Source organism: Microbacterium cremeum, assembly GCF_015277855.1.
In the GTDB taxonomy this organism is placed as follows: domain Bacteria; phylum Actinomycetota; class Actinomycetes; order Actinomycetales; family Microbacteriaceae; genus Microbacterium; species Microbacterium cremeum.
This window is the reverse complement of the sequence record NZ_CP063812.1, coordinates 1,993,484-2,905,565: the sequence shown is the minus strand read 5'-3', so window position 1 is coordinate 2,905,565 and position 912,082 is coordinate 1,993,484. Positions and strand designations below refer to the sequence as shown.

The following is a 912,082-nucleotide window of genomic DNA, read 5'->3' as shown; positions in this document are numbered from 1 at the left end:
CTCGTCGGTGGTGAGGGTGGGGCTCACCGACGCGGTGTTCCAGGCGATCGTCGACGGACGCAGCACCAGCGGGATCATCTCGCTCTGTTCGTCCGCGAGTGCGCAGAGCTCGCTGAACACGCCGGCGCGTTCGTCTCCCGGCTCGGTCGTGTAACCGGCGGCGATGAGCTCGTTCAGCTCGTCGGACCCGCTCATGTACACCGACGAGAATCCGGCGACTCCCGGGTTCCACCAGGTGGTGACCATCGCGGGGTCGGCGTAGCCGGCGAACCAGCTCAGCGCGAGGTCGAAGTCGGACGGATCGCCGTAGACACGGTCCGAGTAGGTGGCGTAGTCCAGCTGCTCGATCGAGACGGTGACGCCGATCTCGGCCAGATTCTGCAGCATGACCTGCGCGATCTGGGCGAGCACGGGCTCGTCGGTGTACACGAGCAGGTCGAGCTCGAGTCCGCCGATCTCGTCGATGACGGCCTTGGCGTCGGCGGCATCCGACGTCGCGGACGGGAGTCCGTCCGGCGCGCAGCTGTCGGGGAGCCCCGCCGGAGTGATGCCGGACGCGCCGGTCGAACCGCCGAAGGCGAGCTCGTTGATCGCATCGCGATCGATCGCCGAGTTGATCGCGAACCGAACCGCTTCGTCCTGCAGTGCCTCATCGCCCGAGACGGAGTTGATCATGAGGTAGTGGTAGTCGGTGTTCTTCTGGCCGGCGACCGTCACGTCCGCCGCGTTCGAGAGCAGCTCTGCCGAGTCCGCCGAGTTCAGCACGGCGAAGTCCGCCGAACCGTCGCGAAGGCCCGCGGCACGCGTCGCCTCGTCGCCGACGATGTCGATGCGCAGCGACGAGAAGCCCAGCGAGCCGGCATCGGGGTGATGCTCGTTCGGCTCGAACGTCCACTCCTCGTCCTGACGATGCGCGGTGGCCACGAGGGGACCGGTGCCGAGCATCTGCTGGGTGATGTCCACCTCGCCGGCCTCGATCTCTGCCATCGGGAGAACGGCGGCCGGGGTGTTCGCCAGCGCGGCGAGGAAAGGCGCATAGGGTTCCGAGAGGGTCACCGTGACCTCCAGGTCGCCGGTCTTCTCGACCGAGGCGACGGGTCCGAGCTGGCCGGTCCATGTCGTCGGGTTGTCGAGCAGCCGCTGCAGACTGCCGACCACGTCGTCGGCGGTCATCGCGCGGCCGTTCGAGAAGACGGCGTCGTCGGCCAGGGTGAAGACGTACTCGGTGTCGCTGGGCGTCTCCCACGATGTCGCGAGGCTCGGCGCCACGGCCAGGTCCTCGTCGATGGTGGTGAGGGTCTCGTACGAGAGCCCCTCGATCATCCACGACCGGGCCGTCGCGGCGCCCTGGGGGTCGAGTCCGCTCGCCTCGGCGGTGTCGTAGTCGACCTGGACGACGAGTTCACCGCCCGAGTCGAACGACTCGTCGGCGACCGCGAGGAAGCCGGGCGCCGCCTCCGCTTGCGAGACGGGTGGGGAGGAGCTGTCCGCTCCCGCGGCACAGCCGGTGAGGGCGAGGGCGGCGACCGCGACGATCGCGGCTCCCGCTCGAGCTGCTCTGAGCATTTCTAGTGTTCCCTTCGAGCTGAGTGCTGGTTCTCATGGTGCTGGTGCGACGCATCCGCGTGCGCGTGCTCCTCGTGGGTGCACGAGCATGCCGCGGTGGAGGCCGGGACATCGAGGGTCGGGTTCCGGTCGAAGAAGTCGTGGGGTCGGAGGACGAAGCCGCAGGTGTCGACGGGCATGATCGGCCAGTCCTCGGTGCGGGGGAAGTGGGTCAGGCCGAAGGTGTGCCAGAGCACGAGGTCGGCGCCGTCGAGGGAGGCGTCGTCGGCGACGAACGCCGGCAGTCCCTGTTCGCCCGCGCTCTGATTCACGACTGCTCCTGCCGGATAACGCTCATCGACGTCGTAGGCGGTGACCCAGATGTCGGCCGTCGCGAACCTGGCACGCGATGCGATGACCGAGTCCGGCTGGGCGAGCAGCACCGGCTTGCCCTCCGTGGCCAGGACGTACGACACGGGCCGGCCCAGCCGGTTCATCGACGTCGTGCTGCTGACGCGCCAGGTTCGGTCCACGGACGCGTGGGAGCGTCGCCGGGCGTTCTTCTCGCTGGTCAGCCGCGTCGCGCGGAAGCCGATCGCTGTGCCGTGGGTGTTGTCGCCGTCGATCGGGACGGTGGTGACGTCCACCTCGTCGACGACAGCCGGTCCTTCGTCGACCGCCATGTCGAGTCGCGCGCAGAACAGGTGCTGGTGGTAGGGCGCCGCGAGGCCGGGGGCGAGCTCGCTGGCGTAGCGGCTCGCCCGGTCGTCGTAGGCGGCCGTGAAGACCAGCCCGGTCGCCTTCGCCTCGAACTCGATCTTGCCGTCGAGGTAGAGGTACCAGTAGAAGCCGTAGTCGTAGTTGCCGACGGTCACGAAGAACGAGATCACGAGCCGGCGCTGCCGGCGCACGTCGCTCGTTCCGGTGAACTGCTCGGTGTGCTTCCAGAGCACCCCGGCGTCCTCCTCGTGGATGCACACGGCGTTCGGCAGCACCTTGACCTCACCGCGCGCGTCGGCGATCGGCACGTCGAGATACGTGATGTCGCCGACGCAGTCGCACCCGAGCTCGAGGCTGTTCACGAGCCGGCCGAGCAGGTACTCGCCCGTGTCGAAGTAGTTCTGCCAGAAGCGGACGGGGCCGGGGTCGCCGTACGGCACGAGCATCTCGGCGATCGAGGCCCGGTGCACGATCGGGCGCACGCGTCCGGCATCCTCGAAGCCCACGCCGTGCAGGATCAGGCCCTCGCGCATGTCGTATCCGATCCGCAGCGACCACTTCTCCCACGACACGACGTCGCCGTCGAACGAGAAGCTGGGTCCTTGCGGCTGCTGGATGACGATCGGCTTCTGCGTCGTGCGCTCGGGTCCGAACGTACCCGGAACGTGGTAGTCCGCCGTCTCCTGCGGAATCGGCATCACACCGGTGTCGATGACCTGTGCGACGCTCCGGGAGCCGAGGTCGACGTACGCGACCAGTCCGTCGATGGGGTGCGCCCACGGCATCGTCTGCGGTGTCGGCTGGTGGTGGCCGAGCACGCGGGCCATGCGCCGGCCGTCTTCGCCTTCGATCGGGAAGCGACCGGCGGACAGTCCTGCCAGGGCGACGGTCGCCGGGTCGTGGATGCCGCGCAAAGCGAGTGCGGCGAGCCACCGCTCGTCGGTCGCGAGCAGATCCCGGATGAGGACGTGCTCCTCCTTCAGCAGGGGCACCTGACCCGAGACGACGGGGTCGATCTGCTCGTCGCGTGCGAGGTCGCCGCGGTCGAGGTCGACGGAGATGTCGCGCGCCTCGCCGGTGGCGACGTCCAGCAGCTGCACATGCGCGCGGCGGGGGACGGGGCGACCGGCCAGCACCTCGCGGCGGTCGGGCTCGTCGAGGCCGATGTACGCGATGCGGTGTGACTCCTCGAGCCGGCCGTGGCGGCGCAGGATGGCGGCCGCCTCCTGCAGCTCGCCCTCCGAGAGCGTTGCGAACGGTGCGCCGGACTCGTCGCCGAGGCGGCGCGAGCGCTGCACGTGAGTGCCGGTGGAGCAGGAGCAGGTCATCGGTTCTCCGAGTCGGGTGACGTTCCCGCCGGATGCCGGAACGTTCCGGCAAAGGTAAGCGAAATCCGCGTTACGGCGCAAGGCCCACATTGTTGCGAGCGGATTACGGTCTTCTGGGTGTGGTTAGAATCGGCCGCATGCAAGGGCCCCGGCGTGCGCGCCTGATCGATGTCGCCCGTCGTGCCGGCGTCGGCAAGACGACCGCTTCGGATGCCCTGAGCGGAACCGGGCGGGTCTCTCCGGCGACCCGTGACGCGGTGCTCGCCGCAGCAGCAGACCTGGGCTACACCGCCAACACCGCTGCCCGGCACCTGCGGAACGGGTCCATCGGCACGATCGGGATCGTCCTGCCGGAGGTGGTGTCGCGGTCGTCGTACTACATGGCCTTCTCGTTCGGCATCGTGACCCATGCGGCCGCGCACGACGTGGACGTCACGATCGTGAGTCCGTCCGTCTCGTCGGGCCGCTCGCGACCGATCCGGGCCGACGGGCTCATCATCGGCGACCCGTTGTCGGGCGACCCGGCGCTTCCGGCGCTGTTCGCCAGCGGCATCCCGATCGTCACGCAGGAGCATCTCCCCGACGACGTCGAGGGCGAGCCCGTGGGCGTGGTGTGGTCGTCGCACGAATCCGGGATGCTGCGCCTCATGGACGAGATCGACCGCACCGGGGCGCGCCATCCGGCCCTGCTCGTGGCCCCCGACATCACGGACTGGAGCCGCCAGCTGGTCGCGGGCTACCGGCGCGGCTGCGCGAGCCGCGGGCTGGAGCCCGTGCTCGCCCCGATCGAGTTCGAGGCGCCCTGGGCGGCCGTCCGCGCGGCGACCGAGCGCCTGCTCGCGGAGCGGCCCGAGACCGACGTGATCATCTGCGCCCCCGACTCGAGCGCGATCGAGGTCGTCGCGGTACTGGGGCGCATGGGCCGTGTCATCGGCGACGACATCACCGTGGTCTCGTGCGTCGATCACCCCTCGCTGCCCTACCTCCAGCCGTCGATCACCTCGATCGACCTCCGGCCGCGGGAGTCGGGAGTCGCGTGCGCCGCGCTGCTGCTGGACGTGCTCGAGGGGCGCGCCGAGCCGGGGGCCGACATCGAGTTCCCGATCACCGTCGTCGCCCGAGAGTCCACCGCGCACCCGTTGCGGGCGAGGGCATCGTGACGGCGCCGCTCGACGGTGTCGTCGTCGCCGACTTCTCTCGCGTGCTCGCCGGCCCTCTCGCGACCATGACCCTCGCCGACCTCGGTGCCCGCGTCATCAAGATCGAGCGGCCCGGCACCGGCGACGACACGCGAGCCTGGGGACCGCCGTATGCCGCGTCGGGAATGACCACGTACTTCGAGTCCGCCAACCGCGGCAAGGAGTCGATCGAGCTGGACCTCACCGACGCCGGCGATCGCGGCCGGGCGCATGAGATCATCGCGCACAGCGACGTCGTCATCGAGAACTTCCGCCCCGGCCAGTTCGCGCGCCTCGGCTTCGACTGGCCGGCCATGTCGGAGCGCCATCCGCGCCTGATCTACGCGTCGGTGAGCGGGTTCGGCCTCGCCGCGGGGGCGGAGCTTCCCGGGTACGACTTCGTCGCACAGGCGGTGGGCGGGCTGATGCACATCACCGGCGACCGGGACGGCGAGGCGATGAAGGCGGGCGTGGCGCTGGTCGACGTCCTCACCGGCAAGGACGCCGTGATCGGCATCCTCGCCGCCCTGCGCCGGCGTGAGCTCACCGGTCGCGGCTCGCGGGTGGACGTGAACCTCCTCTCGAGCCTGCAGGCCGCCCTCGTGAACCAGGTGTCGGCACAGCTCGGGGCAGGCGTGGAACCTCGCCGGCTGGGCAACCGGCATCCGTCGATCGCCCCGTACGAGGTGCTCGAATGCGCTGACGGTCCGCTCGCCGTCGCGTGCGGCAACGACGCGCAGTTCGCCAAGATGACCACGGTGCTCGGCGTGCCGGCTCTCGCCGGCGACACCCGCTTCGCCCGCAACTCCGACCGCGTCGCGCACCGGGAAGAGCTTGCGACGGCTCTCGAGGGCGCGCTCGCCGCCGATGTCGCGCAGGCCTGGGCGGAGCGCTTGAACGCTGTCGGCGTCGCCGCGGGCGTCGTCAACACCATCGGCGACGGGCTGGCGCTGGCCGAGCGGCTGGGGCTCGAGCCCGTGAACGAGACGACCGGCGACGACGGCCGGATCTCGCGCCAGGTACGCCCGCCGATCGCCTGGTCACCGGCGATCCCGGTGTCGGCCACGGCGCCGCCGCGACTGGGGGAGCACACCGACGACGTGCTCCGCTGGCTTGCGGCGGATGGCGGCTAGGGCCGCCGGCGCAGCGCCAGCCAGAGCTCGGCCGACACGTCCGGATCCGCCAGCTCCACGCCCAGCAGCTCCTCGGCCGCGGCGATCCGCTGCCTCACGGTATTGCGGTGCACCCCCAGTGCCCGGGCGGTGCGCTCGATGCGGCGCCCCGACGCCAGGTGCGCGCGTGCGGCGGCGAGCAGAGCCGGCGATCCTTCCAGCAGCCGCGCCCAGTCCTCGGCTCGCTCCGCCGCGTCCACGACGGGCCGCCCCGGTGAGCGCCGCCACAGCGCGAGGGCGCGGGCCGCGGCGGCCGGGACCTCCTCGAGCGCGACGGCGGCGCTGACGGCGCCGACCCCGCCGGCAGCCGGACCCTCGGCATCCACCAGCGTCAGTCGCATCCCGTCGCGCTCGATCGCCAGCTCTGCGAGGGGCTCGTCGTCGGCCCCGCTCACGTGCACGCGGCTCAGCAACGGCAGATCGATTCCCGCCGATCGGGCCAAAGAGCGTGCCGCCACGGCATCCCCGTCGAAGACGAGCCGGGCGACCCAGTGCGCCGCTGACGTCTCGGTCGCAGGGCGACGGATCGTCAGCCGCAGTACGGCGACCGCGGTGAGCACGAGCTGCCGGTCCGTGCGGGTGAGCGGCCGGCTCGCGCCGACCGCCACCGCTCCGATCGTCCGGCCGTTCGCGACGACGGGGTGCGCGACGACGACCGACCCGTGTGCGACGAACGACGCCGCGGCGACGCCGGTGCGCTCGAGGGAGCGTTCGACGTCGGCTTTGACGGAGGGGAGGAGGCCCGACAGCCCCGCGGGGTGCAGCAGCGCGCCCGGCGCCGTGGGGTCGAGCGGGATCCATGCCGCCCAGCCGCCGACGGCCTCCGAGGTCAGCCGCACGACGTCGTGGACCGGCTGGTCGCCGGCCGCCGCCCCGGCCAGACGCGTGTGCGTGTGCCCGATCCGCGCCACGGCGTCCCGTTCGTCGCGGCCCTCGAGCTGCCAGAACGACCGCGTCACGGCGAGGAACGGTTCGCCGTCCGGGACGACGAAGAGCGGGACCCCGGCGTTCGCACAGCGATCGACGAAGCCGGGGGGCACGGCATCCCACCCCTCTCCGAGACCCAGGCCCAGCGCGCCGACCCGCTGTTCTGCCAGTCGTGCGACGTATGCGTCGTCGTCGTCTCGGCCGGTGAGGCGGATGCCGGTGGTCAGCAGCAGCTCGCCACCGTCGAGGTAGCGGCCGGGGTCGGCGAGCTCCGACACATGCACCCCGGTGATCTGGTGCGCGGGATCGAACGGCCCGACCGCGATGAGGGCGGGTCCGGCGGTTTCGGCCAGCTCTCCGAGGGTGGTCATGATCACCATTGTGCACGCTGCACAGATTCTGGCGATGAAGTGTGCAGAAGCGACATCCGGTGCGAAACGGCGGTCTATATCGTCGCCTGCATGACCGTCGACCTCCCTCGCCTCGTGACCGAGATCCCGGGACCTCGCTCGCGAGCCCTGCACGCCCAGCGCTCCGCCGCCGTTCCGCAGGGGTTCGGCATCACGCTGCCGATCTTCGTGGAACGCGCCACCGACTCCGCCCTCGAAGACGTCGACGGCAATCTGCTCATCGACTTCGCCTCCGGCATCGCGGTGACGAGCGTGGGCGCGTCCAACCCTCGCGTGCGCCGGCGCGTCGCGGCGCAGCTCGATCGCTTCACGCACACGTGCTTCATGGTGACCGAGTACAAGTCGTTCGTGCGTGTGGCGGAGTGGCTCAACGCGCATGTGCCGGGCGACTTCGACAAGCGCACGGCGCTGTTCAGCACGGGTGCGGAAGCGGTCGAGAACGCCGTCAAGATCGCCCGTGCGCACACCGGGCGCGCCGGCGTGCTGGTGGTGGACGAGGCGTACCACGGCCGCTCGCTGCTGACGATGAGCATGACGGCGAAGGAGCACCCGTACAAGACGTCGTTCGGTCCGTTCGCTGCGGAGGTGGTGCGAGTGCCGAACGCCAATCCGCTGCGGGGGACGGGCGTCGACGCCGCACTCGCCGAGCTCGAGCGGGTCGTCGCCGCCAGCGGGCCCGCTGCGTTCGCCGCGCTCGTGGTGGAGCCGATCCAGGGCGAGGGCGGCTTCGTCGTTCCCGAGCCCGGCTTCCTCGCGGGACTGCGCCGCATCGCCGACGAGCACGGGATCGTCCTCGTCGTCGACGAGATCCAGTCCGGTCTGGGGCGCACCGGCGCTCTGTTCGCGAGCGAGCACGAAGGCGTCGCCGGCGACCTCACCCTGACCGCGAAGGCGCTCGGAGCTGGCCTGCCGATCAGTGCGGTGACGGGGCGTGCCGAGATCATGGATGCCGCGCACCCGGGTGGCCTCGGCGGCACGTACGCCGGCAATCCGCTCGCCTGCGAGGCGGCTCTGGCGGTCTTCGAGGTGCTCGAGGATCCGGCACTGATGCCCCGGGTGCGCGAGATCGAGGCGATCATCCGGCGCAGCCTCGAGCCGTTGCGGCACGAGTTCGGCGTCGTGGCCGACATCCGGGGCCGAGGGGCCATGATGGCGATCGAGTTCGCCGACGCGGGCGACCTCGCCCCGCGGGCCGACCTGGCGCAGCGCATCTCCGCCGCGTGTCACTCGGCGGGGCTGCTGACACTCACCTGCGGCACGTACGGCAACGTCATCCGCCTGCTTCCGCCCCTCGTGATCGACTTCGCGGCGCTCGAGCGGGGGCTCGAGATCCTCACCGGCGCCATCCGAGGGATCGCCTCGGATGCGGGGGAGGCGGCGGCATGATCGGCGCACCGGACCTGCTCGACTTCGACGACCTGCTCACCGACGACGAACGGGCGGTGCGCGACCGCGTCCGCGCGTTCGTCGACGCCCGCGTTCGTCCTCGCATCGCGGACTGGTACGACCGCGCCGAGTTCCCCGTCTCGTTGATCCCGGAGCTGGCCGAGCTCGGCGTGCTCGGCATGCATCTCAGGGGATACGGATGCCCCGGCCGCAGCGCGGTCGAGTACGGGCTGGCCGCGATGGAGCTCGAAGCCGGCGACTCGGGGCTGCGCACCTTCGTCTCGGTGCAGGGCTCCCTCGCCATGAGCGCGATCCACAAGCACGGCAGCGAGGAGCAGAAGCAGCACTGGCTGCCACGCATGGCACGCGGCGAGGTCATCGGATGCTTCGGCCTCACCGAGCCACAGTCGGGCTCGGACCCCTCGAGCATGACCACCTTCGCGCGCCGTGAAGGCGACACGTGGGTCATCAACGGGGCCAAGCGCTGGATCGGTCTCGCGTCGATCGCGCACATCGCGATCATCTGGGCGCAGACCGACGACGGCGTACGCGGCTTCATCGTGCCGACCGAGACCCCCGGGTTCGTCGCGACGCCGATCGCGCCCAAGATGTCGATGCGGGCGTCCATCCAGTGCGACATCACCTTGACGGACGTACGCGTACCGGCAGACGCGCAGCTGTCCGAGGCGCGTGGCCTGCGCGGGCCGTTCTCGTGCCTCAACGAGGCGCGCTACGGCATCGGTTGGGGCGTCATCGGTGCCGCGCGCGACAGCTACGAGACGGCGCTGCGGTACTCCCTCACCCGGGTGCAGTTCAACACGCCGATCGCCGGATTCCAGCTCACGCAGCAGAAGCTGGTCGACATGGCGATCGAGATCGAGAAGGCACAGCTGGTCGCTCTCCGGCTGGGCAGGTTGAAGGATGCCGGCCACCTGCAGCCGCATCAGATCTCGGTGGCGAAGCTCTCGAACACGCGGGCGGCGATCGCGATCGCGCGCGAGGCCCGCACGATCCTCGGCGGCAACGGCGTGGCCGCCGAGTACTCGCCGATGCGCCATGCGGCCAACCTCGAGTCCGTCCGCACGTACGAGGGAACCGACGAGGTGCACACCCTCGTGCTCGGCGCACACATCACCGGCATCCCGGCCTTCCGGCCGTCGGCAGAAGGAGCAGAATGACCACTGCATCATTGCGCCACCTGATCGATGGAGAGTGGATCGAGGGCGGCGGTGAGCACATGACCGACGTCAACCCGAGCCGGCCGTCCGACATCGTCGCCGAGGGCCCGGGCGCCTCGTCGGCAGACGTGGATCGAGCCTTCCGCGCCGCGCGTGCGGCGTTCGACGGATGGCGCCGGACCCCCGCCCGGGAACGAGCCGGCGTCCTCCTCCGCGCAGCGGAGGTCATCGCCGCGCACCGGGAGGAGTGGGGGCGCGAGCTCGCCCGCGAAGAGGGCAAGACGCTGCTCGAGGGGACCGCCGAAGTCGCTCATGCCGCGAACATCCTGCGCTACCACGCACAGGAGGCCGAGCGTGCGTCGGGAGAGGTCTACGAGTCGCCCACTCCCGGCGAGCGGATCCTGGTCGTCCGCCGTCCGGTCGGTGTGATCGGCGCGATCACCCCCTTCAACTTCCCCATCTCGATCCCGGCGTGGAAGCTGGCCCCCGCACTGGTGTGGGGCAACACGATCGTGTGGAAGCCCGCCACGACCGTGCCCCTGCTGGCCGTCCGCTTCGCGGAGGCGCTCGAGCAGGCCGGGCTTCCGCGGGGAGTGCTCAACCTCGTGAACGGTTCGGCCGCGGTGGGCGAGGCGATCGTGTCGCACCCCGACGTGGACGCGGTGACCTTCACCGGCTCGACGCGGGTCGGACGTATGGTCGCGGCGCAGCTCGCAGCACGCGGCATCCCGTTCCAAGGCGAGCTGGGTGGAAAGAACGCCTCGCTCGTGCTCGCCGACGCCGAACTGGATCTCGCCGTCGAGCAGGTCGCGATCGGCGCGTTCCGCGCGGCCGGCCAGAAGTGCACGGCCACCTCGCGCGTCGTGGTCGACGACGCGGTGGCCGAGGAGTTCCTCGCGCGGCTCGCCGAGCGCACGAGCGCGATGGTCGTCGGGGACGCCCTCGCCGAGGGGGTGGAGGTCGGCCCGGTCGTCGACGGCCCGGCGCGCGACCGCGTCGCGGCCGCCATCGGCCGGGCGCATGCCTACGCTCGTCCCGTCGTCGCGCCCGACCTGTACCGGCAGGGACCCCTTGCGGAGGGCTACTTCATTCCGCCGTCGATCTTCGAGCTGCCGCACGATGAGCCTGGTGAGCTCTGGCGGGACGAGCTCTTCGGGCCGGTTGTGGGAGTGCGTCGCGCCTCGTCCGCCGCCGACGGCTTCGCACTCGTGAACGACAGCGAGTACGGGTTGTCGACGGCGGTGTTCACGACGGATCTCGGCCGCGCGCTCGCTGCGATCGACGACATCCGTGTGGGCGTCGTGCACATCAACTCCGCGTCGGCGGGAGCAGACCTGCACGTTCCCTTCGGCGGCAATCGGGGCAGCGGCCTCGGTCCGAAGGAGCAGGGTGCCGTGGCGCGTGACTTCTTCACCGAGACGGCGACGGTGTATCTGAAGGGGTAGGTGGGGGTAGCAACGGAGCCAGCTGGGTCGAGCCGCTGCCGCCCACCCCGACAGTGTCTTCGACTGAACGCAACCCGCGGCGGATTCCGATGTGGGGTTGGATCCTCATCGGCGCAGCTGTGCTGGTCCCGATCATCTTGCTGTCACCCCTTTTCGCCGTCATCGCGCTGATCGTGCTCGTGACGAGCATCGTCGCGCTCGCGACGGGCGCACGTACGTGGCTTCGCCTCAGCTCTCGCAAGACCGCGATCGCGGTGACGGCGGCGGCCGCCGCAGTGTTGCTCGTAACGGGAAGTGTGAGCGCGGCGATGCTGCCGAACACGGGCGGTGGAGCCAGGGTCGAGCCCGTTACCTTCGCTGAGCGCCCGTCAACTGATGGTGGAGCACAGAGCGCCGAATCTCGCGCGACTGCAACGCCCACGCCCACGCCCGTGGCGAGCACGCGCGAGGACGTCGTGACCGAGATCATTCCCTTCACCGAAACCCGGGTCGACGACGGTGCCCTGCCCGTGGGGCAAACGCAGGTTCGAACCGCCGGGCAGAACGGCGAGAAGACCCTCACGTATCTGGTCCGCCTCCTGGACGGCCAAGAGGTCAGCAGAGAACTGATCTCCGACATCGTCACGACCCAGCCCGTTACTCAGATCGTCGCGAACGGCACCTACGTTGCGCCGCCACCACCTGAACCCGCGCAACCTGGCGGGAGTTGCGACGCGAACTACGCGGACGCGTGCGTGCCTATCGACAGCGATGTCGACTGCGCCGGTGGCAGCGGCAACGGTCCCTCGTACTTCAGCGGTGTCGCGCGGGTCGTCGGCAGCGACATCTACGACTTGGACCGCGACGGCGACGGACTCGCCTGCGAACCTTACTGATCGGCTGCTCGGGCGCGCTCGACGATTCCCCGCGCGTCTCCGTGAATCCTCATTCGCGGCACGCCGCCGCGGCCTCGGATGCGAACCCCTGGCCCTGCCATCGTGTGCGGACGTGGTACCCCACCTCGAGCTTCTTGATCCCGAGTCGGCCTGGCGCCGGGGCACGAGCTCTTCGCCCACGGCACCGCGTCCCCGGGCCCGCTCACCTCGATATCCTCTCCCTGTGACCCTGCGTGACGATGTCGCTTCCGAGCGGACCAGTATGGGCCGCGGGATGGATGTGGTGTCCTGCGTCGCTGAGATGACCGCCGCGAGCGAGCAGGGCGTGTCTGTGCAGACCATCGCACGAGCACTGCAGCGCGATCGGTCGCAGGTCTCGCGCACGCTCGCTGCGCTGGCGGATGAGCGGCTGGTGTCGCGTGGCTCCGACGGTCGCTACCGACTGGCGTGGGGCTGGTATGCCTCGGCGGAGCAGCTGGTCGAAAGGCGTCTGCGCAGCGAGGGCCTCACGATTCTGGACGAGTTGTCAGAGTCCGTGGCGGAGGCATGCTTCCTCGGAGTTCTCGAGGGCGATGCGACCGTCACCATCGTTGAGAGCGTGCCGCCTGCCGCCCGGTTGATCGGTTCGTGGATCGGACGAGCGTATCCGGCGTTCTGCAGTGACGCGGGTCAGGCCGTGCTGTGGGACGCCTCCGATGAGGAGGTTCGTGGCGTGTTCAGCCGCACGAGCTTCCGCAGCGCCGGTCCGAACGCCGCTGCGTCGGTCGATGAGTTCCTGGCGCGCCTGAGGGAGTCTCGGGCGAGAGGCTACGCGATCGTGGCGGAGGAGGCCGAGCCGGGCCTGTACTCGGTGTCGGCCCCGGTGTGGGACTTCCGGGGCGAGGTCATCGCCGGCCTGCAGATCGTGGGAGAACGGCATCGCCTGGAACCCAGGTCTGATGCTCTGGGGGCGGCGTGCGTCGAAGCGGCGCAGCGTCTGTCGGCGATGCTCGGCGCCCGCGAGGCTCGGGGCGAGTAACCCGGAGCGGGTTGCTCACGCCTCCTGGATGAGAAGGCTCAGCCGAGCGCAGGCGTCGCGAAGCGCGGTCCGGGCTTCGCGTGCACGGCGCTCCGAGAAAGCGCCACCACTGATGCCGATGGACACCACGATGCCACGCTGATCGCTGATCGGCAGCGCATAGTCTCGCACGCCTTCGACGTATTCCTCGCGGGCGTCCACCATGCCGAGCTTGCGGTCCCGCTCGAGCAGCTGATGGAGCTGATCCACCGATCGCGCCGCGCCCGGACCGCCGACGCCGACGAACTGCACGTCGGCGAGGAGCGCTTCGAGGTCATCGCGCGTGTGGTCCCACAGGAGGGCCCGGCCGGGGCCGGTGCACCAGATGGGGGTCAGGATGCCGGGACGCAGGTAGTCAGCGGAGACGCCCGGGCCCTTCTCGGAGCGGAGCAGGATCGCTCCCGGTCCCTGGGCGGCGACCAACTGCGCGGAGACGCCCAACGTGGACGCGAGCACGCGCAGACTCTCCCGTGCTGCCCGGAGCCACGGCCGGCTCAGTGCTCCGGCGGCGCGGAAGTAGCCGTCGCCGGCTTTGAGGACCGCGGCGTTGTCGCGATCGAGGTAACCCAACTCCCGCAGCTCGCGCGTGAGGCGCGAGACGCGGCTGCGTTCGATGCCGGTGGTCTCCGCCAGGCGTGAGGCGTTGTGCCCTTGCCTTCCCGATCGCTCCCGCTCGACGGCGGCGTCCAGCAGCGCGAGACCCTGCAGGAGGGAGGACGGGGGAGTCATGGTCGGAGGCGCTCTCTGTGCCGGTGGGACGGCGGCCCGGTCACTGGGTGGGGACTGCCGCGGAGGCCGGCCCGTCGACGACTACGCGCGGGTTCAGCCGAGCCCACGCGGTGTACGAGCCCGCGGCGATGGTGCCGCTTGCCCGTTCGATGTCGGCGGAACGGATCTGTGCGGATCCCTGCCGCCCGTAAAGTACCACTTCGTCGCCGATCTGAGCCGAGGGGATCTGGGTCACGTCGACCACCAGACTGTTCATCGCGAGTCGATCGATCACCGGAGCGAGCGTGCTACGGACCAACACGTGCCCTCGTCCCCCCAGCGTGCGCGGGTAGCCGTCGGCGTAGCCGACGGGTATGACAGCAAGCCGGCTGTCGCGATCGATGCGTGCGGCCCTGTCGTACCCGACCGTGCTGCCCGCCGGGTAGGGGTTGATCGCGGCGATGCGCGACACGAGCCTCATGGCGGGGCGGAGGCCCGGGATCGCGGCCGAGGTGTCGCCGTAGAGCGCGGCACCGATCCGGACCATGTCCATGCGTGAGGCGCGCACGGTCAGGGCGGCGTACGAGGTAGCGCAGTGCTTCTCGAAACGGCCGCGCGGGGCGCCCAGCACCCGCCCGGCCGCCTCGGCCTGATTCCGGAAGGCGAGGGCGCCGGCGCTCACATCGTCGGCGTCTTCGCATGGGAAGTGCGAGCAGATCCCGACCACGGCGAGCTCGGAGGTTGCAGCGATGCGTCGCAGGTGAGGCTGCGACTGAGGGTCGTCCCAGTCCATTCCGTCCCGACTGAGCCCCGTGGAGTTGAGGGAGAGGTGGACGCGGATGCGACGCCCGAGCGTGCGGGCGGCGGCGGTCACGACACGCGCGTGCTCGCCGCCGCCCACCCACTCTTCGATATCGAGCCGGCCACCCTCCTGGATCTCGTCGCGCAGCGCCGCCCGGAGGCGGATGATGCGTCCCGAGAAACCCAGCCGGCGCGCCTCTTCGGCCTCCTGGTTGGAGGTGATGCCGATTGTGTCGATACCGGCCGCCATCAGGGTCGGGAGCACCACCGGGATGCCGTGGCCATAGGCATCCGCCTTCACCACCCCGCAGAGCCGCGTCGTGATGCCGACCTCGCCTCGAACGACGTCGAGGTTGTGAGAGATGGCGTCGACGTCGATCTCGACCCAGACGGGACTCGTGGTGCTCATGCGTGGCGGTGGCCTGGTCGGCGCGGGTTACCCGCGGGGCTGACGAAGGGGCTCTTCGGCGACGGGGTCGTCCGCCTCGTCGACGGGGGCCTCCTCCGACACGGCGACGACCGGGCGCGCGCCACGGCGTCCGTAGCGCCACCAGAAGAACAGATAGCACAGCCCCACGAACGGAACCCCGAAGTACAGGGCGGCGACCTGGTTCGGGTCGAACGCGATGGCCACCAGCGAGATCGACAGCAGCACGAACGCCAGGATCGGAAGCGCGGGGTACAGCGGGGTGCGGTACGGCAGCGTCGTGATGTCGCCGCCTTCGCGCACGAACCGGCGGCGGTGGAAGAACTGCGACGCCACGATCGACATCCACACGGCGACCACGGCGAAACCCGCGATCGACACCAGCACCAGGTAGACCGTCTGCGGCGCGATCACGCTGGAGATCAGCGAGACGAGCCCGAGTGCGAGACTGACGCTCAGCGCCACGAGCGGGATTCCCCGCCGGGTGAGGCGCTGCAGCACCCGCGGCGCGTGTCCTTCCTCCGCGAGGGAGAAGAGCATCCGGGCGCACGAGAACAAGCCGCTGTTGCCGGCGGACAGCAACGCGGTGATGATGACGAAGTTCATGATGTCGGCGGCGTAGGGGATGCCGACGTACTCGAACACGTCCACGAACGGGCTGCTGGTCAGCCCGGCATCCTCGTACGGCAGGAGCGCGGCGATGACCGTGATCGACCCCACGAACAGGATCAGCAGTCGCAGGACCGTCGACCGGATGGCCTTCGGGATGTTCTTGCCCGGGTCTTTGGTCTCACCGGCGGCGACGCCGATCAGCTCCGAACCGCTGAACGCGTAGAAGACGGCGAGGGCGGTGACGACGACGCCCGCGATGCCGTTGGGGAAGAGGCCGTCCGGGGTGACGAAGTTGCTGAACAGCGGGGCGGCGGGGTGCTCGGCCGAGAGCGGTGTGAAGCCGAAGATCGCCATGCCGCCGAACACGATGAGCGCGACGATCGCGACCACCTTGATCAGCGAGAACCAGAACTCGGTCTCGCCGAAGACCCGTGCCGAGATCGCGTTGATGGTGAACAGTCCAAGAGCGAAGATCAGGCACCAGACCCAGACGTCGACGCCGGGGAACCAGCGCTGCATGAGGATGCCGGACGCCGTGAACTCCGACCCGAGCGCGACGACCCAGCACAGCCAGTACAGCCACGCGGTCGTGAAGCCGGTGGCGGGGCCGATGGACCGTGCCGCGTAGATGTGGAACGCGCCCGAGACCGGATACGCCAGTGCCAGCTCGCCGAGGCAGGCCATCACCAGCCACACCACGAAGGCGCCGATGAGGTAGGCGATGATCGCGCCCAGCGGGCCGGCCTGGCTGATGGTGTAGCCCGAACTCAGGAAGAGTCCGGAGCCGATCACGCCGCCGAGGGCGATCATGATCAGGTGTCGGGCGTCCATGGAGCGCTGCAGTCGTCGCAGCGGCACCTGTGTCGCGGTGGTGTGGGGAAGAGCGTTCGGAAGCTCACTCTGTTCGGGCAGCGGGCTCATGTGTTCTCGCATTCGAGTAGGAGTCGGGTGGTGCGACGGACCGTGCTACATGATCACAACAATGTGTCTATGATGCACGACTCGCGTGTCGGGCAGATTACGGGGCCAAGCGGTCGGTGCACAAGGCATACGAGCCAATTCGCGGCGTACGAGGCCGGTTCGAGCACTTCTTCCGTGCGGTGGTCAGATTGGCATCCTGTGCGAGCGATCCGGCAGGCGCGGGCTGACGCGACTGTTGGGGATGCTGAGTCGAACCTCTTCCCGATTCTCTTGAAGGAGCTCGACGTGGACCGTCATGACATCGCGCTGATCGGCTTCGGCGGCGTGAACCGCGCGCTGGCGAAGATCATCCTCGACCGCGGCGACGAACTCGCCGCCGACCTCGGCTTCGCTCTGCGTGTCGTCGCCATCACCGACCTGCGCCTGGGCTCCCTGATGCGGGCCGAGGGCATCGACCTCGCAGACGTGTTCGCCATGTCGGACGGCGAGACCTTCGCCGGCAAGCCCGGCGGGACGGCGGTGCCGCAGAACGAACATGTGATCCGCAACAGCACGGCCGACATCGTCGTCGAGGCCACCTTCACCAACCCCGTCGACGGGGAGCCGGGCATCTCACACGTGCGCGCTGCGCTCGAGAGTGGAAAGAGCGTGACCACGACGAACAAGGGCCCGGTCGCGCTCGCGGGGCTCGAGCTGAACCGCCTGGCAGCGGCGAATGGTGTCACGTTCCAGTACGAGGGCTCGGTGGTCAGCGGCACGCCGATCCTGCGGTTCGCGTCCGAGACGCTCCAGGGTCTGCGGATCAACGCGGTCGAAGGCATCCTCAACGGCACCAGCAATTACGTGCTCGGTCAGATGGAGTCGGGCATGACGCTGGACGCCGCCGTCGCGGAGGCTCAGGCGCTCGGGTACGCCGAGGCCGACCCGACGGCCGATATCGAAGGCTCCGACGTGCAGCTGAAGGTCGTCATCCTCGCCAACGAGCTCCTCGGCGCGGACATCACCACGGCCGACGTGGCCCGGCGGGGGATCTCCGAGGTCTCCGCCGCCGACATCATCGAAGCCGCCGCCCAGGGCAAGTGCTACAAGCTGATCGGGTCGGCATTCCGCAGCGCCGCCGGAACGGTCACCGCCAAGGTCGAGCCGGTGGCGCTGCCGCTGACACACCCGCTCGCCAGCGTCAGCGGCCCGACGAACGCAGTCTCGTTCGACACCGATCTGCTCGGCACCGTGACCGTCTCGGGCCCGGGCGCGGGTCGCATCGAGACCGCCTACGCGCTGCTGTCCGACATCATCGCGATCCACGCGCACCAGAGTGCGCGCGTCGGGGCTGCCCGGTGAGCACCGTGGAAGCCACGCAGACCATTGCCTCGGGGCACCCCGACCTGATCGTCACGAACCCGTTCGATGGTGAGGTGATCGGCGCCGTCCCCCAGAACGGACCCGCGCAGCTCGAGCAGATCCTGGAGCGTGCGCGAACCGGGTTCCAGCTGTCGCGGTCCTTGTCGCGGTACTCGCGGCACGAGGTCCTCGCGCGTGCGTCCGCACTGCTGGGCGAGCGCGCCGAGACCGCGGCCGACCTGATCGTGCAGGAGGCGGGAAAGACCGTCCGGCAGGCGCGAAAGGAGGTCGCTCGCGCGGTCATGACCCTCTCGTTGTCGGCCGACGCGGCCCGGTCCGATGCCGGAGAGGTCGTCCCGTTCGACGCGTTTCAAGGCTCCGAGAACCGGCGCGGCTGGTTCACCCGCGAGCCGCTGGGGATCATCGTCGCCATCACTCCCTACAACGACGCGTTGAACCTCGTCGCCCACAAGCTGGGTCCGGCCATCGCGGGCGGCAACTCGATCGTGCTCAAGCCGTCCCAGCTGACGCCGCTGACCGCTCGGTTCCTGGTCGACCTGCTCATCGACGCGGGCCTGCCCGATGAGATCATCACCGTGGTGCACGGCGACCGTGAACTGGCGCAGGCGCTCATCTCAGCCCGCGACGTGCGCATGGTCTCGTTCACCGGAGGGTTCGCCACAGGAGAGGCGATCGCCCGCAACGCCGGTCTGAAGAAGCTCGCGATGGAACTCGGCGGCAACGCCCCGGTGATCGTGTTCTCGGACGCCGACATTCCCGCCGCGGTCGAGGCCTGCGTCTCGGGCGCGTTCTGGGCTGCCGGCCAGAACTGCGTCGGCGCCCAGCGCATCCTGGTGCAGAAGGCGGTGTACGAGGAGTTCCGCGACCGCTTCGCGGCGCAGACCATCGCCCTCAAGGCCGGCGACCCGCGAGACGAGTCCACCGATGTCGGCCCGATGATCTCGGTCGCGTCCGCTGAGGCCGCGGAGCGACTCGTGGAGCACGCGGTCACGGCGGGTGCCCGCGTGCTGGCGGGGCACCGCCGGGAGGGGTCCGTGTACTGGCCCACCGTCGTCGAGGGAGTGCCGTTCTCGTGCGAGCTGTGGGCCGACGAGGCGTTCGCGCCGGTGGTGGTCCTGTCGCCGTTCGAAACGGAGGAGCAGGCCATCGCGCAGGCGAACGATGTCGACTATGCGCTGCACGCTGCCACCTTCACCCGCGACATCACGCGCGCGCTGCGCGTGGCGGAGCAGCTGGATGCGGGCGGAGTGATGATCAACGACTCCTCCGACTACCGGGTCGACAGCATGCCGTTCGGTGGCTCGAAGTACGGCAGCATGGGCCGCGAGGGCGTGCGATTCGCGTACGAGGAGATGACCCAGCCCAAGGTCGTCTGCATCAACACATGAGCCGCATCGCAATCCGCGTCGAGCGCGATTCGCTCGGCGAGCTGGCGGTGCCCGCCGAGGCGTACTGGGGCGTTCACACGGCCCGCGCCCGCGAGAACTTCACGATCAGCAGCACGCCGATCTCGCAGCATCCCGATCTCATCCACGCCCTCGTCACGGTGAAGGATGCCGCCGCCGCGGCGAACCACGAGCTCGGGTTGCTGCCGGCGGGGGTGGCGGAGGCCATCGCCGCGGCCTGCCGGAGGGTGCGCGACGGTGAGCTGCACGACCAGTTCTGTGTCGACGTGCTGCAGGGCGGCGCTGGTACCAGCACGAACATGAACGCCAACGAGGTGATCGCCAACGCCGCCCTGGAATCCCTGGGGCTGCCGCGCGGCCGCTACGACGTGGTTCACCCCATCAACGATGTGAACCGGAGTCAATCGACCAACGACGTCTATCCGACCGCGGTCAAGATCGCCGTGGCGAAGGGCCTCCTGCGGCTGATGCCGAGGTTGGAGGAGCTCGCCGCGGCCTTCGAGGAGCGAAGCGTCGCGTTCGGCTCCATCGTCAAGATCGGTCGCACCCAGCTGCAGGATGCTGTGCCGATGACGCTCGGCGACGAGTTCGCCGCGTTCGCTGTCGCAATCCGCGAGGACGTGGCACGCATCGACGACACGGTGCCGTTGCTGCTGGAGTGCAGCCTGGGCGGCACCGCCGTGGGAACCGGAGTGACCGCTCCGACCGGCTATCGGGACACCGCTCTGGAACGACTCCGCGAGCGCTCCGGGCTCCCCATGACCCCGGCGGCCCACCTCTTCGAGGCGAGCTGGGACGCCAGCGCGTTTCTGCAGTCCTCTGCGGTGCTCCGCCGCACGGCGATCAAGCTGTCGAAGATCAGCAACGACCTGCGGCTGCTCGCCAGCGGCCCGCAGGCGGGGCTGGGCGAGATCCGCCTGCCTGCCCGGCAGGCCGGGTCTTCGATCATGCCGGGCAAGGTGAACCCGGTGATCCCCGAGGTGATGAACCAGATCGCCTTCGCGGTCATGGGCGCAGATGTGACGATCGGCGTCGCCGCCGAAAGCGGGCAGCTGCAGCTGAACGCCTTCGAGCCGATCATGGCGCACTCGCTCCTGCAGTCGCTGAGCTGGGTGACCAACGGCGTCTCGGCGCTGCGCCGGTTCTGCGTGGAGGGCATCGAAGCCAATGACACCGTGCTCGCGCGCTACGTCGCGTCGTCCGTCGGAACGGTGACGACCCTGGTGCCGTCCATCGGCTACGAAGCGGCCGCCCATGCGGCTCAGTACGCGCTTCGCACCGGCATCCCCATCGCCGACGCGGTGGCGCAGCACACAACGCTCTCGCGCGAAGAGGCGGCAGCGCTCCTGGCGCACTGAGGGCGCTGCCGCCTGGATGCCGGGGCGGCAGCGTCACCGGCGGTCGATCGCTCGCGAGAGCGACACCGCGGTCACGGTGTCGGCCACGCCAGGCAGGGCCGCGATCTGCTCCCAGATCTGGCCGACGCGGTCCATCGAGTCGGCCTCCAGCGTCACGAAGAGGTCGTACGCTCCCGACAGCACGTCGCAGCGCGTGACCTCCGCGATGCCGCGCAACGCGGCGATCACCCGATCGTCCCGCATCCTGTCGACGCGGTAGACCATGACCATCGCGGTCACGCGTGGCCGCGACGCGCCCCCCTTGATGACGGTGTAGCCGGCGATGACGCCGTCGCGCTCCATGCGTTCGATGCGCTGCCGCACCGCGTTGCGCGACAGATGCACCTGGTTGGCCAGGGCGACCATCGGCAACCTCGCGTCCGCGGTCAACGTTGCGAGCAGCTGCTGGTCGATGTCGTCCAGGTGCGATGCGGCCACGATGCCTCCGTGCACGATTAGCAATTGCAAGTGTCAATCGCACACACTACCGTAGATCGGGGATGCCGCCCCAGACGGCCTGCCCTCGTGCACGTCTCTTCGCTGGAAAGTAAGGAACGCAATGCCGCAACAGCCGGACCGCCGACGCGCTGAGACCCTTTCAGACCTCACCCTTGCGGTGCACGGCGGCAATCGCCTCGACTCAACGAAGGCGCTGCGCACGCCGTTGGTGATGGCCAACTCATACGAGCTTCCCGACGATCCGAGCGACATCAGCTGGTCCGCCTCCGCACCGGGGCTCTACACCCGGAACACGGGCGTCAATCAGGCCGGTCTGCAGGACAAGCTCGCCGCGCTGGAGGGAGGCGAGGATGCGGTCGCGCTCGCATCCGGAGTGGCCGCCCTGCACGCGGTGTTCTTCACACATGTGCGCGCCGGCGACCACGTCATCGTCAGTGACGTCACGTACGAGGCGACCTGGAGACTGTGGACCGAACTCCTGCCGCAGCGGTACGGCATCGAGGCGACGTTCGTCGACGTCGGCGATCTGGACGCGCTGCGCGCGGCCTTCCGCCCCCACACCCGGCTCGTCTGCATCGAGGCGATCGCGAACCCCACGACCAAGGTGGCGGACGTCGCCGCGATCGCGGAGATCACGCATGCCGCCGGCGCGATCCTGATGGTGGACTCCACCTTCACGCCGCCGCCCTTCTACCGCCCGCTCGCCGACGGCGCCGATCTCGTCGTCCATTCCCTGACGAAGTACATCAACGGTCACGGTGATGCCATGGGCGGCGCCGTCATCGGTTCGCGCGAACTCATCGAGCCGATCAAGGCCGATGCCATGGTCGACGTCGGGGGAGTGATCTCGCCGTTCAACGCCTGGCAGATCCACCGCGGCTCGGTGACCCTCCCGCTGCGCCTCCGGCAGCACCTTGCCTCCGCGCTCGCCGTCGCCGAGTTCCTGGAGCGCGACCCACGGGTCGAGTACGTCTACTATCCCGGCCTGCCGTCGCACCCGGAGCACGATCTGGCGACGCGGCAGTTCGGCGGTCGGGGGTACGGCGGCATGATCGCCTTCGCGGTCGCCGGCGATCCCGACACACAGAACCAGTTCGTCGCCAACCTCCGGCTCATCACGTCGGGCTTCTCTCTGGGGCACGACGACTCGCTGATCGTGCACACCGGGACCGAGGGAGGCCGCGTCGCCAGCTACCCGCTGCCCTTCCGCACGTTCGGTCATCTGCGCCTGTCCGTCGGCATCGAGGACACCTCCGACCTCCTCGCAGATCTCGAGGCAGCCCTCGACGCGACGTTCCCGTCGTCGACGGTGCCTCACTCACGCGCCCACGAGTCCGCTGCCACGGGATCCGACCTGACTCGATCGGAGAGGCTGAGCACGTGATCAGTGCGACGACACCTCCCGTGATCGTGCTCGACGGCGGACTCTCCAATGCGCTTGCTGAACGTGGCCACGATCTCACGGACGAACTCTGGACTGCCCGACTGCTGCGCGACGCTCCCGGCGAGGTGGCTGCCGTACACCGGGCGTACTTCGATGCGGGCGCGCAGGTCGCCACGACCGCCAGCTATCAGGCGAGCGTCGCCGGATTCGAGCGCAGCGGCATGACGCGCATCGAGGCGGAGAAACTCATCACACGGAGTGTGACGATCGCCCGTGAGGTGCGCGACGACGTCACCGAGTCAGCCGATGACGACGACGTAGTGCGTCTCGTGGCGGCATCCGTGGGTCCCTATGGAGCGGTGCTCGCCGACGGATCCGAGTACCGCGGCCGGTACGGATTGAGCCGCGGAGCGCTTCGCGACTTCCATGCCCCGCGGATGGAACTCCTTGCGAGCGCGGGGCCCGACCTGCTCGCGCTAGAGACGATCCCGGATCTCGACGAGGTCTCGGTCCTCCTCGACCTCGTCGACGAGTTCGCGATCCCCGCCTGGCTGTCGTGCGCGGTCGCCGGGGACCGGCTGCGCGACGGCCGTCCGGCGACCGAAGCCTTCGCTCTCGCCGCCGGCCACGGTTCCCTCGTGGCCGTCGGAGTGAACTGCTGCGCGCCCGACGACGTGCTGCCGGCAGTGCGGGCGGCGACCGGCGCGAGCGGCAAGCCTGCCATCGCCTATCCCAACTCGGGCGAGACGTGGGATGGCGCAGCACGTCGATGGATCGGCGAGCCGGAATTCGACCCGGCGCTCCCGCCGGCGTGGGCCGAGGCGGGTGCGCACTTCATCGGTGGATGCTGTCGCATCGGGCCGGCAGCCATTGCCGCAATGGTGCGCGCGCTGGGCTGACGACCCGGTGAAGCCGATCATCGAGGCTGACCTGGTGATCGGTCGGCACGAGATCGGCGCACTCGAGCACGGTGAGATCAGGCAGCTATGTCGCCACAAGTAGACGCGACGGCGGGAGTCGAACCCGCAACGCAGCCGGGTATGAACCGGTGCCCGGGACCGCCCGGATCGCCGCGATGCTCCTCGATGAACTCGAGGACGGCTCCACCGTAACCCCGTCATCCGAGGTGCGGGGTATGCGTGAACTCGCGTTTCGCTATGAGACGTCGCGAGTCGTGGCCTCGCGCCAGGCGCGGAGGTGCTCCACGACGAAGGCGTGATCCTCGGCCTGGGGGAGGCCTGAGACGCCGACCGTCCCGACGACTCCGACGCCCTCGATCGTGATCGGGAAGACGCCGCCGTGCGCGGCGAACAGCGTCGGGTCGAGGCGGGCGCTGGTGTCGAAGTCCTTGCCGGTCGCGCGGAACGACAGGCCCACACCGAACGACGACCGACCGTAGCGGCGGGCGACGCGCGTCTTGCGGTCGAGCCAGCCGTCGTTGTCGGCGCTCGAACCCGGCAGCGCGGTGTGGAAGACCCGCGCCTCGCCCAGCGTGATGCCGATGACGATCGGCAGACCTGTGGCCACCGCGGCCTCTCGCATGCGGCAGCCGAGAGCCCAGGCATCCGTCACGTCGAAGCGGGGGAGGATGAGCTCGGCCTCCTCGGATTCGACCTGGGCGAGAAGGGCGTGGGGGTCGGTGTCGGTCACGGAGGACACGATAGCGACGGATGCCGAGTGGCGGGCCTGCTCGGAGGGTCGGGGCGTTTCGTCTCGCTGCGCTCGCTCAACGAACGGGGGAGGGAGGCGGGGGAGCATCGAGGGCCCGGAGCATGCGCTCCAGGACCTCGCGGAGCTCCTCGCGCTCCGGAGAGGCGAGGGTCGTGGTGTACTCGACGCCGGCGGGGATCCACGACAGGCCGTACATCGTCTCGCGGAAGTCGCTGCCACCCACGGGCCACCGCGTGTGCGTCTCGTCCTCCGCCGTCGCCCCTTGCCCCCACTGCCCGAACGCGGCGCGCATCGACTCCAGGTCGAGTTCCATCACGGCATCCGCCTCGACCGCCTGGCGCACCCACGACCGCGCGACGAAGATGAACTCCTCGATCTCCTCGGGCGTGAGCGGCTTCGGCTCGAACAGCACGCGCGTGTGCTCCACCGACGCCAGGCGGTCCACGCGGAAGGTGCGCCAGTCCTCCTTCTCGAGATCCCAGCACAGCAGGTACCAGTGGCGGTCGGCGGGGGCGAGCGCGTGCGGCTCGACCCTGCGCCGGGTCACCTCGCCCGACGCCGCCGTGTAGGTGAACCGCACGCGCTCGTGGTCGCGGCACGCGAGCGCCAGCTCGCCCAGCACGTCGCTCGACACGGCAGCCCCGGCATTCAGCCCGGCCGGCTGCACCGCCTCGGCCAGCGCCTTCACCCGGCGGCGCAGGGGAGCGGGCAGCACCTGCTCGAGCTTCGCGAGTGCCGTGATGGTCGTCTCAGGACCCGAGACGAGCCGCTGGGATGCCGCGACCCGCAGGCCGATCGCCATCGCCACAGCCTCTTCGTCGGTGAGCAGTAGAGGAGGCACCGCACTGCCGGCTTCGAGGCGATAGCCGCCGGCGGCACCCGGCGTGGACTCGATGCGATAGCCGAGGTCGCGCAGCCGCTCGACGTCGCGCCGAACGGTGCGCTCCGTCACTCCCATGCGCGCGGCGAGCTCCGAACCCGGCCAGTGCCGGTGGGTCTGCAGCAGGTTGAGCAGAGACAACGCTCGTGTGGTCGTATCGGACATGATTCAAGATTGCCCTAGATCGCGGACCGAATGTGTCCGCATTGGTTCCTAACCTGGTCGCATGACGAACGAACCGATCATCGAGGCGCAGGGTCTGACCAAGCGCTTCAGCGTCAAGAAGAAGACCGTCGAGGCGGTCACCGACCTCACGTTCCAGGTCGCACGCGGCGAGCTCGTCGCGTTCCTGGGACCCAACGGCGCAGGCAAGTCGACCAGCCTGCGCATGCTCACCACTCTCATTCCCCCGACATCGGGCACGGCGAAGGTCGTCGGTTTCGACATCCTGAAGCGTCCCGCCGACGTGCGCGCCCGCATCGGATACGTCGGACAGCTCACCAGCGGCAGCTTCTCGCAGCGCGCCCGCGACGAGCTTCTCAGCCAGGGCGCGTTCTACGGCATGTCGAAGGCGGCATCCCGCAAGCGTGCCGACGAGCTGATCGAGTCGCTCGACCTGTCGGGCTTCGCGAACCGATCGGTGCAGCAGCTGTCGGGCGGGCAGAAGCGCCGGCTCGACGTAGCTCTCGGACTCATGCACGCGCCGCCGCTCATCTTCCTCGATGAGCCGTCGACCGGCCTCGACCCGCAGAGCCGTGCGAACCTGTGGCAGCACATCCTCGATCTGCGCACCCAGTACGGCACGACGGTCTTCCTCACCACGCACTACCTCGAGGAGGCCGACCGCTACGCCGAGCGCGTCATGGTCATGGACAAGGGGCGGGTCATCGCCGACGACACGGCGACGCGGCTCAAGGCGAACCTCGCGGGCGACCTGCTCACCTTCGGGTTCGCGACGACGACGGATGCCGAGGCCGCCGTCGCCGTGATCCAGCGGCTGACGGATCGCGAGGTGCGTCGGGACGAGGCATCCGTGATCCTCACCGCACCGGACGGCGATGCGCTGCTGCCGGCCGCAGTCCGCGCGCTGGATGCTGCCGGGCTGAACGTGCGGACCGCCACCGGCGTGCCGCCGACGCTCGACGACGTGTTCCTCGCGCTGACCGGTCGCACCCTGCGCGAGGCCGGCGAGGGCGAGCCCATCGAAGAGGAGACGGCCGAGGCCTCGGCGGAACCCCCGCTGGAAGCCCCGCTGGAAGCCCCGGTCGTTGAGCGAGGAGCGTCAGCGACGAGACGAAACGCAGAGACCGCCGCAGAACCCGGCGCCGAGAAGACAGGAGCACGCCGATGAGCGCCGTCACCGAGACCACTCGCCCCGACACCGCGGTGCGGGCGAACCCCGCGCGAGACACGTGGAACGTGCTCGCGCGCGAACTGAAGCCCGTCTTGCGCGATCCGTTCACGCTGATCTTCAGCCTCGTGCAGCCGTTGGTGTTCCTCGGGCTGTTCGCGCCGCTGCTGGTCGGCTCGTCGGGTCAGCCGGTGGGGGAGACCCTGCAGTGGTTCGTGCCCGGCGTGCTCGTGATGATCGTGCTGTTCGGCACCGGCGCGACCGGGTCGAACCTGCAGTACGAGATGATGACGGGCTCGCACGAGCGCACCCTCGTCGCGCCGCTCTCGCGCGCGTCGCTGCTGGTCGGGCGCGCGCTCAAGGAGATCGCGCCGATCGTGGTGCAGGCGCTGCTCATCGTGCTGATCGCGTGGCCGTTCGGCTTCTCGATCGACGTGCCCGGGCTCGTCGTGGGGCTTGCGCTTCTCGCCGTGTTCGGCGTCGGCCTCGGATCGCTCTCGTACACGCTCGCGCTCAAGACGAAGGACCGCGAGTGGCTGTTCTGGGGCGTCCAGCAGACCCTGATCTTCCCGCTGCTGATCCTGTCGGGCATGCTGCTGCCGCTCGACGAGGGCCCGGCGTGGATGCAGGCCGTCGCCACCGTCAACCCGGTGAACTGGGTGGTGCAGGCCGAGCGCGCACTGCTCGCCGGCGACCTCGGCGCCGTCACTGTGCTGTGGGGCTGGATCGCCGCCCTCGTGCTCGCCGCGCTGGGCCTGTGGGCGGGCATCCGCGCGATGCGCAAGAGCAGCTGACCCCGTCCTGGCGCTCCTCCGGTCGTTGAGCGAGGGAGCGCCAGCGACCGAGACGAAACGCCTCGGACCACCGAGCGAGGTCCGGCTCACGGCGTTTCGTCTCGCTCGTTCCTCGCTCGCTCAACGACCGGGAGTCTCGGTCGTTCCTCGCTCGCTCAACGACCGGGGGAGCGACCGGTCGTTGAGCGAGGGAGCGCCAGCGACCGAGACGAAACGCCCCGGACCACCGAGCGACCTCCGGCCCACGGCGTTTCGACTCCCTCTGCGCCCCATCGAAGGGCGCTCGACGACCGGGGTTTCGGGTGTGCAGGGCAGGGTCAGCCGCAGACCTAAGATCAGAGGATGACGACGGCGACACGGCGAGGCATCGTCGCTGTCGTCACGGCACTGATCCTCCTCGCGCTCGGTATCGGCGTCGGCGTCGTGGTGGGCGACGCCCTGGGCATCCGCACCGAGCCAGCCGCGCCGATGCAGTCGGTCGCGACCTCGGTCGCTCAGGTGACGGATGCCGTGCCCCCGCCCGAGATCGCAGAGCTCGACGTCCCGGCGACCGAGCGTGTCGGGGTCGCGGTCGATGAGCTGCTCGACGCCGTCGGCGATGCGACGGAGCGCGCGGGAGAGGCATCCCTCACCGTCACTCTGCTGCCGACGCTCCGCCCCGAGACGAGCGACGCCTACACGCTCGAGGGCGATGCGACGGCGCTGCGCGTCACGGCCTTGTCGGAGAACGGCGCGACCCGCGCGATCTACGACCTTGCGGCCGCCGTGCGGGCCGGAGACCCGATCACGGACCTGATCGGCGAGCACGAGTCCTCGCGCCTGCCGTTGCGCATGACCGACCTGGGCGCGGTCGGGGTGACCCCCGACCCGGCTGAGTGGGAGGCGGGCACCGACTACTCGCACGCGTCGAAGGCGTTCGCCGACGTGTTCCAGCCGAAGGCGCCCTACATCGACGAGGCGGCGCTCGCCGAGGCGTACGAGGACTACGACGGGTTCCTGCGCCACTCGCTCGCGAACGGGTTCAACGCCGTCGCGTTCCCCGGGTTCGTCGAGTTCGTCACGTTCGACGACGCCCCCGGCGGCCCGGTCTACGCCGACGGCGACGACCACCGCGACAAGGCGCTCGCGCTGCGGGAGGCGTTCGCGCCGTTCTGGGAGCGCGCCGACGAGCTCGGCCTGAAGGTGTTCCTGCGCACCGACATGCTCGCCCTCACCGGTCCGCTCGAGGAGCACCTGATCGATCGCTACGGGTCGCTCGACACCGAGAACCCAGAGTTCTGGCAGACCTACACCGCGGGCCTTGATGAGCTGTACGAGGCCGTGCCCGCGCTCGACGGCGTGCTCATCCGCATTGGCGAGGCCGGGCCCGTGTACGACGTGGGCGGCTGGGACTACTACTCCGCGCTCGAGGTGACCACGGTCGACGCCGTGCGCGCGATGCTCGAAGCCTTCGCGGGGCAGGCCGAGGCATCCGATCGGGAAGTCATCTTCCGCACGTGGTCGGTCGGCGTCGGCGCCGTCGGAGACATGCACACCAACGCCGACTCGTACGAGGCCGTGCTGGGCGGCATCGACTCGCCGGCCCTCATCGTGTCGACGAAGTACACGCTCGGCGACTTCTACACGTGGCTGCCGCTCAACGACACCCTCGAGCAGGGGTCGCAGCGGCGCATGGTCGAGTTCCAGAGTCGTCGCGAGTTCGAGAACTACGGCGCGTTCCCCAACGATCTCGGCGCCGAGTACCAGTGGGCGCTGCAGCAGCTGCTCGCCGCGAACGACCGTATCGAGGGCGTGTGGGTGTGGACCCAGGACGGCGGACCCTGGCGCGCCGGACCGATGACCCTGTACCTCAAGGCCGGGTTCTGGCAGCTGTACGAGCTGAACACCCAGCTCGCCTCGGCGCTCGCACGGGACCCCTCGGCGGATGTCGCCGACGTCACCGCCGCGTGGGCCCGTGAGTGGTTCTCGGACGACCCCGCGACCGTCGAGCCGATCGCGACGGCGATGGCCCAGTCGCGCGAGGCGATCGCGCAGGGCATGTACATCCAGCCGTTCGCCGACCAGCGTGTGTTCGCGATCGGTCTCGAGCCGCCGCCCATGATGTGGATCTTCGAGTGGGACATCCTCACCGGCGACTCCGCCGTGCTCGACGTCATGTACGCGATCGCCCGCGACTCCGAGGGCGGCGTCGAGGGCGCGATCTCCGGCGGAGCCGAGGCGGTCGCGGCGGCCGAGAGCATGCGCGAGACGGTGGCGGCGACGGATGCCTCGACCTGGCGCTCGCCCGAGATGCGTGAGGCGTTCCTGGCCACCCTCGACTACGAGCTCGACACGCTGCGGCTGCTCGACGCCTACCGAGCCATGATCCTGCACCAGGGGGAGTGGCACGACACGCTCTCGCCCGACGCCTACGCCGCGTGGGATGCCGACCGCGCCGCGTACGAGGCGCTCGCCGCGGAGCATCTCGAGGCGTACGAGGGAGACCTCGACTACCCCGCGTTCAACCTGACGGCGGCGCAGCTCGGCGTCGAGCGCGCCGAGCGCGACCAGCCGATGGCGTGGTTCGCGCGCGTGCTGCTCGCGCTCGCGGTCGCCTGGATGGTCATCGGCATCCTCGCCGCACGCACGCGACTTGTGCGGCGCCCGGGTGCGGCGGCGGCCCGCGCGTCGTGGATCGCGTCGACGCGGCCGTGGCGCGCTCGCGAATCGACGCTCGGCATGCTCGACCTCGACCGCTGGCTGCTGCTGGTGATCCCCGCCGCGCTGCTCGTCGCGACTCGTGCCGTGCAGACGTCGTTCCTGTCGTGGACCCATCTCGCCGTCGTGCTCGGCGCGTGGCTCGCCTTCGCGCTCGTCGTGCGGCTCTTCGTCGGCCGGCGTTCGCCCTGGCCGGTGATCGCCGCGGTGGGCGGCGTCGTCGTGCTGCGGTGCATCGTGACGCTCGTCGCCCTGTCGTTCACCGGACCCGGCGGCTACTGGTTCGCGTTCTGGACCGACCCCGTGCTGCGCTCGGTGTACATCGCGGTCGCGTTCGCCCTGTTCGTCTGGGTGTTCGTCGCCGGCGGCTGGGCGCTGTCGGCGCAGGTCGGCGCGCGCCGCGCGACCGGTTACGTGCTCTCGGGCGTCGGTGCGGGTCTGCTGGTGCCGGCGCTCGTGGTCGGCGCGATCGGCCTCGAGACCGCCCTGTCGGCCTGGAACGACGAACTGGGCCTGCTTCCGTGGGGCCTCGCGCGCATCCTCGGCATCACGACGTACCTCGAGATCCCCGCCGAGACCCCCTGGGTCGCCGCGGGATTCGGAGCCGTGCTGCTCGGCATCGGGGTGCTGCTCGCCCTGCCCTGGCGCCGGCGCGGAGCCACGGCATCCGTCTGAACCTTGCTCTGTCGGCCGGGGTTGGGCGGGGTCTGGGGCTGGGGCTGGGGCTGGGGCTGGGTCTGGTTCGGGGTCTGGGTCTGGGGCTGGGGCTGGTTCCGGGTGCCGGTCCCTTCTCGAGAACAGGTGATCTGGCGAGGGCAGGAGGCTTTGCGGCGATTTCGTCCTGCGTCCGCGAGATCACCTGATTTGGGAGAGACGGATGCCTCGGCCGCGGCATCCGTCTCGCCCTCGTTGTCTTCGGGGTCGGGCACGGGTCCCGGTCCCTTCTCGAGAACAGGTGATCTGGCGAGAGCAGGAGGTTTTGCGGTGATTTCGTCCTGCGTCCGCGAGATCACCTGATTTGGGAGAGACGGATGCCTCAGCCGCGGCATCCGTCTCACCCCCGTTGCCTTCGGGGTCGGCGACGACAGGGTCCAGGGGCGGGGGACGGGGCGGGGTCGGGCGTTGTTTCGGGTCCCGGTCCCTTCTCGAGAACAGGTGATCTGGCGAGGGCAGGAGGTTTTGCGGTGGTTTCGTCCTGCGTCCGCGAGATCACCTGTTTTGGGCGACGGATGCCTCAGCCACGGCATCCCCCAGGCTCAGGCCCGCGCAGGTCGTCAGGCCCGCTCGCTCCCCCCGCGCCGCTCGCCCCACCGCGCGCCGCTCGCCCAGGGCGCGCGGCTCGCCCCCCGCGCGCCGCTCGCCCCCCGCGCGCCGCTCGCCCCAGGGCCCGCCGCTCGCCCAGGGCGCGGCTCGCCCCACCGCGCGCCGCTCGGCCAGCGCGCGGCTCGCCCCAGCGCCCACCGGTCGCCACGCCCCGCGCGCCGGCCAGCCGCTGCGCGCCGGGGTCAGCGCACGCGCAGTTCGCCGGCCCTCACGGGAACGCTCCAGCGGTTGCCGGGCGGAGGGAACACGCACGCATAGTGGTCCGAGAAGGCGCACGGCGGCAGGTAGGCGCGGTTGAGATCGACCGTCACGTGTCCGTCGTCGTCGGGCAGGGGCGGCCGCAGGAAGCGGAAGGCGTAGCTCTCGCTGCCGCTCGTGGCGTCGGCGAACGCGGCGAACAGCGTGGCGTCGTCGCGCGTCACGGTCAGCTCGAGGTCTCTGCCGGCGAGCGTGAACGAGACGGTGCCGTCGTACACGGTCGACGAACGGAACCCGTCGACCGACTCGGTCTGCGACGGCAGGGCGATCGGCGTGAACACCCCCGTGACGCGGAGCGCCGGGTCGTAGGGGGCGCGCACGATCTCCGAGACGCCGCGCTGCGCTGCCGCCTGCGGATCCAGCACGCGCAGCGCGAGCGTTCCGTCGCGCAGATGCGCGCGCACGACCACATCGCCGACCTGCGCCTGCTCACCGGCGGCCAGTCTCACCTCGCCGGGCAGGTCCGTGCCCACGATCGTGTCGCCGTCCTGCCGCCACCTGCCCGGGGCGCCGTCGTACGTGCGGTCGCCGCCGTCGAGCCAGTGCGTCGAGGCGAGCGCGGCGATCCCGTGCGGCGACCACACCGCGGTCTCTCGATCGGCGATCCATCGCCGGTGGGCGTCGTCCATGTGTCCCATCCTGATCGGAATACGACACATATTGTTACACCATCGAAATCCAAGAGTGAATAGCATCGCCCTATGGATCGCATCGACGCACCAGAGATCGACGCCCTCACGAGGGCTCTCGACGTGCACTCGCTGCGCATCCTGGTGGCCATCGACCAAGAAGGGTCGATCAGCGCCGCCGCGCGGTCTCTCGGATTCACCCAGCCCACGATCACGCAGCATGTGCAGCGGCTCGAGGCACGACTGGGCGCGAAGCTCGTCGCGCGGACCGCGCGCGCGGCATCCCTCACCCCGGTCGGAGCCCTCCTCGCGCAGCATGCCCCGCGGATCGACGCGAGCCTGACGGCCGCGGCGACCGAGCTCGCCCGCGTGCTGGGCCGTCGCACGGGCGCCGTGCGCTTCGCCGCCGAGGTCGAGGGCATCGGCCACGTCGTCGCCCCGACGATGGCGCGGCTCGGCGCCCAGATCCCCGGGGTCGAGGTGACCGTGCACGAGTGCGCCGACGCCGCCGACGCGCTCGACATGGTGCGCGGCGGCCGCGCCGACGTCGCCGTGACGATGACCGTCGCCGCAGCCGGTCGGCGCACGACCCCGCGCCGCAGCGGCATGCGCTCGACCTTCCTCTTCGCGGAGGAGGTCGTCGCCGTCACGGCAGCCGACATCGACGCACCGGGAGGGCGCGTCGATGCGCACGCGCTGGCCGGGCTCGCGTGGATCCGCGGCCGCGGCACCTGCAGCGACATCGTCGCGGCCGCCATCGACCGCGCACCCCGCGCCGACGACCTCGTGGTGAGCCGGCCGGACGCCGCCATCGCGCTGGCCGCGCACGGCGCGGGCACGGCCTTCGTCGCCGAGTCCGATCTCGCCGGCGCCACCCTTCCCGCCGGCCTGCGGGCGCTCGGGATCTCGCCGTCGTTCACGAGACGCATGTCGGCTGTGACCCTGGTCGAAGCGGCATCCATCCCCGCCGTCGCGGCGGCCGTCCGCACCCTGGCCACCCACCGTCCGGTCCCCGCCGAAGTCGAGGCCATCCTCGACGCCCGCCGGCGCAGCGAAAGCCACCGCGCCCGATTCCGCATCGCAGCACCCACACCCGAGGAGAGTCCCATCATGTCGATCCCGTCCCCGGCCCGGCTGGCGAAAGCCGGCGCCGTGGCCGCCGCAGGCGCGCTGCTGCTGGCAGCCTGCTCCGGCCCTGCCCCCGAATCCACCGGCGGCCCCGACTCGGGCGCCGAGATCGAGCACATCACGGTGGCTCTGCCCGGCTCGCTGTCGAGCCTCTATGTCGGCCAGGAGGCCGGCATCCTGAACTACTACATCGCCTCGATCGCCCAGGAGGGCCTGGTGTCGGTCGACGCCCAGGGACGCACCCAGCCCGGGCTCGCGGAATCGTGGGAGCAGACCGACGACGTCACGTACGTGTACGAGCTGCGTGACGACGCGGTCTTCCACGACGGCACGCCCGTCACCGCCGACGACGTCGTCTACAGCCTCGAGCAGGCGCGCGACGAGACGAGCTCGCCCGGTCTGGCGTACTACCTGACGAACGTCGACACGATCGAGAAGACCGGCGACAGCGAGGTCACCATCACGCTGACCGAGCCCGACGCGGCGTTCGCCGCCAACATGAGCACGGGCGGCGCGGCCTTCATCACGTCGAAGGCGTTCTGGGACGAGCACGACGGCAAGGTCGGCACGCCCGATGCGCTGCTGCTCGGCTCGGGCCCCTACAAGGTGACCCAGTTCGCCCCCGACTCGCACGTGACCTTCGAGCGCGTCGACACCTGGTGGGGCGAACTGCCGAAGGTCAAGGCGATCACCGTCAACTTCGTCCCCGACGAGTCGACGCGCCTGCTCGCCGCGCAGTCGGGCGACGTGGATGTCGCGTTCAATGTCCCGCTCGCGCAGTCCCAGCAGTGGGAGGGCCTCGACACCATGCGCGTCGACTACGTCAACGACCTGTCGTACGTCGGCCTGTACTTCAACACGAGCATCGCGCCGTTCGACGACCCCAAGGTGCGGCAGGCGTTCGCCCACGCGGTGGACCGTGACGCGTACGTCGACCGGCTGCTGCGGGGCCACGGCGAGGCGGCGACCGCGATCATGACGCCCGAGTCGCTGGGCAACGTCTACGGCGCAGAGGAGGCGCGCGAAGCGCTGGCGGCGATCCCGCAGTGGGAGTTCGATCTGGATGCCGCGAAGGCGGCGCTCGACGAGTCGTCGGTGCCCGAGGGCTTCGAGGCCGAGCTGCTGACTCCCAACACCGGGCCTCAGCTCGGCACCGCCGCGCAGGCGCTCTCGCAGAACCTCGCCGAGATCGGCATCACCCTCAACGTGCGCGAGGTGCCGATCGAGGAGTGGCTGGCCAGCCTCGACGCCTCGTCCGACCACGGCGTCGGCCTGATGTGGTACTTCTCGACGCTCGGCGACCCGGCCGAGGTGCCCAGCTACCTCCTGGGCGCCGGCAACCCGTCGGCGTACGACAACTCCGAGATCGTGGGCCTGCTCGCTCAGGCCGGGGCGGAGTCCGACCCGGCGGCCCGGGTCGACCTGCTGATCCAGGCCGAGACGCTCCAGGCGGAGGACGCCGTGAACGTCCCGCTGTGGTGGGGCCAGTCGGCCACCGCCTTCGCGGACGACCTGGGGCTGAACGACTACAGCTCGTTCGCGTTCATCTCGTCGTGGCCGACCCAGCTGTACCGGATGGGCCAGTGACGCAACTCCCCGTCCGAGCACGCGCATCGCGGTACCGGTCGATCGGCCGGCTGCTGACGGTGCGCGTGCTCGGCATGCTCGCCGTGCTGCTGGTGCTGTCGATCGTCATCTTCTCGCTGATGCATCTGGCCCCGGGCGACATCGTCAAGAACCTGCTCGGCAACCGGCCGTCGTCACCCGAGGCGGTGGCGGCGATCCGCGAGCAGTACAACCTCGACGACCCGGTGTGGCTGCAGTACGTGAAGTGGCTGGGCGGGTTCGTCACCGGCGACCTCGGCCAGTCGATCCGGCTCCAGGTGCCGGTGGCCGACGCGATCGGCCAGCGCGTCGGCATCACGATGGCGCTGTGCGGCCTCGCCTTCCTGGTCGCGCTGATCGTCGCCGTGCCGCTCGGTGTGCAGAGCGCGGTGCACGCGGGCGGCTGGACCGACCGCACCGCGAACAGCCTCGCGGTGGTGGGGCTCAGCGCCCCGACCTTCGCCGTCGGCCTGCTGCTGCTCTACGTGTTCGCGTACTACATCCGCATCTTCCCGGTCTACGGCGCCGGATCCGGGGGACTGGACACGCTGTGGCATCTCGTGCTCCCCGCCGTCACCCTCGCCCTGGGCCTGGGCGCGATCATCGTCAAGCTGACCCGCACGGCGATGCTGCGTGAGCTCGAGACGGACTACGTGACGTCGGCCCGGGCTCGCGGCATCCCCGAATCCCAGGTGCGCCGGATCGCGCTGCGCAACGCGGCGATCCCGATCGTGACGGGGGCGAGCCTCGTGCTCACCTTCCTGGTCGGCGGCACGGTGCTCGCCGAGACGACGTACGCGCTGCCGGGCCTCGGCACGCTGCTCCAGGACTCCGTGCTGTTCAAAGACATCGCCGTCGTGCAGTCGCTCACGCTCCTGGTCGCGGTGGCGATCGCGGTCATCGCTCTGCTCGCCGACCTCGCGTACGTCCTGCTCGATCCCCGCCTTCGCCGGAACGAGGTGCGCGCATGACCGCCGCGATCGATCTGCTGAGCGCTCCCGCCCGCACCCGGCGCAGGAGCGTGCCCTGGACCATCGTCTTCGCGCTCGTCGTGCTCGGTCTCGCCGTCGTCGCGGTGCTGTTCGGCGGCTGGCTGTACCCCGACGCGATGCGACAGGACATCCTCTCGGGCCTGCTCCCCGCGGGCACGCCCGGCTACCCGCTCGGAACCGACGAGCTCGGCCGCGACGTGTGGGCGATGACGGTCGCCGGCGCCGCCTCCGCGCTGATCGGACCGGTGTGCGTCGCCGCCGGGTCGATGACCCTCGGCATCGTCCTCGGAACGCTCGCCGGGTACGAGCGGGGATGGCTCGACGTCGTGATCAGTCGCTGGACCGACCTGCTGCTGGCCCTGCCGGTGCTGCTCGCCGCGATCGTGGTGTCGGGCGTGTTCGGCGGCGGCTACTGGGTCACCGTGGGCCTGCTCATCCTGTTGTTCTCGCCCTCCGACATCCGCATCGTGCGTGCGGGCGTGCTCGAGCAGTCCGCGCGCCCGTACATCGAAGCGGCACGGATGCTGTCGCTCTCGCGGTGGCGCGTCATGTTCCGCCACATCCTCCCCAACGTCTCGACCCTGGTGCTCACCAACGCCATGCTCAACGTCGCCTTCGCGCTCGTCGCCTTCTCGTCGCTGTCGTTCCTCGGCGTGGGGGTTCCTCCCGGGACGGCGGACTGGGGGCGGCAGCTCACCGACAACCGGTCGATCATGTTCGACAACCCGTGGGCGGTGGTCGTCCCCGCCCTCCTCATCATCCTCGTCGCGTCGGCGGTCAACCTCGTCGGCGACTGGGCGGGTCAGCGGCTCTCACAGGTGGGGAAGGCGCTGTGAACGGGGTGCGGATCGAAGGCCTCACGGTCATCGGGCACGCGGGACCCATGGTCGCGCCGCTCGACGCGTCGATCGAACCCGGCCGCACGCTTGCGATCATCGGCGAGTCGGGTTCGGGGAAGACGCTCACGGCCAAGTCGCTCATCGGCCTCCTGCCCCGCGGGTTCCGCGCGCAGGGGTCGGTGCACATCGGCTCTCGTGTCGTCCGCCTCGACGCGAACGACGCCGAGTGGCGAGGCGTGCGCGGTCGCACCGTCACGCTGCTCCTCCAGGACCCGTTCACGAGTCTGTCCCCGGTGCACCGCTGCGGTGACCAGATCGGGTGGACGCTGGATGCCGCGGCGCCGCGCCGCCTGTCACGGACCGAGCGCGATCGGGCCGTGGCCGCGCGGCTCGCCGAGGTGAAGCTGCCGCCGCACGTCGCCCGCTCGTACCCGCATCAGCTCTCGGGCGGCATGCGGCAGCGCGTCGCGATCGCCGCGGCGCTCGCCGCCGACCCCGAGCTGATCATCGCCGACGAACCGACGACGGCTCTGGATGCCTCGAATCAGGCCGAGATCCTCGACCTGCTGCGGTCGGTGCAGCGGGCACGCAACCTCTGCGTCATCCTCATCTCGCACGATCTCGGTCTCGTGCGCGGACGAACCGACGACGTGCTCGTGATGCGGCACGGCGAGGTGGTCGAGCGCGGCGCCACCGCGACCGTGCTCGCCGCGCCGCAGCATCCCTACACGCGCGCGCTCATCGAGGCCGATCCCACGCTGGCCGCGCCGCCGGCGGCGGACCGCGCCCCCGCACCGGGCGACGACTCCGCACCGCTGCTGCGCGCGCGGGGCGTGGTCAAGCACTTCGGGGAGCGGCTCGTGCTCGACGACGTCGACCTCGACATCGGTCCCGGGAGGATCGTCGGCGTGGTCGGCGAGTCCGGTTCGGGCAAGTCCACCCTCGCACGGTGCGTCGCCGGGCTCGAGTCCGAGGATGCCGGCGAGATCGACTTCGACGGCGCACGGCTCGCGCCGGGCCGCCGGTCGCGCACGCCGGGGCAGATGCAGATCGTCTTCCAGGATCCGTACTCGTCGCTGAACCCGATGATGAGCATCGGGGCGATCCTGCGCGAGGCACTGGGGGTCGCCCGTCGCCCGGCGAGCGATGTCGCGTCGCTCCTCGAGACCGTCGGGCTGCCGGCCGAGTTCGCTCGCAAGCGCCCCGCCGAGCTGTCGGGCGGGCAGCGGCAGCGCGTCGCGATCGCCCGAGCGCTCGCCCCGAACCCGCGCCTGCTCATCTGCGACGAGTCGGTGTCGGCACTGGACGTGTCGGTGCAGGCGCAGATCCTCGCGCTGCTCGTCCGGCTGCGGGACGAGCTGGGGATCGCGATCCTCTTCATCTCGCACGACCTCGCCGTCGTCCGCATGCTCGCCGACACCGTCACGGTGCTCTGGCAGGGCCGAGTGGTGGAGCAAGGAACGTGCGAGCAGGTGCTGAGCGCACCCCGCCACGAGTACACCGCCCTGCTGGTCGCCGCCGCGCACCGCGAGAACACGAGCGTCGTCGTCGACGCCCCCGGAAAGGACTGACATGCCCGCCGCACTGCGAAACGACTCCGAGGTCTCGCCGGCCGAACTCATCGGCGAGCTGGAGGCTCACGGGCTGACGGCACCCAGAGTGGGGCGGTGGCGACTGCCCCGCGAGGGCTATCGCCCCGCGGGCGAGGTCGTCCGCGACGAGACGGGGGCGCCGCTCGCGGCCGCGCTGACCAGCGGCCGCCCGGCGACGGCCGCCACGAAGATCGTCGACCTGTGGTGGCGCGACGAGACGGCGGCGGCGCACGCACTGGACGCGGTCATCGAGGGCGCACGCGCACGCGGCGACGTGGCCGTGAAGTGGGAGGTCGCGGCGGGCGCGGGCCTGCCCCCGTTCGCGACCGACCGGGGCTTCGTCGCGATGCGCCGGCCCTGGGCCGCCGTCGGCACCGAGACCGTAGACGGATACGTCCTGTGGCTGACCGCCGCCCCGCACGACGAGCCGGGGTACTACGCCCAGACGACGCTGTTCACGTGCGGCGCCGTCGCCGCGCTGATCGCATCGGAGGGAAGCGCCTCGGGCGGATTCGACGGCGGGGCCGGCGACCGCGATCGCGAGATCGACTTCTGGCGCAGTGCGAGCAACTACCCGGCGTGCGAACCGGTCGGTCTCGCCGTGGCACTCCACGACCGGCTCGCCGGTGCTCCCGTCGAGGTGGCGCTGGACCTCGAGGGCCCCGCGCTGCTGGAGGGCTTCGAGGGTTTCGACCGTTCGTTCCGCGCGGAACTGCAGGACGACTCCCTGCGCCAGGCGATCGCGCGCGGCATCCCGGTGCGCCGGGACCGGGTCGAGGTGGCCGAGATCGCCCGGCGCGTGGGCGAGGGCGAGCGTGCGTTGCTGCTCATCGACGAAGCCCCCATGCACGGCGAGGTCGGGCCGCACTGGATCGTCGCGCATGCCGTCGCCGGCGACGCCGTGGTCGTCGAGGACCCGTGGATCAACGTCGAGGCCGGCGAGACCTGGGTCGACACCCACGACCTGCCGGTCCACCCGCGCGATCTCGACCGCCTCGTGCGCTGGAGCGACGACGCCTACCGCGGTGTGATCTTCGCCCGAGTGGCGTAGCGGCCGCGGCCTCGGCATCCGTCTGGGTCCGTGCCCGGCGGCGTCGTGCTGAGAACAGGGGATCTGGCGGAGGCAGGACGTTTGGTCGGGGTTTTGTCCTGCGTTGGCGAGATCACCTGTTTTCGGCGAGGGATGCCGCGGCCGCGGCATCCGTCTGGGTCTTTGCCCGGCCGTGTCGTGCTGAAAACAGGGGATCTGGCGGAGGCAGGACGTTTGGTCGGGGTTTTTGTCCTGCGTTGGCGAGATCACCTGTTCTGGGTGAGTGATGCCGCGGCCGCGGCATCCGTCTGGGTCTGTGCCCGGCGGTGTCGTGCTGAGAACAGGGGATCTGGCGGAGGCAGGACGTTTGGTCGGGGTTTTGTCCTGCGTCGGCGAGATCACCTGTTCTGGGTGAGGGATGCCGTGGCTGCGGCATCCGTCTGGGTCTTTGCCCGGCGGCGTTCTGCTGAGAACAGGGGATCTGGCGGAGGCAGGACGTTCGGTGGCGGTTTTGTCCTGCGTTGGCGAGATCACCTGTTTTCGGCGACGGATGCCGCGGCCGCGGCATCCGTCTGGGTCTTTGCCCGGCGGTGTCTTGCTGAAAACAGGGGATCTGGCGGAGGCAGGACGTTTGGTCGGGGTTTTGTCCTGCGTTGGCGAGATCACCTGTTTTCGGCGAGGGATGCCGCGGCCCCGGCATCCGTCTCCTTCCCGTTCTGCGGGAATGAGCAGGGCGGAGTGGTCAGACCACAACTCCCGAAGAGGTAGCGTGGAAGGGTCCCCGAAACGATTCGAGAGGTATTCGTCATGCGTTCCCGCAGTACCGCCGTCCTGTCCATCCTCGCCGCCTCCGGCCTTCTGCTGGCCGGCTGCGCGTCGGGCCAGCCCGCAGCGACCCCCGAGGCCGCTCCGGCCGTGAGCGTCGTGGAGTCGTCGATCACCGAGCCCGCGGCGGTGGGCGAGCGCGTGGGCGTGGACGGCACCCAGCTCGAGGTCTGGAGCGGCATCGTCCCCGACGACGCGGCGGCCGGTGCGCTCGGCGACCCCGAGCCCGGCACGCGGTGGGTCACCGCGAACGTCGCCCAGTGGGTCTCGGTCGAGGGCCTCACTGGAGCCGAGCTCGCGCCCGTCCTGCGCTCGACGGCCGACGAGGCCTTCGCGGGCGTCGCGGTGCCGCAGCAGAACGCCGACGTGGTCCTCAAGCCCGGCCGCACGTACACGTTCGTGTGGAGCTACGCCGTTCCCGAGGCGCTCGTCGACCCCGAGGCCCTCGTGCTCTGCGTCGACACCGGCGACGAGGGCTGCAGCGTCCTCACCAAGTGATCCCGCGACGGCCTCGGCCGTCGCCGCGCCTGCGTTCGCGCCGTGCCCTTTCGGGTCACGGCGCGAACGTGTTTCAGGCGCCCGGTCGCCGCCCCCTATAGGACGGGCGCCGAGAGGAGGACGGATGCTGCGGATTCAGTCCGCGCGGTCGACCGCGCGCCGGGCATCGATCGCGCGCTGCCCTCGGCGGACGATGCCCACGACCCCGGCGACGAGTGCGATCGCTCCGAGGACCAGTACGACGTAGGCCACGACAGCGGCGGGCGAGAGCGACAGGGTCCAGTCCGCGAGAGCGGTGCGGCGGTCGGGGCTCACGGTGACCCACAGGGTCACGGCGGCGACGGCCGCGAACGCGGCGCCCCAGATGATCGCAGCCCAGCGCGTGCGAGGGCGCGCGGTCGCCGGGCCGCCGGCCGGAGCAGCCTCGCCCGAGAGGGCCGCGACCTCGTACGGCAGCGTCGGGCCGGCAGCGGACCCGGCGTCCGGCGTCGGCGGCAGGAGGGAGGTCGTGTCGGTGGGGGTGGCGTCGCTCATCGGTCTTCCTCCGACTCGTAGATGGTCACGTACACGTGGCCGACGGCCTGGTCGAGCACGATGCGCTGGCGGGTCTCGGCATCGCCGGCCGCCGTCGTGTTGCGCACGAACCACTCCCATTCCGCGGTTCCGTCCGGCGCTTCGTGCGGGTAGATCACGCCCTCGTCGAGGAACCCGGACTGCATGCCGATGCGGCTGTAGCTGACGCCGCCACCACCCAGGCGGGCCTCGAGGTCGAGGATCGTGCCGGGGTTGACGGTGATGTAGGTGTCGCCATTCCCCTTGCGCAGGGTGATCGTCCCCGCCTCGACCGGCTCGCGCTCCGACAGCGAGCTGAGATGGACCTCGGTCCGGCCGAACGGCTGTGTGACCGAGACCGGCTCCGTGCTCGTGCCGAGAAAGATGTCGCCCACAGCGAGGCTGCGGGGGCCGGATGCCACAGCCGTCGTGATGCCGGCGACCACCAGCACGATCGTCACGGCCGTGAGAAAGCCGCTGCGACGGCGCACGATGCCCGCGACGATCATCGCGAGCGCGGTCACGAGCGCTCCGGCGAGGAGACCGATGGCTGCCGCGTACGGGGCGGTCGCGGCATCCGTCAATGCGATCAGCACGCTCACGGCGCCGGTCACGATCGCCGCGCCCAGCGCGGTGAGGGCGAACACGAAGCTCGTGCGGGGCTTGGTGGCGCGGCGGATGCGACGGCGCTCCTCGGCCTCGGCCGCGAAGGCCGCGCCGGCGGCCTCGCGCTCGCGCCGGGCCTGCTCGCGGGCCGCGCGCTCGGCGTCCTGCTGGCTGCGGCGCCACGCGTCGCTCTGCTCGCGCCACGCCTCGTGGTTCGCGCGCCACTGTGCGACCTCGGCGTCGTCGGCGAGCGCGCCGGGGGGCGCCGGCTCGATCGGCGCCGCGGGCTCGGGCGGCTCGAGGCCGGCCGCCGGCGGCTGCAGGGCGACCGTGGGCGCCGTCGTCGCGGCGGTGGCGGCATCCGGATCGGGTGCCGACGAAGGAGACGTAGAGAGATCATCCGTCGCGGCTGCGGAGTTCGCGGACCCGGCCGGCGCCCGACCGGCCGAGTCCGCATCACCCCCGGCGGTCGCCGCGAATGCGACGGCCGCGTCGTCACCCGAATGCGACGCGGCCTGCGCCGGGTCGGACTCCGCGGAAGCCTGTCGCGGAGCCCGGGCGTGCCGGTCGGACCGAGCCGACCGGACGATGAGGAACACAGCACCCCCGATGAGGGCGAGCGTGAGGATGACGCCGATCCCGCCGAACGGCGTGCCGAGGTCCCAGATCGGGAGCCCGTAGCCGCCGCCGAAGGTCGCCCACACCGGCCAGAGAGCGGCGTTCCACAGCCACGGCACGACGGGGACGAAGCTCAGGACCGTGAGGATCAGGATGCCGATCATCGCGGGGTCGAAGCGCCCGTGGAAGAGCTCCCGCAGGTGGATGCGGCCCACGGCGTCGGGCAGCAGGGCCCACGCGATCGCGTAGATCAGCAGCGCGGGGAATCCCAGCACCGCGACGACCGCGAAGATGCCGCGCACGATGATCGGATCGATGCGCAGGCGCGCCGCGAGCCCGCCGCAGACGCCGCCGAGCCACGCATCGCCGCGCACGACGCCGAGGCCCCGCACCCACGAGAAGAACCGGTCGGAGCCCGTCGGGAGGCCGGGGGGAGCGGGCGGCGGCGGTCCCGGATCGACGGGAGGCGAGGCGGTGGTGTCGGTCATGCGTCCAGCCTGGCGGCAGTGCCGAGGCCCGTGCCATGGGGTGATCCCCTGACTCGACCCTGATCTCGTGCGCCGGGGGTCGGGGTCCGGGCCCGGTGGATGGTTTGATGGCGGCATGGCCCCCCACGCGCTGACCCCGGATGCCGCGGCTCCTCCACGCGCTGTGCGCGGGTCGCGCGGAGCGTCGGGCCGGCGGACCTCGGCGGCGGCCCTGGCCCGCGCGCACGACCGGGCCGAGCGTGCGCGTGTGCGTGCGGCATCCGTCCGACCTGTCCTGCGGCGTCCGCGCGACTGCGCCGTCTCGGGGGTCTCGGCGGGGCTCGCACGGCATCTCGGCTGGCCGCTGTGGCTGGTGCGTGCCGCCTTCGTGGCCCTGACGTTCGTGTGGGGCGCCGGAGCACTGCTCTACGCCTGGCTGTGGGTCTTCACGCCGTGGGACGACCCGACCACCGAGGACGAAGCGCCGACCCATCGCGTGCCGGTGGCCTGGATCCTCACCGCGCTGTCGCTCGTCGCCGCGGTGGTGACGGTGTCGGGCATGGCGCTGTTCGCCGGCAACGGCGTCTCGCTCGAGGCCGTCCCGCTGTGGGTCGACGGCGTGCTGATCGTCACCGCGTTCGCCGCGGGCGCGGGCGTGTGGGCGACGCTCGTGGACCGGCGCGACCCCTCGCGCGGTCCGCGCCACGAGACCGCCGTGCGGATCACGGTGACGGCGGTGCTCGCCGTCGTGCTGATCGCGCAGCTCGCGACGCTGCGGCAGACCGGCATCGCCGGGTTCGTGCTCGCGTTCGTCCTCATCGTCGGGCTGGTGCTCGTCTATTCGTCGACGCTCATCGGCAAGTGGCGCGAGCTCGCGGGGGAGCGCGTGCGGCGCATCCGCGAGGAACAGCGCGCCGAGATGGCCGCGCACCTGCACGACTCGGTGCTGCAGACCCTCGCGCTCATCCAGAACCGTGCCGGCGCGTCGACCGAGGTGGCCCGCCTCGCCCGCGCGCAGGAGCGCGAGCTGCGCGCGTGGCTCTACGACGGCGATGCCCCGGCCGACAGCGACCTGCCCACCGACCTGCGCGACTATGCCGCGGCGCTCGAGCTCGACTATCCGGTGCGCATCGACGTCGTCTCGGCCGGGCTGCCGGCCGAGCGCGCGAGCGGTGAGGTCGCCGCGGCCTCGCGCGAGGCGATGCTCAACGCGGCACGGCATGCCGGCGGCGAGGTCTCGGTGTACATCGAGGGCAACGCGACGGCGGTCGACGTGTACGTCCGCGACCGCGGCCCCGGGTTCGACCTCGAGAGCGTGCCGGGCGACAGGCTCGGCATCCGTGAATCCATCGTGGGCCGCATGCGGCGCGCGGGCGGATCGGCGACGGTCCGCCGCGGAGCGGGCGGCGGCACCGAGGTGCATCTGCGGTTCGCGAACGACGCGACGGCGACGAAGGATGCCGCAGCAGCGGAGGTGCGCCGTGGCTGAGTCGCCGGTGCGCGTGGTGATCGTCGATGACCACTCCATCTTCCGGTCGGGCCTGCGCGCCGACCTCGACGCGTCGATCGAGGTGGTGGGCGAGGCGGCGGATGTCGCGGCCGCGGTCGCGGTGATCGAGGCGAGCCGGCCCGACGTGGTGCTGCTCGACGTGCACCTGCCGTCCGGTGCGGGGGCCTCGGCGCCGGATGCCTCGGGTGGCGAGGCGGTGATCCGCGCCGCTGCGCCGGGGGCTCCGGCGACGCGCTTCCTCGCGCTGAGCGTGTCGGATGCCGCCGAAGACGTGGTGCGCGTCATCCGTGCGGGCGCCCGCGGCTACATCACGAAGGGGTCGTCGGGGGCGGAGGTGAGCCGCGCCGTCCACGCCGTGGCCGAGGGGGATGCCGTCTTCTCGCCGCGGCTCGCGGGCTTCGTGCTCGACGCGTTCGGGGCGCCGGTCGGCGAGACCGCCGCGACCAGCGACGAGCTCGACCGACTGTCGGCGCGCGAGCAGGAGGTGATGCGGCTCATCGCCCGCGGCTACGCCTACAAGGAGGTCGCCGCCGAGCTGTTCATCTCGATGAAGACCGTCGAGTCGCACGTGTCGGCCGTGCTGCGCAAGCTGCAGCTGTCGTCACGCTACGAGCTCACGGCGTGGGCGTCGGAGCGCCGTCTGCTCTGACGGACCCGGTCGTCGAGCGCCCCTCACAGGAACCGTGACGCGAGCCGAACGCCCCGGCGCCGCCGAACTGCGCGATGTCGGCGCCGCGACCTACACTTGACAGGTTATGACCGACGCCTCCACGCCCATCATCGTCGGCTCAGATCGCGGCCCCCGGGTCTCCGGCGCGCGGCCCGACGAAGACCTTCTCGCGGGCCTCAACCCGCAGCAGCGCGAGGCCGTCACCTACCGCGGCCAGGCGCTGCTCATCGTGGCGGGCGCGGGGTCGGGCAAGACGAGCGTGCTGACGCGACGGATCGCGTCGCTGCTGCGAGCGCGCGAGGCGTGGCCGAGCCAGATCCTCGCGATCACCTTCACCAACAAGGCCGCCGGTGAGATGCGCGAGCGCGTCGAGCACCTGGTGGGCGACGCCGCGCGCGGCATGTGGATCTCGACGTTCCACTCGGCGTGCGTGCGCATCCTGCGGCGCGAGGCCGAGCAGTTCGGCTTCACCAAGGCGTTCACGATCTACGACTCGGGCGATTCGCGCGCCCTCATCAAGCGGCTCGTGAAAGAGCACGAGGCCGACGCCTACGGGCTGACGCCCGCCGCCACGCAGGGCAAGATCTCCAAGCTCAAGAACGAGCTGGCGGATGCCGAGTCCTACGCCCGCTCCGCGAACATGAGCGACCCTGCCGAGCGCGTGTTCGTCGAGCTGTTCGCGGCGTACCAGCGCGAGCTGCAGCGCGCCAACGCCTTCGACTTCGACGATCTCATCGCGCAGACGGTGTTCCTGTTCCGTGCGTTCCCGCACGTCGCCGACGTGTACCGCCGGCGGTTCCGGCACGTGCTGGTCGACGAGTACCAAGACACCAACCACGCGCAGTATGCGCTGATCCATGAGCTCACCAGGCCTCCGGGCACGGACGCCGCGCCCGTCGCCGGCGCCGGCGCCGGCGGCATGATGATCTTCGACGCCGAGCCGGCTGCCGACGACGGCGCATCGCTGACCGTCGTCGGCGACTCCGACCAGTCGATCTACGCCTTCCGCGGCGCCGACATCCGCAACATCAGCGAGTTCGAGAAGGACTTCCCCGGCGCGAAGGTGATCCTGCTCGAGCAGAACTACCGCTCGACGCAGAACATCCTCTCTGCCGCGAACGCCGTCATCAGCCACAACTTCGACCGCAAAGACAAGCGGCTGTGGACCGACGTCGGCGAGGGCGAGAAGATCGTCGGCTTCACCGGCTACTCGCAGCACGATGAGGCGCAGTTCGTGGCCGACGAGATCGAGACCCTGCATCGCGATGGCGTGGACTACTCGCAGATCGCGGTGTTCTATCGCACGAACTCGCAGTCGCGTGCGCTGGAAGAGATCTTCATCCGCTCGGCGCTGCCATACAAGATCATGGGCGGCACGAAGTTCTACGAACGCGCCGAGATCAAGGACGCCCTCGCGTACCTCGTCGCCGTGGCGAACCCGGCCGACGAGATGGCGATGCGCCGCATCATCAACAGACCGCGCCGCGGCATCGGTGACGTCACGATCGAGACGATCGCGCGCTACGCCGCCGACCAGCAGATCACGTTCCGCGACGCGCTCGCCAACTCGTCGGCGCTGGGCGTCGGCCCCAAGATCCAGGCGGCCATCGCGCATCTCGACGCGGTGCTGGCAGAGGCATCCGCCCTCGTGCTCCCGGAATCGGGAGAGCTCGCGCCGCCGACCGCCGTCGCCGACGGGCTGCAGCTGCTGCTGTCGAAGAGCGGGTACTACGACGCGCTGCGCGCGAGCAAGGACGCGCAGGACGAAGCCCGCATCGAGAACCTCGACGAGCTCGTCGCGGTGGCGCGCGAGTTCGCGCGCAACAACCCCGAGGGCACGATCCTCGACTTCCTCACCGAGGTGGCGCTGGTGTCGGATGCCGACGACCTCGAAGACGCGTCGGGCTCGGTGTCGCTCATGACGATGCACACGGCGAAGGGCCTCGAATACGACGCGGTGTTCGTCACCGGCGTCGAGGAGGACCTCATTCCGCATCGCATCTCGGCGGGGGAGCCGGGCGGTCCGCAGGAGGAGCGGCGACTGTTCTACGTGGGCATCACGCGCGCACGCAAGCGCCTGTACCTGTCGCTCGCGATGACCCGCGCGCAGTTCGGCGAGGTGACGGTGGCGATGCCGAGCCGGTTCCTGCAAGAGATCCCGGCCGAGCTGCTGCACTGGCGCCAGTCGCCCGGCGACGTCAACTCGCGCGGCGGCACGCAGTCGCGCGCGCTCAACGCGCGGCGGGGTTCGGGATCGGGCTTCGGCGGTTCGGGCGGCGGCCGGCGCTACGGCGACGACCTGGTGCCGCTCGCGCGTCGTGAGCCGAGCGGAAACCTGGAGCGCTTCGCGAACAAGATCCCCGCCAAGGTGCGCGACAACGGCGACCTCGAGCTCGCCCCGGGCGACCGCATCCGTCACGACGACTTCGGCGAAGGACGAGTGGATGCCGTCACCGGCGAGGGCGCGAAGCGCGTGGCCCACGTGCGATTCGACTCGGCCGGTCCGAAGAAGCTGCTGATCAAGATCGCCCCGATCCAGAAGCTCTGACGAGTTATCCACAGCGCGCTGCTCGCCGCCACCGGCTCTGCCAGGATGAGCCTCACGCGCGACATCCGTCGTGCCGTCCCTGAGCACGCGCAACGGAGTGTCGATGTCGTCAGCCTGGAACCGAACCGGTTCTCGTCTTGTCGCCTGGGTGCTCGCCGCCCTCGTTCTCATCGCAGGCGCTGTTGCCGCGACACCCGCTCACGCGGAAGAGAGCGGGTCGATCTCGGGTGTGGTGACGGATGAAGCCGGAGTGGCCGCGCCGGGTGTTCACGTCGTCGCGTACGCGCCGAGCGCGTGGGGTTCGTGGAGCTGGTACTCCTCGACGTATGCGGGCGAAGACGGGAGCTATGCGATCGAGGATCTGCCTGACGGCGAGTACCGCCTTCAGTTCGACCCGTCGTTCTCTGCGTCGTCGCACCTCGTGCTGGAGTGGTGGCAGGACGCATCGGACTTGCTGTCGGCGACGACCGTGACGGTCGCAGAGGGCGGCGCCGTCACCGGGGTGAGCCCGATCCTCGCCGCCGGAGGGTCGGTGTCCGGCGTCGTGACCGATGAACACGGCGCTCCGATTCGCGGCGTCTCCGTCCGCGCCTACGCCGCCACGGGATGGGCGGTGTCGTACACGGTCTCCGACGAATCCGGGGCGTACCTGCTGGCCGGACTCGGCGAGGGCGCGTACCACATCGAGTTCTTCCCGCTCCTCGACAGCGGGCCGGTTGCCGGCGAGTGGTGGAACGATGCGGCCTCGAGGGCTGATGCGACGCCCGTGGCCGTGACGGCGGGCGCGAACACGTCCGGTGTGGATGCCGTGCTCAGTGCCGCCGGGACCATCACCGGCGTGGTGACCGACGAAGCCGGCGCTCCGGCGCCAGACGTCTTCGTGGCCGTGTATCGTGCGGCGGCGGACGGCATCGGCGACTGGGTGGAATCGAGGATGACGGACGCATCCGGGGCGTACTCGATCCCCGGGCTGCCCGCCGGCGACTACAAGCTGAACTTCTCGACCTCGGGACCGCTCCTCGGCGAGTGGTACGACGATGCGGCCGACGCGGCGTCCGCGACCGTGGTGACTGTGACCGGCGGGTCGGCGACGACCGCCGACGCTCAGCTCACGGTCGGCGCCTCGATCTCGGGCGTGATCACGACCGAGTCGGGCGAGCCCGTCTCGAACGCCACCGTGTGGGTCGGACGCATCACGCCGGACGGTCTCGCGCCGGCGATGGGCGCCGGCAGCGCGCCCGACGGAACCTACTCCCTTGCCGGGCTCGCGCCCGGACAGTACAAGGTGCGGTTCGAGACGAGTTGGGCGACCCCCAGCGTCGTCAGCGAATGGTGGGATGGTGCCGCCACCGAAGAGCAGGCGACGGTGCTGACGCTCGAGTCCGGAAGTGTCGCGACGGATGTGAACGCCCGGCTCTCCGCCGGTGCGACGATCTCGGGTGTCGTCCGCGATGGCGGTGGGTCGCCGATGTCCGGCGTCGAATTCGCGGTTCACGACGCCTCCGGAGACTGGGTGCAGAACGGGTCGACCGGCATGGACGGCTCGTACACGGCGCGCGGCCTGGATTCCGGCGCCTACCGGCTGAGCTTCACGGAGTGGCTCGGCGACGGCTCCGTCCTACGCGAGTGGTGGAACAACGCCGCCGACTTCGCCTCCGCTGACGACGTGATCGTGGGTGCGGGCGAAGTGCGCAGCGATGTCGACATCACGCTGTCGGTCGATGACGGCTCGGTTCTCGAGACGTACTCGGCTGTGCTTTCGGGAGTCGTCACCGATACGCTCGGCAATCCTCTCCCGGATGTCGAGGTCTCGGTCGAGGGAGAGCTCTGGGGTGACCGCACCAGCACCGACGAGAACGGAGCGTGGGCGATGCGGTCGATCCCCTCAGGCCCGTACCGGGTGGGGTTCCGAGCCGAGATCGGAGGTGTCACGTACACCACGTGGTGGGACGGTGCGGACGACCGGGAATCGGCATCCGTCATCCGACTCGGCGTCGGCGAGCAGCGCACCGGGATCGATGCCGTGCTCGGTGCGTCCGTGCTGCCGGTCCTCGAGTCTTCGACGCCGAAGATCACCGGCGCCGTCCGCGTGGGCGCGACGGTGAAGGCTCACCCGCGCGAGTGGACGGCCGGGACGCAGTTCACGTACCAGTGGCTCGCAGACGACGTCCCGATCCCGGGAGCGACCGAGGCATCGCTGGTCGTGACGTCGGATCTCGCCGGCGCGCGCCTGAGTGTCGTCGTTGTGGGGTCGCTCGCGGGCTACCAGAATGTCGCGCAGACTTCTGCGGTCACCGAGCCGGTTCGCGGACGATAGTCCCCGGGCCGCACCGCCGGACCGGCCTCGTGCGCTCGCACGGCTCGGTCCGGCGGGCGACCTCGGTCGTTGCGTCGTCCCGGGTTCGCTCAGTCGCCGGAGCGCTCGACGAGCAAATGGTGGTGGGCAAGGCGGCGCAGGGCGAGCATGACGGGCTCGTAGAGCGCTGTGCCGAGCACGGCGTACGACACCGCATTCTCGAGCGGCATGGAAGCGACGGGCGCGATCTCGGCCCTGGCCACCTGGGTCATCGCGTCGGCGTACCGCCGCAGGACGGCGGGCGAGGCATCCAGTCCCGCCCCCTCCAGGGCGCCGAGCGCCTCATCGAGCTGTGCGACCGCGGTGAAGTCGGGATCGTAGGTGAGTCCGAGCTCGGCGATCGCGGCGCGCGCTCGCGGGTAGTCGTCGCGGTCGCCGTCCACGTACGGGGGCAGCGCGCCCACAGCCCGGCCGAGCGTCTCGATGGGGTCGCCGACGGGGGCGTCGATGAGACCGAGGATGTCGCGCACACGCGACAGCGGAAGTCCGCGCACGTCCGCGAGTGCCGCGATGAGCCGGAGACGCGACAGGTGCTCGTCGCTGTACTCGGCGCGCGTCGCCGACACCGCCTCTCCGCGAGGGAGCATGTCCTCTCGGATGTAGAACTTCACGGTCGCGACGGGCACGCCACTGCGCTCCGACAGTTCTGAGATCTTCATGGCGCCTCCGGGTCCAATGTTGGATACTATAGCTATCCAACATTGGACACTGGCACTATCCAAGGGAGACCGCCATGGACCCGATCCTCACGATCGTCGCCGGAGCGACGATCCTCACCGTCATCGGCATCATGTCGGGCGGCACTTTCCTGCTCCGCATCGCAACAGGCGGACTGCCGTTCAACGGACTGCAGAAGACGTTCTTCCGCGCCGGACACGCGCACGCGGGCGTGCTCGTCATCCTCGGGCTCGTGAGCCTCCTGCTGACCTCCGCCGTGGACGCGAGCCTGCCGTGGCAGTGGGCATCGGTCGGGGTGCTGGTCGCCGCGATCCTCATCCCCGCGGGGTTCTTCCTGTCGGTGCTCGGTCGCGACCCGGAGCGCCCGGGCCGGGCGATCGCGCTGCTGTGGGTGGGCGTCGTCGTGCTCGCGGCATCCCTCCTCGCCGTCGGAATCGGCGTCATCGCCGCCGGAGTCGCGGCGCTGGGCTGAGCCCGCGTACCGTTCTCAGGAACACTCTGCCCACGGCGACCTGCGCGCCGCGGAAAACCGCCACTGACAGGGCGCGCGGTGGGCGGTCATCCTGAGTACGGTACGCAGACGGCGAACCAGGAGGCGAGTTAGGCTCGCACAATGGCCTTGTTCTCGCGCCGACCCAAGAAGCCCGCCGACTCGGAGCCGACGGAGGCGCCGCAGGCCTCGAGCGGTCAGGCGGCTTCCGGGTCGACACCGGCCGAGACGACGACGGATGCCTCGACACCGGCCGAGACGGCGACGGATGCCTCGACACCGGCCGAGACGACGACGGATGCCGCGACACCGGCCGGCACGACCGCCGAAGCCGCGGGTGAGCCCACGCCATCGGAGGCTCCGGCCGCCGCGAGCTCCGCAGAGGCGGATGCCGCGGCATCCGTCTCGATCTCGGTCTCGTCGTTCGGGGGACTCGGAGCGACCCCCGCGCAGTCGGCTCCGCCGGCCCCGCCCCGCCTCGGAGCCCGCGCGGCGAACGAGGTCGCCCCGGCGCCGAGCGAGACGATCCCGGGACTGCGCGACAACGTGCTGCTGCGCGAAGCGCTCGCGCGCGTGCCGGACGGACCGCCGTCGCAGACTCTGCTCGACGTCGCGCGGCAGCTGCTGCAAGGGCACGTGTTCCTGCGGGTCAAGGGCGATGCGCGGACGCTTCTGTCGGAGGGCAAGGACCTGCCGCTCGCGGTCGCGACCGTGGGCGAGCGCACGTTCGGACTCGTGTACTCGAGCGGAGCCGCGCTGCAGGCGAGCCTGCGCGCCGACGGCGACGCCGACACCTCGGCCATGGCGCAGCCGGTCATGAGCGTGCTGCGGCACGTGCTCGCCTCGTCGTACGACGGCATCATCATCGACCCCGCGTCGGCTCCGGCGCGGGCCGTTCTTCCTCGTGAGCTGCTGCAGCGGCTCGTCGACCAGGCCGACACACAGCTCACCGTCAAGACGCTGCTCGTCGGAGAGCGCACGCCCGCGACCGCGGCCGCCGTCGCCGCGGCCCTCGTGCATACCAAGCTGTGGGTGGCCGTCGGGCAGGCCGAAGGCGGCGTGCCGGGGCTCGCCGAGGGGCGGCTCCCCGACGGGTCGCGCTACCTCGAGGTGTACTCGCACCCGCTCGAGGTGGCGGTGACCGGCAGGGGCGACAACGCCGCGCCGCTGACGGGCGCGCAGCTGGCGAAGGCGCTGATGACGGATGCCGGACTCAGCGGCGTCGTCGTCGACCCGGCCGGCCCGTGGATCCGGCTCACGCGCCAAGACCTCGCGCCGCTGCTCGCGCTCGTCGACTGAGGTCCGCGCGCCCGGTCGTCGGAGGTCCGCGGCCGCATGCTGCCCTCGCCGCCTTCTCGAGAAGCCGTCTTCTCGAAAACAGGTGATCTGGCGGAGGCAGGATGTTTGCGGAGGCTTTCGTCCTGCATCCGCCAGATCACCTGTTTTGGCGAAGGGCACGGTGCCCGAAGCGTCCTGGGGGTGCGCGGGCGACCTGTGGACGCACCGGCCGGTGAGTAAGGGGATGCCGGATGTCGCGGCATCCCGCTAGCGTCGGAGCATGGCGTCGGAGCGCATCACCCTCACCGTCCCCGGTCCGCACGGAGACCGCGAGGTCGGGGTCTCGAACCCCAACCGCGTGATCTGGCCCGAGGTGGGCATCACCAAGCACGAGCTGGCCGAGTACCTCATCTCGGTGAGCGAGCCGTTCCTCGCCGCCAACGGCGACCGGCCGGTGTCGCTCGAGCGCTTCCCGGAGGGCGTCGGAGGCGAGCGCTTCTACTCCAAGAACCCGCCCAAGGGTGCACCGGCGTTCGTCGAGTCGCAGACGGTGACGTACAACAGCGGGCGCCGGCATCCGCAGATCATCCTCACCGAGATCGCCGCCGCGGTGTGGGCGGTGCAGATGAACACGATCGTGTTCCACCCGTGGGCGTCGCTGACGGCGAACACCGACAACCCGGTCGAGCTGCGCATCGACCTCGATCCGCAGCCGGGCACGGACTTCGCGGATGCCGCGGCCGTCGCCCCCGCGATGCGCGACGTGCTGGCCGAGGCAGGGCTGACGGCGTTCCTCAAGACGAGCGGCAATCGCGGCATCCATGTGTTCTGCCCGATCGAGCCGCGGTGGGAGTTCCTCGACGTGCGCCACGCGGTGATCGCGGCGGGGCGCGAGCTCGAGCGCCGCCTGCCCGAGAAGGTCACCATGAACTGGTGGAAGGAGGAGCGCGGCGAGCGCATCTTCATCGACTTCAACCAGGCCAACCGCGACCGCACGATGGCGGGCGCCTACAGCCCGCGCGCGCTGCCGAGCGCGACCGTGTCGACGCCGCTCACGTGGGACGAGCTCGAAGCGGGGGTCGACCCCGCGACCTTCACCGTGCGCTCGGTGCCGCAGCGCCTCGCCGACGTCGGTGACCCGTGGGCCGACCTGCTCGCCAAGCCCGGGCGCATCGACACGCTGCTCGAGTGGTGGCAGCGGGATCTGGACGCGGGACTCGGCGAGCTGCCGTTCCCGCCGGACTTCCCGAAGATGCCCGGCGAGCCTCCGCGTGTGCAGCCGAGCCGCATCAACCCCGAGAACTGGCCGAAGGACGATGCCTGACGGTCCCGGCATCGTTGATCGGCTCACCGCGCGCCTGCTGAAGACACCATGGCTGATGCGGATGCCGATTCCGCTGTATCGCCACGGGTTCGGCTGGATCTTCGGCCCGCGCCTCATCATGATCGAGCACCTCGGGCGGGTTTCGCACGAGCCCCGGTACGTGGTGGTCGAGGTCGTCGAGCGTGAGCGCAACGTGATCCGGGTGGCATCGGGGTTCGGCGAGAAGTCGCAGTGGTACCGCAACCTGCGGGCGAACGAGGTCGCGTATCTGAGTACGGGGCGCGCCCGACGGGTGCGCGCGGACGTGCGCCTGCTCGACCGAACCGAGTCGAACGCCGTGCTGTCGCGCTACGCGGTGGCGCATCCGACGGCGTGGCGGCACCTCAGCGCGGCGATGGATGTCGCGGCGGGAGGTGACGCGCACCTCCCGATCGTCGAGTTCACGTCGCCCCGCCCGCACTGACCTCGCGGATCTACAGGCGTTTCGTCTCGCTTCGCTCGCTCAACGACCGGGGGCGCTGCGGATCTGCAGGCGTTTCGTCTCGCTTCGCTCGCTCAACGACCGGGGGGCGCTGCGGATCTGCAGGCGTTTCGTCTCGCTTCGCTCGCTCAACGACCGGGGGGCGCTGCGGATCTGCAGGCGTTTCGTCTCGCTTCGCTCGCTCAACGACCGGGGGCGCTGTTCGGTCGTTGAGCGACGGATCGCCGCCAAGGGACGAACGCGCGGCCTCAGACCAGGACGTCGGCGAGGTCGTAGGCGGCGACGACCTCGAGCTGCTCGTAGGTGCAGGAACGCGGGTCGCGGTCGGGCCGCCACCGCTCGAACTGCACGGTGTGGCGGAACCGCCACCCCTCGAGCTGGTCGTAGCGCACCTCGAGCACCCGCTCGGGCCGCAGCCGCACGAACGACGAGTCCGCCCGGCCGGCCTGGAACCGGGACTTCTCTCCCTCTCCGCGCACCGCCTCGCCCGAGGCGTCCCGTTCGACGAGCGGTGCCAGCTCGTCGATGAGCTCGAGCCGGCGTGCGTTGCTCCACGCGGCCACGCCGCCGACGGGGTACAGCGTGCCGTCCTCGCCGTACAGGCCGACCAACAGGGATCCGACGCCTTCGCCGGACTTGTGGATCCGATAGCCGAGAGCCACGACATCCGCCGTCCGTGCGTGCTTGATCTTGAACATCGTGCGCTTGCCCGGCGCGTAGGGCTGATCGAGCGGCTTGGCCACGACGCCGTCCAGGCCCGCCCCCTCGAACTCGGCCAGCCAGCGGCGTGCGAGATCGGGGTCGTCGGTGGTCCGCGTGACGTGGACCGGGTCGGGCACGTCTCGCAGCAGCTCGACGAGGGTCTCGCGCCGCGTCGCGAACGGCTCGTGCTGCAGGTCGCGGTCGCCGACGGCGAGCAGGTCGAACGCGATGAACATCGCCGGGGTCTGCTCGGCGAGCATGTCGACCCGGGATGCCGCGGGGTGGATGCGCTGCGACAGCGACTCCCAGTCGAGCCGGCGCCGGCCGTCGCGGTCGACGGGCACGACGATCTCGCCGTCGAGCAGGCACGGCTCGGGGAGGAGGCGCGCGAACGCCTCGACGAGCTCGGGGAAGTAGCGCGTCAGCGGCTTCGCGCCCCGTGACCCGATCTCGACCGCCTCGCCGTCCCACGAGACGAGCGCGCGGAAGCCGTCCCACTTGGGCTCGTAGCTGAGACTGCCCGGCACCTTGGCCACGTCGGGCACGTCGGGCACGGACTTGGCGAGCATCGGCGCGGGGATCTCGTACGGCATGGGCTCCATCCTGCCGCGCCCCACCGACGCCCGCGAGCCCCGGCATCCGGCGGCCTGTGGCTCGCCGACTGTGGCCCGCCGGCTTCCGCGAGTCCCGACATCCTTCGCCCAGTGGCTCGCCGACTGCGGGACCCGCCGGAGCCCGCGAGCCCCGGCATCCGTCGCCCAAAACAGGTGATCTGGCGAATGCAGGACGAAATGCCCCGGAACCTTCCTGTTCTCGCCAGATCACCTGTTCTCGGCAGGAAGGTGGAGACGGAGGGCGGAGGCGGGCGGAGGCGGGAGGCGGTGGGCGGAGGTGGCAGGGGCGAGGGGCGGGGTCCCCGGGGGCGCTGGGCGGAGGCTCCCGTGAGTCCCGGCATCCGTCGTCGCCCAGAACAGGTGATCTGGCGAATGCAGGACGAAATGCCCCGGAACCTTCCTGTTCTCGCCAGATCACCTGATTTCGGCAGGGAGGTGGAGGGGGGAGGCGGCGGGAGGCGGGGGCCGAGGCGGGCGGAGGCGGGAGGCGGTGGGCGGAGGTGGCAGGGGCGAGGGGCGGGGTCCCCGGGGGCGCTGGGCGGAGGCTCCCGTGAGTCCCGGCATCCGTCTCCGAGAACAGGTGATCTGGCGAATGCAGGACGAAATGCCCCGGAACCTTCCTGTTCTCGCCAGATCACCTGTTCTCGGCAGGGAGGTGGAGGCGGGAGGCGGGGGCCGAGGCGGGCGGCGGTGGCGGGCGGAGGCGGGAGGCGGGGGCCGAGGCGGGAGGCGGAGGCGGGAGGCGGAGGCGGCAGGGGCGAAGGGCGGGGTCCCCGCGAGCCGCGAGGCGGAGGCGCCCGCGCCCACCCTTCACGCAGATCGCGTGAACTCTGCCCGGGAGGCCCGCGGAGCATTGCCCGGCGGCATCCGTCGCACGAGACTGATCGTGGCCGCAGCACCCGACGAGAGGGAATCCCATGGCAGAGACCGACAACGACGGCGCAGACGAGCTCGCCGTCGACCTGGCAGTGGCGGAGATGATCCAAGCCGACGAAGAGCTGGGGCCCATCGACTACATCGTGGTCGAGTTCCCCGCGGGTCAGAGCACCTTCACGGGCGAGGCCGCCGAAGAGCTCGCCCTGCTCGTCGCCGGCGGCACCGTGCGCGTGCTCGACCTCGTGATCGTGCGCAAGAACGAAGACGGGTCGATCGAGGTCGACGAGTTCGACGACCTCGACGACCTGGGCCCGCTGGGCACGATCGAGGCGACGCTGGCCGAGGTGCTCGCCGAGGAGGACCTCGTGCACATCGCCGCGGCGATGGAGCCGGGCAGCACCGCCGGCTGGTGTGGGAGAACACGTGGGCGGCGCCGTTCGCCGTGGCGGTGCGCCGCAACGGCGGACAGCTCGTCGCTTCCGGCCGGATCCCGACCCAGGCGCTCATCGCGTCGATGTCGAACGAAGGAGAATGACATGCCCATCGGAATCGGACGCGTCGGACGCGTCGGAATGATCGGCCGCCCGGTCGCGCGCACCGCTGCGGTCGTCGGCACCGCGAAGGTCGTCTCGAACGGCATCGACCGCCGGCAGGACCGCCGGCAGGACCGGCGCGAGCGGCGGTTCTGAGCACACCGACCCGCCTCACGCGATGACGGATGCCGCGGCCCTGCGCCGCGGCCGGCCTCCACGCCCGTCCACCCAGCGCCCCACGCTGTGCGGAACGGACGTGGGGGCCTTCTCACATCTCGACAGGCACGCCGCGCCGCGCCGCGCCGCGCCGCTACGACTCGATCGGAAGCTTGGGTCGCGCCCACCGCGCGGGCAGCCCGGGGCCGTCCCACACCTGCACGGCGCCCCACGCGGCGGCCGCGATCGGCACGGCGAGCACCGCGCCGACGATGCCGCCGAGCACGGTGCCGATCGTCAGGGCGACGAGGATCACGAACGCGTGCAGCTTCATCGACCGGCCCATGAGGAACGGCTGCAGGAAGTTGCCCTCGAGCTGGTTCACGAGCACCACGACCCCGACGACGAAGAGCGCGTTGACCCAGCCGTTCGCGACCAGGGCGACGAGAGCTGCGACGATGCCGGCGAGCACCGCACCGACGATCGGGATGAAGGCGAGCAGGAACACCAGCACCGCGAGCGGGATCGCCAGCGGCACCTGCAGGATCAGCAGGCCGATGAGGATGCCGACCGCGTCGACCAGGGCGACCGTCGCTGTGCCTCGCACGTACGAGCCGAGCACCCCGACCGTCTTGTCGCCGATGCGGCGCGCCCGCACATAGTGCTCGCCGCGGAACGGCCGCAGCAGGAACTCCCACATCTGCGGTCCGTCCTTGAGGAAGAAGAACAGGATCGTCACCATCAGCACGAAGCCGGTGAAGAAGCTCGCGACCGCGCCGACGCCCGCGAGCGCCCCTGAACCGAACTGCGCGCTGGTCACGAAGTCGAGGGCGGTGTCGAGCCATTCGTCGAGCTGCGCCTGATCCGGCGCGAAGGGCAGCGTCTGCACCCACGCGATGACCGCCTGGACGCCCTCCACGGCCTGCGCGTAGAGCTCGTCCCATTGATCGCGCACCGCCCACACGATGAGCCAGCCGATGCCGGTGAGCAGCACCACGATCGCGAGCAGCGTGAGCACGGTCGCCAGCAGCGCGGGAACGCCGCGCCGCCGCATCCACCCCATCACCGGCGCGAACGCGCACGCGAGGATCAGCGCGATGACGAGGGGGATCGTGACGAGGGTGAGCTGTTGGATCGCGAAGATGATGCCCGCGACGACCGCGACCACGACGATGATCTGGATCGAACGGATGCCGAGCCGGCCGAATCCGTCGGCCCACAGGCTCCACGGGGGCCGGGTGGCCTTCGGCTCGACGTCGTGCGACTCCAGGCGCACCGTCTGCGGGTCGTTCCGGAACAGTCCCATGCGCCGAGGGTATCCGCGGCGTCCGCCTGCGGCAGGCGGGTTGCGCGCGAGTCCGTGCGTTCGCTACGCGAAAGCGCTCATGCCGGTGATGTCGCGGCCGATGAGCAGGGCCTGCACGCTCTCGGTGCCCTCGTAGGTGTGGATCGCCTCGATGTCGGCCATGTGCTGCATGACGCCGTTCTCGAGCAGGATTCCGTTGCCGCCGAGCAGGTCGCGCGCGATCGCGGCGATGCGGCGAGCGGCGCGCGTGTTGTGGTATTTCGCCAGCGACGCCTGGGTGGGGCGCAGCTCGCCCCGCGTCTCGAGGTCGGCCATGTGGCGGCAGTAGAGCTGCATCGCGGTGAGCTCCTCGAGCATCTGCGCGAGCCGCTCCTGCACCATCTGGAACTTCGCGAGAGGCTTGCCGAACTGCACGCGCTGCTGCGAATACGCCAGCGCCGCCTCGTAGCACGCAGTGGCGTGGCCGAGCGCCGACCACGCGACGCCGGAACGGGTCGAGTACAGCACGGTCGAGGCATCCTTGAAGCTCTTCGTGCCGGGCAGGACGGCATCGAGCGGCACGCGCACGCCGTCGAGGGCGATGTGGGCCTGATGGATGCCGCGCAGCGACGCCTTGCCGGCGATCACGGTGCCGGTGTACCCGGGCGTCTCCTGCTCGACGAGGAAGCACCGCACGGCGCCGTGGTGCTCGCTCTCGGGATCGTCGACGCGCGCCCACACGAACGTGATGCCGCCCGACGCGCCGTTGCCGATCCACTTCTTCGCGCCGTCGAGCACCCACTCGCCGCCGTCGCGGCGGGCCGTGGTCTCGAGCGAGACCGAGTCCGAGCCGTGGTCGGGCTCGGTGAGGGCGAAGGATGCCGGAACTTCGCCGCGCGCGACGGGCACGACCCACCGCTCCTGCTGCTCGGGACTGCCGAAGAGCGCGAGCGTGCGCAGCGCGAGTCCGCCCTGGACGGCGAGCACCGTGCCGAGCGAGCCGTCGCCGCGCGAGATCTCCATGTTCACCAGGCCCGCCGCCAGCGGGGAGAAGTGCGTGAGCGAGGGGTGGTCGATGCCGTCGTTGAAGAGGTCGAGCTCGCCGGCGCGCATCGCGAGATCGAGCGGGTAGTCGGCCGTGTCCCACGCGTCCTGCATGCGCGTGCCGACCTCGTCGATGTACGCCTGCGCGCGCTCCCACGCGTCGCGGTCGGCGGCGGGGATGTCGGCGAACACGGCGTAGTAGTCGGTGCCGAGGCGCGCGGTGACGTCGTAGCCGTCGACGCTCTGACCGGGGCGGGGCTGGAACTCGGTCACGATCGGACTCCTGACGCGCGGGTGACGGTGGTGCGGCATCCAGTCTAGTGGAACTGAATATCGCCGACCATAGGACTCAGTCCCATTGCTGGCCGCGGCGGCTCTCCGGCTCTGCGGCCCGCACGCTCATCTTGCCGGATCCGGAAATCGGAGTCCGAGGCGTTTTCCGGGCTCCCGCGCGGCGGCGGCTCCGGAAACAGTGCGATCCTCCGGTTTCCGGATCCGGCAAACCGAGCGGGACAGGCGCAAGAAGACGGCATGACGGATGCCGAGCACCGCGTGGTACGGTGGAAAACCGACCAGCCGGTATGTCGCGAGGAGGCGCCATGACCCACACCGACCGCAGCGGCCGTTTCGACGGCACGGTCACCCTCGTCACCGGAGCGAGCCGCGGCATCGGATTCGCCATCGCACAGCGCATCGTCGCCGAGGGCGGGTCGGTCGTCATCACCGGCCGCAAGCAGGAGGGGCTCGATGCCGCGCTGGCCGAGCTCGGCCCCGCAGCATCGGCCGTGGCAGGTCGCGCCGACGACCCCGAGCATCGCGAAGCGGTGTTCGCCCACGTCTCCGAACGCCACGGCCGGATCGACCACCTCGTCAACAACACCGGCATCAACCCGGCGTACGGGCCGCTCGCCGACGTCGAGGTGGAGGCTGCGCGGAAGATCCTCGAGGTCAATGTGCTCGCGGCGCTCGACTGGACCCGCAGCGCCGTCCGCGCGGGACTGTCGACGTCGGTCGTCAACATCGCCTCGGTCGCCGGGCTCGGCGCGAGTCCCGGCATCGGTCTGTACGGCATCTCGAAGGCCGCGCTCATCAACCTCACCGCACAGCTCGCGTACGAGCTCGCGCCGGGCATCCGCGTCAACGCCGTCGCCCCCGCCGTCGTCAAGACCGTGTTCGCCCGGGCGCTCTACGAGGGGCACGAGGAGGAGGCGTCCAGCGCCTATCCGCTGCGGCGCCTCGGCGAGCCCGCCGATGTCGCAGGACCTGTCGCGTTCCTGCTGTCGGACGACGCCGCGTGGATCACCGGCCAGACGCTGCCGATCGACGGCGGCGCCGGCATCCGTCCCCTGCTGTGACAGGGTGCACGTCGCGTTCGGGTGAAAGATGAAGGCATGAAGGATTCCCACGTCGCAGACGACGTCACCCGCGCCGCCGTCGAGCTGTTCGCCCGTCAGGGCTACGCCAACACCAGCGTGCAGCAGATCGTGGCCGCCGCCGGCGTCACCAAGGGCGCGATGTACCACTACTTCGAGTCGAAGGACGACCTGCTGTTCGGCATCTACGAACGGCTGCTCACCCTGCAGAAGGCGCACCTCGACGAGATCATCGCGCGCGGCGGCTCGGTCGACGACGTGCTGCGTGCGGTGTGCATCGACGTGCTCGAGACCTCGATCGACCACATGGAAGAGGGGGCGGTCTTCTTCCGCAGCCTCAACATGCTGTCGGCTCCGCGCCGGCAGGAGGTGACGCGCCGCCGCCGCGCCTACCACGACGAGTTCGCCGAGCTGATCGAGCGCGGGCAGGCCGAGGGTCGCTACCGCACCGACATCCCGGTCGCGATGCTGGTCGCGCACTTCTTCAGCGACGTGCACTACCTCTCGCACTGGTACTCGCCCGAGGGGCCCGAAGACAAGACGCTCGTCGCCGAACAGCTGACCGATCTATTCCTGACCAGTCTGAGGAGGACGGATGCCGCACACTGACGCCGAGGTGAGCCTCGGGCTCGACCAGGTTCCCGAGTCGATGCGCGCCTGGCGGGTGACCGCGCTCGGCGAGCCGGCCGACGCGCTCTCGCTCGACACGGTCCCCGTACCCGCACCCGCAGCCGGGGAGGTGCTCGTGAAGGTCGCCGCCGTCGCGGCGAACTTCCCGGACGTGCTGCTGTGCCGCGGCGAATACCAGGTCCGGCCCGACCTGCCGTTCACGCCCGGGATCGAGGTCGTCGGCACGGTCGTCGCACTCGGCGCCGGGGTGGAGGGGAGCGCGGGGGTCGAGGGGAGCGCGGGGCTCGCGGGGCTCGCGGTGGGGGCGCGTGTCGTCGGCTCCAAGATCGGCGTGCTGTCGGAGTACGCGGTGCTGCCGGCAGCCGACGTGTGGGCGGCCCCGGAGGCCTTGACGGATGCTGAAGCCTCAGGGCTGACGGTGGCGTACCAGACCGCGTGGTTCGGGCTTCACCGCCGAGCCGCGCTGCAGGCCGGCGAATGGCTGCTGGTGCATGCCGCGGCGGGCGGCGTGGGCCTTGCGGCCGTGCAGCTGGGGGTCGAGGCCGGCGCCCGCGTGATCGGCGTCGTCGGCTCTGCCGAGAAGGCCGCCGTCGCCCGCGAGGCGGGTGCCGAGGTGGTGCTCGTGCGCGGGACCGATGATCTGGTGGCGGGCGTCAAGACCGCGACCGGCGGGCACGGTGCCGACGTCGTGTTCGACCCGGTCGGCGGCGCCGCGTTCGAGGCGTCCACCAAGTGCGTCGCGTTCGAGGGCCGGATCGTGGTGGTCGGGTTCGCGGGCGGAACGATCCAGACGGTGCCCGCGGGGCACGTGCTGGTGAAGAACTACTCCGTGCTGGGCCTGCATTGGGGGCTGTACCCGCGCGTGCGCCCCGACCTCATCGGCGACGCCCGTGCCGAGCTGACCCGTCTCGCCGACGCCGGCGCGGTGCGGCCGGTCGTCGACCACACCGTTCCGTTCGAGCGTGCCCCCGAGGCGCTGACCGCGCTCGCCGCGGGCGGAACGGTCGGCCGCGTCGTCATCGAACTGGGCTCGTGAGCGGGTCCGACCTCGGCGGGCGGGTCGCGCTCGTCACGGGCGGAGCGCGCGGCATCGGCGCGGCATCGGTTCGCGCGCTGCACGACGCCGGGGCGCGCGTCGTCGTCGCCGACGTCGGCGACGACCGTGGCCGGGCGCTCGCCGACGAGCTCGGCGACCGCGCTCGGTTCGTGCATCTCGACGTGACCGACGAGAAGCAGTGGGATGCCGCGATCGCCGCCGCCGTCGACGCCTTCGGCGCCCTCGACGTGCTCGTCAACAACGCCGGCATCGCCAACGCCGCCCCGATCGAGCACCTGACGACCGCGAAGTGGGATGCCGCGATCGCGGTCAACCTCACCGGCGTCTTCTTCGGCTGCCGCGCCGTGGTGCCGCTCATGAAGCGGCAGGGCGGCGGCTCGATCATCAACATCTCGTCCGTCGACGGCATGCGCGGCAGCCCCGGGGTCCACGCGTACACGGCGTCGAAATGGGGCGTGCGCGGATTGACCAAGTCGCTCGCGGTCGAACTCGGGCCCTCCGGCATCCGGGTCAACTCGGTCCACCCGGGATTCGTGCGCACGCCCATGACGGCGCGGATCGACCCCCGACAACCTCGACATCCCGCTCGGGCGGGGTGGCACGCCCGCCGAGATCGCCGGCACCATCGTCTTCCTCGCCTCGGACGCCTCGTCGTTCACGAGCGGCGCGGAGTTCGTGGTCGACGGCGGCATGATCGCCGGCATCCCGCACAAGTAGCCGCGCGCCGGCCCGGGCCGGTCCGGGCGCTGGCCCGGCCTTCGGCCTTCGGCCCTCGGCCCGTGGCCCGTGGCCCGTGGCCCTCGGCCCTTGTCCGCGAGAGTGCACCTGGCGGACGAGGGTGAGGGAACCTCCCTTGCTCTCGTCCGTCAGCTGCACTCTCGGCGATCTCCGCGGGCCGAGAGGGTCGAGCGGGCCGACGCCCCTCGTCCGCGACCCCGGCCCCGGGCCACGAGGGCCCGCCCTCGCTCTCGGCCCGTGGCCGCACCGTCGTCGTCGCCCGTGTCGCGAGAGTGCACCTGGCGGACGAGGGTGAGGGAACCTCCCTACCTCTCGTCCGTCAGCTGCACTCTCGGCGATCCCAGCGATCCCAGCGATCCCAGCGATCCCAGCGATCCCAGCGATCCCAGCGCCCAGCGCGCCGAGCGCGCCGAGCGATCCCAGCGATCCCAGCGCGCCGAGCGCGCCGAGCGGGCCGAGCGGACCGAGGCTCGTGCAACAGGAACATACCGCCCGGTCGGTTTCTGATGTACAGTGGGCGCAACGACACGAAGAGGTGCCGATGAACGTAAGCTCCCCGACCGGCGAACGCGCTCCCGCGCGCCTCGAGGTCTCGCACCTGCGGGTCGCCTTCGGCGGCCTCACGGCGCTCGATGGCGTCTCGTTCGACGTCCGCCCCGGCGAGATCGTGGCGCTCATCGGACCCAACGGCGCCGGCAAGACGACCGTCTTCAACGCCGTGTGCGGGCTGGTGCGCCGCCGCGGCGATGTCCTGCTCGACGGCGTGCCCGCGCCCCGCCGCACCTCGGCGCTCACCGCGCGCGGCGTCTCGCGCACGCTGCAGGGCCTCGGGCTGTTCGCCGGGCTCACGGTCCGAGAGAACGTCGAGGTGCCGGTGGCCGGGCGCCTGGACGGCGCCGGCGTCGTCGAGGCCCGGCTCGAGGCGCTGCACCTCGCCCCACTCGCCGACCGTCCGGTCGCGGCGCTGTCGTACCCCGACCGCAAGCGCGTGGCGCTGGCCCGCGCGCTCGTCACCGAGCCCCGGCTGCTGATGCTCGACGAGCCGGCCGGAGGCCTCGGCGCCGACGACATCGCGGACCTCGGCGGAATCGTGCGCGGCGTCGCCGAGACCGGGTGTGCCGTGCTGATCGTGGAGCACCACGTGGACTTCATCATGGGCCTCGCCGACCGCATCGTGGTGCTCGACTTCGGACGCGTCATCGCGCGCGGCACGCCGGCCGAGGTGCGCACCGACCCGCGCGTCGAAGAGGCCTACCTCGGAGTGAAGGCGACCGCATGAGCACCGCTGCCACACGCCTCGAAGCGCCTACCCGTGACGGGGCGCTCGAGATCCGCGACCTGACCGTGGGCTACGGCGGCGCGCCCGTCCTCCACGGCGTGACCTTCGCGCTCGCACCCGGCGAAGTGGTCGCGCTGCTCGGAGCCAACGGCGCCGGCAAGACCACGCTGCTGCGGGCCCTCGCAGGACTCGGGCCCACGGCATCCGGGGTCATCGTCCTCGACGGCGACGACCTCACCGCGCTCCGCACCGAGGACCGCGCGCGCCGCGGCGTCGCGCTGGTGCCCGACGGGCAGAGCGTCGTCGCCGAGCTCACCGTCGACGAGAACCTGCGCCTCGGCGCCCTGTGGCGCCACCGCGGCCCCTCGCGCGAGCGCGCGATCGCCGGCATCTACGAGCTCTTCGAGCCGCTCGCCCGACGCCGCACCAGCGCGGGGCACCAGCTGTCGGGCGGGGAGCGTCAGATGCTCGCGCTCGGCCGTGCGCTCATCGCCGAGCCGATCCTGCTCGCGCTCGACGAGCCGTCGCTGGGCCTCGCACCGCTGGTGGTCGCGCAGCTCATGGGCACCCTCCGCGACGCCGCCGCCGACCGCGGGCTCACGGTGCTGCTCGCCGAGCAGAACGTCACGAGCGCGCTGTCGATCGCCGACCGCGGTGTCGTGCTCGACCTCGGACGCGTGGTGGCGGATGCCCCGGCCGCCGCCCTCGCCGCCGACGAGACCCTCCGCCACGCCTATCTGGGATTCTGATGGACCGACTGCTCTTCCTCCTGGCCACCGGGCTCGCGCGCGGCGCGATCTTCGCCCTGTTCGCGCTGTCGCTCGTGCTGATCTGGCGCGCCGCGCGCATCGTCAACTTCGCGCAGGGCGCCATGGCACTCGTGGCCACCTACGTCGCCTTCGCGGTCACCGGCCTCACCGGCTCCTACTGGGCGGGCCTGGCCGCCGGCCTCCTCGCCGGCGCGGCGCTCGGATTCGCCGTCGAGCGCGGAGTCATGCGGCACGCCCCGCACACCAGTCCGCTGTCGGGCGTCATCGTGGCGATCGGCCTGGTGATGGTGCTGCAGTCCCTGCTCGGCATCCTGTTCGGCCCGCAGTACCGGCCCGTGCGTGCGCCGTTCGACGACAGCCCCATCGTCGTCGCGGGCGTGCCCCTGCTCTCGCCCTACGACGTGTTCGTCCTGGTCGTCGCGCTGCTCGTGATGTGCGGGCTCGCGGTGCTGTTCACCCGCACCTCGCTCGGCCTGCAGCTGCGGGCATCCGCGTTCGCCCCGGAGGTGTCACGGGTGCTCGGCGTGCGGGTGAACCGCATGGTGACGATCGGATGGATGCTGTCGGCCGCGGTCGCCGCGCTCGCCGCGATGCTGCTCGTGCCGACCGAGCTCGGCCTCAACCCGCACGCGACCGACATGCTCTTCGTCTACGCCTTCGCCGTCGCGGTCGTCGGCGGACTGGACTCCCCGGTCGGCGCGCTGCTGGGCGGCCTCGTCGTCGGCGTCGCGATGACGCTCGTCACCGGCTATCTCGGCGCGACGGTGGCCCCCATCGGCGTGCTGGTGCTGCTGGTCGCGGTGCTGCTCCTCCGCCCGGGCGGGATCTTCTCGATGCGAGAGGCGCGGACGGCATGACCAGGCTGCTTCCGCGGCTCCGCGGCATCCCTCGCACCGTCGTCTTCGGCGCGGCGCTCACGATCCTCGCCCTCGCCGGGACATTCCTGCTCGACCCGTACCGCAATTTCCAGCTCGCGTCGGTCGCGGCGTACTTCTGCGCCGCCGCGGGCCTCACCGTCCTCATCGGTCACAGCGGGCAGCTCTCGCTCGGCCAAGCCGCGCTCATGGCCGCCGGCGGTTACGGCTACGCGCTCACGGCGAATGCGATGACGGATGCCGGGATCGACGGCATCCCTCGCTTCCTGGCCGGCATGCTCGGGGCGGTCGCCGCGTCGGGCGCGCTCGGATGGCTGCTCGGGCTCGCGGCGGCGCGGCTGCGGGGGCCGTACCTCGCCGGCGTCACGCTGGCCCTGGTCATCGCCGTCCCGGCCGTGGCGGCGGTCTTCTCGGGCGTCCTGCGCGGAGACCAGGGCCTGCAGATCGCGTACGACGGCGTTCCGCCGGTGCTCGAGCGGCTCATCGCCGTCGAACAGTGGCAGGCGTGGGTCGCGATCGTCGTGACCGGCATCGTCGTCACGACGCTCGTGGCGCTCTCGCGCGGACGCCTCGGGCTGCGCATGCGGGCCGCGCGCGACGACGAGACCGCCGCGCGCCTGAGCGGCGTGCCCGCCGGGCGCGTGAAGGTCACCGCGTTCGGTGTCAGTTCGGTCGCCGCGGGCGCGGGCGGCGCCGTGCTCTGCTTCGTGACCCAGTCGGTGAGCCCCGGCGCGTACACGCTCGCGTTCTCGCTTCTGCTCGTCGTCGCCGTCGTGCTCGGCGGGCTCGGCAGCATCGGCGGCGCGGCGATCGGGGCGGCGCTCATCGTGCTGCTGCCGTGGTTGCTGTCGACCGTGGTGTCGGCGATCCCGCTGCCGACGGAGGTCGAGCAGCGGCTGTCGGGCAACCTCGCCGTGCTCGTCTTCGGAGCACTGCTCATCGTCGTCATGCTCGCGTGGCCCGGCGGGCTCGCGAGCCTGCGCCGCCCTCGCCGCCCTCGCCGCCGCGCGCCGGGGACCGGCAGCCCGCCGTCGCCCGGTGGTCCGGCGTCCGCGGCCCCGGAGCACGCCGAGCCGGCGCCGTCGACCGGGTCGCGGCATCCCGAATCCGTCCTCACACCCGCACCACCCCCACCACCGAGAAAGAGGTGACCATGTCACAGCACACCCTCACGCGCCGCGTCGCGGCGCTGGCCGGCGCATCCGCCGTCCTCGTCGCGCTCGCGGGGTGCAGCACGCCCGCCGCGACCGGCGACGACCCGGCCGAGGCAGCTCCCGGCGTCAGCGACGACACCGTGACGATCGGCGCGCACACGCCGCTGACCGGACCGGCCGCCGCCGGCTACTCGTCGATCTCGGCCGCCGCCACGGCGTACTTCGACTACCTCAACGATCAGGGCGGTGTGCACGGCCGGTCCATCGAGTACCTCGTGAAGGACGACGGCTACAACCCGGCGACGACGCAGACCGTGGTGCGCGAGCTCGTGCAGGAGGACGAGGTGTTCGCGATCGTCAACGGCCTGGGAACCCCGACACACACCGCCGTGCTCGACTACCTCAACCAGAACGAGGTGCCCGACCTGTTCGTCGCCTCGGGCTCGACCAGCTGGAACCAGCCCGAGAAGTATCCGTTCACCTTCGGATTCAACGCCGACTACATCGTCGAGGGCGCCGCGCTCGCGCAGTACGCCGCGGACGAGTACCCGGACAAGAAGGTGTGCCTGCTCGGTCAGGACGACGACTTCGGCGACGAGATGATCGAAGGCGCCCAGCTCGCGCTCGGCGAAGACGGGCTCACGCACATCGAGCGCTACTCGGTGTCGAACCAGGACGTCGCGGCGCAGATCGGCGCCCTCAAGGCCGCGGGCTGCGAGATCAACATCCTCGCCACGATCAACGGCTTCACCGCGCTGGCGGTCGGCACCGCGGCGCAGCTCGGCTGGTTCCCGATGTGGTTCTCGTCGTCGTCCGGCGCCGACTATCCGACGCTCGTCGGATACCTCGGCGAGGACCTCGGTCCCAAGCTCCTGCAGGGACTCGTCGGCACGAACTACCTGCCGTCGGCGGGTGGCGACTCCGAGTGGGTCGCGCTCTTCCAGCAGATCAACGAGGAGTACAACGACGGGGCGCCGTTCGACGGCAACACGATCTACGGCATGAGCGTCGCGTACCTCTTCGCCGAGGCTCTCGAAGCGGCCGGCGAGAACCCGACACGCGCATCGCTGATCGAAGCGGTGCAGTCCGGCGATCTCGCGGGCAACGGCATCCTCCCGCTGTCGTTCGCGGACGACAGCCACGCCGCCTATCTCGGCGTCGGCATCACCGCCGTCGACCAGGGCGTGCAGGACTACGTCGGCGCGACGTACGCGGTCGAGGGCGGCAGCGTGACCGCCGTCGAGCCCGCGCCGGTCGCGCTGTCGGGCGAGGGTGTGCCGGGCTCCTGACCCGGACGGCAGAAGGCCCGGACTCCCTCGCGGGGGTCCGGGCCTTCCGCGTGCTGGGCTCCTGACCCGCAGCCCGGGCTGCCATGAGAGCCCGCGCATTCGCGTGCGCGCCCGGCCCTGAGTGGGCCGGGCGCTGTCGCAGGAGTGGACGGGTCGGGCCGACGACCATTCGCCGGATCCGAAGATCGGACTTTCACGCGCTTTCCGGAGCAGTGGGTGCGAAGAACTCCGGAAACCGTCGACAAGTCCGAATTCCGGAGCCTCAGGACCAGGTCCGCGGACGACGGATGCCTCGCACCGCGGTGGTGTGAGGCATCCGTCGTCCGCTCAGTGCACCGGGGTGAACTGAGCGACGAGTTCGCGCTTGAGCACCTTGCCGCTCGCGCCGAGCGGGAGCGCGGGCATGACGTGCACGATGCGCGGGTACTTGTATGCCGCGATCCGCTCGCGCGCGAAGGCCACGACCTCGTCGGCGTCGAGCGCGACCCCCTCGTGCGCCACGACGGCCGCGTGCACCTCCTGCCCGCGCACGTCGTCGGCGACGCCGAACACCGCGGCCATCGCGATTCCCGGGTGCCGCGCGAGCACGGCCTCGACCTCGGTCGGGTACACGTTGTAGCCCGAGCGCACGATCATGTCCTTCTTGCGGTCGACGATCGTGAGGACGCCCCCGTCGTACGTGCCGAGGTCGCCGGTGCGGAACCAGCCGTCGACGACGGCGGCGGCCGAGGCATCCTCCCGCCCGAGGTATCCCTTGAAGAGGTTGTGGCCGCGCACGACCACCTCGCCGAGCGCGCCCGGCGCGTCGAGCAGCTCGATGCGATCCTCGACCTCGGGATCGGCGATCGCGACGTCGACGCCCCACATCGTGCGTCCGACGGTGCCCGGGCGGATCGGCTCGTGCAGCGGGTTCGATGACACCGTCGGCGCGGTCTCGGTGAGCCCGTACCCCTCGTGCACGTCGGCGCCGAACGACTCGCGGAACCCCTCGAGCACTGCGACGGGCAGTGCCGCCCCGCCCGAGACCGCGTACCGCAACGGCGGGCGGGCGTCCGAGCGGCGGGCGGCCTCCAGCATCCCGACGTACATCGTCGGCACCGCCGTGAACACCGTCGCCTCGTGCCCGGCCATCAGCGCGAGGGCCTGGTCGGGGTCGAAGCGGGGGAGGAGGATGACGGATGCCCCGACCCGCAGCGCGATGTTCATCACCGCGGTCTGCCCGAACGTGTGGAACAGCGGCAGCCCGCCGAAGACCACGTCGTCGGCGCGCAGGTCGAACGCGTCGATGAGCGTCGCGTGCACCTGTTCGACGATCGACAGGTGCGACCCGACCGCACCCTTGGGCATGCCGGTCGTGCCGCTCGTGTAGAGGATGGTCGCGGCATCCAGCGGATTCACCGGCTCGTGGCGGGGGATCGGGGTCGCCGTCGCGGCCTCGAGCTCGAGCCGGGGCAGGTCGACGCCGGCGTCGGCGGGCAGCAGCACGGTCACCAGCGGCACGCCCGCCTGGCCGGCGGCCGGAGTCGCCTCGCCCAGCAGCGGTGCGGCCGCCACGAGCAGGTCGGCGCCGGAGTCGCGCAGCACATAGGCGATCTCGTCGGCCTTGAGCAGCAGGTGGATCGGCACGACGACCGCGCCGAGCGACAGCGTGGCGTAGTACACGCGCGCGAAATCCGGGACGTTCGGGACGAGCATCGCGACGCGGCTGCCGCGGCCGATGCCTCGGGCGCGCAATGCGCCGGCATACGCACGGGTCTGGTCCCACAGGTCGCGGTAGGTGGTGGTCGTGCCGGCGAAGTGGAACGCGGTGCGCTCCGCGTGCCGCACGGCCGACTCGGCGAGGATGCTCGCGACCGACAGCGTCGCGAAGCCGGGCCCGTCGATCGCGGGGTCGTTCGGGTGGGTGGTCATCGTTCGTCTCCTTCGACGTCGAGGGAAGTGGTGACGGATGCCGCGGCATCCGTCGTCGTCAGGTGCGAAGCTGCGCGCGGCCGAGGCCGGCGAGGTGCACCTCGTCGGGGCCGTCGGCGATCCGCAGCGAGCGGACACCGGCGTACAGCTCGGCGAGGGGCGTGTCGGATGAGACCCCGGCGCCGCCGTGGAGCTGGATCGCGCGGTCGACGATCTGCTGGACGGCGCGGGGAACAGCGATCTTGATCGCCTGGATCTCGGTCATCGCGTGCTTGTTGCCGACGGTGTCCATGAGCCAGGCGGTCTTCAGCACGAGCAGGCGGAGCGCCTCGAGCTGGATGCGGGCCTCGGCGATCCACTCGCGCACGACGCCTTGCTCGGCCAGCGAGCGCCCGAACGCCTGGCGCTCGCCCGCCCGCGACACCATCAGCGCGAGCGCGCGCTCGCCCATGCCGAGCGCGCGCATGCAGTGGTGGATGCGGCCGGGTCCGAGGCGCGCCTGCGCGATCGTGAAGCCGTCGCCCTCGCCGGCGATGAGGTGATCGGCGGGCACGCGGACGTCGTCGAACGCGATCTCGGCGTGGCCCCCGTGGTCGCGGTCGTCGTAGCCGAACACGGTGAGCGCCCGCACGATGCGCACGCCCGGCGTCTCGCGCGGAACCAGGATCATCGACTGCTGACGGTGGCGTGCGGCATCCGGATCGGTCTTTCCCATCACGATGAAGACCGCGGCGTCGGGGTTCATCGCGCCCGTCGACCACCACTTGCGGCCGGTGATGACGTAGTGGTCGCCGTCGCGGCGGATGCGGGTGCCGATGTTCGTCGCGTCGGACGAGGCGACCTCGGGCTCGGTCATGCAGAACGCCGAGCGGATACGGGCCTCGAGCAGCGGCCCGAGCCAGCGCTCCTTCTGCTCGGGCGTGCCGAAGTCGTTCAGCACCTCCATGTTGCCGGTGTCGGGGGCCGCGCAGTTGAAGGCGGCGGGGGCGAGGCGCGGGCTCCATCCGGTGACCTCGGCGACCGGCGCGTACTGCAGGTTCGTCAGGCCGGCCCCGCCGGGCGCGCCGGGCGCGCCGGGCCCTCCGGGCCCGCCGTGCCCGCCGGGCCCGCTCGGCCCGCCGGGGAGGAAGAGGTTCCACAGGCCCTGCTCCCGCGCCTTCTGCTGCAGGTCGCGCACGACCGGACGTACCGTCCACTCGCCGGGCGTCGCCGCGAGCTGTTCGTCGAGCAGCGGTTCGGCGGGCAGCACGTGCTCGTCGAGGAACGCGCGGGCGCGTTCGGTGACAGCGCGGGCCGTGGCGTCGGGAGCGAAATCCATCAGTGCACCTCCTGTGTGCGAGGGCCGGCCGCGAGGGTCGCGAGTCCTGACCGGGCGAGCGGTTCGACCAGCGCGCCCATGCGGTCGAACCCCTCGCCGACCGTGGCGCCCGCCTGGAAGCGGTAGTGGATGCCCTCGAGGATCACGGCGAGCTTGTACGCGGCGAAGGCCCGGTACCAGCGCAGGTCGGGAACGCCGATGCCGCCGCGTTCGGCGTACGCGTCGACGAGCTCGGCGAACGCGGGATAGCCGGCCGCGGGATCGACGGAGCTCGGCACGACCCCCGACCCTCCCGGAAGATCGGCGATGTCCCAGTACATGCCGAGCATGCCCACGTCCACGAGCGGGTCGCCGAGGGTCGCCATCTCCCAGTCGAGGATCGCCGAGATGCGAGGCTCTTCGGCGGTGCCGACGACGAGCGCGTTGTCGAGCCGATAGTCGCCGTGCACGATGCCGGTGCGTGCCGTGCGCGGGACCTCGGCGCCGAGCCCGGCCTCCAGGGCGTCGAGCTTCGGCATCGGGCGTGACCGCGAGGCATCCAGCTGCCGCCGCCACGTGCTCAGTTGCCGTTCCAGGTAGCCGTCGGGGCGGCCGAAGTCGCCGAGGCCGACGGATGCCGGATCCACTGCGTGCAGGTCGGCGAGGTGTCGCGCGAGATCGAGGCTGAGACGCCTGAGGCCCGCGGGGGAGTAGTCGGCGTTCTGCTCGCGCTTCACCAGCACGCGGCCCGGGGACCGCTCCATGACGAAGAACACGGTCCCTGTGACGCGGGCGGCATCGGTGTCGTCGACGACGTCGATCGCCGTGGGCACCGGCACGCCCGAGCCCGCGAGAGTCGAGATCACCCGATGCTCGCGCCGCATGTCGTGGGCGCTCGAGAGCACGTGCCCGAGCGGGGGGCGCCGGAGGATGAGCGGCACGCGCGCACCGTCGACGGCATAGGTGAGGTTGCTGCGCCCGCCCGCGATGACGGATGCCGTCAGCTCACCTGCCGTCGCCAGCTCCGGGTGCGCGGCGTCCAGCCATGCGGCGAACCCCGCCGTGTCCAGTCCCGGAACTCCGGTCATCCTCGACCCCTCTCTGCCCCCGCCCTCGGGGTTCTCGCCGTGCCTCCGCGAGGTTCAGAGCTCCAGCATACCGGATGGTCGGTTTGTGCGGTGATTCGCGGGCGTCGGCGCGTTCTCCGGTTCTCGGATCCGGAAATCGGAGGATCGCGGTGTTTCCGGACCGCGGGCGTTCGTGCACTCCGGAAAGCGTGGCGAAGTCCGGTTTCCGGATCCGAAGTTCGGGACCGGGCGGGAGGGCCGCTCCGGGTGCGAGGTGCGGGGCCGGTGGAGCGTGCCCGTGCCGCTGGTGCGGGAAGACGGGAGGGCGGGAAGACGGGACGGCAGGACGGCGGGGCGGGAGGGCGGGCGGGGATCAACCCCGGGGGTGCAGGTGCGTCTCGATCGCGGAGCGGACGGATGCCGGAACCGGCGTCGGGCGCCGGGTCGCGGCATCCACGAAGACATGCACGAAGCGGCCCGTCGCGATCGGATCGTCCTCGCCCGGCCGCAGGATGCCGAGCGCCCAGGTGACGCTCGTCGTGCCGAGCCGCTCGACGTCGATGCCCACCTCGAGCGGCTCGGGGAACCCGGCCGACGCGCGGAACTCGCACGACGACGCCGCGCACAGCGCGATGGCGGCGCCGCCGACCGGTTCGAGGCCGCCCTCGCGGATCATGAACGCGTTCACGGCCGTGTCCATCGCGGCGTAGTAGACCGTGTTGTTGAGGTGGCCGTACTGGTCGTTGTCGTTCCAGCGCGTCGCGAAGGGCTCGCGGATCGGGTAGGCGGGCATGGACTCCTCCTCGGACGGATGCCGCGCCCGGCGCTGTGGACGGGGCACCGATTCAGCTCGACAGGCTCAGCCGTCGACGCGCAGCAGCAGGCGGAAGGCGACGCGCGCGCGTTCGGCGCTGGGTGCATCGCCCGAGATCAGGTCGGCGTACGTGAACGACTCCGAGAGCCGGACCAGCAGATACGCCAGCTCGCCGGGGGAGATCGCCCCGCCGAGCGGCGCGTCGCCCAGGTCGCGCCGGACCAGCCACTCCACCGTCGCGACGTACCGGCGCTGGATGGGGCTCTCTTTCGTCGTGAGCAGACGCAGCGCCCGCGCGGGCTCGCGCCGGAGGAACGACCGGAAGTAGTCGGCCGTGTTGAGGTCGTCGACGAAGTGCGTGAGCACCGCCGACATCCGCTCGCCGCCGGTGAGCGCGTCGCACGCGTGCTCGGCCTGCACGATGGTCGGGATCGCGAGCGACCACAGCACCTCGCCGAGCAGCGCATCGCGGTTGCCGACCCAGCGGAACAGCGACGTGCGGTCGACGCCCAGCGACGCCGCCAGGGCCGTCATGTCGATGCGCCGGCCGTCGATGAACGTGGCGCGTGCGGCCTCGAACGCACGCCGGGCGTCGGGATGCGATCCGTCGGCCAGGCGCTCCGAGAGCCACGACGGCGCGGCATCCGTCCCCACCGTGGCGATGGGCGAGACGGGCGCCGTGGTCGAAGTCATGCAGGAACTCTAGCCCCGTGCCGATGTCGAGATGCAACATCTCTCAGAACGTGGTGCAACATTCTCGAAAGTGATGCATACTCGTGCAAGACACGAAGGAGAGACGATGACGTTCACCCTGACCCCGCCCGACGTCGCGACCGGCGCGCCGGCCGCCACGCTCGACGCCGACTTCTACGGCTTCCAGCACCTGCTGACGGATGCCGAGCAGCGCGCCCTGCGCGAGATCCGCGAGTTCCTCGATACCGAGGTGCGCCCCTTCGCCGACGACCACTGGGACCGCGCCGAGAGCCCGCGGCACCTCGTGCCGAGGATCGCCGAGCTCGGCCTCTACGGTCATGCCTTCCCCGAGACGCGGCAGTTCGACAACAGCGACGTCTTCCGCGGCTGGGTCGCGATGGAGATCTCGCGCGCCGATCCGTCCACGGCGACGTTCATCGGCGTGCACAGCGGGCTCGCGATGACCTCGATCGCGGTCGGCGGCTCGGACGAGCAGCGCGCCGAGTGGCTGCCGGTGCTCGCGCGCGGCGAGCAGATCGCGTGCTTCGGGCTGACCGAGCCCGGCCACGGCTCCGACACCGCGAAGGGACTCGAGACGACGGCCGAGCGTCGCGGCGACTCGTGGTTCCTCAACGGCGCCAAGCGCTGGATCGGCAACGGCGCGTTCGCCGACCTCGTGGTGATCTGGGCGCGCGACGTCGCGGACGACCAGGTCAAGGGATTCCTCGTCCGCACACCGGCCGCCGGGTTCGAGGCGACGAAGATCGAGCGCAAGCAGTCGCTGCGCACGGTCGAGAACGCCGACATCGTGCTGCGGGACGTGGTCGTGCCCGAGTCGGATCGGCTCCAGCGCATCGACGGGTTCCGCGACCTCGCGGTGGTGCTGCGTCTCACCCGCGCGCACGTCGCGTGGCAGGCGCTCGGCGTCGCGGTCGGCGCTTACGAGTGCGCGGTCGCCTACGCCGGGGCGCGCGTGCAGTTCGGCAAGCCGATCGCGTCGTACCAGCTCGTGCAGCAGAAGCTCGCCGATGCGCTCGCGAACATCACGGCCTGCATCGGCATGTGCGTGCGGGTCTCGCAGCTGCAGGACGAGGGCGTCCAGCTCGATCAGCACTCCGCCATGGCGAAGGCCTTCGTGAGCGCGCGCGTGCGCGAGACCGTCGCCCTGTGCCGCGAGATCTGCGGCGGCAACGGCGTGCAGCTGGGCGGGCAGGAGCAACTCGGCATCCCCGCCGGCTACGGCATCGCCCGGTACTTCGCCGACGCCGAGGCCGTGTACACGTTCGAGGGCACGTACGACATGAACTCCCTCATCGTCGGTCGTGCCATCACCGGTATCTCGGCGTTCGTCTGAGCCGCGCCCGCCGTTCGAAGGAGAATCCCATGACCGAGGCCTACATCATCGCCACCGCCCGCTCGCCGATCGGACGCGCCCGCAAGGGGTCGCTCGCCGGGGTGCGACCCGACGACCTCACCGCCCGCATGGTGCGCGCGGCGCTCGACGCCGTGCCGGCGCTCGACCCCGCCCGCATCGACGACCTGCTCGTCGGCACGGGCCAGCCCGCCGGCGAGCAGGGCTTCAACCTCGCCCGCATCGTCTCGGTGCTGCTCGGCTTCGACACCGTGCCGGGAGCGACCGTCAACCGCTACTGCTCGTCGTCGCTGCAGACCACGCGCATGGCCTTCCACGCGATCAAGGCCGGCGAGGGGGACGTGTTCGTCTCGGCGGGCGTCGAGTCGGTGTCGCGTTACGCGGCGGGCGCGTCGGATGTTCCGGATGCCGTCAACCCGCGGTTCGGAGCGGCGCTCGAGCGCACGGCGGCCCGGGCCGAAGCGGGAGCGGCGAGCTGGACCGACCCGCGGCTCGACGGTTCGCTGCCCGACCCGTACATCGCGATGGGGCAGACCGCCGAGAACGTCGCGCAGGTGCTGGGGGTGACGCGGGAGGAGCAGGATGCCTTCGCGGCGAGGTCGCAGCAGCGTGCCGAGGCGGCGATCGCGTCGGGCTTCTGGGCCCGGGACATCACCCCGGTGACGCTCGACGACGCCACGGTCGTCGCGGCCGACGACGGACCGCGGCCCGGGGTCACCGTCGAGACCCTGGCCGGACTCGACCCGGTCTTCCGGCCGGACGGCACCGTGACCGCCGGCAACTGCTGTCCGCTCAACGACGGCGCGGCGGCGGTCGTGGTGGTGTCGGATCGCGTGGTCGACGAGCTCGGGCTGCAGCCGCTCGCGCGCATCGTGTCGACCGGCGTCTCGGCGCTCTCGCCCGAGGTGATGGGGCTCGGCCCGGTCGAGGCATCCCGTCGCGCGCTCGCGCTCGCAGGCCTGTCGATTGACGACATGGACCTCGTCGAGATCAACGAGGCGTTCGCGGCGCAGGTCGTGCCGTCGGCGCGCGAGCTCGGCGTCGACCCCGAGCGGCTGAACGTGCACGGCGGAGCGATCGCGGTCGGGCACCCGTTCGGCATGACCGGAGCCCGCATCACCTCGACGCTCCTCAACGGCCTGCGCGAGACCGGCGGGCGCTACGGCCTCGAGACGATGTGCGTCGGCGGCGGCCAGGGCATGGCGCTGGTGCTCGAGCGCGTGTGACCTCCCCGTTGCGGAGCCCTCCCGCTCGGCGGGCGACCGCTTCCGCAACAGACTCGGGCGCCGATCGCAACCCCCTCGCGCGGCGCCCTCGGCCTGCCGAGGCTGGGTGCATGAGCGATCGCGATGATGTGAAGCAGCCCCTCGACCACCTGCCCCCGCAGGAGGAGCGCGAGGGCGACGAGATCGACGAGCCCACCTACCCCGATTCGGAAGGCGTCGCCGGTGAGAGCGCGGTCAGCCCCGACACCGAGGCGGAGCCCGAGGCGCCGAACCGCCACGGCATCGACAAGCTGCCGCCGACCGGGCGCTGAGCGAAGCCGAGCGCGCCGAGCAAGCCGACAACCGACGGATGCCGGGGCCCCCGGCATCCGTCGCTCACCCGTGCAGGATCACGCCGCCGGTACGAACAGCCCGATCGTCTCGGCCACGAGCGCAGGGCGTTCGGCACCCTCGATCTCGACGGTGGTGCGCAGACCCACGCGGTGGCCCTGCGGCGCAGGTTCGACCGACACGATCTCGGTCACCGCCCGCACGCGCGAGTCGACGACGACCGGCTGCAGGAACCGCACCTTGTCGAGGCCGTAGTTCACGACCATCGACGTGCCGGCCACCGACAGCAGACCGCGCGTGAGACGGGGCAGCAGCGACAGTGTCAGGTATCCGTGGGCGATCGTGGCGCCGAAGGGACCGGATGCCGCGCGCTCGGCATCCAGGTGGATCCACTGCCAGTCCTCGGTCGCGTCGGCGAACGCCTGGATGCGCTCCTGGTCGATCGCGAACCACTCGCCGGTGGCTGTACTGCCCACGGCTTCCGACAGCGAGGCCGGGGAGTCGACGACGATGCTCATGCGCGCGGACCCCCGGCGACGTACAGCACCTGGCCCGACACGAACCCGGCCTCCTCCGAGCAGAAGTACGACACGGCGGCCGCGATGTCGTCGGGGTACCCGGCGCGCTGCACCGGCACTTCGGCGGCGCGCGCGGTGATGAAGTCCTCGAACGCGACGCCGATGCGCTCGGCGGTCGCGCGGGTCATGTCGGTCACGATGAACCCGGGCGCGACCGCGTTGGCGGTGACGCCGTACCGCCCGAGCTCGAGCGCGAGCGTCTTGGTGAAGCCCTGCATGCCCGCCTTGGCCGCGGCGTAGTTCGCCTGCCCGCGGTTGCCGAGCGCGGACGTGCTCGACAGGTTCACGATGCGGCCCCACCCCTGCTTGACCTGGTGCTCCTGCACGGCGCGCGACATCAGGAACGCGCCGCGCAGGTGCACGCTCAGGACGGCGTCCCAGTCGTCCTCGGTCATCTTGAACAGCAGGTTGTCGCGGATGATCCCCGCGTTGTTCACGAGGATCGTCGGCGCCCCGAGCTCGTCGGCGACGCGGGCGACGGCCCGCTCCACCGACGCCGCGTCGGCGACGTTCGCGCCGACGGCGAGCGCGCGGCCCCCGGCATCCGTGATGGCGGCGACGGTGCCGGCGCACTGCGCCTCGTCGAGGTCGAGCACGGCGACGGCGTAGCCGTCGGCGGCGAGGCGCTGGGCGGTGGCGGCGCCGATGCCGCGTGCGGCTCCGGTGACGATGGCGGTCCTGGTCATATGCGGTTCCCTTCGAATGTGATGAGCTGGCGCAGCTCGCCGCCTGCGGCGAGCCGGTCCATGGCGGCGTCGAGGTCGTCGAGGCCGATGCGGGAGGAGACGAGCTTCTCGAGCGGAAGGCGTCCCGCGCGCCACAGCTCGACGTAGCGGGGGATGTCGCGGCTCGGCACCGCGGAGCCCAGGTAGCTGCCGACGATGGTGCGCGCCTCAGCCGTGAGCAGGAGCGGCGACACGGCCGCTCGCGCGTCGGGAGCAGGCAGGCCCACCGTCACCGTGGTGCCCCCGGGCGCGGTGAGTGCGACGGCGGTCTCGAACGCGGAGGCGGCGCCTGCCGCCTCGATCACGACGGGGGCACGGATGCCGCGGCCCACCGCTTCGGCGGGCCCCAGCGCGTCGACGGCCCCGGACTCGCGCGCGAGCGCGAGCTTGCCGGGTACGGGATCGACGCCGATCACGTCGTGTCCGAGGGCCACGGCGACCAGCAGCGCGGCCATGCCCACGCCGCCGAGTCCGACCACGACGACGCGGTCGCCCGGGGCGGGGCGACCGGCGTTGACGACGGCGCCGCCGCCGGTGAGCACGGCGCAGCCGAGCAGCGCGGCGATCTCGGCCGGCACGTCGGTGTCGACCGGTACGACCGAGGCGCGGCTCACCACGGCGTGCGTGGCGAAGGCCGAGACGCCGAGGTGGTGGTACACGTCCTGGTTCTCGCCCTTGCTCACACGGTGCAGACGGATGCCGCCGCCCAGCAGTGTGCCGTCGCCGTTGGCCGCCGATCCCGGGGCGCACGGCAGCCGGCCGTCGGTGCGGCATCCGTCGCACTCGCCGCAGCGGGGGAGGAAGGTCATGACCACGCGCTGACCCGGTGCCACGTCGGCGACGCCGGGACCGAGCTGCTCGACGACGCCGGCGGCCTCGTGACCGAGCAGCATCGGCGTCGGGCGCACGCGGTTGCCGTCGACGACGCTGAGGTCGGAGTGGCAGACGCCTGCCGCCTCGACGCGCACGAGCAGCTCGCCCGGTCCCGGCGCGTCGAGCTCCAGCTCGGCGACGGTGAACGGCCGCGACCGGGCGAAAGGCGCTTCGGCGCCGGAGCGCTCGAGCACGGCTCCCGTGATCCGCATGCGACCTCCTCGTCGTCGGTGCTGCGACCCGCACGGCGTCGTCGCGGGCCCGATCGATCCAAACACGACGGTGCGTCGCGTGGTGTCGCGATCAGCATACCGACCGTGCGGTATGTTTGCGAATCACGGTGCTCCGGGGTCGCGGCGGAAGGCCCTTCCTCCCGCGGAGGGGCGTGCGCCGCGGTCGGCGCGCGGCTCAGTCGTCGAGGTGCTCGCGCAGTCGCCGGGCCAGCTCGGCGGTCGGCGTGCCCCGGGGGAAGACCGCCACCACGACGTCGTCCGCCGACGGGACCGACGCGTCGCCCGGCAGCACGCCGAAGCGGCGCCGCGCGTCGTCGAGCGCGGACTTGAGCACCGACACCGGCACCTTCCTGGGCCCGCGGAGGAGGCGGCGCAGCACGTGGTTGTGGATCGCGGTCACCAGCGCCGAGAACCCGACCGCGTCGAGCGGGTCGAGCCCGGGCAGCGACGCCCGCAGGTACTCGTCGAACAGGCGCTCGTAGCGGAACACCGTGACGATCTCGCGGTCGCGCAGCGCCGGCACGCCGCGCACGACGGCGTATCGCCGGCGGGCGAGTTCGGGGTCGGCCGCGAAATGCGAGTAGACGAGGACGGATGCCTCGCACACAGCCGCCCAGGGATCCTCGTGCGGCCGCGCCAGGAACGCGCGCAGCCGATCGAGCAGCAGCTCGTGATCGGTGAAGACCACGTCGTCCTTGCCGCCGAACTGGCGGAAGAAGGTGGAGCGCGACACCCCGGCCGCCTGCGCGATCTGCTCCACCGACGTCTGATCGAAGCCCTGGTCGGCGAACAGCTCGAGCGCGGCGGCCACCACCGCGGCGCGCGCGGCGGCCTGAGGAGCGGGAGCGGCTGCAGTGTCGGTCATCTCGCCGACGAGCCTAGTGCGGCGCGCCGCCGCGGGTGGAGGCATCCGTCACGAAACGCCGCTGCCACGATCAGCCGAACTCCTGGCGCGTCGCTGCGGTCGGGAGCGTTCAGCGAGCGGTAGTAGGCTGGGGGACTGGTCGATATCTCGACGTCAAGACGCTTTTCGCGTCACACCACCCCATTCGCCACCTGCGAAGGAATGCACTGTGGATCTGTACGAGTACCAGGCACGAGACCTTTTCGAGAAGTACGAGGTGCCGGTGCTCGCCGGCATCGTCGCCGATACGCCAGAGGCGGCCAAGGCTGCTGCCGAGAAGCTCGGCGGCGGAGTCGTCGTCGTCAAGGCACAGGTCAAGACCGGCGGTCGCGGCAAAGCCGGCGGCGTGAAGGTCGCGAAGACCCCCGATGAGGCGTACGAGGCCGCCCAGGCGATCCTCGGCCTCGACATCAAGGGCCACGTCGTCAAGCGCGTCATGGTCGCGCAGGGCGCGCGCATCGACAAGGAGTACTACTTCTCGGTGCTGCTGGACCGCGCGAACCGCTCCTACCTGTCGCTGTGCAGCGTCGAGGGCGGCATGGAGATCGAGGAGCTCGCCGTCGAGCGCCCCGAAGCGCTCGCGCGCATCGACGTGAACCCGGGCACCGGGATCGACAAGGCCAAGGCCGTCGAGATCGCGGAGGCCGCCGGGTTCGACGCCGGTCTCGTCGACAAGGTGAGCGACGTCTTCGTCAAGCTCTACAACGTCTACAAGGGCGAAGACGCCACGCTCGTCGAGGTGAACCCCCTCGTCCTCACCGAGGAGGGCGACATCATCGCCCTCGACGGCAAGGTCACCCTCGACGAGAACGCCGAGTTCCGTCACGCCGGTCACGCGCTCCTCGAAGACAAGGATGCCGCCGACCCGCTCGAGGCGAAGGCGAAGGAGAACGACCTCAACTACGTCAAGCTCGACGGCCAGGTCGGCATCATCGGCAACGGCGCGGGCCTGGTCATGTCGACGCTCGACGTCGTCGCGTACGCCGGTGAGAACCACGGCGGCGTGAAGCCGGCCAACTTCCTCGACATCGGCGGCGGCGCCTCGGCGGAGGTCATGGCCGCGGGCCTGGACGTCATCCTCGGCGACCCGCAGGTCAAGAGCGTCTTCGTGAACGTCTTCGGCGGCATCACCGCCTGCGACGCCGTCGCCAAGGGCATCGTCGGCGCCCTCGCCGAGCTCGGCTCGACCGCCTCGAAGCCGCTCGTCGTGCGCCTCGACGGCAACCGCGTCGAGGAGGGTCGCAAGATCCTCCAGGACGCGAACCACCCGCTGGTGACCCTGGCCGCCACGATGGACGAGGGCGCCGACAAGGCCGCCGAGCTCGCCAACGCCTGACGCTTCGACCAGCTCAGCGACCGGATAGAAAGAACAGAAATGTCGATCTTCCTCAACAAGGACTCCAAGGTCATCGTCCAGGGCATCACCGGCGGCGAAGGCACCAAGCACACCGCGCTCATGCTCAAGGCCGGCACCAACGTCGTCGGCGGCGTGAACGCCCGCAAGGCCGGCACGACCGTGCTGCACACCGACAAGGACGGCAACAGCATCGAGCTGCCCGTCTTCGCGACCGTCGAAGAGGCGATCGCGGCGACCGGGGCGGACGTGTCGATCGCCTTCGTGCCCGCTGCGTTCACGAAGGCCGCGATGATCGAGGCCATCGACGCCGAGATCCCGCTGCTCGTCGTGATCACCGAGGGCGTCCCCGTCGGCGACTCCGCCGAGGCGTGGGCGTACGCCACCGCCAAGGGCAACAAGACGCGCATCATCGGCCCGAACTGCCCGGGCATCATCACGCCCGACGAGTCGCTCGTCGGCATCACCCCGGCCAACATCACCGGCAAGGGCCCGATCGGCCTCGTGTCGAAGTCGGGCACGCTGACGTACCAGATGATGTTCGAGCTGCGCGACATCGGCTTCTCGACCGCGATCGGCATCGGCGGCGACCCCGTCATCGGCACGACGCACATCGACGCGCTCGCCGCGTTCGAGGCCGACCCCGAGACCCAGGCCATCGTGATGATCGGCGAGATCGGCGGCGACGCCGAAGAGCGCGCGGCCGACTTCATCAAGGCCAACGTCACCAAGCCCGTCGTCGGCTACGTCGCCGGGTTCACCGCCCCCGAGGGCAAGACCATGGGCCACGCCGGCGCCATCGTCTCGGGCTCGGCGGGCACCGCACAGGCGAAGAAGGAGGCCCTCGAGGCCGCCGGCGTCAAGGTCGGCAAGACGCCGTCCGAGACCGCCGCCCTGATGCGCGAGATCATCGAGTCGCTCTGAGCCCCACCGGCACCTGAGCTCGTCTCGCGAAGACGGATGCCGCAGCCTCGCGCTGCGGCATCCGTCTTCGTCGTCTCAGCCCGCTCGCCGCACCGCCGACTCGGAGCCGGCCGTATCGTGGAGTCATGCCGCTGACCGGAGAGTACATCCCGTCCACGTCCGAGTGGGCTCGCACCCAGGCCGAGAAGTTCGAGGCCTCGAACGGGGCGAAGTCCAACACCCTGCGCGGGGTGCCCATCATCGTGCTGACGACCGTCGGCGTGAAGACCGGGGCGCTGCGCAAGACGGCGCTCATGCGCGTCGAGCACGACGGCCGCTACGCCGTCGTCGCATCGAAGGGCGGCGCTCCCGACGAGCCGAAGTGGGCGGAGAACATGCGCCGCCACCCGCACGTCGAGCTGCAGGACGGCGCGGTCAAGCGCGACTACGACGCCCGCGAGCTGACCGGCGACGAGCGCGCCCGGTGGTGGGAGCGTGCCGTGGCGGTGTGGCCGGACTACGCGAACTATCAGACGAAGACCGACCGGCTCATCGCCGTCTTCGTGCTCGAGCCCCGCGACGCCTGAAGCGCCGGCGCACCGGACCGACCGCGCCCGCGATGACCGACATCGAGCTCACCCGCGTCCCGGGCGGCGCGGTGACCCTGCACGACGCGCGCCGCAAGGCGACCTGGCGCGTCGAGCTGGAGCCGTTCGAGCTCGGCGTGTACGCGGTGACCCAGGAGCAGCTCGCGGAGCTGCTGGGGGAACCGGCGCGGCATCCGCGGCGCCCCGCGGTCGAGGTGAGCTGGCAGCGGGCGATCCGATTCTGCAACGCCGCCTCGGAGTGGGAGGGCCTCGACCCCGCCTACACGTTCGAGGGTGAGGACGTCACGTGGCACGTCGACGCCGACGGCTACCGGCTGCCCACCGAGGCGGAGTGGGAGCACGCGTGCCGGGCGGGGTCGACCGGGCCGCACTACGGGCCGCTCGCCGAGATCGCCTGGACGAGCGCCGACGGCGTCCCGACCCCGCAGGAGGTCGGCGGCAAGCTCCCGAACCTCCACGGGCTCTTCGACATGCTCGGCAACGTGTGGGAGTGGTGCTGGGATCTGCTGGACCCCGCTCGCTACGGCGACTACCGCGTGTTCCGCGGCGGCGGGTTCGCCGACGACGCCTGGAGCGTGCGCGCCTCGGTGCGCCGCGGCGGCGGCCCGCGCATGCACCACGACGACGTGGGGTTCCGTGTCGCGCGCGGCGGCTTCGATGCGATCGACGCCGCGCAGGGGTGGTCGCGCCGCGCCGACGAGGAGCGCTGACCCCGACGGCCCGCTGCCGCTCGGCTGGACGCCGCTGCGCTGACCACGCGCCGTGCGCTCGCGTCTTCCCGTGTCACGACGCGCCGTGACCCGCGCGCGACCCCGCGTGTCGCGCCACCTGAACCGGGAGCAGACCGCGAGGGCGACGGATGCCGCGGCCCGCGGCATCCGTCACGGTCTCAGCCGGCGAGCAGCGCCTCGAGCGGCCCGCGGGCGAAGTAGAGCACGAAGCCGGCGGCGACGATCCACAGCAGCAGGCTGATCTCGCGCGCCTTGCCCGACAGCGACCGGACGACGACCCACGTGACGAAGCCCGCGCCGATGCCGTTCGCGATCGAGTAGGTGAGCGGCATCACGGTGATCGCGAGGAACACCGGCAGCACGATCGAGAAGTCCGAGAAGTCGATGAACCGGATCTGCGACATCATCAGCGCACCGACGATCACCAGTGCGGCGGCGGCGACCTCGGTCGGCACGATCGACACGAGGGGCGTGAAGAACATCGCGACGAGGAACAGGACGCCCGTCACGACGTTCGCGAAGCCGGTGCGCGCGCCCTCGCCGATACCCGAGCCGGACTCGATGAACACCGTGTTCGACGAGCTCGAGGTGAAACCGCCGGCGACCGCGCCGACGCCCTCGACGATCAGCGCCGACTTGATGCGCGGGAAGTCGCCCTTCGCGTCGGCGAGGCCTGCCTCCTTCGACAGGCCCGTCATCGTGCCCATCGCGTCGAAGAAGTTCGTGAACACGAGCGTGAAGACGAGCATGAGCGCGGCGAGCACGCCGATCCGCTCGAACGAACCGAACGAGACCTGACCGATCAGCGACAGGTCGGGAAGGCTCACGAGCGACGAGGGCAGCTCGGGAACCGAGAGGCCCCAGCCGCCCGGGTTGACGGCGTCGCCGTCGAACTTCGGGCCGAGGTTCCAGATCGCCTCGACGACCACCGCGATCACCGTGCCCGAGACGAGGCCGATGAGGATGCCGCCCTTGACCTTGCGGGCGACCAGGATGCCGGTCAGCAGCAGCGTGAAGACGAAGATGAGCGTCGGGACGGTCGCGACCGAGCCGTCCACGCCGAGACCGACCGGGGGCGACGAGAGGCTGGTCGCGGTCACGAACCCGGCGTCGACGAAGCCGATGAAGGCGATGAACAGGCCGATGCCGACCGTGATCGCGAGCTTAAGCTGGATCGGGACGGCGTCGAAGATCATGCGCCGCAGACCCGTCGCCGCCAGCAGCACGATGATGAGGCCGTTGATGACCACGAGGCCCATCGCCTCGGGCCAGGTGACCTGACCCACGACGGCGACCGCGAGGAACGAGTTGATGCCGAGGCCGGCCGCGAAGGCGAACGGCAGGCGCGTCACGAGCCCGAAGAGCACCGTCATGACACCGGCCGTGAGCGCTGTGACGGCGGCCACCTCCGAGAACCCGAGCCTGTTCCCGTCGACGTCGACCCCGCTCGAGAGGATGATCGGGTTGAGGATGACGATGTAGGCCATCGTCACGAACGTCACGACCCCGCCGCGCACCTCGGTGCCGACCGTCGAACCGCGCCGGGTGATCTCGAAGAACCGGTCGAAGCCGCTCTTGGGCTGAACGTTCCCGTCCGGCTCGGCGGCGTCGGGGATCTCGGGCGTGGTGGACGGGGCTGTGCTCATGGGGGACCTCCGACGACGACGTTAGCGGCATCGGGTGCCGCCTGGGAATTCGCTGAGCAGGTACCGCCCGCCTGGGCGCCGGGCGGGCGAGGCGACCGGGCGCGCACGGCCGGGCGAAGTAGGGTCGATGAGGCCATGCACCGCCTCATCGTCGCCTTCCTCGCAACCGTCGACGCCGCCATCGCGGTCGCCGTCGGTCTCGCCGCGACCCTTGCGCCGCTGACGCTCCTGTGGGTGTTCGGACTCGGCGGCGCCGCCGACTGGGGCGTCCTGTGGCCGACCGCGGTCGCGGTGTGGCAGCTGGGCAACCTCGTGCCCCTGCCGGTGACCCTTCCCGCCGACTACCTCGCTGCGACGAGCATCGACGCGGCTGCGGCATCGTTCACCCTTTCGCTCGCACCGCTCGCGTTCGCGGCCTTCACGGCGATCTTCGCCGCACGCTCGGGCGTGCGCGCATCGCGGGCCGACGCGTGGCTCACCGGCGTCGTGACGGGCACCGCGGTCTTCGCGGCGCTCACCGCGGGCGCGGCGCTGACGTCGCGCACCGACATCGTCACGCCCGTGCTGTGGCAGTCGATCCTGATCCCGATCCTCGTCTTCGCGGTGCCGGCCCTCGTCGCCGCCGTGGTGACGGAGTGGCGCGAAGCCGGCGGCGGAGTGATCGCACGCGTGCGCGATCGGGTGGAGGCCGACCGGCACGGCTGGGCCGACGTCCCCGCGCTCATCGCACGCGGCACGGCCGTGGTCGTGGTGGGCCTCCTGGGGGTCGGCGCCGCCGTCACCGCCGTCACGGTGTTCGCCCGCTCCGGGCAGATCGTGGCGCTCTACCAGGCCGGGAACGTCGACGTGATCGGCGCCATCGTGGTGACGCTGGCCCAGTTGGCCTACGCGCCGACGCTCGCCGTGTGGGGCTCGGCGTTCGTCGCCGGCCCCGGATTCCTCGTCGGCGAGGGGGCATCGGTCTCGCCCGCCGGCACGCAGGTCGGCGTGATCCCCGGCATCCCGGTGCTCGGCGCGATCCCCGAGTCGGCCACGCCGTGGCTGCTCCTGCTCGCACTCGCGCCGGTCGCGCTCGGAGCATTCGCCGGCTGGATCGCGCGTTCGCGCCTCGTCGACGCGCCTTCGCGGCAGCGCCGCGCGCGACGGACGGATGCCGTGGCCCGCGGCGTCCGCAGGCGACGCGGCGCCGCGAGGGGGCGCGGCGAAGACGGCAGCCCTCGAGGGACTCCTGGCGGGATCGGTGCCGACGCCCGAGCCCGAGGACGACGCCCCGGCGGTGCACGACCCGGTCGTCCCGCGTCTGGTGATCGCGGTCGGCATCGCCGCCGTCTCTGCGGCCCTCGCCGCGGCACTGGCCGCGTTCGCCTCGGGATCGCTCGGGCCCGAGCGGCTCGCGGTCGTCGGCCCTGAGCCGGGACCCGTCGCGCTCGCCGTCGGAGCCGAGGTGCTGCTGGGCGCCGCGATCCTGCTCATGTCGCCGGGCGCGCGGCGCACGCGCACGAGCCGATCGGGGCCCGAGCCGGACGCACAGGCCGGGCCGCGGCATCCGGAGCCTTCGACGGCCACACCTTCTCCGCTGCCGCCGTCGCTGTCGGAGGGGACTTCGGCGTCGCCGTCGCCCTCGGCGGCAGGGGCTTCCGACGGCGTGTCGAGCGAGGCCCGCACCGAGCCCATCGAGCTTCCGCGGGTCGACTGAGCCCGCGCCGGCCACGACGGCGGCAACACCGTGTGGGGCTGGTGGGAGAAGGACAACGGGTACCTTTCGCGGGACTCGGAGTCGTTCCGTAACATTGCGCACATCGTCGCCAACGGAGAGGTGCTGCCGTGACCACAAGGTCGGCGCGGGCGCGATTCCGCGCGAAAGCTGCGCTCGCTGCGACGACGGTGCTCGCAGCGTCGATCCTGACGGGATGCGGAGGTGGCCCGGTGGCCGATCCGACCGGAGACGAGCTCTACGCGCAGTCGGAAGAGGTGTACTTCGAGTACCGCGAATTCGTCAACGGCCTGCTCGCCGTGATCCACGACGGCCCCTGGGAGGTGCGCGACAGCGGGGCCTACGGGATGGTGCCCTCCGGCGGCGGATGCGGCGACGGCTGGAACTTCAGCCTGAGCCGCGCCACGGCGGTGGACCCGGCTGAGCTCGACCGGCTGCGGGAGGACGCCGCCGACTATCTCACCGACGGCGGGTACCAGGTGGAGGGGATGGACGCCGGATCGAGCGAGGTGGTCTCGCGCGACGTCATCGTCCGGGAGCAGGGGCTGTTCTCGTTCCTCACGGTGACGTTCGTGAACAACGGCAACGTGCTGGTGGTCGCCGACACGGCGTGCCACCCCGGCGATCACTTCGAACTCGGCGACATGCTCTTCGGTGACGCCCAGCTTGCGAAGGGGTACCTTCCGCGGGAGGAGTCGCCGTCGGATCCGCTTTTCTTCGGCATCACGCCGGACGACCCGCAGTTCCTGCCGTCGCCTTCCCCTTCGCCGTGACTGCCGCGCCGGCGCCCGCTCCGCCCGGCGGCGACCGGCGCGAGGGATCGTTGCCGGGTAAGTAAGCTGAGTGGGTGCTCACGGTCGCCGTCCTCATCTCGGGCGCAGGGTCGAACCTGCGCGCCCTGCTCGAGGCGGCTGCCGACCCCGGATTCCCCGCCCGCGTGGTCGTCGTCGGCGCCGATCGCGAGGCCGAGGGCTTCGCGCATGCCGAGGAGTTCGGCATCCCCACGTTCATGGTCCCGTTCGTGCAGTTCGACAGCCGCGACGACTGGGGCCACGAGCTCGGCGAGCACCTCGCCGTCTGGCGGCCGGATCTCGTGGTGCTGAGCGGACTCATGCGCCTGCTGCCGTCCGGGCTCGTCGACGAGTGGTCGCCGCGCATCCTCAACACGCACCCCGCGTACCTGCCGGAGTTCCCCGGAGCCCACGGCGTCCGCGACGCGCTCGCTGCGGGCGTCGCGCAGACCGGTGCCAGCGTCATCATCGTCGACAACGGCGTGGACTCGGGGCCGATCCTCGCGCAGGAGCGCGTCCCGGTGCTGCCGGGCGACGACGAGCACACCCTCCACGAGCGCATCAAGCCCGTCGAGCGCCGCCTGCTCATCGACGTGGTGCGCCGGGTCGCCACCGGCGAGCTCGACCTCGCGCAGGTCGCGGCCGCCGCGACCCCCTGACCGCCACCCATCCCCACCGAGGAGATACGCCATGGCCGGCCCGAGCCACGACCCCGCCCTCTACCGCCCCCGCGACGTCGTGCCGATCCGCCGTGCCTTGGTGTCGGTGAGCGACAAGACCGACCTGCTCCGCCTCGCCGAGGCTCTCTCGGCCGCCGGCGTCGAGATCGTGTCGACGGGCGGTTCGGCGAGCCTGCTGCGCGAAGCCGGGTACGAGGTCACCGATGTCGCCAGCGTGACCGGCTTCCCCGAGTCCCTCGACGGCCGCGTGAAGACGCTGCACCCGAGCGTCCACGCCGGACTCCTCGCCGACCTCCGCCTCGCCGACCACGAGCGCCAGCTCGACGAGCTCGAGATCGCGCCGTTCGAGCTCGTCGTCGTGAACCTGTACCCGTTCGTCGAGACGGTGCGGTCGGGCGCCGCCGGCGACGACGTCGTCGAGCAGATCGACATCGGCGGGCCCGCCATGGTGCGCGCGTCCGCGAAGAACTACGCCAACGTCGCGATCGTGGTGTCGCCCTCGTCCTATCCCGCTGTGATCGAGGCCATCGCCGCCGGCGGCACCAGCCTCGTGCAGCGCCGCGAGCTCGCGGCGCGCGCCTTCGCCCACACCGCGGAGTACGACCGCGCCGTCGCCACATGGTTCGCGGAGGGCACCCTCACCGAGGAGGTCCTGCCCGCGCACCTCACGATCAAGGCCGAGCGGCTCTCGACGCTGCGCTACGGCGAGAACTCGCACCAGCGCGCCGCGATCTACACGCGCAGCGGCGGTCACGGCATCGCCCAGGCCACGCAGCTGCAGGGCAAGGAGATGTCGTACAACAACTACGTCGATGCGGATGCCGCCCTGCGGGCCGCATTCGACATGGTCAAGCCCGCCGTCGCGATCATCAAGCACGCGAACCCCTGCGGCATCGCCGTCACCGCTCCGAACGCGCTCGACCCGATCGCCAGCGCGCACCTGCGCGCACACGAGTGCGACCCGGTGTCGGCCTACGGCGGCGTGATCGCCGCCAACGGCACCGTGACCCTGAAGATGGCCGAGAACCTCAAGGACATCTTCACCGAGGTGATCGTCGCGCCCGACTTCGAGCCGGCCGCCCTCGAGGTGTTCAAGGCCAAGAAGAACCTGCGTCTGCTGCAGCTGCCCGCCGACTGGCAGCAGGAGCGCATGGACGTGCGCCTGGTGTCGGGCGGCCTGCTGCTGCAGGACGCCGACCGGTTCCCCGACGACATCGAATCGGTCGCGCGCGACTGGCAGCTCGTGTCGGGGGAGCGCCCGGCCGACGAAGACATGACCAACCTCATCTTCGCCTGGAAGTCGTGCCGCGCCGTCAAGTCCAACGCCATCGTGCTCGCAAAGAACTCCGCCACGGTCGGCATCGGCATGGGGCAGGTCAACCGCGTCGACTCGTGCCGGCTCGCCGTCGAGCGGGCCGGAGACCGCGCCGCCGGCTCGGTCGCGGCGTCCGATGCCTTCTTCCCGTTCGCGGATGGACCGCAGATCCTGATCGACGCGGGCATCCGGGCGATCATCCAGCCCGGCGGCTCGGTGCGCGACGACGAGGTCATCGCGGCGGCGCAGGAGGCGAACGTGACGATGTTCTTCACGGGCGAGCGGCACTTCTTCCACTGATCCCCGACGACGGCCGCGGGCGCGGCCCGCGTTAGGGTCGATCCGGAGTCGGCATCAGGAGGATCGGTGATCTGGGAGATAGACGAGGCGTCCCGAAGCATCGAGGGTCTCGATGAACGGGGGCGCGCGCGGCCCGAGTACGCCGCGTCGCTCGGGCTCGTGCCCGCGCCGTTCGGCCGTCGTGCGCTCGCGGCGACGATCGAGGCCGCGGTGTACGTCGTGCTGCAGCTGCCGATGCTCCTCGTCGCGCTCCCGGGCCTGGTCGCGCTCACCGCGTCCGGCGCGCAGCCCACGAGCGGCGGCCTCCTGCTCATCGTGATCTGCGCAGCGGTGTCCACCGTCCTGACGACCGCGTACGTCATGACGCAGCTCGCGCTCCACGGGCGCCGCGGCGTCACCCTCGGCAAGGCCATCACCGGACTGCGCTCGGTCAACGTGCGTACCCTCGAGCGCCCCGGCTTCTGGCGGGGCGCCGTGGTGCGCGCGCTCGTGCTGTGGGGGAGCTTCGCGGTGCCGCTGGTCGGTCCGGTGCTGGTGATCGCCCTCTCGCCGTTCTTCGACGGCGAACGCCGAGGGCGCGGCTGGCCCGACCTCGCGGCAGCGACGTGGTTCGTCGACGTCCGCCGCGGCCTGAACCCGTATGACGTCAAGCGCATGCGCATCGCCCGCAAGACGGTCGCGACCGACCTGCAGGACGACCGCAGCGAGCTGCCGTCGCTGGCCACGCCCGTCGGCGAGCAGTCCGCTGCGGCGGCGTACATCCCGACCTCCCGCAGCAGCGGGGGCGTGCTCGGCGCCCTGCGCGCAGACGGCGCTGCGGCCGACGAGGCGCGCCCCGACATCCCGCTCACCGGTGCCGGGCTCGCGCCGGCCCAGGCGAGTCCGGAGGCCGGGCCGTCCGTCGCGGGCGTCCCGGCGTGGTCGCCGCCGGCGGCGGATGCCGCGGCCCCGCAGCCCTCCCCGGTCCCGCAGGCGGGCCCCGCGGCCGCACCGGCCGCCGGGGGCGCCGCGTGGGTGCCGCCGCGGCTGATGCCGGACGCCGAGCCCGCCGCTCCCGCGGGCGGCCCTCGGCCCTCCCCGGCACCCGTCCCCGCGCCTTCGCCCGCCGCGCGTGCGGCCGCCGCGCCGTCGAGGCAGGCGCCCTCGGTGCCGGCGCCCGCGGTGCCGACGCCCCCGGTGCGCGAGGCGTCCGCGACGCTGACGCTCGACGACGGTGGCGTCATCGAGATCCGCGGCAGCGGCATCCTGATCGGTCGCGATCCGGCGTCCTCGCCCGGCGACCCGCGCCTCGTTCCGGTCGCCCTCGCGGACCCGTCCATGTCGGTCTCGAAGACGCATCTCGCGGTGATCCGGGCCGGCGCCGACCTCGTCGCGATCGACCTCGGCTCGACCAACGGCACCGCGATCGTCCGGAAGGGCGTCGAGCACCCGCTCACCCCGCGCGAACAGGTCGCCCTGCGCGACGACGATACGATTCGGCTCGGAGACCGCCACGCCCGCCTCCGCATCGGCTGACGCCGGCATCCGCACGAGGAACCCCTGATGAGACTCAAACTGACGCTCCAGCGGCGCGACGACCAGCGCACCGACATCGTCGTCACGTCCGACACCACCGCGACCGTGCAGGACGTGGCGCGGCGCATCGCCGAGGCCGATCCGGCGCACGACGTCGTGGCGACCCCGGAGGACGTCCTCACACTGCGGGTCGCGCCCCCGACGTCGGCGGCGTTCACGCTCCTCGAGCCCGAGATGCTCATCAGCGACGCCCCCGTCGGCTCGGGCTTCGTCGCGTCGATCGTGAACCTCGGGCCCGGCTACGTCTCGACCCGTCGCGCCGGGGCTCCGGCCGCCGCCATCCTGTACGTCGTCGCCGGCCCCTTCTCGGGCCGCGAGTTCCAGCTGCCCCGCGGCCACTTCACGATCGGCCGAGCCGCCGGAGCCGACATCGTGCTCGACGACCCGCTGATCTCGAAGCGGCACGCGCGCATCGAGGTCGGCGGCACGGTGGAGCTCGTCGACCTGAACTCCGCGAACGGCATCGTCGTCGACGGCGGGCTCGTGCAGCGCCTGCGCGTGATCCCCGGCCAGCGCTTCATGCTCGGAGACACCGAGCTGGTCGTCCAGATGGTGCAGGACTACGCGCCCGCCGACCCCGACCCGGTGCTCGAGCGGGGCGGCTCGCTCCTCTTCAACCGCAGCCCGCGCGTCGAGCCGCGCTACGTCGGCGAGGAGCTGCCCGAGCCGCGGATGCCGAAGGACCCGATCTCGCGGCTCTTCCCGTGGCCGATGCTGGTCGCGCCGATCATCCTCGGCGTGTCGATCTTCGCGATGACCGGCCAGCCGCGCTCGCTGCTGGTGGTGCTGCTGTCGCCGCTGATGCTGCTGGGCAACTTCATCTCGCAGCGCACGCAGGTCGGCCAGCGCGTGAAGAAGGAGGCCGAGGTCTTCGAGCGCACGTTCGAGGAGCTCGAAGAGACCCTCTACCGCGAGCGCCCGCGCGAGCGCGAGGTGCGCAACGCCGAAGTCCCGCCGGTCGCGGTCGTCTTCGAGCAGGCGATGCGGCTCGGTCCGATGCTGTGGACAAGGCGCCCGGAGCACTGGAACTTCCTCGCGGTGCGCCTGGGCACCTCCGAGGCGTCGTCGCGCACCACCGTCAAGCGGTCCGACAACCCCGACGCGCTCCAGGAGTACGTCGACCGCGTCGAGCGCCTGCGCGACCGGTACCGGATGATCGACGGCGTGCCGGTGCTGGAGTCGCTGCAGAGCGTCGGCGTCATCGGCGTCGCCGGGCCGGCGCGCGAGGCCGCCGACGCGCTCCGGGGGCTCAGCGTGCAGCTGTTCGGCCTGCACTCGCCCAACGAGCTCGTCGCCGTCGCGCTCACCGAGCCGCAGTGGGCGCGCCAGCTGGAGTGGCTCAAGTGGCTCCCGCACACCACCAGCGAACGCAGCCCGTTCCGCGACATGCCGCTGTCGGACTCCGCCTCCACCGGCGCCGCCCTGCTGTCGGGCCTCGAAGAGCTCGTCATGCGCCGCTCGAAGGCGGCGTCGTCACCGCGGCTGCCGCTCGACGACGACTGGGATCCGATGCGGTACGGCACCGACGTGCGTCGCGCCGCCGAGGAGGCCACCTTCCCCGGCCAGACCGCGGTCCTCGTGATCGTCACTTCCGATGCCCCGGTCGACCGTGCCCGCCTCACCCAGGTGCTCGAGCGCGGCGCGGACGTGGGCGTCTACGGCATCTTCGTCGCCCCCGTCGTCGAAGCCCTCCCGGCGGTCTGCCGCAGCTTCGTCGACGTCTCTCGCGGACTGCAGGCCGCCCAGGCGGGCACGGTGCGCAGCGGAGCCGAATACCCGCAGACGGTCGTCGAGGGCGTCTCGAACGAGCTCATGACCGTGCTCGCCAAGCGCCTGGCCCCCGTCGCCGACTCGAGCACCGTCATCGAGGACTCGTCCGACATCCCCAACTCGGTCATGTTCCTCTCGCTCGTCGGCGCCGAGATGGCCGCAGAACCCTCGTTCGCGATCGAACGCTGGCGCGAGAACAACACGATCCTCGACCGCTCCGGCGCGACGCTGCCGAGGCTGAAGAAGTCGGGCAACCTGCGCGCGATCGTCGGCCAGGGCACGGCCGACGCGATGACGCTCGACCTGCGCACGCAGGGCCCGCACGCGCTCGTGGGCGGTACGACAGGTGCCGGCAAGTCCGAGTTCCTGCAGGCGTGGGTGCTGGGCATGGCGGCTGCGCACAGCCCCGATCGCGTGACCTTCCTCTTCGTCGACTACAAGGGCGGGTCCGCCTTCGCCGACTGCGTCGAGCTGCCGCACTGCGTCGGGCTCGTGACCGACCTGAGCCCGCATCTCGTGCGCCGGGCCCTGACGAGCCTGCGCGCCGAACTGCACTACCGCGAGCACCTCTTCAACCGCAAGAAGGCGAAGGACCTGCTCGAGCTCGAGAAGCGGCGCGACCCCGACACGCCTCCCGCCCTCGTGCTCGTCATCGACGAGTTCGCCGCGCTCGCCGGCGAGGTGCCCGAGTTCGTCGACGGCGTCGTCGACATCGCACAGCGCGGCCGCTCGCTCGGCATCCACCTCATCATGGCCACCCAGCGGCCCGCGGGCGTCATCAAAGACAATCTGCGCGCCAACACCAACCTCCGCGTCGCGCTGCGCATGGCCGACGAATCGGATTCGAAGGATGTCGTGGACGACCCGGTCGCCGCGCGGTTCGATCCGGGCATCCCGGGGCGCGGCATCGCCAAGACCGGGCCCGGCCGCCTCGTGCCGTTCCAGTCGGCGTACGCGGGCGGCTGGAGCAGCGACGAGACGCCGGCCGCCGACGTCAGCGTCGCCGAGCTGCGGTTCGGATCGGTGCAGCGGTGGGAGCTGGACGACAAGGGCGACGACGCCGCGCACGACGTCGATCCCGGCCCCAACGACCAGAAGCGCATCGTGTCGACCCTGATCGCGGCGGCGCAGCAGGCGAGCATCCCGGCGCCCCGCCGGCCGTGGCTGGACGACCTCGAGACGACCGTCGACATCCGGGCGCTGCGCGCGGGGAGGGCGGGCTCCATCCTGCTGGGCAAGAGCGACATCCCGGAACGCCAGCTGCAGGAGGCGGTCTACTTCGAGCCCGACCGCGACGGTTCGCTGCTGGTCTACGGCACCAGCGGCTCGGGCAAGTCGACCGTGCTGCGCACCGTCGCGATCTCGGCCGGGATGGGCCGCCGGCCCGAGAACGTCGCGGTGTACGGCCTCGACTTCGGGTCGGGCTCGCTCAAGAGCCTCGAGGTGCTGCCGCATGTCGGCTCGATCATCCCCGGCGACGACGCCGAGCGCGTCCAGCGCATCATGCGCTCGCTCGGCCGCGTGCTCGATGACCGCGGCAAGCGCTTCAGCGCCGCCAACGCGTCCAGCGTCGCGGAGTACCGCGAACTGACCGGACGCGACGAGTCGCGCATCATCCTGCTCCTCGACGGACTCCCGCAGTTCCGTGCCGAATGGGAGAGCACGACCGCACGGATGCCGTTCTATCAGGCGTTCATGCGGATCCTCGGCGAGGGCCGGCCCCTCGGCGTGCACGTCGTGGCGACCGCGGACCGCTCGGGCTCGGTGCCCACCGCGGTCAGCTCGAACGTGTCGCGTCGCGTCATCCTGCGTCTGTCGGATGAGAACGCCTATGCGCTGCTCAACGCCCCGAAGGACGTGCTCGACGAGCGTTCCGCCCCCGGCCGCGCGATCGTGGACGGCTTCGAGACGCAGATCGCGGTGCTCGGAGGCACGCCCAACGTCGCGGAGCAGACGAAGCTGCTCACGCAATGGGCCGAGGAGCTGCGCGCGCTCGGCGCGCGCGAGGTCGATGAGATCGGCTCGCTCCCCACGCGACTGCCGTGGACGTCGCTGCCGGAGCGCATCGGCGAGTTCCCGTCCCTCGGCATCGCCGAGGACACCCTCGCCGCCCGCGACTTCGACCCCGTCGGCACGTTCGTGGTGTCGGGGCCGCCGATGGCAGGCAAGACGAACGCGATGAAGGCGCTCATCACTTCGATGGTGCGGTTCGACCCGGCGGTGAAGCTCTTCCACTTCGGCGGACGCCGCTCGCAGCTGAAGGACTTCGCGCCGTGGATGCGCAGCGCCACGACCGTCGACGACGCGAAGGAGCTCGCCACCGAGCTCGCCGAGCTCGTCGCCGACGAGTCCCTCCAGGCCCGCCTGATGATCGTGATCGAGGACGTGCCGCAGTTCGCGGACTCGCCGGCCGAGCGCCCGCTCAAGGCGCTCTTCCAGGCGGTGAACCGCAGCGAGCACCTCCTCATCGGCGATGCCGACGTCACGCAGGTCACCAGCGGCTTCGGTCTCATCGGCGACTTCAAGGGCGGCCGCAAGGGCATCATCCTCAAGCCCGACGCGTTCGACGGCGACGCGGTCTTCAAGGTGCCGTTCCCGAAGGTCAAGCGCGCGGACTTCCCCGAAGGGCGCGGCATCTTCGTCCAGGCCGGCCGCCAGGTCACCGTGCAGCTGCCCCTGGTCGACGCGCCCACCCTGCCGGTCGAGCCGGCGGCCGCGGCATCCGTCCCCGCCGTGGAGGGCGCGGGGCACGTGACCGCCGACGCACCCGGCGCGTGAGGCCGGCGCGGGCAGCCGGATGGGGAATGGTCCCCATCGTGGTGTGTGTCGGGGTCGGTTAGGTTCTGAGTGTCGGCCCGGTGGGGGCCGGGTTTTCTGAGTGAGGGAGTTGACGATGGCCGATTTCGGTGCTTCGTATGCGGAGATGGAGCAGGTGGCGTCGTCGCTGTCGCAGGCTCGTGATGACATCCAGGGTCAGCTGGACGCGCTGAAGAGCCAGGTGGACACGCTGCTGGGTGAGGACTTCAAGACGCAGCACGCGTCGGGCAAGTTCGGTGAGGGTTACTCGGAGCTGACGACGGGTCTGAAGGGTGCCGTGGATGGCATCAACGACATGTCGGAGGCGCTGCTGGGCATGATGCGCGCCATCCAGGACCTCGACCAGCAGCTCGCCGGCGGCTGATCCACTCGCACTTCGCCATCGCGCCCCGCGGTCGTCGCATCGACCCGGGGCGCGGTGCTCAGTCGACCCATGCCGGATGCCCGGCCCGACCTCTTGGGATGTGATGACGCGTGTCGGTGAAGATCTCCTACGACGATCTCGGAGCCCTGTATACGAACCTGCTGGCCACCCAGATCGAGTTCGACGAGGCCTCGAACCGCAGCGGCGACCTCCGGGACGACATCGGCTCGCCCTACGGCAACAGCGCTCTGCGCGACAAGACGGGTGACTTCGAAGGTCAGTGGGACGACCGCCGCAACAAGCTGAACGAAGGACTCAAGGCGGTCGCCGAGCAGGCCAAGACCGTGCTCGAGGGTTTCGGCGACTTCGACACGAAGGCGGCGGCGGAGATGGCGCAGCAGATGCAGGAAGTCGAGTAGGCGATGGCGATCCACCAGTCACCGGACGGGCGTCCGGTCGAGGTCGTCGCCGGCAACGGCGATGCCGTCAGCGAGCGGGGCCGGCAGATCATCAACCTCGGTGCGGCGATGTCGGAGGCGTCGTCGCTGCTCACGCGCCTCGTCGACGACGGTGCCGACATGGAAGGCGTCGCGGTCGACAAGCTCCGGGAGCTGAGCGGCGAGGTCAACGTCGAACTGGGCCGCGCCGCCGACCTGTACGAGGCGGTCGGGCCGTACGTGAAGGCCTACGGCGACGAGCTGGCCACGGTCAAGGCCCTCATGATCACGACCGTCGCCGACGCCGACACGTACTGGCTGCAGTACCAGCAGAAGCTCAGCGAGTGGCAGAGCGCCCGCATGGCCCCGGTGCCGAGCGACGCCGAGGACGGCGACGACTCGGCGCAGACCGCACACGAGAACGCCGTCGAGACCGCGGAGGGCGACAAGGACGACGCCTACCGGCTCTGGAAGGAAGCCGCCGACGACTTCGACGACCAGTACGACCGCTGGGAGCAGGCCTTCGAGGACGCCGTCGCGGGCGTGCGGACGTCGATCGCGAACGGCATCGAGGACAGCTGGCGCGATGACCTCGACGGGTTCGTCGACTTCGCCCTGGACGTCCTCGCCGTCGCCGGCGTGGTCCTGGCGGTCCTCGCCCTCGTGGTGGGCGGCCCGATCGTCGCCCTGCTCGCACTGGCGGTCGGTGTGCTCACCCTCGTCGGAACGCTGTGGCAGTACTCCCGCGGCGATGCCGCGCTGTGGGAGGTCGGTCTCGCCGTCCTCGCCGTCATCCCGTTCGGCGCCTTCGGCGAGTTCGCCAGCGGCGGTTTCAAGGCGGGGATGCGCGCGTGGGGCGGCATCTCGCAGGGCGGGCTCTCGCTCGGCGACGACGCCGCACGCTGGTCGCTCAGCCTCGGTTCGCGCAACCCGGGACAGTGGATCTCGAACATGCGCTCGCTCGGCCCCGAGGCCGGGTATGTCACGAACTCCCTCGACAACATCATGAGCACGGTCATGACCGGCCAAGACCCGTTCATGTGGGAGGTCATCGGCGAGCTGGGCACCACCGGCGATCAGATCAGCTACGCGGTCGGCGCCGTCGGCACCCACTACAACAACCTCGCCAGCACGTTCGGCGGGCTCCAGGGCCTGTACAACCTGGCGACGGACTGACTCCGATGGGCGATGCGGTGCCGGGGCGACCCTGTGGCAGGGTGGTCCGGTGACTTCACTTCGAGAGCAGCTCGGGGGCGGACGCCACGGCATGCCCGAGCTGCGCATGATGCTGCCGCCCGGATGGGTGCTCTACGACACGTCGGCAGAGACCGAGCGCGCACTGCTCGACAAGGCTCGCGCGCGTCTGCGCGAAGCGGGTCGTCCTGAGACGTACGCCCTGGTCTCGGCGCATGTGGAGCGGGCGCTGGCCGCCGCTCGCAAGCAGGGCGCGTTCATGATGATCATGGCCGGCGACGAGGCCCCGGAGTGGGCGACCGTGCCGGTGAGCATCCTCGGCACCCTCGTGAAAGGCACGCCCGCGGTCTCGCTCGATGCGATGGTGGCGGATGCCGTAGAGCGTCGCGGTGCGCGCGCCCTGCACGACAGCCGCCAGTTCCTGCGGTGGGTCGACCGGCGCACGGTCGAGCTGTCGGGCGAGACGGCGGGGGCGTACACCGTGGTGTATCTGACGCCGATCCCCGGATCCCGCCGGACCCAGGCGCTGCAGCTGACCGCGACGCTCGTGCACCCGACCGAGACCGATCCGGAGTCGGACGCGGCGATGAGAGCGTGGCTCGAACTGCTGGATGCCCACGTCGCGACACTCGCATGGACCGGCCGATGACCCGCGTCGCATTCGAGCACGACGAAGCCACGAGCATCGTCCTCCCCGCCGACGACCTCGGCGAGGGAGCGGCCGCGTGGGCCGACGAGGCGATCGCGCGCCTGGCCGTGCACCACGACTTCGGCGCCGGCATCCGCGAGACGCTCGCCCGTGCGCTCGTCCGCGCGCAGCGGTCGGCGGTCGGCGACCCCGCCACCGATGTGCTGTTGTTCGAGCGCGGCACCGGCTCGTGGGTCCCGCTCCGGCTCACGCTCCTCGAGCGCGAGCTCGACGCCGACGAGCAGTCCCGCTACCTCCGGCCCGACGGAGTTCTGCCGCCCCGGCTGCGCACGCTGGTCTCGCAGGGCCTCGGTCCCGGCTGCTCGTCGACGGTCGTCGAGAGCGAAGGCCGCGGCAGCGTCCGGTGGCTCTTCCTGCCGGCAGGGCTCACGTTCTTCGCCGTGCTCGCGCCGATGGCGGCGCCGGCGATCCCGCTCGCCGCGGCCATCGCCGAGGGGATCCTCGACACGGTCCGCATCGAGGGGGGCGGCGGGGTATCCGCCGCCTTCGACCCTCAGGCGCTCGTCGACGCCGGAGCATCGGACGACGTGTCATGGCGGATGTGACCGACGGGCCCGCGACGCGGTACGCCCGGACGGTGAGCGCGTGGCGGCCGATCGACTGGTGGAAGCTCGAGGCGCGCGCGCTGCACGACACCCCGGCACTGCGGCGGGCGCTGGCGTTCTTCGCGCCGAGCGAGGCCTGGAAGGACCTCTCGAAGGGGGTCGCGACGCGCTGGGGCTGCCTGCTGACGATCTCGCACATCGCGAGCTTCACGCTGCCCGCGGTCGCCGCGTTCCTCCTCGCGGCGTGGCTGTTCGACCGCGACGACATCGCACCGGTCGGCATCGCAGGCCTCCTCGCGGCGATCGCCGCCCTCATCGGCGGGATCGGCCTCATCCAGGAGCACCGCGAGTCCTTGGGGACCGACCCGAAAATCGGCCGCCTGCTCGGACTGCTCCACCTGGTGCCGTCGTCGCTCGCGGCGCTGATCGCGGTGCTGGCGATCTCCCAGGGGGCGGCCGCCGGGCCCATCGGCCTGGTGGGGATCATGCTCGACGCCGTCGTCGGCGTGCTGCATCTCGTGTTCAGCCGCGGCCCGGCCGAGACCGGCAGCACGCGCTGGCGGCGCAACTTCGCCCGGCTCGAGAAGGCCGTCGACGAGCTCCCGCCCGACGAACGGGCCCGCGTCTACTCCGACATCCAGCATGCGCTCGTCGTGCTCGCCGATCGCGGGCTCATCGGCGCCGACGAGCTGAACCGCGCCGGCGAGGCGCGCGTCGGTCTGCTGGCCATGACGATGGCGCCGCGCGACGATCTCACGCCCGGAGACCGCTCCGCCTGACGTCGATGGGGAATGGTCCCCATCGTGGCGTGTGTCGGGGTCGGTTAGGTTCTGAGTGTCGGCCCGGTGGGGGCCGGGTTTTCTGAGTGAGGGAGTTGACGATGGCCGATTTCGGTGCTTCGTATGCGGAGATGGAGCAGGTGGCGTCGTCGCTGTCGCAGGCTCGTGATGACATCCAGGGTCAGCTGGACGCGCTGAAGAGCCAGGTGGACACGCTGCTGGGTGAGGACTTCAAGACGCAGCACGCGTCGGGCAAGTTCGGTGAGGGTTACTCGGAGCTGACGACGGGTCTGAAGGGTGCCGTGGATGGCATCAACGACATGTCGGAGGCGCTGCTGGGCATGATGCGCGCCATCCAGGACCTCGACCAGCAGCTCGCCGGCGGCTGAACCGCTCGACCGCAGAGCTTTCGATCGTGTGACCGGAGCGGCCGTCTGGCCGCTCCGGTCAGTCTTTCCGGCCCGAACCGCCGTGTCCGATTTCCGCGAGCCGATGTCGGGGAGGCGTGACAGGCTGGTGTCATGAGCCTGGCCATGACGTTCGACGAGAGGTACCGCGCGATCGACTCGCGCGATCCGCGCTTCGACGGCCAGTTCGTCACGGCCGTTCGCTCCACGGGCATCTACTGCCGCCCGAGCTGCCCCGCACGCACGCCGAAGCCGGCGAACGTCACGTTCTACCCGACGAGCGCCGCGGCGCACGAAGCGGGATACCGGGCGTGCAAGCGATGTCTGCCCGAGGCCGCGCCGGGGTCACCGCACTGGAACCTCCGCGGCGACATCGCCGGCCGTGCGATGCGTCTCATCGCGGACGGCGTCGTCGAGCGCGAGGGCGTTCCGGGGCTCGCGCGACGCCTGGGGTACTCGCCTCGCCATCTGACCCGGCTCCTCACCGCCGAGCTGGGCGCGGGTCCGCTCGCGCTGAGCCGCGCGCATCGGGCGCAGACCGCGCGCATGCTGCTCGTGGGCACCGACCTGCCGGCCGCCGACGTGGCGTTCTCGGCCGGGTTCGCGAGCGTCCGCCAGTTCAACGACACCATCCGCGAGGTGTTCGGGATGCCGCCGCTCGAGCTGCGCGCTCGGCGCCGGGTCCTGCGGCCTTCCGCGGCCGCGTCCGGGGCCGAGGCGGCCGCAGGGCCCGGGACCGCGATCGACCTGGTGCTCCCGCACCGCGGATCGATCGACGCGGACGGGCTGTTCGCGTGGATGGCGGCGCGCGCCGTCAGCGGCGCCGAAGAGGCCACCGCGACGACGTTCGCTCGCACCCTGCGGCTGCCGCACGGTCCCGCGTGGTTCCAGCTCCGCGTCGACGGCGCCTCCGAGGCGCCGACGACGGTCAGGCGTGTCCGCATGCGTGCACGCCTGACGCACCTCGCCGACCTCTCGACGCTGGTGACGCGGGCACGCCGGCTGTTCGACCTCGATGCCGATCCCTACGCGATCGACGAGGCGCTGTCGCGGCATCCCGAGCTCGCTCCCCGTGTCGCCGCTCTCCCCGGCATCCGCGTGCCGGGCGCGGCCGACCCCCACGAGATGCTGATCCGGGCCATGGTCGGCCAGCAGATCACCGTGGCCGCCGCACGCACGGCGCTGTCGGCTCTGACCGAGGCGCTGGGCGAGCCCGCGTCGGGGCTCGGGGGCGAGGCATCCGCTCCGCCCCTGCTCTTCCCGACCATGTCGGCGATCGCCGAGCGGGGCGCTGAGGTGCTCCGGGGCCCGGCTGCGCGCATCCGCGCCCTCACCGGGGCGGCCGCGGCGCTGGCCGACGGCTCGCTCACGCTCACCACCGGCGACGACGCCGCCGAGCAGCGGACGGCGCTCCTCGCGATGCCGGGGATCGGTCCGTGGACGGCGGACTACGTCCGCATGCGGGTGCTCGCCGACCCCGACGTGTTCCTGCCCGGAGACGTCGCCGTGCGCGCGGGCGCCGCCGCGATCGGCGTGGCGTCCGATCCGCGGCCCCTCACCGAATGGGCCGCGCGCACCGCCCCCTGGCGCAGCTACCTCACCGCGCACCTGTGGCGGGCGGTGCCGCCCCGGGCCACGGCATCCCGCCGACGCTCCCGACCCGATGATGGAGAGAACCCATGACCACCACCGCGACCATCCAGACCCTCGACACCCCCGACGGCGCGTTCACGCTCCTCGCCGACGACGCCGGCCGTGTCCTCGCGTCGGGCTGGACCGACGACGCCGACCGCATCGTCGGCCGGCTGCGCCCCGCCGATCGCCCCGCGACCGTGCGTGGGATCCCCGCCCACGAGACGGATGCCGCGGCCGCCGTCGTCGCGTACTACGAGGGCGAGACCGGCGCGATCGACCGCATCCCGGTACTGCAGCACGGGACGACGATGCAGCGCGCCGGCTGGGAGGCGCTGCGTCGCATCGCACCGGGCCGACCGCTCACCTACGCGGAGTTCGCGGCAGAGCTCGGATCGCCCCACGCCGTGCGGGCGGCGGCGTCCATCTGCGCCCGCAATGCGCCCGCGCTCTTCGTCCCCTGCCATCGGGTGCTGCGCACCGGGGGAGCACTGGGCGGGTTCGCGTGGGGGCTCGAGGTCAAGCAGAGCCTCCTCGCCCGGGAGGCGGGCGTCACGCGTTCTGCGTGAAATCCGCCTCGACGGGGTGCGTCGTTCTGGTGCCCCGCGATCGCTGAGGCCACGATGAGCCCATGAAGCCGAAGCCGTCCTGGTGGATTCTCGCTGCCGTGTTCGTCGCGATCGTCATGGTCGGTGCACTGGTGTCGACCCGGCCGACGTCTTCGGCGAGTCCCGATGGCGACGCCGAGCCGGCCGCCTGGACCTTCATGGTCTACATGATCGGCGACACGAACCTCGAGCCGTATGCGCTCGACGACATCGCCGAGATGGCGTCGGTGGGGTCGACCGGCGACGTCAACATCGTCGCCCTCGTCGACCGCAGCCCCGACTACACGACGGATCCGGCGGTCGACGTCGCCGATTGGGAGGACACCCTGGCGTTCGAGGTGCAGCAGGACCATCTCGAGATCATCGGCGAGCCGGGCGAGCTCAACATGGGCGACCCCGACACGCTGGCGGACTTCGTGGCCGACACGGCGGCGGCGTACCCGGCCGACAGGTACGGGCTCGTGCTGTGGGATCACGGCGCCGGCTGGCCGGGTGTCGGCCCCGACGAGACAGACGGCTACGACGTGCTGGAGCTCGCCGAGATCGACCAGGCCCTCAGCGACGGCCTGGGCCGCGCCGGCATCGAAGACCTCGACTTCATGGGATTCGACGCGTGCCTGATGGGCACCTACGAGGTGGCGAGCGTGATGGCCGAGCATGCGGAATATCTCGTCGCGTCGCAGGAGGTCGAACCGGGCCACGGCTGGAACTACGACGCGCTGGCCACGATCACCGACGACCCGGCTGCGGGTCCGACCGACCTCGGGTCCGCCGTCCTCGAGGGCTACGCCGAGCAGGCGCAGGAGTGGGGGACCGACGCCGACATCACGCTGGCGATGATGGACCTCGCCGAGGTGGCAGGACTGCAGGACGCCGTGACCGCTCTCGCCGACGCCTACCAGGCCGACCCCACCGGGCTCGGGCCGGGGATGGCCACCGCCCACGCGGACGTGCTCGAGTTCGGCCGCAGCCCCGACCCCGAGCTGGCGACCAACCAGATCGATCTCGGTGGGTACGTCGAGAATCTCGCCCGCGCGGGTGATGCGGATGTCGCGGCCGCCGCCGCGGAGGTGTCCGCGGCGCTCGAGTCGCTCGTGCTGGATCAGACGGCCGGACCGGCGACCGCAGCGGCGTCGGGGGTGTCGATCTACTTCCCCGAGGTCGAGGAGTACCTCGAGCAGGACTATCTCGCTCTGGCCGGCGTACCCGCCTGGCCCGCCGCGCTCACGGCGTTCTTCTCCAGCGGCGATCAGCTCTCGGAAGAGCTGCGGGCACGCTTCGAGAGCGGCGAGAACACGACCGACGTCGTGTTCGACGGTGACGGCGTGACCCTCACGGCCGCCCTGCCGCAGGCCGCCGCCGCCGCGATCATCGAGGCGACGGTATCGGCGGCGTACCGGGACGGCGACGACATCGTCTACCTCGCCGAGGTGCCGGCCGCCGTCACGATCGGCGACGATGCCGCGACGGTCTCGGGCTGGTACGACCTGTCGTACCTCATGCTGAGCGACGGCGACCACGAGGTGCTGGCGCACCAGGACATCACGACGGACCCCGACTCCGGATACCGCACCATCGACGTGCCTCTCGAGTACGTCGCACCGGACGCCGACGACGACGAGTATCAGGACGCGCTGCTGTCGATCGTGGTGGATGACGACGGCACGATCGTGGAGGAGGACTTCTACCTCCTGGACGACGAGTCCGGCACCTACGGTGCGATGACCCCCGACGCCGACGCGTTGATCTACCCGGTCGTGCTCGTCTACGACGACGAAGACGGCTGGCAGTACGAGCGCACCGACGACGAGGGGATCGCGGCGGACCTGTCGGCCATCCAGTTCGCGATCGATTACCTCGAGGCGGGCACGACGCTCGTGCTCGACGCCGACATCCAGGACTACGGACAGCAGACCGACACGGTGAGCGTCGAAGTCGTGGTCCCCTGACGCCGGACGCGAATTCGTTGTTGCATCCAGCGAACTCCCAGATATAGGCTGGAGGGCTGTCGCGCCGCATCATGCAGGCGGCGCGCGCAGCCCTGTCAGCCCAGCCCAAGGAGGAACAATGAATCAGGCCGCCGTCGCCGCGAAGACCGCATTCGTCCTCCGTGCTGTTGCGCCGCGCCCCGTCTCCGGGCTGCCGCGTCCGCGCATCGAGGCGTAACCAGCCTTCCGCCCGCGCCGGTTCCGCCGGCCCCGGCATACCGCCTTCGTGCGGAGCGTTGCTCCCCTTGAAGGCGCTTCGCCGCCCCCGCGCTCGCCCTGCAGCGCCGGAACGCCGGCCGTCGAGCCCGTCTGAACACGACCCTGTCCCGGGTCATCCGCATCACCTCCCCACAAGGATCATGACCACCACTTCCGACTCGCCGCGGTCCGAACTGTCCACTCCCAGAGCCCTCGCGAGGCTCCTTCCCTTCGCGAAACCGGTGCTGCCGCGGCTCATGCTCGGCGCTGTCAGCGCGCTGGCCGCGAGCCTGCTCGCGCTCGCCATCCCCCTGGTCCTCGAAGTCGTCGTCCGCGGCCCCATCTCGACGGGTGACATCGCCGCGATCGGGTGGGGTGCCGCCGCGATCCTCGCGCTCGGTCTCGCCGAGGCCGCCATGGTGTGGCTGCGCCGCTGGTTCGTGCTGGGCCCCGCGACGATGGTCGAGTACGACCTGCGGCAGACGTTCTACGCGCGGCTGCAGCGCCTGCCCGTCGCCTTCCACGATCGCTGGCAGTCGGGCCAGCTGCTCAGCCGCATGATGCAGGACATCAGCATGCTGCGCCGCTGGCTCGCGTTCGGCCTCGTGCTGCTGGTCGTCAACGTGATCACGATCGCTGTCGGCACCGTGCTGCTCTTCCGCTGGCACTGGCTGCTCGGCGCGATCTTCCTCGTCACCTCCGCGCCGCTGTGGTACGCGGGCTACCGGTTCGAGAAGACGTACGGCACGCTCGCGCGCCAGTCGCAGGATCAGGCCGGCGACCTCGCGACCTCCGTCGAAGAGAGCGTGCACGGCATCCGCGTTCTCAAGGCGTTCGGTCGCGGCAAGCACGCGCTGCAGAAGTTCACGCGGCAGGCCGAGACGCTGCGCGAGACCGAGCTGAGCAAGGCGCGCGCGGTCGGCTGGATCTGGTTCTGGCTCGTGCTGCTGCCCGACGTCGCGTTCGCGCTGTGCCTCGGCGCCGGAATCTACCTCGCTGCGCTGGGTCAGGTGGACCAGGCTGAGCTCCTCGCGTTCTTCGCGATGGCGACGGTGCTGCGCTGGCCGATGGAGTCGATCGGGTTCCTGTTCTCGTTCATGCTCGACGCGCGCACCGCGACCGACCGTCTCTTCGAGGTCTTCGACGAGGAGAACACCATCGTTGATCCCGCTCAGCCGAAGACGATCGAGCGCGCGCGCGGAGAGCTCGCTTTCGAGGGCGTGCACTTCCGGTATCAGGATGCCGCGACCCGCGAGCGCGACCTGCTCGACGGCGTCGACCTCGTGCTGCGTCCGGGCGAGACGATGGCGCTGGTGGGTCTCACCGGATCGGGCAAGACGACGCTGACGACGCTGCCGACGCGCCTGTACGACGTGACCGGCGGCCGCGTGACGCTCGACGGCGTCGACGTGCGCGACCTCACCCTCACCGAGCTGCGCCGTCACATCGGCATGGCCTTCGAGGATGCGACGCTGTTCTCGCAGAGCGTCCGCGACAACGTACTGCTCGGACGCGAAGACCTCGTGCCCGGCAGCCCCGAAGCCGAGGCGGTCATGCGCGAGGCACTGCAGGTGGCCCAGGCATCCTTCGTCGACGACCTGCCCGACGGCGTCGACACGGTGATCGGCGAGGAGGGCCTGTCGCTCTCGGGCGGGCAGCGCCAGCGGCTCGCGCTCGCGCGTGCCGTCGCGGCCCGACCTGCGGTGCTCGTGCTCGACGACCCGCTGTCGGCGCTCGACGTCGACACCGAGGCGCTCGTCGAAGACGCGCTGCGCGAGGTGCTGCACGAGACCACCGCACTCGTGGTCGCGCACCGGCCGTCGACGGTCACGCTGGCCGACCGGGTGGCGCTGCTCGAGGCCGGCCGGGTCACCGCCGTGGGCACGCACTCCGAGCTGCTGCGCACCAGCGAGCACTACCGGCACGTGATCTCGAGCCTCGAGGTCGAAGAGGCCCGGATACGGGCCAGAGAGCAGGATCAGAACTGGGAGGTGAACCTGTGAGCACCGTCACCGGAACCGGCGGCGAAGACCGCTCCGACTACACGCGCGCCGAGAGCAAGGCGATCCGCAAGCGCTCCCTGCGCCTGCTGGGCTCGCTCATCTCACCCGTGCGCGGACAGCTGATCCTCGCCGGGGTGGTGCTGGTCGTGTCCACCGCGCTGCGCGTGGCAGGTCCGGCGTTGATCGCGTTCGGCATCGACAGCGCCCTGCCGGCGGTGCTCGCTCGCATGGACTGGATGCCGACGATCGGCGTCGTGGTCCTGTACCTCGTGACGGCGATGGGCGGTGCCGCCCTCATCGGGTGGTACGTCGTGGTGGCCGCCCGCCTCACGCAGGCGATCATGCTCGATCTGCGCAAGCGCATCTTCGTGCACACGCAGCGGCTCAGCCTGGAGTTCCACGAGTCGTACACGTCGGGCCGCATCATCTCGCGCCAGACGAGCGACCTCGACACCATCCGCGAGCTGCTGGACGGCGGGCTCAACGAGCTCGTCTCGGGCATCCTGTACGGCGGGTTCACGCTCGTCGCGCTGCTGATCGTGGACTGGCAGTCGGGCGTGATCCTGATCGTCATGGGCCTGCCGCTGTTCCTCCTCATGCGGTGGTTCTACACGCGGTCGCAGCTGGTGTACCGCGAGTCGCGCGTCATCAGCGCCAAGGTGATCGTCAAGTTCGTCGAGACGATGACGGGCATCCGCGCCGTGAAGGCGTTCCGAAAGGAGAAGCGCAACGACGACGAGTTCGGCGGCCTGGCCCTCGACTACCGCGATGTGAACATGCGCTCGATCCGCCTGTTCGGCACGTTCGAGCCGGGTCTCATGGCCGTGGCGTCCGTCACCCTCGCCCTGGTGATCGCGTGGGGCGGCATCCGCGTCGCCGACGACGCGCTCGACATCGGCGTCCTGCTGGCGGCCGTGCTGTACGTGCGCAACTTCTTCTCGCCACTGCAGGAGGTCGCGTTCTTCCTGAACTCGTACCAGTCCGCGACGGCGGCGCTGGAGAAGGTGTCGGGCGTGCTGGAGGAGGAGCCGACGGTTCCCGACCCCACCGACCCGGTGGACCTGTGGACCGCGAGGGGACACATCCGGTTCGACGACGTGGAGTTCGGCTACTCGAAGGACCGCGTCATCCTGCCGGACTTCTCGCTCGACATCCCGGCCGGTCAGACGATCGCGCTCGTCGGCACGACCGGTGCCGGCAAGTCGACGCTCGCCAAGCTCGTCTCGCGGTTCTACGACCCGACGCGCGGAGCGGTGACGCTCGACGGCGTCGACCTGCGGCGCCTGCACCCGAAGGACCTGCGGCGCGCGATCGTCATGGTCACGCAGGAGGCGTACCTGTTCAGCGGAACCGTCGCCGACAACATCGCGCTCGGCAAGCCCGATGCGACGCTCGACGAGATCAAGGCCGCCGCCCGCGCGGTGGGGGCGGATGCCTTCATCGAGGCGCTCCCGGACGGCTACCACACCGACGTCAACAAGCGCGGCGGGCGCGTCTCGGCGGGTCAGCGGCAGCTGATCTCGTTCGCGCGGGCCTTCCTCGCCGACCCGGCGGTGCTGATCCTCGACGAGGCGACGGCGTCGCTCGACATCCCGAGCGAGCGCCAGATCCAGGACGCGCTGCAGACGCTGCTGGCCGACCGCACGGCGATCATCATCGCGCACCGGCTGTCGACGGTGGCGATCGCCGACCGCGTGCTGGTGATGGAACACGGCCGCATCATCGAGGACGACGCTCCCGAGGGCCTCATCGGCGGCGACGGCAAGTTCGCGAAGCTGCACGCGGCTTGGCGCGAGTCGCTCGTCTGACCTGGATGACGGATGCCCCGGCCCTCGCTCGCGCGGCGGCCGCGGCATCCGTCGCGTTCGCGGTTCGCCGGATCCGGAAAGCGGAGTTCCGCGGCGTTTCCGGAGTCCTCAGCCTCCAGGGGTCCGGAAACAGGTCGATTGTCCGATTTCCGGATCCGGTGTTCGTGGAGTCCGGGGGCCGCTCGCGGCGCGGCGGGGGCGCTGCGACATGGACCGGACCGCCGACGCGTCAGGCGGCGAGGTGTGCGCCCGCGGCGATGGCGCGGGCGATCGTGCGCTCGACGAGGGGCCAGTCGTGCATCACCTGGGCATACGTGAAACGCAGCACCGTGTAGCCCATGAGGACGAGCTCGGCGTCGAAGGCGACATCCTTGCTGCGCTGTGCCGACGTCGAGTGGTGGGCGAATCCGTCGACCTGGATGACGAGCCGTTCGCCGATCAGCAGGTCGACGGGTCGCCCGAGGAGCACCACCTGCTGGCGCATGAGCAGTCCCCACGGGCTGAGCCTCACCACGAGGATCGTCTCAAGTCCGGAGTCCGACTGGTCCGACGCGCGGTCCGCGCACGCCCGGGCCTGCGGGGTCCGCCAGCGCACTCTGCGCACCGCCGCGGGGGTGAGGTTCTCGGCCTTGAGCGCGGAGTTCCAGACGATCTGGGCGTTCTCGGGCGTCAGGCACGTGGCCAGGTGCGCGAGGGTGTCCTCGACGGAGTCGAGCAGCCCGTGACCGGGAGCCGGCGCGATCCGGAGCGTCCAGTGCGCCGTGACGTCGGTGACGGGTGACGAGGCGTGCGGATCGAGCCGGATGTGGATGCCGCCGGGCGCGTCGTCCGGCATCCACCAGCCCCGGCGACGTGCGGCAGAGACGCACGTCAAGCTGCCGGCGTTCTCGGCGGCGGTGACGAGATCGGCCGGGGCGGAGTCGACCACGAGCCAGTCCCGGCGCACCCGGCGCACCGCCTCGGTTCTCACGGCGGCCCGGCGCACCCCGAGCGTGAACCCGGCGTTCTCGGCGGCACGGCGGTGCGCGATGCCTCCCGCGTCGGCGACCCACGCCGCCAGCTGCGCCACCGACTCCGACAAGCGCAGCGCGGGCGGCGAGGTGTACACGTGCTCCAGAGTCATGCGAACGATGATGGCCCCCGCGCCGGCGCGGGAGGCGTCATCCACAGGCGGACGGCCGCTGTCGCGGGCACGGGGCACCTGGGGAGGAGCCGCGGGAGCGTGCTCGGCATCCGCTTCCCGGATCCGGAAATCGGAGTCCGAGTCCGTTTCCGGATCCGGCGGGCCCGGCGGCTCCGGAAAGGGGCGCGTACTCCGGTTTCCGGATCCGAAGATCGGGCGGTGACGGATGCCGTGAAGCGGCGCACGCGCGGAGGCAGAGGCATCCGTCGGTCCCGGCCGGGCGCAGCGCCTCGGCAGAGGAGGGCGACGAGGCCTCGATGGGGGAGGGGTATTCGAGGCCCCGCCGCCGGTCTCGAAAGCCCCGGCAGGGCGTTACGCGGAGTGGATCTCGGGGGGTTCGCCTGCGTGGGTGCTACAGGCGGATCTCCGCAATGACTTCACCGTACTCCGTCTCGCCGACCGGAGTGAAGCCCACTCGCTCGAAGAATGCCTGCGGACCGCCCTCACCCGCCTCGTAGAGCACGTTGACGTGGTCCATGCCGCGGTTGCGCGCCTCTTCGAGCAGGCCCGCGACCGCGAAGCGGCCGATGCCGCGGCCCTGGTCGTCGGCGTCGACGTTGATGCGCCACAGCACGGAGCGGAAGTACTCCTGAGGGGCTTCGGGGTCGAAGTTCCCGCTCACGAAGCCGACGACCTCCTCGCCGTCGAGGACGACGCGCTGCCAGGTCGTCTGCGGGTTCACCACCGTCGCGGCGATGCCGTAGCTCACCGGGGAGAGGTACTCCTCCTGCCCGGGTTTGAGCGACAGATTGTTGACCGCCACGATCGTCGCAGCGGAGAGTTCGACAAGTCGCAGGTCGGCCATACGCCCCAGGCTAGCCGGGATGGCGGCGTCCGGCATCGTCCTGTTCGCGGGATTAACACGGCGTTCATGCGCGGGAGCACGCGGCGGGGCGGGGAAAGATATCTTGACGTCGAGATATCTCGGGCGCCCGTGCGATAGGCTGAGGGCCGACCCGTACGAAGGACGCAACTGGTGACCGACTCGACCATCATCTACACCTACACCGACGAGGCTCCGGCTCTCGCGACCGCATCGTTCCTGCCGATCGTGCAGGCCGTGACCCGCCAGGCGGGCGTCGACGTGGAGACCCGCGACATCTCGCTCGCCGGCCGTATCCTCGCGGCGTTCCCGCAGAACCTCAGCCCCGAGCAGCAGGTGTCCGACGCCCTCGCCGAGCTGGGTGGCCTCGCGACCCTGCCCGAGGCCAACATCATCAAGCTGCCCAACATCTCGGCCTCGATCCCGCAGCTGAAGGCGGCGATCGCCGAGCTGCAGTCGCAGGGCTACGACGTCCCCGACTATCCCGACGACGCCGAGACGCTCGAAGAGAAGGACGTCCGCGCGCGCTACGACCGCATCAAGGGGTCCGCCGTGAACCCGGTGCTCCGCGAGGGCAACAGCGACCGCCGCGCCCCGCTGTCGGTCAAGAACTACGCGCGCAAGCACCCGCACCGCAACAAGCCGTTCGCCGATGGCTCGAAGACGCGCGTCGCGACGCTCGGCCACGACGACTTCAAGTCGAACGAGCAGACCACCGTCATCGAGGGCGACGACGTGCTCACGATCCAGCACGTCGCCGCCGACGGCACCGTCACGCCGCTCAAGACGGGCCTCAAGGTCCTCCCCGGCGAGATCGTCGATGCGACCTTCCTGTCGGCGCGGGCGCTCGACGCGTTCCTCGCGGACACGATCGCGCAGGCCGCCGCCGACGGCGTGCTGTACTCGGTGCACCTCAAGGCCACGATGATGAAGGTGAGCGACCCGATCATCTTCGGCCACGTCGTGAAGGCGTACTACGCCGACGTGTTCGACCGCTACGGCGACAAGATCGCCGAGGCCGGCCTCACGGCGAACGACGGCCTCGGGGCGATCCTTGCCGGGCTCGCCGACATCGAAGGCGGCGCCGAGATCGCCGAGGCGTTCGCCGCCGCGACCGACAGCCCGCGCCTCTCGTACGTCAACTCCGACAAGGGCATCACGAACCTGCACGTGCCGTCGGACGTCATCGTCGACGCGTCGATGCCGGCGCTCATCCGCAACGGCGGCAAGCTGTGGGGTGTCGACGGCGGCGAAGACGACACGCTCGCGGTGATCCCCGACTCGTCGTACGCCGGGGTCTACCAGACCGTGATCGACGACGTCATCGCACACGGCCCGCTCGATCCGGCGACGATCGGCACGGTGCCGAACGTCGGCCTCATGGCGCAGGCGGCCGAAGAGTACGGCAGCCACGACAAGACGTTCGAGATCGCCTCGGCGGGCACCGTGCAGGTGGTGAACACGGCCGGCGACGTGCTGCTCGAGCACGCCGTTCAGCCGGGTGACATCTGGCGCGCGACCCAGACGAAGGACGTCGCGATCCGCGACTGGGTGAAGCTCGCCGTCACGCGCGCTCGCGCGACCGGCGCCCCGGCGGTGTTCTGGCTCGACGAGGGCCGCTCGCACGACGCCGCGCTGATCGCGAAGGTCACGACCTACCTGGCCGACCACGACACCGACGGGCTCACGATCGAGATCCTCGCGCCCGCGGCGGCGACGCAGTATTCGCTCGACCGGCTGCGCAAGGGCGAAGACACCATCTCGGTCACCGGCAACGTGCTGCGCGACTACCTCACCGACCTGTTCCCGATCCTCGAGGTCGGCACATCGGCGAAGATGCTCTCGATCGTCCCGCTGCTGGCCGGCGGCGGCCTGTTCGAGACCGGGGCGGGCGGCTCGGCTCCCAAGCACGTGCAGCAGCTCGTGGCCGAGGACTACCTGCGCTGGGACTCGCTCGGCGAGTTCTTCGCGCTCGCCGCGTCGCTCGAGCACCTGGCCGACTACACCGGCAACGTCAAGGCGCAGGTGCTGGCCGACACGCTGGATGCCGCGACCGGCACCTTCCTCGAGAACGACAAGTCGCCGGGGCGCGCGCTGGGCACCATCGACAACCGCGGCAGCCACTTCTACCTGGCCCTGTACTGGGCGCAGGAGCTCGCAGGGCAGCAGGCTGATCCGGACCTGGCAGCGGCGTTCGCGCCGGTGGCCGAGGCGCTCGCAGCGAACGAGCAGCGGATCGTCGACGAGCTCGTCGCGGTGCAGGGCTCGCCGGTCGACATCGGCGGCTACTACCGTCCGGACGCCGACCTGGTGGCGGGCGTCATGCGCCCCTCGGCGACGTTCAACGAGATCGTCGACGCGATCGGCTGATCAGCCCACAAGAGCGAAGAGAGCGGATGCCCCGGGTCGGGGCATCCGCTCATCTTCTGTTCGACACGCGTCAGCTGTGGACCCAGACCTCGGTTCCGACGGGGGCCCAGCGGTAGACGAACTCGGCGACGTCGGTGGGCATGTTGACGCAGCCGTGGCTCATGCGGTTGCCGAAGTTGTTGTGCCAGTACGTGGCGTGGAAAGCGATGTCGGGGGCGAACCACGTGAGCCACTTCACGCCCTTGGTGCAATAGCTGTCAGTGCGAGTGGGGTCGTAGCACAGCGCACCCAGGTCCTGCACGGCAGTGTGTGCGTACACGCGGAAGCTCCCCGTGGGCGTCGGCGTGCCCGGAAGCCCTGACGAGATCGCGTACGACTGCACGACGTTGCCGTTCTCGAACAGGTACGTGCGCTGGGCACCCAGGTCGACCTCGATACGGCGGGCGAGCGCGACGGTCTCCACCGGCACCTCGGCGACCGGGAGCTCGTAGACCGCGTTGCCGTCCGCGAGCTGGGCGGCGAAGTCGGAGGCGATGTCGGAGGTGTCGCCGAGCTCGCGTCCGCTCTGGCCGGCGGCCTCCTCGCGCAGCACCTTGCCCGCGGTGTCGGTGATGACGCGCGCGTTCTCGGGGGCGCGGTTGACGGCGGGCGCGAGGGTGTCGACGACCGACTGGATCGCCGCGGAGTCGGCGGTGATCTCGAACTCGCCCTCACCCGGTGACACGGTGAGCCAGGATGCTGCGGCCGCCCGGTCGACCGGTACGGTGCGTTCCTCGCCGACGTAGAAGCCGACGGTGTCGAGCATGCTGTTCAGCTGCGAGACGGTCGCATCCGCCGCCTCGGTGGGGATTCCCGCCGGGACGTCGGCGATCACGGGATCGATCTCGACGCTGGTCTGCCCTGCGTCGAAGGCGTCCTGCAGCGCGGACTGGACGGTGGCCACGTCGATGCCTGTGCCGAGCGTCGCAGGCGTCGCGACGTACGAGGCCGACGCGGGGTCGAAGGTGATGACGGCGTCGACCGGGTCGGTGTAGACCTCGGGCATCACGGCGCGCAGTGCCTCGGTCGCGGCTGCCGGGTCGAGCTCGACGGCGGCGTCGGCGGGCGGGGCGAACCACGCGGTGGGATTCCACATCGGGTGCTCGGCGAAGGCCGCATCCGCGAGGGCCTTGGCGTCGACGGTCGCGCCCAGCTCGGCCCCGGTGACCTCGACCTCGCCCTCCTCGCCCACGATGACGACCGTCGTCTCGGCGAGGCGCTGGTTGATCGCGTCGGCGGCGGCGCCCGGCGTGAGCCACCCGACCGGCACGCCGGCGACCGAGGTCCCGGGGGCGATCAGGATGAGCGACGCGGCCACGAGGCCGACGGTTGCGACAGCTGCCGCCGCGCCGATCCACAATCCCGTGCGCTTCTTCTTCGGCTTCGGCTCGGGGTCGGCCCACGCGTAGACGGGAGTGGCGGCATCCGTCGGTGCCGTCTCGGTGGCGGGGGAGAGGGTCGCGGTGGCCGTCGCTGCCACCAGAGCGGTGGGCGCTGTGCCGGGCGCCGGGGTGACCACGGTGGGAGCGTCATCGACGGGGGCGACGACCGCAGGGGGAGCGCCGGCGTCGAACTCGACGACGGATGCCTCGCCCTCGTCCTCGAGGTGCTCGGCGTCGACGGACTCGGCCTCGGCGACCTCCGCGTCGACGGGTTCGGCAGCGGATGCCTCGTCGACGGTCTCGACGGGCTCTGCGACCTCCGCATCGACGGCCTCCACGGGCTCGGCGTCAGCGTCGTCCTCGTCGGCGGTCTCGGCGTCCTCGTTGGCGGTCTCGGCGTGAGCGTCATCCACATCGGCAGCCGCGGGCTCGAGATCGGCCTCGTCCTCCGCGTCGACGGTTTCCTCCGCGTCGACGGCGTCAGTGTCATCCGCGTCCACCGTGTCGTCGCCGGCGACCTCCTCCGCCACCTCCTCCGTCGAAGCGTCCTCGTGCTCGTCGTGAGCCTCGGCGGCATCGGAGTCGTGGGCGGGTTCGGCCTCGGCGGAGTCCTCGGGCTCGTCGGCGACCTCGGGCTCGTCCTCGACCTCGGGCTCGTCCTCGACGGTGTCGTCGAGGTGCTCGAGGTCGTCGGCATCCAGATCGAGATCGTCGTGCGCGGGGTCGACGGAATCGCCGATGGCCGGCTCGTCCTCAGACTTGTCGGCGTGTGGCTCGGTCGCCAGATCCGTCACGCTTTCACCCCCCGACTGTGATCAACGCTCAGACCATGGTAGAGGACGCAGTCTGAGGGTTGGGTTACAGGCTGATCACGCGAAGCGCCGGTCACGCCCGGAATGTGCGCGCCTGCTGACCCAGGTCTCCACTGTAGGGCCGGCGATTGTCACAGGTTCGTAAAGTTCTCACGCGATACGGATGAAACGGCTTGCAATTTGTTTGTTCGTAAGGTCTACTAACAAACATGCCCATCGATGCGCCGCAGACCTCCACGGCGACCGCCCGAGCCTTCGCCCCTGGCCGCACGCTCCGCCAGGGCGCCAAGGTCCTTCCGGAGCATGCGCGCGGGCACAACCGCGCTCTGCTGCTGCAGACCCTGTTCCACCAGGGTGCCATGAGCCGTGCCGACCTCTCGCGCGAGACCGGGCTGACCCGCGTCACGATCTCCGACCTGGTCGCCGAGCTGATCGCCGACGGATTCGTCGCCGAGATCGGGGTCCGCGAGGCCTCCGGGCCCGGCAAGCCCGCGATCCTCGTCGATCTCGACCGGAGCGGTCACCGCATCGTCGGTCTCGACCTGTCGGGCAGTGACACCTTCATCGGCGCCGTGCTGACCCTCGACGGCGACATCGTCGCGCGGCGTGAGGTCGAACTCCCCGGCGCCGACGAACTCGTCGCGACGGTCGTCGAGCTGGCGCGTGCCCTCGTCGCGGACTCGCACGCCCCCGTGCTCGGCATCGGGGTGGGAACGCCCGGCGTCGTCGACGACCACGGCGTCATCGTCACCGCGCCGAACTTCGGCTGGGCCGGCTTCGACCTCGAGACGGCGCTGCGCCAGGCCCTCGACCTGCCGGTCCTCGTCGCCAACGACGCCAACGCGGCGGTCCTCGCCGAGTACACGTTCGGCGGCGCCCCCGACGACGTCCTGCTCGTCAAGGTCGGTCGAGGCGTCGGCTCGGGCCTGCTCCTGGCCGGGCAGCCGATGCGTGGCAGCAGATTCGCCGCCGGTGAGATCGGCCATGTCACGGTCGGCACCGACGGCGGTCCGCCGTGCGCGTGCGGCAAGGTGGGATGCCTCGAGGCCTGGCTGTCGGTGCCCTCGCTGACGTCGCGCCTCGCCGAGGCATCCGACGCCGCGGCCCGCGAGGGCGTGCTGCGGGATGCGGGGGAGCGGCTCGGCATCGCCCTCGCCCCGGTCGTCGGCACTCTCGACGTGTCGGAGATCGTGCTCTCCGGCCCCACCGAACTTCTCGGCGGCTCCCTCGCGGATCAGGCTGTCGAGACGCTCCGCGCACGTACCCTCGCCCCGTCTCACGACGACGGTGTGCGCGTGCGGATGACAGCGCAAGGCCAGGACATCGTCCTGCGCGGCGCGGCCGTCATGGTCCTGTCGGGACAACTCGGGGTGTCGTAGCGCGCACGCGCGGCACCCCCGCATCACCCCCCCGGATGGGCCACCCGGTCCACCCAACACCGAGAGAACACAGAGGAAGACACATGAAGAAGACGCTTGGAGCTGTGGCGCTCCTGGGCGCATCGGCGCTTCTCCTCGCCGGCTGCGGCGGCAGCGGCGATGGCGCGGGCTCGAACGACGCCGAGGGTGCGGAGATCCGCGTCTGGCTGGTCGGCACCGACACGCCGCAGGATGCCCGCGACTACCTCAAGGAGACGTTCGAGGAGGAGAACCCCGGCTCGACGCTCGTCATCGAGGAGCAGCAGTGGACGGGTCTCGTCGACAAGCTCACCACGAGCCTGTCGTCCAACGACAGCCCCGACATCGTCGAGATGGGCAACACGCAGGCCCCGGCATTCACGTCCAGCGGTGCCCTGCTGAGCCTCGACGACATCTACGAGGACCTCGGCGGCGACGACCTGCTCCCCGGCTTCGTGCAGGCCGGCACCTGGGATGACACCTTCTACGCAGCGCCGTATTACTCGGGTGCGCGCGTGGTGTTCTACAACACCGCGATGTACGAGCAGGCCGGCGTGGCCGTGCCGACGACGCTCGACGAGTACGTCTCGAACGGCGTGGCGCTCACCGGTGCGCTGCCGGGTGTCTCGGGCGTGTACTTCCCGGGCAAGGACTGGTACAACGCGCTGCCCTTCATCTGGGAGAACGGCGGCGAGATCGCGGTTCAGGACGGCGACGAGTGGGACGCGCAGCTCTCCAGCGACGAGTCCCTCGCGGGCCTCGCGCAGGTGCAGGAGCTCATGACCCAGGCATCGCTCGCCGCGAAGGACGGCGACGAGGCCGACGGCTGGGTGCCGTTCCGCACCGAGCAGTCCGCGACGTACTCGGCGCCGAGCTGGGCGTACTGGTCGATCGTGGCCGACGAGGACCAGCAGCCGACCGCGGTCGCCGAGACCACCGGCTACTTCGCCCTCCCGGGCATGGACGGTGGCGCCGCGCAGGTGTTCGCCGGCGGCTCGAACGTCGGCATCGCGGCGAAGTCGTCGAACCCCGACCTCGCCAAGAGCGCGCTCGAGATCATGATGAGCGACGAGTACCAGACGATCCTCGCCGAGAACGGCCTGGTCCCGGCTCTCGTCTCGCTCGGTGGTGAGGTCGCGGCGGCCACGCCCGAGCTCGCGACCGTCATCGCCGAGGCTGCGGCCAACGCGAAGCTGACCCCCGCGTCGCCGAACTGGGCCGACGTCGAGGCACAGGGCATCATGCAGGACCTGTTCGTCAACATCGCGAACGGCGGCGATATCGCCGCGCTCGCGGCGGCCGCCGACGAGCAGATCGAGTCGATCCTCAACGGCTGATGCCGTCCGACGGGGTGCTCCGCGCTGCGGGGCACCCCGTCCCATGCCCGACCGCAAACGTCACAATCGTGTTAGGAGGCGTGCCATGACGACCATCCCCGCTCAGGCGTCCGCTGCGCCCTCATCTTCGCCGCCGGCGCCCGAGCCCGAGACCCCGCCCCGCAAGCGCCGCATCTCGTGGGCGCCGCTGGGCCTGCTCGCCCCCGCGCTGATCATGCTGGTGGTGTTCATCGGCTGGCCGCTCGTGCAGCTGGTGATCATGTCCTTCCAGGAGTTCGGGCGCGCCCAGATCTTCGGCGCGCCGCCCGAGTTCATCGGCCTCGGCAACTACATCGACGTGCTCACCGATGCAGAGTTCTGGGCGGTCCTCGTCCGCAGCGTCGCGCTCTGCGTCGTGAGCGTCATCGCCACCATGGTGCTCGGCGTGGCGATCGCCGTCATGATGACCAAGCTCGGCAAGGTCATGCGCACCGCCCTGTCGAGCGCGCTGCTCCTGGCGTGGGCGATGCCGGCCCTCACCGCCACGATCGTGTGGGGCTGGATCTTCGACTCCGACTACGGCCTGGTCAACTGGGTGCTCACCCAGCTCACCGGCGAGAACTGGATGGGCAAGAGCTGGCTCATCGACCCGGTGAGCTTCTACGCGGTCGCCGCGATCATCATCACGTGGGGTGCCGTGCCGTTCGTGGCGTTCAGCACCTATGCCGCGCTCACCCAGGTGCCCGACGAGGTGCTGGAGGCGGCGTCGCTCGACGGCGCCGGAGGGTTCGCGCGCTTCCGCCTCATCGTCATGCCGTACCTCCGCTCGATCCTGCTGGTGCTCCTGATCCTGCAGGTCATCTGGGACCTCAAGGTCTTCGCGCAGATCTACGCGCTGCAGTCGATCGGCGGCATCCGCGCCGACACCAACACGATCGGCGTCTACATCTACTCCGTCTCGATGGCGTCGGGCGATCTGGGCGCCGGCGGCGCGATCTCCGTCATCCTCGTGGTGATCCTTCTCGCGGTGTCGGGGTACTGGATCCGCGCCATGCTCAAGCAGGAGGAATCATGAACGCGCGTCCTCGGCGTCTCGCCTCGAGGGTCCTCCTCAACGTCACCGCGCTCGTCGTCATCGCGGCATCCCTGTTCCCCGTCTACTGGATGGTCAACACGTCGCTGCTTCCGGCATCGGCCGTGCAGACGCCCACCCCGCACTGGTGGCCCGACGAGTTCACGCTGAGCAACTACGGAGACGCCCTCAACGACGGGCTGGCGACGGCGCTGCTCAACTCGCTCGCGGTCACGGGCATCACGCTCGTGGCGGGCCTCTGCTTCGGGTTCCTCGGCGCGGTCGCGGTGTCGCGCTACCGCTTCCGGTCCCGCAAGGCCCTGATCATCGCCATCCTCGTGCTGCAGATGATCCCGGCCGAGGCGATGATCGTCTCGGTCTTCCGGGTGCTCGACGGCTGGCACCTGCTGAACACGATCATCGGGCTCAGCTTCGTGAACATCGCACTCGTGCTGCCGTTCGCGATGTGGTCGCTGCGCGGCTTCGTCAACGGCGTGCCCGCCGACCTCGAAGAAGCGGCGATGATCGACGGATGCAGTCGCTCCGGGGCCTTCTGGCGCATCACGTTCCCGCTGCTGGCGCCCGGCCTGATCGCGACCGGCGTGTTCGCGTTCATCCAGGCGTGGAACGAGTTCGTCTTCGCCCTGGTGATCATGACGCGTCCGGAGTCGCTCACTCTGCCCATCTGGCTGCGCGCGTTCGTGCAGGCCACGAGCGCCACGGACTGGGCGGTCGTGATGGCGGCCTCGACCATCATGGCGATCCCGGTCATCGCGTTCTTCCTGATCGTCCAGCACCGTATGACCAGCGGTATGGTGGCCGGGGCGGTCAAGGGCTGATGCGCGTGCTGCACTCCGCCGCCTCTCACAGGGAGGTCGGCCGATGAAGGTCGGGCTCGATGTCGGCGGCACGAAGATCGAGGCCGTCGCGGTGGACGGCGACCTGCGCGTCGTCGGGCGGGTCCGCATCCCGACCGGATGGGGACCGGATGCCGTGACCCGCACGATCGTCGAGGCGGTCCGGGCGCTCGGCACCGAGGCGGGAGTCGACCTCGCGCTCGTGCGGTCGGTGGGCGTCGGCATCCCCGGCCAGATCGAGGCCGGCAGCGGCCGCGTCGTCCATGCCGTGAACCTGGGTGTCGAGGAGCTCGACCTGGTCGCAGCGCTCGAGCCGCGTCTGGGCGTGCCGGTGCGGATCGAGAACGACGTGAAGGCGGCAGCCCTCGGTGCGTACGCGCTGCTGAGCGGCGCCGCGCGCCCCCCGCGATCGATGGCATACCTCAATCTCGGCACGGGCATCGCCGCCGGCATCGTCTCGGACGGCGTGCTGTGGCGCGGCGCCCGCGGCACCGCAGGGGAGGTCGGGCACATCTCGGTCGACCCGAACGGACCACTGTGCCGCTGCGGGCAGCGGGGCTGCATCGAGGCGTTCGCCGGCGGCGGCGCGATCGCCGAGCACTGGGCGCGTCGCAGCGCCCTGCCGGTGCGCGATGTGTTCGACGCCGCCGACGCGGGCGAGCCTTCGGCGATCCAGCTGCGCGCGGGCCTCGCCCGCGGGGTGGCCGCTGCGATCAGGGTGCTGGTGCTCACCGCCGACGTCGATATCGTGGTGCTCGGAGGGGGCGTGACGGCTCTGGGCGATCGGCTGATGACGGATGTCGCAGCCGAGCTGTCGGCCAGCGCCGAGGCATCCCCGTTCATGCGCTCGCTGCGCCTGCGCGAGCGGGCCGAGCTGCTTCCGCCGGGTTCGCCGGCGGCCGCTCTCGGCGCCGCCCTCGTCGGCGCCGCGGGCGATGCGAGGCACGACACCCAGGAGGCCCTGATTCATGGTTGAGAAGTTCCGTGGCTGAGATCGTCATCGTCCCAGACAAGGAGGCGGCCGGCGCGCTCGTCGCCGACCACATCGCGGGGCTCATCCGCGAGAACCCCGAGACGGTCCTCGGCCTCGCGACCGGGTCCACCCCGCTGCCGGTGTACGAGGCGCTGCGTCCGCGGCTCGAGGGCGTCGACGTGTCGCGGGTCCGCGGGTTCGCGCTGGACGAGTACGTCGGCATCGATCCGGCGCATCCCGAGAGCTACCGTTCGGTGATCACGCGCGAGGTGGTCGAGCCGCTCGGGCTCGATCGGGCGCTCATCCGCACGCCGGACGGGTCCACCGCGGGCATCGAGCACCACGGTGAGGAGTACGAGGCCGCGATCCTCGATGCGGGTGGGATCGATCTGCAGATCCTCGGCATCGGCACCGACGGTCACATCGGCTTCAACGAGCCCGGCTCGTCGTTCGCGTCGCAGACGCGGGTCAAGACCCTCACCGAGCAGACGCGCCGCGACAACGCCCGCTTCTTCGACTCGATCGACGACGTGCCGATGCACTGCATCACGCAGGGTCTCGGCACGATCCTGCGCGCGCGGCATCTGGTGCTGCTGGCGTTCGGCGAGGGCAAGGCGCCGGCGGTCGCCGGTGCTGTGGAGGGGCCGCTGTCGGCGTCGCTGCCGGGCTCGGCGATCCAGCTCCACGCACGTGCGACGGTCGTCATCGACGAGGCGGCCGCGTCGCGCCTGACCCGCGCCGACTACTACCGCTACGCGTACGACAACAAGCCGGACTGGCAGGGCATCTGAGGCCTAGGCTGTGGCCATGGTCTCCGCGCCCGCACCCGACGACGCCGGCTCGCTGCGACAGACCGGGCCTGCCGGGGCTCCAGCCGCGGCCGCGCGCGACGCGTGGCTCGCGTGGACCATCGGCGGGTCCCTGCTCGTGGCCCACTCGGCCGTGATCCTGATGTTCAACGGCATGCCGATGCCTCTCCCCGGCGGCCCCCTCGTCCTCGTCGCGGTGTGGGCCGGCGCGCTGCTGGTGCTGGCCTTCGGCATCCGCCGCTCGGGCAGCGTGGTCGCGCGGCGTCCTCTCGGGGTCGCCGCTCTCGCGGTGGCGGCCGTGATGCCCCTCGTGTCGATGCTGGTGTGGTCGGTCGTCCCCCTCGACAGCGCCGACCCCGCGATCGGCGTGATGGTCGGTCAGGCCCTCGCGGTCGTCGAGCTCGCCGCACTCGCAGTGGCGGCGGTGGCCATCGCGCGCGGCGGCGCGGTGCCGCATCGGCTGCGCTGGGCGCCGCTCATCGTGCTCGCGGTGTCCGCCGGTGCGCAGATCGCGGTTCAGGCTGTCGCCGCGACGGCGCCGGACGCTCTCGCCCAGCCGGGCGTGATCGCGTTCTTCATGGGGGCGACGCTCCTCGGCACGCTCGGCATCCTGCTTCTCGGCATCCTTGCGATCGTCCTCGCCCCGCGCGACCGGGTGAGATCCGACGAGACCGTCCAGGTGTTCCCGCCGGTCGCCTGACCGACGGCGAGCGCGGGATGCCGCGGCTCAGCGCCAGGCGAACCGGATGAGGTGGTTGCGGCTGAGCGGGGCGAGAGGAGTGCTCGCGACCTCGTGCTCGCCGATCCACCGCAGCTCCGCGATCTCGGCGGCGGTCCGGCCGCTCACCGCGCGAACACCTTTCCGGGGTTGAGGATGCCCTGCGGATCGAACACGCGCGTGATCCGGCGCTGCAGCTCCCACTGGTCCTCGCCGAGCTCGTCGACGAGCCAGCGGCGTTTGAGCACGCCGACACCGTGCTCGCCGGTGAGGGTCCCGCCCAGGCGCAGTGCCGCCCGGAAGAGGTCGTCGGCGGCGGCCCAGATGCGATCCGGTGCCTCGATCACGCCGAACTCGTCGGGTTCGGCGTCGAAGATGAAGTTCGGATGCAGGTTGCCGTCGCCGGCGTGGGCGACGGTGGGGATCACGACGTCGTGCTCGCGTTCCACGCGTGCGATCTCGTCGAACATCGCCGGCAGCGCGCTTCGGGGCACCGACACGTCCTCGATGAGGGCCGTGCCGAGGGATTCCATAGCCGGGTGCATCGACCGTCGGATCGCCAGCAGCCGCTCGCCCTCGTCGCGGTCGCGCGACACCGCGACGGTTCCGCCCGCAGCGCGCAGCACGGCGGCGATCGCGTCCGCCTCGGCCGCTGCGGCCGCGCCGTCGGTCTGGATCGTGAGCTCCGCGGCACCCGGTGTCGGCGGCTCGAGGGCGAGCAGCGCGTGCACGGCGGCGAGGGATGCGGCATCCATCAGCTCCATGATCGCCGGCTGCGCACCCGACGCCGTGACGGCCGCGGATGCCTCGGCCGCCGTGCGCACGTCGCGGAACGTCGCCGCGATCGTGCACACCTCGCCGGGCACGAGCCGGCGCAGCTTCAGAGTGGCGCCGACGATCACCCCGAGAGTGCCCTCGGAGCCGATGACCAGCGACGTGAGATCCAGACCCGTGACGCCCTTGACGGTGCGATGGCCGAGGTGCAGCAGACGCCCGTCGGCGAGCACCAGGTCGATGCCCAGCACGGCGTCGCGCACGACTCCGTACTTCGCGCACAGCAGCCCGCCGGCGCCCGTGGCGATGTTCCCGCCGACGGTCGAGATGGCGCGGCTCGCGGGGTCGGGCGCCCACCACAGGCCGTGCGGAGCGAGCGCCGCGTTGAGATCGGCGTTCAGGATCCCGGGTTCGACGACGGCCGTGAGGTCGTCGGGGCTCACCTCGAGGATGCGGTCCATCGCGCGCACCGAGAGCGCGATCTCGCCGCCGCCCGCATTCGCTCCGCCCGCCAGCCCCGTGCCGGCACCGCGGGTGACGACGGGGGTGCCGGTCTCGCTCGCGATGCGCAGGACCTGCTGCACGTCGTCGACGGAGCGGGCGTGGACGACGGCGATCGGGAGTCCGGATGCCGCGTGCCCCGACTTGTCGGCGCGCGCCGCGGCCAGCGACTCCGGCGCGGTGTCGACCCGCTCGCCGAGAACCGAGCGCAGGCGCTCGAGGACGCCGGCCTCACTCACGAGAGGCGCCGGCGACCCGCGACCACTCCGACCGCGATCGCGACCACGCCGAAGCCCAGCCCGACCCAGACGTTGCCCATGCTCCACCAGGCCACGCTCGCCGACGCGTACACGAGGAGCTCGACGATCCCGCGGACGAACGGGTGCACCGCGAAGACGGCGCGGGGCGAGACGAACAGTGCCCACACGAGGATCGCCGCGACGGGCGCCACGATGCCGGCCGCGATGTTCCACGGGAACGGCCACATCGTGAAGCCCCACAGCGCCAGCGTCGCGAACGCGAAGATCTCACACAGGAACGCCAGGACGTCGATGGCCGTCAGCGGCGCACGCGTTCCCGGTGCCTGCTCGGCGGCCGGTGACGGGGCGCCGCCGGGCGCCGCGGAGGCGGTCCTGTTCGAGGGCGCGGGGGAGCCGTTCGGCGTGTCGGACATGCCTCAAGTCTACGGCGCGGGGTGGGCGCGGCTCACGGTCGCGGGCGGCGGCCGGCCCTCGTCACGCGGAATCGGTCGCGGATTCCGCGTCGGCAGAAGCCGTGGCCTCGGAGCTGAACGGGCGGCCGTGCTCGCCCGCCGCCGAGACCGCGCTCGTGGCAGCCGTCGCAGTGGCGAGCCCGGGGGCTCCGAGGCCCATCGGGGTGTTCTCGCCCTTGGGCGCCGCGCCCCGGGGCGACTTCCCGCCGGTGCCGGTGGCGGTGCCGGTGCCGCTGCCGTTGTCCGGGTTGCCGGTGCCGTAGTTCGGGGTGCCGTTGTTCGGGTTGCCGTTGCCCGGCACGCCGCCGTTGCCGTTGCCGGTGCCGTTCGTCGGGGTGCCGTTGCCGGTGACCCCGTCATTCCCGGTCACGCCGCCGTTGCCGTTGCCGTTGCCGTTGCCGGCCCCGTGGGGCGGCGCGCCGGTGCCGTGCGACGGGGATCCGTGCCCCGGGCTCTCGGGCGTGCTCGTGACGGGCGTGCCGCCGCCGTCCGTGGGGGCGGCGGAGGCGTCGCCAGCGGGCGCCTCGGTCACGGTCTGACCGCCGGCCGACGCCGCCGCGGCGCTGCCGTCGGTGGGCGGCGCGTCACCGGAAGCGGCGACAGTCGACTCGGGTATGACCGGAATGTCGGCCGGGCGGGGTCCCGCGTCGAGCAGGGCGGGACGGTCGCCCTTGGACGACAGCAGGCCCGGGGTCAGGGGGACGGTGTCGGAGATGCTCGTCGACTCCGTCTTCACCGGCTCGGGCGCTGCGGCGGGCAGCACGACGGCGGCCGCGACCACGCCGCCGACGACGACGAGGCTCGCCGCGATGCCGGAGGCGGCGCCGATGCCGGCGAGTGCCGAACCGGTCACGCCCGCCGCCGCGGTCGCGGTCGCGGCCGAGGCGCCGACCGTGGCCGCTGTCGCGCCGGCGGATGCGGTCGCGCCGACGGATGCGGTCGCGCCGGCGGATGCCGACGCAGCGGAAGCGCCCGCGCCGAGGCTTGCCGCCCCGGTGCCCGACGCGGCGCCGGCCCCGGCAACGCCCGAGCCGGTCGTCGCGGCGCCTGTCGCGCCTGCGCCCGCGGCGGCGCCCTTGGTGACGGTGGGGATCACGGTGACGGCCCCCTGCACGACGCCCGAGGGCATCGCCGCGAGCGCCACGAGCGGGGCGCTCGCCCCCTGCAGCGTCGCCAGGTATCCGGCGGCTCCGGTCGCCCCGAGGGCCAGCGGCAGCAGCACGAGCGCGAGCCGGCCCGAGACCTCCTTGGCCTCACTGGCGACGATGGTGCAGCGCACGCAGTCCGCCAGGTGACGATCGACCTTCGCCTGGTCGCGTCGGCCGAGGTTGCGGCGCGTGTGGGCGCCGAGATGCTCGATGGTCCACTGGCAGTCCGAGCCGTCGGCGACGGTGCGGAGGTGCGCCTGGATCCAGGCCTCCCGCAGTCCTTCCCGTGCGCGGAAGGTGAGTTGCGCGACCGCCGTGGGCTTCATACCGAGCAGCGGTGCGATCTCGGCGGGCTTCATCTGCTCGATCTCGGAGTACCACAGCACCTCCTGCCAGCGGGTCGGCAGGCTGCGGAACGCCTGGTGCGTGAGTCCTCGGTCGAGGGCGGCCTCGCTGACATGCTCTTCGGCAGCCGGGTCCTCGACGCCCTCGAGCGCTTCGTACGGGGCATCGCGCTGGGCGCGGCCCCACGTCGCGGCGGTGTTGCGGATGCTCGTGAACAGGTACGCGCGGAACGAACCGGTCGGCCCGCGGCCGGTGAGGATCGACTGGTAGATGCGGGTGTAGGCCTCCTGCACCAGATCGTCGGGGTCGAGGCTCGAGGTCAGGTTGCGCGCGACGGTCACGCCGGCGCGGTAGTGACGCCGCCACAGCTCGCCGAACGCGCCGCGATCGCCGGACCTCGAGCGCAGCACCAGGTCCGCGTCGGCGAAACCGATCGGCTCGCGCGCCTCGTCGTGATCCATCGCATCCCCAGGGTGTCGGCGGGCGCGGGCGGCCTTCGACCGTGCCCTCGTGCGGGCTCCCAGCGCCGCACCCGTCCATTGTCGTCGCGAAAGGCCGGTTTGACCAGGGGATGCCGCGACGGCCAGCTCGATCGTGGCGAACTGTTTCGCGAACTCGCGTAATAGATCGGGCCGACCGCGGTCTCTCTCATCAGAAGGCATGTCGCTCTCGCGTGGGGCGTATCGACTGCCTCCCGCGGTCCCGATCCGCGGGGCATGGCGGGGCCCGGAGGTATCTCGGGGGAGGGATCTCCGGCCCCGCCTTCATCGTTCCCGGCTCAGACGGGCTCCCCCGCGACCCAGACGCGCCGGACCTCGAGCGCGTCGTCCAGCAGCACGGCGTCGCCGATGCTGCCGATGTCGAGGCGGCCGAGATCGGGGCGGCCGATCGCCGCCGCCGGGATCGACGTCGCCGCCGCGACCGCATCCGTCAGCGGCACTCCGGCCCCGGCCACCCGCCGGATCGCCGCGTCCTGGGTCAGCGTCGAGCCGGCGATCGACCCGCCGTCGTCGAGACGCGCGACGCCGTCCGACACCGTCACCCCCAGGCCGCCGAGCCGGTACCGGCCGTCAGCCGCCCCGGCCGCCGCCATCGCGTCGGTGACCAGCGCGATACGGTCGCGGGCCGCGGCGAACAGGGTCGCGACGAGCTCCAGGTCGACGTGGACGCCGTCGGCGATCACCTCGAGCGTGACGCGGTCGTCGCGCAGTGCCGCGACGACGGGCCCGGGGGCGCGATGGTGGATGCCGCGCATCGCGTTGAACGCATGCGTGAGCACCGTCGCGCCGGCGTCGAAGGCGCGGTGCGCGGCCGTCGCGTCGGCGTCGGTGTGGCCGACGGCCACCACGACCCCGGCCTCGGTGAAGCGGCGGATCGCGTCGTCGGCACCGGGCAGCTCGGGTGCGAGCGTCACCTGCCGGATCGTGCCGCGCCCGGCCTCGAGCAGCAGGTCGACGGATGCCGCGTCCGGCGCGCGCAGCCGGCCCGCGGTGTGGGCGCCTTTGTGTCCGGGGTCGAGGAAAGGGCCCTCGAGGTGAGAGCCGAGGACGGTCGGATCGGCGGCGCACGCGTCGGCGACCATCGCGGCCCGCGCGGCCATCTCGTCGAGCGACGCCGTCACCAGCGAGACGACGGCGCGCGTCGTGCCGTGGGCGAGGTGCAGGGCGCGTCCTGCCCGCACCGCGTCGGGGCCGTCGTCGTAGGTGGCCCCGCCCCCGCCGTGCCCGTGGATGTCGACGAACCCCGGGACGAGGCATCCGCCGCCGCCGTCGACGACCTCGTCCGCGACGGGCCGGTCGCCTCCGTCGCCCACCGCGGCGACCCGGCCGGCGTCCAGCAGCACCCACGCGGCGGCGGTGCCGGGCGGGATCGTGGATCCGAGGACGCGGACGGAGTGGATCAGCGTGCTCATCGGTCGGCCCACGGGATCTCGTCGGAGGGGTGGAAGCCGATCCCGAGGCTCGTCCAGAGCGGGCCGAGGGCGCCGACGCGGGCGCGGAACGACTCCCACGTGCGCAGTTCGCTCTCGCCGGTCGCGGGCGACCACCCCGCCTCGGCCGCCGCGGCGACGCGGGGGAAGGCCATGAGATCGATGTCGGCCTCGGTGCGGATCGTCTCGGTCCACAGCGGTGCCTCGACGCCGAGGATGTCGGCGTCCTCGATGCCGGCGATGACCTCGGACGGCTCCCACGAGTAGGCGCGTTCGACGCTCGTGGGGCCGTTCGCCCACGCGAGTCCGAGCTGGGGGCCGGACGGGTACTGCATGTCGAGGTAGATCGCGTCGGCGGGCGAGAGGATCAGCTGCGACCCGTTCGCGACGAACGCGCGGGCGCGATCGTCCATGCCGCCGGTCGGAGTGACGAAGCCCCAGTACTGTCCGATCGTGGTGTCGGCGATGCCGGCGGCGGCGCCCGCCTCGTGCCACGCGACCGGGGTCTTGCCGAGGTCGGCGATGATCGCGCTGGCGCGGGCGATGAACGACGCGAAGTCCTCGTCGCTCGTGCTGAGCGACTCGTCGCCGCCCAGGTGCAGGTACGGGCCGGGGGTCATCGCGGCCAGCTCGCCGAACACATCGGCGACGAAGTCGTACGTCGCCTCGTCGCCGATCTTCAGCGACGAGAAGCCGACGGCGATCCCGGTGTAGGGCTCTCCGGGTGCCGGCTCGCCGCCGCCGTGGAGGCGGATGATCTCGCGCATCTCGTCATTGACGCTCGGGTCCTCGGCGAGCTCGGGGTAGGCGAGTCCGACCGCGTGGGTGTGCCCCGGCATGTCGATCTCGGGCACCACGATCATGTGCCGCGAGGCCGCGTACGAGACGATCTCGCGGTATTCGTCCTTGGTGTAGAAGCCGCCCGGGTCCCCACCGACCGACGTCGCGGCGGCATGCTCGGTGAGCTCCGGCCGCGATTCGAGCTGGAGCCGCCAGCCCTGGTCGTCGGTGAGGTGCAGGTGCAGCGCATTGAACTTGAGCGACGCGGCGCGGTCGATGTAGCCCTTCACGGTCGCGAGGGGGTGGAAGTGCCGCGCGACGTCGAGCATGACGCCGCGGTAGGCGAATCGCGGCGCATCGGCGATCGTGACCGCCGGGATGATCCACTCCTCGCCGTCGCGGGCGACGAGCTGGGTCAGGGTCTGCACTCCGTAGAAGAGTCCGGCGGCGTCGGCGCCGGTGACGACGACGGATGCCGCGTCCGCGGCGATCCGGTACGACTCCGCCGCGCCGGCGGAGGGGTCGACGCGCAGGGCGATCGCGGCCCCGTCCCGTCGGGCGAGGGTCAGGCCGGTGCGCGCCTGGAGCACCGACGAGAGCGCGGCCGCGGCAGCGGCGTCGCCGGTCACGGCGGTCTCGCCGCTCAGCCGGAACGGCTCTCCGGGTCCCGCCTCGATCGATGCGGGGGCGGGGACGACGGAGGGGAGCGACACGGTGTCTCCATTCTGGGCCGCCGGAGCGCAGCCGGCGAGCAGCGCGACGACGAGCACAGTGGCTGCCGTGACAGCCCGTCTCCGGCGACGCGTCATGTAAAGAGTCCTAACAAAAGGGTCCGGCTTAGCCTACCAGGGCCGATTCGGGCGCTGCGAGAGCGACGGCATCCGTTATGCTCGGGATGTCGCGACTGGCGTTGAGGTGGGTCACCACCGGGGAGCGACCGACAACGGCATTCGACCGCGCGCCTGGGCCGATGCGGGACAACCAACCGAAGCCGTCGTCAAGGAGATCGCCATGACCGATCAGTACTTCAACGCCCCTCTCGCCGAGGTCGATCCCGAGATCGCTCAGGTGCTCGAGCGCGAGCTCGAGCGTCAGCGCGGCTACCTCGAGATGATCGCCTCCGAGAACTTCGTCCCCGTCTCGGTGCTCGAGTCGCAAGGCTCGGTGCTCACCAACAAGTACGCCGAGGGCTACCCGGGCCGCCGGTACTACGGCGGCTGCGAAGAGGTCGACGTCGCCGAGGAGCTCGCGATCCTGCGGGCCAAGGCGCTCTTCGGTGCGGAGTTCGCCAACGTGCAGCCCCACTCGGGCGCGACCGCCAACGCGGCGGTGCTGCACGCCATCGCGCGCCCCGGCGACACGCTGCTCGGGCTCTCGCTCGACCAGGGCGGTCACCTCACACACGGCATGAAGATCAACTTCTCGGGCCGTCTCTACGACATCGTCGCGTACGGCGTCGACCCCGAGACCTCCACCGTCGACATGGACGAGGTCGCGCGCCTCGCGCGCGAGCACCGGCCCAAGGTGATCATCGCGGGCTGGTCGGCGTACCCGCGTCAGCTCGACTTCGCACGCTTCCGCGCGATCGCCGACGAGGTCGGCGCCTACCTGTGGGTCGACATGGCGCACTTCGCCGGCCTCGTGGCCGCGGGACTGCACCCGAACCCGGTGCCCCACGCGCACGTCGTCTCGTCGACGGTGCACAAGACGATCGGCGGCCCCCGCTCGGGCTTCATCCTCACCAACGACGCCGACCTCGCCAAGAAGATCAACACGGCGGTGTTCCCGGGCCAGCAGGGCGGCCCTCTCATGCACGTCATCGCCGCCAAGGCCACCGCGTTCAAGCTCGCCGGCACGCCCGAGTTCAAGGAGCGTCAGGAGCGCGTGCTGCGCGGTGCGCGCATCATCGCCGAGCGGCTGTCGCAGCAGGACGTGACGGATGCCGGCATCTCGGTGCGCTCCGGCGGCACCGACGTGCACCTGGTGCTGGTCGACCTCCGCCACGCCGCGATCGACGGCAAGCAGGCCGAAGACCTTCTGCACGAGATCCACATCACGGTGAACCGCAACGCCGTGCCGAACGACCCGCGGCCGCCGATGGTGACCTCGGGCCTGCGGATCGGCACGCCCGCCCTCGCGTCGCGCGGGTTCGGCGACGCCGAGTTCACCGAGGTCGCCGACATCATCGCCCTCGCGCTGCTGCCCGACGCCGACCTCGCGGCGCTGCGCACGCGCGTGGCCGCGCTGACCGCGGCCTTCCCGCTCTATCCGGGACTCCGCCACTGAGCGGAAGTCGGCTCACGCCGCCCCGTCGTCGTGTACCAGGCTCGGACACAGACGACTGCGGATGCCGCGGCCCGCGGCATCCGTCACCCCACATCAACTCGAGAAACCACGCGGAGGTTGAGAAACCACGCGTACCGCGGTGTCTCAACCTCCGCATGGTTTCTCAACCTCGACGGAGGCAGGACATGACCGCACAACGACTGGATGGGCGCGCCGCATCGGCCGCGATCAAGGAAGAGCTGCGCGAGCGCGTCGCCGCGCTGAAGGAGAAGGGCATCGTGCCCGGCATCGCGACCGTGCTGGTGGGCGCCGACCCGGCCTCGCAGCTGTACGTCGGCATGAAGCACCGCGAGTCCGAGGCCATCGGCATGAACTCGATCCAGCGCGAGCTGCCCGCCGATGCCACGCAGGCCGACGTCGAGGCCCTCATCGACGAGCTCAACGCCGACCCGGCGTGCCACGGCTACATCGTCCAGCTGCCGCTGCCGAGGCACATCGACACCGACGCGATCCTCGAGCGCATCGACCCCGCGAAGGACGCCGACGGCCTGCACCCGACGAACCTCGGCCGCCTCGTGCTCAACGTCAACGCGCCGATCACGACTCCGCTGCCGTGCACGCCGCGCGGCGTGATCGAGCTCCTGCTGCGCAACGACTACGACCTCACGGGCAAGGATGTCGTCGTCGTGGGCCGGGGCGTCACCATCGGCCGCTCGATCGGGCTGCTGCTGACGCGCCGCGAGATCAACGCCACCGTGACCCTCACGCACACCGGCACCGCCGACCTGTCGCACCACCTGCGCCAGGCCGACGTCATCGTGGCGGCCGCCGGGGTCAAGCACATCGTGCGCGCCGAGGACGTCAAGCCCGGCGCCGCAGTGCTCGACGTCGGCGTGACGCGCGAACGCGACCCCGAGACCGGCAAGTCCAAGGTGTACGGCGACGTCCACCCCGACGTCGCCGAGGTCGCCGGCTTCCTCTCGCCGAACCCGGGCGGAGTGGGCCCGATGACCGTGGCGCTGCTCATGACGAACGTCGTCGAGGCCGCCGAGCGCGCCGCGGGCTGAGGCATCCGTCCGCTTCACCTGCGCCGGCGTCGAGCACCCCTCGCTCCCGCAGAACCCAGGCGTTCGGCGGGAGGCGGCGGCCGGGCTCAGCCGAGCTCGTCGAGCATGCGGCGCTGCTCGTCGGTGAGGCCGTCGTTCAGCTCGCGGCGACCCGCCGCGGCCTCGGGGTTCGGGACCGCCGGGGCCGAGGCATCCGTCGTGGCCGCGCGCGACCCCGTGGCCCTGTCGTAGAGGGCGCCGGTGTGGGACTCCACCCTGTCGTCGATCGCGTCGTAGATCGCCCATCCGATCAGCAGGATCGCCGGGGGCAGCAGGTAGCCCCAGATCCAGCCGAAGAAGCCGCCGCCGATCGAGACGCCCGACAGCAGCACGGTGCCGATCCACACGACCAGGGCGACCGCGAACGCGATCAGCAGCTCGACGAGCTTCTCGCCCGCCCGGCCGCGCTTCGCGGCCATCGAGCGGAACCACTTCTCGACGAGCGGCTTGATCCAGATCACGAGCGCCGTCAGGACGATCCCCGCCCAGAGGGCCGCCCATCCCACGCGGGCCGGGGTGAGCCAGCCCACCACCAGCAGCACGACGACGTTGAACACGAGCAGCGACACGAACCGCACGACCCACTTCCTCATGGGATCACTGTGCCATGCTCCCGCGCGATCCGCTCCGCAGCCACTTCCTGCGCCACCCTCGGGCGCACGAGCGCATCTTCCGACTGCGGAGCGGTCGAGCCTGTGTGCTCCGCAGTCGGAATGTGCGGTGAACGGGACGCGCGAACCGCGGATTGCGACGGCGGATGCCGAGCCGGCGCGGCGGGTCAGTACGAGGCGCGCTCAGTGCCGGGGCCGGCGGGGATGAATCGGGCCGCGAGAGCCTCCGAGCCGCGGGCGAGGAGCGCGGTGTCGGCGCCGACCAGCACGAACGACGCGCCCGCCTGGAGGTAGGCGTCGGCAGCGGCGGGGTCGAACGCGTTCACGCCGACGGGCTTGCCCGCCGCGCGGACGGCGTCGAAGGTGCGCAGCGCTGCGGCGACCACATCCGGGTGCGTCTGCTGACCCAGCAGCCCCATCGACGCGGCGAGGTCGCTGGGGCCGACGAAGACGCCGTCGACGCCGTCGACCGCCGCGATCTCGGCCGCGGCGTCGACGCCGGCGGCGGTCTCGATCTGCACGAACAGCGACACGTGCGCGTCGGCGTCCTGGAGATAGTCGTCGACCCGGTTCCAGCGGGCCGAGCGGGCGAGCGCCGAGCCGACGCCGCGTGTGCCCCGCGGCGGGTAGCGCACGGCGGCGACGGCGGCTTCGGCATCCGCCCTCGACGACACCATCGGCACGAGCAGGTTCTGGGCGCCGAGGTCGAGCACCTGCTTGATCGTGACGACCTCGCCGATCGGCACCCGCACGACCGGCGTCACCGGGTACGCGGCGACGGCCTGCAGCTGGGCGAGCGCCGACTCCAGGCCGTTGGGGGAGTGCTCCATGTCGATGAGCACCCAGTCCAGGCCCGATCCGGCGCAGATCTCGGCGACCAGCGGCGAGCCCGAGCACACCCACATCCCCGCGAGCGGGCGCCCGGCCCCGCCCAGCGCGGCGCGGAACGTCGGGGTCAGACGAAGCGACACTCGATCACCCCCATCGGTCCGTAGTCGCACCTGACGCTATCGCCCCGCGAGACCCACATGGGGCGCGTGAACGAACCCGCGAGGATGATCTCGCCGGCTTCGAGCCGCCCGCCGTGCTGATGGAACTTGTTCGCCAGCCACGCGACGCCCGTCGCGGGGTGGCCGAGCACGCCGGCGGCCACGCCGGTCTCTTCGATCTCGCCGTTGCGGCTCAGGACGCCGGGAACCCAGCGGAGGTCGATCTCGTCGGGCCGCTTGCGCACCTCGCCGAGCACCATCGCGCCGTACGCCGCGTTGTCGGCGATCGTGTCGACGATCGTGCGTCCCTCGAGCTCGATGTGGGAGTTCAGCACCTCGAGCGCCGGCACGGCATGGTCGATCGCCGCGAGGGCGTCGTCGAGCGTGCAGTCCGGCCCCTCCAGCGGCCGCGCGAGCACGAACGCGAGCTCGACCTCGATGCGCACGTTCGAGAACCGATCGACGGGGATCTCGGCGCCGGAGCGGTACACGGTGTCGTCGAACATCACGCCGTAGTCCGGCTCGGTGATGCCCGTCGCCTGCTGCATCGCCTTCGAGGTGAGCCCGATCTTGCGGCCCACGAGGCGCCTGCCGTCCGCGATCATGCGGTCGCGCCACACCCCCTGGATCGCGTACGAGTCCTCGACCGTGGCCTCCGGATACCGCGCCGTGATGCGGGGGATCACGCCGTGCGTGCGGTCGGCCTCGGCCAGCTCGGCCGCGAGCTGCGCGACGATGTCAGGCGACAGCATCCGTCCCCCTTCCCGTGCTGTGCTCACGACCGGTCATCGCCGCGCGTGCGGTCTGATCCTGCACACGGTACCGTCCTGGCCCGCGGTGGGCGTCGATGCGTTCCGGAGCGCACATCACAGCTGGTGGCCGAGTTTGTACTCGCCCTGCTTCCAGCTGGGGAGCTCTTCGGCCTGGTCGTCGGGGCGGGTGTACGAGAAGCCGTCGGCGCCGATCGTCACCGCCATCTCGGACTCGTCGGTGCGTGCGACGACCGGCTGCGGGTTGCCGTCGAGATCGAGCACGAGGGATGCCTCGGTGTACCACGACGGAACCACGGGGTTTCCCCACCAGTCGCGGCGCTGGTTGTCGTGCACGTCCCATGTGACGACCGGGTTGTCGGGGTCGCCGGTGTAGTAGTCCTGCGTGTAGATCTCGACCCGGTGCCCGTCGGGGTCGCGCAGGTACAGGTAGAACGCGTTGCTGACGCCGTGGCGGCCGGGGCCGCGCTCGATCGCATCGGAGCGGCGCAGCGCGCCGAGCTTGTCGCAGATCGCGAGGATGTTGTGCTTCTCGTGGGTCGAGAAGGCCACGTGGTGCATCCGGGGTCCGTCGCCGCCGGTCATCGCGGTGTCGTGCACGGTGGGCTTGCGGCGCATCCATGCGGCGTACACGGTGCCCGCGGCATCCTGGATGTCTTCCGTGACGCGGAAGCCGAGGTCCTGCATGAACTTCACGGCGCGCGGCACGTCGGGCGTGACCTGGTTGAAGTGGTCGAGCCGCACCAGGGCGCCCGGCGTGTACAGGTCGTAGCGCCACGCGAGGCGCTCGACGTGCTCGACGTCGTGGAAGAACTCGTACGGGAAGCCGAGCGGGTCGACCACGCGCACCGAGTCGCCGATGCCCGTGGTGAAACCCTCGGGGCTGCGCCGCACGTCGCAGCCGAGCTCGGTGTAGAACGCGACGGCCTTGTCGAGGTCCTCCGGCGTGCGCACGCGGTACGAGAACGCGGCGACCGCCGCGACCGGACCCTTGCGCAGCACGAGGTTGTGGTGGATGAACTCCTCGATCGAGCGGAGGTAGACGGTGTTCTCGTCCTCCTCGGTCACGACGAGGTCCAGCACGTCGACGTAGAACGCGCGGGATGCCGCGAGGTCGGTCACCACGAGCTCCATGTACGCGCACCGGAGGATGTCGGGCGCGGGGCTCGTCGGGGTCGGCACCGGGTCGTCGGTGTGGATGGGCGCCTCCTGGCTCACGTAGAAGCCCGAGGAGGTGAGGGTCATGTCTTTGCGTTCAGTCATGTTCGCGTCCTTGCGTGTGGGATTCGGGTCGGGGGCGTTTCGTCTCGCTTCGCTCGCTCAACGACCCGGGGCTCCGGGGCGTTGAGCGAGGGAGCGAAGCGACCGAGACGAAACGCATGGGATGCCTCGGATCAGCTCTTGGTATCGAGACGGCGCTGGGGCGCCTCCTCAACCCGGCGGCCGAAGGTGGGGTTGTGCGCCGGGCCGAGCGTGATGTGCACAGCCTGCTGGTCGGTGTAGAAGTCGATCGAGCGGTAGCCGCCCTCGTGGCCGAGCCCCGAGGCCTTGACGCCGCCGAACGGGGTCCGGAGGTCGCGCACGTTGTTGGAGTTCAGCCACACCATGCCCGCCTCGATGGCCTGCGAGAAGTTGTGCGCGCGCTTGAGGTCGTTGGTCCAGACGTAGGCCGCGAGCCCGTAGCGAACTCCGTTGGCGAGCGCGAGCGCCTCCTCGTCGGTGTCGAACGGCGTGATCGCGACGACGGGTCCGAAGATCTCCTCCTGGAAGATCCGGGCCTCGGGTGCGACGTCGGCGAACACCGTCGGGCGCACGAAGTTGCCGGTGTCGAAGCCCACGGGGCGATCGCCGCCGGCGACGAGGCGCGCCTCGGTCTTTCCGATCTCGATGTACGACATGACCTTGTCGTAGTGCTCGGGGTGCACGAGGGCACCGACCTCGGTCGCGGGATCGTGCGGATAGCCGACGACGACGCGATCGGCCTGGGCGGCGTACCGCGCCACGAACTCGTCGTAGATCGGGCGCTCCACGAGGATGCGCGATCCCGCCGTGCAGCGCTCGCCGTTGAGCGAGAACACGCCGAAGATGGTCGCGTCGATCGCCGCTTCGAGGTCGGCGTCGGCGAACACCACCGCCGGGCTCTTGCCGCCGAGCTCCATCGACAGGCCCTTGAGGTGGGGTGCGGCGTTGCCGAAGATGATCTGCCCGGTGCGGCTCTCGCCGGTGAACGAGATGAGCGGCACCTCGGGGTGCTTCACGAGGGCGTCCCCGGCATCCTCGCCCAGTCCGTTCACCAGGTTGAAGACACCCTGGGGGAGCCCGGCCTCCTCGAAGATGCCGGCCCACAGCGAGGCCGACAGCGGCGTGAACTCGGCGGGCTTGAGCACCACGGTGTTGCCGGTGGCCAGCGCCGGGCCGAGCTTCCACGACTCGAGCATGAACGGCGTGTTCCACGGCGTGATGAGCCCCGCGACGCCGATCGGCTTGCGGTTGACGTAGTTCATCTGACGGCCGGGAACCTTGTAGGCATCGTCGGCCTGCGCCACGATCAGGTCGGCGAAGAACCGGAAGTTCTCGGCCGCACGCCGGGCCTGGCCGAGCGCCTGCGTGATCGGAAGCCCCGAGTCGAACGACTCCAGCTCGGCGAGCCGGGCGTCGCGCGACTCGACGATGTCGGCGATGCGGTGCAGCACGCGCGAGCGTTCGCGGGGCAGCAGGCGCGGCCACGGTCCTTCGGTGAACGCGCGGCGGGCGGCCGCGACGGCGCGGTCGATGTCGGCCTTCTTGCCGGCGGCCGCGCGGACGTACGTCTCGTTCGTGACCGGGTCGAGCACGTCGAACGTGTCGCCGTCGGCAGAGTCGACGAACTCGCCGTCGATGTAGTGCTGGATGTGCTCGGGCAGGCCGTCGGGCACGTGCCGCGAATCCAGGGCGGTGGTGGTGTCGGTCATGGGGTGCTCCTTCGCGGGGAGGGGAGGATGACGGATGCCGGTGCCCCGGCATCCGGAGGGTCAGAAGGCCGGCAGGCCCAGGGCCTCGTCGGGGTGCTCGTGGATCATGTAGGCGTCGAGGGTCGCCGACCGGTGCCGGCGGGCCGCCTTCTCGATCTCGCCGAGCGGCGCGCCCGTCTCGACGAGCTGGATGATGTTCTCGTGCTCGCGCACGGACTCGGCGGCGCGGCCGGGGACGAAGCTGAAGGTCGAGTCGCGCAGGTGTCCGAGGCGAGCCCATTCGGCGTTCACGAGCTCGAGCATGCGCGGGTTCGCGCACTTCGAGAACAGTGCCGCGTGGAACTCCTGGTTGAGAGCGGTGAACGCGCGCGGGTCGAAGTGCTCCAGCGTCTCGATCATGAGCTCGTTGATGCGGCGGGCGTTGCGGATGTCGTCGGCGGTGAGCCGGCGCGCGGCCAGCGCCGTCGCGGCGCCCTCGAGGATCGACAGTGCCTGCATGCTGAAGCGGTACTGCGAGTCGTCGACCATCGACACGCGGGCACCGACGTTGCGCTCGAAGGTCACGAGCCCCTCGGCCTCGAGCTGGCGGATCGCCTCGCGCACCGGCACGACGCTCATGTCGAGGTCGCCGGCGATCGCGCCGAGCACCAGGCGGTATCCGGGCGTGAACTCCTGGTTCGCGATGCGCTCCTTGATCCAGTGGTACGCGCGCTGCGACTTGCTCTGGCTCGGCGCCTCGCGGTCTGTCTCGATGTCGCTCATCGGGCGCTCTCCCCGCCGTGCGGCGCCACTTTCCTGTCGTGGCTGCTCAGATCTGTGGCGCCGCGACCGGATTCTGCAGCCGCAGCCGCAGCCGCAGCCGCAGCCGCAGCCGCGCGGTCGGCGTCGAAGCGCGCCCGCCACTCGGCGTTCATCGGGAACAGTCCATCGACCGCGTGGCCCTCCGCGACGCGGTCCGCGATCCACGCGTCCTCGTCCTCCTGGGCGATTGCCGCATCGACGACCTCCTCGACGATTCCGCGGGGGATCACGACGACGCCGTCGGAGTCGCCCACGATGACGTCGCCCGGCTCGACGGTCGTGCCACCGCAGGCCACCGCGACATCGGTGTCCCACGGCACGTGCCTGCGTCCGAGGACGGCGGGGTGCGCGCCGGCGGAGTAGACCGGGATGCCGACCGCGGCGACGGCCGCGGCATCCCTCACCCCTCCGTCGGTCACGATGCCGGCCGCACCGCGGGCGTGGGCCCGGATCGCGAGGATGTCGCCGAGGGTTCCCGATCCGGTCTCGCCGCGCGCCTCGATCACGATGACCTCGCCCTCGCCCACCGCGTCGAACGCGCGCTTCTGCGCGTTGTAGCCGCCGCCGTGCGACGCGAACAGGTCTTCGCGCCCGGGGACGAATCGCAGCGTGCGGGCGATGCCCACGAGCTTGGATTCCGGATGCAGCGGCCGCACGCCGTCGATGTGCACGTTGTTCAGCCCGCGCTTGCGCAACTGTGCCGACAACCCCGCGACCGGCGCGACGCCGAGCTTGGCGCGCAGCTCGTCTGCGAGAACAGGACATCTGGCGGAGGCAGGAGATTCTGCCGCCGATTGTCCTGTCTCCGCCAGATGTCCTGATTCCGGTACACCCTCCGCAGGCAGCCCCGCGGCCTCGCGCGACCCCCAGGCCTCGGCGCGCTGCACATCGTCGAGGGCAGGCATCGAGCCCAGTTCCGGGTCGAAGGGCACCTGGCCCTGCGTCACGGTGGTCACCAGGCGTCCCGACGACGCGCCGTGCGGGTCGTCGACCTCGACCTCGACGACGTCGCCGGGCATCGCGACCGACGACCCGGCGGGAGTCCCGGTGAGGATCACGTCGCCGGTCTCGAGCGTGAAGTGCTGCGACAGGTCGGCCACCAGCTGCGCGAGCGGGAAGATCATGCCCGCCGAGGTGTCGTCCTGCACCAGCGATCCGTTGAGCCAGGTGCGCACCCGCAGTCCGCGAGGATCGACCGCGCGGGCGTCGAAGAGGGACGGCCCGATCGGCGTGTAGCCGTCGCCGCCCTTGGAGCGCACGTTCGAGCCCTTGTCGTTCGCGCGGAGGTCGTAGAGCCCGAAGTCGTTCGCGGCGGTGACCCATCCCACGTGCGCCCAGGCGTCCTCGAGCGAGACGCGGCGTGCCGGCGTGCCGATCACGAGGGCGATCTCGCCTTCGAAGGCCAGCAGCTCGGTGCCGGCGGGCCGCTCGATCGTGCTGCCGGAGGCGGCGAGCGACGACGAGGGCTTGAAGAAGTACGACGGATGCTGCGGCCGCCGGCCCCGCTGATCCGCCCGCGACGCGTAGCTGAGGTGGATCGCGATGACCTTGCCGGGGCGTGCGGGCAGGGCGGCGAATCGTGGATCGGCCGCGGAATCGGCGGCCGGAGCATCCATCTCGTCCATGAGCTTCCTCACTCTTGCGTCGTATCCGAAATCGTATATCATCGGTCGCACGAGCGGCAACCATCACGACGAGAACCGCGACGACGACGTCACCCAGACACAGGAGTCACCCGAATGAGCACATCGCAGCCCGCACCGGGCTTCACCCCCACCGGCACGATCGCCTCCGCGGTCGACCGCCGCCGTGTCGTCTTCGCGACGGTCGTCGGAACGACCGTCGAGTGGTACGACTTCTTCATCTACGCGACGGCTGTCGGCCTCGTGTTCGGCCAGCTCTTCTTCGCACCCCTCGGCGCGAACAGCGCGCTCGTCGCCTTCGCGACCGTGGGCGTGAGCTTCCTGTTCCGCCCGCTGGGCGCCTTCCTCGCCGGGCACTTCGGCGACAAGTACGGCCGCAAGGTCGTGCTGATGTGGACGCTCATCCTCATGGGCGCGGCGACGGCGCTCATCGGCGTGCTGCCCACGTACGAGGCGATCGGCATCGCGGCGCCGATCCTGCTCGTGCTCCTGCGCATCCTTCAGGGCATCTCCGCCGGCGGCGAATGGGGCGGCGCGGTGCTCATGGCCGTTGAGCACGCGCCGAGGCAGCGCCGCGGCGCGTTCGGCGCCTCGCCGCAGATCGGCGTGCCCCTGGGCCTGCTGCTCGCGTCGGGCATCATGGCGCTCATGGCGATGATCGCCCCAGGAGACGCATTCCTGGTCTGGGGCTGGCGCGTGCCGTTCCTGCTCAGCGTGGTGCTGATCCTGGTGGGCTACTACGTCCGCCGCCGCGTCGAGGAGAGCCCGGTCTTCGCCGAGCTCGCCGAGCGCAAGGAGAAGTCCCGGATGCCGATCATCACGCTCTTCCGCAAGCACCTGCTGCTCGTGATCATCGCCGCGCTGGTGTTCGCCGGCAACAACGCCGTCGGCTACATGACGACGGGCGGCTACATCCAGGGCTACGCCACCAACCCCGACGGACCCCTCGTCCTCGAGCGCGGTCCCGTGCTGTGGGCGGTCGCCGGGTCGGCGGTGACGTGGCTGCTGTCGACGCTCGCGGCCGGCTTCATCTCCGACCGCATCGGACGCCGCACGACCTACATCGCCGGGTGGATCCTGCAGCTCGCGGCCGTGTTCCTCCTGTTCCCGCTCGTGAACACCGGTGACATCTGGGTGCTGTTCCTGGGTCTTGCGATCCTCACGATCGGCCTCGGCTTCACGTACGGCCCGCAGGCGGCGCTGTACTCCGAGCTGTTCCCGGCGTCGATCCGCTTCTCGGGGGTGTCGATCTCGTACGCGATCGGCGCGATCCTCGGCGGCGCCTTCGCTCCGACGATCGCGACCGCGCTCGTGGATGCCACGGGCTCGACGACGGCGGTCACCTGGTACCTCGCGGGGATGACGCTCGTGGGCCTCATCGCGACGTTGCTGCTGCGCGACCGCAGCGGCATCCCGCTGGGTCCCGACCACGAGGCCGAGCAGTCCGTGAGCCCCGTCTACGGACTGTCCCGCGCCTGACGCCGCGATCCGAGGGCCCGTCCGCTTCGGTGGGCGGGCCTTCGTCGTGGTCTCGTCACAGCGTGGCGGGCCCCGAGGTCGCGCCTCCCGGGCTCGGGGTGGCTGCCGGGCCCGGCTGGGCTGCGGAGCCCGGCTGGGCTGCGGGGGGCCCGGGCGCGCTGCGGGGCCCGGCCGGGCTGCGGAAACACCAGTCGGTGAGGGCGACACGCCGGTGACGGATGCCTCGGCCCGGCGTGTCGGGCGACGGACTGGTGTTTTCGCACCGCGGGGGGCGGACCGAGAGGCCGCCGCCGGGCCGCCGGTCAGGGCCTCGGCATGCCGGTGACGCGCGTGCGGCCGCGCACCTCGGCGACCACGCGGCCGTCGGTCGTGGCGACCCTGACGTCGTAGAGGCCCGAGCGACCCTCCACCGTGCGGCGCTCGGCGACCGCCTCGAGTTCGTCCCCGTCTCGTGCGGGGGAGAGGAAGGCGATGTCGGCGCCCGACACGAGGGTGACGGCATCCGTCTCGTTGCAGGCCAGGGCGAGCGTCGTGTCGGCGAGGGCGAATACGAGGCCGCCGTGTGCGACGGCGAAGCCGTTGAGCATGTCGGCGCGCACGGTCATCCGGACGACGGCTCGCCCGGGCTCGGCGCGCACCACCCGCATGCCGAGTGCCGTCGAGGCCGCGTCGTGCGCGATCATGCGTCGCGTGTGCTCGGTCGCGTAGACGTCGTCCATGGCGATCCTCCCGCTCGACGTTGAGCCGCTCGCGGCGCTGTGCGATCATCGTACAGAACGAGCGTTCAGTAATCCACGGCGCTCGCCGTCGACGATGACGAACGGATGCCGATGCCGACGATCCTGCGCGACGATCGCGCCGACCGCCTCTGGGTGCGGCTGCACCGTCCTGAAGCGCGCAACGCGATCGACCGCGCCATGGTCGACGAGCTGCACGAGGTGTGCGACGAGCTCGAGCGCGAGCCGCGGATCCTGCTGATCGGTGGGAGCGACGGTGTCTTCGCGGGCGGCGCCGATATCGCCGAGCTGCGCGATCGCACGCCCGCCGACGCGCGCGAGGGCATCAACTCGCGGCTGTTCGACCGACTCGCGCGCCTGCCGATGCCCGTGATCGCGGTCGTCGACGGGTGGGCCCTCGGCGGCGGGGCCGAGCTGGCGTACGCCGCGGACCTCCGCATCGCGAGCGACCGGGCGCGCTTCGGGAGCCCCGAGCCGTCGCTGGGCATCGTCCCCGCCGCCGGCGCGACGTGGCGCCTCCCGCGGCTCGTCGGCGAGCCGCTCGCGAAGCACATGCTGCTGGCCGGTCGCGTGCTCGACGCACGCGAGGCCCTGGCCGCCGGGCTCGTGGTCGCGGTGCACGATCCGTCCGAGCTCGATGCCGCGGCCGATGCCCTCGTCGATCGCATCGCCGCACTCGACCCGCTCGCGATCCGGCACACGAAGCGGCTGATCGACGATCCCACCGACGATCCGCGGGCCGCGGCCGAAGCCGCGCAGGCCGAGTGCTTCGGCTCACCCGCGAAGTACGAGCGCATGACCGCCTGGCTCGACCGGCGGCCGGAGAGGAAGAACGCATGACCCTGGAATCCGCCATCGGCGACATCACGCCGGATGCTTCGGCTGCGCCGCTGCTCGAGAGCTTCATCGCCGACGCGTGGCGCGCGCCGGACGCGACCCGCACCACGCTGCTGCAGGATGCCGCGACCGGCGCCCCGGTCGCGCGCGTGGGCGATGCTCCCGACATCGCCGCCGCCGTCGACTACGCCCGCACGGTGGGGCAGGCGTCGCTGGGCGAGCTGCCGTTCCACCGCCGCGCGCTCATCCTGAAGGCGCTCGCGCAAGCGCTCACCGCCGCGAAGGACGACCTCTACGCCGTCAGCGCGCAGACCGGAGCCACCGTGCGAGACAGCATGATCGACGTCGACGGTGGCATCGGCGTGCTCTTCACCTACGGTTCGAAGGGTCGCCGTGAGCTGCCGAACGCGACGACTCTCGTCGACGGCCCGCCCGAGAACCTGTCGCGCGACGGCGGCTTCGGCGGCCAGCACGTGTGGACGCGCCTGCCCGGCGTCGCGTTCCAGGTGAACGCCTTCAACTTCCCGGTGTGGGGCATGCTCGAGAAGTTCGCGCCGGCGTTCCTCGCCGGTGTGCCCTCGATCGTCAAGCCCGCCACGCCGACCGCGTATCTCACCGCGGCCGCCGTGCGCGTGATGACGGAGTCGGGCCTGCTGCCCGACGGCTCGCTGCAGCTCGTCGTCGGCTCGGCGCACGGGTTCCTCGACCTCCTCGACGCGCGCGACGCCGTGGGGTTCACCGGCTCCGCCTCGACCGGGCGGATGCTGCGCCGCGACGACGCGGTCGTGGTGCGCGGTGTGAGCCTCACGACGGAGGCCGATTCGGTCAACGCCGCGATCCTCGGCCCCGACGCGGCCACCGGCACGCCGGAGTTCGAGGCGTTCGTCGCCTCGGTCGTCACCGAGATGACGGCCAAGGCCGGGCAGAAGTGCACCGCGATCCGGCGCGTCATCGTGCCCGAGGCATCCGTCGACGACGTCATCGAGGCGGTGCGCGCGCGCCTCGCGGCGAAGGTCGTGCTCGGCGACCCGCGGGCGGAGGGCGTCACGATGGGTCCGCTCGCGAGCCTCGCGCAGCGCGACGAGACGATCGCGCGCGTGCGCGACCTGGTCTCCGGCGGCGGCGAGATCGTGATCGGCTCGCTCGAGGAGCCCGAGGCCGTGCGGGCCGACGGCCCGGTCGCAGGCGACGGGGCGTTCGTCGCGCCCGTGCTGCTGCGGTTCGCGGATGCCTCGGCCCCGGCCGTGCACGACATCGAGGCGTTCGGACCCGTCGCCTCGGTGCTCGGCTACCGCGACCTCGACGACGCGGTACGCCTCGCGAACCTCGGCGGAGGCTCGCTCGTGGCGACCGTGTGCTCGGCCGATCCTGGCGTGGTCGGGGCGCTCGTGCGCGGCATCTCGCCGTGGCACGGGCGGGTGCTCGTCCTCGACGGCTCGGTCGCGCGCTCTTCCACGGGGCACGGTTCGCCGGTGCCGCACCTCGTGCACGGCGGACCCGGGCGCGCCGGTGGCGGCGAAGAGCTCGGCGGCATCCGCTCGGTGCTCCATTACATGCGCCGCACCGCGCTGCAGGGATCGCCGGGCGTGCTCACCGGGCTCACCGGGCAGTGGCGCGCGGGTGCGGCCGCGGATGACGGCACCCACCCCTTCCGCAAGCCGCTCGCATCGCTCCGCGTCGGCGACCGTGTCGTCTCGGAGCCCCGCCCGGTGACCCTCGACGACATCGAGCACTTCGCGGACTTCACCGGCGACCGCTTCTACGCGCACATGGACGAGGAGGCCGCGGCTGCGAACCCCTTCTTCCCGGGGCGTGTGGCGCACGGATACCTGCTGCTCTCGTGGGCGGCGGGGCTCTTCGTCGACCCGGATCCGGGTCCGGTGCTCGCGAACTACGGTCTCGAGAACCTGCGGTTCGTCACCCCGGTGTCGCCGGGCGACGAGGTGCGGGTCACCCTCACGGCGAAGCAGATCAGCCCCCGCGAGAGCGAGGAGTACGGCGAGGTGCGCTGGGACGCCGTGCTCGTGAACCAGCGCGACGAGGTCGTCGCCACCTACGACGTGCTGACCCTGGTCGCCAAGGAGTAGCCCGCCCCGCGGGCTGTGGGCTGCGGGCTGCGGGCTGTGGGCTGTGGGCTGCGGAAACACCAGTCGGTGACGGCGACACGCCGGTAACGGATGCCTCGGCCCGGCGTGTCGGGTGACGGACCGGTGTTTTCGCACCCGGCGCGCGGGGGGCCGAGCGGAACTACGCGGCGGGCGGGGGAGCGGCCCACCGCCGGGAGCGTCAGCGGGCGCGGAGGCCGTCGAGGGCGACCGAGACGGTCGCGTCGGCGAGGGCCGCGGCATCCATAGGCCCGCCGGGGCGGTACCACTCGACGATCGAGTTGATCATGCCGAACAGCAGTCGCGAGGTCGTGCCCGAGTCGAGGTCGGCGCGAAGAGATCCCTCGGCGTGCGCCGCGTCGACGAGCTCCGAGACGCGGTGGTCGAACTCGCGGCGGCGGCGGATCGCGTCGCGCTCGACGACGGTGTTGCCGCGCACGCGCAACAGCAGGGTGACGTAGGGGAGCTCCTCGACGAGCACACTGACCGCGCCGCGCAGCACGAACTCCAGGCGGTCGGCGGCCGTTCCCTCGAGAGCGCCGGATGCCTCGACCACCGCCTCGAGCCCGTCCAGCGCGCGATCGAGCGCCCGCCGCAGCAGTTCCTCCTTGCCGCTGACGTGGTAGTACAGCGCCGACTTGCTCGTGCCGAGGCGCTCGGCGAGGACGCTGATCGAGGTGGCCTCGTACCCGCGCTCGTTGAAGGTCGCGACGGCGATGTCGAGCACCGTGTCGAGGTCGTACGGCGCGCGGTCGAGGCGTCCGTTCCCCTTGCGGAACGTCGTGGCCGAGGCATCCGTCGTGGACGCCGCCGTGTTGCCGCTCATGGAACGCAAGAGTAGCATTACTGAACGACCGGTAAGTAGCGCAAGGAGGCGCCATGAGCACCGCGACCATCGCCCGCGACATCGACGCGGACGGGCAGGCGCGTTTCGACGAGATCATCGCCGCCGACGACAAGATCGAGCCGGCCGATTGGATGCCCGACGCCTACCGACGCACGCTGGTGCGGCAGATCTCGCAGCACGCGCACTCCGAGATCATCGGCATGCAGCCCGAGGGCAACTGGATCACGCGGGCGCCGAGCCTCAAGCGCAAGGCGATCCTCATGGCCAAGGTGCAGGACGAGGCGGGGCACGGGCTGTACCTCTACTCCGCCGCGCAGACCCTCGGCACCGCGCGCGAAGAGATGTACGAGCAGCTCCTCACCGGCAAGGCGAAGTACTCCTCGATCTTCAACTACCTCACACCGACCTGGGCCGACATGGGCTCGATCGGCTGGCTCGTCGACGGCGCGGCGATCTGCAATCAGGTGCCGCTGTGCCGTGCGTCGTACGGGCCGTACGCCCGGGCGATGATCCGCATCTGCAAGGAGGAGTCGTTCCACCAGCGCCAGGGATTCGAGGTCCTCCTCGCGCTCATGAACGGCACCGAGGCACAGCGCGAGATGGCGCAGGAGTCGGTCGACCGCTGGTACGCGCCGGCGCTCATGATGTTCGGACCGCCCGACGACGCGTCGCCCAACTCGGCCCAGTCGATGGCGTGGAACATCAAGCGCTTCTCGAACGACGAGCTGCGCCAGCGCTTCGTCGACATGATCGTGCCGCAGGCCGAGATCCTCGGGGTGACCCTTCCCGACCCCGATCTGCGCTGGAACGACGAGCGCGGCCACTGGGACTACGGCGAGCTCGACTGGGACGAGTTCCGCGCGGTGCTCGCCGGTCGCGGCCAGGCCAACAGCATCCGCATCGCCAAGCGCCGCCGCGCGCACGAGGACGGCGCGTGGGTGCGCGAGGCCGCCCGCGCCTACGCCGCGAAGCGGCACTCGAGCCCCGAGGAGGTGGCGTCATGACCGGTCCCGGTGCGACCGACGGCGGGCGGCGCGAGACGTGGCCGCTGTGGGAGGTGTTCGTGCGCTCGGCGCGCGGGCTCTCGCATGTACACGCGGGCTCGCTCCACGCCCCCGACGCGCAGCTCGCGCTCCACAACGCGCGCGACCTCTACACCCGCCGCGGCGAGGGGGTGTCGATCTGGGTCGTGCCGTCGGCCGCGATCGCGGCATCCGATCCCGACGCGCGCGGTGCCTTCTTCGAGTCGCCGCAGGGCAAGGACTACCGCTACCCGACCGCGTACACGGCTTCGGCCGACGTGCCGCACCTGTGAGGCTCCGATGATCGACCGTCTCACGCTGCTTCAGAAAACGGATGCGAAGACGGATGCCGCTGCCGAGGCATCCGGAACCCCCATGCCCGCGCCGAGCGACGTCGTGGCGCGATACGCGCTCGGCCTCGGCGACGATGCGCTCATGCTCGCGCAGCGACTCGGGGAGTGGATCTCGAACGCCCCCGAGCTCGAGGAGGACGTCGCCCTCGGCAACATCGGGCTCGACCTGCTCGGCCACGCGCGGGCGCTGCTGACGTACGCGGGCTCGGCGTGGGGCAAGACCGAGGACGACCTGGCGTACTTCCGCGACGAGCCGGAGTTCCGCAATCGCTGGCTGTTCGAGCTGCCGAACGGCGCGGGCGGGCTCGATTTCGCCTTCACGATCCTGCGGCAGCTGGTCGCGTCGCTGTACTTCGGCGCCTTGTACCGGCGGCTCGCAGCCTCATCCGATGCCCAGCTGGCCGCGATCTCTGCCAAGGCGGTCAAGGAGGTCGCGTATCACGCCGAGCACGCGACGCTGTGGACGCTGCGCCTCGGTCTCGGCACCGACGAGTCGCACCGCCGCATGACGCGCGCGCTCACCGACCTGTGGCCGTTCGTCGGTGAGCTGTTCGACCCCGACGCGGCCGCCGATGCGCTCGCCGCGGACGGCGTCGCGGTCGCACCGGAGTCGCTGCGCGACGAGGTGCTCGCGGCGATCGGGGCGGTGCTCGAAGACGCCGGGCTCGCGGTGCCCGACGTGCCGTTCGCCCAGGGCGGCGGCCGGCTGGGCCGGCACTCCGAGCAGTTCGGCCGGCTCATCGGCGAGATGCAGGCGCTCGCCCGTGCACACCCGGGGGCGACATGGTGACCACGACGGGCCGCAACTCCGCCACAGCCGAGCGCCCGCCCGCCCGGCCGTCGGTTTCTCGCGGGCCGGGCCGGCGCGCAGCCGAATCGAGGCGGAGTCAGGGCACGCCTGAGGCGATGCTCGAGAGGGAGGCTCGGCCGCGGCCCGCGGCTGCGGAGCTGGCGGAGGTGTGGGATGCCGCGGCCGGCGTCCTCGACCCCGAGCTGCCGGTGCTGACGATCGCCGACCTCGGCATGCTGCGCGGCGTCGAGCTCGACGGCGACGTCGCGGTGGTGCGGATCACGCCGACGTACTCGGGGTGCCCCGCGATCGACGCGCTGCGCGCCGACATCGTGACCGCGCTCGCCGCCCTCGGCCGCGAGGCACGGGTCGAGGTCGTGCTGAGCCCCGCGTGGACCACGGACTGGATGAGCGACGAGGGCCGCCGCAAGCTCGAGGAGTTCGGCATCGCGCCCCCGCGCCCGCGCGGCACCGACGGGCACGTCGCGCTCGGTCTCGGCATCCGCTGCCCGCAATGCGGGTCGCTGCACACGCGCGAGCTGTCGCGCTACGGCTCCACCTCATGCAAGGCGCTGTGGCAGTGCCAGGCATGCGGCGAGCCGTTCGACCGATTCAAGGAGCTGTGATGACGGATGCCGTGACCGCCGTCCGTGCACCGGATCAGGCCTCCGCTCCGGGCGACGAGACGACGTCGACCGGCCGGCGTCGTGCGGTGTTCCATCCGCTGCGCGTCGAGTCGATCCGCCCGCTCACCGCGGACGCGATCGAGGTGGGCTTCGCGGTGCCGCCCGAGCTCGCCGACGCGTTCGACTACCGGCCCGGTCAGCACATCGCCCTGCGGATGACACTGGACGGCGACGAGGTGCGCCGCAGTTACTCCCTCTGCCGGGCGCCCTCGTCCGGCGCGGCGTCTCCGACCCTCAACGTCGCGATCAAGCGCGAACGAGGCGGCGCGTTCTCGACGTGGGCCCTCGAGCACCTGGCGCCGGGCGACGTGCTCGAGGTGATGAGCCCCGACGGCCACTTCACGCCGCACGGCCGCTACGAACGCCCGGCGCGGTTCGCCGCGATCGCCGCGGGCTCGGGCATCACGCCGGTGATGGCCCTCATCGAGCACCACCTCGGCGAGCGGCCCGACGACACCTTCGACCTCGTGTACTCGAACCGCACGGCCGTCGACGCGATGTTCCTCGACGACCTCGCCGACCTGAAGGACCGCTACCCCGCCCGGCTCGCCGTGCACCACGTGCTGACGCGTGAGCGGCGGCCGGCCGATCTCTTCTCGGGCCGTCTGGATGAGGAGCGGCTCGAGAAGCTGCTGACCCGCGTCGTGCCGACCGATGCGATCGACGAGTGGTTCCTGTGCGGTCCGTTCGAGCTGGTCGAGCGTGCGCGTGCGGTGCTGCTGCGACTCGGGGTCGAGGCATCCGCGATCCGTGTCGAGCTGTTCTCGACCGGTCGCCCCGACGAGAACGCCGGTCCGCGGCGCCCGCCGGTCGAGGCCGCGCCGGGCGAACCGGTCCGCACCATCGCGTTCCGCCTGGACGGCACGAGCGGCACCGTGACGACGCCGGTGTCGGCAGGCGAGACGATCCTCGCCGCCGCACTGCGCACACGGGGCGACGTGCCGTTCGCGTGCGCGGGCGGCGTGTGCGGCACCTGCCGTGCCGTCCTGCGCGAGGGCACGGTCGACATGGCCCAGAACCATGCCCTCGAGCCCGACGAGCTGGCGCGCGGGCTCATCCTCACGTGCCAGTCCGTGCCGACCAGTGACACCGTCAGCGTCGACTGGGACGCCTGAACCCGAAGGAGCCCCGTGATCGACCTCGCCATCGACGGTGCCGTCGCCGAGATCACCCTCAACGCCCCCGACAAGCTCAACGCGCTCTCGCTCGACGCGCTCGACGAATTGGATGCTGCCTACACCGATGCCGAGGCATCCGGCGTCCGCGCCCTCGTGCTGCGCGGCGAGGGGCGTGCCTTCTGCGCGGGCCGCGACATCGCGGGGGTCGATCCCGAGACCGACGACGTTCCCGCATACCTCGGCGCGGTCGAGCGCGTGATGCGGCGGATCGCGTCGTTCCCGGCCCCGACGTTCGCCGCCGTACACGGGGCGTGCCTGGGGGTCGGGCTCGGTCTCGCGATCGCGACCGACGTCGTGTACGTCGCCGACACCGCAAAGGTCGGCTCGCCGTTCGCGAACCTCGGCGCGCTGCTCGACTCCGGCGGCCATGCGCTCCTCTACGAGCGGCTCGGCGCGCACCGCGCGCTCGACCTCATCTACACCGGCGACCTGCTGGCAGGAGCCGAGGCGGTCGCGGCCGGGCTGTTCAGCCGCGCCCTGGCAGCCGACGAGGTGCTCGCGTTCACGCGCGAGCGGGCGGCGGTCGCGGCATCCGGCCCCACCGCCGCGTTCCTCGCGTCGAAGCGGCTCATCGCGCGGCTGCGTGACGAGCGGCTGTGGGATGCCGTGACCGAGGAATCCCGCGGGCAGGAGGCGCTGCGCGCCACCGCCGACTACCGCGAGGGCTTCGCCGCGTTCCAGCAGAAGCGGCGGCCCGAGTTCCGCGGGGAGTAGCGTCCACGCGGGCCGCGACGGGGCTCGGGGCGTTTCGTCTCGGTCGCTGCGCGCCCTCGCTCAACGACCGGGGGTCGGTGCCGGAGGTCGCTCGACGAGCGTGTTCCGGGTCGTTGAGCGAGCGGAGCGAGACGAAACGCGGTTGCCTGGTCGTTGAGCGAGCGGAGGCTCGGGGCGTTTCGTCTCGGTCGCTGCGCGCCCTCGCTCAACGACCGGGGGTCGGTGCCGGAGGTCGCTCGACGAGCGTGTTCCGGGTCGTTGAGCGAGCGGAGCGAGACGAAACGCGGTTGCCTGGTCGTTGAGCGAGCGGAGGCTCGGGGCGTTTCGTCTCGGTCGCTGCGCTCCCTCGCTCAACGACCGGGGGTCGGTGCCGGAGGTCGCTCGACGAGCGTGTTCCGGGTCGTTGAGCGAGCGGAGCGAGACGAAACGCGGTTGCCTGGTCGTTGAGCGAGCGGAGGCTCGGGGCGTTTCGTCTCGGTCGCTGCGCTCCCTCGCTCAACGACCGGGGGTCGGTGCCGGAGGTCGCTCGACGAGCGTGTTCCGGGTCGTTGAGCGAGCGGAGCGAGACGAAACGCGAGCCGCGCGCTACGAGTTCACGCGGATGATCTCCTGCTGGTACGGGGCGACGACAGCGCCCGAGATGCGGCAGTCGAGCACGAGGAAGCGGCGGGATGCCTCGGGCTCGGCGGCCCAGGACGCCAGGCGGTCGAGGTCGTCCATGCGGCGCACCACGACGCCCTCGGCGCCGACGCCGCCCGCGAGCGCCGCGAAGTCGACCTCGGGGATGAGCATGGGCTCCTTCGCGAGGCCCTTGAGCCCGTAGAGGTTGACCTCGGCACCGTAGGCGGCGTCGTTCCAGACGACCGCGAGGCCGCGGCCGCCGGCGACGCGCACCGCTGTCTCGAGGTCGGCGAGGGCCATCAGCCCGCCGCCGTCGCCCGTCGTCAGGACCACGGTCGACGACGGCTTCGCCAGTGCGGCGCCCGCAACCGACGGCCAGCCCTGACCGATCGACTGGAACGCGGTGCCGATCATCATCATGCGGTCGGGGGAGGCGACCGGCCAGAACATGTTCGCCCACCCGATGAAGTGGCCGCCGTCCGACACGACCACGCGGTCTTCGGGCAACAGCTCGCCGATGCGCGCGGCGACCGATCGCGGATCCAGTCGCCCGTCCGGGGCGACACCCTCGCCGGCGTCGTGCCGACGTGCCGCGGCGAGATCGACCGACTCCCGCCAATCGCTCGGCTCCGCCGCGATGCGGTGGACCTCATGGGCGATCGTCTCGGCCACCGCGCGGGCGTCCCCCCGCACATATCCCGAGACGTGGGGGTGGGTCGCCGTCGGCGCGACGTCCACCTGGAACACGCGGGTGCCGGGTGCGAAGAGGTCGCCGAACCGCATCGTGAACTGGTTGAGGGATGCCCCGAACACCACCGCGACGTCGGCTTCGTGCACGAGCGCCATCGCGCCCTCGGCGCCGAACCCGCCGGTCACACCGAGGTCGAACTCGGGCTTGGGGAAGATGCCGCGACCGAGCGCGGTCGAGGCGGTGAGTGCGCCGGTCGCGTCGGCGAGAACGCCCAGCGCCTCGCCCGCGCCCGAGATCCACGCGCCGCGCCCTGCCAGGAGGAACGGGCGACGCGCACCGGCGAGGGCCTGCCCGATCTCGTGCACGGTCGCCTGCGTGAAGGGTCCGCGAGTGACGAGCGGGGCGGGCAGCCGCGGATCCGGCGCCTCGGGCACCGGTCCGGCATCGCGCGCGGCGACGTCGTAGGGGATCGCGAGCACCGTCGGCACCCGGTAGGTCAACGCGTGCTCGATGGCGATGACCGTGGTGGCCGCGGCATCCGCTCGCCCCACCGTGTAGGTGCGCGCGCCGACGGCCGATGCGAGGGCGATCTGGTCGACGTCCCACGGGCGCGGGCCCGACGTCGGCTCGTCGCCCACGACGAGCACGAGCGGCACGTGCGCCTGCACCGCCTCGGCCAGCGCCGTCAGCGTGTTGGTGAACCCGGCGCCGTACGTCGTGGTCGCCGCCGCGAGGCGACCGGACGCGCGGTGGTACGCGTCGGCCGCCACCACGCCGCCCGCCTCGTGACGCACCGCGGTGAACTCCACGTCGGTCGAGCGCTCGAGCGCGTCGAGGAAGTAGGCGTTGCCGTTTCCCATCACGCCGAACACGTGGTCGATGTGGCGGGCGAGGGTCAGCGCGACGTGGGCGGAGACCGAGGTCATGGCAGGGGCGGGCATGGCGAAGCCTTTCGAGACGGAACGGATGCTGATCCCGATGCGCTCTCGACGAGCGCTGAACGGGACTCCGGATCGAGCTCGGCTCGATCCGGCGGACGCCGTATGTGTCTCGCGCGTGCGCGCTGCGTGCCCTTTTTTCGAGCACCGGCGGGCGTCGATGCCGCCGGACGTGTCGAGTATAGGACGTGCGCCAGGATAGGACTCATGAAGACGATCCAGCTGCGCCGGTACACGCTCGTCGACGGGGAGTACGACGCCTTCGTCGCGTGGTGGAGCGAGTGGATGCCTCGCGTCCGGCCCGCAGCCGGGTTCGAGATCGAGTTCGCCTACGGTCTGCCCGAGACGAACGAGTTCGTGTGGGCGGTCAGCACGCCCGGCGACGAGGAGGCGTTCCTCGCGACCGAGAAGACGTACATGGCCTCCGACGCGCGCGCCGAGGCGTTCGCCGGCGTGCCGCAGCGCGTGGCCGAGTACAACATCCGCTTCGTCACGGCGTACTGACCGGGGCGCTCGGGTTCTGCGGCGGTGCGAGGCGTTTCGTCTCGCTTCGCGGATCCTGAGTAGCGACGAAGGAGCGTATCGAAGGGCGCTCAACGACCGGAGCCCGGCCTGGGCACGCCGCCTACCCTCCGAGCGCCTCGCGGATCGCCGCGGCCGACCGGGTGAGGCGTGCCGCGATCTCGTCGTCGCTGTGCGTGCTCGCGACGAACACGACCGCGATCGCGGCCGGGCCGCGCCCGCGCACCGTGAGCGGCACGGCGACGGCGCGCAGGCTCGGGATGACCTCGTCGTGGCTGGTCGCGAAGCCGCGGGCTCCGGCATCCCGCACCTCCGCCGCCAGCGCCGCTGAGACGCCGGCCGGCCACGACGACTCGGGCACGAGCGACAGGATCGCCTTGCCGGGGGCGCCGCGCGTGATGGGATGCCGCGTGCCCGGGCGCTGAGCGACGGGGTTGACCGCGTGCCGCGGCTCGACGCTCGACAGGGTCACGCATTCGTCGTGGTCGAGCACGGTGAGGAAGCACGTCGCACCCAGGTCGCCGGCGACCGCAGTCAGCTCGGGCAGGGCCTCGGCCTGCAGATCGTGCGCGACACCGGCGGCGAGGGCTGCCAGGCGCGCACCGAGCTCGAGGTGACCGGTGGCGTCGCGTTCGACGAGTCCGTGGTCCTCGAGGGTGCGCAGCAGACGGTAGGCCACCGAGCGGTGCACGTCGAGGCGGCGGGCGATCTCGTCGATCGAGAGGGGACCGCGCGCATCGGCGAGCACTTCGAGGATCCGGATGCCGCGGCTCAGCGTCTGCGACGCGGGCGCGGTGGTGGCGGCAGGAGACATCACGACTCGCACTCTTGCCCGTCGGGGGCAGGTCATATAAGATCTGTTCAATAGTAGAACGGTGTGTTCGAATATAGAACACACCTCCCTCCGGCCACAAGCCTCGACACCGTCGTCCGAGGAGGACACCCCGATGCAGTTCCATCACCACGGCTACGTCTCGGGCGACCCGCGCGTGCAGGACGCCGCCGGCACGGGCATCGACAGGCCGGCCGAGCTCCCCGACGAGATGGACGTGCTCATCGTCGGCTCGGGTCCGGCGGGCATGCTGCTCGCCGCCCAGATGTCGCAGTTCCCGGGGGTCACCACGCGCATCATCGAGCGCCGCGACGGCCGGCTGGTCCTCGGCCAGGCGGACGGCATCCAGCCGCGCAGCGTCGAGACGTTCCAGGCGTTCGGGTTCGCCGAGCGCATCACCGCCGAGGCGTACAACATCGCCTACATGAACTTCTGGGCGCCCGACCCCGAGAACCCCCGCAACATCGTGCGCACCGCGCGCACCGAGGACTACGCGCTCAAGATCAGCGAGTTCCCGCACCTCATCGTCAACCAGGCGCGCGTGCTCGACTACTTCGCCGAGGCGGCCGCCCACGGCCCGGGCCGCATCGTGCCCGACTACGGCGTCGAGTTCGCGGGTCTCACCGTGCACCCCGAGGGCGAGTACCCGGTCGAGGTGCGCGTGCGGCACACCGCGGGGGAGCGCGCCGGCCAGGAGCGCACCGTGCGCGCGAAGTACGTCGCGGGCTGCGACGGGGCGCGCAGTGGCGTGCGCGAGGCCATCGGCCGCAAGCACGTCGGCGAGTTCGCCTCGCACGCGTGGGGCGTCATGGACGTGCTCGTCAACACCGACTTCCCGGACTGGCGCACCAAGTGCGCCATCAACTCCGCCGCGGGCAACATCCTGCACATCCCGCGCGAGGGCGGCTACCTCAGCCGCATGTACATCGACCTCGGCGAGGTCGCGAAGGACGACGACCACCGCGTGCGGCAGACCCCGATCGACGAGATCATCCGTCGTGCGAACGAGATCCTGCGCCCCTACTCGATCGACGTGAAGCAGGTCGCGTGGCACAGCGTCTACGAGGTCGGGCATCGCGTGACCGACAAGTTCGACGACGTCGACGTCGACCAGGGCCACGACCCGCGTGTCTTCCTCGCCGGCGACGCGTGCCACACGCACAGCGCCAAGGCGGGCCAGGGCATGAACGTCTCGATGCAGGACGGCTTCAACCTGGGGTGGAAGCTCGGCCACGTGCTCACGGGCCTCAGCCCCGCGTCGCTGCTGTCGACGTATTCGGCCGAACGGCAGCCCGTCGCGCAGCAGCTCATCGACTTCGACCGCGAGTGGTCGACGCTCATGGCCCGAAAGCCCGAAGAGATCAGCGACCCGCAGGAGCTCGCGACCTTCTACCTGGGCACGGCCGAGTTCCCATCGGGCTTCATGACCCAGTACGGGCCGTCCATGATCGTGGCGGATGCCGCCCACTCCGCCGGTCATCAGGCGCTCGCCGAAGGCTTCCCGGTGGGCAAGCGCTTCAAGTCGGTCGAGGTCGTGCGGGTGTGCGACGGCAACGTCGTGCACCTCGGCCACCATGCCAAGGCCGACGGGCGGTGGCGCATCTACGCCTTCGCGGACACCGCGGCCGGGGCCTTCGCCGACGTGCCGGCGGCGGCTGCGGCATCCGCTCTCCAGTCCTGGGCCGAGTTCATGGCGTCGCCGGAGTCTCCGGTGCAGCGCTTCACCCCGGCGGGCGCCGATGTCGACGCCGTGTTCGACGTGAAGGTGGTGTACCAGCAGGCCTACGACGAGGTCGACCTCGCGCAGGTGCCCGAGCTGTTCCTGCCGAAGACGGGGCCCCTCGGGCTCATCGACTGGGAGAAGGTCTACGCCGCCGCGCCGAGCGCCTGGACGACCGACGACATCTTCGAGGAGCGCGGCCTCTCGCGCGGCGGCGTCGTGGTCGTGGTGCGCCCCGACCAGTACGTCGCCGCAGTGCTGCCGCTCGATGCGACCGACGAGCTGGCGGCGTTCCTGGGGCAGGCGTTCCTGCCGCAGCACACCGCCGCCGTGGCCGGCCGGCCCGCGTCAGCCTCGTGAGTGCGAAAACACCAGCCCGTCACGGGACACGCCGGGTGGCAGCATCCGTCATCGGCGTGTCGTCGTCACCGACTGGTGTTTTCGCCGGTGGGCAGGAGGTACAGCCGGGCGAACCCCGCACGCCGGCTGTACGCGGCGTACATGGGACCATGCCGTGACCGAGCGGCAGAATGGCCGAAAGACAGCGATTGACGGGATGCCGCGAGCCGCGGCATCCGGAACCGACAAGGGAGTCCTCGTGACCGAGAACCGTGAGACCGAACTGCTGGCGTCCGTGCCCGAGGGACTGTTCATCGGCGGGGAATGGCGCGCGGCAGCCGGCGACAAGACCCTGAAGGTCTACGACCCCTCGAACGGCGAGGTCGTCAAGGAGATCGCGAACGCGTCGCCCGAAGACGGCAAGGCCGCCCTCGACGCCGCCGTCGACGCCTTCCCGGCGTGGGCCGCGACCCCGGCGCGGGAGCGCGCGGAGATCCTGCGTCGTGCGTTCGACCTGCTGCAGGAGCGCAAGGAGGAGTTCGCGCTCCTCATGACGATCGAGATGGGCAAGCCGCTCGCCGAGGCGCGCGGCGAGGTCGCCTACGGCGGCGAGTTCCTGCGCTGGTTCAGCGAGGAGACCGCCCGGGTGCAGGGCCGCTACGGCGCCAACCCCGAGGGCACCGGCCGCATGATCGTGTCGCAGCACCCGGTCGGCCCGTGCTTCTTGATCACGCCGTGGAACTTCCCGCTGGCGATGGCGACCCGCAAGGTCGCGCCGGCGCTCGCCGCGGGCTGCACCGTCGTCATCAAGCCCGCCGAGCTGACGCCGCTGACCACCCTGTACTTCGCGAAGCTGCTCGAAGACGCCGGTCTGCCGAAGGGCGTCGTCAACGTCTTCACCACCTCGACCTCGGGCGCCGTGTCGGAGCCGATCATCCGCGACCCGCGCCTGCGCAAGCTGTCGTTCACCGGCTCGACCCAGGTCGGGCAGCGGCTGCTCGAGCAGGCCGCGCAGGGCGTGCTGCGCACCTCGATGGAACTCGGCGGCAACGCGCCGTTCGTGGTCTTCGACGACGCCGACCTCGACAAGGCGGTCGACGGCGCGATGCTCGCGAAGTTCCGCAACATCGGCCAGGCCTGCACGGCGGCGAACCGGTTCATCGTGCACCGCTCGGTCGCCGACGAGTTCGCCCGCCGCGTGACCGAACGGGTCAAGGGCATGAAGATCGGCCGGGGGACCGAAGAGGGCGTCACCATCGGCCCGCTCATCGACGACCGCGCCGTCGACAAGGCGTCGACGCTGGTGCAGGATGCCGTCGCCCGCGGTGCGTCCGTCGCCACCGGCGGCAACGCGGTCGAGGGGCCGGGCACGTTCTACGAGCCGACGGTCGTGACCGACGTGCAGCCGGGGTCCGACATCCTCCGTGAGGAGATCTTCGGACCGGTGCTCGCCATCATCCCGTTCGACACCGAGGACGACGCCGTGCGCCTCGCGAACGACACCGAGTACGGCCTCGTCTCGTACGTCTTCACCGAGAACCTCGCCCGCGGCCAGCGCATGATCGAGCGCCTCGAGACCGGCATGATGGGCCTCAACATGGGCGTCGTCTCCAACGCCGCCGCCCCGTTCGGCGGGTGGAAGATGTCGGGCCTCGGCCGCGAGGGCGGTGCCGAGGGCATCCACGAGTACCTGCAGACGAAGTACACGCTCACGCCGAACCCGTTCTGACGAGAAGGCGGTCTCCGCTTCGCGCCCTCAGCCTCGGGCTGCGGGATGCACCGGATGCGAAGATCGACCCGTGACGGGTGCTGAGTGGGGGTCGATGACGCATCCCGGCGACCCGGTATGGCGCGAGGAGGGACGCGGATTCCGGCGCTGGGAACGGACCGCTGTTCTCGGGGCCGGCGATGACGTGTGGCACTGGGCGGCGGCGGAGGTGCTGCGCTGGGGCGTCAAGACCCGCAGTGGATTCTCCGTCACGCCGACCACGGAAGTGACTCCGGGGAGTCGGCCGATCATCCTGGCGCATCCGTTCGGTCTGTCGATCCGAGAACCCGTGGAAGTGGTCGATGTCGTGGACGAGACAGACCGTGTCGGCTTCGCGTATCGAACGCTCGCCGGTCACCCGGTCTCCGGCGAAGAGGCGTTCATCGTGCATCGCGACCGAGACACGATCCTGCTGACCATCCGTTCGCTGACCCGACCGGCGAGCAGCCTGCCTTGGCGACTGCTCTTCCCAGTCCTCCTGGTGGCGCAGAGCGTCGCGCGCCGCCGCTACACCCGCGCCCTCCGCCACCGCGCTCCGCGCTGACAGGCGCCGCACTGCTCGCCGGATCGAGGTCGGTGGTCGTACGGTGACAAGGGTGAGTCGGGTGGCTCACCGCCAGCCGAGGAGGCGCGATGAGCATCGTATTCATCCACGCGACGGTGACTCTCGACGGGTTCCTGGCCGATGCGGACGGCGGAGTGGACTGGATGTTCGACTTTCCCTCCGCCCCGCAGGACGAGGACGTCGTGAACCGCGTCTGCGAGCGGATCGGTGCCGTCGTGGGCGGAGCGAACCGGACGCAGACCATCGAAGACGACGAGCGGCCGTACGGCGGAATGATCAAGGCGCCGGTGCTCCTCATGACCCATCGCCCGGCGGAGCCGGTCGTGAGGGATGGCGTCAGGTACACCTTCGTCGTCGACGACATCGCAGCGGCGGTGAGGGCGGCGAAGGAGGCCGCGGGAGACAAGTGGGTGAGCCTCCTCGGCGGGAAGGTCTCGCGCCAGTGCCTTCAGCTCGGCCTGGTCGACGAGATCGAACATCGCGTCGCCCGGAGCGGCCTCCGACCAGTCGATGATGCCGGTGACCTCGTCGCCGTCGACGAAGACGTGGCTGATCTGCAGGTCGCCGTGGATGAACGACGACCTCCACGGGCGCAGCGCCGCCTCGGCGATCTCGCGGTTGCGGTTGATCACCTCGGCAGGCAGGACACCGTTGTCGAGCAGCCACGCGCACTCGCGGGCGAGCTCCGCCGCGATGTCGTCGAGGTTGCGGCCCGGCCAGCGCGGCACCGGTGCATCGTGCAGCCTCCGTATGGCGGCGCCGACCGCGGCCCACGCTGCGGGCGACGCGCGCGACGGCTCACCGAGAACGCCGAGCGCCTCGCCGCGCACTGCTTCGATGGCGAGCACAGGCGGCCGGCGCCAGAGGATCGGCGGCGTCGGCACCGGCGCCATGGCCATCGCCCGGACCTCGACGTCGGCGTGGGCGGGCTCCGCGTCGATCTTCAGGAACACCTCACCGACCCGCAGCGTCGCCCGCTGACGGTGTGCGACGACGACCTCGACCTCTTCCACACCGGCCATCCTGGCAGCGTCAGGCGCCGTCGCGGGAGCCGTCCCACAGGAGGATGCGCGGATGCCGCGGGGCGAGGCATCCGCTCCGCGCATCGAAGGGTCCCGTGACGCCGACGACGTCGCGCACGCGCCCCCCGCCGCCTCCGCGCCCGGCAGCGCCGCAGAATCCGATGACCGATGTCGGCCGGGTCGGGCATGATGGCGGAATGGATGCCTCAGCCACGCGCACCGAGCGGCTCCGGTCCCATCGGCTGAGCGCGCCGGCGGCCAGCGTCGCGGAGGCGGCGCGACACATGCTGGCGACGCAGGCGCAGGAGTTCTGGGGCGGACGGTGGGCCGTAGCATCCCGAACCGTCGACACCCCGACCGTCCGCGACGTCGACGCGGCGTTCGACCGGGGCGAGATCGTGCGGTCGTGGACGATGCGCGGAACGATCCACCTGATCCCCGCCGAGGATCTGGCGTGGGTGCTGTCGATCACCGCCGACCGTCAGCGCCGCCAGGCGGCCGCAGTGCACCGCGGCGAAGGCATCGACGACGCCGAGGTCGACCGCGCCGAGGCGGCGGTGCGCAGCGCGCTCGCCGGCGGCAACCGGCTCACCCGCAAGGAGCTGTTCGAGGTCCTCGAGCTGGCCGGGGTGTCCACGGCGAAGCAACGCGGATACCACCTGCTGGTCGCGCTGTCGCTGCGGGCCGTCGTGTGTCAGGGGCCGGTCGTGGCGCGGGAGGGCGGTCCGACCCGCGAGCAGTTCATCGTGCTCGCCGACGAGTGGATCCGCGAGCCGGTCACGCCGGCCGATCCGCTCGCCGAGTTCTTCGCGCGGTTCGTCCAGTCGCACGGCCCCGCCGGTGCGCGCGACTTCGCGTGGTGGACGGGACTGCCGCTCGGAGTGTCGCGTTCGGCCGCCGAGAGGGCCGCCGATCGCCTCATCGTGGTCCGCGAGGAGCCCGAGCCGATGTACGTCGCGGCAGGGCCGGCGCCCCAGCCGGTCGCGTCGGTGCCGTCGGTGATCGCGCTGCCGCCGTTCGAGGAGTACTACCTCTCGTATGCCGACCGTACGGTGCCGTGCGCGCCGGAGTTCCTGAAGGCCATCGGTCCGAGCATGAACGGAATCGTCCGGCCGATCCTGGTCGCACGCGGCGAGATCGTCGGCGTCTGGACCCACTCGGTCGCGGTCGGACGGCACGGCGACGATCCGGTGCCCGAGCTCTTCGCACCGGGCGCCGCGACCGACGCCGAGATCGCCGCCGCCCTCGACCGCTACAAGCGCTTCATCACCGCCTGACGCGTTTCGTCTCGGTCGCTGCGCTCCCTCGCTCAACGACCGGGAGCCGCTGCGCCCCGGTCGTTGAGCGAGCGAAGCGAGACGAAACGCGCCCCGCGCCAGGAGCCACTGCTCCCCGGTCGTTGAGCGAGCACGCGAGACGAAACGCGCCCCGACCCGAGACTGCTCCCCGGTCGTTGAGCGAGCGAAGCGAGACGAAACGCGCCCCGACCCGAGACCGGCCCCGGCCGTTGAGCGAGCGAAGCGAGACGAAACGCAGTCCGACGAACCGGCGAACTCAGGCGTGGCGGTCGAGGAAGTCGTAGACCTCGTTGTCGTCGACGCCGGGGAAGGCGCCACGGGGGAGTGGCGAGAACATCTGCATGTGCACACGCGCGCTGGGCCACGCCTTGCCCGACCAACGCTCGGCGACGTCGGCGGGCGGGCGGCGGCAGCACGACTCGTCGGGGCACGTCGACGTCGCGCGCTCCTGGGTCTCGCGTCCGCGGAACCACCGCGCGTCGTCGAACGGCACCCCGACGGTGATCGAGAACTCGCCGGCCGACGTGGTGCCGGTCTGCGTCGAGCACCAGTACGTGCCCGCGGGGGTGTCGGTGTACTGGTAGTGCTCGGTGGTGCGGTTCTGCTCCGAGAAGGCCGACCGCGCCGAGAACTTGCGGCACGCGATCTGGCCGTCGACGGCTCCGGTCACATCCATCGGCAGCGGCAGGTCGTCGTTCTCGTAGACGCGCGTGATCGCGCCCGACCCGTCGACCCGGAGGAAGTGCAGACGGATGCCGAGATGCCTGGTCGCGAGGTTGGTCAGGCGCATGCCGGCCGCCTCGTGCGTGACGCCGAACGCGTCGCGGAAGTCCTCGACCGCGAGATTCCGGTCCTTCTTCGCCTGCTGCAGGAATGTCACGGACGCCGTCTCGGGCATGAGACAGCACGCGGCGTAGTAGTTGATCTCGAGGCGCTGCTGCAGGAAGTCGGCGTAGTCGGTGGGGCGCTTGTGGCCGAGGAGCCGATGCGCCATGGCCTGCAGGGCCATCGATCGCAGGCCGTGCCCGCCGGGGATGGACGCCGGAGGCAGATAGATCCGGCCGTTCTCCAGGTCGGTGACCGACCGTGTGGAGTGCGGGAGGTCGTTGACATAGATCAGCTCGAAGCCGAGCTTCTCGGCCATGATGCTCACCGTGCGGTGCGTCAGCGCTCCCGACACGTGCCCTGCCGCCTTGAGCTGCTTCTCGGCGAGCTTCTCGATGTCGGGGAGGTAGTTGTCGAGCTCGCGCATCTTCAGTCGCAGCTCGGTGTTGGCGCGGCGCGCCTCTTCGGGCGTCGCGATCGCTTCGCGCTCGCGGCGCTGCAGCTCGCGGTGCAGGCCCAGGATCGACTCGATCGTCTCGTCGCTCATGCCCTTGGTGACCTTGACCGGCGCGATGCCGAGCTGGCGGAACACCGAGCCGGACTGTGCGCGCTCGAGCTCGATCTCGAGGGCGGCGCGCCGATTCGGCGGCTCGGCCGAGAGCAGGTCGGCGACCTCGGCGCCCGTCGCCGAGGCGATCGCCTGCAGGAGCGAGAGCTTCGGCTCGCGCTTGCCGTTCTCGATGAGGCTGAGCTGGCTGCCCGCGACGCCGACCAGGGCGCCGAGCTCGTCGAGCGTGTAGCCGTGGGCGAGACGCTGATGACGGATGCGGTGACCCAGTGTCGACAGTTCGAGCGAGGTGGGAGCCATTCCTTGATCGTAGCGAAAGAATCGCAACTCTTGACAGCAGTTACGCCGCGAAGAGGCATCCGAATCGCGCGAAAGTAGATGCAGAGCACGAATCTGCACGTCGAATCGAAGGGGAGCGACACATGGCTCTTGCCGACATCTTCACCCGGACCGATGGCTCCGCGCCCACCCGCCCCGCGGCTACGCGGACGTACGGCGCGGTGCCGGCGATCCAGGGCGAAGGCATGGCCGACCTGATGGCATGGGTCGATGAGATCGCGGCGCTCACCAAGCCCGACCGCATCCACTGGGTCGACGGCTCGCGCGCCGAGAACGATGCGCTGCTGCGCGAGATGGTCGACGAGGGCAAGCTCATCAAGCTCAATCCGGAGTGGCGGCCCGGCTCGTACCTCGCCCGCTCGCACCCCAGCGACGTGGCACGCACGGAGGGTCGCACGTTCATCGCCTCCGAGCGCGAGGAGGACGCGGGCCCCACGAACAACTGGGTCGCTCCCGCCGAGATCCGTGCCACCATCACGCCGCTGTTCGACGGCTCGATGAGGGGTCGCACGATGTACGTCGTGCCGTTCTCGATGGGCGCCGTCGGCGGCCCGCTGTCGCACATCGGCGTGCAGGTGACCGACAGCGCGTACGCCGTCACGTCGATCGGGATCATGACGCGCGTGGGCACCGAGGTCGTGCGCGAGATCGCCGGCGGAGCGCCGTGGGTGAAGACGGTGCACTCCGTGGGAGCACCGCTGCAGCCCGGCGAGCAGGACGTGCCGTGGCCGTGCAACGACGAGAAGTACATCGTCCACTTCCCCGAGACGCTCGAGGTCTGGTCGTACGGTTCGGGCTACGGCGGCAATGCGATCCTCGCGAAGAAGTGCTTCGCGCTGCGCATCGCCTCGGTCATCGGCCGCGACGAGGGATGGCTGGCCGAGCACATGCTGCTCATCCGCGTCATCGACCCCGCCGGCCGCGCCTACCACCTCGCGGCCGCGTTCCCCTCGGCGTGCGGCAAGACGAACCTCGCGATGCTGCGCCCGACGATCCCGGGCTGGCGCGTCGAGACCCTCGGCGACGACATCGCGTGGCTGCGTCCCGGCGAGGACGGGCGTCTGTGGGCCATCAATCCCGAGGCCGGCTTCTTCGGGGTCGCCCCGGGGACCGGTGAGTCGACCAACGTCACCGCGGTCGAGACGCTGTGGGGCAACACGATCTTCACGAACGTCGCGCTGCGCCCCGACGGCGACGTGTGGTGGGAGGGACTCACCGACGAACCGCCGGCGGAGCTCATCGACTGGGAGGGCAAGCCCTGGACTCCGGCATCCGGTCGTCCCGCCGCACACCCGAACTCGCGCTTCACCGTCGCCGCCGCCCAGTGCCCGCAGATCGCGGAGGACTGGGATGCCCCGCAGGGCGTGCCGCTCGACGCGATCCTGTTCGGCGGGCGCCGTGCCACGAACGTGCCCCTCGTCGTCGAGGCGACCGACTGGACCCACGGCGTGTTCATGGGCTCGAACGTGTCGTCGGAGCGGACCGCCGCCGCCGAGGGAACCGTCGGCGAGCTGCGCCGCGACCCGTTCGCGATGCTGCCGTTCTGCGGCTACAACATGGCCGACTACTTCGCGCACTGGCTCAAGGTCGGGCAGAAGCTGCGCTTCGACCGCGCGCCGCGCGTGTTCCAGGTGAACTGGTTCCGCAAGGGCTCCGACGGCCGCTTCCTGTGGCCGGGCTTCGGCGACAACTCGCGCGTGATCGACTGGATCATCCGCCGCATCGAGGGCGAGGTGCCCGCCGTCGACAGCCCGATCGGACGTCTGCCGCAGACCTCGGACCTCGACCTCACCGGCCTCGACGTCACCCAGGAAGACCTCGACGAGCTGTTCGCGGTCGACCCCGAGCTCTGGATGCGCGAGGCCGACCTCACCGAGGAGTTCTACCGCACCTTCGACGGCCGCGTGCCCGCCCCACTGTGGGCCGAGCTCGCCGCGCTGCGCTACCGGCTGCAGCGTTCCTGACCCGGGCTCGGGATCTCCGAGCCTGCCGATCCGGCGCCCGGCCTTCTTCTTGGCAGAAGGGCCGGGCGCCGGCATTCTGCGACGCCTTCGCGTGCCGCCGCTGCATGCGGGCAGAGACGCAGATGCATCACGCGACGAGGCCTGTCCTCCGCTGTGAGTGGGATCGCATCGACGCGACCCGCGGCCGCGACGTTGACCGCAGGCACCTGGTCGAACATCTGGATCGAGGACGAGACCAGCGGAGCGTCGTACTCCTTCGGTGGCACGATGTTCAGCTTCGGCAGCCCGGTGGGTCACGGCAAGAACAAGGAGTGTCACGCGAGCGCCGGATGGGATCCTCGTCATCCCATCCGGCGCTCGATGCTCGTCAGACCAGCAGCTGGTGCCTCGCGAGCTCGCGGTAGAGCGGCGTCGACTCCACCAGTTCGGAGTGCGTGCCCTGACCGACCACGCGGCCGTGGTCCATCACCACGATGTGGTCGCTGTCGACGACGGTCGAGAGGCGGTGGGCGATCACGATGAGCGTGCGGCCTGCGGCGACCGCGTCGATCGCGTCGCGCATGCGCTGCTCGTTGAGGCCGTCGAGCGAGGACGTCGACTCGTCCAGCAGCAGGATCGGCGGCGCCGCGAGCAGGGCGCGTGCGATCGCGAGCCGCTGGCGCTCGCCTCCCGACAGCATGACGCCGCTCTCGCCGACGGGAGCGTCGAGCCCGAGCGGGTTCCGGTCGAGGACATCGCCGAGGTTGACGGCGCGGAGCACGGCCTCGCATTCGTCGTCGGATGCCTCAGGTGAGGCCAGTCGCAGGTTGTCGCCGAGTGTTCCGGCCAGGGTGGGGGCGTCCTGCTCGACGTACCCCAGCTGTGCGCGCAGTCCGGCGCGATCGATCGTGCGGACGTCGTTCCCGTCGAGGAGAACCGCGCCGCCGGTCGGGTCGTAGAACCGCTCGATGAGTGCGAGGGTCGTGCTCTTGCCGGCACCCGAGGGTCCGACGAGTGCGACGCGCGAGCCGCGCGGCACCGCGAACGACACCCCGCGCAGCACCTCTCCGTCGCTGGGATCGTGGTCCATGCCCGACGGCGTGACGTCGGGCAGTGCCAGCGCCGAGGTGTCGACATGTGCGTTCTCAAGGAGCGCGAGCGCCTCGGATTCGGCCTTGCGCCGTGCCCGCAGGACGGCCTCCGGGTACCGGAACCGCACGTCGCGGAACTCGATCGCCGGCGCCGGGGTGGGGGTATCCGCCGAGCTCAGCGGTGCACCGGCCGGATCAGCTCTCCCGTCGGCGCGCGTCGAGCCGACGGCATCCGTCGCTCGAACGGTCGCGGCGATCGCGGCGTCGTCCTGCTCCTCGCTGGGGAGGTCGAGCACCTCCTGGATGCGACCGAGCGCGCCGAGCGCCTGGTTGACGGAGGTGATCGCGCCGAAGAACGAGCCGAGCGGTGCGATGAGCATGAAGAGGAACATGATGAACATCACCAGGCTCGCGATCGTGATCGCGCCCGTCGCGACGCGGAACCCGCCGAATCCGATCACGACGAGCAGCGACACCTGCAGCGCCACGCCGGCGATCGGCACGACGAGCGCCGAGACCTTCGCGATCCGCACGCCGACGCGATACGCGTCGCTCGCCCGCTCCGCGACCGACGCCACCTCGCGCTCGGTCGCGCCCGCGGCGCGCACCGTGCGGATCGAGCCCACCGCGCGCTCCACGCCCGAGGCGAGCTCGCCGACCTTCTCCTGCTGCTCGGTCGACGCCGTGCGGATGCGACCGCTGAGGGCGGTGACCCCGAGCACCGAGACGCCGATCACGACCACGATGATCGCCAGCAGCACCCAGTCGATGAGGGCCATAGCGATGAGCGCGCCGGCGAAGAGGAGCGCGTTGCCGATCGCATCGGCCAGGCCCTGCGTGAGCGCGGCATAGAGCAGCGTCGTGTCGCTGCCGACGCGTGAGACGAGGTCGCCGGTGCGGCGCGCGTCGAACTCGCTGATCGGCAGGTGCAGGATCCGCGAGATCAGCCGGCGTCGGCTCGAATAGACCACGGCGGTGCCGGTGCGCTGCAGCAGATAGTGCTGCCACGCCGTGATCAGCGACGACGCGACGACGAAGCCGACCAGCGCCCACAGCAGCCACCCGAGCGGCAGCTCGGTCTGCACGCGCTCGATGACCTGCCCGACCAGGAGCGGCTGCACGAGTGTCGCGACCGCCCCGAACACGCTGAGCACCGAGACGACGACGAGGGTGCGCTTGTGCTCGAACAGGAACGGCAGCAACTGCCCGAACGTGGCGCGGGGTCCGTCGTCGGTCTTCCGGCGGCGGATGCCGCGGCCCCGGGTGGACTCGGGCGCGGGGTCTTCGGCGGTTTCGGCGGAGGACATGGTTCTACCTCGTTCGTGAAGGGGCTTACCTTCGACCGTACTTCTTGTGGACGGCCTGTTTGCTCACGCCCAGGGCGCTCGCGATGGCCTGCCACGAGAAGCCGAGGTTGCGCGCCTTGCGCACCTGCACCTCTTCGGCACGGGCGAGCTCGCGCCGAACGTCGGCGAGACGGTGCAGCTCTGCGAGCGGCTCGCGCTCGCCCGCCGCTCCGATCAGGGTGCGGATGTCGTCCCCGCTCATCGCTCGCTCCTCGGTCGATCCGGATGCCGCGGTCGCGGCATCCGTCGCCGTCAACCGTAGTTGACGTGACTGCGGAACGTCAACTGAGGTTGACGTACCCCGATCCCGGTCGCCGCGCTCGCTCGACGGCCGGGGGATGCGCTCGCTCGGCGGCCGGGGGAGAGGTGGGCCGGGGTGTCGCGGGCGGGCGTTAGGGTAGTCCGGTGCCCGCCCCCGTGATCGATGCGAAGAACCTCTTCAAGGCCTATAAGGTCAAGGGCAAGCCCGACTTCGTCGCCGTCGACGGCCTCTCGTTCGAGGTCGCGCCGGGCGAGTCGTTCGGCCTGCTCGGACCCAACGGCGCGGGCAAGTCCACGACGATGAAGATGATCGGCGCGGTCTCGACGCGCACCGGCGGCGACCTGTCGATCCTCGGGCTCGACCCCGATCGGTACGGGCCCGAGATCCGCTCTCGCCTGGGCGTCGTGCCCCAGCAGGACAATCTCGACGGCGAGCTCAACGCGCGCGAGAACCTCTACGTCTACGGCCGCTACTTCGGCCTGCCCGGCAGGGTGTGCGCCGAGAAGGCCGACGAGCTGCTCGCATTCGCGCAGCTCGAAGACAAGGCGAAGAGCAAGGTCGACCAGCTGTCGGGCGGCATGAAGCGGCGCCTGACGATCGCACGCGGCCTGATCAACGACCCCCGCATCCTGCTGCTCGACGAACCGACCACGGGTCTGGACCCGCAGGCCCGCCACGTGCTGTGGGATCGCCTGTTCCGCCTCAAGGAGCGCGGCACGACGCTCGTGCTCACGACGCACTACATGGACGAGGCCGAGCAGCTGTGCGACCGGCTCGTCGTGGTCGACAAGGGGCGGATCATGGCCGAGGGCACGCCCGCGTCGCTCATCCGCGAGCACTCCAGCCGCGAGGTGCTCGAGGTGCGCTTCGGCTCGGACCGCAACGCCGCCGTCGCCGAGCGGTTGCAGGGCATCGGCGACCGCGTCGAGGTGCTGCCCGATCGTGTGCTGGTGTACACGCACAACGGCGAGGCCGCGCTCGAAGAGGTCACGCACCGTGGCCTGCACCCGCTCACGAGCCTGGTGCGCCGCTCCAGCCTCGAGGACGTGTTCCTCCGGCTGACCGGAAGGTCGCTGATCGAATGAGCGATTCCCGGGAGCGCTCGGCGACCGCCGAGGCGTCGCTCGACGCGCTGCGCGACGAGGCGATGGAGTGGGGGCGCAAACCGCGCGCCCGCGGCACGTGGTACGTCACCGAGCACATGGTGCGCGCGATGCGCGCGTACGGCTGGACGATCATCGTCGGCGCGCTCGGGCAGCCCGTGCTGTATCTGCTCGGGCTGGCGGTCGGGCTCGCGGCGCTCATCGACGCACCGATCGACGACGGCGGGCAGACGGTGCCGTACCTCGTGTTCGTGGCCCCCGCCCTGCTCATGACCTCCGCGATCGCGGTCGCGTCGGAGGAGTTCACCTACCCGGTGATGTCGGGCTTCAAGTGGCGACGGTACTTCTACGGATTCAACGCGTCGCCGTTGTCGTCGGGCCAGATCGCGAACGGCGTCGTCGCCGGCGCGGGCGCGCGCATGGGTCTCACGGTCGCGCTGTACTTCGTCTTCATCGCGCTGTTCTTCGCGTGGCTGCAACCCGAGGCGCTCACCCCCGCGACCGCGTGGCTCTCGATGCCGATCGGCCTGCTCGCCGGGCTCTCGTTCGGTATTCCCCTCATGGCATACGCCGCGACGATCGAAGACGACAAGGGGCAGTTCGCGCTCGTGCAGAGGTTCATCTTCATGCCGATGTTCCTCTTCTCGGGCACGTTCTATCCGCTCTCGAACCTTCCGGACTGGCTGGAGTGGATCGGCTGGATCTCGCCGCTGTGGCACGCCACCGAGCTCGGACGCGTCGTCACGTACGGCAAGGAGGTCGCTCCGCTCATGATCGCGGTGCACCTCGTGTACCTGCTGGTCCTCACGATCGGAGGCCTCATCGTCGCCCGTCGCCTGTTCGAGAGGAGGCTCGCGAAGTGACCGTCACCATGGACGCGCCGACGCGCGCCGGCAGCGTGCGGGCGCTGTGGGCGGGCAACCCGCAGTCGGTCGTGCAGCGCGGGCTCATCGCGGCGCGGTCGTCGAGCTGGGTCGTGGTGCTCTCCGGCTTCTTCGAGCCGGTCTTCTACCTCGCCTCGATGGGCATCGGCCTCGGTTCGATCATCGGCGACGTGCAGACCTCGAGCGGCGTCGAGGTCTCGTATGCCGCGTTCATCGCGCCCGCACTGCTCGCCGTCTCGGCGATGAACGGCGCGATCTACGACTCGACGTGGAACGTCTTCTTCAAGCTCAACTACGGCAAGCTCTACGAGGGCATGCTGGCGACCTCGCTCGGCCCGCTCGACGTCGCTCTCGGCGAGATCCTCTACGCGCTGCTGCGCGGCCTGGTCTACGCGACCGGCTTCATGATCATCATGCAGATCCTCGGGCTGAACCTCGCGTGGACGGCGATCCTCGCGATCCCCTCGGTGCTGCTCATCGCGTTCGGCTTCGCGAGCCTCGGCATGGCGGTCACGAGCTACATGAAGACCTTCCAGCACATGGACTGGATCAACTTCGTGCTGCTGCCGATGTTCCTGTTCTCGGCGACGCTGTACCCGATCTCGATCTACCCGGACTGGGTGCAGGGCATCATCATGGCGTTCCCGCTGTGGCACGGCGTCGAGCTCGTGCGCGGATTCACCACGGGGATCCTCACCCCCGCGATGTGGCTCCATGTGCTCTACTTCGTCGTGATGATCGCGATCGGGCTCGTCTTCACGACGAAGCGCCTGCGCGCCCTCTTCCTCGACTGATGAGCGAAGACGACGGATGCCGCGGCACGCTGTGCCGCGGCATCCGTCGGTGTTCCGTGTGTCAGCGCCAGAGGACGGCGATGCCCGCGTTCACGAGCGTCAGGATGCCGATCGACCAGAAGATGCCGCCGGGGACCTTGCCGGTCTTGCGCTGGCGGCCGGCGCCGATCCCGAGGAGCGCGCCGATGACGACGAGGATCACGAGCTTCGTGCCGATCTTGGCGTAGTTGAAGTCGGCATCGGTTCCCCACGGGGCGGCGAGGATCAGGCCGGCGATGCCGGCGATCGCGAGTCCCCAGTGCATGAGGCGCGTGATCTGGTGCTTGCCGTTGACCGCCTCGACGACCCAGGCGCCGAACAGGATCGCGAATCCGACGAGGTGGACGAGCAGGACGACGTGGCGAAGGATTTCCATGATCGCCACGCTAGGACCAAGCCGTGCAGGCCGCCACCCAGGCGTGCCTCACCCACGTCCGGCGCGCGTCAGCCTCGCAGATCGCGGAGCAGGAGTGCGGTACGGATCGCGGCGTCGGCCGCCTCGTGGCCCTTGTCCTCCTCCGAGCCGGGCAGCCCGGCTCGCGCGATGCCCTGCGCCTCGTCGTCCAGGGTCAGCACTCCGAAGCCGACGGGCTTGCCCGTGTCGAGGGCGACCCGGGTGAGACCGTCGGTGGCGGCCGACGAGACGAACTCGAAGTGCGGCGTGCCGCCGCGGATGATGACGCCGAGCGCCACCACCGCGTCGGCGCCGGCGTCGAAGGCGGCCTTCGCGACGACCGGCAGCTCGAACGAGCCGGGCACGCGCACCAGTCGCCACGTGGCGCCCGAGGCGTCGAGCGCGCGCTGCGCCCCCGCAATGAGCCCGGCGGTGATCTGCTCGTGCCACTCGCCGGCGATGACGACGATGTCGAGGCCGGTGCCGTCGACGGTGCCGCTGATCTGGGGTGCTCCCTTGCCGCTCAACGCTCGGCTCCTTCGTGCATCTGGGCGAGCGCATCGGCGAGGTCTTCCTCGGCGATGATGTGACCCATGCGGTCGCGCTTGGTCGCCAGGTACTGGTGATTGTTCGGGCCCACGCCGACCAGCAGCGGGACCTGCTCGACGATATCGAGGCCCAGGTCGCGCAGCTGGTTGACCTTGTCGGAGTTGTTCGTCAGCAGCCGCACCTTGTCGATGCCGAGGTCGGCGAGGATGCCGGCGGCCGCGGCGTAGTCGCGGGCATCGGCCGGAAGTCCCAGCGCCAGGTTGGCGTCGACGGTGTCGAGGCCGCGCTCCTGCAGCGAATACGCGCGCAGCTTGTTGATGAGGCCGATGCCCCGGCCCTCGTGCCCGCGCATGTAGATCACGACGCCGCCGTCCTGCTCGATCGCGTCGAGCGCGGCATCCAGCTGCGGCCCGCACTCGCACTTGAGCGAGCCGAACGCCTCGCCGGTCAGGCATTCGGAGTGCACGCGCACGAGCGGAGCAGTGGTGAGATCGCCCGAGACGACCGCGATGTGGTCGGTGCCGGTGACGCGGTCCTTGTACGCCAGGAAGCGGAACTCGCCGTGCGACGTGGGAACGCGGGCCTCGGCGCGGAGGCTGACGCGGCGCTTGTGACCGCTGCGCACGGCGGGATCGCAGGGCGCGTTCTCGTCGAGGTAGGCGACCAGCTGCTCGATCGTGATCACCGGGATCTCGTACTCTGCGCCGAGCTCCTCGAGGCCGGGCAGTCGCATCATGCTGCCGTCATCGGCGACGACCTCGCCGATGACGCCGACCGGTGCGAGGTCGGCGAGCCGCATGAGCTCGACCGCGGCCTCGGTGTGGCCCGCCCGCTCGCGGACGCCGCCGTCGACGGCGCGAAGCGGAAGGACGTGCCCCGGGCGGATCACCGACAGCGGCGTCGACGCAGGATCGGCGAGCACGTTGAGCGTGTGCGCTCGGTCGACGGCGCTGATGCCGGTCGAGATCCGGTCGGCGGCGTCGACGCTCACGGTGTAGGCGGTTCCGCGTGTGTCTTCGTTGTTCTCGACCATCGGCGGCAGATCGAGACGGTCCGCCCAATCGGCGGGCATCGGGGCGCACAGGAAGCCGCTGGTCCAGCGGACCGTCCACGCGATCCATTCGGGAGTCGCCAGCTCGGCCGAGAGCACGACGTCGCCCTCGTTCTCACGGTTCTCATCATCGGCGACGATGACGGGCCGACCGGCGCGCAGCGCCTCGATGGCCTCGGGGATCGTGGCAAGGCTCATTCGGAGCCTCCTTCCGTCGGAGCGGCCGAGGCCGCGGGGAGTCCAGATGCGACCGGAGCCTCGAGCGAGGTCTCACGGGGCGCGGGTGCGGCCGGAGCCGCGAAAGCAAGCAGCCGCTGCACGTGGCGGGCGAGGATGTCGGTCTCGAGGTTCACGCGGTCGCCGGGCGCCAGGCCGCCGAGCGTCGTGGCGGTGAGGGTCTCGGGGATGAGCGACACCTCGAACCACGCCTCGTCCTCGGCAGCCGAGGCTGCGAGAGGGGCGGGGCTGGCGGCGCTCACGGTCAGGGAGACGCCGTCCACGGCGATCGAACCCTTGTCGACGACGAGCGGGGCGAGGTGGGCCGGCAGCGAGATGCGCAGCACGCGCCACTGCTCACCGGGGCGCACCTCGAGGAGGACTCCGGTGCCGTCGATGTGCCCTTGGACGATGTGGCCGCCCAGGCGTCCGTGCGCCGCGGTGGCCCGCTCGAGGTTGACCGCGCGGCCCGCCGCGACAGCGGTCAGGGTCGACATGTCGAGCGTCTGCTTCATCACGTCGGCGGTGAACCACTCCTCGCCCTGGTCCACGACGGTGAGGCACACGCCGCTGACCGAGATGGAGTCGCCGTGCGAGGCATCCGCCACCGCCTTCGGCCCGTGCACGGTCACGCGCACGCCGTCCCCTGACGGCTCGACGGCGGTGATCTCGCCGATCTCTTCCACGATTCCGGTGAACATCAGCCTTCTCCTTCTTGCAGTGCCTGCGAGGCGGCGGATCGCAGCCCTGCGGCGGCCGCCTCCGCCCGCGCGGGCGTGGCGACGATGAGCAGATCGTCTCCGAGGGTGTCGACGCTCGACACGACGAGCCGACGTGCCTGCGCGATCGTCGGCACTCCGATGTCGCGCAGCGCGAGCATGTCGCCGCCGAGCAGCATCGGTGCCACGTAGACGAGCAGCTCGTCGGCGAGCCCCTCGCGCACGAACGAGGCCGCGACGGCAGGGCCGCCTTCGACGAAGACGCGCTGCACCCCCCGCGATCCGAGGTCCTGGAGTATCGCGCGCAGGTCGTCGCCCCGGTACTGCAGGAACGGTCGGGGGTGGCGGCGCACCACGGCCGCACCCGGAACCTCGCGGGCCCCGAGCACCACAGGCACCGGCTGGTGAGCGAGCAGCCCGCCGTCCGTGGCGCGCGCGGTGAGCGCGGGGTCGTCGGCGAGCACGGTGCCGATGCCTGCGACGATCGCATCCGACGCGGCGCGACGACGGTGCACGTCGTCGCGGGCCACCGGCCCGGTGATCCACCGGCTCGTCCCGTCCGCGGCCGCGGCGCGGCCGTCGAGGCTCTGCGCCCATTTGACGGTGACGTGCGGGCGACCCAGCCGCTGCACCGTCAGCCACGTGTCCAGCAGCTCCTCGGCCTCGTGTGCGAGGAGGCCGGACTCGACCTCCACTCCCGCGTCGCGCAGACGCTCGCCGCCCCCCGAGGAGCGTGCACCCGGGTCGGAGATCGAATACACGACGCGTGCGACCCCGGCGGCGATGAGCGCCTCCGAGCAGGGGCCGGTGCGTCCGGTGTGGTTGCAGGGCTCGAGGGTGACGACGGCGGTCGCTCCGCGGACGTCGGAGGGGGAGGCCTTCGACAGGGCGTCGACCTCGGCGTGCGGGGTCCCGGCGCCGCGATGCCAGCCTTCGGCGAGCACGCGACCATCCGGCGACAGCAGGACGGCGCCGACCTGCGGGTTCACGCCGCGCGGGCCGTTGCGGGCGATCGCCAGTGCGCGACGCATCGCGTCGTGCTCGGCCGTGCTCGCCATTCCTGCCCCTCGTCTCGTTCTGGACGCTCCGGGGCACGGGAAGCCGGCGGCGCGATAGACGCCGCCCGTGCTGCCTCCCATCCGGACTAGCGGCAGAGATCGTGGTTCAGACCTCTGTCGCATCACCGTCGGTTCCGGAATTCCACCGGATCGGCCGCAGCGACCCTCTCAGGAAGAGCGGGATGCCTTGGCTCGCGGACTGTCACCGCCGGTTCGGATTCTCACCGACCCCGGAGCACGTTGATGCTCACGAGTCTAATCAACGCGGCATCCGGCGATTCATTCCATGTCTGCGAATGAAGTCGGGAGCCACGCGCGGCGCGCGACCCGATGTCGGCGCGGCGACGTAGCCTGGGGGAGGGGACGGTGAGGCGATGACCACGGCACAACGCGAATCGGCCGGGCCGAGGCGCGGATTCGATCGACTGACGCGACGGCCGTACGCCGAGGTGCTGATCATCGGCGGCGGCATCAATGGGCTCGCGACCTTCCGCGACCTGGCGATGCAGGGCGTGGATGTCGCCCTGGTCGAGCGCGGCGACTTCGTGAGCGGCGCCTCGGCAGCGTCGTCGCACATGATCCACGGGGGCATCCGCTACCTCGAGAACGGCGAGTTCCGGCTCGTCCACGAGGCCGTGACCGAGCGCAACGCGCTGCTGCGCATGGCCCCGCACTACGTCCGCCCGCTGCAGACGACGATCCCGATCTTCGCCACCTTCTCGGGCGTGCTCTCGGCGCCGCTGCGATTCCTCCGTCACGGTGCGGGCAGGCCGCGAGAGCGGGGCGCGGTGCTCATCAAGGTCGGACTCGTGATCTACGACTCGTTCTCGCGGGGCGGGGGGCTGCTGCACAAGGGGACGGTGCCCCGTCACACCTTCCACGGGCGCAAGCGGTCGCTCGCGCAGTTGCCGATGCTGAACCCCGAGGTGAAGTACACCGCGACGTACTGGGACGCCTCCCTCCACGACCCGGAGCGTCTCGCGCTCGACGTGCTGCGCGACGGGCTCGCCGCAGGGGGTGACCGGGCCCGCGCCGCCAACTACGCCGCGGCCGTCGGCGTGCAGGACGGCCGGGTCGTGATCCAGGATGCCGTGACCGGCGCCGAGACGCCGTTCGCGGCATCCGTCGTCATCAACGCCAGCGGCCCGTGGACAGACCTCACCAACCTCGCGCTCGGCGACCCCACCCGGTACATGGGCGGGACGAAGGGGTCGCATATCGTGCTCGACCACCCCGAGCTGCTGGCCGCGACCGGCGGGCGCGAGCTGTTCTTCGAGAACGAGGACGGCCGGATCGTGCTCATCTACCCGCTCAAGGGGCGGGTGCTGGTGGGCACCACCGACCTCGAGCACGACATGCGCGACCCGATCCTGTGCACCGAGGACGAGGTCGACTACTTCGTCGACCTCGTGTCGCAGGTGCTGCCCTCGATCCCGGTGGACCGCTCGCAGATCGTCCATCGATTCGCGGGCGTGCGACCTCTTCCGGGTCACGGCGATCTCGCCCCGGGGTTCGTGTCGCGGGACTACCGCATCGAGTCCGAGCCGCTCACCGGAGGCGACGCCGAGGTGCTCAGTCTCGTCGGGGGCAAGTGGACGACGTTCCGGGCGTCGGCCGAGCACCTCGCCGACCGCGCCCTGGCGTCGCTGTCGCAGCCCCGCCGGCGTTCGACCAAGGGTGTGCCGATCGGCGGTGGCCGCGGCTTCCCCACCACGGAGCGAGCGCGTCAGCAGTGGGTCGCCGCGCACTCGGCCGACCTGCCGCCCGCCCGCGTCGCGGCCCTGCTCGACCGGTACGGCACGGTGGCGGCATCCGTCGTCGACGCGATCGCTGCCGACGACGCCGACGCGCCCCTCGACCACGCCCCCGCGTACAGCAGTGGCGAACTGCGTCACCTCGCCGCCACCGAAGACGTCGTGCACCTCGACGACGTGCTCATGCGGCGCACCAGCATCGCCTTCACCGGCGGGGCGACGACGGATGCCGCGACCGAGGTCGCCGAGGCGATCGCGCCGGTGCTCGGCTGGGACGCCGCACGCGTCTCGGCCGAGGTCGAGCGGGGGCTCGCCGCCGTGCACGCGGCCGATCCGGCGTGGAACGGCCCGGGGGCGCTGAACGGGGAACGCGACCAGGCGACTGCGCGATAGCCTGACCCCACGTTCGGGCGCGCGACGCGCGAGCGGACGACCGTCGGCGCGGGCGACGCGGCCCGCCGAGGAAGGAGACGCCGTGCCCGACCACGTGCTGGCCATCGACCAGGGGACCACCTCGACGCGGGCGATCGTGTTCGACGCCGACGGCGCGGTGGTCGCCGTCTCGCAGCGTGAGCACGAGCAGATCTTCCCGCGCGCCGGGTGGGTCGAGCACGACCCTGTCGAGATCTGGACCAACACCGAATGGGTCATCGCCTCGTGCCTCACGCGTGCCGGGGTCACGGCATCCGGCATCGCCGCCATCGGCGTGACCAACCAGCGCGAGACCGCGATCGTGTGGGAGAAGCGCACCGGCCGGCCGGTGCGCAACGCGCTGGTCTGGCAGGACACCCGCACGCAGCCCGGCATCGACGCGCTGAGCGCCGACGGCGGCGCCGACCGCTTCGCGGCGCAGACCGGCCTGCCCCTCGCGACGTACTTCTCGGCCTCGAAGATCGCGTGGATCCTCGACAACGTGCCCGGCGCCCGAGCCGCGGCGGAGGCGGGCGAACTGCTCTTCGGCACCCCCGACACGTGGGTCGTGTGGAACCTCACCGGGGGCGCGCGCGGCGGCATCCACGTCACCGACGTCACGAACGCCTCGCGCACGCTGCTCATGGATCTGCGCACGCTCGACTGGTCGGACGAGCTGCTGGAGGTCTGGGGCATCCCGCGGGCGATGATGCCCGAGATCCGGTCGTCGTCGGAGGTCGTCGGGCATTCGCAGCTGCCGTCGATTCTCGACGGCGTGCCGATCGCGGGGATCCTGGGCGACCAGCAGGCCGCCACGTTCGGGCAGGCCGCCTTCGACGCGGGCGAGTCGAAGAACACCTACGGCACCGGCAACTTCCTGCTCGTGAACACGGGCACCGAGATCGTGCGCTCCGGCAGCGGGCTCATCACCACGCTCGCGTACCGGGTCGGCGACGAGCCTGCACGCTACGCGCTCGAGGGCTCGATCGCGGTGACCGGATCCCTCGTGCAGTGGCTGCGCGACAACCTCGGCATCATCCAGCGCTCCGAAGACGTCGAGACCCTCGCCGCCTCCGTCGACGACAACGGCGGTGCATACTTCGTTCCGGCGTTCTCGGGTCTGTTCGCCCCCTACTGGCGCCCCGACGCGCGCGGGGCCCTGGTCGGCCTCACCCGCTACGTCAACAAGGCGCACATCGCGCGGGCGGCCCTCGAGTCGACGGCCTTCCAGACGCGCGATGTCATCGACGCCGTCGTCGCTGACACCGGCCGCGCGCTGGCCGAGCTGCGCGTCGACGGCGGAATGACCCGCGACGACCTGCTGATGCAGTTCCAGGCCGACATCCTCGGCATCCCGGTGGTCCGCCCGAAGGTCGTCGAGACGACGGCGCTCGGCGCGGCGTACGCGGCGGGACTCGCGACGGGCGTGTGGCGCGACCGCGACGAGCTGCGGTCGCACTGGCGGGAGGATGTGCGCTTCGAGCCGCGGATGCCGCAGGACGAGCGCGAACGCCGGTGCCGCATGTGGCGCAAGGCCGTGTCGAAGTCGCTCGACTGGGTCGACGACGACGCGCGCATCCTCATGGGCACGACGGGCTCGTAGCGTTTCGTCTCGCTTCGCTCGCTCAACGACCGGGCGTCCGGGCCTCCGGGCCGGTCGTTGAGCGAGCGCCGGGCGAGACCGGGCGTCCGGGCTTCCGGGCCGGTCGTCGAGCGAGCGAGGGACGAGCGAGACGAAACGGCGGAAGCCCCCCGCGCTACTTCAGCAGCCGCGACAGGCGCCGATCCGCGAGGATCTTGCCGCCCGTCTGGCAGGTCGGGCAGTACTCGAGCGAGTTGTCGGCGAAGAAAACGCTGCGCACCTCGTCGCCGCATACCGGGCACTTCTCGCCGCGGCGACCGTGGACCTGCATGCCACGCCGTTTGGCGTCTTTCAGTTCGGCGGGGGGCTTGCCGGATGCCGCGGCCACGGCATCCGTCAGCGTCTCGGTCATGGCGTCGTACAGGCGGCTGACATCGGCGGGCGAGAGCGACGACGCGAGCGCGTACGGCGACATCTTCGCCGCGTGGAGGATCTCGTCGGAGTACGCGTTGCCGACGCCGGCGATGATCATCTGATCACGCAGCACGCCCTTGATCTGGGTGCGGCGTCCCTCGAGGAGCGCCGCGAAGGTCTCGAGCGAGAACGCGGCATCGAGGGGGTCAGGGCCGAGCCGTGCGACACCCGGGACGTCCGCGGGATCGCGCACGACGTACACCGCGAGCGACTTCTTCGTGCCCGCCTCGGTGAGGTCGAACCCCGATCCGTCGCTCAGGGCTACGCGCAGCGCGATCGGCGTCTTGCCGGGGCGGATGACGGTCTGTGGCAGCGCGTCGTACCAGCGCAGCCATCCGGCCTTCGCGAGGTGGAACACGAGGTGAGGGCCGGTCGTCGTGAGATCGATGAACTTGCCGTGCCGGGCGGCACCCGTGATCTCGGCCCCGTTCAGCGCATCGATCGGCGGGTCGTAGGTCTTCAGCGCCGCGATGTTCGCGACCGTCGCGCGCACGACGCTCAGGCCGGTGATGCGGCCGCCGAGGAAGTCGACGAGCCCCTGCACCTCGGGCATCTCTGGCATGCGCTCATCCTGCCACGCGCCGCCGACGCCCGCGGGATCTGTGTGAGGGGGGCGTGCCCCAACTCCGCCTGGCTTTGCGAGAGGCACGCGGTGAGCCGCGAAGATCCGCGAACTGCCCGCGTCCGCACTTCAGTCCAGGCGGAGCTGGCGCACACGAGGGCGCGAACGGCTCCTCCACAGCCGCGCTGCGGCGGCCGCTCTCCACGGATCCGCGTCTGTCCGCCCTCGCCCGGCCGCGCCGAATCCACCATGGGGCGGTGCTCCACGAACACCAGGCGGTGACCCGCGCTCACCTCATCGCAACCGGGATGAGTCGGCGCGGCATCCGTCACGCGCTCGCGATGGGCAGGCTCGTGCGGGTCCGTCGCGACCGCTACATGTCGGGTCAGGCGACGGATGACGTGCGCCAGGCGGTTCGCGTCGGCGGCCGGCTGACCTGCCTGTCTTTGCTGCAGCTGCTCGGGGTGTTCGTGTTCGAGAACACCCGGCTGCACGTGCACGTCGTGCGCGGAGCGAGCAGGCTGCGCTCTGCCGAGGCCGAGGGCGGTCCACTCCAGCCGATTGGCACGCGCAGGGAAGTGCTGCACTGGATGCCGCTGCTCGGCGACGTCGAGATGGCGGCGGCGGTCGTCCCCATAGTGGACGCGCTCGCGCACGCCGTGCTCTGCCAGCCACCACGGTTCGCGGTGGCGACGATCGACAGCGCGCTCAACAAGAACCTGATCCGCGCGCAGGACCTCCGTCGGCTGTTCGAGGCGCTGCCGCGCCGTTTCGCCGTCCTCGAGCGGCTCGTGGACAGGCGCGCACAGTCCGGACCCGAGACCATCGTCCGACTCTGGGTACGTGCGCTCGGTTGTCGGGTCGTTCCGCAGGTGCGGTTCGCCGGGATCGGGCGCGTCGACCTCGTCGTGGACGGGTGGCTCGTGATCGAGTGCGACAGCAAGGAGTTCCACGCGAGCTGGGGCCAGCAGCTCAAGGACTACCGACGCGACCTCGCGCTGGCGCAGCGTGGGTACGTCGTGCTCCGACTCACCGCCGAGGACATCCTCTATCGGCCTGAGCAGGTGCAGGCGGCTCTCCGCGGCGTCATCGAGACGCGCACGCGCTGAACCGCTCAGCGGTCGCCATGCGGAAGCGTGTCGCCCCCGAACACCAACTCCACCTGAATCGGGGAACAGGTCGGCGGGCGGGCGGTGGTTCCGGGCAGTCGCGGGTGCGCGGTGGAGCCCAGGCGGAGTTGTGGCCCGGTTCAGGGTGGGACGGGCGGGCCGAGGGCTGCCCGGCCGCGGCGGGTGCGGCATCCGTCGCCGTCATCTGAGCCGCAGACGCCGCGTGCGACCCGTGTCGCAACTCCGCCTGAACCCGATGTCAGGTCATCGTGCCCGGTTGCCTTTCGGTGGTCGACCCCGGGCACCTTCCTCTCGAGGCGGAGTTGTGGCACACGACGGGTGGTACCGCACGGCTCCGGAGGCGCCGCGCCGCGGGGGTCAGTCGAGGATGGGCCAGGGCTGCGGGGACCGATCGTCGGTGGCTAGCAGACCGGCGATCCAGCCGTCGTCGCGGCCCTGCGAGCCGACGAGCGCCTGGCGCATCGTGCCTTCGTAGCGGAACCCGAGCGTGCGCGCGGCGCGCGCCGACCCGATGTTGCCGACAACCGCGCGCCAGCTGATCCGGGTGAGTCCGAGCCCCTCGGCCGAGAAGCCCCAGTCGATCACGGCGCGCGCCGCCTCGGTGAGCAGCCCGCGGCGCCGCGACCACGGCGAGACCCAGTACCCGAGCTCGCCCGCGCCGCGGCCGTCGAGACGGTACAGCCCGATCATGCCGGCGAGCACGGATCCCTCGCGCATCGCCCACGTCAGATGCGCGCCGCTCTCCCAATCGGCGGCGACCTTCGGTACGAACTCTTCGGCGTGCGTGCGTTCGTACGGCGATGGAACCGTCGTGTAGCGCTGGGTCTCGGCATCCTGGCACGCGTCGTAGATCGCGTCGACGTCGGCCTCCACCGGCAGCGAGAGTTCGAGCCGCGCGGTGCGCAGAACCATGGGTTCCATCCGTCCACGCTAGCGGCTCGGCGCGCCCGCCCTGCGTGGAACGTCAGACGCGGCGGAGCAGGCCGACCTTGTCGTAGACGTCGGCCAGAGTGCGGTTCGCGACCGCCTCGGCGCGCGTGGCGTTGGCCGCGAGCACCCGGTCCAGCTCGGCCGGGTCGGCGAGCAGCTCGAGCGCGCGTTCGCGCACCGGGCCGAACTCGTTCACCACGACCTCGGCGAGCCCCTTCTTGAAGTCGCCGTACCCGCGGCCGGCGTACTCGTCCTCGATCGCCGGGATCTGCCGGCCGGTCAGCGCGGCGTAGATCACCAGCAGGTTCGAGACGCCGGGCTTGGCCTCGCGGTCGTAGCGCACCGAGCCCTCGGAGTCGGTCACCGCGCGCATGATCTTCTTCGCCGACACCGCGGGGTCGTCGAGCAGCCACAGTACGCCGGCGTCGGACTCCGCCGACTTCGACATCTTGGCGGTCGGGTTCTGCAGGTCGTAGATGCGCGCGGTCTCCTGCTGGATGACCGGCATCGGCACCTGGAACGCCTTGCCGTAGCGGCTGTTGAAGCGCTCGGCGAGGTCGCGCGTGAGCTCGACGTGCTGCTTCTGGTCGTCGCCGACCGGCACGATGTCGGTCTGGTACAGCAGGATGTCGGCGGCCATGAGCACCGGGTAGGTGAACAAGCCCACCGAGGTGGAGTCGGCGCCGTAGCGCTGCGACTTGTCTTTGAACTGCGTCATGCGCCCGGCCTCGCCGAAGCCGGTGACCGTCGAAAGGATCCAGGCGAGCTCGGCGTGCGCGGGCACGTGGGACTGCACGTACAGCGTCGACTTCGCCGGCTCGATGCCTGCCGCGATGTACTGCGCCGCGGTGCGCCGCGTCTTCTCCCGCAGCTCGGCAGGGTCGTTCGGCTGCGTCAGGGCGTGGAGGTCGACGACCGAGAAGTACGCGTCGAAGGACTCCTGCAGATCGCGCCACTGCATCAGTGCCCCGATGTAGTTGCCGATCTGGAGGGAGTCGGCGGAGGGCTGCATGCCGGAGTACAAGCGCGATTTGCTCACCCGACGATCCTATTCGCGAACGACGGATGCCTCGGCCCGGCGACGACGGCGAGCCCGACGCGATCAGTCCGGCGCGGACCCCGCGCTCAGCGGCCGATCGTGTAGTCCGCGACGACGGGGGAGTGGTCGCTCCACCGCGTGTCCCAGGACGGCGCCCGGACGACGCGGTAGTCGGCGACGCGCTCACCCAGGGCCGGCGTGGCCAGATGGTAGTCGATCCGCCAGCCGGTGTCGTTGTCGAAGGCGCGTCCGCGCATCGACCACCACGTGTAGGGGCCGTCGATGTCCCCGTGGAAGCGGCGTCCCACGTCGACCCACCCGAGTCCTGTGCCCACGGAGCCGTCCACCGCCGTCACGGGAGCGCCCGCCTCGCCGAAGAACCGGTCGAAGTACGCCCGCTCGCGGGGGAGGAACCCGGCCTTCTTGACGTTGCCCTTCCAGTTGCGGATGTCGAGCTCGCGGTGGCCGACATTGAGGTCGCCCATCACGAGCGCGAGCGGCGATGCGGCCGCGAGCTGCGGCATCCGCTTCTCCATCGCGTCGAGGAACGCCCACTTCGCGTCCTGCTTCGGCGTGTCGGCCTCGCCGGTGTGCACGTAGGCGCTCACCACGATCAGCCGCTCGCCGTCGATGTCGAAGTCGGCCTCGATCCATCGGCCCGCCGAGTCCAGCGGCTCGGGCCCGAGTACACGCCGCACGTCGACGAACGGCAGGCGGCTGGCCACGGCCACGCCGGCCCGCCCCTTCGAGAGCGCCTCGTCGTTGACGACGTCCCAGCCCGGGAGCGCCGTACGCAGCTCTTCTTCGGTGGCGCGGACCTCCTGCAGGGCCATCACGTCGATGTCGGCGGCGTCGAGCCACTCGAGCATGCCCTTGCGCGTGGCCGCGCGGATTCCGTTGACGTTGACAGAGGCGATGCGAACACGACGAGACACGCCCGCCAGACTATCCGCCGCCGCCGACACTCAGCGGTTCCGGGCTCCGTTCGACCTGACCTTCGCCTTCGTCACGGCGGGCTTCGCCGGGGCGACCGGCGGCGGGGCGGATGCCTGGACCTGCGCGAGCTCCTGACGCGCGGCGCTCACAGCCCGGTCTGCGCTCCAGGTGCGATACCAGGGCGCTTCGGCGCGGGCCCGCTGTGCTGTGCGCAGCCGCACCTGGGCGGCGATCAGGAGCGCCTCGTGCTCCTTCGCGAGACGCTCGGCCTCGGTCTGCGGGAGAAGAGGCACGTCGTCGTCGTTGGCGGCGACGGCGATCCAGGCAGCGGCCACCAGCATGATGATGCCGATGATGCGGAACCACAGCAGCAGCCCGACGAAGATCGCGAACGTCGCGAGCAGGACATTGGACGGCGTGTAGACGAAGAGCCAGCCCGTGAACAGCTGCAGCACGGTGATCGCGCCGCCGCCGAGGAGGGCGCCGGGCCAGATGCGCCGCCACGGCAGCCTCGTGCCGGTGAGGAAGCGGATGAGGGCCCCGAGCGCGCCGGAGAAGATGACGAACGAGATGACGATGGTGCCGATGCGCGTCGCGATCGCGTACACGCCGGAGGTGTCGGTCCATCCGAACCACGAGAAGACCAGCGTGAGCGCCCACGTGCCGATCGAGGTCGCGACGAAGCCGAGGAGCAGCCCGGCGGCGAAGAGCACGGCGCCGACGAAGTCGCGGGCCTTCAGGTAGAAGTAACTGCGCAGATCGGGCGGCAGCCCGAAGATGTCGCGCACGGCGCGGCGCGTGTAGGTGACGAAGCCGATCGCCGTCCAGATGAGGGTTCCGAGGGCCACGACGCCCGTGATGCCGAGGACGCCGGCGTTGCTGGTGGCGATCTCCGTCACCTGCGCCGGCGTGAACAGGCCACCCTGGTCGCTGATGAGGCCGGGGATGTACGTGTTGATGAGGTCGATCAGGCCGTTGATCGCCTGCGGGCTGCCGCCGAGCCACAGCCCCGCGATCGCGAAGGCGACGTAGATGCCGGCGAAGGTGGCGAACAGCGCCTGATAGCTCACACCGGCGGCGAGGAGGAACCCGTTGTGCCGGAGGAAGTGGCGCCACACCCGGATCGGGAACCAGGCGAGCGTGAGCCGCGTGAGGGCCGAAGCCTTGCTCAGCGGCGCCTCGAAACGATCGTGGAGGTGCTCCTCCTCCAGCTCCCAGCGCGCGCGGAGCTTCTGCTCCTCGCGCTCGGCCGCCTGCGCGACATCGCGAGAGTGCGGGCGGCGGGCGTCGGTCACGGGAGAAAGACTAGCGACCTTCGGTCACCGACTCGCGCGCCGGCGCGGCATCCGGGCGAGTGCGGAAGCGAGGCACCGCGAAAAGGACCGCCGCCAGCGCCACCGCGGGGAGCAGGAACGCGATGCCGAGCCCGGGGCCGTCGGCGAGCAGTCCGATGACGACCGCGCCGATGATCGCGCCGGCGTAGTTGAACAGATTGACGCGCGCGATCACCTGATCGCTGTGCATTCGGTCGAGCTCGCCCGCGGCCCCGAAGGTCACCGGGATCAGCGCTCCCGCCGACACGCCCGCGAGGGCGAAGCCGGCGATCGCGGCCCCCGGCACGGGCACGAGCGCGACGACGGCGCACCCGATGGCCGACGCGACGGCGGCGATCGCGACGAGCCGGCGCCGGCCGATGGCCGGGATCAGGCGGTCCGTCACCAGGCGCGTCACGAGCACGACGGCCTGATAGACCGCGTAGCCGAGCGGGGCCACCCACGTCAGCGCGTGGAGGTCGTCCTGCAGGTAGACGGTGCTCCACGTGCTCACCGCCGAGTCGGCGACGAAGACCGCCAGGATCACCAGCCCGAACACCCAGATTCCGGCGCGGGGGAGCCTCGTTCGCTCGGCGGGCGGCAGCGCCTCGTCGACGGGCACCTCGCGCGCTCCGAGCCGGGCGACGACGAGTCCGGCCACCAGCGCGACCGCGGCGGCGCAGACGAGCGCGATGCCGGCGGCGAGGGCGGATGCCGCGACCGCCGACACCAGCAGCGCACCGGCGATCGCGGCCGCCGTCGCGGCGGCGAACAGGCCGCCGAGGAGGTGCCGGCCGTACGCGCGCTGGACGGCGACTCCCTGCATCGCCGCCGACGCGTCGACGCAGCCGAGGCCGACGCCGAACAGCCCGAACGCCGCGGCGAACAGAGGGAACGGCGTCGGGACGGCGATCAGCGGGAGCGCCGCCGCCTGGACGAGGAGTCCGAGCGTCAGCGCTGCGCGGCTGCCGAATCGGACCGCGACGGCGTTGGCCACCACGGAACCGGCCGCCGCCATGAGCGCGACGCCGAGCACCAGGAGCGACACCACGGTGTCATCGACGCCCTGGCGGGCCTTGAGCGCGGGGAGCGAGGTGACGATGACGGCGTAGCCGAGTCCCTGCGCGACGTACGCACCGGTGACGGCGAGGCGCGCGGCGCGCGCGCCGTCGAGGACCGCGGGCTGCGGCATCCGCTCATCGCCTCGTTGCGACTCGCCCACGCACGGTGCCCTACGGGCGTCCGCGCAAGACGGCTTGCTTGACCTCGGCGATGGCCTTCGTCACCTCGATGCCGCGGGGGCACGCCTCGGTGCAGTTGAAGGTCGTGCGGCAGCGCCACACGCCCTCCTTGTCGTTGAGGATGTCGAGACGCACGTCGCCGGCGTCGTCGCGCGAGTCGAAGATGAATCGGTGGGCGTTGACGATCGCGGCGGGGCCGAAGTACTGCCCGTCGGTCCAGAACACCGGGCACGACGAGGTGCAGGCGGCGCACAGGATGCACTTGGTGGTGTCGTCGAACACCTCGCGGTCGACGATCGACTGGATGCGCTCCTTGCCGGGCTCGGGCTTCGAGCCGGCGATCAGGAACGGCTGGACCTCGCGGTACGACGCGAAGAACGGCTCCATGTCGACGACGAGGTCCTTCTCGAGGGGCAGGCCCTTGATCGCCTCGACGTAGATCGGCTGCGAGATGTCGAGGTCTTTGATGAGCGTCTTGCACGCGAGCCGGTTGCGGCCGTTGATGCGCATCGCGTCCGAGCCGCAGATGCCGTGGGCGCACGAGCGGCGGAAGGTCAGCGAGCCGTCGACCTCCCACTTGATCTTGTGCAGCGCGTCGAGCACGCGGTCAGTCGAGTACAGCTCGACGTCGTAGTCGACCCAGCGCGGCTCCTCGTCGACCTCGGGGTCGAAGCGGCGGATGATGAAGGTGACCAGGAACGACTGGATGCCGGTGTCGTTCGCGGCCTCGCTGGCACGCGCGGGAGCGTCGGCGTCGGTGCGCTCGATGACGTCGGTGACCGAGGTCGCCATCAGTACTTCCTCTCCATCGGCTGGTAGCGGGTGATGACGACCGGTTTCCAGTCGAGGCGGATGTGGTCGTCGGCCTTCGACGAGCCGGCGTCGCCCGAGAGGTACGCCATCGTGTGCTGCATGTAGTTCTCGTCGTCGCGCTTGGGGAAGTCGTCGCGCATGTGCCCGCCGCGGCTCTCCTTGCGGTTGCGCGCGGTCACCACGACGACCTCCGCGATGTCAAGGAGGAACCCGAGCTCGACCGCTTCGAGCAGGTCGGTGTTGAACCGCTTGCCCTTGTCGTCGACGTGGATGTTCTTGAACCGCTCGCGCAGCTCGGAGATCACCTCGAGCACCTCGCCGAGCGACTCCTCGGTGCGGAACACCTGGGCCTTGCGGTCCATCTCGTCCTGGAGCGTCTTGCGCAGCACGGCGATGCGCTCGGTGCCCTGGTTGTTGCGCAGGCCCTCGATCAGGTTCCGGACCTCGGCGGCGGGGTCCTCGGGCAGCGGCACGAACTCGGCGGTCTTGACGTACTCGACCGCGTTGCGGCCGGCGCGCTTGCCGAAGACGTTGATGTCGAGCAGCGAGTTGGTGCCGAGACGGTTCGAGCCGTGCACCGACACGCACGCGCACTCGCCCGCCGCGTACAGGCCCGGCACGACGGTGGTGTTGTCGCTGAGCACCTGCGCGTCGTTGTTGGTGGGGATGCCGCCCATCGCGTAGTGAGCGGTGGGCATGACCGGCACCGGCTCGACCACCGGATCGACGCCGAGGTACGTGCGCGCGAACTCGGTGATGTCGGGGAGCTTCGTCTCGAGCACCTCGGCGCCCAGGTGGGTGCAGTCCAGCAGCACGTAGTCGCGGTGCGGTCCGGCGCCGCGGCCTTCGGCGACCTCCTGCACCATGCAGCGGCTGACGATGTCGCGCGGCGCCAGGTCTTTGATGGTCGGCGCGTAGCGCTCCATGAACCGCTCGCCCGACGCGTTGCGCAGGATCGCGCCTTCGCCGCGGGCGCCTTCGGTGAGCAGGATGCCGAGCCCGGCGAGGCCGGTCGGGTGGAACTGGAAGAACTCCATGTCTTCCAGCGGCAGGCCCTTGCGCCAGATGATGCCGACGCCGTCGCCGGTGAGGGTGTGCGCGTTCGAGGTCGTCTTGAAGATCTTGCCGAAGCCGCCGGTGGCGAAGATGACGGCCTTCGACTGGAAGACGTGCAGGTCACCGGTCGCCAGCTCGTACGCCACGACGCCGGCGATCTGCTTGTCCGTGCCCTCGCCGACCGTGATCAGGTCGAGCACGTAGAACTCGTTGAAGAAGTTGATGCCGAGCTTCACGCAGTTCTGGAACAGCGTCTGCAGGATCATGTGGCCGGTACGGTCCGCGGCGTAGCACGCGCGGCGCACGGGGGTCTTGCCGTGGTCGGCGGTGTGACCGCCGAAGCGACGCTGGTCGATCTTGCCCTCGGGCGTGCGGTTGAACGGCAGGCCCATGTTCTCGAGGTCGATGACGGCGTCGATCGCCTCTCTGGCGAGGATCTCGGCCGCGTCCTGGTCGACGAGGTAGTCGCCGCCCTTGACGGTGTCGAAGGTATGCCACTCCCACGAGTCCTCTTCGACGTTGGCGAGTGCCGCCGCCATGCCTCCCTGCGCCGCACCGGTGTGCGAGCGGGTCGGGTAGAGCTTCGTGATGACGGCCGTGCGGGCACCCGGCCCGGCTTCGATGGCCGCTCGCATCCCGGCGCCGCCGGCGCCCACGATGACGATGTCGAACTGGTGGTAGTGGACGCCGTCCTTGACGTAGGAGTCCGCGGTCTGAGTTGTCACGTGTGGATTGCCTCGGTTGTCTCTTGCCTCGTGGGTGCGCTCAGCCCTGCGCGCTGCAGAACTCGGCGAGCACGCTGCCGTCGCTCAGGTTGGGGATGCACGGGTCGAACGTGAAGACCACCAGCGTGCCGAGCAGGATCAGGAACCCGGCGGCGAGCCAGAGTGCCCACACCAGCACGCGGCGGGTGCCCTCATGGGTCACGTAGTCGTTGACGATCGTGCGCATGCCGTTGGCGCCGTGGATCAGCGCCAGCCACAGCATCAGCACGTCCCACCACTGCCAGAACGGTGTCGCGAACTTGCCGGCGACGAATGCGAAGTCCAGCGCGTGGATGCCCTCGCCGAGCATGAGGTTGACGAACAGGTGGCCGAAGATGAGCACGACCAGCGCCACGCCCGAGATGCGCATGTAGATCCAGCCCCACTTCTCGAGGTTGGGTCCCTTGCGGCGGACGGCGGTGCGGGGAGCGCGGGGGTCGGCGATGGTCATCAGTGCTCTCCTCCCCAGCCGTACGCGAACACGTTCGAGAGGTGGCGCACGGTGAAGGGGATCATCGTGACGAGGAACAGGCCGATGACGCCCCACCACAGCTGACGCTGGTGACGAGTCGCCCACGGCCAGAAGTCGACCAGGATGATGCGCAGGCCGTTGTAGGCGTGGTACGCGATGGCGCCCACGAGCACGACCTCGCCGAGACCCATGATCGGGTTCTTGTACGTGCTCATGACCGCGTCGTAGGCCTCGGGGGCCACGCGGATCAGCGCGGTGTCGAGCACGTGGACCAGCAGGAAGAAGAAGATCGCGATGCCGGTGATGCGGTGCAGCACCCACGACCACATGCCCTCGTTCCCGCGGTACAGGGTGCCGCGGGGGACTCGGGAAGTGGTCTCGGATACCGACGGTGTGACGCGTGCTGGTGCAGACACGGCCGTCCTCCCTGATTGAAGCCTGTGCCGTTCATCCTATTCCTGCATTTCGTGCGCGGCGACGAAGGGCGGCCTCACTCGGCAGGATCCTGGGGGCCGGGATAGCCTGAGTGGCATGTCAGGACCCATCGAGGACTTCTACGCCGTCATCCCCGCCGGGGGGATCGGCAGCCGGCTGTGGCCGCTGTCTCGCGCCGATGCCCCCAAGTTCCTGCACGACCTCACCGGCTCCGGTCAGACGCTGCTGCGCGACACGTGGGACCGCCTCGAACCGCTGGCGGGGGCCGACCGCATCTCGGTCGTCACGGGGCGCGCGCACCGCGCCGCCGTGGAGAAGGAGCTTCCCGGCATCGCCGACAAGAACGTCTTCCTCGAGTCCGAGCCCCGCGACTCGACCGCCGCCATCGGCCTCGCCGCCGCTGTCCTGGTCCGCCGAGAGCCCGATGTCATCATCGGCTCGTTCGCGGCCGATCACGTCATCCGCGTGCCCCAGCTGTTCGACTGGGCGGTGCGGCAGGCGGTCGCGACCGCGCGCGACGGCTACATCTGCACGATCGGCATCCAGCCCTCGGAGCCCTCGGTCGGGTTCGGCTACATCCGCAAGGGCGACGCCCTCTCCGTGGACGGGGCGCCGGAGGCGGCGCTGGTGAAGAGCTTCGTCGAGAAGCCCGATCTCGACACCGCGAAGGAGTACTTCGCCGACCGCAACTATCTGTGGAACGCCGGCATGTTCATCTCGCGGGCGGACGTCCTCCTGGGCGAGATCGCGCAGAACGAGCCGCAGCTCCACGCGGGTCTCATGGACCTCGCCGAGGCGTGGGACGACCGCGATGCGCGCGGCCCGGTCGTCGACCGGGTGTGGCCGACGCTGACGAAGATCGCCATCGACTACGCGGTGGCCGAGCCCGCAGCCGCCAAGGGCCGTCTGGCCGTCATCCCGGGGCACTTCGACTGGGACGACGTGGGTGACTTCGCGAGCCTGGCCAAACTCAACTCCGGCGGACGCAAGAACGACCTGGCGATCCTCGGTGAGAACGCCCGCATCCTCTCGGACGCCGCGAGCGGCATCGTCGTCAGCCAGACGGGCCGCGTGATCAGCCTCATCGGCGTGCGCGACATCGTCGTGGTCGACACCGAGGACGCGCTGCTGGTGACGACCAGCGAGCATGCCCAGCGGGTCAAGGGCGTCGTCGACGCGCTCAAGCTCAGCGGGCGCGGCGAAGTGCTCTGACACGGGATGCCGCGAGCCGCGGCATCCGATCTCCCGATGACGGCTGTATTGCGTCTTTGTAACCTTTCGGCCCTGCGGGTTCCGCAAGTATGCAACTGCTTCGTCACAGTGGGTAACTTTGTGCAGTCCCCGTGAAGGACGCGGGGCGATCTAGTGGAGGCTGAGTTGACCATCTCACGCACCAAGAAGCTCGCCGGCGTCGCCGCCGCGGCGAGCATCGCTCTGGCCCTCGCGGGCTGCGGCTCCGCCCCGGAGGAGACCGACCCGACCGGCGACGCCGGGGACGTCGTCGAAGGCTTCACGCCCTGCCTCGTCTCGGACGACGGCGGCTTCAACGACAAGTCGTTCAACCAGTCGGCCCTCGAGGGCATGGAGCGCGCCGCCGACGAGCTCGGCGTCACGCCGATCGAGGTCGAGTCCGCGTCCGCCAACGACTACGGCCCCAACCTCGAGAACCTCATCGCCGAGGGCTGCACCTTCATCGTGTCGGTGGGCTTCAAGCTCTCGGCCGACACGATCGCGTCGGCCACCGCGAACCCCGAGGTGAGCTACGCGATCATCGATGACTGGGCAGACGCCGACTTCGACGGCGAGTCCGACGCGCCCAACATCAAGCCCCTCATGTTCGACACCGTGCAGGCCGCGTACCTCGGCGGCTACGCCGCTGCCGCGTGGTCGGCGAACGCCGGCGTCAACAAGGTCGGCACGTTCGGCGGCATCCCGATCCCGCCGGTGACGATCTTCATGGACGGCTTCGTCGACGGCGTCGAGAAGTACAACGAAGACAAGGGCGCCGCGGTCGAGACGTTCGGCTGGGACGTCGCCGAGCAGGACGGATCGTTCACGGGCGGATTCGACGCGAACGACACCGCCAAGCAGACCGCCCAGGGCATCCTCGACCAGGGCGTCGACGTCATCCTGCCGGTCGGCGGCCCGATCTACCAGAGTGCGCGCGACGCCATCACCGACGGCGGCTCGAGCACGGTCATGCTGGGTGTCGACTCCGACCTCGCCGTCGCCGACCCGTCGGTGGCCGACCTGGTGCTGGTGTCGATCATGAAGCGCATCGACGAGGCCGTCTACCAGGCCACCCTGGAGGCGTCGACGGGTGACTTCGATGTCACGCCGTACGTCGGCACGCTCGAGAACGAGGGCGTCGGCCTGTCGAGCTTCGGCGCGTTCGAGTCGCAGCTGCCCGAGGGTCTGCTCGACGAGCTCGCAGCGCTGCAGGAGCAGATCATCTCGGGTGAGCTCGAGGTGACCTCGCCCAGCTCGCCGTAAGGCGCGCGCAACATCACGCGACGCGGCCGGGTGGATCTCCACCCGGCCGCGTTCTTCCGGCCCGCACCGCCCCGCGCCCCCGCGCGGGGATGGAGCGACCCGCGGCCGGAGGGATATGGTGCCGCGGCCGCAGGGACATGTGGTGCCGCGGCCAGAGAGATATATAAGGTGCAGATATGAAGCTCGAGCTCCGTGGGATCACGAAGCGGTTCGGGTCTCTCGTTGCGAACGACCACATCGATCTCGTGGTCCAGCCGGGTGAGATCCATGCTCTCCTGGGGGAGAACGGGGCCGGAAAGTCCACCCTGATGAACGTGCTCTACGGCCTGTATCAGGCCGAAGAGGGCGAGATCCTGCTGGACGACGTCGTCCAGCACTTCCGGGGTCCGGGCGACGCCATGGCCGCGGGCATCGGCATGGTGCACCAGCACTTCATGCTCATCCCCGTCTTCACCGTCGCCGAGAACGTCATGCTCGGCCACGAAGACACCAAGGCGCTCGGCGCCCTCGATCTCGCGAAGGCCCGCCAGCACGTGCGCGATGTGGCGCAGCGCTTCGGCTTCGAGGTGGACCCCGACGCGGTCGTCGGAGACCTCCCCGTGGGTGTCCAGCAGCGCGTCGAGATCATCAAGGCGCTCTCACGAGATGCCCGTGTGCTCGTCTTCGACGAGCCGACCGCCGTGCTCACGCCGCAGGAGACCGACGAGCTCATGGCGATCATGCGCCAGCTGCGCGATGAGGGCACCTCGATCGTGTTCATCACGCACAAGCTGCGTGAGGTGCGCGAGGTCGCCGACCGCATCACCGTCATCCGCCTGGGCAAGGTCGTCGGTGAGGCATCCCCGACCGCCTCCAACGCCGAGCTGGCATCGCTCATGGTGGGCCGCGCCGTCGAGCTGACGGTCCACAAGGATCCGCCGAACGTCGGCGAGGGCGGCCTCGAGGTGCGCAACGTGAGCGTGATCGCCTCCGACGGCACCGTCGTCGTGGACGACGTGAGCTTCGACGTGCGTCCGGGCGAGGTGCTCGCCGTCGCCGGAGTGCAGGGCAACGGCCAGACCGAGCTCATCGAGGCGATGGTCGGACTCGCCGAGCGCGTCAAGGGCTCGATCACACTGGACGGCGTCGAGCTCGTCGGGCGCAGCGTGCGCGGCATCCTCGATCACGGCGTCGGGTTCGTACCCGAGGACCGCACCGAGGACGGCCTCGTCGGCGGCTTCTCGGTCGCCGAGAACCTCATCCTGGACCGCTCCGGCGACAAGGCCTTCGTCGTGGCCGGCACGATCCGTCGCGGCGTGCTCGAGGGGTTCGCGGAGGACCGCATCGCCGAGTACGACATCCGCACGCAGGGCCCCGGTGTCCCGGCCGGCACGCTCTCGGGCGGCAACCAGCAGAAGGTCGTCATCGCGCGCGAGATGAGCCGAGAGCTCAAACTCCTCGTGGCGGCGCAGCCGACGCGCGGCGTGGACGTGGGCTCGATCGAGTTCATCCACACGCGCATCGTCGAGACCCGGGATGCCGGCATCCCTGTCGTCGTCGTCTCGACCGAGCTCGACGAGGTGGCGGCCCTCGCCGACCGGATCGCCGTGATGTACCGCGGCGCGATCGTCGGGATCGTGCCCGGTGACACTCCCCGTGACGTGCTCGGCCTGATGATGGCCGGCGAGAAGCCAGAGGAGGCCGTCGCGTGAGCGGTCAGACGCCAGGTGCCCCCATCGAGCCGCTGAAGGGCCTGCCGCCCGAGCAGCTGCCGCCCGTGTCGGGCCCGCTCACCGGGTCCCCGGGGATCGCGCCGCCGCCGCGCCAGAACGTCTTCGTCAAGGAGCTACTGCGCAGCAACTGGGTGACGACGGTCCTCGCCATCGTGGTCGCCATGATCGTCGGCGGCATCCTGATGGCGATCACCGACGAAGACGTGCAGGAGTCGGCGGGGTACTTCTTCGCCCGGCCCGGCGACACGCTCGCGGCGGTCTGGAGCGCCGTGTACGGCGGGTACGAGGCGATGTTCCGCGGCGCGATCTTCAACGCGCGCGCCAGCGACTTCGCGACGCAGATCCGTCCGCTGACGAACACGCTCGGCTTCGCGGCCCCGCTGATCGCGGCGGGTCTCGGCGTCGGGCTGGCGTTCCGGGTGGGCCTGTTCAACATCGGCGGACGCGGTCAGATGCTCATCGCGTGCGCGACGGCGGCGCTGCTGACGTTCAACCTGGATCTGCCGATGTTCCTCCAGCTTCCGCTCACGCTCGCCGCCGGCATCGCGGGCGGGGCGATCTGGGGCGGCATCGTGGGTGTTCTGAAGGCACGCACCGGTGCGCACGAGGTGATCCTCACGATCATGCTCAACTACGTCGCGCTTTACCTCGTGGCGTGGATGGTGCGCACGCCCGGCATCCTGCAGCGCCCCTCCGGCGACCAGCCGATCTCGGCGGCGACGCCTGCCGGCGCGCAGTTCCCCGAGCTGCTCGGACCACGATTCCCGCTCCTGGACTGGGGATTCGTCATCGTGATCGGGGCGACGGTCTTCGTGTGGTGGCTGGTCGAGCGCTCGAGCCTGGGCTTCCGGCTGCGCGCGGTCGGCGAGAACCCGCACGCCGCCCGCGCCGCGGGCATCTCGGTGCAGCGCATGTACATCTACGCGATGCTGTTCGCCGGCGGCCTGGCGGGCCTGGCCGGCATGAACCAGATCCAGGGCTCGGTGACCACCGGGTTCGACGGACTGATCGACGCCGGCATCGGCTTCACGGCGATCACCGTCGCCCTGCTCGGTCGCAGCCGCGCGTGGGGCGTGTTCGCCGCCGGCCTCCTGTTCGGCGCCCTCAAGGCGGGCTCGTTCACGATGCAGGCCTCGCAGGGCATCCCGGTCGACATCGTGCTCGTCGTGCAGTCGCTCATCGTGCTGTTCATCGCGGCACCGCCGCTGATCCGCACCATCTTCTTCCTGCCCAAGACGGATGCCGAGAAGGCCGCCCGAGCGAGAGCCAAGGCCGCGAAGCGCAAACCCGAGCCCGTCGAAGACAAGGCGGTGTCCGCATGACCGCGCTCGCGCCCATGCCCTCCGACGTGGCGCACCTGTCCACGGTGAAGGTGCGTCACGTCAAGCAACCGATCACCCTCGCGATCGCGACCGTGCTGCTCGGGCTGCTCTTCCTGCTGGTGCCGCGGGACGGCATCAGCACGTTCCGCCTCGGCGATCCGGCCGCGTCGATCCCGCTGCCGAACCTGATCGTGCCGACCGCGCTCACCTGCTGGATCGTCCTGGCGGCCCTGCTCCTGCTGACGGTGTGGGCGTTCCTGGATGCGTGGGCGTATCGCCGCACCGGCATATGGCTGCCGATCGTCTTCGGCGTGCTCGCCGTCTTCGCCTTCCTGGTGTGGGCCTCCGCGGGTGGCCTGGTGCCGGTGACGGGCCTCCTCTTCGGCGCACTGTCGCTGTCGGTGCCGCTCATCTTCGGTGCGCTGGGCGGTGTGATCGGCGAGCGGGTCGGCGTGGTGAACGTGGCGATCGAGGGGCAGTTCCTCCTCGGCGCCTTCAGCGCCGCGCTCCTGGCGAGCATCACCCACAACCCGTTCGTCGGGCTCGTCGGCGCGATGATGGGCGGCGTGCTGGTGGCGTTCGTGCTGGCCGCGTTCTCGATCAAGTACCTCGTGGACCAGGTCATCGTCGGTGTCGTGCTGAACGTGCTCGTGGCGGGCCTCACCGGGTTCCTGTACGGCGCGCTCCTCGTGCCGAACGAGTCCGAGCTGAATCGCCCGGTCCGCTTCACGCGGTGGGAGATCCCGCTGCTCGGCGACATCCCGATCATCGGCCCGGTGCTGTTCAACCAGACGTTCATCGTGTACCTCATGTACGCCACCGTCGCGATCGTCGCGTGGGGCCTCTACCGCACGCGATGGGGTCTGCGTCTGCGCGCGGTCGGCGAGCACCCGCAGGCCGCCGACACCGTCGGCATCAAGGTCAACACGAGCCGGTTCTGGAACGTGTCGCTCGCCGGCGCGATCGCCGGCATCGGCGGCGCGTACTTCACGCTCGTGTCGGTCGGCCAGTTCACGAAGGAGATGACCGCCGGCCTCGGCTTCATCGCCCTCGCCGCCGTGATCTTCGGCCGCTGGGACCCGCTGCGCGCGACGCTCGCGGCGCTGCTGTTCGGCTTCGCGACCAACCTGCAGAACCTGCTGACGGTGCTGCGCACGCCGATCCCCAGCGAATTCATGCTCATGCTGCCGTACGTCGTGACGATCATCGCGGTGGCCGGCTTCGCCGGGCAGATCCGCGGTCCGGCCGCAGCCGGCAAGCCATACATCAAGGGATGACTGTGACCGATATCGACTGGGATGAGCTGCGGGCAGCCGCGACGGAGGCGATGAAGCGCGCGTACGCGCCGTACTCCCGCTACAAGGTCGGCGCGGCGGCGCTGGTCACGGACGGCCGCATCGTCACGGGCTGCAACGTCGAGAACGCGTCGTACGGCGTGGGCCTGTGCGCGGAGTGCGGGCTCGTCGGCGAGCTGCAGATGAGCGGCGGCGGCGGTCTCGTCGCGTTCGTGTGCGTCAATGGTCACGGCGACACGATCATGCCGTGCGGGCGGTGCCGTCAGCTGCTGTACGAGTTCGCGATCCCCGGCATGCTGCTCGAGACCGTGTCGGGCATCCGCACGATCGACGAGGTCCTGCCCGACGCCTTCGGCCCGCGCGATCTCGAGGAGGCGGCGCGATGACCCTCGGACAGGCTCAGGACGGCGGTGCCGAGCAATCGGTCGAGCCCTTCGACGCCGTCGACGTCATCCGCGCGAAGCGCGACGGGGGAGCAGTCCCCGAGGACGCCCTGCGCTGGATGGTCGACGCCTACACGCGCGGCTACGTCGCCGACTCGCAGATGGCGGCGTTCGCGATGGCGGTGCTGCTGAACGGCATGACGCGTGACGAGATCCGCGTGATGACCGACGCGATGATCCGTTCCGGGGAGCGTATGGGCTTCGCCGGCCTCGGCAAGACCACCGTCGACAAGCACTCGACGGGAGGCGTCGGCGACAAGATCACGCTCCCGCTCGCGCCGCTGGTCGCCGCGTTCGGCGTCGCGGTGCCGCAGCTTTCGGGGCGCGGCCTCGGCCACACCGGCGGCACCCTCGACAAGCTCGAGTCGATTCCCGGATGGCGCGCCGCGCTCTCGAACGACGAGATGTTCGCGCAGCTGCGCGACGTGGGCGCCGTGATCTGCGCGGCCGGATCGGGACTCGCCCCCGCCGACAAGAAGCTCTACGCGCTGCGGGACGTCACCGGCACCGTCGAGGCGATCCCGCTCATCGCGTCGAGCATCATGTCGAAGAAGATCGCCGAGGGCACCGACTCGCTCGTCCTCGACGTCAAGTTCGGGTCGGGGGCGTTCATGCGCGACGTCGACCGCGCACGTGAGCTCGCCCGCACGATGGTCGCCCTCGGCACCGACTCGGGGGTCTCGACGACCGCGCTCCTGACCGACATGAACACGCCGCTGGGCCTGGCGATCGGCAACGCCAACGAGGTGCGCGAGTCCGTCGAGGTGCTCGCCGGCGGCGGCCCGGCCGATGTCGTCGAGCTGACGGTCGCCCTCGCGCGCGAGATGCTCACCCTCGCCGGCCGGCCTGATGCCGACGTCGAGGCCGCTCTCCAGGACGGCCGGGCGATGGACGCGTGGCGCGCGATGATCCGCGCCCAGGACGGGGACCCGGATGCCGCGCTCCCGGCTCCGCGCGAGACCCACACCGTGACGGCGTCCGAGCCCGGCTTCGTGACTCGCATGGAGGCCCTGCCGTTCGGCATCGCCGCATGGCGGCTCGGGGCCGGACGGGCGCGGGCCCAGGACCCGGTGCTGCACGCCGCCGGCATCGACCTGCACGTCAAGCCCGGCGACGTCGTCTCGCCCGGTCAGCCGGTGTTCACTCTGCTCGGCGAGGATGCCTCACGGTTCGATCGCGCCCTCGAGGCGCTCGAGGGCGCGTGGGAGATCGGACCGGAGGCCCCGGCCTCGAGCCCGCTCGTCCTCGAACGCATCACCGCCTAGGCTGAGGCATCCGCCCGCCCCCGTCCTCGGATCCACGACCGCAACGCTCAGGAGAACCCATGCCCATCGACCAGCACGGTGACGCGATCCTCGACGGCGTGTCGATCCGCGGACTCCCGAAGGTGTCGCTGCACGACCACCTCGACGGCGGTGTGCGTCCGGCGACGATCATCGAGCTCGCCGACGCGATCGACCTCGAGGTGCCCGAGACCGACCCCGACGAGCTGTCGGACTGGTTCGCCGAGAAGAGTGACTCGGGGTCGCTGGTCGAGTACCTGAAGACGTTCGATCTGACCACCGCCGTGATGCAGACCCGCGAAGGGCTCACGCGCATCGCGCGCGAGTTCGTCGAGGACCTCGCCGCCGACGGCGTCATCTACGGCGAGGTGCGCTGGGCGCCCGAGCAGCATCTGGCGCACGGTCTGTCGCTCGACGAGGCGGTCGCCGCGGTGCAGGAGGGCATCGAGGAAGGGGAGGACGCCGCCGAGCGCCGGGGCCACGACATCCGCGTCGGCCAGCTCATCACCGCGATGCGGCACACCGACCGGTCGCTCGAGATCGCGAAGCTCGCGGTCGACTGGCGCGGACGCGGCGCCGTCGGCTTCGACATCGCCGGACCCGAGGACGGCTTCCCGCCCTCGAACCACCGTGCTGCGTTCGACTTCCTCGCCTCGGAGTTCTTCCCCGCGACGGTGCATGCCGGCGAGGCGGCCGGGCTCGACTCGATCCGCTCGGCGCTCATCGACGGGCGAGCGCTGCGCCTCGGCCACGGCGTGCGAATCGCCGAGGACCTCGAGGTCGTCTCACGCGCCGGCGAGGAGGTGCTCGTCCAGTTCGGCGACCTCGCCCGCTGGGTGCGCGACCGTGAGATCGCGCTCGAGCTGTCGCCGTCGTCGAACCTGCAGACCGGCGCGATCGAGCGCTGGGGCACGACCCTCGAGGACCACCCCTTCGACCTGCTGTATCAGCTCGGGTTCTCGGTGACCGTGAACGTCGACAACCGCACGATGAGCCGCACGTCGCTCACGCGCGAGCTCGCCCTCCTCGCCGAGACCTTCGACTACGGCCTCGACGACCTCGAGGTGTTCCAGCTCAACGCCGCCGCGGGTGCCTTCCTCGCGGTCGAGGAGCGCGAGGAGCTCATCGAGCTGATCTCCGAGGGCTTCGGCAGCTAGCCCGCCGTCCCGCTTCTCGCTGTACGGCTCGTGCTGTGCGCAACTCCTGAGTATCGCCGCATCACGGTCGTTCTCGTGCCGAATCCCGGCCCAGGGAGCCGCTCCTTCAGGAGTTGCGTACACCGTGGGGCCCGCGCCCGCGGGCGATGACGTCCTTGAGCGCCGAGTGGACGAGTTCGCGGTTCCACATGATGTCCTCGGCGAGGAGCCGTAGGGTGGTGTAGCCGAGGCGGGCGGCCTCGAGATCCCGCCGGCGATCGCGCTTCTGCGCCGTCCAGGACGAGTGGAACTCCTGGCTGTCGCACTCGATGATGAGCCACCCATCCACGAGGAAGTCGACTCGTCCGACTCCCGCGATGGGCCGCTGCACCTCGACGCGGCAGCCCTGTGCGCGCAGCATGAGGCGCACGAGGGTCTCAGGGCCGGACTCGCTTCGCCTGTCGAGAAGTCCGCGCAGCCGCCGATAGCGCCGTGGAAGCCGAGAGAACACCTCGGCGATGTCTTCCTCGCCGACGATGCCGAGATGCCACGCGCTGTCGAGCGTCGCTATCGCGGCGCGTGGCTCCTGACATCTGACGGCCTGCACGAGCGCCTCGACCACGTCGGTCACGAGCGCTTCCCGAGGCACCGACGTCGGTCGCCAATGGCGGACTACGCCATCAGGCCGCCGGGGCACCCGGCTAGCGAGAGGGTCCAGCTGCATGTGGGTGCGCTCCTTCTGCAGCACGAACACTCCGAGATGACGAAGGAGCGAGACGCAGTCCCGCCGGCCGCCGAGGCGTGCCACCGAGACGAGAGTCGGATGGGTTCCCGCCTGCACGTGCCACCCCTTCCGCACGCGGATGAGCCGGCCGGCGGCGACCATGCGCGCGAGCTCCCGCCGGGACATCCCGGCGGCGGCGAGAGCGCTGGTGCTGAGCAGCATCGAGGCGATGCCGTCGCTGACGAGGTCGCGTGGTTCGTTCACGGCTTCGACTCTGCGGAACAAGGCCGCGGCGCTCGCCGACGCCGGGAATGATCTGGGGAGAACTGGCCCGCGAGGCCGCGTGGGGAGGAGCGGCTGCCTGGGCGGCCGGGCCGAACTCCTGAGAAACCTCACTGAACACGCTCCTGCACGCCAGAAAGGTCACCCACGCAACGGCTTCTCAGGAGTAACGCACGGCGGCGTCGACCGCCGGATCGACCCCGTACCGGGGTAGGGGGTGCGAGGTCGGTTCCGGAGGGGGACGCGCGCGACGGACGCCGGTTCGTACGGTGGGGGGACCACCGAAACGAAGGAGCCGCCGTGACGCTTCTGGACCGTCCTCGCACCGACACCGTCGGCTCTGCGGGCGCGCCGCGCGACGCGGCGATGGACCTCGTACGGGCGGCCTGCCTGGTGGTCGTGGTCGCGCTGCACGCGTTCATGGCCGGGATCACGGTCACCGGCGGCGAGATCGGCGTCACGAACGTCGTGATCGGCCAGGACTGGTTCGCGCCCATGTCGTGGATCGTGCAGATGATGCCGCTGTTCTTCCTCGTCGGAGGCTTCGCGGGCGTCACGCAGTGGCGTCGCATGCGCGCGCGGGGGGATTCCGCCGTGACGTTCGTCACCGGGCGGCTGCGGCGCCTCGCCGTGCCGGCGATCGCGGCGTTCGGCGTCATCGGCGCCGGCCTCTCTCTCGCGCTCGCCGCAGGAGTCTCGCCGGAGCTCGTGGGCGAGCTCGGCTTCCGCATGGCGCAGCCGATGTGGTTCCTCGGTGTGTACGTCGGCGCGACGGCGCTCGTGCCGCTGCTGACGTGGGCGCACGAGCGCGCACCGTGGGCGACGCTGGGCGCGATGGTGCTCGGGGTGGTCGCGGTCGATGCACTGCGGCTCGGCACCGGCATCGAAGCGCTCGGCTACCTCAACCTCGCGTTCGTCTGGCTCGCGGTGCAGCAGCTCGGCTTCTGGTGGGCCGACGGCCGTGTCGCCACGCTGCCGCGCGGACGCCTGATCGTCGGGCTCGCGGCGTCGGTCGCGACGCTCGCCGCCCTCTTCGCCTCGGGCGCGTACTCGCCCGACATGTACGTGAACCTCAACCCGCCCACGGTGTGCCTCGTCGTGCTCGGGGCGGCGCAGCTGTTCGCGTTCGCGCTGGCCGCGCCTCGCCTGCGGCGGGTCGCCGCCCGGCCTCGCGTGTCGGCGGCGGTCGACGCGGTGGGCTCGCGCTCGATGACGATCTACCTGTGGCACATGCCCGCACTGGTGCTGTTCGCCGCCGTCCTCGTCGGGGTGGGCGTGCCCTTCGCCGAGCCGCTGAGCCTCGCGTGGTGGCTGACCCGTCCTGCCTGGCTCGTCGGCGTCGGCGTCGCGACGGCGCTCCTGGTGATGCTCACCGACCGCTTCGAACGGCGACGGATGCCGCTGCCCGGCGCGTCGGCCGCGACCACGGCCCGCGCCCCCGCGTCGCGACGACACCGCGGCCCGTGAGCGGCCGCCGCACGGCGCTCGCGGTGGTGCTCGGCATGGCCGGCGTCGTCGCGGTGCTCGTCGGCGGGTTCACGCCGCTCACCGCGGCGATCGCGGTGGCGTGCCTCGTGGTGTCGCTGCGCCTGAGCACGGGGCGCCTCGCGCTGCGCCGCGGCTACCCGGCGCCGGGCGTGACCAGCCCGGCCTCGTAGGCCGCGATCACCAGCTGCGCGCGGTCGCGGGCGCCGAGCTTCGACAGGATCCGAGAGACGTGGGTCTTCACGGTCTGCTCGGCGATGAACAGCCGCGCGGCGATCTCGGTGTTCGACTCTCCCTGGGCGACGCCCACCAGGATCTCGCGCTCCCGCTCGGTCAGCTCGCCCAGCACGACGCGATCGGTGCGCCGGGGTCCGCGCGTCGCCGCGAAGCGCTCGATGAGGGCCCGGGTGGCGCTCGGCGCGAGCAGCGACTCGCCTTCGGCCACGACGCGGACGGCTCGCGCGAGCTCTTCGGGCGACGCGTCCTTCAGGAGGAACCCGGCGGCCCCGGCCGACAGCGCGTCGAACACGTAGTCGTCGACGTCGAAGGTCGTCAGCATGAGGATGCGGGTGGCCGGCGCCGTGGCCGACAGCTCGCGCGTCGCCGAGATGCCGTCGAGCACCGGCATCCGCACGTCCATCAGCACCACGTCGGGCGCGAGCTCGGCCACCACGCGCAGGCACTCCGCGCCGTCGGCGGCGAGCCCGACGACCTCGATGTCGGGCTGGGCGTTCAGCAGCGCCGAGAAGCCGGCACGCACCATCGCCTGGTCGTCGGCGATCACGACGCGGATCATGCGGGGGTCTCCTCTTCGCCGGGGAACTCGAACTCCGCCGCGACCTCGAAGCCGCCGTCGGGGGTGGGGTGCGCGTGCACGACCCCGCCCGCGCTGCGCACGCGCTCGCTCATCGCGACCAGCCCGTGCCCGCCGCCGCCGACCTCGGTCGCGGGGGACGAGCCGGGGGCGTTGCGGACGCGGATGCCGAGCCCGCGTTCGCCGACGTCCACGGTCACCGTGATGGGGGCGCCGGGGGCGTGGCGCAGCGCATTGCTCACGGCCTCCTGCACGACGCGGTACGCGGCGAGGTCGGCCACAGCCGTCAGGCGCGGCGCGCGCGAGCCCCGCCAATCCACGTGCACATCGGCACCGGCCTGAGCGGTCTGACGCACCAGTACCGCGATGTCGGCGATGCCGCGCTGCGGCTCGACCGGTGCTGCCTCGTCGTCGCGCAGCGCGCCCAGCAGCACTCGCATCTCGCGCAGGGCGGTCCGCGCCTGTGCAGCGATGTCGGAGAACTCCTCGGCGGTGCGCTGGTCCACGCCGCCGAGTCGGGCGGGAGCGCTCGCCGCCTGCACGCTGATCACCGACATGCTGTGGGCGATGACGTCGTGCAGGTCGCGCGCGAGGCGCGTGCGCTCCTCCGCCACGACGCGCCGCGAAAGCTCCTCGGCGCTGATCCGCTGCTCGCGCACCAGCTGGATCCGGATGCGGCGCCACTGGCGCACCGTGATGCCGATGCCCAGAACCCCGGCACCGATCGACACGAAGACGATGTTGTCGACGGCCGCGGCATCGGCCAGTCCCGCGCCGTGCGCGAAGGCGACGACGGTCGAGCCGGCGACGGAGGCGAGCAGGGTGGCGGTGGCCACCTGCCACACGGTCCGCAGGGCCAGCAGGAACACCACGAAGAACTGGGTGATCTCGGCGGGCACCGTCCACGGCCAGGGTGCGCTCGGGATCGGCGCGGTCAGCCACTGCAGCGTGAACGCCGCCGCGACCGCGACCGCGGCCGCGGCGACGGGCCAGCGCAGTGCCAGCGGCAGCGCGCCGGCGTGCAGCACCGAGAGCGTGAAGGCCAGCGCGATCGGCACGCCGTACAGGGTCGTCGCGATCGGCGTCTGCACGGCGACCATCGCCACGGCGAGCGCCGACACCACGATCCACAGCCACGTCTCGCCGCGGCCGGTCGTGTCGGAGGGTTGGCTCGTCATCCCGTGTGCCCCCTTCCGCCGTGCCCAGTCTTCCAGGTCGGCGGGCGTGGCGAGTCAGCGCCGCGCGACGCCGGGGTGGGTGACGAGATACGCCTCGAACGCCTCTGCCGAGGTCAGGGCCGGCGCGTACCCGAAGTCGCGCTTGAGCGCGTCGTTGGCGAGCACGGGCCGGTACCGCAGGAAGCCGACCTGCTCCGGTCCGTGCACCGTGAGGCGCAGCATCCGTCCGATCCGCAGGGCGAACGCGAGAAGGCCCGCCGGGACCGTGACGACCGGCTTCCCGAGGCGCCGCGCGATCTCGTGGACCGTGACCCGCCCGTCGCCGGCGAGGTTGTAGATGCCGGGCGGGCCGCCGGTGGCCGCGCGCGCCATGGCCTCGGCGACGTCGTCGACCCACACGAACACGAAGGGGGACTCCGAACCGCGCACGCCGAGGATCGCCGGGCCGTCCCACAGCGCCGTGATCTGGTTGCGCACGGTGGGGCCGAGGATCGTGCCGATGCGGAACACCACCTGCTCGAGCTCGGGGTGGTCGGTGCGGTACTCGGCCAGCATCTCCTCGACGAGCCGCTTGTGCCGCGCGTACGGGAACTCGTCGTTTCCCCGCACCGGGTCGGACTCGCGCAGCCACTCGGGACTGTCGGCGTGGTAGCCGTAGGCGGCGCCCGACGACGACACCACGATGCGGCCGACGCGTGCCTCGACGCACGCCTCGAGCACGTGACGCGAGCCGTCGACATCGACGCGGTACTCGAGGTCGTGGTCGCGCCCGGGATTCACGATGGCCGCGAGGTGCACCACGACGTCGATCTCGTGTCGCTGCAGCAGCGCGACGAGTCCCGACGCGCGGGTGACGTCGCAGTCGTCGTAGACGACTCCTTCGAGGGGGTGCTCGGGCGGTCGCACGTCGCCCGCAACGACCAGCTCGACGTCGTCTCGCTCCACCAGGGCCGCGGCGACGTGCGATCCGAGGAATCCCGCCCCGCCGGTCACCAGGACGCGGGTCACGGCGCGGGCTCCGGTGCGCCCGGCACCGCGTCGCCGGTGGACTCCGCCGCGTGCCGGGTGGCATCGCCCTTGGCCGACCCGGTGCGCCGCCGCGTGTGCCGCGCCCACAGGGCCGCCACGATGAGGCCCGCGATGATGTCCCAGATGCCCCACCAGCCGGCGACGATCGCCATGCCGCCGAGGCCGCCGAAGAACGCGAACACGAGCCCCAGCCCGAGCCCGGCGTTGCGGATGCCGACCTCGAAGGTCATCGCCTTGCGCTCGCGGGTGCCGAGGCCGCCGGCGACGGCGGTGCCGTAGCCGATCGCGAGGGCGACAGCGTCGTGGACCGTGACGACCAGCACGATGATGCCGAGGAACGCCACGAAGTACGCCCAGTTTCCGGCGAGCGCTGCGACGATGAACCCGACGAGCGCGAGCAGCGAGAACCACTTGACGTACGGCTGCACCTTCACGGCGAAGCCGCCGAAGCGGTGGCGGATGAACAGACCCAGGAGGAACGGCAGCCCGATGATGAGGAAGATGTCGAGCAGCATCGCCCAGGCGTCGAGCTCGACCGCCTCGAGCAGCGTCCGCGCCGTCGGATGCAGCGAGCCCCAGAACGCGACCGACAGCGGCAGCGCCACGATGTAGAGCAGATTGGCCACCGCGGTCATCGACACCGACAGGGCGACGTTCCCACCCGACCGGTGCGTGAGCACCTGCGAGATGTTGCCGGGCGGGCAGCACGCCACGAGGATCATGCCGAGCGCCATCGAGGGCGTCACGGGCAGGATCAGCGTGAGCCCGAACGTCACGGCGGGCAGCACGACCAGCTGCGCGAGGATCGCGATGACGAACGGCTTCGGCTTGCGCGCGACGGCCTTGAAGTCGTCGACGGTGGTGTCGAGCGCGATGCCGAACATGATGAGCCCGAGCACGACGTTGAGGATCACGAGCGTGCCGGGCGTGAAGTTGAGGACGACGTCGTCGGGATTCACGCGGAGACCTTCCGGGTGCGACGGTGCCGGGTCGCGGCATCCTTGCGGTCACTGTGTCTCGACAGGCTCGACAACCGATCGAAGGGGCCGCGCCGGGGCGCCTGCGCCGAGGCATCCGTCCGCAGTCCTTCGATGGCCGCGCGCACAGCTCTGCGGTACGCGGTCTTGTTGACGTAGTACGACATGCGCTCCAGGCCGAGATAGCGGTAGCCGCCGGTGAGGTCGGGCCACGGCTCGTGCGCGACCCGCTCGCGGAAGGCGGCCGCGCGCTGCGGGTGGTGTTCGAGGGCCGAGAGGTATGCGGCGACGAGCTCGGCCTGCTCGTAGCGGCCCTGCCAGCCGATGCCCGACGCTTCGATCATGCCGATGACGTACAGCCCGTTGAACGAAGGCGGGAAGACGTTGAGGTAGAGGCGGGGCGACCAGCCCGTCCAGTTGAGGTCTTCGCGGGCGACGAACGGGTAGTCCAGGGTGTAGCCCGTCGCAAGCAGCACCACGTCGTACTCGCCCGACGCGCCGTCGCGGAAGTGCACGGTGCGGCCGTCGAACCGGTCGACGTCCGGGCGGATCCGCAGATCGCCCTGGCCGAGGTGGTTCAGCACCATCGTGTTGACGATCGGATGCGACTCGTACAGCTTGTAGTCGGGCCGGGGGAAGCCGAACCGGACCGGATCGCCGGTGAATGCGCGCAGCACCCGCCGGTCGACGAACTGCTTGATCGGGGCCGGCAGCGGACGGCCCTGGTCCAGTGTGTCGGAGGGCCTGCCGAAGAGGTACCGCGGCACGAAGTAGTACCCGCGCCGCACGCTCATCTCGACCGACGCGGCATGGTGCACGGCATCGACGGCGATGTCGCAGCCCGAGTTGCCGGCACCGATGATGAGCACGCGCTTGCCCGTCAGCGCCGTTGCGGACTTGTACGCGCTGGTGTGCAGCAGCTCACCCGTGAACTCGCCGCGGAATGCGGGAACGTTGGGCTCGGCGAGCGTGCCGTTGGCGAGGATCACGCCGTCGTACCGCTGCGCGATCGCGTCGCCGGTGCCCGCGTCCGCATCGCCGGTCCCGCGGCTCGCCGAAGGTGCGGCACGCAGCATCCAGCCGTCGCCGTCCCGCTCGAGCGAGGTGACCTCGGTGCCGAAACGGAACCGCGCGGTGAGCCCGAAGTGGTCGGCGAACTCGCGGAAGTACTCGATGAGCTCGCGGTGGCCGGGGTAGTCCGCGCGCGAGCGCATCGGGAACTCGGAGAACTCGGTCGTGGTGCGCGACGAGATGAGGTGCGCCGACTCGTACATCGTCGAGCGCGGGTTCTCGATGTCCCACAGGCCGCCGACTCCGCGCGAGGCCTCGTAGCCGTCGAACGCGATCCCGGCCTTCTGGAGGGCGCGCGCCGCCGAGAGTCCCGACGGCCCGGCTCCGATGATGGCATACCGGCGCTCGCTCATGCGTCCCTCATGTCCGTCTCCACACTTCGTCGTGCCGACCCCAGGCAACGACCCTAGGCCCGGAGCGGGCGGGAACAGAAATCCGCCCGCCAGGCGTCGCCGGACCCGCCGGGCCGGCGATCTTCTGGTCGCTCAGCCCAGCGGTGCGGCGAACCCGTCGAGGAGCGACGTGAGCGCGTCGCGCATCTCGTCGTCGGAGATCGTGGGGGTCCCGTCGCCCGCCTGCGGCCCGTAGTCGCCGAACGACGAGTGCGCAGCGCCCTCGATGACGTCCATCTGCGCGTCCGCAGGCAGGAGAGGTCGCGCCTCCGCGATCTTCTCGGGCGTCGACAGTCCGTCGGCGCTGCCCGCGATGCCGAGGACCGCGAGCCCGGAGTCGCCCAGGTCGTTCGAACAGTACGACGCGAAGAGCGCGAGGGCATCGGCATCCGTCGCCAGCTGACAGGCGCGGACCCCGCCGAGGGAGTGCCCGCCCACGATCCACGTTTCGACCTCCGGCGCGAGGTCGGTGAAGGTCGTGAGCGGCCGGACGTCGAAGAACGCCAGATTCAGCCACGGTCTGGTGATGACGACGGTCATGCCCGACTCGACCGCTCCCGAGAGCTTCGAGGCGTACGCCCTGGGATCGACCTTGGCGCCCGGGATGTACACCAGTCCCACGTCGCTCGAAGCGCCGGCAGGAGCCAGCACGATCCCGGCCGGCGTGTCGGTGATCTCGATCGCGGGGTCCGCGAGCACGTCGTCGAGCGGCCCCTGCTCGGCCTGGTACACGCCGGCCTGGCTCCAGATGACGATCCCGGCGATCGCGAGCACCACGACGGCAGCGACCGCTCCGAGGATCCACCACAGCACCCGGAGGCCGCGCCGCCGCGGCCCGGATGCGGGCACAGGCGTGTCTGTCACATCACGACAGTAGCCCGCCCCGTCAGACTCCGAGCTCGGCCTGCCGAGCCGCGACCACCGCCGCCACGGGCGCGAAGAGCGGGTGCTCCGGGTCGAGGCCGGTGACGGATGCCGTGACCGCCGCCGCGTCCTGCTCGCGCAGCATCCGCTGCAGGTCCACGGACTGCGGGTCTTCGGAGTCGTCGAACGCCAGTGCCGCCCCCATCGCGTCGACCAGCGCGTCGACGCCCAGCCCGCGCTCGGCCGCCTCGGCCGCAGGACCGACGAACCGCTCGTGGCGCGAGAGCTTGCGCAGCGGTTGGCGTCCGACCCGCCACACCGTGTCGGGGAGCGCGTCGTTCTGGAACCGGCTCAGGATCGTCGCGCGGTACACCGCGAGGTCGCCCGCGTCGAGTCCGTGCTTGGCCTCGAGCAGCGCCGAGGTCTCTTCCAGGGCCGCCTCGACACGTGCCGACAGCTCGGGATCGGCGAGGGCCTCGGCGATCGTCTCGACGCCCGCCCGGGCGCCGAAGTACGCGGTCGCCGCGTGCCCGGTGTTGACGGTGAAGAGCTTGCGCTCGATGTAGGGCGCGAGGTCGTCGACGAAGTGCGCGCCGGGGATGTTCGGCGGCTGGTCGCCGAACGGCGGCCGCTCGATCGCCCACTCGAAGAACGGCTCGACCGTGACGTCGACGCCGTGGCCCTCCGGCTGCGCGGGCACGATACGGTCGACGGCGGTGTTGGCGAAGACGGCGCGCGACGAGAGGGCCTCCCACGCGTCACCGGCGATCTCCGCGATCTCGTCGCGCAGCAGGTCGGTGGCGTTGATGGCGTTCTCGCACGCCATGATCTGCAGCGCAGGCGATGCCGGGTCGCGCAGTGCGAGCCCCGACATGACCAGCGGCGCGACGAACTTCAGCACGGTCGGGCCGACCGCAGTGGTCACCACGTTCGCGGTCGCGATCTCGTCGATCACCCGGTCGGGATGCTCGGCGCTGTTGAGGGCGCGGAAGCCGGTGACCTCGATGTCGCGTCCGCCCGCGCCCACCTCGTGCACGGTGTAGCTGCTCGCCGCGTTGATGGCGTCGACGAGCGGGCCCGCGACATCCGAGAACACCACCTCGTAGCCGCCCTCGTGCAGCAGCAGCCCGACGAAGCCGCGGCCGATGTTGCCGGCGCCGAAGTGGACGGCCTTCATCACACGCCCGCCGCCGACACGAGGGAGAACAGCTCCTCGGGAGTCTGCGCCGCCTTGAGCCTGGCCACGTCGTCCTCCTCCGAGAACAGGATCGCGATCTGCGACAGGATCTCGAGGTGCTCGTCGCCCTTGCCGGCGATGCCGACGACGAACGTCACCGGCTCGCCGCCCCAGTCCACGCCGCCGTCGTAGCGGACGACCGACAGCGCCGACTCGAGGATCGCGTTCTTGGTCTCGTTCGTGCCGTGGGGGATCGCGAGCTCGTTGCCCATGTAGGTCGACACGGTCTGCTCGCGCTGCAGCATCGCGTCGAAGTACGCGCCCGTGACCGCTCCCGCCGCCTCGAGGATGCCGGCGGCCTCCTTCATCGCCTCCTCGCGCGTGGCGCCGCCGGAGTGGATCCGCACCTGTCCGAGGGTCAGTACGTCCTTGGCCATGTCTGTCGCCTTTCGTCGAATTCCGGATGCCGCGGCGCGGCGCCCGCACGGAGGCGGTGGGACCGGGGGCGTGTCGCCTGCCCGGCCCCACCGCTGTCTCAGCGCCTAGGCACCATCCTGGTGCTGGGAACGGACGAGGTCCACGACCTCGTCGTACTTCGGCGAGTTCATGAAGTTGTCGACCGAGACATGCACCGCGTCCGGCGTCTTCTGCCGCGCCCGGTCGGTCAGCTGGTTCTGCGTGATGACCAGGTCGGCCGAGGCATCCAGCGCCGCGATCGCCTTGTTGACGACCGTGACGTCCTCGATGCCCGCCTTCTTGATCTTGTTGCGCAGCACGCTCGCACCCATCGCCGACGAGCCCATGCCCGCGTCGCACGCGAACACGATGTTGCGGATCTCGCGCTCGGTCATGACCGCCGGCTCGACACCGCCGTCGGCCTGCGTCGCCGCGCCGCCGCGCATGCCGCTGAGGTGCTCCGACGACTTGCCCTTGGCCGCCTCGGTCTGCGTGATCGCCGCCCCGAACGCGTCGTCGGTCGCCGCCATCGCCTCGAGGTCGCGCTTGCGCGACGCCCGCAGGATCACCCACGCGATGAGGAAGGTCACGGCGGCCGACAGGATCACCGAGAGGATGACTGCGACGTACGCTCCCGTGGCCGTCTGTGCGAGGACCGCGATGATGCTGCCTGGAGCCGCGGGCGCGCGGAGCGCGCCGCCCAGGAGCATGTTCGTGGTGACGCCGGTCATGCCGCCCGCGATGAGCGCCAGGATCAGGATCGGCTTCATGAGCGCGTACGGGAAGTACACCTCGTGGATGCCGCCGAAGAACTGGATCACCGCCGCACCGGGCGCGGAGGCACGCGCCGCGCCGAGGCCGAAGAAGGTGAACGCCAGCAACAGGCCGACACCCGGGCCGGGGTTCGCCTCGAGCAGGAACAGGATCGACGAGCCGTCCTCGGCCGACTGCTGGATGCCCAGCGGGGTCAGCACGCCGTGGTTGATGGCGTTGTTGAGGAAGAAGACCTTGGCGGGCTCGATGAGGATGCTGGTGAGAGGAAGCAGGTTCACCTCGACGAGCCAGTTCACGGCGTTCCCGAGCATCTGCATGAGGCCGTTGACCAGCCAGGCGATCGGGTAGAACCCGACGACCGCCATGACGAAGCCCCAGATGCCGGCCGAGAACATGTTGACGAGCATCTCGAAGCCCGCCTTGATCTTGCCCTCCCACAGGCTGTCGAGCCACTTCATCGTGTAGGCCGCGATCGGAGCCAGGATCATCGCGCCGATGAACATGTGCACCTGGCCGAGCGGCTTCTCACCCTCGGCGAGCGCCGCGTTGAAGTTCGCGACCAGGAGGTCGGACCCCGCGATCGCGCCCATGGTCGCGATGACCGCGACCACGCCACCGCGCACGTTGTACACGATGCTGCCACCCGTGTAGGCGATCAGCAGCGGCAGCGCGTAGTGGATGAACGGCCCGACGATCGTCGCGAGGTCCGCGTTGGGCGTCCACCCCACATCGATGAAGAACGCCGTGAAGATGCCCCACGCGATGAGCGCGGGGATGTTCGGCATGATCATGCCGGAGAGGAACGTGCCGAAGCGCTGGACTCCGACTCGTGCTCTCGACCCGCCGCTGGTGGCAGGTGCAGACGCCGTTGTCATAGCTGTTCTCCTTCTACTTTGTGGTTGCTTCTACTTGTCGGCTGCGGCCGGGGCCGCGGGGTTCGTCATCCGCGTCGCGGCGCGCTCGGCCGCGACGCGGGCGGATGCCGCGTCGGACGCGGACAGGGCGGCTGCGGCGACCTCGCGAGCGTCGTCGAGAGTGTGCTGCAGCAGGGTGGCTCGCACGTCGGCGAGCGCAGTCGGCGCCATCGACAGGCTCGTGGCGCCCAGACCCACCAGCACGACCGCCAGCAGCGGATCGGCAGCGGCCTCGCCGCAGATGCCGACGGGCTTGCCGTGGGTGCGGCCGGCGTCGCCGACCTCGCGGATCAGGCGCAGCACCGCGGGGTGCCACGGGTCCTGGAAGGCCGCGACCGAGCCGAGCAGGCGGTCGGCGGCGAGCGTGTACTGCGTGAGGTCGTTCGTGCCGATCGACGCGAAGTCCGCGTGCGCGAGGATGCGGTCGGCCAGCAGCGCCGAGGACGGCACCTCGACCATGACCCCGGCGGTCCTGATGCCGTAGTCGCGCGCGATGTCGACGAAGTACTCGGTCTCTTCGACCGTCGCCACCATCGGCGCCATGACCCACAGGTCGGCCCCGCCTCCCGCGTGGGCGCGGGTCGCGGCATCCGCTTCGGCGAGAGCGGTGAGCTGCTCGCGCAGGATGTCCTCGCTCGCGCGCAGCGCGCGAAGGCCCCGCAGTCCCAGTGCCGGGTTCTCCTCGTGCGCGTCGTTGAGGAACGGCAGCGGCTTGTCGGCCCCGGCGTCGAGCACGCGCACGACGACCTTCTTGCCGGGGAACGCGGCGAGCAGCTTCGTGTACGCCTCGCGCTGCTGCTCGACGGTCGGCGCCTGGTTGGCGCTGAGGAAGAGGAACTCGGTGCGGAACAGGCCCACGCCCTCGGCGCCGAGGGCCACGGCGTCGGCCGCCCCGTCAGCGTTGCCGAGATTGGCCAGCAGCGGCACGGCGGTGCCGTCGGCGAGCGCCCCGTCGGTGATGGGGGCGGATGCCGCAGCCGCACGGTCCGCCGCGCGACGGTTCGCCCGGTCGAGCTCGTCGGCCGTCGGCGCGGTCGTGACGACGCCGGCGGCGGCATCCACGATCACGGTCTCGCCGTCGCGGAGCCCGGTCGCCTCGACGGCGCCCACCACGGCGACGATCGACTTCTCGCGCGCCAGGATCGCGGTGTGCGAGGTCGGCCCGCCCTCGGTGGTCACCAGCGCCAGCACCTTGTCGAGGTCGAGCAGGGCGGTGTCGGCCGGCGCGAGATCCTTCGCGACGAGCACGAACGGATGCCCCGGATCGGGCACTCCCGGAGCCGGCACGCCACGCAGCCGCGCGATGACGCGCTGGGCGACGTCGTCGAGGTCGGCCGCGCGCTCGCCGAGGTAGCCGCCGAGGGCCGTCAGCTGCTCGCGGAACGACGCGAACGCGTCGAACACCGCGAACTCGCCCGTCCTGCCCTGCGCGAGCCGCGCGTTCACCTCGTCGGCGAGCGTCGGATCCTCCGCCATCATCGCCTGCGCCTCGAGTACCTCCTGTGCGGCGCCGCCCGCCTGGGCACCGCGCTGCTCGAGCTCGCGTGCGACGGCGGCGACGGCATCCGTCACGCGCGCCTTCTCCTCGTCGGCGCTGAGCGTGCTCGGCGCGTCGGACGGGGCCGGAAGGGGCTCCGCCATGCGCGCGACGGGGCCCTGGGCGACGCCCAGTCCGATGCCGACTCCTCGAAGCTCTGCCATGGCCGTCACTGCGCGTCGTGGTCGGTGGTCAGCAGCTCTGCGAGCCGGTCGAGCGTCGCTTCCGCGCCGTCGCCGTCCGCAGTGAGGGTGACGTAGTCGCCCTGCTCGACGCCGAGTGCGATCACGCCCAGGATGCTCGCGGCGTTGACCGGGCTGCCGGAGTCCTTCGCGATGGTCACCGGGATGCCGGCATCCTTCGCCGCCTGGGCGAACATCTTCGCGGGGCGTGCGTGGAGTCCGTGGGACGAGCCGATGCGGACCGTGCGTGAGATGGGTGGCATGTCGTGACCTCTCTGTCGTGGCTGGCGGGTCTGGTTTCGTGTCATTCGGGTGGGGCGTCCGCGGCCGGAGGCGGCCCCCCGGGGCCTCCGACCGCGGCATGCACCAGGTCGAGCGTGCGCGTGCCGTCGAGATCCCGGAAGATGTCGGACGGCAGCAGCACCACCGTCGTGCCCCGTGCGGCGGCATCCCGCTCGATGCGCTCCAGCGCATGCGCGAGGTGCGGACCGACGAGTACGACGTCGGCGGCATCGAGATCGATCGGGAGCGACTGCTCGGTGCCGGCGAAGGCGGTGTAGGCGAGGCCCCGGTCGTGTGCGGCGTGGCGCACGCGCTGTGCGACGAAGGTGCTCGAGGCACCCGCTCCGCAGACCACCAGGATCCTCATCGACCCGCCTCCTCGTGACCTCATTCTTGTGAGAACGCTGAGAGGGGACAACCAGTCCTTCTTCCGCGGGGGCGGAAACCGCCGCGCCGCACCCGCCGATCGAGCCGGCCTCTCCGAGTCGAAACGCCTCGGGCGTGCGTGCGCGCCCCCGTGGTTGACTGGGCATGTGACCCGAGCTCGACAGGACCGCCTGCTCGGCCTGCTCGTGCGCGACGCGGACTGGGTGACGGCATCCGCCCTCGCCGACGCGCTCGGCGTGACGCCCCGCAGCATCCGTTCGTACGTGACGGCGGTCAACACCCGCGTGGCACCGGGCGTCGCGGTGGAGTCGGGGCCTCATGGCTACCGGGCAGGACCCGATGCCGCGGCCGCCCTGCGCGCGGCGGGCGAGGCGGGCACCCCGCGCGACCGCCTGCACACGCTGGTGCGTTCGCTGCTCGACAGCTCCGACGGGATCGACGTTTTCGAGACGGCCGACCGGCTGCATGTGTCACCCGCGACCCTGGACGCCGACCTCGCCCGCGTGCGCGGCTTGCTCGGGGGCACCGAGCTGACACTCGAGCGCTCGGCCTCGCAGGCGCGGCTGCGAGGCACTGAAGCGGCGCAGCGCCGGCTGCTGAGCCGCCTGGCGCATGACGAGATGGATGCCGGATCCTTCGACCTCGCCGCTCTCCGGCGCACGCTCGGCGAGGGGTCGGTCGGTGCGCAGGCGTTCGGGCCGTTCAAGACCGACCTGGTGGCGCGGCTCGGCGAGCTGGGCTGGTTCGTCAACGAGTTCGGCATCGGCGACGTCGTGATGCACATCGCGATCGCCGCCGACCGCGTCTCGCGCGATCGCCCGCTGGCGGGCTCGGACGCCGACTCGCGGCCCGAGCAGGCCGAGGTCGCCGCCATCATCGGCGAGCTCGCCGAGCGCCATCTCGGGGTGCGGCTGGGCAGCGGCGACCTGCAGCACCTCGCGACGCTCGTGCTCACGCGCGTCGTCGCGCCGGGAGGGGCGCCCGGCGACACTCACGAGCACACGCGCGCGCAGCTCGAGCCCGAGGTCGAGCAGGCGGTGCGCGACATCGTGCAGCGCGCCGCGGCGGAGTTCCTCGTCGACATCGTGCACGAGGACTTCATTCTGCGGCTCGCCCTCCACGTGCAGAACCTGCGGCTGCGGGCGCGTGAGCGGGCGTGGTCGCGCAATCCGCTCACCCGGTCGCTGAAGTCGACGTACCCGATGATCTTCGAAGTCGCGGTGTTCATCGCCAACGGCCTCCATGAGCGCCTCGACATCCCGCTGCTCGACGACGAGATCGCCTATATCGCGATGCACGTCGGAGGCCGGCTCGAGCGCAGCAGGCGCGCCGACCAGCTGCTCACCGCGACGATCGTGTGCCCCGGCTACTACGAGCTGCACGAGCTGCTGCGCTCGTCGGTCGACCGCTCGCTCGGCCAGGCGATCGAGGTCGTCGGCGTCGAGACGCGCGTCGACCCCGACTGGGACACGATCGACACGGATCTCGTGCTCACCACGATCGACCCGGCCGTGCCGGGGGACCGCATCGTCCGCATCCAGCCGTTCCTCACCGACGCGGATGTCGAGCGCGTCCAGGCGGCCGCGGGCCGGGTGCGCCGCTCGCGCCGGCTGGCGCGGCTCCGCGGCGAGCTCGAGCGGTACTTCGAGCCGGCCGCGTTCGTGCGCGGTCTCGAGTCCGGGCTCGGCGAGGACGGCGTCATCCGCCTCCTCGGCGAACCGCTCATCGCGGCCGGGGTGATCGACGGGGACTACGTCGAACGCACGATCCAGCGCGAGCAGCTGTCGTCGACCGCGTTCACCGACGCGCTCGCGGTTCCGCACGCGCTCGGGATGACGGCATCCCGCACCGCCATCGCCATCGGCATCGCCGACCCGTCGATCCCGTGGGGCGACGGTCGCGTGCAGGTGGTGGCGCTCGTGGCCTTCTCGGAGTCCGACCGCGAGGCGTTCCAGACCGTGTTCGAGCAGTTCGTCGAGGTCTTCTCCGAGCGCGACAGCGTGCAGCGCATCGTGCGCCGCGCGACCTCCTTCACGGCCTTCCTCGACGAGCTCGTCGCCGTCATCGACGGCTGACCCGCGGCATCCTCCGCGCGCGGCGTCTTCGCGTGGCGCGTTCGCGTGGCGCCCTCGTGTGGCGCGCCACGCGGGCCCTTCGGGTGGCGCGACACGCGGGGTGACCGCGTCGATTCCGCGTGTTGTGCCACGCGAACGGCGGCGGCCCGGGGGTGTGGCTTCTTCGGGTGGCGGGACACGCGGGGTGGCGGTGTCGATTCCGCGTGTTGTGCCACTTGAGCCGCGGCGGGGAAGACGACGACGGGTGCCGGGGGCAGCGGTCAGCCGCGGCCGCCCGGGCGTGTGGCATCTTCGGGTGGCGCGACACGCGGGGTGGCGGTGTCGGTTCCGCGTGTTGTGCTACTTGAACCGTGGCGGCCCGGCGGCGTGAGGCCTCCCCGAACCGCAGGCGGCGGGGAAGGACGACGACGGATGCCGGGGGCCGCGGTCAACCGCGGGCCAGGCGCTCCTCGAGGCCGAGCTTCACCGCGGGCCACTCGTGGGGGAGGATCGAGAAGACCACGGTGTCGCGCAGCGTGCCGTCGGGGCCGAGGCGGTGGTTGCGCAGCACGCCGTCCTGCTTGGCGCCGAGCCGGGCGATCGCGGCGCGGGACTGGCGGTTGTGCCAGTGCGTGCGGAACTCCACCGCGATCGCGTCGCACGCCTCGAAGGCGTGTCCGAGCAGCAGGAGCTTCGCGGCGGTGTTGACCGCCGTGCGCTGCGCCTCGACGCCGAGCCAGGTGTGTCCGATCTCGACGTGCCGGTTGGGCTGATCGATGTTGCAGTAGGTCGTCGTGCCGACGACGCGGCCGGTGTCGAGGCGTCGTACGGCCCACGGGTTCATGTGGCCCTCGTCGCGCCACGCGAGGCGCTGCGCGATGTCGGCGCCGACGCGGTCCGGGCGCGGCACCGAGGTGTACCACGCATGCTCGAGGCCATCCGCGGCAACCGCGAGGTCGGCCTCGTGGTCTGCGGTGAGGGGCTCCAGCCGGACGTGGGCGTTCTCGAGGGTGACGGGCAGGGTCAACAGCACCCCTCGAGCCTAGAGCTCACATCGCCGTCTGCCAGATCGTCGAGCCCTCGGCACCGGCGACACGCCCGCCTCGGGTCAGGAGTCCTTCGCGTGCATCTCGGCCTCGACGACCGTGGCTGCCGCGGCGGGATCGGCCTCGGCCACCTGCGCCGCTCGTCGCGCGGCCGCGATGGCGCGCTGACCGGCCGGCAGCCACACCGAGAGGCCGACCACGACGAAGGTGAGGAGGCCGGCTGCCACCAGGAGCGCCTCGATCGGCACCACGTCGGCGAGGGGGCCGAACACGACCATGCCCACCGGCATCGCGACCGCCATCACGATGCCGACGAACCCGAACACGCGCCCCTGGCGCTCCGGCTCCACCGTCTCTTGCAGCAGCGTCATCGACGGCGTCGAGAAGAACGGCACCGCGAGTCCGACGAGGAACATGAAGCCGAAGAACACCCACACGTTCGGTGAGAGACCCAGGCCGATCGAGAGGGCGCCGAACACGAGCGATGACACCACGATCAGGCCGATGCGGCTGCGCTTGGCGAAGAGCGAAGCCACCAGGATTCCGCCCAACATCATGCCGATGCTGAAGGCGATCTCGAGCACGGCGAGGTTGACGACGTCCTGCGTCTCGCCGGCCGGGAACGAGCGCACCAGCATCAGCGGGGTGAGGTTCGACGGGGCGACCGTCAGCAGGAAGATGATCGCGAACAGCACGAGCAGCCACCGCACGAACGCGTGATGCGCGATGTAGCGCACCCCGTCGACGAGGTCGGCGAAGTAGCCGGTCTGCGCCTCGGCGGCCCGGCGGATCGTGCGCACCGGGATGAGGGCGAGGATGCCGACGCCGATGACCGCCGTCACGACGTCGATGAAGAAGATCGGAATGAGGGATGCCGCGGTGCCCCCGGTCGCGGTGGACGCCCACGCGTAGATCGCGCCCGCGGCGGCGGGGGCCAGCAGCGCCATGGCCGACTGGATCGACCCGTTGACGCCGTTGACGCGGATGAGGTTGCGGGTCGGCGCGATCTGCGGGATGAGGGCCGAGACCGCAGGCATCTGGATGCCGGCGCCCGCGGAGCGGACCGCCATCGTGGCGAAGATGAGCCACACCTCGCTGTAGCCGGCGATCATGATGAGCGCGAGCGTCAGCGTGGACAGGGCGATCGCCGCGTCGGCGCCCATGATCAGGTACTTGCGGTTGTGGCGATCGGCCCACACGCCGCCGAAGATCGACACCACCGCCTGTGGGAGGAAGCCGAAGACGGCCGCCATGGTCATCACGAGCCCCGACTGGTACGTGATGGTCAGGTACCAGAACACCGCGTACTGCACGAGCATCGACCCGAACAGGCTGACCGTCTGACCGCTCAGGAAGAGGACGACGTGGCGCAGCCAGTGCGGGGGATCGTCGACGGCGGCGGTGGCGGCATCCGTCTCGTTCTCTTCGTCGGCGCGCGCCATCCGTTGCTCCTCTTGCGATCCCGGTTCCCCCGTGCGTTTCCGCTTTCGCGATATATCGCGAGCGAGACTCTAGCACGGGCGTCCGACACGCGCAGCGCGCCGCGGGCTCAGCCGCCGTACTCGGCCAGCAGCGCCCTCGCACCGTCGGCGAGGGCGGCGATGCGCCTCGTGGCGTCGTCGCGCGACTCGCCGCGCACGTCGAGGTAGAGCTTCAGCTTGGGCTCGGTGCCGCTCGGACGCACGATCACCCGCGATCCGTCGGCGAGCCACAACCGCAGCACGTCGCCGGGAGGGAGGTCGTCCACGCCGTCGAGCAGGTCGTCGATGCGGTCGACGGCGACATCGCCGACGGATTCCGGATGCCGCGCCCGCAGCGCCGCCATGACCTGCGCGATCTGCGAGACGTCGTCGACCCGCACCGACACCTGGTCGCTCGCGAACGCGCCGAAGGTGTCGTCGAACTCGCGGAGCAGATCGGCCAGACCCGCGCCGCGACCGCGTGCCTCGGTCACCAGGCCGAGCATCGCGACGGCCGCCGAGATGCCGTCCTTGTCGCGCACGGTCTCGGGGTTCACGAGGTACCCGAGCGCCTCTTCGAAGCCGTACACGATGCCGGGAGCGCGCGAGATCCACTTGAAGCCGGTGAGCGTCGCGTGGAAGTCCAGCCCGAAGTGCTCGGCGACGGCCTGCAGACCGGGCGACGACACCAGAGAGCATGCGAGCGAGGCGCCGGCGGGCGCACCCTCGGCGGTCGCGCGCTGTGCGGCGCGCCAGCCGAGCAGCAGCCCGATCTCGTTCCCCGTGAGCCGGCGCCACCCGCCTTCGGCGCCGGCATCGGGCAGAGCGACGGCGAGCCGGTCGGCGTCGGGGTCGTTCGCGATGACGAGCTCGGCGTCGGCCTCGCGCGCCGCCGCGAACGCGAGGTCCATCGCGCCCGGCTCCTCGGGGTTCGGGAACGCGACCGTCGGGAAGGTGCCGTCGGGGTCGAGCTGGTCCCGCACCGGCACCGGGGTGGGGTAGCCCGCCTGCTCGACGATGCGCGCGAGCGTCTCCCACCCCACGCCGTGCATGGCGGTGTAGACCCAGCGCAGGCCGGCTGCGGCGGGCGGTGCGGGCGCGACGCCGGCTGTCGCGGCGACGTAGGCGTCGACGACCTCCTCGGTCGCGAGCTCGAAGGCGAGCGAGCGGGGCAGGGTGCTGATGTCGGCGGCATCCGCGACCTGCTGGATGTGCGCGGCGATCTCGGCGTCGGCGGGCGAGACGATCTGCGAGCCCTCGTCGTCGCCGCCGAGGTACACCTTGTAGCCGTTGTCGTTCGGCGGGTTGTGGCTCGCGGTGACCATGACGCCCGCGGCGGCCCCGAGGTGGCGCACGGCGAACGCGAGCACCGGGGTGGGCAGCAGGCGCGGCAGGAGGATCGCCCGCAGGCCCGCGCCCGCGAAGATCTCGGCCGAGTCGCGTGCGAACACGTCGGAGTTGCGGCGGCCGTCGTATCCGATGACGACGACGGGGGCGTCGTCGAGGATGCCGGGCGTCTCGGGTCCCTCGGCCTCCAGGGCCTCCGCGGACGGCGGTTCGGTCAGCTCCTCGGCCGCGGTGCCGGCAGGCGCCGGCGCAGGCTCGGCCGCGAGCGGAGGCATCCCCGCCCGCTCGCGCACGTAGGCGGCGAGGCCGGCCGCCGCCTGCGCGACGAGGACGCGGTTCATGCGGTTGCTGCCGGCGCCGAGCTCACCGCGCAGGCCCGCCGTGCCGAACGCGAGCCGCGTCGCGAAGCGGTCGGCGAGATCGGCCGCCGCCGCTTCGTCGCCGTTCTCGGTGTCGGCGATCAGCTCGCGCAGCTCGGCGCGGGTCTCGCCGTCCGGATCCTGCGCGAGCCATGCCCGCGCGGCGGCGAGCACAGCCTCGGCGTTCACAGCGCCCCGATCACGCGGGCCAGCAGCGATGAGATGACCGGCTCGGCCTCGCGGCCCGCCTCGATCACCTCCTGATGACTGAGGGGAGTGGTCTGGATGCCGGCCGCCATGTTCGTGATGAGCGAGAAGCCCAGCACCTCCATGCCCGCCTGCCGTGCGGCGATGGCCTCGAGGGCGGTCGACATGCCCACGATGTGGCCGCCGATCGTCTTGGCCATGTGCACCTCGGCGGGAGTCTCGTACTGGGGCCCGCGGAACTGGCAGTACACGCCTTCGTCGAGGGACGGATCGATGGTGCGCGCCAGATCGCGCAGCCGCATCGAGTACAGGTCGGTCAGGTCGATGAACGTCGCGCCTTCGAGCGGCGAGGCTCCGGTGAGGTTGATGTGGTCGCTGATGAGCACCGGCTGCCCGGGCCGCCAGGTGTGCTTGATGCCGCCCGCGCCGTTGGTGAGCACCATCGTGCGTGCACCGGCCGCCGCGGCCGTGCGCACGCTGTGGACCACGCGCCGCACGCCGTGGCCCTCGTAGAAGTGGGTGCGGGCCCCGATCACGAGCACGCGCCGGCCCTTGGGCGTCACGACGCTGCGCAGGGTGCCGACGTGGCCGGCCAGCGCGGGCGCGCTGAACCCCGTGACCTCGGTGGCGGGGAACGACGCCGTGGTCTCGCCCACGATCTCGGCGGCCTTGCCCCAGCCGCTGCCGAGGGTGAGCGCGATGTCGTGGCGGTCGACGCCGGTGATGCGTGCGATGTCCTCGGCGGCTGCGGCGGCGACCTCGAACGGGTCGGCTGCGGGGTCGTCGAGCGGGTTGCCGGTGGTGTCTGACATGCCGATCACTCTAGGAGCGCGGGGGCGCGAGAGCCAGAGCGCGCGTCCGCCCGGGGGTGTCGCGCACGCCTCCGGCCTCGGCCGGAGGGGACCCCGAGCCGCGCGGGTGTCGTGGCCGAGGCATCCGGCAGGGGAGAATGGAGCCCATGTCGATCAGCTTCGAGCGCACGCAGAGCGTCGCCATCATCGGAGGCGGACCCGGAGGCTACGAGGCGGCACTGGCCGGCGCGCAGCTGGGAGCAGAGGTCACCGTCGTGGAACGCGCGGGGATCGGCGGCGCGGCGGTGATCACCGACGTGGTGCCCTCGAAGTCGCTCATCGCCACCGCCGACGCGGCGGTCGCGATCGCCGGCGCCGGAGACCTCGGCGTGCAGCTGTTCGCGAAAGGCAAGGACGGCAAGCCGCTCAAGCCCGAGATCGCGATCAACCTCACGGCCGTGAACAAGCGCCTCCTCGCCCTCGCCCGGCAGCAGTCCGACGACATGCGAGCCTCGCTCGTCGAGGCCGGCGTCCGCATCATCTCGGGCCATGGTCGTCTCGAGGGCGATCACGCGGTCGTGGTGTCGACGGGCCCCGGCGGCACCGACTTCGACCGGATCGAGGCCGACACGCTCGTGGTGTCGACGGGATCGTCGCCGCGCGAGCTGCCCACCGCCAAGCCCGACGGCGAGCGCATCCTCACCTGGACCCAGCTGTACAACATGACGGCGCTGCCCGAGCACCTCATCGTGGTCGGGTCGGGCGTCACCGGCGCCGAGTTCGCCGGCGCGTACATGAACCTCGGTGCGAAGGTCACGCTCGTGTCGAGCCGCGATCAGGTGCTTCCCGGGGAGGACAAGGATGCCGCGGCCGTACTGGAGCGCGTCTTCAAGCGCGGCGGCATGACGCTGCTGTCGAAGTCGCGCGCCGACCGGGTCGAGAACACCGGCGACGGCGTCGTCGTGACGCTGTCGGACGGGCGCACCGTCGAGGGCAGCCACTGCCTCATGGCGGTCGGCTCCATCCCCAACACGTCGGGAATCGGGCTCGAGGAGGCCGGCGTGCAGATGACCGAGTCCGGCCACATCCAGGTCAACCGCGTCGCCCGCACCTCGGTGCCCAACATCTACGCCGCCGGCGACTGCACGACGTTCGTGCCGCTCGCCTCGGTCGCGTCGATGCAGGGGCGCACCGCGGTGTTCCACGCGCTCGGCGATGTCGTGATCCCGCTCGAGCGGCGCCGCATCACCTCGAACATCTTCACCGCGCCCGAGATCGCGACGATCGGCTGGCAGGAGAAGGACATCGAGGACGGCCTGATCAACGGCGTCGTGCACAAGCTGCCGCTCGCGGCGAACCCGCGCGCGAAGATGATGGGCGTCAAGGACGGCTTCGTCAAGATCATCGCCCGCGAGGGCAGCGGCACCGTCATCGGCGGCGTCATCGTCGCGCCGCGCGCGTCGGAGCTCGTGTACCCGATCGCGATCGCGGTCGAGCGCCGTCTGACGGTGGACCAGGTGTCGCGCGTGTTCGCGGTGTACCCGTCGCTGTCGGGCAGCATCACCGATGCCGCGCGCGCCATGCACGTTGTCGACCACAACGTCTACGGCGGCTGATCGCCCTCTCCGAGGCCGCGGTTGGCCGCCCACAGTCCGGCGGCGCGATCCGCCGCCGATTGGACGAGGGCACGAAGCTCGGGGCGGTCGGGCATCGCGAACGACACGTACGCGCCGCGCCCGCCCGCGACGGGTCGGCCGTAGGCCTTCACCGCGAGCGACCGGTCGGGCAGCAGCCTCACGGTGAGCGTCTGCAGCTCGAACTCCTCGCCCCGGCGCACGTCGGTCCAGCGCAGCTCGGGAGGGATCACGACGTTGATGGCGAGCGCCGACACCTCCGGTGCCGCCGGGTTCGAGGCATCCATCCCGCCATCCTGTCAGGAGGGCTCGCCGGCAGGGAGCGGAAACACCAGTCGGTGACGCCGACACGCCGACGATCCGTGCCGCAGCCCGGCGTGTCGATCGACGGACTGGTCTTTCCGCAGCGCGGCCGAGCCGCGGGCGTCAGGTGATGGTGAGCAGCTGGTGGCCGGCCGAGACCGTCGTGCCGGGGTCGGCGTTGATGCCGCCGATGACGCCGTCCTTGTGCGCCTGGATGGGCTGCTCCATCTTCATCGCCTCGAGCACGACCACCAGGTCGCCCTTGACGACGTGCTGGCCCTCCTCGACGGCGAACTTGACGACGGTGGCCTGCATCGGCGACTTGACCGCGTCGCCCGAAGCGCCCGACACGACCGACGGGGCGTGCGAGCGGCGCGACGGCGGAACCGCGGCCGGGCGCCCGACGGCTCGGGGCGCCGATACGACGCGATCCGGAAGGCTCACCTCGAGGCGCTTGCCGGCGACCTCGACGACGACGGTGTGGCGCGTCTCGGCGGGCTTCGGCGCGTCGAGCTCGCCGTCCCACGGCGCGATGTCGTTCACGAACTCGGTCTCGATCCAGCGCGTGTACACGCCGAACTCGCCGTTCTCGGCGGCGAAGGCGGGGTCGCGCACCACCTTGCGGTGGAAGGGCAGCACGGTCGGAAGGCCCGCCACCTCGAACTCGTCGAGGGCGCGGCGCGCGCGCTCGAGGGCCTCGGCGCGGTCGCGGCCGGTGACGATGATCTTCGCGAGCAGCGAGTCGAACGCGCCCGAGACGGTGTCGCCCGCGGTGACTCCCGAGTCGAGACGGATGCCGGGGCCGCCGAACGTCTTGAACACGTGGATCGGGCCGGGCTGTGGCAGGAAGCCGCGACCGGGGTCTTCGCCGTTGATGCGGAACTCGATCGAGTGGCCGTCGGCGACCGGGTCGTCGTAGCCGAGCTCCTCGCCCTCGGCGAGGCGGAACTGCTCGCGCACCAGATCGATCCCGGTGATCTCCTCCGACACCGGGTGCTCGACCTGCAGGCGCGTGTTGACCTCGAGGAACGAGATCGTGCCGTCGGCGCCGATGAGGAACTCGCACGTGCCGGCGCCGACGTAGCCGACCTCGCGCAGGATCGCCTTCGACGACTCGTACAGCACGCGGTTCTGCTCCTCGGTGAGGAACGGCGCCGGTGCCTCCTCGACGAGCTTCTGGTGGCGGCGCTGCAGCGAGCAGTCGCGCGTCGAGACGACGACGACGTTGCCCGCGGCATCCGCGAGGCACTGCGTCTCGACGTGACGCGGCTTGTCGAGGTACTTCTCGACGAAGCACTCGCCGCGGCCGAACGCCGTGATCGCCTCGCGCGTGGCGGAATCGAAGAGCTCGGGCACCTCATCCATCGTGCGCGCGACCTTGAGGCCGCGTCCGCCGCCGCCGTACGCCGCCTTGATCGCGATGGGCAGGCCCACCTGCTCGGCGAACGCGACGACCTCGTCGGCGCCTGCGACGGGTCCGGGCGTGCCGGGAGCCAGCGGCGCACCGACCTTCTCGGCGACCGCGCGGGCGGTCACCTTGTCGCCGAGCGCCTCGATCGCCTCCGGACCGGGGCCGATCCACACCAGGCCCGCCCCGATCACGGCGCGCGCGAAGTCGGCGTTCTCGGCGAGGAATCCGTAGCCGGGGTGCACGGCGTCTGCACCCGAGCGGCGCGCCACCGACAGGATCTTCTCGATCGAGAGGTAGGTGTCGGCGCTGGTCGCGCCGTCGAGCGCGTAGGCCTCGTCGGCGAGCCGGGCGTGCAGGGCGTCGCGGTCCTGCTCGGCGTAGACGGCGACCGACGCCTTGCCGGCGTCGCGGGCGGCGCGGATGACGCGGACGGCGATCTCGCCGCGGTTGGCAACGAGAACCTTGGCGATCTGAGGCATGGATGCCAGCCTACCGACGGCGTTGGTCGGGCTTTTGACCGGTTCGTACAAGAACCGACGAGAAACGTGGGACTCCTACGACAACGTCGGAGTATCGCCGAGCGACGGGTCTGTGGTGTTCCACAGCGCCGTCCAGTCCACGCCGACATCGCGCACCAGCCGTCGCAGCGTCGACACCGACATCCCGACCACGGTCGAGGGGTCACCCTCGACCCGTTCGATGAACGCGCCGCCGAGGCTGTCGACGGTGAACGCGCCGGCGACGTGCAGGGGTTCGCCGGTCGCCACGTACGCCTCGATCTCGGCATCCGTCACATCGTCGACGAACGAGACGGATGCCGCAGCCGTCGCGTGCACCTCGCGCGCGGGTGCGCCGGGCTCGAGCCGGACCACGGCGTGACCCGAATGCAGCACGCCGGTGCGGCCGCGCATCGCCCGCCACCGCGCCACGGCGTTCTCGGTCGTGTAGGGCTTGCCGAGCACCTCGCCGCCGATCTCGAACATCGAGTCGCCGCCGATGACGATGCCGTCGAAGTCGGGGATGTCGTCGGCCAGTCGCGCCGCGACGGCGGCCGCCTTGCGGCGCGCCAGCAGCAGGACGTGCTCGTCGGGCGGGAGCCGGCGGCCCTCGGCCTCCTCGACCGCCGAGACGACGCCCTCTTCGTCGACGTCGGGCGCGACGGTGAGGGGACGGATGCCGAACTGCTGCAGCAGCATGAGCCGGGCGGGCGAGGTCGAGGCGAGGCACACGCGCATGCCGACAGAGTACGCGGCGGCATCGTGTGCCCAACTCCTGAGAAACCGTCGCACGCGGGCCGCGGGCCCCCGAAACGCCGCGAGGGGGTGGTTATCCCCATCGGGAAGCTCAGGAGTTCGGCCCGCGATGCTGTCGCGACGGCGCGGCGCGTAGGCTCGTCGGATGGTGAACTCCGGCGACGTCATCGACCTCCAGATCACAGGCGTCGCCCACGGCGGCGTGTTCGTGGGCCGGCATGAGGGCCGCGTCGTGTTCGTGCCCGACGCGATCCCCGGCGAGCGCGTCCGGGTGCGCCTGACCGATACCGCGAAGAAGTCGTTCTGGCGCGGTGAGGTGCTCGAGGCGCTCGACGCCTCGGAGCACCGGCAGCCGCATGTCTGGCGGCAGGCGGATGTCGACGTCGCGCCCGAGGACCGCCCCGGCGGCGCCGACTTCGGCCACATCGCGCTCGCGCACCAGCGGGAGCTGAAGCTGCGCGTCCTGCTCGAGGCGCTGGAGCGTTTCGGTGGCGTCACCGACGTCGCGGTCGGCATGACGGGCGCAGGTGCCGTGCTCGGGTCGGCCGACGACGCGTTGGCGCGCGTCCTCGACGAAGAGACGCCCGACGGCACGGGATGGCGAACGCGCGTGAGTCTGCACGTGGACGCCGACGGGCGCATCGGGCCGTATGCCGCCCGGAGCCACCGCGTCGTCGAGGTCGACGATCTGCCGCTGGCGACGGAGCAGGTCGAGCGCGCTGCCCTCGACCTGCGCGGCTTCCCGCCCGGACGGGTCGACCTCGTCCAGCCGGCCGACGGCCGGGTACGGGTCGTGCCCAGGCCCGAGCGAGCGCCACGACCTGCCGGTGCGCGCGGGAAGCGGCATCCGTCGCCACGCGCGACAGCGGACAAGAAGAACCCGGCGAGAGAGGTCGTGGTCGAGAAGGTCGGACGTCGCGAGTTCCGCGTCGACGCCGGCGGATTCTGGCAGGTGCACCGGCTCGCGGCCCACTCGCTCTCCGATGTGGTGAAGAACGCGCTCCGCGGACTCCGCGCCGACGGACCGATCCGTCGTGAGGGCGGCCTGTGGATCGACCCGGACGCGTGGCACCTCGACCTGTACGGCGGCGTCGGCCTGTTCGCGGCGACGCTCGGCGACCTCGGCGGGCCGTCCACGCGCGTCACGAGCGTCGAGTCCGACGCGCGCGCGACGGAGCACGCCGGCGAGAACCTCGCCGAGTGGATCGGCGCCCGCGCCGAGACCGGGCGCGTCGACAGGTGGCTCGCGCGGCTCGCGTCCGAGGCATCCGCCACCGAACGGGAGCGGCTGTCGAGGGGCGTCGTCCTGCTCGACCCGCCCCGCTCGGGCGCCGGACGCGAAGTGGTCGAGCACATCGCGCAGCTCGCGCCCGCGACCGTGGTCTACGTCGCCTGCGACCCCGTGGCGCTCGCGCGCGACATCGGGACCTTCCGCGCGTCGGGCTACGAGCCGTCACGCATCGACGCCGTCGACCTGTTTCCGAACTCGCACCATGTCGAAGCCGTGGCCACCCTCACTCGAGCCGCCCCGCGTGGGTAGGCTGGCCGCATGACGCGCGTGGCTCTCATCGACGATCACGAGTCGGTGCGGCTCGGGCTCGAGGCCGCCTGCGCGCGCGCCCGCACGAAAGAGGTCGTGTTCTCGGGGAACACCGTCACCGAATACGTGAAGTGGCGCGCCTCGGCGGGTGCCGCTCCGGCCGACGTGGTCGTGCTCGACCTCACGCTCGGCGACGGCACCACCGTCACCGAGAACGTGCGGCGCCTCGTGCTCGACGGCTCGAGCGTCATCATCCACAGCGTCGCCGACCGGCCGGCCGCCGTCCGCGAGGCGCTTGCGGCGGGGGCGGCGGGCGTCGTCAGCAAGTCCTCGCCGATCGACGACGTCATCGCCGCAGTGCGCACCGTCGCCAACGGCGAGCCGCTCAACAACGTGGAGTGGGCGAGCGCCGTCGAGGGCGACCGTGAGTTCGCCGATGCCCAGCTCTCGGCGCGCGAGCGCGAGGTGCTGCGGCTCTACGCCGCCGGGCTGCCGCTCAAGGTCGTCGCCGAACGGCTCGGGGTCGCGTACTCGACGGCGAAAGAGAACATCACGCGCGTGCGGGTCAAGTACGTCGAGGTGGGGCGCCCGGCGCCCACGAAGGTCGACCTGCTCAGGCGGGCCATGGAGGACGGACTGCTCGCCGGGTCGGCGGCGGACGCGGGGGACATCGCGCGTGGCGGGTGACGGCCAGACGGTGCTCGACACCGCGTGGGCGCAGATTCCGCGCTCGCGGGAGGCGACCGCCGGGATCGGGTCCTTCACCCGCTCGCGCGTCGAGCGGATCATCTCGATCGCCGCCGCCTCAGGGTCGGTCATCATCGGCACGCAGGCGTTCATCGCGGCGCTGGGGTCGACGCAGGAGCGCCCCGAATGGCGCATCCCGCTCATGGTCGCCGTCTTCGGGACTCTCGCGTTCATGCTGCTGGCCTGCGCGATCGGCCGCGCCGTGCGCGTCGCCTCCGGGGTGTTCGCGCTCGTCTACGTGCTGGCGCTCGCGTCGTGGCCGATCGCGACAGCAGGCGTCGTCCCCGACACGCTCGACGAGCCGTGGATCTGGTACCTGGTGAACCTGGCGACGCTGGCGGCGGTGCTCGCGTTCCCGCTCCCGCTCCAGATCGCGTGGATGATCCTCGCGCCGCTGCTGTTCTACTTCGTGCGGCTCGTCCAGGGCGGCTTCGCGACGGACTTCTGGATCGCCGTCGGCCTGGACGTGTCGTTCGCGCTGATCCTCGGTGGGGTGCTGCTGACACTGGGCTGGATGCTGCGGTCGGTCGCCGCGAACGTCGACGAGACGCGTGCACGAGCCGTCTCGTCGTACGCGCAGGCCGCCGCGGCCGACGCCGCGGAGCAGGAGCGCGTCGCCGTGGCTGCGCTCATGCACGACAGCGTGCTCGCCGCGCTCATCGCCGCGGAGCGCGCGACGACCCCGCGTGAGCGCACGCTCGCCGCCGCGATGGCGCGCGAAGCCCTCACGCGACTCGCCAACACCGAGCAGGACTCCCACGAGGGAACCGACGACCCCCGCGACGGCCTGGAACTCGCCGACGACATCGAGGCGGCGGCCGGCGAGCTCGGCGCCGATGTCGACGTGCACCGCGAGATCGCGCCCGACATCGCGCCGATCCCGGGCCGGGTCGCGCGCGCCCTCACGCTCGCGGCCACCCAGGCGGTGGCCAACGCGCTGCAGCACGCGGGCGGTGCGGGGCTGGGCGTGGCGGTGATCGCGCGCGACGGCCGCGTCCGCGTCGAGGTGCACGACGCGGGGGAGGGCTTCGACCTCGACGACATCCCCGATGACCGGCTCGGCATCCGCGCGTCGATCATCGCGCGCGTCGCGGCCGTCGGAGGCACCGCCGACCTCGAGACCGGCAGTCACGGCACGACCGTGCGCCTGACGTGGCGGGAGGCGGCCGCGTGATCAGCGTGCAGCGGGTCCTCACCGTCCTCGCGGTCGCCTTCACCGCGTACCTCGCAGCGCGGGGACTCTGGTGGACGGAACACGTCGACTATCCGCTCGTCATCGTCGCGGCGCTCGCGCTCTATCTCGTGGTCACGTGGCTGTGCATCTTCTGGCAGCCGGTGCGCGAGGCACGCCCGGCCGACGCGGACGAGGACCGGGCGCGGCATTCCGAGCGGCTTCCCGTGCTCGCGCAGGTTCTCGCGCTGGCGTGCGCGGTGATCGTCCCCACCGCCATCTCGTGGGCGGTCGGGCCGGGGGCGCGCGTCGATTCGTTCGGCACGTGGTACATCGGCGGCATCGGCGCCCTGATGGTCATCGTCATGGTCCGCGGCCGGCCGTGGACGGCCTGGGCCGGGCTCGCCCTGCTCGCGGTCGCGTCGATGGCGTGGATGGGGCCGGTCCCGGCGCTCCAGCTGGGCCTCGTCGGCTCCGTGGTCTGGCTCGTGGTCGCGCAGCTGGTCGTGAAGCTCGTCGAACGGGCCGCGCGCGACACCTCGCGGCTTGCACGGCTGCAGCGCGCGGCATCCGCGTGGCAGACCTCGCAGGTGGTTCGTCAGCGCGAGCGGCGCGTGCAGGTGCAGAAGGCGCTCGCCGTCGCCGGCCCCGTGCTCACGCGCACCGTGGCGCACGCGGGCGAGCTCACCGACGACGACCGTGTGGAGGCGCGACTGGCCGAAGGCAAGCTCCGCGACGAGATGCGCGGACCGCGCCTGCTCGACGACGACGTGCGCGCCGAGCTCGAGCGCGCGCGGCGCCGCGGCGCCAACGTCACCGTGCTCGACGAGGGCGGCCTCGACGACGTCGATGAGGCGATGCTCACCGTCATCCGCGCGCAGCTGGCCGAGACGCTGCGTTCGGCGAGCTCGGACCGCCTGTACATCCGCACGTCGCCCGACGCGCGGGTCGCGGTGACAGTCGTCGGCCGCTCGCCGTCGGTGGGCGCGCCCAGCGACGAGGACGCGGTCGATCTCTGGCGCGAGATCCCGCACCCCGGCCGCGCCTGACGGCCGCGCCTCAGCGCTGCGCCCGAGCGGGGCCTCAGCGCTGCCCCCGGACGGCGAGTCTGACGGCCACGCCGACCCGGCGGACGAAGAAGTTTCGCTCCCCGTTCAGCAGGGGGAGGGAAGCTGAACGGGGAGCGGAGTAGGAGAAGGCGAGGGGCGGCGAAGCCGCCCGCCCCTCGCCTGGCGGACGGTTACCCGAAAACCGTCCGCAAGGCCGAATCCGTGACATCCGCAGTGAGGAGGCCGGATCGGCCGAACGCAGAAGCGTTCCAGCTGTTCCAGTATGCGGGGGGTGCAAGAACCTCGTCTGTAGGTATTTCGGGGGACAAACGGATGCCGCAGCCGCCGCGCCCGCGCTTCAGCCGTGTCGCGACACGCCCGCGGGCCCGCTACCCGACGACCGCGCGCCAGCCGAGGTCGCGGCGCAGCGGCTGACGAATGGCGCGCTGCGACAGCTCCCACCCGCTGCGCCGCGCTGCGTCGTCCGCCACGGCCTCGGCCGCCTCGGTCGCGTACGCCTCGCTGACGACCGCGATGAGGGCGGCCAGCTCCTCCTCGGTCGGCGCTCCGCGCAGCACATCGATCGTGACGGCCTCGCGTGCGGTGTCGTCGGCGGTGCTCACAGCGGGATGTTCCCGTGCTTCTTGGGCGGCAGCGTCGCGCGCTTGCCGCGCAGCGCCCGCAGCGCCTTCGCGATGGAGACGCGGGTCTGCGCCGGCTCGATGATGCCGTCCAACTCGCCGCGCTCGGCGGCGAGGAATGGGGATGCCACGTTGTAGGTGTACTCGTTGGCCAGGCGCGTGCGCACGGCGGCGACATCCTCGCCGGCCTCTTCGGCACGCTTGATCTCGCCGCGGTAGAGGATGTTGACCGCGCCCTGACCGCCCATGACGGCGATCTCGGCGGTGGGCCACGCGAGGTTGATGTCGGCGCCCAGCTGCTTGGAGCCCATCACGATGTACGCGCCGCCGTAGGCCTTGCGCAGGATCACCGTGACCAGGGGCACGGTCGCCTCGGCGTAGGCGTAGAGGAGCTTGGCCCCGCGGCGGATGACGCCGGTCCACTCCTGGTCGGTGCCGGGCAGGTAGCCGGGCACGTCGACGAGCGTCACGATCGGGATCGAGAAGGCGTCGCAGAACCGCACGAAGCGGCTCGCCTTCTCGCCGGCCTCGATGTTCAGCGTGCCGGCCATCTGCGACGGCTGGTTCGCGATGATGCCGACCGAGCGCCCTTCGACGCGGCCGAAGCCGATCACGATGTTGGGGGCGAACAGCGGCTGCACCTCGAGGAAGTCCTCGGCGTCGACGATGCCGCGGATCACCTGGTGGATGTCGTAGGGCTGGTTGGGCGAGTCGGGGATGATCGTGTTCAGCGCGCGATCGGCATCCGTCGTCTCGAATTCGAACCCGGTCTCGTACACCGGCAGCTCGGCCATGTTGTTGTCGGGGAGGAAGCCGAGCATGGTGCGCACGTAGTCGATCGCGTCGTCCTCGTCTTCGGCGAGGTAGTGCGCGACGCCGGAGCGCGAGTTGTGCGTGTGCGCGCCGCCGAGCTCCTCCATGCCGACGTCCTCGCCGGTGACCGTCTTGATGACGTCGGGTCCGGTGACGAACATCTGGCTCGTCTTGTCGACCATCACGACGAAGTCCGTGAGCGCGGGGGAGTACACCGCGCCTCCGGCGGCGGGGCCCATGATGATCGAGATCTGCGGGATGACTCCGGATGCCGCGGTGTTGAGCCGGAAGATCTCGCCGTACTTGCCGAGCGCGACCACGCCCTCCTGGATGCGGGCGCCGCCGGAGTCGAGCATTCCCACGATGGGGATGCCGCTGCGCAGGGCGAACTCCATGACCTTGATGATCTTCTCGCCGGCGACCTCGCCCAGCGACCCCCCGAACGTCGAGAAGTCCTGGGCGTACACGGCCACCGTGCGGCCGTGGATCGTGCCCACGCCCGTCACGACCGAGTCGCCGTAGGGGCGGGAGCGGTCCATGCCGAACGCCGTGGTGCGGTGGCGCACGTACTCGTCGAGCTCGACGAAGCTGCCCGGGTCGACCAGGAGCTCGATGCGCTCGCGCGCGGTGCCCTTGCCCTTCGCGTGCTGCTTCTCCTGGGCGACGGCCTCGGCGTCGAGGACGGCCTCCTGATAGCGGGCGCGGAGATCGGCGATCTTGCCGGCGGTCGTCGACAGGTCGGGGAGGTCTGACGGCTGAGTCACGGATTCCACCCTATCGGCGGGGTCGCGGCATCCGTTGGAGGGTTCGCACAAGGGGTCCCGGCATCCGCTGTGCACGTCCGTCGCGGACGTCTCCCTCGTTCCGCCCGGGAGAGGGGCGTAGCGTGAGGTCCATGACGATCGCGCCCGAGGGGTACCCGCTGACCGCTGCCGTGAGCCCGCGCGTGCAGGTCGTGCCGACGACGGACTCGACCAACGCCGACGTCGTCCATCACGTGGTGGAGGCTCCCGGCGATTGGCCGCACCTCTCGGTGCTGCTGACGACCGACCAGCGGGCAGGGCGAGGACGCCTCGACCGGTCGTGGGTCACGCCGCCAGGCACCGCGCTCGCGGCGTCGGTGGTGGTGCGCGTGCCCGGTCTTCCGGTGGCGTCTCGCGGCTGGATCCCGCTCCTGGCCGGAGCCGCCATGACCCGTGCCGTCCGGGCGCAGCTCGCGGGCACTGCGCACTTCGCGTCGCTCAAATGGCCGAACGACGTCCTCCTCGACGCCGGCAAGGTGTGCGGGATCCTCGCGGAGGTCGTGCCGGGGCATCCGGATACCGTCGTCGTCGGCTCGGGGGTCAACACGCGCATGTCGCGTACCGATCTTCCGGTCGAGACGGCGACGTCGTTCGAGGCGGTCGGGCGGGTGTGCGACGAGGACCGGCTCCTCGCCGACTACCTCACGGCGCTCGACGAGCAGCTTTCGGCGCTCACGGTCGCCGGCGGCGACGCCGAGGCCTCGGGCGTGCGGACCGCGGTCGAGAGCCTGTGCAGCACCATCGGCAGCGACGTGGCGGTCTCGCTGCCCGACGGCGAGACGCTGCGCGGCCGGGCGCGGCGGATCGACGCCGACGGCCGGCTCGTCGTCGAGCAGGACTCCGAGTTCGAGAGCATCGTGTCGGCCGGAGACGTCGTCCACGTCCGCTGACCTCCGGTCACCGGTCGTTGAGCGAGCGCCGGCGAGCGAGACGAAACGCTTTCGACCGACGAGCAGTCTCGGTCGTGCGACGATTCGTGACGTCTCGTCTCGCGGAGACCCGCACTGAGCGAGCGAAGCGAGTCGAAGTGTCGCTCGACGACCGTCGCCCGACATGACGCAAAGCGGCGGGTGGCCGCCGCAGTGTCGGCGACGCACCCCACAATGGAGGCATGACGCAGCCGACGAGCTATGGCGGCAGACCGCTGACGCCCGCTCCCGGCGCGCCGACGCCCGAGCTGCTCGTCGCGCGGTTCCGCGGACACGCGCGCCGGCTGACGTGGTCGGCGATCGTGATGGTCGCCGTCGCCGGCGCGTGCGGCTACTTCTACGGCAACCTTCCGGCGCCGTTCGAGGACTGGATGCTGCTGGCCGCCGCCGGCGGCGTCGTGCTGGTGCTCGTGCTGCTGCCGTTCCTCGCGTGGTGGGCGCACGTCTACACGATCACGACGCGCCGCGTGCTGGAACGCCGCGGGATCCTCGCGGCCCGGCGCCGTGAGCTGATGCATGTGCGCGGCTACCGGCTGCAGGTGCGTCGCGGCATCCTGCAGCGCCTGTGGGGTGCGGGCACGATCACGCTGTCGAACGGTGTCGATGAACCGCTCCGCCTCGCGAACATCCCGAGCGTCGAGCTGGTGCACGAGGCGCTCGTCGACCAGGTCGAGGTGAACCAGATCCTCGCGCATCGCGACGCCCAGCCGCTGCCGCCCGGCCCGCCGCCGCCGGTTCCGCCCGCCCGGTGACGAGTCGACCCCGTGCCCGCGCGTGCGGGATGATGGGACGACAGTCCTGAAGGGAGCGGCATGGCGCTGCGAGTCGGAGTCGTCGGTGGCGGGCAGCTGGCCCGGATGATGATCGCGCCGGCGGTCGAGCTCGGGGTCGAGCTGCGGGTGCTCGCCGAGGAAGCGGGGATGTCGGCATCCCTCGCCGCCACCGCGGTGGGCGACTACCGCGACGCCGACACCGTCCTCGCCTTCGCGCGCGACGTCGACGTGGTCACGTTCGACCACGAGCACGTGCCGCAGGACGTGCTCGCCGCGCTCGTCGACGCCGGGGTCGCGGTGCACCCGGGACCCGCCGCGCTGAGGTTCGCGCAGGACAAGCTGCTCATGCGCGCCCGCCTGCAGGAGCTGGGGATGCCGCAGCCCGACTGGGCGGCCGTGTCGAACACCGACGAGCTGCAGGCCTTCATCGACGACCACGGCGGCCGCGCCGTCGTGAAGACCCCGCGCGGCGGCTACGACGGCAAGGGCGTGCGCGTCGTCTCGGCGGCCACCGAGGCCGACGACTGGTTCGCCGCGCTCGCCGAGGACGCCCGTGGCGGTGCGCTGCTCGCCGAAGAGCTCGTCGACTTCTCTCGCGAGCTCGCTCAGCAGGTCGCCCGCCGCCCGTCCGGTGCGGTGCGCGCCTACCCCGTCGTCGAGACCGTGCAGCGCGACGGCGTGTGCGCCGAGGTGATCGCCCCGGCGCCGCACGCCGCCGAGCGACTGCAGCGCGTGGCCTCGACGATCGGTGTCGGCATCGCCGACGGCCTCGGCGTCACCGGCATGCTCGCCGTCGAGCTGTTCGAGACCACCGACGAGCGGCTCCTGGTCAACGAGCTCGCGATGCGCCCGCACAACAGCGGGCACTGGAGCCAGGACGGTGCGATCACCAGCCAGTTCGAGCAGCACCTCCGCGCCGTGCTCGATCTGCCGCTCGGCGACGCCGATCCGGTGGCGGAGTGGTCGGTGATGGTCAACATCCTCGGCGGGCCCGCGGCGGATTCGCTCGATGCGCGGTTCGCCGCCGCCATGACCGAGCATCCGGCGGCGAAGGTGCACACCTACGGCAAGGCGCCGCGACCGGGTCGCAAGGTCGGGCACGTGAACGTGGCCGGGAGCGATCTCGATGAGGTGGCGTACCAGGCGCGGGCCGCGGCATCCTTCTTCGTCGACTGACGCGTTTCATCTCCCTCGTTCCTCGCTCGCTCAACGGCCGCAGCCCGCGGTCGTTGAGCGAAGGACGCTCCGGCGCCCGAAGACGAAACGCGTTCAACGGCCGGAAGGCCGCGCCGTTGCGGGGTTCTTCCAGCCTCGACCCCTAGCCTTGACGGGTGACTGTGTCCACTGCGAGCTCTGGGCCGCTGCACTCCTCCGACACGCCGCTGGTCGGCGTGGTCATGGGTTCCGACTCGGACTGGCGGGTCATGAGCGACGCCTCCCAGGCACTCACCGACTTCGGCATCCCCCACGAGGTCGAGGTGGTGTCGGCGCATCGCACCCCTGACAAGCTCATGCGGTACGGCCGGGAGGCCCGCTCGCGCGGACTGCGGGCGATCATCGCGGGCGCCGGCGGCGCGGCGCACCTGCCGGGCATGCTGGCCTCGGTCACAGCGCTTCCGGTGATCGGCGTGCCCGTCCAGCTCGCCACGCTCGACGGCATGGACTCGCTCCTGAGCATCGTGCAGATGCCCGCCGGCATCCCCGTCGCCACCGTCTCGATCAACGGCGCCAAGAACGCCGGCCTCCTCGCCGCACGGATCCTCGGCGCCGCCGATCCGGCCATCGCCGAGCGGGTCGAGGCGTACGCGCGCGATCTCGAGCACCAGGTGGAGGAGAAGAACCGGCGGCTCAAGGAGTCGCTGTGAGCGTCATGAGCCCGTCGCGAACGGCCGGCCCGTCCGCGCGGTCGCGGGTGGTCGAGGAACGGCCGATGCGCAATCCGGATGCCTCGTCGCGCCCCATCATGACCAAGCGCGGGTGGTGGCTGGTCGCCCTGAACTTCCTCATGCCCGGGTCCGCCCAGGTGCTGGCGGGCAACCGGCGGCTCGGCCGCTTCGGGATCGCCACGACGCTGCTGCTGTGGGTGCTCCTCATCGTGGCGCTGCTGTTCGCGCTGCTCGCGCCCACGGCGGGGCTCAGCATCGTCACGGGCGCGTGGCTGCCCGACTGGCTCGCGCTGCTGCGGCCTCTCCCGCTGCTGATCGCACAGGGGCTCTTCCTCGCGTACGGCGTGCTGTGGGTGGTGCTCACCGTCGACACCCTCCGTCTCGTGCGGCTCGTGAAGACCGGCACGTGGTCGCGGTTCGGCATCGCGTTGCTCGCCGTCCTGCTCACGGTCGTCTCGACCGGGAGCGCCGTGTACGCCTCGAACGTCGCGGGGTCGGTCCGCAACACGCTCGGCGCGATCTTCCAGGCGACGGGGCCGGTGGTCCCGCCCTCCGACGGCTACTACAACATCCTCCTGCTCGGTGCCGACAGCGGCGAGGGCCGCGATTCGATGCGGTTCGACAGCATCTCGGTGGTCTCGGTCAACGCCGAGACCGGTGCGACCACGATCACCGGCATCCCTCGCGACATGCCGAACTTCCCGTTCGCGGAAGGCCCGATGCAGGATCGGTACCCGAACGGGCACGAGAGCCACGGCGATCCCACGTGCGGATGGGGGAGCGGCATCAACCAGCTGCGCACCGAGGTCGAGGTGTGCCAGGACGGGAACGCGCTGTACCCGGATGCCGTCTCGAGGGGCTCCGAACCTGCGATCGAAGCCACGAAGGACGCCGCGGAGGGGATCCTCGGAATCGAGATCCCGTACTACGTGTTCATCGACATGCACGGCTTCGCGTCCCTCGTCGACGCGCTCGGCGGCGTCGAGATCACCGTCGAGCAGCGTCTGCCGAAGGGAGGTCCGCCGGAGGGCGTCGACCCGTACAACGTCGACGCGTGGGCGATCGGCTGGATCGAGCCCGGCACGCAGCGGATGGACGGCGACACGGCGCAGTGGTACGCACGGTCGCGCTACACCACGAACGACTTCGACCGCATGAAGCGTCAACGACAGCTGCAGGAGGCGATCCTGGCCCAGTTCACGCCGCAGGTCGTTCTGACCCGGTTCCAGGAGATCGCGACTGCGGGCACCGCCCTCGTCAAGACCGACCTGCCGCAGTCGCTCATCCCCGCGCTCGCCGACCTCGCGGTGAAGGCCAAGGAGGAGCCGGTCAGCACGATCGAGCTCACGCCCGAGGGCGGCATCGACGAGTACCACCCCGACTACGCCTACATCCAGGAGCTCATCCAGACCACGCTCCACCCGCCGACGCCGACCGGCACTCCGGAGGGCTGACGCGTGGTCGCCACGTTGCGCGTGATGCTCGACCAGGTCGTCGCTCCGGTCGAGCCGGAGATCGCGGAGGCTTCGCGGGAACTCGCACGAGCTCTCGTGCTCGGCGCTCCGAGCGGGTGCGAGGTCGAGGCGATCGCGCCCGCCGGAGGCGACGACGCCCTGCTCGCGTCGGTCGGAGGGCTCGCCGGGGTACGGCGCACGGCGCTGCAGCGGCGCGAGCTCGCGGCCGCGCTGCAGCTGGGGGTGGGCACCGGGATCGGCGGCGGCATGATCCACTCGCCGACGCTGTTCGCACCGCTCGTACGGCACGACCGCGTGCACGACCACGATCAGACGGTCGTGACGGTGTGGGATCTGCGGCCCTGGGAGTCGCCGGCGGAGCTGCCGCGCTCGGTCGTCGGGTGGCACAAGGCCATGCTGAAGCGTGCGGGGAAGCACGCCGACGCGGTGGTCGTGCCGACGCACTCGCTCGCCGTGCGGGTGGCCGAGATCGCGCCCTCGCTCGCCGATCGGGTGAGGGTGATCGCCGGAGCGTCGCCCCTCGGATTCTCGGTGCCGTCGGACGAGGTGGGGCGGCGGCGTTCGCTCGACCTTCCCGAGGGCTTCGTGCTGCTGGGTGGCGGACCGCTGGCCTCGGAGGGCCTGGATGCCGGACTCGCGGCGGTCGCGGCATCCGGTGTGGACCTTCCCATCGTGGTGATCGAGGTGGAAGAGGGGCACGAGCCCGCCGTCGTCGAGCTCGCCTCGGCCGCAGGCGTGCCGGAGCGGCGGATGCACGTGCGTGGCGTGCTGGATGCGGCCGACCGCGCGGCGGTGTTCGGCGGCGCGGTGGCGTTCGTGGCGCCGTCGCGGCGGGCGGCGTTTCCGTGGCGCGTGGTGGATGCCTTGACCCTGGGCGTGCCCGTCGTAGCCTCGGCTTCCGCCGTGCACGAGGAGATCGTGCACGAGGGGGGAGTGCTCGTCCGGGCCGCCGATGCCGCGGAGCTCGTCTCGGGCATGGGCGAGGCGCTCGCGTCGGCCGTGTCTTCGACGGCGGCCGCCGAACGCCTGGCCGTGCTGGCGGGGGATCGAGGGCGTGCGTTCTCGTGGAGCGAGGCCGCCGACAAGGTCTGGATGCTCCACGCGGAGCTGTGAGGACGGGCGGCTGAGAGATCGGTGCGCGTCGCGTGTCGTTCGAACGGATGCGACGTTGATGTTGTACTCAGCAGTCACATCCGCCACACTGGTCCCATGGCGGGGGCTTGGAAGGCAGACGTGCGCGCACTCGCGCGGGGGGCGGTCGCAGCGATCGCGATGACAGGGCTGTTCGTCGGCGGCATGGCCGCAGGCGCGCAGCCGGCGGCCGCTTCGGCGGCATCCGCCGGAGCGTTGGCCACGAGCGCCGACGTGCCGGCGGCCGTGGGCGGCGTCGCGGACGCCGGTGTCGTGAAGGCCGCCGATCTCTCCAAGTTCCAGCCGGGCAACATCATCAGCGACGCCGTGTTCTTCAACAAGAGCACGATGACCGAGGCGCAGATCCAGAGCTTCCTGCAGAGCAAGGTCCCTTCGTGCAAGGCGGGCTACATCTGCCTCAAGGACTGGTACGACACCTCTCGCACCACGAACGCCGACGCGATGTGCGGTGCCTACTCGGGCGGCGTGCGCGAGCGCGCCTCGCGCATCATCTACAAGGTCGCGCAGGCCTGCGGGATCAACCCGCAGGTGATCCTGGCCACACTCCAGAAGGAGCAGGGCCTCGTCACGCATGTCTGGCCGTCCGATTGGCGCTACACCATCGCGATGGGGCAGGGGTGCCCCGACACCGCAGCCTGCGACACCCGCTACTACGGCTTCTTCAATCAGGTGTTCGGCGCCGCCTGGCAGCTGAAGCGCTACGCGAACCCTCCGGGGACGAGCCAGTACTTCACGTGGTTCGCGCCGGGCAAGACGTGGAACGTGCGCTGGCACCCGAACGCCGCGTGCGGATCGTCGCCCGTGTACATCCAGAACCAGGCGACCGCGAACCTGTACTACTACACGCCGTACCAGCCCAACGCGGCGGCGATCCGCGCCGGGTATGCGGCCTCGACTGACCCCTGCTCGAGCTACGGGAACAGGAACTTCTACAACTACTTCACGGACTGGTTCGGATCCACGCAGAACGGGCCGGATCCGTGCACCCAGCCGGCGACGGCCATGCCAGCGGTCAAGACGTACGTCGTGACAGCGACGGTGCTCAACGGCCGGCTCGCCCCTAGCGTCGCCTGCGAGAGGGGTGTCGTAGCACTCGAGCAAGGTACGGTTCTGCAGGCAGTTGCGGTCGACGATCGATGGCTGAAGGTGCACCATGAAGCGGGTGATCGCTGGGTGCATCGGGACTACTTGCGGTACGCGACTGCCCAAGAGAGCGCTTGTGCACTCCCGGGCGGGGTTGCCTCCGCAAAGTACGCGTACGTCGTCGACAGCGAGTCAACCCTTCTGCGAGCGGTTCCTGATAGTGACTGCGGAACCGGATCCGAGACCGCGGACGAGGGGACGATCCTTCAGGCGACCGCGGTGAGTAGCGACCGGCTCTGGGTGAAGGTGAACGCCGGTGCGATCGGCAGATGGGTCGTGCGAAGCGATCTGCGCAGGGCGACCGACGCTGAGTCCCCGTGCGCCCGGCCGGGCGGTGTCGCACCCGCCAAGCTGCACTACCTGATTCCCGCGTCGGGGGTGACGGGGCGTCTCGCTCCCAGTGCGGACTGCGGCTTCGGTGTGGTCACGCTATCGGGAGGAACCGCTGTGCAGGCGATTCAGACCAGTAGCGCACGCGATTGGCTGCTTGTCTCGACTGGTCGCGGTGAAGTGTGGATCGATCGACGCGGAGTGACTCAGCTGACCAGCACCGCGCCGTGTGATCTCGTGGTCCCAGAGCGCGCCGCCAAGCGGACGTACGTCATCGTCGAAGGCGGGGCCGTCGCGCGCACCGCGCCGCTGACAAGTTGCGGCGCTGGGTCGACGGCGCTCTCGGCGGGCACCGTGGTCTCTCCCACAGCGAGCACGTCGGCGGGCGACTGGCTGCGGGTGAGACTGCTCGGGGGAGACAGGTGGGTCGCACGGTCGACCGTGCGCGCTGCGACTCAAGAGGAGGCTTGCCAGCCTCCGGCAGAGACCAAGACCGCGCGGTATACGTATGTCCTCGAGGTGGCGAGCACAGGACGATCGGCGCCGCAGAGCGACTGCGCAATCTCATCCACGACGATCCCGGCTGGCACGATTGCCGACGCCACCGCTGTCACGATGGCCGGCGACTGGCTGCTGCTGCGTGTGTCTGGCGGCGATCGGTGGGTCCTCAGGGCTCACACCTCGCGATACACGGGCGGCTAAGCGAGCGGGTTCAAGCGATCTTATGCGTTAAGAACTCGCGGAGGCGCTGTTCGGCGATGGGAGGGGTGAAGCCGGACTCGACGATCCGTGAGAGATCGAGGAGGCTGTTCCGGGGGCGCGGTGCGACGGGGGTGGTGGCCGCGGCGAAGTAATCGTCTGTCGTGACGGGCCTCACCCGATTCGGATCGTGCCCCGTGATCTCGTAGACGAGTCGCGCAACGTCCGCCCACGACATGGGCGACCCGTCGCTGGTCAGGTTGTAGGTGCCGAACGGGGCGCCGGCCGTGATCAGGTGCCGGATGCCGCGAGCGATGTCAGAGGCGAAGGTCAAGCGTCCGATCTGATCGTCCACCACGGCCGGGTCGATTCCCTTTCTGGCGAGGGAGGCCATTGTCCGCACGAAGTTGTTGCCGTCACCGATGACCCACGAAGTGCGCACGATGTAGTGGCGAGGCACGGTTGCGACGACTGCGTCGCCCGCCGCCTTCGTCTGGCCATAGACACCCAGCGGTGACAGCGGATCGTCCTCGCGGTAAGGGCGATCGACTGTGCCATCGAACACGTAGTCGCTCGAGACATGCACCAGCACGATGCCGTTGCGTGTTGCGACTCCCGCCAAATTCGCCACCCCTTGGACGTTCGCGGCCCACGAGGCGACGCGACCGGTCGGCGTTTCGGCCGTGTCTACTGCCGTGTACGCCGCTGCATTGATGATCGTGCCGTAGTCGCGCCACCGTCGAGCCGTCGTCAGATGCGGGGACGCGAGATCGATACTGTCCCGGGTGGCGTACTCGATAGCGTCCGACTCTCCGAACTCGCTCCGCAAGGCGCGGCCGAGCTGGCCGTTCGCCCCAACGATGAGGGTCTTGAGGCCCGTCATCGGCGTCACCTCGGCGAGCCTGGGGTGCGCACGATCCTTGGGCGAGATCTCTACGTCGGCGAGCGGGATGGGCCACTCGATAGCGGCGGTTTCATCGGCGAGGTTGAGGAACGTGTACGAGGCGTCGGGTGACCAGTGATCATTGACCAGGTATACGTACGCTGTGTCGGGGGCGAGGGTCTGGTAGGCGTTGCCCACCCCGCGCGGAACGAAGATCGCGCGCGACGGATCGAGCTCGGTCGTGAACACGGCGCCGAACGTGGGTCCCTCGCGAAGGTCGACCCACGCCCCGAAGATGCGACCGGTCGCGACCGACACCCATTTGTCCCAGGGCTCCGCGTGAATGCCCCGAGTGGTACCGACAGCATCGTTGAACGAGATGTTGTTCTGGACCGGACCGAAGTCGGGCAGCCCCATCGAGGTCATCTTCTCGCGCTGCCAGTTCTCTTTGAACCAGCCGCGGCCGTCGCCGTGCACGGGCAGATCCCACACGACAAGTCCAGGGATGGGTGTCTCGCTCGCTGCGAGCGGCTTGCCGAATTCAGTCATGTGTCGTTCTCCGAAAGTGCGTTCGATGGCCGTGAGCGGTGCTACTGACCCTTGGATGCGTAGAACGCCTCCGTGGCGGACTTCGCGGGCGCCCACCAGGCCTCGTTCGCGCGATACCAGTCGATCGTCGCGGCGAGCCCTTGCTCGAAGTCCCCGTACCGCGGTGTCCAGCCGAGCTCTGTTCGCAGCTTCGTCGAATCGATTGCGTACCGCAGATCGTGGCCCGCGCGATCGGTGACGTGGTCGTAGGCGTCGCTCGGCTGTCCCATGAGCTCCAGGATCATCTCGACGACGTGCTTGTTGTTTTTCTCGCCGTCGGCACCGATCAGGTAGGTCTCGCCGATCTCGCCCTTGTCGAGGATTGTCAGGACAGCAGAGGAATGGTCGTCTGCGTGAATCCAGTCCCGCACGTTCTCCCCCTTCCCATACAGCTTGGGACGGATGCCGCGAAGTACGTTCGTGATCTGTCGCGGGATGAACTTCTCGACATGCTGGTAGGGCCCGTAGTTGTTCGAGCAGTTCGAGATCGTGGCCCGCACGCCGAAAGACCGCACCCACGCCCTCACGAGCAGGTCGCTGCCGGCCTTGGTCGAGGAGTAGGGGCTGGACGGGTTGTACGGAGTCTGCTCGGTGAAGCGCTCGGGGTCGTCGAGCTCGAGGTCGCCGTACACCTCGTCTGTGGAGATGTGGTGGAACCGGCGGTCGTGTCGGCGAGCCGCTTCGAGCAGCGTGTAGGTGCCGACGATGTTGGTGTCGAGAAACGGGCGCGGGTCGTGGAGCGAGTTGTCGTTGTGTGACTCCGCGGCGTAATGGATCACCGCGTCGGCGTCACGGAAGAGGTCATCGACGAGCCCGGCGTCGGTGATGTCACCCTTCACGAACGAGACGCGGTCTTCAGGAAGCTCAGCGAGCGACTCCCGATTGCCCGCGTACGTGAGCGCGTCGAGCACGGTGACATGGTCATCCGTGTGCGACACGACATGGTGGACGAAATTCGAGCCGATGAAGCCGGCGCCCCCGGTGACGAGAAGTCTGCGCATCCGTCAAGGGTACCGTTCGCCGACTGTGCGCCAGGATCCGCGAGAGCCTCAGCGGTGTTGCCACCGCCACCGCGACACACGCTCGGCGGACCGCACCAGGCGGCTTCGCCGAAGCTCGCGGAGCTCGTGGGTCACCGCGGCATTCTCCTCGCGGAGGCGTGCGACGAGCTCGTCGAGCTCAGCCACATGGTGCAGTTCGAAGTCGAGCTTGTCGGTGGCCCGTCGCTCGGACCCTTCGAGCGCGTGCAGGCGTGCCTCGATCGGTCGCAGAGCCTTCATGAGCAGCCGGCCGATCTCGGCGTCGACCTCTGTGAATTCGACGTCAGCGACCGGAGACGGGAGTGCGTCCGCGATCGTGCGGTCCTCAATGAACCAACCGCGTCGGATGCCGTCTGCGAGTTCGTCGGGGGACGGGTGTCGTGCGACGTACGAGGCAGGGAGCAGCCCATCCTGAAGCCGTCGGTAGTCTCGCATGCCGTGGTGGTTGGCACTCGGCCGCAGGTGGGGAGACGCGGCGTACGCGCGGCCCGCGTTCTCGACTTTGCGGTGGAACTGGTCCCATGATCGCCACGGGAAATGACGCACGACGAGTCCGCGGCCGGCGGGCAGCTCGCCCCGGGCATCCACGTTCACGAAGTGGTTGCCCTGCGCGACGACGACACTCTCGTTCGGCACGAAGGCGACGTCGGGCGTCGCGTGGGCGTGGATGCCGAGCGATTCCATCACCTCGTCGGGCCTCACGTCGCGATACACCAAGCGCTGGAGACCTGTACCGCGCTGCGCCGCCGGGCCGGTCATGTCGATCACCGGAACCGGGAACGCGCCGAGCGCGGGATCGAGCGTGCCGAGCTCTTCACGGATGCTCAGTCCGGCCGACTTCGCGCTCCAGAACTCATCGGCGTCGGCATTGAGCACCCACGTCGCCCTGCGGCGCGCGGCCTCGCGTGACATCGCGGTGACGACTTCGTGCTGTTGTTTGAGGTGTCTCGGATCGTGCGCGAGTTCGATCAATCCGCGACGGGCGAAGTCCTGCAGTATCTCCCTGGTCCCGTCGACTGATCCGTTGTCGGTGACGAGGAACAGGTCGATTCCCTGATCGAGGTGATGCTGGATCATCGCGCCGACGATGTCGGCCTCGTCACGGACCATCATGGTCATGGCGATCATCGGGCTCCGCTCCGATCGTGCGCGGATTGCTCAGGGTTCGATGCCTCTGCGAGGTCCGCCTCTACCATCCTGCGCACCATCTCTTCGAAGGTGACGGACGGCTTCCAGCCGAGCACGTCCCGTGCTCGACTGGCGTTACCCGCTTGCACGGCCGCATCGCCGTGCCGCAAGAGCGCGGTGTCGATCGTTACCAGCGGCTCCCAGTCATTGATGCCGACGGCGCTGAAGGCGGCGGCCGCGAAGTCGCGAACCGAATGCGACACCCCTGTCGCGATCACGTAGTCGTCAGGATGCGTCGCCGCCGCTGCCAACGCTCGAGCGAAGTCCGGGGCCCATCCCCAGTCGCGCCGCGCCTCGAGATTGCCGAGTGTGAGGTTCTCCTGCAGTCCGAGCCGAATGCGCGCCGCCCCGCGCGTGATCTTCCGCGTCACGAACTCGGCTGGTCGGCGCGGCGACTCGTGGTTGTACAGAATGCAACTCGAGGCCGCGAGCCCTCGAGCTCGGTATACGCCCACGAGGTGATGACCGTACGCCTTGGCCGCCCCGTACGGGTTCGACGGGCGTACCGGGGTGGACTCGTCCTGCGGAGACGTTTCGGCGACTCCGAAGATCTCGGCACTCGACGCCTGAACGAACGAGACGTGCCCATCGCGACTCTCCTGCAGTCGCAGCGCGGCGTCCAGCAGTGCGCTGACGGGCAGCCCGGTGATCGTGGCTGCGGCGATCGGGTCATCCCACGACCGCGCAACCGACGACAGCCCTCCGAGGTTGAAGATCGACGTGGGCTGAACGTCGCGCACGAGGCGCACGATTCCGTCGAGATCTGCGAGGTCTCCGGTATGGAGTTCAGCCGCGGGAGCGAGCTCAGAGAACGCGGCGCGGGAGCTGTCGGAGTGGCGGACGAGGCCGTGCACCTCCCAGCCGTGAGCGAGAAGGTGCTCTGCGAGGTAGCTGCCGGTCTGGCCGGTGATCCCCGTCACCAAGGCGCGGGACATCTACGCCTCGGCGTTCCGTACACGTGCGACGTCGGCATCGACCATCATGTCGACGAGCGCATTGAACGTGACGGCCGGCTTCCAGCCGAGGCGTTCGTGTGCCTTCGACGAGTCGCCGATGAGGAGGTCCACCTCGGCGGGACGGAGGAATCGCGCATCCTGCTCGACGTATCGCTGCCAATCGTCGATTCCCACGCGCCCGAATGCGCGCTCGACGAACTCCTGGACGGAGTGCGTCTCGTTCGTCGACACCACGTAGTCGTCGGCGACGTCCTGCTGCAGCATTCGCCACATGGCCTCGACGTAGTCGCCGGCAAAGCCCCAGTCGCGGCGCGCGTCGAGGTTTCCGAGGTAGAGCTTGTCCTGCTTGCCTGCAGCGATCCGCGCGGCGGCGAGGGTGATTTTGCGCGTGACGAACTCGGGACCGCGCAGCGGCGACTCGTGGTTGAAAAGGATGCCCGACGACGCGTGCATGCCGTACGACTCGCGGTAGTTGATCGTCATGTAGTGCCCGTACACTTTGGCGACGCCGTACGGTGATCGCGGCCACAGCAGCGTCGACTCGGTCTGAGGGACTCGCTGGACCTTGCCGAACATCTCCGAACTCGACGCTTGGTAGAACCGCACCCGCTCGGCATCGTCCCGGGCGTAGAGGCGGATCGCCTCCAGCACGTTGAGGACTCCCTTGCCAGTCACGTCCGACGTGAGGCTGACGTTCTCCCACGAGTACGCAACGAAGGAGATCGCGCCGAGGTTGTACACCTCATCGGGCGCGGATGCTTCCAGTGCTCGAAGGATGCTCGAGAGGTCGAGCAGATCCCCGGTGAGGATCCTCACTCCCGGGAGGTCCCTTTCCAGAGCCGCGATCTTCGGATTGTTCTGACCGCGGACGAGTCCGAAGACCTCGTAGCCCTTCGACAGCAGCAGGCGGCTCAGATAGAAGCCGTCCTGACCGGTGATACCGGTGATCAGCGCGCGGGGCATAGTGGCACTCCTCGGGATTCCGCGACGCGCACCGGGCGGCGCGCTCACCCAGAAGACCCTATCCGACCGCGGTTTCGCCGCGGAGTCCTGTGGCCAGCGTTTTAGACTCGACCCGCGGGAAGCACGCGGAGATCGGCCCGAGGGAACAGATGGGTATGTTGAAGAGGATCCTGAGGAAAGGCGCTCGCGGAGCCGCTCTGGTCGCCGACGCGCTCGCCGGACGCCTGGGTGAGACTGCACTGCTGCTGCGACTCGGACCGCGGGGATACGCTCGGCATCACGACAGCGTCAAGGCCGCGAGATCGGGAGATGGCACCACATTCGCCAACGGGATGACGACCACCCTCACTCCCGCACGTGCGGCGGCGTGGCATCGCGTCCATTGGAAGCACGTCGTCGTGGTGGTGTACGGCGACCCTGTGGGGGACATCGGGCCGTGGATTCGACGTACGGCCGATGTGTTGCACGCCGATTTCCTGTTGGCACCGGGCATAGCCTCCTCGACGCACGGTCTGGGAGCTGAGCGGGTGAGTGTCGCGGACGGCACCGGCGCGTCGCCGGTGATCGATTTGGCCTCGATTCTGGACTGGATGCACAGGTTGCGCAGGCGGTGGGACGTCGTCCTCATCGACGCTGGCCATCCGCTGCCCGAGCCCGAGTCGGTCGCGCGGTTGCAGCATGCTGCGCACGAGTTCCACGCCGACGGCGAGATTGGTATCGTCACGCCCGCATACGCCGGCCCGGACGGGACCGCAGCGGGCTACCAGTTCGATCGCCAGACTGGCGAGTTCGTCCCGGCACTTCCGGGTTCGCGCGACTACGGCCAGGTGCGGATGCCCAGGTACGTGCTCGGTGCCGCCGCGCACGGCCTCTATGTGACGTCGGTGGCGATCGATCGCATCGACATTGCGGCGCGCAACCTCAACGGACTCGATCTTGATCTTCAGGCCGGTCGCCTCGTACGTCATGCCTGGGCGGGGAACATTCGGACGCTGTGTTTCAGCAGCACCGTGGTCAGCGTGAGCGAACTCCCGGTGGTCCGCGCGCGGGGCGAGCAGCGCCGGTGGCAACTCGAGCGCCGCGTCGGCGCCCGGGGAAAGCCACCGCGGATCATCTTCGTCCTGCAGGCGACTACCATCAGCGGCGGCATCCGGGCCGTTTTCGAGATCGCGAACGGCCTGTCCGCGCGCGGCTTCGATGTCTCGGTCTGGTCGCTGCAAGGTCCGCCGACGTGGTTCGAGCTGCGAGTGCCGGTCGTGACGTACCGCAATTTCGACGACCTGATTCTCTCGCTCCGCAATGAGGACGCGATCAAGGTTGCAACTTGGTGGGAGACGGCGGAGGTGGTCTGGCTCGCCTCCGTGAACCACGGGATGCCCGTGTATCTGATTCAAGAGTTCGAAACGTGGTTCTACCCCGACGACGCCGTTGCGCGCGCCGCTGTGGTCGCGAGCTATCGGCGCGAGTTCGCGAGCCTGACCGAGGCTCGATTCCAGCAGGGCGAACTGGCAGAGGTGGGCGTCCGCGCGACGCTGATCCCGCACGGCTACGACTCCGACACGTTCCGCGTGCTGCCCGGCCACAGTCGGGACGAGAACACCTTGCTAGCGCTGGGGCGGTCGTTCTTCCAGAAGAATTTCGCGATGACCGAACGCGCCTGGCGCTCGCTCGGGCGGGAGCGGCCGAAGCTGCAGTTGTTCGGCACCGAGCCCGACATCCTCGTCGACGAGCGCGTCGACTACCGGATACGGCCCCTGGACGCGGAGGTCAACGAGCTGTACAACACGGCAACCGTCTTCGTTCAGACATCGCGACACGAAGGGTTCTGCCTTCCGGTGCTCGAGGCCATGGCGGCAGGCTGCCCCGTCATCACGACGGACTCGGACGGAAACATGGACTTCTGTCGTGACGGCGAGAATTGCGTGATCGTTCCGCAAGACGATGATGCGGCGCTCGCGGCGGCGATCCGTCGGCTCATGGGCGACCCTCAGGAGAGACGACGGCTATCAGAGGCGGGTCTCGAGACCGCCTCCCGTTACCGCTGGCCGGTCGTGCTGGATTCGGTGGCCGCCTACTACGAGCACGTCGCGAATGCCGTCTCAGCGGGCGAGCCGCTGGCGAAGCCGGCTGAAGAACGAGTGGAAAGGTGACCTCACCCTCTCCGATACGGCCGTCTGCTCGGTGGCATCCGCCGCCCGTGCATCGCGCGACGGTCGAGGCTGATCGGCCGCGGGCGGGCTTGTCGGCAGCTCCGGCAGTCTGAGGCGCGACTGCCAGTCTCCGATGACGGCGCGCAGATCGGCGGTAGTCGCCGACCACCGCCACGCCTCGCGGACGGAGCTGACGCGCGCGCGGATCTCGTTGCGACGCTTGGCGTCGGCGAGTTCGAGGACAGCCTGAGCGGTACCGTCCACGTCGCCGTAGTCGGTGACGACCCCGAGATGGTTGGCGTCGATGTACTCGGCGAACCAGTCCCCGCGAGTCACGATGCTGGGCAGCGAGGCCCAGAAGTGGTCGAGGATTCGGGTGCGGAACGCGTAGCGCGTTTCGAACGAGTCGAGGTGAGCGGAGATCGCGATATCTGAATCAGCGAGGAACTCCGCTCGTCGATCGGCAGGTACCCACCCGTCGATGAAGTGGACACCCACCCCGAGGACGCCGAGTTGGGAAGCGAGCTCCTGTGCCCGCTCCACGGCTGGAGGCTTTCCGATGAGCGAGTTCGGATGCGTGGTGCCGTAGAACACCAGATGGATGTCGTCGCGTGTCTGCCGCAGTCTCGCGACGGCCCGGATCGGGGTCTCGGCATCGAACCAGTCCCAGATGCCGCCTGCCCAGAGCAGAACGACATCGTCGTCGGTGATCCCGAAGCGCCCGCGGATGCCGTGCTCGTGCGCGAGTGGTTCGCCTTCCTCCATGCCGAAGGGGACGAGACCGATGATCTCGGCGGTGCTGCGACCGTCGAGCTCACTGGGGAGCAGGCCCTCCGAGGCGAGGAGGTACCCCATCCAAAAATCCCGCTGGCGCTCGTTCGAGGTGACGAAGTAGCCGCCGGCGCGCATGCAGAAGCGGAAATAGGAAAGCACATCGCCGAAGATGCGGTCCTTCTCCGGCTGCGTCGAGATGCCCCCGATCCGTTCCGCTCCGATGGCTTCGGCGGGGAGGGCGTTGTAGAGATCGAAGATGAATCGGCAGCCGGCGGACGATCCACGCCGGATGACGTCCCGATCGACCAGCTGGCAAAAGGCGATGTCATGCGCAGCGACGATGTCGACGAGCTCGTCGACATCGGAGTATGTGGTCACTTGGAACCCGCGACCGGAGACTGCGGCGGTGTCGCTGCCGGCGATGCCCACCGCGAGGGTAACCTCAGCGACATCGACGAGCTGCTCGGCGATGCGTACAAAGCGTATGCCTGGGCCGGCCATTCGTGTCCCGACCACGTCGGGTGCCACGACCACCACGCGTGGCCGAGCTTCGTCGAGCGGCCGGGTCGATACCATGGGGATTCCGTTCTCAATCGAGTGGATCGTGTCCGTCATATGCCGAACTTCCCCCGCCGAATCGCGCGTCGCGTCATCGAGAAGCTGCCTGATCAGTGGAGGAGCCGCGTCCGGGCGGCGCGGGTCGAGCGCTCCTATACTCTCAACACGCGAGGGATCGTGGCCAATCACGAGATGGTCACGTGGTTCCGCGCTAACGGGCGCCCGGTGAGCATTGTCATTCCGAGCTACAACGATCTCCCGCTGCTGACCGAAGCGCTGGCGAGCATCGCAGAGACATGCGCCCACATAGACTACGAGGTCATCATCGTCGACGATTTCATCGATCCGATCGTCGCCCAACAGCTGAAGGCGCTCGAGGACGATCGGGTCACGGTCGTGCTGAAGGAGGCCAGGCTGGGCTTTTCGGGAACGGTGAACGAGGGAATGCGGCGGGCCCGCCACGACATCGTCCTGCTCAACAGCGATATCGTGGCCAAGCCCGGCTGGCTGGAGGCTCTGCAGTACAGCGCCTATGCACTCGACCCTGAAATCGGGATGGTGAGCCCGAAGCTCGTCTATCCCAGTGGTCGCATCCAGTACGGAGGCACCTACTACGCACGCATCCTCGCTCCGCAGTGGTTCGGTCACCTCCATGTCGGCGCTCCCGCGACCAAGCCCACCGCGAACGTGGCGGGGTACAACCGATCCATCTCGGGCGCGTGCGTCTACATCACGCGAGAGGCGTTCGAGCGGACGGGCTACCTCGACGACGAGTTCTGGCTCGGTTTCGAAGACGTCGACTACGGCCTCCGCGCGTGGGAGCGGGGCATCCGCTGCTTTTATCAGCCGGCCGCCATGCTCGTTCACCACGAGTCCGCATCGCGCGGCTACAGCCAAGGACAACGTGAACTCGCCTCGATGAGACGATTCTGGCGCCGATGGGAGCAGCGCTTCCTCGCGCGGCGGCTGCCTGATGACGCGCCCGTCGACTTTCTGGTCGGTCCCGCGTCCGAGCCGATCTGGCGGGAGTATGTCGCATTGCTCGCCGACGAGCTGCGCCGTGAGGGTCGCGTCGTCGCCGTCCGCGAGGTGCCGAGCGCCGATCCTCACGAGCCCACGATCGAAGCGCTGGCCAGCGGGGAGCGCGTTGTCGTCGCGTGCGACTGGACCGCCGCCTCGACTGCCTGGCTCGCGACCCTGGGCGGCTCGCTGCCGGTATATCTGCTGCCCGCGATGGAAAGCATCTTCCACGGTGCCGACCGTTCCCTACAGGCCAGGATCGTCGCGGGCTACCGGCCCGAGTTCGACTACATCTCGCCCAACCGGTGGACTTCCGCGCAGCTCCAGGCCGAGGCCGCATGGGAGACCGGTCGTCGGGTCGCGCCCGCGCTGGCGCCGCCCGCGCTCTCCGACCATGCCGACGACGTTGTCGTCACCATCGCGGCGTCCGCGAGGCAACGCGTGCTGGTCGACGAGCTGTGCGCTTCGCTCGGGGCAAGAGCGACGCACGTGGATTCGGTCGCCGGTCCGGCAGAGGTGGCCGAGCACCGCCCTCGCGCTGTCGTCCTGTTCGCGGAGCAGCAGTCCAGCCTGCTGCCGTTCGCGTTGATGTCTCTCGGCGCCGTGTTCCTGGCGCCGATCGACGGCCGGCTCGCCCACGAGGTCCTCGACGGCTACAACTCGCTCCTGTTCGCGCGCGGAGACGAGAATCAGCTCCGGAGTTCACTCACCGCCGCGCTGACGGACGACGACGTGTGGCGGGAGATCCGGGAGAACGGTCATGCGTCGGCGCGCCGCGCAGCGGCAGCCGCCCTCCGTGGGGTTCTGGACGCGCTCGTCGACTTCTCGCAGTCCCCGGTGTGAGGCCGTCCCGGGCAGTCCGAGTTTGAGAGCATGGGCCGCATCGGGGAGACTTGTCAGATGCGCGGAATCATCCTGGCAGGCGGAACCGGCTCCCGTCTGCACCCCATCACCCTCGGCATCTCGAAGCAGCTCGTGCCCGTGTACGACAAGCCGATGATCTACTACCCCCTGTCGACGCTGATCCTCGCCGGAATCCGCGATATCCTCATCATCACAACTCCGCAGGATTCCGAGCAGTTCCAGCGGCTGCTCGGTGACGGGTCGCGCTTCGGCATCTCGCTCACGTACAAGACCCAACCGTCCCCCGACGGGCTCGCGCAGGCCTTCATCCTCGGCGAGCAGCACATCGGTGACGATTCCGTCGCGCTGGTCCTAGGCGACAACATCTTCTACGGGCAGGGCATGGGAACCCGCTTGCGCCAGTACAGCGACCTCACGGGCGGTGTCGTCTTCGGCTATTGGGTCGATGATCCCTCCTCGTACGGAGTGGTCGAGTTCGACGCCGCGGGCAAGGTCGTCTCGCTCGAAGAGAAGCCTGCGCGGCCGAAGAGCCACTACGCGGTGCCCGGACTCTACTTCTACGACAACGACGTGATCGAGATCTCCAAGAGCCTGAAGCCGTCACCGCGAGGCGAGCTCGAGATCACCGATGTGAACAAGATCTACCTTTCGCGCGGAGACCTGCGGGTCGAGCTGCTCCCGCGCGGCACTGCCTGGCTCGACACCGGCACCTTCGACTCGCTCGCGGAGGCCACGGACTTCATCCGAACGGTCGAGAAGCGACAAGGGTTGTCCATCGGGTGCCCGGAAGAAGTCGCGTGGCGGATGGGGTTCCTCTCGGATGAAGAACTGCGCGAGCGCTCGGAGCCTCTCATCAAGAGCGGGTACGGGGCGTATCTGCTGACGGCGCTCGAGCAAGGAAACCGCTGACCTGTGACCTGTCCCGCGCCCTGGTCGGCGACCGCTCGCGCTTTTCCCGATGGCGGACGCCGTCTCCTTGTGTACGTCGTCTGGGATCGTAGGGGAGGCGTCGACGACTACATCCCTCACGCGCTCGAGGGTGTGCGCGACGATGTCGCACACACCCTCGTCGTCGTCAACGGACGGCTCTCCGACGAGGGACGGGCCGCGCTCGAGGCGGTGTCGGACGAGATCGTGGTGCGCGACAATCACGGATACGACATCTGGGCGCACAAGGACGCCCTCGCCCACCTCGGTGATCGCATCGGCGAGTTCGACGAGATCGTGTTCACGAACGACACCTGGTTCGGGCCGGTGCGACCCTTCCGGCCTGTGTTCGAGCGGATGGACGCGGAGCCCCTGCACTTCTGGGGGATGACGGACCACGCTCGGGAAGAGCCCAACCCGTTCACCGGCACCGGGGTCCTCCACTACCACCTGCAGTCGTTCTGGATCGCTGTGCGCCGAGACATGTTCATGAGTGAGCACTGGCGGGCTTACTGGCGGGACTTGCCGGAGATGCCCGACTACTTCGATGCCGTGCTGAAGCACGAGGCCGTCTTCACGCAGCACTTCGCGTCTCTCGGATTCGTCCACGGGGTGGCCTTCCCGTCCTCGGACTATCCGACCGACCACCCCGCGCTCTTCAACGCCGATCTGCTCCTGGCCGATGGCTGTCCGCTGCTCAAGCGGCGACCGTTCTTCCACTACCCGCCGTTTCTCGACCGCCACGCGGTGATCGGACGCGAGCTCGCGGAGCGGGTCGAAGAATACGGGTACCCGATGGAAGTGTTCTGGCAGAATCTCGCTCGGAACGTCGCGCCGAAGATCTTGAACGCGGATGCCGGGATGCTCGAAGTGCTGCCGGACGTCGATGTATCGTATGACCCCTCGCGACCCTTGCGGGTGGCGGCAATCGCGCACATCTTCTACCCGGACATGACCCGAGAGATGCTGGAGCGCCTCGACACGCTGCCCGGCGACTACGACCTCATCGTGACGACGCCGGATGACGCGCGCGCCGCGCTCATTCACGCCCAGATCGACTTGCGGCCGCGCGAGGGCCGGGGTGTGCAGGTGCGCGTGGTCGCCTCGAACGACGGGCGCGACCAAAGCGCCTTCCTGATCGGATGCCGCGACATCCTGCTCAGCGACGACTATGACCTCATCGTGAAGGTGCACTCCAAGAAGACTCCGCAGGACGGTTTCAACATCGGGCGCCACTTCAAGGACCAGCAGTTCCGCAACCTCCTCGACAGCCCCGGATACACGGCCAACCTGATCGGGCTGTTCCAGAAGGAGCCTGGTCTCGGACTGGTTTTCCCCCCTATGATCCACATCGGCTACCCGACGATGGGGCGTGCGTGGTGGGCGAACAAGTCGGGCGTCGCCGACGTGTGCCGCGACCTCGGCATCCATGTGCCCCTCGACGACGTCTCTCCGCTCGCGCCGTTCGGTTCGATGTTCGTCGCACGGCCACGGGCTCTGCGCCTGCTCGCGGAGCGCGACTGGAGTTACGCGGACTTCGGCGGCGCCGCCGCGTATCAGGACGGTGGCCTCGCCCACATCCTCGAGCGGATGCCCGCGTACGCGGCGGGGGAGCTCGGGTACCACGTGCGAACCGTCTCGACGGGGGAGTACATGTCGATCAGCCACACTGCGCTGGAATACAAGCTGGACCAGCTCTCGGCGACCCTTCCGGGCGATTCCGTCGATGCCATCCATTATCTGCGCGGGGCGGGCAACGTCGGAGAGGGTCGTCTCATCGACTTCGCCCGAATGTACCTCCGGCTGCACCATCCTGGGACCGGGGCGGCCCTGCGCCGCGTAGCTGGACGCGACACGGTCATCGGGCGCGCGGCGCGGGGACTGCGTCGCATCCGCAAGCGCTGACCAGGCACGGCTCGGTGGGTGTTCAGCATCCAGGCAGTAGGATCGTGAGGATGTCCAGTTCGTTTGACTCGAGCGCCGCCGAGCGCTTCGCTCGTATCGAGGCAATGCCGCTGGTGCCGGTCGGCGCGGCAGCCGGACTGCACCCACGTGATGTGTGGGCCTCGGCAGGCGATCTGTTCAAGCATCGCGAGATGCTCGATCTGCTCGTGCGGCGCGACCTCAAGGCCAAGTACAAGGACTCGACGCTCGGATTCTTCTGGTCGCTGTCCCGGCCGCTGATGCAGCTCGCCATCTACTACGTCGTGGTCGGCCAGTTCCTGCAAGCAGCGCGCGGCATCCCCGATTTCGCCGTGTATATCTTCACGGGCCTCACCGCGATCGGCCTCTTCACCGAGATACTGACAGGCGCCACCGGCTCGATCCTGGCGAACAGCGGGCTTGTCAAGAAGGTATATGTCCCGCGCGAAGTGTTTCCGCTCGCCAGCGTTGGATCCGCGATCTTCAACTTCCTCATCCAGCTGACAGTGCTGATCGTCGCAACGCTGCTCGTCGGCAAGCCGCCACTGCATCCCGAAATCCTCTACGTGTTTCCCGCGGCCGCCGTCCTGATTGTCTACGGCACCGCGTTCGGGCTGCTGTTCGGTGCGCTCAACGTGTACTTGCGTGACGTCCAGTACCTGGTCGAACTGGGCACGATGGTCTTGTTCTGGGCTAGCCCGATCGTCTATTCGTGGGAGATGGTGGCCAACCTCATCAAGTCGCCGTTCTTGCTGGACGTCTACACGAACAACCCGCTCACCCTCGCCGTGATCGGATTCCAGCGCGCCTTCTGGGTGGCCGGTGAATCCGCCCCGCACCCGACGGATCTCCTGCTGCGCCTCATCGTGGCTCTCGTGATCGGGGTGGTCATCCTGTTCATCAGCCATCGCGTGTTCCTGCGGTTGCAGGGCAACTTCGCACAGGAGATGTGACCGCGCCATGACCGATCTCAGCTCTCACCGCACCGACGCGCCTGAAGTGGTGCGGGTGACCAGCGTCTCGAAGCGGTTCACGGTGCGCCAGGACTCTTCGATCAAAGAGCGCATCGTCACACTCGGCCGCGCCGGCCGCGCGCACCGCCGCGATTTCTGGGCACTGCGTGAGGTGAGCCTCGACATCCACGCGGGCACCACCGTCGGTCTGATCGGCCACAACGGGTCGGGCAAGAGCACGCTTCTAAAGGTGATCGGTGGGATCATCGATTCGACATCCGGAAGTGTCCAGCGACGCGGACGGCTCGCCGCGCTTCTGGAGCTCGGCGCCGGTTTCCACCCCGACTTGACGGGCCGCGAGAACGTCTACCTGAATGCGTCGGTTCTCGGACTCAGCCGCGAGGAGACCGACGCGCGCTTCGACGAGATCCTGGGGTTCTCCGGCATCGGCGAATTCATCGACACGCAGGTGAAGTTCTACTCGTCCGGCATGTACGTCCGCCTCGCTTTCGCCGTCGCCGTCCACACCGACCCCGACATCCTCCTCGTCGACGAGGTCTTGGCGGTTGGCGATGAGGCGTTCCAGCGCAAGTGCCTCGACAAGATCAAGACGTTCCAGGCCGAGGGACGCACGATCATCATCGTGAGTCACGGTCTCGCGCAGATCACCGAGCTCTGCGACCGTGCGGTGCTGCTCAACGCGGGCACCGTCGTCTACGACGGCGACCCGGATATCGCGGTGGCACGGTTTCGTGACATCCTCGACGAGCGCCGACTCGCAGAGGACGTCGGTGCCCACCCCGAGGAGTCGGTCGAGGGTGAGCTTCCGCGCATCGTCGGAGCCCGGCTCGACGTCGTCGGCGGCAACTCGCAGGGCGAGGTTGTTCCGGGTAGCGACATCCGGATCGCTGTCGACCTCGAATCCGCGGTTCCCGTCGAACGCTGGCGCCTCGCGATCCAGATCGACTCGGTTCTGGGCACGGCCGTGTATGGCACCACCAGCGACCGTCTCGGTGCCACCCCGTCTCCGCTCGTCGGCGAGCGGACGGTCGAGTTCCGGCTCTCAGACGCCCGTCTCGGCACCGGAAAGTATTTCGTGAACGTGTCCCTCATGGACGAAGCGGGAAGGCACCTGGACGACGCCCGACTCGCGTGTTCATTCAACGTGGCTCACTATGCCAAGAGCGCCGGCATCGTCCACATGGCGCCGGAGTTCATCGACCGTGGCGCGCCGTCGTAACCGACGATGAATCGCTCGCACCTCGCGCGCTTCGTGCGCCGTCTTCCGCGCGCGCCGCGCGCGCTGGCCCGCCGCGCAGCGACCGCAGGACGACGGATCCGCGCCGCGTTGGAGAATCGAGTCGGGCAAGTCCGCCGCGTGAGCGTGCGCGTCAGGTGGCGCCTGGTCGTGTCGGCTCTCGTGGCGTTCGGTGTCCGGCCGCGGCGCGCCGTCGGCACACCGCGCGAAGACGCGATCCCCGTGATCATGTGCCTCTGGGGACGGCCCGACCGCTTTGCCCGGTCGCTCGAGCAGCTGGCAGCACAGGAGGGCGCGCCCCCGATCAGACTGATCCTGTGGAACAACAAGCCCCGAAACGATGCTCACTACCGGGCCGAGCTTCGGGCGTTCCCCACATTCGGCGCCATCTCCAGCGTCGAGTACGTCAGCAGCCGCGTGAACATCGGTGGCATCGCTCGTTTCATCGCTGCCCGCGCCATCGCGCCACGCGGCTCCTCCCGGCCTTTCATCATGATCGACGACGACCTCGACGTGTCGACCACCGTCGTGCGCGATCTGATCGATGCGTATCGGCCCCGCACCTACGCGGGCTGGTGGGCGTTCCGAATTCTCGGCACCTACTGGGAGCGAGTGGAGGCGCGCCCCGGCGAGCGGGCGACGTACGTTGGTACGGGCGCCTCGATCTGCGACTCGGCTCTGGTGCACGAGCGCGGCTTCTTCTCGCGACTCCCCGCCCGCTGGGGCTTCATCGAGGATCTGTGGGCGAGTGCGTTCGCGGCGTCACGAGGATGGCGCGTCGAGAAGGTCGAGACCGATGTGGAACTCACGTCCGAGGAGTCGAACCAGTATCTGAAGCTGGTGGACGTCAAACCCCGTTTCTGGGACTACCTGCGTGAGCGCCTGGCGACCGGACGTCCGCTGTGAAAGGCGATGACATGGAGCGAAGCGAGAAGCGACCACGCGTGACGGGAGTGGTTCTCGCATACCACCCGGAGCACGACATCGTCGACAACGTCCGGGCACTCGCGCGGCAGACCCACCACGTGGTCGTGGTGGACAACTCGCCGGACGACGAAGTGGGTCGTGCGGTGCTGGCCGAGTTCGCGCAGGACGATGCCGTGACCGTGATCGAGCCCGGTGGCAATGTGGGCGTCGCCGCAGGCTTCAACGCGGGAATGCGGGCCGCGTTCGCCGGTGGGGCCGATTTCGTGTGGATCTTCGACCAGGACAGCACCGTCACCGATGGGATGATCGATCGCCTTCTCGCTGCGCATCGTGATGCCGGCGGAACGGCTGGCGTCATCGGCCCTGCGCTTCGTTCGCAGGCGACGGGTGTCGTCTACCGGCGTGAAAGCGGCGACGGCATGCGCGAGGTGGACGTGCTCATCAGCTCGGGGTCACTGTTCTCACGCGCACTGGTAGATGCCATCGGGCTGCACGACGAACCGCTGTTCATCGACTACGTCGACCACGACATCTGTCTACGTGCTCGCCGATACGGCTACCGCAACATCAAGGTGTTCGACGCCGTGCTCGACCACCGGTTCGGCGACTCGGCCGCGACGACGTTGTTCGGACGGCGGATCTTCCTGTCGAACTACTCGCCATTGCGGCACTACTATGCCGCCCGCAACCGCACGATCGTCCTGAAGCGATTCGGTGCTGGCCGCTGGTTCTGGGAAGACCTCGGCTTCACGACGAAGGCGTGGATCAAGGTGCTGCTACGCGAAGAGAACCGCCGGACGAAAGTGGCTGCGTTCCTGCGCGGCGTGCGTGACGGGGTCGTCTACCCTACCCGGTGACCGTGGGAGTGCCGGCGACGGCGGGATCAGCGTCACCGTCTGCGAACGGAGTGGCCTCGACCCGCCGTGACGTTCTCTTCTTCAGGAGCCACAGCCCCACCAGCATGCCGGCGAACGCGAGCGACCCGGCGACCCACGTGACCATGGGGGAGGGGACGCCGTCCCACCACCATTCCCCGCCGGCGCCGGGGTCCACGGAGTCGCCCTCTGAACCGGACGTGTAGCGGGCGATGTTCTGATGCAGAGCGATCGTGAGAGCGACCCACAACGAGGCTGCGGCGAGCCAGAAGCGGGCGCCGCCCCACGCCTCCTCCGCGTCGGCCCGCAGGCTCGAGACCCCGACGGCAATGATCAGCAGAGGCAGCAGGTAGCGCGGCTGGACCGTCGCGCCGACCACGGCGTTGGACTGGGCGAGCATGACGAAGGGCACGATCCACATGGCCACCAGAGCGAGCACGATTGCCAATGTGCGGCGCCGCCAGCCGCCCTTCAGCCCGACGAACAGGACGCCGCCGAAGACGGCGGTCGTGAGGACCCACACGACGGATGGCATACGGGTGTCGAACCAGCCGAGATTCGATTGCCCGAGTGCTCCGATCCACAACGAAGGCACCTCGAGGAAGTTCGAGACATGCTGTGCGAGCGTCAGGCGCCCCGCTGCGGGATCCAGCCCACCGAAGGCTGCACCGCCCTGGCGGGCGGAGGCGTAGAAGCCGGCGCTCGTGACGATGATGAGCGCCGCCGTCACCAGCGGAATCAGCTGATCGCGGAGGTTTCGCAGACTGCGCAGGCCGAGAAGCAGGGCCATCGCGGTTCCGTAGACGGCGAAGATCGCGGCATCAGCTCGCGCGCCGGCACCGATCACGGCGCCGAAGAGCGCGAGCACGGCCAGGACCCAACGTCGTCGGCCGCTGGTCTGCGTCGCCCCGAAGAGCGCCGCCCAGACAGTCGTCGCCGACAGCAGTGCCCATGATGACGGGTTTGTCGACGCGTAGATGAACACCCCGAGCGGAACCGCCGTGGCGAGGACAGAGACGACCACCGCGGGACGGATGCGTCGGGGGAGGGCAAGGATAAGGGCCGTGAGCAGCCCAACGGCGAACGCCGAGTTCGCGAGTCTGATCATGATCACCGACAGCTGGATGTCGGGACTGGCGAACACCGACATCACCGTGTAGTAAAGGCGAGGGTAGAGACCATCGACGTTGGCGCGCTCGACCTTCGTCAGTCCCTCGAGCGAGGGGTCCCAGCATCCTGCGTCTTCTTCGGGATGGAACGCGTAGCAGGTGGAGTTGACGATCGGAATGGGGACCAATCGCGCGGCGCTGTCGTCGACTGTCTCGCAGAGGCCCGGCCGCTCACCTATCCCGCACCAGATGGAAGGAAGGTGGAAGTCGTCGTCGGGGCTGGATCCCACCGGCGACGCGAAGGCCCAGGCGGCCAGAACGATGAACGCCAGTAGCGGAGTCCCGATGATCGTCAGCCATCGCCGCGCTCGGAAGTCCTCTGATCCCACCTCGCCATCGTAGTCGCTGGCGCGGCGCGCGCCGTTCTGGCCGCTCGGGGGAGTCGATAGGATTGACCACCGTGGCAGAACAGACAGGGACCGTGCTGGTCATCGTCCCCGCGTGGAACGAGGAGAGCAACGTCGGCCACACGGTGCGTGAGATCCTTGCAACGCGCGCGGGATACGACGTGATCGTCGTCGACGACGGATCTACCGACGCGACTGCGGAGGTTGCGCGGGCAGCGGGAGCGACCGTCATGTCTCTGCCCTTCAACATGGGCGTCGGCGGGGCGATGAAGACCGGCTTCACCTACGCTCGACGGCACGGGTACACGCGTGCCGTCCAGGTGGACGCCGACGGACAGCACAACCCGGTAGACATCGCGCGTGTGGTGGCCGGACTTGAGACGGCCGATATCTCGATCGGTGCCCGGTTCGCCGACGTCGGCACGTACGACGCGCGGGGCCCTCGGCGGTGGGCGATGGTCTTCCTCGCGTCCGTGCTCTCCCGCGTGGCGGGGGTCCGGTTGACCGACGCCACGAGTGGGTTCCGTGCGGCCAACGCGCGCGCGATCGATCAGTACGTCACCTACTACCCGGCTGAGTACCTGGGCGACACCATCGACTCCCTCGTCGCGGCGATGCATGCAGGTCTGACCGTGACCCAAGTGCCGGTGGCGATGCGTCCGCGCATGCACGGAAAGCCCAGCCAGGGGCCCATCGGGTCGACCATCTACCTTCTGCGCTCCATCTTCGCGCTCGGACTCGCGCTCATGCGCGGCGTGCTTCGAAAGGAGGTGCGGTCGTGATCACCTTCCTCGGCGTCGGCTTCGCGCTCGCCGTCGTCGCACTGATCCTGTGGTTGTTGCTGACCCGCCGTCTTCGTGAGAAGTACGCGCTGCTGTGGTTGGTGATCGGCCTCGCGATCCTCGTTCTGACGTTGTTCCCCGCGCTCCTGAACGGCCTCGCCGACCTCCTCGGTGTCGAGGTCCCGGCCAATCTCCTGTTCATCCTCGCGCTCGCGCTGCTGATCGCGGTGACGCTGCACCAGTCGTGGGAGTTGTCGACCGCAGAGGATGAGATCCGTCGAGTCGCGGAAGAGGTGGCGATTCTGCGGGCCGACGTGGAAAGACTCGCCTCGGCATCCCAGGGGACCCCACGCAACGCGCCGGATCAGACGGCCGATGACGACCAGCAGTGACCGGCGTTCGAACGGGCTCGTCTTCGTCCTTGGGGCGACCGTCGTCGCAGGTCTGAGCGGTTACGCGATCCAGCTCCTTGCTGCGGCCCTCCTTCCCGACGCAGGGGCGTATCTGTCGTTCAGTGCCTTCTGGTCGACGATGTACCTGCTCGGCTCCGCCGTGGGAGGTGTGCAACAGGAAGTCGCGCGCGCCACTCGCCCCGCAGTGAATGCCGGGCCCGGACAGAGCCTGCGGCCCTTTACCGCCGTCGCGGCGCTGGCGGCGCTCCTGGCAGCGGCCGCCGTCGGACTGCTGCTCGGACCGGTTGCGTTCGGGGAGGGATCCGAGAGCCTGACGCCGCCGCTGATTGCAGGTCTTCTCGGATATGTCCTCACTTCGGTCGCAACCGGGCTCTTCTACGGCACCCACCGGCTCACCGCGGTGGCGGCGCTGATCGTCACGGATGCCGTCCTGCGCGGGTGTGCAGTGGTCGTCGCGCTCCTCCTGGGCCTTCCCCTGGAAGTCGTCGCGCTCGCAATCACGCTTCCGTTCGCGATTGCTGTGGTCGCGGTCTGGATGGCGGTGCGCCGAAGCGTCGTCGGTTCCTACGCACTCGATGTCGGAACCATGCGTATGGCCCGTAACGCCGGCCATACCGTCGTTGCGGCGGCAGCGACGGGTGTCATGGTGACCGGCATGCCGCTGCTGTTCCGTATCGCGCTCGCCGATGCCCCTGCGGCCACCGTCGCGTCGATCACCCTCGCGGTCACCCTCACGCGCGCGCCGTTCATCATCCCGGTCATGGCTCTACAGAGCTTCCTCACTGTCAGGTTCCGCGATGCGGAGCGGGAGACACCGCGGCGCCTGCGGCACTACCTCCTCCTGGCGGCGGGTGTCGGCGTGCTTGCGGTGGGTGCGGGATGGTTCGTGGGTCCGTGGGCCGTCGCCTGGATCTCCAACGGCCAGTACGGTGTCAGCGGCGTGACCAGCGCACTTGTCGTCGCGAGCGCCGTCTTGGTCGGCTGTCTGTGTATCACGGGCCCAGCGCTCCTCGCCCGTGGACGCCATGCTCCGTACTCGGCGGGGTGGGTGGTGGCGGCCGCCGCTACGGTCGCCCTCTTGTTCTTCCTCCCGGCGGGTCCCGAGAGCCGCGCGCTGTTCTCGCTGGTGGCGGCCCCGATCGCGGGACTGCTCGTGCATCTGGTCGCCATCGCACGGTCGACGCCCGCCCCGGGATAATCCGCGTGTGCAACGCGCCGCGGTGAGGCGGCCCTGGCAGGCTGTTCGCAGCATTGCCTCGGCTAAGATGCTGAGGGGCCGGCCACGCTCCGCGACTCCGCGATCGCCCGGACAACCTCAGATCCCTATGCGCCTCTTCATCCAGATCCCATGCCTTAACGAGGAAGCGACCCTTCCGTCCGTCCTCGCGTCCATCCCTCGGCACATCGAGGGCGTGGACGAGATCCACGTGCTCGTGATCGACGACGGCTCCTCCGACCGCACTATCGAAGTGGCGCGTGAGTGGGGCGTCGAGCACTTCGTCTTCCATACGCGCAACATGGGTTTGGCACGCTCGTTCCGAGACGGCGTCGATTATGCGTTGCAGCACGGCGCCGACATCGTCGTCAACACCGACGGCGACAACCAGTATCCGCAGGAGCGCATCGGCGATTTGGTGCAGCCGATTCTCAACGGCGAGGCGGACATCGTCATCGGCGACCGGCAGACCAAGACGATCGCGCACTTTTCGGCCTTCAAGAAGCTCATGCAGGCGGCGGGAAGCCGCGTGGTGAACTTCGCAGCGGAAACGGATCTTCCCGACGCCGCGAGCGGTTTCCGGGCGTACTCGCGCGAGTCGCTCCTCCGGCTCAATGTGGTGACGCAGTTCAGCTACTGCATGGAGACGATCATCCAGGCAGGGAACAAGCGTCTTCGCATCGCAAGCGTTCCCATCACGACGAACCCGAAGACACGCGAGTCCCGCCTCTTCAAGAGCATCTACCAGCACATGGGACGATCTGCCCAAGCGATCATGCGCAGTTATGTGATGTTCAAGCCGCATGTGGTGTTCGTGACCCTTGCGATCTGCTTCGGGATCGGCGCCGCCATCCCGTTCGGCAGGTTTTTGGTATTGACGTGGGTCGGTGCCGCTGGCGGTCACGTTCAATCGTTGATCTTCGGATCGGCGATGCTTGTCGGCGCGCTACTCAGCGTCGCTCTGCTGGTCATCTCGGACATGCTCCGTACAAACCGTACGCTCATGGAAGACGCGCTCGAGCGAGTCAAACTCTTGCAGTACGCGCCCGATCGCCAGCTCGATCCGAATGGCGTGAGCCCGAGAGATGCCGCGAGGCACCCCTCGCTTACCATCAGCGAGGTCGCGGTGCGTGCCGTGTTGAACCACGGTCGGTCAGGCCCGGACGAACCGGCCAAGATCGCTCATGAGCACGAGTCGGATGCTTCGGAGCCCCGCCCCGCAGTGGGCGCACCTTCGACGCCGCAGTGACCCGCGCCTTCTCGTCGAACCTCAGGAGACCTGTGTGCTGAACACGCTCAAGCGCATCGCGAAGAACTTGCTCGCCATCACGTGGATTCGTCGTGTCTACGAAACTGTCAATCGGGCGACCCTTGAGACTTTCGGGTCGAGTCGAGCGCTGACGCACCTGTGGTACTTCGTCAGCTTCGTCACATTCAACCGTGAGCAGTCGGCGGTGCTGCGCGGGCGTCGAGACTACTACCGCAACAAGCATCGCGATCGCCTGACCCACGTCGAGCTCCGCCGGAACATCCATCGGCTCGAGAAGGGGCTCGTGATGCGGCCGCGTCGCGATGTCTTTGCGCGCGACTACATCACCGAGACGATCGAGTTCTACGAGGAAGCCGTTACGCAGTGTCGCACAGCGCCGGGCACGATGGAACAAAGCGAGATGGCCTGGGCGCACGACGTGCTGACCGAGTACTTTCGCGTCGCAGTGGGGAACGACGCCACCGTCGAGGCCGCGCGTGAGCGGTTCGAGCGCGCAGCCTACCCGGGAGAGTTCACCGGCAAAGTGCCGTACGTGAAGCGTGCGCTCTCTCATATCGAGTACGACGACCTCGAGGAACTCGTAACGCAGCGTCGGAGCGTGCGCTGGTTCGAGGACCGCGCGGTGCCGCGCGAGCTCATCGACAAGGCGCTGCTGCTCGCCCGCCAGGCACCGACCGCGTGCAACCGGCTGCCGTACGAGTTCCGGGTGTTCGATGATCCCGATCAGGCCCGTGCGATCGCATCCATCCCGTTCGGGACGGCTGGCTACGGCCACAACATCCCGACGATTGTCGTGGTCGTAGGCAAGCTTGAATCGTACTTCAGTCCCCGCGATCGCCACGCAATCTACGTGGACAGCGCGCTATCGGCCATGCAGTTCATGCTTGCCCTCGAGACGCTCGGCCTTAGCTCCTCGGTCATCAACTGGCCCGACTTCGAGCCGTTGGAGCGCAAGATGCAGAAAAAGCTGGGCCTGGCGCTCAGTGACCGTGTCGTGATGCTGATCGCCGTTGGCTTCGCGCACCCGGAAGGCCTCGTGCCGTACTCGCAGAAGAAGGAACTCGACACCTTCCGCCGGTACAACTGAAATGCACGCTACGGACGCGGACTCCAGGAGTCGCGGTCGCCGAGGGCGGGGTCTTCGCTGGGCGGCGGCCGTCGTGGTCATCGGCGTCGTAGGGTACTTCTTTGCTGTCACCCTTGCGAACAATTGGTCGGAAGTTGCCGCAGAGCATCTGACTTTCAACCCCCTATGGGTAGTCTCGATCGTCATCTTCGCCGCCGCCGTCCCCACGACCGGGCTCGTATGGGCAAGGATGCTGCGCACCCTGGAGCCGAGTGCTCGCGTCGGCTCTGCCGAAGCGATCGCGGTGCAGTGCCTGTCGTGGCTGCTCAAATACGTACCCGGCCAGGTCGGCTCGGTTGTCAACAAGGTTATCTGGGCGGGTAAGAGGAAGCTCAGCCGGACTCTCGTCATCATCACGTTCGTCTATGAGAACGTGTTTCTCCAGCTCGCCTCGATCGTGCCGACCGTGGTGATTCTCGTACTGAGTCTGGGCCCCGAGCTGTTCGGGCAGAACGCGGCGGTGCTTATCGTCCCCCTTCTGCTTCTCGTGCCCATCGCTCTCGTGATGTACGCACCGTTCTTTCGCGGCGTGGTAAACCGCACGGCGAAGCGGGTGCTCAAGCAGGACGTCCCGAGAGAGTACTTCTTGGGCAGCATCCCGACACTGCGCTTCTTCATCGAGTTCATGGGGCCGCGCATTTTCAACGGCGTCGGCTTCGTCCTAATCGCCATGACCGTGTCACCCATCGGTCCTGGTGAATGGCTCCCATTCGCCGCCGCCTACGTGCTTGCCGGTGCCATCGGGATCCTTGCGTTCTTCGTGCCGAGTGGCCTCGGCGTCAGAGAGGCCGTCATCGTCCTTATCCTCAGTCAGTACATCCCGGTGGCGGAGGCGATCGTGATCAGTCTGCTCGCTCGGCTGCTCAGCACTGTCGGCGACGGTCTTGTCGCCCTTGTTTACGTCACCACTCGCCGCATGGTCCCCAAGGAGCACCGCCCATGACACGTTCCCCTCGCATCACGGTCGTCGGCTCGGCGCTCTCGGGCAATAAGGGTGCTGCCGCCATGCTGGAGGCAGCTATCCAGACCCTCGGGGAGCGTCTGGTCGAACCGCGGTTCACGCTGCTCAGCATGTACCCCGAAGAGGATGCCGCACAGAACGTGTACTCCAACCTCGAGATCGTCCCGGCCGCGCCGCGTCAGCTCGGCGTCACGATCAACACGCTCGCGCTCGCGTACCGCGTTCTTCCCTTCTTGCGGGAGACAATCCGAAGGCGTTCCCGCGCTGTCAAAGCGATCGTAGAGTCCGACGTTCTGCTGGACCAGGGTGGGATCACATTCACTGACGGCCGCGAGAAGTTCCTCCTCTACAACGTCGCGTCAATCCTTCCTGCGCTCAACGTCGGCACACCCGTATTCAAGTGCGCACAGGCGATCGGGCCGTTCACGAGCCGGGTGAACCGTTGGGCTTCACGCAAATTTCTGCCGAAGGTGAATCGGATCGTCACGCGCGGTCGCATCACGCACGAATACGCCGACGGGCTCGGACTGCGCAACACGGTCGCGGGCGCCGACTTCGCTTTCTCGCTCGAGCTCAGCGGGACAGAGCGGTACGAGATCAACCGGCACATCGATCTGTCGTTCTTCGATGAGGACGTCGTAGGGGTGTGCCCGAGCGTGGTGCTCCAGCGCAAGGTGGACGCGCGCGGAGGAGACTACATCGGTCAGATCGCAGACTTCATCGAGCAAGTGCGCGATGAGGGCAAGCGCGTCCTCCTCATCCCCCACAGTGTGAGGACCGGCACGGAAAAGACTCACAACAATGACCTCCCGTTGTGCCGTGAGATCCACGCCCGGCTGCGCCTCGGCAACGATCTGCTCTTCATCGATCGCGAGTTGTCGTCGCAGCAGCTGCGCTATCTCATCGGTCAATGCGGGCTGTTCATCGCGAGTCGCTTCCACGCGATGGTGTCTTCGCTAGCGATGGCTGTTCCCACCCTCGTGATCGGGTGGAGTCACAAGTACCGCGAGGTCCTGGAGATGTTCGAACTTGAGGAGTGGGCGTTCGGGCACGACAGTCTGTCGCGCGAGTACCTCACCGAGCGCTTCCATGCGCTTGAGCGCAATCGGATTGCCGTGAAAGACAAGCTCGACCGCAACCTGCCCGCCGTGAAGGAGCGGTCCGTCATGCAGGCCGATCTCATCGCGGAGCTCGTCGGGTCGCGGCCGGCACCCGGTGCCTAATGACATCGGTCACCACCTCCTGGTCCACGCGACTGGCCGGGGCTGGCTTCGTGGCGGTCGTTGTCACTATTGCCTCGCTGCTCGCTCTGTGGTCTGTCGTCACTCCGCCGCTGTCCACTGTCGATGAGCCTGCCCATTTCAACTCTGTTCTTCGCCTCATGCAGGGCGGGGGGTGGCCACCGCCTGAAACGGCCCCGTTCGTGGAGGGAACGTTTGTAGCGCTCCAGGAAGCGGGGAACCCTCGCAGAGGGACGCCTGCGCTGGACGAGCTCCCGGCGCCGGAGGAGCGCTCAGAAATAGTTCCGCTAGACGGCCCAGGTTTGGACGGAGTTCGCGCAACCGACTGGATGACTCAGCATCCGCCGACGTATTACGCGATCGTGGCGATAGCGCTCACGGCGCTCGGCGGCGAGACCTGGCGCTGGGACCAATTGGTCGCGGGCGCGCGACTCATCTCAGTACTCTTCGTGACTGCGGGAGTTGTGTTTGCGCTCAGTGCGATCCGCCGTGTCACCTCGTCGTCGCTCGCCGCGATCATCGGGATCGCGGCTGTCCTGGCTGTGCCGCAGTTCTTCAACGTGCTGAGTCTGGTGACCAACGACGCCTTCGCCGTGCTCGTCGGCAGCGCGATGGTGTACTTCCTCTCATGCGCCATGACCGCATCGCCCGGTTCTCGACGTCAGCTCATCTTCTCCGCCGGCAGTGGACTCCTCTTGGGACTGGCGCTCCTCACTAAAGGAACGATGCTAGCTGCCGCACCTGCGGTGGTCATCGGTCTCCTCGTCGTCGGGTTCCGCCAGCCTTCCGCTTCGTGGCCGCGTCGTCTTCTTCCTGCGACGGTCGCCGCCACTGCAGCTGTGATCATCGGTGGGTGGTGGTGGCTGAGAAACCTCCTGGTCTTTGGCCAGCTTCAGTCGAGCAGGTCAGGCTCCGGTCGGACGGTCGTCCCTTTCGATAACTACGACCTGTTCGACTTCGTGCGGCGCGCATCGACACAGCTTGTGCGGACATTCTGGGGTTCGATTCGCCACGCTCTCGACTTTCCTACGGTCGTCGTTCTGGGACTGACCACGGTTTTCGTCGCGGGCGTTGTGCTGGTGCTCGTTCGCTCCCCACGCCGCTGGATCGTGGTGTTGCTGGCGATTGCGCCCCTATTGACAGTCGCGTTGATTTCGTTTCATGCGTGGGAGGTGTACTGGAGCACCGGCCGCATCGTCGGCATCCAGGGGCGGTATCTGTTCCCCGCCATCGCAGTGTATGCACTCGTTGCAGCGCTCGCGTGGCAGGTACTGGTCGTGCCCCTCGACCGGTCTGCGCGCGCCCTCGCGTCGGGTCTGACCGTCGTCGGAACGCTCGGAGTTGCCGTGTACGGGGTGATGTTCGCATTCCAGACTAGGTGGGGGAGTGTCGGCTGGCGTGCGATGATCGACGCCAGCGCATGGCCGGCTTCCGCGGTGCTAGTGCTATCTGTCGGTTGGCTCGCAGCGGGGGCAGCCACTGCGGGGCTGGCCGCCTTCACTGCGGCGCACGCGTCGGGCGGTGTGCGTGCCATCGGCACCGGCAGGGAGACCAGCACCGACGCCATGGCCTCACGGGAGTACCGCGGGTCGCCTAAGATCGACGACGCACACCGCGAGGATGTTGGAGCCACGAACCGCGACACAGGACTCACGTGAACGCAAGAAACCTAGCGTCTAAGAGCGCAGGATACTCGGCGGCTGACGCTGCCGCGCCGCTCTCGCGCCCCAGGCGGCCAGAGTTGGTTGTCGTCGCGCTGATCACTGCGGCTTTCATCGCGATGATGATGCTGTGGGCGATGCTCACCCCTATCTTCGGCGCGCCGGACGAGCAGGCGCACGTCAACAGCGCTGTCCGACTCACTGGCGGGCTGGACTGGCCGCCGCCCGGCGAAGCGCGGATGAGCCAGGCGATGCGCGAGGCGCGTCTGCAGACGGACGTTCCGGCAGCGAACCGGGCAACGCTCGGCGATTTGATGTCGACCTATCCGGGACTCCACAAGGGCATCGATCAGATGACTCAGCACCCGCCTCTGTACTACCTGTACGGCGCCGGAGTCCTGCGGGTGATCGACTATGAGGACCGCCGGATCGATCATGCGATCCTCGCGCTGCGTCTTGCCGGCATCGTATGGCTGGCGCCTCTTCCGCTCCTCGTCTGGGACTCGGTGCGACGGCTGACGCGCTCGCCCAAGGCAGCGATCGTCGGGGCGGCGGCGCTCCTCGCCGTACCGCAACTAGCGCATATCACCAGCGCCGTGACCAGCGACGGACTCGTGGTCGCGCTGTCCTCTGTTGTTGTCTGGTTGTCAATCCGGGTCATGACCGGTGAGCGGCGCATATGGGCGCCATTGTGCATGGGGCTAGCCCTGGGTGGTGCGCTGCTAACGAAAGGGACGGCGCTTCCGCTCGCGCCCTTCGCAGTGGCCGTGCTCCTGTGGTGGCCGCGGGACCTTTCGCGTGGCCGACGCGTCGCGCGCGCGGTGGTCGCGACGGTTGTCGCCAGCGCGATCGGCGGATGGTGGTGGGTGCGAAACCTCGTGCTGTACCGTGATCTGCAACCCAGTGGTCTGGCGGGTGGGCGTCCGACTGCCCCGTGGGCTGAGGGCACTGGTCCCGACATCGTCGCCTTCATGGAACTCATGTGGGACCGGGCGACTCAGAGCTTCTGGGGAGCGTTCGGTCGGCTGGAGTTCGGGCTTCCCGAGCCACTCACGGACGTTCTGACCGTCCTGGCGATCCTCATGGTCGTCGCCGGGTTCGCCTCGCATGGGCCGAAGGGCCAGCGCATGCAGATGGCTTTTCTCGCCTCGCTTCCGCTGCTTCTTTCCGCCATGCTTTTCGTGAACACGTGGCGGCACTATGTGCGGACGCAGATCGCGGGAGGACTTCAGGGGCGGTACTTCTTCGTGATCATCATTGCGATGATCGCGTTGAGCGCTGTCGCCTGGTATCGCGCCGTCCCGACGAGAAAGCGAACCGCGGTTGGCGTCATTCTCCTTGCGGTCTTCGCCGGCGTGGCGGTGCTGGGTGTCTTCCGCGAGTACATCGGGGTATACGAGGACTCTCTCTATCGCATCACTCGCGAGGGTTTGCGTGCTCTGGCGACGTTCGCATCGGCGGGGGTTGCGACCACCGCAGCGACTGGGCTCGTCGCAGGCGGTCTTCTCGTCGCGATGCTCATCGCGTCGATCCGCTTCGTCCGGGCGACCGCCTCGGTAGAGACCTCTCCCGGACCGACGGCCATCAGCGACCGAACGCGAGGCGCCACGTCGCCTGCCGAGCCGGCGCGTTCCCGCGCCTGAGAGTTGGCGGAAGCTGACTGAGTGCGTGGAGCCGCGACATCAGCCGTACGCGGGCCGCACGTGCCGCGCGGGTCCAGCCGCGGTCCGCCGCGCGTCGCGCGGTGTCGCGATAGAAGCGCCGCTCGTCGTCGAAACGGGAGCCGTCGCGCAGGGTCGTCTGCGAAAGGCTCTCTCCGTGTCGACGGTAGGCGAAGCACTCCACGCCGGTGTAGCGCAGCGAGCCGCCCTGGAACGCGACGTCGATGAGAAGAGCCAGATCGAGGATGATCGGAAGGTCATCGCGGAACCCGATGGCCGAGACCGTGTCCGTGCGCAGCGCAAGGGAGGGCCAATACAGCCAGTTCCCGCGCAGCAGGCTCGCAGCCATCGACTCCCCACGGAGCGTCGTGGGCGTGCGCGGCGTCAGCAGCCGCTTCTTGACCGTGTCGACCAGCGATCGGGCGGGCGCGCCCTCTGCGTCGATCACCCGGACTCCGGGCTGGATGACGTCGACGTCGGGATGGAGACGGATCGCCTCGCGCATGTGCGCCACGAAGCCGGGGAGCAGCATGTCGTCCGATCCGAGGACGACGACATGCGAGCCTTCAGCCGCAGCCACGGCGCGCCGGAAGTTCTCGGTGATGCCGACGTTGCGCTCGTTGCGTCGGTAGCGCACCCTCGGGTCATCGAGCGCGGCCACGTAGTCGGCGACGCGAGTACCGGGATAGCAGTCGTCGATGATCGTGAGCCGCCAACTTGGATCGGTCTGCGCTCGCACGGAATCGATCGTCGCGATGAAGGTGTCCGGATCCCCCCAGAACGGCACGCAGATGTCGATGTCCACCTCTCCATCCTCGCCCATCGGAGTCGGCCGCACCGCACGGCTAGACTTGCCTGGGCGCGCCGAGCCGGCACCTTGACCACTCACCGAAGGCTGTTCATGGATCTCCTCATCGTCGGCTCAGGTTTCTTCGGCCTCACGATCGCCGAGCGGGCCGCGGCCTCCGGTCGCAAGGTCACCGTGATCGACCGGCGCCGTCACATCGGCGGAAACGCGTACAGCGAAGACGAGCCGACGACAGGCGTCGAGGTGCACCGATACGGCGCGCACCTCTTCCACACGTCGAATCCCGGCGTGTGGGAGTACGTCAACAGGTTCACGACGTTCACGAGCTACGTGCACCGGGTGTACACCAACCACCGAGGGGTCGTCTTCCCGCTGCCGATCAACCTCGGCACCATCAATCAGTTCTTCGGGGCGGCGTACTCGCCCGACGAGGCACGCGCGCTCGTCCGCGAGCTGGCCGGCGAGTTCGACGCGAAAGAGGCGGCGAACCTCGAGGAGAAGGGCATCGCACTGATCGGACGCCCGCTCTACGAGGCGTTCATCCGCGACTACACCGCCAAGCAGTGGCAGACCGACCCGAAGGATCTCCCCGCGGATGTGATCAGCCGGCTCCCCGTCCGCTACACGTACGACAACCGCTACTTCAACGACACGTGGGAAGGACTTCCGACCGACGGCTACACCGCGTGGCTCGAGAGGATGGCCGACCACGACAACATCGAGGTGCGGCTCGACACCGACTTCTTCGACGAGTCGCAGCCTCTCAACAGGCGAAGTACCGTCGGACAGGTGCCGATCGTCTACACGGGTCCTGTCGACCGGTTCTTCGAGTACGCCGAGGGCGCCTTGTCGTGGCGCACGCTCGATTTCGAGGTGGAGGTGATGGATGTCGGGGACTACCAGGGCACAGCGGTGATGAACTTCGCCGATGCGGATGTGCCCTACACCCGCATCCACGAGTTCAAGCACTTCCACCCCGAGCGCGCCGACCGGTACCCGGCCGACAAGACGGTCATCATGCGCGAGTTCTCGCGATTCGCGTCGCGTGAGGATGAGCCGTACTACCCGGTCAACACGCCGCAGGACCGCGCCCGGCTGCTGGCCTACCGTGAACTCGCCGACGGGGAGAAGGACGTGCTGTTCGGCGGACGCCTGGGCACCTATCAGTACCTCGACATGCACATGGCCATCGGGTCGGCGCTGTCGATGTGGAACAACCGGCTCTCGTGATCGGCGAGCGGCTGCAGGTGCGGACCGCACCACGGACAGGGCGATGAGGGGAGTGCCGGTGGCTGAAGACGTGCTGCGCGCGCGGCGGATCTGGGTCGTGTGCGCGAGCGCGCTCCTTCTGGCGGGGGTCGTGCTGTTCGCGGCCGGGGTCACGCCGTGGCTCGCGCCGGCGGCCGCGGTCTTCTGTGTCACGCTCGCAGTCGGCCAGCGGACATCGTGGCCGTTCGCGCTCGCCGCCGGGGTCATCGTCACGACGACGGCGACAGCCCTCGTCGTCCGATTCACGCCAGGATGGGGCATCGGCCTGGTCACCGGGTCCGCGGTCCTCTTCGGCCTGATCGGCCTCGCTGGACTGGTCGGTTTCGGCCTGGCGAGACAGCCTCGCCTGGTGGGTCGACGGGCGTTGCGGGTCGGCGTCCCGGTTCTCGCGGTGCCGGTCGGGCTGATGGCGATCGTGGCAGCTCTGACGCTGACGTCGGGCAACCTCGAGTGGGCGATGCACAACGATGCCGTCTGGAATCTGGTGACGACACGGATCATGGTGGAGGACGGCGGTCTCGACGCGATCGCGCATCCCAACCCGTCGCCGCTCACTCCGGGTCTGCTCGCGATGGCCATCGCCGTCGGGCGAGGTGACGTGGCACCTGGAGATCTCCTCGCCCACGACATGTCGCGCTTCGCGACGTTCTGGCTGTTCGCCACGCTCGCCGCCGCGCTGCTCGCTGCGATGATCGGAGCACGAAGCGTTCACGGAGGCGCGCGTGCAGCGCGGATCACGGCGGCGGGCATCGCCGCCGTGATCCCCATCAGCTGGTTCACCTTCGGGTTCGCCGCACAGTTCGGGTTCTACAACGCGACGCTCGCGCTGGTGCTGCTGCTCGCCACCTGGCTCGCGTGGCTGGAAGCTCGTACGGTGCCCATTGCCGCGGCCACGGTGCTCAGTCTTGCCACCGTTGCGCTACTGGCGACCTGGGCGCCGCTCGCGTTCGTCCCCTTCGCTCTCGCCGCCGTGGCGCTCGTGGCCCGCTTGGCGGCTCTTCCGCGAGGTCGGGCGGGCGCGCGCGGATTCGGGCTCATCCTGCTCGCCGTCGCACCCGTCGTGGTCTATGTGCTCGCCGTGACCCTCCCGGACCTGCGCCGCGATGGCGCGGCGCTCGCCGTCGACGGAGGGATCATGGCTCTGCAGCTGTCGCACGTCGTGGTGATCGTGACGGTCACGATCGGCGTGGCCGTCCTCAACGCGGTCCAGCGTAATCAGATCCATCAGCTGGTCGGCGTGGCGGTCGTCTGCGCGGCGGGAGCCGTCGCCGGAGGCTACCTCATGTGGCAGCGCGCAGGCACCGCAAGTCTGTGGGGCTACTACCCCGCGAAGTTCGCGTGGCTGCTCGTCTCCCTCCTTCTCGTCATCCTCGCTGCGGCGCTCGCCGGAGAGATGGCAGGACTCCGTGCCCGCCGACTCGCGACGGCCGGCACCGCGATCGTCGCCATCGCGGTTCCCGTCTCACTGATGTGGCTCGTGCCGCCGGACCGGATCTCGTCGGCACTCACACCCGTGGCGATCGCCGCGGAGACCGGAGTCGCCAGCGGTGCACCCGCCGCCCAGACCCTCTTCGAGCTCGCCGAGCCGGGGGAGCGGACGCTCGCGCTGTCGTACCTCGACCCGTCCTCGGATCGCTTCCTGAACAGCTGGCTGCTGCAGCTCGAATCGCGCACGGCCGAGGAGCCGATCCGGTACTACTCATACGTCCTCGACCCTGAGAACGAGGAGCAGGCGTGCGACGCCGTCCGGGCGTGGGCAGCCCCGGTGCGCATCGTGACCAGCGATCCCACGCTTCCCGAGAGTTTCGCCGAGCTGTGCACCGATGTGGACGTCACCGTCGACGTGCTCGAACCGTGACGCCGCGGGTCACTCCCCGCCTGCCCGCATAGAATCGTCAGCGTGAGCACTGCTGCCGTCGGCGCCCCCGGATCGCCCCGGCGCTACCTCCACTCACTGTGGCTGCTGTCGGCGCGCGACCTCAAAGTCCGATACTCGACAAGCGCTCTCGGATACCTGTGGTCGATCCTCGATCCGCTCGTGATGAGCGCCATCTACTGGTTCGTGTTCACGCAGGTCTTCCAGCGCCCGGTGGGTCACGCGCCGTACATCGTGTTCCTCATCACCGCCCTGCTGCCGTGGGTGTGGTTCAACGCGGCGGTCTCGGACTTCACGCGGGCGTTCAACAAGGACGCGCGCCTCGTGCGTTCCACGGCGATCGCACGGACCATCTGGGTGAATCGGATCGTCCTGTCCAAGGGGATCGAGTTCCTCTGCTCGATACCCGTGCTCGCCCTGTTCATCGTCATCTCGCAGTTCAGCGAGACCCCCGCGCAACTGAACTGGGGTTTGCTCTGGTTCCCCGTGGCCGTCTTCCTGCAGACCGTCCTCCTCGTCGGCCTCGGGCTGCTCGTCGCTCCGCTATGCGTCCTGTGGACCGACCTTGAACGCACGACGAAGCTGATCCTTCGCGCGCTCTTCTACGCTTCGCCCGTTATCTACGGCGTCGAGGACCTGCCTGCGCCGTTCGATACGCTCGCCGCGTTCAATCCGCTCGCCGGCATCTTCGCTCTGTACCGTGTCGGGTTCTTCCCGCAGGAGTGGGACCCGTGGGTGGTCAGCGTGAGCGCCGTCATGTCGTTCCTGTTCCTCGCTCTCGGCATCTTCACATTCCGTCGGCTCGAGCGCCCCATGCTGAAGGAGCTCTGATGACGGCATCCGGTCTCGCGATCGAGGTGACCGATCTCGGCGTGCGCTTCCGCCGCAACCGCCGTGGTCGTCGGAGCATCAAGGATCTGTTCGCGGACTCGTCCCGGCGCTCCAAGCCGGGCGAGTTCTGGGCGTTGCGCGATGTCGGCTTCGATGTGAGGCCGGGGGAGTCGATCGGTGTCGTGGGCCGCAACGGCCAGGGAAAGTCGACACTGCTGAAACTCGTCGCCGGCGTGCTGCTCCCCGACGAAGGCACGGTGACCGTGCATGGCGGCGTCGCTCCTCTGATCGAGATCACCGGCGGCTTCGTCGGTGACCTCACGGTGCGGGAGAACGTGCGGCTCACGTCGGGGCTTCACGGGATGTCGAAGGCAGAGGTCTCACGTCGTTTCGATGGGATCATCGACTTCGCCGAGCTGGCCGACTTCGTCGACACTCCCTACAAGCACCTCAGCAACGGCATGAAGGTGCGCCTGGCGTTCTCGGTGGTCTCGCAGCTCGAAGAGCCGATCCTGCTGGTCGACGAGGTGCTCGCGGTCGGCGACAAGGCATTCCGAGAGAAGTGCTACCGCCGCATCGACGAGCTGCTCTCGGACGGCAGGACGCTGTTCTTCGTCAGTCACAATGAGCGCGACCTGCGGCGCTTCTGCACGCGCGGCCTCTACCTCGACAAGCACCGCCTGGCGATGGATGCCCCGATCGACGAGGTGCTGGAGCGATACAACGCCGACTACCCGACGGGCTGACCCGCAGCGGACCACCCGAGCGGCGCTCGAAGGCTCAGGGGCGCCCCATACCGTGGTAGGACCATCCCGACTCGCGCCACGCCGCGGCGTCGAGGCAGTTGCGCCCATCGACCACGATCCTTCCCGCGACCAGCGACGCGGCGTGCTCCGGGGTGAGGTGGCGACGGTACTCATCCCATTCCGTGACCACGATGACGGCGTCAGCGCCCCGGAGGGCGTCGTCGAGATCGTCCGCGTAGGTCAGCTGCGGGTGGATCCGCGCCGCGTTCGGCACGGCGGCCGGATCGGTCACGACGACATCACAGCCGAGACCTTTCAACCGCACCGCGACATCGAGGGCGGGGGAGTCGCGCACGTCGTCGCTGTGCGGCTTGAAGGCGGCGCCGAGGACGGCGACCCTCCGCCCGAACACACTGCCGCCCAGCGCGGCGACGACGAGTTCCACGGCACGATCACGGCGGCGCATGTTGATGGCGTCCACCTCACGGAGGAAGCTGACGGACTCGCCGCGGCCCAGCTCTTCCGCTCGAGCGGAGAAGGCCCGGATGTCTTTCGGCAGGCAGCCGCCCCCGAACCCGATGCCGGCGCCGAGGAAGCGGCGACCGATCCGGACGTCGTGCCCGATCGCGTCGGCGAGCTGGGTGACGTCTGCGCCCGTGACCTCGGCGATCTCAGCCATCGCATTGATGAACGAGATCTTGGTGGCGAGGAAGGCGTTGGCGGCCACTTTCACCAGTTCAGCCGTCGCGTAGTCGGTCACGATGAACGGCGTCTTCTTGGCGACCGCCGTGTGGTAGACCTCGCGCAGGACCTCGGCCGCGTGCTCGCCGGAGGCGCCGGCAGGTACGCCTGCCACGAGGCGATCGGGATCGATGGTGTCTTGCACCGCCCATCCTTCGCGGAGGAACTCGGGATTCCACACCAGCGTGGCGCCGGCGCGCTCGATGCCGTCAGCGAGCCGTGCGGCCGTCCCGACCGGGACGGTGGACTTGCCGGCGACGATGTCGCCCGGGCGCAGGTGTGGGATGAGGGCATCGACCGCCGCGTCGACGTATGTCAGGTCGGCGGCGTACCCGCCCTCCTGCTGCGGGGTTCCCACGCCGATGAAGTGGACCGCGGCGCCCCGGACTGCGGCGATGTCGGTCGTGAACGACAGGCGTCCCGAGCCGATGCCGTCTTCGAGGATCTGCTGCAGATCAGGCTCGAAGAACGGTGCGCGACCTGCGGCCAGTTCGGCGATCTTGCGTTCATCGATATCGACTCCGACGACCTCGTGGCCGATCGAGGCCATGGCGGCCGCGTGCACAGCACCGAGATAGCCGCAGCCGATGACTGAGATGCGCATGGAACTCCTGGGAGTGAGGCCGCGGCGGGCGGCGTGTGACGGGTCGCTCAGGCCGTGGCCGTCACGAGCGGGGGCATCGGCTGCCACGAGGCATCCTTCGCGATCTTGCGCCCGTCCTTCAGCCCGCGGAAGAGGTTCGACGTGCCGCGCACGGTCCGCTCGACGAACACGAGCCGGATGAGCTCCTTACCGAACGTCAGGGCGGTGCCGAGACCGAACAGGACGGGGTTGTAGACGCCGAGCGCGCGATAGTACTTCTTGATGTATGCCCGGTTGCGCATGATGTAGTACCGGTACGCGTTGCTCGATGCGTTCATGTGACGCACGCCCATGTCCCACTGCTTGATCTCGCGCGTGCGGCGCAGCACGAAGTCCTCGACGACGACCGACGTTGTCTTGCGTGAGGCCAGCCAGCCGTAGACCTGGTCGTCCCAGTAGATGAAGAACCGCGGGTCGGGGAGGCCGATCTGCTGCACGATGTCGCGGTGGATGAACATGCCCTCGAAGCACCCCGAATTCATGGGCTTGTAGCCCGACTCGTCGAACGCCGCCGGGGCGAACGGGATAGGGATGGCGAGCGGCTCGGCGACGCGATACTGCCAGTAGAACGCGCTGCCGTCGTAGTCGTAGCGTCGGCCCTGGATGCTCTTGAACCGGGGCGTCCACTTGCCCATGCGAGCCAGACCGTCGGGGAGCACCTCGACGTCGTCGTCCATGAGCCAGATCCATTCGGAGCCCAGTTCGTACGCGACGCGCATACCCTCGCTGAAGCCGCCAGACCCGCCCGTGTTCGTCTCCATGCGGCGGTAGACGATCGTCGTGCCCTCGAGGCGCTCGCGGTACGACTCGACGACGTCCGCGGTGTCGTCGGTCGAGGCGTTGTCGATGACGACGACGTGCCCGGGCTTGGGGTCCATGGCGGCGATGCTGCCGAGCAGGCGCGTGAGGAGCCCCGAGCGGTTGTAGGTGACGATGGCGATCGTGGCGGACGCCGGGTCGAACTGCGCGGCGGTCGGGTCGTTTGTCACAGGGCGGATCTCCGGGGACGGGGTCGACGGGCGCCGAGGCGTCGGGCCGGAGAGAAGCCTACCCTGGGATTCCTTCCGTCCCCTGGGCGTGGGGAAGGCCCTGGTCCCCGGCATCCGTCTCGCTTCCGAGGCGCTCGCGCCACGAGCGGGACTGCCCGGCGCGCACCGCGCACAGCACGAGCATCATCCAGCCGAGGCCGGTGAGCGTGAAGCTCTCGAACATCGAGTCGACCAGCAGCGCGACGAGCATGAGCGGCGTCCAGGCGTAGACGACCGAGCGCCGTTCGCTGGCCACGAGCCACGAGCGGGCGAGCGCGAGGCCGCCGAGCGCGAGGAAAAGCACCAGCCCGAGCCAGCCGAGCTGCAGCAGCACGTCGAAGTACGCGTTGAGCCCGGTGGCATGCGATGCGTCGAGGCGCGCGTTGAGGGCGTTGAACGGGAACTCGCCGGGGGCCCAGGGTCCGTACCAGCCCCACCCGTGCACCGGCCGGAAGCGCGTCAGGTCGACCATGAAGTTCCACAGGTCGACGCGCATCGAGAAGTCGCTGCCGGCGCCGAGGAGGGCGATGATCGGATGCCGCGCCACGTAGCCGACGAACACCCCGACGACGACGAGCGCGCCGAGGGTCCACTGCAGCGCCCGCCGCCGCTCCGGGCGGGTGTGGCGCACGAGCGCCAGCGCGGCGACGGCGAGCCCGACGCCGACGGCCAGCACCAGGACGGTGGGGGAGTCGCTGAGCGCCGCGAGTCCGCCCGCCAGCACGACGGAGGCCACCGACAGCCCCGGGCGCACGGACTGCGTGCGGTACTCGATGAGGAAGGTGATGACGGCGAGCACCGCCACGAACCCCAGCATGTTGCGGGTGCCGAAGATGCCCTGCACCGGCCCGAGCTCGCCGAGGTTGCCCTGCACACCCAGGAACGTGAACGGGATGTCGAGCAGCACCCCCGACAGCACCTCGACCGCGAGCGACGTCGCCAGCAGCACGCGCAGCACGTCGCCGAGGGCGCGCACGGTCTGCAGCGTGTCGCGGATGTGGCCGATGACGACGGCGAGGAACGCGATGCCGGCCATCGAGATCCAGCTCCACAGCGACGTGCTCGGGTCCTGGCTCCAGAAGATGCTCGCGAACGCCCACGCGATGAAGGCGATCACCGTGGTCGGCAGCAGCCGGAGCAGTGAGATCTCCTGCCGGCGGGCGACCAGCACGGCTCCGCCGAACACGCACAGGCCCGTGACGATGGTGACGTAGGTCACCTGCCCGGCGATCCGCTCGATCGCGAATCCCGCGAACACGACCGCCAGCACGGCGAGCGTGAGCGCGCGGGCGAAGGATGCCGAGACCAGCAGTGTGCCGATCCACCCGGGCTGCGCCGGGTGAGAGGAGCGCTCCTGGCCGGTCACGCGCCCTGCTTCGTCCGCTCGTCGCCGTCGACGGCCTCGCCGCGCTCGATCGCGGCGCTCTGCTCGGCGGGGCCCACTCCGACATGCGGCGACTGCTTGATCTTCGCTCCGAGCATGACGACGAACAGCCACCCCCAGAGGAGGAGCGGCGTGGACTCGGCGAAGCCCTGGACGATCACGATGGCGCCGACGAGGGTGGGCAGCAGCGTCACGGCGGAGTACGGACGATCGTCGCGGAGATCCCAGCGGGGACGGTCGACGGCGAAGAACCACGACCGCCACACGAACGCGAGGTACATGAGGGCCAGCAGCACGACGCCGATGATGCCGAGCTGCATCGCGACGTCGATCCACATGTTGTGGGCCTGCAGCACGGTCTGACCGTGGTCGGTGACCCATCCGTCGAACGCCGGGTCCCACGGCGCCCAGGGAGTCGCGAAGCCCCACCCGACCCACGGGTGCTCCGCGGCGCGGCCGAGGACCGCCTCCCAGATGCGCTCGCGTCCGGTGAGGTCGGCGCTGCGCCCGAGGGCGCCGAAGATCGTGTCGCGCAGCAGCCACAGCGTGAGGAGCCCGCCGACGCCGACGACCGCGTACGCGATGTAGTACTTGGTGCGCTCGCCGGGCCTCGTGGCCCGGCGCATCAGGAGCACGGTCGCGAGTACGACCACCACGGCTGCCGCGGCGAGGAACGACGTCGCCGACGACGCGCGCACGAACAGGAACGCCGAGAGCGCGATCCACCCGATGAGGAGCGCCCGCCGAGGGGCGCCCGCCGCGAAGCGGATCGCGAACACGATGATCGCGAGCAGGGCCACCGGCGCGAGCAGGTTGGCGTTGCCCATGATGCCCTGGATGCGTCCGGGGAAGTCGAAGAGGTTGTTGCGGGACCAGTACTCGATCGGGTCGTCGGCCTTCCCCACGACGAACCCGGGGAGGATCGGCGCGCCGATGAACACCGACACCCACAGCTCGAACAGGATCGACAGTCCCATGACCCACTTGAGCGCCGACGCGACGGCGCGCACCAGCTCGCGCCAGGTCAGGACGCTGCCGATGAACAGGGCCTGGAGCGTCGTGATGTACAGGAGCAGCAGCGTGAGCGCGCTGGTCTGCGGCCACGCCGACCACGTCAGCGACAGCGTCGCCCACGCGACGTACGCGACCACGAACCACGGCAGCCGGCGCCACTGCACGGGCGGCCGGACGACGGCCCACAGCGCGACCGACAGCACGCCGCCCGCGATCGTGAGGGTGCCGGCGATCACCGTGCCGAATGCGTGCACCCACGCCACGCCCGACAGCGACATGAACAGCACCACGATGCACCAGCCGCGCAGCATGAGGTGGCCGGTCTTCTCACGGACCGGGGGGCTCGGCGGTGCCGATGCCGGGTGCTTCGAGTAGACGGCCATCGCTCTCAGGGTACCGGGGCGCACCGCAACGAACCGAGGGCGTCTCGTCTGGCTTCGCCCGCTCGCCGATCCCGCCGTACGCTGGGCGGATGCTCATCCCGCTCGCCAACGACCCGCGCGACTATGCGTGGGGCTCGACCTCGCTCATCGCCGATCTCGTGGGCCGCGCGCCGTCGGGGCGCCCCGAAGCCGAGGTCTGGTTCGGGGACCACCCCGGCGACCCGTCCGAGACGCCCGACGGTCGCACGCTCGACCACTGGATCGCCGACGAAGGCCCTTCCGCCGGTATCGATGCGCCCCTGCCCTACCTGCTGAAGCTGCTGGCCGCGGCATCCGCGCTCTCGATCCAGGCGCATCCGTCGAAGGCGCAGGCCGAGGCGGGCTTCGCGCGCGAGGAGGCGGCGGGCATCCCGCGCGACGCCTCGAGCCGCACCTACCGCGACGACAACCACAAGCCCGAGCTCATCGTGGCGCTGAGCGACACGTTCCGCGCACTCGCGGGCGTCCGCGACCTCGACGCCACGCGCCGCCTGGTCGCCGCGCTGGGCGACGGTGCCGCGCCGCTCGGCGAGCAGCTGGCGGCGACGGATGCCTCGCCCTCGGGCATCATCGGCTGGCTGCTGGCCGACGGGGCCGGCGCCGCGCGCGAGGTCATCGCCGCAGCCGTCGCCGCCGACGTCCCCGAGTTCGCCGACGAGCTCGCCCTCGCCCGCAGGCTGGACCAGGACTTCCCCGGCGACCCGGGGATCGTCGTCGCGCTCCTGATGAACCTGGTGACGCTCCGGCGAGGCGAGGGGCTGTTCGTGCCCGCCGGGGTCCTCCACGCGTACCTCGAAGGACTCGGTGTGGAGATCATGGCCGCCAGCGACAACGTGCTCCGCGGCGGCCTCACCCCCAAGCACGTCGACGCGACCGAGCTCGTCGCCGTGCTCGACGACACGACGGGGGTGCCGCCGGTGCTCCTGCCGGTCGCCCTCGGCGGGGGCGTGCGACGCTACGACGTACCGGTCGCGGACTTCTCGCTGCTCGCGGTGACGCCGGGCGCCGGGACGGCGTCGCTGCCGATCACCGGACCCGCGATCGCGCTCGCGACGTCGGGATCGGTGACGCTCACCGGCGGTGCGGCGGCGGGATCGGTGACGCTCGCGCCCGGCCAGGCGGCGCTGGTCACGCCCGACGAGAAGACCCTCGGCGTCTCGGGCGAGGGTGAGCTGTTCGTGGCGCTCCCGGGCGTCTCGCGCAGTGCGTGAGGGGATTCTCATCGGACCGTTACGACAGCGCGACACGCCGTCGGCGCGTCGTGAAAGTTCAAGAGCCGGTTGAGGCTTTAGTATCTGCGACTTGACCTCGGTGAACTACACGGGTGTAATTATCCGTACACGCGACAGCGTGGAGCAGGATCACGGGGGGTGAGAACGACATGACGGTTTCGCATTACCGTTCCGGCGTTCCCGGCGACTGGTTCGTCGATCCGGTTCAGCTGGGGGTTCCGGGGGTTCGCCGCAATACCGAGGCGGAAGAAGACAATCCGCTCTCCTGGCAGACGGACGCCTTGTGCGCCCAGACCGATCCGGAGGCGTTCTTCCCCGAGAAGGGCGGCTCCACGCGCGATGCCAAGCGCATCTGCACGTCGTGCGACGTTCGAGACCAGTGCCTCGAGTACGCGTTGCAGAACGACGAGCGGTTCGGGATCTGGGGCGGCCTCAGCGAACGCGAGCGCCGCAAGCTCAAGCGCCGAGCCGGGTGACGTCGCGGGATCGCGGTCGGTCGGGGGATCCGGCCGCGTCCGGCGCGTACGCCTCGGTGTGACGCGCGCGCCCGCCTAGGCTGGCCGAGCCATGCCCGAAGCCACGTCTGATCGAGTGCACGCCGTCGTCGTCGTGCGTCCCGACGGTCGTACGCCGACGGGGTTCCACCTCAAGCGCACGCTGGCGGCGCTGTCGGAGCAGACGCGACAGCCCGACGTCGTGACCATCGTGGTGTGCGGCGGCGACGACCGACTGTTCGAGATCGCGGATGCCGCAGGCGCCGAGTCCGTCGTGAAGGCCCCGGCATCGACCGGCTTCGCCGCGGCGACCGCCCTCGTCACGCCGCACATCGACGGCGACGCGGTGTGGCTGCTCGCCCAGGACACCGCGCCCGAGCCCGATGCGCTGACGCGCCTCGTCGGCGCGCTCGAGCTCTCGCCGTCCGTCGCCTTCGTCGCCCCCAAGCTCGTGCGGTGGGACGACCGGGCCGAGATCGTGTCGCTCGGCGTCGGCATGACGCGGTTCGGGCGCACCGTCCCGCTCGCCGACGGCGAGTTCGACCAGGGCCAGCACGACGCCCGTGAGGACGTGCTGGGCGCCGACGTCCGCGGCATCCTCATCCGCACCGACGCCTGGCACAGACTGCAGGGGCTCGATCGCGCCCTGGCCGGTGCCGACGAAGGTCTCGACCTCGGCGTCCGCGCCCGCCTCGCGGGTGCCCGCGTCTCGCTCGTGCCGGCCGCGCTCGTCGCCACCGCCGGCGACGGGGCCGCGGGCCTGCCCACGCCGACCACGCCGCAGCGCCGCCGACGCATCACCTATGCCGAACGCGTCGCGCAGCTGCACCGGCGGCTCGCCTACGCGCCGGCGCTCGCCGTGCCGCTGCACTGGCTCTCGCTGCTGCCGCTCGCGCTGTGGCGCACCCTCGTCGACCTCGTGCGCAAGCAGCCGGCGCGCATCGGCCCGGAGTGGGCGGCGGCCGCCGTCGTGCTCGTGCGGATCGTCCCGCTGGTGCGGGCGCGCCGCCGTATCGCCGCGGCGCGCAGCGCGTCGTGGGCGCAGCTCGCGCCGCTGCGGACGACCGGCGCAGAGATGCGCGAGAGGCTCGACGACGACCCCGACGCGGGAGTCGGCGGTCACCGTCGCGGCGATCTGCACTTCTTCACCGGCGGCGGTGCGTGGCTCGTGCTCGGCGCGCTCGTGGTGTCTGTCGCGGCCTTCCCGGCCCTGCTCGCCTGGCCCGTGCTCGGCGGCGGTGCGCTGCAGCCGCTGGCCGGCACCGTCGGCCGGCTGTGGGACGAGGCCGCGTTCGGGCAGCGCGTGCTCGGGCCCGACACGATCGGGCCGGCCGACCCGTTCGCCGCCGTGATCGCGCTCCTGGGCTCGCTCGCCCCGTGGGAGCCGTCGCGAGCGCTCGTCGCACTCTGGATCCTCGCGCTCCCGCTGGCCGCACTGGGAGGCTGGTTCGCCGCGACCCGCGTGACCGAGCGATCGTCGCTGCGACTGCTCGGCGGCGCGGTGTGGGCGCTCTCGCCGGCACTGCTGGTCGCGCTGACCCAGGGCCGGCCGACGGGGGTCCTGCTCCATCTCCTGCTGCCCTGGCTGTTCGTCGCCGGATCCGTCGCGCATCGGTCGTGGGCGGCCGCCGGCACGGCATCCCTCATCCTCGCGGCCGTCGTCGCCACCGCCCCGTCGCTCGCGCCCGCCCTCGGGGTGCTGTGGGCCACCGCGATCCTGCTCGCCGTGGCGCTGCGCGCCGGGCGGGGCGTTGCCCGGATCGTGTGGACCGTCGTGCCCTCGCTGGCGCTCGCGGCGCCGCTCGTGTGGAACGCGTTCGCGCAGTCGCGGCTGTGGGGACTTCTGGCCGACCCCGGCGTACCGTGGGCGGGGCCCCAGGTGGCCCCAGACCCCGTCGGACGCGCCCTCCTGGTCGCCGGCATCCCGACCCCCGACCTCGCGGGGTGGACGGCACTCCTGCCGGAGGGGCCGACGTGGTGGGTGCCGCTGCTCACCGTCCCGATCGCGCTGCTCGCCCTCGCGGCGCCGCTCACGCAGCGCTGGGCGGTCGGAACATCCCTCCTCGTCGTCACCGCCCTCGGCATGGGCACCGCGTTCGCCGCTGTCGGCGTGTCGGTCGCCTTCGCGCAGTCGATCGCCGTCCCGCTCTGGCCCGGCGCGGGCCTCAGCCTCGCGTGGCTGGGAGCGCTCGGCGCGGCGCTCGTGACCCTCGACGCCGGTCTCGCGCCGCGGGCCGCCGTCGTGCGCGGCGTCGCGGCCGCCGTCGTATGCGCGGGGGTCGTCGTCCTCGCAGTGCCCTCGCTCACCGCGATGACGCAGAACCGCGCGACGATCACCAACGGCCCGGCGAGCACGCTGCCGGCCTTCGTGGCGGCCGAGGGGCGCGACGACCCCGACGTCGGCACGCTGGTGCTGACCCCGCAGGCGGTCTCGGGGGTCTCGGCCCAGATCGTGTGGGGGGCGAGCGAGACCCTCAGCGGGCAGACGACGATGCTCGCGACCCGCACGCGCGCCACGCCGCAGGACGACGCCGTGGCCGACCTCGCCGCCGACCTCGTCACCTCGGCCGCGGAAGACGCCGTGGCCGAGCTCGCCGACCTCGGCGTCGGCTTCATCCTCCTGGCCCCCTCGCCGCCCCCGGAGTCCGATACCGCCCGCATGATGCGGCTGTCGGCGACCACCGCGCTCAACCAGCGCGAGACGCTCGTCGTCGTCGGCGACACGGCCAAGGGCGAGCTGTGGCGCGTCATCGCCGACATCGCGCCGCGACCGCGGGAGCCGGCATCCGTCGCCGCCCTCTCGCGGGCGATCGCGATCGGCCAGCTCGTCGTGTTCGGCATCGCGCTGCTGCTGGCGCTTCCGACCGCGGCGACTCGGCGTGACGCGCGTCGCACACCGCGCGTGGTCGGGCCGCACTGGCAGGAGGGCCGATGAGCGATCGACGGGTGTTCCGGTGGGCGACGACCAGCACGAGGATGCTGATCGGCACGGTCGTGTCCATCGCGGCGGCGATGGCCGTCGTCACCGCGGTGTCGGTGCCGTGGCCGACCCTCACCCGCGATCCGGTCAGAGTCGCGGCGACCCCGGCGCCCGCGGCCTCGGTGGCGGCGTGCGACGGCGGGCTGCTTCTGATCGGCCGGGATCCGACGGATGCCGACTCCGTGGTGACGGCGGCGCCGCAGTCCGTCACGAGCGGCGTGAGCGTGGATGCGCCCCCTCCCGCCGAGCAGCAGCTCGAGGTGCCCGCCGTCGGCCCCGGACCGCTGGTCTTCACGGCGCCCCCGCAGGACCGTCAGCGGGTCGACGTCGCCGCGGCCGGCGCCGCCACGGTCACCGCCGACGACCTCTCCGGGTTCGCGGCGTCCTCGTGCCGCCCGCCGCTGCTGGAATCGTGGCTCATCGGCGGGTCGGGCCTGACCGGCGCCGCCGACCTCGTTCTCCTCGCGAACCCGGGCACCGTGCCGGCGACGGTGGAGCTCACGGTATTCGGCGTCGGCGGGCCGCAGGTCCCGCCCGGAGCCTCCGACATCGTGGTGGCCCCCGGCACGCAGCGGGTGGTGCCGCTGGCGGGGATCGCGCTCGACGAGGCGAGCCCCGTCATCCGCGTGTCCGCCGTCGGCGCCCCCATCCACGCGTCGCTGCAGGCGAGCATCATGCGCACGCTGACGCCGGGCGGTGTCGACCAGGTCGGTGCGGTCCCGCGCCCGGCCCCGACGCAGACGATCACCGGGGTCAGCGTCACCGGCCGCAGCGAGGAGTCCGGAGCATCCGCCCGGCCGGGGACGCCCGCCGAACCCGAGATCACCCAGTCGGCCACGGTGCTGCGGATCGTGGCGCCGTCGGCGGCGACCGACGCGACCGTGACGGTCACCGCGATCGGCCGCGCCGAGCCGGCGCTCGAACCGCAGCAGGTGCCGCTCGAGGAGGGCAAGCCGCTCGAGCTCGCTCTCGATGGGCTGGCCGTCGGCTCGTACACGGTCGAGGTCGAAGCCTCGGCGCCGGTGCTCGCGGCGGTCTGGCAGGCGACGGGGTTCGACGAGGGCGCCGACTTCGCGTGGTACACCCCCGCGCCGGAGGTGTCGGTGCCGAGCCTGTTCGCGGTGCCCAGCGGACCGCCGCCCACTCTCACGGTCGTGAACCCGGCCGACGAACCCGTCGTGGTCGCGGTGACCTCCGAGGACGGCGCGTTCCGGCTCGAGCTCACCGTTCCCGCCGACGGCGCGATGACCGCGCGCCTGTCGTCGCGCACGGTCTACCTGATCGAGCCCGCGTCGCCCGTGCACGCGTCGCTGTCGTTCACCGGCGACAGCGCGCTCGCCGGTTTCCCGGTGTGGCCGGCGGACGCGGCGGCGCCGCAGATCATCGTCTACCCGTGACGCGGACCGCATCAGCGCACGGCGCGGGTCCTGGACGGCGGGGGACGCGTCGCGTCAGAAGAATCTGAAGCGCTCCGGACCGAGGTCCCAGGGATCGCGGTCGAGGTACTGGGCGGCGGCGCGGAACACGGCGCTCTCCACCATGATGCGGCGATGCAGGTCGTCGTCGCGGTGCAGGTGGCTGAGGCGCTCGATCGGCAAGCGGTACAGGATGATGCGCTTCTCTTCGGGCAGCACCGTCCAGCGCGGGATGCCGCCGGCATCGGTGGCCATGGGCATGTCGGCGACCTCGAAGCGCACCGCGCGCAGCTCCGGCCACGCCGACCGGAGGAACTCGGCGGCTGTCCCGACCGCGAGGTCGAAGCGGTCGACCCGCGTGTCGAGCGGGGGGAGTGGCGGGCGCACGACGGGACTGCGCCCGACGCGGCCGTGCCGGCCGTGCCGATCCGCGCGCCGCGGCGCGTGCTCGCTGATCTTCGCCCTCCGCCACGCCATGGACCCAGCTTAGGTCGCCGGTGCCGTCTCGGTCGTTGCGCGAGGGCGCTCCGCCGCCGCGACGAAACGCGGCGGCCCTGCGGCGCGGCATCCGCGGGAGTGTCCTCCGGGCGCGGTAGCGTCATGGCGATGCGCGAGAGAGTCTGCTCCAAAGTCGGTTGCGCCCGCGAGGCCATCACGACCCTCACCTACGACTACGGCGACCAGATGGCCGCGATCGGTCCGCTCGGTGCCGGCGGCGACCCTCACGCCCACGACCTCTGCGCGATCCACACCGACCGCCTGTCGGTGCCCAAGGGCTGGGTGGTCGTGCGCCACGAGACTCTCCGCGCCTGAGCCGTCGTGGGAGAATGGGCGGATGCCGACCCCCACGCCCGTCGCCACGCCTGCCCACGTTCCGGCCGCTGAGTCCGCCGGAGGCCTCGAATACGAGGTCGCCGACCTCTCGCTCGCCGAAGCGGGCCGGCATCAGCTGCGCCTCGCCGAGAACGAGATGCCGGGGCTCATGGCCCTGCGCGAGGAGTTCGGTCCGTCGCAGCCGCTGAAGGGTGCACGCATCGCGGGGTCGCTGCACATGACCGTGCAGACCGCGGTGCTCATCGAGACACTCGTGGCCCTCGGTGCACAGGTGCGGTGGGCCAGCTGCAACATCTTCTCGACGCAGGACGAAGCGGCCGCCGCGGTCGTGGTCGGCCCGGACGGCACCGTGGAGGCGCCCGCGGGTATCCCGGTGTTCGCCTGGAAGGGCGAGACCCTCGAGGAGTACTGGCGCCTCGCCGACCGCATCTTCGACTGGTCGGCCGAGGGCTTCGACGGACCGAACATGATCCTCGATGACGGCGGCGACGCGACGCTGCTCGTCCACAAGGGCGTGGAGTTCGAGAAGGCCGGCGCCGTGCGCGCGGCCGAGCCGAGCGACTCAGCCGAGCTGCGCATCGTGCTCGACACGATCCGCGCCTCGATGCAGCGCGACCCGCAGCGCTACACCCGGATCGCCGAGGGCCTGCTCGGCGTCACCGAAGAGACCACCACGGGCGTCCACCGTCTGTACGAGCTCGCGGCATCCGGAGACCTGCTCTTCCCCGCGATCAACGTCAACGACTCGGTGACGAAGTCCAAGTTCGACAACACCTACGGCATCCGGCACTCGCTGCCCGACGGGCTGAACCGCGCCACCGACGTGCTGATCGGCGGCAAGGTCGCGTTCGTCGCCGGGTACGGCGATGTCGGCAAGGGGGCCGCCGAGGCGCTGCGCGGTCAAGGCGCCCGTGTCATCGTCGGCGAGATCGACCCGATCTGCGCGCTGCAGGCGGCGATGGACGGCTTCCAGGTCGCGCGCCTGGAGGATGTCGCGCCGCAGGTCGACATCGTCATCACCGGCACCGGCAACACGCGCGTCGTGACGGCGGAGCACCTGCAGTCGCTCAAGCACCTCGCGATCGTCGGCAACGTCGGTCACTTCGACGACGAGATCGACATCGCCGGGCTCGCTGCGGTCCCCGGGGTCGAGCGCGTCGAGATCAAGCCGCAGGTGCACGAGTGGCGCCTGCCGAACGGACGCAGCGTGCTGGTGCTGAGCGAGGGGCGACTGATGAACCTCGGCAATGCGACGGGGCATCCGTCGTTCGTCATGAGCGCGTCGTTCGCCAATCAGGTGCTCGCGCAGATCGAGCTCTACACCAAGCGCGAGGACTACCCCGTCGGGGTGTACACCCTGCCCAAGACGCTCGACGAGAAGGTCGCGCGGCTGCACCTCGGTGCGCTGGGCGTCGAGTTGACGACGCTCACCGAGGAGCAGGCCGCCTACATCGGCGTGCCGATCGACGGCCCCTACAAGCTCGACCACTACCGCTACTGAGCGGGCCCGAGCCGTTCACCGGCACCGGATCCGCGAGAGTGCAACTCCTGGACGAGGGATAGGCAACCTCCCTCGCTCTCGTCCGCCAGCTGCACTCTCGCGGGAGGTCGGGGTGGCACGTGGGCGGGTCAGCGCGCGGGGAATCCGCGCGGCGGGCCCGACACCGGCGCGGCCAGGGCGTCGGCGCGTCGCGTCTCGAGCCGGAGCGCGCGCAGCTCGCGCTCGCGCCGTACGGCGACGACGGCGATGAGGAACGTCTCGGGGTCGACGGAGGGCACCGGCGAAACATGCTCGGCGGCTTCGCGGGCGAGGGATGCCGCGACCCGCGCGCGCGCCGAAGGCTCCATGTTGGGCGCCGACCGGGCGAACTGCGCCAGGCGTCGCGACAAGCGCTCCGGCAGGCGCGCGACGTCGGCGATCGCGGCCCAGTGCTTGAGCGCCGGGGGCACCTCCAGCGCCGTCTCGGGCAGCCGCGGCGTGCGCGTGCGCTCGGAGTAGGTGCCGGCCACGAGGTCGCCCAGGCGCTGCGAGCGGGGCGTGAACGCCCCGACGATCGCGGCGACCGCGCCCAGGGTCATCCACAGCTCGAGAACGCCGACGAACGCGCGGATGAAGGCGTGGCGGAAACCCGCCGCGCCGCCGTCGGAGCGCACGATCCGCCCGCCGACGGCGAGGCGCCCGAGACTCCGGCCGCGCGTGGTGGTCTCGACGACCGTCGGGATCACGACCGTCACGAGCACGATCACGATGATCGTGAGGATCGGCACGACGGCGGGATCGACCGCCCCCGCCAGGGTGAGCCACCCCATCGCCCACCCGAAGAGCAGCAGCACGGCGACGCCGACGGCCATGTCGATGACCACTCCCAGCGCGCGCATGAAGTAGCCGAGCGGCTGCACGTCGAGGGCGACGGCTTCGCCCGTGAGCACCTCGTCCTGGTGGATGTCGACGATCGCGGCGCGGCCTTCGGGCATGGGTACAGTGAAGCACATGGACCTCGAGGCGCTCACGGCCGCACGGCGCGACGAGTGGGCGCGGCTGGACGAGCTCAGCCGGGCGCGGCACCTCTCCGGGCCCGAGGTCGATGAGCTCGTGACGCGCTACCGCGCCGCGTCGGCCGATCTCGCCGACGCCAAGACCTCGGCCGGGCGCAGCATCCAGAGCGACTACGTCTCGACGATGCTCGCGCGCGCGCGGCTGCGGCTGACGGGCACCCCCGAGAACGTGCTGCGCCAGATCCCGCGGTTCTTCGCGCTTCAGCTTCCCGCCGCGCTGTACGGCCTGCGATGGACGACGCTCGCGATCGCGCTCGGGTTCATCGCCGTCGTGTGCGCGGTCGCGGTGTGGGTGTCGGCCGACCCCGCGCTCGTGGCGAGCCTCGGGTCTCGCGCGCAGCTCGAGCAGTACGCCGAGAACGAGTTCACCGAGTACTACAGCGAGAACCCCGCCGCCGTCTTCGCCGGCCAGGTGTGGACGAACAACGCCCTGATCGCCGCGCAGTGCGTGCTCTTCGGCATCACGGGCATCTGGCCGGTGATGGTGCTCGTGCAGAACGCCGTCGGCGTCGGGACGGCCGCGGCGGTCATGACCGCGTTCGATCGCGCCGACGTGTTCGTGCTCTACATCCTTCCGCACGGGCTGCTCGAGCTGACCAGCGTCTTCGTCGCCGCGGCGGCCGGCCTGCACGTGTTCTGGGCGTGGGTGGCACCAGGCCCGAGGCGGCGCGGCGAGGCGCTCGCAGCGGCGGGGCGTGCGCTGGCCACGGTCGCGATCGGGCTCGTCTTCGCGCTCGGCGTCTCGGGTCTCATCGAGGGCTTCGTGACGGCGCAGCCCTGGCCCTGGCCGGTGAAGATCGGCATCGGGGCGGCGGCGCTCGCGCTGTTCCTCGTGTACATGCTCGTCGTCGGCCGCCGAGCCCACCTGCTCGGCGAGACGGGGGATCTGACGGAGTACGAGGCCGGCACCCCGACCCTCGTCGCCGGCTGACCGACCCCGGTGTGCCCGCTGCGGCATTCGGGCTTGTTTTGAGTGACTCAAAACAACGCTAGGATCGGAGGGTGACCGACACTCCCGCGATCGACGCCGCCGACCGGCTGCGCGGCGCCGGGCTGCGGGTCACCGAACCCCGCCGGGCGGTCGTCGAAGCGCTCCGCGAGCGCGCGCACGCGAGCGCCGACGAGGTCTACACGATCGTCGGCCGATCACTGCCGGGCACGAGCCTGCAGTCGGTCTACAACGCGCTCGGCGACTTCGTCGACGCGGGCCTCGTCCGCCGCATCGAGCCCGCCGGTCGCCCCGGCCTGTTCGAGCTCCGCGTCGCCGACAACCACCACCACCTGATCTGCTCCGTGTGCGGGGCCGTCGAAGACGTCGACTGCGTCGTGGGCGAAGCGCCGTGCCTCACGCCCTCCGATGCGCTCGGCTACACGCTGCACGTCGCCGAGGTCACGTTCTACGGCGTCTGCCCCGCGTGCGCCGCCGCACCGGCATCCGCCCGCTGAAGCTCTCCTGCGTCCCGTTCGATTCCCGAGGAAGGAAAACAATGACCGATCACGACGACCTCGCCACCGGCATCGGAGGCGAGACCGAAGTCGACCAGGCTGTCACCGTCACCGAAGAGCCGCAGCCGGCCGGCGGCTGCCCGGTCGTGCACACCGCCCAGCCGCACCCGACCGCGGGCTCGGCGAACCGGGTGTGGTGGCCGAACCAGCTGAACCTGAAGATCCTCGCGAAGAACCCGGCGGTCGCGAACCCGCTCGGCGAGGACTTCGACTACAAGGCGGCCTTCGAGGCGCTCGACCTCGCCGCCGTCAAGAGCGACATCGAAGCGGCCCTCACCACGTCGCAGGACTGGTGGCCCGCCGACTTCGGCCACTACGGCCCGCTCGTGATCCGCATGGCGTGGCACGCGGCCGGCACCTACCGGGTCACCGACGGCCGGGGTGGCGGCGGCGCGGGGCAGCAGCGCTTCGCCCCGCTGAACAGCTGGCCCGACAACGTCAACCTCGACAAGGCTCGCCGTCTGCTGTGGCCGGTCAAGAAGAAGTACGGCCAGTCGATCTCGTGGGCCGACCTCATGATCCTCGCCGGCAACGTCGCGCTCGAGTCGATGGGCTTCAAGACCTTCGGCTTCGCCGGCGGCCGCAAGGACGTGTGGGAGCCCGACGACGACGTGTACTGGGGTCCCGAGACCACGTGGCTCGACGACAAGCGCTACTCCGGCGACCGCGACCTCGAGAAGCCGCTCGCCGCGGTGCAGATGGGCCTCATCTACGTCAACCCCGAAGGTCCCAACGGCAACCCCGACCCGCTGCTGGCGGCCCGCGACATCCGCGAGACGTTCTCGCGCATGGCGATGGACGACGAAGAGACCGTCGCCCTGATCGCCGGTGGGCACACCTTCGGCAAGACCCACGGCGCGGCAGCCGACTCGCACGTCGGCGACAACCCCGAAGCGGCCTCGATCGAGCAGCAGGGCCTCGGCTGGGCGAACTCGCACGGCACCGGCAAGGGCGACGACACCATCACGTCGGGCCTCGAGGTGACGTGGACGTACCACCCCACCCGCTGGGACAACGAGTTCTTCCACATCCTGTTCGCGTACGACTGGGAGCTGTTCCAGAGCCCGGCCGGCGCGCACCAGTGGCGTCCGAAGAACGGCGCGGGCTCCGACATGGTGCCGCTCGCGCACTCCGAGGGCCGCCGTGAGCCCCGCATGCTCACCACCGACCTGGCGCTGCGCTTCGACCCGATCTACGGTCCGATCTCGCAGCGCTTCGCGGAGGACCCGGATGCCTTCGCCGACGCCTTCGCCCGCGCGTGGTTCAAGCTGACCCACCGCGACATGGGCCCGATCGCCCGCTACCTCGGCCCCGAGGTCCCGGCCGAGGAGCTCATCTGGCAGGACCCGGTGCCGGCGGTCGACCACGAGCTGATCGACGCGGCGGACGCCGCCGCGCTCAAGGCGCAGATCCTCGACTCCGGCCTGACGGTCGCCGAGCTCGTCTCGACGACGTGGGCCGCGGCATCCTCGTTCCGCGGCAGCGACAAGCGAGGAGGCGTCAACGGCGCCCGCATCCGTCTCGCGCCGCAGAAGGACTGGGAGGTCAACAACCCGGCCCAGCTGGCCAAGGTGCTGGGCGTGCTCGAGGGCATCCGCGCCGCGTTCGAGGACGGCCGCACCGACGGCAAGAAGGTGTCGCTCGCCGACCTCATCGTGCTCGCGGGCAACGCCGCGGTCGAGAAGGCCGCGAAAGATGCCGGAGTCGAGGCGGAGGTGACGTTCCACCCGGGTCGCACCGACGCCTCGCTCGAGCAGACCGACGTCGACTCGTTCCGCTACCTCGAGCCGGTCGCCGACGGCTTCCGCAACTACTACGGTCCGCTCGCGGAACTGCCGGCCGAGTACCTGCTGCTCGACAAGGCCAACCTCCTGACGCTGTCGGCGCCCGAGATGACGGTCCTCGTCGGCGGTCTGCGCGCCCTCGGTGCGAACTGGGACGGCTCGGAGTACAGCGTGCTCACCGAGCGCCCGGGGGTGCTCACGAACGACTTCTTCGTGAACCTGCTCGACCTCGGCACGACGTGGAAGCCGCTCGACCCGGGAGCGCACGCGTTCCTCGGCACGAAGGACGGCTCGGGCGAGAAGGTCGGCATCGGCACGCGCGCCGACCTCGTGTTCGGCTCGAACTCGGAGCTGCGCGCCCTCGCCGAGGTGTACGCCTCGGACGACGCGAACGAGAGGTTCGTGCGCGACTTCGTCCGCGCCTGGGGCAAGGTCACCGAGCTCGACCGGTTCGACCTGGTCTGAGTCCCGCCGCGCGCAGAAGAGGCCCGTTCCCTCCGGGGGCGGGCCTCTTCTGTTGATCGGGTCGGGCTACTTCACGCGTCCCTCGGCGCGAACCGGGGGCAGCGTGCCCTTCGGCTCGAACAGAGCGCGGTGCAGGAGGCCGGCGATGATGCCACCCACGATCGGGAACACGATGAACACCCACAGCTGGCCGAGCGCACCCGCGCCGCCGTAGATCGCCGACGCGATCGAACGCGCAGGGTTGACCGACGTGTTGTCGATCGGGATCGAGATCAGGTGGATGAGAGTCAGTGTGAGGCCGATCGCGAGCGGCGCGAGCGCAGCGGTCCCGCGCGTGGAGTGGGTCACCCCGAGGATGATCAGCACGAAGATCGCCGTGAGCAGGATCTCGGCGATGATCGCCGCGCCGAGGCCGAACCCGCCGGGCGACAGCTCGCCGAAGCCGTTCGACGCGAAGCCGCCGTCCTGTGCGGTGGCGAGCCAGTCACCCGGACCGAAGAGACCGATCAGCACGATCATCGTCGTACCCAGCGCACCGCCGATGATCTGCGCGATGAGGTAGCCGATCGTGTTCCGCCACTCGAAGCGGCCGGCTGCGGCGAGGCCCAGCGTGATGGCGGGGTTGAAGTGGCCGCCCGAGATCGGCCCCCACGCATAGGCGCCGGCGACGACGGTCAGACCGAAGGCGAGCGCGACGCCCACGAACCCGATGCCGAGCGGGTTCCCTTCCGATCCGGCCGGGAAGTTCGCGGCGAACAGCGCGGCGCCGACACCGCCGAAGACGAGCAGAAATGTTCCGAGAGCCTCCGCGACCAGCCGGTTCACGGTGGTCGGCTCGATGGTGGTATCCGACATGGCGGACTCCTTTCCTCGTCGCGAGAGTAGCGGCATCCACAGCCGATTCTCAGGAAGCGGGGGCGGAGTGTCCGCGTCTGGCGCCGGACGCGCCGAGGTTTCGCCGCGTGTTCAGGCGTTCGTCGTCGATTCGACGGCTGCCGGATGCCGTAGCCGCCGCCGCGTCGGACCCGTCAGAGGCGGCCGGCGGCCTTGAGCGCCAGGTAGCGGTCGGCGATGCGCGGCGGGAGGTTCTCGGGGGAGTCGGCGATCGCTTCGGCGCCCGCGCGGCCGATGGCCGCGGCGACGATCTCGGCGTCGCGGTCGGCGCGCGCGATCGCCGCGGCACGGTAGGCGTCGTCGGCGTCGGGACGCGCCGGAGGGCTCTCACGATCGCCGGTGACCGTGCCGACCAGCACGTGGGCGTCGCGCACGAGCGCCGGCAGCGATCCGAGGAAGCCGCGGGCCGCCTCGGCGGCGTCCTGCGCGGTGAGCAGCACCACCAGCGACGGGCGCGAGGCGAGGCTGCGCACCTGGACGGACGCGGAGTCCCAGTCGGTGTCGATGAGCTGCGGCTCGACCGGGGCCATCGCATCCACGAGGGCGGGCAGGAGAGAAGGACCGTCGACGCGCGTGACGCGGGCACGGATCACGCGATCGAACATCAGCAGGTGGACGTGGTCGCCGGCCCGCGACGCGAGGGCGGCGAGCAGGAGAGCAGCCTCCATCGCGGCATCCAGTCGCACTCCGTCGCCCACACGGGCCGCGGAGGTGCGACCGGTGTCGATCACGATCACGACATGGCGGTCGCGTTCGGGGCGCCACGTGCGCAGCATGGTCGTGCTCGCGCGGGCGGTGGCCCGCCAGTCGATCGAGCGCACGTCGTCGCCGCGGACGTACTCGCGGAGGCTGTCGAACTCGGTGCCCTGCCCGCGCACCTGCACGCTCGTGTTGCCGTCGAGCTCGCGAAGCCGCGCCAGTCGTGACGGCAGATGCCGGCGCGCGGTGAAGGGCGGCAGCACGCGGAGCACGCCGGGAGCATCGAGGCGGGCCTGGCGCCCGGCGAGCCGCAGCGGACCGTCCGAGCGCACGGCGACGAACTCCGACCGCAGCTCGCCGCGGCGGCGGGGGAGCAGCGGAACCGTGATCGTGCGGCTCTCACCGGGAGGGATCGCGATCGCCGGGTACCCGGCCGGCGCGCCGGCCGTCGGCTGCCAGGCGTCGCGGACGCGGCCCCGCAGGGTGCGCCGGCCGGTGTTGCGCAGCGTCAGCTCGGCGACGACCGCGTGTCCGAGGAGCGTGCGGCGCGGCTGGGACCGCGAGATGCCCACGAGCCGCGGGTCGGGGGCGGTCGCGGCGTCGGCGAGCGCGGCGAGCAGGCACAGCAGCACCCACCCGGCGGCGGCGAGCCAGGCGTCGATGCCCGCCGCCGAGAGCAGCACGACAGGCACCGCTCCGAGCACGAGGAGCAGCGGCAATCGGCCGGTCACGTACATGGGTGAAAGTCTCCTCGTCCGCTGGGATCTCGCTAGAGCTCGCTACTCGATCTTGACCCGCATCGCATCAACGCGCCTTCGTCGCATTGATCCGACACGCGTCAAATCGGCACGCGGGTCTGCTGCAGCACCGAGCCCAGCACCGCGTCGACCGAGACGCCCTCGAGCTCGGCGTCGGGACGCAGCCGGATGCGGTGGCGCCACGTCGGCACGAGCATCGTCTGCACGTGGTCGGGCGTGATCGCCGGGTAGCCGCCCAGCCACGCCCACGCCTTCGACGCGGCCAGCAGGGCGGTCGCGGCGCGCGGGCTCACGCCCACCTGCACCGAGGGGCTGCGGCGCGTCGCCTGTGCGAGGTCCACCACATAGCCCAGCAGGTCGTCCGAGACGGTGACGGATGCCGCGGCCCGCTGCGCCGCGCGGATCTCGTCGGCGCTCGCCGCGCGGCCCAGTCCGGCGGCGGCCAGGTCGCGGGGGTCGAATCCGCTCGCGTGGCGGCGCAGCACGGCGAGCTCGGCATCCCGTGCCGGCACGTCGACGACGAGCTTCAGCAGGAACCGGTCGAGTTGTGCTTCGGGCAGCGTGTACGTGCCCTCGTGCTCGATCGGGTTCTGCGTGGCGGCGACGAGGAAGGGCTCCGGGAGCGGCCGGGTCACGCCGTCGGTCGAGACCTGGCGCTCCTCCATGGCCTCCAGGAGAGCCGCCTGGGTCTTGGGCGGGGTGCGGTTGATCTCGTCGGCGAGCACCACGTTCGTGAACACCGGACCCTCGCGGAACTCGAACTCGCCCGCCTTCGCGTCGTAGACGAGCGACCCCGACACGTCGCCGGGCATGAGGTCGGGCGTGAACTGGATGCGCTTGGTGTCCAGGCCCAGCGCCGTCGAGAACGCGCGTACCAGCAGCGTCTTGGCGACACCGGGTACGCCCTCCAGGAGCACGTGGCCGCGCGCGAGCAGGGCGATGAGGAGGCCGGTGACCGTGCCGTCCTGTCCGATGACGGCCTTGCCGACTTCGATGCGCACGCGGTTCATCGCCTCACGCAGTGCGGCGTCGTCGGGAGGCGTGGCCAGAGGCGCCTCGGAGTCGATACGGGGCTCACTCATCAAGGGGTCCTTTCGGTTCCTGAGCTGGTTCCGGGTGCGGAGCTCGTCGACGGGCGCACCGCGGCGTGCACGGCGTCCTCGAGGTGTCGCAGGCTCGTGGTCAGCGCCACGAGGTCGGCGTCGCTGCGCGGGTCGTCGTCGAACAGGATGCCGCGCACCGCGCCGCGGTCGAGCCCGGTGCGTCCGGCCACGGCGTCGGCGATCTCGGGCGCCGAGGAGGCGGGTCCGAGGCCCAGCAGCCGGGCGAGGCGGCGCAGCGTGCCGATCCGCAGCTGGTCGGCGGCGTGGAGCGGGTCGCGGGCGCGGGCGTAGAGGCGTGCGCGTCCTTCGGTGGTCTCGGACGCGCGGACGGTGACGGGCAGGCGCTCGGCCACGAGCGGCCCGAACCGGCGACCGCGCCAGATGCCCGCGGCGATCCCCGCGACCAGAAGCAGCACGATGACGGGGCTGACCCACGGCGGCGTGAGCTCGCCGAGCGACGGATCCGCGTCGGCGAGGTCGCTGTCGCCGGGACTCGGCACGTACCAGACGACGACCGGATGCCGACCCAGGAGGTTGACCCCGAGTGCGGCGTTCCCCTCTTCGGCGAGGTGCTCGTTGGTGAACAGCGCGCGCCCGTCGACGGCTGCGACACGGCCGCCGCCGGAATGCCCGGCGGTGAGGAGGCCGTACGCGTCGCCGCTCGGGTAGCAGCCGATCACCTCGACCCCCGCGGCGTACACGGCGCCGGGTGCGATCGGGCCGGCGCGGCGGGCGTCCGGCAGGGCGCAGGCGGGATCGACCGCCTCGACGGATGCCGCGCCCGCCGGCTCCGATCCGTCCAGCAGCAGGTCGAGCGTGCGCGCGCGGGGCTCGATCAGCACGACGTCGGCGGCCGCTGACGCCAACTGCGCCACGGCGTCGTCCGAGAGGGCCGGGGCGTCGGGCAGGACGAGGGTTGCGGGCGCGGCGCGCAGTGCCTCGGTCGCAGTCTGCCGGTCGCGCGCGACGACGACCTCCACGCCGTGGTCGCGCAGGACCTCGGCGAGGGCGCGCGTTCCGGACGGACCCGCCGACGCCGGGTCGAGGGCGCCGCGGGAGGCCCACTGGTTCGCCGTCGACATCGCGGCGCCGATCCCGCCGATCGCGAGCAGGGCGAGCCCGATCACGATCCAGGTCGCGACCCGGCGTCCCCGGCGCGGGCTGAGGACGGTGGTGGGCGCCTCGCGGGGCGTCGTCGCCGCGGTCATGCGGCGGGCCTCGGTGTGCGGCGTCGCAGATCCGCCACGCTGCGTCGGCCCGTCGCCTGCTCGAGCGGCGTGCCGGCCGGAATCTGCGCCGCCGTGCCTCCGACCCTCACGCCGGGACCTCCTCGCGCACGACCGGCCGCGCCGCCGCGACGGCGTCGTCGACCGACGCGACGATCGCGTACAGTTCGGCCGTTCCGGGCCGGCGCAGATACCTCACGTCGTCGAATACGGTCGCCGCCTGCTCGACGCGGTCGCCCAGCGCCGGGAACACCCGCGCCGCCGCGCGGGCGAACGCATGGACCGTGGCGCCGGGCGGCGGGTCGACCACGCCCCGCTCGGCGCACCCTCGAGCGAGCGCGCGGAAGCGCAGCACGATCGCGGCGTGCCACTCGGCGGCGCGCGCATGCGTGTCGGCCTCGGCGCGCAACTGGGCCGCCGACCGCTGCTCGGCCTCGCCGAACAGGACGGATGCCGGGGCGGCGGCGCGTCGCGACGCCCGCGGCATTCCCCAGATGAGGAAGGCCGCGACGATCACCACGACCACGACGATCGCGGCGACGAGGGCGAACGTCGACCCCCACGCGCCCGAGATGTCGGGGTTGAACAGGGTCGCGAAGAAGTCACCGATGGCTCGCGCGATGCGGTCGAACGGCGTGGGCTCGGCGATGTCGTACGCGGGGTCCGACAGCTCCTGCTCCGCCCACTCCCGTGCCTCGTCGCCGTCCGGAGTCAGCGGAGGGACGGCGTCGGCGGCGCGCCCGAGCGCCGGGAAGGCGAGCATCAAGCCCACGGCGCCTCTCGGTCGTCGCCCGGCGAGGCGCCGGGCGCGGTCCACCTGGTCGGCGCCGGCGGAGCTTCGGCAGAGGCATCCGTCTGCGGCACGCCCTCGTCAGGCGATGCGGGCTGCGCGGGCGCGACGGGCGACTGCGGGGCGTGCGATGCCGGCGCCGCAGGCGCCTGAGGCGACGGGGAGTGCGGCGGCGCGGCGTACGCGGGCTGCGCCGGGAACGGCGCCTGCGCCGGATACGATGGCGGCGCGGCATACGGCTGCGCCGGGTACGCGGCGGGGGAGGGCGGCGGTGCGCCCGGATAGGCGCCCGGCGCGCCGTAGGCGGGCGCGCCGTAGGCGGGCGCGCCGTAGGCACCGGCCCATCCTCGGGGGGCGACCGCACGGCCGATGTGCTCGCGATAGGGGTCCGCGAGGCCCGTGGCCCCGGCATCCCGTCGCTCCACGTACGCGAGCAGGTCGAGATCGAGCCCCTCACGGCGCATGCGGCAGTCGATGTAGATGATCGCGGTCGCGGTGGCCTGCACGACCACGGCGACCGACTGCAGCAGGAGGGTCAGCGCCTGCGTGAGCAGTGCCGTCACGATCAGTCCGATGATCGCGCTCGGCTCGGGATCGCCCGTCGGGGCGATGATCGTGGTGAGCCCGACCGACAGGAACGAGAAGGGGATGCTCACGACCTGGGCCACGGTCGCGAAGATGACGCCGATGACCAGGATGATGCCCAGTGCCGGCCAGAACCTGCCGCGCGTGAGCGTCCACGAGCGCGATAGCGCCTGCAGGATCGTGGCGTGCTCGACGATGATCGCTGCCGGCACGAGCAGCAGCTTGATCATGAGCCACCAGGTGAGCGGGACCGCCGCGATGAAGAGGAACACCGTGAGCAGGATCGCGACCGGCGGCGCGAGGACCGCGACGGCGATCACGCCCGCCACGACGAGCACCACGAGCGCGAGGACGGCGAGGATGACGAGCAGCGAGTAGCCGATCAGGCGCCACACGATCGGCTTGATCTGTCGCCACAGCGCACCGAGGGACAGCTTCTCGGCGACCGCCGCGTGGGTCACCTCGACGACGACGATGCCCTGCACGATGACGCTCAGCGCGCCGGCGGCGAGCGACAGCACGATGCCGGTGACCGCGACGAGCGCGATCGACCCCGCCATCACGGTGTCGTATTCCTCGGTTCCCGGACGCAGCGTGTCGAGCCGCGAGAACGTCGCCCACGCCACGGCGAGGATGCCGGCCAGCACCACGATGTACGCGAGCGTCTGGACGATCAGCGCGAAGCCGAGCAGCACGCGGGGGTTCTGCCGCAGCGCCGAGAACGAGCGCCCCAGGATCGTGCCGAACCCGAGCGGATGGAGCGGGATGATCCCGGGACGGGATGCCGGCGTCCAGGCGGGGTGGGCGGTCACGGGATCCCCTCTCCATCGTGCGGCGTCGAGCCGGGCGCGCGGTGGCGTCCGGCCGGATCCCTATCGTTTCACACGAGCGGACGCATTCCGCGTCGCTGTTCCGGAGCGCGTGGTCCCGATCCGCACCCCAGGTCGACGCGACGAGTCCGGGACGATCGTCATGGTCTGCAACGACGCGCGAGTCTCGGAGTGAGGCTCTGGCTTTCGTTATCGACTCGTGATCGTCCAACGCCGGCGGCGACTCTAATCTCATCGCTAGCGACCGCGCCAACCGGGTCCGTTCGCTCATGCAAAGGGATTCATATGTCGCGACTGGGCCGGTCTGCTGTCGTTTCGGTGTTGTTGACGGTGGTGCTGGTGGTGAGTCCGGTGTCGCCTGCGTTGGGGGATGTTCTCGCGGGGCGGTGGGTGGTGGCCGAGTTTCGGCCGCTGGAGGCGGTGCCGGTGCCGGATGGCGGTGAGTTGAACGGTGATCAGGTCGACCTGCTGGGGCTGCCTGTCGCGGTCGGCGAGGAGCCGGAAGGCGACGAGGCGACCGCGGTGCTGGTCGATGTGCCCGACACGGCCTCGGTCGCCCTTCCGCCTGCGGATCTGACGACCGTGCCAATTCCGGTGTCGTCGGAGTCGGAGCTTGACACTGAGGGTTTGACCGTGGTGCGTCGCGGCGAGCAGTGGACGATCTTCCGCCGGGAGGATGGGTCGGTGGTGCGCCGGGTTTCGCCGGAGCCGGAGAACTACCTCAACGATGAGGGCCGGTGGGTGCCGATCTCGACCGAGGTCACTGCTACCGGGGACGGGTTCGAGGTAGCGGGTCACCCGCTCGAGCCGACGTTCGCCGCGAACGCCGACGACGCTGATCTCGTCGCGGTCACCCACCAGGGTTACGACGTGACGCTCACCCCGGTCGGGTTCGAGGGTGCGGATGCGGAGGAGCTGACCGATGATGAGCGTGACGGTGTGGTGTACGAGGATGTTCGGCCGGGCGTTGACCTGGAGTATGAGGTCGAGCGGACACAGGTCAAAGAGACGCTGATCCTGCACACACTGCCCGCCGGGGAGGCGTCGTGGAGTTGGGTGCTCGACCCGGGCACGCTCACCCCGCTGCTGGATGAGGCCGGTGCGGTGCTGCTCAACGATGCCGCTGGTGAGACGGTGGTCGCGATTCCGACGCCGGTGGCGTGGGACTCCTCCGGAGTGAAGGAGGAGTCCTCCGATGTGGTGATCAACCCGACTCCCACGCTCACGCAGGCAGCGGATGGGTCCTGGCGGTACACGCTCGCGATTGATCCGGCGTGGCTTGCCGCGGAGGATCGCGTGTTCCCGGTGTTCGTGGATCCGACGCTGGCGACGGGGGCGTCGTATGTGAAGTCGTTCAAGTCCGATGGTGCGGTGTATGACGGGCAGTCGCATACCGGGAACACACGCCAGAACAACACGAATGTGTTTTGGCGGGCGTTGACCTCGTATCCGTACGGTGCTGCGCCGGGGCAGTTCATCGGCAACGCGTCGTTGCGGTATGTGTATGACGGGTTGGGGACGACGAGTGTGCAGCCGCAATGGGTGAACTGGGCGACCTGTTTGGGTTACAACTGTGTGGGCACCGACATCGCGAACTTCAATCTGGGCAGCGCGGATGCGTGGACCGCGGGGTATGGGGACACCGCGTTGGCGCAGCATCTGGTGAACCGGTTCAAGGTGGGGGACACCGGGGTGACTTTCATCACGCGTGGTTCGGAGGGGGGCAGTTACACGCATAAGCGGGTCCGGACCGAGTTGTATGTGGACTACTGGGGTTGGCCTTCGGTGTCGTTGACGACGGGAGCGGGGACGCCGGGGAATGGGTCGACTGGTGCGTCGCTGACCCCGGTGCTGCGGTGGAGCGGGAGTGAGTCGTCGCCGCACTCGGATGTGAAGAACTACCTGGTAGAGGTGTCGGCGAACTCGAACATGTCCTCGCCGGTGTGGACGGGCGGGTGGACCACGGCGACGACTGCGACAGTCCCAGAGAGTGTGCTGCAGCCGGGGACCAAGTATTACTGGCGGGTTCGGATCCGTGACGCGCATCATGGGTGGCTGGGTCAGTCGACGGAGCGGTTGAGCGGGGTGTGGTCGTTCACCACCAACCGGGTGCCGCCGACACCTCCGGCGGAGACCGCGACGCCCGGGTCGGACCCGCTTCCGGCGACGGTGACCACGGTGACGCCGACGTTGCAGGTGGATGCGGTCACTGATCCGGACAATCATCCTGCTGGGGCGACGATCACGTATGAGTTCAAGATCGCCACGGGTATGGATGGGAAGTCCGGGGCCGTGTACACGTCGGGCCCGGTGACTGCTGGCTCCGACGGGAAGGCCAGATGGACGGTGCCGGCGGGGGTGCTGCGCGACGGCGGCGTGTATGCGTGGGTGGTGCAGCCATCGGATGGGTTGAGCAAGAACGCGAATCCGGCGTGGTCGAAGAAGATCAAGGTCGATCTGCGACTGGGCGCGACCGGTCCTTCGCCGTTCGACACTGCGGGCCCGGTGGCGGTGAACCTGGCGAACGGAAACGTGAACCTGTCGTACTCGTCGCCGACGGTCAGTACCCTGGGCGGGCCGATGGGGATGTCGTTCAGCTACAACTCCCAGCATGTCGCGGGCGCTGATCAGGGTCTGGTGGGTTGGTATTACAGCGGTCTGGACAGTCTGGGAAACCCGCCGTCCACCCCGGCTGGGTACACCTTCAGCGGGAAGCAGCCGATTCAGGTGCGCACTGACAAGACCGTCGGGTTCAACTGGGGCACCGGGTCTCCGGGAGCGGGCATCGCGAGCGACTACTTCATGGCCAAATGGGTGGGGTTCATCAGGGTGCCGCACCAGTCCACCGGGTGGCGGTTCGGGCTGCGTCACGACGACGGTGTTGTGCTGTCGGTGAACGGGTCGAAGCTGATCGACAAGTGGGTGCATGGGTCGACGACGACGTGGAGCGGGAACGTCAACCTGTCCGGCGATTCTGTCCCGATTCACTTGGAGTATTTCGAGGGCGTCGGCGCCGCGAATCTGGAGCTGATGGTGGACGACGTCAACGACAGCGAGCCGGCGAAGGTCGTCCCCACACAGTGGTTGTTCACCACCCCGCAGGTGTTGCCTGAGGGATGGTCTTCGTCCTCGCCGATCGCCGGGGCTGGGTCGGCGTGGGTGTCCGCCGTCCGTGAGCAGTCCGCGGTGGTGCTGACCGATCTCACCGGCCGCACGCACACCTATACCCGCGCGTCGACTGGCGGGTACACCGCCCCGGCGGGCGAGTACGGGGTGGTGTCGCTCGATGGGAACGGTCGGGTGGTGTTCACCGACGAGGACGGCACGGTGTACCAGTTCGATGGGAACGGGCGCGTCGAGTCCGCCACCCCGGTCGTGGATGGGCTGAAGCCGGCCGGCCCGCAGCTGATCTACAGCAAAGGTGTCGTCACCGAGATCGTTGACCCGGTCTCCAAGAACGGGACCACCTATGACCGCAAGATCGCGTTGGTGTATCAGAACGCGGCGCTGACAGCATGCCCCACGCTGCCGCCGACATATGAGCCGGCGCCGGTCGGCATGCTGTGCCAGCTCAAGTACCCCGACTCGGGCGCTGATCTCGGCAAGATGACGTCGCTGTACTACTCCGCCGGGAAGCTGTGGCTGATCGAGGACCCGGGCGGGGAGCGGACGTGGTTCGGTTGGTCCGGCGACCAGCTCACTGCGGTGCGGGACTCGGTCACCAGCGACTACCTGTTGAGCCTTCCCGAGCCCACCGGGTACGCGCCTCCCACCATCGACATCGCGTACGCGGCCGACGGGCGGGTGAGTAGCGTCACCCTTCCCGCCGCTGACGGATCCGAGAACGGTGCCCGGCTGAAGAAGGAATATGCCTACGCCCCGGCGCAGGGCGGGCAGTTGGCATACACCACCGTCAGCAACCCGGCGGTGTCGGGGGCTGTCTCCACTGTCACGTACGACTCGGCGTGGCGTCAGGTGCGCACCACCAGCCCGCTCGGCGTGTGGAGCGAGCAGGCCTGGCATCCGCAGAAAGATCTGCCGCTGGCCACCACCACCTCCGCCGGGGCGACCACGACGAGCGTGTACGACTCGCAGACCGACCGGCTCACCGATGCGTACGGCCCGGCCCCCGGGGCATGCTTCAGCGGCGATGGCCGCCCCGTGCCCGACCCGGCCGGGGCGCCGGGGTGTGGCATCCTGCCCGCCCACACCGCCACGACCTACGATGCGAACCTGGCAGGCCTGCAGGCCACCTACTACAGCAACCGCACCCTGTCAGGGAAGCCTGTGAAGTTCGCGCACGGCATCGGCACCAGCGACGGCCGGATAGACGCCACGTGGGCTGATTCTCCGGGTGCTCCCGTCCCGGCGGACAACTGGTCGCTGCGGTTGACAGGTCTTCTCACCTTCCCCGCTCCGGGCAGCTACACGTTGCAGGTCACCAGCGACGACGGGGTGCGGGTATGGCTGGACGACACCAACCAGATCGACCGGTGGATCCCGCAGTCGCCGACGGCCACGCAGAGCCCCGTGATCCAGGTCGACGCAGCCGACCTCACCCGCCGCATCCGAGTGGAGTACTTCGAAGGCACCAGCAGCGCAACCCTCAAACTGGCGTGGAAGAAGTCCACCGACACCGGATACACCGTCGTTCCCGGCAGCGCGCTGCGCCCCGACTACGGTCTGACCACCACCACCACCGCGGATGACAGCACCACGGTGACCGGGGCGGCAGCTCCGGCCGTGACGGCGTCGTTCGGGTATCAGCACCCGTGGCTGGGCCAGGCGACGGAGTCGACGGTCGACCCGTCCGGGTTGGCGTTGAAGACGAAGGTGAGTTTCGAGCAGCCCGGTGGGGCGGGGTGGTTGCGGCGGCTCACCCGCACCCTGCCCGCCGGCACCACGCCCGGCGCCCCCACGACCGCTGCGGCCACCAGCGCGTACTACGGCGACCTCGAAACCGCGCCGGCGGGGCAGAGTTGTGTGCCTGCCGGGACGAAACAGTTCGGTGGCCTGAAGTCAACCACCGGCCCCACGCCGGCCGCCGGAGGCGCCATCGTCACGGAGTACGTGTACGACCTGTGGGGTCGGGTTGCCGGAACGAAGACATCGGGCGACACGGCATGGTCATGCACCAGCTACGACACCCGCGGCCGTAGCATCAGCCAGAGCATCGCCGGCCCCGCCGGCGTGGCCACCCAGACCGTCACCACCCAGCACACACCGGTCACCGCCGGGCTGAAGGTGGAAGCATTCACCGGCGCCGCTCCGGCCAACGCGGACGGCAGCACCGTGACCACGGTCACAGATCTGCTGGGCCGGGTCGTCTCCAGCACCGACGCGTGGGGAACGGTCACAACCACCACGTACGAGCCGGGCACCGGCCGGGTGGCGACGGTGACCACCGCGGCGCCCGGGCAGTCCGCCTCGACCGCGTCGTTCGGGTATGACCTGGACGGGAAGGTGATCTCCTCCAAGCTCAACGGGGTGGAGCTGGCCGCGGTCACGTACGACGCACAGCAGTTGCTGCAGTCGGTGTCGTACGGCGGCGCGGTCGCGTTGACCGCGGTGACGCGTGATGCGGCGTTGCGGACTACGGGACAGCAGTGGACCGTCGGCGCAGAGGCGTTGGTTGACACCGTCGCGAGGTCGCAGTCCGGCCGGATCGTGCAGCACACCCTCACCCGGGGCGCGACCACGCATGCGGCGACGTATGGGTACGACGCGGCGGGCCGGTTGGTGACCGCGAGCATCCCTGGGCACGAGTTGACTTACAGTTTCGCCGGCACTGGTGGGTGCGGTGTGAACACCGCCGCGGGTGCGTCGGGAAACCGCGCCGCTGTCACCGACACCTATACCCCGGGCGACGGCGGCACCCCGGTCACCACGACAACCCAGTACTGCTACGACTGGGCGGACCGTCTCACCGGCAGCACCGTCACCGACCCGGTCGCGGGCGCGAACACGGTCAGCGACGGGCTCGCTGCCGCCGACATCGAGTACGACGTCCGCGGCAACATCACCCGCCTGGCTGACATGCAGTTCACCTACGACGCCGCGAACCGGCACATCAGCACCACTTACGACGACGGGTCGACCGTCGTGATCGTGCGGGATGTCACCGGGCGGGTCATCTCCCGCACCGTCGACCCGGCCGGCGCCGCGCCCGCAGTAACCACGAAGTGCCTGTATGCCGGGGCTGGGGATGCCGCCTGGGGGCAGGTGGTGGGATCCACGATGACCCGGACGATCGGGTTGCCCGGTGGGGTGTCGTGGTCGAAGGTCGGGACCGGGCCGACGGTGTTGTCGATCCCGAGCCTGCTCGGACACACCATCCTCACCCGCACCGGCACCAGCAACGGTGCCAATCAGTTGTGGGACCCGTACGGGCAACCCCTCGACCCGGTCACCCTCGCCATCGGCACAACCGCCGCCGATGACGCAGGTCAACTGCACGGCAACACCGGCTGGCACCAGGGCGCACTCAAACCCGCCGAGTCGGTCGGATCAACCGCCGTGGTCGAGATGGGTGCCCGCCTCTACGTGCCCGCCCTCGGCCGGTTCCTGCAAGTCGACCCCGTCGAAGGTGGCGTCGACAACGACTACGTCTGGCCGACGGACCCCATCAACAAGAACGATCTGACCGGGAAATTGACCGCTGACTCGGCCGAACGGTGGATTCGATCTGGGCACAAGATCACTTCGCTGGGCGCTAGGAACTGGAACGACCCGACCTATCAGCTCAATCCCGCCCTGCGCAAGGAACACGGCGGATTGTGGATAGGAAAGAGTCCGCGAGGGATCACACCATCCTCGCGACCGTCGAGCCCACCGATGCGAAGGCCAGCCGGGCCGCTGTTCTCAGTTCGACCCGGAAGTGTGGGTAGCGTCACGTTAACCGGCTGCCTCGCGGTGTGTGGCCAGTTTGGTTACCAGGGTGGCTTGATCGCTGGCATCGGTTTTGGGCCCGAATCATCAGCTACGCTCACGGTCGGTGGCTCGTATGTTCATGGGCCGTCGAGTGGAATCCAGCAGGAGGTCGGCTGTTCCGCGGCTTGGGGTCCCATCGGTGCGTCATACTCACGCGGGAATGACGTCGGAACCGGTGCTTTGAGCGAGGGGCTTGGCTTCAGCGTTGGTTTAGGCGGAGGTTGTTCTGCGATGTGGGTGTTCGGACCATGAATGTGCGAGTGCTTGCTCTTTCGATGCTTCTCTTGCTGATCTTCTCTCTGGGGCCGCTCCTCATCGGATGGCACCGCCAGATCTGGGCTTGGGTACGCCCACAACTGGTGGGAACGCTCGGACGCGTCGGGCGACCTCTTGAAGGCAAGCCGGAAAGTTCACCACTAATTTGGGTCGCCTTCGGAGGACCCCTTATCGCGATTCTTGGTGCTCGCGACGTGTGGGGTTCAGACGCCGCACTCCTCTCGCAGGCACTCGCTGCCTACCCCGTGGTCGATGTCGTTGGGATTGGCCTGTTTGTCGCGGGGCAGGTCGGGCTCATTCTGGGGCGGCGCGCTGGACGACTCGTTCCCGGGGTGAGACGCTCCGGGTCCCACAGACTGGTGGCTTTTTGGCTCGCTGCCTGCCTTACGGTCCTTGGTGCAGCCATGATCGCGGTGTGTGTCGCGATCGTCGCCCAAGTGTGAGGTTCTCGGGTAGATCCCAGCCAGGCTGCAGATCGACACCGGGCTAGGAATCAGTCGCCGACACCGCCGTGCCAGGAGCAAGCGCCCTGAACGCCACCGGACGTCGACCACGTGCCGTCCTCGCACCGCACCGTGCTGCCGTTGCTTTCAGTCTGGGACTGGATGAATCCCCAGAAGGACGGCCAGCGCCATGAACTGTCGATGAGGTCGAGGCATCCGGTCACCAGCGACGCCGCCGCGGATGCGCCCACCAGCTGGTCGGCGTCGACCAACGTGACTCGCCCCGGCATGTTCGGAGAGCGTATTGCTGGTGTCAGCCGGCTCTCGACCGGTTCGGTGTGAGCGTAGTCTAGTTGTTCGACTTCGAGGGGTGTGAGGTCGTCGATCGAGCCGCGGGTGCGTTCGGTGTTGAACCACAGCGCCCAGGACGCGGTCGCTGCTTCGACCTGGTCGATGTCGCGCCAGGGGCCTTCGTGGTGGATGAGTTCGGATTTGAAGAGCCCGATCTTCGATTCAGAGAGTGAGTTGTCATACGCGTCGCCCACGGACCCGACCGACGCGTCGATGCCCTCGTCGATGAGCCGGTCCGTGAAGGCGATCGACGTATAGACCGATCCGGCGTCGGTGTGGTGCGTGAGCCCGGCGAACCCGGCGACGCCTTCGCGGCGGCGCGTCCAGAGCGCCATGTCGAGGCAGTCCAACACCAGCGGGGTCGTCATCGAGGTCGCAGCGCGCCAGCCGAGGATGCGGCGGGAGTGCGCGTCGAACACGAACGCGACGTAGACCCATCCGGACCACGTCCAGACATACGTGTAGGGTCGGCCAGCAGCGCCCTGTCCGGCTTGCGCCGGGTGGGCTTCTGCTGGCTGCCCTCCGAACCGGACGTGCCATTCCTGAGCATCCGGCTCTCCATGTGGTCACGCCGTGGCGATCGCCCAAGGGGTTGGGATGCGGGTTCCTCGGTAGCGGTAGCGGGTCACCGGGACCTGCCTGGCGCGGAAGAACTCGATCCCCTCGGCGCGGATCTGCCACCGGGGCAGATGCCGCCTGACGAGGGTGCGCATGTTCAGCTTGGGGTGTCGCTTCTTCAGCCAGCCGACGATCCGCCAGAAGGCGTAGTGGTCGATGTAGCTGAAGACGTGTTTCACGACGCCGTGCTGGAAGTAGGCGCACCAGCCCCGCAACGCCGGGTTGAGTCGGCGCAGCAGGTCGCGAGCGTTCGATGGGATGCCCGGCGGGTCAGCGTCCGCACCTTGTCCTTGATGGAGGCCAAAGACTTCCGGGAGGGGTAGGTGTATATCGCGGTCTTCCCGCCCTGACCTCTGATTCGGCGGCGCTGGATGTGCCACCCGAGGAAGTCGAACCCGGTGTCTATGTGCGTGACCATCGTCTTCTCGACCGACAGGCGCAAACCCATCGGCGCGAGCACGGCGGCGACCTCGTCCCAGAGCGCGTCGGCACCCTCGCGGGTGCCGCGGACGAGGACGACGAAGTCGTCCGCGTAGCGGACCAGCTTCATCGTCGCGCCCCCGGCGCGTTGATGCTTCGTGCGCGCCCATTGCGGCCCGAGCGCATCCCACTTGCGTTGGAAATGCCCGTCCACCACGGACAGGGCGATGTTCGCCAGCAGCGGCGACAGAACCCCCGCCTTGCGGGGTGCCGGTGAACGTGTCCCTGTTCACGCCGTCCTCGCTGAGGACACCCACGCTCAGGATCCCGCGGATCAGACGCAGAACCCGCTTGTCGGCGATGCGACCGCAGACGCGATGCATGAGCGCGTCGTGATCGATCCCGTCGCGTTCGGCGGGGTCACGGCCGGGGCTCGGCCCGTCTCCAGGGAGGGTCGACTACTCTGTGTGGAGCGCATGGGGACGGCGCGAGCCGTCGTCCGTGCCTGACGCAAAGGAACGAACGCGCGCGATGACTTCACGCATCCTGGTGGTCGACGACGACACCGCCCTCGCCGAGATGATCGGCATCGTGCTGCGCACGGAAGGCTTCGACACCGTCTTCTGCGCCGACGGTGCCCAGGCCGTCGAGGCGTGGCGTACTGAGAAGCCCGAGCTCATCCTGCTCGACCTCATGCTCCCGGGCATGGACGGCATCGAGATCTGCACGCGCATCCGCGCCGAGTCCGGCATCCCGATCATCATGCTGACGGCCCGCACCGACACGGCCGACGTCGTGAAGGGCCTCGAGTCGGGCGCCGACGACTACATCGTCAAGCCGTTCAACCCCAAGGAGCTCGTCGCGCGGATCCGCACGCGCCTGCGCCCCTCGAGCCAGCCGACCAACGACACGCTGCGCATCGGCGACCTGACCGTCGACGTCGCAGCGCACGAGGTCCGTCGTGGCGACGGGCCGATCGCGCTCACGCCGCTGGAGTTCGAGCTGCTCGTGGCGCTGGCGTCGAAGCCGCAGCAGGTGTTCTCGCGCGAGATGCTGCTCGAGCAGGTCTGGGGTTATCACTACAAGGCCGACACGCGCCTGGTGAACGTGCACGTGCAGCGGCTGCGCGCCAAGGTCGAGAAAGATCCCGACAACCCGAAGATCGTGACGACCGTGCGAGGCGTCGGCTACCGCGCGGGCGCCGTCGTGTGAGGCTGCGGTGAAGGCCGCCCCCACGCCCGCTCCGCGCGGCTCCGGCAGCGCGCGCACGACCACCGGGCGAACGGGCCCCGCCGTGACGGCTCCGACGACGGGGATCACGGCCACCCGCACGCCGCTGACGGGCTGGCGCCTGTGGCGCGCCTGGCCGGGGAACATCGCGACGCTGTGGCGCCGCTCGCTGCGCTTCCGCACGATCCTGGTGACGCTCGGGCTCACCGCGTTCGCGGTGCTCGTCGCGTGCGTGTGGATGGCGCTCGCGATCCAGAACGACCTCTTCGTCTCGCGCAAGGATCAGGTCCTCGCCGACGCGGCGCAGGCCCGCACCGCCGCGCAGGCGACCCTCGACGCCGCGGTGCAGAGCGATACCGCCCAGCTGCAGAACGTCATGAACTCGGCGATGCGCACGCTCGGCGAGCGCTCCTCGGCGGAGCTCGTCGCAGCGTTCCGCATCGGGCCACCGGTGCCGAACGCTCCGCAGGACGTCAGCTCCGACTTCAGCGCGATCTACGACGTCCTCGGCGAGGGCCTACGCACGAGCGTCCGCGACGACCCCGACTGGCAGTTCTGGCAGTCGATCGCGCTTCCCACCGGCACGGACGAGACGGTCCCCGGCATCCTGGTGGGCCAGCAGCTCGAGGTGCCGGGCGTCGCGTCGTACGAGCTGTACCTCGGGTACGACCTGTCGAACGCGCCGCAGACGCTCGGCTTCGTGCAGGGCACGCTGTGGATCGTCGGCATCGGGCTCGTGCTGCTCATCAGCGGCATCGCGTGGTTCGTGCTGCGCTCGGTGACGACCCCGGTCGGCGAAGCGGCCGACACCAGCGCACGCCTCGCCGCGGGAGAACTCGGCGTGCGGCTGCCGGTGCGCGGCGAAGACGAGCTGGCCACCCTCGGCCGCTCGTTCAACGCGATGGCCGACAGCATCGAGTCGCAGATCAAGGAGCTCGCCGACCTGTCGCTGGTGCAGCAGCGATTCGTCTCGGATGTCTCGCACGAGCTGCGCACGCCGCTGACCACCATCCGCCTCGCGGCCGACATGATCAACGATCAGCGCGACGAGTTCGACCCGGCGACGGCGCGTGCCGCCGAGCTGCTCAACGCCCAGGTGCAGCGATTCGAGGTGCTCCTCACCGACCTCCTCGAGATCAGCCGCTACGACGCGGGCTCGGTCCAGCTCGAGCTCGAGCCCACGAGTCTCGCCCACCTCGCCGAAGACGTCATCGGCTCGATGCATCAGCTGGCCGAGCAGCATGGCTCGGACGTGCGGCTGGTGGCTCCGGGCGGGTATTCGCCGGTCGACATGGACCCCCGCCGGGTGCGGCGCATCGTCCGCAACCTGCTCGGCAACGCGATCGAACATGGCGAAGGTCGTCCGATCGTCGTCAGCGTCGACAGCAATCAGCACGCCGTCGCGATCGGCGTGCGCGACTACGGCCTCGGCATGACCCCCGACGACGCGGAGCGGGTGTTCGACCGCTTCTGGCGCGCCGACCCTTCGCGCAAGCGCACGATCGGCGGCACGGGCCTCGGACTGTCGATCGCCCTCGGCGACGCGAAGCTGCACGGCGGCGAGCTCGCGGTGTGGTCGGAGATCGGGCGCGGCAGCAACTTCGTGCTCACTCTTCCGCGCACGAGTGCGCCACTGAGCGGCCCGTCCCCGCTTCCCATCGATCCGGGCGACGACGGGACCGCCCCTGCCGACGAGCTGGGCCTCACGCAGCCCATCGAGGTGCCGCGCGTCACGACGGCACGCGACGGGCGCGTGACGACGACGGATGCCGCGAACCGGCGAGGTGCGCCATGACCGCGCGGCGCGGCATCCTGGCCGCCGTCGTGGCGCTGAGCGCGCTGGTGCTCACCGCGTGCGGCGGGTTCGCGACGAGCGGACCCGTCGAGTACGGCAACGCGAGGGGCACGACCGCCGACGAGTCGCAGAACTTCGTGTTCCTGCCGAATCTGCCCCAGCCGGGGGCGTCGCCCGCCGAGATCGTGGAGGGGTTCATCAACGCCGGCACGGGGCCGGGGGCCGATGGCAAGTGGTCGGTCGCCCGCGAATTCCTCGCACCCGGGTTCCGTGGCGAGTGGGATCCCGAAGCGAGCGTCACCGTCGACATCGCCGCCGACCGCACGTACTCGGAGTCCGAAGGCGGCGCAGTCGACTTCTCGTACGACGCCGTCGCGACGGTCGACGATCGCGGAGCCTATGAGCGGGCCGAGCTCGCCGAGCGCAGCCTGCCGTTCACGCTGAGGCAGCAGTCCGACGGCGAATGGCGCATCACCGACGCGCCCGACGGCGTCGTGGTCGACCGTGACCAGTTCCCCCGCGTGTTCCACCGGTACCCGATCATGTACTTCGATCCGACGTGGGACTACCTCGTGCCCGATGTGCGGTGGTTCCCGACGGGGAACGCCGAGACACGCATCAGCCGCGCCCTCGTGAATCAGCCGCGGAGCGAGTGGCTCGTGGAATCCGTCGTCACCGCCTTCCCCGACGGGGTCACCGCACAGCTCGTGCTCAACGACGGCGGCGTCGCGCAGGTCGAGCTCACCGAGGACGCCGCCGCGGCCGGGCGCGAGACCCTCGACCGCATGCTCACGCAGCTCGAGGCCAGCCTCGCGGCGGCGGGCGTGCTCGACGTCGAGATGCGCACCGCGACCACGCCCCTCACGGCGCAGCCGGTCGAGACGCGCTCGACGCGCCTGCCCGCGTCGCCGCTGGTGTACACCGAGGCGGGGTTCGGGTTCCTCGTCGGCGAGGAGCTCGAGCCGATCCCGGGGCTGACGGCCCAGGTCGTCGAGCTCGAGCAGGCTCCCGCCGCGATCCAGGTCGCGCCCGACCGCGACATCGCCGGCGTGCGACTGGCCGGCGGCGAGGTGGTGCGCGTGTACGCAGACGGCACGGACATGGAGCCGCTGGACGACCGCCCCGGACTGGTCGATCCGACGGTCGATCCGGAGGGGAACGTCTGGAGTGCTCCGCGCGAGGAGCCCGCGGCGCTGCGCGTCTACCTGCGGTCGGGGGAGATGCGCGAGATCGAGGACGCCTGGCCCGGAGCGACGGCCATCAGCGCGATGGCGCTGTCGCGCGACGGCACGCGGCTCACCGCGACGGTCACGGCGGGCGGGCGGACCATGCTGTGGGTGGCCGGCGTAGTGCGCGACTCCGACGGGTTGCCGATCGCTCTCGGCACGCCGCTGCAGCTCGCCATCGTCGGGGCTCCGGCCAGCGCGGTCACCTGGATCGACGACGCGACGATCGGAGTGCTCGCCGGCGACGCGAGCGGGTGGACGGTGCTCGAGCAGACGGTGGGCGGTCCGTCGGCGTCCACGACCGCCCCCGCCGACTCGTCGTCGATCGCCGGCGGCAACGGCCTGTCGAGCCTGCGCCTGCGGGCGGCCGACGGCACGCTGTATGTGAAGCGCGGTGTCACGTGGCAGCCGACCATGACCGGCGTGCTCGTGCTGGCGACGCAGCAGGGCGCCCCGCAGTAGCGGCATCGCCGGGGAGGCGCAGAGGCTCCTCCCCAGCGACCCTGCGCGGCTCGTTGTCCACCGACTCGCGGCATCACGCGGCCCGGCCTGTCCGTGCGCGACAGGGTGGGTCCGTGTCACGAGCCCTCTTCCTCGCTGTGCGTGCGGCCTGCGCCGACGCGCTCGCGCTGCTCCTGCCCGTCGCGTGCGCCGGGTGCGACGAGCCCGACACCGCCCTGTGCGAGGCGTGCATCCTCGCGCTCGAGCCGAGGCCCACGCACTGGACGCTCGAGGTGCCCGGCGGCACGGTCGCGCTCTGGAGCGCCCTGGCCTTCGAAGGCACACCCGCTCGGGTCGTGCGGGCGATCAAAGAGGACGGCCGTACGGGGCTGGCCCGGGCGCTGGCCCCGGCGCTCGAGGTCGCGCTCGCCCGTGCCGGGGCGCACGGCGCGCGCCTCGTGCCCGTGCCCACCGCACGAGCCTCGTACCGCCGCCGAGGCTTCCGCGTGCCCGACCTGCTGATCCGTCGCGCGGGCCGGCGCCCGCACCGCCTCCTGACGTACACGCGACGCACGGGCGACCAGCGGGGTCTCGATCGTGAGAGCCGGCGGCGCAACGTGGCGGGCAGTCTGCGAGGATCGCCGGATGCCGCGGGCCGGCGCGTCGTGGTGGTCGACGACGTCGTCACCACCGGGGCGACGCTCGCCGAGGCCGTGCGTGCGCTGCGGGCAGCGGGCGCCGACGTCGTCGCGGCGGTCACCGTCGCCGCCACGCCGCGGCATCCTGGCCGAACCCGGTGACCCGATACCGACGTGATCGCAAACTCACAGGTGACAGAGTCGGAACGCCCGACTACGGTGGGGGGCACAAGGCGACTCATGGTCCGCCCTTGGCCGGGGGGACCGGAACAAGGAGGTCAGGGATGGAAACCAGCATCGTCGGCGTGGGAGTCGGGATCACGGATCGCTTCCGCAGTGTCGTCGAAGAGAAGGCCGTCCGCATCGAGCACCTCGCTCCGCGCGCTCAGCGCGTGGATGTCAAAGTCACCCACCGCGCGTACCACAACGGGCGAATGGAGGACGACACGGTCGAGCTCACGGTGAACGGCCGAGGGCCTGTCATCAGGGCGGAGGCCACGGACGGCGACAAGTTCGCGGCACTGGATCTCGCTGTCGACAAGCTGTGCGAACAGCTTCGCCGCGCGAAGGACAAGCGCGTCGACGCACGCAACCACCCCCGAGGCGCGAAGTTCGAGAAGGGAAGCGGCTCGCTGCAGGGTATCGATCTGCAGCCGGCGTCCCTCGACGTGCTGCGCGCCGTCGCGACGGGCGAGATCCCGATCGTGACCGGCAATGAGGAGGAAGTGGGCTACACGCCCGTCGTCATCCGCACCAAGGAGTTCCACCCGGAGTGGATGTCGGTGGAGGAGGCGGTCGATCGGATGGAGCTGGTCGGCCACGACTTCTTCCTCTTCATCGACGCCCGCACCGACCACCCCAGCGTCGTGTACCGACGCAAGGGCTGGGACTACGGCGTCATCTCGCTGACCACGCAGGCGCAGCCGGACGAGCTGGCGTCCTGAGTCGAGGACCGACAATGGAGGGTGCGGCCGTCGCGGCCGCACCCTCCGCTCGTTCGCGGGCGTGAGCCGCCGATGCCCGGCGATGCGGCATCCCTTCCGGAAGGACCTGCGTGATCATCCGAAACGTGCGCCCCTGGGGCGCCGACTCCGCCGACGTCGTCCTCGACGGGGACCGCATCGCGGCGGTGCGCCCGCACGCCCCAGAGGCCGTCGCCGAGCCCGACGACCTCGACGGACGCGGACGACTCCTCCTGCCGTCGTTCAGCGACGTGCACGTGCACCTGGACTCGTCTCGCATCGGGCTTCCGTTCCGCCCGCACAGCGCCGTCGGCAAGGATGGGGGTGCGCCGGGCGTGTGGGGCATGATGCTGAACGACCGGGCGCACTGGCGCGACACGGACGTCCCGCACGCCGAGATCGTCGCAGGAACGCTCGAGCGGATGATCGCGCGCGGCACCACCCGCGTGCGCACCTACGCGCAGGTCGATGTGGACTGCAGGCTCGAGAAGTTCGAGTCGGTGGTCGCCACGAAGGAGCGGTTCCGCGACCACGCCGATGTCCAGATCATGACGTTCCCGCAGGCGGGCATCCTGCGCGAGCCGGGGACCGTCGAGTATCTCGAAGAGTCCCTCCGGCAAGGCTCCGACGTCATGGGCGGCATCGATCCCTGCCAGCTCGATCGCGACCCCGTGACGCACCTCGACATCGTGTTCGGGCTGGCCGAGAAGTACCAGGTCGAGGTCGACATCCACCTTCACGAGCCCGGCGAGCTCGCAGTGTTCAGCACCGAGCTCGTGCTCGAACGCACTCGCGCCCTCGGGATGCAGGGCAAGGTGACGCTGTCGCACGCGTACGCGCTGGGCTCCGTGTCGGAGGCCGTGAGCCGGCGTCTCGTCGACGAGTTCGCCGAGCTCGACATCGCGATGGCGACGATCGCTCCCTCGACGAGCGGTCACCTCCCGCTCGTGCAGCTCGCCGAAGCCGGCGTGCGCGTCGGGCTCGGCGAAGACGGCCAGCGCGACTACTGGAGCCCCTACGGCAACTGCGACATGCTCGACCGCACGTGGCAGCTCGCCTTCGTCAACGGGTTCCGGCGCGACGATCACATCGAACTCGCGCTCGCCGTCGCGACCGTGGGCGGCGCGTCGATCATGAGTCACTCGTCGCCTCGCGTCGGCGGCGTGGGAGACCGGCCCGGCGTCGCCGCCGGAGACCGGGCCGACCTCGTGCTGGTCGACGGCGAGACCCCGACGAGCGCTGTCATGGACCGCGGGGTCGACCGGACCGTGATCCACGACGGCCGCATCGTCGCCGACGGGCTGCAGGTCATCGGCATCTGAGCTCGTCCACGACGACGGATGCCCCGGCTCGCGCGTGAACGGCGCGCCGAGGCATCCGTCGTCGCACGCTCAGCCCGCCTGGACCGTCAGGAAGATCTCGACCAGCTGAGCCTCGTATGTGTGGAAGAAATGGTCGATGCCCTTGCCATCGGACGAGTGGTCGGGCCCGCCCTTGCCCTTGGGCAGCGTGTCTCGCGTGAACGTCGTCAGCGACGTCGGGATGCCGGCGGCCTCGGCCATTGCGACGGCCTCGTCGACCTGAGCGGGGGTGAGCGGCGCGCCGCCGAGGAACTCGTGGGCGCTCGCGAACAGCTCGGAGATGTACAGCGTCGCCCAGTTCTGCGAGTTCGTAGACCCGGCGTTTCCCCGGTCGCTGCGATCCGGGATCCAGCATTCGTGCGCCGACGCGACGCCCGCTCCGCCGAGCACGAGACCCACCGTGAGGGTGGCGGCGGCAATGGACTTCTTCAACATAGGACTTTCCTCCCCTGCGAGGTCTGGGTGACCCCACCGGGGAACGAGAGTCGGCCGGGTTCGTGCCTGATACGCCGGATCCGCGAGATCGCGTCCGTCGCGGCATCCGTCTCAGTCGAAGATGCCGTCGAGGATGCTGCCGATCACGAGACCGCCCAGGATGCCGCCCATGAGGTCGCCACCCCCGCTTCGGCGGCCGCCGCCCCACCCCGGCTGAGGGCCGTACCCGCCGCCCCACTGGTCGGGCTGCGGGCGGGCGGTGTCGATGTCGCGCTGGGCGAGCTGCAGCCCTTCGCTCGCGAGGAAGGCGGCACGGCGTGCCATCGCGAACGCGTGCTCGCGGTGGTCCTCGTCGATCAAGGTCGCCGCGGCGGCGGACGTGCCGAGATAGCGGTCGAGGTCGGTGCGGACGCGCTCCGCCTCGGCGAGGCGGGTGCGGGCATCGGCGCCGATCCAGCCGCGATGACCCGCGATCACGTCGCGGGCGACCGCCAGCTGACGGTCGGCGTCGTCGATCGCGTGGCGCACGTGCTCCAGCGGGGGGATCGGCCGGGCCGCGCGCTCGCGGGCGACCGCGATCGCCTCGTCCAGCGCGGAGTTCGCCTCGCGCAGGCGCGACAACTGCTCGAAAGGGTCGGTGTTCACGCCCGCGGCGGGCAGTGCGGCCAGCGCGGCCTGCAGCTCGCCGATCGCCGCGCTGACGGCGGGGGAGTGCGGCTCCTTCAGGGCGACCGCGATGTCACCGCGCGAATCCTCGACGATCGCGGCGAGCGTCGACTCGGCGCGCAGCGCCTCGACCTCGAACGTCTCGACGGCGTCCAGGAGGGTCTCGGCGCGGCGCACCGACTCCATCGCCGCCTCGAGCGCCATGTTGGCCTGCTCGCGCTGACCCGCCTCGCGGCGCCGCTCGGCCACACCGGCGCTGTGCTCGGCGAACCCGAGCAGCTGCTCGGCCTCGGCCGGGTTCGCCTCGATCTGCGCCAGCGCGTGCGCCGAGTAGCGTGCGCCCATGCGCTGGACGGTCGAGCGGGCATCGGGCACGCGCAGACGAAGGCGTGCGGCATCCGCCCTCACCTTCGCGATGATCTCGGGGGCGCGACGGGCGCGCTCGATGGGCGTCGCCAGCGCCTCGGTGCGGTCGTCGAGCAGGTCCTCGGCCCATTCGCACAGCTGAACGATGCGAGCGTTGCGGGTGCGGAGCTCTTCGCGGGTGTCGGGGATCTCGTCGTGGTTGAGCTGGTGCAGGTGGAAGGCCTCCTGCAGGTGCGTGCGCACCGCGTCGAGGGCGTCGCGGAGGTCCTTCGTGGCGCCGGGGCCCAGCTCGGCCTCGGCGAACGCCAGCTCGTCGGTGGTCAGGCGGATGCGCTCGTCGGCGGCGACCAGAGACTTCTGGGCATGGCGCGCGAGATCCGCGTCCTGTGCGTCCAGCTCTTCCTGCTCACGCTTGCGCTTGCCCCAGAATCCGGCCATGGATCGATCCTACGGGCGCGGCTGGGAGCAAGCTGGCGGGCGCGGACGCGCGGGGCGCGCGTTCGCGCACAGCGTCGTGAGTCGCCGCGCGCGGCGCGTTCGGGTGGCGGGACACGCGGGTTGGGGTGTGCGATGCGGCGTGTCGTGCCACCTGAGCGCGGTTCGGGAGGGACGGATGCCTCAGCCGTCGCCGCGTGAACGTGCGGTTCCGGCGTTCGGGTGGCGGGACACGCGGCTTGGGGTGTGCGAAGCGGCGTGTCGTGCCACCTGAGCGCGGTTCGGGAGGGACGGATGCCTCAGCCGTCGCCGCGCTTGTAACGGGGCTTGCGGTCGCCGCCGTCGCGGAAGCTCGGGCGGTTCGGGCCGCGGTCGTCGCGGTACGGCTTGCGCTCGCCGTCGGTGCGCCGCTGCGGGCGGCCGGCGTCAGGGCGCAGCTCGATGAGCTGCCCCGAGATGCGCGTGTCGGAGAGTCGGTCGAGCGTCTCGCGCGACAGATTCGCCGGCAGCTCGACGAGGGAGAAGGCGGGCATGATCTGGATCGCACCGAAGTCGTCGCGGCGCAGCCCACCCTCGTTCGCGAGGGCGCCGACGATCTGGCGCGGCTCGACGCGGTGGCGCTTGCCCACGGCGATGCGGTAGGTCGCCAGGCCCTCGCGCGGAGCGCGACGCTCCGGGCGATCACCGCGGTCGGGGCGGTCGCCGCGGTCGCGGTCGGTGCGCTCCCGGCGCTCGCGCGGCGCCTCGGGCTCGGCGTCGGGCTCGAGCAGCAGAGGGGTGTCGCCCTGCGCCACGATCGCGAGCGCTGCGGCGACGTCGACCTCGGGCACGTCGTTGTTGCGGACGTAGTGGGCGACGATGTCGCGGAAGCGATCGATGCGCTCGGAGTCGCCGAGCGCCGCGGTGATGCGGTCGTCGAACCGCGACAGGCGCGTCTCGTTGACCTCATCGACGCTGGGGAGCGACATCTGGGTCATCTCCTGGCGCGTCGCGCGCTCGATCATCTTGACGAGACCGCGCTCACGCGGTGTCACGAAGCTGATCGCGTCGCCCGAGCGCCCGGCGCGGCCGGTGCGCCCGATGCGGTGCACGTACGACTCGGAGTCGGTGGGGATGTCGTAGTTGACGACGTGCGAGATGCGCTCGACATCGAGCCCGCGGGCGGCGACGTCGGTCGCCACCAGGATGTCGAGCTTGCCCGACTTCAGCTGGTTGACGGTCTTCTCGCGCTGCGGCTGGGCGACGTCGCCGTTGATCGCGGCGGCGGAGTAGCCGCGGGCGCGGAGCTTCTCGGCGATCTCCTCGGTGATCGAACGGGTGCGGCCGAAGACGATCATGCCGTCGAAGTTCTCGACCTCGAGGATGCGCGTGAGGGCGTCCATCTTCTGCTGCCACTGCACGACGAGGTAGCGCTGGGGGACGTTCGCCGAGGTCTGCGTCTTGCCCTTGACCGTGATCTCTTCGGGGTCGTGCAGGTACTGCTTCGACATGCGGCGGATCGCGGCGGGCATCGTGGCCGAGAAGAGCGCGACCTGCTTGGTCTCGGGGGTCTCGGCGAGGATGGTCTCGACATCCTCGGCGAAGCCCATCTTGAGCATCTCGTCGGCCTCGTCGAGCACGAGGTACTTGAGCTCCGAGAGGTCGAGCGTGCCCTTCTCGAGGTGGTCGATGATGCGGCCGGGCGTGCCGACGACGATGTGGACGCCCCGGCGTAGCGCCGACAGCTGCACCCCGTAGCCCTGGCCGCCGTAGACGGGCAGCACGTGCACGTTCTTCAGGTGGCCGGCGTACTTCTCGAACGCCTCGCAGACCTGGAGCGCCAGCTCACGCGTCGGCGCGAGCACGAGCGCCTGCGGCGCCTTCTGCGAGAGGTCGAGACGGTCGATGATCGGCAGTGCGAACGCGGCCGTCTTGCCGGTTCCGGTCTGCGCGAGCCCGACGACGTCGCGTCCGGCGAGAAGCGGCGGGATGGTCGCGGCCTGGATGGCGGAGGGGGTCTCGTAGCCGATCTCGCGGAGGGCTTTGAGCACCGGCTCGCCCAGGGCCAGATCGGCGAACGTCATCGCTGCGGGCTCGGCCTGAGCCTCTGCCTCGATGGAAGAATCCGTGGAAGTCACGCTTAAGGGTAGTGCGTACGACCTGGGAGACGACAGGATGCCGCGCCCACGGCATCCGTCGCCGGTGCGTGGCGCCAGTTTCCTGCTGCGGCACCCCTTCTCTGTCGCGGCGCTACTTTTCGTCGTGGCGCCACTTTCCTGCCGTGGCGCCTCCGATCTGGTGCGCCGTGACAGGTTTGTGCAGCCGCGAGGGTCGCGCGGCCGTGGTCGCGGCATCCGTCGCCGGTGCGTGGCGCCAGTTTCCTGCCGTGGCGCCTCTGATCTGGTGCGCCGTGACAGGTTTGTGCAGCCGCGAGGGTCTGGCGGCCGTGGCCGCGGCATCCGTCGCCTGCTCGCCGCGGTGCCGCGCGGGCTGAGCGGGCTCAGCGGGGGATGATGCTCTGCGCGGCGAGTTCGGTGATGTCGATCGGCTGCGTGGGCGGCAGTGCGATCGCCGCGGGGTCCACAGCGGGCACGATGGGGTTCATGTCACGTCCTCTCGTGGGGTACATAGTGAAGGCCGTTCACTATGTAATGTCCGGCAGGGGCTGATTCGTCTCACGTGATCACCGTGCGGCGGGTGAGATCCGGATGCCGCGGCGGGACGAGCCAGTTCGCCACCGCGATCGCGAGCGGGAGCGCGACGACCAGGCTCGCGATGAGCCACCACGGAATGTCGGACAGCAGCTGCACGCCGCCGGACTGGATCGAGAACCCGATCGGTGGAAGGACTCCGGCGAGCGCACCGGCCGCGGTTCCGAACCCGGCGATGATGAGCCCCTGCCAGTACCCGATGCGCCGCCGCAGCGAACGCGTGCCGCCGACGGCGGCGAGCGTCGCATCGTCGGGCCGGCGTTCGAACCGCGCGAGCCCGAGCGCGACGGCGCTCGCCCCGAGCACGAGCACCGAGACGGCGGTGAGCAGCGGCACCATCCATGCGGCGTCGCTCGGCGGCCCGAGTTCGGCGTACGGCGAGATGACGTAGGCGTTGGTGCTGAGGCCTTCCGCCTGCGACTGCATCCGATCACGCGCACGCTGACTCAGCGGCTCCTGCGTCGAGGCCACCACACGCTCGGGTGCGAGCGTCATGCCGAGGCGCTCCGCGGTGTGCGGTGCGATCGCGATGCTGACCGGCTGCAGCGGCGCGTCGACCACGATCGCGTCGAGCCGCTCCGCGGCCAACGGGTCTGCGAACGGAGGGGAGTCCGGGTGATGCTCGAAGATGTTGTCGGGCACGCGCCCCTCGTACTGGTCGACGGCCTCATAGGTCTCGACCGTGATCGACGCGTCGGTGACGAAGCGGGCGTCCGGCACGACGGCCGCGCCCGCCCGGTACGCGGCGAGGTCGGATGCCGACAGCTCGACCCCGATCGCGGTCTCGAGGTCATCCGGCGCGATGACCGAGAGCGGATTGCTGGGATCCTGCCCTGACGACTGGAAGGAACCGTCCTCCGGGTCGAGGAGGTACTCCTCGGGAAGCACCGCAAGGGTGAACGTGAGATCGTCCGGAACCGCGTCGGGGCTCGCGTACGACCACGCCCGCTGCTGACGCGACAGCACCGCGACCTCGTCGGCGTCCGCGTCGCGCGCGAGCTGAGTCGCGGCCGCGGCCGCTTCCTCGGCCTCGTCCCCGGTCAGCGTGCCGGTCGTCGACCCGGGGCCGGGCCAGAACGAGACCGCGATGCTGCCGACCGGCGCCTGGTAGAACCACATCCGCGCGGACTGTGCCGTCTGCATCGACGACTGGCCCAGCGCGAAGACCCCGATGAACACGGTCGCCGCGATCGCTGCGAACGCCGGAACCGTGCGCGAGGCGTTGGCGGCGGCATCCCTCGACGCGAGCTTGGCCGCGGCGCCCACGTGCGACAGCCCGCGCGACGACACCCACAGCAGCCACCGGCCCGACATCAGGATGCCGAACTGCGCGACGATCGGCCCCACGACGATGCCATACGCGGGGATGTAGCGCATCGGCGAGTCGTATCCGAAGGCGCTCGTCGCGTTGATCGTCGCGACCGCGAACGCGCTGAGAAGCGTGATCGCCACGCCGAGCACGAGCAGGATCGAGCCCCACACCGGGCGCGACGCGATCGGCTTCTGCGGCCGTCTCGCGCCGCGCAGCGCCTGGAGTGCATCGGTGCGCGCGACGCGACGCGCGGGCATCCATGCCGAGGCGGCGCCCACCACGACCGCGAACACGAGGATCCCGGTGAGCAGCTCCCACGGCACATGGAAGCCCCAGAACTGCGTCGCCCTGCCGTCGGAGGTGAGGGCCATGACCAGCGCGGCGATGCCGACACCGGAGAGCACTCCGATCGCACCGCCGACGAGACCGAGGGAGGTGCCCTGCAGCAGGATCGTGCGCGAGAGGTCGCGGCGATCGGCGCCGACGCTGGCCGCGACCGCGAGCGCCCGCTGCTGTCTCCGCGCGGCGACAGCGAACGCGGCGCCGGCGAGCATCACCACGACATAGCCCGCGAAGAGCCCGGCGACTGTCAGCATGAGCACGAGCGGCCACATCGTCGACCACCAGCCCATCGGCATCGCCGACGCGTAGTAGCGGTTCTCGAAGACGGGAGGATCCAGCAGGACGGCGCGCGAGAGCGCCACGACGCCACCCTCCTGGTTGAGTCTCTGCACGTCGACCCACGGCAGCTCCCGCTCGGGCAGGTACCAACGGGTCGTCCCCCCGACGAGATCCTGCGCCGACGCGGGAAGGAACAGCGCCGCGTCGGCGTCGGCCAGCTGCGCGGCCTTGAGCGTGCCCACAACGGTGTAGTCCTGCGTCGTGTCGGGCAGCGCCAGCGCGTCGCCGATCTCGATGCCGAGATAGTCCAGTGCCGCGGGCGTCACCATCGCTTCGCGGGATGTCGTCGGCCGTTCACCCTCGACGAGGTCGTACGCACCGGCGAAGCGCGGGTCCCAGGCCGCCCCCGCCCACGCAGGAAGAGATGTCGACCCGTCCGCAGTCCGTGCCGCTGCTCGCCCCTGCGCGATCGCGATCACCTCGGTGCCCGCGGGCAGCACTGTCGTCGGATCGTCGAGCGGCGCGCCCTCGGGAATCGTCATGGCATCGTCGGCCCCGATCGGATAGCCGTGCCAAGTCGGATCGATTGGCACTTGCCAGAACCCGGCGTCCGGGACACCCACGGGCTCGATCCAGGCCTGCATCTGCCCGAGCTCCGCCGTGATCTCTTCCTCGGGGGTCGGCATGCTGCTCGCGGAGTACACGACGAACGCCGACATCCCCGCGATCGGCAGCGCCACGAGTGTCGCGACCAGCGCGCTCGAGGCCCACGCGCGCCGCACCTGCCGCCGCGCCAGGCGCGCGGCGACACGCCACCGGCCCAGACCCGCACCGCGGCGCCGGGGCGCGGCATCCGTCGATGCCGGGGGAGGAGCGGATGCCTCGGCCGGCGCGTCCAGCACCTCTGTCATCGCATGCCCGTCAGCAGGGTCTCGGCACCGTCGCGGCGGGACTCGTCGACGATGCGCCCGTCGCGCAGGAACACGATGCGGTCGGCCCACGCCGCATGGCGTGCTTCGTGGGTGACGAGGATGCCGGCGGCGCCCGCATCCACCCGCGCCCGCAGCATCTTCAGCACCATCTCGCCGGTGACGGAGTCGAGGGCGCCGGTCGGCTCGTCGGCCAGGATCAGGCGTCGGCCGCCGACGACCGCACGGGCGATCGCGACGCGCTGCTGCTGACCGCCCGACAGGTCGTCGGGGTACGAGTCCGCTTTCTCGGCCAGCCCGACCGACGCCAGGGCGTCGCGGCCGGCGCGGCGCGCCACCCGTGAGCGGAAGCCGTCGAGCTCGAGCGGGAGGGTGACGTTCTCGAGGGCGGTGAGGGTCGGGATGAGGTTGAAGTCCTGGAAGACGAACCCGAGCGACCGGCGCCGCAACTGTGCGAGCTGCTTCGGTGACTGCTCGCTGAGGTAGGCGCCTTCGATGACCACTTCGCCGGTGGTCGGGGTCGCCAGTCCGCCGGCGATCGACAGGAGCGTGGACTTGCCGGAGCCCGACGGACCCATCACCGCGACGAGCTCGCCCTGCCGCACCTCGAAGTCGACGCCCGACAGCGCAGAGACGGCCGTCGCGCCGCTGCCATATTGCTGCGTGACACCGACGAGGCGCAGCACCGTGTCGGTCATGCGGATGCCTCGGCCTTCGCCGGCCGGCCGCGCTTGGGTTTGTCGGTCGAGAGCTCGAGCGTCATGGCGTGGTCGGGGTGGAGGGCGAGGCGCTGCTCGGTGTGGTCGAGCCAGCGCACCTCGGCCTCGGCCGCGAAGATCATGGAGTCGACGACCAGCGACCACGCGAGCTCTTCGGGCCCGTCGGGGTTCGCGCCCGCGTACTTCGCGCGGTTGAGCTCCTGCAGCTGGGCGAGCGACGCACGACGCTGCGTCTGGATGATGTCGGCCACGTCGACGCCCGGCAGGGTGGCCGCGATCGCGAGCTTGATCGCGAGTTCGTCGCGCGTGCCCTGCGAACGCTGGACGGGGGAGGCCAGCCACTCGCGCACCTCGGCGGCTCCGGCATCCGTGATCTGCCAGTAGACGTGCCCGTGCTCGTCGACGTCGCGCTTCTCGACGAGCCCGTCACGCTCGAGACGGTCGAGCGTGTTGTAGATCTGCCCGACGTTGAGCGGCCACGTCGACCCGGTGCGGCGGTCGAACTCCGCCCGCAGCTGGTAGCCGTAGCACGGCCCCTGATCGAGGATCGCGAGCAGGCTCTGACGTACCGACATGAAGCATCTCCTGGGCTATACCGGGTATGTAATTGCCGAGTATATACATACTCGGTAGCACGACGGATGCCGCAACCCGGCGCGCCGGCGCGGGCCGAGCGGGTCAGTCGGCCGGGGTGAACTCCGCGAGGGCGTCGGTGACGCCGGGCTTCGGGAGCCCGCAGCCGTCGACCGGGTACGCGGGCCGGATCGCCCAGCCGTCGGCGTCGACGAGCCAGACATCGGGCACGACCACGCCGATGGCTGAGCACGGACCGGGCCATTTCGGGTCGTTCGGCACGGCGAATGCGGCCAGGAGCGCCGGCAGGTCGCCCTCGAGCAGGCGCGGAGTCGCCGGTGCCGGTGCCGGTGCCGGGTCCGGCTCGGCGGGAGGCGGGGGCGGCTCGTCGATGATCTCCGGGTCGGCGAGCACAAGCGGGGGATCCACACTCGGAGCGAGTTCGAGCACGGGGTCGCAGACGTACACGGCGACCGGCTCGAAGTCGGCGGGGATCGCGCCCCAGCCGACGTCCCACTCGGCGGAGCAGTCCACCGCCGAGGCGGGATCCGACGGCGGCGGCACGGGCGCGGCCGGAGGAGGCGAGGCGCATGCGGTGACCGCGAGGGCGCCCGCCGCGATCAGCGCAGCGGCCCAGTGGCGCGGCATCCGTCGCCGTCGCGTCGCCCCGATCGCGCTCATGTGTCCATGCTTGCGCACATCCAGCGCACGCCAAGGTCACGGGTGGATAACATAGGCAGGTATGCCTGGGGCGATGCGCCCGGGGCGGCACCGGCGCCGACGCGCCGCACCCGACTGCCTGAAGATGGAGACACTCCGTGGCCAACCCCCTCGAGAAACTGCTTCGCGCTGGTGAGGGTCGCATCCTCCGGCGGCTCCAGCAGGTCGTGAAGGCCGTAGGCGCCCTCGAAGAGGACTACGAACACCTCACCGACGAAGAGCTCCGGGGCGAGACCGCCGAGCTGCGGGCCCGCCACGAAGCAGGCGAGACGCTCGAACAGCTGATGCCGGAGGCGTTCGCGGCGGTCCGTGAGGCGGCCAAGCGCACGCTCGGCCAGCGCGCGTACGACGTGCAGCTCATGGGTGGCGCAGCCCTCCACCTCGGCAACATCGCCGAGATGAAGACCGGTGAGGGCAAGACGCTCACTGCCGCCTTCCCGGTGTACCTGAACGCGATCGCGGGCAAGGGCGTGCACGTGGTCACGGTCAACGACTTCCTCGCGTCGTACCAGTCCGAGCTCATGGGCCGCATCTATCGGGCGCTCGGCATGACGACCGGCAACATCGTCGCCGGGCAGACGCCCGAGGTGCGGCGCCAGCAGTACAACGCCGACATCACGTACGGCACGAACAACGAGTTCGGCTTCGACTACCTGCGCGACAACATGGCGTGGCGCAAGGAGGACCTGGTCCAGCGCGGCCACTTCTTCGCGATCGTCGACGAGGTCGACTCGATCCTCATCGACGAGGCCCGCACACCGCTCATCATCTCGGGGCCCTCCTCGGGCGAGGCGAACCGCTGGTTCGTGGAGTTCGCGAAGATCGCCCGAACCCTCGAGGTCGGCGTCGACTACGAGGTCGACGAGAAGAAGCGCACGATCGGCGTGCTCGAGCCCGGCATCGAGAAGGTCGAGGACTACCTCGGCATCGACAACCTCTACGAGTCCGCCAACACGCCGCTCATCTCGTTCCTGAACAACTCGATCAAGGCGCTCGCGCTGTTCAAGCGCGACGCGGACTACGTCGTCATGAACGACGAGGTCATGATCGTCGACGAGCACACCGGACGCATCCTGGTCGGTCGCCGCTACAACGAGGGCATCCACCAGGCGATCGAGGCGAAGGAGGCGGTGCCGGTCAAGGCCGAGAACCAGACCCTCGCGACCGTCACGCTGCAGAACTACTTCCGCCTCTACGACAAGCTCGCCGGCATGACCGGTACCGCCGAGACCGAGGCGGCGGAGTTCATGTCGACCTACAAGCTGGGCGTCGTCACCATCCCGACGAACAAGCCGATGATCCGCAAGGACATGCCCGACCTCGTCTACAAGAACGAGCAGGCGAAGTTCGCGCAGGTCGTCGAAGACATCGCGGGCCGCCACGCGAACGGGCAGCCCGTCCTCGTCGGCACGGTCAGCGTCGAGAAGAGCGAGTACCTCTCGCGCCTGCTCGCGAAGAAGGGCATCAAGCACGAGGTCCTGAACGCGAAGAACCACGCGCGCGAGGCCGAGATTGTCGCTCGTGCCGGGCGTCTGGGCGCCGTCACCGTCGCCACCAACATGGCCGGCCGCGGCACCGACATCATGCTCGGTGGCAACGCCGAGTTCCTCGCCGTGCAGGAGATGAAGGCCAAGGGTCTCGACCCGGTCGAGACTCCTGACGAGTACGAGGCCGAGTGGGACGCCGTCTACGAGGCGGTGCGAGACCGGGTGGCCGGCGAGGCGGCCAAGGTGATCGAGGCCGGCGGTCTCTACGTGCTCGGCACCGAGCGCCACGAGTCGCGCCGCATCGACAACCAGCTGCGCGGTCGATCAGGACGTCAGGGCGACCCCGGCGAGAGCCGTTTCTACCTGTCCCTCACCGACGACCTCATGCGCCTGTTCCAGTCCGGCGCGGCCGAGGCGATCCTCGCCCGCACGAACTTCCCCGACGACGTCGCGATCGAGTCCGGCATGGTCACGCGCGCGATCAAGTCGGCGCAGAGCCAGGTGGAGGCCCGCAACGCCGAGATCCGCAAGAACGTCCTCAAGTACGACGACGTCCTCAACCGGCAGCGAGAGGCGATCTACTCCGACCGCCGCCACATCCTGCAGGGCGACGACATCGCCGACCGCGTCCAGCACTTCATCGAGGACGCGATCAACGCCGTCATCGACGACCACACCGGATCGGGTCACAGCGAGAACTGGGACTTCGACGCCCTCTGGACCGAGCTGAAGACCCTGTACCCGGTGGGCGTGACCATCGAAGAGGTCGTCGCCGAAGCATCCGGTCGCAAGGGCGGGATCACGGCCGAGGGACTCAAGCGCGAGATCCTCTCGGACGCCCGCATCGCGTACGACAAGCGCCAGGAGTCGCTCGGCGAGGCGGCGACGCGTGAGCTCGAGCGGCGCGTGGTGCTGCAGGTGCTCGACCGCCGCTGGCGCGACCACCTCTACGAGATGGACTACCTCAAGGACGGCATCGGCCTGCGCGCCATGGCCCAGCGCGACCCGCTCATCGAGTACCAGCGCGAGGGCTACCAGATGTTCCAGGCGATGATGGGGCAGATCAAGGAGGAGTCGGTCGGCTACCTCTACAACCTCGAGGTCGAGGTCCGTCGCCAGGGCGAGGGCGAGGCGGTCACGCAGGTCGAGGCCAAGGGCCTGGGCGCGCAGCCTGTCGAGACGCAGCGACTGCAGTACTCGGCATCCAACGACGCCGGCGAAGTCGAAGTGCGCAACGACCGCGGCCAGGTGCAGCAGGCAGCGACCACGCGGCTGCGTCAGGCCGCTGCCGCCGCGGCAGCCGCGTCGCCGGCGCAGGCGCCCGCCCAGGCGCCGGCTGCGGAAGCGCAGCGCGGAGCCTTCGGTCAGCGGACGGATGCCGCGGCCCAGCCACCGCAGCAGGCTCCGCAGAACCGCGCCCAGCGCCGCGCCGCCGAGAAGCGCAAGTAGCCCGGCTGCCGCGCGGCGCCGCGGCCGCCCAGAGTTTCTCCGAGATCAGGTGATCTGGCGGAGGCAGGATGATTCCCACTCGAAACGTCCTGCCTCCGCCAGATCACCTGTTTTCGAGCGGGGGCGCCCGGCGCCGCGCGGGCCACGGACCGTCCATTGGCCTCGGCGCGCCGCGGATATCCTGAGGCGATGAGTCCTCTCCGCACTCTCGACCAGTCCAGCAAGCTCAAGAACGTCCTGTACGAGATCCGCGGACAGGCGCTGGCCGAGGCGGACCGGCTCGAGGACGAGGGACACACCATCCTCAAGCTCAACACCGGGAACCCCGCGGTGTTCGGGTTCGAGGCCCCCTTCCAGATCGTGCGCGACATGATCGAGGCGGTGCCTCACGCGCACGGCTACAGCGACAGCAGGGGCATCATGTCGGCTCGTCGGGCCGTCGTGTCGCGGTACGAGCAGGTCCCCGGGTTCCCGCAGTTCGACCCCGACGACGTCTACCTCGGCAACGGCGTGTCGGAGCTCATCACCATGACGATGCAGGCGCTGCTCGACGAGGGCGACGAGGTGCTCATCCCGGCGCCGGACTACCCGCTGTGGACGGCGATGACGAGCCTCGCCGACGGCACGCCGGTGCACTACCTGTGCGACAACGCCAACGGCTGGCAGCCCGACCTCGACGACATCCGCGCGAAGATCACGCCGCGCACGAAGGCGATCGTCGTGATCAACCCCAACAACCCCACCGGCGCGGTGTACACGCGGGAGGTGCTCCAGGGCATCGTCGAGCTGGCGCGCGAGCACTCGCTGCTGCTGCTGTCGGACGAGATCTACGACCGCATCGTGTACGACGACGCGCAGCACATCCCGCTCGCGACGCTCGCCCCCGATCTGCTGTGCCTCACGTTCAACGGGCTCTCCAAGACGTATCGCGTGGCGGGCTACCGCTCCGGCTGGCTCGTGATCACGGGTCCGAAGAAGCACGCGGCCGGCTTCCTCGAAGGGATACAGCTGCTCGCCTCGACGCGGCTGTGCCCGAACGTCCCCGCACAGCACGCCGTGCAGGCGGCGCTGTCGGGCGTGCAGTCGATCGACGCGCTGATCGCGCCCGACGGCCGGCTGCACGAGCAGCGGGATGCCGCGTGGGAAGGTCTCGAGCGGATCCCCGGCGTGACATGCCTCAAGCCGCAGGGTGCCCTGTACGCCTTCCCGCGCCTGGACCCCGAGGTGCATGAGATCCACGACGACGGCAAGCTGGTGTATGACTTCCTCGTCGCCGAGCATGTGCTCCTCGTGCAGGGGACCGGCTTCAACTGGCCGACGCCCGACCACCTCCGCATCGTCACCCTCCCCGAGGCGCGCGTGCTGTCGGAGGCCATCGAGCGGCTCGGCAACTTCCTCGCGTCGTACAAGCAATGAGACGACGGATGCCGCAGATCGCGGCATCCGTCAAGCCCCTCGCGAGCGGCGACGGCAGCGGCATACTCTCGCGCGCATGGCGATCCAACTGCACCAGCCTGCGCTGCGGCATGCGCGGGCGCTCATCCGCGAAGGCAAGGTCGTCCGTGACGAGCGGGACGACTGGTCGGAGGCGGCTCCGTCCCCCGACGAAGAGAACGCGTTCATCGAGCGCGAGGGCTGGACCGAGTTCTCGCACTGGCACCTCGGCGTCGACCGGCGCGAGAACGAGGAGTCCAAGGGGGCGTACTCGTTCCCGGTCGGGGACTTCCGGCGCGTGCACCGATCGGGCGTGATCTCGGCCGAGAGCCGTGCCGGCCAGCACGACCACTACGAGATCCGCGACGCGCTCAAGTCGCTCCTCGCGCTGATCGACGAGGACGAGAAGAAGTGACGACCGGGCCGGCCACGACGTTGGGGTCGGCCCGCTCGCACGTCTGAAGAGTCAGAGGAGGGCGAGCGACGTCGCGCGCCAGCGCCTGTCCATGCCCTCGAGCCGTACCGCGAGCGCGCGGGTTCGTGCCGGACCGCGCACCACCACGACCGCCTCGACGATGCCGTCGGCGGGCGACGACTCGTGCACCGAGAGGATCGCGTGGACCGGGCGCTTGGCCGGCATTCCGCGCGCGCTGCGCGCGCGGGCGGCCAGGTTGGAGCGCGTGACCAGCTTCCGGTACGGGTCCTCGGTGAGCCAGCGTGCGAGCTGATCGACTTCGCGCACTCCGGCGAGGACCTCCAGGACGCCGAGCGTCAGGTTTCGCAGGAAGGGCTCCGGCGGGGGGAGCGCCGTGGAGGGCGTCCGCTGCGGTGCGAAGAACTCGGAGAGGTCGACGTGCCGGGACGCGTTCGTAGCGCGGGCGTATCCCGCGGGCGTCGTTGCCATGGTTGCCTATCTCGACAGTGGGGGATGTCTTGGGGACAGTAGAACACACGGCGAACTCTCAGAAAAATCGACGCCGCCGTAGCTGTGGATAACTCCGGGGCGGTCGCCGGGATGTGCTCTACTCTCGCGGAGTGCGCTGGGACCGGTTCTTCGACGATCTCGAGGATCAACTCGCCTCCGAATGGGAGGCCGAGCGCGCGGCGCTCGACACCGAGGCGGAACGGCTGCGGCTCTCGCGCGTGCAGCTCGTGGAGCGGCTGACCCTGCTCGTCGCGCGGGAGGGAGCACCGGCGGCCGCGTCGTTCGACCTGTGCGACGGAACGACCCTGCGCGCCCACGTGACCGGCGTCGGGGCGGACTGGGCGGCGCTGTCGCCTTCGGAGGGGCCTTCCGGCGCGGTCCTCGTGCCATTCGGCTCGTTCGTGGCGATCGGGATGCCGCACGCCGACCTCCTGCGCACTGCGCGGCCGGCGCCGGCGCGGTCGGCCCTCGCCGACAGGCTCACCTTCGGCTTCGTGCTGCGCGACCTCGTGCGGCGTCGGGCCGGCGTCGCCGTGCACCTCACGGTCGGACGCGTGCTCACGGGCACGATCGACCGCGCGGGGGCAGACCACCTCGACATCGCGCTGCACGAGCCGGGCGCCCCGCGCCGCGCCGATGCCGTGACCGGCTACCGGATCGTGCCGTTCGCGTCGATCGCGTGGGTGCGCGCCGACGCGGCGCCCCTGCTGCCCTGACGGCCCGGGTTCACCGCGGTGGCAGGCACCGCAGCCCGCTCGGCCGCCCCGCGATCCGGGTGGGTCGCTCAGTCGGGGTTGCGGACGAAGCCGGTGCCCCACAGCTCGGGGAAGCTGGCGGTCTGCGACTGGCGCCACAGCGCCATGCGACGGGCTTCCTCGGCCTGCTCGTCGAGATACGCCGACACGCTTGCGGCGTCGATGCGCCAGCGGGCGGGTGCGCCGACACGCATCCCGCGCAGCCGCCCGTCCATCACGAGCGCCATGACCTCGTCGACCGACACGCCGAGCACTTCGCCCACCTGTGCGGGCGCCAGCAGACGCGTGTCGGACGTCGGGTCATCGGACATGCCCCCATTATGGACCCGCCCAGGAGGAGGGGGCTCGGCGTGACAGTGGCTGTGGATAATGAACGTGCCCTCGAGCGCGTTTGGGTCACGATGGACGCATGAGCGCCATCGAAAACGCCCGAGCCCCGCGCCGCGCCTTCTGGGGAGACGCCAGGTTCTTCCTCGGCATCCTCCTGGTCGTCGCATCGGTCGCGGGAGTGTGGCTGGTCGTCGCGGCGGCGCGCCAGACTGTGCCGGTGTACGCGGCGGCCCGCACCATCGTTCCCGGCCAGGTCATCGCAGCCGACGACCTGCGCATCGTGGATGTCGCGCTCGGCCCGCTCGCCGACACCTACCTCTCTCCCGACGACCTCGGCGACGCCGCGGTCGCCACGCGCACCATCGCCTCGGGCGAGCTCGTGCCCACGGCATCGGTCGGCGGGGCCGACTCGGCGCGCACCACGAGCGTGGTCGTCCGCAGCACTGTGGACGTGCCGGCCTCGGTGACGGCCGGCACCGTCGTCGAGGTGTGGTCCGCGCCGCCCCTCGAGCGGGGCGCGTACGACGAGCCGCGCATCCTCGTCGCCGATGCGACCGTCGTCTCGGTCACGCGGGACGACTCGATGATCGGCGGCGGCGCCGCCGCGCTCGAGCTCGTGATCCCGCGCGCCGATGTCGCCGCCACCCTCGCCGCGATGGCGGATGAGGCCGCGCTGTCGGTCGTCCCGACGGGGACGGGCTCGTGAGGGTCGTCGTCGCGGTCGACCATGGCGGTCCGCTCGCCGACGGGCTGCGGCGCGAGGGGATCGACGTCGTCGCGGTGGTCGCGGCATCCGCCCCGCTCGTCTCGCTGTCGGAGGAGGTGCCGGAGCCTGACGCCCACGACGTGCTCCAGGCGCTGGCCGGCGCGGACGCGCTCGTGCTCGAGGTCGCGCGCAGCACGGTGTCGCCCGACCTGGTGACGCTGTGCGATCGAGCGGGGACCCGGATCCTCCCGCTGTGCGACGGCGCCGCAGCGGAGCGCCTGGCGGCGGCATGCGGCCTCGAGGCGCCGCTCGACCGCGACGCCGAGGCGTGGCGCATCGCCGAGACGCTGGCCGCCCGGCCGGCGCTGCCGGCCGCCGAGACCCGGCCCCAGCCGCGCGTCATCGTGGTGTGGGGACCAGCGGGGTCTCCCGGCCGGTCGACGGTCGCGACCGAGCTGGCGGTCGAGCTCGCACGCGGCGGGCGGCACGTCGGCCTCGTCGACGCCGACACGCACGCGCCGTCCATCGCGCTGGCCCTCGGGCTCGCCGACGAAGGGCCGGGCTTCGCCGCGGCGTGCCGGCAGGCGGAGCTCGGCGGTCTCGATGCGCGCGAGCTGTCGCGCATCGCGATCCCGCTCGGACGCACCGGCGTCGATGTGCTGACCGGCATCAACCGGCCGTCGCGGTGGCCGGAGCTGAGCGAGCGGCGCGTCACCGGCGCTCTCGCCGCCTGTCGCGAGTGGGCGGACTACATCGTGGTCGACGTCGCGGGTTCGCTCGAGCGCGACGAAGAGATCATGAGCGACCTCGGTGCTCCCCGGCGCAACGCCGCGACGCTTGCCGCACTGCGTTGCGCCGATCTGATCGTCGCGGTGGCCGGCGCCGATCCCGTCGGCGTCGCGCGCTTCCTCCGCGCGTTCTCAGAGCTGCGCGCGACCGTCGGCGTCACTCCCGTCGCCGTGGTGGCGAACCGGCTGCGGCCCGGCGCGCTCGGCATCGACGCGCGCGGGCAGGTGCGTCGCACCCTCGACCGATTCGGCGGCATCGACGACGTCTGGTTCCTACCTCAGGATCCGCGTTCCGCCGACGCTGCGCTGCTGTCGGCGCGCACCATCGCCGACGTCGCGCCGAAGTCGCCCCTGACCCTCGCGATCCGGCGGTTCGCCGGTGAAGCGGTGGTCCCCGCGCCCCAGACTCCGCCGGTCGGCGACGCCGGCCGCAAGCCGGGGCGCGCGCGACGTGCGCGTGTCCTTGCGCGCGCCGCCGAACCGGTTGCGTGAGCCGGGCGGCATAGGCCGGAACACCTAGGCTGGTCGGGTGTCGACCCTCAGCGATCTCGTCTACGCCCAGGGCCGCTCCAGCGATGAGGACGTGGAGTGGCTCCACCGCCTCGCGGGGGACGGCCAGCTTCTCGCCGACCTGGCGTTCGCCGACATCGTGCTGTGGGTGCCGACATCCGACGACTCGTTCGTCGCGGTCGCGCACGCGCGGCCGAGCGGTGCCGCGACGCTGTTCTACCGCGACATCGTGGGTGACCGCGTCCGGCCGCAGTGGCGCACGCAGGTGCGCGACGCGTTCCACGCCGGCCGCATCGTCGACTCGGCGTCGCCGGACTGGTTCGAAGAGACTCCGACACGCGTGCGCGCCGTGCCCGTCGCCCGACGGGCGGACGGCCAGCTCCAGGCGATCGGCGTGATGACGCGCCACACCAACCTCGGCGAGGCGCGCACGCCGTCGCGGCAGCAGATCACCTTCAACGACTGCGCCGACGACCTGTTCGGCATGATCGCGTCGGGGGAGTTCCCCGACCTGACCGCGCCGACCTCGCCGCGCCGCGGCGCGCCGCGCGCGTCGGACGGCCTCATCCGGCTCGATGTCGACGGCATCACGACGTTCGCGAGCCCGAACGCCCTGTCGGCGTTCAACCGGCTCGGATTCGAGGACGAGCTCGAGGGGGAGTCGCTCGTCGAGGTGGTCACGCAGATCCTGCCCGCCAAGCGCCAGTTCGACGAGTCGCTGCCGGTCGTCGTCACCGGGCGCGCGCCGTGGCGCACCGACCTCGAGGCGCGCGGCGTCACCGTGTCGCTGCGCACCATCCCCTTGCGCGATCACGGTACGCGCATCGGCGCGATCGTGCTCTGCCGCGACGTCACCGAGATCCGCCACCAGGAGCAGGAGCTCATCACCAAGGACGCGACGATCCGCGAGATCCACCACCGCGTCAAGAACAACCTGCAGACCGTGGCGTCGCTGCTGCGCATCCAGGCCCGCCGGTCGCACTCCGAAGAAGCCCGAGAGGCGCTCACGCAGGCGATGCGCCGCGTCTCCGCGATCGCGGTCGTGCACGACACCCTGTCGGAAGGACTCGCGCAGAACGTCGACTTCGACGAGGTCTTCGACCGGGTGCTCAAGCTCGTCGCCGAGGTCGCGGCCGCCCCCAACACCCGCGCGCGCACGCACTCCTCCGGCCGCTTCGGCACGCTCCCGAGCGAGTACGCGACACCGCTCGCATTGGCGCTCACCGAGCTCGTGACCAACGCCGTCGAGCACGGGCTGGCCGGGCAGGAGGGCGACGTCGAGATCGTCGCGGAGCGCTCCGACGACCGGCTGGAGGTGCGGGTGCGCGACACCGGGTCGGGTCTGCCCGAGGGTCAGGTCGGGCGCGGTCTCGGCACGCAGATCGTGCGCACGCTCATCCAGGGTGAGCTCGGCGGCACGATCGACTGGCACACGATCATGGGCAGCGGCACGGAGGTCACGATCGACATCCCGCTGCGTTACATCGGGCGCTCCTCGAGCTGAGTCCGGAAGGAGTGAACGGATGCCGCGAGTCGCGGCATCCGTTCACTCCTCGACCTCGAGCCGCGTCGCCTGAACGCTCGGCGGCGCTTGCAGTGATCCGACGGGCGTCAGGACGCGCGGCGCGCGCGGGCGGCGCGGCGCTTGAGAGCGCGGCGCTCGTCCTCGGAGAGACCGCCCCACACGCCGGAGTCCTGACCGGTCTCGAGGGCGTACTGGAGGCAGATCTCGGTGACGGTGCACCGGGCGCAGACCGACTTCGCCTTCTCGATCTGGTCGACGGCCGGACCTGTGTTCCCGACGGGGAAGAACAGTTCGGGGTCGACGGTCAGGCAGGCGGCCTTGTCGCGCCAGTCCATGGTGGTGCTCCTTGGTGCAGATGGTGTGGGGAAAGAAAGGGCCGGTTCGGGTCCGATACCCTGTGGGAAGTGCGAGATTGCTCGCCCCACGTCGCTGTGGGAGCACACGGCTTCACCAATCGTCCCATAGCGGTTTACCTGAATCAAGGGTTCACCGGCGGGTTTGTGCGGTATTGGCTGGGTGTTCGCCCAGTGGCCTGGAGGGTTCACACAAACCGCCCCCGCGGGACGGAAGGAGTCGACGGAGAATGCGGACAAACGTGTCCGGGCGCCTCGCCGCGGTGCTCGTGGCGCTGGAGGGCCTCGGCCTCGTGGCGCTCGTCGCCTGGCAGATCACCGCGCTCGTCACCGGCGACACCGGCTCGCTCGAGAGCGCCCTCGCGCTGCTCGTGCTGACCCTCGTCGGAGCGGCGGCGGTGCTCGCGTTCGCGGTCGCGGTCTGGCTCGGTCAGTCCTGGGGCCGCTCGGGCGGCATCGTGACGCAGCTGCTCGTCCTCGCCGTCGCGCTCGGCGCCGCAACCGGCGCCTTCGCCGTTCCGTCCGTCGCGATCGGACTCGCGGTCCCCGCGCTGGTGGCGCTCGTGCTGCTCGTGCTCGCCGCGCGCCCCACGGCCGCCCCGCGCCCCTGACCCACCCCCTTCAGCTCCGCAGTCACTTTCTGCGCTCCACCCCGGCTGTTCCGCCGCGAATCCTGACTGCGGAGCGATCGGGGAGCGACCCGCGCGAGCGTGCGCGGCGGAGGTTCCGCAGTCGGTTCTTGCGTTGCACGGGGCCTGTGCGCCGCGGAAGGTGACTGCGGAGCGGAGGATCGGGGAGTGAGCGCGGAGCGAAGTGACAGTGCGGAGCGCGAGGGCGCGAGAGGGCGCGCGAGGGCGCGCGAGTGCGGCGGCGGGCGGACCCGGAGGGGGTCAGACGCCGAGCAGGTTCCGCACGCGTGCGACGTGGCCGGTCGCCCGCACGTTGTACAGGGCGTGCGCGACGCGGCCCTGCTCGTCGATGACGAAGGTCGAGCGGATGACGCCCATGAACGTCTTGCCGTAGTTCACCTTCTCGCCCCACACGCCGTACTCGTCGTGCACCTTGTGGTCGGGGTCGCTCAGCAAGTCGTAGGTGAGCCCGTCGCGCTCGCGGAAGCGACGGAGCTTCTCGGGTTCGTCGCGGGAGATGCCGAGGATGGTGTACCCCGCCGCCTGCAGCGGCGCGAGGCTGTCACGGAAGTCGCACGCCTCGGTTGTGCAGCCCGGCGTCATCGCCTCGGGGTAGAAGAAGAGGATGACACGGCCGCCGCGCAGGTCCTTCAGCGTCACGGACCGCTCGTCCTGGTCGACGAGCGTGAAGGCGGGGGCGAGGGAACCGGGTTCGAGGCGCTGCGTGGTCACCCCTCCAGCCTAGGCGCCGGAGCGCTGGCCCTTCTCGGCGAAGGTCTCGAGCAGGCGCTGCAGCGAGTCGAGACGCGCCGGACCACCGGGACCGAGCCGGCCCGCCTCGACCGCCTCGACGATCGCGCAGTCCGGGGCGTCGGGCAGATGGGTGCAGCCGCGCGGGCACTCCTCGGCGATCTCGGCGAGGTCGGTGAACGCGCGCAGGATGTTCGCCGTGTCGACATGGCCGAGCCCGAACGACCGGACGCCGGGCGTGTCGATCACCCAGCCGTTGCCCTCTTCGCCGCGGTAGCGCAGCGACACCGTCGAACTCGACGTGTGCCGCCCTCGGCCGGTGACCACGTTGACGTGTCCGGTGGCGCGCCTGGCCTCGGGGACGAGCGCGTTCACGAGCGTCGACTTGCCCACGCCCGAGTGGCCGACGAACACGGTCGAGTGCCCGGTGAGCGCCGATCCCACGCGGTCGAGCGGCATCTCGTCGCGGCCGCTCGTGAACACCTCGAGGTCGAGTCCCTCGAAGTGCGCGAGGAACTCGGTCGGGTCGGCGAGGTCGGTCTTCGTCACGACGAGAAGGGGACGGATGCCGGCATCCAGCGCCGCCACGAGGTATCGGTCGACGAGCCTCGGGCGTGGCTCGGGGTCGGCGGCGGCGACGACCACGAGCATCTGGTCGGCGTTGGCGACGACGACGCGCTCGACCTGGTCGGTGTCGTCCGCGCTGCGCCGCAGCAGCGAGGTGCGCGGCTCGATGCCGACGATCCGCGACAGCGTGCCCTCGGCGCCGGAGGTGTCGCCCACGACGCGCGCGCGATCGCCGGTGACGATCGGCATCTTGCGCAGCTCGCGAGCACGCGTGGCGAGCACTGTCCGCTCGGTGGGGAGGTCCTCGTCGACGAGCACGGTGTAGCGGCCGCGGTCGACGCCGAGCACGCGCGCGATCTTGGCGTCGGCGTGTGCGGGGCGCCGTTTGGTGCGTGGCCGGTTCGCCTTCGGATTCGGCCGCACGCGCACGTCGGCCTCGTCGTACTCATCGTCGTCGTCGTCGACGTCGTCGAGCCAGCTCACGGCGTGTGTCCGATCCGCGCCGCGTGGTCGCGAGCCGTCTCGTCCATCCTCACGCGCCGACTCACGAGGCCCGCATCGTCTCCTGCGACAGCGCGCCGTCGCCGCTGAGCATCCGCTGCCAGATCTGCGGGAACTCGGGCATGGTCTTCGCGGTCGTGCCGATGTCGTCGACCTCGACGCCGGGCACGGCGAGCCCGATGAGGGCGCCGGTCGTCGCCATCCGGTGGTCGTGGTGCGCGTGCCACGTGCCGCCGTGGAGCGGGCGCGGCACGATGCGGATGCCGTCCGGCTGCTCGTGCGCCTCGCCGCCCAGACCGCGCAGCTCTGCGACGAGGGCGGCGATGCGATCGGTCTCGTGGCCGCGGATGTGGCCGATGCCGTGGAGTGTCGACGGCGAGTCGGCGAACGCCGCCAGCGCGAAGATCGTCGGGGTCAGCTCGCCCGCTGCCGACAGATCGAGGTCGACACCCTGGATGCCGGACCCCGCTGTCACCGTCAGGGCGCCGCCGCGGCGCACGACGCGTGCGCCCATGAGCGCGAGGATGTCGGTGAGCATGGCTCCCGGCTGCGTGGAGTGCGCGGGCCACCCCGTGACCGACACCGAGCCGCCGGCCACCATCGCGGCCGCGAGGAACGGCGCGGCGTTCGACAGGTCGGGCTCGATCGCCACGTCCTTGGCGCGCACCGGCCCCGCCGGCACGATCCACTCGCCGGTGCCGGGACGCTCGACGTGGACGCCGCGATGCGCGAGCGCCTCGACCGTCATGTCGATGTGGGGGATGCTCGGGAGGCGATCGCCCGCGTGCACGAGGTGCAGGCCGACGTCGAAGCGCGGAGCCGACAGCAGCAGCCCCGAGACGAACTGGCTCGACGCGCTCGCATCGATCGTGACCTCGCCGCCGCGCACGTGCCCGTGTCCGCGCACGATGAAAGGGAGCGCCCAGCGGCCGCCGTCGTCGATGTCGACACCCACATCGCGCAGCGCCGTGATCATCGCCCCCATCGGCCGGTGGAGCGCGCTCTCGTGCGCCGTGAGGGTCACATCGCCCCGGGCGAATCCGCCGAGACCCGCGACGAATCGCATCACGGTCCCGGCTTGACCGCAGTCGAGATCGGTGCCGCCGTGCAGCGGCCACACCGGCGTGACCTCGATGTCGTCGCCGTACGCGCCGGTGCCCGGCACGAGCTCGATGCCGACGCCGAGCGCGCGCAGCGCGTCGATCATGCGCGCCGAATCGTCGGAGTGCAGGGGCGCGAGCAGGCGGCTCGGCCCGTCGGCGAGGGCCGCGAGGACGAGTTCTCGGTTGGTGAGCGACTTGGAGCCGGGCACCGTGACCGTCGCATGGAGGGCACCACTGGCCGTCGGGGCGTGCCAGGGCTCGCGCGCCTCGGTCGCAGGGGCTGGGGAATACCCGTCGGCTGTCATCGGGTTCTACCCTAACGAACCCCGTCCCCACCGGCCGGGATCGACGACACCGAACCGGAGCAGGATGTTCGCAACCCTCGACCGCCTCGACCTCGAGGCGCCCGCGCGCGACGTCTCGGATGGCCTGGAGACAGCCCCCGTAGACTGGCGCGTGATGAGCGACTCGATCGACCGGGCCCACGACACCGATGAGGCCGCGGCTGCGCGCACGCAGTTCGAAGAGCAGGCGCTGCCCTTCATGGACCAGCTGTACGCGGCCGCCATGCGCATGACGCGCAATCCCGCCGATGCGGCCGACCTGGTGCAGGAGACGTTCGTCAAGGCGTTCGCGTCGTGGCGGACGTTCACGCAGGGGACGAACCTCAAGGCATGGCTGTACCGGATCCTGACCAACACCTACATCAACACCTACCGCAAGAAGCAGCGCGAGCCCTACCAGGGCACGATCGACGATCTCGAGGACTGGCAGCTCGGCGGCGCCGAATCGACCACCGCGACGAGCACGCGCTCGGCCGAGGCGGAGGCGATCGACCATATGCCGGCGTCCGTGGTGAAGGACGCACTGCAGTCGATCCCCGAGGACTTCCGGCTGGCGGTGTACCTCGCCGACGTCGAGGGCTTCGCCTACCAGGAGATCGCCGACATCATGAAGACCCCCATCGGCACAGTCATGAGCCGCCTGCACCGTGGCAGGCGGATGCTTCGTGAACTGCTGGCCGACTACGCGAGAGAGCGCGGCATGACCGTTGCCGCCACGAGGAGCAAGAAATGACCGACTGCGGCTGCGACAAGGCGCGGCGCGACCTGGAGGAGTACCTGCGCAACGAGGTCTGCAAGACCGAGCACTCCGACATCGCCGAGCATCTGGAGAACTGCCCGGGTTGCCGAGACGAGGCCCTGGTGGCGCGCACCCTCACCGAGGTCGTGGCGCGGGCATGCAAGGAGACCGCCCCGGAGGAGCTGCGCGACCAGGTGCTCGCGAAGCTGCGCGCGGTGCAGGCGGCGCACTGACCGCTCGGTTCAGCCCACCGGTGAGAACACGGTGAGCGCGCCCGGCACGACGTCGATCGACAGCGGCAGCGCCCCGATCGGGTCGCCGTCGGCGTAGGCCGTCACTCTCGGCGCCGCGAGGCGCACCCCCCGCACCCGCGCCATGCGCACCTCGGGCACCGAGGCATGCGTGCCGCGGTATACGCGGGGGAGCAGACGCAGCAGGCGCGCGCGTCCGGCCGGGCGCACGAGCAGCACGTCGAGCAGTCCGTCGGCGGGGTCGGCATCGGGACAGATCGGGATGCCGCCGCCGTAGTGGCGCCCGTTTCCGACGGTCGCCATCACCAGGTCGCCGGTGACGCGCTCGATCGTGCCGTCGGCGAGCTCCATCCGCACGTCGTAGGGGATGCCGGCGAGCCTCGCGAACTCGGCCAGGAGGGCGAGGGTGTACCGCGATCCGCCGCGCGGCCACCGCATCGCGTTGGCGCGGTCGTTGACCTTGGAGTCGAAGCCGCTGGCGAGCACCGACCCGAAGTACGCCGTGGTCCCGTCGTCGCGCGTGACACGCGCGAGATCGACACGGCGCGTGGCCCCGCTCGCGATCGCGTCGGCCGCCGCGACGGCGTCGAGCTCGCGCAGCCCGAGCGTCTCGGCGAAGTCGTTGCCGGTGCCCGCCGGGACGATTCCGAGGGGGATGCCGGTGCCGGCGACCTCCTGCAGCGCCAGGTTCACGGTGCCGTCGCCGCCGGCGACCACGACGGCATCGACGCCGACGCCGATCGCGGTGCGCAGCAGCGACGAGGACTCGGCCGCGCTTCCGCCGCTGATGATGGCCGTCTGAACGCCGTGGACGCGCAGGCGCTCCGCCGCCGTCGATGCCGCACCGGTGTGCGAGCCGCCCCGCGCCGCGGGGTTGACCAGGAGCGCGACCTTCACTGCCGCTCGGCGATCGGCGGAACGAGGGCGCCGGGGTTCATGATCCCGGTCGGATCGAGCGTGGCCTTGACCGCGCGGAGCACTTCGACGCCGAGCGGCCCGATCTCGGCCTCGAGGTAGGGGCGGTGGTCGCGGCCGACCGCATGGTGGTGGGTGATGGTGCCGTGGGCCGCGCCGATCGCGCGGGACGCGGCATCCTTCGCCGTCATCCACTGCGCCTGCGGATCACCGGTGAGCGCGGCGACGACGGTGAAGTACAGCGATGCGCCCGACGGGTAGACGTGGGAGATGTGGCACATCACGATCGGCCTCGTGCCGGACGCGGACAGGCTCGTCATGAGCGCATCGGTGACGGCGCCTTTCAGCGCGGGCAGCTGCGCCCACGTCGTCGCGGTCTCGAGCGTCTCGGCGAGGACCCCGATGTCGAGGAGCGCATCGCGCAGCGCGGGCGCCGAGAACCGCCCCCGCTCCCACGACCGCGCCGGGTCCTCCCCGCGTGCGGTCGCGCCGTGGGCGGCGAACACCGCGTCCACCGCCGTGCGCGTCGCCTCGGCCTCGGTGCCGCTCGCGCTTTCGAACGTCGCGATGGCGAGGCATCCGCGCATCCGCGAGAGGTGCCCGCCCATCGCGGCGTTCACGCGCGTCTCGCTCGCATCGCTCAGCCGCAGCACGGTGGGACGGATGCCGCGCTGCGTCGCCTCGCGCAGCGCCGCGGTGCCCGTCTCGAAGTCGGGGAACGCCCACGCTCCATAGGCCGTCGCGGCGGCGACCGGCCGCACACGCACGGCGACCTCGGTGATCACGCCGAAGGCGCCTTCCGAGCCGAGCACCAGCTCGCGCAGGTCGGGTCCGGCGGCGCTGGCCGGCGCCGTGCCCAGACGCAGTTCGCCGGCGGGCGTCGCGACGCGCAGGCCGTGCACGAGGTCGTCGAAGCGCCCGTAGCCGCGTGAGGCCTGGCCGCTCGAGCGCGTCGCGGCGAAGCCGCCGAGCGAGGCGTACTCGAAGCTCTGCGGAAAGTGGCCGAGCGTGAACCCGCGCTCTGCGAGCAGCTCCTCGGCCTGAGGTCCGGTGGTGCCGGCCCCGAAGCTCGCGAGCAGCGACACCTCGTCGAGGTCGAGCAGTGCGGCCGTTCGCGTGAGGTCCAGCGCGATGACCGCGCGGTGGTCGCCGCGATCGGGGTCGACGCCGCCGACGACCGAGGTGCCTCCGCCGAACGGCACGACGGCGATGCCGCGGTCGCGGCACAGCGCGATCACCGTGGCGACCTCGTCGTGGCCGGCGGGCGAGACGACCGCGTCGGGCGCTGCCTGGGGGTCGTCGAGGCGGCGGCGCAGCAGGTCGGGTGTGCTCTTCCCGCCGAGATGGAGGGCGCGCACGCCGTCGCCGCGGGTGGCGTGGCCGGTGCCGACGGATGCCTCGAACGCGGCGAGATCGTCGTCGTCCAGGCGCGAGGGGGTGAGCGTCGGCAGGGGCCGGCGCGGTACCGGGTGGGGCCTGCCCGAAAGCACCGTCTTGGCGATCACCCGCGCCGCGGCCGGAAGCTGGGCGGGCTCGTCGCCCCACGCGTCCCAGGCCGAGCGTGCCCGGGGTGCCGGTACCGCGACGGGCCCGCTCGGGCCGCCGGGCGGGGGCGGCGTCGTCGGAGGCAGGACGGGCGGCTCATCGGTGGAACGAGGGTGCGTCGCATCGTCTGGCGTCGTCGGCATCGCGCCAGTATCCCATCGCTCCGCGTCCCCTGCGTTCCGAGCCCGGGGTCGACGGCGGTGGCAACGGGCCCGCTGTGCAGACGGGGTGGAGGCGGGCGGTGCGGCATCATGTGAGGGTGCAGGTCATCGGCCGGACGCCGCATCCCTCCGCGCTCTCGGCTCGGCGCCGCGCGCGCGAGCTCGACGCGCTCGCCGACGCCGGCGAGATCGACGTGCTCGTGATCGGCGGTGGCATCACCGGCGTCGGGGTGGCCCTGGACGCCGCGAGCCGCGGTCTGCGCACCGTCCTCGTGGAGAAGCACGACCTCGCGCACGGCACCAGCCGGTTCTCGTCCAAGCTCGTCCACGGCGGCCTGCGCTATCTGGCCTCGGGCCAGATCGGTATCGCGCACGAGAGCGCCGCCGAGCGCCACATCCTGCTGACGCGCACCGCGCCGCACCTGACGCGTGCGCTCGCCCAGGTCGTCCCGCTGTACGCCCCCGGCGCAGCCGGCCGCGGAGCTCTCGTCGGCGCGGGATACGGGCTCGGCGACGGCCTGCGCCGATTCGTCGGCACGCCGGGCGCTGTGCTGCGCACGCCCGGACCGATCGGCCCCGGAGAGACCCTGCGCCTCGTGCCCGCCGTGCGGGCGGACGCCCTGCGCGGCGGTGTGCGCGGATGGGACGGGCAGCTCATCGACGACGCCCGGCTCGTGACCGCGGTCGCCCGCACCGCGGCCGGGTACGGGGCATCCGTTCTCACCCGCGTCGAGGCGCTCTCGGCGGACGGTGCCGGCGCCGTGCTGCGCGACCGCGTCTCGGGTGCGACCGTCACCGTGCAGGCGCGGGCGGTCGTGAGCGCCGCGGGTGTCTGGGCCGGCGCACTCGACCCCGACGTTCGACTCCGGCCGAGCCGCGGCACGCACCTCGTCGTGTCGACCGAGCTGCTCGGCGGCTCCGACGCGTCGCTCACCGTGCCGGTGCCGGGGTCGTCGAGCCGGTTCGTCTTCACGCTCCCCGCCGTCCACGGCCGCACGTACATCGGTCTCACCGACGTCCCCGCGGACGGACCGCTGCCCGACGTCGCAGAGGCCACCGACAGCGAGATCGACACGCTGCTCGACGTCGTGAACACCGTGCTCGCGCGGCCGCTCCAGCGCAGCGACGTGCTCGCCACCTTCGCGGGCCTCCGGCCTCTGCTCGCGGGGGCGTCGGACGGCGACGACACGAGCGACCTCTCGCGTCGCCACACGATCATCGAGTCCGCGTCGGGGCTGCTCAGCGTCGTGGGCGGCAAGCTCACGACGTACCGTCGCATGGCGGAGGATGCCGTCGACGCCGTGATCCGGCGCGACCCCGGACTGCCGTCACGGCCCTCGCCGACGCGCACGCTGCCCCTCGTCGGCGCCTGGCCGCGGGCCCGGCTCGGCGAGCTCGTCGCGCCGCCCCGCCTCCTCCGGCGCTACGGCGCCGAGGCGCCCTTCCTCGCGGCGCTGCCCGACGGCCCGGGCGGGGCCTGCGGCGTCACCGCGCACGAACTGCACTGGGGCGTCGCCGTGGAAGGCGCCCTGACCGTCGACGACCTGCTCGACCGGCGCACGCGCCTGGGCCTGGTGGCAACCGACCGCGACGCGTCGACGGATGCCGCGGCCGCCGCGTTCGAGCGCGCAGGGATCGTTCCTCTCGAGCTCTGACGTCGCCCGAGACCACGGGGCTTTCGGCTAGAGCGTGAGCGCCTTCTGCATGATCGCGGCCTGCTCGACCGCGTGCACCTTGGGCGACCCCGTCGCCGTCGAGGCCGCAGCCGGGCGCGAGATCCGGCGGATCGCACGGCCACCCAGGTGCTGCGAGAGCTCCAGCGCGATGAACGGCCAGGCGCCCTGGTTCTCGGGCTCGTCCTGCACCCACACCAGCTCGGCGTCCGGGTACGACTCGAGGACGCCGTTGAGCTCGTCGACCGGAGCCGGGAAGTACTGCTCGAGACGCACGAGGGCGATCGCCGGGTTCGGGTTCTTGTCGAGCTCCGCCCGCAGATCCCAGTGGATCTTGCCCGAGTGCAGGAGCACCCGCTTCACGGCGGGCTTGTCGATGCCCCGGTCGTCGTCGATCACCGGCTGGAACTTGCCGGTCAGGAAGTCCTCGACCTTGCTCGTGGCACCGCGCAGTCGCAGCATCGCCTTCGGCGTGAAGACGACGAGGGGGCGGCGCGGGCGCGCGTAGGCCTGACGGCGCAGCAGGTGGAAGTACGACGCCGGCGTCGACGGGCGCGCCACGGTCATGTTGTCTTGCGCGCACATCTGCAGATACCGCTCGATGCGCGCCGACGAGTGGTCGGGGCCCTGGCCCTCGTAGCCGTGGGGGAGGAGCAGCACGACGCTCGACTGCTGGCCCCACTTCTGCTCGGCCGACGAGATGAACTCGTCGACGACCGACTGGGCGCCATTCGCGAAGTCGCCGAACTGGGCCTCCCACAGCACGAGCGCGTCGGCGCGTTCGACGGAGTACCCGTACTCGAACGCCATCGCCGCGTACTCGCTGAGGAACGAGTCGTACACCCAGAACCGGCCCTGGTCCTCGCTGAGGTTCGTGAGCGGGATCCACTCCTGGCCGTTCGCACGGTCGTGGAGCACCGCATGACGCTGCACGAAGGTGCCGCGGCGCGAGTCCTGCCCGGCGAGGCGGACGTTCGTCTTCTCGAGCAGCAGCGACCCGAATGCGAGCAACTCCGCGAAGCCCCAGTCGATCGAGCCGTTGCGGCTCATGTCGAGGCGCTTGTCGAGAAGCTGCTGCAGCTTGTTGTGCACCGTGAAGCCGTCGGGCTTGTTGACGAAGGTGTCGCCGATGAGGTGCACCATCTCGCGCGAGACGCCCGTCGTCTCGGGCTCGCCGGCGACGGGAAGCTCCGCGGCATCCGCTTCGACGACCGGGGAGGAGCCGGTCTCGGCCGCGTGGGTCTCGGCGAAGGCGATCTCGAGCCGGTTCTGGAAGTCCTGCTTCGCCTGCTCGTACTCCTCCTCGGTGATGTCGCCACGACCGACCAGAGCCTCGGTGTACAGGCGACGCACCGAGCGCTTGGCCTCGATGAGGTTCGTCATGAGGGGCTGCGTCATCGACGGGTCGTCGCCCTCGTTGTGACCGCGGCGGCGGTAGCACACCAGGTCGATGACGACGTCGCGGTGGAACCGCTCGCGGTACGCGAACGCCAGCTGCGCGACGCGCGTGACCGCTTCGGGGTCATCGCCGTTGACGTGGAACACGGGCGCCTGGATGGTCTTGGCGACGTCGGTCGCGTAGACCGACGTGCGGCCGTCCTGCGGCGTCGTGGTGAAGCCGACCTGGTTGTTGACGACCACGTGGATCGTGCCGCCCGTGCGGTAGCCGCGTAGCTGCGACATCTGCAGCGTCTCGACGACCACGCCCTGGCCGGCGAAGGCCGCGTCGCCGTGCACGAGGATGGGCAGCCACGAGAAGCTGCCGATGGGCTTGCGGTCCTGCTTGGCCCGGACGATGCCTTCGAGCACGCCGTCGACCGTCTCGAGGTGCGACGGGTTCGCGGCCAGGTATACCGGCAGCTCCTGACCGCCGTCGCCGTCGGCGACGAAGGTGCCTTCGGTGCCGAGGTGGTATTTGACGTCTCCGGAGCCGCTCTTCGAGCCGATCGCGATGGACCCCTCGAACTCGCGGAACACCTGGCCGTACGTCTTGCCCGCGATGTTCGTCAGCACGTTCAGCCGGCCGCGGTGGGCCATGCCGATCGCCGCGCCGTCGAGGTCCGCCTCGGCGGCGCCCTGCAGGATCTCGTCGAGCAGGGGGATCAGCGACTCGCCGCCCTCGAGGCTGAAGCGCTTCTGCCCGACGTACTTCGTCTGCAGGAACGTCTCGAACGCCTCGGCCTGATTGAGCTTGTCGAGGATGCGCAGCTGCTCGTCGTGTCCGGGCTTCTGGTACTTGACCTCGACGTTCTGCTGGAACCAGGAACGCTGCCCCGGATCCTGGATGTGCATGTACTCGATGCCGATGGTGCGGCAGTACGAGTCGCGCAGGACGCCGAGGATGTCGCGCAGCTTCATCTGACGCTTGCCGCCGAAGCCGTTCGTGACGAACTCGCGGTCGAGGTCCCAGAACGTCAGCCCGTGGCTCTCGATCTCGAGGTCGGGGTGCGTGCGCTGGACGTACTCGAGCGGGTCGGTGTCGGCCATGAGGTGGCCGCGCACGCGGAAGGAGTTGATGAGCTCCTGCACGCGCGCCGTCTTGTCGACGCGCTCGGCGAGGTCGACGTTGATGTCGGACGCCCAGTGGATCGGCGCGTAGGGGATGCGCAGGGCCGCGAAGATGCCCTCGTAGAAGTCGCGCTGCCCGATGAGCAGCTCGTGCACCTTCTTGAGAAACTCGCCCGAGCCGGCGCCCTGGATGACGCGGTGGTCGTACGTGCTCGTGAGCGTGATCGTCTTGCCGATGCCCAGCTCGACCAGCGTCTTCTCGCTCGCGCCCTGGAACTCGGCCGGGTACTCGAGTGCGCCGGCGCCGACGATGCAGCCCTGGCCCTTCATGAGGCGCGGCACGGAGTGCACCGTGCCGATGCCGCCCGGGTTCGTGAGCGAGATCGTGGTGCCCTGGAAGTCCGCCGCGGTCAGCTTGTTGCCGCGGGCGCGCGAGACGAGGTCCTCGTACGTGGTCAGGTACTCGCCGAAGGTGAGCTGGTCGGCACGCTTGATGCTGGGGACCAGCAGCGCGCGCGTGCCGTCGGGGCGGGGCAGGTCGATCGCGATGCCGAGGTTGACGTGCGCGGGGGCCACGACCGACGGCTTGCCGTCGATCTCGGCGTAGAACACGTTCTGGCTCGGGAACTCCTTGAGCGCCTGGATGATCGCCCAGCCGATGAGGTGCGTGAAGCTGACCTTGCCGCCGCGCGTGCGCGACATGTGGTTGTTGATGACGATGCGGTTGTCGATCATCAGCTTCGCGGGGACCGTGCGGACGCTCGTCGCCGTCGGGACCGTGAGCGACTCGTCCATGTTGGCGGCGAGCGTCTTCGGCAGGCCCCTGAGGGCGGTGACGCGATCCTCGGCCGCGGACTCGGCGGGCGACGGCGCGGACTTCGGCGCCTGCGCGGGGATCGGCTGCGGCGCCGCGGGGCGTGCCGTCGTGCGTGCGACCGGCTGTGCGCCGATGACGGGGATCGGCGCGGTGACCGGGTGCGGCTCGGACGCCGTCGCCGGGGCCGGGGCGGCGGCCGGGGCCGGCGCTGCGGGAGCCGGCGCGGCCGGAGAGCCCGAGCCCGCCGTCCCCGCGGCTGCTGCGGTGCCGTCGACCGGGTGGTAGGCCTCGAGGATGGGCCACCACGCCTTGTCGACGGAGTTCCGGTCGATCTTGAACTGCTCGTACAGCTCGTCGACGAGCCACTCGTTGGCTCCGAACTCTCCTTCGTTCGAAACCCCGACGCCCGTCACCTGGCTCGACACGCTGAATCGCCTGCTTTCATCGGTGAAGTTCTGGGGAAGCGCGTGGGCTGCTGAGGCCTGCACACGCGTCGGTTAAGCCTAGCTCAGTCTGGGCGGCCGGTCCCGGCCTCTGCCGCCTGCCGAGCTGAAAGAACGTGCATCATTTCCCGTACAGGAACTGTCACTACCCTTGGAGGTCATGGAGTTCTACGGTGCATCGCCCGACGTCGATCTGACGTACTCGGATGTCTTCCTCGTCCCCCGCCGTTCGGCGATCACCAGCCGGCTCGACGTGGACCTCGCCCCGGGCGACGGCACGCCGGCGACGATCCCGCTCGTCTCCGCCAACATGAACTCGGTCACCGGCGCGCGACTGGCGGCCACGCTCGCCCGCCGCGGCGGGCTCGGCGTGCTGCCCCAGGACATGCCGCTGCAGGAGCTCGACGCCGCGATCCGCTGGGTCAAGGCCCAGCCGGTCATCTGGGACACGCCGCTCGTGCTGCCGCCCGAGGCGACGGTCGCCGATGCCGCGCGGCTGCTCCCGCCCACCGAGGGCCACGGCATCGTGGTGGCGGAGTCGCCCCACGCCCTCCCGGGGCGCCCCACGCCCGGCACGATCGACGCCGACGGCATCCTCGGAGTCGTTCCCGCGACGCGCCTCGGCACGGCGCTACCCGACGCGCGTCTGGGCGACCTCGCACGCGGGCGTGCGGCATCCGTCGACGCGGACGACATCGAGACCGCACGCCACGCGTTCGACGTGATCGTCGCCGCCGACGCCGAGACGGTGTGCGTGCTGCACCACGGGCACCTCGTCGGAACCCTCTCGCGACGCAGCGCGCTGCGCTCGACGCTCTACCGCCCGGCCGTCGACGCGTCGGGCCGGCTCGGCGTCGCCGCGGCCGTCGGCATCAACGGCGACGTCGCCGCCAAGGCCAAGGCGCTCGCCGCCGCGGGCGTCGACGTGCTCGTCGTCGACACCGCGCACGGCCACCAGGAGGGCATGCTGCGCGCGCTGCGCACGGTCGCCGACCTCGACCTCGGCATCCCGATCGCCGCGGGCAACGTCGTCACCGCCGAGGGCGTGCACGATCTGGTGGCCGCGGGCGCCACGATCCTGAAGGTCGGCGTCGGCCCCGGCGCCATGTGCACGACGCGCATGATGACCGCGGTGGGCCGCCCGCAGTTCTCCGCCGTCCTCGAGGCCGCCGAGGCGGCCCGGATCATGGGCGCCCACGTGTGGGCGGACGGCGGCGTGCGCTACCCCCGCGACGTCGCACTCGCGCTCGCGGCGGGCGCGGCATCCGTCATGATCGGCTCGTGGTTCGCCGGCACGATCGAGGCTCCCGGCGAGCTCCAGGTCGACGAGGCCGGCCGCGCCTACAAGGAGTCGTGGGGCATGGCGTCGACCAAGGCCGTGCACGAGCGCTTCGGCCGGCTCGACCCGTACGAGCTCGCCCGCAAGGAGCTGTTCGCCGAGGGCATCTCATCGTCGAGGATCTACCTCGACCCGCTGCGTCCCGGCCTCGAGGATCTGCTCGACATGATCACGTCCGGCGTGCGCTCGTCGTTCACGTACGCCGGCGCCTCGACGGTCGCCGAGTTCCACGATCGCGCCCGCGTCGGCCTGCAGTCGGCCGCCGGCTACGAAGAGGGCAAGGCGCTGCCGGTCAGCTGGTAGCCGGTGACGGATGCCTCGGGCCGAGGCATCCGTCACTGTCACGCGGCTCGTGCCCGGGGCGCGTGCCGCCGTCCCGCCGGCTCGTGCCGCCGTCGGGCCCGCAGTGGCGGGGCGGCCGCGGCGGGGCCGTCGCGTGCGCCCGCGGCGCCGTCGGCAGCGGCGCGGCGCCACTTTCCTGTCAGGGCGCACCAGATCTGATGCGCCACGGCAGGAATCTGGCGCCATACCCATGAGGCGTGGCGCCACCAGCGGCGCGGCGCCACTTTCCTGTCAGGGCGCACCAGATCTGATGCGCCACGGCAGGAATCTGGCGCCATGCCCCACGGTGCGGGGCAGGGGACTGGCGCCGGGGCAGGGAACTGGCGCCACACCCGAGCGGCGGCGCAGATCGGGCGCTGGACAGGGAAACGGGCGCCGCCTTTCGGCAGGCACACGCGAACGACGGATGCCGCGGCTCCTCCACAGCGGGCGGCTGCGACGACTTCTCCACCGATGTCGCCTGCGTTGTGCGTCGCGGAGAGGCCGCGCGAGATCGTGGTCGTGTGCAGCCGAGGACCGAACCCACGATCACCCTCCACCGGCGGCGGGACCGCGACGGTCGACCCACCAACGACCGCCGGCTCGCGCGTGAGCTCGCGGAGGGCCGGTACGTTCGCATCGCGCCGGGGTCGTACGTGCCGGGGGAGGCGTGGCGGGCGCTGAAGCCGATCGATCGCCACTACGTGCGGGTGGTCGAGGTCGTCGACCGCGCACAGAGCCCGGTGGTGGCGTCGCACTTCGCGGCGGCCGCGGTGTGGGGGATCGACCTGATCGGCGCGTGGCCGGCGATGGTCGACGTGCTCGTGCCGCGAACGGGTGGCGGGCGCTCTTCGGGCGCCTTCCGCCGCCGGACGACGACGTACGCCGATGCGGCGACCGTCGAATGGCGCGGCCACGCCATCACCACGCCTGCGCAGACCGCGCTCGACCTGGCGCGCATCGGCACCTTCACCGCCGGGGTCATCGCACTCGACCAGGTGCGGTGGGCGCGCCGAAAGGAAGGGCCCCTGGCGACCCTCGCGGAGATCGAAGACGCACTCAGCAGCGATCCACGGCGAAGCGCGAGGGTGCGCGCCGCACTCGAGTTCTCGACGGACCTTTCGGATTCGGTCCGCGAGAGCGAGGGCCGGGTGCTGATCGATCGGCTGGGGTTCCCGGCGCCGGTGCTGCAGAAGAGGTTCGAGCTGCCGAGCGGAAGGCTCGCGGACGTCGACTACTACTTCGAGGAGTTCGACCACGCCGCCGAGTTCGACGGCGTCGGCAAGTACCTGGATTCCGCACTGCGCAACGGCCGTACCGCCGAGGAGGTCCTCGTCGCCGAGAAGGATCGCGGCGACGAACTGCAGCGCGCGGTGAGGGCGTTCTCGCGGTGGCGGACCCCCGCTCACAAGGACCCGAGGCTGCTGTACGACATCCTGTCCGGCGCCGGGCTGCCGTCCCGGCTCGCGCGGCCGCCCGCCGGGCTGGTGTGGCGCTGACCTCCTCCGCGGCCCGGCGCCACATTCCTGTCAGGGCGCACCAGATCTGATGCGCCACGACAGGAAAGTGGCGCCATACCCGAGGGGCGGGGCAGGAACCTGGCGCCACGACAGGAAAGTGGCGCCAGACCCAGACGGCCGGGGCAGGAGTCTGGCGCCGCACCCGAGGGGCGGGTCAGGGGTCTGGCGCCGCGGCAGGAGAGTGGCGCCGCGCCCAGACGGCCGGGTCAGGAGGATGGCGCCACGACAGGAAAGTGGCGCCACACCCAGACCGCCGGGGCGAGAACGGATGCCTCGAGCCGAGGCATCCGCCCGCTCTCGGGTTCCGGGCGCTGTCGTAGACTGTTCGGCACGATGGACGACCCTCCTAGTTGCAGACGCTCGCCCCACCGACCCGACTCCCGCATGGACGGGGGTGACGCGTGATGGACTACGTCATGCTGGGCGTGGGGCTCCTGCTGACCATCGGCACCGGTCTGTTCGTGGCGAGCGAGTTCGCGCTCGTGAACCTGGACCGCGCCGACCTCGAAGCCCGCCAGGAGGCGGGCGAGAGTCGGCTCTCGCTCACCATCAGCGCGCTGCGGATCACCTCCACGCACCTCTCGAGCGCGCAGCTGGGCATCACGCTGACGACGCTGCTCACCGGATACACGATGGAGCCGGCGATCTCGAACCTGCTCGCGCCGGCGTTCGCCGCGTGGGGGATCCCCGAGGGCGTGTCGGTGCCGGTGGCCGCGGTCATCGGCGTCGCGGTCGCCACGATCTTCTCGATGATCATCGGCGAGCTCGTGCCCAAGAACTTCGCGCTCGCGATCCCGCGGCAGACCGCCAAGCTCGTGATGCCGTTCCAGGTGGCGTTCACGACGGTCTTCCGCCCGGCGATCGTGGTGCTCAACGGCAGCGCCAACGGCGTGCTGCGCTCGGTGGGCATCGAGCCCAAGGAGGAGCTGTCGGGGGCGCGCACCGCCGAGGAGCTGTCGAGCCTCGTGCGGCGCTCGGCGAGCGCGGGCGTGCTCGAGGAGGACACCGCATCGCTGCTCGACCGCAGCCTCACATTCGCGCGCCTCAGCGCCGCCGACGTCATGACGCCGCGCCCCAGCATCCACGCGCTCGCCGCCGACGACTCCGCCGAGGACGTCATCCAGCTCGCACGCCGCACCGGGCACAGCCGCTTCCCCGTCTACGGCCAGGACATGGACGACATCATCGGCATCGTGCACCTGAAGGCCGCGGTGGGAGTGCCGCGCGAGCGGCGGGCGGACGTTCCAGCGGCCGCGCTGGCGACCGAGCCGGTGCGCTTCCCCGAGGCGGTCCATCTCGACGCGCTCGTGTCGGAGCTGCGGGCCCGCGGGTACCAGATGGCGGTCGTCGTCGACGAGTACGGCGGGACGGCGGGCGTGCTGACGCTCGAGGACCTCGTCGAGGAGATCGTCGGCGAGGTGCTCGACGAGCACGACCGCCGCCGCGCGGGCATCGTGCGCGTCGAGGACGGTGTGATCTTCCCCGGCGAGCTGCGGCCCGACGAGGTGCTCGATCGCACCGGCATCCGCATCCCCGAGGGCGACGTCTACGACACCGTCGGCGGGTTCATCATGAGCGAGCTTGAGCGCATCCCCGTCGTCGGGGACCGCATCGAGCTCGAGGACGGAGCCATCGAGGTGCAGCGCATGGAGGGCCGTCGCGTCGACCGGGTGCGCTTCACGCCCACGTCGATGCCGCACGACGGTGCCGCGACGGAAGGGGGTGACCGCCGATGAGCGACTGGGCCGGAATCGCATGGCTGGTCGTGCTCCTCATCGCGAACGCCTTCTTCGTCGGGGCGGAGTTCGCCGTCATCTCGGCGCGCCGCTCGCAGATCGAGCCGCTGGCCGAGAAGGGCTCGCGCTCGGCCAAGACCGCGCTGTACGCCATGGAGCACGCGACGCTCATGCTGGCCACGAGCCAGCTCGGCATCACGATCTGCTCCCTGCTGATCCTGAACGTGTCGGAGCCGGCGATCCACCATCTGCTCGCCGCGCCGCTCGGCCTCACCGGGTGGTCGGAGGGCGCGGTCGACACGGTCGCGTTCATCGTCGCGCTGGTGCTGGTGTCGTACCTGCACGTGGTGTTCGGCGAGATGGTGCCGAAGAACCTCGCGTTCTCGGTCCCCGACCGCGCGGTGCTCATGCTCGCGACGCCGCTGGTGTGGGTGTCCAGGCTTTTCCACCCGGTGATCGTGTCGCTCAACTGGATCGCGAACCACGTGGTGCGGCTGTTCCGCGTCGAGCCGAAGGACGAGGCCGCCTCGACCTTCACGCTCGAGGAGGTCGCGACGATCGTGAACCAGTCCCGCATCGAGGGCGTCCTGCACGACACCGCCGGAACCCTCGCGGCGGCCGTCGAGTTCACCGACAAAAAGGCGGCCGACATCGCCGTGCCGCTCTCGGCGCTGGTGACGCTGCCGCAGACGACGACGCCCGCCGAGATCGAGCGGGCGGTCGCCAAGCACGGGTTCTCGCGCTACGTGATCGTCGACGAGGCGGGCGCGCCGGTCGGGTACGTGCACCTGAAAGACGTCCTGCGTGCCGCCGAGGGGCCGGATGCCGACACCGAGGTGGCGCGCCCGATCCCGACCAAGCGCATCCACCACATGGTGCCGGTGCTCGAGTCGACCGACCTCGAGGACGCTCTCGCCGTCATGCGCCGTGCCGGACGCCATCTCGCCCAGGTGCGCGACGACGCCGGCGAGACCACCGCGGTGCTCTTCCTCGAGGACATCATCGAGGAGCTCATCGGCGAAGTGCAGGACGCGACCCGCCGCCGCCTCTACTGAGCGCCGGGTCAGCGCCGGGCGCGGAGGTACTGCGGCGGCCAGTAGTCGATGTCGGCGCCCAGCTCGGTCGCGGCGCGGAGGCCGTAGTGCGGGTCGCGGAGCCATTCGCGACCGGCGAGGACGGCATCGGCGGAGCCCTCGGCGAGCACCCGCTCGGCGTGGGCGGCGTCGTCGATCATGCCGACCGCGGCGACCGGCGTGCCCGTCTCGCGACGAACCTGCGCCGCGAGCCCGACCTGGTAGCCGGGTCCCGTCGTGAGCCGCTGGTGCGCGACCAGGCCGCCACTGGAGATGTCGAAGAAGTCCGCGCCCCGCCCGGCCGCCCAGCCCGCCACGATCGAGGTCTGCGCAGGATCCCAGCCGCCGTCGGCCCAGTCGGTCGCCGAGAACCGCACGATCAGCGCGGCCGCGGGTGCGGCATCCGTCACAGCCTCCACGATCCGCAGGAGCAGGCGAGCGCGGTTCTCGAGCGATCCGCCGTACTCGTCGTCGCGGTGGTTCGACAGCGGAGAGAGGAACTGGTGCAGGAGGTAGCCGTGCGCGGCGTGGACCTCGAGCACCTCGAAACCCGCCTCGACGGCGCGGCGCGCGGCGGCCGCGAAGTGCGCCACGATGCGGTCGATGCCGTCGCGGTCGAGCGCCACGGGTTCGGCGTAGCCGTCGTAGGCGATCGCCGACGGGGCGACGGTGCTCCACCCGCCCTCGCCGTGCGGCACCGAGCCGCGGCGTCCTGAGAACGGCGACCACGTGGAGGCCTTGCGTCCGGCGTGGGCGAGTTGCACGCCGGCCACGGCGCCGCGGCGGCGGATGGCGGCGACGATCGGCGCCCACGCATCGCGCTGCACGTCGGTCCAGAGCCCGGTGTCTTCGGGCGAGATGCGGCCCTCGGGCGAGACCGCCGTGGCCTCGGCGATGACGAGGCCGGCGCCGCCCGAGGCGAACTGCGCGAGGTGGGTGTGGTGCCACTCCTGCGGCACCCCCTCGACCGCGCTGTACTGGCACATGGGCGACACCCACAGCCGGTTGCGCACGGTGATGTCGCGCAGCGAGAGGGGCGTGAACAGCTGGCTCAAAGGGGTCTCCAGTGGTGGCCTGACGAGTACTGTGGCGCCATGACGGGCTCATGGACGATGCCGGACACGGCGCACGCTCTCAGGCGTCCAACCGCTGCCGACGACAAGTATTCCCGAGGGGTGCTCGGCATGCGGACGGGCTCGGAGGCGTACCCCGGGGCGGCGGTGCTGGGGGTCGAGGCCGCCTGGCGGACGGGTCTGGGCATGGTGCGCTACCTCGGGCCCTCGCAGCCGACCGCGCTCGTGCTCGCTCGGCGCCCCGAGACGGTGGCGGCGGACGGCCGCGTGCAGGCGTGGGTGATCGGATCGGGAACGGATGCCGCCGCCCGCGGCCCGGCGGAATCCGAGGCGCTGCGGGCGCTGCTGTCGGACACCGACCCTGTCGTGGTCGACGCGGGCGCGCTCGATCTCGCCGCCGAGGCGACGGCGCCGCGCATCCTCACGCCGCACGAGCGCGAGCACGCGCGGCTGCGGCGGGCGCTGGGCCTCCCGGCGGCCGGCGGCGATCGCCTCGCGGCGGCGCTCGAGACCGCCGAGGCGACGGGCGCGGTCGTGCTGCTGAAGGGCTCGGCGACGGTGGTGGCGGCTCCGGGCGGGTGGGCGACGACCGTCGAGTCGGGATCGCCGTGGCTGGCGACCGCCGGCACCGGCGACGTGCTCGCGGGAGCGATCGGCGCGCTCGTGGCGGGTGGGGTGGCCGACGGGAGGACGACGGATGCCGCATCCCTCGCCGCGATCGCGGCGTCCGGTGCCTGGCTGCACGGACGGGCGGCGCGGCTGGCGACGGCCGCACTCGGTCCCGCCGGCGGCCCGATCACCGCCCTCGATGTCGCGGCGGCGCTGCCGCGAGCGGTGGGCGAGGTGCTCGCGCGGGCGTGAGCCGCGCTCCGCAGGCCGACCCAGGCCGAGGCAGGCCGACCCAGGCCGACCCAGGCCGACGCAGGCCGACGCAGGCCGACGCAGGTCGACGCAGGGCGCCTCGCGGGCCGCCCATAGGATGGCAAGGGTGTCGAGACGCGTCTGGCTGTGGATCGGGTTCGCGCTCGTGCACGCCGTGGTCGTCTTGCTCGGTTTCGTCGGAGATCACGCCGCCTCGTGGGACGTCGACCAGCTCTATCGGTGGTGGGCCTCCCGCGCGCTGCGCGGCGAGGCGGTTCCGGGGATCACCGAGGACTGGGTCTACCCGCTCCTCGCGTACATTCCGATCCTGCTGGCGGGAGCGCCCGGCAGCGCCGTGGACTACACCCTGGCGTGGGGCCTCATCGTCACGGCCGCCGATGCCGTCGCCTTCGGCGTCCTCGTCGGCAGAGCGCGCTCGCGGGGCCGCGTGCTCGCAGGGTGGTTCTGGCTCGCCGCGCTCCTGGCGCTCGGCGGCGTCGGCATGTACCGCCTCGACGGGTTCACCGTGCCGCTCGCGGTCGCCGGATCGCTGTGGCTCGTGGGGAGACCGTGGCTCGGCTCGGTGCTGCTCGCCGTCGCCACGTGGATCAAGGTGTGGCCGGCTGCCCTTCTCGCCGCCGCGGTGATCACCGTCAGGCGTCGGCTGGCCGTCGTGGGCGGTGCGGTGGCGGTCTCGGCCCTCGTCGTGGCGGGCGTGCTCGTCGCCGGAGGCGGCCCTCACCTGTTCGGCTTCGTCGGCGATCAGACGTCTCGCGGTCTTCAGATCGAGGCTCCGGTGAGCACCGTCTACATGCTGCTCGCGGCCGCCGGCGTCCCCGGCGCACGCGTCGTCTACGACGACGAGCTCATCACCTTCCAGGTGACGGGGCCCGGGGTCGAAGGAGTCATCGCCGCGATGACACCGGTCCTCATCGCCGGGATGCTGGCGCTCGCCGCGCTCGGTGCGCTCAAGGCCTGGCGCAGGGCCGGGTTCGCCGCGCTCTTCCCGGCCCTCGCGCTCGCCCTCGTGCTCGGCTTCATCGTGCTGAACAAGGTCGGCTCGCCGCAGTACATGACGTGGGTCATCACGCCCCTCGTGATCGGTCTCGTGATCGACCGCCGCCGCTGGATCGCCCCGGCCGCGCTCGCGCTCGTCATCCTGGCCCTCACGCAGCTGATCTTCCCGTTCTGGTACGACGGGATCCTCGGGCTCACGCCCGCCGCGGTCGGTCTGCTGGTCGTGCGCAACGTGCTGCTCGTCGCGCTCTTCGCCTGGTCGGTCGTACGCCTGGCGCGCGTACGGGTACGGCCGGGTCCGGGCCCCCGCTCCCAGAGGCTCCGCGACGCGCACCGGCGCGACGTCGAGGGCGAGCCCGGACCGTCACCCATTCCCTGACCCGACAACAACCGGAGGTTCCCCATGCTCGTCGCCTTCTCCGTCGCCCCCAGCGGCACCGGCAACGCCGACGGATCCGTGCATGACGCCGTCGCCGCGGCGGTGCGCGTCGTCCGCGACAGCGGTCTGCCCCATCGCACCACCTCGATGTTCACCGAGATCGAGGGTGAGTGGGATGAGGTGTTCGACGTGGTCAAGCGCGCGACCGAGGCGGTGCAGCCGTACGGCTCGCGCGTCTCGCTCGTGCTCAAGGCCGACATCCGTCCCGGCTACACCGGTGAGCTCGACGGCAAGATCGAGCGTCTCGAGTCCGCGATCGATGCCCAGCGTGCCGGTGCCGAGCAGGACTGACGTCGTCGCGGCGGCCGGTGGGTTCGGCCGCGGCGGGAGGTCGCCGCGGTGAGCTCCGCGGATGCGGGATCGCCCGACCGGGCCACGCGCGCGCTCGCCGACGCGCTGGAGGGGCGCGACCGCGCACCGCCGATGATGCGTCGGACCCCGGCATCCCGGTCGCCGCGACCGTCGTGCTCGTGCGCGACGCCGCCGCGGGGCCGGAGGTGCTGCTCATCGAACGGCCCGATCGCGGCTCGTTCGCGGGTGCGTGGGTGTTCCCGGGCGGCAAGCTCGAAGACGCCGATCGCGGCGTCGCCGGCGAGCCGGAAGAAGATGCCGCCCGACGTGCGGGCGTGCGCGAGACGCGAGAAGAGATCGGGATCGCGGTCGATCCGGTTGCGCTGGCGACGCTGTCGGTCTGGGATCCGCCGCCGGGACTCGCGCTGCGGATCCGCACCTGGTTCTTCGTCGCACCGGAGCCGGAGGGCACGATCGAGCTGTCGGCCGACGAGGCGGTCGCCGCGGAATGGCTGCGCCCGGCCGACGCCCTCGCGCGGCACGGCCGGGGTGAGCTCACCCTGTACCCGCCGACGTGGGTCACGCTGCACGGGCTCTCGCAGCATCCCGATGCGGGGTCGATCCTCGAGACCGCGCGCCTCGCCGGCGTGCAGCACTTCGAGACCGTCGCGCGCCGCGGCGGCGAGGGTCCTCTCCTGCTGTGGCAGGACGACGCGGAGTACGATCCGGATGCCTCGGCGCCCGGCACCGCGCGGCACCGGCTCGAGATCGGCTCGCTGCCGTGGCGCTACACGCGCAGCGGCTGACTCAGGCTTCCAGCAGCCGGCGCACGTGCGCGCCCACCGCGTGCGTCTCGATGAGGAAGCCGTCGTGGCCGAAGTCGCTCGAGAGCACGACGGCACGGTCGCCGTCGAGCGTGTTGCGGATGCCGCGTGCGATGCGGTGCTGCCCGTCGATGGGGAAGAGCCGGTCGCTGTCGATGCCGAGCACGAGCGCCGTCGCGGTCGCCCGCGCGAGTGCGTCCTCGATGCCGCCGCGGTCGCGGCCGACGTCGTGCGAGTTCATCGCCTCGACCAGCGTGATGTACGAGTTCGCGTCGAAGCGGCGCGTGAACTTGTTGCCGTGGAAGTCCAGGTACGACTCCACCGCGAAGCGCCCGCCGTGGCCGAGAGGGCTGACGCCTGACTGCCACGAGCGCTGGAACCGCTGGTTGAGCTCGGTGGGCGAGCGGTAGTTCAGCAGCGCCATGCGGCGCGCGAGGGCGAGGCCGCGCGTCGGGCCGTCGCCGTCGGCGGCGTCGTAGTACTCGCCCGCCTGGAAGCGCGGGTCGATGCGGATCGCCTCGAGCTGCACCGAGTTCAGCGCGATCTGGTCGGCGGTGTTGACCGGCGGCGCCGAGAGCACGCCGACACGGGCGACGCGCCCGGGGTGCGACACCGCCCACTCCAGCGCGTGCATGCCGCCCATCGAGCCGCCTACGACCGCGGCCCACTCGTCGACGCCGAGCGCATCGGCGAGGCGCACCTGCGCGGCCACCTGGTCCCGGATCGTGAGGTGCGGGAACCGCGAGGCCCACTCGTATCCGTCGGGACCGATGGATGCCGGACCCGTCGACCCCTGGCATCCGCCGAGCATGTTCGGGGCGATGACGAACCAGCGGTCGGTGTCGATCGGTGCGCCCGGGCCCACGATGTCGTCCCACCAGCCCGATGTGGGATGCCCCGGGCCCGCGGGTCCGCGCACGTGGCTGTCGCCCGTCAGCGCGTGCAGCACGAGCACCGCGTTGTCGCGAGCGGCGTTGAGCTCGCCCCACGTCTCGTACGCGATGCGGTAGCCGGGGACTTCCGCGCCGCCCTCGGTGCGGAACGGGCCGAACGCCGCGAAGTGCCGGTCGCCGACGGGGTCCCCGTCGCGCCACGCCCCCGTCGCGGGCGGGCGGCCGCCGAGCAGACGGGCATCCGCCTCCGTCACCGGTGCGCTGGGCACGGTGTCTTCGGAGGTCTGCCAGTCCATCCGACCATTCTCGCGTGCGTGATGCCGGAGCAGTCGCGTGTTACGCGAAGCGGAGTCCGGAGTCCGGTTCGGCGCGTTTCGTCTCGCTCGCTGGCGCTCGCTCGCTCAACGACCGGGGAGTCTCCGTCGGTGAGTGAGGCGGTTCGGCGGGTTTCGTCTCGCTCGCTGGCGCTCGCTCGCTCAACGACCGGGGAGATTCCGGTCGTTGAGCGAGCGGAGCGAGACGAAACGCGGTGCGGGTCCGTCAGACCTTGAGCGGCTTCGTGTCGTAGACCGCTCCGTGCTGGCCGGCCAGTGCGATCGCGCGACCGTCGACGGTCTGCACGAACCGGTGCGCGGTGTCGAGCCCGGCGGGCAGCCGCGCATCGACCTGCGGGAAGACCCCGGTCGTCTCGTTCGAGAGCCACACGACCTTCCGCCCGATCGCGCGGCCGAGCCCCGCCATGATGTCGGCGAACCGCTGACGGCCGTCCTGATCGAGGTACAGCATCACCGCACTGTGGAACACCACCACGGTGGCGTCCGCGGGCGCGGCGGCCGCGGCATCCGTCACCGTCTCGAGCAGGTCGCCGCGGATGATCTCGGGAGGGTCGGATGCCGCGACCGCCGCGGCGGCGCGCAGCCGGGCGACGCGCGCGTCGTGGTCGGGGCCCCGGCCACACGAGGGTCGCGAGCCACTCGACGGCGCCCGGATCGCGGGGGTCGATGGGGGAGAGGTCGATGCCGCGGCGCCACACGACCTCGGGCACGGCGTCCGGGATCGAGGCGTCGTCGTCGACGCGGCACGCCAGACGCACCGGTGAGGGCCCGGCGGCGGGCTCCCGCACGCGCGTGCCGCCCGGCCCCGAGTATTCGTAGCCGTAGCGGTCGGGATAGAGGCAGAGCCCCGCGGCCGCGCCGACCTCCAGCAGCGCGATCGGCCCGTCGATGCGCGAGAGCGGCGGCAGCCACGTGGCGCAGCGGTTCGGCTCGTTCGTCTGGGTGGAGCGCGCGTGCTCGGTCTCGACGACCTGGTCCCAGTGGGCGACGAGCCACTCACGCCACTGCGCGTACGGGGCGAGCGGGCCGCCCTCCCATCGGGCCGCCGCGAACAGCAGGTTGGCCTGCTGTAGCCGATGCGGGAGCTCCGCGATGCGGGCGATCAGCTCGGCGTCGGCGGCGATGCCCAGCGACCACTCCTCGTACAGCGGCGAGGTGCCGTGCGCCCAGCGGCGCCCGAAGTCGTCGTAGTACGCGGCGATGCGCGCGGCGTCGTCGATGGCAGGCACGCGTTCACGATACGACGCGCGTGGCTCCGGGCGCGCCGCTCGCGGCTGCCAGACACCCCGCGAAAGCCGTCACGGCGCGGGCGCCACGCCATCCGGACGCGTGACGGAAGCCCCGGCCCCGTGCTCCGGGGAGCGCGGGGCCGGGGCTTCCGGTGTCGTCCGACGGGCTCAGGCGCGAGCGGCCTCCGACACGCGGCGGGCGGCGGCGAGGGCCTGCTCGAGGTCGGCCTTGAGGTCGTCGATGTTCTCGAGGCCGAGCGACAGGCGCACCAGGCCCGGCGTCACGCCGGTGGTGAGCTGCTGCTCGGGCGTGAGCTGCGAGTGCGTCGTCGACGCGGGGTGGATGACGAGCGAGCGGACGTCGCCGATGTTGGCGAGGTGGCTGAAGAGGGTGAGCGAGTTGACGAACTCGCGGCCCGCCTCGACGCCGCCCTTCAGCTCGAACGACAGCACCGCGCCGACGCCCTTCGGGGCGTACCGGTTGGCGGCGGCGTACCACGGCGACGTGGGCAGGCCCGAGTAGTTCACCGACGCCACGTCGGGCTGGTTCTCGAGCCACTCCGCGATCTCCTGCGCGTTCTGCACGTGGCGCTCGATGCGCAGCGACAGCGTCTCGATGCCCTGGATGAGCAGCCACGCGCTCTGCGGCGCGATCGCGGACCCGAGGTCGCGCAGCAGCTGCACGCGCGCCTTGATGATGTACGCCAGCCCGTCGCCGACGGCCGTCGTGTACGACGCGCCGTGGTACGAGGGGTCGGGCTCGGTCAGGCCCGGGAACTTGTCGACGTTCTGCGACCATGCGAACGAGCCGCCGTCGACGATGATGCCGCCGATGACGGTTCCGTGGCCGCCGAGGAACTTGGTGGCCGAATGCACGACGATGTCGGCGCCGTGCTCGAACGGACGGATGAGGTACGGCGTCGCGATCGTGTTGTCGACGATGAGCGGCACGCCGGCCTCGTGTGCGACGTCGGCGACGCCGCGGATGTCGAGCACGTTGATCTTCGGGTTGCCGATGGTCTCGGCGAAGAACAGCTTCGTGTTGGGGCGCACGGCGCGGCGCCACTCCTCGAGGTCGTCCTGGTTCTCGACGAACGTGACCTCGATGCCGAGCTTGGCCAGCGTGTACTTGAACAGGTTGTAGGTGCCGCCGTAGATCGAGCTCGACGAGACGAAGTGGTCGCCCGCCTGCGCGATGTTGAGGATCGCGAAGGTCTCGGCCGCCTGGCCGCTCGCGACGAGGAGGGCACCGGTGCCGCCCTCGAGCGCCGCCAGGCGCTCTTCGACGACCGCCTGCGTCGGGTTCTGGATGCGCGTGTAGATGTTGCCGAACTCGGCGAGCGCGAACAGGTTCGCGGCGTGGTCGGCGTTGTCGAACACGTACGACGTCGTCTGGTAGATCGGCGTCGCGCGGGCCTTCGTCACCGGGTCGGGCTGCGCCCCCGAGTGGATCTGCTTGGTCTCGAAACGCCAGTTCTCGGGTGCGGACATGTGCGTGCTCCTGAGGGATCGGATGCCGGAAGCCCTCGCCCCCAGCCGTGTCCGACAGTACGGACCCGGCGCCGCTGTCAACAACGCGGGGGAAATGTGACGTAACGATCGCGCCCGCGCGCTCGGTAGCGTGGAGGCATGGCGACCAGACGTGCGGTGGTGACCGGAGCGAGCTCGGGTATCGGAGAGGCGGCAGCGCGTGCGCTGCGCACGAGCGGGTGGGAGGTCGTGGCGGTGGCACGCCGCGCTGACCGGCTCGCGCAGCTGGAAGCCGAGACCGGGGCGGTGGCCTTCGCCGCGGACCTCACGTCCGACGCCGATGTCGAGGCGCTCACCGAGTTCCTCGCCGGGTCCGGTCCGCTCCACGCGCTCGTCCACGTCGCCGGCGGCGCCCGCGGCACCGAGCGCGTCGAGGACGGACGCGTCGAGGACTGGCAGTGGATGTTCGACGTGAACGTGCTGTCGGCCCAGCGGCTCGTGGCCGCGCTGCTGCCGCAGCTGCGCCAGGCGGCGGCATCCGACGGCCACGCCGACACGCTGTTCGTGACCTCGACCGCGGCGTTCACCCCGTATCAAGGCGGCTCGGGATACAACGCGGCGAAGGCTGCCGAGGGGATGCTCGCCCACGTGCTGCGCCTCGAGCTCAACGGCGAGCCGATCCGTGTGGTCGAGGTGGCGCCCGGCATGGTGCACACGCCCGAGTTCACCCTCAATCGCCTCGGCGGCGACAGCCTGGCGGCCGACCGCGTGTATGAGGGCGTCGAGAATCCGCTCACCGCCGACGACGTCGCCGACGTCATCGCGTACGCGCTGAACGCCCCCGGGCACGTCAACCTCGACCTCGTCACGATGCGGCCTGTCGCGCAGTCCGCGCAGCACCTTCTCGCCCGCGGGCCGCTGCGCCCCCGGGGCGTGGAGAGCTCGTGATCCCGGCGTCCGGCACCAGGGTGACGTATCCCACGGGCGCCGTGGCGTCGCACGGGACGGTGGTGCACGTCGCCGACGCCGGCGACGGGCGCACCGCGGTGGTGCTCGACGAGACCGCGTTCCACCCCGTCGACACGGCATGGCCCGACCAGCCCGCCGACCGCGGCGTGCTGGTCGTCCGCGGCGTCGAGATCCCCGTCGTCGACGCCGTCCTGGGTGCGGCCCAGGACGGAGAGCTGGTCCTCGGCACCGCGGTGCCCGTGCGCACCGGCACGCCCGGGTGGACGTTCGTCGTGGCCCATGTCGTGGAGGGGAGACCCGTCGCCGAGGGCGACGAGGCCGAGGTCCGCGTCGACCCCGCGTATCGCGCGGCGCTGTCGACGGGGCATACTGCATGCCACCTCGCCGCCCTGGCTCTCGACGCCGCCCTGGCCGGCGCATGGCGCAAGGACGCGCCGCTGGACCCGCTCGGAGCGCCCGCGTTCGACGCGCTCGCCATCCAGCGGTCGCGGATCCTCCCCGGCGGATCGGAAGACCTCTACCGCATCGGCAAGTCGCTGCGCCGCAAGGGCTTCGACCCGGCGGCGCTCGACGACCTCGGCGGCCTCACGGCTCGCGTCGAGGCGCAGCTGGCGTCATGGCTGGCGTCGGGCGCTCCCGTGCGGGTGGACCGTGACGGCGACACCCTCGCCGACCGCCGCTCGTGGGTGTGCGATCTGCCGGGCGGCGCGGCGCGCATCCCGTGCGGCGGAACGCACGTCGACTCGCTCGCTGACATCGCCGAGATCGCGGTCGCGTTCGAGTCGACCGCCGTCGACGGCGGAGCGCAGCTCCTCATGACGACCACCGCGACGCCTCGCACGGGGGACTCGCGCACTCCGGCGGACGAGCCATGGCGATGACGCTGCCCGAGCTCGCCGACGCGGGCCTCCTCGACGCCGGGTGGGCGCAGGCCCTCGCGCCCGTTGCGCCCGACATCGCCGCGCTCGGCGAGCGCCTTCGCGCCGAGGTGGCTGCCGGCCGTCGCTACCTTCCGGCAGGCGACCGCGTGCTGCGCGCCTTCCAGCGGCCGCTCGACGACGTGAAGGTGCTGATCGTCGGGCAGGATCCGTACCCGACGCCGGGGCATCCTATCGGGCTCTCGTTCGCCGTGGATGCCCACGTGCGGCCGCTGCCGCGAAGCCTCGACAACATCTACAAGGAGCTCGAGTCCGACCTCGGCGTCCCGCGTGCGCCGCACGGCGATCTGTCGGCCTGGAGCGACCAGGGCGTCATGCTGCTCAACCGCGTGCTGACGGTCGCGCCGGGGGCGCCGGCATCCCATCGCGGCTGGGGCTGGGAGAAGGTGACCGAGCACGCCATCCGCACGCTCGTGGCCCGCGACCGGCCGCTCGTGGCGATCCTGTGGGGGAAGGATGCCGCGAGCCTGCGCCCGCTCCTCGGCGCGACGCCGATCATCGAGTCGCCGCACCCGTCGCCGCTGTCGGCGAGCCGCGGCTTCTTCGGCTCGCGCCCGTTCTCCCGGGCGAACGAGCTGCTCGCCGGCCTCGGCTCCGAACCGGTCGACTGGGCTCTGCCCGCGACCGCCGACGTCGCGATGCGCGCGTAGGAGGACGATCCATGCTCGAGGAGGAATACGACCGCGACCGCCGCCGTCTGCCGCGGCACCTGCGGCGCCGGCCCGAGCCGGAGCGGGACTTCTCGTTCGACATCCGCCCCGCCGAGGACCGCGACATCCCCGACATCCGCGAGATCTACAACTACTACGTGACCAACTCCGTCGTCACGTTCGACGAAGACATCTGGTCGATCGCGCAGTGGCGCGAGAAGTTCGAGCACCTGCAACGGCTCGGGCTGCCGTTCCTGGTGGCCGAGTCGCCCACCGGGCAGATCCTCGGGTACGCGCTCGTCCAGCCGATGTCGAGCAAGTCCGCCTACCGGTACTCCGTCGAGAACTCCATCTACCTCGGGCAGGCGGCGACCGGCAAAGGGCTCGGGCGGGCCCTGCTGGTCGCCCTGATCGACGCGTGCCAGGCGGCCGGCGTCCGGCAGATGGTCGCGGTCATCAGCGACAAGGGCGCCGAGGCCTCGATCGCCCTCCACGAGAAGCTCGGGTTCGTCGAGGTGGGGCGCATGGGCCGCGTCGGCTTCAAGTTCGGGCGGTGGCTCGGCACGATCTACCTGCAGAAGTCGATCAAGCCGGCCAAGAAGGGCCTCTTCGGCCGCTGATCACCGGGCGCCGCGCTCGGGGCCCTCGACCGCGCGGCTCCACTCGCGCACCGCGTCGACGAGCTCGCGCCATGCTCCGGTGAGCTCGTCCTCGGGCAGCTCGGCCTCGCGCGGATCGGCGCCGGTCCACGACGCGCGGATCCACCACACGAACCGGTCCGGCATGCGCCGGGTCTCGGGGGAGTCGTCCGTCTCGCCGGGGCGGTGTGCGCGGTCCCACGGGCACCGATCGATCAGCGAGATCCACTCGGATGCCTCGGTCTCGGGCGGCTGCGCCGTCCAACGGCGGGTGATCCCCGCGAAGCCGCCGGTGCGGGCGACGTCGACCTCGACGGCGGGCTCGTCCGCAGGAACGGCGGAGTCCGCGGAGTCCGCGGAACCCGGCAGCGGCGGGCGCGCAGGGGCCGGGTCGTCGTCGTGGTCACCGCCGCGGCGGTGTGCTGCCTTCGCCATCGTCGATCACGCCGACGCCCGTCCACGCGGCGCGGACGACGTCGACCTCCTCCGACTTCTCACCGTACTCCGCCGCGGCGGCGGCGAGGGTGGCGCGGGCGAACGCGATGAAGTCGGCCGTCGAGGTGAGGTCGCCGCCGGTGAGCGTGCGATACCAGATGAGCCCGGCCCGCTCCCAGGCGCGGCCGCCGAGGGCCGTCGCGACGAGATAGAACGCGTGGTTCGGGATGCCGGAATTGATGTGCACGCCGCCGTTGTCGTCGCGCGTCTGCACGAAGTCGCGCATATGGGCCGGCTGCGGGTCTTTGCCGAGCACGTCGTCGTCATACGCCGTTCCGGGGGCGGCCAGGGAGCGCAGCGCATGCCCCTGCACGGCATCCGTGAAGATCTCGGCGCCGATGAGCCACGACGCCTCGCCGGTGGTCTGCCCGAGGTGGTGCTGCTCGGCGAGTGCTCCGAACACGTCGGCGAGGGACTCGTTGAGCGCGCCCGACTGGCCGCGGTACAGCAGGCCGCCTTCGTCCTCGATGACGCCGTGGGCGAGCTCGTGGGCGATCACGGTGACGGAGTTGGTGAACCCGGTGAACACCTCGCCGTCGCCGTCGCCGAACACCATGCGCTCGCCGTTCCAGAAGGCGTTGTCGTAGTCGCGCCCGTAGTGGACCGTCGCCAGCAGCGCGCCGCCGGCACCGTCGAGGCTGTCGCGCTGGTACGCGTCCCACCAGAAGTCGAACGTGGCACCGAGCCCGTCGAAGGCCTCGTCGACCGAGTCGTCGCCGGTCGGCGGGTCGTCCTCGCCCCGCACCCGGACGCCCGGGAGCGACTCGCGACGCTGCGCGTCGGCGATCGCGCGGTCGGGAGCCGGCGTGGTCTCCGCCACCAGGGTGCCGTCGTCCTCGATCGACAGGCGCAGACGGGACCGCGTCGGCCGGTAGTGGCGCGGGACCGCGAGCGTCGAGCGCGCCGCCTCGGCGGCGCGCGCCCACTCCGGCTCCTGCACCGCGGCGATGCGAGCGAGCAGGTACGGGGGGACGATCGCGGCTGCCATGCTCCGAACCTAGCTGCGACCGCCGACGCCGGGGTCGATCACCGGGATCGAGGCCAGCAGGCGCCGCGTGTACGACACCTGCGGCTGCAGCAGCACCTTCTCGGTGGGACCCTCTTCGACGATGCGGCCGTCCTTCATCACGATGACCTCGTCGCACAGGTTCTGCACCACGCCGATGTCGTGCGACACCAGGAGCAGCGTCAGTCCGTCGCGTGCGCGGAGCTCGCCGAGCAGCTCGAGGATCTGTGCGCGCACCGTGACGTCCAGCGCCGACAGCGGCTCGTCGCCGACCAGCACGCGCGGGCGGTGCGCGATCGCGCGGGCGAGGGCGATGCGCTGGCGCTGCCCGCCCGAGAACTCGTGCGGAAACCGTTCCGCCATATCGGGCTCGAGGCCGACGTCCTCCAGGACCTCGCGCACACGCGCGCGCCGGTCGCCCTCGATCCCGAGCGCCCACAGCGGCTCTCCGACGATGCGACCGACGCTCATGCGCGGGTCGAGCGACGCGTAGGGGTCCTGGAACACGATCCCCGTCTGCCGTCGCAGCCAGTGCAGCGATCGCGCGGAGGCGCCCGCATCGACCGGCCGCCCGTCGAACTCGATCGTGCCGGCGGTCGGGGCGTCGAGGGCGAGCAGCAGCCGCACCAGCGTCGATTTGCCCGAGCCGGACTCGCCGATGATGCCGACCGCGGAGCCCTCGCGCACGTCGATGTCGGCATCCTCGAGCCCCGTCGTGAAGGCCCGCGGGCCGAACAGCCGCGCCGTCGGCGCGGGGTAGCGCCGGGTCAGACCCCGCGCGCGGATCAGCGTCGTCACGGGGAGCCCCCCGGGCGCCACAGGGTGGCGGTCGCATCGCGCAGAAGGCCTCGCGTGACGACGGATGCCGGAGCCGTGAGCAGCCGCGACACCGGCGCCTCCTCGACGACGCGCCCGTCCTCGAGGACCACGCCGTGCGTCGCGATCTGCGACAGCACCGCGAGGTCGTGCGTGATGAACACGAGCGACATGCCGTCGTCCTCGACGAGCGACAGCAGCAGGTCGAGGATCTCGGCCTGGATCGTCACGTCGAGCGCGGTCGTCGGCTCGTCGGCGATCAGCAGCCGCGGGCGGCACGCGAGGGCCATCGCGATCGCGACCCGCTGGCGCTGGCCGCCCGACAGCTGGTGCGGATACCGCGCGACGATGCGCTCGGGGTCGGGGAGTGAGACGCGGGCCGCCTCGGCGACGGCGCGCGCCGCGGCATCCCGTTTCGACAGTCCCTCGTGGATCCGCACCGATTCGGCGATCTGGCGCCCGACCGTGCGGATCGGGTTGAGCGCGGTCCGCGGCTCCTGGAAGACGATGCCGATCTCGTCGCCGCGCAGCTGCGCGAGCTCGCGGTCGGCGAGGCCGAGGATCTCGCGGCCGTTCCAGCGGATGCTGCCGGTGGCGCGAGCGGCGTCGGGCAGGAGCCCGAGGATCGCGAGCGCGGTGAGCGACTTGCCGGAGCCGGATTCGCCGATGAGCCCGACGCGCGCGCCGTCGGGCACGGCGAACGACACGTCGTCGACCACGCGGCGGCCGTCGATGGCGATCGTCAGGCCCTGCACCTCGAGGCTCATGCGACCACCTCCGGGATGTGCAGTCGCGCTCGCCTGGTCGCGAACGGACTGCGCGACAGGGTCGGATCGGTCGCCTCGCGCAAGGCGTCGCCGAGCAGGTTGAGGCCGAGCACGGTCAGGGTGATCGCGAGCCCCGGCCACACCACCGACAGCGGATACACGGTGATGAACCGCTGCAGCTCGGCCAGCAGCAGGCCCCATGACGGCTCGGTGACCGGCGCGCCGAAGCCGAGGTACGACAGGCCGGCCTCGGCGAGCACCGCCACCGCCATGCCCCACGACAGCTGGACGATGAACACCGGCGCGACGTTCGGCATCAGATGGCGAAAGAGGTTCTGCGCGGAGGAGAGGCCTGCCGCGCGGCCGGCGAGCACGAAGTCGCTGTGCAGCACGCGGCGCAGCTCGGGCCGCGTCACACGCGCGATGTTGACGCCGAACCCGATGCCGACCGCCCAGATCACGACCCACAGCGACCCACCCCACACCGCCGAGATCATCATCGCGATGATCAGCACCGGGAACGCGATCAGGATGTCGACGAGCACCGCGACCGACTCGCGCAGCCATCGGGCGGTCAGGGCGCCGAGGGCGGCCAGCGCGATGCCGATGACGGTCGCCACGATCCCCGCGCCGACGGCCACGAACACCGTCGTGCGTGCGCCCGCGATGACGAGGCTCAGGATGTCGCGCCCCGACCCGTCGGTGCCGAGCACGTGCGGCCAGCCCGGGCCGGCCCAGCGGTTCGAGATCTCGACGTGCCGCGGATCGAACGGGGTCCAGAACCGCGCGACGATCGCCGTGACGACGACGACGCCCACGACGATGAGGCCGAACCGCCCGGTCGACAGCGCCCACAGCCGCCCGAGCCACGCCCAGCGCGAGCGGCGGCGGCCGGGGGCCTTCGAACGCGCCGCGGACGCGGCATCCGTCATCACGGTCCTCGAGGACGTCGGAGCGCTCATGCCGCCTCCCGCTGCCGGGGGTCGATGATGCGGTGGACGAGGTCGACGGCGAAGCCGACGACGAGCACGAAGCCGGTGAGCGCGAGCAGCTCGCCCTGCACCTTCGGCAGGTCGCGCGCGCCGACGTCGGCGACGAGCATGCGACCGATGCCGGGCAGCGAGAACAGCTGCTCGATCACGACGGCGCCCACGATGATTCCGGCGACCTGGAGTCCGAGCACCGTGATGACCGACAGCCCGACGACCGGCAGGCCGTGGCGGATGAGCGCGGCGTCGCGGGTGAGCCCCTTCGCCGCGGCGGTGCGCACGAAGTCCTGCCCGACCGCCTGCAGCGTGGCGCTGCGCACGAAACGCAGCAGCATCGCCCCCTCGACGATCCCGATCGTGAGCGCGGGGAGGATCAGCGACCGCAGCGCCGCCCACGGATCGGCCCAGCCGGCGCGCGGGAAGCCCTGCGCGGGTAGCCACCCGAGCCACACCGCGAACACGACCACGAGCATCATGCCGGCCCACACCACCGGAACCGCGGCGAGCGTCTGCGCACCGACGCTGAGCGCCGTGCCGTCGGCGCGGCCGCGCCGCATCGCCGACAGCACCCCGAGGGGAACGCTGATCAGCACCGCGATGACGAGCGAGAGGATGCCGAGGGGAACGGTCACCTGCGCCTTCTCGGCCAGTTCGTCCACGACGGCGGTGCCGGTGAGCAGCGACGTGCCGAGGTCGCCGCGGAGGACGCCGCCGATCCAGTCCAGGTACTGCGCGGGCAGAGGGTGGTTCAGCCCGAGCCGCTCGCGGATCGCGGCGAGCTGCTCGGGGTTCGAGTTGACACCGGCGATCAGCTGCGCGACATCACCGGGCAGCACGCGAAGGGTGAGGAAGATGAGCACGCTGGCGACGAACAGCCCGAGCAGGAGCAGGCCGAGCCGGATCAGCGCGTACCGGATCACCCGTTGCTCTTGGCGATCTCGGCGAGATTCAGGCGCTCGTTCACGTTGATCGAGGGCATACCCGTGATGTTAGTGCCGACCGCGACGACCGAGGCGCCGTTGTAGAGCCAGTCGGCGGCGTGGTCCTCGGCGACCAGGCGCGCGGCCTCCTGCAGCAGGTCGGCCGCCTCCTCCTCGTCGGTCGCCGCGAGCGACTGCGCGTACAGGTCCTGCACCTCGGGGTTGTCGTAGGTGAAGTAGTAGTCGGGGTTCGCCCAGTTCTCGAAGTCGCGCGCCTCGGTGTGCAGCACGAAGCTCAGGTCGTAGTCCTGGTTGATGTACACATCGTTGAGCCACGTCGAGAAGTCCACGGACTCGACCTCGAGCGTGATGCCGACCTCGTTGAGATCGGACACCAGGATCTGCGGGATCGTCGTGGAGTAGAAGTTCGGGATCGTCAGCGTGAGCTCGAGGTCGTCCGCGCCCGCCGCCTCCAGCAGCGCGCGCGCCGCTTCGAGGTCGTAGGGAGCGACGTCGGAGAGGTCCTCGTAGCCGGGGTCGAGCTCGGGGATGGGGCCGTACTGCGTCTGGCCGGAGGCGAGCGCCTCGATGATCGCGTCGTGGTCGATCGCCTGGCGGATCGCCTGCCGCACGCGCACGTCGGCGAGGGGTCCGGAGGTCTGGTTGAACGCGAGGGTGCCCTTGTCGGTGGACTGGCCGAGCTCGAGCGCGAACTCGCCGTTCGCCTCGATCTGCTCGCGCAGGTTCGCGTCGAAGCCGGTGACGACGTCGACCTCGCCGGCGAGCGCAGCGCCGAGTGCGGCCTGGTTGTCGGGGATGTAGTCGAACACGACCTCGGCGACCTGTGCCGGCTCGCCCCAGTACGCGTCGTTGCGGGCGAACGTGATGCTGTCGCCCTCGCGCCACCGCTCGAGCACGAACGGGCCGGTGCCGTTGGCCGCCGTGTTGTAGTCGACCGTGTCGCCCTCCTTGAGGACGATGCCGGCACGCCCGGTGAGGTTCCACAGCAGGCTGGAGTCGGGCTCGGTGAGGGTCAGGGTGATGTCCTGTCCCTCGGCCTCGATCGTCTCGACGTTCGCGAGGCGGGCGGAGTCGCGCCATTCCGGCGTGTTCTTGCGCGTGGTCAGCGACCACACCACGTCCTGCGGCGTCAGCGGCTGACCGTCGTGGAAGGCGACGCCCTCCCGCAGGGTGAACGTGTAGGTGAGACCGTCGGGCGAGACCGTCCAGTCGCTCGCCAGCGCGGGGACGATCTCCTGCTCGGCGGTGCGGGCGACCAGCCCCTGGTAGACGTTGTCGACGAGGATCTGGTCCAGCGCCGCTCCCGCCGTCCGGCGGATGTCGAGGTTCCCGGGCTCGAGCACCAGGCGGATCGCGACCGACGCGTCGGGGTCGGGCTCGCCGGTCACGGTCGGCGCGGGCTCGGCGCCCCCGCTGCAGGCGGTCAGCAGGAGCGCACCCGCCGCCAGGAGGGAGGCGGAGGCGAGAACGGTGCGACGGAGCATGAAGGTCCTTTCGGGAGGGTCCCGCGTGCTGCGCGGGCGCCGGCGGCGCGACGGGCCTCGCGGCGGCCGGTGCGGTAGTCAAGCCTAGGGATATCGCGACGTGGTGCGAGAACCCGCTACCAGGAACGAAACAGAAGCGTTAATGCTTCCGTGCCGCGGCGGAGGGCTCAGTCCGCGGCGGCGAGCGTGCGCAGGCGTTCGCCGAGCTCCCGCGGGATGTCCTCCTGCACGTTGTGCCCGGCGGGGACGGTGACGACGGATGCCTCGGCATTGCGCCGCGCGAACTCCTCGGCATCGGCATCCGTCACGTATCCGCGCGCGCCACGGATCAGGGTCGTGGGGGCCGTCGCGGCGGCGAGGTCCTCCCAGCCCGACTCGCCGAGCACGGCGCTCACGGCGTCCTGCCCGCTCGTGCCGGCGGCGGCCGTCTCGGGCGACGCGGCCATCGCGTTCGCCAGGTGGGCGAAGTGGTGCTTCCATTCCACGCGGCCGTCGGGGCGCACGCGCGAGTTGAAGAAGACCCCGCGCTCGGCCTTGCGCCGGGTGCCGCCGCCGAGCCCGAATGCGAGCGCGCGGTCGACGAGCTCGTCTCGCGACGCCCAGTCGACGGAGCCGGCGAAGAACTCGCGGATCTGGGTGGGCCCGGCGTTCGAGTCGACCCCGGGCGTGATGTCGATCACGACGAGCTCTCGCACGAGGTCGGGTCGCGACGCCGCCACCGCCGCCGCCGTCAGGCCGCCGAGCGACTGCCCGACGAGCACCTGCGGGACGTCGGTCCAGGCGTCCATGCCCGCCGCGACGTCCGGTGCGAGGACGCGCGCGACGTACGCCGCGTCGGAGCGCCACGACGAGTCGCCGTGCCCCGGCAGGTCGATCGCGAGGGCGGGGAGCCCGAGGGCGAGGATCGTGGTGTCCCACGTGTGCGCGTTCAGCCCCGCACCGTGCAGGAAGGTGACCATCGGCGTCGGCGCGATCGCGTCGGCGGGCGCGTAGCGGAGGGCGCTCAGCGTCCGGCCGCCGGCCAGCGGCAGCGTCAGGCGCTCGCCGCGGGGGAGCGGGGCGTCGATGCCGGCCTCGGCGGCCTGGGCGGAGAGGAAGGAGAACTCGTCGGTGGGTTCGCTCACCCGGCCATTGTCTCTCACCCCCGAGGTGACCCGCCGCGCGCGCAGTGGCCCTCGGTAGGCTTGCGAGATGAAGCATGAACACCGCGTGCACCTGTCGCGCGCCGCGCGGCCGGCGTACCAGGCGCTCACCGCGTTCTCGCAGACCGTCGGCGGGATCGCGGCGGCGAACGGTGTGGACGACCGGCTCAAGGAGCTCGTGCAGATCCACACGTCGCAGCTCAACGGCTGCGCCTACTGCGTCCGCATGCACGTCGACCGCGCCGTCAAGGCCGGCGTCTCGGCCGACGTCATCGCCCAGGTCCCGGTGTGGCGCGACTCCGGGGTGTTCTCCGAGCGCGAGCGGGCCGGCCTCGAGCTGGCCGAGGCCTTCGCGTTCATCCACGACGACGGCGTGCCCGACGACGTCTACGACCGTGTCGGCGGCATCCTCAGCGAGCAGGAGTACGTGGCGCTGAGCTGGATCCTGGTCTCGATCAATGCGTTCAACCGCATCGCGATCGCCGGCCGTTACGACGTGCCTCCGCGCGACGACCTGGCCGGCGAGGACGCGGACGCCGCGGCGGGCACGGCGTGGTAGCCGTCCCCACGCCTCCGGGCCGGGGCGCCGACAGTCCGGGCGACCACGATCCGCTGGCGCCGGGCGACCCGCACGTCTCCGGGGCGATGAACCTCCGCGACGTCGGCGGACTGCCCGCGAAGGGCGGCGCGGTGACGCGCCATGGCGTGCTCTACCGTTCCGGCAACCTCGCCCGCCTCGACGACGCCGGCTCGCGTGCGCTCGAGCAGCTGCGCCTGCGACGCATCATCGACCTGCGCGCCGACACCGAGGTCGCCTTCGAGCCCAGCCGCATCGAGGGGCTCGAGGTCGTCGTGCAGCGCGTTCCGCTGTTCCTGGGCTCGGTCGAGTCGTTCTTCGCCGACGACATCGGCCTCGACGAGATGTATCGGCGGCTGGTCGAGGACTCGTCGGCCGGTGTCGTCGACGTGGTGCGCGGCATCCTCGCCGACCAGCCCGTGCTGGTGCATTGCACGGTCGGCAAGGACCGCACCGGCGTGACGGTCGCCCTCACCCTCGCGGCGGCCGGTGTGGAGCCCGAGGCCGTGGTCGGCGACTACGCGCGAACCGAGGGACTGCTGCCCGAGAGGCGCAACCGTGCGATCGTGCAGCTGCTGCGGTCGATGCACCCCGAGGCCGTGCATCTCGAAGACCTCGCGACGCGTTCGCCCGCCCCCGTGATGCGGGCGCTCCTGGACGAGGTCGCCGATCGCTACGGGTCGGCGGCGGACTACCTCCGCGCGCACGGCCTCGGCGACGACGAGGTCGTCGAGCTGCGTCGCGTGCTGCTGCGGCCCGTGTGAGCCGGAGTCGGTTCGTGACGGGCTGAGGTAAGGCAACCCTTCTTTCGCGGTATAGTGGACGTGTCATGGTCCACAACATCGAGCACAACGCATCCGCGTGCCGTTCCTCGCGGCACACGCGCGTGCAGCATCTCATCACGGCCGACGAGTCCTCGCTCGCCGAGCTCGAAGCCGTGCTCGCGACGCTGCCGATCTGCTCCACGGGCCGCGTGTTCATCGAGGTGCCCGACGCCTCGTGGCAGGGCGACATCTCGGCCCCCAGCCGCATGGTCGTGACGTGGCTCGACCGCTCGCAGCGCAGCGGCGCCCCCGGCACCGGTCGCGGCTGCGCCTCGGGTGAGGCGCTCTCGCGCGCCGTCATCGCGTGGGCCGACGAGATGCTGTGCGAAGAGGACGACCAGACGCGCATCCACCTCCTCGGCGGCTACCTCGGCACGGCCGACATCGTCGATCACCTGGTGGAGCTGGGCATCGGCCGCGAGTCCATCCACGCCCCCGAGCACTACCGGCTCGGCGTCGCGGGCTGAGGCGTCGCTGCGCTCCTGACGGCGACCGACTGGGTACAGTCGTGCCCATGACGCAGCGCGCTGCCGCCCCGGCCTCCCTCTCCGTCGACCCGCGCGACCTCCGGATGCCGACGTGGGTCATCGTGTGGCTCACGATCTCGGCGGTCATCCAGACCTACGACGCCTGCTACGTGCTGCTCGGGCCGCTGTCGCACGACGGCGGCCCGCTCGCGGCGTTCTGGCCGGGTCACGTGTTCTACGGCACGTTCGACCACCGCTACGGCCAGTTCGACGCCTTCGGCAGCGCGCAGAGCTGGGCGAACCTCGTCGAAGTGGTCTTCATCGTGTGGGCGCTGTTGCACGCACGCCGATGGTCGGGCGTCGTCGTGGGGCTGATCGTGACGGTCGCGACCTTCTGGAAGACCGTGATCTACTTCCTGGTCGAGGCCTCGAGCGGCCTGGAGATGACACGGCAGTCGCTCGAGCGCGGCGACATCACGGGGTTCCTCATGGTGGCGGTGCTCCCGAACCTGTTCTGGATCGTCTTCCCCCTCGCCGTCGTGATCGCGCTCGGGCGCCAGGTCGCCCGGGTCGGGCGGGCCGCCGCCGCGACCGCGGCGTGACAGCCGGTCAGGCAGCGCCCCGCGGCACGTAGTTGCCGTCTTCGAGGCCCGCTTCGATCTCGAAGCGATTGCGCAGCGGATCGCGGCCGGCGAGCGCGTACAGCAGCGGCATGAGGAAGCCGTACCGCTGCCACTGACGCTTGTGCACCGCCTCGTGACGCAGCAGCGCCGCGGAGACGCGGCCGTCGCCGGTGAGGAAGCAGCCCCCGACGCACACGCCCCCGCGCGGGAACGTCCAGCGCGGCATGCCGCGGAACACCCACAGTCCCTCGCGCTTCTCGACGCGGCCCGTGCTCCACAGCGAGCCCCATACCCAGCCGACCGCGCACCCGTACCAGTAGCCGGCTCGGCTGACGGGCGAGTCGAGCAGGAACGGGGGGATCCACCGGTCGATGCGCCGGCCGCGCAGCACGGCTCGCTCCGCCGCGGCACGCCATCCTCGCGGCGGCGGGGGGATCGGGCTCACGCCAGCGCGCCGATCACCCGCAGGATCGCCCCGAGATCCTCGTGTGCCGAGGCGGTCGAGGCGGGGGAGTAGCCCGTGAGCGATGCGCCCGCGAGCGGCGTGCCCGCCCGCACCTCGGCGATCGCGGCGGTCAGCTCGCCGACGGTCACCCCGAACGGCTCGGGGTGCGCGTTGCCGGCGATCTCGGCCGGGTCGAGGGCGTCGATGTCGATGTGGATGTACACGGCGTCCGCGCCCGTCGCCGCGACGGCGGAGGCGAGCGATGTCGGATCGCGCAGTTCGTCGACGGTGAGCGTCGCGATGCCGAGGTCTGCCACCGCGGCCAGCTCGTCGTCGTCGTACGAACGCGCTGCGCCGACCACGACGCGGCCGGGGTCGACGGATCCGGCCGGCAGCGACAGTCCCGGATCGCCGTCGCCGAGCACCGCGCGCAGCACCATGCCTGCGAACGCGCCCGACGGCGAGGACCGGGGCGAGTTCAGGTCGGGGTGGGCGTCGATCCACACGACGGCGAGCTTCGGGGCGCGACGTGCGGCGTGCGCGATGGGCGCGAGGGCCACGCCGCAGTCACCGCCGACGGTGAGCACGGGCTCGTCGTGGCCGTCCAGCGCGTCCGCGATCATGCCGTGGATGCGCTGCAGCGCGGTGAGGCGATGGATGCCGCTGCCCTGCGACTCGCCGGCCTCCATCGGCACGTCGAGCACGGTGGTGGCCGTCCGCGGCAGATCCCCGGCGATGGCCTGGGCCCCGTCGATGAGCTGCATGGCCCGGGACGACGGGCTTCCCTGCCACTGCGGAACCACCAGGTATCGCGTCATCCCCTCATCTTCGCGCACGACCGGCGCCCAGGTCGCCGTCGGCGATTCCTCCGTCCGCGAACGCCGAAGGGCGCCGCATCCCGGATGCGACGCCCTCCGTGCTCGATCGTCAGCTGCCGATGGCCGCCTGCGACGAGCCGCCGGTCTTCAGCGCGGCCAGGCGCGCCTCGACCTCGGTGAGCTCCCCGACGTCCTCGAGCTGGTTGAACTGCGCGTCGAGGCTCGACGCGGCGAGCTCCTGCTTGCCGGCGGCGAGGGCCTCCTGCCTGCGGACCTTGTCTTCGAACCGGCCGAGCTCGCTGGTCGGGTCGAGCACATCGATCGACTTGACCGCGTCGTGCACCTTGGTCTGGGCCTCGGCGGTCTTCGCGCGCGCGAGCAGCTCGGAGCGCTTGGACTTCAGCTGCTCCAGCTTCTGCTTCATGCCGTTGAGGCCGTCCTTGAGCTTCGCGACGACCTCGGTCTGCGACGCGATCGTCGGGGCGATGGCCTTCGCCTCGTTCTCCTCGCTGATCTGGCGCTGCAGCGCGATCTTGGCGAGGTTGTCGAACTTGTCGGCGTCGGCGGTGTGGCCGATCGCCCGCAGCTCGTCGGCCTTGCGGCTGGCCGCGAGGGCCTTGTTGCCCCACTCGGCGGCCGCCTGGACGTCCTCCTGGTGGTCGCGCTCGAGCAGGCGCAGGTTGCCGATCGTCTCGGCGATGGCCGACTCGGCGTCGGCGATCGAGTTGGTGTAGTCGCGCACCAGTTGGTCGAGCATCTTCTGCGGATCCTCGGCGGAGTCGAGGAGGGCGTTGATGTTCGCCTTCAGGAGCGTCGAGATACGACCGAAGATGGACTGCTTCGCCATCGGATTTCCTTCCTATCGGAGTTCAGGCCTATCGGAGTTCGGATGAGGGTGGATCGGGTTCGGGATGCCGTGCCGCGGGTCTCGGCCGGCCGGTGGAGCACGGGCGGCTCAGAAGCGACCACCCCCTCGGCGGCTGCGGGTGCCGCCGCCGCCGAAGCTGCCGGGCCGGAATCTGCCGGAGGACCGCGATGCGCCGCCGCCGAGCATGCCGCCCAGCCCGCCGCTCGATCCGCCCGAGGACCGGCCGCCGCCGAGCATCGAGTTGAGCACGATGCCGCCGAGTACGGCACCCAGCATGCCGCCGCCGTCGGACTGGCCGCCGCCGCGGAACATGCCGCCGCCATCGCCTCCGAACGCGCCGACGTCGTTCTGCGCCGCCTGGATGGCCTGACCGGCGAGCTGATCGGCGCGCTGAGCGTGCTGCATGGCCTGCTCGGGGTCGCCGGCCTGCAGTGCCTGCGCGCGGGCGAGCGCGGCCCCGGCTTCGGCGAGCCGCGTCCTCGCCTGCGCGCCGACGGCGCCGCGGCGCGCGGTGATGTAGTCCTCGGCGGCCGACACCTGCGCCTGCGCCTGCAGGATGAGCTGCCCCACCATCTGACGCGCGCGCTGAGCCTGGACCGCGGCATCCCGCACGCCCTGCACCAGGGCGTCGATCTGCTGGTTGGCGGCCTCGAGGCTCTGGAGGGCGACGAGCGGCCGCTTGGCGGTACCGCTGAGGTGTACGCGGGCGGTGTCGAGCTGCTGCCTGGTGGCGGCGATGGCGCCCGCGATCCGGCCGTCGGGGTCAGGCAGGGCCGAGGCCGCCACGATGTCGCCCTCGAGCTCGGTCACCAGGGCGGCCGCGCTGCGCTCGCCCTCGGCGAGGTCGTTCGCGAGCTTGTCGATCGCGTCTTCGAGCAGGGTCGCCTGGCCGACCGCCTCTTCGGCGGCGCGGATGCCGACGGCGGCCTCGCCGCCGTCTCCGGCGCCGATCGCCGCCTGCGCGGCGTCGAGCTGCTCGTCGGCGAACGCGAGTCGCTGGCGAGCCTGCTCGGGGTTGTCCGCGACGGTCGCGAGGGCTTCGGGCGCGTACGAGGCGCGCAGGGTCTGCAGATGCGCGGCAGCGGCCTCGAGGGATGCCGCGGCCTTCGTCCGTGCGTCCTGGACGCGTGCGAGCGCCTCGGGTGCGTTCTGCTCGAGCTTGCGCAGCTCGTCGAACGCCTCGGCCTTCTCGTCGAGCAGGGCGTTGGCCTCCTCGCACAGCGCGATGATCCGCTCGTTCCACGCACGCGTGTCCTGCGGGGAGTCCGGAGTGGCGTCGTCGAGCTGCTGCTTGAGGGTGAACGCCTCGTCGAGATCCTGCTGGGCGGAGGCGATCGCCGCCTCGAACTCGGCGGTCGCCGCGTCGCCGAACTGTGCCTTGGCGAAGCCGAGCTCCTGCGCGCTGGTCTTCAGGGCGTCGTCGGTCTCGACGAGGAGCGACGACGCGCGCCGTTCGAGTTCTTCGAGGCTCGGCTGCGGCGCGCCGGCGCCGCCCGCGGGGACCGCGCCCGCTGTGCCGCGACGACGGCGGGCGAGCACCACGATGAGGACCACGGCCACCACGACGACGGCGATCACGAGGAGCCAGGTCAGCCAGCCGCCCCCGCCGGACGCCCCGTCGTCCACCGCGCCGGAGCCGCCGCCGGCGGCATCGGTCAGGCCGTCCGCGGCGCCGTCGACGGCGCCGAGCCAGTCCTCCGCCCTCAGGGCGGGCTGCACCCGCTGCTGCTCGATGGTCGCGAGCTGGTCGAAGGTCACCGGCCCCTCGGACGAGCCCGAGAGGTAGTACTGCCGTCCCTCGGTCGCGACCGCGAGGAGATACTGGGTCACGCCGAGGCCGTTGTCGTCGGCGGTCTGGTTCGCCCAGCTCTCGGAGTCGGCCGGGTCGGTGAACTCATCGACGAACACGACCCACAGGTCGAGCCCGGTCTGCGTCTTCAGCGCGTCCAGCCGGTCCTGCGCCTGCGCCTCCTCCGACGAGGACAGCACGCCCGCATCGTCGAGCACATAGCCCGAGCCGAGCGTGACCGGAGGCGTGGCCGAGACGGCCGCCGCCCCCATCACCGTGACCGCGACCACCGCAGCGGACACCAGCGCTGCCGTTCGGCGCAGTGGCATCGATCCCCCCTCTGGGACTCGGGGTTTCCCCACACGCGAGTCTATGCAGGCGCGGGGATACGACGGTAGCCCGAGGTCCGGCTCGCACGGGCCGCGGGTCGCTGCCGGCTACCCGGCGCCCGTGCCGGTAGCCTTGCCGATCCGGAGGACGAGGATGGACGATCGCTACGGCGCCGATGTGCTGGCCACGGGATGGAAGGGCCACGGAGTGCGCGAGCTGCCGCGGGTGGCGGCATCCCGCGATCTCGTGGTCGAGGTCGCCGACGACGGCTTCTGCGGTGCCGTGGTCGGCGTGTCGGGCGGCATGGTCGAGCTCGAGGATCGCGTCGGGCGGCGACGGCTGTTCCCGCTCGGGCCCGGGTTCCTGATCGAGGGACGCGATGTCGTGCTGGGCCCGCCGGCACCGGTCGCCGCGCACAGCGGACCGCGGCGCACGGCGTCGGGCTCGTTCGCGGCACCCGACTCGCGTGCCCGCACCGCGCGGGCGAGCCGCATCTTCGTGGAGGGGCGGCACGATGCCGAGCTCGTCGAGAAGGTGTGGGGCGACGACCTGCGCGCCGAGGGGGTCGTCGTCGAGTACCTCCAGGGCGTCGATCTGCTGCAGGCGGCGCTCGACGAGGAGCCGCCCTCGGCGCAGCGACGCTACGGCGTGCTGCTGGACCACCTGGTGCCGGGCTCGAAGGAGACCCGTATCGCCGAGGCGATATCGCGGGGCCGGCACGGCGCGCACCTGCTCATCGTCGGGCATCCGTGGATCGACGTCTGGCAGTGCGTGACGCCGCGTTCGATGGGCATCGAGCGCTGGCCCGAGGTGCCGCGCGGCATCGAGTTCAAGGTGGGCGTGTGCCGGGCGCTCGGCTGGCCGGCGCGCGACCAGGCCGACCTCGCCCGCGCGTGGCAGCGCGTCCTCGCCTCGGTGAAGAGCTATCGCGACCTCGAGCCGGCGTTCCTCGGCCGCGTCGAAGAGCTCATCGACTTCGTGACCCAGTAGGCGTCGGTAGCCTGGTGGGGTGTCCGACTCCGCCGCACCGACTTCCGGGCCTCGCACGTTCCGCGATCGCCCGGTGTCTTTCGTGCGCCGCAGCGGACGGATGTCGGAGGCGCAGGAGCGCGCGTGGGCCGAGCTCGCGCCGGTCTACGTGATCGAGGCGCCGCGCGACGTCGCCTCGACGAGCATCCGCCCGGGTTCGGCGATCGACCCGGTCGCGGTGTGGGGGCGCGAAGCGCCGCTCCTCGTCGAGATCGGCTCGGGTCAGGGGCACGCGATCGTCCACGCCGCCTCCTCCCGGCCGGATGACGACTTCCTCGCGATCGAGGTGTTCAAGGCGGGCCTGGCCCGCACGATGCTCGACGCCGACCGCGCCGGTGCGCGCAATCTGCGCCTCGTCGAGGCGAACGCGCCGGAGGTGCTGCAGCACCTGCTGCCCGCGGCATCCGTCGACGAGCTCTGGGTCTTCTTCCCCGACCCGTGGCACAAGAAGAAGCACACCAAGCGCCGGCTCGTCACCGCGGACTTCGCCCGCGTCGCGGCGGGCGCGCTGCGCGACGGCGGGATGCTGCGCCTGGCGACCGACTGGGAGGACTACGCGCTGCAGATGCGCGACGTGCTGTCGGCCGCCCCCGACTTCGAGCCGGCTTTCGAGGGGGAGTGGGCGCCGCGCTTCGAGGGCCGCGTGCTGACGGCGTTCGAGCGCAAGGGCTCCCGCGTCGGCCGCGACATCCGCGATCTGTCGTACCGCCGCGCACGCCGCTCATGAGCGGCGTCCAGGGCCCCGTGACCGGGCCGCTGCCGCTTCCCGGCGGTACGGCGGAATCGTCGCCCGCGCGTCCGCCGCGCGACCGGTGGCGGTTCGTACGGCCTCTCGCGCACCGCGACTTCCGCATGCTCTTCGGCGCCGTCGTGCTCTCGATCTTCGGCGCCGGCATGTGGGCCGTGGTCATGGTCTACACCGTGATCGGCGCCGGCGGCGGCCCCGTCGAGCTCTCGGTCGTCGCGGCCGCGAACGCCGTCGGGCTGCTCCTGTGCGCGATCCCGGGCGGCATCGCCGCCGACCGCGTGCCGCGCCGCATGCTGCTGCGGGTCGTCGAGCTGGTGAACCTCCTCGCGATCACCTCGGTCGCGGTCGCCGGCGCGTTCGGCGTCGCCACCATCCCGCATCTGGCGATCGTGGCGTTCGTGCTGGGCGCAGGTGCGGGGTTCTTCTTCCCCGCCTACAGCGCGATCCTGCCGCGCATCCTCCCTCCGGCGCAGCTGCTCGCGGCGAACGGCCTCGAGGGCGCCATCCGTCCCGCCCTGCAGCAGGCGGCCGGGCCGGCGGCCGCCGGCATGATCGTCGCCGCCGTCCTCGCCCCCGCGCACGCCGCCTGGGGCGTGGTCGCGGCGCACGCGCTCGCCCTGGTGCTCCTTCTCTTCGTAGGCCCCGAGCCGCCGCCGACGGACGGCGAGCACCGGGAGGCTCCGAGCGGCGTGCGCGGCGTGCTCCACGATCTCCGCGAGGCGGTCGGATTCACCGTCCGCACGCCCTGGCTGCTGTGGACGCTGCTGTTCGCCACCGGCTGGGTGCTGGTCTTCATCGGGCCGGAGGAGGTGCTGCTGCCCTTCCTCACGCGCGACCGCATCGGAGAGGATCCACGGTGGTTCGGCTTCCTCCTGGCGATCTACGGCGTCGGCGGGGTCGTGGGCTCCATCGTGGTCTCGTCGATGAGGCTCCCGCGCCGCTATCTCACGGTGATGATGGGTGTCTGGGGTGTCAGCACCCTGCCCTTCGCCGTCGTCGGTCTCACGCACGTGTACTGGGTCATGGCACTGTGCCTGTTCGTCGTCGGCTTCGGCTTCAGCTACGGCAATGTGATCTGGGGCACCCTGCTGCAGCGCCGCGTCCCCCGGCACATGCTGGGCCGCATCTCGAGCCTCGACTTCTTCGTCTCGCTCGCACTCATGCCGCTGTCGATGGCGCTCGCCGGCCCGCTCGCCCAGGTCGTGCCGATCGAGACGATCTTCATCGCCGCCGGCGTCATCCCGCTCGGCCTCGGCACCATCGCCTACCTCGTCGCCCGCATGCCGGCCGACGAGATCGCCCACCCGCTCGACCGCTGACCCGAAGGCACCATGCCCGCCTCCTCCACTGCCGCCCCCGCCCTGGTCCGCCCGTCCTGGACGTGGCGCCTCGCGCCCGCGCTGCTGGTGTGCCTGGCCGCGCCGGCATTCTTCGTCGTGCGGGTGGCGTGGATCGGATGGACGCTGCTGGCCGTGGGCCTCGCGCTGGCGCTCGTGGCCGAGCGGCGACGGGACCGGACGGCGCGGAGTGCTGCGGCCGGACCCTCGGGTTCCGGTGCGGCGCCGGTCTCCGGCATCCGTCCCCCCTCGCTCGTGCGCGACCTCTCGCTGATCGCCGCCGGTCTGCTCATCGTCAGCGCGATCCCGCTGAAGGCCGAGCTCGACGACCTCTCGATCCTCCGGTTCGCGGTGGCGCTGGGCGGTGCGGTCGCCGTGCCGTACGCGATCTCGCGCTGGGCGTACCGCGATCACGCTGTGCGCTTCCCGTGGCGGGGCGGCGGCCGGTGGACCGCGTTCCAGTGGACGTGGCTGGTGGCCGTGCTCGTGCTCGGATGGCTGATCCTGCCGTTCTACTTCATCACGTCGGGGGTCTACCTCAACTGGCCCGTCGTCGACACCCCCGATCTCATCGCGCGGCTGTTCGTCGGCGTCGGCGGCGTCGGCATCTGGGACGAGCTGTTCTTCATCTGCACGTGCTTCGCGCTGCTGCGGCGGCACTTCCCCGACTGGCAGGCCAACGTCCTGCAGGCGGTCGTGTTCGTCTCATTCCTGTGGGAGCTCGGGTATCAGGCGTGGGGGCCGCTGCTCACCATCCCGTTCGCGCTGCTGCAGGGCTTCATCTTCATGAAGACCCGCTCGCTCGCGTACGTCGTGACCGTGCATCTGCTGTTCGACGCCGTCGTCTTCCTGGTGCTCGTCCACGCCCACAACCCGGGAGCCCTGGACGGGCTGTTCCTGGTGTGACGGCTGCCCAGCGACTGCGCAGGGACGTCGGCTAGCCTGGACCGCGGGTCCCGACCGGACCCCCGGACGAGGGATCAGTACCCGGTGCGCGACAAGACTGGCCAGGAGGCACGGTCATGTCGTGGGTCATCCTCATCCTCTCGGGTGTGCTCGAAGCCGTCTGGGCGACGGCGCTCGGAAAGTCCGAGGGCTTCACGAAGCTCTGGCCGAGCGTCGTGTTCGGCGTCGCGCTCATCGCCAGCATGGGCGGCCTGGCGTGGGCCATGCGCGACATCTCCACCGGGACCGCGTACGCGGTCTGGGTCGGGATCGGCGCCGCGCTCACGGTGGCGTACGCGATGATCACCGGCGCCGAGGCGTTCTCGGTGGTGAAGCTGCTGCTCATCCTCGGTCTCGTGGGCTGCGTCGTCGGCCTGAAGCTCGTCGGACACGAGTGAGCACGTCGACGGATGCCGCGGCATCCGTCGACGGTTCCCTCACGTTCAACCTGACATCGAGATGACTTCCTCGTGAACTCTTGACGACGGGTCGGCCCTGAGTAGATTCAGTCCTGCGAAGAGAAAACGGAGACGAGGAACCCGAAAGGGAACCGGACACAGAAACCGAACATCGCACTGACGATCGCCTCGATGCTTCGGCACCGAGGCGATCTTCATGTGCGCCGCGCCCCGTGACGGCGTGCGCGTGCGGCGCCCGACCCGTGCCATGGTGTACGTGGGTCCATCCTCGCCGGACCCCATGCTTCACACGGGAGCCGGAATGCAACGACCCCTCGCAGGCCTGACCGCGCGAAACCTCGTCACCGAACTCACCGCGGGCGTCACGCTCCTCGCGATCGCGATCCCGCTCAACATCGGCTATGCGCAGATCGCCGGACTCCCGCCGACGGCGGGCCTGTACGCGCTCATCCTTCCGACGGTCGTCTACGCGCTCGTCGTCTCGTCGCGTCAGGTGGTCGCATCGCCCGATGCTGCGGCGGCCGCGCTGGTCGCCTCGTCGATCGGCGGCCTCGCCGCCGCCGGGAGCGCGAACTACGCGACCCTGGCGCTCGCGCAGGCGATCATCTGCGGCATCATGTTCCTGCTGCTCTCGGTGTTCAAGCTCGGATTCCTCGCGAACTTCCTCTCGAAGCCGATCCTCATCGGCTTCGTCGGAGGTCTCGCGCTCGACATCATGGTGAGCCAGATCGCGAAGATGCTGGGCGTCAGCATCGAATCGGGCGGCGAGTTCGTCGACAAGATCTCGCAGCTCGTCACCGGGATGAGCACCTTCAACGCGTGGTCGCTCGCGGTCGCCGCGGTGTCGGTGGCGGTGCTGCTGGGCGGGCGGCGACTGCTCCCGAAGGTGCCGTGGGCGCTGGTCGTGCTGGTCGTCTCGACGGTGGTGGTCGTGATCGCCGACCTCGATCAGAAGGGCATCGCGGTGCTCGGGGAGGTGCCGGCGGGTGCACCGTCGTTCACGTGGCCGGTCATCGAATGGACGACGTGGCTGGCGCTCGTGCCGTCGGCGATCGCCTTGACCCTGGTCACCACCGCCGAGGGCCTCCTCGTCTCGCGGTCGTACGCCGAGAAGCGGCACTATCCGTTCCGCGCCAACCGAGACCTGTTCGCGTTCGGCCTCGCCAACATCGCCGCGGGCGCTCAGGGCAGCTTCGCCGTCGGATCCTCGACGTCGCGGACGGCGGCGATGGATCAGGCGGGGTCGCGGACGCAGCTGCCGTCGATCGTCCTCGCCGTCGGCACGCTCCTGCTGCTCCTGTTCGGAACGGCGCTGCTCGCCGACATCCCGTCCCCGGCGATCGGCGCGGTCGTCGCGGTGGCGATCCTGCCGCTGTTGGGCGTGAAGGAGTTCGGTCAGCTGTGGCGCATGGACCGCTTCGAGTTCGCCGTCGGGGCGACGTGCTTCCTCGTCACGCTCTTCGTCGGGGCCATCCCGGGCATCCTCGTCGCGTTCGTGCTCGCCCTGGTCAACCTGGCCAAGCGCGCCGCGAACCCGGCGATCGACGTGCTCGCGTTCGAGGGCGATCCGAAGGAGTCGCTCCTGGACGATGCGCCCGCCGGCACCACGACCGCTCCCGGCGTCATCGTCGTGCGGTTGGCCGCCCCCCTGTTCTTCGCGAACGGGGCCGTCTTCGCCTCCGCCGTCAAGCGCGCCGTCGGTGCCGCCCGCGAGCCCGTGCGGCACGTCGTCATCGACATGGAGGCGGTCACCGACGTCGACGTGACCGGCGCCGAGGCGTTCGAGGGCCTCGAGGAGTGGCTGCGCGACCAGGACGTCGAACTGGCGTTCAGCCGCGTCCGCGCGACGGCGAAGGCGCGACTGGAGGAGCTCGGACTGCTCTCGGATCAGCCGGTCTTCGACACCAACCGGGCCGCGATCGTCGCGCTCGCGGACGCTCCCGGGTAGTCCGCCGGGTACCCGTGCCCACCGGGGGTGTCAACCCCGTCGACTCCCACTGCGCGGCGCGGGACACTCGTCCCGATGACCGGCCGACGATGCCTCGAACGTCGTCGGCGGGAGGAGGGAAGATGGAATCCCTGTGGCGGCAGACGGCCCCGCACATCCCCGATGACCCGTCGGCACCGCCGAAGGGCAGCACGATCGTCGTCGCCGGCGCCGGACTCACGGGGCTGGCGGTCGCCACCATGCTCCATCGGGCGGGCATGCGGGTCGCGGTGGTCGAGGCGCGCTCGATCGGCGCCGTCACCACCGGCAACACGACGGGCAAGCTCAGCCTCCTGCAGGGCGACGTGCTCTCGCGGATCCGCTCGCACGCCGGTGACGAGATCCTCCGGGCGTACGTCGAGTCCAATCGCGCCGCGCAGGAATGGGTGCAGCGCGAGCTCCGCCCGGTGCAGGGCGTCATCGCGGCCCGGCCGGCCGTCACCTACACCGTCTCGGGCGACCGCGTCACCGCGATCGACCGCGAGCTCTCGGCGGCACAGGCGGCAGACATCCCGGTGGAGCGCCTCGATCGCCCGTCGCGCGAGGAATTCGGCGTCCCCTTCGACGTGGTGGCCGCACTGCGCCTGGACGGCCAGTTCCAGCTCCACCCGGTGCGGCTCCTCGCCGAGCTCACCCGCCGGCTGCGCGCTGACGGCGTGCCGATCGTCACGGGGTGCCGGCTGACCGACGCCGACGTGGACGATCACGGCGTGACCGTGAAGACGACGCGAGGCGAGGTCCGGTGCGCGACCCTGGTGCTGGCCACCGGCGCGGTCCCCCTCGACCGCGGCCTGCTGTTCGCCACCCTCGTGCCGTCCCGGTCGTTCGTCGTCGCCTACGACCTCCCGCGCGAGGCCGCCGTACCGCAGGGCATGTTCCTCTCGCTGGACGAGCCGTCGCGCTCGATACGGTGCGACGACCTCGGCGGCGCGCGGGTCCTCACGCTCGGGTCCGGCGCGCATCCGACCGGACGCGTGGAGCGCACGAGCGACCTGCTCTCGGAGCTCGACGAATGGGCCCGCTCGTCGTGGCCGGGCGCCCGCCGCCGCACGTGGTGGGCGGCGCAGGACTACCGCAGCGTCTCGCACCTCCCGTTCGCCGGCGTGCTGCCGAGGACGAGCGGGCGGATCCTCGCGGCCACCGGGTACGACAAGTGGGGGATGACCAACGCGGTCGCCTCGGCCCTGCGCGTCGCGGGACGCATCCTCGAGCGCCACGAGCCGTGGGCCGACGCGCTCGATTCCCACCACGCCGGGATGGCCGACTTCGGCGAAGCCGTGCAGGCGAATGCGAGTGTCGGGGGTCATCTCGTCGCCGACTGGGTGCGCGCCGGCGTCGCACCGGTCAGTGGCGAGGCGCCCGCCGACCGACACGGGCGCGTCGTCCGCCGGGGGATGTCGCCGGTCGCCGAGTCGACGGTCGCGGGGGTGACGCGCCGTGTGTCGGGGGTGTGCACCCACCTCGGCGGCATCGTGTCGTGGAACGACGCGGAATGCACCTGGGACTGCCCGCTCCACGGCTCCCGGTTCTCGCCGGACGGGCGGGTGCTGGAGGGCCCTGCCGTGCAGCCGTTGTCGCAGGCGGAGGAGTGAGCAGCCGGCGGGCCGTTCAGTCCGCGTCCGCGCCGGTGTCGTCGCCGTCCAGCGCCGGACCGGGGTATTCGTCGGGGATGGGAACGACGGCCACCGGCACCCCGGCGGAGAGCAGCAGGTATGCAGTGCGGGCCTCGCCCCAGCCGTCGTTCACCTCGAGCCAGCGGGGACCGGACGCGATCCCCTGGAGGATCTCTGCCGTGACGTCCCCCGGATCCCGCCCGCCGACGCTGTAGTGCTCGCCGCCGTAGTAGATGTCGATTCGCTTCATCACCGCTCCCGTCGCCTGGGCACAGGGTCCCACCGCCTCCGCGAGTCCGCCCAATGCCTTGACAACGGCGCGCGTGCGGCGTACCCGTGCGGGAGCGGGGCGAGCCGACCGTTCAGCGCAGCAGTTCGTGCTCGTCGGCGGGTTCGGTCGCCGCCGGCGGCTGCGGCGGCTCCGGCACGAGGTACAGCCCCGCGGGCGAGTTGGCCGTGTGTGCGAGGGCGTCGATCCAGGCCGGGTTGAGGCGCGGAGTGCGGCTGCCGTAGAACTTGTAGACCAGCGAGCACCGGGGGTGCACCCAGATCGTCGTGCGTCCGTCGCCGATGCTGGCGTCGTCGCGCCACGTGAAATGGAACGGCTCGCCGCGTCTGAGCTTCGTGCCGATCACCAGCTGCAGGTGCGCGAGCGTCCGGTCGTCGAAGTCGACCTTGACCGCTCCTTCGTAGATCAGCTTGCCCATGATGCGCCTCCGGCGCGGAGGCTGAAGGAGAACGAAGCGACGGTCCGCTCGAGAGGAATGCCCCCAGCCCCGTCCCTTCATGATCGCGCGCTCGACGCCCGCGCGCCAGAGGACCTGCACACCGCCGCGAGGCGGTGAGCCTCAGCATGCGATGACCGGGAAAGCAGCGGAACGGCCTTGACAAGGCGTGCCGATGCGGGACGCGTCGCGTGTCCGACCGGTCGCGACGTCACACGAGCTTCACGACCCCTCGGCGACCGCCTGTCGGGCCGGGAACAGCAGGATGATCACGGCGGTGCCCAGCGCCGCGCCGACCAGCTGGGCGCCGATGAACGGCAGCACGGAGGCCGGCGCGATCCCCGCGAACGTGTCGGTGAACATGCGCCCCACCGTGATCGCCGGATTGGCGAAGCTCGTGGACGACGTGAAGAAGTAGGCCGCTCCGATGTAGGCACCGACCGCCGGCGCCGCCAGCGCCGAGCGACCGGTGCGGACGAGCGCGAAGATCACGACGACGAGGCCCGCCGTCGCGACGACCTCCGACAGCAGGAGAGGCAGCCCGCCGCGGTCGGTGGTGCTCCACGACACCGCGGGGACGGCGAACATCACGTCGGCCAGCACCGCACCGGCGATGCACCCGAGCACCTGGGCCGGCAGGTACACCGCGGCCGTGGACCAGGAGCGTCGGTGCAGCACGATGTCGCTGAGCGTCACCGCGGGGTTGAAGTGCGCGCCCGACACCGACGCGAAGACGAGGATGAGCACGGTCAGGCCGAGCGCGGTGGCGAAGGCGTTCTCGAACAGCTGCAACCCGGTGTCGCCGGGGGAGAGGCGCTGGGCGGCGATGCCCGATCCCACCACGACGGTCGCGAGGCCGGCGCTGCCGAGCAGTTCGCCGGCAGCGGCGCGCACCATCCGCCTCACGAGCCGACGAGGAGGTTCGAGACGCGGTCGAGGGCCCCGGGGACGAGGGCGTAGTACGCCCACGTTCCGCGCTTGCTGCGGGTGAGGAAACCCGCGGCGGTGAGGATCTTGAGGTGGTGCGACACCGTCGGCTGGCTGAGGCCGACCGGCTCGATGAGGTCGCAGACGCAGGCCTCGGTGTTCTCGGACGCCGCGACGATCGACAGCAGCCGGAGCCGTGCCGGGTCCGCCAAGGCCTTCATCGTGACCGCGAGCTGCTCGGCCTCTTCGGCGCTGAGCGGCTCGCGGACGAGCGGGGAGCAGCACGATCCGGCGCTGACGTCGGCGACCTCGATCACGGTGGGCATGGATCGATGGTAGTCGATATTGACAACTGTCGATACAGCGGACCAGAATCGTGCATCGAAGTTCATCGATATGCCAGGAGGCTGCTGTGACCCTGCTCGACCTCACCCCGCGCGTCGCCGACACGGACCGTCTCGCAACGCTCCCCGTGGCGATCATCGGCGCGGGGCCCATCGGACTCGCCGCGGCAGCCCATCTTCTCGAACGCGGCCTCGACTTCGTCATCTTCGAGGCCGGCGCCGACATCGCTGCGAGCGTCCGCTCGTGGGGTCACACGCGCCTGTTCTCACCGTGGCGCCATCTCGTCGACCCCGCCGCGCGCCGGCTGCTCGAAGAGCAGGGGTGGCAGCATCCGGAGCCCGGTGCGGCACCGACCGGTCGCGAGCTCGTGGAGCGCTACCTCGAGCCGCTGTCGCACGTCGATGCGATCGCCTCGCGCATCCGCCTGCGCACCGAGGTCGTCGCCGTGGCGCGGGAGGGCATGGACCGTACCCGCACCCGGGCCCGCGCCGCGACCCCGTTCGCCGTCCGAGTGCGCACCGCCGACGGCGAGATCGCCGAGGTCGCCGCCCGCGCCGTGATCGACGCGTCGGGGACGTATCGCAGCCCCAACCCCCTCTCCTCCAGCGGGCTCGACCCGCTCGGGTTCGCCGACATCGCCGACCGCGTCCTGCCGGCGCTGCCCGACGTCCTCGGCCGGGAGCGCGCGGTCTTCGCCGGGCGCCGCACGCTCGTCGTCGGGGCGGGACACTCGGCCGCCAACACGCTTCTCGCGCTCGTCGAGCTGGCGCGCGAGGAGCCGGGCACCACCGTCACGTGGGTGATCCGCAACCCGCAGGCGGTCCGCGTGTCGTCGTCGCCGGATGACGAGCTGGCTGACCGGGCGCGACTGGGCAGCCGGGTCGACCGGGCCGTTGCCGGGGGCCTGATCACCATGGTCGACGGCTTCGAGATCGTGCGCGGACGCCGCGTCGACGACGGTGTGGAGCTGACAGGGCGGCGTCATGGACGGCTCGAGACGCTCCGCGCCGATGCGGTCGTGGGTGCGACCGGCTTCCGCCCCGACCTGGGCATCCTGCGCGAGATCCGCCTCGAGCTCGACGAGGTGGTCGAGGCGCCGAAGCGCCTCGCGCCGCTCATCGACCCCAACGTCCACTCGTGTGGCACGGTCGAGCCGCACGGGTTCCGCGAGCTGCAGCATCCCGAGCCCGGCTTCTTCATCGTCGGGATGAAGTCCTACGGGCGCGCCCCGACCTTCCTCCTCGCGACGGGCTACGAACAGGTGCGCTCGGTCACGGCATGGATGGCGGGGGATGCCGTTGCCGCCGCGAACGTGGAACTCGTGCTGCCGGCGACCGGCGTGTGCTCGACCGACTCATCGAGCGCCAGGGGATGCTGCTCCTGATGCATGTGCGAGAGATGAACCCGGGCGACTGGCCCGCTGTCGAGGAGATCTACCGAGAGGGCATCGAGGACGGCGAGGCGACGTTCGAGACCCGCACGCCGGCGTGGCAGGACTTCGACGCCGGCAAGGTCGCGACGCCGCGTCTGGTCGCGCACGACGACGACGGCCGCATCGTCGGCTGGGCCGCGGCGTCGCCGGTGTCGTCCCGCCCCGCGTATCGCGGCGTGATCGAGCACTCGGTCTACGTGCACCGCGGCGCGCGCGGGCGCGGCATCGGAGCGCTCCTGCTCGCGGCGTTCATCGAGCGCGCGGAGGCCGAGGGGTACTGGACGATCCAGTCGAGCGTGTTCCCCGAGAACACCGCGAGCCTGCGCGTGCACGAGCGGGCGGGATTCCGGATCGTGGGACGGCGGGAGCGCATCGCGCAGTCGATGCTCGGACCGCACGCCGGGCGGTGGCGTGACACGGTGCTGATCGAGCGGCGGAGCGCCCGCAACGGGCTCCCGGAGCAACCGGTGTAGATAGACTGCGGTCTATGGACCCTGGCGTCGACGAGCGGTCGCTGACCGTGCTCGCCGATCCGACGCGCGTGCGCATCCTCCGGCTGATCAGGGACTCCGGCGACGGTCGCGTGCTGGTCGGCCGGACCGCCGACGCCCTCGGGCTGACGCAGCCGACGGTGAGCCATCACATGCGCGTTCTTCTCGACGACGGGATCGTGGAGCGGCACCCCGAGGGACGGCGCGTCTGGTACTCGATCGCGCCGCGCAGCGCGGATCGCGTCGACGCGGTGATCGGCGGCCCCGCCGCGGATCCGGCGCAGCCCGACCTCGAGCGGATCGCGCGCGACCTCTCCGTGCGCTTTCGCGGCATCTTCGGCCCCGAGACGATCGCGCGCTGCGTCGACGAGAGCTATCGACTGCTGGCGCGCGGGTCCTCCTCGCCGCGGCTGGCGTCTCGGACGGCGGCTTTCGCGGCGACACGACTCGAGGCGCTGAGCCGCGCCGCCGTGCGCGCCGAGACGGGAGGCCCCACGCTCGAGACGCCCGAAGTGCTGTTCGTCTGCGTGCAGAACGCCGGCCGCTCCCAGATGGCCTCCGCGATCCTGCGCCAGCTCGCCGGCGGACGCGTCTCGGTGCGCACCGCCGGGTCCGCCCCGACGAGCGACGTGCGGCAGACGATCGTCGTCGCGCTGGACGAGATCGGCGTGCCGCTGGGCGGGGAGTTCCCCAAGCCCCTCACCGACGAGGCGGTGCGTGCGGCGGACGTCGTGGTGACCATGGGCTGCGGAGACGCCTGCCCCGTCTATGCGGGGCGCCGCTACCTCGACTGGGATCTGGACGACCCGGTGGGCCGGCCGCTCGAGGACGTCCGGCGGATCCGTGACGACATCGAGCAGCGGGTGCGCGGCCTCCTGGCGGAGATCGTCGGAGATCCCGCCGTGCCATCGGCGACGGCGTAGACGGCCCGCGGGCGGCGGCGTGCGGCCGTCAGCGGCACGTGGCGGCGAGGTCGATCATCTCCTGCGACGGGTAGCCGTACGCCTGCACGCCGTTGCCCTCGGCCGTGTGGCCCATGCTGATCGCCCACGCCGTCGCCCATTCCTCGTTGGCATCGGCGTTCTGCGAGTCGAACTTGTCGTGGCACTTCGAGGTGATCGCGTGACCCACCTCGTGCGCCACGAGAGCGCGCGAGTCCGCGTTGGGCCACCATTCGGCGACGGAGTGCGAGAGCGTGATCGTGGACGATCCGCCGCGGGCCGAGTCCCACGTCGCCGTGCCTCCGATGCCCCGCGATCCGCCGGTGCCCGCGACGACCGGCGCCCAGTCGAAGTCCAGGACGACGCCGCCGGCGATGGAGCGCGCGTACGCCTCGATCTCGAGGCGCGTCGCAAAGAGCGGGCCGGCCTTCTCGGCCAGTTCGGACTGCGCCGATGACGCGAGCGTCTGCGCGCTGGTGGCGTAGAGCGAGAACGCGACGGCCGCGTCCGACCCGACGTGGCGCTGCTGCGCCACCCGATCGGCCGCGTCGCGGAAGTCCAGCACGGCGCCGGCGCGCGCCGACACGTGGGCGGCCTCGAGTGCGTCCGCGGCGGCGACAGTCGACGCGTACAGGGCGACCGCCGTCTCGGTCAGCTGTTCGTGCCGGACCTCGAGGATGCTCTCCATCTCGGCGAAGTCGTCGACCGACGCGCCAGCCGCGCTCGCGCGCTCGTCGAGGGCGGATGCCTCGGCGAACAGCTCCCATGGCCACAGCGGCTTGCGGGCGCCGGCGTCGTCGACCGGGTCGTCGAGCACCTCGCGCGCGTCGTCGGCGCCCGCCGACATCGTCGCCAGTGCTTCGCCGAGCGCCGATCGCGCGTCGGGATGGACGAGTTCGTCGGTCGCCGCGGCCAGGATCTGCTCACCCGAGAGGACCGAGCGCTCCGCCGCGGACCGGGCGGCGGTCAGCGAGTGATGCGCCGACGCCTCCGCTTCGGCGGCGCGCTCCAGCCGCACCTCCGCGACGTCGAACGTCTCGTTCGCCGACACGTGCACGAAGGCCCCGCCGGCGGCGAGCATGATCACCGCGAGAGCCGCGCCGCACCAGGCCACGACGACGCCAGTTCGGGGTTTCGCCCGCGGTGCGAACACCGGCGCTGCGGCATCCCGCTCGGGTGCCCACGGCACCGGGGTGGCGTCGGCCGCCTCGGGCCGGGCCTGTGCGTCGGGGTGCTCCACCCCTGCACTCTAAACTCTCGTGAGGGCGTGGTGACGCCCTGCGCGATGCGGAGGGGCCGCGAGGGCTGAATGCCCCGCGACTCCTTGTCCCGTATGGTGCCCCCGACAGGAATCGAACCTGCGACCTTTGGTACCGGAAACCAACGCTCTATCCCCTGAGCTACGGAGGCGTGCCGATCGAGGTTACCACCCCTGCCTGCGGCTCCCGTTCACTTCAGGGGCTCACGAGCTCTCCGTCGCGGGGGGCGTCGGCGACGATGTCGGAGGGGGCGCTCATGGCGCGGATCGCCTCGGCCAGACGCACGGCGAGGTAGGCGTGGCCGTCGGTCGACGGGTGGTCGCGGCCGATCGGGCCGGTGTCGATGACGTCGAGGTAGTTGGCGTCGGTGATCCACTCCTCGGCGATGGGCGAGAGGTACCACCAGCCCCGCTCGGCGGCGAGCGCCCGGAGGTCGTCGTCGATGCGGCGCGTCGCCGCCTCGACCGGCAGCACCTGCGGGGCGGGGCCCAGGATCACGATGTCGGCGTCGGGAAAACGGGCCGCGAGGGCGTCCCACGCAGCGGTCACGGCATCCCGGTATCCGTCCGGATGCAGGCGCCGATCGTTGATCGAGCCTTCGACGACGACGAGGTCCGGTTCACGGGCCGGGTCGAGCGCGGCGATGCGCTCGCCGTACGCCGGGCCGCCGAGGCCCGGCTTGAGGTAGCCGCTGCCGCGCACCCCGTCGACGAGGGTCTCGACGCCGAGCTCGTCGGCCAGGCGGTAGGCGAAGCCGAGCGACGGCGTCGTCGCGGCCGAGCCGTAGACCCAGGAGTCGCCGAACACGAGGACGCGCGCGTCATCCGGCAGCGAGAGCGGGGCGGGCGCGATCGCGGCGGCCGGTCCCGAGTCGGCGGCGACGGATGCCGGAACCGCCGGTTCGGTGGCGGCCCACGGACGCAGCAGGCTCACGGCGCACACGGCCGCGACGGCGAGCGCGGCGCCCGCGAGACTGAGCCATCCCCACGCCCACGCCGTCGGACGCTCAGGCGCCGGCCGGAGGCCCCGGGCGCGTGGCCCCGGCCGCCGTCCGCGGAGGCGACCGGGCACGTGCATGCATAGAGGGTAAGTCACGCCGGCTGCGTCGATCGCCATGGGGCGCGATCACGCGGAAACACGGGGAGAACCTGAGGATCGGCCGTGCCGTCGGCGTGTCAGGCGGCGTCGCTGAGAACCGTGGCCGAACCATCCGTCGGCGCGTGCGAGGATACTCCGGTGCAACGCGTCGTGACCGCCGAGATGGACCTCGATCTGGGGGCTTCCGTCGACCTCATCTTCCAGATCGCCGTCGCTCAGGCGGCACCGGTCTCGGACGAGCGGCTGACGTTCACGCAGGGCGATCGCGTGTACACGCCGACCGAGATCGTCGACCAGTCCGGCAGCCGGCTGCACCGTCTCACCGGCGAGCCCGGCACGCTCGAGGTCCGCTACGAGGCGACCGTCGACGGGACGGCCGCGGCGAACCGCACGAGCGATCTCGAGACCATCACCTACCTCCGCCCGAGCCGGTACTGCCAGTCCGACGAGGTGTTCCAGCAGGCCCGCCGCCAGTTCAACGGGCTGTCGGGTCACGACCTCATCGCCGCCGTGTCGGAGTTCGTCGCCACGAGCACCACCTACACGCCCGGTCTCAGCCAGGGGACCGACAGCGCGGTGACGACCCTGATGACCGGCCAGGGCGTGTGCCGCGACTACGCACACGTCGTGATCGCCCTGCTGCGGGCGATGGACATGCCCGCCCGCTATGCCGCGTGCTACGCGCCGGGGCTGCGTCCGATGGACTTCCATGCGGTCGCCGAGGCGTACCTCGACGGCGCGTGGTACGCGATCGACGCGACGCGTCTCGCGAACCGCCGGTCGCTCGTGCGCATCGCGACCGGCCGCGATGCCGCCGACTGCGCGTTCCTCAGCTATCACGGCGGCTATGTCGGGCTGAAGCGACTGCGCGTCGACGCCCGGCTGGTGCCGCTGGACGCGGCATCCGATCCCGCACCCGACCAGCTCGCGGAGCTCGTGCAGCTCGCCTGACCCGCCGCGCGACGGAACCGGCGTGCGACGCGGTGCAGGACGTTTCGTCTCGCTTCGCTCGCTCAACGACCGGGGGGCGGGGTGTGGGACGTTTCGTCTCGCTTCGCTCGCTCGACGACCGGGGGGTGCGGGGCGCAGCGATCGAGACGAAACGCTCGCGCCCACGCGATCCTCCCGGACGGGGCCCACCGGGCGCGCAACTAGACTGGTGCGGCTATGACACCCGAAGCCCTCTCCGCCGCACTGCTCGCCGTCGTCGCCCCGCTCGCCGAGGCGCGACGCCCCGGGGCGGCCGAGGGACTGACGGCGGCCGACCTGCCGCTGGAGCGCCCCAAGAACCGCGATCACGGCGACTGGGCGTCCAACGCAGCGCTGAAGCTCGCGAAGGCGGTCGGCGCGAACCCGCGAGAGTTCGCCGCCCAGATCGCCGAGGGCCTCGCGCAGGTCGACGGCATCGCCGGCGTCGAGGTCGCCGGGCCCGGCTTCATCAACATCCGCCTGGATGCCGCGGCCGCCGGCGCGCTCGCGAAGACCATCGTCGACGCCGGGGCGGCGTTCGGCACGAACGACTCGCAGCGGGGCAACACGATCAACCTCGAGTTCGTCAGCGCCAACCCCACCGGCCCGATGCACATCGGCCACACTCGCTGGGCGGCGCTCGGCGACTCGATGGCGCGCCTGCTGCTCGCCAGCGGCGCCACGCTGGTGCGCGAGTTCTACATCAACGACGCGGGTGCGCAGATGGAGCGCTTCGGCCGGTCGGTCGTCGCCGCGATCAACGAGGAGCCGGCCCCCGAGGACGGCTACTCGGGGTCGTACATCCAGGTGCTCGCGTCGCGGGTCGTCGCCGAGCAGCCCGGCATCACCGGTCTGGACCGCGAAGAGCAGCTCGCGGTCGCGACCGAGCTCGCCTACGGCTTCCAGCTCGGCGAGCTGCAGGCGTCGCTCGAGAAGTTCAACGTGCACTTCGACGTGTGGTTCTCGGAGCGCACGCTCCACGCCGCCCCGGAGGACGGCGGTCCGAGCCTCGTCGACGAGGCGGTCGACCGGCTGCGCCAGCAGGGCCACGTGTTCGAGGAGGAGGGTGCGGTCTGGGTGCGCACCACCGACTTCGGCGACGACAAGGACCGCGTCATCCGCCGCTCCAACGGCGAGTACACCTACTTCGCCGCCGACGCCGCGTACTACCTCAACAAGGGGGACCGTGGCTTCGCGCACAAGATCTACCTGCTCGGCGCCGACCATCACGGCTACGTCCATCGCCTGAAGGCGCTCGCGGGCGCGGCCGGCGACGACCCCGACAAAGACATCGAGGTGCTCATCGGGCAGCTCGTGTCGGTCAACGGGGCACGGCTTTCCAAGCGCGCGGGCAACGTCATCGAGCTCGACGACCTGCGCGAATGGCTCGGCACCGATGCGCTCCGGTATTCGCTGGCGCGCTACCCGGCCGACTCGCCGCTCACGCTCGACCCCGAGATCCTCCGCAAGCGCACGAACGACAACCCGGTGTTCTACGTGCAGTACGCGCACGCGCGCACGCACAACGTGGCGCGCAACGCCGCCTCGGCGGGCGTTGATCGCACCGAGTTCGCGCCCGAGCTGCTCACGCACGAGACCGAGTCGGCACTGCTGGGCGCTCTGCAGGAGTTCCCGCGGATCGTCGCGTTCGCCGCCGAGGTGCGCGAGCCGCACCGGGTCGCCCGCTACCTCGAGGAGCTGGCGGGGCTCTACCACCGCTGGTATGACAACTGCCGTGTGATCCCGCTCGGCGACGAGCCGGTCGAGCCGGTGCACCGCACGCGGAGGTGGCTCAACGACGCCACCGGGCAGGTGCTGCGCAACGGTCTCGATCTCCTCGGCGTGGGCGCACCCGAGAGGATGTAGGGCACGACATGAGCGCCGACGACACCCAGCCCACCCTGCCGCTGCCGGACTGGGAGCACGCCGAGGCGCCGCGGCGCCGGGTGTGGCCGTGGCTGGTGGCGTTCGGCATCGTGATCGCGCTCGCGATCGTCGCGTGGTTCGCGGCCGACGCGATCGCGCGCCAGATCGTGACCGGCGTCGTCCGCGACCAGGTGCGGTCGCAGCTCTCGCTGCCCGCGAGCCAGCCGATCGACGTCGACATCCCCGGCGCGATCATTCCCCAGCTCGTCGGCGGCACCCTGGACGAGCTGACCGTGGCCTCCGACGATGTCGAGGTGGGGGAGTTCGTAGGCGACGTGAGCGTCACCGTCCAGGATGTGCCGATCCGCGGCGGCGCCATGGGCGGCGCGACCGCCACCGTCACACTCGACGAGGAGCAGCTGCGCGGCCTCGTCTCGACGATCGAGGGCTTCCCGGCCGACACCGTCGGCATCGACGCCCCTGCCGTCACCATGAGCATGCAGCTCCAGCTGTTCGGCGTCGGCGTGCCGATCGGCGTCGCGCTGACTCCCACCGCGGTCGACGGCGACATCGTGCTGACACCGGCGTCGCTCCAGCTGGCAGGCGCCGAGGTCGGCGCCGACGCGCTGCGCAACCAGTTCGGCCAGGTGGCCGACCTCGTACTGCGCGACTGGACGGTGTGCGTCGCGCAGTACCTGCCGGCGGGGGTGACCCTCACCGACGTCACCGTCGCCGGCGAGGAACTCGTGGCCGGATTCGACGTCGACGGCGCCATCACGAGCGACCCGTCACTGCGTGAGAAGGGCACGTGCGCGTGACGCCGTACTCGCGGCGTCACACGACGCGGGCGACGGATGCCGCGTGCCCTAGACTTCAAGGACTGCCCGGCGCGTGACCCCTCCGGCCGAGGCATCCGGTCCGCTTCCGGGCTCCCGGACGACCACCGCGCCGAAGCTCCCACCGATTGGTCCACCGTGTCCGCCGACCCGCACACCCGCTCCGCCGCTCCCGCGTGGCTGCAGGTGCCCGACGACGTGAACGGGCTCGCCCCCGAGGTGTGGCCCGCGACGGCGCGCCGCGACGACGAGGGAGTGCTCCTGCTCGGGGGCGTTCCGGCGACGGAGCTTCGCGAGCGTTTCGGCACGCCGTTGTACGTGCTCGATGAGGATCTCGTGCGCGAGACCGCGCGGCGCACGCTCGACGCCTTCCGCGCCGCTGCCGCCCTGCACGGTGTGCAGGCGCGCGTGTACTACGCCGGCAAGGCCTTCCTCAGCACCGAGGTCGTGCGGTGGGTGACCGAGGAGGGGCTGGCCGTCGATGTGTGCACCGGCGGCGAGCTCGCCGTGGCGCTCGCGGCGGGGGCCGATCCGTCCCGGCTGGGCTTCCACGGCAACAACAAGTCGGTCGCCGAGCTCGAGCAGGCGGTCGAGGCGGGCGTCGGATCGATCGTGATTGACAGCCTCATCGAGATCGAGCGCCTGGGTGCGATCGTCGAGCGGAGTGGCGCCACCCAGCCGGTGCTGCTGCGCGTCAACAGCGGGGTCCACGCCGAGACGCACGACTTCCTGGCGACGGCGCACGAAGACCAGAAGTTCGGCTTCACGCTGACGGATGCCCCGGCCGCGGTCGCGCGCATCCGCGAGTTCTCGGGGCTGCGCCTGGTGGGTCTGCACTGCCACATCGGCTCGCAGATCTTCGGCACCGCCGGCTTCGAGGAGTCCGCGGCGCGTGTGGTCGCACTGCACGCCGAGCTGCGCGAGGGCGGCGAACTGCCGGTGCTCAACCTCGGGGGCGGCTTCGGCATCGCCTACACATCGGTCGACGACCCCACACCGATCGAGGAACTCGCGGTCGGCATCGCCGACGCCGTCGCACGCCAGTGCGAGGTGCGCGGCATCCCGGTTCCGAATCTGGCGTTCGAACCCGGACGCGCGATCGTCGGACGCGCGGGCGTGACCCTGTACGAGGTCGGCACGACCAAGCCCGTCGCGCTCGACGCCGGCGGCGAGAGGCTCTACGTCAGCGTCGACGGCGGTATGAGCGACAACGCGCGGCCGGCGCTGTACGGCGCCGAGTTCTCGGCGCGCGTGGCCTCGCGCACGAGCGACGCCGATCCGGTGCTGGCCCGCGTGGTCGGCCGGCACTGCGAGTCGGGCGACATCGTGGTGGATGCCGAGTACCTGCCGTCCGACGTGGCGCCCGGCGATCTGCTCGCGGTGCCCGCCACGGGCGCCTACTGCTTCTCGCTCGCGAGCAACTACAACTACGTGACGCGGCCGCCCGTGGTGGCGCTGCGCGCAGGCGTGGCGCGCGTCATCGTGCGCGGCGAGACGATCGACGATCTGCTCGCGCGCGACGTCGGCATCGACGCCGCGCCCGCGCTCGACGATGGGCGCACGCCCGGACAAGCTCCGACGGAAGGGATCGCATGACCGACTACCGCCGCCTCCGCGTCGCACTGCTGGGGGCCGGAGCCGTGGGCTCCCAGGTCGCCGCGCTGCTGCGACAGCACGCGGACGAACTGGCCGATCGCGCCGGCGCCCGCCTCGAGCTCGTGGGCATCGCGGTGCGCGACGTCGACGCGAAGCGCGACGCGGACCTGCCGCGGGAGCTCTTCACGACCGACGCGGAGTCGCTCATCCTCGGCGCCGACATCGTCATCGAGCTCATGGGCGGAATCGATCCGGCGCGTGCCTACGTGCTGCAGGCGATCAACTCCGGCGCCGACATCGTCACCGCGAACAAGGCGCTTCTCGCCACGCACGGACCCGAGATCTTCGACGCCGCCGACCAGGTCGGTGCGGAGGTGTACTACGAGGCGGCGGCCGCGGGGGCCATCCCGATCATCCGGCCGCTGCGCGACTCGCTCGCCGGCGACCGCGTGCAGCGCATCATGGGCATCGTCAACGGCACGACCAACTACATCCTCGACCGCATGGACGCCGAGGGTGCCGAGTTCGGCGACGTGCTGGCCGACGCGCAGCGGCTCGGCTACGCCGAGTCCGACCCCACGGCCGACGTCGAGGGCTACGACGCGGCGCAGAAGGCCGCGATCCTCGCGAGCCTCGCGTTCCACACGACGGTGCCCCTCGACGCGGTGCACCGCGAGGGCATCACCGGCATCGACAAGTCGATGATGGACGCCGCCCGGCACGCCGGCTACGTCATCAAGCTGCTCGCGGTGTGCGAGCGGCTGAACGGCGGGGAGGGCGTGTCTCGATACGGCGCCGAGCGCCCGCTCGACGACCGGGTCTCTGACGGAACCGAGTCGATCTCGGTGCGGGTGTACCCCGCGCTCATCGAACGCGGCCACCCGCTGGCGAGCGTCCACGGGGCGAACAACGCCGTGTTCGTGCAGGCGGAGGCCGCCGGCAACCTGATGTTCTACGGTGCCGGTGCCGGCGGCGTGCAGACCGCGTCGGCGGTGCTCGGCGATGTCGTCTCGGCGGCCCGCCGCCACATCGCCGGCGGCGTGGGCGTGGGGGAGTCGACCCTCGCGAACCTGCCGATCGTTCCGATCGGGCGCGTGACCACGCGGTATCAGATCACGCTCGAGGTCGACGACCAGCCGGGCGTGCTCGCCACGGTCGCGGGCATCCTCAGCGAGGGCCGCGTGTCGATCGCCACCGTCGAGCAGACCGTCGCCGGCGAGGAGGCCGACATCGCGCGGCTGGTCATCGGCACTCACAAGGCTTTGGAGCAGGACCTCAGCGAGACGGTCGACCGCCTCGCCGCGAGCGGCGTCGTGGAGCGCGTCGTATCGGTCCTGCGTGTGGAAGGGAACTGAAATGGCACATGTCTGGCGCGGAGTCCTCCGCGAGTACGCCGACCGCCTCGGCGTGACCGACACGTCGACCGTCGTGACACTGGGCGAGGGCGGCACGCCGCTCCTCCCCGCACCCGCGCTCTCGCGGCGCACCGGCACGGACGTCTGGGTCAAGTTCGAGGGCATGAACCCGACCGGGTCGTTCAAGGACCGCGGCATGACGGTCGCGGTGTCGCGCGCGATCGACCACGGCGCTCAGGCCGTGATCTGCGCCTCGACCGGCAACACGTCGGCCTCGGCCGCCGCGTATGCGGCGCACGCCGGCATCACGGCGGCGGTGCTCGTTCCCGAGGGCAAGATCGCCATGGGCAAGCTCAGCCAGGCCGTCGCGCACAACGGGCGGCTCATCCAGATCCGCGGCAACTTCGACGACTGCCTCGAGATCGCCCGCGAGCTCGCCGACCACTATCCCGTGCACCTCGTGAACTCGGTCAACCCCGACCGCATCGACGGTCAGAAGACCGCGGCGTACGAGGTCGTCGAGCAGCTGGGCGACGCCCCCGACTTCCACTTCATCCCGGTCGGCAACGCGGGCAACTACACCGCGTACACCCGCGGCTACCGGGAAGAGGCCGATTCCGGTGTGTCGACGCGCGTGCCCCGCATGTTCGGCTTCCAGGCCGCCGGGTCCGCGCCCCTCGTGCGCGGTGAGGTCGTGAAGGACCCCGAGACCGTGGCCAGCGCGATCCGGATCGGCAACCCGGCCTCGTGGCATCTCGCCCTCGAGGCCCGCGACGCCACCGACGGCTGGTTCGGCGCGATCGAGGACGAGAGGATCCTCGCCGCGCAGAAGCTGCTCGCCGGCGAGGTCGGCATCTTCGTCGAGCCGGCATCAGCCATCAGCGTGGCGGGCCTGCTCGACCGCGTCGAGGCGGGCATCGTGCCGAAGGGCGCGCGCGTCGTGCTCACCGTCACGGGCCACGGCCTGAAGGACCCGCAGTGGGCGCTGCGCAACGCCGACGGCTCGCAGGTCGAGCCGACCGTGGTCGACGCGACGACCTCGGAAGTGGCATCCGTTCTCGATCTCGTCCCCGCCGCGGTCGCCGAGCCGGTCGACGTGCAGGGACCGCACGCGTGAACGCAGCCGTCGTCCCGGCACCCGGCCGCCGGGTCGTGGTGCGGGTGCCGGCGACGAGCGCCAACCTCGGGCCGGGCTTCGACACCCTCGGACTCGCGCTGAGCGTCTACGACGAGCTCGACGTGACGGCTCTGCGCGAGGGCGAGCTCGACATCGAGGTCCACGGCGCCGGCGCGGCCGACGTGCCGCGCGACGCGTCGCACCTCGTCGTGCGCGCGATCGCCTACGCGTACGAGTCGGTCGGGCGACGGATGCCGGGGCTGCGCCTCGTCGCGAAGAACGTGATCCCGCACGGCCGCGGCCTGGGGTCCTCGGGTGCGGCCGTCGTCTCGGGCCTGCTCGCCGCGAAGGGACTGCTCGACGGCGACGTCGAGTTCGGGCCCGACACGCTGCTGCGCCTCGCGACCGAGCTCGAAGGCCACCCCGACAATGTGGCGCCGGCGCTCTTCGGCGGCCTCACCATCGCGTGGGTCGACGAGGACGGGCCGCAGCACAAGAAGCTGCTCGTGCACCGCGGCGTGTCCCCGCTCGTGCTCGTTCCCGAGTTCACGATGTCGACGAAGCTCGCGCGCAGCCTGCAGCCGATGCAGGTGCCCCGCGAGGACGCCGTCTTCAACGTGTCGCGTTCGGCGCTGCTGATCGCCGCGCTCACGCAGAGCCCCGAACTCCTGCAGGCCGCCACGGAAGACAAACTTCACCAGAACTACCGCGCGGGCGCGATGCCCGAGACCGACCGGCTCGTGCGCGCGCTGCGGGCGGAGGGCTTCGCGGCGGTGGTGTCGGGCGCGGGGCCGAGCGTGCTCGTGCTCGCCGACGGCCCGGGCCGCCGGCTCGAGGCGGCCGCCCTCGCGACGGCCGTCACCGACACCCCGTGGGAGGCGCTGATGCTCGCCGTAGACTTCAAGGGTGGTACAGTGAGGGAGTACGCGGAGGGTTCCACGTAACTCGTGAATCTGGCCTCCGTCGCAAATCTGCGAATCCACCGCACGGCATTCTGACCTGCCGACGTCCGCTGAGTACCCTCGCGGTCCCTCACCCCGTCGGCGGGTGATTCGACGGGCCTGACAACCGGTCGAATGGGCATACGCCCCCATCCCGCGCCGTGCGATCGTGCACAACCCGTTCGTTTTCACAAGGGAGAACTCGTGGAGTCCATCTCCGAGATCCACGCCGACGTTCCGGCCGACGAGCGCGCGGAAGCGCCCGAGGCCGTCGAGAACTCAGGCATCGCCGTCGAGCAGTCCGACGTCGCCGAGACGGTCGCCGAAGTGGCGGTCGAAGAAGCCGAGGCGGCCGACGAGGTCGCCGAGGAGGCGGTCGTCGAGGCCATCGTGGCCGACGCCGAGGAGGCTGTCGCCGCCGCTGCCGACGAGCAGACCGAGGCGGCTCAGGCCGTCGCCGAAGAGGCTGTCGATGCCGCGCTCGCGGCCGAGGCCGCGGCCGAGGAGGCCGTCGCAGAAGCCGTCGTCGCCGACGCCATCGCCGACGAGGCGGTCGCAGAGGCGGTCGTCGCCGAAGAGGCGCCGGCCGAGGCCCCCGCCGAGGAGGCCCCGGTCGCCAAGGCGCCGCGCAAGCGGGCTCCGCGCCGGGCCAAGAGCGGCGACGCGGCGCCGGCTGCCGCCGCCGCCGAGGAGGCCCCCGCGGCCCCGGCCGAGGCCGCTGAGGCCCCCGCCGAGGCTGCCGAGACTCCCGCCGAGTCCGCCGAGCCGCCCGCAGCGTCTGCCGAGGCCGCCGAGACCCAGCCCGCCAAGCGTCCCGCGCGACGCGGCCGTGCCCAGGCGGGCAAGGCCAAGGCGGCACCCGCCGACGACGCCGAGGCCGCGGCATCCGTCGAGGTTCCCGCCGAGACCGTCGGCGACACCGACGAGGCGACCGGTGACGAGGGCCGCCAGGCCACGGAGTCCACCGAGGCCGACGGTGCCGAGACCCCGAGCCGGGGCCGCAACCGCAGCCGCAACCGCAACCGCAACCGCGGGCAGACCGGCCAGAACGGCGACCGTCCGAACGGTCAGGCCGCGGCACCGGCCGAGCCCGCCAAGCCCGAGCAGGCCGACGACGACCAGCCCGCCCAGGGCGGCGCGCGCGGCCGTCAGCGCAACAAGCGCCGCGGTCAGAACACCACCGACGAGTTCGAGACCGAGATCGGCGAGGACGACGTCCTGATCCCGATCGCCGGCATCCTCGACGTGCTCGACAACTACGCGTTCGTGCGCACCACCGGGTACCTGCCCGGCCAGAGCGACGTGTACGTCTCGCTCGGCCAGGTCAAGAAGTACAACCTGCGCAAGGGCGACGCCGTGGTCGGCGCCATCAAGCAGCCGCGCGAGGGCGAGCAGTCCAGCCGCCAGAAGTACAACGCGCTCGTCAAGGTCGACGCGATCAACGGCCTGTCGGTCGAGGATGCCGCGACCCGCGTCGAGTTCGGCAAGCTGACGCCGCTCTACCCCCAGGAGCGCCTGCGCCTCGAGACCGCGCCCGAGAAGCTCACGCAGCGGATCATCGATCTCGTCGCCCCGATCGGCAAGGGCCAGCGCGGACTCATCGTCGCCCCGCCCAAGGCCGGCAAGACCATCGTGCTGCAGCAGATCGCCAACGCGATCGCGACGAACAACCCCGAGGTCCACCTCATGGTCGTGCTCGTCGACGAGCGCCCCGAAGAGGTCACCGACATGCAGCGCACGGTCAAGGGCGAGGTCATCGCCTCGACCTTCGACCGCCCTGCCGAGGACCACACCACGGTCGCCGAACTCGCCATCGAGCGCGCCAAGCGCCTGGTCGAGCTCGGCCGCGACGTCGTCGTGCTGCTGGACTCGATCACGCGCCTGGGCCGTGCCTACAACATCTCGGCACCGACCTCGGGCCGTGTGCTCACGGGCGGCGTCGACGCGTCGGCGCTGTACCCGCCGAAGCGCTTCTTCGGCGCTGCGCGCAACATCGAGAACGGCGGATCGCTCACGATCCTCGCGACCGCTCTCGTCGAGACCGGCTCCAAGATGGACGACGTGATCTTCGAGGAGTTCAAGGGCACCGGCAACAGCGAGCTGCGCCTGAACCGCCAGCTCGCCGACAAGCGCATCTTCCCGGCGGTCGACGTCAACGCGTCGTCGACCCGGCGCGAAGAGATGCTGCTCTCGCCCGACGAGGTCAAGATCACCTGGAAGCTGCGCCGCGCGCTGGCGGGCCTCGAGCCCCAGCAGGCCCTCGAGGTCGTGCTCGGCAAGCTCAAGGAGACGCAGTCGAACGTCGAGTTCCTCGTGCAGATGCAGAAGTCGATCCCGGCGCCTGCCCGTGACGCCCACGGCGGCGGTCACAGCCACGCGCACGACAACAGCATCCGCTGAGCCTTGTCGAAGCATGATCCCGGGATGTTCGAGTCGGTCAAAGGGCTGATCGAGGAGCACGCCGCGGTCCAGGTCGAGCTGTCGGATCCCGCCGTCCACGCCGATGCGGCGCGGGCCAAGCGGGTCAACCGGCGCTACGCCGAGCTGTCGCGCATCGTGAAGGCACACGAGGACTGGACCGCGGCATCCCACGATCTCGAGGCGGCGCGCGAGCTCGCCCGGGAGGACGAGGCGTTCGCCGAGGAGGTGCCGGCGCTCGAGACGCGGCTCGCCGACGCGCAGGAACGTCTGCGACGGCTCCTGATACCTCGAGACCCCGACGACGCGCGCGACGTCATCATGGAGATCAAGCAGGGCGAAGGCGGCGCCGAGTCGGCGCTGTTCGCCGCGGACCTCCTGCGGATGTACCTGCAGTACGCCGCGTCGAAGGGCTGGAAGACCGAGCTGCTCGAGCGCAACGAGTCCGACCTCGGCGGCTACAAGGACGTCCAGGTCGCGATCAAGGGCTCATCGAGCGACCCCGCCCAGGGCGTGTGGGCGCACCTGAAGTACGAAGGCGGCGTGCACCGCGTGCAGCGCGTCCCCGCCACCGAGTCGCAGGGGCGCATCCACACGTCGACGACCGGGGTGCTGGTCTTCCCCGAGGTCGACGAGCCGGAAGAGATCCACATCGATCCCAACGACCTGAAGATCGACGTCTTCCGGTCGTCCGGCCCGGGCGGTCAGTCCGTCAACACGACCGACTCCGCGGTGCGCATCACGCACGTTCCCACGGGGATCGTGGTGTCGATGCAGAACGAGAAGTCCCAGCTGCAGAACCGCGAGGCCGGCATGCGCGTGCTGCGGGCCCGCCTGCTCGCCAAGCAGCAGGAGGAGCTCGAGGCGGCGGCATCCGATGCGCGCAAGTCGCAGATCCGCGGCATGGACCGCTCCGAGCGCATCCGCACGTACAACTTCCCCGAGAACCGCATCGCCGACCACCGCACCGGATACAAGGCGTACAACCTCGATCAGGTCATGGACGGCGCGCTCGACCCGATCATCGAGTCCGCGATCCAGGCGGACGAAGAGGCGCGGCTGGCCGCCCTCGGCAGCGACTCCTGACCGCAGGCGACGCGCCATGCGTCGCACAGGGGCCTGGCCCGGCGCAACCCGTCAGATGACGTACTCGGGGGTCGTGAGCAGGGCGCGCGTGTCTTCGCCGGTGCGGCGGGACCGCGGCTTGGCGGGGACGCCGACGAGGACGCTGTCGGCCGGCGCGTCCTTGGTGACGACGGCGTTGGCGCCGACGACGGAGCCTGCGCCGATCGTGACCGGGCCGAGGATCTTCGCGCCCGCGCCGACCGCCACGCCGTCGCCGATCGTGGGGTGGCGCTTGCCGCCCTCGCGCTGCCGGCCTCCGAGCGTCACGCCGTGGTAGAGCAGCACGTCGTCGCCGACCTCGGCGGTCTCGCCGATCACGACGCCCATGCCGTGGTCGATGAAGAAGCGACGGCCGATCGTCGCGCCGGGGTGGATCTCGATGCCGGTGAGCCAGCGCGTCACCTGCGAGCCGGCGCGGGCGATGAAGCGCGCGCCCCGCGTCCACAGCCCGTGCCACAGCCGGTGCGACCAGATCGCGTGGAGCCCGGGGTACAGCAGCGCGATCTCGAGGCCGCTGCGAGCGGCGGGGTCGCGCAGCTTCGCCGCGGCGACGTCCTCGCGGACGCGGGCGACGAATCCGATGCGTTCGTTCATTTCTTCTCGGCCTCCGGTTCGCGCAGGTGCTCGTAGAGCGCGGTCGACAGGTATCGCTCGCCCGAGTCGGGCACGATGACGACGATCCTCCGGCCCTCGGCCTCAGGACGTGCCGCGATCTCGAGGGCGGCCCAGACCGCGGCGCCGGCCGACATCCCCGCGAGGATGCCCTCGCGCGTGGCGAGGTCGCGCGCGGTGCGGATCGCGTCGTCGAACTCGACGTCGAAGATCTCGTCGACGACGGAGCGGTCCAGCACGTCCGGCACGAAGTTCGGGCCGATGCCCTGGATGCGGTGGCCGCCGGCGCGCCCTTCGGTGAGCACGGGGGAGTCCTTGGGCTCGACGAGCACGATCCGGGTCTCGGGGCTGCGCTCCTTGAGCACCTGCCCGACCCCGGTCACCGTGCCGCCGGTGCCCGAACCGGCGACGAACCAGTCGACGCGGCCTTCGGTGTCGCGCCAGATCTCCTCGGCCGTGGTGCTGCGGTGGATCGCGGCGTTCGCCTCGTGCTCGAACTGGCGGGCCAGCACGGCGCCGGGCGTCTCGGCCGCGATCCGCTTGGCCGTCTCGACCGCCTCGGTCATGCCCTTGTACGGGTCGGTCAGGACGAGCTCGGCACCGTAGGCCTTCAGCAGCGTGCGGCGCTCCTTCGACATCGATGCCGGCATCGTGAGGATCACCCGGTAGCCGCGCGCAGCACCGATGAGGGCCAGCGCGATCCCGGTGTTGCCGCTCGTGGACTCCACGATCGTGCCGCCGGGGACCAGCTCGCCCGCCGCCTCCGCCGCTTGGACGAGCGCATAACCGAGGCGGTCCTTGACCGACGAGCCCGGGTTGTAGAACTCGAGCTTCGCGAGCACCTCCGCGCCGAGCCCCTCGGTGAGCGCGTTGAGGCGCACCAGCGGCGTCTCGCCGAACGCGGTGGTGATGTCGGGATGGATGCCGGGCACGAACGCTCCTTTTCAGGCCGGGATGCGACGACGGCGCGACGGCGTCCGAACTGGTCCTAGCGTCCCAGAGGATCGCGCGTCGCGCCGCCGTGCGGGTTCAATCCTCCCGCAGATCCTCGAAGAGCGCAGTCGACAGGTACCGCTCGCCGGTGTCGGGCGTGACGACGACGATCTTCTTCCCGGCGTTCTCGGGACGCGCGGCCAGCTGCAGGGCGGCCCACACGGCCGCGCCGCTGGAGATCCCGACGAGGATGCCCTCCTTCGCGGCGAGTTCGCGCGAGGTCGAGATGGCGTCGTCGAACTCGACGGTGACGACGTCGTCGAACACCTCGGTGTCGAGGATCGGCGGCACGAAGTTCGGGCCGATGCCCTGGATCTTCGCGGGACCGGGCGTCCCGGTCGACAGCAGCGGCGACGCGGACGGCTCGACGGCGACGACCTGCACGCTGGGCTTGCGCTCCTTGAGCACCTGGCCGACACCGGTGATGGTGCCGCCGGTGCCGACGCCGGCGACGAAGATGTCGACCTCGCCGTCGGTGTCGCGCCAGATCTCCTCGGCGGTGGTCTTGCGGTGGATCTCGCGGTTCGCCTCGTTCTCGAACTGCTTCGCCAGGATCGCCCCGGGCGTCTCGGAGGTGATGCGCTCGGCTTCGGCGACCGCGAGCTTCATCCCGCCGGCCGGGTCGGTGAGCACGAGCTCGGCGCCGAATCGCTTGAGCAGCTGGCGGCGCTCGACCGACATCGACGAGGGCATCGTGAGGATGACCTTGTAGCCGCGCGCCGCGCCGACGAGCGCGAGCGCGATGCCGGTGTTGCCGCTCGTGCCCTCGACGATGGTGCCGCCGGGCTGCAGCGCGCCGGAGGCCTCGGCCGCATCGACGATCGCGATGCCGAGACGGTCCTTCACGCTCGAACCGGGGTTGTAGAACTCGAGCTTCGCGTACACCTCGGCGCCGGCGCCGTCGGTGACGCGGTTGAGGCGGACGAGCGGCGTGTTGCCGAAAGCAGCGGTGATATCGGAGTGGATGCCGGGCATGTCGATCGGCCTTTCGGGAGGGTCACGTCAGATGGCCCCCAGCCTAGGACGCGGTGCCCGGCGTGAGTCCTTGTATGACGAATCGTCACGGCGGTCGCGAGTCCGGACGCCGCGTCGTGGCGCCGGCATCGCCGCATAGAGTGGAGGCGTCATGAGCTCCGCCGCACCGTCCGTCGCCGAGGCGCTCCGCCATGCCGCAGCACGACTGGCCGCAGCGGGCATCGCCGATCCCGTCGTCGATGCGGAGCTCCTCGCGGCGTTCGTCCTCGGGGTGACGCGCGGGGGAGTGCAAGCCGCGTCGCTGCGGGGCGACGCCGTCTCGGCGGACGACGTGCGGCACCTGGAGCAGCTCGTGGAGCGCCGGGCCACCCGCGAGCCGCTCCAGCACATCACCGGCGTCGCACCGTTCCGCCACCTCGAGCTGCGTGTGGGCCCGGGCGTGTTCGTGCCGCGGCCCGAGACCGAGGTCGTCGCGCAGCTCGCGATCGACGCGCTGCGGGTCGCGGCATCCGAAGCCCCTGTCGCGGTCGATCTCGGCACCGGGAGCGGCGCGATCGCGCTGGCGATGGCGACCGAGGTGCCGCACGCGCAGGTGTTCGCCGCCGAGAACTCCGTCGACGCGTTCGTGTGGACCAAAGAGAACTTCGCGCGCGTCGGCGCCGGCAATGCGCGCCTCGCCTTCATCGACCTGGAGCACGCGTTCCCCGAGCTCGACGGCACGGTCGCGGTGGTCGCGTCCAACCCGCCGTACGTTCCGGATGCCGCGATCCCGCGCGACCCGGAGGTCCGGTTCTTCGATCCGCCCGCCGCGCTGTACGGGGGAGAGGACGGGCTCGACGTGGTCCGCGTGCTCAGCCGCGTCGGTCTGCGCCTGGCGCACCCCGGCGGGACGATCGTGATCGAGCACGGCGAGTGGCAGGGCGAGGCGATCCGCGGCATCCTCGCGGCGGACGGCTGGCGCGCCGCGGCGACCCACCCCGACCTGACGATGCGGGATCGGGCGACGACCGCCCTGCGTCCCTGAGCCCCGGGGGCGGCAGATCTCGCTTCCCTCGCCGCGTCCGGCCGAGGCGAGCCGTGGGGCCGGCCCGGTGTCCAATTAGACTGTGGGCGACATGTCCCCCATCTTCGACTGCCGTGACGAGGCTGAGCTGCTCACCGGCATGCGCCAGGCGCGCCAGGCCATCGGTCGCGGCGACCTCGTGGTCATCCCGACCGACACCGTCTACGGCGTCGCCGCCGACGCGTTCAACGCGGCGGCGGTCGCGCGCCTGCTCGCTGCGAAAGGACGGGGTCGGCAGTCGCCGCCGCCCGTGCTGGTGGCCGGGCTCGCCACGCTGCGCGCGCTCGTGGCCGAAGTGCCCGAGCCCGTCGAGCGGCTGGTCGAGGAGTTCTGGCCGGGCGGGCTGACCATCGTCCTCCCCGCGCAGCCGTCGCTGTCGTGGGACCTCGGCGACACCCGCGGCACGGTCGCGGTGCGGATGCCGGCGCACCGCCTCGCCCTCGAGCTGCTCGAAGAGACCGGGCCACTCGCCGTCTCGAGCGCGAACCTCACCGGCATGGCCGCCGGGATCACGGCGGAGGATGCGCAGGAGATGCTGCGCGACAGCGTCGCGGTGTACCTGAGCGACGGCCCGTCCAAGACCGGCGTCGCGTCGACGATCGTCGACGCGACGAGTCTCGTGGGCGGTGCGGAGCCGCAGGTGCGCGTGCTGCGCGAGGGCGCGGTCGACCGCGCCCGGCTGCGGGAGGTGCTCGGCGACCTGCTCGAGCCCGATCCCGGCGCCGAGACCGACGCGGGCGGCGAGCCGGCGACGTCCGTCACGGAGGAGGCCGCTCCGCCCGCGGAGCCGGACCGCCCGTGAAGCAGTACGTCTTCACGATCCTGCTGACCGCGGCCGTCACCTTCGTCCTGTCGTGGGTCGTCTGGCGCGTCAGCCTGAGATACAAGCTGTACCCCGGCATCCGCGATCGCGACGTGCACACGACGCCCACGCCCCGGCTGGGCGGGATCGCGATGTTCCTCGGCGTGCTGGCGGCGTTCGCCGTCTCGGCGCAGCATCCGTTCTTCGCCATCATCTGGTCCAATCCGCAGCAGATCTACGCGCTGCTGGGCGCCGCGCTGATCATCGTCGTGATCGGCGTGCTCGATGACCTGTGGGACCTCGACTGGATGATCAAGCTCGGCGCGCAGTTCCTCGCCGCAGGCGTCATCGCGTGGTTCGGCCAGCTGCAGATCTACACGCTGCCGGTGGGCGGCATGACGATCTTCTCGAGCTGGGTGAGCTTCACGCTCACGGTGTTCGCGATCGTCGTCGCCATGAACGCGGTCAACTTCATCGACGGTCTCGACGGACTCGTCGCCGGCGTGTGCCTCATCGCGAACGCGGTGTTCTTCGCATACTCCTACATGGTGTTCCGTGACACCGGGGCCAGCAACTACTTCAATCTGTCGTCGTTCATCGCCGCCGTGCTCATCGGCGCGTGCATCGGCTTCCTGCCGATGAACTGGAGCCCGGCGAAGCTGTTCATGGGCGACGCCGGCGCCCTCATGCTGGGCCTGCTGATGGCATGCTCGGCGATCTCGATCACCGGCAACTTCGACCCCGCCATGCTCGGCGACAACGACCAGTTCGGCCGCTCGCAGCTCCTCGGTGCGTTCATCCCGATCCTGCTGCCGGTCGTGGTCGTGCTGCTCCCGCTGCTGGACTTCGGCCTGGCCGTGGTGCGGCGCATGAGCCGGGGGAAGTCGCCGTTCTCGCCCGACCGCAAGCACCTGCACCATCGCATGCTCGACATGGGCCACTCCGACCGCGACGCGGTGCTGATCTTCTACGCCTGGACGGCGCTGGTGAGCCTGTCGGTGCTGCTGATGTACATCGGCACGACCCTCGAATGGCCGGGGGACTACCTCTTCGGCGTGGTGTACGGCGTCGTCGGCGTGGCCGCATGCCTCGTCGTCACGCTGCCGCCCGCACGCCGCGCTTCCGCGGCGCACGCCGCTCCCGCGGCCGCGCCGGAGCGCGCGCCCGACCCCGAACCCTCCCCGGAGAACGCCCGATGACCCCCAGCCCTGTCTCCAGCACGCCGATCCTGCGCACCGTCCTGGTGTGGTCCGGCGCCGTCACCGCCGTGCTCGCCGTGGCGGGTGCCGTCGTCGGCTCCCTCGTCGCCGGCGAGGCGGGCCTGTGGAGCGCGCTCGTCGGCGTGCTCGTCGCCGCCGTGTTCCTCGCGATCACCGGCGCCAGCATCCTCATCGCGAACCGGTGGTACGGCGACGCGCTCTACGTGCCGCTGTTCTTCGCCATCGTGCTCGGCGGATGGATCCTCAAGTTCGTCGTCTTCATCGTCGCGCTGCTGCTGCTGCGCGATCAGCCGTGGATCGAGCCCACCGTGTTCTTCGTCGCGGTCGTGGTGAGCGTGCTCGCCTCGCTCCTGGTCGACGTGGTGGTGCTGCTGCGCATGCGCGTGCCGCACGTCAGCGACGTGCAGCTGCCGACCGATCCCGACGCGGGGGACCGCACGAGCGACCCGGATCCCGCGCCGTGAGCGCGCCCGCCGGGCGGATTCAGCGACCTCTCAAGTTTGATAGGCTGGTCGAGCGCCCGCCCGCTCGCTCTGCGAGCGCTTGCGGAGTGACGCTCACCGACCATCGTCGCAACGGTTCTCGACCGATGCCCCGAAGCTGGAGCCAGCGCTGACTACTCAAGCTGCGACCCTGATCGCCCCCTTTGCCGCGGACGCCCCTCCGGAGTTCCACGGGCCCTCGATCGACGAGTTCTTCCCTGAAGTGCTCTTCAACGTCTTCGGCGTCATCCCGGTCACTCGGATCAACCTGATCCAGATCCTCGCGACCATCGCGGTCGTGCTGATCTTCTGGCTCGGCACTCGGCGCATGCGGGTCGTGCCCGGGCGGTTCCAGAGCCTGGTCGAGATGGGCCTGGACTTCGTCCGGGTGAACATCGGCGAGGACCTCCTCGGCCGCAAGGACGCCCAGCGCTTCCTGCCGATCCTCACCACCATCTTCTTCATGGTGCTGTTCATGAACATCACGGGAATCATCCCGTTCCTGAACATCGCCGGGACGAGCATCATCGCCGTCCCGCTCACCCTGGCGATCGTGAGCTACGTCACGTTCATCTACGCGGGCATCAAGAAGAGCCCGAAGAACTTCTTCAAGAACTCGCTCTTCCCGTCGGGCGTGCCGTGGCCGATCTACATCATCGTCACGCCGATCGAGCTCATCTCGACGTTCATCATCCGGCCGGTCACGCTGACCCTCCGACTCCTGATGAACATGATGGTCGGCCACCTCCTGCTGGTCCTCTTCTTCGCGGCCACGCAGTTCTTCATCTTCGACATGGGCGGCTGGTGGTCGCTCCTCGGCGCGGGCAGCCTCGCGTTCGGCTTCATCTTCACCCTGTTCGAAATCCTGGTGGCCGTCCTCCAGGCGTACGTCTTCGCTCTCCTCACCGCGGTCTACATCCAGCTCGCGGTCGCGGAAGAGCACTGAGCGGGTCGGTCCCCAACCTGTAAATCACAGGACCGCCCACAACCGAAAGGAAACACCCCCGTGGACGCAACTACGGTTCTCGCCCAGGTCAGCGGAAACGTCGCGACGATGGGCTACGGCCTCGCCGCGATCGGACCGGCCATCGGCGTGGGCATCGTCGTCGGCAAGACGATCGAGGGCGTGGCGCGCCAGCCCGAGCTCGCCGGCCGCCTGCAGGTGCTCATGTGGATCGGTATCGCCTTCACCGAGGCGCTCGCCTTCATCGGCATCGCCACCTACTTCATCTTCCAGTAATCGCCGAAACCAGTCTTAAGGAGACAGGATGCTGAACGCTCTTGTCGCGTACGCGGCGGAGGAAGGGGCGGCCCACAACCCGCTCATCCCCGCCTGGTACGACATCATCTGGTCGGCGGTCTGCTTCGTCGTCATCCTCGTGATCTTCTGGTTGGTCGCCCTTCCGCGCATGAAGAAGCTGCTGGACGAGCGTTCCGCCGCCATCGAGGGCAACATCGCGAAGGCCGACGAGGCGCAGCGCAAGGCCGAGGCGGCTCTCGAGGAGTACACCGCCCAGCTCGCCGATGCGCGCAAGGAAGCCGGCGAGATCCGCGACGCCGCCCGCGAGGACGGCAAGAAGATCGTCGCCGAGGCCAAGGAGTCCGCCTCCACCGAGGCCGCCCGCCTCACGGCGACGGCTCACGCCCAGATCGAGGCCGAGCGTCAGTCCGCGCTCGTGTCGCTGCGCGGCGAGGTGGGCACGCTCGCCCTCGACCTCGCAGGCGGCGTGATCGGAGAGACGCTCACCGACGACAAGAAGGCCCAGGCCGTCGTCGACCGCTTCCTCGCCGAGCTCGAGGCATCCGAAGGAGCCAAGGCGTAATGGGCAGCGCGACCACTCAGGCCCAGGCGGCGACGACCGCGGCGCTCACCGCCGCGTCGGGAGTCGACCTCGACGTCGCCCGCGAGCTGTTCGCGGTGGCGCGCGCCGTGGGCGATTCGTCGCAGCTGAGCGGCGCGCTCGCCGACTCCTCGGCACCCGCCGATGCGCGGCGCAAGGTCGTCGCCGACGTGTTCGGCGCGTCGGTGAAGCCCACGACGGCGTCGCTGCTGACCACCGCCGTGGAGCAGCGCTGGTCGAGCGCCGGCGATCTCGCCGACGGGATCGACGAGCTCGCCGTGCGGGCAGCCGCCATCGCGGACGCCTCGGCCGATGTCGAAGGCGAGCTGTTCGGGTTCTCCCGCACCGTGGCCGACAATCCCGAGCTCGAGCTCGCCCTCGGAAGCCGGATCGGCGATTCGGCCGCGAAGGCCGAGCTCGTCGAGTCGCTGCTGAAGGGACGCGCGAGCGAGGCGGCGACGCTGATCGCGGCATCCCTCATCCGCCATCCGCGTGAGCGGCGCGTGCGCCAGGTCCTCGCGCGGGCGACGAGGCTCGTCGCCGACCAGCGCGGTCGCACGGTCGCCACCGTCGTGACGGCGGTTCCGCTCAGCGCAGCCCAGACCGAGCGCCTCACCTCGACGCTGTCGAAGCGATACGGCGCGAAGGTCACCCTCAACACCGTCGTCGACCCGACCGTCGTCGGCGGCATGCGGGTGCAGATCGCCGACGACGTGATCGACGCGAGCGTGTCGGCGCGCCTGGCCGACCTCCGCCAGCGACTCGCCGGCTAGACAGACTTCCCGCCTCCCGCGGAGATTTCGGGGCCGAGGCCCCATGAACGAAGGAAAACAATGGCAGATCTCTCTATCAGCCCCGACGTCATCCGTGACGCGCTGAAGGACTTCGTCGCCGCTTACGAGCCCTCGGGCGCCGCGGCGACCGAGGTCGGCACCGTCATCGACGCCGCGGACGGTATCGCGCACGTCGAGGGCCTGCCCGGCGTCATGGCGAACGAGCTCGTCACGTTCGAGGACGGCACCCAGGGTCTCGCGCTGAACCTCGACGAGCACGAGATCGGCGTCGTCGTGCTCGGCGAGTTCTCGGGCATCGAGGCCGGTCAGCCGGTCACCCGCACCGGCGAGGTGCTCTCGGTGCCGGTGGGCGACGGATACCTCGGCCGGGTCGTCGACCCGCTCGGCAACCCGATCGACGGCCTCGGCGCCGTCGCGACCGAGGGCCGTCGCGCCCTGGAGCTCCAGGCGCCCGGCGTCATGCAGCGCAAGAGCGTGCACGAGCCCCTGCAGACCGGCATCAAGGCGATCGACGCCATGATCCCGGTGGGCCGCGGTCAGCGCCAGCTCATCATCGGCGACCGCCAGACCGGCAAGACGGCGATCGCGATCGACACGATCATCAACCAGAAGGCCAACTGGGAGTCGGGCGACGCCACGAAGCAGGTCCGCTGCATCTATGTCGCGATCGGCCAGAAGGGCTCGACCATCGCGGCCGTGAAGGGCGCGCTCGAGGACGCAGGCGCGATGGAGTACACCACCATCGTCGCCGCCCCCGCCTCCGACCCGGCCGGCTTCAAGTACCTCGCCCCGTACACCGGATCGGCCATCGGCCAGCACTGGATGTACGACGGCAAGCACGTCCTGATCATCTTCGACGACCTCACCAAGCAGGCCGAAGCGTACCGTGCCGTCTCGCTGCTGCTCCGCCGCCCGCCGGGCCGCGAGGCCTACCCGGGCGACGTCTTCTACCTGCACTCGCGTCTGCTCGAGCGCTGCGCGAAGCTGTCGGACGAGCTCGGCGCAGGCTCCATGACGGGTCTCCCGATCATCGAGACCAAGGCGAACGACGTGTCGGCCTACATCCCGACCAACGTCATCTCGATCACGGACGGCCAGATCTTCCTGCAGTCCGACCTCTTCAACGCCAACCAGCGCCCCGCGGTCGACGTCGGCATCTCGGTGTCGCGCGTCGGCGGTGACGCCCAGGTGAAGTCGATCAAGAAGGTGTCGGGAACGCTCAAGCTCGAGCTCGCCCAGTACCGCTCGCTCGAGGCCTTCGCGATGTTCGCGAGCGACCTCGACGCGGCATCCCGCCGACAGCTCGCCCGCGGTGCGCGCCTGACCGAGCTGCTCAAGCAGCCGCAGTACTCGCCGTACCCGGTCGAGGAGCAGGTCGTCTCGATCTGGGCAGGCACCAACGGCAAGCTCGACACCATCGAGGTCGAGGACGTGCTCTCGTTCGAGCGCGAGCTGCTGGACTACCTGCGTCGCAACACGACGATCCTCGACACGCTCCGCGAGACGAACGTCCTCGACGACGACACGGTGGCGGAGCTCGCGAAGCGGACCGACGAGTTCATCCTCGAGTTCCAGGCCGGCAAGGGCCAGGCCATCGGCAAGCCGGGCCACGAAGAGGTCGCAGCCGCCGAGGCGGAAGACGTGAACCAGGAGAAGATCGTCAAGGGCCGCCGCTAAGGCGACACCGGACAGGGACAATGGGCGCACAACTCCGGGTCTACAAGCAGAAGATCAGCACTGCTCAGACGACCAAGAAGATCACGAAGGCGATGGAGCTCATCGCGGCTTCGCGCATCCAGAAGGCGATGGCGCGCGTGCGCGCCTCCTCGCCCTTCGCGCGGGCCGTGACGCGGGCCGTCTCCGCCGTGGCGACGCACTCGAACGTCGATCATCCGCTGACCGTGGAACGCGAGACGATCCGCCGCTCGGCCGTGGTGATCTTCACGTCCGACCGCGGCCTCGCGGGCGCGTTCAACTCGCAGATCCTCCGCGAGGGCCTGGAGCTCGCGCAGCTGGTGCGCGAGCAGGGCAAGGAGCCGGTGTTCTACCTCGTCGGCCGCAAGGCGGTCGGCTACTTCCAGTTCCGTCGCATGCAGAGCGCGGCGGAGTGGACCGGCGACACCGACACCCCCCACTTCAGCACGGCCGAAGAGATCGCCGCGGTGCTGCTGGACGCGTACGACCGCGGCGGCGACGATGGCGGCGTCGACGAGATCCACCTCGTCTACAACCGCTTCGTGAGCATGATGACGCAGTCTCCTGAGACGGTGCGCCTGCTTCCGCTGGAGGTCGTCGAGGCGGAGGAGTCGGCCACCGCCCAGGTGTACCCGCTGTACGAGTTCGAGCCGGATGCCGAGGTCGTCCTCGACGCCCTGCTCCCGGTGTACATCCAGAGCCGCGTGTTCAACGCGCTGCTGCAGTCGTCGGCCGCGAAGCACGCTGCGACCCAGAAGGCGATGAAGTCGGCGAGCGACAACGCCGACAAGCTCATCACCGACTACACCCGCCTGCGCAACAACGCGCGTCAGGCCGAGATCACTCAGCAGATCGCCGAGATCGTCGGCGGCGCCGACGCGCTGTCGTCCGGCAAGTAGCCCGGCGTCCGGCATCCCGCACTGCGCAACAGACCACACGAAAGAGAAGAAGCCATGAGCCTCACCGCTGAGAAGACCGCGACCGCGGTCGGGCGCGTCGCGCGCGTCACCGGCCCGGTCGTCGACATCGAGTTCCCCCACGACTCGCTCCCCGACATCTACAACGCGCTCAAGACCACGATCACGATCGACGACGAGTCGACCGAGATCACACTCGAGGTCGCGCAGCACCTCGGCGACGACCTCGTGCGCGCCATCTCGCTGAAGCCGACCGACGGCATGGTCCGCGGCCAGGAGGTGCGCAACACCGGTGGCCCGATCACGGTTCCCGTGGGCGACGTCACCAAGGGTCGCGTCTTCAACGTGACCGGCGACGTCCTCAACGCCGAGCCGGGCGAGACCATCGAGGTCACCGAGCGCTGGGGCATCCACCGTCAGGCGCCGTCGTTCGACCAGCTCGAGTCGAAGACCCAGATGTTCGAGACCGGCATCAAGGTCATCGACCTCCTCACCCCGTACGTGCAGGGTGGCAAGATCGGCCTCTTCGGCGGCGCGGGCGTCGGCAAGACCGTCCTCATCCAGGAGATGATCCAGCGCGTCGCGCAGGACCACGGTGGTGTGTCGGTGTTCGCCGGTGTCGGCGAGCGCACGCGTGAAGGCAACGACCTCATCCACGAGATGGAGGAGGCGGGCGTCTTCGACAAGACCGCCCTCGTCTTCGGTCAGATGGACGAGCCGCCGGGGACGCGCCTGCGCGTCGCACTGTCGGCACTGACGATGGCGGAGTACTTCCGCGACGTGCAGAAGCAGGACGTCCTGCTGTTCATCGACAACATCTTCCGCTTCACGCAGGCGGGCTCCGAGGTGTCGACCCTGCTCGGCCGCATGCCGTCCGCCGTGGGCTACCAGCCGAACCTGGCCGATGAGATGGGCATCCTGCAGGAGCGCATCACGTCGACCCGCGGTCACTCGATCACGTCGCTCCAGGCGATCTACGTCCCCGCCGACGACTACACCGACCCGGCACCGGCGACCACCTTCGCGCACCTCGACGCGACGACCGAGCTCTCGCGCGAGATCGCGTCGAAGGGTCTGTACCCCGCGGTCGACCCGCTGGCCTCGACGAGCCGCATCCTCGACCCGCGCTACATCGGGGAGGACCACTACCGCGTGGCCACCGCCGTCAAGCAGATCCTGCAGAAGAACAAGGAACTCCAGGAGATCATCGCGATCCTCGGTGTCGACGAGCTCTCCGAAGAGGACAAGATCGTCGTGTCGCGTGCACGCCGCATCCAGCAGTTCCTCTCGCAGAACACCTACATGGCGAAGAAGTTCACCGGCGTCGAGGGCTCGACCGTCCCGATCAAGGAGACCATCGAGTCGTTCGACGCGATCGTCAAGGGCGATTTCGACCACGTCGCCGAGCAGGCCTTCTTCAACGTCGGCGGCATCTCCGACGTCGAAGAGGCGTGGGCGCGCATCCAGAAGGAGAACGGCTGACATGCCGCTCAAGGTGAGCCTCGTCTCCGCTGACGCGGAGGTCTGGTCGGGAGAGGCGTCGCTCGTCGTCGCCAAGACCGTGCTGGGCGAGATCGGCTTCATGCCGGGGCACGAGCCCGTGCTGGCGATCCTCGCCGAGGGTCAGGTGCGCATCACCGAGACCTCCGGCTCGAAGATCATCGCCAACGCGCAGGACGGCTTCCTCTCGATGGAGGGCGACGACCTCACGATCGTCGCCGGCAACGCGGCGCTGATCGCCTGACGACGACTGTCACGCGTCGGCCGGTTCCTCACGGAACCGGCCGACGCGCGTTTTCGGGAGCATGATGCTGATTCTTCTGCCGCCCTCCGAGACCAAGCGGGCCGGGGGCACCCCTGCGCCGCTCGACGTCGCGGGTCTTGCGCTGCCGTCGCTGGCGCCGCAGCGCGAGGCCGTGGTCGATGCCCTCGTGGCGCTGTCCGCCGACGAGGACGCGGCCGTGCGCGTCCTGAAGCTCGGCGCGACGCAGCGCGGCGATGTCGCCGTGAACGCGGCGCTGCGTCAAGGACCCACGATGGCCGCGGTCGACCGCTACGTCGGAGTCCTCTTCGACGCCCTCGACGCGGCGTCTCTCGACGCGCCGGCCCGGCGGTGGCTCGGTGCGCACGTGCTGATCCACTCGGCGCCGTTCGGACCGGTGGGCGCGCTCGACCGCATCCCCGCGTATCGGCTCGGCGCGTCGACCGCGCTGCCGGACGTGCCGCCGTTGCGGCGGGTGTGGGCGGATGCCGTGACCGCGGCGCTCGACGCGCTCGCGCCCCGATTCGTGCTGGATCTGCGCTCGGAAGCCTACGCGGCGCTCGGGCCGGTGCCCGCCGGCATCCCGTCGCTCTATGTGCGCGTGGTCGCCGAAGGGCCCGGGGGTGCCGTACGCGCCCTCAATCATTTCAACAAGCACACCAAGGGCGTGCTGGTGCGCCGTCTCGCCGGCGACCGCCCGCGGGTCGCCTCGCGCGAGGGATTCGTGCGGTGGGCGGATGCCGCAGGATTCCGTGTGCGCGAGAACGCGCGGGGCGAGCTCGAACTGTTCGCCTGAGCGGGTCAGCGCCGGGTGTGCTGCGCGGTCCGCTCGGTGTTCTCGGCGATCGCGATCAGGGCGACGACGGCCTCGATGACGAACCTCAGCAGGACGATCGCGAGGAACGTCAGCACGGGCACGATGATGATCGTGGCGATGAGAGCGCTGATGCCCGCCCCGACGTTGAAGGGCATCACGCTGATGGCCCCGAGGAGGCCGCTGACGAAGTACACCAGGAAGCCGATGCCGATCGCGATGAGGCCGACGAGGTAGAAGACGCTCGCGAGCCGGCGCGTGATGAAGGTGCGGAACGACAGATCGAACAGCGCGGAGAAGAAGCCCTTCCCGACCTGCGAGACGTCGCCTCCGACGGTGGGAACGCCGGTGTCGTCGGGATCGTCCGCCGGCGAGTACGCGGCGCGGGCACCCGATGGCGCGTCCACGGTGCGGGCGGCGTCGGCGGCGGACTGCTCGGGCAGCGGCGGGGGAGTGGGCGCTGCAGGATTCGGATCGCTCATGCGGCTCCTTCGGTCGAGGGGTTGTGCTCAGGGTATCCACCCGGCGCGCGGGGGGCCATCCCCCGAAACCGGGGGTGAATGCTGACAGTTTGCTGAACGCCTCGATAGCATGTGTCGAGCGGGGCAGGGGCCCCGTGGACGTCGAACACGTCCTGCATCGACATTCGGAGGTCGCTCCATCATGTACGACGACGATTACGGCGTCGGGGTCGCGCTCGCGTGGCTCGTGTTTCTGCCGTTCTTCCTGCTCTTCCTGGTGGCTGCCTACGTCATCGGCTCATGGTTCCTCATGAAGATCTTCGACAAGGCCGGTGTGCAAGGGCGCTGGCGCGCGTGGGTGCCGGTCTACAACACGCTGATCTTCGTGAAGCTGGGCGACCTGAACCCGTGGTGGCTGCTGATCCTGTGGGGCGGTGCGGTCGTCCTCGGATGGGTCCCCGTCCTCGGTTGGCTCATCGGCATGGCGGCGTTCGTGTACACGCTGCTGGCTGCGTGGCGCGTCGGACTGAAGCTGCAGAAGGAGGCCGTCTGGCTCATCCTCTACTTCTTCCTCGCGATCGTGTGGCTGGGCATCAACGCGTTCGACCGGTCGCGCTGGAACACCGCGATCCCGGCCGCGCCGTGGGCGGGCAACTTCCTCGCCGACAACACGGTGTGGGCGGGCGTCCCGAGCCAGGTGCCCGCGGGCGGGTACCCCGCGAACCCTGCGACGTCTCCGGCGGGCCAGCCCCCGGCCGGCTACCAGCCCCCTGCGGGCTACCAGCCGCCGGCCGGCTACACCCCGCCGGCGCCGCCCGCGCCTCCGGTCACTCAGCCTCCGGCGGCGACCACGCCGCCCGTGACGCCGCCGCCCGCGGCGCCCTCGGCGCCGGCCGCCGAGCCGCCGGCTACCGAGCCGCCGGCTACCGAGCCGCCGGCTGAAGAGCCGAAGCAGTAGACGACCATCGCCACGGCCCCTCACCCCGCAGGTGAGGGGCCGTGGCGTTCTCGTGCGGCGCGCGCATCGCCGGCACCCCGCTAGCGTGGAGGGATGACCTCCTCCGTACCGCTGCGGCGCATAGGCGCCTCCGGTCTTCTCGTCTCCGCCGTGGGCCTCGGCTGCAACAACTTCGGCCGGCCCGGCACGCGTACCGAGACCATCGACGGCACGCGCGAGGTGCTGGATGCCGCGATCGATGCCGGCGTGACGTTCCTCGACACCGCCGACATGTACGGTCGCGACCCGGGACTGTCCGAGACGCTCATGGGCGAGGCGCTGAAGGGGCGGCGCGACCAGGTCACGCTGGCGACGAAGTTCGGGCACTCCGGTCGCGACATGGGCTACCCGGCATCGGGGGCGAAGGCCTCCCGGACGTATGTGCGGCGCGCGGTCGAGGCATCCCTCTCGCGTCTGCAGACGGAGTGGATCGACCTCTACCAGCTGCACACGCCCGATCCGCACACGCCGATCGAAGAGACGCTCGATGTGCTCGCCGATCTCGTCCGCGAGGGGAAGGTGCGCTACATCGGGCACTCCAATCTCAGCGGCTGGCAGATCGCCGAGGCACACTACGTGGCCGCGCAGCGCGCGGGGGTGCCCTTCGTCTCGGCGCAGAACCACTACAGCCTGCTCGCGCGCGCGGCGGAGCGCGAGGTGCTCCCGGCGGTCGAGCGGTTCGGTCTCGGGTTCCTGCCGTACTTCCCGCTGCACAACGGCCTGCTCACCGGCAAGTTCACGCGCGACCACGCGCCGGCGGACTCGCGCATCATGCGCCAGCGCCGGCACGTGTGGCAGGAGGCGCCGTGGGAGGCGATCGAGGCGTATCGCGCGTTCTGCGACGAGCGCGGCATCACGATGCTCCAGGCGACATTCGGCTGGATGCTGGCACGCCCGCCGCTCGCCAGCGTGATCGCCGGCGCGACCAGTCCCGAGCAGGTGCGTGCGAACGCCGCGGCTGCGGCGGCATGGACGCCGACCGCTGAGGACCTCGCACGGATCGACGAGCTGTTCCCGCTCCCGGAGGACCCCGGCGCGAGAGTCTGAAGCGCCGTCCGGCCTGGCGCGCCCGCGGGCGCGGCGGGGGAAGCCACTAGTATGTGAGGACGCGGGACCGACCGGTCCTGACGCCGCGGACGGGGAGGACAACGCGTGCCCGAGGTATCCACCCAGACACGCACCGTCCCGGTGCCGGGTGGCGAACTCGAACTGTCGTGGGCGGCCGTGACCGACACCGGACGACGCCGCGAGGTCAATCAGGACGCGGTCTTCGCATCGTTCCCGCTCTTCGTCGTGGCAGACGGAATGGGTGGCCACGTCGGTGGCGAGATCGCGAGCGCGCGCGCCATCGAGCGGCTGAGCGCCGTCGCCGACGCCGGCACGGTGACGCCCAAGACGATCGAGAAGGCGCTCGCCCGCGCCGTCAAAGACATCGCGGCGCATCCCGAAGCCACCGATGACGGCACCGGCACCACCGTGACGGGGCTCTTCCTCGACACTTCCGGCGACGCCGCGCACTGGGTGACGCTGAACATCGGCGACTCCCGCGTCTATCTCGTGCGCGACGGGGCGATCATCCAGATCACGACGGACCACTCGGTGGTGCAAGAGCTCGTGGCCGCGGGGCGGCTCAGCCCCGAAGAGGCCGAGAACCACCCGTACGGCAACGTCATCACGCGTGCCGTCGGCCCGAGCGAGGGCGTCACGCCCGACTATGTGCGTCTCGACGTCGTCGAGGGCGACCGCTTCGTGATCTGCTCGGACGGGCTGACCAAAGAGCTCACCGACTACGGCATCCGTCACTTCCTCGACGAGAATCCCGATCCCGCCGAAGCGGTGTCGGCGATGCTCGAGGCGGCGCTCGAGAACGGGGGGCGCGACAACATCACGATCGTCGTGCTCGACGTGGGCCGCACCGCCGGGGCCGACGAGTCCTCCACAGCCGACGACTCCTCCACAGCCGACGACTGAGCGTCGTTCGACGCCGGTTGTCCACATCCGCGATCGTGGGGCGGCGCGCCGAGGGGCGGAAGCGGTGGACTGAGATGTGCTCTCGCTCCGCGACTCCCTGACCATCGACTCGCTCAGCGGGCCGTCCGACGACGAGCCCCTGACGCTTCCGCCGGCCTGGACTCCGCCGCCGCGACCGCCGTTCCCGATCATCGCCGCGATCGTGCCCGTCGTCGGCGCCGTCGCGCTGTGGCTCGTGACCGGGTCGATGCTCACCCTGTGGCTGGCGCTCCTCGGGCCGCTGATCGCGGCGGGGACGATGCTCGACGCCCGGCGCGGCGCACGCCGTGACGCGCGGCGCGCGGCGGCCGAGGCATCCCGCGCCCGGGAACGGGTGTCGGCGGCGGTCACGGCGCGCCACGAGGCGGAGCGTGCGCAGCTGTGGGCGCGGCATCCCGATGTCGCGCGGTTCCTCGCCCGCGACGACGACATCTGGCGCGGCGACCGCGCTGCCGCGCTCGTCGTGGGCGAGGGGGAGCGGGGGAGCTCCGTGCGGGTCACCGGCGGGGAAGGCGACCCGGATGCCGCTGCCGTGCGCCGCCGGGCCGGCCGGGTGAGCGGCGCCCCCGTCGTCGCCCCGATCGGCGCCGGCATCGCCGTGGTGGGCGGCGAGACGGTGGCGGCGGCCGTCCAGCGCGCCCTGCTGCTGCAGCTGTGCCTGGCGCTCGCACCGGGCGAGCTGCGTCTCGTTGGTCCGCTCGACGGCGACCTGAGCTGGGCCGAGGAGCTGCCCCATCGCGCGGCGCACGCGGGAACGCGCCTCGCCGTCGTCGCCCCGGGCGGCCGCGTGCCCGCCGACGCCGACATCGCGATCGCCCGGTGCCGTCCGGGGGAGCCGTTGCCGCCGAGATGCGCCGCCGTGCTCACCGTCGGTTCGCCCGACGCCGCACGACTCGAGCACGGCGGCGAGACGACCCTGCTGCGTGTCGAGGGCGTCGGGCAGGTCCAGGCGCAGGTGATCGCCGCGGAGCTCGCGGCGCGTGCCGAGCGCATTCTCGGCCTGGTGCGCAGCGGTCGCGAGCCGGTCGCGCTGGCGCCGCTGCTCGCGGCGTCGCCCGCCGAGGGCCGTCCCGGGCTGGCGGTGCCCATCGGTGTGGCCGGCGGCGAACCGGCCGTCGTCGACCTCGTGGCGGACGGTCCGCACGCGGTGGTGGCCGGCGTCACCGGCTCCGGCAAGAGCGAGCTTCTGATCACGTGGATCCTGGCGCTGTGCGCGACGCGCAGCGCCGACGATGTGACGTTCCTCCTCGCGGATTTCAAGGGCGGCACCGCGTTCGACGGCCTCATGGCCCTCCCGCACGTCACAGGCGTGATCACCGACCTCGACGGCGCGGGCGCCCGGCGTGCGATCGAGAGCCTGCGTGCGGAGCTGCGCCACCGCGAGGCGACGATCGCCGCAGCCGGAGCGCGTGACATCCACGATCCCCGGGTCGCGCTGCCGCGGCTCGTGGTGGTCGTCGACGAGTTCGCCGCCCTGCTCGGCGACCATCCCGAGCTCCACGCCCTCTTCGCCGACGTCGCCGCTCGGGGCCGGGCGCTCGGCATCCACCTCGTCCTGGGCACCCAACGCGCGGCCGGAGTGATCCGAGAGAGCCTTCTCGCCAACTGCCCGCTGCGCATCAGTCTGCGTGTGACCGATCCGTCCGACAGCCGGGCGCTGCTCGGTACGGACGAGGCCGCGCTGCTGCCGGGAGGGGTCGACGGTCGTGGCAGGGCTCTGGTGCGTCGCGCCGGCGACAGCGCGCCGCAGCAGGTCACCATCGCGCTGTCGGGTCCTGACGACGTCGCCACCGCGTCGGCGCGCACGGGGCGCCGCGAGGCCCGGCGCCCATGGCTGCCCGCGCTTCCGGCTCGCCTGCCGCTCGAGGACCTCGTCGATCGGGCGCGCGACGAGGCCGGCGAGGCGGCGCGACGCGAGCCGTCGCGCGGTCTCGCGGGCGGGGCACCGCACGAGGTCGGCGATCGCCCGCTCCTGCTCGGCCTGGCGGACGAGCCGGAGCGCCAGCGGCAGCCGATCGTGGCCCTGCAGACCGCCGACCGGGCGCTCCTGGTGCTGGGCGGTCCGGGATCGGGCGTCTCGAACGTGCTGGACGTCGTCTCGGCACAGGCCGGCGCTCGCCTGGTGCGTGTGCCGCGCGACCTCGAGGGAATGTGGGATGCCGTGGCCGGGCTCGCCGCGACGCGACTGCCCGAGGGCGCCGTCGTCGTGATCGACGACCTCGATGGGACCGTCCCGCGATTCGCTCCCGAGTATGCGCAGGTGATGGCGGAGCGGATCGAGCACATCGTGCGGTGCGCCCCGGACTCGGGTGCGGTCGTGGTGGCGGCGGCGCATCGGCTCGCCGGATCGGTGTCGCGGCTGGCCGATCTCTTCCCGCGCCGGCTGATCCTCGCCTACCCGACCCGCACCGACCATGCCGCGGCGGGCGGCGATCCCTCCGCGCACGAACCCGGCGCCCCCGCCGGACGCGGACGCCTCGACGGCCGCGTCGTGCAGATCGCGCTGGCGCCGCGAGTGGGGCCTGGTACGCGCCGGGAGAGCGCACCGTGGCTGCCGAGCGCTGCGCTCACCGGATTCGTCGCGCGGAGATCGCCGGCGTGCCGCGACGCGCTGGCGGCGTGGGAGCGCCGTGGCGTCGTGGTGCGCGACCTCGACGCCTACGTCGCCGAGCCGGTCGCCGGCACGCCCGCACCTGTCGTGGTGGTGGGCGAGCCGGACGACTGGCAGCGGCACTGGCGTGTGCTCGCCGATGTGCGGGGCGACCACGACCTCGTCGTCGACTCGTCGTGTGCCGCCGAGCTTCGCGTCCTGGCCGGCTTCCGCGGTGTGCCGCCGTACTGCGAACCCGGCCGCGGACGCGCCTGGTTGATGGGCGCCGGTGCCGATCCGAAGCGCATCGTGCTCCCGGGAGCGGGCGCCGAGGCGCCGGGAACCGGCGCGAACCCCGCCGAGCGTGGCGACCGTGCCGTGTGAAGCGGGCCTGCCCGACAGGAGCGCGTGAGCCGCCGGCGACCGACGCGGAGACGCACCCGGGGGCCTGAGGCCCGCGGGTGCGTCTCCGGCCGCGTCAGGCGAGAACCGCCTCGAGCGGTGCCAGCGCAAGCCCGTGCGCCGTCGCGACGCCGGCGGTGACCACGCTGCCGCCGACGACGTTGAGCCCCGCGGCGAGGGCGGCGTCCGCGCGCAGCGCGTCCTTCCAGCCATGCCGGGCGATCTGGCGGATGTAGGGAACCGTCGCGTTGGTCAGCGCCGACGTCGAGGTGTTCGGCACCGCGCCGGGCATGTTGGCGACGCAGTAGAAGATGCTGCCGTGCACCGGGAACGTCGGGTCGGCGTGCGTCGTCGGATGCGTGTCCTCGAAGCAGCCGCCCTGGTCGACGGCGATGTCCACCAGCACGGACCCGGGCCGCATCCGCGCCACCATGTCGTTCGTGACCAGCTTCGGCGCCTTCGCGCCGGGGATCAGCACCGACCCGATGACGACGTCCGACGAGACGGCGCGGTCGAGGTCGAGCGGGTTCGACGCCGCGGTCCGCACGCGGCCCTGGAAGTGGTCGTCGAGGAAGCGGAGTCGCTGGATGTTCGTGTCGAAGATCGTCACGTCCGCGCCCATGCCGGCCGCGATGTACGCCGAGTTCGCGCCGGCGACGCCGCCGCCGATCACGGTCACGGCTGCCGGGCGCGTGCCGGGAACGCCCGACATCAGGAGTCCGAGGCCGCCCGCGGACCGCATGAGCGTGGATGCGCCCACCATCGGAGCCAAGCGTCCCGCGACCTCGCTCATCGGAGCGAGCAGCGGCAGGCCGCCGCCGGAGAGCTGCACCGTCTCGTACGCGATCGCCGTGACGCCGTCGGCGATCAGCCGTTCGGTGAGCGGGCGGTCCGCGGCGAGGTGCAGGTAGGTGAAGAGCACGAGGTCGTCGCGGAAGTATCCGTACTCGCTTGCGATCGGCTCCTTGACCTTGAGCAGAAGCTCCGCGCGGCCCCAGACCTCGGCCGGGTCGTCGAGCAGCACCGCGCCGGCGGCCTCGTACTCGGCATCCGGCATCGACGATCCCTCGCCGGCGCCGCGCTGCACGATCACCTCGTGGCCCGCCGCCACCAGGTCGTGGACGCCCGCCGGCGTCAACGCGACCCGATACTCGTTGTTCTTGACCTCGGTGGGGACACTGATCCTCATCGCGTGATCCTTTCCGCTCCGCCGTTGGAGCGCTCGGGCTCCTGGTGGGAGCGCCTCTAGAAAGCGGGGCGGATGGCCCCGACATCCTGTCCGCCGCCTGTCACGGCGAGATTCAGCCTCGTCATCGCGGCGTCCACGTCCGCGGAGGCCAATGCGCCGTGCCGCTCGAGCAGCCGCAGCGCGACCGCGGTCGCGGCGCGCCCGCTGCCGTCGAGCATCTTCAGCGCGACCGTGGTGCCGTCGGGTGCGACCATCACCATGACGCCCTCGGCGCCGCCCTTAGCGAACACGCCGAGCTGCTCGATGGCGACCGTGTCGGGGCGGCCGGGGCCGTCGATCGTCCACGGGTTCGCCCGCACCGCCTCGACCATCGCGCCCGCGCTGCGGTGCAGCGCGAACGGCGACGAGGTCGAGGAGTTGCCGATCCGGTGGATGGCGCGCGCGAGCCCGAACAGGGTGATGGCGTACACGGGGGCGCCGCAGCCGTCGATCGCGGTGGCCGAGACCTTCTCGCCGACCAGACGCTCGACGACGTCGCGGATGTGGGCCTGCAGCGGATGCTCGGGCGAGAGGTAACCGGACGGGTCCCAGCCGTTCACGACGGCCGTCAGCAGCATCGTGGCGTGCTTGCCCGAGCAGTTCATGCGGATGCGCTGGGGCCGGCCCAGCTCGCGCACCATCTCGTCGCGGGTGGCGGTGTCGCCCGGCCACGCCGGCGGGCAGGCGAGCGCGTCCTCGCCGAGCTGGGCGGCGGCGAGGATGTCGCGCACGACGGCGACGTGACGATCCGTGCCCGAGTGGCTCGCGGTTGCGAGCCCGAGGCGCTCGCCTTCCAGCGGCGCGCCCGCCGCGAGGCACGCGAGGGCCTGCAGCGGCTTGAGGCTGGAGCGGGGGAGGATCAGTGCGGACGGGTCGCCGAGCTTCTGCGCGATCGTCCCGTCGGCGGCCAGCACGAGGGCGATGCCGGCGTGCCGCGACTCGACGAAACCGCTGCGCTCGACGACGGCGAGCTCGACGGCGTCGGCTGCGGCGAAGGTCTGCGGCACTCCGCCAGCCTACCGCGGCGGGAGGGCCGGTCCCGCATGACAGACTGTGCACATGTGGGGCGAGCATCGATACACCGTCCGGACGACGTGGACCGGTGACCGCGGCAGCGGGACGAGCGGATACCGCGACTACGACCGCGCGGTGACGATCGAGATCGACGGCAAGCCGGCGCTGCTCGCGTCGTCCGACAAGCCGTTCCGGGGAGATCCGTCCCGCTGGAACCCCGAGGACATGCTCGTCGCAGCCCTGAGCGAGTGCCACCTGCTGTCCTACCTGCACGCGTGCGTGCAGGCGGGCGTGGTGGTCGTCGGGTACGAGGACGAGGCGTCGGGCCTGATGGTCGAAGACGGCCGCGGCGGGGGCGCCTTCCGCGAGGTGGTGCTCCGGCCGCGCGTGACGGTCGCCGAGGCGTCGATGACGGATGCCGCTGCCGCCGCCCACGCGCAGGCGCACGAGTGGTGCTTCATCGCGAACTCGGTGAGCTTCCCGGTGCGGCACGAGCCGGTCATCCTCGCGGCCGCCCCCTGACCGCGGATTCCCGCGCGTTCGCGGGTCTCCTGCGGGCGAGGCCGGATCAGCGGCGCTCGTGGGGGAGGACCTGCTTGATCCGCTCGATCGGGTTCTGCGCCGGGACCTCGTTGTAGGCGTTCGCGAGCTCCTGGCCTGACAGGGCGTGGATCGCCGCCATGATCTCGTCGGTCGCGAGGCGCCGTGCTCGTCCGGAGTCGGCGGAGCCGTGGTGGCTGAGATCCAGCGGCGCGCCGAACCGCACCGTCACGCGGTGCTTGAGCGACGGCATCTTGGCCCCGACGGGCATGACGTCGTCGGTGCCGATGAGTCCGACCGGGACCACCGGCGCGCCGGTCTGCAGCGCGAGGAACGCGACACCGGTGCGGCCCTTGTAGAGGCGGCCGTCGAGCGACCGCGTCCCCTCCGGGTACAGCGCGACGGCGCTGCCGTCCTCGAGCAGAGCGCGCTGCTGCTCGAGGGCGTCGAGTGCTGCCTGGCCGACCCCGCGCTGCACCGGGACGGCGCCGATCGCGGTGAAGAACTGCCGCGATGCCCAGCCGCCGAGGCCGGAACCGTCGAAGTAGCTCGACTTCGCGAGGAAGTGCACGGGGCGCGGCGCGGCGACGGGGATCGCGATCGAGTCGATGAACGACAGGTGGTTGCTGGCGAAGATGACCGGTCCGGTCTTGGGCACGTGGGCGCGACCCTCGACGTGGGGGCGGTAGACGATCCGGGCGAGCGGCGCGACCACGAATCGCCCCAGCGCATAGGTGGAGCCCATGCGCTTCACCGGCGGCGAGGGGGGCGCGGAGACGGCGGCGCCGTCGTCCGGGTCGTCGGCTCCGGGCACGAGGTCGGAAGTCACCCGTCGAGGGTACTCCCGATTCCATTCCGGTATCGGCATGGCCGTTCTCAGCGCAGCCAGAGGAAAGATGGGGGAGGATGGAGGCTCCGTTTCCATCGACTTGAGGTTGTCACGTGCGCATTCGCCCGCTCGCCGCCCTGTCCGCCGCCGCACTGACGGCCCTCCTGCTCGCAGGATGCTCGGGCTCACCCGAGGGATCCGGGACGCCCTCCCCTGATGCGACGTCGGCCACCGACCTCTGTTCGGTGGCGGCTCCCGAGGGCGACACTGCCGCGGCGGTCACCGTGAGCGGCGAGGTCGGCGAGTCGGCGACCGCCGAGTTCGAGGCGCCCCTCGAGATCGAGAGCGCCGAGCGCGCGATCGTGGTCGAGGGCGACGGCACCGAGATCCAGGACGGCGACTACGTCTCGTACGCGCTCGCGGTCTTCGACGCGACGTCCGGCGAGTCGCTGCAGTCGGGCGGCTTCGGGGACTCCCCGCTGCCCGCGATGCCGATCACGGTCGGCTCCGGCGCCGACCAGTTCTTCGGGTGCGCAGCCGAAGGCACGCGCATCGTGATGACCGTGCCCGACACGGGCAACGGCGCGCTCGTCTACGTGATCGACGTGCTCGGAGTGACTCCCGCGGCCGACTGGTGCGCCGTGGGCGAGCCGGGCGCCGACTTCCCGTCGGTCGAGTTCTCGGCGGAGGGCGTGCCGACCATCACGATCCCCGCGACCGAGCCGCCGGCCGAGGTCCAGATCGAGGTGCTCGAGGAAGGCGACGGCGACGTCGTCGAGCCGGGCGACACCGTCACGGTGAACTACACCGGGATGAAGTGGAGCGACTCCACCGTGTTCGACTCGAGCTGGGAGCGTGGCGAGCCCGCCGAGTTCCAGACGACCGGTGTCGTCGCCGGCTTCCAGCGGGCGCTGGAGGGGCAGACGGTCGGTTCGAAGGTGCTCGTCTCGATGCCGCCGGCCTGCGGCTACGGCGAGGACCCGGCAGCCCACGAGCTCGGCGCGCAGACTCTCGTGTTCGTCGTCGAGATCATCGAGGCCAAGCCCGCCGAGTAGGGGGCCTCTCGATAGGCTGGCCGGATGCGGCGCGTCCTCATCCTCGGCTCGACGGGATCGATCGGCACTCAGGCCCTTGATGTCGTGCGGGCGAACCCCCGCCGATTCGAGGTGGTGGGTCTCGCCGCGGGCTCGGACCGCGAGACGCTCGGCGCGCAGGCGGCGGAACTGGGTGTCGAGCACACCGCGCTGGGAGCGGTCGAGGCCGAGCAGCTGGTCCGTGACGTCGAGGCGGATGTCGTCCTCAACGGCATCACGGGCTCGGTGGGCCTCGGTCCGACGCTCGCCGCGCTCGAAGCCGGCCGGACGCTGGCGCTCGCGAACAAGGAGTCGCTCATCGTGGGCGGCGAGCTGGTGACGGCCATCGCCGCGCCGGGCCAGATCGTGCCCGTCGACTCGGAGCATTCGGCGCTCGCGCAGGCGTTGCGGGCGGGAGACCGCGACGAGGTCCGCCGGCTCGTGCTGACGGCATCCGGAGGTCCCTTCCGCGGCCGCACGCGCGCGTCGCTCGCCGACGTCACCGCCGACGAGGCGCTCGCGCACCCCACGTGGAACATGGGCCGCGTCGTCACCACGAACTCCGCGACGCTCGTGAACAAGGGCCTCGAGGTGATCGAGGCCCACCTGCTGTTCGACGTTCCGTACTCCGAGATCGAGGTGGTGGTGCATCCGCAGTCGATCGTCCACTCGATGGTGGAGTTCGTCGACGGCTCGACGATCGCCCAGGCCTCGCCCCCCGACATGCGGCTGCCGATCTCGCTCGGCCTGGACTGGCCGCACCGCGTCGCCGGCGTCGGGCGCCCCCTCGACTGGCGGGCGGCGACGTCGTGGACGTTCGAGCCGCTCGACGACGAGGCGTTCCCCGCAGTGCGCCTGGCCAAGCAGGTGGGCCGAGCCGGCGGCACCTACCCCGCCGTGTTCAACGCCGCCAACGAGCAAGCGGTCGACGCGTTCCACGAGGGCCGGCTCGGCTTCCTCGGCATCGTCGACACGGTCTCACGCGTGGTCGACGCGCACGAGGCGCCCGCCGCGCTCACCCGCGACGCGCTGACGGAAGCCGAGCGCTGGGCGCGCGAGACGGCCGACAAGGTCATCGCGGCGGCCTCCTGACCCCTCGGCGGAGTCGAGCGACGGCCGATCCTGGCACGTGGCCGAGATCCCCGGCCGCGACGGTGAGGACGGCGGCGCGTCAGGCGTCCGGGAACGCCGGGCGGAGGGGGTCGGATGCCGGGGTCTCGTGCTGCGGATACGGCACCGGCCAGTGCGGCTCGGGCACGGGCCACCCGGCATCCCGCAGCGCGCGCCGGGCGAGCTCGCGTGCCGAGTACGGGGTGCGCACGCCACGGATGTCTCGGTAGTCCTGGTGGCCGGGGCCGGCCCACAGGATCGCGTCGCCGTCGCCCACCATCGCGACGGCCTCGACGATGGCGCGCTCCGGCGGTGAGAACTCGTGGATCTCGGCGTCCGGCTGCGCGCGGCGCGCACCCTCGAGGAGCGTCGCCCGGATCGAGTCGGGGTCCTCGTGGCGCGGGTGGTGGTCGGTGACGATCAGGATGTCGCTGCCGAGCACGGCGGTGCGGCCCATGTCGTGGCGCTTGGTGGCGTCGCGGTCGCCGTCGGCGCCGAAGAGCATGACCACCTTGCCGGGGGTCACGCGCCGCACCGCGGCCAGCGTCTTCTCGAACGCGTCGGGGGAGTGCCCGAAGTCGACGTAGACGGCCGGACCGGTCTCGCCCGAGACGAGCTCGGTGCGACCGGGGAGGTACGCCTCGATGCGCTGCCCGTCGAGAGCCCCGGCGATGCGCTCCCACGCGTAGCCGCCCTCGAGGATCATGACGATCGCGAGGCCCGCGTTGGCGGCCATGTGGCGTCCGATCACGGGGACGAGGGTCGTGAGCGTCCGCCCGTCGCGGGCCGTGAGGCGGAACTCGGTGCCCACCTGGCGCTCGTCGAGGATGTCGACCACCCAGTCCGCGGTGGCCGCGGCATCCGGATCCGATGCGAGCGCCGGCGTGCCGACCGTGACCGTCGGCACCTCGCTGCGGGAGACGACCTCGGCGCCCTGCTCGGAGTCGACGCACACGACGGCGCGGCGCGCCCGCTCCGGGCGGAACAGCGGAAGCTTGGCCTCGAAGTACTCGCGCATGTCGGCGTAGTCGTCGAGGTGGTCGTGCGTGAGGTTGGTGAAGCCCGCGACGTCGAATACGATGCCGTCGACGCGGCGGCGGCTGAGCGCCTGCGCGCTCACCTCGACGGCCACCGCCTCGACGCCCCGCTCGCGCATGAGGGCGAGGAGAGAGTGCATCTCGTACGCCTCGGGGGTCGTGAGGCGCGATACGACGACCTGGCCCGCGATATGGCGCTCGGCGGTCGACGAGAGGCCGGTGACCGCGCCGAGCTGCCCGAGGATGCCCTCGAGCAGGTGAGACACGCTCGTCTTGCCGTTCGTCCCTGTCGTGCCGAACAGGAGCGGCAGGTCGTCGTCGCGGCCGGTGCCGTAGACCCAGGCCGACAGCTCGCCGAGGAGCGCGCGGGGGTCGTCCACCAGGACCACCGGAAGCCCGCTCGCGGCGGCGACGTCGGCGCCGGCGGCATCCGTCACCACGGCCACGGCGCCCTTCTCGGCGGCGGCCGCGGCGAACTCGGCTCCGTGCCGGTTGACGCCCCGGACGGCGACGAAGACGTCGCCGGGTCGCAGGTCGGCGGTCGCAAGGGTCACTCCGGTGAGGGTCGTCGCGCTGACGTCGCCGCGCACGTCGACCGCGAAACGTGCGGCGAGGTCTGCGAGCGAGTGGGTCGGCGGCGCGTCCGGGCGGAGCACGGGGGGAAGGGAGGAGGGCGCGTCGGTCGGCATGGCGCCTCCATCTTCTCACCCGTCGCACCGTGCGCCACGCGCGGACCGTGGCTTCGCCCCGGGCCCGCGCGGTGGCTTCGCCCCGGTCGCGCGGTGGCTTCGCCCCGGTCGCGCGAGATCAGGTGATCTCGCGCAGGCAGGACGTTTCACGGGGGAATCGTCCTGCGCAGGCGAGATCACCTGATCTCGCGATGCGTCAGGCCTTGCGGCGGCCTCGCACCAGGACGACCACGAGGGCGGCGACGCCGGCGGCGAGTCCGCCCGCGGCGAGCCAGCGGGCGACCGGGTCGGCGTCCGTCGTGCCCGTGGGGGCGGTTCCGGATGCCTCGGCCGCCGCGTCGTCGGACGCCGCGTCGTCGTCGTGACCGTCGCCCGCGCCGTCGTGGCCGGCGTCGGCGGCCGGCTCGCCGACCTCGACCACGGGTGCGGGCGCGTCGAGATCGTGCGGATCTTCGCCGTCGGCGGCGACCTGGGTCCAGGCGGTCTCACCGGCGACGCAGGTCTGGGTCACCGGGAAGGCGATCGGCGTGCCCGCCGCGGACTCGTCGAACAGCACGTCCATCGAGACGCTCGCCTTCAGGTGGTCCTCGATCGGCGTGCCGGCGGTGAAGACGACGCGCGTGGGCACGCCGTCCGCGTCCGTCTCGCGCTGGATCGTCCAGCCGCCCTGGACGACGGGCGTCGCATTGCCGACTCCCTCGGGGATGTCGATCGCCAGCGAGGTCGTGGGGGAACCGTCGCAGCCGTGCGAGAACGAGAAGGCGAGGGTCGCGGTGCCGCCGGCGCTCGCGGTGCCGGGATCGACATGGACGTGTGCGGACGCCGCGAGCGGGGCGGCGACGGCGAGCGCCAGGCCGGCGAGGCCGCCGAGGGCGACGCGGCGGATACGGGTGGTCGAGAGGACAGTGTTCATGGTGTTCTTTCGTCGTCGGTGCGCGCGGCGGCAAGCGGCAGCGGCGCGCACGGGAATGCAGAAGACACCCGCCCGCTGCGCGACGGCGGCGGCCGGGGAAGTGGCGTGCGGCGCTCAGCGCACCGCGGCGGCGACGCGCGGCGGCCGCGCCGCGACACGTCCGACAGCACCACGGTCGCGGCGGCGCGAGCCGGGAACGGTGGCACCGCGACGAGACGGGGTGCGGCGGGCAGCGCGGCGACCGCGCGGACGCGCGAGAACATCGAACGGATGCCGCGGCCCAGTGCTCGCAGCATCCGCTCACCGGAGACGAGCGCGACGACCGTGGCGGCCGCCGCCACGAGGTGTCCGGCGAGCATCGGCGCGTCGGGCACGAGGAAGGCCGGAAGCGCGCCGCCTCCTGCCGAGACGAAGTAGTGGTCGTGCGACGCGGAGACCGCGGTCGCGTCCGTCCCCGCGGTCAGCGCGAAGGCGACGTGGAAGAAGGCCTGAGCCGCCAGCACGGCGGCGCCCACGCGCCACGCGGCGGGTCGGCGGCCGATGAGCGCGACGGCGAAGGGCGTCGCGAGGATGCCGGCCGCCGCGACCAGTGCGGGCGAGGGCGCACCACCGCCCGCGAGCGTGTGGGCCGTGGCGGCGACGAACGTCGCGATCCATGCCGCGGCGGCGCCTCGCAGAGCGCGCACATGGCGTGGGGTCACGGTTCCTCCTCGGTCGAGCCTATCGAGTGGGCGCGGGCACCACGGTCACACCCAACTCAAAGGCCGGCGCAGGTAGCGTGTGCGTGTGGAAGTTCTCGCGTTCGTCATCGGTGTCGTCCTCATGGTCGTGGGGCTCGCCGTGTCGATCGCGCTGCACGAACTGGGGCACCTGTGGCCCGCGAAGAAGTTCGGGGTGCGCGTCGGGCAGTACATGATCGGCTTCGGCCCGACGCTGTGGTCGCGTCGCATCGGCGAGACCGAGTACGGCGTGAAGGCCATCCCGCTCGGCGGCTACATCTCGATGGCGGGGATGTACCCGCCGTCGCCGGCCCTCCGGCACGCTCAGGAGTCGAGCGCGAGAACCGGTCGCGCCGGCGGCGGTTTCTTCGCCACGATGGTCCAGGACGCCAGGGACGCCAACGACGAGACGCTCGAGGGCGACGGCGACCGGCGCGTCTTCTATCGCCTCCCCGTCTGGAAGCGCATCGTCGTGATGCTCGGCGGACCGGTCATGAACCTCCTGTTCGCGATGGTGCTCTTCGCGATCCTGCTGACCGGCATCGGTGTGCAGACGGCGACCACGACCGTCTCGGCTCTGTCGGAGTGCGTGCCGGCGACCTCGACGTCGGAGTGCACCGCCGACGACCCCACCGCTCCCGCCGAGCGGGCCGGGATCGAGCCGGGCGACAAGATCCTCTCGGTGAACGGGCAGCCGGTCGCGGACTTCGCCGAGGCGTCCGCCATCATCCGGGAGTCGCAGGGCGATCGGCTCGTCCTCGTGGTCGAGCGCGACGGCGTGCAGGAGTCCCTCACCGTGGTGCCCGCGACGATCGAGGGCACGATCACCGCGCCCGACGGCACCACCACGACGGGCGAGGTCGGCTTCGTCGGCATCCGTCCCACGGTGGAGTATGTGCGCCAGCCGATCTGGGCGGGCCCGCAGCTGGCCGTCGAGCGCGCGGGCGCCGTCTCGGGGATCATCCTCCAGCTGCCGGTCAGGGTGTGGGATACCGGCGTCGCGATGGTGACAGGCGGCGAACGTGACCCGAACGGTCCCCTCAGCATCGTCGGAGCCGGGCGGCTGTCGGGCGAAGTCGCCGCCGCCGACGCGCCGGTGCTCAATCGCGTCGCCGGCTTCCTGGAGCTGCTCGCGGCCCTGAACCTCGCGCTGTTCGTGTTCAATCTCATCCCGCTGCTGCCGCTGGACGGCGGGCACATCGCCGTGGCGCTGTGGGAGGGCATCAAGCGGATGTGGGCGAAGGTCTTCCGCCTCCCGCCGCCCAAGCCGGTCGACGCCACCAAGCTCGTGCCGCTCACGTTCATCGTCGTGGTCGCGCTGATCGCGATGGGCGGCGTGCTGATCCTGGCCGACATCGTCAACCCGATCACGCTGTTCTGACCTTCCCGGGGAGTCCGTCGACGTCGGACCACATCGGCACCCCCGGGTGGCTCGCCGCCCCGCCTGCGTCTGCCTCAGGTCGTCGAGCGCGCCTCGCTCAACGAGCCGGGGACGGGGTCAGCGCGTGCGCGACGAGGCGCTCGAGCGTCGTCATGCCGTCGCGCGACAGGATCGACTCGAGGTGGCCCTGCACCGAGGCGAAACCGGCCCCGCGCAGCGCGTACACGTCGCCTGCGGCATCCGCGGCGACCTCCGCGCCACCGACCTCCGTGGTCCCGGGCGAGACGCGCGCGGTGAAGGTGTTGTAGAAGCCGATGGATGCCGGAGTCCCGAACACGTCGACCGTCTTCTGCAGTCCCTGATGCGGTGCGGCCAGGGGCGCCAGCTCGACGCCGAGCGAGTCGGCGAGGATCTGGTGGCTCAGGCATACCGCGAGCAGCGGCCGGTGCGTCGCCCGGCGGCGGGCCACCACCTCGCGCATGCGGCGCATGCGCGGATTCCGCGGGTCGCGGGGGTCGCCCGGCCCGGGGCCCGACACGACGAGCTCTGCATCGTCGATCTGCTCGTCGGTGACCTCGTTCCACGGCGCGATCTCGACGTGCAGGCCGAGGTGGCGCAGCTGGTGCGCGAGCATGGTCGTGAAGCGGTCTTCGGCGTCCACCACCAGCGCCGTGCGACCGGCGAACGGGCCGGCCTCGCCGGTGCCCTGGGGGTTCAGCCAGAACTCTGCGAGGCGCGCGTTGCGCGACGACAGGAGCGCCGAGATCGCGGGGTCGTCGGCGAGACGCCGCGGCTCGGCGGCGGGAGCGTCCTCATCCACGGCATCGGCGGCGATCGCCGCGACGACAGGCTCGGACTCCGCGACGACGGGCTCGGACCCCGCGTCGCGCGGCACAGCGCCGATCGCGCCGAGCACGCCCGCGGCCTTGCCGTGGGTCTCGCCGACCTCGCCGAACGGGTCGGAGTGGCGCACCAGCGTCGCGCCGACCGGCACGCGCAGTCGTCCGCCCTGCAGGTACGCGGTGCGGATGAGGATCGGAGCGTCGAGGTCGTGCGTCGGCTCACCGGCCCCAGACTGCGTGTCCGCCGCGTCACCCGGTTGCGCCTCGCGCGGCGTGAACAGGGCCGCGACGCCGGAGTAGTAGCCGCGCGGCGTCTGCTCGTGACGGGCGATCACCGTGCACGCGTTCTGCATCGGCGATCCGGTGACCGTGGGGGCGAACATCGTCTCGCGCAGGATCTCGCGCGGATCGAGCCGGCTGCGCCCGCGGAGCACGTACTCGGTATGGGTGAGGCGCGACATCTCCTTGAGGTGCGGTCCCGTGATCCGGCCGCCGTCGGAGCACACCGCGCTCATCATCTTGAGCTCTTCGTCGACGACCATGAACAGCTCTTCGGTCTCTTTCGTCGACTCGAGGAACTCGGTGAGCGTCTCGCGGGTGGCCCCACCGTCGGGGTGACGGAACGTGCCCGAGATCGGGTTCATCGTCACCACGCCGTCGCGGGCGCTGACGTGCGCCTCGGGGCTGGCGCCGACCGCGACGTGGCCGGGGGTCACGACCGCGAAGGTCCAGTAGGCGCCCCGCTCGTGCTCGAGGAGCGCCCGGAACCACGTCAGCGCCGCGGTGGCGGCATCCGTCGGCACTCCCGCGGTGAAATCGCGCCGGATCACGAAGTTGGCGCCCTCGCCACGGCCGATCTCGTCAGTGATGACGCGTCGCACGATGTCGGCGTACTCGTCGTCGGAGATGTCGAAGCCGGGACTCTCGAGCGGGATCGCCGCCGCCGGCAGCTGGGCCAGTGCCTCGTCGCGCGGAATCGCCAGCCGTTCGCCGACGATCAGGCAGCGAAGCGGCGCGTCGTCGTCGTGGCATTCGAACCCGCGTTCGCGCACCTGCCGGTACGGCACGAGCGCGAGCACCTCGCGCGGCGTGCCGGCCTCGTCGAGCAGCGGGATGTCGCCGAGCAGCTCGACGTCGACCACGTCGCCGGTGAGCAGCTCGACGGTCGCGCCGTCGCGGGCGATGAGGGCGAACGGGATGCCGCGAGCGGCGATCTCTCGAAGCGAGGGGTGGGCGGGCCCGGTCATGGCTGTGGTTCTTTCGTCATGGGGAGGCGTCCCTTACGAAAAAGAAGACCGCCCCGGAGGCGGTCTGAGTCGCGCGAAACCCACCGCCTATGCGGTGAGCCACCAGGAGAGGTTCGCGGACATGCGCCGAACCTACCACACGTGCTCAGCCCGTCCGGGCGGGCGTCAGCGGGTCGCGCGCTCGAGCATCTCGGCGCCGTGGCGCCAGCCGACGGTCTCGTACCCGACGACCACGACGGCGGGGGAGCACGCGATGAGCAGCAGCGCGACGCCCATCGAGGCGCCGAGCGACACCGCGATGACGCTCACCACCAGCGCGGCGACCGCACCGAGATAGAGCCAGACGTGGAACGGGTCGAACTGCATCACGGTGAGGGCGTAGATCCCGAACAGGAACGTCTCGAACACGAGCACCGGGATCGCGATGCTCAGCACCGCGAAGGTGGCGTCCACGTGCGCGTGGTCGGTGATGACGTAGGACGCGACGTGGAGCCCTGCGCCGACCGTCACGAGGGATCCGAAGACGAACAGGTGCAGGTAGCCCCACGGGAACCCGCGCCAGCGGTGATGCTTGAGCACCTCACCCCACGGGATCGCGAAGTAGTTCCACCACATGCCGAACGCGAGCGCCGTGCCGCCGAAGGCGACGAGCGCCGCCTCGGCCGACCAGCCGTCCTCCTCGATCACCGCCGAGATCGCGAGGATCGTGCCGAGGATCACCTCGCCGAGCGTGATGATGACGAGGAGTCCGTAGCGCTCGGCGATGTGGTGCGCGTGCCAGGGCGTCGGGCCGTACCGCTTCTCGGCGAAGTACGGGCCGGCCAGCTCGAACAGCGACAGGAGCGTCGTGAGGACGAGCGTGATCCCGAGCGGCAGGTTGAGGAAGATGAGCGCGATCCACCCCACCTGGGCGATCGAGACGTTCACGGCGTACGCGACGCAGGTCTTGCGGCGCTTCTCGTCGTGCCGGGCGGCGCGGATCCACAGCGCCACGGTCGCGATGCGCATCACCACGTATCCGGCGACCATGACCGTGTTGTCGAAGACGAGCCCCTCGTCGATCGAATGGAACACATCGGGTACGCCGAGGGCGACGATGAGGACGCCGACCATGATGATGAGCGTCGCGATACGGAAGAACGCGTCGTCGGTGTCGTACGCCGACGCGAGCCACGAGTAGTTGATCCACGCCCACGTGACCGCGAACGTCGAGAACGCGATGCCGGTGAGCGCCGTCGAGACGTTCCCCAGCTCGAGATAGTGCGCCGCCTGCGTGCCGATCTGGCTGAAGGCGACGACGAACACGAGGTCGAACAGCAGCTCCAGCGGTGTCGCACCGCGGTGCGCCTCGTCCGGGTTCCTGCCGGTCATGCGTCCGAGATGGTGGCTCAGGCTCATGGCGGGAAACTTACACTGTCTGCGCGACGCGGCGAGACGACGGATGCCTCGGCCTCGGCATCCGCTCAGCCCCCGGCCAGCCGGCGCCCACGACTCGCGCGTAGGCTCTATGGCGTGCCAGCCGTGAATCTCGGGATGCCCAAGGTCCCTGAAACTCTCGCCCCCCGCCGCAAGAGCCGTCAGATCAAGGTCGGCAAGGTGCTCGTCGGCGGCGACGCGCCGGTGAGCGTGCAGTCGATGACGACCACGCCCACGACGAACATCAACGCGACGCTGCAGCAGATCGCCGAGCTCACGGCGTCGGGATGCGAGATCGTGCGCGTGGCCGTGCCGTCGCAGGACGACGCGGACGTGCTCCACATCATCGCGGCGAAGAGCCAGATCCCGGTGATCGCCGACATCCACTTCCAGCCGAAGTACGTGTTCCAGGCGATCGACGCCGGGTGCGCGGCGGTGCGCGTGAACCCCGGCAACATCCGGCAGTTCGACGACAAGGTCGGCGAGATCGCGGCGGCGGCCAAGACCGCGGGCGTGTCTCTCCGTATCGGGGTCAACGCGGGCTCGCTCGACAAGCGGCTGCTCGAGAAATACGGCAAGGCGACCCCCGAGGCGCTCATGGAGAGCGCGGTGTGGGAGGCGTCGCTCTTCGAGGAGCACGACTTCCACGACTTCAAGATCTCGGTCAAGCACAACGACCCCGTGGTGATGGTCAAGGCGTACCGGCTGCTCGCCGAGCGGGGCGACTGGCCGCTGCACCTCGGCGTGACCGAGGCGGGCCCGGCGTTCCAGGGCACGATCAAGTCGGCGACGGCGTTCGGCATCCTGCTCGGCGAGGGCATCGGCGACACGATCCGCGTGTCGCTGTCGGCTCCTCCGGCCGAGGAGGTCAAGGTCGGGCACCAGATCCTGCAGTCGCTGAACCTCCGTGAGCGCAAGCTCGAGATCGTCTCGTGCCCGTCGTGCGGTCGCGCGCAGGTGGACGTCTACACGCTGGCCGACAACGTCACCGAGGGACTCAAGGACATGACCGTGCCGCTGCGCGTGGCCGTCATGGGGTGCGTCGTGAACGGTCCCGGCGAGGCGCGTGAGGCCGACCTCGGTGTCGCCTCCGGCAACGGCAAGGGCCAGATCTTCGTCAAGGGCCAGGTCATCAAGACGGTGCCCGAGTCCGAGATCGTCGCGACTCTCATCGAGGAGGCGAACCGCATCGCCGACGAGATGGGGCCGAGCGCGCCGGTCGGAACCGCGCAGGTCGTCACGTCCTGAGCCCGGGCGTGGATCGCCTCACCGTCGACCAGCGGGCGTGTCTGGCCGGGTGGATGCCGGGCGCCGAGGTCGTGGCCGATCTCAGCTGGAACCTCGTCGACACCGTCGTGCTGCACGCGCGCGATCGCGGGCGCGAGGTGGTCGTCAAGGCGACCGCGCCGGCGAACCACCATTTCGGGCGTGAGGCGGAGGCGTACGAGTCTGGGCTGGTGGACGTGTGGGCGTCGGCCGGCCGCGCGCCGCGGCTGCTCCACCTCGACCACGACGCACGCATCCTGGTCGTCGATCGGCTGCCCGGCGAGCTGGCGTACCGCACGCCCGCTGCGACCGACCCGGCTGTGCATCGCCGCGCGGGCGAGCTGCTCCGCGCGTTCCATGACCAGGTGAGCCGCCCGTCGGAGGGGACGGATGCCGCGGCCACGCGCCGCGCGATGGCCTGGCTCGACTCGGCCCACGCGATCGCGCCCGACGTCGAGGCGAGGTTGCGGTTCGCTCTCGCGTCGCTGCCGCCGGTGGGTGCGCCGCTCGTGCCGACGCACGGGGACTGGCAGCCCCGCAACTGGCTGGTCGAGCGGGGGGAGGTGCGGGTGATCGACTTCGGGCGTTTCGCGTTCCGGCCCGCAGTGACCGACTTCGCGCGCCTCGCGGCGCAGGAGTGGCGAGCCGCGCCGGCGTGTGAAGACGCCTTCCTCGACGGCTACGGCTGCGATCCGCGGCATCCGTCGGAATGGCTCCTCGTGCGTCTTCGCGAGGCGATCGGCACCGCCGCGTGGGCGTATCAGGTGGGCGACGCGCCGTTCGAGGCGCAGGGTCATCGGATGATCGCGGAGGCGCTGGCGGACTTCGACGGCCTCGACGGCCTCGACGGCTGACGGCGGGGACGGCGGTCGTTCGGAGTGAGAGGGTTCTGATCATGACCGATGACGCGGTGCCGAGGATTCCCTTCCGGCCGGTTCCTCGTGACTTCGCGGGGTTCGCGATGCCGACGACGGTTCCGCCGGGGTTGCGGCTGGAGCTGAGCCGGGCACGGGTGGCTGACGGCATGGAGGGCGAGCTCGAGGAGTGGATGGCGACGCTGACGGCGCGCTACGACGAATGCCTCGAGACGCTCCCTGCCGAGCGGGCGGTGTTCGAGGCGACGTTCCGGCATCGCGAGGCCGACGGTTCGTTGTGGATCTACCATTTCGCGCTCATGGGTGAGGGCGGGGGCGGGCTGGACGAGTCGAACCCGGTGGACGCCGAGCATGCGGCATTCAGTCGCCGCGTCAAAGAACCCGGGTGGGAGGAGATCGAGCCGCTGTTCATGCTCACTCCGTCGCACCTGCGTGCCGCGATGGAGCAGTGGGGCGCGACGGGACGCGGCGAGTAGTCGACGGGCGATCAGGCGGCGGGGTGGAATCTTCGGGGTGGGGGTTGGAGGTCGCCGAAGGCGTAGCGGCGGGTGAGTCGGGCGGGCAGGGCGGTGGGCTGGCTGCGGTGTCCCTGGGGTGGGTGGAGGTGGAAGTCTTCTTTGTGGGTGCGGGTGATGCGCCAGCCGCCGTGGTGGAGTTGGGTGTGGTGCCAGCGGCAGAGCAGGATGCCGCGGTCGATGTCGGTGCGGCCGCCTTCGCTGTAGGGGTCGATGTGGTGGGCTTCGCAGTAGCTGGCGGGTCGGTCGCAGTCGGTCCAGCGGCATCCGCCGTCGCGGATGGCGAGGGTGAGGCGTTGTTTCGGGGTGAACAGGCGGGCTTCGCGGCCGAGGTCGAGGGGGTTCCCGTCGGGGTCGAGGGTGATGGTGCGGGTGGTGGTGTCGCAGGTGTGCCGGGCGACCAGCCAGCCGGGGAGGGTGGTGTCGGTGTCTTCGAGGAGCGCGACCGCCGCCCGGCCGGTGGTGGCGTCGTCGAGCGCGGCGGTGGTGGTGACGATGCGGATTCCTGCTTGTCGTGTCCCGAACACGGTGTCGGTGTCGGCGAGCGCGCCGGCGCGTAGCACGTCCAGGAGCAGGTCGTAGGCGAGTTGGTCGTTGCTGCGGGGGTCGGTGGTGAGTTGCTCGGCGCGGGCTTTCTCGTCCGGGTCGACGAAGCGTGGTCCGCCGCGGCGGGGGCGCAGGGCGGTGTCGATGATCGCTTCGATCCAGGCGCCGCCTTCGTCGTCGAAGGTGAAGCTGCCGTGGCGGATGCCGTCGCGATCGGTCCACCGGCGGAACGAGCGTGCTTCGAACCGTTGCTCGAACCGTTGCTGCGCGCCGGTCGGGTCGAGCAGGTCACGGATCGCGCGCGCCGCGGACGCGAGCTCCTCCACGGTGCGCACCCCCGCCTCACCGATCAACTGCACCGCCGCGGTCTCCCACGCCGCCCGCACCCCTGCAGCCTCGGACGCGGTGTCGTCGGCAGCGGACACGGCAGGCTCGTCTTCGGCTGCCGAGTCCGCCTCGGCGGCGGCTGCGGGGACGGGTGGTTCGCCGAGCCCGCGAAGGATCGCGTCGTGCTGCGCCGACGTGAGAGCACCCGTCATCAGGGCGTCGCCGAGTACGGCGTGCCAGGGCCGCGACGGCACGCCGGCCGGTTCGGCGGCATCCGTGTCAGAACCTGTTCCCGCGTCCGCTTCGGTCGCGGGGGAGTCCTCCGCGGCGGGCAGCATTCCCGCCGCGAGCGCCTCACCGAGCCGCACCTGCTTGACCGCATCCGCGCGGGTGGTTCCGGTGAGGTCCTGGATCAGCGACACCGGCGACCGATGACCACGCTTCTGCGCCAGACCATCGTGGCCCGCGTCACGAGTGGAGCGTTCGGCCACCGTGCCCGACGCCGCGATCCGCACCGACTCGGCGCCGCGCACCAGAGCGGTCGCGTGCTCGATCACCGAGACCACTCCGTCATCGGCGAGGCCGCGCACCGCTGACGGCACATCGACGCCGTCGACATCGTCCCCGAGTGCCGCGCGCAGCGCATCCAGCGCCGCCTGCATCTCGGAGAAGAACGTCATACTTCATGCTCTCAACGACCACCGACACTCGAAGTAGTGTTCGAGTCTGTCTTGATCCGAATCATGTAACAGCTCGATAACAGTCGCCATGATCGGACGACTATCGGTGCGTCGCCGGAGGGGGCTGTGGAGAACTCGCAGGCCGGCTCGCCTGGGCCGGTTACGGTGGTCGGGTGATTCTGCGAGCGACGGGGGCGGCCGCCTTGGTGGCGGTTTCGATCATCGCGCTGGCCGGGTGCTTCGGCTCGACGCCGGAGCCCACGCCCACGCCGACGGCCGTGTTCTCGAGTGAGGAAGAGGCCTTCGCCGCCGCGGAGGAAACCTATCGGGCGTACATCGACGCGGTGAACGCGCGGCGTACTGACCCGCAGTCCGAACCTGACCCGTTGGCGTTTCTTTCTGGAAGTGCCTTTGAGAGTGAACTCGCGGCTCAACGTGACCTCGACGCGGCTGGCTTGCGGCCTGTCGGCGACGGCGTAGTGGACCGCGTCGACCACCTTGCGGCCCAACCGAGAACCGGCGAAGTGGAACTCAGGGTGTGTATCAACGCCGCAGAGGTTCGGGTGCTCGACCGTGAGGGGGAGGATGTCACGTCCCCCGAGCGTGCGGATCTGACGCTCCTCCACGTATACCTGGTGCCTGCGGGCGAGTCACTCACCATCGAACGCAGCGAAGTAGCGGAGATTGGCGAGTGCTGACGCTCCTGCTCGCATTGGTGCTCGCCGGCCCGATTCAGAATGGCCCGGATTGTGGCGCGGTTCAGGCACAGACAACTGGCTGTCCGGAGATTCTGAACACTGGCGACGAGGTTCACTTGGCGAGTGGCCGCACTGATCCTGGCGCGAGCCAGGGGAATGGACCTCAGCCGGGCGACACACGCGAACCGCAGATCTGGAGCCGGCCCGATCCGGGACGACAGTGTGACTCAGGGACCGGGTCGTGTCTCATGCCTGATCTGCCGGCGGAGCCCGTCGATCCGGGGTTCCCGGTGGTGACGCTGGCCGATCTGGTGTCGTTCCGCCCCGCCACCCCCGCCCTCGGTGGGGAACCGGCCGGTTTCGGAGTGGTCGGCATGCCCGCGAACTTCGTCGCCACCGCCTCAGAACAGCAGCTCACCGGGACTCTGCTCGGCTACCCGGTGACCGTGCGGTTCACTCCGATCGCGTTCGTCTTCAGCTACGGCGATGGGTCGACGCTGCGTGCGGCGTCCGGGGGGACGTCGTGGGAGGCATCCGGTCTCGCGCAGTTCACTCCCACGAGCACGAGCCACGTCTACGCCGAGCGCGGCACCTACGCGACCGGGGTGACGATCGAACACGCAGCCGCGGTCGACTTCGGCACCGGGTGGCGCCCGGTCGAAGGCGTCGTCACGGCGCGCTCCGCGGACTACCCCGTGCGTGTGGTCGAGGTGCGCACCGCGCTCGTGGACCGCACCTGCGTCGAGCACCCCTCCGGCCCCGGCTGCTGACGCACCGCAGCCGCGAGACCGCCGTGCATGCGCCTCCGCGAGGGGATCAGGACGTCAGCCGACGGGTTCGAACGCGAGCGTGCCCGTGCGGATGCTCGTCGCGAGGAGCCGCACGCGCACGTCGCGGCCGGGCTCGCCGAAGACGCCGTCGACGGATGCCTCGACCGCATGGTCCGTGAGCTGGATGCGCGTGTGCGATGGGTTCTGCGCGAGCACGACGGCGTCGAACTCCTGACCGACGCGATCGGCGAGCACGGCCGCCTCGATGCGGTCGATCGCGCCGGAGTTCAGTCGCCCCGCGAGCCCGGAGCTCGTCGCCATGGCCCGCGGCAGCTCGTCGAGGGAGGATCGCACCCAGCCCGGCACGTCGTCGCCGTCGGTCAGAGCCGCGCAGATGAGCAGACCCCAGCGGTCGACGAGCCGTCGCAGGGGAGCGGTCACGTGCGCGTATGGCGCGCCGAGTGCGGCCTGCAGCGGCTGCGCCGGCGGCTCGTCGTCGAATGCCTCGTACCCGGCGCCGCGGAACAGCGCCGCGGCGGCCTCGAGCACGGCGAGCGCGGCGGGGGCGTCGCGGTCCAGCGTGCGCAGGTACTCGCCGTACTCGACGCCCTCCGTCCAGGGCAGGCCGAGCAGCTGCGTCTGATGCCGGAAGGCGGCGACCGCCTCGGCTTCTGCAGGGGGCATCGTGCGGAGGATGCCGATCCCGCCGTCGAGCATGATGCGCGCGGCCGCCATGCCGGTGAGCAGCGAGAGCTGCGCGTTCCAGTCCTCGACGGGGAGGGGCATCCGTCGTTCCAGCCCGTACCCGTGCTCGGTGAGCACGACCTCCTGGTCGGGGACGTTGAGTGATGCGCCGCCGCGCGCAGCCTCCTGTGCGAGGAGCGCTCGTCCGATGGCGGGCAGCGGTGCGAGGCTCTCGGGTGCCGTTCCGTCGCGGAGCGCCTGCTGCGCCTCGGCGTAGCTCCACGCGCGCCGCGACCGGATCAGCGCACGTGTGAGGTCGGTGTGACGCAGCGCGCCGTCGGTATCGAGCGCGAACTCCCACACGAACGCGCGGCGCACGCGCTCGGGCAGCAGCGAACCCGCATCCTCCGAGATGACGGGCGGATGCAACGGCACACGCCCGTCGGGGGCGTAGAGCGTCTGGCCCCGCCGCCGCGTCTCGGCGTCGAGCGGGCCGCCGGGAGCGACGAAGAACGGCACGTCGGCGATCGCGTAGCGGACCAGGAAGCCGTCGGCGGTCGCGGTGAGGTGCATGGCCTGGTCGAGGTCGGTGGATCCGGGCGGGTCGACCGTGAGGAACTCGACGTCGGTGAGATCGGGCAGATCGCCCCCTGGGGCGCCGGCCGCACGCCGGGCCTCGGCATCGACATCGGCGGGAAAGCCGGTCGGGATGCCGAGCGACTCCCGCAGGTCCGCCAGAGCCGCGGCGAGCTCCGTCTGGTTCGCCGACGGCGACAGTCGTGCGGTGCGGCGCATGGGTCGAGCCTATCCAGCGCGCTCCCGCACGACGCGGCGGTCCCCGGCGGGCGGACCCCCGCCCCAGCGCAGCGGCGAGCCACCCGATCGCGGTTGGCGCAGGCGCGCGCGGCGCGCGATCCGCTACGGTCGGGAATCTCATGACCGAGCCCGCCCCTCCCGCAGACGCCGCCTCCGATCCGCGCACGCCGCTGTCGCGTCCTGTCGTGGCCGGTGTCATCACGGCACTCGTCGGCGTCACGAGCTCGTTCGCCGTCGTGCTGACCGGCCTCGACGCCGTCGGCGCGTCGCGGGCCCAGGCTGCGAGCGGCCTGCTCGTGCTGTGCCTGACGATGGGCCTCGCGTCGATCGTCCTCGCGTGGCGATACCGGATGCCGATCACCGTGGCCTGGTCGACGCCCGGGGCGGCGGTTCTCGCCGCCACCGGGGCGGTCGAGGGCGGCTGGCCCGCCGCGGTCGGCGCCTTCCTCGTCACCGCGGGGCTCATCCTGCTCACGGCGCTGTGGCCACGGCTCGGGCGGCTGATCGCGCGCATTCCGCCGTCGATCGCGCAGGCGATGCTCGCGGGTGTGCTGCTGCCGCTATGCCTCGCGCCGGTCACAGGGATCGTCGCGAACCCGTGGGGGGTCGTCCCGGTGATCCTCACCTGGCTCGTCTTCGTCAGGCTCGCTCCGCGCTGGGCCGTGCCGCTCGCCTTCGTCGCGGCATCCGTCGTCGTGGGCGTCCACGTCGCCACGACAGGGGCCGCGATCGACCCGCGGCTGCTCATGCCGCACCTCGAGTTCACGGCGCCCACGCTGACCTTCGGCGCGGTGGTCGGACTGGCGCTGCCACTGTTCCTGGTGACCATGGCGTCGCAGAACGTGCCGGGCGTCGCGATCATGCGCAGCTTCGGCTACGAGGTGCCGTGGCGGCCCGCGATGCTCGTGACCGGTCTCGGCACCGCGCTCGGCGCCACGGCGGGAGGCCACGCGATCAACCTGGCGGCGATCAGCGCGGCGCTCGCGGCAGCGCCGGACGCCGACCCCGATCCGCGGCGGCGCTGGGTCGCGGGCGTGTCGACCGGCGCGACGGCGATCGTGCTCGGCGGGCTGTCGGCGGCGCTCGTCGCACTCGTCGTCGTGGCGCCTGCGGCGGTGATCCCCGCGGTGGCGGGCATCGCGCTCTTCGGTGCATTCGGGTCGGCCGTCCAGCAGGCGATCGACGACCCGGGCGAGCGGCTGCCCGCGGTGGTGACGTTCCTGGTGGCCGCGTCGGGCATCGCGATCGCCGGCGTCAGCGCTGCGTTCTGGGCGCTCGTCGCGGGACTCGTGGTGCGCGAGGTGCTGCACCTCGGCCGCCGCTCGCGCTGACCGGCCGCAGCCGCGGCGCGTCAGACCGGCCGCAGCCGCGGCGCGTCAGTGCAGGGTGCCGGCTGTCGCGGTGGCGTCCACGGCGACGTCGAGGCTCGTCCGTACGGCGATCTCGAGCGCGCGCACGATGTCGGCGAGGGGGAGCGCCGGGACTTCCGGGGAGGGAGCGTGGTCGACCGACCACGGCACGTGGACGAAACCGGCACGGGTTCCGGATGCCGCGGCCTCGAGCGCCGTGAAGAACACGTGGTTGCAGACGAACGTGCCGGCTGAGTACGAGACCTCGGCGGGGATGCCGGCGTCGACGATCCGCTGGGTGATCGCCTTCACCGGCAGCGTCGCGAATCGCGCGGCGGGCGCACCCGCGACGCTGGGCTCGTCGACCGGCTGCGCGCCGTCGTTGTCGGCGATGCGCGCGTCGATGAGATTCACCGCGACCCGCTCGACCCCGATGACGGCGCGCCCGCCCGCGAGACCGGTGGCGATCACGACATCGGGCCGATGCTCCGCGACGAGGTCGCGCAGCCGCTGCGCCGCACCCCGGAACGTGACCGGCAGCACGGCGGTGACGAGTACCTCCGGCCCGCTCCATCGCTCCGCGACCCACCGAACCGCCTCGCCCGACGGGTTGTCGGCATCGCCGCCGAACGGCTCGAAGCCGGTGAGCAGCACAGTCGTCATCGCTCCAGGCTACGGCGGCTCGGCCGACGCGACCCCGCACTCGCGTCCGGAAGGTCCCGGCATCGCCCCGGACGGCTCCCAGCGGTGTGCAGGCCCTCCCGGAGAGGCCGCGGCATCCCGTCACCCTAGACTTGACGCTCGTGGTCACCCGTCTGTCGCACTTCTTCCTCCGCACGCTCCGCGAAGACCCCGCCGATGCCGAGGTCACGAGCCATCGGCTGCTCGTCCGCGCCGGCTACATCCGCCGTGCCGCGCCGGGCATCTTCACGTGGCTGCCGCTGGGCCTGAAGGTCAAGGCGCGCATCGAAGCCGTCATCCGCGAGGAGATGGCGAACGCCGGCGCGTACGAGGTGCACTTCCCGGCGCTGCTGCCGCGTGAGCCCTACGAGCAGTCGGGCCGTTGGACGTCCTATGGCGACGGCATCTTCCGCCTGCAGGATCGCAAGGGCGCCGACTACCTCCTCGCGCCCACGCACGAGGAGATGTTCACGCTCCTCGTGAAGGACCTGTACTCGTCGTACAAGGACCTGCCGCTGGCGATCTACCAGATCCAGGACAAGTACCGCGACGAGGCGCGTCCGCGTGCAGGCCTGCTGCGCGGCCGCGAGTTCACGATGAAGGACGCGTACTCGTTCGATTACACGGACGAGGGGCAGGATGCCTCGTACCAGGCGCAGCGCGACGCCTACGAGCGCATCTTCCAGAAGCTCGGGCTCGAGTACGTCATCGTGGCGGCCGACAACGGCCTGATGGGCGGCGCGCGCTCCGAGGAGTTCCTGCACCCGACGCCGGTCGGCGAAGACACGTTCGTCCGGTCCGCTGGGGGATACGCCGCCAACGTCGAGGCGTTCACGACGGTCGTCCCCGACGCCCTCCCGCTCGACGGGCACGGCGAGCCGGTGATCTTCGACTCGCCGAACACCCCCACGATCCAGACGCTCGTCGATCACGCCAACGCGCACCTCGAGGCGCCCGCATCCGGCATCGCCGGCCCGGCGACCGATGGTGCGACCGAGTGGACCGCGGCGCACACGCTCAAGAACGTCGTGCTCGCCCTGACCCACCTCGACGGCACCCGCGAGCTCGTGATCGTCGGCATCCCCGGCGACCGCGACGTCGACGACAAGCGCGTCGAGGTCGCCTTCGCGCCCGCGGCGGTGGAGCCGGCGACCGAGCAGGACTTCGAGCGCAACCCGCTCCTCGTGAAGGGTTACATCGGCCCGTGGTCCGAGACCGGTCCGGTGCTCGGCGAGGAGTCCGCCACCGGCATCCGCTACCTGCTCGACCCTCGCGTGGTCGACGGGACGGCGTGGATGACCGGCGCCAACATCGACGAGAAGCACGTGCACACCCTCGTCGCCGGCCGCGATTTCACCGGCGACGGGTTCGTCGAGGTCGCGAACGTCCGCGCCGGCGACCCCGCGCCCGACGGCTCGGGTCCGGTCGAGCTCGCGCGCGGCATGGAGATCGGTCACGTCTTCGCGCTCGGCCGGTTCTTCGCCGAGACGCTGGGGCTCAAGGTCCTCGACGAGAACGGCAAGCTCGTGACCGTCACGATGGGCTCGTACGGCATCGGCGTCACCCGCATCCTCGCGATCATCGCCGAGCTCAACAACGACGACAAGGGCCTCATCTGGCCGGCGTCGGTGGCGCCGTTCGACGTGCACGTGGTGGCGACGGGCAAGGACGCCGTGGCGTTCGAGCTCGCGGAGTCGCTCTCGGCCGAGTTCGAGGCATCCGGTTACGACGTGCTCTACGACGACCGCCGCAAGGTGTCACCCGGCGTGAAGTTCGGCGACGCCGAGCTGGTGGGCGTGCCGCGGATCGTCATCGTGGGCCGCGGTGCGGCCGACGGCCAGGTCGAACTGTGGGACCGCCGCACCGGCGACCGCGAGGTCGTGCCGGCCGCGGAAGCGGTAGCCCGCCTCGCCGTCCGGCCGTGACACCGTCGTCGACGTAGGGGCGGCAGGGGTGCGCGACCGGCCGTCGGTGCGGCATCCTCGTCGTACGGGGTGACTCCCGGATCCGCGACGCGCGGTTCCAGCGTCGCGGCGAGCGTGCGCAAGGAGACCCCTCATGAGCCGATTCCTCCTCAGTGCGATGCCGTTCACCGGTCACGTCGGCCCGATGACCGTGGTGGCGCGCGAACTCGTGCGACGCGGCCACGACGTTCGCGTCCACACCGGCTCGCGGTTCCGGGACCGGGTGGAGGCGTCGGGTGCGCGGCTCGTGCCGTGGCGCGAGGCGCCCGACTTCGACGAGAACGACCTCACCGCGACGTTCCCGCGGCTCGTCGGCAAGAAGGGCATGCGGCAGCTCCTCGTGAACGTCGCCGACTGCTTCATCGCCACTGCGCCGGCGCAGGTGACCGACCTCGAGGCGGAATGGAAGAGCGAGCCCTGGGAGGTGCTCGCCGCCGACGAGACCTCGATCGGCGCCGTGCTGTTCAGCGAGCGGGAGGGGATGCCGTGGGCCACGGTATGCGTCCTCCCGCTGAATCTTCCGGGCACGGCCGGACCGCCCAGCGGAATGGGCATCCGCCCCGGAACGAACGCCGTGACGCGGGCCCGCGACGCCGTGCTCCGCGGCCTGGTGCCGGTCATCTCGCGGTCCCTGACGAAGGCGATCGCTCAGGCGCAGCGCGGCGTCGGGCTCACGCCCGACGGACGCACGATGGATCGGCTCGTCTTCTCGTCGACCCTGATCGTCGCGAGCGGGTCGCCGCTGCTCGACTACGATCGCGCGGACCGTCCGCCGCATCTGCGGTTCATCGGCTCGTTCGGAATCCCGTCCGCATCGACCGCGCTCCCCGGGTGGTGGGGCGACCTGGAGGGGCGCCGGGTGGTGCTGGTCACCCAGGGCACGCAGAACATCGATCCCGATGACCTGATCCGTCCAGCGCTCGAGGCGCTCGAGGGCCGCGATGTGATCGCGGTGGCGACGACGGGGGTGGCCGGCAGGGACTCGCTTCCGTTCCCGGTTCCCGCCAACGCCCGGGTCGCGGGCTTCCTGCCGTTCGCCGACCTGCTGCCGAAGGTCGATGCGGCGATCACGAACGGCGGCTGGGGGAGCACGCTCGCCGCCCTCTCCGACAGCGTCCCCCTCATCGTCGCCGGCGGCGACCTCGACAAGCCCGAGGTGGCTGCCCGCGTCGCGTGGTCGGGCGCGGGCGTGAACCTGCGCACCGGTACGCCGCGATCGGCGGCCGTGGCCGCGGCGGTGGATCGCGTGCTGGCGGAGGCGTCGTTCCGGGATGCCGCGTCCCGCGTCGCCGCGCAGCTGCACTCGCTCGGGGGTGCCGGCCGTGCCGCCGAGCTGCTCGAGGGCGCTCGCTGAGACCGGTGTGGCGTACCGCCGGCGACGTGCCCGTGGCACGCTGGCATCATGGCCTCCAGCGACACCGGATCCGTCCCGCACCCCGTCACCGAGGAGCTGCGTGCCACGATCGCAGCCTCGGGGATCACCGAGAACGTCGACCTGATCGCGCGGATCCTCGTGACCGGGGTCGGGCTGGGGCTCGACGAGGCGAGCAGGCTCGACCTCAAGATCACCACGGCCGCGCTCACCGAGATGCGAGCGGCTTTCCGTCTTTTCGCGCCGTACGCCGGTGTGCCGAAGGTGACGATCTTCGGCTCCGCGCGCACACTGCCCGACCAGCACGTGTACCGTGCCGCGGCGGAGGTCGCCCGCGCCCTCGCCGACAAGGGGTGGATGGTGGTGACCGGCGCGGGGCCCGGGATCATGCAGGCTGCGGCGGAGGGGGCGGGGGCCGAGCGGTCGCTCGGTGTCTCGATCCGCCTTCCGTTCGAGGAGAAGCCGAACGCGGTGATCGCCGAGAACGCCCGCAGCGTCGCGATGAAGTACTTCTTCACCCGCAAGCTCATGCTGGTGAAGGAATCGCACGGGTTCGTGTGCGTGCCCGGCGGCTTCGGCACGCTGGACGAGCTGTTCGAGCTGCTCACCCTGCAGCAGACGGGCAAGGCGGAGCCGACGCCCATCGTGCTGCTGGACGAGCCCGGCGGCACGTTCTGGCAGGGCCTGCAGCGCTTCGTCGAGGGTGAGCTCGTCGGCAACGGCGTGATCTCGCCCGATGACTTCGACCGTGTGCTCGTGACGGACTCGGTGGAGGCCGCGGCCCAGCGGATCACCGACTTCTGGCGCAACTACGACTCGATGCGGTGGGTCGGCGGCCGGCTCGTGCTGCGTCTGAAGGCCGAGCCGACCGATGCCGAGGTGGCGGAGCTGAACGAGAGGTTCGGCGGGCTCCTCGCCTCCGGGACCATCGAGCGGCGGGAGCCGCTGCGGCCGGAGCGGGAGGACGGCGACCGGCTCGACCTGCCGCGCCTGGTGCTGCACCTCGACCAGTTCCAGGTGGGGTCCCTTCACCGCCTGATCCGTGCCGTCAGCGAGCTCGGAAGTGCACCGACGGGACCCGCCCGCGCAGCCTGACCCACCGCGCGTGCGGCCGCCGCCGCGGGCGCCGGCCCGCGGCATCCGTCGTCGGTCTCGCCGTGTCCGTACGAAGCGCCGCCCGCCCGGATGAAGGCGTTCTCACGCGCGCGTCGCGCGGTGTTCACCTGCGGTTCGCCGCGGCGTACCCGGTGGCGAGGATGCTGACGCCCGTCGCACCTGAATCGTCACACGTAGAGAGGACGCACCGTGAGCATCATCGAGGGTTTCCGCAGGTCCCTTCCCCTGGCAGAGCACGCGCGCGGAAAGCGCCTGGCGGCCACCTGCCAGTACAAGTGCGCCAACGCGTGCCTCGGACCGGAATGCAACTCGTCGTCGAACGAGTCCTTCCAGCAGATCGCCTCGGCGGCACTGTCGCGCCGCGCGCTGCTCGGTCTGGGCGCCGCGGGCGCGCTCGCGATCGCGGTCGGGGGCCTGCGCGGCCAGGCGCCGGTCTCGGGTGCGGCGGCTTCGGGCGCGGCCGGCGCCGGCGCTTCGTTCGCGCGGCCCGCCACGGGCGGACTCGCGTTCGACCCGATCGCGCCGGTGAGCCGGCTCGTGGACGAGTTCCACGTGCCCGCGGGCTACGTGTGGCAGCCGATCATCCGGTGGGGCGACCCGCTGTTCTCGAGCGCGCCGGCCTTCGACATCGACAACCAGACTCCCGAGGCTCAGGCGCTGCAGTTCGGGTACAACTGCGACTACATCGACGTCGTCGCCGACCCGAGCGGCAAGACCGGCGTTCTGGTGAGCAACCACGAGTACGTGAACCCCGGCATCATGTTCCCGCCGTCGGCCGACCCGGCCGAGCTCCAGCGCCGTGGCGACATCTTCAAGGCGGCGCAGGGCATGGCGGTCGTCGAGATCACGCGCAAGCGCACCGGCGCGCCGTGGTCGTACGTCGTCGACGGCAAACGCAACCGCCGCATCACGGTCGAGACGGTGTTCGAGCTGACCGGCCCGGCCGCGGGCAGCGACCTCGTCAAGACGGCGGCCGACCCGGAGGGCCGCTGGGTGCACGGCACGCTCGGCAACTGCGCCGGCGGGACGACGCCGTGGGGCACCATCCTCTCCGGCGAGGAGAACTTCAACGGATACTTCGCGTGGGCGGCCGACACCCCGGCGCAGAAGCGGTACCAGGCGTCGGCTTCGACGTCGACCTCCACCGGATGGGAGAAGTACGACCCCCGCTTCGACGCGCACAACCCGGACTACGTCAACGAGCCCAACCGGTTCGGCTACATCGTCGAAATCGACCCGCAGGATCCCGCGTCGACGCCGCGCAAGCACACCGCGATGGGCCGGTTCAAGCACGAGGGCGCGAACGTCATCGTGGCCGAGGACGGGCGGGTCGTCGCCTACATGGGGGACGACGAGCGCAATGACTACCTCTACAAGTTCGTCTCGAAGAACAAGATCTCGGGCTCGCGCAAGAAGAACCTGGACCTGCTCAGCGAAGGCGACCTGTACGTGGCGAAGTTCTCGGGCAACTCGCCGGCGAACGAGATCCTCGGAACCGGTGCGCTGCCCGGCGACGGCCTCTTCGACGGCTCGGGCCAGTGGATCCCGCTGACGCAGAACGGCGAGAGCGTCGTCCCCGGCTTCTCGACCGAAGAGGTCCTCGTCCACACGCGACTGGCGGCGGATGCCGTGGGCGCGACCAAGATGGACCGTCCCGAGGATGTCGAGCCGAACCCGACGACCGGCAAGGTCTACCTCGCGCTGACGAACAACTCGGCGCGATCGGCCGCGACGCTCGACGAGGCGAACCCGATCACGGGCAACCGCTACGGCCACGTCATCGAGATGACCGAGACCGCAGGTCAGGCCGGAACGACCTTCGGCTGGAGCATCCTCCTGCTGTGCGGCGACCCGGCGGTGTTCGCGAACTCGTACTTCGCCGGGTTCCCGAAGGAGCTCGTCTCGCCGATCTCGTGCCCCGACAACGTCGCCTTCGACTCGGCAGGCAACCTCTGGATCTCGACCGACGGCGCGCCGAGCACGATCGGCTACAACGACGGGCTGTTCCTCGTCCCGCTCGAGGGCCCTGAGCGCGGCCACGTGCAGCAGTTCCTCTCGGTGCCGCGCGATGCCGAGACCTGCGGCCCGGTGATCCACGACCGCGAGGGGCTCGTGTTCGTCGCGGTGCAGCATCCCGGCGAGGACGGCACGTTCGCCGCCCCCACGTCGCGGTTCCCCGACTACGGGTCGACGGCACCGGGCTCCGCGCCCAACGCGCCGCGTCCGTCGGTCGTGCAGGTCTACCGGGGCTAGGCGTACCGGTCCGGGCGTGCGCGGCCTCGAGCCGCGCACGCCCGGTCACAGCCTGGCGTACTTCGCCCGGGCGAACAGGAACAGCCCGTAGGCGAGCAGGCCGATGCCGACCGCGCCGCCCAGCCACGGGCCGTAGGGCAGTTCGAGCAGAGCCTCGACGGCGCCGTCCATGCCGCCCGCGACTTCCTGGTCGAGCGTGACGGATGCCACGACGAGCAGCGCGCCGACGATCACGAGCGCGATCCCCTTCGCGATGTAGCCGACGACGCCGAGTACCGTGACCGCGGTGCCGGGTGCGCCGGCAGGGACGTCGGTGTGCTCGTGGAAACGCCGCGTCGCCCCGATGCCGACGAACGACGCCCCGGCGATCGCGACGCCCAGGCCGATGGCTCCGAGCAGGAACGGACCGCCCGGAGTCGCGATGAGGTCTCCGCTCAGCGTCTCGACCGACCGCTCGCTGTTCGGATGCGCTCCGGACGCGACGCCCGCGGCGATGATTCCGAGCGCGGCGAATGCGACGACCTGACCGAACTCACCGAGCCGGCGCGCCCACTTCTTCGCGGTGCTGTCGCCGCGTGCCAGCATCGCCTCGAACACGTGATACGCCGCGAGCGCCCACAGCGCCACGGCGAGCACCCACAGCACGACGAAGCCGAGCGGCGCCGCGGCGACCGCCTTGAAGGCGCCGGTCTGATCGCTCTCGCCGTCGCCGCCGAAGGTCACCACCAGCACGATCGCACCGATGACCAGATGCACCAGCCCGTCCGCGGCGTAGCCGGCGCGCGCGAGCGTCCGCAGAGCGGGGTTCGCCTCGGCGTCACGGGCGACGCGCCTCGTGGCGGTGTTCACGCCCCCACGTTAGAGCGCGCCGCTGCTGCGGCCTGCGGGGTTGACGCGGTGGCGCCGACGTGTCAGTCGACGTGCGGCGCGTTGTGCAGGTGGTCGCGGTGCTTCTCGCTCTGACGGCGCTTGGTGCGCAGGTCGATCGGACCGGTGACGGTGAGCTCGTCCTCCCACACTGCGATCCCGGTGACGTCGGGCAGCCGGTCGCGCGTGAAGACAGGATCGCGTCCTGACCTGCGCTGCGCCGTGTAGTCCTTGAGGAGGCGGAACGCGATCCCCGACAGCAGCGCGATCGCGATGAGGTTGGTGAGCGCCATGAGGCCCATCACGCCGTCGGCGAAGTTCCACACCAGGTCGGCTCCGACGACCGAGCCCGCCAGGACCGCGACCACGACGAGCGCCCGGTACGCGGTGAGGACGCCGCGGTTCGGGTTGATGAACTCGATGTTCGACTCGCCGTAGTAGTAGTTGCCGAGGATCGACGAGAACGCCAGCAGGAACACGATGATGCTCAGCGCGATGCTCGACCACGATCCGAGCGTGCTCACGAGCGCGCCTTGCGTGAGACCGATGCCGCGCTCGGCGCCGCCGAGGTCGGGCACCGACACCAGGATGATGAAGGCCGTGATGGAGCAGACCAGGAACGTGTCGAAGTACACGCCGAGGGCCTGGACGAGACCCTGCTTCACGGGGTGGGTGACCGCCGCGCTCGCCCCCGCGTTCGGGGCGGATCCGAGTCCCGCCTCGTTGGAGAACATGCCGCGCTTGACGCCCGTGAGCACGATGTACCCGAACGCCGCGCCGACGACCTCGTTGAAGCCCCACGCCTGCGTGAAGATCTCGGCGAACACCGCGGGCAGGCGGTCGATGTGCAGGGCGACGACGACGAGTCCGAGCAGCAGATAGGCCAGAGCCATGATGGGCACGAGGAACTGCGTGACCGAGGCGATGCGCCGCACGCCGCCGAAGACGACCAGGCCCGTCAGCAGCGCGACCGCGATCCCGATGACCCAGGGGAGCCAGCTCGGTGCGCCCTCGCCGATCGTGGCGGTGACCGTCGCCGCGATGGTGTTCGCCTGCAGCGAGCTGAACGCGAACGGGAAGCACACGATGAGGATGATCGCGAACCAGATCCCTAGCCACCGTGCCTTGAGTCCCCGCTCCATGTAGTACGCGGGACCGCCGCGGAACCCGTCCTTGTCACGGATCTTGAACAGCTGCGCGAGCGAGGACTCGATGAAGCTCGACGCCCCGCCGACGAACGCCATGAGCCACATCCAGAACACGGCGCCCGGGCCGCCCAGCGCGATCGCCGTCCCGACGCCCGCGATGTTGCCGACGCCGACGCGGGAAGCCGCCGAGATGGTGAACGCCTGGAACGCCGAGACCGACTGCGGCTTGCCCGCGGTGTCGCGCGGAGTCTTGTCGGTGAGGGTGCGGAACATCTCCGGGATGAGCCGGAACTGCACCACGCCCGACCGTATGGTGAAGTACACCCCGAGGACGACCACCACCGGCAGCACGATCCACGTCCAGAACAGGTCGCCCCACACCAGCAGCCATTCGTTCAGCGCTTCCATGCGCACAGTATGGCGGGCGCACCGCTGTCGGCGACAGGTGCCGCACCGATCCCGCGCCTATCATGGGGCGGATGATCCGCGAGGCCCGCCGTCCGAGCGCGACCGGATGGAGCATCGCCCCGCGACTGGTCGGCGGTGCACCGCCGGTCGTGCTCGTCCTCGTCGGCGCGCTCTCGCTGCTGGTGGGCCTGCTGATCGTCACGCGCCCGCTGACCTCGCTGCTGCTGCTCACGGTGTACGTCGGCCTCAGCGCCGTGTTCACCGGCGTGGCGCGCTTCCTGAGCGCTCCGGAGTCACCGCTCTGGTCGCGCGTGGCGTTCGGCGCCGTGTGGGTGGTGCTGGGACTTGCGATCCTCATCGGCCTCGGCCGCACGCTCGACCTCCTGCCCGAGCTGATCGCCGTGCTGCTGGTGCTCGGCGGTCTCGCGTCGCTCTACGATGCGCTCGCCCGCGGGCGTCTCAGCCAGCGCGTGCTGGCCGCCGCGTGGGGCGCGGCTCAGATCGTGTTCGGCATCCTGGCGTTCGCGTGGCCGGACGTGACCGTGCTGATCGTCGCGATCGTGTTCGGCGTGCGGACCATCGTGTTCGGCGCGACGCTGCTCGTGCGCGCCGTGCGCGCCTTCGTGGCCGGGCGCCACAGCGTGGAGGCGGCCGAGATGAACGTCGAGCCGGTGACGGCGGACGAGACGGATGCCGAGCCCGCGGCCGCGTCGACGGGTGCCGGTGCCGCGATGCCCGGGTCGGCTTCCGACCCAGGCGGAGCGCCCCGCCGGACGCGCCTGGCGTGGGCCGCGGCGGGCCGGTACGTCCTCGCGGCGGTGCTGGTGGGACTCGCCGGTGCGGGGTGGTACGCCAACGCATGGCTCGCCCAGGGCGAGCCGTTCGTCGACGCCTTCTACGATCCGCCCACCGTCGTGCCGTACGAGCACGGCCGCCTCGTCCGGGTCGGGGACTTCGCCGGCCAGCAGCCTCCCGGCGCTCAGGTGCACCGCATCCTCTACACGACGCGTGACGCCGTCGGTCAGCCGGCGGTCGCGAGCGCCCTCGTGATCGTGCCCGACGAGCGCCCCCCGGGCGCCCGGCCCGTGATCGCGTGGAATCACGGCACGACCGGCGTGGCGCGGGGGTGCGCGCCGAGCCTGCGCGATGCGTCCGCGACGCGCTGGGCGATCCCCGCCCTCGACGAGGCGATCGAACGCGGATGGATCGTGGTGGCATCGGACTACTCCGGGCAGGGAGCGCCCGGCGTCTTCCCGTACCTCATCGGCCGGGGCGAAGCGCGCTCGTCCCTGGATGCGATCCTCGCCGCCCAGGAGGTGGACGGGTTCTCGCTCTCGGCGCGGACCGTCGTGTGGGGCCACTCGCAGGGCGGCCATGCGGCGCTGTGGATGTCGCAGATCGCCGAGGACTACGCCCCCGAGCTCAACATCCTCGGCACCGCGGCGCTGGCGCCGGCGGCTGACCCGCTGGCACTGGCGGAAGAGCTCACGGCGGGCGACGCGAGCGCGCTGCTGTCGATCCTCATCTCGTGGGTGCTCGTGCCCTATGCCGACACGTACGACGACGTGGACCTCTCGCGCTACATCGCGCCGGGGGGCGAGGCGATCGTGCGCGAGATGACGCAGCGGTGCCCGACCGAGCCCGGCGTGATCGTCTCGGTCGCGACGGCGCTCGGCGTCGCCGAGGACCGGCCCCTGTACGTCGGCGACCTCACCGCGGGCGCTCTCGGGCGCAGACTCGCCGACAACGTGCCGTCGGGGCCGTGGGAGCACCCGCTGCTGATCGCGTGGGGCGACGAGGACGAGGTCATCCCACCGCATCTGCAGCAGGAGTACGTCGACCGGCTGTGCGCACAGGGGGAGCGGGTCCGCTTCCTCCAGTACCGCGGATACGACCACCTGGGCGTCCTCCTGCCGCGGTCGAGCTTCGTGCCCGTGCTGGCCAAATGGACCGACGAGCGGCTGCGGTCGGTCGAGACGCGCGTCGACGACTGCGGGCGCTGAGCGCAGCGGCCGTCTCCCAGGTCGGGCGGGTCCGGCATCCGGTAACGTTGTAGGGTTCCGGCGCGCGGCGACGTGCCGGTGAGAGCTGAATATGGAGGCCACTGTGGACATCGATCTCGGACTGCTGCGCACTGTTTCGCGTGAGAAGGAGATTCCCTTCGACGAACTCCTGCGGATCATCGAGCAGGCCATCCTGACGGCGTATGCGAAGACGACGAACGACGGCGAGCCGACGGAAGGCGCGCGGGCGGCTCTCGACGAGAAGACCGGTCACGTCGCGATCTACACTCCCGTGCTCGACGAGGAGGGCATCGTCATCGGCGAGGAGGAGTCGACTCCCGACGACTTCGGCCGCATCGCGGCGTTCGCCGCCAAGCAGGTCATCAGCCAGCGCCTGCGCGACATCGCCGACGACGCCGTGCTGGGCGAGTTCCGCGGCAAGGAGGGCGACATCGTCGCCGGCATCGTGCAGCAGGGTCCGAACCCGCGCATGGTCCACGTCGACCTCGGCACGGTCGAGGCCATCCTGCCGCCCGAGGAGCAGGTGCCCGGGGAGGAGTACTCGCACGGCTCGCGGCTGCGCGTCTACGTGACCTCGGTCTCGAAGGGTGCCAAGGGCCCATCGATCACGGTCTCGCGCACCCACCCGGGACTCGTGCGCAAGCTGTTCGCTCTCGAGGTGCCCGAGATCCCGGCGGGCCTCGTCGAGATCGTGTCGCTGGCCCGCGAGGCCGGCCACCGCACCAAGATCGCCGTGACGGCCAACGACCCCTCGATCAACGCGAAGGGCGCGTGCATCGGCGAGCTCGGCCGACGGGTGCGCGCGGTGACCGAAGAGCTCGGCGGCGAGAAGATCGACATCGTCGACTACGACCCCGAGCTCGCGAAGTTCGTCGCGAACGCCCTGTCTCCGGCGAAGGTGACGTCCAGCTTCGTGCTGGATGCCTCGAACAAGGCCGTGCGGGCGCTCGTGCCCGACTACCAGTTGTCGCTGGCGATCGGCAAGGAGGGGCAGAACGCGCGCCTCGCCGCCAAGCTCACGGGCGCGAAGATCGACATCCAGCCCGATTCGATCCTCGAGTCGTGACCGACCGCTGCGGCGAATCCGACCACAGCGCCGGGCACCGGCGGTTCGGACGGGACGTGTAGAATGGAGGCCGTACGAACGTGCGTCGGATGCCGCACGCGTGCTCCCCGGTCCGCTCTTCTCCGAGTGGTCGCCATCGATTCCGTCCTCGTCCCCGACGAGCGTGCATCGATGCCCGGAAGAGGCGCGTGGGTCCACGAGACGAGCGAGTGCGTGGAGACCGCGATCCGGCGCCGCGCCTTCGTGCGGGCATTGCGTGTGTCAGGCCCGCTTGACACGCAGACCATCGAGAAACGGCTGAATGGCTATGGAAACAAAGTGAACGGCTCGAAATGAGACCCGTCCGCGACTAACGGTCTGCCCTGTCTGGGTGGGCCCAGACAGGAGAATTTGTGGCTGCCAAACCACGCGTGCACGAGATCGCTTCCGAGCTCGGCGTCGACAGCAAGGTCGCGCTCGAGAAGCTGAAGGAGCTCGGCGAATACGTCAAGAGCCCCTCGTCCACCATCGAACCCCCCGTGGCACGGAAGCTCCGTGCCGCGCTTGAAGCGGACGGCGTAGGCGCCCCCGCCGCCGCGGGCACCCCTGCCCCGGCGAAGTCCGCCGCTGCCGGCGCCAAGCCGGCTTCCGGCGCACGCCCCGGTCCCGCGGCCAAGCCCGGTCCGGCGCGTCCCGCTGCTCCCGCGGCACCCGCCGCGGCGGCGCCCGCCAAGGAGGCACCGGCCAAGGAGGCCCCGTCCGCAGCGCCCGCCCCGGCCGCCGCACCTGCCCCGGCCGAGCCCGCCGCTCCCGCCGCGCCTGCGGCGCCGGCTCCGGGCAAGCCGGCTCCGGGCGTCACGCCTCAGCCGCCGCGTCCCGGCGGAACGCCGCGCCCCGGCAACAACCCCTTCTCGTCGCAGCAGGGCATGGGTCAGCGTCCCGCAGGCCCACGCCCGGGCAACAACCCCTTCGCCTCGCAGCAGGGCATGGGTCAGCGTCCGACGCCTGGCAACATCCCGCGTCCGCAGGCGCCGCGCCCTGGTGCGCCGCGTCCGGGTGGTCCTCGCCCCGGTGGCGCAGGCCGCGGCGGCGGTGGCGGTCGTCCCGGCGCTCCGTTCCAGCAGCGTCCCGGCGGTCCCGGTCGTCCCGGCGGTGCCGGTGCCGGTGCCGGTGGAGGCTTCCAGCGTCCCGGTGGGGCTCCCGGCGGATTCGCCGGTCGCCCCGGCGGTGGTGGCGGTCGCGGCCGTGGTCCTGGTGGCGGCACCGCGGGTGCCTTCGGCAAGGGCGGCGGCAAGTCCAAGCAGCGCAAGTCGCGTCGGGCGAAGCGCCAAGAGTTCGAGATGCGGGATGCCCCGGTCGTCGGCGGCGTCAACGTCCAGAAGGGCAACGGCGAGATCATCCGCCTGCGCCGCGGCGCGTCCATCTCGGACTTCGCCGACAAGCTCGAGGCGATCCGCGGCTACACCGTTCAGCCCGGCACGCTCGTGACCATCCTGTTCAACCTGGGCGAGATGGCGACGGCGACCGAGTCGCTCGACGAGGCCACCTTCGAGGTGCTCGGCGCCGAGCTCGGCTACAAGATCCAGATGGTCTCGCCCGAGGACGAAGACAAGGAGCTCCTCGAGGGCTTCGGTCTCGACCTCGAGAAGGAGCTGGAGGAGGAGAACGAGGAGGACCTCGAGATCCGTCCGCCGGTCGTGACCGTCATGGGTCACGTCGACCACGGTAAGACGCGACTGCTCGACGCCATCCGCCAGACCAACGTGGTCGCGGGTGAGGCCGGCGGCATCACCCAGCACATCGGTGCCTACCAGGTGTGGACCGAGCACGAAGAGATCGAGCGCGCCATCACCTTCATCGACACCCCCGGACACGAGGCGTTCACCGCCATGCGTGCCCGTGGTGCGCAGGTGACCGACCTCGCGATCCTCGTTGTCGCGGCGGACGACGGCATCATGCCGCAGACCGTCGAGGCACTGAACCACGCGCAGGCCGCGAACGTGCCGATCGTCGTGGCGGTCAACAAGGTCGACAAGCCCGACGCCAACCCGGCGAAGGTGCGCCAGCAGCTCACCGAGTACGGTCTGGTGGCCGAGGAGTACGGTGGCGACGTCATGTTCGTCGACGTCTCGGCGCGTCAGGGCACCGGTATCCAGGAGCTCCTCGATGCCGTGCTGCTCACGGCCGACGCGGGCCTGGACCTCACGGCCAACCCGAACAAGGCCGCCCGCGGTGTGGCGATCGAGGCGAAGCTCGACAAGGGCCGCGGTTCGGTGGCGACGGTGCTCATCCAGTCGGGAACGCTGCGCGTCGGCGACGCGATCGTGGCGGGCACGGCCTACGGCCGCGTGCGTGCGATGGTCGACGAGAACGGCGACGCCGTCGAAGAGGCCTACCCGTCGCGCCCCGTGCAGGTGCAGGGGCTCAACTCGGTGCCGCGAGCCGGCGACACGTTCATCGTGACCGAGGAGGACCGCACCGCCCGCCAGATCGCCGAGAAGCGCGAGGCCGCGGAGCGCAATGCGCAGCTGGCGAAGGCCCGCAAGCGCATCTCGCTCGAGGACTTCACCCGCGCTCTCGAAGAGGGCAAGGTCGAGTCGCTCAACCTCATCATCAAGGGTGACGTGTCGGGTGCCGTCGAGGCGCTCGAGGAGTCGCTGCTCAAGATCGAGGTCGACGAGTCGGTGCAGCTGCGGATCATCCACCGCGGCGTCGGTGCGATCACCGAGTCCGACATCAACCTGGCCACGATCGACAACGCGATCGTGATCGGCTTCAACGTCCGCCCCGACACGAAGGCGCGCGAACGTGCCGCCCGCGAGGGCGTGGACGTCCGGTTCTACTCGGTCATCTACAACGCGATCGACGATGTCGAGCAGTCGCTCAAGGGCCTGCTCAAGCCGGAGTACGAAGAGGTCCAGTCGGGTGTCGCCGAGATCCGCGAGGTGTTCCGCTCCTCGAAGTTCGGCAACATCGCCGGTGTCATCGTCCGCTCGGGCACGATCACGCGCAACGCCAAGGCGCGCGTCATCCGCGACGGCGTCGTGATCGCCGACGGTCTGGCGATCGAGTCGCTGCGCCGCTTCAAGGACGACGTCACCGAGGTGCGTACGGACTTCGAGGCCGGTATCGGCCTCGGCAAGTACAACGACATCCAGATCGGCGACGAGATCGAGACCACCGAGCTGGTCGAGAAGCCCCGCGGCTGAGCTATTCGGTCGTTGAGCGAGGAGCGAAGCGACGAGTCGAAACGCCCTGGATCCGTTCAGGGCGTTTCGACTCGCCTGGCTCGCTCGACGACCAAGAAGAAGGAGTGATCATGGCTTCAGAACGTCAGGCCCGTCTGGGCGACCGCATCCGAGTGATCCTCGCCGAGCGTCTCGAGAAGGGGCTGCGCGATCCGCGCCTCGGCTTCGTGACGATCACCGATGTGCGGGTGACCGGAGACCTGCAGCACGCGTCGGTGTTCTTCACCGTGCTCGGCACGCCCGAGGAACGCGAGGCGTCGGCAGCAGCGCTCAGGTCGGCGACCGGGATGCTGCGGTCGGAGGTGGGCAAGCACCTCAATGTCCGCCTGACGCCGTCGCTGGAGTTCATCCCCGACGCGATCCCCGAGAACGCCGGTCACATCGAGGACCTGCTGCGCGAGGCACGCCAACGCGACGAGTCGGTCGCAGGACTCGCGGCGAGCGCGTCCTACGCGGGCGAGGCCGATCCGTACGTCAAGCCGCGCGAGCTCGACGACGAGGACTGAGCGCCGCCGACGCCGTCAGGCCGGCAGCCGCAGCATCCCGTCCGCGGCTTCGGCGAGGCCGTCGGAGATGAGCGAGTCGATCGCCCGGTCGCGCTGGCGCCGGTCCGGCCAGTCGGCGGCGACCTCGTGCAGCGGCACGGCGTGGGCCGCGGCATCCCGGAGCGTCTTCAGCACCGCACCGCGCGCCTGCCGGTCGCTGCCCTCGTACCGGGCCTGTCGCCGACGGTCGTCGCCGGTGTCGGGGTAACCGGCTGCCCGCCACGCGCACTGCGCGGCGAGCGGGCACGCGTCGCATCGGGGTGCCCGGCCGACGCACACCGTCGCGCCGAGCTCCATCGCCGCCGCGTTCACGACGGCGGCAGCCTCGCGGTCCGCCGGGAGGATCGCCGTCATGACGTCGAGATCGCGGCGCGAGGGGGCCGCGGGCTGAGAGCGTCCGCCGAGCGCACGCGCCAGGACGCGCCGCGTGTTCGTGTCGACGACGGGATGCCGGTCGCCGTACGCGAAGACCGCCACCGCTCGTGCGGTGTAGTCGCCGATGCCGGTGAGCGCCAGGAGCGCATCGACGTCGCGGGGGATGACATCGCCGTGGCGGTCGCGGATCTCGACGGCCGCGCGGTGGAGCCACAGCGCCCTGCGGGGGTACCCGAGGTTCGCCCACTGCCGCACCGCGTCGGCGGGGGCTGCTGCTGCGAGGTCGGCCGGGCGCGGCCACCGTTCGAGCCATGCCTCGAGGTGCGGGATCACCCGGTTCACCGGCGTCTGCTGCAGCATGAACTCGCTGACGAGGACGCCCCACGTGCTGAATCCCGGCCGTCGCCACGGCAGGTCGCGCGCGTTGCGCCGGTACCACGCGACGAGCGGCGTCGCGAGGTCGGGCATGCATCCCAGCTTACGTTCGGCCCGTGCTGCTGGGAGTTCGGTGCGGATGCCCGCGCGATGCCGTCGGCATGCGTAGCGCTCGCCTTGTCGTACGAGCCCTGCGCCTGAGAGGGGCCCCGCCGCGCCGTAGGCTGGTGGCATGCGCCTTCCCGCCACGCCGACGACGACGCTGTGGCGGCAGCTGCGCGACGACGTGCGGCGACAGTACCCCGCCGGGCGCGTGATCATCGCGGTGGACGGCGTGGACGGTGCCGGCAAGACGGTGTTCGCCGACGGGCTCGCCGAGGCGTTCGCCGAGATCGGGGATGCCGTGTTCCGTGCGAGCATCGACGGCTTCCACCGTCCGCGGGCCGAGCGCTACGCCCGCGGACGTCACAGTCCCGAGGGGTTCTACCTCGACTCGTACGACTACGCCACCTTCCGGCGCGTGCTCGTCGACCCGTTCCGCGACGGCGCGCAGACGGCCGGCACGACGGGTTTCCAGCTGTCGGCGTTCGACCTCGTGCGCGACGCGCCCGCCGAATCGCAGTGGGTCACCGGGCCGCTCGATGCGGTGCTCGTGGTCGACGGCATCTTCCTGCACCGCCCGGAACTGCGGGACCTGTGGGACTGGTCGCTGTGGCTGGACGTGCCCTTCGACGTCGCCTACGCCCGGATGGCGCTGCGCGACGGGTGCGATCCCGACCCCGACGCCCCGACGAACGCCCGCTACCGGCGCGGGCAGGAGGCGTACCTGCACGAGGCGGCGCCGCGGGAGGCGGCATCCGTCGTCGTCGACAACTCCGACCTCGCCCACCCGCGGCGCGTCCCGGGGAGCGCGCGCTGATGGCGGTCGCGGGTCTGATGCTGGTCGACAAGCCCGGCGGGATCACCTCCCACGACGTCGTCGCACGGGCGCGACGCGCGCTCGGCACGCGCAAGATCGGCCACGCCGGCACGCTCGATCCGATGGCGACCGGTCTGCTGGTGCTGGGAGTCGAGGGCGCCACGCGGCTGCTCACCTTCGTGGTGGGGCTCGACAAGACGTATGAGGCGACCATCCGGCTCGGTGTCGCGACCACGACCGACGACGCCGACGGCGACGTGGTGTCGACGACGGATGCCTCGTCCCTGCCGCCCGCCGCGATCGCCGACGGCATCGCGGCGCTCACCGGCCGCATCTCGCAGGTGCCGAGCACGTACTCCGCCATCAAGGTCGACGGGCGCCGCGCATACGACCTCGCGCGCTCGGGAGAGGATGTGCAGCTGAAGGCCCGTGACGTGACGGTGACCCGGTTCGAGCTGCGGGCGGAACGCCGCGGCTCGGCAGGTTCGGCGACCGCGGACGGCGCGGAGGCCGGGGGATGGGTCGACCTCGACGTCGTGGTGGACTGCTCGAGCGGCACGTACATCCGCTCGCTCGCGCGGGATCTCGGCACGGCGCTCGGCGTCGGCGGCCACCTCACGGTGCTGCGGCGCACCCGCATCGGGCCGTTCCAGGTCGAGACGGCGACGAGCATCGACGGCATCGCGGACGCCGCGCCGATCGACCCCGCCATCGCCGCGGGCGCGATCCTCGGGCGATTCGAGGTGACTGCCGACGAGGCGCGTGACCTGCGCCACGGCAAGCGGCTCGTTGGTACCGCGGAGCGCCTCGCCGCCGAGCCCGTCGCGGCGATCGACCCGCAGGGCGCCCTCGTCGGGATCGTCGAACGGCGGGGAGCCGACGTGAAGAGCGTCATGAACATGCCCGAGGAGGCGTCGCGATGATCCTGTGGTTCACGATCCTGCAGGTGGCGGTCGCCGTCGGGGCGGGGCTCTTCTGCCTCGTGGCCGGGCTCGCCGGCCGTCGTCCGAGCGACTGGACCGTCGGCTCGCTCGCGCTCGTCGAGCTGCTGCTGATCGTGCAGATCGTCATCGCCGTCATCGCCCCCTTCGCCGGCAACCCGCCGACCGGGAGTCTGCTGGAGTACTGGGTCTACCTCGTCTCGGCGTTCCTGCTGCCGCTGGCAGCGGTGGCGTGGGCGCTGCTGGAGCGCAGCCGCTGGAGCACGGTGATCATGGGCATCGCGGCGTTGTCGATCGCCGTGATGGTGTGGCGGATGCAGGTGATCTGGACGGTGCAGGTCGCGTGAGCCCGGCCCGTGCCTGCGGCGCGACGACCTCGCGATGCGGCATCCGAACTAAGATCGTGGGGTTATGTCGTCGCCCGCCCGCCCTCGCATGACCGGCATCGGCCGCGTGCTCGTGATCGTCTACGCGATCATGGCGCTCGCCGCCACCGGCAGGTCCTTCGTCCAGATCGCGCAGCGCTTCGACGAAGCGCCGCTCGCCTACACGCTGTCGGCGGTGTCGGCGGTGGTCTACATCGTCGCGACGCTCGCCCTCGTCTTCGCGGGCCGTCGAGGCTGGTACGTCGTCGCGTGGGTCGCGATCGGGTTCGAGCTGGTGGGCGTGCTCGTGATCGGCACGCTGAGCCTCGTGATGCCCGAACTGTTCGCGCACGACACGGTGTGGTCGTGGTACGGCAGAGGCTACGTGTTCATCCCGCTCGTGCTGCCCTTCCTCGGCCTGTGGTGGCTCATCACCCACCGTCCGGGTGCCCGAGCCGCGGCGGCGGAGCACGCGGCGGTGGCGCCGTGATCGTCTTCCGCGACCCTCGCGAGGTGCCCGCCGGCTTCGGGCCGTCGGTCGTGGCGATCGGCAAGTTCGACGGCGTGCACTCCGGTCATCGCGCGGTGATCGACCGGGCGCGAGTGGATGCCGCGGCGATCGGCGCGCGCGTGGTCGCGGTGACGTTCGACCGCAACCCGCTCGCGCTGCTGCGACCCGACATCTGCCCCGTGAGCCTCGTCGGCGTGGCCCAGAAGCTGCGGCTGCTCGCCGAGACGGGCGTCGACGCGACGCTGCTGCTCACGTTCGACCGCGCACTGGCAGACCTCGAGGCTCGCGCGTTCGTCGAGCACGTGCTCGTCGGAGCGCTGGGGGTCACGATCGTGATGGTCGGCGCCGACTTCCGTTTCGGTCGCGGGGGAGCGGGCACGCCCGATCTGCTGCGCGAACTCGGTCGCGAGTTCGGGTTCGACGTGGACGTCGTCGACGACGTGCGCGCGATCGACGAGGGCCGCCGCGTCTCGTCGACGTGGGTGCGCGAGGTGCTCGACGCCGGAGACGTCGCTGCGGCGGCGAAGCTCCTGGGCCGTTCGCACAGCGTGCGCGGCGAGGTCGTCCACGGCCTCAAGCGCGGGCGCGATCTGGGGTTCCCCACCGCGAACCTGTCGCAGGCGCTCGAGGGATTCGTCCCTGCCGAGGGCATCTACGCGGGGTGGCTGGTCGACGAGGGCATTCCCGGCGACGGCACGGCCGAGCCGCGCAGCAGCGTGCGGTACCCGGCCGCGATCAGCGTGGGCACCAACCCGACGTTCGACGACGTCGACGTGCGACAGGTCGAGGCGTACGTCCTCGACGAGACCGACATCGACCTGTACGACCACATCGTCGAGGTCGAGTTCGTGGAGCGCGTCCGCGGCATGACCGCGTTCGAGACCGTCGACGCCCTGGTCGCCCAGATCGCCGACGACGTCGAGCGCGTGCGCACGCTGCTGTCCTGACCGCACCGCGGATCGTCCGTAGACCTGGCACGGCGACGCCCCTACGATCAAGGCGTGCATGAGCTCGCACTCCGGGCCGTCGAGGCGGCGGCCGCGATCGCTGTGCTCTCCTTCGCGATCGTGGTGGTGACCGGATGACGGTGCCGCGGTACCGCGATCTGCTCATGTGAGCAGATCCGCGTTCAGATGTTGCTCGACCCCGGTTCGTGTGTCAGCCTTGAAGGCGGACCGAAGGAAGGAGGGGATGTGGACGCCGTGGACGAGCTGCTGTCGATCAGGGCGGCAGAGCTGTACTACGAGGAGAACCTCACGCAGGAGCAGATCGGGCGCAGCCTCCGCATCACCCGCTGGAAGGTCGGCCGCCTCCTCTCCCAGGCGAAGGAGGAGGGCTTCGTCCGCATCGAGATCCTCCATTCGCGCGCGCGGCGCGTGCCGCTGGAGCGACGCCTGCGCGACGAGCGCGGACTGACGGACGCGATCGTGGTGTCGCGCGCCGGCGTCGAGAGCGAGGACGAGCTGCAGCGGCGTGTCGCGCAGGCCGCCGCGGACTACCTCTCGACGATGCGCCCGAGCCCGCGCGTGCTCGGCGTCAGCTGGGGCCGCACGCTGTCCGAGATCGCGCATCAGCTGCGCAACGGGTGGTCGGCCGGCACCGACGTCGTGCAGATCAACGGCGGCGTCAGCCTCACGCATCGCCCCGGCACCGCCGCGGCGACCGCGGTCGCGATCGCGCAGAAGGGCGGGGGCACCGCGACCCTGCTTCCGAGTCCCGCGATCCTCGAGCGCCGCGAGACGAAGGAGGCGATCGAGGCCGACCGCGTCGTCGCGAACGTCATGGATCTCGCGGGCTCGGCCGACGCGTACCTCTTCAGCGCCGGCGCCGCCGACCACCGGTCGGTCCACGTCGACAGCGGCTACCTCGGCCCGGCCGACATCGACCGTCTCGTCGAGCGCGGCGCCGTCGGCGATGTCGTGGGCCGCTACGTCGACGCGAACGGCGACATCGTCGATCCCGAGCTCGACGCACGCACCGTCGGCCTGTCGCTCGCCGCGCTGCGCAGCGCGCCGGTCGCGATCGCGGCGATCGCCGGCAAGCCGAAGCACGCGATCGCCGCCGCGGTGGTCGGGTCGGGACTGTGCACCGCACTGATCACCGACGAGGCCACTGCGCTCCACCTGCTCGAAGGATGACCTCGTGAGCTCTCCCTCACCGCATCCGCACGACACGTCACACAGAAAGCCAGGTCATGCCATGTCAGGCACCTCACTCATGACGCTGCCGCAGCGCGCCGTCGAACTGCTCGGCGGCGAGCCCGACGACACCACGTTGCGACGGTATCTCCACGGTCTCCCCGGCGTCGACGCCGTCGGGCTCGAGCAGCGCGCCGCGGGCCTCGGCACCCGGTCGATCAAGACGACCTCGAAGGCGTGGGCGCTCGACAAGATCATCGAGCTCATCGACCTCACCACCCTCGAGGGAGCCGACACCCCCGGCAAGGTGCGCTCGCTGGTGGCGAAGGCGCTGACTCCGGATGCCTCCGACCCCGGGTGCCCGCGTGTCGCGGCGGTGTGCGTCTACGGCGACATGGTGCCGCACGCCGTCGCCGCGCTCGGCGCCGCGCACGGCGACCCCGATGAGGGAGGCGTGAGCGTCGCCGCCGTCGCGACCGCGTTCCCGAGCGGCCGCGCGTCGCTCGACATCAAGCTCGCCGACACGGCGGAGGCCGTCGCGAGCGGTGCCGACGAGATCGACATGGTCATCGACCGCGGCGCGTTCCTCGCGGGCCGCTACGGCCTCGTCTTCGATCAGATCGCCCGCGTGAAGGAGGCCTGCCGTCGCGAAGACGGCTCGTTCGCGTCGCTCAAGGTGATCCTCGAGACGGGCGAGCTGCACACGTACGACAACATCAAGCGCGCCTCCTGGCTCGCCATCCTCGCCGGCGGCGACTTCATCAAGACCTCGACCGGCAAGGTGCAGCCGGCCGCGACGCTGCCGGTGACCCTCCTCATGCTCGAGGTGGTGCGCGACTGGCATCGCGCGACGGGCGAGAAGGTGGGCGTGAAGCCCGCGGGCGGCATCCGCACGTCGAAGGATGCGATCAAGTACCTCGTCACCGTCGCCGAGACAGTGGGCGAGGAGTGGCTGCAGCCGCACCTGTTCCGCTACGGCGCCTCGAGCCTCCTCAACGACGTGCTGCTGCAGCGCCAGAAGCTGAAGACCGGGCACTACTCCGGTGCTGACTACGTGACGATCGACTGATGCTTCGACAAGCTCAGCAACCAGAAGAGACGAAGTAGACATGAGTTTCCTCGAGTACGCGCCGGCCCCCGAGTCGCGCGCGATCCTGTCCCTCCAGCCCGAGTACGGGCTGTTCATCGACGGCGAGTTCCGCCCCGGCTCGGGCGAGTCGTTCGCGACGATCTCGCCGGCCGACGAGTCGCACATCGCCACGATCGCCGCGGCGAGCGAAGCGGATGTCGACGCCGCTGTCGCCGCCGCACGCCGCGCGTACGACCGCACGTGGTCGAAGATGAGCGGCCGCGACCGCGGCAAGTACCTCTTCCGCATCGCCCGGCTCGTCCAGGAGCGTGCGCGCGAGCTCGCCGTCGCCGAGAGCCTCGACAACGGCAAGCCGATCAAAGAGAGCCGTGACGTCGATGTGCCGCTGGTCGCCGCGTGGTTCTTCTACTACGCCGGCTGGGCCGACAAGCTCGAGTACGCGGGCCTCGGCGCCGACCCGCGCTCGCTCGGTGTGGCCGGCCAGGTGATCCCGTGGAACTTCCCGCTGCTGATGCTCGCGTGGAAGATCGCTCCTGCCCTCGCGGCGGGGAACACCGTGGTCATCAAGCCGGCCGAGACGACGCCGCTGTCGGCGCTCATCTTCGCCGAGATCCTGCAGCAGGCCGACCTGCCTCCGGGCGTCGTCAACATCGTCACGGGCGCCGGGGCGACGGGTGCGGCGATCGTGCGGCATCCCGACGTGAACAAGGTCGCCTTCACCGGCTCGACCGCGGTCGGGCGCGAGATCGCGAAGTCCGTCGCCGGCACCGACAAGAAGCTGACGCTCGAGCTCGGCGGCAAGGCCGCGAACATCGTGTTCGAGGACGCGCCCATCGACCAGGCGATCGAGGGCATCGTCAACGGCATCTTCTTCAATCAGGGTCACGTGTGCTGCGCGGGCAGCCGGCTGCTCGTGCAGGAGTCGATCCACGACGAGGTCGTCGACCGGCTCAAGGACCGCCTCTCGACGCTGCGCCTCGGCGACCCCCTCGACAAGAACACCGACATCGGTGCCATCAACTCGCGCGAGCAGCTGGACCGCATCCGCGAGCTGAGCCGCATCGGCGAGGAGGAGGGCGCCGAGCGCTGGAGCGCCGACTGCGTCATCCCCGACAACGGCTTCTGGTTCGCCCCGACCATCTTCACCAACGTGCAGGCGAGCCACCGCATCGCGCGCGACGAGATCTTCGGTCCGGTGCTCTCGGTGCTGACGTTCCGCACGCCCGCCGAGGCGATCGAGAAGGCCAACAACACGCCGTACGGACTGTCGGCGGGTGTCTGGTCCGACAAAGGCTCCCGCATCCTGGCGGTCGCCGACCGCCTGCGCGCCGGCGTGGTGTGGGCGAACACGTTCAACCGTTTCGACCCGTCGTCGCCGTTCGGCGGCTACAAGGAGTCCGGCTACGGCCGCGAGGGCGGCCGCCACGGCCTCGCCGCCTACCTCAAGAGCGCGCCCGCGGCATCCTCTCGGTCGTTGAGCGAGCGAGGCGAGACGAAGCGCCAAGCCGGCCGCTCGAAGAAGGAGGTGGGCAAGTGACCAAGCGACTGACCGTGCCCAAGACCTACAAGCTCTACATCGGAGGCGCCTTCCCGCGCAGCGAGTCCGGACGCACCTACGAGGTCGCGACGCCGAAGGGCGAGTTCCTCGCCAACGCCGCGCTGGCATCGCGCAAGGACGCACGGGATGCCGTCGTCTCGGCGCGCGGCGCCGTCAAGGGGTGGTCCGGTGCCACCGCGTACAACCGCGGTCAGGTGCTCTACCGCGTCGCCGAGCTGCTCGAAGGGCGTCGCGCCCAGTTCGTGGACGAGATCGTGCAGCAGACCGGGGTCACGGCATCCGTCGCCTCCGCCGAGGTCGACGAGGCCATCGACCGCTGGGTCTGGTACGCCGGCTGGTGCGACAAGTTCGGTCAGGTGGCCGGCAACGGCAACCCGGTCGCCGGCCCGTACTTCAACATCTCGGTGCCCGAGCCGACCGGCGTGGTCGGCGTGATCGCTCCGCAGGACTCGGCGCTCGTCGGCCTCGTCTCGGTGATCGCCCCGGCCCTCGTGACCGGCAACTCGGTGGTGGTCGTCGCGTCGCAGCGGTATCCGCTCTCGGCGATCAGCCTCGCCGAGGTGCTCGCGACCAGCGACGTGCCGGGCGGCGTCGTGAACGTGCTCACCGGCTCGCCGGCCGAGATCGCGCCGTGGCTCGCGTCGCACCCCGACGTGCACGCGCTCGACCTCGTCGGCGCGGGCGACCTCGACTGGGTCGACCTGCAGATCGCCGCGGCCGAGACGCTCACGCGGGTGCTGCCTCCCGAGAACGGGACGGATGCCGCGGCCCCGAGCCTCGCGCGCATCGCGGCGTTCACCGAGACCAAGACCGTCTGGCACACCAAGAGCCTGGTCTGACGGCGAGCTCCGCAGTCACAACCTGCGCGGAGAACGCGTCTCCCGGACGCGGAAACTGACTGCGGAGCGAACGCCGGAGGCGCGCACGGCGGGCGCGGCGCGAGGCGCGCACGGGCGCGGGGCGCGCGGAGACGCGCAGGGGCGCGGAGCGGGCGCGAGGCGTGCGCGGCGCGGGGATCAGGTGAGCTCGAGTCCGCCCCAGGCGCCGGGCTCGCGCAGCTCGCCGTAGTGCACGTCGACGTCGTGCGCGGTGACGGACGCGACGCACGCGAGGAGTGACAGCGTGGGGTATCCGTAGGGGCGGTTGTCGCGGATGATCGCGCCGTCATCGGTGGGCGGCAGCGCCGCCGAGCGCTCGAGCACCTCGAGCCACGGCATCCACCAGCGCTCGCCGTCGGCGGGCTCGGTCGCGCGGAACTCGTCCAGCCAGCGTGCGATGCGCGGCGTGCCGGCGTCGTCGACGTCGTCGTGGGCGATCATGTGCGTGCCGGGCCCGAGCTCGACCGTGCGCAGGGCGACGCCGTCCCACGTCCGCACGCGTGCGCGCGCACCTTCGACCTCGACGAGGTTGAAGCCGTGCGTGGACGGCTCCCCGGAGGGTGAGCGCCCGGCGACGGCGTCGAGCACCAGGCCGCCCCGTGAGACGAGCTCGGATTCGGGCCGGGTGGAGTCGTCCGCCCGGTTCAGGAGCACGGCCAGGCGGCCCGCCGCGGGGTCGGCAGCGAGCCAGGCGCCACCGGCGCGCACGTCGCGCACGCCCACGACGCCGTTATGCGGCTCGGGCCACCAGCGACCCAGCGGATTCCACGGTCGTCCGGGATCCTCGTCGCGGATCGCGAGCACGCGCGTGGGCTCATCCGCCGAATCGGGGACGCGGATGACGACGGTGCACATGCGGGGCTCCTCGGTGGTGTCGTGCGGCGCGGGGCCGCGTGGCGGACAGTCGTGCCAAGATCGGAGGGTGTTCGTCGTGGTCGGAGTCACCGGCGGGATCGCCGCTTATAAGACGGTTCAACTGGTGCGCCTGCTCGTGAAGGACGGCCACGAGGTCCACGTGGTGCCGACCGACGACGCGCTGCGCTTCGTCGGCCTGCCGACGTGGGAGGCGATCAGCCGCCACGCCGTGACCACCTCCGTCCACGACGACGTCGCACGCGTGCGGCACGTCGCGCTCGGCCAGTCGGCCGATCTCGTGATCGTGGCGCCCGCGACGGCGAACACCCTGGCGAAGATGACCGCGGGGCTCGCGGACGACCTCCTCGGGACGACCCTACTCGCCACCACGGCGCCGGTCGTCGTGGCCCCCGCGATGCACACCGAGATGTGGCGTCACCCCGCGACCGTCGCGAACATGGCGACCCTCCGCGAACGCGGCGTGATCGTGGTCGGCCCCGACGACGGCGAGCTGACCGGCGGCGACAGCGGACCGGGACGGATGACGGAGCCCGAGGCGATCCTCGAACGCGCGCTGGCCGCGGTCGACGGCGGCGCGCGAGACCTCGAGGGGCTCCGCGTCGTGGTGAGTGCCGGCGGCACGCGCGAGCCGATCGATCCCGTGCGCTTCATCGGCAACCGCTCCAGCGGCCGCCAGGGGGTCGCCGTCGCGATGGCCGCGGCGGACCGTGGCGCCGACGTGGTGCTGATCGCCGCGCATGTCGACGACGGACCCCTGGTCGAGGCATGCGCCCACCCGCGCGTGCGGATCGTGCGCGCCGGCACCGCGGCCGAACTCGGGGAGGTCGCGGCGATCGAAGCGGATTCAGCCGACATCGTCGTGATGGCGGCGGCGGTCGCGGACTACCGGGTGGCCGAGGTGTCGCCGCTGAAGCGGGCGAAGGAGTCCGCCCCCGGCGACGGGATCACGCTCGACCTGATCGAGAACGACGACATCCTCGCCGCCCTCGTGCGCGCCCGGCGCGACGGACAGTCGATCGTGGGCTTCGCCGCCGAGACGCCGGGGGAGGGCGAGACGCTCCTCGAGCGTGGCCGGCGCAAGGCCGCCCGCAAGGGCGCGGATCTGCTGGCGGTCAACGAGGTGGGCTGGGAGCGGGGCTTCGAGAGCGGCGAGAACGCGCTGGCGATCATCGACGCGAGCGGCGATCTGGTGGCGTCGGCGACGGGGAGCAAGCGAGACGTCGCCGAGGTGTTGTGGAACGCTGTGCTGAAGGTGCGCGGATCGCGCGCCGAAATTGAGTAACGAAACGGTAACGACGCATGTAGAGTGGTGCGCACCACGTCGACGACGACGTGGTGCAAGACCCGGAGGACATGCCCGATGCCACACTCCGCGGCATCCGATCGCGCCCGCGACCGGATCCACGCCCTGCTGATCGTGTGCGTGCTCGCTGTCGTGAGCATCGTGATCGCACTGTTCGGCGCGACGCCCGCCCGGGTCACCGCCCGCGAACTGCTCGGCGATCCCCGCACTCCGGGCGAGGCGGCGTTCATCGCGAGCCACCGCGGAGGAGCGGCGACCGCCCCCGAGAACACGCTGCCCGCCATCGCCGCCGCCCTCGACAGCGGCTTCGACTACGTCGAGGTCGACGTCGCCCTCACCGCGGACCGCCAGCCCGTCCTCATGCACGACGCGACCGTGGACCGCACGACCGACGGCCACGGCCGGCTGTCGGCGCTCACGCTCGCCGAGGTGCGCACCCTCGACGCGGGCGCCTGGTTCGACCCCGCTTACGCCGGCACGCCGGTGCCCACGCTCGACGAGTTCCTCGAGTCGCTGGCCGCGTCGGGCGCGCGTGCGATCATCGAGCTGAAAGGCGAGTGGGATGCCGAGGCCGTGACCGCCGCGGTCGCACAGGTCGCCGCGCGAGACCTCGAGCGCCGCGTCGCGCTGGCGAGCTTCGACGCGCGCACGCTGGCGCTCGTCGCCGCGGGGTCGGACGTCGTCTCGCGCCTGCTCATCCTGAAGAACGTGCCCGCCGACGTCGTCAGCGCCGTCGCGGAAGCGGGCGCGCGCGGCGTCATCGTCAGCCGCAAGGCGGTTCTCGACCGCCCGGCGATCGTCGACGAACTCCATGCCGCCGGGTCACGCGTCGTCGTGTACACACTGAACGACGACGAGTACTGGGATGCCGTGACGGCGCTCGGCGTGGACGGCATCGTGACCGACGACCCGCACACGCTCTCGGAGTGGCAGGAGGCCTACGCGCAGGTTCCCTGACCGGGCCGGGCCGCGGCGTGCCCTGAGTCCTCGGCGGTCGCCGCGTCGTAAGGTCGAAGTGCGCCGATCGGCGCGCGCGAACCGGAGGTGTCATGCGGCTGTTCGACGACGTTCGGGTGAAGCGGGTCACGGTGGCGATCGCCGCGCTCGCCACGGTGGCGCTGCTCGCGACCGGCTGCAGACCCGAGCCGTCCGGCACGCCCGAGCCCACCGCGTCGGCGACCCTCGACAAGCCGACGCCCGGCCCGTCGGTGTCTCCCATCGAGACCGAGCTTCCGGATGCCGGCTTCGACGTGCCCGCGTCGTGCGAGCAGATCTACTCGGCCGCCATGCTCTCCCGGCTGCAGTCCGAGAACCCGCCGCTGAACGACCCCGGCGTCACGATGCTCTCGACCGAGAACGCCGATCTCCTCGAGGTGATCCACAGCGGCGCCCCCACGCTGCGCTGCTCGTGGGGCCAGCCCAGCGAGTTCGGCCTGGCCACCAATGTCACGGCGATCGAGGCTGAGCAGGCGGCGGACATCGAGTCGGCGCTGCAGTCGGCGGGATTCGGATGCGAAGCGCTGGGCGGCGGCACCGTGTGCCGCATCGAGCAGCGCGGCATCACGCTCGATGACCAGGAGTACACGCGGGGCGAGACGCACTACCTCGGAGACGGTGCGATCGTCACCACCGCGTGGATCAACTTCAGCCCCGACGGGTACACCGAAGACATCGTCTCGACGCTCTGGAGCTGACTCCTCGGGCCGCCGCCGCGATCCCTTCCCCCGTTCCGCCGGGGAATCCGGCTAGAATGGGCGGCGGGGAATCCGCTGACGATGTCGCAGCTCGCAGAAGCGAGTGCCCGCGGCCGTCACGGCGCACCCCGATCCCGCGTTCGCGACGGCGTTCGCGCCGCCCGCGGGAGCACGCAAACCATCGGTGTCATCCGATCATCGCCGGGCCCGATCCGGCACTCACGCTCAGGAGGAGCATGCCGACCACGGCACCCGCCCAGGCGGCGCAGCGTCGCCGCAAGCCCTCGTCCGCGCGTCGCGACGACGAGGCCCCCATCATCCCGATCCTCGCCCGCAAGGTGCGCGAGGTCGAGGCCAAGGCCCAGCGCGGCAAGCTGGGACCCACCAACCGGGTCAAGTTCCAGGTGATCGCGTTCCTGGTGCGCGAGGAGCGCGCCCGAGTCAAGAGCGACGGTGAGCTGACGGATGCCGCGCGCTCCGAGCTGCTCAAGCGCCTCGACGGCGTCGCCACGATCCTCGCCAAGACCGCCGCGCGCGACACGTCGCTCATCCAGCTGCTCGAGGTCGACCAGGCCACGTCGCCGGTCGCGCGCCGCATGCGCCGCGACTGGCTGCTCGAATCGGGCGCCGAGCTGGCGCCGGACGAGCTCATCATCACCGACGTAGCCCCGGTCGCCGCCCCGGTGGTGCCGGCCGCTCTCGCCGAGCGCCAGGTGGTGCCGCCCCAGGTCGAGGCGCGTCGCGAGGCCAACCCGTTCCTCGCGCCCGACCTCTCGACCCGCGCGCCGAAGGAGACCCCGCGCCGGCGCCTCGACAGCTGGGAGCTCATGGGCCCGCTGTACAAGGCGTTCGAGACCGGCGCAGGCGGCGGCAGCGCCACGATGGACCTGCCTCCCGTCCCCGAGTTCGATCGCCTGTCGCCCCGCGGACTCGAGATCATGCCGCACCAGTCGCGGTTCCTCGAGGCCGTGCGCGACGGACACCGCACCTTCCTCCTCGCCGACGAGCCGGGCCTCGGCAAGACGGCGGAGTCGGTGCTGGCGGCATCCGTCGCGAACGCGTACCCGTTGCTGGCCGTCGTGCCCAACGTCGTGAAGATGAACTGGGCCCGCGAAGTGGAGCGCTGGACGCCGCAGCGCCGCGCGACCGTCATCCAGGGCGACGGTGAAGACATCGACGCGTTCGCCGACGTGTTCATCGTCAACTACGAGATCCTCGACCGCCACCTGTCGTGGCTCAGCTCGATCGGGCTGAAGGGCATGGTCGTCGACGAGGCGCACTTCATCAAGAACCTCACGTCGCAGCGCTCCCAGAACGTGCTGGCGCTGGCGACCCGCATCCGCGAGCAGGTGCGCGACCCGCTGCTGCTCGCCCTCACCGGAACGCCGCTCATCAACGACGTCGAGGACTTCGACGCGATCTGGCGGTTCCTCGGCTGGACCACCGGCGAGAAGCCCGGTCCGGTGCTCATGGAGAAGCTCGACGAGACCGGGCTCACTCCGGCCGACAAGGCCTTCTATCCCGAAGCGCGCGACGCGGTCATCTCGATGGGGATCGTCCGGCGCAAGAAGAAGGATGTCGCGGCCGACCTCCCCGACAAGCTCATCGCCGACCTCCCCGTCGAGCTCGACGACGAGTTCGGCCGGTCGATCCGGCAGGCCGAGCGCGAGCTCGGAGAGCGCCTCGCCGCGAAGTACCGCCGCATCATCGAGGCGCGCGGCGACCGCGGACTCGCTCCCGGCGAGGTGGACGACGACATCATCCGGCTCGTCGCGCACGGCGAGCTCGAGGAGTCGAAGGCCGCCGGCACGGGCTCCGAGAACGTCTTCACCATGGTGCGGAAGATCGGCCAGGCCAAGGCCGTGCTCGCGGCGGACTACGCCGTGCAGCTGCAGCGCTCGGTCGGCAAGGTGGTGTTCTTCGCCAAGCACATCGACGTCATGGACGCCGCCGAGGCGCACTTCGCCGCGGCGGGCCTCAAGACGGTCTCGCTCCGTGGCGACCAGGCGACGACGGCTCGCCAGCAGGCGATCGACGCCTTCAACAGCGACCCCGAGGTCGGCATCGCGGTCTGCTCGCTGACCGCCGCGGGCGTCGGCGTCAACATGCAGGCGTCGTCGAACGTCGTGCTCGCCGAGCTGTCGTGGACGGCCGCCGAGCAGACGCAGGCGATCGACCGCGTGCACCGCATCGGCCAGGACGAGCCGGTGACGGCGTGGCGCATCATCGCGGCGCACACGATCGACACGAAGATCGCCGAGCTCATCGACTCGAAGCAGGGGCTCGCGGCTCGCGCGCTCGACGGCGAAGCCGTCGACCCGCAGTCCAGCGACTCCGTGCAGCTGTCGGCGCTCATGCACGTGCTGCGCCAAGCGCTCGGCGCGGCGTAAGCAGTCACCGCGGCACGGCCGCGCATCCCGAGGCACAGCCCGGGGTGCGCGGCCGTCTCGCGTTGGCGCCCCAGAGGGGCGTGCGGCGGCCGGGTGCGGTCGCGTCGCTAGGGTGGCGGAATGACGCTCGACGCCGCGGCGCTCCTCGCCGGCCCACGCGGCCGTCGGCTGTGCTTGGAGTACGCCCGGGCCGCGGCGTCCCGCGCCGGGAGCAGGTCGGCGCAGGATGCCGCGACCGCCGTGGGCTGGGCGCAGTACGCGCTCGAGGAGGGCGCTGTCGCCGTCCTTGTCATGCGTTCCGACCCCGATCCGTTCACGCCGCCCCGGGTATCACCGGAGGAAGCCGCAGCAGCGCTCACCGGCATCTCGATCGACACTCCCGCCTGGCCGACCCTGCGCGAAGCGCTCGCGGTGTCGGTCGACACCGCGCGGTACTGGCAAGAGCCCGACGGCGCTGATGCCCTCGCCGCGACCCCCGCCTTCCGCACGGCGCTCCGCCGCGTGGCCGAGGTCATCGTCGCAGCGCCGGACACGCGCTGGTGGGAGAGCCCGCTCGATCTGCACGACCAGTGGGCGGTGGCGTGGGAGGGCGCTGGGCGGCTGTCCGCCGATCCCGCCGGCGAGCTGGCGGCATGGCGCGTGAGCGTGGCGGACGACGACGCCCGAGCCGGCGTCGAGCGGCCCGCTGATCCGACCGCTCCCTGGAGCGGGTGGTGGTGGTCGATCCCTCCGCACGCGCTGCCGCGCACCTCGCGGCGGCTCGGCGACGACGGTCCGGCTGGCCTGTGGTTCGTCGAGGATTTCCACGGCGGCGACGAGGCGACGGCGGTGCCCGTCGATGCCTACCCGGCCCGCGTCATCGAGATCGGCACCCCGGAGGACTGGGCGGATCTGTGCCGGCGGCATCCGATCGACGTCACCGCTTCGCGACGACACGACTGGTACCGCGTGACCGGCCGCGACGGCCGGTGGGTGGTGCCCGACTGGTCCTCCGTGGCCCGTGAGGCCGACGGCGTGCACCTCAGCGTCGCGGGGTACCTCACCGCGGCGACTCGCCTGATCGAGATCGATCATGAGACGGGGTCGGTGATCGCGGGGTGGAACCCCGACGAGACGTTCTGGTTCCGCGGCGTCTCGGCGCGGCCCGCGGACCAGGAGAGGTGGCGGCGCGACCGCGACGTCTGGCGACGCGTCGGCGCGTGAAGGCTCTGCCGACCAGGGCGTCGACGGCTCGGGCCGCTCCGTGTGGCAGGCCGCGGCATCCGGCACTAATGTCGGGTGAGGCAGCGTCGCCGACTCTCTTCACCCGACAGCGAGGAACACAGCTATGAAGATCGGCATCCTGACGAGCGGCGGCGATTGCCCCGGACTCAACGCGGTCATCCGCGGCGTCGTGCTCAAGGGTACGACGACGTACGACCTCGAGTTCGTCGGCATCCGCGACGGCTGGCGGGGTGTCGTCGACGGCGACTTCTTCCCGCTGACGCGCCACGAGGTCAAGGGCCTGTCGAAGGTGGGCGGCACGATCCTCGGCACCAGCCGCACCAACCCGTACGAGGGCCCCCGCGGCGGCGCCGAGAACATCGCCAAGACGTTGTACGGCCACCGCATCGACGGCATCATCGCGATCGGCGGCGAAGGCACGCTGGCCGCGGCCAACCGACTCTCGAACGACGGCATCAACGTGCTCGGCGTTCCCAAGACGATCGACAACGACCTGCGCGCCACCGACTACTCGTTCGGCTTCGACACCGCCGTGAACATCGCCACCGACGCGATGGATCGCCTCCGCACCACGGGCGACTCGCACCAGCGGTGCATGGTCGCCGAGGTCATGGGCCGCCACGTCGGCTGGATCGCCCTGCACGCGGGAATCGCCGCAGGCGCCCACGCGATCTGCATCCCCGAGGTGCCCCTCTCCATCGACGACATCACCGAGCTCGTCACCCGGGCGCACGACCGCGGTCGCGCGCCGCTCGTCGTCGTGTCGGAGGGCTTCAAGCTCAAGGGGCAGGACGAGGCTTACTCCGACAAGGGGCTCGACGCCTTCAACCGTCCGCGCCTCGGTGGGATCAGCGAGGTGCTCGCGCCCGAGATCGAGCGCATCACTGGCATCGAGACCCGGGCGACGGTGCTCGGTCACATCCAGCGCGGCGGCTCGCCGTCCGGCTTCGACCGCGTCCTCGCCACCCGCCTCGGCCTGCACGCCGCCGATGCGATCGTCGACGGCGCGTGGGGTCAGATGGTGGCGCTGCGCGGCATCGACATCGTCCGCGTGCCGTTCGCCGACGCGCTGGGTGAGCTCAACAGCGTGCCCCTGTACCGCTACGAAGAGGCCGCAGCCCTCTTCGGCTGATCCTTGACCGGATGCCTCGCTCCGAGGCATCCGTCGCCCCCCGCCCCTCGCCCCGACTCTCACAGCCTCCGCGCCGCGCGCCCAGGCCCGCGCCGAGCTCTCACAGCCTCCGCGCCTCGCGCCGCGCGCGTGCCCTGGCACCTCCGTGCGCCCCGCGCCCGTGCACCTCCGTGCGCCCCCGCGCGCTCTCCGAAATCAGGACATCTGGCGGAGACAGGACGTTTCCGCGCCGAAGATCCTGCTTTCGTCAGATGTCCTGATTTCGGAGAAGCGCGGGGCGGGATCAGGAGAAGAGCGGGGCCGGATCGGAGTAGCGCATGGCGGGATCAGCGAACGCGTCGCTGATGGGCGCCCTGCGCGATGGCTGTCAGGATCGTCTCGACCACATACGGCCAGTCGAACAGCACCTGGTGATAGTCGAATCGGAGCACGATGTAGCCGCGAGCGATCAGCCGCGCGTCGGCTTCGAGATCACGCCGTCGATCGGCCGCGCTGCTGTGGTGCGCGAAGCCGTCGATCTGAGTCACGAGCGACGTGCCGATGAGTCCGTCGACGGGGCGGCTGTCGATCCACACCTGCTGCCGTACGGACACTCCGGTGCGGCGCAGTCCGTCGACGAAGACGGTCTCGAGCCCTGAATCCGATAACGAGGAAGCGACAGCCGCCAGTTCGGCGGCCTGCGTGCTCCGCCAGGCCACGCGCTCGAGCACTTCGGCATCCACGGCCTTCTTCCGTATTGCGGATTCCCACACCGCCAGTGCGTCGCGTCTCGATAGGCAGTGCGCGACGTGGAACAGGACGTTGAGGACGGGATCCGCGTTGTCGTTGCGGCCCACCGGTGCCGGGCCGCGCCCCCAATGCAGGCGCAACTCTTTGGACATGACCCGCGCGGCGGTGGACGCGATGGCGACATGGACCCTCTCGTCCGCCCGAACTCCGGTCGGCGTCCAGAAACCGGCCAGCGCGGCGGCGCTCACGCACGTGACCCTGCCGCTCACCGTCGCTGCAGCCCGCCGTCGGGGATCGCAGTCGGGCGTGACCAGCCACGAACGTCGCACCCGCTCGATCGCACCGGCCCGCACCGCCGCCGCGATGTCGTACACGGTGAAGCCGGCCGCGCGCGCATCGGAACTGTGCAGGACGCCGGAGTTGCTCCGGACCCGCTGCGCGACTTCTGCTCGTCGCGGGCGCGGCCGTGGACGGATATGGGATGTGTTCGACATGCCGACGATTCTTCGGGCCCGCGGAAGCCGTCTGCTGCCGATGCCGCACACCTGTGCGCAACTGCGCCGTCGTCCCCGTTGTGGAGGAGCCGAACTCGGCGCCACCTCTGCCTCGCGTCATCGCGAGAACAGGACATCTGGCGGAGGCAGGAGGTTTCGGCGCAGAAACGTCCTGCGTTCGCCAGATGTCCTGATTTGGCAAAGAGGTCAGGACGAGCGAGGCAGGGGAGAGGCGGGGCGGGAGCGCGGCGGGGCGGGAGCGCGGCGGGGCGGTACTGCGGGGGGGGTCAGGCGTCGGCGACGCCGAGGACGTCCAGCAGCCAGGCGAGCTCGAACGCGCGCTCGCGCCACGCGTTGTAGCGGCCCGAGACGCCGCCGTGGCCGGCGACCATCTCGCACTTCAGCAGGGCATCGGCGCCGACCTCGCGCAGACGCGCGACCCACTTCGCCGGCTCGACGTACAGCACCCGGGTGTCGTTGAGCGAGGTGACGGCGAGGATGCGGGGGTACGAGGCATCCGTTCGCACGTTCTCGTAGGGCGAGTAGGACTTCATGTAGGCGTACACGTCGGGGTCGTGCAGCGGGTCGCCCCACTCGTCCCACTCGATGACGGTGAGGGGCAGCGACGGGTCGAGGATCGTCGTGAGGGCGTCGACGAACGGCACGTCGGCGAGGACTCCCGCGAACAGCTCGGGCGCGAGGTTCGCGACGGCTCCCATGAGCAGCCCGCCCGCCGAGCCGCCCTCTGCCACGAGCTGCGATGCCGACGTGAAGCCGTTGTCGACGAGGTGCTGCGCGCAGTCGACGAAGTCGGTGAAGGTGTTGCGCTTGCTGAGCAGCTTGCCGTCCTCGTACCACTGGCGGCCCATCTCGCCGCCGCCGCGCACGTGGGCGACGGCGAAGACGACGCCGCGATCCAGCTCCGACAGGCGCGGCACCGAGAAGCCGGGCTCGATCGAGTGCTCGTACGAGCCGTAGCCGTACAGGTGCAGCGGGCGGGGCGCGGCGCCGGCGTCTCCGAACGAGCGCTTCCAGACGAGAGAGATCGGGATCTGCGCGCCGTCCTGGGCCGTCGCCCACACGCGCGCCTGGGCGTAGTCGCCGGACTCGTAGCCGCCGAGCACCGGCTGGCGCTTGCGGAGGTGAAGCTCGCGGGTCGCGACGTCCAGGTCGTAGACGGTGCCGGGCGTCACGAACGAGCCGTAGCCCAGCCGCAGCATCGGGGGAGCCCACTCGGGGTTGCCGCCGGTGCCGACCGAGTACAGCGGCTCGTCGAATTCGATCTCGCTGACGTCGCCGGTCGCGTAGTCGAGCAGACCGAGGCGCGCGAGGCCGCCGCGCCGGTAGCCGACGACGCCCCAGTCGCGGAACGTCGACACGCCCAGCAGCCGCTCGCCGGGACGGTGCGGGATCACGACCTCGCGGGCGCCGGAGGGGTCGGATGCCGCGACCCGCACCAGTTCGAAGTCCAGGGCGCCGTCGTTGTGGAGGACGAACAGCACGTCCTCGCCGTCGACGACCGCGTGCTCGGAGTCGTACTCGACGCCCTCCGTGCGCGGCCACACCACGCGCGGCTCGCCACGCAGGTCCGAGGCATCCAGCAGCCACTCCTCGGAGGTGATCGACGATCCGAGCCCGATCACGAGGTAGCGGTCGCTGCGGGTAAACCCGGCGCCCACCCAGAACCTCTCGTCGGGCTCGTGGAAGAGTCTCACGTCGTCCTCGACGGGCGTTCCGAGCTCGTGCAGCCACACCGTGTCGGGACGCCAGGCGTCGTCGACCGTCGTGTAGACGATGAAGCGGCCGTCGGGCGAGAAGGTGGCGCCGGCGAAGGTCCCGGGGATCTCGTCGGGCAGCTGCTCGCCCGTGACGAGGTCGCGCACGCGCACGGTGTACCTCTCGTCGCCGGCGACGTCGACGCCGAAGAGCATGAGGTGCCCGTCGTCCGAGACCTCGAAGCTGCCGAGCGAGAAGAACTCGTGGCCCTCGGCTTCGACGTTGTTGTCGAGCAGGATCTGCTCACCGGGCACCGGGGCGTCGGGGGAGAGCTCGGGAGGGGTCCAGTCGTCGGGAGAGGACAGGGGAGCGCGGCACTGGATGCCGTACTGCTTGCCCTCGAGGGTGCGGCCGTAGTACCACCACTGGCCCCGGCGGGTCGGCACCGAGAGGTCGGTCTCGAGGGTGCGGCCCTTGATCTCGTCGAAGATCCGCTCGCGCAGGCCCTGGAGGTGCGCGGTGCGCCGGGCGGTGTAGGCGTTCTCTGCTTCGAGGTGTTCGATGACCGCGGCGTCCTCCTTCGCGCGGAACCACTCGTAGCGGTCCTCGACGTCGTCACCGTGGTGCGAACGGATCACCGGGCGGGTCTGGGCGACGGGTGCGGGCGGGAGGGCGGACGTGTCGTGGGCGGTCACGGTGTCCACGGTAGTCGCCCGCGGCGAGGGTGCGTCCGCGCCGGTGCCGCGCGTGAGTTGACCGCTCGGGCAGCCGTTGTAGGATTCTTGCTGGCCGGTTGCCGGTTCCTGAACAAAAGGTGAACTGTTCGTTCGTCACGCCGATCCCGTCGGCATCCACACCCCACCCCTCACGGAAAGCGAACGGTGGAAACCGCAACCCTCATCATCGTGCTGGTGATCGTGCTGGCGCTGTTCTTCGACTTCACGAACGGATTCCACGACACCGCGAACGCGATGGCGACGCCCATCGCGACCGGCGCACTGAAGCCCAAGACGGCCGTGCTCCTGGCAGCCATCCTCAATCTCGTCGGCGCGTTCCTGTCGACGGAGGTGGCCAAGACCATCTCGGGCGGCATCATCCGGGAAGACGACATCTCGGCATCCGTCTTCCCCGCCGTCATCTTCGCCGGCCTGATCGGCGCGATCACCTGGAACATGCTGACGTGGCTGCTGGGCCTGCCGTCGTCGTCTTCTCACGCGCTGTTCGGCGGCCTCATCGGCGCCACGATCGTGGGCGTCGGGTTCATGGCGATCGACTTCGGCGTCGTCATGTCGAAGGTGATCCTCCCGGCGGTGATCGCGCCGCTGACGGCGGGTGTCATCGCCTTCACGGTGACGAAGCTCGCCTACGCGCTCACGCGGCGATACGACAGCAAGCCCGACGGGCGCGACGGCTTCCGCTTCGGGCAGATCTTCACGTCGTCGCTCGTCGCGCTCGCGCACGGCACCAACGACGCGCAGAAGACGATGGGCGTCATCACGCTCGCGCTCATCACGGCGGGCTGGCAGTCCTCCTCCGACGCCGACCCTCAGACGTGGGTCATCTTCGCGTGCGCGATCACGATCGCCCTCGGCACCTACATGGGCGGCTGGCGCATCATCCGCACGCTCGGCAAGGGCCTCACCGACGTCAAGCCGGCGCAGGGCTTCGCGGCCGAGAGTTCGACCGCAGCGACCATCCTGGCCTCGAGCGCCCTCGGGTTCGCGCTGTCGACGACGCAGGTCGCGTCGGGGTCGGTCATCGGGTCGGGGCTCGGCCGCCGCGGCTCGCAGGTGCGCTGGCGCACTGCCGGTCGCATCATGATCGGCTGGGTGCTGACACTCCCCGCGGCCGGTGCGGTGGGCGCCGTCGCCGCGTTCATCGCCGTGTCGCTCGGCTTCTGGGGCATCATCATCGACGCGGTGCTCGCGGTCACGATCATCCTGGGCCTGTTCCTGCGCTCGCGCCGCAACGCCGTGACCGCGGCGAACGCGATGAGCGAGGTCGCCGAGTCCGGGCGCGCGGTGAAGGTCAAGCGCAATCCGCCGCCCACGCGCCGGCAGCGCGCGATCGCGCGCGAGGAGGCACGCCGTCGCGCCGCAGACGAGGCCGCCGCGAAGAAGGCGGCCAAGGCCGAGAAGGCCGCGAAGGCGGCGAAGGCGGGCAAGGCGGCGAAGGGCGCGCCCGCCGCGGAACCGGCGCCCACCGCGCCGAACGAGGGAGGCGAGCGATGATCGTCATCAACTGGCTGGCGTTCGTGCAGGTCTTCCTCGCCGCGCTGACGGCCGCCGTGCTGGTGGTCGGCTTCTACGCCCTCGGGCTGCGTCTGCTCGTGCGAGCCGGCCGGGCGCCCGTGGTCGCGCCGGTCGAGTTCACCGACGCGATCACCGTGATCTCCGAGAAGGAAGCGCGCCGGGCCGAGAAGGCGGCGGCGAAGGCGGCCAAGCGCAGCCCGCTCACCGAGGCGCAGAAGCGCGTCGCGCTCATCGGCGCGTATGTGTGCTTCGCCGTGTGCGCGGCGGCAGTGGTCGTCGGCATCCTGCTCATCGTCTTCAACCACTGAGCCGGATCGGCGCGGGGTCGCAGCCACCGCCTAGGCTGTGCGCATGACGACGGCACCCGTGCAGTTCGGTCAGTACGCCCCCGCGCGGCGCACGCTCCTGCATGTGAGCGACACGCACCTGCTGGCGGGCAACCCCCCGCTGGGCGGACGCTTCGACACGGCGGGCAACCTCGCCCGGACCCTGGAGGCAGCCGAGGCGGTCGGCATCCGCCCCGACGCGATCGTGTTCACGGGCGACCTGGCAGACCTCGGCGAGCCGGACGCGTATGCCGCGCTGCGGGATGCCGTCGAGCCGGTGGCCGAGCGGCTCGGGGCGCCGGTGGTGTGGGTCGCCGGCAACCACGACGAGCGCCCCGCGATGCGACAGGTGCTGTTCGGCGCCGAGCCGACCGAAGACCCGGTGACCGGCGTCTGGGACCTCGACGGGCTGCGGCTCGTCGCGCTCGATTCCAGTGTGCCGGGGTGGCACCACGGCGACCTGGACTCGGGGCAGCTGGAGTGGCTGCGTCGCGAGCTCGAGTCGCCGGCGCCGCTCGGGACGATCCTCGCCCTGCACCACCCCCCGCTGCCGTCGCACGTACCGCTGTTCGACATCCTGGAGCTGCGCGACCAGGGGCGGCTCGCCGAGGTCGTCGCCGGCTCCGACGTGCGGGCGATCCTGGCCGGCCACCTCCACTACTCGACGAGCGGAACCTTCGCGGGCGTGCCCGTGAGCGTGGCGGCAGCCACGTGCTACACGATGAACCTCGCGCGCCCGGCCGTCGAGGTGAACGGCATGGACGCCGGGCAGTCGTTCCACCTCGTGCACGTGTACGACGACACGATCACGCACGCCGTCGTTCCGGTGGTCGACGCACCGACCGGCGACGTGTTCTCGGCCGAGTGGGTCGAGCGGATGTCGCGGCTGACGCCCGAGCAGCGGCTCGAGGAGTTCTCGCGCAAGCGGCGATGACCTCACGCCGCGGTGTACGAGCACCACCTGCCTCCTGTACGCGGTGTACAGCGACCGACGACGGGTACGCGGGTAGTGTCGGAGCCATCCCCACACCGCTGTGATCGACCCACGAGGACTGCACACATGGCTCTGGACGCAAAGACGCGAACCCGCACCGAGACCGACTCCCTGGGATCCCTCGAGATCCCCGCCGACGCGTACTGGGGCATCCACACCGCCCGCGCGCTCGAGAACTTCCCGATCTCGAAGCGGCCCATCTCGGTCTACAAGGACCTGGTCAAGGCGCTGGCGATGGTCAAGCAGGCGTCTGCCCGCGCGAACAAGGAGATCGGCGTCCTGGACGCCGCGAAGGCCGACCTGATCGACCGCGCCGCACAGCTGGTGATCGACGGGAAGTTCCACGACCAGTTCGTCGTCGGCGTCATCCAGGGCGGCGCGGGAACGTCGACCAACATGAACGCGAACGAGGTCATCACCAACGTCGCGCTCGAGCTGGCCGGGCGCGAGAAGGGGGACTACGCGTTCCTCTCGCCGATCGACGACGTCAACCGCAGCCAGTCCACGAACGATGTCTACCCGACCGCGATCAAGGTCGGGCTGGGCCTGGACCTGCTGACGCTGCTGGAGGAGCTCGACCTCCTACGCCGCGCGTTCCTCGCGAAGGCCGTCGAGTTCCACGACGTGCTCAAGGTCGGCCGCACGCAGCTGCAGGATGCCGTTCCGATGACGCTCGGCCAGGAGTTCCACGGATTCGCCACCACGCTCGGCGAGGACTACCACCGCCTCAAGGAGAACGCGTACCTCCTGTACGAGATCAACATGGGTGCGACGGCGATCGGCACCGGCATCACGACGCACCCCGGCTACGGGCAGGCGGTGCTGCGCCACCTGCGTGAGATCTCGGGCCTCGACCTCGACCTCGCCACCGATCTCGTCGAGTCCACGAGCGACACCGGCGCGTTCATGTCGTTCTCGTCGTCGCTCAAGCGCAACGCGATCAAGCTCTCGAAGATCTGCAACGACCTGCGCCTGCTGTCGTCCGGTCCGCAGGCGGGCCTGGGCGAGATCAATCTGCCGCCTCGCCAGGCGGGCTCCAGCATCATGCCCGGCAAGGTGAACCCGGTGATCCCCGAGGTGGTCAACCAGGTGGCGTTCGCGGTGGCGGGCGCCGACCTCACCGTGACGATGGCGGTCGAAGGCGGCCAGCTGCAGCTCAACGCGTTCGAGCCCGTCATCGCGCACTCGATCTTCCAGTCGATCACGTGGATGCGCCGCGGCATGCACACGCTGCGCGTCAACTGCGTCGACGGGATCACGGCCAACCGCGAGCGGCTGGGCGCGCTGGTCGGCGCGTCGGTCGGCGTCATCACCGCCCTCACGCCCTTCATCGGCTACGCCGCCGCAGCGGCACTGGCCAAGACCGCGCTGCTGACCGGACGCAACGTCGCCGACCTCGTCGTCGAAGCCGACCTGATGTCGCGCGAGGAAGTCACCAAGCAGCTTTCGCCGGCCCGGCTCTCGGGTCTGGAGACCATCACGGCGGCGATTCCCATCGTCGATCCGGGCGAGATCCCCGGGGACGATCCGGCCGACGGATGATCGCCGGACGCGGCGTACGGCGTGGTGATTGCCCTCCGCGGCCCCATGCCACTACGGTCATGTGAGCCCTACATGAGAGGAATCACATGACCGATCCGCAGAATCCCGCAGAGCCGACGACCCCCGCGGCGAGCGTTCCGCCCGCCCCGCCTGCCGAGGCTCCGGCGCAGCCCGCGGCGGCCCCCGCCGCCCCGCCTGCCTACGCCGCCGCTCCGCCGCCCCAGTACGCCGCGCCCGCTCCCGAGAGCGTCCCCGGCAAGACGCTGGGTATCGTCGCCTTCATCGTGTCGTTCTTCGCGTCGCTGATCGGCCTGATCCTCGGCATCGTCGCGCTCGTGCAGAGCAAGAAGGCCGGCCACAAGAACGGCTGGGCGCTCGCCGCGATCATCCTCGGCGCGGTGTTCTTCGTCCTCACGATCATCATCGTCATCGCGGTCGTCTCGCTCGGCGCCGCGGCGCTGGCGAGCCTGTGCGACGGCCTGCCGTCTGGTGTCTACGAGACCACCACGGGCGGCACGATCACCTGCCCGTAGTCTCTTCACGCGAAAGCCCCTCGCCGGTGTCCGGCGAGGGGCTTCTGCGTCTGCGGGTGCGGCGGCTCAGTCCAGGATCCGGCAGTGGGTCGTGAGCGACCCGATGCCGTCGATCCCGACGGTGACGGTGGAGCGGTCGCGGAGGAACACCTGCGGGTCGCGCGAATAGCCGGCACCACCGGGGCTGCCGGTCGAGATGAGCGTGCCGGGAAGCAGCGTGGCGGACTTCGACAGGTGCGAGATCAGCGTCGCGACGGACCGCACCATCTGCCCGGTCGTGGCGTCCTGCATCGTGTGCCCGTCCAGGACGGTCCAGATGTGGAGGTCCTGCGGGTCGGGCACCTCGTCGGCGGTGACCACGAACGGGCCGGTCGGGGTGAACCCGTCGAAGGACTTGCAGCGCGACCACTGCGCCTCGGAGTACTGGATGTCGCGTGCCGTGATGTCGTTGACGACCGTGTAGCCCCACACGTGGCCGAGGGCCTCGTCGGGGGAGACGTTCTTCGCGGGCGTGCCGATGATGACGCCGAGCTCGGCCTCGTAGTCGACGGACTCGCTCAGCGACCGCGGCCACGCGGTGGTGCCGTGGTGCCCCGCGAGCGAGTTCGGCCACAGCACGAAGACCGTCGGCGTCGAGTCGGTCTTGAGCCCGAGCTCGCTGGAATGCGCGGCGTAGTTGAGCCCGATCGCGAGGATCACCGGCGGCGTGAGCAGGGCAGACGCGTAGCGGGCCCCGTCGAGGGGATGCCGCGTCCCACGGTCCGCGGTCTCGCGGACGCGCCGCAGCAGCTCGTCGCCCCCGGCGATGAGCTGCTCGAGCGTGCGGGGAGCGCCGTCGAAGAGCTCGTCCACGAACACGGCCTCTTCGCCGTCCGCCACGACGAGCCTCGGCTCCTCCGAATCGGGGGGGACGACGTGGGCGAAGCGCATCCCTCCAACCTACCGGGCCGCCTGCGTGCGCGCGCCGGCGGAGCGGGCCCGGCGAGGCGGAGCCTGTAGGCAGAGGCGGCAGCCGGGCGGCCCTAGGCTGAGCGCATGACGCACGATCAGGGACCCGGAGGACTGCGACCCTCGCTCAGCCCGCCCGAGTTCGCTTCCGCTCTCGCCCAGCCGCGCCATGCCGCCCCGGCGCCGATCACCCCGCCGACGACGTCGCCGGCGCCCGTCCAGGTCCCCGCGACCGCGGTGCCACGCCGGGGCCGCACCGCGAGCGTCTGGCTGGCGGGACTGCTCGTGCTGGTGCTGGTCGCGCTCGTCGGGTACTTCCTGAACGCGCTGGGGCCGGGCGCATCGCTGGTCGGCATGCTGCTTGCGCTGGTGCCGCTCGCAGGCGTCCTGGTGTCGGTGCGGATCGTCGACCGCTGGGAGCCCGAGCCGCGCGGCCTGCTCGTCCTCGCGGTCGCGTGGGGGGCCATCGCCGCGGTCGGCATCGCGCTCGGCGTCGATCTCCTCATCACGATCGCGATCGGCGACGACGGCTCGCCCCTGCGTCAGGCGTTCAGCGTCGTCGTGCAGGCCCCGGTCGTCGAGGAGCTCGCGAAGGGCCTGGGCGTGCTCATCATCTTCGCGACGGCGCGGCGTGCGTTCGACGGCCCGGTCGACGGCATCGTCTACGGCGCGCTGATCGGCGCCGGGTTCGCGTTCACCGAGAACATCCAGTACTTCGCGATCAGCTTCATCGAGGGAGGGGCTGCCGACACGACGGCGACGTTCTTCGTGCGGGGCATCCTCTCTCCCTTCGCGCATGTGATGTTCTCGAGCGTGACAGGCTTCGCGCTCGGTCTCGCCGCGCGTCGCGGCGCCACCGTGGGACAGGGGATAGGGCCCTGGCTGCTCGGGCTCGCCGGAGCGATCGCGCTGCACGCGCTCTGGAACGGCTCGGCGCTGTTCGGCGACTTCTTCGCGCTGTACGTCACGCTGCAGGTGCCGCTGTTCGCCGGGTTCATCCTCGGGATCATCGCCCTGCGTCGCGAGGAGTCGCGCCTCACGCGCCGCCGCCTCGGGGAGTACGCGGCGGCCGGCTGGTTCACCCCGCAGGAGGTCGACATGCTGGCCACGTCATCCGGTCGCAGGGCGGCGCTCGCGTGGGCGCGGTCGCTGCGCGGCGACCGCACGGGACTCATGAGAACCTTCATCGCCGACGCCACGGCGCTCGCGGCCACGCGCCAGCGGGCGATCACGGGGCGGGATCCGCACGCCGCGTCGGACGAGCGCGACCTCCTCGCCAAGACGTCCGCGACGCGTGCCGCGATGTTCGCCCCGTAGGCCTTGACATCGTCGGCGGGCTCCCGGCATTCTGAAACCAGGCCAACTCAGCGCTCGGTAGACACGCAGGCATCGCCGCGGCACCGGGCGCTGGGTTCGTCAACGGGCAGGTGCGTCGGCGCCGTCGGCGTTCCTCTGATCGCGAACGCGCACTGCGCGCGGGCGCCTCGGATGCTTGGATGGTCTCATGACTGACGACCGCACCAAGCCCGAGATCGACGCACCCGCCGGCCCGGCTCCGGCCGACCTCGTCATCCGCGACATCGTCGTGGGCGACGGCGCCGAGGCGAAGCCCGGCGACACCGTGACCGTCCACTACATGGGGGTCGACTACGAGTCCGGCGAGGAGTTCGACTCGTCGTGGAATCGCGGTGAGAGCATCCAGTTCCCGCTGCGGGGCCTCATCCAGGGCTGGCAGGACGGGATCCCCGGCATGAAGGTGGGCGGCCGCCGCGAGCTCATCATCCCGCCGCACCTCGCGTACGGACCGGCCGGGGGTCACTTCCTCGGCGGCAAGACGCTCATCTTCGTCATCGACCTCATCGCGGTCGGCTGACCTCCTCCTCCTGACATCGAGAGGGCGGATGCTGCGGCATCCGCCCTCTCGTGCTGTCGGGGTCGCGTCAGCCCGAGACCGAGACGGTCTCGCCGATCATGTCGCGCTGCTCGACGAGGTCGGCGTGCACCTCGGCCACGCCGCGACGGGCGACCTTGCGTGCCCGGGTGCGACCGTCCGTCGAGACGAATCTTTCGGTGGACTCGCCGTCGGTGAGGTACACGGGCTGCACGATGGTCCAGTCGAGGTCCGACCCGCGCAGCAGCATCTCCTGCAGCTCGGAGTCGAATATCTGCGGTTTGATCAGCAGCGCGAACAGGACGCGGTCGACGAAGCCGAGCCGGTCGCGCGTCGTCCCGACGCCGTAGGAGGACTGCACAACCACCCGGCGCACGCCGGCGTCGCGTGCCGCGCGGATCAGCTGGTCGGTCGCGCGGGAGCGCACGTCGCCGGGTGTCCCCTTCGCGCCGCGGAGCCTGACCCGGAGGACGGGCTCCGAGATGCCGAGCGTGACGACCACGGCGTCGTGGCCGGGCAGGATCCTGTCCAGGGTCGCACGGTCGGTGGCGTCACCGTCGACGCGGTCGAGCCCGGGCTTCGGCCCGAGCGAGGTGGCGCGCCGCGCCACGGCGGTCACGCGATGGCCGCGCTCGAGCAGGGCGTCGCACACGGCGCGGCCCGAGCCTCCGGTGGCGCCGATCACGAGGATGTTCATGAGGTCTCCGTTTCCTTCGATCTTGCGGTGATGACCCGACTCTCGCATCGGAGCTCTGGATGTTCTATCGTCAGTGATACGGGTTTCATGATCGATCGTCCACGCATGGGAGGGAGCGTCCGATGACCACCCCGATGCCGTGGGATCGCGAAGATCCGCTCACCGAGGCGCTCTACCAGTTGCGCATGCGCGGCGCGTTCTACTCGTGGACCGAGGCGTCCGGCGACGCATCAGTCGAGATGCCGCAGTTCCCGCATACGCTCACGTTCCACATCGTCGCGCGAGGCACGGCGTACCTCGAGATCGACGGCGCCGAGCCGCACGCGGTCAGGGCCGGCACGCTCGCGCTCGTCCCCCGCGGCATCGGGCATCGGATCTCCACCGCGCCGGGTGCCCGGCTGCTGGGCCGCGCCGACCTGCTGCCACAGGTGATGCTGGGCGACGCGTTCTCGGTGCTGCGGCTCGGGCCCCAGACGGTGGAGGCTCCTCTGGCGATGCTGTGCGGGGTGGTCGTGTTCGATTCGCCCGCCGTGCACGACATGCTCGCGGTGCTGCCGCCGATCGTCCAGGTGGACTCGTCACGGCATCCGGTCATGAGCGCGCTGGTGCCGCTCCTGGCCGGTGAGCTGCGCGTGCCGCGGCCCGGCGGAGAGGCGATCGCCACCCGGCTCGCCGACGTCCTCGTGGTCGAGACCGTGCGGGCATGGCTCGCCGACGAGCCGGACGCCGCCACCGGGTGGCTCGCGGCGCTGCGCGATCCGCAGCTGGGCGCCGCGATCGCCGCCGTGCATCGCGATCCCGGTCACGCATGGTCGCTCAGCGAGCTCGCGCGTCGCGCCGCGATGTCGCGGTCCGCGTTCGCGGCGCGGTTCGGCGAGGTCGTGGGCGAGCCGCCCATGGCCTACGTCACCGGTGCCCGGATGCGCGCAGCGCGGGCGATGCTCGCGCAGGGTCGCAGCGTCGCGGCGGTGGCCGCCGCGCACGGCTACGGCTCGGAGGCCGCGTTCAGCCGCGCCTTCGCCCGGGTCACCGGCGAGACGCCCGGGCGCGTGCGACGTTCCGCCGTCGCAGCCTGACGCGCGAGAGGCCGGCGGCTCGCGGCATCCGTTCCCGCGTCGTCGGCGTCACGAGACCTGCCCGGCGGCACGCCGGCGGAGGCGATCCTGTGCCAGCAGGATGCCGAGGAAGACCACGAGTGCGCCCACCGGTTCGTTCCACGAGATCGTCTCGCCCAGGATCACGATGCCGAGGATCACCCCGACCACCGGTGTGATGTAGGTCACGGTCGACGCGCGCGTGGGGCCCCACGCGCGCACGGTGTTCTGGTTCCACACGTACGCGATGCCGGTGCCGAGGCATCCGAGCAGCACCAGGCTCACGACGATGGGAACGTCGAGTCGCACCGGCGTGAGCACGAGGAACGGGGTCAGCAGCGCCATCACGACGCCTGCCATGGCGATGTAGCCGAACGTGAAGGCGAGCGCCGACATGCCCGTGTTCGACGCGAAGCGGCGCATGTACGCCAGGCTGAACCCGTAGCTCGCGGTCGCCCCGAGGATCGCGAGTTCGGGGATGAGGCTCGCGCCCAGCGCCACGCCCTTCCAGGGCGCGATGATCACGACGATGCCGGCGATGCCCAGCCCGATCCCGAGCACCTGCATCCCGCGCAGTCGCTCGACCCGGAAGACGAGCCACGCCATGACCGCCGTCATGATCGGCGTCGTGGCATTGAAGATGCTCGCGACGCCCGAGGTGACGTGCTGCTGCGCCCACGAGAACAGCAGGAACGGGATGACGCAGAACGTGAGGCCGAGCACGGTGAGATGACCCCACACGCGGAGGTTCCGCGACAGCGGCTCGCGGCGCACGAGGACGATGGCGCCGAGCGTGAGCGCGCCGAGGACGATGCGCGTCCAGGCGACCTGCGCCGGCGAGATCCCGGTGAGCGCGACCTTCATGAACAGGAAGCTCGATCCCCACACGACGCCGGCCAGCACGAACTGCGTCGCGACCCACCCGGAGGCGGTGGTGCGGGTCGTGGGCAGGATCTCGGTCGTGGTCACGCGCCCACTTTAGGTGCGGCATCCGATCTCGATCCCGGCGCGGGCGTGCGACGTCCGAAATCCGCGCATGTGCGACCGCCCTGCTACGGCATCGGGCGTCGCGAGGGGGAGGATCCCCGGTTCGCGCGTGCCGCCCGGCGGCTGGTAGACTCTTGAGGTTGCCGTTGGATCGGCCGCGGAGAAAGAGAGCTCGCACATCGGGTGACGGGCACCGCGCAACAAGCAGAGAGGGGATCACCTATGGCACTGGAAGCAGACGTCAAGAAGGCGATCATCGAAGAGTACGCGACGCACCCCGGTGACACCGGATCCCCCGAGGTGCAGGTCGCGATGCTGACGCAGCGCATCAAGGACCTCACCGAGCACCTCAAGGAGCACAAGCACGACCACCACTCGCGTCGTGGGCTGTTCCTGCTCGTCGGTCAGCGCCGTCGTCTGCTCGGCTACCTCCAGGACATCGACATCAACCGTTACCGGTCGCTGATCGAGCGTCTCGGACTCCGCCGCTAATCGCAGCCAGCGTTCAATCGCGCAAAACATTCTTGGAAGGCCGCCCCACGGTGTGGGGCGGCCTTCGTCATGCGCCGGTGCCCTCACGAGCGGATGCCTCGGCGCCGTCGTAGCCGAGCGGCAGCTGTGACACCGGATCGAGGCCGGTGAGGGTCACCCATCCTTCGGCGAGCAGTGCCGCGTCCGTTCCCGGCTCCGGCCGGTTGGGGAGATCCTCCACCGCGAGCCGGATGTGGGTGGTGTGACGCTCGGTGAGCGTGGTCTGCACGATGCCGAACGGGGCGAGCGCGGCCTCCACGACGCCGCGGTTCCGGGGTCGGTTGGGCGCATTGACGTTGATGACCGTGCCGCGCGGCCGCGCGAAGAGGAACGGCAGCAGTCCGATGGCGGCCGCGGCGGCGGCATCCCAATGGAACTCGGCGGGACTCATGCCGACATCCAGCGACACGGCCACGCCCCAGGCGCCGTTGAGGCCGCCGGTGAGCGCTGCCCCGACCGTGCCGGAGTGCAGGATGGCCCGCCCCACGTTCGCGCCGTGGTTCACCCCCGACAGCACGAGGTCGGCGGGGTCGCCGAACGCGCCGTGCGCGGCGATGAGTGTCACCAGGCCCGGCCCGCCGTGCACCGCGTAGGCGGGAACGCCGTCGAGCCCGTGCAGCTCGCGACGATCGATCGCGATGCGCCCGTCCTCCTCGGCCGCGACGATCGACGCGCTCGTACCGCTGGATTGCCGGGCGGGCGCGGCGACGGTGACGTCGAAGCCGGCCTCCAGCGCCGCGCGGGCGAGCACGTGCAGCCCCGGCGCGTCGATGCCGTCGTCGTTCGTGATCAGCGCGCGTGTCATGCGCGGTCCTCCTCGTCGGGCTCGGCCAGTGCGGCGAGGCCGTCGGGGCTGACGTGGCCCGTGACGGGCTGGTCGATGCCGGCCTCCGAGTCGTCCGAGATCTCGCGCACGGTCACGGCGTCCCGCAGCTTCTCGATCACGGCCGAGTCGCCGGTGCCGAGGCCGTGGCGGGTCACGTTGAGGGCACCCGCCGCGGCGCCCGTCACGATGGCTTCACGAGGACTCTCGCCCCGCGCCATCCCGGCGACGACGCCGGCGGTGAGGGAGTCGCCCGCACCGCGCGTGTCGGCCACCTCCATGCGGGGCGGCCCCACTTCGAGGAAGCCGTGGGCGTCCAGGAGCAGGAGCGGGTCGGTCGCCCGCGACACGATGACGGCATCGGCGCCGCGACGGTGGAGCTCGCGCATCGCGGCCAGGAGAGCGGCGGGGGAGTCGTCCTCGGCGAGACCGTCGCGCGAGAGCTCCTCATCGCTCACCTTGAGCACGTCGACCCCTCCGGCCACGGCCGCTTCCAGGCGTTCGCCCGCCAGATCGACGACGACCTTGGCGCCGCCCTCGCGCAGGTCCGCGGCCAGGCGGCGGTAGGTGTCGGGCGGAAGCGCCTCCTCGCCGGCAGGACCGCTGAGGACTGCGAGCCCCGAGGCGAGACCCTCGCGGAGGGTGACCCCGTACAGCTCGTCGAGGTCGTGGCGCCCGAGGGGCTCGCCCTCGGTCTCGGCGATCGGGCGGCGCTCGCCGCCGCGGCGGTCGTGCACGTAGGCCGACCCCTTGCCGGGGCGTTCGACGCCGGCGACCGAGATGCCCTCGTCCTCGAGCAGGTGGCGCAGCATCCGTCCGATCTCGCCGGTGAGCGCGCAGCTCATGGTCACCGAGACGCCCAGGCGCAGCAGCATCCGGGCCTGCCACACGCCCTGCCCGCCGGCGTGGACGTGGATGTCGGGTTCGTCGCCGTGCTCTTCGACGGTGACGGTGAGCGTGGGGGAGGGCGCGAAGATCGTGACATCGCTCATGACGGCCACGCTAGGCGCGGGGGCACGCGTCCGGCACCCCCTTGCCCGGCCGCCTGAGCCGTGCAAGACCGCTCAGGCGGAGGCCGCCTCCCGCGCCGCGACGAGGTCGGCGTGGTGGATCGCGGCGACGTCGGGGTGCGCCCGCAGCCGCGACTTCAACGCGTTCTCGCCGTACAGTGCGTGGATCGGGTTCGCCGGGTCCTGGGTGACGCCGTTCGCCTGCGCCGCGAGCTCGGGGGGCAGCTCGATCAGCGGCAGGCGCTTGTCGAGGGCCGGGTTGAAGAAGAACGGCACCGAGATCCGGTCGTCGGGATACTTCGGTGAGATGACGCGGTGCTTCGTGGCGATGAGGTAGCCCTGGGTCGCGTATTCGAGCAGTTCGCCGATGTTGACGACGAAGGCACCGGGAACCGGGGGAGCATCCACCCACTCACCGCCGCGTTCGACCTGCAGCCCGCCCTTGCCCGGCTCGACCCACAGCAGCGTGAGCACGCCGGAGTCCTTGTGCGCGCCGACGCCCTGCTGCGGAGTCGGGTCCTCCTTGCCGGGGTACCGCACGATCTTGATGAGTGTCGACGGCTCGCCGAAGTGCTCGTCGAAGTAGCTCTCGGGAGCGCCGAGCGAGAGCGCCCATGCGCGCAGCAGCTTGCGCGCCACGCCCGACAGATGGTCGTGCCACTCCGAGACGACCTCCCGCAGCTCCGGCTGCGCCTGCGGCCACAGGTTGGGACCGATGAGCCGCGCGAAGTCCGGTGCGGCCGGGCCGGCCACCGCCTCGCGCTCGGGGCCGATGTCGATCTGCTCGCGCCAGTCGACCTTGCCCTGCGTGCGCTCGCCGCCGACGCGCGTGTATCCGCGGAAGTGCGGGCTCTTGACGTTCTCGATCGCGAGCTTGTCGGCCTCGGGGAGGGCGAAGAAGTCGCGCGCGGCGCGGTGCAGGCGCGACTCCAGCTCGGGGGTGACTCCGGTGCCGGTGAGGTAGAAGAACCCGACGTCGTGCGTTGCGGCGCGCAGGTCGTCGCGGAACTGTGCGGCGGCCTCCGGCCCGGCGTCCAGCCGGGACAGGTCGAGGATCGGCAGCGTGAGGTCGGTCATGAGGCGAGAGTAAGCGGATGCCGCGGCATCCGCTTCTTTGTTGCCCTTGGTTACCCGCGCTCCCTCGCTCGACGACCGGGGTCCGGCCGGTCGTCAAGCGAGGGAGACGAGGCGATACGCCAGGTGCTCACGCTGCCGCGAAGAACGCCCGGATGTCGCCGACGACCAGTTCGGGCACCTCGAGCGCCGCGTAGTGCCCGCCGCGCTCGAACCGGCTCCAGTGCACGATGTTGCTGTTGTCGCGCTCGGCGAACACCTTGATCGTCTGGAAGTCGTCCTTGAAGACGGCGACCCCGGTGCGCGCGTCGCTGACGCGCGGCTCGTCTCCGGCGAGCGCGTTCTCACGGTAGGCGCGGCTCATGCCCGCGGACGCGTTGGCGAACCATGCGATGCTCGCCTCGGTGAGGATCGCGTCCAGCGGGACGAGCGACGTGCCGTTGCCGAACGAGTTGAACAGCTCGGAGTAGGCCAGCAGTCCGACGGGCGAGTCCGACAGCGCGGCGGCGATCGTCTGCGGGCGCGACGCGTTCATCGTGTTGTAGCCGCCCACCGACTGGAACCACTGCATGTGCTCGAGGCCGGCGTAGTCCTGGGGTTCGAGCTTCTCGAACTCGGCGGGGTCGCCCGAGGGGAACGAGAACAGCTGCAGCACGTGCAGCCCGAGGAACCCCTCCGGCGCGAGCAGGCCCAGCTCGCGGGCGACCATCGCGCCGTTGTCGCTGCCGTGGATGCCGTAGGAGTCGTATCCCAGCCGGCGCATGAGCGTGTCGTACGCGGCCGCGACGCGGGCCGTGGTCCAGCCGGCGGTGGTCACGGGCTGGCTGAACCCGAACCCCGGCGCGTCGGGGACGACGACGTCGAACGCGTCCTCGGCGCGGCCACCGTGCGCGACCGGGTCGACGAGCGGGCCGATCATGTCGAGGTAGTCGGCGAAGGATCCCGGGTAGGTGTGCGCGAGCAGCAGCGGCGTCGCCCCTTCGTGCGGCGAGCGCACGTGGACGAAGTGGATCGTCTGCCCGTCGATGTCGGTGGTGAAGTGCGGGAACTCGTTCATGCGCGCCTCGGTCGCCCGCCAGTCGAAGTCGTCGCGCCAATGGGCGACGGCGTCGGCGAGGTAATGGTTGGGCGTTCCGGACTCCCAGTCGTCGGCGGGTGCGGCCTGGGGGAGCCGCGTGCGGGCGAGACGGTCGGCGAGGTCGTCGAGTGCGGTCTGCGGAACGTCGATGCGGAAGGGGCGGATGTCGGCGGTGGAGGTGGTTGCGGTGTTCATGTCTTCGACGTTACGGTTTAAAGCGGCAAGGTATCTTCCTGATAGACCGAACTTTCTTCGAGGCGGTGCATATGGCCGGCACGTCGGCGCGCATGCTCGCGCTCCTCGGCCTCCTCCAGAGCCGGCCGCGGTGGTCCGGACCCGAGCTCTCGGCGCGCCTGGGCGTCTCGGGGCGCACGGTCCGCAACGACATCGAGCGCCTGCGATCGCTCGGCTACCCGGTCGAGGCCGAGCGCGGCCGCGCGGGGTCGTACCGGCTCGCCGCGGGGGGCAAGCTCCCCCCGCTGCTCCTCGACGACGATGAGGCGGTCGCGGTGGCGGTCGGGCTCCGCGCCGCCCGCGGCGTCGCCGGCGTCGACGAAGCCGGCGCACGAGCTCTCGGCAAGCTCCTGCAGGTGCTCCCCGAGCGGCTGCGCCCGACCGTCGACGCGGTGGCCGCGACGGTCGACAGCGCCCCCGAGAACACCGGTACCGACGCTCCCGACCCGGAGGTGGATCCGCAGGTGCTCAGCGCCGTGGCGAAGGCCGTGCACGCGCGCGAATGGCTGCGCTTCGACGACCGCGGCACGCCGCGCCGCGTCGAGCCCTACCGGCTGCTCAGCTGGCAGCGCCGCTGGTACCTCGTCGCGCGGGATCCCGACAGCGGCGCATGGGAGACCTTCCGGCTGGACTGGATCCAGCCGCGCCTGCCCACGCGCCGGCCCTTCGACCCGGTGCCCGTGCCGGGCGGGGACTTCACCGCCTTCGCCCTGCGATCGATCGCGGTCGGCGGCTGGAAGGTGCACGCGCGGCTGCGGATCGCCGCTCCCGCCGACCGGGTGATCGCGCGCATCAACCCGACCGTCGGAGTGGTCGAGGCGGTCGACCCCGCGACCTCGGTGCTCGTGACGGGTGCGGACAGCCTCGAGACGATCGCCGCATACATCGGGATGCTCGGCATGGACTTCACCGTGGACGAGCCGGGCGAGCTGCGAGCCCACCTGCGACGGCTCGCGGACGTGTACCTGCGGGCGGCCGGCTGAGCCGGATCTCGCCGGGCGCTTGCGCGCAGGGAGCCGGACCCGATACACGTGGTGCATGACGCGGATCTCCCGCGCCGTGCTCGTGACGGGCTGTTCCACCGGCATCGGACGCGAGACGGCCTCCCTCCTCGCCTCCCGCGGGTGGCGCGTGTACGCCACGGCCCGGCGCCTCGACGCCATCGCCGACCTGGAGGAGAGCGGATGCCGCCTCCTCGAGCTCGACGTCACCGATGCGGCCTCGCGCGCCGCCGCCGTGCAGGTGGTGGTCGACCGCGAGGGCGCCGTCGGGGTGCTGGTGAACAACGCCGGCATCAGCGAGCTCGGCGCGACCGAGACGCTCGCGGTGGAGCGCGTGGAGCGCATGTTCGCCACGAACGTGTTCGGGATGCTGAGCATGACCCAGCTCGCGCTGCCCGGCATGCGTGCCCAGCGGTGGGGGCGGGTCGTGAACCTCGGGTCCATGAACGGCCGGTACATCATGCCCGGCATGGGGTCGTACGCAGCGACCAAGCACGCGATCGAGGCCTTCAGCGATGCGCTGCGGTACGAGCTGCGCCCGTTCGGCGTCGCCGTCTCGCTGATCGCTCCCGGCATGGTGACGACCGGCTTCGGGCACGCCGCGGCGGAGCGCAGCGATTCCGCCCCGGTCGAGCCGGTGTGGGCTGACTACAACCGCCGGGTCGCCGAGCTGACGCTCGCGTGGGACTCCGGTCCCCGCGCACGCCTCGCGTGCACGCCGCGCGACGTGGCGGAGCGCGTGGCGCGCGCTGCGGAGTCGAGGCGGCCCCGGGCGCGGTATCGCGTCGCGCCGTCCGCGACGCTCATGCTGTCGCTGCGTCGCGCGCTGTCCGAGCGCGCGTTCGAGCGGGTCCTGCGCACGCAGTTCCCGTCGCCGCGCCCGTAGCCGGGACCCGCGCTTCGACGACTCAGTCGTGCCGCCGCGGCCCGTGCCGAGGCATCCGTTCCTCCTCGCGCGGCCGTCGTGAACCGGTGGGGTCGCTGCGACGACCCTCGCGGCGCGCGAGCCGTCGGTCGGCGAACAGCCACGCCGGGCGGGGTTCGACGAGCGGCCGGAACAGCCATCGGACGGGTTTGGTGGCCAGGCCGAGCGCGATCAGCACCGAGAGCACGACGACCAGCGGCAGCCAGATCCAGGTGGGCTCGGCGTGCCGCAGCAGCCCGTTCTCGCGGAACGGGTACAGCACGAACGAGTGCAGCAGGTAGACGTACATCGTGTACTGGCCGAAGTGCGTCCACCAGTGGCCGCCGCGCGGCACCAGCGCGAGGAACGCGGCCGACAGCACCAGGGCGACGGCCATCAGCGCGAGGCGGACGCCCCCGGCCCACCATTGCGTGCCGCCGATGGCGGAGTAGTTCTCGTCGTAGAACAGCCACTCGCGCAGGTTCATCGCGCGCCAGTCGTCCACGAAGAGCCACGCGGCCCAGCCCGCGACCGCGAACAGGCCCACGCCTCCCGCGGGCACCCACCACGGGCGGCGGTCCAGCAGGGCGAACCGCGCGACGATGTCGTGCTCGCGCAGCCACCAGCCCAGGGTGAAGAACGGCAGCAGGCCGAGCGTCCGCGACAGTGAGAACGTCGAGTCGATGCCGGCGAAGTAGCCGGCGCCGATCGAGATCGCCACCGTCCAGGCGAGCGGCCACCGCAGCAGCGCGAGGTAGGGCAGCACGAGACGGAAGATGCCCAGCGCCAGCAGGAACCACAGCGTCCAGGACGGTTCGCTGAGGTCGGCGGTCGCCCGCCCCTCGACGAGCCACTTCGTGAGGGCCCACAATCCCTCGAAGATGACGTAGGGCACCAGGATGTCGGTGATCACGCGCGCCATCTGGGTCTTGGTCGGTGCGTCGGACTTCGAGAAGTACCCCGAGATGACGGCGAAGGCCGGCATGTGGAACGCGTACACGACGAGGTACAGGCTGAGCGCGATGTCGGAGTCGTACGTCAGGCGCTGCACCGCGTGCCCGAGCACCACGAGCACGATGCACGCGAACCGCGCGTTGTCCCAGAAGGGCAGCCGACGGCGGGGCCGCGCGACGGACCCCGTCGGCGTCGCGGCGGTCGGCGGCGCGCTGCTTCCGGTCATCGTCCACCCCCTCGCTGCGCGCTGACCAGACTAGCCCGGGGGTGAATCGGCCGCCGTCGCTTGACACCGAGTCTCACGCTGCGTGAGTCTGAGTACGAGCCGATGAAGGAGACGCCATGACGGATGCCGCGCCCGCGGGCGGTTCTTCCCTCCCCGCCGACGCACCGCCGATCGCGACGCTGAGCACAGGCCTCGTGCGCGGAGCCACCGACGGCAGGATCGATCGTTTCCTCGGCATCCCGTACGCCGAGCCGCCGGTGGGATCGCGACGGTTCCGCGCGCCGGAGCCCGCCGCCGCGTGGACCGGCGTGCGGGACGCCACCGCCTTCGCCGCGACCGCCCCGCAGTCCCCGTACGGCGGCGGCCTCGAGAAGTACCTGCCGACGGTCGACGTTCCCGGCGACGAGGTCCTCTCGGTCAACGTGTGGACACCCGGTGGGCGCGAGCCGGGCGCGGCGCTGCCCGTGCTCGTGTTCGTCCACGGCGGAGCGCTCACGCGCGGGACGGCTGCCCTGCCGGCCTACGACGGGACGACGTTCGCGAGCGCGGGCATCGTCTACGTGTCGATCCAGTACCGCCTCGGCCAGGAGGGGTTCGCCGTACTCGAGGACGTGCCGCCGAACCTCGGCGTCCTCGATCAGGAGGCCGCCCTGCGCTGGGTGCGTCGCGAGATCGGCGCCTTCGGCGGCGACCCGGCACGCGTGACGGTGATGGGTCACTCGGCGGGGGCGAACACCGTGACGGCGCTGCTCGCGCTTCCGCACGCGAAGGAGCTGTTCGACCAGGCGATCCTTCAGAGCGGGCCGCTGGTGGCGCAGCCCGCGAAGCGGGCTGGGCGTATGAGCCGCGAGATCGCGCGCCGACTCGGAGTGGGGGCGACTCGTGCCGGCTTCGCATCCGTACCGGCGGCCGATCTGGTGGCGCAGCAGACGGCGATCTCGGCCGGCGCATCGCCGCTCGGACGCGGCCCGAGCGTGGCGCTGACGATCGGCGGCGACGCCGTGCCCCGCAATCCTCTCGACGCGCTCGTGGCGGGAGCCGGCCGCGACATCCCGGTGCTCATCGGATCGACGATCGACGAGTACCGGCTGTGGTTCGTTCCCACGGGCGTCGTCGATCGCGTTTCGCGGGCGACCCTTGCGCTGGCGCGGCTCGCGTCGCGCGTGCCGGCACGCGTGGTCCGCGCCCATCGCGCGCGCCGCCCCGATGCGACGCCGGGCGAGGTGCTGGGCGAAGTGGTGACCGACGTGCTCCTGCGCGCACCCATCACGCGATTCGCGGACAGTCGCGTCGCGGGCCCGGCGGCGACGTGGGTCTACGAGTTCCGGTGGCCGAGCCCCGTCGATCGGCTGCGGGCGGCCCATGGGATGGAGCTGGGGTTCGTCTTCGACCGGCTCGACACCCCCGACGCCATCGCCTTGGGCGGCGCCGATGCCCCGCAAGCACTCGCGACGGCCATGCACGGGTCGTGGACCTCTTTCGTGGTGCGCGGCGATCCCGGGTGGGAGCGGTGGTCGGCCCGCCGACCCGTTCAGGCCTTCGACGCCGAGGGCGGTCATATCGACTACGCGCCGCGCCAGGATGAGCTGGACGGGCTTCCGGCGCGGTAGTCTCTTCCGCGCGATGACGACGATCGACGACGCGCTGGAGCGCGACCAGGCCATTCCCGACTTCGACTGGCACGTCTTCCCGCCGGGGACCGAGCGCGACGTGTTCGCCGCCCCGAGCGGAGGCCTGGCGCGCGTTCGCCTGGGCGACCCGGCGGCGCCGCGTGTCGTGCTGGTGCCAGGCGTGGTGGGGTCCAAAGAGGACTTCGTCCTGATGTTCCCGCTCTTCGCGGCGGCGGGGTACCGCGTCGAGTCGTACGATCTCGCCGGGCACTACGAGTCCGTGGAGGCCGGTCCGGCCCGCCTCGATCCGCCCCGCTCCTCGTATGACTACCGTCTCTTCGTCGACGACCTCGTCGCGATCCTCGAGGACGGCGGGCCGGCCCACGTGCTGGGCTACAGCTTCGCGGGCCTCGTGACCGAGCTCGCGCTCGTGGAGCGCCCGGAGCTCTTCCGCAGCCTGACCCTGATGTCGGCGCCGCCGGCGACCGGACAGGTGTTCCGCGGCGTCAAGCACATCGGCCCGATCTCCGACATGCCGCCCCACCGCGCCGCGGGTCTCATCCTCTGGGGCATCCGCTACAACCTGAACCGCACGCCTCCCGGCCGGATCGCGTTCGTGCGCGAGCGCCTCGGCGTCACGACCCGCGCGTGCATCGACGACGTCGTCGCGCTCATGATGGCGATGCCCGACATCACCGACGAGGTCGCCGCCGTCGACGTGCCCAAGCTCATCGCGGTGGGCGTGCAGGACCTGTGGCCGCAGGCGCAGCACGACGCCTATGCGGCGCGCATCGGCGCCCGCGTCGCGATCTATCCGACCGGCCATGCGCCGTGCGAGACGACGCCGCATCAGCTCGCGCGCGACATGCTGCGGCTGTTCGACGACGCGTGAGGGGCCGGGATGCCTCGGCCTGAGGCATCCGGCCGGGAATAACCTTGGTGAGCACGCGTTGCACGATATACATTCATTTGCATAGATTCGCCGCAGCGGAGATCCCGTGCGGCGAACGGAGCCCTGAGACAGGGGAGCGGAGAAGCGATCGTGAGCGACAGCACCACGTGGCCGGGAATGCAGTTCGGCATCTTCACGGTGAGCGACATCACCCAGGACCCGACCACCGGCACCACCCCGAGCGAGGCCGACAGGATCCAGGCGACCCTGACGATCGCCCGGCACGCCGAGGAGGTCGGACTCGACGTCTTCGCCCTCGGCGAGCACCACAACCCGCCGTTCTGGTCATCCTCGCCCACCACGACGCTCGCCTACATCGCGGCGCAGACCGAGCGGCTCATCCTCTCCACCGCCACGACGCTCATCACCACGAACGACCCGGTGAAGATCGCCGAGGACTACGCGATGCTGCAGCACGTGTCGGGCGGGCGCACCGACCTCATGCTCGGCCGTGGCAACACCGGCCCGGTGTACCCGTGGTTCGGCAAGGACATCCGCCAGGGCCTTCCCCTCGCGATCGAGAGCTACAACCTGCTCCACCGGCTGTGGCGCGAGGACGTCGTGGACTGGGAGGGGCAGTTCCGCACGCCGCTGCAGGGCTTCACGTCGACGCCGCGGCCGCTCGACGGTGTGGCGCCCTTCGTGTGGCACGGCTCGATCCGGACCCCCGAGATCGCCGAGCAGGCCGCGTACTACGGCGACGGCTTCTTCGCCAACAACATCTTCTGGCCCAAGGAGCACTACCAGCGGCTCATCACGCTCTACCGCCAGCGATTCGCGCACTACGGCCACGGCACGCCCGAGCAGGCGATCGTCGGTCTCGGCGGCCAGGTGTTCATGCGCGCGAACTCCCAGGACGCGGTGCGCGAGTTCCGCCCGTACTTCGACAACGCGCCGGTGTACGGGCACGGCCCGTCGCTCGAGGACTTCAGCGACATGACGCCGCTGACCGTCGGCTCGCCGCAGCAGGTGATCGACCGCTACGCCGCGATGCGCGACACCTTCGGCGACTACCAGCGCCAGCTGTTCCTGATCGACCACGCGGGCCTACCCCTGAAGACGGTGCTCGAGCAGCTCGACATCCTCGGCGGCGAGGTCGTGCCGGTGCTGCGCGAGGAGCTGCAGCGGAACCGTCCGGCCGAGACCCCGGATGCCCCGACCCACGCGAACCTCGTCGCCGCCGCGTACGGCGACCAGGCGCCGCGGCAGGCGGTGCCCGGTGCCAACCGCGGCGACAACCTCGTGGGCGACAGCCCGTACCAGGACGCCCCGGCCGCGGCGGGCGCGGCGTTCGGCCTCGGCTCGAGCCGGAAGGACGCGTGAGATGACCACGGCACCCCGCCGCATCGCGGTGCTCTCGGCTGGACTCTCGAACCCCTCGTCGACGCGCATGCTGGCCGACCGCCTCGCTGCGGCGACCACGGCGCAGCTCGCCGAGCGCGGCATCCAGGCCGACGTCGATGTCTTCGAGCTGCGCGACTACGCGCACGACATCACGAACAACCTGCTCACCGGCTTCGCGCCGCCGGCCCTGGAGTCGATGGTGAACGCCGTCGTCTCGGCCGATGCGATCATCGCCGTCACGCCGATCTTCTCGACCAGCTACTCGGGTCTGTTCAAGTCGTTCATCGACGTCCTCGACCCCGACGCCCTCACCGGCAAGCCCGTGCTGATCGGCGCGAACGCGGGAACGGCACGCCACTCGCTCGCGATCGACTACGCGATCCGGCCGCTCTTCACGTACCTGCACGCCGAGCCGGTGTCGACCGGGGTGTTCGCCGCGTCGAGCGATTGGGGCGCGTCGGCCGACCACGTCGCGCCGCTCGGCGAGCGCGTCGACCGCGGCGCGCGCGAGCTCGCCGAGGCGGTCGCGCGGCGCCAGCCGGTCGAGGACGCCGACCCGTTCGATCCCGCGAACTACCTGGGCGAAGGCCGCTCCTTCGGTCACCTGCTGGGCGGGCTCGCGGGGGAGTAGCCTCCCCCGTCAGCCGAGGTGCACGTCCTGGGCTGCGCGGAGGGGGCGCCAGGCGTCCCGTCCGCGCACCTCCCGATCCGCAGGCCTGTCGAGGGGTGGGAGCACGTCGGCCGCCGGCAGCGGTCCGAGGTCGATCCCCGAGAGGTGCTCGATGTCGGCGATCGGCACCTGGAACGTGCGGAACGCGCCCAGCCGCGGGGTCGCCAGGACGCCCTCGCGCAGGTCGATCAGCTCCGACTGGTCCAGGACGAAGCCGGATGCCTCGAGCCGCGGCATCCCGTCCGCATCGGCGGCGACCCACGCCGCCACTTTGAAGAACCGCCGCGGAATCCGCACGCCGCGGTACAGCGGATCGTCGCCCGCGAGCACGGGTGCGGTGAAGACCGCGATGCGCCGATCAGTGGAATCGGCGTACTGCAGGACGTGGTCCTCGAGTCCCAGCCACAGCTCCTTGGACTGATTGAAGGCGCTGGCCTGCGGGGCGGCGTTCGTGTAGAAGAACGTGGCCTCCGTCGCGCGTCGCGCCTCGGCCGCGTCGCCCCAGCCGGGATCGCGCCGGCGCACGAGATGGCCACGGTCGAGGTCGTTCGCGGCGTACAGCTCCGGTCCCGCCTGGTCCCGTGCGGGCACCCGGGGGTCGAGCCGCCATTCGCCCGTGCGCGGGAGGTCCTGCAGCGACGCGCCGTCGATGTTCACCGCGGTGACGGCGGCGAGGCGGCGGGCGGGGTCGAGCAGCACGGTGAAGTGGAGGGAGGCGAGCTCGTGGATCTCGGTGTCGCCGAGCGGCCGCGGGAGGGGGACCGCCACACCGAGGAAGCCCGGGTCGTATCCGCTGCTGGTGTCGTCGGCCACGACTCCATCCTGCCCCCGGACGTCCCCGGGCAGCCGAGCGCCGCGCGCGGGGGCGCGCGAGATCACAGGTCCTCCCGCGCTCGGCGCAGCCGGCGGGCCAGGATCGCGTCGATGCCGAGCCCGATGCCGACGGCGAGCACCACCGACACGACCACCGCCACCACCGGACCGCCGGGCAGGATCGCGGCCACGGCCGCCCCGATCAGCGCCTGGTAGAGCGCCCATGCGAAGGCCGCGAGCGCGGCGATCGCGAGGTAGCGCGGCGCGCCGATCCTCGTCGCCCCTGCCGTCAGGTTGACCGCGAGTCGGGCGAAGGGCACGAACCGGGCGGTGAACAGCACGAGGGCCGCTCGGCGTTCGAGCCGCGCCCGCGCCCACGCCAGCGCCGCCTGCACGCGCGGTGCGCGCATCCAGCGCCACCGCTCGAGGCCGATCGTGCGTCCCACGACGTAGCAGGCCGCGTCGCCGGCGACCGCTGCGACCGTGGCCACGGCGACGATGGCGGGCAGCGGCGGCTCGCCGCCCGAGACCGACAGCGCGCCGAAGGCGGTGACGGCCGCCTCGCCGGGGATGACCACCAGGAACGCGTCGCCGAGCACGAGCGCGAACAGCACCGCGAGCGCCCACGGATTGCGGGCGATCTCGGTCAGCAGCTCCTCGACCACGTGTCCTTGGTAGCCGCCGGGGGTGAACGGCGACGGAACGGGGCACGTCCGGTGACCTGCCTCGGAGCATCCGGTGAACACTTCCGCGCGGACGCGGTTCGCGTCGTCCGGGGCCGCCGCACCCCTCCACCCTGGACTCGTGAGAGTCGCACTGCTCGCCGAATCGTTCCTGCCCCACATGAACGGCGTCACGGGGTCGGTCCTCCAGGTCCTGCGCCAGCTCGAGGCCCAGGGCCATGAGACGCTCGTCATCGCACCGAGGTCCGGCGAGGTGACGGCCGACCTGCACGGCGCCCGCACCGAGCTCCTGCGGTCGGTGCCGCTGCCCTCGTATCCCGACGTGCGCGTGGTGTTCGCCCGCGCGGCGCGCCTCGCCGCCATCCTCCGCGCCTTCGACCCCGATGTCGTACACCTGGCGTCGCCGTTCGTGCTCGGCTGGCAGGGCATGGCCGCCGCCGATGCCCTCCGCATCCCGTCCGTCGCGGTGTACCAGACCGACGTCGTCGCGTACGCGGAGAAGTACGGGATGCCGCAGGCCGCGGCCCTCGTCGGGCGCCATGTCGCACGACTCCACCGCCGCGCGACTTTGACCCTCGCGCCGTCGACGGCCTCGCTCCGCCAGCTCGAGGACCTGGGGGTGGACCGGCTGCGCCGGTGGGGCCGCGGTGTCGACGCCGAGCGCTTCCGCCCCGAGCGCCGCAGCGAGCCGTGGCGCGCGCGCATCGCCCCCGGCGAGACCGTGATCGGCTACGTCGGCCGGCTCGCGCCCGAGAAGCAGGTTCACGACCTCGCCGCGCTGGCGGACCTTCCCGGGACGCGTCTGGTGATCGTCGGCGACGGCCCCGCACGGGCGGCGCTGGAGGCCGCGCTGCCCGAGGCGGTGTTCACGGGTCAGCTCGGAGGCACCGAGCTGGCCGAGGTGCTCGCGAGCTTCGACGTCTTCGTGCACCCCGGTGAGAGCGAGACCTTCGGCCAGACGATCCAGGAGGCTCTTGCCAGCGGCGTGCCGGTCGTGGCCACCGGCGTCGGCGGTCCGGTCGACCTGGTGCGGTCGAGCGTCGACGGCTGGCTCTACCGGCCCGGCGATCTCGGCGACCTGCGGGCGCGCGTCTCGGACCTGGTCGGAGACGACGGCAAGCGCCGTGCGTTCGCCGCCGCGGCCCGCGAGTCGGTGCGGGCTCGCACGTGGGCCGCGCTGTGCGAGCGGCTGGTCGAGCACTACGACGAGGCACGGACGCTGCGCCCGCTCGACGACGCGCGGTCGCGTCGCGTCGCCGTCCGTCCCGTCCCGCTCGTGCCGCACACCACCGAGCCGCGTCGCTGGTCGCGGTTCGTCGCACTGGGAGACTCCCTCACCGAGGGGCTGTGCGATGCCTCGCGCATGCCCTCGGGCGAGTACCGAGGATGGGCCGACCGCCTCGCGCAGCTGCTGGCCCACTCTCGCGCCGGCCGCACGCCGTTCCGCTACGCGAACCTCGCCGTGCGCAGCCGCCGTGTCGCACACCTCGTACAGGAGCAAGTGCCGCGTGCCCTGGCGCTGCGCCCCGACCTCGTCTCGATCCTCATCGGCGCCAACGACCTCGTGGGTCCCCGCGTCGACCCGGTCGCCCTCGCGGCGGTGCTCGCGGACGCGGTGCGCACACTCCGGGACGCCGGGATCGACGTGCTCCTCGTGACGCCCTTCCTGCCACGGCGGCGCGCGGCGATCCTGTTCGAGCGCCGCTTCGCGGTGTACGCGTCGGAGCTGCGCCGGATCGCCGCCGCCACGGGCGCGATGCTCCTCGACCTCGACGCCCTGCCGGCGATCGGCGAGCTGGAGCTGTGGGCGGACGACAAGGTGCACCTGCGCTCGCGTGGGCACCGGTTCCTCGCCTACCGTGCGGCCGAGGCGCTGGGCGTGCCCGACGCCGACGCGCTCGGCGGGCTCGATGCCGCCCTCCACGCCGACGACGACCCGATCGCTCACGGCACCTGGCTCCGGCGCGACGCGCTGCCCTGGGTGTGGCGGCGGCTTCGCGGGCGCACCGCCGGTGACGGGCTCGACCCCAAGCACGCCGACTACGTGCTCATCGGCGGTCGCGGCGACGTGCGAGCGCCCAGCGCCGCGGGCTGAGACATCCGGGCACGACGCCGCGAGCGCTCCCTCTCAGTCGTGCGGGTCGACCTCGCCCGCCTCGATCGCGGACTCGCGCTCCTCGTACTCCAGATCGTCGACATCCTCCTCGATCGCCTCGAGCGGATCGATGGTCGGCGGGGGCAGCTCGAGCTCCGCCTCGTCGTCGATCGGCACATCGCGGTCGTCGTCGGGGATGCGCTCGCGGAAATCGCTCATGTCACACCTCTGCGGTCCTAGCCGCTCTTACGACGGAACTCGCGCTTGGTCACCGCACCATGCGTGCCGTGGATCGCCGATTCCCCGTCCAGGTGGGACTCGCCCGACCGCTGCTGCGCGTTCTTCTTGTCGAGCGCTTCCTTGAACTTGCGCTTCATCTCGTCGGACGCGGCGCTCGGCTTGTCGTCGGTGCTCATGCCTCCACCCTAGGCGCCGTGCGCGCAGGCCCGCCAGAGGATGCGGCAGGCGAGCCGCCCGCTGATAGGCTTGTGCGGGTTGCCCTCGGGCATCCGCTCAATTCCATATGAGCACACCGTGCCTATCCGGGCATGTGGAGCAGGCCGGCAGGAAGCTGGTCCCCTGTGGTGGGTTCCCCGTCGCGTCAGCGCCGGGTGGTCTTCTACTGGTGACCAGTGCTGGCGAGTCCCGCGGCATCCCCGCACGCTGAGATCTGCCTGTTCCTGCTCCTTCGCATCAAGCTCGTGCGCGAGACGCGCGTGCGAGCCTAAACAAAGAAGGAGAGACCTCTTGGAAGGTCCTGAAATCACCGCAGCCGAAGCCGTCCTCGACAACGGACGCTTCGGCACCCGCACCGTCCGGTTCGAGACCGGGCGACTCGCGCAGCAGGCGCAGGGCGCCGTCGCCGCGTACCTCGACGAGGAGACGATGCTGCTGTCGGCCACCAGCGCCGGCAAGCACCCTCGTGAGGGCTTCGACTTCTTCCCGTTGACCGTCGACGTCGAAGAGCGCTCGTACGCCGCGGGCAAGATCCCCGGCTCGTTCTTCCGCCGCGAGGGCCGCCCGTCGACCGAGGCGATCCTGGTGTGCCGTCTGATCGACCGCCCGCTGCGCCCGTCGTTCGTCGACGGCCTCCGCAACGAGGTGCAGATCGTCGTCACCGTGCTCTCGATCGCGCCGGGGGAGTTCTACGACGCCCTCGCGATCAACGCCGCCTCGCTGTCGACCCAGATCTCGGGTCTGCCGTTCTCCGGTCCGATCGCCGGCGTCCGCCTCGCGCTCGTCCCGGGCCACGGCGAGCACGCCGACCAGTGGGTCGCGTTCCCGAACGCCAAGCAGCTCGAGGAGGCCGTCTTCGACCTCATCGTCGCGGGCCGCGTGCTCGAAGACGGCGACGTCGCGATCATGATGGTCGAGGCCGAGGCCACCGAGCACAGCTGGAACCTCATCAAGGCCGGCGCCACCAAGCCGAGCGAAGAGATCGTCGCGCAGGGCCTCGAGGCCGCGAAGCCCTTCATCAAGGAGCTCGTCGCCGCGCAGAACGTCGTGGCGAACACCGCCGCGAAGGAGATCCAGGAGTACCCGGTCTTCCCGGCGTACAGCCAGGAGGTCTACGACTTCGTCGCCGGCCGTGCCTACGACGAGCTGGTGGGCATCTACCAGATCGCCGACAAGTCCGAGCGCAACAGCGCCGACGACGCGCTGCGCGACCGCGTGAAGGGCGAGCTGATCGCCGCGGTCGAGGCGAACGAGCTTCCGGCCGTCGCCACGATCGAGTTCTCGGCGGCCTACAAGTCGGTCACCAAGAAGATCGTCCGCGGCCGCATCCTCACCGAGGGCGTGCGCATCGACGGTCGCGGCCTGGCCGACATCCGCCCGCTCGACGCCGAGGTGCAGGTCATCCCGCGCGTCCACGGCTCGGCGATCTTCCAGCGCGGCGAGACCCAGATCCTGGGCGTCACCACGCTGAACATGCTCAAGATGGAGCAGCAGATCGACTCGCTGTCGCCCGTCACGCACAAGCGCTACATGCACCACTACAACTTCCCGCCCTACTCGACGGGTGAGACGGGTCGTGTGGGCAGCCCCAAGCGCCGCGAGATCGGCCACGGCTTCCTCGCCGAGCGTGCTCTCGTGCCGGTGCTTCCGGGGCGCGAGGAGTTCCCGTACGCGATCCGCCAGGTCTCCGAGGCGCTGAGCTCCAACGGCTCGACGTCGATGGGCTCGGTGTGCGCGTCGACGCTGTCGCTGCTGAACGCGGGCGTGCCGCTGCGCGCTCCCGTCGCCGGCATCGCGATGGGTCTCGTGTCCGACGAGGTCGACGGCCAGACCCGCTACGCCGCGCTGACCGACATCCTGGGTGCCGAGGACGCGCTCGGCGACATGGACTTCAAGGTCGCCGGCACGAGCGAGTTCGTCACCGCGATCCAGCTCGACACCAAGCTCGACGGCATCCCGTCGTCGGTGCTGTCGGCGGCGCTGACCCAGGCCAAGGAGGCTCGCCTCACGATCCTCGGCGTCCTGAACGCCGCCATCGACGGCCCGGACGAGATGGCCCCGACGGCGCCGCGCGTGATCAGCGTCCAGATCCCGGTCGACAAGATCGGCGAGCTGATCGGCCCGAAGGGCAAGACGATCAACGCGATCCAGGACGAGACCGGCGCCGACATCTCCATCGAGGAGGACGGCACCGTCTACATCGGCGCCGTCGACGGCCCGTCGGCCGAGGCCGCGCGCGCCCAGGTGAACGCGATCGCCAACCCCACCAACCCGGAGGTCGGCGAGCAGTTCCTGGGCACCGTCGTGAAGATCGCGACCTTCGGTGCGTTCATCTCGCTTCTTCCCGGCAAGGACGGCCTGCTGCACGTCAGCGAGGTCCGCAAGCTCGCCGGCGGAAAGCGGGTCGAGAACGTCGAGGACGTGCTGAACGTCGGTCAGAAGCTCCTGGTGCGCATCACCAAGATCGACGACCGCGGCAAGCTCTCCCTCGAGCCCGTGCTGGAGGAGGCTGCCGACCAGGAGGGTCGCGCGGCGGCCAGCGAGGGCCCGGAGGCTCCTGCCGAGGGCTGAGCGCAGCGATTCCCGGATGCCCGTCCTCTCCGCGCGGAGAGGACGGGCATCCGTCGTGATCAAAGCGTTATGTAATGTTTATCGGCAGTTCGCCTGTGCGGCCTGAGTGCGCGCCGCGCTGTCCTACCCTCTAAGTACGTGCCGGGGGGTGCGTCGGTGATCACGAGGCTCCCACCGAGTCGCGTGAGGGGGTGGCACATGGCTTATTTCGGCGTTGACTCGACGCTTCCGTCGACGAGCCCGGATGCCGCGGCCACCGGCTCTGCGCGTCAGGAGGCCGTGCGCGGGGTGCACCCGTCCGCCCCGATCCCGGTGCAGGGGCCGGGCGTGGGCAGCGAGGTGCGCGTCGCGCTCGACGAGAGCGGGCTCTCGGTGTTCCCCCTCATCCTCGGCGGTGCCGAGTTCGGCTGGAACGTCGACCTCGAGTCGAGCCACGCCATCCTCGACGCGTACGCGGAGCTCGGCGGCAACGCCGTGCACACGTCCGACAGCTTCTCGAGCGGCCGCAGCGAGCACATCATCGGGCAGTGGCTGCACTCGCGCGGGCTGCGCGACGACATCGTGCTCGCGGTGCGCGTGGGCGGTCACCCCGATAACCCCGGGCTCGGATCGGTCAATCTCGTGCGCGCCGTGGAGGCATCGCTGACCCGGTTGCGCACCGACCGGATCGATGTGCTGTACCTCGATGCGACCGCAGATCGCAAGACGGCGCTCGAAGACACGCTCGCGACCGCCGAGTGGCTGGTCGAGACGGGCAAGGTCCGCACGATCGGCGCGATGGGCTACGCGGCCGCGCAGCTGGTGGAGGCGCGGATCTTCGCGTCCGCGGGCTATCCGCGCATCACCGTGCTCGACGTCCCGTTCAACGTGCTCCGGCGCCACGAGTTCGACTCCGACCTGCGGCTGGTCGCAGGCGCCCAGGGCATGGCGGTGACGCCGTCGCACGCACTCGAGCACGGGTTCCTGGCGGGTCGGCTGCGCTCCAAGCAGCGCGGGTCGCTGTCAGTGCGCGGCGCGCAGCTCGCCGCGAACCTCAATCGCCGGGGCAACCGCACGCTGCGGGCCCTCGACGCGGTCGGCGCCGAGCTCGGCGTGCCCGACGCGGCCGTCGCGGTCGCCTGGCTGCTCGCCCAGAAGCTCGTCACGGCGCCGATCGTGAACGCCTATGCCCCCGGGCAGGTGGAGGAGCTCGTGCAGGGTGTCGGCGTGCGCCTGAGCCGTGCGCAGCTGGCCGACATCGCACGCGCCTCCGAGTAGCACGACGCCCGCTCGGCCGATCCGTCCACAGGCGGCGGAGGCGGCGTCCGCCGCGTGTCGTAGGGTGGATGAGGTGTCCCGCCGGGGCACGCGACCCCCGACGGAGTGAGCTGCGTGACGCACTACATCTATCTCGTGCGGCATGGCGAGCATCAGGATGCCGAGCACGGCCTCGTCGACGGACCTCTTTCGCCGCGCGGACGTCGCCAGGCGGCGCTGCTGGCGGACCGGCTGTCGGGCGTGCCGTTCGACGCGGTGTGGCATTCGCCGCTCGAACGTGCGAGCCAGACGGCGCGCGCGGTCGCCGAGCGGATGCCGTCGCTCTCGCCCGAGCCGTCCGCACTGCTGTTCGACTGCGTGCCGACCGGCATGACGGACGAGACACCCGCGGTGTTCGAGCCGTTCTTCGGTTCGGTCACCGAGGCCGAGATCGAGGCGGGCCGTGCGCAGATGGCGGACGCCGTGAGCGAGTTCCTGGTGCGCCGGCGCGGCGAGGTGCACGAGCTTCTCATCACCCACAACTTCGTGATCGCGTGGTTCGTGCGCGAGGTGCTGCAGGCGCCGGAGTGGCGCTGGATGACGCTCAACCAGGCCCACTGCGGGCTGACCGTCATCGCGCAGAAGCAGGGCCGCCCCTGGACGCTGCTCTCGCACAACGACATGTCGCATCTGCCCGTCGAACTGCGCACCGGGCTGCCCGAGCTCTACCCCGTCTGACCGCCGGGTAACGGTTCGGCAACGCTTCGCGGAGCCGTGTCAGGGAACGGGGCGGTCCGGACACATCCATTGTGACGGGGCTCATCCCAGGGCGGCTCAGGTAGGCCGCACAGCGACGTGCACTGTCCGCCGAGGCGGCGCGATCGACGCGAATCCGCCGAGGTGCTCGTCGTCCGTCCTCCCCCCCACGGAGTCGCCATGCGCTCAACCGCCCCCCTCGCCATCGCCGCCGTCGCCGTCCTCACGGCCGCACTCACCGCCTGTTCCGGGCCGGGCGCGGGTGAGGCGCCTGATCCCGCGGACTCGCCGCTGGGCAAGTACATGTCGGCGCTGTGGGGCGGAGACCTCTCCGAGAAGGAGCAGCAGGAGCGGTACGAGAAGGAGAACACGCAGCGCGAGGAGCTCATCGCGGAGTGCATGTCCGAAGAGGGCTTCGAGTACATCCCGGTCGTGCAGAACGGCGGCATCGTGTTCTCGGGCAGCGAATGGAACCCGGAGGACCGCGAATGGGTGGCCCAGTACGGGTACGGCATGGTCAACTTCCCCGGGCGCGACGATCCGGGTCCCACCGAGGAGTGGATCGACCCCAACCAGGACTACGTCATGAGCCTGTCCGAGTCGGAGCAGCAGGCCTACTACGAGACGCTGAGCGGACCGCCGATCCCCGACGATCAGCTGAACGAGGACGGATCGTACGAGTGGAACTGGGAGACGGCCGGCTGCTACGGGTACGCGCAGCACGAGATGGAGGGCGCGAACCCGGCGACCTCTGACGAGTTCGAGCCGCTCATGAAGGCCATCGAGGAGTTCTGGACCGAGATGCAGGAGTCGAACGCCTTCGACGAGATCGACGCCGAGTGGAGCGAGTGCATGGCCGACGCGGGCCACGCCGGCTACAAGACGCAGAGCGAAGCGCAGATGTCGTTCAACGACGAGCTCAACGAGTACTACGAGAACCAGACCGAGTGGATCGAGGACGACCCGGAACTGGCCGAGATCGGCGAGCGCGAGATCGAGCTCGCGCTCGTGGATCTCGACTGCCGCGAGAAGACCGGCTACCGCGCGGCGTACGCCCGGATCCAGTTCGCCCTGGAGGAGGAGTTCATCGCCGATCACCGGGCTGAGCTCGACGCACTGAAGGCGGCGGCGGAGCAGGGTCGCTGACGTGACGGAACCGCAGGAGCCCGGTGATCTGCTGTCCGGGGAGTCGGACGCGCCGCTCACGGGGGAGGAGCCCGGCCCGGACGATGCCGGCGCGACGGACGCCTTCGACGATCTGCTGACCCCGGACGGGTCGCCCGACGCCGACGCCGCGGTCGATGCGGAGACCGAGGGCGGAGACGAGGCCGAGGCGGCACCGCGCGTGGGCTGGGCCGCACGGTGGCGGCGCGTCTTCGACGGCAACCGGACGCTGTGGATCGTCGCGGCGATCGCGGTCGTGGCCCTCGTGGCCGGGCTGCTCGTCGGCCGCTTCGTCATCTCGCCGGCCGAGGCGGCCGCCCGCGCGGATCCGCCCGAGCCCGGCCTCATCACGGTGCCGGTGGAGTACGGCGCTCTCAGCAACGACGTCACGATCCGCGGCGAGGTCGGCTACGCCGACGCGGTCGAGGTGACCCTCGACACGTCGTCGCTGTCGGGCCCGGCGATCGTCACCGGGCGCGTCCCTGCGCCGGGGGCGGAGCTCGGCCCGCTGTCGATCGCCCTCGAGATCGCCGGCCGCCCGGTGATCGTGCTGCCGGGTGACCTGCCGGCCTACCGATCGCTGCGGTTCGGGATGTCGGGACCCGACGTCGCGCAGTTCAAGCAGGCGATGGCCGCGGTGGGCATCGACGCCGGGGATCCGGCATCCGACGTGTTCGACGCGGCCGCCGCGCAGGCGGTGATCGCACTCTACGAACGTGCCGGTTACACGCCTCCGCCCGCACCCGAGGGCGCCGACGAATCCGTGCGGTCCGCCGCCGAGGGCGTGACGGCGGCGCAGCAGTCGCTGACCGCGGCGAACGAGGAGCTCGCCGGTGCCGGATCCGGTGCGTCGGCGGTCGCGCTGCGCGAGGCCGACAATCAGGTCGCGAGCGCGCAGCGGCAGCTCGACGCGGCGAGGGCCGCCGATCCGGCCGATCCGCTCGTGGTCGCCGACCTCGAGGATGCCCTCGTCCTCGCGAAGCTCCGGCGGGACGAGATCGCGGCACCGCCTGACACGCGCATGCAGCGCGCTGCCGTGGATGCGGCGCGCGCACAGCTCGCGCAGGCTCAGGAGGCTCTGACGAAGGCCCGCGAGGATGCGCTGCCGCACCTGCCGTCGAGCGAGGTGCTGTACCTGGGGTCGCTTCCGCGGCGTGTGGATGCCGTCGCAGCGGCCCGCGGAGCGCTGTTGCAGGGTGTCGCGATGACCGTCTCGGGCGCGACCCTCGAGCTCACCGGCTCGGCCGCCGAGCCCGATGCGCGACTGCTCGAGGTCGGCGGCGAGGCCACGTTCGAGCTTCCGGACGGTGCCGTGCACCGAGCGGTGATCGCCGAGATCGTTCCCGGCGAGGGCTCGAGCGATCGATGGGCCATCGGCTTCACGCCGGATCCGCTCACGCCCGAGCAGATCATGCAGCTGCAGGGTGCGAACGTCCGCGTGTCGATCCCCGTCGGGGCGACAGCGGGCGACGTGCTGTACGTGCCGCTGGCCGCGGTGACTGCGGGCCCGGGCGGCGAGAGCCGCGTGGAGGTGGTCGAGGGCGATCCGCGCGAGGGCGGCCGCGCCCAGACGAGGCTCGTGGTCGTCGAGACGGGCCTCGCGGCCGATGGCTCGGTGGAAGTGCGACCGGGGGAGGACGCCCTGGAGGAGGGCGACCTCGTCGTGGTGGGCCGATGACGCATCCGCTGGTCGAGCTGCGCGATGTCACGCGCTCGTTCCCCGGACCGCCCGAGGTCCAGGCGCTCAAGGGTGCGTCACTGCGGATCGATCCGGGGGAGTACGTGTCGATCATCGGGCCGAGCGGGTCGGGCAAGTCGACGATGCTCAACATCCTGGGGCTGCTCGACCGCCCGAGCGTCGGCGAGTACCGCATCGAAGGACACCTCACCGGCGATCTCACCGAGGATCAGCGCGCCGCCGTGCGCGCCCACCGCATCGGCTTCGTGTTCCAGTCGTTCCATCTGATGGCCCGGCGGACCGTGCTCGACAACGTGCTGATGCCCATGCTCTACAGCGGCGTTCCCCGGGCCGAGCGGGAGCCGCGCGCACGGGAGGTGCTCGATCGGGTCGGGCTGCATCACCGCGTGGACTTCCTGCCCGGCACCCTGTCGGGCGGTGAGCGTCAACGTGTCGCGGTCGCGCGGGCGGTCGTGAGCCGTCCGAGCCTCGTGCTCGCCGACGAGCCGACCGGCAACCTCGACGCGAACACGACCGGGGGAGTGCTGGATCTGTTCGACGAGCTCAACGCCGAAGGTCTGACGCTCGTGGTCATCACGCACGACTCCGCCGTCGCGGCGCGGGCGCAGCGGCGGATCCGCATCGCGGACGGCCGGCTCCAGGAGGTGGCATGAGCACCGCGGTCGCCGACGGAGAAGAGGTGACGACGGATGCCGCACCCCTGCCAGGGGTCGCCGGTGCGTCGCCCGAGGCCTCCGGGAGCGAGGGCTCGGCCGACCCCCCGGCGGGAAGCATGCCGCTCGTGCCGAAGGCCGCCCGCGCCGACCGGTTCACGTTCGGCGATCTGCTCGTCGAGGCGACGGCCGACATCGGCACCCGCCCCGCGCGGCTGGCGATGACGGTCGCCGGCACGATCCTCGGCATCGGCGCCCTCGTCGCCACGCTCGGGTTCGCGCAGACGGCGGCGGGTCAGATCGCGCGCCAGTTCGATGCCGTCGCCGCCACGCAGGTGGTCGTCGAACCCGCGTCGGCCCGGACGGCCTCGGGATCGCAGGTCGCGACTTCCACGCTGCCGTGGGATTCTGCGGACCGCGTGACGCGCCTGGTCGGGGTCGAGGCGGCAGCACTCCTCGGAGAGGTCGATCTCGGCGAGGAGACGATCACGGCCGTGCCGGTGAACGATCCCTCGGCGCCGGCGGTGGCCTCCCCGCCGCTGGTGGGTGCGACCGCCGACCTGCTGGCGGTGACCGATGCGCGGCTGATCACCGGCCGCATGTTCGACTCCGGCCACGAGCTGCGCGGCGACCGCGTCGCGGTGCTCGGCGCCCGCGCGGCCGAGCGGCTGGGCGTGAACCGCGTCGACAGCCAGCCCTCGATCTTCGTGGCGGGCCTGGCATATGCCGTGATCGGCATCTTCGACGAACCGCAGCGGCGAGCCGATCTCCTCGACGCCGTCGTGATCCCGCTGTCGGCCGCGCGCGCCGACACCGCCCTCGCGGACGCCGACGAGCTCGTGATCCGGATCGCGCCGGGCGCGGGCCCGCAGGTCGCACGGCAGGCGGGCATCGCGCTCGCGCCCGACGCACCGGACTCCTTCGATGTGTCGGCGCCTGCCGGACGATCCGACCTCAGCAGCAGCGTGCAGGCAGACGTGAACGTCGTCTTCCTGATCCTCGGCGCCATCGTGCTGCTCGCGGGCGGCCTCGGGATCGCGAACGTGACCATGCTCACGGTGATGGAGCGCACGCCCGAGATCGGCCTGCGGCGCGCCCTGGGATCGACCGGACGGCAGATCGCGGCGCAGTTCGTGGTGGAGTCGATCGTCATCGGGCTGCTCGGCGGTCTCATCGGCGCTTCGCTCGGCGTCATGGCGGTCGTCGCCGTCTCGCTCCTGCAGCAGTGGACGCCGATCGTCGACCCCTTCGTCGCCGTCGGCGGTGCGCTGCTGGGGGCCGTCGTCGGGCTCGTGGCGGGAGGCATCCCGGCGCGCCGCGCCGCACGCATCGAGCCGGTCACCGCGCTGCGGTCGGCGTGAGACCGCGCGCTCAGAGCACCTTGGCGTACCAGCGTGTGGCGTTGGGGTTGTCGTTGTACGCGTCCGTCGGGACGAACCCGGTGCCGGCGTAGAGCGCGGCTGCCGCCTCGAGCGAATGGTGCGTGTCGAGCACGAGCTCCCGCGCGCCGAACGCGCGGGCGCGCGACTCGAGGTCGTCGATGAGCAGGCGGCCCCACCCTCGGCCGCGCGTCTCGGGCCGCAGGTACAGGTGCTTCACCTCGTAGCGCGTGCCGTGCGGACCGTCGGCGACCAGACGGATGCCGCCGCAGCCGACCGGCGCGCCCTCATCGTCGTCGAGCACGACGAAGACCCCCGCGGGCGGCACGAACGCCTCCGGGGCGGGGAAGGTCGTGCGATACGCCACGCCCAGGGCGGCGAAGCCGTCGGTGCGAGCCTGGAAGTACTCGGCGAGGAGCTCGTGCGCCTCGGGAGCGTCGACAGCGGCGGAACGGAGGATCACCACGTGTCCAGCGTAGGCGGCGCACGGGACGGGGCCGGCACGGGCACGCGCCTAGGATGGAGGCCATGACGACGCGCGTGGCCATCGTGGGCGGCACCGGCAAGCTCGGCGGGATCATCCGCGAGGTGGTCGAGTCCGAGCCCGGGTACGAGGTCGCCGCCGTGCTGTCGTCGCGGTCGGACCTGGCCGAGCTCGACGGCGCGGACCTGGTCGTCGACGCCTCGACGCCGGCGGTCTCGATCGATGTCGTGCGGGCGGCGATCGCGCGCGGCATCAACGTGCTGGTCGGCACGTCGGGGTGGTCGGCCGAGCGCATCGCCCTCATCCGTCCGCTCGTCGACGACGCCGGCGCCGGTGCGGTGTTCATCCCCAACTTCTCGCTCGGCTCCGTGCTCGGGTCGGCGCTCGCCGCCGCCGCCGCGCCGTTCTTCCCGTCGATCGAGATCGTCGAGGCCCACCGCGAGACCAAGATCGACTCGCCGAGCGGCACCGCCGTGCGCACCGCCGAGCTGATCGCCGCGGCGCGCGCGGACGTGGGCCCGGTCGAGTCGCCGCACGTCGACCAGCGCGCCCGCGGGCAGCAGGTGGCCAGCGTGCCCGTCCATTCGCTGCGCCGGCCGGGTGTCGTCGCGCGGCAGGAGACGATCCTCTCCGGTGCGGGGGAGTCGCTCACCATCGTGCACGACACCACCGAGCCGGCGCCGGCGTATGCCCCCGGCATCCGTCTCGCCCTCGGTGCGGCCCGTGACGCGAAGGGTGTCGTCGTGGGTCTCGACAGCCTCATCGACATCGGGGTGGGCAGGCCTGCGCGCGTCGCGGACGCCGCGCCGGTCGCGGAGGGCGGCGTGCCCGGTCAGGTCGCGCGGACCACCGGCGCATGAGCGTGCGCATCGGCGTCGCCGTGATGGCGGCGCTGCTCGCCCTGTACATCGTGCTGGTCGGGCAACGCGCGTGGATCCTGCTCACCAGCGGCGATCCCGTCGGCGTGGCGATGGGACTCGGGCTCGCCGTGCTGCCGCTGCTGGCGGCGTGGGGCCTCGCGCGCGAGCTGCATTTCGGCGCCCGCGCGCAGCAGCTGGGTCGCCGGCTCGAACAGGAGGATGCGCTGCCTCAGGACGAGGTCGCGGTGCGTCCGAGCGGGCGCATCGTGCGCGAGGACGGGGATGCCCTCTTCCCGCGGTATCGCGACGACGTCGAGGCTCATCCCGACGACTGGCGCTCGTGGTACCGCCTGGGCCTCGCCTACGATGCCGCGGGCGATCGGCGACGTGCCCGCGAGGCGGTGCGGAAGGCCATCCGGCTCGAGCACGCCGACCGCCCCTGAATCGGGGGTGGCGGTCGCACCTCACCGGGTCGGCGTGCGAAAACACACCTCGGTGACGGCGACACGCCGGCGACGGATGCCTCGACCCGGCGTGTCGCGCGACGGGGGTGACTTTTCGCACATACGTGATCGCCGCACGGCTCAGTCGGGTGCGGGGACGACGGCGGCCACGGCATCCTCCATCGTCGCGTGCGTGAAGGAGAACCCGGACCGCTGCAGCGCCTCGGGCACGACGTGCATGTCGGAGGTGAGGAGCGCTTCTGTCGCATCGCGGCCGAGCACGAGCCTCAGCGCCCACTCGGGCGCGCGCAGGAGGTAGGGCCGGTTCATGCGCACCGCGACGGCGAACCCCAGGTCGTTCGCCGTCGCCCGGGTGGGCCCTGCCAGATTCACCGGGCCCTCGAGGCGCATCTGGATGACGTGGCGGATGGCCCGGACCTCGTCGTCGAGCGAGATCCACGGCCAGACCTGGGTGCCTCGGCCGATCGGACCGCCCGCACCGAGACGCGTGAGCAGCAGAAGCGGCTTCAGCACGCCCTCGGGGTGCACGATGGGCGCCGTACGCACCAGGGCGACGCGGGCGTCCGGGCCGGCACCGAGCGCCGCGCCCTCCCACTCGCCGCACAGGTCGGCGAGGAACGACTCGCCGCGCTGCGCCTGCTCGGTCAGGCGTGCCCCCGGCGCCGAGCCGTAGTAGCCGACCGCTGACGCCGAGACGAAGTGCGGGGCGGCGCGGCCGAGCTCGCGCACCGCGCGTGCGAGCGCGCGCGTCGGGCTGACGCGCGACCACACCAGCGTGGACTTGTACGCGCGGGTCCACGGGAAACGCCCGATGCTGGCTCCGTTCAGGCCCACGACGGCGTCGGCGTGCTCGAGCACCGCCGGGTCGAGGGGAGCGGGACTCGTCAGCCACTCGACCTCGTCGTCGCGTTCGGGCGGGCGCCGCACCAGAGTCGTCACCGCCACTCCGTCGGCGCGGAGGCTCTCGACCAGCGCCGAGCCGACCAGGCCGGACGACCCGCCCACGACCACCCGCCGCAGCGGCGCCGGGCCCCGGCCGTCAGCCGTCGAACCTTCAGGCAAGCGTCGCCTCGAGCGTGATCTCGATGCCCGCGAGGGCCTGCGAGACGGGGCATCCGGCCTTGGCCTCCTGCGCGATGCGCTCGAAGTCCTCCGGCTCGATGCCGGGCACGACGGCGTTGACGTTCAGGTGGCTGCCGGTGATGCCGGTGCCGGGCTTGAACGTGACGGATGCCGTGGTCTCGATCGACTCCGGGGGCGTGCCGTTGCTCGCCAGGGCGCCCGACAGCGCCATGCAGAAGCACGACGAGTGGGCGGCGGCGATGAGTTCTTCGGGGGTCGTCGTCGAGGTCGAGCCTTCGCTCCGGGCCTTCCAGTTGACGTCGAAGGTGCCGAGGCCGGACGAGACGAGCGTGACCTCGCCGGAGCCGTCGGTCAGGCCGCCCTTCCAGGCGGTGCTGGCTTCGCTCGTGACGGTCATGGGTGCCTCCTCGCTCGGGGAACGCCCGCGTTCCGGGCGTCTCGCGGTCAGCCTAACGGCGACGGATGCCGCGGCGCGACGGGTTGACGCCGATGCCCGGGGTGCGCTCAGGCGGCGGCCGGGCGCCGGCGCCCCACGATGCCGGCGCGCTGCAGGAGCAGGTACAGCTGGCAGCCGAGGCACAGGCCGAAGGCGGCGTTGAGGAACGCCGCCACGAAGGCCGCCGCCGCCGCGATCACGAGGGCCCAAGGCACGCCGGCGAGGTCGAGAAGGAGGCCGATACTGACGACGAACAGCCCGACGCCCTGCGCGAATCGCGGCGGGCGCGGGTCTTCGAGCTCCTTCGGAGGAGCCAGGCGCGGCGCGACGGCCTTGCGGTACAGCACGGCCCACGGCGCGGTACGCGGCGAGAGCGTGCCCCACAGGAACAGCAGCGCGGTCACGAGCAGGAGGAGGAAAGCGGGGTCGAGGATGCGCTGGAGGGGCGTCGCGAACGTGATGAGCCAGGCCGTCTGCCCGGCGACGAATGCGAAATCCACTCCGCCGAACCAAGCGAACGGCACCGCCCCGACCTGAGCCGTGGAAAGCCCTGTCAGCCCGAGGAACAGCACGATCAGCAGCAGCACCGAGGTGATGCCCGCCGCGAAGCGGGGGCCTCGGGGATCGATGCCGCGCGGGGCCGAGGCATCCGTCGTCTCAGACATTCGCGCCCTCCGCGATCAGTCGGTTCAGTTCGAGCTCGAGCACGTCGCGGCTGGGCGCGCCGCCGAACCGGGTCTGCACGACGCCGTGGCGGTCGAGCACGAGCGTGGTGGGCGTCTGCAGCACGCGGAAGTGCTTCGCGATGTCGGGGCGATGCGTCAGATCGACGTCGAGGTGACGCACGCCGTCGTGGCCGTCGGCGATCTCGCCCAGCGTGCGGTGGACGCCCGGGCAGCGGGCGCACAGCTCGGTGCTGAACTGCAGCAGCGTGGCGACCTCGCCGAGCCCGTCGGCCCCGAGACGGTGCGGATCGACCACCTCGTGCTCGACGTGCCGCTGCGGCCGGGACTGCCGCCACGTGAGGTAGACGCCGAAAGCCACCGTCGCCGCGAGGAGGGCGGCGAGGGCGATCAGAGCGCCGACGAGGTTCACAGCAGATCAGGCTAACCGTTTTCTCCTGGACAGTGGCCGTATCCGCGAATATGACGCTCCGGCGTCACACGCCCGAGTGTCGGCCGGCGCGGGTATCGTGGCAGCCGTGACGACGCCGACCCCGACTCCGTACGAAGACCTGCTGCGCGACGTTCTGGAGCACGGCACCCACAAGGACGACCGGACGGGCACGGGCACGACCAGCGCGTTCGGCCGCCAGATCCGCTTCGACCTGTCGCAGGGGTTCCCCCTCATCACGACCAAGCGCGTGCATTTCAAGTCGATCGCTTACGAGCTGCTGTGGTTCCTCCGCGGCGAGTCGAACGTGCGGTGGCTGCAGGAGCACGGCGTGACCATCTGGGACGAGTGGGCCGACGTCGACGGCGAGCTGGGTCCGGTCTACGGGGTCCAGTGGCGCTCATGGCCGACGCCGTCGGGCGAGCACATCGATCAGATCCAGCTGGTGCTCGACCAGATCCGCGCGAACCCCGACTCGCGGCGCCTGATCGTGTCGGCGTGGAACCCCGCCGACATCCCCGACATGGCACTCGCGCCATGCCACGCGATGTTCCAGTTCTACGTGGCCGACGGCCGCCTCTCGTGCCAGCTGTACCAGCGCAGCGCCGACCTCTTCCTCGGCGTGCCGTTCAACATCGCCTCCTACGCCCTGCTCACGCTCATGGTGGCCCAGCAGGCGGGTCTCGAGCCGGGAGACTTCGTGTGGACGGGCGGCGACTGCCACATCTACGACAACCACCTCGAGCAGGTGCGGGAGCAGCTCACGCGCGATCCGTACCCGTACCCGACGCTGCGGCTGGCGCGCACGCCCGCGTCGATCTTCGACTACACGTTCGAGGACTTCGTGCTCGAGGACTACCGGCATCACCCCGCCATCCGCGCCGCGGTGGCCGTGTGACCGCTCGCATCGGCCTCATCTGGGCCGAGGCCCGGGGCGGCGTGATCGGCGCGCGCGGCGGCATGCCGTGGCACGTTCCCGAAGACCTCGCGCACTTCAAGAGCACGACTCTCGGCGCGCCCGTGGTGATGGGCCGCCGCACGTGGGAGTCGTTCCCCGAGCGGTTCCGTCCGCTGCCGGGGCGCCGCAACATCGTGGTGACCCGCCAGGACGACTGGACGGTCCCCCCAGCGCCCGACGCCCCCGACGCTCCGACCGCGTTGTCCGGAGCCTCCGGGCGAGTAGGTCCGGGCAGCGCCGAGCGGGCCGCCTCGCTCGAGGCCGCGCTCGCGGCGGCGCGTGAGACGGATCCGGAATGGATCTGGATCATCGGCGGCGGGCAGCTCTACCGCGAGGCGATCCCGCTCGCCGATCGGCTCGACGTGACCGAGCTCGATCTCGACGTCGACGGCGACACGCGCGCGCCCGACCGCACCGGGTGGCGGACCGTGAGCGCCGACCCCGCGGGCGGCTGGCACACCTCGCGCACCGGCATCCGGTATCGGTTCCTCGTGCAGGAGCGCGCCACGTAGGCTGACGCGCATGGCGACGGCGTTGATCACCGGGGCGAGCTCGGGACTCGGGGCGGAGTACGCGCGGCAGCTGGCCGCCAGGGGAGCGGATCTGGTGCTCGTGGCGCGGGACCGCGGTGCCCTCGACACGCTCGCCTCGGAGCTCGGGGCGGCGCACGGCGTCGACGTCGAGGTGCTCGCCGCGGACCTGCTCGACGCGTCCCAGCGCGCCGTCGTCGAGGAGCGCGTCGCCGCCGACGAGCGACCGATCGAGCTCCTCGTCAACAACGCCGGCTTCGGGCTGCCCCTGGCCTTCGAGCGCAACGACATCGACGACGAGGTGCGGCATCTGCGGCTGCACGTCGAGGTGCCGATGCGCCTCGCCCACGCGGCGCTCGGGGCGATGCTCGCGCGCGGTCATGGACGGATCCTCAACGTCGCCTCGGTCGCGGCGTTCATCCCGCGCTCCACCTACGGCGCGTGCAAGGGGTGGCTCGTGAGCTTCAGCCGCTGGGCGAACGGCCGCTACCGGCCGCGCGGCGTCTCGGTGACCGCGGTGTGCCCGGGCTTCACGCACACCGACTTCCACGAACGCATGGGGCTGCCTCCGGGCGTGGAGGGGATCCCCGGCGCGTTGTGGCTCGACGCGCGCGACGTGGTGGCCCAGTCGCTGCGCGACGCGTCGCGAGGCGCCGCGGTCTCGGTGCCGTCGCTGCGCTACAAGGCGCTCGTCGCGCTGGCGCGCATCGCGCCACCGGGCCTGGCCGCACGGGTGGGTGCACGCGGGCGCTGAGTCGCCGTCGCGCGCCGTCGCCGGCCCTCGCGCGCCGGGACCGTCGTGCACGGCGGTCGCGGCATCCCGATAACCTGAACACATGACGCATACGGGCAACCCCTTCGGACAGGTGCTCGTCGCGCTCGTCACTCCGATGACGGCCGACGGAGAGGTCGACTGGCCCGCCGTCGAGAAGCACATGGACGACGTCATCACCGCCGGCGCCGACGGCATCGTCGTCACCGGCACCACGGGCGAGACCTCGACCCTGACGGATGCCGAGAAGATCCGGCTCGTCGAGGTCGGCAAGGACGTCGCGGCAGGACGCGCGAAGATCATCACGGGCGGCGGCTCGAACGAGACCGCACACGCGATCGAGCTGTACAAGGCCAGCGAGAAGGCCGGCGCCGACGGCATCATGATCGTCACGCCGTACTACAACAAGCCCACGCAGGCCGGCATCCTCACGCACTTCCGGCTCGTCGCCGACGCGACCGACCTGCCCGTCATCCTCTACGACATCCCGGGCCGCACCGGCGTGCCGATCCGCTACGAGACCATCCTGCGGCTCGCCAAGCACCCGAACATCCTCGCGATCAAAGACGCGAAGGGCGACTTCAGCGAGGTGAGCCGCGTGCTCAACCAGACCGAGCTGCTCTACTTCTCGGGCGACGACGCCAACGTGCTCCCGCACCTCTCCATCGGCGCGACCGGCCTGATCGGCGTCACCGCGAACATCGCGGCGCAGCCGTACCGCGTGATCGTCGATGCCGTGAACCGCGGCGATCTCCAGGCCGCCACGGCGGCGCACAAGCAGCTCGAGCCCCTGGTGCGTGCCGTCATGACGCACGTGCCCGGCACCGTGTCGGCCAAGTACATCCTCCACGGCCTCGGCCGCATCGGCAGCCCGCGCGTGCGCCTGCCGCTGGTAGGCCCCGAAGAGTGGGAGGCCGCCAAGATCGAGGACGAGCTCGCCCTCGTCGCGGACGTGCCGGGCGCCGACTTCTCCAACTTCCGTCCTGATCGCAACGCCGCTGCCGGCGGAGCACTTCCGAAGGTCTCTGGTACCACGCGATGAGCATTCCCACCACACCGTTCGACCCGCCCGAGCTCGAGGCCGGAACCCTGCGGGTCGTCCCGCTCGGCGGCCTGGGCGAGGTCGGCCGCAACATGACCGTGTTCGAGTACGGCGGGAAGCTGCTGGTCGTGGACTGCGGCGTGCTGTTCCCCGAAGAGCACCAGCCGGGCGTCGACCTGATCCTGCCCGACTTCGAGCCGATCAAGGGCCGCCTCGACGACATCGTCGGCGTCGTGCTCACGCACGGACACGAAGACCACATCGGCGCGGTGCCGTACCTGCTGAAGCTCAAGGGCGACATCCCGATCATCGGGTCGGGGCTCACGCTGGCGCTCACCGAGGCGAAGCTCAAAGAGCACCGCATCAAGCCCTACAGCCTCACCGTGACCGAGGGCCAGCGCGAGAACCTCGGCCCGTTCGAGCTCGAGTTCATCGCCGTCAACCACTCGATCCCCGACGCGCTCGCCGTCGCCGTGCGCACTCCCGCAGGCCTCGTGCTGGCCACCGGCGACTTCAAGATGGACCAGCTGCCGCTCGACGGCCGGCTCACCGACCTCCGCGCGTTCGCCCGCCTCGGCGAGGAAGGAGTCGACCTGTTCCTGGTCGACTCGACGAACGCCGACGTGCCGGGGTTCACGCCGCTGGAGCGCTCGATCGGCCCCGTGCTCGACCAGGTGATCGGCCGCGCTCCGCGGCGCGTGATCGTCGCGAGCTTCTCGAGCCACGTCCACCGCGTGCAGCAGGTGCTGGACGCCGCAGCGGCCCACGGCCGCCGCGTCGCCCTCTTGGGGCGCAGCATGGTGCGCAACATGACGATCGCCGAGGAGCTCGGGTACCTCCACGTGCCCGAGGACGTGCTGATCGACTACAAGAAGGCGCGCGACCTGCCCGAAGACCGGATCGTCTACATGTCGACCGGCTCGCAGGGGGAGCCGATGGCCGTGCTCAGCCGCATGGCGAACCTCGACCACGCGATCGAGCCGGGACCGGGCGACACGGTGATCCTCGCGTCGAGCCTCATCCCCGGCAACGAGAACGCCGTGTACCGCGTCATCGACGGGCTCACCAAGCTCGGCGCGAACGTGGTGCACAAGGGCAACGCCAAGGTGCACGTGTCGGGTCACGCCGCGGCGGGCGAGCTGCTCTACTGCTACAACATCCTGAAGCCGAAGAACGTGCTGCCTGTGCACGGCGAGTACCGCCACCTCATGGCGAACGCGCGACTCGCGCAGGACACCGGCATCGCGCCGGAGCGCACGCTCCTGGCCGAGAACGGCACCGTCATCGACCTCCGCGACGGCGAGGCGAGGGCCGTCGGCCAGCTGGACCTCGGATTCGTGTACGTGGACGGCTCGACGGTGGGCGAGATCACGGATGCCGACCTCAAGGATCGCCGGATCCTCGGCGAGGAGGGCTTCATCTCGGTGATCGTCGTCGTCGACGCGTCGACCGGCAAGGTCATCTCGGGGCCCGAGATCCACGCGCGAGGGTTCGCGGAGGACTCGGCGGTGTTCGAGGACGTCAAGCCCAAGATCGCCGCGGCGCTCGCCGAGGCCGCGAAGTCGGGCGTGCGGGACTCTCATGCGCTCTCGCAGGTCGTGCGCCGCACGATCGGGCGCTGGGTGAACCAGTCGCTGCGCCGCCGGCCGATGATCGTGCCGCTCGTCATCGAGGCGTAACACCGCGCTCGTAGACTCCCCGCATGCCGCCCGCCTTCCGCCTCCGCCCCGCCGCGCAGGCCGACGGCGCCTTCCTCGGCGACATGGTCGTCGAGGCGGTGAACTGGCGTCGCGGGGGTGCCCGGCCCCGGCATGAGGTCATCACGGGGTCGGAGCACAGCCGCTACCTCGCGGGCTGGATGCGTCCGGGCGACGCGGGGTTCGTCGCCGAGGACCTCCACGGCGAGCCGGTCGGGGCGGCGTGGTACCGGCTGCTGCCGCGCAGCGATCCGGGCTTCGGGTACGTCGGCACCGGTGTGCCCGAGCTCATCATCGGAGTCCGGCCGATCTGGCGGGCCCACGGCGTCGGCAGGGCGCTGCTGCAGAGGCTCTGCGAGCACGCCCGCGACCAGGGCTTCGCCCGCATCAGCCTGAGCGTCGAGCGCGACAACTTCGCGACCGGCCTCTACCGCAGCGAGGGCTTCGCGGTGGTGCGTGGCGGCATCGGTCGCGACACGATGGTCAAGCGCCTGCGCTGACCCGACCCCGGCGTGCTTGCCGCGAAAAGTCGGGGGACCGCCGTACCTTGGAGTAATGCCCAGGAGCACCAGCCCGACCAAGGGATCGAGCGCGTCCTCGCGCGCGTCCGGCACGGGCGCGGCCGGGACGTCGTCGTCCCGTGCCCGCAAGCCCGCCCCGGCGCCCAAGAAGTATGTGAACGAGCCCGACAAGCCTCCCGTCGTCGTGCGGGCGTGGCTGGGTCTCGCGCACGCGACCGGCGGACTCTTCCGCGCGTTCGGTCCCGAGACCCTCGAGAAGGACCAGCGCCGCGACGGCTTCCCGTTCCTGCTCGTGCTGCTGGCGATCGCCGGCGCCGTGAACGAGTGGTTCTTCATCGGCAGCGACATCGCGGCCACCATCAGCGCGTACTCGGTCGGCGGTCTGCTCGGACGCGAGGCGTTCGTGCTGCCGGTGCTGCTGCTCCTGCTCGCAGGGTGGATGTTCCGCCACCCGTCGTCGGTGCACGACAACGGCCGCGTCGGCATCGGCTTCGCCGTGATCGTCCTGACGATCGCCGGGTTCTGCCACGTCGCGGGCGGCCGCCCGCAGCCGAGCGAAGGGCTCCCGGCGCTCAGTGAGGCCGGCGGCCTGTTCGGCTGGATGCTGGGCGAGCCGCTCGCCCTCGTGCTCACCGACATCGGCGCCTACATCGCCCTGTCGCTCCTGGCCGTGCTCGGCATCCTGATCCTCACGAAGACGCCTCCCAACCGCATCGGCAAGCGGCTCGGCGAGCTGTACGCGTGGATGTTCGGCGCCGAGCCCGCCGAACCGAAGACGACGACGGATGCCGCGCCCGCCGACGACGACGGCGACCCGTCGCTGCCGTGGTGGCGCCGCAACAAGACCGGTCGCGAGAAGGACCCCGAGGGCGGCATCGGATCGCAGGACCTCACCGAGCTGCTGCCTCCGGGCGCCGTGAACGGCGGCTTCGAGCAGGCGATCGCCCCGCCCGTGGCACCGCCGCCCGTGCCGGCCGACGCGATGACCGAGGTCATCGACCCGGCCGTGCTCTCGGCAGCCAAGGCGGCGTCCTCGTCGCGCACGTCGCTGCGCGGCGACTCCGACACCGGCCCCGTCGAGGACGACGGCGTGCTCCCGGGCCTCGACGGCATCGGCTCGACGACGTCCGCCGACGCGGCGGCGCCGTATCGCCTGCCGTCGGTGCACTCGCTCGCGGCCGGCACGCCGCACGTGGCGCGTTCGCAGGCCAACGACGACACGGTCCGCGCCATCACGAGCGTGCTCGATCAGTTCTCGGTCGACGCGCGCGTCACCGGGTTCTCTCGCGGCCCGACGGTGACGCAGTACGAGATCTCGCTCGGACCCGGCGTCAAGGTCGAGCGCATCACGGCACTCACGAACAACATCGCCTACGCGGTGGCCTCCAACGAGGTGCGCATTCTCGCGCCGATCCCGGGCAAGAGCGCCATCGGCGTCGAGATCCCCAACGCCGACCGCGAGATCGTGACGCTCGGCGACGTGCTCCGATCGAGCGCCGCCGCGAACCAGAGCCATCCCATGACGATCGGCGTCGGCAAGGACGTCGGCGGCGGCTACGTCGTGGCGAACCTGGCGAAGATGCCCCACCTCCTGGTGGCAGGCTCCACCGGTTCGGGCAAGTCGAGCTTCGTGAACTCGATGATCACGAGCCTGCTGATGCGCGCGAAGCCGGCGGATGTGCGGATGGTCCTCATCGACCCGAAGCGCGTCGAGCTCACGTCGTACGCCGGCGTCCCGCACCTGATCACGCCGATCATCACGAACCCCAAGAAGGCGGCCGAGGCGCTGCAGTGGGTCGTGAAAGAGATGGACATGCGCTACGACGACCTCGCGTCGTTCGGCTTCCGTCACATCGACGACTTCAACAAGGCCGTCGTGGCCGGCGAGATCACGCTGCCGCCGGGCAGCGAGCGCGTGCTCAAGCCGTATCCGTACCTCCTCGTCGTCGTCGACGAGCTCGCCGACCTCATGATGGTCGCCCCGCGAGACGTCGAGGACTCGATCGTGCGCATCACCCAGCTGGCGCGGGCCAGCGGCATCCACCTCGTCCTCGCGACGCAGCGTCCGTCCGTCGACGTCGTCACGGGCCTCATCAAGGCGAACGTGCCCTCGCGCCTCGCGTTCGCAGTGACGAGCGTCACCGATTCCCGCGTCATCCTCGACCAGCCTGGGGCGGATCGCCTCATCGGTCAGGGTGACGGCCTGTTCCTCCCGATGGGCGCCTCGAAGGCCCTCCGCGTGCAGGGCGCGTGGGTGAGCGAGCAGGAGATCGAGACGGTCGTCAAGCACGTCACGGCGCAGGCGCGGCCGGAGTACCGCAACGACGTGGCCGCCGTGGCGGAGAAGAAGGAGATCGACGCCGACATCGGAGACGATCTCGAACTGCTGCTCGCCGCCGCGGAGCTCGTGGTGTCGACGCAGTTCGGGTCGACGTCGATGCTGCAGCGCAAGCTGCGCGTGGGCTTCGCGAAGGCCGGTCGCCTCATGGACCTGCTGGAGTCGCGCGAGATCGTCGGCCCGTCCGAGGGCTCGAAGGCGCGCGACGTGCTCGTCACGGTCGAGCAGCTGCCGGGCGTGCTGGCCCGGCTCCGCGGCGACGACGTGCCCGACGACGCCCCCGCGGCCGCGAGCGATCCGTACGGGACGGATGCCGTCGCGTCGCAGTTCGACGGCTATCCCGTCGTCGGCGGCGACGAGGGCTCCGAGGACGCGTGGGGGCTGACCGGCCGCGACTGACCGTCGGGTTCGCACCCGGCCGATAGGCTCGGAGCATGGCGATCCCGCGGCAGTTGCCCAATGCGATCACGGTCGTGCGCATCCTGTGCGCGCCGGTGTTCCTGTGGATGCTCCTCGCGGACGGCGGGGCCGACGGGCCGCTGCGGTGGTGGGCGGCTGCGCTGTTCATCGTCGCGATCGCGACCGACGGGCTCGACGGGTACCTGGCGCGCCGGCACGACATCGTCACGGATCTCGGAAAGCTGCTCGACCCCATCGCCGACAAGGTGCTGACGGGCTTCGCGTTCGTCGGCCTGTCGATCCTCGCCGAGCTGCCGTGGTGGATCACGATCGTCGTCCTCGTGCGCGAGATCGGCATCACCGTGTACCGGTTCGTCGTGGTCAGCGACCACGTGCTGGCCGCGGCATGGATGGGCAAGCTCAAGACCGTCGCGCAGGCGGTCGCCCTCTCGCTCGCCCTGCTGCCGCTGTGGAACCTCGTCGGCGAGTGGATCTGGTGGGTCAACGGCATCACGATGGCGATCGCGGTCGTGCTCACCATCGCGAGCGGCATCGACTACGTCGTCAGCGAGGCCCGCGCGGCACGCGCACGGCGCGCGGCGAAGTGACCGGCGACGCCGGGGAGCGGCATCCATCGGCGCCCTCGGCGTCCGCGGAAGACGTGCTCGCGGCGCTCGCACGTCGCGGCTGGTCGGTCGGCACCGCCGAGTCGCTCACCGCGGGGCTCGTCGTCGCGACCCTGGTGGACGTGCCGGGGGCGTCCGCGAGCGTGCGGGGCGGGATCGCCGCGTACGCGACGGACGTGAAGACGACGGTGCTCGGGGTGGACAGGGGCCTCCTGGCCCGTGCGGGCCCGGTCGACGCGGAGGTCGCGCGGCAGATGGCCCGCGGGGCGCGGCGCGTGCTCGATGCCGATGTCGCGATCGCGACGACGGGGGTCGCCGGGCCCGACCCGCAGGACGGTCAGCCCGTCGGAGCCGTCTACATCGCGATCACGACGCCCGAGCAGGAGACGGTCGAGCGTCTCGCGCTGAGCGGAACCCGGCGCGAGATCCGCGTGGCGACCGTCGCGGCGGCGCTGGGGCTGTGCGCGAGCGTGCTGCGGAGCGGATGACCGGCCTCGGGAACAGACTGTGTTTCGTCTCGGTTACATTCGGTGATTCCCACCCATTGCTCAGCGCACGGGTTTAGATTGACATCAACCGGTGATGTACTGTTGTCCACCCGGACACGCGGAATCAGAAGTGAGGAGGGGGCCCGCCATGATCCTGGTACGTCAAGAGATCGGCGAAGTGCTTCGTGATTTCCGCCAGCAGAAGGGTCGTACCCTCCGGCAGGTCGCGAGCCGCGCCAGTGTCGCGCTCGGCTACCTGAGTGAGGTCGAGCGCGGTCAGAAGGAGGCCTCGAGCGAGATCCTCGCCTCGGTGGCAGAAGCGCTCGACGTTCCCATCTCGACCATCATGCGTGAGGTGGGGGACCGCATCTCGGTGATCGAGGGGCTGCAGACGTTCCCCGACGTCGTCCCCGACGACCTGATGGCCTCGGTCGACGCCGAGCTCTCGCTGCACTGAGCCGCGGATCGCGACGAGGCGGATCCGCCCTTCGGCAGCGCTCAGGAACAACCCTTCGAGAGAGTTCGGGAACCAGCCACCGCTATGCGCCGCAGTGAGTTCAATCGTGCCGTCGCCGATGAGTTCGGAGACCGCTCCAACGCGATCGTGAACGATCTCGTGCTGTCGCAGGTCGGCGACCGCACGCCCGCCGATGCGATCGCCGCGGGTGTGCCCCCGCGCGACGTGTGGCTGGCGCTGTGCGCCGAACTCGATGTCCCCGTGGCGCGGCGCCACGGCGTCGGACGCCTCGAGCCCCGCGCGCGCTGATCGCGGCGTGTCGCATCGAACGTTCGTTCGAGGTCCGCGTAGGCTCCTCCACAGCAGGAGTCGAGGACGTGTCTGTCCACGGATCGAGAGGAGCGAAGACGGATGTCGGAGCCCGCTCGTAACGTGATCCACGTCGAACGACACCTCACGCCTTGTCGCAGCATCCGTCCCACCCGGGGCGGAGCGCGACAGCCTACAGGCGACGGAACGCGAGCATAAGGAGCACGCCATGCCCTCAGCAGTTGACCGCGAGAAGGCCCTCGAATCGGCCCTCGCCCAGATCGACCGGCAGTTCGGGAAGGGCTCGGTCATGCGACTGGGCAGCGACGAGCGTGCGCCGGTCGAAGTCGTCCCCACCGGCTCCATCGCGCTGGACGTCGCCCTCGGCATCGGCGGGCTGCCCCGCGGCCGCATCATCGAGATCTACGGGCCTGAGTCGTCGGGTAAGACCACGCTGACCCTCCACGCGATCGCGAACGTGCAGCGCGCCGGCGGCATCGCCGCGTTCATCGACGCGGAGCACGCGCTCGACCCCGACTATGCGCAGAAGCTCGGCGTCGACATCGACTCCCTCCTGGTGTCGCAGCCCGACACGGGGGAGCAGGCGCTCGAGATCGCCGACATGCTCGTGCGCTCCGGCGCCATCGACCTCGTCGTCATCGACTCGGTCGCCGCGCTGGTGCCGAAGGCCGAGATCGAGGGCGAGATGGGCGACTCGCACGTGGGTCTGCAGGCGCGCCTCATGTCGCAGGCTCTGCGCAAGCTCACCGGTGGCCTCAACCAGACCAACACCACGATGATCTTCATCAACCAGCTGCGCGAGAAGATCGGCGTGTTCTTCGGCTCGCCCGAGACCACCGCGGGCGGCAAGGCGCTCAAGTTCTACGCATCGGTGCGCCTCGACATCCGGCGCATCGAGACGCTGAAGGACGGCTCCGACGCCGTCGGAAACCGCACGCGCGTCAAGGTCGTGAAGAACAAGATGGCTCCGCCGTTCAAGCAGGCCGAGTTCGACATCCTGTACGGCGTCGGCATCTCGCGCGAGGGCAGCCTCATCGACTTCGGCGTAGAGCACGGCATCGTCAAGAAGTCGGGCGCGTGGTACACCTACGACGGCGAGCAGCTCGGTCAGGGCAAAGAGAACGCGCGCAACTTCCTCATCAAGAACGAGGATGTCGCGGCCGAGATCGAGTCGAAGATCAAGACGAAGCTCGGCATCGGCGTGCCCAAGGGTGCAGAGGCAGCCGTCAACGACGAGCTGGCGGCCCGCCGGCCCGCCTGATGTCTCGACGGAGCTCGACAACCGTGTCTCGACGGAGCTCGACAACCGTGTCTCGACGGAGCTCGACAACCGTGTCTCGACGGAGCTCGACAACCGCGGTGGGGTGTGGATAGCGGCGACGGGGGCGAGCGGCAGGACTCGCTCGCCCCCGTGATCCCGCTGTTCGGCGCCCAGAGCACCGGACAGCAGCGCGTTCCTCCCGACTCCGCACCGATGGGCGAGGTGGGGTGGAATGCGACATGGGCCGATGACCCGGATGACGACGCGGTCGGCGCCCGCCCTGGTCGCAGTCCGCGATTCGACGCCGGCGACGGCTTCGGATCCGAGTCGGCCGACGCCGTCCGGGAGCAGGCGGAGAAGCGCCTGCTGAAGAAGCTGCGCACGCGATCGCTCTCGGTCGCAGAGGCCCGCGCCGTCCTGGCCGAGCCGGGCCTCGACGCCGACGCGGCCGAGGACGTGCTGCAGGCGTTCCTCGACCGCGGGTACCTCGACGACGCCGCGCTTGCCGAGCAGATCGTCCATGCGGCCGTCGACCGCAAGGGGCAAGGTCGACGCGTCATCGCGCAGACACTCGCGAAGCGCGGGGTGCCGCGTGATGTCGGCGAAGCCGCCCTCACCGCGCTTCCCGACGACGACGCCGACCGTGCGCTGGAGTACGCCCGCACGAAGGCGCGCGCGATGCGCGACCTCGACCGCGACACCGCGGTGCGGCGTCTGAGCGGCCAGCTGGCGCGTCGCGGCTATGGCGGGTCGATCGCGCTCGACGCCGCGCGGCGCGCACTGGACGAGCAGGGTTCCGGGTCAGGGGTCCGCTTCCGCTGACACCGGGACGCCCCGAACAGCGACGGCCGTGCTGCCAGGCCCGGCTCGTAGAATGGCCCATCATGTCTTCTCCTTCCGCTTCCCCGACTCTCATCGAGTCGTCGCCCGCCGCGATCGGCGCCGACGGCCACGCGCGCACGTACGAGGTGCGCACGTTCGGGTGCCAGATGAACGTCCACGACTCCGAGCGCCTGTCGGGCTCTCTCGAGAGCGCGGGTTACATCCGTGCGGAGGCGGGCGTAGAGGCGGACGTCGTCGTCATCAACACGTGCGCGGTGCGCGACAACGCCGCCGGCAAGCTCTACGGCACCCTCGGCCACTTGAAGTCGCGCAAAGACAAGCGCGAGGGCATGCAGATCGCCGTCGGCGGCTGCCTGGCGCAGATGGACAAGCAGGCCGTTCTCGAGAAGGCGCCGTGGGTCGACGTCGTCTTCGGCACGCACAACATGGGCTCGCTGCCGGGACTGCTCGAGCGCGCGCGGCACAACGGCGATGCCGAGCTCGAGATCCTCGAGTCGCTCGAGGTCTTCCCTTCGACGCTGCCCACCAAGCGCGACAGCATCTACAGCGGCTGGGTGTCGATCTCGGTCGGCTGCAACAACACCTGCACGTTCTGCATCGTGCCGAGCCTGCGCGGCAAAGAGAAGGACCGCCGGCCCGGCGACATCCTCAACGAGATCCGCCTCCTCGTCGACGACGGCGCCATGGAGGTGACGCTGCTCGGTCAGAACGTGAACTCGTACGGCGTCGAGTTCGGCGACCGCCATGCGTTCGGCAAGCTGCTGCGCGCCGCCGGCGAGATCCCGGGGCTCGAGCGCATCCGCTTCACGAGCCCGCACCCGGCCGCGTTCACCGACGACGTGATCGACGCGATGGCCGAGACGCCCGCGGTCATGCCGCAGCTGCACATGCCGCTGCAGTCGGGCAGCGACCGCATCCTCAAGGCGATGCGCCGCTCGTACCGCAGCGAGCGGTTCCTCGGCATCCTCGACCGGGTGCGCGCGAAGATCCCGAACGCCGCCATCTCGACCGACATCATCGTCGGCTTCCCCGGTGAGACCGATGAGGACTTCGAAGACACCATGCGGGTCGTCGAACAGGCCCGTTTCGCCAGCGCCTTCACCTTCCAGTACTCGATCCGCGAGGGCACTCCGGCGGCCACCATGCCCGACCAGGTGCCGAAGGCGGTCGTCCAGGAACGCTACGAGCGTCTGGTGGCCCTGCAGGAGCGCATCTCGCTCGAAGAGAACCAGCGGCAACTGGGTCGCGAGCTCCAGGTGCTCGTCTCCACGGGGGAAGGCAAGAAGGATGCCGAGACCCACCGTCTGACCGGACGCGCCGAAGACAATCGGCTCGTGCACTTCGAGGTGCCCGCCGGCTCCGACGTTCCGCGCCCCGGCGATGTGGTCTCGGTCGTGGTGACGCACGCGGCCCCCTTCCACCTCCTCGCCGATGCGCCCGACGGCGCGCCGCTGCGCATCCGCCGGACGCGGTCAGGCGACGCGTGGGACAGGTCGCAGGCAGAGTCGTGCGCGGTCCCCGCGCCCGCCGAGGCTGGAGCGCCCCGTGCGGTCTCGCTCGGCCTGCCCACGCTGCGCGCCGGCGTGTGAAAGCGGCCGGTCGTTGAGCGACGAGCGCAGCGACGAGACGAGACGGCCGGAGCCGGAAGAGGAGTCCGTGCGTTCCGTCTCGGTCGGCGCGCCCGGCGACCGGAGCGAGTCCGGTACGGGCCCGCGCCTCTGGGTGATCGTCGGTGCCACCGGCACCGGCAAGACGGCGCTGTCGCTGGACCTCGCCGAGACGATCGCCGCGCGCGGACGACCCACCGAGATCGTCAACGCCGATGCGATGCAGCTGTACCGCGGAATGGATATCGGCACCGCGAAGCTGCCGTCGGGCGAGCGTCGCGGCATCCGACATCACCTCTTCGACGTGCTCGACGTCACCGACGACGCGGCCGTCGCCTGGTATCAGGATGCCGCGCGCACCGCGATCCGCGAGATCCACGCACGGGGGGCGGATGCCGTCCTCGTCGGCGGTTCGGGACTGTACGTGTCGAGCGTGCTCTACGACTTCCGCTTCCCGCCGCGCGACGAGGCCGTGCGGGCGCGCCTGGAGGCGGAGCTCGGCGCCGACGGCCCGGGCGCCCTCTTCGCCCGTCTGCGTGCACAGGACCCGGCGACCGCCGAGCGGATCGACCCGCGCAACGGTCGCCGCATCGTGCGGGCGCTCGAGGTCCTCGAGCTGGGGGAGCGGACGCACGGCGCGGCGCTGCCGGAGGCACCCGTGCTGTGGCACGAGCCGACGACGGTCATCGGCGTGTCGGTGCCTCGCGACGAGCTGGTCGCCCGACTCGATGAGCGGGTCGACGGGATGTGGCGAGACGGGCTCGTCGCGGAGGTCGCGGCACTCCGTGAGCGGGGGCTCGAGCGCGGGGTCACCGCGCGCCGAGCGATCGGCTATGCCCAGGCGCTCGCCCAGATCACAGGCGAGATGACCGAGGCGGACGCGATCGCCGAGACGAAGGCGCTGACCCGCCGCTACGCCCGCCGGCAGGTGTCGTGGTTCAAGCGGTACGAGGGGGTGCAGTGGGTGGCGCCGGGGGCGGCCGCGGCATCCCTGGCAGACTCGACAGCATGACGATCGACATCCGCCCCTTCGACATCGCCGAGACCGAGGCCGTCGTGTCGCTCTGGCAGGCGACCGGTCTCACCCGCGCGTGGAACAATCCCTACCAGGACATCCGTCGCAAGCTGTCGGTGCAGCCGGAGCTGTTCCTGGTGGCCGTGGCCGACGGCCAGGTCGTGGGATCGGTGATGGCCGGCTACGACGGGCACCGCGGCTGGCTGTACTACCTCGCAAGCGACCCGCAGCGGCGCGGGCAGGGCATCGGAAGGCGGCTCGTCGAGGAGGCCGAGGAGCGGCTCCTGGCGATGGGATGCCCCAAGGTGCAGCTCATGGTGCGCCCCGACAACAACGGGGCCCAGGGTTTCTACCGCGAGCTGGGCTACGAGCCCTTCGACACGTGGACCACCGGCAAGCGCCTCATCGCCGACTGAGCGACGCGGGCTGCTGCTCGGCCGGTGCCACCGGCTCCGCACCCTGGACGGGCGCCGCATCGTCATCGTCGAGGCGGCCGCCGACGTAGAAGTCCCACAGGCGCAGGCGCACGCGCTGCGTCAGGGTGCGGCGGCCGAGCGGGTCCGGACCGGTTCCCGGGGGCTCCAGGGCCTCCGGGAGGGCGATGCGAGCACGCTCCGCCTCGTCGAGGGGCTGATGCACCTCGACGTACTCGCCGCCGGCGAGACGCACGACGCGGCCGGTCTCGACGCCGTGGGCGAGCAGGTCGCGGTCCTTGCGCTGGAGCCCCAGGCAGATCCGTCGCGCGGCGGTGAAGCCGACGATCGGGCCCGCGACGAGCGCCACCTGCAGGGCGGTGATGACGTGCTCGATGCTGATCCAGAACGTCATCGCGAGGATGTCCGCGCCGCCCGCCGCCCACAGCACCCCGGCGAAGACGAGCCCGGCCACCCCGATGCCCGTGCGCGTGGGCGCGTTGCGCGGACGATCGAGCAGGTGGTGCGCACGGGAGTCGCCGGTCACCCACTCCTCGAGGAACGGATACGCCGCGACCACCGCGAAGAACAGTCCGACCACCGCCAGCGGCACCAGGATCGCGAGGGTCCACGTGCGGTCCAGCCACACCACCTCCCAGCCCGGCGGGACCAGCCGCAGCGCGCCGTCGAGGAATCCCGTGTACCAGTCGGGCTGGCTGCCGGCCCCGGCGTTCCCGGGGTCGCCAGGGCCGGAGAGCCAGATCGGGCTCACGGTCACCGTGGCCGAGACGAGCAGGAGCAGTCCGGTCACGAGGACGCCCAGCCCGCCCGCCCGTGCGGCCGCGTTCGGGACGAGCGGAACTCCGACGACGTTCTGCTCGGTGCGTCCGGGGCCGGGGAACTGCGCGGGTCCGTGACGCCAGGCCGCCACCGCGCGCAGCGCGAGGAGCACGATGAGCGCACCGGGGAACACCAGGACGTGCAGCGGGTACAGGTTCTCGATGATCCGCCCCGGGAACGGGCCGCCGAAGAGCGCGGACGCGACCCACGTCCCGACGACCGGGATGCCGAGCACGATGCCCTCCACGATGCGCAGTCCCGTTCCCGAGAGCATGTCGTCGGGCAGGGCGTATCCGCTCCACCCGGCGGCTAGTGCGGCGAGGAACGCGAGCACGAGCAGCACCCACGGGCCACGCCGCGGCCGACGGAAGGCCCCGGTGAAGAACGTCACGACCAGCTGCAGCACCATCGAGGCCGGCAGGAGCAGGGCCGCCCAGTGGTGCGCCTGACGGATCAGCCGGCCCCCCGGTACGTCGAAGGTGATGCCCATCGTCGAAGCGAACGCCTTCGACGCCTCGGCGCCGTGCAGCGGCGCGTGCGAGCCGGTGTACGTCGCCATCTCGCTCGACGGCGTGTACCAGAACATCAGCACGAACCCCGTCACGGTGACGACGAGGAGGCACGTGACCGTCACGACTCCGAACAGGTTCGTCCAGTGGGTCGGCACCCGCCGGCCACGGACCGCGGCCGAGAGGTCGCCGATCCGCCGGCCGAAGATCGTCGTGCCGTGCAGGCGTTCGGTGAGCCGGTCGGTCATCGACGTCCGTCGGCCCTGCCGCTGCCTCTGCTCCGTCTCGATCGCCATGCGGCGCATGTCGGCCTCCTCTGATGGACTCACACATTCGACACCGTGCGACGGCGAGATGTGACAGTCTCCGAGCAGGCGAGGGGGCGCGGCGCCGACCATAGACTGGTGCGATGCCGCAGACCATCGCGTTCACCAAGGGCCACGGCACCGGGAACGACTTCGTCATCGTCCCCGACCCGGACGGGCAGCTGGATCTGTCCGACGACCAGGTCGCCGTGCTGTGCGACCGTCGCTTCGGGATCGGCGGCGACGGGATCCTGCGCGTGGTCCGCTCCAGCGCGATCGACGAGGGAGCGGCGGCTGCGGCATCCGGTGCCGAGTGGTTCATGGACTACCGCAATGCCGACGGCTCGAAGGCCGAGATGTGCGGCAACGGCACGCGGGTCTTCGTGCGCTACCTCATCGAGGTCGGCTGGGCCACGTGGGACGACGGGCCCGTGGCGATCGGCACCCGTGCGGGCGTCAAGACGCTCACGCGCAGCGACCGCGGCTTCGAGGTCGACCTCGGCCCCTTCCACGTGGACGACGCGGACGTCCTGGTGCGCACGCGCGGGGGCGGCGCCCCGCGCCCGGGCATCGGGGTGGACGTCGGCAATCCTCATGTCGTCGTCGCCCTTCCCGACGAGCGCGAGCTCGAGGGCCTCGATCTGGCGGCGCAGCCGCAGATGCACCCCGTCCCCCCGCACGGCGCCAACATCGAGTTCGTGGTGCCCGCCGACCCGCTCGTGCGCGAGGGCGTCGGATCGATCCGCATGCGCGTGTTCGAGCGCGGGGTGGGCGAGACGCTCAGCTGCGGGACGGGCGTCGCGGCGGCGGCGATCGCGGTGCGGCACTGGGCGGGGCCGGCCGCTCCTGACCACTGGGTCGTCGATGTCCCCGGCGGGACGCTGGGGGTCCGGATGCCGGAGGTCGACGGCGAGAATCATGTGCTGCTGTCGGGTCCGGCGACTCTCGTCTACTCCGGCGAGGTCACGCTGGCCTGACGGCAGGACACGCCACTGCGGCGCCGATGCCCGAGCGGAGGGTCAGGGTGCAGGCAGCTCGATCGGTTCGCTCGGCGGCGATCCGTGGCGGCGCACCTTCAGCACGCGGAAGCCGCGCGCCGTCGCGGCCCGATGAACGCTGTAGCCGCGGTCGAGGGTCGCCGCGAGCCACCGCTGCAGCGAGTCGGACCCCAGGTTGCGCTGCACGACCAGCCACGCGTCCGAGCGGTCGTCGAGCCGCGGGATCCATCGCTCGAGCAGGCCGTGCAGCTCGTTCTTGCCCACCCGGATCGGAGGATTCGAGCGGATCGTTCGGAAGACGATGTCGTGGGGAACATCGTCGGGCCGCGCCGCGTTGACGTTATGGAGTCCCAGCGCCTCGGCGTTGCGCCTCACCAGATCGAGTGCCCGCTCATTGACGTCGACGGCCCACACCGTCGCGTGCGGAGCGTCCAGCGCGAGGCTGAGTGCGATCGGTCCCCACCCGCACCCCAGGTCGAGGAGATTCCCGCTGGGCGGCGGGGGAGGAGTGTTCGACAGCAGCACCGCGGTTCCCGAGTCCACGTGGTCCGGGCTGAACACGCCGCCGGCGGTCGTGACCTCGAGGTCGCGTCCGGCCAGCGTCACGCGGACGCGCCGCAGATTCTCGGGACTGGCGGGCGAGGCACTGAAGTAGTGGTCGCTCCCCATGGCTGACGAGCCTAGCGGAGGAGCCGGACGGCGTGGGAGAGCCCAGCGTCACCGGTTCATCGAGCTCGGGCCCAGTGGGCGGGACTAGAATTCACGGATGCCTCGAACCGGCCGATGAACGCTGGAAAAGGCATCCCGAAAGGAACACATGACGGATATCCAGACACCCCGGAGCACAGACGAGACGCCGGTCGACGAGGTCGACGCGGTGGATCGCGTGCTGGCGCGCGCCGAAGCGCGCTCGGGGGTGCGCGTCTTCGGCGCCGCGCAGGCGCTGCAGGATGAGACCACCATCGGGCGCACCGACTCCGACGGCGAGCAGTGGGATCGCGAAGAGCGCGCAGCGCTGCGCCGCGTGCCCGGGCTCTCGACCGAGCTCGAGGACGTCACCGAGGTCGAGTACCGGCAGCTGCGCCTCGAGAACGTCGTGCTCGTGGGCGTGCACGCGCAGGGCGAGACGGAGGATGCCGAGAACTCGCTGCGCGAGCTCGCGGCCCTGGCCGAGACAGCCGGTGCCGTGGTCCTCGACGGCGTGCTCCAGCGCCGTCCTCACCCCGACCCGGCGACCTACGTCGGACGCGGCAAGGCCGAGGAGCTGCGTGACATCGTCGCCGCGGTCGGCGCCGACACGGTGATCGCCGACACCGAGCTCGCGTCCAGCCAGCGCCGCGCGCTCGAGGATGTCGTGAAGGTCAAAGTCATCGACCGCACCACCGTCATCCTCGACATCTTCAGCCAGCACGCCAAGAGCCGCGAAGGCAAGGCCCAGGTCGAGCTCGCGCAGCTCGAGTACCTGCTGCCGCGACTGCGCGGATGGGGTGAGTCCATGAGCCGCCAGGCCGGTGGCCAGGTGGGCGCGGGCGGCGCGGGTATGGGCTCGCGCGGTCCCGGTGAGACGAAGATCGAACTCGATCGCCGTCGCATCCGCACGCGCATGGCGCAGCTGCGCCGGCAGATCCGCGACTTCGCTCCGGCGCGCGACGCCAAGCGCGCCGAGCGTAAGCGGCACACGGTGCCGTCGGTCGCGATCGCGGGCTACACGAACGCCGGGAAGTCGAGCCTGCTGAACCGGCTCACGAGTGCGGGCGTGCTCGTCGAGAACGCCCTGTTCGCGACGCTGGATGCCACGGTGCGCCGCTCCGAGACCTCGGACGGACGGGTCTACACGCTGACCGACACCGTCGGGTTCGTGCGCAACCTGCCGCATCAGCTGGTCGAGGCGTTCCGCTCGACGCTCGAGGAGGTCGGCGACGCCGACGTCATCCTGCACGTCGTCGACGGTTCGCACCCCGACCCCGCGGCGCAGCTGGCGACGGTGCGCGACGTGATCGGCGACGTGGGCGCCCGCGACATCCCCGAGCTGGTCGTGTTCAACAAGGCCGATCTCGTCGACGACGACACGCGAATGGTGCTGCGCGGGCTCGAGCCCAAGGCGCTGTTCGCCTCCTCGCGCACCGGTGAGGGCATCGACGAGCTCCGCGAGGCGATCGAGCAGGCGCTGCCGCTGCCCGCCGTCGAAGTGCGTGCGCTCGTGCCGTACGACCGGGGCGACCTGGTGTCGGCGATCCACGAGCAGGGCATGATCCTCTCGCAGCGGCACGAGGAGGGCGGCACCGCCGTCCATGCGCGCGTCGGCGAGCACCTCGCCGCGCGGCTCGCGCCGTTCGCGGTCTGACGTCTCGTCTCGCTCGTCCTCGCCCGCTCCACGACCGATGCGCATCGCTCGTGGAACGGGCGGAGCGAGACGAAACGCGGTGACCGCTCAGTCCAGCTCGACCTTCGGCACGCCCGGCGTGTCGAATCCGAGCACCTGGCCGAGGAATGACAGCTCGGCCTCGAGGGCGCGGATGACCGTCTCGGCGCGGCGGAACCCGTGGCCTTCGCCCTCGAACGCGAGATAGGCGTGCCGCACCTCGCGTGCGGCGAGGGCATCCCGGACCGCCTCGGACTGGGTGGGGGGCACGACGAGGTCGTCGAGTCCCTGCTCGAGGAGCAGCGGTGTCCGCAGGCGGTCGAGGTGCGACAGCGGGGAGCGGTCGAGGTACACCTGCTCGGCCGCGGGCAGTGGTCCCACGAGGCCGTCGAGGTAGCCGGCTTCGAAATCGTGCGTGTCTTCGGCCAGCCGCCGCACGTCGGCGACGCCGTACCGGCTGATCCCGGCGGCGAACGTGTCGGAGCGGGTGACGGCGCACAGCACCGTCCAGCCCCCGGCCGACCCGCCCGCGACGGCGAGGCGCCGGGGATCGGCGGCCCCCATGTCGGCGAGACCGCGTGCGGCCGCCACCACGTCATCGACGTCGACGACGCCCCACTGGCCGCGCAGGCGCTCGCGGTAGGCGCGTCCGTAGCCGGTCGAGCCGCCGTAGTTGACGTCGAGCACGCCGATCCCGCGGCTCGTGAAGTACGCGATCTTGCCGGTGGCGGCGCCTCCGACATGATCCGTCGGGCCGCCGTGCACGAACACGACGTACGGCGGAAGCTCGTCGTCGGGTCCGGTCGCCCCGGGGTTCGTCGGCGGGTAGTCGAAGGCGTGCACGGGTCCGTGCGCACCGGGCACGGTCACAGGCCGCGGCTGCGGCATCCACTCGTCGCCCCACGGCGAGGACGCTCCGGCGACCACGCGCGCGTCGCCGGGGCGGTCGACGTCGATCTCCCAGAGACCCGCGCCGCGCGCGCCCGCGCTCTCGAGCAGTACGCGCGTGCCGCGGACGTCCTCGATCGACGTGCGCGTGACGGCCGGGCCGGCCACCGGACGCACGCTTCCGTCGGGATCGACGAGGACGAGCTCGTCGATGCCGTTCGTCCGCACGGCGAGGATGCGGCCGTCGCCGAGGAGCGCGAACCAGCGGGGTCCGAGCACCCACAGCGGGCCGCCGGTATCGGCGTCGGCGGGCGCGAGGTGCTCCCGGAGCTCGGGCCGCAGGTCGGGCGAGAGCCCGAGCCGCCACAGGTTCCAGCGTCCGGTCGGGTCGTCGGAGTACACCAGCGTGCCGTCGTCCGCCCAGACCGGCTGCAGCGGCGAGCTGGTGCCGCCGGCGACCGTCCGCCACTCCGCGACGCGGCTGCCCTCGAGGCGGCCGACGCGCAGCTGGGCTCGGTCCCACGGCATGTCGGGATGGTCCCACGCGATCCAGGCCAGGGTCGTCCCGTCCGGCGACAGCGCCGGCTGCGCCACGAAGTCGCTCTCCGCGACGAGCGACACGACGCGTGACGGATCCTGTGCGGCCGACCCGTGGAGGGGGACCTCCACGATGTCGCGGCGCGGCGCGCCGAGCGCCCCGTGAGCCTCGCGCACGGCCAGCAGCCGCCCGCCCTGCAGGGTGAGCCCGCCGTACCGGACATCGCCCTCGTCGGCCGTGAGCGGATGCGGCGCCGCTCCGGCGTCGAGCCGCCACACCCGCTGGTCGGTCTTCTCGACGAACAGCAGCGCGCCGTCCTCCGTCGCGGCCCACGAGCCGCCGCCGTACTCGTGCACCCGTGAGCGCGCGCTCCACGGCGCCGGGAGGACGTCTTCGACGGCTCCGGATGCCGTCCTCCGGCGCACAGCGGAACGCCCCGCCTCTTCGGGCACCGACTCTCCCCACCACACCTCGGCGCCCACGAAGCGCGCACCGTCCAGGCGCGGCGACGCCGCCGAGACCTCGGCGGCGGAGAGGGGCGATGGCCAGGTTCCGTAGGGGAGGACTGCGGGTGTCGTCACGCCACCACGCTACGGCGAAACACTTGGTCACAGGGAGGCGGCGGCCCGGCGTGCTCGGCTACCGTGGACGCATCGTCGCCCGGCGCGTCGCGAAAGCGGAAGCCGGGCAGGGAGCGACAGCCGAGCCCGGCACCCGCCCGCGATGACACCCTCCGCCGGACACCGGCGATGGAGAGGTGCCGCGGCCGCCAGGCCCGATGACCCCGTCCCCCGATCCGAGAAGCACGCCATGCCGATCGACCTGAGCACTCCTGCGGTGCCCGTCTCGTTCGAGGTCTACCCGCCTCGGTCCGAGGCCGGCTTCGCGTCCCTGCACGAGGCCATCCGCCACCTCGCGGCCGTGGATCCGCGGTTCATCTCGGTGACCTACGGCGCGGGCGGCTCCACCGGCGGGCGGTCGCTCGAACTGCTCACCCACATCCTCCGCGAGACCCATGTGGAGCCGCTTGCGCACCTGACGTGCGTCGGCAGCACCTACGCGGGAGCCAACGCCCTCATCAGGGAGTTCCTGGATGCCGGGATCACGAGCTTCCTCGCGCTGCGCGGCGACCCGCCGGCGGGCGCCGGCGAGGACGACGCGTTCCTCGGCGATCTCGAGAGCGCGGCGCAGCTGGTGCAGCTGATCGACCGGGTGCAGGCCGAGCGCGCGCCGTACACCGAGGCGCCGTTCCCCGGGATCCCCGGCGCGGTGCGCGTCGAGCGGCGCACGAAGGTCGACATCGCCGTGGCGGCGTTCCCCAACGGCCATCCGCGCTCGCGGCACCCCGCCGAGCACATCGACGCGCTGCTGGCCAAACAGGCCGCCGGGGCCACGCTCGCGATCACTCAGCTGTTCTTCCATGCCGAGGACTACCTCGGGTTCGTCGCGCGCGCCCGAGCCGCGGGCGTGACCATCCCGATCCTGCCCGGCATCATGCCCGTCACCTCGCCCGCGCGTCTTCGTCGCGTGGTGGAGCTCACCGGCGAGCAGCTGCCCGTCGATCTGTCGATCGCCCTCGAGATCGAACCGACGCCCGAGGGCCAGCGCGATGTCGGCATCGCCCATGCGGTCCAGCTCGCCCGCAGCGTCCTCGACGGCGGTGCGCCCGGCATCCACCTCTACGCCTTCAACAGCCACGACACCGTGCTCGCCGTCCTGCGCGACGCCGGGATCCTCACCTCGCACGACCCTCACAAGGAGACCCGCCGATGACTCATCCCCGCACCCCGTTCCCGCACGGCACGATCCTCGGATACCCGCGCATCGGAGGCCGCCGCGAGCTCAAGCGAGCCGTCGAGGCGCACTGGGCCGGCGAGCTCGACGAGGCGGCGCTCGAGCGCATCGCGGCCGACCTGCGCCGCCGGACGCGCGACCGGCTCGCGGCGCTCGGCCTCGGCCGCGGCGACTCCTCGATTCCCGAGACCTTCTCGTACTACGACCAGGTGCTGGACGCTGCGGTCACCGTCGGAGCCCTCCCGCAGCGGTTCGCCGCGCTGAAGGACGCGGACGGCACGGTCGGCCTGGCCGCGTACTTCACCGCCGCTCGCGGCGCGGGCGAGGACGCCCCGCTCGAGATGACCAAGTGGTTCGACACCAACTACCACTACCTCGTGCCCGAGATCGGTCCCGACACCGGGTTCGCGCTGTCGAGCGACCGATTCGCGCGACAGGTGGCCGAGGCGGCGGCCGACGGCTTCACGGTGCGCCCCGTGATCGTGGGCCCGGTGACGCTGCTCGCGCTGGCGAAGGCGACGCCCGGGGCTCCCGAGGGCTTCGCGCCGCTGGACCGGCTCGACGACCTCCTCCCGGTGTACGCCGAGCTGCTGGCGAGCCTGCGCGCCGCGGGTGCCGAGTGGGTGCAGCTGGACGAGCCGGCTCTGGTGAGCGAGAGCCTGCCGGCCACGACGCAGGAGCTGGCGGATGCCGCGGCGCGCGCCTACGAGCGGCTCGGGGAGGCGGCCGACCGGCCCGCGATCCTCGTCGCCGCGGGATACGCGCAGCTGTCGGCCGAGGCCTGGACGGCTCTCGCCGCCGCGCCGATCGAGGCGCTCGCGATCGACCTGGTGCGGGGGTCCGTCCCGGCCGCGGCCCCGGGCCTCGAGGCGAAGACGGTCGTCGGCGGGGTGATCGACGGTCGCAACATCTGGCGTGGCGACCTCGAGGCGGCGTGGGAACGTCTGGAGTCGCTCGGCTCCCTCGACGCCGCACACGTGAGCGCCGGGACCTCGACGTCGCTCCAGCACGTGCCGCACGACGTCCGTGACGAACCCGGCCTCGCGCCGCGCCTGGCGTCATGGCTCGCGTTCGCCGACCAGAAGGTCGAGCAGGTCGTCACGCTGGCCACCGGCCTGGTGGCAGGACGCGAGGCCATCGGCGACGCGCTGGCAGAGGCATCCGCCGCCCTCGCCGACCGGCGGAGCGCGCCGGGCGTGCGCGACGGGGCGGTGCGCAGCCGCGCGGCGCGGCTCGCCGCCGCCGACTACTCGCGCGGTGAGTACGCCGCGCGAGTGGAGGCCCAGCAGGCGGCTCTCGACCTGCCGGTGCTCCCGACGACGACGATCGGCTCGTTCCCGCAGACCGGCGACATCCGCCGCGCCCGCGCCCGGCACGCCGCGGGCGAGCTCACGCGCGAGGAGTACGAGCGGTTCCTGCGCGACGAGATCGCGCGCGTCGTCGCGCTGCAGGAGGAGGTCGGACTCGACGTGCTCGTGCACGGCGAAGCCGAGCGCAACGACATGGTGCAGTACTTCGCGGAGCACCTCGACGGTTTCGCGGTGACGCGCAACGGCTGGGTGCAGTCGTACGGGTCCCGGGCGACGCGCCCGTCGATCCTGTGGGGAGACGTGTCGCGGCCGGCGCCGATCACCGTCGCGTGGTCGACCTACGCGCAGTCGCTCACCGACAAGCCGATGAAGGGCATGCTCACCGGTCCGGTGACGATCCTGGCGTGGTCGTTCGTGCGCGACGACCAGCCCCTCGCCGAGACCGCCGACCAGGTCGCGCTCGCCCTGCGCGATGAGATCGCCGATCTCGAGGCGGCCGGAATCGGCATCATCCAGGTGGATGAGCCGGCGCTGCGCGAGCTCCTTCCGCTCAAGACGGCCGACCAGCCCGCCTACCTCGACTGGTCGGTGGCCTCGTTCCGTCTCGCGACGGCGGGAGCGGCGGCGGCCACCCAGGTGCACACGCACCTCTGCTACTCGGAGTTCGACGTCGTGATCGACGCGATCGCGGCCCTCGACGCCGATGTGACGTCGATCGAGGCCGCCCGCAGCCGGGGCGAGGTGATCGGCGACATCGCGCACTCCGGCTTCGCGCACGGCATCGGGCCCGGCGTGTACGACATCCATTCGCCGCGCGTGCCGTCGGTGGGCGAGGTGGCCGAGCTGCTCGACCGCACCGTCGCCGAGCTGCCCCTCAGGCAGGTGTGGGTGAACCCGGACTGCGGCCTCAAGACCCGCGGATACGACGAGACGGTCGCCTCGCTGCGCAACATCATCGAGGCCACGCGCTCGGCGCGGGAGTCGGTCGCGGCGCCGGTGTAGCCCTCAGCGGACGCGCGGCTTGCGCTTCGTGCCGACGGATGCCGGCTCCGCCGTCCCGGCCTCGGCCGGCTCCGCGGAGGGGACCGGCTCCTCGGTGTCGACCGGCTCCTCGGTGGGGGCGGGCTCCTCGGTGGGGGCGGAGAGGACGACGACCTCGTCCGCGACGTCGTCTTCGGCATCCGTCGCCGAGTCACGTCGCTGCAGGATCTCGAGGATCCAGGTGACCACGAGCGCGACGATGACGACGAGAAGGACGTCGCCCGCCGACAGCGGCCGGAGTGCGAAGAGCCAGATGACGGCGAGTGCCACGACGATCGTGCGGACGGCGATGCGGTACCGTGCGAGCCACGCTCCGAAGCGGCCGGTCGTGAAGCCGTGGTCCGCCAGCCGCGCGCGCAACGAGGCGTTCATCGAGCCCACGGCGCCGCGCGTCCGGACGGCCGGAGACCATCGCCCGGCGAACCAGCCGAGGACCGCGATCACCGCTCCCAGGAGCGCCACGATCGCCGCGGTCTGCTGCATCGCCCCGACGAGGCTCTCGTACACGACGCCGAGCGCCGCCGAAGACAGGCCGAGCTGCACGGCGGCCTGGCCGACGACCGGGTAGCCGATCGCGAACGCCAGGGCGAGGGCGCCGCCGCCCACCACGAAACCGATGCCGGTCCCGAGGACCGCCGTGCTGCGGCGCCGGGCGATGAGGATGCCGATGACGAACAGGGCGATGGCGATGACCGGGAGCCACCAGCCCAGGGTGGTGGCGAGCGCGTAAACGGTCCGCACCGTGACCAGGGTCTCGCCGGTGCCGATGATGACGACGCGGTCGACGGCCGGGATCAGCTGCGCGATCCCGACGCCGCGGTCGAGGAGGTTCTGCTTGACGCCGTCGACGATCGTGCCCAGCTGGATGCCGAGACCGTCGTCGGTGAGCACCACCACGCCGCCGCCGTCCGAGGTCGCGGCGGCCGTCAGCACCCGGTGCGCGGCACGCGTGGTGGTCGTCCAGGTGTCGGCGAACGCGTCGGATTCCACGACCCTCGTCACGGTCTGGGTGAGGAGGTTGCTGAGGCCCTCCGCGGCCGGCGCCTCCAGCAGCCGCAGGGCGTCGGTCGCGCGAGGCGGCAGGCCGAGCTGGGCGATCCCGTCGAAGACGTCGGCGGTGAGCGCGTCGAAGTCGACCTGGGCCTCGACGGCCTCGACCGTCTCGTCGATGAGCATCTGCTGCACGGCCGGATCGTCGGCGAGCGGCGCGAGCGTGGAGACGAAGGCCGCCTCGTCGACGAGTTCCAGCCGCGCCCACGCGGTGACGACGGCCAGCGGGACGAGGATCGTCGCGATGACGATGCACAGCGCCGACAGGAACGCCCGCCAGCGCGAGCCGCGGGGACCGCGAGCGGTGTCCGCGGCCGGGGGCGCCTCGGTGCGGAGGCGGGCGTTCTCCGCCTCGAGCTCGGCCAAGCGGGCGTAGAGGTCGGGGGAGTCGGCGTCGGGCGCTGCGGTGGTCATCTCACCCTTATATCGTGGTGCCGCTCACACGGCTACACGCGCATCGGATGAAATCCGTCAGACCGCCCGGAGCACGGCGACGACCTTGCCGAGCACGACCGCGTCGTCGCCGAGGATCGGCTCGAAGGCGGAGTTGCGCGGGAGCAGCCAGGTGTGGCCGTCGCGCTGGCGGAACGTCTTGACGGTCGCTTCGCCGTCGAGCATGGCCGCCACGATCTCGCCGTTGTCGGCCGTGGCCTGCGACCTGACCACGACCCAGTCGCCGTCGCAGATCGCAGCGTCGATCATCGAGTCGCCCGACACGCGCAGCATGAAGAGGTCGCCCTTGCCGACCAGCTGCCGGGGGAGCGGGAAGATCTCTTCGATCTGCTGATCGGCCGTGATGGGCACGCCGGCGGCGATGCGGCCCACGAGAGGCACGAGAGCGGCGTCGCCGACCGACGGCGCGCTGTCGGCCGGGCTCTCGGTGGCGGTGCCGGGCAGATCGATCAGCACCTCCATGGCGCGCGTCTTCCCCGCGTCGCGGCGCAGATATCCGCTCAGCTCCAGCTGATTCAGCTGGTGCGTCACGCTCGAGAGCGACTTGAGGCCGACGGCGTCGCCGATCTCGCGCATGCTCGGCGGATAGCCGTGACGGGCGATCGAGCGCTGGATCACTTCGAGGATCGCGAGCTGCTTGTCGCTCAGGCTCTTGCGCCGTCGTGTCTGGGGCTTCTCGCGCCCGGCCGCGTCGCTCATGTCCGGCTCCCGTCTCGCGCCCGTCGGTGGAGCGCGGTTTCTTCGAATGTCGGAGGCCCGTGGTGGGGTTCTCGTATCGAAACCGTATCCGCCTGTGACCCGCGAGGGGAACAACCTCGCCGCGTGTCGCGTTCGAGAGTCGCGATCCGGATTCCGGTATTGACATCCTACAGACTCGAAGATAGCTTCGGAAAAGAGGTTCGCACCTCCCCGCTCCCGGCCGAGCGGGGAGTGCGAATCTCCCGCCCCCAGAGGAGGACAGCATGACCGCGATCGGCGTCACCACGACCGTTCCCTCGCCCGCCGATGCCACGCGGGCCGTCGCCATCCGGGCGACGCGTCTGCGCCTGACCGTGCGCGGGCGTCGCGTCCTCGCGCTGGCCGCCGCTCTGCCGGCGATCATCGCCCTCGCGTTCGCGATCATCGGCGGCGGCGCGGCGCTCGCGTCGCGCGACGAGGGGGCGCCGGCGGGCACTTTCTCCACGATCACCGTGGCGCCCGGCGACTCGCTGTGGTCGATCGCCGAGGAGGTCGCGCCGTCGCACGACCCGCGCGACGTCGTCGACCGGCTGGTGCGGCTCAACGCGCTCGACAGCGCGGTGGTGTGGGCGGGGCAGCGCCTGTCGATCCCGTCGGAGTACGAGCCGACGCCGTGACGTCGCGCGACGTCACGGGTCGCCGGTGGTCGGTGCGGCGCCCGTAGCATGGGAGGGGTGAGTCCACGCCTCGAAGACCTTCCCTTGCGCGCCGATCTCCGCGGGCAGAAGCCGTACGGAGCCCCGCAGGCAGCGCTTCCCGTTGCGCTGAACGTCAACGAGAACACGCATCCCGTGCCGCAGGACGTCGCCGACGACATCGTGGATTCGATCGCCCGCGCCCTGCGCGACGTCAACCGCTACCCGGACCGCGAGTTCACTGCTCTACGCGAGGGATTCGCCGACTATCTCGGCCACGGGCTCGACCGCGACCGGATCTGGGCCGCGAACGGCTCCAACGAGGTGCTCCAGCACATCCTCCAGGCTTTCGCCGGGCCGGGGCGCACCGCGTTCGGCTTCGCCCCCACGTACTCGATGTACCCCCTGCTCGCGCGGGGCACCGGCGCCGAGTGGATCTCGGGCACCCGGGCGCCCGACTTCACGCTCGAGGCCGCGGACGCGGCGGCTCAGGTCGCCGACGCGGCGCCCGACGTGGTGTTCCTGTGCTCGCCCAACAACCCGACCGGCACTCCGCTCGGCCTCGATGTCGTCGAGGCCGTCTACGACGCCACCGACGGCGTGGTGGTGGTCGACGAGGCGTACTTCGAGTTCGCCCCGCACGACCAGGCCTCCGCTCTGACCCTGCTCGAGGGGCGCGAACGGCTCGTCGTGTCGCGCACGATGAGCAAGGCGTTCGCGTTCGCAGGGGCCCGTGTCGGCTACCTGGCTGCCGACCCCGTCCTCATCGACGCGCTCCGCCTGGTGCGGCTGCCGTACCACCTGAGCGCACTCACGCAGGCGGCCGCGAGTGCGGCGCTGCGCCACGCGCCGGTCATGCTGCGGATGGTGGACGAGATCGTCGTGCAGCGCCACCGCATCGCCGCCACGGTGGAGGCGCTCGGCTACACGGCGCACGACTCGTGGACGAACTTCGTGCTCTTCGGCGGCGTCGACGACCCGGCCGCGACGTGGCAGGGGCTCTACGACCGCGGCGTGCTCATCCGGGACGTCGGGATCCCGCACCACCTCCGGGTCACGGCGGGCACGGCGGACGAGACGACCGCATTCCTCGACGCGCTGGCCTCGGTAGGATCGGCCGCATGAGCGCTGAACCCCGTACGGCGTCGCTCCGGCGAGCGACGAGCGAGTCCACCGTCGAGCTCGAGCTCGACCTCGACGGCTCCGGGCGCAGCCGCATCGACACGACCGTGCCGTTCTTCGACCACCTGCTGACGGCGTTCGCGAAGCACTCGCTCACCGACCTCACCGTGCGGGCGTCGGGCGACACCGACATCGACGCGCACCACACCGTCGAAGACATCTCGATCGTGCTCGGCCAGGCGATCCGCGAAGCGCTCGGCGACAAGTCCGGCATCTCGAGGTACGGCGACGCGCTCGTCCCCCTCGACGAGGCGCTCGCCCAGGCCGTCGTCGACATCAGCGGGCGCCCGTACCTCGTCCACACCGGCGAGCCCGCCGGATTCGAGCACCACCTCATCGGCGGACACTTCACAGGTTCGCTCGTGCGCCACACATTCGAGGCGATCGCCTTCAACGCCGCGCTCACCGTCCACGTCCGCGTGCTGTCGGGCCGGGACCCGCACCACATCGCCGAGGCCGAATACAAGGCGTTCGCACGCGCCTTCCGCCAGGCGAAGGCGCTCGATCCGCTGGTCGAGGGCATCCCCAGCACGAAGGGTGCTCTGTGAGCGAGGCTCCCGAGCTTCGCGCAGTAGACGCGGCGAAGCCGCTCGTCGCGGTCCTCGACTACGGCTCGGGCAACGTCCACTCCGCCGTCAAGGCGCTCGCGGCGGCCGGTGCCGACGCCCGCCTGACGTCCGATCGCGGTCTCGTGCTGGAGGCTGACGGGCTCGTGGTGCCGGGGGTCGGCGCCTTCCGCGCCGTCGCCGAGGCGCTCCGCGCCAGCCGCGGGGATGAGCTCATCGAGCGCCGCCTCGCCGGCGGCCGGCCCGTCCTCGGCATCTGCGTCGGCATGCAGGTGCTCTTCGAGCGCGGCGTGGAGCGCGGCGTCGACACCGAGGGCATGGGCGAGTGGCCCGGGATCGTCACCGAGCTCGACGCGCCCGTCCTCCCGCACATGGGGTGGAACACGGTGGAGCCCGGGGCGGGGTCGAGGCTGTTCCGTGGCATCGAGCACGAGCGGTTCTACTTCGTCCACTCGTTCGGCGTGCAGAAGTGGCTGCTCGATGTGCAGCCGCCGTTCCCGCAGCCGACCCTCACGTGGTGCACCTACGGAGCCCCGTTCCTCGCCGCGGTCGAGAACGGGCCGCTGTCGGCTACGCAGTTCCACCCCGAGAAATCGGGGGATGCCGGCATCCGGCTGCTCGCGAATTGGATCGAAGGGCTCAGCGGGGCTACCCTCTGAGATCGTGCCGTCCGCCGAGTGCGCTCCGCGGAACCTCCCGCACAGTTCTCAAACAGCCAGGGAGCCATGAACGATTTCGCCTCCACACCCAAGCTCGTCCTTCTTCCCGCGGTCGATGTCGCGGACGGCAAGGCGGTGCGCCTGACCCAGGGAGAGGCGGGCACCGAGACCAGTTACGGCGACCCCGTCGACGCGGCGCTCGATTTCGCGCGCCAGGGGGCGCAGTGGATCCACCTGGTCGACCTCGATGCGGCGTTCGGCCGCGGGAACAACGCCGCCGTGATGCGCAAGGTGATCAAGCAGGTCCGCGGCGTGCAGGTGGAGCTGTCGGGCGGCATCCGCGACGATCGCACGCTCGAGGCGGCGCTCGAGAGCGGGGCCTCGCGCATCAACCTCGGCACCGCGGCGCTCGAGAACCCGGAATGGGCCGCCGACGTGATCGGGCGCTACGGCGACGTGATCGCCGTCGGACTCGATGTGCGCGGCACGACGCTGGCCGCCCGTGGCTGGACGCGCGAGGGCGGCGACCTGTGGACGGTTCTCGCCCGCCTCGAGGAGGCGGGCTGCAGCCGCTACGTCGTCACGGACGTCACGAAGGACGGCACGCTCCGGGGTCCGAACCTCGAGCTGCTGCGCGAGCTGACCTCCCGTACTCCCAAGCCGGTCGTGGCGTCCGGCGGTGTGTCGAGTCTCGACGACATCGTGGCGCTGCGCGATCTCGTGCCGCTGGGCGTCGAGGGAGCGATCGTGGGCAAGGCGCTGTACGCCGGCGCCTTCACGCTCGCCGAGGCGCTGGATGTCGCCGGAAAGTAGCCCGCACGACCACGATCACGGCGCGGATCCCGCGACCGACTCCGCCGGCGTGCCGTGGGCGGGGCGCAGCTTTCACGACAATCCCCACTCGTCCGACGACGGCTCGGCCGATCCCGCGCTGCTCGCAGCGCTGACGGCGTTCCGGGCCGGTCGCGGCGGCCAGCGCGAGGTCGTGGACGCGTACCGCGGCGCCCGCCTCCTGATCCCGCTGCTCGCAGCACTCGGACAGGCTGACGAACCGGATTCCGGGAGCGTCGGCGCGCACGGTCTCGCCGTCGACAAGACGCAGGAGCTGTCGATCGTCACCGTCGCCGCCCCCGACGGGCGCCGCGTGCTGCCGGTGTTCACGTCGGTCGAGGCGATGGGGCGGTGGGATGCCTCGGCACGGCCCGTCCCGGTCGACGGCGTGCGCACGGCGCTGGCGGCCGTGGCCGACGACACCGAGCTCATCGTCGTCGACCCGGCCTCGCCGACGGAGTTCGTGATCCGCCGCCCCGCCGTGTGGGCGATCGGTCAGGGGCAGCCCTGGGAGCCGAGCTTCGCGTCGCCCGAGGTCTTCGCGGGGCTGAACGAGAGCATCGGCGGCGAACTCGCCGTGATCGACTTCGCCGTCGAGCCCGGCGACCCGGACGCCCGGCTGCGCGGACCCGAGCTCGTGGTGCGGCTTCATCTCATCCACGGGCTGGAGCAGGAGGAGCTCGACGCGGTCCTCGCGCGCCTCGCCAAGCGGTGGGCCGCCGATGATCGCATCGCGGTGCTCGTGGACTCGCTCACCGTCAAGCTCGTCCGCGCGTGACTCGCTGAACCTGTCGCGTCGTGCCGAGTCCCGGCATGCCGCGCATCGGGTGATCGGCGTAGAGTCCGTCCTGGCGTCGTGTGAACCCCGACACCGGGAGGGTGCCATGTCTGCGCAGCGTCCTGAATACGAATCCGCGCTGGAGGCGGCGCATCGTCACGCGCGGTCGTGGCTCGACTCCGTCGCGGACCGGCCGATCCGGCCGGAGGCCGACGTCGACGGCATCCTGGCGCGACTGGACCGTCGACTGCCCGACGAGGGGGAGCCGGCGCTCGACGTCGTCGGCGCGCTGGCCGAGGCCGTCGAGCCCGGACTCATGGCGATGGGGTCGCCCCGCTTCTACGGCTTCGTGATCGGCGGCACGTACCCCGCCGCGCTCGCCGCGGACTGGCTCGTCTCGGCGTGGGACCAGAACACCGGGTCGCGTCAGCCGACACCCGGCACCGCCGCGGTCGAGGAGGTCGCCGCGGGCTGGCTGCTCGACCTCCTCGGGCTTCCGCCCGGAAGCGGCGTCGGGTTCGTCACGGGCGCCACGAGCGCCAATCTGTCGTGCCTGGTCGTCGCGCGCGACGCGGTGCTGCGCGCCCGTGGGCACGATCCGCTCCGCGGGTTGCAGCGCGCCCCGCGCGTGCGCCTGCTCGCCGGTGACGCGGTGCACACGTCGGTCGTGCTCGCCGCCCGGATCGCGGGCCTGGGCGCGCCTCAGACCGTGGGTGCCGACGACGAGGGCCGCATCGACGTCGAAGGCCTGGAGCGCGCGCTCGCCATCGACCCCGACGCGGCGGCCATCGTCGCGCTGCAGGCCGGTGACGTGCACTCCGGCGCATTCGACGACTTCTCCGCGGCGATCGAGGTGGCCCGGCGCGCCGGGGCCTGGGTGCACGTGGACGGCGCCTTCGGACTGTGGGCGGCCGCGGCGCCACGCCTGCGCCACCTCGTGGCGGGAATGGCCGACGCGGACTCGTGGGCGACCGACGCCCACAAGACCCTCAACGTGCCGTACGACTGCGGCGTCGCGATCGTGCGGGACGAGGCCGCCATGACGGCGTCGCTCGGCGCCCATGCCGCCTATCTGCCGACGGTCGCCGACATCCCCGACCCGTACGATCGCGTTCCCGAGCTCTCGCGCCGTGCGCGCGGCGTGCCGGTATGGGCGGCGCTGCGCTCGCTCGGCCGGTCCGGCGTCGCCGACCTCGTCGACGGGCTCGCGGCCGCGGCATCCGCCCTCGCCGCCGGATTCCGGATGATCCCCGGCCTCGCGGTGCTCAACGACGTCGTCTTCACGCAGGTGTGCCTCGCCGGACCCGATGACACCGCGACCGCCGCATTGGGGGAGTGGCTGCGCGCCGAGGGCACCGTGTGGGCGTCGTCGTCGGCATGGCAGGGGCGCACCGTGGTGCGCTTCGCCGTCAGCAATCGGGGGACGGATGCCGCAGCCGTCGCCCGCACCGTGGACGCTGTCGCGCGCGGCGCGGCGGCGGTGGGGATCAGTTGACCGGGCCGGTCCACTTCTCGCCGGGGCCCTGACCGATCGGGTCGGGGATCACCGACGCCTCGCGGAAGGCCAGCTGCACCGATCGCAGACCGTCGCGGAGCGAGCGTGCGTGCATGTCGCTGATCTCGGGTGCCCCCGCCGTGATGAGACCGGCGAGGGCGTTGATGAGCTTGCGCGCTTCGTCGAGATCGGTCTGGGCCGCCGGGTCGTCGGCGAGTCCGACCTTCACCGCGGCGGCGCTCAGGAGATGCACCGCGGTCGTGGTGATGACTTCGACCGCCGGCACGTCCGCGATGTCGCGGGTGGCGGATGCCGCAGCGCGTTCCTGATCCTCCCAGCGGGCCTGGCGGTCGGCATCCTGTGCCGCCGCTGTGCCGTTCATGTCGCCGTCCCGGTCTCGAATCGTGTCCACGCCGTACTCTCTGATAGACTGCTGCGGTCTCCGGTGCGTTCTGCACCGGATCGGAAAGAGGATCTACATCCCACCCGCGCTTGCCGTTCCAGGCTACCGGGTCACGCACTCCGCCCCGACCGTTCCGCGGCCGGGGTAGCCGCTCGGGAATCGCGCGGGAACAGGGTGCAGAGTCGGCGCTCCCAGCGTCTCGACGGGTGGAGTGGATCGTCCTCCGCCCGCGACGCATCCGTGTCGCGGTGGTCATCACCCGCACGAAGGAGCTCCGCATCAGCGATCCCCGCACCAACGACCGCATCCGCGTCCCCGAGGTCCGCCTCGTCGGACCCGCGGGTGAGCAGGTCGGCGTCGTCCGCATCGAGGTGGCACTGCGCCTGGCCCAAGAGGCCGACCTCGATCTCGTCGAGGTGGCCCCGAACTCGAAGCCCCCCGTGGTCAAGATCATGGACTACGGCAAGTTCAAGTACGAGGCTGCGCAGAAGGCCAAGGAAGCGCGTCGCAATCAGGCGAACACCGTCCTCAAGGAGGTCCGGTTCCGTCTGAAGATCGAGGCACACGACTACATAACCAAACTGAAGCGCGCCGAGGGCTTCCTGCAGTCCGGCGACAAGGTCAAGGCGATGATCCTGTTCCGCGGTCGCGAGCAGTCGCGCCCCGAGCAGGGCGTGCGCCTGCTCCGCAAGTTCGCCGAGGACGTCGCGGAGTTCGGCACGGTCGAGTCGAACCCCACGATCGACGGCCGCAACATGGTGATGGTCGTCGCGCCGCACAAGAACAAGTCCGAGGTGAAGACCGAGCAGAACGCTCAGCGCGCCGCCAACAAGGAAGCAGCCCGTTCCGCCCGCACCGGCGGCGCGCCCGCCACGCCGGACGAGAACGACGCCGCAGAGGCCGCCCCGGCCGAGTAAGGCCCCACCGACCCCCGCACCGCGGGATCCGACTCCCGCCTGTGCGGGAAGTGAAACGAAGGAAGAAGAGATGCCGAAGCAGAAGACCCACTCGGGCGCCAAGAAGCGCTTCAAGGTCACCGGCAGCGGGAAGCTCATGAAGCAGCAGGCGAACCTTCGCCACAACTTCGAGGGCAAGCCCAGCCGCCGTACCCGCCGTCTGTCGCAGGACCAGGTCCTCGCCCCCGGCGACGCCAAGGTCGCGAAGAAGCTCCTCGGCCGCTGATCGCGCCGACGCAAGTTAGGAACCAAACGAAATGGCTAGAGTCAAGCGGGCCGTAAACGCCCACAAGAAGCGTCGCGTCATCCTCGAGCGCGCCTCCGGTTACCGGGGTCAGCGTTCGCGCCTGTACCGCAAGGCGAAGGAGCAGGTCACCCACTCGCTCGTCTACGCGTACCGCGACCGCCGCAAGCGCAAGGGCGACTTCCGCCGCCTGTGGATCCAGCGCATCAACGCCGCGAGCCGCCAGAACGGCATCACGTACAACCGCTTCATCCAGGGCCTCGGCCTCGCGGGTGTGCAGGTGGACCGTCGCATGCTCGCGGAGCTCGCGGTGAACGAGCCCAAGACGTTCGCGTCGCTCGTCGAGACGGCCAAGAAGGCTCTGCCCGAGAACGTCAACGCTCCCAAGAGCGCCTGACACCGGCTGCCTGGCTTCGAAAGGGCGTCCTCCTCGCGGAGGGCGCCCTTTTCGCGTTCCCGGGCGCCCGTCGGTCGTTGAGCGAGCGACCCCCCTCGTCGGTCGTCGAGCGAGCGACCCCTCCCGTCGGTCGTTGAGCGAGCGAAGCGAGACGAAACGCAGATGCCGCGACCTAGACTGAGAGCCGTGCTCGAGAACCCTCGCTCTCCGCGTGTCCGCGCCGTCGCGAAGCTGACTAAGCGCAGCGCCCGGCACGAGACCGGGCTGTTCCTGCTCGAGGGGCCGCAGGCGGCGCGGGAGGTGCTGGCGTATCGTCCTGAGACCCTCGTCGAGCTCTTCGCCACGCCGACGGCGATCGAGAAGCACTCCGACCTCCGCGAGGCGGCGACGGATGCCGGCATCGAGGTGGTCTTCACGAGTGAGGCCGTGCTCGACGCGATGGCCGACACCGTGACGCCGCAGGGGATCGTCGCCGTCGCGCGCCAGTCCCCGACGTCGGTGCGCGACGTCTTCGCCGCCGCGCCGCGCCTCGTCGCGATCTGCGAGGAGGTGCGCGACCCCGGCAATCTCGGCACGATCATCCGCGCAGCCGACGCGGCGGGCGCCGACGCGGTCGTGCTGACCGGGCGCACCGTCGACCCCTACAACCCGAAGGTCGTGCGCGCCACGACCGGATCGCTGTTCCACCTGCCGGTCGCCGTCGGCGTCGATCTCGCGACAGCCGTCGAGAAGGCCCATGCCGCCGGCGTGCGGGTCGTGGCCGCCGATGTCGGGGGAGGGGACTTCCTCGCGTCGCGCGATCTGCTCGCCGAGCCGACCGCGTGGCTGTTCGGCAACGAGGCCCGAGGTCTCGACGAGGACGCCCTCGCCCTCGCGGACCTGTCGCTGCGGCTGCCGATCTACGGCGCCGCCGAATCGCTGAACCTCGCGACCGCGGCGAGCGTCTGCCTGTACGAGACGGCGTTCGCCCAGCGCGCTGCCGGGTGAGCGGCGTTCATTCCGCTGCTGTTACAGATCGGTAAAGGGTCCGCGCCCCACTGGCCGAGGGCAGACGCGCGCGCCTAGGGTGATGGACATGGCGACACCTGACGCACCGGCAGCGGCGCCGCGTACCTCGAACATCAATGTCCGTCGCGGCGAGCCGCTCGTGGTGATCGAGCACGTCGACAAGCACTTCGGCGACCTCCACGTGCTGAACGACATCGACACCGTGGTCAACCGCGGCGAGGTCGTGGTCGTGATCGGTCCGTCCGGCTCCGGCAAGTCGACGCTGTGCCGCGCCATCAACCGGCTCGAGACGATCGACTCCGGTCGCATCATGATCGACGGCGTCCCGCTGCCCGAAGAGGGCAAGGGCCTCGCGAAGCTCCGCGCCGACGTCGGCATGGTGTTCCAGTCGTTCAACCTCTTCGCGCACAAGTCGGTGCTCGAGAACGTCACGCTCGGCCCGATCAGGGTGCGGGGCATGAAGAAGAAGGATGCCGACGACAAGGCGATGCAGCTGCTCGACCGTGTCGGCGTGGCCAATCAAGCCAAGAAGATGCCGAGCCAGTTGTCGGGCGGGCAGCAGCAGCGCGTCGCGATCGCGCGGTCGCTGGCGATGAACCCCAAGCTCATCCTCATGGACGAGCCGACGAGCGCGCTCGACCCCGAGATGATCAACGAAGTGCTCGATGTCATGATCGGGCTCGCCCAGGAGGGCATGACGATGATCGTCGTGACCCACGAGATGGGCTTCGCGCGCAAGGCCGCCGACCGCGTGCTGTTCATGGCCGATGGGGCGATCGTCGAGGAGGCGACGCCCGAGAAGTTCTTCACGAACCCGCAGAGCGACAGGGCGAAGGACTTCCTGTCCAAGATCCTGGAGCACTGACCCAGACTCCCGGCCCGAGCGGCCGGGATCCGAGAGGACCGTCACGAGCGGTCCATCACAGCAAAGGACGAAGACATGAAGCGAATGCGACTTCCGCTGATCGCGCTGGCCGCCGCCGGCGCCCTTGCGCTGTCGGCGTGCGCCACCGGCGGCACGCCCGGCGGCGAAGACACCCCCGCCCCCGAGCCCGAAGAGGTCACCTTCGAAGAGGGCACGACGATGGCCGAGCTCAACGAGGCCGGCACCATCACGATCGGCACCAAGTTCGACCAGCCGCTGTTCGGTCTCATGGGCCCCTCGGGCACGCCCGAGGGCTTCGACGTCGAGATCGGCAAGATCATCGCCGCCGAGCTCGGCATCGACGAGGGAAGCATCGAATGGAAGGAATCGGTCTCGGCCAACCGCGAGCCGTTCATCCAGAACGGTGAGGTCGACATCGTCATCGCGACCTACACGATCAACGACAAGCGCAAGGAGGTCGTCTCGTTCGCGGGCCCGTATTACATGGCCGGCCAGTCCATCCTCGTGCTCGCCGACAATGACGACATCGAGAGCGAGGAAGACCTCGTCGGGCAGCCCGTCTGCTCCGTGACCGGTTCGACCCCGGCGGCCAAGCTCGCCGAGATCGGCGCCGAGCCGGTGCTCACCGACACCTACTCGAACTGCCTCGAGCCGCTGCGCAACGGCCAGGTCGTCGCGGTATCGACCGACAACGTGATCCTCGCGGGCCTCGCCGCCCAGAACGAGGGCGAGTTCAAGGTCGTCGGCGAGCCCTTCACCGATGAGCCCTACGGCATCGGCCTCGCGCTCGAAGACACTGAGTTCCGCATGTGGATCAACGACGTGCTCGAGGCCTCGTACGAGGACGGCCGCTACGAGGCGGCCTGGAACTCCACGGCCGGCACAGTGCTGCCGTACGTCGAGCCGCCGGCACCCGACCGCTACTGATCACGACGACGACCCGGCCCGGCACCGGGCCGGGTCGTCGCCAGTCCCTCGACCGGCAGGAAGGAGAACTCGTTGGAGCAGCTCTGGTCGCTGATGCCCATCTTCATGGACGGCTTCCGTGTCACCCTCCTCCTGCTCGTCGTATCGGGTGTGCTGTCGTTGATCCTCGGCACGCTCATCGCGGCGATGCGCATCTCCCCCGTCGCTGCGCTGCGCGGGTTCGCAGCGTTCTGGACCGAGGTCGCCCGTAACACGCCGCTCACGCTCGTCTTCTTCTTCACCGCGTTCGTGCTCCCCATGCTGGGCATGCGCGCCCCGTACCTTCTGCTCGCGTTCGTCGCGTTGACCTACTACACCTCGCCGTTCGTCGCCGAGGCGCTGCGATCAGGCATCAACGGCGTCCCCATCGGCCAGGCCGAAGCCGCGCGCAGCATCGGTCTCGGCTTCGGCCAGACGGTCTCGCTGGTGGTCCTCCCACAGGCGTTCCGCATGACCATCCCGCCGCTCATCAACGTCTTCATCGCCCTCACCAAGAACACCTCGGTCGCCGGCGGATTCTTCGTCGTCGAGCTGTTCGCGACGACGCGTCAGCTCGCCAACGACAACGGGAACATCGTGATTCCGATCCTGCTCACGGCGGCCGTTCTTTACCTCGTCATCACCGTTCCGCTCGGCTTCGCCGCCGCGCGGCTCGAGAAGCGCTGGGTGGTGAAGCGATGACCGGCACCTCCGTCCTCTTCGACGCACCCGGGCCGCGGGCGCGCATGCTCTCGCGGGTCCTCTCGATCGTCTCGCTGATCCTGATCCTCGCCGTGGCGGTGTGGGTCGTGACGCTCCTGGCGGCGCCGCGGGAGTCCGGCGGCATCACGCTTCCCGGCATGTTCGATCCCAGCCGTTGGGACATATTCACCGACCCGGTCGTGTGGGCCTCGATCGGGCGCGGCGTCGTCGCCACCCTGCAGGCGGCGGCGGTCGCGGCCGTGGGCGCGATCGTGCTCGGCATCGTGTTCTCGCTGCTGCGCACATCGAAGTTCGGCTGGATCCGCATTCCGGTCGCCGGACTGCTGGAGTTCCTGCGCGGCATGCCCGTGCTGCTGATGATGCTCTTCATCCTCCTCGTGGCCTCGACCGGTGCCTTCTGGGCCGTCGTGATCGCCCTCATCCTGTACAACGGCACCCTCATCGGTGAGATCCTGCGCGCGGGCCTCGCGGCGCTCCCGCGCGGTCAGCGTGAAGCCGCGCTCAGCGTCGGTATGCGCGAGTTCCAGTCCAAGATGCTCGTGGAGTTCCCGCAGGCGTTCCGGCAGATGCTGCCGATCATCGTCGCGCAGTTGGTCGTGCTCCTGAAGGACACGTCGCTCGGCTACATCGTCGGGTACAACGAGATCATCCGGAACAACATGAACAACCTGCTGAGCTTCTTCGGCAACCGGTACTTGTTCTCGATGTTCATCGTGACGCTCGTGATCTACCTCGCGATCAACCTCACGCTGTCGTGGTTCGCCCGCTGGCTCGCCCGTCGCACGGCGAGCGGGCGCACACGTCGGGGCAAGGCAGCGGATCCCCTCAATCCGGCGGCGCTCCTCGAGGCCGAGGCGCGGGCCGACGAGGCTGAGCGGACGGCGGCGAATCGCGGGCTGGGCCGGCACGACGGAACGTCGCTCTGACACGGCGAGGCGAGGCATCCGCCGTCGGTAGACTCGTCTCTCGTGTCCGACGCACCCGAAACACCCCTGTCTGATCCGGCGGAGATCACGCCCGATGCGGTGTCCGCTGCCGTGGACGCGGCGCTCGCCGCGATCGCCGAGGCCGCTGACACCGCCGCGCTGAAGGCGGCCCGTTCCGCGCACTCCGCCGAGGGCTCGGCGTTGGCCCGGCTCAACGCGCGCCTGCGGAACGTGCCGAACGAGAAGAAGGCCGAGCTCGGCAAGCTCGTCGGGCAGGCCCGCGCGCGGGTGAACCAGGCCTTCTCGGCGCGCGAGGAGGACTTGGTCGCAGCCGAGACCGCTGCGCGTCTGGAAGCCGAGCGCGTGGATGTCACGGCGCTGCCGGCACGCGCGCGCGTCGGGGCGCGGCATCCGATCTCCCTCCTGCAGGAGCAGATCGCCGACATCTTCGTCGGCATGGGCTGGGAGATCGCGGAGGGCCCCGAGCTCGAGCACGAGTGGTACAACTTCGACGCGCTGAACTTCGACGTCGACCACCCGGCGCGTCAGATGCAGGACACGTTCTTCGTCGACCCGGTCGACCGTCACCTGGTGATGCGCACGCACACGAGCCCGGTGCAGGTGCGCTCGATGCTCGAACGCGACCTGCCTCTGTATGTGCTGTGCCCGGGCCGTGTGTACCGCACCGACGAGTTCGACGCGACGCACCTGCCCGTCTTCACGCAGTTCGAGGGCATCGTCGTCGACAAGGGCATCACGATGGCGCACCTGAAGGGCACCCTCGACCACGCGGCGAAGGTGCTGTTCGGCGCCGAGGCCAAGACGCGGTTCCGCGCGAACTTCTTCCCCTTCACCGAGCCGTCCGCCGAGCTCGACCTGTGGCACCCGACCTTCAAGGGCGGCGCGCGATGGATCGAGTGGGGCGGCTGCGGCATGATCAACCCCAACGTGCTGCGTGCGGCGGGGATCGACCCCGAGGAGTACTCGGGCTTCGCGTTCGGCATGGGCATCGAGCGGACGCTGATGTTCCGCAGCGACGTCCAGGACATGCGCGACATGGCCGAGGGCGATGTCCGCTTCAGCGAGCAGTTCGGAATGGTGGTCTGATGCGCGTCCCTCTCTCATGGCTGCGCGAGTATGTCGACGTGCCGACGGATGCCTCGCCCGAGGACGTCCTCGCGGCGCTCGTGCGCGTCGGGTTCGAAGAGGAGGACGTGCACCGCTTCGAGCTGCAGGGTCCGATCGTCGTCGGCGAGGTTCTCGAGTTCGTCGAGGAGCCGCAGTCCAACGGCAAGACGATCCGCTGGTGCCAGGTGCGCGTGGCGCCCGAGGGATCGACCGCGGCCGACGGCGGCGACGCCGTCCACGGCATCGTGTGCGGCGCGCGCAACTTCTTCGCCGGCGACAAGGTCGTCGTGACCCTGCCCGGTGCGGTGCTCCCCGGCCCGTTCCCGATCGCGGCCCGCAAGACGTACGGGCATGTCTCGGATGGCATGATCGCCTCGGCCAAGGAGCTGGGGCTCGGTGACGAGCACAACGGCATCCTGCGCCTGGTCGAGCTCGGCATCGACGCGCCGGTGGGCACCGACGCGATCGCCCTGCTCGGACTCGACGACACCGCGGTCGAGATCAACGTCACACCCGATCGCGGCTACGCGCTGTCGATCCGCGGTGTGGCCCGCGAGTTCTCGCACGCGACGGGGGCGGCGTTCCGCGACCCGGCCGATCGCCCGTGGGAGGAGCTCGCCCCCGGGTCGGGCTTCCCGATCGTCGTCGACGACCAGGCGCCCATCCGCGGCCGCGTCGGCGCGTCCGAGTTCGTCGTCCGCGTCGTGCGCGACGTCGACCCCACCAAGCCGACACCGGCATGGATGATCGCGCGCCTCGCGCTCGCGGGCATCCGCTCGCTCGGCATCCTGATCGACATCACCAACTACGTCATGCTCGAACTCGGGCAGCCGATCCACGGGTACGACCTCGACAAGCTGCACGGCGGCATCACGGTGCGTCGCGCGACGCGCGGCGAGCAGCTCGAGACCCTCGACGGCAAGGTGCGCACGCTCGACGGCGAAGACCTCCTCATCACCGACGAGTCCGGGCCGATCGGCCTCGCCGGCGTGATGGGCGGCGGCACGACCGAGATGAGCGGCACCACGCGCAACGTGCTGATCGAGGCGGCGACGTTCGACACCGTGTCGATCGCGCGCACGGCCCGTCGCCACAAGCTCCCCTCCGAGGCATCCCGCCGCTTCGAGCGCGGTGTCGACCCGCTCGTCCCGTTCGTCGCCGCGCGCCACGTCGCCGACCTCATGGTCGAGTACGCGGGCGGCACGAGCGACGACGAGTACGGCGGGGCCCTGTTCGCCGAGGTGTTCGTGCCGGGCATCGAGCTTCCGCCGCTGTTCGTGCAGCATCTCATCGGCGTCGACTACACGCCGGGGCAGATCGAGTCCTCGTTGCGCCTCATCGGCTGCGAGGTCGTGTCCAACGAGGACGACGCGGCCGGGTGGCACGTCATCCCGCCGTCGTGGCGCCCCGACCTCACCGACAAGTGGACGCTGGCCGAGGAGGTCGCCCGCATCGAGGGGTACGACCGCATCCCGTCGGTGCTGCCGCTGCCGCCGTCGGGCCGCGGCCTGACCGCCGCGCAGCAGGGACGTCGGCGCGTCGCGAACGCCCTCGCGGCTGCGGGGTACATCGAGACGCCGTCGTTCGGTTTCACGACCGAGGAGCAGAACGACCTCCACGGCTCGGCGTCGGGCGAGCACCTGCCGAGCGTCAAGCTCGCCAACCCGCTCGACGGTCAGGCGCCGTTCCTGCGCCGCTCGCTGATCCCGGGCCTGCTGCAGGTGGCGCACCGCAACCTCTCGCGCGGGTTCACCGATCTCGCGCTGTTCGAGACCGGCGCGGTGTTCCTTCCCGAGCCGGGCGTGCAGTACGGCACCTCGCACGTGCCGCCGTTGGCGGTGCGTCCGGACGCCTCGACCCTCGCCGAGCTCGACGCCTCGATCCCGCCGCAGCACCGGCACGTCGCGGTGCTGCTGACCGGGAGCCTCGTCGCGAAGCAGCCGGGCGTGGACGCCGTCACCGCCGGCCTCTCGGACGCGCTGGACGCCGTGCGCACGATCGCGGTCGCCGCGGGCGTCGCGGTCGAGGTGACGCAGGGGCAGCGCGCGGCGTTGCACCCGGGTCGCACCGGCGTGCTGTCGGTCGCCGGTACCGAGGTCGGATACGTGGGCGAGCTCCTGCCCGCGGTGGCCGAGGCCTCCGACCTTCCCGGTCGCGTGATCGTCGCCGAGCTCGACCTGGACCTCGTGCTCTCGCTCGCGGGCGAGAAGGTGGTCGCGGCGTCGCTGTCGGGCTTCCCTGCCGCGACGCAGGACGTCTCGCTGGTCGTCGGCGCCGATGTGCCCGCCGCCGAGGTGCGCGCGGCCCTCGTCGAAGGCGCGGGGGAGCTGCTCGAGTCGTTGCGGCTCGTGGACGACTACCGCGGCCAGGGGGTGCCGGAGGGTGCGAAGAGCCTCACGTTCGCGCTGCGCTTCCGCGCCTCCGATCGCACGCTGACGGCAGCCGAGGCCAGCGAGGCCAAGCTCGCCGGCGTCGCGGTGGCGGCACAGCGTTTCGGTGCGACCCTGCGCGAGTAGCGGGTTCCGCGAGGGAGGATTCCGCCATCGGCGGATCGGGATGCCGCGGCACGGCGTGTCTGGTTGGGTGAAGCCATGACCGATGTGCTCGTGCTGGGTGGGACCGGGTGGCTGAGCGGGCGCATCGCCGAGAAGTGGGCGGATGCCGGGGCATCCGTGACCTGCCTCGCCCGGGGTGGTCGGGACGCGCCGTATGGGACCACCCTCGTCGTCGGCGACCGCGACGAACCCGAGGCCTACGCGGCGGTCACCGGCCGTGAGTGGGATGAGGTGGTCGACATCTCGTCGACGCCGTCGCACGTGGCCGCCGCCGTCGCGGCGCTGGGGGAGCGGGCGAAGCACTGGACGTACATCTCCACGGTCTCGGTGTACGCCGCGAACGACGAAGCCGGCGCGGGCGAGTCGGCCGAGCTGCTCGCGCCCGCCGGCCCGGATGAGGATGAGGACTACGGCCGCGCGAAGGTGCGCGCCGAGGCATCCGTGCGCGGCGCACTGGGGCATCGCGCGGCCATCGTGCGACCCGGGCTCATCGTGGGCCCCGGGGATCCGACCGACCGCTTCGGCTACTGGGTCGGGCGCTTCGGGCTCGCGGGTGACGGGGACGTGCTGGTGCCGGACCTCGACGCGCGCGGGACCCAGGTGATCGACGTCGACGATCTGTCCGGATTCGTGCAGGCGATCGGGCGCGAGCGGTGGACCGGTGTGGCGAATGCCGTGGGCGATCCGACCGATCTCGATGACGTGCTCCGGCTGGCCCGCGAGGTCGCCGGCCACACCGGCGCGCTCGTGACGGCGACCGACACCTGGCTCGAGCAGCACGACGTCGCATACTGGTCGGGCCCGCGGTCGCTGCCGCTGTGGCTGCCACGCGAGATGACCGGCTTCTGGACCCGATCGAACGCGGTGTACCGGCTGCTCGGCGGCCGGCTGCGCCCCCTGCGCGACACGCTCGAGCGCACGTTCCGGGACGAGCAGGCCCGCGGGCTCGACCGCCCGCGCCGGGCGGGGCTCGCGCGCGCCGACGAGCTCGCGCTTGTGCGAGAAGTCGCAGCGGCGTAGACGGCGGATTTGCGGATGCCGCAGCCCGACGGCTATCGTCGGCGCATGCCTTCGGCGACCCAGGGACTTCCGACGCTCGTTCTGAGCGCCGCTCCCATGCGCCGACGCCGTCAGCGCCTTTCTCTGGACCCGCGCGAGCGCCGAGTCTAGGCGACCCCCGAACGCCGTCCTGTCCTGGACGTCTGCGAACGGGCGTCGCCGTCTCCGGCCCGGGGGCCGTAACGGCCCCGCCCCAGACTCTAAGGTGGAATCCATGACATATTCGGTCGCCGTCTCCGGCGCATCCGGCTATGCGGGCGGCGAGATCCTGCGGATCCTCGCCGCGCATCCCGACGTCGAGATCCGCACCGTGACCGCGCACTCCAACGCGGGACAGCCGCTCATCCAGCACCAACCGCACCTTCGCTCGCTCGCGCACCTGACGCTGCAGGACACCACGCCCGAGATCCTCGCCGGTCACGACATCGTGTTCCTGGCACTTCCGCACGGGCAATCCGGGCAGTACACCGACGCGCTCGGCGACACCCCGCTCGTCATCGACGCGGGAGCCGACCACCGGCTGGAGTCGGTCGCCGACTGGGACCGGTACTACGGCGGCGACTTCCACGAGCCGTGGGTCTACGGAGTGCCCGAGCTGCCGGTGGCAGGCGCCAAGCAGCGCGAGCGGCTGATCGGGGCAACCCGCATCGCCGCCCCCGGCTGCAACGCGTCGACGGTCTCGCTGTCGCTCGCCCCGGGCGTCGCGGCGGGCGTCATCGACCCGTCCGACATCGTGACGGTGCTCGCCGTGGGCCCGTCCGGCGCCGGCAAGAGCCTCAAGACGAACCTGCTCGCCAGCGAGATCCTCGGCAGCGCGAATCCGTATGCCGTCGGCGGCACGCACCGGCACATCCCCGAGATCCGCCAGGCGCTGTACGCGGCTCGGGCGTCGTACCGGTCGTTGAGCGAGGAGCGCAGCGACGAGACGAGACGCGACGTTTCGTCTCGCTCCGCTCGCTCAACGACCGAGACGTCGGATGACGACATCCGGATCTCCTTCACTCCTGTCCTCGTGCCGATGGCGCGCGGCATCCTCGCCACATCGACCGCGCCGATCGCGCCGGGCGTCTCCGACGAGCAGATCCGCGGCGCCTGGGAGGCGGCGTACGGCGACGAGACGTTCGTGCAGCTGCTGCCGGCAGGGGAGTTCCCGCGCACGGCCGATGTGCTCGGCGCCAACACCGCGCTCCTGGGGCTCGCGATCGACCGCGCTGCGAACCGTGTCGTCGTGGTGACCGCGCTCGACAATCTCACCAAGGGCACCGCGGGTGCCGCCGTGCAATCCATGAACATCGCGCTGGGGCTTCCCGAGGCCACCGCGCTCACCGTGAACGGAGTGGCACCGTGAGCGTCACGGCGCCCCGGGGATTCGAGGCCGCGGGCGTCGCGGCGGGACTGAAGTCGACCGGCGCCCCCGACGTCGCGGTGGTCGTCAACCGCGGCCCGCTCAAGGTCGGCGCGGCGGTGTTCACGAGCAACCGCGCGAAGGCGAACCCGATCCTGTGGTCGCAGCAGGTGATCCAGGACGGCACCGTCGAGGCGATCGTGCTCAACTCGGGCGGGGCCAACTGCTTCACCGGCTCGTTCGGCTTCCAGACGACGCACCAGACCGCTGAGAAGGCCGCCGAGCTCCTGGACGTCAGCGCGGGCGACGTCCTGGTGTGCTCCACGGGGCTGATCGGCACCGGCGACGAGGTCTTCCGTGCGAAGGTGCTCGCCGGCACCGAGCACGCCATCGCCGAGCTGTCGGCCGCCGGCGGTGAGGCGGCATCCCTCGCCATCATGACGACCGATTCCCGCCCCAAGCGGGTCGTCGCGAGCGTCGGCGGCTGGACGATCGGCGGCATGGCGAAGGGGGCGGGGATGCTGGCGCCCGGCCTTGCGACGATGCTCGTGGTGCTCACCACCGACGCCGTGCTCAGTCCCGAGGAAGCCGACGCGCATCTGCGTCACGCCACTCGCGTCAGCTTCGACCGACTCGACTCGGACGGCTGCATGTCGACGAACGACCAGGTGACCCTGATGGCCAGCGGCGCGTCCGGCATCACCCCCGACCCCGCGGAGTTCCGGGCGGCGCTCGCCGAGGCGTGCACGACCCTGGCCGAGCAGCTGCAGGGCGACGCCGAGGGCGCCAGCCACGACATCAGCATCCTCGTGCGGAACGCCGCCTCCGAAGACGACGCCGTCGAGGTCGGTCGCTCGGTCGCCCGCAACAACCTCTTCAAGGCCGCCATCTTCGGCAACGACCCGAACTGGGGCCGCGTGCTCGCCGCGATCGGCACCACGCAGGCCGTGTTCGATCCGTACGACGTGGACGTGTGGATGAACGGTGTCCGGGTGTGCGCGCAGGGCGGCCCCGACCGGCCGCGCGAAGAGGTCGACCTGACCCCGCGCGCGACCGACCTGGTCATCGACCTCAAGGTGGGAGAGGCATCCGCCCGGATCCTCACCAACGACCTCACGCACGACTACGTCCACGAGAACAGCGCGTACTCCTCATGACAGACCTGCAAGACACCGATCCGGACGAGGCCAGCGCCCGCGCCGTGACGCTGATCGAGTCGCTCCCGTGGCTCAAGCGCTTCCGCGACCAGGTCGTGGTGATCAAGTACGGCGGCAACGCGATGGTCAGCGAAGAGCTGCAGGATGCCTTCGCCGCCGACATCGCGTACCTCCGCTACGTGGGGGTCAAGCCCGTCGTCGTCCACGGCGGCGGTCCGCAGATCTCGTCGATGCTCGATCGCCTGGAGATCCCCAGCGAGTTCAAGGGCGGGTACCGCGTCACCTCGACCGAGGCGATCTCGGTCGTGCGCATGGTGCTCACCGGGCAGATCAACCCGCAGCTCGTGTCGAAGATCAACGCGCACGGTCCCGTGGCCACCGGTCTCAGCGGCGAAGACGCAGGGCTCTTCGGCGGACGCCGCCGCGGCGTCGTGATCGAGGGCATCGAGCACGACCTCGGCCGCGTCGGCGACGTCGTCGAGGTCGATCCGCAGCCGGTGCTCGATCAGCTCGCCTCCGGCCGCATCCCGGTCGTCTCGAGCATCGCCCCCGACCTCGACCACCCGGGGCACTCGCTCAATGTGAACGCGGATGCCGCGGCATCCGCCCTCGCCGTCGCGCTCGGCGCGGCGAAGCTGGTGGTGCTCACCGACGTGCCGGGCCTGTACGCGAACTGGCCGAACCGCGACTCGCTCGTGTCGCATCTGACCTCGACGGAGCTGCGCGCGATGATGCCGAGGCTCGAGTCGGGCATGATCCCCAAGATGTCGGCGTGCCTCGAGGCGGTCGAAGGCGGCGTCGAGACGGCCGCCATCATCGACGGGCGGGTGCCGCACTCGGTGCTCGTCGAGATCTTCACCAGCAAGGGAATCGGAACAGAGGTGGTGCGCGGATGACGTGGCAGGAAGACGCGGGGCGGGACCTTGTCCGGAGCTTCGGCGAGCGGATGGCGTTGTTCGTCCGCGGCGAGGGCTCGTACCTGTGGGATGCCGACGGCAAGCGCTACCTCGACTTCCTCGCGGGGATCGCGGTGGACTCGCTCGGTCACGCCCACCCGGTGTTCGTCGAGGCGATCTCACGGCAGGCCGCGACGCTCGCCCACGTGTCGAACTACTTCGCGACGCCGCCGCAGCTCGCGCTCGCGGCGACGCTCAAGCGGCTCGCCGGCACCGGCGAGACGGGTCGCGTGTACTTCGGCAACTCGGGCGCCGAGGCCAACGAGGCGGCTTTCAAGCTCGCGCGCCTGCACGGCGCCGACAGCCGGAAGAACGGGTCCGACCGGCCCCGCATCCTCGCGCTCAAGGACGCGTTCCACGGCCGCACCATGGGCACGCTGGCGCTCACCGGCAAGCCGTGGATGCAGGAGCCCTTCCTGCCGATGACGCCGGGCGTCGAGTTCATCGATTCGACCGCTGAGGCGCTCGAAGCCGCGATCGACGACCGTGTCGCGGCACTGTTCGTCGAGCCCGTCAAGGGCGAGGCCGGCGTCATCGAGCTGCCCGAGGGCTACCTGAAGGCGGCACGGGAGATCACCGAGCGCCACGGCGCCCTGCTGATCATCGACGAGATCCAGACCGGCGCCGGTCGCACCGGCGAGTGGTTCGCGTTCCAGCACGAGGGCATCACCCCCGATGCGATCACGGTGGCGAAGGGCATCGGCGGTGGGTTCCCGATCGGCGCGCTCATCACGTTCGGCGCCGCGAGCGAGCTGTTCTATCCCGGCACGCACGGGTCGACGTTCGGCGGGAACGCGCTGGGCACGGCGGTGGCGAGCGCCGTCGTCGGCGAGATCGAACGCGCCGGCCTCGTCCAGAACGCCGCCGAGCGCGGCGCGCAGCTGACGAAGGCGATCGAGGGCATCGACTCGGAGCTGATCGCCGGATGCCGGGGCCGCGGGCTGCTGCTGGGCGTGGCGCTGCGGCATCCCGTCGCGAAGGCGGTCGTGTCGGCGGCGCAGGAGCACGGCCTCGTGATCAACGCTCCCAACGACGAGACGATCCGCCTCGTGCCGGCGCTCACCATCGGCGACGTCGAGATCGATGAGTTCGTGGAGCTCTTCACGGCGGCGGTCCGCACCGTCGAGGACGCCCTCCTGCTGGACGCCCCCTCGGCCGCATCGACGGAGGTGCACGCGTGACCCGTCACCTGCTGCGCGACGACGACCTGACGCAGGCCGAGCAGGACGAGATCCTCGACCTCGCGATCGCGCTCAAGAAGGACCGCTGGAAGCTGAAGGCGCTCCAGGGCCCGCAGACCGTCGCCGTGATCTTCGACAAGTCGTCGACGCGCACGCGCGTGTCGTTCGCGGTCGGCATCGCCGACCTCGGCGGCTCGCCGCTGATCATCTCGACGGCCAACAGCCAGCTCGGCGGCAAGGAGACCCCGTCCGACACCGCGCGGGTGCTCGAGCGCCAGGTGGCGGCCATCGTGTGGCGCACCTACGCCCAGGCGGGCCTCGAGGAGATGGCGCGCGGCACTCGCGTCCCGGTCGTCAACGCCCTCAGCGACGACTTCCACCCGTGCCAGCTGCTCGCCGACCTGCTGACCATCAAGGAGCACAAGGGCGACCTCGCCGGTCTCACGCTGGCGTTCTTCGGCGACGGCAAGTCGAACATGGCGCACTCGTACGTGCTGGCCGGCGTCACGGCGGGTATGCACGTGCGCGTCGCTTCGCCGGAGGCCTACGCCCCGCGCGACGACGTGATCGCCGACGCCGACCGCCGCGCCGCCGAGACGGGTGGTTCGGTGACGCTCTACACCGACCCGAACGAGGCGGCGGCGGGCGCCGACGTCATCGTCACCGACACGTGGGTGTCGATGGGCAAGGAGGAGGAGAAGCTCGAGCGACTGCGCGACCTGGGCGGCTACAAGGTCACGCAAGAGCTCATGTCGCTGGCCAAGGGCGACGCGATCTTCATCCACTGCCTCCCGGCTGACCGCGGCTACGAGGTCGACGCCGAGGTGATCGACGGACCGCAGAGCGTGGTGTGGGACGAGGCGGAGAACCGCCTCCATGCCCAGAAGGCGCTCCTCGTCTGGCTGCTGCGGCAGGACTGATCGGTCTCCGGCGCCCCCCGACAACCGCGATCATGAGCGAAACCCAGCGTCGTGCGCCGAGGACCGCCGCTCGGCTGCGCACCCGCTGGGACCGCCTCAACGGACCGCAGCGCATCGGCGGCGTCGACCTCGCACGCGGGCTCGCGGTGCTCGGCATGTTCACCGCGCACCTGCTGTGGATCACCGAGCCCTTCGATCTCGCCGAGCCCGCGACCTGGATCGCGGTCGCCGAGGGCCGCTCCTCGATCCTCTTCGCCACGCTTGCGGGCGTGTCCATCGGGCTGGTGACCGGTGGCTCCGAACCGCTGCCGGGCCCGGCGATGGGCGTCGCGCGCGGGCGCCTCGCCGTGCGCGCTGCGCTGCTGTGGTTGCTCGGCGTGATGCTCGTCCTCACCGGTGTGCCGGTGTACGTCATCCTGCCCGCCTACGCGATCCTGTTCCTCATCGCGCTCGCGTTCGCGAGGCTCCCGGCGCGCGTCCTGCTGACCATCGCGGGCGCCCTGGCGATCGTCATGCCCATCGTGCAGGTGCCCCTGGACGCACTCCCGCTGTGGCAGACGATGGCGGGGAACGATCTGTCGCTCGTGCTCGGCTGGCACTATCCGTTCACGACCTGGATCGTGTTCGTGCTGGCGGGGCTCGGCGCTGCGCGCGCCGGCATCACGCGGCTGAGGGTGCAGCTGTGGCTGGTGGGCGCCGGAGCCGCGCTGGCGCTGGCCGGATACGGGACGGATGCCGCGATCGGCGCCAGAACCGCCGACGCGGGCTCTTTCGCGGGCGCCCTGTGGACCGCGCGGCCGCACTCCACCGGCCTGCTCGAGGTGATCGGATCCGGAGGGTTCGCGCTCGCGGTGCTGGGAGTCTGCCTTCTCGCATGCCGCACGTTCCTGCGCCTGATCGTGCTGCCGTTGCGGGCCGTCGGGGCGATGCCCCTGACGGCCTACACGGCGCAGCTGGTGGTGTGGGCCGTCGTGGCGAGCATCGTGCTGGGTGACCCGGGCGACCTGCGGGGATTCCGCGCTCTCGAACCGTTCTGGCCGCTGACTCTCGGAACGGTCGTGCTGTGCACGGCGTGGGCGCTGCTCATCGGCCGCGGTCCGCTCGAAACGGCGGTCGATCGCGTCTCGCGCTGGATCGTGCGCGGACCATGGCCGGCACGGCCGCCCGGTAGGCTTCTCGGGTGAGCGATCCGAAGGGCGATGCAACCAACGAAGGCGCACTGTGGGGCGCGCGATTCGCGTCCGGGCCGTCGCCCGAGCTCGCTGAGCTGAGCCGCTCGACGCACTTCGACTGGGACCTCGCCCTCTACGACATCGCGGGCTCCCACGCACACGCGAAGGCGCTCGCGCTCGCGGGCTATCTCACCGCGTCCGAAGAGGCTGCCATGCACGACGGCCTCGACGCGCTGGCGCAGGCCGTCGCCGACGGCACGCTCGTGCCCACGGCATCCGATGAGGACGTCCACGGCGCGCTCGAGCAGGCGCTCATCGCGGTCGTCGGACCCGAGCTCGGCGGCAAGCTGCGCGCCGGCCGCAGCCGGAACGACCAGATCGCGACGCTCGTGCGCATGTACCTGCTCGATCACACCCGCACCATCGCGCGTGAGGTGCTCCGCGTGGTGGACGCGCTGGTCGCGCAGGCCGAGGCCCACCCCGAGGCGGTCATGCCCGGGCGCACGCACCTCCAGCACGCCCAGCCGGTGCTGCTCGCCCACCACCTGCAGGCCCACGCCTGGCCTCTGGTGCGCGACCTGGAGCGCCTGCGCGACTGGTGGGCGCGGGCGGCGGTCTCGCCGTACGGCGGGGGAGCCCTGGCCGGCTCGACCCTCGGCCTCGATCCGCAGGTCGTGGCGCGCGATCTGGGGCTCGACCGTCCCGCGGAGAACTCGATCGACGGCACCGCGGCGCGCGACGTGGTCGCCGAGTTCGCCTTCATCGCGGCCATGATCGGCGTCGACCTCTCGCGGTTCGCCGAAGAGATCATCCTGTGGAACACGCGGGAGTTCGGGTTCATCACCCTCGACGACGGCTACTCGACCGGGTCGAGCATCATGCCTCAGAAGAAGAACCCCGACATCGCCGAGCTCACGCGCGGCAAGTCCGGCCGTCTCATCGGCAACCTCACCGGGCTGCTCGCGACGCTCAAGGCCCTGCCGCTGGCATACAACCGGGATCTGCAGGAAGACAAGGAGCCGGTCTTCGACTCGATGCGCACGCTCGAGACGGTGCTCCCGGCGTTCGCCGGCATGGTCGCCACGATGCGCTTCCACACCGACCGCATGGCTGCCCTCGCTCCGCAGGGCTTCTCGCTCGCCACGGACGTCGCCGAGTGGCTCGTCAAGCGAGGCGTGCCGTTCCGCGATGCGCACGAGATCTCGGGCCGGCTGGTCCGCGTGTGCGAAGAGCAGGGCATCGAGCTCGATCAGGTGACCGACGAACAGCTGGCCGGCGTGTCGGCGCAGCTGACTCCCGACGTCCGCGAGGTGCTCTCGGTCGAGGGGTCCGTCGCGAGCCGCACCGGCGCCGGCGGCACCGCGCCTGTGCGCGTCGCCGAACAGCGGGTCGCGCTCATCGAGCGCGTGCAGGCCGCCGCGCACGCCCTGGGACTGTAGCCCGCGGCCGCCGGCAGCGGCGGGTCACCAGATCGCGAGCCGCACCAGGGCCGCCACGACGCAGGCCCACACCAGGCTCGCGAGCGTGCCGATGATGAACCGCTCGCGCGCCTCTGCCGCGGCCAGTTCCGAGAACCGGCCGATGCCCTTGAGAGCCACGACCACGGCGATCGCCTCGGGGAACCCCGAGATGATCCCGAGCGCCACCGCGAGCCGCTCGAGGTAGCCGATCGTGGTGCCGCCGCGCAGCACCTCGCGCACGGCACCCTCCGAGCCCGCGACGATCGAGGGGGCGCGCAGCAGGATGCCGCCGTTGTCGCCCTCCTGGACCCTTCCGTGCGTCGCGATCTCGAGCACGCGGCGGGTGACCGGGTTTCCGCCGAGGGTCGCGAGCGCCGTGCCGAGCAGCGCGATGCCGAGCCCCACCGGCAGCGGCACGTTGAGGGGCGACACCGTCACGATCAGCAGGCACACCACCACGAGCGATCCTGCGGCCGCCAGCAGCACATTTCCGGGCTTGCGGAGGCTGAGGATGACCAGCACGAGTGCAGCGCACATCGCGAGGACCAGGAAGATCGAGAGCGCCGCCGTCAGGAGCACGTCGGGGAAGACCATGGCGCTCAGTCTGGCATGAGCCCGCGACGCCGCCGGGGCGCGGCATCCGTTCTCGGAGAAGCCCTCTGGTGCGATGTGCGTCCGCGGCGTACGGTATCCGCAGGGGAGTGGGCGGCGCTGGGGAAGAGCCGTCCTGACGCGTTCGGCCTCACGCCGGCATTCACTGCCGCGTGATCGGGCGCGCGGAGGGGATCAGAGCATGAAGCGGCAGCCGATGCGTCGGCCGGCATCGCGACGGGGGATCGCGGTGGCACTCGGAATCGCGGTGGGCCTCGTCGTCGGGTCCGCTGTCGCAGGGGTTCCGCCCGCGGTGGCAGATCACGGGGCCGCGGCCACGTCGACGGGCATCTACCGCCTCCCGTACGCCGATGGCACGGCGCTCACCGTCACCGACTGGCACCACGATCACAACGTGGCGTACGACATGAACGCGGGCCTGGGCAGCGAGGTCGTCGCTGCCGCCTCTGGATGGATCCGTGCGATCGTCGACCACCACGGCCAGGAGCCGGGCGCCGGCGACGGGCGGGACGTGCAGATCCCGCCGCAGCCGCAGGACGACGCCCTCGAGCACGCGTGCGGGAACAACGACGCGTCGAGCACCGTCTGGGGCGGCAACTGCGGCTGGTACAACAACTACGTCTGGATCGAGCACCCCAACGGCGAGTACTCGAAGTACTCCCACCTCGGGACGCGAACCGTGAGCGCGAACTGGTCCGAGGGCGACTGGATCGAGGCGGGCGAGATCATCGGCCTCGAGAACGACATCGGCGCGGCGAGCACCGCCGGCGGCGGGCCCGGCGATCGGGCCTCGCACCTCCACTGGGAGGTCGCCGTGCCCGACACCCCGGGGGCGCCGGTCACGTGGGACGCGCTCGGCGGCTTCCTCGACGACGGGGCCCGCGTCATCGCGCGCATCTGCGACATCCCGGGCCAGGAGCTCGTCGAGGGCGACTATGTCGCGGAACCGTGCGACCACGACCCGCCTTCGGCCGTCCTCGGCGGGGGTCCGTTCGTCGTCGACGAGGGCGACACGATCGCGTTCGATGCGTCCGAGAGCAGCGATCCTGACGGCCTCCCGCTCACGTACCGGTGGGAGCCGGCCGAGTTCTCGCTCGCGGGGACCACGCCGGAACTGACGCTCGCAGACGATTTCGCCGGAACGGTCACGCTGGTGGTGTACGACCGTGTCGAAGCGCTGCGCGCCACCGCCGGCCGTCAGATCACCGTCCGCAACGTGCCGCCCACCGTCTCGGTGGTCGCGACGCCCGCCGACGAAGGGGCCCCGGCGTCGGTGCGGGCGACGGTGGCGGACCCCGGCACCGACACGTTCGCTGCCGAGATCGACTGGGGGGACGGCGCTCCGCCCGAACCGGTGACGATCCCGCAGCTCGCGCTCGGCGTCGACCACGTCTACGGAGACGACGGCTCGTACGCCGTCGCGGTGACCGTCACCGACGACGACGGCGGCGTGGGCGTCGGGAGCGTTCCTCTCGACGTATGGAACCTGACCCCGGAGGTCGAGCTGACGCTGCCGGATGTCGTCGCGTTCCCCGGCGGCGACTTCTCCGTCCTCGAGGCCGGCGGCGAGATCGAGGCCGACGCGGTCGCAGCGGACGAGGGCAGCGACGACCTCGCCTTCACGTGGTCGACCGGCGCGGAGTCGATCGTCTACAACGACGGCGCGTTGCCCGACCCGCCGCTGAGCCCGTCCGGATCCTTCCCGTTCGAGGCGTCGGACGCGGTGACCGCAGGATTCGCCGAGGCAGGCGTGAGCCGCCTCACGGTCGCGGTGGCCGATGACGACGGGGGGACGACGGATGCCTCCGCCGGCGTGATCGCGACCGGCACCGCCGATACGGCGTTCGGGCAGGGCTGGTGGATGCACCAGTTCTCGGGCACGGGGCGGCCTCACGTCGACCCGCCGGTCGCGGCCGGCTACCTCGGCACCGTCGCCGCGGTGTCCGGCGTGTTCGGCGAGACGTACTCCGCCGGAACCCCCGCCGAGGCCGCGGACCTTCTCGCACCGCCCCACGACGGCTGGGAGGACCGGGCGGTGGCGGGGCTGCTCACGGCATGGCTGCACTTCGCCGGCGGAGCGGTGTCGTGGGATGCCGAGATCACGGTGGACGGCGTGCCGATCGCCTATCTCGATCTGATGGAGGACGCCGAGCAGGCGATCGCCTCGCCGACGACCACGGACGACCAACTCCGTCGATTGGTGCAGGACCTCGCCGCCGTGCGTCACGCGACGCGCTGAGCACCGCCCCGCGCATCGCCGGGATCGAGGCTTCCGAGCACGCGTTCCAGGGCGGGGACCGCAGCCTCCTCGGCGCGGAGGCCCGCGGCCTTCGCTCGCAGGCTGACCGCGCCCTGCGAGATGCCCAGGACTTCCGCGGCTTCGCGCTGGCTGTGTCCGGCCGCCAGGAGGTCGTACACCTCCCAGCCCTCGGGCGAGCGCCGGTCGCGCAGCTCGACGAGCAGCCGCACGAGCGCCTCGGCGTCGGGGCCTCCGGCCGGAGCGGTGATGGCGAGCCGCGTGGGAGTCTTCTTGGCGCGGTCGACGGCGTCGCGGGCGTTGACGAAGGCCGCTCCGCGGGCGGCGCGGACACTTGCCGGGAGCGGCGACTCGACGTCTCCCACTCCGACGCCGACGCTCCATTGGTCGGTCCTGGTGAGTTCGAGCACGACCGACAGGACGGCGGCGGGGTCGGCGAGGGCGACCTGCAGTTCGTCGCCGGCGGTGCGTTCAGGGGCGAGGGCGAGTGCCGTCGCACCGCGTCGGTTCACGATCGCGAGGGCCGACGGGACCAGGTCGGCGTTCGCTCGGCTGCCCCGTTGGTCTGCGGTGAGAACGAACATCCCGCCTCCTTTAGTTAAAGAGCTAAACAATGCTTCAGTTCAGTCTCCAAGCTATCAGAAGTCAAGCCATGGGGCATAAGGAGGGCGACGTCAGCACACGGACTAAAGGTCCCGGGCAGATGGTGACTGCGGTGGCAGCTGTCCGCGGTACCACGCGAGCTTCTCGTCGAGTCTGGCCTGCTGCCGCAGGAGTTCCTCGATCTCGTCCCTCACGGCGGCGGCGTGCTCCTCGAGCAGTGCGATCCGCTCCGGGATCGTCGACTCGTCACGGCACAGCGCCCCGTACCGTCGCAGCTTCTCGATCGGCATGCCGGTCTCCCGCAGGCACCTGAGGAATCCGAGCGTCCCGAGGTCGGCCTCCGAGAACTTCCGGTGTCCGCCCGCGCTGCGGGCGACGGGCGGCAGGATGCCTTCGCGCTCGTAGTAGCGCAGCGTGTCCAGCGAGAACCCCGAGAGCGCGGCGGCCTCCGCAGGAGAGTAGGTGGTCATGTTCCGAGGATAGAGCTTGACCTGGAGCGAACTCCAGGTTGCACAGTGGGGTCATGACGACATCCACTCCTCCCACCTCACCGCTCGTGCTGGGCGCCATGATGTTCGGCACCACCATCGACGAGACCACGTCCTTCGCGCTGCTCGACCGATTCGTCGAGCGCGGCGGGGTCTGGATCGACACCGCCGACTGCTACAGCTTCTGGGCCAGCGCCACCGGACAGGGTGGCGACAGCGAGCGCGTGCTGGGGCGCTGGCTGGCAGCGCGGCCCGGCGTGCGAGAGCGCGTGCGGATCGCGACCAAGCTCGGCGCGGAGCCGCTGTGGGCGGGATCGTGGCCGGACCGCCGTGCCGGGCTGTCGCACCGCGCCGTCCTCGACGCGTTCGCCGGAAGCCTCGACCGGCTCGGCCTCGAGTCCGTGGACCTCCTGTGGCTCCATCAGGAGGACCGCACCACACCCATCGAAGAGACCGTCGAGGCGCTCGCCGAGCTCACCGGGGCGGGGCGCGCGCACCGGGTCGGGGCATCCAACCACCCCGCCTGGCGGGTCGAGCGCGCCCGCACCCACGCACGTGCGATCGGGGCGATCCCCATCGACGCCCTGCAGCTGAACGCGACCTACCTCCGCGTGCGTCCGGGCACCCGGCCCCCGGGTGTCGAGCACCGCTTCGGCGTGCTCAGCGACGAGCAGCGCGACTACGCCGATGAGCACGGACTCGAGGTGTGGGCCTACACGCCGCTGCTGTCGGGCGCCTACGACAACCCCGCCAAGACCATCCCCGAGCAGTACGACCACGTCGGCAACGACCGGCGCCTCGGCGTCCTCGACGACGTCGCCGCGGAGCTCGGCGCGACGCGCGGGCAGACGGTCCTCGCGTGGCACGTCGCACACGGGGTGCGTCCCATGCTCGGCGGCAGCAAGGTCGAGCAGCTCGACGCGGCGATGGACGCCGTGCGCCTCACCCTGACGGTCGACCAGCTCGCCCGTCTCGACGCGGCGGTATGAGACGGATGCGTCGCTGATAGCCTGAACCGCGTGTCTGAATCCGTCGTGAGCGCGACCCGCCCCGCGAACGACCCGACGTTCGACAACGTCTGGGACGAGCTCGTGTGGCGTGGCCTCGTGCATGTGTCCACCGACCAGGAAGCGCTGCGCGCCCTTCTCGCCGGGGACCCGATCACGTACTACTGCGGCTTCGACCCGACGGCTCCGAGCCTGCACCTCGGTCACCTCGTGCAGCTGCTGACGATGCGCCGGCTCCAGCTCGCCGGACACAAGCCGCTGGGCCTCGTCGGGGGCTCGACGGGACTCATCGGCGATCCGCGCCCCACCGCCGAGCGCACCCTCAACACGCGCGAGACCGTGGCGGAATGGGTGGAGCGTCTGCGCGGCCAGGTCGAGCAGTACCTGAGCTTCGACGGCGAGAACGCGGCGCGGCTGGTCAACAACCTCGACTGGACCGCCCCGCTGAGCGCCATCGACTTCCTCCGCGAGATCGGCAAGCACTACCGCGTCGGCACGATGATCAAGAAGGACGCCGTCAGCGCGCGCCTCAACTCCGACGCGGGCATCAGCTACACCGAGTTCAGCTACCAGATCCTGCAGGGCCTGGACTTCCTCGAGCTCTACCGCCAGTACGGCTGCGTCCTGCAGACCGGCGGCAGCGACCAGTGGGGCAACCTCACCAGCGGCACCGACCTGATCCACCGTGTCGAGGGCGTCTCGGTGCACGCGATCGGCACGCCGCTGATCACCAACAGCGACGGCACCAAGTTCGGCAAGAGCGAGGGCAACGCGATCTGGATCGACGCGGACATGACCAGTCCGTACGCGTTCTACCAGTTCTGGCTCAACACCGACGACGCCGATGTGATCGAGCGACTCAAGGTCTTCACCTTCCTCACCCGGGCCGAGATCGCGGAGTACGAGCGCCTCGTGGCCGAAGAGCCGTTCCGCCGCGCCGCGCAGAAGCGGCTCGCCCTCGAGGTCAACACGATCGTGCACGGAACGGATGCCACGGCCGCCGCGATCGCGGCATCCGAGGCGCTGTTCGGTCAGGGCGACCTTTCGGCGCTGGACGCGACCACGCTGCGTCATGCGCTCGAAGAGCTGCCGAACGCGACCGTCGCCGCCGGCACGCCGGTGGTGCACGCCCTCGTCGAGACGGGGCTCGTGTCGAGCCTGTCCGAGGCGCGCCGCGCGATCGCCCAGGGCGGCGTGTCGCTCGACGGCGCGAAGGTCGACGACGACACGGCCGTGGTGGCCGGGAGACTGCCCGGCGGGGTGTCGGTGCTTCGGCGCGGCAAGAAGACGCTGGCGGGCGTCTTCCTCGGCTGACGTCGGCTCCCGCTCGCCGATCGGAGTCCGATGCCGTTCACGCCGAGTCACGCGGTCGTCGCACTCCCGTTCATGCGGACGCCCCTCGTGCCGGCGGCGATCGCCGTGGGGGCGATGACACCCGACTTTCCGCTGTTCGTGCGCCCTTTCCCGCTGCACTACGGCCGGTCGCACGCATTCGAGTGGCTGCCCGTCACGGTGGCCCTCGCGCTGCTGCTCCTCCTCGTTTGGCGGTGCGTGCTGCGCCCCGCGGCACGCGAGCTCGCGCCGCGATGGCTGGCGGTGCGGCTTCCGGGGGAGTGGGACCGCGGCGCCGTCGCGGCGCTGCGCGAGACGTTCGGGGGCGCAACGCCCGCTTCCGCGCCCGCGGCGCGGCCGGTCGCGTGGGGCGCGGTGGCCCTGCTCGTCGCGTCGCTGGTGATCGGCGTCGTCAGCCACATCGTGTGGGACCTCTTCACGCACGACGGACGGTGGGGAGTCGCCGCGCTCCCGGCGCTCGGCGACGACTGGGGCCCGCTGCCGGGCTACAAGTGGCTGCAGCACGGGTCGACCACGATCGGGCTGGTCATCCTCGGCGTGTGGATGCTGGTGTGGTTGGTCCGGCGCCGGCCCGAGGCATCCGTCGCCCGCGCACTTCCCGCAGCGGTGCGGTGGACGTGGTGGATCTCGCTTCCCGCGTGCCTCCTGGTCGCCTGGCTGTGGGGGCTCGGTGCCTACGGGGCGCTCGACGACGGCTTCACCGTGGCCCATCTGGCCTACCGCGTGCTGCCGCCCGCGTGCGCGGTGTGGGGTGCGGCGACGCTGGTGCTCTGCGTCGTCGTGCAGAGCACCCGCACCCGCGCACCCGGGAAGGGGTGACACCGGCCGTCCGGGGACGGCGCCCGGCGCCCCGTGCGTTGCAGGCGCCTCCCGTCCGGATTCCGCGTGTTTCCGCGGGTGGTGGGGTGCGACACGCCCGGGATGCGGGCTGGATTGGACCGATCGGAGGATCGCACGTAAAGTTTTACTTGTTCGCCCCACAGGGGAGCGGAGAGACCGAGAGTCTCACCCCCCTCAAGCTGGCGGACCACCTCCCTTCTCACACGGCCCACTCACTTGAGTGGCCCGACCTTCGGGTCTAAGATGGGAGTCTTCCCCTCCGAGGCAGTCCTCGACCGCCGGCACGGATCTCGATCCGTGGCCGGCAGCACCGAAGGTCTGTGGGTGGGGTATGGTTGTGAAGTTGCCCTGCTGGGCTGGCTGCTGTGTTTTGGTGGTTGGTTGGTGGGTGCGTCCGATCCTTGAGAACTCAACAGCGTGCACTTGTCATATGCCAATTTTTGTCTCTGCTGACTGCTTTTGTGGTTGGTGGGGGTGGTTTTTGGATCAATTCGATGGGTCATCATTTTTTTGGTGGTCTGTCTTTTTTGGTCAGGTTGAACTCGCATGGCTTTCACTGTTTTCCCGGTGGGGTTGTGCATCATTTTTTTATGGAGAGTTTGATCCTGGCTCAGGATGAACGCTGGCGGCGTGCTTAACACATGCAAGTCGAACGGTGAAGCCCAGCTTGCTGGGTGGATCAGTGGCGAACGGGTGAGTAACACGTGAGCAACCTGCCCCTGACTCTGGGATAAGCGCTGGAAACGGTGTCTAATACTGGATACGAGACGTGGCCGCATGGTCAACGTTTGGAAAGATTTTTCGGTTGGGGATGGGCTCGCGGCCTATCAGCTTGTTGGTGAGGTAATGGCTCACCAAGGCGTCGACGGGTAGCCGGCCTGAGAGGGTGACCGGCCACACTGGGACTGAGACACGGCCCAGACTCCTACGGGAGGCAGCAGTGGGGAATATTGCACAATGGGCGAAAGCCTGATGCAGCAACGCCGCGTGAGGGATGACGGCCTTCGGGTTGTAAACCTCTTTTAGCAAGGAAGAAGCTTTCGGGTGACGGTACTTGCAGAAAAAGCGCCGGCTAACTACGTGCCAGCAGCCGCGGTAATACGTAGGGCGCAAGCGTTATCCGGAATTATTGGGCGTAAAGAGCTCGTAGGCGGTTTGTCGCGTCTGCTGTGAAATCCCGAGGCTCAACCTCGGGCCTGCAGTGGGTACGGGCAGACTAGAGTGCGGTAGGGGAGATTGGAATTCCTGGTGTAGCGGTGGAATGCGCAGATATCAGGAGGAACACCGATGGCGAAGGCAGATCTCTGGGCCGTAACTGACGCTGAGGAGCGAAAGGGTGGGGAGCAAACAGGCTTAGATACCCTGGTAGTCCACCCCGTAAACGTTGGGAACTAGTTGTGGGGTCCTTTCCACGGATTCCGTGACGCAGCTAACGCATTAAGTTCCCCGCCTGGGGAGTACGGCCGCAAGGCTAAAACTCAAAGGAATTGACGGGGACCCGCACAAGCGGCGGAGCATGCGGATTAATTCGATGCAACGCGAAGAACCTTACCAAGGCTTGACATACACCGGAACGCCCTAGAAATAGGGAACTCTTTGGACACTGGTGTACAGGTGGTGCATGGTTGTCGTCAGCTCGTGTCGTGAGATGTTGGGTTAAGTCCCGCAACGAGCGCAACCCTCGTTCTATGTTGCCAGCACGTAATGGTGGGAACTCATGGGATACTGCCGGGGTCAACTCGGAGGAAGGTGGGGATGACGTCAAATCATCATGCCCCTTATGTCTTGGGCTTCACGCATGCTACAATGGCCGGTACAAAGGGCTGCAATACCGTGAGGTGGAGCGAATCCCAAAAAGCCGGTCCCAGTTCGGATTGAGGTCTGCAACTCGACCTCATGAAGTCGGAGTCGCTAGTAATCGCAGATCAGCAACGCTGCGGTGAATACGTTCCCGGGTCTTGTACACACCGCCCGTCAAGTCATGAAAGTCGGTAACACCTGAAGCCGGTGGCCCAACCCTTGTGGAGGGAGCCGTCGAAGGTGGGATCGGTAATTAGGACTAAGTCGTAACAAGGTAGCCGTACCGGAAGGTGCGGCTGGATCACCTCCTTTCTAAGGAGCTTCTGGCACTCTTCGGGGTGTCCAGGCGCCGGATCGAGACGAATGTTCTCGCCGGTTGCTCATGGGTGGAACATATGAGATGGGCCTCTTCTGGTGGTCTTTCTGCTGAGTACGTCGTCTTTCGGGGCGGCTGGAACGGTGGGGGGTTGCTGGTGGGGGCTTGCACGCTGTTGGGTCCTGAGGGACCGGGCTTTATGCCTTCGGGTTCTTCTGGGCTCATCCTGTCGCCGGTTTTGCTGGTGGGTGGGGTGGGTGCCGCCCGTACTTTGAGAACTACACAGTGGACGCGAGCATCTTAAAGAAGACGCTCTGCATGCTTTCGGGTGTGTGGGGTGTTGAATGTTCGATTCTTAATGGATCGGCTCATGTGATTTCAAGTCTTTAAGAGCAAACGGTGGATGCCTTGGCATCTGGAGCCGAAGAAGGACGTAGCAATCTGCGATAAGCCTCGGGGAACTGATAAGCAAGTTTTGATCCGAGGGTGTCCGAATGGGGAAACCCCGCCAGGGCGCGTGCGTGCCTGGTGACTCCCGCCTGAATATATAGGGCGGGTAGAGGGAACGTGGGGAAGTGAAACATCTCAGTACCCACAGGAAGAGAAAGCAACCGCGATTCCGTGAGTAGTGGCGAGCGAAACCGGAACAGGCTAAACCGAGTACGTGTGATATCCGGCAGGAGTTGCGTATTCGGGGTTGTGGGACTTTCCGTGCTGTTCTGCCGAGCAGTGAACGTGATGCGTCGATATAGGTGAACGGTCTTGAAAGGCCGGCCAGAGTGGGTGCCAGCCCCGTAACTGAAATGTCGGACGCAGCGTGGAGAGGATCCCAAGTAGCACGGGGCCCGAGAAATCCCGTGTGAATCTGTCAGGACCACCTGATAAGCCTAAATACTCCCAGATGACCGATAGCGGACAAGTACCGTGAGGGAAAGGTGAAAAGTACCCCGGGAGGGGAGTGAAATAGTACCTGAAACCGTTTGCTTACAAACCGTTGGAGCACCCCTGGTAGGTGTGACAGCGTGCCTTTTGAAGAATGAGCCTGCGAGTTAGCGATATGTGGCGAGGTTAACCCGGGTGGGGTAGCCGTAGCGAAAGCGAGTCTGAATAGGGCGATTCAGTCGCATGTCCTAGACCCGAAGCGAAGTGATCTATCCATGGCCAGGCTGAAGCGACGGTAAGACGTCGTGGAGGGCCGAACCCACTTAGGTTGAAAACTGAGGGGATGAGCTGTGGATAGGGGTGAAAGGCCAATCAAACTTCGTGATAGCTGGTTCTCTCCGAAATGCATTTAGGTGCAGCGTTGCGTGTTTCTTGCCGGAGGTAGAGCTACTGGATGGCCGATGGGCCCTACAAGGTTACTGACGTCAGCCAAACTCCGAATGCCGGTAAGTGAGAGCGCAGCAGTGAGACTGTGGGGGATAAGCTTCATAGTCGAGAGGGAAACAACCCAGACCACCATCTAAGGTCCCTAAGCGCGTGCTAAGTGGGAAAGGATGTGGAGTTGCTTAGACAACCAGGAGGTTGGCTTAGAAGCAGCCACCCTTGAAAGAGTGCGTAATAGCTCACTGGTCAAGTGATTCCGCGCCGACAATGTAACGGGGCTCAAGCACGCCACCGAAGTTGTGGCATTGACATTATTGGTAGGCCTTCGTGGTCCAGCCGTGTTGATGGGTAGGAGAGCGTCGTGTGGCGAGTGAAGCGGCGGGGTGACCCAGCCGTGGACGCCACACGAGTGAGAATGCAGGCATGAGTAGCGAAAGACGTGTGAGAAACACGTCCTCCGAAAGACCAAGGGTTCCAGGGTCAAGCTAATCTTCCCTGGGTAAGTCGGGACCTAAGGCGAGGCCGACAGGCGTAGTCGATGGACAACGGGTTGATATTCCCGTACCGGCGAAGAACCGCCCCAATCAATCCAGTGATGCTAAGTGTCCGAATCCCGGTGACGGATCCCTTCGGGGTGATGCGCCGGGCCTAGCACACGACCCTATGCTGGTGCGGTTAGCGTATTAACAGGTGTGACGCAGGAAGGTAGCCCATCCCGGGCGATGGTTGTCCCGGGGCAAGTGCGTAGGCCGAGAGATAGGCAAATCCGTCTCTCATGAAGGCTGAGACACGATGCGGATGAAAAGTGGGTGATCCTATGCTGCCGAGAAAAGCATCGACGCGAGGTTCTAGCCGCCCGTACCCCAAACCGACTCAGGTGGTCAGGTAGAGAATACCAAGGAGATCGAGAGAATCGTGGTTAAGGAACTCGGCAAAATGCCCCCGTAACTTCGGGAGAAGGGGGGCCATCGGCGTATTAGGACTTGCTCCGAAAGCGTTTGGTGGCCGCAGAGACTAGTGGGTAGCGACTGTTTACTAAAAACACAGGTCCGTGCCAAGTCGCAAGACGATGTATACGGACTGACGCCTGCCCGGTGCTGGAAGGTTAAGAGGACGGGTCAGCCGCAAGGCGAAGCTCAGAATTTAAGCCCCAGTAAACGGCGGTGGTAACTATAACCATCCTAAGGTAGCGAAATTCCTTGTCGGGTAAGTTCCGACCTGCACGAATGGCGTAACGACTTCCCAACTGTCTCAACCGCGAACTCGGCGAAATTGCATTACGAGTAAAGATGCTCGTTACGCGCAGCAGGACGGAAAGACCCCGTGACCTTTACTACAGCTTGGTATTGGTGTTCGGTGTGGCTTGTGTAGGATAGGTGGGAGACTGTGAAGCGGATACGCCAGTATTCGTGGAGTCGTTGTTGAAATACCACTCTGGTCACTCTGGATGTCTAACTTCGAACCGTAATCCGGTTCAGGGACAGTGCCTGGTGGGTAGTTTAACTGGGGCGGTTGCCTCCCAAAAAGTAACGGAGGCGCCCAAAGGTTCCCTCAACCTGGTTGGCAATCAGGTGGCGAGTGTAAGTGCACAAGGGAGCTTGACTGTGAGACTGACAGGTCGAGCAGGGACGAAAGTCGGGACTAGTGATCCGGCAGTGGCTTGTGGAAGCGCTGTCGCTCAACGGATAAAAGGTACCTCGGGGATAACAGGCTGATCTTGCCCAAGAGTCCATATCGACGGCATGGTTTGGCACCTCGATGTCGGCTCGTCGCATCCTGGGGCTGGAGTAGGTCCCAAGGGTTGGGCTGTTCGCCCATTAAAGCGGTACGCGAGCTGGGTTTAGAACGTCGTGAGACAGTTCGGTCCCTATCCGCTGCGCGCGTAGGAAGTTTGAGAGGATCTGACCCTAGTACGAGAGGACCGGGTTGGACGAACCTCTGGTGTGCCAGTTGTACTGCCAAGTGCACCGCTGGTTAGCTACGTTCGGGATGGATAACCGCTGAAAGCATCTAAGCGGGAAGCCGGCCTCAAGATGAGACTTCCATACCCTTCGGGGTGAGAGGCTCCCAGCCAGACTACTGGGTTGATAGGCCAGATGTGGAAGCACGGCAACGTGTGCAGCTGACTGGTACTAATAAGCCGATGACTTGATAACACCCAACACTTCTGCGAGTGTTCGCGTCCACTGAGTGGTTCCCGATGTACGGTCGGGACACCACACACAATCTTCACGATCATGTGTGTTTGACTGAAACATCAAGAGAGTTTCGGCGGCCATAGCGAGAGGGAAACGCCCGGTCCCATTCCGAACCCGGAAGCTAAGCCTCCCAGCGCCGATGGTACTGCAGGGGAGACCCTGTGGGAGAGTAGGACACCGCCGGACACCCATTAACGGAATGGCCACCCAACGCAGGGTGGCCATTCCGCGTTAACAGCCGATTGTCTGAGGGATCAGCATCGGAGAGGATCGAGAGATGGCAGAGCACGAGTCGCGCGACGACGCTGAACGCAGACCCCGCGGCAGGCGTGACGACACGTCCTCGAAGCGCACGCCGCCCGCCAAGCGCGATGGCGACCGCAAGCCGTATGCCTCCCGTGACGGCGGCGACCGCAAGCCCTACGAGCGGCGTGACGGTGGCGAACGCCGGTCGGCTGCCCCGCGTGCCGGCGACCGCAAGCCGTATGTGAAGCGAGACGGCGACCGTCCGTACCAGAAGCGGGACGATGAGCGTAAGCCGTACCCGCGTCGCGACGACGACCGCAAGCCGTATGCCAAGCGCGACGACGACCGCAAGCCGTATGCCAAGCGCGACGACGACCGCAAGCCGTACGCGAAGCGCGACGACGACCGCAAGCCGTACGCGAAGCGCGACAGCGACCGTCCGTACCAGAAGCGCGACAGCGACCGTCCGTACCAGAAGCGCGATGACGACCGTAAGCCCTATGCGCGTCGCGACGACGACCGCAAGCCGTACGCGAAGCGCGACAGCGACCGTCCGTACCAGAAGCGCGACGACGACCGTAAGCCCTACCCGCGTCGCGACGACGACCGCAAGCCGTATGCCAAGCGCGACGATGACCGCAAGCCGTACGCGAAGCGCGACGACGACCGCAAGCCGTACGCGAAGCGCGACGATGACCGCAAGCCGTACGCGAAGCGCGACAGCGACCGTCCGTACCAGAAGCGCGACGACGACCGTAAGCCCTATGCGCGTCGCGACGACGACCGTAAGCCCTATGCGCGTCGCGACGATGACCGCGGCTCGTCGTCCCGTGCGCCGCGGCCGACCCGCGGTGGAGCGAACCGTCCCGACCGTGAGGTGCGCGAGGGCGAGATCCGGCCGGTCCGTGCGCGTCACGACGATCCGATCATCCCCGAGGACGTCACCGCGCGGGATCTGCACCCGAGCGCCCGCAACGAGCTCAAGACGCTGAGCAAGGAGAACGCGGATCAGGTCGCTCGGCACCTGGCGATGGCCTCGCAGCTCATCCACGAGGACCCTGAGCTGGCGCACCAGCACGCCGTCTCGGCGTCGCGTCGCGCGGGACGCATCGCGGTCGTGCGCGAGACGCTCGCGATCACCGCGTATGCCACCGGCGACTACGCGCTGGCCGTGCGCGAACTCCGCACGTATCGCCGGATCTCCGGCAAGGACGACCAGATCGCCCTGCTCGTCGACAGCGAGCGCGGCGTGGGCCGCCCGGACCGCGCACTCGAAGCGGGTCGGGCAGTCGATCGCTCCTCGCTCGAAACGCCCGTGCGCGTCGAGCTCGCGATCGCCATGTCGGGTGCGCGTCTCGACCAGGGCGATCCCGAGCGGGCGCTGCTGGAGCTCGACATCCCCGAACTGGATCCCGACCGCGCGTACGAGTGGAGCCCTGCCCTGTTCGCCGCCCGTGCCACCGTGCTCGAGGAACTCGGACGCGACGACGAAGCGGCGAAGTGGCGTGCGCGCGCCGACGTGGCGGCCGAGGCGCTGGACGCCGCCTCCGGGTTCGGTGACCTCGAGACGGTCATCGTGGAGGAAGTCGAGGAGGAGGTCGAGGAGGAGCCGGCGGAATCCGACCTCGAGTCCGATCTCGAGCTCGCCGACGATGCCGACGAGTTCGCCGTCGACGACAACGAGTCCGACGTCGACGACGAGTCCGACGTCGACGACGACGACGAGTCCGACGACGACGCCGAGGAACCAGCCGACGACGCCGAAGAGTTCGACGACGCCGAGGAGCCCGCCGCGGCCGACGCCGAGCCCGAGCCTTCGGTCGCCGACGAGGTGGCCGAGTTGCTCGTCGAGGCCGGTGTCGACGAGCCGGACGAGGCCGACCGCTGATGGGTCTGTTCGGACGGCGGTCGACGACTGCCGCCCCGCTGGACGGTGTGGACGTCGTGCTGGCCGACCTGGACGGCGTGGTCTACGCCGGCGCCGGCGCGCTGCCGTACGCCGTCGAGAGCCTCGAGGCCGCGCGTGAGGGCCGCGCACTCGGATACATCACGAACAACGCCTCTCGGACGGATGCCTCGGTCGCGGCGCACCTGACCGAGCTCGGGCTGGCGACAGCCGCGCGTGACGTGGTCACGAGTCCGCAGGCTGCGATGCGGCTGCTGAGCTCGAGGATCGCGCCTGGCTCGACCGTCCTCGTGGTGGGCGGCGACGGCCTCGTCGTCGAAGTCGAGAAGGCCGGCTTCGTCGTGACCCGCAGCGCGGACGAGCATCCGGCGGCAGTGGTCCAGGGCTTCGCACCGGAGGTCGGGTGGGCCCAGCTCGCCGAGGCGGCGTTCGCGCTGAAGGTGCCCGAGGAAGAGGGCGGGATCCCCTGGATCGCGACCAACACCGACTGGACGATCCCGCAGTCGCGTGGCGTCGCCCCCGGCAACGGCACTCTCGTCTCGGCCGTGCACACGGCGGTCGGGCGCCTGGCCACGGTCGCAGGCAAGCCGGAGGTGCCGATCTTCGAGGAGGCGACGGCGCGGTTCGGTGCGCAGCGTCCGCTGTTCCTCGGCGATCGGCTCGACACCGACATCCTCGGGGCCAACAGGGCGGGGATGGCTTCGGCGTTGGTGCTCACCGGCATCGATCGCCCGAAGCACGTGCTCGCCGCCCCGGAGGGCTCGCGCCCGACCTACATCCTGGGTGACCTGCGCGAGCTGCACGAGCCGTATCCCGAGGTGCAGGTCCGGGACGGCGTCGCGACCGTCCGCGGTGCGCGCGTCGCGATCGACGACCCCGACATCCGCATCGTGAGCGAGGGGGAGCGGCCGATCGATCTGGTTCGTGCGGGCGCTGCTGCCATCTGGTCGACCGGCCGGGCGATCTTCGGCTTCCGCGTTCCCGAGCGGCTCTACGCGGATCCGTTCCACCGGCCGTGATCCCCGGCGGCGTCGCGGCGCGCCCGTATCCTGGGGGCATGGATCAGCCCAGCGAACGCGACGACGAGGCCGATGACCTGCTGTCGTCTCTCGAGGTGATCGAGGCGCAGCCGCTCGCGACGCGCGCCGAGGCGTACGAGTCGCTCCACGACACGCTCGCCCGCCGTCTCGAGGCGACCCCCGGCACGCCGTCATGACGCCGCGCCTCGACGCCGCGCTGGCTGCTCGAGGACTCGCCCGCTCGCGCACGCACGCCGCGACCCTCATCGCGCAGGGCCTGGTCTCCGTCGATGGCCGACCTGTCGTCAAGCCCGCAGCTCAGGTCGCCGACGACAGCGTGCTCGAGGTCGCGGGCGGCGACCACTACGTCAGCCGCGCGGCCCACAAGCTCATCGCCGGGCTGGATGCGTTCGGCATCGACGTGCGCGGGCGGCTCGCCCTCGACATGGGCACCTCGACCGGGGGCTTCACGCAGGTGCTCCGGGAGCGCGGCGCCGAGCCGGTGATCGCGGTGGATGTCGGCCACGGGCAGCTCGCGGCATCCGTCGCCGACGACCCCGGCGTCATCTCGGTCGAGGGGTTCAACGTCCGCCACATGACACGCGACTCTCTCGCCGAGGCGTCGGGCATCGACGCGCCGCCGTCCGTGATCACCGGCGACCTGTCTTTCATCTCGCTGACGCATGTGCTGCCGGCCGCGCGCGACGTCGCGGCCGCACCGGCGGATCTCGTGCTGCTCATCAAGCCGCAGTTCGAGGTGGGGCGCACGGCGGTCAAGGGCGGGCTCGTGACGAATCCCGCGCTGCGGGCGGATGCCGTCGCCGGCGTCCTGTGGGCGGCGTGGGATGCCGGACTCGGCACGTGCGGCGTCGTCTCCTCCCCGGTCGTGGGGACGCACGGGAATTCCGAGTTCATCGCACACCTCGCGCCGGGGCAGGGGAGCAATCCGACAGAATGGTTGGGCACTGTGAACCGACTGGCGGGGAGCCGATGAACAACTCCGATCCACGGGCCGACGCAGGGGCCGAGCGCAGCATCCTGGTGGTCGCGCACGCGCACCGTGCCGAGACGGTGGATGCCGCGGAGCGGGTCGTGACGGCGCTGCGCGCCGCGGGAGCGCGGCCGGTGCTCTCGCCGGACGACAGCGAAGACGTCATCGCGGTGCGCCCGTCGTTCGCCGACATCGCGATCCTCGGCCGCGATGTCGCGGTCGCCGACATCGAGCTGGCGATCGTGCTCGGAGGCGACGGCACCATCCTGCGCGCGGCCGAACTCGTGCGGGACGGCACGGCTCCCGTGCTCGGCATCAACATGGGGCACGTCGGCTTCCTCGCCGAGATCGAGCGCGACGACATGGACGACGCCGTCCGCCGAGTGATCGAGCGTGACTACGACGTCGAGGAGCGACTTGCGCTGCAGGTGCGCGTGAAGGACACCGCCGACTCGGTGATCTACGAGACGTGGGCGCTCAACGAGGCGACGGTCGAGAAGGCGAGCCGCGAGCGCATGCTCGAGGTCGTCATCGAGATCGACGGCCGGCCGCTGTCGACGTTCGGATGCGACGGCGTCGTGATCTCGACCCCGACCGGCTCGACCGCGTACAACTTCTCGGCCGGCGGGCCCGTCATCTGGCCGACCGTCGAGGCCATCGCGGTGGTGCCGCTCTCTGCGCACGCGCTCTTCGCGGAGCCGCTCGTGGTCGGGCCGGAGCATTCGGTCGCGATCGAGGTGCTCGAACACACGAACGGCACCGGCATCCTGTGGTGCGACGGGCGCCGCTCGCACGATCTGCCGCCCGGAGCGCGCGTCGTCGTACGCCGTTCCAGCCGGCCCGTGCGTCTCGCGCGTCTTCACCCGGCGCAGTTCACCGACCGTCTCGTGCGCAAGTTCCGCCTGCCGGTGGAGGGGTGGCGCGGTCCGGCGGCGATCACCGCCGCGCTCCCGCTCGCGCCGGCGAAGGATGCCGCATCCGCGGCCCCCGCCGATCCCGCGGCGCGTCTCGCCGGAGAGGTCGCCCCGTGATCGAAGAGATGCGGCTGCGCGACCTGGGGGTGATCGCGGAGGCCACCTTGCCGATCGGGCCTGGGTTCACCGCGATCACCGGCGAGACCGGCGCGGGCAAGACGATGGTGGTGACGGGTCTCGGGCTGCTGCTCGGGCAGCGCGCCGATTCGGGCGCGGTGCGCGCCGGCGCCGCGCAGGCGACCGTGGACGGCGTGTGGATCGTGCCGGAGGAGGGCGCCGTCGCCGAGCGCGTGCGTGAGGCGGGCGGCGACGTCGAGCCCCTCGGGGACGGCCGCGCCGAGCTCTTCGTCGGGCGCTCGATCTCGAGCGAGGGCCGCGGCCGCGCATCGGTCGGCGGTCGCGCCGCCCCCGCGGGCGTGCTGGCCGACCTCGCCGACTCGCTCGTCGTGGTGCACGGTCAGTCCGACCAGCTGCGCCTGCGCTCGGCCGCCGCGCAGCGCGATGCGCTCGACCGGTTCGGCGGCGAGCCCGTGCAGGCCGCGCGAGCCGAGTACCGCCTGGCGTACGAGCACTGGCGCACGCTCGACCGCGAGCTCTCGCAGCTGACCGCCGACCGGGATGCCCGGGCGCGCGAAGCGGAGGAGCTGCGCGCGCAGCTCGCCGACATCGAGCAGGCGGCGCCGCAGCCCGGCGAGGACGCCGAGCTCGCCACGCGCGCCGAGCGGCTCGCGAACGCGGAGGAGCTGAGGCTGGCCGCGGCCTCCGCGCACGATGCGCTGTCGGGAGAGGGAGACGCGCCCGATGCGGGATCGCTTCTGGCCGAGGCGCGCCGGGCCCTCGAACGGGTGCACGATCCTGTGCTCGAGGAGCTGGGTGCGCAGGTCGCCGACCTCGGCTATCGCACCGCCGACGTCGCCGCGGCGCTCGCGGGCTACCTCGCCGATCTCGACGAGACCGGCCCCCACGAACTGGCCGCCGTCGAGGAGCGCCGGTCGGTGCTGGCGGCCCTGGTGCGCGCACACGGCTCGCTCGACGCGGCGCTCGACCTGCTCGACTCCGGATCCGCGCGGCTCGCCGAACTCGATGACGACGGTGATCGCATCGAGCGGCTCACGAGCGAGCGGGATGCCGCGGCATCCGCCCTCGACACGGCCGCGGGCGCGCTGACCGCGGCGCGCACCGAGGCGGCGGAGCGACTGGGCGCTGCGGTGACGGCCGAGCTGCGCGCCCTCGCGATGCCCGACGCGCGCCTGGAGGTGGCCGTCACCCCCGGAGCCGAGTCGGCGTCGGGCCGGGACGACGTCGCGATCCTGCTCGCCCCGCACCCCGGCGCCGAGCCGCGGGCGGTCTCGCGCGGCGCGAGCGGCGGCGAGCTCAGCCGCGTGATGCTCGCGATCGAGGTCGTGATCGCCGCCGTCGACCCCGTGCCCACCTTCGTCTTCGACGAGGTCGACGCCGGCATCGGCGGCGCGGCCGCCATCGAGGTCGGCCGGCGTCTGGCCCGGCTCGCGCAGTCGTCGCAGGTGATCGCGGTGACCCATCTCGCGCAGGTCGCCGCGTTCGCGGCCAATCATCTGACGGTCGTGAAGGCGAGCGACGGCTCGGTCACGGCATCCGATGTCCGGCGTCTGGACGGTGCCGAGCGCGAGGCCGAGATGGCGCGACTGCTCTCGGGGATGCCGGATTCCGATGCCGCGCTCACACACGCACGCGAGTTGCTCAGACTTCGCACGGACCTGGACTGATAGGATAAAAGCCCGTGATGCAGACTTCTGGTTCTTCCCGCGGCGACTCTACTGACGACACCACCAAGCACATCTTCGTGACCGGTGGTGTCGTCTCTTCTCTGGGCAAGGGTCTCACCGCCGCCAGCCTCGGGAACCTCCTGACGGCGCGCGGACTGCGCGTGGTCATGCAGAAGCTCGACCCGTACCTCAACGTCGACCCGGGCACGATGAACCCCTTCCAGCACGGCGAGGTCTTCGTCACCGACGACGGCGCCGAGACGGATCTCGACATCGGCCACTACGAGCGTTTCCTCGACATCGAGCTGAGCGAGGCGGCGAACGTCACGACGGGGCAGATCTATTCGCAGGTGATCGCCAAGGAGCGCCGCGGCGAGTACCTCGGCGACACGGTGCAGGTGATCCCGCACATCACCGACGAGATCAAGCGCCGCATGCGCCTGCAGGCCACCGAGGAGCCGCGTCCCGACGTCATCATCACCGAGATCGGCGGCACGGTCGGCGACATCGAGTCGCAGCCGTTCATCGAGTCGGCGCGGCAGATCCGCCACGAGCTCGGCCGCACCAACGTCTTCTTCGTGCACGTCTCGCTGGTGCCGTTCATGGGCGCCTCGGGCGAGCAGAAGACCAAGCCCACGCAGCACTCGGTGGCGGCACTGCGCTCGATCGGCATCCAGCCGGACGCGCTCGTGCTGCGCAGCGATCGCCCCGTGACGGAGTCGAACAAGCGCAAGATCGCGCTCATGTGCGACGTCGACGAGGGCGCGGTCGTGAACGCGGTCGACGTGCCGAGCATCTACGACATCCCGTCGATGCTCAACGCCCAGGGTCTCGACGAGTACATCGTGCGCGCGCTCGGCCTCTCGAAGGCGGCGGATGTCGACTGGTCGCGCTGGGAGCGCGTGCTGCAGGCCGTGCACAACCCGAAGCACGAGGTCACGATCGGCCTGGTCGGCAAGTACATAGACCTGCCGGACGCTTACCTCTCGGTCACCGAGGCGCTGAAGGCGGGCGGGTTCGCGCAAGAGACCCACGTGAACATCCGCTGGATCCCGTCGGACGAGTGCGAGACGCCGGAGGGCGCCGCCAAGGCGCTCGCGCCGCTGGACGGCATCGTGATCCCGGGCGGTTTCGGCATCCGCGGCATCGAGGGCAAGATCGGGGCGCTGAAGTTCGCGCGCGAGCAGGGCATCCCGACCCTCGGCATCTGCCTGGGCCTGCAGTGCATCGTGATCGAGTACGCACGCCACGTCGCGGGCATCGAGGGGGCGTCCTCGAGCGAGTTCGACCCCGACACCGCGCACCCGGTCATCGCGACGATGGAGGAGCAGGTCGACATCCTCGACCACGGCGATCTCGGCGGCACGATGCGTCTGGGGCTGTACCCCGCCGACCTCGTGGAAGGCAGCATCGCCGCCGAGGTGTACGGTTCGAACCGCGCGTCCGAGCGTCACCGTCACCGGTACGAGGTCAACAACCGGTACCGCGAGCAGATCGCACAGGCGGGGCTGGTGTTCTCGGGTGTGAACCCGGATCTCGATCTCGTCGAGTACGTCGAGCTGCCGCGCGACGTGCACCCGTACTACATCGCGACGCAGGCGCACCCCGAGCTGCGCTCGCGCCCGACCGATGCGAACCCGCTGTTCCGCGGCCTCGTCGGCGCGGCGCTCGAGCGTCACCGCTCGAGCGAGCTGTTCGACGGCGAGCCCTTCGAGCCGGCCGAGGAATCGGTGGCGTGACCGGCGAACGGATGCCGCGGCCCGGCGCCCCGAGCACGCCGGTGCGCGTGCTCGCCGATGAACCGGTCGACGCGACGATCGTCGAGAGCGAGCGGGTGTACGAGGGTCGCGTGTGGGATGTCCGCAGCGACACCGTGTCGTACGGCGACGGCCGGATCGTGCGTCAGTACGTCGACCATCCCGGCGCGGCGGCGGTGGTGGCGCTGGACGAGCATGACCGGGTGCTGCTGATCCAGCAGTACCGGCATCCGATCCGGCTCCGCGACTGGGAGGTGCCGGCAGGCCTGCTCGACGTCGACGGCGAGAGCCCGCTCGAGACGGCCCGGCGGGAGCTCGCCGAGGAGGCGGACCTCGTGGCGGAGTCGTGGGAGCCGCTCGTGAGCGTCTTCACGACCCCGGGCGGCAATGACGAGGTCGTGCATCTGTTCCTCGCGCGCGGCCTGTCGCCCGCGGGCGCCGTGCATGCACGCGAGGAGGAGGAGGCCGACATCGTCCTGGAGTGGGTGGCGCTGGACGATGTCGTCGACGGGATCTTCTCGGGCCGGCTGCGCAACGGCATCATGACGGTGGGCGTGCTGGCCGCGCGTGAGCGCCTGCGCTCCGCGCGGGAGGCCACGGGCGCCTGATCCGGGCGGCGGGTTCGCGCATGCGACTGGACCGGGCGGTGGATTCCTACCTGCGCCACGTCTCGATCGAGCGCGGGCTGTCGGAGAACACGGTGGCGGCGTATCGCCGCGACCTCGCCGGCTACGTGGCCTGGCTGCGCGAGCGAGGCATCGACGACACGTCGGCGGTGACCGCCGACGTGGTCGGTGCCTTCGTCGCGGATCGCGCCGCGGCTCGTCCGCCCATCGCGGCGTCGTCGCTCGCCCGGCTCCAGTCCTCGGTGCGCGGGCTTCACCGGTTCCTCGCCCGAGAGGGCGTCGAGACGGTCGATCCGGCGGCCCGCCTGCGTCCGCCGAAGCAGCCGCGCCGGCTTCCGAAGGCGCTGACGATCGAGCAGGTGGAGAAGCTGCTGGATGCCGCCGGCCCGGCGCCCGCGACGGTGGCGGCGTCTGATGCGCCGGGCGCCGCCGCGGCGGGTCCGGCTCCGAGCGGGGGAGCGGCGCCGGGAGACCTCATCGGGATGCGCGACCGTGCGCTGCTCGAACTGCTGTACGCGACCGGCGCACGCGTCTCCGAAATCGTGCAGCTGGACGTCGACGACGTGAGTCACGGCGATGTGCTGCGCGTGCGGGGCAAGGGCTCGAAGGAGCGCATCGTCCCGGTCGGCTCGTACGCGCGCGCCGCGCTCGACGTGTACCTCACGCGCGCGCGGCCCGAGCTGTCGCGCCGGGGACGGGCGACCCCGAGGCTCTTCCTCGGGGCGCGGGGCGCGCCGCTCTCGCGGCAGAGCGCATGGCTCGTCATCCAGTCCGCCGCCGAACGCGCGCACCTGACGGCGCACGTGTCGCCGCACACACTGCGCCACTCGTTCGCGACGCACCTGCTGCAGGGCGGGGCCGACGTCCGCGTGGTGCAGGAGCTGCTGGGGCACGCGTCGGTCGCCACGACGCAGATCTACACGTACGTCTCGGTGGATGCGCTGCGCGACGTCTATGCCACCTCGCACCCCCGGGCGCGGTGAGCGGCCGGGGGATCGAAGTGTGCGGCATTCGCCGCCGGTCCGGCGCCGTGCCGCGTGAAATCCCGGTGGCCGACTAGTATCGAGCGAGCACGAGGAAGCGGGAGCACGGTGGCTGACAGCAGGACGAAGACAGGGTCGGCGAAGACCTCGAAGTCCGAGGTTCCGATCGGACCGACCGGGCGTCCGTACCACGGCTTCGCCACGCCTCCCCAGCTCGACGGCCACGGCCCCGCCCGCATCATCTCGCTGTGCAACCAGAAGGGCGGCGTCGGCAAGACGACGACCACCATCAACCTCGCCGCGGCGCTGGCGTCGTACGGACGCAAGGTGCTCGCCGTCGACTTCGACCCGCAGGGCGCCCTGTCGGCGGGACTCGGCATCCAGACGCACGAGACCCCCACCATCTACGACCTGCTGCTGGACGGCAAGCGCGACCCGCGCGAGGTGATCGTGCGCTCGCGCGTCGAGAACCTGGACGTGCTCCCCGCCAACATCGATCTGTCGGCCGCGGAGGTTCACCTGGTGAACGAGGTCGCCCGGGAGCAGACGCTCGCGCGAGTCCTCCGCCCCGTCGCCAACGACTACGACGTGGTGCTCATCGACTGCCAGCCGTCGCTCGGCCTGCTCACCGTGAACGCGCTCACGGCGAGCCACGGCGTGATCATCCCGCTGGAATGCGAGTTCTTCGCGCTGCGCGGCGTGGCCCTCCTGATCGAGACGATCGACAAGGTGCGCGACCGGCTGAATCCGACGATCACGCTCGACGGCGTGCTGGCGACGATGTACGACCCTCGCACTCTGCATTCGCGCGAAGTGCTCGAGCGGGTCGTGGACGCCTTCGGCGACGACGTGCTCGAGACGGTGATCGGGCGCACGGTCAAGTTCCCGGACGCGTCCGTCTCGGGCATGCCCATCACCGAGTTCGCGCCCGAGCACGCTGCCGCGCAGGCGTACCTGCGACTGGCGCGGGAGCTGGTCGCCCGTGGCGCCGTCGCCTGAGGTCACCGAACCGGGCGAGGGGTTCCGCGTCTCGCTGTCGAACTTCGACGGCCCGTTCGATCTGCTGCTGAACCTCATCTCGAAGCATGAGCTCGACATCACCGAGGTGTCGCTGTCGAAGGTGACCGACGAGTTCATCTCGTATCTGCGGCAGCTGGGGCCGGAGGAGGATCTCGACGAGGCCTCCGAGTTCCTGGTCGTGGCGGCGACACTGCTCGACATGAAGGTCGCGGGGCTGCTGCCGCAGGGCGAGCTCGTCGATGCCGAGTCGGTCGCGCTGCTCGAGGCGCGCGATCTGCTCTTCGCCCGCCTGCTGCAGTACCGCGCGTTCAAGGAGGTCTCGGCGTGGTTCGAGCGGTGCCTGCGCCGCGAGGAGCGGCGGCACACGCGCTCGGTGCGCCTCGACGAGAAGTACCGCAACGCGGTGCCCGAGCTCGCGTGGTCGCTCACCGTCGACGACTTCGCCGCGCTCGCGCTCCTCGCGATGACGCCGAAGGAGATCCCCCGGGTGGGCCTGGACCACCTGCACGCGCCGCTGGTGAGCATCCGCGAGCAGGCGGCGATCGTGGTCACCCTGCTGCGGGATGCCGGAAGCCTGACGTTCCGCGAGCTCATCGCCGGCGTGGACCAGTCCGGAGTCGTCGTGGCGCGATTCCTGTCGGTGCTCGAGCTCTACCGCCATGCCGCCCTCTCGTTCGAGCAGCTCGAGCCGCTCGGCGAGCTGACTCTCCGCTGGAGCGCGCAGCGGTGGTCCGACGAGAACCTCGCGACCCTGGGAGCCGACTATGACCGATGATCCCGAGACCCCCGCTTCGCGGGCACCCGCAACGGGGGGCGACCTGCCGCACGTGGCCGACGATGTCGCGCGCCGGCTGGAGGCGATCCTGCTGATCGTCGAGGAGCCGCAGAGCCTGGTGAGCCTCGCGGCGGCCGTCGGAGCGCCCGTGCCCGCCGTGCGGCAGGCGATCGAAGCACTCGTGGACGACTACGACGGCCGTGCCGGCGGACCGGTGCGCGGGTTCGAGCTGCGCGAGGTCGGCGGCGGGTGGCGACTGTACGTGCGCGAGGAGTTCGACGACCTCGTGAGCGAGTTCGTCGGGGGCCAGGCGCCGTCGCGACTGTCGCAGGCGGCGCTGGAGACGCTGGCCGTGATCGCGTACAAGCAGCCGGTGACCCGCAGTCAGGTCGCCTCCATCCGAGCGGTGAACGTGGACTCGGTGGTGCGGACGCTGCTGGCGCGCGGACTCATCACCGAGCTGTTCACGGATGCCGAGACCGGCGCCATCAACTACGGCACGACGGAGGCCCTGCTCGGGCACCTCGGCATCAACTCTCTGGACGAGCTGCCCCACATCTCGCCGCTGCTCGACGGCGCCGACGAGGTCACGGGAGACGTCTTCGACGGAAGGACACCACGATGACCGATCGAGACCCGCAGCAGCCCGAGCGGCCGGCGGAGGGCATCCGGCTGCAGAAGGCGCTCGCCAATGCGGGGGTCGCGTCACGCCGGGTCGCCGAGCAGTTCATCGTCGAGGGACGGGTGCGGGTCAACGGCGCCGTCGTGACCGAACTGGGCTCCCGCATCGACCCCGACCACGACCTGGTCGACGTCGACGGCACCGCGGTGCAGCTCGACCAGTCGAAGCGCTACGTCATGCTCAACAAGCCGACCGGCGTCGTGAGCTCGATGAAGGACGACCGCGGTCGCCCCGATCTGCGCGGCTTCACCAAGGACTGGCCCGAACGCCTCTACAACGTGGGGCGACTGGATGCCGACACCAGCGGCCTGCTCGTGCTCACCAACGACGGCGAGCTCGCGCACGTGCTCGCGCACCCGTCGTTCGGGGTGACGAAGGTCTACATCGCCAAGGTCGACGGGCAGGTGACGCCGCAGACGATCCAGAAGCTCGTGCGGGGCATCGAGCTCGAGGACGGCCCGATCGCGGCGGACAAGGCCCGGCTGCTGTCCACCTCGACGGGCTCGGTGGCCGGCGCCTCCGGCGGCGGGTCGCTCGTGGAGCTCACGCTGCACTCCGGCCGCAACCGCATCGTGCGGCGCATGATGGATGCGGTGGGGCATCCGGTCATCGAACTCGTCCGCCGGCAGTTCGGACCGCTCCACCTGGGAACACTGCCAGCCGGGCGTGCCCGCGAGTTGACTAAAGTGGAGCGCGGCGCTCTGCTGACTCTCGCGCGCCGTGACACCTCGTCCACTCTGGCGGGAGAGGACGAACAGGAGACGTAAGTGACCGATTCCGCCGCGCGCGCCGCCCGCGACACGGCCGGCCTCGCTCCGCGCGTACGGGGCCCGGTGCGCATCGTCGGCGCCGGCCTGCTCGGCGCGAGCATCGGCCACGCGCTGAGCGCCCGCGGGGTCGACGTCGCGCTCGACGACACGTCGCCCTCGCAGCTGCGCCTCGCCGTCGACTACGGTGCCGGCCGGCGCGCGTCCGACGGCGACGACCCGGCGCTCGTGGTGGTCGCCGTGCCGCCCGATGTGACCGCCGACATCATCGAGCGCGAGCTCACCCGCTTCCCGCGGGCCGTCGTGACCGACGTCGCGAGCGTCAAGCTCGAGCCGCTGCGCGCGCTGCGCGAACGCGGTGTCGATCTCACGCACTACATCGGCTCGCACCCGCTCGCCGGCCGGGAGCGCGGGGGAGCGATCTCGGCGCGCGCCGACATCTTCGTCGGTCGCCCGTGGGTCGTCTGCCGCGACGCCGAGACGCCGTCCGCCGACCTCGCACTCGTCGAGGCGCTCGCGCTCGACCTGGGCGCCACGCCGATCGAGATGTCGCCCGAAGACCACGACCGCGCCGTCGCCCTGGTCTCGCACGTGCCGCAGCTCGTCGCGAGCCTGCTGGCGGGGCGCTTCGTCGACGCGCCCGACGACAGCCTGCGCCTCGCGGGCCAGGGCGTGCGCGACACGACCCGCATCGCGGCATCCGCCCCCGAACTGTGGGTGCAGATCCTCGGCGCCAACTCCGATCCCGTCGTCGACGTGCTCGACCGCCTCGCCGCCGACCTGTCGGCGGTGGCCGACGCACTGCGCGCCCCCGATGCCCCCGGCGCGCGGCGCGCGGTCGCCGACACCATCCGCCGCGGCAACGACGGCGTCGAGCGTCTTCCCGGCAAGCACGGGCAGAATCGCCGCTTCGAGCAGGTCGTCGTCATGGTCGACGACACCCCGGGTCAGCTCGGGCGCCTCTTCGGCGAGCTCGGCGAGCTCGGCGTCAACGTGGAAGACCTGCGCCTGGAGCATTCGCCCGGCGCTCAGTTCGGCCTCGCCGAGATCAGCGTCGTCCCGAGCGCGGTGCGCCGGGCCGTCGACGGCCTCGAAGCGCGCGGCTGGAAGATTGCGAGCACCACCAATGACTGACCCCATGAGCGCGCCCGCCGTCGCGGCGCCCGGCACCGTGATCGTCGCGATCGACGGGCCTGCCGGCAGCGGCAAGTCGAGCGTCTCGAAGCAGGCCGCGCGCCGGCTCGGATACGGCTACCTCGACACCGGCGCCGCCTACCGGGCACTCGCCTGGCACGCGCTCGAGCATGGCATCGACACGTCGGACGCGGCATCCGTTCTCGACGTCGCGAGCGATTTCGACTACGCGATCTCGCTCGACCCCGACGCCTACTGGGTGCGGGTCGGCGGCACCGACGTGACCGACGCCATCCGCGAGCCGCGCGTGTCGGACGCGGTGAGCGGTGTGGCGCGCGTGCCCGCCGTGCGCGAGTCGGTCAACGCGCTGTTCCGTGCGCTCGTCGCGGGGTCTGGGCGTCCGGGCGTCGTCGTCGAGGGCCGCGACATCACCACGGTCGTCGCGCCCGACGCACCGGTGCGCATCCTGCTCACCGCCGCGCCCGAGGTGCGGGCCGCGCGCCGCAGCGCCGAGCTGACGCATCAGGATGCCGCGGCCGTCGCCGCGGCCCTCCACCGGCGCGACGCTTCCGATTCGACGGTCGTCGACTTCCTCACCGCCGCACCCGGCGTCGAGGTCGTCGACTCGACCGACCTTGATTTCGACCAGACCGTGGATGCCGTGCTCGACGTCATCGACAACACGCTCGGCGCGTCCGCGGATGGTCCCGTTCAGACAGGAGCCCGAGATGGCAGCTGACGACCGCTCCGAGTTCGAGGAGTACGAAGCAGGCGAGGACCACCTCGCCGAGAACCTCGCCGCGCTCGACGACGACCTCGTCGCACAGCGCGCGGCGGCCCTGCGCGCCGGTCTCGAGGACTACGACCTCGACACCGAGGACGAGGAGCTCCTGGAGGGGCTCGTCCACGGTGTCGACGGCATCGAGGTCCTGCCGGCGCTCCCGGTGGTCGCGATCGTCGGCCGGCCCAACGTCGGCAAGTCGGCGCTGGTCAACCGCATCCTCGGCCGTCGTGAGGCCGTCGTCGAGGACACCCCCGGCGTCACGCGCGACCGCGTGACGTACAAGGCCGAGTGGATGGATCGGCGGTTCACGATCGTCGACACCGGCGGCTGGGAGCCCGACGCGAAGGGCATCGACCGCTCGGTCGCCGCCCAGGCGGAGGTGGCGATCGACCTCTCGGACGTCGTGATGTTCGTGGTCGACGCGATGGTGGGTGCCACCTCGACCGACGAGCACGTCGTGCGGCTGCTGCGCAAGAGCGGCAAGCCGGTCTTCCTCGTCGCCAACAAGGTGGACGACGCCCGTCAGGAGCCCGAGGCCGCCGCCCTGTGGAACCTGGGTCTCGGCGAGCCGCACCCGGTGTCGGCGATCCACGGCCGCGGCGTCGCCGACCTTCTCGACGAGGTCGTGAAGGTGCTGCCCGATGTCTCGGCCGTCGCCAAGAACGAGATCGGCGGCCCGCGCCGCGTCGCGATCCTCGGCCGTCCGAACGTCGGCAAGTCGTCGCTGCTCAACAAGGCTGCGGGCGAGGAGCGCGTCGTCGTCAACGAGCTGGCCGGCACCACGCGCGACCCCGTCGATGAGCTCGTCGAGGTCGGCGGCAGGCTGTGGCGCTTCGTCGACACCGCCGGCATCCGCCGTCGCGTGCACCTGCAGCAGGGCGCGGACTTCTATGCGTCGCTGCGCACGTCGGCCGCTCTCGAGAAGGCGGAGGTCGCCGTCGTCGTGCTCGACGTCACCCAGCCTCTCAGCGAGCAGGACGTGCGCATCATCGACCTGGTGCTCGAGTCGGGCCGTGCGCTCGTGCTGGCGTTCAACAAGTGGGACCGTCTGAACGACGACGACATGGACGGCATCGACCGCCGCCGGTACCTCGAGCGCGAGATCGAGCAGGACCTCGCGCACGTCGCGTGGGCGCCGCGCGTGAACATCTCAGCACGCACCGGGCGTCACCTCGAAAAGCTCGTGCCGGCGCTCGAGACCGCGCTGGAGTCGTGGGATCAGCGCATCTCGACCGGCAAGTTCAACGCGTTCCTGTCGGAGCTGGTCGCCGAGCACCCGCACCCGGTCCGCGGCGGCAAGCAGCCGCGCATCCTGTTCGGCACGCAGGCGTCGACGCGTCCGCCGACCTTCGTGCTGTTCACGACCGGGTTCCTCGACCCGGGCTACCGCCGCTTCATCCAGCGGCGTCTGCGCGAGCTCTTCGGCTTCGAGGGCACGCCCATCGTGATCAACATGCGCGTGCGGGAGCGTCGCCAGCGCTGACGGTGAGCGCCGCCGGTGTGCGCCGCCGGTGTGCGCCGACGGGCGGGTGAGACGGATGCCTCGGCCCGAGGCCGTCGTCAGGTGCCCTGCGCGGCGGGGCGCACCATCGCGGTACGGCCCGGTTCGGCGAACCCGAACCGGCGGTAGAGGACGTGGGCGTCGTCGGTGAACAGAGTCCAGCGCATGTCGCGACCGGGCCCGTCTTCGATCATGAGCTGCAGGAGCCGTGTGCCGAGGCCGTGGCCGCGGTGCCCGGACAGCACGAACACGTCCGCGAGGTAGGCGAAGCCGACGCCGTCCGACACGGCGCGGGCGAACCCCACCTGCGCGCCGGTGTCGGTGCGGTAGGCGCCGACGACTCGCCACGCGGTGTCGAGCTGCGTCTCGACCTGGGCACGCGTGCGCCAGCGACCCCAGTACGCCTCGGTCGACAGCCATTCCCACACGATGTCGCGCTGGATCCGCCCCGGATCGTCGTCGAGCTCGTAGTCCATCCCGACATTCTGGCCGGTCCTCGACCGGGCGGGGACGGGCCGCACGACGGCCCGTGGACCGAAGGCCCGGTGTCACGCGCGGTCGCGCGCGAGCCCCGATCCGGCCGGTGTGACAGGCTGACAGGGTGACGATCGAGCCTCCCGCCCCCGGCGAACCGCGACGGCCGCACGGTCCTCGCGATCCCGGCGACGCGTGGGTCGTCGCACCCACGGGGGAGCGCTACTGGGGCCGGTTCGGCGCCGCGGGGCTCCTGGCGGTGGATCCCCATCAGGGCGTACTGCTGCAGCACCGCGTGTCGTGGAGCCACTTCGGCGACACCTGGGCGCTGCCGGGAGGCGCCCGCCACGAGGACGAGTCGGCGTGCGACGCCGCGCTGCGCGAGGCGGCCGAGGAGGCCGGCGTGCCGGACGGAGCGATCCGTCCCCGGGTGCTGAGCGTTTTCGATCTCGGGTACTGGAGCTACACCACGCTGGTCGGCGATGTCGTGACGCCGTTCGAGCCGACGATCAGTGATCCCGAGAGCCGCGAGCTGGCGTGGGTGCCGATCGACGACGTGCCCCGGCATCCGCTGCATCCCGGCTTCGCCGACTCGTGGGGCCGGCTGCGGGGCCTCGTGCCGGTGCGGCCCGCGATCGTCGTGGACGCCGCGAACGTCGTCGGCTCCGTGCCGGACGGATGGTGGCGGGATCGGGCGGGCGCTGCCCACCGCCTGCTGCAGCGGCTCTCGGCCCTCGCCGCCGACGGCGTGCCCGCCGACGCGCTCGGGCTTTCCGAGCACACGTGGTTCCCCGAGTGGGTCGTGGTGGTCGAAGGACAGGCTCGTTCGGTCGCAGCCGCCGAGGGCGTCGAGGTGGTGCGCGCCGAGGCATCCGGTGACGACAGGATCGTCGCCGAGGCGCAGCGGCTCGTCACTGCGGGGCGGACCGTGACGGTGGTCACGAGCGATCGCGGTCTGGCCGAGCGGTCGACGGATGCCGGAACCGCCGTCCGCGGCGCCCGCTGGCTGCACGACATCCTGCCCCTCGGTCGTTGAGCGAGCGAAGCGAGACGAAACGCTCATTCAACGGCCGGCGACGTCCTGCCCGTCGGTCGTTGAGCGAGCGAAGCGAGACGAAACGCTCATTCAACGACCGGCGACATCCTGCCCGTCGGTCGTTGAGCGAGCGAAGCGAGACGAAACGCTCATTCAACGACCGGCGACATCCTGCCCGTCGGTCGTTGAGCGAGCGAAGCGAGACGAAACGCGGTGAGCCGCGCTCATCCTCGCTCACTCAACGCCCGAGGGCGTCCCCGTCGCGGCCCCGGAGCCGGTCGATGTCGCGGCGCTCGCGCTTGGTGGGGCGACCGGCGCCGCGATCGCGCACCGGCACGAACGCCGTGAGCTCGCGGGGCGGCGGGGGAGGCGTGCGGTCCTCGACGGCTTCGGCGGCCACGGCGGCGCCGACGCGCTTGGAGATGGGCTTCTTGACGACGAGGATGCGGTCGAACCCACTGATGCGCACGCGCAGCTCGTCGCCGGGGCGAACCGGCTGCGCGGCCTTCGCGCGGTCGCCGTTGAGCCGGACATGCCCGGCGCGGCATGCCGTCGTCGCGGCCGAACGCGTCTTGTAGACCCTGACCGCCCACAGCCACGCATCGACGCGGGCGGACGGCGGGGTATCGGTCATGCCGCCACCTCGGCGGCGACGGCGGAACGGCGTGCGCGGACGGCGACGAGCACTCCTGCAGCGATGAGGCCCTGGCCGGTGCAGTACGTGAGCATGACGACCGGGCTCGTCCAGCCGGGCATCGCTTCGGGCACGAAGAGGCGGAACGCCAGCACCGTGTCGGACGCGAGGAAGAACGCACCACCCCACGCGATGAGCGGGTGGCAGCGGGCAGCGCCGGCGGCGGTGGCCCCGAGGACGAGTCCGTACACCGCCACCGGGACGAGCAGCGTCCCGAGGCTCGGCCACAGCACCGCGAGCAGCACGACCCACCACACCACGTACACCGCGGACCACAGCGGAGGCCGGCGCACTGCGAGCACGCGCCAGAACAGCCAGATGTAGCAGAGGTGGGCGAGGCCGAACCACAGCAGCATCATCGGCACGGTGGGAAGCCCGGGGAAGAACGTCGCGGCGCCGTCGCCGAGCCATGACAAGCCCAGCGCGATGGCGAGCAGCGTGTGCGCGGTGGTCCAGGCGCGCCCCCACGCGGTCCACACGACGGCGAGCGCGAGCAGCGGCATGAGCGCCAGCTTCGTGGGAGCGGCCAGCGCTTCGGCGCCCGCGGCAAGGGCGGCGACGTGCACTCCCGACACGACGATGTACGGGATGAACGCGATCCACAGTCGACGCATGATCCTCCTCGATACGTGCACGACACGGGCCTTCACATCGTCGCATGTCGCGTGGCGCCCCCGCGCCGACTGTGGAGGATCGCGGATGCTGCGCCAGGCGTCAGCCCGTGAGGTCGAGCGACACGATCGCGAGGTCGGGACGCGGTCGCGCCACTTCACGGAAGCCGGCGGACCGGAAGGTCGAGACGACGCCGTGGAAGAGTTCGTTCGAGGTCTTCTTGCGCCCGGCCGCCGGATCGAACGGGTATGCCTCGACGACGCGCGCGCCGCCCTCGCGGGCATAGTCGATCGCGGCGCGGAGCAGCTCGTCGTTCAGTCCTGCCCGGCGGTGCTCGTTGCGCACGACGAAGCAGCTGACGGCCCACACGTCGGGGTCGTCCCAGGGCTCTTCTGATCCCGCGGTGAAGTTGCGCGTGCGGCCCAGCCGCACCTGTCTCGTGCGCGGCCCGACGCGCACCCAGCCTGCAGGCTCGCCGTCGACGTAGGCGACGAGCGCGGGCGGCGGACCGGCGTCGACCTCGTCGCGCAGCAGCGCCTCCCGCTCCTCCTTCGACGTGTTCTGCCATTCCTTGTTCGTGAGGGTCCACCACTGGCATTGGCAGCTGCGGCCGTCTCCGCCGCCGCTCAGGGCGTGCTGGGCGTCGTCGAAGCGGTCGGCGGTGACGGGTTCGATTGTGATGTGCGCCATGCCGCGACGCTATTCGTCAGCGCCGACACCGGCAAGGGAGACGGATGCCACGCCCGGCGCATCGCCGGTTCGCGACGCTCCCGCGGACCGGGTAGGATGGTCGAGTTGTCCGCGCGCGAGCGGGGGCATCGGGATGTGGCGCAGCTTGGTAGCGCACTTGACTGGGGGTCAAGGGGTCGCAGGTTCAAATCCTGTCATCCCGACGAAAAGCCCGGAGAGACGCAAGTTCTTTCCGGGCTTCCGTCGTTCCTGGGCCGAAGTGACCGCAGATCGACGAAAGTCCCGCGACCCTCGAGAAGATCTCGTCGGCGTATGGGTGACGCGTCGGCGAGACGTGGACGGTCAGCGGCGCCCACGGCGACCGATGGTTGAATGGCCGGATGGTTCAGCAAGTGGCGATGACTCGCCTTCGGAAGCTTGCGCCGGGGGACCGGGTGGCGGTGCTGTCGCCCTCCTTCGCGGCTCCCGGCTTCGCTCCCGCTGTGCATGAGCAGGCGATGCGCAGGATTCAGGCTGACCTGAGTCTCATCCCGGTCGAGTTCCCCACGACACGTGCGTTAGGGGCATCGCCCGAGGCTCGAGCTGCGGACGTCAACGCCGCGTTCGCGGATCCGACTATCGGCGCCATCTTTTCAAGCGTCGGCGGTGACGACCAGATCACCGTGATCCCTCACCTCGACCCGGGCGTCGTGAGCGAGAACCCGAAGCCGTTCTTCGGCTACAGCGACAATACGAACATCCTCAACTGGTTGTGGCAGCTGGGTGTTCCGGGCTTCTACGGCGGGTCCACCCAGGTCCATCTCGGTCCAGGTCCGGGCATCGACCCCGTCCATCTGGCCGGCCTGCGCGCCGCACTCTTCGACGGCGGGGAGGTCGAGATCACCGAGCCGGGCGAATCCGAGGACTTCGGGCCCGACTGGCTCTCGCCGGCAGCCCTCGTGGAGTTCGGCCGCCGCGAGCCCACAGAGCCGTGGGCATGGGCTGGTCCGCACCGTGTGGTCGAGGGAAGAACCTGGGGTGGGTGCTTCGAGGTCGTGGATCAACTCGCGGTCGCAGGGAGGATGCCCTCGTCGGATGCGCTTCGCGGCGGGATTCTGATCCTCGAGTCCAGCGAGGAGGTTCCGCCCGCGGTCCTGATCGGGCGCTGGCTGCGTGCGCTCGGCGAGCGTGGTGTGCTCGGCGCCGTCGATGCGGTTGTCGTTGCCCGGCCGCCGGTGAGCTCGCACGAGTCGGTTCCCGACGATGCGACCCGCGATCGTCTGCGCCGGGAGCAACGCGAGGTGGTGATCGCCGAGGTCGGCAAGTACAACCCCGATGCGGTGGTGTGCCTGGGGCCACCATTCGGTCACACCCGACCTCAATGGGTGATCCCGTATGGCGGGCTGCTGAGACTCGACTCGACGGCGCGGACGCTCACGGCGGTGTACTGAACCATGGCGACACCGTCGTGTCGACCTTCTGGGGTCGATCGAGGGGCAGTGCGGTAGATCGCCGCGCGAAGTCTTGGCGTGGAGCCTGTTCCGTCAACGGGGAGTCCGGTCTTGATCACGCGATCTCTTCCCGACGCGATCTCGGGACCTGTCAGATCGCCGCCCATCCGCCGTCGACGGCGAGGATCGCGCCGGAGACGTTCGATGCGTCGTCGCTGAGGAGCCACGTGATGGCCGCTGCGAGCTCTTCGGGTCGGGCCACCGGCGGCACGTTCGTCTGCAGGAAGGGGCCGAGACGCGTCTGGCCCCACTCGGAGCGGAACGGCGCCTCGATGCTCGTGGCCACCGGCCCAGGGGCGACGGCGTTGCATCGCACGCCCTTCGGCGTGTAGAAGAAGGCGGTGCTCACGGTGAAGCCGTTCACGGCGTGCTTCGACGTCGTGTACGGGGTGCCCGCGGCGGAACCGCGCAACCCGGCCTCGGAGCCGACGTTGACGATGCTGCCGCTGCCGCGGCCGAGCATGATCGGCAGCACCGCGCGAGTCAGCTTCATCATGCCGGTCAGATTGACCGCGAGTACGCGGTCCCATGTGCTGTCGGCGATCTCAGCGGTGGGTTCGAATCCGTCCATGATGCCCGCCACGTTCGCGAGGCCGTCGACTCGGCTGCCGGCGGCGGCGAGGATCGCCCCGATGCCGTCCGGGTCGGTGATGTCGGCCGTCACCGCGACGATGTCGCCGTCCACCTCGGCGGACAGCGCGGAGAGCCGCTCCGCCGAGACGTCCACGGCGATGACGCGGCACTCCTCTGCCGCGAGGCGTTCGGCGGTGGCGCGGCCGATCCCCGCTCCGGCGCCGGTGACGATGACTGTGCAGCCCGAGAATCGGTGAGCGTAGTGAGTCATGGTGATCCTTTCGTCTGACACCTCATTCGAGCGGTGCGCCGTCCGCGGCGCCGGGCCGAAGGTCCCGCGGTGTTCCCGTCGATGGGATCTTCGACCCGTGCGAGAGGGGATGCCGCGGCTTGACCTTCCTGACAGCGGCAGCAGTGCCCCTCCACGCACCGGCTCGTTCACCCTCGAAGGGGAACGACGCAGAGCGGTGCGCTGATCACGCCGATCAAGTCCAAACCGACCGAGCCCACGAGCCCTCCGGCGAGGATGCCACGGCGGTGGGTGCCGATCACGAGCAGCGAGCTGAGGCGGCTCGCGGCGGCGAGAGCCGTGCTGGGATTGGCCTGCGTGAGGACGACGTGCACTTCGACGCCCGGACGTACACCGCGGACTCGGTCGGCGGCATCGGCGGCGAAGCGCTGGTGTTCGGTGTGCAGGCGGCGCATCGACATCGGCTGCGGATCCGGTGCGGCGTCCGTCGACAGTGGGCCGAACCAGGCGTGCAGGAGGTGCAGCGGGCGAGAGGCGGCGTCCGCCTCGGCGGCGGCGAAGTCTACGGCGGCCTCAGAGGACCCGTCGTCCGCCAGACCGACCGTCACCGCACCATCGACCGCCACCCAACCGCGCGGGACGACACAGGTCGGGGTCGCAGCCTCCGCACTCACCCGCTGCGGAAGCCATCCGTGCAGCGCGGCCCTGACGGGGTGACCGCGATCGACCCCGACCACGAGGAGGTCTGCCCCCGCCGCGACCTGAACGAGCGAGCCGGGCATCACGCCGTCGACGCGGGTAGTCTCCACAGGCAATCCGGGCACTCGTGTCGTCAGCCGGGCCTTGGCCTGCTCCAGCCGGTGATCCGCGTCCGCCTGGTCGGAGAGGAATGTGTTGGCCACGAGCATCACTTCGACTCGCATGGCCGCGCGGAGCGCGCGATCGGTCACCCAGTCCAGCGCGGATTCCGCGGCAGGGCTGCCGTCGTATCCCACCACGACCTTCTCCATGACTCTCTCCTCGACGTCCCTTCCAGGAGTCACGGTATTGATCCGCCGACGTCGTGGCCGGGACCAACGTCCCTGGCATCCCCGCGATCCCTGTCACGGAGGTCGAGCCGCACCGTGCCCCCGCTCCGCAGCTGGGCGTGCTGTCCGTCGACCACGACTCGGATGGACCGTGCGTCCCCTCGCCCCGACGTGAGTTCCATCGTCTCTTGCGTGACGACGAGGGTCAGGAAGTGTCCTCGATAGCGCAGTTCGCATGCGAGGCGGTCGATGGCATCCGGAAGCTGGGGATGCAGGTGAAGGGCGTCGTCGCGCAGCTCGAGGCCGGTGTATCCGCGCTGAAGGATGTCGGCTGTCGCGGCCATCGCACCCAGATGGATCCCTTCGCGCGTCGTTCCGCCCTGCCTGTCTTTGAGATCGGCCTCCAGTGCCTCGCGCAGCAGATGCCAGGACGCGCGTCGGTGCCCTCTGGCCAGTACCCACGAGTGCACGACGCGACTGAGCGTCGAACCGTGCGTCGTGCGCGCCAGGTAGTACTCGATCGTCGGCGGGATCGATTGCGGGTCGAAGTCGTACCCCAGGCGCGTCATCGTGGACGCGAGCTCTTCGGCACTGAACAGATAGAAGAGCATGAGGACGTCGGCCTGCTTGGAGACCTTGTAGCGGTTCGTCGAATCGCCTTCCGCGGCGAGGATGAGATCCAGTCGCCCGATATCGCCGTACCGAGTTCGATAGGCGCCGAGGTCGAGCTCGTCGAGGTCTGCGTAGCCCTCGAATTGCGCCATCATGCCCGACGGCAGGAACGGCACGTACAGCCGTCGGCTGAGCGCGTTCCACCGATCCAGCTCCTCCTTCCCCAGTCCCAGGCGCTGCCAGAGCCCGTCGGTGTGGCGGTCGCCGAGGAGATCGTGCGCACGCAGTGTCACCGTGAACACCCACGCAGCGAGCACGGCGACGTAGGCGTTGTCGTCGACGCCGCTCCCCGGGCGACCGGGGTAGCAGTCGTGGAATTCGTCGGGGCCCATCATCCCGCGCAGGTTGTAGCGCCCGGTGTGTGCGTCGAACTCCGCACGCGCCGACCAGAACCGCGCGATCTCGACGAGCAGTTCCGCGCCGTACGAGGCGAGGAACTCGACGTCGCCCGTCACCTGGAAGTAGTGCCAGGTGTTGTAGGCCACTGCCAGCCCGATGTGGAATTGCCGGCGCGAGTTGTCGGTCAGCCACGCGGAGGAAAGAGGGTTGTACAAGAAGGGGGGCGTGTCCTCGCGCCCGTCGCTTCCGCTCTGCCAGGGAAACAGCGCGCCGTTCGCACCGATGGATTCGGCAAGCCTGCGCGCTTCGGGGAGCCGACGGTAGCGGTACATCAACAGCGACCTCGTCAGCTCGGGGGTTCGCAGGTTGAGCATCGGGAACACGAACAGCTCGTCCCAGAACACGCGCCCGTGATAGGCCTCCCCATGAAGCCCTCGGGCGGGGACTCCGACATCGCTGTCGGCGGTATGCCGGGACAGGGTCTGCGCCAGATGGAACAGGTGCAGATTGACGGTCCGCTGCACCTCCCCGTCCGCGACTCGTCGGTTCTCCGCCGTCTCGACATCGAGCCGCATCAGTCCCCATGCGCGATGCCATTCAGCTGTATGAGCGCGCAGAGCCTCCGAGAATTCCGGAGCATGTGCGAGCTCTCGCCGCGCCGCGACGGCGGGCTCGGAGATCGCGTGATCGCGTGACGTGAATACAGCCGCGGTCTTGTCGATGACGACAGCTGTACCCCGCGCGGCGCTGCCATCCCACTGCACGCCAACGGCTGCGTCGCGTTCGAGAGCGGCAACCGTCGACGGGGACCCGTCGACGCGGGTGCGCATCGCCACCGCGATGCGGAGCTTGGATTGCAGGGTCTCGGCCACGAGGACGGCCGATCCCTCCGTCAAGGGGTCTGCGTGCCGGATGATGAGATGTCTACCGCCAAGCCCACGGAATGACTCGACGTTGCCGTTCGAGACTGCCCCATCCGTCCACGACTCGGCATGCAGCGCACCGGACCAGTTCACGGGGAGGACGGTGGTGCGCAGGTACCCGAGATGTGGATGCCGCATGGAGACGAACCGCTCCTGCCGGACCACGGTCCTGTCACCGGCAGGGTCCTCGACGCGAAGTTCCCGGAGGAGAACCCCACGGCGCATGTCCAACTGCCGATGATCGTGTTCATAGTGTGCGATCTGCGGATCCAGCAGCTGCCCGCCGGGCGTGTGGAGCGTGAGTCGAAGCCAGTTCGGCAGGTTGACAATGCTCTCGTCCTCGCTTCGCACGCCGTGGACCGAGGAAGTCAGCCGGTCGTAGACGCCGGCCACATAGGTGCCGGGGTAGTGCGCTCCGTCCGAGATCGCCTCCGGCGCCGCACCGCGAGTAGCGAAGTACCCGTTGCCCAGAGTGAGGAGAGCCTCCCACGTTCCCTCCTCATGCAGGTTCGCGTGGGGGACATCCAGGTCCCAGTCGGTGAGCCGACGACTGCACAGTCCGCACTCGGGCCACACGTCCGAAGCGGGGAGCGGTGGACGCATGTCGGGCCTCCGGAGTGGTGAGAGTCGCCGGAGAGAGTACTCGGACGCGGTCCGGTCGGTTCACTGGGTCATCGGTGCACGCGACGCTTCACCTGTCACCGGCCACGAGATGAGTGTGCGCCACGTCGCGGGATCCGGTTCGACCTCCGGATCACTCAAGTAGCTCTCCCACATGACGTCACTCGGCGTCAGGCCTCGGACGGCGACGAAGTCCTCGATGGCGGCGTACGTCTGCACCAGAGTGTCGTACGGTCCGATGTGGACGGCCTCGACGACGCTGCCGCCGGGCAGCAACCCCGGTTCCACCTCGCCGGAGCCGGTCACCGGCGCGGCGACGGGGAACCCGGCCTCTACGTCGACAGCGGCTCCGGGCATCCCGTAGTACTTGCCGTACGGCGGCCCAGCGGGCTGGACCCCCTGTGCTGTGAGCACGCGCATCGTCTCGGCGAAGGCGTGCGAGAAGAAGTCGGTCAACTCATCCGTCGGCACCGTCTTGCGCACACCTGCGGTGAGCACTTCAGCGCGTTCGGTGACTTCGATGTCAGTCATGCGGCACTCCTGTCGTTGTCGCCCCGCATCGAACGCCCAGAAGACGTCGCACGGGGGCCGGCCATCGCCCTCAGTCTGGGGCGGGAACGGGCCGCTCGCTGGGTCATTGGTCCCGCCGATCGGCGCGCCGAGTCCTCACCTCGGGGTGACACTCCGGGCATGAGTCTCATCGGGGCACCGTCGGACGCGGCCTACATGAACCAGCGATTGAGGGCATCCTTCCGGGGCCCCTCTTCCGCCGTCGGGGAGGGGCCCTCATTCGACGTCGTACACGAGGTGCGTCGCGTTCGGGCTCACGGTCACCTCTCGCTGCACGAGGGACCGCGAGGCTCCCTCGGAGAAGAGGGGAGTGCCCGCCCCGAGCACCACCGGCGCGAGATGGAGCGACAGCGTGTCGACGAGCCCGGCGGCGAGGGCGGAGCCGATCAGTTCGCCGCCGCCCATGAGTACGACGTCGAGGTCTTCGCCGCGCCGGGCCGAGGCCGCCGCGGCGCGCGAGCGTGCGACCTCGATCGCATCGGCCAGTCCGGTGGTGACGAAGGTCCAGTCCAGTTCCGAGAGCCGGACGCTCTCGGGCCGGGCGCTCGTCACGACGACGAACGGCGGCTTGCCCACTTCGCGCGCACCGTAGCCGACCTCGTCGCTCCAGCCGTGCGGGCCGTCGACGATGTCGAACAGCCGGCGGCCCATGACGACCGCTCCCGAGCGGGTCGTCGCCTGCGCGACGACGTGCCGGTCGACGGGATCGTCGGAGAACGCCCACGTGTGGAGCGCTTCGCCGCCGTCGCCCAGCCCGTTGTCGGATCCGGCGTTCGGGCCGGTGACGAAGCCGTCGAGCGAGATCGAGATGTCGGCGACCACCCGCGTCATTGTTCCTTCTCCTTCTCTGGCCGCGAAGGCCTTGTCGAGCGACTCGCCCATGTCGTATGCGGACAAGCAGTTGATCAACGGAGTGGTCGAATACAAGAGAAGATCGCAGAACACGTTCCGTCAAGACCCGAGCCGGCCTCCGTGAACCTGTGGGCCGTACAGATTCGGGGCGTACGGTGCGGATATGGAGACACAGACACGAACGAGCGGCGCACACGCCGCGACGCTGGGCCTGGGATCGGTGCTGGTGGGTTCGTTGCCTGCTTCGCTGATGACAGATAACGCACCCGACCGCTACACCGTCGAAGCGGTGTTCACGCGTCGCCCAGAGCGGGACGAGGTGGCGGAGATCCTCGGGAACGAGACCCGCGAGTTCCTCGCGACGGCCGGGTATCCGACCGTGGAGGTGAGAGTCTCGGACCGACGTCTCGAGATCGCCCACACGAACCTGCAAGAACTGCGCGATGGGCTCTCGACACGACTGGCTGATCGGCTCGCAGAGATCAGCGACGGCGTTCACGCCAAGCAGGATGCCGCGGCCGCACGATCTCACGACAGGGCCGCGAACGAGCAGGCCCGGGTGGCGACGGTGGCGGCGCTGGCGGAATCGGTGACGTTCACGACGTCGCGGGACACCGCGGCGAGCGCGGCGCCGGGCACGGCGGGCACGGTCGCCGCTGACCGAGCCCAGATCGATGAGTGGACCGACGAAGGCGGTCGCGGGCGCTGATCCGCGTCGTCTCCGACGACAACATGGAACGACCACACGCGGCCGTCGTCTACAACCCGACGAAGGGGCCGATCGACCGGCTCCGTCGCGCCGTCGCCGCGCAGCAGGCGGATGCCGCGTGGGCTGAGACCCGCTGGTACGAGACCCGCAGCGACGACTCCGGGCGCGCGGCGGCAGGCCAGGCGCTCGCCGACGGCGCCGAGGTCGTGATCGTCGCCGGAGGCGATGGCACCGTCCGCGCCGTCGCCGAGGTCCTGCACGGCACCGGCATCCCTGTCGCGCTGCTGCCGACCGGGACCGGCAACCTCCTCGCGCGAGCGCTGGACATGGTCATCAACGACGTCGAGGCATGCGTTGCGGCGGCGTTCTCGGGCGACACACGCTCCGTCGACGTCGGCGTCGCCGAACTGGAAAGCGAGTCGGGCGAGCGGAGCACGCACGTGTTCCTCGTGATGGCAGGCATCGGGCTGGACGCCGAGATGGCGCAGAACACGAACGCGCTCGCCAAGAAGCGCTTCGGCTGGCTCGCCTACATCACCCCCATCGCCCGGTCGGTCATCGCGAACCGGCTCTTCCACCTCGACTACCGGGTGGACGACGGACGCGTGAGATCGACTCGGGCCCACACGGTGATCGTCGGCAACTGCGGAACGCTGACCGGGAACATGCTCCTGATCCCGCGCGCGATCATCGACGACGGGCTGCTGGATGTCGTGATGATGCGCCCGAAGGGGCGCCTCGGGTGGGCGGGCATCGGAACGCGCCTCACCCTGCAGGGCATCGCGCGTCGGTCCCGCTTCAGCCGTCGACTGCTCGGGGCGACGCCCGACCTGCATTCGCTGGCCTATGTGCAAGGGCGGCGGTTCGAGGCCCGATTCGACGTTCCTCACCTCATCCAGCTCGACGGCGACAGCTTCGGCCTCGTCACGCGGGCGCGGATCAGCGTGCGACCGGGCGCGCTGCGGATCCGCGGCGCGACCGGGAACGGAGCCGCCTAGGGCCGGTTGCGCCGGGCGTTCTGGCGGAGGAACCCGAACAGGAGCGTGCCGACGAACAGCACGATGCCGATGATCGCGAGCCACAGCAGGCCCTCGAACACGAACCCCACGATCGACAGCACCACCCACGCCACGAGCAGGATCAGAAGAACTGTCCACATGTGCGTCACGATACGCTCAATCGCGCATTCGTACACTGCTGTGGGATCAACCCCGACATCGGAGGTGAGGCGATGAGCACAGCTGCGCACGCGCACGACGGTCGTCGCGGCTCGTGGATCGCGCGCCGGTGGCCGAGCCTTGCCGGACTCGCATTCGGCGGAGCGCTCGCCGTCGCCTACTGGGTCGGATTCTCGAGCACCGCCCAGGCGGGCCAGGTGCTCACCGCCGCGGGCTTCGTCTATCTCGGCTCGGCCGCGCTCGGCAGCCGCCGCGCCGCCTGGCCGCTGTTCGCACTCACGTTCGTCGTGATCGGGGTGGGGTTCGCCGTCCCCGCGTTCGATCCGGGGTGGACGATCGTGGGTGCCGCGGTCGTGATCGCGGTGATCGGTCTCGTCCGAGGCGCGATCAGGCCGGGGTGGGGGCTGCCGCTCCAGGCCCTCGCGATGGCGGCCATCGTGCTCGTCGCCCTCGGCGTCGCGCTCGTGAGCGGCCGCGTGGCCGGCCTCCTCGTCGGAGTGGGACTCCTGGCGCACGCGGCGTGGGACGTCTACCATCTGCGCACCCAGCGCGTCGTCGCCTCGTCGATGGCCGAGTTCTGCTGCGTTCTGGACACCGTGCTCGCCGTGACGCTGATCGTGGTGTCCCTCTCGCGCTGATCGGCACGCGCCTAGCGGGAGTCCGCGGGTATTTCAAGCCCCTCGGCAAGGACTGCGCGCGACGCCACGCTGGAATCGGAGAGGAGTGCGACATGACTTTCGAACCAGAACAGCCGGACGTCGCGCCCGCCGCGACGGGACAGGCCCACGATGCCGCGCACGGCGCCGAACACATCGACCAGGAGCACACGACGACGGATCACGACGTCATCCGGCAATGGGCGGAGGACCGGCACGCGACGCCGGCGACGCTCGAAGGAGCCGAGCACGACGGACACCTCGATCTGCTGCGGTTCGACTTCGGCTTCGGCATGGTCGAGGCCGAGGAGGAGAAGCTGCGCGAGGTGAGCTGGGATGAGTGGCTCCGGGCCTTCGACGAGCACGGCCTGAGCTTCGTGTACCACGACACCCGTGCCGACGGATCGCGCTCGAACTTCTTCCGGCTCGAGAACCGCTGACACCCGCGCGTCCGGCCCGCGACCCCAGGTGAGCGAGACTGGTCGCATGGGTTTCACGCGCGCCGAGCTGGAGGGTCACCGCGGGCGGAGCGTTCCGGACCTCATCCCCGCGCATCCGCGGCTCGTGTTCGTCGGGATCAACCCGGGTCTGTGGACGGCCGCGACCGGCGTGCACTTCGCGCGTCCCGGCAACCGCTTCTACCCGGCGCTGGTTGCGGCAGGCATCATCCCGCGGCTGCCGAGGATCGACGAGGACGGCATGCCGGAGGCCGATCGGCGCATGTTCCTCGACGCGGGCATCGGCATCTCGAACGTCGTGCACCGCGCCACGGCGCGTGCCGACGAGCTCGCGCGCAGCGAGCTGCGCGCGGGAGCGGAGCGACTGACGACGGATGCCGCGTCGTGGCGCGCGCGTGTGATCGCGGTCGTCGGGGTCACCGCGTACCGCCAGGGCTTCGCGCGTCCGCGCGCGCTCGCGGGCCGGCAGCACGAGACGCTCGGCGGCGCGGAGCTGTGGGTCGTGCCCAACCCCAGCGGCTTGAACGCCCACGACACGGTCGCCTCGCTCGCCGACGCCTACGCGGCGCCTGCGCGGGCCGCCGGAGTGATCGCGTGACCGCGCCGCGGCGACAGGTCGCGGCGCCGCGGGTACGCACACGGCGACTGGTCGCGGCCGTGACGCTGGCCGTGGTGGTCGTGGCGGGACTCGTGGTCCTTGGCGCTCTCCCCGACACCGCTGCGACCGACATCGCGGGCGACGCGCTCTACGCGGGGGCGGCGTACCTGCTGGTCGTGGCGGTCGCGCCTCGCCTTCCCGCGCTCGCGGTCGGCGCGATCGCCGCCGCGTGGTGCGTGGGCGTCGAGCTCTTCCAGCTCACCGGGCTGCCGCTCGCGTGGGGCGCGGCCTTTGCCCCCGTGACGCTCGTGCTCGGGACGGTGTTCGACGCGCGAGATCTCGCGGTATATGTCGTGACGATCGCCCTGGCCACGGTGGTCGACCTCGCGGGATCCCGCGGCCGGCGCACGACGTAGCGGTCAGGGCGCGGCATCCGGCCCCGGCTCGTCACGCTGGGCGCGCTGTGCCCGGGCGCGCGCGATCACAAGGCCTCGCTGCGAGGTCGTGAACCGGTCGAGCATGGCGCGCAGCTCGGCCGCGTCGACGTCGGCGCCGAACACCTCGCCGCCGGGCTGCAGCATGATGCCGTCGGCGAGCGTGCCGGCGGTCACGACGTCGAATCCGAGGTCGTCGACGAGCCGTGCGACGGCGGCGACGTCGCCGGGGTCGTCTCCGGCGATCGCGATGGCCTTGCGGCCCGGCGCGCCGGCGGGCCGGGCCTCGTCGGCGAGGTCGCGATACGACATGTGGTTGAGGGCCTTCACCACGCGCGAATCCGGCAGGAACCCCTGCACGATCTCGCTCGTCGAGGTGAGCGGGTCCGCGAACTCCTCCTGCAGGCCGTCGACCTCCCACCAGTAGTTCGTGGCATCGATGACGAGCTTCCCGTGGAGTGCCTCGACGGGCAGCGCGCGGTACCGGGGGAGCGGCAGGGCCAGGACGACGGCGTCGGCACGCCGGGCGACGACGGATGCCTCGGCCGCGGTCGCGCCGGGCGCCACCGCGTCCAGCTGCCCGGCGATCCTCGCCGCCTCACCCGACCCCGCGACGAGCACGCGATAGCCCGCGCCGAGGGCGAGCCGGGCGATCACGAGGCCGACCTTCCCGGCGCCGACGACCCCCAGCGTGCGGATCGGACGCGCCGCGTCGTCCTGGCTGGTGTTCACCACGTCAGGCTATCCGCGGCATCGTGAGCGCCGAGTGCTTGCGGCGTCCGCCGACCGCGCAGACCATGGACACATGGGGGATGCCGAAGCCCGCTCCGGCGCGTCCGCGCGCGGCACCGCGGCGTCGACGCGGCGCCGCGCGATCGCGTGGAGCCTGATCGCGGTCGCCATCGCGGTCGTCGCCGTGTTCGTGGGCGCGCTGCTGTGGCCGACACCGGCGCCGACCACGGCGGCACCCTCGGCGACGCCCACCGTCGCCTCGCCGTCCCCGACGCCGAGTCCCACTCCGGCCCCGACTCCGACGCCGACCGGGTTCGCGCCGAACACCGCGTCGTACGACATGGGCGCGCTGGCGCAGGTGAACGTCTTCAGCGTCCTCCCCGCGCTGCCCGTGGACGATGCGCCCTTCGCCGCGCCGCTGCCCGAGCACGCGGTCGCCCACGGCGTCGGCGCGCCGATCTGGGCAGATCCGACCGGCGAGCCGGTCGCGTACCTGCCGCGGGAGTTCCCCTACGGCGGCACGGCGGTCCCCGTCGTCGAGAAGCAGGCGCACTGGATCAAGGTGCTGCTGACCGGCCGTCAGGCGATCCCCTCGGCCGGGAACCCGGCGCAGGTCGCGGGCTGGCTGCGAGTCTCCGACGTCGAGCTCGCGCCCACCGCGGCCAGCGTCGTTGTGAGCATCTCGGACCGTACGATCGACATCGTCCGCGACGGCGTCGCCGAGCGCATCGCGACGGACTTCGCGTGGGGCACCGACCACACGCCGACGCCTCTGGGGCGCACGTTCATCATGACCACGCGCGTCGTACCCGAGTACTGGTACACGCGCGGACACCCGATCGTCTACCTGTCGGTGCAATCGCCGACGCTCGACGGCTTCGGGGGAGCGGATGTCGCGGTCACCGCCTTCCACTACCACGACGACAGGTCGGGGGCGATCTCGAACGGCTGCCTCCGGGTCGACCCCGCTGCGATCGGGCGGCTGGCCGAGCTTGCCGAGGGCACGCCCGTCATCGTGAACCCCTGAACGTGGGATGCTGGGACCCTCCCCTCGACCCCTCCGGAAGGATCCTCATGCAGCAGCGCGCACTCGGCGGCACGGGACGCTCGATCTCGGCGATCGGCCTCGGCACGTGGCAGCTCGGCGCCGACTGGGGTGCGGTCAGCGAAGAGGACGCGACGGCGGTGCTCGCGGCATCCGTCGACCGGGGCGTGACTCTGTTCGACACCGCCGATGTGTACGGCGACGGGCGCAGCGAGTCGATCATCGGCCGGTTCCTGTCGGACCGCCCCGGACACGGGATCACCGTGGCGACCAAGATGGGCCGGCGCCTGCCGCAGGAGCCCGGGAACTACTCGCCGGAGAACTTCCGCGTGTGGACCGACCGGTCGCGCCGCACCCTCGGCGTCGACACGCTCGACCTGGTGCAGCTGCACTGCCCGCCGACGGCGGTGATCGAGGACGACGCCACGTACGATGCGCTCGACGCGCTGGTCGCCGACGGCACGATCGCCGCATACGGCGTCTCGGTCGAAACGTGTGCGCAGGCGCTCGCGGCGATCGCGCGCCCGAGCGTGTCGAACGTGCAGATCATCTTCAACCCGTTCCGGCTCAAGCCGCTCGACGAGGTGCTGTCGGCGGCCGCCGAGGCGGGGGTCGCCGTGTTCGCGCGCGTGCCGCTCGCGTCGGGCCTGCTGTCGGGCACGTACACGGCGTCGACCACGTTCGCCGAGAACGACCACCGCACCTACAATCGCCACGGCGAGTCGTTCGACCGCGGCGAGACGTTCTCGGGCGTCGACTACGAGGTGGGGCTCTCGGCGGCCGCCGAGCTGGCGGCGGCGCTCCCCGAGGGCGTGTCGCTGCCCGCGGCCACGCTCGCGTGGATCGCGGCCCAGACCGGCGTGACGAGTGTGATCCCCGGCGCCCGCAACGTGCGCCAGGCGCAGGCGAACGCGGATGCCGCGGCGCTGCTCGACGGCGACTTCGACATCGCGCAGTTCGATGCCGTCGTGCGCGAGGTGTACGACCGCGACCTGCGCGCGGCGATCCATCCGCTCTGGTGAATCACGGCACCACCACCGGTCGTTGAGCGGAGGGCGCTCTGGCGCCCGAAGACGAAACGCCCCGAGCCGACGTTCGACGTCGGTCCGGGGCGTTTCGTCTCGCTCGTTCCTCGCTCGCTCAGCGAGCGAAGGCGCGGTTACGGCGTGGGGTAGTCGACCACGAACTGCGGTGCGCCGGTGTTCGTGTTGTCGGCCTGGCCGCCGATGCCGTTCACCACGTGCTGGATCGTGCCGGCCGACAGGTTGACCGTCATGATGTGGTGCAGCTGCACGCCCGGTGTCTCGGGCACCGAGAACCCGTTCGCCGTGATGATCGACGGGTTGTTCTGGTTGAACACGTACACGCCGGCGCCGTCGAGGCGGTGCGTCGTGACGTCATCGGCGACCCGGTACCCGGGGTAGCCGAGGGTACCGTCGGGCTGCGTCCAGTCCGCCTGGGTCGGCGGGTCGTACGGCAGCTCGTTCTGGTACAGGATGACGCGGCCGTTCTCGCCGTTCCACAGCGTGTTGTGCTGCTGGAAGTGCTCGACGAACAGGCCCGTCGCGGTCACGCCGTCGCCGTTGACGATGACGCCGTTGAGTCCGGTGTTGGTGTTCCACCGGTCGGTGTCGCCGTTCACCCCCTGGGTGAAGCCTTCGACGCCGTGATCGCCGCGCCACACCCAGGTGTGGTCGATGAGCACGTTGTCGGCGTTGATCTCGAGCGCGGTGGTCGTCCGCCCGATGTGCGGTCCGCCGACGCGGAAGTACACGTCGCTCAGCGTGATCGGGTTCGCGGGGTCGAGCGCCTTGTCGCTGCCCGCCGCGCCGACGCGCATGAGCACCGGCGAGAGCTCGGTGCCGGCATCGATCGTGACGCCCGCGACGACGATGCCCTCGGCATCCTTCACCGCCAGCGGAACCGCGCCGCCCACTGCCGTGAGGGTCGCGTGCCCGAGACCGAGCACGACCGTGCCGGGCCGCTTCACCTCGATGGTGCGGTCGACGTCGTACACGCCGGGGGTGAGGATCAGGTGCGCACCGCGCGCGAGGGCGTTGTTGATGTCTTTCACCGAGTCGCCGGGGGTCGCGATGAAGAACTCGGTGATCGGGATGCTGCGCCCCGCCGTCTCGCCGTCGCCCCAGGTGATCCCGCTCGTGTTCTGCTCGGCCGCGGGGACCCGGACCTGGTAGCGGCCCTCGTCGTCGACGTAGAGGTACGGCTTCTCACGGCTGAGGGGCGTCTGGTCGATCGTCGTGTACGGCGGGTCGGGGAACGCGGAGTCGTCGGGGGCGCCGACGACGCCCGAGAACACCTGGTTCCACACCGCGTTGGACCACGAGGCGACCTCGCTGTTGCGGATGAGCCACTGCTGCTGCGAGCCGTTGATGACCGCCGGGAGGCGCGAGTCGGCGATGAACCCGCCGCTGGCGTACTGGGGTCCGGCCGTGCAGTAGTCCATGAGCGACAGGTTTCCGCCCGAGACGTCCAGCCGGCGCATCGAGACGGCCTGCGACACCGCCCAGAACTCTGCGCTCTGGCGGCATCCGTCCTGCCCGGCCTTGTCGATGTCGATCGAGAGGTTCGAGATCGTCCGCCAGAAGTTCACGAGGGCGATGCAGTTCGCGGTGCCGCCGCCTTCCAGACAGCGGTTGTAGACCTCGATCGCGCCGTGGACGGTGACGTCTTCGGGCGACGCCCCGAGTCCGGCGATCTCGGTGTAGTAGCCGACCTTCACCTGCAGCGGGTCCTCGGCCGAGCCGTACTGCCCCGGCAGGAAGTACACCGCCTGGCGGTTCGTGCTCATCTCGGCGTCGACCTGCTGCGCGTGCAGGGCGTCGAGGTCGGCCTGGATGTCGGCGAGCGGCGTGTCGGGCGTGTAGATCGTGACGTTCGGGCCGAGGTCCGGCGCGAAGGGGTCGACGGCGCGCGGCGGGGCGGCGGTGGCCGGGGTGGCCAGCAGCGCGCTCGTGACGAGCGCGGCGCCGGCGGCGACGGCACCGAGCCGGAGGGCGCGGCGGGGAACGGGGGCGGGCATGTGGAGTCCTCTCCGTTGAGGTGATGCGGCGGAATACCGTTACTTACTGGAATGTAACCAATCGTGGGAGCGGTCTCAAGGGGTATTTCCCGAGCTGCTCACCCCGGCGGTGTCAGGTCGATGCGCATCACCAGCCGGCGCTTGGTCGGATGCGCGACCTCGCGGAAGCCCGCCGCGAGAAACGGTCCGACCGGCCCGACGTTCATCTCGTCCCACGAGATCCGGCTTCCGCCGGTGAGCAGCGGGTAGCCCTCGACCGCCGCCGCGCCACGCTCGCGGGCGTAGTCCACCGCGGCTGCGACGAGCGGATACGTGAGCCCCTGGCCGCGATGCCCTCGCCGGACGATCAGGCAGGCGATCGCCCACACCGAGTCGTCGTCGGGGTCTTCGTCGCGGCCCTCCCACGGCACCGGCGACCCGCGCAGACGGCCGTACACGGCGCGCCGGTCGACTGCGCACCACGCGACCGGCTCGTCGTGGCGGTACGCGACGAGGCCGATCGTCTCGTTCGCACGGGGATCGCCGCAGTGCGTCTCGCTGCGCAGGATCGCAGCGCGCTCGGTCTCGGGGAGGTACCACCAGTCGCGATCGCCGAGGCGCTGCCGCTGGCACTGGCATCGCTTGGCGGCGCCGGTGAGGATCGCCTGCAGGTCGTCCCACGAGGCCTCGTTCGCAGGCACGATGCGCAACCCGTCCACGACGGCAGGGTATCCCTGGCATGCGACAGCGCGGGAGTAGGGTTCTGCTGTGCCCCTCGTCCCTCGCATCGCTGTCGTGATACCGTGCCGCGACGATGCCGGGTATCTCGACGCGTGCCTCGCCGCGCTCGCGGCGCAGTCCCACCCCGCCGACCGAGTGATCGTCGTCGACAACGCGAGCACGGATGCCTCGGCCTCCGTCGCGCGCCGGCACGGCGCCGACGTGGTGGCCGAGTCCGCCATCGGCATCTGGCCCGCGGCCGCGCGCGGCTATGACGAGGCGATGGCCGACGCCGACATCATCGCGCGGCTCGACGCCGACTCGCGGCCTCACCCGGATTGGATCGCGAGGCTCGTGCGCGCGTTCGTCGCCGATCCGTCGCTCGGCGTGCTCACCGGCGGAGCGGAGTTCTACGGCGGCACGGCCCTGCAGAACTATCTCGGCGAGCGGTGGTACATCGGCGGCGGGCACTACTGGATCAAGAAGTGGCTCGGCATCCCGCTGGTCTTCGGGTCGAACTTCGCCATGCGCACGTCGGTGTGGGAGCGGGTGCGCGATCAGGTCGACCGCGGCAACGCGCGCATCCACGACGACCTCGACCTGACGATCCGGCTCCGCGCCTCGGACGGCGTGCGGTACGACCCGCAGCTGCGCATGCCGGTGTCGGCGCGGCCGGTGCAGACGCTGTCGGGCCTGTCGCGGCGCATCGCGAAGGTGGCGACGACGTTCGCGGTGAGCTGGCCCGAGGGTGCCGCGTGGCGGCGACGCGACGGGGCGACGGATGCCGCGGCGGGCGCCGAGTGGATCCCCGAGGGCGACGACTGGACGCCCGAGTACGGGCGCTAGCCGCCCCGGGCGTCCGAGCAACCCGCTACCGTGGCGGGCATGCACGAGCTCACCGAAGAGGCGCTGGTCGCGGCATCCGTCGACTCGGTCTGGCTCGACCTCACCGGGGCCGGGCGCCTCGCCGAGTGGATCTGGCCGCCGAGATTCGAGACGACCGCCGTCATCGAGCTGCGCGAGCTGGGGCGGTGGGAGGTGCGGTCGGAGGTGGCCGGTCTCGCCGTCGAGGCGACGGTGCTCGCGTTCGACGCCCCGCGCAGCCTGAGGCTCGCGTGGCGCTGGGCGGGCGAGGAGCACTCCACCGATGTCGAGATCGCGCTGGAGAGTGCGGCGGATGCCTCGACCCGGGTGATCGTCCGGCACACCGGGTTCCTGTCGGCGGAGGAGCGGGCGAACCACGTCGAAGGATGGTCGAACTGCCTGCAGCGGCTCGTCGACCGGCACGGCGGGGCGCCGGGGGAGCGGCTCCGCTGATCGCGGCAGCGCGGGGCCGGTGTCGTGTCGCGGCGGTAGGGTCGACGCCGTGATCATCGAGTTCGAGTCCGACGTGTTCCGGTGGGACGCGCGGGAGGACTCATCGTGGTTCTTCACCGCGGTGCCGCCCGAGCTGAGCGACGACATCCGAGAGGTCCCGCGGCCCGCACGGGGCTTCGGGTCGGTGCGCGTGCGCGCCCGTATCGGCGGGTCGGAGTGGACGACGTCGATCTTCCCCGACTCGAAGAGCGGGTCGTACGTGCTGCCGCTGAAGAAGGCGGTGCGGGATGCCGAGGGCCTCGTCGACGGCGGCCCGGTGACGGTGCGGCTGCACGTGCTCGACGCCTGACGGAGGGCGGACCCGTCACGGGGCTGCCGCGGGCTTGCGGCAGGGTTGTCCGGTTGGCGGCGCCGGACGTCTCCTCGCGCGACGTGGGCCGGTGTCTTGATATGTATCACGAGCAGGCGGAGAATCTCCGGTACTGGGAAGGGTCGCCCGCGCTGGGAACCGCGTGCGCCAAGCACGCGGACGCGGGCGGTCTCTGGGGAGGGGATCAGTCATGCTTCGCATGCGTGCAATTCTGGGTGGGCGCGATCGCGCCTGTATCGGGGGGAACGCCGATGAAGGTCCGCGCCGTGGTGCGCGGGCCGCGGTGCGCTCGGGGACGGTGCTCGCGGTCGTGACCGCGCTCGTACTCTCGGGAGCGTCGTTCGCGTCGGCGGAGGAACCCGCCACCGGCACGACCGACGCGGTCGTGGCCGAGGCATCCGTCGCCCCGGAACCGGCGCCGCCGGTCGAGGAGCCTGCGGTCGAAGAACCGCCCGCGGCGGTGGAGGAACCAGCGGTGGTCGATCCGGCCCCCGCGGCCGAGCAGCCCGCCGGGCCGCCCGCCGAGCCGCCCGCCGAGGTGGCGCCGCCGGCATCGGCCGAGGAGAATGCGGCGGACGCTGCTGGGCCTGCTGAGGCTCCGGACGACGCCGACGCGGTCGATGAGGTGATGGCGCTCGCCGCCGCCGATGACAACGACCAGGTCTGCGCCGACCTCCACACCGGGCACGAGACGACGGTGGGCAAGCAGACGTCGTGGGAGATCACGGCGCCGCCCGGCATGCTCATCTACGGGTACTGCGTGAAGGCGGGATCGATCGAGCAGGGTGAAGGCCCGGTGTACGTCGTGCTGAACCCGCCCGTGACGTCGGTGACGATCAGCCATCCGTCGGGCAAGGAGATCTCGCACTACTCCGTCGCGTACGTCGCCGAATGCCCGGACGCCGAGCCCGAGACCGCGACCAACGCGGTGATCGTGACGCAGGCCGAGTTCGAGGCGATCATCGGCGACCCGCCGCAGTGCGCCGAGCCGATCCGCGACGTCGCGATCGAGAAGACGCACTCCACCATTCCGGACGGCGCGGTGGAGTACGGGCAGGTCTTCTCGTACACGCTGACCGTGACCAACGTCGGCACGCAGGCCTTCACCGACGGGGTCGTGTCAGACACGGTTCCCGACTCGCTGACGGTGCTCGGCGTGACGGTGCCCCTTGGGTGGCTCGATGAGTCGAGCGGCAACCAGGTCACCGTGTCGGGCGTGGCACTCGCCCCGGGCGCGTCGGCAGAGATCGTGGTGCAGGTGCAGGTCGAGCCTGCTCCTGAGCCGGGTCCGATCGGGGAGTTCGAGGGCGACATCGTCAACACGGCGTGCGTCGACGTTCCGGGAGACATCTTCCCGGGCAACGACTGCGACACCGACACCGTGCCGCGCGACGAACTGCTGGTCGACGTGTTCGTGGAGTGCGTCGCCGATGCGCCGTACCTGCACTACGCCGTGCAGACCAGCGGCAGCCTCGCGGGGATGCCGATCACGATGACGTGGGCGCCGACCACGGGTCCGGCTGATCCAGCCGAGGTGCAGCGCGTGCTCGCGTCGGGCGACTCGGGTTCGATCGTGTGGCCGGGTGCCGCGTTCGCCGGCAACGGAAACAGCATCGAGTGGCCGGGGTACCGTCTCCTCACGGAGGCGGACTACAACCCGGACGGCACGCTCGCGGTGGATCCCTCGCTGGTCTACAACGGCAGGGTGCTCGACACGTCCTACCCGACGTACCCCTGGCGACTGGACTCGACGGTGACCTTCGAGGTCAACCCGACCGTGGTCGTCGAGGTGACGTACCCGCCGCAGACCGAGAACTGCGCGATGCCGAGATCGGCAGCGATGCTCATCGAGAAGACGGCGTCGAAGACGTCGGTCGCCCCGGGTGAGGGCTTCGACTACACGCTGGTGGGATCGAACATCAGCGTGGACTCGGTCGCGGATCCCGTCGTGATCACCGACGTCATCCCGGCGAGCCTGCGGGTCGACTCGGTCACGACCGACGGTGCCGCGTTCCCGCGCTGGCAGGACTGTGCAGTGACGGGGACCGATGCCGCGGGATTCGGCGGAACGCTCGAGTGCACGCTGTTCGGCCCGCTCATGATGGGCGAGACCGCGCCGGCGATCGTGCTGTCGGTGACGACGGCGGCGGATGTCGCTGCCGGCACGATCGACAACACGGCCGAGATCTGCTGGGGCTCTGCGGACTCCGGCGGTGAGCTGGTCGGGTGCGATGACGACACGGTGTCGGTCACGGTGATGCGTCCGGCGCCCGGGTCGGTGACTCCGCTCGCCGCCACCGGCTCGGAGATGCCGCTCGCACCGATGTTCGCGGGAGTCGCCGCGCTGATGCTGGGGGCAGGACTCCTGCTGCTGCAGCGTCGGCGCCGGGCAGGCATCCCGACGGACTGACCGGACCGGCCGGCCGGACGTCGAATCGCCTCGACGTCCGGCCGGTTTCGGTCGTTGAGCGAAGGGCGCTCTGGCGCCCGAGACGAAACGCGGAGCTCGCCGCTTCGTCGATGGGTGTCGACTCTCAGGTGTCGAGGTGCGGGATCACCAGGGCGGAGGATCGGTCGGCACAGTGAGTGCGGTGGGGGTCACCCACCAGGTCGCGCCGGTCGCGTCGTCGCGGTAGAGCCGCCAGTTGCTCTTGGTCTTGAGGATGTGGTGGGGTTCGCAGAGCGGGGCGGTGTTGTCGGCGGAGGTGGCGCCGCCGTACTGCCAGTCGAGGCGGTGATCGATGTCGCAGTCGCGGGCGAGGCGGGTGCAGCCGGGCGTGATGCAGACCGGGTCTCGCACGCCGAGCCAGCGTCGGAGAGCTTTCGGGACGCGGTAGGTGGTGCGATCGACGTCGAGCACGGTGCCGGTGATCGGATGGGTGAGGATCCGCACCCAGCTGCTCGCATCGCCGGCGAGGCGTCGCGCGGTGTCGGTGTCGATCGGACCGTAGCCTTCGAGGGTGGCGGGTTCGTCGTCGTGGCCGAGGAGTGTCATCACGGGGACGGTGATCGCCACCGAGGGGTGGCCCGCGCGCGGCCCGGATGCGGTGGTCTCGCCGTTGGCCATCAGGTCCGCGAAGGTGTCGGCGCGCAGCTGGCCGAGAGTGCGGTCCTCCTCCGGCTGCGCGCGGAGGTGTCGTGCCTGAGCGTCGATGCGGGCGTGGGCCGCGTGCACGGCGGCGGCGGGACCGTAGAACGAGAGCGTGGCCATGCCGTCATGCTCGCCCTGGATGGTCACGTCGCGGTCGGCCGCGGCGCGCTCATGGCGGACCTCGATCGATTCGGGGTGCGCGCGTTCTCGGGCCACCCGCGCCCGCAACCGGAACTTGCCCGGCGGGAGCGTCTTCGCGCCGGCCTCGACGGCGTCGTCGAACCGTCCCCACGTCTCGGGGTCGTCGGGAAGGGTGCCCGCCTGCTGCGCGGCGGTGGTGGCGTTCTGCTCGCTGACCTGGCCGGACCGGAACGCCGCCCACACCCGCGGGCACCGCTCCCGAAGCAGATCGGCGTGGGCGGCGCGGGCGCGGATCATCAGCTCCGACATCCCCAACCGCACGGCGAGGTCGAGCGTGGCGGCGCGCACCGCGATGGTGCGCCGCTCCGCACGAACGGCTGCGACCGGCAGACCCCGCGGATCCTGCCACGCCGGATCGGTGGTGGGATCGGCCCCGACCCACGGGTCGGGGCAGGCCGCGGCATCCGTCAACACCTGCGCGATACCCGCGTACAGGTCGGCGACGAGCATTCGCGCCTGCACCGTCGCGCCCTCCAGCGCGTTGAGCGCGGCCGCGTGCGCCGCCCCGCTCGCCTCGAGCTCGGCGACCGTTACTTCCGGCGGGAACTCACCCGGCTCGAGGATGTCTCGCGCGTCGACGAAGCGGTCGGGGTCGGCGGTGACCCACGGCTCCTCGGTGCTGTGCGTCGATGAAAAGTACATATCTTTATAGTAGGAACAACCTCCGACATTCGATCAAAGCAGCGAACGAGGGGGCGATGTCCACAACCGCCGCAAAGACCCGCGGGTTGCGACCGACCGCCCAGGAGGCCGCTTCCGACGCCCACGAACGTGCAGCCACGAGAAGGTGCGCCCAGGTGCTTGAGCATTTCCTGAGCAAACACTTCATGCATTCGCATTGACGCATGCACCGCCGACACGCCATGCTCATGCCTGGGAGGGGATTCACGCATGCGCGTGCATCTCGAACCCAGCTCCGACAGGACTGGGATTTTCGATACTGGGGATCATCGCGATCGGCACGTGGGGTGCCGGGCGGTCGGAGTTGACCTTGCAACTCACACACTGGGGAGATCGCGCCATGCGTGCAACTATCAAGAACTACCTCGAGGCAGAGAAGATCCGCCGCGAGGAGGAGGGCCGCGAGGGCGGCTTCTCGCTCATCGAGCTCATCATCGTCGTCGTGATTCTGGGCATCCTGGTCGCGATCGCGATCCCGCTGTTCGCCAACATCCAGTACCAGGCGCAGCTGAACGCGCTCAAGGCTGCTGCGGCGAACGGCGCGACGGCCGCTGCCGCTGCGCTCGCGCAGGTCCCTGCTGGCGACCCCGACGCCGCCGCACTGTCGGCTGGTGATGACGGAATCGCGGTTTCGCTCACTCCTGTCGCTCCGTCGACCATCGACGGCATCTGTGCCACGGCCAGTAACCCTGCATGGACCATCGCCGCTGCAGACGCAGCGACGATCCCGACCGGCCCTGGCTGCTAGTCGGTTCATGCACCAGGCCCGAGGGGCCAGTCTCCTCGGGCTCTGGTGTCATGACGATCGCTGGGGAAGTCTGCCACTTGGGGAGGTGCGCGGATGAGGGGATACGACTCGGAATCATCCGGGTTCAGCCTCGTCGAGGTCGTCATCGCGATGTTCCTGCTGGGGGTCATCGCGGTGGCGCTGCTTCCTGCGCTCTGGCAGGGGATCATGCTGGCATCCCAGCAGTCGTCGACTGCGACGGCGACGCGGTACATGCACTCGATCGTCGACGACGCGCGCGAGAACGCCTCGTGCTCCTACCTCGGCTCGATCGCGGCGTTGCCGGCGGTGTCGGACGGCCGAGGCGTATCCATGAGCACCGCCGGTACGACCGTGTCGGGCTGCGCCAGCGGGTTCACGGCGACTCTCGAGCTCAAGATCGAAGGCGACGGCCGCACCCTCGCCTCCACGACGGCATTGATCTACATCCCATGACCGCATCAATGACGCGCGACGACGACAGTGGGCTCGGGCTCCTCGAGCTCATCGTCGCCGTCGTCGTGAGCGGCATCGTCATCGTCGCCATGGGGATGATCTTCATCAACTCGTGGCGTGCGCAGGAGCAGGTCGTCAGCACGACGGAGGCCACCAACCGGGGCCAGGTCGTCGCCTCGATGATCGAGCGCGCGATGCGCAACGCCCTCTACTTCGAGGTGAGCGGAACGGGCGACGTACTGCACGTCCGCACCTCTCTCGCCGGCAGCCTCCGGTGCCAGGCGTTCCAGCTGACCGAGGGCTCCGCACCCGACTACGGCAGCGTGCTGCTGGCGACCGACGCCACCGCTCTTCCGGCGTTCTCGCCGTGGAAGACCGGGATCGCGAAGCAGGGCGCCACCGCCTATTTCGCGGAGTCGGCGGGCGGCACCCTGACCTACACATTCCAGATCGAGACCGACGCTTCGCCGGTCAGCTTCACCGGCGACATCCGCCCACGATCGGGAGACGACACGAAGGGCACAGACGGATGCTGGTAGCCAGGCTGGTCTCACAGGCGCGCCGTCGCACGGCCCGGGACGACTCCGGTGCCGTCCTCGTGACCGTTGTCGTCGTGATGTTCGTCGGATTCATCATCGCGGCGACGATCGCCGCGTCGGTGATGTTCACGATCTCCGCGAACCAAGACAACAAGGACCGCACCGAGGCGTTCATCGCCGCCGAGTCGGGGCGTGACGTCGCGGTGGGCTCCATCCGATCGAAGATCGGCGAGAACGGCGTCGATTGTGCTTCGGATCCGCCTGCTATGACCGCGAGCGGAACGGCGCCGAGCTTCGAGTACACGATCTTCACGACGAGCCAAGACACGGCATCCCCTCAAACGTTGAGCACCACTGACTGGACCACCGCGTGCCCGACCAACGCCACGAAGTGGGTGAAGATCGAGTCCACTGGGTGGCAGGTTCCGACCGCGAAGACGACGATCGAGGCGTACTACGAGTGGTATTTCGGACCCTCTACGACCCCGTCTGGGACTGTTGCCTTCTTCGAGGGCGAGTTCACAGCGACGAAGTCCACGTACACGGGTGACCTCGTCATCCGCCAAGGCGACTACGAGTGCAACAACGGAGCATCTGGTGGCGTCCAGGGTGACCTCTGGGTGTTGCGGGGCAAGCTCACCATCACCGATACGTGCATTGTGACGGGAAGTGTCTATGTTCGTGACGCCATCAGCGTTGCGAACAAGCAGCTTAAGGTGGGCGGGGACCTCATTTCGGTGGAAGGAATGATCAAGCTCAACGCGAACGGCGTCGAGGTCGGCGGCGATGTCTACGCCGCGGGGAACATCGACACGAAGACCGGCTCCGGTGTTGTGAAGGGATCATTCAAGACTCCCGGTGACATGATCGACCACGATTCGAGCAAGTGGACCAATGGCGCGACGCCACCCGCCGCTGTGCCCGTCGATGACAACGCCTCCGCACCCGTCATCTCGCCGACGCTGGAGCAGGTCTACACCGCCACGAGTTGGATCGAACTGACGGCGACAACGACCTGGAGTTCGAGTGCGTTGCCGGTCTATGCGCCGACGCCTGGCACCGTGTGCTCGACCGCTCAGCTTCAGACGATCCTCAGCGCTCCCGGAACCCGAGCTGTCATCGACATGACTGGGTGCCACGCAGGTGGAAGCGGCATCAAAGTCAACCCAGGGAACGTGACCGTTGCACGTGACGTGGTGATCCTCGTCCCCGCAAACGAGAAGATGGACCTCGAGCTCACGGGGACCATCTCACGCCCGGGCGCCACGACCCTGGAAACGGGACCGCAATTGCTTATCGTCCATCTTGACCCGAACGGCAGCGACGGGCGCCCCCCTGTCTGCGGAAGCAGCAGCCTCGACAAGTTCACCGCGAGCGGTACGAACAACGTGCGGACTTTGATCTACAGCGCGTGCGGAATCGGCAGCACGATGTCGTTGACGATGTCTGGTCAGCTCTACATGGGAAGCGACGGTCTGCACCTCAACGGCGGTACCTTCACGTGCGTCCCGATGTCGTGGGTGCCGACCCTTCCGACCATCAGTTGCGGCATCAAGGGCCCTGGCGGGATCTTCGATCCGACGAACACGATCACACGGCTCGACGGTCTCGTGTACCAGACGGAGAGGTAGCGCATGACCTCACTCGCCGTCTTCCTCGTCGTCGTCGCCGGCGTTCTCGGACTCCTCATCGGATCGTTCCTCAATGTCGTCGCGTACCGCGTGCCCGCAGGCATCTCGCTGATGCGCGAGAGCCGGTGCCCGCACTGCGACGCGCGGATCAAGCCGTGGCAGAACGTACCGGTGGTGTCGTGGATCGCCCTCGGCGGCAAGTGCGCGAACTGCAAGGCGCCGATCTCGCCGCGGTATCCGATCGTCGAAGCGGTGACCGGCGTCGCATTCGCGGTGGTGACATGGTGGGGGATCGCGGTGTACCCGGTGGTTGGGGGCGTTTCGTCTCCCTCGCTGGCGCTCGGTCGCTCAACGACCGAGGGGCTCGCGGGAGCGGACGCATGGGCGCTGGGGCTCGTCATCGTCGCGTTCCTGTACCTCGCCGCCGTCAGCATCGTGCTGACGCTGATCGACATCGACACGCACCGGCTGCCGAACAGCATCGTGCTGCCGGGGTACGTCGTCGCCGGCATCCTCTTCACCATCGCCGCCTGGCTGACCGGCGACTGGGTCGCGCTGCTTCGCGCCGGCATCGGAATGGCCGTGCTGTACGCGTTCTACGCGCTGCTGCGGCTCATCCGGCCGGGCGGCATGGGCGGCGGCGACGTCAAGCTCGCCGGCGTCATCGGCATCTACCTGGGCTGGATCGGCTGGGGTGCGCTCGCCGTGGGGGCGTTCGCGGCATTCCTGTGGGGCGGGATCTTCGGCATCGCGCTGATCGCACTGCGTCGCGCCGGACGCAGGACCCGCATCCCGTTCGGGCCGTGGATGATCCTCGGCGCGTGGACGGGCGTCTTCGCCGGCGAGTCCGTCGGCCGATGGTACGTGGACATGTTCACGAGCACGTAGCACGCCCCGGCAGGCACTGGGGGTTCTGGGGAACTTGGGGAAGGGGAATCACATGGGGAAGACGATCGTCGGGCTGGAGGTGACCGAAGAGAGCGTTCGCGCAGCCGAACTCTCTCTCGGCCGAAAACCCCAGCTCATCGCCTACGGCGAAGTACCGCTGCCGCCCGACTCGGCACACGACTCGGAGGTGCTCGACGCGGGCGCCGTCGCCGTCGCCCTCCGGCAGCTGTGGACCGGAGCACGATTCAAGAGCAGGGATGCCGTGCTCGGCGTCGCCAGCCGCCGCATCCTGGTGCGCGAATACACGACCCAGGCCATGCGGCCCGACCTCCTGCGCGAGGCCCTGCCGTATCAGGTGCAGGACCTCCTGCCGGTGCCGGCCAGCCAGGCCGTGCTCGACTTCTTCCCGCTGGGCCAGCAGGGCGATCAGGTCTCGGGCCTGCTCGTCGCGGCGGTCTCGGAGAACATCGAGCAGATCATCTCGACCCTCTCGAAGGTCAAGGTGCGCGCCCAGGCGGTCGACCTCACCGCGTTCGGCCTCGCGCGCGTCACCGCGGCGCTCGCCCGACCCGACGAGACCGTCGCCACCGTCAACGTCGGCGACCACACGACCCAGGTCGTGATCGCCCGCGCCGGTGTGCCGCAGTTCGTACGCGTGCTGCCCATCGACGTCGACACGGCGGCCACCCGCCGGCACACCGCCTCCGACCTCGAGCCGGCACTCGAGTACGCAGCCGTCGGCGTCGGCATGGGCGCCTCGACGGGCGGTGTCGTCGTCGCCGGTGCTCCCGGCGCCAACGGCGGCCGCACCCGCGGGTCGCTCCGTGCCGCGATGCCGCCCGGCGTCTCGGACCTCGCCGCCCGCCTGCGCAGCACGCTCGCCTTCTTCGCGAGCCGCCCCAACGCGGCACCGCTGTCGAACGTGTTCGTCACCGGCGCGGGGGCGGGAGTCGACGGGGTCATCCCGGCCCTCACCGCCGCGATCGACACGCCGCTCAGCGTCGTCTCGGTCGCCGACGTCATCGGCATGTCGGCACCGCCGCCCGCCGGAGAGGTCGCGCTCAACCTCGTCGGCACCGTCGGCATCGCACTCGGGGAGGTGCACCGATGACCGCCGTACCGGTCCCGTTCTCGGGGGTCGCCCGCGTCAACCTGATGCCGCGCGTCGAGGTCGCACGGCGCGAGCGAGACAAGCTCGTGCGCATGTGGGTGTGGCTCGTGTTCGGCGCGATCCTCGTGGCCCTGCTCGTCATCGCGGGCGCCTTCGCGTTCAAGTTCCTCGCCGATCAGCGGCTGTCGGCCGAGCAGGCGCGCACGAGCGCGCTCCTCACCGAGATCGCGGCGCTCTCCGAGGTCAGCCAGGCGCTCGCCACTGAGTCCGAACTCACCGCCTTCCGCGGCGAGGCGATGGCCAACGATCTCGCCTGGACACCCGCGATCGCCAAGGTCACCGGCATCCTGCCCGCCGAGACGACCCTCACCGAGTTCGACTTCACCGTCGGCGGCGTGCCCCAGGGCGGCGACCCCGCCGCCGAGCCCGGACTCGTCGGCACGTTCTCGGTCGACAGCCCGACCCCGCTCGACATCGTCGCGATCATCCGGTCGCTGCGTGGCGTCGAGGGCGTTCTCTACGCCGACGGCCAGTCGGTCACCACGAGCCAGCAGTCGGCGGGGCGCTACTCGTACCTGCTGAACGTCGTGCTCGATCAGACCGCGTACTCGGGCGAGTACGCCGCCGAGGGAGGCGAATGATGCCCAAGCACCTCGTGACCGCACTCGGTCTCATCCTCTCGCTCGGCGTCATCGCGCTCGGCGTGTTCCTCGTCGCGCTGCCGCTGTACTTCCAGGCCGTCGCCGTGGACGTGCAGACCGCCACCGTGGCGAACACCAACGCCATCTACCAGGCGCAGGTCGACGGCCTGCGTGCCGAGGAGGAGCGCCTCGACGAGATCGACGCAAGCGTCGCCGACCTGCGCTCGCAGATCCCCGCCACCGGCCAGCTCGACGACGTGTTCGAGGTCGTCGGACGCGCTGCCGAGGCATCCGGCGTCGCGCTCACCGCCGTCACCGCCGGCGAGCAGGTCGCCTTCGTCGTGCGCACCGGTGTCGACGACGATCCGGCCGCCGCGTCCGCGCCGGCTCCGACACCCGCGCCGACGGCAGGGGGGACGGATGCCGCAACCGGCGACGCCGCGACGACCCCGACTGCCGGTGCCGGTGCCGGCGCCGGTCGTCAGCAGGTGGACTTCGTCATCCAGGCCACCGCGGCCGACATGGCGCAGGCGACCGCGTTCCTCGACGCGTTGCGCGCGGGCCCCCGTCTGCTCAGCAACGTCACCGCGACCTCGACGCAGACCGGGTCGGGCACCGTCGACGTGCAGATCACGGCGCTGACCTACGTCGACACCGCGTTCGACACCGCGTCCGACAGGGAGGGGTGACGGCCATGGCGACCGACACCGTACACGACACCGCGGCGCACGCCGAGGTCGGGTTCGAGACGATCCTCGCGCGCGGCGCACGGCACCGCGCGTCGGACGTCCACATCACCGCCGGCGCGCCGCCCCTGCTGCGCGTCGACGGCGATCTCGTCCCGGTGCCGGGCTACCCGGGCGCGCTCTCGGCGGAATGGGTCGAGAAGACCGCCTTCGACCTCATGACCGAGGGACAGCGGCGCGAGTTCATGGAGCACGGCGAGGTCGACCTCGCCCACGCGACCCCCGGCATCGGGCGCTTCCGCACGAACGTGTACCGCCAGCTCGGGTCGATCGCGATCGCGCTGCGCTACATCCCCGATCGCGTGTACACGCTCGAAGAGCTCGGCGCCCCGGCCATCGCGCGCGACCTCGCGCTGCGACCCCGAGGTCTCGTGCTGCTGACCGGACCCACGGGCTCGGGGAAGTCGACGACGCTCACCGCCATGGTCGACATCGTCAACCAGCTCATCGCGGCGCACATCATCACGATCGAGGACCCGATCGAGTTCCACCACGAGTCCAAGCGCTCGCTCGTGCACCAGCGCGAGGTCGGCCGCGACACGCAGTCGTTCGCCGAGGCGCTGCGCCGCGTGCTGCGTCAGGACCCCGATGTGATCCTCATCGGCGAGCTGCGCGATCCGGAGTCGATCTCGACCGCCCTCTCGGCGGCCGAGACCGGGCACCTCGTGCTCTCCACCCTGCACACGCAGGGCGCCGCGAAGAGCATCAACCGCATCATCGACGTGTTCCCGGCCGACCAGCAGCACCAGATCCGCACCCAGCTGGGCGACACCCTGCAGGGCATCATCAGCCAGACGCTGCTGCCGCTCGCCCAGACCAACGGCCGCACGATCGCGACCGAGGTGCTCATCAACACGCCCGCCGTCGCGAACATGATCCGCGAGGGCCAGGTCGCCCAGCTCTACTCCGCGATGCAGGCCGGCGCCGAGATCGGCATGCACACCCTCGACCAGGACCTCCGCCGGCTCGTGCAGGAGGGCACCATCGCGCTCAACGTCGCGAAGGACTTCGCCGTCGACCCCAAGAACCTCGACGGCGTCTACGTCCGGCCACGTGACCTCGACGCCGAGGAATGGGCGCAGCACGCGGGGGAGTGGCGGGCGGATGCCGGAGCCCCCGTCACTGCGAACGCTGCGGCCGGCACGGGCATCGGCATGGGCTCGCGGTTCGGCACGCCCACCGTCGGCGGCCGCGTCGACCCCACGACGCGCGAGGTCAGCTGGACCGACCAGGACGACATCCAGGTCGACTGGCTCGGCTCGGGACGGGAGCGCTGAGCCATGGCCGTCGTGCAGGAATTCGTGTACCGCGCGGTCGATCCGCGCGGCGGGTCGGTCGTCAAGGGCTCGATCGAGGCGGCCAGCGAGTCGGCCGTCGCCGGCAAGCTCAAGGCGCAGGGCCTTACGCCGCTGGAGGTCACCCTCAAGTCGAACACCGGACTCAACCGCGAGATCAAACTCCCCGGCCGTGGCGGACACGTCTCGGCGCGGGCCCTGGCGGTGTTCTCACGCCAGATGGCCGGTCTCATCAACGCCGGGCTGCCGCTCATGCGGACGCTGTCGATCCTCATCGAGCAGACCGACGACAAGCGGCTGCAGCCGGCGCTCGTGCAGGTGCAGGCCGATGTCGAATCGGGCTCGTCGTTCTCGGCCGCGCTGGCTCGGCATCCGCAGACCTTCCCGCCGCTGATGCTCAGCATCGTCAAGGTGGGCGAGGCGGGCGGCTTCCTGGGCGGCGCACTGTCGTCGATCGCCGACAACTACCAGCGCGAGGCCGAGCTGCAGAACAAGATCCGGGCGGCCGTGACCTACCCGGCCATCGTGCTCGTGATCGCGATCATCGGTGTGCTGGTCATGGTGACCTTCGTCGTGCCGATCTTCGAGGGCATGTTCGCCGGGCTCGGTTCGGAGCTGCCGCTGCCGACCCAGATCCTCGTCACGGTCTCGAAGAACATGTGGTGGATGCTGCCCGCGATCGCGCTGCTGGCGCTCATCGCGGTGATCTGGTGGCGCGCCAACCGGCACACCGAGCAGTACCGGCGCGTGGTCGACCCGGTGAAGCTCAAGATGCCGATCTTCGGCAAGCTGACCACGAAGATCGCGGTCGCGCGGTTCGCCCGCAACCTCTCGATGATGCTCAACGCGGGCGTGCCGATCATCCAGGCCCTCGCGATCGTCGGGCAGGCGTCGAACAACTGGAAGATCGAGCAGGCCGTGCGAGACGTGCAGGACTCGATCCGGCAGGGCCGGTCGTTCGCGGCGCCCCTCGCGAAGGCCGACGTCTTCCCGTCGATGGTGCCGCAGATGGTGTCGGTCGGCGAGGAGTCGGGCACGCTCGTCGAGATGCTCTCGAGCATCGCCGACTTCTACGAGGACGAGGTCGAGACCGCCACGGCGCAGCTGTCGTCGACGATCGAGCCCGTGCTCATCGTCGGGCTCGGCATCGTGATCGGCGGGATGGTGGTCTCGCTCTACCTGCCGATCTTCACCCTCTACGGCGAGCTCGCCAACCAGGGCTGACGCGTTTCGTCTCGCTTCGCTCGCTCAACGACCGGGGGTCGGTCGTTGAGCGATGCGCGCTCTGGCGCCCGAGACGAAACGGGGTGGGGTTCGCGGGTGCGTGGGGGCGTTTCGTCTCGCTTCGCTCGCTCAACGACCGGGGGTCGGTCGTTGAGCGATGCGCGCTCTGGCACCCGAGACGAAACGGGGTGCGCATCCGCTCCTCCCCAAGCCGCGGTGGCGGCGGATTCTCCACGGCCGCGAGCCGCGGCATCCGTCCCGCTCCTCCCGCCCGGCACAGTGTGGCCATGGCGTTCCTCTACATCCTCCGCTGTGCAGACGGCACGTTCTACGTCGGCAGCACCACCGACCTCGATCGCCGACTCGAGCAGCACCGGAGCGGCCACGGTGCCGCATACACGCGGCGACGGCTTCCGGTCGAGATCGCCTGGTCGGCGGAGTTCGCGCGCATCGACGAGGCCTTCGCCTGGGAGAAGCGCCTTCAGGGTTGGAGCCACGACAAGCGCGAGGCGTTCGTGACGGGCGGCATCGACGCCGTGCGGGGATGGAGCCGTCGCGACCGCGATCGACGGCGCCAGACCCCCGGTCGTTGAGCGAAGGGCGCTCTGGCGCCCGAGACGAAACGGGGTGGGGTTCGCGCGTGCGTCGGGGCGTTTCGTCTCGCTTCGCTCGCTCAACGACCGGGGCGGGGTGCGATGGCGTTTCGTCTCGCTTCGCTCGCTCAACGACCGGGGAGGGAGAGGGGACGTCAGATCGAGACGCGGAGGACCTCTTCGATCGTCGTGAAGCCCTGGGCGACCTTCGACCAGCCGTCGTCGCGGAGCGACACCATGCCCTGCTCCAGTGCGACCTGGCGGATCTCGGTGCCCGTCGCGCGGGTCACCACGAGCGACTCGATCTCGTCGCTCAGCGTCATGATCTCGTGCAGGGCGACGCGGCCGCGGTAACCGGTCCCGCTGCAGGCGGGGCACCCGACCGCCTTGTAGAGCTGCGGCACGTCGGACGGGTCATGCGGGAACCCGAGCGCCGCCAGCACGTCGGAGGCCTCGGTCAACGGCTCACGGCAGCGCATGCACAGCCGCCGCGCGAGACGCTGGGCCACCACCGCGCTCAGCGCCGTCGCCACCAGGAACGGCTCGCAGCCGATCTCGGTCAGACGTGTCAGCGCCGAGGGGGCGTCGTTCGTGTGCAGGGTCGACAGCACGAGGTGACCCGTCAGCGCCGCCTCGATCGAGATGTTGGCCGTCTCGAAGTCGCGTATCTCGCCGACCAGCACGACATCGGGGTCGCTGCGCAGGATGGAGCGCAGCGCGGTCGAGAACGTCAGCCCGGCGCGGTTGTTCACCTGGACCTGGTTGATGCCGGGGATGCGGTACTCGACCGGGTCCTCGACCGTGATGACGTTGATCTTCGGGTTGGCGATCGCCCGCAGCGCCGTGTACAGGCTCGTCGACTTGCCCGACCCGGTCGGGCCCGTCGCGAGGATCATGCCGTGCGGCCGCGTGATGGCGTCGCGGAACCGCTTCTCGTTCACGCCCGAGAACAGCAGGTCGCGCATCGTCATGACCTGACCGGTGTTGTCGAGGATGCGCATGACGATCTTCTCGCCCCACACCGTCGGCAGCGTCGCGACGCGGAGGTCGACCTGGCGGTTCTCATGCGTGACCGAGAGGCGCCCGTCCTGCGGCTTGCGCTTCTCGGCGATGTCAATCGACGACATGATCTTCAGGCGCGAGATGATGCCGTCCTGGATCGCGCGGTCGGCCTTCTGCATCTCGTGCAGCACGCCGTCGATCCGGAACCGCACAGTGAGCTGCTTCTCGCCCGGCTCGACGTGGATGTCGCTCGCGCGGTCGTTGATCGCCTGCGCGATGAGCAGGTTCACGAACCGGACGATGGGAGCGTCGTTGTCCTGCTCCTCGAGCGTCTCGGTGAACGCGGCCTGCTTCGCCTCCGCCGACTCCTCGATCGTCATCGAGAGCTCGCTCAGCTCTTCGTCGGATCGCAGGAATCGCTCGAACATCTGCGCCAGCGCATCGCCGGCGACGACGACCGGCTCGACGAACAGGTCGGTGATGCTCGCGACATCGTCGAGCGCGACGATGTCGGTCGGGTCGAGCACGCCGACGGTCAGCCGGTCGCCGCGGCGATCGACCGGAATGATCCCGTAGCGCCGGCACAGGTTCCCCGGCACGAGGGCGACGACGTTCGGATCGAGGGGCATGTTCGCCAGGTCGATGTAGCGGTGCCCGGTGTGCAGCGCGATCGCCTCGGCCACCTGCGCCTCGGTCACGAGCTTCTGGTTCACCAGCAGCTGCTGCAGTTCGGGCCCGTCTGCGCCCACCTGCGCGATCGCGGCGGACATGTCGGCGGCGCGAACGGCTCCGGTGAGCACGAGCGTCTGAGCGAGACCTCTCATGGTGATTCCCCTATCCCCGCTCGCCATCCTAGGGCGGCGGCGCCGCTGTACATGCCGATCTTCTCGTTCTGCGGCGTGCTGCGGAAGTCCGGCCGAGATCGCATCGAGAGCTGAGGAGGCGCGCGTCAACCCCTCGGAAGCACGCGCCATCCGCGGATAGCCTGAGCCCATGCCGGAGTCCGCGACCCCCTCGAAGCGACCGTTGATCGCACGCGTGACCGCGTGGGCACTCTCGCTGCGCCTCGTGCGGGTGCTGCTGCACTACGCGGAGCGCCGCGGCGTGATGCTGTCCGACAGCATCACCTACCGTGCCCTCTTCTCGGTGTTCGCCGGCGTGCTCCTGGGGTTCTCGGTCGCCGCGGTCTGGCTGAGCGGCAACCCCGACGCGTGGGCATCGCTGGTGGCAGCGGTGGATGCCGTGATCCCAGGCCTCGTCGGAGAGGACGGGCTCGTCGATGTCTCGGACCTCCCGGCCGCCGTCGAGTTCACCGTCACCGGTGTGATCGCACTCGTCGTCCTCGCGGGCGCCGCCATCGGAGCCATCGGATCGTTGCGTGCGGCACTGCGGGTCCTCGCCGACCGCGTGCGCGACGACGTGTTCTTCGTGTGGGTGCTGCTGCGCAACCTGGGATTGGCGATCGCGATCGGCGGCGGGCTGCTGCTCACGGCCGGCGCGACGTTCGTGGGGACCGCATTCGTGGAGGTCGCGCTCGACTGGGCGGGGATCGGCAGGAGCCCCGTCGCCGACTTCGCGACGCGGGGTGTGTCGGTCGTCGTCGTGTTCGCGCTCGACATGGCGCTCGTCGCGCTCGCGTTCGCGACGCTGAGCGGAGTGCGCGCGAGCGCGCGCTCGCTGTGGTCGGGCGCGTTCCTCGGAGCGCTCGGACTCACCGTGCTCCAGCAGCTGTCGAGCCTGTTCGTGCGCGGCGCGGCAGCCAACCCGCTCCTCGTGTCGTTCGCCGCGCTCATCGCGCTGCTGATATGGATCAACCTCTCGGCTCAGGTGATCCTCATCGCGGGGACGTGGATCATCGTCGCCGAGCGCGAACGCGCCGACCGCGTCCGCGAGCGGCACGGCTCTCCGACCTTCGCGATCCGGCGCGTGCGTCGTGCCGAGGATGCCGTCACGGTCGCGACGGAAGAGCTGCGACTCGCCCGCGACGACGCCGAGGCCGAGAGGGCGAAGCGATGACCCGGGTGCCCGTCTACACCGTCGAGCAGGTGCGCATCGCCGAATCGCCGCTCCTCGCGGCGAGTCAGCCGCTCATGATGCGCGCCGCGGCGGCGCTCGCCGAGGTGGTTCGCGAGGCCTACCATGACGGCCGTGACGCCGTCGCAGCCGATGCCGACTCCCGTCCCGCCACGCACGCCAAGCATCTGCTCGTGCTCGCGGGGAGCGGCGACAACGGCGGCGACGCGCTGTACGCCGCGGCGCTGCTCGCCGAAGAGGTCGACGTCGATGTGCTCACCGTCGGTGTGCGCGTGCACGAGGCGGGTCTGGCTGCCGCGCTCGGCGCGGGTGCCCGGCGCGTCGAGATGCCGGCGGTGCGCGAGGCCGCGACCGACTACGACCTCATCCTCGACGGCATCCTCGGCATCGGTGCCGTCGACCCCGCTCTGCGGGGCAACGCCCGCGAAGCGGTCGAGGCGCTGCTCCCGGCGGTCCGGGCGGGACGTTCCCGGGTCATCGCCGTCGACGTGCCGAGCGGTCTGCAGCCCGACACGGGCGCGGCGGGGGATGCCGTGCTCCCGGCATCCGTCACCGTCACGTTCGGCGCGGTCAAGGCGGGACTCGTCCGTGGCGGCGGGCCTGAGCTCGCCGGTGAACTGGTGCTCGCCGACATCGGCATCGGCTCGGAGCTCGAGGGATTCCGGCCGGTCGCCGAGACCACCGTCTCGCGCGTCGTCACCGCCCCGGGAACACCCGGTCGCTGAGCGAGCGTCGCGCGCCGGCTCGCGGCGTTTCGTCTCGGGCGCCAGAGCGCCCTTCGCTCAACGACCGTGGCCCTCGTCGAAACGCCCGGTCAGTCGTCGCCGCGCTCGCCGCGCTCGCCGTTGCCCGGAAAGCCGGGGGAGTCCTTGTCGTGACCGAACGCGTTGCCACGGCCGTTGTTGCCGGGCCCATCGCCGTGCTTGTCGTGCTTGTCGTGCTTGTCGTGCTTGTCGCCCCTGCTGTTGCCCGGGAACTCGTCGGCCTCCTTGTCGTGGCCGAACGCGTTGCCCCGGCCGTTCCCGCCCGGTCCGTCCTCGGTGACCACCACGGTGGCCGGTGCGAACGGGGGAGCGAACGGGACGCCCGCTGCGATGCTCGGCACGAGGATGCCTGCAGCGGCGACGCCCGCGATCACGGACCCCGTGACGAGCAGCTTCTTCGAACCCATGACGCACCTCGTTTCGGGCGGCGGAGGCAGCCGGTGCGGGGAGCGTACCACCGCAGCGCGCCGGTGCGAAGGGGGTCGGCTCAGCGAGCGTAGCGCTCGACGAAGGTGCGCAGCATGCGGCTGGGGTGCGACACCGGCGCACGCCGCACCGCCGACAGCGTCAGTTCGAGCTCGTGGGCGGCGAAGTACCCGTGGTCGGCATACGCGTGGATGCGCGTCGTGATGCCGTCGACGTCGAGCTCGGGATGGAACTGCGTCGCGTACACGTTCTCGCGCACCCTGAACATCTGCACCGGACACCCGGGCGACGAGGCGAGGAGTGTCGCCGACGCGGGCAGCGACGAGATCGCCTCCTTGTGCCCGACGAACGCCTCGAACACCGGCGGCATCCCGGCGAGCAGGGGATCGGATGCCCCGGCAGCGGTGAGCGTGACCGGCACGACGCTGATCGGCTCGGAGTACGTGCGGTCGATGACGGCGCGCTGATGAGCGCCGAGCGTGCCGACGCCGTAGCACGCACCGAGGAAGGGGAAGTCGCGGGCGACGACCCGATCGAGGAGAGACGTGAACTCGGCCTCGACCCGCCGTTGCGCGGGAGACTTGAGGCCGGGCGGATCGGACGCGTTGAAGGGACCGCCGCCGACGAAGATCCCCGACAGTGCATCGAGGTCGAGTGCCGGCATCGGCCCCGCCTCCAGCCGCACCCGCACGAGCTGACGCTCGTCGAGCCCGGTGAACCGCAGGAAGAGCGCGTACTCCTCGTCGGCCGGAACGTCCTCGGCGCGGGTGGCGAGGAGGACGAACGGTTTCACTCGACCAGCCTACGGGGGCGGTCGGGGCGTTTCGTCTCGCTTCGCTCGCTCAACGACCGGGTGCTTCGCTCGCTCAACGACCGGGTGTGGCGGTGGGGGGCAGCACCCGGTCGTTGAGCGAGCGAGCGCCAGCGAGCGAGACGAAACGCCCCGGACGCCGCGCGAACTCAGGACGCGTACGTCACCAGCCCGAGCTCGACCGGCGAGACGAGCTGCGGGTGCGCCGGCACGACCCGCACCGTGTAGCCGAACGTGCCCGTCACCGTCAGCGGCAGCGAGCCGGTGAAGGTCGTGAGGCCGTCCACGGCTGGTGCCGCGGGGGAGAGGCGGTGCACGGAGTGGTCACGCGCGAGCGCGTCATCCTCGTCGGTGCGCCCGTAGGCGAGCTCGACTGCGACGTCGTCGGTCGACAGCCCGTCCAGCCGCACGTCGGCGCGCACCTCGAGGGTGTCGCCGGCCTGGGCGTGCTGTGGGATGCCGGAGCTGTCGACGCTCGCGATCGACACCCGGCCCCAGGCATCCTTCACCCGCGTGACGAACGCCGCCAGCTGCTTGGCCTGCGCGAAGCCGTCGGCGCGCAGTGCGACATCGTGCGCCGCCGCCGGGACGTACAGCCGCTCCACGTACTCGCGCACCATGCGGTCGCTCGTCGCCTTCTTGCCGAGCTCGGTCATGGTGTGGCGCACCATGCGCAGCCAGCCGGTGGGAATGCCGCCCTCCCGCTCGTAGAACCGCGGCACGAGCTGGTGCTCGATGAGGTCGTACAGCGCCGTCGCCTCGGCGTCGTCGCGCTCCTCGTCGTTCGAGGCGGTGTCGGCGGTGGGGATGGCCCAGCCGTTCTCGCCGTCGAACCACTCGTCCCACCAGCCGTCGAGGATGGACAGGTTCAGCACGCCGTTGAGCGCGGCCTTCATGCCGCTCGTGCCGCACGCCTCGAGCGGTCGCAGCGGGTTGTTCAGCCACACGTCGCACCCCGGGTAGAGGTCCTTGGCCATCGTGATGTCGTAGTCGGGGAGGAACACGATCCGGCCGCGCACCCGGGGGTCGCGGCTGAAGCGCACGAGCTGCTGGATCAGGATCTTGCCCGAGTCGTCGGCCGGGTGCGACTTGCCGCCGATCACGATCTGCACCGGGCGCTCGGGATCGGTCAGCAGCCGCGTCAGGCGCTCCGGGTCGCGCAGCATCAGCGTCAGACGCTTGTACGTCGGCACCCGCCGCGCGAACCCGATCGTCAGCACCTCGGGATCGAGGAGATCCTCGACCCAGGACGGCGTCACGCCCGACCCGTTCGACACGCCGGCGGCCACCCGCCGCCGCGCCTCGGCCACCAGCTCGCCCTTCATCTGCTGGCGCACGCCCCACAGCTCGGCGTCGCTGACCGCGTCGTGGTCGGTCCAGTCGTGGGTGTCGGTGTGCGCATCGCCCCACGCGCGCTCGCTCACGGCCTTCAGCGCGGGGTGCACCCAGGTCGGCGCGTGCACGCCGTTGGTGATCGAGGTGATCGGCACCTCGTCGGAGTCGACGCCGGGCCACAGCATCCCGAACATCCCGCGGCTGACCTCGCCGTGCAGCAGCGATACGCCGTTCGCGTGCTGGCCGAGGTGCAGGCCCAGCACCGCCATGTTGAAGACGCCCTGGTCGCCGCCGTCCCAGGTCTCCAGGCCCAGCGCGATGGCGCGGCCCGCGTCCAGGCCGTGGAAGAGCCCGCTCGCGAGGTAGTCGGCGATGAGATCCCGCGGGAACCGGTCGATCCCCGCCGGCACCGGGGTGTGCGTCGTGAACACCGTGCCGGCGCGCACCTGCGCGAGCGCCTCGTCGAAGCTCAGGCCGGCGCCCGTGATGAGCTCCGACATCCGCTCCAATCCCTGGAACCCGGCGTGCCCCTCATTGGTGTGGTAGACGTCGGGCGCGGGGCGCCCGGTGATCTCGCTGAACGCGCGCACCGCGCGCACGCCGCCCACCCCGAGCAGCAGCTCCTGCAGCAGTCGGTGCTCACCGCCGCCGCCGTACAGCCGGTCGGTGACGCGGCGCATCTCGTCGGTGTTCGACGGCGTCTCGGAATCGAGCAGGAGCAGCGGGATGCGCCCGATGTCGGCGATCCACACGCGCGCGTGCAGCCGGCGGTCGGCCGGAAGGTCCAGGGCGATCTCGACGGGTGCGCCGCCGCGATCGCGCAGCAGGGTCAGTCCGAGCCCGTACGGGTCGAGCAGCGGGTAGCTCTCGCGCTGCCAGCCGTCGTCGCCGATCGACTGGCGGAAGTACCCGGCCCGGTAGAAGAGGCCGACGCCCGTGAGCGGGACGCCGAGATCGGACGCGCTCTTGAGGTGGTCGCCCGCCAGGATGCCGAGGCCGCCCGAGTACTGCGGGAGCGAGCCGTCCACTCCGAACTCCGGAGAGAAGTACGCGATGTGCGCGGGCTTCGGGCCCGCCAGCCGCTGATACCAGCGCTCGCCCTCGAGGTAGGCCGTCAGGCGCTCGTGCTCCTCGTGCACCCTCGCCACGAAGCCGTCGTCGCGAGCGAGTTCATCCAGCCGCTGCTGGCCGAGCGCGCCGAGCATGCGAGACGGGTTCTTGCCGGTCTCGTCCCACAGCGCCGGATCCATCGACGCGAACAGCGCGTGGGTGGCGCGGCTCCACGACCAGCGCCAGTTCGATGCGAGGCGGTCGAGCGGGGCGAGGGATTCGGCGAGGACGGGGCGGACGGTGAACGTTCGGATGGCCTTCACGATCGCGATTCTAGGCGCAGATGCTGGAAGCGCTTGCACGGGCGGCCCTCGAGGCGCGGCGTCAAGAAGCCCGCTGCACGGGGGCACCCGGGTCTACGCTGGGCACATGGCCATCGCACGACTGCACGGCGGTCCGCTGGACGGACAGATCGTCCCGCTCGACCCGACCATGAACGACGCCTACATCGTCCCCTACGGCGAGGGACAGCTCGTCTACCGCCGGGACGGCGGCGAGCGCAACACCGGCGAGGGCGACGGCCCCACCGAGGTCCGCTTCGAGTACGTCGAGGCCACCGAGGACATCGACCCGAATCCGGACGGGCGTGACGACTGAGCCCCGCGCTGCGGCGCCCTCGCGCTCCGTCGAGATCGAGCTGAAGTTCGACGTCGACGACGCCACCGCGCTGCCCGACTGGTCGGCACTGCCCGGGGTCGTCTCGGTGACCGCCGGCGAGCACCGCGAGCTCGACGCCGCGTACTTCGACGACGACGGACTCTCGCTCGCCCGTGCCGGGTTCGCGCTGCGCCGCCGCACCGGCGGGCCCGATGCCGGGTGGCACATCAAGGGACCGCGCGGCGCCGACGGGGGCCGGGTCGAATTGCAGTGGCCACTCGGCGAGGCCGATTCTGTGCCCCAACCGGTGCGCGCCGAGCTGGCGGCGGTGACGGATGCCGCGTTCCGCCCGCTCGCGCGCATCCAGAACACGCGCACCGTGTACTTCCTGCTCGACGCGTCGGCCCGGGTGGTCGCGGAGTTCGCCGACGACCACGTGCGAACACGCGACGAGCGCTCCGGCCGCGAGCGGGCGTGGCACGAATGGGAGATCGAGCTCGGCCCTGCCGGACCCGCCGACCCCGACACGCGTGCGGCGTTCTTCGCGGCGGTCGAGCGGGCGGCTCTGGCCGCGGGGGCTCGGCCCGCGGCATCCGACTCGAAACTCGCGCAGGCCCTCGGCCACTGACGCACGAAACCCCCGGGATCAGGCGATCCCGGGGGTTCTGTCGTGCTGTGCGGATCGGGTCTCGATACGGCTCGTTGCCGCCTCCTCGACCTTGACCCGCGTCAGAGGTTGATCATGTGGCCGGCGAGTCCGTGGAAGGCCTCCTGCACGGCCTCCGACAGCGTCGGGTGCGTGTGGACGTTGCGGGCCGCCTCGAGGGCGGTGAGGTCCCACTTCTGGGCGAGGGTCAGCTCGGGCAGCAGCTCCGAGACGTCCGGCCCGATCAGGTGGCCGCCGAGAAGCTCGAGGTGCTCGCCGTCGGCGATGAGCTTGACGAAGCCGATCGCCTCGCCGAGGCCGTTGGCCTTGCCGTTCGCCGAGAACGGGAACTTCGCGACCTTGACGTCGTAGCCGGCGTCGCGCGCCTGCTGCTCGGTGAGTCCGAACGAGGCCACCTGCGGCGAGCAGAACGTCGCGCGCGGCATCATGCGGTAGTCGCCGAGAGGCATCGTCTCGGCCTTGCCGATCGTCTCGGCCGCGACCACGCCCTGCGCCTCGGCCACGTGGGCCAGCTGCAGCTTCGCGGTGACGTCGCCGATCGCGTAGATGTGCGGCACGTTCGTGCGCATGTGGTCGTCGATGTCGATGGCGCCGCGGTCGGTGAGCTTCACGCCGGTGTTCTCGAGGCCGAAGCCCTCGACGTTCGCCGCGAAGCCGATCGACATGAGCACCTTGTCGGCGTCGATGGACTGGGTCTCGCCGCCTGCCGCCGGCGTGTAGGTCACCGTAACGCGGTCGCCGTGGTCGGTGACGGTCTCGACCTTGGTCGAGGTCAGGATGTCGACCCCGTACGACTTGTAGTGCTTCGTGATCTCTTTCGAGACGTCGGCGTCCTCGTTGGGAAGTGCGCGGTCGAGGAACTCGATGATCGTCACCTTGACGCCGTAGTTCGCCATGACGAAGCCGAACTCCATGCCGATCGCGCCGGCGCCGACGATCGCGATCGACTTCGGGAGTTCGCGCGTGAGGATCTGCTCCTCGTACGTCACGACGTTCTCGCTCAGGGTGACGCCGGGAAGCAGACGCACCCGCGAGCCGGTCGCGATGATCGCGTTGTCGAAGGTGACGTCCTCGGAGGAGCCGTCCGTCTTGGCCACCCGGATGGCGTTGGGCCCGGTGAAGGTGCCGCGCCCCTCGTACTCGGTGACCTTGTTCTTCTTCATCAGGTAGTGGATGCCCTTGACATGGGTGTCTGCCACCTTGCGGCTGCGATCCCACGCGACGCCGTAGTCGAAGTGCACGTCGCCCGAGATGCCGAACAGGTCGGCCTTGTGGTGGAACTGGTGCGCGAGGTCGGCGTTCTTCAGCAGAGCCTTCGAGGGGATGCAGCCGACGTTGAGGCACACACCGCCCCAGTACTTCTCTTCGATGATCGCGACCGTGAGGCCGAGCTGGGCGGCACGGACGGCCGCGACGTACCCGCCGGGGCCTGCGCCGAGGATGGCGACGTCGTAGTGAGGCATGGGTAAAAGCCTACTGGTCGGCAGGAGGCTCGGAGCCGGGCTGCGGCGCGCTGTCGGCCGGCGCTGCGGCGTCCTTGGCGAGGGCACGCTCGCGGCGGGAGCGCGACACCAGCAGGTACACGACCGCGGCGACCACGAGGAGCGCGAGGACGGCGAGCAGGATCCACGGCCAGGCCTCCGTCGGGTCCGACGCGTCTTCGGCAGGTGCCGTCGGGGCAGCGCTCGGCGTCGTCGTCGGCTCCGTCGTCTCGGTCGGGACCACGGTCTCGCTCGGCGTCGGGTCGGCGGTGGCCGTCGGCGCCGCGGCACCGGTGACGGTGAAGGAGAACTCGCCCGAGATGGGGTGGCCGTCGCTCGAGACGACCTTCCACAGCACGGTGACGGTGCCGGATGCCGCGCCGCCCGTGCCGCCGAGCGGCTGGGTGAGCACGTTGTCCTGCGCGGTCGGATCGCCGTCGGTGAGCGGCGTGCCCGAGGCATCCGTCACCTGCACTTCGGAGGCTCCCGGCTCGGAGGCGATCGCGCCGCTGAAGGTCAGGCGCAGGTCGGCGGGGAGCGTGTCGACCGTGCTTCCGGCCGCGGGGTCGCTGCCGAGCAGCTCGTCGTGCGCACGAGCGGGGGACGCTGCGGCGAGCACCGCGACGGCGGCCAGAACCAGGGCCGCCAGGACGGCGACGAGGCGGGAAAGGCGGAAGCTGCGAAGTCCGAGGGCTAGCACCTGATCGAGCCTAACCGGTACGTTCGGCCCAGCCGGACGCGAAGTGGCGGCCGGAAACATGCCCTTCACGATCTGACGCGGCCGCGAAACAGGCGACTGCCACGCTGGCGCCGAGCAGACGGACGCCTCGGTGCCCGCGCGCGATACAACCCTGAAAGGAAGTCATGAGACTCTTGCGAACCATCGCGGTCCTCAGCGGCGCGGCGATCGCCGCGTCGCTCACGAGCGGCACCGCGTTCGCGGCCTCGGCACCGAGCGCGCCGACCGCACTCCGCGCGGCGTTCACCGACGACTCCGGCGGGCGCGGACCGGAGCGCGACCCCGACTCCGCCGGCTCTGCGTCCTTCGCCGACCTCGTCAAGCTCGCCAAGACCGGTCCGGCAGCCAAGGCCGCCGACGGCGCGATCGCGATGCCGGCGTCCTACCCCCACCAGCCCGCCCTGACCGTCTATCCCGCGGACGAGAACGACGCCACCCGGCTCAACGAGACCATCGCGTTCTCGGAGCTCGCCCCGCTGCTGAACGGGCTCATGGCGCAGAGCGACCGCATCTCGACGCAGGTGGTCGGCCAGTCCACGAGCGGGCGCGACCTCTACCTCGTCACGGTGACCGCGCCCGAAGGCCGCGGAGAGACCGCGCAGCAGACGAAGTGGCGCGAGCAGATCCGCACCGCGCCCGACAAGGCGGCCCAGGACCGTAGGCTCGCGGCGAACTACAAGACTCCGATCTGGATCAGCGCGAACATCCACGGCAACGAGTGGGAGGGGACCGACGCGGCGGTGCAGCTCATCGAGCAGCTCGCGGCCTCGCAGGACCCCGAGACGATCGCGCTGCTGAAGAAGCACCGGCTCTACTTCTCGCTGTCGCTGAACCCGGACGGCCGGACGATCGCGACGCGTGCGACCGCGCTCTCGCTCGACGGGAACCGCGACATGGTCACCCTCACCACCCCCGAGGCGCGGTCGTTCGTCGCGACGGCCCAGGCGCTGCAGCCGCTGTACGCCGCGGACTTCCACGGCTACACCAACGTGCTGCAGGTCGAGCCCTGCGGGCCGCCGCACGGCGAGAACTACGAGTACGACCTCTTCATCCCGCACGGCTATGCGCTCGCCCTGCGGGTCGAAACCGACGTCGTCGCGGCCGCGATCCCCGGAAACCGGTACTACGACCGCGCCACGGGCGGCACCACGACGACCAACACCGGCAGCATCAAGATCCCGTACCGCGACACGGCGTCGGGGTGGGACGACTACCCGCCGATCTTCACCGCGCAGTACGCCGCGTACCACGGCGCGGTGACCGCCACCGTCGAGCTGCCGCTCGGGCGCACCGGGTCGACGACCACGCCGACCAACGCGCGCATCAACACCGAGGTCGCCAAGGTCACCATGGAGTCGATGCTGCGGTACGTCGCAGCCCACTCCGACGCGATCCTCGCGGACCAGATCGAGGTGTTCCGCCGCGGGCTCGCCGGGGCGCCCAAGACCGCGCTCACCACGGCGGGCGTCGCAGCCACGCCCGGACCCGATGAGTGGAAGGAGCACTGGGACGTCGCGGACGACCAGGATCCGGTGCAGCTGCCGCGCGCGTACGTCATCCCGACGGGGGAGGGGCAGCGCTCGGCGTCCGACGCCGAGGCGCTCGTGGACGCCCTGCTGTTCCACGGCGTCCAGGTCGGCGCCCTCGCGCACGACACGACGGTCGGCGGCGTCACGTACCCCGCCGGGTCGTTCGTCGTCGACATGCATCAGCCGCGCCGCGGCCTGGCCAACGTGCTCCTCGACCTCGGCACCGACATCTCGGGCAAGGTCCCGTCGATGTACGACATCTCGGCCTGGAGTCTCGCGTACCTGTGGGGAGCCACCGTCGACAAGGTCGGCGACACGACGGACGCCGCGATCGGCGGGGTCGTGCCGCTTCACCGCGTGCCTCAGGACGGCGTGCTGCCGAAGAAGGCGCCGTACGTCGCGTTCGACGTCGCCGGTGTCGAGGACTACCGGGCGCTGAACGCCCTCCTCGATGCGGACGCTCCGGTGTGGCTCCTCGACGACGGCCGGGCGGTGGTCGGTCCGGAAGGCCTCGCCGCAGCCGCCAACGCGGTCGTGACGTACGACATCCCGTTCGAGACGGTCTCGGATGCCGACATCGCGGCCCTCGACGAGGCGACGGTGCTGGAGGAGCTCACGATCGCGGTCGCCGGCACCCAGGACGACGTGCTCGCGCTCGCGGAGCTGGGATTCTCGGACCTCGTGCGCGTGACGGCGGCCGGGGTGCAGGCGGGCGTGGCCACGGGTACCACAGGGCTGGAGGGTGCGGACCTGCTCTGGGTGGGCTCGGCGTTCTCGCTGCCCGCCGGTTCCCCGGGCCGCCAGTACGTGCAGGCGTGGGTCGACGCCGGCGGCTCGATCGTCGGGCGGACGAACCAGGCGTTCGCCGTGGCATCGACGTACGGGCTGGTCTCGGGCACGGTGGTCGCCGGGAACGGGTCGGGCAACGGAATCGTGGACGTCGACGTGCCCGAGGGGTCGATCTTCTCGAACCACCCGCAGGACGCGGCGTTCATCTACCCCGCGTACTGGTTCACGGGCCTCGGCGAGGGCACCGTCGCGCAGCTGACCTATGCCGACGACCCTCTGCTCGCGGGTCACTGGCGGGCCACCGGTGCCGGCACCAACGGCCCGGCCTCCGCGGCCGGCCAGGCGTCGGTCGTCTCGGGAGAAGCGGCATCCGGCGCCCGCGCCGTGGTGTTCGGCACGTCGCCGTTCTTCCGCACCCACCCCAAGGGGGGAATGAGCCAGGCGGCGCAGGCGATCTTCTGGGCCGCCGCCGGCGAGTGATCGAGCACTGACCCGGCACCGACCGGACGAGGCGGCTCCCGTCGCGCATCAGACGCGACGGGAGCCGCCGCATGCCCGCCCCTTCGATCCACGGCCCGCCGGGGCTAGCATGGCCGCAGGCGGGAGCACCTGCCCCCGCCGGCCCGACAGCGGAAGGACGGTGGAGATGGACGCCATGATGATGGGCGCCATGTCGAAGGACATGATGTCGATGCCCGGCATGGAGACCATGGACATGTCGGTCATGCAGGCCTGTATGGACGCCTGCTCGGCCTGCGAGCAGGCATGCACGGTGTGCTCTACGCAGATGATGTCGTGCGCGCCCGCGTGCATGAACTGCGCGGACATGTGCAACACGATGATGCGCGCCATGATGCGCCCGCAGGGGATGACCCCGGCGGTGATGATGTCGATGCTCGACGCCTGCATCGCCATGTGCCAGCTGTGCATGGACGAGTGCATGGAGCACGCCGACCACAGCGAGGTCTGCAAGATGTGCGCTCAGGCCTGCAAGGCGTGCATGGAGGCCTGCATGGCCATGAAGAACTCGATGATGGCGATGAGCTGAGCTCGTCGCCTTTCTCGTCTCGCGCGCTGAGCCCGCTTCCCGGGCGCTGAGAGCCCGCTTCCCGGGCGCTGAGCCCGTCGAAGTGTCAGCCGCGCAGGACGTTGAAGCGCGTGCCGCCGACGGCGAGCACGTCGTAGCGCTCGTGAAGCGCGACCGGGGTCCCTGGTGCCGCGTGCGCGGCCGCGCCCGTGCCGTTCCACAACGAGACCGGCTCGGCGCCGGCGAGCGTGCGCACGATCAGGAAGCCCGAGCGCGGGTCGGATGCCTCGACGATCGCGTCCGCCCAGTCCGACGGCGTTGCCGCCGCCAGGCGCGCCTGGATCAGATGCAGCGCGTGGCCCGGTGCGAACGAGGTGCAGGCGTCGCCGTGGTCGCACATGCACGCCACACGCTCGCGCACCTCGAGGGGCGGGATGTGGCGGTGCGGGGTGGACACGGTCGGCTCCTGTCGTCGGATCGTCGGCGGAATGTCTCCGCCCGGACGGTTCAGCCAGGCTAGAACTCGTCCCCCGCGCGCGGCACCCCACGCGACACGCGACGAAACAATGGGCACGTGCGCGTGAAGACGGGCGACGCGCCCGGGTCGGAATCCGGCTCTTCCGCGGGACGGGCGATCGGATAGGCTGGGCTGTCGAAGGAGGAGCACCGTGGACGACGACCGCCGACCCGGCCAGGGCGACATCCGCAGGGCTGCGGGGGCCGACGCGCACGACTCCGATCGTGCGGCCGATACGACCCAGACGTTCGGGCACGATTCCGATCTGTCATTCGTTCCGTTCGGCAGCGAACTGGGCGATGCCGAGCTCGAGGCGATCGAAGCGCTCCCGACGGGTGCCGCCCTGCTGCTGGTCCGCTCCGGGCCGACCGCCGGTGCCCGCTACCTGCTCGACAGCGACGTGACGACGGTGGGCCGGCACCCCGAGGCCGACATCTTCTTCGACGACGTCACCGTGTCTCGCCGTCACGCCGAGATCACGCGCACGGGCACCACGTTCGAACTGGTCGATCAGCGCTCGCTGAACGGCACCTACGTCAACGGCGAACGCGTCGACCGCGCGACGCTCAGCAACGGCGCCGAGGTGCGCGTCGGGAAGTTCCGGCTCAACTTCTTCGTATCTCCCGCCGACCTCCACCAGGCGGCGGACGCCTGATGCCCAGCGCATCCGCCCGCGAACGCTCGGCGTCCGCGGGCCTTCTGAGCATCGGTCAGGTGCTCGCGCGGCTCTCACCGGAGTTCCCCTCCCTCACCTCCAGCAAGCTCCGCTTCCTCGAGGTGCAGGGCATCGTCACGCCCACGCGCACCGAGTCGGGCTACCGCAAGTTCTCATCCGCCGACCTCGAGCGGCTGCGGCTGGCGCTGACGCTCCAGCGCGACCACTACCTGCCCCTGTCGGTCATCCGCGAGTACCTCGAGGACGTCGACGCCGGGCGCGATCCGGCCACGCCGACCGCGGTGCCGCCGCCGTCGATCCTGCCGGCGTCCCGGCGGTACCGCCGGGACGAGCTGCTGGCGGCTTCAGGGGCTGCTCCGCAGCTGCTCAACGACGCGATCAGCACGGGTGTGCTCACGGGTGCCGAGAGCTACACCGAGCAGTCCGTCGCGCTGCTGCGCGCCCTGGTCGCGCTCGATCGCCATGGCATCGAGCCGCGCCACGTCCGGGCGCTGCGCCAGAACGCCGAACGCGACGTCGCGCTGGTCGAGTCGGCGCTCGCGCCGCTGCTGCGCCGGACGGATGCCGCATCCCGCGGCCGTGCCGGCGAGCTTGCGCCCGAGCTCGCCAAGCGCCTCGACGAGGTGCGCGCGATCTTCGTGCGCTCCGCGCTGGAGCGACTGCTGTCGTGACGGCGCCGGCGCGTCGAAGTCTGCGACACGCCGGACGCCGAACAGCGGATGTCGTTGCCGCAAGGGGGGCGCTCATCTAGCGTGGAGGTATCCGATTGCGGAGGGGGGAAGTGTGACTGCTCGAGACACGTCTGACGGCGAGCCTTTCGTCGCCGAACTCCTCTTCACCGACGGTCTTCCGGCGATGGACGACGAGGTCGGCTATCGCGGCGCCGTCGCCGCGCGTGCTGCCGGCATCACCTACCGGCAGCTCGACTACTGGGCGCGCACCGAGCTCGTCGAGCCCACCGTGCGCGGTGCGAGCGGCTCCGGATCGCAGCGGCTCTACGGCTTCCGCGACATCCTCGTGCTCAAGCTCGTCAAGCGACTGCTCGACACCGGCATCTCGCTGCAGCAGATCCGTACCGCGGTCGAGCAGCTCCGTGCCTCCGGCATCCGCGATCTCGCCGGCACGACGCTCATGAGCGACGGAGCCTCGGTATACCTGTGCACGTCGAACGACGAGGTCATCGACCTCGTGAGCCGCGGCCAGGGCGTGTTCGGCATCGCGGTCGGAAAGGTGCTGCGAGAGGTCGAGTCCGAGCTCGTCGAGTTCGAGGTCGAGAAGCCCTCCCCGATGGACGAGCTCGCGGCGCGCCGCGCGGCACGCTCGGCCTGAGCCACCCGGCGCGACGCTCGGCCGGAGGCCTCTCGGCGGCACGCTCGGCCTGAGGCCTTCCCCGGCGCGTCAGACGGCCGCCGCGCGACGCTCGTCGCGTGCGCCGACGCTCGCCTCGAGCGCCTGCTCGAGGTCGGCGATGAGATCGGCGGGATCCTCGAGCCCGATCGACAGCCGCACCAGGGCGTCGGAGGGCTTCGCGTCGGACTGCACCGGGCGGTGCGTGAGAGCCGCAGGGTGCTGGATCAGCGAGTCGACGCTGCCGAGCGACACCGCGTGCGTGAACAGCCGCACCGAGGTGGTCAGGGCGCGCGCGGCGTCGTAGCCGCCGGCGAGCTCGATCGAGATCATCGCGCCAGGGCCGGACTGCTGCGTGCCCACGAGTCCGAGCGGATCGCATTCGGCGAACCCGGGGAAGCGGACGCGTGCGATCCCGTCGTGCGTCGTGAGCCACTCGGCGACGATGCGCGCGCCGGCCTGCTGCGCCCGCACCCGCACCGGAAGCGTGGCGAGCCCGCGGTGCAGCAGGTACGCAGCGAGGGGGTGCATGATCGCGCCGGTGATCGCGCGCGTGCGTCGCAGCGCCGCGGCGTGGCGGGCATCGCACGCGACGACGCCGCCGACCACGTCGCCGTGACCGCCGAGGTACTTGGTGGCGCTGTGCAGCGACAGGGCGGCCCCGAGGTCGAGCGGCTGCTGCAGCACCGGCGTCGCGAACGTGTTGTCGACGAGCACCGGGACCTCGCCCGCGGCGGCGACGATCGCGCGGATGTCGACGAGGTCCAGCGTCGGGTTGGCCGGGGACTCGAGCACGACCAGCGCGGTGTCGTCACGCACCGCCGCTGCGACTCCGTCGGGGCTGCAGAACGTGGTCTCGATCCCCAGCTGACCCGACGCGAGCAGGTGGTCGGTGCCGCCGTAGAGCGGCCGGACGGCGACCACGTGGCGCTTGCCCGTCTCGTGGGCGATCGCGAGCATGGTCGCGGTCATCGCCGCCATCCCCGACGAGAAGGCCACGGCCTCCTCCGCGTGCTCCAGCCGCGCCAGCGCCTCCTCGAACCGCGCCACGGTCGGGTTCCACAGCCGGGCGTATACGTTCGATCCGCCCTCGAACGGGTGGCCGCCGGTGGCGAGCACCTCGTACGACATGCCGCCGAGCTCGAGGTCGGGGAGCGGGTTCGTCGACGAGAGGTCGAGGGGGAGTGCGTGGACGCCGAGGTCCGCGAGGTCGTCGCGTCCGGCGTGCACGGCGATGCTGTCAGGGTGCAGCGTCATCGATGCCATGAACGATATGTTCAACGACGCGACGTCGAAAGGCAAGTCATGATCATTCGACCGAGCACGAATCGAGCAATCTGATCATCCGGTGAGCAGACTGGTCAGCCCATCGCGGCGTGGGTGCGCGTGCGGCGGATGCCGAGGCATCCGTCGCCGAGAGGTCAGGCGCGCGCCTCGCCGGGCACGGGAATGCGGCCGGTGCGCATGACGCGGTCCAGGAGCGAGTCGAAGTCGGCCGCGAGCTCCTGAGCGGAGTCACCGGGCCAGATGTGCAGGGGCTTCGCGGCGCCCTGCGCCTGCTGCAGCGAGGTCCGCTCGGGCAGCTGCGGCGCGAGCACGAGCGGCCCGAACATGTCGCGCAGCTCCTTGATGCGGAACTGGTGCTCGATCGACTGCGGACGCACGCGGTTGACGACGATGCCGAGGGGCTGCAGCCGAGGCGAGAGCCCGCGGCGGATCTCTTCGATCGCCCGCAGCGCGCGGTCGGCGGCGGCCACCGAGAACAGGCCGGGCTCGGTCACGACGATGACCCGGTCGCTCGCGGCCCACGCGGTGCGCGTCAGCGCGTTCAGCGACGGCGCGCAGTCGATCAGCACGAGGTCGTAGTCGGCCTCGATCGTGGCGAGCGCCTCTTCGAGCTTCCACACGTCGCGCACGCTCGGGTGGGGTCCGTCGAAGTTGATGGCCGACGGGCTGCCGATCATGACGTCGATCGTGCCGGGATGCACCTTCGCCCACCCGCTGGAGGTGATGGCCTGGCGGACCGTCTTCTCCTTGGGATTGGCCAGGACGTCGGCGACATTCAGGCGGCCGGCGACCTGGATGTCCATGCCCGTCGACACATCGGACTGCGGGTCGAGGTCGACGACGAGCGTGCGGACACCGCGGGCGAAGGCCGCCGACGCGAGTCCGAGAGTCACGGTCGTCTTGCCGACCCCGCCCTTGAGCGAGCTGACGGATAGGACGTGCACAAGGCACCACGTTACCGTCCCCTAGGCTGAGAGCACACTCAGCCCGTCACCAGGGCCCGCCTGCGCCGCCGCCTCGGAGGTCGAATGTTCCGCAAGATCCTGGTCGCCAATCGTGGTGAGATCGCAATCCGCGCGTTCCGCGCGGCCTATGAACTCGGTGCTCGGACCGTGGCCGTCTTCCCGTTCGAGGACCGGGGATCGCTCCATCGTCAGAAGGCGGACGAGTCCTACGAGATCGGCGAGAAGGGGCACCCCGTCCGCGCCTATCTCGACATCGACGAGATCATCCGCGTCGCACTCTCGTCAGGGGCGGACGCGATCTACCCCGGCTACGGGTTCCTCTCGGAGAACCCCGAGCTGGCCGAGAAGGCGGCGGCGAACGGCATCGCGTTCATCGGTCCGCCGGCGCGCGTCCTCGAGATGGCCGGAAACAAGGTCACCGCGAAGCAGCATGCGATCGCGGCGGGCGTGCCCGTGTTGCGCTCGACGGAGGCGTCCGACGACGTCGACGCACTCGTCTCGCAGGCCGACGACATCGGGTTCCCCATCTTCGTGAAGGCGGTCGCCGGAGGAGGCGGCCGCGGCATGCGGCGCGTCGAGCGCCCCGAGGAGCTGCCTCCCGCCCTCGCCGAGGCGATGCGCGAAGCCGGAAGCGCCTTCGGCGATGCGCGCGTGTTCCTCGAACAGGCCGTGCAGCGCCCGCGCCACGTCGAGGTGCAGGTGCTCGCCGACAGGACCGGCGAGACCGTGCACCTGTTCGAGCGCGACTGCTCGGTGCAGCGACGCCACCAGAAGGTCATCGAGATCGCCCCGGCGCCGAACCTCGACCCGGCCGTTCGCGATGCGCTCCACGGCTACGCCGTGGCCTTCGCCCGCTCGATCGGGTACGAGAACGCCGGCACGGTCGAGTTCCTCCTCGAGACCGCCGGCCCGCGCACCGGCGAGGTCGTCTTCATCGAGATGAACCCGCGCATCCAGGTCGAGCACACCGTGACCGAGGAGGTCACCGACGTCGACCTCGTGCAGTCGCAGATGCTGATCGCGGCGGGGGAGACCCTCGCCGACCTCGGCCTCACACAGGACCGCATCCAACTGCGCGGCGCCGCACTGCAGTGCCGCCTCACCACCGAGGACCCCTCGCAGGGCTTCCGTCCCGACACCGGGCGCATCACGACGTACCGCTCGCCCGGCGGTGCCGGCATCCGCCTCGACGGCGGCACCACCGCGGCGGGATCGCAGATCAGCCCGCACTTCGACTCGATGCTCGCCAAGCTCACATGCCGCGGGCGCGACTTCCCGGCGGCGGTCGCCCGCGCACGGCGCGCGCTCGCGGAGTTCCGCATCCGCGGCGTCTCGACGAACATCCCGTTCCTTCGCGCCGTGCTCGACGACCCCGCGTTCGTCGCCGGCGATGTCAGCACCTCGTTCATCGACGAGCGCCCGGAGCTGCTGACGAGCAATCACTCGCGCGACCGGGCGACCAAGCTCCTCAACTGGCTCGGCGACGTCACGGTCAACCGCCCGTACGGCGAGAAGCCGCTGTCGGTGTCGCCCGGCAGCAAGCTGCCCGACATCGACCTCACCGCCGAGCCTCCGGCCGGGACCCTGGCACGGCTGCGCGAGCTCGGCCCCGAAGGGTTCGCGCGGGCGCTGCGCGAGCAGTCGGCCCTGGCGGTCACCGAGACCACCTTCCGCGACGCCCACCAGTCGCTCCTGGCGACCCGGGTGCGCACTCGCGATCTGGTGCGGGTCGGTCCGCACGTGTCGCGCATGACGCCGCAGCTGCTGTCGGTCGAGGCGTGGGGAGGCGCGACGTACGACGTGGCGCTGCGGTTCCTCGCCGAAGACCCGTGGGAGCGCCTCGAGGCGCTCCGCGCCGCGATGCCCAACATCCCGATCCAGATGCTGCTGCGCGGGCGGAACACCGTCGGCTACACGCCGCGCCCCGTCGAGGTCACCGACGCGTTCGTGCGCGAGGCGGCATCCACCGGCGTCGACGTCTTCCGCATCTTCGACGCCCTCAACGACGTCTCGCAGATGCGCCCCGCCATCGACGCGGTGCGCGCGACGGGCACCGCGATCGCCGAGGTGGCCCTCTGCTACACCGCCGACCTGCTCGACCCGTCCGAGAAGCTGTACACGCTGGACTACTACCTGCGGCTCGCCGAGCAGATCGTCGAGTCGGGCGCCCACATCCTCGCCATCAAAGACATGGCCGGACTGCTGCGCCCCGCGGCGGCCGCGAAGCTCGTCGCCGCGCTGCGTGAGAACTTCGACCTGCCGGTCCACCTCCACACCCACGACACCGCGGGCGGGCAGCTCGCGACGCTCCTGGCCGCGAGCGCGGCGGGCGTGGACGCGGTGGATGCCGCGGCCGCCCCGATGTCGGGAACCACGAGCCAGCCGTCGCTGTCGGCGCTGGTCGCCGCCCTCGCGCACACCGATCGCGACACGGGCCTCGACCTTCAGGCCGTGAGCGACCTCGAGCCGTACTGGGAGGCCGTGCGGCACCTGTACCGCCCGTTCGAGTCGGGCCTGCCGTCGCCGACCGGTCGCGTGTACCACCACGAGATCCCCGGCGGGCAGCTGTCGAACCTGCGTCAGCAGGCGATCGCGCTGGGTCTGGCCGACGACTTCGAGCTCATCGAGGACATGTACGCCGCGGCGGACCGCATCCTCGGTCGCATCCCCAAGGTGACGCCGTCGTCGAAGGTCGTCGGCGACCTCGCGCTGGCCCTCGTCGCCGTGCGCGCCGACCCGGCGGACTTCGAGCAGAATCCGCAGAGCTACGACATCCCCGACTCGGTCGTCGGCTTCATGGCGGGTGAGCTCGGCGACCTGCCCGGTGGATGGCCGGAGCCGTTCCGTACGAAGGTGCTCGAGGGGCGCTCGATCTCGATCGAGGTTCCGCCGCTCACCGACGAGGAGCGCGCCGGCCTGGCCGGCGACGCCGCCGAGCGTCGCCGCGCGCTCAACCGCCTGCTGTTCCCCGGTCCGGCACGCGAGTTCGAGAAGAACCGTGAGACGTACGGCGACCTGTCGGCACTCGGGACGCCGGACTACCTGTACGGTCTCAAGCCCGGCGAGGAGCACATCGCCGAGATCGACCCGGGTGTGCAGCTCTACGTGGGTCTGGAGGCCATCGGCGAGGCCGACGCCAAGGGCATCCGCACCGTCATGACCACGCTCAACGGACAGCTGCGACCGGTCTTCGTGCGCGACCGCAGCATCAAGGTCGAGACGCGCCAGGTGGAGAAGGCCGACACCTCCAAGCCGGGTCAGGTCGCGGCGCCGTTCTCGGGGGTCGTCACGCTGAAGGCGAGCGTCGGCGACACCGTCACCGCGGGGCAGCCGATCGCCTCCATCGAGGCGATGAAGATGGAGGCCGCGATCACCGCTGCCATCGACGGGGTCGTCGAGCGGCTCGCGATCGCCGAGACGGCGCAGGTCGACGCCGGCGACCTTTTGGTCGTCATCCGTCCTGCCCAGTAGCCTGGAGGGCGGCATCCGCCCGAAACCGCCGTCCGCCCCCAGGAGAAGTACGCAGTGACGCCCGATCGCCCCGACCACACACCCGACGAGCCTGAGAACGGCGTGCTCTCCGACACGGGAAGCCTCGACACGACCGGTCTCGGAATCCTCGGCGGTGGAACGGCGCAGGTGAACGTCGAACTGCCCACCGAGTCCGACGACGACCTCGCCGACGACGACGTCATCGGCGACGAGATGCCCTTCGTCGTGGAGATCCCGGCAGACGCCGACCTTCCGGTCACCATGACGCTCGCGGCCGAGCCCTCGGCGGAGACCGCCGAGGCGGAGATCGTCGACGTCTCCGACCCGGAGGAATGGACCGTCGAGGGCGCGGGCTTCGCCGACGCCGGGGTCGCGGAAGACATCGCCGACGCCGACGAGGTGTTCGAAGAGATCGAGACCGTCGTGCCCGCGCCCGCGGTGCAGCCCGAGGCTGCGGCTGGGCCCACGCGCCCAGAGGCTCCGCGCGACGCGCCAGCGGTGCGTGGAGGGGGCGTGGGGACCGTCGACGATGTCGAGTCCGCGGCGGTCGATGCGGCGGTCGCCGAGTTCGAGGGCGCCGACTTCGACGTCGCGGAGTTCGACGACGTCGAGTTCGAGGATGTCGCCTTCGACGCCGTCGCGTCCGGCGACGTCGCCGTGAACGATGAGACCGCGGAGGATCCCATGACTGCAGGAACGCCGTCCGACTCCGAAGGGGCGTCCGGCATGTCCGGCCCCGCCGCAGAGCCGAAGCCGGCAGAAGCCGAGCCGTTCCCGGCCGCGGCATCTCGCCGCGAGACGGGCCCCGCACCCACGCGCCCGGCGGACCGGGCCGTCGAGCGGGCCTTCCCGGCGACGGGCGTCTCGCTCACCTCGAAGCGCCTCGGCGAGTTCGAGGCCGACCGTGAGACCGCCGACCTCCTCACCGCCGACCGGCTGCTCGACCCGCACCAGGTGGTGCGCTCCGAGCCCGAAGGCATGTGGCAGCACCTCGTCTACTCCGTCTCGGGGCGCCGCATCAACCTCGGCGACAGCAAGCGCGCCCGGGCGCGCAAGGAGCTCGACCGCCGGATCGCCGCGCCGCTGGCGGGCGGCGCCCGCTTCGTGCCGGTGCTCTCGCGCAAGGGCGGCGTCGGCAAGACGACCGTCACGACGCTCCTCGGCATGGCCCTGGCCGACGCCCGCGACGACCGCGTCATCGCGGTGGACGCCAACCCCGACCGCGGCACGCTCGCCGAGCGCATCTCGCGCGAGAGCGGCAAGACCGTGCGCGACCTCGTGCGCGTGAGCGGCGACGTCGTCGGGTTCAACGACCTGTCGAACATCGTCGCCCGTGACGAGACCCGCCTCGACGTCGTCGCGTCCGACTCCGACCCGCGGGTGTCCGAGGCGTTCAACGACTCCGACTACCGCAACGTCGCCGCGCTCGCCGCCCACTACTACTCGGTCGTGCTCACCGACACCGGCACCGGCATCGTCCACTCGGTGATGGGTGCGACGCTCGACCTCGCCGACCAGCTCGTGATCGTCGCCGGCCTCAGCGTCGACGAGGCGCGTCTCGCCTCCGAGACGCTCACGTGGCTCGAGACCAACGGCTACGCCGACAAGGTGCGCGGCGCCGTCGTGGTGCTCAACAACGCGCGGCCCGGGCAGCCGCTCGTGCAGCTCGACGAGCTCGACGCGCACTTCCGCACGCGCGTGCGCAAGGTCGTCCGGGTTCCGTACGACGCGCACATCGCGGCCGGCAGCGGCATCGTCTTCAAGGATCTGCAGCCGGCGACGCGCCTCGCCGCCCGCGAACTCGCCGCCGCGGTCGTCGAGGGCCTGCGTTCGCACGCGACCGCGGCCTGAGGCATCCGATGGCAGTCCGTCCCATCCGCCTGTTCGGCGACCCCGTCCTGAAGTCCGTGTGCGCCCCGATCGAGGGGATCGATGACGGCGTGCGTGCGCTCGTGCGCGACCTGCTCGACACCGTCGAGCTGCCCGGCCGCGCCGGCGTGGCGGCCCCGCAGATCGGCGTCGGCGTACGCGCGTTCAGCTACAACATCGACGGCGACATCGGGTACGTGCTCAACCCCGTGCTGGTCGAGGTGTCGGGCGAGCCCGAGCCGATCGGCGAAGGGTGCCTGTCGGTGCCCGGTCTCTGGCACGACGCGGTGCGGTACCCGTGGGCCAAGGTCGTCGGCATCGACCTCGACGGCAACGAGATCGTGCTCGAGGGGGAGGGGCTGCTCGCCCAGGCCCTGCAGCACGAGACCGACCATCTCGACGGCACGCTCTACCTCGATCGCCTCACGCCCGAGGAGCGCCGCGTCGCGATGCGCGAGATCCGGGAGTCCGACTGGTTCTGACATACCCGTTCGTTGAGCGAGAGAAGCGCAGCGACCGAGACGAAACGCCCCGAACCAGCGACATCGCGTCGGTTCGGGGCGTTTCGTCTCGCGGAGACCCGCACTGAGCGAGCGAAGCGAATCGAAGTGTCGCTCGACGACAGGCGAGGGACGCGTCTCAGCTGAGCGAGACGTTCGTCGTGTTCACCGGCACGGCGTAGATCTCCTCGATGTCGCCGGCGAAGTCGGTGAGGATCACATTGCGCTTGATGCTCATCTTGGGCGTCAGGTGTCCGCTCGCCTCGGTCCACTCGGTGGGCAGGATCGTGAACTTGCGGATCGACTCGGCGCGCGAGACGTGCTTGTTGGCCTCGTCGATCGCGCGCTGCACCTCGGCGCGGACGGCGTCGTTCTTGGCGGCCTCGGTGAGCGGCATGTCGGCCGCGAGGCCGTTGTTCGACAGCCACGTCGGCAGCATCTCGGGGTCGAGCGTGATCAGTGCCGAGATGAACGGCTTCTGATCGCCCACGACGACCACCTGGCCGACGATCGGGTTGGCGCGGATCGGGTCCTCGAGCGCGGCGGGGGCGACGTTCTTGCCTCCGGCGGTCACGATGATCTCCTTCTTGCGACCGGTGATCGTGAGGAAGCCCTCGTCGTCGAAGGCGCCCAGGTCGCCCGTCTTGAACCAGTCGTCGTCGAACGCCGCCGCGGTCGCCTCGGGATTGCGCCAGTACTCCTTGAAGACGTTGATGCCGCGCACCTCGACCTCGCCGTCCTCGGCGAGCCGGATGCCGATGCCGGGGAGCACGGGTCCGACGGTGCCGATCTTCGACTTGTTGGCGAGGTTGACGGTCGCCGGCGCGGTCGTCTCGGTGAGGCCGTAGCCTTCGAGGATCGTGACGCCCAGGCTGTGGAAGAAGTGCCCGAGGCGGGGGCCGAGCGGCGCTGAACCCGACACGGCGTAGGTGACGTTGCCGCCCATCGCCGTGCGCAGCTTGCTGTAGACGAGCTTGTCGAACAGCGTGAACTTGATCTTCGTGCCGAACGGCACCTTCCGGCCCTCCTGCAGCAGCCGCGAGTGCTCGATCGCGGTGTGCGCGGCGGCGCGGAAGATCTTGCCCTTGCCGCCGGCCTCTGCCTTCTGCTCGGCCGAGTTGTACACCTTCTCGAACACGCGCGGCACGGCCAGCAGGAAGGTGGGCTTGAACGAGCCGAGCGCGGGGAGGAGCTGCTTGGTGTCGGGCTGGTGACCCGTCTTGACACCCGCGTGGATGTTGAGGATGGAGATGAAGCGGGCGAAGACGTGCGCCGTCGTGATGAACAGCAGCGTCGAGGCGCCGGGAGTCTCGACGACCTCGTGCAGCGCCTTGGCCGAGTTGCGCGACAGCTCGACGAAGTTGCTGTGCGTGAGGACGCAGCCCTTCGGGCGGCCGGTGGATCCCGACGTGTAGATGAGTGTCGCGATGTCGGCGCCGACGGCGATGTTGCGGCGGCGCTCGATCTCGTCGTCCGACACCGAGGCGCCCTCGGCGACGAGCTTGTCGAGGTCGCCGGAGTGCATCTCCCAGGCCGAACGGATCAGCGGCAGTTCGCCCCGGACCTCGGCGACGCGCGCCGTGTGGTCGGGGGACTCGGTGATGACGGCGATGGCGCCCGAGTCCGAGAGGTTCCACGAGATCTGCGCGGGCGAGCTGGTCTCGTAGATCGGGACCATGACCGCGCCGGCATAGAACAGCGCGAAGTCGACCAGAGTCCAGTCGTACGTCGTGCGGGCGATGAAGCCCACCTTGTCGCCGGGCTCGATGCCGGCGGCTGCGAAGCCTTTCGCGAGTGCGACCACCTGCTTCTGGAACTCGGCGGCGGTGATGTCGCGCCAGCCCTCCCCGTCGGGGACCGAGAACAGCGCGAGGTCGGGCGTCTGCTTGACGCGCTCGACGAGGAGATCGGTGATGTTCGCCTGCGGATCGGCGGGGACGATCGCGGGGACTTCGAATTGGATCACGGCAGCTCCTTCGGCACCGGGTTGACTTTCAATCTCGGGTGGATCTCACTCGAGTCTAATCCGCTGTCATGCGACGACCACCGCCCATGTGGATGAGCGGTGCCTGGATAGACTTCAAGGCGCTGTCGCGCGCGCGGCTGCGGGAGGGAGTGCAGTGCTCAAGGTCGGCATCGACATCGGCGGGACGAAGATCGCGGGAGGCGTGGTCGACTCCGACGGGCGCATCGTCGAGAAGGTCCGCGTCGACACGCCTGCCGACACCGGCGCTCTCGCCGCCGCGGTGATCGACATGGCACGCCACTTCCGCGCCACCCACGATGTCGCCGCCGTCGGGGTCGCCGCGGCCGGTTTCATCGACCGGGACCGTGCGACCGTCATCCACGCCCCCAACATCGCGTGGCACAACGAGCCGCTCAAAGCGCGACTGGAGGCGGGCATCGGACTGCCGGTCGCGATCGAGAACGACGCGAACGCCGCGGGCTGGGCCGAGTACCGGTTCGGCGCAGGGCGCGGCGTCGGCCACATGGTGATGCTCACGATGGGCACCGGCGTCGGCGGCGCGATCGTCCTCGACGGCGAGCTGTTCCGCGGCGGGCACGGCATCGCCGCCGAGCTCGGCCACATGCGCTTCGTCCGCGGCGGGCTGCTGTGCGGTTGCGGGCAGAGCGGATGCCTCGAGCAGTACGCCTCCGGCCGGGCCCTGCAGCGGGAGGCGAACGAGATCGCCGACGCGGGCGGCATCGGCGTGGCTCTCGCGCAGCTGCGCGCCGAGAACGGGACCATCTCCGGCCCCGCCGTGTCGCGACTCGTGCTGGCAGGCGATCCGGGGGCGACCGAGGCGCTCCGCCGCGTCGCCACCGCGCTCGGCGAGGCCTGCGGCGGATTCCAGGCCGTGCTCGACCCCGAGCTGTTCGTGATCGGCGGCGGGGTCGCCCAGCTGGGCGAGGACCTGCTCGCGCCGGTGCGCCTGGCCTACGAGACGTCGCTGCCCGGGTACGGCGACCGGCCGGTCGCAGGATTCGCGATCGCGCAGCTCGTCAACGACGCGGGCCTCATCGGCGCCGCCGACCTCGCCGCTGCGGAGGGATAGCGCGATGTTCTACTGGCTGATGAAGTACGTGGTGATCGGACCGATCGTGAAGGCGATCTGGCGCCCGTGGATCGTCGGCCGCCGCAACGTCCCGGCCGAGGGCGCCGCGATCCTCGCGAGCAACCACCTGTCGTTCGTCGACTCGATCTTCCTGCCCCTCATGATCGACCGTCCCGTGGCGTTCCTCGCCAAGAGCGACTACTTCACCGGCAAGGGCCTCAAGGGCTGGGCGACGCGCATGTTCTTCAAGGCCACGGGGCAGATCCCCATCGACCGCTCCGGCGGCAAGGCGTCCGAGGCATCCCTCAACACCGGTCTGCAGGTGCTCGGCCGCGGCGACCTGCTCGGCATCTATCCCGAGGGAACCCGCAGCCCCGACGGGAAGCTGTACCGCGGACGGACCGGCATCGCCCGCATGGCGCTGGAGGCCCATGTGCCCGTCGTGCCGGTGGTGATGGTCGACACCGACACCATGATGCCGATCGGCACCCGCGTGCCGCGCATCGCGCGCGTCGGCGTCGTCATCGGGGAGCCGCTGGACTTCTCGCGCTTCGAAGGCATGGAGGGCGACCGCTACATCCTCCGCTCGGTCACCGACGAGATCATGGTCGCGCTGCAGCGACTGGGGGAGCAGGAGTACGAGGACGTCTACGCCTCGACCGTCAAGGACAGGCTGACCGTGAAGTCGCGCTGACCGCGGGACGCCTGTCATGCGGCGCCGGGTGCCATCCACCCCCGGCTAGAATCGAGGGATGCTTCAACAGCTCGACGCTCTCGACCACTGGCGGAACCTGCCCATCAAGCAGCAGCCGCAGTGGCCCGACGTCGACGCGGTGGCGGCGGTGTCGGAAGAGCTCGCGACGCTGCCCCCGCTGGTCTTCGCCGGCGAGGTCGACAACCTTCGCGACCGGCTTGCGCGCGCGGCTTCCGGCAACGCGTTCCTGCTGCAGGGCGGCGACTGCGCCGAGACCTTCGCGGGCGCGACCGCCGAGCAGATCCGCAACCGCATCAAGACCGTCCTGCAGATGGCCGTCGTGCTCACCTACGGCGCCTCGATGCCCGTCGTGAAGATGGGACGCATGGCGGGCCAGTTCGCCAAGCCCCGCTCGAGCGACACCGAGACCCGCGGCGATGTCACGCTGCCCGCGTACCGCGGCGACATCGTCAACGGCTACGACTTCACCGAGGGATCGCGTCAGGCGGACCCGCAGCGGCTGCTGAAGGGGTACCACACCGCCGCGTCGACCATCAATCTGATCCGCGCGTTCACCCAGGGCGGCTTCGCCGACCTCCGCGAAGTCCACTCGTGGAACAAGGGCTTCGCGCAGAACCCGGCGAACCAGGCGTACGAGCGCATGGCGTCCGAGATCGACCGCGCGATCCGCTTCATGGAGGCCGCCGGCGCCGACTTCGATGAGCTCAAGCGCGTCGAGTTCTACACCGGTCACGAGGGCCTGCTCATGGATTACGAGCGGCCCATGACGCGCATCGACTCCCGGACGAACACGCCGTACAACACGTCGGCGCACTTCCTGTGGGTCGGCGAGCGCACGCGTGAGCTGGACGGCGCGCACGTCGACTACTTCTCGAAGATCCGCAACCCCATCGGGGTCAAGCTCGGGCCGACGACATCGCCCGAGACGGCGCTCGCGCTCATCGACAAGCTCGACCCGAACCGCGAGCCCGGCCGCCTCACGTTCATCACGCGCATGGGCGCCGGCAAGATCCGCGACGCGCTGCCGCCGCTGCTCGAGGCCGTGCGCGACTCGGGCGCCACCCCGCTGTGGGTCACCGACCCCATGCACGGCAACGGCATCACGACGCCGACCGGCTACAAGACGCGTCGCTTCGACGACGTCGTCGACGAGGTGCGCGGCTTCTTCGAGGCGCACCGGGCCGTGGGCACGTTCCCGGGCGGCATCCACGTCGAGCTCACGGGCGACGACGTCACCGAGTGCCTCGGCGGGTCCGAGCAGATCGACGAGGCCACCCTCGCGACGCGCTACGAGTCGCTGTGCGACCCGCGCCTGAACCACATGCAGTCGCTCGAACTGGCGTTCCTGGTGGCGGAAGAACTCGAGAAGCGCTGACGCGGTCCACCTGACACGTCGGAGATCCCGGATGCCTCGCCACGAGGCATCCGGGACTCTTCTCTGTCTGGCCATGTCTGTCTGGTCATCTCTCGCCCCGCATCACCGAGAACACGCGAATGCACCGGAATCGTCCGACCGTCGGTGCGGGTGTGTGTTCTCGACGAGCCTGTGGATGACTCTCGGAGCCCTCGCGTCGAATCGGTGAGGATCGGTGGATGCCGCATGCCCCACTGCCGCCCGAGTTCGCCGGCTCCGCCTTCACCACCGCACAGGCGCGCGCCGCCGGCGTCGGCCGGGGACGGCTGCGAGGACGCGACGTGACGAGCCCTCACCGCGGCGTTCACATCGCATTGTCGGACGCACGCGACGACGACGTAATGGCCCGTTGCGAACGGCTGATCCCCGTTCTCGCCCCGCATCACTGGTTCAGCCACCGCACCGCTGCGCGCATCTGGGGCATTCCGCTGCGGCCCGGCTACCACCCGGTCGAATCGCTGCACGTGATATCGATCGGTTCGAGGGCGCCGCTCCGCCATGCGGGGACGACCGGCTGGGTGACGAAGGACGCCCGAGTCCGGACCGAGATGTTCGGCGTGCTCCCGGTCGTGTCGCCGGCCGACACGTGGTGTCACCTAGCCGCGCGCAGTGCAGTGATCGAGGGCGAGGTGATCTCGCATGAGTGGCTGGTCGCGGCTGGCGACTTCCTCACGACGGGCAGGCGCCGCCGCGGCGGGGAGCGCGATGCACCGCTGTACACCGTGGACGATCTGCGGGCTGCGATCGAACGGCGCGGTTCCCGGCGGGGGATCGCGGAGCTGCGTCGCGCGCTCACGGACGTGCGGAGCCCGGTCGACTCGCCGTACGAGACGCGCCTGCGCCTCGGGCTGGTGCGGGCGGGTCTCCCGGAGCCCGACGTGCAGGTTCCGATCATGACACCAGCTGGAATTCGGCACGCCGATCTCGGCTACCCGGCCGCTCGCGTGCTGATCGAGTATCAAGGCGACGAGCACCGGGCATCGCGGGAGCGGTGGCTGCGTGACCTCACGCGCGTTCAACTCTTCCAGGACGCGGGGTACCACGTGATCCTGGTGGGCGCCGCCGACGTGGACCCCGACTGCTCGGCGCTCGCTGAGCGCGTCGCGCGAGTCTTGCGCGGCGAGAACACGCGATAGCACCGACCTGGGCCGTCGAACGGTGCGGTGGTGTGTTCTCGACGGGCGGCGTGAGAGGCCGGCGGCGACGGATGCCTCGGCGCGACGCGCCGGGAACGTCCTCAGCCGGCGGCCGTCACGCGAACCTCGGTGCCGCGCCGGTGGGTCGTGCCGGCCTCAGGGTCGGTGGACGCCACCGTGAACAGGCCCCACACGAACTGCGGCACGACGGTGGTCGGACGGAACCCGGCCTCTTCGAGCTCGGCCATGGCATCCGCCAGGTTGTCGCCGACGACGTCGGGCACCTCGATGGGCGGCGGTCCGAGCGAGACGGTGAGGGTGGTGCTGTCGCCCGCGCGCCACCAGCCGGCGGGATCGCGCTCGGCCATGCGGATGACCGCCCCCTCGGCGATGTCGGTGCTGTACTCCTCGGTCTGTCCCGCGACGGAGATGCCGGCATCCGCGAGGATCCGGGTCGCATCGTCGACGGGCTCTCCGACGACGCTCGGAAGCGGACCGAGCGAGACGCCGAGCGAGGCCGTGTCGCCCTGGCGGGCCGTGCATCCCTCGCCGCACTCGATGTCGTCGCCGCCGGCGGCCGGATGGACGACCACGTACACCACCGTGCCGGCGGGGCCGTCGGTGTAGTACGAGGCGCTTTCGCCCGGGGCGACGTGCTGGGCGGTCAGCTGCGCGCGGACGTCTTCCTCGGTCAGTCCGTTGAGCTTCGGGAACGTCGCTTCGGCGGGGCCGAGCGAAACCACGACCGTCACCTCGCTGTCGCGCTCGACGCGCGTGCCGGGTCCCGGGTCGGTGCTGATGACTTCGCCCGCGGGCACATCGAGGCTGGAGGCTTCCTGCCGCACGGCGACGAGCGTGTCCTGCTCGAGCTCGGCGGACGCCTGCTCGAACGTCATCCCCGAGACGTCGGCGACGACCACCATCGACCCCGGCCCCGAGCCGAACCACCAGCCGAGACCGGCGGCGAGCGCGGCGAGCAGGATCACGGCGGCGACGAGCCACCCGCCCTTGGCGCGGCGTCGCTTGACCGCGCGGCGCAGGCGCGTGGCGTTGTCGACCTCCTCGAGCCCCGATGTCGGGCCGGTCGCGGCCGACGGGAGCACGGCGGTGAGCTCGCCGGTCGCGGCGGCGTCGTCGCGCACGACGCTGATCGGCCCGGTCCGGGTGACGACGGGCGTGACGCCCAGTTCGCGCTCGATCTCACGGAGTCGCTCGAGCATCTCGCGGGCGTCGGTGGGCCGCTCGTCGGGGGAGCGCTCGGTCGCCCACAGCACCAGCTCGTCCAGCGGCTCCGGCACGCCCGGGTTCTTGACGCTCGGGCGCGGCACCGAGTCCGTCGCGTGCTGGAACGCGATCTGCATGGGCTGCTCGCCCTTGTACGGCTGCTCGCCGGTGAGCATCTCGTACAGCATGATGCCGAGCGCGTAGATGTCGCTGCGGGCGTCGGCGGTGCCGCGCGTGACGAGCTCGGGGGCGAGGTAGGCGATGGTCCCCAGCAGCTGGGCGCCAGAGGCGGTGTTGGCCGTGGTCGCTCGCGCGAGGCCGAAGTCGCCGATCTTGATGCGGCCGTCCTCGGCGAGCAGGACGTTCTCGGGCTTGACGTCGCGGTGCACGATGCCCGCCTTGTGCGCCGCGGCCAGGCCCGACAGCACCGCGTCGAGGATCGAGATGGCCTGCGGCACGGTGAGGCGCCGCTGCTCGCGGAGCAGTTCGCGCAGGGTGATGCCGGGGAGGTACTCCATGACCAGGTACGCCATGTCGCCGTCCTGGCCCTGGTCGAACACGTTGACGACGTGCGGATCGGCCAGGCGTGCGGCAGCGCGCGCCTCCTGGATGAAGCGGCTCTGGAACACCGTGTCGTCGCTGAGGTGGCCGTGCATGACCTTGAGCGCGACGCGGCGCTCGAGGCGCAGATCGGTCGCGACGTACACCGTGGCCATGCCGCCCCGGGCGATGCGAGCACGCACGCGGTACCGGCCGTCGACCAGTCGGCCGATCAGCGGGTCCGTCTGCTGACTCGTGCTCACGCTCAGAGTCTACGGACGTGCACCTGCGAGCCCGCGGAGCGGCTCACCCTGCGACCGTTCCGTTACCGGGCGGTGACCCGCGTCAGCCGAGCGCCGCGAGCCACGCGTGGGCGGGAGCCTCCCACTGCGCGTAGCGCTCCGGGTACGCCGAGATCTGCACGGCCTGCGCGGCATCCGCGAACGACATCGACTGCCATCCCGGGATGTCGAGCAGACCGCGGGTGCGCTCCCCGTTCGGATCGGACGCTCCGCCGTAGAACGCCCGGATGGACCGGGCGGCGTCGCGGACCTCCGCCTCCGTGCCCCAGCCGGTGCTCGGGCGCTGCTGGAAGAGGCCGAGCGAGTCGCGGTCGCCCCAGTCGAGGTTGCGGATCCACGACTCCTGCATCGCGGTGCCGAGTGCGATCGCGATCCCGCGGTCGGGAACGCCGAGCTCCCGCCCGATCTGCACGATCAGCTGCGCGTTGGCGACCTGCTCGGCATCGAGTCCGGGAACGGTGGGAGCGGATGCCGGCACCGCGGCGAGCGGGATCGCGATGGTCTGCCCGGGGTAGATGATCGATGACCGGCTCAGCCCGTTGGCGGCGAGCACGGCGTCGGTCGAGACGCCGTGGCGCTGGGCGATGCCGCTGATCGTGTCGCCCGCGACGACGGTGTAGCTGGCGCCGGCGCTCGGCGCGGGCGCGGGCGCGGGAGCGGCGGCGGCGGGCGCTGCGGCACCCGGGATCGCGATGGTCTGCCCGGGGTAGATGATGGACGACCAGCCGAGGCCGTTCGCCGCGAGCACCGCGTCGGTCGAGAGGCCGTGGCGCTGGGCGATCGAGCTGACGGTGTCGCCGCGCTGCACGGTGTACGCGCCGGCCGCGGGGGCCGTCGCGGGTGCAGGGCCCGGCGCCGCGGCGGCCGCGGTGCCGGTGAGGGCGAGCACCTGGCCCGGATAGATCACCGAGCGCCAGCCGAGCCCGTTGAGCGCCAGCACGTCGGCGGTGCTCAGGCCGTAGCGGCTCGCGATCCCGCTCACGGTGTCTCCCGGCTGCACGGTGTGGGTGGCCGGTACCGATGACTGGCCTCGGCGCGCCGCGAGTGCGGCGGCGGTCTGCGACGCGACGGGGACGGATGCCGCGGCCTTCGCCGTGCGCAGTGCGGGCGACGCGGTGTCGCGCGTGGACGCGTCGGTCTGATCGGCGTGTGCCGGGGTCGCCGAGAGCGTGAGGGCGATCGACCCGACGACGGCGACCGGAACCCCGGACAGGGCGGTGCGGGGCCGGGCCCCGCGATGGGTGTGGCGGACTGGTCGCACGAGTTTCCCCCCTCAGTCGACTCCAAAACCGTGTCACGGAAGTGAAATGGTGTCAACGGGTGGTATGTCCCGGTGCAGAAGTGACAGAAGTGAACAACGGGATCCCGGCGAACCCCGACAGGCGGCGGCTCGCGGTCCGGGGTGGATCTGGAATAGTTGCTGTCGTGACCACTGACGACGCCTCGCTCATCGAGACCGAATGGCTCACCCTGCCCGAGCTCGTGGAGGTGCTGGGCGAGCCGCTGGGACGCGTCCGCCGACTCCTCGACGACCTGCACCTCGTCGGCTCGCGGCGGGACGGCACACTCAAGGTTCCCGCCGTCTTCATCGTCGACGGCGAGCCGCTCTCGTCGTTGCGCGGCACCGTCTTCGCGCTGCACGACGCCGGCTTCACCGACGACGAGACGATCGACTGGCTGCTCGCGCCCGAAGACACCATCGGGGTCGCGCCGATCGAGGCGCTGCGAGCCGGCCGCAAGAGCGAAGTCCGTCGCGTCGCGCGCACGCTGGCCTGAACAGGCGGCGCCGCGACGGCGCCGGCGTCAGGTGGTGCGAACCGTGGCCGCGCGCGCGAGGTCGCGCAGCTCGCTGACCGCGGCGTGGCCGAGACGCGCGCCCGAGAGAGCCCGGTCGGCCTTGCGCACATAGCCGGCGATCAACTCCTCGACGCGGTCGAGGGCGCCCGAGTCGGCGATCGTCCGCTGCAGCGACGCGATCTGCTCGTCGTCGAGCGACGGGTCGCCCAGCAGTTCGTCGACGATGCGGCGCGCGGAGGCGGGCAACGCCTCGCGCGTGAACGCGATGAGCACCGTGCGCTTGCCCTCGCGGAGGTCGCCGCCCGCGGGCTTGCCGGTCTCGCGCTCGTCGCCGAAGACCCCCAGCACGTCGTCGCGCAGCTGGAAGGCCATGCCGAGCGGGTGTCCGAAACCTTCGAGCGCCTCCGACTGCGCGGCATCCGCCCCCGCCACCGCCGCCCCGATGGTCAGCGGCTGCTGGATGCTGTAGCGCGCCGACTTGTACGACGCCACGCGCAGGGCGCGTTCGGCGTGCCGGTCGTCGGGCTGGGTCGCATAGGCGGACTCCTCGGCGATGTCGAGGAACTGTCCGAGGGTGACTTCGCGGCGCATCGCGCCGTAGTGCGCACGCGCCGCGGCCGCGCGTGCGGGATCCAGTGCGGCCAGCCCCTGTTCGAGCAGGTCGTCGCTCCACGCGACCAGCAGGTCGCCCAGGAGGATCGCGCTCGACCGGCCGAAGGCGGCCGGATCGCCGAGCCAGCCGGCCGCGCGATGCTCCGCTTCGAGCGAGCGGTGCGCCGCCGGACGGCCGCGTCGCGTGTCGGAGTTGTCGATGAGATCGTCGTGGACGAGGGCTGCGGCATGGAAGACCTCGAGAGCGGCCGCCGCGGTCACCACGGCCTCGACCGGCGGGCCGGCGGGACCGGATGCCTCCTCCACAGCCCTCCACCCGGCGACGCAGAACCGGCCGCGAAGCCGTTTGCCCCCGGCGGTCGCCGCAGCGGCGGCCTCGATGAAGCGGGCCGCCTCGGCTCCGGCGTCCGTCACGCTGGTGCGCTGCGCCGAGATGAACATGTCCACTCGCTGGGAAATGGCTTCGATCGACTCTGCGGAGGCGGACACGGGCCTAGCCTAGTGATCTACGGCACGCGTAGACTTTGATCACGGCCTCGTACACGGCCGACGGAAGTACAAAGGGGGATGCATGCCACTCTCCGAACAGGAGCAGCGCCTGCTGGACGAGATGGAACGCCATCTCATGCGCAACGACGCCGATGTCGTCAGCGCGCCCCGCGACGGCCGCGCTCTGAGCTATCGCAACATCGTCTATGGCACGATCCTCGTGCTCGTGGGCCTCGGCGGTCTCATCGTCGGTGTCTCGCAGCAGCTGATCGTCGTGGGTGTGATCGGATTCGTCGTCATGCTGGGCGGCGTCCTCCTCGCCGTCACGCCCGGCCGCGGCCCCGGGCGCGTCCGAGTCGATTCCGACCCGCCTCCGAAAGCGACCGCGAGCAACTCCTCGTTCATGGACCGCATGAACGACCGCTGGGACAAGCGGCAGGGCGAGCGCTGAGCGCGACCGCCGCCTGACCCCTCACTGAGCACCGACCTTCGGGTCGGTGCTTTTTTTGTGCCTGCGAACGCCCGTCGCCAAGCGCGCGCGGGCATGCCGAGGGGCCTGGGGGAGAGAGCCGACGGCATGGTGGTAGCAAAGTGGAGGAGAGTGGAGTAAAGTGGCGAACATCCCGGGGGGCCGGACGAAGGGGGAGTGATGTACCGATGCTTTTGGGCACGCACACTCCCAAGCTCGACGACAAAGGTCGCGTCATCCTCCCCGCGAAATTCCGCGACGACCTGGGTGGGGGCGTCGTCGTGACCCGGGGACAGGATCGCTGCCTCTACGTGTTCAGCACGCAGGAGTTCGAGCGGGTGCACGAGCGCATCCGCGAGGCGCCGCTGGCCAACAAGCAGGCCCGCGACTTCCTGCGCATGTTCCTCTCGGGCGCGAGCGCCGAGAAGCCCGACAGCCAGAACCGCATCACGATCCCCCCTCCGCTGCGCGCATACGCCGGCCTGGATCGCGACCTCGTCGTCACCGGCGTGGGCGCCCACGCCGAGATCTGGAACGCCGAGACGTGGAACACCTACGCCGCGGCCAACGAAGAGACATACGCCGAGCTGGAGCAGGAGGTGATCCCGGGCCTGTTCTGAGGCGCTGCCGCCCCTCGGCCCCGACTCCCAGCCGCTCACGCCCTGACGCCACTTCCCCGGTGCCAGGTCAGAGCGGATGGGGATCAGGACCGAGGGAACGACAGCCGCAGAGGCTCCGACATCATGAACCTGCGCGACATCCACACCCCGGTACTCCTCGAGCGCTGCATCGAGCTGCTGACCCCCGCGCTCGATCGCGACGGCGCCGTCTTCGTCGATGCCACGCTCGGCATGGCCGGGCACTCCGAGGCGTTCCTCGAGCGCTTCCCGCGCCTGCACCTGATCGGGCTCGACCGCGACACCGACGCGCTGCGGATCGCCGGCGAGCGGCTCGCGCCGTTCGCCGACCGCGTCACGCTCGTGCACACGGTGTACGACGGCATCGCCGAAGCCGTGGCCTCGGCCGGATTCGAGCGCGCCGACGGCATCCTCTTCGACCTGGGCGTCTCGTCCCTCCAGCTCGACTTGGCCGAGCGCGGTTTCGCGTACGCGCAGGACGCGCCGCTCGACATGCGCATGGACCAGACCGGCGGGACCACTGCCGCCGACATCCTCGCGAGCTACGGCGAAGGCGATCTCCGGCGCATCTTCGAGCGCTACGGCGAAGAGAAGCTCGCCGGACGCTATGCGCGAGCCATCATCGCGGCGCGCGCACAGGCTCCCATCGAGCGCTCCGGGCAGCTGGTCGAAATCCTCTCCGCGGCCACGCCGTACGCGGCGCAGCGCACCGGGCACCCGGCCAAGCGGGTGTTCCAGGCGCTTCGCATCGAGGTCAACCGCGAGCTCTCGGTGCTCGAGCGCGCGGTGCCCGCCGCGCTCGGCATCCTGCCCGTCGGCGGGCGCCTCGTCGTGCTGTCGTACCAGTCCCTCGAAGACCGCCTCGTCAAGCGCGCACTGGCCGAGGCCTCGGCCTCGACGGCGCCCCGGGGTCTGCCGGTCGAGCTGCCCGAGCACGCGCCGCGCTTCCGGCTGCTCGTGAAGGGCGCCGAGCTCGCCGGTGACGAGGAGCGCGCGGTCAACCCGCGCGCGACGCCGGTGCGTCTGCGCGCTGCCGAACGGATGAGGGAGGACGCATGAGCACGATCGCCCACGCGCTCCCGACCGCCCCCCGCGTCACCGGCACGGCCGCTCCGGAACGGACGGATGCCCCGCACCGGCGCCTGCGCGTCGTCGACGCTCCTGCGCCGCGCCGCCGGCCGAAGCTGCTGTACGGGATCATCGCCGTGCTCGGCGCCTTCCTCATCGCAGGCGCCCAGATGGCCCTGTCGATCATGACGACGCAGGGCTCGTACGAGCTCTCGGCCCTGACCGCGAAGCAGAGCGAGCTGACGTACCAGAAGCAGATCCTGTACGACGAGGTCGCCGGGCTCAGCTCTCCGCAGTACCTGGCGGCGAACGCCGCCGCGCTCGGCATGGTCGTCGACGAGTCGCCGAGCTATCTGCGGCTCAGCGACGGCGCGATCCTGGGCGCGTCGGAGGTCGCGCTGGGGTCGTCGTCGATCGACGCCATCGGGCGCGGGTCGGTGCCGAACGCCCTCATCGCGAACACGCCGCTGGTGACCGTGGAAGGCGCCACGATCGGGGGACTTCCGGCCGAGGTCGTCGAGACACCGGTCGACGGCGGTGTCGTCAACACTCCGCCGCCCCTGACCGACGGACTGCCCATCCCGAGCACACACTGATCATGACGCCGCGCCGCGGACGCCCCTGCAGACAAGACAGCGAGACGACACCGAGACGGACATGACGACACGAAGCACGCGAACCCCGCGCCGCCGTACCGTGGTGGCACTCGCCGTCGTCCTCGCGGTGCTCGCAGGATTCATCGTCCGGCTGGTCGACATCCAGGTGGTGAACGCCGGCGAGCACATCGAGGACTCGCTGGACCGCGCGTTCGCGGGGTCGCAGACGCTGTACGGCGCCCGGGGCGCCATCGTCGACGAGAACGGCCAGACGCTCGCGGGCAGCATCCTGCGGTACGACTGCCAGGTGTCGCCGAAGCTCATCAAGCAGATCGACGCGGACGTGCTGGCGGGGGACTCGGACGCCCGGCTGTGGGCGGACGTCTCGGAGGACGTCGCCGAGATCACCGGGCAGACGCCCGAAGAAGTCCGCGGCATCGTGGCGACGGCTCTCGCCGAGAACCCCGATTCGCAGTTCGCGTACCTGAAGAAGAGCCTCTCGACGGAGCAGTTCCGCGCCCTCGCCGACCTCGGAGCGCCCTATATCGCCTGCGCGCAGCATCCGGCCCGGGCGTATCCGGACGGCGCGGTCGCCGGCAACCTCGTCGGCTTCACCGGCGTCGACGGCGATGCCCTCGAAGGTCTCGAGAAGTCTCAGGACGACTGCCTGTCGGCGACCAACGGCAAGCGCACGTACCAGCGCGGCAAGGACGGCGTCGTCATCCCCGGCACCGAGACCGAGATCCCCGCGAGCGACGGCGGCACGCTGCAGCTGACGATCAACCGCGACCTGAACTGGTACCTGCAGCAGCTGATCGCCGAGCAGACCCAGAACATGGCCGCCCAGCACGGCTCGATCCTCGTCTACGAGGTGAAGACCGGGAAGGTGCGCGCGGCCGCGGAGTTCCCCACGGTCGACCCCAACGACATCGAGGCGACCGAGCCCGACGACCGCACCAGTGAGATCTTCCGCGGCACGTTCGAGCCCGGCTCGACATTCAAGGCGCTCACCGCCGCCACGGTCATCGACGCCGGGGGGCAGACGCCGACGTCGACGGTCACCTCGTCGTGGCAGGAGTACTTCCCGAACGGCGCGCGCGTCCGGGACGCGTTCCAGCACCCCGCCTACGACTACACGCTCGCCGGCGTGTTGATGGACTCGTCGAACGCGGGCATCTCGAAGTTCAGCGAGAAGGTCAGCCCGGAGGTGCGGTACGACTACTTCACGCGCCTCGGCATCGGGCAGGGCACCGGATCCGGCTACCAGGGCGAGGCGAACGGCCTCCTCCACCCCGTGGAGGATTGGGGCGCTCAGACCACCTACAACACGTCGTTCGGGCAGGGCCTCACGACGACCATGCCCGAGCTCGCGCGCGCCTACGGCGCGATCGTCAACGACGGCGTGATGATGCCGCTGTCGATCATCGAGTCGTGCACGAAGCCCGATGGCACGGTCGTCACGCCCGAGCTCGGCAAGCCCGAGCGTGTCGTCAGCGAGAGCACGTCGGCCCAGATGCGCTCGATGCTCGAGAACGTGTTCCTCCAGGCCGCCTACGCCGACACCGTCGAGATCCCGGGCTACCGGATCGGCGGCAAGACGGGAACCGGTGAGAAGGCGGACCTCGTGAACGGCGGATACAAGTCCGGCGTCTACTACACGACGATGATCGGGTTCGCTCCGGTCGAGGACCCCGAGTACGTCGTCGTCGTCACCCTCGACGAGCCGACGAAGGTAACATCGTCTGCGGCCAACGCGACCGCGTTCCAGAGGGCCATGACCCAGGTGCTGAAGACGTACCGCGTCATGCCCTCGACGACGGCGCCGGAGCTGCTGCCCAAGTTCGGGTGAGCTCCCCGAACCGGCCGGAGACCCATGATCGCGCTCACCATCGCCCAGATCGCCCACGCCGTCGCAGGCGAGGCGCGCCCGGCCGGCGACGACACGCTCGAGACGGTCGTCTCGGGCGTCGTCGACACCGACTCACGCCTCATCGAGCCGGGCGGCATCTTCGTCGCCAAGCCCGGCGAAGACACCGACGGGCACCTGTTCGTCGACGCCGCCGTCGAGAAGGGCGCAGCCCTCGCGATCGTCGAGCGGCCGGTCGAGGCATCCGTGAGTCAGATCGTGGTGCCCAGCGCCGTCGCCGCGCTCGCGGACCTCGCGCGCGAGGTCGTCGCGCGGGTGAAGGCGAGCGGGAACCTGCGCGTGGTCGGGATCACCGGCTCGAACGGCAAGACCACCACCAAGAACCTGCTCGCCCGCATCCTCGAGGGTGAAGGCGAGACCGTCGCGCCGAAGGCCTCGTTCAACAACGAGGTCGGCGCGCCCCTGACGATGCTGCGGGTCACCGAGAGCACGAGGTTCCTCGTGAGCGAGTTCGGTGCGAGCGCGCCCGGTGAGATCGCACGCCTCGCGGGACTCGTCGAGCCCGATGTCGGTGTCGTGCTGATGGTCGGCATGGCGCACGCCGCCGGATTCGGCGGCATCGAAGCGACCTTGAACGCCAAATCAGAGCTCGTGCGGGCCCTGCACTCGGGCGGTACCGCCGTGCTCAACGCGGACGACGCCCGCGTGGCCTCGATGGCCCCGATCGCCGCGGAGCGCGATGCCGCGGTGCGGTGGTTCGGGCGCGGCCCCGCGGCCACCGACGTGCGCGCCGACGACGTCGAGGTCACGGCATCCGGAACCACCTGCGTGGTCACCGCCGACGGCGAGTCGTCTCCGCTGCGACTGCGGGTGCTCGGCGAGCACCACGTCATGAACGCCCTCGCCGCCATCGCGGCGGCGACGACGCTCGGCGTCTCGCTCGCCGACGCCGTCGCACGCCTCGAGACCGTCGAGATCGCCGAGCGCTGGCGTATGCAGCCGCTCGGATCGGACCGCGTGCGGATCATCAACGACGCCTACAACGCCAGTCCCGACTCGATGGCCGCCGCGCTGCGCACGCTCGCCCAGATCGCGCAGCCGGGCGAGCGCACCGTCGCGGTGCTCGGCGCCATGACCGAGCTCGGCGAGCATGCCGAGGAGGAGCACGACCGCGTGGGCCTGCTCGCAGTCAGACTCGGCATCCAGAGGATCGTCGTGGTGGGACCCGAGGCGCGCCGCATGTACCTCGAAGCCGTGGCGCAGGGATCGTGGGACAACGAGGCCGTCTTCTTCGAGACCGCCGATGAGGCCTTCGAGTACCTGCGCGGCGAGCTGCGCGACGGCGACCGTGTGCTGGTGAAGTCGTCCAACGCCGTGGGGCTCCGGTTCCTCGGCGATCGTCTGGGAGAATCGTTCTCGTGAGATCACTCCTGACCGCGGCGGCGATCTCGCTGGCGTTCACGCTCTTCCTGACGCCGGTCTTCCTGCGGCTGTTCCGCAAGTGGGGCTGGGGGCAGGTGATCCGCACTCCGGAGGACATCCGCAACCCCAACCACCAGACCAAGCGCGGCACGCCCACGATGGGTGGCACGATCTTCATCGTCGGCACGATCGTCGGCTATCTCGTGGGCGGCTACACCGGAAACAACCCGCCGACCATCTCGGGTCTGCTCGTGCTCTGGATGATGGTCGGTCTCGGCGTCGTCGGATTCATCGACGACTACATGAAGGTGCGCCAGCAGAAATTCATGGGCCTGAGCGGCTGGCGCAAGGTCGTCGGGCAGATCGCGGTCACCGTCCCGTTCGGCGTGGTGGCGCTGAACCTGCCGAACCGGTACGGCGAGACGCCGGCGTCACCGTACATCTCGGTCTTCCGCGACGTCGAAGCCCTGTCGTTCATGGCGTTCGGTGCCATCGCGGGCTGGATCCTGTACCTCGCGTGGGTGTCGTTCATCGGCGTGGCCTTCTCGAACAGCACCAACGTCACCGACGGCCTCGACGGGCTCGCCGCAGGGGCGGCGATCTTCGTCACCGGTGCCTACAGCCTCATCGCGTTCTGGCAGTTCAACCAGGCGTGCTGGGGGAGCGAGGCGGCCGCCGCCGCGGCCAAGGCCGCCTGCTACCCGACCCGCGACCCGTTCGACCTCGCCATCGTCTCGGCATCCTTCGTCGGCGCGCTCGTCGGCTTCCTGTGGTGGAACGCGCCGAAGGCGAAGGTCTTCATGGGCGACGTCGGCTCCATGGCGATCGGCGGCGTCCTCGCCGCCATGGCGATCCTGACCCGCACCGAGCTGCTCGCGGTCCTCGTCGCGGGCGTCTTCGTGATCGCCCCCGGATCGGTCATCCTGCAGCGCCTCTACTTCAAGGTCACCCGCGGCAAGCGGCTCTTCCTCATGAGCCCGTTCCACCACCACCTCGAGATGCGAGGGTGGTCCGAGGTGACCATCGTGGTGCGCATGTGGATCATCGCCGGCCTTCTCGCAGTGTCCGGCGTCGGGTTCTTCTACGTCGAGTGGCTGACGCGGACATGAGCGCGGTCGCAGGCGACGGAGCGGGCGGCTCCCGGCTCGACTCGCTCACCAGCTGGCACGCGGACTGGAAGGGCCTGCGCGTCGCCGTGCTCGGCCTGTCGGTCACCGGATTCTCGGTCGCCGACACGCTCGCAGAGCTCGGCGCCGACGTGCTCGTCGTGACCGAGCGGGCCGATGAGGAGTACGCGCGCCTGCTGCCGGTGATCGGCGCGCGGCTGTGGACCGGACCCCTCGACTCCGTGCCCGAGGAGCTCCGAGGCTTCGACCCCGATGTCGTGGTGGCCTCGCCCGGGTTCGCGCCCCGGCATCCGCTCGTCGCGTGGGCTCGCGAGGCCGGCATCGCGCTCTGGGGCGACGTCGAGCTCGCGTGGCGCGTGCGCGACAAAGTCGTGCGCGCCGACGGCACGCCGGCGGACTGGATCCTCGTCACCGGCACGAACGGCAAGACCACCACGACGCGCCTCGCCGCGACGATGCTCGTCGCGGGCGGGCTCCGCGCCGCGCCCGTCGGGAACATCGGCACGCCGGTGCTCGACGCCGTGCGCGATCCGGCCGGGTTCGACGCGCTCGTCGTCGAGCTCTCGAGCCATCAGCTCTGGTATCTGGGTCTGCAGGAAGGCCCCGCCCCGGTGTCGCCGCACGCCGCGGTGTGCCTCAACCTCGCCGACGACCACCTCGAGTGGCACGGATCGTTCGAGGCGTACCGTGAGGCCAAGGCGCACGTGTACGACAACACGCGCGTCGCGTGCGTTTACAACAAGTCGGATGCCGCGACCCAGCGCATGGTCGAGGACGCCGACGTCGTCGAGGGGGCGCGCGCCATCGGCTTCGACCTGGGCGTGCCGGGGCCCAGTGATCTCGGTGTCGTCGAGGGTCTCGTCGTCGACCGGGCCTTCCTCGAGGATCGCCGCACCAGCGCCCTCGAGCTCACGACGGTCGAGGAGCTCCAGCAGCTCGGCCTCGCCGCCCCGCACATCGTCTCGAACATCCTCGCCGCCGCCGCACTCGCGCGGTCGCTCGACGTCGCGCCGGCCGCCATCCGCGACGCGCTGCGCGGCTTCCGTCTCGACCCGCACCGCATCGAGGTCGTCGCGCGGCACGAGGGCATCACCTGGGTCGACGACTCCAAGGCGACGAACCCGCACGCCGCCGCCTCGTCGCTCGCCGCGTACCCCGGGGCCGTCTGGGTGGTGGGCGGCCTCCTCAAGGGCGTCGACATCGCAGACCTCGTCGCGGGCCGCGGCGCACAGGCGAAGGCCGCCATCGTCATCGGCTCCGAGCGCGAGGTCGTGATGTCGGCGTTCTCACGACACGCGCCCGCGGTGCCGGTGTTCGAGGTGGACGCCGATGAGACTGAAGAGGTCATGGCGCGGGTCGTCGAGCTGGCGGCCGGGGTGGCGCGTGACGGGGACGTCGTACTGCTCGCCCCCGCCGCGGCATCCTTCGACCAGTTCGCGTCCTACGCCGACCGCGGCGAGAGATTCGCGGCGGCGGTGAGGCAACGGATCGGAACGGGGGCGGGCGATGACGACGACGCAGCCGCGGATCCGACCCGCCGGGGGCACTGAGCCCGAGCCGGGCCGAGGAGGCCGGGGTCTCGCTGCGCGCGTGAATCTCGGGCGCGTCCTCGCCCCGGTGCCCAGCGAGTTCCTGCTCATCGCATCGACGGCGCTGCTGCTGACGGTCTTCGGCCTGGTGATGGTGCTCTCGGCGACGTCGGCGACTGCGACCGCCGATGGCGAGGCGCCGTGGGACGCCGCGGTGAAGCAGATGGTGTTCGCCGCGATCGGCGTCCCGCTGATGTTCATCGCGAGCCGGCTGCCGGTGTCGTTCTGGAAGAGGATCGCGTGGCCCGCGCTCATCTTCGGCGTCGCGTTCCAGCTGCTCGTGTTCACGCCGCTCGGGAATGCCAGCGACGGCAACCGCAACTGGATCGTGATCGCCGGCTTCCAGGCGCAGCCGTCGGAGTTCCTCAAGCTCGGCCTCGCCCTGTGGGTGGCATTCGTGCTGTTCCGCAAGCGCACGCTGCTGACGAAGTGGCAGCACGTGTTCATCCCGCTCGTGCCCGTCGCGGGCCTGGCCATCGCGACGGTGCTCGCAGGGCACGACCTCGGCACCGCGATGGTGCTCGTCCTGCTCGTGCTCGGCGCCCTGTACTTCTCGGGCGTCAAGCTCCGGATCTTCGTGCTGCCCGCGATCCTCGCCGCGGCCGCGGTCGCGGTGCTCGCGGTCACGAGCCCCGACCGCATGCGGCGGTTCATGAGCTTCCTGAACCCCAACTGCCTCGACGACTACTACAACGACTGCTACCAGCCGCTGCACGGCATCTGGGGCCTCGCCAACGGCGGGATCTTCGGGCTCGGGCTCGGCAACTCCCGCGAGAAGTACGACTGGCTCCCGGCGATCGCGAACGACTACATCTTCGCGGTGGTGGGCGAGGAGCTCGGTCTCATCGGCTGCGCCGTGGTGCTGACGCTGTTCGCGCTGTACGCGGTCGGCGCGTTCCACGTCATCCGCAAGACCGACGACCCGTTCGTCCGCATCGCCGCGGGCGGCATCACCGTGTGGGTCGTCGGGCAGGCGCTCATCAACATCGGTGTGGTGCTGCGGGTGTTCCCGGTGCTGGGCGTGCCGCTGCCGTTCATGTCGCAGGGCGGCACCTCGCTGCTGTCGGTGCTGGTGGCGTCCGGCGTGCTGCTGGCGTTCACCCGGACTCTGCCCGACGCCGTCGCCCGGCGTCAGGCGTCGATCGACGCGGCCGCCGCGCGCCGTCGTCGTGCGGCACCCCGTCCGGCTCCCCGCTGACCCCCGGCGCCCCGAGTTCTCCGAACCCGTGCCCTCGCGCCGGATAGGCTCGGGGAGTGACGACGTATCTCCTCGCCGGCGGTGGCACCGCCGGCCACGTCAACCCGCTTCTCGCTGTCGCCGACGCACTGCGCGACCGCGACCCCGGCGCCGAGGTCCTCGTGCTCGGCACGCGCGAGGGCCTCGAGTCCCGGCTCGTCCCCGAGCGCGGGTACGAGCTGCTCATCGTCGACAAGGTGCCGTTCCCGAGGCGGCCGAACCGGGCCGCCGTGGCGTTCCCGGCACGGTTCCGCCGAGCCATCGGGCAGGTCCGCGCCCACATCGCCTCCCGGAGCGTCGACGTCGTCGTCGGCTTCGGCGGCTACGCGTCGGCCCCGGCGTATGTCGCCGCACGCCGCGAACGGGTGCCGGTCGTCGTCCACGAGGCCAACGCCCGCCCGGGGCTCGCGAACATCCTCGGGGCGCGCCGCGCCGCCGGTGTCGGGGTCGCCTTCGAGGGCACGCCGCTGCGTCGATCGAGGGTCGTGGGGATGCCGCTGCGCCGCGAGATCGTGACGCTCGACCGACAGGCGCTGCGCGCCGAGGCGGCCGAGCACTTCGGGCTCGACGCGTCGCACCCCGTGCTCCTCGTCTTCGGAGGCTCGCTGGGCGCACGGCGGCTGAACGAGGCGTTCGGCGAGGGGCACGACGCCGCCTGGCGCGATGTGCTCGCCGCCGGCTGGCAGCTGCTGCACGCCACGGGCGAACGATTGGAACTGGCCGATCCCGCCGCCGACGGCTACGCCGTGCGGCGCTACCTCGACCGCATGGACCTCGCGTTCGCGCTCGCGGACGTCGTCGTCTCGCGCGCGGGCGCCGCCACCGTGAGCGAGATCAGCGCGCTGGGAATCCCCGCGGTGTACGTGCCGTACGCGGTGGGCAACGGCGAGCAGGCGCTCAATGCGGCGTCCGCGGTGCGCGCCGGAGCGGCGGTGCTGATCCCGGATGCCGAGTTCACGGGTGCCCGCGTGCGGTCCGAGGTCGTGCCGCTGCTGGCCGACGAGACGGCGCGCGCCCGCATGGCCGAGGCCGCGGCATCCGTCGGCACCCGCACCGGAACCGAAAACGTCGTCGCGATGATCGACGAGGCCCTCGCACGACGCTGACGCGTCGCGATCCTCACGCGGTGGTCGTGTCGGGCGAGCGCAGGGCGGCCGTCACCACCGCGAGCGCCTCGTCGGTGTCGAGGCGCAGGTCGCGCACCTGTGCGGCGAACGCGGCGGCGGCACGTTGCAGCTGCTGGCGGGCGGGGTCGGCGTCGAACGCGACGAACGTGCCGTTGCGTCCGCGGGTCTCGATGATGCCGGACGCCTCGAGCTCGCGGTACGCGCGAGCGACCGTGCCCGGTGCGACCCCGAGGTCGTCGGCGAGGCGGCGGACGGTGGGCAGGCGCTGGCCCGGAGCCAGCTCACCCGTGGTCACCGCATCCAGCACCTGGCTGCGAAGCTGCTCGAACGGCGGGACCGCGGACGACGGGTCGATGAGGATCATGCCGGGCCTCCCATGGCGATCGGATACGGCGGGACGTTCGAGCGCAGGGGCGGAGGATAGAGCGCCGCGGGCATCGTTCCCTGCCCCAAGGGCAGAAGCGCCTGCAGAACGCACACTCCCCACCACGGGAACTGCTGCAGGAAGGTGACCACTGTCGGCTCAGTCGCCGATACGGCCTGGAAGATGAGGAATGACGCGGACAGTCCGAGCGGCAGCCAGGCCGTCACCGCCGTGGACATGCGCAACGCCCCGAGCGTGTCCGCGCGGAAGATGTCGTTCCACGCCAGCTCGAGTTCGTCGTGCGCGCGCCGTGGCTGCGCGAGCACGCGAGCCTCGATCACTCGCGTTCCCACCGCGACGACCAGGGCGAGTGCCATCGAGGAGTAGATGAGGACCGCGGCCATCGAGGGGGCACGCCAGAGCCCGCCCGCTTCGCCTGCGCCGAAGAGCACCACCGACCCTGCTGCGGCGACGAGCAGGAGTGGCGCGGGGAGACGTCGCCAGGGCTGCAGGTAGTCCCGGATCGTGAGGTCGCGAACGTGCGCGACCCGCGGAGCCGCCGGCGCGACTTCGAACAGCTGACCCCGCACGTTCACGACCACTGCCGTTGCGCTCAGTGCGCACATCAGCATCGTGACGGTCACCACCCAGATCACCTGCGGCGACGCCACGACTCCCGGGTTGAGGAGCAGCAGGCCTGTCACTGCCATCACACCGAGCAACGCCCACATGTTGGCTCGCATCTGCGTTCTCAGGCGTGACGCCACCTTGCCCGCTGTCAGTTCGGATCCGAACGGGAGCCTGGCACGCACGGAGTACGCGTGAGCGCGCGTGTGGCCATAAGCGGGTCCGCGCGTCGCAACCAGTGCGACCGCGGGAACAGCGAGGAGGATGCCGACGAACAGAAAGGTGAACGCCGCGATCGGCATCTCGAACGAGAACTCCACGTCTCCGATTGTGTCGACCTCTGTGACAATGTGTCAATACATAGGCGTCGATCCGCACGCGGGCTGCGCCAGCGCGCCGGGGCCGCGGCATCCGTCACCCAACTTAGGATTGGACGGTCATGATCAGACCCGATCTCAGCCTTCCCATCCCCGAGAGCATCGGGGCCGCCCACTTCATCGGAATCGGCGGCTCCGGCATGTCCGGGCTCGCGCGCATGTTCCTCGAGCGCGGCATCCGCGTGTCGGGTTCCGATCGCGCCGACAGCACGGCGCTGCGCGAGCTCGCCGAGCTCGGCGCCACCGTGCACGTCGGGCACGACGCCGCGAACCTCGGCGACGACGTCGACACCGTCGTGCACACCGGGGCGATCTGGCCTGAGAACCCCGAGTTCGTCCTGGCGAAGCAGCGCGGACTGCATGTCATCCACCGGTCGCAGGCACTGTACTGGCTGATCGGCGGCCGCCGCCTGGTCTCGGTCGCCGGCGCGCACGGCAAGACGACGTCGACCGGGATGATCGTCACCGCGCTGCGCGACCTCGGTGTGCAGCCGACGTTCGTCAACGGCGGCGTCATCGCCCAGCTGGGCGTGTCGAGCGGCACCGGCTCGGACGAGCTCTTCGTCATCGAGGCCGACGAATCCGACGGCACGTTCCTGCTGTACGACACCTCGGTCGCGCTCGTCACGAACGTCGACCCCGACCACCTCGATCACTGGGGCACCCGCGACGCGTTCTACGCGGCGTTCGCACGCTTCGCGAACGAGGCGCGGGAAGCCGTCGTCATCTCGTCCGACGACGCGGGCGCCCGCATCGTCGCCGAGCAGCTGACCCACCCGCACGTCGTGACCTTCGGCGAGGCGCCCGACGCGACCGTGCGCGTGAGCGACATCGTCACCGAGGGTCCGGTGTCGTTCGCGATCACGTACGAGGGCGAGACGGTCAGCGCCCAGCTACCCATCCCCGGCGCTCACAACGCCGTCAACGCCGCCGGCGCGGTCGCCGTGCTGCTGACGCTCGGACACGGGCTCGAGGCATCCGTCCGCGCCGTCGAGGGCTTCGCCGGCACGGTGCGGCGTTTCGAGCTGCACGGCGTGGAGCGGGGTGTCAGCGTCTACGACGACTACGCGCACCACCCCACCGAGGTCGCCGCGGCGCTCGCCGCCGCGCGCAGCGTCGTCGGCGACGGGCGCATCATCGCCATCCAGCAGCCGCACACCTACTCGCGCACGCAGGAGATGTACCGCGAGTTCGCAGAGGTGCTGGAACAGCACGCCGACCACACGGTGATGCTCGACGTCTACGGGGCGCGCGAGGATCCGGTACCCGGTGTGACCGGCGAGCTCGTCAGCGGCGCCTTCGACGACCCGTCGCACGTGCACTATGTGCCCGACTGGCAGGAGGCGGCGGACTACACGGCCTCGATCGCGCGCGAGGGCGACTACGTCATCACCCTCGGTTGCGGCAACGTGCACCTCATCATCCCGCAGGTGCTCGACGCGCTCGCGAGCAGCGGCTCGGGGGCAGGGGAGTAGCGCCGCATGCGCCGTCCGTCGCCGTTGCCGCAGCCGCCCGCGCCGAGCGCGCCGAGCGCGCAGCGGGAACGCGAACGCCGCGACGCGCCCGGCGGCGCGGACGCCGCCACGGGACCGGACGACGAGGCGACGCTCCTTACGGCGGCCGCGGTCGCTTCCAGCGTGTCGAGCGGAGCCGCCGGCCCCGCGAGCCCGGACTCGGCGCCCGACGTCGACGCCGCGCCGGAGCTGACCGCTCCCGTGATCCCGCTCGGTGACAAGGCGTCGCGTCCTCGGCTCGACGGGCTCGAGGCGGCGACCGCCGACGATCCTGCCGACGATCCCGTGGCGGCGAACGTCGGCCTGCGCGACGTCTGGAGAGCGTCGCGGGCGCGTCGCAAAGCGCTCCGGGCCGAGATCCGCCGCTTCACGGTGCGGCAGCGACGTCGGCGAGCGCTGTGGCTCGGTGTCGCGGCATCCGTCGTCGTGCTGGCACTCGGCACGATCGGCGCCGCGTACAGTCCGCTGTTCGCCGTGGAGCGGATCGTGGTCACCGGCGCCCAGCAGTTGAACCCCGACGACATCGTGGGCGCGCTCGAGGGTCAGGTCGGTACGCCGATGGCCCTCATCGACGAGAGCGCCGTCAAAGCCGAGCTCGTCGGCTTTCCGCTCATCGAGACGTACGCGCTCGAGGCGCGGCCACCGCACGAGCTCGTGATCAGGATCGTCGAGCGGACCCCGATCGGGCTCATCGAGACCCGCGCGGGGTACACGCTGGTGGATGCGGCCGGCGTCGCGCTGTCGACGACGGCGGCCCCGAGCCCCGGAACACCGATCCTCGAGATCACGGGCGGCGTCGACTCGGACGCCTTCGCCGCCGCCGGCCAGGTGATGCGCTCGCTTCCCGCCGACATCCGCGCGCAGGTGACCGCGGTGTCGGCATCGACTCCCGACGACGTGACGCTCACGCTCGGCGGGGCCAACAGCCAGGTCGTGTGGGGGAGCGCCGAGCGGTCGGCGGAGAAGGCGCTCGCTCTGCAGCGCATGATGCTGTCGCACCCGCCGGCGGACGTCACGGCCTACGACGTCTCGTCTCCCGACGCCGTCGTCATACGCTGACCCGCCTCCGTGGGCTCCCCGCCGGCCAGTTCGCGACCGGTTTGCCGCGACACGCCGTGGGCCTCCGGGCGCATGCCCGGCATCGTCCTACTTTCGAGATCAGGAATTGCATACCGGGCAATTCTTTATACCTCTACTAGAGGTTGAAGGTTAGCAAGGTCCAGGGCTACGGAGGCCGGCATGAGCCAGAACCAGAACTACCTCGCCGTGATCAAGGTCGTCGGCGTCGGCGGCGGCGGCGTCAACGCGGTCAACCGCATGATCGAGCTCGGTTTGCGGGGCGTCGAGTTCATCGCGATCAACACCGACGCCCAGGCGCTGCTCATGAGCGACGCCGACGTCAAGCTCGACGTCGGGCGCGAGCTCACCCGCGGGCTCGGCGCAGGAGCCGACCCTGAAGTGGGTCGCCGCGCTGCCGAAGACCACGCGGAAGAGATCGAGGAGGCCCTGCGCGGCGCCGACATGGTCTTCGTCACCGCTGGCGAAGGCGGCGGTACCGGCACGGGCGGCGCCCCCGTGGTGGCCAAGATCGCGAAGTCGATCGGCGCGCTCACCATCGGTGTCGTGACCAAGCCCTTCTCGTTCGAGGGACGCCGCCGTCAGCAGCAGGCCGAGACCGGCGTCGGCAAGCTGAAGGAAGAGGTCGACACCCTCATCGTGGTGCCGAACGACCGGCTGCTCGAGATCAGCGACCGCGGCATCTCGATGATCGAGGCGTTCGCGACGGCCGACCAGGTGCTCCTCGCCGGTGTGCAGGGCATCACCGACTTGATCACCACACCCGGTCTCATCAACCTCGACTTCGCCGACGTCAAGTCCGTCATGCAGGGCGCAGGCTCCGCGCTCATGGGCATCGGGTCGGCGCGCGGCGCCGACCGCGCGATCAAGGCGGCCGAGCTCGCCGTCGAGTCGCCGCTGCTCGAGGCATCCATCGAGGGCGCGCACGGCGTGCTGCTGTCGATCCAGGGCGGCTCCAACCTCGGGATCTTCGAGATCAACGACGCCGCCCAGCTGGTCAAGGAAGCCGCTCACCCCGAGGCGAACATCATCTTCGGAACCGTGATCGACGACACCCTCGGCGACGAGGTCCGCGTGACGGTGATCGCCGCGGGCTTCGACGGCGGCGAGCCGCAGACGCGCATCGAGCCGATGTCGGCGTCGCGCGTCGTCTCGGCGCCCGCGCTGCCGGTGACCCCTGCCGAAGAGGCCGCGAAGGACCGCGACGCCGACCCCGAGCCCGTCTCGCACGGCGCCCCGGTGCCGGTCGGCGCTTCGTCGGATTCGTCGTTCGACTCGGCGTTCGGCGACGACGACCTCGACATCCCCGACTTCCTGAAGTAGTCGGTCGACAGGCTCAGGAACCGTGGGAGACCTGCGCGCACGCCTCGAGGAGGTCGACCGACGGATCGCGGATGCGGCACGTGCGGCGGGGCGCGATCCGTCGGAGCTCACGCGCATCGTCGTGACGAAGTTCCATCCCGCGTCGCTCGTCGAAGACCTGTACCGGCTCGGCGTGCGCGACGTGGGCGAGAACCGGCAGCAGGAGTTCAGCCGCAAAGCGGCGGAGGTCGCCCACCTCGACGGGCTGCGGTGGCACTTCATCGGTCAGGCGCAGACCAACAAGGCGCGCGCGATCCGGGCTGCGGCATCCGTCGTCCACTCCGTCGATCGCGCGCGGCTCGCCGACGCGCTGCACGCCGCCGCAGCGGACGACGACCCGGTGCTCGACGTGCTGCTGCAGGTCAATCTCACCGACGACCCCGGACGCGGCGGCGTGGCACCCGACGGACTCGCCGCCCTCGCCGAGCACGCCGCAGGACTGCCGACGCTGCGGGTACGCGGCGTCATGGCCGTCGCCCCGATCGATGAGCCGCCGGCGCCCGCGTTCGAGCGGCTGCGGGACTGCGCGGCCGTCGTGCGCGCCACCGTGCCCGACGCCGGATGGATCTCTGCCGGCATGACCGCCGACTTCGCCGAGGCGATCGCGGCAGGCGCGACACACCTTCGGATCGGGTCGGCAATCACGGGTCCCCGGCCGGAACGCGGTTAACCTCGGAACAGATGAGCACTACGGAGGATGCGATGTCGAACCCGCTCAAGAAGACCATGGTGTACCTGGGCCTCGCCGACGAGGAAGAGGTCTACGACGAGCCCGCGCCGCAGCCGCGCTCCCGCACCTCCGAGAAGGCCGTCGAGAAGAGCGCGCCCGTGACGCCGATCCACCGCCCGGCGGTGGTCCGGCAGCCGGCGCCGTCCGCGATCAACGAGATCCTCACGGTCCACCCCAAGCAGTATCGCGACGCGCAGGTCATCGCCGAGAACTTCCGCGAGGGCGTTCCCGTCATCATCAACCTGTCGCAGATGAGCGACGCGGATGCCCGACGGCTCATCGACTTCGCCAGCGGGCTGTCGCTCGGCCTGTACGGCCGCATCGAGCGAGTCACGAGCAAGGTGTTCCTGCTCTCGCCCGAGAACGTGGCCGTGTCGGGCGACGGAGCGGTCGCTCAGGCGGATCCGGAGTCGGTTCCGTTCTCGCAGCCGTAATCTGGCTACGTGGCCGTCGTCCAACTCATCGCATCGATCCTCAACCTCGCACTCCTGCTGTACGTCTTCGTACTGCTGGCACGCCTGATCCTCGATTGGATCCCGTTCTTCAATCGCGAGTGGCGCCCGCGAGGCGCCGGGCTCGTCGCCGCCGAGATCATCTACACCGTCACCGATCCGCCGATCAAGCTGTTCCGCCGGTTCATCCCGCCGCTGCGCGTGGGTGCCATCGCGATCGACTTCGGCTTCGCGCTGACGATGCTGCTGTGCTTCATCCTGCTCAGCGTCACGCGCGCAATCGCGGCCTGACGCGGGATCGCCCGACCCGCGTCGCCGTCCTTCGACACTCCCAGAACCCGCGGCTATGCTTGCCTGATACGACCGGCCGCCCGGCGACCGGCACCGACATCGGCCAGCGACCAGAGCGCTCGAAAGAGGAATCACCATGGCATTGACCCCCGATGACGTCGTCACCAAGCAGTTCCAGCACGTTCGGTTCAAGGAGGGCTTCGACCCCGACGAGGTCGACGACTTCCTCGACGAGATCGTCGTCGAGTGGCGTAAGGCCCTCACCGAGAACGAGGAGCTCAAGGCCAAGCTTGCGGCGTACGAGTCGGGCGCCGCTCCCGCGCGCGCAGTCGAGCCCGCTCCGGCGCTCGCGCCGGTCGCCGAGGCCCCCACCGCCGCCGCACCCGTCGCGAGCGCCGGCATCATCGAGCTCGCGCAGCGCCTGCACGACGAGCACGTCGCCGAGGGCATCGCCCAGCGCGACCAGCTCATCGCCGACGCCAAGGCGCAGGCCGCTTCGATCGTCTCGGAGGCCGAGACGCGAGGACGCGAGGAGCTCGCCAAGCTCGACCGTGAGCGCTCGTCGCTCGAGGGCCGCATCTCGGAGCTCCGCAACTTCGAGCGCGACTACCGCGCACAGCTGCGCAGCTACATCGAGGGCAAGCTCCGCGACCTCGAGACCACCGCGACCTCTTCGGGTGCGCAGCCGGTCTCGGCCATCGGTCTCTAGGCCGAGGCGTTGGCAGGCCGACCCCGTTCCCTGAGCTCGTCGAAGGCTCGACAGGCGGCGGCCGGCATCACCATCGCGATCCTCGCGGTGGTGGTGCTGGCCGCCGACCAGTTCACCAAGCACCTCGCACTCGAGAACCTCCCGTACCAAGAGCCGGTGCCCGTCATCGGCGACTTCCTGATCCTCTATCTCACCAAGAACCCCGGTGCCGCCTTCTCGCTCGGCGAGGGTGTCACGTGGGTCTTCACGATCGCCCTGGCCGCGGTCGCGGTGGTGATCGGCTGGCTCGCCGTCACGCGCGTGCGCTCCCGGCTGTGGGCTGTCGCTCTGGGGCTGCTCCTGGGCGGAGTGCTCGGAAACCTCACCGATCGGCTCTTCCGTGAGCCGGGTTTCGCCGTCGGGCACGTGATCGACTTCATCAACACGCCGTGGATGTGGTTCTTCCCCGGTATGTCGCCGGCGATCTACAACGTGGCCGACATCTTCATCGTCTCGATGATGATCGGCGTCGCGATCCTCGTCCTCGCCGGCGTTCACCTGGACGGGTCGCGCGAAGCGCGCGGGCAGGGCGAGCAGACGGATGCCGCGGCATCCGACTCCCCGCAGACCGCCTCCGAGGACTGACGTGGAGTCCCGCAGCCTGCCCGTGCCCGACGGACTCGACGGGACGCGCGTCGACGCGGCTCTCGCGAAGATGCTCGGGTTCTCGCGCACGTTCGCGGCCGAGGTGGCCGAAGCCGGTGGCGTCACGATGGACGGACGCATGCTCGCGAAGTCCGACAAGCTGCGTGGCGGTGCATGGCTCGATGTGTCGTGGGCGCCGAAGGAGGAGCCCCGGGTCGTCCCGGTCGAGGTGCCCGACCTCGGCATCGCGTACGACGACGACGACATCGTCGTGGTCGACAAGCCCGCCGGCGTGGCGGCGCACCCCTCTCTCGGCTGGGACGGGCCGACCGTCCTGGGCGCCCTGGCGGCCGCGGGCTTCCGCATCGCGACGACAGGTGCCGCCGAGCGGCAGGGCGTCGTGCACCGCCTGGACGTGGGCACCAGCGGACTCATGGTCGTGGCCAAGACCGAGCGTGCGTACACGACCCTCAAGCGCGCGTTCAAAGAGCGCGAGGTCGACAAGATCTACCACGCCGTCGTGCAGGGGCATCCCGACCCGCTCGCCGGGACGATCGACGCGCCGATCGGACGGCATCCCACGCACTCGTGGAAGTTCGCGGTCACGCCGGACGGCAAGGACTCCGTCACCCACTACGAGACGCTGGAGGCGTTTCCGGGTGCATCGCTGCTCGAGATCCATCTCGAGACGGGGCGCACGCACCAGATCCGCGTCCACATGGCCGCGCACCGGCATCCGTGCGTCGGCGACCCCCTCTACGGCGCCGATCCGACGCTGTCGGCGCGACTCGGCCTCACCCGTCAGTGGCTGCACGCGCACGAGCTGTCGTTCGCCCACCCGTCGACGGGGGAGTGGGTGACCTTCACCTCGGGCTACCCGGCCGATCTGGCGCACGCCCTCGACGTGCTGCGCGGCGACTGAGCCCGGTCGGGGCCCGCCCCCTTTGCAGCGCTCGTCGATCCGCGAGAGTGCAGCTGGTGGACGAGGGCTAGGCAAACTCCCTACCCCTCGTCCACCAGGAGCACTCTCGCGGTCTAGCCCGGAGCCGGGGACGGGCCGGGACGGGGCCGGGGAGGGGACCGGGGAACGGGTGTCGGGGGCCTCGGCGACACTGGGGGCATGACGATCGACGTGAGGCCGGCCACCGTGTTCGAGGATGTCGCGACCATCATCGGCCCGAAGAACCCCGAGTCCAGCGTGTGCTTCTGCCTCAGCTACCGCATCCCGTCGAAGGAGGCGAACGCACTGCGCGGACCCGAGCGCGCCGAGCGCGTACGACGGCTCATGGACGAGGAGGGCCCGATCGGCGTGCTGGCGTACGACGGCGACGACGTCGTCGGGTGGGCAGCGGTCGCCCCGCGCACGCGCACGCACTTCGCGACGTTCCGCAAGATCCCCCATGTCGACGACCTCGACGTGTGGTCGCTGTGGTGCTTCCGCGTCCGGCCCGGCCACCGCAAGAAGGGCATCATGCACTCGCTGATCGAGGGAGCGGTGCGGTTCGCGAAGGATCAGGGGGCTCCCGCGATCGAGGGCTACCCCGTCGACAACGGCGACGCCCGCGTCGACCTCACGATGGCGTACGTCGGCACGCGTCGCCTCTTCGAGTCGGCGGGCTTCGTGAAGGCTGCCGACACCGAATCGGTGCTGTCGGGATTTCCGCGTGTGCTCATGCGGCGCGACCTCTAGCGTGGACGCGTGAACCACCTCCTGCAGCGACGCCTCGAGCGGGCGAACACGCTCTACCTCGACTTGCTCGACACGATGCCGCCCGAGCACCTCGGCTCCTACTTGCGCGACCTGCCGTCCGACACGATCGGGCACCAGCTGTGGTGCGTGCTCGGCGCCCGCGAGAGCTTCCCGAAGGCGGCTCGCGCCGGGGAGTGGCAGGGCTTCACGAGTCCGGTCGCCAGGGACGGGTCGACGGATGCCGCGACCCTCCGCTCCGCGTTCGTGCAGACCGCCGCCGACGTCGACGGGTGGGTCGCCGGCATCGACGCGGCCGACGAGGACTCGCTGCGCTACGTGCTCGCCCTGCTCGAGCACGAGACGCAGCACCAGGGTCAGCTCATCCGCTATCTGTACGGACTGGGCATCGACCGCCCGCACACGTGGCAGCAGCAATACGCCCTCGACGAGGACTTCTGAGATTCCGTGAACCGTCGTCGCGGCATCCGGCAACACCCGAGGTGAGCAGAGGACCCGCCGCGGGGATGAGCGGGAAATAAGGTTATGCTTACCTCATCCCCGTCCGTGTGATCTCGCGATCCAGCCCGGAGTCCTGCATGCCCCGTACCGACCTCGAGCCCGGTCTCTCCCTGCTCGGCGGCTCGCCCGACGATGCCGCGCTGATCACCCCCGATGGCGTCGTCACCTATGCCGACCTCGAACGGCGGATCGACGAGCGCGCTGAGCAGCTCGGGCCCGTGCGCCGGCTCGTGATGGCGTGCGCGGCGAACGACCTCGAGCCGCTCGTCACCTATCTCGCAGCGCTCCGAGGGGGGCATCCGGTGCTGCTGGTCGCGCCGGGAGACGACGACGCGTCACGACGTCATCGGGAGTCGCTGATCGCGCGATTCGATCCCGACGTGCTCGGGCTCGGCGCCGAGGACGGCTACTCCCTCGTCGAGAGGCGAGAGGGAACGGCTCACGATCTGCACCCGGAACTGGCGCTGCTGGCGAGCACGTCCGGCTCCACAGGTTCCCCGAAGCTCGTGCGCCTCTCGGCCGAGAACATCCGCAGCAACGCGGCGGCGATCGCGGAGTACCTCCGCCTCGATGCGCGGGATCGCGCGGCGACGACCCTCCCGCCGCACTACTGCTACGGCCTCTCGGTGATCAACAGTCACCTGCTCGCCGGTGCAGCGGTCGCCCTCACCGATCTGTCGGTGACCGACGAGGGCTTCTGGGAGCAGGCCCGCCGGCACCGCGTCACCAGCTTCGCGGGGGTGCCGTACACGTTCGAGCTGCTCGACGCGGCCGGCTTCGCCGAGCGGGACCTGCCGACCCTGCGCTACGTGACGCAGGCCGGGGGTCGACTCGCCCCCGAGGCCGTGCGGCGGTACGCGGAGCTCGGACGCGCGCGAGGCTTCGAGTTCTTCGTGATGTACGGGCAGACCGAGGCGACGGCTCGCATGGCGTTCCTCCCGCCCGAGCTCGCGGCCACGGCACCCGAGGCGATCGGCCGCCCGATCCCCGGGGGCCGATTCGTCATCGACGCCGAGCCCGGTGCCGAAACCGGCGAACTCGTCTACCTCGGACCCAACGTCATGATGGGCTACGCCGAGGCCCCGGAGGATCTCGCCCTCGGCCGCACGACAGATGAGTTGCGCACGGGCGATGTGGCGCGGCGACGCCCCGACGGGCTGTACCAGATCGTCGGGCGCATGAACCGGTTCGTCAAGGTTTTCGGGCTCCGCATCGACCTGGACCGGATGCAGGAGCTCCTGGCCGAAGAAGACCTCGAGGTGCGCACGGCGAGCGTGGACGAGCGCCTGCTCGTCTTCGCCCGCTCCGATCGGCTGGCACGCCGGGCACGCGCGCGTGCGGCCGCCCTCGCCGGCATCCCGGTGCACGCGGTGTCGGCCTATGCCGTGGCGGTGTTCCCCCGGACGGCGAGCGGCAAGCCCGACACCGCCGCCCTCGTGCGCCACGCCCGTGCCGTGGACGCCGGGCCCCGGTACGGCGGCGCCGTCGCGGGCGCGGTCGATGCCGAGGCCATCCGCGCGCTGTACGCCGGGGTGCTGGACCGCCCCGACGCCGGTGTGGACGACTCGTTCGCCGGCATGGGCGGCGATTCGCTCAGCTACGTCGAGGCCTCGCTGCGGCTCGAAGCCCTGCTCGGGCGGCTGCCGCGCGACTGGCCCGAGCTCACGGCACGCGAGCTGGCCGCGGCGCACGCGGACGCAGCGCGGCACGAGACGGCCGAGACCGCGGACGAGCAGGACGCGAGCGCCATCGATCAGCCGCCCGCCGTGACGGCGGACGCGGCATCCCGGCCTCGTCGCCCCCGTCTGCGCCCGCTCCGCGTGGAGACCCCCGCCGTGCTGCGCGCCCTCGCGATCGTGCTGATCGTCGGGACCCACGCCGACCTGTTCTCGCTGCAGGGCGGAGCACACCTGCTGCTGGTCGTGGCCGGCTACAACCTCGCGCGCTTCCAGCTCGCCGGCGGTGGCGGCGCCGCCCGCAGCGGACGGCTCCTGCGCAGCGCCGCCCACCTCGCCGTTCCGGCCGTCGTGTGGATCGGTGCGGTCGCCGCGGTCACCGCGATGTACGACCCCACCACGATCCTGCTGATCAACAACTTCACCCCGGGCGACGGCACATTCACGCCGCAGTGGCAGTTCTGGTTCCTCGAGGCCGCACTGTATGCCCTGCTGCTGCTCGCGGGCCTCTTCGCACTTCCGGCGCTGGATCGCGTCGAACGGCGCGCCCCGTTCGCTTTCGCTCTCGCACTGCTCGCCGTCGCCCTGGGGGCGCGCCTGCTCGTCGCCGGGGTGACGGCGGACGGTCTCGAGAAGTACTCCGCCGTCGTCGTGGTGTGGCTGGTCGCGCTCGGCTGGGCCATCGCCCGCGCCCGCACGACTGCGCAACGGCTGCTCGTCGCCGCCCTCGCCCTTGTCGCCATCCCCGGCTTCTTCGGCGATCTCGGTCGCGAGGCGATCGTTCTGGCGGGCACGCTGATCCTGCTGTGGCTTCCGGCCGTCCCGCTGCCGCGGTTCGTCGCGCCCGTCGTGGGCGTGCTGGCAGGGTCGTCGATGTTCGTGTACCTGACCCACTGGCAGGTCTACCCGCCCTTCGAGCAGTCCGCGCCCGCGGTCGGGCTGCTGCTCTCGTTCGTCGTCGGCATCGTCGTGTGGAAGGCGTACGGCAGCGCGACCCACGCGCTCTCGCGGTCGCGGGCTCAGGCACGTGCGCGGCGTCAGTCGGCGCGCACCGCGGGGTAGAGCACGACGCCGCCGTCGACGGCGACGTCGGCCCGCGAGCCCGGGGCGAGGCGGGCCGCCTGATGGGCGGGCACGCGATGGACCAGCTCGGTCCGGGAGTCGTCGCTCTCCAACGCCAGCCGCACATCGACGCCGGCGCCGATCGTCCGCACCTGCAGGACGCGGGCGTTGCCGGCATCCGCCGGCGTGATCGTGATCTGTGCGGGCCGCACCATCGCGCGCACCGTGGTGTCTCCCGGTGCGAGATCGTGACGGACCGGCAGGACGCCGAGAGCGCACGCGGCTCCCGCTGCGGTGCGCGTCGCGTCGAGGATCACGACGTCGCCGAGGAACGCGGCGACGGCCGCGTCCACCGGCGCATCGAAGACATCCGCGGGCGGACCGGACTGCACGAGCCGCTGGCCCTCGAGCACCCCGACCTGGACGCCGAACGACAACGCCTCCTCCTGGTCGTGCGTGACCAGCACCGCGGTGACACCCGTCGCCTCGAGGATCTCGACGACGGATTCGCGGGTGTGTGCGCGCAGGCCGGTGTCGAGTGCGCTGAACGGCTCGTCGAGCAGGATCACGCGCGGCCGCGGCGCCAGCGCACGGGCGAGCGCGACCCGCTGCTGCTGGCCGCCCGACAGCTCGTGCGGCATGCGGTCGGCCAGGGCCGGGGCGAGCGCGGTCAGCTCCATCAGCTCGCGCACGCGCCCGCGCGCTGGGGTGCCGCGCGCCAGGCCGAACGCGATGTTGCGCGCGACGGACAGATGCGGGAACAGCGCGCCGTCCTGCGGGACGTAGCCGAGCCCGCGACGATGGGTCGGAACGTGCGTTCCCGGTCCTGACAGCAGGCGCCCGTCGAGTTCGATCGTCCCTCGATCCGGCCGCTCGAACCCCATCAGCAGTCGCAGCAGCGTGCTCTTGCCGCTGCCCGACTCGCCGACCAGCGCGAGCCGGTGGCCGGTGGGCAGCTCGACGTCGACGTCCGAGAGCACCGTCTCGGTGCCGAAGGACTTCGACACGCCGGTCATCCGCAGGGTCATCGGGGGCTCCGTCGGGTGGCGTGGGCGAACATGAGCGCGACCGCCGGTGCCGACAGCAGCACGAGCGCGAGTGCGGACGGCGCGGCGGCGGAGTAGTCGAGAGAGGATGCCGCGGACCAGAACTCCGTCGCGATCGTGCGGGTGCCGGTCGGCGCGAGGAGCAGGGTCGCCGTCAGCTCGTTCGCGGCGCCGAGACCTACGAGCGCGGCGGCCGCGGCCAGCGAGGGAAGCAGGAGCGGCATCGTGATGACGAGCCGGGCGACCGCGGGGGAGCGGCCGAGCGAGCGGGCGGCCTGCTCGAGCGATTCGGGGACCTGGGCGAGGCCGGCGCGGATGGTCACGAGCGCCCGCGGCAGGAACAGGATCACGTACGCCGCGGTCACCGTCACGACGGTCTGATAGGTCGCCGGCACGAGGCGCAGCGAGACGACCACGAGGGCCAGCGCCACGATGATGGCGGGAAGGCTGCCGGCGAGGTAGGCCGCGCCCTCCAGGATGCGCGCCCCGCGGCCCGGGTATCGCACCGAGAGCCACGCGATCGGCAGGGCCACCGCGATGGCGCACAGCGCGCCGGCGACGGCGAGCGCGATCGTCTGCGCGGCCGCCGGACCGAGCGACGCGTAGTCAGCAGGCTGTGCGGCGGTCAGCCAGCGCACCACGGTCGTCAGCGGCACGACGACGCCGGCTGTCAGCACGGCCAGCACCGCGCCGAGCGCGACCGGCATCCACCGGCCGAGGCTCAGCCGCGTGGGCGGGTGAGCGCTTCCGCCGCCGACGCGCGCGTACGGGAGGCGGCCCCGAGCGGCGGCCTCGGCGGCGAGCAGTCCGACGGTCAGCGTCGTGAGCACGATGCCGAGACCGGCGGCGTTCGGGCCGGCGAAGGTCGACTGGTACGCGACGACGATCGCCGTGGTGAACGTGTCGAAGCGGAGGAACGCGAAGGCGCCGTACTCGGCGAGCAGGTGAAGACCGACGACGAGTGCGCCGCCCAGGAGGGCCAGCCGCAGCTGCGGCAGCACCACGCGGAAGAAGACGCCCCACGAGCCCATGCCGAGCGAGCGGGCTGTCTCTTCGAGCGCCGGGTCGAGTCCGCGCAGCGCCGCGAGCACCGGCAGATACACCAGCGGGTAGTACGCCAGCGTCGCGACGAGGACGCCGCCCCACAGGCCGCTGATGCCGGGCATCGCGCTCGCCCACCCGTAGCTGGCCACGAACGCGGGGATCGCCAGCGGCGCGGCCAGCGCCACGGCGAGCACACGACGGGCCGGAAGGGCGGTCCGTTCGACGAGCCAGGCCCCTCCGACGGCGAGGACGATCGTGCACGGCAGGCTGATGACGACGAGCAGCACGGTGTCGGTGAGCAGGCGCGCGATATAGGGCCGCATCAGGATCCTGGCGAGCTCGTCGGGGCCGAGCGCGATCGCCGACTGGACGACGTACCAGACCGGGACGAGGCATCCCGCCACCAGCACCGCGACGATCACGAGCAGGCCGACGGGTGCACGACGGCCGCGCGCCGGCGGGCGCGCGTGCGGCGGTGGAGCGGCGGCGGACGAAGCCTTCGCCGATGTGACGACGGTCAGAGCAGCCCGGCCTCGGTCATCAGCGCGATCACGGTGGGCCCGTTGAGCGTGGACGGATCGATGACGGGAGCCTCGAGCGAGTCGAGCGCCGGAAGCGACGGATTGGCGGGCACGCCTGCTGCCACCGGGTACTCGAAGCTGTAGCCCTCGCCGAGGATGCGCTGACCCTCGTCGCCGACCAGGAACGCCAGGAACTCCTGGGCCTCCTCCGGGTGCTGGGCGTTCGCGAGGACGCCGCCGCCCGAGACGCTCACGAACGCACCCGGGTCGGCGCTCCCGAAGTACTTCAGCGCGGTGTTGCCGCTGTTCTCGCGGGTGCCGTCCTGGTCGCGGTACCAGTAGTAGTGATAAATGATGCCCATGGGCACCTCGCCCGCATTGACCGCCTTCATCGTCACGATGTTGTTGCGGTACACCGTCGCGTTCTCGGCCATTCCCTCGAGCCATTCGCGGGCACCTTCCTCGCCCTCCGTCGCGACGACGGCGCTGACGATCGCCTGGAAGTCGGCTCCGCCGGGCGCCGCACCCCACAGGCCCCGGTACTCGGGGGAGGCGAGGTCGATGAGGGATGCCGGCAGCTCGTCCTCCGACACCAGGTCGGGGTTGTAGACCAGCACGGTCGACCGCGCCGCGATCCCGGTCCAGGCGCCGGATGCCGGGCGCCGCTCGGCCGGCACACGCTCGAGGGTGGCCGCGTCGACGTCCGCGAAGAGGCCCGCCTCTTCCACGAGCGACATCGCGGGCGAGTTCTCGGTGAGGAACACGTCGGCCTTGGATGCCTCGCCCTCCTGGACGAGCTGGTTGGCCAGTTCGCTGTCGCCGCCGTGACGCAGCACGACCTCGATCCCGGTCTCTGCCGTGAACGCCTCCGCCCACTCTTCCGTCAGCTGCTCGTGCTGTGCGTTGTAGATGACGAGCGCGTCGGGATCGGCAGGCGCCTCCGCGTCAGGCGAGGCGGCGCAGCCGGTGGCGAGCGCCCCGGTGGCCAGGACGGCGGCGACGACGAGACGGGGGCGTCTGGGCATGGCGGAACCTTCACGATCGAATTAGGGAGGTAAGGCTATGCTAACGGCCCCCACGAGCCGGACCTGCCCGGGCGCCACCATGACGTTCAACTCGAAGGTGAGCCGTTTCCGCCGCCCGGGCGGCCGACCCGCCGCCCGGGCCGCAGGCTTGTCGGGACCTCTTCGTAGACTCGATCCGTGGCATCCGACTCCTTCGTCCATCTGCACGTTCACAGCGAGTACTCGATGCTCGACGGGGCCGCCAAGATCGGCGCGATGACCCAGGCCGCCGCCGAGTACGGCATGCCGGCGATCGCGGTCACCGACCACGGCAACACCTTCGCGGCGTTCGAGTTCTACAACGCGGCGAACGCTGCGGGCGTGAAGCCGATCGTCGGGCTCGAGGCGTACGTCACGCCCGGCACGCATCGCAGCGACAAGTCGCGCGTGGCGTGGGGCACTCCCGAGCAGAAGAGCGATGACGTGTCGGGCTCGGGTGCGTACACCCACATGACGATGTGGAGCCAGAGCACCGAAGGCATGCACAACCTCTTCCGGCTCAGCTCGCTGTCGAGCATCGAAGGCTACTACTTCAAGCCGCGGATGGATCGCGAGCTGCTCGAGACCTACGGCAAGGGGCTCATCGCGACGACGGGCTGCCCTTCCGGCGAGGTGCAGACGCGTCTGCGCCTCGGTCAGTACGACGCCGCACGTGCGGCGGCCGCGGAGTTCCAGGACATCTTCGGCAAGGAGAACTACTTCGCCGAGATCATGGACCACGGTCTCTCGATCGAGCGCCGTGTCATGACCGACCTCCTCCGGCTGGCGAAGGATCTCGACATCCCGCTCGTCGCGACCAACGACTCGCACTACACGCACCAGCACGAGGCCGATGCGCACGCCGCGCTGCTGTGCGTGCAGTCGGGCTCGACGCTCGACGACCCGAACCGCTTCAAGTTCGACGGCGACGGCTACTACATCAAGACCGCGCAGGAGATGCGCCAGATCTTCCGGGAGCACCCGGAGGCGTGCGACAACACGCTGCTCATCGCGGAGCGCTGCGAGGTCGAGTTCAACACCAGCGCCAACTACATGCCGCGCTTCCCCGTCCCCGACGGCGAGACCGAAGACAGCTGGCTCGTCAAGGAGGTCGAGGCGGGCTTGCACTACCGGTACCCCGGTGGCATCCCCGACAAGGTCCGCAAGCAGGCGGAGTACGAGACCGGGATCATCCTGCAGATGGGGTTCCCCGGCTACTTCCTGGTCGTCGCCGACTTCATCAACTGGGCGAAGGACAACGGCATCCGCGTCGGTCCGGGTCGCGGATCCGGTGCCGGGTCGATGGTCGCGTACGCGATGCGCATCACCGACCTCGATCCGCTCGAGCACGGCCTCATCTTCGAGCGCTTCCTCAACCCCGACCGCGTCTCGATGCCCGACTTCGATGTGGACTTCGACGACCGCCGCCGCGGCGAGGTGATCGACTACGTCACCGAGAAGTACGGTTCCGAGCGCGTGGCGCAGATCGTCACGTACGGCACCATCAAGTCGAAGCAGGCGCTGAAGGACGCCGGCCGCGTGCTCGGCTTCCCCTTCAGCATGGGCGAGCGGCTGACCAAGGCGATGCCGCCCGCCGTCATGGGCAAGGACATGCCGCTGAGCGGCATGTACGACTCGCAGCACCCTCGATTCAAAGAGGCGAGCGAGTTCCGAGCCCTCATCGACTCCGATGCCGAGGCGAAGACGGTCTTCGACCGGGCCCTCGGGCTCGAGGGACTCAAGCGTCAGTGGGGCGTCCATGCCGCGGGCGTCATCATGTCGAGCGAGCCGCTGCTCGACATCATCCCGATCATGCGCCGCGAGCAGGACGGCCAGATCGTCACGCAGTTCGACTATCCGTCGTGCGAAGCGCTCGGTCTGATCAAGATGGACTTCCTCGGGCTGCGCAACCTCACGATCATCTCGGACGCCCTCGACAACATCCGGATGAACCGGGGCGAAGAACTCGATCTCGAGCACCTCGCCCTCGACGACCGTGCCGCCTACGAGCTGCTCACGCGGGGAGACACCCTCGGCGTGTTCCAGCTCGACGGCGGTCCGATGCGATCGCTCCTCCGGTTGATGAAGCCCGACAACTTCGAAGACGTGTCGGCCGTGATCGCGCTGTATCGCCCGGGACCCATGGGTGCCAACTCGCACATCAACTACGCGCTGCGCAAGAACGGTCAGCAGCCCGTCACGCCGATCCATCCAGAGCTCGAAGAGCCGCTCCGAGAGATCCTCGACATCAGCTACGGCCTGATCATCTATCAAGAGCAGGTCATGGCGATCGCGCAGAAGGTCGCGGGCTTCTCGCTCGGGCAGGCCGACATCCTCCGTCGCGCGATGGGAAAGAAGAAGAAGTCCGAGCTCGACAAGCAGTACGAGGGCTTCTCCGGCGGCATGAAGGAGCGCGGCTACGGCGACGACGCGATCAAGGCGCTCTGGGACATCCTGCTGCCGTTCTCCGACTACGCGTTCAACAAAGCGCACTCGGCCGCGTACGGCCTCGTGTCGTACTGGACGGCGTACCTCAAGGCCCACTACCCGGCCGAGTACATGGCGGCGCTGCTCACCAGCGTCGGCGACTCGAAGGACAAGATGGCGGTGTACCTCAACGAGTGTCGCCGCATGGGCATCAAGGTCCTGCCGCCCGATGTCAGTGAGTCGATCCGGTACTTCGCCGCCGTCGGAGACGACATCCGGTTCGGGCTCGGCGCGGTCCGCAACGTCGGTGCGAACGTCGTCGACGGGATCGTCGCGTCCCGCCACGACGAGAAGTTCTCGTCGTTCCACGACTTCCTGAACAAGGTGCCGATCCACGTCGCGAACAAGCGCACCGTCGAGTCGCTGATCAAGGCCGGCGCGTTCGACTCGATGGGCGACACGCGGCGTGCGCTGCTGGAGATCCACGAGGATGCCACCGAGGCGGCCGTCGACCGGAAGCGCAATGAGGCACAGGGTGCCATCGGCTTCGACTTCGACAGCCTCTACGACGCCGCGGAGGAGGTCGCGCCCCCGAAGGTCCCGCCGCGTCCGGAGTGGACCAAGAAGGACAAGCTCGCGTTCGAGCGCGAGATGCTCGGCCTGTACGTGTCGGACCACCCGCTCGCGGGATTGGAGATCCAGCTCGCCAAGCACGCCTCGACGAGCATCCACGACCTGCTCGCGAGCGAGGACGTCCAGGACGGCGAGCAGGTCACCATCGCCGGGCTGGTGACGAGCGTGCAGCATCGCGTCGCGAAGCAGAGCGGAAATCCGTACGGCATGATCACCGTCGAGGACTTCGACGGAGAGATCACGGTGATGTTCATGGGCAAGACCTACACCGAGTTCTCGCCGATGCTGCAGGCCGACTCGATCCTCGTGGTGAGAGGCCGGGTGTCGCGACGCGATGACGGGATGAACCTGCACGCGCAGTCCGCGTTCAGTCCCGATCTCGGCGCGCTCGACGATGCCTCGAGCCTCGTGCTGCTCATGCCCGAGCGGCGTGCGAGCGAGGGTGTCGTGGGCGAGCTGCTGCAGGTGCTGCAGCGTCACAAGGGCGACACCGAGGTGACCGTGAAGCTGCACAGCGGCACCGTCGCGAAGGTGTTCGAGGTGCCGCACACGGTGCGGATCACGCCCGACCTCTACGGAGAGCTCAAGGGCCTGCTCGGGCCCCAGTGCCTCGGCTGACGCTCCGCGTGAGCCTTGCAGACACGTGCGCCCGACGCGCACGTGGTCTCATCGGCGTCTCATACGCCGTGAGTAGTATCAGGACGACGCGGGCCCCGCCGGCCCGCCGGAAGGGACGATCGTGACGGACGAGCAGGGGAACGAGAACATCGACGTGGAGGCGACCTCGATCGAGGAGCCGCCGCAGTACGGGGTCGGACCGTTCTCGATCCGGGAGGTCGCACTCGCCGGGACGTGGCTCGTCGCCTTCGTGGTGTCGTTCTTCCCGGTGATCGGCGAGATCGGCCGCGGCCCGTCGGTGTGGAGCAACGGGATCGACTGGGTGCTGACCATCGGCGTGCCCACGGTCGCCGTCTTCCTGATCGCGCTGCGCCGTCTGTCGCCGCAGGGTATCCGCCGCGTCGGCTCGCTCGGCATCGACCAGTTCGCCTCCGTGGCCTTCTCGGTCTCGACCGTGCTGTGGCTCACGATGATCTGGAACAGCTTCATCACGCTCGCCGGGGAGCGGTTCTTCCCCGGCACGTGGGTCGTCTGGGTCGAGTTCTTCCTGATGCTCGCCGGCGTGGTGCTCACCGCGTTCGCACCGCTGATCCCGCCGTTCGCGCAGGACTTCCACGGGCGCCCCGAGGTGCCCGCGCACCGCAACGCCCGTCCGGTCCGCCCGGTGTCGCCGCGCCCCGCGCCGCTTCCGCGCCCCGACGCCGAGCCGGTGTACAACGACTATGCGGCCCCGGCGACCCCGGCACCGGCCGCCGGCACGCCGTACGCAGACTCCGGCGCCGCCGCACCGGCCGCGGCCGTGACCGACGACGCGCTGCCGGAGGGCACCGCACGCGAGGCTGCAGCCACGCCCGCCGAGCCGACCGCCGAGACCACCGCCTTCGAGCCCACGGCTCAGACCACGGCGTTCGAGCAGCCTGCCGCGACGACCACGCAGCACCAGGCGTTCTGGGCACTCGTCCCCGAGGAGCGCGACGTCGTGGACGAGATCGGAATCCCGGTGTTCCGCGTCGGTCCGACGGCGTGGGCGCTGGTGATCGAGGATCGTGGCGAGACGTTCGTCGTGCGCCACGAGGACGGCCGCATCGGCTATCTCCACGACGTCACCGGCGTCACGCGCGGTTAGTCGCGACCCTCGCCGCGGTACCGTAGTCGGATGCTCCGGACGATCGATCTGCGGGGACGCACGCTCTCTCGCGCCGAACTCCTCGCGACCGTTCCTCGCGCCACCACCGCGCGCGAAGAAGCCCTCACGACCGCCGCGCACATCGTCGACGACGTCGCCGCGCGAGGCGCGACTGCTCTGCGCGAGCAGGCCGAGCGCTTCGACGGGGTGAGCGGCCACGACCTGCGGGTGCCCGCCGAACACCTCGACGAGGCGCTCGAGGAGCTCGATCCCGCCGTGCGGGACGCGCTCGAGCAGGCGATCGGCCGCGTACGCGAGGCGTCCGCCGCCCAGGTGCCCGCCGCCGCCGTCACCGAGCTCGGCCCGGGTGCCCGCGTCGTGCAGCGCTGGCAGCCCGTGCGTCGAGTGGGCCTCTACGTTCCGGGCGGCAAGGCCGTCTACCCGTCGAGCGTCGTGATGAACGTCGTGCCCGCGCAGGTCGCCGGCGTGACCGAGATCGCCCTCGCCTCGCCGCCGCAGCGCGAGTTCGGCGGCCGCGTCCACCCGGTCATCCTGGGCGCCGCGAAGCTCCTCGGCGTGACGGAGGTCTACGCGATGGGCGGAGCCGGAGCCATCGGTGCGCTCGCGCACGGCGTCGCCGAGCTCGGCCTCGACCCGGTCGATGTGGTGACCGGACCCGGCAACAACTTCGTGGCAGCGGCCAAGCGCGCCGTAGCGGGCCTGGTGGGCACGGATGCCGAAGCCGGCGCGACCGAGATCCTCGTGGTCGCCGACGACACCGCCGACCCCCGGCTGGTCGCCGTCGACCTCATCAGCCAGGCCGAGCACGACGAGCAGGCCTCCGCCGTCCTCGTGACGACGTCGGAGCCGTTCGCCGCCCGGGTGCGCGACGAGGTCGTCGCACGCGCCGCGGCGACGCGGCACGCCGAGCGGGTCGCCGCCGCGCTGTCGGGTCCGCAGTCGGCGATCGTGCTCGTCGACGACGCGGACTCCGCGACGGCCTTCAGCAACGCCTACGCTCCGGAGCACCTGGAGTTGCACCTGGCCGACCCCCGGCCGGAGGAGTTCGTCCACGCCGGCGCGGTCTTCGTCGGCCCGCACTCGCCGGTGAGCCTCGGAGACTACCTCGCGGGCAGCAACCACGTCCTGCCCACCGGCGGCCAGGCGCGCTATGCGGCCGGCCTGTCGGCGGCGACGTTCCTCAGGCCGCAGCAGGTGATCGAATACGACCGTGACGCCCTCGCCGCGGTGCGCGACGCGATCGTGACCCTCGCGGAGGCGGAGGCGCTGCCCGCCCACGGCGAGGCCATCACCGTGCGGCTCCAGGACTGACCGGTCCGGTTCGCGTCGTAGGCTGTCACTGCCATGCATTGCCCTTTCTGCCGTCACGCCGATTCGCGCGTCATCGACTCCCGCACGAGCGACGACGGTCTCAGCATCCGTCGCCGTCGCCAGTGCCCGCAGTGCGGAGGGCGCTTCACCACGGTCGAGACCGCGAGCCTCAACGTCATCAAGCGGTCGGGCGTGATCGAGCCGTTCAGCCGCGAGAAGGTCATCTCGGGGGTGCGAAAGGCGTGCCAGGGCCGGCCGGTGACCGAAGCCGATCTCGCCGTGCTGGCGCAGACCGTCGAGGAGAGCATCCGGCAGACCGGTGCGTCGCAGCTGGACGCGAACGAGATCGGACTCGCGATCCTCGGTCCGCTGCGCGACCTCGATGAGGTCGCCTATCTGCGCTTCGCGAGCGTCTACCAGGCGTTCGACTCGCTCGAGGACTTCGAAGCCGCCATCGAACAGCTTCGTGTCGATCACGCGAGCCGCGCGACTCCGGACGCAGCGGAACCCGCCGAGGCCTGATGTATCCCCTTCTGTTCCGCACCGTGCTCTCGCGCATGGATCCCGAGACCGCGCACCACCTGGCGATGGCGGTGATACGGGTTGTGGGCGTCCCGCCGTTCGCGTGGGCCGCCCGCGCGATCACCCGGCCGGCTCCGGAGCTCGCGACCCCCGCGCTCGGGCTCTCGTTCGAGTCGCCCTTCGGCGTCGCGGCAGGATTCGACAAGGACGTCAAGGGGGCTGCCGGCCTCCACGCGCTCGGCTTCGGGCACGTCGAGGTCGGGACACTGACGGCCATCCCGCAGGAGGGAAACCCGCGTCCGCGGCTGTTCCGCCTGATCCCGGACCGCGCCGTCGTCAACCGCATGGGCTTCAACAACCACGGCGCCGAGGCCGCAGCGACACGGCTGCGCGCGCTGCGCCGTCGGTCGCGCCGCGCGGTCCTCGGGGTCAACATCGGCAAGAGCCGCGTCGTGGACGTCGCCGACGCGACCGCCGACTACGTGCGCAGTGCGACGCTGCTGGCGCCGCTCGCCGACTACCTCGTGGTGAACGTGTCGTCGCCCAACACGCCGGGCCTGCGCGGTCTGCAGGCCGTCGAGACGCTGCGCCCGCTGCTGGAGGCGGTCCGCGATGCCGCGGGGACGACTCCGCTCCTCGTGAAGATCGCACCCGATCTCCCCGACGACGAGATCGCCGCGATCGCGGGTCTCGCCGTCGAACTGGGGCTCGCGGGACTCATCGCGACCAACACCACGATCTCGCGCGAGGGTCTGGTCACCGATCCCGCGACCATCGCCGCCGCGGGTCAGGGCGGGCTGTCGGGAGCGCCGCTGAAGGCGCGCTCGCTCGAAGTGCTGCGGCTCGTCCGCGGCGTCGTCCCCGCACACTTCTGCGTGATCTCGGTCGGCGGCGTCGAGACGGCCGGCGATGTGAGGGAACGCCTGGATGCCGGGGCCACCCTCGTGCAGGGGTACACCGCGTTCCTCTACCGCGGGCCGCTGTGGGCTCGCCAGATCAATCGCGGACTCGCGCGCGCTGACCCCGCGCGTCGCCGCGCGGGCTGACTCAGACGGGCTTCTGGCCGCGCTTGACCTGTGGCTTCGGCAGGCGCAGGAATCGCATCTGCACCGTCCGCATCGCGGCGTACCAGCCGAGGCCCTTCTCCATCTTGTCGGCGCCGAACTTGCGCTTGACGGCGCGCTTGACGGTGATCGAGGTGATCACCATGTCGCCGATGACGATGAAGATGAAGATCCACAGGCCCACGAACGCGTAGTACTGCAGCGCCGGGACCGGAAGGAACGTGGCCAGGATGACGAGGACCATGGCCGGCATGACCGCCTCGCCGAGGTGCCAGCCGGCGTCGACCCAGTCGCGCACGAACTTGCGCTGCGGACCCTGGTCGCGCGCCGGCAGATAGCGCGGGTCGCCGCTGGCCATGCCCACGCGGGCCTTCTCGCGCTGAGCCGCGAGGTCGGCGCGGGCGCGCGCCTTCGCCTCTTTGGTGTCGGGCACGAGCGGGCGCTTGCGGGCCGCTTCCCGCTCGGCGCGTGTCGGGGTCGCGCGGCCCTTTCCGGCGGGGACGCCGTTCAGCACGGTGCCCTCGGACGGTGCGTCGTTGGACGAAGGAGCTTCAGGTGTCTTGGCCACAGTGATCCTCGGGACGGGAGACGGGGTGCGCTTAAGATTACCCGCATGACCTCCGAGCTCTCCCGACAGGATGCCGTGCGCGAAGCCGCGGCCTCCGGCATCCCCGCCGCCCTCGCCGATCTGGGTGCCCTCGTGCGCATCCCGTCGATCGCGTTCCCCGGTTTCGACTCCGCTGAGGTGCAGCGCAGTGCGGAGGCCGTCGCGGAGCTCGTGCGCGGCACGGGACTGTTCGAGTCCGTCGAGATCCGCACCGCCGCGATCCCCGGGACGGCGGACCAGGGCAACCCGGCCGTGGTCGCCACGCGCGCCGCACGCAACGGCCGGCCCACGATCCTGCTGTACGCGCACCACGACGTGCAGCCTGCCGGCGACGAGACGCTGTGGGAGTCGGCGCCGTTCGAGCCGACCGTGCGCGGCGGGCGCCTGTACGGCCGCGGCGCGGCCGACGACAAGGCCGGGATCATGGCGCACCTCGCGGCGCTGCGGGCGCTGAAGGACGCCGTCGGCGAGGACTTCGACCTCGGCGTGGCGCTGTTCTTCGAAGGCGAGGAGGAGGCGGGGTCGCGGTCGTTCGCGCAGTTCCTCTCCGACAACGCCGACGCGCTCCGCGCGGACGTGATCGTCGTGGCCGACTCGGGCAACTGGGACGCGAAGACCCCGGCGCTCACGGTGTCGCTGCGCGGCAACACCCGCTTCACGCTGCGTGTGAAGACCCTCGAGCACGCGTCGCACTCCGGCATGTTCGGGGGAGCGGTGCCCGACGCGATGATGGCGACGGTGAAGCTGCTCTCGACGCTGTGGGACGACAGCGGCGCCGTCGCGGTGACGGGACTGACCGAGCGGGATGCCGACACCCCGGCGTACAGCGAGGACACGCTGCGCGACGAGGCAGGGCTGCCCGACGGCGTCTCGCCGATCGGCCGCGGCACGATCCTCAGCCGCATCTGGAACAAGCCGTCCATCACGGTGACCGGCATCGACGCCCCCAGCGTCGTGAACGCCTCCAACACCCTCAGCCCCGAGGTCTCGGTCGTCCTCTCGGCCCGCATCGCCCCCGGGCAGACCGCCCGCGACGCCTACGCCGCGATCGAGGCGCACCTGCGCGCGCACGCGCCGTTCGGCGCGCAGCTCGAGTTCAGCGACCACGACTTCGGCGACGCCTTCCTGGTCGACACCTCCGGGTGGGCGGTCGCGGCCGCGCGCGAGGCGCTTCACGAGGGGTACGGCGTCGAGTCCGTCGACATCGGCGTGGGCGGCTCGATCCCGTTCATCGCCGATCTCGTGCGCGAGTTCCCGGGCGCGCAGATCCTCGTCACCGGGGTGGAAGACCCCCACGCCAAGGCGCACAGCCCGAACGAATCGCTGCACCTGGAGACGTTCCGCAACGCCGTCGTCTCGGAGGCGCTGCTGCTGGAGAAGCTCGACGCGCGCGCCGCGGACGCGTAGACACGCCGGGTTCGGAGCCACCTGGCGGCCGGCGCGCGTAGAATCGAGGCATCCCGCCGCCCGGCCGGGGTCGATCGAACCGGGCGGCCCATCCGGAGGAGTGCCATGACCGACACCGCACTGACGAGTGACCAGACCGTACGCGAGCACGGCGTGCTGCTGACCGATGCGGCCGCGCTCAAGGTCAAGAACCTGCTCGAGCAGGAGGGCCGCGACGATCTGCGCCTGCGCGTCGCTGTGCAGCCGGGCGGATGCAGCGGCCTGATCTACCAGCTCTACTTCGACGAGCGGTACCTCGACGGCGACAAGACCGTCGACTTCGAGGGGGTCGAGGTCATCGTCGACGACATGAGCGTCCCGTACCTCGACGGTGCGACGATCGACTTCAAGGACACGATCTCGGAGCAGGGCTTCACGATCGACAACCCCAACGCGGCCGGCAGCTGCGCCTGCGGCGACAGCTTCCACTGAGCCGACATCCGGATCGCTAACGATCCGAGCACTTTCCGGCGGGTCCGGGCGCTGCGAACAGCGCCCGGACCCGCCGTTTTCCGTCTCCACGACACGATCCAAGCTGGATGCTTGGCCTGAATCGCCTGGGCGCTTGCCCTAGACTGACTGGAGTCTTGTTCGCGATCCGGAAAGGTGCACCGTGCCTTCGAAACGCCGTATCCGCTGGGCCGTTCTTCCCCTCGGGATCGCAACGGCAGCAGTCCTTGCCGGATGCACCCCGACCGAGGCCAACGGGTTCCTCCCGGGCTTCGTCGAGAACGGTCCCGCGGCCACCGACAAGACCGAGATGGTCTCGGGGCTCTGGGTCAACTCCTGGATCGTGCTGCTCGCCGTCGGCGTCATCACATGGGGCCTCATGGGCTGGGCGGCCATCGCGTACCGGCGTCGCAAGGGCCAGATGGGCCTGCCCGTACAGCTGCGGTACAACATGCCGATCGAGATCTTCTACACGATCGTGCCGCTGATCCTCGTGATCGGATTCTTCGCGTTCACCGCGCGCGACCAGGCGATCCTCGAGACGCAGTACGACGACCCGGATGTCGAGATCACGGCCATCGGCAAGCAGTGGTCGTGGGACTTCCAGTACCAGGGCGAGACCGACGACGACACCGTGTGGTCGATGGGCGTCCAGGCCCAGACCGATGAGCGCGGCGACGTCATCAGCGAGCTTCCGACTCTCGTGCTGCCGGTCGACCAGTCGGTGAAGATCAAGCTTCAGTCCCGCGATGTCATCCACTCGTTCTGGATCATCGACTTCCTCTACAAGAAGGACATGTACATCGGGAAGGACAACTACTGGTCGTTCACCCCGACGCGTGAGGGCACGTACGCCGGCAAGTGCGCCGAACTGTGCGGCGAGTACCACTCGATGATGCTGTTCAACGTGGAGGTCGTGAGCGCAGCCGAGTACGAGGACTACCTCGACGAGCTCCGCGACGCCGGCCAGACCGGTGACATCGACGATGCGTACGACCGCCTCCAGAACCTCCCCGGCACGGGTGCAGGCAGCGAGGCGTCCGAGGAAGAGGGAGACCACTGATCATGGCGACGACGCTTCCGCTCGAGGAGACGACACCAGGTCGCCCGACCACCCTGCCGCCGCGTCAGGCGGCGCTGCTCAGCGCCTCGCGCGTCGAGCAGAAGGGCAACATCATCGTCAAGTGGATCACCTCCACCGACCACAAGACGATCGGCTACCTGTACCTCGTCTCGTCCGTCATCTTCTTCCTCCTCGGGGGAGTGATGGCGCTCATCATCCGCGCGGAGCTCTTCGAGCCCGGTATGCAGATCGTGCCGACCAAGGAGCAGTACAACCAGCTGTTCACGATGCACGGCACGATCATGCTGCTGATGTTCGCGACGCCGCTGTTCGCCGGCTTCGCCAACGCGATCCTCCCGCTGCAGATCGGCGCGCCCGACGTCGCGTTCCCGCGACTGAACGCCTTCGCGTTCTGGCTGTTCCTCTTCGGCTCGACGATCGCCGTCGCCGGGTTCCTCACCCCGCAGGGCGCCGCGTCCTTCGGATGGTTCGCGTATCAGCCGCTGGCCGGCGCGACCTTCTCTCCAGGCGTCGGCGGGAACCTGTGGATGCTCGGCCTCGGCATGAGCGGCTTCGGGACGATCCTGGGTGCGGTGAACTTCATCACCACGATCATCACGATGCGCGCACCCGGCATGACCATGTGGCGGATGCCGATCTTCTCGTGGAACACGCTGGTCACCAGCATCCTGATCCTGATGGCGTTCCCGGTGCTCGCCGCCGCGATCCTGGCGGCCGCGGCCGACCGTGTGCTGGGTGCTCACATCTACGACCCGCAGAACGGCGGCGTGCTGCTGTGGCAGCACCTCTTCTGGTTCTTCGGGCACCCCGAGGTCTACATCATCGCGCTGCCGTTCTTCGGCATCGTGTCGGAGATCTTCCCGGTGTTCAGCCGCAAGCCGATCTTCGGCTACAAGACGCTGATCTACGCCACGATCGCCATCGCGGCGCTGTCGGTCGCCGTGTGGGCGCACCACATGTACGTGACGGGCGCCGTGCTGCTGCCGTTCTTCGCCATCATGACGATGCTGATCGCGGTGCCGACGGGCGTGAAGATCTTCAACTGGATCGGCACGATGTGGCGAGGCTCGGTGACGTTCGAGACGCCCATGGTGTTCGCGCTCGGCTTCCTGGTCTCGTTCGTGTTCGGCGGTCTCACCGGCGTCATCCTCGCCTCGCCGCCGCTGGACTTCCACCTGTCCGACTCGTACTTCGTCGTGGCTCACTTCCACTACGTCGTGTTCGGCACCGTCGTGTTCGCGATGTTCGCGGGCTTCTACTTCTGGTGGCCGAAGTGGACCGGCAAGATGCTCAACGAGCGTCTCGGCTATGTGCACTTCTGGATGCTGTTCATCGGCTTCCACATGACGTTCCTCATCCAGCACTGGCTCGGTGTCGACGGCATGGTCCGCCGCTACGCGGACTACTCGGCAGCCGACGGCTGGACGTGGCAGAACCAGGTGTCGACCATCGGTGCGATCCTTCTCGGCGCCTCGATGATCCCGTTCCTGTTCAACGTGTGGATCACGGCGCGCAAGGCGCCCAAGGTGACTGTGAACGACCCGTGGGGCTACGGTGCGTCGCTCGAGTGGGCGACATCGTGCCCGCCGCCGCGCCACAACTTCACGTCGATCCCGCGTATCCGGAGCGAGCGGCCCGCTTTCGACCTGAACCACCCCGAGGCAGGCATCCCGGTGGGCGTCGGCCCGGCGAAGGACGCGCCCGAAGCCCCGGTTGCAGACATGGCCGACGGAGAGGTGAAGTAAGTGCGGACCAACACCGGACTCTGGTGGCTGCTGTCGGCGTTCTTCCTGCTGGTGGGCGTGCTGTACACCGGCTGGAACCTGCTCGAGAACTGGGCGGCCGCGGTCGAGGCGAACCCTGACGGGAACGCGTGGATCTACTTCACCGACTCGGTGGAGTGGGTCGGCACGGTCGCGCTCGTCTTCACCGCCTTCATGGGCGCACTCATCGCGTTCTACGTCGGCAAGGTGCACAAGGCGCAGCAGGGTGAGCTGCCCGAAGACATCCTGACCGCAGACATCGACGACGGCGACCCGGAGCTCGGCGAGTTCAGCCCCTGGTCGTGGTGGCCGATCGTGCTCGCCTTCTCGGCCGCGCTCGGCATGATCGGGCTCGCGGTCGGTGTCTGGCTCATGCCCATCGGCATCGCCGTGTTCGTCGTCGCGATCGTCGGCTGGGTCTACGAGTACTACCGCGGTCACTTCGCCCGCTGAGCACTGCCGCTGAGCACTGCTGGCAGATGCCGATCCGGAGCGCGCACGTGAGGTCTCTCTCCTGAGGGGCGCTCACGTGCGTCTGCGTGCGGCCGCCGTCTCGGACGTCGGAGCGCACCGCGCGACGAACCAGGACGCCGCGTTCACGGCCTCCTGGGGCGCAGCCGTGGCCGATGGTGTCGGCGGCGGACCTGCCGGTGATCTCGCCTCGGCGGCGTTCGTGCACCGCCTTGCGGCGGGCCCGCTCGAGGGCATCCACGCGGAGCAGCTGGCTGACAGCATCCGGTCGGCCAACTGGGACCTCCGGCTGCACGTGCAGCGCGATCCCGCACTCCACGGCATGGCGACGACGTTCACCGGCCTCTTCGTGTCTCGCGACGGTGAGCTGCTGCTGGCGCATACCGGCGACTCACGCGCGTACCTCCTGCGCTCCGGCGTGCTGAGCCAGCAGAGCCGCGACGACTCGCTTGTACAGGCGCTGATCGACCAGGGTCTCGTCTCGCCTGAGGATGCCGCGAGCCACCCGCGTCGCAACGTGATCACCGCCTCCCTCAGCGGGGCGGAGCACGACGAGGCGACCGTCGCCGCGCACGACCACCAGGCCGGCGACCGCTGGCTGCTGTGCAGCGACGGGCTGACGGACTATGTTCCCGAGGCCGATGTCCGACGGATCCTGCTCGATCATCGCGCGGTCGAGGATGCGGCTGCCGCGTGCGTCACGCTCGCTCTCGACGCCGGAACGCGCGACAACGTCACGGTCGTCGTGGCGGACGTGGTCGCGAGTGACCTCGAGCCGGCCGATGCCGGCGCCGTGACAGGTGCGACCAGGTACTACGGTGCCGCGGCGGAGCGGTTCATGGAGGGGCTGGAGTCGGCCTGACCGACACGCAGGGCTCGCCGCCGGCACGTCTGCCGAGTCGCTGCGCTCAGTGGGCCACCGGCGCACGCACCACCATGACTTGCGGGTCGAAGACGCGGGGGAGTGCGCCTTCGTCGTTCTCGGTGGGCTGGCCCTCGCGCACCCAGTACTCGTAACCGCCGATCATCTCGCGGACGGCGTAGCCGAGCTTCGCGAATTCGACCGCGCCCTTGGCGCCGGCGTTGCACCCGGGGCTCCAGCAGTAGACGACGACGGGCGTTCCCGTGGGGATCTCGTGCGGCGCGCGCCCGGCGATGTCGCGGTACGGCATGTGGATCGCGCCTGAGATGCGCCCCTGCGCCCACGCCTCGTCGCCGCGGACGTCGACGAGCACGAACTCGTCGCCGGCCTTCTGCGCGGCGTACACGTCGGACGCGTCCGTCTCGAGGGCGAGCTTCGTGGAGAAGTACGTCAATGCGTCGGTCATGCCACCAGGCTACGACCCACGGCCTCGCCGGACCCGCCCGCGTGCGGACAGGGGACGCCGGAATCCTGCCGATCCGGGCGCGCCCCGAGACGGGACCGCCGATCGCGTGCGAAGCCGCGCGGGCGTGCGGAAACGACGGATGCCCCGGCACGATCCGTTGCGGTCGTGCCGGGGCATCCGGTGAGCGGACCGGGTCTACTGACCCGCCTCCTTCTCGCGGTTCTTCGCGGGCTTGGTGCCGGGCTCCGGCTCGCGCACGATCACGTTCGAGGGGCGAACCGCCGTCTCGGAGTTGCGGCCGTCGTCGATCGGCGTGTGCGGGGCATCCGGCACGCCGGCGCGGTCGTGGGCCGCTTGCAGCTCGGCATCCTCCTCGGCGGCGATGTGCTCCAGCGCGTGGTGCTGGTGCGCCAGCGCCGCGTCGAGCTCGCTCTGCGTGACGGGCGTGAGCCGGTCCTCGAAGAACCAGCGCGAGATCGACGCACGCACGTTCTGGTGCCAGGGGATCCGCCCCTTCGCGTTGGGACGCACGACCAGCGGCTCGTAGGTCTCGAAGTCGACCAGCTTGTACCGGTCGTACTCGTCGACGGGCTGGTGAACCTCGATGTACTCGCCGCCGGGGAGCCGGACGATGCGACCCGACTCGTACCCGTGGAGGGCGATCTCGCGATCCTTCTTCTGAAGGGCGACACAGATGCGCTTGGTGACGAAGTAAGCGACGATCGGCCCGACGATCAGCAGCGCCTGGAGGGTGTGGATGACGCCCTCCATCGTGAGCCAGAAGTGCGTCGCGATGATGTCGGAGGCCGCCGCCGCCCAGAGCACGGCGTAGAAGGTGACGCCGGCGGCGCCGATCGCGGTGCGCGTGGCCGCGTTGCGCGGACGCTGCGCGATGTGGTGCTCCCGCTTGTCGCCGGTGACCCACGCCTCGATGAACGGGTAGATGAGCACCACGAGGATGAACAGACCCAGGACGACCAACGGCACGAGGATGTTGAACGACCAGGTGCGGTCGAGGAACACGATCTCCCAGCCCGGCGGGACGAGGCGCAGCGCACCGTCGGCGAAGCCGATGTACCAGTCGGGCTGCGTGCCGGCCGAGACCGGAGACGGGTCGTAGGGGCCGTAGTTCCAGATCGGGTTGATCGTGAACAGCGAGGCGATCAGCACGATCACGCCGAACGTGATGAACAGGAAGCCGCCCATCTTCGACATGTAGACCGGCATCATCGGGTAGCCGACCACGTTGCTGTTCGTGCGCGCGGGGCCCGCGAACTGCGTGTGCTTGTTGATCACCATCAGCATGAGGTGGATCACGAGCAGGGCGACCAGGAGCGCCGGCAGCAGCAGGATGTGCAGCGCGTACAGGCGGCCGACGATGGCGGTGCCCGGGAACTCACCGCCGAACAGCAGGAACGACGTCCACGTGCCGATGAGCGGGATGCCCTTGACCATGCCGTCGATGATGCGCAGACCGTTGCCCGAGAGGACGTCGTCCGGGAGCGAGTAGCCGGTGAAGCCCTCACCCAGCGCAAGGATGAACATCACGAAGCCGATGACCCAGTTCAGCTCGCGCGGCTTGCGGAACGCTCCGGTGAAGAAGATGCGGAGCATGTGGACGCCGATGCCGGCGACGAACACCAGCGCGGCCCAGTGATGGATCTGGCGCACCAGGAGGCCGCCGCGCAGGTCGAACGAGATCTCGAGAGTCGAGGCCATGGCCGCCGACATCTCGATGCCGCGCATCGGAAGGTACGCGCCGGTGTAGTGGGTCTCGACCATCGACGCCTGGAAGAAGAACGTCAGGAAGGTTCCCGACAGCAGCACGACGACGAAGGCCCACATGGCGATCTCGCCGAGCATGAACGACCAGTGATCGGGGAAGATCTTGCGGCCGAGCTCCTTGACGAAGCCCGACAGGCTGGTGCGCTCGTCGATGTAGTTCGCCGTGGCGCCGATGAAGCGGCCGCCCAGCGGCTTGTCACGCGTGAGAGGCGGCTCGGGCGAGACGGCCGGCTCCCGAGTGAGGTTCTCGGTGGGGTGAGTGGCGGTACTCAATGACGCTCCCAGAAGCTCGGGCCGACGGGTTCGGTGAAGTCGCTCCGGGCGACCAGATATCCCTCATCGTCAACGGTGATGGGCAGCTGCGGCAGCGCCCGGGCGGCCGGGCCGAAGATGACCTTGGCGCGATCGGTGACGTCGAACTGCGACTGGTGGCAGGGGCACAGCAGGTGATGGGTCTGCTGCTCGTAGAGAGCGACCGGGCAGCCGACGTGCGTGCACACCTTGGAGTACGCGACGATCCCGTTGTACGACCACTCCTTGCGGTCCTCGGACTCGACGATCTGCTCCGGGAGCAGCCGGACGAGGAGCACGATCGCCTTCGCCTTCTCTTCGAGGTAGCCGCTGCTGTGCGACAGCTCGGCGAGCGCCTCGGGGATGACGTGCACGGCCGAGCCGAGCGTCAGGTCGGCAGCGCGGATCGGCTCACCGGTCGGGTCGTGCGCGAGGCGCATGCCCTTCTTCCACATCGTGTGCTCGAGAAGTGCCACCGGGTTGCCGGCGTCGGGGTGCTCGGGCGAATCGAACGGCGCGAGACCACGGAAGAGCACGATGCCGGGCGCGATCGAGGCGACCAGCGCCGCGATCATCGAGTTGCGGATCATGGTGCGGCGTCCGAAGCCGGACTCCTCGTTGGCGTCGGAGAACGCCTTGATCGCCGCGTCGCGCGTCGAATCCCGCCCGCGCGTCGCGTGGCGGGGCTCGATGAACTCCTTGTCGGAGACGACGGCCTTCGACCAGTGGATCGTGGCCAGGCCGATCGCCAGCAGCGCGAACGCGATGCCCAGGCCGATGAAGAGGTTGTTGGCGCGGATGTCGACGATCCGGCCGCTCTCGATCGGGAACAGGAAGTAGGCGGCGATGGCCCAGATGCTTGCGCCGACCGAGAGGTAGAAGAGCGTGTAGACCGTGCGGACGGCACGGCGCATCGCGACCGGGTCCTTGTCGGTCATCCGCTCGCGGTGAGGGGGGAGCCCAGGGTTGCTCACCGGGTCGGTGACCGCGACGGCGAGCCCGGGGGAGGGCTTCCAGGAAGCCCTCTCGTGCTCGAGCGGGTCGTCCTCGTGGGCCATGCTGCTCCTCGTCAGTGTTGCGTCTTGCGTACGTCGATCAGTTGGACTTCGCCGTGATCCACACGGTGAGGGCGATCAGCGAGCCGATGCCGAAGATCCAGATGAAGAGGCCCTCGGAGACGGGGCCGAGCGAGCCGAGCGAGAACCCGCCCGCCGACTCGTTGTCCTGCAGGTACAGCAGGTAGGTGATGATGTCGCGCTTCTCTTCGGTGGTCAGCGTCATGTCGTTGAACACCGGCATGTTCTGCGGGCCGGTCACCATCGCCGCGTACATGTTGAGTGGGGTGGTGGTGTGAAGCGCGGGCGCGTACTTGCCCTCGGTCAGAGCGCCGCCCGCACCGGCCACGTTGTGGCACATCGCGCAGTTGATGCGGAACAGCTCGCCGCCCTCGGCGGTGCGGCCGCCGCCGTCGAGGACCTCTTCGTCGGGGTAGGAGGGGCCCGGGGCGATCGACTGGATGTACGCGCCGATCGCGGCGATCTGCTCGTCGGTGAACTGCACCGGCTTCTCGGGAGCCTGGGGACCCTGCATCTGCAGCGGCATGCGGCCCGTGCTCATCTGGAAGTGGACGGCGAGCTCGCCGACGCCGTAGAGCGAGGGCCCCGTCTGGGTACCCTGGACATCGAGCCCGTGGCAGGTGGCGCAGTTCGCCTGGAACAGCTTCTGCCCGTCCTCGACGGTGAGTGCCGTGTCGACGGCGGTCTGCGGCGTCGTGGCCGCCATCGCGGCGGACGCGCCGGCGTAGACGCCGCCGGTGATGAGCAGGCCGATGCCGATCAGTGCGGCCGCGGCCCAGGGGCTGCGGCGGCCTTTCGAGCGGCGCGTGGTCTCTCGTGCCATGTCGGGTTTCAGCTCCGCTCTTATCGCAGGAAGTAGATGACGGCGAACAGCGCGATCCAGACGACGTCCACGAAGTGCCAGTAGTACGACACGACGATCGAGGAGGTCATCTCCTTGCGCCCGAAGTTCTTGACGGCGTAGGCGCGGCCGATCACCAGGAGGAAGGCGATGAGGCCGCCGGTGACGTGGAGGGCGTGGAAGCCGGTGGTGAGGTAGAACGCCGAGGCGTACGCGTTCGCCGTGATCGGCATGCCCTCGGCGACGAGCTGGGCGTACTCCCACACCTGGCCCGACACGAAGATCGCGCCGAGGGCGAAGGTCAGCCAGAACCACTCGACCATGCCCCACCGCTGCCAGAAGCGGTTCGTCTTGACGGTGTACGGCTGGAAGCGCTCGGCGGCGAACACGCCCATCTGGCATGTGACGGACGAGAGCACGAGGATCACCGTGTTGACGAACGCGTAGGGGATGTTCAGCAGCTGCGTCTCCTGCGCCCACAGCTCGGGCGAGGTGCTGCGCAGGGTGAAGTAGATCGCGAAGAGGCCGGCGAAGAACATCACCTCGCTGCCGAGCCACACGATGGTGCCGACAGCGACCGGATCCGGCCGCTTGACGGACCGCATGGCCTGGGAGTAGGTCGCTGTGGAGGTCGTCACGCTCCCCATTATGGCCGATTCGAGGCACCGATTTTCGCATCGGCGGGGACCCGATTGCAGGGAGCCGAACTTAGGGGGACCTAAGAGAACGCCGCGAGTCCGCCGTGAACCCGAGGTGAAGACGGGGAATCGTGCCGTGCGGGACCCCGTGTCACGAATCCGTTTCGATTCGCGCGCGCGGCTAGGCTTGTCAGCCATGGCGGAGCTGTACACCTGGCCGGGCATCCTCACGACACTCCTGGAGCGGCGCGATCTCAGCGTCTCGGAATCGACGTGGGCGATGCGGCAGATCATGTCGGGCTCGGCGACGCCCTCTCAGCTGTCGGGGTTCCTGATCGCGCTGCGGGCCAAGGGCGAGACGGTCGACGAGATCGTCGGCTTCCGCGACGCGATCCTCGAGGCGGCGCTCCCGCTGCCTGTGGACCCCGGAGTCCTCGACATCGTGGGCACCGGCGGCGACCGCTTCGGCACCGTCAACGTGTCGACGATGTCGGCGCTGGTGGCGGCGGCATCCGGGATCCCCGTCGTCAAGCACGGCAACCGCGCGGCCAGCTCGTCCTCGGGGTCGTCGGACGTGCTGGGGGCGCTGGGCGTCGATCTCGCACTGTCACCCGAAGCCGTGGCCGAGACGCTGTCGCGCGCCGGCATCACGTTCGCATTCGCCGCGGCGTTCCACCCGGGGTTCAAGCATGCCGGGCCGTCGCGCAGCGAGCTCGGCGTCCCGACCGTGTTCAACTTCCTCGGTCCGCTGGTCAACCCCGCGCGCGCCGAGGCGAACGCCGTCGGGGTGGCGCAGCTGGACCGCGTGCCGCTCATCACCGGTGTGTTCCGCACCCGCGGGGCGACGGCACTGGTGTTCCGGGGCGACGACGGGCTGGACGAGCTGACGACGACCGGTCACAGCCGCCTGTGGGAGATCAGCCGCGGCGACATCCACGAGCACGACCTCGACCCGCGCGATCTCGGCATCCCGCTGGCGGAGATCGACGACCTGCTCGGCGGCGACCCGCCGCACAACGCTGCCGTGGTGCGCCGGGTGCTGGGCGGTGAGGAGGGCCCGGTGCGCGACATCGTGCTCCTCAACGCGGCTGCGGGCATCGTGGCCTACCGACTGTTCCGCGATGCGGCGCAGGTGCAGCGCCCGATCCTGGAGCGGCTCGCCGAAGCGCGCGACGAGGCCGCGGCGGCGATCGACAGCGGCGGCGCCACCGCCACGCTGGAGCGCTGGGTGCAGACCACGCGCGCCCTCGCGTCCTGACGCTGACGGGCGGGGCCGACTCCGGCTCTTCCGCGTCGTCGGCGGGTGCCGCTAGCGTGAGGCGCGGAGTTCGCGTTCGCATATGGAGGACACCGTGACCGAAGACACCATCGCCCGCCTCGAAGGCTCCGTCGAACCGCCCGCGCGCAAGCTGGGCGGCGTGAAGGCCGTCGGCGTTCTGGGCATCCTCGCCGGGATCGTGCTCATCGTGGTCGGCGTCGTGGTCTGGATCATGGTCTCGAGCCAGCTGCAGGCAGAGCGGATCACCGTCCCCGACGACGCGATGGCGTTCCAGGGCCAGACGGTCGCCGGCCCGTTCACCGCCTACGTGCAGGCCGACATCATCCAGCACCACGCGCTCGAGGCGTCCGGGGGAAGGACGTATGCCGAGCTCGATCAGGACGATCCGCTGCGGGCGACCATGATGAACGCGTCGTTCCTGCGGGCGTCGCTGTTCACGTCGGTGGTGTCGTTCGGCGTCGCGGCCTTCGCGATCGGCATCGGCATCCTCTCGATCATGTTCGGCTGGGCGCTGCAGCGCCTCGCGAGCGCCCCGGTGGTCGTGCGGCGCGCCACGGCGGTGTGACGTGACGCGCCGGCAGGTCGCGTGAATCCCCACGACGCCCTCACCGAGATCGCGACGCTCCTGGAGCGCGAGCGGTCGTCGCGGTACAAGTCGAAGGCGTTCCGCGCGGCGGCCGACGCCATCGCGGGGCTGAGCGCCGAAGAGCTGGCCGATGCCGCCTCCCTGCGTCGCCGCAAGGGAATCGGGGAGTCGACGTTCGCCGTCATCCAGCAGGCGCTCGCCGGCGAGGTCCCGGAGTACCTCGAAGACCTGCGGGAGCGCGCCGGCATGCAGCGCAGCTCATCGCTTCGCGGCCTCCTGCGCGGCGACCTCCACTCGCACAGCGACTGGTCGGACGGCCTCACCTCGATCGACCTCATGGTCGACGCGGCGCGGACGCTCGGCCACGAGTACCTCGCGCTCACCGACCATTCGCCACGGCTCCGCGTGGCCAACGGCCTGTCACCGGAGCGGCTGCGCGAGCAGCTGGGCGTCGTGGCCGGGATGAGCGGCCACGGATTCACGCTGCTGTCGGGGATCGAGGTCGACATCCTCGACGACGGCTCGCTCGACCAACAGCCGGAGCTGCTCGACGAACTCGACGTCGTGGTGGCGTCGGCGCATTCGAAGCTCCGCATGGATCGCGCGCCGATGACGCGGCGCCTGGTCGCGGCGGCGTCGAATCCGCACGTCGACGTGCTCGGGCACGTCACCGGCCGTCTCGTGGAGGGCTCGCGAGGCACGCGACCGCCCTCCACGTTCGACGCGCGCGCGGTGTTCTCGGCGTGCGCCGAGCACGGCGTGGCGGTCGAGATCAACTCGAGGCCGGAACGGCAGGATCCGCCGGACGAGTTGATGGCGCTGGCGCTGGAGTTCGGATGCCTGTTCTCGATCGATTCGGACGCCCATGCGCCCGGCCAGCTCTCGCTCCTGGACTACGGCGCCGAGCGGGCCGAGCGGCTCGGGGTGCCGCCGGAGCGGATCGTGACCACGTGGTCTCTCGACCGCCTGCGCGCCTGGACCACGCGCGAGCGCGGCGCCTGAGCCGCCCGGCCCGGCACCGTGCCCGGCATCACCGGGCGTCGAGGGCGTCGAACGCGTCGACGATGCGGTTCATCGCGGCGCCCAGTGCCCACGTCTCGGCGAGGGCGGCGGCACCCGTCTTCTGCTCCGGGGTGAGGGGGCGCAGCCGCGTGTCGGGAACGGTCAGCGGAAGGTCGCGCACGACCGCGACGACCTTCGGGGCGACCTCGAGGTAGGGGAGGGCCGCGAGGATCTTCGCGCGGACTCCGGCCGACATCCCCTCGCCGCTCGCCGCCGCCTCGATGATGCGCTCGAGGTCGCCGTGGGTCGCGAGGAGACCCGCCGCGGTCTTCTCGCCGACCCCGGCGACGCCGGGAAGTCCGTCGGAGGTGTCGCCGCGCAGCGTCGCGAAGTCGGCGTACTGGGACGGCAGCACCCCGTATTTCGCGACCACCGATGCATCGGTGAGCACTTCGAGGTTGCTCATGCCCCGCGCCGTGTAGACGACGCGCACGTCCCGCCCGTCGTCGACGAGCTGGAAGAGATCGCGGTCGCCGGTCACGACGTCCACCGGCATCGTGGCGGCCGTGGCAAGCGTGCCGATGACGTCGTCGGCCTCGTGCTCGGGTGCTCCGACGATGCGGATTCCGACCGCTTCGAGTGCCGCCCTGATGACGGGCACCTGAATCTCGAGCGGATCCGGCACCACCTCGACGTCGGGGCCGGCGGCCACGACCTCTGCGACGCGGTGCGACTTGTAGGTCGGGATGAGGTCGACCCGCCACTGCGGGCGCCAGTCGTCGTCCCAGCAGGCCACGAGGTGCGTCGGCCGGTACGTCGTCACGAGCTTCGTGATGATGTCGAGGAACCCGCGCACCGCGTTGACGGGCGTGCCGTCCGGTGCGCGCACCGTGTCGGGCACGCCGTAGAACGCGCGGAAGTACAGCGAAGCACTGTCGAGCAACATCAGTCGGTCAGCCACAACGGCCATCCTGGCACGCGGTGCCGACGCCACGAGCCGTTCACCTCGCGGACCGCTTCGCGTCGCCTGCCGGAACCCGTCTCGTTCACGTCCGCCGCTCACCGTGGGGGGAACGGCCGGCGAGAGGAGGCGACATGGGCAGGAACGACGTGCTCGCGTGGGTGGAGTCGCCCCTTCAGCTCCTCGGCGCCGCGGAGTGGGCCGCCGCGCATCGCACCACGGTGCCGGTCGCGGGCCGGCTCACGGCGCAGATCTCCGAGACGGCCGATGAGCTGCTGGCCCGGGGCGCGCGCTTCGGCGAGCTCGAGCCCTATCTCGGCATCCCGTGGAACCTCCTCGCGCGGCACGGGCACTGGCTGATCGGCGACGGATTCTCGGGCCAGTTCCGCCTCGCCGCCGGCGTCCTCCGCCCGCACCGGGTCACCTTCCTCGACGACGGCGCCCTTGCGCTCTCGTTCGCCGACTCCCTGCTCGGCCGGAGGCCGTACGCGCGACCGGGCGTGCACGAGCGGGGCCTCACGACCCTCGTCGCGCCGTTCGCCGCGGAGGTCGTGCACCGGCGCGCAGGAGCCCGTCGCGCCCACCTCTTCACGGCGTTCGACCTCGGCGCCGACCGCGTCGAGGCGCTCGGGGACCGCGGGTTCGGCATCCGTCGCCATGACTTCTCGTGGACGCGCGCGACGGCGCCGGCGGCGCCCGATCTCGGCCGTCGTATCGTGCTCGGCAGTGCACGGCCCGTCGACGGCCGTATGCCGGCGGCCGACTACATCGCGTGGGTGACGGATGCCGCAGCCGGCGGCGCGGTCTACCTGCCGCATCGCCGTGAGACCGCCGAGCAGCTCGCCGCCGTCGCCGCGATCCCCGGGGTCGACATCCTCGAGACGCGGCTGCCGGTGGAGCTCGTGCTCGCCGGCGCCCGGCAGCCGCTCGACATCCGCACGCTGCCCTCGAGCACGACGAGCACGCTGCCGCTCGTGCTCGCGGGCACCGGATCGACCGTCCGCACCGGGACGACGCCGCGCCGGAAGGCCGTCGCGTGAGCGAGGTCGTCGCCATCATCCCCGCCCGCGGCGGGTCGAAGGGCGTCGTCCGCAAGAACCTGCGTCGCGTCGGCGGCGTGCCGCTCGTCGCACGGGCCGTGGACGCCGCGGTGCGGTGCGATGCGATCGATCGCGTCGTCGTCACCACCGACGACGCAGAGATCGCCGCGGTCGCCGCCGAGTGGGGCGCCGAGACGATCGCGCGCCCGGCCGAGCTGTCGGGCGACGAGGCGTCGTCCGAGAGCGCGCTGCTGCACGCCCTCGACGTGCTCGAAGCGCGTCGCATCGACGTCGGCGTCGTCGCGTTCGTACAGGCCACCTCGCCCTTCATCGACATCGACGCCCTCGCGGGCGCCGTGCAGCTGGTGCGCTCACGCCGTCGCGACAGCGTGTTCTCCGCGGTCGAGACCTACGGGTTCCTGTGGGAGAAGGGCGCCGGCGGTGCCGCACAGGCGGTCAACCACGACGTCGAGGTGCGGCCTCGCCGCCAGGACCGCACGCCGCACTACCTCGAGACCGGCGGCTTCTACGTCATGCGCGCGGCGGGATTCCGTGCCTCCCGCCACCGCTTCTTCGGAAGCGTCGGCATCGCCGAGGTGTCGCCGCGCGGTGCCCTCGAGATCGACACGGCCGATGAGCTGGAGATCGCGCGCGCGCTCGCCCCGCTCGTCGACCGTCCCGAGCCGATCATCGCCGACGCGGTCGTCACCGACTTCGACGGCGTCCACACCGACGACAGCGTCCGCGTCGATCAGGGCGGCGGCGAGTCGGTCACCGTGAGCCGCTCGGACGGCATGGGCGTCTCGCTGCTGCGGGCCGCCGGCATCCCCTTCCTCATCCTGTCGACCGAGACCAACCCGGTGGTGTCGGCCCGTGCCCGCAAGCTCGGCGTCGATGTCCTGCAGGGCCAGGGCGACAAGGCCGCGGCCCTGCAGTCGTGGGCGGACGAGCACGGCATCGCGCCGTCGCGCATCGCGTACCTCGGCAACGACGTCAACGACCTGCCCTGCCTCGACCTCGTGGGGTGGCCGGTGGCCGTCCCCGAGGCGCATCCGCTGGTGCTGGCGTCGGCGCGCGTGGTCCTGGACCACCGCGGCGGGGCGGGCGCCGTGCGCGAGCTCGCCGAGCGCGTGCTCGCCGGGACGGCGTCGCGCACCGGCAGCGCCAGCACCGGCAGCACCGGCAGCACACAGATCCACGCGACCGGTCGCCGCAGCGCGACCGGTCCGACCACCGCACCACAGGAGGCATCATGACCGTCAGGATCGGAAACCGCGTCGTGGGAGGCGGGCGACCCGCGTACGTCATCGCCGAGATCGGTCTCAACCACAACGGCGACGTCGAACTGGCCAAGCGCCTCATCGACGTCGCGGCCGACGCCGGGGTGGATGCCGTGAAGTTCCAGAAGCGCACGCCCGAGATCGCCACGCCCGAGCACATGCGCGATGTGCCGCGCGAGACCCCGTGGGGCACGATGACGTACTTCGCCTACCGGCAGCGCGTCGAGTTCGACCGCGACCAGTACATCGAGGTGTCCGACCACGCGATGCTGCGGGGGCTGGAGTGGTTCGCGTCGCCGTGGGACGAGCCGAGCGTCGCGTTCCTCGAGGACCTCGGGGTCCACGCGCACAAGGTCGCCTCGGCCTGCCTCACCGACCACGGACTGCTGCGGGCCCTCCGCGACACCGGCAAGACGATCATCCTCTCGACGGGGATGTCTACGATCGAAGAGATCGACGCGGCCATCGAGGTGCTCGGCACCGAGCGTCTGCTGCTCATGCACGCCACCTCGACGTACCCGATGGAGCCCGGCGAGGCGAACCTGCGCATGATCCCGGCGCTGCGCGAGCGGTACCCCGGTGTTCCCGTCGGCTACTCGGGGCACGAGCGCGGCCTGCAGATCTCGCTCGCCGCCGTCGCCCTCGGCGCGGTCGCCGTGGAGCGGCACATCACGCTGGACCGCACGATGTGGGGGTCCGACCACGCCGCCTCGCTCGAGCCCGCGGGCCTGCAGCACCTCGTGCGCGATATCCGCGTCATCGAGGCCGCACTGGGTGACGGCGTCAAGCGCGTCTACCCCGGCGAGCTCGCGCCGATGGCGAAGCTCCGCCGCGTCCCGGCGTGAGCCCATCGGGCCCGCGCGGCGAACGGCTGCGCGTCGTCGCGATCGCCGACACCGACTCGTACGTGAAGTGGGCGGCGTCGCTGCTGGGCGGCCTCGACGGGCGGTGGGATGCCTCGGTGCTCGTGCTGAGCACGCCGGTCGCGGTGAGCGAAGCCCAGCTCGCGTCCGCGCTGCGCGGCAGCGGCCTGCCGCGCGACCGGGTCGAGCGCGTGGAGTACGCGGGTCTGGCCGCGCGGCTGCGCGACCTGCGGGCGGACGCGGTCGTGCTGGCCGCGCGCGGACCGCTCGTGCGCGTGCTCGCGCGCGACGTCGCGGCGCTCTCGCCCCGGCCCGTGATCGCGACCGGCCTGCCCGGCATCTCGATCCCCGCGACGCGCAAGGCGGTCGTGTACCGGCTGCAGAGCGACCTGTTCGTGGTGCACTCGCGCCGAGAGCTGCGCGAGTTCGGCGCGCTGTCGGCCCGGACCGGCTACACGCATCGCTACGCGCTCGCCACGCTGCCGTTCGCGCGGTCGCGTCCCGGGCGCCGTGCGGCCGCCGAGGGCACCGACCTGGTGTTCGCCACGCAGGCGAAGGTCCCGGCGGACCGAGCCGATCGTCTGCGCATCGCGCGGATGCTGGTGCGAGCCGCCGAAGCCGATCCCGGACGCCGGGTCGTGGTGAAGCTGCGCGCGGCGACCGGCGAGCATCAGACGCACGTCGAGCAGGACGGCTATCCCGAGCTTCTCGCGTCGCTCGGCCCGCTTCCCCCGAACCTGGTGACCTCCACCGCCGCGATGGGTGACGCCCTCGACGCTGCGGAGGGTCTGGTCACGGTGAGCTCGACCGCCGCGATCGAGGCGATCGCCCGTGGTGTGCCCGTGATCGCCCTCGACACGTTCGGAGTGTCGCCGCGGCTGATCAACGAGACGCTCGCCGACGCCGATCTGCTCGGCTCCGAGGACGACGTCGTCGCGCGACGGTTCCGGCATCCGGATCCGGAATGGCTCGACGACAACTACTTCCACCCCCCGCACGCCGACGACTGGGAGGACCGGCTCGCGCAGCTCGTCTCGCTGCGACGCGCCGACGCGCTCGCGCCGCGCGCGCCGTTCGCCCGGCGCGGCGGCGCGTTGCGCGACGCGTGGGAGCGCAAGACCGCGCTCGGCGCCGACGACGCGTCCGCGGCCGGCGCGGTGGCCTACGCGATCGGGATGCCGCTGCGCACCGTGGTGCGGATGCTGCAGCGGTCACGCCGCGCGCTGCGCTGGGCGCGCTCGGCGCCGGTCGCCCCCCTGGCCGAGCGGCACGTGCGCCTGCCATCATGACGGCATGAAGTCCGTCCAGCCGCTCGCGGCGACCCTCGTCGCCGGAATCGTCCTGCTCCTCGCCGCGTGCGTGCCCGCGGAGCCCGTCATCGCACCCGTGACCCGCGATGCGGGGTCGCTGCAGGGGGCGACCGTCGAGCTCGAGGTCGGGCAGGTGCTGAACATCGACACCGGCGATCTCGCCGTCGACAGCTACCGCGGCGAGGTCGCCGACCCGTCCATCGCCCGGTTCACGCCGGGCCGCGAAGAGGACGGCGCGACCTTCAACCCGGGTGTGGAGGGCCTCGCGGAGGGGCGGACGGAGGTCGTGCTCTCCAACTCCGGCGGCGGCATCCAGGATGTGACGTTCACGGTCGAGGTATCGGACTGACGGCAGGGCACGTGCTCTACGACCGTCCACGGGCGTACGCTTCATCGATGACCTCCGCCGCGAGCAGGACCGAGCTGCGCGAGCTCCTGGACGAGTTGCGCGAGCACGCCGTCGCGCGCCTGGCGGCGATGGACGAGACGATCGCGGAGCTGCGCGCCGATCGCGGTGCGGACGTCGCCGACGACGAGCACGATCCCGAAGGCGTCACGCTGTCGGGGGAGTGGGCGCGCGCGGTGGGGCTCCAGGAGGCGGCGCTGCGCGAGATCACCGAGATCGACGACGCCGTGCAGCGGTGGGAAGCCGGGACCTACGGCGTATGCGTCGACTGCGGCCGCGGCATCCCGATCGCGCGTCTGCGCGTGCGTCCGTTCGCGACCCGCTGCGTCTCGTGCGCCGAGAAAGCGGGCTCCTGACGTGTCGTTCGGACCCGCGGCCCGCTCGGCGGGCGGATTCGCGCGCCTCTCGGCGGACGACCCCTGTGCGTGCGGCAGCGGCCAGCGCTTCGACGGATGCTGCCGCCCGGTGCTGCGCGGAGAGCCTGCGCCGACCGCCGAAGGTCTGATGCGGTCGCGCTACACCGCGTTCGTCGTGGGTGACGCGCGTCACCTCGCGTCGACGTGGCACCCGCGCACGCGCCCGGCCGAGCTCGCGCTCGACCCCGCGCAGCACTGGACCGGGCTGGAGATCGTCCACGTCGAGGCCGGCGCCGAAGGCGACGACGAGGGAACCGTCGAGTTCCGTGCGCGGTGGCGCCACGGCCGCGACCGGGGCGAACTGCACGAGCGCAGCCGGTTCGTCCGCCGCGCGGGCAGATGGGTCTACCTCGACGGGGCGGTGCGCGAATCGTGAGGCGGTGCGTCCCGGGGTCGTGACGCACCGCTAACGTGAAAGGCGTGACCACACAGGCAGACAAGGCCCGAACGCTCGCGCGGCTGCATTCCGCGCCCGAGATCCTCCGCGTCGTGAACGTCTGGGACGCCGTCTCGGCCAAGACGATCGCGGCACTCCCCGAGACGCGCGCCATCGCCACGGCGGGCCATTCGATCGCGGCGACCTTCGGGTACTCCGACGGCGAGATCCCGCTCGAGATCGCCCTCGACATGATCGGGCGCATCGTCGAGGCCGTGGGCGACCTCCCAGTGACGGCCGACCTCGACGCCGGCTACGGCGATCCCGGCGAGACCGTGCGCCGCGCCATCGGCCGTGGCGTCGTCGGCGCCAACGTCGAGGATCGGCTGCGTCCCCTCGACGAAGCGGTCGCCGCCGTCGAGGCGATCGTCGCCGCGGGCGAGGCCGAGGGAGTGCCGTTCGTGCTCAACGCCCGCACCGATGCGTTCGCGCGCGGCCGCGGGCGCCCGGTCGAGGCATCCGTCGACGACGCCATCGTCCGCGGCCGCGCCTATCTCGACGCCGGCGCCGACCTGGTGTTCGTTCCGGGCATCCTCGACGCCGACATCACCCGCCGGCTCGTCGACGGCATCGGGGAGCGCAAGCTCAGCGTGATCGGGCTGCCCGGCGCCCTCAGCGCCGCCGAGTACGAGGCGCTCGGCGCGGCGCGGATCTCGTACGGACCGATGACGCAGCGGGTCGCACTCACGGCGCTGCAGGACACCGCCGCCGACCTCTACCGCGACGGAGTGATCCCCGCGTCCACGCGCAGCCTCAACTGAGCGAGGCCGCGGTTCAGGTGTCGTGCTCGATGGGCGCGGCATCCTCGCGATGGTCGTCGACGCCCCCCGGCGGGTACGACGCCGGCTCGGGGTGCCGTCGCAGGTAGAGCGCGCTGGCGAGGAGTCCGCCCCACACCAGGACGACTGCGAGCAGCAGGAACACGATCGCGATCGGAGTCATCGTGAAGCCTCCTTCGTTTCGGATGCCGCGTCAGGCGAATCGGTGTACGCCGGCCAGGCGGTGAAGTCGTCGGGCGACCGCTTCCACGGCAGCAGCGGCATCACCACCGCGGCCACGACGATGAGGAGGATGGTCCCCCATCCGACGGCCAGGAGATACTCGGCCGGATAGCCCTCGTACCCGTCGACGATCAGCGAGACGATGCGCGAGATGAGCATGTATCCGAGGACGACGGGAGCGAGCAGGCCGACGAAGAACACCCACAGGCGGCCGACGCGGAAGGTCGACACGCTGTTCAGGTGGAAGCGCAGCTCTCGGCCGCGTCGCAGGATCCAGATCACGAACACCGACGTCAGCACCGCCGATGCCACGATGCCGATGTTGTTCGCCCACGCATCCGCGGTGTCGAGGGCGATCAGCCCCGTCGTGGTCGAGAACAGGAGGATCGACAGCACGGCCGAGACGATCCCGAGCACGACGGCGGCCTTGCGCGGCGACATCCCGAACTTCTCCTGGAACGCCGCCGAGACCACCTGCAGCACCGACAGCAGCGAGGTGAAGCCTGCCATCACCAGGGAGCCGAAGAACAGCACGCCGAAGATGGGCCCTCCGGGCATCTCCGAGACGATGGCGGGGAAGGTGATGAACGACAGCACGACGCCGGTGAGTCCCTCGAGCTCGCCGACGGCGATGCCCTGCTGGAACGCGAAGAACCCGAGGGTCGCGAACACGCCGATACCGGCGAGGATCTCGAACGACGAGTTCGAGAAGGCCACGACCAGACCCGGCGTCGTGAGGTTCGACCGGCGCCTGCGATACGACGCGTAGGTGATCATGATGCCGAACGCGATCGACAGCGAGAAGAAGATCTGGCTGTAAGCCGCGATCCACACGTTGGGATCGGCGAGCGCTTCCCACTGCGGCGTGAACAGCGCGTTGAGCCCTTCCGCGGCGCCGTCGAGGAAGAGGGCACGCACCACCAGGATGAGGAAGGCGACCACCAGCAGCGGGAGGAAGATGACGTTGGCGCGCTGGATGCCCCGTGCGACACCGGCGGCGAGCACGACGATGGCGGCGATCCAGACGATCGCGAGCGGGATGAGCACGCCCGGCACGAACTCGAAGCTGATGCCCGGGTCGCCGGTGCGCAGATACTCGCCGATGAGGAAGCCGGCGGGGTCGTCGCCCCAGCGCAGGTCGAACGAGAAGACGAAGAAGCTGAGCGCCCACGCGATCACGACGGTGTAGTACAGGCCGATCACGAAGGCGATGGCCACCTGGAACCATCCGAGCCCCTCGAGCCACCGCCCGTTGCGGCGGCCGCCGAGCCGCCGGAACGCCGTGGGTGCCGCACCGCGGAACCGGTGCCCGATCGCATAGTCGAGGAACAGGATCGGGATGCCGGCGGTCAGCAGCGCGACGAGGTAGGGGATCAGGAACGCCCCGCCCCCGTTCTCGTACGCGACGCCCGGGAAACGCCAGATGTTGCCGAGGCCGACCGCCGAACCGATCGCGGCGAGGATGAACCCGATCTGTCCGGTCCACTGCTCGCGCGGGCGGGTCGGCGCCTCCGCTGAGTTGGCGTTGTGCGGTGCCTGGGTCACGTCGTCGTCCCTTCGCCGGTGCGGTGAATCTCCGGTTGGCACGGTAGCAGCGGACGCGGGCCGTCGCCAGGACCGCGGCGCGCGATCCACGGCGAGGCGCCGGGGCGTACGGTGGAGCGAGCAACGGACGGAGAAGCCATGACCCGCATCCTGATCTTCGGCGGACACGGGAAGGTCGCGCTGCTGCTCGAGCCGCTTCTCGTGCGGGACGGTCACACCGTGACCGCCGTCATCCGCGATCCCGCCCATGAGGCCGAGGTCGCCGCGACCGGAGCGCAGCCGGTCGTGGCCGATGTCGAGCTGCTGGACGTCGAGCAGTTGACGAACCTCGTCGCCGGGAACGACGTCGTGGTCTGGTCGGCGGGCGCGGGAGGCGGCGACCCGGCACGCACATACGCGGTCGACCGCGACGCGGCGATCCGCTCGATGGAGGCGGCAGCGGCGGCGAGGGTGGACCGCTTCGTCATGGTGTCGTGGCTGGGCTCGCGGCCCGACCACGGAGTCGCGGCCGACTCGTCGTTCTTCCCGTATGCCGACGCCAAGCGCGCGGCCGACGAGCATCTCGCCGCGAGTGCGCTGGACTGGACGATCCTGGCGCCCGGCGCGCTCACCCTCGATCCGCCGACCGGCCGCATCGAGGTCGATCCCGTCGGTCGGGGAGCGGTGCCGCGCGCCGACGTCGCTGCGACGATCGCTGCGGCCATCGCCGACGACAGCACGATCGGCCGCACGATCCGTTTCGGCGGGGGCGACGAGGTCATCGGCCACGCCATCGCCGGCTGAGCTCAGTCCTCGCTCGAGTGGAGGCCCCGCCGCGTCGAGAGCAGTGTGACCTCCGGCCTGTCGGCGACGAGCCTCTCGGCGCGGTCCAGCACGTCGCGCACGTGCGAAGCCCCCGACGCGACGACCGACACGCCGATGCGTGCCCGGCGATGGAGGTCGTGCTCGCCCACTTCCGCGGCGGCGGCCTCGGTGCGGCGGCTGAGCTCCGCGACGAGCGGGCGCAGCACGCCGCGCTTCTCCTTGAGGGAGTGGATGTCGCCCAGCAGCAGGTCGAACTCGATCCATCCGATCCACATGGGTCCATCGTGCCAGGCGGGGGCGACCTCACCGGCCGCAACCGCGACGCGCCCGCGTGCCTCATCGCCAAACGGCCGGAATGACGGTAGAACAGCAGAGTCTGCGTTCTGGGGGGATCGCACGTCAACGACCCGAAGGGACCCCCTCACATGAAGATCGTCAAGCGCATCATCATCGGGCTCGTGATCGCCTTCGCCGTCTTCTACCTCGTGACGCGACCGCAGGATGCCGCGAACGCTGTCCAGGGCGCCTTCGGCGCCGTCTGGGGTGCCGGCGTCGCCGTCGTCGACTTCTTCGTGGCGCTCGCCGGGGGCTGAGCATGTTCGATCCGCGGATCGATCGGCACCTGATCGCGGATCAGGGGGAGGTCGTCGTCGACGAGGTGCGCAAGCACTGGGCGGCGACCGTCGCCGCGGTCCTGGAGCTGTTCGGCGGCACCGTCGTGTTCCTCCTGACGTTCTTCGTGCCGCCTCAGGCGTGGTGGGTGCCCGCGCTCGCCGGCGGCGCGGTCGTGCTCCACGCGTCCTGGCGGATCCTCGAGCAGCGGATGGACCGGTTCGTCATCACCAACATGCGGGTGTTCCGCGTGCACGGCATCCTGTCGCAGCGCATCGCGACGATGCCGCTGTCGCGCATCCTCGACATCTCGGTGCACAAGCCCGTCGTCGGGCGCATGTTCGGGTTCGGGCACTTCGTGTTCGAGTCCGCGGCGCAGGAGCAGGGCCTGCGCGAGATCCGATTCGTGGGCGACCCGGACGAGCGCGGACTGACGATCCAGCGCGTCATCCAGCAGGCCGGTCTGCGCGGGTACGCCGGCCGCGGCGACCCGTCGCACCCCGCCCCGCCACCCGCACCCGTCCTGCCGCCGCCGCCGCGAGTCCCGGCATCCGTCGCCGCCGCGGCGTCGTACGACACGCTCCCCGTCGCCGTCGAGCGCCACGACGAGAATCCGGCCGGCACGATGGGGTGGGACTGGCTCGCCGATGCACAGCGCCGGGAGGTCGAGCGGCTGGCCGAGCTCCGCGGCGACCCGCCGCAGGGGCAGCAGGAGCCGGCCGGACCCGACGGCACCGACACGGCGCCCATCGACCTGCCGCGCTGACGGCGGGGCCCGGATCGCACTCCGCAGGAACATCGCGGGCGACCCCGGCGTTCTGTTACCCTGGAGTGTCACTCGTGTGGCTGTTTCGCCACGCCTGTGGCCGGTTCGCGCCGGTCGCCGGATCCCGCAAGGGCTCGTGACATCGAATGACGACAATCCGCTTCGCCTCGGCTCGAGGTGCTCGCCCGCGCTCGCGCGGACCGGGCGCCGATGACGGCGGAGGCCCGAGAACCCAACCCAACAAGGACAACCCACTACATGACTAGCGCAACGACCGCCCCGGCCACCAAGCAGGTCGCGATCAACGACATCGGATCTGCCGAGGACTTCCTGGCCGCGGTCGAGAAGACTCTGAAGTTCTTCAACGACGGCGACCTGATCGAGGGCACCGTGGTGAAGATCGACCGCGACGAGGTCCTCCTCGACGTCGGCTACAAGACCGAGGGCGTCATCCCCTCGCGTGAGCTTTCCATCAAGCACGACGTCGACCCCAACGAGGTCGTCAAGGTCGGCGACGAGGTCGAAGCCCTCGTTCTCCAGAAGGAGGACAAGGAAGGCCGCCTCATCCTCTCCAAGAAGCGCGCGCAGTACGAGCGTGCGTGGGGTGACGTCGAGAAGATCAAGGAGAACGACGGTGTGGTCACCGGCTCCGTGATCGAGGTCGTCAAGGGTGGTCTCATCGTCGACATCGGCCTCCGCGGCTTCCTCCCGGCGTCGCTCATCGAGCTGCGCCGCGTGCGCGACCTGACGCCGTACCTCGGCCAGGAGATCGAGGCGAAGATCCTCGAGCTCGACAAGAACCGCAACAACGTCGTGCTGTCGCGCCGCGCCCTGCTCGAGCAGACGCAGTCCGAGTCGCGCACCACGTTCCTCAACAACCTGCACAAGGGCCAGGTCCGCAAGGGCACGGTCTCGTCGATCGTCAACTTCGGTGCGTTCGTCGACCTGGGCGGCGTGGACGGCCTCGTGCACGTCTCCGAGCTCTCGTGGAAGCACATCGAGCACGCGTCCGAGGTCGTCGAGGTGGGCCAGGAGGTCACCGTCGAGATCCTCGAGGTCGACCTCGACCGCGAGCGCGTCTCGCTGTCGCTGAAGGCGACGCAGGAGGACCCGTGGCAGGTCTTCGCCCGCACGCACGCCATCGGCCAGGTCGCGCCCGGTAAGGTCACCAAGCTCGTTCCGTTCGGTGCGTTCGTGCGCGTCGCGGACGGCATCGAGGGCCTCGTGCACATCTCGGAGCTGTCGGGCAAGCACGTCGAGCTCGCCGAGCAGGTCGTGTCGGTCGGCGAAGAGGTCTTCGTCAAGATCATCGACATCGACCTCGAGCGTCGCCGCATCTCGCTCTCGCTCAAGCAGGCGAACGAGTCGGTGGACCCCAACGGCACCGAGTTCGACCCGGCCCTCTACGGCATGGTCACGGAGTACGACGAGAACGGGGAGTACAAGTACCCCGAGGGCTTCGACCCCGAGACCAACGCCTGGCTCGAAGGCTTCGACGAGCAGCGCGAGAAGTGGGAGCAGGAGTACGCCGCCGCCCACGCTCGCTGGGAGGCTCACAAGGCCGCCGTGCTCAAGGCCCTCGAGGCCGAGGCCGCCGCGCCGGTCGAGACCGGCAGCAGCTCCTTCTCGTCCGACAGCGGCCCCGCGGGCACGCTCGCGGACGACGAGGCTCTCGCCGCACTGCGCGAGAAGCTCTCGGGTCGCTGAGCGCATCGCACTGATCGCCCCGGCCGCAGCGCGGCCGAGGCGGTGACAGAGGGCCGGAACCTTCGGGTTCCGGCCCTCTCGCCGTTCGTGCTCTCAACCGCCCGCGCCGGTGCCCGCGAGTTCCTCGGGCTCGCACGGCGGGTACGCCCCCGCGCGGATCCCGTCGACATCGCGCACGAACGTGAACCGCGTGCCCTCGGCATCCGTCGGCAGCATCAGCACGACCCCGTACTCGGGAGACCAGTCCTCGGACGTCAGGAAGTAGTTCCCGCCGGTGGACTCCAGCAGCCGCAGCCCCCGGTAGTGATACCGGCGGTCGGCGCCGGAGCCGAAGCACGAGGTCTCGACCCCGGGCGCCACGATGTCCAGAGGCGCGGCGCTGTCGATCTCGACACCGGGCCTCGTCGCCACATGGGCCTCGAAGTCCCGGGCGAGCTCGGTGCCCTCGACCGTCGCGAAGTTCGTCGCCGACCAGAACAGGCCCACCGCGGCCAGGAGCGCGATCGAGCCGCGCAGTACGCCTTCGGTCAGCGGCGCGAAGCCGACCGCGCCGGGCAGCCGCGAGCGCAGGCTCAGGGCATATAGGAAGAGCAGCAGTCCCGCCACGCACACCAACGGGCCCAGGGTGAAGGTCAGGGCGTAGCCGGCGAGCCACAGCGCGAGGCCGGCCGCGAAGACCAGCGCCGCCGCCGCCCACAGCCAGCGGGCGACGAACACCACCGCGGGATCATCGACCCCGGCGCGCACGCGACGCCGCCGCCACGACTGGTCCAGCCCCACCCACGCCAGGCCCGCGACGGCCGCGAAGATCGGGAGCAGGAACACCGACCGGACGCTGCGACGCACGTAGTCGTCGACCGTCATCCCGAGGATCGCCTCGTCCAGGCCGACCAGGGTCGCCATGCGGTCGGCGCGCACCCATCCGAAGTACACGAGCAGCGCCGTGAGCACGCCCACGTTGGCGAGCACGGCGAGCAGCGTCCGCACCAGCCCGTTGCGCATGTCACGGCTCTCGGCGGCCGCCAGCGGGTCGTCGACGCCGCCGTCGGCGTCCGGCGCCGCGGCCCCGTCGACGTCGAGAGTCGTCATCGCGCGACCTCACCGGGTGCGGGAGGCGGGGCATCCGTCGTCGGGTCCGACGGCTCGGGCGACGGGGCGTCCGGCGTGACCTCGGAGCCGGGAGGCGACGGGTCGACGGCGTTGGCGGGGACGATGAGGCTCTCGTCCACGTCGAGCGTCATCGGGTCGTCGTAGATGCTGGTGGTGTATGGCCCCTGACCGTCGTCCACGATGTAGTCGACGAAGACGTGTCCGGGCCGATCGCCGCCCGGGCAGACGATCGAGTCGGGCGCGACCTGGTCGAGCACGCTGGCGAGCGTGCGGTACAGGTCGCACTCGGGCTCGCCGTAGCCGGGCGGCCGGGGCGGTCCGACGTAGTCGGTGCCGTCGGGGTTCTTCGGGTCGCCCGGACGATCGATGCCTGCGGTCGTCCACCGCGCGAGGGCGTGATCGCGGTAGATCCGGGCGGCGCCGACGTCGCCGCGGCACAGGGCGAGGCCCGCCGCGTAGAACTCGGTGTACCGCGCGTTGAGGAAGCCGTACGGATTCGACGTGAACGGCCGCTCCACGCTCACCGCGGCGAGGTACTGCTCGGCCTCCGAGCATCCGCTGCGCAGCGCCTGGTACGCGGGACCGTCGTTGCCGGTCAGGCTCACGTCGCTCGGGGGGAGTCCCCACGCGTACGTGTCCGGGATCCCGCCTCCGCCCGAGCCTCCCTCGGGGTCGGGGCGGTCGCCGTCCGCCGGCGTCTCGCGGCCGGGTCGCTCGCGCTCCTCGCGGGCAGGCGGCGGATCCGCATCGGCGCCGGGCGCATAGTCGCCGCACGCGGCGAGGCCGAGACTCAGCGCGGCGATCGAGAGGGTCCCCGCGCAACGCGCCGCAGCGCCCGCGTGCGTGGTGCGGCGTGCAGTTCGGCTCCGCGTTCGCGGCACCGGCGCTGGGGTGTCCATGCCGGGAAGAGGGCCGCACTCCCGTCAGCGATACACCCCGACGCGCGGTGCCCGCCGGTGCGCGTCGTGTCGGAAGTGGCGCGTACTCTCACCCCGTGCCCTCGAACGGTTCCGTGCGACTCTGCCTGGCAGCCGGCGACGGGTGCCGCGGCGCCGTGCCGGACGACGCCCCGGTGTCGCTGTGCGAAGGGCATCTCGCCGCGGCGTCCGACTGGGCCGATGCCGAGTACGGCGTCACCGACGTGCTTCCGTCGCCGTGCCGGGTGTGCGGATCCCGCCTCGGAGTGCGCTACCGGTCGGGCTGGCTGTGCGCGGCGTGCGAATGGTGTCACGGCGACGTTCCCGACGCCGAGCTGCCGCCGCCGCGCGTCGACGTCGTCTACTACGTGCGGTTCGGCGAGAGGGTCAAGATCGGCACGAGCTCGAATCCGCGGCAGCGCCTCGCGGCGATCTGGCACGACGAGCTGCTCGCGTTCGAACGCGGCGGCCGCGCGCTCGAGCAGCGGCGGCACGCGCAGTTCGCCGTCCATCGATTCCCGCGCACCGAGTGGTTCCGGCTGAGCGACGACATCGCCCGGCACGTCGCCGCGGTGGCGGCCGGGATCGACGACCCGTGGGCGCTGCACACCCGGTGGCTGAGCGAGGCCGTCGCCGCGCGCGGGTGATCCGGCACCGGCACGGCGCGCGCCCCGGGACCGGCACCGCGCCGGCACGACGCTCACACAGGGGCCGCGGCATCCGTTAGCGTCCCGGTATGACCGCCGCGACGCCGCGAGAAGCGCATTCGCGTGGCCCCCGCCTGCGCGCGGCGGCGCGCGGGCACGACATCGCCGACCGCACGCGCGACCGCATCGCGACGCTCAATCAGCTGCTGCTGGCCGGCGTGGTCTTCGTGCTCGCCGGGATGGTGATGCTCACGCCGTTCCAGGGCGACAGCGCGCTGTTCTTCTTCGGAGTGGTCCTGATCGTGGCGGTGACGGGTGCCACGCTGGTCGTACCGTGGAATTCGCTTCGCTACGGCTGGGTCGCGATCGTCCCGGCGCTCGACATGGCCGCGATCACCCTGATGCAGCTCGCCGCACCCGATTCCCGGCTCGGGCTGCTGTGGATCTTCCCGGTGATGTGGCTCGCCGGAGGGTTCGGCATGCTGGGCCTGGCCGGCGTGATCGTCGCGATCGCCGGGATCGTGAGCGTGCTGACGGCCCTGACAGCCGAAGAGGTGACGTACCGCACGTTCATTCTGCCCCTCGTGCTGCTGGCCGTGGCGACCACGGCGCACCTGACGACCCGCCGCTCGGACGCGCAGCGCATGCTGCTGGCGAAGCAGTCGCGGCTGCTGCGCAGCATCCTGGCGCGCACACGACGGCAGGAGCAGGTGGTCACCGAGGTGCTCGATGCGGTGGACTTCGGCGTCGTCCGCATCGACGCCGACGGCCGCATCGCCGTCACCAACGACGCCCACGCGCGCCTGCAGCAGGGGCTGGAAGCCCACGAGGCCGCGGAGCTGGAGGTGTTCCGCGACGACGGCGCGACACGGGTGCCCCCCGACGAGCTGCCGCTCGAACGGGCACGGCGGGGCGAGTCGTTCGACGACCAGGTGATGTGGTTCGGGGCGGAGCCCGGCGCGCGACGCGCGCTCACGATCACGGCGCGGCGTCTCACCGACCCGGACGGCGCGGACGCCGGCGCCGTCGTCGTCTCACGGGACGTCACCGCCGAGCTGGATGCGCTCCGCGCGCGGGACGAGCTGGTCGCCTCCGTCTCGCACGAGCTGCGCACCCCGCTCACCGCGATCCTCGGCTACCTCGATCTGGCCATGGAGGACCCCGACACGCCGGACGCCGTCCGAGCGAACCTCGACATCGCCGAGCGCAATGCCGAGCGGCTGCTGCAGATCGTCGCCGACATCCTGGCGGCGGGGCGGTCCTCGGCGTCGTCGCTGGGCACCTCGCTCACGCCGGGTCCTGTCGAGGCGAGCGAGATCGTCCGCGCGGCGGCGACGGATGCCGTCACCCGCGCCGCAGTACGCGCCATCACGATCGACACGTCGGGCCTGGAGCCCGCGCCGGTGTGGGCCGATGCGCTGCGGCTGCGGCAGGTCGTCGACAACCTGGTGTCGAACGCGATCACGTACAACAAGGACGGCGGCACCGTTCACGTCGGCACCACCTCCGACGGCTCCTCGAGCTGGATCCTCGTGCGCGACACCGGCATCGGCATCTCGGAGGCCGATCGATCCCGCCTGTTCCACCGCTACTACAAGGCGGGCGCAAACCGCAGGGCGGGCACGGGTCTCGGACTCGCGATCACGCGCGATATCGTGCGCGCCCACGGGGGCGAGATGGGCCTGCACAGCTCGCCCGGAGTGGGGTCGACCTTCATCGTCAAGTTGCCGGCGACCCGGCCGGAAGGACGCGAGTCATGAGTCTGGACCTCCTCAGCGTCATGGTCATCACCGCGCTGGTCGTCAACGTGAGCGGGGTGCTCTTCATCCTCGAGACGCTGCTGCGCCGGGACGAGGGCGCAGGCCGCATCTGGTCCCTCGGGTTCCTGGCGGCGATGCTCACGACGCTGTCGTACGTGGTGTGGGCGCAGCTCGACGATGCGTGGTGGGCGGTCGCGGTGGGCAACGCCGCGTTCGTCGCGGGCACCGGCTGCATGTGGCTCGGCTGCCGCCGCTTCAACGGACGCTCGATGACCTGGCCGTCGCTCCTGGTCGGCGCGGGCGTCGCCGCGGCGGCGGTGTCGGTGGCGATCGAGGGCGAGGCGGGCGGGGACTGGGCCGGCGCGCTGTGGATGTTCGGCGCGCTGGTGGTGTTCGCCGGCCTCGGTGCCGCGGAGTGCCTCCGCGGCGCGCTGCGCGCATCGCGTACGGCGTGGGTGCTGGGGATCGTGCTCGGACTCCAGTCGCTGTACTACGTGTCGCGCACGACGGCGTTCCTCATCTCAGGACCCGAGAGCACGCTGTTCCGTGCCGCCTTCGGCACGATCTCGACGAGCTTCCTCACCGTGACGCTCACGATCGTCGCGGTCGTGGTGACCTCGGTGCTCCGCGCGGCGCGCGCACCCCTGCGCGGCTATCTGCGCCAGTCCACGTCCGGCCGGACCGAGGACGGGATCGCGACGCAGGACGAGTTCGCCGAACTTCTCGGCTCGCTCTGCGACCGGGCGGCGAGCCGCTCCGAGCTGATCGCGGTGACCGCCGTGCGCCTCGACGACCTCGACCAAATCTCGTCGGCGTTCGGCACCGACGTCGCGGGCGCGATCGCCGAGGCGTGGCGTGCGGGCGTGCGCCATCACGCGCCCGCCAACGCCGTCGTCGGTCAGGACGGATCCAGCGGGCTGGTCGTGGGGATCGCGGTCCCCGATGCGGAGGAGGCCCGCCGCCAGGCGGGCGCCATCTACCGCGGCCTCTTCGATGATCTCGGCAAGGTCGGCGGGGGAGTGATCCCCGTGATCGGCGTCGGCGTCGCGTTGAGCGACGCCGCCGGGTACCGCGGCGGCGAACTCGTGCGCGTGGCGCGCGAGGCGGCGGGTCGCGCGGCGACCAGCGTCGAGAGCTCGGTGCTGATGGCGGATGCCGGTTAGCCCCGGGTCACGACCGCCGCGGAGCGACCGAGAACGGGCTCATCCCGTCAAGCGATAGCCCACCCCGCGCACCGTCTCGATCCATCTCGGCTCGGACGGCGACTCGCCGAGCTTGCGGCGGAGGTTCGCGACATGCACCTCGATCGCGCGTGCGTCGCTGTCGCTGACGAAGTCGGCGACGGACTGGTCGCCGCGCAGCATTATCGCGAGGTCGGTCTTCGCCCGGACGCGTCGTCCGCCGGAGAGCAGGTCGGCGAGGATGTCGAACTCGCTGCGCGTCAGCACGACCTCGTCGCCGTCCACCGTCACGACGCGAGTCTCGGGGTTGAGCCTCAGACCGTGATGATCGAGCCACGCCGCCGCGGACGCGGACGACGGCGCCGTCGTGTCGGCGCGGGCGGGCGCGACCTCCCGCGGGCGGCGCAGCATCGCATCGATCCGCGCGCGCAGCTCCCGGGGCCGGAACGGCTTCGCGACATAGTCGTCGGCGCCGGCCTCCAGTCCCTGCAGCGCGTCGATCTCCTCCGTGCGCGCTGTCAGCATCACGATGTAGGTCGAGCTGATCGAGCGGATGCGCTTGGCGGTCTCGAATCCGTCCATGCCGGCCATGTTGACGTCGAGAGTCGTGACAACGGGGCGGTGGGCGCGCACGAGCTCGACACCGTCCGCGCCGTTCGCGGCGCCGTGGACTTCGAAGCCGGCCTGTGCCAGCACGGTCGACAGCAGGGACCGGATGTCGTCCTCATCCTCGATCACGACCGCTACGCGTGCTTCCTGCACTGCTGCACCCCCCGGAGCCGGCGATGCCTGCGCCGGCAGCTGGACGTCGGTCATGATATCCCAGATCGGGCTCTGGAACAGGTGCTGCCCCTCGTGCATCAGCGGCACATCGTCGAGGCGGCGGTCAGGACCGCGCGGCGTCCGGCCGGGTGGCGGGCGGCGGGTCCCGATCCGCGCCGCCCGCTCGTTCCGCCGGAACGACAGGCCGCGCGGAGGGCGGGGAGCTTCCCCACAACCCGCCCTGCGCGCGTCCTCGGTGCGCGCGTCGGAGTGGCGATCGCCCCCACGATCGCCGCTCCTACGCGCCGGGAGCGGACCGCGTCGCTCGCTCCGCCGCGCAAGGCGGCGCAGCGGCGCGTGCGTCGGAGCGGGATCATGCCGGACGCAACGTCGTCGCATCCGGAGGTCATGGCCCCACCCTCCCCAGACTCCGCACGTGCGGTGCTGCTCCTTCGGGTGTCCCCGAGGCTACTCCCGGGCCCTCAGCGGCGCCTCAGGCCCCGCTCAGGAACGGCCCAGGCTTGCTGCGGCGCCGGTGACCGTGAGGCCGCGCCGGCACATGGCATCCTCGAGTCATGCCACTCGTCGCACTCACGGGCGGAATCGCCTCCGGAAAGTCAACGATCGCACGGCGTCTCGCCGAGCACGGCGCCGTCGTGGTCGACGCCGATCAGCTCGTGCGCGACGTGCAGCAGCCCGGGTCGGGCGTCCTCGCCGCCCTCGCCGACCAGTTCGGCGCAGATGTGCTGCGGTCCGATGGATCGCTCGATCGCGCCGCCCTCGGCGCGCGCGTCTTCGGCGATCCCGCGGCGATCGCACGCCTCAACGCCATCGTGCATCCCGCGGTCCGGGCGGAGTCGGCCCGCAGGTTCGAGGCCGCCTTCGCGGCCGATCCCGAGGCGGTCGTCGTCTACGACGTCCCGCTGCTCGTCGAGGCGCGGGTGGACGACCCGTGGGAGCTCGTCGTCGTGGCCCACGCGCCGGCGGAGGTGCGCGCGCGACGGCTCGTGGCGCTGCGCGGGCTGAGCGAGGCCGAGGCGGCGGCCCGCATCGGATCGCAGGCACCGGACGACGCGAGGCTCGCGATCGCCGACGTCGTGATCGACACCGCCGGCACACTCGAGCACACGCTGCGGCAGGTCGATGAGCTGTGGGAGCGACTGCCCGTGCACCTGCGGGCGGCGCGGGCGCGGTAGCCGGCGCGATCAGCGGTCGTCCGGCGGGGCGCCATCGCGCGCCGCGCGCCGCCGCCGCCGGGAGCGCAACGTCACCGCCACGGCGACGCCGAGGCCCACGATCACGAGCAGCGCCACGACCGGCACGACGATCGCGAGCACCGACAGGGCGAGCGAGGTCGCATCCTCGACGGTGCTGATGACGGGAGCTGCCATTCCCGCCGTGGCGACATTCGCCGCCGGGCGCACCGCGGCCTTCAGCGCGTGCACCGCGAGCGCGATCACGACGCCGATCGCGATCGGCACCCAGGCCGTCCCGGAGAGGAGCTCCGGGTCGTCCACGCGCACGGTCTCGGCGCTCGAGCCCGCGCCGAAGGCGATGCCGCCCGCCGCCGGGCGCACGAGCGTCTGGATCACGTCGTTGACCGAGTCGACTGCCGGAATCTTGTCGGCGACGATCTCGACCACCAGCAGCACGCCGACGACCCACAGGGCGACATCGGATGACAGCCAGGCCCAGCCCGCCGGCAGCTCGACCGCCGGCACGAACCGGTCCGCGAGCCCGAGCACGAACAGCGGCATCCACGCGTTGAGCCCCGCCGCCGTGGCGAGTCCCGACCCGACGAGGAACTCCAGCACGCCTTCACTCTAGGCGCGTCGCGGTCCCGACGCGGGCGGTGTCGCTGCGGAGCGCGGCGGCGTACTCTGGACGCACGTCATGGAGGTGTCGCATGGGCATGCTCTCGAGATTCCGCCGGCGCAGGGACCCGTACCGCGCTGTGACCGACGAAGAGCGGATCGCGCGGTACGTCTACCTGCTCGGGACGCTTCCCGCCTCGGTCATCGAGAGCGCGCACGCGACCGCGTTCGGCGACCTGCCGCCCCAGCGCCGCCGTGAGATGTTCGAGCAGCTGCGGCCCTTCATGGCCGAGTCCGAGCGCGAGGCCGCAGCCGAGGACCCCACCGTGCTCGCCCGGCTGGTGCGGCGGGCGGAGGAGCACCGGGCGCGGAGGGCGGCGGTCGGGGGGACGGATGCCGTCACCGGCGCGTCACTCGGCACCGTCGTGGGCCGGCGCCCCGGCGCCGAGGACGCCCGCGACGCGGTGGACGTGCGGACGATGCTGGCGAGCGCCGGCGTCATGTCGCTGGTGGCGAACCAGTTCCTCTTCTCGAGCGCGGTCACGGCGTACTACACGGTCGGCGCCGGTTCTCTCCAGCTCGCCTCCGGGCCGGCGTGGATCGGCGACACCTACGACCTGGGCAGCGCGTCGGGCGCGGACGGGGGAGCCTTCGGCGGCGGGTTCGACGGCGGAGGCCTCGGCGGGGGATTCGACGGGGGAGGCTTCGGAGGATTCGACGGGGGAGGGTTCGGCGGCTGATCGCGCGGACCTCGCCGGCGATCGATGAGATCGGCGCCCGGCATCCGCTTGCCGCGAACGCGGCGCGATCCGATACCTCGAGTCGGCCGCGATGTCGGAGCCGCCGCCTACGCTGGGACAGATGCAGACCACACGATCCGTGCGGCCGTTCGAGGTCGTGAGCGAGTACGAGCCGTCGGGCGACCAGCCGCAGGCGATCGCCGAGCTCGCCGCCCGCATCAACGCGGGCGAGACCGACGTCGTGCTGCTCGGCGCCACCGGCACCGGCAAGTCGGCCACGACGGCCTGGCTGATCGAGGCCGTGCAGCGGCCGACGCTCGTGCTGGCCCACAACAAGACCCTCGCCGCGCAGCTCGCGAACGAGTTCCGCGAGCTCATGCCGCACAACGCCGTCGAGTACTTCGTCAGCTACTACGACTACTACCAGCCCGAGGCCTACGTCCCGCAGACCGACACCTTCATCGAGAAGGACTCCTCGATCAACGCCGAGGTCGAACGCCTGCGCCACTCCACCACCAACTCGCTCCTCAGCCGCCGCGACGTCGTCGTGGTGAGCACGGTGTCGTGCATCTACGGCCTGGGTGCGCCCGAGGAGTACATGCGCGCGATGGTCGCGCTGCAGGTGGGCGAGGTGTACGACCGCAATGCGCTCATCCGCAAGTTCATCGCGATGCAGTACAACCGCAACGACGTGGACTTCTCGCGCGGCAACTTCCGCGTGCGCGGCGACACGATCGAGATCATCCCGGTGTACGAGGAGTACGCGATCCGGATCGAGATGTTCGGCGACGAGATCGAGGCGCTGTACATGCTGCATCCGCTCACCGGCGACGTGGTGCAGCGGCTCGACAGCGTGCCGATCTTCCCCGCCTCGCACTACGTCGCCGGCACCGAGACCGTCCAGCGCGCGATCGGCACGATCGAAGAGGAGCTGGCGGGGCGGCTCCAAGAGCTCGAGTCGCAGAACAAGCTGCTCGAGGCGCAGCGGCTGCGCATGCGCACGACGTTCGACCTCGAGATGCTGCAGCAGCTGGGGTTCTGCTCGGGCATCGAGAACTATTCGCGCCACCTCGACGGGCGGTCCGCCGGTGAGCCGCCGCACACGCTGCTGGACTTCTTCCCCGACGACTTCCTCATGGTCATCGACGAGTCGCACGTGACGGTTCCGCAGATCGGCGCGATGTACGAGGGGGATGCCTCGCGCAAGCGCACGCTCGTCGAGCACGGGTTCCGGCTGCCGAGCGCGCTCGACAACCGGCCGCTGCGCTGGGACGAGTTCAAGGAGCGCATCGGGCAGACGGTGTACCTGTCGGCGACACCGGGCCGGTACGAGATGGGCGTGGCCGACGGCGTCGTCGAGCAGATCATCCGTCCGACGGGCCTCGTCGACCCCGAGATCATCGTGAAGCCGTCGAAGGGCCAGATCGACGACCTGCTCGAAGAGATCCGCATCCGCGTCGAGCGCGACGAGCGCGTGCTCGTGACGACGCTCACCAAGAAGATGGCAGAAGAACTCACCGACTTCCTCGGCGAGCACGGCGTGCGCGTGCGCTACCTGCACTCCGACGTCGACACGCTCCGCCGCGTCGAGCTGCTGAGCGAGCTGCGGGCCGGCGTCTACGACGTGCTCGTCGGCATCAACCTCCTCCGCGAAGGCCTCGACCTTCCCGAGGTGTCGCTCGTGGCGATCCTCGACGCCGACAAGGAGGGGTTCCTCCGCAGCGGCACATCGCTCATCCAGACCATCGGCCGCGCGGCGCGCAACGTGTCGGGCCAGGTGCACATGTACGCCGACACGATCACCGATTCGATGCGCAACGCGATCGAAGAGACCGACCGGAGGCGCGAGAAGCAGGTCGCGTACAACAAGGAGCGCGGGATCGACCCTCAGCCGCTGCGCAAGCGGATCGCCGACATCACCGAGGTGCTCGCGCGCGAGGCCTCCGACACCGACCGGATGCTGCGGGGCAAAGCCGCCGCGAAGACCAAGTCGGGCAAGGGCAAGTCGCCGACGCCGCAGCTGCGTCGGGAGGGGATCGCGGCCGAGGGCGCCGAGCAGCTCGAGGCGACGATCGCCGACCTCAGCAGCCAGATGCTCGCCGCCGCGGGAGAGCTGAAGTTCGAGCTGGCGGCCCGCCTGCGCGACGAGGTGCAGGATCTCAAGAAGGAGCTGCGGGCGATGGAGCGCGCCGGGCACGCCTGAAGCCCGGGCGGCTCAGGCGCTGCTACGGGCAGTGCATGAGGGGTTTGGGGCCCGAGCGGTCGAAGACGTGCTGCGAGATCGGTGCCCCGCACAGCGGGCACGCGCGCTCGGCGCGTTCGGCCGCCGTGGGCGGGGGAGCCGTCTCGTAGGGCCCTACGGCCGCAGGCCCCGCCACGCGAATGAGCTTCGTGTTCCACCACGCGTACCACCCGCCGGCCTCGCGCACCCGCTGGCGCAGCGAGCGGCGGTCTGCGGCATCCGTCTCTGTCATAGTCATTAGTGTACTAACGATTTGCGTCGATAGAATCTCGGGGTGACCGACACCCCTCCCACCGCCGACGACCTGCTGAAGCTCGAGAACCAGGTGTGCTTCGCCCTGGTCACCGCCGCCCGCAACGTCGTCGCGATCTACCGGCCCATCCTCGAGCCGCTCGGGCTCACGCACCCGCAGTACCTCGTGATGCTCGCCCTGTGGGAGTCGTCACCACGGTCGCTGCGAGACCTCGCGGAGGAGCTCGCGCTGGAGCCGGCGACGCTGTCTCCGCTCATCAAGCGCCTCGAAGCGCAGGGCCTGGTCACCCGCACCCGGCGCGCCGACGACGAGCGGGTGCTCGACGTGGCGCTGACCCCGTCGGGGCAGGCACTGCGCCGGCGTGCCCTCGAAGTGCCCGGACACGTGATGGCGAGCGTCGGCACGGATGCCGCGACCCTCGCCGCGCTGCGCGATGCGCTCGCACCGTTCGCCGGCAGGCGCTGAGGGCCCGACCGCTCACCCGCACGGGCGGTGAGTTGCGTAACGGGTGGGTGAAGTCTCCGTCGCCCCTCTGGTCTGCCGCGCCAACCGATCCTAGGCTCGAGGCACGGCGTGTCAGCGACGGCGAACCCCCGTGTCAGCACGACGGCATCGAAACCCGAGAGCAAGAGGAAACATCCATGCGAATCAGGTCCCACCCAGACCGTCCCCGCGCATCCCGGCGGCTCGCCGTATGCGCAGTCGCGGCTGCGGCCGCGATCGGCGTGAGCGCGCTCACCGCGCCTGCCGCCCACGCCGCCACCACCGAGGTGCAGATCCTCGCCACGAACGACTTCCACGGCCGCATCGCGGCGAACGGCGCCGAGGCCGGCGCCGCGAAGCTCGCGGGCGCGGTCGAGGCGCTGCGAGCCGCCAACCCCAACACGGTGTTCGCCGCCGCGGGCGACCTCATCGGCGCCTCGACGTTCGAGTCGTTCATCCAGAACGACAAGCCGACGATCGACGCCCTCAACGCCGCCGGACTCGAGGTCTCGGCAGTGGGAAACCACGAGCTGGACCAGGGTTACGACGACCTCGTCGAGCGCGTCATGGCACCCTACGACCCGGTGACGAACCCGTACGGCGGAGCCGAGTGGCAGTACATCGCCGCGAACCTCAAGATGCGCGCCACCGGTGACGACGCCGTGCCGGCGACCTGGATCAAGGAGTTCGGCGACGTCGAGGTGGGCTTCGTCGGCGCCGTCACCGAAGAGCTCAACGCACTGGTCAGCCCCGCCGGCATCGCCGACATCGAGGTGCGGGGGATCGTCGACTCGGTCAACGCCGAGGCCGCCGAGCTCGTCGCCGCGGGGGCGGACCTCGTCGTCATGCTGGTGCACGAGGGATCGCCGGTCACCGACTGCACCCAGGGCGTCGCGCCCGGCACGGCATGGGGCGAGATCGTGGGCGGCGTGTCGGCCGACGTCGACGCCATCGTGTCGGGCCACACGCACCTCGCCTACAACTGCGAGTACCCGGTCCAGGAGTGGATCGACCAGGGCCGCGCCGTCACGACGCGCCCCGTGGTCTCGGCCGGCCAGTACGGCACCAACCTGAACCAGCTGGTCTACACCGTCGACGGTGCGACCGGTGAGGTCCACGCCAAGACGCAGTCGATCATCGCGATCGCATCGCACCCGGCGGCACCGGATGACGAGGTCGCGCAGCTCGTCGCGGCGGCGCTCGCCGATGCCGAGGTGCTCGGCGCCGAGCCCCTGGGCGAGATCGCCGGAGCCTTCAACCGTGCCAAGCTCGCGAACGGCACCAGCGAGAACCGTGGTGGCGAGTCGACGCTGGGCAACCTCGTCGCCGAGGTGCAGCAGTGGGCGACCGAAGCGCCGGAATCCGGCGGTGCGCAGATCGCGTTCATGAATCCCGGCGGCCTCCGTACCGACATGGTCGGCACTGTTCCCGCCGACGGGTCGTTCCCGCGCACCCTGACCTACAAGCAGGCGGCGCTGGTGCAGCCCTTCGCCAACACGCTCGTGAACCTCCAGCTCACCGGCGCGCAGATCCAGACCGTGCTCGAGCAGCAGTGGCAGCGGGACGCGTTCAACGCGCTCCCGACCCGGCCCTACCTGCGGCTCGGTGCGTCCGAGGGCTTCCAGTACACCTACACCCAGCAGATCGTGACCGAGGTGCAGCAGGACAACCCCGCGACCGCACTGGACGAAGAGGGGCTGACGTACGAGGCGCCGCGGGGCACCATCACGGGCATGTGGCTGAACGGTGAGCCGATCGACCTGGCGGCGACCTACTCCGTCACGGTCAACTCGTTCCTCGCGAGCGGCGGCGACAACTTCCGCGAGTTCGGGAACGGCGCCGACAAGCGCGACACCGGCAAGGTGGACCTCGCAGCGATGGTCGACTACCTCGAGGAGTTCGCGCCCGCCGGTTCTCCGCTGGCGGTCGACTACTCGCAGCGGGCGGTCGAGGTGGCCTTCGCGGCGGGTGCGCCGGCCGCGTACGACCCGGGCGCGACCGTCGCGCTGGGCGTCAAGTCGTGGGCGATGACCGCACCCGGTGATGTGACGGACTCCGAGATCGCGGTGTCGCTCGACGGCGAGGTGCTCGGCACCTTCCCGGTCGACAACACCGTCGGAACGGCGGTGTACGACGACTACGGCACCGCCTCGATCTCCGTGGAGCTGCCGGCCGACGTGCCGCTCGGCTCGACCGCCGAGCTCGTGCTGACCGGCGCGCAGACCGGCACCACGCTCACCGTGCCCGTCGACATCGACCGTGCCGACAGCGTCACCGTGGGCACGCCCAACAAGGTGCTGGCCAACTCGAAGGGCAACGGCAAGGTCAAGTACGCCGTGACCGTGACCGCCGAGTTCGGCACGCCCGTCGCGGGCGAGGTCGTCGTCTACGACGGCGACACGGCGATCGCCACCGCGACGCTCACCACCACCGGCGAGGGCGGTGTCGCGAAGATCACGCTGCCGACCCTCGCGCCGGGTGAGCACGAACTGCGGGCGGAGTACACGGGGAGCGACACGGTGAAGCCCTCCGAGAGCGCGCCCGTGACGGTCGTGGTCAAGTAGCACCCGAGTCGATCCTGTGAAGGCGGGGTCTCCGGCGCCTATGTCGGAGGCCCCGCCTAAACTTGTCTGGTGCCCATCGTCCCTGTCGCCCTGCCCGCAAACTCCGCGAACACCAGCGGAAAACTCAGCGTCCGCGGTGCCCGCGTGCACAACCTGAAAGACGTCGACCTCGACATCCCGCGCGATTCGCTCGTGGTGTTCACGGGTCTGTCGGGATCGGGCAAGTCGAGCCTCGCGTTCGACACGATCTTCGCCGAAGGCCAGCGCCGGTACGTCGAATCGCTGAGCGCGTACGCGCGCCAGTTCCTCGGTCAGGTGGATCGCCCCGACGTCGACTTCATCGAAGGCCTGAGCCCCGCTGTGTCGATCGACCAGAAGTCGACCAACCGCAACCCGCGATCGACTGTCGGCACGATCACCGAGATCCACGACTACATGCGCCTGCTGTGGGCGCGCATCGGCGTGCCGCACTGTCCCGAATGCGGCGAGGTCATCCAGCGGCAGACCGTGCAGCAGATCGCCGACCAGCTCGCAGATCTTCCGGAGCGCACCCGCTACCAGATCGTCGCTCCCGTCGTCACGCAGAAGAAGGGCGAGTTCGTCGACCTCTTCAAGGAGCTCGGCGCGAAGGGCTACGCGCGCGCGATCGTCGACGGCGAGCTGATCCAGCTGGCTGAACCGCCCGCGCTCAAGAAGAGCTACAAGCACGACATCGCCGTCGTGGTCGACCGGCTCGTCGCGGCGCCCGGCATCCTCGACCGCGTCACCGATTCGGTCGAGACCGCCCTTTCGCTGGCGAGCGGCGTCATGCAGGTGAACTTCGTCGATGAAGAGGGCGATGCCGCGTGGCAGTCCTTCTCCGAGAAGCTCGCGTGCCCGAACGGCCACCCCCTGCAGCTCACCGAGATCGAGCCGCGCACCTTCTCGTTCAACGCGCCGTTCGGCGCATGCCCCACCTGCTCGGGCCTGGGAACGCGCATGTCGGTCGATGTGGATCTGATGCTCGGCGACGAGGAGCTCTCGATCCGCGAGGGCGTGCTGATCCCCTGGACGACGCAGGGCAAGGGGCTGTTCCAGTACTACGAGCGGCTTCTCGAGGGCCTCGCAGCCGATCTCGGGTTCTCGCTCGACACGCCGTGGAAGAACCTCCCGGCGTCGGTGCGTGAGGCGGTGCTGCGCGGCGAGGACTACAAGGTCACGGTGCGATGGAAGAACCGCTACGGCCGTGAGATGCGCTACTCGTCGGGCTTCGAAGGGGTCGTTCCCTATATCGAGCGGCAGTACACGCAGGCCGAGTCCGACACGCAGCGCCAGCGCTGGGCCGAGTACCTGCGTGAGGTGCCGTGCCCCGTCTGCGACGGCGACCGGCTCAAGCCCGAGGTGCTGGCCGTGCTCGTCCATGGGCATTCGATCGCGGATGCCTCGCGCCTGAGCCTCGGCGAGGCGCGCGAGTACTTCGCGAAGCTGACCCTCACCGAGCGCGAGGCCACGATCGCCGCGCAGGTGCTGCGTGAGATCCGCGTGCGTCTCGACTTCCTGATCCGCGTGGGCCTGGACTACCTGAGCCTCAGCCGCGCCGCAGCGACGCTGTCGGGCGGCGAGGCGCAGCGCATCCGTCTCGCGACGCAGATCGGATCCGGGCTCACCGGCGTGCTCTATGTGCTCGACGAGCCGTCGATCGGCCTCCATCAGCGCGACAACCGCCGACTCATCGAGACGCTCGTGGCGCTGCGCGACCTGGGCAACACGCTCATCGTCGTCGAGCACGACGAAGAGACCATCCACGCCGCGGACTGGATCGTCGACATCGGTCCCGGGGCGGGCGTGAACGGCGGCGCGGTGGTCCACTCGGGTCCGATCGGCGAACTCCTCGCCGACGGCGCATCCGTCACCGGCGACTACCTCGCGGGACGCCGCTCGATCCCGATCCCCAAGAAGCGGCGCAAGATCGACAAGTCCCGGCAGGTGACGGTCGTCGGCGCGCGTGAGAACAACCTCAAGAACGTGACCGTCGACTTTCCCCTCGGCGTGCTCACCGCGGTCACCGGCGTCAGCGGCTCCGGCAAGTCCACCCTGGTCAACGGCATCCTGTACCAGGTGCTGGCGACGCGCCTCAACGGCGCGCGCCGCGTCGCGGGCAAGCACACGCGCGTGACCGGACTCGACAACCTCGACAAGGTCGTGCACGTCGACCAGGCGCCGATCGGCCGCACGCCGCGCTCGAATCCCGCGACGTACACCGGGGTGTTCGACCGCATCCGGACCCTGTTCAGCGAGACGCCCGAGGCGAAGGTCCGCGGGTACCAGCCCGGCCGCTTCAGCTTCAACGTCAAGGGTGGGCGCTGCGAGGCGTGCTCGGGCGACGGCACGATCAAGATCGAGATGAACTTCCTGCCGGACGTCTACGTGGACTGCGAGGTGTGCCACGGCAAGCGGTACAACCGCGACACGCTCGCAGTGCACTACAAGGGCAAGAACATCGCCGAGGTGCTCGAGATGCCGATCGCCGAGGCCGCCGAGTTCTTCGAGCCGATCCAGGCGATCCACCGCTACCTCAAGACGCTCGTCGACGTGGGCCTGGGGTACGTGCGGCTCGGTCAGTCGGCGACCACGCTCTCGGGCGGCGAGGCGCAGCGCGTGAAGCTCGCCACCGAGCTGCAGCGGCGCACCAACGGCCGCTCGATCTACGTGCTCGACGAGCCGACCACCGGGCTTCACTTCGAGGACGTGCGCAAGCTCCTCGAGGTGCTGGGCGGACTCGTCGACAAGGGCAACACCGTCATCGTGATCGAGCACAACCTCGACGTGATCAAGTCGTCCGACTGGGTCATCGACCTGGGCCCCGAGGGCGGTGCCGGCGGCGGCCGCGTCGTCGCGACCGGGACGCCCGAGCAGGTCGCGCGCGTCGAGGGCAGCCACACCGGCGCGTTCCTCGCCGAGGTGCTGGGGCTGCGGGCCCCGGCGGATCTCGTCGAGGCGCGCAAGGCCGGCTGAACGGCATGGCACGCCCTGCTCCCACCGTCCCGTACAAGCCGCGGCCGGGCGAGATCCCGACCAATCCCGGGGTCTATCGCTTCCGCGATGCGAACGGCCGCGTGCTGTACGTCGGCAAGGCCAAGAACCTCCGCGCGCGGCTGTCGAACTACTTCGCGCCGCTGCACACGCTCCACGAGCGGACCCGGCGCATGGTCACGACCGCGGCATCCGTCGAATGGACGGTCGTCGCGACCGATGTGGACTCTCTGCAGCTCGAGTACCAGTGGATCAAGGAGTTCGATCCGCCGTTCAACGTCCGCTACAAGGACGACAAGTCGTACCCGTTCATGGCGATCACGCTCGCCGACGAGGCGCCGCGCGTGATCGTGACCCGCAACCGTCGGATCTCGGGCGCCAAGTACTTCGGGCCGTACCCGAAGGTGTGGGCGGTGCACGACACCATCGACCTCATGATCAGGGTCTTCCCGATCCGCACGTGTAGCGACGCATCGTACAAGAAGGCCATGGCGACGGGGCGCCCCTGCTTCCCCGGCCAGATCGGCCGCTGCGGCGGGCCGTGCTCGATGAAGGTCACGATCGAGGAGCATCGAGCGATCGTCGACGACTTCATCGCGTTCATGGCCGGGGGCGACCAGCGCTTCACGAGGGAGCTCACCGCGCGCATGCGCGAGGCGTCGGCGGCGATGGACTACGAGGCCGCTGCGGTGTACCGCGACAAGCTCCAGGCCATCGACGCGGTCCTCAACAAGAGCGCGCTGGTGCTCGCCGCCGACACGGATGCGGATCTGTTCGGCATCGCCGAGGACGAGCTGGCCGCCACGGTGCAGCACTTCGTGATCCGCGGCGGACGCGTGCGCGGCGTCCGCGCCACCACGATCGAGAAAGAGCTCGACATCACGGGCGGTGAGCTCGTCGACCAGGTGATCCAGCGGACGTACGGCAACGCCGCGGGGGCCGACATCCCGCGGCAGGTCCTGGTGCCCGCGATGCCGGAGGACGCGGCCGACCTGGAGGAGTGGCTCCGCGCCCGCCGCGGCAAGGCGGTGTCGATCCAGGTCGCGCAGCGCGGCCGCAAGGCCGAGCTGATGAAGACGGCGAGCCTCAACGCCCAGCAGGCGCTCATGCTCCACAAGACCCGGCGCACCAGCGACTACGTCGCCCGCTCGCAGGCGCTCACCGATCTGCAGGAAGCGCTCGGCCTCGCCGAAGCGCCCCTGCGCATCGAGTGCTTCGACGTGTCGCATCTCGGCGGCACCAACGTCGTCGCGTCGATGGTGGTGTTCGAGGACGGGCTGCCGCGCAAGGACCAGTACCGGTCGTTCGGCGTCGCCGAGACGACCGACGACACCGACTCGCTCCACCAGGTGCTCATGCGGCGGCTCGCGTATCTGGATCGCCCGGAAGAGCCGTCGTCGGGCGCGGGGCCCGGGATCGACGTCGCCCCCGACCCGACGGCGGACGAGGAGGTCGTGACCGCACGACGGCGTCCCCGGTTCGCGTACCGGCCACAGCTGCTGGTCGTGGACGGCGGCAAGCCGCAGGTCGAGGCCGCGGCGCGTGCCCTTCGTGATTCCGGGCACGACGAGATCGCGCTGTGCGGCATCGCGAAGCGGCTGGAGGAGGTCTGGCTGCCGGGGGAGGAGTACCCCGTCATCCTTCCGCGCACCTCCGAAGCGCTCTACCTGCTGCAGCGGCTGCGCGACGAGGCGCATCGGTTCGCGATCTCGCACCAGCGCCGCCGCCGGCGTCGCGACATCCAGAGCGTACTCGCCGAGGTCCCCGGTCTCGGCGCGGCGCGCATCAAAGCGCTGCTCCGTCACTTCGGCTCGGTGTCGGCACTCAGGAAGGCGACGCCCGACGAGATCGCCGAGCTTCCCGGGGTCGGCCCCAAGCTCGCCGCTGCGATCCACGCGCACCTCGCGCAGCCGAGCGCGCCGTCTGATGAGTAGGCTGGGGGCCGACGACGGGGGTGGTCATGAGCGAGGCGACGCGTCGCGACGAGAACGGGCGCGACACCGGTGAGGTGCTGATCGTCACCGGGATGTCGGGAGCAGGACGCTCCACCGCTGCGAACGCCCTCGAGGACCTCGACTGGTACGTCGTCGACAACCTGCCGCCGCAGATGCTCAAGCCGCTCCTCGATCTGACCGAGCTCGCCGCGGGCGTGCTCCCGCGGGTGGCTGTCGTGGTCGACGTCCGCGGGCGCGACCTGTTCTCGGACCTCCCCGAGGCCATGCGGGCGCTGCGCGAGCGGCGCCAGATCCGGCTGATGTTCCTGGATGCCTCGGACGACGTGCTCGTGCGCCGGTTCGAGGCGGTGCGACGCCCGCACCCGCTTCAGGGCGACGGGACCCTGCTCGACGGCATCCGCCGGGAGCGCCAGCGTCTCGCAGCGGTGCGCGAGAGCGCCGACGTCATCATCGACACCTCGTCGTACAACATCCATCAGCTCGCCACGCAGGTCAGCGACCTCTTCCGCGAAGAGGGCGCTGCACGCCACACGCTGACTCTGCTCAGCTTCGGGTTCAAGTACGGGCTGCCGCCGGATGCCGACCTGGTCGCCGACATGCGGTTCCTCCCCAATCCGTTCTGGAGTGAGGAGCTGCGAGCCCTCACCGGCGAGGACGCCGATGTGCGGGACTTCGTGCTGGAGCAGGAGGGCGCGCGCGAATTCCTCGACGCCTACGCGGCGGCGCTGCGCCCGGTGCTCGAGGGCTACCAACGCGAGAACAAGCGTCACTCGGTGGTGGCGGTGGGCTGCACCGGCGGCAAGCATCGATCGGTCGTGATGGCGCGCGAGCTCGCCGAGCGGCTCGGCAGCATCCCCGGCGTCGCGGTGCGCGTGAAGCATCGCGACCTCGGTCGCGAATGAACCGCGTGGGCCTGGGTGGGATCGAGTCCGCCCGAGTAGGCTGTCTCTTTGTCCCGAACCCCACTGCGAAGGAGACCCGTGTCGCTCACCGCTGACGTGAAGGCCGAGCTGATCACCGTGCGCGACCCGCGCCCGACGGCCCGCGTGGCAGAGCTGACCTCCCTGCTGCGATTCTCGGGCGGCCTGCACTCGATCGCCAACCGCGTCGCGGTCGAGGCCGAGCTCGACTCCGATCTGCTTGCGCGGCGCACCGCGCGCGACCTGGTCGAGCTGTACGGCGTGCGTCCCGAGCTCGTCCACGTGCAGGGCTCCGGCGCCCGCAACGGCAGCCACTACGCGGTCCGCGTCATCGAGGGCGGCGAGACGCTCGCGCGCCAGACCGGGCTCCTGGATCAGCGCCGCCGTCCGGTCCGCGGTCTGCCGAACAAGCTCACGACCGGATCGCGCGCCGATCTCGCCGCGATCTGGCGCGGGGCCTTCCTCGCGGCCGGCAGCCTGAGCGAGCCGGGCCGGTCCGCCGCGCTCGAGATCACGTGCCCGTCGTCCGAGGCCGCGATGGCCCTCGTCGGCGCGGCGCATCGCCTCGGCATCTCGGGCAAGGCACGCGAGGTGCGCGGCGTGCCGCGGGTGGTCGTGCGCGAAGGTGAGGCGATCCGCGCCGCCCTGGCCGCGATGGGAGCCGTGCGCGCTGCCTCCGAGTGGGATCAGCTGCGCCAGCGGCGCGAGGTGCGCGCCGGCGTGAACCGCCTGGTGAACTTCGACGACGCGAACCTGCGGCGCTCGGCGCAGGCAGCCGTCGCCGCGTGTGCGCGCGTCGAGCGCGCGCTCGAGATCCTCGGCGAAGAGGTGCCCGAGCACCTCCGCGAGGCCGGGGAGCTGCGGCTCGCGCACCGCGATGCGAGTCTCGACGAGCTCGGGCACCACGCCGACCCGCCGCTGACCAAGGACGCCGTGGCCGGACGCATCCGCCGTCTGCTGGCGATGGCCGACAAGAAGGCGGAGGCCGACGGTCTGCCCGACACCGAATCGGCCGTGCCCGCCGGTATCGAGGACTGACGCCGCCCGGTCCGGGCTCGCAGTATCGCCCCGTCACAGGGGGAAGCAACCCCCTCGTCGGTGCGTTGGTGCTCAGTAGGATGAAGCCGTCACCCTCGCAGCGCCGGGCTTCTCGGCGCCGTGCCGACAGGAAGAAGAGAACATGGCGAAGTACACCCTGCCCGACCTCCCCTACGACTACGCCGCCCTCGAGCCGCACATCAGCGGCAAGATCATGGAGCTGCACCACAGCAAGCACCACCAGGCGTACGTGACCGGGGCCAACACCGCACTCGAGCAGCTCGCCGAGGCGCGGGAATCCGGCAGCCTCGCGAACGTGAACAAGCTCGAGAAGGACCTCGCCTTCAACCTCGGCGGGCACGTCAACCACTCGATCTTCTGGACGAACCTCTCTCCCGAGGGCGGCGGCGAGCCCGAGGGCGAGCTGCGTGCCGCGATCGACGAGTTCTTCGGCGGATTCGACAAGTTCCAGGCCCACTTCACCGCTGCCGCCACCGGCATCCAGGGGTCGGGCTGGGCCGTCCTCAGCTGGGACCCGATCGGGGAGCAGCTGCTCATCCAGCAGCTGTTCGACCAGCAGAGCAACACCGCTCAGGGCACGATCCCGATCTTCCAGCTCGACATGTGGGAGCACGCCTTCTACCTCGACTACCTCAACGTGAAGGCCGACTACGTCAAGGCGGTCTGGAACATCGCGAACTGGCAGAACGTCGCGCAGCGCCTCGACGCCGCCCGCCAGAAGACCTCGGGCCTGCTGGTACTGTCATAGCAGGCGCGGCGTCCCGGCGGGACCGCCCGCCGGGACGCCGTTGTCCAGTCTGAATCGCACCAAACCGCGCATTCGCGCACGACACATCTCAGGAGAAACTCCGTGGCTGTCAAGATCGGCATCAACGGCTTCGGCCGAATCGGACGCAACTACCTCCGCGCGGCGCTCGCGCAGGGTGCGGACCTCGAAATCGTGGCGGTGAACGACCTCACCGACAACAAGACTCTCGCGCACCTGCTCACCTACGACTCGGTCGGCGGCCCGCTCAGCGAGTCCGTCTCGTACGACGGCGACTCGATCACGGTCGGCGGCAAGTCGATCAAGGTCTTCGAAGAGCGCGACCCGGCCAACCTGCCGTGGGGCGAGCTGGGCGTCGACATCGTCATCGAGTCGACCGGTCGCTTCACCAAGGCCGAGGACGCCAAGAAGCACATCGCCGGCGGCGCCAAGAAGGTCCTGATCTCGGCACCCGCGACCGGCGACGACGTCACGATCGTCATGGGCGTGAACGAGGGCGAGTACGACCCCGAGAACCACACCATCATCTCGAACGCCTCGTGCACGACGAACTGCCTCGCGCCGCTCGCGAAGGTCTTCAACGACGCGTTCGGCATCGAGCGCGGCTTCATGATGACCGCGCACGCCTACACGGCCGACCAGAACCTGCAGGACGGCCCGCACAGCGACCTGCGCCGTGCCCGCGCTGCCGCGATCAACATCGTCCCCGCCTCGACCGGTGCCGCCAAGGCGATCGGCCGCGTGCTGCCCGAGCTCAACGGCAAGCTCAGCGGGTCGTCGTACCGCGTGCCGGTCCCGACCGGCTCGATCGTCGACCTCACCATCGTGACGCCGACCGAGGGCCTCACCGCCGAGCAGGTCAACGAGGCGTACAAGACGGCGGCCGCCGACGGCCGGCTCGCCGGCTACCTCGAGTACACCGAGGACCCGATCGTCTCGAGCGACATCCAGCTCAACCCGCACTCGTCGATCTTCGACTCGGAGCTGACCAACGTCAGCGGCAACCTCGTCAAGGTCTCGGCCTGGTACGACAACGAGTGGGGCTACTCGAACCGCCTCGTCGACCTCACCGAGTACGTCGCCGAGCGTCTGTAAACCCGGCCATGGCTCTGCGCACCCTCGACTCGCTGGGTTCGCTGGCCGGCAAGCGCGTCATCGTCCGTGCTGACCTCAATGTCCCGCTCCGGGACGGGGTCATCACGGACGATGGCCGTGTGCGGGCCACGCTCCCCACGCTCAACGCCCTCATCAACCAGGGCGCCCGCGTCATCGTCTGCTCCCACCTGGGGCGGCCCGACGGCGCCCCCGACACGAAGTACAGCCTCGCGCCGGTCGCGCAGCGCCTGTCGGAACTGCTCGGGAAGCCCGTCGCGTTCGCGCGCGACACCGTGGGGGAGTCGGCCCGTGAGGCCGTCGCCGCCCTCGAGGACGGCGACGTGGCCGTCATCGAGAATCTGCGGTTCAACCCCGGCGAGACGGCGAAGGACGATGCTGCGCGCCGCGCGTTCGCGCAGGAGCTCGCCGCTCTCGGCGACGTGCTGGTGTCGGACGGCTTCGGCGTCGTGCACCGCAAGCAGGCGTCCGTCTACGACCTCGCCGAGCTCCTGCCCTCCGCCGCGGGATTCCTCATCGAGAAGGAGGTCGATGTCCTCGACCGCCTCACCGAGAACCCCGAGAGCCCGTACGCCGTGATCCTCGGCGGGTCGAAGGTCAGCGACAAGCTCGGTGTCATCGAGCACCTGCTGCCGCGTGTCGACAAGCTGCTCGTCGGTGGCGGCATGATGTTCACCTTCCTTGCGGCAGAAGGCCACAAGGTGGGCTCGAGCCTGCTGGAGCAGGACCAGCTCGACACGGTGCGCGGGTACATCGCGCAGGCCAAGGAGCGCGGCGTCGAGCTCGTGCTCCCCGTGGACGCCGTGGTCGCGGCCTCCTTCGCGGCCGGCGCCGAGCACGTCGTCGCGCGAGCGGACGCCCTCGAGGACACCGCCTTCGGCGCCTCGGGGCTCGGCCTCGACATCGGGCCCGAGACCGCGTCGCTGTTCGCAGACGCCGTGCGCGGTTCGAAGACGGTCTTCTGGAACGGCCCCATGGGCGTGTTCGAGATGCCCGCCTTCGCCGCGGGCACCAAGACCGTCGCCAAGGCCCTCACCGAGGTCGACGGCCTCTCGGTGGTCGGCGGCGGAGACTCCGCCGCTGCCGTGCGCCAGCTCGGATTCGCCGACGACGCCTTCGGTCACATCTCGACCGGCGGCGGCGCAAGCCTCGAATTCCTCGAGGGCAAGAAGCTCCCCGGACTGGAGGTCCTCGGATGGCAGTGAGCACCCGCACCCCGCTCATCGCAGGCAACTGGAAGATGAACCTCGACCACCTGCAGGCGGTCGCGTTCGTGCAGAAGCTGCACTGGACGCTCAAGGACGCCAAGCACGAGGACGGCTCGGTCGAGGTGGCCGTGTTCCCGCCCTTCACCGACCTTCGCACCGTCCAGACGCTGCTGGACGCCGACAAGATCCCGTTCGCGCTGGGCGCGCAGGATCTCTCGGCCCACGACGGCGGCGCGTACACCGGTGAGGTGTCGGGCGCGTTCCTGGCCAAGCTCGACGCCCGCTACGTCATCATCGGCCACTCCGAGCGGCGCCAGTACCACGCCGAGACCGATGAGGTCGTGGGCTCGAAGGTGCAGGCAGCCCTCCGCCACGGGCTGGTGCCGGTGATCTGCGTCGGCGAGACCAGTGAGGACCTCGAGGAGTTCGGCGCGAGCGCCGTGCCCGTCAGCCAGCTCTCGGTGGCACTCGAGAGCCTGAAGGCGGATGCCGAGATCGTGGTCGCGTACGAGCCGGTGTGGGCGATCGGCTCGGGCCAGGCGGCGACGCCGGATCAGGCTCAGGACGTGTGCGCGAAGCTTCGAGAAGTGGTGGCGGCGAAGCTGGGGGAGGACGCCGCGGCACGGACGCGCATCCTCTACGGCGGCTCGGTGAAGGCCGCGAACATCGCGAGCTTCATGCGCGAGCCCGACGTCGACGGCGCGCTCGTCGGCGGGGCGAGTCTGGTCGTGGACGAGTTCGCCGCGATCATCCGCTACCAGAAGCACGTCGGCGTGTGAATTCGTTTCGGCTCGCGAAGCGAGACGAAACGAGGTGATGGTTATACTTGACGCTTGTGCGATCGGCGATCGATCGCAACGAAAGGCCTACACAGTGCAGATCCTCGAGTTCGTCCTGCAGGTGCTCCTGGGCATCACGAGCCTCCTGCTGACTCTCCTCATCCTGCTCCACAAGGGGCGCGGCGGCGGCCTGTCCGACATGTTCGGCGGCGGCATGACCTCCGCGCTCGGCTCGTCCGGGCTCGCGGAGCGCAACCTCAACCGGTTCACCGTGATCCTGGCGCTGGTGTGGTTCGCCGCGATCGTCGCGCTCGGCCTCATGACGAAGTTCCAGGCACTCTGATGGCGACCGGAGGCAACGCGATCCGCGGCACCCGCGTCGGTGCCGGGCCGATGGGCGAGCAGGACCACGGGTTCCACGCCGAGCGCATCGCGATCTCGTACTGGGACGCGCTGGGCAACGAGACGGTCCGCTATTTCGCCGCCGGGATCCCCGAAGAGGAGATCCCCGAGACGATCGACTCGCCGCACTCGGGCCTTCCCGCCGGACGCGACAAGGACAACCCGCCCGCACTCGCGAAGACCGAGCCGTACAAGACGCACCTCGCCTACGTGAAGGAGCGCCGCACCGAGGAAGAGGCCGACGCCCTCCTCGAAGACGCGCTCAAGCAGCTGCGCGAGCGCCGCGGCCAGGAGTGACGCGGGTCGAAGTCGAATGAGAAGAGCGGATGCCGAGGCATCCGCTCTTCTCTCGTTCGTACGTCAGTACTCCCTGTCGATCAGGTCGGGCGGGACCTGGGAGGCGGCAGCCTCGTCGACGAAGAACACGGTGCGCCGGCGCCCCTTCGCGCCGGCCGCGGGCACGCTCTCGTAGCTCGCACCGGCCAGTGCGAGCCCCAGCGCGGAGGCCTTGTCGGCACCGGAGATGACGAGCCAGACTCGCTTGGAGCCGTTGATGACCGGGCGTGTCATCGTGACGCGCTCGGGCGGCGGCTTGGGGGAGTCGCGCACGGCGACCACCGCGCGATCGGTGATCTGGATCTCGGGCCGGTCGGGGAACAGCGACGCGATGTGGGCGTCCGGGCCCACGCCCAGGAAGCACACGTCGAACGACGGCCACGGTCCGTCGGGGCCGGGGAAGACGGCCAGTTCGCGCGCGTAGGCGGCGGCGGCGGCATCGAGGTCCGGCTCTGCGTCGCTGGCGAGCGGTGCGTGGATGTTGGTCTCCGGGAGGTCGAGCCGGTCCAGGAACGCGTCACGCGCCTGCTGCTCGTTGCGATCCGCGTCGCCGCTGGGAACGAACCGCTCGTCGCTCCACCAGAAGTGCACCAACGACCAGTCGATGCGTGCCACGCGGTCGCTGCGGGCGGCGGCTGCCAGCACCGCCGAGCCCATGGATCCGCCGGTGAGCGAGATGTGCGCGAGCTTGCCCTCGTCGGTGCGCTTGGCGACCCGGCTCAGGAACCGGGCAGCGACCGACTCGGCGAGCTTCGCGGGATCGGGACTGATGACGACGCGCTTCTCGGCCCAGGCTTCAACCATGCTCGCCACTCACCCGCACGAACCGCTCATCAGACCTGCGTCTCCTTCGTCGCCGGCGGGTCGAGCAGCTCCCAACCCTCGGTGATGACTCGACCATACAGGACGTCCGGGTCGAGACGGCGGAGCTCCTCTGCCAGGCATTCGCGGAGCGTGCGGCGGGGGAACGCGAGCTCGTGGCTCGGCTGCCCCGGCTGGGTGAGGATCGCGACGCCGGGCGTCGGGCGCTCGAGCAGCACTTCGCCGCTCGGGCGCACCAGGGCGACCGACTTGATGCCGTGCGGCCACTCCTCGGGGGCGAGATACTCCCACTCGACCTTCACATCGAGCGCGAGCCGCAGCCAGGCCGCGAGGAGCGCCGTGGAGGGCGAGTCGGACGCGCCGCGCACCCGCACGCCGAGGACGGGCTCGTACGGCGGCTGATCGAGGATCGCCGCCAGCTGCTCGCGCCAGCGCGTGAGGCGCGTCCAGGCCAGATCGGTGTCACCGGGCGCGTACTGCTCGCCGAGACTCGCCACCCAGGCCGACGGGTCGGACTTCGTGGCGGCATCCGTGATGCGTCGTTGCGCGATCCTGCCGATCGAGGTCTTCGAGATGTTCTCGGGCGTGCGGTTCGGCCACCACACCACGACCGGAGCGTCCGGGAGGAGCAAGCCCGTCACCAGGCTCTCGAGGTTCGACTCGCCCGCCTCGCCGAAGGCGCGAAGGGTCACGACCTCGCTCGCGCCGGCGTCGCCGCCGACCCGGATCTGGGCGTCCAGACGCGAGGTCCCGTCGGTGCTGTCGGGGATCATCAGCACGATGACGCGCATCGGGTGCTCGCGCGAGGCGTCGTTCGCGGCTTCGATCACCTCTTCGACCGCGCCCTCGCGCGTCAGGATGACGAGGGTCAGCACGCGGCCGAGCGCGACGGCGCCGCCCTCCTCGCGCACGCTGACGAGCGCCCGCGAGATCTTGCTGACGGTGGTGTCGGGAAGATCGACGATCACGGGCGCCTCCAGCTACGGCCGTCGCGGGCGAGCATCTCGTCCGCGGATGCCGGGCCCCACGACCCGGGCGAATACTGTTCGAGCGGTACGCCCTGGGCTTCCCAGAACTGCTCGATCGGGTCGAGGATCCGCCACGAGAGCTCGACCTCTTCGTGTCGGGGGAACAGCGGCGGGTCGCCGAGGAGCACGTCCAGGATCAGCCGCTCGTAGGCCTCGGGGCTCGCCTCGGTGAAGGCGTGGCCGTATCCGAAGTCCATCGTGACGTCGCGCACCTGCGCTCCGGCACCCGGCACCTTCGACCCGAAGCGGATCGTGACGCCCTCGTCGGGCTGCACGCGGATCACGAGGGCGTTCTGCCCCTGACCCGATGTCTGGCTGCGCGAGAAGAGCAGCTCGGGCGCGCGCTTGAACACGACCGCGATCTCGGTCACGCGGCGGCCGAGCCGCTTGCCGGTGCGGAGGTAGAACGGCACACCCGCCCAGCGCCGCGTGTTGACCTCGAGGGTGATCGCGGCGTACGTCTCGGTGGTCGAGTGCGGGTTCATCCCGTCCTCCTCGAGGAAGCCGAGCACCTTCTCGCCGCCCTGCCAGCCGCCCGCGTACTGACCGCGCGCCGTCGAACGGGCGAGGTCCTCGGGCAGCGTGACCGCGGCCAGCACCTTCTCCTTCTCGGCGCGGAGGTCCTTCGCGTCGAACGAGATGGGCTCCTCCATGGCGGTGAGCGCCATGAGCTGGAGGAGATGGTTCTGGATCACGTCGCGCGCCGCTCCGACGCCGTCGTAGTAGCCGGCGCGGCCGCCCACTCCGATGTCCTCGGCCATCGTGATCTGCACGTGGTCCACGTAGTTGCGGTTCCAGATCGGCTCGTACAGCTCGTTCGCGAAGCGCAGCGCCAGGATGTTCTGGACCGTCTCCTTGCCGAGGTAGTGGTCGATGCGGAAGATCGAATCCGTCGGGAACGCCGACCGCAGCACGTCGTTCAGCGCGCGCGCCGACTCCTGGTCGTGCCCGAAGGGCTTCTCGATCACCACGCGCCGCCACCGGTCCGGCTGGTCGGCGGTGTCGTCGACGAGACCGGACGCCTTCAGCTGCTCGGCGACGACCGGGAAGTCCTTGGGCGGGATCGACAGGTAGAACGCGTGGTTGCCCATCGTGCCGCGCTCGGTGTCGAGGCGGTCGACGGTCTCGCGCAGGCGCCGGAACGCGTCGGGGTCGCCGAACTCGCCGGAGACGAACCGGATGCCCTGCAGCAGCTGCTGCCACGTCTCGTCGCGGAACTCGGTGCGCGCGTGCTGGCGAACCGCGTCGTACACGACCTGGGCGAAGTCCTGGTCCTCCCAGTCGCGGCGCGCGAAGCCGACGAGCGCGAAGCCCGGGGGCAGCAGACCGCGGTTGGCGAGGTCGTAGACGGCGGGCATGAGCTTCTTGCGGGAAAGGTCTCCCGTGACGCCGAAGATGACGAGCGCGCTCGGACCGGCGATGCGGTTGAGGCGACGATCCTCGGAGTCGCGCAGCGGATTCCGCCCGCGCGAGATCTCGACGGTCATTGAGGCTTGGGCTCCTACTGGGCCGCTTCGAAGAGCGACATCACTTCGATCTGGGGGTCGGTGAGCGTCAGGGTGACCACGGGGCGGCCGTGGCCGTCGGCCAGGACGCTCGCATCGCCGGCGGCCTGCGCCTGGATGAGCTGGCCGAACGTGAACGGGCGGCCGGGGATCTCGAGGTCGACATCGGTCTGCTCGAGGATCTGCAGGAAGACGCCGTTGGCGGGTCCGCCCTTGTGGTACTGCCCGGTCGAGTGCAGGAACCGCGGGCCCCAGCCGAACGTGGCCGGGCGCCCGGAGTCGGCCGCGACCAGCTCGCGCAGGCCCGCGAGCTGCGGCACCTCGAGCCGATTCGCGTACGCCTGGATGGCGACGTACCCGTCCTCGGGGAGGCGCGCCCAGAGGGCGTCGAGAACGCCGGCGACGGTTCCGGATGCCGCGAGGTCGGGGTCCGACACGCGGACCTCGACGCCGTCGACGGTGAACGCCGGCGCACTCGGCTCGGGGCGCGCGTCGAGCAGGCCGCGCGCCGCGACCTTCGCGGACTCGACGTCGGGCTGGTCGAAGGGGTTGATCCCCAGCATGTGCCCGGCGATCGCCGTCGCGTACTCCCACACCACGAACTGGGCGCCGAGCGATCCGCTCACGAGGATCTCGCCCTCGTGGTGCTCGAACAGGTGGAACTGCCGTGCCTCGTCGACCAGGCGCACGATCTGCAGGTCGGCCGGCTTGCTCTCGACCTCGGGTGAGACGGGGAGCATGACGACGGGCAGGATGCCGGTGCCGTTCTTTCCGGTCGACTCCGCGATCAGCTGCTCGATCCAGTCGGGGAGCCCGACGATGTGCGTGCCGTCGGTGATCAGACCCAGCTTGTCGCGTCGCGGCTCGCCGCCGGCGATCGCCGCCGCCAGCACCAGGGCGGGGTTGTCGGGGCTGTCGATCGCGACCTCCAGGAGCGAGGCCTCCGCCTCGTCGAGGAGCTCGCGGATGTCGGCGCCGGCGAGACCGGCCGGCACCAGCCCGAACGCGGTGAGCGCGGAGTAGCGGCCGCCGACCGTCGGGTCGGCGTTGAACACGGTGTAGCCGTCGGCCCGCGCCGCCTCGTCCAGCGGCGAGCCCGGATCGGTGACGACGACGATGCGCTCGGCCGGGTCGATGCCCAGATCGCGGAACGCCGCCTCGAAGGCGCGCTTCGCGGAGTCGGTCTCGACGGTCGACCCCGACTTGGAGGACACGACCAGCACCGTCCGGCTGAGGTCGCCGCCTTCGGCGTCTCCGTCGAGGGCGGCGAGCACCTGACCCGGCGCGGTCGAGTCCAGGATCACCAGCGGCACGCCGGCCGTCTGCGCGATGACCTCGGGTGCGAGCGACGAGCCGCCCATGCCCGCCAGCACGACCCGCGTCACGCCCTGGGCGCGCAGGCGTCCGCGAAGCGCCTCGATCTCGGCGACGAGCGGACGGGAGACCTCCACGGCCTGAACCCACCCGAGCCGCTGAGACGCCTCGCTCTCCGCCTCGGGCCCCCACAGCGACGCGTCTCCTGCGGTGATGCCCGAGGCCACGAGGCTGGCGGCCAGCCCCGGCAGCACCTCGTGCACGACGGACTTGACGCGTCCGCTGAGATGGATGTCGAAGGTCATCGCGCGGCCTGCAGAGCGTCTTCGAGCGCCGTCTTGACCGTGCCCTGCAGGTCGTGCCACGAGGCGATGAACTTGTCGACGCCCTCGTCCTCGAGCACCTGGGTGACATCGGCGAAGTCGACGCCGACCTCCGCGAGGCGCGCGAACACGCCGTGCGCCGCCTCGTAGGTGCCGGTCACGGTGTCGCCCGCGATCTGGCCGTGGTCGAACGTCGCCTCGAGCGTCTTCTCGGGCATGGTGTTCACGGTGCCCGGGGCGACGAGCTCGGTGACATACAGCGTGTCGGGAAGCGACGGGTCCTTGACGCCGGTCGAGGCCCACAGCGGGCGCTGGACGTGGGCGCCGGCTTCCGTCAGCGCCTTCGCGCGGTCGGTGGCGAACTCCTTCTCGAACAGCTCGTACGCCAGACGCGCGTTCGCGACGCCGGCGAGGGACTTCAGGCCCGCCGCCTCGTCCGTGCCGATCGCGGTGAGGCGCTTGTCGACCTCGGTGTCCACGCGCGACACGAAGAACGACGCGACGGAGTGGATCCGCGAGATGTCGTGGCCGTTCGCCTGGGCCTGCTCGATGCCCGAAAGGAACGCGTCGATGACCTCGGCGTAGCGCTCCAGGCTGAAGATCAGCGTCACGTTGACCGAGATTCCCTCGGCGAGGGTCGCGGTGATCGCCGGGAGCCCGGCCTTGGTGGCGGGGATCTTGATGTGGACGTTCGGCCGGCCGACCTTCGCCCACAGCTCCTGGGCCTGAGCGATCGTGGCCTCGGTGTCGTGCGCGAGGTCGGGGGAGACCTCGATCGACACCCGGCCGTCGATGCCATCCGTCGCGTCGTACACCGGACGGAAGATGTCGGCCGCGTCGCGCACGTCATCGGTCGTCGCGGCGAAGATCGCCTCGTCGACCGATGCGCCCGCCTGCGCGAGCTCGGTGAGCTGCGCGGCGTAGGCGTGGCCGCCGCCGCCGATGGCGCCCTGGAAGATCGTCGGGTTGGTCGTCACGCCGCTGACGTTGCGCGTCGAGATGAGTTCGGTCAGGTTCCCGGAGGTGATCCGCTCGCGCGACAGGTCGTCGAGCCAGATGCTGACGCCTTCGGCGACCAGCTTCTCGGTAGGGGTGCTCATTCTGCCTTCTCCTCGTGCTTACTGTGCCGTGCCCGCAGCGGCCGCGATGGTCTCGCGGGCCGCTTCGACGACGGCGTCGGCGGTGATGCCGAACTTCTGGAACAGGGTCTTGTAGTCGGCCGACGCGCCGAAGTGGTCGATCGCCACGGAACGGCCGGCGTCGCCGACGATGCCGCGCCACGTGAGCGGGGAACCGGCCTCGACCGACACGCGCGCCTTGACGCCCGCGGGCAGGACCTTCTCGCGGTACGCCGCGTCCTGCTCGGCGAACCACTCCAGCGAGGGCGCCGACACGACGCGGGCGCCCACGCCTTCGGCCGCGAGCGTCTCGCGTGCCGCGACCGCGAGCTGCACCTCGGAGCCGGTGGCGATGAGGATCACGTCTGGGGTGCCGTTCGGCGCCTCGGCCAGGATGTACGCGCCCTTGGCGACACCGTCGGTCGACGCGAACACGTCGCCCGAGGCCTCGCCCTCGCCGCGCGGGAACACCGGGATGTTCTGGCGCGTCAGGGCGATGCCGCTGGGTCCGCCCTGACGGCGCAGGATCTCGAGCCACGCCGCCGCGGTCTCGTTCGCGTCCGCCGGGCGCACCACGGTGAAGTTCGGGATCGCGCGAAGGGTCGCCAGCTGCTCGACCGGCTGGTGCGTCGGGCCGTCCTCGCCGAGGGCGACCGAGTCATGCGTCCACACGAAGATCGAGGGGATGTCCATCAGCGCGGCCAGGCGCACCGAGGGGCGCATGTAGTCGCTGAAGATGAGGAACGTCCCGCCGAACGGGCGGGTCGGCCCGTGCAGCTTGATGCCGTTCACGATCGCGCCCATCGCGTGCTCGCGGATTCCGAAGTGGAGCACGCGGCCGTACGGGTCGCCCGACCACTCGTGCGTCGACCATTCCGAGGGGATGAAGGACTTCGCGTCCTTGATCGTGGTCAGGTTCGACTCCGCGAGGTCGGCCGAGCCGCCCCACAGCTCGGGGAGCTCGGCGGCCAGCGCGTTGATGACCAGTCCCGACGCGGCGCGCGTCGAGACGTCCTTCCCGGACTCGAACGACGGCAGCGCGGAGCCGATGCCGTCGGGCAGTTCGCCGGACTCGAGCCGGTCGAGCAGAGCCTTGCGCTCGGGGTTGGCGGCGGCCCAGGTGTCGAAGGACTCCTGCCAGGCGGCGCGCTCCTCGGCGGCGCGCTCCTTCAGTGCGCGCGTGTGCGCGAGCACATCGTCAGCCACGACGAAGGACTGCTCGGGGTCGAAGCCGAGCACCTTCTTGGTCGCGGCGAGCTCGTCGGCGCCCAGGGCCGAGCCGTGGATCTTGCCGGTGTTCTGCTTGCCGGGGGAGGGCCAGCCGATGATCGTGCGCAGGATGATGAGCGACGGCTTGTCGGTCTCGCCCTTCGCGGCCTCGAGCGCGGCATGCAGCTCGGCGACGTCCTCGACGTACTCGCCGGTCTTCTTCCAGTCCACGGTCTGCACGTGCCAGCCGTACGCCTCGTAGCGCTGGGCGACATCCTCGGTGTACGCGACGTTGGTGTCGTCCTCGATCGAGATCTGGTTGGAGTCGTAGATCGCGATGAGGTTGCCGAGCTGCTGGTGCCCGGCGAGGCTGGAGGCCTCGCTCGTGACGCCCTCCTGCAGGTCGCCGTCACCGGCGATCACATACACGAAGTGGTCGAACGGCGAGGTGCCCGCCGGAGCCTCCGGATCGAACAGGCCGCGCTCGTACCGGGCGGCGTAGGCGAACCCGACCGCCGAGGCCAGGCCCTGGCCCAGCGGGCCCGTCGTGATCTCGACGCCCTTGGTGTGGCCGTACTCGGGGTGACCCGGCGTCTTCGAGCCCCACGTGCGCAGGGCCTTCAGGTCGTCCAGCTCCAGCCCGAAGCCCCCCAGGTACAGCTGCACGTACTGCGTCAGCGACGAGTGGCCCGCCGACAGGATGAACCTGTCCCGGCCCAGCCAGTGCGTGTCGGCCGGATCGTGCCGCAGCACCTGCTGATACAGCAGGTACGCGGCCGGCGCGAGGCTCATCGCGGTCCCGGGGTGGCCGTTGCCGACCTTCTCCACGGCATCCGCCGCCAGCACGCGGGCGGTGTCCACCGCGCGCCGATCGATCTCATCCCAACGCAGATCCGTCACCGGGCCGCCTTTCTCGAGGAGGTGCGCCCGCAGAACGAGGCCGGTCCGCGGCCCTTGTCCGGGCGGAGAAGGGGGAATCGGCGGGCGGGCGCGCGTGTGGTCTCAGCATAGCGAAGCGGTGTGCCGCCGAGGCCATGCGAGCCCTTGTGTGACGGAGTCTTGCGCTCTCCGCCGCGCGTTCCGTGTCGCCCCGGTGTCGTCGCGGTCACGTTCTGTTCACGCGTGACGTGCCGGCGATGTGAGGGTGGAGGCACGACCGGGGCCGCCGTACGCGATGCCATAGACTTGACCGAGTTCTGCTGGCGGCGATTGCGGGGGCGATGGACATCACGAAGACGGCCGGGTCCGAGGCATCGGCTGGCGTCCCGTCCCGCTCGCGTCAGGGATTCGGCCGCACCGTCCGCGCTTACGTCGCGCTCATGAAGCCGCGTGTGCTCGAGCTGCTCCTGGTGACGACGGTGCCCGTCATGATCCTCGCGCAGGGCGGTTTCCCGAACCTGTGGCTCGTTCTGGCCACCGTGATCGGCGGCACCGCGAGCGCCGGCTCGGCCGCGGCGTTCAACATGTACCTCGACCGCGACATCGACGCGCACATGCAGCGCACGGTCAACCGTCCGCTCGTGACCGGCGAGGTCTCGCCCCGCGGAGCGCTCGTCTTCGCGTGGTCGCTCGCCGTGTTCTCGACGGTGTGGCTGTGGCTCACCACGAACTGGCTCGCCGCGACGCTGTCGGCGGCGGCGATCTTCTTCTATGTCGTCATCTACACGATGATCCTCAAGCGCCGCACCGAGCAGAACATCGTGTGGGGCGGCATCGCCGGCTGCTTCCCGGTGCTGATCGGCTGGACCGCTGTGACCGGCTCCCTCGCCTGGCCGCCGGTCATCCTCTTCGCCCTCGTGTTCCTGTGGACGCCGCCGCACTACTGGCCGCTGTCGATGAAGTACAAGGAACAGTACGAAGAGGTCCACGTGCCGATGCTCGGTGCAACCCGCAACGGCTCGCAGGTGGGCCTCCAGGTCATCCTCTACGCGTGGGCCACCGTCGCCTGCTCGCTGCTGCTCGTTCCCGTCGCGGGCATGGGCGTGGTCTACACGGTGTCGGCGCTGGTGTTCGGCGGCTGGTTCATCTACGAGTCGCACCGTCTCTACAACCGCGCGGTGCGCGGCACCGAGCCCCGCCCGATGCGCGTCTTCCACGCCTCGATCACGTACCTGACGCTCCTGTTCGTCGCGATCGCGATCGACCCGCTGCTGCCCTTCTGACGCCGGACATGCGAAAAGGCCGCCCGTCGGAACGGGCGGCCTTCGTCGCGTTCGGGATCAGCCGGTGACGGATGCCCCGGTGGCCGGCTTGTCCGCCGGCTCGCCGGCGGCGGGAGCGGTGTCGATCGCCTCGGTGTAGCCGAGTCCCCGCTCGTAGCCGTGCGTGCCGGCAGGGGCGTCGTCGGCGTCGGCGTCCCAGTCGATGGGCTCGACGATCTCGACAGGCGGGTGGGGGCGCAGGGTCGACGCGGCCGCGACCGCGAGGGTGAGCAGCACGCCGACGATGCCGGCGCCGAGCGCGATCGCGCCCACGAGGACCACCGACGGTCCCACGTAGACGTCGACGGGAGTCGCCGTGCCGTCGTTGATGGTCGACGTCATGGTGCCGAGCTTGTCGTTCACGATGTAGAGGCCGACGCCGGCGCTGGCCAGCGAGGCGGCGAGAAGACCCCAGAACGGGATGCTGCGGACGAGACGGGGACGGGTGGACATGTGTCGATCACTCCTCGGATGCGCGGGCCCGGGTGGCCGCGGCATCCTCACCCTACGCAGGCGGGCCCGTGCGCCGCCGATGCGGACGCTATGCATCTCCTGTGCGCGGCCCTACTTCGACGCGGGAACGACGGGCTCCTTGAGATGCAGGACGACGACCGTGTACGCGGCGGCCGTGAGGGCCGCGAGCACCATGTGGATCCCGACGAGGATCTCGGGCAGTCCTTCCCTGGCCTGCCACACGCCCACGCCGATCTGCACGACGATCGCCGCGCAGAGCACGAGGAGCCAGTGGCGCACCGGCAGTCCCCTGCGCCACGCGACGACGGTGAGGGTCGCCACGAGCACCGCGAGGATGTAGCCCGGCCACGCGTGGACGTGGGAGAGAACGGTCGCGTCGAAGCCGGTGCGGATGATGCTCGCGTCGCCCGAATGCGGTCCGGACCCCGTCGTCAGCACCCCGAAGAGGATGGTGGCGGCCAGGGCGACGCCCGTGATGTGGGTGAGCACCGCGAACCAGCGCGGCACAGCACTCTCGCGCGGTCCGGCGACCGCGTTCATGCGGACGAGGTAGGCAGCCGTGACGCACACCAGCAGCAGCGACGACACGTAGTGGAACCCCACGGCGAATGCGTTCAGGTCGCTGATGACCGTCACGCCCCCGACGACCGCCTGCGCCATGACGCCGGCCAGTGTCACCCACGCGAGCGCGGCGAGATCACGGCGCCGCGCCGTGCGGCGCAGGGAATCCGCCATCGCGACGAGTACCGCCGCCAGCAGGACGCCGGAGAAGAACCCGAACGCGGGCAGACCGAACGGGGCGGTGACGGCGTACGCCAGCGCCGCCGCGACGATGCCGCCGACCGCGAACCAGACGGCGCGCCGGACGAGGGCCGCGCCCCCGACGGCGGCGAGGGTCAGCAGCACGACCCCCAGTGCGAGGATGCCGACGACGCCGGTCATGGTCCGGTTGCCGAACTCGATGACACCGTGGATCCCCTGCTCGGGGAGCGGGACCAGCGAATCCGGGGTGCACAGCGGCCATTCCGAGCACCCGAGCCCGGACCCGGTGAGCCGCACGGCGCCGCCGGTGCCGATGATCACGACTTCGGCGATGAACGACAGCCAGGCCAGGACGCGCAGCGGCGTGCGGATCACGATCCGGGTGTCGGTGGGCGGCGTCGCGGAACTCGTGAGCATGGGGGCCTCCGGCTCGCGGGGAACCTGTAGAATCGGGGTGTCGGGTTGCGCGCGCACTCAGCCACCAGGGAAGGGGCGCGGAGCACCACTGACAGTCTAGGCGCGATGGCCAGCGCCACTGAGAGGGCCCGAGAAGCGGCATCCCCCTCCGGTATCTCCACCGGAGGTCACGGCTGCCGGGACGGATGACACCGCCCGGGCCCGGAGGAGAACGTGACGATGTCTGATGTGCTGATCGACCGCCCGGAGCTGGATGGCCTGGGTGTCTACGAGTTCGGGTGGCATGATGCCGACGCCGCGGGCGCCGTGGCGAAGCGGGGCATCGACGAATCCGTGGTCCGCGGAATCTCGGCTCTGAAGAACGAGCCGGAATGGATGCTGAAGACCCGGCTGAAGGGCTACCAGCTGTTCGGCCGCAAGCCGATGCCGACGTGGGGCGCCGATCTCTCCGAGATCGACTTCGACAACATCAAGTACTTCGTGCGCTCCACCGAGAAGCAGGCGCAGTCGTGGGAGGACCTCCCCGAAGACATCCGGAACACGTACGAGAAGCTCGGGATCCCCGAGGCGGAGCGCCAGCGGCTGGTCGCCGGTGTCGCCGCGCAGTACGAGTCCGAGGTCGTCTACCACCAGATCCGCGATGACCTGGAGGCCCAGGGCGTCATCTTCATGGACACCGACACGGCGCTGCGCGAGCACCCGGAGTTCTTCGAGGAGTACTTCGGCACCGTCATCCCCGCCGGCGACAACAAGTTCGCGGCGCTCAACACGGCGGTGTGGTCGGGCGGCTCGTTCGTCTACGTGCCCCCGGGAGTCCACGTCGAGATCCCGCTGCAGGCGTACTTCCGCATCAACACCGAGAACATGGGCCAGTTCGAGCGGACGCTGATCATCGCCGACGAAGGCTCGTACGTCCACTACATCGAGGGCTGCACGGCCCCGATCTACAAGAGCGACTCGCTGCACTCGGCCGTGGTCGAGATCATCGTGAAGAAGAACGCCCGCGTGCGCTACACGACGATCCAGAACTGGTCGAACAACGTCTACAACCTCGTCACCAAGCGCGCGGTCGCCCACGAGGGCGCGACGATGGAGTGGATCGACGGCAACATCGGCTCCAAGGTCACGATGAAGTACCCGTCGATCTTCCTGATGGGGGAGCACGCCAAGGGCGAGACGCTCTCGGTGGCGTTCGCCGGTCCCGGCCAGCACCAGGACGCCGGCGCCAAGATGATCCACATGGCGCCGTACACGCAGTCCTCGATCGTCTCGAAGTCGATCGCGCGCGGCGGCGGCCGCGCCGGCTACCGCGGCGAGGTGCGCGTCGACGCGAACGCGCACCACTCGGCCAACACGGTCCGCTGCGACGCCCTGCTCGTCGACACCATCTCGCGCTCCGACACGTACCCCGCGATCGACATCCGCGTCGACGACGTGCAGCTCGGCCACGAGGCCACCGTCTCGAAGGTCAGCGAAGAACAGTTGTTCTACCTGATGAGCCGGGGTCTGCCCGAAGACGAGGCCATGGCCATGATCGTGCGCGGCTTCATCGAGCCGATCGCCCGCGAGCTGCCCATGGAGTACGCGCTCGAACTCAACAAGCTCATCGAGATGGGCATGGAAGGATCCGTCGGCTAGTGAGCTCTGCGACTCAGGCCCCCGCCACCGTTCCCGGCGCGAAGGGCCACACCGATGGCGCCGGTGCGTTCGTCCCGGTTCAGACACGCTCCGAGCGATTCCGCTCCTACGACCCGGCCGCGTTCGAAGCGCCGACCGGGCGGGAGGTGAACTGGAAGCACACTCCTGTCGCGCGCCTGCAGCGCCTATTCGCGGATGCCGCGGGCGACACCGGTGCGGTCTCGCTCTCGATCGCCGGACCGCTGGCAGCGGCAGGTCTTCCGGTCGGCGCGTCGCCCCGGGGCGAGGTGTTCCAGCCCGACGACCTTCCCGCCGCAGTCGCGTGGACCCGGTCGGCGGAAGCGCTCTACGTGAAGATCCCCGCCGAGGCCGAGCTCGACGAGCCCGTGATCGTCGAGGCCCTCGGCGGCGGTGCCGACCTCGTCGCGCACGCGCATGTCGTGGTCGAGGCATCCCGTCACAGCCGTGCCACGGTCGTCCTGCGTCACACCGGCTCCGCCCAGTTCGCGCAGAACGTCGAGATCATCGTGCGCGAGGGCGCACAGCTCGAGCTCATCACCGTGCAGCGGTGGGACGACGACGCCGTGCACGCGGCGTCGCACCAGGGTCGCGTCGAGCGCGATGCCACGCTGCGGCACATCGTGGTGAGCTTCGGCGGAGGCGTCGTGCGGGTGAACCCCAGCATCGAGCTGGCCGGCACCGGGTCGCGCGCCGAGCTCTACGGTCTCAGCTACTCCGACTCGGGCCAGCACCTCGAGAGCCAGGTGTACCTCCACCACAAGGGCGCCGAGACCACCGGTGACGTCCTCTACAAGGGCGCGCTGCAGGGATCGGGCGCGCGGAGCGTGTGGATCGGCGACGTGCTCATCGGACCGGATGCCGTCGGCACCGACTCCTACGAGGCGAACCGCAACCTCGTGCTCACCGACGGCGCGCGCGCCGAGTCCATCCCGAACCTCGAGATCGAGACGGGCGACATCCGCGGTGCCGGTCACGCCAGCGCGACCGGCCGCTTCGACGACGAGCAGCTGTTCTACCTGCAGGCCCGCGGCATCCGCGAGGACGAGGCCCGGCGCCTCGTCGTCCTCGGATTCCTCGCCGAGATCGTGCAGAAGATCGGCGTCGAAGACCTCGAGGCCGAGCTGTTCGCGGTCATCGAGGAGGAGCTCGCCAAGGAGGTCTCGCGATGACCGCTCAGCGCGTGTGCGCCCTCAGCGAGCTCGTGCAGGACGAAGCACGGCGCTTCGAGGTCGACGGCGTCGCGATGGCCGTCGTGCTCGACTCGAACGGCGAGGTGCACGCGATCGGCGACACCTGCACGCACGGCGACATCTCGCTGGCCGAAGGTTTCGTCGACGGTGAGACGCTCGAGTGCTGGGCGCATGGCTCGGCCTTCTCGCTGCGCACCGGAAAGCCCCTCAACCTCCCCGCGTACGAGCCGGTCCCGGTGTTCGCGGTCACGATCGACGGCGATGACGTGCTCATCGACCCGACCGTGAAGCTCGCTCTGAACTGACAAGAACTGAAGAAGGTACTCACCATGTCTGTCCTCGAGATCCGCGACCTCCACGTGACGGTCGAGACGGATGCCGGAATCACGCCGATCCTCAACGGCGTGACCCTCACCATCCGCACCGGTGAGACGCACGCCATCATGGGCCCCAACGGCTCCGGCAAGTCGACTCTCGCCTACACGATCGCCGGTCACCCGAAGTACACCGTCACGAGCGGCACGATCACCCTCGACGGCGAGGACGTCCTCGCCATGTCGGTCGACGAGCGTGCTCGCGCGGGCCTGTTCCTCGCGATGCAGTACCCGGTCGAGATCCCCGGCGTCACCGTCACGAACTTCCTCCGCACCGCCAAGACCGCGATCGACGGCGAGGCGCCGTCGATCCGCACGTGGACGAAGGACGTCAAGGCGTCGATGAAGAACCTGCGCATGGACCCCAAGTTCGCGCAGCGCAACGTCAACGAGGGCTTCTCAGGCGGCGAGAAGAAGCGCCACGAGATCCTCCAGCTCGAGCTCCTGCGGCCGCAGATCGCGGTGCTCGACGAGACCGACTCCGGACTCGACGTCGACGCGCTCAAGGTCGTGTCGGAAGGCGTCAACCGCGCCAAGGCCGAGACCGACCTGGGCGTGCTCCTCATCACGCACTACACGCGCATCCTGCGCTACATCGCCCCGGACTTCGTGCACGTCATGGTGAACGGGCGCATCGTCGAGGAGGGCGGGCCGGAGCTCGCCGACCGACTCGAGGACGAGGGCTACGATCGCTACCTCCCTGCGGGTGCGGAAGAGCCGGCCGAAGCCCCCGTCAGCACCGAAGCGTAGGATCGTTATATGACCGCAACCCTCACGCCTGAGAAGTACGACGAGGTCACCGAGGCTCTGAAGGACGTCATGGACCCCGAACTGGGGATCAACGTCGTCGACCTCGGCCTCATCTACGACCTCGCGTGGGACGACGAGAACGACGCGCTGGTCATCCACATGACGCTGACGTCCGCAGGATGCCCCCTCACCGATGTGCTCGAGGAGCAGACGGCGCAGGCACTCGACGACGTCGTGGAGCGGTTCCGCATCAACTGGGTGTGGATGCCGCCGTGGGGTCCGGAGCGGATCACCGACGACGGGCGCGACATGATGCGTGCGCTCGGCTTCGCCATCTGACACGACCTGAGTCGCTGGGCCCCGCGCACACGGGTGTGTCACACTCGCCCGATGGCCCTCCTCAGCGCGCGGCTCGTCCCGGTGACCGCACTGGTCGCCCTCGTGGCTGTCACCGCCGCGTCCTGCACGTTCGCGGGCGAGGCATCCGCCCCCTCGGCGAGCCCCCCGGCGACCGCCGACCCGAATCCGGCTGCCGACGCCCTCGCGACGGTGACCCCGGAGCAGGTCGAGGTCGCCATCGCCGATCTCGGCGACTCGGTCGACGAGGCGATGAAGGCCACCGGGACCCCCGGGATCGCCGTCGGCGTCGTGTACCGGGGTGAGGTCGTGTACGCCGAGGGGTTCGGGGTGCGCGACATCGGAACCGGCGACGCCGTCGACGCCGACACGGTCTTCCCGCTCGCCTCGGTCTCGAAGTCCCTCAGCGCGACGGTGGTCGCGCGGGCCGTCGACGAGGGTCTCGTCTCGTGGGAGACACCGGTGGCGCAGCATCTCGAAGGCTTCACGCTGTCGGATCCGTATGTCGGCGCGCATGTGACCGTCGCCGACATGTTCGCGCATCGCTCGGGGCTGTACGAGCATGCCGGCGATGAACTCGAAGAGATCGGCTACGACCGGGCCGCCGTACTCGAGCGGCTGAGGTACATCCCGCTCGAGGAGTTCCGGACCGTGTACCACTACGGCAATTTCGACATCACCGCGGCGGCGGAGTCGGTGGCGATCGCTGCCGGTGAGGAGTGGGCGGACCTGGCCGAACGCCTGGTCTTCGCGCCCCTGGGCATGGACTCCACGAGCTTCCGCTTCGCCGATCTCGACGCGCGCGACAATCGCGCCGTCGGACACGTCCTGCGAGACGGCGAGTGGATCGTCAGCCCGCAGCAGCGTCAGCCCGACGCGCAGTCGCCCGCCGGCGGTGCGAGCTCGAACGTCACGGACCTGACGACGTGGCTGCGTGTCGTGCTCGCCTCTGGCGTCCACGACGGCGACCGGTTCGTCTCGCCCGAGGCGCTCCTGCCCGCCGTCTCGCCCGAGATGCCGACGGGAGTGCCCGATCCGTTCGGATCGCGGTCCGGCTTCTACGGGTACGGGTTCAACGTCGGCACGACCGCCGGTGGTCTCGTCGACGTGAACCACTCCGGTGCCTTCGCCCTCGGCGCGGGCACCGTGTTCAAGATGCTGCCCGCCGCGCAGCTCGGCATCGTCGTGCTCTCGAACGGCGCCGCGAACGGGGTGCCGGAGGCGATCGCCACCCGTTTCGCCGACATCGCCCAGTTCGGACGCGAGCGGCGCGACTGGCTGGCGCTGTACCGCGGTGTCTTCGACGAGGTGATGGCACCTTTCGGAGAGCTGGTCGGAGAGGAGCCGCCCGTCGATGCGGCGCCGGCCGGCGAACTCGCCGCGTACGCGGGGGAGTACGAGAACGAGTACTTCGGGCCGGCGAGAGTGAGCGTCGAGGGGGAGACCCTCGTGCTCGGTGTGGGCCCGACCGGCAGCTGGCCGCTCGAGCACTGGTCGGGCGACGAGTTCGTGTTCCGCCCGGAGGGCGAGAACGGCACGCCGGGCACCGTCTCGCGAGCGACGTTCGACGGCGACACGCTCGTCCTGGAGTACTTCGACCAGCACGACCTCGGCACTTTCCGCCGCTGACCACGGAGCGCTGCCGCTCGCGGCATCGAGCACCAGCCGGTCGACGGCGGCGCCCGCCACGCCTGCGAAGCGAACGACGGACGCGCGGTCGGGCAGAGGACTCCCGTCACGGTGCTTCACACAGCGACGCAGTGCGGATGCCGCTTGCCGGTGCTCGCTAGGGTCGAAGAGTGAGCGTCACCCCCCTGCCGACCCTGCCGATCGACCAGCTCCGACAGCGATCGAGCACGAAGTGGCGCCGGTATCCGGACGACGTCATCCCCCTGTTCGTGGCCGAGACCGACTTCGTCCCCGCACCGGCGATCACCACCGTGCTCGCACGCGCCGTCGAGCTCGGCGACACCGGATACACCCCGCCCGACCCCGGTCTGGCGACCGCGTACGCCGGCTTCGCGCGGCGACGGTTCGGCTGGACCGTCGACCCCGCGCGCATCCGCACCACGTGCGACGTGATGATGGGCGTCGTCGAGATCCTCCGCCACGTGACGTCTCCGGGCGATCGCGTCGTGGTCACGCCGCCGGTGTACCCGCCGTTCTTCGACTGCGTCCCCGAGGCGGGCGCCGTCGTGGAGCGCGTGCCCCTCGTCGACACCGGCGACGCGTGGGAGCTCGACCTGCGCGCGATCGAGACCGCCTTCCGGGGCGGGGCGCGCGCGATCCTGCTGTGCAACCCGCACAACCCGACCGGCACCGTCCACTCGCGGGAGACGCTGGCCGAGCTCGCCGCCATCGCGGAACGGCATGGAGCCGTCGTGGTCAGCGATGAGATCCACGCGCCGCTCGCGCTTCCCGGGGCGACGTTCACCCCGTTCCTCGACGCCTCGCCCGCCGCTGCGCGCGTCGGATACACCCTCGCCAGCGCCAGCAAGGCGTTCAACCTCGCCGGCCTCAAGTGCGCCCTCATGGTGACCGCCGACGACGCCACGACCGCTGTCGTGCGTGGGCTGCCCGACGAGGTCGAGTGGCGCACCGGACTGTTCGGTGCGCTGGCCGCGGTCGCGGCGTTCTCACCCGAGAGCGATGCGTGGCTCGACGCGCAGCTCGCCGCGCTGGACGAGAACAGGCGGCTGCTCGCCGAGCTCCTCGCCGAGCATGTCCGCGGTGCCCGCTACCGCATCCCCGCCGCGGGCTTCCTGGCGTGGGTGGATCTGTCCGACCTCGGCTGGGGAGACAACCCCGCGGTGAAGGTGCTGCGCGACGCCAAGGTGGCGCTGCATCTCGGCCCCCTCTTCGGCTCCGAAGGGAAAGGGCACGTCCGCATCAACTTCGGGTGCTCGCCCGAGCTGTTGCGTGAGAGTCTCGCGCGCATCGGATCGCTCGTCACGTCGTGACCGACGAGGACGACCCGACGCCTGCCTCGGACGTCACGCCCTGGCCCTTCGCGGTGGCGCGGAAAGCTAGCCTGGACGGATGACGTCGTCGACCGCGCAGACCGAGGGAACAGGGATCTGGCAGTCGCGGTACCTCTGGGTGACAGTCGGTGCCGTCGCGCTCATCTTCCTGGCGGCGATGCAGTCCCTCGCCGTGACGACGGTGATGCCGGTCGTCAGCGACGACCTCGACGGGGACCGGCTCTACGCGGTCGCGTTCGCGGGCATCCTCGCCACCAGCGTCATCGGCATGGTCGCGGTGGGCGCGTGGTGCGATCGCGGCGGCGTGCTCGCTCCGCTCACGACGGCTGTCGCGCTGTTCGTCGCGGGCCTGCTCGTCGCGGGGCTCGCGCCGACCATGCCGCTCCTGGTCGCCGGGCGGCTCGTGCAGGGCCTCGGAACCGGCGGGCAGACGGTCGCCCTCTACGTCGTGGTCGCGCGCGTCTACCCCGGAGCGCTGCACGGCCGGGTCTTCGCCGCGTTCTCGGCGGCGTGGGTGGTGCCCTCGCTGATCGGCCCGTTCCTGGCCGGCGCGGTCACCGAGTTCCTGCACTGGCGCTGGGTGTTCCTCGGCGTCGCGGCGCTCACCGTCGTCGCGTTCGCGATGGTCGTCGCGCGTCTTCACGGACTGGCGCTGCACACCGACGAGCCGGCGACCGGGGGAGTGGGCAGACGGCTCGCCTGCGCCATCGCGGTCGCCGCCGGCGCGCTGGGCCTCAGCCTGGCCGGCGAGGTCGGTGCGTGGGCGTGGGCGGTGGTGGCGGCATCCGTCGTCGTCATCGGCGTCGCGTCGCGACCGCTGCTGCCGCGGGGCACGCTGCGGGCTGCGCGAGGCCTGCCGAGCGTCGTGCTGATGCGCGGGCTCATCGCCGGAGCGTTGTTCGGCGCCGAGATCTACGTGCCGTACCTGCTCATCGACGAGTACGGGTTCTCGCCCACGTGGGCGGGGCTCGGCCTCACTGCGGCGGCGGTGGCGTGGGCCGGCGCCGCCGAGCTGCAGGGGCGGTTCGGAGACCGGCTCGGCAACGTGCGCATCACCCTCATCGGCTTGGCGCTGCTCGTCGCCTCGCTCGCGATCGCCGCGCTCACAGCGCTGCTGCACCTGCACCCGGCCGTCCTGATCGCCGGGTGGGGGCTCGCCGGTGGCGGGATGGGTCTGATGTACCCGCGGCTGACGGTGCTGACGCTCGCGTACTCGACGCCCAGCAACCAGGGGTTCAACTCGTCGGCGCTGTCGATCTCGGACTCGGTCGGCTCGGCGTCGTCGATCGCGGTGCTGGGTCTGGCCTTCACCGCGCTGGTGACGACGGATGCCGGATTCCCGGCCGTGTTCGTCATCGCCGGGCTGCTCGCACTGGCGGCTCTCGTGCCCGGGCTGCGCCTCGGTCACGCGCATGAGACCCGGGGCTAGTTCTCGGCTCGGCCCACTCTCCAGTAGCCCATGAACGCCACGGCGCGGCGGTCCACGCCGCGCTCGCTGACGAGGTGCCGGCGCATCGCCTTGATGGCCCCGGCCTCGCCGGCCAGCCACGCGTAGAGCTTCGCGCTCTTGAGCGCGGCACCGCCCTTGGCCGTGCGCGGCACCTCCCACAGGATGTCGTTGTCGATGTCGATCTCTTCGACGTCGGCGCCTTCGCCCTCGGGGGCGAGTGTGCGCGCGGCATCGGTCACCGACGCCACCAGGTGCTTGTGCCGTTCGCCGGGGCCGCGAGCGCCGACGCGATACTCGAAGCCGGGGTGGCGCGGCAGGTAGCGGGCGTCATCCTCGTGCGGAACCTCGAGCGCGACGACGCCGCGCGCGTCGCGCGGCAGCTGCTCGAGGATCGCCGCGATCGCCGGCGCCGCCGTCTCGTCGCCGGCGAGCAGGATGCGGTCGACCCGGGCCGGGGGCACGAAGTCGATGCCGAAGCTGACATCGCCGTATGCGACGGTCGGCGCGAAGATCAGCACCTCGTCGCCCACCTGCGCGCGGGCGATCCAGTCCGATGCCGGACCGAGCACGTCGTGCGACACCATGTCGACGTCGACCTCGCGCGCGTCGTTGCGGACGTAGCGGGTCGTGTACGTGCGGAACGGCGGGCGCCGGGCCTCGGGCAGCTCGCGCCACTGCGTGTACCAGTCGTCGCCGGTGGGCATGGTGTGAAGCGGCGCCGTCGCGGTCGGGAACACGATCTTGATGCGCTGATCGAGGCCGGGATCCCCGTACTCGGCGAGGTCGTCGCCGCCGAACGTGAACCGGCGGAAGCTCGGCGTCACATCGGTGATCGCAGTGACCTGGGCGCGGAAGAACCGGTACGGCTCAGCGGACCGCGGCATCGGGGACTCCTGACTGATAGGGGGCGGGGGTCTCGGCGGCCGGTGAGGTGTGGTGCCTGCCGCGCGGGAGGACGATCGGAGAGCCCGACACCGGGTCGGGGACGACGAGCGCATCGAGATCGAACACCTCGCGGATGAGGTCGCGGGTCATGACGTCGTCAGGCGGCCCGGAGGCGACCACTCGACCGGAGCGCAGCGCGAACAGGTGGTCCGCGTACCGGGCCGCGAGGTTCATGTCGTGCAGCACCATCACGATCGTCGTGCCGCGGTCGCGGTTGAGGTCGGTCAGCAGGTCGAGCACCTCGATCTGATGCGCGACGTCCAGGAACGTGGTCGGCTCATCGAGCAGCAGGATGTCGGTCTCCTGGGCGAGCGCCATCGCGATCCACACCCGCTGGCGCTGACCGCCCGAGAGCTCATCGACCGAGCGGTCGGCGAATTCGGTCATGCCGGTCGCCGCGAGCGACTGCGCGACCACCCGGTAGTCGCGCTCGCTCCAGCGGGCGAGCAGCTTCTGGTGGGGGTGGCGGCCACGGCCGACGAGATCGGCCACGGCGATCCCCTCCGGCGCGATCGGACTCTGCGGAAGGAGCCCGAGAGTGCGCGCCACCTCCTTGGACGGCCGCGAGTGGAGCTGCTTGCCGTCCAGGAGCACGTGGCCCGAGCGCGCGGGGAGCAGGCGCGCGAGCGCACGCAGCAGCGTCGACTTGCCGCAGCCGTTCGCCCCCACGATCGCGGTGATCCGGCCGGGCGGAACGGCGAGGTCCAGTCCGTCGACGATCGTGCGGTCGCCGTACGCGAGCGTCAGCGCCTGCGCCGCGAGCGTGTGCGGCACGGCGGGGTCGTAGGTGTCGGTCATAGCGAGCCTCCGGAACGGTTCGTCCTGATGAGGAGGTAGATGAGGTAGGGGGCGCCGACCACGCCGGTGATGACGCCGACGGGGTACCGGCTGTCGAACGCGAACTGCCCGACGAGATCGGCCACGAGCACCAGCAGGGCTCCGACGAGTGCGGACGGCAGCAGGAGCGAAGCCCCCGATCCCATCAGCCGGGCCGCGATCGGACCAGCCATGAACGCCACGAAGGCGATGGGTCCCGTCGCCGCCGTCGCGAAGGCCAGGAGCGCCACGGCGGCCACGATCGCGACGACCCGCGTGCCGCGGATCGAGACTCCCAGGCTCGCGGCGGCGTCATCGCCCAGCCGGAGGACGCCGAGCCCGCGACCCTGCGCGAGCAGCGCCGGCACCAGCACGATGCCGGCGAGCGCGAGGGGGAGCACGACCGGCCAGCTGGCACCGTTGAGGCTCCCGGTCAGCCATCGCATCGCCGACTGAAGGTCCCACACGGCCGCTTCGGACAGCAGGTAGGTGACAGCGCTGTCGAGCATCGCGGCGACCCCGATCCCGATGAGGATCAGCCGCGTCCCGGCGAACCCGCCCTTGTTCGACAGCAGGTAGATGGCGAAGGCGGTGAGCAGTGCGCCGACGACGGCGAGCACAGACACCAGCGTCTCGCTGAGCGCGAGCACGACGATGCCGAACACGGCCGCGGCGCTCGCTCCCGAGGTGATGCCGATGATGTCGGGGGAGGCGAGCGGGTTGCGCAGCATCGTCTGGAAGGTGACGCCGGCGATGCCGAACGAGAAACCGGCCAGCAGCGCCAGCGTGGCCCGGGGGAGCCGCAGCTCGCCCACCGTGAACGTCGCTCCCGGGACGAACTCGCCCGCGAGGACGCGCACGACGTCGTCCAGTCCGTAGAAGGTCTGGCCGATCATGAGCGACAGCGTGAACAGGGCGAAGATCGCGGCGCCGAGGATACCCGTCACGAGCGCCCGCCGGCGGGACCGCCGACGGCGGCCGGCGATGACCGCCGCAACCGGGTCGGCACGGTTCGCGGCGCGCTGCGTCGTCGTGATCGTGCTCACAGCTCCCGCACCTTCTGACGGCGAACGATCCAGATGAAGAACGGGGCGCCGATGAGCGCCGTGATGATGCCGACCTCGATCTCGTCGGGCTTGGCCACGACTCGGCCCACGACGTCGGCCGCGACGAGGAGCCCTGCGCCGGCGATCGCCGAGAAGGGCAGCAGCCAGCGGTGATCGGTGCCGACGAGCAGTCGGCAGAGGTGGGGGATCACGAGTCCCACGAAGGCGATCGGACCTGCGACCGCCGTCGCGGCGCCGCAGAGGATCACCGCGCCCGCCGAGGCGATCAGACGCGTACGGAACACGTGCTCGCCGAGACCGGCTGCGAGATCGTCGCCGAGCGCGAGCGAGTTCATGCCGCGCGCGCACAGGAAGCACACGGCGGCCCCGACGGCGAGCACCGGTGCGACGATGGCGATGCGATCCCAGGTCGCGCCGCCGACGCCGCCGATCTGCCAGAACCGGAACGTCTCCATGATGTCGACCCGGGGGAGGAGGATCGCGCTGACCAGCGACATGAACGCGGCTGTCGCCGCTGCGCCGGCCAGCGCCAGCTTGAGCGGCGTCGCGCCGCCGCGGCCGAGCGACCCGACGGCATACACGAACACCGCGGCTCCCGCGGCTCCTGCGATCGCCATCGCCATGAACGCGTACGGGTCCGACATGCCGAAGAACGCGATGCCGATGACGACCGCGAGCGCGGCGCCGCCCGAGACTCCGAGGATGCCCGGGTCGGCGAGCGGGTTGCGGGTCACCGCCTGCATCGTGGCACCCGACAGCGCGAGTGCCGCGCCGACGAGCAGCGCGAGCGCGGTGCGCGGCAGACGGGCGACGACCGCGGCCTGCGCGACCCCGTCGACTCCGCCGCCGAGACCCGCGACGATGTCGTCGAACGAGACCTCGCGCACACCGAAGGCGACGGATGCCGCGCACAGCGCCGCGAGCACGGCGCACGCCACGACGAACCACAGCAGCCGCACCGCGACCGGACGCCGCAGCGATGCGGCGTCCGGCTCGGCCGCGACGGGCGTGGGGGTCTGCGTCAGGCTCACGGGCGGGCTCCGGCGGATTCTCGGACGACGGTGCGATCTGGGACGAAGCGGCTCTCGGGCCCGATCAGCCGAGCGCGCCGGCGAGGATCGCGAAGTACTCGTCGACGCCCCAGCCGATCGACAGCGGCGACGGGTTGGCCGACGCCGCGAGCGGGGTCGATTCCTCGAGGATCGCGATACGGCCTTCGGCGATCGCGGGGATCTGCGACAGCAGCGGGTCGGCCTGCAGCTGAGCGATGATCGAGCCGCTCGCGTCGCCGTAGGTCACGAACACGTCGATGTCGGCGAAGCGGTCGGCCTCCTCCGCGCTCACGCTGGCGTAGAAGGCCTCGCCGTCGGACTCCTCGGTGACCACCGCCGGTTCGGGCAGGCCCAGGCCCGTGAGGAAGCCGGGGCGCGTGTCGAGGCTGGTGTAGAAGCCGATCTGGCTGAAGTCGGAGGGGTCGATGTACGAGAACAGGACGGTGGAACCGGCGAGGTCGGGGTGATTCGCGAGCGCCGCATCGACGTCGTCGTGGAGCTCTTCGATCAGCGCCTCGCCCTCGTCCGCCAGGCCGATCGCCTGCGAGTTGAGGCGGATCATGTCTTCGTACGACGTGCCCCACGCCACCTCGGGGTAGGCCACGACCGGGGCGATCTTCGACAGCGTGTCGTACTCCTCCTGGGTGAGGCCGGAGTACGCGGCCAGGATGACGTCCGGCTGCGTGTCGGCGACCGCCTCGAAGTCGATGCCGTCGGTCTCGTCGAAGAGCACGGGAGTCTCGGCGCCGAGGTCTTCGAGCTTCTCTTCGACCCACGGCAGCACGCCGTCGCCGTCGTCGTCGCCCCACGTGACCTCGGCCATGCCCACCGGCACGACGCCGAGAGCGATCGGCACCTCCTGGTTCGACCACGACACCGTCGCGACGCGCTCCGGCTGCGACTCGATGACGGTCTCGCCGAAGGCGTGCTCGATGGTGACGGGGAACCCGCCCGACGCGGCGGTGCCCGCGCCGGCGGCGTCGGTGTCTGCCGCGCCCGCGCTGGCGCAGCCGACGAGGGCGACGGCGGTGAGCGCGGTCAGGGCGGTGGCGGCGGCGATGCGGATTCTGGGCACGACGATCTCCGGTTCGAGGAGGGGAAGTAAGGACAGCCTTACATTACCTGCGTCACTGAAAGTCCGCGAATCGTTGTTGCCGTGCATGACGGAGACCCCGGCCGACGGCCGGGGTCTCGATGGCGAACGCGGATGCCTCGATCCGAGGCATCCGGTCAGCTCTTCTTGCTCTCGTCGGCCTTCCGCACCAGGGCCCATGCGCCCGGGATGATCGCCGCGGCCAGCGCCGCCTTGACGATCCCGCCCAGGATGAAGGGGAGCAGCCCGACCTCCAGCAGCGCCCAGAACGAGAAGTCGAGGCCCATCACGACGTTCAGGATGAACGCCATGTAGGGGATGCCGAACAGGAACGGCACGACGCTGGCGGCCGCGAACCCGAGGAAGGCGAGTGCGGGGCGGCGATCCCATGCGCGCTCGGCGAACCAGCCGGCCACGAACGCGGCGACGATGAAGCCGATGATGAACCCGAAGCTGGGCTTGCCCACCGCGGCGACCGTACCGGTGAATCCGGCGAAGACCGGGAGTCCGGCCAGGCCCGCGAGCAGATACGTCGTGAGTGCTGCCGCTCCCCGCCAGGCGCCGAGCGCGGCTCCGACGACGATGACGCCCAGCGTCTGTCCGGTGATCGGCACGGGCCACAGCGGGATCTCGACCTGGGCGAGCAGCGCCACCACGGCGGCGCCGGCGACGACGAGCCCTGCGTCGAGCGTGAACGCGCGGATGCGGGAGGACGGGCGGGCGATGACGTCGGCGAGCACGCGGCGGGTGGGCGCGGACGGGGCGGCGATGGTTGACATGCGACTCAGCCTAGGGGTGGCTGTCGCACGCTTCTTGGACGGCATCCATCAATGAATCCAACTTCGGCTGTCCGGTTTCTACACCCCCGCGCCTCTGCCGCGCCGGGAGCGTGCGATCGGGCGACCTATACTGGGAGGCTGGCCGTTCGGCCACCACCCCCTCACTCCACCGACGGAACGGACCATTCGCTGTGCTCGCCGTGCACGACCTCGAGATCCGCGTGGGCGCCCGCGTGCTCATGTCGGACGTGTCCTTCCGCGTCTCCGACGGCGACAAGATCGGCCTGGTCGGGCGCAACGGCGCCGGCAAGACGACGCTCACGAAGGTGCTCGCCGGCGATCAGCTGCCCAGCGCCGGGCGCGTCGACCGCTCCGGAGAGCTCGGTTACCTGCCGCAGGATCCCCGTTCGGGTGACCCCGAGATGCTCGCACGTACGCGCATCCTCGACGCCCGCGGCCTCGGAACGCTCGCGATCGGCATGCACGAGGCATCCCACGCCATGGCCAGCGACGACGCCGACATCGCCGCCCGCGCGATGCGCAAGTACGCGAACCTCACCGAGCGGTTCGAAGCGCTGGGCGGCTACGCGGCGGAGGCCGAGGCCGCATCGATCGCGCACAACCTGTCGCTGCCCGACCGCATCCTGGATCAGCCCCTGAAGACGCTCTCGGGCGGCCAGCGCCGCCGCATCGAGCTCGCACGCATCCTGTTCTCGGACGCGGGGACGATGATCCTCGACGAGCCCACCAACCACCTCGACGCCGACAGCGTCGTCTGGCTGCGGGAGTTCCTCAAGGGCTACAAGGGCGGGCTCATCGTCATCAGCCATGATGTCGAGCTCGTCGGCGAGACGGTCAACAGGGTCTTCTACCTCGACGCGAACCGGCAGGTCATCGACGTCTACAACATGAACTGGAAGAACTACCTGCGTCAGCGGGTGGCCGACGAGGAGCGCCGCAAGAAGGAGCGCGCCAACGTCGAGAAGAAGGCGACGGCGCTGCAGCAGCAGGCCGCACGGTTCGGTGCGAAGGCGTCGAAGGCGGCGGCCGCTCACCAGATGGTCGCGCGTGCCGAGAAGATGCTGTCGGGTCTGGAGGAGGCGCGCCAGGAGGACCGGGTCGCCAAGCTCCGGTTCCCGAAGCCGGCGCCCTGCGGCAAGACCCCGATCACGGCATCCGGGCTGTCGAAGTCGTACGGGTCGCTCGAGATCTTCACCGACGTCGACCTCGCCATCGATCGCGGGTCGAAGGTCGTCGTGCTGGGGCTCAACGGTGCCGGCAAGACCACGCTGCTGCGCATCCTCGCGGGCGTGGACCGCGCCGACACCGGCGTCGTGGAACCCGGCCACGGGCTGAAGATCGGCTACTACGCCCAGGAGCACGAGAACCTCGACGTCTCACGGTCCGTGCTCGAGAACATGATGTCGGCCGCGCCCGACATCACCGCGACCGACGCCCGCAAGGTGCTGGGATCGTTCCTGTTCACCGGCGACGACGTGCTCAAGCCCGCCGGGGTCCTCTCGGGCGGGGAGAAGACCCGCCTGTCGCTGGCGACCCTCGTCGTGTCGTCGGCGAACGTGCTGCTCCTGGACGAGCCGACGAACAACCTCGACCCCGCGTCACGCGAAGAGATCCTCGGCGCGCTCGCGCACTACGAGGGCGCCGTCATCCTGGTCTCGCACGACGAGGGCGCCGTCGAAGCGCTCAACCCCGAGCGGGTCCTCATCCTGCCGGACGGCGTCGAAGACATCTGGGGCCGCGACTACGCCGACCTGGTGTCGCTCGCCTAGCTGCAGCGCCCGCGTCAGCGGCCGGCGGCGTCGAGGATCGCGTCCTCGTCCTCGGCGTCGCGATCACGGCGGGGCCGGGATGCCGGAACCGCCGCTGCTCCGGAATCCTGTGCGGCATCCTCCTCCGCTTCTTCGCGCCGGTGGCGGCGCTCGGTGCGGATCACGTAGCCGATGAAGATGAACCCCATCACCGCGAAGAGGATCCACTGGATCGCGTACGACAGGTGCGGGCCGGGGTCCTCCGACGGGGACTCGAGCGCATGCGGAGCAGTCGCCGGTGCAGGATCCTCCGACACGAGCACTCCGTAGGCGCTGAGCTCCAGGGCCTCGCCGACGTCCGGGCCCATCGTCTCGGCCACCAGCGCCAGGTTGATCGTGGGCACCTGGCCCTCCGGTGCCGAGCGGCCCGAGGAGGGAAGAGGTTCGCCGGGGCGCAGTCGCGCGATCACCGTCACGTCGCCCCCGGGAGGTGCCGGGACGGCATCCGGTTCGGGCTGATCCTGCCCGGGAGGCACCCAGCCGCGGTCGATCAGCAGTACGCGGCCGTCGTCGAGGTGGAACGGCACGAGCACCTCGAACGCGGCGGTGCCGCCGTGGGGCCGGTTGCGCACAAGGAGCTGCTCTTCGGTGACGTACCGGCCGGTGAGCCGCACCGGCAGCCATTCGTCCTGCCGCTCGAGCTCCTCGCCCGACGGGATCGCCTCGGCGAGCGGGACCGGCTCGGCGTCGTAGTTCCGATCGACGAGTGCGAGCTGCGCCGCGCGCTCCTCGTTGCGAGAGAACTGCCAGTTCGACAGGAACGCGCACGCGACGGCGAACACGACGGCCAGGGCGATGTAGATCGCCCAGCGGCCGGCGCGGGGAAGGCTCTGCATGCTGACGCCGCGCTGCGGGCTCATCCTGCCGCTCCGCCAGGTCGTCCGGGTGAGTCCGTCCCCGGTGCTCCCGCGGCGGCGGTGCCGGCCGATTCGAGCGGCGCGACGACGACCGGGAAGTCACGGGCCTCGAGGAAGCCCTGAAGGTAGTCGCGGTGCTCGTCGCACGCGACCCACGTCTTCGTCCGGTCGGCGGCGTGGATGCGGGGATTGCGCCAGTCGATGCGCCATCGCGCGCGGACGCGGCATCCGGCTCGCGAGCAGGTCGCGTCCGCGACCGGCTCGTCGGCCGTGGGGATCATGCCGCCTCGCCGGGCCGTGGGGGACCGCCGGGGTGGGAGGAGTCCGGCGCGGTCGTATGAGGCGTCTCTTCGACGCGGATGACGCGCGGGGCCGTCTCCGCGGGGTGCACGGGCGGCGGGAGAGCCGGGCCCGGGTCCTCGCGCCGGTTGCGCCGCGCCTCGTTGCCGACGTTCGCGGAGACGACCGCGACGTACGGCAGGAAGATCGCCGCGGCGCCCAGCAGCCACGTGTACCAGCTGTAGGGGGTGATGAGCACCATGGCCAGGAGGCACGCGATGCGCACGCCCATCATGATCAGATATCTCGCCGAACGCGCGCCGACGTCGTCGCGTGGGGCACGCGGCAGGGAGGTCGCCGACGGGGCGCGGTTCGAGCTCTTCACGGTGGTTCCAGCGTACGCCGATCCGGCCGCGAGATCGCCGTCAGGAGCTGTACGTGCCGTACTCGTAGGTGTACGGGATCATCAACGCGATGAAGCCGAAGAACGCGATGATCCCGATGATCCACAGGCCGAGGCCGACATAGCCGACGATGGTGCCTGCGAGCGCCATGCCCCGTCCGTTCTCGCCGTTCGTCTTGAGCTGGTTCAGCGAGATGTGCCCCATGATGACGGCGGCGATCGAGCCGATGATCGGCAGCAGGCCGATGAAGCCGACGATCGAGGCGACGAGCGAGACGATCGCGAGCACGTTGGTCTTGGGCTGCGCGCCGTACCCGTAGCCGTAGGCGGGTGCGGCGCCGTAGGGCTGCCCGTACTGCGGAGCCGCACCGTACGGCGCGGCCGCCGGAGCGGCGCCCGGCGTTCCGTACGCCGGAGGAGCCGCGGGCGCACCGTAGGCGGGTGGCGGCGGCGGGTAGGCGCCCGGGGTCTGCTGCCCTGCCGGAGCGGCCGGCGGTGCCGGCGGCTGGGATCCCGGCTCCGGAGTGGGGTTCGAGGCGTTGCTGTCGCTCACGGCGTGCCTTTCTTCGATGCGTGCCCCCAGCGTCCCAGCGCACCGGGAAGGTGTCAATTCCGGCGCCGCTAGGCTGGTCCGGATCTGTCACAGAACCCCGGGAGCACCACATGTCCACCGATCGCGTCGTCCTCGTCACCGGCGGAAACCGCGGCATCGGCCGTGCCATCGCCGAACGTTTCGTCGCAGAGGGGTACAAGGTCGCCGTGACGGCACGATCGGGCGAAGGACCCGAGGGGACGCTGACCGTGCGTGCGGACGTGACGGATGCCGCGGCCGTCGACGCCGCGTTCACCGAGGTCGAGAGCGCACTCGGCCCGGTCGAGATCGTCGTGGCCAACGCGGGCATCACGAAGGACACGCTGCTGCTGCGGATGACCGAGGACGACTTCGACAGCGTCGTGGCGACCAACCTCGGCGGGGCGTTCCGCGTCGTCAAGCGCGCGTCGAAGGGAATGCTGCGTGCGCGGTGGGGGCGCGTCATCCTCATCTCGAGCGTCGTGGGGCTGTACGGATCCGCCGGCCAGATCAACTACGCGGCCTCCAAGAGCGCCCTGGTCGGCTTCGCGCGCTCGCTGACCCGTGAGCTCGGCGCACGCGGCATCACGGCGAACGTCGTCGCCCCCGGTTTCATCGAGACCGACATGACCGCGGAGCTGCCCGAAGAGACGCAGGCCGAGTACAAGAAGAACATTCCCGCGGGTCGCTTCGCCACGGCCGGCGAGGTCGCCGGTGTCGTGGCGTGGATGGCGTCGGACGACGCCGCCTACGTCTCGGGTGCGGTCATCCCGGTCGACGGCGGCCTCGGCATGGGGCACTGACCCCTGCCGCGCGGCGCTACTCGATCCGGCGGATCGCGCGGAGGATCGCCTCAGCCAGCGCGCCGGGCCGCGACGCCTGCGGCCAGTGCCCGGTCGGCTCGTCGTCGGCACCGAGCTGGATGATGTCGAGATCCTCGAGCGCGGCGAGCTCGGACGCCCATGCGGGCGCCTCCTGAATGATCGCGCGGATCTGAGCCTCGGGCACCGTGCTCGTGATCATCGTGGCGGGCACGGCGCGCCGGCGCTCGTCGCCGAGCCGGATGGCGTCGCTCGGAACCCGCTCGGGCACCGACTTCACGCGGGCGCCGAGCTCGGCGCGGGTCTGCTCGTCGAGATCGGCGACCTCGCCCTCTTCGAACGAGTCCCAGCCGGGGAACGGGACGACCCCGTCCACCACCGGGAAGTCCCAGATCGAGCCGCCGTCGGTGGGCGGGAACGTGTCGACGAAGACGACGCGCGCGACGCGCTCCGGGCGCGCATCGACCGCGCCGTAGACGACGTTCCCGCCGCCGGAGTGGCCGACGAGCACGATGTCGCCGTCGTGGCGGTCGATCTCGGCGACGGTCGCATCGACCCAGTCGGCGATGCCGATCCCGGCGCTGCGCGACGCGGGCTCGCCCACGCCGGGCATCGTGAGCGGGTGCGTGCGGTGGCCGGCGGCCTCCAGCGCCGGCGTCACCTCGCCCCATGTCGACGCGTCGAGCCAGAGACCGGGAACGAGGATGATGTTCATGCTGCGAAACTACCCGCGGCCTCCGACACGCGGGAGGGTCACGGCAGCATCGGGATGACCTCGCTCAGGTCCACGGGGCCTACGATGAGGTCGGCGCTCGCGCGGACGGCGGGCTTGGCGTTGAAGGCGAGTCCGAGCCCGGCGGCGGCCATCATGACGAGATCGTTGGCCCCGTCGCCGATCGCGATCGTCCGGCTGTGGGCGACGCCGTGCCGGTCGGCCCACTCGCGCAGCGCGGCCGCCTTGCCCGCGGCATCCACGATCGCGCCGTCGACGGCGCCGGTCAGCACCCCGCTTGATGCGGCGAGGCGATTGGCACGCCAGACATCGACGCCGAGGTCGGGGGCGACGGTGTCGAGGATCTCGTGGAACCCGCCCGAGACCACCCCGACGACCCCGCCGCGTCGGTGGACGGCGGCGATCAGCTCGCGTACGCCCGGCGTCGGCTCGATGCGTGCCAGCACCCGCTCGAACGCCGCGACCGGCACGCCCTCGAGCTTCGTGACCCGCGAGCGCAGGCTGGTCGCGAAGTCCACCTCGCCGCGCATCGCGGCCTCCGTCGCGGCGGCCACCTCCGCACCGCGTCCGGCCTCGTCGGCGATGAGCTCGATGACCTCGTTGCGGATCAGGGTCGAATCGGCGTCGAGGACGACGAGGAAACGCGCGGATCGAGGCATCCCACCACGCTAGCGGGCGCGGATCGGCGCCGGAGAATCGCCGGTCACCGTTCGACGCGGATGCCCTTGCCGACCACCGTGATGCCGCTGTCGGTCACGGTGAAGCCGCGCGCGAGGTCGCGTTCGCGGTCGACGCCGACGGTCGCACCCTCTTCCAGCACGACGTTCTTGTCGAGGATCGCGCGGTGGATGCGCGCGCCCGCGCCGACGTGCACGTAGTCGAACAGCACCGAGTCGGTGATCGTCGACCCGCCGCCGGCGAGCGTCCACGGGCCCACGACGCTGCGCTCGAGATGCGTCCCCGAGAGCACCGACCCGAGCGAGACGATCGAGTCGATCGCGTTGCCGATGCGGCCGACCGAGTCGCGCACGAACTTGGCCGGCGGCGAGTTGACCGCCTGCGAGTGGATCGGCCAGTCGGTGTTGTACAGGTTGAACACCGGGAGGGTCGAGATGAGGTCGCGGTGCGCATCGAAGAACGAGTCGATCGTGCCAACGTCGCGCCAGTAGTAGCGGTCGCGATCGGTCGAGCCGGGCACATCGTTGCGGTTCATGTCGTACACGCCCGCCTCGCCGCGGCCGACGAAGTAGGGGATGATGTCGCCGCCCATGTCGTGGTTCGACGTCGGCAGCTCGCCGTCGTGCTCGACAGCCTCGACCAGCGCATCGGTGTCGAAGATGTAGTTGCCCATCGAGGCGAGCACCTGGTCGGGGGCGTCGGCGAGGCCCGTCGCATCCAGCGGCTTCTCGAGGAACTGGTTGATCCGCACCGGGTCGTCCTTGTCGACGTCGATCACCCCGAACTGGTTCGCGAGCGAGATCGGCTGACGGATGCCGGCGACCGTGGCGCGCGCGCCGGATTCGATGTGCGCGGCCAGCATCTGACGGAAGTCCATGCGGTACACGTGGTCGGCGCCGATCACGACGACGATGTCGGGCTGCTCGTCGATGATGAGGTTGAGGCTCTGCAGGATCGCGTCGGCCGAACCCGAGAACCACCGCTTGCCGAGACGCTGCTGGGCGGGCACGGACGCGACGTACGAGTCGAGCAGCGCCGACATCCGCCAGGTCTGCGAGATGTGGCGGTCGAGGCTGTGGGACTTGTACTGCGTGAGGACGACGATCTGCCGCAGCCCCGAGTTGATGAGGTTCGAGATCGCGAAGTCGATGAGCCGGTACTGCCCGCCGAACGGGACGGCAGGTTTCGCGCGATCCGCGGTCAGCGGCATCAGCCGCTTGCCTTCGCCGCCGGCGAGGATGATTCCGAAGACCTTGGGTGCTGCTGGCATGGCCCCCACACTATGACCCCTGGAGCCGGTGTACTAGCGTTCGAGACATGCGAGTCGACATCGTCACCAAGGAGTACCCGCCCGAGATCTACGGGGGCGCAGGGGTGCATGTGACGGAGCTCGTGAAGGCCCTGCGGGAGAGCGTGGACGTGCGCGTCCGCGCCTTCGGGGGCGAGCGCGACGAAGACGGCACGAGCTCGTACGGCGTGCCCGCCGAGCTCGCCGAGGCCAACGCCGCGGTGCAGACCCTGGGCACCGATCTCGAGATCGTGACGGATGTCGCCGGCGCCGACGTGGTGCACAGCCACACCTGGTACGCGAACTTCGCCGGGCATCTCGCGTCGATGCTGCACGGCATCCCGCACATCGTCACGGCGCACAGCCTGGAGCCGCTGCGGCCCTGGAAGGCCGAGCAGCTGGGCGGCGGCTACGCGGTGTCGAGCTGGATCGAGAAGTCGGCGTACGAGGGCGCCGCGGCGATCGTCGCGGTCAGCGGGGGCATGCGCGACGACATCCTGCGCAGCTACCCGGCGCTCGATCCCGCCCGTGTGCGCGTCATCTACAACGGCATCGACGTGCAGGCGTGGCATCCGGTGGAGGATGCCGAGCTGCTGCGCGAGCTCGGCATCGACCCCGAGCGGCCCTCGGTGGTGTTCGTCGGGCGCATCACGCGCCAGAAGGGCCTCCCGTACTTCCTCCGCGCGGCCGAGCGGCTGCCCGCCGATGTCCAGGTGATCCTGTGCGCGGGCGCTCCCGACACGCCGCAGATCATGGCGGAGGTCGAGGGGCTCGTGCGGGGCCTCCAGCAGACGCGCGAGGGCGTGGTGTGGCTGGACCGCATGCTGTCGCGTCACGAGCTGTGCGCCATCCTGACCGCCGCGACGACCTTCGTCTGCCCGTCGGTGTACGAGCCGCTCGGCATCGTGAACCTCGAGGCGATGGCGTGCGGGGCGGCGGTCGTCGGCACCGCGACCGGCGGGATCCCCGAGGTCGTCGTCGACGGCGTCACGGGGCGTCTCGTGCCCATCGAGCAGGTGCAGGACGGCACCGGCACGCCGATCGATGCGGAGCGCTTCGTGTCCGACCTCGCGCGCGTGCTCACCGAGGTCGTGAGCGATCCGGAGCGCGCCCGCGCCTATGGCGCGGCCGGTCGGCAGCGCGCGACCGACGACTTCAGCTGGCAGCGGATCGCCGACCAGACCGCCGCGCTGTACGCGGAGGTCGCTGCCGGCGGCCGATAGGCTAGCGGCATGCCCGAGGTGCTCGAATACTCCGACGTCGTCGTCCGCCGAAACGCCCGGAACATCGTCGATCACCTGGACTGGACCGTCCGCGACGACGAACGGTGGGTCGTGCTGGGGCCCAACGGCGCCGGCAAGACCACGGTGCTGCAGATGGCCGACACCCTGATCCACCCGACCTCGGGCGTCGTGACGATCCTGGGGGAGCGGCTCGGCCGCACCGACGTCTTCGAGCTGCGTCCGCGCATCGGGTTCGCCTCTTCGGCCATGGCACGTCGCGTGCCGCCCGAAGAGACGGTGCTCGACGTCGTGCTCACGGCCGCGTACTCGGTGCTCGGCCGCTGGCGCGAGGATTACGAGGACATCGACGAGCGCCGTGCGCTGCGCGTGCTCGCCGAGTGGCGGCTCGACCACCTCGCCGATCGCACGTTCGGCACGCTGAGCGACGGCGAGCAGAAGCGCGTTCAGATCGCGCGCGCCGTCATGACCGACCCCGAGCTGCTGCTGCTCGACGAGCCGACCGCGAGCCTCGACCTCGGCGCGCGGGAGGAGCTGCTGGCGCTCCTCGGCGGATACGCGCAGGCACCCACCACGCCCGCGATGATCATGGTCACGCACCACGTCGAGGAGATCCCGGTCGGCTTCACGCACGTGCTGCTGCTGCGCGACGGCCAGGCTGTGGCATCCGGCCCCATCCGCGACACCCTCACCGGCGACGCGCTCACCGAGACGTTCGGGGTGCCGATCCAGCTCTCCGAGGACGGCGGTCGCTTCGCCGCCCGCGCCACTCTCTGAGCCACGGCGCCGACGGATTCCGCGGGCGGGGTCCGAGGCTGATAGAATCGTTGTTTGGTGCGTTCGCACCCCAGACTTTGACCGCACTGGCAAAATCCAGTGCACCATCCTCAAAGGACCATCATGAAGACTGACATGCACCCCGACTACCAGGCCGTCGTGTTCCGCGACCTCGGCTCGGGCGAGACGTTCCTGACCCGTTCGACGGTGACCAGCGACAAGACGATCGAGCTCGACGGCGTCGAGTACCCCGTCATCGACGTCGAGATCTCGTCCGCGTCGCACCCGTTCTACACGGGCAAGCAGCGCATCATGGACTCGGCCGGCCGCGTCGAGAAGTTCAACCAGCGCTTCAAGAACTTCGGCTCCAAGTAAGCCGTCACCCGCTTCGGCGGCGCTTCACGACCGATCACCGGTCCGGCTCCGCCCACATCGACCCCCGCCTCGGCGGGGGTCGATGTGCGTCGGGGGTCAGCGGATCGGCCAGCGCCCGTCGAGGCGGTCGTCGGGGTCGAGGCGCCCGATCTGGATGAAGTAGTCGGTCAGGCTCGCGGCCTGGGCTCGCGCCCAGGCGACCTGCCGCGTGTGCAGCTCGTCGACGGTGTCGGGCAGCCAGGGCGCGAACCGCTCGGCGAGCGCCTGCGCGACCCGGCCGGCGGCGACCGCGTCGGCCGAGGCGTCGTGGGCGCCGTCGAGACGCACGGCGTAGTGCGCGGCGACGACCTGGAGGGTGCGCTTTCCCCGTCGCCACCGGTCGTAGGCCTTGTCGACGACGAGCGGGTCGATCACCGGGAACGGGTCGTCGATCGGGGCGATGCCGTGGCGGAGTGCTTCGTACTTCAGCAGCGAGAAGTCGTACGGCGCGTTGTACGCGACGACCGGGATCCCCGCGTCCAGCAGCGCGCGCACGGCCTCGACGACCTCGGTCACGACGGCGACCGCGGGGCGTCCCTCGGCGCGCGCCCGCTCGGTCGTGATGCCGTGGATCGCGCTGGCGCCTTCGGGGATCGGGACACCGGGGTCGGCGAGCCAATCGCGCGCGCGGACGACGGAGCCCGACGCGTCGAGCAGGCCCACGTGCGCGGTGACGATCCGGTCGGCGGTGACGTCGACGCCCGTCGTCTCGAGGTCGAAGACGCCGACCACGCGCGTCCACTCGGGACTGTCGAACAACGACAGCTGCTCCGGGGGCGAGGGCTTCATGCCCCTTACGGTATGCACGCCCTGCGACATCGGCGGCGAGGCGCTCCGGACGCCGGGACGGCGGCGCGCTCGTAGACTCGACGGGTGGCCGCCGCGAACCCGTACTCACCGCTCCTCGACGAGATCCCCGTCGAGCGGCACGAGGTCGCGGTGCTCGGCGGCACCACCGCCTACTGGGTGTACGGCCCGGCCGACGCCGACGTGACGATCGTGGCCGTGCACGGCTTCCGCGGCGAGCACCACGGACTCGAGCCGGTCGTCGCTCACCTCGCAGGCATCAGGGTCGTCTCTCCCGACCTGCCGGGGTTCGGTGAGACCGGTCCCGTGCCGGGACGCACCCACGATCTCGACCTGTACGCGCAGTGGCTCACCGACTTCGCAGCGGCGGTCGCGCCGGGTGCCGTCATCCTGGGGCACTCGTTCGGCTCGATCGTGGTGGCGGCCGCCGTCGCCGGCGGACTCGAGACGCCGCGCGTGATCCTCGTGAACCCGATCGGCGCGCCGGCGCTCGAAGGGCCGAGAGGCGTGCTGACGCGGCTCGCGGTCTTCTACTACTGGGCGGGCGCGCGCCTGCCGCACCGCGTCGGCGAGGCGCTGCTGCGCAACGGACTCATCGTGCGCGCGATGAGCGTGTCGATGGCGAAGACCCGGGACCCCGGCATCCGTCGGTTCGTGCACGACCAGCACGACACGTACTTCTCGCGGTTCGCCGACCGCGATGTGCTGCACGACGCGTTCCTCGCGTCGGTGTCGCACGACGTCCGCGAGTTCGCTCCGCGCATCGGGCAGCCGACGCTGCTGGTGGCCGCCCAGCGCGACGACATCACGCCGATCGAGGCCGAGCGGCGTCTGGCGACGATGTTCCCCGACGCGGAGCTGATCGAGATCCCGGATGTCGGGCACCTCATCCACTACGAGACGCCGGCTCCGGCCGCCGCCGCGATCACGCGGTTTCTCGCGCCTTCCGGCGCCGATACGCGTTGACGTTCATGCGGTTGCCGCAGTTGCCGGTGTCGCAGTAGCGCTTCGAGCCGTTCTTGGAGAAGTCCACGTAGACGCCGAGGCAGTCGTCGGCGGCGCACACGCGGACGCGGTCGTACTCGTCGGCGCGGATGACGTCGACGAACGCCATTGCGGCTTCGACCAGGATGCGGGTGGCGAGCGGGGCGTCGTCGCTCGTGGCGTGGATGTGCCAGTCGTAGTCGTCGTGGATCACGAGGCGGGGGAGAGCCTCGCCGTCGCGGAGCATGCCGTTCACGAGCGGGACCGCGCCCTCGCGGTCGACATCCCACAGCTGCCGCAGGCGCGGGCGGATGGCGCGGATCGCGGCGAGTTCGTCGTCGTCGTGGCGGATCACGCCGGTGTAGGGGTTCACGCGCAGGTACGCGTCGAAGTCCTCCCGGGTCTGCAGGGTGTCCTCGCCGTCGTACCCGGGAAGCGTGTTGACCAGGTATGCGGCGGCCCGGAGGCTCTGCTCCGTGTCATGGATGAAGACCATGTTGACTCCTGACATCGACGTCGCTACTGTCACCAGTGTAAGCACGTTTCACTCCTGACAGTCGGATGCCGCCCATGACCGTTTCGACCGCGTCCCTGCCCGTGATCGCTCCGGGCGGCGCCGGTGCCGCCGGCGCGCGGCTGCGCACGTCCGGCCTTGTCCTCGGCATCGTGTCGGCCCTGGCGTTCTCGTCGAGCGGGCCGTTCGTCAAGCCGCTCCTCGAGGCGGGGTGGTCGCTCGGCGCGGCGCTCCTGGTGCGCATGGGGGTCGCCGGCATCGTGCTCTCGCCCGCCCTCTTCCTCGCGATCAGGCGCCGGCGCGGATTCCTCCGGCGGCACTGGCGCCTCATCGTCGCGTTCGGGCTCATGCCGGTGCTCGGCTGTCAGCTCTTCTTCTTCTCCGCGATGCAGCGGATGCCGGTGGCCGTGGCCCTGCTGATCCAGTACCTCGCCCCGGTCATGCTCGTCCTGTGGGTGTGGGCGCGCACGCGCAAGGCACCGTCGGCGCTCGTGCTGGGGGGATCGGTCGTCGCGATCGTCGGCCTGGTGCTCGTGGTCGACATCTCCGGTGCGTCGTTCGACCTCGTCGGCACGCTGTTCGCCCTGGCGGCGGCGGTGTGCGTGTGCGCGTACTTCGTCATCTCGGAGCGCGCCGGCGACGATCTTCCGCCCCTCGCCCTCGCCGCGAGCGGTCTGCTGACGGGTGCCATGGTGATGGGAGTGCTGTGTCTCACCGGGATCATGCCGTTCCAGGCGCCCGCGGTCTCGGTCGAGCTCGCCGGCGTTGCGGTGCCGTGGTTCGTGCCGATGCTGTGGGTCGCGGCGGTCGCGACGACGCTCGGGTACGCGTTCGGTGTCATGGCGGTGCCGCGCATCGGCTCGCGCGTGGCCTCGTTCGTCGGGCTGTCGGAGGTCCTCTTCGCACTCGGGTTCGCGTGGCTGCTCCTGGGCGAGGTGCCGGCGCCGGTCCAGTTCATCGGCGGCGCGCTGATCCTCGTGGGGGTCGTCCTGGTGCGTGCGGACGCCTCGGCGACCGCGAGCCGCGAGACGGCGCCGAGCATGCCGTCGTGATCGCGGCGGCCGTCGATCCTCAGTCCCGGCGCGCCAGCTCCATGAGCGGCGTCACGCGGTGCTCGATGACCTCGCCCATCACCAGCGACGTCTCGGTGCGCTCGACACCCTCGATCGCCAGGATGCGCGCGTCCGTGTCGAACAGATGCTGAGTGTCGCGGCACGCGACGCGCACGAGCAGGTCGATCTGACCTGAGAGTCCGTGGGCCTGCACGACCTCCGGCACGCGGGCGAGTTCGACGGCGATGCGGGGGAGGTCGGCCTGGCGCACGATCACGCTGATGAAGGCCTCGATCGGGAACCCCAGCGCGGTCGACGAGATGGCGCGCTCGTACGAGAGGAACACGCCCGAGCGGTCCAGGCGCGCCATGCGCGCCTGGACGGTGTTGCGTGACAGCCCCAGGCGTTCGGCGAGGGCGACGACGGTCGCGCGGGGGTCGGCGGAAAGCGCTGCGAGCAGCTCGAGGTCGACGTGGTCCAGGGCACCCATAGTGCGAAACGTTAGCACGGTCTTGTCGGCCCCTAGTTGTCAACATGCTCAAAGAGGCGCCGAATGCTTGAGCGAGGTGCGATGCGGACGTAGCCTCGAATAAGCCGGCGACGCAGCCGGTGGCCACGACGCGAACCCCCACGAAGGACCTTCGCACGAGGAGTGATGACGATGACGCACACCCTGACCCCCACAGCGGATCTCGCCTCCGGCATCGAGGATGTCGCGCGACTGCTGACTCCCGACGGCGAGCGCATCGCCGACCCCGACCTCGACCGCTGGGTGGAGGATGTCGATGCGTCCGTGCTCCGCGGTCTGTACCGCGACATGGTGCTGGTGCGTCGCATCGACACCGAGGGCGTCGCCCTGCAGCGGCAGGGACAGCTCGCCCTGTGGCCGCCGTGCCAAGGGCAGGAGGCGACCCAGGTCGGCACCGCCCGCGCGCTGCGCGCGGACGACTTCGCCTTCCCGAGCTACCGCGAGACCGGCGTCGTGCACGTGCGCGGCGCGAAGCCCGCCGACTTCGTGCTGGCGTGGCGCGGCGAGGAGCACTCGACCTACAACCCGTACGAGATCAACACCGCGACGCAGCAGATCATCATCGGTGCGCAGTCGCTGCACGCCGTGGGCTACGCGATGGGCATCCAGCGCGACGGCACCGACCAGGTCTCGGTGGCGTACTTCGGCGATGGAGCGTCGAGCCAGGGCGATGTGAACGAGGCGATGGTGTTCGCCTCGTCCTACCGCTCGCCCGTCGTGTTCGTGTGCGTCAACAACCACTGGGCGATCTCCGAGCCGGTGACGGTGCAGGCCAAGTACCCGATCGCGGGGCGTGCCCCGGGATTCGGCATCCCGAGCATGCGGGTCGACGGCAACGACGTGCTGGCGTGCCTCGCCGCGATGCGCTGGGCGCTCGACCACGCGCGCCGCGGGAACGGCCCCGCCTTCATCGAGGCCGTGACGTACCGGATGGGCCCGCACACCACCTCCGACGACCCGACGCGCTACCGCGACAAGGAAGAGGTCGAGACCTGGCGTCGCCGTGACCCGATCTCCCGCCTCGAGGCGCTGCTGCGCGCACAGGGCGAGTTCGACGACGCATTCGCCGCGAGCGTCGAGGCCGACGCGGACGCGCTGGCGCGCGAGGTGCGCGAGGCGGCGATGAGCGCGACCACGCGCGAGCCGCTCACGATGCTCGACCATGTGTACGCCGAGCCGCACTCCGGCATCGATGAGCAGCGCGCCTGGTTCGGCGCGTACCTCGACGGCTTCGCCTCGGCGCAGGCCGGTGCCGAGGAGGTGGCCCGATGACGCAGCTGACGATGGCGAAGTCCATCAACGAGGGTCTTCGCCGCGCGATGGCGGATGACCCCAAGGTGCTCGTGATAGGAGAGGACATCGGCAAACTGGGCGGTGTCTTCCGCATCACCGACGGACTGCAGGCCGAGTTCGGCGCGGACCGCGTGATCGATACGCCGCTCGCGGAGGCGGGCATCGTGGGCACTGCCGTCGGGCTCGCCTTCCGCGGGTACCGGCCGGTGGTCGAGATCCAGTTCGACGGCTTCGTGTATCCGGCGTTCGACCAGATCGTGTGCCAGGTCGCGAAGCTGCACTACCGCACCCGCGGCAACGTCACGATGCCGATCACGATCCGCATCCCGTGGGCGGGCGGAGTCGGTGCCGCCGAGCACCACTCGGAGTCGCCCGAGGCCTACTTCGTGCACACGTCGGGGCTGCGCGTCGTCGCGGTGTCGAACCCGCAGGACGCGTACGTGATGCTGCGGCAGGCGATCGCGTCGAACGATCCGGTGGTGTACTTCGAGCCGAAGCGGCTCTATCACACCAAGGGTGAGGTCGACCTCGGCGTCGACCTCGCGGACGCCCCGCCGATGGGCCTCGCGCGCGTGGCCCGCGAGGGCACCGACGTCACCCTCCTGACCTACGGCTCGCAGGTCGGCATCGCACTGGACGCCGCGACCGCGGCCGAGGACGACGGCGTCTCGATCGAGGTCATCGACCTGCGTTCGATCTCGCCGGTCGACTACCGCACCGTCACCGCCTCGGTGCGCAAGACCGGCCGGGTCGTCGTGACCCACGAGGCTGCACGCGAAGCGGGCGTCGGCGCGGAACTCATCGCGAGCGTCACCGAGCGCTGCTTCCACTACCTCGAGGCGCCGCCGCAGCGCGTCACCGGCCACGACATCCCCTACCCGCCGGCGAAGCTCGAGAAGCACCACCTGCCGGATCTCGACCGCATCCTCGACGCCGTGGATCGCGTGCTCGACCGGCCCAACAGCCTGACGGGGGTGTTCGAGCAGTGACCGTCCAGGACTTCCGCCTCCCCGATCTCGGCGAAGGGCTTCCCGAGGCCGAGCTCGTGCAGTGGCTCGTCGCCGAGGGCGACACCGTCGCTCTGAACCAGACGATCGCCGAGGTCGAGACCGCCAAGGCCGTGGTCGAGCTGCCGTCGCCCCACGCCGGCACCGTGACGGCGCTGCACGCCGCCCCCGGAGATGTCGTCGCCGTGGGGTCCGTGCTCATCTCGTTCGACACCGGCGCCGATGCCGATGCGCCGACGCCCGCCCCTGCGCAGGCCCCCGCGACGGCCCCCGCGACGACCGGCTCGAGTGAGCCCGCCCCGGAGCCGGCCGCCGAGCCGAATCTCGTCGGCTACGGCGCCGCGCCGCGCGGGGCCGGACGCCCGCAGCGCCGCGCGCGTGCGGCCGGCAGCCGTCCTGCCGCGAGCGACACCGCCGTCCTCGAGGCGGCACCTCACGATGCGATCCAGCTCGGCGACACCGACCGGCCGGTCGAACGCCCGCGTTCGACGCCGCCGGTGCGGCGGTTCGCCAAGCAGCTCGGGATCGACCTCGCCCTCGTGGAGGCGACCGGTGCGTCCGGGGTCATCACGCGCGCCGACGTCGAGGCGTACGCCGAGCGCGTGGGCAAGGCCACGACGGCGGCACCGGCCGAGGCCGCGCCGGCGGAGCGGTTCGAACCGCTCGGTGCGCAGGCGCCGCGGGAGCGGACGACGCGCACGCCGATCCGCGGGGTCCGCAAGCACACCGCCGAGGCCATGGTGCGCAGCGCCTTCACGGCGCCGCACGTGACGACGTTCGTCACGGTCGACGTCACCGAGACGATGGCGCTCCTCGCGTCGTTCAAGGCCGACCGTGCACTCGCCGAGCACCGCATCGGCATCCTCGCCGTCGCCGCGAAGGCCGTGTGTCTCGCGCTCGGCCGCCACCCGGGTCTGAACTCGCGATGGGACGAGGAGGCGGGCGAGATCGTGGAGCACCACTACGTGAACCTCGGCATCGCCGCCGCGACCGGACGCGGCCTCGTGGTCCCCAACATCCGCGATGCTCAGGAGCTGAACCTCGTCGAGCTCGCCGACGCCATCCGCGCACTGGCCGAGACCGCGCGCGCCGGCAAGACCGCGCCGGCCGACATGATGGGCGGCACGTTCTCGATCACGAACGTGGGAGTGTTCGGTGTCGACGCCGGAACGCCGATCATCAACCCGGGAGAGGCCGGCATCCTCGCGCTCGGCGCTGTGCGGCGCCAGCCGTGGGAGCATCGCGGCGAGATCGCACTGCGCGACGTCATGACGCTCGCGCTGTCGTTCGACCATCGACTGGTCGACGGCGAGCAGGGGTCGCGATTCATGGTCGAGGTCGCCGACGTGCTGCGCGAGCCCGGGCGGGCCATGCTGCTGAGGTGAGCCGGCAGGGGGGTGGGATGCCGCGGCCCTGCGACGGCGGCCGCGCCGCGGCATCCCCGCCCTGCCGTCAGAGGGAGTGCGCCCGGGCGCGGCCGCGATCTCGTCGCGGATCGCGGCGTCGGCGGGCGCCCGGGAGCCGGCTTCAGGCCATCAGGGCGGCGCGCGCCATCGTCTGCAGGATGCTGCGAACGTCGCGTTCGGCCGCATGCGCGCGCAGCGCGCGGGAGGTGTGGGGCGTGGAGTTGATGAGACCGAAGCACGCGTGCGCCCGCACTCGCAGGTCGTCGTCGTCGCGGTCCGGATGGACGGCCGAGAGGATGCCGATCCACACCTCGACGTACTCGCGCTGCAGTCGGCGCACGGTGTGGCGGTCGTCGTCGCTGAGGCTTGCGAGGTCGCGGTCCTGGACGCGGATGACGTCGGCGTCCCGCAGCGCGAACTCGACGTGGAAGGCGATGAGCGCGTCGAGGCGTTCGGCGGCCCCGTCCTGCTCGTCGATGACGGCGCGGCCGCCCGACAGCAGCCGCTCGCTCACCTCGACGAGGATCGCCCCGAGGAGCGCCTGCTTGTTCGCGAAGTGCCGGTACAGCGCGGGTCCGCTGACGCCGACTGCTCCGCCGATGTCTTCCAGGCTCACCCCGCTGAAGCCGCGTTCGGCGAACAGCGCGGCGGCCTCGTGCAGGATCGCGGCGTGGCGGTCGGCCTTGGCCCGGTCGCGGTCGGTCGCACCGCCCGTCATCTCAGTTCTCCGCTTGTCATTTCAGTTAAGGCTCGCTAACCTTGGAGTTCAGTTAGTGAACACTAACCAATACGATCCCGCCGAGACAACGGGCGTGATCCGATCGTGACGTCGACGATCATGCGCGAGGGAGCGAAATGAGCGGGCTGACGACGGCTGTGGTGCACGACGAGGTGTTCGAGCGCACGCAGGGCGCGCAGCAGGAGCTGGCCCGGCGCCTGCGCGAGCGGCTGGCCGAGATCGCCCTCGGAGGACCGGCAGCGTCACGCGAACGCCACGTGGCCCGAGGCAAGCTGCTGCCGCGCGACCGCGTCGCGCGCCTGCTCGACGAGGGGAGCCCCTTCATCGAGGTCGCGCCGCTGGCCGCCGAGGGACTGTACGGCGGCGACGCGCCCGCTGCGGGCGTGATCGCGGGCATCGGGCTCGTGCACGGCCGGCACGTCATGGTGGTCTGCAACGACGCCACCGTCAAGGGCGGGACGTACTACCCGATGACGGTGAAGAAGCATCTCCGCGCCCAGGAGGTCGCGTTCGAGAACCGGCTGCCGTGCGTGTACCTCGTGGACTCGGGCGGGGCGTTCCTGCCCATGCAGGACGAGGTGTTCCCCGACCGCGACCACTTCGGGCGCATCTTCTTCAATCAGGCGCGGCTGTCGGCCGCGGGGATCCCGCAGATCGCCGCGGTGCTCGGCTCCTGCACCGCCGGCGGCGCGTACGTGCCGGCGATGAGCGACGAGACCGTCATCGTCCGCAACCAGGGCACGATCTTCCTCGGCGGTCCGCCGCTCGTGAAGGCGGCGATCGGCGAAGTCGTGACCGCTGAGGAACTCGGCGGGGGAGAGCTCCACGCACGCCGGTCCGGTGTCGTCGACCACCTGGCAGAGGACGACGAGCATGCCCTCGAGATCGTGCGCGACATCGTCGCCACCCTGCCGCTGCCCGAGGCCCCGGCGTGGGATGTCGTGCCGAGCGTGCCTCCGGCCGTCGATCCGTCCGACCTGTACGGAGTCGTCCCCGTCGACGTCAACCAGCCGTACGACGTGCGCGAGGTGATCGCGCGGCTCGTGGACGGCAGCGAGTTCCACGAGTTCAAGCGCGAGTACGGCGAGACCCTGGTGACCGGGTTCGCGCGCATCCACGGGCACCCGGTGGGCATCGTCGCCAACAACGGCGTGCTGTTCAGCGAGTCCGCGCAGAAGGGCGCCCACTTCATCGAGCTGTGCGACCAGCGGGGCACGCCGCTGCTGTTCCTGCAGAACATCTCCGGCTTCATGGTGGGGCGGGATGCCGAGGCCGGCGGCATCGCCAAGGACGGGGCCAAGATGGTCACGGCCGTCGCCACGACCCGCGTGCCGAAGCTGACCGTCGTGATCGGCGGATCCTTCGGCGCCGGCAACTATTCGATGTGCGGACGCGCCTACTCGCCGCGCTTCCTGTGGACGTGGCCGGCGAGCCGCATCTCGGTCATGGGCGGCGCGCAGGCGGCATCCGTCCTCTCGACCGTCAAGCGCGATCAGCTCGAGGCTCGCGGCGAGGAGTGGTCCTCCGACGCGCAGGCCGAGTTCGAGGCGCCGATCCGCGCACAGTACGAGGAGCAGGGGAGCCCGTACTACGCGACGGCGCGGCTCTGGGACGACGGCGTCGTCGATCCCCTCGACACCCGTGACCTGCTCGGACTCGCGCTCGATGTCGTCTCGCGCACCCCCCTGCCCGAACCGCGCTTCGGCGTCTTCCGGATGTGAGTCCCGTGGCTTCCGACACCCCGCCCTTCTCCACAGTGCCCTTCTCCACAGTGCCCTTCTCCGCAGTGCTCGTGGCCAACCGCGGCGAGATCGCCCGCCGCGTCATCCGGACGCTCCGGCGGCTCGGCATCCGTTCCGTCGCGGTGTACAGCGATGCGGACGCCGACGCGCCGCACGTGCGCGAGGCCGACGATGCCGTGCGCATCGGACCCGCGGCCGCCTCGGCGTCGTACCTCTCCATCGACGCCGTGATCGCGGCCGCGCGCGAGAGCGGTGCCGAGGCGATCCACCCCGGCTACGGCTTCCTCTCCGAGAACGTCGGGTTCGCGCGCGCGTGCGCCGCGGCCGGCATCGTGTTCATCGGACCGGGGGAGCGGGCCCTCGAGGTGATGGGCGACAAGATCCGCTCGAAGGAGCACGTCATCGGCCACGGCGTGCCGACGGTGCCCGGCTTCAGCGCCGCCGGCCTGACGGATGCCGAGATCGCCGCCGCCGCGGAGGCGACGGGGTACCCGCTTCTCGTCAAGCCGTCTGCCGGCGGCGGCGGTAAGGGGATGCAGGTCGTCCGATCGGCGACGGAGCTGCCGGAGGCTCTCGCGACCGCGCGCCGGGTGGCCGGCGCCGCGTTCGGCGACGACACCCTCCTCCTCGAACGCCTCATCGAACGACCGCGGCACATCGAGGTGCAGGTGCTCGCCGACTCGCATGGCGCGGTGATCCACCTCGGCGAGCGCGAGTGCACGCTGCAGCGCCGTCATCAGAAGGTCATCGAGGAGGCGCCCTCGCCGGTGGTGGATGCCGCGACCCGGGCGCGCCTCGGAGCTGCCGCGTGCGCGGCGGCCGCGAGCGTCGACTACCGCGGTGCGGGCACGGTCGAGTTCCTCGTCGCCGGCGACCGGCCCGACGAGTTCTTCTTCATCGAGATGAACACCCGGCTCCAAGTCGAGCATCCGGTCACCGAGCTCGTCACGGGCATCGACCTCGTGGAGCAGCAGCTGCTGATCGCCGCCGGCCGGCCGCTCGCATTGGCGCAGGACGAGATCCGCCTCGACGGTCATGCGATCGAGGCGCGCGTGTACGCCGAGAGTCCCGAGCGCGGCTTCCTCCCGGCGACGGGGGACGTGCTGGTGTGGCGGCCCGCCGAGGGTGTGCGGACGGATGCCGCGGTCGAGTCCGGCAGCGTCGTCTCGGCGGACTACGACCCGATGATCGCCAAGGTGATTGCGCACGGCGCCGATCGTGGGCAGGCGCTGGAGCGTCTCGACGCGGCGCTGGCCGAGACGGTGCTGCTCGGCGTCGACACGAACATCGGCTTCCTGCGGGAGCTGCTCGCCGAGCCCGCGGTGCGCGCCGGCGACATGGACACGGGCTTGATCGACCGGATGCCGCCCTCCTCGGCCCCCGAGCCGACGTCGACCGCCCTCGCCGCGGCCGCAGCCGCCCGGCGGGATCGGCGGGACGAGACCCGCGCGGTCGCCGCGAGCGCCCTCTGGCGAGCGCGTTCGGGCTGGCGCGCCGGCGCTCCCGCTGCGCCGGCCACCGTTGCGGTGGAATCCGAGTCCGGGGAGATCGCCACCGTTCCCGCGCCCTTCGTCGGGCCGGTGGCGGGAGTGGCGGCAAGCCCTCTCCCGGATGCCCGCGTGATCGGTCACTCTGACGAGGTGGGCGCCAGCGTCGACGTGGCGGTCGACGGCGACGGCTGGGTCTGGGTGCACGCCGACGGCGCGACCCACCGCCTGCGCCCTCTCACCCGCCGGCAGGCGATGGAGAAGCGGCTCGCCGCGCGCGAGCGCGACGCCGCCGCCACCGACCCCGAACTGCGTGCGCCCATGCCGGGCGCCGTGGTCGCCCTCCACGTCGCCGACGGCGCGACAGTCGCTGCGGGGGACCGCATCGTCAGCATCGAGGCGATGAAGATGGAGCACCCCGTCATCGCCCCGCATGGTGGTGTCGTGCGCCTCGACGTCGCCACCGGCGAACAGGTGCGCCGCGACCAGGTGCTCGCCCACGTCTCACCCTCGACCGACCCTGCCCACGAGGCATCCGTCACCCCCTCCTGACCCACAGAGGAAGCCATGGACCACCACAACCTGACCGACGACGAGCGCGAGCTCGCCCGCATGGTGCGCGATTTCGCCGACGAGGTCGTCGCCCCGCAGGCCTACGAGGCCGACCGCACGAAGACGCTGCCGATGGACGTCGTGGCGCAGATGGGCGAACTGGGCCTTTTCGGCCTGCCGTTCCCCGAGGAGTACGGCGGGCAGGGCGGCGACTACTTCGCCCTGTGCCTCGCGATCGAGGCGCTCGGCCGCGTCGACCAGTCGATCGCGATCACGCTCGAGGCCGGGGTGAGCCTCGGCGCGATGCCGGTGTTCCGCTTCGGCACCGAGGAGCAGAAGCAGGAGCTCCTGCCCGATCTCCTTGCCGGAAAGGCGCTGGCAGGCTTCGGTCTCACCGAGCCGGAAGCCGGCTCGGACGCCGGCGCCACCCGCACGACGGCGAAGCTCGACGGCGGCGAATGGGTCATCAACGGCTCGAAGCAGTTCATCACCAACTCCGGCACCGACATCACGCGCTTCGTCACCGTCACGGCGGTCACCGGCGAGCAGGGCGGCCGCAAGGAGATCTCGACGATCATGGTGCCGACGGGCACCCCCGGATTCACCGTCGAGCCGGGCTATGACAAGGTCGGCTGGCACGCCTCCGACACCCACCCCCTCACGTTCCAGGATGTGCGCGTGCCCGAGGGCAACCTCATCGGCGAGCGCGGGCGGGGGTTCGCGAACTTCCTCCACATCCTCGACGAGGGCCGCATCGCGATCGCCGCGCTCTCGACCGGTGCGGCGGAGGGATGCCTCGAGGCCGCCGTCGACTACGCGAAGAAGCGCACCGTGTTCGGCGACGCGCTCGCCACGCGCCAGGGCATCCAGTTCCTCCTCGCCCGCATGCAGCTGCGCGTGCACAACGCGCGCCTGGCGTGGCACCATGCCGCACGTCTGCGCGATGCCGGCAAGCCCTTCAAGACCGAGGCCGCGATCGCCAAGCTGACGGCGAGCGACGCTGCGATGGACAACGCCCGCGACGCGACGCAGGTGTTCGGCGGCAACGGGTTCATGAACGAGTACCCGGTCGCTCGCCACTACCGCGACTCGAAGATCCTCGAGATCGGCGAGGGCACGAACGAGGTGCAGCTGCTCGTCATCGCCCGATCGCTCGGAGTAGCGTGACTCGGGTGAGCGACAGCGGCCAGACCAGAGAGATCGTGCAGCGAGGGCTCTACTTCGACGAGCTCGAGGTCGGTGCGCGCTACGCCCACCGCCCCGGTCGCACCGCCACCGAGGCCGACAACGTGCTGTTCTCGTCGCTCACCATGAACAGCCAGGCGCTGCATCTGGATGCCGCCTACTCCGAGTCCCAGCCGTTCGGGCAGCGGCTGATGAACTCGATGTGGACGCTGTCGACGATGGTCGGGGCATCCGTCTCGCAGATCACCCAGGGCACTCTCGTGGCGCAGCTCGGCCTCACCGACATCGCGTTCCCCGCACCGCTGTTCCACGGCGACACGCTCTATACCGAGACGGAGGTCGTCGACAAGCGTCTGTCGTCCTCGCGGCCCGGCCAGGGCATCGTGACCCTGCGCCACACCGGCCGCAATCAGCGTGGCGAGGTCGTCGCCACCGCGACCCGCGTGGCGCTCATGTGGCGCAGCCCCGACACGAAGGAGCAGCCGTGACGTTCGACCTCGGCCCCGCCCTCCTCTTCTGCCCGGCCGACCGGCCCGAGCGGTACGCGAAGGCGCTCGAGCGCGCCGACGCCGTGATCCTCGATCTCGAGGATGCGGTGGCCGCCGCCGACAAGACCGCGGCTCGCGGCCACCTCATCGAGTCCGAGCTCGACCCGGCTCGCGTGATCGTGCGCGTGAACCCGCCCGGGACCGACGACTTCGTGTCGGACCTCGCCACGCTCTCGCAGACGGACTACCGACGCATCATGGTCGCCAAGTCCGAATCGCCCAAGCGTCTGCGCAAGATCGACCAGCGCTTCGAGCTCGTCGCGCTGTGCGAGACGGCCAAGGGGGTGTCGCAGGCCGAGCGCATCGCCGAGCTGCCGAACGTCTCAGCGCTCATGTGGGGTGCCGAAGACCTCGTGGCGAGCATCGGCGGCACCTCGAGCCGCAAGCCCAACGGACGCTATCGCGACATCGCCCGCTACGCCCGTTCTCGCGTGCTGCTTGCGGCGGGCGCACGCGGCAAGGCGGCGATCGACGCGGTGCACCTCGACATCCACGACACCCGGCGACTGGCGATCGAGGCAGCGGATGCCGCGGCATCCGGTTTCACGGCCACCGCCTGCATCCACCCCGGTCAGGTCACGATCATCCGCGACGCGTACCGGCCGAGCGACGAGGCCGTCGCCTGGGCGGCGGGCGTGCTCGCCGCTGCCGAGGGGGAGCGGGGCGTGTTCACGTACGAGGGGCGCATGGTCGACGAGCCGGTGCTCCGGCACGCGCGCGGGGTGCTGCGGCGCGCGGAGCGATGACGGTGCACCGCCGCGGAGCCACGTCGAGGGTGGGCCGGGCGAGGTACTGACATCCCGGCCGTCTGGCGGCAAGATGTCCCCATGAGCGAAGACGCCGGCCCGTCGCGGGTGTTCCTGTGGGCGCTGCTGGCCGTGATGGGGCTGGTCGTCGTGGTCGCGCTGATCGTCGTCTTCGCACGGGGCGGGACGACGCAGTTCGACCCCGAGACGCCCGAGGGCGTCGTGCAGCGCTACGCGCAGGCTGTCAGCGACGGAGACGTGCGCACGGCGCTGACGTACCTGGCGCCCGAGATCGCGGACTCGTGCGAGCGTGTGCACCCGGGCACCGAGGATCACCGGATGACGCTCGTCGACACCACCGAGCGCGACGGCACTGCGCGCGTGGAGGTGATCGTCGCGACGATCTATGGATCGGGCCCGCTCGGCGCCGACGAATATCAGAGCGAGGAGGCCTTCGACCTCGTGCGCGAGGACGGATCGTGGTTCATCGAGACGGCGCCGTGGCAGTTCACCGTCTGCATCGAGAGCGGGCAGCGGTGATGTCCGGATCCCCGCCGCCGGCCGCCTCGGCCGGGCTCCGGACCGCCGCGCCGCACGGTCGCGGCGCGCAGGCCGTCATCCGTCGCATCATCCTCTTCGCCCTCCTGTTCGCGCTCGTCACGATCGCCGCGTCGGGACTCAGCGGACTCCTCGAACGCGCCATCGGTGCCGGCGGCGTGCTGGTCGACACCGGCGCCGGCCTCGCGCTCGCGCTCGCGTTCGCGCTGATCGGCGCGCCGTTGGCCGCGGTGCTGTGGTGGTGGCTGCGCCGTCGCCTCGCCGACCCCTTCGAGCGCGCGTCGCTGGTGTGGGCGCTGTACCTGACGGCGATGACCCTGACCGCGCTCATCGTGGCGACGCTCTCCCTCGGGTCCGCGGCCGCCGCCGGCGTCGACGGGCGGTGGCGGCCGGGAGAGCTTGCGACCGGATTGGTATGGGCAGGGGTGTGGCTCTGGCACCGGCAGATGCGCCGGAACGCCGCGAGCACCCCCACTCGGCTCGTCGACGTGCCGGTCTCACTGTCGGCGCTGTTCGGACTCGTGGTCGCGGCATCCGGTGCCGTCTCGGCGCTCGCGGCGCTGCTGTCGGAGGCTCTCTCGGGTGTCGCACCCGTGCTCATCGCGTCGGAGCACTGGGCGGTGCCGGTCCTGCGGGGCCTGGTGTGGCTCGCCCTCGGCGCACTCGAGTGGTGGTGGCATTGGTTCCGCGAGGGGGCGCGCCGCGCGCCGGGCGCCTTCGCGGCGGTGCTGCTGGTCATCGTCATCGGCGCGTCGGCGGCGACCGCCCTCTTCTCGCTCGGCACCGTCGTCTTCGTGCTGTTGCGGGTGCTCTTCGACACCGACCCCCTCGCCGAAGTGCTGGCGCCGATGGATGTCGCGGTCTCCGCCGTGCTCGTCGGCGCATTCGTGTGGGTTTACCACGCCTCCGTGCTCGCGGCGAGGTCCGAGCGGGTGCGCGGCGCAGGACGTCTCGTGGTCTCGGCGATCGCCTTGATCGGCGCGGCAAGCGGATTCGGCGTGGTCGTCAACGCGCTGCTCGCGGCGGTCGGCCCGGCTCTCGTCGACGACGACCCGCGCACGCTTCTGCTCGGCGGCATCAGCGCGCTGGTCGTGGGAGTGCCGGCGTGGGTGATCGCGTGGCGTCCGGCACGGACGGTGACGACGGCGGATGCCGCGGACCCCGCTCGCCGCGTCTACCTGATCGTCGTGTTCGGGGCGAGCGCCGTCGTCGGGCTCGTGACACTGCTCATCATCGGGTACCGGCTGTTCGAGTTCCTTCTCGACGCCGGGGGCGCCGCGGGACTCCTGGAGCGCATCCGCGCGCCCCTCGGGCTGCTGAGCGCGACGGCGGTCGTGTTCGGCTATCACTTCGCGATCTGGCGCCGCGACCGCGCGCTCGCGCCTGCCGCGGCGCCCCCCGATGTCATCGGCCGCGTGATCCTCGTGGCGGGCGACGATGCGGACGAACTCGCCCGGCGGATCCGGTCGGCGACAGGTGCCGCGGTCACGGTGTGGCGCGCAGCGGCTGCGGACGGTCCGACGACCGATGCGGACGCCGCCGCCGTCGTTCACGCGCTCGACGGCCTCGCCGCTGCGCGCGTCCTCGTCGTCACATCGTCCGGCGGCGCGCCGCAGGTGGTGCCGCTCGCAGACTGACCGTCGATCATTCCCCTGCGGCGCGCGGCTCAGCGGTCCCGCTTGCGGCTGCGACACAGCGCACCGTGCGTGACGCGGAGCGCTGAACGGCTCTAGCGGCGAGTGGTCACCGCGCGGACGTGAGCGCGCTGACCCTGGCGTCCGACGAGGCTGAGGTATTCGACGGGCCCGGCGCTGGTCGCACCGAACCAATGCGGGATTCGGGTGTCGAACTCGGCGGCCTCTCCGGCGTGGAGGAGCAGATCGTGGTCGCCGAGGATGAGGCGCAGCGTTCCGTTGAGCACGTACGCCCAATCGTGTCCCTCATGGGTGTGCAGGTCGGGCACGGCGTCGTCACTGCCTGTGGGGAGGACGAACTTGAAGGCCTGGATGCCTCCTGGCCGGCGTGTGAGCGGGATGATGACGGACCCGTCGGAACACGACACCGGGCGCAGGTCTACGCGAGGGTCGGCGGTACGCGGCGCGTCGACGAGCGAGTCGATCGTGACACCGTAGTAGCGCGCCAGCGGTAGGAGCTGCTCCAGCGTCGGTCGCCGCAACCCCGCCTCGAGCCGGGACAGCGTGCTGGCCGAGACGCCGATCTCCGCGGCCAGCGTGGTCAGGGTGACGTCGCGGTGGAGCCGCAAACGCTTGAGACGTGGTCCGACGGCGTCGAGGGTCTGATCGGTGGCGTTGCCCATGACGTCCACTTTGCCATTCGGCAAATATGTTTGCCACCTTGTCGGATGCGAAGTGATCCTGGTTCAGGCAGCACGAGCGACGGCATCCCACGTCGACGCGGCCGACCTCCTTCTCGACGTGCGTCGGACCCGACCCCGACGCCGCATCACTGCAAAGGACCTCGCAAGCATGACCTCCACCTCTTCTGCGAACACAAACGAGGACGCGCCGATCGTCGACGACCCGCGTCGACGCCGCGCGATTCTCTGGGCCGTCTGCATCGCCTTGATGGCTGTCGTCGCGTCGGTCTCCGGCCTCAACGTCGCGCAGCCACAGCTGGCGACGACGTTCGACGCCTCACAGGGCGAGGTGCTCTGGATCATCAACACGTATGTCCTCACCCTCGCAGCCCTCCTGCTGCCTCTCGGGTCCGCCGGCGACCGCCTGGGGCGCAAGCCCGTGCTCATCGCAGGACTCGTCGTGTTCGGTGTTGCCAACATCGTGGCCGCCGGAGCGCCTGTCATCGAGATCATGCTCGCCGCGCGCGCGCTCAGCGGCGTCGGTGCGGCGATGATCATGCCCGTCACCCTCGCAGTGATCACTTCCTCGTTCCCCGACGAGGCGCGCGCGAAGGCGATCGGTATGTGGACCGCTGTCGCCGGCGGGGGCGGCATCCTGGGCATGTACCTCTCTGCAGTGCTGGTGGACGTCGCGAGCTGGCGATGGCTGTTCGCCCTCCCCGTCGTGCTCACCGTCGCCGCGGTGCTCCTCGGTCTCCGCGCGGTGCCGAACTCCCGCGCGGCCGCCCCGGGCAGGTTCGACGTGCTCGGCGCTCTCACGTCGATCATCGCCACCGTGGGCCTCACCTTCGCACTGCATGAGGCGCCCACGCTCGGCTGGAGCGCCCCGATCGTCCTCCTCTCCCTCGCGACAGCTGTGGTCGCCATCGTCGTGTTCATCCTGTGGGAGCTGCACGCCTCGTTCCCGCTGCTGGACGTCCGGTACTTCCGCACCAGAGGGCTGTCGTCAGGCACGACGCTGCTGCTCGTCCTGTTCGGCATCCAGGGCGGCGTCTCGCTCGTGCTCTACCCGTACTTCCAGGTGGTCCTGGGTTGGACCGCGCTGCTGGCCACCCTCGGCCTCATGCCGATGGCCCTGGTGATGATGCTCGCCTCCGCTCTCGCACCACGGCTCGTCAGCAGGATCGGGGCCCGCGCAGCGATGGTCATCGGACTGAGTCTCGCCACCCTCGGCCTCGCGCTCATGGCTGTCCTCGTGTCAGTCACCGGGGGGTACCTCCCGGTCCTGCCGGGTCTCATCACCATGGGTCTGGGAGCCGGGCTCGCGATGACTCCGTCGACGGAGGCGATCACGTCCTCGCTCCCACGGGCGCGGCAGGGCGTGGCCTCCGCGCTCAACGACCTCACCCGCGAACTCGGCTCTGCACTGGGCATCGCGCTCCTCGGGGGAGTCCTGATCGCCGGTTACCAGAGCTCCATCGGAGATCGCCTCGACGGCGTGCCGGCAGACCTCGCCGGCGCGGCGCGGGATGGCATCGCCAATGCCGCCGAGGTCAGCCATCGAGCAGGGTCACACGCGGAGCAGATCCTCACGGCCGCGCAGGACGCGTTCGTCGCCGGATGGCAGCAGGCCATGTGGGCGGGTGTCGCCGTCATGGGGGTGCTCGTGCTCGTCATCGCCCTTCGCGGGCCGCGAGCGGAGCCTGAGCCGCAGTACGAGCCGAGTGCGGAGTGAGGACCCCGGATCGGCGCGGCAGGCGGTCAGGCGACGAGGCCGGCGTACGCGACGAGCCGCAGGTGGTCGCGCTCGTAGACGAAGTCGTGGGCCGAGCCGTTCAGCAGGCGCTCGCCGGCCGGCGGGAGCGCGCCGGCGGTGGCGTGGCGCATCATCTCGCGCATGAACGCGCCATGGCTGACGACGATCAGCGAGGCGGCGGCCGGGGCCGTCGCGCGCCGGTGATCCCGCACGGCCCGGCCGAGGGCCGCGATGCCGCGTGCCCGCAGCTCGGGCCAGGGCTCCGCTCCGGGCACCTCGGCGGTGTACCAGTCGCCCCAGCGCTCGCGGAACTCGTCGACGCCGACGCCCTCGGCCTCGCCGTACGAGCGTTCACGCAGTCCTCGGTACTGGCGCGGGGCGCCGATCCCGAGTTCGGTCGCGATGATCTCGGCGGTCTCGCGTGCGCGGGCCAGGTCGCTCGAGGCGATCGAGACCGGAAGGCCGAGATCGATCCGGTCGCGCAGCAGCGCCGCCGTCGCGCGCGCTTGCGCGCGGCCGGTGTCGTTGAGGGGGATGTCGGTCGACCCCTGGATCCGGCGGTCGCGGTTCCAGTCGGTCTCGCCGTGGCGGATCAGGGTCAGCGCTGTCACCCTGCGAGCCTACCCAGCCGACCTGGGGGACAGCCCGAGACGTCAATCCAGCGGTGGCAGCGACTCGGCGAGCGCGCGCAGGACCTCGCTCGCGCCCGCGTTGATCTTGACGGTCGCACGCGTGTCGCCGCGGGTGTCGCCGCGGTTGACGATGACGACCGGCATCCGGCGCCGCCGAGCGCGTTCGAGCAGGCGGATGCCGGAATTGACGACGAGCGACGATCCCGCCACGACGAGCCCTTCGCTCGCGTGGACCAGCTGTTCGGCCTCGCGGAACTTCTCGGCGGGGATGAACTCGCCGAAGAACACGACGTCGGGCTTGAGAACCCCGCCGCAGACGCTGCACGCCGGGATGCGGAACCCCTCGACGCTCTCGGGGAGCACGTCTCCGTCCGGGCCGAGGGCGACGTTCTCGGGCACCGAGATCCACGGGTTCTCGTGCTCGACGCGCTGCGCGAGGTCTCGGCGGTCGAACACCTGACCGCAGTGGCTGCAGAACACGCGACGCATGGTGCCGTGCAGCTCGACGACCCGACGGCTGCCGGCGCGCACGTGCAGGCCGTCGACGTTCTGAGTCACGACGCCCGACGCGATCCCGCGGGACTCGAGGTCGGCGAGCGCACGGTGGCCGGGGTTGGGCTGGGCAGCGGCGAACGCCCGCCACCCCAGGTGGCTGCCCACCCAGTAGCGCTGTCGCGCGGCCTCGCTCGAGAAGTACTGCTCCACGGTCATCGGCGTGCGCACCGGCGCGCCTGTGCCGCGATAGTCGGGGATGCCGGAATCGGTCGACACGCCGGCGCCGGTCAGCACCGCGATGCGGCGTCCGGCAAGCGCCGACACTGCGGCGGCCACGGCATCCGTCGTCTGCGCGTCGAACGCGGTCCCGATCGTGGTCGTCACGTGGCGCACCCCCTCGCGTCGAGTGTAGGCCCGGCGGTTTTCGGGCATGTTACGTGTTCTGCGAAAGTGAGACGGTGACGATCGAACGCATCTCGGACGCCTCGGACGAGCGCCTCGCGGACTACCGCGACCTGACGGATGTCGCACTGCGGCGTGTGCTGGAGCCCGAGGGAGGCCTGTACATCGCCGAGTCGGCGAAGGTGATCGGCCGAGCGCTCGCTGCGGGCCATCGCCCGCGGTCGATCCTGGTGCAGGAGAAGTGGCTCGACGAGGTCCAGGAGCTCGTCGCCGACGCGTCCATCCCCATCTACGTCGTCGAGCCCGACATCGCGGAATCGCTGACCGGTTACGCCGTGCACCGCGGCGCGCTGGCTTCGATGCACCGGCCCGCCCTGCCGCCGGTCGCCGAGGTCGTCGCCGGCGCGAGGCTGGTCGTGGTGCTCGAAGACATCGTCGACCACACCAACGTCGGCGCGATCTTCCGCGCCGCGGCAGGACTCGGCGCCGATGCGGTGCTCGTGAGCCCGCGCTGCGCGGATCCGCTGTACCGCCGCAGCGTCCGGGTGAGCATGGGAACGGTGTTCCAGGTGCCGTGGACCCGGCTGCCGGAGTGGGGCGAGGCGCGTGGCGTGCTGCACGAGGCCGGGTTCGAACTCGCCGCGCTCGCGCTCGCCGACGACGCGGTGGGCCTTGATGCGTTCAGCGCGAGGCGTCCGGAGCGGGTGGCTCTGCTCCTCGGCGCCGAGGGCGACGGCCTGTCGCGCCGCGCTCTCGAGGTGGCCGACACGGTGGTGACGATCCCGATGGCGGGCGGCGTCGACTCGCTCAACGTCGCGGCTGCGAGCGCCGTGGCGCTGTGGGAGCTGCGCGCGCGGTGACCGCCGCGCCGCGTCAGGCGCCTGGGCGGACGGTGAGCTCGGTGAGCTCCGCGTCGCGCGGCAGGTCCAGCGCCGCGAGGATCGTCGTCGCGACGGAGGCGGGGTCGATCCACTGCGACGCGTCGTAGTCGGCGCCCTCCTGCTGGTGAACCTTCTGCTGCATCGGCGTCGCCGTGCGCCCCGGATACACGGTGGTGACGCGCACGCCGTTCGCCCGCTCCTCGGCACGCACGGCGTCGGCGAGGGCGCGCAACGCGAACTTGCTCGCCGCGTACGCGCCCCACTCGGGGCTCACGCGCAGCCCTGCGCCGGAGTTGACGAACACGATCTGGCCGCGCGCGGCGCGCAGCGCCGGCAGCATGAGCCGGGTGAGCTCCGCGGGCGACACTGCATTGACGTTCAGCTGCTGCTGCCAGGCCTTGACCGGCGTCTCGGCCACGGCGCCCAGTTCGACGACGCCGGCGACGTGGAGGAGCGAGTCCACGCGCGGCGGAACGCTCTGGTGGCCGAACGCCCACGACAGGCGCTCCGGCTCGGCGAGATCGCCGACCAGGGTCTGCGCGCCCGGGAATCGTCCGCGCAGCTGCGCGGCGCGCCCGGCGTCCCGCGCGAGCAGCCACAGCTCGTCGCCGCGCTCGGCGAGGCGCTGCGCGAGGACCTCGCCGATTCCGGACCCGGCACCCGTGATCACGTGGACGGCCATGTCAGTCCTCGTCCGCCTGCTGCGCGGCGTCGGGCGGCGACGTGAGCGTCGTCACCGGCGTCGGGTCGGGCCGCTTCGCCTTGATGTGGTCGCCCGAGGACTGGTGGCGCAGGCGCCGCAGCACCCATGGCACGAAGTACTCGCGGGCCCAGACGAGGTCGACCGCGCGCGCCTCGCGCCACGTGCGCATCGGGAGCGGGTCGGGCTGCATCGGCTGCAGGTCGTTGGGCACGTTGAGCGCCCGCAGCACCATGCGCGCCACCTCGTGATGCCCGAGCGCGTTGTAGTGCAGACGATCGTCGTCGAAGAAGCGCATGTCCTGCACCTCCTTGAGCGCCCACTGGTCGGCCACGATGCAGTCGTAGCGGTCGGCGATCGTCCGGATGTTCTCGTTGTAGATCGCCACCTTGCCCCGGATGCCGCGGAACACCGGGGTGAAGGCGGTGTCGATGCCGGTGAAGACGACGACCGTGGCGCCGTCGCGGGAGAGCCGCACCACGGCGTCCTCGAACAGCTGCGCGACCGCGTCGGGGTCGGAGCCGGGCCGGATCACGTCGTTGCCGCCCGCCGAGAACGTGACGAGGTCGGGCTTGAGGGCGACGGCGGGCTCCACCTGCTCGTCGACGATCTGCCGGATCAGCCGGCCGCGGATCGCCAGGTTGGCGTACGCGAAATCGTCCACCTGCTGCGACAGCACCTCGGCGACCCGGTCGGCCCAGCCGCGGAAGCCGTTGGGCGACGCCGGCTCGGCGTCGCCGACACCCTCCGTGAACGAGTCGCCGATCGCGACGTACCGCCGCCACGGGTGCGGCCCGGCGTTGGGCACATACGGCGTGCGGGGATCCTGCTGTGTCGCTGACATCCGTCTTCCTCCGGCTCGTGACCGGTGCCCAGGGTACCGCGCGCAAGGGACAGGACGGATGACGTGGTGGGGCGACGGGGGGACGTCGGGTCTGTGAACTATGGTGGTGACTCGTTGTCCACGGGGGAGGTGTAATCGGTGACGGACGGAACCACGCTCGAATCAGCGCCCGCTTCCACCGAACACCACACGCCCGAGTCCCACGGCCCCGCCCGCGAGGGTGAGCCGCACATCGGCAGCTTCGCCGCGGAGCACCTGAGCCCGACGTACCCGCAGCGCGCCCCATGGGGCACGGCACAGCGTCTGCGAGCGTGGCAGGCCGAGGCGCTCGACCTGTACTTCTCGCTCGACGGGCCGGACGGCCCCGGCAGCGGCCCGCGCGACTTCCTGGCCGCGGCGACGCCCGGCGCCGGGAAGACGACGTTCGCCCTGCGCCTGGCGAGCGAGCTGCTGCGGCGCCGCGTGGTCGATCGCATCGTCGTCGTCGCCCCCACCGAGCACCTGAAGACCCAGTGGGCCGATGCGGCCGCGCGTGTCGGCATCCGTCTCGATCCCGCCTTCAGCAACCGGCACGTCGCCCCAGCGCGGCAGTATCACGGCGTCGCCGTCACATACGCGCAGGTCGCGGTGAAGGCATCCGTCCACCAGCGCCTCACGATGGACGCGCGCACGCTCGTGATCCTCGACGAGGTGCATCACGGCGGCGACGCGCTCAGCTGGGGCGACGCCCTGCGCGAGGCGTACGGCCGTGCGACGCGCCGCCTGCTGCTGTCGGGCACGCCGTTCCGCAGCGACACCGCGCCGATCCCGTTCGTCGAGTACCACCCCGACGCCAAGGGCATCCGCGTCTCGCGCACCGACTACGCCTACGGCTACGGGCGCGCGCTCGAAGACGGCGTCGTGCGTCCGGTGCTTTTCCTCGTCTACGCCGGGCACATGCGGTGGCGCACCAAGACCGGCGACGAGATGGAGGCCCAGCTCGGGCAGGACAACACGAAAGACATCACGTCGCAGGCCTGGCGCACCGCACTCGACCCCGACGGCGACTGGATCCCGGCCGTGCTGCGGTCGGCAGACCGGCGCCTGACCGAGGTGCGCGAGCACGTTCCGGATGCCGGAGGCCTGGTGATCGCGACCGACCAGACGGCCGCGCGCGCCTACGCCGCGATCCTGCAGCAGATCACCGGCGAGCAGCCCACGGTCGTGCTGTCGGACGAGGCCGAGGCGTCGAGCCGCATCGAGGAGTTCTCGAAGGGAACGAGCCGCTGGATGGTCGCCGTGCGCATGGTGTCGGAGGGCGTGGACGTACCGCGCCTCGCCGTCGGCGTATACGCCACGAGTGCGTCCACGCCGCTCTTCTTCGCCCAGGCGATCGGCCGCTTCGTGCGCGCCCGTCGCCGTGGCGAGACGGCGAGCGTGTTCCTGCCGAACGTGCCCCAGCTGCTCGCCCTGGCGAACGAGATGGAGCGCCAGCGCGATCACGCACTCGACCGCGACTCGGACGACGACGAGTGGAACGCCGAAGAAGACCTGATGGACGCCGCCGAGCGGGAGGACAAGGCGTCCGACGCGCTCACCGAGGAGTTCACCTACCAGGCGCTCGGCTCGCGCGCGCACTTCGATCGCGTGATGTACGACGGCAAGGAGTTCGGCCAGCTCGCGGTGCCCGGGACTCCCGAGGAGGAGGAGTTCCTCGGGCTGCCGGGGCTGCTCGAGCCCGAGCACGTGCACGAGCTGCTGATGCAGCGCCAGGCGCGCCAGAGCCGCCACCGCAGCGCCCGCGAGGCGAAGGAGGCGGCGGCTCCCGAGACGCAGGAGCCGGCGCTTCCGCAGGCGCTGCACCGCACACTCAAGGAGCAGCGGCAGCTGCTGAACAGCCTCGTCGGCCTCTACGCGCGTCAGTCCGGGGAGCCGCACGGCCTGGTCCACGCCGAGCTCCGCCGCATCTGCGGCGGCCCCGCGGTGTCGCACGCGACCGTCGCGCAGCTGCAGGCGCGTATCGACGTGCTGCGCAAGCGCGTGCACTCCTGACCCCGTCGCCGGGCGCGCCGAGACGCCCCGCATACCGGCGGGGTTCCTTCGAATCGCGGGGGCGCGTCGCCGCGCCGCCGCAGGAGGTGTGGGAGGAGCTCGTGCGAGCTCTCCTGCCCGGCGCCGGTCCGCGGCGACCTGCGGGGGAGCGGGCGGCCCTGGGCGCGGGCTGACGTTCGGAGCTCCGAAATGCTGGCAATCCTCGGCTCTGGCGCGTCGGTGCTCGGAGCGATGACTAGCGTGGACAGGTCCGATCCCGCCTGGAGGCCCCTGTGAGCGCGCCCGCCGCACCGACCGACCGCGACCGCCGCCGCTGGGCGCAGTATCTCGTCAACGAGCGTGCCGAGGCCCGCGTGTACCGAGATCTCGCCGACCGGCGCACCGGCGAGGAGCGCGAGATCCTGCTCGCCCTCGCGGAGGCCGAGGGACGACACGAGGCGCATTGGCTCGACCTCCTCGGCGGCACCCCGGGCAGGCTGCCGCGGCCGGACGCGCGCACGCGCCTGCTCGGATGGATGGCCAAGCGCTTCGGCTCGATCTTCGTGCTGGCTCTCGCGCAGAGTGCCGAGGCCCGTTCACCGTACGACGACGAGCCGTCCGCGACCGCCCGCATGGCTGCCGACGAGAAGATCCACCACGAGGTCGTCCGCGGCTTGGCCGCGCGCGGCCGGCGGCGCCTGTCGGGGACGTTCCGCGCCGCCGTGTTCGGCGCCAACGACGGCCTCGTCTCGAACCTCGCCCTCGTCATGGGCATCGGTGCGACCGGCGTCTCGAGTCAGTTCGTGCTCTTCAGCGGCATCGCCGGCCTGCTCGCCGGCGCGCTCTCGATGGGTGCCGGCGAGTTCGTCTCGGTGCGGTCGCAGCGCGAGCTGCTGGCGGCGACGGAGCCGAGCGACTACGCCGACGGTGCCATCCCTCACCTCGACATCGATGCCAACGAGCTCGCGCTCGTGTACCGCACACGGGGGATGCCGGAGGCCGAGGCCTCTGCGCGAGCTCGCCGCGTCGTCGAAGCCGCGCACGCCGCCGGCCAGGGGAGGGCCGACACCGGGCCCGTGGAGGTCGCCGCACACGGCGAGGTCGTGGGGAGTGCCTGGGGTGCGGCGCTGTCGAGCTTCCTGTTCTTCGCGTCGGGCGCGGTGATCCCCGTGCTGCCGTGGATCTTCGGTCTCTCGGGGGTCGCGGCCCTCGTCGTGGCGCTCGTGCTGGTGGGCGTGGCACTCATGGCGACGGGCGCCGCCGTCGGAGTCCTGTCCGGCGCGCCGCCGCTGCGGCGCGCACTGCGGCAGCTCGCGATCGGGTACGGTGCCGCCGCCGTGACATACCTGCTCGGACTGCTGTTCGGCGTGTCGCTCGCCTGACGCGCCCGGGGGTCGCCCGATTCGATCAAGGTCCGCCGACGTGGTAATGTCGTTCCTCGGTTGCGAAACCGAAATCCACCTGCGCGGGTGGCGGAATAGGTAGACGCGCTAGCTTGAGGTGCTAGTGCCCGTATAGGGCGTGGGGGTTCAAGTCCCCCCTCGCGCACAGTAGGTCGAAGGCCCCCGAAAGGGGGCCTTCGTCGTCGAGAGGATAGGTTTGACGGCATGCCCGAAGCCGAACTTCCCGAGGTCGCCGCCGTGGCGCGCGACCTGATCCGCTTCGACACCACCAACCACGGCGGAGGACGCGCCGCCGGTGAACGCGAGGCTGCCGAGTACGTCGGCGCCTACCTCGAGGGTGTCGGGCTCGAGCCCGAGTACTACGAGCCGATCCCGCGCCGCACCAACGTCATGGCGCGGGTGCCGGGACGGGACCGCGACAAGCCGGCCCTGGTGCTGCACGGCCATCTCGACGTCGTCCCGGCCATCGCCGAGGACTGGAGCGTCGATCCCTTCGCGGGCGTCGTGAAGGACGGCATGCTGTGGGGCCGTGGCGCGGTCGACATGAAGGACATGGACGCCATGATCCTCACGTCGGTCGCCGACATCCTGCGCGCCGGCGAGCAGCCCGAGCGCGATCTGGTGCTCGCGTTCTTCGCCGACGAGGAGAACGGCGGCGTCGAGGGGTCCGCCCTCGTGATCGAGAACCGTCCCGAGTGGTTCGCCGGGGCGACCGAGGCGATCAGCGAGGTCGGCGGATACTCCATCCCGATCGGCGACCAGCACGCCTACCTGCTCCAGGTGGGGGAGAAGGCGCTCGTGTGGATCCGGCTCGTCGCCCGCGGCCGCGCCGCGCACGGCTCGAGTCTCCACGCCGACAACGCGGTGACGCGGCTCGCCGAGGCCGTCGCGGCGCTCGGCCGCACGGCGTGGCCCGTGACGCTCACCGAGACGACCCGGCAGATGACCGAGGCCCTCGCCGCGCTCACCGGCCAGGCCACCGACGACCCCGACGCCGTCGCCGCCGCGACCGGCGCGGCATCCGGCTTCCTGCGCTCGACGCTGCGGACCACCACGAACCCCACCGGGCTCGTCGCCGGCTACAAGCACAACGTGATCCCCGACCGCGCCGAGGCCCTCGTCGACGTGCGTGTCCTCCCCGGCACCGAGGAGGCCGCTCTCGCCGACATCCGCCGCATCGTCGGCGACGGGATCGACGTGGAGGTCGTCCACCAGGACATCGGGCTCGAGTCGCCGTTCTCGGGCGATCTGGTGGACGCGATGGTGGGTGCGCTCGGTCGCCACGACCCCGGGGCCCCGGTGATCCCCTACCTGATGGGCGGCGGCACCGACAACAAGGCTCTCGCCGCGCTCGGCATCGCCGGCTACGGGTTCGCGCCCCTGCGGCTGCCCGCCGACCTCGACTTCACCGGCATGTTCCACGGCGTCGACGAGCGCGTCCCGATCGACGCGCTCGTCTTCGGCCGGACGGTGCTCACCGACCTCCTCCGCACGTACTGAAGACGCGACGGATGCCGCGCGCCGCGGCATCCGTCCCGTAGAGCTGAAAGGCGCCCATGCTTCTCGAGGCGATCATCCTCGGCTTCGTCCAGGGGCTGACCGAGTTCCTGCCGATCTCGTCGAGCGCGCACCTGCGCATCCTGGGAGAGTTCCTGCCGTCGGCGCAGGATCCGGGAGCCGCGTTCACCGCCATCACGCAGATCGGCACCGAGGCCGCGGTCGTCGTCTTCTTCTGGCGCGACATCGTCCGGATCATCTCGCACTGGTTCGGCGCCCTCTTCGGACGCATCCCGCGCAACGACCCCGACGCGAAGATGGGGTGGCTGATCATCGTCGGCAGCATCCCGATCGTCGTACTCGGACTGCTCTTCCAGGATCAGATCGAGACGACGCTGCGGTCGCTCTGGCTCGTCGCGGGCATGCTGATCTTCTTCGGCGTGCTGCTGGGGATCGCCGACCATGTCGGGGCGAAGAAGCGCAAGCTGCAGGACATCACCATCGGTCACGGCGTCGTGTTCGGCCTGGCGCAGTCGCTCGCGCTCATCCCGGGCGTCTCGCGATCCGGCGGCACGATCACGGCAGGACTCTTCCTGGGCTACGAGCGGTCCGCCGCGGCGCGCTACGCGTTCCTGCTCGCGATCCCGGCCGTGTTCGGCAGCGGCTTCTACCAGCTGTTCAAGAGCCTGGGGGAGCCGCGCGTCTTCACGCTGGGCGAGACGGCCGTCGCGACAGGCGTCGCCTTCGCCGTGGCGCTCGGAGTCATCGCGTTCTTCATGAACTGGATCTCCAAGCACAGCTTCCTGCCGTTCGTGGTCTACCGCGTGGCGCTCGGCTCGCTGCTGCTCGTGCTGCTGAGCGTGGGCGCCATCCAGCCGTAGACCTGCAGTTCACCCGCGCGCCGCGAACAGCGACACGACCGTCGCCGTGACGATGCGGTCGGCATCCGCGTCGTCCAGCCGGCCGGCACGGACCTCTGCGGCGGCGGTGTGCAGCATCGCGGTGAAGCAGGCCGTGAGCCAACCGGAGTCGAGGTCGGTGCGCATCGCGCCCTCCTGCTGCCCGCGCTCGATGAGTGCGCGGACGCGTGCCATCGGCTCGGCGTGATGGGCGAGGATCCGATCGTTCGAGAGCGTCTCCTCGGCGACGCCGAGCAGCCGGTGGAAGGTGTCGACGATCCGCCACGATCGACGGATCAGCAGGTCCAGCGCGGCCATGGGCTCGCCGCTCAGATCGAGCGAGGCCAGCTCGGCTTCCGAGCGTGCGATCACCCGCAGCAGCGCCTGTTCCACGAGTTGCTCGCGTGACGAGAAGTGCCCGTAGAGGGTGACCCGGCCGACGCCGGCGGCTCGTGCGATGGCGGCCATGCTCGCGCGCGGATCGCGGGTGAGCTCGTCGACGGCGGCGTCGAGGATCGCCTCACGGTTGCGGACGGCATCGGCGCGCGTGGCGCGGGGAGTGGCATCGGCCATGACTTGACACTATCTCGAACAGGCATGTACAAGTTAACTCAAACACTCGTGTTCGAGATAGGAGCACCATGTCACATGCCTCGCCGCCGCCCGCGCCCGGCGCCACCGACGTCCCCTTCCCGCATCGCGCCGGTCGGCCGCGCCTCACGCTGTTCGTCCTCGCGCTCGTCCAGGCGATGCTGGTCATCGATCTGACGGTCGTCAACGTCGCGCTGCCCGTGATGAGCGCAGAGCTCGGCATCGAACCTGCGCTCGCGGGGTGGGCGATCGCCGCCTATGCCGTGCCGTTCGGCGGGCTGCTGATCCTGGGTGGACGGCTCACCGATGTGCTCGGCGCGCGGAAGATGCTCCTCGCCGGGCTCGTCGTGTTCACCGTCGCGTCGCTCGTGGCAGCGCTCGCGGCCGGCCCCGGATGGCTCATCGGCGCTCGCGCCGCACAGGGCGTGGGTGCGGCGCTGCTGTCGCCGGCCGCGCTCGCCACCCTGCTCCATCGCTTCCACGGTGCCGGACGCCATCGTGCGCTCGGCGTCTGGAGTGCGATCGGCGGCGCGGGAGCCGCTGTCGGCGTGCTCCTCGGCGGTCTCCTCACCGGCGGGCCCGGCTGGCGCTGGATCTTCCTCGTCAACCTGCCCGTCGGGGTGCTCGTCGCCCTCGCGATTCCGGTCATCGTCGGGTCGGCGACCACAGCCGCACGCGCGAGCGGCCGGATCGACGTCGCCGGCGGCCTGCTCGCCACGGCCGGGCTGGGAGCCGTCGTGTCGTCGTTCACCGTGACCGAGCAGGTCGGTCCGCTCGCCGGCGCCGTGGCCGCCGGAGGCGGGCTTCTCGTCCTGGCCGCGTTCGTCGCGGTCGAGCGACGCACAGCCGATCCGCTCGTGCGCCCCGGCCTGCTGCGGTCACGACCGGTGGCGACAGGATCGCTCCTCATGCTGGTCGCGACCGGGCTGCTCGTGGGCGGTTTCGTCATGTTCTCCTTCCAGCTCCAGATCGGCGCCGGATGGGGGCCGATCGCGACGGGCCTGGCTTTCCTGCCGATCGCGGTCGGCGTCATGGTCGGCGCGCATCTCGCCGGTCGCGCCATCGGCGCTGCGGGTGCCCGCCGCATCGCGCCGGTCGCCCTCGTGCTCGCCGCCGCCGGTCTCGCGATGACGGCCATCGCCATCGCCGGCGGCCTGCCGGAGGGCATCGCGGTGGCCGCCATGAGCGTGTGCGCCGCAGGGCTCGGCGCCTCGTTCGTGTGTGCGAGCACGACCACGCTCGGCCGCGTGGATCATGCCGAGGCGGGAACGGCGTCGGCCGTTCTCAGCTCGTCCCACGAGATCGGAAGCGCCGCAGGGGTCTCGGTCTTCGCGGCGCTCCTCGCGTCCAGCGCGGTGGCAGGCTTCAGCGCAGCGGCGGTGGCGGCCGCCGTCGCGGCGCTTCTCGCCGCGATCGTGATCGCGCCGGGCGTGACTGCGCCTCCGGCCGGTGGTCACGGCGTGCACTGATGCCGGCGACCGCCGCTGGGGCGATCAGCCGTTCGCCTCAGCGGCGCGGGTCGTCGCGGCCGGGCTTGGTCGGCCCTTCTCCGCCGCCGCGGCGGAGATAGCGCTCGAACTCCTGCGCGATCGCGTCTCCCGACGCTTCGGGCGAGTCCCACGTGTCGCGCGTGCGCTCGAGCTGGCGGATGTACTCCGTCATCTCCTCGTCGTCGGCTGCCGCGGCGTCGATGGACGCCTCCCATGCGGCCGCCTCGGTCGCGAGGTCGCCGCGGGGGACGGCGGCGCCGGTGAGGTCCTCGAGCTTGTCGAGCAGCGCGAGCGTGGCCTTGGGGGACGGAGTGTGGCCTGCGACGTAGTGCGGCACGCTCGCCCACAGGGCGGCGGTCGGGATCCCGGCCGTCTCGGCGACGTGACCCAGCACGCTGAGGATGCCGACGGGCCCTTCGTAGGTGCTGCGCTCGAGGTCGAGCGCGCCGCGCAGCGCCTCGTTGTCGCTCCCGGCGAACACCGAGATCGGCCGGGTGTGCGGGACGTCCGACATCATCGAGCCGATCGCCACGAAGCCGGTGATGTCTTCGCGCAAGGCGATGTCGACGAACTCCGATGCGAACGCCTGCCAGGCGCGCGCCGGCTCCACGCCGGTGAGCAGCCAGAGCTGAGTTCCGCGCGTCGCACGGGCCGGACGCAGCAGCGCGGCCTCGGGCCAGCGAAGCGTGCGGCGTCCTTCGCCGTCGGTGGCGACGTGCGGGCGCGTGTACTGGTAGTCGAAGTACAGCTCGGGGTCGACAGAGAAGACGGTCTCGTACTCGCCCCCCTCGCGCAGGCGCGTGATGGCCGACGACGCGGCTTCGCCCGCGTCGTTCCAGCCGTCGAACGCGGCGACCAGCACACGGCGACCCAGTCCGTCCACGAGACCTCCTCCACCCCGGCGAGGGGTTCCCTCCAGGATAGGCCCCGGTCCCGCGGAGGGGTCGGCGCCCGCTCGGTAGGATTGCACGGTGAATGCGCCACGCCTTGCGGCGGTCCTGTGGGACATGGACGGAACCCTCGTCGACACCGAGCCGTACTGGATGGCGGCCGAGACGCCGCTCATCGAGAGCTTCGGCGGGACGTGGTCGCACGAGCAGGCGCTGAGCCTCGTCGGCCTCGGCCTCGAGGATTCGGCGCGAATCCTGCAGCAGACCGGCGTCCGGATGAGCGTCGACGGCATCATCGACCACCTGACCGACGATGTGATGCGCCGGCTCGCCACCACGGGCGTCCCGTTCCGTCCCGGCGCCCGCGAGCTGCTCGCGAGTCTGCGGGCGAGCGGTGTCAAGACGGCCCTCGTCACGATGTCGATGCGGCGCATGGCCACGACGGTGGTCGATCTGATCGACTTCGAGGCATTCGATGTGATCATCGCCGGCGACGACGCGACGCGCCCGAAGCCGTTCCCCGATCCGTATCTGCAGGCGTGCGAGGCACTCGGCGTGACCACCGAAGAAGTCGTCGCCATCGAGGACTCGCCCAACGGCCTGCGGTCCGCCGTCGCGTCGGGCGCCGTCGTCCTCGGTGTCCCGCTCATGGTGTCGCTCGCCGGCGCGGGGGCGCACGAGATCTGGCCCACGCTCGAAGGGCGGACGGTCGACGACCTGGCGCGCCTCCACGCGTCGCACCGCAGGGCCGCTGCCGCCGCCGCGACGGAAGGGGTCACCCGATGACAGAGCAGCCACGCGGACCCTTCCGCCTCGGAGACCGCGTCCAGCTCACCGGCCCGAAGGGGCGGCTGCACACCGTCACGCTTCGCGAGGGCGGCGAGCTGCACACGCACCACGGCGTCCTGCGCCACGCCGATCTCGTGGGGCTCCCGGACGGATCCGTCGTCGCGAACAGCGGCGGGCACGAGTACCTCGCGCTGCGACCCCTGCTGCGCGACTTCGTGATGTCGATGCCGCGCGGCGCGGCCATCGTCTATCCCAAGGACGCGGCGCAGATCCTCGCCGAGGCCGACATCTTCCCCGGGGCCACCGTGGTCGAAGCCGGAGTGGGCTCGGGCGCGTTGTCGCTGTGGCTGCTGCGCGCCATCGGGGCAGAGGGGCGCCTGGTGTCGTTCGAGCGGCGCGAGGACTTCGCCGACGTCGCGCGCGCGAACGTCGAGACGTTCACCGGGGAGGTCCCGGCGAACTGGGATGTCGTCGTGGGCGATCTCGCCGAGGATCTGCCGCGGACTGTGGCGTCGGCATCCGTCGATCGTGTCGTGCTCGACATGCTGGCCCCGTGGGAGTGCATCGACGCGGTCGCCGACGCGCTCACACCCGGCGGCGTCGTCGTCTGCTACGTCGCGACGGCCACGCAGCTGAGCCGCGTCGCGGAGTACCTCCGAGGCACCGGGCTGTTCACCGAGCCCGACGCCAACGAGACCATGGTCCGCGGCTGGCACGTCGAGGGACTCGCCGTCAGGCCCGACCATCGCATGGTCGCCCACACCGGGTTCCTCGTGTGGGCGCGGCGGCTCGCGCCCGGCGCGGTGCCACCCGAGGTCAAGCGCCGGGCCTCCAAGTCGAGTTACAACGACCAGGACGTCGAACTGTGGACCCCGGGCGCCGTGGGCGACCGCGAGATCACCGACAAGAACCTGCGCAAGCGGGTGCGCGAGGCGCAGCGTGCCGCCGAGGGTGCGCGGATGGCGTCCGGTGGTTCGGACGTGTCCGGCGAGTCCGCCTAAACTAGCCCGGTGCGCAAGATCCCTGCTGCCCTCGCCGTGCTGGGCCTCGTGACCGTCGGCCTCGCCGGCTGCTCCCTGCCCGGCGCCTCCGACTGCTCACGTCCGGCTGTCTCCGACCCGGACGTGATGGACCTCATCACGGTCGAGGGGGAGACGGATGCCGAACCCGAGGTCGACGTGTACACGCCGCTGAAGGCGCCGCACCTCGCCTACGAAGACGTCGTCGCCGGTGAGGGCACCGCGATCACCGAGCCGAACCAGCTCATGGTCGTCGATGTGTCGGTGTACAACGGCGAGACCGGCGAGCACATCGTCGCGACCGCCTACGACGGCGACCTGTCGCGTGTGACCTCGCCGTCGCAGTGGACGCAGAACTTCCCCGGCTTCGAAGAGGCGCTGCACTGCGCCACCGACGGATCGCGCATCGCCGTCGCGCTCTCACCCGAAGACATGAGCGCCGAGGTCGCGTCGAGCTTCGGGCTCGCCAAGGACGAGTCCGCGGTCGCGGTGATCGACGTCCGCAAGGTGTACCTGCCTGCCGCCGACGGCGCCAACCAGTTCAACAGCGGCTTCGGCCTGCCGAGCGTCGTGCGCGCTCCCGACGGTCATCCGGGCCTGATCATCCCCGACGGCGCCGCGCCGGAGGAGCTGGTAGTCCAGACCATCAAGAAGGGCGACGGCCCCGAGGTCACCGGGGACGAGCCGGTGCGCGTGCACTACACCGGCGTGGTGTGGGGCGAGGACGAGGCCTTCGACAGCACCTGGGACGCCGAAGCCGCGTCCCTCACCCTCGACGGCGTCGTCCCCGGCTTCGCGGCCGCCCTCGAAGGGCAGACCGTGGGGTCGCAGGTGCTGGTGGTCATCCCGCCCGAGCTCGGCTACGGCGACCAGGATCAGGGGGCCATCCCGGCCGGATCCACGCTCGTGTTCGTGATCGACATCCTCGGACTCGACGCGGCGCCGGAGGCCTGAGCGCGGCGCCGGGACGCAGCCCGGATCCAGACCTAAGATAGGCGAGTGCCTGCCACTGCGCCCGCGAAGATTCCGCCCGAGGAGCGTCTGGTCAACCTCGTGGTCGCGCTCATCGCGACCGATCAGGGGCTGACCAAAGACACCATCCTCACATCGGTCGCGGGCTACCGCGAGCAGAGCGAGGCCGGGGCGTCGAAGGACGCGCTCGAGAAGATGTTCGAGCGCGACAAGGAGGCGCTTCGGGGCCTCGGGGTCCCGATCGAGACCATCGGCGACTGGGCCGATCCCGACGATCTGCGCGAGGCCCGCTACCGGGTGCCCAGCGCCGAGTACGAGCTTCCCGAAGACATCGGGTTCACTCCTGCCGAGCTGGCTCTGCTGAACCTCGCCGGCGGGGTGTGGAGCGAGAGTTCGATGTCGGACGACGCCCGCAGCGGACTGCGCAAGATCCGGGCGCTCGGCGATCTCGTCGACGAGCCCATCATCGGGTTCTCGCCGCGCCTGAGCCTGCACGATCCGGCGTTCCTGCCGCTGCAGCAGGCGATCGAGCAGAGCCGCGTCGTCACCTTCCCCTACCTGAAGCCCGGTGAGGCCGCGCCGCGCACCCGGCGGCTGCAGCCACTGGCGCTCGTCGAGTACGAGGCCCGCTGGCACGTCTTCGGCATCGACCAGGACGCCCACGCCGACCGCACGTTCCTCCTCTCGCGCATCGTGGGCCCGGTGTCGGTGACCCGCGAGTCGTTCGATGCCGCACTGCGGGAAGGCGCGGGGGAGCGCGCCCTCGCCGGGCTGGAGGAGGTCGCCGCGCGCAACATCGCCCTGCTCGAGGTCAACCCGGGCACCGAGGGGGCGCTGCGCCTGGCGCGCCGCGCGCAGCCCGCCGAGCAGGGCATCCGCGTGCCATACGTCGACGTGAACATCTTCGCCGACGAGCTCGCCTCGTACGGGCCCGAGGTGCGCGTGGTCGAGCCCGCCGACCTGCGCGACCGCGTCATCGAGCGGCTCGCGGTGACACGCGACCTGCACGGAGGGGTCTCATGACCGCGCGGCGTCCGCTCGTCGCGACCGACCGCGCCGCGCTCATGCTCCAGCTCGTGCCGTACCTGATCGGCAAGGGCGAGGTGTCGCTCGCCGAGGCCGCAGCCGAGTTCGACGTCACGCCCGATCAGATGCGCTCGATGGTCGAGAAGCTGACCGTGATCGGCCTTCCCGGCGAACGCGGCTACTGGCAGATGGCCAATGACCTGTTCGACATCGACTGGGACCTTCTCGACGAGCAGGACCTCATCGTCATCACCAACTCGGTCGCGCTCGAGCGGTCGCCGAAGCTCACCGCCCGCGAGGCGGCCGCCCTGCTTGCCGGACTCCAGCTCGCGCGGTCGATCCCCGGCGTCGGCGACACCGACCTGTATGCGGGCCTGCTCGCCAAGCTCTCCCGCGGTGCATCGGCGACCCCGGCCGAGGTCATCCTCGCCCCCGAGCCCGTCGATGCCGTCCGCGATCTCGTCGCCGAGGCGCTGCGGCGGCGCGTGGCCGTCTCGTTCACCTACAAGGCGCCCGATGCCGCACCCACCACGCGCACCGTCGACCCCGTGAAAGTCCACATCGCGAGCGGCCAGTGGTACCTCCAGGGCTGGTGCCACCTGCGCGAGGCGATGCGCACGTTCCACCTCGACCGCGTCAGCGCGCTCGAGCTCACCGACATCCCGACCACGCATGCCGGCGAGCCCGCCCCGGACTGGTTCTCGTCCGGAGCCGGAGACATCGTGGCACGGGTGCGGTTCCCCGAGTCGATGGCCCCGCTCCTCGGCGACTACCTCGAACGCGCCACCCTCTCGACGGCGGACGGCATGACGACCGCGACCATGCGGGTGGCCGACGAGCTCAGTCTCCGGCGGTTGGCGGCACGGCGCGGGGGCATCGTCGAAGTGCTCGAACCGCCTGCGGCACGGCGGGCGGTCGCCGAGTGGGCCGAGGCAGGGCTCGCGCAGTACCGCTGAGTCGGCGGCGGGCTAGACTGGCCCCACGATCCTGACATTCTCCGGAAGGACAACCATGGGAATCCAAGGCTGGCAGTGGCTACTCATCCTCGCGGTGATCCTTCTCCTGTTCGGTGCAGCGAAGCTTCCCGCGCTCGCCAAGAGCATGGGTCAGTCGGCGCGCGTCTTCAAGGGTGAGATGAAGGCGATGAAGGAGGAGGACAAGCCGGTCGACGGCACCTCCACTTCGGTCGCGGCGCCCGCGAACCCGGGCGAGTCGACGGAGCCGTCGGCTGGCGCGGGCGGAGCGTCCCAGACCAAGCCATAGTCGTTCGTGGTGACGACCGAGCCGCCGCGCACCGGAGACGCCGACCGGCCGCGGCGTGAGAAGCGCATGTCGCTCGGCGCACACCTCGTCGAGCTGAAGAAGCGGCTGACGATCAGCGTCATCGCGCTCGTCGTGGGCATGGTGATCGCGTTCATCGTCACCGAGCCCGTTCTGTGGCTCATCACCGAGCCCATCCGCCTTGTCGCGGAGGCCCGCGGTGAGGAGTCGTCGGTCGAGCTGATGTTCAGCACCGTGACGTCGGGCTTCGACCTCCGGCTGCGGATGTCGTTGGCGATCGGCCTCCTCCTCTCGGCGCCGGTGTGGCTGTGGCAGGCGTGGGCGTATGTGATGCCGGGCCTGACACGGAAAGAGATTCGTTACACGGTCGGGTTCGTCGCGGCCGCGATCCCGCTCTTCTTCGCCGGCTGCGCGACGGGCCTCTACGTCATGCCGAACATCGTGACGCTCATGGCGGGATTCGTCCCGGCCGGGGCCGCGGCGTTCTACGACGCCATGTACTACTACGACTTCGTCTTCAAGCTGATGTTGTTCGTCGGCGTCGCCTATGTGCTGCCGGTGTTCCTGGTCGCACTGAACCTGGCCGGGATCATCTCGGGCCGCGCGATCGTCAAGGGCTGGCGCGTCGCCGTCATCGTGTCGGTGACGTTCGCCGCCCTCGCCACGCCGCCCGCCGATGTCGCGACGACGTTCCTGCTCGCCGGCATCCTCATGCTGCTGTTCTTCACCGCAGCCGGGCTGTCGATGCTCTTCGACAGGCGAAAGGCGAAACGCAACGCCGCCATTCTGCCCCCGGAGCCCGGCGCATGATCGATCCCGGTCCGGCCGAGCGGTACGCGCAGGCACGCGAGACCGCAGAGCTCGACCGGAGCCATCCCCTCACGGCGGCGTTCGCGGCATCCCAGCGCTTCTCGCTGGATCCCTTCCAGCTCGCCGGGTGCCGCGCGCTCGAGGCCGGCCGCAGCGTGCTGGTGGCGGCGCCGACCGGCGCGGGCAAGACGATCGTCGGCGAGTTCGCCGTGCATCTCGCGATGCGAGAACCCGGTGACAAGGCGTTCTACACCACCCCGATGAAGGCGCTGTCGAACCAGAAGTTCCGCGAGCTGCAGGACGTGTACGGCCCTGACGAGGTCGGCCTCCTCACCGGCGACACCAACATCAACGGCAACGCGCGCGTCGTCGTCATGACTACCGAGGTGCTCCGCAACATGCTGTACGCGGACTCACCGGCGCTGCGCGGCCTGCGCTACGTCGTCATGGACGAGGTGCATTATCTGGCGGACCGGTTCCGCGGCGCGGTGTGGGAGGAGGTCATCATCCACCTCGCGCCGTCCGTGCGGCTCGTGTCGCTGTCGGCGACCGTCTCGAACGCCGAGGAGTTCGGCGACTGGCTCGACACGGTGCGCGGCGACACCGAGGTGATCGTCTCCGAGACCCGACCCGTCCCGCTCGAACAGCACGTCCTGGTGCGCGGCGACCTGCTGCCGCTGTTCGACGACCGCGCGGGCGTCGCGACGGCGCAGGTGAACCAGGAGCTCATGCGGATCCGCTCCTTCAAGGGCTCGAACTTCGACAACAACCGACGCGTGCAGGCCGCGAACAGCGCGCGGCACGCGGGGTACGAGGCATCCCGCCGCCCGAATCGGGGGATGAAGAGGCCCGTGCGCTCCGCGAACGTCCAGCGCGTCGAACGTCTCGACCGGCCCGACGTCGTCGAACTGCTCTCGCGGTCGAACCTGTTGCCGGCGATCTTCTTCATCTTCAGTCGCGCCGGGTGCGATGCCGCGGTTCAGCAGGTGCGCCGGGGCGGCGTGCGGCTGACGTCGCAGGACGAGCGGCGTGAGATCCGCGCGATCGTCGAGGAGCGCACGCGGTCGCTGCCCGACGAGGACTTGGCCGTGCTCGGGTACTGGCAATGGCTCGACAACCTCGAACGCGGCCTCGCGTCGCACCACGCCGGACTGCTGCCGGCGTTCAAGGAGGTCGTCGAGGAGCTGTTCCGGCGAAAGCTCGTGAAGGTCGTGTTCGCCACCGAGACGCTGGCGCTCGGCATCAACATGCCCGCGCGCACCGTCGTGCTCGAGAAGCTCGAAAAGTTCAACGGCGAGGCGCGCGTGGCGATCACGTCGGGGGAGTACACCCAGCTCACCGGCCGGGCCGGCCGGCGCGGCATCGACGTCGAAGGGCACGCCGTCATCCAGTGGACGGAGGGTCTCGACCCGCAGGCGGTCGCGGCGCTCGCTTCACGCCGCACGTACCCGCTGAACTCGAGCTTCCGGCCTACCTACAACATGGCCGTGAACCTCATCGACCAGTTCGGCCGACCTCGGGCGCGCGAGATCCTGGAGTCGTCGTTCGCCCAGTTCCAGGCGGACCGCGCCGTGGTGGGCCTCGCCCGCCAGGTGCGTGACCAGGAGGAGTCGCTGGCGGGATACCGGAAGGCGATGACGTGCGACCGCGGCGACTTCACCGAGTACTCGTCGATCCGGCGCGAGCTCAGCGACGTCGAGAAGCTGAACCGCAAGGACGCGAACGCCTCGCGACGCACGCGCGACGAGAGGCAGCGGCACATCGCGAGCCTGCGCAAGCGCATGCAGCGGCACGCGTGCCATGGGTGCCCCGACCGCGAGCAGCACGCGCGATGGGCTGAGCGGTACTGGAAGCTCAAGCGTCAGATCGACAAGCTGCGGCACCAGATCGATACGCGCACCGGCACGGTGGCCCGCATCTTCGATCGCGTCGTGGACGTGCTGGACGAACTGGACTACGTGCAGGTCGCGGAGGACGGGACCACGGCGCTCACACCCTCGGGGCGGACGATGCGCCGTATCTACGGCGAGCGGGATCTGCTCGTCGCCGAGTCGCTGCGCCTGGGGTTGTGGAAGGACCTGGATGCCGCGTCTCTCGCGGCGATCGCGTGCTCGCTGGTGTACGAGCCCCGCCGGGACGACGCGGGACCGGGGGAGCGCGGCCTGCCGCGCGGCCCGTTCCGCGCCGCGTTCACGGCGACCCTCGATCTGTGGCAGCGGCTCGACGACCTCGAGCGGGAGCACCATCTGCCGGGATCCGAGCCGATCTCGTCGGGCCTCGCGACGGCGATGCACACGTGGGCGCGCGACGGCATGCTCGATCGCGTGCTCGGCGAGGCCGACATGGCCGCCGGCGACTTCGTGCGCTGGGCGAAGCAGACGATCGACCTGCTCGACCAGCTGTCGCTCGTCGCCGATCAGCCGATCGCCGGCACCGCGCGCAAGGCACTCGATTCGGTGCGCCGCGGCATCGTGGCCTACTCGACGGTGTAGCCGCCGCTCGTCGCGGGCGCTGAGAATCGGCATCCGCGGGTTCGCCTAGTGTGGACTCCGTGCCATCCGACGCGGCGTCCCGTCCACCGTTGCCGAGCGCGCTGCTGCCGCTGTGGGCAGGCGTCCTCTCGGCGGCAGCCGGGGGATTCGCGTTGTCGACGGCATTCCCCGCGCTCGCGTGGTGGCCGATGGTGTTCCTGGCGATCCCGCTCACCCTCGTGAGCCTCATCGGGCGCAGGGCGTGGAGCGCCGCACTCGTCGGCCTCGTCTTCGGGCTGGCGTTCTTCCTGGTGAACGTCTCGTTCACCGCGCGGTACCTCGGTCCGGTGCCCTGGCTGGCGCTGTCGATCTTTGAGGCGGTCCTCACCGCCGTCGCCGCCGTCCCGATCGCGCTCGCCTACCGCTGGCTGCCTCGCGTCGCGGACGGCCCCTGGGCGCGGCTTGTCGCGTTGCCGGCGATTGTCGCGGCGTTGTGGGTGGTGCGCGAGCAGTTGCTCGGCACCTGGCCGTACGGCGGGTTCCCGTGGGGGAGGGTCGGCATCTCGCAGGCCGGCAGCCCGCTCGCGAGCGTGGTCTCGTGGGTCGGTGTCGCCGGGCTGTCGTTCCTGATCGTGATGCTGTGCGCGAGCGCGGTGGAGTGGGCGCGGCTGCGCCGGTACCGCGATCTGCGCACGGCGATCCCGGTGCTGGTGGTCGGCGTCGCCCTGTTCGCGCTTCCGCAGTTCCCCACGACGGATGCCGGAAGCATGCGCGTGGGGGCGGTGCAGGGCGACGGACCCGCCGGCTACTTCGACGAGCGCAGTCGCAACGACGTGCTCAACGCGCAGCTGCGGGCGACGGCGCCGCTGCTCGGCGAGGAGATGGACGTCCTGCTGTGGCCGGAGGGCGGCGTCGACTCGGATCCCACGGCGAACGAGAGCACCGCTGCGACGCTCGATGCCTTGGCCGCCCGGATCGACGCGCCGCTCGTGGTCGCGGCCGTCACCCAGCGTGGCGACGAGTACTTGAACTCGTCGCTGCTGTGGGAGCCGGGGGCCGAGAATCCCGTGGACGTCTACGACAAGAGGCACCCCGTGCCGTTCGGGGAGTATGTTCCCGACCGGTGGTTCTACCGCATGTTCGCACCGGATCTGATCGACCTCATCCAGCGCGAGTACACCCCGGGCGGAGCGCGCCCGTACTTCGACGTCGGCGGGGTGGGGGTGGGACTGGCGATCTGCTTCGACGTGATCTATGACGACGTCGTGTGGGACGGGGTGCAGGACGGCGCCGAGATCTTCATGTTCCAGACCAACAACGCCGATTTCCGCGGGACCGACGAGAACCTGCAGCAGCTGGCCTTCGCCCGCATCCGCGCGGTGGAGACCGGGCGCGCCGTCGTCAACATCTCGACGGTCGGCACGAGCCAGGTGATCGCTCCCGACGGCTCTGAGATCGCGGTGCTCCCCGCCGACACCGCGGGCCACATGCTGGAGGACGTGCCGCTGCGCACCGGCCTGACGCCGGCTGTCGTGCTGGGCGGCGCGCTGCAGCTCGTGATGGTGTGGGGCGCGGCCGTCGCGCTCGTCGCCGTGGGCGTGCTGGGGAGGACAACGCTGCGCGGGAACGCGAAAACGCCGACCCCGTAGGGTCGGCGTTGCGCGGTGGACGCGTCGTCAGGCGCTGAGCTTGTCGACCGTCATGTCTTCGCCGGCGCCGCGACGCGCGCGCACGTAGGCCAGGCGCTCTTCGAGCAGCTCCTCGAGCTCGGGGATGCTACGGCGCTCGAGCAGCATGTCCCAGTGGCTGCGGGGGGTCTTGTCGCCGGAGTGGTCGACGGTGGCGGTGCCCTCACCGACGCGGAGCAGCGCCTCGGCGCCGCACGTGCGGCACTCCCAGGCCGGGGGAACCTCGGCATCGGCCGCGAAGGTCAGGGTGGTGTCACGTCCGCAGGACGTGCACGTGTAGGTATGCTGTGCGCGCTCATGGAACACGACGCCCTCTTCGCTCTGTAGGCTCTGGGCGCCGAGTCGGATGCCGCGCAGACTGCGGTCTGCCATTTTGTGGTCCTCTCGTCGCTGTACAGGTATAACGGTGAGACCTGAGCGGATCATCCGAACGGACGGGGTTGCTCAGGATTTCACAGTGGATGCACAGCGGGTGCGCGAACGATGTCCGCGCTGTTCTCGGGTCCTCTCAGGCTAACGTCTTCAGCGCGATGTCGGTGCGGTCGGTGACGATGCCGTCGACGCCCATCGCGACGAGCCGGCGCATATGGTCGGGCTCGTTGACGGTCCACACGTGCACCTCGACGCCGTGCCGGTGGGCGGCGGCGATGAATCGCGGCGTCACCAGCCGCAGGCGGCCCTGCCGCTCCGGCACCTGCAGCGCGTCGACTCCTGCCAGCGCGCGGGCGATCAGGCGGTCCGAGCGGGACGAGACTGCAGCCAGCACCCGGGCGACCGTACCGCTTCCGGCGGAGGTCGCCGGACGGATGCCGCGGCCTGCCGCCTGCGCGGCGAGCAGCGCGGCACGCCGTCTCGCGTCCGAGAAGCTCGTCACGAGCACGCGGTCGCCGTGTGCCGCGACCTCGGCGCCGACGGCGGTCGCGGCATCCGCCGCCTTCACGTCCAGGTTGAAGCGCACGGTGGGGAACGCGTCGAGCGCCTGCGCGAGGGTGATGAGCCCGCCTCGTTCCGACATGAGCTGCTCGAGCTCGCGCGCCGTCACGTCGGCGACCTTGCGCGGATCGCCGGTGACGCGCGCGAGGTCGGCGTCGTGGAACAGAACGACCACGCCGTCCGCTGTGAGGTGGCAGTCGGATTCGACGTAGCGTGCTCCGGCGGCGTGTGCGGCGGCGACGGCGGCGAAGGAGTTCTCGACGACGCCGTCGGCGGCGTCGGCAGGCGCCACGAGCCCGCGATGGGCCAGCACGCGGGGCAGGGCAGCGCCCTGGAACCACGGATGCATGCGACTCAGCGCTGGTCGGAACGGGGCGCGTCGGTCCGCGCGGCCATCGCCTCGTTGGCGATCTCGTCGGCGGCGGACGCCGCTGCACGTGCGGCGGCGACCGCCTCCTCGGCGGTCTTCCCGCCGGTCGACTCCCACGTCGGGCGGGCGTCCGCCTCCCGCCGCGGGCCGGCGGCGGCGCGGCCGCCGAACGCGTCGCCGATGCCTTTGAGCGCCTCGGTGAACTCGCTCGGGATGATCCACATCTTGCTCGAGGCGCTCTCGGCGATCTTCGGCAGCGTCTGCAGGTACTGGTAGGCGAGCAGCTTGTCGTCGGGATCGCCGACATGGATCGCGCTGAAGACCATCTCGATGGCCTCGGCCTCGCCCTGCGCGCGCAGCACAGCCGCCTGCTTGTCGCCCTCGGCACGTAGGATCTCGGCCTGGCGGCGCCCCTCGGCTTCGAGGATCTGCGACTGCTTGGAGCCCTCTGCCGTCAGGATCGCGGCACGGCGGTCGCGCTCGGCGCGCATCTGCTTCTCCATGGAGTCCTGGATCGAATGCGGCGGGTCGATCGCCTTCAGCTCGACGCGCGAGACGCGCAGACCCCACTTGCCGGTGGCCTCGTCGAGGACGACCCGGAGCTGCCCGTTGATGTTGTCGCGGCTGGTCAGCGCCTCTTCGAGGTTCAGGCCGCCGACGACGTTTCGCAGGGTGGTCGTGGTGAGCTGCTCGACCGCGCTGAGATAGTTGGCGATCTCATACGTCGCCGCCCGTGCGTCGGTGACCTGGAAGTACACCACGGTGTCGATCGAGACGACGAGGTTGTCTTCGGTGATGACCGGCTGCGGTGGGAACGACACCACCTGTTCGCGCATGTCGACGAGCGGACGAAGCCGATCGATGAACGGGACGAGCAGGTTCAGCCCGGGCTGAAGGGTCCGCTGGTACCGCCCGAGTCGCTCCACCACGCCGGCATACGCCTGCGGAATGATGCGGATCGATCGGAAGATCACGACGATCACGAAGATCGCCAGAACGATCAGCAGCACGACCACGAAGATCTGGCCGATGAATGCGCCCACGTCAACCATTGTCGGAAGTCCTTTCCTCGGGGGTGGCGGCGGCGGCCGCGGTGACCTCGACGGTGGCGCCGTGCACCGCGAGCACCGTCACCCTGGCGCCGACGTCGATCGCGGTCGGCGACGAGGCCGCCAGGCGGGCGGTCCAGGTCTCGCCGTTGTCGAGCTTGACCGAGCCGTCGCCGTCGACGAACGTCTGCACCACGCGGCCGCCCATGCCGTAGAGCGCGTCGACGTTGGTGCGGGCATCCGGTTCCTCGCGGTGCAGAAGCCGCAGCAACAGTGGCCGGATCGTGAACAGCAGGACGGCCGACAGGGCGGCGGCGACGCCGATCTGCAGCCACCAGGGGCCACCGAGCAGGTTCACGCCGAGTCCGCCGATCAGGGCGCCGGCGGCGAGCATCAGGAAGGTGAACTCGAGCGTGAGCAGTTCGATGATGATGAAGACCAGCGCGAGAACCAGCCACGCGATCCACATGTACTGGGTCAGATCGGGCAGCATCGCCATCCCTTCGTCGCGTCTGATTGGCACCCTACACCGGTCGGCGACGACCCCGGTTGATAGGCTCGACCGCGGCCCGAAACGCGTCGCCGGGCACCGACATCCCAGGAGCAGAACACATGTCCCAGACCCTCGAACCCGGCTCGCTGAGCGGCAAGACCGCGCTCGTGACCGGCTCCTCCCGCGGCATCGGCGCCGACACGGCCCGCTATCTCGCCGAGGCCGGCGCGAACGTCGTGATCAACTACCGCAACAAGGCGCCGCGGGCCGAGAAGCTCGCGACCGAGCTGCGAGGGCTCGGCGTCGAGGTGCTCGTGGTCGGGGCCGACCTCACCGATGCGGCATCGGTGCAGGCGATGTTCGACGAGGTGGAGCGCGCCTTCGGAGGGCTCGACGTGCTCGTGCTCAACGCGTCGGGCGGCATGGAGTCGGGCATGGCCGAGGACTACGCGCTGCAGCTGAACCGCGACGCGCAGGTCCGCGTGCTCGAGACGGCTCTGCCCCTGCTGCGCGAGGGCTCCCGCGTGGTGTTCGTGACCAGCCACCAGGCGCACTTCATCCGCACCACGCCGACGATGCCCGAGTACGAGCCGGTCGCACTGTCCAAGCGGGCCGGCGAGGACGCGCTGCGCGAGCGCATTCCCGCGCTGGGCGAGCGCGGCGTCGACTTCGTGGTCGTCTCGGGCGACATGATCGAGGGCACCATCACGGCCACCCTGCTCGAGCGAGCGAACCCGGGTGCGATCTCGGCCCGCCGCGAGGACGCCGGCAAGCTCTACAACGTGGCGGAGTTCGCCGCCGAGGTCGCCGCGGCGGCCGTCGACCCCGTGCCGGCCGACAACACGCGCCTCGTCGGCGACGTCTCGTCGTTCGTGGCGGAGTGAGCATGCGGCCACAGGGCATCGAGACGCTCGTCTCGGTCGGACGGCCGGCGATCGCACCGGACGGCGGGTTCGCCGTCTTCGCGACGTCGCGCCCCGATCTCGCCGCCAACCGCAACGTCGGGCAGCTCTGGCGCATCGACCTTCCCGACGGCACGCCCCGGCGCCTCACGCGAGGCACGGCCGACAGCGCACCGCGCCTGTCACGCGACGGCACCAGTATCGCGTTCCTCCGTGGCGACGCGAAGGGCAAGCCTCAGGTGCACATCATCGACGCCTCCGGCGGCGAGCCCGTCCAGGCCACCGACACCGTGCTCGGCGTCGAGGACTTCGCCTGGGCGCCGGACGGCGCCAGCATCGCCTATCTCGCGCGCGTACCCGAGAAGGGGCGGTACGGCAGCGTCGAAGGGCTGGATCCCTCAGCCGAGGCGCCGCGCCACATCACCGGCATCCGCTGGCACGCGAACGGCCTCGGCTACGTGGCCGATCGTCCCGCGCACGTCTTCGTGATCGCCGCCGCGGCGACCGATTCGGAGCCCTTCTACGAGCCGGCTCCCGATGTGCTCGCCGACGACGAGACACCGCCGAAGAAGCCCGTGGTCGCGGCCGAGGCGCGCCAGCTGACCGAGGGGACCACGTCGCATGCCGCCCTCGTGTTCACCGCCGACGGCCGGGAGCTGCTCACGGTGCCCGACGACATCGAGCCCGATCGGCGCGACCTGCGCACCCGCGTCGTCGCGATCGCGGTGGACGGTTCCGGTGAGCGCGAGGTGCTGGGCACCGACGCCGGGCTGTCGCTGTACGGTCTCGAAACCGCGCCCGACGGCACGATCGCGGTCCTCGCGCACGAGGTCGGCGACGGCGTCGACTTCGTGGCGCCGGGCGTGGGCCTGTGGCTGCTCGAGGCGGACGGCCCGCGTCGGCTCACCGACGCCGAGACGATCGACCTCGGCGAGGTCGGCAGCCACATCACCCCGGTGGGCGACGACTTCCTCGTGCAGGACCGCACGCGAGGTCGCGTCCGCCTCGTGCGCGTCTCGCGTGCCGGGGATCTCACCGAGGTGCTCGACGGCGATGTCGAGGTCAACGGCCACGCGGCAGGCGGCGGACGGATCGTCGCATCCGTGGCACGGCCCGACTCGTACGGCGAGCTCGTGCTGCGCGACGGCGCAGACGTGCGGACCCTGACCTCGTTCGGGGCGGCGGCTGCGGCATCCGGTGTCGTCCTCCCGACCGAGCTGACCGTCACCGGCCGCGACGGCTACCCTGTGCACGGCTGGGTCGCGACGCCTGCGGGCGAAGGCCCGTTCCCGGTGATCCTGCAGATCCACGGCGGGCCGTATGCCGCGTACGGCATCCATCTGTTCGACGAGACGCAGGTGCTCGTGGACGCCGGCTACGCCGTCGTGTACTGCAACCCGCGGGGGTCGGCGGGATACGGGCGCGCCCATGGCCGCAGCATCCGTCAGCAGATGGGCACCGTCGACTTCGCCGACGTGATCGACTTCCTCGAGGGGGCGATCGCGAGCGACGACCGCCTGGACGGCGACCGCGTCGGTGTGCAGGGCGGGTCGTACGGCGGGTACCTCACCGCCTGGGTGATCGCGCACGACCACCGGTTCGCGGGTGCCATCGTCGAGCGCGGATTCCTCGAGCCGCAGTCGTTCCAGGGCACGAGCGACATCGGCTCGTTCTTCGGCGACGAGTACGTGGGCGTCTCGGCCGACGACATCGCGCGCCAGAGCCCGATGGCGGTCGTGGGGCAGGTGACGACGCCGACGCTCGTGCTGCACTCCGAGCTCGACTTCCGGTGCCCGCTCGAGCAGGCGACACGCTACTACTCCGCGCTGAAGCGGCAGGGCACCGAGGCCGAGCTCCTCGTCTTCCCGGGCGAGAACCACGAGCTCACCCGCTCCGGCCAGCCCCGGCATCGCGTGCAGCGCTTCGACGCGGTGCTCGACTGGTGGGACCGGCACCTGCCGGTCGGCTGACCCACCGCCGGCATGACGAAGGCCCGGGAGCTCGCGCTCCCGGGCCTTCGACGTTTCCGTCGGGTGACGGATCAGATGTCGCCCTTGAAGGTGAAGGCGCGCACGATGTTGATGATGCCGAGGACGATGAGCGAGATGCCCAGCAGCCACCAGAGCACGATCGTGCCCCACACCGGCGAGAACAGCACGACGATGCCCGCGACGATGCTCAGGATGGCGAAGAAGATCGACCAGCCCTTCGATGCCGCGTCGCCGAGCGTCGACAGCGCGACGATGCCCTCGACGATCCACATGATGCCGACGAGGATGCCGATGAAGACGGCGAGCCATGCGGTCGTGGCCGTCAGATTGAACAGCGCGACGACGCCCGCGATGATGAACAGGATGCCGAGCAGGATGTGGCCGACGCGAGCCCAGCCGCCCTTGGTCTTCGAGAAGATCCCGAGGCCCGCGTAGACGAGGCCCGCCGCGATCGCGTAGATCGCGATGATCGCCGCGACGACGGCTGCCGTCTTGCCCGGCCAGACGAGGATGAGGATTCCGACGATGACGGCGAGGACGCCGCCCACGCCGAGCGCTGTGCGGATGCCGTTGACGGCCGACTTCGCAGCCGCTGATTCGGTGGACATGGGAGGTCCTTTCTGGGAGTTCCCTGAACGTGATGCGGGCTAAAGCTTAGACCCGTCATCGAACTTTGCGGGCAGAAAGCTCGTGTGTTGTCACATATCGTTCGCCGTCGGGATCGCGCGGAGCACCGGGGGAGCGCTACCGTGAGCGTGCACGAGTGAGGAGGGGCCATGGCCGTCATCTCGAGGGGGTTCGGGGCTCGGCGTCGCGAGAGCGACCCCCGGCTGCCGCCCGGGCAGTATCTGACCGAGGACTTCCCGGTGCTCTCGGCCGGGCCGACGCCTCGGATCGATCTCAGCGAATGGCGGTTCGACCTCCGCACCGAGTCGGGCGAAGGCGCCTCGTGGTCGTGGGACGAGTTCATGGACCTGCCCATCGAGGACGTCCACACCGACATCCACTGCGTCACCCGCTGGTCGAAGCTCGGCACCTCCTGGCGCGGAGTCTCGCTGGACACACTGGTGGACGCGGTCGAGACCGAGGCGTCGTACGCGATGGCGCACTCGTACGGCGGCTACACCACGAACATCCCGCTGGAGGACCTCCTCGGCGGCCGCGCCTGGGTGGCGTTCGAGTTCGAGGGCGAGCCCCTCGATCCCGAGCACGGCGGACCGGCGCGGCTTCTGGTGCCGCACCTGTACTTCTGGAAGAGCGCCAAGTGGGTGCGCGGTCTGACACTGATGGACGACGACGAGCCGGGCTTCTGGGAGCAGAACGGGTACAACATGCACGGTGACCCGTGGACCGAGGAGCGGTACTGGTGACCGTCGGCGGGTGGCGGCCGGCGCGCGTCGTCGAGACCGTTCCCGCAACGCCGTCGGCGCGTATCCTGCGCCTCGCCGTCGCCGACTGGCCGGGCAGTCTCGCCGGACAGCACGTCGACGTCCGGCTGACCGCCGAAGACGGCTACCAGGCGGTGCGCTCCTACTCGCTGGGTTCGTACGGATCCGGTGAGACCATCGAGCTCGGCGTCGACGAGATCCCCGACGGCGAGGTGTCGCCCTACCTCGTACGCGATGTGCTGCCCGGCGACGAGCTCGAGGTCAAGGGTCCACTCGGCGGCTACTTCGTGTGGCAGCCCGGGGGAGTGGCCCCCGTTCAGTTCATCGCGGGCGGGTCGGGCGTGGTGCCCTTGATGGCGATGGTGCGGGCGGCGACGGATGCCGGGGCCGCGGCATCCGCCCGTCTTCTGTACTCGACGCGCAGGCCGGAGAACGCGATATATCGCGAGGAACTGAGCGACGGCGCCGGTGACAGGGGAGTGGCGGTGTCGTGGGCGTACACGCGCGCCGCCCCGGCTGGGTGGGACGGCCAGGTCGGCCGCCTCGACGACGAGCGCCTTCGCGAGGCGGTGTGGCCGCCCAGCAGCGCGCCCATCGTCTACGTGTGCGGACCGACGGGGTTCGTCGAGCATGTCGCGGACGCGCTGGTGCGGCTCGGGCACCCGCCCGCGCGGATCAGGACCGAACGCTTCGGAGGTGCATGATGCGAGCCGAGAACGCACGGAGCATCGTGGACGGCAACGCCGCCGCAGGGTTGCTGGCCGATGTCTTCGGCGACGACGTGACCGCGCTCATCGGCGTGTGCGGCGGCTGCTCGGCGTCGGCGCCGCTCGCCGAGGCGACCGTCGAGCTCGATGAGACGGCTGCCATCGTGCGCTGTCGGTCGTGCACGCACACGCTTCTGACGGTCCTGCGCACGCCCGTCGGCATCCGTCTCGTCCTCGGGACGCTCCGCGAGCTCGAACGGCGCTGAACCGCCGCAGCCGTCAGCCCAGCAGGAGCGCGATGAGGATCAGCACCGGAACGCAGCCGATCGTCGTGAGGAAGACGGTGTCGCGCGAGATCGTCTCGCCGACGCCGTAGCGCTGTGAGTAGTTGAAGACGTTCTGCGCCGTGGGCAGCGCGGCGAGCACCGTGACGATGAGCACATCGTGCGCCGGGAGGGCGAACGCGAACTTCGCGACCGCCCACGCGATCATCGGCATGGCGACGAGCTTGAGGACCGTCGCCAGCAGGATGTCGCGTCGCCGGCCAGACGGCGCGAGCACTCGTTGACCGTGCAGCGAGATGCCGTACGCGATGAGGAGGACCGGCACGCAGGCGTCGGCGATGAGCTGTGCAGGCTCCATCACGACGGGCGGCAGCCGGACGCCGACCACCGAGACGATCGTCCCGAGTGCGGAGCCCAGCACGATCGGGTTCGTCGTCACGCGGGCGACGGCGCGCCAGAGGGACGTGCGCGCGGCGGTCACAGCATCCAGGATCGCCATCGTGATCGGTGTGAACACGAGCAGCTGCATCAGGATCACGGGAGCGGGATAGGCGGCGCTGCCGAGCAGGTAGAGCGACAGCGGAATGCCGATGTTGTTGGAGTTGACCTGCCCGGCGCTGAGAGCGCCGATCACGGTCTCGCCGACGGAGCGGCGCCACGCGACCCGTGCGACGACGGCGTGGATGAGGATCACGGCGACGGCGGCGATCGCCGACACCGGAAGCAGTGCCGAGAACAGCATGCGCACGTCGGCCTGCGCGAGCACGACGAACAGGAGGAACGGCGACAGCACGAAGAACGCGAGGCGCGCGAGCACCGGCCGCGCGTGCTCGCCGAGCAAGTCGATGCGGCCGATGATCCAGCCGACGGCGATCGCGACACCCACCACGACGAACCCGGTGAGCGACTCCAGCACGCTCCGAGCCTAGAGAAATCGTTCTCCTGCGCCGAATCCCGCGTCACGCTCTGTCAGACTGGCACGCGTCGAACGAAGGGATGGACGGATGCCTGAACCCCGCGACCGCGTCACGCGCAAGGCCGATCTGCTGGCTGCGCTCACCGCGCCCGCTGCGGACGTCTGGGGGGCGACGGCGGCGCCGGATGCGACTCCGTATCTCGTGCCGCTATCGCTCGCGTGGATCGACGAGCGCGCGGTGGTCAGCCTGGACGCCGCGTCGCCGACGGCGCGAAACATCGAAGCGTCGCGCATCGCGCGTCTGGCGGTCGGCCCGACGCGGGACGTCGCGCTCATCGACGCGACGCTCGAGCGCTCGGTGGGCGTTGACGACGACGCGCAGCTCGGCGAGGCGTACGCCGCCCAGGCCGACTGGGATCCGCGCGGTCTCGCCGGATACACGTTCCTCGTCCTGCGTCCGACGAGGATCCAGGCCTGGCGCGAGTCCAACGAGCTCGCCGGGCGCCTGTTGATGCGCGACGGCGAATGGCTCGTCTGAGGCGTGCGATGCCGCTTAGGGTTCATGCCGACTCCGGGCGTCCGCGGCGGCGAGCGCCTCGCGAAGCGCGTGCCGTTCGGACTCACTCCACGGCCCGGAGGCCGCCAGCGGGATGTCAGTCATGAAGCGGCGCTCCGACTCGGGGATGAGCGCCACAACACGATCGGGATCGGTTGTCGCGGTCCCGTAGAGGCTCGGACCGTCCGCGTAGAACGGGTCGATGGCGACGAGCCGCCCGTCGGCTGAGCGCATGACATTCTGCGGATTGAGGTCCAGTGGGCCGCACCAGGGAAGTTCGCGGACCGCTTGCCGGTGGATCCGGCGGATCGCTGTGAGCAGCTGTGCGACGTCATCGGCACCCGAGGCGAGCCGCTGATGGAACGAGGTCGCGACGTCGGAGGCTACCGGCCAGAGCCGCTCGAGCACCTGGAGGTCGCCGCCGCCGACGAGACGCCGATGCTCACGCAGCTGCGGAACTTGGTGCGTATTGGCTGCCGCGCTGTACAGGGCCGCGCTATACGGACCGACGGGATCGAACGGGCTGATTCGCGCCACCCAGTCGCCATCCGGTGCCAGCAGCGCGATAGCCCAGTCGCCCGCGCCGATCCACGTCCAGCCGCAGTCGCGCAGGACGGTCTCGGCGACACGGTGGTCGGCATCGGGGGCAAGAGCAGCAAGCGCCCTCGTCGTGTCGTTGCTTGTCATCTCGGCTGTCGGATTTCGTCGACCCGGAGTTCGGTGCGTGCCGGATGAGGGAAGCACCACGCCATCATGGCAGTTGCCGGGTCTCGACCGGCGTGGTCGGGATTGATCGGCAGGCTAAGCGCAGAAACCGCTCTCGACGTACGCTGATAATGCACATTATGTCAGTATGAATTTGTACTGTTTGCGAATCTCGCAATCTGCTGCGGAAACGGGTATCACTGCATCCGCTCCCCTGTAAGCGGTTCTGACCGGGGGTTGTCACCCACCAGACTGCTTGCCTCGCAGAGCCTCTGAGCTGCCGGTAAAGGTGATGCCGACCGCTTTCGCGAAGTTCTGCCCCAACTCGTGGCTGGTGGCCATCTGGAGTGCCGTTCTATCGCCCATCATGGCCTCGCAGGTCATCGTGTTGATCGCCCCCGCAAACCGTTCGCGAGGACCCGTGTCTTCTGTTGTATCTCTATCGCAGTACAACTTGTGCTAGACATGTGTCACAAACTCTGAGGAGAGACTATGCATGGGTTCAGGACCGCGAACTTCAGTCCGATCGACTGGGCGGAGGCTGCGTTCTCGACGCCGCTCACGTCTCTTCTTCTTGCAGTGATCGTGGCTGGAGCAGCCATCGTGTTCGTGGGGTCGCGCCCAAGCACACACGTGGTGTTGTCCGAAGGCGCCGCACGATCGTTTAAGAAGCGGTACGCACCCGAGCGCCACACTCTGGCGATCGCCGCCATCGCGGTGATCGTCGTCTTCGCGGCTGAGAACGTCATCCGCGGGTATGTGATCAATCTGGGTGATGCGGTCTCGTGGTGGCGGTTTGCCACACCCGTCGCATCCAGCGTTCTCGCTGTGGCCATTCTCGCCGCCTTGATCGTGCTCCGAGGATCAGCGCCGTCTGAGGCTCGGGTCGTGACGGGGGCTCGGCGAACGTGGACGACCTTCGGGCCGCGCGTCGGTCTCATCCTGTGCGGCGCCGTGCTCCTTCTGCTCGTCGCTACGACGATCGCCGCGGGCGTCACCTCGGCCGCTGATAGCCGTGGTCAGTACATCTGGCTCGAGATTCCGATCCCGAACGAGGCTGAGATCGATCCGATCCGGCTCTGGTACTACGGATGGGCATTCGGTGTGCCGGTCCTCATTGCCCTCGCAGCGCTGTTAGTCGCCACCGCACTCGCGCTGCGGGTGAACGCAGCGCGTCCCTTCATCCGACCAGAGACCGTCGCAGCAGAACGCGGACTGCGCTCCGAAGTCGCCAGTGGCGCTGTTGCCGTGGCCACGGCAGGGATGCTGCTAGCGCTGGCCGGCGCATGGCGGCTGATCGCCCGTGCGGGGTCGCCCTCGCAGCTGTGGGTCGAGGGCGAAAACGGTGGCAATCCGTATGACGCGGCGTGGCGGTATGCAGAACTTGCAGCCGTCGTCGGCTGGCTGGCTCCCATCCTCGAGGTGATCGCGTTCACCCTCCTGTTCCTCGTCGTCGCCAGGCCGCGTCAGAAATGGCCTTCCCCCTCCCCCGATGAGCAGCGCGACGATCCTGTCGACGCCGCGAGGGCGGACCGGTGAACGCTCACCCGGTGCTGTCAGCGGCAGACGACGGCAGCCCGACGATGGACATTTACCGGCAGTTCCGTGGCCTCATCGTCTCCGGGCAACTGGGAGCCAACGAGCGCCTTCCTACCGTGCGGCAGACCGCTAGCGACCTCGGCGTCGCGCCCGGCACCGCCGCAAAGGCCTACAAGATGCTCGAGCGGGACGGACTGGTCGTCACCCGCACCGCTGCCGGCACGCGAGTCGCCGAGTCGGCATCACGCCTTCCCCTCGCGGTCACCCGACAGATCCGCGATCTTGTCACCGAGGCCGAAGCCGCGGGAGTCAGCCCGGCGGACGTGATCGACGTGCTGCGAGTCGTCTGGCGAAGCGTCGCCGGCACCGCCACCGAGTCGACCACGGGCGGCGAGGCCAGCTGGGCCTCTCCAAATCGCAGCGAGAACGAAACCCCATAAACGGACCACAAAACCCATTGATCCGGCAGCAATCTCGCTTCCTCCGACCTTCAGCATCCGCGTCCCTATTGGCGCGCCTGAATACACCGCAGCGGGCGTCTGACGATCCAACGAGCGGTCTGCGAGCAAGATGCAACGTGTCGAGCGCACCTGGGAATGAAGAGGTAGACCCCGGAGGAACCATGAGTGCAACCGATCTTGACGACTTGCTCGCATCGATGGCCGAGCCCCTGCCGGCGGCAGCGGAGAACGAGGCACGCCAGTTGGCGGAGGAGACAATGCCACGTCGTCTCAAGCGCGGACGTGCCCCACGCAGGAGCTGGGCACTCCCCTTGCTTGTGGGCGGCGCGCTCGCTCCAGGCTCCGCAGCATCCTCTCGGGGACCGCTCACGCCGATTTCGAGGACTGGTCGTTGCGCTTTCGCTCGTGGGATCAAGCGTCCCGTTCGGGTTCCTCACCACCAGGAGTAAATCCACGTCTATCGCGTGGATCTATGCCTTGCTGGCCGGCATGATGCTTATTGTTGCACTCCTCTGTGCGCTGATCCTTGACCGCTCGCGCGGTTGATCTCGCGCAAGGGAATGGCGGATGCCTGCCCGGCACTCCGAGCACGGCACTTCGGTGGGCATGCACCGTAGCCTGCCGCGCATCGGGTGGCTCCGCCGCAAACTCACGCGACGGCTGCGTTGCCGGTGGCGAGGCTGCTCGTAGCCTCGCCGTACGACTCAGTATCCGGCCGTCCGGCCAGCGCGATAGCGACAGCTTCAGCCGAGCTTGCGGTTTTCGTTTAGGTCAACACCGGCGGGAGGTCGTTGCCCTCGGGCTCCGTCGTCGGTGGCCGCTGAGGCTTCGCTGATCCTCACTCGTGCCGAGGTCCGCCACGCGGTGATCGAAGGTGACAACCTCGACCAGGCGCATCCGCAACCTTGGCGCAGCGGCATCAATCTCGCAGCGGCATCAATCTCGCAGAGCAGAACCTCGCGGCTATGTGGACGAACTATCGGGCTATCGGCTACTCGCGCCTGATCTTCACCAACACCGTGAGCGTGCTGCAAGTGGCAGAGCTGGCCGCCGCGATCGGGGGCGATGTCCGTCCGTTCCCGGTGCTTCTTACAGCGACCGACGCCACCGCAGCACACCGACTTGGACAACGCGAGATCGGCACCGCCCTCGCGGAGCACATCGACCGCAGCAACTTGGCAGCGCGACGTCTCGCAGCCGCGGATGGCAGCGTGTCGATAGTCGCCACAGACAACCGCTCTGTCACCGAGGTTGCTGGCGAAGTCCTTCGGATGACCCGTTGGCTGGACGTGAGGCAAGGTGATGTCCGCTGATCATCGGCGTGACCACCAGGTGAGCGCTCGACGCCAACGAACCGAGTCGTCTCCACCGCTCGGTGACGGATCGACTCACCTGGTGCCCGCGCTGCCAGACGTGCCCGGCGCCTGCGAAATGCGCTCGTAGCTCACTTCGCCGTGCAACTCGATCCACCGCTGCCGGCCCGAACCTCCCTCCCGCGACAGAAGCGCGACGGTGTCGTCGAGTACCGAACGGCGGGACTGGGCGGGAACGCCGAGGGCATCAAGGGGTTGATCGAAGAGCAGCCCAACCCAAGCCCGCGTCGACGACTACCTCGCTGACGGCCCCAGCACCCGCAAACACATCCGCAACTACGTCCGCTGGCTCAACCACGACCGGTCCGGTCCGGACCGCCGCCTTGACGCACCGCACCGCGAAGTGAAGTCGGTGCCCATGCTCACTCGGACCCAGCGGATCGCGCTCGTGCGCAACTGTCTCGAATGGGAACGCGTCGGAGTATCTCTCCGCGTCGCCGGCCTCATCCTGCTGCTCTGGGCCCACCCGCTGAACAAGATCGTCGTGCTCCGTCGAGATCACTTGCAACGCGGCCCAATGGGAATGACGATCATGCTCGGCACGCGACCCGCAGCCGTGCCCGAAGCGATCGCCGACCTGTTCTGGCGCCACGCTCAACGGCCCTCGAATCAGCAAACCACCAACACCGCGACGCAGTGGCTGTTCCCGGGGACGAGAGCGGGAGCTCACCTGCACCCTGGAACGCTTTCGACGCGTCTCAAGGTTCTGGGGATCGACGCGCAACGCGCGCGCAACGCCACGCTCCGCGACCTGGTCCACGACGTCGACGCCCGCTCCCTCATCAACCTGCTCGGCTACAGCCCCGCCGTCATTACCCAGCACGCCGCCCGGACAGGCGCCCGCATGAGCGACTACGTCGACCTCAAGCGCGGGCGAGACCACCGCCCAACGAACGGCTGAGCCAGAATTTCCGCGGATCTGGGTACCGCGGTTCCCAGCCGAAGTCGCGTTACCCGTTTGCGAAGTCCGCGTTCGCCCGAAGAGCGTGAGAGATCCTCTACCCGATGCCCATCGCGCGTCTCCCGCATCTTCTGGTTAGCCTGGCGAAGTGGACTTCGCAGACCTGGCCAGAAGATTCGCGGACGCACGGTTTCCCAACGCATCCTTGGTCCTGGTTAGTGGCAGCACCGCTCGCAACGAGCGCACAGCAACCAGCGACGTAGACCTACTAGTGCTTGGAGACCGCGTCTTCAGCGACGAGCGATCTAGCCTCGCGGCGACGTTTGAGCACGAGGGTGAAGTCTTCGAAGTGTTCGCGTATACGTCTTCCGGCTTCAACGAGTGGGCCGAGCGCGGGGTACGTGAGTATCGTCCCGTCATTGTTGACATGCTGGTGTCCGGCGTTGTCGTCGTAGACGACGGCAGCCTTGACGGCATGCGCGCACACTGGGCTCAAACGTACGCGGCTGGCCCTTCGGTTTCCGACCACGAACTGAGGGCACGCCGATACGGCATCACCGACCTCATTGACGACCTCGCTGACGCCGTCGATCCGGTCGAGAAGCACGTCATCGCCTTCACCCTCTACGAGCGGCTTGCCGAATTGGTCCTGATTTACAACCGATGCTGGATCGGCACGGGCAAGAACCTTCCTCGTCGGCTGCGCGAGCTTGACCCTCAGTTGGCGACTGCGCTGGGCTCTCCGCTGGTCGCTGGCGACCACGCAGCCTTTGGGCAGCGAGCAGCGTATGAACTAGAGCGGCTGGGGGGACGCCTTCAAGTCGGCTTCGTCCGTTAGTACGTCTACGCCGGACGACACCGGTGGTCAGCGTTGTGTGCGATGACTGCGCTGTCGAAATGAGGTCGGCGAGGGTGACGACGTCGTACGGTAACTGAATGCCACATGGGGATGCCGAATACCGCTGGACGACGATCTCACGGGCAACTAGCTATAGCGGCCGCGTCACCCTCTCCACCCACGCAGTCCGCATCGACGACGCATCGGAGATCTCCTACGAAGTCGACGAGAGCATTCCCTACGCTGTCGCGACTCTCGTCGTCGACGACCACCAGACCGTCCTCCTCACTCGCCAGTACCGCTACCCGATCGATCGTTGGATATACGACCTGCCAGGCGGAGCCGGCTCCGCGGACGAGACGCCGCGCGATGCGGCACAGCGGGAACTCGAGGAAGAGCTGGGCCTCAGAGCCAACGAGCTCCGACATCTTCACACCTTCTACGTGAACCCAGGTCGGGCGGCATGGCCCGTGCACGTGTTCATGTGCGACGCCGGGACTACGGCCGGCTCGGTCGAGTTGAGCGACCGCGCGGAACGGGTGCGTTTGGTTCGCATGCCGATCGCCAAACTCGATGCACTCATCGCGTCCGGGGACATCGTCGACCCCACCTTGCTCATCGCCCGCACGGCTGCCGCCGCGCGGGGCGTGCTGCCCGCCCTCGGCTAGTACTCACAGACGACGGTCTGCCGGGCTCCGTCGAGGGTGATCAGTCCACCGTGAGGGATGATCCACTGGGGCCGGGTGTGCCCGAAAGGCACGCCGACGCATACGACCGCAGCAGGGTTATACCGGGCGACGTGTTCGAGGATTGTGTCCCGCTGAGCGGCTCGTAGGCGTGCACGCTCGGCGGCGGGCGGCACGGTGGCGCGCAGTTCGCTGACCGGCGGTCGGGCAACGAGCACACCGGAGACAACCTCGAGCACTCCGCGCTCACCCAAGGCGCGCACCCAGCGCTTGACCTGGACTGCGGGCGGTGCCTCTCCGCCGGTCTCCAACAGAAGAATCGCGTTCTCCAAGTCGCTGAGGGCGGGCAGTCGGCCTGCGAGGGCGATCTGGTCGATGACCTCGATGCAACCGCCCCAGCTCCTCTCCGACACGACAGCTCCTGGACCGCCCCAAGTCCATGGTTCGGTGGCCTCTCGTGCGCCGAATTCCGTCAGAGCGGGGGGTTCGTCCCATGGATGCCCGTAGTCCTCGGATTCGCCGGGGTCAGTGAGTTCGACCGTGCCGCCGTCGAGCAGCGCTGCGCGCAGGGACCGCAGGTGGATGTCGTCGAGGTAAGGGCCAGGCCCGAGATGCACCTGGGTGGATCCGCCGTAAAAGCTCGACACGCCGAGGTCCCAGAGCAGGTTGTGCAGGTTCGTGTTGTCGCTATATCCGAGGAACGGCTTCGGATTCCCCGCGAGGACGGCGGCGTCGATGTGTGGGATCACAGTCACCTGATCGTCGCCACCGATTGTCGCCAGGACGGCCCGAATATCAGGATCGGCGAACGCCGCGGTGACGTCGGCGGCGCGCGCCTCCGCGCTCGCGCCCAACTGACGGGTAGTCGGGTACTCGACCGGGATCAGCCCCGTTGCCTCGGTTAGGCGTCGCATCGCCTGCTCGTGCAATGCGGGTGATATCGCCGGAGCGGCGGATGCCGGCGAGATTACAGCGACACGATCCCCCGAACAAGCCTTGGGAACGGGTTGAAACGACTTCGCGTCCATCCACCGATTAGACCAGAGGTCTACGCAATCGCCGTGGGAGATGTCGTACCGCTAACGATGGATTGCGGGCTGTGGGCCTTAGCGAGAAGACGGGTAACGCGGTTTCCCAGCACGGCGAGCGGCCCGTTCCCGTTGTATGCGAGATAACGAGCGGAATCTGCGTTGACCTGCGAGGACGAGTAGCGTCCGACTTGTGGTGATTTACAACGCGCCGGTTAGTGAAGCTCCCCGGATCATGCGTGACATGTGCGATGACTGGGACAAGCGGGCAGAGACTCTAGTGAGGTGCCGGCCAGAGCTCGACTACTTGCAGGCCATAAGCATCCACTCCCTCGCACACCGTGCCATCCGTTCTGCCCGAGGAATCCTCACCCTCGTCGACGCCGGCGCCGACGTGGAGATCATGCCGCTGGTGAGACTGACCATCGAAGCAGCTGTCACAGCGGCCTGGCTCCTACTCACACCCAATTCGGGTCTCGCGATGATGAAGGAGGACACCCGCAAACGCAAGGCGCTGCTGGAAGACATGGCATCTACTGACTCGGCCGGCTACCGACAGTCCACCGAGACGTTCGAGCAGCTGAAGAAGATGGCGATGCCCGGAAGTGCCTCAGTCGAGCAGCGTTGTCTCGCCCTCGAAGACGGACGACACCTCTACGGGCTGTACCGCGCGGCGTCGGCATACTGCCACGCCGGACTCGGCCTGCTTGAGCATCACGCCGTCGAGGACTCGAACTCCGACATTGGCATGGCCTTCGTTACCAACCCGAGCTTCATCACGCAGGAGAACTGGATCGGGATCACCTGCTGCATGCTGCTGCTCGCTCTCAACGCCGACGAACAAGCTCGACTCAAACCCACACGCACAAGCCAACTCCGCCTGTTCGCGCGCAGGATCGGCGTGACCGGCATCATCCGCCGAGCCGATGGGTCAACACTCCCCCCACGCGGGAACGGCGGCCGCTAGCTCCCCTCCCCCGGTTCACGCACTCGCCCTCGGCGAGGATCTGCCGACCGCCAACCCGGAATAGTCAGCAAACGGGTAACGCGGATTCCCAGCAGGGACGTTTGGGGAACCGCGTCGGCGGTGCGGAAGGCGGTCGCTCAGCGACGCGGTCCTCTCAGTCAGCTCGAGGAACGCGTCGCCGGTGTCGGTTCTCAGGCTGGCGGAGATGTTGTTGTACGGGCAATCGTTTCCTCGAGCCCATCGCTGATCGAGCGCATCGTCGTCGAGAATGCCTCGTCCAGATCGATGTTCAGCCTGTCCGCGATAACGAAGAGCCACCACATCGACTCGGCCAGCTTGTGGCGCAGTTCGGAATCCGTGTCGCCGTCGATTGGCCACGTTCCATCCGTGGACAGCAGGAGGCGCCCGATGTATCCAACGTCGTTGCTGAACCCGAGCATGAGCTCGTGCAACGACCAGGTCTTGTTGTTGAACCGCTCCTCCAGCACTTCGTACATTGCTCTTACGGCCAGCGCCTGCTCGCGTGCCTCGACCAGGCGGGCTGGGATGGGCTGTGCCATGCGAAATCTCCGTATGAGTCGAAGGTGCCTTAGCCTGCGTGCGCGGCCAGTGGTTCCGTCTTGCGGTTCTGTTGGGACAACAGCAGAACGGGCTGGGCATTCCTCCTGGCCGAGACTAGATCCGGTCGCGCTACGTGCCCCCGTGTCTTCCCGGCGGATCGACTCCACCTCTGCTCGCAAGCAGGTCCTGCAGTGAGACATACTTGGGCCTTGTGCAGGGTCGATGTAAGCCTGGGGGTTCATCGGTCACGGTGACGTTGTGAGACAGTTCGCAGCTTTCGTGAGAGCCTTGGGGGCCATGCGCAGCTCACGCGGATTCCATCTGTCGACGACGTTCGAAAAGTAGGCCATTGCGATGTGTGAAATCGAGGCCACCTGGTTGTCGTTCGGTCAGTCTGCCGGATCTTGAGTCTTGATGCTCGGGAGGCTGTCGATTCCTCGTCCGCGGAGCCGGTAGCTGGCGCCTTTGAGGGTGAGCACGTCGGCGTGGTGGACGATCCGGTCGATCATCGCGGCGGCGACGGCTTGGTCGCCGAACACCCCGCCCCAGCCGGAGAACGGAAGGTTGCTGGTGAGGATCAGCGAGGCGTGTTCGTAGCGGGACGAGACGAGCTGGAAGAACAAGTTGGCGGCGTCCTGCTCGAATGGCAGGTAGCCGACCTCGTCGACAATGATCAGCCCGTAGCGACGCAGCCGGGCGAGCTCGCGAGGCAGGTTCCCTTGCCGGTGCGCGTCGGTGAGCCGGGTGACCCAGTCCGTCGCCGTCGCGAACAGCACCCGGTGCCCATGCCTCGCGGCGACGATCCCGAGCGCGGTCGCGAGATGCGTCTTGCCGGTTCCGGGCGGCCCGAGCAGGACCACGTTCTGCGCTTCGAGCAGGAACCCGCCGGAGGCGAGGGCTGCGACCTGCTGCCTGGCGGTGGGCTGGGCGTCCCAGTCGAAGTCCTCCAGCGTCTTGCGGGCCGGGAACCCGGCGGCCTTGATCCGCAGCTCCGCGCCGGACGCATTCCTCGCTGAGACTTCGCGTTCGAGGACGGCGGCGAGGTAGTCCTCGAACGACCAGCCCGCATCGCGCGCGTGATCGGCCATCCGGCTGGCGGCTTCGGTGATGCGGGGAGCTTTGAGCGCACCGGCGAGATAGGTGATCTGCTTCACCGACTCGGTCGTCTTGGTGGTCATCACGCGACCCCCTCGATCCCGAAGGCCCGGTCGTAGTCGGCGAGATCCCGGGTCAGCTCGTCCGCCGCGATGATCTGGCGGGGCTGCTGGAAGTGCTGTCGCAGCAGCTTCGCAGTGTCGCGATGGGCTGAGTCGGTGACGACCGCGCCGCGAGCCCATACGCGGCGGTGGTCGGCGACGATCCGCCCATCCAGCCTCACCCGGACCCGGTCGAGGTCCGCCGTCACGTCGATCATCCGCCCGATCGCCGTCGGGTCGACGGAGTAGTCGCTGGCATCCAACCGCACGTAGTAATCCCGTCCAAGACGCACCCGTTCGCGCCAACCCAACTGCAACGGAACGGGCGGCAGCGCGAGCATCCGCGACCGGTCGTGCTCGATGAGATCCACCGGTCGGGCTTTGATCGTCCGCACCACCCGCGCGTTCGCCCGCTCCAGCCACTCCGCCAGCTGGATGTTGAAGTCGAGCGGTGAGGCGAAGGATCGCCCGGGCATGAACGAGGTCTCCATCCAGCCGTTGCGGCGCTCCACGATCCCCTTCGACTCCGGGTCGTAAGGCCGCAGCTGCACCACCTTGGTCGCGAGGGTCCCGGCGAACGCGGCGACACCCTGCGCGAGCCGTCCTTTCTGCCCGATGCCGGGCTCGTTGTCCCAGATCAGCCGCCGCGGCACCCGACCCAACTGCTGGATCAGCTCCCACGACCCAAGCAGCAGATCCTCCGTCTTGCGGGTCGGGAGCATCCGCGCCGTGATGAACCGGGAGTGCGCGGCGACGATCACCAGCACCGGCAACAGCACGCTCGACCCGTCCTCGAGTGGGATCTTCCGCGGCGGGAACCACAGGTCGCACTGCGCGGCATCGCCGGGCGCCCACGTGAGTCGGTCCGCAGGGTCGACCGGGCGATGCTCTGGTCTGAGCCGCCTGACGTTCTCCCGGAACCAGGTGATCGACCCGGTCCACTCGACGCGTTCGGCGATCACCGTCGCCGGCATGTCCGGGTGCTCGGCCAACAGCGCCCGCACCCGCGCCTCGAACGGCGAGAACGACGTCGGCTGCGCCGGCCGCTCATACTTCGGCGGCCGATCCGACGCCAACGCCCTATCGACCGTCGACCGCCCGATTCCCAGCTGCCTCGCGACCTGCCGCCTCGGAACGCCGTCCGCGACTAGCCGCCTGATCAACGCCCAATCTTCCACCGAGATCACCCACCCAATCTGTCTGGGTGGCCTCGATTTCGCCCGTCGCTATGGCCTCGTTTTCAACCGTCGCCGACACCATCTCGCGCAACCCGAAGGCCCGTAGGCGTGCTCGCTGGACGTCAGTGAGGAGACGAGGTAGCGCGGTCGCCGAGCAAGGCCGAGTCCTGCCGCTTCAACCACGCGAGAATCGTCTGGTTCGTCTCCTCCGGCTTCTCCTCCTGGACCCAGTGACCGCAGTCGAGGCTGACGACTTCCACGTTCGGCACGAAGTCTGCAATCGTCTCGGACTTCTGAATCACATCCCGTTCGCCGTAGATCATGAGTGCGGGCTTGTGGATGATCGGGTCCACGTCCGCCAGACGGCGCCAGTTGCGGTCCAGGTTCCGGTACCAGTTGATGCTGCTCGTGAAGCCTGACTTCTGGAAGGCGGAGACGAAGACGGCGAGGTCGCTCTCGCTCATCAGCGGCTCCCCCGTCGGTGTCTCCGCCAGAGCGAGATTGATCATCGCCATCCCCGCGTCGGGGACTCGAAGTGGTTCGTTCTTCCGGTAGAGGTTGCGCAGGAAGCGGGATGTGTTCGCCTCGAGCACCGCATCGGCGACGCCCGGCTGCCTGTTGAAGTGGACGAAGTAGTAGTCGCTGCCGAGGAACTCCTCCAGAAGCTCGATCCACGGCTTCTCGCCGCGCTCCTGGTACGGCAGGCTCAGGTTGACCACTCCCCTGACCCGGTTCGGATGCAGCAGGGCCAGCCCCCACACAACCATCGCACCCCAGTCATGGCCGACGAAGGTGGCTTCTTCGTATCCGTAGTGGTCGAGGAGCGCCACGAGATCACCCGTGAGGTGCTCGATGTCGTAGTCGGTCACCTCGGTCGGGCGCGAGGAGTTGCCGTAACCCCGCTGGTTCGGGGCGATGACGTGGAAGCCCGCGGCGACCAACGTCGGCACCTGATGGCGCCATGAGAAGGCAAGTTCTGGCCACCCGTGGCAGAGCACAATCGGTCGCCCGGCGTTCTCGCGCCCTGCTTCGAAGACCTCGAGTTCCACTCCGTTGACCGAAACCATTTCTGACCGGGCGAATTCGTTTGGCATGAACATCGTGCTTCCTTTCGTAGAGTTTCGTCGGTCTCCTACCGAGTGGTGGCCGGCCTGGCCACCGTAGGGCGCATTTCGGACAAGATCGGTCCTAAAGTCGTGGCAGGCTTTGGGAATGCGGGAGGATCCCACCGGTCGAGCGCTGCAGCTGCTCTCCCTGCTTCAGACCCATCGGCTATGGCGTGCCGGCGAACTCGCCGAACGCCTCGAGGTCACGGAGCGAACAGTGCGCCGCGATGTCGATCGGCTGCGTGAGCTCGGGTACCCGGTGGATGCGACGACGGGAAAGTACGGCGGCTACCGACTGGCCACCGGCGCCCACGTGCCGCCCCTGCTCCTCGACGATGACGAAGCAGTCGCCGTGGCCATCGGACTGCGGTACGCCGCGACGACCGCCATCAGCGGCATCGAAGAGACATCTCTGCGCTCCCTGATGAAGATCGAGCAGTTCCTGCCTCATCGGCTGCGTCGGCGAGTGTCGGCGCTGCATGGCAGCGTCACGTCGATGCCGTGGCCGTCCGACGACCACGTCGTCGATCCCGATGCTCTCAGCGTGCTCGCCGCGGCATGCCGCGACCATGAGAACGTGCGGTTCGACTACCGACGGCAGGATGGCGAACACAGCCGGCGGCTCGTCCAGCCGCATCAACTGGTCACCGTCAGCCGTCGCTGGTACCTGGTCGCGTGGGACCATCATCGCGGCGACTGGCGGACGTTTCGATTGGACCGGCTCCGGGAGCCCCGGACGGTGGGCACTTCGTTCACGCCGCTCGAGATCCCGGGCGGCGCGGCGAGCTTCGTCGCACAATCGATCGGCCCGGGTCTCCCCCAGCGGAGCGCGACGCTCGCCGTCCGGGCTACGTTCGCCGAGCTCGACGACGTGCTCCGGTGGATCGATCACACGCCGATCGGGGTGGAGGCGGACACGAGTCTCGTTCAGATCCACAGCGAAGACCTCGGCCGGCTTGCGATGGCGGTCGCCCGCATCGCCCTGACCGCTCCGGTGTCGGTGGCCGAACCGGCCGAACTCGCCGACATCGTCGCGCGGCTCGCCGCGCACCTCACCGTCCCTGTGCCGTGACGGCTCCTCCACGCAACCCGGGAGCTCCTCCGACCCGGCTCGCCCACAGCCACACAGTCACGGGATCCGGCGCTGGACGTCGGGGTCAACGCTCTCAGCAGTCGATGGTGCTCGAGATCCGCGCGTAGACGGCCGCTTGGCCCTGCGTAGGCTGTTGCGCCGAGTGCCCGGTTGAACCGAAGGAGCGAGCCGTGCCAGACCGACCTGAGATCGTCTGCATTTGCGGCTCGACGCGGTTCCTGGACGAAAGGCGTGCTGCGAATCGTGATCTCACCTTCGCAGGGGTCATCGTCGTCGCGCCCGGAGAAGCAGACGAGCTGATCACTGACGAGCAGAAGATCGCGTTGGACGCCCTTCATCTGCGCAAGATCGACCTGGCAGACCGCGTTCTGGTCGTCAATCCGGGTGGGTATATCGGCGAGTCCACCGGCAGGGAGATCGCGTACGCCCGGGCCGCCGGCAAGCCGATCTCGTTCACCGACCCGGGCCCGCTCCGACGTGATGAGTAGTTCGGGCGGGCGCGCTATCGGACCATGCGCGCGTCTGTGATCCTCGGAGCATAGGGGTCAGTCTGCTCGACGCCATCGAACCGGAACCCGTTGCGCCGATAGAAGGCGATCGCTCGCGGATTCTCTTTCGCCACCCATAGCATCGCCGGTTCGGACGCGAGCGCCTGGTCGAGCAGCGCCTGCCCGGCGCCGGTTCCGTAGTGAGCCGCCGCGACGTAGATGGCGTACAACTGGCGTCTGCGCGGCGGCTGACCCTCGTCGGCTGTGGCGACTGCTGGCCCAGCCCATGCGAACCCGATGATGGCGCTGTCGCGTTCGGCGATGTGGATGGTGACGTCGTCGCCTGCGTTGCTCAGAACGTTGATCCACATCTTGCGCCGGCCCGCGATGTACTCGTCCGAGAAATGATCGGCGGCAAGAAGGTGAGCGTAGGCCTCACGCCACGTCGCGACGTGCAGATCGGCGATTGCGGTGGCGTCGCCGATCACGGGCACCCGGATGCTGAACGGCAGATCCTTCATGAATGCCCTGCGAAGTCGGTGCCGCATGCGATCACGGCAGCACGATGATCGATGGCGGGCGCCGCCAGCGCCTCGGGGTCGGCATCCAGCGCCAAGGTCGTCGGCACGACTGACAGCCTAGCTTCGAGCGGCTCAGTGCTCTTCTGCCGAGGGGATTGCCCATCGCGGCGCCTTGCTGCTGACGAGAACCGCCAGCCCGCGGGCGAGGATGTGCTCGGGCTCGATGCGGATTGCCTCGGCGAGGTACGCCGACGCGACTGCTCGCTTGCCTTGGGCCCACTGCAGCCACGCAATGGAGCAGAGGAGCGGCGGCCGCGCAGGCTCCGGCGCGAGTGCGGTGAGGACACGGAGCAACGAGATCCCACGTTTGAGCCGATCGGGATCCGGCACCCGCCGCGTCTCACCGTGGAACAAACGCACGAGCTTGCCCCGGGGAACGGCGTTCGCAGCCGAGAGCTGGGCGATGTACTCGTCGACCGTCAGGCCGCGGTGACGTGCTCGCGCGAGCAGCCGCGCCATCTCTCGCACCTGTTCCTCGCCGGCGCCGCGACCGAACGCGACCTGCACCGCGATGGTCTCAGGAATCGCGGGAAGCATCGCCATGAGCGCGAACTCGGCGACGAGCACCGCAGACAGATCGGTGTCGCCGCGCGCGAGACATGACTCGAGGAGGGGCACGATGACGACGAAGGCCTCCGCGTGCGTGAAGAGTGCGCCGCCGCTGGGAACCTCCCGCTCGTCGTCGTCGGAGTCGTCGAGGAGATCGTCTTCGAGGGCGTCTTCGACCATCGCGACCATGAAGTCCCAGACGTCGTCCCGAAGATGTTCATCGACGTCCGGAAGGTAGATGATTTCCGGAGAGGCGATCGCTGTCCGGGAGAAGCTGTTCATCGCGCCATCTTCGAGCCGCCGCGGAGTGCGATCCGCGTCGGCCGATCGGAATGTGGATGGATGGGCACCGCGCGGGACTGGGGAGGAACCGACGGCGCCGATCGAATCGGACCGGAACGGTCGGGTGCGTTCCGATCCCCGCAGACAGGGTTGAAGGCGAAGGGAGAATCGTGATCGCTGAGCTCAACCGCCTCGTCGAGTACGTCGAGGCGAACTTGGATGACGAGATCGACCTCGACAGCTTCGTTCGCGGGCTCGGCACCACGGAGTACCACCTCCGGCGGATGTTCTCGTCGCTGGCGGGCATGCCGCTGTCGGAGTACGTCCGGCGGCGGCGGATGACCCTCGCGGCGGCGGAGGTGATCGACGGTGACGACGATCTCCTCGGCATCGCGGTGCGGTACGGATACGGCTCTACCGAGGCTTTCGGCCGGGCATTCCGTGCCGTCCACGGGGCGAGTCCTGCCGATGTGCGTCGCGATGGCGGTCCCCTTCGCACACAACCACAGCTCAGGTTCCGCCTGACCGTAGAAGGGAGCTCCCCCATGGATGCCCGAATCCTCGACCGATCAGCCTTCCGACTCGTCGGGCACGCCGCCCGCGTGCCGCTCGTGCACGAAGGGGTCAACCCGCACATCCAGGCCCACATCGCCTCGCTGCCGCTCGAGGAGCACGGTCGTCTCAAGGCGCTCAGCAGTACGGAACCCGCGGGACTCCTCCAGGTGAGCGCAGACCTCGACGCGGACTACGCCGAGGGCAGCGAGCTGACGTACCTGCACGGCGTCGCAGTCCACACGCCCACAGAGGTCCCCGACGACCTCGACGTGATCGAGGTGCCTGGCGGTGCCTGGGCGGTGTTCCGCACGTCCGGGCCTCACCCCGACGCGCTGCAGTCGACGTGGGCGGCGACCGCGACGGACTGGTTCCCGTCGAACCCGTGGCGGCTCCGTCCAGGTCCGTCGATCGTCGCCGTGCTCGAACGCGCCGACGACTTCAGAACGGCCACATGCGAGCTCTGGCTGCCTGTCGAGCGCGACTGATCCGCGCACGAGAAGCGGGGGTGGGCGATGATCGCCCACCCCCGCGTACGTTGCGGGCTCAGAGCCCTGCGGCGCCGTCCGTCGCGCTCGAGCTGTGACGGGTCACCTGCTCGCCTGCGGCGGGATCCACGGCGGTGCGGCTGACGGTCTCCGACCGGCGCCGGCGCATCAGCAGCACGATTCCGACCAGGAAGATCACGACGCCCGCGCCCATCAGGATGTAGCCGACCATATCGAGGTTGATCCAACCCACCTCGACATTCAGTGCGAACGTGAGAACGGCTCCGATGGCGAACAGCACGATTCCTGCGCCGATGCTCATGCGATGCTCCTTTCCGGGGCACGGCGATCCGCCCTCCCCTCTCGCGGGACGCGTTCGTCCCGGATTCACGTTCCCGCATCGCACCCCGTTGCGTGAGGGGCTTGACAGACGACGGATGCCGCGGCATGAGGCATCCGTCGATCACTACTGTGGAAGGGTGCCCCGCATGATCCGCCCTTCTGCCGCGGGGCCGGGGTTCCGGGCGTGGCTGATCTGGACGGTGGGCGTCTCGGCCTATGTCCTCGCCGTGACCAACCGTTCGTCGCTGAGCGCCGTCGGCGTCGACGCGGCGGCGCGATTCGACGCCGACGCTGCCACGCTGTCGATGTTCGCCGTCGTCCAGCTCGCGGTGTACGGCGGCATGCAGATCCCGATCGGCGTGCTGTTGGACCGCTACGGCTCCCGGCCCATCATGACGATCGGGATGCTGTTGATGGCGGTGGGTCAGCTGACCATGGCCCTCTCCCCCAGCGTCGGCGTGGCGATCCTCGCGCGCATGCTGCTGGGCGCCGGAGATGCGGCGATCTTCCCCGGCGTGCTTCGACTCATCGCGACCTGGTTCCCCGCGCAGCGCGGGCCGATCATGGTGCAGTTCACGGGCATCGTCGGCCAGACCGGGCAGCTTCTCGCGCTCATGCCCCTGGCCGCGCTGCTTCACGCGACGACGTGGACCATCACGTTCGGGAGCGTCGCGGGACTCGGGGTGCTGTTCGCGATCCTGGTCTTCCTGATCATCCGAAATCACCCGCCCGACCGTGACGAGGATGTCTCGGTCGACACCGACACCGGAGCGATCCGCGTCGTGACCTCCGCCGTGGATACGGGAGTCGGCATCCGCGCCGCGTGGGCGCACCCGGGCACGCGCCTGGCGTTCTGGTCGCACTTCACGACTCCGTTCGCCGGCACCGCCTTCGTGCTGCTGTGGGGCATGCCGTTCCTCACCGCCGGCGAGGGACGCACGGTCGCCGAGGCGGCCTCGATCATGTCTGTGTACGTGGTGGTCGGCATGGCGCTCGGGCCGGTCGTGGGCGAGCTGTCGCGGCGCATCCCCCATCGCCGCTCCCGCGCGCTCGTGCTGCCGACGGTCGCAGTCCAGGCGATCGCGTGGCTTGCGGTGATCGTCTATCCGGGACCGGCCCCTCTCTGGCTGCTGTTCGCGCTCGCCGTCGCGCTGGCGACCGGCGGACCCGCCTCGATGGTCGCGTTCGACCATGCCCGCACCCACAACCCCAGTCACCGGCTGAGCACGGCGACGGGCGTCACGAACGCGGGCGGGTTCCTGGCTGCGCTCATCACGATCCTCCTCATCGGGCTCGCGCTGGACGCGCAGGGCGCCGGCACACCGGCGACGTACACACTCGACGCATTCCGCGTGGCGTTCCTCGTCCAGGTCCCGCTCTGGCTGCTCGGCGGCGCGTTCATCGTGATCGAGCGCAAGCGCACGCGCATCCGGCTGGGCATGGATCCGCCACGGGCGCCCCGGCGCCCGCGACGGTGACCCACTGACGTATGTCGGACCCCTCCAGTACGGTGGCGGCCATGTCTCGCGTGATCTTCTACACCGCCACCACGCTCAACGGATTCATCGCCGACGATCACGACTCTCTCGACTGGCTCTTCGCCGCACCGGGAGGCGAGGGCGGCGACGAGGACTTCCAGTCGTTCCTGGCGGGCATCGGGGTGCTCGTGCAGGGCTCGTCGACGTATCGCTGGGTCGTCGAGCACGAGGATCTCATCGCCCACCCCGAGAAATGGCCCGGGTACTACGGCGACCGGCCGACCTGGGTGTTCTCGAGTCGCGAGCAGCCTCGCGTGCCCGGGGTCGACATCCGGTTCGCGGCGGGCGACGTGCGCGACGCGTGGCCCGAGATCGAGAAGGCTGCGGGCGAACGCGACGTCTGGATCGTCGGCGGCGGCGACCTCGCAGGACAGTTCGCCGACGCCGGGCTGCTCGATGAGGTCCGCGTCTCGATCGCGCCGGCCACCCTTCCTTCCGGCAAGCCGCTCCTCCCCCGGCGGCTGGGGCCTGATCGCCTCGAGCTCACCGCCGTGCGGCGTGCGGGGGCTTTCGCCGAACTCGCCTACGCGGTGAGGGCGGGAAGGCCGTAGAGCGCGGTGCCGGCGCGGAGGATCACGCCTGCGAGGGACGGAACTCGGTCCAGCTCGCGTACTTGGGTTCGCGGCCGTCCCCCGACGACGTGCCGGTGAGGCGGCGTCGCACCCAGGGCCCGACGTGTTCCCGATAGTACGTCGCACCCCGGGCGACGCCCGACGATGGCAGCGGCGGGAGCGACCACCACTGGGCGGGCGGCTCCATGCCGAGCGCAGAGAGCACTCGCGCGGCAACACGATGGTGACCGCGCGCGTTCATGTGCAGCCGGTCCTCCGACCAGTACGGCGCAGTCGCGAGCTCGCGGTCGAACCAGTTGAGCGCGCGCACCACGTCAGGACGATCGGCGAAATGAGCCTCGACGGCCCGCGACAGCAGGTCGCCGCGACGCTGGATGACCCGCCGGAGCGGCAGCTGCGCCGACGGGTTGGCGCCCGACAGCAGGATGAGCTCGACGCCCTCCTCATCGCATCGGCGCAGGACCGTCTGGAACGCCTCCACGACCCGCGCCACGCTCGTGCGAGGCCGCAGCATGTCGTTCCCGCCGCCGTTGAACGACAAATGGGTCGGACGCAGTGCCAGCGCCGGCTCGAGCTGCTGCTCGACGATGGGCCACACCAGCTTTCCGCGGATCGCGAGGTTGGCGTACTCGATCGTCTCCCCCGAGGCGTCGGCCCAGCCCTGTGCGACGAGATCGGCCCAGCCGCGCACGTGCCCGTCGGGAAGCTCGTCGCCGACGCCCTCTGTGAACGAGTCGCCGATGGCGACGTAACGAACGGATGCCACGACACGAGCCTATTCCCGGTGCGGGCCCGGCCGGGTCAGCGGTCGTCGAGTGCGCGGCCGCGACGGTCGGCGAGACCCCACGCGGCGGCCGCTGCGATGGCGAAGAACACCGCGAACACGATGAACAGCACGGGTGCGCCGCCCGCCACGAGCAGTGGCGGCACCGCGAGCGGGGCGACGATCGACGCGATGCGGCCGACACCGGCCGCCCATCCCGAGCCCGTCGCACGCAGCGAGGTCGGGTACATCTCGGGCGTCACCGCGTAGAGGGCGCCCCACGCGCCGAGATTGAAGAACGACAGCGCCATCCCGGCTCCGATGATCATGCCGACGCTGCCCGCGGTGCCGAACGCCACCGCCGACGCCGCCGATCCCACCAGGAACACCGAGAGCGTCAGTCGGCGGCCCCACACCTCGATGAGCCATGCTGCGACCGCATAGCCCGGAAGCTGCGCCAGCGTGATGATCAGCGTGAACCCGAACGAGCGGACCAGGTCGTAGCCCTGCTCGACGAGGATCGATGGGATCCAGATGAAGGCGCCGTAGTAGGAGAAGTTCACGCAGAACCACACCAGCCAGAGGCACGCCGTGCGGACGCGGAACTCGGCCGCCCACAGCGCCGCGACCCGGGCACGGAGGGTCGGCGCGATCGGCGGCGGGGTCTCGGGCTTCACAGGGGCCGCGATCGCGGGCCGGCCGGCCGCGCTCTCGAACTCGCGCACGACCGCCTCCGCTTCGGCGAACCGGCCGCGGCGCTCGAGCCAGCGCGCCGACTCGGGCAGTCCCCAGCGGACGATGAGCGCGTAGACGGCGGGGATGGCGCCGAGGAGGAAGGCCCACCGCCAGCCGTCTGCCGACATCGGGATCACGAGATATCCGATGAGCGCGGCAGCCGTCCACCCGACGGCCCAGAACGCCTCGAGAATGACGATGAGGCGTCCGCGCATGCGCGCGGGCGCGAACTCGCTCACATAGGTGCTGGCGACCGGAAGCTCGGCGCCCAGACCCAGGCCCACGAAGAACCGGAGGATCAGCAGCGCCACCAGTCCGCCCACGAGGGCGCTCGCGCCCGTGGCGATGCCGTAGACGAGGAGCGTCAGCGCGAAGACCTGGCGTCGACCGAACCGATCCGCCAGCAGTCCGCCGACACTCGCGCCGATCGCCATGCCCACGAATCCGAGCGAGGCGATCCACGCCGTCTCGTGCCGTTGCAGGTCCCACTGCACGGCGAGTGCGGCGATCACGAACGAGATGAGCCCGACATCCATCGCGTCCAGGGCCCACCCGATGCCGGAGCCGGTGAGCACCCGCAGATGCCGGCGGGTGAAGGGCAGCCCGTCCAGACGTCGTGACAGCGTGCCCGTCGCCGGGGCATCGGCATCCGCGGAGGGCGAAGGACGAGACGAAGCGTCGGTCATAGCGTCATCGTACGGATGCCGCGACCCCAGCGGGCGCTACGCGAGCATGTCGCGCACGAGCGGCGCGACCTGCGTGCCGTAGAGCTCGATCGAGCGCATCATCTTGCCGTGCGACAGGGTCCCGGTCGAGAACTTCATGTCGAAGCGCGCGGCGTCGAGCGTGCGAACCGTGTCGGCGATCTTGCGCGCGACCGTCTCGGGTGCGCCGATGTAGAGAGCACCCTCCGGACCGACGTCGTGCTGGAAGCGCAGGCGGTTGTACGGCGGCCAGCCGCGTTCCTTGCCGATCGTGTTGTTCATCGCCTCGAAGCCCTCGTACGCCTCATCCCACGCCTGCTGGTCGGTCTCGGCGACGTGACCCGGCGAATGCACGCCGATCGGCAGCTGTGCGTGCCCGAACGTCTCGAGCGAGCGGCGGTACAGGTCGGCGAACGGCCGGAACCGGGCGGCAGGGCCACCGATGATCGCAAGCATGAGGCCGTAGCCGTAACGTGCGGCGCGAACCACCGACTCAGGCGTGCCGCCGACCCCGACCCACGCGCGCAGGCCGTTCTCGGTCTTGGGGTACACGTCCGCGTCGGTGAGCGCGGCGCGCATCGTGCCCTGCCACGTCACCGGCTTCTCGGCCAGCAGCTGCGAGAACAGGTCGAGCTTCTCGTCAAAGAGGGCCTCGTAGTCGCTGAGGTCGTAGCCGAAGAGCGGGAACGACTCGATGAACGAGCCGCGCCCGAGGATCACCTCGGCGCGCCCGTTCGAGACGGCGTCGAGCGTCGCGAACCGCTCGAAAACGCGCACCGGGTCGTCGCTCGAGAGCACCGTGACGGCGGTGCCCAGATGGATGCGCTCCGTGCGGGCGGCCGCGGCGGCCAGCACGATCTCGGGACTCGACACCGCGAACTCGGGTCGGTGGTGCTCCCCCACGCCGAAGAACGACAGCCCGACCGCGTCGGCGAGCTCGGCCTGCTCCACGGTGTTGCGGATCGTCTGGGCGTGACTGAGCAAGGTGCCCGACTCATCACGGGTGACATCTCCGAAGGTGTCGAGCCCGAGTTCGATGCCTGCGGGGCCCTCAGGGGCGAGATCGGTCATGGGCGGCATCCTTTCTATGCATGTGCATGAACCCCGACGCAACGCCGGGCATTCGCGACACAACCGGCTGTCGCGAGCGTAGCGTGGAGGAATGGCACTCTTCGCCGATCGTGCCGCCGCCGGACGAGAGCTCGCGGAGTCGCTGACCGGCTGGCGAGGAACGGATGCCGTGATCCTCGGCATCCCGCGGGGAGGTGTCGTGACGGCCGCCGCGGTCGCCGACGCCCTCGACCTTCCGCTGGACGTCGTCGTGGTGCGCAAGCTCGGCGCCGCCGGGCACGAGGAGTTCGCGGTCGGAGCCATCGCGGATGGCGTGCGCCTCGTCGAGCCGAGCGCGGTGCGCTGGGCGGGGATGTCGGCGCGCGACGTCGACGAGGTGGAGGCGGCCGAGCGCGAGGAGCTGGCCCGTCGCTCCGAAGCGTTCGGTTCGAGCACGACCGCGCTGGCGGGCCGTACGGCGATCGTCGTCGACGACGGCGTCGCGACGGGGTCGAGCGCGATCGCCGCCTGCCGCGCACTGCGCTCGCGCGAACCGTCTCGGATCGTCCTCGCCGTGCCGGTGGCGCCGGCGCGCTGGAGTCCGCCCGGCGATGCCGTCGACGAGTTCGTCTGCCCGCACCGCGAAACCGACTTCTGGGCCGTCGGGCAGTACTACGACGACTTCGCGCAGACCACCGACGACGAAGTGGTGCGGATGCTCGCGGGACGCTGAGGGCGTTTCGTCTCGCTCGTTCCTCGCTCGCTCAACGACCGGGGGTTCTCGGTCGTTGAGCGAGCGAAGCGAGACGAAACGCCCCGGGGTTCTCGCTCGTTCAGCGACCGGGGGTTCTCGGTCGTTGAGCGAGCGAAGCGAGACTAAACGCTCCGGGGTCCTCGCTCGCTCGGCGACCGGTTCTCGGTCGTTGAGCGAGCGAAGCGAGACGAAACGCCCCGGACGTCAGCGCGACAGCGCGGCGCGCAGCGTGTCGAGGCCGACGCCGCCGATGTCGAGCGCGCGCTTGTGGAAGCGCTTGATCTCGAAGGCGTCGCCCTCGCGCTCGGCGACCTCGTCGCGCAGTTGCTCCCAGATGCGCTGACCGACCTTGTACGACGGTGCCTGCCCGGGCCAGCCGAGATAGCGGTTGACCTCGAACTTCACGAACTCGTCCGACATGTTGACGTTGTGGCGCATGAACTCGAGCGCGAAGTCGGCGTCCCACGTGCCGTTCCCGTCGGGACGCGGCTTCTCCAGGTGCACGCCGATGTCGAGCACGACGCGCGCGGCGCGCATGCGCTGGCCGTCGAGCATGCCCAGGCGGTCCGCCGGATCCGACAGATACCCGAGCTGCTCCATCAGCCGTTCGGCGTACAGCGCCCAGCCTTCGGCGTGACCGGAGGTGCCACCGAGCAGACGGCGGTACGAGTTGAGCTGCGCGCGGTTGTACACGGCCTGCGCGATCTGCAGGTGGTGGCCCGGAACGCCCTCGTGGTAAACCGTGGTCAGCTCACGCCAGGTGTCGAACTCGTCGACGCCCTCGGGCACCGACCACCACATGCGTCCCGGACGCGAGAAGTCGTCGGTGGGGCCGGTGTAGTAGATGCCGCCTTCGCGCGTCGGGGCGATCATGCACTCGAGGCGCCGGATCGGCTCGGGGATGTCGAAGTGCGAACGACCGAGCTCTTCGACCGCGCGGTCGCTGGTCTCCTGCATCCACTTCTGCAGCGCGTCGGTGCCGTGGAGCTTGCGGCTGGGGTCCTGCTCGAGGAACGCGACGGCTTCCTCGACGGACGCGCCCGCCTTGATCTCGTGAGCGATGGCCTCCTGCTCGGCGACCATGCGGGCAAGCTCCTCGACGCCCCACTCGTAGGTCTCGTCGAGGTCGATCGTGGCGCCCAGGAACCGGCGGGAGTGCAGCGCATACAGCTCACGCCCGACGGCGTCTTTCTCGGCCGCGGCCGGCGCGAGCTCGTTCGCGAGGAACTCGGCGAGCTGGTCGTAGGCGACGCGCGCGGCGTTGGCGTTGTCGGCGATGTCGCGGGCCAGCGATGCCGGCAGCTGCCCCTCGCTCGGGGCCGCTTCGGCGGCGAACGTGGCGAAGAAGCCGCCGTCCTCGGTGTAGCGCGCGATCTGCGCGACGACCTCGACCACCTGACGACGGGCGGGGACGACCCCCTGCGCGATGCCTTCGCGGAGCGACTCGACATAGCCGTCGATCGCGCCGGGAACGGCCTTCAGGCGGGTCGCGACGACCGACCAGTCGTCGCTGGTATCGGTCGGCATCAGGTCGAACGCCGACCGGATGTCCTGAGCGTGCGACGCGATCACATTGAGGTCGCGCAGATGCCACTTCGCATCGTGCAGCTCGATGCCGAGCGCGATCTCGCGGGACAGGTCGTCCTTCGTCACGGTGTCGATGTCGTCGACAGGTGTCGAGGCGGCGAGGGCCGCGAGCGTCTTGCGCCCTTCGGCGATCAGCTGCTCCTGGCCGGTGGGGCTGTAGTCGCCGAACCGGTCGTTGTACTCGGTGCGGCCGATGTAGGTCGCGAGCGTCGGTTCGAGCTCGGCGAGCGTGTCCACCCATGCATCGGCGATCTTGTCGATCTGCGTGGGTGTGCGGGTTTCGTCAGTCATGGATTCGAGCCTAGGGATGAGACGCGGTGCCGACAAACGCGCGCCCGGGTGCCGCGCGGGTCAGTGCCCCGCCGCGTTCCAGTCGGCCCCGCGGCCGATCTGCACGTCGAGAGGAACCGACAGGTGCGCGGCGTCACCCATGCGTACACGCACGATGCGCTCGGCCTCGTCCCACTCCCCCGGTGCGACCTCGATCACGAGCTCGTCGTGGATCTGCAGCAGCACGCGCGAACGCAGGCCGGCGGTGGCGAAGTCGTCGTGGATGTGGAACAGCGCGATCTTCATGATGTCGGCCGCGCTGCCCTGGATCGGCGCGTTGAGGGCCGCGCGCTCCGCGTTCTCGCGCAGCACGCGGTTCGGGCTCGCGAGGTCGGGGAACGGACGCCGGCGCCCGAAGATCGTCTCGGTGTACCCGTCGATCCGCGCCTGCTCGACGGATGATCGCAGGTAGTCGCGCACCGCGCCGAATCTCGCGAAGTACTCCATCATGAGCTGCTTCGCCTCGGCTTGCTCGATGCGCAGCTGCTTCGAGAGGCCGAAAGCCGAGAGCCCGTAGACGAGCCCGTACGACATCGCCTTGACCTTCGTGCGCATCGCCGGGGTCACGTCGGAGGGATCCACGGCGAACACGCGTGCGCCGACGAAGCGGTGCAGGTCCTCGCCGGAGTTGAAGGCCTCGATGAGACCGGGGTCCTCCGACAGATGCGCCATGATGCGCATCTCGATCTGCGAGTAGTCGGCCGTCAGCAGCGTCTCGTAGCCGTCGCCGACCACGAACGCGGATCGGATCCGGCGGCTCTCCTCGGTGCGGATCGGGATGTTCTGCAGGTTGGGGTCGGTGCTCGACAGACGCCCCGTCTGACTTCCCGTCTGCACGTAGGTGGTGTGGATGCGCCCGTCCGCGCCGATCGCGGTGTCGAGCGACTCGATGATCTGGCGCAGCTTCGTGGCCTCGCGGTGCTGCAGCAGCAGGTCGAGGAACGGATGCGGGTTGGTCTCCTGCAGGTCGGCGAGGACCGCGGCATCCGTGGAGTACCCGGTCTTGGTCTTGCGCGTCTTGGGCAGCTGCAGCTCGTCGAAGAGCACCTCCTGCAGCTGCTTGGGCGACCCGAGGTTGACCTCGCGCCCGATCGCGGCGTACGCCGCCTCGGCCAGGGCGTCGGCGCGCGCGCCGAGCTCACCCGAGAAACCGGCCAGGGTGTCGTGCGACACGGCGACGCCCGCGAGCTCCATGTCGGCGAGGGCGACGAGCGTCGGCAGCTCGATGTCGTCCAGGACCTTCTGCACGCTCGCGGGCAGTTCGGCGCGCACGGACTCGGCGACCCGCATCGTGAACCACGACAGCTGCCCCGGCGTCGCGCCCTCGGTCTCGGGCACGAGCTGCGTCGGATCGGCCTCGGGCAGCTTCTCGTCCAGGTAGCGGTCGACGAGGTGGGCGAGCGTCTTGTCGGGGAAGCTCGGCCGCAGCAGCCAGCCCGCGACAATGACGTCGAACGCGAGCCCGCGCACGGTGAGCCCGGCGCGCCGCAGCGCCTTGACCTGCGGCTTGGCGTCGCTGAAGACCTTGGGCGCGTCGGAGGCGAGCCAGTCGCTCAGTGCCTCTGCCACCTCGGGTGTCCACGATGCCTCGGCCGCGGCATCCTTCGTCGCCAGCCCGATGCGCTGCGGCAGCCCGCCCACGAGCTCCACCGTGACCCCGACGTCGCCCTGCCTCGCGTCGAGCCACTCGCGCAGACCGCCGGCCTCGAGCTCGGCGGACGCGGGCATCGGCACCGCTGCGGCCGAGGTGACCGCCGCCATCTGCTGTTCGATGCCGGCGAGCTCGGCGACGCGCGGGATGAGCGTCTTGAACTCGAGGCGGGAGAAGATGTCGCGCACGGCCTGCGCGTCCATCGGCTGCACCTCGAGGTCGTGCGGCGTCAGCGGCAGCTCGACGTCGGTCAGCAGCCGGTTGAGCATCCGATTGCGACGCACATCGTCGATGTGCTCGCGGAGGTTGTTGCCCACGACGCCCTTGATCGTCTCGGCGCCCTCGAGCAGCGCGTCGAGCGACCCGAACTGCGTGAGCCACTTGACCGCGGTCTTCTCGCCGACCTTCGGCACGCCCGGCAGGTTGTCGCTGGTCTCGCCGACGAGCGCCGCGATGTCGGGATACTGCTCGGGCGGCACGCCGTAGCGGTCGATCACCGCCTGGCGGTCGTAGCGCTTGAGCTGCGAGACCCCCTGGACGTTCGGGTAGAGCAGCGTGATGTCGTCGTTGACGAGCTGGATGGTGTCGCGGTCGCCCGAGCACACCAGCACGCGGAAGCCGTCGGCGGAGGCCTGCGCCGCGAGGGTCGCGAGGATGTCGTCGGCCTCGATGTCTTCCTGCTGGAGCACCTGGATGCTCATGGCGGCGAGGCAGTCCTGCAGCAGCGGGATCTGGCCCTTGAACTCGGACGGGGTCTCGGACCGGTTCGCCTTGTACTCGGCGTACTCGCGTGTGCGGAACGACTGTCGCGACGTGTCGAACGCGACCGCCAGGTGGGTGGGTCGCTCTGCCTTGATGAGGTTGATCAGCATCGCGAGGAACCCATAGATGCCGTTCGTGTGCTGGCCGTCCTTGGTCGAGAAATTGTCGACCGGGAGTGCGTAGAACGCCCGGTACGCCAGCGAATGGCCGTCCACGACGAGGAGAGTAGGCTTTCGGGAGTCCGTCACCCTGCAAGCCTAGCCAGGGCGGACGACAGTGATTCCCGCCGCGTCCCCCCGCCTGAGCGAAGGTGAGCCATGCCCGAACCATCCGTCGCACCGCAGGACGAGCTCGCATGGGCCCAGGCCCGGGGCATCGGCGCGCTCGCGGAGAAGATGGGCTTCGAGTGGCTCGAGTTCACTCCCGATCGCGCGGTCGCGCGCATGCCCGTCGAAGGCAACACGCAGCCCGTGGGCCTGTTCCACGGCGGCGCGTACGTGGTGCTGGGCGAGTCGCTCGGGTCGATGCACGCGAACTTCCACGCCGGCCCGGGCCGGCTCGCCGTGGGCGTCGACATCAACGCCACGCACACGCGCTCCGCGACCTCGGGGTCTGTGACCGGGGTCTGCACTCCCCTGCATCTCGGCCGGAGCGTCACCGTCCACGAGATTGTCGTGACCGACGATGAGGGGCGGCGCTGCTCCACAGTGCGCATCACGAACCACATCCGCCGGATCGAGTAGCCCCGCCGGGCGAAGCCGACGCGGCGTGCCGAGCTCTAGGGCCACCCGGGCGCCCCGCCCGAACGACGGAAGCGGATGCCGCGATACGCGGCATCCGCTTCCATGAAACTCGTCGGGTGCTCAGTCCTTCTTGGGCGCGAGCTGCTCGATGATGGCCTTCGCGACGTCCTGCATGGTGAGGCGGCGGTCCATCGAGGCCTTCTGGATCCACCGGAACGCCTCGGGCTCGGACAGCCCCATCTTCTCGTTGAGGAGGCCCTTGGCCCGGTCGACGAGCTTGCGGGTCTCGAACCGCTCCACCATGTCGGCGACCTCGGCCTCGAGCGTGATGATCTGCTCGTAGCGCGCCAGGGCGATCTCGATCGCGGGCAGCAGGTCGTTCGGGGTGAACGGCTTCACGACGTACGCGAGAGCGCCGGCCTCGCTCGCGCGCTCGACGAGCTCCTTCTGGCTGAAGGCGGTCAGCAGCACGACCGGCGCGATGTGGTTCTTGCTGAGCTTCTCGGCGGCCGAGATGCCGTCGAGTTGCGGCATCTTGACATCCATGATGACGAGGTCAGGACGCAGCTCGGTCGCGAGCTGGACGGCGGTCTCACCGTCACCCGCTTCGCCGACGACGTCGAATCCGTTGTCGCGCAGGATCTCGACGATGTCGAGCCGGATCAGCGACTCATCTTCGGCGACCACGACGCGACGGGGGGTGGATGCCGTCGATGCGGCGTTCTGCTCCTGCTCAGTCACCATTGAATCCTACGGTATGGTCGTTCGCGGACGCGCGCGAGCGCTGGCCGGTGTGGCGGAATGGCAGACGCGACCGACTCAAACTCGGTTGCCCGCAAGGGCGTGTGGGTTCGACTCCCACCACCGGCACCCGCACGCAGGAAGATGGCCGGATGCCTCGAATCGAGGCATCCGGCCATCTCTGTCGGTGTCAGGCGCCGAAGTACTGGTTGCCCAGCGCCTTGCTCTTGAGCGCTTCGTACTCGCCCTGCGAGATCGTGCCGGCATCCAGCAGCGCCTTGGCCTGGGCGATGTCGTCGGCGGGGCTGGACGACGCGGCCGGGCGGTAGTCGTCGGCCTCCGAGATCATCGGGCCACGAGCCGCCGTGGCGCGCTCGGCCATGCCCTTGCCGCGGGCGATGATATAGACGAGCGCCGTGAGGAACGGCACGAAGATCAAGGCGATGATCCACAGCGCCTTGAGCCAGCCGTTGAGCTTGTGGTCGCGGAACAGGTCGGTGATGATCACGATCACCACGTACAGGTATGCGATGAAGTAGAAGCTCCACAGCAGGAACCAGAAGAACTCACCGAAGAAGGACATCGGTGTCACCTTTCAGACGAGGGACGGCGGCTGGCACCACCTTAGTGGTGCCAGCCGCCGTCTGCCGTGTCTGACGTCGGGTCAGTCGCGCGTCTTGTAGATCGGGGCCTTGCCGTGCACGGCGTCGCCGACCTTGTGGATGCGGATGTCGTTCGTCGAGCCGATGATGCCGGGAGGCGATCCCGAGATCACGACGACCTTGTCGCCGACGGCGGCGAGGTCGTTCGCGAGCAGGTAGTCGTCGACCTGGATGAACATCAGGTCGGTGTGCGCGACGTGCTCGACGAGGGTCGACTGCACACCCCACGTCACCGCCATGCGGCGGCGGATGGCCGGATCGGGAGCGAAGCCGATCATCGGGATGCGCGGGCGCAGGCGCGACATGCGGCGCGCGGTGTCGCCGGACTCGGTGAAGATGCAGAGGTACTTCGCCTCGACGAATTCGGCGACCTCCATCGCGGCGAGGGTGATCGCTCCACCCTGCGTGCGCGGCTTCGTGGTGAGCGGCAGGATCCGCTCGAGGCCGTGCTCCTCGGTCGAGCCGATGATGCGCGCCATAGTCTCGACGACCGTGACGGGGTACTTGCCGACGCTCGTCTCGCCCGAGAGCATGACCGCGTCCGCGCCGTCGAGCACGGCGTTGGCCACGTCGCTCGTCTCGGCGCGCGTGGGCACGGGGTTCTCGATCATCGACTCGAGCATCTGGGTCGCCACGATGACGGGCTTCGCCATGCGGCGGCACAGCTCGACGGCGCGCTTCTGCACGATCGGAACCGCCTCGAGGGGCAGCTCGACGCCGAGGTCGCCGCGCGCGACCATGATGCCGTCGAACGCGTCGATGATCTCTTCGAGGTTGTCGACGGCCTGCGGCTTCTCGATCTTCGCGATGACCGGGACGTGACGCCCCTCCTCCGCCATGATCACGTGCACGCGCTGGACGTCCTTGGCGTCGCGCACGAACGACAGGGCGATGAGGTCGGCGCCCGCGCGCAGACCCCAGCGCAGGTCGGCCTCGTCCTTGTCGGACAGGGCGGGGACGTTGACCGCCACGCCCGGCAGGTTGATGCCCTTGTTGTTCGACACCGGCCCGCCGACGATGACCTCGGTCGTGACGACGGTGCCGTCGGTCTCGATGACCTTGACGCGCACCTTGCCGTCGTCGATGAGGAGGAAGTCGCCCGGATTGACGTCGTTCGGCAGTCCCTTGAAGGTCGTGCCGACGATCTCTTTGGTGCCGAGGATGTCTTCGGTGGTGATCTTGAAGATGTCGCCGACGGCCAGCTCGTGCGGACCGTTCTCGAACTTGCCGAGGCGGATCTTCGGACCCTGCAGGTCGACCAGCACGGCGACGGCGCGCCCTGCGTCGTCGGCGGCCTTGCGGACGTTGGCGAAGTTGTTGTCGTGGACCGAGTAGTCCCCGTGACTCAGGTTGAAGCGGGCGACGTCCACGCCGGCGTCGATGATCGCGCGGACCATCTCATACGTCGATGTGGCGGGACCCAGGGTGGCGACGATCTTGGCGCGTCTCATCCGTGGTTTTCTCCGGGTGGGTGGGAAGGTGGCGAATGCCTCGGCCAGCCTACGCGGGCTGCAGGCCGATGGCGACATCGGTCGGGCGGACCGGCTCGGGCAGGTGGGTCTCACCCATGAGGAAGCGGTCCACGTTCGCCGCGGCCGCACGGCCCTCGGCGATGGCCCACACGATGAGGGACTGCCCGCGACCGGCATCGCCCGCGACGAACACGCCGGAGGCGGTCGTCTGGTAGTCGTCCTCGCGACGCACGTTGCCGCGCTCGGTGAACTGCGCACCGAGCTGGTCCTCGAGGAACGCCTGCTCGGGGCCCGTGAAACCCATCGCGATCAGCACGAGGTCGGCAGGGATCTCGCGCTCGGTGCCGCTCTTGGGCACGCGCCGGCCGTCGACGAACTCGGTCTCGGCGATGCGGAGCGCACGCACCTCGCCGACCTCGTTCGCGAGGAACTCGACCGTCGAGGCGAGATAGGCGCGCTCGCCCCCCTCCTCGTGCGCCGACTGGACCTCGAAGATCGTCGGCGACATCGGCCACGGCTGGTGATCGGGCCGCTCGCCGGGAGGCCGGCGGCCGATCGCGAGGTTCGTCACGCTGAGCGCGCCGTGCCGGTGCGCGGTGCCGATGCAGTCGGCGCCGGTGTCGCCGCCGCCGATCACGACGACGTGCTTGCCCTCGGCGGTGATCTGGTTCGCGACGGCGTCGCCGGCCACCGCCTTGTTGGACTCGACCAGGTACTCCATCGCGAAGTGCACGCCTGCGAGGTCGCGCCCCGGGATGGGAAGGTCGCGCGGCACGGTCGCGCCCGTCGCGATCACGACGGCGTCGTAGCGCGCGCGCAGGTCGCTCCACGAGATGTCCTTGCCGATCTCGACGCCGGCGCGGAAGCGGGTGCCCTCGTCCTGCATCTGGCGAAGCCGGGACTCGAGGTGGCGCTTCTCCATCTTGAAGTCGGGGATGCCGTAGCGCAGGAGTCCGCCGATGCGGTCATCGCGCTCGAACACGGCGACGGTGTGGCCGGCGCGCGTGAGCTGCTGCGCCGCGGCGAGACCCGCGGGACCCGAGCCCACGACGGCGACGGTCTTGCCCGTCAGGCGCCCGGGCGGCTCGGGCTCGACCCAGCCGTGTGCGAACGCCTCGTCGATGATCGAGACCTCGACCTGCTTGATCGTGACCGCCGGCTGGTTGATGCCCAGCACGCACGCGCTCTCGCACGGGGCCGGGCACAGCCGGCCGGTGAACTCCGGGAAGTTGTTGGTCGCGTGCAGCCGCTCGATCGCCGCACGGCCTTCACCGCGCCACGTCAGGTCGTTCCACTCGGGGATGAGGTTGCCCAGCGGGCAGCCCTGATGACAGAACGGGACGCCGCAGTCCATGCAGCGGCCGGCCTGCCGGCGCAGCACGGCCGTGTCGCCCGGCTCGTAGACCTCTTTCCAGTCCATGATGCGCACCGGCACGGGCCGCCGCGGGGGCAGTTCGCGCTCGGTGACCTTCAGAAAGCCCTTCGGGTCAGCCACCCGTCACCTCCAGGATGCGGTTCCACACGACCGTGCCGTCGGGGTCGAGCCCCTCGGCGACCGCCGCCTGGCGAGTCTGCAGCACCGCCGCGTAGTCGCGCGGCAGTACACGGACGAAGTTCTCGGACTCCGTCTCGAAGTCGTCGAGGAGCGCCTGAGCGAGCGTCGAGCCGGTCTCGACGACGTGCTGCTCGAGCAGGTCCTTCAGGATCTCGGCATCGCCCGAACCGAGCTCTCCGAGCTCCAGCTCGCCCGAGGCGAGCGCCTCCCGGTTGACGAGCTTGCGGTCGAGCTTGTAGACGTACGCGGTGCCACCCGACATCCCCGCGCCGAGATTGCGGCCGGTCGGCCCCAGGATCACCGCGAGGCCGCCGGTCATGTACTCGAGGGCGTGGTCGCCGACGCCCTCGACGACGGCAGTGGCGCCGGAGTTGCGGACGAAGAACCGCTCCCCCACGATGCCGCGCAAGAACATCGTCCCCTGGGTCGCGCCGTAGCCGATCACGTTGCCGGCGATGACGTTCCGCGAGGCGTCGAAGGCGGCGTTGCGCGGCGGCCGGATCACGATCTGGCCGCCGGAGAGGCCCTTGCCGACGTAGTCGTTCGAGTCGCCTTCGAGGCGCAGCGTGATGCCGGCGGGCATGAACGCGCCGAACGACTGTCCGGCCGAGCCGGTGAGGTTGACCTCGATGCTCCCGGAAGGAAGTCCGTTCTCGCCCCGCGCCTTCGTGACGTGGTGACCGAGCAGGGTCCCCACGGCGCGCTCCGTGTTGCGGATCGGCAGGTCGATCGTGAGATGGCCGCCGTGCGCGATCACGTCCTTCGCGCGCTCGACGAGGGCGACGTCGAAGTGCGCCTCGAGCTCGTGCAACTGCGAGGTCGTGTTGCGTCGCGGCTCCTCCTCGGCGAACACCGGGCCTTCGAGCACCGGTGCGAGGTCGAGCCCGCTCGCCTTCCAGTGCCGCACCGCGCCGTCGACGTCGAGCAGATCGGCGCGGCCGATCGCCTCATCGAGCGTGCGGAAGCCGAGCTCCGCGAGGTACTCGCGCACCTCCTCGGCGATGAACTCCATGAAGTTGACGACGAACTCGGGCTTGCCCGTGAAACGCTCGCGCAGCACCGGGTTCTGCGTCGCGACGCCGACCGGGCACGTGTCGAGGTGGCAGACCCGCATCATGATGCAGCCCGACACGACCAGCGGCGCGGTCGCGAAGCCGAACTCCTCGGCCCCGAGGAGGGCGCCGATGATGACGTCGCGGCCGGTCTTGAGCTGTCCGTCGACCTGCACCACGACGCGGTCGCGCATGCCGTTGAGCATGAGCGTCTGCTGCGTCTCGGCGAGACCGAGCTCCCACGGCGTGCCGGCGTGCTTGAGCGAGTTGAGCGGGCTCGCGCCGGTGCCGCCGTCGTGTCCCGAGACGAGGATGACGTCGGCCAGGGCCTTCGCCGTCCCCGCGGCGACCGCGCCGATGCCCGACTGGCTCACCAGCTTGACGTGCACGCGGGCGCCGGGGTTGGCGCGCTTGAGGTCGAAGATCAACTGCTTGAGGTCTTCGATCGAGTAGATGTCGTGGTGGGGCGGCGGCGAGATGAGGCCGACGCCGGCCGTCGCGTGACGCGTGCGCGCCACCCACGGGTAGACCTTGGTCGGCGGCAGCTGGCCGCCCTCGCCGGGCTTGGCTCCCTGCGCGAGCTTGATCTGGATGTCGTCGGCCTCGGTGAGGTAGAGGCTCGTCACGCCGAAGCGCCCCGAGGCGACCTGCTTGATCGAGCTGCGACGCTCGGCGTCGAGCAGGCGCTCGACGTCTTCGCCGCCCTCACCGGTGTTCGACTTGCCGCCGATGCGGTTCATCGCGATGGCCAGCGTCTCGTGCGCCTCTTTCGAGATCGAGCCGTAGCTCATCGCGCCGGTCGAGAACCGCTTGACGATCGACGACACCGGCTCGACCTCGTCGATCGGCACCGGAGTGCGCCCTTCGGTCTTGAGCGCGAACAGGCCGCGGAGGGTCTTGAGCTCCTGTGCCTGGTCGTCGACGAGCTTCGTGTACTCGCGGAAGATGTCGTACCGGCGCGTGCGGGTCGAGTGCTGCAGGCGGAACACGGTGTCGGGGTTGAACAGGTGCGGCGATCCGTCGCGCCGCCACTGGTACTCGCCGCCCGTCCAGAGCCGCTCGTGAGCGCGGACCGCGGCATCCTCCGGGTACGCGTAGGCGTGTCGCGACGCGTTCTCGGCCGCGATGACGTCGAGTCCGACGCCGCCCAGCTTCGACTCGGTGCCGGTGAAGTAGGTGTCGACCAGCTCGTGCGAGAGTCCGACCGCTTCGAACACCTGGGCGCCGGCGTACGACGACACGGTCGAGATGCCCATCTTCGACATGATCTTCAGCACGCCCTTGCCGAGCGCGTAGATCAGGTTCTTGACGGCCTTCTCAGGGGTGATGCCGGTGATGAAGCCGGCGCGCACGAGGTACTCGACGGTCTCCATCGCCAGGTACGGGTTGACGGCGGATGCCCCGTACCCGATGAGCGTGGCCACGTGATGCACTTCGCGCACGTCGCCGGCCTCGACCACCAGACCACACTTCATGCGGGTCTGGTTGCGGATGAGGTGGTGATGGACCGCGGCGAGCATCAGCAGCGACGGGATGGGTGCGAGGTCCTTGTTGGAGTCGCGGTCCGAGAGGACGATGAACTCCGCGCCGTCCTCGATGGCCTGGTCGACCTCCTGGCACATCTGCTCGAGGCGCTTCTTCATGCCCTTGTGGCCCGCCTCGACGCGGTACAGGCCGCGGATGGTGACGGACGTGCGGCCGGGCAGCGCGGTGTCGATGTGCTGGATCTTCGCCAGCTCGTCGTTGTCGATGACGGGGAAGTCGAGAGTCACGACGCGCGTGTGGTCCGGTCCCCACTCGAGCAGGTTGCGTTCCGGGCCGAGCCCCAGTCCGAGCGAGGTGACGACCTCTTCGCGGATCGAGTCCAGCGGCGGATTGGTGACCTGTGCGAACTGCTGGGTGAAGTAGTCGAACAGCAGGCGCGGCCGCTCGCTGAGCACCGCGACCGGCGTGTCGGACCCCATGGCGCCGAGAGGCTCGGCGCCGGTCTGGCCCATCGGCGTCAGCAGGATCCGCACTTCCTCCTCGGTGTAGCCGAAGGTGCGCTGGCGGCGCGTGATGGAGGCGATCGGGTGCACGATGTGCTCGCGCTCGGGCAGCTCGGCGAGCCGGACCCGGCCCGCGTCGAGCCATTCCTGCCAGGGCTCGAGCTCGGCCAGCTCGGCCTTGATCTCAGCGTCCTCGATGATGCGCCGCTGCGCGGTGTCGACGAGGAACATGCGTCCGGGGCGCAGACGCCCGCGGCGCTTGATGCGCTCGGGCGCGAAGTCGAGCACGCCGGTCTCGCTGCCGATCACGATGAGGCCGTCGGTCGTCTCGGTCCAGCGGCCCGGGCGCAGGCCGTTGCGGTCGAGCGTGGCGCCGACGAGCGTGCCGTCGGTGAAGATCAGGGCGGCCGGACCGTCCCACGGCTCCATCTGCATCGAGTGGAACTCGTAGAACGCCCGCAGCTTCGGGTCGATGTCGGCCTGCTTCTCGTACGCCTCCGGCACCATCATCATGATCGCGTGCGGAAGGCTGCGGCCGGTGAGGGTGAGGAGCTCGAGCACCTCGTCGAACGAGGCCGAGTCGCTCGCGCCCGGTGTGCAGATAGGCAGCAGCGGGTCGATGTCGCCGAGGAGCTCGGACTCGAGCTGGGACTGGCGCGCGCGCATCCAGTTGCGGTTGCCGTTGACGGTGTTGATCTCGCCGTTGTGCGCGAGCATGCGCAGCGGCTGGGCCAGCGGCCACGACGGGAAGGTGTTCGTCGAGTAGCGCGAGTGCACGACCGCGAGCTCGGACGCGAAGCGCTCGTCCTGCAGGTCGGGGTAGAACGGCTCCAGCTGGAGCGTCGTCACCATGCCCTTGTAGCCGAGCGTGCGGGCCGACAGCGACACGAAGTACGCGTCGAGCTCGGTGCGGGCGCGCTTGCGCAGGCGGAACGTGCGGCGATCGAGCGCGATGCCCGAGAGGGCCGGCTCATCGCCGACCGCCGGCCGCGACACGAAGAGCTGCTCGAACGCCGGGCGGGCGTCGAAGGCCAGCTTGCCGAGGTGGTCGTCGGCCGTGGGCACCTCGCGCCAGCCGAGGACAGTGAGATTCTCGGATGCCGCGATCCGCTCGATGCCCGCCTTCTGCGCCGCGCGCGCCTCGTCGTCGCGGGGCAGGAACACCATTCCGGCGGCGTACTCCCCCACCGGAGGCAGCTCGAAGCCGACGACGGCGCGCAGGAAGGCATCCGGCATCTGCGTGAGGATGCCGGCCCCGTCACCGGTGCCCGCGTCGGAGCCGATGGCCCCGCGGTGCTCGAGGTTGCGCAGCGCGGTGAGTGCGAGATCGATGATGTCGTGACCCGCCTCGCCGCGCAGGGTCGCGACCATCGCCAGGCCGCACGCGTCCTTCTCGAACGCGGGGTTGTACATGCCCTGCTTGGCAGGAAGTCCTGCAAGACCCGACGATGCCGGGGTGCTCGCCTGCGCAGAGGCGATGTGACGGGGGCTCGAAGCCATACCTACCGTCCTCACGTTGATGCTCAAGTTGGGACGACGTCGGCCCTGATGCCGCTTTTCCGGGGGGAAGAGCGCTAGTTCGTGGCGGGAGTGCTTGTGGCGCTGGCCTCGTCGACCTCGGACGTCGGGGGTTCGCTGACGTCGACGAAGTCGTCGGTGTTCTGCGATTGTACAGCCCCTTCGGGGGTCCACTCGCGACCGGGGACGTACGGCGACGGCTCGAAGCCGGGGTGGCGGCGCTTCTGGACGAAGAAGATGACGAGGCCGACCACGACACCGAGGATCGCGGCCCACACGTTGGTGCGGATGCCGAGGAAGATCTCGCTCGGATCGATGCGGATCGACTCCCACACGATACGACCCGCGCTGTACCAGACGAGGTAGAGGCCGAACAGGCGACCCCACTGCAGCCGGAAGCGGCGCCCGGCCCACGCCAGCACGAGAACGCCGAGGACGTTCCAGATGACCTCGTAGAGGAACGTCGGATGGAACAGCGTCCCCTCGGGCAGTCCGATCGGCCAGGCGGGGTTCGGGTAGTCGATCTCGAGGCCCCACGGCAGATCGGTGGGCAGACCGTACAGCTCCTGGTTGAACCAGTTGCCGAAGCGGCCGATCGCCTGCGCGAGCAGGAGCCCCGGCGCCAGCGCGTCCGCGAACGTCCAGAACCGGATGCCGGTCCACCGGCATCCGAGCCACGCGCCCACAGCGCCGCCGATGAGGGCGCCGTAGATGGCGATGCCGCCCTCCCAGATGTACAGCGCCGAGAGCGGGTTCGCGCCCTCGCCGAAGTAGAAGTCCCAGTGCGTGAGCACGTGGTAGACCCGCGCGAAGACGATGGCGAGAGGAACCGCGAGCAGCGCGATGTCGATGACCACCCACGGCTCGGCGCCGCGCTTGGTGAGGCGGCGGTTCGTCCACAGGACGGCGACGATGATGCCCGTGATGATGCACAGCGCATAGATGCGGATAGGCAGGGGGCCGATGTCGAAGAAGCTGATCGACGGGCTCGGAATGCTGGCGACGACGCTCGCGGCGGCGTTGATCATGGGAGAACCGTGTCCTTGGCTGTTGGGAGGCCGGTGGGGGCCGACCTGAGAAGTCTAGTTCGCGACCCGCGCGGTGCCCGCTGCAAGGGCTCTGGCCGTTTCGGCGAGCCCTTCGAGGCCGCCGTCGCGGAGCGCCCGCACGAGCGCGGTGCCGACGATCGCGCCGTCGGCGTAGCCGAGCACCCCCCCGACCTGCTCGGCGTTCGAGATGCCGATTCCGACGCACGCGTGCTCGGCTCCGTGCTGACGCAGCCGTGCGACGAGGCCGCGGGCCGCGGCATCCAGCTGCGCCCGCTCCCCCGTGATGCCCATGGTCGACACCGTGTACACGAACCCGGTCGAGTTCTGCACGATCAGGTCGAGTCGCTCGTCGGTGGAGGTCGGCGCGGCCAGGAACACGCGGTCGAGGCCCGTCCGCTCGCTGGCGGCGATCCACTCGGACGCCGCGTCGGGCGTGATGTCGGGCGTGATGAGGCCCGCACCGCCGGCGGCGAGCAGATCGTCGGCGTAGCGGTCGATGCCGTACTGCAGCACCGGGTTCCAGTACGTCATCACCAGCACGGGGATGTCGACGCGCCGGGTGATCTCGCGGACGGCGGTGAAGGTGTCCCGCATGCGGAATCCGCCGGCGAGGGCGGCCTGCGTGGCCTCCTGGATGACGGTGCCGTCCATCACCGGGTCGGAGTACGGCGGACCCAGTTCGAGGATGTCGGCGCCGTTCTCGGCGAGCACGACCGCGGCCTCGATGCTGGTCTGCAGGTCGGGGAACCCGAGCGGCAGATAGCCGACGAACGCGCCGCGCCCGTCGGCGTGCGCCGCATCGATGGCGGCGGCGACGCGGGAGGTCATAGCTTCGTTCCCTCTCCCCTTGCCGCCTCGTCGGGCGCGGGCGACTCGACGACGGCCCCGCCGTCGTACAGCTCGAAGTAGCGGGCGGCGGTGTCCATGTCTTTGTCGCCCCGGCCGGAGAGGCAGACGGCGAGAACCGCGTCGGGTCCGAGCTCGCGCCCGAGGCGCAGGGCGCCGGCGAGGGCGTGCGCGGACTCGATCGCCGGGATGATGCCCTCGGTCTCGGAGAGCAGCCGCAGCGCCTGCATCGCTTCGTCGTCGGTCGCCGGGATGTACTCCGCGCGTCCGATCGCCGCCAGCCACGCGTGCTCGGGGCCGACGCCCGGGTAGTCCAGACCGGCCGAGATCGAGTGGGACTCGATGGTCTGACCGTCTTCGTCCTGCAGCACGAACGTCTTCGCGCCGTGCAGCACACCGGGCCGGCCGCGCTCGATCGAGGCCGCGTGGCGCTCGGTGTCGACGCCGTCGCCGGCGGCCTCCACCCCGTAGAGGGCGACGCCGTCGTCGTCGAGGAACGCGTCGAACATGCCGATCGCGTTGGAGCCGCCGCCGACGCACGCGATGACGGCATCCGGCAGGCGGCCCGCCTCGTCGAGCAGCTGCGCCCGCGCCTCTTCCGAGATGACCTTCTGGAAGTCGCGCACCATCGCCGGGAACGGGTGCGGGCCTGCTGCCGTGCCGAAGATGTAGTTCGTCGTCTCGACGCTGGCGACCCAGTCGCGGTACGCGTCGTTGATCGCGTCCTTCAGCGTGCGGGACCCGGTCTTCACCGGCACGACCTCGGCGCCCAGCAGACGCATCCGCGCGACGTTGAGCGCCTGGCGCTCGGTGTCGACCTCGCCCATGTAGATGGTGCAGTCGAAGCCGAACAGGGCGGCGGCGGTCGCCGTGGCCACGCCGTGCTGACCGGCGCCCGTCTCGGCGATCACGCGCGTCTTGCCGAGGCGCTTGGTCAGCAGCGCCTGGCCGAGCACGTTGTTGATCTTGTGCGACCCGGTGTGGTTGAGGTCCTCGCGCTTGAGGAAGACCCGTGCGCCGCCGGCGTGCTCGGCGAACCGCGGCACCTCGGTGATCGGCGACGGCCGCCCTGCGTACGAGTGGAGCAGCCGGACGAACTCGGCCTGGAACGCCGGATCGGCCTTGGCCGCCTCGTATTCGGCCGTCAGCTCGTCGATCGCCGCGATGAGCGATTCGGGCATGTAGCGGCCGCCGAAGTCCCCGAAGAAGGGACCGGCCGCCTCGCGAAGACTCATCTCGACGTGCTCCGCTCGCTCGTTGCAGCGTGTGCTCCGGCCTCCAGGAACGCGTGCAGGGTGGACACCGGATCGTTGGTGACGAGCGCCTCGCCGACGAGCACCACGTCGGCTCCGGTCGCGCGGTAGTGGGCGACATCGGCGGGCTCGAGGACCGCCGACTCGGCGATCTTGATCGCGCCCGGCGGGATGCGCTCGGCGAGACGGCCGAACAGGTCGCGGTCGAGCTCGAACGTCGACAGATCGCGGGCGTTGACCCCGATGAGGCTCGCACCCAGATCGGCGGCGCGGTCGACCTCGGTGGCGGAGTGCGTCTCGACGAGCGGCGTCATGCCGAGCTCGAGCGCGAGTGCGTGCAGCCGCACCAGGGCGTCCTGCGGGAGCGCCGCCACGATGAGGAGGATGAGATCCGCGCCTGCGGCACGAGCCTCGAGAACCTGGTACTCGGTGGCGATGAAGTCCTTGCGGAGCACCGGCACGCGCACGGCGGCCTTCACGGCCTCGAGGTCGGCGAGGCTTCCCTTGAAGCGCCGTCCCTCGGTGAGGACCGAGATCGCGGATGCCCCGCCCTCCTCGTAGCGGCGAGCCTGCAGCGCGGGGTCGGGGATCTCGGCGAGATCACCGCGCGAGGGGCTCGCGCGCTTGACCTCGGCGATGATCTTCACGCGGTCGGCGGGGGCGAGAGCGGAGAGGACGTCCAGTGCCGGCGGCTGCGCCGCGGCTGCGGCCTCGACGTCCGCAAGGGGCTTCGCCGCGGCCCGGGCCTCGGCATCCTCAACCGCGCCGGCCGTGAGGTCGGCGAGCATCTCAGTGCTCTTTCGCGACGTACTTCGGGCCGTTCGCACCGTAGCCCGCCTTGGCGAGCGCCCAGCCGACGATCAGGCCGATCACCAGCAGCGCCGCCGACGCCCACACCAGGATGGGCAGGTCGAGGAAGAAGAACAGAGTGCCGAGCGACACCGCGACGAGCATGATCACGACGGCCGTCCAGGCTGCGGGCGAGTGTCCGTGGCCGGGGTCGCCGATGTTGTTGCTCATGGGTGTCTCCTCGTAGCCTCAGGTTTCGTCGGCGTAGAACGCGCGGAATGTCGCCAGTCTAGCGGTCAGGCGGTGGGGTCCTCGCCACGCGACAGGTCGTCCCAGTCGTCGATCGCGTCGTGAGGGCGCGACCCTGCGGCGGCGCCCGGATGCGCGGCCTCGTCGGTGCGGAAGCGACGCCCGGTGCCGCCCCACGCCCGCGCCGTGGCGAGCGTGAAGGCGCCCGCGACGACGAGCAGCAGCCACCCCACGAGCGTCACGACGGGCCACGCGGTCGCCGAGATCGAGGCGACGAGGTCTGCCACGGCAGACTCCCCGGTGATGCCGGTCGCGTCGGTGACGACAGACGCGACCGCGCCGACAGGATGCTCGAACGCCACGCGCGCCGTCTGCCACGCCAGCACTCCCCCGATCAGCACCGAGAGCGCACCGAACGCGTACCGCAGCGCGAGGCCGACGATCGACAGCGCCGCGCCGAGGGCCATCACCGCGAGGCTCAGCGGCGTCAGCACCGCCACGGCAGACGCCCCCGGAACCTCCAGCACGTGGCCGGCGCCGTCGTCGAGCACGACGGCGAGCCACGTCTGCGTCGCCGAGATGACGCCGAGCGCGCCGCACGCCACGGTGACGACGACCGCGATCAGCCGGGCACGTCGCATCACTCGGGCTTCTCCGGACCCGCGACGGCCTCGAGGTCGTCGGCGTCGAAGCACGTGCGCGTCCCGGTGTGGCACGCGGGTCCGACCTGCTCGACCGCGACGAGGATCGCGTCGCCGTCGCAGTCGAGCCGAGCCCCGCGCACCAGCTGGATGTGGCCGGACGTGTCGCCCTTGCGCCAGTACTCGCGGCGCGAGCGCGACCAGAAGGTGACGCGGCCCTCCGTGAGCGTGCGGCGCAGAGCTTCGGCATCCATCCATCCGAGCATCAGCACCTCGCGGGTGTCCCACTGCTGGATGATGGCGGCGACCAGACCGTCGTCGTTGAACGTGACGCGCGCGATGCGCTCGTCGACCGCTTCGCTCACGCTGCCACGACCTCTCGCACGGGGATCCCCTCGGCGGCCAGCGCGGACTTGACGTCGCCGACCGTGAGTTGTCCGGAGTGGAAGACGGATGCCGCGAGCACGGCGTCCGCGCCTGCGGCGATCGCCGGGGCGAAGTCGGCCGCGCTGCCGGCACCGCCCGACGCGATCACCGGCACGCTGGCGACCTCGCGCATGAGCGACACCAGCTCGAGGTCGAAGCCCTGCTTCGTGCCGTCGGCGTCGATCGAGTTGACCAGGAGCTCGCCGGCGCCGCGATCGATCGCCTCGCGCGCCCACTCCAGGGCGTCGAGGGTCGTCTCGGTGCGGCCGCCGTGCGTCGTGACCACGAAGCCGGAATCGGTGTTCGGCGACCGCTTGACATCGAGCGAGAGCACGAGCACCTGCGCGCCGAAGCGGTCGGCGATCTCGTCGAGCAGCGGCGGCCGGGCGATCGCCGCGGAGTTGACGCCGATCTTGTCGGCTCCGACCGACAGCAGCCGGGCGACATCGTCGGCGGTGCGCACGCCGCCGCCCACGGTGAGCGGGATGAAGACCTCCTCGGCCGTGCGTCGCACGACGTCGTAGGTCGTCGCGCGCTCGTCGACGGTGGCGGTCACGTCGAGGAAGGTGATCTCGTCGGCGCCCTGACGGAAGTACTCGCGGGCGAGCTCGACGGGATCCCCCATGTCGCGCAGGTTCTCGAAGTTCACGCCCTTGACGACGCGGCCCGCGGCGACGTCGAGGCACGGGATGACGCGGCACACGAGACTCATGGCAGCACCTCGCCCATCAGAGCCTCGCGTTGTGGATCGCGGTCACGAGGATGGCCCGCGCCCCGATCGCGTACAGCGAGTCCATGACCTGGTTGACGCCCTTGCGGGGCACCATGACCCGGACGGCGACCCACTCCGGGTCGCGCAGCGGCGAGATCGTGGGGGATTCGATCCCCGGCGCGATGGCGACGGCGTCGTCCACGAGGCCGGCCGGGAGGTCGTAGTCGACCATGACGTAGCGCCGTGCCACCATGACGCCGCGCAGGCGGCGCAGCAGCGTGGCGGTGCCGTCGGCCTCGGCGGGCGCGGTGATGAGCACCGCCTCGGACTGCAGCAGCACCGGGCCGAAGATCTCGAGACCGGCCTGCCGGAGCGTGGTGCCGGTCGAGACGACGTCGGCCACGGCGTCGGCCACTCCCAGCCGGACCGCCGACTCGACGGCGCCGTCGAGCGGCACCAGGTCGACGGCGACGCCGTGCTCGTCGAGGAACGCGTCGACGAGCCCCGGGTATGCCGTCGCGACGCGCGCGCCCTCCAGATCCTGGACGGTCTCGAAGCGGCCGGGAGGACCCGCGAAGCGGAACGTCGAGTCGCCGAAGCCGAGCGCCTCGATCTCGCGCGCCCCGGGCATGCGGGCGTCCAGCAGCAGGTCGCGCCCGGTGATCCCCACATCGAGGGCGCCGGACCCGACATAGGTGGCGATGTCCTTCGGACGCAGATAGAAGAACTCGACCTCGTTCTGAGGGTCGATGACGTGCAGGTCCTTCGGGTCGCGGCGGCCGATGTAGCCCGCCTCGTGGAGCATCTCTGAGGCGGTCTCGGCGAGCGAGCCCTTGTTCGGCACGGCGATTCGCAGCATGGCAGCGGGCTTTCGGGTTCGAGGGCGGACGGGCGACGCGCGCTCAGAGATGTCGGTAGACGTCTTCGAGGCTCAGCCCCTTCGCGAGCATGAGCACCTGCAGGTGGTACAACAGCTGCGAGATCTCTTCGGCCGCGGCATCGGTCGATTCGTACTCGGCGGCCATCCACACCTCGGCGGCCTCTTCGACGATCTTCTTGCCGATCGCGTGCACGCCCGCGTCCAGCTGCGCGACGGTGCCCGATCCCTCGGGGCGCTCGGCCGCTTTCGCGGCGAGCTCGGCGAACAGCGCATCGAACGTCTTCACCATGCCAGGGTAGCGTCCGCGCGGGATGCCTCGGCTCCGCGTGACGCGCGGTGAACGGTCGGGGTCAGTGGACGTGATGGTGCGCCGCGGCCGCGCGCAGGCCGGCGATGGCGTTCGCGGGGTCGTCCGCGCCGAACACGGCGGACCCGGCGACGAACGTGTCGGCGCCTGCTTCGGCCGCCTGCGCGATGGTGCTCTCGCCGATGCCCCCGTCGACCTGCAGCCACGCCGACGAGCCTCGGCGACGGGCCTCGTCGGCGAGGCGGCGGAGCTTCGGCATCGTCTCGGGCATGAACGACTGGCCGCCGAAGCCGGGCTCGACCGTCATCACGAGGATCTGGTCGAAGTCGTCGAGCAGGTCGAAGAGCCCCTCGACCGGGGTCGCGGGCTTGACGGCGACGCCGGCGCGCGCTCCCGCCGCACGGAGGCGCCGCGCCAGGGCGACCGGCTCCTTCGCCGCCTCGAGGTGGAACGTCACCGACGCTGCGCCCAGCTCCGCGTAGCCGGGCGCCCATCGGTCGGGGTTGGTGATCATGAGATGCACGTCCAGCGGCACCGGGCTCGTCGCCTGGATGCGCTCGACCATCTGCGGTCCGAACGTCAGGTTGGGCACGAAGTGGTTGTCCATGACGTCCACGTGCACGAAGTCGGCCGTCGCGATGCGCGCGAGCTCGGCCTGCATGTTGACGAAGTCGGCGGCCAGGATGCTGGGATTGATGCGGATGCCGGTTCGGCGGCCGTTCTCGTCGATCAGGGGCACGCGTCCATTATGGTCGAGCGCCGCGCGCACACCGTCCGCGGCGCCTGCGTTAGGCGCGGCGCAGCAGCGACACGGACATGGCATCGGTGTTGTGGCGATGCGGCCACAGCTGGGCTCGTCCGCTGCCGTCGGCCTGCGGCGGGAGGCCGGGGTCGGCATCCGCCAGCGAGGTGATGACGTCGCGGGCCGACAGCTCCTCGACCGCGCTCCCCCACGCTCGCCGTACGTCGGCGACGACGCCCGCCGTCTCGGCGAGGTGCGGCGAGCAGGTGACATACGCGACCACTCCGCCGGGCTTGAGGGCCGACACGGCCGCCTCGAGCAGCTCGCGCTGCAGCTCGGTCAGTGACGGAACGTCGCTGGGTGCTTTCCGCCACCGCGCTTCGGGCCGACGACGCAGCGCACCGAGTCCGGTACAGGGCGCGTCGACGAGGATGCGGTCGTACGTGCCCGGTGCGTTCGCGGCGCGCGCACGGCCGTCCTCCTCCGACACCGGGACCTCGAGCGGCACGCCCGCCAGAGCCTGCCGCACCAGACCTGCACGGGCAGGCGAGATCTCGTTGGCCTCGAGTGCCGCGCCATGGGCGAGTGCCTCGGCGGCGAGCACTGCGGTCTTGCCGCCCGGCCCGGCGCACAGGTCGAGCCACCGCTCGTACGCCGCGACGGGGAGCGCGCGCGTCAGCGCGAGCGCCGCCAGCTGCGAGCCCTCGTCCTGGACCCGGACACGGCCGCCGGATCCGCGGACGACGGAGTCGGGATCTCCGCCGCCCAGGCGGAAGCCGATGGGCGAGAACGGCGTGCGACGGGCCTCGTCGGGCACGTCGGCCAGGCCCGGGAGCGCGGCCATCGTCACGCGCGGCGACGCGTTGTCGGCGATGAGCAGTGCCTCGAGCTCGTCGGCGCGTCCTTCGGCCGCGAGCGCCCGGCGGAATGCGCGCACCACCCACACCGGGTGCGAGAAGAGCAGTCCCAGCTGCTCGTCGTCCGAGCGTGCGCTCTCGGCGACGCGCGTCATCCAGTCGCCCGGCGTATCGCGCGACACGCGCCGCAGCACGGCGTTCGCGAAGCCGGCGGCCCCGCGCCCCGCGGCCGCGCGGGCGAGCTCGACGGACTCGTTGACGGCGGCGTGGGAGGCGACGCGGGTCGACAGCAGCTGGTGCACGCCGAGCCGGAGCGCGTCGAGCACGGCGGGGTCGATCTCGTGCGCCGGACGGTCGGCGGCGATCGCGATGATCGCGTCGTACGTGCCTTGGCGCCGCAGGGTGCCGTAGGTGAGCTCGGTCGCGAGTCCGGCATCGGCGGACCCGAGACCGGCGCGGGCGATCGAGGTCGGCAGCAGCAGGTTCGCGTAGGCGTCCGACTCGTTCACGGCACGGATCGTCTCGAACGCGACCCGGCGCGCGGCGACCGCGCTCACGGTCCGACCACCGGTGCGGCGTCGCGCAGGCCCCGCCACCAGTCCGAGGCGCGCATCGCGCCCTTGCCGGCGGGCTGCACCGTGTCGATCACGATCGGTGCGGTCGCGGTGCCGGCGACCACTTCCCGGCCGTGCAGCGCGAGCGCGCCCGGGGCGAGGGCGGGAGCGTCGTCGGGCGCGCGGTGCACGGCGAGGATCTTCAGCCGCGCACCGTCGAGCAGGGTGTGGGCGCCCGGCTCCGGGGTGACGCCGCGGATGCGGCCGAGCACCCTCTCGGCGGCCTCGTCCCACCGCACGCGCCCGTCGTCGTCGCCGAGCTTGGGGGCGAAGGTGGGCTCGCCCACCTGGGGCCGTGCCGAGGCGGTGCCCGCGGCGATGGCATCCACGACCTCGGCGAGCAGGCCGGCGCCGTCCTCGGCGAGCGAGGCGAGCAGGTCGCCCGCGGTCGCATCGGCGGGGATGTCGGCGGCCACCTCGGCGAAGACGTCCCCCGCGTCAAGCTCGGGCACGAGCTGGAACACGCTGGCGCCGGTGCGGGTGTCGCCCGCGATGAGCGCGTGCTGCACGGGGGCCGCTCCGCGCCAGCGCGGCAGCAGCGAGAAGTGCAGGTTGATCCAGCCGTGCGCGGGCGTCGAGAGCAGCGGCTCGCGCACGAGTCCGCCGTAGGCGACGACCACGCCGAGATCGGGCTCGACCGCGGCGATCCGCTCGGTGGCGGCCGCGTCGAGGCGGTCGGCCCGGACGATGGGCAGGCCCAGCTCGCCGGCGGCCGTGGCGACCGGAGAAGGCGTCAGCACGCGTTTGCGTCCGAGCGGCGCGTCGCGCCGGGTGACGACGGCGACGACATCGTGCCGGGATGCCGCGAGTCGCTGCAGCGACGGCACCGCCGGCGCGGGGGTGCCG

At 70.7% G+C, this 912,082-nt stretch carries 823 protein-coding genes, 5 tRNA genes, 3 rRNA genes, 3 pseudogenes and 3 riboswitches (2 of these 837 cut by a window edge); of the genes and pseudogenes, 520 read left to right on the top strand and 314 right to left on the bottom strand.

Annotation, left to right across the window (positions count from 1 at the left end):
* Positions 1-1,566 carry the 5' portion of an ABC transporter substrate-binding protein gene (locus IM778_RS13150; RefSeq protein WP_194409303.1) on the bottom strand. It extends 48 nt beyond the left edge of the window, so only the first 1,566 of its 1,614 coding nucleotides appear in the window; the start codon lies at positions 1,564-1,566; the stop codon falls past the left edge of the window.
* A 2-nt stretch (positions 1,567-1,568) separates the two neighbouring features.
* Complete coding sequence (locus tag IM778_RS13145; protein ID WP_194409302.1) at positions 1,569-3,593, bottom strand: primary-amine oxidase; 2,025 nt, start codon at positions 3,591-3,593, stop codon at positions 1,569-1,571.
* Positions 3,594-3,730: 137 nt separating this feature from the next.
* Between IM778_RS13145 and IM778_RS13140 the strand changes: the two genes are divergently transcribed.
* Both IM778_RS13140 and IM778_RS13135 read left to right on the top strand, forming a co-directional pair.
* Entirely contained in the window at positions 3,731-4,753 is a 1,023-nt protein-coding gene (locus tag IM778_RS13140) for a LacI family DNA-binding transcriptional regulator (RefSeq protein WP_194409301.1), read from the top strand.
* Positions 4,750-5,904, top strand: coding sequence for a CaiB/BaiF CoA transferase family protein (locus tag IM778_RS13135; protein ID WP_194409300.1), 1,155 nt, complete (start codon positions 4,750-4,752; stop codon positions 5,902-5,904). Before IM778_RS13140 ends, IM778_RS13135 begins: the two co-directional genes overlap by 4 nt.
* On the opposite strand, the gene IM778_RS13130 is transcribed toward IM778_RS13135, so the two are convergent.
* Complete coding sequence (locus IM778_RS13130; protein WP_194409299.1) at positions 5,901-7,241, bottom strand: PucR family transcriptional regulator; 1,341 nt, start codon at positions 7,239-7,241, stop codon at positions 5,901-5,903. The two genes, IM778_RS13135 and IM778_RS13130, sit on opposite strands and share 4 nt — an antisense overlap.
* A gap of 90 nt (positions 7,242-7,331) precedes the next feature.
* Between IM778_RS13130 and gabT the strand changes: the two genes are divergently transcribed.
* The 5 genes from gabT (at position 7,332) to IM778_RS13105 (ending at position 13,182) form a co-directional block, all read left to right on the top strand.
* Complete coding sequence (gabT, locus tag IM778_RS13125) at positions 7,332-8,666, top strand: 4-aminobutyrate--2-oxoglutarate transaminase (protein WP_194409298.1); 1,335 nt, start codon at positions 7,332-7,334, stop codon at positions 8,664-8,666.
* Positions 8,663-9,844 (top strand): acyl-CoA dehydrogenase family protein, encoded by a 1,182-nt coding sequence (locus tag IM778_RS13120; RefSeq protein ID WP_194409297.1) that lies wholly within the window; start codon positions 8,663-8,665, stop codon positions 9,842-9,844. Before gabT ends, IM778_RS13120 begins: the two co-directional genes overlap by 4 nt.
* The gene (locus IM778_RS13115; RefSeq protein ID WP_194409296.1) at positions 9,841-11,289 is read left to right on the top strand and encodes an aldehyde dehydrogenase family protein; all 1,449 of its coding nucleotides are present in this window, start codon (positions 9,841-9,843) and stop codon (positions 11,287-11,289) included. Before IM778_RS13120 ends, IM778_RS13115 begins: the two co-directional genes overlap by 4 nt.
* Positions 11,290-11,378: 89 nt before the next feature.
* Positions 11,379-12,164: a G5 domain-containing protein gene (locus IM778_RS17790; RefSeq protein WP_228484553.1), complete on the top strand. Its 786-nt coding sequence runs from the start codon at positions 11,379-11,381 to the stop codon at positions 12,162-12,164.
* Between the two features lie 223 nt (positions 12,165-12,387).
* Positions 12,388-13,182 (top strand): IclR family transcriptional regulator, encoded by a 795-nt coding sequence (locus IM778_RS13105; RefSeq protein ID WP_194409295.1) that lies wholly within the window; start codon positions 12,388-12,390, stop codon positions 13,180-13,182.
* Positions 13,183-13,197: 15 nt separating this feature from the next.
* Here IM778_RS13105 and IM778_RS13100 read toward each other — a convergent pair whose 3' ends face one another.
* From IM778_RS13100 to IM778_RS13090, 3 genes are read right to left on the bottom strand one after another with little or no spacing between them, the layout of a single operon-like run.
* Positions 13,198-13,950, bottom strand: a complete 753-nt coding sequence (locus IM778_RS13100; RefSeq protein WP_194409294.1) for an IclR family transcriptional regulator — start codon at positions 13,948-13,950, stop codon at positions 13,198-13,200.
* A 40-nt stretch (positions 13,951-13,990) separates the two neighbouring features.
* Positions 13,991-15,139: an alanine racemase gene (gene alr, locus IM778_RS13095; RefSeq protein WP_194409293.1), complete on the bottom strand. Its 1,149-nt coding sequence runs from the start codon at positions 15,137-15,139 to the stop codon at positions 13,991-13,993.
* A 27-nt stretch (positions 15,140-15,166) separates the two neighbouring features.
* On the bottom strand, positions 15,167-16,690 hold the full coding sequence (locus IM778_RS13090) for an amino acid permease (RefSeq protein ID WP_194409292.1): 1,524 nt from the start codon (positions 16,688-16,690) through the stop codon (positions 15,167-15,169).
* A 69-nt stretch (positions 16,691-16,759) separates the two neighbouring features.
* Here IM778_RS13090 and IM778_RS13085 point away from each other — a divergent pair, with 69 nt between their 5' ends.
* The 3 genes from IM778_RS13085 to IM778_RS13075 are packed head-to-tail and all read left to right on the top strand — an operon-like array spanning position 16,760 to position 20,816.
* Entirely contained in the window at positions 16,760-18,031 is a 1,272-nt protein-coding gene (locus IM778_RS13085; RefSeq protein ID WP_228484552.1) for a homoserine dehydrogenase, read from the top strand.
* A complete protein-coding gene (locus tag IM778_RS13080; protein ID WP_228484551.1) occupies positions 18,028-19,440 on the top strand; it encodes an aldehyde dehydrogenase family protein in 1,413 nt (470 codons plus the stop codon). Before IM778_RS13085 ends, IM778_RS13080 begins: the two co-directional genes overlap by 4 nt.
* A complete protein-coding gene (locus IM778_RS13075; RefSeq protein WP_194409291.1) occupies positions 19,437-20,816 on the top strand; it encodes an aspartate ammonia-lyase in 1,380 nt (459 codons plus the stop codon). The genes IM778_RS13080 and IM778_RS13075 overlap by 4 nt, the downstream gene beginning before the upstream one ends.
* A gap of 33 nt (positions 20,817-20,849) precedes the next feature.
* Here IM778_RS13075 and IM778_RS13070 read toward each other — a convergent pair whose 3' ends face one another.
* Positions 20,850-21,293 carry an Lrp/AsnC family transcriptional regulator gene (locus IM778_RS13070; RefSeq protein WP_194409290.1) on the bottom strand — a complete coding sequence of 148 codons (444 nt, stop codon included), beginning with the start codon at positions 21,291-21,293 and terminating at the stop codon, positions 20,850-20,852.
* Positions 21,294-21,414: 121 nt separating this feature from the next.
* Between IM778_RS13070 and IM778_RS13065 the strand changes: the two genes are divergently transcribed.
* Together IM778_RS13065 and mmuM are read left to right on the top strand one after the other, a co-directional pair.
* The gene (locus tag IM778_RS13065; protein ID WP_228484550.1) at positions 21,415-22,698 is read left to right on the top strand and encodes a trans-sulfuration enzyme family protein; all 1,284 of its coding nucleotides are present in this window, start codon (positions 21,415-21,417) and stop codon (positions 22,696-22,698) included.
* Complete coding sequence (gene mmuM, locus IM778_RS13060) at positions 22,695-23,597, top strand: homocysteine S-methyltransferase (protein ID WP_228484549.1); 903 nt, start codon at positions 22,695-22,697, stop codon at positions 23,595-23,597. Before IM778_RS13065 ends, mmuM begins: the two co-directional genes overlap by 4 nt.
* Positions 23,598-23,700: 103 nt before the next feature.
* Here the strand turns inward: mmuM and IM778_RS13055 are convergent.
* The 3 genes from IM778_RS13055 to IM778_RS13045 form a co-directional block, all read right to left on the bottom strand.
* Positions 23,701-23,773, bottom strand: a tRNA-Met gene (locus tag IM778_RS13055).
* A gap of 80 nt (positions 23,774-23,853) precedes the next feature.
* Positions 23,854-24,348: a heme-degrading domain-containing protein gene (locus IM778_RS13050; RefSeq protein ID WP_228484548.1), complete on the bottom strand. Its 495-nt coding sequence runs from the start codon at positions 24,346-24,348 to the stop codon at positions 23,854-23,856.
* A gap of 76 nt (positions 24,349-24,424) precedes the next feature.
* The gene (locus IM778_RS13045; RefSeq protein ID WP_194409288.1) at positions 24,425-25,414 is read right to left on the bottom strand and encodes a helix-turn-helix transcriptional regulator; all 990 of its coding nucleotides are present in this window, start codon (positions 25,412-25,414) and stop codon (positions 24,425-24,427) included.
* 61 nt (positions 25,415-25,475) lie between these two features.
* On the opposite strand from IM778_RS13045, the gene IM778_RS13040 reads away from it, so the two are divergent.
* The 3 genes from IM778_RS13040 (at position 25,476) to IM778_RS13030 (ending at position 30,766) form a co-directional block, all read left to right on the top strand.
* On the top strand, positions 25,476-26,600 hold the full coding sequence (locus IM778_RS13040) for an ATP-binding cassette domain-containing protein (protein ID WP_194409287.1): 1,125 nt from the start codon (positions 25,476-25,478) through the stop codon (positions 26,598-26,600).
* Complete coding sequence (locus IM778_RS13035; protein WP_194409286.1) at positions 26,597-27,394, top strand: ABC transporter permease; 798 nt, start codon at positions 26,597-26,599, stop codon at positions 27,392-27,394. The genes IM778_RS13040 and IM778_RS13035 overlap by 4 nt, the downstream gene beginning before the upstream one ends.
* Before the next feature lie 342 nt (positions 27,395-27,736).
* Complete coding sequence (locus IM778_RS13030; RefSeq protein WP_194409285.1) at positions 27,737-30,766, top strand: hypothetical protein; 3,030 nt, start codon at positions 27,737-27,739, stop codon at positions 30,764-30,766.
* 830 nt (positions 30,767-31,596) lie between these two features.
* On the opposite strand, the gene IM778_RS13025 is transcribed toward IM778_RS13030, so the two are convergent.
* Complete coding sequence (locus tag IM778_RS13025) at positions 31,597-32,301, bottom strand: DUF1684 domain-containing protein (RefSeq protein ID WP_194409284.1); 705 nt, start codon at positions 32,299-32,301, stop codon at positions 31,597-31,599.
* A 72-nt stretch (positions 32,302-32,373) separates the two neighbouring features.
* Here IM778_RS13025 and IM778_RS13020 point away from each other — a divergent pair, with 72 nt between their 5' ends.
* From IM778_RS13020 to IM778_RS12995, 6 genes are all read left to right on the top strand, one after another.
* On the top strand, positions 32,374-35,016 hold the full coding sequence (locus IM778_RS13020; protein WP_194409283.1) for an ABC transporter substrate-binding protein: 2,643 nt from the start codon (positions 32,374-32,376) through the stop codon (positions 35,014-35,016).
* Complete coding sequence (locus tag IM778_RS13015; protein ID WP_228484547.1) at positions 35,013-36,005, top strand: ABC transporter permease; 993 nt, start codon at positions 35,013-35,015, stop codon at positions 36,003-36,005. Before IM778_RS13020 ends, IM778_RS13015 begins: the two co-directional genes overlap by 4 nt.
* Positions 36,002-36,862, top strand: a complete 861-nt coding sequence (locus IM778_RS13010) for an ABC transporter permease (protein WP_194409282.1) — start codon at positions 36,002-36,004, stop codon at positions 36,860-36,862. Before IM778_RS13015 ends, IM778_RS13010 begins: the two co-directional genes overlap by 4 nt.
* Positions 36,859-38,436, top strand: coding sequence for a dipeptide ABC transporter ATP-binding protein (locus IM778_RS13005; RefSeq protein ID WP_228484546.1), 1,578 nt, complete (start codon positions 36,859-36,861; stop codon positions 38,434-38,436). The genes IM778_RS13010 and IM778_RS13005 overlap by 4 nt, the downstream gene beginning before the upstream one ends.
* Before the next feature lies 1 nt (position 38,437).
* On the top strand, positions 38,438-39,508 hold the full coding sequence (locus IM778_RS13000; RefSeq protein WP_194409281.1) for a peptidase C39 family protein: 1,071 nt from the start codon (positions 38,438-38,440) through the stop codon (positions 39,506-39,508).
* Between the two features lie 786 nt (positions 39,509-40,294).
* Entirely contained in the window at positions 40,295-40,810 is a 516-nt protein-coding gene (locus IM778_RS12995; RefSeq protein ID WP_194409280.1) for a hypothetical protein, read from the top strand.
* Positions 40,811-40,945: 135 nt separating this feature from the next.
* Here IM778_RS12995 and IM778_RS17785 read toward each other — a convergent pair whose 3' ends face one another.
* The gene (locus tag IM778_RS17785; RefSeq protein ID WP_228484545.1) at positions 40,946-41,344 is read right to left on the bottom strand and encodes a hypothetical protein; all 399 of its coding nucleotides are present in this window, start codon (positions 41,342-41,344) and stop codon (positions 40,946-40,948) included.
* Positions 41,341-43,074: a PspC domain-containing protein gene (locus IM778_RS12985; protein ID WP_194409279.1), complete on the bottom strand. Its 1,734-nt coding sequence runs from the start codon at positions 43,072-43,074 to the stop codon at positions 41,341-41,343. Before IM778_RS12985 ends, IM778_RS17785 begins: the two co-directional genes overlap by 4 nt.
* Positions 43,075-43,189: 115 nt before the next feature.
* Here IM778_RS12985 and IM778_RS12980 point away from each other — a divergent pair, with 115 nt between their 5' ends.
* The 4 genes from IM778_RS12980 (at position 43,190) to IM778_RS12965 (ending at position 50,098) form a co-directional block, all read left to right on the top strand.
* Positions 43,190-44,542 (top strand): ATP-binding protein, encoded by a 1,353-nt coding sequence (locus IM778_RS12980; protein ID WP_194409278.1) that lies wholly within the window; start codon positions 43,190-43,192, stop codon positions 44,540-44,542.
* Entirely contained in the window at positions 44,535-45,212 is a 678-nt protein-coding gene (locus tag IM778_RS12975) for a LuxR C-terminal-related transcriptional regulator (RefSeq protein ID WP_228484544.1), read from the top strand. Before IM778_RS12980 ends, IM778_RS12975 begins: the two co-directional genes overlap by 8 nt.
* Positions 45,213-45,318: 106 nt before the next feature.
* A complete protein-coding gene (locus tag IM778_RS12970; RefSeq protein ID WP_194409276.1) occupies positions 45,319-47,781 on the top strand; it encodes an ATP-dependent helicase in 2,463 nt (820 codons plus the stop codon).
* 148 nt (positions 47,782-47,929) lie between these two features.
* Complete coding sequence (locus IM778_RS12965) at positions 47,930-50,098, top strand: carboxypeptidase regulatory-like domain-containing protein (RefSeq protein WP_194409275.1); 2,169 nt, start codon at positions 47,930-47,932, stop codon at positions 50,096-50,098.
* 89 nt (positions 50,099-50,187) lie between these two features.
* Here IM778_RS12965 and IM778_RS12960 read toward each other — a convergent pair whose 3' ends face one another.
* Positions 50,188-50,796, bottom strand: coding sequence for a MerR family transcriptional regulator (locus IM778_RS12960; protein ID WP_194409274.1), 609 nt, complete (start codon positions 50,794-50,796; stop codon positions 50,188-50,190).
* Positions 50,797-50,870: 74 nt separating this feature from the next.
* Between IM778_RS12960 and IM778_RS12955 the strand changes: the two genes are divergently transcribed.
* The 4 genes from IM778_RS12955 to IM778_RS12940 all read left to right on the top strand — a co-directional run bounded on the left by IM778_RS12955 (position 50,871) and on the right by IM778_RS12940 (position 54,370).
* The gene (locus tag IM778_RS12955) at positions 50,871-51,287 is read left to right on the top strand and encodes a hypothetical protein (protein WP_194409273.1); all 417 of its coding nucleotides are present in this window, start codon (positions 50,871-50,873) and stop codon (positions 51,285-51,287) included.
* 141 nt (positions 51,288-51,428) lie between these two features.
* Positions 51,429-52,604 carry an SseB family protein gene (locus IM778_RS12950; RefSeq protein ID WP_194409272.1) on the top strand — a complete coding sequence of 392 codons (1,176 nt, stop codon included), beginning with the start codon at positions 51,429-51,431 and terminating at the stop codon, positions 52,602-52,604.
* Between the two features lie 259 nt (positions 52,605-52,863).
* On the top strand, positions 52,864-53,907 hold the full coding sequence (ligD, locus tag IM778_RS12945; protein WP_194409271.1) for a non-homologous end-joining DNA ligase: 1,044 nt from the start codon (positions 52,864-52,866) through the stop codon (positions 53,905-53,907).
* The gene (locus IM778_RS12940) at positions 53,900-54,370 is read left to right on the top strand and encodes a nitroreductase family deazaflavin-dependent oxidoreductase (protein ID WP_194409270.1); all 471 of its coding nucleotides are present in this window, start codon (positions 53,900-53,902) and stop codon (positions 54,368-54,370) included. Before ligD ends, IM778_RS12940 begins: the two co-directional genes overlap by 8 nt.
* Positions 54,371-54,636: 266 nt before the next feature.
* Here the strand turns inward: IM778_RS12940 and IM778_RS12935 are convergent, their stop codons facing one another.
* The gene (locus tag IM778_RS12935; protein ID WP_194409269.1) at positions 54,637-55,683 is read right to left on the bottom strand and encodes an ATP-dependent DNA ligase; all 1,047 of its coding nucleotides are present in this window, start codon (positions 55,681-55,683) and stop codon (positions 54,637-54,639) included.
* Between the two features lie 938 nt (positions 55,684-56,621).
* Between IM778_RS12935 and IM778_RS12930 the strand changes: the two genes are divergently transcribed.
* Entirely contained in the window at positions 56,622-57,269 is a 648-nt protein-coding gene (locus tag IM778_RS12930) for a DUF6325 family protein (protein WP_228484543.1), read from the top strand.
* Positions 57,270-57,423: 154 nt separating this feature from the next.
* Here the strand turns inward: IM778_RS12930 and IM778_RS12920 are convergent, their stop codons facing one another.
* Together IM778_RS12920 and IM778_RS12915 are read right to left on the bottom strand one after the other, a co-directional pair.
* Positions 57,424-58,575, bottom strand: coding sequence for an AI-2E family transporter (locus tag IM778_RS12920; RefSeq protein ID WP_194409267.1), 1,152 nt, complete (start codon positions 58,573-58,575; stop codon positions 57,424-57,426).
* 63 nt (positions 58,576-58,638) lie between these two features.
* Positions 58,639-59,871 carry an acyl-CoA dehydrogenase family protein gene (locus IM778_RS12915; RefSeq protein ID WP_194409266.1) on the bottom strand — a complete coding sequence of 411 codons (1,233 nt, stop codon included), beginning with the start codon at positions 59,869-59,871 and terminating at the stop codon, positions 58,639-58,641.
* Between the two features lie 326 nt (positions 59,872-60,197).
* Here IM778_RS12915 and IM778_RS12910 point away from each other — a divergent pair, with 326 nt between their 5' ends.
* The 9 genes from IM778_RS12910 to IM778_RS12870 all read left to right on the top strand — a co-directional run bounded on the left by IM778_RS12910 (position 60,198) and on the right by IM778_RS12870 (position 68,763).
* Positions 60,198-60,953, top strand: coding sequence for an SDR family oxidoreductase (locus tag IM778_RS12910; protein ID WP_194409265.1), 756 nt, complete (start codon positions 60,198-60,200; stop codon positions 60,951-60,953).
* A gap of 36 nt (positions 60,954-60,989) precedes the next feature.
* The gene (locus tag IM778_RS12905) at positions 60,990-61,580 is read left to right on the top strand and encodes a TetR/AcrR family transcriptional regulator (RefSeq protein ID WP_194409264.1); all 591 of its coding nucleotides are present in this window, start codon (positions 60,990-60,992) and stop codon (positions 61,578-61,580) included.
* A complete protein-coding gene (locus tag IM778_RS12900) occupies positions 61,567-62,637 on the top strand; it encodes an NADPH:quinone oxidoreductase family protein (RefSeq protein ID WP_228484542.1) in 1,071 nt (356 codons plus the stop codon). Before IM778_RS12905 ends, IM778_RS12900 begins: the two co-directional genes overlap by 14 nt.
* Entirely contained in the window at positions 62,634-63,500 is an 867-nt protein-coding gene (locus tag IM778_RS18020; protein WP_337905412.1) for an SDR family NAD(P)-dependent oxidoreductase, read from the top strand. The genes IM778_RS12900 and IM778_RS18020 overlap by 4 nt, the downstream gene beginning before the upstream one ends.
* A 437-nt stretch (positions 63,501-63,937) precedes the next feature.
* Complete coding sequence (locus IM778_RS12890) at positions 63,938-64,675, top strand: ABC transporter ATP-binding protein (RefSeq protein ID WP_194409263.1); 738 nt, start codon at positions 63,938-63,940, stop codon at positions 64,673-64,675.
* The gene (locus tag IM778_RS12885) at positions 64,672-65,424 is read left to right on the top strand and encodes an ABC transporter ATP-binding protein (protein WP_194409262.1); all 753 of its coding nucleotides are present in this window, start codon (positions 64,672-64,674) and stop codon (positions 65,422-65,424) included. The genes IM778_RS12890 and IM778_RS12885 overlap by 4 nt, the downstream gene beginning before the upstream one ends.
* Positions 65,424-66,302 carry a branched-chain amino acid ABC transporter permease gene (locus tag IM778_RS12880; RefSeq protein WP_194409261.1) on the top strand — a complete coding sequence of 293 codons (879 nt, stop codon included), beginning with the start codon at positions 65,424-65,426 and terminating at the stop codon, positions 66,300-66,302. Before IM778_RS12885 ends, IM778_RS12880 begins: the two co-directional genes overlap by 1 nt.
* Positions 66,299-67,471: a branched-chain amino acid ABC transporter permease gene (locus tag IM778_RS12875; protein WP_194409260.1), complete on the top strand. Its 1,173-nt coding sequence runs from the start codon at positions 66,299-66,301 to the stop codon at positions 67,469-67,471. The genes IM778_RS12880 and IM778_RS12875 overlap by 4 nt, the downstream gene beginning before the upstream one ends.
* A 2-nt stretch (positions 67,472-67,473) precedes the next feature.
* Positions 67,474-68,763: an ABC transporter substrate-binding protein gene (locus IM778_RS12870; protein ID WP_194409259.1), complete on the top strand. Its 1,290-nt coding sequence runs from the start codon at positions 67,474-67,476 to the stop codon at positions 68,761-68,763.
* Positions 68,764-69,090: 327 nt separating this feature from the next.
* On the opposite strand, the gene IM778_RS12865 is transcribed toward IM778_RS12870, so the two are convergent.
* The 5 genes from IM778_RS12865 to IM778_RS12845 all read right to left on the bottom strand — a co-directional run bounded on the left by IM778_RS12865 (position 69,091) and on the right by IM778_RS12845 (position 74,545).
* Positions 69,091-70,674 carry a long-chain-fatty-acid--CoA ligase gene (locus tag IM778_RS12865; RefSeq protein WP_194409258.1) on the bottom strand — a complete coding sequence of 528 codons (1,584 nt, stop codon included), beginning with the start codon at positions 70,672-70,674 and terminating at the stop codon, positions 69,091-69,093.
* Between the two features lie 58 nt (positions 70,675-70,732).
* Positions 70,733-71,992, bottom strand: coding sequence for an acyl-CoA dehydrogenase family protein (locus IM778_RS12860; RefSeq protein ID WP_194409257.1), 1,260 nt, complete (start codon positions 71,990-71,992; stop codon positions 70,733-70,735).
* Complete coding sequence (locus tag IM778_RS12855; protein WP_194409256.1) at positions 71,992-73,059, bottom strand: phosphotransferase family protein; 1,068 nt, start codon at positions 73,057-73,059, stop codon at positions 71,992-71,994. Before IM778_RS12855 ends, IM778_RS12860 begins: the two co-directional genes overlap by 1 nt.
* A 352-nt stretch (positions 73,060-73,411) precedes the next feature.
* The gene (locus tag IM778_RS12850; protein WP_194409255.1) at positions 73,412-73,831 is read right to left on the bottom strand and encodes an acyl-CoA thioesterase; all 420 of its coding nucleotides are present in this window, start codon (positions 73,829-73,831) and stop codon (positions 73,412-73,414) included.
* A gap of 66 nt (positions 73,832-73,897) precedes the next feature.
* Positions 73,898-74,545 (bottom strand): QsdR family transcriptional regulator, encoded by a 648-nt coding sequence (locus IM778_RS12845; RefSeq protein WP_194409254.1) that lies wholly within the window; start codon positions 74,543-74,545, stop codon positions 73,898-73,900.
* 106 nt (positions 74,546-74,651) lie between these two features.
* Between IM778_RS12845 and IM778_RS12840 the strand changes: the two genes are divergently transcribed.
* From IM778_RS12840 to IM778_RS12830, 3 genes are all read left to right on the top strand, one after another.
* A complete protein-coding gene (locus IM778_RS12840; protein WP_194409253.1) occupies positions 74,652-75,899 on the top strand; it encodes an acyl-CoA dehydrogenase family protein in 1,248 nt (415 codons plus the stop codon).
* A 29-nt stretch (positions 75,900-75,928) separates the two neighbouring features.
* On the top strand, positions 75,929-77,143 hold the full coding sequence (locus IM778_RS12835; RefSeq protein WP_194409252.1) for an acetyl-CoA C-acetyltransferase: 1,215 nt from the start codon (positions 75,929-75,931) through the stop codon (positions 77,141-77,143).
* Positions 77,144-77,253: 110 nt separating this feature from the next.
* Positions 77,254-77,454, top strand: a complete 201-nt coding sequence (locus tag IM778_RS12830; RefSeq protein WP_194409251.1) for a hypothetical protein — start codon at positions 77,254-77,256, stop codon at positions 77,452-77,454.
* 78 nt (positions 77,455-77,532) lie between these two features.
* Here IM778_RS12830 and IM778_RS12825 read toward each other — a convergent pair whose 3' ends face one another.
* From IM778_RS12825 to IM778_RS12810, 4 genes are all read right to left on the bottom strand, one after another.
* Positions 77,533-77,991, bottom strand: coding sequence for a MaoC family dehydratase (locus IM778_RS12825; RefSeq protein WP_194409250.1), 459 nt, complete (start codon positions 77,989-77,991; stop codon positions 77,533-77,535).
* On the bottom strand, positions 77,988-78,737 hold the full coding sequence (locus IM778_RS12820) for an SDR family oxidoreductase (protein WP_194409249.1): 750 nt from the start codon (positions 78,735-78,737) through the stop codon (positions 77,988-77,990). Before IM778_RS12820 ends, IM778_RS12825 begins: the two co-directional genes overlap by 4 nt.
* A complete protein-coding gene (locus IM778_RS12815) occupies positions 78,734-79,861 on the bottom strand; it encodes an alcohol dehydrogenase catalytic domain-containing protein (protein WP_194409248.1) in 1,128 nt (375 codons plus the stop codon). The genes IM778_RS12820 and IM778_RS12815 overlap by 4 nt, the downstream gene beginning before the upstream one ends.
* A gap of 196 nt (positions 79,862-80,057) precedes the next feature.
* Positions 80,058-80,747 (bottom strand): TetR family transcriptional regulator, encoded by a 690-nt coding sequence (locus tag IM778_RS12810; RefSeq protein ID WP_194409247.1) that lies wholly within the window; start codon positions 80,745-80,747, stop codon positions 80,058-80,060.
* A gap of 208 nt (positions 80,748-80,955) precedes the next feature.
* Here IM778_RS12810 and sucC point away from each other — a divergent pair, with 208 nt between their 5' ends.
* The 4 genes and pseudogenes from sucC (at position 80,956) to IM778_RS12790 (ending at position 84,404) form a co-directional block, all read left to right on the top strand.
* Positions 80,956-82,122, top strand: coding sequence for an ADP-forming succinate--CoA ligase subunit beta (gene sucC, locus IM778_RS12805; RefSeq protein WP_194409246.1), 1,167 nt, complete (start codon positions 80,956-80,958; stop codon positions 82,120-82,122).
* Positions 82,123-82,161: 39 nt separating this feature from the next.
* Complete coding sequence (gene sucD, locus IM778_RS12800; protein WP_194409245.1) at positions 82,162-83,064, top strand: succinate--CoA ligase subunit alpha; 903 nt, start codon at positions 82,162-82,164, stop codon at positions 83,062-83,064.
* A 125-nt stretch (positions 83,065-83,189) separates the two neighbouring features.
* On the top strand, positions 83,190-83,630 hold the full coding sequence (locus IM778_RS12795) for a nitroreductase family deazaflavin-dependent oxidoreductase (RefSeq protein ID WP_194409244.1): 441 nt from the start codon (positions 83,190-83,192) through the stop codon (positions 83,628-83,630).
* Between the two features lie 32 nt (positions 83,631-83,662).
* Positions 83,663-84,404, top strand: a pseudogene (locus IM778_RS12790) (formylglycine-generating enzyme family protein).
* A gap of 136 nt (positions 84,405-84,540) precedes the next feature.
* Here the strand turns inward: IM778_RS12790 and IM778_RS12785 are convergent.
* A complete protein-coding gene (locus IM778_RS12785; protein ID WP_228484541.1) occupies positions 84,541-86,028 on the bottom strand; it encodes an NCS2 family permease in 1,488 nt (495 codons plus the stop codon).
* A gap of 135 nt (positions 86,029-86,163) precedes the next feature.
* On the opposite strand from IM778_RS12785, the gene IM778_RS12780 reads away from it, so the two are divergent.
* The 19 genes from IM778_RS12780 (at position 86,164) to IM778_RS12690 (ending at position 109,662) form a co-directional block, all read left to right on the top strand.
* On the top strand, positions 86,164-87,438 hold the full coding sequence (locus IM778_RS12780) for a cell division protein PerM (RefSeq protein ID WP_194409242.1): 1,275 nt from the start codon (positions 86,164-86,166) through the stop codon (positions 87,436-87,438).
* Positions 87,332-87,724, top strand: a complete 393-nt coding sequence (locus IM778_RS12775) for a cell division protein PerM (RefSeq protein ID WP_194409241.1) — start codon at positions 87,332-87,334, stop codon at positions 87,722-87,724. The genes IM778_RS12780 and IM778_RS12775 overlap by 107 nt, the downstream gene beginning before the upstream one ends.
* A gap of 128 nt (positions 87,725-87,852) precedes the next feature.
* The gene (locus IM778_RS12770) at positions 87,853-88,515 is read left to right on the top strand and encodes a hypothetical protein (protein ID WP_194409240.1); all 663 of its coding nucleotides are present in this window, start codon (positions 87,853-87,855) and stop codon (positions 88,513-88,515) included.
* A 74-nt stretch (positions 88,516-88,589) separates the two neighbouring features.
* Entirely contained in the window at positions 88,590-89,192 is a 603-nt protein-coding gene (purN, locus tag IM778_RS12765; RefSeq protein WP_194409239.1) for a phosphoribosylglycinamide formyltransferase, read from the top strand.
* Between the two features lie 31 nt (positions 89,193-89,223).
* Positions 89,224-90,828 (top strand): bifunctional phosphoribosylaminoimidazolecarboxamide formyltransferase/IMP cyclohydrolase, encoded by a 1,605-nt coding sequence (gene purH / locus IM778_RS12760; protein WP_194409238.1) that lies wholly within the window; start codon positions 89,224-89,226, stop codon positions 90,826-90,828.
* A 66-nt stretch (positions 90,829-90,894) separates the two neighbouring features.
* Positions 90,895-92,343, top strand: a complete 1,449-nt coding sequence (locus IM778_RS12755; protein ID WP_194409237.1) for an RDD family protein — start codon at positions 90,895-90,897, stop codon at positions 92,341-92,343.
* Between the two features lie 27 nt (positions 92,344-92,370).
* Positions 92,371-96,951 (top strand): FtsK/SpoIIIE domain-containing protein, encoded by a 4,581-nt coding sequence (locus IM778_RS12750; RefSeq protein ID WP_228484540.1) that lies wholly within the window; start codon positions 92,371-92,373, stop codon positions 96,949-96,951.
* Positions 96,952-97,066: 115 nt separating this feature from the next.
* Positions 97,067-97,354 (top strand): WXG100 family type VII secretion target, encoded by a 288-nt coding sequence (locus IM778_RS12745; protein WP_194397663.1) that lies wholly within the window; start codon positions 97,067-97,069, stop codon positions 97,352-97,354.
* A 116-nt stretch (positions 97,355-97,470) separates the two neighbouring features.
* Positions 97,471-97,773 carry a flagellar protein FlgN gene (locus IM778_RS12740; RefSeq protein WP_194409236.1) on the top strand — a complete coding sequence of 101 codons (303 nt, stop codon included), beginning with the start codon at positions 97,471-97,473 and terminating at the stop codon, positions 97,771-97,773.
* 3 nt (positions 97,774-97,776) lie between these two features.
* A complete protein-coding gene (locus tag IM778_RS12735; RefSeq protein ID WP_194409235.1) occupies positions 97,777-98,967 on the top strand; it encodes a hypothetical protein in 1,191 nt (396 codons plus the stop codon).
* A gap of 49 nt (positions 98,968-99,016) precedes the next feature.
* Entirely contained in the window at positions 99,017-99,634 is a 618-nt protein-coding gene (locus tag IM778_RS12730; RefSeq protein WP_194409234.1) for a hypothetical protein, read from the top strand.
* The gene (locus tag IM778_RS12725) at positions 99,631-100,239 is read left to right on the top strand and encodes a hypothetical protein (RefSeq protein WP_194409233.1); all 609 of its coding nucleotides are present in this window, start codon (positions 99,631-99,633) and stop codon (positions 100,237-100,239) included. Before IM778_RS12730 ends, IM778_RS12725 begins: the two co-directional genes overlap by 4 nt.
* Positions 100,227-101,018 carry a hypothetical protein gene (locus IM778_RS12720; RefSeq protein ID WP_194409232.1) on the top strand — a complete coding sequence of 264 codons (792 nt, stop codon included), beginning with the start codon at positions 100,227-100,229 and terminating at the stop codon, positions 101,016-101,018. The genes IM778_RS12725 and IM778_RS12720 overlap by 13 nt, the downstream gene beginning before the upstream one ends.
* 101 nt (positions 101,019-101,119) lie before the next feature.
* Complete coding sequence (locus IM778_RS12715) at positions 101,120-101,407, top strand: WXG100 family type VII secretion target (protein WP_194397663.1); 288 nt, start codon at positions 101,120-101,122, stop codon at positions 101,405-101,407.
* A gap of 132 nt (positions 101,408-101,539) precedes the next feature.
* Positions 101,540-103,108 (top strand): DNA-3-methyladenine glycosylase 2 family protein, encoded by a 1,569-nt coding sequence (locus tag IM778_RS12710; protein ID WP_228484539.1) that lies wholly within the window; start codon positions 101,540-101,542, stop codon positions 103,106-103,108.
* On the top strand, positions 103,105-103,626 hold the full coding sequence (locus tag IM778_RS12705; RefSeq protein ID WP_194409231.1) for a methylated-DNA--[protein]-cysteine S-methyltransferase: 522 nt from the start codon (positions 103,105-103,107) through the stop codon (positions 103,624-103,626). The genes IM778_RS12710 and IM778_RS12705 overlap by 4 nt, the downstream gene beginning before the upstream one ends.
* Positions 103,627-103,688: 62 nt before the next feature.
* Positions 103,689-105,614 (top strand): clostripain-related cysteine peptidase, encoded by a 1,926-nt coding sequence (locus tag IM778_RS12700; RefSeq protein WP_194409230.1) that lies wholly within the window; start codon positions 103,689-103,691, stop codon positions 105,612-105,614.
* A gap of 398 nt (positions 105,615-106,012) precedes the next feature.
* On the top strand, positions 106,013-107,854 hold the full coding sequence (locus IM778_RS12695; protein WP_194409229.1) for an ABC transporter ATP-binding protein: 1,842 nt from the start codon (positions 106,013-106,015) through the stop codon (positions 107,852-107,854).
* Entirely contained in the window at positions 107,851-109,662 is a 1,812-nt protein-coding gene (locus tag IM778_RS12690) for an ABC transporter ATP-binding protein (RefSeq protein WP_194409228.1), read from the top strand. The genes IM778_RS12695 and IM778_RS12690 overlap by 4 nt, the downstream gene beginning before the upstream one ends.
* Before the next feature lie 229 nt (positions 109,663-109,891).
* On the opposite strand, the gene IM778_RS12685 is transcribed toward IM778_RS12690, so the two are convergent.
* Together IM778_RS12685 and IM778_RS12680 are read right to left on the bottom strand one after the other, a co-directional pair.
* Positions 109,892-110,785 carry an endonuclease domain-containing protein gene (locus IM778_RS12685; RefSeq protein WP_194409227.1) on the bottom strand — a complete coding sequence of 298 codons (894 nt, stop codon included), beginning with the start codon at positions 110,783-110,785 and terminating at the stop codon, positions 109,892-109,894.
* Between the two features lie 412 nt (positions 110,786-111,197).
* Positions 111,198-111,650, bottom strand: a complete 453-nt coding sequence (locus IM778_RS12680) for a GNAT family N-acetyltransferase (protein WP_194409226.1) — start codon at positions 111,648-111,650, stop codon at positions 111,198-111,200.
* 171 nt (positions 111,651-111,821) lie between these two features.
* On the opposite strand from IM778_RS12680, the gene IM778_RS12675 reads away from it, so the two are divergent.
* Entirely contained in the window at positions 111,822-114,038 is a 2,217-nt protein-coding gene (locus IM778_RS12675) for an NADP-dependent isocitrate dehydrogenase (RefSeq protein WP_194409225.1), read from the top strand.
* Between the two features lie 70 nt (positions 114,039-114,108).
* Here IM778_RS12675 and IM778_RS12670 read toward each other — a convergent pair whose 3' ends face one another.
* Positions 114,109-116,253 carry a L,D-transpeptidase family protein gene (locus IM778_RS12670; RefSeq protein ID WP_228484538.1) on the bottom strand — a complete coding sequence of 715 codons (2,145 nt, stop codon included), beginning with the start codon at positions 116,251-116,253 and terminating at the stop codon, positions 114,109-114,111.
* A 227-nt stretch (positions 116,254-116,480) separates the two neighbouring features.
* On the opposite strand from IM778_RS12670, the gene IM778_RS12665 reads away from it, so the two are divergent.
* From IM778_RS12665 to IM778_RS12635, 7 genes are all read left to right on the top strand, one after another.
* The gene (locus IM778_RS12665; protein ID WP_194409224.1) at positions 116,481-117,650 is read left to right on the top strand and encodes an ROK family transcriptional regulator; all 1,170 of its coding nucleotides are present in this window, start codon (positions 116,481-116,483) and stop codon (positions 117,648-117,650) included.
* An 83-nt stretch (positions 117,651-117,733) separates the two neighbouring features.
* Entirely contained in the window at positions 117,734-119,005 is a 1,272-nt protein-coding gene (locus IM778_RS12660; protein WP_194409223.1) for an extracellular solute-binding protein, read from the top strand.
* An 85-nt stretch (positions 119,006-119,090) separates the two neighbouring features.
* A complete protein-coding gene (locus IM778_RS12655; protein WP_194409222.1) occupies positions 119,091-120,059 on the top strand; it encodes a carbohydrate ABC transporter permease in 969 nt (322 codons plus the stop codon).
* Positions 120,056-120,895 (top strand): carbohydrate ABC transporter permease, encoded by an 840-nt coding sequence (locus tag IM778_RS12650; protein ID WP_194409221.1) that lies wholly within the window; start codon positions 120,056-120,058, stop codon positions 120,893-120,895. Before IM778_RS12655 ends, IM778_RS12650 begins: the two co-directional genes overlap by 4 nt.
* Positions 120,896-120,938: 43 nt before the next feature.
* Positions 120,939-121,889 (top strand): ROK family protein, encoded by a 951-nt coding sequence (locus tag IM778_RS12645; RefSeq protein ID WP_194409220.1) that lies wholly within the window; start codon positions 120,939-120,941, stop codon positions 121,887-121,889.
* Between the two features lie 8 nt (positions 121,890-121,897).
* Complete coding sequence (locus IM778_RS12640) at positions 121,898-122,677, top strand: glucosamine-6-phosphate deaminase (RefSeq protein WP_194409219.1); 780 nt, start codon at positions 121,898-121,900, stop codon at positions 122,675-122,677.
* A gap of 16 nt (positions 122,678-122,693) precedes the next feature.
* On the top strand, positions 122,694-123,395 hold the full coding sequence (locus IM778_RS12635; protein ID WP_194409218.1) for a hypothetical protein: 702 nt from the start codon (positions 122,694-122,696) through the stop codon (positions 123,393-123,395).
* Positions 123,396-123,538: 143 nt separating this feature from the next.
* On the opposite strand, the gene IM778_RS12630 is transcribed toward IM778_RS12635, so the two are convergent.
* The 5 genes from IM778_RS12630 to IM778_RS12610 all read right to left on the bottom strand — a co-directional run bounded on the left by IM778_RS12630 (position 123,539) and on the right by IM778_RS12610 (position 130,316).
* A complete protein-coding gene (locus IM778_RS12630) occupies positions 123,539-124,927 on the bottom strand; it encodes an FAD-binding oxidoreductase (protein WP_194409217.1) in 1,389 nt (462 codons plus the stop codon).
* Positions 124,924-125,361 (bottom strand): YrdB family protein, encoded by a 438-nt coding sequence (locus tag IM778_RS12625; RefSeq protein WP_194409216.1) that lies wholly within the window; start codon positions 125,359-125,361, stop codon positions 124,924-124,926. Before IM778_RS12625 ends, IM778_RS12630 begins: the two co-directional genes overlap by 4 nt.
* Positions 125,362-125,422: 61 nt before the next feature.
* Entirely contained in the window at positions 125,423-127,354 is a 1,932-nt protein-coding gene (locus tag IM778_RS12620) for a sigma-70 family RNA polymerase sigma factor (RefSeq protein ID WP_194409215.1), read from the bottom strand.
* Between the two features lie 317 nt (positions 127,355-127,671).
* Complete coding sequence (nagA, locus tag IM778_RS12615; protein ID WP_194409214.1) at positions 127,672-128,805, bottom strand: N-acetylglucosamine-6-phosphate deacetylase; 1,134 nt, start codon at positions 128,803-128,805, stop codon at positions 127,672-127,674.
* The gene (locus tag IM778_RS12610; RefSeq protein WP_194411872.1) at positions 128,802-130,316 is read right to left on the bottom strand and encodes a beta-N-acetylhexosaminidase; all 1,515 of its coding nucleotides are present in this window, start codon (positions 130,314-130,316) and stop codon (positions 128,802-128,804) included. The genes nagA and IM778_RS12610 overlap by 4 nt, the downstream gene beginning before the upstream one ends.
* Positions 130,317-130,493: 177 nt before the next feature.
* Positions 130,494-130,578, top strand: a riboswitch (ZMP/ZTP riboswitch).
* Positions 130,579-130,614: 36 nt separating this feature from the next.
* Here IM778_RS12610 and glyA point away from each other — a divergent pair.
* Positions 130,615-131,889, top strand: coding sequence for a serine hydroxymethyltransferase (glyA, locus tag IM778_RS12605; RefSeq protein ID WP_194409213.1), 1,275 nt, complete (start codon positions 130,615-130,617; stop codon positions 131,887-131,889).
* Positions 131,890-132,074: 185 nt separating this feature from the next.
* Complete coding sequence (locus IM778_RS12600; protein WP_194409212.1) at positions 132,075-132,956, top strand: bifunctional methylenetetrahydrofolate dehydrogenase/methenyltetrahydrofolate cyclohydrolase; 882 nt, start codon at positions 132,075-132,077, stop codon at positions 132,954-132,956.
* A gap of 86 nt (positions 132,957-133,042) precedes the next feature.
* Here the strand turns inward: IM778_RS12600 and IM778_RS12595 are convergent, their stop codons facing one another.
* The 7 genes from IM778_RS12595 to IM778_RS12565 form a co-directional block, all read right to left on the bottom strand.
* Positions 133,043-133,588, bottom strand: coding sequence for a hypothetical protein (locus IM778_RS12595; RefSeq protein WP_194409211.1), 546 nt, complete (start codon positions 133,586-133,588; stop codon positions 133,043-133,045).
* Positions 133,589-133,773: 185 nt separating this feature from the next.
* The gene (locus IM778_RS12590; RefSeq protein ID WP_194409210.1) at positions 133,774-134,577 is read right to left on the bottom strand and encodes an HpcH/HpaI aldolase family protein; all 804 of its coding nucleotides are present in this window, start codon (positions 134,575-134,577) and stop codon (positions 133,774-133,776) included.
* On the bottom strand, positions 134,562-135,347 hold the full coding sequence (locus tag IM778_RS12585; RefSeq protein ID WP_194409209.1) for a 2-keto-4-pentenoate hydratase: 786 nt from the start codon (positions 135,345-135,347) through the stop codon (positions 134,562-134,564). Before IM778_RS12585 ends, IM778_RS12590 begins: the two co-directional genes overlap by 16 nt.
* A 114-nt stretch (positions 135,348-135,461) precedes the next feature.
* On the bottom strand, positions 135,462-136,628 hold the full coding sequence (gene hpaD / locus IM778_RS12580; RefSeq protein ID WP_194409208.1) for a 3,4-dihydroxyphenylacetate 2,3-dioxygenase: 1,167 nt from the start codon (positions 136,626-136,628) through the stop codon (positions 135,462-135,464).
* Positions 136,629-136,759: 131 nt separating this feature from the next.
* Positions 136,760-138,316, bottom strand: coding sequence for a 5-carboxymethyl-2-hydroxymuconate semialdehyde dehydrogenase (gene hpaE, locus IM778_RS12575; RefSeq protein WP_194409207.1), 1,557 nt, complete (start codon positions 138,314-138,316; stop codon positions 136,760-136,762).
* Between the two features lie 60 nt (positions 138,317-138,376).
* Complete coding sequence (locus tag IM778_RS12570; RefSeq protein WP_194409206.1) at positions 138,377-139,078, bottom strand: GntR family transcriptional regulator; 702 nt, start codon at positions 139,076-139,078, stop codon at positions 138,377-138,379.
* On the bottom strand, positions 139,075-140,733 hold the full coding sequence (locus IM778_RS12565; RefSeq protein WP_194411871.1) for a fumarylacetoacetate hydrolase family protein: 1,659 nt from the start codon (positions 140,731-140,733) through the stop codon (positions 139,075-139,077). The genes IM778_RS12570 and IM778_RS12565 overlap by 4 nt, the downstream gene beginning before the upstream one ends.
* A gap of 123 nt (positions 140,734-140,856) precedes the next feature.
* Here IM778_RS12565 and IM778_RS12560 point away from each other — a divergent pair, with 123 nt between their 5' ends.
* On the top strand, positions 140,857-142,239 hold the full coding sequence (locus tag IM778_RS12560) for an MFS transporter (protein WP_194409205.1): 1,383 nt from the start codon (positions 140,857-140,859) through the stop codon (positions 142,237-142,239).
* 302 nt (positions 142,240-142,541) lie between these two features.
* Here IM778_RS12560 and paaI read toward each other — a convergent pair whose 3' ends face one another.
* Positions 142,542-142,958 (bottom strand): hydroxyphenylacetyl-CoA thioesterase PaaI, encoded by a 417-nt coding sequence (gene paaI, locus IM778_RS12555; protein WP_228484536.1) that lies wholly within the window; start codon positions 142,956-142,958, stop codon positions 142,542-142,544.
* Between the two features lie 111 nt (positions 142,959-143,069).
* Here paaI and IM778_RS12550 point away from each other — a divergent pair, with 111 nt between their 5' ends.
* On the top strand, positions 143,070-143,816 hold the full coding sequence (locus IM778_RS12550; RefSeq protein WP_228484535.1) for an enoyl-CoA hydratase/isomerase family protein: 747 nt from the start codon (positions 143,070-143,072) through the stop codon (positions 143,814-143,816).
* Positions 143,813-145,900: a phenylacetic acid degradation bifunctional protein PaaZ gene (gene paaZ / locus IM778_RS12545; protein WP_194409203.1), complete on the top strand. Its 2,088-nt coding sequence runs from the start codon at positions 143,813-143,815 to the stop codon at positions 145,898-145,900. Before IM778_RS12550 ends, paaZ begins: the two co-directional genes overlap by 4 nt.
* 199 nt (positions 145,901-146,099) lie before the next feature.
* Here paaZ and IM778_RS12540 read toward each other — a convergent pair whose 3' ends face one another.
* Positions 146,100-146,744: a TetR/AcrR family transcriptional regulator gene (locus IM778_RS12540; protein WP_194409202.1), complete on the bottom strand. Its 645-nt coding sequence runs from the start codon at positions 146,742-146,744 to the stop codon at positions 146,100-146,102.
* A gap of 53 nt (positions 146,745-146,797) precedes the next feature.
* Here IM778_RS12540 and paaA point away from each other — a divergent pair, with 53 nt between their 5' ends.
* The 6 genes from paaA (at position 146,798) to IM778_RS12510 (ending at position 151,508) form a co-directional block, all read left to right on the top strand.
* Entirely contained in the window at positions 146,798-147,769 is a 972-nt protein-coding gene (paaA, locus tag IM778_RS12535) for a 1,2-phenylacetyl-CoA epoxidase subunit PaaA (protein WP_194409201.1), read from the top strand.
* A complete protein-coding gene (gene paaB / locus IM778_RS12530; protein WP_194409200.1) occupies positions 147,766-148,080 on the top strand; it encodes a 1,2-phenylacetyl-CoA epoxidase subunit PaaB in 315 nt (104 codons plus the stop codon). The genes paaA and paaB overlap by 4 nt, the downstream gene beginning before the upstream one ends.
* 7 nt (positions 148,081-148,087) lie before the next feature.
* On the top strand, positions 148,088-148,930 hold the full coding sequence (gene paaC, locus IM778_RS12525) for a 1,2-phenylacetyl-CoA epoxidase subunit PaaC (protein ID WP_194409199.1): 843 nt from the start codon (positions 148,088-148,090) through the stop codon (positions 148,928-148,930).
* A 116-nt stretch (positions 148,931-149,046) separates the two neighbouring features.
* Complete coding sequence (paaD, locus tag IM778_RS12520) at positions 149,047-149,556, top strand: 1,2-phenylacetyl-CoA epoxidase subunit PaaD (protein ID WP_194409198.1); 510 nt, start codon at positions 149,047-149,049, stop codon at positions 149,554-149,556.
* A complete protein-coding gene (gene paaE, locus IM778_RS12515) occupies positions 149,556-150,731 on the top strand; it encodes a 1,2-phenylacetyl-CoA epoxidase subunit PaaE (RefSeq protein ID WP_228484534.1) in 1,176 nt (391 codons plus the stop codon). The genes paaD and paaE overlap by 1 nt, the downstream gene beginning before the upstream one ends.
* Positions 150,732-150,746: 15 nt before the next feature.
* Positions 150,747-151,508 carry an enoyl-CoA hydratase/isomerase family protein gene (locus IM778_RS12510; protein ID WP_194409196.1) on the top strand — a complete coding sequence of 254 codons (762 nt, stop codon included), beginning with the start codon at positions 150,747-150,749 and terminating at the stop codon, positions 151,506-151,508.
* A 585-nt stretch (positions 151,509-152,093) separates the two neighbouring features.
* Here the strand turns inward: IM778_RS12510 and IM778_RS12505 are convergent.
* Entirely contained in the window at positions 152,094-153,746 is a 1,653-nt protein-coding gene (locus IM778_RS12505; RefSeq protein WP_194411869.1) for a thiamine pyrophosphate-binding protein, read from the bottom strand.
* Between the two features lie 219 nt (positions 153,747-153,965).
* Here IM778_RS12505 and IM778_RS12500 point away from each other — a divergent pair, with 219 nt between their 5' ends.
* Positions 153,966-154,262 carry a hypothetical protein gene (locus tag IM778_RS12500; RefSeq protein WP_194409195.1) on the top strand — a complete coding sequence of 99 codons (297 nt, stop codon included), beginning with the start codon at positions 153,966-153,968 and terminating at the stop codon, positions 154,260-154,262.
* A gap of 121 nt (positions 154,263-154,383) precedes the next feature.
* Here IM778_RS12500 and IM778_RS12495 read toward each other — a convergent pair whose 3' ends face one another.
* Entirely contained in the window at positions 154,384-155,094 is a 711-nt protein-coding gene (locus tag IM778_RS12495) for an IclR family transcriptional regulator (protein ID WP_194411868.1), read from the bottom strand.
* A gap of 133 nt (positions 155,095-155,227) precedes the next feature.
* On the opposite strand from IM778_RS12495, the gene IM778_RS12490 reads away from it, so the two are divergent.
* From IM778_RS12490 to IM778_RS12480, 3 genes are all read left to right on the top strand, one after another.
* A complete protein-coding gene (locus IM778_RS12490) occupies positions 155,228-157,192 on the top strand; it encodes an FAD-dependent monooxygenase (protein WP_194409194.1) in 1,965 nt (654 codons plus the stop codon).
* 196 nt (positions 157,193-157,388) lie between these two features.
* Positions 157,389-158,900 (top strand): NAD-dependent succinate-semialdehyde dehydrogenase, encoded by a 1,512-nt coding sequence (locus IM778_RS12485; RefSeq protein WP_228484533.1) that lies wholly within the window; start codon positions 157,389-157,391, stop codon positions 158,898-158,900.
* 70 nt (positions 158,901-158,970) lie between these two features.
* On the top strand, positions 158,971-159,483 hold the full coding sequence (locus IM778_RS12480) for a DUF1990 family protein (protein ID WP_228484532.1): 513 nt from the start codon (positions 158,971-158,973) through the stop codon (positions 159,481-159,483).
* On the opposite strand, the gene IM778_RS17780 is transcribed toward IM778_RS12480, so the two are convergent.
* On the bottom strand, positions 159,447-160,526 hold the full coding sequence (locus tag IM778_RS17780; RefSeq protein ID WP_228484531.1) for a phosphotransferase family protein: 1,080 nt from the start codon (positions 160,524-160,526) through the stop codon (positions 159,447-159,449). The two genes, IM778_RS12480 and IM778_RS17780, sit on opposite strands and share 37 nt — an antisense overlap.
* A gap of 197 nt (positions 160,527-160,723) precedes the next feature.
* On the opposite strand from IM778_RS17780, the gene IM778_RS12470 reads away from it, so the two are divergent.
* A complete protein-coding gene (locus IM778_RS12470; protein ID WP_194409192.1) occupies positions 160,724-161,803 on the top strand; it encodes a winged helix DNA-binding domain-containing protein in 1,080 nt (359 codons plus the stop codon).
* A 277-nt stretch (positions 161,804-162,080) separates the two neighbouring features.
* Here IM778_RS12470 and IM778_RS12465 read toward each other — a convergent pair whose 3' ends face one another.
* A complete protein-coding gene (locus IM778_RS12465) occupies positions 162,081-163,517 on the bottom strand; it encodes an XRE family transcriptional regulator (protein WP_194409191.1) in 1,437 nt (478 codons plus the stop codon).
* A 122-nt stretch (positions 163,518-163,639) separates the two neighbouring features.
* Here IM778_RS12465 and IM778_RS12460 point away from each other — a divergent pair, with 122 nt between their 5' ends.
* Entirely contained in the window at positions 163,640-165,520 is a 1,881-nt protein-coding gene (locus tag IM778_RS12460) for a phosphoenolpyruvate carboxykinase (GTP) (RefSeq protein ID WP_194409190.1), read from the top strand.
* 367 nt (positions 165,521-165,887) lie between these two features.
* Here the strand turns inward: IM778_RS12460 and IM778_RS12455 are convergent, their stop codons facing one another.
* Positions 165,888-167,897, bottom strand: a complete 2,010-nt coding sequence (locus IM778_RS12455; RefSeq protein WP_194409189.1) for an ABC transporter ATP-binding protein — start codon at positions 167,895-167,897, stop codon at positions 165,888-165,890.
* A 25-nt stretch (positions 167,898-167,922) separates the two neighbouring features.
* A complete protein-coding gene (locus IM778_RS12450) occupies positions 167,923-168,138 on the bottom strand; it encodes an AsnC family protein (protein WP_194409188.1) in 216 nt (71 codons plus the stop codon).
* A 203-nt stretch (positions 168,139-168,341) separates the two neighbouring features.
* Between IM778_RS12450 and IM778_RS12445 the strand changes: the two genes are divergently transcribed.
* The 3 genes from IM778_RS12445 to IM778_RS12435 are packed head-to-tail and all read left to right on the top strand — an operon-like array spanning position 168,342 to position 170,979.
* On the top strand, positions 168,342-169,283 hold the full coding sequence (locus IM778_RS12445) for an ABC transporter ATP-binding protein (protein ID WP_194409187.1): 942 nt from the start codon (positions 168,342-168,344) through the stop codon (positions 169,281-169,283).
* The gene (locus IM778_RS12440) at positions 169,280-170,164 is read left to right on the top strand and encodes an ABC transporter permease (protein ID WP_194409186.1); all 885 of its coding nucleotides are present in this window, start codon (positions 169,280-169,282) and stop codon (positions 170,162-170,164) included. The genes IM778_RS12445 and IM778_RS12440 overlap by 4 nt, the downstream gene beginning before the upstream one ends.
* An 8-nt stretch (positions 170,165-170,172) precedes the next feature.
* A complete protein-coding gene (locus IM778_RS12435) occupies positions 170,173-170,979 on the top strand; it encodes an ABC transporter permease (protein WP_194411866.1) in 807 nt (268 codons plus the stop codon).
* A gap of 61 nt (positions 170,980-171,040) precedes the next feature.
* On the opposite strand, the gene IM778_RS12430 is transcribed toward IM778_RS12435, so the two are convergent.
* The 5 genes from IM778_RS12430 to ribD form a co-directional block, all read right to left on the bottom strand.
* The gene (locus IM778_RS12430; RefSeq protein ID WP_194409185.1) at positions 171,041-171,394 is read right to left on the bottom strand and encodes a Fe-S protein; all 354 of its coding nucleotides are present in this window, start codon (positions 171,392-171,394) and stop codon (positions 171,041-171,043) included.
* Between the two features lie 68 nt (positions 171,395-171,462).
* Positions 171,463-171,939 (bottom strand): 6,7-dimethyl-8-ribityllumazine synthase, encoded by a 477-nt coding sequence (gene ribH, locus IM778_RS12425; RefSeq protein ID WP_194409184.1) that lies wholly within the window; start codon positions 171,937-171,939, stop codon positions 171,463-171,465.
* Entirely contained in the window at positions 171,936-173,210 is a 1,275-nt protein-coding gene (ribA, locus tag IM778_RS12420; RefSeq protein ID WP_194409183.1) for a GTP cyclohydrolase II, read from the bottom strand. The genes ribH and ribA overlap by 4 nt, the downstream gene beginning before the upstream one ends.
* Positions 173,207-173,929 (bottom strand): riboflavin synthase, encoded by a 723-nt coding sequence (locus tag IM778_RS12415; RefSeq protein WP_194409182.1) that lies wholly within the window; start codon positions 173,927-173,929, stop codon positions 173,207-173,209. Before IM778_RS12415 ends, ribA begins: the two co-directional genes overlap by 4 nt.
* Positions 173,929-175,005 carry a bifunctional diaminohydroxyphosphoribosylaminopyrimidine deaminase/5-amino-6-(5-phosphoribosylamino)uracil reductase RibD gene (gene ribD, locus IM778_RS12410; RefSeq protein ID WP_194409181.1) on the bottom strand — a complete coding sequence of 359 codons (1,077 nt, stop codon included), beginning with the start codon at positions 175,003-175,005 and terminating at the stop codon, positions 173,929-173,931. Before ribD ends, IM778_RS12415 begins: the two co-directional genes overlap by 1 nt.
* Before the next feature lie 64 nt (positions 175,006-175,069).
* Positions 175,070-175,247: riboswitch (FMN riboswitch) on the bottom strand.
* Between the two features lie 132 nt (positions 175,248-175,379).
* Between ribD and IM778_RS12405 the strand changes: the two genes are divergently transcribed.
* Both IM778_RS12405 and glpK read left to right on the top strand, forming a co-directional pair.
* Positions 175,380-177,152, top strand: coding sequence for a glycerol-3-phosphate dehydrogenase/oxidase (locus IM778_RS12405; protein ID WP_194409180.1), 1,773 nt, complete (start codon positions 175,380-175,382; stop codon positions 177,150-177,152).
* Between the two features lie 82 nt (positions 177,153-177,234).
* Positions 177,235-178,773: a glycerol kinase GlpK gene (gene glpK / locus IM778_RS12400; RefSeq protein WP_194409179.1), complete on the top strand. Its 1,539-nt coding sequence runs from the start codon at positions 177,235-177,237 to the stop codon at positions 178,771-178,773.
* Between the two features lie 154 nt (positions 178,774-178,927).
* Here glpK and IM778_RS12395 read toward each other — a convergent pair whose 3' ends face one another.
* Complete coding sequence (locus IM778_RS12395) at positions 178,928-179,788, bottom strand: Fpg/Nei family DNA glycosylase (protein ID WP_194409178.1); 861 nt, start codon at positions 179,786-179,788, stop codon at positions 178,928-178,930.
* 257 nt (positions 179,789-180,045) lie between these two features.
* On the opposite strand from IM778_RS12395, the gene IM778_RS12390 reads away from it, so the two are divergent.
* Positions 180,046-180,897 (top strand): endonuclease domain-containing protein, encoded by an 852-nt coding sequence (locus IM778_RS12390; RefSeq protein ID WP_228484530.1) that lies wholly within the window; start codon positions 180,046-180,048, stop codon positions 180,895-180,897.
* Between the two features lie 378 nt (positions 180,898-181,275).
* Here the strand turns inward: IM778_RS12390 and IM778_RS12385 are convergent, their stop codons facing one another.
* From IM778_RS12385 to sdhC, 9 genes are all read right to left on the bottom strand, one after another.
* Complete coding sequence (locus IM778_RS12385) at positions 181,276-181,839, bottom strand: GNAT family N-acetyltransferase (protein WP_194409177.1); 564 nt, start codon at positions 181,837-181,839, stop codon at positions 181,276-181,278.
* A gap of 43 nt (positions 181,840-181,882) precedes the next feature.
* Positions 181,883-182,887, bottom strand: coding sequence for a tryptophan--tRNA ligase (gene trpS, locus IM778_RS12380; protein ID WP_194409176.1), 1,005 nt, complete (start codon positions 182,885-182,887; stop codon positions 181,883-181,885).
* Positions 182,888-182,973: 86 nt separating this feature from the next.
* Entirely contained in the window at positions 182,974-183,822 is an 849-nt protein-coding gene (locus IM778_RS12375; RefSeq protein WP_194409175.1) for an exodeoxyribonuclease III, read from the bottom strand.
* 30 nt (positions 183,823-183,852) lie between these two features.
* Positions 183,853-185,118 carry a YihY/virulence factor BrkB family protein gene (locus IM778_RS12370; RefSeq protein ID WP_194409174.1) on the bottom strand — a complete coding sequence of 422 codons (1,266 nt, stop codon included), beginning with the start codon at positions 185,116-185,118 and terminating at the stop codon, positions 183,853-183,855.
* Between the two features lie 10 nt (positions 185,119-185,128).
* The gene (locus IM778_RS12365; protein ID WP_194409173.1) at positions 185,129-186,328 is read right to left on the bottom strand and encodes an MFS transporter; all 1,200 of its coding nucleotides are present in this window, start codon (positions 186,326-186,328) and stop codon (positions 185,129-185,131) included.
* Between the two features lie 40 nt (positions 186,329-186,368).
* Positions 186,369-187,169, bottom strand: coding sequence for a succinate dehydrogenase iron-sulfur subunit (locus IM778_RS12360; RefSeq protein WP_194409172.1), 801 nt, complete (start codon positions 187,167-187,169; stop codon positions 186,369-186,371).
* Positions 187,169-188,971 carry a succinate dehydrogenase flavoprotein subunit gene (gene sdhA, locus IM778_RS12355; RefSeq protein ID WP_194409171.1) on the bottom strand — a complete coding sequence of 601 codons (1,803 nt, stop codon included), beginning with the start codon at positions 188,969-188,971 and terminating at the stop codon, positions 187,169-187,171. The genes IM778_RS12360 and sdhA overlap by 1 nt, the downstream gene beginning before the upstream one ends.
* A gap of 40 nt (positions 188,972-189,011) precedes the next feature.
* Positions 189,012-189,461, bottom strand: coding sequence for a succinate dehydrogenase hydrophobic membrane anchor subunit (locus IM778_RS12350; protein WP_194409170.1), 450 nt, complete (start codon positions 189,459-189,461; stop codon positions 189,012-189,014).
* Complete coding sequence (gene sdhC / locus IM778_RS12345; protein WP_194409169.1) at positions 189,461-189,898, bottom strand: succinate dehydrogenase, cytochrome b556 subunit; 438 nt, start codon at positions 189,896-189,898, stop codon at positions 189,461-189,463. The genes IM778_RS12350 and sdhC overlap by 1 nt, the downstream gene beginning before the upstream one ends.
* 115 nt (positions 189,899-190,013) lie before the next feature.
* On the opposite strand from sdhC, the gene IM778_RS12340 reads away from it, so the two are divergent.
* The 8 genes from IM778_RS12340 to IM778_RS12305 all read left to right on the top strand — a co-directional run bounded on the left by IM778_RS12340 (position 190,014) and on the right by IM778_RS12305 (position 199,622).
* A complete protein-coding gene (locus tag IM778_RS12340) occupies positions 190,014-191,129 on the top strand; it encodes a mannose-1-phosphate guanylyltransferase (protein ID WP_194409168.1) in 1,116 nt (371 codons plus the stop codon).
* Between the two features lie 165 nt (positions 191,130-191,294).
* Positions 191,295-192,410 (top strand): BMP family lipoprotein, encoded by a 1,116-nt coding sequence (locus IM778_RS12335; RefSeq protein WP_194409167.1) that lies wholly within the window; start codon positions 191,295-191,297, stop codon positions 192,408-192,410.
* A 176-nt stretch (positions 192,411-192,586) separates the two neighbouring features.
* Positions 192,587-194,101 carry an ABC transporter ATP-binding protein gene (locus IM778_RS12330; protein ID WP_194409166.1) on the top strand — a complete coding sequence of 505 codons (1,515 nt, stop codon included), beginning with the start codon at positions 192,587-192,589 and terminating at the stop codon, positions 194,099-194,101.
* Positions 194,098-195,444 carry an ABC transporter permease gene (locus IM778_RS12325; protein WP_194409165.1) on the top strand — a complete coding sequence of 449 codons (1,347 nt, stop codon included), beginning with the start codon at positions 194,098-194,100 and terminating at the stop codon, positions 195,442-195,444. The genes IM778_RS12330 and IM778_RS12325 overlap by 4 nt, the downstream gene beginning before the upstream one ends.
* The gene (locus tag IM778_RS12320) at positions 195,441-196,721 is read left to right on the top strand and encodes an ABC transporter permease (protein WP_194409164.1); all 1,281 of its coding nucleotides are present in this window, start codon (positions 195,441-195,443) and stop codon (positions 196,719-196,721) included. Before IM778_RS12325 ends, IM778_RS12320 begins: the two co-directional genes overlap by 4 nt.
* A gap of 2 nt (positions 196,722-196,723) precedes the next feature.
* On the top strand, positions 196,724-197,125 hold the full coding sequence (locus tag IM778_RS12315) for a cytidine deaminase (RefSeq protein ID WP_194411864.1): 402 nt from the start codon (positions 196,724-196,726) through the stop codon (positions 197,123-197,125).
* A complete protein-coding gene (locus tag IM778_RS12310; RefSeq protein ID WP_194409163.1) occupies positions 197,122-198,447 on the top strand; it encodes a thymidine phosphorylase in 1,326 nt (441 codons plus the stop codon). The genes IM778_RS12315 and IM778_RS12310 overlap by 4 nt, the downstream gene beginning before the upstream one ends.
* A gap of 59 nt (positions 198,448-198,506) precedes the next feature.
* Positions 198,507-199,622 carry an adenosine deaminase gene (locus tag IM778_RS12305; protein WP_194409162.1) on the top strand — a complete coding sequence of 372 codons (1,116 nt, stop codon included), beginning with the start codon at positions 198,507-198,509 and terminating at the stop codon, positions 199,620-199,622.
* 106 nt (positions 199,623-199,728) lie between these two features.
* Here the strand turns inward: IM778_RS12305 and IM778_RS12300 are convergent, their stop codons facing one another.
* The gene (locus IM778_RS12300) at positions 199,729-200,589 is read right to left on the bottom strand and encodes a type IV toxin-antitoxin system AbiEi family antitoxin domain-containing protein (protein WP_228484529.1); all 861 of its coding nucleotides are present in this window, start codon (positions 200,587-200,589) and stop codon (positions 199,729-199,731) included.
* A gap of 318 nt (positions 200,590-200,907) precedes the next feature.
* Between IM778_RS12300 and IM778_RS12295 the strand changes: the two genes are divergently transcribed.
* Both IM778_RS12295 and IM778_RS12290 read left to right on the top strand, forming a co-directional pair.
* Positions 200,908-202,074 carry an acyltransferase family protein gene (locus IM778_RS12295; protein ID WP_194409161.1) on the top strand — a complete coding sequence of 389 codons (1,167 nt, stop codon included), beginning with the start codon at positions 200,908-200,910 and terminating at the stop codon, positions 202,072-202,074.
* Positions 202,071-202,265 carry a hypothetical protein gene (locus IM778_RS12290; protein WP_194409160.1) on the top strand — a complete coding sequence of 65 codons (195 nt, stop codon included), beginning with the start codon at positions 202,071-202,073 and terminating at the stop codon, positions 202,263-202,265. The genes IM778_RS12295 and IM778_RS12290 overlap by 4 nt, the downstream gene beginning before the upstream one ends.
* Here IM778_RS12290 and IM778_RS12285 read toward each other — a convergent pair.
* The 12 genes from IM778_RS12285 to IM778_RS12230 all read right to left on the bottom strand — a co-directional run bounded on the left by IM778_RS12285 (position 202,229) and on the right by IM778_RS12230 (position 214,106).
* Positions 202,229-202,888: a response regulator gene (locus IM778_RS12285; protein WP_194409159.1), complete on the bottom strand. Its 660-nt coding sequence runs from the start codon at positions 202,886-202,888 to the stop codon at positions 202,229-202,231. The two genes, IM778_RS12290 and IM778_RS12285, sit on opposite strands and share 37 nt — an antisense overlap.
* Complete coding sequence (locus tag IM778_RS12280) at positions 202,885-204,084, bottom strand: sensor histidine kinase (protein WP_194409158.1); 1,200 nt, start codon at positions 204,082-204,084, stop codon at positions 202,885-202,887. Before IM778_RS12280 ends, IM778_RS12285 begins: the two co-directional genes overlap by 4 nt.
* A 54-nt stretch (positions 204,085-204,138) precedes the next feature.
* A complete protein-coding gene (locus IM778_RS12275; RefSeq protein ID WP_194409157.1) occupies positions 204,139-205,092 on the bottom strand; it encodes an SDR family oxidoreductase in 954 nt (317 codons plus the stop codon).
* Positions 205,089-206,072, bottom strand: a complete 984-nt coding sequence (locus IM778_RS12270) for a bile acid:sodium symporter family protein (protein WP_194409156.1) — start codon at positions 206,070-206,072, stop codon at positions 205,089-205,091. Before IM778_RS12270 ends, IM778_RS12275 begins: the two co-directional genes overlap by 4 nt.
* Positions 206,069-207,514, bottom strand: a complete 1,446-nt coding sequence (locus IM778_RS12265) for a flavin-containing monooxygenase (RefSeq protein ID WP_194409155.1) — start codon at positions 207,512-207,514, stop codon at positions 206,069-206,071. The genes IM778_RS12270 and IM778_RS12265 overlap by 4 nt, the downstream gene beginning before the upstream one ends.
* A 132-nt stretch (positions 207,515-207,646) precedes the next feature.
* A complete protein-coding gene (locus tag IM778_RS12260) occupies positions 207,647-208,417 on the bottom strand; it encodes an alpha/beta hydrolase (RefSeq protein WP_228484528.1) in 771 nt (256 codons plus the stop codon).
* 22 nt (positions 208,418-208,439) lie between these two features.
* Complete coding sequence (locus IM778_RS12255) at positions 208,440-209,594, bottom strand: mannitol-1-phosphate 5-dehydrogenase (protein ID WP_194409154.1); 1,155 nt, start codon at positions 209,592-209,594, stop codon at positions 208,440-208,442.
* A complete protein-coding gene (locus IM778_RS12250; RefSeq protein ID WP_194409153.1) occupies positions 209,594-210,031 on the bottom strand; it encodes a PTS mannitol transporter subunit IIA in 438 nt (145 codons plus the stop codon). Before IM778_RS12250 ends, IM778_RS12255 begins: the two co-directional genes overlap by 1 nt.
* Positions 210,032-210,136: 105 nt before the next feature.
* Positions 210,137-211,699, bottom strand: coding sequence for a PTS mannitol transporter subunit IIBC (locus IM778_RS12245; protein WP_194409152.1), 1,563 nt, complete (start codon positions 211,697-211,699; stop codon positions 210,137-210,139).
* 30 nt (positions 211,700-211,729) lie between these two features.
* Positions 211,730-213,439, bottom strand: a complete 1,710-nt coding sequence (gene ptsP, locus IM778_RS12240; protein WP_194409151.1) for a phosphoenolpyruvate--protein phosphotransferase — start codon at positions 213,437-213,439, stop codon at positions 211,730-211,732.
* Positions 213,440-213,444: 5 nt separating this feature from the next.
* On the bottom strand, positions 213,445-213,720 hold the full coding sequence (locus IM778_RS12235; RefSeq protein WP_194409150.1) for an HPr family phosphocarrier protein: 276 nt from the start codon (positions 213,718-213,720) through the stop codon (positions 213,445-213,447).
* A 41-nt stretch (positions 213,721-213,761) separates the two neighbouring features.
* Entirely contained in the window at positions 213,762-214,106 is a 345-nt protein-coding gene (locus IM778_RS12230) for a PTS sugar transporter subunit IIB (RefSeq protein ID WP_194409149.1), read from the bottom strand.
* Between the two features lie 166 nt (positions 214,107-214,272).
* Here IM778_RS12230 and IM778_RS12225 point away from each other — a divergent pair, with 166 nt between their 5' ends.
* Positions 214,273-216,201, top strand: coding sequence for a BglG family transcription antiterminator (locus IM778_RS12225; RefSeq protein ID WP_194409148.1), 1,929 nt, complete (start codon positions 214,273-214,275; stop codon positions 216,199-216,201).
* A gap of 427 nt (positions 216,202-216,628) precedes the next feature.
* On the opposite strand, the gene IM778_RS12220 is transcribed toward IM778_RS12225, so the two are convergent.
* The 4 genes from IM778_RS12220 to IM778_RS12205 all read right to left on the bottom strand — a co-directional run bounded on the left by IM778_RS12220 (position 216,629) and on the right by IM778_RS12205 (position 221,411).
* Positions 216,629-217,213, bottom strand: a complete 585-nt coding sequence (locus IM778_RS12220; RefSeq protein ID WP_194409147.1) for a GNAT family N-acetyltransferase — start codon at positions 217,211-217,213, stop codon at positions 216,629-216,631.
* Positions 217,214-217,288: 75 nt separating this feature from the next.
* Complete coding sequence (locus IM778_RS12215) at positions 217,289-218,668, bottom strand: MFS transporter (protein WP_194409146.1); 1,380 nt, start codon at positions 218,666-218,668, stop codon at positions 217,289-217,291.
* Positions 218,669-218,775: 107 nt separating this feature from the next.
* Positions 218,776-220,581, bottom strand: coding sequence for a phospho-sugar mutase (locus tag IM778_RS12210; RefSeq protein WP_228484527.1), 1,806 nt, complete (start codon positions 220,579-220,581; stop codon positions 218,776-218,778).
* Positions 220,578-221,411 (bottom strand): purine-nucleoside phosphorylase, encoded by an 834-nt coding sequence (locus IM778_RS12205; RefSeq protein ID WP_194409145.1) that lies wholly within the window; start codon positions 221,409-221,411, stop codon positions 220,578-220,580. Before IM778_RS12205 ends, IM778_RS12210 begins: the two co-directional genes overlap by 4 nt.
* Positions 221,412-221,557: 146 nt before the next feature.
* On the opposite strand from IM778_RS12205, the gene IM778_RS12200 reads away from it, so the two are divergent.
* The gene (locus IM778_RS12200; RefSeq protein ID WP_420488831.1) at positions 221,558-223,006 is read left to right on the top strand and encodes an NAD(P)H-quinone dehydrogenase; all 1,449 of its coding nucleotides are present in this window, start codon (positions 221,558-221,560) and stop codon (positions 223,004-223,006) included.
* On the opposite strand, the gene IM778_RS12195 is transcribed toward IM778_RS12200, so the two are convergent.
* From IM778_RS12195 to IM778_RS12185, 3 genes are all read right to left on the bottom strand, one after another.
* Positions 222,994-223,311 carry a hypothetical protein gene (locus IM778_RS12195; RefSeq protein ID WP_194409143.1) on the bottom strand — a complete coding sequence of 106 codons (318 nt, stop codon included), beginning with the start codon at positions 223,309-223,311 and terminating at the stop codon, positions 222,994-222,996. The two genes, IM778_RS12200 and IM778_RS12195, sit on opposite strands and share 13 nt — an antisense overlap.
* A 139-nt stretch (positions 223,312-223,450) precedes the next feature.
* Positions 223,451-225,217 carry an acetyl/propionyl/methylcrotonyl-CoA carboxylase subunit alpha gene (locus tag IM778_RS12190; RefSeq protein WP_194409142.1) on the bottom strand — a complete coding sequence of 589 codons (1,767 nt, stop codon included), beginning with the start codon at positions 225,215-225,217 and terminating at the stop codon, positions 223,451-223,453.
* 75 nt (positions 225,218-225,292) lie between these two features.
* Positions 225,293-225,973, bottom strand: a complete 681-nt coding sequence (locus tag IM778_RS12185; protein ID WP_194409141.1) for a Maf family protein — start codon at positions 225,971-225,973, stop codon at positions 225,293-225,295.
* Between the two features lie 166 nt (positions 225,974-226,139).
* Here IM778_RS12185 and IM778_RS12180 point away from each other — a divergent pair, with 166 nt between their 5' ends.
* Genes IM778_RS12180 through IM778_RS12165 form a run of 4 tightly spaced genes read left to right on the top strand, consistent with a single transcriptional unit; the run spans position 226,140 to position 230,498 of the window.
* Complete coding sequence (locus tag IM778_RS12180; RefSeq protein WP_194411860.1) at positions 226,140-227,531, top strand: class I SAM-dependent RNA methyltransferase; 1,392 nt, start codon at positions 226,140-226,142, stop codon at positions 227,529-227,531.
* Between the two features lie 9 nt (positions 227,532-227,540).
* Positions 227,541-228,218 carry a response regulator transcription factor gene (locus tag IM778_RS12175; RefSeq protein WP_194409140.1) on the top strand — a complete coding sequence of 226 codons (678 nt, stop codon included), beginning with the start codon at positions 227,541-227,543 and terminating at the stop codon, positions 228,216-228,218.
* Positions 228,208-229,452, top strand: a complete 1,245-nt coding sequence (locus tag IM778_RS12170; RefSeq protein WP_194409139.1) for a sensor histidine kinase — start codon at positions 228,208-228,210, stop codon at positions 229,450-229,452. Before IM778_RS12175 ends, IM778_RS12170 begins: the two co-directional genes overlap by 11 nt.
* Entirely contained in the window at positions 229,449-230,498 is a 1,050-nt protein-coding gene (locus tag IM778_RS12165; RefSeq protein ID WP_194409138.1) for a hypothetical protein, read from the top strand. Before IM778_RS12170 ends, IM778_RS12165 begins: the two co-directional genes overlap by 4 nt.
* 389 nt (positions 230,499-230,887) lie before the next feature.
* Here IM778_RS12165 and IM778_RS12160 read toward each other — a convergent pair whose 3' ends face one another.
* The gene (locus IM778_RS12160) at positions 230,888-231,121 is read right to left on the bottom strand and encodes an acyl-CoA carboxylase subunit epsilon (protein ID WP_194409137.1); all 234 of its coding nucleotides are present in this window, start codon (positions 231,119-231,121) and stop codon (positions 230,888-230,890) included.
* On the bottom strand, positions 231,118-232,725 hold the full coding sequence (locus IM778_RS12155; RefSeq protein ID WP_194409136.1) for an acyl-CoA carboxylase subunit beta: 1,608 nt from the start codon (positions 232,723-232,725) through the stop codon (positions 231,118-231,120). The genes IM778_RS12160 and IM778_RS12155 overlap by 4 nt, the downstream gene beginning before the upstream one ends.
* 122 nt (positions 232,726-232,847) lie before the next feature.
* Between IM778_RS12155 and IM778_RS12150 the strand changes: the two genes are divergently transcribed.
* From IM778_RS12150 to IM778_RS12120, 7 genes are all read left to right on the top strand, one after another.
* Positions 232,848-233,645 (top strand): biotin--[acetyl-CoA-carboxylase] ligase, encoded by a 798-nt coding sequence (locus IM778_RS12150; RefSeq protein WP_194409135.1) that lies wholly within the window; start codon positions 232,848-232,850, stop codon positions 233,643-233,645.
* A gap of 221 nt (positions 233,646-233,866) precedes the next feature.
* The gene (locus IM778_RS12145; protein ID WP_194409134.1) at positions 233,867-234,436 is read left to right on the top strand and encodes a PH domain-containing protein; all 570 of its coding nucleotides are present in this window, start codon (positions 233,867-233,869) and stop codon (positions 234,434-234,436) included.
* Positions 234,437-234,496: 60 nt separating this feature from the next.
* Positions 234,497-235,633: a 5-(carboxyamino)imidazole ribonucleotide synthase gene (locus IM778_RS12140; RefSeq protein WP_194409133.1), complete on the top strand. Its 1,137-nt coding sequence runs from the start codon at positions 234,497-234,499 to the stop codon at positions 235,631-235,633.
* 221 nt (positions 235,634-235,854) lie between these two features.
* Entirely contained in the window at positions 235,855-236,322 is a 468-nt protein-coding gene (gene purE, locus IM778_RS12135; protein ID WP_194411859.1) for a 5-(carboxyamino)imidazole ribonucleotide mutase, read from the top strand.
* Complete coding sequence (locus tag IM778_RS12130; RefSeq protein ID WP_228484526.1) at positions 236,319-237,797, top strand: LCP family protein; 1,479 nt, start codon at positions 236,319-236,321, stop codon at positions 237,795-237,797. Before purE ends, IM778_RS12130 begins: the two co-directional genes overlap by 4 nt.
* Positions 237,798-237,800: 3 nt before the next feature.
* Entirely contained in the window at positions 237,801-238,931 is a 1,131-nt protein-coding gene (locus IM778_RS12125) for a glycosyltransferase (RefSeq protein ID WP_194409132.1), read from the top strand.
* A gap of 96 nt (positions 238,932-239,027) precedes the next feature.
* The gene (locus IM778_RS12120; protein WP_194409131.1) at positions 239,028-241,145 is read left to right on the top strand and encodes an SH3 domain-containing protein; all 2,118 of its coding nucleotides are present in this window, start codon (positions 239,028-239,030) and stop codon (positions 241,143-241,145) included.
* A gap of 10 nt (positions 241,146-241,155) precedes the next feature.
* On the opposite strand, the gene IM778_RS12115 is transcribed toward IM778_RS12120, so the two are convergent.
* Genes IM778_RS12115 through IM778_RS12095 form a run of 5 tightly spaced genes read right to left on the bottom strand, consistent with a single transcriptional unit; the run spans position 241,156 to position 246,760 of the window.
* Positions 241,156-242,574, bottom strand: coding sequence for a sugar nucleotide-binding protein (locus IM778_RS12115; protein ID WP_194411857.1), 1,419 nt, complete (start codon positions 242,572-242,574; stop codon positions 241,156-241,158).
* A 41-nt stretch (positions 242,575-242,615) separates the two neighbouring features.
* Positions 242,616-243,614: a dTDP-glucose 4,6-dehydratase gene (gene rfbB, locus IM778_RS12110; protein ID WP_194409130.1), complete on the bottom strand. Its 999-nt coding sequence runs from the start codon at positions 243,612-243,614 to the stop codon at positions 242,616-242,618.
* Positions 243,615-243,662: 48 nt separating this feature from the next.
* Positions 243,663-244,772 carry a glycosyltransferase family 2 protein gene (locus IM778_RS12105; protein WP_194409129.1) on the bottom strand — a complete coding sequence of 370 codons (1,110 nt, stop codon included), beginning with the start codon at positions 244,770-244,772 and terminating at the stop codon, positions 243,663-243,665.
* Positions 244,773-244,777: 5 nt separating this feature from the next.
* Positions 244,778-245,776 (bottom strand): GDP-mannose 4,6-dehydratase, encoded by a 999-nt coding sequence (locus IM778_RS12100; RefSeq protein ID WP_194409128.1) that lies wholly within the window; start codon positions 245,774-245,776, stop codon positions 244,778-244,780.
* Entirely contained in the window at positions 245,777-246,760 is a 984-nt protein-coding gene (locus IM778_RS12095; RefSeq protein WP_194409127.1) for a GDP-mannose 4,6-dehydratase, read from the bottom strand. It abuts the gene before it with no gap.
* 332 nt (positions 246,761-247,092) lie between these two features.
* Between IM778_RS12095 and IM778_RS12090 the strand changes: the two genes are divergently transcribed.
* Entirely contained in the window at positions 247,093-248,910 is a 1,818-nt protein-coding gene (locus tag IM778_RS12090; protein ID WP_194409126.1) for a glycosyltransferase family 4 protein, read from the top strand.
* On the opposite strand, the gene IM778_RS12085 is transcribed toward IM778_RS12090, so the two are convergent.
* Positions 248,860-250,299, bottom strand: coding sequence for a glycosyltransferase (locus tag IM778_RS12085; protein WP_194409125.1), 1,440 nt, complete (start codon positions 250,297-250,299; stop codon positions 248,860-248,862). The genes IM778_RS12090 and IM778_RS12085 overlap by 51 nt on opposite strands.
* Between IM778_RS12085 and IM778_RS12080 the strand changes: the two genes are divergently transcribed.
* The 7 genes from IM778_RS12080 (at position 250,300) to IM778_RS12050 (ending at position 258,971) form a co-directional block, all read left to right on the top strand.
* A complete protein-coding gene (locus IM778_RS12080; RefSeq protein WP_194409124.1) occupies positions 250,300-252,105 on the top strand; it encodes a glycosyltransferase family 2 protein in 1,806 nt (601 codons plus the stop codon).
* 57 nt (positions 252,106-252,162) lie between these two features.
* Positions 252,163-253,035, top strand: coding sequence for a glucose-1-phosphate thymidylyltransferase RfbA (gene rfbA, locus IM778_RS12075; protein ID WP_194411856.1), 873 nt, complete (start codon positions 252,163-252,165; stop codon positions 253,033-253,035).
* Between the two features lie 3 nt (positions 253,036-253,038).
* Positions 253,039-254,958, top strand: a complete 1,920-nt coding sequence (locus tag IM778_RS12070) for a rhamnan synthesis F family protein (protein ID WP_194409123.1) — start codon at positions 253,039-253,041, stop codon at positions 254,956-254,958.
* A 50-nt stretch (positions 254,959-255,008) separates the two neighbouring features.
* Positions 255,009-255,929 carry an ABC transporter permease gene (locus tag IM778_RS12065; RefSeq protein WP_194409122.1) on the top strand — a complete coding sequence of 307 codons (921 nt, stop codon included), beginning with the start codon at positions 255,009-255,011 and terminating at the stop codon, positions 255,927-255,929.
* Between the two features lie 7 nt (positions 255,930-255,936).
* Positions 255,937-257,169, top strand: a complete 1,233-nt coding sequence (locus tag IM778_RS12060; protein ID WP_194409121.1) for an ABC transporter ATP-binding protein — start codon at positions 255,937-255,939, stop codon at positions 257,167-257,169.
* Positions 257,170-257,349: 180 nt separating this feature from the next.
* Complete coding sequence (locus tag IM778_RS12055) at positions 257,350-258,093, top strand: hypothetical protein (RefSeq protein ID WP_194409120.1); 744 nt, start codon at positions 257,350-257,352, stop codon at positions 258,091-258,093.
* Positions 258,094-258,104: 11 nt separating this feature from the next.
* Entirely contained in the window at positions 258,105-258,971 is an 867-nt protein-coding gene (locus IM778_RS12050; RefSeq protein ID WP_194409119.1) for a glycosyltransferase family 2 protein, read from the top strand.
* Here the strand turns inward: IM778_RS12050 and IM778_RS12045 are convergent.
* Positions 258,961-260,487 carry a DUF2142 domain-containing protein gene (locus IM778_RS12045; RefSeq protein WP_194409118.1) on the bottom strand — a complete coding sequence of 509 codons (1,527 nt, stop codon included), beginning with the start codon at positions 260,485-260,487 and terminating at the stop codon, positions 258,961-258,963. The two genes, IM778_RS12050 and IM778_RS12045, sit on opposite strands and share 11 nt — an antisense overlap.
* 71 nt (positions 260,488-260,558) lie before the next feature.
* On the opposite strand from IM778_RS12045, the gene IM778_RS12040 reads away from it, so the two are divergent.
* The 9 genes from IM778_RS12040 to IM778_RS12000 all read left to right on the top strand — a co-directional run bounded on the left by IM778_RS12040 (position 260,559) and on the right by IM778_RS12000 (position 270,818).
* On the top strand, positions 260,559-261,287 hold the full coding sequence (locus IM778_RS12040; protein ID WP_228484525.1) for a glycosyltransferase family 2 protein: 729 nt from the start codon (positions 260,559-260,561) through the stop codon (positions 261,285-261,287).
* A complete protein-coding gene (locus IM778_RS12035; protein ID WP_194409117.1) occupies positions 261,284-261,679 on the top strand; it encodes a DUF2304 domain-containing protein in 396 nt (131 codons plus the stop codon). The genes IM778_RS12040 and IM778_RS12035 overlap by 4 nt, the downstream gene beginning before the upstream one ends.
* Positions 261,663-262,898 (top strand): hypothetical protein, encoded by a 1,236-nt coding sequence (locus IM778_RS12030; RefSeq protein WP_194409116.1) that lies wholly within the window; start codon positions 261,663-261,665, stop codon positions 262,896-262,898. The genes IM778_RS12035 and IM778_RS12030 overlap by 17 nt, the downstream gene beginning before the upstream one ends.
* Positions 262,899-263,025: 127 nt before the next feature.
* Positions 263,026-264,165: a glycosyltransferase family 2 protein gene (locus IM778_RS12025; protein ID WP_194409115.1), complete on the top strand. Its 1,140-nt coding sequence runs from the start codon at positions 263,026-263,028 to the stop codon at positions 264,163-264,165.
* A 34-nt stretch (positions 264,166-264,199) separates the two neighbouring features.
* Positions 264,200-265,273: a nitroreductase family protein gene (locus tag IM778_RS12020; RefSeq protein WP_194409114.1), complete on the top strand. Its 1,074-nt coding sequence runs from the start codon at positions 264,200-264,202 to the stop codon at positions 265,271-265,273.
* A gap of 73 nt (positions 265,274-265,346) precedes the next feature.
* On the top strand, positions 265,347-266,255 hold the full coding sequence (locus IM778_RS12015; RefSeq protein ID WP_194409113.1) for a lysylphosphatidylglycerol synthase domain-containing protein: 909 nt from the start codon (positions 265,347-265,349) through the stop codon (positions 266,253-266,255).
* The gene (locus IM778_RS12010) at positions 266,252-267,496 is read left to right on the top strand and encodes a polysaccharide pyruvyl transferase family protein (protein WP_194409112.1); all 1,245 of its coding nucleotides are present in this window, start codon (positions 266,252-266,254) and stop codon (positions 267,494-267,496) included. Before IM778_RS12015 ends, IM778_RS12010 begins: the two co-directional genes overlap by 4 nt.
* Positions 267,497-267,546: 50 nt before the next feature.
* Positions 267,547-269,172, top strand: coding sequence for a DUF2142 domain-containing protein (locus tag IM778_RS12005; RefSeq protein ID WP_194409111.1), 1,626 nt, complete (start codon positions 267,547-267,549; stop codon positions 269,170-269,172).
* Positions 269,173-269,255: 83 nt separating this feature from the next.
* Positions 269,256-270,818, top strand: coding sequence for a glycosyltransferase family 39 protein (locus tag IM778_RS12000; RefSeq protein WP_194409110.1), 1,563 nt, complete (start codon positions 269,256-269,258; stop codon positions 270,816-270,818).
* Here IM778_RS12000 and IM778_RS11995 read toward each other — a convergent pair.
* On the bottom strand, positions 270,760-271,641 hold the full coding sequence (locus IM778_RS11995) for a glycosyltransferase family 2 protein (RefSeq protein WP_194409109.1): 882 nt from the start codon (positions 271,639-271,641) through the stop codon (positions 270,760-270,762). The genes IM778_RS12000 and IM778_RS11995 overlap by 59 nt on opposite strands.
* A gap of 96 nt (positions 271,642-271,737) precedes the next feature.
* Between IM778_RS11995 and glf the strand changes: the two genes are divergently transcribed.
* Genes glf through IM778_RS11975 form a run of 4 tightly spaced genes read left to right on the top strand, consistent with a single transcriptional unit; the run spans position 271,738 to position 276,366 of the window.
* The gene (gene glf, locus IM778_RS11990) at positions 271,738-272,874 is read left to right on the top strand and encodes a UDP-galactopyranose mutase (RefSeq protein ID WP_194409108.1); all 1,137 of its coding nucleotides are present in this window, start codon (positions 271,738-271,740) and stop codon (positions 272,872-272,874) included.
* Between the two features lie 58 nt (positions 272,875-272,932).
* Entirely contained in the window at positions 272,933-274,771 is a 1,839-nt protein-coding gene (locus IM778_RS11985; protein ID WP_194409107.1) for a hypothetical protein, read from the top strand.
* A gap of 42 nt (positions 274,772-274,813) precedes the next feature.
* Positions 274,814-275,620 carry an ABC transporter permease gene (locus IM778_RS11980; RefSeq protein ID WP_194409106.1) on the top strand — a complete coding sequence of 269 codons (807 nt, stop codon included), beginning with the start codon at positions 274,814-274,816 and terminating at the stop codon, positions 275,618-275,620.
* Positions 275,620-276,366, top strand: a complete 747-nt coding sequence (locus IM778_RS11975; protein ID WP_194409105.1) for an ABC transporter ATP-binding protein — start codon at positions 275,620-275,622, stop codon at positions 276,364-276,366. The genes IM778_RS11980 and IM778_RS11975 overlap by 1 nt, the downstream gene beginning before the upstream one ends.
* Positions 276,367-276,400: 34 nt before the next feature.
* On the opposite strand, the gene IM778_RS11970 is transcribed toward IM778_RS11975, so the two are convergent.
* From IM778_RS11970 to IM778_RS11955, 4 genes are read right to left on the bottom strand one after another with little or no spacing between them, the layout of a single operon-like run.
* On the bottom strand, positions 276,401-277,711 hold the full coding sequence (locus tag IM778_RS11970; RefSeq protein WP_194409104.1) for a UDP-glucose dehydrogenase family protein: 1,311 nt from the start codon (positions 277,709-277,711) through the stop codon (positions 276,401-276,403).
* Between the two features lie 47 nt (positions 277,712-277,758).
* Positions 277,759-278,739: a glycosyltransferase family 2 protein gene (locus tag IM778_RS11965; RefSeq protein WP_228484523.1), complete on the bottom strand. Its 981-nt coding sequence runs from the start codon at positions 278,737-278,739 to the stop codon at positions 277,759-277,761.
* Positions 278,740-278,797: 58 nt separating this feature from the next.
* The gene (locus tag IM778_RS11960; RefSeq protein ID WP_194409102.1) at positions 278,798-280,144 is read right to left on the bottom strand and encodes an O-antigen ligase family protein; all 1,347 of its coding nucleotides are present in this window, start codon (positions 280,142-280,144) and stop codon (positions 278,798-278,800) included.
* A complete protein-coding gene (locus IM778_RS11955; RefSeq protein WP_194409101.1) occupies positions 280,141-281,559 on the bottom strand; it encodes an O-antigen ligase family protein in 1,419 nt (472 codons plus the stop codon). Before IM778_RS11955 ends, IM778_RS11960 begins: the two co-directional genes overlap by 4 nt.
* Positions 281,560-281,648: 89 nt before the next feature.
* Here IM778_RS11955 and manA point away from each other — a divergent pair, with 89 nt between their 5' ends.
* From manA to IM778_RS11935, 4 genes are all read left to right on the top strand, one after another.
* Positions 281,649-282,809 carry a mannose-6-phosphate isomerase, class I gene (manA, locus tag IM778_RS11950; RefSeq protein WP_194409100.1) on the top strand — a complete coding sequence of 387 codons (1,161 nt, stop codon included), beginning with the start codon at positions 281,649-281,651 and terminating at the stop codon, positions 282,807-282,809.
* Positions 282,810-282,979: 170 nt separating this feature from the next.
* Complete coding sequence (locus IM778_RS11945; RefSeq protein WP_194409099.1) at positions 282,980-283,306, top strand: WhiB family transcriptional regulator; 327 nt, start codon at positions 282,980-282,982, stop codon at positions 283,304-283,306.
* Between the two features lie 91 nt (positions 283,307-283,397).
* A complete protein-coding gene (locus IM778_RS11940) occupies positions 283,398-286,259 on the top strand; it encodes a glycosyltransferase (RefSeq protein ID WP_194409098.1) in 2,862 nt (953 codons plus the stop codon).
* A complete protein-coding gene (locus tag IM778_RS11935; protein ID WP_194409097.1) occupies positions 286,256-287,701 on the top strand; it encodes a DUF5719 family protein in 1,446 nt (481 codons plus the stop codon). The genes IM778_RS11940 and IM778_RS11935 overlap by 4 nt, the downstream gene beginning before the upstream one ends.
* A 54-nt stretch (positions 287,702-287,755) precedes the next feature.
* On the opposite strand, the gene IM778_RS11930 is transcribed toward IM778_RS11935, so the two are convergent.
* A complete protein-coding gene (locus IM778_RS11930) occupies positions 287,756-288,196 on the bottom strand; it encodes a metallopeptidase family protein (RefSeq protein WP_194409096.1) in 441 nt (146 codons plus the stop codon).
* 129 nt (positions 288,197-288,325) lie between these two features.
* Between IM778_RS11930 and IM778_RS11925 the strand changes: the two genes are divergently transcribed.
* Together IM778_RS11925 and ahcY are read left to right on the top strand one after the other, a co-directional pair.
* Positions 288,326-288,532 (top strand): DUF3499 family protein, encoded by a 207-nt coding sequence (locus IM778_RS11925; RefSeq protein ID WP_194409095.1) that lies wholly within the window; start codon positions 288,326-288,328, stop codon positions 288,530-288,532.
* 22 nt (positions 288,533-288,554) lie between these two features.
* Positions 288,555-290,054, top strand: coding sequence for an adenosylhomocysteinase (ahcY, locus tag IM778_RS11920; protein ID WP_194409094.1), 1,500 nt, complete (start codon positions 288,555-288,557; stop codon positions 290,052-290,054).
* Positions 290,055-290,182: 128 nt separating this feature from the next.
* Here ahcY and IM778_RS11915 read toward each other — a convergent pair whose 3' ends face one another.
* Positions 290,183-291,028, bottom strand: a complete 846-nt coding sequence (locus IM778_RS11915) for an RDD family protein (RefSeq protein WP_194409093.1) — start codon at positions 291,026-291,028, stop codon at positions 290,183-290,185.
* Between the two features lie 16 nt (positions 291,029-291,044).
* Between IM778_RS11915 and IM778_RS11910 the strand changes: the two genes are divergently transcribed.
* The 3 genes from IM778_RS11910 to katG all read left to right on the top strand — a co-directional run bounded on the left by IM778_RS11910 (position 291,045) and on the right by katG (position 294,864).
* Positions 291,045-292,040, top strand: a complete 996-nt coding sequence (locus IM778_RS11910) for a stage II sporulation protein M (protein WP_194409092.1) — start codon at positions 291,045-291,047, stop codon at positions 292,038-292,040.
* Positions 292,041-292,111: 71 nt separating this feature from the next.
* Positions 292,112-292,555: a Fur family transcriptional regulator gene (locus IM778_RS11905; protein ID WP_194409091.1), complete on the top strand. Its 444-nt coding sequence runs from the start codon at positions 292,112-292,114 to the stop codon at positions 292,553-292,555.
* A 41-nt stretch (positions 292,556-292,596) separates the two neighbouring features.
* Positions 292,597-294,864 carry a catalase/peroxidase HPI gene (katG, locus tag IM778_RS11900; RefSeq protein WP_228484522.1) on the top strand — a complete coding sequence of 756 codons (2,268 nt, stop codon included), beginning with the start codon at positions 292,597-292,599 and terminating at the stop codon, positions 294,862-294,864.
* Between the two features lie 66 nt (positions 294,865-294,930).
* Here the strand turns inward: katG and aqpZ are convergent, their stop codons facing one another.
* The 6 genes from aqpZ to IM778_RS11870 form a co-directional block, all read right to left on the bottom strand.
* The gene (gene aqpZ / locus IM778_RS11895) at positions 294,931-295,719 is read right to left on the bottom strand and encodes an aquaporin Z (RefSeq protein ID WP_194409090.1); all 789 of its coding nucleotides are present in this window, start codon (positions 295,717-295,719) and stop codon (positions 294,931-294,933) included.
* A 173-nt stretch (positions 295,720-295,892) separates the two neighbouring features.
* A complete protein-coding gene (locus tag IM778_RS11890) occupies positions 295,893-297,194 on the bottom strand; it encodes a DUF58 domain-containing protein (protein ID WP_194409089.1) in 1,302 nt (433 codons plus the stop codon).
* A 101-nt stretch (positions 297,195-297,295) separates the two neighbouring features.
* Positions 297,296-298,297, bottom strand: a complete 1,002-nt coding sequence (locus tag IM778_RS11885) for an AAA family ATPase (protein WP_194409088.1) — start codon at positions 298,295-298,297, stop codon at positions 297,296-297,298.
* The gene (locus tag IM778_RS11880) at positions 298,297-299,526 is read right to left on the bottom strand and encodes a DUF4350 domain-containing protein (RefSeq protein WP_194409087.1); all 1,230 of its coding nucleotides are present in this window, start codon (positions 299,524-299,526) and stop codon (positions 298,297-298,299) included. Before IM778_RS11880 ends, IM778_RS11885 begins: the two co-directional genes overlap by 1 nt.
* 106 nt (positions 299,527-299,632) lie before the next feature.
* Positions 299,633-300,307, bottom strand: a complete 675-nt coding sequence (locus IM778_RS11875) for a DUF4129 domain-containing protein (RefSeq protein WP_228484843.1) — start codon at positions 300,305-300,307, stop codon at positions 299,633-299,635.
* Positions 300,307-301,731 carry a DUF7847 domain-containing protein gene (locus tag IM778_RS11870; RefSeq protein WP_194409085.1) on the bottom strand — a complete coding sequence of 475 codons (1,425 nt, stop codon included), beginning with the start codon at positions 301,729-301,731 and terminating at the stop codon, positions 300,307-300,309. The genes IM778_RS11875 and IM778_RS11870 overlap by 1 nt, the downstream gene beginning before the upstream one ends.
* Before the next feature lie 303 nt (positions 301,732-302,034).
* Between IM778_RS11870 and IM778_RS11865 the strand changes: the two genes are divergently transcribed.
* A complete protein-coding gene (locus IM778_RS11865; protein WP_194409084.1) occupies positions 302,035-308,931 on the top strand; it encodes a PA14 domain-containing protein in 6,897 nt (2,298 codons plus the stop codon).
* 805 nt (positions 308,932-309,736) lie between these two features.
* On the opposite strand, the pseudogene IM778_RS17775 reads toward IM778_RS11865, so the two are convergent.
* From IM778_RS17775 to IM778_RS17765, 3 genes and pseudogenes are all read right to left on the bottom strand, one after another.
* Positions 309,737-310,213: pseudogene (locus IM778_RS17775) on the bottom strand (transposase); the annotation flags it as partial.
* 102 nt (positions 310,214-310,315) lie between these two features.
* Positions 310,316-310,582: a group II intron maturase-specific domain-containing protein gene (locus tag IM778_RS17770; RefSeq protein ID WP_237684665.1), complete on the bottom strand. Its 267-nt coding sequence runs from the start codon at positions 310,580-310,582 to the stop codon at positions 310,316-310,318.
* On the bottom strand, positions 310,543-311,001 hold the full coding sequence (locus IM778_RS17765; RefSeq protein ID WP_237684684.1) for a reverse transcriptase domain-containing protein: 459 nt from the start codon (positions 310,999-311,001) through the stop codon (positions 310,543-310,545). Before IM778_RS17765 ends, IM778_RS17770 begins: the two co-directional genes overlap by 40 nt.
* Positions 311,002-311,318: 317 nt before the next feature.
* On the opposite strand from IM778_RS17765, the gene mtrA reads away from it, so the two are divergent.
* The 6 genes from mtrA to IM778_RS11825 all read left to right on the top strand — a co-directional run bounded on the left by mtrA (position 311,319) and on the right by IM778_RS11825 (position 318,401).
* Positions 311,319-311,999: an MtrAB system response regulator MtrA gene (gene mtrA, locus IM778_RS11850; RefSeq protein ID WP_194409083.1), complete on the top strand. Its 681-nt coding sequence runs from the start codon at positions 311,319-311,321 to the stop codon at positions 311,997-311,999.
* A gap of 82 nt (positions 312,000-312,081) precedes the next feature.
* Positions 312,082-313,812 carry an MtrAB system histidine kinase MtrB gene (mtrB, locus tag IM778_RS11845; RefSeq protein WP_194409082.1) on the top strand — a complete coding sequence of 577 codons (1,731 nt, stop codon included), beginning with the start codon at positions 312,082-312,084 and terminating at the stop codon, positions 313,810-313,812.
* Positions 313,809-315,500, top strand: a complete 1,692-nt coding sequence (locus IM778_RS11840) for an LpqB family beta-propeller domain-containing protein (protein WP_194409081.1) — start codon at positions 313,809-313,811, stop codon at positions 315,498-315,500. The genes mtrB and IM778_RS11840 overlap by 4 nt, the downstream gene beginning before the upstream one ends.
* 113 nt (positions 315,501-315,613) lie before the next feature.
* The gene (locus tag IM778_RS11835) at positions 315,614-316,279 is read left to right on the top strand and encodes a ComF family protein (RefSeq protein WP_194409080.1); all 666 of its coding nucleotides are present in this window, start codon (positions 315,614-315,616) and stop codon (positions 316,277-316,279) included.
* A 122-nt stretch (positions 316,280-316,401) separates the two neighbouring features.
* Entirely contained in the window at positions 316,402-317,061 is a 660-nt protein-coding gene (gene hpf / locus IM778_RS11830; protein WP_194409079.1) for a ribosome hibernation-promoting factor, HPF/YfiA family, read from the top strand.
* 110 nt (positions 317,062-317,171) lie between these two features.
* Positions 317,172-318,401 (top strand): amidohydrolase family protein, encoded by a 1,230-nt coding sequence (locus tag IM778_RS11825; protein WP_194409078.1) that lies wholly within the window; start codon positions 317,172-317,174, stop codon positions 318,399-318,401.
* Positions 318,402-318,470: 69 nt separating this feature from the next.
* Here the strand turns inward: IM778_RS11825 and IM778_RS11820 are convergent, their stop codons facing one another.
* The 7 genes from IM778_RS11820 to IM778_RS11790 all read right to left on the bottom strand — a co-directional run bounded on the left by IM778_RS11820 (position 318,471) and on the right by IM778_RS11790 (position 327,867).
* Positions 318,471-318,875: a hypothetical protein gene (locus tag IM778_RS11820; RefSeq protein WP_194409077.1), complete on the bottom strand. Its 405-nt coding sequence runs from the start codon at positions 318,873-318,875 to the stop codon at positions 318,471-318,473.
* 111 nt (positions 318,876-318,986) lie between these two features.
* Positions 318,987-320,345 carry a hypothetical protein gene (locus IM778_RS11815; RefSeq protein ID WP_194409076.1) on the bottom strand — a complete coding sequence of 453 codons (1,359 nt, stop codon included), beginning with the start codon at positions 320,343-320,345 and terminating at the stop codon, positions 318,987-318,989.
* Between the two features lie 296 nt (positions 320,346-320,641).
* A complete protein-coding gene (locus IM778_RS11810) occupies positions 320,642-322,405 on the bottom strand; it encodes a DEAD/DEAH box helicase (RefSeq protein ID WP_194411852.1) in 1,764 nt (587 codons plus the stop codon).
* 591 nt (positions 322,406-322,996) lie between these two features.
* Entirely contained in the window at positions 322,997-325,876 is a 2,880-nt protein-coding gene (locus IM778_RS11805) for an ABC transporter permease (RefSeq protein ID WP_194409075.1), read from the bottom strand.
* On the bottom strand, positions 325,873-326,592 hold the full coding sequence (locus IM778_RS11800) for an ABC transporter ATP-binding protein (RefSeq protein ID WP_194409074.1): 720 nt from the start codon (positions 326,590-326,592) through the stop codon (positions 325,873-325,875). The genes IM778_RS11805 and IM778_RS11800 overlap by 4 nt, the downstream gene beginning before the upstream one ends.
* Complete coding sequence (locus tag IM778_RS11795) at positions 326,589-327,188, bottom strand: PadR family transcriptional regulator (RefSeq protein WP_194409073.1); 600 nt, start codon at positions 327,186-327,188, stop codon at positions 326,589-326,591. Before IM778_RS11795 ends, IM778_RS11800 begins: the two co-directional genes overlap by 4 nt.
* A 103-nt stretch (positions 327,189-327,291) precedes the next feature.
* Positions 327,292-327,867, bottom strand: a complete 576-nt coding sequence (locus tag IM778_RS11790; RefSeq protein ID WP_194409072.1) for a hypothetical protein — start codon at positions 327,865-327,867, stop codon at positions 327,292-327,294.
* Between the two features lie 137 nt (positions 327,868-328,004).
* Between IM778_RS11790 and secA the strand changes: the two genes are divergently transcribed.
* The 3 genes from secA (at position 328,005) to IM778_RS11775 (ending at position 332,691) form a co-directional block, all read left to right on the top strand.
* The gene (gene secA, locus IM778_RS11785) at positions 328,005-330,842 is read left to right on the top strand and encodes a preprotein translocase subunit SecA (RefSeq protein ID WP_194409071.1); all 2,838 of its coding nucleotides are present in this window, start codon (positions 328,005-328,007) and stop codon (positions 330,840-330,842) included.
* 189 nt (positions 330,843-331,031) lie between these two features.
* Entirely contained in the window at positions 331,032-332,258 is a 1,227-nt protein-coding gene (locus IM778_RS11780) for a pyridoxal phosphate-dependent aminotransferase (RefSeq protein WP_194409070.1), read from the top strand.
* 76 nt (positions 332,259-332,334) lie between these two features.
* A complete protein-coding gene (locus tag IM778_RS11775; RefSeq protein WP_194409069.1) occupies positions 332,335-332,691 on the top strand; it encodes a hypothetical protein in 357 nt (118 codons plus the stop codon).
* Between the two features lie 51 nt (positions 332,692-332,742).
* Here IM778_RS11775 and IM778_RS11770 read toward each other — a convergent pair whose 3' ends face one another.
* Positions 332,743-333,180 carry an Rv3235 family protein gene (locus IM778_RS11770; RefSeq protein ID WP_194409068.1) on the bottom strand — a complete coding sequence of 146 codons (438 nt, stop codon included), beginning with the start codon at positions 333,178-333,180 and terminating at the stop codon, positions 332,743-332,745.
* Positions 333,181-333,311: 131 nt separating this feature from the next.
* Here IM778_RS11770 and IM778_RS11765 point away from each other — a divergent pair, with 131 nt between their 5' ends.
* The gene (locus IM778_RS11765; protein WP_194409067.1) at positions 333,312-333,917 is read left to right on the top strand and encodes a hypothetical protein; all 606 of its coding nucleotides are present in this window, start codon (positions 333,312-333,314) and stop codon (positions 333,915-333,917) included.
* Between the two features lie 68 nt (positions 333,918-333,985).
* On the opposite strand, the gene IM778_RS11760 is transcribed toward IM778_RS11765, so the two are convergent.
* Positions 333,986-334,267, bottom strand: coding sequence for a helix-turn-helix domain-containing protein (locus IM778_RS11760; protein WP_194409066.1), 282 nt, complete (start codon positions 334,265-334,267; stop codon positions 333,986-333,988).
* Positions 334,268-334,365: 98 nt separating this feature from the next.
* On the opposite strand from IM778_RS11760, the gene IM778_RS11755 reads away from it, so the two are divergent.
* The 3 genes from IM778_RS11755 to IM778_RS11745 are packed head-to-tail and all read left to right on the top strand — an operon-like array spanning position 334,366 to position 337,794.
* Positions 334,366-334,992, top strand: coding sequence for an SAF domain-containing protein (locus IM778_RS11755; protein WP_194409065.1), 627 nt, complete (start codon positions 334,366-334,368; stop codon positions 334,990-334,992).
* Positions 334,989-336,272 carry a CpaE/TadZ family protein gene (locus IM778_RS11750; protein WP_194409064.1) on the top strand — a complete coding sequence of 428 codons (1,284 nt, stop codon included), beginning with the start codon at positions 334,989-334,991 and terminating at the stop codon, positions 336,270-336,272. Before IM778_RS11755 ends, IM778_RS11750 begins: the two co-directional genes overlap by 4 nt.
* Before the next feature lie 37 nt (positions 336,273-336,309).
* Positions 336,310-337,794 carry a sensor histidine kinase gene (locus IM778_RS11745; protein ID WP_194409063.1) on the top strand — a complete coding sequence of 495 codons (1,485 nt, stop codon included), beginning with the start codon at positions 336,310-336,312 and terminating at the stop codon, positions 337,792-337,794.
* A gap of 107 nt (positions 337,795-337,901) precedes the next feature.
* On the opposite strand, the gene IM778_RS11740 is transcribed toward IM778_RS11745, so the two are convergent.
* Positions 337,902-338,150, bottom strand: a complete 249-nt coding sequence (locus IM778_RS11740; RefSeq protein WP_018171995.1) for a WhiB family transcriptional regulator — start codon at positions 338,148-338,150, stop codon at positions 337,902-337,904.
* A 260-nt stretch (positions 338,151-338,410) separates the two neighbouring features.
* Between IM778_RS11740 and IM778_RS11735 the strand changes: the two genes are divergently transcribed.
* Positions 338,411-338,779, top strand: coding sequence for a histidine kinase (locus tag IM778_RS11735; protein ID WP_228484521.1), 369 nt, complete (start codon positions 338,411-338,413; stop codon positions 338,777-338,779).
* A gap of 279 nt (positions 338,780-339,058) precedes the next feature.
* Here the strand turns inward: IM778_RS11735 and bcp are convergent, their stop codons facing one another.
* The 3 genes from bcp to aroA all read right to left on the bottom strand — a co-directional run bounded on the left by bcp (position 339,059) and on the right by aroA (position 342,023).
* On the bottom strand, positions 339,059-339,529 hold the full coding sequence (gene bcp / locus IM778_RS11730) for a thioredoxin-dependent thiol peroxidase (protein ID WP_194409061.1): 471 nt from the start codon (positions 339,527-339,529) through the stop codon (positions 339,059-339,061).
* A 9-nt stretch (positions 339,530-339,538) separates the two neighbouring features.
* Complete coding sequence (gene rsgA / locus IM778_RS11725; RefSeq protein WP_194409060.1) at positions 339,539-340,597, bottom strand: ribosome small subunit-dependent GTPase A; 1,059 nt, start codon at positions 340,595-340,597, stop codon at positions 339,539-339,541.
* A gap of 61 nt (positions 340,598-340,658) precedes the next feature.
* Positions 340,659-342,023, bottom strand: a complete 1,365-nt coding sequence (gene aroA, locus IM778_RS11720) for a 3-phosphoshikimate 1-carboxyvinyltransferase (protein ID WP_194409059.1) — start codon at positions 342,021-342,023, stop codon at positions 340,659-340,661.
* Positions 342,024-342,087: 64 nt separating this feature from the next.
* Between aroA and IM778_RS11715 the strand changes: the two genes are divergently transcribed.
* Both IM778_RS11715 and IM778_RS11710 read left to right on the top strand, forming a co-directional pair.
* The gene (locus IM778_RS11715) at positions 342,088-342,795 is read left to right on the top strand and encodes a sigma-70 family RNA polymerase sigma factor (protein ID WP_420488830.1); all 708 of its coding nucleotides are present in this window, start codon (positions 342,088-342,090) and stop codon (positions 342,793-342,795) included.
* Positions 342,792-343,034: a zf-HC2 domain-containing protein gene (locus IM778_RS11710; protein WP_194409057.1), complete on the top strand. Its 243-nt coding sequence runs from the start codon at positions 342,792-342,794 to the stop codon at positions 343,032-343,034. The genes IM778_RS11715 and IM778_RS11710 overlap by 4 nt, the downstream gene beginning before the upstream one ends.
* A gap of 9 nt (positions 343,035-343,043) precedes the next feature.
* Here IM778_RS11710 and IM778_RS11705 read toward each other — a convergent pair whose 3' ends face one another.
* Both IM778_RS11705 and IM778_RS11700 read right to left on the bottom strand, forming a co-directional pair.
* Complete coding sequence (locus tag IM778_RS11705; RefSeq protein WP_194409056.1) at positions 343,044-343,949, bottom strand: diacylglycerol kinase; 906 nt, start codon at positions 343,947-343,949, stop codon at positions 343,044-343,046.
* A complete protein-coding gene (locus IM778_RS11700; RefSeq protein WP_194409055.1) occupies positions 343,946-345,655 on the bottom strand; it encodes an FAD-binding oxidoreductase in 1,710 nt (569 codons plus the stop codon). Before IM778_RS11700 ends, IM778_RS11705 begins: the two co-directional genes overlap by 4 nt.
* 116 nt (positions 345,656-345,771) lie before the next feature.
* Between IM778_RS11700 and IM778_RS11695 the strand changes: the two genes are divergently transcribed.
* Positions 345,772-347,328 carry a glycerol-3-phosphate dehydrogenase/oxidase gene (locus tag IM778_RS11695; protein ID WP_228484520.1) on the top strand — a complete coding sequence of 519 codons (1,557 nt, stop codon included), beginning with the start codon at positions 345,772-345,774 and terminating at the stop codon, positions 347,326-347,328.
* Positions 347,329-347,355: 27 nt separating this feature from the next.
* On the opposite strand, the gene IM778_RS11690 is transcribed toward IM778_RS11695, so the two are convergent.
* Entirely contained in the window at positions 347,356-351,096 is a 3,741-nt protein-coding gene (locus tag IM778_RS11690; protein WP_194411851.1) for a multifunctional oxoglutarate decarboxylase/oxoglutarate dehydrogenase thiamine pyrophosphate-binding subunit/dihydrolipoyllysine-residue succinyltransferase subunit, read from the bottom strand.
* Between the two features lie 178 nt (positions 351,097-351,274).
* Between IM778_RS11690 and guaB1 the strand changes: the two genes are divergently transcribed.
* The 4 genes from guaB1 (at position 351,275) to IM778_RS11670 (ending at position 357,085) form a co-directional block, all read left to right on the top strand.
* Positions 351,275-352,756: a GMP reductase gene (gene guaB1, locus IM778_RS11685; RefSeq protein ID WP_194409053.1), complete on the top strand. Its 1,482-nt coding sequence runs from the start codon at positions 351,275-351,277 to the stop codon at positions 352,754-352,756.
* Positions 352,757-353,298: 542 nt separating this feature from the next.
* Positions 353,299-354,273, top strand: a complete 975-nt coding sequence (locus tag IM778_RS11680; protein WP_194409052.1) for a hypothetical protein — start codon at positions 353,299-353,301, stop codon at positions 354,271-354,273.
* Positions 354,274-354,698: 425 nt separating this feature from the next.
* Positions 354,699-356,030: a hemolysin family protein gene (locus tag IM778_RS11675; protein WP_194411850.1), complete on the top strand. Its 1,332-nt coding sequence runs from the start codon at positions 354,699-354,701 to the stop codon at positions 356,028-356,030.
* Positions 356,027-357,085, top strand: a complete 1,059-nt coding sequence (locus tag IM778_RS11670) for a hemolysin family protein (protein WP_194409051.1) — start codon at positions 356,027-356,029, stop codon at positions 357,083-357,085. The genes IM778_RS11675 and IM778_RS11670 overlap by 4 nt, the downstream gene beginning before the upstream one ends.
* An 8-nt stretch (positions 357,086-357,093) precedes the next feature.
* Here IM778_RS11670 and IM778_RS11665 read toward each other — a convergent pair whose 3' ends face one another.
* Positions 357,094-358,158, bottom strand: coding sequence for an NADH:flavin oxidoreductase/NADH oxidase (locus tag IM778_RS11665; protein WP_194409050.1), 1,065 nt, complete (start codon positions 358,156-358,158; stop codon positions 357,094-357,096).
* A gap of 39 nt (positions 358,159-358,197) precedes the next feature.
* Between IM778_RS11665 and IM778_RS11660 the strand changes: the two genes are divergently transcribed.
* The 4 genes from IM778_RS11660 to IM778_RS11645 all read left to right on the top strand — a co-directional run bounded on the left by IM778_RS11660 (position 358,198) and on the right by IM778_RS11645 (position 361,590).
* Positions 358,198-359,037, top strand: a complete 840-nt coding sequence (locus IM778_RS11660; RefSeq protein ID WP_194409049.1) for an ADP-dependent NAD(P)H-hydrate dehydratase — start codon at positions 358,198-358,200, stop codon at positions 359,035-359,037.
* Positions 359,038-359,164: 127 nt separating this feature from the next.
* Complete coding sequence (locus IM778_RS11655) at positions 359,165-360,433, top strand: DUF2029 domain-containing protein (RefSeq protein ID WP_228484519.1); 1,269 nt, start codon at positions 359,165-359,167, stop codon at positions 360,431-360,433.
* Between the two features lie 24 nt (positions 360,434-360,457).
* Complete coding sequence (locus tag IM778_RS11650; RefSeq protein WP_194409047.1) at positions 360,458-360,784, top strand: thiamine-binding protein; 327 nt, start codon at positions 360,458-360,460, stop codon at positions 360,782-360,784.
* A gap of 179 nt (positions 360,785-360,963) precedes the next feature.
* Positions 360,964-361,590, top strand: coding sequence for an NUDIX domain-containing protein (locus tag IM778_RS11645; protein WP_237684664.1), 627 nt, complete (start codon positions 360,964-360,966; stop codon positions 361,588-361,590).
* Position 361,591: 1 nt separating this feature from the next.
* Here the strand turns inward: IM778_RS11645 and metX are convergent, their stop codons facing one another.
* Positions 361,592-362,797 carry a homoserine O-acetyltransferase MetX gene (metX, locus tag IM778_RS11640; RefSeq protein WP_194409046.1) on the bottom strand — a complete coding sequence of 402 codons (1,206 nt, stop codon included), beginning with the start codon at positions 362,795-362,797 and terminating at the stop codon, positions 361,592-361,594.
* Between the two features lie 244 nt (positions 362,798-363,041).
* Positions 363,042-363,419 (bottom strand): DUF2332 family protein, encoded by a 378-nt coding sequence (locus IM778_RS17890; RefSeq protein WP_273541864.1) that lies wholly within the window; start codon positions 363,417-363,419, stop codon positions 363,042-363,044.
* Here IM778_RS17890 and IM778_RS17885 point away from each other — a divergent pair.
* On the top strand, positions 363,313-363,600 hold the full coding sequence (locus IM778_RS17885; RefSeq protein WP_273541867.1) for a hypothetical protein: 288 nt from the start codon (positions 363,313-363,315) through the stop codon (positions 363,598-363,600). The genes IM778_RS17890 and IM778_RS17885 overlap by 107 nt on opposite strands.
* Here IM778_RS17885 and IM778_RS17990 read toward each other — a convergent pair.
* Together IM778_RS17990 and IM778_RS11630 are read right to left on the bottom strand one after the other, a co-directional pair.
* A pseudogene (locus IM778_RS17990) lies at positions 363,514-364,065 on the bottom strand (DUF2332 family protein); the annotation flags it as partial. The gene IM778_RS17885 and the pseudogene IM778_RS17990 sit on opposite strands and share 87 nt — an antisense overlap.
* A gap of 168 nt (positions 364,066-364,233) precedes the next feature.
* Positions 364,234-365,556, bottom strand: a complete 1,323-nt coding sequence (locus IM778_RS11630; protein WP_194409045.1) for a bifunctional o-acetylhomoserine/o-acetylserine sulfhydrylase — start codon at positions 365,554-365,556, stop codon at positions 364,234-364,236.
* 138 nt (positions 365,557-365,694) lie between these two features.
* Between IM778_RS11630 and IM778_RS11625 the strand changes: the two genes are divergently transcribed.
* Genes IM778_RS11625 through IM778_RS11610 form a run of 4 tightly spaced genes read left to right on the top strand, consistent with a single transcriptional unit; the run spans position 365,695 to position 368,712 of the window.
* The gene (locus IM778_RS11625) at positions 365,695-366,483 is read left to right on the top strand and encodes an SDR family oxidoreductase (protein WP_194409044.1); all 789 of its coding nucleotides are present in this window, start codon (positions 365,695-365,697) and stop codon (positions 366,481-366,483) included.
* Positions 366,480-367,385 (top strand): alanyl-tRNA editing protein, encoded by a 906-nt coding sequence (locus tag IM778_RS11620; protein WP_194409043.1) that lies wholly within the window; start codon positions 366,480-366,482, stop codon positions 367,383-367,385. Before IM778_RS11625 ends, IM778_RS11620 begins: the two co-directional genes overlap by 4 nt.
* A complete protein-coding gene (locus tag IM778_RS11615) occupies positions 367,376-368,092 on the top strand; it encodes a uracil-DNA glycosylase (RefSeq protein WP_194409042.1) in 717 nt (238 codons plus the stop codon). The genes IM778_RS11620 and IM778_RS11615 overlap by 10 nt, the downstream gene beginning before the upstream one ends.
* Positions 368,093-368,103: 11 nt before the next feature.
* On the top strand, positions 368,104-368,712 hold the full coding sequence (locus tag IM778_RS11610) for a GNAT family N-acetyltransferase (RefSeq protein WP_194409041.1): 609 nt from the start codon (positions 368,104-368,106) through the stop codon (positions 368,710-368,712).
* Here the strand turns inward: IM778_RS11610 and IM778_RS11605 are convergent, their stop codons facing one another.
* The 8 genes from IM778_RS11605 to IM778_RS11570 all read right to left on the bottom strand — a co-directional run bounded on the left by IM778_RS11605 (position 368,713) and on the right by IM778_RS11570 (position 376,352).
* A complete protein-coding gene (locus IM778_RS11605; RefSeq protein WP_228484517.1) occupies positions 368,713-369,165 on the bottom strand; it encodes a protealysin inhibitor emfourin in 453 nt (150 codons plus the stop codon). It abuts the gene before it with no gap.
* Positions 369,134-370,213 (bottom strand): M4 family metallopeptidase, encoded by a 1,080-nt coding sequence (locus IM778_RS11600; RefSeq protein ID WP_194409040.1) that lies wholly within the window; start codon positions 370,211-370,213, stop codon positions 369,134-369,136. Before IM778_RS11600 ends, IM778_RS11605 begins: the two co-directional genes overlap by 32 nt.
* Before the next feature lie 9 nt (positions 370,214-370,222).
* Positions 370,223-371,029, bottom strand: coding sequence for an ABC transporter ATP-binding protein (locus IM778_RS11595; RefSeq protein WP_194409039.1), 807 nt, complete (start codon positions 371,027-371,029; stop codon positions 370,223-370,225).
* Positions 371,026-371,814: an ATP-binding cassette domain-containing protein gene (locus IM778_RS11590; RefSeq protein WP_194409038.1), complete on the bottom strand. Its 789-nt coding sequence runs from the start codon at positions 371,812-371,814 to the stop codon at positions 371,026-371,028. The genes IM778_RS11595 and IM778_RS11590 overlap by 4 nt, the downstream gene beginning before the upstream one ends.
* Complete coding sequence (locus tag IM778_RS11585; protein ID WP_194411847.1) at positions 371,811-372,746, bottom strand: ABC transporter permease; 936 nt, start codon at positions 372,744-372,746, stop codon at positions 371,811-371,813. Before IM778_RS11585 ends, IM778_RS11590 begins: the two co-directional genes overlap by 4 nt.
* 26 nt (positions 372,747-372,772) lie before the next feature.
* Complete coding sequence (locus tag IM778_RS11580; RefSeq protein ID WP_194409037.1) at positions 372,773-373,723, bottom strand: ABC transporter permease; 951 nt, start codon at positions 373,721-373,723, stop codon at positions 372,773-372,775.
* Positions 373,720-375,228: an ABC transporter substrate-binding protein gene (locus IM778_RS11575; RefSeq protein ID WP_194409036.1), complete on the bottom strand. Its 1,509-nt coding sequence runs from the start codon at positions 375,226-375,228 to the stop codon at positions 373,720-373,722. Before IM778_RS11575 ends, IM778_RS11580 begins: the two co-directional genes overlap by 4 nt.
* A gap of 167 nt (positions 375,229-375,395) precedes the next feature.
* A complete protein-coding gene (locus tag IM778_RS11570; protein WP_194409035.1) occupies positions 375,396-376,352 on the bottom strand; it encodes an alpha/beta fold hydrolase in 957 nt (318 codons plus the stop codon).
* Positions 376,353-376,419: 67 nt separating this feature from the next.
* Here IM778_RS11570 and IM778_RS11565 point away from each other — a divergent pair, with 67 nt between their 5' ends.
* The 4 genes from IM778_RS11565 (at position 376,420) to IM778_RS11550 (ending at position 378,840) form a co-directional block, all read left to right on the top strand.
* On the top strand, positions 376,420-376,929 hold the full coding sequence (locus IM778_RS11565) for a carboxymuconolactone decarboxylase family protein (protein ID WP_194409034.1): 510 nt from the start codon (positions 376,420-376,422) through the stop codon (positions 376,927-376,929).
* Positions 376,930-376,982: 53 nt separating this feature from the next.
* Entirely contained in the window at positions 376,983-377,711 is a 729-nt protein-coding gene (locus IM778_RS11560; protein WP_273541863.1) for a tyrosine-protein phosphatase, read from the top strand.
* Between the two features lie 65 nt (positions 377,712-377,776).
* On the top strand, positions 377,777-378,238 hold the full coding sequence (locus IM778_RS11555) for an SIP domain-containing protein (protein ID WP_194409033.1): 462 nt from the start codon (positions 377,777-377,779) through the stop codon (positions 378,236-378,238).
* Between the two features lie 47 nt (positions 378,239-378,285).
* Positions 378,286-378,840, top strand: coding sequence for a hypothetical protein (locus IM778_RS11550; protein WP_194409032.1), 555 nt, complete (start codon positions 378,286-378,288; stop codon positions 378,838-378,840).
* A gap of 7 nt (positions 378,841-378,847) precedes the next feature.
* On the opposite strand, the gene IM778_RS11545 is transcribed toward IM778_RS11550, so the two are convergent.
* The 4 genes from IM778_RS11545 to IM778_RS11530 all read right to left on the bottom strand — a co-directional run bounded on the left by IM778_RS11545 (position 378,848) and on the right by IM778_RS11530 (position 383,110).
* Positions 378,848-379,306: a Fe-S oxidoreductase gene (locus tag IM778_RS11545; protein WP_194409031.1), complete on the bottom strand. Its 459-nt coding sequence runs from the start codon at positions 379,304-379,306 to the stop codon at positions 378,848-378,850.
* A complete protein-coding gene (locus IM778_RS11540) occupies positions 379,303-380,124 on the bottom strand; it encodes an arginase family protein (protein WP_194409030.1) in 822 nt (273 codons plus the stop codon). Before IM778_RS11540 ends, IM778_RS11545 begins: the two co-directional genes overlap by 4 nt.
* Before the next feature lie 109 nt (positions 380,125-380,233).
* A complete protein-coding gene (locus tag IM778_RS11535; protein ID WP_194409029.1) occupies positions 380,234-380,971 on the bottom strand; it encodes a PspA/IM30 family protein in 738 nt (245 codons plus the stop codon).
* A 108-nt stretch (positions 380,972-381,079) separates the two neighbouring features.
* Positions 381,080-383,110 carry a TPM domain-containing protein gene (locus IM778_RS11530; RefSeq protein ID WP_194409028.1) on the bottom strand — a complete coding sequence of 677 codons (2,031 nt, stop codon included), beginning with the start codon at positions 383,108-383,110 and terminating at the stop codon, positions 381,080-381,082.
* 154 nt (positions 383,111-383,264) lie between these two features.
* Between IM778_RS11530 and IM778_RS11525 the strand changes: the two genes are divergently transcribed.
* The 7 genes from IM778_RS11525 to IM778_RS11495 all read left to right on the top strand — a co-directional run bounded on the left by IM778_RS11525 (position 383,265) and on the right by IM778_RS11495 (position 391,168).
* On the top strand, positions 383,265-384,101 hold the full coding sequence (locus IM778_RS11525; protein ID WP_194409027.1) for a DUF3097 domain-containing protein: 837 nt from the start codon (positions 383,265-383,267) through the stop codon (positions 384,099-384,101).
* Between the two features lie 19 nt (positions 384,102-384,120).
* Complete coding sequence (trmB, locus tag IM778_RS11520) at positions 384,121-384,867, top strand: tRNA (guanosine(46)-N7)-methyltransferase TrmB (protein WP_194409026.1); 747 nt, start codon at positions 384,121-384,123, stop codon at positions 384,865-384,867.
* Positions 384,864-386,207, top strand: coding sequence for an MFS transporter (locus IM778_RS11515; protein ID WP_194409025.1), 1,344 nt, complete (start codon positions 384,864-384,866; stop codon positions 386,205-386,207). Before trmB ends, IM778_RS11515 begins: the two co-directional genes overlap by 4 nt.
* A 12-nt stretch (positions 386,208-386,219) precedes the next feature.
* Positions 386,220-387,131, top strand: a complete 912-nt coding sequence (locus IM778_RS11510) for a CPBP family intramembrane glutamic endopeptidase (protein WP_194409024.1) — start codon at positions 386,220-386,222, stop codon at positions 387,129-387,131.
* A gap of 42 nt (positions 387,132-387,173) precedes the next feature.
* Positions 387,174-387,237, top strand: a riboswitch (guanidine-III (ykkC-III) riboswitch).
* A 10-nt stretch (positions 387,238-387,247) separates the two neighbouring features.
* A complete protein-coding gene (locus tag IM778_RS11505; RefSeq protein WP_194409023.1) occupies positions 387,248-387,568 on the top strand; it encodes a DMT family transporter in 321 nt (106 codons plus the stop codon).
* A gap of 322 nt (positions 387,569-387,890) precedes the next feature.
* On the top strand, positions 387,891-389,537 hold the full coding sequence (locus IM778_RS11500) for a SulP family inorganic anion transporter (protein ID WP_194409022.1): 1,647 nt from the start codon (positions 387,891-387,893) through the stop codon (positions 389,535-389,537).
* 122 nt (positions 389,538-389,659) lie between these two features.
* Complete coding sequence (locus IM778_RS11495) at positions 389,660-391,168, top strand: FAD-dependent oxidoreductase (protein ID WP_194409021.1); 1,509 nt, start codon at positions 389,660-389,662, stop codon at positions 391,166-391,168.
* Positions 391,169-391,184: 16 nt separating this feature from the next.
* Here the strand turns inward: IM778_RS11495 and IM778_RS11490 are convergent, their stop codons facing one another.
* From IM778_RS11490 to IM778_RS11475, 4 genes are all read right to left on the bottom strand, one after another.
* Positions 391,185-391,439 carry a hypothetical protein gene (locus tag IM778_RS11490; RefSeq protein WP_194409020.1) on the bottom strand — a complete coding sequence of 85 codons (255 nt, stop codon included), beginning with the start codon at positions 391,437-391,439 and terminating at the stop codon, positions 391,185-391,187.
* 112 nt (positions 391,440-391,551) lie between these two features.
* Positions 391,552-391,896 (bottom strand): DUF7882 family protein, encoded by a 345-nt coding sequence (locus IM778_RS11485; protein WP_194409019.1) that lies wholly within the window; start codon positions 391,894-391,896, stop codon positions 391,552-391,554.
* 240 nt (positions 391,897-392,136) lie between these two features.
* Entirely contained in the window at positions 392,137-392,811 is a 675-nt protein-coding gene (locus IM778_RS11480; protein ID WP_194409018.1) for an aquaporin, read from the bottom strand.
* Between the two features lie 5 nt (positions 392,812-392,816).
* Positions 392,817-393,167 carry an ArsR/SmtB family transcription factor gene (locus IM778_RS11475; RefSeq protein ID WP_194409017.1) on the bottom strand — a complete coding sequence of 117 codons (351 nt, stop codon included), beginning with the start codon at positions 393,165-393,167 and terminating at the stop codon, positions 392,817-392,819.
* 86 nt (positions 393,168-393,253) lie between these two features.
* Here IM778_RS11475 and IM778_RS11470 point away from each other — a divergent pair, with 86 nt between their 5' ends.
* From IM778_RS11470 to IM778_RS11460, 3 genes are read left to right on the top strand one after another with little or no spacing between them, the layout of a single operon-like run.
* Positions 393,254-394,570, top strand: coding sequence for an FAD-dependent oxidoreductase (locus IM778_RS11470; protein ID WP_194409016.1), 1,317 nt, complete (start codon positions 393,254-393,256; stop codon positions 394,568-394,570).
* Entirely contained in the window at positions 394,570-395,091 is a 522-nt protein-coding gene (locus IM778_RS11465; protein ID WP_228484516.1) for a GNAT family N-acetyltransferase, read from the top strand. Before IM778_RS11470 ends, IM778_RS11465 begins: the two co-directional genes overlap by 1 nt.
* A 14-nt stretch (positions 395,092-395,105) precedes the next feature.
* The gene (locus tag IM778_RS11460; protein ID WP_194409015.1) at positions 395,106-396,032 is read left to right on the top strand and encodes a metalloregulator ArsR/SmtB family transcription factor; all 927 of its coding nucleotides are present in this window, start codon (positions 395,106-395,108) and stop codon (positions 396,030-396,032) included.
* Between the two features lie 28 nt (positions 396,033-396,060).
* Here IM778_RS11460 and IM778_RS11455 read toward each other — a convergent pair whose 3' ends face one another.
* The 3 genes from IM778_RS11455 to IM778_RS11445 form a co-directional block, all read right to left on the bottom strand.
* Positions 396,061-397,290 (bottom strand): hypothetical protein, encoded by a 1,230-nt coding sequence (locus IM778_RS11455; RefSeq protein ID WP_194409014.1) that lies wholly within the window; start codon positions 397,288-397,290, stop codon positions 396,061-396,063.
* A gap of 94 nt (positions 397,291-397,384) precedes the next feature.
* A tRNA-Arg gene (locus tag IM778_RS11450) sits at positions 397,385-397,460 on the bottom strand.
* 44 nt (positions 397,461-397,504) lie between these two features.
* On the bottom strand, positions 397,505-398,386 hold the full coding sequence (locus IM778_RS11445; RefSeq protein ID WP_194409013.1) for an SGNH/GDSL hydrolase family protein: 882 nt from the start codon (positions 398,384-398,386) through the stop codon (positions 397,505-397,507).
* A 159-nt stretch (positions 398,387-398,545) separates the two neighbouring features.
* Here IM778_RS11445 and IM778_RS11440 point away from each other — a divergent pair, with 159 nt between their 5' ends.
* The 9 genes from IM778_RS11440 (at position 398,546) to prfA (ending at position 410,591) form a co-directional block, all read left to right on the top strand.
* A complete protein-coding gene (locus IM778_RS11440; protein ID WP_228484515.1) occupies positions 398,546-399,358 on the top strand; it encodes a transglutaminase-like domain-containing protein in 813 nt (270 codons plus the stop codon).
* 216 nt (positions 399,359-399,574) lie between these two features.
* The gene (locus IM778_RS11435; protein ID WP_194409012.1) at positions 399,575-401,242 is read left to right on the top strand and encodes an arginine--tRNA ligase; all 1,668 of its coding nucleotides are present in this window, start codon (positions 399,575-399,577) and stop codon (positions 401,240-401,242) included.
* Between the two features lie 8 nt (positions 401,243-401,250).
* Complete coding sequence (locus tag IM778_RS11430; RefSeq protein ID WP_194409011.1) at positions 401,251-402,060, top strand: LmeA family phospholipid-binding protein; 810 nt, start codon at positions 401,251-401,253, stop codon at positions 402,058-402,060.
* Positions 402,061-402,216: 156 nt separating this feature from the next.
* On the top strand, positions 402,217-403,674 hold the full coding sequence (gene lysA, locus IM778_RS11425; protein ID WP_228484514.1) for a diaminopimelate decarboxylase: 1,458 nt from the start codon (positions 402,217-402,219) through the stop codon (positions 403,672-403,674).
* Positions 403,671-405,029 carry a homoserine dehydrogenase gene (locus IM778_RS11420; protein WP_194409009.1) on the top strand — a complete coding sequence of 453 codons (1,359 nt, stop codon included), beginning with the start codon at positions 403,671-403,673 and terminating at the stop codon, positions 405,027-405,029. The genes lysA and IM778_RS11420 overlap by 4 nt, the downstream gene beginning before the upstream one ends.
* Position 405,030: 1 nt before the next feature.
* Positions 405,031-406,146 (top strand): threonine synthase, encoded by a 1,116-nt coding sequence (thrC, locus tag IM778_RS11415; protein ID WP_194409008.1) that lies wholly within the window; start codon positions 405,031-405,033, stop codon positions 406,144-406,146.
* Positions 406,143-407,090 (top strand): homoserine kinase, encoded by a 948-nt coding sequence (thrB, locus tag IM778_RS11410; RefSeq protein WP_194409007.1) that lies wholly within the window; start codon positions 406,143-406,145, stop codon positions 407,088-407,090. Before thrC ends, thrB begins: the two co-directional genes overlap by 4 nt.
* Positions 407,091-407,291: 201 nt before the next feature.
* On the top strand, positions 407,292-409,487 hold the full coding sequence (rho, locus tag IM778_RS11405) for a transcription termination factor Rho (RefSeq protein WP_194409006.1): 2,196 nt from the start codon (positions 407,292-407,294) through the stop codon (positions 409,485-409,487).
* Positions 409,488-409,511: 24 nt separating this feature from the next.
* Positions 409,512-410,591 carry a peptide chain release factor 1 gene (prfA, locus tag IM778_RS11400; protein ID WP_194409005.1) on the top strand — a complete coding sequence of 360 codons (1,080 nt, stop codon included), beginning with the start codon at positions 409,512-409,514 and terminating at the stop codon, positions 410,589-410,591.
* Positions 410,592-410,642: 51 nt separating this feature from the next.
* On the opposite strand, the gene epsC is transcribed toward prfA, so the two are convergent.
* From epsC to cysK (IM778_RS11385), 3 genes are all read right to left on the bottom strand, one after another.
* Positions 410,643-411,224 carry a serine O-acetyltransferase EpsC gene (gene epsC / locus IM778_RS11395; protein ID WP_194409004.1) on the bottom strand — a complete coding sequence of 194 codons (582 nt, stop codon included), beginning with the start codon at positions 411,222-411,224 and terminating at the stop codon, positions 410,643-410,645.
* A complete protein-coding gene (gene cysK / locus IM778_RS11390; protein ID WP_194409003.1) occupies positions 411,221-412,174 on the bottom strand; it encodes a cysteine synthase A in 954 nt (317 codons plus the stop codon). Before cysK (IM778_RS11390) ends, epsC begins: the two co-directional genes overlap by 4 nt.
* A 97-nt stretch (positions 412,175-412,271) precedes the next feature.
* On the bottom strand, positions 412,272-413,210 hold the full coding sequence (gene cysK, locus IM778_RS11385; protein WP_194409002.1) for a cysteine synthase A: 939 nt from the start codon (positions 413,208-413,210) through the stop codon (positions 412,272-412,274).
* A 151-nt stretch (positions 413,211-413,361) separates the two neighbouring features.
* Here cysK (IM778_RS11385) and prmC point away from each other — a divergent pair, with 151 nt between their 5' ends.
* The 13 genes from prmC to IM778_RS11320 all read left to right on the top strand — a co-directional run bounded on the left by prmC (position 413,362) and on the right by IM778_RS11320 (position 424,582).
* A complete protein-coding gene (gene prmC / locus IM778_RS11380) occupies positions 413,362-414,234 on the top strand; it encodes a peptide chain release factor N(5)-glutamine methyltransferase (RefSeq protein WP_194409001.1) in 873 nt (290 codons plus the stop codon).
* 91 nt (positions 414,235-414,325) lie between these two features.
* Positions 414,326-415,075: an L-threonylcarbamoyladenylate synthase gene (locus IM778_RS11375; protein WP_194409000.1), complete on the top strand. Its 750-nt coding sequence runs from the start codon at positions 414,326-414,328 to the stop codon at positions 415,073-415,075.
* Positions 415,072-416,274, top strand: coding sequence for an MraY family glycosyltransferase (locus IM778_RS11370; RefSeq protein WP_194408999.1), 1,203 nt, complete (start codon positions 415,072-415,074; stop codon positions 416,272-416,274). The genes IM778_RS11375 and IM778_RS11370 overlap by 4 nt, the downstream gene beginning before the upstream one ends.
* Complete coding sequence (locus tag IM778_RS11365; protein WP_194408998.1) at positions 416,271-416,759, top strand: Cg1360 family ATP-synthase-associated protein; 489 nt, start codon at positions 416,271-416,273, stop codon at positions 416,757-416,759. The genes IM778_RS11370 and IM778_RS11365 overlap by 4 nt, the downstream gene beginning before the upstream one ends.
* 169 nt (positions 416,760-416,928) lie before the next feature.
* On the top strand, positions 416,929-417,723 hold the full coding sequence (gene atpB, locus IM778_RS11360; protein WP_194411843.1) for a F0F1 ATP synthase subunit A: 795 nt from the start codon (positions 416,929-416,931) through the stop codon (positions 417,721-417,723).
* 60 nt (positions 417,724-417,783) lie between these two features.
* Positions 417,784-418,017, top strand: a complete 234-nt coding sequence (atpE, locus tag IM778_RS11355; protein ID WP_273541848.1) for an ATP synthase F0 subunit C — start codon at positions 417,784-417,786, stop codon at positions 418,015-418,017.
* Positions 418,018-418,045: 28 nt separating this feature from the next.
* Positions 418,046-418,600, top strand: a complete 555-nt coding sequence (locus IM778_RS11350) for a F0F1 ATP synthase subunit B (RefSeq protein ID WP_194408997.1) — start codon at positions 418,046-418,048, stop codon at positions 418,598-418,600.
* Positions 418,600-419,391: a F0F1 ATP synthase subunit delta gene (locus tag IM778_RS11345; RefSeq protein ID WP_194408996.1), complete on the top strand. Its 792-nt coding sequence runs from the start codon at positions 418,600-418,602 to the stop codon at positions 419,389-419,391. The genes IM778_RS11350 and IM778_RS11345 overlap by 1 nt, the downstream gene beginning before the upstream one ends.
* A gap of 60 nt (positions 419,392-419,451) precedes the next feature.
* On the top strand, positions 419,452-421,089 hold the full coding sequence (gene atpA, locus IM778_RS11340) for a F0F1 ATP synthase subunit alpha (protein ID WP_194408995.1): 1,638 nt from the start codon (positions 419,452-419,454) through the stop codon (positions 421,087-421,089).
* Positions 421,090-421,109: 20 nt separating this feature from the next.
* Positions 421,110-422,006 carry a F0F1 ATP synthase subunit gamma gene (locus IM778_RS11335; RefSeq protein ID WP_194408994.1) on the top strand — a complete coding sequence of 299 codons (897 nt, stop codon included), beginning with the start codon at positions 421,110-421,112 and terminating at the stop codon, positions 422,004-422,006.
* Positions 422,007-422,060: 54 nt separating this feature from the next.
* A complete protein-coding gene (gene atpD / locus IM778_RS11330) occupies positions 422,061-423,506 on the top strand; it encodes a F0F1 ATP synthase subunit beta (RefSeq protein WP_127819472.1) in 1,446 nt (481 codons plus the stop codon).
* A 1-nt stretch (position 423,507) separates the two neighbouring features.
* Positions 423,508-423,768 (top strand): F0F1 ATP synthase subunit epsilon, encoded by a 261-nt coding sequence (locus IM778_RS11325; protein ID WP_019181232.1) that lies wholly within the window; start codon positions 423,508-423,510, stop codon positions 423,766-423,768.
* Between the two features lie 64 nt (positions 423,769-423,832).
* Positions 423,833-424,582, top strand: coding sequence for a YaaA family protein (locus IM778_RS11320; protein WP_194411842.1), 750 nt, complete (start codon positions 423,833-423,835; stop codon positions 424,580-424,582).
* A gap of 5 nt (positions 424,583-424,587) precedes the next feature.
* Here the strand turns inward: IM778_RS11320 and IM778_RS11315 are convergent, their stop codons facing one another.
* The gene (locus tag IM778_RS11315; protein WP_194408993.1) at positions 424,588-425,082 is read right to left on the bottom strand and encodes a DUF4282 domain-containing protein; all 495 of its coding nucleotides are present in this window, start codon (positions 425,080-425,082) and stop codon (positions 424,588-424,590) included.
* A gap of 181 nt (positions 425,083-425,263) precedes the next feature.
* On the opposite strand from IM778_RS11315, the gene IM778_RS11310 reads away from it, so the two are divergent.
* The 4 genes from IM778_RS11310 (at position 425,264) to IM778_RS11295 (ending at position 431,042) form a co-directional block, all read left to right on the top strand.
* Positions 425,264-426,019, top strand: coding sequence for a DUF5684 domain-containing protein (locus IM778_RS11310; protein ID WP_194408992.1), 756 nt, complete (start codon positions 425,264-425,266; stop codon positions 426,017-426,019).
* A 93-nt stretch (positions 426,020-426,112) separates the two neighbouring features.
* Positions 426,113-427,105, top strand: coding sequence for an aldo/keto reductase (locus IM778_RS11305; protein ID WP_194408991.1), 993 nt, complete (start codon positions 426,113-426,115; stop codon positions 427,103-427,105).
* A 105-nt stretch (positions 427,106-427,210) separates the two neighbouring features.
* Positions 427,211-428,029, top strand: coding sequence for a PP2C family protein-serine/threonine phosphatase (locus IM778_RS11300; protein ID WP_194408990.1), 819 nt, complete (start codon positions 427,211-427,213; stop codon positions 428,027-428,029).
* Positions 428,030-428,105: 76 nt separating this feature from the next.
* A complete protein-coding gene (locus IM778_RS11295) occupies positions 428,106-431,042 on the top strand; it encodes an FtsK/SpoIIIE domain-containing protein (protein ID WP_194408989.1) in 2,937 nt (978 codons plus the stop codon).
* Positions 431,043-431,136: 94 nt separating this feature from the next.
* On the opposite strand, the gene ald is transcribed toward IM778_RS11295, so the two are convergent.
* Together ald and IM778_RS11285 are read right to left on the bottom strand one after the other, a co-directional pair.
* Positions 431,137-432,249 (bottom strand): alanine dehydrogenase, encoded by a 1,113-nt coding sequence (gene ald / locus IM778_RS11290; protein ID WP_194408988.1) that lies wholly within the window; start codon positions 432,247-432,249, stop codon positions 431,137-431,139.
* A gap of 56 nt (positions 432,250-432,305) precedes the next feature.
* Complete coding sequence (locus tag IM778_RS11285; protein ID WP_194408987.1) at positions 432,306-433,295, bottom strand: asparaginase; 990 nt, start codon at positions 433,293-433,295, stop codon at positions 432,306-432,308.
* A 52-nt stretch (positions 433,296-433,347) separates the two neighbouring features.
* Between IM778_RS11285 and IM778_RS11280 the strand changes: the two genes are divergently transcribed.
* Positions 433,348-433,824 (top strand): OsmC family protein, encoded by a 477-nt coding sequence (locus IM778_RS11280; protein WP_194408986.1) that lies wholly within the window; start codon positions 433,348-433,350, stop codon positions 433,822-433,824.
* 46 nt (positions 433,825-433,870) lie between these two features.
* Here the strand turns inward: IM778_RS11280 and IM778_RS11275 are convergent, their stop codons facing one another.
* On the bottom strand, positions 433,871-434,587 hold the full coding sequence (locus IM778_RS11275) for a lysophospholipid acyltransferase family protein (RefSeq protein ID WP_228484840.1): 717 nt from the start codon (positions 434,585-434,587) through the stop codon (positions 433,871-433,873).
* A 197-nt stretch (positions 434,588-434,784) separates the two neighbouring features.
* On the opposite strand from IM778_RS11275, the gene IM778_RS11270 reads away from it, so the two are divergent.
* Complete coding sequence (locus IM778_RS11270) at positions 434,785-435,726, top strand: FKBP-type peptidyl-prolyl cis-trans isomerase (protein ID WP_194408984.1); 942 nt, start codon at positions 434,785-434,787, stop codon at positions 435,724-435,726.
* A gap of 24 nt (positions 435,727-435,750) precedes the next feature.
* Complete coding sequence (gene dxr / locus IM778_RS11265) at positions 435,751-436,836, top strand: 1-deoxy-D-xylulose-5-phosphate reductoisomerase (RefSeq protein ID WP_194408983.1); 1,086 nt, start codon at positions 435,751-435,753, stop codon at positions 436,834-436,836.
* 79 nt (positions 436,837-436,915) lie between these two features.
* Here dxr and IM778_RS11260 read toward each other — a convergent pair whose 3' ends face one another.
* The 3 genes from IM778_RS11260 to IM778_RS11250 all read right to left on the bottom strand — a co-directional run bounded on the left by IM778_RS11260 (position 436,916) and on the right by IM778_RS11250 (position 440,194).
* Entirely contained in the window at positions 436,916-438,580 is a 1,665-nt protein-coding gene (locus tag IM778_RS11260) for a Mur ligase family protein (RefSeq protein WP_194408982.1), read from the bottom strand.
* A gap of 196 nt (positions 438,581-438,776) precedes the next feature.
* Positions 438,777-439,493 (bottom strand): YcnI family protein, encoded by a 717-nt coding sequence (locus IM778_RS11255; RefSeq protein WP_194408981.1) that lies wholly within the window; start codon positions 439,491-439,493, stop codon positions 438,777-438,779.
* On the bottom strand, positions 439,490-440,194 hold the full coding sequence (locus IM778_RS11250; protein ID WP_194408980.1) for a hypothetical protein: 705 nt from the start codon (positions 440,192-440,194) through the stop codon (positions 439,490-439,492). The genes IM778_RS11255 and IM778_RS11250 overlap by 4 nt, the downstream gene beginning before the upstream one ends.
* An 85-nt stretch (positions 440,195-440,279) precedes the next feature.
* On the opposite strand from IM778_RS11250, the gene IM778_RS11245 reads away from it, so the two are divergent.
* Positions 440,280-441,593, top strand: a complete 1,314-nt coding sequence (locus tag IM778_RS11245) for a M50 family metallopeptidase (RefSeq protein ID WP_194408979.1) — start codon at positions 440,280-440,282, stop codon at positions 441,591-441,593.
* Positions 441,594-441,690: 97 nt separating this feature from the next.
* Here IM778_RS11245 and IM778_RS11240 read toward each other — a convergent pair whose 3' ends face one another.
* Positions 441,691-443,682, bottom strand: a complete 1,992-nt coding sequence (locus tag IM778_RS11240; protein ID WP_194408978.1) for an anthranilate synthase family protein — start codon at positions 443,680-443,682, stop codon at positions 441,691-441,693.
* Positions 443,683-443,847: 165 nt separating this feature from the next.
* Positions 443,848-445,080, bottom strand: coding sequence for a low temperature requirement protein A (locus tag IM778_RS11235; RefSeq protein ID WP_194408977.1), 1,233 nt, complete (start codon positions 445,078-445,080; stop codon positions 443,848-443,850).
* A 135-nt stretch (positions 445,081-445,215) separates the two neighbouring features.
* Between IM778_RS11235 and ispG the strand changes: the two genes are divergently transcribed.
* Genes ispG through IM778_RS11220 form a run of 3 tightly spaced genes read left to right on the top strand, consistent with a single transcriptional unit; the run spans position 445,216 to position 447,715 of the window.
* The gene (ispG, locus tag IM778_RS11230) at positions 445,216-446,346 is read left to right on the top strand and encodes a flavodoxin-dependent (E)-4-hydroxy-3-methylbut-2-enyl-diphosphate synthase (protein ID WP_194411841.1); all 1,131 of its coding nucleotides are present in this window, start codon (positions 445,216-445,218) and stop codon (positions 446,344-446,346) included.
* Positions 446,347-446,354: 8 nt separating this feature from the next.
* Positions 446,355-447,218 carry a phosphotransferase gene (locus tag IM778_RS11225; RefSeq protein ID WP_228484513.1) on the top strand — a complete coding sequence of 288 codons (864 nt, stop codon included), beginning with the start codon at positions 446,355-446,357 and terminating at the stop codon, positions 447,216-447,218.
* Positions 447,219-447,259: 41 nt separating this feature from the next.
* Positions 447,260-447,715: a DUF6176 family protein gene (locus tag IM778_RS11220; RefSeq protein WP_228484512.1), complete on the top strand. Its 456-nt coding sequence runs from the start codon at positions 447,260-447,262 to the stop codon at positions 447,713-447,715.
* A gap of 11 nt (positions 447,716-447,726) precedes the next feature.
* On the opposite strand, the gene IM778_RS11215 is transcribed toward IM778_RS11220, so the two are convergent.
* A complete protein-coding gene (locus IM778_RS11215; RefSeq protein ID WP_194408976.1) occupies positions 447,727-449,307 on the bottom strand; it encodes an HNH endonuclease signature motif containing protein in 1,581 nt (526 codons plus the stop codon).
* Between the two features lie 173 nt (positions 449,308-449,480).
* Here IM778_RS11215 and IM778_RS11210 point away from each other — a divergent pair, with 173 nt between their 5' ends.
* Together IM778_RS11210 and IM778_RS11205 are read left to right on the top strand one after the other, a co-directional pair.
* Positions 449,481-450,005 carry a hypothetical protein gene (locus tag IM778_RS11210; RefSeq protein ID WP_194408975.1) on the top strand — a complete coding sequence of 175 codons (525 nt, stop codon included), beginning with the start codon at positions 449,481-449,483 and terminating at the stop codon, positions 450,003-450,005.
* A gap of 248 nt (positions 450,006-450,253) precedes the next feature.
* On the top strand, positions 450,254-450,775 hold the full coding sequence (locus IM778_RS11205) for a hypothetical protein (protein ID WP_194408974.1): 522 nt from the start codon (positions 450,254-450,256) through the stop codon (positions 450,773-450,775).
* A 54-nt stretch (positions 450,776-450,829) separates the two neighbouring features.
* On the opposite strand, the gene IM778_RS11200 is transcribed toward IM778_RS11205, so the two are convergent.
* The gene (locus tag IM778_RS11200; protein WP_194408973.1) at positions 450,830-452,254 is read right to left on the bottom strand and encodes an RNB domain-containing ribonuclease; all 1,425 of its coding nucleotides are present in this window, start codon (positions 452,252-452,254) and stop codon (positions 450,830-450,832) included.
* Between the two features lie 140 nt (positions 452,255-452,394).
* Here IM778_RS11200 and IM778_RS11195 point away from each other — a divergent pair, with 140 nt between their 5' ends.
* Positions 452,395-453,606, top strand: coding sequence for a benzoate/H(+) symporter BenE family transporter (locus IM778_RS11195; protein WP_194408972.1), 1,212 nt, complete (start codon positions 452,395-452,397; stop codon positions 453,604-453,606).
* A 45-nt stretch (positions 453,607-453,651) separates the two neighbouring features.
* Here IM778_RS11195 and pcp read toward each other — a convergent pair whose 3' ends face one another.
* Entirely contained in the window at positions 453,652-454,287 is a 636-nt protein-coding gene (pcp, locus tag IM778_RS11190) for a pyroglutamyl-peptidase I (protein ID WP_194408971.1), read from the bottom strand.
* A gap of 140 nt (positions 454,288-454,427) precedes the next feature.
* Here pcp and IM778_RS11185 point away from each other — a divergent pair, with 140 nt between their 5' ends.
* From IM778_RS11185 to IM778_RS11170, 4 genes are all read left to right on the top strand, one after another.
* Positions 454,428-456,230 carry a proline--tRNA ligase gene (locus IM778_RS11185; RefSeq protein ID WP_194408970.1) on the top strand — a complete coding sequence of 601 codons (1,803 nt, stop codon included), beginning with the start codon at positions 454,428-454,430 and terminating at the stop codon, positions 456,228-456,230.
* Positions 456,231-456,363: 133 nt separating this feature from the next.
* A complete protein-coding gene (locus tag IM778_RS11180) occupies positions 456,364-457,623 on the top strand; it encodes a glycosyltransferase (protein ID WP_194408969.1) in 1,260 nt (419 codons plus the stop codon).
* A gap of 48 nt (positions 457,624-457,671) precedes the next feature.
* Positions 457,672-458,736: an LOG family protein gene (locus tag IM778_RS11175; protein ID WP_194408968.1), complete on the top strand. Its 1,065-nt coding sequence runs from the start codon at positions 457,672-457,674 to the stop codon at positions 458,734-458,736.
* 210 nt (positions 458,737-458,946) lie between these two features.
* Positions 458,947-461,010 carry a PhoX family protein gene (locus IM778_RS11170; RefSeq protein WP_194408967.1) on the top strand — a complete coding sequence of 688 codons (2,064 nt, stop codon included), beginning with the start codon at positions 458,947-458,949 and terminating at the stop codon, positions 461,008-461,010.
* A gap of 45 nt (positions 461,011-461,055) precedes the next feature.
* Here the strand turns inward: IM778_RS11170 and IM778_RS11165 are convergent, their stop codons facing one another.
* Together IM778_RS11165 and IM778_RS11160 are read right to left on the bottom strand one after the other, a co-directional pair.
* The gene (locus IM778_RS11165) at positions 461,056-461,859 is read right to left on the bottom strand and encodes a DUF1206 domain-containing protein (protein WP_194408966.1); all 804 of its coding nucleotides are present in this window, start codon (positions 461,857-461,859) and stop codon (positions 461,056-461,058) included.
* A gap of 62 nt (positions 461,860-461,921) precedes the next feature.
* Complete coding sequence (locus IM778_RS11160; protein ID WP_194408965.1) at positions 461,922-463,433, bottom strand: alanine/glycine:cation symporter family protein; 1,512 nt, start codon at positions 463,431-463,433, stop codon at positions 461,922-461,924.
* A 71-nt stretch (positions 463,434-463,504) separates the two neighbouring features.
* Here IM778_RS11160 and IM778_RS11155 point away from each other — a divergent pair, with 71 nt between their 5' ends.
* From IM778_RS11155 to rbfA, 5 genes are all read left to right on the top strand, one after another.
* Positions 463,505-465,436, top strand: a complete 1,932-nt coding sequence (locus tag IM778_RS11155; protein WP_228484511.1) for a lipase family protein — start codon at positions 463,505-463,507, stop codon at positions 465,434-465,436.
* 103 nt (positions 465,437-465,539) lie between these two features.
* The gene (nusA, locus tag IM778_RS11150) at positions 465,540-466,523 is read left to right on the top strand and encodes a transcription termination factor NusA (protein WP_194408963.1); all 984 of its coding nucleotides are present in this window, start codon (positions 465,540-465,542) and stop codon (positions 466,521-466,523) included.
* A gap of 63 nt (positions 466,524-466,586) precedes the next feature.
* On the top strand, positions 466,587-466,859 hold the full coding sequence (locus IM778_RS17985) for a YlxR family protein (protein ID WP_194408962.1): 273 nt from the start codon (positions 466,587-466,589) through the stop codon (positions 466,857-466,859).
* A gap of 56 nt (positions 466,860-466,915) precedes the next feature.
* On the top strand, positions 466,916-469,711 hold the full coding sequence (gene infB, locus IM778_RS11140; RefSeq protein ID WP_228484510.1) for a translation initiation factor IF-2: 2,796 nt from the start codon (positions 466,916-466,918) through the stop codon (positions 469,709-469,711).
* 110 nt (positions 469,712-469,821) lie between these two features.
* Positions 469,822-470,256: a 30S ribosome-binding factor RbfA gene (rbfA, locus tag IM778_RS11135; protein WP_194408961.1), complete on the top strand. Its 435-nt coding sequence runs from the start codon at positions 469,822-469,824 to the stop codon at positions 470,254-470,256.
* Positions 470,257-470,271: 15 nt separating this feature from the next.
* On the opposite strand, the gene IM778_RS11130 is transcribed toward rbfA, so the two are convergent.
* Positions 470,272-471,138 carry an HhH-GPD family protein gene (locus IM778_RS11130; protein WP_194408960.1) on the bottom strand — a complete coding sequence of 289 codons (867 nt, stop codon included), beginning with the start codon at positions 471,136-471,138 and terminating at the stop codon, positions 470,272-470,274.
* 139 nt (positions 471,139-471,277) lie between these two features.
* On the opposite strand from IM778_RS11130, the gene IM778_RS11125 reads away from it, so the two are divergent.
* The 9 genes from IM778_RS11125 (at position 471,278) to IM778_RS11085 (ending at position 479,406) form a co-directional block, all read left to right on the top strand.
* Positions 471,278-471,964 (top strand): nucleoside/nucleotide kinase family protein, encoded by a 687-nt coding sequence (locus tag IM778_RS11125; RefSeq protein ID WP_194408959.1) that lies wholly within the window; start codon positions 471,278-471,280, stop codon positions 471,962-471,964.
* On the top strand, positions 471,964-472,887 hold the full coding sequence (gene truB, locus IM778_RS11120) for a tRNA pseudouridine(55) synthase TruB (protein ID WP_194408958.1): 924 nt from the start codon (positions 471,964-471,966) through the stop codon (positions 472,885-472,887). The genes IM778_RS11125 and truB overlap by 1 nt, the downstream gene beginning before the upstream one ends.
* Complete coding sequence (locus tag IM778_RS11115; protein ID WP_194408957.1) at positions 472,884-473,252, top strand: hypothetical protein; 369 nt, start codon at positions 472,884-472,886, stop codon at positions 473,250-473,252. Before truB ends, IM778_RS11115 begins: the two co-directional genes overlap by 4 nt.
* 64 nt (positions 473,253-473,316) lie before the next feature.
* The gene (locus IM778_RS11110; RefSeq protein WP_194408956.1) at positions 473,317-473,760 is read left to right on the top strand and encodes a hypothetical protein; all 444 of its coding nucleotides are present in this window, start codon (positions 473,317-473,319) and stop codon (positions 473,758-473,760) included.
* Positions 473,757-474,728, top strand: a complete 972-nt coding sequence (locus IM778_RS11105) for a bifunctional riboflavin kinase/FAD synthetase (protein WP_194408955.1) — start codon at positions 473,757-473,759, stop codon at positions 474,726-474,728. The genes IM778_RS11110 and IM778_RS11105 overlap by 4 nt, the downstream gene beginning before the upstream one ends.
* A 246-nt stretch (positions 474,729-474,974) precedes the next feature.
* Positions 474,975-475,919 (top strand): sugar-binding transcriptional regulator, encoded by a 945-nt coding sequence (locus IM778_RS11100; protein ID WP_194408954.1) that lies wholly within the window; start codon positions 474,975-474,977, stop codon positions 475,917-475,919.
* Between the two features lie 61 nt (positions 475,920-475,980).
* Positions 475,981-476,988 carry a deoxyribose-phosphate aldolase gene (gene deoC, locus IM778_RS11095; RefSeq protein WP_194408953.1) on the top strand — a complete coding sequence of 336 codons (1,008 nt, stop codon included), beginning with the start codon at positions 475,981-475,983 and terminating at the stop codon, positions 476,986-476,988.
* Between the two features lie 40 nt (positions 476,989-477,028).
* Positions 477,029-478,546 carry an aldehyde dehydrogenase family protein gene (locus tag IM778_RS11090; protein WP_194408952.1) on the top strand — a complete coding sequence of 506 codons (1,518 nt, stop codon included), beginning with the start codon at positions 477,029-477,031 and terminating at the stop codon, positions 478,544-478,546.
* On the top strand, positions 478,543-479,406 hold the full coding sequence (locus IM778_RS11085; protein ID WP_194408951.1) for an aldehyde dehydrogenase family protein: 864 nt from the start codon (positions 478,543-478,545) through the stop codon (positions 479,404-479,406). Before IM778_RS11090 ends, IM778_RS11085 begins: the two co-directional genes overlap by 4 nt.
* Positions 479,407-479,583: 177 nt before the next feature.
* Here IM778_RS11085 and IM778_RS11080 read toward each other — a convergent pair whose 3' ends face one another.
* Positions 479,584-480,300 carry an NRDE family protein gene (locus IM778_RS11080; RefSeq protein ID WP_194408950.1) on the bottom strand — a complete coding sequence of 239 codons (717 nt, stop codon included), beginning with the start codon at positions 480,298-480,300 and terminating at the stop codon, positions 479,584-479,586.
* Positions 480,301-480,367: 67 nt separating this feature from the next.
* Here IM778_RS11080 and coaBC point away from each other — a divergent pair, with 67 nt between their 5' ends.
* From coaBC to IM778_RS11050, 6 genes are all read left to right on the top strand, one after another.
* Positions 480,368-481,603 carry a bifunctional phosphopantothenoylcysteine decarboxylase/phosphopantothenate--cysteine ligase CoaBC gene (coaBC, locus tag IM778_RS11075; RefSeq protein WP_194408949.1) on the top strand — a complete coding sequence of 412 codons (1,236 nt, stop codon included), beginning with the start codon at positions 480,368-480,370 and terminating at the stop codon, positions 481,601-481,603.
* 78 nt (positions 481,604-481,681) lie between these two features.
* Positions 481,682-482,581, top strand: coding sequence for a glycerophosphodiester phosphodiesterase (locus IM778_RS11070; RefSeq protein ID WP_194408948.1), 900 nt, complete (start codon positions 481,682-481,684; stop codon positions 482,579-482,581).
* A gap of 92 nt (positions 482,582-482,673) precedes the next feature.
* Positions 482,674-483,318: a hypothetical protein gene (locus IM778_RS11065; protein WP_194408947.1), complete on the top strand. Its 645-nt coding sequence runs from the start codon at positions 482,674-482,676 to the stop codon at positions 483,316-483,318.
* A 236-nt stretch (positions 483,319-483,554) separates the two neighbouring features.
* A complete protein-coding gene (locus tag IM778_RS11060; RefSeq protein ID WP_194408946.1) occupies positions 483,555-485,708 on the top strand; it encodes a DEAD/DEAH box helicase in 2,154 nt (717 codons plus the stop codon).
* Positions 485,709-485,828: 120 nt separating this feature from the next.
* Entirely contained in the window at positions 485,829-486,911 is a 1,083-nt protein-coding gene (locus tag IM778_RS11055; RefSeq protein ID WP_194408945.1) for a hypothetical protein, read from the top strand.
* 124 nt (positions 486,912-487,035) lie between these two features.
* Positions 487,036-488,064, top strand: coding sequence for an ATP-dependent 6-phosphofructokinase (locus IM778_RS11050; RefSeq protein WP_194408944.1), 1,029 nt, complete (start codon positions 487,036-487,038; stop codon positions 488,062-488,064).
* A gap of 326 nt (positions 488,065-488,390) precedes the next feature.
* Here the strand turns inward: IM778_RS11050 and IM778_RS11045 are convergent, their stop codons facing one another.
* Together IM778_RS11045 and IM778_RS11040 are read right to left on the bottom strand one after the other, a co-directional pair.
* Positions 488,391-489,338 (bottom strand): endonuclease domain-containing protein, encoded by a 948-nt coding sequence (locus IM778_RS11045; RefSeq protein ID WP_228484509.1) that lies wholly within the window; start codon positions 489,336-489,338, stop codon positions 488,391-488,393.
* A gap of 236 nt (positions 489,339-489,574) precedes the next feature.
* The gene (locus tag IM778_RS11040; protein ID WP_194408943.1) at positions 489,575-491,698 is read right to left on the bottom strand and encodes a S9 family peptidase; all 2,124 of its coding nucleotides are present in this window, start codon (positions 491,696-491,698) and stop codon (positions 489,575-489,577) included.
* A 186-nt stretch (positions 491,699-491,884) separates the two neighbouring features.
* On the opposite strand from IM778_RS11040, the gene IM778_RS11035 reads away from it, so the two are divergent.
* The 5 genes from IM778_RS11035 (at position 491,885) to IM778_RS11015 (ending at position 496,650) form a co-directional block, all read left to right on the top strand.
* The gene (locus IM778_RS11035; RefSeq protein WP_194408942.1) at positions 491,885-493,234 is read left to right on the top strand and encodes an inorganic phosphate transporter; all 1,350 of its coding nucleotides are present in this window, start codon (positions 491,885-491,887) and stop codon (positions 493,232-493,234) included.
* Positions 493,231-493,563: a peptidase gene (locus tag IM778_RS11030; protein ID WP_194408941.1), complete on the top strand. Its 333-nt coding sequence runs from the start codon at positions 493,231-493,233 to the stop codon at positions 493,561-493,563. Before IM778_RS11035 ends, IM778_RS11030 begins: the two co-directional genes overlap by 4 nt.
* A 43-nt stretch (positions 493,564-493,606) precedes the next feature.
* Positions 493,607-494,515 carry a phosphodiesterase gene (locus tag IM778_RS11025; RefSeq protein ID WP_194408940.1) on the top strand — a complete coding sequence of 303 codons (909 nt, stop codon included), beginning with the start codon at positions 493,607-493,609 and terminating at the stop codon, positions 494,513-494,515.
* A 126-nt stretch (positions 494,516-494,641) separates the two neighbouring features.
* Positions 494,642-496,117 (top strand): aspartate ammonia-lyase, encoded by a 1,476-nt coding sequence (locus tag IM778_RS11020; protein ID WP_194408939.1) that lies wholly within the window; start codon positions 494,642-494,644, stop codon positions 496,115-496,117.
* Positions 496,118-496,203: 86 nt separating this feature from the next.
* A complete protein-coding gene (locus tag IM778_RS11015) occupies positions 496,204-496,650 on the top strand; it encodes a DUF4190 domain-containing protein (protein WP_194408938.1) in 447 nt (148 codons plus the stop codon).
* A 66-nt stretch (positions 496,651-496,716) separates the two neighbouring features.
* Here IM778_RS11015 and IM778_RS11010 read toward each other — a convergent pair whose 3' ends face one another.
* Complete coding sequence (locus IM778_RS11010) at positions 496,717-497,580, bottom strand: fumarylacetoacetate hydrolase family protein (RefSeq protein WP_194408937.1); 864 nt, start codon at positions 497,578-497,580, stop codon at positions 496,717-496,719.
* A 105-nt stretch (positions 497,581-497,685) separates the two neighbouring features.
* Between IM778_RS11010 and IM778_RS11005 the strand changes: the two genes are divergently transcribed.
* Together IM778_RS11005 and IM778_RS11000 are read left to right on the top strand one after the other, a co-directional pair.
* Positions 497,686-498,915: a PrsW family intramembrane metalloprotease gene (locus IM778_RS11005; protein ID WP_194408936.1), complete on the top strand. Its 1,230-nt coding sequence runs from the start codon at positions 497,686-497,688 to the stop codon at positions 498,913-498,915.
* Positions 498,916-499,102: 187 nt separating this feature from the next.
* Positions 499,103-499,471, top strand: a complete 369-nt coding sequence (locus IM778_RS11000) for an FKBP-type peptidyl-prolyl cis-trans isomerase (protein ID WP_194408935.1) — start codon at positions 499,103-499,105, stop codon at positions 499,469-499,471.
* A gap of 67 nt (positions 499,472-499,538) precedes the next feature.
* On the opposite strand, the gene IM778_RS10995 is transcribed toward IM778_RS11000, so the two are convergent.
* Complete coding sequence (locus IM778_RS10995) at positions 499,539-500,186, bottom strand: NAD(P)-dependent oxidoreductase (protein ID WP_194408934.1); 648 nt, start codon at positions 500,184-500,186, stop codon at positions 499,539-499,541.
* Between the two features lie 122 nt (positions 500,187-500,308).
* Between IM778_RS10995 and IM778_RS10990 the strand changes: the two genes are divergently transcribed.
* Complete coding sequence (locus IM778_RS10990; protein WP_194408933.1) at positions 500,309-501,262, top strand: AraC family transcriptional regulator; 954 nt, start codon at positions 500,309-500,311, stop codon at positions 501,260-501,262.
* Positions 501,263-501,310: 48 nt separating this feature from the next.
* Here the strand turns inward: IM778_RS10990 and IM778_RS10985 are convergent, their stop codons facing one another.
* A complete protein-coding gene (locus IM778_RS10985; RefSeq protein ID WP_194408932.1) occupies positions 501,311-502,249 on the bottom strand; it encodes a DMT family transporter in 939 nt (312 codons plus the stop codon).
* A gap of 240 nt (positions 502,250-502,489) precedes the next feature.
* Here IM778_RS10985 and rpsO point away from each other — a divergent pair, with 240 nt between their 5' ends.
* Positions 502,490-502,759 (top strand): 30S ribosomal protein S15, encoded by a 270-nt coding sequence (gene rpsO, locus IM778_RS10980; RefSeq protein ID WP_005048780.1) that lies wholly within the window; start codon positions 502,490-502,492, stop codon positions 502,757-502,759.
* Positions 502,760-502,826: 67 nt separating this feature from the next.
* On the opposite strand, the gene surE is transcribed toward rpsO, so the two are convergent.
* From surE to IM778_RS10960, 4 genes are all read right to left on the bottom strand, one after another.
* Positions 502,827-503,603 carry a 5'/3'-nucleotidase SurE gene (gene surE / locus IM778_RS10975; RefSeq protein WP_194408931.1) on the bottom strand — a complete coding sequence of 259 codons (777 nt, stop codon included), beginning with the start codon at positions 503,601-503,603 and terminating at the stop codon, positions 502,827-502,829.
* Positions 503,600-504,613 carry a 1-phosphofructokinase family hexose kinase gene (locus IM778_RS10970; protein WP_194408930.1) on the bottom strand — a complete coding sequence of 338 codons (1,014 nt, stop codon included), beginning with the start codon at positions 504,611-504,613 and terminating at the stop codon, positions 503,600-503,602. Before IM778_RS10970 ends, surE begins: the two co-directional genes overlap by 4 nt.
* 72 nt (positions 504,614-504,685) lie before the next feature.
* Positions 504,686-505,708, bottom strand: a complete 1,023-nt coding sequence (locus IM778_RS10965; protein WP_194408929.1) for an isopenicillin N synthase family dioxygenase — start codon at positions 505,706-505,708, stop codon at positions 504,686-504,688.
* Between the two features lie 127 nt (positions 505,709-505,835).
* Positions 505,836-506,978 carry an epoxide hydrolase family protein gene (locus tag IM778_RS10960; protein ID WP_194408928.1) on the bottom strand — a complete coding sequence of 381 codons (1,143 nt, stop codon included), beginning with the start codon at positions 506,976-506,978 and terminating at the stop codon, positions 505,836-505,838.
* Positions 506,979-507,049: 71 nt separating this feature from the next.
* On the opposite strand from IM778_RS10960, the gene IM778_RS10955 reads away from it, so the two are divergent.
* Both IM778_RS10955 and IM778_RS10950 read left to right on the top strand, forming a co-directional pair.
* Complete coding sequence (locus tag IM778_RS10955; RefSeq protein ID WP_194408927.1) at positions 507,050-508,000, top strand: helix-turn-helix transcriptional regulator; 951 nt, start codon at positions 507,050-507,052, stop codon at positions 507,998-508,000.
* A 55-nt stretch (positions 508,001-508,055) separates the two neighbouring features.
* The gene (locus IM778_RS10950; RefSeq protein WP_194408926.1) at positions 508,056-508,904 is read left to right on the top strand and encodes an SDR family oxidoreductase; all 849 of its coding nucleotides are present in this window, start codon (positions 508,056-508,058) and stop codon (positions 508,902-508,904) included.
* Positions 508,905-508,926: 22 nt separating this feature from the next.
* Here IM778_RS10950 and IM778_RS10945 read toward each other — a convergent pair whose 3' ends face one another.
* Positions 508,927-510,102, bottom strand: a complete 1,176-nt coding sequence (locus IM778_RS10945) for an acyltransferase family protein (protein ID WP_194408925.1) — start codon at positions 510,100-510,102, stop codon at positions 508,927-508,929.
* 116 nt (positions 510,103-510,218) lie between these two features.
* Between IM778_RS10945 and IM778_RS10940 the strand changes: the two genes are divergently transcribed.
* From IM778_RS10940 to IM778_RS10925, 4 genes are all read left to right on the top strand, one after another.
* Positions 510,219-511,712, top strand: a complete 1,494-nt coding sequence (locus tag IM778_RS10940; RefSeq protein ID WP_194408924.1) for a carboxylesterase/lipase family protein — start codon at positions 510,219-510,221, stop codon at positions 511,710-511,712.
* Between the two features lie 13 nt (positions 511,713-511,725).
* A complete protein-coding gene (locus IM778_RS10935) occupies positions 511,726-512,604 on the top strand; it encodes an alpha/beta fold hydrolase (RefSeq protein WP_194408923.1) in 879 nt (292 codons plus the stop codon).
* A gap of 177 nt (positions 512,605-512,781) precedes the next feature.
* Complete coding sequence (locus IM778_RS10930) at positions 512,782-513,987, top strand: LLM class flavin-dependent oxidoreductase (protein ID WP_194411836.1); 1,206 nt, start codon at positions 512,782-512,784, stop codon at positions 513,985-513,987.
* Position 513,988: 1 nt separating this feature from the next.
* Positions 513,989-514,639 (top strand): CE1759 family FMN reductase, encoded by a 651-nt coding sequence (locus tag IM778_RS10925; protein ID WP_194408922.1) that lies wholly within the window; start codon positions 513,989-513,991, stop codon positions 514,637-514,639.
* A gap of 9 nt (positions 514,640-514,648) precedes the next feature.
* On the opposite strand, the gene IM778_RS10920 is transcribed toward IM778_RS10925, so the two are convergent.
* The gene (locus tag IM778_RS10920) at positions 514,649-515,491 is read right to left on the bottom strand and encodes a DNA/RNA non-specific endonuclease (RefSeq protein WP_194408921.1); all 843 of its coding nucleotides are present in this window, start codon (positions 515,489-515,491) and stop codon (positions 514,649-514,651) included.
* A 62-nt stretch (positions 515,492-515,553) separates the two neighbouring features.
* Positions 515,554-516,156, bottom strand: coding sequence for a DedA family protein (locus IM778_RS10915; RefSeq protein WP_228484508.1), 603 nt, complete (start codon positions 516,154-516,156; stop codon positions 515,554-515,556).
* 139 nt (positions 516,157-516,295) lie between these two features.
* On the opposite strand from IM778_RS10915, the gene IM778_RS10910 reads away from it, so the two are divergent.
* The gene (locus IM778_RS10910; protein WP_194408920.1) at positions 516,296-518,269 is read left to right on the top strand and encodes a glycosyltransferase; all 1,974 of its coding nucleotides are present in this window, start codon (positions 516,296-516,298) and stop codon (positions 518,267-518,269) included.
* Positions 518,270-518,302: 33 nt separating this feature from the next.
* On the opposite strand, the gene IM778_RS10905 is transcribed toward IM778_RS10910, so the two are convergent.
* Both IM778_RS10905 and IM778_RS10900 read right to left on the bottom strand, forming a co-directional pair.
* Positions 518,303-518,488 carry a hypothetical protein gene (locus tag IM778_RS10905; protein ID WP_194408919.1) on the bottom strand — a complete coding sequence of 62 codons (186 nt, stop codon included), beginning with the start codon at positions 518,486-518,488 and terminating at the stop codon, positions 518,303-518,305.
* Between the two features lie 17 nt (positions 518,489-518,505).
* Positions 518,506-518,685: a DUF5302 domain-containing protein gene (locus tag IM778_RS10900; protein ID WP_194408918.1), complete on the bottom strand. Its 180-nt coding sequence runs from the start codon at positions 518,683-518,685 to the stop codon at positions 518,506-518,508.
* 331 nt (positions 518,686-519,016) lie between these two features.
* Between IM778_RS10900 and IM778_RS10895 the strand changes: the two genes are divergently transcribed.
* From IM778_RS10895 to IM778_RS10865, 7 genes are all read left to right on the top strand, one after another.
* Positions 519,017-521,296: a polyribonucleotide nucleotidyltransferase gene (locus IM778_RS10895; RefSeq protein WP_194408917.1), complete on the top strand. Its 2,280-nt coding sequence runs from the start codon at positions 519,017-519,019 to the stop codon at positions 521,294-521,296.
* A 198-nt stretch (positions 521,297-521,494) separates the two neighbouring features.
* The gene (locus IM778_RS10890; protein ID WP_194408916.1) at positions 521,495-522,553 is read left to right on the top strand and encodes an aldo/keto reductase; all 1,059 of its coding nucleotides are present in this window, start codon (positions 521,495-521,497) and stop codon (positions 522,551-522,553) included.
* A 114-nt stretch (positions 522,554-522,667) separates the two neighbouring features.
* The gene (locus IM778_RS10885; protein WP_194408915.1) at positions 522,668-523,270 is read left to right on the top strand and encodes a histidine phosphatase family protein; all 603 of its coding nucleotides are present in this window, start codon (positions 522,668-522,670) and stop codon (positions 523,268-523,270) included.
* 198 nt (positions 523,271-523,468) lie between these two features.
* On the top strand, positions 523,469-524,434 hold the full coding sequence (locus tag IM778_RS10880) for a hypothetical protein (RefSeq protein ID WP_194408914.1): 966 nt from the start codon (positions 523,469-523,471) through the stop codon (positions 524,432-524,434).
* Position 524,435: 1 nt separating this feature from the next.
* A complete protein-coding gene (locus IM778_RS10875; protein WP_228484507.1) occupies positions 524,436-526,130 on the top strand; it encodes an efflux RND transporter periplasmic adaptor subunit in 1,695 nt (564 codons plus the stop codon).
* Positions 526,127-526,804, top strand: coding sequence for an ABC transporter ATP-binding protein (locus IM778_RS10870; RefSeq protein ID WP_194408913.1), 678 nt, complete (start codon positions 526,127-526,129; stop codon positions 526,802-526,804). Before IM778_RS10875 ends, IM778_RS10870 begins: the two co-directional genes overlap by 4 nt.
* Positions 526,805-526,923: 119 nt before the next feature.
* On the top strand, positions 526,924-528,165 hold the full coding sequence (locus tag IM778_RS10865; protein WP_194411833.1) for an ABC transporter permease: 1,242 nt from the start codon (positions 526,924-526,926) through the stop codon (positions 528,163-528,165).
* Positions 528,166-528,175: 10 nt separating this feature from the next.
* On the opposite strand, the gene IM778_RS10860 is transcribed toward IM778_RS10865, so the two are convergent.
* The gene (locus IM778_RS10860) at positions 528,176-528,649 is read right to left on the bottom strand and encodes a GNAT family N-acetyltransferase (RefSeq protein ID WP_194408912.1); all 474 of its coding nucleotides are present in this window, start codon (positions 528,647-528,649) and stop codon (positions 528,176-528,178) included.
* Between the two features lie 62 nt (positions 528,650-528,711).
* Between IM778_RS10860 and dapB the strand changes: the two genes are divergently transcribed.
* Positions 528,712-529,527, top strand: a complete 816-nt coding sequence (dapB, locus tag IM778_RS10855; RefSeq protein WP_194408911.1) for a 4-hydroxy-tetrahydrodipicolinate reductase — start codon at positions 528,712-528,714, stop codon at positions 529,525-529,527.
* Entirely contained in the window at positions 529,524-529,970 is a 447-nt protein-coding gene (locus IM778_RS10850; RefSeq protein ID WP_194408910.1) for a hypothetical protein, read from the top strand. The genes dapB and IM778_RS10850 overlap by 4 nt, the downstream gene beginning before the upstream one ends.
* A gap of 141 nt (positions 529,971-530,111) precedes the next feature.
* Here the strand turns inward: IM778_RS10850 and IM778_RS10845 are convergent, their stop codons facing one another.
* The 4 genes from IM778_RS10845 to IM778_RS10830 all read right to left on the bottom strand — a co-directional run bounded on the left by IM778_RS10845 (position 530,112) and on the right by IM778_RS10830 (position 532,605).
* Entirely contained in the window at positions 530,112-531,053 is a 942-nt protein-coding gene (locus tag IM778_RS10845; protein ID WP_228484506.1) for a TIGR01777 family oxidoreductase, read from the bottom strand.
* Positions 531,046-531,471, bottom strand: a complete 426-nt coding sequence (locus IM778_RS10840; RefSeq protein ID WP_194408909.1) for an OsmC family peroxiredoxin — start codon at positions 531,469-531,471, stop codon at positions 531,046-531,048. Before IM778_RS10840 ends, IM778_RS10845 begins: the two co-directional genes overlap by 8 nt.
* A 107-nt stretch (positions 531,472-531,578) precedes the next feature.
* Positions 531,579-532,175 carry a DUF4395 domain-containing protein gene (locus IM778_RS10835; RefSeq protein WP_194408908.1) on the bottom strand — a complete coding sequence of 199 codons (597 nt, stop codon included), beginning with the start codon at positions 532,173-532,175 and terminating at the stop codon, positions 531,579-531,581.
* Positions 532,168-532,605 (bottom strand): TlpA family protein disulfide reductase, encoded by a 438-nt coding sequence (locus IM778_RS10830; protein ID WP_194408907.1) that lies wholly within the window; start codon positions 532,603-532,605, stop codon positions 532,168-532,170. The genes IM778_RS10835 and IM778_RS10830 overlap by 8 nt, the downstream gene beginning before the upstream one ends.
* Before the next feature lie 106 nt (positions 532,606-532,711).
* Here IM778_RS10830 and IM778_RS10825 point away from each other — a divergent pair, with 106 nt between their 5' ends.
* From IM778_RS10825 to IM778_RS10750, 16 genes are all read left to right on the top strand, one after another.
* Positions 532,712-533,521, top strand: a complete 810-nt coding sequence (locus IM778_RS10825) for a thymidylate synthase (protein ID WP_194408906.1) — start codon at positions 532,712-532,714, stop codon at positions 533,519-533,521.
* Positions 533,518-534,093 (top strand): dihydrofolate reductase, encoded by a 576-nt coding sequence (locus IM778_RS10820; RefSeq protein ID WP_194408905.1) that lies wholly within the window; start codon positions 533,518-533,520, stop codon positions 534,091-534,093. The genes IM778_RS10825 and IM778_RS10820 overlap by 4 nt, the downstream gene beginning before the upstream one ends.
* Before the next feature lie 10 nt (positions 534,094-534,103).
* Positions 534,104-534,865, top strand: a complete 762-nt coding sequence (locus IM778_RS10815; protein ID WP_194408904.1) for an SDR family NAD(P)-dependent oxidoreductase — start codon at positions 534,104-534,106, stop codon at positions 534,863-534,865.
* Positions 534,866-534,947: 82 nt separating this feature from the next.
* Complete coding sequence (gene dapA, locus IM778_RS10810; protein ID WP_194408903.1) at positions 534,948-535,925, top strand: 4-hydroxy-tetrahydrodipicolinate synthase; 978 nt, start codon at positions 534,948-534,950, stop codon at positions 535,923-535,925.
* Positions 535,922-537,604, top strand: a complete 1,683-nt coding sequence (locus IM778_RS10805) for a ribonuclease J (RefSeq protein WP_194408902.1) — start codon at positions 535,922-535,924, stop codon at positions 537,602-537,604. Before dapA ends, IM778_RS10805 begins: the two co-directional genes overlap by 4 nt.
* Positions 537,605-537,627: 23 nt before the next feature.
* Entirely contained in the window at positions 537,628-538,122 is a 495-nt protein-coding gene (locus tag IM778_RS10800) for a GNAT family N-acetyltransferase (RefSeq protein ID WP_194408901.1), read from the top strand.
* A 55-nt stretch (positions 538,123-538,177) separates the two neighbouring features.
* On the top strand, positions 538,178-540,880 hold the full coding sequence (locus IM778_RS10795) for an FtsK/SpoIIIE family DNA translocase (RefSeq protein ID WP_194408900.1): 2,703 nt from the start codon (positions 538,178-538,180) through the stop codon (positions 540,878-540,880).
* Between the two features lie 35 nt (positions 540,881-540,915).
* Entirely contained in the window at positions 540,916-541,488 is a 573-nt protein-coding gene (gene pgsA, locus IM778_RS10790) for a CDP-diacylglycerol--glycerol-3-phosphate 3-phosphatidyltransferase (RefSeq protein ID WP_194408899.1), read from the top strand.
* Positions 541,485-541,994 carry a CinA family protein gene (locus tag IM778_RS10785; protein ID WP_194408898.1) on the top strand — a complete coding sequence of 170 codons (510 nt, stop codon included), beginning with the start codon at positions 541,485-541,487 and terminating at the stop codon, positions 541,992-541,994. Before pgsA ends, IM778_RS10785 begins: the two co-directional genes overlap by 4 nt.
* A gap of 148 nt (positions 541,995-542,142) precedes the next feature.
* Positions 542,143-542,451, top strand: coding sequence for a helix-turn-helix domain-containing protein (locus IM778_RS10780; protein ID WP_127818813.1), 309 nt, complete (start codon positions 542,143-542,145; stop codon positions 542,449-542,451).
* Positions 542,452-542,535: 84 nt separating this feature from the next.
* Positions 542,536-542,760: a DUF3046 domain-containing protein gene (locus tag IM778_RS10775; RefSeq protein ID WP_194408897.1), complete on the top strand. Its 225-nt coding sequence runs from the start codon at positions 542,536-542,538 to the stop codon at positions 542,758-542,760.
* Between the two features lie 229 nt (positions 542,761-542,989).
* The gene (recA, locus tag IM778_RS10770; protein ID WP_194408896.1) at positions 542,990-544,042 is read left to right on the top strand and encodes a recombinase RecA; all 1,053 of its coding nucleotides are present in this window, start codon (positions 542,990-542,992) and stop codon (positions 544,040-544,042) included.
* A 105-nt stretch (positions 544,043-544,147) separates the two neighbouring features.
* Complete coding sequence (locus IM778_RS10765) at positions 544,148-544,864, top strand: regulatory protein RecX (protein ID WP_194408895.1); 717 nt, start codon at positions 544,148-544,150, stop codon at positions 544,862-544,864.
* Between the two features lie 62 nt (positions 544,865-544,926).
* Positions 544,927-546,474, top strand: a complete 1,548-nt coding sequence (gene miaB / locus IM778_RS10760) for a tRNA (N6-isopentenyl adenosine(37)-C2)-methylthiotransferase MiaB (RefSeq protein WP_194408894.1) — start codon at positions 544,927-544,929, stop codon at positions 546,472-546,474.
* A 67-nt stretch (positions 546,475-546,541) separates the two neighbouring features.
* Positions 546,542-547,504, top strand: coding sequence for a tRNA (adenosine(37)-N6)-dimethylallyltransferase MiaA (miaA, locus tag IM778_RS10755; protein ID WP_194408893.1), 963 nt, complete (start codon positions 546,542-546,544; stop codon positions 547,502-547,504).
* A complete protein-coding gene (locus tag IM778_RS10750; protein WP_194408892.1) occupies positions 547,501-547,923 on the top strand; it encodes a GNAT family acetyltransferase in 423 nt (140 codons plus the stop codon). The genes miaA and IM778_RS10750 overlap by 4 nt, the downstream gene beginning before the upstream one ends.
* Here the strand turns inward: IM778_RS10750 and qcrB (IM778_RS10745) are convergent.
* The gene (gene qcrB / locus IM778_RS10745) at positions 547,910-549,574 is read right to left on the bottom strand and encodes a cytochrome bc1 complex cytochrome b subunit (RefSeq protein WP_228484505.1); all 1,665 of its coding nucleotides are present in this window, start codon (positions 549,572-549,574) and stop codon (positions 547,910-547,912) included. The two genes, IM778_RS10750 and qcrB (IM778_RS10745), sit on opposite strands and share 14 nt — an antisense overlap.
* A 104-nt stretch (positions 549,575-549,678) precedes the next feature.
* Here qcrB (IM778_RS10745) and dapF point away from each other — a divergent pair, with 104 nt between their 5' ends.
* Positions 549,679-550,551, top strand: a complete 873-nt coding sequence (dapF, locus tag IM778_RS10740) for a diaminopimelate epimerase (RefSeq protein WP_194408891.1) — start codon at positions 549,679-549,681, stop codon at positions 550,549-550,551.
* A gap of 42 nt (positions 550,552-550,593) precedes the next feature.
* Here dapF and IM778_RS10735 read toward each other — a convergent pair whose 3' ends face one another.
* Positions 550,594-551,241 (bottom strand): class I SAM-dependent methyltransferase, encoded by a 648-nt coding sequence (locus IM778_RS10735; protein WP_194408890.1) that lies wholly within the window; start codon positions 551,239-551,241, stop codon positions 550,594-550,596.
* 148 nt (positions 551,242-551,389) lie between these two features.
* Between IM778_RS10735 and hflX the strand changes: the two genes are divergently transcribed.
* On the top strand, positions 551,390-552,916 hold the full coding sequence (hflX, locus tag IM778_RS10730; protein ID WP_194408889.1) for a GTPase HflX: 1,527 nt from the start codon (positions 551,390-551,392) through the stop codon (positions 552,914-552,916).
* A gap of 87 nt (positions 552,917-553,003) precedes the next feature.
* Here the strand turns inward: hflX and IM778_RS10725 are convergent, their stop codons facing one another.
* Positions 553,004-554,941: a S9 family peptidase gene (locus IM778_RS10725; protein ID WP_194408888.1), complete on the bottom strand. Its 1,938-nt coding sequence runs from the start codon at positions 554,939-554,941 to the stop codon at positions 553,004-553,006.
* Positions 554,942-555,170: 229 nt separating this feature from the next.
* Here IM778_RS10725 and IM778_RS10720 point away from each other — a divergent pair, with 229 nt between their 5' ends.
* Positions 555,171-556,133 carry a methylenetetrahydrofolate reductase gene (locus IM778_RS10720; protein WP_194408887.1) on the top strand — a complete coding sequence of 321 codons (963 nt, stop codon included), beginning with the start codon at positions 555,171-555,173 and terminating at the stop codon, positions 556,131-556,133.
* Positions 556,130-558,466 carry a 5-methyltetrahydropteroyltriglutamate--homocysteine S-methyltransferase gene (gene metE, locus IM778_RS10715; protein ID WP_194408886.1) on the top strand — a complete coding sequence of 779 codons (2,337 nt, stop codon included), beginning with the start codon at positions 556,130-556,132 and terminating at the stop codon, positions 558,464-558,466. Before IM778_RS10720 ends, metE begins: the two co-directional genes overlap by 4 nt.
* A gap of 3 nt (positions 558,467-558,469) precedes the next feature.
* Here metE and IM778_RS10710 read toward each other — a convergent pair whose 3' ends face one another.
* Together IM778_RS10710 and lexA are read right to left on the bottom strand one after the other, a co-directional pair.
* A complete protein-coding gene (locus IM778_RS10710) occupies positions 558,470-559,969 on the bottom strand; it encodes a hypothetical protein (RefSeq protein ID WP_194408885.1) in 1,500 nt (499 codons plus the stop codon).
* Positions 559,970-560,026: 57 nt separating this feature from the next.
* Positions 560,027-560,707: a transcriptional repressor LexA gene (gene lexA / locus IM778_RS10705; protein WP_194408884.1), complete on the bottom strand. Its 681-nt coding sequence runs from the start codon at positions 560,705-560,707 to the stop codon at positions 560,027-560,029.
* A gap of 263 nt (positions 560,708-560,970) precedes the next feature.
* On the opposite strand from lexA, the gene IM778_RS10700 reads away from it, so the two are divergent.
* The 7 genes from IM778_RS10700 to IM778_RS10670 all read left to right on the top strand — a co-directional run bounded on the left by IM778_RS10700 (position 560,971) and on the right by IM778_RS10670 (position 566,892).
* Entirely contained in the window at positions 560,971-561,363 is a 393-nt protein-coding gene (locus tag IM778_RS10700; protein ID WP_194408883.1) for a LysM peptidoglycan-binding domain-containing protein, read from the top strand.
* Between the two features lie 48 nt (positions 561,364-561,411).
* On the top strand, positions 561,412-562,506 hold the full coding sequence (locus tag IM778_RS10695; protein WP_194408882.1) for a histidinol-phosphate transaminase: 1,095 nt from the start codon (positions 561,412-561,414) through the stop codon (positions 562,504-562,506).
* Positions 562,503-563,111 carry an imidazoleglycerol-phosphate dehydratase HisB gene (gene hisB / locus IM778_RS10690; RefSeq protein ID WP_194408881.1) on the top strand — a complete coding sequence of 203 codons (609 nt, stop codon included), beginning with the start codon at positions 562,503-562,505 and terminating at the stop codon, positions 563,109-563,111. The genes IM778_RS10695 and hisB overlap by 4 nt, the downstream gene beginning before the upstream one ends.
* Positions 563,108-563,788: an imidazole glycerol phosphate synthase subunit HisH gene (gene hisH, locus IM778_RS10685; protein WP_194408880.1), complete on the top strand. Its 681-nt coding sequence runs from the start codon at positions 563,108-563,110 to the stop codon at positions 563,786-563,788. Before hisB ends, hisH begins: the two co-directional genes overlap by 4 nt.
* A 66-nt stretch (positions 563,789-563,854) precedes the next feature.
* Positions 563,855-564,601, top strand: coding sequence for a bifunctional 1-(5-phosphoribosyl)-5-((5-phosphoribosylamino)methylideneamino)imidazole-4-carboxamide isomerase/phosphoribosylanthranilate isomerase PriA (priA, locus tag IM778_RS10680; protein ID WP_194408879.1), 747 nt, complete (start codon positions 563,855-563,857; stop codon positions 564,599-564,601).
* A complete protein-coding gene (locus tag IM778_RS10675; RefSeq protein ID WP_194408878.1) occupies positions 564,585-565,397 on the top strand; it encodes an SseB family protein in 813 nt (270 codons plus the stop codon). Before priA ends, IM778_RS10675 begins: the two co-directional genes overlap by 17 nt.
* A gap of 106 nt (positions 565,398-565,503) precedes the next feature.
* Positions 565,504-566,892 carry a pyridoxal phosphate-dependent decarboxylase family protein gene (locus IM778_RS10670; protein ID WP_194408877.1) on the top strand — a complete coding sequence of 463 codons (1,389 nt, stop codon included), beginning with the start codon at positions 565,504-565,506 and terminating at the stop codon, positions 566,890-566,892.
* On the opposite strand, the gene IM778_RS10665 is transcribed toward IM778_RS10670, so the two are convergent.
* Positions 566,885-567,274 carry a DUF1844 domain-containing protein gene (locus IM778_RS10665; RefSeq protein WP_194411830.1) on the bottom strand — a complete coding sequence of 130 codons (390 nt, stop codon included), beginning with the start codon at positions 567,272-567,274 and terminating at the stop codon, positions 566,885-566,887. The genes IM778_RS10670 and IM778_RS10665 overlap by 8 nt on opposite strands.
* Positions 567,275-567,543: 269 nt before the next feature.
* Here IM778_RS10665 and infC point away from each other — a divergent pair, with 269 nt between their 5' ends.
* The 18 genes from infC (at position 567,544) to argH (ending at position 586,292) form a co-directional block, all read left to right on the top strand.
* Entirely contained in the window at positions 567,544-568,212 is a 669-nt protein-coding gene (gene infC, locus IM778_RS10660) for a translation initiation factor IF-3 (RefSeq protein ID WP_194411829.1), read from the top strand.
* A gap of 70 nt (positions 568,213-568,282) precedes the next feature.
* Entirely contained in the window at positions 568,283-568,477 is a 195-nt protein-coding gene (gene rpmI, locus IM778_RS10655; protein WP_194408876.1) for a 50S ribosomal protein L35, read from the top strand.
* A 31-nt stretch (positions 568,478-568,508) separates the two neighbouring features.
* Complete coding sequence (gene rplT, locus IM778_RS10650) at positions 568,509-568,892, top strand: 50S ribosomal protein L20 (protein ID WP_194408875.1); 384 nt, start codon at positions 568,509-568,511, stop codon at positions 568,890-568,892.
* A gap of 186 nt (positions 568,893-569,078) precedes the next feature.
* Positions 569,079-569,879, top strand: a complete 801-nt coding sequence (locus IM778_RS10645) for a TrmH family RNA methyltransferase (protein WP_194408874.1) — start codon at positions 569,079-569,081, stop codon at positions 569,877-569,879.
* An 88-nt stretch (positions 569,880-569,967) separates the two neighbouring features.
* Positions 569,968-570,765 carry an amino acid ABC transporter ATP-binding protein gene (locus tag IM778_RS10640; protein ID WP_228484504.1) on the top strand — a complete coding sequence of 266 codons (798 nt, stop codon included), beginning with the start codon at positions 569,968-569,970 and terminating at the stop codon, positions 570,763-570,765.
* Positions 570,766-570,840: 75 nt separating this feature from the next.
* On the top strand, positions 570,841-571,713 hold the full coding sequence (locus tag IM778_RS10635) for a glutamate ABC transporter substrate-binding protein (RefSeq protein WP_194408873.1): 873 nt from the start codon (positions 570,841-570,843) through the stop codon (positions 571,711-571,713).
* A gap of 72 nt (positions 571,714-571,785) precedes the next feature.
* Positions 571,786-572,433, top strand: coding sequence for an amino acid ABC transporter permease (locus tag IM778_RS10630; RefSeq protein ID WP_420488829.1), 648 nt, complete (start codon positions 571,786-571,788; stop codon positions 572,431-572,433).
* Positions 572,430-573,380 (top strand): amino acid ABC transporter permease, encoded by a 951-nt coding sequence (locus IM778_RS10625; protein WP_194408872.1) that lies wholly within the window; start codon positions 572,430-572,432, stop codon positions 573,378-573,380. The genes IM778_RS10630 and IM778_RS10625 overlap by 4 nt, the downstream gene beginning before the upstream one ends.
* Positions 573,381-573,446: 66 nt before the next feature.
* Positions 573,447-574,487: a phenylalanine--tRNA ligase subunit alpha gene (gene pheS, locus IM778_RS10620; protein ID WP_194411826.1), complete on the top strand. Its 1,041-nt coding sequence runs from the start codon at positions 573,447-573,449 to the stop codon at positions 574,485-574,487.
* Positions 574,487-577,024: a phenylalanine--tRNA ligase subunit beta gene (pheT, locus tag IM778_RS10615; RefSeq protein ID WP_194408871.1), complete on the top strand. Its 2,538-nt coding sequence runs from the start codon at positions 574,487-574,489 to the stop codon at positions 577,022-577,024. Before pheS ends, pheT begins: the two co-directional genes overlap by 1 nt.
* Positions 577,025-577,099: 75 nt before the next feature.
* A complete protein-coding gene (locus tag IM778_RS10610; RefSeq protein ID WP_194408870.1) occupies positions 577,100-578,083 on the top strand; it encodes a Rossmann-fold NAD(P)-binding domain-containing protein in 984 nt (327 codons plus the stop codon).
* A 253-nt stretch (positions 578,084-578,336) separates the two neighbouring features.
* Positions 578,337-579,470 (top strand): N-acetyl-gamma-glutamyl-phosphate reductase, encoded by a 1,134-nt coding sequence (locus IM778_RS10605; protein ID WP_194408869.1) that lies wholly within the window; start codon positions 578,337-578,339, stop codon positions 579,468-579,470.
* Complete coding sequence (gene argJ / locus IM778_RS10600) at positions 579,467-580,624, top strand: bifunctional glutamate N-acetyltransferase/amino-acid acetyltransferase ArgJ (protein WP_194408868.1); 1,158 nt, start codon at positions 579,467-579,469, stop codon at positions 580,622-580,624. Before IM778_RS10605 ends, argJ begins: the two co-directional genes overlap by 4 nt.
* Positions 580,621-581,520 carry an acetylglutamate kinase gene (argB, locus tag IM778_RS10595; RefSeq protein ID WP_194408867.1) on the top strand — a complete coding sequence of 300 codons (900 nt, stop codon included), beginning with the start codon at positions 580,621-580,623 and terminating at the stop codon, positions 581,518-581,520. The genes argJ and argB overlap by 4 nt, the downstream gene beginning before the upstream one ends.
* Positions 581,517-582,761 carry an acetylornithine transaminase gene (locus IM778_RS10590; RefSeq protein WP_194408866.1) on the top strand — a complete coding sequence of 415 codons (1,245 nt, stop codon included), beginning with the start codon at positions 581,517-581,519 and terminating at the stop codon, positions 582,759-582,761. Before argB ends, IM778_RS10590 begins: the two co-directional genes overlap by 4 nt.
* Positions 582,758-583,681: an ornithine carbamoyltransferase gene (gene argF / locus IM778_RS10585; protein ID WP_194408865.1), complete on the top strand. Its 924-nt coding sequence runs from the start codon at positions 582,758-582,760 to the stop codon at positions 583,679-583,681. The genes IM778_RS10590 and argF overlap by 4 nt, the downstream gene beginning before the upstream one ends.
* Positions 583,682-583,713: 32 nt before the next feature.
* Positions 583,714-584,865: a heparan-alpha-glucosaminide N-acetyltransferase domain-containing protein gene (locus IM778_RS10580; RefSeq protein WP_194408864.1), complete on the top strand. Its 1,152-nt coding sequence runs from the start codon at positions 583,714-583,716 to the stop codon at positions 584,863-584,865.
* Positions 584,862-586,292 carry an argininosuccinate lyase gene (gene argH / locus IM778_RS10575; RefSeq protein ID WP_194408863.1) on the top strand — a complete coding sequence of 477 codons (1,431 nt, stop codon included), beginning with the start codon at positions 584,862-584,864 and terminating at the stop codon, positions 586,290-586,292. Before IM778_RS10580 ends, argH begins: the two co-directional genes overlap by 4 nt.
* Positions 586,293-586,316: 24 nt before the next feature.
* Here the strand turns inward: argH and IM778_RS10570 are convergent, their stop codons facing one another.
* The gene (locus tag IM778_RS10570) at positions 586,317-586,907 is read right to left on the bottom strand and encodes a hypothetical protein (RefSeq protein ID WP_194408862.1); all 591 of its coding nucleotides are present in this window, start codon (positions 586,905-586,907) and stop codon (positions 586,317-586,319) included.
* A gap of 199 nt (positions 586,908-587,106) precedes the next feature.
* Between IM778_RS10570 and IM778_RS10565 the strand changes: the two genes are divergently transcribed.
* Positions 587,107-589,164: a M23 family metallopeptidase gene (locus IM778_RS10565; protein ID WP_194408861.1), complete on the top strand. Its 2,058-nt coding sequence runs from the start codon at positions 587,107-587,109 to the stop codon at positions 589,162-589,164.
* On the opposite strand, the gene IM778_RS10560 is transcribed toward IM778_RS10565, so the two are convergent.
* Together IM778_RS10560 and IM778_RS10555 are read right to left on the bottom strand one after the other, a co-directional pair.
* Positions 589,149-589,766 carry a DNA-binding protein gene (locus IM778_RS10560; RefSeq protein WP_194408860.1) on the bottom strand — a complete coding sequence of 206 codons (618 nt, stop codon included), beginning with the start codon at positions 589,764-589,766 and terminating at the stop codon, positions 589,149-589,151. The two genes, IM778_RS10565 and IM778_RS10560, sit on opposite strands and share 16 nt — an antisense overlap.
* Before the next feature lie 102 nt (positions 589,767-589,868).
* A complete protein-coding gene (locus IM778_RS10555) occupies positions 589,869-590,255 on the bottom strand; it encodes a MerR family transcriptional regulator (protein ID WP_194408859.1) in 387 nt (128 codons plus the stop codon).
* Positions 590,256-590,308: 53 nt separating this feature from the next.
* Between IM778_RS10555 and IM778_RS10550 the strand changes: the two genes are divergently transcribed.
* The 22 genes from IM778_RS10550 to der all read left to right on the top strand — a co-directional run bounded on the left by IM778_RS10550 (position 590,309) and on the right by der (position 616,005).
* Positions 590,309-591,262 carry an aldo/keto reductase gene (locus IM778_RS10550; RefSeq protein WP_194408858.1) on the top strand — a complete coding sequence of 318 codons (954 nt, stop codon included), beginning with the start codon at positions 590,309-590,311 and terminating at the stop codon, positions 591,260-591,262.
* A 30-nt stretch (positions 591,263-591,292) separates the two neighbouring features.
* A complete protein-coding gene (gene tyrS / locus IM778_RS10545) occupies positions 591,293-592,594 on the top strand; it encodes a tyrosine--tRNA ligase (protein WP_194408857.1) in 1,302 nt (433 codons plus the stop codon).
* Positions 592,595-592,624: 30 nt separating this feature from the next.
* The gene (locus IM778_RS10540; protein WP_194408856.1) at positions 592,625-593,452 is read left to right on the top strand and encodes a DUF4184 family protein; all 828 of its coding nucleotides are present in this window, start codon (positions 592,625-592,627) and stop codon (positions 593,450-593,452) included.
* Positions 593,453-594,060: 608 nt separating this feature from the next.
* Positions 594,061-595,585, top strand: a 16S ribosomal RNA gene (locus IM778_RS10535).
* Between the two features lie 380 nt (positions 595,586-595,965).
* Positions 595,966-599,071 (top strand): 23S ribosomal RNA (locus IM778_RS10530).
* Positions 599,072-599,182: 111 nt separating this feature from the next.
* Positions 599,183-599,299, top strand: a 5S ribosomal RNA gene (gene rrf / locus IM778_RS10525).
* Together the 16S, 23S and 5S rRNA genes form the textbook arrangement of a ribosomal RNA operon.
* A 91-nt stretch (positions 599,300-599,390) precedes the next feature.
* A complete protein-coding gene (locus tag IM778_RS17930; protein WP_194408855.1) occupies positions 599,391-601,247 on the top strand; it encodes a primosomal protein in 1,857 nt (618 codons plus the stop codon).
* The gene (locus tag IM778_RS10515; RefSeq protein ID WP_194408854.1) at positions 601,247-602,284 is read left to right on the top strand and encodes an HAD-IIA family hydrolase; all 1,038 of its coding nucleotides are present in this window, start codon (positions 601,247-601,249) and stop codon (positions 602,282-602,284) included. Before IM778_RS17930 ends, IM778_RS10515 begins: the two co-directional genes overlap by 1 nt.
* A gap of 38 nt (positions 602,285-602,322) precedes the next feature.
* Positions 602,323-602,481 carry a hypothetical protein gene (locus IM778_RS10510; RefSeq protein ID WP_194408853.1) on the top strand — a complete coding sequence of 53 codons (159 nt, stop codon included), beginning with the start codon at positions 602,323-602,325 and terminating at the stop codon, positions 602,479-602,481.
* The gene (locus IM778_RS10505) at positions 602,478-603,278 is read left to right on the top strand and encodes a TlyA family RNA methyltransferase (RefSeq protein WP_194408852.1); all 801 of its coding nucleotides are present in this window, start codon (positions 602,478-602,480) and stop codon (positions 603,276-603,278) included. Before IM778_RS10510 ends, IM778_RS10505 begins: the two co-directional genes overlap by 4 nt.
* Positions 603,275-604,306 carry an NAD kinase gene (locus tag IM778_RS10500; protein WP_194408851.1) on the top strand — a complete coding sequence of 344 codons (1,032 nt, stop codon included), beginning with the start codon at positions 603,275-603,277 and terminating at the stop codon, positions 604,304-604,306. Before IM778_RS10505 ends, IM778_RS10500 begins: the two co-directional genes overlap by 4 nt.
* On the top strand, positions 604,303-605,994 hold the full coding sequence (gene recN, locus IM778_RS10495) for a DNA repair protein RecN (protein WP_194408850.1): 1,692 nt from the start codon (positions 604,303-604,305) through the stop codon (positions 605,992-605,994). Before IM778_RS10500 ends, recN begins: the two co-directional genes overlap by 4 nt.
* A gap of 17 nt (positions 605,995-606,011) precedes the next feature.
* A complete protein-coding gene (locus IM778_RS10490) occupies positions 606,012-607,733 on the top strand; it encodes a CTP synthase (protein ID WP_194411825.1) in 1,722 nt (573 codons plus the stop codon).
* Positions 607,730-608,359: an NUDIX domain-containing protein gene (locus tag IM778_RS10485; RefSeq protein WP_228484503.1), complete on the top strand. Its 630-nt coding sequence runs from the start codon at positions 607,730-607,732 to the stop codon at positions 608,357-608,359. The genes IM778_RS10490 and IM778_RS10485 overlap by 4 nt, the downstream gene beginning before the upstream one ends.
* Before the next feature lie 20 nt (positions 608,360-608,379).
* Positions 608,380-609,360 (top strand): site-specific tyrosine recombinase XerD, encoded by a 981-nt coding sequence (gene xerD, locus IM778_RS10480; RefSeq protein ID WP_194408849.1) that lies wholly within the window; start codon positions 608,380-608,382, stop codon positions 609,358-609,360.
* Positions 609,361-609,468: 108 nt separating this feature from the next.
* Complete coding sequence (locus tag IM778_RS10475; protein WP_194408848.1) at positions 609,469-610,359, top strand: ParA family protein; 891 nt, start codon at positions 609,469-609,471, stop codon at positions 610,357-610,359.
* Positions 610,343-611,155, top strand: coding sequence for a segregation and condensation protein A (locus IM778_RS10470; RefSeq protein WP_194408847.1), 813 nt, complete (start codon positions 610,343-610,345; stop codon positions 611,153-611,155). The genes IM778_RS10475 and IM778_RS10470 overlap by 17 nt, the downstream gene beginning before the upstream one ends.
* Positions 611,145-611,780: an SMC-Scp complex subunit ScpB gene (gene scpB / locus IM778_RS10465; protein ID WP_228484502.1), complete on the top strand. Its 636-nt coding sequence runs from the start codon at positions 611,145-611,147 to the stop codon at positions 611,778-611,780. The genes IM778_RS10470 and scpB overlap by 11 nt, the downstream gene beginning before the upstream one ends.
* Positions 611,777-612,604 carry a pseudouridine synthase gene (locus IM778_RS10460; protein WP_194408846.1) on the top strand — a complete coding sequence of 276 codons (828 nt, stop codon included), beginning with the start codon at positions 611,777-611,779 and terminating at the stop codon, positions 612,602-612,604. Before scpB ends, IM778_RS10460 begins: the two co-directional genes overlap by 4 nt.
* A complete protein-coding gene (locus IM778_RS10455; protein ID WP_194408845.1) occupies positions 612,605-613,738 on the top strand; it encodes a prephenate dehydrogenase in 1,134 nt (377 codons plus the stop codon).
* A 4-nt stretch (positions 613,739-613,742) separates the two neighbouring features.
* Positions 613,743-614,477 carry a (d)CMP kinase gene (gene cmk, locus IM778_RS10450; RefSeq protein ID WP_228484501.1) on the top strand — a complete coding sequence of 245 codons (735 nt, stop codon included), beginning with the start codon at positions 613,743-613,745 and terminating at the stop codon, positions 614,475-614,477.
* Entirely contained in the window at positions 614,467-616,005 is a 1,539-nt protein-coding gene (gene der / locus IM778_RS10445; protein WP_194408843.1) for a ribosome biogenesis GTPase Der, read from the top strand. The genes cmk and der overlap by 11 nt, the downstream gene beginning before the upstream one ends.
* Before the next feature lie 77 nt (positions 616,006-616,082).
* Here the strand turns inward: der and IM778_RS10440 are convergent, their stop codons facing one another.
* Positions 616,083-616,499, bottom strand: a complete 417-nt coding sequence (locus tag IM778_RS10440) for a GNAT family N-acetyltransferase (RefSeq protein ID WP_194408842.1) — start codon at positions 616,497-616,499, stop codon at positions 616,083-616,085.
* Between the two features lie 125 nt (positions 616,500-616,624).
* On the opposite strand from IM778_RS10440, the gene IM778_RS10435 reads away from it, so the two are divergent.
* Positions 616,625-617,533 carry an NUDIX domain-containing protein gene (locus IM778_RS10435; RefSeq protein WP_194408841.1) on the top strand — a complete coding sequence of 303 codons (909 nt, stop codon included), beginning with the start codon at positions 616,625-616,627 and terminating at the stop codon, positions 617,531-617,533.
* Between the two features lie 238 nt (positions 617,534-617,771).
* Here the strand turns inward: IM778_RS10435 and IM778_RS10430 are convergent, their stop codons facing one another.
* The 3 genes from IM778_RS10430 to IM778_RS10420 form a co-directional block, all read right to left on the bottom strand.
* Positions 617,772-618,167, bottom strand: coding sequence for an RNA-binding S4 domain-containing protein (locus tag IM778_RS10430; protein ID WP_194408840.1), 396 nt, complete (start codon positions 618,165-618,167; stop codon positions 617,772-617,774).
* Positions 618,164-618,841 carry a lysoplasmalogenase family protein gene (locus tag IM778_RS10425; RefSeq protein WP_194408839.1) on the bottom strand — a complete coding sequence of 226 codons (678 nt, stop codon included), beginning with the start codon at positions 618,839-618,841 and terminating at the stop codon, positions 618,164-618,166. The genes IM778_RS10430 and IM778_RS10425 overlap by 4 nt, the downstream gene beginning before the upstream one ends.
* Before the next feature lie 100 nt (positions 618,842-618,941).
* On the bottom strand, positions 618,942-619,529 hold the full coding sequence (locus tag IM778_RS10420; protein ID WP_194408838.1) for a GNAT family N-acetyltransferase: 588 nt from the start codon (positions 619,527-619,529) through the stop codon (positions 618,942-618,944).
* A gap of 129 nt (positions 619,530-619,658) precedes the next feature.
* Between IM778_RS10420 and IM778_RS10415 the strand changes: the two genes are divergently transcribed.
* Positions 619,659-619,732: transfer RNA gene (locus IM778_RS10415), tRNA-Pro, on the top strand.
* 195 nt (positions 619,733-619,927) lie between these two features.
* Positions 619,928-620,959: a S66 family peptidase gene (locus tag IM778_RS10410; RefSeq protein ID WP_194408837.1), complete on the top strand. Its 1,032-nt coding sequence runs from the start codon at positions 619,928-619,930 to the stop codon at positions 620,957-620,959.
* 151 nt (positions 620,960-621,110) lie between these two features.
* On the opposite strand, the gene IM778_RS10405 is transcribed toward IM778_RS10410, so the two are convergent.
* The 5 genes from IM778_RS10405 to IM778_RS10385 form a co-directional block, all read right to left on the bottom strand.
* On the bottom strand, positions 621,111-621,863 hold the full coding sequence (locus tag IM778_RS10405; protein WP_194408836.1) for an SDR family NAD(P)-dependent oxidoreductase: 753 nt from the start codon (positions 621,861-621,863) through the stop codon (positions 621,111-621,113).
* Positions 621,864-622,030: 167 nt separating this feature from the next.
* Positions 622,031-622,852, bottom strand: coding sequence for a universal stress protein (locus IM778_RS10400; protein ID WP_194408835.1), 822 nt, complete (start codon positions 622,850-622,852; stop codon positions 622,031-622,033).
* Positions 622,853-622,881: 29 nt separating this feature from the next.
* Positions 622,882-625,407 (bottom strand): glycoside hydrolase family 65 protein, encoded by a 2,526-nt coding sequence (locus tag IM778_RS10395; protein WP_194408834.1) that lies wholly within the window; start codon positions 625,405-625,407, stop codon positions 622,882-622,884.
* Between the two features lie 60 nt (positions 625,408-625,467).
* On the bottom strand, positions 625,468-625,956 hold the full coding sequence (locus IM778_RS10390) for a GyrI-like domain-containing protein (RefSeq protein WP_194408833.1): 489 nt from the start codon (positions 625,954-625,956) through the stop codon (positions 625,468-625,470).
* Between the two features lie 255 nt (positions 625,957-626,211).
* The gene (locus IM778_RS10385) at positions 626,212-626,826 is read right to left on the bottom strand and encodes a dihydrofolate reductase family protein (protein WP_194408832.1); all 615 of its coding nucleotides are present in this window, start codon (positions 626,824-626,826) and stop codon (positions 626,212-626,214) included.
* A gap of 184 nt (positions 626,827-627,010) precedes the next feature.
* On the opposite strand from IM778_RS10385, the gene IM778_RS10380 reads away from it, so the two are divergent.
* Both IM778_RS10380 and IM778_RS10375 read left to right on the top strand, forming a co-directional pair.
* Positions 627,011-627,556 (top strand): hypothetical protein, encoded by a 546-nt coding sequence (locus IM778_RS10380; protein ID WP_194408831.1) that lies wholly within the window; start codon positions 627,011-627,013, stop codon positions 627,554-627,556.
* A gap of 23 nt (positions 627,557-627,579) precedes the next feature.
* Positions 627,580-628,554 carry a diacylglycerol/lipid kinase family protein gene (locus tag IM778_RS10375; RefSeq protein WP_194408830.1) on the top strand — a complete coding sequence of 325 codons (975 nt, stop codon included), beginning with the start codon at positions 627,580-627,582 and terminating at the stop codon, positions 628,552-628,554.
* On the opposite strand, the gene IM778_RS10370 is transcribed toward IM778_RS10375, so the two are convergent.
* Entirely contained in the window at positions 628,551-628,715 is a 165-nt protein-coding gene (locus IM778_RS10370) for a hypothetical protein (RefSeq protein ID WP_194408829.1), read from the bottom strand. The two genes, IM778_RS10375 and IM778_RS10370, sit on opposite strands and share 4 nt — an antisense overlap.
* 72 nt (positions 628,716-628,787) lie before the next feature.
* Between IM778_RS10370 and IM778_RS10365 the strand changes: the two genes are divergently transcribed.
* From IM778_RS10365 to IM778_RS10350, 4 genes are all read left to right on the top strand, one after another.
* A complete protein-coding gene (locus tag IM778_RS10365; RefSeq protein ID WP_194408828.1) occupies positions 628,788-629,372 on the top strand; it encodes a hypothetical protein in 585 nt (194 codons plus the stop codon).
* A gap of 92 nt (positions 629,373-629,464) precedes the next feature.
* Positions 629,465-629,830, top strand: a complete 366-nt coding sequence (locus tag IM778_RS10360; protein ID WP_228484500.1) for a hypothetical protein — start codon at positions 629,465-629,467, stop codon at positions 629,828-629,830.
* Between the two features lie 46 nt (positions 629,831-629,876).
* Complete coding sequence (locus IM778_RS10355; RefSeq protein WP_194408827.1) at positions 629,877-630,446, top strand: mismatch-specific DNA-glycosylase; 570 nt, start codon at positions 629,877-629,879, stop codon at positions 630,444-630,446.
* Positions 630,443-630,862 carry a ribosomal maturation YjgA family protein gene (locus IM778_RS10350; RefSeq protein ID WP_228484499.1) on the top strand — a complete coding sequence of 140 codons (420 nt, stop codon included), beginning with the start codon at positions 630,443-630,445 and terminating at the stop codon, positions 630,860-630,862. The genes IM778_RS10355 and IM778_RS10350 overlap by 4 nt, the downstream gene beginning before the upstream one ends.
* Positions 630,863-630,865: 3 nt before the next feature.
* Here the strand turns inward: IM778_RS10350 and IM778_RS10345 are convergent, their stop codons facing one another.
* Positions 630,866-631,612, bottom strand: coding sequence for an NADPH-dependent F420 reductase (locus IM778_RS10345; protein ID WP_228484498.1), 747 nt, complete (start codon positions 631,610-631,612; stop codon positions 630,866-630,868).
* 73 nt (positions 631,613-631,685) lie between these two features.
* Here IM778_RS10345 and IM778_RS10340 point away from each other — a divergent pair, with 73 nt between their 5' ends.
* Positions 631,686-632,639 carry a L,D-transpeptidase gene (locus tag IM778_RS10340; protein WP_194408826.1) on the top strand — a complete coding sequence of 318 codons (954 nt, stop codon included), beginning with the start codon at positions 631,686-631,688 and terminating at the stop codon, positions 632,637-632,639.
* Positions 632,640-632,686: 47 nt separating this feature from the next.
* Positions 632,687-633,679 (top strand): aldo/keto reductase, encoded by a 993-nt coding sequence (locus IM778_RS10335; RefSeq protein ID WP_194408825.1) that lies wholly within the window; start codon positions 632,687-632,689, stop codon positions 633,677-633,679.
* A 137-nt stretch (positions 633,680-633,816) separates the two neighbouring features.
* On the opposite strand, the gene IM778_RS10330 is transcribed toward IM778_RS10335, so the two are convergent.
* Together IM778_RS10330 and IM778_RS10325 are read right to left on the bottom strand one after the other, a co-directional pair.
* Positions 633,817-635,697 (bottom strand): glycosyl hydrolase family 28-related protein, encoded by a 1,881-nt coding sequence (locus IM778_RS10330; RefSeq protein WP_194408824.1) that lies wholly within the window; start codon positions 635,695-635,697, stop codon positions 633,817-633,819.
* 98 nt (positions 635,698-635,795) lie between these two features.
* The gene (locus tag IM778_RS10325) at positions 635,796-636,395 is read right to left on the bottom strand and encodes a GNAT family N-acetyltransferase (RefSeq protein WP_228484497.1); all 600 of its coding nucleotides are present in this window, start codon (positions 636,393-636,395) and stop codon (positions 635,796-635,798) included.
* A 49-nt stretch (positions 636,396-636,444) separates the two neighbouring features.
* Between IM778_RS10325 and IM778_RS10320 the strand changes: the two genes are divergently transcribed.
* From IM778_RS10320 to IM778_RS10305, 4 genes are all read left to right on the top strand, one after another.
* Positions 636,445-637,242, top strand: coding sequence for a glycosyltransferase family 2 protein (locus tag IM778_RS10320; RefSeq protein WP_194408822.1), 798 nt, complete (start codon positions 636,445-636,447; stop codon positions 637,240-637,242).
* 39 nt (positions 637,243-637,281) lie between these two features.
* Positions 637,282-637,713 (top strand): SRPBCC family protein, encoded by a 432-nt coding sequence (locus tag IM778_RS10315; protein ID WP_194408821.1) that lies wholly within the window; start codon positions 637,282-637,284, stop codon positions 637,711-637,713.
* A 49-nt stretch (positions 637,714-637,762) separates the two neighbouring features.
* Complete coding sequence (locus IM778_RS10310; RefSeq protein WP_194408820.1) at positions 637,763-638,062, top strand: DUF1905 domain-containing protein; 300 nt, start codon at positions 637,763-637,765, stop codon at positions 638,060-638,062.
* A 331-nt stretch (positions 638,063-638,393) separates the two neighbouring features.
* Complete coding sequence (locus IM778_RS10305; protein WP_194408819.1) at positions 638,394-640,493, top strand: DUF11 domain-containing protein; 2,100 nt, start codon at positions 638,394-638,396, stop codon at positions 640,491-640,493.
* Between the two features lie 144 nt (positions 640,494-640,637).
* Here the strand turns inward: IM778_RS10305 and IM778_RS10300 are convergent, their stop codons facing one another.
* Positions 640,638-642,017 (bottom strand): HNH endonuclease signature motif containing protein, encoded by a 1,380-nt coding sequence (locus IM778_RS10300; protein WP_194408818.1) that lies wholly within the window; start codon positions 642,015-642,017, stop codon positions 640,638-640,640.
* 349 nt (positions 642,018-642,366) lie between these two features.
* Here IM778_RS10300 and IM778_RS10295 point away from each other — a divergent pair, with 349 nt between their 5' ends.
* From IM778_RS10295 to IM778_RS10245, 11 genes are all read left to right on the top strand, one after another.
* Positions 642,367-642,804, top strand: a complete 438-nt coding sequence (locus IM778_RS10295) for a type IV pilin protein (protein WP_194408817.1) — start codon at positions 642,367-642,369, stop codon at positions 642,802-642,804.
* Between the two features lie 93 nt (positions 642,805-642,897).
* Positions 642,898-643,278 carry a type IV pilus modification PilV family protein gene (locus tag IM778_RS10290; protein ID WP_194408816.1) on the top strand — a complete coding sequence of 127 codons (381 nt, stop codon included), beginning with the start codon at positions 642,898-642,900 and terminating at the stop codon, positions 643,276-643,278.
* Complete coding sequence (locus IM778_RS10285; protein WP_194408815.1) at positions 643,275-643,817, top strand: PilW family protein; 543 nt, start codon at positions 643,275-643,277, stop codon at positions 643,815-643,817. The genes IM778_RS10290 and IM778_RS10285 overlap by 4 nt, the downstream gene beginning before the upstream one ends.
* Positions 643,818-643,876: 59 nt before the next feature.
* Entirely contained in the window at positions 643,877-645,448 is a 1,572-nt protein-coding gene (locus tag IM778_RS10280) for a hypothetical protein (protein ID WP_194408814.1), read from the top strand.
* Positions 645,449-645,451: 3 nt separating this feature from the next.
* Positions 645,452-646,336, top strand: a complete 885-nt coding sequence (locus IM778_RS10275; RefSeq protein WP_194408813.1) for a prepilin peptidase — start codon at positions 645,452-645,454, stop codon at positions 646,334-646,336.
* A gap of 52 nt (positions 646,337-646,388) precedes the next feature.
* Entirely contained in the window at positions 646,389-647,447 is a 1,059-nt protein-coding gene (pilM, locus tag IM778_RS10270; RefSeq protein ID WP_194408812.1) for a pilus assembly protein PilM, read from the top strand.
* A complete protein-coding gene (locus tag IM778_RS10265; protein ID WP_194408811.1) occupies positions 647,444-648,088 on the top strand; it encodes a hypothetical protein in 645 nt (214 codons plus the stop codon). The genes pilM and IM778_RS10265 overlap by 4 nt, the downstream gene beginning before the upstream one ends.
* Positions 648,088-648,777 carry a hypothetical protein gene (locus IM778_RS10260; protein WP_194408810.1) on the top strand — a complete coding sequence of 230 codons (690 nt, stop codon included), beginning with the start codon at positions 648,088-648,090 and terminating at the stop codon, positions 648,775-648,777. Before IM778_RS10265 ends, IM778_RS10260 begins: the two co-directional genes overlap by 1 nt.
* 5 nt (positions 648,778-648,782) lie before the next feature.
* On the top strand, positions 648,783-650,111 hold the full coding sequence (locus IM778_RS10255) for a type IV pilus twitching motility protein PilT (RefSeq protein ID WP_194408809.1): 1,329 nt from the start codon (positions 648,783-648,785) through the stop codon (positions 650,109-650,111).
* A 3-nt stretch (positions 650,112-650,114) separates the two neighbouring features.
* Positions 650,115-651,353 carry a type II secretion system F family protein gene (locus IM778_RS10250; RefSeq protein ID WP_194408808.1) on the top strand — a complete coding sequence of 413 codons (1,239 nt, stop codon included), beginning with the start codon at positions 650,115-650,117 and terminating at the stop codon, positions 651,351-651,353.
* A 287-nt stretch (positions 651,354-651,640) separates the two neighbouring features.
* Entirely contained in the window at positions 651,641-651,946 is a 306-nt protein-coding gene (locus IM778_RS10245; RefSeq protein ID WP_194408807.1) for a GIY-YIG nuclease family protein, read from the top strand.
* Between the two features lie 155 nt (positions 651,947-652,101).
* Here the strand turns inward: IM778_RS10245 and IM778_RS10240 are convergent, their stop codons facing one another.
* The gene (locus IM778_RS10240; RefSeq protein WP_194408806.1) at positions 652,102-653,772 is read right to left on the bottom strand and encodes a GspE/PulE family protein; all 1,671 of its coding nucleotides are present in this window, start codon (positions 653,770-653,772) and stop codon (positions 652,102-652,104) included.
* 169 nt (positions 653,773-653,941) lie between these two features.
* Here IM778_RS10240 and IM778_RS10235 point away from each other — a divergent pair, with 169 nt between their 5' ends.
* Positions 653,942-654,964, top strand: a complete 1,023-nt coding sequence (locus IM778_RS10235; protein WP_194408805.1) for a YihY/virulence factor BrkB family protein — start codon at positions 653,942-653,944, stop codon at positions 654,962-654,964.
* Positions 654,961-655,707 (top strand): NAD(P)H-hydrate epimerase, encoded by a 747-nt coding sequence (locus IM778_RS10230; protein WP_194408804.1) that lies wholly within the window; start codon positions 654,961-654,963, stop codon positions 655,705-655,707. Before IM778_RS10235 ends, IM778_RS10230 begins: the two co-directional genes overlap by 4 nt.
* A gap of 89 nt (positions 655,708-655,796) precedes the next feature.
* On the opposite strand, the gene IM778_RS10225 is transcribed toward IM778_RS10230, so the two are convergent.
* The 3 genes from IM778_RS10225 to glgP all read right to left on the bottom strand — a co-directional run bounded on the left by IM778_RS10225 (position 655,797) and on the right by glgP (position 659,691).
* Entirely contained in the window at positions 655,797-656,153 is a 357-nt protein-coding gene (locus IM778_RS10225; protein WP_194408803.1) for a hypothetical protein, read from the bottom strand.
* An 80-nt stretch (positions 656,154-656,233) separates the two neighbouring features.
* On the bottom strand, positions 656,234-656,965 hold the full coding sequence (locus IM778_RS10220) for a glutamine amidotransferase (RefSeq protein ID WP_194408802.1): 732 nt from the start codon (positions 656,963-656,965) through the stop codon (positions 656,234-656,236).
* 167 nt (positions 656,966-657,132) lie between these two features.
* Positions 657,133-659,691 (bottom strand): alpha-glucan family phosphorylase, encoded by a 2,559-nt coding sequence (glgP, locus tag IM778_RS10215; protein ID WP_194408801.1) that lies wholly within the window; start codon positions 659,689-659,691, stop codon positions 657,133-657,135.
* Between the two features lie 106 nt (positions 659,692-659,797).
* Here glgP and IM778_RS10210 point away from each other — a divergent pair, with 106 nt between their 5' ends.
* Positions 659,798-660,025: a response regulator gene (locus tag IM778_RS10210; protein WP_194408800.1), complete on the top strand. Its 228-nt coding sequence runs from the start codon at positions 659,798-659,800 to the stop codon at positions 660,023-660,025.
* The gene (locus IM778_RS10205; protein ID WP_194408799.1) at positions 660,015-660,653 is read left to right on the top strand and encodes a CYTH domain-containing protein; all 639 of its coding nucleotides are present in this window, start codon (positions 660,015-660,017) and stop codon (positions 660,651-660,653) included. The genes IM778_RS10210 and IM778_RS10205 overlap by 11 nt, the downstream gene beginning before the upstream one ends.
* 101 nt (positions 660,654-660,754) lie before the next feature.
* Here IM778_RS10205 and lpdA read toward each other — a convergent pair whose 3' ends face one another.
* Both lpdA and IM778_RS10195 read right to left on the bottom strand, forming a co-directional pair.
* Entirely contained in the window at positions 660,755-662,155 is a 1,401-nt protein-coding gene (gene lpdA, locus IM778_RS10200) for a dihydrolipoyl dehydrogenase (RefSeq protein ID WP_194408798.1), read from the bottom strand.
* Positions 662,156-662,165: 10 nt separating this feature from the next.
* Positions 662,166-662,873, bottom strand: coding sequence for a copper resistance CopC family protein (locus IM778_RS10195; protein WP_228484496.1), 708 nt, complete (start codon positions 662,871-662,873; stop codon positions 662,166-662,168).
* 164 nt (positions 662,874-663,037) lie between these two features.
* Here IM778_RS10195 and IM778_RS10190 point away from each other — a divergent pair, with 164 nt between their 5' ends.
* Complete coding sequence (locus tag IM778_RS10190; protein ID WP_194408796.1) at positions 663,038-665,710, top strand: M14 family zinc carboxypeptidase; 2,673 nt, start codon at positions 663,038-663,040, stop codon at positions 665,708-665,710.
* A gap of 166 nt (positions 665,711-665,876) precedes the next feature.
* A complete protein-coding gene (locus IM778_RS10185) occupies positions 665,877-666,278 on the top strand; it encodes a four-helix bundle copper-binding protein (RefSeq protein ID WP_194408795.1) in 402 nt (133 codons plus the stop codon).
* Between the two features lie 85 nt (positions 666,279-666,363).
* On the opposite strand, the gene IM778_RS10180 is transcribed toward IM778_RS10185, so the two are convergent.
* Positions 666,364-666,714: a hypothetical protein gene (locus IM778_RS10180; RefSeq protein WP_228484495.1), complete on the bottom strand. Its 351-nt coding sequence runs from the start codon at positions 666,712-666,714 to the stop codon at positions 666,364-666,366.
* A 211-nt stretch (positions 666,715-666,925) separates the two neighbouring features.
* Between IM778_RS10180 and IM778_RS10175 the strand changes: the two genes are divergently transcribed.
* From IM778_RS10175 to IM778_RS10165, 3 genes are all read left to right on the top strand, one after another.
* Positions 666,926-667,429, top strand: a complete 504-nt coding sequence (locus tag IM778_RS10175) for an FHA domain-containing protein (RefSeq protein ID WP_194408794.1) — start codon at positions 666,926-666,928, stop codon at positions 667,427-667,429.
* Positions 667,429-668,121: a transcriptional regulator FtsR gene (ftsR, locus tag IM778_RS10170; protein WP_194408793.1), complete on the top strand. Its 693-nt coding sequence runs from the start codon at positions 667,429-667,431 to the stop codon at positions 668,119-668,121. The genes IM778_RS10175 and ftsR overlap by 1 nt, the downstream gene beginning before the upstream one ends.
* A gap of 112 nt (positions 668,122-668,233) precedes the next feature.
* The gene (locus IM778_RS10165) at positions 668,234-668,779 is read left to right on the top strand and encodes a MerR family transcriptional regulator (RefSeq protein ID WP_194408792.1); all 546 of its coding nucleotides are present in this window, start codon (positions 668,234-668,236) and stop codon (positions 668,777-668,779) included.
* A 69-nt stretch (positions 668,780-668,848) separates the two neighbouring features.
* On the opposite strand, the gene IM778_RS10160 is transcribed toward IM778_RS10165, so the two are convergent.
* The gene (locus tag IM778_RS10160; RefSeq protein WP_194408791.1) at positions 668,849-670,063 is read right to left on the bottom strand and encodes a trans-sulfuration enzyme family protein; all 1,215 of its coding nucleotides are present in this window, start codon (positions 670,061-670,063) and stop codon (positions 668,849-668,851) included.
* A gap of 155 nt (positions 670,064-670,218) precedes the next feature.
* Positions 670,219-671,028 (bottom strand): ParA family protein, encoded by an 810-nt coding sequence (locus IM778_RS10155; protein ID WP_194408790.1) that lies wholly within the window; start codon positions 671,026-671,028, stop codon positions 670,219-670,221.
* 84 nt (positions 671,029-671,112) lie between these two features.
* On the opposite strand from IM778_RS10155, the gene IM778_RS10150 reads away from it, so the two are divergent.
* Genes IM778_RS10150 through def form a run of 3 tightly spaced genes read left to right on the top strand, consistent with a single transcriptional unit; the run spans position 671,113 to position 676,892 of the window.
* Positions 671,113-674,520 carry a pyruvate carboxylase gene (locus tag IM778_RS10150; protein WP_194408789.1) on the top strand — a complete coding sequence of 1,136 codons (3,408 nt, stop codon included), beginning with the start codon at positions 671,113-671,115 and terminating at the stop codon, positions 674,518-674,520.
* 54 nt (positions 674,521-674,574) lie between these two features.
* Positions 674,575-676,392: a MinD/ParA family ATP-binding protein gene (locus IM778_RS10145; protein ID WP_194408788.1), complete on the top strand. Its 1,818-nt coding sequence runs from the start codon at positions 674,575-674,577 to the stop codon at positions 676,390-676,392.
* Between the two features lie 8 nt (positions 676,393-676,400).
* Positions 676,401-676,892 (top strand): peptide deformylase, encoded by a 492-nt coding sequence (gene def, locus IM778_RS10140; protein WP_194408787.1) that lies wholly within the window; start codon positions 676,401-676,403, stop codon positions 676,890-676,892.
* Positions 676,893-677,049: 157 nt separating this feature from the next.
* Here def and IM778_RS10135 read toward each other — a convergent pair whose 3' ends face one another.
* Positions 677,050-678,876, bottom strand: a complete 1,827-nt coding sequence (locus IM778_RS10135) for an AMP-dependent synthetase/ligase (protein ID WP_194408786.1) — start codon at positions 678,874-678,876, stop codon at positions 677,050-677,052.
* Positions 678,877-679,030: 154 nt separating this feature from the next.
* Here IM778_RS10135 and IM778_RS10130 point away from each other — a divergent pair, with 154 nt between their 5' ends.
* From IM778_RS10130 to IM778_RS10115, 4 genes are all read left to right on the top strand, one after another.
* Positions 679,031-679,966: an ROK family glucokinase gene (locus IM778_RS10130; RefSeq protein ID WP_194408785.1), complete on the top strand. Its 936-nt coding sequence runs from the start codon at positions 679,031-679,033 to the stop codon at positions 679,964-679,966.
* Between the two features lie 4 nt (positions 679,967-679,970).
* Complete coding sequence (locus IM778_RS10125) at positions 679,971-680,660, top strand: lysophospholipid acyltransferase family protein (protein ID WP_194408784.1); 690 nt, start codon at positions 679,971-679,973, stop codon at positions 680,658-680,660.
* A 58-nt stretch (positions 680,661-680,718) separates the two neighbouring features.
* On the top strand, positions 680,719-682,056 hold the full coding sequence (locus tag IM778_RS10120) for a class II 3-deoxy-7-phosphoheptulonate synthase (RefSeq protein ID WP_194408783.1): 1,338 nt from the start codon (positions 680,719-680,721) through the stop codon (positions 682,054-682,056).
* A 218-nt stretch (positions 682,057-682,274) separates the two neighbouring features.
* Entirely contained in the window at positions 682,275-683,231 is a 957-nt protein-coding gene (locus IM778_RS10115; protein WP_194408782.1) for a hypothetical protein, read from the top strand.
* 101 nt (positions 683,232-683,332) lie between these two features.
* Here IM778_RS10115 and pknB read toward each other — a convergent pair whose 3' ends face one another.
* Together pknB and IM778_RS10105 are read right to left on the bottom strand one after the other, a co-directional pair.
* Positions 683,333-685,258, bottom strand: a complete 1,926-nt coding sequence (pknB, locus tag IM778_RS10110) for a Stk1 family PASTA domain-containing Ser/Thr kinase (RefSeq protein ID WP_194408781.1) — start codon at positions 685,256-685,258, stop codon at positions 683,333-683,335.
* 82 nt (positions 685,259-685,340) lie between these two features.
* A complete protein-coding gene (locus tag IM778_RS10105) occupies positions 685,341-686,558 on the bottom strand; it encodes a lytic transglycosylase (RefSeq protein WP_228484494.1) in 1,218 nt (405 codons plus the stop codon).
* A gap of 164 nt (positions 686,559-686,722) precedes the next feature.
* On the opposite strand from IM778_RS10105, the gene IM778_RS10100 reads away from it, so the two are divergent.
* Positions 686,723-687,073, top strand: a complete 351-nt coding sequence (locus tag IM778_RS10100; protein WP_228484493.1) for an Rv2175c family DNA-binding protein — start codon at positions 686,723-686,725, stop codon at positions 687,071-687,073.
* Between the two features lie 27 nt (positions 687,074-687,100).
* Here the strand turns inward: IM778_RS10100 and IM778_RS10095 are convergent, their stop codons facing one another.
* Entirely contained in the window at positions 687,101-688,195 is a 1,095-nt protein-coding gene (locus IM778_RS10095) for a polyprenyl synthetase family protein (protein WP_194408780.1), read from the bottom strand.
* Between the two features lie 82 nt (positions 688,196-688,277).
* Between IM778_RS10095 and IM778_RS10090 the strand changes: the two genes are divergently transcribed.
* The 10 genes from IM778_RS10090 (at position 688,278) to IM778_RS10045 (ending at position 699,314) form a co-directional block, all read left to right on the top strand.
* On the top strand, positions 688,278-688,646 hold the full coding sequence (locus IM778_RS10090) for a DUF3040 domain-containing protein (protein WP_194408779.1): 369 nt from the start codon (positions 688,278-688,280) through the stop codon (positions 688,644-688,646).
* A 206-nt stretch (positions 688,647-688,852) separates the two neighbouring features.
* The gene (gene mraZ / locus IM778_RS10085) at positions 688,853-689,284 is read left to right on the top strand and encodes a division/cell wall cluster transcriptional repressor MraZ (protein WP_127819571.1); all 432 of its coding nucleotides are present in this window, start codon (positions 688,853-688,855) and stop codon (positions 689,282-689,284) included.
* Between the two features lie 123 nt (positions 689,285-689,407).
* Positions 689,408-690,361 carry a 16S rRNA (cytosine(1402)-N(4))-methyltransferase RsmH gene (gene rsmH, locus IM778_RS10080; RefSeq protein WP_194408778.1) on the top strand — a complete coding sequence of 318 codons (954 nt, stop codon included), beginning with the start codon at positions 689,408-689,410 and terminating at the stop codon, positions 690,359-690,361.
* The gene (gene ftsL, locus IM778_RS10075) at positions 690,358-690,966 is read left to right on the top strand and encodes a cell division protein FtsL (protein WP_194408777.1); all 609 of its coding nucleotides are present in this window, start codon (positions 690,358-690,360) and stop codon (positions 690,964-690,966) included. The genes rsmH and ftsL overlap by 4 nt, the downstream gene beginning before the upstream one ends.
* Positions 690,967-691,027: 61 nt before the next feature.
* Complete coding sequence (locus tag IM778_RS10070) at positions 691,028-692,815, top strand: peptidoglycan D,D-transpeptidase FtsI family protein (protein WP_194408776.1); 1,788 nt, start codon at positions 691,028-691,030, stop codon at positions 692,813-692,815.
* 24 nt (positions 692,816-692,839) lie between these two features.
* Positions 692,840-694,255 carry a UDP-N-acetylmuramoyl-tripeptide--D-alanyl-D-alanine ligase gene (locus tag IM778_RS10065; protein WP_194408775.1) on the top strand — a complete coding sequence of 472 codons (1,416 nt, stop codon included), beginning with the start codon at positions 692,840-692,842 and terminating at the stop codon, positions 694,253-694,255.
* Positions 694,252-695,364, top strand: a complete 1,113-nt coding sequence (gene mraY, locus IM778_RS10060; protein ID WP_194408774.1) for a phospho-N-acetylmuramoyl-pentapeptide-transferase — start codon at positions 694,252-694,254, stop codon at positions 695,362-695,364. Before IM778_RS10065 ends, mraY begins: the two co-directional genes overlap by 4 nt.
* A complete protein-coding gene (gene murD, locus IM778_RS10055; protein ID WP_194408773.1) occupies positions 695,361-696,932 on the top strand; it encodes a UDP-N-acetylmuramoyl-L-alanine--D-glutamate ligase in 1,572 nt (523 codons plus the stop codon). Before mraY ends, murD begins: the two co-directional genes overlap by 4 nt.
* Positions 696,889-698,169: a putative lipid II flippase FtsW gene (ftsW, locus tag IM778_RS10050; RefSeq protein ID WP_194408772.1), complete on the top strand. Its 1,281-nt coding sequence runs from the start codon at positions 696,889-696,891 to the stop codon at positions 698,167-698,169. Before murD ends, ftsW begins: the two co-directional genes overlap by 44 nt.
* Positions 698,170-698,225: 56 nt before the next feature.
* Entirely contained in the window at positions 698,226-699,314 is a 1,089-nt protein-coding gene (locus IM778_RS10045; RefSeq protein ID WP_194408771.1) for a UDP-N-acetylglucosamine--N-acetylmuramyl-(pentapeptide) pyrophosphoryl-undecaprenol N-acetylglucosamine transferase, read from the top strand.
* A 13-nt stretch (positions 699,315-699,327) separates the two neighbouring features.
* Here the strand turns inward: IM778_RS10045 and IM778_RS10040 are convergent, their stop codons facing one another.
* Both IM778_RS10040 and IM778_RS10035 read right to left on the bottom strand, forming a co-directional pair.
* A complete protein-coding gene (locus tag IM778_RS10040) occupies positions 699,328-699,699 on the bottom strand; it encodes a GntR family transcriptional regulator (protein WP_194408770.1) in 372 nt (123 codons plus the stop codon).
* A complete protein-coding gene (locus IM778_RS10035) occupies positions 699,696-700,646 on the bottom strand; it encodes a hypothetical protein (protein ID WP_194408769.1) in 951 nt (316 codons plus the stop codon). Before IM778_RS10035 ends, IM778_RS10040 begins: the two co-directional genes overlap by 4 nt.
* A 119-nt stretch (positions 700,647-700,765) precedes the next feature.
* Here IM778_RS10035 and murC point away from each other — a divergent pair, with 119 nt between their 5' ends.
* The 12 genes from murC to IM778_RS09975 all read left to right on the top strand — a co-directional run bounded on the left by murC (position 700,766) and on the right by IM778_RS09975 (position 712,409).
* The gene (gene murC / locus IM778_RS10030; protein ID WP_194408768.1) at positions 700,766-702,178 is read left to right on the top strand and encodes a UDP-N-acetylmuramate--L-alanine ligase; all 1,413 of its coding nucleotides are present in this window, start codon (positions 700,766-700,768) and stop codon (positions 702,176-702,178) included.
* Between the two features lie 6 nt (positions 702,179-702,184).
* The gene (locus IM778_RS10025; protein WP_194408767.1) at positions 702,185-703,276 is read left to right on the top strand and encodes an FtsQ-type POTRA domain-containing protein; all 1,092 of its coding nucleotides are present in this window, start codon (positions 702,185-702,187) and stop codon (positions 703,274-703,276) included.
* A 180-nt stretch (positions 703,277-703,456) separates the two neighbouring features.
* The gene (ftsZ, locus tag IM778_RS10020; RefSeq protein WP_194408766.1) at positions 703,457-704,617 is read left to right on the top strand and encodes a cell division protein FtsZ; all 1,161 of its coding nucleotides are present in this window, start codon (positions 703,457-703,459) and stop codon (positions 704,615-704,617) included.
* Positions 704,618-704,639: 22 nt separating this feature from the next.
* A complete protein-coding gene (locus tag IM778_RS10015; RefSeq protein WP_194408765.1) occupies positions 704,640-705,326 on the top strand; it encodes a YggS family pyridoxal phosphate-dependent enzyme in 687 nt (228 codons plus the stop codon).
* Between the two features lie 32 nt (positions 705,327-705,358).
* A complete protein-coding gene (locus IM778_RS10010) occupies positions 705,359-705,820 on the top strand; it encodes a cell division protein SepF (protein ID WP_194411816.1) in 462 nt (153 codons plus the stop codon).
* Between the two features lie 9 nt (positions 705,821-705,829).
* Positions 705,830-706,129, top strand: a complete 300-nt coding sequence (locus IM778_RS10005; RefSeq protein ID WP_194408764.1) for a YggT family protein — start codon at positions 705,830-705,832, stop codon at positions 706,127-706,129.
* 136 nt (positions 706,130-706,265) lie between these two features.
* Entirely contained in the window at positions 706,266-706,838 is a 573-nt protein-coding gene (locus IM778_RS10000; RefSeq protein WP_194408763.1) for a DivIVA domain-containing protein, read from the top strand.
* Between the two features lie 9 nt (positions 706,839-706,847).
* On the top strand, positions 706,848-707,462 hold the full coding sequence (lspA, locus tag IM778_RS09995; RefSeq protein ID WP_273541847.1) for a signal peptidase II: 615 nt from the start codon (positions 706,848-706,850) through the stop codon (positions 707,460-707,462).
* 1 nt (position 707,463) lies between these two features.
* Entirely contained in the window at positions 707,464-708,384 is a 921-nt protein-coding gene (locus IM778_RS09990; protein ID WP_194408762.1) for an RluA family pseudouridine synthase, read from the top strand.
* Between the two features lie 198 nt (positions 708,385-708,582).
* Positions 708,583-709,152, top strand: coding sequence for a GNAT family N-acetyltransferase (locus tag IM778_RS09985; protein WP_194408761.1), 570 nt, complete (start codon positions 708,583-708,585; stop codon positions 709,150-709,152).
* A gap of 9 nt (positions 709,153-709,161) precedes the next feature.
* Positions 709,162-709,611 carry a DinB family protein gene (locus tag IM778_RS09980; RefSeq protein ID WP_194408760.1) on the top strand — a complete coding sequence of 150 codons (450 nt, stop codon included), beginning with the start codon at positions 709,162-709,164 and terminating at the stop codon, positions 709,609-709,611.
* A gap of 137 nt (positions 709,612-709,748) precedes the next feature.
* Positions 709,749-712,409, top strand: coding sequence for a non-ribosomal peptide synthetase (locus IM778_RS09975; RefSeq protein ID WP_194408759.1), 2,661 nt, complete (start codon positions 709,749-709,751; stop codon positions 712,407-712,409).
* Here IM778_RS09975 and IM778_RS09970 read toward each other — a convergent pair.
* From IM778_RS09970 to IM778_RS09960, 3 genes are all read right to left on the bottom strand, one after another.
* On the bottom strand, positions 712,385-713,437 hold the full coding sequence (locus IM778_RS09970) for an ABC transporter ATP-binding protein (protein WP_194408758.1): 1,053 nt from the start codon (positions 713,435-713,437) through the stop codon (positions 712,385-712,387). The two genes, IM778_RS09975 and IM778_RS09970, sit on opposite strands and share 25 nt — an antisense overlap.
* Complete coding sequence (locus IM778_RS09965; RefSeq protein ID WP_228484492.1) at positions 713,434-714,921, bottom strand: ABC transporter permease; 1,488 nt, start codon at positions 714,919-714,921, stop codon at positions 713,434-713,436. Before IM778_RS09965 ends, IM778_RS09970 begins: the two co-directional genes overlap by 4 nt.
* Before the next feature lie 95 nt (positions 714,922-715,016).
* Positions 715,017-716,045: an iron ABC transporter substrate-binding protein gene (locus IM778_RS09960; RefSeq protein WP_194408757.1), complete on the bottom strand. Its 1,029-nt coding sequence runs from the start codon at positions 716,043-716,045 to the stop codon at positions 715,017-715,019.
* Positions 716,046-716,222: 177 nt separating this feature from the next.
* Between IM778_RS09960 and dnaE the strand changes: the two genes are divergently transcribed.
* The 5 genes from dnaE to IM778_RS09935 all read left to right on the top strand — a co-directional run bounded on the left by dnaE (position 716,223) and on the right by IM778_RS09935 (position 723,767).
* Positions 716,223-719,741 (top strand): DNA polymerase III subunit alpha, encoded by a 3,519-nt coding sequence (gene dnaE, locus IM778_RS09955; protein ID WP_194408756.1) that lies wholly within the window; start codon positions 716,223-716,225, stop codon positions 719,739-719,741.
* Positions 719,742-719,862: 121 nt separating this feature from the next.
* Positions 719,863-720,867: a hypothetical protein gene (locus tag IM778_RS09950; protein ID WP_228484491.1), complete on the top strand. Its 1,005-nt coding sequence runs from the start codon at positions 719,863-719,865 to the stop codon at positions 720,865-720,867.
* Positions 720,868-720,897: 30 nt separating this feature from the next.
* Positions 720,898-722,199 (top strand): histidinol dehydrogenase, encoded by a 1,302-nt coding sequence (hisD, locus tag IM778_RS09945; RefSeq protein WP_194408755.1) that lies wholly within the window; start codon positions 720,898-720,900, stop codon positions 722,197-722,199.
* Positions 722,200-722,232: 33 nt separating this feature from the next.
* Positions 722,233-722,721: a transcriptional regulator NrdR gene (gene nrdR / locus IM778_RS09940; RefSeq protein ID WP_194408754.1), complete on the top strand. Its 489-nt coding sequence runs from the start codon at positions 722,233-722,235 to the stop codon at positions 722,719-722,721.
* The gene (locus IM778_RS09935) at positions 722,721-723,767 is read left to right on the top strand and encodes a quinone-dependent dihydroorotate dehydrogenase (protein ID WP_194408753.1); all 1,047 of its coding nucleotides are present in this window, start codon (positions 722,721-722,723) and stop codon (positions 723,765-723,767) included. The genes nrdR and IM778_RS09935 overlap by 1 nt, the downstream gene beginning before the upstream one ends.
* 1 nt (position 723,768) lies before the next feature.
* On the opposite strand, the gene IM778_RS09930 is transcribed toward IM778_RS09935, so the two are convergent.
* Positions 723,769-724,353, bottom strand: coding sequence for a DUF3043 domain-containing protein (locus tag IM778_RS09930; RefSeq protein ID WP_194408752.1), 585 nt, complete (start codon positions 724,351-724,353; stop codon positions 723,769-723,771).
* A 45-nt stretch (positions 724,354-724,398) separates the two neighbouring features.
* Here IM778_RS09930 and IM778_RS09925 point away from each other — a divergent pair, with 45 nt between their 5' ends.
* The 6 genes from IM778_RS09925 to IM778_RS09900 all read left to right on the top strand — a co-directional run bounded on the left by IM778_RS09925 (position 724,399) and on the right by IM778_RS09900 (position 730,468).
* The gene (locus IM778_RS09925; RefSeq protein ID WP_194408751.1) at positions 724,399-725,799 is read left to right on the top strand and encodes a dipeptidase; all 1,401 of its coding nucleotides are present in this window, start codon (positions 724,399-724,401) and stop codon (positions 725,797-725,799) included.
* Positions 725,800-725,904: 105 nt separating this feature from the next.
* On the top strand, positions 725,905-726,270 hold the full coding sequence (erpA, locus tag IM778_RS09920; protein ID WP_194408750.1) for an iron-sulfur cluster insertion protein ErpA: 366 nt from the start codon (positions 725,905-725,907) through the stop codon (positions 726,268-726,270).
* Between the two features lie 181 nt (positions 726,271-726,451).
* A complete protein-coding gene (gene ctaC, locus IM778_RS09915; RefSeq protein WP_194408749.1) occupies positions 726,452-727,351 on the top strand; it encodes an aa3-type cytochrome oxidase subunit II in 900 nt (299 codons plus the stop codon).
* Positions 727,352-727,353: 2 nt separating this feature from the next.
* On the top strand, positions 727,354-729,117 hold the full coding sequence (gene ctaD, locus IM778_RS09910; RefSeq protein WP_194408748.1) for an aa3-type cytochrome oxidase subunit I: 1,764 nt from the start codon (positions 727,354-727,356) through the stop codon (positions 729,115-729,117).
* Positions 729,118-729,588 (top strand): cytochrome c oxidase subunit 4, encoded by a 471-nt coding sequence (locus tag IM778_RS09905; protein ID WP_194408747.1) that lies wholly within the window; start codon positions 729,118-729,120, stop codon positions 729,586-729,588.
* Between the two features lie 76 nt (positions 729,589-729,664).
* Positions 729,665-730,468 carry a PP2C family protein-serine/threonine phosphatase gene (locus IM778_RS09900; RefSeq protein ID WP_228484490.1) on the top strand — a complete coding sequence of 268 codons (804 nt, stop codon included), beginning with the start codon at positions 729,665-729,667 and terminating at the stop codon, positions 730,466-730,468.
* A 46-nt stretch (positions 730,469-730,514) separates the two neighbouring features.
* On the opposite strand, the gene IM778_RS09895 is transcribed toward IM778_RS09900, so the two are convergent.
* From IM778_RS09895 to ctaE, 5 genes are all read right to left on the bottom strand, one after another.
* A complete protein-coding gene (locus tag IM778_RS09895) occupies positions 730,515-730,934 on the bottom strand; it encodes a rhodanese-like domain-containing protein (protein WP_194408746.1) in 420 nt (139 codons plus the stop codon).
* A 195-nt stretch (positions 730,935-731,129) separates the two neighbouring features.
* On the bottom strand, positions 731,130-732,992 hold the full coding sequence (gene qcrB, locus IM778_RS09890; RefSeq protein ID WP_420488828.1) for a cytochrome bc1 complex cytochrome b subunit: 1,863 nt from the start codon (positions 732,990-732,992) through the stop codon (positions 731,130-731,132).
* On the bottom strand, positions 732,989-734,068 hold the full coding sequence (qcrA, locus tag IM778_RS09885; RefSeq protein WP_194408745.1) for a cytochrome bc1 complex Rieske iron-sulfur subunit: 1,080 nt from the start codon (positions 734,066-734,068) through the stop codon (positions 732,989-732,991). Before qcrA ends, qcrB (IM778_RS09890) begins: the two co-directional genes overlap by 4 nt.
* A 37-nt stretch (positions 734,069-734,105) precedes the next feature.
* The gene (qcrC, locus tag IM778_RS09880; protein ID WP_194408744.1) at positions 734,106-734,909 is read right to left on the bottom strand and encodes a cytochrome bc1 complex diheme cytochrome c subunit; all 804 of its coding nucleotides are present in this window, start codon (positions 734,907-734,909) and stop codon (positions 734,106-734,108) included.
* 20 nt (positions 734,910-734,929) lie between these two features.
* The gene (ctaE, locus tag IM778_RS09875; protein ID WP_194408743.1) at positions 734,930-735,574 is read right to left on the bottom strand and encodes an aa3-type cytochrome oxidase subunit III; all 645 of its coding nucleotides are present in this window, start codon (positions 735,572-735,574) and stop codon (positions 734,930-734,932) included.
* Positions 735,575-735,761: 187 nt separating this feature from the next.
* Here ctaE and trpD point away from each other — a divergent pair, with 187 nt between their 5' ends.
* The 3 genes from trpD (at position 735,762) to IM778_RS09860 (ending at position 738,432) form a co-directional block, all read left to right on the top strand.
* A complete protein-coding gene (gene trpD, locus IM778_RS09870; RefSeq protein WP_194408742.1) occupies positions 735,762-736,823 on the top strand; it encodes an anthranilate phosphoribosyltransferase in 1,062 nt (353 codons plus the stop codon).
* 94 nt (positions 736,824-736,917) lie between these two features.
* Complete coding sequence (locus tag IM778_RS09865; protein ID WP_228484489.1) at positions 736,918-737,409, top strand: aromatic ring-opening dioxygenase LigA; 492 nt, start codon at positions 736,918-736,920, stop codon at positions 737,407-737,409.
* A gap of 21 nt (positions 737,410-737,430) precedes the next feature.
* Entirely contained in the window at positions 737,431-738,432 is a 1,002-nt protein-coding gene (locus tag IM778_RS09860) for a PHP domain-containing protein (protein WP_194408740.1), read from the top strand.
* Between the two features lie 28 nt (positions 738,433-738,460).
* On the opposite strand, the gene IM778_RS09855 is transcribed toward IM778_RS09860, so the two are convergent.
* Positions 738,461-739,393, bottom strand: coding sequence for a 5'-3' exonuclease (locus IM778_RS09855; RefSeq protein ID WP_194408739.1), 933 nt, complete (start codon positions 739,391-739,393; stop codon positions 738,461-738,463).
* A gap of 134 nt (positions 739,394-739,527) precedes the next feature.
* Here IM778_RS09855 and IM778_RS09850 point away from each other — a divergent pair, with 134 nt between their 5' ends.
* The 8 genes from IM778_RS09850 to IM778_RS09815 are packed head-to-tail and all read left to right on the top strand — an operon-like array spanning position 739,528 to position 745,905.
* Positions 739,528-740,433, top strand: a complete 906-nt coding sequence (locus IM778_RS09850) for a hypothetical protein (protein WP_194408738.1) — start codon at positions 739,528-739,530, stop codon at positions 740,431-740,433.
* Positions 740,430-741,689, top strand: coding sequence for an acylneuraminate cytidylyltransferase (locus IM778_RS09845; RefSeq protein ID WP_194408737.1), 1,260 nt, complete (start codon positions 740,430-740,432; stop codon positions 741,687-741,689). The genes IM778_RS09850 and IM778_RS09845 overlap by 4 nt, the downstream gene beginning before the upstream one ends.
* Entirely contained in the window at positions 741,686-742,558 is an 873-nt protein-coding gene (locus IM778_RS09840; protein ID WP_194408736.1) for an N-acetylneuraminate synthase family protein, read from the top strand. Before IM778_RS09845 ends, IM778_RS09840 begins: the two co-directional genes overlap by 4 nt.
* Positions 742,555-743,865: a DUF6716 putative glycosyltransferase gene (locus tag IM778_RS09835; protein WP_194408735.1), complete on the top strand. Its 1,311-nt coding sequence runs from the start codon at positions 742,555-742,557 to the stop codon at positions 743,863-743,865. Before IM778_RS09840 ends, IM778_RS09835 begins: the two co-directional genes overlap by 4 nt.
* Before the next feature lie 4 nt (positions 743,866-743,869).
* Entirely contained in the window at positions 743,870-744,235 is a 366-nt protein-coding gene (locus IM778_RS09830) for a hypothetical protein (RefSeq protein WP_194408734.1), read from the top strand.
* Between the two features lie 47 nt (positions 744,236-744,282).
* Positions 744,283-744,648 carry a TraR/DksA family transcriptional regulator gene (locus tag IM778_RS09825; RefSeq protein ID WP_194408733.1) on the top strand — a complete coding sequence of 122 codons (366 nt, stop codon included), beginning with the start codon at positions 744,283-744,285 and terminating at the stop codon, positions 744,646-744,648.
* 1 nt (position 744,649) lies between these two features.
* Positions 744,650-745,084, top strand: a complete 435-nt coding sequence (locus IM778_RS09820; RefSeq protein WP_194408732.1) for a YchJ family protein — start codon at positions 744,650-744,652, stop codon at positions 745,082-745,084.
* Positions 745,085-745,128: 44 nt separating this feature from the next.
* On the top strand, positions 745,129-745,905 hold the full coding sequence (locus IM778_RS09815) for an isocitrate lyase/PEP mutase family protein (protein ID WP_194408731.1): 777 nt from the start codon (positions 745,129-745,131) through the stop codon (positions 745,903-745,905).
* A gap of 13 nt (positions 745,906-745,918) precedes the next feature.
* On the opposite strand, the gene IM778_RS09810 is transcribed toward IM778_RS09815, so the two are convergent.
* Together IM778_RS09810 and IM778_RS09805 are read right to left on the bottom strand one after the other, a co-directional pair.
* On the bottom strand, positions 745,919-746,086 hold the full coding sequence (locus IM778_RS09810) for a methionine/alanine import family NSS transporter small subunit (protein ID WP_194408730.1): 168 nt from the start codon (positions 746,084-746,086) through the stop codon (positions 745,919-745,921).
* A complete protein-coding gene (locus tag IM778_RS09805; RefSeq protein WP_194408729.1) occupies positions 746,083-747,690 on the bottom strand; it encodes a sodium-dependent transporter in 1,608 nt (535 codons plus the stop codon). Before IM778_RS09805 ends, IM778_RS09810 begins: the two co-directional genes overlap by 4 nt.
* A 138-nt stretch (positions 747,691-747,828) precedes the next feature.
* Here IM778_RS09805 and IM778_RS09800 point away from each other — a divergent pair, with 138 nt between their 5' ends.
* Positions 747,829-748,473 (top strand): SDR family oxidoreductase, encoded by a 645-nt coding sequence (locus tag IM778_RS09800; protein WP_194408728.1) that lies wholly within the window; start codon positions 747,829-747,831, stop codon positions 748,471-748,473.
* Positions 748,474-748,475: 2 nt separating this feature from the next.
* On the opposite strand, the gene IM778_RS09795 is transcribed toward IM778_RS09800, so the two are convergent.
* Positions 748,476-748,769 carry a DUF503 domain-containing protein gene (locus IM778_RS09795; protein WP_194408727.1) on the bottom strand — a complete coding sequence of 98 codons (294 nt, stop codon included), beginning with the start codon at positions 748,767-748,769 and terminating at the stop codon, positions 748,476-748,478.
* A 150-nt stretch (positions 748,770-748,919) separates the two neighbouring features.
* Between IM778_RS09795 and IM778_RS09790 the strand changes: the two genes are divergently transcribed.
* The 3 genes from IM778_RS09790 (at position 748,920) to rpsA (ending at position 751,579) form a co-directional block, all read left to right on the top strand.
* Positions 748,920-749,087, top strand: coding sequence for a hypothetical protein (locus IM778_RS09790; protein ID WP_194408726.1), 168 nt, complete (start codon positions 748,920-748,922; stop codon positions 749,085-749,087).
* A 2-nt stretch (positions 749,088-749,089) separates the two neighbouring features.
* Positions 749,090-749,872 (top strand): PH domain-containing protein, encoded by a 783-nt coding sequence (locus tag IM778_RS09785; RefSeq protein ID WP_194408725.1) that lies wholly within the window; start codon positions 749,090-749,092, stop codon positions 749,870-749,872.
* Between the two features lie 258 nt (positions 749,873-750,130).
* Entirely contained in the window at positions 750,131-751,579 is a 1,449-nt protein-coding gene (gene rpsA / locus IM778_RS09780) for a 30S ribosomal protein S1 (protein ID WP_194408724.1), read from the top strand.
* Positions 751,580-751,672: 93 nt separating this feature from the next.
* Here rpsA and IM778_RS09775 read toward each other — a convergent pair whose 3' ends face one another.
* On the bottom strand, positions 751,673-752,668 hold the full coding sequence (locus IM778_RS09775; protein WP_194408723.1) for a hypothetical protein: 996 nt from the start codon (positions 752,666-752,668) through the stop codon (positions 751,673-751,675).
* Positions 752,665-753,588 carry a hypothetical protein gene (locus IM778_RS09770; protein ID WP_194408722.1) on the bottom strand — a complete coding sequence of 308 codons (924 nt, stop codon included), beginning with the start codon at positions 753,586-753,588 and terminating at the stop codon, positions 752,665-752,667. The genes IM778_RS09775 and IM778_RS09770 overlap by 4 nt, the downstream gene beginning before the upstream one ends.
* Before the next feature lie 95 nt (positions 753,589-753,683).
* Between IM778_RS09770 and IM778_RS09765 the strand changes: the two genes are divergently transcribed.
* The 3 genes from IM778_RS09765 to IM778_RS09755 all read left to right on the top strand — a co-directional run bounded on the left by IM778_RS09765 (position 753,684) and on the right by IM778_RS09755 (position 757,176).
* Complete coding sequence (locus IM778_RS09765; protein ID WP_194408721.1) at positions 753,684-754,253, top strand: GIY-YIG nuclease family protein; 570 nt, start codon at positions 753,684-753,686, stop codon at positions 754,251-754,253.
* An 89-nt stretch (positions 754,254-754,342) separates the two neighbouring features.
* Positions 754,343-756,013, top strand: coding sequence for an ATP-binding protein (locus IM778_RS09760; RefSeq protein WP_194408720.1), 1,671 nt, complete (start codon positions 754,343-754,345; stop codon positions 756,011-756,013).
* On the top strand, positions 756,010-757,176 hold the full coding sequence (locus IM778_RS09755; RefSeq protein WP_194408719.1) for a hypothetical protein: 1,167 nt from the start codon (positions 756,010-756,012) through the stop codon (positions 757,174-757,176). Before IM778_RS09760 ends, IM778_RS09755 begins: the two co-directional genes overlap by 4 nt.
* 39 nt (positions 757,177-757,215) lie before the next feature.
* Here IM778_RS09755 and IM778_RS09750 read toward each other — a convergent pair whose 3' ends face one another.
* Positions 757,216-758,010 carry a response regulator transcription factor gene (locus IM778_RS09750; RefSeq protein ID WP_194408718.1) on the bottom strand — a complete coding sequence of 265 codons (795 nt, stop codon included), beginning with the start codon at positions 758,008-758,010 and terminating at the stop codon, positions 757,216-757,218.
* Between the two features lie 521 nt (positions 758,011-758,531).
* On the opposite strand from IM778_RS09750, the gene coaE reads away from it, so the two are divergent.
* Positions 758,532-759,152: a dephospho-CoA kinase gene (coaE, locus tag IM778_RS09745; RefSeq protein WP_194408717.1), complete on the top strand. Its 621-nt coding sequence runs from the start codon at positions 758,532-758,534 to the stop codon at positions 759,150-759,152.
* A 9-nt stretch (positions 759,153-759,161) separates the two neighbouring features.
* Here the strand turns inward: coaE and IM778_RS09740 are convergent, their stop codons facing one another.
* Positions 759,162-759,770: a DUF4126 domain-containing protein gene (locus IM778_RS09740; protein ID WP_228484488.1), complete on the bottom strand. Its 609-nt coding sequence runs from the start codon at positions 759,768-759,770 to the stop codon at positions 759,162-759,164.
* A 92-nt stretch (positions 759,771-759,862) separates the two neighbouring features.
* On the opposite strand from IM778_RS09740, the gene IM778_RS09735 reads away from it, so the two are divergent.
* Together IM778_RS09735 and uvrB are read left to right on the top strand one after the other, a co-directional pair.
* A complete protein-coding gene (locus tag IM778_RS09735; protein ID WP_194408716.1) occupies positions 759,863-760,510 on the top strand; it encodes a hypothetical protein in 648 nt (215 codons plus the stop codon).
* Positions 760,511-760,631: 121 nt separating this feature from the next.
* Positions 760,632-762,713: an excinuclease ABC subunit UvrB gene (uvrB, locus tag IM778_RS09730; protein ID WP_194408715.1), complete on the top strand. Its 2,082-nt coding sequence runs from the start codon at positions 760,632-760,634 to the stop codon at positions 762,711-762,713.
* A 22-nt stretch (positions 762,714-762,735) separates the two neighbouring features.
* On the opposite strand, the gene IM778_RS09725 is transcribed toward uvrB, so the two are convergent.
* Positions 762,736-762,990 (bottom strand): hypothetical protein, encoded by a 255-nt coding sequence (locus IM778_RS09725; RefSeq protein WP_194408714.1) that lies wholly within the window; start codon positions 762,988-762,990, stop codon positions 762,736-762,738.
* Between the two features lie 36 nt (positions 762,991-763,026).
* Between IM778_RS09725 and IM778_RS09720 the strand changes: the two genes are divergently transcribed.
* The 12 genes from IM778_RS09720 (at position 763,027) to IM778_RS09665 (ending at position 777,563) form a co-directional block, all read left to right on the top strand.
* Positions 763,027-763,470 carry a MarR family winged helix-turn-helix transcriptional regulator gene (locus IM778_RS09720; protein ID WP_194408713.1) on the top strand — a complete coding sequence of 148 codons (444 nt, stop codon included), beginning with the start codon at positions 763,027-763,029 and terminating at the stop codon, positions 763,468-763,470.
* A gap of 176 nt (positions 763,471-763,646) precedes the next feature.
* Positions 763,647-766,052, top strand: coding sequence for a 5'-nucleotidase C-terminal domain-containing protein (locus IM778_RS09715; RefSeq protein WP_194408712.1), 2,406 nt, complete (start codon positions 763,647-763,649; stop codon positions 766,050-766,052).
* Positions 766,053-766,121: 69 nt separating this feature from the next.
* The gene (gene uvrA / locus IM778_RS09710) at positions 766,122-769,046 is read left to right on the top strand and encodes an excinuclease ABC subunit UvrA (protein ID WP_194408711.1); all 2,925 of its coding nucleotides are present in this window, start codon (positions 766,122-766,124) and stop codon (positions 769,044-769,046) included.
* A 5-nt stretch (positions 769,047-769,051) separates the two neighbouring features.
* A complete protein-coding gene (uvrC, locus tag IM778_RS09705) occupies positions 769,052-770,998 on the top strand; it encodes an excinuclease ABC subunit UvrC (protein ID WP_194408710.1) in 1,947 nt (648 codons plus the stop codon).
* Positions 770,999-771,024: 26 nt separating this feature from the next.
* Positions 771,025-771,921, top strand: coding sequence for an RNase adapter RapZ (rapZ, locus tag IM778_RS09700; RefSeq protein ID WP_194408709.1), 897 nt, complete (start codon positions 771,025-771,027; stop codon positions 771,919-771,921).
* Between the two features lie 78 nt (positions 771,922-771,999).
* The gene (gene whiA / locus IM778_RS09695) at positions 772,000-772,977 is read left to right on the top strand and encodes a DNA-binding protein WhiA (protein WP_194408708.1); all 978 of its coding nucleotides are present in this window, start codon (positions 772,000-772,002) and stop codon (positions 772,975-772,977) included.
* 142 nt (positions 772,978-773,119) lie between these two features.
* Positions 773,120-773,746 carry a superoxide dismutase gene (locus tag IM778_RS09690; RefSeq protein WP_194408707.1) on the top strand — a complete coding sequence of 209 codons (627 nt, stop codon included), beginning with the start codon at positions 773,120-773,122 and terminating at the stop codon, positions 773,744-773,746.
* 102 nt (positions 773,747-773,848) lie between these two features.
* Positions 773,849-774,859 carry a type I glyceraldehyde-3-phosphate dehydrogenase gene (gene gap, locus IM778_RS09685; protein ID WP_194408706.1) on the top strand — a complete coding sequence of 337 codons (1,011 nt, stop codon included), beginning with the start codon at positions 773,849-773,851 and terminating at the stop codon, positions 774,857-774,859.
* A gap of 8 nt (positions 774,860-774,867) precedes the next feature.
* A complete protein-coding gene (locus IM778_RS09680) occupies positions 774,868-776,082 on the top strand; it encodes a phosphoglycerate kinase (protein ID WP_194408705.1) in 1,215 nt (404 codons plus the stop codon).
* Positions 776,073-776,864: a triose-phosphate isomerase gene (tpiA, locus tag IM778_RS09675; RefSeq protein ID WP_194408704.1), complete on the top strand. Its 792-nt coding sequence runs from the start codon at positions 776,073-776,075 to the stop codon at positions 776,862-776,864. Before IM778_RS09680 ends, tpiA begins: the two co-directional genes overlap by 10 nt.
* A gap of 94 nt (positions 776,865-776,958) precedes the next feature.
* Positions 776,959-777,207 (top strand): preprotein translocase subunit SecG, encoded by a 249-nt coding sequence (gene secG, locus IM778_RS09670; protein WP_127818185.1) that lies wholly within the window; start codon positions 776,959-776,961, stop codon positions 777,205-777,207.
* On the top strand, positions 777,207-777,563 hold the full coding sequence (locus IM778_RS09665) for an RNA polymerase-binding protein RbpA (RefSeq protein ID WP_194408703.1): 357 nt from the start codon (positions 777,207-777,209) through the stop codon (positions 777,561-777,563). The genes secG and IM778_RS09665 overlap by 1 nt, the downstream gene beginning before the upstream one ends.
* A gap of 63 nt (positions 777,564-777,626) precedes the next feature.
* On the opposite strand, the gene pgl is transcribed toward IM778_RS09665, so the two are convergent.
* The 6 genes from pgl to tkt are packed head-to-tail and all read right to left on the bottom strand — an operon-like array spanning position 777,627 to position 785,821.
* Positions 777,627-778,406 (bottom strand): 6-phosphogluconolactonase, encoded by a 780-nt coding sequence (pgl, locus tag IM778_RS09660; RefSeq protein ID WP_194408702.1) that lies wholly within the window; start codon positions 778,404-778,406, stop codon positions 777,627-777,629.
* Positions 778,407-778,435: 29 nt separating this feature from the next.
* Positions 778,436-779,392 carry a glucose-6-phosphate dehydrogenase assembly protein OpcA gene (locus IM778_RS09655; protein ID WP_194408701.1) on the bottom strand — a complete coding sequence of 319 codons (957 nt, stop codon included), beginning with the start codon at positions 779,390-779,392 and terminating at the stop codon, positions 778,436-778,438.
* Complete coding sequence (gene zwf / locus IM778_RS09650) at positions 779,389-780,939, bottom strand: glucose-6-phosphate dehydrogenase (protein ID WP_194408700.1); 1,551 nt, start codon at positions 780,937-780,939, stop codon at positions 779,389-779,391. Before zwf ends, IM778_RS09655 begins: the two co-directional genes overlap by 4 nt.
* Positions 780,940-780,953: 14 nt before the next feature.
* Positions 780,954-782,576 carry a glucose-6-phosphate isomerase gene (locus tag IM778_RS09645; RefSeq protein WP_194408699.1) on the bottom strand — a complete coding sequence of 541 codons (1,623 nt, stop codon included), beginning with the start codon at positions 782,574-782,576 and terminating at the stop codon, positions 780,954-780,956.
* Positions 782,573-783,694: a transaldolase gene (tal, locus tag IM778_RS09640; RefSeq protein WP_194408698.1), complete on the bottom strand. Its 1,122-nt coding sequence runs from the start codon at positions 783,692-783,694 to the stop codon at positions 782,573-782,575. Before tal ends, IM778_RS09645 begins: the two co-directional genes overlap by 4 nt.
* An 18-nt stretch (positions 783,695-783,712) precedes the next feature.
* Positions 783,713-785,821 carry a transketolase gene (tkt, locus tag IM778_RS09635; RefSeq protein WP_194408697.1) on the bottom strand — a complete coding sequence of 703 codons (2,109 nt, stop codon included), beginning with the start codon at positions 785,819-785,821 and terminating at the stop codon, positions 783,713-783,715.
* Positions 785,822-786,141: 320 nt separating this feature from the next.
* Between tkt and IM778_RS09630 the strand changes: the two genes are divergently transcribed.
* On the top strand, positions 786,142-787,083 hold the full coding sequence (locus tag IM778_RS09630) for a heme o synthase (protein ID WP_194408696.1): 942 nt from the start codon (positions 786,142-786,144) through the stop codon (positions 787,081-787,083).
* Between the two features lie 57 nt (positions 787,084-787,140).
* On the opposite strand, the gene IM778_RS09625 is transcribed toward IM778_RS09630, so the two are convergent.
* The gene (locus tag IM778_RS09625; protein WP_194408695.1) at positions 787,141-787,575 is read right to left on the bottom strand and encodes a dinucleotide-utilizing enzyme; all 435 of its coding nucleotides are present in this window, start codon (positions 787,573-787,575) and stop codon (positions 787,141-787,143) included.
* Between the two features lie 111 nt (positions 787,576-787,686).
* Complete coding sequence (locus IM778_RS09620; protein ID WP_194408694.1) at positions 787,687-788,775, bottom strand: COX15/CtaA family protein; 1,089 nt, start codon at positions 788,773-788,775, stop codon at positions 787,687-787,689.
* A 219-nt stretch (positions 788,776-788,994) separates the two neighbouring features.
* On the opposite strand from IM778_RS09620, the gene sufB reads away from it, so the two are divergent.
* The 8 genes from sufB (at position 788,995) to IM778_RS09580 (ending at position 797,515) form a co-directional block, all read left to right on the top strand.
* Positions 788,995-790,413 (top strand): Fe-S cluster assembly protein SufB, encoded by a 1,419-nt coding sequence (gene sufB / locus IM778_RS09615; protein WP_194408693.1) that lies wholly within the window; start codon positions 788,995-788,997, stop codon positions 790,411-790,413.
* The gene (sufD, locus tag IM778_RS09610; RefSeq protein WP_194408692.1) at positions 790,413-791,603 is read left to right on the top strand and encodes a Fe-S cluster assembly protein SufD; all 1,191 of its coding nucleotides are present in this window, start codon (positions 790,413-790,415) and stop codon (positions 791,601-791,603) included. The genes sufB and sufD overlap by 1 nt, the downstream gene beginning before the upstream one ends.
* A complete protein-coding gene (locus tag IM778_RS09605) occupies positions 791,600-791,929 on the top strand; it encodes a non-heme iron oxygenase ferredoxin subunit (protein WP_194408691.1) in 330 nt (109 codons plus the stop codon). The genes sufD and IM778_RS09605 overlap by 4 nt, the downstream gene beginning before the upstream one ends.
* Positions 791,930-791,953: 24 nt before the next feature.
* Complete coding sequence (gene sufC, locus IM778_RS09600; protein WP_194408690.1) at positions 791,954-792,748, top strand: Fe-S cluster assembly ATPase SufC; 795 nt, start codon at positions 791,954-791,956, stop codon at positions 792,746-792,748.
* 9 nt (positions 792,749-792,757) lie between these two features.
* Positions 792,758-793,087 (top strand): metal-sulfur cluster assembly factor, encoded by a 330-nt coding sequence (locus IM778_RS09595; protein ID WP_018170657.1) that lies wholly within the window; start codon positions 792,758-792,760, stop codon positions 793,085-793,087.
* Between the two features lie 51 nt (positions 793,088-793,138).
* The gene (locus IM778_RS09590) at positions 793,139-794,734 is read left to right on the top strand and encodes a serine hydrolase (RefSeq protein WP_194408689.1); all 1,596 of its coding nucleotides are present in this window, start codon (positions 793,139-793,141) and stop codon (positions 794,732-794,734) included.
* 170 nt (positions 794,735-794,904) lie between these two features.
* Positions 794,905-796,065 carry a MalY/PatB family protein gene (locus IM778_RS09585; protein ID WP_194408688.1) on the top strand — a complete coding sequence of 387 codons (1,161 nt, stop codon included), beginning with the start codon at positions 794,905-794,907 and terminating at the stop codon, positions 796,063-796,065.
* A gap of 79 nt (positions 796,066-796,144) precedes the next feature.
* Complete coding sequence (locus IM778_RS09580; RefSeq protein ID WP_194408687.1) at positions 796,145-797,515, top strand: MFS transporter; 1,371 nt, start codon at positions 796,145-796,147, stop codon at positions 797,513-797,515.
* Here IM778_RS09580 and IM778_RS09575 read toward each other — a convergent pair.
* The 6 genes from IM778_RS09575 to IM778_RS09550 all read right to left on the bottom strand — a co-directional run bounded on the left by IM778_RS09575 (position 797,512) and on the right by IM778_RS09550 (position 803,288).
* Entirely contained in the window at positions 797,512-798,420 is a 909-nt protein-coding gene (locus IM778_RS09575) for a siderophore-interacting protein (RefSeq protein WP_194408686.1), read from the bottom strand. The genes IM778_RS09580 and IM778_RS09575 overlap by 4 nt on opposite strands.
* Complete coding sequence (locus IM778_RS09570; protein ID WP_194408685.1) at positions 798,404-799,279, bottom strand: ABC transporter ATP-binding protein; 876 nt, start codon at positions 799,277-799,279, stop codon at positions 798,404-798,406. Before IM778_RS09570 ends, IM778_RS09575 begins: the two co-directional genes overlap by 17 nt.
* Positions 799,276-800,334 (bottom strand): FecCD family ABC transporter permease, encoded by a 1,059-nt coding sequence (locus IM778_RS09565; RefSeq protein WP_228484838.1) that lies wholly within the window; start codon positions 800,332-800,334, stop codon positions 799,276-799,278. Before IM778_RS09565 ends, IM778_RS09570 begins: the two co-directional genes overlap by 4 nt.
* Before the next feature lie 5 nt (positions 800,335-800,339).
* On the bottom strand, positions 800,340-801,395 hold the full coding sequence (locus IM778_RS09560; RefSeq protein WP_194408683.1) for a FecCD family ABC transporter permease: 1,056 nt from the start codon (positions 801,393-801,395) through the stop codon (positions 800,340-800,342).
* 64 nt (positions 801,396-801,459) lie between these two features.
* Complete coding sequence (locus IM778_RS09555) at positions 801,460-802,491, bottom strand: iron-siderophore ABC transporter substrate-binding protein (RefSeq protein ID WP_194408682.1); 1,032 nt, start codon at positions 802,489-802,491, stop codon at positions 801,460-801,462.
* A gap of 155 nt (positions 802,492-802,646) precedes the next feature.
* Positions 802,647-803,288, bottom strand: a complete 642-nt coding sequence (locus IM778_RS09550; RefSeq protein WP_194408681.1) for a biotin transporter BioY — start codon at positions 803,286-803,288, stop codon at positions 802,647-802,649.
* A gap of 191 nt (positions 803,289-803,479) precedes the next feature.
* Here IM778_RS09550 and IM778_RS09545 point away from each other — a divergent pair, with 191 nt between their 5' ends.
* Entirely contained in the window at positions 803,480-805,078 is a 1,599-nt protein-coding gene (locus IM778_RS09545) for an ABC-F family ATP-binding cassette domain-containing protein (protein ID WP_194408680.1), read from the top strand.
* A gap of 14 nt (positions 805,079-805,092) precedes the next feature.
* Here the strand turns inward: IM778_RS09545 and IM778_RS09540 are convergent, their stop codons facing one another.
* From IM778_RS09540 to IM778_RS09525, 4 genes are all read right to left on the bottom strand, one after another.
* Positions 805,093-805,977: an SURF1 family cytochrome oxidase biogenesis protein gene (locus tag IM778_RS09540; protein WP_228484487.1), complete on the bottom strand. Its 885-nt coding sequence runs from the start codon at positions 805,975-805,977 to the stop codon at positions 805,093-805,095.
* The gene (locus tag IM778_RS09535) at positions 805,974-806,255 is read right to left on the bottom strand and encodes a hypothetical protein (RefSeq protein ID WP_194408679.1); all 282 of its coding nucleotides are present in this window, start codon (positions 806,253-806,255) and stop codon (positions 805,974-805,976) included. The genes IM778_RS09540 and IM778_RS09535 overlap by 4 nt, the downstream gene beginning before the upstream one ends.
* Positions 806,252-806,548 (bottom strand): DUF3099 domain-containing protein, encoded by a 297-nt coding sequence (locus IM778_RS09530; RefSeq protein ID WP_237684663.1) that lies wholly within the window; start codon positions 806,546-806,548, stop codon positions 806,252-806,254. The genes IM778_RS09535 and IM778_RS09530 overlap by 4 nt, the downstream gene beginning before the upstream one ends.
* A gap of 130 nt (positions 806,549-806,678) precedes the next feature.
* Positions 806,679-807,209 (bottom strand): DUF4190 domain-containing protein, encoded by a 531-nt coding sequence (locus IM778_RS09525; protein ID WP_194408677.1) that lies wholly within the window; start codon positions 807,207-807,209, stop codon positions 806,679-806,681.
* A gap of 110 nt (positions 807,210-807,319) precedes the next feature.
* Between IM778_RS09525 and fabG the strand changes: the two genes are divergently transcribed.
* Complete coding sequence (gene fabG, locus IM778_RS09520) at positions 807,320-808,030, top strand: 3-oxoacyl-ACP reductase FabG (RefSeq protein WP_194408676.1); 711 nt, start codon at positions 807,320-807,322, stop codon at positions 808,028-808,030.
* A 16-nt stretch (positions 808,031-808,046) separates the two neighbouring features.
* Here fabG and IM778_RS09515 read toward each other — a convergent pair whose 3' ends face one another.
* Genes IM778_RS09515 through IM778_RS09505 form a run of 3 tightly spaced genes read right to left on the bottom strand, consistent with a single transcriptional unit; the run spans position 808,047 to position 810,729 of the window.
* The gene (locus IM778_RS09515; protein ID WP_194408675.1) at positions 808,047-808,763 is read right to left on the bottom strand and encodes an alpha/beta fold hydrolase; all 717 of its coding nucleotides are present in this window, start codon (positions 808,761-808,763) and stop codon (positions 808,047-808,049) included.
* A gap of 38 nt (positions 808,764-808,801) precedes the next feature.
* A complete protein-coding gene (gene serB / locus IM778_RS09510) occupies positions 808,802-809,440 on the bottom strand; it encodes a phosphoserine phosphatase SerB (RefSeq protein WP_194408674.1) in 639 nt (212 codons plus the stop codon).
* 44 nt (positions 809,441-809,484) lie between these two features.
* A complete protein-coding gene (locus IM778_RS09505) occupies positions 809,485-810,729 on the bottom strand; it encodes a glucose-1-phosphate adenylyltransferase (protein WP_194408673.1) in 1,245 nt (414 codons plus the stop codon).
* A 47-nt stretch (positions 810,730-810,776) separates the two neighbouring features.
* Between IM778_RS09505 and glgA the strand changes: the two genes are divergently transcribed.
* The 3 genes from glgA to IM778_RS09490 all read left to right on the top strand — a co-directional run bounded on the left by glgA (position 810,777) and on the right by IM778_RS09490 (position 813,140).
* On the top strand, positions 810,777-811,970 hold the full coding sequence (gene glgA / locus IM778_RS09500; protein ID WP_194408672.1) for a glycogen synthase: 1,194 nt from the start codon (positions 810,777-810,779) through the stop codon (positions 811,968-811,970).
* 9 nt (positions 811,971-811,979) lie between these two features.
* Positions 811,980-812,765 (top strand): ABC transporter ATP-binding protein, encoded by a 786-nt coding sequence (locus tag IM778_RS09495; protein WP_194408671.1) that lies wholly within the window; start codon positions 811,980-811,982, stop codon positions 812,763-812,765.
* Between the two features lie 123 nt (positions 812,766-812,888).
* Positions 812,889-813,140: a type B 50S ribosomal protein L31 gene (locus tag IM778_RS09490; RefSeq protein ID WP_127818883.1), complete on the top strand. Its 252-nt coding sequence runs from the start codon at positions 812,889-812,891 to the stop codon at positions 813,138-813,140.
* A 96-nt stretch (positions 813,141-813,236) separates the two neighbouring features.
* Here IM778_RS09490 and IM778_RS09485 read toward each other — a convergent pair whose 3' ends face one another.
* Positions 813,237-813,968 carry an exonuclease domain-containing protein gene (locus IM778_RS09485; RefSeq protein WP_228484486.1) on the bottom strand — a complete coding sequence of 244 codons (732 nt, stop codon included), beginning with the start codon at positions 813,966-813,968 and terminating at the stop codon, positions 813,237-813,239.
* 84 nt (positions 813,969-814,052) lie between these two features.
* Here IM778_RS09485 and IM778_RS09480 point away from each other — a divergent pair, with 84 nt between their 5' ends.
* Positions 814,053-814,952 carry an alpha/beta fold hydrolase gene (locus tag IM778_RS09480; protein WP_194408669.1) on the top strand — a complete coding sequence of 300 codons (900 nt, stop codon included), beginning with the start codon at positions 814,053-814,055 and terminating at the stop codon, positions 814,950-814,952.
* Here the strand turns inward: IM778_RS09480 and IM778_RS09475 are convergent.
* Complete coding sequence (locus IM778_RS09475; protein WP_194408668.1) at positions 814,912-815,466, bottom strand: CGNR zinc finger domain-containing protein; 555 nt, start codon at positions 815,464-815,466, stop codon at positions 814,912-814,914. The genes IM778_RS09480 and IM778_RS09475 overlap by 41 nt on opposite strands.
* Before the next feature lie 74 nt (positions 815,467-815,540).
* Here IM778_RS09475 and IM778_RS09470 point away from each other — a divergent pair, with 74 nt between their 5' ends.
* Positions 815,541-816,536: an EamA family transporter gene (locus tag IM778_RS09470; RefSeq protein ID WP_194408667.1), complete on the top strand. Its 996-nt coding sequence runs from the start codon at positions 815,541-815,543 to the stop codon at positions 816,534-816,536.
* A gap of 19 nt (positions 816,537-816,555) precedes the next feature.
* Here the strand turns inward: IM778_RS09470 and IM778_RS09465 are convergent, their stop codons facing one another.
* A complete protein-coding gene (locus IM778_RS09465; RefSeq protein WP_194408666.1) occupies positions 816,556-817,026 on the bottom strand; it encodes an Lrp/AsnC family transcriptional regulator in 471 nt (156 codons plus the stop codon).
* Positions 817,027-817,191: 165 nt separating this feature from the next.
* Here IM778_RS09465 and pdhA point away from each other — a divergent pair, with 165 nt between their 5' ends.
* The 3 genes from pdhA to IM778_RS09450 are packed head-to-tail and all read left to right on the top strand — an operon-like array spanning position 817,192 to position 820,750.
* Positions 817,192-818,337: a pyruvate dehydrogenase (acetyl-transferring) E1 component subunit alpha gene (pdhA, locus tag IM778_RS09460; RefSeq protein ID WP_194408665.1), complete on the top strand. Its 1,146-nt coding sequence runs from the start codon at positions 817,192-817,194 to the stop codon at positions 818,335-818,337.
* Entirely contained in the window at positions 818,334-819,347 is a 1,014-nt protein-coding gene (locus IM778_RS09455) for an alpha-ketoacid dehydrogenase subunit beta (protein WP_194408664.1), read from the top strand. The genes pdhA and IM778_RS09455 overlap by 4 nt, the downstream gene beginning before the upstream one ends.
* Complete coding sequence (locus IM778_RS09450) at positions 819,344-820,750, top strand: dihydrolipoamide acetyltransferase family protein (RefSeq protein ID WP_194408663.1); 1,407 nt, start codon at positions 819,344-819,346, stop codon at positions 820,748-820,750. Before IM778_RS09455 ends, IM778_RS09450 begins: the two co-directional genes overlap by 4 nt.
* 142 nt (positions 820,751-820,892) lie before the next feature.
* Here IM778_RS09450 and IM778_RS09445 read toward each other — a convergent pair whose 3' ends face one another.
* Positions 820,893-821,489, bottom strand: a complete 597-nt coding sequence (locus IM778_RS09445) for an SACE_7040 family transcriptional regulator (protein WP_194408662.1) — start codon at positions 821,487-821,489, stop codon at positions 820,893-820,895.
* 137 nt (positions 821,490-821,626) lie between these two features.
* On the opposite strand from IM778_RS09445, the gene IM778_RS09440 reads away from it, so the two are divergent.
* The 7 genes from IM778_RS09440 (at position 821,627) to IM778_RS09410 (ending at position 829,965) form a co-directional block, all read left to right on the top strand.
* Entirely contained in the window at positions 821,627-823,231 is a 1,605-nt protein-coding gene (locus IM778_RS09440; RefSeq protein ID WP_194408661.1) for a carboxyl transferase domain-containing protein, read from the top strand.
* On the top strand, positions 823,228-825,291 hold the full coding sequence (locus IM778_RS09435; protein WP_420488827.1) for an ATP-binding protein: 2,064 nt from the start codon (positions 823,228-823,230) through the stop codon (positions 825,289-825,291). The genes IM778_RS09440 and IM778_RS09435 overlap by 4 nt, the downstream gene beginning before the upstream one ends.
* 15 nt (positions 825,292-825,306) lie before the next feature.
* On the top strand, positions 825,307-826,458 hold the full coding sequence (locus tag IM778_RS09430; RefSeq protein ID WP_194408660.1) for an acyl-CoA dehydrogenase family protein: 1,152 nt from the start codon (positions 825,307-825,309) through the stop codon (positions 826,456-826,458).
* A gap of 5 nt (positions 826,459-826,463) precedes the next feature.
* Positions 826,464-826,964, top strand: a complete 501-nt coding sequence (locus IM778_RS09425) for a MaoC family dehydratase (RefSeq protein ID WP_228484485.1) — start codon at positions 826,464-826,466, stop codon at positions 826,962-826,964.
* Positions 826,961-827,770: an HpcH/HpaI aldolase/citrate lyase family protein gene (locus IM778_RS09420; RefSeq protein ID WP_194408658.1), complete on the top strand. Its 810-nt coding sequence runs from the start codon at positions 826,961-826,963 to the stop codon at positions 827,768-827,770. Before IM778_RS09425 ends, IM778_RS09420 begins: the two co-directional genes overlap by 4 nt.
* 81 nt (positions 827,771-827,851) lie before the next feature.
* Positions 827,852-828,310: an LpqB family beta-propeller domain-containing protein gene (locus tag IM778_RS09415; RefSeq protein ID WP_194408657.1), complete on the top strand. Its 459-nt coding sequence runs from the start codon at positions 827,852-827,854 to the stop codon at positions 828,308-828,310.
* Complete coding sequence (locus tag IM778_RS09410) at positions 828,310-829,965, top strand: DUF5671 domain-containing protein (RefSeq protein ID WP_228484837.1); 1,656 nt, start codon at positions 828,310-828,312, stop codon at positions 829,963-829,965. Before IM778_RS09415 ends, IM778_RS09410 begins: the two co-directional genes overlap by 1 nt.
* Positions 829,966-830,057: 92 nt before the next feature.
* Here the strand turns inward: IM778_RS09410 and IM778_RS09405 are convergent, their stop codons facing one another.
* On the bottom strand, positions 830,058-830,645 hold the full coding sequence (locus IM778_RS09405) for a helix-turn-helix domain-containing protein (RefSeq protein WP_194408656.1): 588 nt from the start codon (positions 830,643-830,645) through the stop codon (positions 830,058-830,060).
* Between the two features lie 169 nt (positions 830,646-830,814).
* Between IM778_RS09405 and IM778_RS09400 the strand changes: the two genes are divergently transcribed.
* Positions 830,815-832,380 carry an MFS transporter gene (locus tag IM778_RS09400; RefSeq protein WP_194408655.1) on the top strand — a complete coding sequence of 522 codons (1,566 nt, stop codon included), beginning with the start codon at positions 830,815-830,817 and terminating at the stop codon, positions 832,378-832,380.
* A gap of 26 nt (positions 832,381-832,406) precedes the next feature.
* Here IM778_RS09400 and IM778_RS09395 read toward each other — a convergent pair whose 3' ends face one another.
* Positions 832,407-833,012, bottom strand: a complete 606-nt coding sequence (locus tag IM778_RS09395; RefSeq protein ID WP_194408654.1) for a histidine phosphatase family protein — start codon at positions 833,010-833,012, stop codon at positions 832,407-832,409.
* Positions 833,013-833,054: 42 nt separating this feature from the next.
* Positions 833,055-833,912 (bottom strand): Sir2 family NAD-dependent protein deacetylase, encoded by an 858-nt coding sequence (locus IM778_RS09390; protein ID WP_420488826.1) that lies wholly within the window; start codon positions 833,910-833,912, stop codon positions 833,055-833,057.
* A 74-nt stretch (positions 833,913-833,986) separates the two neighbouring features.
* On the opposite strand from IM778_RS09390, the gene IM778_RS09385 reads away from it, so the two are divergent.
* Positions 833,987-834,790, top strand: a complete 804-nt coding sequence (locus tag IM778_RS09385; RefSeq protein WP_194408652.1) for a TrmH family RNA methyltransferase — start codon at positions 833,987-833,989, stop codon at positions 834,788-834,790.
* A gap of 13 nt (positions 834,791-834,803) precedes the next feature.
* On the opposite strand, the gene IM778_RS09380 is transcribed toward IM778_RS09385, so the two are convergent.
* Together IM778_RS09380 and IM778_RS09375 are read right to left on the bottom strand one after the other, a co-directional pair.
* A complete protein-coding gene (locus IM778_RS09380; RefSeq protein ID WP_194408651.1) occupies positions 834,804-835,493 on the bottom strand; it encodes an SDR family oxidoreductase in 690 nt (229 codons plus the stop codon).
* A gap of 1 nt (position 835,494) precedes the next feature.
* Positions 835,495-836,355, bottom strand: coding sequence for an SGNH/GDSL hydrolase family protein (locus IM778_RS09375; RefSeq protein ID WP_194408650.1), 861 nt, complete (start codon positions 836,353-836,355; stop codon positions 835,495-835,497).
* Between the two features lie 231 nt (positions 836,356-836,586).
* Between IM778_RS09375 and IM778_RS09370 the strand changes: the two genes are divergently transcribed.
* From IM778_RS09370 to IM778_RS09350, 5 genes are all read left to right on the top strand, one after another.
* Positions 836,587-838,386 carry a DEAD/DEAH box helicase gene (locus IM778_RS09370; RefSeq protein ID WP_194411806.1) on the top strand — a complete coding sequence of 600 codons (1,800 nt, stop codon included), beginning with the start codon at positions 836,587-836,589 and terminating at the stop codon, positions 838,384-838,386.
* Positions 838,387-838,658: 272 nt separating this feature from the next.
* Positions 838,659-839,747: a VIT1/CCC1 transporter family protein gene (locus IM778_RS09365; RefSeq protein WP_194408649.1), complete on the top strand. Its 1,089-nt coding sequence runs from the start codon at positions 838,659-838,661 to the stop codon at positions 839,745-839,747.
* 81 nt (positions 839,748-839,828) lie between these two features.
* A tRNA-Leu gene (locus IM778_RS09360) sits at positions 839,829-839,913 on the top strand.
* Positions 839,914-839,972: 59 nt separating this feature from the next.
* Positions 839,973-841,268, top strand: a complete 1,296-nt coding sequence (locus IM778_RS09355) for a M20/M25/M40 family metallo-hydrolase (RefSeq protein WP_194408648.1) — start codon at positions 839,973-839,975, stop codon at positions 841,266-841,268.
* A gap of 56 nt (positions 841,269-841,324) precedes the next feature.
* A complete protein-coding gene (locus IM778_RS09350) occupies positions 841,325-842,146 on the top strand; it encodes an undecaprenyl-diphosphate phosphatase (protein ID WP_194408647.1) in 822 nt (273 codons plus the stop codon).
* Between the two features lie 9 nt (positions 842,147-842,155).
* Here the strand turns inward: IM778_RS09350 and IM778_RS09345 are convergent, their stop codons facing one another.
* Positions 842,156-842,737: a TetR/AcrR family transcriptional regulator gene (locus tag IM778_RS09345; RefSeq protein WP_194408646.1), complete on the bottom strand. Its 582-nt coding sequence runs from the start codon at positions 842,735-842,737 to the stop codon at positions 842,156-842,158.
* A gap of 68 nt (positions 842,738-842,805) precedes the next feature.
* Here IM778_RS09345 and IM778_RS09340 point away from each other — a divergent pair, with 68 nt between their 5' ends.
* Positions 842,806-844,224 (top strand): MFS transporter, encoded by a 1,419-nt coding sequence (locus IM778_RS09340; RefSeq protein WP_194408645.1) that lies wholly within the window; start codon positions 842,806-842,808, stop codon positions 844,222-844,224.
* Positions 844,225-844,261: 37 nt separating this feature from the next.
* Here the strand turns inward: IM778_RS09340 and IM778_RS09335 are convergent, their stop codons facing one another.
* The gene (locus IM778_RS09335; protein WP_194408644.1) at positions 844,262-845,128 is read right to left on the bottom strand and encodes a PAC2 family protein; all 867 of its coding nucleotides are present in this window, start codon (positions 845,126-845,128) and stop codon (positions 844,262-844,264) included.
* An 88-nt stretch (positions 845,129-845,216) separates the two neighbouring features.
* Between IM778_RS09335 and IM778_RS09330 the strand changes: the two genes are divergently transcribed.
* Genes IM778_RS09330 through lnt form a run of 9 tightly spaced genes read left to right on the top strand, consistent with a single transcriptional unit; the run spans position 845,217 to position 855,152 of the window.
* Positions 845,217-845,921: an HAD family hydrolase gene (locus tag IM778_RS09330; RefSeq protein ID WP_194408643.1), complete on the top strand. Its 705-nt coding sequence runs from the start codon at positions 845,217-845,219 to the stop codon at positions 845,919-845,921.
* On the top strand, positions 845,918-846,925 hold the full coding sequence (locus IM778_RS09325) for a tRNA (adenine-N1)-methyltransferase (protein WP_194408642.1): 1,008 nt from the start codon (positions 845,918-845,920) through the stop codon (positions 846,923-846,925). The genes IM778_RS09330 and IM778_RS09325 overlap by 4 nt, the downstream gene beginning before the upstream one ends.
* A gap of 9 nt (positions 846,926-846,934) precedes the next feature.
* Positions 846,935-847,897 (top strand): FKBP-type peptidyl-prolyl cis-trans isomerase, encoded by a 963-nt coding sequence (locus IM778_RS09320; RefSeq protein WP_194408641.1) that lies wholly within the window; start codon positions 846,935-846,937, stop codon positions 847,895-847,897.
* 45 nt (positions 847,898-847,942) lie between these two features.
* Positions 847,943-848,938 (top strand): helix-turn-helix transcriptional regulator, encoded by a 996-nt coding sequence (locus tag IM778_RS09315; RefSeq protein ID WP_194408640.1) that lies wholly within the window; start codon positions 847,943-847,945, stop codon positions 848,936-848,938.
* Positions 848,935-849,897 (top strand): helix-turn-helix transcriptional regulator, encoded by a 963-nt coding sequence (locus tag IM778_RS09310; RefSeq protein ID WP_194408639.1) that lies wholly within the window; start codon positions 848,935-848,937, stop codon positions 849,895-849,897. Before IM778_RS09315 ends, IM778_RS09310 begins: the two co-directional genes overlap by 4 nt.
* A gap of 55 nt (positions 849,898-849,952) precedes the next feature.
* Positions 849,953-850,204, top strand: a complete 252-nt coding sequence (gene tatA, locus IM778_RS09305; RefSeq protein WP_194408638.1) for a twin-arginine translocase TatA/TatE family subunit — start codon at positions 849,953-849,955, stop codon at positions 850,202-850,204.
* A gap of 6 nt (positions 850,205-850,210) precedes the next feature.
* Positions 850,211-851,032: a twin-arginine translocase subunit TatC gene (gene tatC, locus IM778_RS09300; protein WP_420488824.1), complete on the top strand. Its 822-nt coding sequence runs from the start codon at positions 850,211-850,213 to the stop codon at positions 851,030-851,032.
* A complete protein-coding gene (locus tag IM778_RS09295) occupies positions 851,029-853,524 on the top strand; it encodes a DEAD/DEAH box helicase (RefSeq protein ID WP_194408637.1) in 2,496 nt (831 codons plus the stop codon). Before tatC ends, IM778_RS09295 begins: the two co-directional genes overlap by 4 nt.
* Before the next feature lie 59 nt (positions 853,525-853,583).
* Positions 853,584-855,152 (top strand): apolipoprotein N-acyltransferase, encoded by a 1,569-nt coding sequence (gene lnt / locus IM778_RS09290; protein WP_194408636.1) that lies wholly within the window; start codon positions 853,584-853,586, stop codon positions 855,150-855,152.
* 27 nt (positions 855,153-855,179) lie between these two features.
* Here lnt and IM778_RS09285 read toward each other — a convergent pair whose 3' ends face one another.
* The 4 genes from IM778_RS09285 to IM778_RS09270 all read right to left on the bottom strand — a co-directional run bounded on the left by IM778_RS09285 (position 855,180) and on the right by IM778_RS09270 (position 858,036).
* On the bottom strand, positions 855,180-855,563 hold the full coding sequence (locus IM778_RS09285) for an RNA polymerase-binding protein RbpA (RefSeq protein ID WP_194408635.1): 384 nt from the start codon (positions 855,561-855,563) through the stop codon (positions 855,180-855,182).
* A 136-nt stretch (positions 855,564-855,699) separates the two neighbouring features.
* Positions 855,700-856,473, bottom strand: coding sequence for a glycerophosphodiester phosphodiesterase family protein (locus IM778_RS09280; protein WP_194408634.1), 774 nt, complete (start codon positions 856,471-856,473; stop codon positions 855,700-855,702).
* Between the two features lie 5 nt (positions 856,474-856,478).
* Positions 856,479-857,546: an SPFH domain-containing protein gene (locus tag IM778_RS09275; protein WP_194408633.1), complete on the bottom strand. Its 1,068-nt coding sequence runs from the start codon at positions 857,544-857,546 to the stop codon at positions 856,479-856,481.
* Complete coding sequence (locus IM778_RS09270; protein ID WP_194408632.1) at positions 857,539-858,036, bottom strand: NfeD family protein; 498 nt, start codon at positions 858,034-858,036, stop codon at positions 857,539-857,541. The genes IM778_RS09275 and IM778_RS09270 overlap by 8 nt, the downstream gene beginning before the upstream one ends.
* Positions 858,037-858,155: 119 nt before the next feature.
* Here IM778_RS09270 and IM778_RS09265 point away from each other — a divergent pair, with 119 nt between their 5' ends.
* Positions 858,156-858,920 (top strand): SDR family oxidoreductase, encoded by a 765-nt coding sequence (locus tag IM778_RS09265; RefSeq protein ID WP_194408631.1) that lies wholly within the window; start codon positions 858,156-858,158, stop codon positions 858,918-858,920.
* Between the two features lie 2 nt (positions 858,921-858,922).
* The gene (locus IM778_RS09260; RefSeq protein ID WP_194408630.1) at positions 858,923-860,908 is read left to right on the top strand and encodes a S9 family peptidase; all 1,986 of its coding nucleotides are present in this window, start codon (positions 858,923-858,925) and stop codon (positions 860,906-860,908) included.
* Between the two features lie 71 nt (positions 860,909-860,979).
* Here the strand turns inward: IM778_RS09260 and IM778_RS09255 are convergent, their stop codons facing one another.
* Positions 860,980-861,537 (bottom strand): HdeD family acid-resistance protein, encoded by a 558-nt coding sequence (locus tag IM778_RS09255; protein WP_194408629.1) that lies wholly within the window; start codon positions 861,535-861,537, stop codon positions 860,980-860,982.
* Between the two features lie 168 nt (positions 861,538-861,705).
* On the opposite strand from IM778_RS09255, the gene IM778_RS09250 reads away from it, so the two are divergent.
* Genes IM778_RS09250 through IM778_RS09240 form a run of 3 tightly spaced genes read left to right on the top strand, consistent with a single transcriptional unit; the run spans position 861,706 to position 863,290 of the window.
* A complete protein-coding gene (locus IM778_RS09250) occupies positions 861,706-862,299 on the top strand; it encodes a sulfite oxidase-like oxidoreductase (protein WP_194408628.1) in 594 nt (197 codons plus the stop codon).
* Complete coding sequence (locus tag IM778_RS09245) at positions 862,296-863,021, top strand: ferredoxin reductase (protein ID WP_194408627.1); 726 nt, start codon at positions 862,296-862,298, stop codon at positions 863,019-863,021. The genes IM778_RS09250 and IM778_RS09245 overlap by 4 nt, the downstream gene beginning before the upstream one ends.
* Positions 863,018-863,290 carry a DUF6510 family protein gene (locus tag IM778_RS09240; protein ID WP_228484484.1) on the top strand — a complete coding sequence of 91 codons (273 nt, stop codon included), beginning with the start codon at positions 863,018-863,020 and terminating at the stop codon, positions 863,288-863,290. Before IM778_RS09245 ends, IM778_RS09240 begins: the two co-directional genes overlap by 4 nt.
* Before the next feature lie 13 nt (positions 863,291-863,303).
* On the opposite strand, the gene IM778_RS09235 is transcribed toward IM778_RS09240, so the two are convergent.
* Positions 863,304-864,224 carry an AEC family transporter gene (locus IM778_RS09235; RefSeq protein WP_194408626.1) on the bottom strand — a complete coding sequence of 307 codons (921 nt, stop codon included), beginning with the start codon at positions 864,222-864,224 and terminating at the stop codon, positions 863,304-863,306.
* A gap of 88 nt (positions 864,225-864,312) precedes the next feature.
* Here IM778_RS09235 and IM778_RS09230 point away from each other — a divergent pair, with 88 nt between their 5' ends.
* On the top strand, positions 864,313-864,762 hold the full coding sequence (locus IM778_RS09230; protein ID WP_194408625.1) for a pyridoxamine 5'-phosphate oxidase family protein: 450 nt from the start codon (positions 864,313-864,315) through the stop codon (positions 864,760-864,762).
* Between the two features lie 15 nt (positions 864,763-864,777).
* Here the strand turns inward: IM778_RS09230 and IM778_RS09225 are convergent, their stop codons facing one another.
* Positions 864,778-865,467, bottom strand: a complete 690-nt coding sequence (locus tag IM778_RS09225) for a hypothetical protein (protein WP_194408624.1) — start codon at positions 865,465-865,467, stop codon at positions 864,778-864,780.
* Between the two features lie 510 nt (positions 865,468-865,977).
* Between IM778_RS09225 and IM778_RS09220 the strand changes: the two genes are divergently transcribed.
* From IM778_RS09220 to IM778_RS09195, 6 genes are all read left to right on the top strand, one after another.
* Positions 865,978-867,024 carry a hypothetical protein gene (locus tag IM778_RS09220; RefSeq protein ID WP_194408623.1) on the top strand — a complete coding sequence of 349 codons (1,047 nt, stop codon included), beginning with the start codon at positions 865,978-865,980 and terminating at the stop codon, positions 867,022-867,024.
* Entirely contained in the window at positions 867,021-867,464 is a 444-nt protein-coding gene (locus IM778_RS09215) for a GntR family transcriptional regulator (protein WP_228484483.1), read from the top strand. The genes IM778_RS09220 and IM778_RS09215 overlap by 4 nt, the downstream gene beginning before the upstream one ends.
* Positions 867,465-868,450: 986 nt before the next feature.
* Positions 868,451-868,798, top strand: a complete 348-nt coding sequence (locus IM778_RS17755) for a hypothetical protein (protein ID WP_228484482.1) — start codon at positions 868,451-868,453, stop codon at positions 868,796-868,798.
* Between the two features lie 418 nt (positions 868,799-869,216).
* Positions 869,217-869,759: a hypothetical protein gene (locus IM778_RS09205; protein WP_194408622.1), complete on the top strand. Its 543-nt coding sequence runs from the start codon at positions 869,217-869,219 to the stop codon at positions 869,757-869,759.
* A gap of 148 nt (positions 869,760-869,907) precedes the next feature.
* Positions 869,908-870,597 carry a nucleotidyltransferase domain-containing protein gene (locus IM778_RS09200; RefSeq protein WP_194408621.1) on the top strand — a complete coding sequence of 230 codons (690 nt, stop codon included), beginning with the start codon at positions 869,908-869,910 and terminating at the stop codon, positions 870,595-870,597.
* A 98-nt stretch (positions 870,598-870,695) separates the two neighbouring features.
* Entirely contained in the window at positions 870,696-871,265 is a 570-nt protein-coding gene (locus tag IM778_RS09195; protein ID WP_194408620.1) for an NUDIX hydrolase, read from the top strand.
* On the opposite strand, the gene IM778_RS09190 is transcribed toward IM778_RS09195, so the two are convergent.
* On the bottom strand, positions 871,262-872,311 hold the full coding sequence (locus IM778_RS09190) for a S66 family peptidase (RefSeq protein ID WP_194408619.1): 1,050 nt from the start codon (positions 872,309-872,311) through the stop codon (positions 871,262-871,264). The two genes, IM778_RS09195 and IM778_RS09190, sit on opposite strands and share 4 nt — an antisense overlap.
* Before the next feature lie 196 nt (positions 872,312-872,507).
* Here IM778_RS09190 and IM778_RS09185 point away from each other — a divergent pair, with 196 nt between their 5' ends.
* A complete protein-coding gene (locus tag IM778_RS09185) occupies positions 872,508-873,278 on the top strand; it encodes a DUF5677 domain-containing protein (protein ID WP_194408618.1) in 771 nt (256 codons plus the stop codon).
* A 191-nt stretch (positions 873,279-873,469) separates the two neighbouring features.
* Here IM778_RS09185 and IM778_RS09180 read toward each other — a convergent pair whose 3' ends face one another.
* From IM778_RS09180 to IM778_RS09165, 4 genes are all read right to left on the bottom strand, one after another.
* Positions 873,470-873,838 carry a nucleoside triphosphate pyrophosphohydrolase family protein gene (locus IM778_RS09180; RefSeq protein ID WP_194408617.1) on the bottom strand — a complete coding sequence of 123 codons (369 nt, stop codon included), beginning with the start codon at positions 873,836-873,838 and terminating at the stop codon, positions 873,470-873,472.
* A gap of 390 nt (positions 873,839-874,228) precedes the next feature.
* Positions 874,229-875,017: an IS21-like element helper ATPase IstB gene (gene istB, locus IM778_RS09175; protein WP_194408616.1), complete on the bottom strand. Its 789-nt coding sequence runs from the start codon at positions 875,015-875,017 to the stop codon at positions 874,229-874,231.
* Positions 875,017-876,222, bottom strand: coding sequence for an IS21 family transposase (gene istA, locus IM778_RS09170; RefSeq protein ID WP_194408615.1), 1,206 nt, complete (start codon positions 876,220-876,222; stop codon positions 875,017-875,019). The genes istB and istA overlap by 1 nt, the downstream gene beginning before the upstream one ends.
* Positions 876,223-876,335: 113 nt before the next feature.
* Complete coding sequence (locus tag IM778_RS09165) at positions 876,336-877,313, bottom strand: alpha/beta fold hydrolase (protein ID WP_194408614.1); 978 nt, start codon at positions 877,311-877,313, stop codon at positions 876,336-876,338.
* A 112-nt stretch (positions 877,314-877,425) separates the two neighbouring features.
* On the opposite strand from IM778_RS09165, the gene IM778_RS09160 reads away from it, so the two are divergent.
* Complete coding sequence (locus IM778_RS09160) at positions 877,426-878,391, top strand: helix-turn-helix transcriptional regulator (RefSeq protein WP_194408613.1); 966 nt, start codon at positions 877,426-877,428, stop codon at positions 878,389-878,391.
* Between the two features lie 191 nt (positions 878,392-878,582).
* Positions 878,583-878,900, top strand: coding sequence for a hypothetical protein (locus tag IM778_RS09155; protein ID WP_194408612.1), 318 nt, complete (start codon positions 878,583-878,585; stop codon positions 878,898-878,900).
* Between the two features lie 14 nt (positions 878,901-878,914).
* Here IM778_RS09155 and IM778_RS09150 read toward each other — a convergent pair whose 3' ends face one another.
* A complete protein-coding gene (locus tag IM778_RS09150) occupies positions 878,915-879,421 on the bottom strand; it encodes a GNAT family N-acetyltransferase (protein WP_194408611.1) in 507 nt (168 codons plus the stop codon).
* A 132-nt stretch (positions 879,422-879,553) separates the two neighbouring features.
* On the bottom strand, positions 879,554-880,312 hold the full coding sequence (locus tag IM778_RS09145) for a DUF4192 family protein (protein ID WP_194408610.1): 759 nt from the start codon (positions 880,310-880,312) through the stop codon (positions 879,554-879,556).
* A gap of 170 nt (positions 880,313-880,482) precedes the next feature.
* Between IM778_RS09145 and IM778_RS09140 the strand changes: the two genes are divergently transcribed.
* Complete coding sequence (locus tag IM778_RS09140) at positions 880,483-881,352, top strand: AraC family transcriptional regulator (RefSeq protein WP_194408609.1); 870 nt, start codon at positions 880,483-880,485, stop codon at positions 881,350-881,352.
* A 58-nt stretch (positions 881,353-881,410) separates the two neighbouring features.
* Here the strand turns inward: IM778_RS09140 and IM778_RS09135 are convergent, their stop codons facing one another.
* Entirely contained in the window at positions 881,411-881,674 is a 264-nt protein-coding gene (locus IM778_RS09135) for a DUF6458 family protein (RefSeq protein WP_194408608.1), read from the bottom strand.
* A gap of 166 nt (positions 881,675-881,840) precedes the next feature.
* On the opposite strand from IM778_RS09135, the gene IM778_RS09130 reads away from it, so the two are divergent.
* Both IM778_RS09130 and IM778_RS09125 read left to right on the top strand, forming a co-directional pair.
* On the top strand, positions 881,841-883,172 hold the full coding sequence (locus IM778_RS09130) for an MFS transporter (RefSeq protein ID WP_194408607.1): 1,332 nt from the start codon (positions 881,841-881,843) through the stop codon (positions 883,170-883,172).
* Between the two features lie 41 nt (positions 883,173-883,213).
* Positions 883,214-883,783 (top strand): dihydrofolate reductase family protein, encoded by a 570-nt coding sequence (locus tag IM778_RS09125; protein WP_194408606.1) that lies wholly within the window; start codon positions 883,214-883,216, stop codon positions 883,781-883,783.
* A 22-nt stretch (positions 883,784-883,805) separates the two neighbouring features.
* On the opposite strand, the gene IM778_RS09120 is transcribed toward IM778_RS09125, so the two are convergent.
* Genes IM778_RS09120 through IM778_RS09110 form a run of 3 tightly spaced genes read right to left on the bottom strand, consistent with a single transcriptional unit; the run spans position 883,806 to position 887,077 of the window.
* Complete coding sequence (locus IM778_RS09120) at positions 883,806-884,570, bottom strand: SGNH/GDSL hydrolase family protein (protein WP_194408605.1); 765 nt, start codon at positions 884,568-884,570, stop codon at positions 883,806-883,808.
* Between the two features lie 35 nt (positions 884,571-884,605).
* Positions 884,606-885,988 carry an MFS transporter gene (locus IM778_RS09115; RefSeq protein WP_194408604.1) on the bottom strand — a complete coding sequence of 461 codons (1,383 nt, stop codon included), beginning with the start codon at positions 885,986-885,988 and terminating at the stop codon, positions 884,606-884,608.
* 36 nt (positions 885,989-886,024) lie between these two features.
* Complete coding sequence (locus IM778_RS09110) at positions 886,025-887,077, bottom strand: LLM class flavin-dependent oxidoreductase (RefSeq protein ID WP_194408603.1); 1,053 nt, start codon at positions 887,075-887,077, stop codon at positions 886,025-886,027.
* Positions 887,078-887,168: 91 nt separating this feature from the next.
* On the opposite strand from IM778_RS09110, the gene IM778_RS09105 reads away from it, so the two are divergent.
* Positions 887,169-887,789, top strand: coding sequence for a phosphoribosyltransferase (locus IM778_RS09105; RefSeq protein WP_194408602.1), 621 nt, complete (start codon positions 887,169-887,171; stop codon positions 887,787-887,789).
* A gap of 225 nt (positions 887,790-888,014) precedes the next feature.
* Here the strand turns inward: IM778_RS09105 and IM778_RS09100 are convergent, their stop codons facing one another.
* Entirely contained in the window at positions 888,015-889,688 is a 1,674-nt protein-coding gene (locus IM778_RS09100; protein WP_194408601.1) for a DUF885 domain-containing protein, read from the bottom strand.
* A gap of 60 nt (positions 889,689-889,748) precedes the next feature.
* Positions 889,749-892,388: a DNA polymerase I gene (gene polA / locus IM778_RS09095; protein ID WP_194408600.1), complete on the bottom strand. Its 2,640-nt coding sequence runs from the start codon at positions 892,386-892,388 to the stop codon at positions 889,749-889,751.
* Positions 892,389-892,457: 69 nt separating this feature from the next.
* On the opposite strand from polA, the gene IM778_RS09090 reads away from it, so the two are divergent.
* Positions 892,458-892,883 carry a PaaI family thioesterase gene (locus IM778_RS09090; RefSeq protein ID WP_194408599.1) on the top strand — a complete coding sequence of 142 codons (426 nt, stop codon included), beginning with the start codon at positions 892,458-892,460 and terminating at the stop codon, positions 892,881-892,883.
* Between the two features lie 120 nt (positions 892,884-893,003).
* On the opposite strand, the gene IM778_RS09085 is transcribed toward IM778_RS09090, so the two are convergent.
* A complete protein-coding gene (locus tag IM778_RS09085; RefSeq protein WP_420488822.1) occupies positions 893,004-893,627 on the bottom strand; it encodes an ANTAR domain-containing response regulator in 624 nt (207 codons plus the stop codon).
* Between the two features lie 43 nt (positions 893,628-893,670).
* Here IM778_RS09085 and IM778_RS09080 point away from each other — a divergent pair.
* Positions 893,671-893,753, top strand: a tRNA-Leu gene (locus tag IM778_RS09080).
* Positions 893,754-893,814: 61 nt separating this feature from the next.
* Here the strand turns inward: IM778_RS09080 and IM778_RS09075 are convergent.
* The 17 genes from IM778_RS09075 to fmt form a co-directional block, all read right to left on the bottom strand.
* Positions 893,815-894,207, bottom strand: coding sequence for an SHOCT domain-containing protein (locus tag IM778_RS09075; RefSeq protein ID WP_194408597.1), 393 nt, complete (start codon positions 894,205-894,207; stop codon positions 893,815-893,817).
* A gap of 81 nt (positions 894,208-894,288) precedes the next feature.
* Positions 894,289-895,737 carry a pyruvate kinase gene (pyk, locus tag IM778_RS09070; RefSeq protein ID WP_194408596.1) on the bottom strand — a complete coding sequence of 483 codons (1,449 nt, stop codon included), beginning with the start codon at positions 895,735-895,737 and terminating at the stop codon, positions 894,289-894,291.
* A 49-nt stretch (positions 895,738-895,786) separates the two neighbouring features.
* A complete protein-coding gene (locus IM778_RS09065) occupies positions 895,787-897,253 on the bottom strand; it encodes a glutamate synthase subunit beta (protein WP_194408595.1) in 1,467 nt (488 codons plus the stop codon).
* The gene (gene gltB / locus IM778_RS09060; protein WP_420488821.1) at positions 897,246-901,853 is read right to left on the bottom strand and encodes a glutamate synthase large subunit; all 4,608 of its coding nucleotides are present in this window, start codon (positions 901,851-901,853) and stop codon (positions 897,246-897,248) included. The genes IM778_RS09065 and gltB overlap by 8 nt, the downstream gene beginning before the upstream one ends.
* Before the next feature lie 74 nt (positions 901,854-901,927).
* Positions 901,928-902,899: a prolipoprotein diacylglyceryl transferase gene (gene lgt, locus IM778_RS09055; RefSeq protein ID WP_194408594.1), complete on the bottom strand. Its 972-nt coding sequence runs from the start codon at positions 902,897-902,899 to the stop codon at positions 901,928-901,930.
* Positions 902,900-902,953: 54 nt separating this feature from the next.
* Positions 902,954-903,748, bottom strand: a complete 795-nt coding sequence (gene trpA, locus IM778_RS09050) for a tryptophan synthase subunit alpha (protein ID WP_194408593.1) — start codon at positions 903,746-903,748, stop codon at positions 902,954-902,956.
* Positions 903,745-905,001 carry a tryptophan synthase subunit beta gene (gene trpB, locus IM778_RS09045; protein WP_194408592.1) on the bottom strand — a complete coding sequence of 419 codons (1,257 nt, stop codon included), beginning with the start codon at positions 904,999-905,001 and terminating at the stop codon, positions 903,745-903,747. Before trpB ends, trpA begins: the two co-directional genes overlap by 4 nt.
* The gene (trpC, locus tag IM778_RS09040) at positions 904,998-905,807 is read right to left on the bottom strand and encodes an indole-3-glycerol phosphate synthase TrpC (protein WP_194408591.1); all 810 of its coding nucleotides are present in this window, start codon (positions 905,805-905,807) and stop codon (positions 904,998-905,000) included. The genes trpB and trpC overlap by 4 nt, the downstream gene beginning before the upstream one ends.
* 1 nt (position 905,808) lies before the next feature.
* A complete protein-coding gene (locus IM778_RS09035) occupies positions 905,809-906,039 on the bottom strand; it encodes a DUF6704 family protein (protein ID WP_194408590.1) in 231 nt (76 codons plus the stop codon).
* 65 nt (positions 906,040-906,104) lie between these two features.
* Positions 906,105-906,698, bottom strand: a complete 594-nt coding sequence (locus IM778_RS09030; RefSeq protein ID WP_194411801.1) for a Trp biosynthesis-associated membrane protein — start codon at positions 906,696-906,698, stop codon at positions 906,105-906,107.
* Positions 906,698-907,063, bottom strand: a complete 366-nt coding sequence (hisI, locus tag IM778_RS09025) for a phosphoribosyl-AMP cyclohydrolase (protein WP_194408589.1) — start codon at positions 907,061-907,063, stop codon at positions 906,698-906,700. The genes IM778_RS09030 and hisI overlap by 1 nt, the downstream gene beginning before the upstream one ends.
* Positions 907,060-907,836 carry an imidazole glycerol phosphate synthase subunit HisF gene (gene hisF, locus IM778_RS09020; protein ID WP_194408588.1) on the bottom strand — a complete coding sequence of 259 codons (777 nt, stop codon included), beginning with the start codon at positions 907,834-907,836 and terminating at the stop codon, positions 907,060-907,062. The genes hisI and hisF overlap by 4 nt, the downstream gene beginning before the upstream one ends.
* A 16-nt stretch (positions 907,837-907,852) precedes the next feature.
* Positions 907,853-908,695 carry an ATP phosphoribosyltransferase gene (gene hisG / locus IM778_RS09015; protein WP_194408587.1) on the bottom strand — a complete coding sequence of 281 codons (843 nt, stop codon included), beginning with the start codon at positions 908,693-908,695 and terminating at the stop codon, positions 907,853-907,855.
* A gap of 43 nt (positions 908,696-908,738) precedes the next feature.
* Complete coding sequence (locus IM778_RS09010) at positions 908,739-909,002, bottom strand: phosphoribosyl-ATP diphosphatase (protein WP_194411800.1); 264 nt, start codon at positions 909,000-909,002, stop codon at positions 908,739-908,741.
* A 64-nt stretch (positions 909,003-909,066) separates the two neighbouring features.
* On the bottom strand, positions 909,067-909,762 hold the full coding sequence (gene rpe / locus IM778_RS09005) for a ribulose-phosphate 3-epimerase (RefSeq protein WP_194408586.1): 696 nt from the start codon (positions 909,760-909,762) through the stop codon (positions 909,067-909,069).
* Between the two features lie 49 nt (positions 909,763-909,811).
* On the bottom strand, positions 909,812-911,179 hold the full coding sequence (locus IM778_RS09000; RefSeq protein WP_194408585.1) for an RsmB/NOP family class I SAM-dependent RNA methyltransferase: 1,368 nt from the start codon (positions 911,177-911,179) through the stop codon (positions 909,812-909,814).
* On the bottom strand, positions 911,176-912,082 hold the 3' portion of the coding sequence (fmt, locus tag IM778_RS08995; protein WP_194408584.1) for a methionyl-tRNA formyltransferase. Its footprint extends 17 nt past the window's final position; the window shows 907 of its 924 coding nt (coding positions 18-924); the start codon falls outside the window, past its right edge; it ends in the stop codon at positions 911,176-911,178. The genes IM778_RS09000 and fmt overlap by 4 nt, the downstream gene beginning before the upstream one ends.

What these genes read in the sequence shown, in the direction of transcription:
- IM778_RS13145 (WP_194409302.1), bottom strand. Translation starts at nt 3,593, where the DNA reads ATGACCTGCTCCTGCTCCACCGGCACTCACGTGCAGCGCTCGCGCCGC.
- IM778_RS13140 (WP_194409301.1), top strand. Translation starts at nt 3,731, where the DNA reads ATGCAAGGGCCCCGGCGTGCGCGCCTGATCGATGTCGCCCGTCGTGCC.
- IM778_RS13130 (WP_194409299.1), bottom strand. Translation starts at nt 7,241, where the DNA reads ATGACCACCCTCGGAGAGCTGGCCGAAACCGCCGGACCCGCCCTCATC.
- gabT (WP_194409298.1), top strand. Translation starts at nt 7,332, where the DNA reads ATGACCGTCGACCTCCCTCGCCTCGTGACCGAGATCCCGGGACCTCGC.
- IM778_RS13120 (WP_194409297.1), top strand. Translation starts at nt 8,663, where the DNA reads ATGATCGGCGCACCGGACCTGCTCGACTTCGACGACCTGCTCACCGAC.
- IM778_RS13115 (WP_194409296.1), top strand. Translation starts at nt 9,841, where the DNA reads ATGACCACTGCATCATTGCGCCACCTGATCGATGGAGAGTGGATCGAG.
- IM778_RS17790 (WP_228484553.1), top strand. Translation starts at nt 11,379, where the DNA reads ATGTGGGGTTGGATCCTCATCGGCGCAGCTGTGCTGGTCCCGATCATC.
- IM778_RS13100 (WP_194409294.1), bottom strand. Translation starts at nt 13,950, where the DNA reads ATGACTCCCCCGTCCTCCCTCCTGCAGGGTCTCGCGCTGCTGGACGCC.
- alr (WP_194409293.1), bottom strand. Translation starts at nt 15,139, where the DNA reads ATGAGCACCACGAGTCCCGTCTGGGTCGAGATCGACGTCGACGCCATC.
- IM778_RS13090 (WP_194409292.1), bottom strand. Translation starts at nt 16,690, where the DNA reads ATGAGCCCGCTGCCCGAACAGAGTGAGCTTCCGAACGCTCTTCCCCAC.
- IM778_RS13085 (WP_228484552.1), top strand. Translation starts at nt 16,760, where the DNA reads ATGATGCACGACTCGCGTGTCGGGCAGATTACGGGGCCAAGCGGTCGG.
- IM778_RS13075 (WP_194409291.1), top strand. Translation starts at nt 19,437, where the DNA reads ATGAGCCGCATCGCAATCCGCGTCGAGCGCGATTCGCTCGGCGAGCTG.
- IM778_RS13065 (WP_228484550.1), top strand. Translation starts at nt 21,415, where the DNA reads ATGCCGCAACAGCCGGACCGCCGACGCGCTGAGACCCTTTCAGACCTC.
- IM778_RS13045 (WP_194409288.1), bottom strand. Translation starts at nt 25,414, where the DNA reads ATGTCCGATACGACCACACGAGCGTTGTCTCTGCTCAACCTGCTGCAG.
- IM778_RS13040 (WP_194409287.1), top strand. Translation starts at nt 25,476, where the DNA reads ATGACGAACGAACCGATCATCGAGGCGCAGGGTCTGACCAAGCGCTTC.
- IM778_RS13035 (WP_194409286.1), top strand. Translation starts at nt 26,597, where the DNA reads ATGAGCGCCGTCACCGAGACCACTCGCCCCGACACCGCGGTGCGGGCG.
- IM778_RS13030 (WP_194409285.1), top strand. Translation starts at nt 27,737, where the DNA reads ATGACGACGGCGACACGGCGAGGCATCGTCGCTGTCGTCACGGCACTG.
- IM778_RS13025 (WP_194409284.1), bottom strand. Translation starts at nt 32,301, where the DNA reads ATGGACGACGCCCACCGGCGATGGATCGCCGATCGAGAGACCGCGGTG.
- IM778_RS13020 (WP_194409283.1), top strand. Translation starts at nt 32,374, where the DNA reads ATGGATCGCATCGACGCACCAGAGATCGACGCCCTCACGAGGGCTCTC.
- IM778_RS13010 (WP_194409282.1), top strand. Translation starts at nt 36,002, where the DNA reads ATGACCGCCGCGATCGATCTGCTGAGCGCTCCCGCCCGCACCCGGCGC.
- IM778_RS13000 (WP_194409281.1), top strand. Translation starts at nt 38,438, where the DNA reads ATGCCCGCCGCACTGCGAAACGACTCCGAGGTCTCGCCGGCCGAACTC.
- IM778_RS12995 (WP_194409280.1), top strand. Translation starts at nt 40,295, where the DNA reads ATGCGTTCCCGCAGTACCGCCGTCCTGTCCATCCTCGCCGCCTCCGGC.
- IM778_RS17785 (WP_228484545.1), bottom strand. Translation starts at nt 41,344, where the DNA reads ATGAGCGACGCCACCCCCACCGACACGACCTCCCTCCTGCCGCCGACG.
- IM778_RS12985 (WP_194409279.1), bottom strand. Translation starts at nt 43,074, where the DNA reads ATGACCGACACCACCGCCTCGCCTCCCGTCGATCCGGGACCGCCGCCG.
- IM778_RS12980 (WP_194409278.1), top strand. Translation starts at nt 43,190, where the DNA reads ATGGCCCCCCACGCGCTGACCCCGGATGCCGCGGCTCCTCCACGCGCT.
- IM778_RS12970 (WP_194409276.1), top strand. Translation starts at nt 45,319, where the DNA reads ATGACCGACGCCTCCACGCCCATCATCGTCGGCTCAGATCGCGGCCCC.
- IM778_RS12960 (WP_194409274.1), bottom strand. Translation starts at nt 50,796, where the DNA reads ATGAAGATCTCAGAACTGTCGGAGCGCAGTGGCGTGCCCGTCGCGACC.
- IM778_RS12955 (WP_194409273.1), top strand. Translation starts at nt 50,871, where the DNA reads ATGGACCCGATCCTCACGATCGTCGCCGGAGCGACGATCCTCACCGTC.
- IM778_RS12950 (WP_194409272.1), top strand. Translation starts at nt 51,429, where the DNA reads ATGGCCTTGTTCTCGCGCCGACCCAAGAAGCCCGCCGACTCGGAGCCG.
- ligD (WP_194409271.1), top strand. Translation starts at nt 52,864, where the DNA reads ATGGCGTCGGAGCGCATCACCCTCACCGTCCCCGGTCCGCACGGAGAC.
- IM778_RS12940 (WP_194409270.1), top strand. Translation starts at nt 53,900, where the DNA reads ATGCCTGACGGTCCCGGCATCGTTGATCGGCTCACCGCGCGCCTGCTG.
- IM778_RS12935 (WP_194409269.1), bottom strand. Translation starts at nt 55,683, where the DNA reads ATGCCGTACGAGATCCCCGCGCCGATGCTCGCCAAGTCCGTGCCCGAC.
- IM778_RS12930 (WP_228484543.1), top strand. Translation starts at nt 56,622, where the DNA reads ATGGCAGAGACCGACAACGACGGCGCAGACGAGCTCGCCGTCGACCTG.
- IM778_RS12920 (WP_194409267.1), bottom strand. Translation starts at nt 58,575, where the DNA reads ATGGGACTGTTCCGGAACGACCCGCAGACGGTGCGCCTGGAGTCGCAC.
- IM778_RS12910 (WP_194409265.1), top strand. Translation starts at nt 60,198, where the DNA reads ATGACCCACACCGACCGCAGCGGCCGTTTCGACGGCACGGTCACCCTC.
- IM778_RS12905 (WP_194409264.1), top strand. Translation starts at nt 60,990, where the DNA reads ATGAAGGATTCCCACGTCGCAGACGACGTCACCCGCGCCGCCGTCGAG.
- IM778_RS12900 (WP_228484542.1), top strand. Translation starts at nt 61,567, where the DNA reads ATGCCGCACACTGACGCCGAGGTGAGCCTCGGGCTCGACCAGGTTCCC.
- IM778_RS12890 (WP_194409263.1), top strand. Translation starts at nt 63,938, where the DNA reads ATGAACGTAAGCTCCCCGACCGGCGAACGCGCTCCCGCGCGCCTCGAG.
- IM778_RS12885 (WP_194409262.1), top strand. Translation starts at nt 64,672, where the DNA reads ATGAGCACCGCTGCCACACGCCTCGAAGCGCCTACCCGTGACGGGGCG.
- IM778_RS12880 (WP_194409261.1), top strand. Translation starts at nt 65,424, where the DNA reads ATGGACCGACTGCTCTTCCTCCTGGCCACCGGGCTCGCGCGCGGCGCG.
- IM778_RS12875 (WP_194409260.1), top strand. Translation starts at nt 66,299, where the DNA reads ATGACCAGGCTGCTTCCGCGGCTCCGCGGCATCCCTCGCACCGTCGTC.
- IM778_RS12870 (WP_194409259.1), top strand. Translation starts at nt 67,474, where the DNA reads ATGTCACAGCACACCCTCACGCGCCGCGTCGCGGCGCTGGCCGGCGCA.
- IM778_RS12865 (WP_194409258.1), bottom strand. Translation starts at nt 70,674, where the DNA reads ATGACCACCCACCCGAACGACCCCGCGATCGACGGGCCCGGCTTCGCG.
- IM778_RS12860 (WP_194409257.1), bottom strand. Translation starts at nt 71,992, where the DNA reads ATGGATTTCGCTCCCGACGCCACGGCCCGCGCTGTCACCGAACGCGCC.
- IM778_RS12855 (WP_194409256.1), bottom strand. Translation starts at nt 73,059, where the DNA reads ATGACCGGAGTTCCGGGACTGGACACGGCGGGGTTCGCCGCATGGCTG.
- IM778_RS12850 (WP_194409255.1), bottom strand. Translation starts at nt 73,831, where the DNA reads ATGCCCGCCTACCCGATCCGCGAGCCCTTCGCGACGCGCTGGAACGAC.
- IM778_RS12845 (WP_194409254.1), bottom strand. Translation starts at nt 74,545, where the DNA reads ATGACTTCGACCACGGCGCCCGTCTCGCCCATCGCCACGGTGGGGACG.
- IM778_RS12840 (WP_194409253.1), top strand. Translation starts at nt 74,652, where the DNA reads ATGACGTTCACCCTGACCCCGCCCGACGTCGCGACCGGCGCGCCGGCC.
- IM778_RS12835 (WP_194409252.1), top strand. Translation starts at nt 75,929, where the DNA reads ATGACCGAGGCCTACATCATCGCCACCGCCCGCTCGCCGATCGGACGC.
- IM778_RS12830 (WP_194409251.1), top strand. Translation starts at nt 77,254, where the DNA reads ATGAGCGATCGCGATGATGTGAAGCAGCCCCTCGACCACCTGCCCCCG.
- IM778_RS12825 (WP_194409250.1), bottom strand. Translation starts at nt 77,991, where the DNA reads ATGAGCATCGTCGTCGACTCCCCGGCCTCGCTGTCGGAAGCCGTGGGC.
- IM778_RS12820 (WP_194409249.1), bottom strand. Translation starts at nt 78,737, where the DNA reads ATGACCAGGACCGCCATCGTCACCGGAGCCGCACGCGGCATCGGCGCC.
- IM778_RS12815 (WP_194409248.1), bottom strand. Translation starts at nt 79,861, where the DNA reads ATGCGGATCACGGGAGCCGTGCTCGAGCGCTCCGGCGCCGAAGCGCCT.
- IM778_RS12810 (WP_194409247.1), bottom strand. Translation starts at nt 80,747, where the DNA reads ATGACCGACACTGCAGCCGCTCCCGCTCCTCAGGCCGCCGCGCGCGCC.
- sucD (WP_194409245.1), top strand. Translation starts at nt 82,162, where the DNA reads ATGTCGATCTTCCTCAACAAGGACTCCAAGGTCATCGTCCAGGGCATC.
- IM778_RS12795 (WP_194409244.1), top strand. Translation starts at nt 83,190, where the DNA reads ATGCCGCTGACCGGAGAGTACATCCCGTCCACGTCCGAGTGGGCTCGC.
- IM778_RS12785 (WP_228484541.1), bottom strand. Translation starts at nt 86,028, where the DNA reads ATGAGCACAGCCCCGTCCACCACGCCCGAGATCCCCGACGCCGCCGAG.
- IM778_RS12780 (WP_194409242.1), top strand. Translation starts at nt 86,164, where the DNA reads ATGCACCGCCTCATCGTCGCCTTCCTCGCAACCGTCGACGCCGCCATC.
- purH (WP_194409238.1), top strand. Translation starts at nt 89,224, where the DNA reads ATGGCCGGCCCGAGCCACGACCCCGCCCTCTACCGCCCCCGCGACGTC.
- IM778_RS12750 (WP_228484540.1), top strand. Translation starts at nt 92,371, where the DNA reads ATGAGACTCAAACTGACGCTCCAGCGGCGCGACGACCAGCGCACCGAC.
- IM778_RS12745 (WP_194397663.1), top strand. Translation starts at nt 97,067, where the DNA reads ATGGCCGATTTCGGTGCTTCGTATGCGGAGATGGAGCAGGTGGCGTCG.
- IM778_RS12735 (WP_194409235.1), top strand. Translation starts at nt 97,777, where the DNA reads ATGGCGATCCACCAGTCACCGGACGGGCGTCCGGTCGAGGTCGTCGCC.
- IM778_RS12725 (WP_194409233.1), top strand. Translation starts at nt 99,631, where the DNA reads ATGACCCGCGTCGCATTCGAGCACGACGAAGCCACGAGCATCGTCCTC.
- IM778_RS12720 (WP_194409232.1), top strand. Translation starts at nt 100,227, where the DNA reads ATGGCGGATGTGACCGACGGGCCCGCGACGCGGTACGCCCGGACGGTG.
- IM778_RS12715 (WP_194397663.1), top strand. Translation starts at nt 101,120, where the DNA reads ATGGCCGATTTCGGTGCTTCGTATGCGGAGATGGAGCAGGTGGCGTCG.
- IM778_RS12710 (WP_228484539.1), top strand. Translation starts at nt 101,540, where the DNA reads ATGAGCCTGGCCATGACGTTCGACGAGAGGTACCGCGCGATCGACTCG.
- IM778_RS12705 (WP_194409231.1), top strand. Translation starts at nt 103,105, where the DNA reads ATGACCACCACCGCGACCATCCAGACCCTCGACACCCCCGACGGCGCG.
- IM778_RS12700 (WP_194409230.1), top strand. Translation starts at nt 103,689, where the DNA reads ATGAAGCCGAAGCCGTCCTGGTGGATTCTCGCTGCCGTGTTCGTCGCG.
- IM778_RS12695 (WP_194409229.1), top strand. Translation starts at nt 106,013, where the DNA reads ATGACCACCACTTCCGACTCGCCGCGGTCCGAACTGTCCACTCCCAGA.
- IM778_RS12685 (WP_194409227.1), bottom strand. Translation starts at nt 110,785, where the DNA reads ATGACTCTGGAGCACGTGTACACCTCGCCGCCCGCGCTGCGCTTGTCG.
- IM778_RS12680 (WP_194409226.1), bottom strand. Translation starts at nt 111,650, where the DNA reads ATGGCCGACCTGCGACTTGTCGAACTCTCCGCTGCGACGATCGTGGCG.
- IM778_RS12665 (WP_194409224.1), top strand. Translation starts at nt 116,481, where the DNA reads ATGCCCATCGATGCGCCGCAGACCTCCACGGCGACCGCCCGAGCCTTC.
- IM778_RS12660 (WP_194409223.1), top strand. Translation starts at nt 117,734, where the DNA reads ATGAAGAAGACGCTTGGAGCTGTGGCGCTCCTGGGCGCATCGGCGCTT.
- IM778_RS12655 (WP_194409222.1), top strand. Translation starts at nt 119,091, where the DNA reads ATGACGACCATCCCCGCTCAGGCGTCCGCTGCGCCCTCATCTTCGCCG.
- IM778_RS12650 (WP_194409221.1), top strand. Translation starts at nt 120,056, where the DNA reads ATGAACGCGCGTCCTCGGCGTCTCGCCTCGAGGGTCCTCCTCAACGTC.
- IM778_RS12645 (WP_194409220.1), top strand. Translation starts at nt 120,939, where the DNA reads ATGAAGGTCGGGCTCGATGTCGGCGGCACGAAGATCGAGGCCGTCGCG.
- IM778_RS12635 (WP_194409218.1), top strand. Translation starts at nt 122,694, where the DNA reads ATGGTCTCCGCGCCCGCACCCGACGACGCCGGCTCGCTGCGACAGACC.
- IM778_RS12625 (WP_194409216.1), bottom strand. Translation starts at nt 125,361, where the DNA reads ATGTCCGACACGCCGAACGGCTCCCCCGCGCCCTCGAACAGGACCGCC.
- IM778_RS12620 (WP_194409215.1), bottom strand. Translation starts at nt 127,354, where the DNA reads ATGGATCACGACGAGGCGCGCGAGCCGATCGGTTTCGCCGACGCGGAC.
- nagA (WP_194409214.1), bottom strand. Translation starts at nt 128,805, where the DNA reads ATGAGCACGCTGATCCACTCCGTCCGCGTCCTCGGATCCACGATCCCG.
- glyA (WP_194409213.1), top strand. Translation starts at nt 130,615, where the DNA reads ATGACCGATCAGTACTTCAACGCCCCTCTCGCCGAGGTCGATCCCGAG.
- IM778_RS12600 (WP_194409212.1), top strand. Translation starts at nt 132,075, where the DNA reads ATGACCGCACAACGACTGGATGGGCGCGCCGCATCGGCCGCGATCAAG.
- IM778_RS12595 (WP_194409211.1), bottom strand. Translation starts at nt 133,588, where the DNA reads ATGAGGAAGTGGGTCGTGCGGTTCGTGTCGCTGCTCGTGTTCAACGTC.
- IM778_RS12585 (WP_194409209.1), bottom strand. Translation starts at nt 135,347, where the DNA reads ATGCTGTCGCCTGACATCGTCGCGCAGCTCGCGGCCGAGCTGGCCGAG.
- hpaD (WP_194409208.1), bottom strand. Translation starts at nt 136,628, where the DNA reads ATGACTGAACGCAAAGACATGACCCTCACCTCCTCGGGCTTCTACGTG.
- hpaE (WP_194409207.1), bottom strand. Translation starts at nt 138,316, where the DNA reads ATGACCGACACCACCACCGCCCTGGATTCGCGGCACGTGCCCGACGGC.
- IM778_RS12570 (WP_194409206.1), bottom strand. Translation starts at nt 139,078, where the DNA reads ATGAGCGACATCGAGACAGACCGCGAGGCGCCGAGCCAGAGCAAGTCG.
- IM778_RS12565 (WP_194411871.1), bottom strand. Translation starts at nt 140,733, where the DNA reads ATGGATGCTCCGGCCGCCGATTCCGCGGCCGATCCACGATTCGCCGCC.
- IM778_RS12560 (WP_194409205.1), top strand. Translation starts at nt 140,857, where the DNA reads ATGAGCACATCGCAGCCCGCACCGGGCTTCACCCCCACCGGCACGATC.
- paaI (WP_228484536.1), bottom strand. Translation starts at nt 142,958, where the DNA reads ATGGACGACGTCTACGCGACCGAGCACACGCGACGCATGATCGCGCAC.
- IM778_RS12550 (WP_228484535.1), top strand. Translation starts at nt 143,070, where the DNA reads ATGCCGACGATCCTGCGCGACGATCGCGCCGACCGCCTCTGGGTGCGG.
- paaZ (WP_194409203.1), top strand. Translation starts at nt 143,813, where the DNA reads ATGACCCTGGAATCCGCCATCGGCGACATCACGCCGGATGCTTCGGCT.
- IM778_RS12540 (WP_194409202.1), bottom strand. Translation starts at nt 146,744, where the DNA reads ATGAGCGGCAACACGGCGGCGTCCACGACGGATGCCTCGGCCACGACG.
- paaA (WP_194409201.1), top strand. Translation starts at nt 146,798, where the DNA reads ATGAGCACCGCGACCATCGCCCGCGACATCGACGCGGACGGGCAGGCG.
- paaB (WP_194409200.1), top strand. Translation starts at nt 147,766, where the DNA reads ATGACCGGTCCCGGTGCGACCGACGGCGGGCGGCGCGAGACGTGGCCG.
- paaC (WP_194409199.1), top strand. Translation starts at nt 148,088, where the DNA reads ATGATCGACCGTCTCACGCTGCTTCAGAAAACGGATGCGAAGACGGAT.
- paaD (WP_194409198.1), top strand. Translation starts at nt 149,047, where the DNA reads ATGCTCGAGAGGGAGGCTCGGCCGCGGCCCGCGGCTGCGGAGCTGGCG.
- paaE (WP_228484534.1), top strand. Translation starts at nt 149,556, where the DNA reads ATGACGGATGCCGTGACCGCCGTCCGTGCACCGGATCAGGCCTCCGCT.
- IM778_RS12505 (WP_194411869.1), bottom strand. Translation starts at nt 153,746, where the DNA reads ATGACCTCGGTCTCCGCCCACGTCGCGCTGACCCTCGCCCGCCACATC.
- IM778_RS12500 (WP_194409195.1), top strand. Translation starts at nt 153,966, where the DNA reads ATGAAGACGATCCAGCTGCGCCGGTACACGCTCGTCGACGGGGAGTAC.
- IM778_RS12495 (WP_194411868.1), bottom strand. Translation starts at nt 155,094, where the DNA reads ATGTCTCCTGCCGCCACCACCGCGCCCGCGTCGCAGACGCTGAGCCGC.
- IM778_RS12490 (WP_194409194.1), top strand. Translation starts at nt 155,228, where the DNA reads ATGCAGTTCCATCACCACGGCTACGTCTCGGGCGACCCGCGCGTGCAG.
- IM778_RS12485 (WP_228484533.1), top strand. Translation starts at nt 157,389, where the DNA reads ATGCCGCGAGCCGCGGCATCCGGAACCGACAAGGGAGTCCTCGTGACC.
- IM778_RS17780 (WP_228484531.1), bottom strand. Translation starts at nt 160,526, where the DNA reads ATGGCCGGTGTGGAAGAGGTCGAGGTCGTCGTCGCACACCGTCAGCGG.
- IM778_RS12470 (WP_194409192.1), top strand. Translation starts at nt 160,724, where the DNA reads ATGGATGCCTCAGCCACGCGCACCGAGCGGCTCCGGTCCCATCGGCTG.
- IM778_RS12465 (WP_194409191.1), bottom strand. Translation starts at nt 163,517, where the DNA reads ATGGCTCCCACCTCGCTCGAACTGTCGACACTGGGTCACCGCATCCGT.
- IM778_RS12460 (WP_194409190.1), top strand. Translation starts at nt 163,640, where the DNA reads ATGGCTCTTGCCGACATCTTCACCCGGACCGATGGCTCCGCGCCCACC.
- IM778_RS12455 (WP_194409189.1), bottom strand. Translation starts at nt 167,897, where the DNA reads ATGTCCTCCGCCGAAACCGCCGAAGACCCCGCGCCCGAGTCCACCCGG.
- IM778_RS12450 (WP_194409188.1), bottom strand. Translation starts at nt 168,138, where the DNA reads ATGAGCGGGGACGACATCCGCACCCTGATCGGAGCGGCGGGCGAGCGC.
- IM778_RS12440 (WP_194409186.1), top strand. Translation starts at nt 169,280, where the DNA reads ATGAGCGATTCCCGGGAGCGCTCGGCGACCGCCGAGGCGTCGCTCGAC.
- IM778_RS12435 (WP_194411866.1), top strand. Translation starts at nt 170,173, where the DNA reads ATGGACGCGCCGACGCGCGCCGGCAGCGTGCGGGCGCTGTGGGCGGGC.
- IM778_RS12430 (WP_194409185.1), bottom strand. Translation starts at nt 171,394, where the DNA reads ATGGAAATCCTTCGCCACGTCGTCCTGCTCGTCCACCTCGTCGGATTC.
- ribA (WP_194409183.1), bottom strand. Translation starts at nt 173,210, where the DNA reads ATGAGCCTTGCCACGATCCCCGAGGCCATCGAGGCGCTGCGCGCCGGT.
- IM778_RS12415 (WP_194409182.1), bottom strand. Translation starts at nt 173,929, where the DNA reads ATGTTCACCGGAATCGTGGAAGAGATCGGCGAGATCACCGCCGTCGAG.
- ribD (WP_194409181.1), bottom strand. Translation starts at nt 175,005, where the DNA reads ATGGCGAGCACGGCCGAGCACGACGCGATGCGTCGCGCACTGGCGATC.
- IM778_RS12405 (WP_194409180.1), top strand. Translation starts at nt 175,380, where the DNA reads ATGACCACGGCACAACGCGAATCGGCCGGGCCGAGGCGCGGATTCGAT.
- IM778_RS12395 (WP_194409178.1), bottom strand. Translation starts at nt 179,788, where the DNA reads ATGCCAGAGATGCCCGAGGTGCAGGGGCTCGTCGACTTCCTCGGCGGC.
- IM778_RS12385 (WP_194409177.1), bottom strand. Translation starts at nt 181,839, where the DNA reads ATGGAACCCATGGTTCTGCGCACCGCGCGGCTCGAACTCTCGCTGCCG.
- IM778_RS12365 (WP_194409173.1), bottom strand. Translation starts at nt 186,328, where the DNA reads ATGCCGCAGCCCGCGGTCCTCGACGGCGCGCGCGCCGCGCGCCTCGCC.
- IM778_RS12360 (WP_194409172.1), bottom strand. Translation starts at nt 187,169, where the DNA reads ATGGCGACCTCGGTCACCGACGTCATCGAGCGCACCGACGCCGACGCT.
- IM778_RS12350 (WP_194409170.1), bottom strand. Translation starts at nt 189,461, where the DNA reads ATGACCATCGCCGACCCCCGCGCTCCCCGCACCGCCGTCCGCCGCAAG.
- IM778_RS12340 (WP_194409168.1), top strand. Translation starts at nt 190,014, where the DNA reads ATGTCAGGACCCATCGAGGACTTCTACGCCGTCATCCCCGCCGGGGGG.
- IM778_RS12330 (WP_194409166.1), top strand. Translation starts at nt 192,587, where the DNA reads ATGAAGCTCGAGCTCCGTGGGATCACGAAGCGGTTCGGGTCTCTCGTT.
- IM778_RS12320 (WP_194409164.1), top strand. Translation starts at nt 195,441, where the DNA reads ATGACCGCGCTCGCGCCCATGCCCTCCGACGTGGCGCACCTGTCCACG.
- IM778_RS12310 (WP_194409163.1), top strand. Translation starts at nt 197,122, where the DNA reads ATGACCCTCGGACAGGCTCAGGACGGCGGTGCCGAGCAATCGGTCGAG.
- IM778_RS12305 (WP_194409162.1), top strand. Translation starts at nt 198,507, where the DNA reads ATGCCCATCGACCAGCACGGTGACGCGATCCTCGACGGCGTGTCGATC.
- IM778_RS12285 (WP_194409159.1), bottom strand. Translation starts at nt 202,888, where the DNA reads ATGATCCGCGTCGTGATCGCCGACGACCAGGCGATGGTGCGTGCCGGC.
- IM778_RS12280 (WP_194409158.1), bottom strand. Translation starts at nt 204,084, where the DNA reads ATGACGAGCCAACCCTCCGACACGACCGGCCGCGGCGAGACGTGGCTG.
- IM778_RS12265 (WP_194409155.1), bottom strand. Translation starts at nt 207,514, where the DNA reads ATGAGCGAGCGCCGGTATGCCATCATCGGAGCCGGGCCGTCGGGACTC.
- IM778_RS12255 (WP_194409154.1), bottom strand. Translation starts at nt 209,594, where the DNA reads ATGAAGGCCGTCCACTTCGGCGCCGGCAACATCGGCCGCGGCTTCGTC.
- IM778_RS12250 (WP_194409153.1), bottom strand. Translation starts at nt 210,031, where the DNA reads ATGGCCAAGGACGTACTGACCCTCGGACAGGTGCGGATCCACTCCGGC.
- IM778_RS12245 (WP_194409152.1), bottom strand. Translation starts at nt 211,699, where the DNA reads ATGACAACGGCGTCTGCACCTGCCACCAGCGGCGGGTCGAGAGCACGA.
- ptsP (WP_194409151.1), bottom strand. Translation starts at nt 213,439, where the DNA reads ATGGCAGAGCTTCGAGGAGTCGGCATCGGACTGGGCGTCGCCCAGGGC.
- IM778_RS12235 (WP_194409150.1), bottom strand. Translation starts at nt 213,720, where the DNA reads ATGCCACCCATCTCACGCACGGTCCGCATCGGCTCGTCCCACGGACTC.
- IM778_RS12230 (WP_194409149.1), bottom strand. Translation starts at nt 214,106, where the DNA reads ATGAGGATCCTGGTGGTCTGCGGAGCGGGTGCCTCGAGCACCTTCGTC.
- IM778_RS12215 (WP_194409146.1), bottom strand. Translation starts at nt 218,668, where the DNA reads ATGGCGCGCGCCGACGAAGAGAACGAGACGGATGCCGCCACCGCCGCC.
- IM778_RS12205 (WP_194409145.1), bottom strand. Translation starts at nt 221,411, where the DNA reads ATGTCAGACACCACCGGCAACCCGCTCGACGACCCCGCAGCCGACCCG.
- IM778_RS12200 (WP_420488831.1), top strand. Translation starts at nt 221,558, where the DNA reads ATGTCGATCAGCTTCGAGCGCACGCAGAGCGTCGCCATCATCGGAGGC.
- IM778_RS12195 (WP_194409143.1), bottom strand. Translation starts at nt 223,311, where the DNA reads ATGGATGCCTCGAACCCGGCGGCACCGGAGGTGTCGGCGCTCGCCATC.
- IM778_RS12190 (WP_194409142.1), bottom strand. Translation starts at nt 225,217, where the DNA reads ATGCCTCAGATCGCCAAGGTTCTCGTTGCCAACCGCGGCGAGATCGCC.
- IM778_RS12185 (WP_194409141.1), bottom strand. Translation starts at nt 225,973, where the DNA reads ATGCGCGTGTGCCTCGCCTCGACCTCGCCCGCCCGGCTCATGCTGCTG.
- IM778_RS12175 (WP_194409140.1), top strand. Translation starts at nt 227,541, where the DNA reads ATGACGCGCGTGGCTCTCATCGACGATCACGAGTCGGTGCGGCTCGGG.
- IM778_RS12150 (WP_194409135.1), top strand. Translation starts at nt 232,848, where the DNA reads ATGACGATCGCGCCCGAGGGGTACCCGCTGACCGCTGCCGTGAGCCCG.
- IM778_RS12145 (WP_194409134.1), top strand. Translation starts at nt 233,867, where the DNA reads ATGACGCAGCCGACGAGCTATGGCGGCAGACCGCTGACGCCCGCTCCC.
- IM778_RS12140 (WP_194409133.1), top strand. Translation starts at nt 234,497, where the DNA reads ATGGCGCTGCGAGTCGGAGTCGTCGGTGGCGGGCAGCTGGCCCGGATG.
- purE (WP_194411859.1), top strand. Translation starts at nt 235,855, where the DNA reads ATGGGTTCCGACTCGGACTGGCGGGTCATGAGCGACGCCTCCCAGGCA.
- IM778_RS12120 (WP_194409131.1), top strand. Translation starts at nt 239,028, where the DNA reads ATGGCGGGGGCTTGGAAGGCAGACGTGCGCGCACTCGCGCGGGGGGCG.
- IM778_RS12115 (WP_194411857.1), bottom strand. Translation starts at nt 242,574, where the DNA reads ATGACTGAATTCGGCAAGCCGCTCGCAGCGAGCGAGACACCCATCCCT.
- rfbB (WP_194409130.1), bottom strand. Translation starts at nt 243,614, where the DNA reads ATGCGCAGACTTCTCGTCACCGGGGGCGCCGGCTTCATCGGCTCGAAT.
- IM778_RS12105 (WP_194409129.1), bottom strand. Translation starts at nt 244,772, where the DNA reads ATGACCATGATGGTCCGTGACGAGGCCGACATCGTCGGCGCGATGATC.
- IM778_RS12100 (WP_194409128.1), bottom strand. Translation starts at nt 245,776, where the DNA reads ATGTCCCGCGCCTTGGTGACGGGGATCACCGGCCAGACCGGCAGCTAC.
- IM778_RS12095 (WP_194409127.1), bottom strand. Translation starts at nt 246,760, where the DNA reads ATGCCCCGCGCGCTGATCACCGGTATCACCGGTCAGGACGGCTTCTAT.
- IM778_RS12090 (WP_194409126.1), top strand. Translation starts at nt 247,093, where the DNA reads ATGACGACCACCCTCACTCCCGCACGTGCGGCGGCGTGGCATCGCGTC.
- IM778_RS12085 (WP_194409125.1), bottom strand. Translation starts at nt 250,299, where the DNA reads ATGACGGACACGATCCACTCGATTGAGAACGGAATCCCCATGGTATCG.
- IM778_RS12080 (WP_194409124.1), top strand. Translation starts at nt 250,300, where the DNA reads ATGCCGAACTTCCCCCGCCGAATCGCGCGTCGCGTCATCGAGAAGCTG.
- rfbA (WP_194411856.1), top strand. Translation starts at nt 252,163, where the DNA reads ATGCGCGGAATCATCCTGGCAGGCGGAACCGGCTCCCGTCTGCACCCC.
- IM778_RS12065 (WP_194409122.1), top strand. Translation starts at nt 255,009, where the DNA reads ATGTCCAGTTCGTTTGACTCGAGCGCCGCCGAGCGCTTCGCTCGTATC.
- IM778_RS12060 (WP_194409121.1), top strand. Translation starts at nt 255,937, where the DNA reads ATGACCGATCTCAGCTCTCACCGCACCGACGCGCCTGAAGTGGTGCGG.
- IM778_RS12050 (WP_194409119.1), top strand. Translation starts at nt 258,105, where the DNA reads ATGGAGCGAAGCGAGAAGCGACCACGCGTGACGGGAGTGGTTCTCGCA.
- IM778_RS12030 (WP_194409116.1), top strand. Translation starts at nt 261,663, where the DNA reads ATGACGACCAGCAGTGACCGGCGTTCGAACGGGCTCGTCTTCGTCCTT.
- IM778_RS12025 (WP_194409115.1), top strand. Translation starts at nt 263,026, where the DNA reads ATGCGCCTCTTCATCCAGATCCCATGCCTTAACGAGGAAGCGACCCTT.
- IM778_RS12010 (WP_194409112.1), top strand. Translation starts at nt 266,252, where the DNA reads ATGACACGTTCCCCTCGCATCACGGTCGTCGGCTCGGCGCTCTCGGGC.
- glf (WP_194409108.1), top strand. Translation starts at nt 271,738, where the DNA reads ATGGATCTCCTCATCGTCGGCTCAGGTTTCTTCGGCCTCACGATCGCC.
- IM778_RS11975 (WP_194409105.1), top strand. Translation starts at nt 275,620, where the DNA reads ATGACGGCATCCGGTCTCGCGATCGAGGTGACCGATCTCGGCGTGCGC.
- IM778_RS11970 (WP_194409104.1), bottom strand. Translation starts at nt 277,711, where the DNA reads ATGCGCATCTCAGTCATCGGCTGCGGCTATCTCGGTGCTGTGCACGCG.
- IM778_RS11955 (WP_194409101.1), bottom strand. Translation starts at nt 281,559, where the DNA reads ATGGCCGTCTACTCGAAGCACCCGGCATCGGCACCGCCGAGCCCCCCG.
- manA (WP_194409100.1), top strand. Translation starts at nt 281,649, where the DNA reads ATGCTCATCCCGCTCGCCAACGACCCGCGCGACTATGCGTGGGGCTCG.
- IM778_RS11945 (WP_194409099.1), top strand. Translation starts at nt 282,980, where the DNA reads ATGACGGTTTCGCATTACCGTTCCGGCGTTCCCGGCGACTGGTTCGTC.
- IM778_RS11940 (WP_194409098.1), top strand. Translation starts at nt 283,398, where the DNA reads ATGCCCGAAGCCACGTCTGATCGAGTGCACGCCGTCGTCGTCGTGCGT.
- IM778_RS11935 (WP_194409097.1), top strand. Translation starts at nt 286,256, where the DNA reads ATGAGCGATCGACGGGTGTTCCGGTGGGCGACGACCAGCACGAGGATG.
- IM778_RS11930 (WP_194409096.1), bottom strand. Translation starts at nt 288,196, where the DNA reads ATGGCGTGGCGGAGGGCGAAGATCAGCGAGCACGCGCCGCGGCGCGCG.
- IM778_RS11925 (WP_194409095.1), top strand. Translation starts at nt 288,326, where the DNA reads ATGCGCGAGAGAGTCTGCTCCAAAGTCGGTTGCGCCCGCGAGGCCATC.
- ahcY (WP_194409094.1), top strand. Translation starts at nt 288,555, where the DNA reads ATGCCGACCCCCACGCCCGTCGCCACGCCTGCCCACGTTCCGGCCGCT.
- IM778_RS11915 (WP_194409093.1), bottom strand. Translation starts at nt 291,028, where the DNA reads ATGCCCGAAGGCCGCGCCGCGATCGTCGACATCCACCAGGACGAGGTG.
- IM778_RS11910 (WP_194409092.1), top strand. Translation starts at nt 291,045, where the DNA reads ATGGACCTCGAGGCGCTCACGGCCGCACGGCGCGACGAGTGGGCGCGG.
- katG (WP_228484522.1), top strand. Translation starts at nt 292,597, where the DNA reads ATGACCGATCACGACGACCTCGCCACCGGCATCGGAGGCGAGACCGAA.
- aqpZ (WP_194409090.1), bottom strand. Translation starts at nt 295,719, where the DNA reads ATGTCGGATACCACCATCGAGCCGACCACCGTGAACCGGCTGGTCGCG.
- IM778_RS11890 (WP_194409089.1), bottom strand. Translation starts at nt 297,194, where the DNA reads ATGTACGTGACCGGCCGATTGCCGCTGCTCCTCGTGCTCGGAGCGGTG.
- IM778_RS11885 (WP_194409088.1), bottom strand. Translation starts at nt 298,297, where the DNA reads ATGAGTGAGCCCCGTATCGACTCCGAGGCGCCTCTGGCCACGCCTCCC.
- IM778_RS11880 (WP_194409087.1), bottom strand. Translation starts at nt 299,526, where the DNA reads ATGACCGCGGCGACGACGCCCCGCGAGGCGCCCACCACCGTCCTCAGC.
- IM778_RS11875 (WP_228484843.1), bottom strand. Translation starts at nt 300,307, where the DNA reads ATGCTCGCCTTCCCGGCGCTCGGGCGCGCCGCCGACGCCGTCCCTCCG.
- IM778_RS11865 (WP_194409084.1), top strand. Translation starts at nt 302,035, where the DNA reads ATGTCGCGACTGGGCCGGTCTGCTGTCGTTTCGGTGTTGTTGACGGTG.
- mtrA (WP_194409083.1), top strand. Translation starts at nt 311,319, where the DNA reads ATGACTTCACGCATCCTGGTGGTCGACGACGACACCGCCCTCGCCGAG.
- IM778_RS11840 (WP_194409081.1), top strand. Translation starts at nt 313,809, where the DNA reads ATGACCGCGCGGCGCGGCATCCTGGCCGCCGTCGTGGCGCTGAGCGCG.
- hpf (WP_194409079.1), top strand. Translation starts at nt 316,402, where the DNA reads ATGGAAACCAGCATCGTCGGCGTGGGAGTCGGGATCACGGATCGCTTC.
- IM778_RS11820 (WP_194409077.1), bottom strand. Translation starts at nt 318,875, where the DNA reads ATGTTGAAGAAGTCCATTGCCGCCGCCACCCTCACGGTGGGTCTCGTG.
- IM778_RS11815 (WP_194409076.1), bottom strand. Translation starts at nt 320,345, where the DNA reads ATGGCCGGATTCTGGGGCAAGCGCAAGCGTGAGCAGGAAGAGCTGGAC.
- IM778_RS11810 (WP_194411852.1), bottom strand. Translation starts at nt 322,405, where the DNA reads ATGACGTTCGCCGATCTGGCCCTGGGCGAGCCGGTGCTCAAAGCCCTC.
- IM778_RS11805 (WP_194409075.1), bottom strand. Translation starts at nt 325,876, where the DNA reads ATGACAGAGGTGCTGGACGCGCCGGCCGAGGCATCCGCTCCTCCCCCG.
- IM778_RS11800 (WP_194409074.1), bottom strand. Translation starts at nt 326,592, where the DNA reads ATGACCGACACGGTGCTGCGCCTCGTCGGTGTCACGCAGCAATATGGC.
- IM778_RS11795 (WP_194409073.1), bottom strand. Translation starts at nt 327,188, where the DNA reads ATGTCGGTACGTCAGAGCCTGCTCGCGATCCTCGATCAGGGGCCGTGC.
- IM778_RS11790 (WP_194409072.1), bottom strand. Translation starts at nt 327,867, where the DNA reads ATGAGCGCGATCGGGGCGACGCGACGGCGACGGATGCCGCGCCACTGG.
- IM778_RS11780 (WP_194409070.1), top strand. Translation starts at nt 331,032, where the DNA reads ATGAGTCCTCTCCGCACTCTCGACCAGTCCAGCAAGCTCAAGAACGTC.
- IM778_RS11775 (WP_194409069.1), top strand. Translation starts at nt 332,335, where the DNA reads ATGGCGATCCAACTGCACCAGCCTGCGCTGCGGCATGCGCGGGCGCTC.
- IM778_RS11770 (WP_194409068.1), bottom strand. Translation starts at nt 333,180, where the DNA reads ATGGCAACGACGCCCGCGGGATACGCCCGCGCTACGAACGCGTCCCGG.
- IM778_RS11760 (WP_194409066.1), bottom strand. Translation starts at nt 334,267, where the DNA reads ATGTCCGATGACCCGACGTCCGACACGCGTCTGCTGGCGCCCGCACAG.
- IM778_RS11755 (WP_194409065.1), top strand. Translation starts at nt 334,366, where the DNA reads ATGAGCGCCATCGAAAACGCCCGAGCCCCGCGCCGCGCCTTCTGGGGA.
- IM778_RS11740 (WP_018171995.1), bottom strand. Translation starts at nt 338,150, where the DNA reads ATGGACTGGCGCGACAAGGCCGCCTGCCTGACCGTCGACCCCGAACTG.
- aroA (WP_194409059.1), bottom strand. Translation starts at nt 342,023, where the DNA reads ATGACAGCCGACGGGTATTCCCCAGCCCCTGCGACCGAGGCGCGCGAG.
- IM778_RS11715 (WP_420488830.1), top strand. Translation starts at nt 342,088, where the DNA reads ATGTTCGCAACCCTCGACCGCCTCGACCTCGAGGCGCCCGCGCGCGAC.
- IM778_RS11710 (WP_194409057.1), top strand. Translation starts at nt 342,792, where the DNA reads ATGACCGACTGCGGCTGCGACAAGGCGCGGCGCGACCTGGAGGAGTAC.
- IM778_RS11700 (WP_194409055.1), bottom strand. Translation starts at nt 345,655, where the DNA reads ATGCCGACGACGCCAGACGATGCGACGCACCCTCGTTCCACCGATGAG.
- guaB1 (WP_194409053.1), top strand. Translation starts at nt 351,275, where the DNA reads ATGGAGTTCTACGGTGCATCGCCCGACGTCGATCTGACGTACTCGGAT.
- IM778_RS11675 (WP_194411850.1), top strand. Translation starts at nt 354,699, where the DNA reads ATGGACTACGTCATGCTGGGCGTGGGGCTCCTGCTGACCATCGGCACC.
- IM778_RS11670 (WP_194409051.1), top strand. Translation starts at nt 356,027, where the DNA reads ATGAGCGACTGGGCCGGAATCGCATGGCTGGTCGTGCTCCTCATCGCG.
- IM778_RS11660 (WP_194409049.1), top strand. Translation starts at nt 358,198, where the DNA reads ATGACGGGCTCATGGACGATGCCGGACACGGCGCACGCTCTCAGGCGT.
- IM778_RS11650 (WP_194409047.1), top strand. Translation starts at nt 360,458, where the DNA reads ATGCTCGTCGCCTTCTCCGTCGCCCCCAGCGGCACCGGCAACGCCGAC.
- metX (WP_194409046.1), bottom strand. Translation starts at nt 362,797, where the DNA reads ATGGACTGGCAGACCTCCGAAGACACCGTGCCCAGCGCACCGGTGACG.
- IM778_RS11630 (WP_194409045.1), bottom strand. Translation starts at nt 365,556, where the DNA reads ATGTCCGCACCCGAGAACTGGCGTTTCGAGACCAAGCAGATCCACTCG.
- IM778_RS11625 (WP_194409044.1), top strand. Translation starts at nt 365,695, where the DNA reads ATGGCGACCAGACGTGCGGTGGTGACCGGAGCGAGCTCGGGTATCGGA.
- IM778_RS11615 (WP_194409042.1), top strand. Translation starts at nt 367,376, where the DNA reads ATGGCGATGACGCTGCCCGAGCTCGCCGACGCGGGCCTCCTCGACGCC.
- IM778_RS11610 (WP_194409041.1), top strand. Translation starts at nt 368,104, where the DNA reads ATGCTCGAGGAGGAATACGACCGCGACCGCCGCCGTCTGCCGCGGCAC.
- IM778_RS11605 (WP_228484517.1), bottom strand. Translation starts at nt 369,165, where the DNA reads ATGGCGAAGGCAGCACACCGCCGCGGCGGTGACCACGACGACGACCCG.
- IM778_RS11600 (WP_194409040.1), bottom strand. Translation starts at nt 370,213, where the DNA reads ATGGCAGCCGCGATCGTCCCCCCGTACCTGCTCGCTCGCATCGCCGCG.
- IM778_RS11590 (WP_194409038.1), bottom strand. Translation starts at nt 371,814, where the DNA reads ATGAGCCTCGAGGTGCAGGGCCTGACGATCGCCATCGACGGCCGCCGC.
- IM778_RS11585 (WP_194411847.1), bottom strand. Translation starts at nt 372,746, where the DNA reads ATGACGGATGCCGCGTCCGCGGCGCGTTCGAAGGCCCCCGGCCGCCGC.
- IM778_RS11575 (WP_194409036.1), bottom strand. Translation starts at nt 375,228, where the DNA reads ATGCTCCGTCGCACCGTTCTCGCCTCCGCCTCCCTCCTGGCGGCGGGT.
- IM778_RS11565 (WP_194409034.1), top strand. Translation starts at nt 376,420, where the DNA reads ATGAAGCATGAACACCGCGTGCACCTGTCGCGCGCCGCGCGGCCGGCG.
- IM778_RS11555 (WP_194409033.1), top strand. Translation starts at nt 377,777, where the DNA reads ATGGTCCACAACATCGAGCACAACGCATCCGCGTGCCGTTCCTCGCGG.
- IM778_RS11550 (WP_194409032.1), top strand. Translation starts at nt 378,286, where the DNA reads ATGACGCAGCGCGCTGCCGCCCCGGCCTCCCTCTCCGTCGACCCGCGC.
- IM778_RS11540 (WP_194409030.1), bottom strand. Translation starts at nt 380,124, where the DNA reads ATGACGCGATACCTGGTGGTTCCGCAGTGGCAGGGAAGCCCGTCGTCC.
- IM778_RS11535 (WP_194409029.1), bottom strand. Translation starts at nt 380,971, where the DNA reads ATGGCGAAGCAGTCCATCTTCGGTCGTATCTCGACGCTCCTGAAGGCG.
- IM778_RS11530 (WP_194409028.1), bottom strand. Translation starts at nt 383,110, where the DNA reads ATGCCACTGCGCCGAACGGCAGCGCTGGTGTCCGCTGCGGTGGTCGCG.
- IM778_RS11525 (WP_194409027.1), top strand. Translation starts at nt 383,265, where the DNA reads ATGGACGATCGCTACGGCGCCGATGTGCTGGCCACGGGATGGAAGGGC.
- IM778_RS11515 (WP_194409025.1), top strand. Translation starts at nt 384,864, where the DNA reads ATGAGCGGCGTCCAGGGCCCCGTGACCGGGCCGCTGCCGCTTCCCGGC.
- IM778_RS11510 (WP_194409024.1), top strand. Translation starts at nt 386,220, where the DNA reads ATGCCCGCCTCCTCCACTGCCGCCCCCGCCCTGGTCCGCCCGTCCTGG.
- IM778_RS11505 (WP_194409023.1), top strand. Translation starts at nt 387,248, where the DNA reads ATGTCGTGGGTCATCCTCATCCTCTCGGGTGTGCTCGAAGCCGTCTGG.
- IM778_RS11500 (WP_194409022.1), top strand. Translation starts at nt 387,891, where the DNA reads ATGCAACGACCCCTCGCAGGCCTGACCGCGCGAAACCTCGTCACCGAA.
- IM778_RS11495 (WP_194409021.1), top strand. Translation starts at nt 389,660, where the DNA reads ATGGAATCCCTGTGGCGGCAGACGGCCCCGCACATCCCCGATGACCCG.
- IM778_RS11490 (WP_194409020.1), bottom strand. Translation starts at nt 391,439, where the DNA reads ATGAAGCGAATCGACATCTACTACGGCGGCGAGCACTACAGCGTCGGC.
- IM778_RS11485 (WP_194409019.1), bottom strand. Translation starts at nt 391,896, where the DNA reads ATGGGCAAGCTGATCTACGAAGGAGCGGTCAAGGTCGACTTCGACGAC.
- IM778_RS11480 (WP_194409018.1), bottom strand. Translation starts at nt 392,811, where the DNA reads ATGGTGCGCGCCGCTGCCGGCGAACTGCTCGGCAGCGCCGGCCTCGCG.
- IM778_RS11475 (WP_194409017.1), bottom strand. Translation starts at nt 393,167, where the DNA reads ATGCCCACCGTGATCGAGGTCGCCGACGTCAGCGCCGGATCGTGCTGC.
- IM778_RS11465 (WP_228484516.1), top strand. Translation starts at nt 394,570, where the DNA reads ATGCATGTGCGAGAGATGAACCCGGGCGACTGGCCCGCTGTCGAGGAG.
- IM778_RS11460 (WP_194409015.1), top strand. Translation starts at nt 395,106, where the DNA reads ATGGACCCTGGCGTCGACGAGCGGTCGCTGACCGTGCTCGCCGATCCG.
- IM778_RS11445 (WP_194409013.1), bottom strand. Translation starts at nt 398,386, where the DNA reads ATGCACGTGCCCGGTCGCCTCCGCGGACGGCGGCCGGGGCCACGCGCC.
- IM778_RS11435 (WP_194409012.1), top strand. Translation starts at nt 399,575, where the DNA reads ATGACACCCGAAGCCCTCTCCGCCGCACTGCTCGCCGTCGTCGCCCCG.
- IM778_RS11430 (WP_194409011.1), top strand. Translation starts at nt 401,251, where the DNA reads ATGAGCGCCGACGACACCCAGCCCACCCTGCCGCTGCCGGACTGGGAG.
- IM778_RS11420 (WP_194409009.1), top strand. Translation starts at nt 403,671, where the DNA reads ATGACCGACTACCGCCGCCTCCGCGTCGCACTGCTGGGGGCCGGAGCC.
- thrC (WP_194409008.1), top strand. Translation starts at nt 405,031, where the DNA reads ATGGCACATGTCTGGCGCGGAGTCCTCCGCGAGTACGCCGACCGCCTC.
- prfA (WP_194409005.1), top strand. Translation starts at nt 409,512, where the DNA reads ATGTTCGAGTCGGTCAAAGGGCTGATCGAGGAGCACGCCGCGGTCCAG.
- epsC (WP_194409004.1), bottom strand. Translation starts at nt 411,224, where the DNA reads ATGAACGAACGCATCGGATTCGTCGCCCGCGTCCGCGAGGACGTCGCC.
- cysK (WP_194409002.1), bottom strand. Translation starts at nt 413,210, where the DNA reads ATGCCCGGCATCCACTCCGATATCACCGCTGCTTTCGGCAACACGCCG.
- prmC (WP_194409001.1), top strand. Translation starts at nt 413,362, where the DNA reads ATGAGCTCCGCCGCACCGTCCGTCGCCGAGGCGCTCCGCCATGCCGCA.
- IM778_RS11375 (WP_194409000.1), top strand. Translation starts at nt 414,326, where the DNA reads ATGTCCCCCATCTTCGACTGCCGTGACGAGGCTGAGCTGCTCACCGGC.
- IM778_RS11365 (WP_194408998.1), top strand. Translation starts at nt 416,271, where the DNA reads ATGACCCCCAGCCCTGTCTCCAGCACGCCGATCCTGCGCACCGTCCTG.
- IM778_RS11350 (WP_194408997.1), top strand. Translation starts at nt 418,046, where the DNA reads ATGCTGAACGCTCTTGTCGCGTACGCGGCGGAGGAAGGGGCGGCCCAC.
- IM778_RS11345 (WP_194408996.1), top strand. Translation starts at nt 418,600, where the DNA reads ATGGGCAGCGCGACCACTCAGGCCCAGGCGGCGACGACCGCGGCGCTC.
- atpA (WP_194408995.1), top strand. Translation starts at nt 419,452, where the DNA reads ATGGCAGATCTCTCTATCAGCCCCGACGTCATCCGTGACGCGCTGAAG.
- IM778_RS11335 (WP_194408994.1), top strand. Translation starts at nt 421,110, where the DNA reads ATGGGCGCACAACTCCGGGTCTACAAGCAGAAGATCAGCACTGCTCAG.
- atpD (WP_127819472.1), top strand. Translation starts at nt 422,061, where the DNA reads ATGAGCCTCACCGCTGAGAAGACCGCGACCGCGGTCGGGCGCGTCGCG.
- IM778_RS11325 (WP_019181232.1), top strand. Translation starts at nt 423,508, where the DNA reads ATGCCGCTCAAGGTGAGCCTCGTCTCCGCTGACGCGGAGGTCTGGTCG.
- IM778_RS11320 (WP_194411842.1), top strand. Translation starts at nt 423,833, where the DNA reads ATGCTGATTCTTCTGCCGCCCTCCGAGACCAAGCGGGCCGGGGGCACC.
- IM778_RS11315 (WP_194408993.1), bottom strand. Translation starts at nt 425,082, where the DNA reads ATGAGCGATCCGAATCCTGCAGCGCCCACTCCCCCGCCGCTGCCCGAG.
- IM778_RS11310 (WP_194408992.1), top strand. Translation starts at nt 425,264, where the DNA reads ATGTACGACGACGATTACGGCGTCGGGGTCGCGCTCGCGTGGCTCGTG.
- IM778_RS11305 (WP_194408991.1), top strand. Translation starts at nt 426,113, where the DNA reads ATGACCTCCTCCGTACCGCTGCGGCGCATAGGCGCCTCCGGTCTTCTC.
- ald (WP_194408988.1), bottom strand. Translation starts at nt 432,249, where the DNA reads ATGAGGATCAGTGTCCCCACCGAGGTCAAGAACAACGAGTATCGGGTC.
- IM778_RS11280 (WP_194408986.1), top strand. Translation starts at nt 433,348, where the DNA reads ATGTGGGGCGAGCATCGATACACCGTCCGGACGACGTGGACCGGTGAC.
- IM778_RS11275 (WP_228484840.1), bottom strand. Translation starts at nt 434,587, where the DNA reads ATGGGCTCCACCTATGCGCTGGGGCGATTCGTGGTCGCGCCGCTCGCC.
- dxr (WP_194408983.1), top strand. Translation starts at nt 435,751, where the DNA reads ATGCGGCGCGTCCTCATCCTCGGCTCGACGGGATCGATCGGCACTCAG.
- IM778_RS11260 (WP_194408982.1), bottom strand. Translation starts at nt 438,580, where the DNA reads ATGCCGACCGACGCGCCCTCCTCCCTTCCCCCCGTGCTCCGCCCGGAC.
- IM778_RS11255 (WP_194408981.1), bottom strand. Translation starts at nt 439,493, where the DNA reads ATGAACACTGTCCTCTCGACCACCCGTATCCGCCGCGTCGCCCTCGGC.
- IM778_RS11240 (WP_194408978.1), bottom strand. Translation starts at nt 443,682, where the DNA reads ATGACCGGGCCCGCCCACCCCTCGCTTCGAGAGATCGCCGCTCGCGGC.
- IM778_RS11235 (WP_194408977.1), bottom strand. Translation starts at nt 445,080, where the DNA reads ATGAGCCTGAGCCACCATCTCGGACGCATGACCGGCAGGAACCCGGAC.
- ispG (WP_194411841.1), top strand. Translation starts at nt 445,216, where the DNA reads ATGCCCAAGGTCCCTGAAACTCTCGCCCCCCGCCGCAAGAGCCGTCAG.
- IM778_RS11220 (WP_228484512.1), top strand. Translation starts at nt 447,260, where the DNA reads ATGACCGATGACGCGGTGCCGAGGATTCCCTTCCGGCCGGTTCCTCGT.
- IM778_RS11215 (WP_194408976.1), bottom strand. Translation starts at nt 449,307, where the DNA reads ATGACGTTCTTCTCCGAGATGCAGGCGGCGCTGGATGCGCTGCGCGCG.
- IM778_RS11205 (WP_194408974.1), top strand. Translation starts at nt 450,254, where the DNA reads ATGCCTGATCTGCCGGCGGAGCCCGTCGATCCGGGGTTCCCGGTGGTG.
- IM778_RS11200 (WP_194408973.1), bottom strand. Translation starts at nt 452,254, where the DNA reads ATGCGCCGCACCGCACGACTGTCGCCGTCGGCGAACCAGACGGAGCTC.
- IM778_RS11195 (WP_194408972.1), top strand. Translation starts at nt 452,395, where the DNA reads ATGACCGAGCCCGCCCCTCCCGCAGACGCCGCCTCCGATCCGCGCACG.
- pcp (WP_194408971.1), bottom strand. Translation starts at nt 454,287, where the DNA reads ATGACGACTGTGCTGCTCACCGGCTTCGAGCCGTTCGGCGGCGATGCC.
- IM778_RS11180 (WP_194408969.1), top strand. Translation starts at nt 456,364, where the DNA reads ATGAGCCGATTCCTCCTCAGTGCGATGCCGTTCACCGGTCACGTCGGC.
- IM778_RS11175 (WP_194408968.1), top strand. Translation starts at nt 457,672, where the DNA reads ATGGCCTCCAGCGACACCGGATCCGTCCCGCACCCCGTCACCGAGGAG.
- IM778_RS11160 (WP_194408965.1), bottom strand. Translation starts at nt 463,433, where the DNA reads ATGGAAGCGCTGAACGAATGGCTGCTGGTGTGGGGCGACCTGTTCTGG.
- IM778_RS11155 (WP_228484511.1), top strand. Translation starts at nt 463,505, where the DNA reads ATGATCCGCGAGGCCCGCCGTCCGAGCGCGACCGGATGGAGCATCGCC.
- IM778_RS17985 (WP_194408962.1), top strand. Translation starts at nt 466,587, where the DNA reads ATGGAGGCCGTACGAACGTGCGTCGGATGCCGCACGCGTGCTCCCCGG.
- rbfA (WP_194408961.1), top strand. Translation starts at nt 469,822, where the DNA reads ATGGCTTCAGAACGTCAGGCCCGTCTGGGCGACCGCATCCGAGTGATC.
- IM778_RS11130 (WP_194408960.1), bottom strand. Translation starts at nt 471,138, where the DNA reads ATGCCCGACCTCGCGACGCCGCTCGTCGCGTGGTACCGGCGCAACGCG.
- IM778_RS11125 (WP_194408959.1), top strand. Translation starts at nt 471,278, where the DNA reads ATGCGCCTTCCCGCCACGCCGACGACGACGCTGTGGCGGCAGCTGCGC.
- truB (WP_194408958.1), top strand. Translation starts at nt 471,964, where the DNA reads ATGGCGGTCGCGGGTCTGATGCTGGTCGACAAGCCCGGCGGGATCACC.
- IM778_RS11115 (WP_194408957.1), top strand. Translation starts at nt 472,884, where the DNA reads ATGATCCTGTGGTTCACGATCCTGCAGGTGGCGGTCGCCGTCGGGGCG.
- IM778_RS11110 (WP_194408956.1), top strand. Translation starts at nt 473,317, where the DNA reads ATGTCGTCGCCCGCCCGCCCTCGCATGACCGGCATCGGCCGCGTGCTC.
- deoC (WP_194408953.1), top strand. Translation starts at nt 475,981, where the DNA reads ATGTCAGGCACCTCACTCATGACGCTGCCGCAGCGCGCCGTCGAACTG.
- IM778_RS11090 (WP_194408952.1), top strand. Translation starts at nt 477,029, where the DNA reads ATGAGTTTCCTCGAGTACGCGCCGGCCCCCGAGTCGCGCGCGATCCTG.
- IM778_RS11080 (WP_194408950.1), bottom strand. Translation starts at nt 480,300, where the DNA reads ATGTGCACCGTCGTCATCCGCGTCCCCGATTCGGCGGATGAGCCCACG.
- IM778_RS11070 (WP_194408948.1), top strand. Translation starts at nt 481,682, where the DNA reads ATGCCACACTCCGCGGCATCCGATCGCGCCCGCGACCGGATCCACGCC.
- IM778_RS11065 (WP_194408947.1), top strand. Translation starts at nt 482,674, where the DNA reads ATGCGGCTGTTCGACGACGTTCGGGTGAAGCGGGTCACGGTGGCGATC.
- IM778_RS11060 (WP_194408946.1), top strand. Translation starts at nt 483,555, where the DNA reads ATGCCGACCACGGCACCCGCCCAGGCGGCGCAGCGTCGCCGCAAGCCC.
- IM778_RS11055 (WP_194408945.1), top strand. Translation starts at nt 485,829, where the DNA reads ATGACGCTCGACGCCGCGGCGCTCCTCGCCGGCCCACGCGGCCGTCGG.
- IM778_RS11050 (WP_194408944.1), top strand. Translation starts at nt 487,036, where the DNA reads ATGAAGATCGGCATCCTGACGAGCGGCGGCGATTGCCCCGGACTCAAC.
- IM778_RS11030 (WP_194408941.1), top strand. Translation starts at nt 493,231, where the DNA reads ATGATCGTCATCAACTGGCTGGCGTTCGTGCAGGTCTTCCTCGCCGCG.
- IM778_RS11025 (WP_194408940.1), top strand. Translation starts at nt 493,607, where the DNA reads ATGACGACGGCACCCGTGCAGTTCGGTCAGTACGCCCCCGCGCGGCGC.
- IM778_RS11020 (WP_194408939.1), top strand. Translation starts at nt 494,642, where the DNA reads ATGGCTCTGGACGCAAAGACGCGAACCCGCACCGAGACCGACTCCCTG.
- IM778_RS11015 (WP_194408938.1), top strand. Translation starts at nt 496,204, where the DNA reads ATGACCGATCCGCAGAATCCCGCAGAGCCGACGACCCCCGCGGCGAGC.
- IM778_RS11010 (WP_194408937.1), bottom strand. Translation starts at nt 497,580, where the DNA reads ATGCGCTTCGCCCACGTCGTCCCCCCCGATTCGGAGGAGCCGAGGCTC.
- IM778_RS11005 (WP_194408936.1), top strand. Translation starts at nt 497,686, where the DNA reads ATGACGCACGATCAGGGACCCGGAGGACTGCGACCCTCGCTCAGCCCG.
- IM778_RS11000 (WP_194408935.1), top strand. Translation starts at nt 499,103, where the DNA reads ATGACTGACGACCGCACCAAGCCCGAGATCGACGCACCCGCCGGCCCG.
- IM778_RS10995 (WP_194408934.1), bottom strand. Translation starts at nt 500,186, where the DNA reads ATGAACATCCTCGTGATCGGCGCCACCGGAGGCTCGGGCCGCGCCGTG.
- IM778_RS10990 (WP_194408933.1), top strand. Translation starts at nt 500,309, where the DNA reads ATGACCACCCCGATGCCGTGGGATCGCGAAGATCCGCTCACCGAGGCG.
- rpsO (WP_005048780.1), top strand. Translation starts at nt 502,490, where the DNA reads ATGGCACTGGAAGCAGACGTCAAGAAGGCGATCATCGAAGAGTACGCG.
- surE (WP_194408931.1), bottom strand. Translation starts at nt 503,603, where the DNA reads ATGACACGCGCGCTGATCACGAACGACGACGGCATCGACGCGCCGGGG.
- IM778_RS10970 (WP_194408930.1), bottom strand. Translation starts at nt 504,613, where the DNA reads ATGAGCGATGTCACGATCTTCGCGCCCTCCCCCACGCTCACCGTCACC.
- IM778_RS10965 (WP_194408929.1), bottom strand. Translation starts at nt 505,708, where the DNA reads ATGACCGACCTCACGCTGCCGATCCTCGACCTGTCCCGGCTGGACGCC.
- IM778_RS10960 (WP_194408928.1), bottom strand. Translation starts at nt 506,978, where the DNA reads ATGAACACCGCAACCACCTCCACCGCCGACATCCGCCCCTTCCGCATC.
- IM778_RS10955 (WP_194408927.1), top strand. Translation starts at nt 507,050, where the DNA reads ATGGCCGGCACGTCGGCGCGCATGCTCGCGCTCCTCGGCCTCCTCCAG.
- IM778_RS10950 (WP_194408926.1), top strand. Translation starts at nt 508,056, where the DNA reads ATGACGCGGATCTCCCGCGCCGTGCTCGTGACGGGCTGTTCCACCGGC.
- IM778_RS10945 (WP_194408925.1), bottom strand. Translation starts at nt 510,102, where the DNA reads ATGACCGGAAGCAGCGCGCCGCCGACCGCCGCGACGCCGACGGGGTCC.
- IM778_RS10940 (WP_194408924.1), top strand. Translation starts at nt 510,219, where the DNA reads ATGACGGATGCCGCGCCCGCGGGCGGTTCTTCCCTCCCCGCCGACGCA.
- IM778_RS10935 (WP_194408923.1), top strand. Translation starts at nt 511,726, where the DNA reads ATGACGACGATCGACGACGCGCTGGAGCGCGACCAGGCCATTCCCGAC.
- IM778_RS10930 (WP_194411836.1), top strand. Translation starts at nt 512,782, where the DNA reads ATGCAGTTCGGCATCTTCACGGTGAGCGACATCACCCAGGACCCGACC.
- IM778_RS10925 (WP_194408922.1), top strand. Translation starts at nt 513,989, where the DNA reads ATGACCACGGCACCCCGCCGCATCGCGGTGCTCTCGGCTGGACTCTCG.
- IM778_RS10905 (WP_194408919.1), bottom strand. Translation starts at nt 518,488, where the DNA reads ATGAGCGATTTCCGCGAGCGCATCCCCGACGACGACCGCGATGTGCCG.
- IM778_RS10900 (WP_194408918.1), bottom strand. Translation starts at nt 518,685, where the DNA reads ATGAGCACCGACGACAAGCCGAGCGCCGCGTCCGACGAGATGAAGCGC.
- IM778_RS10890 (WP_194408916.1), top strand. Translation starts at nt 521,495, where the DNA reads ATGGCTTATTTCGGCGTTGACTCGACGCTTCCGTCGACGAGCCCGGAT.
- IM778_RS10880 (WP_194408914.1), top strand. Translation starts at nt 523,469, where the DNA reads ATGCGCTCAACCGCCCCCCTCGCCATCGCCGCCGTCGCCGTCCTCACG.
- IM778_RS10870 (WP_194408913.1), top strand. Translation starts at nt 526,127, where the DNA reads ATGACGCATCCGCTGGTCGAGCTGCGCGATGTCACGCGCTCGTTCCCC.
- IM778_RS10865 (WP_194411833.1), top strand. Translation starts at nt 526,924, where the DNA reads ATGCCGCTCGTGCCGAAGGCCGCCCGCGCCGACCGGTTCACGTTCGGC.
- dapB (WP_194408911.1), top strand. Translation starts at nt 528,712, where the DNA reads ATGACGACGCGCGTGGCCATCGTGGGCGGCACCGGCAAGCTCGGCGGG.
- IM778_RS10850 (WP_194408910.1), top strand. Translation starts at nt 529,524, where the DNA reads ATGAGCGTGCGCATCGGCGTCGCCGTGATGGCGGCGCTGCTCGCCCTG.
- IM778_RS10840 (WP_194408909.1), bottom strand. Translation starts at nt 531,471, where the DNA reads ATGACCGTCACGAGCGAAGCCAGCACCGCCTGGAAGGGCGGCCTGACC.
- IM778_RS10835 (WP_194408908.1), bottom strand. Translation starts at nt 532,175, where the DNA reads ATGTCTGAGACGACGGATGCCTCGGCCCCGCGCGGCATCGATCCCCGA.
- IM778_RS10815 (WP_194408904.1), top strand. Translation starts at nt 534,104, where the DNA reads ATGGCGACGGCGTTGATCACCGGGGCGAGCTCGGGACTCGGGGCGGAG.
- dapA (WP_194408903.1), top strand. Translation starts at nt 534,948, where the DNA reads ATGACGCATACGGGCAACCCCTTCGGACAGGTGCTCGTCGCGCTCGTC.
- IM778_RS10805 (WP_194408902.1), top strand. Translation starts at nt 535,922, where the DNA reads ATGAGCATTCCCACCACACCGTTCGACCCGCCCGAGCTCGAGGCCGGA.
- IM778_RS10800 (WP_194408901.1), top strand. Translation starts at nt 537,628, where the DNA reads ATGCCGCCCGCCTTCCGCCTCCGCCCCGCCGCGCAGGCCGACGGCGCC.
- IM778_RS10795 (WP_194408900.1), top strand. Translation starts at nt 538,178, where the DNA reads ATGCCCAGGAGCACCAGCCCGACCAAGGGATCGAGCGCGTCCTCGCGC.
- pgsA (WP_194408899.1), top strand. Translation starts at nt 540,916, where the DNA reads ATGGCGATCCCGCGGCAGTTGCCCAATGCGATCACGGTCGTGCGCATC.
- IM778_RS10780 (WP_127818813.1), top strand. Translation starts at nt 542,143, where the DNA reads ATGATCCTGGTACGTCAAGAGATCGGCGAAGTGCTTCGTGATTTCCGC.
- IM778_RS10775 (WP_194408897.1), top strand. Translation starts at nt 542,536, where the DNA reads ATGCGCCGCAGTGAGTTCAATCGTGCCGTCGCCGATGAGTTCGGAGAC.
- recA (WP_194408896.1), top strand. Translation starts at nt 542,990, where the DNA reads ATGCCCTCAGCAGTTGACCGCGAGAAGGCCCTCGAATCGGCCCTCGCC.
- miaB (WP_194408894.1), top strand. Translation starts at nt 544,927, where the DNA reads ATGTCTTCTCCTTCCGCTTCCCCGACTCTCATCGAGTCGTCGCCCGCC.
- IM778_RS10750 (WP_194408892.1), top strand. Translation starts at nt 547,501, where the DNA reads ATGACGATCGACATCCGCCCCTTCGACATCGCCGAGACCGAGGCCGTC.
- qcrB (WP_228484505.1), bottom strand. Translation starts at nt 549,574, where the DNA reads ATGCGCCGCATGGCGATCGAGACGGAGCAGAGGCAGCGGCAGGGCCGA.
- dapF (WP_194408891.1), top strand. Translation starts at nt 549,679, where the DNA reads ATGCCGCAGACCATCGCGTTCACCAAGGGCCACGGCACCGGGAACGAC.
- IM778_RS10735 (WP_194408890.1), bottom strand. Translation starts at nt 551,241, where the DNA reads ATGGGGAGCGACCACTACTTCAGTGCCTCGCCCGCCAGTCCCGAGAAT.
- hflX (WP_194408889.1), top strand. Translation starts at nt 551,390, where the DNA reads ATGACGGATATCCAGACACCCCGGAGCACAGACGAGACGCCGGTCGAC.
- IM778_RS10720 (WP_194408887.1), top strand. Translation starts at nt 555,171, where the DNA reads ATGCCGATCGACCTGAGCACTCCTGCGGTGCCCGTCTCGTTCGAGGTC.
- metE (WP_194408886.1), top strand. Translation starts at nt 556,130, where the DNA reads ATGACTCATCCCCGCACCCCGTTCCCGCACGGCACGATCCTCGGATAC.
- IM778_RS10710 (WP_194408885.1), bottom strand. Translation starts at nt 559,969, where the DNA reads ATGACCACCGCAGCGCCCGACGCCGACTCCCCCGACCTCTACGCCCGC.
- lexA (WP_194408884.1), bottom strand. Translation starts at nt 560,707, where the DNA reads ATGAGCGACGCGGCCGGGCGCGAGAAGCCCCAGACACGACGGCGCAAG.
- IM778_RS10700 (WP_194408883.1), top strand. Translation starts at nt 560,971, where the DNA reads ATGACCGCGATCGGCGTCACCACGACCGTTCCCTCGCCCGCCGATGCC.
- IM778_RS10695 (WP_194408882.1), top strand. Translation starts at nt 561,412, where the DNA reads ATGGGAGGGGTGAGTCCACGCCTCGAAGACCTTCCCTTGCGCGCCGAT.
- hisB (WP_194408881.1), top strand. Translation starts at nt 562,503, where the DNA reads ATGAGCGCTGAACCCCGTACGGCGTCGCTCCGGCGAGCGACGAGCGAG.
- priA (WP_194408879.1), top strand. Translation starts at nt 563,855, where the DNA reads ATGAACGATTTCGCCTCCACACCCAAGCTCGTCCTTCTTCCCGCGGTC.
- IM778_RS10675 (WP_194408878.1), top strand. Translation starts at nt 564,585, where the DNA reads ATGTCGCCGGAAAGTAGCCCGCACGACCACGATCACGGCGCGGATCCC.
- IM778_RS10670 (WP_194408877.1), top strand. Translation starts at nt 565,504, where the DNA reads ATGTCTGCGCAGCGTCCTGAATACGAATCCGCGCTGGAGGCGGCGCAT.
- IM778_RS10665 (WP_194411830.1), bottom strand. Translation starts at nt 567,274, where the DNA reads ATGAACGGCACAGCGGCGGCACAGGATGCCGACCGCCAGGCCCGCTGG.
- rpmI (WP_194408876.1), top strand. Translation starts at nt 568,283, where the DNA reads ATGCCGAAGCAGAAGACCCACTCGGGCGCCAAGAAGCGCTTCAAGGTC.
- rplT (WP_194408875.1), top strand. Translation starts at nt 568,509, where the DNA reads ATGGCTAGAGTCAAGCGGGCCGTAAACGCCCACAAGAAGCGTCGCGTC.
- IM778_RS10640 (WP_228484504.1), top strand. Translation starts at nt 569,968, where the DNA reads ATGGCGACACCTGACGCACCGGCAGCGGCGCCGCGTACCTCGAACATC.
- IM778_RS10635 (WP_194408873.1), top strand. Translation starts at nt 570,841, where the DNA reads ATGAAGCGAATGCGACTTCCGCTGATCGCGCTGGCCGCCGCCGGCGCC.
- IM778_RS10625 (WP_194408872.1), top strand. Translation starts at nt 572,430, where the DNA reads ATGACCGGCACCTCCGTCCTCTTCGACGCACCCGGGCCGCGGGCGCGC.
- pheT (WP_194408871.1), top strand. Translation starts at nt 574,487, where the DNA reads ATGCGCGTCCCTCTCTCATGGCTGCGCGAGTATGTCGACGTGCCGACG.
- IM778_RS10610 (WP_194408870.1), top strand. Translation starts at nt 577,100, where the DNA reads ATGACCGATGTGCTCGTGCTGGGTGGGACCGGGTGGCTGAGCGGGCGC.
- IM778_RS10605 (WP_194408869.1), top strand. Translation starts at nt 578,337, where the DNA reads ATGACATATTCGGTCGCCGTCTCCGGCGCATCCGGCTATGCGGGCGGC.
- argB (WP_194408867.1), top strand. Translation starts at nt 580,621, where the DNA reads ATGACAGACCTGCAAGACACCGATCCGGACGAGGCCAGCGCCCGCGCC.
- IM778_RS10590 (WP_194408866.1), top strand. Translation starts at nt 581,517, where the DNA reads ATGACGTGGCAGGAAGACGCGGGGCGGGACCTTGTCCGGAGCTTCGGC.
- IM778_RS10580 (WP_194408864.1), top strand. Translation starts at nt 583,714, where the DNA reads ATGAGCGAAACCCAGCGTCGTGCGCCGAGGACCGCCGCTCGGCTGCGC.
- IM778_RS10570 (WP_194408862.1), bottom strand. Translation starts at nt 586,907, where the DNA reads ATGGTCTTCCCCGACGTGCTCCTGACGGCGGCGCTCTCGATCTTCCTG.
- IM778_RS10565 (WP_194408861.1), top strand. Translation starts at nt 587,107, where the DNA reads ATGAAGCGGCAGCCGATGCGTCGGCCGGCATCGCGACGGGGGATCGCG.
- IM778_RS10560 (WP_194408860.1), bottom strand. Translation starts at nt 589,766, where the DNA reads ATGTTCGTTCTCACCGCAGACCAACGGGGCAGCCGAGCGAACGCCGAC.
- IM778_RS10555 (WP_194408859.1), bottom strand. Translation starts at nt 590,255, where the DNA reads ATGACCACCTACTCTCCTGCGGAGGCCGCCGCGCTCTCGGGGTTCTCG.
- IM778_RS10550 (WP_194408858.1), top strand. Translation starts at nt 590,309, where the DNA reads ATGACGACATCCACTCCTCCCACCTCACCGCTCGTGCTGGGCGCCATG.
- IM778_RS10540 (WP_194408856.1), top strand. Translation starts at nt 592,625, where the DNA reads ATGCCGTTCACGCCGAGTCACGCGGTCGTCGCACTCCCGTTCATGCGG.
- IM778_RS17930 (WP_194408855.1), top strand. Translation starts at nt 599,391, where the DNA reads ATGGCAGAGCACGAGTCGCGCGACGACGCTGAACGCAGACCCCGCGGC.
- IM778_RS10515 (WP_194408854.1), top strand. Translation starts at nt 601,247, where the DNA reads ATGGGTCTGTTCGGACGGCGGTCGACGACTGCCGCCCCGCTGGACGGT.
- IM778_RS10510 (WP_194408853.1), top strand. Translation starts at nt 602,323, where the DNA reads ATGGATCAGCCCAGCGAACGCGACGACGAGGCCGATGACCTGCTGTCG.
- IM778_RS10505 (WP_194408852.1), top strand. Translation starts at nt 602,478, where the DNA reads ATGACGCCGCGCCTCGACGCCGCGCTGGCTGCTCGAGGACTCGCCCGC.
- IM778_RS10500 (WP_194408851.1), top strand. Translation starts at nt 603,275, where the DNA reads ATGAACAACTCCGATCCACGGGCCGACGCAGGGGCCGAGCGCAGCATC.
- IM778_RS10490 (WP_194411825.1), top strand. Translation starts at nt 606,012, where the DNA reads ATGCAGACTTCTGGTTCTTCCCGCGGCGACTCTACTGACGACACCACC.
- xerD (WP_194408849.1), top strand. Translation starts at nt 608,380, where the DNA reads ATGCGACTGGACCGGGCGGTGGATTCCTACCTGCGCCACGTCTCGATC.
- scpB (WP_228484502.1), top strand. Translation starts at nt 611,145, where the DNA reads ATGACCGATGATCCCGAGACCCCCGCTTCGCGGGCACCCGCAACGGGG.
- IM778_RS10460 (WP_194408846.1), top strand. Translation starts at nt 611,777, where the DNA reads ATGACCGATCGAGACCCGCAGCAGCCCGAGCGGCCGGCGGAGGGCATC.
- cmk (WP_228484501.1), top strand. Translation starts at nt 613,743, where the DNA reads ATGAGCGCGCCCGCCGTCGCGGCGCCCGGCACCGTGATCGTCGCGATC.
- der (WP_194408843.1), top strand. Translation starts at nt 614,467, where the DNA reads ATGGCAGCTGACGACCGCTCCGAGTTCGAGGAGTACGAAGCAGGCGAG.
- IM778_RS10440 (WP_194408842.1), bottom strand. Translation starts at nt 616,499, where the DNA reads ATGGACTACGAGCTCGACGACGATCCGGGGCGGATCCAGCGCGACATC.
- IM778_RS10430 (WP_194408840.1), bottom strand. Translation starts at nt 618,167, where the DNA reads ATGACCGATACCCCGCCGTCCGCCCGCGTCGATGCGTGGCTGTGGGCG.
- IM778_RS10425 (WP_194408839.1), bottom strand. Translation starts at nt 618,841, where the DNA reads ATGCGTCGACTGTGGATCGCGTTCATCCCGTACATCGTCGTGTCGGGA.
- IM778_RS10420 (WP_194408838.1), bottom strand. Translation starts at nt 619,529, where the DNA reads ATGGCGCACATCACAATCGAACCCGTCACCGCCGACCGCTTCGACGAC.
- IM778_RS10410 (WP_194408837.1), top strand. Translation starts at nt 619,928, where the DNA reads ATGACTCGCCTTCGGAAGCTTGCGCCGGGGGACCGGGTGGCGGTGCTG.
- IM778_RS10405 (WP_194408836.1), bottom strand. Translation starts at nt 621,863, where the DNA reads ATGACTCACTACGCTCACCGATTCTCGGGCTGCACAGTCATCGTCACC.
- IM778_RS10400 (WP_194408835.1), bottom strand. Translation starts at nt 622,852, where the DNA reads ATGGAGAAGGTCGTGGTGGGATACGACGGCAGCCCTGCCGCGGAATCC.
- IM778_RS10395 (WP_194408834.1), bottom strand. Translation starts at nt 625,407, where the DNA reads ATGCGTCCACCGCTCCCCGCTTCGGACGTGTGGCCCGAGTGCGGACTG.
- IM778_RS10390 (WP_194408833.1), bottom strand. Translation starts at nt 625,956, where the DNA reads ATGACTGACATCGAAGTCACCGAACGCGCTGAAGTGCTCACCGCAGGT.
- IM778_RS10385 (WP_194408832.1), bottom strand. Translation starts at nt 626,826, where the DNA reads ATGACGCGGGTGGTCGCCGACATCTCGATCTCGCTCGACGGCTTCGTC.
- IM778_RS10380 (WP_194408831.1), top strand. Translation starts at nt 627,011, where the DNA reads ATGGAGACACAGACACGAACGAGCGGCGCACACGCCGCGACGCTGGGC.
- IM778_RS10375 (WP_194408830.1), top strand. Translation starts at nt 627,580, where the DNA reads ATGGAACGACCACACGCGGCCGTCGTCTACAACCCGACGAAGGGGCCG.
- IM778_RS10370 (WP_194408829.1), bottom strand. Translation starts at nt 628,715, where the DNA reads ATGTGGACAGTTCTTCTGATCCTGCTCGTGGCGTGGGTGGTGCTGTCG.
- IM778_RS10365 (WP_194408828.1), top strand. Translation starts at nt 628,788, where the DNA reads ATGAGCACAGCTGCGCACGCGCACGACGGTCGTCGCGGCTCGTGGATC.
- IM778_RS10360 (WP_228484500.1), top strand. Translation starts at nt 629,465, where the DNA reads ATGACTTTCGAACCAGAACAGCCGGACGTCGCGCCCGCCGCGACGGGA.
- IM778_RS10355 (WP_194408827.1), top strand. Translation starts at nt 629,877, where the DNA reads ATGGGTTTCACGCGCGCCGAGCTGGAGGGTCACCGCGGGCGGAGCGTT.
- IM778_RS10340 (WP_194408826.1), top strand. Translation starts at nt 631,686, where the DNA reads ATGGGGGATGCCGAAGCCCGCTCCGGCGCGTCCGCGCGCGGCACCGCG.
- IM778_RS10335 (WP_194408825.1), top strand. Translation starts at nt 632,687, where the DNA reads ATGCAGCAGCGCGCACTCGGCGGCACGGGACGCTCGATCTCGGCGATC.
- IM778_RS10330 (WP_194408824.1), bottom strand. Translation starts at nt 635,697, where the DNA reads ATGCCCGCCCCCGTTCCCCGCCGCGCCCTCCGGCTCGGTGCCGTCGCC.
- IM778_RS10315 (WP_194408821.1), top strand. Translation starts at nt 637,282, where the DNA reads ATGCACGAGCTCACCGAAGAGGCGCTGGTCGCGGCATCCGTCGACTCG.
- IM778_RS10300 (WP_194408818.1), bottom strand. Translation starts at nt 642,017, where the DNA reads ATGTACTTTTCATCGACGCACAGCACCGAGGAGCCGTGGGTCACCGCC.
- IM778_RS10290 (WP_194408816.1), top strand. Translation starts at nt 642,898, where the DNA reads ATGAGGGGATACGACTCGGAATCATCCGGGTTCAGCCTCGTCGAGGTC.
- IM778_RS10285 (WP_194408815.1), top strand. Translation starts at nt 643,275, where the DNA reads ATGACCGCATCAATGACGCGCGACGACGACAGTGGGCTCGGGCTCCTC.
- IM778_RS10275 (WP_194408813.1), top strand. Translation starts at nt 645,452, where the DNA reads ATGACCTCACTCGCCGTCTTCCTCGTCGTCGTCGCCGGCGTTCTCGGA.
- pilM (WP_194408812.1), top strand. Translation starts at nt 646,389, where the DNA reads ATGGGGAAGACGATCGTCGGGCTGGAGGTGACCGAAGAGAGCGTTCGC.
- IM778_RS10265 (WP_194408811.1), top strand. Translation starts at nt 647,444, where the DNA reads ATGACCGCCGTACCGGTCCCGTTCTCGGGGGTCGCCCGCGTCAACCTG.
- IM778_RS10260 (WP_194408810.1), top strand. Translation starts at nt 648,088, where the DNA reads ATGCCCAAGCACCTCGTGACCGCACTCGGTCTCATCCTCTCGCTCGGC.
- IM778_RS10255 (WP_194408809.1), top strand. Translation starts at nt 648,783, where the DNA reads ATGGCGACCGACACCGTACACGACACCGCGGCGCACGCCGAGGTCGGG.
- IM778_RS10250 (WP_194408808.1), top strand. Translation starts at nt 650,115, where the DNA reads ATGGCCGTCGTGCAGGAATTCGTGTACCGCGCGGTCGATCCGCGCGGC.
- IM778_RS10245 (WP_194408807.1), top strand. Translation starts at nt 651,641, where the DNA reads ATGGCGTTCCTCTACATCCTCCGCTGTGCAGACGGCACGTTCTACGTC.
- IM778_RS10240 (WP_194408806.1), bottom strand. Translation starts at nt 653,772, where the DNA reads ATGAGAGGTCTCGCTCAGACGCTCGTGCTCACCGGAGCCGTTCGCGCC.
- IM778_RS10235 (WP_194408805.1), top strand. Translation starts at nt 653,942, where the DNA reads ATGCCGGAGTCCGCGACCCCCTCGAAGCGACCGTTGATCGCACGCGTG.
- IM778_RS10230 (WP_194408804.1), top strand. Translation starts at nt 654,961, where the DNA reads ATGACCCGGGTGCCCGTCTACACCGTCGAGCAGGTGCGCATCGCCGAA.
- IM778_RS10225 (WP_194408803.1), bottom strand. Translation starts at nt 656,153, where the DNA reads ATGGGTTCGAAGAAGCTGCTCGTCACGGGGTCCGTGATCGCGGGCGTC.
- IM778_RS10210 (WP_194408800.1), top strand. Translation starts at nt 659,798, where the DNA reads ATGGCCATCGCACGACTGCACGGCGGTCCGCTGGACGGACAGATCGTC.
- lpdA (WP_194408798.1), bottom strand. Translation starts at nt 662,155, where the DNA reads ATGCCTCACTACGACGTCGCCATCCTCGGCGCAGGCCCCGGCGGGTAC.
- IM778_RS10190 (WP_194408796.1), top strand. Translation starts at nt 663,038, where the DNA reads ATGAGACTCTTGCGAACCATCGCGGTCCTCAGCGGCGCGGCGATCGCC.
- IM778_RS10185 (WP_194408795.1), top strand. Translation starts at nt 665,877, where the DNA reads ATGGACGCCATGATGATGGGCGCCATGTCGAAGGACATGATGTCGATG.
- ftsR (WP_194408793.1), top strand. Translation starts at nt 667,429, where the DNA reads ATGCCCAGCGCATCCGCCCGCGAACGCTCGGCGTCCGCGGGCCTTCTG.
- IM778_RS10160 (WP_194408791.1), bottom strand. Translation starts at nt 670,063, where the DNA reads ATGGCATCGATGACGCTGCACCCTGACAGCATCGCCGTGCACGCCGGA.
- IM778_RS10150 (WP_194408789.1), top strand. Translation starts at nt 671,113, where the DNA reads ATGTTCCGCAAGATCCTGGTCGCCAATCGTGGTGAGATCGCAATCCGC.
- def (WP_194408787.1), top strand. Translation starts at nt 676,401, where the DNA reads ATGGCAGTCCGTCCCATCCGCCTGTTCGGCGACCCCGTCCTGAAGTCC.
- IM778_RS10125 (WP_194408784.1), top strand. Translation starts at nt 679,971, where the DNA reads ATGTTCTACTGGCTGATGAAGTACGTGGTGATCGGACCGATCGTGAAG.
- IM778_RS10120 (WP_194408783.1), top strand. Translation starts at nt 680,719, where the DNA reads ATGCTTCAACAGCTCGACGCTCTCGACCACTGGCGGAACCTGCCCATC.
- IM778_RS10115 (WP_194408782.1), top strand. Translation starts at nt 682,275, where the DNA reads ATGCCGCATGCCCCACTGCCGCCCGAGTTCGCCGGCTCCGCCTTCACC.
- IM778_RS10090 (WP_194408779.1), top strand. Translation starts at nt 688,278, where the DNA reads ATGCCACTCTCCGAACAGGAGCAGCGCCTGCTGGACGAGATGGAACGC.
- mraZ (WP_127819571.1), top strand. Translation starts at nt 688,853, where the DNA reads ATGCTTTTGGGCACGCACACTCCCAAGCTCGACGACAAAGGTCGCGTC.
- rsmH (WP_194408778.1), top strand. Translation starts at nt 689,408, where the DNA reads ATGAACCTGCGCGACATCCACACCCCGGTACTCCTCGAGCGCTGCATC.
- ftsL (WP_194408777.1), top strand. Translation starts at nt 690,358, where the DNA reads ATGAGCACGATCGCCCACGCGCTCCCGACCGCCCCCCGCGTCACCGGC.
- IM778_RS10070 (WP_194408776.1), top strand. Translation starts at nt 691,028, where the DNA reads ATGACGACACGAAGCACGCGAACCCCGCGCCGCCGTACCGTGGTGGCA.
- IM778_RS10065 (WP_194408775.1), top strand. Translation starts at nt 692,840, where the DNA reads ATGATCGCGCTCACCATCGCCCAGATCGCCCACGCCGTCGCAGGCGAG.
- murD (WP_194408773.1), top strand. Translation starts at nt 695,361, where the DNA reads ATGAGCGCGGTCGCAGGCGACGGAGCGGGCGGCTCCCGGCTCGACTCG.
- ftsW (WP_194408772.1), top strand. Translation starts at nt 696,889, where the DNA reads ATGACGACGACGCAGCCGCGGATCCGACCCGCCGGGGGCACTGAGCCC.
- IM778_RS10040 (WP_194408770.1), bottom strand. Translation starts at nt 699,699, where the DNA reads ATGATCCTCATCGACCCGTCGTCCGCGGTCCCGCCGTTCGAGCAGCTT.
- murC (WP_194408768.1), top strand. Translation starts at nt 700,766, where the DNA reads ATGATCAGACCCGATCTCAGCCTTCCCATCCCCGAGAGCATCGGGGCC.
- IM778_RS10025 (WP_194408767.1), top strand. Translation starts at nt 702,185, where the DNA reads ATGCGCCGTCCGTCGCCGTTGCCGCAGCCGCCCGCGCCGAGCGCGCCG.
- ftsZ (WP_194408766.1), top strand. Translation starts at nt 703,457, where the DNA reads ATGAGCCAGAACCAGAACTACCTCGCCGTGATCAAGGTCGTCGGCGTC.
- IM778_RS10010 (WP_194411816.1), top strand. Translation starts at nt 705,359, where the DNA reads ATGTCGAACCCGCTCAAGAAGACCATGGTGTACCTGGGCCTCGCCGAC.
- IM778_RS10000 (WP_194408763.1), top strand. Translation starts at nt 706,266, where the DNA reads ATGGCATTGACCCCCGATGACGTCGTCACCAAGCAGTTCCAGCACGTT.
- IM778_RS09985 (WP_194408761.1), top strand. Translation starts at nt 708,583, where the DNA reads ATGACGATCGACGTGAGGCCGGCCACCGTGTTCGAGGATGTCGCGACC.
- IM778_RS09975 (WP_194408759.1), top strand. Translation starts at nt 709,749, where the DNA reads ATGCCCCGTACCGACCTCGAGCCCGGTCTCTCCCTGCTCGGCGGCTCG.
- IM778_RS09970 (WP_194408758.1), bottom strand. Translation starts at nt 713,437, where the DNA reads ATGACCCTGCGGATGACCGGCGTGTCGAAGTCCTTCGGCACCGAGACG.
- IM778_RS09960 (WP_194408757.1), bottom strand. Translation starts at nt 716,045, where the DNA reads ATGCCCAGACGCCCCCGTCTCGTCGTCGCCGCCGTCCTGGCCACCGGG.
- hisD (WP_194408755.1), top strand. Translation starts at nt 720,898, where the DNA reads ATGCTCCGGACGATCGATCTGCGGGGACGCACGCTCTCTCGCGCCGAA.
- nrdR (WP_194408754.1), top strand. Translation starts at nt 722,233, where the DNA reads ATGCATTGCCCTTTCTGCCGTCACGCCGATTCGCGCGTCATCGACTCC.
- IM778_RS09935 (WP_194408753.1), top strand. Translation starts at nt 722,721, where the DNA reads ATGTATCCCCTTCTGTTCCGCACCGTGCTCTCGCGCATGGATCCCGAG.
- IM778_RS09925 (WP_194408751.1), top strand. Translation starts at nt 724,399, where the DNA reads ATGACCTCCGAGCTCTCCCGACAGGATGCCGTGCGCGAAGCCGCGGCC.
- erpA (WP_194408750.1), top strand. Translation starts at nt 725,905, where the DNA reads ATGACCGACACCGCACTGACGAGTGACCAGACCGTACGCGAGCACGGC.
- ctaD (WP_194408748.1), top strand. Translation starts at nt 727,354, where the DNA reads ATGGCGACGACGCTTCCGCTCGAGGAGACGACACCAGGTCGCCCGACC.
- IM778_RS09895 (WP_194408746.1), bottom strand. Translation starts at nt 730,934, where the DNA reads ATGACCGACGCATTGACGTACTTCTCCACGAAGCTCGCCCTCGAGACG.
- qcrA (WP_194408745.1), bottom strand. Translation starts at nt 734,068, where the DNA reads ATGGCCCACGAGGACGACCCGCTCGAGCACGAGAGGGCTTCCTGGAAG.
- qcrC (WP_194408744.1), bottom strand. Translation starts at nt 734,909, where the DNA reads ATGGCACGAGAGACCACGCGCCGCTCGAAAGGCCGCCGCAGCCCCTGG.
- ctaE (WP_194408743.1), bottom strand. Translation starts at nt 735,574, where the DNA reads ATGGGGAGCGTGACGACCTCCACAGCGACCTACTCCCAGGCCATGCGG.
- trpD (WP_194408742.1), top strand. Translation starts at nt 735,762, where the DNA reads ATGGCGGAGCTGTACACCTGGCCGGGCATCCTCACGACACTCCTGGAG.
- IM778_RS09850 (WP_194408738.1), top strand. Translation starts at nt 739,528, where the DNA reads ATGGGCAGGAACGACGTGCTCGCGTGGGTGGAGTCGCCCCTTCAGCTC.
- IM778_RS09840 (WP_194408736.1), top strand. Translation starts at nt 741,686, where the DNA reads ATGACCGTCAGGATCGGAAACCGCGTCGTGGGAGGCGGGCGACCCGCG.
- IM778_RS09830 (WP_194408734.1), top strand. Translation starts at nt 743,870, where the DNA reads ATGAAGTCCGTCCAGCCGCTCGCGGCGACCCTCGTCGCCGGAATCGTC.
- IM778_RS09825 (WP_194408733.1), top strand. Translation starts at nt 744,283, where the DNA reads ATGACCTCCGCCGCGAGCAGGACCGAGCTGCGCGAGCTCCTGGACGAG.
- IM778_RS09810 (WP_194408730.1), bottom strand. Translation starts at nt 746,086, where the DNA reads ATGACTCCGATCGCGATCGTGTTCCTGCTGCTCGCAGTCGTCCTGGTG.
- IM778_RS09800 (WP_194408728.1), top strand. Translation starts at nt 747,829, where the DNA reads ATGACCCGCATCCTGATCTTCGGCGGACACGGGAAGGTCGCGCTGCTG.
- IM778_RS09795 (WP_194408727.1), bottom strand. Translation starts at nt 748,769, where the DNA reads ATGTGGATCGGATGGATCGAGTTCGACCTGCTGCTGGGCGACATCCAC.
- IM778_RS09790 (WP_194408726.1), top strand. Translation starts at nt 748,920, where the DNA reads ATGAAGATCGTCAAGCGCATCATCATCGGGCTCGTGATCGCCTTCGCC.
- IM778_RS09785 (WP_194408725.1), top strand. Translation starts at nt 749,090, where the DNA reads ATGTTCGATCCGCGGATCGATCGGCACCTGATCGCGGATCAGGGGGAG.
- rpsA (WP_194408724.1), top strand. Translation starts at nt 750,131, where the DNA reads ATGACTAGCGCAACGACCGCCCCGGCCACCAAGCAGGTCGCGATCAAC.
- IM778_RS09775 (WP_194408723.1), bottom strand. Translation starts at nt 752,668, where the DNA reads ATGACGACTCTCGACGTCGACGGGGCCGCGGCGCCGGACGCCGACGGC.
- IM778_RS09770 (WP_194408722.1), bottom strand. Translation starts at nt 753,588, where the DNA reads ATGGACACCCCAGCGCCGGTGCCGCGAACGCGGAGCCGAACTGCACGC.
- IM778_RS09760 (WP_194408720.1), top strand. Translation starts at nt 754,343, where the DNA reads ATGACCGCCGCGACGCCGCGAGAAGCGCATTCGCGTGGCCCCCGCCTG.
- IM778_RS09755 (WP_194408719.1), top strand. Translation starts at nt 756,010, where the DNA reads ATGAGTCTGGACCTCCTCAGCGTCATGGTCATCACCGCGCTGGTCGTC.
- IM778_RS09750 (WP_194408718.1), bottom strand. Translation starts at nt 758,010, where the DNA reads ATGACCGACGTCCAGCTGCCGGCGCAGGCATCGCCGGCTCCGGGGGGT.
- coaE (WP_194408717.1), top strand. Translation starts at nt 758,532, where the DNA reads ATGCCACTCGTCGCACTCACGGGCGGAATCGCCTCCGGAAAGTCAACG.
- IM778_RS09735 (WP_194408716.1), top strand. Translation starts at nt 759,863, where the DNA reads ATGGGCATGCTCTCGAGATTCCGCCGGCGCAGGGACCCGTACCGCGCT.
- uvrB (WP_194408715.1), top strand. Translation starts at nt 760,632, where the DNA reads ATGCAGACCACACGATCCGTGCGGCCGTTCGAGGTCGTGAGCGAGTAC.
- IM778_RS09725 (WP_194408714.1), bottom strand. Translation starts at nt 762,990, where the DNA reads ATGACTATGACAGAGACGGATGCCGCAGACCGCCGCTCGCTGCGCCAG.
- IM778_RS09715 (WP_194408712.1), top strand. Translation starts at nt 763,647, where the DNA reads ATGCGAATCAGGTCCCACCCAGACCGTCCCCGCGCATCCCGGCGGCTC.
- uvrC (WP_194408710.1), top strand. Translation starts at nt 769,052, where the DNA reads ATGGCACGCCCTGCTCCCACCGTCCCGTACAAGCCGCGGCCGGGCGAG.
- rapZ (WP_194408709.1), top strand. Translation starts at nt 771,025, where the DNA reads ATGAGCGAGGCGACGCGTCGCGACGAGAACGGGCGCGACACCGGTGAG.
- IM778_RS09690 (WP_194408707.1), top strand. Translation starts at nt 773,120, where the DNA reads ATGGCGAAGTACACCCTGCCCGACCTCCCCTACGACTACGCCGCCCTC.
- IM778_RS09680 (WP_194408705.1), top strand. Translation starts at nt 774,868, where the DNA reads ATGGCTCTGCGCACCCTCGACTCGCTGGGTTCGCTGGCCGGCAAGCGC.
- tpiA (WP_194408704.1), top strand. Translation starts at nt 776,073, where the DNA reads ATGGCAGTGAGCACCCGCACCCCGCTCATCGCAGGCAACTGGAAGATG.
- IM778_RS09665 (WP_194408703.1), top strand. Translation starts at nt 777,207, where the DNA reads ATGGCGACCGGAGGCAACGCGATCCGCGGCACCCGCGTCGGTGCCGGG.
- pgl (WP_194408702.1), bottom strand. Translation starts at nt 778,406, where the DNA reads ATGGTTGAAGCCTGGGCCGAGAAGCGCGTCGTCATCAGTCCCGATCCC.
- zwf (WP_194408700.1), bottom strand. Translation starts at nt 780,939, where the DNA reads ATGACCGTCGAGATCTCGCGCGGGCGGAATCCGCTGCGCGACTCCGAG.
- IM778_RS09645 (WP_194408699.1), bottom strand. Translation starts at nt 782,576, where the DNA reads ATGACCTTCGACATCCATCTCAGCGGACGCGTCAAGTCCGTCGTGCAC.
- tal (WP_194408698.1), bottom strand. Translation starts at nt 783,694, where the DNA reads ATGAGCACCCCTACCGAGAAGCTGGTCGCCGAAGGCGTCAGCATCTGG.
- IM778_RS09630 (WP_194408696.1), top strand. Translation starts at nt 786,142, where the DNA reads ATGGACATCACGAAGACGGCCGGGTCCGAGGCATCGGCTGGCGTCCCG.
- IM778_RS09625 (WP_194408695.1), bottom strand. Translation starts at nt 787,575, where the DNA reads ATGTCCACCCGTCCCCGTCTCGTCCGCAGCATCCCGTTCTGGGGTCTT.
- IM778_RS09620 (WP_194408694.1), bottom strand. Translation starts at nt 788,775, where the DNA reads ATGCTCACGAGTTCCGCGACGCCGCCCACCGACACCCGGATCGTGATC.
- sufB (WP_194408693.1), top strand. Translation starts at nt 788,995, where the DNA reads ATGTCTGATGTGCTGATCGACCGCCCGGAGCTGGATGGCCTGGGTGTC.
- IM778_RS09605 (WP_194408691.1), top strand. Translation starts at nt 791,600, where the DNA reads ATGACCGCTCAGCGCGTGTGCGCCCTCAGCGAGCTCGTGCAGGACGAA.
- sufC (WP_194408690.1), top strand. Translation starts at nt 791,954, where the DNA reads ATGTCTGTCCTCGAGATCCGCGACCTCCACGTGACGGTCGAGACGGAT.
- IM778_RS09595 (WP_018170657.1), top strand. Translation starts at nt 792,758, where the DNA reads ATGACCGCAACCCTCACGCCTGAGAAGTACGACGAGGTCACCGAGGCT.
- IM778_RS09590 (WP_194408689.1), top strand. Translation starts at nt 793,139, where the DNA reads ATGGCCCTCCTCAGCGCGCGGCTCGTCCCGGTGACCGCACTGGTCGCC.
- IM778_RS09580 (WP_194408687.1), top strand. Translation starts at nt 796,145, where the DNA reads ATGACGTCGTCGACCGCGCAGACCGAGGGAACAGGGATCTGGCAGTCG.
- IM778_RS09575 (WP_194408686.1), bottom strand. Translation starts at nt 798,420, where the DNA reads ATGCCGCGGTCCGCTGAGCCGTACCGGTTCTTCCGCGCCCAGGTCACT.
- IM778_RS09570 (WP_194408685.1), bottom strand. Translation starts at nt 799,279, where the DNA reads ATGACCGACACCTACGACCCCGCCGTGCCGCACACGCTCGCGGCGCAG.
- IM778_RS09550 (WP_194408681.1), bottom strand. Translation starts at nt 803,288, where the DNA reads ATGTCAACCATCGCCGCCCCGTCCGCGCCCACCCGCCGCGTGCTCGCC.
- IM778_RS09540 (WP_228484487.1), bottom strand. Translation starts at nt 805,977, where the DNA reads ATGAGCCCGCAGCGCGGCGTCAGCATGCAGAGCCTTCCCCGCGCCGGC.
- IM778_RS09535 (WP_194408679.1), bottom strand. Translation starts at nt 806,255, where the DNA reads ATGATCCCCACGGCCGACGAGCCGGTCGCGGACGCGACCTGCTCGCGA.
- IM778_RS09530 (WP_237684663.1), bottom strand. Translation starts at nt 806,548, where the DNA reads ATGATGGGCGTGCGCATCGCGTGCCTCCTGGCCATGGTGCTCATCACC.
- fabG (WP_194408676.1), top strand. Translation starts at nt 807,320, where the DNA reads ATGTCCACCGATCGCGTCGTCCTCGTCACCGGCGGAAACCGCGGCATC.
- IM778_RS09515 (WP_194408675.1), bottom strand. Translation starts at nt 808,763, where the DNA reads ATGAACATCATCCTCGTTCCCGGTCTCTGGCTCGACGCGTCGACATGG.
- serB (WP_194408674.1), bottom strand. Translation starts at nt 809,440, where the DNA reads ATGCCTCGATCCGCGCGTTTCCTCGTCGTCCTCGACGCCGATTCGACC.
- IM778_RS09505 (WP_194408673.1), bottom strand. Translation starts at nt 810,729, where the DNA reads ATGCCAGCAGCACCCAAGGTCTTCGGAATCATCCTCGCCGGCGGCGAA.
- glgA (WP_194408672.1), top strand. Translation starts at nt 810,777, where the DNA reads ATGCGAGTCGACATCGTCACCAAGGAGTACCCGCCCGAGATCTACGGG.
- IM778_RS09495 (WP_194408671.1), top strand. Translation starts at nt 811,980, where the DNA reads ATGCCCGAGGTGCTCGAATACTCCGACGTCGTCGTCCGCCGAAACGCC.
- IM778_RS09490 (WP_127818883.1), top strand. Translation starts at nt 812,889, where the DNA reads ATGAAGACTGACATGCACCCCGACTACCAGGCCGTCGTGTTCCGCGAC.
- IM778_RS09485 (WP_228484486.1), bottom strand. Translation starts at nt 813,968, where the DNA reads ATGAAGCCCTCGCCCCCGGAGCAGCTGTCGTTGTTCGACAGTCCCGAG.
- IM778_RS09475 (WP_194408668.1), bottom strand. Translation starts at nt 815,466, where the DNA reads ATGGTCTTCATCCATGACACGGAGCAGAGCCTCCGGGCCGCCGCATAC.
- IM778_RS09470 (WP_194408667.1), top strand. Translation starts at nt 815,541, where the DNA reads ATGACCGTTTCGACCGCGTCCCTGCCCGTGATCGCTCCGGGCGGCGCC.
- IM778_RS09465 (WP_194408666.1), bottom strand. Translation starts at nt 817,026, where the DNA reads ATGGGTGCCCTGGACCACGTCGACCTCGAGCTGCTCGCAGCGCTTTCC.
- pdhA (WP_194408665.1), top strand. Translation starts at nt 817,192, where the DNA reads ATGACGATGACGCACACCCTGACCCCCACAGCGGATCTCGCCTCCGGC.
- IM778_RS09455 (WP_194408664.1), top strand. Translation starts at nt 818,334, where the DNA reads ATGACGCAGCTGACGATGGCGAAGTCCATCAACGAGGGTCTTCGCCGC.
- IM778_RS09445 (WP_194408662.1), bottom strand. Translation starts at nt 821,489, where the DNA reads ATGACGGGCGGTGCGACCGACCGCGACCGGGCCAAGGCCGACCGCCAC.
- IM778_RS09440 (WP_194408661.1), top strand. Translation starts at nt 821,627, where the DNA reads ATGAGCGGGCTGACGACGGCTGTGGTGCACGACGAGGTGTTCGAGCGC.
- IM778_RS09430 (WP_194408660.1), top strand. Translation starts at nt 825,307, where the DNA reads ATGGACCACCACAACCTGACCGACGACGAGCGCGAGCTCGCCCGCATG.
- IM778_RS09415 (WP_194408657.1), top strand. Translation starts at nt 827,852, where the DNA reads ATGAGCGAAGACGCCGGCCCGTCGCGGGTGTTCCTGTGGGCGCTGCTG.
- IM778_RS09410 (WP_228484837.1), top strand. Translation starts at nt 828,310, where the DNA reads ATGTCCGGATCCCCGCCGCCGGCCGCCTCGGCCGGGCTCCGGACCGCC.
- IM778_RS09405 (WP_194408656.1), bottom strand. Translation starts at nt 830,645, where the DNA reads ATGGGCAACGCCACCGATCAGACCCTCGACGCCGTCGGACCACGTCTC.
- IM778_RS09400 (WP_194408655.1), top strand. Translation starts at nt 830,815, where the DNA reads ATGACCTCCACCTCTTCTGCGAACACAAACGAGGACGCGCCGATCGTC.
- IM778_RS09380 (WP_194408651.1), bottom strand. Translation starts at nt 835,493, where the DNA reads ATGGCCGTCCACGTGATCACGGGTGCCGGGTCCGGAATCGGCGAGGTC.
- IM778_RS09375 (WP_194408650.1), bottom strand. Translation starts at nt 836,355, where the DNA reads ATGTCAGCGACACAGCAGGATCCCCGCACGCCGTATGTGCCCAACGCC.
- IM778_RS09355 (WP_194408648.1), top strand. Translation starts at nt 839,973, where the DNA reads ATGCCCGAAGCCGAACTTCCCGAGGTCGCCGCCGTGGCGCGCGACCTG.
- IM778_RS09350 (WP_194408647.1), top strand. Translation starts at nt 841,325, where the DNA reads ATGCTTCTCGAGGCGATCATCCTCGGCTTCGTCCAGGGGCTGACCGAG.
- IM778_RS09345 (WP_194408646.1), bottom strand. Translation starts at nt 842,737, where the DNA reads ATGGCCGATGCCACTCCCCGCGCCACGCGCGCCGATGCCGTCCGCAAC.
- IM778_RS09340 (WP_194408645.1), top strand. Translation starts at nt 842,806, where the DNA reads ATGTCACATGCCTCGCCGCCGCCCGCGCCCGGCGCCACCGACGTCCCC.
- IM778_RS09325 (WP_194408642.1), top strand. Translation starts at nt 845,918, where the DNA reads ATGACAGAGCAGCCACGCGGACCCTTCCGCCTCGGAGACCGCGTCCAG.
- IM778_RS09310 (WP_194408639.1), top strand. Translation starts at nt 848,935, where the DNA reads ATGACCGCGCGGCGTCCGCTCGTCGCGACCGACCGCGCCGCGCTCATG.
- tatA (WP_194408638.1), top strand. Translation starts at nt 849,953, where the DNA reads ATGGGAATCCAAGGCTGGCAGTGGCTACTCATCCTCGCGGTGATCCTT.
- IM778_RS09295 (WP_194408637.1), top strand. Translation starts at nt 851,029, where the DNA reads ATGATCGATCCCGGTCCGGCCGAGCGGTACGCGCAGGCACGCGAGACC.
- IM778_RS09285 (WP_194408635.1), bottom strand. Translation starts at nt 855,563, where the DNA reads ATGGCAGACCGCAGTCTGCGCGGCATCCGACTCGGCGCCCAGAGCCTA.
- IM778_RS09280 (WP_194408634.1), bottom strand. Translation starts at nt 856,473, where the DNA reads ATGCATCCGTGGTTCCAGGGCGCTGCCCTGCCCCGCGTGCTGGCCCAT.
- IM778_RS09275 (WP_194408633.1), bottom strand. Translation starts at nt 857,546, where the DNA reads ATGGTTGACGTGGGCGCATTCATCGGCCAGATCTTCGTGGTCGTGCTG.
- IM778_RS09270 (WP_194408632.1), bottom strand. Translation starts at nt 858,036, where the DNA reads ATGCTGCCCGATCTGACCCAGTACATGTGGATCGCGTGGCTGGTTCTC.
- IM778_RS09265 (WP_194408631.1), top strand. Translation starts at nt 858,156, where the DNA reads ATGTCCCAGACCCTCGAACCCGGCTCGCTGAGCGGCAAGACCGCGCTC.
- IM778_RS09260 (WP_194408630.1), top strand. Translation starts at nt 858,923, where the DNA reads ATGCGGCCACAGGGCATCGAGACGCTCGTCTCGGTCGGACGGCCGGCG.
- IM778_RS09255 (WP_194408629.1), bottom strand. Translation starts at nt 861,537, where the DNA reads ATGTCCACCGAATCAGCGGCTGCGAAGTCGGCCGTCAACGGCATCCGC.
- IM778_RS09250 (WP_194408628.1), top strand. Translation starts at nt 861,706, where the DNA reads ATGGCCGTCATCTCGAGGGGGTTCGGGGCTCGGCGTCGCGAGAGCGAC.
- IM778_RS09240 (WP_228484484.1), top strand. Translation starts at nt 863,018, where the DNA reads ATGATGCGAGCCGAGAACGCACGGAGCATCGTGGACGGCAACGCCGCC.
- IM778_RS09230 (WP_194408625.1), top strand. Translation starts at nt 864,313, where the DNA reads ATGCCTGAACCCCGCGACCGCGTCACGCGCAAGGCCGATCTGCTGGCT.
- IM778_RS09225 (WP_194408624.1), bottom strand. Translation starts at nt 865,467, where the DNA reads ATGACAAGCAACGACACGACGAGGGCGCTTGCTGCTCTTGCCCCCGAT.
- IM778_RS09220 (WP_194408623.1), top strand. Translation starts at nt 865,978, where the DNA reads ATGCATGGGTTCAGGACCGCGAACTTCAGTCCGATCGACTGGGCGGAG.
- IM778_RS17755 (WP_228484482.1), top strand. Translation starts at nt 868,451, where the DNA reads ATGTGGACGAACTATCGGGCTATCGGCTACTCGCGCCTGATCTTCACC.
- IM778_RS09205 (WP_194408622.1), top strand. Translation starts at nt 869,217, where the DNA reads ATGCTCACTCGGACCCAGCGGATCGCGCTCGTGCGCAACTGTCTCGAA.
- IM778_RS09195 (WP_194408620.1), top strand. Translation starts at nt 870,696, where the DNA reads ATGCCACATGGGGATGCCGAATACCGCTGGACGACGATCTCACGGGCA.
- IM778_RS09190 (WP_194408619.1), bottom strand. Translation starts at nt 872,311, where the DNA reads ATGGACGCGAAGTCGTTTCAACCCGTTCCCAAGGCTTGTTCGGGGGAT.
- IM778_RS09180 (WP_194408617.1), bottom strand. Translation starts at nt 873,838, where the DNA reads ATGGCACAGCCCATCCCAGCCCGCCTGGTCGAGGCACGCGAGCAGGCG.
- istB (WP_194408616.1), bottom strand. Translation starts at nt 875,017, where the DNA reads ATGACCACCAAGACGACCGAGTCGGTGAAGCAGATCACCTATCTCGCC.
- IM778_RS09165 (WP_194408614.1), bottom strand. Translation starts at nt 877,313, where the DNA reads ATGTTCATGCCAAACGAATTCGCCCGGTCAGAAATGGTTTCGGTCAAC.
- IM778_RS09160 (WP_194408613.1), top strand. Translation starts at nt 877,426, where the DNA reads ATGCGGGAGGATCCCACCGGTCGAGCGCTGCAGCTGCTCTCCCTGCTT.
- IM778_RS09150 (WP_194408611.1), bottom strand. Translation starts at nt 879,421, where the DNA reads ATGAAGGATCTGCCGTTCAGCATCCGGGTGCCCGTGATCGGCGACGCC.
- IM778_RS09145 (WP_194408610.1), bottom strand. Translation starts at nt 880,312, where the DNA reads ATGAACAGCTTCTCCCGGACAGCGATCGCCTCTCCGGAAATCATCTAC.
- IM778_RS09135 (WP_194408608.1), bottom strand. Translation starts at nt 881,674, where the DNA reads ATGAGCATCGGCGCAGGAATCGTGCTGTTCGCCATCGGAGCCGTTCTC.
- IM778_RS09130 (WP_194408607.1), top strand. Translation starts at nt 881,841, where the DNA reads ATGATCCGCCCTTCTGCCGCGGGGCCGGGGTTCCGGGCGTGGCTGATC.
- IM778_RS09125 (WP_194408606.1), top strand. Translation starts at nt 883,214, where the DNA reads ATGTCTCGCGTGATCTTCTACACCGCCACCACGCTCAACGGATTCATC.
- IM778_RS09115 (WP_194408604.1), bottom strand. Translation starts at nt 885,988, where the DNA reads ATGACCGACGCTTCGTCTCGTCCTTCGCCCTCCGCGGATGCCGATGCC.
- IM778_RS09110 (WP_194408603.1), bottom strand. Translation starts at nt 887,077, where the DNA reads ATGACCGATCTCGCCCCTGAGGGCCCCGCAGGCATCGAACTCGGGCTC.
- IM778_RS09105 (WP_194408602.1), top strand. Translation starts at nt 887,169, where the DNA reads ATGGCACTCTTCGCCGATCGTGCCGCCGCCGGACGAGAGCTCGCGGAG.
- IM778_RS09100 (WP_194408601.1), bottom strand. Translation starts at nt 889,688, where the DNA reads ATGACTGACGAAACCCGCACACCCACGCAGATCGACAAGATCGCCGAT.
- IM778_RS09090 (WP_194408599.1), top strand. Translation starts at nt 892,458, where the DNA reads ATGCCCGAACCATCCGTCGCACCGCAGGACGAGCTCGCATGGGCCCAG.
- IM778_RS09085 (WP_420488822.1), bottom strand. Translation starts at nt 893,627, where the DNA reads ATGGTGACTGAGCAGGAGCAGAACGCCGCATCGACGGCATCCACCCCC.
- IM778_RS09075 (WP_194408597.1), bottom strand. Translation starts at nt 894,207, where the DNA reads ATGTCCTTCTTCGGTGAGTTCTTCTGGTTCCTGCTGTGGAGCTTCTAC.
- pyk (WP_194408596.1), bottom strand. Translation starts at nt 895,737, where the DNA reads ATGAGACGCGCCAAGATCGTCGCCACCCTGGGTCCCGCCACATCGACG.
- gltB (WP_420488821.1), bottom strand. Translation starts at nt 901,853, where the DNA reads ATGGCTTCGAGCCCCCGTCACATCGCCTCTGCGCAGGCGAGCACCCCG.
- lgt (WP_194408594.1), bottom strand. Translation starts at nt 902,899, where the DNA reads ATGATCAACGCCGCCGCGAGCGTCGTCGCCAGCATTCCGAGCCCGTCG.
- trpA (WP_194408593.1), bottom strand. Translation starts at nt 903,748, where the DNA reads ATGACCTCCCGCGTCGCCGCCGCCATCGATGCGGCGCACGCCGACGGG.
- trpB (WP_194408592.1), bottom strand. Translation starts at nt 905,001, where the DNA reads ATGAGTCTTCGCGAGGCGGCCGGTCCCTTCTTCGGGGACTTCGGCGGC.
- trpC (WP_194408591.1), bottom strand. Translation starts at nt 905,807, where the DNA reads ATGCTCGCCGACCTCACGGCCGGCGCGGTTGAGGATGCCGAGGCCCGG.
- IM778_RS09035 (WP_194408590.1), bottom strand. Translation starts at nt 906,039, where the DNA reads ATGAGCAACAACATCGGCGACCCCGGCCACGGACACTCGCCCGCAGCC.
- IM778_RS09030 (WP_194411801.1), bottom strand. Translation starts at nt 906,698, where the DNA reads ATGCGACGTGCCCGGCTGATCGCGGTCGTCGTCACCGTGGCGTGCGGC.
- hisF (WP_194408588.1), bottom strand. Translation starts at nt 907,836, where the DNA reads ATGAGTCTCGTGTGCCGCGTCATCCCGTGCCTCGACGTCGCCGCGGGC.
- hisG (WP_194408587.1), bottom strand. Translation starts at nt 908,695, where the DNA reads ATGCTGCGAATCGCCGTGCCGAACAAGGGCTCGCTCGCCGAGACCGCC.